The following is a 904,231-nucleotide window of genomic DNA, read 5'->3' as shown; positions in this document are numbered from 1 at the left end:
GCACGCGCGCGGCGCGGCTCGCGGGCGGGGTGCGGGTCAGGGCGACGTAGATGAAGCGCTCGTCCTCGAACGGCACCTCGGCGCCCTTGATCTGCCGGTGCGCCTGCGAGCGCGGCAGGCGCTGGCTGAAATGGCACCAGTCGGGTGCGATGAGCGGGCAGGGCCGCTCGTGCGGGCAGGGCGCGGCGACGTAGGCGCCGGCTGCGATCAGCTGCTGGCGCAGGGCGAGGATGCGGGCGTAGCCGGCCGGTGTGCCGGGCTCGATCACCACCAGCGCGTGGCGCGCCTTGGCCCACATGGCTTCCGCGAGCTTGCGCTGATCGGCCTCGCCGAGCTCGCCGATGATGTAGCTGGCGATGACGAGATCGGCTTGAGAGACTTCAGCGAGATTGCCGCCGGCATCGCCCGGTAGATAGCGGCAGTCAGCGAGGCGGGTGCTGTCGCGTGCGAGTTCGAGCGCGAGCCGGCTCAGCGTGGCATTGGCGTCGAGCAGCGTGAAATCCTGCAGCGACGGAAACGCCTCGGCGGCCGCCCAGCTGGCGGTGCCCGGGCCGGCGCCAACGTCGAGCAATGTTTCGGGGGCGAGATCGGGCGCGATCTCGGTCAGTGCATTGAGGCTGCCCGCCACCGCCGCATAGGTCGCGGGCATGCGCGCCAGCGCATAAGCGAGCGCATCGGCTGCCGACTTGATCGTGCTGGAGGTGCCGCCGGCGCGATACGTGGTCGAGATCTTCTGTGAGCGCTGTGCCGCGTCGCTGCGGGAGAAGCCCTGCAGCTTGCCGTCGAGAGCGGCTTTGAGTTCGGCGGGAAGGGTGGGGGAGATCATGTTGGCCCACCGTCATTCCGGGGCGCGACGAAGTCACGAACTCTGATGCGCAATTGCGCATCAGAGAATCCAGAGATTGTCGCGCGAGATTCGGGTTCGATGCTGCGCATCGCCCCGGAATGACGGAAGATCACGCCACGTTCTGGTCGAGGATGTCCACCGCCTCTTGCAGGCTCACCGACACCAGCTGCGAGACGCCGCGCTCGGCCATGGTGACGCCGAACAGGCGGTTCATCCGCGCCATCGTGATCGGGTTGTGCGTGATGATGATGAAGCGCGTGTCGGTCGAGCCGGTCATCTCGTGCAGCAGGTTGCAGTAGCGTTCGACGTTGTGGTCGTCGAGCGGTGCGTCGACTTCGTCCAGCACGCAGATCGGCGAGGGGTTGGTCAAGAACACCGCGAAGATCAGCGCCATCGCGGTCAGCGCCTGCTCGCCGCCCGAGAGCAGCGACAGCGTTTGCGGCTTCTTGCCCGGCGGCTTGGCGATGATCTCGAGGCCGGCTTCCAGCGGGTCGTCGCTCTCGATCAGGTGCAGCGCGGCCTCGCCGCCGCCGAACAGCTCGACGAACAGGCGCTTGAAGTGGTTGTTGACGACCTCGAACGAGGTCAGGAGCCGCTCGCGGGCTTCCTTGTTGAGGCTCTGGATGCCCTGGCGCAGCCGCTTGATGGCTTCGACCAGGTCGTCGCGCTCGGTGACGAGGCCGGTGTGCTGGGTCTCGACCTCGCGCAGCTCTTCCTCGGCGCGCAGATTGACGGCGCCGAGGCGCTCGCGGTCGCGGCGCATCTTCTCGAGGTCTTCCTCGATCTCGTGCAGCGGCGGCAGCTCCGCGCCGGGCTCGATCTCGGCAAGGCCGGCGACGGCCTGCGGCTCGACTTCCAGCATGTCCCGGATCTCGCGCTCGATGTCTTCCAGACGGCGGCGCGCGCCTTCCATGCGCTCCTCGGCGCGGGCGGTGGCCTCGCGGGCGCTGGACAGCGCCTCGAGCGTCAGCTTGGCGACGCGGTCGGTCTCGGCCATCGCGGTCTCCGCGGTGGCGAGGGCGTCGGCGGCCATGCGGCGGTCGTTCTCGGCATATTCGATCTCGGTGATCAGCGCGCTGCGCTTCTCGGCGAACACGGCCGGTGCGTTTTCGAGCTCGCTGCGCTCGATCGTGAGCTCGGCGATACGGGCCTGGATGGTGTCGATGTGGGAGGCCGCGCTCTCCTTGCGGTTCTGCCACTCGGTGCGTTCGGCGAGGATCGCCTGCACGCGGCGGTCGGCGAGCTCGGCCTCGCGTGCCAGCGCCTGCGCCTCGGCGCGGACCTGGGCGGCCATGCGGCGGCGGCCTTCGATGTCGCTGCGGACGGCGGCGAGCTGGGTCTCGGTGTCCTCGCTCGACGGCAGCTCGCCGATGCCGGCCTGGGCGTATTCGTAGGCGGCCTCGGCTTCGGCGCGGTCGGCGGCGAGGCGGCTGTGCGCTTCCGACAGCGTCGCCTTGCGCGCGGCGTGGCGGCTGATCTCGCGCTCGGCATTGGCGTGGCGCTCGCGCGCGACGTTCAGCTCGCGCTGGGCCGCACGCCAGGCTTCGCGGCTGGCGCCTTCGGTGCTCGCCGCCATCTGCAGCTCGGATTCGGCGTTCTCCAGCGCCTGGCGCTTGATCTGCGCGTCGATGCGGGCCTGCTCCAGCTCGTTCTCGATGTCGACGAGACGGGCGCGCTCGGCCAGGCGCCGCGCGGCGCCGGTCGGCGCATGCGCCGCGGCGACAAAGCCGTCCCAGCGCCAGACGTCGCCCTCGGGCGAGACCAGCCGCTGGCCGGTCTTGAGCTGCGACACCAGCTCGGCGCCGCGCTCGCGCGGCACCACGCCGATCTGCGCCAGGCGGCGGGCCAGCTCGGCCGGCGCCTGCACGTGATTGGCGAGCGGAACGGCGCCTTCGGGCAGCTCCGGATCGCCCTCGGTTTGTCCGACATTGGTCCAGCGCATCGGCGCCGACGGATCGATCGGCGCGTCGAGATCGTCGCCGAGCGCGGCGCCGATCGCCTTTTCAAAACCCTTGTCGACGGTGATGCCGTCGATGATCGGCGGCCAAAGGTTCTTGGTCTCGCCGTTGACGATCTTGGAGATCGTGCGCGCCTCGGTCTCGAGCCGCTGCACGCGCTTGTCGGCCTCGACCAGCGGCGAGCGCGAGGATTCCAGCGTCTGGCGGGCGGCGACGTGAGCGGCTTCGCTCGCCTGCGCCGCGGCTTCGGACGCGGCCAGCGTCTCTTCCGCGGTCTCGACCAGCGCGGTCAGCTCGTCGAGATCGCCGAAGCCGCCGGTGGCCTCGGTGAGCTTCTGTTCTTCCGCCGTGACGTTCGCGATCTCCTGGTCGAGACGGGCGAGCTTGTCGCGATGGGTGCGGACGTTGGCCTCGAGCTGGTTGCGCTTGGCGGTGAGGTCGGCGAGCGCGGTGGTGAGCTCGGCGAAGCGCTGCTCGGTCTCGGTCAGCACCGCCTCGGCCTCGGCGACGCGCTCGTCGACGCCGGAGCGCTTCTCGACGCGCGACTTGATCTCTTCCTTCAGCTCGGCATCTTCGGCATCGAGCCGCTGCAGCGCGACGTCGGCGTCCATGGTCTGCTGCTGGGCGCGGGAGATGTCGCCCTCGAACTGGGCGAGGCGGCGCTCGAGCTCGGCGACGCGCTCCTTGGCGCGCTCTTCCTCACGGTCGAGCTGCTCGCGGGCATTGGTCAGGCGCTGCAGGCCGGCCGCAGCGCGCGCTTCGGCATCGCGCAGCGCCGGCATCTCCGCGGCGCGGATCGCCTGGATGCGGGCGGCTTCGGCCTGGTGCTGGGTGCGCTCGGCCATCTCGCGCACGGCGAGGTCGTGGGCCTGGCCGGATTCATTGACATCGGCATGGGCGCCGATCCAGCGCAGATGGAACAGCGTGGCTTCGGCCTTGCGGACCTTGGCCGCGACCTCGCGGTAGCGCACGGCCTGGCGGGCCTGCTTCTTCAACCCTTCCATCTGGCCTGCGAGCTGGCCGATCACGTCCTCGACCCGGGTGAGGTTGGTTTCGGCCGCCTTCAGCCGCAGCTCGGCCTCGTGGCGGCGGGCATGCAGGCCGGCGACGCCGGCGGCGTCCTCCAGCACGCGGCGGCGCTGCTCGGGTTTGGCCTGGATGATCTCGCCGATCTTGCCTTGGTGGACGAGGGCGGGCGAGCGCGCGCCGGTGGCGGCGTCGGCGAACAGGATCTGCACGTCGCGGGCGCGCACGTCGCGGCCGTTGATGCGGTAGACCGAGCCGGCCTCGCGCTCGATGCGGCGGGAGATTTCGAGCAACTGGCTGTCGTTCATCGCCGCCGGCGCGGTGCGATCGGCATTGTCGATCGTCATCGTCACTTCGGCATGGTTGCGCGCCGGACGGTTGCCGGAGCCGGCGAAGATCACCGCGTCCATGTCGGCGGCGCGCAGCGACTTGTAGGAGGTCTCACCCATCGCCCAGCGCAGCGCTTCGACGAGATTCGACTTGCCGCAACCGTTCGGTCCGACCACGCCGGTCAGGCCGGGCTCGATGACGAAGTCCGTGGGCTCAACGAAGGACTTGAAGCCGTGAAGTCGCAGGCGGGTGATTTTCATAAGCACGCATCTCTGTTGGCAGGCGCGAATCCCCCTGCCGGGACACTACCATGGAAGGCAATGCCGCTATCCGGGCGAGTCGCGCGAGGCGCCTCATGCGGCTGGACAATGGCCGCGGTGCGCCGCGAGGGCAACCGGCGAAAGCCGCTTTTCCCAAGGGATTTATGCCGGGAAAGCTACGGCTTTCGAGATGCGAATCAGGATCTTGACGAGCGAATCAGCTCTTCAGAAGCGGATTGATCTTCTTGGCGAACTCCTCGAACGAGGCCTCGCCCTTGATCTTCTCGCCGTTGATGAAGAAGGTCGGCGTCGAATCCACCTTGAGCACGTCGCTGGCGTATTTCTGGTCGGCGGCGATCTTGTCGAGCAGCGCCTGGTCCTTCAGGCACGCCTCGACCTGGCTCTGCGTGAGGCCGGCCTGCTTGCCGATCCGGGTCAGGGTCTCGGTGGTGTTCTTCATCACCCAGTCGTTCTGCTGGCGAAACAGCATGTCGGTGACCGCGAAATATTTCGGCGCGTCGTCCTTGGCGATGCAGCGCGACAGCATCGAGCCGGCGGCGGCCTTGATGTCCAGCGGGAACTCGCGGAAGACGTAACGCACCTTGCCGGTGTCGATGTATTCTGTCTTGATCTTCGGGAACACCTGCTCGTTGAAGGCGGCGCAGTGCGGGCAGGTCATCGAGGCGTATTCGGTGATGGTCACGGCGGCGTCCTTCGGGCCGAGCGCCATGTCGGGCAGCGACACCGGCTTGGCCACGTCGGCGGCCGCCTGCGCCATCGCCTCCGAGATGAACCGCAGCGGCGAGAGCCCGGCGAACGCGGCAAGCCCGGTCAGCGACAGCATCGTGGTGAAGGCGCGGCGGGTGATGATCAAGGTCGGCTCCCGGGATTGGCAAGGTTCGCCCAAAGGACGGGTCAAGGTTCCCCCTCGGACGGCCTGTCGCTAGCTTGAAACGTCCTTTGAGGCAATGGCGGGCGCTGCGGACAGGTCCAGATTGAGCGCGAAATGAGGCTCAATTTCGCTTGATGGCGGCTCCGAGGCGCGCCAGCGCCGTCTTCAGGTCTTCATCTTCGATGTCGGTCAGGTTCTCCGCTACCTTGGCGACGGCCTTGGGGTCCGGCGGGCCGGGCCGCTTCGGGTCCCTCGGCCGCGACAGGGGGGCCTGGCGGAAGGCCAGCTTGCCGACCGCGCTCCAGCCGAAAAAGCGGTTGACCCGTTCCAGGATCACGTCGGCCGAGTGCTGGATTTCCAGCGCCATCGGCCCCTCGACCCGCAGCACCAGGGTTGCCGGCTCCTGCGGCTGCCCTTCCACCGGCCGCGGCCATTGCATCTTGAGCGGCTCGGCATGGGCCGCGATCTCCGGCCCGGCGATCTGCGCCCAGCGTGTCACCAGCTCGCGCGCCGCAAAGCCCTGCTTGGCATAGGCCTCGGCAAAGACGTCGTCGAGCAGGATGCCCAGCGGCTTGGCGCTGACGGGGCCGAGCTTGAAGATGGGGCCGGATTTGGACATGAGCCGTCCGTTATGCCGCGGCGCGAGGCCGGATGGCCTTGAGATCGCGATCGATCTCGCGCCGCCGTTGCATCAGATCATAGTCCATCTGCAGGCCCAGGAAAAACCCCTCCGACAGACCGAAATAGCGGGCGAGCCGCAGGTCAGTGTCGGCGGTGATGTCGCGCTTGCCGAGGACGATCTCGTTGATCCGCCGCGGCGGCACGTGAACCGCCCGCGCCAGCGCGTTCTGGCTGAGCTCCATCGGCTTCAAGAACTCCTCCAGCAGGATTTCGCCGGGATGGGGATTGCGAAGGAGCCCGCTTCTAGTGGTAGTCGACGATTTCGACATCTCTCGGTCCCCCGTCATCCCACACAAAACAGATGCGCCACTGATCATTGATTCGGATCGAATGCTGACCTTCGCGGTCGGCTTTCAGGGCTTCCAGCCGGTTGCCCGGAGGAACCTTGAGGTCGGCCAACGCTCGCGCCTGGTTCAGCAGGCGCAGCTTTCGCAAAGCCACATTTTGAATGTCAGGCGGCAGTTTTCGACTTCGCCGACCGGACCAGATCAACTCTGTCTCGGCGTTGGCGAAGCTCTGGATCATGTCTGTGTATAACGCAAGGCGTTATAGCGTGCAACGGTCCGGTCGCGCTGGCCACAGGCAGAATCCTCCTCTAGTAAAGGTGCATGATCTCCACGACCGCGCGCAAGAAGGAACAGAGTACGGCGTCGGCTCGCCCGCTCGCGCTCCTGCAATGGTACGACCGCCACCGGCGCCGGCTGCCCTGGCGCGCCGCGCCGGGCGAGGCGTCCGATCCCTACCGCGTCTGGCTCTCCGAGATCATGCTCCAGCAGACCACGGTGAAGGCGGTCGGCCCTTACTTCGAAAAGTTCGTCGCGCGCTGGCCGGATGTCACGGCGCTGGGGCGCGCCTCGCAGGAGGACGTGCTGCGGATGTGGGCCGGGCTCGGCTATTACTCGCGCGCACGCAACCTCCATGCCTGCGCGGTCGCGGTGACGCGCGAGCATGGCGGCGTGTTTCCGGATACCAAAGAGGGGCTGCGCGCGCTGCCGGGGATCGGGCCCTACACGGCGGCGGCGATTGCGGCAATCGCGTTCGACCGCCGCACCATGCCGGTCGACGGCAACATCGAACGCGTGGTGTCGCGGCTCTTTGCAGTCGAGCAAGAACTTCCGCAAGCCAAGCCGCTCATCCAGCAACTCGCCGCGACGCTGCTGGCGGAGTCTCGCGCCGGCGACGAGAAGTCTCGCGCCGGCGACAGTGCGCAGGCGCTGATGGATCTCGGCGCCTCGATCTGCACGCCGAAGAAGCCGGCCTGCTCGCTGTGTCCGTTCACAGCGGACTGCACAGCGCGCGCGCAAGGCACCCAGGAGACGTTCCCGCGCAAGGCACCGAAGAAGAGCGGCACGCTCAGGCGCGGCGCCGCCTTCGTGGTCACGCGCGGCGACGAGTTGCTCGTCCGCTCGAGGCCCGAAAAGGGCCTGCTCGGTGGCATGACGGAGGTGCCGGGCTCGGACTGGCTCGCCGATCAGGACGACGCGAGGGCAAAGCAGCAGGCGCCGGAGCTGAAGGGGCTGTCGCGCTGGCAGCGCAAGGTGGGCGTGGTCACCCACGTCTTCACGCATTTTCCGCTTGAGCTGGTGGTCTATACGGCGACGGCGGCAGCCCGCACCCCTGCGCCTGAGGGCATGCGCTGGGTGCCCATCGCAACCCTGGCCGGTGAAGCGCTGCCCAACGTCATGCGCAAGGTCATCGCGCATGGATTGGGTCTCTAGGATCCAAGGCTGCTGACAGCAGGCTGTCAGCAGCCTTGCGCTAGCACGGGAGTGAAGGAGATCTCGCATGGTCAAGACCGCGCTCGATAACTTCCGACGGCCCCCCTGCGCCGAGCTGCTCGGCTGGCGCCTGCTCGATGCCCGCCCGCAGGAGGGCTGGATCAAGCTCGGCTTCGACGGCAAGCCGGAGTTCTGCAACCCCGCGGGCTTCATCCAGGGCGGCATGCTCTCGGCCATGCTCGACGACACCATGGGCCCGGCGGTGCTGGTGATGAGCGAGGGCCGGCTCTACACCACCACGATCAGCATGACCGTGAATTTCCTCAGCCCGGCAAAGCCCGGACCGATCATCGCCGAAGCGAGGGTGACGCAGCTCGGCAAGACCATCGCCTTCGTCGAAGCCAAGCTGATGGCGGAGGACGGCACGTTGCTGGCGACGGCAAGCGCCAGCGAGCGGTTGCTGGAGGCGTCGAGGGTGGTGAAGTGAGGCGGGCGCTGCGCTCTCGCTCCCTCGCCCCGTTCTTACGGGGAGAGGTGAAGACGCGCGTCGCGAGATGATTGACCAGACCCTCACCGCCTCGCCCGCGCGTCCCTGCTCACGATCGGCGGCTTCGCATTCAGCGCCTCGACCTGGAATCCCGCAACGCGCTTGTAATTGGCGGCGATGTCTTCCAGTTCCTTTTGCGACAAGACGTCGGTGACCACCTTGTAGCCGTCAGGCGCGCGCTCCTCGACCAGCTGCATCACCTGCTCGGGGCCGTTCTTGCGGTTGAGCAGGACGAGGTCGGTGGTCGCGGGCCGCCGCTCGGCCTCGTAGGCGAGCAGTGCCGCCTGCGTCGGGCCGTGCGCCAGGATCTCGCGGGTGATGACGCGGGCATCGAGGATCGCCTGCGAGGCGCCGTTCGAGCCGATCGGGTACATCGGATGCGCGGCATCGCCCATCAGCGTGACGCGGCCGAAGGTCCATTGCGACACCGGATCGCGGTCGACCAGCGGATATTCGTAAGCGTGCGGGCAATTCCTGATCAGGGCAGGCACGTCGAGCCAGTCGAACGTCCAGCTTTCGAACCAGGGCAGGAACTCCTCCAGGCGCGCGGTGCGGTTATAGTCCTCGCGCCGCCACTGATAGGTCGGCGGCATGTGCCGCTCGGCGACCCAGTTGATCTGATGGTTGCCGTTGGCGTCCGGTTCTTTCGAGATCGGATAGCAGACGAATTTCAGGATCTCATGGCCGGCCATGATCATGGTGCGGCCGGTCAGGAAGGCCTTTGCCGGCGTGACGCCGCGCCAGAGGATGCGGCCGTTCCAGATCGGCGGGCCTTCGTTGGGATAGAGCTTTTCGCGCGCGGCGGAATGGATGCCGTCGGCGGCGATCAGGATCGCGCCCTCGTACGTGCCGGCGGCCTTGCCGGTCGCCTTGTCGACGAAGTCGGCGCGCACGCCGCCGGCCGTCTCGCTCCAGCCGGTCAGATGATGGCTGGTGAGGATGTTGTCACGGCCGAGCCGATCGACCGCGGTGTCGAGCAGGATCTGCTGCAGGGTGCCGCGATGGATCGAGAATTGCGGCCATTTGTAGCCGGCCTCCAGGCCGCGCGGCTCGCTCCAGATCGGCTTGCCATGCTTGGAGAAATAGGCGAGCTCGCGCGTCCGCACGCCGCTGGCGTCCAGCTTGTCCAGCAGGCCGAGCTCGATCAGCTCGCGCACCGCATGCGGCAGCACGTTAATGCCGACACCGAGCGGCTTCAGTTCCGCGACGCTCTCGAACACTTTCACGGCAACGCCGATCTGGTGCAGGCTGAGCGCAAGCGTCAGGCCGCCGATGCCGCCACCGGCGATGAGTACAGTCATGACAAATCCCCCTCCAATTGACGGCGTCTTCGCACAGCCGGGCGGGCGTGGGCAACTGCGAACAGGCCGCCTATGGACGGCGCGGCGGAGGACCGTTAACCTCCGGTTTTCCCCATGAGGTCCGACATGCTCAAGCTCTATTACGCCACCGGCACCTGCGCGCTCGCCACCTACATCACCCTGGAAGAGGCCGGTGCCGACTACACCGCCGAGCGGCTGAGCTTCAAGGACAACCAGCAGAACAGCCCGGACTATCTCGCCATCAACCCGAAGGGCCGGGTGCCGGCGCTGGTGACCGACCGAGGCGTCCTGACCGAGACGCCGGCGATGCTGGCTTATCTCGCGCAGACCTTCCCCAAGGCCAAGCTGGCGCCGCTCGACGATCCCTTCGACTTCGCGCAGGTGCAGTCGTTCAACTCCTATCTCTGCTCGACCGTGCACATCAACCACGCCCACAAGATGCGCGGCGCGCGCTGGGCGACGGAGGAGAGCTCGTTCGCCGACATGAAGGCGATGGTGCCGAAGACCATGGCCGCCTGCTTCAAGCTGATCGAGCAGAAGATGTTTGGGGGACCGTGGGTGATGGGCGATCAGTACACGGTCTGCGATCCCTACCTCTACACGCTCTCGACCTGGCTCGAAGGCGACAGCGTCGACATCAATGCGACGCCAAAGATCGCCGATCATTTCAAGCGCATGTCGGATCGCCCGGCGGTGAGCAAGGTGATGGCGGCGCAGAAGGCGTAAAGTCTCGTAAGGTGGGTTAGCCGTGCGGATGCGCGAAGCGTATCCGCACGGCGTAACCCACCTCTTTTGTTTCAGCGGAGACAGAAGTGGTGGGTTAGGCCCAACGGACTGCGCTTTGCGCAGCCGCAGGTCTAACCCACCCTGCGATAGCTACCCAGCCCTCCGCTTCTCCAGCTCCCGCCCCGTCTCCAGCATCAGCCGCCGCAGCCAGATCGAGCCGGGGTCCATCTGCGCGCGGGTCGGATGAAACATGAACTGCTCGTCGATCCCGGGATCGAACGGCGGCGTCACCGCGACGAGGCCGAGCTGCTTCGACAGTGCGGCGATCAGCCGGCGCGGCACGAAGGCGACGAGGTCGGTGCGTGCGGCGACGTGCAAGGCTTCGAGATAACCCGGCACGACCAGCGAGACATGTCGCTCGATGCCTTTGCCGTGCAGCCAGGTGTCGATGAGATCCTCCGGCTGGCCGCGGATGATCACGCCGACATGGCGGGCGGCCAGGAACGCCTCGCGCCGCTTCAGCTTGGCTCCGACAGGATGGCCGCGCCGCACCGCCAGCGCGTCGCTGTCGGTGTAGAGCAGCTGGCGATGAAAGCCCTTGAAGGCATTGCCGATCGAGATCACGAGGTCGATGGTGCGGGCGAACTCGGCGTGGAAGATCGCAGGTCCCCGCCACGGCACCACGTCGATGCGGACGTTGGGGGCGAGCCGCGTGACTTTCGCCATCAAGGGCGGCATCAACAGCTCGACCGCGAGATCCGGCATCATCACGCGGAATTGCCGCTCGCTGCGCGCGGCATCGAAGTCGTCAGGCACGAACAGCCCGCGCACCTGGTCGAGCGCCTGCGCCAATGGTGCGCGCAGAGCCTGGGCGCGCGGCGTCAGCTCCATCCGTGCGCCCGTGCGCACCAGGAGCGGGTCACTGAGGATGTCGCGCAGGCGCTGCAAGGCGTGGCTCGTCGCCGGCTGTGACAGGCCGATCCTCATCGCCGCGCGGCTGACATTGGCCTCGCGCAGCAATGCGTCGAGCGCGGTCAACAGGTTGAGGTCGAGCGAATTCAAATTCATGAGGTGAATAGATATCATATTCCCTATCGATTTGAAGAATGCTGCCGGCCCGGCGATCATCTCCGCGTTGTCAACACGAGGAGATGCCGCCATGAGTACGAGCGCCAACAAGAAACTGCTGCAGGATATCTTTGCCGCAGCCGCCGACCCCGATCCGGCCGCGCGCGACCGCGCCCTGTTCACCGCAAGCCTTGCCGAAGATGCCAAATGGGTCGTCACCGGCCAGTATTCCTGGTCTCGCACCTTTTCGGGCAAGCAGTCGATCCTGAACGACCTGCACGGCTATGTCCGCACCCGCCTGCGCGACCGCACGCGCACGATCGCGCACCGCTTCATCGCCGACGGCGACATCGTGGTGGTCGAAGCCAAGGGCGACAACGTCACGCCCGAGGGGGTGCGTTACGACAACGATTACTGCCTGGTGTTTCGACTCGCCGACGGCAAGATCAAGGAGATCAGGGAATATTGCGACTCGGTCCTGACCGAGAAGGCGCTCGGCCCGTTTCCGCGAGCTCCCGCGAGGGCAGCGAGCTGACCGGCTTGAACGAGGTCGCGTCCACCGGCCGCTCCTGTTCGTCACGGCCCGCGATGTTTGTGCGGGCCTGTCGGACGCTGCTGGAACTCATGCAGGCCCGGCGCGAGCGGTCTAGGGTCCACTGCCAGCTCGCGGCCATGACCGAACGCGAGCTTCAGGATTTCGGGATGTCCCGGAGCGAGATCGAACACGAGCTCAGAAAGCCGGTTTGGCGGAAGTGAACGGAGTGGACCCCCGATGTCTCGCCTCTCGCAGTGCCAAGGCCGGCGGAACCTTTGCCCACCCCCGGCGTTCCCTCGGTTGCCGGGCGCGCCGCGCCCGCCGCAACCTGCGTTCTCGGGAATTTCATGCTGGCTGGGGCTTCGGACGTTTCAACGCAGGTAGGCCGCAGCTTCTCCGGACTCCGCGAACGACTAAGGGACGCGACGTCGGCCGCGCATCGCGACCTCGACGCGCAGCTCTCGGCATTCGTGCTGACCGAGCTCTCCGGCTATCGGCGCTTTCTGCAAGCGAGTGCCGGCGCCTTGCTGCCGCTCGAGACGGCACTCGTCGAAGCCGGCGTCAGCAGGGCTTTCCCGGACTGGCCGGAGCGGTCGCGAAGCGCGGCAATTCTGGCTGATCTCGAGTGCCTGGGCTGCGCGGTGCCGCGGCTGGTGTCCGTGCCCCCGCTGACGCGCAGCGGCGTTGTGGGCACGATGTACGTGCTCGAAGGCTCCCGTCTGGGGGCAAAGTTCCTGCTGAAGATGGTCGCGGATTCCGCCGATCCGCGCCTTCGCGAAGCTGTCGCCTATCTCAGTCACGGCACCGGCAGGCGGCTATGGCAGAGTTTCCTGGCGAAGCTTGCTAACGACGAGCGCTGGGACGAAGACGAGGCGATCGCGGCGGCCCGCATTGCCTTCGCCGCATTCGAGCAGGCGGCGGACCGGGCATGAACCAGGCCGTCAATCTCACCAATTGCGATCGCGAGCCGATCCACATTCCCGGCAGCGTGCAGCCATTTGGCTTCCTGCTGGCCGTGCTCTCGGATTTCACGATCTGCATGGCATCGGACAACGTCGAGAGCTTCCTTGGAGCCGATGTTGCCGACCTGCTGCAGCGGCCGCTGTCGGGCGTGATCTCCGAGGCGGCGGTTGAAACGATCCGCAGCCGGGTCGATCATCTCGGCGGTCCGGATGCGACCGAACGCCTGTTCGGCGTCGCGCTGCAGCCGGGCAAGCCACCCTTCGATCTTTCGATTCATCTCTCCGGCGTCTATCTGATCATCGAGGCGGAGCCGAGCGTCCACGAGCCCGGTGTCAATTCCGGCGAGCTCGTGCGCTTGATGCTCGAACGGATCCGCAAGACACGCGGAATGGCCGATCTGGCGCGCGAGGCGGCGCGTCAGCTCAAGGTGCTGACCGGCTTCGACCGCGTCATGGTTTATCAGTTTCACCCGGACGGATCCGGCGAGGTGATCGCCGAGACCGCGGAATCCGGGCTCGAATCCTTTTTCGGCCTGCGATACCCTGCGTCCGACATCCCAAGGCAAGCGCGCGCGCTCTATCAGCGCAACTGGCTGCGCATCATCGCCGACGTCGAAGCGCGGCCTGCCGCGCTGATGTCCACGGCCACGCACAATGCGGGACTGCTCGACCTGTCAATGAGCGTGCTGCGCTCGGTGTCGCCGATCCACATCGAATACCTGCGCAACATGGGCGTTGCCGCCTCCATGTCGGTGTCGATCCTGCGTGACGGCAAGCTGTGGGGTCTGTTTGCTTGTCACCATTATTCGCCGCGTTACATTTCGTTCGACAAACGCACGGCCTCCGAGCTGTTCGGTCAGATGTTCTCGTGGATCGTGGAAGGCCGCGAGCGCGAGGGCGATGTCGCCTATGAGGCCCGCGCACATCAGGTCCAGGAGCGGTTGATCGAGATCGCGGCCTCGCATGACCACAGCCGGCGGGCGATCGTCGATTTCCTGGGCGACTACCGCAAGATGATCGAGTGCGACGGCGTCGCAGTCTGGTCCGATAACACCATCGCGCTCGAGGGTGAGACCCCGACCGAAGACGAGGTGAAGGATCTCGTCGCCTTCATCAACAGGACCTCGCCGGGCCGGATTTTCGCCAGCGCCGAGATCGCCAAGGTCTACGCCGCCGGCCAGGCCTTCCGTGACCGCGCGGCGGGCTTTCTCGCCATCCCGATTTCGCGCACTCCGCGCGATTGTCTGATCTTCTTCCGCCGCGAGGTCACGCGCTCGGTGAATTGGGCCGGCGACCCCAACAAGGTCTACGACGAAGGTCCGAACGGGCCGCGCCTCACCCCGCGCAAGAGCTTCGAGCTCTGGCAGGAAACGGTGGCAGGGCAGTCGAAGCCGTGGTCGGCGGCCGATATCCGCATCGCCGAGAGCCTGCGCGTCACGCTGCTCGAGGTGATCCTGCAGCTGTCCGATCTCGCCGCGCGCGAGCGCCGGGGAGCGCAGGAGCGGCAGGAATTGATGATCGCCGAGCTCAATCATCGCGTTCGCAACATCCTGAGCCTCGTGCGCGCCCTGGTGGCGCAGAGCAAGGACACCGCGACCGGTATCGAGGAGTTCGCCAGCGTGCTCGGCGGCCGCATCCAGGCCCTCGCGCGCGCCCACGACCAGATCACGAACCTGAACTGGGCACCCGTCGCGCTCCGCACCCTGGTCGAGTCCGAGGCCGGCGCCTATCTCGGTGCGCGCGCGGACCGGGTGAAGATGGGCGGGCCGGACGTCGCGCTCGACCCGAAGGCGTTCGCGACGCTGGCGCTCGTCGTCCATGAGATGATGACCAATTCCGCCAAGTACGGCGCGCTTGCCGATTCCACCGGGAGTGTCGAGGTGGTCTGGCGGCTCGACCCGTCGTCCAGCCTCGTCATCGAGTGGAAGGAGAGCGGCGGTCCGCCCGTGCAGCCGCCGTCGCGGCGCGGCTTCGGCACCACCATCATCGAGCGGTCGGTGCCGTTCGATCTCAAGGGCGATGCCGAGATCCGTTTCGACCTCCTCGGCGTCCAGGCGACGTTCGTCATTCCGCCCAACTTCGTCCAGTTCGTCCCATCCATTGCGGGAGCCGCCATGCGTATCGAGGAGCAGCAATCTGCCCGTCCGAGGATTTCCGACACGGCCCTGATCGTGGAGGACAACCTGATCATCGCGATGGCGGCGGAGGTCATCCTGCTCGACCTCGGCGCCCGCCACGTCGACACCGCCGCAACCGTCGACCAGGCGCTGCGCTCGATCGAGCGTTCGCGGCCGAGCTTCGCCCTGCTCGATCTCAACCTCGGCAGCGAGAGCAGCATCAAGGTGGCGCAGAAGCTGACTGAGATCGGAGTGCCCTTCATCTTCGCCACCGGCTATGGCGAGCGCGCGCCGATCCCCGAGCCATTGGCCGCCGCGCCGGTGGTCCAGAAGCCCTACACGCTGGAAGTGGTCGAGAATGCACTCGGCAAATTGCAGCAGGCCGGCGCCCGATAGGCATGCCTGACGAGCAGCATGCATCGGCCTGCATGGCCGAGCGCATTCGCATGCGGCTTTGCATAGCTGCCGCCAAAATCAGCAGATTTGGCCCGGCCGAGATCGGGCGCGCGAGGAATTTGAAGGTTCAATTAATAAGTGTCCCCCATTGTGTCGCGGTGCAGCGTAGGCCGCCAGGGCGCGGCGTGCGGCTGTCGGAGTGGCCGTGACGATCGCCGGAGTCGTTCGGCCCCTCGAATTCACATGCATCTGGGTGGACAGTGGGAATGCCGAAATTTCGTTTGCGGATCAGGGGACGCCTGTACGCAGGCTTCATGGCCCTGGTGGCGGTCGGTCTCGTGATGGCGGTGGTTGCCGTCTGGAATTTGCGGGACGTGCAGGATCAGGTCGCAAGACAATCAGCCCTCTCGGACAGCACGGCGCGGGTGCTGGAAATATCGGCCCATCTGCAGGCGATTCAGCGGGCCAATCTGCGCTACGTCTATGACGCGAGCGAGTCCGCCATGAAGGAGGCGCAGGAGCGCGAGACCGCGGCGACCGGGCTGCTGCGGGTCGGCGCGCAGGGGACGCTCTCGGAGGAGCGGCGTGCGCTCTACAACGGCCTGATCGACGACATCGCCAAAATGCGACGCCTGCGTGACAATCTCGGCGACGCCGTCGACGAGACGAGAACGGGCAAGGCGACGCTGCTGCCGAGTGGCGAGGACCTGGCCACCAAGACGAACAAGCTCGTCGATGTGGCGCGCGCCGCCGTCGATGAAGATACGGCGTCCCTCGTCGCCGATCTCGAATCGCGAATCCTGCTCGTGCGGATCGCAAACTGGCGTTTTCTGGCCCTTCGCGATGCGCAGGGTCCTGCGACCTTCAGGACGGGCGTCGACAGGGCATTACAACGGCTCGGGGCACTCGAAAAGAGCCCGCAGGCGGCGGTGTTGCGCGCCACGCTGGCGCCGGTGAAGACCTCGCTCGAAACCTACAAGACGGCGTTCGAGACGACCTCCGCAGCGATGCTCAAGGCAGACGAGATCTACCACAGCCTCGCGCCCCTCATCGTCGACAGCATCGGGAAGCTCAAGACCGCGGAAACGACCTTGAAGAAGGACTACCAGGACTCGCGGAAGAATGCCGAAGCCGTGCTTGCGGGAACGACGACCGTTCAGGAGGTCGCGGGCGGCCTCGCCATCCTGTTCGGCGGCATCGTCGCGTTCCTGATCGCCCGCAGCATCGTCGGTCCGCTGACCGCGATGACGCAGGCGATGGGGCGGCTTGCCGGCGGCAATCTCGAGGTCGAGATTCCCGGCCGCGGCAGGGCCGACGAGATCGGCGACATGGCCAAGGCGATCCAGGTCTTCAAGGACAACATGATCGAGACCGAGAGCATGCGTGCCGAGCAGGCCGAGCTCGAGGCGCGGCAGGCCGAGAACCGCAGGAAAGACATGGCCAGGCTCGCCGATCAGTTCGAGCAGGCCGTGGGCGAGATCGTCAATACGGTGTCTTCGGCATCGGGCGAGCTCGAAGCCTCCGCAGGCACCTTGACCACGACGGCCGCGCGGGCCCAGGACCTCTCGACGGAGGTCGCCAGCGCCTCGCAGGAGGCTTCGGCCAATGTGCAGGCGGTCGCCTCTGCGACCGAGGAGCTCTCCTCCTCGGTCTCCGAGATCGCCCGCCAGGTGCAGGAATCGGCCCGCATCGCCACCGAGGCCGTCGGTCAGGCGAGCCGGACCAACGAGCGCGTCGGCGCCCTCTCCAAGGCCGCCGCGCGGATCGGCGACGTGGTCGAGCTGATCAGCACCATTGCCGGCCAGACCAACCTCTTGGCGCTGAACGCCACGATCGAGGCGGCGCGTGCGGGCGAAGCCGGCCGCGGCTTTGCGGTGGTCGCGACCGAGGTCAAGGCGCTCGCCGAGCAGACGGCCAGGGCCACCGGCGAGATCGCCCAGCAGGTTTCCGGCATCCAGGCCGCGACCGAGGAGTCGGTCGGCTCGATCCGGGAGATCAGCGGCACCATCGAGCGGTTGTCGGAGATCTCGTCGACGGTCGCCGCGGCCGTGGAGCAGCAGGGCGCTGCGACGCAGGAGATCTCCCGCAACGTCCAGCAGGCGGCCCAGGGTACGCAGCTCGTCTCGTCCAACATCGGCGACGTGCAGCGCGGCGCCTCCGAGACCGGCTCGGCCTCCTCGCAGGTATTGTCGGCGGCGCGCTCGCTCTCGGCCGACAGCAACCGGTTGAAGCAGGAAGTCGCCAAGTTCCTGAGCTCGGTCCACGCCGCCTGAAGTCGCGAAAAGCAAGAGGCCACGCGCATGCGCGTGGCCTCGAAGAACGGCGGCGCGATCAGGCCACCTTGGTCGTCATGTGCTTGAACATGTTGGCCCTGGCTTCGTCGTCCATCTCGGCCTTGAACGTGAACTTGTCCTTCAGCGCGATGGCGCGCGCCGCCGCCGGACGCGCCGAGATCTCGTCGACCAGCCGCTTCACGTTCGGATATCGCGCAAAGGCGTCGTCGCCGAGCTTGAACGGCACCATCCGCGCCCAGCCCCACAGCGCCATGTCGACGATCGAATAGCTGTCGCCGACCATGTAGCGGCGGTCCTTCAGGCGAGCGTCGAGAATCTTGTAGTGCCGGTCGGTCTCGTACTGGTAGCGGTTATGGGCGTAGTCGTGATTCTGGTCCTTCGGCGCAAAATGCTTGAAGTGCACGGCCTGACCCGAAAAGGGCCCGACGCCGCTCGCGACGAACATCAGCCACGACAGCAATTCGGCGCGGTTGGAGGGGAGGAATTTGCCGGTCTTCTCGGCGAGATAGAGCAGGATGGCGTTCGAATCGAACACGATGGTGCCGCCATCGTCGATCGCCGGCACCTTGCCGTTCGGATTGATCTTGAGGAATTCCGGCGTGAACTGCTCGCCTTTGCGGGTGTCGATCTTGACCGGCTCGAAAGGCAGCCCGGATTCTTCGAGATAGAGCGCGACCTTGGTCGGGTTCGGTGATCCGTTGAAATAGAACTTGAGCATCGATCTCCCCAATTCATGTGTTCGAGGCGCGTGCGCAGGCTTCACCTCTGCGGGGTCTCTGTCTGCGTCGGTTCCACCTGGTCCGCAAGAGGAGACTTCGTGAACGCGGCATGATGGAAACGCAAGGGTACCATCAAGCAAGAATTTACCGTGCCCGGATCAACAGCAGGTAGTGTCTTGTCGTGAATGCACCTACATCGTATCTCCTCGGTGTCATTGCGGAGACGTGCAGGATGTTTCAGGCGAAGATTAGTTCCAGGATTGCGCCGGTCTGCTTGCTTGCGGCGGCATTGGCGCATGTCGGCCTGGCGCGTGCGCAGCAGCCGTCGTCCCAGGGAGAGCGGCTCCTGCTGGGGCGCATGTATGCGGGAGGTGACCTGAACAGATATATGACGCAGCTGCGCGACGAGTTCTTCCAGCTCGATGCCGACCGCGATGGCAAGCTGACCGAGCGCGATGCGGCGCTCCACGCGCTGATGGAGGGGCCGCAGGCCAGGGTCTCTCCCTTGATGCTCGTCATGCGCTACGATCTCGACGGCGATGCCGCAGTGACCGAAGACGAGGTCAGGCAAGTGGCGCGATACGAGCAGAGATCCCTGTTCGCGCAGCCGGCGGAAAACAGGCCGCCGATCGGCCGGCTGGAAGAGGAACTCGCGCGGATCGTCAAGACGATCATGGCGTTCGATGCCGACAAGGACGGCAAGGTCAGCCTGATGGAAGCTTACAAGCCGGCTCAGACTTCCGCGCGTCCCTCCAGCCACGGCTATCCGCAACGCGTGCGAGATGCTCTGACACTCGATGCTGCGACATCCGGCGAACTGCCGCTAGCGAACTATCAAGCGGCCGGCGAAGTATTGTTTCGTACCATCGATGCCGATGCCGACGGTAAGATATCCCAGCAGGAGTTGACGGATTTCCGTCGCAAGGCCGTAGACGCGGAGAACTCAGCAGTGCGGCAGAAAAAGCTTCGCGATGAAGCCGAAATCGCCCGCAAGAAGCAGGAGGCGATCGACGCCGAACGAGCCGCCTGCGCCATACCGAAGGCCTCCGATGCGAGCAAGGTCGTGCTCCTGGGTGCGTACGAGACGGATGCATTGTCGAGCGTCACCATCGGTTCGCAGGACAACGAAGTGCGGGCCGGCCGTATCGTGGTCGAGCCCGGCAGCGAGCCGCTCTACGTCGTGATCGCAAGCTACGCCCCGACGATCTGGCAGTTCAGCGGCGCCGTCGAGCGGGTCGAGCGGCTGGTGATGACGAGTTCGCTCACCGGTCCGAACGCGGGCGATCCGCGACAGCCCTCTCTGGTGGGCGCCACGGGTATCCCGCACGATCGCATCACGCTTCTGTCGCGATCGAACTGCTTCGGCTATTTCAGCGAAGCTCCGTCCAGTGCATCGCTGCAGACCGCGGCTTTCATCACCAATTCAGCAGGCAAGCCGCCGGACGTGATCGCCACCAGATATTCGATCGCGAGCTTTAGCATCCCGTCGGGGACGATCGAGTCCGCCGTGGAGCAGCGTCAGAAGCTCGTCATCCGCAAGGACGAGGGCACCCTCAACATCATCGGAAATCTCGCCAACATTCTCATCCAGTCTGGGCCGAGCCGGGCCAAGGAGGAGATGGACCGCTTCTTTCCGGGAGGCGTAACCGAGATCGACCCGAATGCCGTGATCGCCAGCGCCGCGGTGACGCCCTACGATGTGCTGCCCTCGCAGGCCGGGTTGGTTCAGCTGCTGGCCAAGGGCCGGATCAGCCAGAACCGCGCGGGTGAATTCGTCGTGCGCCAGAAAATCAGGTTTCCGGCGCGGCTGACCGGAGCGCACGCGGTCACGTTCCTGATCATGAAGGGCGTGCCCTATCCCGACGGGGACCCCGGCCATTCCTGCGTCATCGTCGAGGGAAGCGGAGAGAGCAAGGGTGCAGGTTGCCCCTCGCGGTGATCGGCGGCTCGCTCCTGCTGGATGCCTGAGGCCTCCTCCGCGCCAGACCGGCGCGGAGCGCCGTCAGCCGATATATGCAAAGCCGATTGCCGCCGCGACGACCATGGCCGCGCCCACGGCCTCCAGCCGCAGGCCGAGCCGCGCGGCGAGATGCATGTCGGAGGCCCGCGCTGCGCGCTCGGAACCGCGCGCATAGCCGTGGACGATGACGTCGTGGTTGAAAGTGTCGTGCGCCTCGTTGCTGCTGGCGAGCCCGACGCAGATCACGAGTACGCCGAACAAAGCGAGGCCAAAAAATCCAAGCAGCGCGATCAGGAACATCGGAAACATGCCGATCAGGAAGATCGGCAGCAGCGGCACCAGCAGCAATGTCTCGGACTGTCGTCGCATGGAAGCCCAACCGGTCTGGACGGGGCTGATCGGGCGAATCTAGTGCTGGCGGCGGCGGCATTCAAGCACCACCGCTGTCCTTCCGGGCTCGCGCGACGCGCGCCCCGAAAATGACGGAGGGAGAGCCTATTCCGCCGCCATGCCGGCGCGGATCTCGGCGCGGAGCTCGTCGATTAGCTTGAGGCCCTTCTTGGTCTCGACGTGCCAGAAGGTCCAGCCGTTGCACGCCTGCGCGCCTTGCGCCACCGCGCCGATGCGGTGGATCGAGCCGACCTTGTCGCCGAACATGATGGCGCCGTCGGCGCGCACCAGTGCCCCTAACTTCTTCTTGGCGTCGAACAGCTTGGTGCCGGGCATGATCATGCCGCGCTCGATCAGCTCGGAGAACGCAACGCGCGGTGCCTCGCGCGCGGTCATGAACGGGGCGAGGCTCTCTTCCGGCAGCGGCTCGACCCTGGCGATGCGCGCCTCGGCCGCCTTGGCGTAGGTCTTGTCGCGCTCGAAGCCGATATAGGAGCGGCCGAGGCGCTTGGCGACGGCGCCGGTGGTGCCGGTGCCGTTGAAGGGATCGATCACGAGGTCGCCGGGCTTCGACGACGACAGCAGCACGCGCGCGAGCAGGCCTTCCGGCTTCTGCGTCGGATGCACTTTCTTGCCGTCGGCGCCCTTGAGACGCTCCTCGCCGGTGCAGAGCGGGATCAGCCAGTCCGAGCGCGCCTGCACGTCCTCGTTCGCCGCTTTCAGCGCTTCGTAATTGAACGTGTAGCCCTTGGCCTTCTCGTCGCGCGCGGCCCAGATCATGGTCTCGTGCGCGTTGGTGAAGCGGCGGCCGCGGAAGTTCGGCATCGGGTTGGTCTTGCGCCAGACGATGTCGTTCAGCAGCCAGAAGCCGAGATCCTGCATGATGGCGCCGACGCGGAAGATGTTGTGATAGGAGCCGATCACCCAGATCGTCGCCGACGGCTTCATGGCGCGGCGGGCGGCGAGCAGCCAGGCGCGGGTGAAATCGTCGTAGGCGGCAAACGAATCGAACTTGTCCCAGTCGTCGTCGACGGCGTCGACGTGGGATTCGTCGGGGCGCTTGAGATCGCCCTTGAGCTGCAGATTGTAGGGCGGATCGGCGAACACGAGATCGACCGAACCAGCCTGGAGCTTCGACATCTCGGCGACGCAATCGCCGAGAATGATGCGATGCGAGGCGGACTCAAAATTTGTGCGGGGCGCCCTTGCAGACGCCCCGCGACGCGACTCTACCATGACTCAAGAACTCTGACTCAGGCGACGCTGTCGGCGACGCGGGACCAAACAACCGACTGGCCGTTACATTGCAGCGGCAAAGTAAAAATCGACTTAACCCGCCGCTTTCGTGAGCACGCCTCGCATCATCGTTCGCGCGCAAATTGTTGCGCGATCGCCTTGTTTTGCAGTGTATTTCGCCATGGCGCGGCTCGCGGGATCGATCGTGGCGGCAAAAAGGCTGCAAATTTCTCTCGGAAAAAACTGCTCGGCCCTCGGAAAAATTTGCTGGCATCGACAGGCTGTCGCACTAGGCAATTTTTGCCGGCCACGTTATTGATAAAGGCAACGGAAATTTTACCTATGTGGCGCGTTGAGCTTTCGCGTTTCCGTGCGCCGTCGAAACTTGAATCAGGGACCCCAGAGGAAAGGCCGCCATGCGCTACGATGACTTCCGCCGCAGCGACGACATCGAGGATCGTCGCGATGAAGGTGGCGGCTTTGGCGGCGGCGGAGGCGGCGGGTTCGGCCTGCCGATCGGCGGCGGCGGGCTCGGCATCGGCACCATCATCATCCTCGGTCTCGTCGGCTACGCCTTCGGCATCGATCCCCGCATCCTGATCGGCGGTGCCGAGATCCTCACAGGCGGCGGCCATGCGCCGACCTATCAGACCGATCGTCAGGCGTCCTCGGGCAAGCGCGGCGCGCCGACCGACGAGATGGGCAGCATGATCTCCGGCATCCTGGGCGAGATCGACGATCGCTGGACCGAGATCTTCCAGGCCAATGGTCAGACCTACACCGGTCCGAAGATCGTGCTGTTCCGCAACGCCACCAATGGCGGCCGCTGCGGCATGGCGCAGTCGGCCATGGGACCGTTCTATTGTCCGCCCGACCGGACCATCTTCCTCGATACGGCGTTCTTCCGCGAGGTCGAGACGCGCTTTCGCGGCTGCTCCGGCAAGTCGGCGTGCAATTTCACCACCGCCTACATCATCGCGCATGAAGTCGGCCATCACATCCAGAACCTGCTCGGCATCATTCCGCGCGTGACGCGGCTGCAGCAGCAGGTCGGCTCCAAGGCCGAGGCCAATGCGCTCCAGGTCAAGGTGGAGCTGCAGGCCGACTGCCTGTCCGGCGTCTGGGTCAACCGTGAGGCGAAGAAGCGTCCGAACTTCCTCGAGCCCGGCGACATCGAGGCCGCGCTGACCACGGCGAGCGCGATCGGCGACGACACGCTGCAGCGCCAGGCCACCGGCCGCGTCGTGCCCGACTCCTTCACCCACGGCTCGGCGGCGCAACGCAAGCAATGGTTCATGACCGGCTACCAGCAGGGCACGGTCCAGGCCTGCAACACGTTCGGTAGCGGGTCGTAGTAGCGAAGATCGCGTGCCCCGGACGCAGCGCAGCGCTTCCCTGGCGATGCGAAGCATCGTGCAGCGAGCGGTGCGCTGCAGAGCCGGGGCCCATATTGCCGGTTGCCCAAGCCTGTGAAATGGGTCCCGGCTCTGCGACGCGGCGCTGATGCGCCGCACCTTGTCCGGGACACGAAAGACGCAACATGGCCTCCATCGACGAATCCAAGCAGTTCATCCCGCTCAACATCGCGGTGCTCACGGTGTCCGACACGCGCGCGGTTGCGGACGACAAGTCCGGCCAGACGCTCGCGGATCGTCTCACCGCCGCGGGCCATCATCTCGCCGCGCGCGAGATCGTCACCGACGATGTCGAGGCGATCCGCGCCGTCATCCGCCGCTGGATTGCCGATCCCGGCATCGACGTCGTCATCACCACCGGCGGCACCGGCTTTACCGGGCGCGACGTCACGCCCGAGGCGATCGAGCCGCTGTTCGAGAAGCGCATGGACGGCTTCTCGATTGCCTTCCACATGCTGAGCCACGCCAAGATCGGGACCTCGACGATCCAGAGCCGCGCGACCGCGGGCGTTGCCGGCGCGACCTACATCTTCTGCCTGCCGGGCTCGCCCGGCGCCTGCCGCGACGGCTGGGACGGCATCCTCGCAGCCCAGCTCGACTATCGCACCCGCCCCTGCAACTTCGTCGAGATCATGCCGCGGCTGGACGAGCATCTGCGCAGGCCGAAGGCGCAGGGCGCGACGGTGTAAGCGCGTTGTTGCGGATGATGTCTATTTGATTGAGGCACGGACCACACTCCCCTGGAGGGGGAGGGTCGCTGCGCATGTAGCGAAGCGGAATGCGTAGCGGGGTGGGGTGACGGTCTCTCCACGGAGAAACTGCCCGCGCGGAGAGATCACCCCACCCCGCTCGCGCTTCGCGCGACCGACCCTCCGCCTCTGTTCAGACCGGGGACATGGTGGACGGGTGTTCGGAGACATCGTGGACACTTTCTGTGCTTCCGTCGAGAGGCCGGATGTCGACGGTAGCAATTGTCTGGGTTCTGAAGACGACGCTGAAGACGCCGTCCTGAGCCGTTGGCCGAAACGCGAGGGCCTTCCCGTAGAAGGCCTTCGGGACTTTGATTTTGCGACCGCGGAAGCTGACGTGACCGCCTTGCTGGATCCGGCGCACCTCGTCGCCCGGAGCGTATTCGAAGGGAGCGATGGTCTCGACATAGTCACGCGGGCTGGGTTGATAGCGGCTGGCAGGGACAGCGAGTTCGAGCGCCTCGTGCGGCCGTTGGGTGTTGTAGATGGTGCGCCAGCGCTCGAAGGCATGTTCGGCAGCAGCGAGATCGGCGAAGGGCGGGCCGGACAGGACTTCGGCCTTCAGGCTGCGGTGGAAGCGTTCGTCCTTGCCCATGGTTTGCGGATGATAGGGCCGCGAATGGCTGATCTTGATGCCATGCTCGATCAGCCAGACCCCGAGCGGGGTGAACGGGCTGCCCGGTCCGTCGCCCCAGGGCGAGCCGTTGTCGGTGATCATCCTCTCGGGCAAGCCGTAGCGGCGGAAAGCCGCGATGAGATGCTCCTGAACCGTCTCGGTGCGTTCGTTGGTGCACGCCGCAAGTGCAACCGAGAAGCGCGAGTGATCGTCGAGCACGGTCAGTGGATGAAGTCGGCCAGTGTGCATGGCCACGTGGCCCTTGAAGTCCATTTGCCACAACTCGTTTGGTCGCGATCGTTCGAAACGGATCAAGGCAGGCGAACCGCCGCCGAATTTGCCAAGTTCCACCCCATGTCGCCTCAGGATCGCCGTGACCGTCGAAGGCGCCGGAACGGCTTCCTGTCCCAGATCCTTCAGCCGCCTGGCAATCTTCCGTCCGCCCCAAGCCGGATGCTCGGCTCTCACCGAAAGCACGGCCGCCTCGATCGCCGCGGCGCTGCGCGCGGGCGACGTCTGTGGGCGCCGCGGCTGCTCCACAAGTCCAGCCGCCCCGTCCAGCCGCCAACGCTCCAGCCACTTGTAGCCCGTCGTCGGGCTGATCCCGAAGCGACGGCACAGCTGCCGAACATTGCTGCCCTCTTCCGAGGCCAACATCACAAACTCCAACCTCGCGTCCATCCGAGACACCTCGCGGAACGGCATCCGACAGCCTCCTTGCTTTGCTGTCGAAAGTGTCCACGATGTCTCCGAACACCCGTCCACCATGTCCCCGGTCTGAACAGCCTCCAGGGGAGGGTAAGACGTCACGGCGCGCGTTGCCTGCCAAGACCGTCAGAGATCCAGCTCCCAGGTTTCGCCGATCAGGTCGGCACCGAAGCTGCGATGCGGCTGGGTCGCGACCAGCTTGAATCCCGCACTCTTGTAGATCCCGCGTGCGGCGACCAGGATGCTCTGCGTCCACAGCGTCATCTTATTGTAGCCGCGCTCGCGGGCGCCCTGGATGCATTGCTCGACGAGGGCGCGGCCGACGCCGAGGCCCCGTGCCTTCTTCTCCACCTGCAACAGGCGGAGCTTTGCGATCTCGTCCGTGGCCTTGACCAGAAACACCGAGCCGACCGGCTCGCCGCCGGCTTCCGCGATCCAGCAGTGCTCGCGGGCGGCGTCGTAGTTCCGGATGAATTGCGCGCAGATCTCGGCGACCAGCGCCTCGTAGCTGATGTCCCAATTGTAGTCCGCGGCGTAGGCGGCAGCCTGCCGGGAGACGACCCAGCCCATGTCGCCGACGCGGTGGCTGCGCAGCATGAAAGACGCGGGCCGGCTTCGGCGCTGCTCCAGCACGGCCTCGATGGTCGCCATGGCCTGCGTGAGCCGCGTCGCATCGCCGGGCGAGAGCTGAGCCAGCATCGCGGCGACCTCGTTCTGCGAGCTCAGGTTCAGCTTGGCGAAAGCCTGCCGGCCCTTGGGGGTGAGGCTGAGCTGGTATTGCCTGCGGTCCGCGGGCAGGGGCTTTCGCGTGATCAGCCCCTTTTCGTCGAAGCTCTGGACGATGCGGCTGAGATAGCCGGGATCGAGACCGAGCTCGCTTCCGATCTCTTTTGCCGCCAGCTCGTCGCGATGGGCGAGCTCGTAGAGCACCCGCGCCTCGCTCAGCGAGAACGGGCTGTTGCCGAGGTGCTGGTCGAGCACACCGAGCTTGCGGGTGTAGAAGCGGTTGAAGGCGCGAACCGCTGCGACGTGGTCGTCGGCGGCCTGTTCGGCCACGGCGCCTGGCAGCGAAGCTTTCGATAGCATGGGATCACCTCGATATTTGCCATTGTCAATTAATTGATTGACGTTGGCAAGTATCTCGGCGCATCACGCCACCATGACGATTCGGCTGCGCAGCATGGTCCGCGACGACCGGCCGAGCCGCCGGAGCAGCCGCGCCTCGGAATGTCGGGCGTGGGGCGGGTAGCCGCCGAGCCGGTCGTAATGATCACGCGCGATCAAAAGTCCCTGATCGCCGAGCGGACCAACGAGCTTGCGCGCCACAGCCCAGAGGACGTCGCGCATCGCGGTATTTCCGTAAGGTGAGCGCGCGTAGCGGAACACCGCCGCACGATCGCGGCCGCTGGTGGCGACGGCCTGGATGAACTGGGTAGTCTCCTCGATCCAGCCGGTTTCCAGCACGGCACCGGCGGGCAGGAACATCAGCCATGGCGATCGGGCCTGCAGCGCGCCGGCGGCGAGCGCGGCGCCTTGCGAATGTCCCTCGAAGCCGATGAAACGGCAGCCTGCGACGTCGGCAACGCGCTCGATGACGCCGTTGCGCGTGCCGTCGACGAGAAGCACTTCCCGGATCACGCCGGCGGCGGCGCCGGGGACCAGCGCGGCGAGGGTTGCGACCGCCGTCTGCTCGACGCCTTCGGTCGGAATGATGACGCTCAGCATGATTGAGGCTTCAGGGTCCGCACTTCGGGAGAAGCGTAGCGTTGCATGATGTTGTCATAGACCCGTCGCGCTGCCGAGTGCAACTTTCGGACGGTGCTTCGGCGTGCGATGGTAAACTGCGGCCAGTTCATCGCATCCAAATGCGTCAGGCGCGGGCCGGGAATATTGCCGAATGTTTCGGCACAAGCCCATCCTGACGGTATTAACCCGAATGCTTCGTGGCGACGTTTCGCTGCGCGGGCCTAAATGCGTGATCTCGGTGCCGGGAGAGACCTTCTATGAACGCCGATCAACTCGCCGTTAACACCGCGCCAACATCGCCGAAGCAGGAGCCCGCGCCGACCTTGCGGATCCGGGCGCTGATGCTGGGCGACCGTATCAATGCATCCAACCTCGAGATCGGCACGCTGGTGTCCTCGACACCGGCCGCCTTCCGCGTTCATGCCGGCCTCGCCGTGATCTTTCGCTACGGCGTCGTCGTGCTGATCGGGCTGCTTCCGTCGGAGGAGAAGGTTCTCGTCGACAACCTGAAATCGCGCGTGACCGGAGAGCTCAGCCCGTACGAGGAGGAGATCGCGCAGGCGCAGCTCTGCAGCGAGGAAGCCGGCGAGACGATCCAGCCGGGCGGGCCGATCTGCCTCGCCAAATTCTCCGACGATCGGCTGCTGCTGGTCGCGGACGCGCTCGCCAAGAGCACGTCGCTGGCGCGCGACGAGCGGCGCGTCGCCGCGGTGTTCGACGTCATCGAGCCGTTTGCGCGGGAGCTTGCCGAACACGGCCGCACGCCGCAACGGCGCAAGGGCATCCTGCAATTGATCGGCAATGCGCTGCTGGTGCAGCAGCGCGTCGCCGGCCGCGTCGCCATCGCCGAGAAGCCCGACGTGCTCTGGGAGAAGCCCGAGCTCGACCGGCTCTATTCCCGCCTGGAGGACGAGTACGAGCTGAAGGAGCGCCTCGACACGCTCGAGCGCAAGCTCGCCGCGGTGTCGGAGACCGCCAACGCGCTGACCGACATCATCGACACCCAGCGCTCGCTGCGCCTCGAGATCGCCGTGGTGGTGCTGATCCTGATCGAGGTCGCGATGGGGACTTTTCAGCTCCTGACCGGCCGCGGTCACTGAGCGTGATCGGGAAAAGTGCGAAGCGGTTTTCCGGAAAGATCATGCGTAAACGAAGAACCTGAGGCGCGACGACGATCCATCCGAATCTCATCGCGCTTTAAGGCGCGGCAGCGCGCCTCTCATGCAGGCCGGATTGCGCCTGCCAGGCCGCGATCTCGGCAAGCTCGGCTTCGGGCCGGGTCCGGATCGTCTCGCAGCGTCCGAGATAGAGCTCTCCCGCATCGCCCTCGATCGTGATCCACTCGCCTTCGGCAAGCGCGAGATTGCCGAGCTGGGCCTGCTTTGCGGCAGGATCGATCTTCAGCTCATTGCAGCCGACCACGCAGGGCTTGCCCATCTGCCGCGCCACCAGGGCCGCATGCGAGGTGCGCGCGCCGACCGACGTGACGATGCCGGCGGCCAGCGCGAAGCCGGCAACGTCGGCGGTGCTGGTATCGGGACGCAGCAGGATGACCGGCTCGCCCGCCGCGGAGAGGCGCTGGGCGCTTTCGGACGAGAACGCCGCCCGTCCGATGCCGATGCCGCCGGAGGCACCGATGCCGGTCGTCGCGGGCTTGCCGGTGGACACCAATCTGGTTTCGGTGAGCGAGGCGAGGTCGATCTCAGCCAGCCGCCTCAATGCCTCGTCTTTCGAGATCAGGCCTTCATGCACGAGGTCGATCGCGATCCTGGCGGCGGCCCGCGGCGTGCGCTTGGCCGTCCGGGTCTGGAGGATCCAGAGCCTGCCGTTCTCGACCGTGAATTCGACGTCCTGAACGTCGGCGAAGGCGTGCTCGAGCTGCTTCAGGACGTCGCCAAGCTCGGATTCGAGCTTCGGCAGCTCGCGCGCGATCGCCTCGGCTGTATCCGGCGCGCGTCGTCCTGAAACCACGTCCTCGCCCTGCGCATCGAGGACGAGATCGATCATCGGGCGCGGCGCGCCTGTGGAGGGATCGCGCGAGAAGGCCACGCCCGCGCCGGAGGCGAGACCGCCATTGCCGAACACCATCGCCTGCACGGTGACCGCGGTGCCCTCCAGTGTTTCGAGATGCTGGAGGCTGCGATACGTCATCGCGCGCTCGCTCATCCAGGAGCGATAGACCGCCTGGGCTGCCGCCTCCAGCTGCGCGAAGGCGTCCTCCAGCACGCCATCGGCGCGATCCTCGGTCAGCGCCTGCTCGCGGCCGGCGAGCCGCTCGAGCGCTTCGCTGTCGAGCTCGCGGTCGCTGCCGGCGCATTCAGCTGCGACGCGCTCCGCGATACATCCGGCAAACGCGGCCTGGTCGAGCTCGAGCACGGTCTCGCCGAAGCTTTCGAGGAAACGACGCCGGCAATCCCAGGCGAGCCGCGGCCGGCCGGTCGCACGGATCAGGCCGTGCACGGCGTCCATCGTGCAGCCGACATTGAGGACGGTTTCGAGCATGCCCGGCATCGATCGCGCCGCGCCCGAGCGCACCGAGACCAGCAGCGGCCGGCGGCGGTCCCCGAAACGCTTGCCGGTGGCGCTCTCCAGGAACGCGATCCCCTCCTTCAAGCCGTCGCGCAGGCGCCGCGTTGCATGCCCATGGCCGGCGATGATTTCGGCGCAGAGCTTGACCGGGAGCACGAAGGCGGGCGGCACCGGCAAGCCCAGCGCCGCCATGCGGGCCAGATTGGCGGCCTTGGCGCCGATCTCTTCGGCGGGCCGCAATTCGTCGGCGTCACCGCCGATACGCACGATATGCATGGTGGCTTCCTCAAGCTGCGAGATCGATCATGATGTGACGGCGGAGCAGATGGCCGAACGCGGCGAAGCGGTCGGTGGCGCGCTCGACGGCGCGGGCGAGCTCGATCACCGACAGCGAGGTCGCGACGTCGAAGCCGCCGCAGAAGACCAGTGCGGTCGTGGCGCGTTCGCGGCGGTCGGCGGCGTGTTCGGCGTCGATCAGCCGGGTCACGGCGGACAGCGCGTCCTCTGAATCGGCGCGCCGTCCTTCCGGCACGTCGATTGCGGCGGCGACGCCGCTCGCGGCCACTTCGGTCGCGGTCTCGGCCACGGCGCAAAGCTCGACCAGCGCCGCCAGCAAGGACGGATCGGTCCTCTCAGGCATCAGCGAGGCGATGAAGGCGGCCTGCTCCAGCTCATCGACTGCCTCCTCGGCGCGATCGATCAATTGGCCGATCAGCGGGCGGGCGTTGAGGCGGTCGACCTCGTTGCGGCTCTCGAGCGCTATGCGGTCGGCCTTCTGCTCGATCGTGCCGCAGCGTTGTGTCAGCAACTTGCCGTCGGCGGGCTGACCCGCCCGCAACGCGGCGATATGGCGCGAGATCGCCGCGACCAGATCGTGGGCGAGGCCGATCTGACGCAGCACGGCTGCGAGCAGCGCCCCGTCGACACGGTCGAGGTGGCGCATCAGGTCGGCTTCGATCTGGTCGCGCACCGTCCTGACCGAGCGGCCCGCAAGCAGTGCCTCGGTGGAGGCGCGCAGGGACGCCTTCAGGAAGTCGATCGCGGCGTTGCGGCCGAGCGCCTGGTCGAGCCGCTCGCCGAAGCCGATCCGCGTCGGTGCGGCGTTCCGGACCGCCGAGCCCAGCAGCTCGTTGCCGCCGAGCTCGAGGAAGCCGCGATGGCCGATCCGCTGGCGCGCGGCCCATTCCAGGATGCGGGCCGCGTCGTCCTTGGCAACCCAGGTCCTGAGCAGCTTGCGCGCCTTGTTCCAGTCGATCAGAAACACCAATGCGGCCCCGAGTGCCGCGAGGAATTCGTTGCGACCGGCGGCGTGATCGCCCTGATACTGCCCGGTGACGAGATAGAAGGAATTGTCCTCGCCGAGGCCGGCGGCGGTGTGACGATCGAGCCCGCTCCAGCTCGCCTCGAAGGCGTCGAACAGCAAGATGAAGAATTTCGCCCGGGCCAGATGCACATCGGTGTAGGTGACGGTGACCGCGTTCTTCTTCACCGCGATCACCACGACATGGGCGTCCGTGGTGCCGATATCGTTCTGGATCAGCAGCCGGCCGCCGGCACGCGTGGCCATGGTGTCGAGGCCGGGATGATTGAACTTCAGGCCCCGCGTCGCGTTCAGGCCCTTCATGAAGGCCGCGACGGCCGGCCGGTCCTCGCTGTGCAGCCCGAAGACATGGGCACCGTCGAGCGCTTCTTCCGAGCAGCTCGCCGCAAGCCTGTTGAGCCGCTTGTGCAGATCCATGACGAGGCGATGCAGGCTGTCGCCGCCTGCGTCGGCGACGCCGGTCAGGCGCGCGATGCGGGACAGCTCGATCTCGCCGGCGGCATCGAGCAGGCCGGCTGCGCGGATCGCCTCGAGCCGCGCCCGCGCCCGCTCGCCCTCGTCTCCCGCACCGGCGCCGACGGCCCGCACCATGGTCGCTGCATCGTCCGCAATCTCCTGCATCAGCTTCGCAAGATCGGGCGCCGCAAGCCGGCTCTGTCCGATCAGATGCGCGCCGCCGATCAGCGCCGCGATCCCCGCGGGAGCGATGCCGGCCGTCTGGCTTTCGACGCCGAGGTCATTGGCGGGCCGGCTGGGCTCCTGCGCATGTTGTGCGGCCGCCTGCAATGCGCTCATCCGCACCTTGATGCGGTCGTTGGCGGCGAGCCCATCGGCCACCAGCGCGGGCAGCAGGATGTTGCCTTGTCCGAGCTCTTCGATGATCTGGGTTTTCATGATCTGTCCGCAACCGGGATTGATGCCGCCTCTATGCCGGGAAGACGCGGCGGCAGCATTGCGGCAGATCATTCATAAAAATGTCACGTGCCGTGGCGTCCGCGGATCAGAGCAGCGCAATGGCGCGCGATCATCATCTCTTCATTGGTGTGAACGACGAAGACCTCGACCATGCTGTCGTTGCCGTTGATGCGCCCGCGTGCTGCATCGTTGCTCGCGGCATCGATGCGCACGCCCATCCAGGCGAGACGCTCGCCGATCGCGCCGCGGATCTCCTTGGCGTGCTCGCCGATGCCGCCGGTGAAGATCAGGCAGTCCAGGCCGCCGAGCGTGGTTGCCATCATCGCGATCTCTTGCGCGGCACGGAGAACGAAGAGATCCACGGCCTCGCGCGCCGCAGGCTCGCGGCTCGCGAGCAGCGTGCGCATGTCCGCAGAGATGCCGGAGACGCCGAACAGGCCGGACTCGTGATAGAGCAGGTGCTGGACCTGCTCGATCGACATGTACTCGTGCTGTTGCAAATAAAGCAGCACGCCCGGATCGATCGCACCGCAACGCGTGCCCATCACGAGGCCGTCGAGCGGCGTCAGTCCCATCGTGGTGTCGATGCTGCGGCCATCGCGCAGGGCGCAGAGGCTGGCGCCATTGCCGAGATGCGCGATGATTGTGCGCTTGGCGACGAGCTCCGGCGCGATCTCGGCCAGGCGTCCTGCGACATATTCGAACGAGAGGCCGTGAAAGCCGTAGCGTCTGACGCCGCGCGCCTCGAATCGCCGGGGAATGGCAAAGCGGCTCGCCGGCGGTGCGAGGCCGTGGTGGAAGCCGGTGTCGAAACACGCGATCTGCGTCATCCCGGGCCGGAGCGCCGTGAGCGTGCGCACCGGCGCGAGGCAGCGCGGCTGGTGCAGCGGCGCGAGCGGCGTCAACGCCTCCAGCTTCGCTATGATGTCGTCGGTCAGGACCACGGGGTCTGAATGATCCGGCCCGCCATGAACGATGCGGTGGCCGACGGCCCGCAGGCTGCGTCCACCGAAGCGGTCCTCGATGAAGGCGAGCACGTCGGCGAACAGATGGCCGCCGGCTGCCTCCGGCGCCTGCTTGCTTGACTCGAACAGGTCTTCGCCCGCGGGGCCCTTCACCACCAGCCGGGGTTTGGCCTCGTGCTCGTCCAGCAGGCCCTTGCAGAGCAGCGCAGGCTCGGTCGCCGCGACGTCGAACAGGCCGAACTTGATGCTCGACGATCCCGAGTTGAGGACGAGGACCGCGTCCGACATCGCTAGTCGCCAGCCTCGGTCGGCGTGCTGCCCCCGGCGCTGTTCTGCCAGACCCAGTCACGAATCTCGGGCATGTCCTCGCCGTGCTCGCGGACATAGCGCGAGTGTTCGATCAGCTTGTCGCGGAGCTGCTGCTTGACCTGCGCAGCCCTGGCCGCAAGGCCCGGCACCCGCTCGATGGCCTCGATCGCGAGATGGTAACGGTCGAGCTCGTTGAGCACGACCATGTCGAAGGGCGTCGTCGTGGTGCCTTCCTCGGCAAAGCCGCGCACATGCATGCCGGCATGGTTGGTGCGGCTATAGGTCAGCCGGTGGATCAGATAGGGATAGCCGTGATAGGCAAAGATCACAGGCTTGTCGCGCGTGAACAGGCTGTCGAAGTCGCGGTCGGAGAGGCCGTGCGGATGCTGCTCGCGCGGCTGCAGCGTCATGAGGTCGACGACGTTGACGACGCGGATCTTCAAATCCGGCAGCGCCTTGCGCAGGAGGTCGACGGCGGCGAGCGTCTCCAGCGTCGGCACGTCGCCGGCGCAGGCCATCACGACGTCGGGCTCGCCCTTGCCGTCCTCCGTTCCCGCCCAGCTCCAGATGCCGATGCCGGCATCGCAATGCGTCGCGGCGTCCCGCATCGAGAGCCATTGCGGCGCCGGCTGCTTGCCGGCGACGATGACGTTGATGCGGTTATAGGTGCGCAAGGCATGGTCGGCGATCCAGAGCAGCGTGTTGGCATCCGGCGGGAAGTAGATGCGGACGATGTCGGCCTTCTTGTTGGCGACGAGATCGACGAAACCGGGATCCTGATGGCTGAAGCCGTTGTGGTCCTGGCGCCAGACATGCGAGGTCAGGAGATAATTGAGCGAGGCGATCGGACGCCGCCACGGCAGCTCCCGCGTCACCTTCAGCCATTTGGCGTGCTGGTTGAACATGGAATCGACAATGTGGATGAAGGCCTCGTAGCAGGAGAAGAAGCCGTGCCGTCCCGTGAGCAGATAGCCCTCCAGCCAGCCCTGGCAGAGATGCTCGCTCAACACCTCCATCACGCGGCCGTCCTGAGCGAGATGCACGTCGTAAGGCTCGGTCGGCTCCATCCAGACGCGCTCGGTGGCTTCGAACACGGCATCTAACCGGTTCGATGCCGTTTCGTCGGGACCCATGATGCGGAAGTTGCGCGCTTCCGCGTTGAGGCGAATGACGTCGCGCAGGAATTTGCCGAGCTCGCGCGTCGCTTCCGCCACGACCTCGCCGGGTTGCGGCACCTCGATCGCGAAGCTGCGGAAGTCCGGCAGCTTCAGCTCCTTCTTCAACACGCCGCCATTGGCATGTCGATTGGCGCCCATCCGCCTGATGCCTTCGGGCGCGAGCGCCTGAAGCTCGGCAATGAGCGCGCCGTTCGCATCGAACAGCTTTTCGGGCTCGTAACTGCGCATCCAGTCTTCGAGAATCTTCAGATGCGCCGGGTTCTCGCGGCAGCCTGCGACGGGCACCTGATGCGCGCGCCAAAAACCCTCGACCTTCTTGCCATCGACTTCCTTCGGGCCGGTCCAGCCCTTCGGGCTGCGCAGCACGATCATCGGCCAGCGCGGCCGCTCGACGCTGGTGCGGACGTCGCGGGCATGTTGCTGGATCGATCGGATGCTGGCGAAGGCGACGTCCAGCGCATCGGCCATGGCTTGGTGCATCAATTTGGGATCATCGCCCGTAACGAACAGCGGCTCGTGGCCGAAGCCGCGGAAGAGGTCGCGGATCTCGGCGTCTGGCATCCGCCCGAGCACGGTGGGATTCGCGATCTTGTAGCCGTTGAGATGCAGGATCGGCAGCACCGCGCCGTCATGGGCGGGGTTCAGGAACTTGTTGGAGTGCCAGGACGCAGTCAGCGGCCCGGTCTCGGCCTCGCCGTCGCCGACCACGCAGGCGACGACCAAGTCCGGGTTGTCGAATGCGGCGCCATAGGCGTGCACCAGCGCGTAGCCGAGCTCGCCGCCTTCATGGATGGAGCCCGGCGTTTCCGGCGCGGCGTGGCTCGGGATGCCGCCGGGGAAGGAGAACTGCCGAAACAGCTTGCGCAATCCGTCCGCATCGCGCGCGATGCCGGGATAGATCTCGCTGTAGCTGCCTTCGAGATAGGTGTTGGCGACCATGCCCGGACCGCCATGACCGGGGCCGCAGACATAGATCACGCTGACATCGAGCGCGCGGATGACGCGGTTGAGATGGGCATAGATGAAGTTCAGGCCCGGCGTCGTTCCCCAATGTCCCAGCAGACGCGGCTTGATGTGCTCGGGCCGCAGCTTCTCGCGCAGCAGCGGATTGTCGAGCAGGTAGATTTGCCCGACGGAGAGGTAGTTGGCGGCGCGCCAATAGCGATCGAGCAGATCGAGGTCGCTGCTCGCTTCGGCCGTTTTTTGTTGATTTGTCATGTTCCTGCCGACCTTCACTTCGCGATCGTCATCAACCCGGTTCCAGCGCGATCGATCCGCCCGCCATGAAACGGGAAGGTCGTGACGGCCATGTTGCGTGAGGTCAAAGGCGCGCGCGCGAAGTTTGGGCAGCTCTACTATGCATGGGTTTGTTTTCACGTTTTTGGTTTGTGTTCTTGATTTGTTCATGTGTCGTGTTATCTTGGCTGCATGAGTCCAGCATCCTCTCATGCTCTCAAGCACCCGCCGGTCACGGCGCCCTCCGAGCCGGCGGGTGCGCCTGCAGATTTCCCCGAGCTTGGCGCCGCCATCGACCGCGCGCGAAGGCGAGGGCGGGGCGCGCAATCCAATGCCAGCGGTCGCTTTGAGGCCGAGGCGCGCGTCGCTTTCGATGACGGCTGGCAGAGCCTGGACGAGCTGCCGCCGTTCAAGACCACAGTCGCCATCGACACCTCGCGCAAGGTGATCACCCGCAACGATTCCCCCGACATCGGCTTCGACCGCTCGATCAATCCGTATCGCGGCTGCGAGCACGGCTGCGTCTATTGCTTCGCGCGGCCGACCCACGCCTATCTCGGCTTGTCGCCCGGGCTCGACTTCGAGTCGAAGCTGTTCGCCAAGCCGGACGCGCCTTCGCTGCTGGAGAAGGAGCTTGCCGCCCCGGGCTACGAGCCGCGGATGATCGCGATCGGCACCAACACCGATCCCTACCAGCCGATCGAGCGCGAGCGAAAGATCATGCGCGGCATTTTGGAGGTGCTGGAGCGCACCTCGCATCCCGTCGGCATCGTCACCAAGTCGGCGCTGGTGCTCCGCGACATCGACATTCTCCAGCGAATGGCCAAGCGCAACCTCGCCAAGGTCGCGATCTCGGTCACCTCGCTCGATCCGAAGCTGGCGCGCAGCATGGAGCCGCGGGCCTCGACGCCGCCGAAGCGGCTGGAGGCGCTGAAGCAGCTCTCGGAGGCCGGCATTCCGACCACGGTGATGGTCGCGCCCGTGATCCCGGCACTGAACGATTCCGAGATCGAGCGCATCCTCGATGCCGCCGCCCATGCCGGTGTCAAGGAAGCCGCCTATGTGCTGCTGCGGCTGCCGCTGGAGGTCCGCGATCTCTTCCGCGAATGGCTGATGGCGAACTATCCGGACCGCTATCGCCACGTCTTTACCCTGATCCGCGACATGCGCGGCGGGCGCGACTACGATGCCAAATGGGGCGAACGGATGAAGGGCACGGGCCCGATGGCCTGGACCATCGGCCGCCGTTTCGAGATCGCCTGCGACAGGCTCGGCCTCAACAAGCGGCGCTCCAAGCTGACGACGGACCACTTTGCCCGGCCGAAGCGAAGCGGCGATCAGCTCAGCCTGTTCTGATTGGGGGCGGGCAGGCGCCCGGCCTGAATAACGGGAATATCCCGGGTTCCCGGTTGCGCCGGCGAAGCCCCCTGGCGCACGATCCCGGCCATGATTCGGGACAAGTCCGCCAAGACCCCAGCCAAAGACGCGCCGAAGAAGAAGGCCGCGAACAAGGCTGTGCCTGCCAAGGCGGCCAAGATCTCTGCGGCTGACGCTGCGAAGGTTCCTGCCGGCAAGAAGGGCATCATCGCCGTTGCTGCCCCCAGCTTCCGCCGCGAGCGTGCGCTGATCAAGCGCGGCGTCTGGCCGGTCGCGGGCTGCGACGAGGCCGGCCGCGGCCCGCTGGCAGGTCCCGTGGTGGCTGCCGCGGTGATTCTCGATCCCGACCGCATTCCGCGCGGCATCGACGATTCCAAGCGCCTGACCGCCGAGGCGCGCGAGAAGCTGTTCGACAAGATCTGCGCCACCGCGCAGGTCTCGGTTGCCGTCGCATCGCCTTCGCGAATCGACCGCGACAACATCCTGCGCGCCTCGCTGTGGGCGCTGAAGCGCGCCGTGGTGGCCCTGCCCGAGGCGCCCCGCCACGTCTTCGTCGACGGCCGCGACCGGCTCGACACGAATTGCGATTGCGAGGCGGTGATCGGCGGCGACGGTATCGTGCTGTCGATCGCCGCGGCCTCCATCGTCGCCAAGGTCACCCGGGACCGGCTGATGTGCGCGCTGGCGCAGGACTGCCCCGGCTACGGCTTCGAGCAGCACAAGGGTTACGCCGTCCCCGAGCATCTCGACGCGCTCGATCGCCTCGGCCCCTCCATCCACCATCGCAGCTTCTTCGCCCCCGTCGCCGCCGCCCGCGCCAAGCACATGCCCTGGACCGTCGAGCCGGTGCAGGACCTGTTCTCTGTGACCGCGGTCAAGGTGCAGATCGAAGCGGCCGTCGAAATCGATGCCTCAGCGAATCTCTAGCTGATCCTTCCACAGCATCCATCTGTCATGGCCCGGGCATGACGGTCTGCGGCGGTTGCCACAACCCGTGACGCCCTTTATCAAAACAGACGTGAGCGAATAGGGCCGGCTGGACGGGTTGGCTGCACCTTCGGACGTTGCATGCGGTTTACCTCCCTGGTCATCGAGCTCATTCGCGCCCGGCCGCGGCTGATCGTGTGGATTGCCGTGCTGCTGCAGGCCGTGATGTGGCTGTTCGTGGCGCTGGTGTTCTACCGCAGCCCGCCCGGCACCCTCGCGACCCTCCTGGCCTTCGGCAGGGAATACCAGATCGGGACCGATCTCGGCCCGCCGCTGCCGGTCTGGCTTGCCGACATCGCCTATCGCGCCGCCGGCGGCCACATGCTCGGCGTCTACGTGCTCGCCGAGCTCTGCGAGATCGCGACCTTCATCGCGCTCTATCATCTGTCCCGCGCCGTGGTCGGCTCGCAGCAGGCGGTGCTCGCCGTGCTCCTGACCATGACGGTGCTGGCGTTCTCCTCCCCGGCGCTGGACTTCGGGCCGCTGATCCTGGCGCGGCCGCTCTGGGCGCTCTTGCTGCTGCACTCCTGGCAGATCATCGGCCAGCGCCGCGGCAATGCCTGGTTCGCCTGGTCGATCGAAGCCGGCCTCCTGCTGCTGACGACGCCCGCCGCGATCTTCCTGTTGCTGCTGATCGTCGTCTTCGCGGTCTCGACCGCCGCCGGCCGAAGGACGCTGCGCGGGCTCGATCCGCTGTTCGCGCTGATCGTCGTCGCCGTGCTGGCGCTGCCCTATGCGGTCTGGCTGATGAGAGCCGAGACGTTGACGCTGCCGGCCTTGCCGCAAGTCGCCGAGTTCAACGCGCGGGCGCTGCATGCAGCCTGGCTGCTCGGCGGGCTCGTGCTCGGGGCGGCGGCGATCCCTGCGCTGACCTTTCTGAACTCCGGAATGTTCGCCGGCAAGGGCGAGGAGCCGCCGATCATCTACCGCCCGCCGGTTGAGCCGCTCGCGCGCAGCTTCGTCTATTTCTTCGCATTCGCCCTGCCGCTCGGCGCGGTGCTGATCTCCGGCCTGCTCGGCCTCGATTCCGTGATCGGCGGCCCCGGCGTCGTGCTGATCATGTGGGGGCTTGCCGTGGTCGTCGCGGCCGGCGATCTCATCGCGATGCGCCGCGCGCGCATGCTGCGCATGGTCTGGGCCGCCGCAATCGCCGCGCCCGCCGCCGGCGTGGTGCTCGCAGTCCTGTTCCTGCCCTGGACGGGCACTGGCGAAATTGCGACCTCGATGCCGGCGCGCGCGATCTCTGACTTCTTCGACGAGAGCTTCGCCCGCCGCACCAACCATCGCCTGCGGGCCGTCGCCGGCGAGACCCAGCTCGCCAGCCTGATCGCGCTGCATTCCGGCCGGCCGCATCTGTTCATCGACGCCGACCCCGCGCGGACGCCGTGGATGAGCCAGACCAGATTCAGCGAGACCGGTGGCGTCGTGGTCTGGCGCGCCTCCGATACCGCCGGCACGCCGCCGCCGGAGATCCTCAAGCGCTTTCCCGGCATCGTGCCGGAAGTCCCACGCGCCTTCGAATGGCTGGTGACCGGCCGCCAGCAGCTGTTGCGCATCGGCTGGGCCATCGTGCGGCCGAAGGGGACGTGACTTGCGGGCGTGCTCTCTCCGGCGTCATTGCGAGGAGCCGTTGCGACGAAGCAATCCAGAATCCCTCCGTGGAAAACCTCTGGATTGCTTCGCTGCGCTCGCAATGACGGGGAGGGAGCGGCCGCCCCTCGCTAACCCGCCAGCGCCTTCGCGATCGATCGCAGGTCTTGCCAGGCCAGCCGCTTGTAGGCCGGCGAGCGCAGCAGATAGGCCGGATGGAACGTCGGCAGCGCGCGGATCACCCGCTGGCCGGTATCGTAGTCGAACCAGCGTCCGCGCGTGCGCATGATGCCCTCGCGCGTCGACAGAAGCGTCTGCGTCGACGGATTGCCGAGCGTCACCAGCACGTCCGGATTCACCAGCTCGATCTGGCGCTGGATGAAGGGCAGGCAGATTTGCGTCTCCTGCGGCGTCGGCGTGCGGTTGCCCGGCGGCCGCCAGGGAATGACGTTGGCGATGTAGGCGGTGGTGCGGTTGAGGCCGATCGCGCCGATCATCAGATCGAGCAGCTTGCCGCTGCGTCCGACGAAGGGCAGTCCCTCGATATCCTCGTCGCGGCCGGGCGCCTCGCCGACGAACATGATGCGCGCCTGCGGGTTACCGTCGGCGAACACCAGCCGCGTCGCCGTGTGCTTCAACGCGCAGCCCTCGAAATTCTGCATCAGCTCGCGCAGCGCCTCCAGGGAGGGCGCGGTGCGCGCGGCCTCGCGCGCCGAGGCGATAGCGACGTCGGGTGCAGGGGCGGCCTCGCCGCGCATCACTGCCGGCGCCGCAACCGGCCGCGGTGCCTCGACCGGCGCCGCGCGCGGGGCGGGCGGCGGCGCATCGATTTCCGCCAGGCGGTCTATCGGTTCCTCCGCAAGCGCACAGTCGACACCAGCCTCCAGATAGAAGGCGAGCAGCTCTCGGACGGTGGGTGCGGGTTCGGGGATCATGGGAAAGTCTGACTTTTATATCACCTTGAGCGGCCTTGCATCCCGGCGGAACGCGATTCCGAGGTTGTCCTACCCGGAAAAATCGGAAACAAGGGGGCGCAAACGACCGAGGACCGTCTCGAGGGCTGAGATCAGATGAGCACCGAAGAACTTCCCCCGCGCGAATCCATGGAATTCGACGTCGTCATCGTCGGCGCCGGCCCCTCGGGTCTGGCAGCCGCGATCCGGCTGAAGCAGCTCAACGCCGATCTCAACGTCGTCGTGGTGGAGAAGGGCTCCGAGGTTGGCGCGCACATCCTCTCCGGCGCTGTGATCGATCCCGCGGGCCTCGACAAGCTGATACCCGACTGGCGCGAGGATGCCGACTGCCCGCTGAAGACGCAGGTCAAGGACGACCGCTTCTACTGGATGACGGGCGGTGGCGCGATCAAGCTGCCGGGTTTCATCATGCCGCCGCTGATGCACAATCATCACTGCTATATCGGCTCGCTCGGCAATGTCTGCCGCTGGCTGGCGCGCAGGGCCGAGGCGCTCGGCGTCGAGATCTACCCGGGCTTTGCGGCGGCCGAGGTTCTGTATGACGAGGCGGGCAAGGTCAAGGGCATCGCCACCGGCGACATGGGCATCGGCCGCGACGGCAAGCCGAAGGATTCGTTCACCCGCGGCATGGAATTGCTCGGCAAGTACACGCTGTTCGCCGAAGGCGCCCGAGGCAGCCTGACCAAGCAGCTCATCAACAAGTTCGCGCTCGACGCCAAGAGCGAGCCGCCGAAGTTCGGCATCGGCCTCAAGGAGGTCTGGCAGATCGATCCCGCCAAGCACCAGAAGGGCTTGATCCAGCATTCATTCGGCTGGCCGCTTGACCTCAAGACCGGTGGCGGCTCGTTCCTTTATCACTACGACGACAATCTCGTCGCCGTCGGCTTCGTCGTGCATTTGAACTACGACGATCCCTATCTGTCCCCGTTCGACGAATTCCAGCGCTTCAAGACCCATCCCTCGATCCGCGGCACCTTCGAAGGCGCCAAGCGGCTCGCCTACGGCGCACGCGCGATCACCGAGGGCGGCTATCAGTCGGTGCCGAAGCTGAGCTTCCCCGGCGGCGCGCTGATCGGCTGCGCGGCCGGCTTCGTCAACGTGCCGCGCATCAAGGGCGTGCACAATGCGATGGGCACCGGCATGCTGGCTGCCGAACATGTTGCGGCCGCGCTCGCCGCCGACCGCGCCAATGACGAGCTCGTTGAATACGAGAACGCCTGGCGCTCCTCGTCGGTCGGCAAGGACCTGTTCCTGGTCCGCAACGTCAAGCCGTTGTGGTCGAAGTTCGGCACCGTGCTCGGCGTCGCGCTGGGCGGCTTCGACATGTGGTGCAACACGCTGTTCGGCGCCTCGCTGTTTGGCACGCAGTCGCACGTCAAGCCCGACCGCGCCACGCTCGATCCGGCCAAGAGCCACGTGCCCAGGAACTACCCGAAGCCCGACGGCAAGATCACGTTCGACAAGCTGTCCTCGGTGTTTTTGTCCAACACCAATCATGAAGAGGATCAGCCGATCCATCTGAAGGTCACCGACATGAACCTTCAGAAGAGCTCCGAGCATGACGTCTACGCCGGCCCCTCGAATCGCTATTGCCCGGCTGGCGTCTACGAATGGATCGAGGAGGGCTCCGGTCCGCGCTTCCAGATCAACGCGCAGAACTGCGTCCACTGCAAGACCTGCGACGTGAAGGATCCCAACGGCAACATCACCTGGGTTCCCCCGGAGGGTGGCGGCGGCCCGAACTACGAGGCGATGTGAAGGCGCCGCGCACGGGTGACCTGGCGCACATTCCCGTGAGGACGAGGCTGCGGCGACCCGCCGCGGCCACGATAAGGCCATAGTGGCGGCGTCTTGGGGCTGCTCCTGATCGAACTTGGCCGATTTGGGGGCGTTCGGAGGGGAGCGGCCGGTCCGAATCCTTGCGGCGAAGCGCCAAAAGCGGCATTGTCGGCCCGACGGTTCCGGGTCCGGATGTCACCGGCTGCGTTCGCTTGCGTACGGCCTTCTGCTGCAAGCCCAGGCACCACCAACTCAAGGCGAGCCCTGATGTTTTCAAATCGTTTCAACCGCTGGACTGCTGCCGCCATCGCCCTCATGGGCACTGCGATTGCGACGGTCCCCGGCGCGGTCCTGGCGCAGACGCCGGATCATCCGGAGAACACGGCGGCGCAGTTTCCGACGCGAAACGATCTGAAGTCGCTCACCGGCGCCGGCAGCTATCTCGCCGCCCGCCACGCCAGCGTCGAGCGCGACGCGGCCTCGGCCGCCGCATTCTACCGTTCGGCGCTCCGCACCGATCCCAAGAACAACGAGCTGCTCGACCGCGCCTTCATCTCATCCGTCGCCGACGGCGACATCGAGGAGGCGGTCAAGCTCGCCGAGCGCATCCTCACCATCGACAAGACCAACCGCGTCGCGCGTCTCGTCGTCGGCGTGCACGATCTCAAGCTGAAGAAGTACGTCGCGGCGCAGACCAACATCAACCAGTCGATCCGCGGTCCGATCACCGACCTCGTTGCCACGCTGCTGTCGGGCTGGGCAGCCTATGGCGCCGGCGATGCCAAGGGCGGTGTCGCCACCATCGACAAGCTGGCAGGTCCGGAATGGTATCCGCTGTTCAAGGACCTCCACACCGGCATGATCCTGGAGCTCTCCGGCAAGGAGAAGGACGCCGGCACCCGCTTCGAGCGCGCCTACAAGCTCGACGATTCCATGCTGCGCGTCACCGAGGCCTACGCGCGCTGGCTGTCGCGCAACAAGGATTCCGCCGCGGCGACCAATGTCTACTTGGCCTTCGACAAGAAGCTCGCGCGCCATCCGCTGATCCAGGAAGGCCTGCGGGACACCAAGGCCGGCAAGAAGATGCCGCCGCTGGTCGATTCCGCGCAGGCCGGCGCGGCCGAAGCGCTCTACGGCATCGGCGCGACACTGACCCGCCGCGGCGGCGAGGATCTGGCGCTGGTCTATCTCCAGCTCTCGCTGTACCTGCAGCCGAGCCATCCGCTGGCGCTGCTCTCGCTTGCCGACCTCTATGAATCGGTGAAGCGGCCGAAAATGGCGATCAAGGTCTATGAGCGCGTGCCCGCGTCCTCGCCGCTCAAGCGCAACGCGCAGATCCAGCTCGCCATCGATCTCGATTCCGCCGATCGCACCGATGACGCGATCAAGATCCTCAAGAGCGTCACCGCGGAGGATCCCAAGGACCTTGAAGCCATCATGGCGCTCGGCAACATCGAGCGCGGCCGGAAGCGGTTCGGCGATTGCGGCGCGACCTATTCGCGAGGCATCGACGTGCTGCCGCCCGGCAACGACAAGGCCAACAGCGTCTGGTACTATTATCGCGGCATCTGCCAGGAGCGCTCCAAGCAATGGGCCAAGGCCGAGGCCGACATGAAGAAGGCGCTGGAGCTGCAGCCCGACCAGCCCCACGTCCTCAACTATCTCGGCTATTCCTGGATCGACCAGGGCGTGAATCTCGACGAAGGCATGAAGATGATCAAGCGTGCCGTCGAGCAGCGTCCCGACGACGGCTACATCGTCGATTCCCTCGGCTGGGCCTACTATCGCATCGGCAATTACGAGGAGGCAGTGAAGAACCTCGAGCGCGCGATCGATCTCAAGCCCGAGGATCCCACCATCAATGACCACCTTGGCGATGCCTATTGGCGCGTCGGCCGCACGCTGGAGGCAAAATTCCAGTGGTCGCATGCGCGCGATCTCAAGCCCGAGCCGGAAGAGCTGCCGAAGATCGAGGCCAAGATCGCCAATGGTCTCCCGGACGACAATTCGAACTCTTCGGCCGCGCAGGCGGAAAAGAAGAAGGACGACGGCAAGGGCGGTTAGTGAGTTCTGGGGGCTGATCGCCAATGTCGGCGTTGATTGAAGAAGGGCGCGCGAAGGTCAATCTCAGCCTTCGCGTCATCGGCCGTCGTGCCGATGGCTATCATGATCTCGAAAGCGTGGTCGCGTTTGCCGACTGCGCCGACCGGCTTACGCTGGAGCCGGGCGATGAGCTGAAACTGACCACGACCGGGCCGCTGGCTGCCGCCTGCGGCGATGCCGCCGACAATCTCGTGCTCAAGGCCGCCAGCCTGCTGGCCGATGCCGTCCCTGGCCTGAAGCTGGGCGCCTTCGCGCTCGACAAGGTGCTCCCCGTTGCAGCCGGCATCGGTGGCGGCTCGGCGGATGCCGCGGCGGCGCTGCGGCTGCTGGCGCGTCTCAACAATTTGTCGCTCGATGATCCCCGCATTCAGAAGATCGCGCTCGCGACCGGCGCCGACGTGCCGGTGTGCCTGCTCTCGCGCGCCTGCGACATGACCGGCGTCGGCGAGCAGTTGCTGCCTCTGGCGCTGCCGAGCATGCCCTGCGTCATGGTCAATCCGCGCGTGCCCGTCGCCACCAAGGACGTATTCCAGGCGCTGGGCTTGCGCAATGGCGAGCTCCTGGTCGGTGTCACCGACGTCATTCGCGCACCGGCCTGGCCGGAAGAGGGCGGCTCGATTTCCGACTGGGTCGAGGTTCTCGACACCGTCGCCAATGACCTGGAGGCGCCTGCGCTGCGGATCGAGCCTGTGATCGGCGAGGTGCTGGACGCCTTGCGCTCCTCCGCCGGCGTCAAGCTCGCCCGGATGTCCGGCTCGGGGGCGACGTGCTTTGCGATCTACGGCGCGCCTGCGGAGGCACATGCCGCCGCCGAAAAGATCCGCCGCGATCACCCCGGCTGGTGGGTGCATGCGGGCACGTTGAGCTAGCTGCTGCCGTCCTCGTCGAGCCCGAGAAACCGCCGGATCTCGCCCAGCACCTCCTGCGGCTTGTCGTGCTGCAGCCAGTGTCCCGCTCCGGCGATGGTCTCGATGCGCGCGTTCTGGAAATAGCGCTCCAGGCCTGCCGCCTTCGCGCCCGCCAGAAAACTTTCGCCGGCATTGAGCAGCAGCGTCGGGCAGGCGATACGTGACCACAGCGCGACGTGATCGTCCGGCCAGAGCCGGTGCGGGGCGCTGGCGCGCTGATAGGGATCGAACTTCCAGCTATAGGTGCCGTCTTCGTTCCGCCGCGTGCCATGCGTGGCGAGATGCAGCGCGAGGTCACGAGACAGCCGCTTGTTGTGAAGCACCATCTGCGCGGCCGCGTCCTCGAGGCTCGGATAGCGGCGCGGGGTGCGGTCGTGCAGTTTGTCGAGCTGGGCCACCCATTTGCCGATGCGCTCATGGACCGGCGCTTTTGGTGCATCCGGCGACATGGTCACGCCGTCGAGCACGACCAGCTTGGTGACCAAGTCGGGGAATGCGCCCGAAAAGATCAGGCTCACCATGCCGCCCATCGAATGGCCGATCAGGGTGACCTGAGGCGTGGCTAAGGTGCGAACCAGCTGCGCGAGATCGTAGACATATTCTGTCAGCGCGTAGCTGCCGCCTCTCGTCCAGTCGGAATCGCCGTGACCACGCAGGTCGGGCGCGACGACGCGAAAATGAGGTCGCAGCGAGCGCGCGATGTGATCCCAGCTGCGGCAATGATCACGGCCGCCATGCACCAGGATGGCGACGGGTGCGCCCTCGTTGCCCCAGTCGGCATAATGCAGCCGCAGGCCGTGCGACTCGTAGAAGCGGCTTTGCGGGGCGCTAGCCATTGGCCGGCCGCCGCGCCAGCGCGAGCGAGAGGCCGAGGCCCGCAATGAAGACGCCGGAGCCCTGCGTGAGGCGTCGCATCAGAAGCGGCCGTCCGATCAGCTGCGCGCGCGTCGCCGAGGCCATCAGCACCACCACGACATCGGCGAGCGTGTTCAGCGCCACCGAGATTGCACCCAGCAGGATGAATTGCAGAGTCGGGTTCGATTCCGTGGGATCGAGGAACTGCGGAATGAAGGCGAGGAAGAACGCCGCGGTCTTCGGATTGAGCGCCTCGACCAGCACGCCGTCGCGGAACGCGCGCTTGTCGCCGATCGGCTTGCTCCCAAGCGACAGCGCGACGCCGGCGCTGCGAAACGTCTTGATGCCGAGCCAGACCAGATAGAGCGCGCCGACGAATTTCACGGCGGCAAACAGCTCCGCGCTGGCCAGGATGATGGCGGAGATGCCGAGGCTGCCCGCGATCACATGAACCAGTCCGCCCAGCGCCGTGCCCGCGGTCGAGGCAAAGCCGCTGCCACGCCCCTCCGACAAGGTTCGCGCCGCGACGTAAAAAATGCCCGGGCCCGGAACGGCGGCAATGAGGAGAGCTGCGGCCAGGAACAGCCAGAAATTCGTTTCGATCATCCCGTTTTGGTAGCGGAGCGCGCGGCGATTGCAAAGCCTCTCGTTCAAAGACCTCTCGTTCAGCCCATCCGGCGGAAGATCACGCTGGCATTCACCCCGCCGAAGCCGAATCCGTTGGAGATGGCATGCTGCATCGGCATCGGCCGCGCGCTGCCTGCGACGATGTCGATACCGCCCGCGCCGGAATCGGGGTTTTCGAGATTGAGCGTCGGCGGTGCGATCTGGTCGCGCAGCGCGAGCACGGTGAAGATCGCTTCCAGCCCGCCGGCGGCGCCGAGCAGATGGCCTGTGGCCGATTTGGTCGCGCTGACAGCAATGTCGCGGTTGCGGCCGAACAGCGCGCCGATCGCACCGAGCTCGCTCTCGTCGCCGGCCGGCGTCGAGGTCGCATGCGCGTTGAGGTGCTGCACATCCGCGGGCGCAAGCTTGGCCTGCCGGAGCGCGATCTCCATCGCGCGGCGGGCACCATCGCCATCGGGCGGGCCCGACGTCATGTGATAGGCATCCGCACTCGTGCCGTAGCCGACGATCTCGGCGATCGGCGTCGCGCCGCGCGCCTGCGCATGCTCCAGCGCCTCGATCACCAGGATGCCGGCGCCTTCGCCCATGACGAAACCGTCGCGGTTGCGATCGAACGGACGCGAGGCGCGCGCGGGCTCGTCGTTGAAGCCGCTCGACAGGGCACGCGCCGCCGCAAACCCGCCGAGGCTGACGATGTCGATGCAGGCCTCCGCGCCGCCGCAGATCGCAACGTCAGCTTCGCCTGATCGGATCATGCGCGCGGCATCGCCGATCGCCTGCACGCCGGCCGCGCAGGCCGTGACCGGCGTGCCCAGTGCGCCCCTGTAGCCGTATTTGATCGAGACGTGGCCGGCGGCGAGATTGGCGAGGAACGAGGGGATCGTGAACGGCGACAGCCGGCGCGCGCCGCGATGTTCGGTGATGCGCACCGCCTCCGCCATGGCCGGAAAGCCGCCGACGCCGGAAGCGATGATCGTCGCGGTGCGCTCCAGCGCGCTCGCATCCTGCGGCGTCCATTTGGCCTGCGCGACGGCTTCCGCCGTGGCGAGCAGTGCGAACAGGATGAAGCGGTCCATCTTGCGCTGGTCTTTTGGCGCGGCAGCTTGCGCAGGATCGAAACCGCCTTCGGCATCATCGGCCTTGTCGGGGACAAGACCTGCGATGCGCGCCGGCAGCGCCTGTGCCCATTCCGGCAATTGGCGTAGCCCGCTTTGCCCGGCGAGCAGCCGCCGCCACGTCAGTTCGACGCCGCAGCCGAGCGGCGACACCGCGCCCATTCCGGTCACGACGATACGACGCATGTCAGTCTCCAGCCGGCGCGACGGCCGGGTTCATGGCCTTGAGCGAAGCGAGCCGTGCGCGCATGCCGCGGCTGGCGCGGGGACCTGCGATGACGACCGCATTGGCGAGCGTGATCGGGCGCTTGTCGGCGGCATCGACCACGATGGGATCGAGCGGACGAACGCCGTCGCGGCTCGCCAGCAGGATGGATTCGCCCTTCGGTGCGAGATGCTTGTTGCCCCAGGCCAGCAGCGCCGCGATCACGGGGAAGAAATCCCGCGCCTTGTCCGTCAGCACATATTCATAGCGCGGCGGCCGCTCCTGATAGCGGCGGCGGACGAACATGCCGCTTGCGGTGAGATGCGCAAGCCGCCGCGACAGGATGTTTGGCGCGATCCCGAGGCTCTGCGAGAACTCGTCGAACTTCGTCGCACCCTGAAACGCATCGCGCAGGATCAGGATGCTCCACCATTCGCCGACCGTCTCCACCGCGCGGCCGACCGGGCATTCCAGGATGGAGGGGGATTTGGGCTGCATGCGAGGAAGGTAGGGTATTAACTTGCAAAATGCAAGTGACTGGGTCGACGCAAGCATGCGAAGCGAATGAGGCTGGCTCTGCTGGTGTGACGAAGCGCAGTTGCTGAACAGTCGCACTCGTGTCCCGGACGCAGCGCAGCGCCTCCTTGCGGTGCGCTGCAGAGCCGGGGTCCATGTTGCTACTGTCGCGCGTGTCGCAGGGGCCCCGCTCTGCGCAGCAGCGTTGCACGCTGCAGCGCGGCCGGGACACGAGAGCGAGCGGTGGCTTGGCGCCATACTCCGTCATTGCGAGCGCAGCGAAGCAATCCAGACTGTCTCCGCGGAGGGATTCTGGATTGCTTCGCTGCGCTCGCAATGACGGCTGCTGATGCAGTCGAGCGTTGTCTCAACCGGCTTCACCTTTGATGATGCCGGCTGGGGCGTCGGTCGCCTAATGCGACCGTGCCAGGCAAAACGCCACGACCTGCTCCAGCGCGCTCTTCATCGGCGAGGGCGGGAAGAGCGCCAGCGCATCGACGGCCATGGCGCCGTAGTGCTGGGCGCGGCTCAGCGTATCCTCGAGCGCGCGGTGCTTGTTCATCAGGCCGATGGCATGATCGAGATCGGAATCGCCGATCTCGCCGCGCTCGAGCGCACGGATCCAGAAGGCGCGCTCGGTGTCGTTGCCGCGGCGGAAGGCGAGCACGACGGGCAGCGTGATCTTGCCTTCGCGGAAATCGTCGCCGGTGTTCTTGCCGAGCTTGGCGCTCTTGCCGCCGTAGTCGAGCACGTCGTCGACGAGCTGGAAGGCGATGCCGAGATTCATGCCGACCGAGCGGCAGGCGGTCTGCTCCGCCTTGGGTCGGTTGGCGATGACAGGGCCGACCTCGCAGGCGGCGGCGAACAATTCGGCGGTCTTGCCGCGGATCACGGCGAGATATTCGTCCTCGGTGGTTGCGGTGTTCTTGGCGGCGGCGAGCTGCATCACCTCGCCCTCGGCGATGGTGGCGGCGGCTGCGGAGAGGATGTCGAGCGCGCGCAGCGAGCCGACCTCGACCATCATGCGGAAGGCTTGTCCGAGCAGGAAGTCGCCGACCAGCACGCTCGCCTCGTTGCCCCAAAGCATGCGCGCCGACAGCTTGCCGCGGCGCATCTCGCTCTCGTCGACGACGTCGTCGTGCAGGAGCGTCGCCGTGTGCATGAATTCGACCGAGGCAGCCAACTTGATGTGGCCGTCCCCGGTGTAGCCGGCGAGGTTGGCCATGGCGAGCGTCAGCATGGGGCGCAGGCGCTTGCCGCCTGAGGAGATCAGGTGGTTGGCCACTTCCGGGATCATGGTCACGTCGGAGCCGGTCCGCGACAGGATCGTGGTATTGACCCGCTCCATGTCGGGGGCGACAAGGGCAACCAGCTCTTCGATCGACGCGCCGGGAGTTTCGAAAGGTACGATGACGGCCACGCCGGTCTCCAATATTTGCCCCGGAAGGGCTATTCTGATGGAAATACAATAGAAACTGGCGGCGGATGCGGCAAGGCCCGCGGAACCATTGACATTTGCCGCGTTAGCCACTTTCAAGCAGGAGATCTGCGTTTTGCGCGAACTGGTTCGGACCAACGATATGGTGCTGGTGTCGGCGATCGGCGCGCTGCTCGATGGCGCCAACATCCATCATCTGGTGCTCGACCAGAACATGAGCATCATCGAGGGCTCGCTCGGCATCCTGCCGCGGCGGATCCTGGTTCATGAGGACGACGCCGAGGAGGCGAGGGCGCTCCTCACCGAGGCCGGCCTCAGCCACGAACTGCGCGGCGATGATTGAGGCCGCGGATCTTACCGAGGACGCCTTTCTCGGCGGGCAATTGCGCTTGATGCAGAAGCGGTCCGGCCATCGCGCCGGGCACGACGCCGTCCTGCTCGCAGCGGCGACCTGCGCAGAGGCGGGGGACCGCGTGGTCGATTTCGGCGCCGGCATCGGCACGGCGGGGCTCGCGCTGGCGCGTCGCGTCGCGGGGATCAGGCTCTGCCTGGTCGAGATCGATCCGGAGCTGGCTGAGCTCGCGCGTGCCAACGCCGCCGCGAACGCGATTCCCGCCGAAGCCATCGTGCTCGACGTCACCACTGACGCGCAGGCGTTTGCAGCGAACGGGCTTCTGCCCGACAGTGCCGACGCCGTGCTGATGAACCCGCCCTTCAACGATCCCGCACGCCATCGTGGCTCGCCGGATCCGGCGCGCCACACCGCGCATGTGGCGACGGACGAGACGCTGCATGCGTGGGTGCATGCAGCCCGGCGTATTCTCCGATCGAGCGGCGTGCTGACCTTGATCTGGCGCGCGGACGGACTTGGCGACGTCATGGCAGCGCTGTCACGCGGCTTCGGCAGCCTCGCGATCCTGCCGGTTCATGGCGAGGCGGGAAAGCCCGCGATCCGCGTGCTGGTGCGCGCAGTCAAAGGCGGAAGGGCTCCGACGCGATTGCTGCCGGGCCTCATGCTTAACGAAGAGTCAAACGTGCCTAAAAAAGAGGTGAGGGATATTCTGGAGGGGAGGGCGGCGTTGCCGCTGGCGGGGCCGTGACGGCTTACTGCGGAAGAGATTCCGTCTGCTGCTCTTGCGGGGACGTCAAGCGAAGCGCCGCAAAAAGCGCACCGATCAGCAGCAACAGCAGATAGATCTTCATGGCGTTTCCTCCGCTGCCTATTGCAGCTTCCCAACGGGAATTCTGCAAAACACGTTCCAGGCACTTTCAATGACACTCGCGTGATAAGAAATGGTTAATCAGAGGTAAGGCGATGGCCGAACAATTGAACGATCGTGAGAGTTCCGGCCTGGCCGACAAGCTCATGCAATACCTGCCGGCGCGCTTTCGTCCCGGCACGGCGGTCGTGCCGGTGGTGCGGCTGTCGGGTGTGATCGGTGCGGTGACGCCGCTGCGTCCGGGCCTGACGCTTGCCGGCATCGCGCGGGTGCTCGAGCGGGCGTTTTCCTATCGGCACGCCAAGGCGGTGGCGCTGGTGATCAACTCGCCCGGCGGCTCGCCGGTGCAGTCGCGCCAGATCTACTTGCGCATCAAGCAGCTCGCCGCGGAGAAGAAGCTGCCCGTGCTCGTGTTCGTCGAGGACGTCGCGGCCTCCGGCGGCTACATGATCGCCTGCGCGGGCGACGAGATCATCTGCGATCCCTCCTCGATCCTCGGCTCGATCGGGGTGGTCGGCGGCAGCTTCGGTTTCCAGGAGGCGATCCGGCGGCTCGGCATCGAGCGGCGCCTCTACACCTCAGGCGAGCACAAGGCGATGCTCGACCCGTTCCTTCCGGAAAACCCGGATGACGTGGCCAGGCTGAAGGCGATCCAGCGCGAGATCCACCAGATCTTCATTGCGCTGGTCAAGGAAAGCCGCGGTATCAGGCTGAAGGGAGCGGACGACACGCTGTTCACGGGCGAATACTGGGCGGGGGACAGCGCGGTCGCATTGGGGCTCGCCGACAGTATCGGCGATCTCCGCTCAACTCTTCGTGCCCGCTACGGCGAGAAGGTTCTCACCCCCGTGATCGCCCAGCCGACCGGTCTGCTTTCCGGCTTTTTGGGCCGGAAATCGCCCGGTGCGGGGCAGCTTTCCGCCCTGGAATCAATGGCCGGCCTGCCGGACGAGCTGATCTCGGCGGTCGAGACGCGGGCGATTTGGGCGAAATTCGGGTTCTAGGTCTCGCGCTCCCGCGCCATTTCGCCCGGGCCGCGCCAATTGCGGCGCAGGTCCATCTGCGCAACAATGCGCGTGGGGGCTGAGCATGAGACGAGGATCGACCGATGCCGCCGTTCGTCGCTTTCGCGGGCGTTCTGGGCGGGCTTGCCGTGGTCCGCTGGGCCTACAAGACCGCACTCAGGATCAACCAGGAGCTGGAGGAGATGCGCCTGTCGCGCGTCACTGAAGCCGCCCGCATGGGGGATATCCAGACGCTGAAGCGTGACCCCGTGACCGGAGCTTACCGGCCGGGTTAGCCGCGCTGCTCGTCATGCCCGGGCTTGTCCCGGGCATCCACGTTTCTCGTGCCTAGAGCAAGCTCGTGGATGGCCGGGACAAGCTCCGGCCATGACGGAGAACTGGGCCCGAATCCGCCCCCTTCGCCTTGATTCCCATCCCCGCCGTCGATACGGTCCCGCGCGATTCAAAACCCCCCGCGAGAGCCCGATCTGACGATGGACGCCTCATTGCCCGCCCATATGCGCCCGGAACGCTCGTTCCAGGGCTTCATCCTCGCGCTCCAGCGGTTCTGGGCCGAGCAGGGCTGCGTGATCCTGCAGCCCTACGACATGGAGATGGGCGCGGGCACCTTCCATCCGGCGACCACGTTGCGCGCGCTCGGGCCAAAGCCTTGGAACGCCGCCTATGTGCAGCCCTCGCGCCGGCCCAAGGATGGCCGCTACGGCGAGAACCCGAACCGGATGCAGCACTATTACCAGTTCCAGGTGATCATGAAGCCGTCGCCGCCGAACCTTCAGGAGCTGTACCTGAAGTCGCTCGCGGCGATCGGCATCGATTCGGCCGTGCACGATATCCGCTTCGTCGAGGACGATTGGGAAAGCCCGACCCTGGGCGCCTGGGGTTTGGGGTGGGAATGCTGGTGCGACGGCATGGAAGTCAGCCAGTTCACTTACTTTCAGCAGGTCGCGGGCTTCGAATGCGCGCCGGTCGCGGGCGAGCTGACCTACGGGCTCGAGCGCCTCGCGATGTATGTGCAGGGCGTCGACCGCGTCTACGACCTCAACTTCAACGGCCGCGAGGGTGATGCCAAGGTCACCTATGGCGACGTCTTCCTGCAGGCCGAGCAGGAATATTCGCGGCACAATTTTGAGTATGCCGACACTGCGATGCTGTTCGAGCAGTTCAAGATGGCCGAGCTTGCGTGCAGAAAGTACCTCGACGCCGGCTGGCGCGACGGCGGCAACCGGAAGCAGCATCTGATGGCGCTGCCGGCCTATGACCAGTGCATCAAGGCGAGCCACGTCTTCAACCTGCTCGACGCCCGCGGCGTGATCTCGGTGACCGAGCGGCAGAGCTACATCCTGCGTGTGCGCGAGCTGGCAAAAGCTTGCGGCGAGGCCTGGATCCACACTGAAGCGGGCGGAGCGGCCTGATGCCCGATCTTTTGCTTGAACTGTTCTCGGAAGAAATCCCCGCACGCATGCAGGCAAAGGCGGCCGACGATCTGCGCCGCATGGTCACCGACAAGCTGGTTGCCGAAGGCCTGGTCTACGAGGGCGCGAAGGCATTCGCGACGCCGCGCCGCCTTGCGCTGACCGTGCACGGCATCCCTGCGCGCCAGCCTGACCTGAAGACCGAGCGCCGCGGCCCGAAAGTCGGCGCGCCCGACGCGGCGGTGCAGGGCTTTCTCAAGGCGACCGGTCTGAAGTCGCTGGACGAAGCAAAAATCCAGCGCGACCCCAAGGGTGATTTCTACATCGGCTTGATCGAGAAGCCCGGCCGCGACGCGATCGACGTGCTCGCGGAAATCCTGCCCGTCATCATCCGCACCTTCCCCTGGCCGAAATCGATGCGCTGGGGCGCGCGTTCCGGCAAGCCCGGCGCGCTGAACTGGGTGCGTCCGCTGCACGCGATCACCGCGACGTTCGGGCTGGAGACCGAAGAGCCCGATGTCGTGAAGTTCGAGGTCGACGGCATCGCGAGCGGCCAGACCACCTACGGCCACCGCTTCCTCGCGCCGGCGCCGATCTCTGTGCGCCGGTTCGAGGACTACGAAGCAAAGCTGCTCGACGCCAAGGTCGTGCTCGATCCTGACAGGCGCAAGGACGCCATCCTCACCGACGCCAAGCAGCTCGCCTTCGCGCAAGGCTTCGAGCTGGTCGAGGACCAGAACCTGCTCGACGAGGTCGCCGGCCTCGTCGAATGGCCAATCGTGCTGATGGGCTCGTTCGAGCCGGAGTTCTTGAAGACACCGGATGAAGTCATCCGCGCCACCATCCGCAACAACCAGAAGTGTTTCGTGGTGCGAGATCCCAAGACGGGCAAGCTCGCGAGCAAGTTCATCCTGGTCGCCAACATCGAGGCGACCGACGGCGGCAAAACCATCATCGCCGGCAACGAGCGCGTGATCCGCGCACGTCTGAGCGATGCGAAGTTCTTCTATGAGACGGACCTCAAGACCAAGCTCGAGGATCGGCTGCCCAAGTTCGAGCAGATCGTGTTCCACGAGAAGCTCGGCACGCAGGCGGAGCGGATTGAGCGCATCGAGCGCCTTGCTGCCGAGATCGCGCCGCTGGTCGGCGCCGATGTTGGCAAGGCGACACGGGCCGCGCATCTCGCCAAGGCGGATTTGTTGACCGAAGTCGTCGGCGAATTCCCGGAAGTGCAGGGCCTGATGGGCAAGTACTACGCGCTGGCGCAGGGCGAGGACGTCTCCGTCGCCGCCGCGTGCGAGGAGCACTACAAGCCGCAGGGGCCCGCAGATCGCGTGCCGACCAATCCGGTCAGCGTTGCCGTGGCGCTCGCCGACAAGATCGATACGCTCGTCGGCTTCTGGGCAATCGACGAAAAGCCGACAGGCAGCAAGGACCCGTATGCGCTGCGCCGTGCGGCGCTGGGCGTGATTAGGATTGTCCTGGAGCAGAGCGATCGCCTTTCCCTGACGCCGATTTTCCAGGCTGCAATTGCGCTTCACATTATGCGCGGCACCGACGCTACTTTCGAAGGCATAGTGGCTGCTGTTCGCAATCCGGCCCCCAATCCGACGTTCCTTCAAAAAAGAAAGTCAATCGCAGCCGACAATCTTGTCTCACTGATCGGAGACCTGCTCGCCTTCTTCGCCGACCGCCTCAAAGTCCAGCTCCGCGAGCAGGGTGCGCGTCACGATCTCGTCGATGCCGTATTCGCGCTCGGTGGTCAGGACGATCTCCTGATGATTGTCCGCCGCGTCGAGGCGCTCGGGAAATTCCTCGACTCTGACGACGGCAAGAACCTGCTCGCCGGCACCAAGCGCGCCAGCAATATCCTCAGCATCGAGGAGAAGAAGGACAAGCGCAGCTTCGACGGCGCGCCCGATGCCGCGCTCTACAGCCTCGCGGAGGAGAAGGCGCTGGCCGAGGCGATCGGTGAGGTCAAGGCGGAAGCCAGCGCTGCGGTGGCCAAGGAAGACTTCGCCTCCGCGATGAGCGCGATGGCAAAGCTGCGTCCGCCGGTCGATGCGTTCTTCGACAAGGTTCGCGTCAACGACGACGATGCGAAGGTGCGCGAGAATCGTCTGAAGCTCCTCAACGAGATCCGCAGCGCCACGCGCGCGGTGGCGGACTTCTCGAAGATCCAGGATTGAGGCGCGCGGTATAGCGGCAAACACCGCTGTCATTCCGGGGCGCGCGCAGCGCGAGCCCGGAATCCATCGTGCCGCGCGTTATGTTGAGAAATGGATTCCGGGCTCGCGCCAAGTGGCGCGCCCCGGAATGACAGAACAAAAAAGCCCCGCCCGGCGGGGGGAGGACCGGGCGGGGCCTGATGTCCGATTTAACACTGCTCGCGCCAGCCTGATGTGACGCGCCGGACATCGAATGAAGCGGCGTTTAGTCGAGCACCTCGACGATGCGGCGCGAGCGCGGCTCGACCAGCACGGTTTCGCCGTTCACGACGGTGTAGCGATAGGTCGTGGGGCCGAAACGTTGCGGCACGTCATAATAAGTGACGCCTGCCTCGGGTAAGGTGGTGCCGACCACCACGCGATCCGGAATGCGGAAGGCCGGCACACGTTGTTCGACGACATATTCGCGGAAGGCGGGCCGCTGTTCGACGGCGATCGTCGGTGCGCCATCGACCATTGCGGGCGCGCGTCCGATCGTGACATCGCTTTGCGCCTGCGCGGCAAGGGGCGCGCCGGTCGCGGCCGCGAGCGCTGCGAGAGCAAGAATCCTGTTCCGCATGGACAACTCCTTCGACGTGATTCTTCGGACGCGCCAGCGGCGCGACCGGTTGCCAATGCGTGCCTCAAGTCAATGTTCCGGGAAAAGGCATGCCGTAATCGCGGCAATTTCGGGCTGTTTTCGTGAGGGCGGGAACTCTGATCAGCTCTTGCGCATCTCTACTCCCGGAACTCGTCCGGTTATGATCCGCGCGATTCGCCTCAACTCACAGAAAGATAGTTCATGCACATCACCGTCGCCCACATTTCGCCGATCCTGTCGTTGATTGCGGGCGTGCTCATCCTGATCATGCCGCGGCTTCTCAACCTCATCGTCGCGATCTTCCTCATCGTCAACGGCGCGATCGGGCTCGGGCTCCTGAAGTGGCTCCGCTTCTAGGCGGCGGTTTCACTTTTCGGAACTGTCGTCTTGCGCGGGCCCGCCCAAAATGGTGTAAGGCCCGCGAATTCCCATTCCTCTCGCAGGTTGTGTGCAAGCTATGGCCAAAGCCGCCTCGAAGCCCAAGAAAATGCCAGCGAAATCAAAGCCCTCTGCAGCCGCAAAGGCCGCACCGCCAGCCCGCAAGGCGCTGGCCAAGAGCGCGCCGAAGCCGCTTGCCAAACCTGCTGCAAAGCCGGCGGCAAAGGTGACCAAGGCGGCTCCGCCGAAGGTTGCCGCGAAGCCCGCGCCGAAGAAGGCTGCGCCCGCCAAGTCGGTGCCGGCAGCGGCCAAGGCCGGGAAATGGGTCTACACGTTCGGTGACGGCAAGGCCGAGGGCCGGACGGAAATGCGCGACCTGCTCGGCGGCAAGGGCGCCAATCTCGCCGAGATGGCCAATCTCGGTCTGCCGGTGCCTCCGGGCTTCACCATCCCGACCTCGGTCTGCACCTATTTCTACGCACACGACAAGACCTACCCGAAGGAGTTGCAGTCGCAGGTCGAGAAGGCGCTGGAGCATGTCGGCAAGTTGACCGGCAAGGTATTCGGCGACACCAAGAACCCGCTGCTGGTCTCGGTGCGCTCCGGCGCGCGCGCCTCGATGCCGGGCATGATGGACACAGTGCTCAATCTCGGCCTCAACGACCAGACCGTGGAAGCGCTGGCCGAATTGTCGGGCGACCGCCGCTTCGCCTATGATAGCTATCGCCGCTTCATCACCATGTATTCCGACGTGGTGCTCGGCTTCGAGCATCATCACTTCGAGGAAATCCTCGACACCTTCAAGGACAGCCAGGGCTACACGCTGGACACCGACCTGTCGGCCGATGACTGGGTCGAGCTGGTCGGCAAGTACAAGGATGCGGTCGCACGCGAGACCGGCAAGGATTTCCCGCAGGATCCGCACGACCAGCTCTGGGGCGCGATCGGCGCGGTGTTCTCATCCTGGATGAACGCGCGCGCGGTGACCTACCGCAAGCTGCACGACATTCCGGAATCCTGGGGCACCGCGGTCAACGTGCAGGCCATGGTGTTCGGCAACATGGGCGAGACCTCGGCCACCGGCGTTGCCTTCACGCGCAATCCCTCGACCGGCGAGAGCAAGCTCTACGGCGAGTTCCTGATCAACGCGCAAGGCGAGGACGTGGTCGCGGGCATCCGCACACCGCAGGACATCACCGAGGAAGCGCGGAAGGAGTCGGGCTCCGACAAGGCCTCGATGGAAGCGGCGATGCCGGAAGCCTTCAAGGAGCTGACGCGGATCTACACGCTGCTCGAGAAGCACTACCGCGACATGCAGGACATGGAGTTCACGGTCGAGCAGGGCAAGCTCTGGATGCTTCAGACCCGCGGCGGCAAGCGCACCGCCAAGGCGGCGCTGCGCATCGCGGTCGAGCTCGCCAATGAGGGCCTGATCTCGAAGAAGGAAGCGGTGACGCGGATCGATCCGGCCTCGCTCGATCAGCTGCTGCATCCGACCATCGATCCCAACGCCAAGCGCGACGTGATCGCGACCGGCCTGCCGGCATCGCCGGGCGCGGCGTCCGGCGAGATCGTGTTCTCCTCGGACGAGGCGGCCAAGCTTCAGGGCGACGGACGTAAAGTGATCCTGGTCCGCATCGAGACCAGCCCGGAAGACATCCACGGCATGCACGCCGCCGAAGGCATTTTGACCACGCGCGGAGGCATGACCTCGCATGCGGCGGTGGTCGCGCGCGGCATGGGCAAGCCCTGCGTCTCCGGTTGCGGCACCATCCGCGTCGATTACGGCCGCGGCACCATGAGCATCGGATCGCGCACCTTCAAGACCGGCGACGTCATCACCATCGACGGCTCGCTCGGCCAGGTGCTGGCCGGCCGCATGCCCATGATCGAGCCGGAGCTGTCCGGCGAGTTCGGCACGCTGATGACCTGGGCCGACCAGGTCCGCAAGATCGGCGTTCGCGTCAACGGCGACACGCCGGACGACGCGCGCACCGCGATCAAGTTCGGCGCCGAGGGCATCGGCCTCTGCCGCACCGAGCACATGTTCTTCGAGGAGACGCGCATCCGCACGGTGCGCGAGATGATCCTCTCGGAGGACGAGCAGTCGCGCCGCGCCGCGCTGGCAAAACTGCTGCCCATGCAGCGCGCCGACTTCGTCGAGCTGTTCGAGATCATGAAGGGTCTGCCCGTCACGATCCGGCTTCTGGATCCTCCCCTCCATGAGTTCCTGCCGCACACCCATGCCGAGGTCGAGGAGGTGGCGCGCGCCATGAACACCGACCCGCGGCGCCTCGCCGACCGCGCCCGCGAGCTCTCGGAGTTCAATCCGATGCTCGGCTTCCGCGGCTGCCGCATCGCGATCGCCTATCCCGAGATCGCCGAGATGCAGGCCCGCGCGATCTTCGAGGCGGCGGTCGAGGCACAGAAGCGCACCGGCAAGGCCATCGGCCTCGAGGTGATGGTGCCGCTGATCGCAACCAAGGCCGAGCTCGATCTGGTCAAGGCGCGGATCGACGCGACCGCACAGGCCGTGATGCGCGAGACCAACACCAAGCTGGCCTATCAGGTCGGCACCATGATCGAGCTGCCGCGCGCCTGCCTGCTCGCGGGCGAGATCGCGCAGTCGGCCGAGTTCTTCTCGTTCGGCACCAACGACCTGACGCAGACGACCTACGGGATCAGCCGCGACGACGCGGCGAGCTTCCTCGGTCCCTACGTCGCCAAGGGCATCCTCTCGGTCGATCCGTTCATCGCGCTCGACCAGGAAGGCGTCGGCGAGCTGGTCAAGATCGGTGTCGCGCGCGGCCGCAAGACACGCCCGCAGCTCAAGGTCGGCATCTGCGGCGAGCACGGCGGCGATCCTGCCTCTGTCGCCTTCTGCCATCATATCGGTCTCGACTACGTCTCCTGCTCGCCCTATCGCGTGCCGATCGCGCGGCTTGCGGCGGCGCAGGCCGCGCTCGGCAAGGCGATCGCGAGCCAGGCGTAAGCCAAAGCGCAGATGTGAGCTTGAGAGAGGCGGGGCCTGGCACCGCCTCTTTCGTTTCAGGCTCTTCGCAAGGACGGGTTGGGGCGGGCGCAGCGCCCCTCACATCATCCCCGTCTCGTCCTCCTCGGCCTGCCCGATCAGCGCCGCGCTTGCTACCGCCTCGCGGCGGGGCACGACGAACATCATCACGCAGGCGCAGAGCACGGAGATCGCGAGCACCGCTGCTGTAAGCGGCAGCGTCGTTGCGGAATGGCCGCCGAGATAGGCGCCGAATTGCGACATCAGCGCGCCAATGCCTTGCTGCAGGAAGCCCATCGCGCCCGAGGCGGTGCCGGCCGCTTCCGGGCGGATGCTGATGGCGCCGGCGGCGGAATTCGCCATCACGAAGGCGTTGCCGACCATCACGATCATCTGGGTCCCGAACAGCCAGGCGGGCGCCTCGTTCCAGCCGGTGAAGCTCCAGAGCAGGTTCGCGAAACTGCCGCAGAGCTGCAGGGCGAGCCCGAACCAGATCAGCTTCTCCAGCGAGTGGCGCGGCGCAAAGCGCACGCAGAGCAGATTGCCGACCAGAAACGCAAAACCCGTGGTCGCGAACCAGGCGCCGTATTCGGCGCTGCTGCGGCCCATCTGCGTCACCACGATGTAGGGCCCGCCGCCTGCGAAGGTGAAGATGATCTGGGACGCCAGCACCTGGCACATCACATAGCCGACGAAGGCGCGGTTGCGGACCAGCATGCCGATATCGCCGCGGAAGCCGCTGCCGGCGGCGCGGCTGCGGCGGGTCTCGGGCAGCGCCAAGGCGATGCCGACGGCCACGACGATGGCGGCGATGGTGATGGCGTAGAAGATCGCGCGCCAGCCGAACGCGGTCTCGATCAGGCCGCCGGTGAGCGGCGACACCATCTGCCCGATCATCAGCGCCGCGACCACCAGGCTGATCATCGAGGCGACGCGGTCGCGATCGTAGATGTCGCGGATGATGGCCCGGCTGATCACCATGCCGGATGCGCCGCCGAGCGCCTGGAAGAAGCGTGCGGCAATCAATTGCGGAAGCGTCTCGGCGAAAATGCAGCCGATGCTGGCAACTACCATCAGCGCCAGCCCGCCCAGCAGCACCGGACGACGGCCGAACCGGTCCGACAGCGGCCCCATGATCAGCTGCGACAGCGCGATGCCGACCATGTAGAGCGACACCGTCATCTGCGCGATCGAGATGTCGCTGCCGAAATTCGTCGCCAGCACCGGCAGTGCCGGAACCAGGATGTAGAGCGAGATCGGCGCGACCCCGGTCATCACGACCAGCAGCAGCAACACCACGCGCGAGGTCGCGAGGTTTTTCGTCGCCGCGTCCGGCGGCCTGCTGATCATGCCGTGCATATCTAGTCCGTCGCTCGAATTCGAATCGACTGTAGCGTGCCCGCGCAAGACCGATATCGGCGATTCGGAATGCGGCTATTCGGATTTCGGGACGGTTATGATGAGGGCACGATGGCGACCGATTGGGCGCGATACCCTTGCCACATGACACCTGTGGTGGGGAAAGCAGCGTTGCGCAAATCGCGTAGCGCCATGCGCAACGACGCGCCTATGCCCTCAGCTCCGCCGTGGCCTGATCGAGCCAGGCCTTCGTCGCCTCGTCCAGCGCCGGGCCCACGTCGTTCCTCACGCGGGCATGATAGGCGTTCAGCCAATCGAGCTCGTCGCGGCTCAGCATCGCGACATCGATCAGGCGGCGGTCGATCGGGGCCAGGGTCAACGTCTCGAACGCGTTCATCGGCTTCTCGGCGCCCTTGACGTCGGCGGCGACGACCAGCTCGAGGTTCTCGATGCGGATGCCGAAACCGTCGGTCTTGTAGTAGCCGGGCTCGTTGGACAGGATCATGCCCCGCTTCAGCGGCGTGGTGCCGAGCTTCGAAATTCGCGCCGGTCCTTCGTGCACCGAGAGATAGCTGCCGACGCCGTGGCCGGTGCCGTGCTCGAAATCGAGCCCGGCGGCCCAGAGATATTGCCGCGCCAGCGTGTCGAGTTGCGCGCCCGTGGTGCCGTCCGGAAACACGGCGCGCGCGATCGCGATGTGGCCGCGCAGCACGCGGGTGAAGCGGTCGCGCATCTCGTCCGTCGGCTCGCCCACCGCCATGGTGCGCGTGACGTCGGTGGTGCCGTCCTCATATTGCGCGCCGGAATCGATCAGCAGGAGATCGCCGGGCGCGATCCGCCGGTTGCTCTTGCGGGTGACGCGGTAATGCACGATGGCGCCGTTCGGGCCGGTGCCGGAAATGGTCGGGAACGAGACGTCCTTGAGCGCGCCGGTGTCGCGGCGGAAGGTTTCCAGCGCCTCGACCGCGTCGATCTCGGTGAGCTTGCCGCTTGGCGCCTCGCGATCGATCCATGCGAGGAAGCGCGCCAGTGCCACGGCGTCGCGTACATGAGCCGTCCTGGTGCCCTTGATCTCGGTCGCGTTCTTGACTGCCTTGAGCAGCGCAACCGGATCGCTGCCGCGCACCGGCTTGCCGCCGGCGCCCGTGATCAGCCGGCTGAGTGCGTCGGCGGCGGTGGCGTTGTCGAGCGCGATCGATCCACCGCTCTTGGCCAGCGCCATCAGCGTCGGCGCCATGGCGGCCGGTTCGCGCACGTCGGCGGACTGCTCGAGATGGTCGCGCGTGAGGTTGGAGAGCTTGCGGTGGTCGATGAAGATGGTGGGACGGCCATCCTTCGGCACCAGCGCATAGGACAGTGGCAGCGGCGTATGGGCGACGTCGGCGCCGCGGATGTTGAAGGTCCAGGCCACTGCGTGGCTGTCCGACAGCACCAAGGCATCGGTGCCGAGCTTGGCGATCTCGGCCCTGATCTGCGTCAGCTTCTCGGCTTCAGCGACACCGGCATGCTGGAGGCTGTGCACCGCGACGGGGGCGAGCGGCGGCTGCGGCCGGTCCTGCCAGATCGCGTCGATCGGGTTGCTGTCGACGGCGACCAACTCGGCCCCGGCCTTGGCGCAGGCGGCGGACAATCGTTCGGCTGCCGAAAAAGTGTGCAGCCAGGGATCAAATCCGAGGCGGTCGCCGGCTTTCAGATGCGCCGCCACCCAGCTCTCCGGCGGCGGGTCGATCAGCGATTCCACCGTCCATGCCTTGGCGTCGACCTGCTTGGCGGCTTGCAGCGTGTAGCGGCCGTCGACGAACAGCGCTGCCTCATGCGGCAGAACCATGGCTAGTCCCGCAGAGCCGGTAAAGCCGGTCAGCCAGGCGAGCCGCTCTTCCGATGGCGGTACATATTCGTTCTGCTGCTGATCGGCACGTGGCACGACGAAGCCGGTCAGCTTGCGACGGGCAATTTCTTCGCGAAGTGCGGCCAGCCGTGCCGCCAACGCGACGCCGGCCTCGGGCTCCTCGAATGTCTGGAAGTGTGCTTCGAACATGGTGGATCACTTTAGGATCATGGGGATCAGTCCGCAATGTAGACGCATTTGCGTCGCATCTGGCATGGACTGTGCTTGAATAATTCCATTCGAATTGAGTGGAGTAAAGGATGCGGCAGTTGCGCTTCGTCCGAATGACAGGGAAGTTCGAGCAGGTGGTTCATCTCAACGGCGAGGGGACACACGATGCCAGCGTTCACCTTTGAGAAGATTTCGCCGCCGGCGCGCCGCGCCCCGACAACTCCGACACCGAAGAAGCCGCGCGGCCTCATCAGCCAGATGATCGACCGTTTCGCCGAGCGCCGCGCCAAGCGTAACTTGCGGGGGCAGCGCGCGTCACGCCGCGACGAGAAGCCGGCGGAGTAGCGGGGCGGGCGCACCGCCGTCGCGGATGCGGATAGTTTACCCCATCTTCCTCAGCAACAGACTGCTCCACCCCTCGATGCGCAGGTGCTTCACCGGCACCAGTCCGCGCGCCCGGTAGGCGGCGATCACGGCGGGCGCCTGGTGCGTCAACAGGCCGGAGAGGATGACGCGGGCGCGAGGGGCAAGGTGCTGCGTCATCGGGCTCGCCAATTGCCGCAACGGATTGGCAAGGATATTGGCGAGCACCAGATCGAACGGGCCTGCACGCGCAAAGTCCGGCGCGGCAAAGCCGGTGGCGCGGATCACCCGCACATGGTTGCGAACTTCATTCAGCGCGGCGTTCTCGGCGGCCACCCGCACCGATGGCGGATCGATGTCGGAAGCCAGCACCGCGCGATGCAGCGCCTTTGCGGCTGCGATCGCCAGCACGCCTGTGCCGGTGCCGAGGTCGAGCAGGTTCCTTGGGCGGGAACTCTTCAGGACATGGTCAAGCAGCAGTAAACAGCCGCGCGTGGTGCCATGGTGGCCGGTGCCGAAGGCGAGCGCCGCCTCGATCTCGATGGCGAGCTTGTTCGGCGCCACACGGTCGCGATCGTGGCTGCCGTGCACGACGAAGCGCCCGGCCGGCACCGGGACGAGATCTTCAAGGCTGGCCTTGACCCAATCCTTGGCCTCGACGGTATCGAAAGCGAGCGTCGCGGCAATCTCATTTCCCGCTGAAGTAACAACGAGTTCGCGCAGCCATGCCTGATCGGGCGCATCGGCGAAATGCAGCGTGACGTCCCATTTTCCGTTCGGCCGCTCGAACGCGGCAACCGCCGCATCGCCGTCAAAAAACACCTCGGTGAGGACGTCGACCACGTGCCTCGCATCGGCCTCGCTGCCGATCGAAAAGCTGGCGCGATGGGTGGGGGAAGGCTGCATTCAGGGTTCCGTTGAGTTCAATTTTTGGAACTTTTAGGGGTGAATTTCCGGACAAGTTGCCGTTCGCAGGTTAACCCGCCCGAAGCCTGTGTCCCGTATCTTTCCGGATGTCGAAGCAATCCAATGCAGCTTGGAATTGAAACGGAGGCGAGTCTTGAAGAGCATGGTTCAGAAGTTCTGGTTGGACGAGTCCGGCGCAACTGCGATCGAATACGGCCTGATCGCCGCGGGTATCGCCCTGGCGATCATCACCGTGGTGAACGGTCTGGGCACGTCCCTGAACGAGAAGTTCAGTTCGATTAGCACCTCCCTGAAGTAATTTCCGCCTCCATTTCCCAGCGGGGGCTATTTTTCTTCAGAGGCTATTCCTGATCACCGCCCGCGAGGGGACCCCCCCTGGCCGGCGGTGATTTTGTCTGGATGTGTTCTCCCAGGATATTCACAGATTATCCGCTTGGTTGTCGGCAACCTGCCCACCGGTTCTTCCCGCAATTATTCCCGCGGTTTCCACAGGCTTTCCCACGGATGGACCCCGCCGATTTGCGCCAGGCATCACCTGACCGGCCACAGACCTTTCGACAGCCTGTCCACAATTCATCCACAGCCCTATCCACGGCTTCCGAACAGGGAGCGGTGATCCCTCAGGATCGCCTGCGCTGCATTATGGCCGGGGGCGCCGGTGACGCCGCCGCCGGGATGGGCGCCGGAGCCGCAATGGTAGAGGCCCCTCAATGGCCCGCGATAGTCGGCGTGGCCCAGCATCGGCCGGGCCGAGAACAGCTGGTTCAGCGTCAGCGCGCCATGGAAGATATCGCCGCCGAGCAGCCCGAACTGGCGCTCGAGATCGAGCGGAGACAGGATCTGGCGGCCGAGCACGCTCGCCGCAAAACCGGGAGCGTACTTGTCCACCGTCGCGATCATGAGATCGGCGACCTCTTCGCGATGGTCGTCCCAGGACCTGCCCTCAGGAAGCTCCGGGGCGACATGCTGGCAGAACAGGCTCGCGACATGCTTGCCCGCCGGGGCCAGCGTGTCGTCGAGCGTCGAGGGAATCAGCATCTCCACCACGGGCTCGCGGCTCCAGCCCTTGGCGCGCGCGTCGAGCCAGGCGCGGTCCATATAACCGAGGCTCGGCGCCAGGATGATGCCGGAGGTGAGGTGATCGCCCGCGCCCGATAGCGCCGTGAAGGAGGGCAGGCGGTCCAGCGCCACGTTCATGCGGAACGTGCCGGAGCCGTTCTTCCAGTGCCGGATGCGGGCGAGGAAGTCTGCAGGCAGAGCGTCGGCCGCGATCAGGCGCGTGTAGAGCAGCTTCGGATTGACGTTGGCCGCGACGTATTTCGCGCGGATGGCGGAGCCGTTCTCCAGCACGATTCCGACGGCGCGGTCGCGCTCGACGATGACCTCGCGGACGCTCGCCTCGGTGTCGATCACGACGCCGCGCTCGCGTGCCGCGCGCGCCATGGCCTGCGTGATCGCGCCCATGCCGCCGATAGCGTGGCCCCAGACGCCCTTCTTGCCGTTCACCTCGCCGAACGCATGATGCAGCATCACATAGGCCGAGCCGGCGGCGTAGGGGCTGGCATAATTGCCGACGATGGCGTCGAAGCCGAACAGCGCCTTGACCAGATCGTGCTCGAAACGTTCGTCGAGCATCTCGCCGGCCGAGCGCGTGAACAGATCTAGCAGGCTGCGGCTTTGTTCCAGCGTCAGGCCGCGCAGAATGTTGGCGCTCTGCAAAGCGTTCACGGCCTCGCGGATAGCGTCGGTGCCGAAGCCGTCGAGCAGGTTCGGCGGCGCGCGCAGCACGAACCGCCTGAGCACGTCGGCAATGTCTTCGAGCTCTTGCGCGAAGCCGTCGAGCGCTTCCGCATCACGCGTGCTGAGCCGCGCCACCGAGGCTTTCGTTCGCCCCTCGCCGGTGAGGAGATAGCTGCCATCCGGCGCGGGCAGAAAATTCTGCGCGCGCCGCTCGACGATGCGCAGGCCTTGCTCGGCTAGCCTGAGGTCACGGACCACCTGCGGATTGAGCAGGCTCACGGTGTAGGCGGCGACCGAATTGCGAAAGCCGGGATGAAACTCCTCCGTCACCGCCGCACCGCCGACCACCGTGCGCCGCTCGACCACGCGCACGCGCAGACCCGCCTTCGCGAGGTAGGCCGCGCAGGTGAGGCCGTTATGGCCAGCGCCGATGATGACGACGTCGGTTTCGGTCATAAGAGGTTCAAGTTGTTCCACCGTGATCCGGGTTCGCCTCTCCGAGGCGCCCCGGAACGACATCTCTATATCAGGCATTCCTTGCTGCAACATCACGCCACACTTTATTGCCCGTGCAGGCGCCTTGTGCTCCATTGCGCGCGGTCCGGCGCCCGCCGGGGTTTGAGCCGGAGCATTCATGGATTCGATCGTGCAACCCGCCGCCACGGAGCAGCAATCGTCGTCGCGCAACCGGCTGCTGCTGACGGTCTACACCGCCGCGATCTTCGTCAGCGCGCTGCTGTTGTTCTCGGTGCAGCCGCTGTTCACCAAGATGGTGCTGCCGCGGCTCGGCGGCTCGCCGGCGGTGTGGTCGGTGGCCATGGTGTTCTTCCAGTCGCTGCTGCTGGCCGGCTACGCCTACGCGCATTTGTTGATGCAGGCGCGGGGCCGGATCGTCCCCGTCGCGGTGCATCTGGTGCTGCTGATTGCGGCCTTCGCCACGCTGCCGCTCGGCATCGCCGCCGCCTATGGCGAGCCGCCGGCCTCGGGCTACGCAATCTGGCTGCTCGGCCTGTTCGCGGTCTCGATCGGGCTGCCGTTCTTCGCGCTGGCCGCCAACAATCCGCTGCTGCAGGCCTGGTTCGTCCGCACCGGCCATCCGGCCGGGCACGACCCCTATTTCCTCTACGCCTCCTCCAATATCGGCAGCTTCCTCGCACTTCTGTCTTATCCGTTCCTGCTGGAGCCGATGTTCACGCTGCAGATGCAGAACCGGTTCTGGACCGGCGGTTACGCGCTCCTGATCCTGCTGATCGGTGCTTGCGGCCTGCTGTTGTTGCGCTCCCCGAGGCTGGCGGTGGTTGATGCGCAAACCGAGGAGGTGAATGCGCCGGCGCCCAATCTGCTGATGCGGCTGCGCTGGATCTTCCTCGCCGCGGTGCCGTCCGGCCTGCTCATCGCCGTGACCGCGCATATCTCGACCGACGTTGCGGCGGCGCCGCTGTTGTGGGTGCTGCCGCTCTCGCTGTACCTCTTGACCTGGGTCATCGTGTTCCAGTCGCGGCCGCTGCTGCCGCACAAATGGATGCTGATGCTCCAGCCCGTCGCGATCGCGGGCGTCGTCGTCCTGCTGGCTTTCGGCGGCGAGCAGAACCTGCTGCTGACGCTCGGCGGACATCAACTCTGCTTCTTCGTCATCGCCATGGCCTGCCACGGCGAGCTGGCGCGGACGCGGCCTGCGGCCAGATATCTCACCGGCTTCTATGTCGCGCTGTCGTTCGGCGGCATGGTCGGCGGCCTGTTCGCAGGGCTGGTTGCGCCCTACGCCTTCTCGTGGATCGCCGAATATCCGATCCTGATCGCGCTTGCCGCGCTGTGCCGTCCGTACGCGAACGAGCGGCTGGCCGGAATCGTCAAATGGTACTGGTTGGCGCTCGCCGCACTCGCACTGGCGCTCGTCGCGCCGTCAACCACGACGGGCGGCCTCTCGACCTGGTTCGAGGATCACCGCGTCTGGGTCGCCGGCGCCGTCGGCGTGCTCGCCGCGCTGCTCGCGCTGATCCTCAATGCCGGGCGCTGGAAGATCTTTGCCACGGTCGCGTTGGCGCTGGCGTTGATCCGCGTTTATCCCGCAGACGAGGGCCGCGTCACCACGGTGCGCAGCTTCTTCGGCGTGCACAAGATCGTGGTGACGCCGGGCGGCTATTTCCACGTGCTGATGCACGGCACCACCATTCATGGCGCCGAGCGCTTCCGCAACAATGACGGCACGCCTGTTGCCGGCCGGCCCGAGCCGATCACCTATTATCACAAGGACGGCGGCATCGGTCAGGCCGTCAGCGCGATCCGCGAGCGTAAGGGCGCGCCGCTGAAGGTCGCCGCGATCGGCGTCGGCTCCGGCACGCTCGCCTGCGCCGCCGAGCCGGGGGAGAACTGGAAATTCTTCGAGATCGATCAGTCCATGGTCGATGCGGCGCGCGACCCCAGGAATTTCCGCTACATCTCGAGCTGCATGCCGGACATGAAGCCCGTCATCGGCGATGCGCGTCTCACCTTCGCCAAGGAGCCCGACGGCGCCTATGATCTCGTCATCGTCGATGCCTATTCGTCCGATGCGATCCCGATCCATCTTGCGACCGAAGAGGCGATGAAAATCTACAAGGACAAGCTCGCGCCGCACGGTGCCGTGGTGATGCACGTCTCCAACCGGCATCTTGATCTCGAGACCGTCGTGGTCGGCATTGCGGATGCCAACGATCTCAAGAGCTGGGTCTTCAACGAGGATTCCGGGCGCGATGGTGATTACATTTTCTCCACCGACGTCGTCATCTCCGCGCGCGAGGAGGCCGATATCGGCAGGCTCGCATCCTCCAAGCAATGGGAGCAGACCGAAGCCGACGACAGGGCGCGGGTCTGGACCGACGATTATTCCAACATCCTGGGCGCGCTGTATCGGCGTTGGAAGGACGGGGAATAGGGCTCTCTTCGTAGCCCGGATTTCGCTGCGCTCCATCCGGGGCTACGAGGCATCGCGCCTACGGCACCACCGGCGTTCCCGCCGGCAGCGCGATCCCCTTCTCGCCGGCGACCTGCCGCAGCAGGTCCGGCCTGTCCGAGATGATTCCGTCGACGCCGATCTCGATCATCCGCGCCATGTCCTCACGCTTGTTCACCGTCCAGACCACGACGCGCAGTCCCTGAACATGGGCGTCGGAAACCAGCGCTGCGGTCACGTCGCCGAAATAGGGCGACCAGATCGCGCCGCCCGCGGCCTTGATCGTCCGCGGCAGAGAGCCGCCGTGATCGGCCGGGCTGAGACCCGCCGTCCAGCTCGTCGCCTTGTCGAGCGCCACCGTCGGAGCCGAGCCGCGCTGGATCGTCAGGTACACGGTCGGGATCTTCGGCGCCTGCTGCTGGACGAGCAGCAGGGTCCGCCAGTCGAACGACTGGATCATGACGCGGTCGGAGAAACCTTCGGTCTCGATCACGCCGAGCAGCTTCGTGACGAAGGCTCGCGGATCAAGCGTCTCGTCCGGATGATTCGGATCGATCTTGGTCTCGATGTTGAAGCGGACCTTTGTGTTGCCGGACTTGCGCACCAGCGCGAACAGCTCGCGCAAGGTCGGAATGCGCGTCCCCGGCAGCGCACGCTGGTCGGGGAATTGTCGTGAGTAGGCGCTGTCGGGGCGGATCCGGCCGACGTCATAGGTCCTGACCTCGTCGAGCCGCAGCTTGACGAAAGGCAGGCCAGGCGGAGCGATGTAGGCTCCGTCGGGCCGCCGTGCGAGATCGGGATTGAGCCCGCGCTCATGGGAGACGATCACTTCGCCGTCCGCGGTGACGCCGACGTCGAGCTCCAGCGTGTCCACGCCCATCGTCAGCGAATGGGCGAAAGCGGGCAGGGTGTTTTCAGGCAACAGCGCCCGCCCGCCGCGATGCGCCTCGAGGTCGAAGGCCAAATCAGATCCCATGGCTTGTCCGGCAGTAAGGAGCGAGAGCAGCACCGGGATTGTCGTGGCACGGGATGGCATGGTGCCTCGACGGTTCAAGGAGGTCGCCGCGTCAGTTCTGATAGTAATATCCGCGCGGCTGATAATATTGCCGGGGCTGCGGCTGATGATAATAGCCCTGCTGGCCGTAGCCCTGGTCGTAATACGGCTGCTGTTGCTGATAGACCTGTGCGTCGTAGAGCGGACGGGTGGCCGAGCGCGGCGCCGGATAGCGCGCGCCGGTGTCGCTGCCGTCGGCCGGGTAGATGTAGTTGTCGTCCTGCGGCATGTAGCGCCGCGCGGGCTGCGTCGGCGGCATCAGGTTCACCGGGGCGCCGGTGGTGGCGTATTGCTCTTCAGGCGGCTGCGCGGCGCGGGCCACCGCATTGCGGCCGCGTGGATTGCGCGCCAGCGCCACCTGTGCTGAGCCGGTCAGCGTCACCGTGGTGTTGAGCACGCCCTGCTGCTGCACCAGTGCATAGAGCGTCGAGGCGTTCTGGCGCGACAGGCGCACGCAGCCATGGGATGCCGGCGAGCCGAGCCGGCCAACCGAGTCCGTGCCGTGGATGGCGTGCCCGACCTTGGTGAAGAAGATCGCGTGCGGCATCGGCGCGTCGTCGAATTCCTTGGAATAATGGTCCTCTTCCATGCGGAAGGCCCGGAAAGCGCCGTTCGGCGTCTCGCGGGAGGGGATGCCGGTCGACACCGGCCAGCGGTAGCGTGCGACCCCGTCGACGGCGACGCTCATCTGCTGATTGTCCTTGTCGACGATGATTTCGACCTTGGCCTGCGCGGTGCCCGCGCTCAAAAGCATCAGGGACGTGAAAGCAACCAAAAAAGAACGCATCTGACTTCTGGCCTCCGGCCTGTTCATGCTGGCGCCGCGGCTCTCCGTCCCCCGGCGTGCATTATGCCTGCAGCCAGGTGTTGGTTCCAGCGGCCTGCCTGTCCATCGTTAACGTGATGCCGGGCGTAAGCAAGGCCGCTTTGCGCCGCGCCGGCCGGCGGCGCTGACATTTTCGCGAGCGCCGCGCGGTCAGTTCTTGAGGCGGTATCCGGTTCGGAAAATCCACCAGATCACGACCAGGCAGATCACCAGGAACGCCAGCGTCATGCCGATGCTGACGGACACGCTGACGTCGGCGATCTCGTAAAAGCTCCAGCGGAAGCCGGAGATCAGATAGACGACCGGATTGAGCAGCGCGACCGTGCGCCAGGTCGGCGGCAGCATGTCGATGGAGTAGAAGCTGCCGCCGAGAAAGGTCAGCGGCGTCACCACCAGCATCGGGATCATCTGCAGCTTCTCGAAGCCGTCGGCCCAGATGCCGATGATGAAGCCGAACAGGCTGAACGTCACCGCCGTCAGCACCAGGAAGGTCAGCATCCAGATGGGATGCTGGATGTGCAGCGGCACGAACAGGCCCGCAGTCGCCAGAATGATCAGGCCCAGGATGATCGACTTGGTCGCGGCGGCGCCGACATAGCCGAGCACGATCTCGAAATAGGAGATCGGCGCCGACAGGATCTCGTAGATCGTACCTGAGAATTTGGGGAAGTAGATGCCGAACGAGGCGTTGGCGATGCTCTGGGTCAGCACCGAGAGCATGATCAGGCCCGGCACGATGAAGGTGCCGTAGCTGACGCCCTCGACCTCGGTGATGCGCGAGCCGATCGCCGCGCCGAACACCACGAAATACAGCGAGGTCGAAACCACCGGCGAGACGATGCTTTGCAGCAGCGTGCGCCAGGTGCGTGCCATTTCGAACAGATAAATGGCGCGGATGGCGTGGTGGTTCATGACGTCCTCACGAGGTCGACGAAGATGTCCTCGAGCGACGATTGCGTCGTGTCGAGGTCGTTGAAGCGGATGCCGGCGGTGCGGAGATCGCCGAGCAGGCTGGTGATGCCGGTGCGCTCGCCCTTCGTGTCGTAGTCGTAGACCAGCGTCGCGCCGCCGTCGCAGAGCTCGAGCTCGTAATGGCTGAGGCTTTCCGGCAGCGACGTCACCTTGTTCTGCAAATGCAGCGTCAGCCGCTTCTTGCCGAGCTTCTGCATCAAGGTCGCCTTGTCCTCGACCAGCACGATCTCGCCCTTGTTGATGACGCCGATGCGGTCGGCCATCTCCTCGGCTTCCTCGATGTAGTGCGTGGTGAGAATGATGGTGACGCCGGATTGCTGAAGTCCGCGCACCACCTCCCACATGCCCTTGCGCAGCTCGACATCGACGCCGGCGGTGGGCTCGTCCAGGAACAGGATCTGCGGCTCGTGCGACAGCGCTTTCGCAATCATCACGCGGCGCTTCATGCCGCCCGAGAGCGTGATGATCTTGTTGTCCTTCTTGTCCCAGAGCGAGAGGGCCTTCAGCACCTTCTCGATGTGATCGGGGTTCTTCGGCTTGCCGAACAGACCGCGCGAGAAGCTCACGGTCGCCCACACGCTTTCGAAGGCGTCGGTGTGCAATTCCTGCGGCACGAGGCCGATCAGCGAGCGCGCCTTGCGGTAGGAGGCCTGGATGTCCTCGCCGCCGACCAGGACGCGGCCCTCGCTCGGATTGGCGATGCCGCAGATGATCGAGATCAGCGTGGTCTTGCCGGCGCCGTTTGGGCCGAGCAGCGCGAAGATCTCGCCGCGCTTGATGTCGAGATTGACGTTCTTGAGCGCCTTGAAGCCGGACCCATAGGTTTTCGACAGATTGGCGACGGAGATGATGGAAGACATGATGGCCGCAAGGCTGAGGAGCAAAGGCTGGGGGAAGGAGCCGGACCATCCAGGAGGGCAGGTCGGCGGAGCCCTGAAATAGGAGCGCCATTGTCTCTCCGCAATTCCCCGGAGAAAAATGGTCTCAAAACAGGCGCTTCGGTGGCATGTTCCGGGCAAGTGTTGCGCGATGGTCACGGCTTACTGCTAAGATTGGCGTTCACGCGGCTCTTTGTTGCGTCTGCGAGCGCGCCGTGGCTACGATTCCGGCCAATCGCGAAGCGTATTGTCTCCAGGGAAAAGATCGATGAGACCGAACGGCCGTCACACCGCCGGCGCCAGCCAGTTGTCCGCCCTCCGTGCGTGGGCGATGGGTCTGCTCCTGCTGTCAGCTGTTGCCATCAGCCCGACCACCGCCAAAGCCGCGCCGAGCCAGGCCGCGGCGGCGACCACACACGTCTATCTGCTGCGCGGCGTGCTCAACATCTTCTCGCTCGGTCTCGACACGATCGGCGCCCGCCTCCAGGCGCAGGGCATTCCGGTGACCGTCGCCAATTTCGTGTCCTGGTCCTCGCTCGCCGATGAAGCGGCGACCGCCTACAAGGCCGGCCGGCTCAAGACCATCATCCTGGTCGGCCATTCCTCCGGTGCGACCGCATTGCCAGACATGATCGCCAAGCTCAATCAGCTCGGCGTGCCCGTGAAGCTCGCGATCGGCCTCGATTCCGTGTTCAAGACCAAGCTCTCGACCGGCGCGGATCGCTACATCAACATCTATATCGGCGACGGACCCGGCGAGCCGGTGCGGGCGGCGGCCGGGCTTCGCGGCAAGCTCGACAATGTCGATGTCCGCGGCACCGGCGTCGGCCACATCTCGATCGACAAGAACGAGGCGATCCAGCGCCGCGTCATCGCCGAGATCGACGCCGCGATCATGCGCTCGCGCGCCCCGGCGGCCCCCGTTGCCGAGCCCGCCACACCGCGGCCCGCGCGCGCGGCGGCGGCGGCTCCGGCGAGGAACTGAGCTTCCCTGCGCGAGGCTACGTCAAGAACGCGCGGATGCTCGCTGCGATCTCCCGCGCATGCGTCTCCAGCGCGAAATGGCCGGTGTCGAAGAACTGCACGACCGCATTGGGATTATCGCGCTTGAACGCTTCGGCGCCGGGCGGAATGAAGAACGGATCGTTCTTGCCCCAGACCGCCAGGAACGGCGGCTTGTGCTTGCGGAAATACTCCTGGAATGACGGATAGAGCGCGACGTTGCTCCTGTAGTCGCCGAACAGGTCGAGCTGCACGTCGTCGGAGCCTGGACGCGCCAGATAGAAATTGTCGAGGTTCTGTCCGTCCGGCGACACGGTCGCCGGATCGGGGACGCCATGAGTGTACTGCCAGCGCGTCGCCTCCGGCGTGAGGAAGGCGCGCAGCGCCTCGCGGTTGGCGGGCGAGGGATCGTGCCAATAGGCCTTGATCGGAGTCCAGCCGTCGCTGAGGCCGTCCTCATAGGCGTTGCCATTCTGCGAGATGATCGCGGTGATCCGTTCGGGGTGACGCAGCGCGAGCCGGAAGCCGGTCGGCGCGCCGTAGTCGAAGACATAGATCGCGAAGCGATCGAAGCCGATCACTTCGATGAATCGTTCGATCACCTGCGCGACGTTAGCGAAGGTGTAGCGGAAGCTTTCGCGCGGCGGCATATCCGACTGACCGAAGCCGGGCAGGTCCGGCGCGACGATGTGGAATTTGTCGGCAAGCAACGGGATCAGATCGCGGAACATGTGGCCGGCGCTGGGGAAGCCGTGCAGCAGCAACAGCTTCGGCGCACCCCTGGGACCGGCCTCGCGATAGAACACCTTGAATCCATCGACGTCTGCGGTGCGGTAGTTGGTCGGGGTCATGGCCTTCTCCAGGTGAAATAACCGTTTAATTGTCAATTAAGAGGTTACGAGCGCGTTTAGTAACTTGTCAATAGGCATTTTAATGGTTACTCTTGGTTTGCCTTTTCCAGGCAGGCCAAGGACCCGCTATGGTCAGACCGCCCGCGATGTTCATCGCCGACTCGCTCGGCCTCGATTTCCTCAACTCGGTCGCCACACCGGTCGATACGCCTGTCGACTGGATCGACGATGGCGATGGCCTGATCGATTGGCTGGCGCAGGCGAAGCTGGTGCCGGCGGAGGAGCTGAATGCGCTGAAGGCGCGCGCAAGGCCGGGTGAGCTCGACAAGGTCGCCGATCAGGCCCGCGACTTGCGTGAGTGGTTCAGGGGATTTGTTCTGGAGCATGCGGGCCGGCCGCTGACAGCAAAGGCGCTCCACGAGCTCGGTCCGTTGAACGGCTTGCTGGAGCGCGACGAAGCGTTCAGCCGGATCGAGCCCAGGCAGGACGAGGGCGGCGTCTTCGCGCTACGAAGGAAACGGCGATGGCGATCACCGGAGGCTCTGTTGCTGCCGGTCGGCGAAGCCATGGCGAAGTTCGTCTGCGAGGAGGACTTCTCCGACGTGAAGGCGTGCGAGGGCCATAACTGCACGATGCTGTTTGCCGATCACACCCGAAGGCGCGCGCGGCGATGGTGCACCATGGCGATCTGCGGCAACCGCGCCAAGCAGGCCGCGCATCGTAGCCGGCTCAAGAGCAGACAATGACGGTCCGACAGCGGTCCCACCTGGTCGGGGAGCCTTGATGCGCGCGGCGGTGCGTCGCGCCTCGGTTCCAATGCCCCAAAATCCACCCAATCGGTGGTCACTAAGCCGGTCAGAGGAGGCCCCTGCCTCCGTGGTGGGACTGCTGGACTGATGATTCATTCGAGGCGACTAGTTGCGCTGGCAGCAATCGTGCTGCTGGCCTGGAGCAGCGGCGTGGCCGCGGCTTCCCCGCCGAAGTCCAAGTCCACCACCGCCGCACCCGCAACCCCCGTTGCGCCGCCGCCTCCGCCGTTCGAGCCATTGCCGCCGCCGAAGGTCTACCTGTTTCGCGGCGCCATGGGGCCGATCTTCTCGACCGGCATGGATCGGCTCGCCGAGAAGCTGACGCAGGCCGGCTTATCGGCTGATGTCTATGAATTCACCATCTGCCGGCTGATCGGCAACCGCGCCATAGCCAGCTACAAGGAGAAGGCGGCGCCGATCGTGCTGATCGGCCATTCCATGGGCGGACTGTGCTCGATCGTCATCTCCGAGATGGCCGCCAAGGAGAACATCCCGATCAGCCTCGTCATCGCCATCGATCCCGCGCATGCGACCGGCGATGTCCCCCTCAACGTCGAGCGCTTCATCAACATCTTCCTGTCCGACAGCGTGCTCGGCGGCGGCGACGTCGTCGCCGTGCCCGGCTATCGCGGCCATTATGCGAGCTACGACCTCAAGGAAAACGCGCGCGTCACCCACATCAACATCGAGAAGTCCGACGATATCCATCGTCAGATCGTCGAGATGGTGACGCTGCTGCCACGCATTCCGCCGCAGACCCAGGCCGATGCCGTGCCGCTGCGCTATCTGGTGCCGGCGGATACGCTGGTCGAATTGTGGGACAGTGGGGTGCGGGTGCCGGTGCGCCGCGGCGACACCATGGAGAGTATCGCCGCAGCCAACCGCGTGCCGCTGTGGACACTCGCGCAGAGCAACTCGCTGCCCGAGAACGCGCAACTGACGCCGGGCCAGACCATCATCGTCCCCCGCCATCTGACACCGCCAGAACCGACGGCCGCGATGGCGACGCCGCCGCCGGCGGGGCGGAAGTAAGGCGACGGCGGTCTGATGGGTCGCTGAGAAGGAACGCCCGGCCTGCTTGCAGGCGCTTCATGTAAAGACGATCCGCGATGGTCCGCGGTTCGCTTCTTTCAGCAGGTCAGGTCACACCAAGAGCTCGTGCATCGCGTGCGGGCCGCCTGAAGCCCCCACGATCGGAGCATCGTCGTTCAATTGCCAAACGTCGGCGGGCGGCGCGGCGCGGCCATGTTCGCTGGCCATTGGCCCGTGCTCGCTATGATCGCGCGGCTCGGGGAGGTCGATCGAGAATGTGGCGTGTGATTTCTCGATCGCGGGGTTCACGAAATGGAAGGAATCGTTCAGCTCGTGCGGATTTGCCGGTGATTTCCCGTGTGAGCCGGTTGCGGTATCTGCCGCAGATTGCGGTTGAGAATGAGGCTTGTCGGCGACCTCGGACGAAGCATGATTGACTTGGCTGGCCTGAACGGGAAGCGACGGAGCGCCGCCGTGATTCTCGACAGCTTTCTGCGGGCCAGCATCAAGCGCCTTGTTCGTGCTTGAATGGCCATGAGCCTCCACGGCCTTGCCCTCATCAAGATGTTGGTTGGTCACGAGTGCATCCGGCATCTTCGAAGGGATGTGCAGGGTGGCATGGCTCTCCTGCGCCGTGCCGCCCGCGCTGATACCGGTCGGGTGAATGCTGTCGCTGGTCACAGTCTGTTCGAAGACAAATCGGAAGCCGTCCATCGACCGCACGGCCGCCAGCGGCTCCTGGAGCGTGGATTGCGTTGCAATGTCGCTCGGTGTGGAAGAGGCAGTCGTATCGCCGTGCTTGCTCCAGTCTCGATCATTGAATGAAAAGCTTGCATAGGTTGCGGTCGAACCTTCGTCGGTCCAAAGAAGGCCGGTGCTATCCCCCATTTCGGCGGAGCCGTCGGTGCTGCTGGCTGCGACGAGAACCGTGTCATCCGGCATCGCTGCGGCCGGATTGATAGCCTCGCTCGCGGTTAAAACCGATGCTGCGGTCTGGTCGACGATGAAATCGGACGCCTCGACGGTTGCGACACCCTGGAGATGAACTTCCAAAAGGCGGGAATCGCCGATCTGGAGCGTTTCGTCCGTCGGATTGACATACACGATGGTTTCGTTGGCCGAACCGTCGTAAATCCAGGCGATGGTGTAGGGCGGCACGGACGTGCTTGCCGAGCTCAATGCCAAGATCACGAATCCGAGCGCGCCGAGAGCCGTCAAATCGATCCGGTCGGTACCCGAATTGAAATCGTTGATCGTATCGGACCGGCCGAAACTGGAATCCGCAGTTGACAGATAAACGAACACATCATCGCCATTGCCGCCGGTGAGCTGATCCGCACCCAGGCCACCGATGATGGTATCGTCGTCGTTGCTGCCGTCGATGTCGTCGCGGCCGGAGCCGCCGTAGATGACGTCCGCTCCATTATTGCCCTTGATCGTATCGTTGCCAGATCCGCCGTAGATGGTGTCGTTCACGCCGGTGCCGTTCAGGGTGTCCTCGCCGGCGCCCCCGTAGACGGTTTGGGGAACGGCGCCGCCGCCGGCAATGCTGTCGTGTCCGGGAGTGCCGTAGACAAACGGAGGATCGGATACGACAGTGGCTCCTGTTGCCAGATTGTCGAAGTCGTTGGGGTCAGCGTCGCTGGCGCCGTGGATGACGATCGTCACCTCTTGTGTGGTGCCATCGATGGTCGTCACCGTGAAGTGGTCGGAGAGGGATTCGCCGACATCGAGCGCGTCCACGACGCTGTTGTTGTTGTCGAGCGTATACGTCCACACTCCGGCTGCGGTCATCGTGAAGGTGCCATAGCCGCCGTCGCTCGCCGTGGGCGAGGTCACTGCCGTGAAGGTATTGGCCGGGTTGTCGACGTCGGTATCGGCGAGCGTGCCGGTCGCGACCGGCGTGCCGGAGGTAATGCCACCGGCTTCGAGCACCGAACCCGATTTTGTTCCGGAAATGACGGCGGCGTCGTTGCTGCCGTTGATTGTAATTGTCACCACCTGCGGCGTACCGTCGACGGTCGTTACGGTGAATTGATCGATCAGGGTATCGCCGACATTGAGAGCCTGCACGGTGCCGTTGCTGTCATCGAGCGTGTAGGTCCAGGTGCCCAGCGCCGTCATCGTGAAGCTGCCGAAGCCGCCCGCGCTCGTCGTCGGCGTGCTCACCGCCGTGAATGCATTTGGAGTATTGTCAGGATCGAGATCGGTGAGCGTGCCGCTCGCAGTTTGCGTGCCCGGCGTGCCATTGGCCACGCCTCCGGCCTCGGTCACCGAGCCGGCCGTCGTTCCGGAGATGGTCGCTGCGTCATTGCTGCCGGCGATGGTGATCGTCACCAGCTGCGCCGTGCCGTCGGCCGTGCGCACCGTGAAGCTGTCGGTCAGCGTGTCGCCCTCATTGAGCGCGTTGACCGAGGTATTGCCGTTGTCGAGCGCATAGGTCCACACGCCGGCCGAAGTTACCGTGAAGCTGCCGTAACCTTGGGTGCTTGCAACCGGCGAGACGACCGCCATGAAGGTGTTGGCCGGGTTGTCGACGTCGGTATCGGCGAGCGTGCCGGTCGCGACCGGCGTGCCGGAGGAGATGTTACCGGCTTCGAGCACCGAACCCGATTTTGTTCCGGAAATGACGGCGGCGTCGTTGCTGCCGTTGATTGTAATTGTCACCACCTGCGGCGTACCGTCGATGGTCGTTACGGTGAACTGATCGATCAGGGTATCGCCGACATTGAGGGCCTGCACGGTGCCGTTGCTGTCATCGAGCGTGTAGGTCCAGGTGCCCAGCGCCGTCATCGTGAAACTGCCGAAGCCGCCCGCGCTCGTCGTCGGCGTGCCGACAGCCGTGAATGCATTTGACGTATTGTCAGGATCGACATCGGTGAGCGTGCCGCTCGCAGTTTGCGCGCCCGGCGTGCCATTGGCCACGCCTCCGGCCTCGGTCACCGAGCCGGCCGTCGTTCCGGAGATGATCGCTGCATCATTGCTGCCGGCGATGGTGATCGTCACCACCTGCACCGTACCGTCGACCGTGCTCACCGTGAAACTGTCAGTCAGCGTGTCGCCTTCATTGAGCGCCTTGACTGAAGTATTGCTGTTGTCGAGCGTATAGATCCACACGCCGGCCGAAGTTACCGTGAAGCTGCCGTAGCCTTGCGCACTTGCAACCGGCGAGACGACAGCCAGGAAAGTGTTGGCTGGACTATCCGCATCTGCGGCGGCAAGCGTTCCCGTCGCGTTCGGCGTGCCGGGCGACGTGCTGCCCGCCTCGACGACCGAACCGATCGTGGTGCCGGAGATGATGGCTGCGTCGTTGCTGCCCTGGATCGTGATGGTAATGACCTTGGGAGTGCCGTCGATGCTGGTCACGGTCAGGGTATCGGTGAGGGTCTCGCCGACGTTCAAGGCCTGTACCGCGGCGTTGCTGTCATCGAGCGTGTAGGTCCAGACGCCGCCGGTGGTCATCGTGAAGTGGCCGTAGCCGCCCGTGCTTCGGGTCGGCGAGCTGACCGCCGTGAAGGTATTGGGCGGGTTGTCGACATCCACACTGGTGAGCGTGCCGCTCGCTGTCGGCGAGCCCGGAGCTGCATTGGCGACGCCGCCAGCCTCCGTCACCGTGCCGCTGGCGTCGCCCGAGATAGCAGCCGTGTCGTTGACGCCGAGGATGGCGATGTTGAAGGCTTGGCTGGCCGAAGATCCGCCGCCCGAAACCGTGACGATGAAGCTCGTGATCGTCGGCGACGACAGAGCATTGATGGCGGCGCCGTCGGGAACGAACGTGTAAGCGCCGGATGCACTGTTGAGATAGAGGGTGCCATAGGGGCCAGCCTGAGAAATGTCATATGTCAATCCGTTCAGGATCGTGCTTCCTGCCGTCCCGCCACTGAGCCCGTAAGTCAGCGCCGCATTGATTGGACTTGTGGCGGAGAAGGTGCCGCTGGACGCCGTGAACTCATCGAACGTGAGGGTGTCGATTTCGACAGGGGCGGCCGGGAGATTCAGGGTTGGCGGCGGCAGGACGATCAGGGGGAGGTCGAACACCGGCAGCGGTGCCAGCTGATTGAAGGGCGTAGTCGAGCTATTCGTCGTGAAGTTGATGTGCTGAAATGAAAGCGGATTGCTGAAGAAGGGCGTGCTGGATCCCGTCGGACCTCGCGTGAGATTGGCGAGCACGTCCTGCTGGGCGTCTCGCAACTCATCCATGCGAGCGGCACTGTTCGCAACCTGGCTGACGCTGATCGACGAGCCGATCCTCTTCAGGACGATGGTCTCGCCGGGATCTTCGACGACAATATGCCGCGGCACAGGCTCCTTGGTGATCAGCTCGAAAGCCCCGTGCTGCAGGTCCTTGTAGGTGATCGTGTCATCATCCACGAGGGGGGCATCCGGGTCTGCGGCTTTCGCGTCCTCCACCATCGAAAAGGTCAACGCCGCAACCGTCAGGATTCCGAAACCCCTCGAGTGGGCGTGGCCACGAACGCTGCCGAAGGGGGTGTCGACCGTGAGGGCTCCGCCATTCGCCTGCCGTCCAGCCATGAACGCAAAGCGTCCGCTAGTGACTGCGACGGCGGTCGAACGCGAGCAAGCGGGGGACTCCGAAGCGAGTTCGCGGAGCTCGACGCGGGCCTGGCTGAAGATATTGAACAGGGTGTCGTCGAGAAGACGGATTCCGGCCCGTGAATCCGCCGCGGTTTCTATCACGTCATGACGACAGACAAGGTCGCCGGCATTGACCTTGATCGCCCGGTCGCCATCGCGGGTGAGGGTGACGCAACCAACCGCCGTTTCGACCAAGCCAATGATCTGAATAGGAAAATTCGTGACGCCCCCGTCTTGGGGGCCAACCTGGTACGCAACTGACATGACTATGGCCTCGCATCCCGAATTCTTCGGGTTCGGCGCGATGCTGCAGTCTTCTTGTTCGGTCTTGCCTACGCCATTGAAACAGGTTTTGGCGTTGGCAAATCCAGGCCTGCACGCCGAAGACGACGGATAAAAAAGGCGATCTCTATAGGTATTTCCAAGGCACCGAAAGGTTCACACGAGACACCGGCGTCCCGACATGACCGCAATTTGCTTCTCAATAAGTTGACCGTTAGGCTGCACGAACTCTAGCTTACTTTGGTGGCGACGCAAGGGGCCTGGAGCTACAGTCGAAGTCCCAAAAGCGTCTCGCCGGAGAGTTGGCCTCAGGACCGATCGCACCGTCGATGCTTGACGATGTGCGGCTTGCGGGCTCGGGTGGGACCCATACGGGTCCTGGTCGAGCGATCAGCATAAAAGATCTTCTCGGAAGGAGCGGGTCATGTGCAGGCATACGATCGCAGCTTTGATGACTGTTTTCGTTTGTGCATCCGCGAGTCTTGTCGCGCCCGCGCAAGCTCAGATGAATCCCGTGAAACCAGTCCTTCAGGACGCGGCGCCAAGTGCGATCGGGAAAGTGGTCACGGTGACGGGCACGGTTACGATCGAGCACCCGGGTGCGGCCCTCGTGCAGGTGAACCTTCCCGATCGTGCCGCTCAAGCCAAGGTCGGCGACGTCGTTTATCTCCGCGACATCGTGCGAACCGAAGCAGACAGCCGGGTCAGCATCAATTTCAACGACGGGTCGTCGTTCAATTTGTCGAGCAATGCTCGCATGACCATGGACGAGTATGTCTATGAACCCGCCGGCAAGTCCAACGCGGCGTTTTTCAGCCTGGCGAGAGGAACCGCAACATTCGTAGCCGGCCAGGTCGCCAAGACCGGCGACATGAAGGTCGATACTCCCGTGGCAACAATGGGAATCCGTGGCACCACGCCGCACGTCGAAGTTCTGGAGGACGGTTCGGTGAAGTTCGCGACCCTCATCGAGGAGGGCAAGGCCAAGGTGCTCAAGAAGCATCCGGACGCCACGGTGCGTCCGCAGGGACGGGAGAGCGCTCCGAGATTGAACATCTGCCGAGGATGCTGAAGCCCGGACACGGAGACGACCATGAGGGCCGTGTTCATCGGCCGCGTAGCACCCATTCTCGCCCTGCTGGCGGCCGGTTCGCCGGCGGCCGCCCAGCAACTGCAGAACAGCAGCCAGCTCAAGACCATCGAGCAATGCAACGGCGCAGAGCGCACCCCGCCCAAGGTCCGGATCGCCGGCTGTACGGCGCTGATCGATTCGGGTGATGCCAAGCCGAGCGCGCTGGCCGTGGCTTACAACAATCGCGGCAACGCTTACATGACGACCGCGGAGTACGATCGCGCCATCAGCGACTTCGATCGCGCCATTGGAATCACGCCCGACTATGTCAAGCCGGTGAATAATCGCGGCGTTGCCTATTTGAAGATGGGCGCCTACGACCGAGCGATCGAAGCCTTCGGGGAGGCAATTCGGCTCAACCCAGGCTACGCCAACGCCTTCGCCAATCGCGCGATCACCCACCTGAAGCTGAAGCAGTACGATCGTGCCTTGCAGGATTTCGACGAGGCAATCCGCCTCGATCCGAATTTGAGGTTGGCGAGAAGCGGCCGGTGCTGGGCCCGAGCGGTCGTCGGCGATCTGCAAGCCGGGCTGGGCGATTGCGACATTGCGCTTCAGCTCGGAGCGGCTGATGCCGCGACCCACGATTCACGCGCGCTGATCCATCTGAAGATGGGGCAATTCGCCGCGGCCATCGATGACTACGACTCGGCGTTGCGCTTGAAGCCAAATCTGGCCAGCGCGCTCTATGGGCGAGGACTGGCCAAGCTTGGTCAGGGCGACAAGGCCGGCGACCGCGACGTCTCGGCTGCAAGACTCATCGAAGCCAAGGTCGGCGACGAGTTCGCAGGTTACGGCGTGCGGTGAGGTCGGGGCTGGTCCACGACAGTCCTTCTGGCACGGACAGGCCGAAGCGTTCGGGGCCCGAGGAATATTCCAATGTCGACGCTCCTGTCGCCGTGGTGTCCGTCTGATCGGCCACGCCTCACGCGGCGTGCTACACGTTCGATCCGTGGATCGCGTCGATCACGGCGTCCGTGACTTCCTTCGTCGTCGCCTTGCCCCCGACATCCGGCGTCAGCACGCCCGCGGCGCAGACGCGCTCGACGGCGGCCATCAGCCTCGAGGCGGCATCCTTCTCGCCGAGATGCTCGAGCATCTGCGCGCCGGTCCAGAACGTCGCGACCGGGTTGGCGATGCCCTTGCCGGTGATATCGAAAGCCGAGCCGTGGATCGGCTCGAACATCGAGGGGAAGCGGCGCTGCGGATCGATGTTGCCGGTCGGCGCGACGCCGAGGCTTCCCGCCAGCGCGCCGGCGAGGTCGGAGAGGATGTCGGCGTGGAGATTGGTCGCGACGATGGTGTCGAGGCTCTTCGGATGCAGCGTCATCCGCACCGTCATGGCATCGACCAGCATCTTGTCCCAGGTCACGCCGGGGAATTCGCCGGCGACCTCGGCCGCGATCTCGTCCCACATCACCATGCCGTGGCGCTGCGCGTTCGACTTGGTCACCACGGTCAGGAATTTGCGCGGGCGCGACTGCGCGAGCTGGAATGCATAGCGCATGATGCGGGTGACGCCGACACGGGTGAACACCGCCACTTCGGTGCCGACCTCCTCCGGCAGGCCTCTGTGGGCGCGGCCGCCCATGCCGGCATACTCGCCTTCCGAATTCTCGCGCACGATCACCCAGTCGAGATCGCCGACCCCGACATTGCGCAGCGGCGAGGCGACGCCCGGCAGAATCTTGGTCGGCCGCACATTGGCGTATTGGTCAAACCCCTGGCAGATCGGCAGGCGCAGGCCCCACAGCGTGATGTGGTCGGGCACATCGGGGGCGCCGACCGCGCCGAAATAGATCGCGTCGAACTTCTTCAGCTCGCTGAGGCCGTCCGCCGGCATCATCACGCCGTGCTTCTTGTAGTAATCCGAGCCCCAGTCGAACGTCTTGACGTTGAAGGCGAGGTCGCCGCTGCGCTTGGCCAGCGCCTCCAGCACGCGGACACCGGCCGAGATTACCTCGGGGCCGATACCGTCGGCAGGAATGGCTGCGATCGAATGGGTGCGCATGGGAAAGCTCCGTCGGAGGAAATCGGCGAATTGCGTCGGTAGAACAGGCCCGGCCCGAAACGCGTCCCGCGACCTGGCCAACCGGACCAATTCAGGCTGGCTTATACAGAAAACGATGCGGTATGACATCGGTCCAGCGAGAAAGTAGGGTGCGATGACGGATCAGAAGGCTTCGGGCGAATTGCGGGTGGCCATTGCCGGGCTGGGCTCGATCGGCACCAAGATTGCAACCGCGCTCGATCAGGGCATCGAGGGTCTGTCGCTCGCCGCCGTGGCCGTGCGGGATCCCGCCAAGCATCAAGCCTTCATCGACGGCTTGCGCCGCCCGCCGAAGATCCTGCCGCTCGACCAGCTTGGCGATGCTGCCGACATCGTGGTCGAGTGCGCGCCGAGCAGCCAGCTGCGTGCGATCGTCGAGCCGGCGGTGAGGCGCGGCAAGGCCGCGGTCGTGGTCAGCGTCGGCGGCCTGCTCGACAATTTCGATCTCGTCGATCTCGCCCGCGCCAATGGCGGCCGCATCCTGGTGCCGACCGGCGCCCTGATCGGCCTCGATGCCGTCAACGCCGCCGCAATCGGCACCATCCATTCGGTGAAGATGGTGACGCGCAAGCCGATCGACGGCTTGAAGGGTGCGCCGTTCATCGTCCAGAACAACATCGACATCGACAATCTGCGCGAGCCGCTGAAACTGTTCGAGGGCAGCGCGCGCGAAGCCGCAAAGGGCTTTCCGGCCAACGTCAACGTCGCCGTTGCGTTGTCGCTGGCGGGCATCGGACCCGATCGCACCCGGATTCAGGTCTGGGCCGATCCGACCGTGACGCGCAACGTTCACCGCATCGAGGTCGAGGCGGATTCGGCACGGTTCTCGATGGGCATCGAGAACATCCCGTCCGAAAATCCCAAGACTGGCCTGATCACGGCACTGTCGGTGATCGCACTGCTGCGCAAGCAGCGCGCCACGCTCTGCGTCGGGACGTGATCCCCTACGCCCCCGTCACGCGCCAGATCACGTTGCCGACGTCGTCGGCCATCAGCAGCGATTTCTTGTCGGGACCGATCGCGACGCCGACCGGACGGCCGTAGGATTCCTTCTCGTCCGGCGACAGGAAGCCCGACAGGATGTCGCGCGAGGGGCCGGAGGGCTTGCCGTTCGCGAACGGGATGAACACCAGCTTGTAGCCGGACAGCTTGCTGCGATTCCACGAACCGTGCTGGCCGATCACCATGCCGTCGCCGAAGCCGGGCAGGGTGCCTACGGGCATCCAGCACAGGCCGAGCGAGGCGGTGTGGCCGCCAAGCGCGTAGTCCGGTTGAATCGCCTTGGCGACCATCGCCGGGTCCTGCGGCACGCGGTCGTCCACCGTCTTGCCCCAGTAGCAATAGGGCCAGCCGTAGAAGCCGCCGTCGCGCACCGAGGTGAGGTAGTCCGGCGGCGTCTCGTCGCCGAGGCCGTCGCGCTCGTTGACGACGGTCCAGAGCACGCCTGTCGTCGGCTCCCAGGCAAGGCCGACCGGATTGCGCAGGCCGGCGCCGAAAATGCGATGCGTGCCGGCAGCGAGATCGAGCTCGTAGACCGCGGCGCGGCCTTGCTCGACCTCCATGCCCATCTCGGCGATGTTGCTGAGCGAGCCGACGCCGGCATAGAGCTTCTTGCCGTCGGGGCTGGCGAGCAGGCTGCGCGTCCAGTGGCCGGCGGGCTTGAACGTCGTGAGCCGCTGGCCCGGCGCGGTGATGCGATCGGCGTCGGCAACGTAAGGAAAGGCCATCACGCCGTCGGTGTTGCCGACGTAGAAAGTGTTGCCGACCAGCGCCATGCCGAACGGCTGGTTGAGGTTCTCCATGAAGGCGCCGCGAACCTCCGCAACGCCGTCGCCGTTCTTGTCGCGCAGCAGCGTGATGCGGTTGGCGGAGACGCCGAGCGCCGCGGCGCGTCGCATCGTCGCCTGCATCGCATAGTGGAACACGCTGCGCGGCGCGCCCGCGATCTGCGTCGCTTCCGCGATCAGCACGTCGCCGTTGGGCAGCACCTCGATCCAGCGCGGATGGTCGAGGCCGGTCGCGAACGCATTGACCTCGAGCCCGGGCGCAGCGATCGGCTTCTCGCCGTCGCGCCAGCCGCGCGCGGTCGGCATCTTCAAGGTCGGGATCGCGCCTTGCGGCTTGGCCTCGGGAATGGCGGGCTTCTCGCCCCAGGCCGGCGCGGGCTCGGTGCCCGTCATCTTGCGCCATTGCAGCGCGATGCCGCCGATGAACGCGACGAACTGCGCGAAGATGCTGGAAAACGTCATGAGAGGCCCCCGGTTGCGCGCGCATCCAACTGGCTGACGGGGCAGACGTCAACCTGTGCGGCGCACCGCAGGGGCCTATTCCCGTGGAATGGCAGCCGATCGAATTTGCATGGGACAATCGCGGCGCTGGCCCCGGAGATCAACGACCGATCTGCCGCTCCAGCCGCCGTGCCGCGCGAAAATCGTCCAGGTGCCGGATGTTCGGCGCCAGCGCCGCTTCCCGGGACAAGAGATGATAGACCCGCGCCACCGTGCGCTGCTTCTGCTTCGTCCGCCCGGGCGGCAGCGCCCGCGCCTTGCGGACGGCGGCGATCGCGTGTGCGCGAAAATAATCGTAGGCGTCCGACATGGCTCGATGCTCTGCAGCTTGTGGAGATGTCGAGGGCTAACGGACCAGCGGTGCGGTGGTTCCTTGGGGAGTCAGATCGTGCACTCGTGCCCCGGACGCAGCGCAGCGCGTCCGTGACACGAAAGTGACGCCCTCACCGCGGCGACGTGAACGGAATGATCATCGGAACGCGGCGGCAATAGGCGCCATAAGCGTCCTCACCGAGCTCCTTCGAGAGGAACACCTCTTCCATCCGGCCCTTCTGCCACATCCCGAGCGAGATCAGGATCGCGCCGAGGATCGTCGTCACCAGGCCGATCGCAACGCCGGTCACCAGCATGCCGAAGATCAGGCCGGTGTAGATCGGGTGACGGACGATGCCGTAGGGACCGGTGTCGACGACGCGGTGGTCTTCCTTGTGGGTGATGGTGTTGGACCAGAATTTTCCGAGATGCAGCCGCCCCCACCATGCGAAAGCGATGCCGGCGATGGAGAGGATCGCGGCGATGATGATGCCGGTGTTGCCGAGCACCCAAAGCGGCTTCCAGCCCATGGCTTCCGCAATGAACGGCGTGTACAGGATGCCGCCGACCAGGATCGGCAAGCGATAGCGCTGCGACTCCAGCGTCATCACCTGCTTCTTGGTCTGCCCCTGCCAGAACGAGGCGCCGACCCAGCTGGCCAGAAAAGCGAGCCAGATCAGGGCGAGCAGTTGCGTCGGCCAGGTCGTGGTCCAGCCACCCCAGGCGACAGAGAGAAGCTTGCTGAAATCGAAAGACATGAAGGTTCTTTGCGTTGGGCGGGGGCTTCAGCTCGCGCGCGAGGACAGCGCGTGGTGCTTGAGAGCGCCGGAGGGCTGCTGGCCGTTGCGGGCGAGCAGGTGGGTGATCGTTTCGCGCAAGACCGGCTCGATCGGACGCGGCGAATAGCCGAGCTCGTTACGGGCCTTGCCGATCGAAAGGTCGCTCGCGGCGAGCGCGATCCGCACGCCCTCGGCGGTGCCGTTGGGCGGCCGGCGCGTGATGTGGTCGGCGATGTATTCGAGCATGATCGCGGAGAGCTCGGCGATCTTGCCGGGTACGACGACGGGAAATTGCCGACGACCGCTCATCGCCGACATCATGCGCAGGATGTCGCCGAGCGGAACGCAGTCGCCGCCGAGGATGTAGCGCTGCCCGAGGCGGCCGCGTTCCATGGTCAGCACGAGGCCCATGGCGACGTCGCGGACGTCGACCAGGTTGACCAGGAAGTTGAGATGCGGCTGTACCTTCTTCTGCAGGAAGTACCAGAGCATCGCGGTCGGCGGTGTCAGATTGTGGTCGGCGGCGCCGATCGGCATGGTCGGCGTGCCGATCACCAGCGGAAAGCCCTCGGCCGCGGCCTTGGCGGCATGATGCTCGGCGAGCGATTTCGACCGCGTATAGGCGCCGGGCATCGCCTCTGCCGGCTGCAGCGCCTCTTCGGCGGGAACGCCCTTCAGATCTGAATAGGGGAACAGGATCGATTCGGTCGAGCAGTGCAGGAAGCGCGAGACGCCGCGCTTCATCGCCGCCGCGAGCACGATTTCGGTGCCGCGGCAATTGACCTCGTGGAAGTCCTGCTTGTTGGCCACCCACATGCCGGGCAGGCCGGCGAGGTGATAGACCTGATCGACGCCGGCGATCGCCGCATCGACCGCGGCACAGTCCAGCACCGAGCCGAGGACGTGCTCGACGTCCGCGTTCGCCGAGGCCGGCGCACGGACATCGAGAACGCGGACCCGCTGCCCACGGGCGCGGAGCGCTTCTACGAGGTGATGTCCGATGAAGCCACTGCCACCGGTAACCAGGACGAGAGCCATGCAGAAGGTTGCTGTTTGCTTCGAGCGTTATCGGGTTGAAAGAGAATTGGCCGGAAGAGGCGCCAGAATCGCGGCAAGGTCGCGACGGAAGCCCAAGGCAATGAATAATTTTGCCATGACGAACATGGGTCCAAGCAAAAGATGCGAGGGAAACGTGAACAACGAGGCCTCGCGCCCCTCAAAAACCTTGTGGCCGATGGTCTGTGCGGCGAGGCCGAGCACCACCAGCGCGGCGAAAATCGCCCACATCGTCGCGGTGCTGACTTGCGCCGCAATGGTCGTCGCAACCGAAAACAGCACGGCGGAGACGGCCAGAATGCCGAGCCCGAGCGCCGCATCGAGCAGCAGCCAGTAAATCAAGACCGGCAGGGCCAGGATCACCGCCAGGCTGACGTTGAAACCGAACAGCGGAAGCTTGACCAGCGTCAGCGGCAGCACGGCGCCGGTGAACAGCAGCAGGATGCCGACCACATGCATCGCCGTGTTCCGGGGATCGCGATGGTACTCGACATAAACGGCAAGTTGGCGCTGGAAAAAGCCACCCATTTCGGTCTCATGCAGCACGGGGTCGGGAAGGGCGAACAGAGGCTATAGCACTGGACCGAGCGGTGCACAAACCGGCACTTTTGTCGCGTGAAACCGTCTGAGCGCGCCTGGGACAGGCTGCAAAATAGTCCGCACTTCAAGGGGTTCCGTCAGTCGCGGAGCCGCCCTCGTTCAGCGCTTCTTGGCGGGCTTTTTCGCCGCAGGCGCTGGCGTCGCCGGACGCGGCTCCTCCGGCAGCTTGGCATAAGTCAGGATCTGCAATTGGCCGTTGACGGCCGAGGTCGGCTTGGCCCGGTCGAGGAATTGCTCCTCGCCGAGGCCGATCGGATGCAGCCGCTTGGTCGAGATCTTGAAGGTGTTCACCAGCACGTCGCGGATCGCATCGGCCCGGCGCTGGCTCAGGATCGCATTGGCCTCGCGCGTCTTCGAATTGGATTCGACGTGGCCGACGATCAGGAAGGTGTAGGGCAGCAGCGAGGCATGAACCAGCGCGTCCGCAATGCGGCCGACAGTCTGGTAGGAGGACGGCTGGATGATCGGCGTGTCGGCGTCGAACTGGATCTGCGCATTGAAGGCCGGCAGCCTGGCGAGATCAGGCGCGATCAGCGGCCGGTTCACCGGGCCCGGATCGTTCTTGATCCTGGTCTTGGCACGCTCCATCACCTGCTGCTTCAGCGCGGGCAGGTCGAGCTCGGCGGCCTCTTCGAAATGGTTCAGCTTGCCGACGATGTCGTCACGGGTCGGCGCCGCCGTCTGCGCGCCGGCGGGGCCCGCGAGCAAAGCGAGGCCCAGCGCGAAGCCCAGTCCTGCGGTGGCGAGCCCGTTCGCGCGCATCAGCGGTACCCCGCGTCGTCGACCGCCTTCAGGCAGTTGTTGCTGATGCCCTTCGACGTCGAGACCAGGCACGGGACCGACTTGCTGGTTTCCTTGGTCGAGCCGCCGCAGACCTTGACGATCTCGCGCTGGCAGGCGTTCGCCACCGTGACACGCGCGGCGACGCGCTTCTGGATGGCGTCGAACACGCCGAGATAGTCGTTCGCGCATTGCGGCGAGAGCACGTCGCGATTGCGCGACAGGCATTCCTTCAGCCGGTTCGAATCCGGGTTGACGCCGCGGCAATTGGCGACGATTTCCGCCCCGCAGCTCGCCGCCAGCTTGCCGATCGAATCGCCAAAGCTCATGGTCTCCGCCGCCGCAAGCGACGGCATCCCCAATGCAAGCACGATCAATGTGATGGAGCCCCGGACCATGGGTTTATCTGATACGGGGAAGTTCGCACTGGTCAAGGGGCGTTCGGGCGAGAACTGTCGAGAGTTGCGCCAGTGCGGCGAACAGTCCTCACTCCATAGCCTCGTCAACGGGAGGCCATTCGATCAGGACGGCCGTGTGTTTCCCGAGATCCTCAGCAAACTCCGGATCGGCCTTGAGCTCGTCCAGCGTCCGCGGCGGGGGAAGCTGGCGGCCGTCCGCGCTCAGTTCCTCCGCAAAGAACGCCACCGCCTCGGGCGCATTCTCCAGCGCCTCCTCGAGATCGTCGCCGCCGGAAATGCAACCGGGCAGGTCGGGAAACCACAAGCTGACAGAGTCCGGGTCGGCGTTCTCGATGATGGCAACGTACTGAGCCATATCGGGCCTCACGCCCTTTGTACGAAACTGTCCACGACCTTCTTCTCGCCGGCCTTTTCGAAGGCGATGGTGAGCTTGTTGCCGTCGATCTTGGTGACGCGGCCATAGCCGAATTTCTGGTGGAAGACGCGGTCTTCCAGCGAGAATTCCGACGTCGTTCCGGTCGATTTGGCGACCAGCTCGCCTTCGATGGTCAGCGGTCCGCGGCGGCGCGAGGAGAAGCTGCCGAAATCGGGGCCGGATGACGAGGCGGTCGAGAATGTCGCGGCCTCTTCCTCGAAGCCGCCGCTTCTGCCGCCGCCGCGATTGCGGTTCGCCTGCGCGCGCTGCCAGCCCGGGGTCGAATAGCTGGAGCCGAACGCCTCCATGTCGTCGAAGCGCGAGGCGCCGTAGCCGCCGGTACCGCCCCAGGCCGATCCGCCCTTGGATTCCGTGATCTCGACATTGGCCGCCGGCAATTCGTCCAGGAAGCGCGACGGGATCGTGGTCGACCAGGTGCCGTGGATCCGCCGGTTGGTCGCGAAATAGATCTTTGCGCGGCGGCGGGCGCGGGTCAGGCCGACATGGCCGAGCCGGCGCTCTTCTTCCAACCCGGCGCGGCCCTGTTCGTCCAGGGTGCGCTGGCTCGGGAACAGGCCTTCCTCCCAGCCAGGCAGGAACACGTTGTCGAACTCGAGGCCCTTGGCCGAATGCAGCGTCATCAGCGACACCGCGTCGTCCTCGGCGCCACCCTCGCGGTCCATCACCAGCGAGATGTGCTCCAAGAACCCCTGCAGGTTCTCGAACTCCTCCATCGAGCGCACCAGCTCTTTCAGGTTCTCCAGCCGGCCCGCGGCGTCCGCCGAGCGGTCCTTCTGCCACATCTCGGTATAGCCGCTCTCGTCGAGCACGATCTGGGCGAGATCGGTGTGCGCGGTGACCTCGCGCTGGGCGCGCCAGCGGTCGAACTGGGCGACGAGATCGCGCAGCGAGCCGCGCGCCTTCGGCTTCAGCTCGTCGGTCTCGACCACGGCGCGGGCCGCCTCGAACAGGGGGATGCGGCGCTTGCGGGCGTGGTCGTGCAGCATCTGCACGGTGGCGTCGCCAAGCCCGCGCTTCGGCGTATTGACGATACGCTCGAAGGCGAGATCGTCGGCCGGCGAATTGATGACGCGCAAATAGGCCAGCGCGTCGCGGATTTCGGCGCGCTCGTAGAAGCGCGGGCCGCCGATGACGCGATAGGGTAGGCCGAGCGTGACGAAGCGGTCTTCGAACTCGCGCATCTGGTAGGAGGCGCGCACGAGAATGGCGATCTCGTTGAGCTTCTCGCCCTGGCGCTGCAGCTGCTCGATCTCCTCGCCAATGCCGCGCGCTTCCTCTTCCGAATCCCAGGAGCCGGTGACGGTGACCTTCTCGCCGTCCTGATCCTCGGTGCGCAACGTCTTGCCGAGCCGGCCTTCATTGTGCGCGATCAGGTGCGAGGCGGCGGCGAGGATGTGGCCGGTCGAGCGGTAGTTGCGCTCGAGGCGGATGACCTTGGCGCCGGGGAAATCGTGCTCGAAGCGCAGGATGTTATCGACCTCGGCGCCGCGCCAGCCATAGATCGACTGGTCGTCGTCACCGACGCAGCAGATGTTTTTGACGTGGGGCTTCTCGTTCGCGGCGGGCAGCGCAACATCATTATTGTCGTCATCACCGGGCCGACGCGAAGCGTCGAGACCCGGTGATCCATCTTCCGAAGAATCGATGGATTGCCGGGTCAAGCCCGGCAATGACGAGTTGGAAGACGGCGCCTGCGACAACAGCCGCAGCCACAGATATTGCGCGACGTTCGTGTCCTGGTACTCGTCGACCAGGATGAACTTGAAGCGCTGCTGGTATTGCCTGAGGATGTCAGGGTGCTCGCGGAAGATGCGGATGTTCTCCAGCAAGAGATCGCCGAAATCGGCCGCGTTCAGGATCTTCAGCCGCTCCTGGTAGCTCGCATAGAGCTTGCCGCCCTTGCCGTTGGCGAACATCGCGGCCTCGCCCGACGGCACCTGCGCGGGGCTCAGGCCGCGGTTCTTCCAGCCGTCGATCAAGCCCGCCAGCATGCGCGCCGGCCAGCGCTTCTCGTCGATGTTCTCGGCCTGGAGCAACTGCTTGAGCAGCCGGACCTGATCGTCGACGTCGAGCACGGTGAAGTTCGACTTGAGCTGCGCCAGTTCGGCATGGATGCGCAGGATGCGGCCGCCGATGGAGTGGAAGGTGCCGAGCCACGGCATGCCCTCGACGGCGTGGCCGAGCATCTGGCCGAGCCGGTGCTTCATCTCGCGCGCGGCCTTGTTGGTGAAGGTCACCGACAGGATCTCGGCGGGGCGGGCGCGGCCCTGGCTCAGGATGTGGGCGATCCGCGTGGTCAGGACGCGGGTCTTGCCGGTGCCGGCGCCGGCCAGCACGAGGACCGGGCCGTCCAGCGTCTCCACCGCCTCGCGCTGCTCCGGATTGAGCCCGGCGAGGTATTTCGGGCCCACCGAGGCGCGCGCACGCGCGGCGATGCCGCCGGCTGCGGGCTGGTGGTCGGGTACGGATGTGATCTTGCTCGGCTCGGTCATGCGAATCATCGGCCCCACGATGGCACCGCGGGGTGGTGGAAGGGAGCCTTCTTAACAGGGATTGGTGCCTATATGGGGCGCCGGGTGAGGGTTTTCCACGTGCGCGGCAGGCCGATTTGTTCCAGCTGACCCAGCGAATTTCGCTGCCGCCAGGGCCGGAACTATCGTTCCCGCGTCGAGATTGTCAGGACAGGTGGCGCGGCCAGCCGCGTCGATCGCAGACAACATCAAGACGAGGGTTTGACCATGCTAGGCTGGGTTGTGACGTTTCTGGTTATCGCACTGATCGCCGGCATCCTGGGCTTCGGCGGCGTCGCCGGCGCTTCGATCGAGATCGCCAAGATCATCTTCTTCATCGCAGTCGTTCTGTTCCTGGTCTCGGCCGTCGTCGGCCTCGCCCGCGGCCGCAGCACCAGGATATAGCGCAGCGTGTCCACCTCTCCCGTAGGGAGAGGTCGGATCGCATCGACAGATGCGATCCGGGTGAGGGGTTACAGGTCTCAGTGAGTGCTGCGGCCCCTCACCCGGATTGCTGCGCAATCCAACCTCTCCCCGACGGGGAGAGGTGAACACAAGCGTCCGCCGCATCCGGACTGCTATTTCTTCGAGGGCATCGCCACGCTCCGGCCGATGCCCTCGGGCCGCGTCAAGGCGCTGTGGGACTTGGCGACGCCGGCAATGCGCTGCTGGATATCAGGCGCAAACGGCGCGACGCGCCGCGCCTTCATGTCCATGTGCAGCGACATGTTCTCGGACGTCGCCGACAGCCAGCCCTCGGTGCCGTGCCGCATCTCCTCGAATGTGTGCAGCCGCTTGTCGTCGGCGTCCAGCAGCCACACCAGGATCTGCACGGGATCGCCGAGATGGATCTCGCGCAGATACCGGACGTGGCACTCGGCGGTGAAGGTCGAGCCGTGGCGCTCTTTCTTGTAGACCGGGCCAATCCCGAGCTCGAGCCAGAACTCGTCGATCGCCCGGTCGAACATCACGTTGTAATAGGCCATGTTGAGATGGCCGTTATAGTCGATCCATTGCGGCTCGATCTGCATGATCGAGGAGCGGAACGGCTCCGCATCGGGCGCTGTGGCGGCGGTCTCCGGCATGTGTCCTTCCCAAGCTATGCGTCCGGTCGCTTGACTTGACCGGTTTAATGTCCTTTGCCACGGTTCTTCTGTCGGGAGGAATGTCCGTGGGCACCACCATCACCAATAATCCGCCGCGGCCGGAGCCGAAAGCCCTCGCAAGCGCGCTGGAGCAGCTTGCCGCACGCTTCGGCAACCGCCTCATCACCTCGCAGGCGGTGCGCGAGCAGCACGGCCATACCACCACCTGGCTTCCCAACCAGCCGCCGGACGGCGTGGTGATGGCGCAGGAGACCGCCGACATCCAGGACGTGGTGCGGATCTGCGCGAAACATCGCGTCCCCGTCATTGCCTTCGGCACCGGCACCTCGCTGGAGGGCCAGGTCAATGCGCCCGCCGGCGGTATCTCGATCGACCTGCGCGACATGAACAAGGTGCTCGCGGTGCATGCCGAGGACCTCGACTGCGTGATCCAGCCCGGCGTCACCCGCAAGGCGCTGAACGAGCATCTGCGCGACCAGGGCCTGTTCTTCCCGATCGATCCCGGCGCGGATGCCTCGCTCGGCGGCATGGCCTCGACCCGCGCTTCCGGCACCAATGCGGTGCGCTACGGCACCATGCGCGACAGCGTGCTGGCGCTGAAAGTGGTGCGCGGCGACGGCGAGATCATCACCACGGGCACGCGCGCCAAGAAATCGTCGGCGGGCTACGACCTCACGCATCTGTTCGTCGGCGCCGAAGGCACGCTCGGCATCATCTCGGAATTGACCATCCGCCTGCGTGGCATCCCCGAGACGATCGCGGCCGGCGCGGTGTCGTTCGAGACCGTCCACGGCGCCTGTCAGGCCGTGATCCTGGCGATCCAGACCGGCATTCCCGTGGCGCGCATCGAGCTGCTCAATGCCGCGCAGGTGAAGGCCTGCAACGCCTATTCCAAGCTGACGCTGCCGGAGACGCCGCTGCTTCTGATGGAATTCCACGGCAGCGAGATCGAGGTCGCCGAGCAGTCCAAGGCCTTTGGCGAGATCGCAAAAGAGTGCGGTGGCGGCGATTTCTCCTGGACCACCAAGCCGGAGGACCGCACCAAGCTGTGGCAGGCGCGGCACGACGCCTATTGGTCGGTGAAGGCGCTGCGGCCCGGCGACAGCATCGGCGTGGTCGCGACCGACGTCTGCGTGCCGATCTCGCGGCTCGCCGACTGCGTCGGCGAGACCGAGGAGGATCTCAAGCGTCTCAATCTGCTGTCGCCGATCGTCGGCCATGTCGGCGACGGCAATTTCCACTGCTCGCTGGTGTGCGACACCAACGACGCCGACGAGATGGCGCGCGGCGAGGAGTTCATGCACCGCTTGGTCGAGCGCGCGCAGGCGATGGACGGCACCTGCACCGGCGAGCACGGCATCGGCCAGGGCAAGCAGAAATATCTCGAGGCCGAGCTCGGCCCCGAGGCGCTCGATGCGATGCGCGCGCTGAAGCAGGCGCTCGACCCGCTCAACATCTTCAATCCCGGCAAGATCGTGCCGGAGGCGTAAGGCCGCGCGCTCCGAATTGGGAACTTTCGGCAATCCTGTCGGTTCCAATTCCCGCCAAGTTCCGATGCCTCAATGGCAGGGCTGCGCGCGGGAGGGTGCGATGGTGCGACCGGTCGTTGGAATTGCCGCAATCGCCTTTGCCTGCATGCTGGCGGGTGCGGCGGTGGCGAAGGGCGGACATGGAGGTGGCCATGGAGGTGGGCATGGCGGCGGGCGCGGCGGCGGTCACGGCGGCCATGTCCGTGGACACGGCGGCGGGCATGCGCATGGCGGGCATCATCGCGCCATCCGGTTCACCACCGCTGCCCGGCGCGGCGGCCCCAATTTCGGTCAGATCCGCAATGCCGCGATACGGCCGGCGAACTTCCGCAACGCCTGGAACGCCGGCGCATTCCGCAACGGCCGGCTGATCAGCAATCCGGCCGCCCGCGCGCAGATCGCCGCGGCGGCCGCGCTCGCCGGCTGGAGCGGTGCAAGCAGCGGATGGTGGCAACACCCGGGTGGCGGCTATGGCTGGGTCGGGCCGCTGTTCTGGCCGTTCGCCTACAACGACCTCTACGATTACACGATCTGGGGCGACGGGCTCGGCTTCTGGGGCTACGGCTATCCGGACATCTATGCCGGCATTTTCGGCCCCTACGGCTATGATCGCCTGTCGGCCTATGTGCCGCAGCAGCCGCAAGGACGGCGGCGGGCGCGCAGCGCGCCGCTCGATCAGCTTTGCGGCAGCGACCGCCGCGCCATCGTCAGCCTGCCGATCGATCAGATCGCAGCCGCGGTGCAGCCGACGGATGCACAAGGCGCCGCTCTCGATGCGCTCGGCAACGCCTCGGTCGACGCGGCAGCCCTGATCCGCACCTCCTGTCCGACGCAGGCCGCAGCGACGGCGCCCGGCCGGCTCGCCGCCATGCAGCAGCGTGTCGAGGCGATGCAGAAGGCCGTCGACCTGGTCCAGCCGACGCTCGAGACGTTCTATGGTTCGCTCAACGACGAGCAGAAGGCGCGCTTCAACGCGCTTGCCGACGATCAGCGTCGGGCCGCGGCATCGAACAATGCGGGCGGATCCTCGGTGCAGACTTGCAGCCCGTCCGCCGCGTTCGAGTGGCCCGGCGCCACGATCGAGGACAGACTTCGACCCAACGACACCCAGCGCGCGGCGCTCCAGGTGCTCCAGGACACCAGCGCCAAAGTCAGCGCTTCGCTCAAGGCGTCCTGCGAGCCCAATGAGGTGATGACGCCGCCGGCCCGCATGGCCGCGATCCGCAAGCGCCTCGAAACGATGCTGGACGGGATCAAGTCGGTGCGGGCGGCGCTCGAGGATTTCTACGCCACGCTGAACGACGAGCAGAAGGCGCAGTTCGAGGCGATCGGCCCGCGCCGGATGTCCTGAACGGCGCGAGCAATCGAAGACCATTGGTGGAGCAAATGAACTGGTTCGCGAGGCGAAAGCCGGCAGACATCTGGGACGAGCCGATCGGGGCGCCGCTCGGCGACATCGAAGCCGCCGACCGGATTCGCAACATCTGCCAGGCTGCGCGGGCGATCGCCGAAGCCGCCGACGCTTCGGCGCCGACGCGCGAGCGTTATGAGCGCGCAGCCCGCACTGCCATGGAGATCGCGATGAAGATCTCCGACGATCTGATGCGCGACGACGCCGTGCGCCGCATCGTCGATCTCTGCATGAAGGCCGAGGACATCAAGACGGCGCAGATCCTGTCGCGTGCAATCCAGGCAGGCTGGATTCGAGAAGCCGTGCTCCAGGACTACCCGGTGCTGTCGCAATGAGTTCGGCTCGCGCGATGGGCGCGAGCCGAATGCTGCGTGTGCCGGACCGGCTCAATATCTGCGGTAGCCACCGCTGTTATGGTCGCCGCCGCGGCCACCCATTCCCATGCCGAGGCCGATCCCTACGCCGATGCCGATGCCTTGCATCACGGCCTCCGGCGGCGGGCCGCGATCCGGCGGCGGCGCACGCTCGTAGACCACTTGCTCGGACGGCGGCCGTCGCTTGGGCGGCGTCTCGACCACCTTGCGCTTCGGCGGGGTCTCGTCGACGCGCTTCTTGATCACGGGCGGGACCGACGGGTTGACCGGCGTTGCCGGCGTCGCGGGCGTCGAACACGGGCAGGTCGGCGCCATCGCGACCGCGACGGGCGTCGTTGCGGCGGCGACGGGCACGGCGTAGTTGCGGTTCTGCACGCGCAGCAGCAGCCGGCGCGCGGTTGCCGCGAGATCGCTGTTGTCCCAGTTCGCCAGATAGGCTTCGAACGAGGCGCGGGTGTTGATGGCGGTGGCACGCTCCCACGCCAGCATCTGGCGACGCCGCTCCAGCACCGTGCGAAGGCGCGGGGTGCGGGTGTCCTGGGCGTACAGCTCGATATAGGCCTGGTACGCCTCCACCGTGTCCTCGGTGATCACGAGCTCATAGGCGACCATGGCCGGCTTGCCCTGCAACGTCTTGCGCCAGTCTTCGACGCTGCGCGTCCCCCCGGCGAGCGCCATCGCGTTCGCGCCGGGAAGCGCGGGCGTGTTGCCGCTGCTCTCGCCGAAGAACCTGAAATCGGTGGTCAGCGAGGAGCTTTCCCAGGGGATCTGCCGCCCGTCGGTCGATTGCGCCACGGCGACGCGGATGCGCTTGAACACTTCCTCGATCGGCAGGTTCGGCTGCTTGGCAATGGTCAGCGCAGCCGTGGTGTAGGGACTGTCGATGCCGCTGCCGTCCTCGGCCTCGGCGCCGGGCGAGGTCGAATAGGAGATGAAGGAGCCGGGCGCGCCGGCCTTGGTGTCGACGATCGCAAGGCCGTGGCCGGCGCCGCTGAGCGCGGGGAACGGGTTGTTGCGGCAGGCATCGAGCATGAAGATGCGCGCCCGCGTCGGCAGCGCGCCGAGCGTGTTGAGCATGTCGTTCAGCCGCACGCCCTGCAGCGGGATGTCGGCCTCGCGCTTGGGGTCGAGATCGACGGGCACCAGATAGTTCTCGCCGTCGATCTGCAGGCCGTGGCCGGCATAGAACACCAGCGCGACGGTGTCGGCACCGCTGGCACTGACCTTGCCGGCGAAGTCGGAGATCGCCGCGCGCATCTCGGTCTGCGCCAGATTGGCCGCCGTGGTGACGGTGAAGCCGGCACTGCCGAGCAGCTCCGTCATGCCCTTGGCGTCGTTGGCGGCGTTGGGCAGCTCCGGCACGGTGCGATAGGCCGATTGGCCGATCACCAGCGCAAGCCGCGCTTCGGCGGCCGCCTCCGTCGGCGTCATCAATTGGGTGAGCGCGAGAAGACCGGACGCAAGAAGCAAATTCGAAAAGACTGGACGGCGCATGATGTCACCTCCACGGCAATGCGCACGATGATGTCACTTTTTCTAGGTCTGTGCCATGACACTGTCTGTGCGCTGGCTCACGTTGGGCGTGCGACAAAATCGGGCAGTGGCTCTGCCGGAGCTGGCGCGTCCAGCCGTGCCCAGTCACGGCAGTCCGCGGTCCCATGGAGCCACTGGCGCAAAGCGCGCGGCGAGAAAGTCGATGAAGGCGCGCACCTTGGCCGGTGGGCGGCGATCGGGCAGGTAGACCGCATGCACCGCCGACGTCTGGATCTCCGGCTGGTCGAGCGGGAGCGTGACGAGCGCGCCCGAGCGAAGATCGTCGGCGATGATGAAGGTGGGCTGCCGCGCAAGGCCAAGGCCGGAAAGCGTCGCCGCGCGCAACGCATCGCCGTTGTTGGCCCGCAAGGTGCCGTTGACCTGGACGCGGATCTCGCCCTCGGCGCCGAACAGCCATTCCGCCGCGCTCGCCTGCTGCGAGAGCGTGTAGCCGAGGCAATTATGCCCGGCGAGGTCGGCGACGCTGCGCGGCGTCCCGTGCCTGGCAAGATAGGAAGGTGCGGCACAGACCACGAGGCGGTTCGGTGCGAGCTTCCGCGCCACCATGCTGGAGTCGCGCAGGCTGCCGATGCGGATCGCAAGATCCCAGCCTTCCTCGGCGAGGTCGACGAGGCGATCGTTGAGGCCGAGCTCGACGGTGACCTCGGGATGGGCTGCCGAAAACTCCGCGATCGCAGGCGCAATCTGCCTCGTGCCGAACACGACGGGGACGTTGACGCGCAGCAGCCCGCGCGGCTCGATGCGTTCGCGCGCGATGGCGGCATCGGCAGCCTCCATGTCGGCGAGAATGCGTTCGGCGGATTCAAGATAGCTACGTCCAGCCTCGGTGATGGAGAGCCGTCGGGTCGTGCGGTGGAACAATTTTGTGCCGAGCCGCGCCTCCAGCGAGGCGACGTGCTTGGTGACCATCGTCTGCGACAGGTTCATGGCCCGGGCCGCACCGGAGAGGCTGCCGGCCGCGGCAACCTTCGCGAAAACCTCCAGGCTGGTCAGGCGGTCGAGCAAAGCCCGTCTCACTCCATTGGTGTGAGGTATATTTCGAAAATAGCAGATTATCATCGATTTGAGAATAGATCATGGTGCGTCGCAAAGGAGACCCGCCATGATCGATTCCCGGACCGCCCCCTACGCCGCGCTGGTGCTGCGCGTGACCCTGGGCGCGCTGTTCCTCGCCCATGCCAGCCTGAAGCTGTTCGTGTTCACACCCGCCGGTACAGCAAAGTTCTTCGGCAGCCTCGGTTTCCCGCCCGAGCTCGCCTATCTCATCATGACCGTGGAAGTGCTCAGCGGCGTCGCTCTGATCCTCGGCGTCTGGACCCGCTATGCGGCGCTCGCGGGCATTCCGATCCTGCTCGGCGCGATCTTCTCGGTGCACGGCGCGGCCGGCTTCTTCTTCAGCAATCCGAAGGGTGGCTGGGAATTCCCCGCCTTCTGGGCGATCGCACTCGCGGCGCAAGCCCTGCTCGGCGACGGCGCCTATGCGCTGCGTCCCTCGCGTGATGTCGCTGCGGCGAGCGGCCAACTCAGCGGCGCGCACTCGCGCTGAGATCACTGCATTCGCTGAAGCCTTGCGGGCCGCGGGGTCACGATCCCGCGGCTTTCGGCATTCCATTTCGTTCCAGTCGATCAATCTGCGTTCGGCATTGATCCATACCTGAATTGGATCGATCCCTCTCAATCCTGCATGGCAGGACCTGTCGCTGCCCGCGGCATGCGCGAAAACACCGCTAAATAAAGGCATTCCGTCGCGGTTACCGCAGAGCGCCTGTCGCTCGTGCCGTCGCGACGCCATCGGCCGCATCGCTTGCCTGTGTCGTCGCTTTGGCCATACAGTCGAACCAACACGCCGCGACAACGATCGCGGCTGCAAAAAGAATAATTTGGGAGAAGCCGCACCATGACCATCGTGTCCGTGAACCGTCGCGCGTTCATCAAGTCATCGGCGGCGGTCACCGCCGGCATTGTGCTCTCTCCCGCCATCATCGGCCGCGCTGAAGCTGCGACGCTGAAGCTGAAATGCTCCTCCTCGTTGCCGAACGATCCCAAATACGCCAATGGCCGCGTCTACTACGACAATTTGGTCAAGAACCTCAGGGGTAACGGCCTCGGCGAGCAGGTCGAGGTCGCTTTCTTTCCCGACAACCAGCTCGGTCAGGAGATCGACGTCATCAATTCGGTGAAGCTCGGCGTTATCGATCTCATGGTGTCGGGCTCGTCGATCTCGGCCAATCTGGTGCCGCTGGTCGGCACCTTCGATCTCGGCTTCCTGTTCTCGAGCTTCCCGCAGCAGACCAAGGCGTTCGAGGCGGGCGCTGCCAAGCCGATCGAGGACGCGCTGCTCAAGGGCGGCAACATCCGCATCATCGCCTGGGCCTATAATTTCGGCTCGCGCAGCGTGCTGGCGAAGAAGCCGGTGAAGACGCCGGAGGATCTCGCCGGCCTCAAGATCAGGACGCTGCCCAATCCAGTCATCACCGAATGCCTGCGCCTGATGGGCGCCGCCGCGACGCCGCTGGCGTTCGGCGAGATCTACACGGCCTTGCAGGCCGGCGTGCTGGACGGCCTGGAGCACGATCCGCCGACGATCCTCGCCAGCAAGTTCTTCGAAACGTCGAAGTTCTACGGGCTGACCCAGCACAATTTCTCGCCGCTCGCGATCTATTTCAGCGACATGACGTACAACCGCATGGATCCGAAGCTGCGCGAGGGTTTCCTCGATGCGGCCAGGAAGGCCGCGGCCGACACCCGTGCCCATGGCCTCGCAGTCGAGAAGGAGGCGCTGGCGGCCTTGACCGAGAAGGGCGTGACGGTGGCCGAATGCGACCGCGAAGCGTTCAAGAAGCGCGTCGCGCCGCAACACGAGAACTTCATCAAGGCGCGGCCGGAGTCCAAGGCCGTCATCGACGTCGTCCGCGCGACGCAAGCTTGATATGACCAAATCTGACGTGGCCATGTCAGCTGCCGTGCCCCTGTTGGGCGGCCGCCACGGCAGCATCAGCTTGCTGCTTCGCGTCAGCGACGCGATCGCGGCCGCTTTGCTCGCGGCCGATCTCGTGGTCGTCTGCGCCTCCGTGCTGCTGCGCTTCTTCTTCAACGCGCCGGTCGAATGGTCCGACGACGTCGCCCGCGGCTTGATGGTCGGCTCGGCCTTCTTCGGCGCGGCGAGCGCACTCGCGCGCGGCGAGAATGTCGGCGTCTCCTTCTTCCGCGATCTCCTGCCGGTGCGGCTGCGCGCGCTGGTCGATGCCGCCGGCGCGCTGCTGATCGTGCTGATCTCCGGCTACGTCGCCTACAACGCGATCAAGCTGGGCTCGCTCACATCAGGCCAAACCACCGGCTCCGGCCTGCCGCTGGAACTGACCTTCTATCCCATGGGCGTCGGCGCGCTGTTCATGACGTTGTTCGCAATCGATCATCTCTGCGCGAGGCCGCTGCCCGATATCGTCAGGGGATTCGTTGCCATCCTCGTCGTGACGGGCCTCTACTTCGGCTGGGATCATCTGTCGCCGTCCTCGGTGCCGTCGGCGGGCACCCTGATGATAGTCGGCTTCTTCGCCACCCTGTTCGGCGGGCTGCCGATCGGCTTTGCGCTGGCGCTGGCCGCACTGATCTTCATCTGGGTCGAGGGCGCACTGCCCGGCGTCATCTTCGCCCAGCAGATGGCACGCGGCATCGACAATTTCGTGCTGCTGGCGATCCCCTTCTTCATCCTCGTCGGCTATCTCATGGAAGCCAACGGCATGTCGGTGCGGCTGATCGAGCTGTTGCAGCGCGCCGTGGGCCGCATGCGCGGCGGTCTCAATGTCGTGATGGTGGCCTCGATGGTGCTGTTCTCCGGTATCTCCGGCTCGAAGATGGCCGACGTCGCCGCGGTCGGCTCGGTGCTGATCCCGGCCGCGCGCCGCTCCAAGCAGAACCCGGGCGGCGCGGTGGCGCTGCTGGCGGCCTCTGCGGTGATGGCGGAGACGATCCCGCCCTGCATCAACCTGATCATTCTCGGCTTCGTTGCCAATCTGTCGATCGGCGGCCTGTTCGTCGCAGGGCTGCTGCCGTCGGCGCTGATGGCGCTGGTCCTGATCGCGGTGTCCATCATCTTCGGCAAGCGGCCGGACAAGGTCGAGGACGTCGAGCCGCAGATGCCGGTGTCGGGGCTGTGGAGCGGCGCGATCGCATCCTTCGGCCTGATCTTCATGATCTTCTTCGGCTTCAAGAGCGGCTTTGCCACGGCCACGGAGATCTCGGCCTTCGCGGTGGCCTATGCGCTGGTCGTCGGCAGCGTGGTGTTCCGCGAGCTCGGCTTCAAAACGGCCGCGCACAGCTTCGTGCAGGCGGCGACGCGCGCGGGGCTGGTGCTGTTCATCGTCGCAGCCGCGCAGTCGCTGGCGTTCACGCTGACCTTGCAGCAGGTGCCGCATGCGGTCGGCGACTTCATGCTGGGCCTCTCCAAGACCTCCGGCGTCTGGCTGTTCATCCTCTTGGCGATCGCCGTCTTGATCGTGATGGGCTCGGTGCTGGAGGGCGCGGCCGCGCTGATCATCTTCGGACCGCTGCTGCTGCCGGTTGCGGTGCAGCTCGGCGTCGATCCCCTGCATTTCGGCGTCGTGCTCGTCATCGCGATGGGTATCGGCCTGTTCGCGCCGCCGCTCGGGCTCGGCCTCTACGGCGCCTGCCTGATCGGCAACGTGCCGATCGAGCAGACGGTGAAGCCGATCATGGGCTATCTTGGCTTGCTGTTTCTCTGCCTGCTCGTCATCGCCTTCGTGCCATGGCTCTCGACCGCGCTGCCGCGGGCATTCGGCTATTGAAGGAGTCCTGTCGTGAAGGTCCTGCTCGCGCACACCCCGGAGATGCGGCGCAATTACTACGGCGATCGCAGCCTGAACGGCCTGCGCGCGGCCGCCGAGGTGATCCTGCACGAGAGCGACGAGACTCTGGACGCCGCCGGCCTCGTGCGCGCCGCCAAGGATGCCGACATCATCGTCGCCGACCGCATGACGGAAGGGCGCGGCGAGACATTCGCGCAATTGCCGCGTCTGCGAGCCTTCGTCCGCTGCGCCGTCGACATCCGCAACGTCGACGTGGATGCGGCCTCGCAAGCCGGCGTGCTGGTGACCCGCGCTGGGCCCGGCTTCGTGCAGGCCGTGGCCGAGCTCGCGCTCGGCTTCATGGTCGATCTCTCCCGTGGCGTGTCGCGAACGACCGCAGATTACCAGGCCGGCCGCAAGCCGGAAGCACGGATGGGCCGCCAACTCGCCGGCAGCCGGATCGGCATCATCGGCTACGGCAGCATCGGCCGCTACCTCGCCGAGATCGCCAAGGTGATGCGCATGGAGGTGCTGGTTGCCGATCCCTTTGCGACCGTCAGCGATGCCGCGATCCGGCAGGTCGGGCTCGACGAGCTCCTCGGCGCCTCGGACTATGTCGTCTGCCTCGCCATCGCCAATGAGCAGACCGAGAACCTGATCGGGGAGGCGGCGCTGGCGCGCATGCAGAAGCATGCCGTCTTCATCAATCTCTCGCGCGGCAATCTGGTCGACGAGGCCGCGCTGGCCCGCGCGCTGCGTGAGGGCCGCATCGCCGGCGCCGCCATGGATGTCGGCCGCGCACCGGACCAGATGCCGACGCCCGAGCTTGCCAAGCTGCCGAACGTCATCGCGACGCCGCATGTCGGCGGCCTGACGCCGCAAGCCATCGAGTACCAGTCGCTGGAGACCGTGCGGCAGGTCGAGGCCATCGCGAGGGGGGAAATCCCGCAAGGCGCCGTCAACGCCGATCGCTGGACTCGGCGGCGGTGAAGAGCCCTAAAGCCGGTCCACGGCCTTGAACGTCCCGTCCTTCTGGATCACCGTCAGGAACACCTTCGGCGGCGCGTCGAGCATGCGTGTGCCGACGGTGAAGATGCTCCCGCTGATGTCGAAGCGGCCGGTATCGTTGATGGCGCGCAGCAGGCTCGCGCGGGTCGGGTTGGGGCCGGCCTTTTCCAGCGCGGCGGCCGCAAGGCGCCCTGACAGATAGCCTTCCAGCGACACGAAGTCCGGCGTCAGCGTCGGGTCGAACGCCTTCTGCGCCGCCTGGTAGTCGGCGACCAGCTTGAGCGAGCGGTCCCAGGGAAACGGCACCACCTGCGAGACGATGACGCCTTCGCCCTCCGGGCCGAGTTCGGCGGCGAGCGCATTGGCGCCGACGAAGGAGATGTTGACGAAGGTTGGACGAGCGCCGCTGCGGCGGACGAGCTTGATGAACTCCGCGCACGGTCCATAGGTCCCGACCATGACGATGGCTTCGGGGTCGGCGCGCCTGATCATGCGCCAGGCCTGGCCGACCGCGCGGGTGTTGCGCTCGAAAGTGCCTTCGGCGGCGAGCTCGAGCCCGCGCCTGGCGAGCGCCCGCTTCACGCCGACAAGCCCGTCGCGGCCGAAGGAATCGTCCTGGTAGAAAATGCCGATGCGGGTGAGCTTGCGATCCTCGGTGAGATGCTTGATCCAGGCCTCCGCCTCGGCGCTGTAGCTCGCGCGGATGTTGACGACGTTCGGAAGTTCGAGATCGCGCAGGAACTCGGCGCCGGTGAACGGGCCGATGAAGGGCACGTTCCTGGAGCCGGTGATCGGTATCGTCGCCATGGCGGTCGGCGTGCCCACCGCGCCGATCAGCGCGAACACCTTGTCGTCGTCGATCAGGCGCAGGGTCTGCGCCACCGAACGGTCGGGATCGTAGCCATCGTCGCGGCTGATGAGCTGGAGCTTGCGGCCATGAATGCCGCCCTTGGCGTTGACCTCTGCGAAGGCGGCGACGATGCCTTGCCGCATGCGCTGCCCCAGCGCGGAGGAGGGGCCTTCCAGCGCCGCGGCCTGGCCGAACAGGATCGCATCCTCGCTGATGCCGGCCTCGTTGCCCCTCGCCGCCAGCGTGGTCGCGATTAGAAGCGCGATGGTCAGGACGACGGATCTCGCTGATCGAAATCGATGCATCGGGAGGCCTTGCCGGATCATTTGGAAGAAACCTTGCGCAACATAGCGTTACGAGCCTGAATAGCTCGCTAAGCGGCACGGCGCAGAACGTCCGTAGTATTCCGGGCAAAACCGGTAACATATTTCCAGAATGCGGGGATCGTTCGGGCACTTCGTTAACTAGTTTCCGCATTGCGGAACGACTGCTGTCCAAAATTGTGCAGTTCTTAACCGCGGTCTTGTTCCGATAGCAGGGCCGGCACCTCAACCAGAGGTTCGGTTCGTCGCGGACAAGGGACGGCGGCTTCAAGATGGACGGTCGCGATCAGAATGATCAGGATCGGAGGCGCAGCGGCGGATGGTGGCGCGCCGCGCCGCTGCTCGGGCTCTACCGGCCTGCGCTCGTCGCGGTCGGCATCGGTCTGCTGTTCTCGGTCCTGGGCGCTGCCGCGGTGGCGCGGTGGGAAGATCGCGTCAACAGAATCGAGTTCGAGAACGCGGCCGAGACCCAGGCGATCGTCATGCAGAACGGCATGAACGAGTACATATCGAGGCTTCTCGCGCTGCGAACCCTGTTCGAATCCACCAACGAAGAAGTCACCCGCAGCGAATTCGAGACCTTCAGCGCCCGCCTGTTCGAGCGTCACCCCGGTATGCTGCGTATTGCCTGGCTGCCGCGCGTCAGCCGCAAGGAGCGTGCGGAATACGAAGCCGCCGCGATCAGGGACGGCTTGTCGGGCTATCGCATCAAGTCGCTCCATGGCGAGAGCTTTGCCACCGCGCCGCAGGGCGACGAATATTTTCCGGTGTTCTACTCGACGCGGCCGAAGACCTCGTCGGTTTACGGCATGGACTACACCACCGTTCCGGAGCGTCGGGCGGTGCTGGAGCGCGCGCGCGACAACGACCGCGTCGCGGCCCTCCGCACGCGCCTGTTCGAGCCAAAAGAGGGCGGCGGCTCGGTGCCCGACGTCCTCGTCGCCGTTCCCGTCTACGCCAAGGGAACCTCGCGCGAGGAGATCGCCGATCGGCGCCGAAATCTCGCCGGCTTCGTGATCGGCATCTTCGACCTGCCCATGCTGATCCAGTCCATTCGGGTGACCACCGGAGCAAGCCCCGCAGTCAGCATGAACGTTTACCCGCCCTTCACGGCGCAGATCGTCAGCCTGGAGCATATGCTGCCGGATTATGCGTCCGCCGCTTCGGCGCCGCAGTCGATGCGGGACGTCGCGAGCTCGCGGCACTGGTCGGGCAACCTCAGGATCGGCGACACCGACTGGCAGGTGAGAGCGGTTCCAACCGCCGGCGGTCCGCTGGCGACGACTTACGACCGGGCGGTCGCGGTCCTCGTCGTCGGCATGCTGCTGACGCTGTCGCTGTCGACCTACCTGATGCTCGCCAGCCGCAATTCGCGGCGGCTGTCGCTGGCGAACCGGCGGGTGCTCGAGCTTGCCCAGACCGACATCCTCACTGGATTGCCGAACCGCGCCTTCTTCCTCACCAGGCTCGACGAGATGAACAGACGGTTGAGCGTGAGGGGCCGGCCCTTCACGATCCTGATGCTCGACCTCGACCGCTTCAAGAACGTCAACGATTCCCTCGGCCACGCGGCCGGCGACGCGCTGCTGCGCCAGGTGGCGCAGCGGCTGAAATCCGCACTGCGCGCCAACGACGTGCTGGCGCGGCTCGGCGGTGACGAATTCGCCATCATCCAGGAGGCCGGCGAGGACCAGCGCACCTGCTCGACCGAACTGGCGGCGCGGATCGCCAAGCTCGTGAGCAAGCCGTTCCTGCTGCCCGGCCACCGCGTCGAGATCGGCACCAGCGTCGGCATCGCGATTGCGCCGGATCATGGCAGCGATCAGGAGCAGCTGCTGAAGAAGGCGGATCTGGCGCTCTATCGATCGAAATCGGCCGGTCGCAACTGCTTCACGATCTATGATGAAGCGATGTCGGCCGAGCTGGAGGCGCGCAACACCCTCGAAGGAGATCTGCGCGACGCCATCGCCCGCTGCCAGCTGGAAGTACACTACCAGCCGTTCGTCGATGCCCTCAGCGGCGCACGACGCGGCTTCGAGGCGCTGGTGCGCTGGCGGCATCCGACGCGCGGCCTGATTCCGCCGGACCAGTTCATTGCGCTTGCCGAGGAGACCGGGCTGATCGTGCCGCTCGGCGAATTCGTGCTGCGGCGCGCCTGCGCGGATGCGGCCGGCTGGCCCGCCGATCTCATGGTCGCCGTCAACCTGTCGCCGATCCAGTTCAAGGAAGCCGAGTTGTTCGACATGATCTGCGCGGCGCTCGCCGATTCCGGCCTGCCGCCGCAGCGGCTCGAGATCGAGATCACGGAATCCGTGCTGCTGGAGCGCGGCAGCGAGAACCACGCCTTCATGGAAAGGCTGAAGCAGCTCGGCGTCGAGCTCGCGCTCGACGATTTCGGCACCGGCTATTCCTCGCTCAGCTACCTGACCGCGTTCCCGTTCGACAAGATCAAGATCGACAAGTCGTTCATTCGCAACCTGACCCAGCAGCCGCGCTCATCCGCCATTATCTCCTCGATCGTGACGCTGGCGCGCGGACTGGACATGTCGGTCACGGCCGAAGGCGTCGAGACGCGCGAGGAGTTCGACCGGCTGAAGGCGCTCGGCGTCAATTTTGCGCAGGGCTACCTGTTCGGCCGGCCGCATCCGATCGAGCGGGTCCTGTTCGACGCGCCGGTCAAATCCTCACGGCTCGACGCCGCCTGAGCGCGCGCCTCGTCCTTCGAGACGACCGCTTCGCGGTCTCCTCAGGATGAGGCTAAGAGGCATCGGTGTCCGTTGAAACTGCCGCTGCGCACTCCGGCCTCATCCTGAGGAGCCCGCCAAAGGCGGGCGTCTCGAAGGATGGCCGCGAGAAAACCGCTTGACCCCGCCGTCCCCAGATGGTCCGAAGGATCGTCCAGGGATGAAACAAAAAAATGCGGCTTCCGTTCTTCTACGGCTGGGTCGTCGTCGCCGTGACCTTTGTCACCATGGCGATCGGCGTCAACGCGCGCACCGCCTTTTCGCTATTCTTTCCGCCCATCATCGCCGAGTTCGGCTGGGAGCGCGGCGTCACCGCCGGCGCCTTCTCCTTCGGTTTCGTAGTGTCGGGCGTGGTCAGCCCGCTGATCGGCCGCCTGATGGATCGCGCCGGTCCGCGCGCGGTGATGGAGCTCGGGGTCGTGCTGATGGGCGGCGGTCTGCTGCTGGCGCCGCTGACCAGCGCGCCGTGGCACCTCTATGTCACCATCGGCGTCATGGTCGGCGCCGGCAGCGTCTGTCTCGGCTATTCCGGCCAATCGCTGTTCCTGCCGAACTGGTTCATCCGCAAGCGCGGCTTTGCCATCGGAATCGCTTTTGCCGGCGTCGGTATCGGCTCGGTGACGCTGCTGCCATGGGCGCAGCACCTGATCGAGCAGACCGGCTGGCGCACCGCCTGCACCGCGATGGGCCTGCTCGTCCTGATCGCGCTGGCGCCGATCAACCTGCTGCTGCACAAGCGTCCCGAGGACATCGGCCTCCAGCCGGACGGCGATGCCGCCCCGGCCGCGGGCGCGGCAAAGCCGGTCTCGAACGTGGTCGATCCGGTCTGGGTCAACACCGAGTGGACGCTACGGCGCGCCGTCGCGACCGCGCGGTTCTGGTGGATCGCGCTCGGCTATTTCTGCGGCCTGTACATCTGGTACGCGGTGCAGGTGCACCAGACCAAATTCCTGCTCGACGTCGGCTTCAGCTCCGGCGTTGCAGTGTGGGCGCTCGGCATGGTCAGCCTGCTCGGCATTCCCGGCCAGATCGTGCTGGGGCACGTCTCCGACCGCATCGGCAGGGAGTGGGTGTGGGCGATCAGCTGTGCGGGTTTCGTCGTCTGCTTCGCCGCGCTGATCGCGCTGAAGTATCAGGCTTCGCTCTGGCTGGTTTATCTGATGGTGTTCACGCAAGGCGCGCTCGGCTACGGCCTCACCTCGATCATGGGCGCGGTGGTGTTCGAGATCTTCCAGGGCAGGCACCAGGGCAGCATCTTCGGCACGATCATGCTCGCTGCGCTGGCGGGCGGTGCGGCCGGACCGTGGCTGACCGGCGTTCTTTATGATCGCGCCGGCGACTACACGCTGGCTTTCGCGCTCGCCATGGTCGTGAGCGGGGTGTCGGCGCTCGCGATCTGGCGGGCGGCGCCGGGCAAGGTGAGGGCCGTGGCCGGCCGGCTGCACAAGCTCGAAACGGGGTCCGAATAGGTCCAGGACGCTTCAAGATACCTTCGGCGTTTTCGCGAAGCGTTAATCATGCCGCCTCTTGGCGCGGCGCGGCGGAATTGCAAAAACGTCTTGGACACCATCGGAGCGTTAACCTCTCGCCGATTGCCGCATTTCCCGATGCCGCCGGTTCAGACCATGCTCGCCTCCGATCACCATGCGACAGAAATTCCTGACGTGCTGCGCGCCGCGCTCGAGCGCGCCGACGACGGCATCGTCATCGTCGATGAGGCGCATCGCATTACCCATTTCAACCCCGCCGCGGAGCGGATCTGGAAGCTCGCCGCCGCCGAGGTGCTCGGCCGCGACGCCGCCGTCCTTACCCTCGAATGTCTCAAGGCCGGCGCGACCGCGGATCTCCGCGAGGAGATCAGCCTTGTACGGCGCGACGGCAGCCGCATCAAGGCGCAGGTCGCGATGTGGTCGGCGACGGTCGACGGAGCGACCCATCGCATCGTGTTCGCGCGCGACGTTACCCTCGATGCCGAACGCCGCGCCAGGATCGGACTTCTCCACGCGGTCTCCGACCAGACCAATCGCGCGGTCATCATCACAGACGTGGAAGAGAAGATCGTCTACGTCAACTCCGCGTTCACGGCGCTGTTCGGCTATGGCAGCGAGGAGGCCGAAGGCCGCCGCGCCGGCGAGCTCATTGCCGGCCGCCACACCGATCGCAAGGCGGTTGCGTTGCTCGTCAAGCGGCTGATGCGTGGCGGGCATCGCGCCGAGGTCGAGGTGCTCGCCTACGACAAGGATGGTGAGGAGATCTGGGTCTCCGCCCGGATCGACGCCTTCCGCGACAAGAAAGGCCGGGTCAAGCACCTCTTCGCGCTGGTCGAGGATATCACCGAATCCCGGCAGCTGCGCTCGCTGCAGCAGCTGATCATGGCGGCGCTCGCCGACGAGGCGCCGATCACCGAGATTGCCGATCGGCTGTGCCGCCGCGTCGAGCAGATCGCGCCCGGCGTCGTCTGTTCGCTGCTGCACGTCGATGCCGCCGGCCTGCTCCATCCGCTGGGCGGTCCGAGCTTGCCCGAGGACTATTCCCGCTCGCTCGACGGCATCGCGATCGGTCCCGAGGTCGGGACGTGCGGAACCGGAGCCTTCTACGGAATTCCGATTCTGGTCGCCGACATCGATGCCGATCCGCGCTGGCAGCCCTACAAGGCGCGGCCGCTCGAAGTGGGCTTGCGCGCCTGCTGGTCGACGCCGATCAAGGCCAAGGACGGCCGGGTCATCGGCACCTTCGGGTTCTATTATCGCGAACCGCGGGCGCCGAGCAGATGGCACCGCCAGATCGTCGATGCCTGCGTCAACCTCGGCGCGTTCGCGATCGAGCGCAAGGAGGCGCGCGCCGAAATCGCGCGGCTCGCCTATCACGACATGCTCACCGGCCTGCCGAACCGCGCGCGGCTGCGCCACCTGATCGCGACCGCGATCGATGCCTGTCCGACCGGAGGCCATGTCGCGCTCGCCTTCCTCGACGTCGATCATTTCAAGGACGTCAACGACACGCTCGGCCACGCCGCCGGCGACGAGCTCTTGATCCTGCTCGCGCAGCGCCTGCGCGAGCAGATCGGTCCCGACGACATGCTGGGACGGCTCGGCGGCGACGAATTCGTCATCCTGCTGCCGCAACGCAATGCGCAAGACGCCGAGCGCATCGCGGCCGGGATCACCGAGGCCCTGTCCGCACCGTTGCGGCTCGGATCGAAGCTGATGCCGATGTCCGCCAGCATCGGCATCAGCCTCTATCCCGATCACGCCACCGACATCGACACATTGATGCAGCAGGCGGATGCCGCGATGTACATGGCCAAGCAGGCCGGACGCTCGACGCATCGCATCTTCAGTGCCGAGATGAGCGTGCTCGCCGAGCAGCGGCTGGCGCTGATCGCGGCGCTGCGCCGCGCCGTCGCGGAGGGCGCGCTGAGCCTCAGCTACCAGCCGCAGATCCGCAGCTGCGACGGCGCGATCCACGGCGTCGAGGCGCTGGCGCGCTGGCGCGATGCCGTGCTCGGCGACGTCTCGCCGGCAAAGTTCATCCCGCTCGCCGAGGAATGCGGCCTGATCGAGCAGATCGGCCTGTGGTCCGTGCGCGAGGCCTGCCGCCAGATGGCGAGCTGGCGTCGCGCCGGGCTCGACATTCCCTGCGTCTCGGTGAACCTGTCCCCGATCAATTTCCGCAACGTCACGCTGGCCGCGCGGCTCAAGGACATCCTGGCCGAGCACGATCTGCCGCCCGACGCGCTGATGCTGGAGATCACCGAGGGCGCGTTCATGCAGGACGGCGCCGCGGCGCTGGAGACGATGAACGCGATCCGCGAGCTCGGCGTCGGTCTCTCGGTGGACGATTTCGGCACCGGCTATTCCAGCCTCAGCCGGCTCGCGCATCTGCCGATCCGCGAGCTCAAGATCGACCGCAGCTTCATGCGCGACATCGAGCGTGACGCTGGCGCGCTCGCGATCGCCACCGCCGTGATCCGCGTCGGCCAGGGCCTCGGCATGAGCGTGGTCGCCGAGGGGGTCGAGACCGAGGGGCAGCGCAACACGCTGGCCGAGCTCGGCTGCGACATCGTCCAGGGCTTCCTCTACGCACCGGCGCTGCCGCCGGTCGCCTTCGAGCACTGGCTGATCGAGCACTGCGCCGAGCAGGCGAGGGCGATGCTGGGGCGGCTGGATGTTGCGGTGGACAAGGCTGCTGTGAAGCAGTCGGCCTAGCGGCTTTGAGCGATACTGCACGATCGCGGCATGGATGGCTCGCCAGAACGACAGGCTCAGCCTGCCCGAGGCAATCGGCCGCTTGGTCGGGCACGATCTGCACTCCCCGCAACGACTAAACCCGCTCAATCCCGGGATCGAGCGGGCAAGGCGACCGTTCCAGTACATCCGTGAAACGGCGCAGCGATCTCAAGCCAGCGATCTGCGAGCAAGGGATTATCGATTGACAGTGCAGCACGACGGTGGTCACGTGACGCCACCAAGATGCTCGCTGTGACAAGCAGATCGGCTCGTCCGAAGCCGCGACGAATGTCGCGGCCACTATCCTCACACATCGCAATGAAGCTCCTGCGCAATCGGCTGCCCTGCAGGACATATCGCATTCGCAGCCCGAGCCAGGAGGATCAATTGCACGTACTCGTCAGAGACAACAATGTTGAGCAGGCGCTCCGCGTTCTCAAGAAGAAGATGCAGCGCGAAGGCGTCTTCCGGGAAATGAAGCAGCGACGGTCCTACGAAAAGCCGTCGGAGAGAAAGACCCGCGAGAAGTCCGAGGCCATTCGCCGCGCCCGCAAGCTCGCTCGCAAGCAGGCGATCAGGGAAGGATTGCTGCCCGCACCACCGAAGAAGAAGCCTTTCGAGCGCAAGCCGCCCTTGCCGGAAATCAAGGCGAGGCCGGAGTAGCAACGATCTGCTTTCCGGACCTCGCCGCGCGCGTCAGCCGTGACGCCGCAGAAAAGCCCGACCAAGCGTCGCGGCTGTGTTCCTTGGGCCGAGATCCTATCGCCTGAAGTCGATGCCTCGCAGCACGATGCCCGGCGGGGTGCCTTCGAATTCCGTGGCGCGATACTTGCTCGCAGCGCATGCTTCGATGCGATCCCGTAGACGGGCGAATTGGGCTTCCCGCTGCTCGGGCCTGACTTGCGGCCCTGCTCGAGATCGTCCATTGCGGAGGTCGAAATTGCGCAAGGAATCTCCCTGGCGCCGTCAAGCATCGAGAACCGTACGATCATCCGGTCGTATTCATGGCCGATAAAGCGGCCGCTGGTCAGTGTCATGGCTTGCTCCATTACACGTCGGTTTCCTGGCGCGTTCGCGCCAGCATGCGCGTAGAATGCAGGCAGCCGTCGCTCGGCTCAGCCGTCTCCGGATAGCCGTGCGAAATCGTCGAACAGCGCCGACACGAGCGCGCGGTGGCGCGTGTCCTCGGCGGGCAGGCTTGCAGCATAGAGGTTGAGCAGATGGCGCGCCTTCACTGCGGCCTCCGGCCAGGATGCCGCGGGCACCGTCATCATGCGGTGCTCGAGGTCGGCCTCGCGCTCGCGCAGCTCTCTGACATGAGCCTCGACCTCGGCCAGCGCGCGGCGCAGGTCGGTGGCCTTCTGCGCGGCCATGCCACGGTGCTTGTCGAGATCGACCGGCCGGTCATCCATTGACGATCCTCGCATCTGCAGCTTGCGCATCGGCGAGATCGACGGTGGGCACGAGGAGCGAATGCCTGAACGAGACGGCTTTTTGCCGCGAGCGGATGGTCATGCGCGCCTGCCTTTCGCAAGTGAAGCCCCAACCGGTGCCGGCTGCTGTGAGCATGCGCCTTTGGCGTTGCAATAGCCAGTACTATCGTCTGCGCACCGGCCAACGACGGGCAATGCTCTCGATGCGTCGACCAGGGACGCCGGCGTGGTCGCGCTGACCGCTGCAGGCATCCGCTAGGCGGAGGCCAACCCCGTCCTGCGTCGCAAATCCGTGAGCGCGCGCAGAAAGCTGTCGGCCGGCGTCGTCTCGGGATCGATCAGCCGGTGCAGGCGAAAGCCGTCTTCCAGCGCGAGCACGATCGCGGCCATCCAGGGCGGGTCCAGATTGTGGTTGCGGCCGTTGCTCTTCAGCGTCGCCTCGATGATGTCCGCGACCAGCTTGCGCCGCGCGCGCAGGCGTTTGGCGAGCTCGGGCCGGCGCTTTTCGGCGCGCGCCACGAACAGGATCATCTCCATGTGCAGCAGCGGCGAGCGGCCGAGCGGATCCTGCCGGCTGCGGTCCATCGTCTTCAGCGCCGCGATGAAATCGTCGAGATTGTGGTGCTGGGCGAGGATGTCCATGTTGCGCCGGATCGACTGCGCGACATGGTCCTCGAGCATAGCGATGATCAATTCGTCCTTGCTCGCAAAGTTCGAATAGAACGCGCCGCGGGTGAAGCCCGCCGCCGCCGCGATCGCCTCGATGCTGGCGCCGCCGATGCCGTCCGCCTCGAACAGGCGCGCCGCCGCCTCGAACAGCGCCTCGCGCGTGTCGTCCCTGGTCGGCCTGGTTCTCACCCTTGACATCGGCGCAGCTTAGGGCAGAATGCAACTCGATACAACAATGTATCGAGTTGATAATCTTTCAGGGATGGTTACGCCGGGCGATGGGGCAGCCTTGCGTATTCGTGTCATGCGCCAACCGATTCGAGGTCACCATGAACGAGCAAGTGCAACCCGCCGGCGGACCGTTGTTCAATCCGCTCTCGCCCGATTTCATCCGCGATCCCTATCCGCACTATGAACGGCTGCGCACGCTCGACCCGATCCACGTGACGCCGTTCGGCCAGTACGTCGCCAGCCGTCACGCCGAGGTCAGTCTCGTGCTGCGTGACAAGCGCTTCGGCAAGGATTTCGTCGAGCGCACCACGCGCCGCTACGGCCCCGAGATCATGAAGGAGCCGGTGTTTCGCAGCATGAGCTACTGGATGCTGCAAGCCGATCCGCCGGACCACACCCGCCTGCGCGGCCTCGTCGTGAAGGCCTTTACCGCCCGCCGCGTCGAAGACATGCGGCCGCGGATCCAGGAGATCGTCGACCAGACAATCGATGCCGTGACCGAGCGCGGCCACATGGACCTGATCGAGGACTTCGCCTTTCGCCTGCCCGTCACCATCATCTGCGACATGCTCGGCATTCCCGAGGAGCATCGCGAGACCTTCTACAAGAGCTCGCGCGACGGCGGGCGGCTGCTCGATCCCGTGCCTCTGTCTCCAGAGGAGATCAAGCAGGGCAACGCCGGCAACCTGATGGCGCAAATGTACTTCCAGCAGCTGTTCGAGCTGCGCCGCAAGAATCCCGGGGACGACCTCATCACCCAGCTGGTGCAGGCCGAGGAGGACGGCAACAAGCTCACCAACGAGGAATTGACCGCCAACATCATCCTGTTGTTCGGCGCCGGCCACGAGACCACGGTCAACCTGATCGGCAACGGCCTGCTCGCGCTTCATCGCAATCCGGACCAGCTCGCGCTGCTCAAGGCGCGGCCCGATTTGATGGTGGGCGCGATCGAGGAGTTCCTGCGCTACGATTCCTCGGTCCAGATGACCGGACGCGTGGCGCTGGAGGATATCGACAATCTCGGCGGCGCGAGGATTCCCAAGGGCGAGACCGTGCTCTGCCTGCTCGGCTCGGCCAACCGCGATCCCGCCGTCTATCCGGACCGGCCCGACCGGCTGGACGTCACCCGGGCGAACGTCAAGCCGCTGTCGTTCGGCGGCGGCATCCATTTCTGCCTGGGCGCCCAATTGGCGCGCATCGAGGCCGAGATCGCCATTGCCACGCTGCTGCGGCGACTGCCGGATCTGCGCATCGACGACGTCGAGACCCCGGAATGGCGGCCGACCTTCGTGCTGCGCGGGCTGAAGCGGCTGCCGGCGAGCTGGTGAGGGGGCTTGCGCGTTAACCTCCGCGCGCAACAGTCGCTGTGACTTCGCCACACTTCCCCCTATATAAGGGGCTGTTCCGGCGCGCCTGAGGCCCTCAGCTTCGGCCCGGGCCGGTTTGGCCGAGGGGAGACCCGTGCAGACGACGCTGCTCGGATTGGCGATTGCCTTCATCATTGCGCTGCTGGCCGCGCTGATCGGGCCGTACTACATCGACTGGAACCAGTTCAGGCCCCAGTTCGAGGCGGAGGCCGGCAAGATCATCGGCGTGCCGGTGCGGGTGGCGGGCGAGCTCGACGCGCGGCTGTTGCCGGCGCCGACGCTGCGGCTGCGCGGCGTCACCTTCGGGGGCAACAACGATCTCGGCCGCCTGCGCGCCGACAAGCTCGATGTCGAGTTCAGCCTCGGCTCCCTGATGCGCGGCGAATGGCGTGCCACCGAGCTTTCGGTCGGCGGCATGGCGGTCGATCTTGGCCTGGATTCGCGCGGGCGGGTCGATTTGCCGTCCACCGCGAGCGGCACCTTCAACCTGGCCTCCCTCGCCATCGAGCGGCTGAACCTCACCGGCCGCATCGCTCTGCACGATGCCGCCAGCCGCTCGACGCTGGAATTGAACGACATCGCCTTCTCCGGCGACGTGCGCTCGCTCGCGGGCTCGGTGCGGGGCGACGGCAGTTTCACCGCGCGCGGCGTGCGCTACCCGTTCCGCGTCTCCTCCGGCCCCAGCGCCGACGGCAGCGCGACCCGTCTCCACCTCAACATCGATCCCGGTGAGCGCGCCATCCTCGCCGATCTCGAAGGCGTGCTCGCCTTCGAGAATCGCCAGCCGAAATTCGAGGGCGCGCTGACGCTTGCCGTGCCCGCGGCCAGGAAGGCGGGCGAGGCGGGGCCGACACCCTGGAAGCTCGCGACCCGGCTCAAGGCCGATCCGGCCGGCGCGAAATTCGACCAGATCGACGCGAGCTTCGGCACCGAGGACAACGCGCTGAAGCTCGGCGGCGTCGGCGATCTCAGGTTTGGCGCCTCGCCCTTGCTGCGCACGGTGCTGTCGGCGCGGCAGGTCGATGCCGACAGGCTGACCGCCAGAGACGATGCCGATCCGCAGCGTGTCCTGCCGGCGCTGCGCGCTGGCCTTGCGGCGATCCCGCAGGTGCCGATCCCGGCGCAGATCGAGTTCAATGCCGATCAGATCATGCTCGGCGGCCGTCCGCTGCAGAACATCGCAACCGAGCTTGCGACCGATGGCCGGTCCTGGACCTTCCGGCGGCTGGAGCTGCGCGCGCCCGGCATGACGCAGGTCTCGCTCAATGGCGCGGCTCCCGGCGCCGACAGTTTCAGCGGCCGGCTCAGCGTCGAGTCCTCGGATCCCGACGCGCTGGTGGCCTGGCTGCAGGGCCGCAGCGAGATCACCCGCCGCAGCACGCGGCCGCTGCGCCTTTCCGGCGACGTCACCATCGCCGCCAATCATCTCGCCATCGACAGGCTGAAGGCCGACATCGACGGCGGCGCCGTCGAAGGCCGCATCGCCTTCGTGCAAACCGGCGCAAGCAAGGGCTCGCGGATCGACGCGGACCTCAGGGCCGACCGGCTCGACCTCGACGCCGCCGCGAGCTTCGTGCGCGCCCTGGCGGGGCCGCAAGGCGAATGGCCGGACGAGGCCAAGCTCGCGCTCGATGTCGGCCGCGCCGTCTCGGCCGGCCAGGAGCTGCGGCCGTTCGCGGCCATGCTCGCCTATAGCCCGGCGTCGCTGTCGCTCGAGCAGCTGCGCTTCGGCCAGGGCGGCGGCGTGACCACGGAGGCGAGCGGCAGCTTCGACCGCACCAGGACGACCGGCAAGCTCGCGCTGAAATCCTCGGCCAATTCGCTGCGCGAGCTCACCGCGCTGGTCGAGCCGTTTGCGCCCGCTCTGCGCGCGCGCCTCGATGCGCTTCCGTCTTTGCCCGGCGCGACCCGTCTCAAGCTCGATCTCAGCCTCGACAAGAACGCCGATCATGCCGATCGCAGCAATGCCCGCCTCGTGCTCGACCTCGACGCGCCCCAGCTCAAGGCCTCGGCGACCCTGGCCGCACAGACGCCGGCGGCCGCCATCGGCGGCATCGACCTCGAACGCCTGCGCAACAGCGACTTCACGCTCGACACGAAAGTCGCGGCGCCGCAGGCCGGCTCGCTATTGGCGCTGCTGGGGCTCGATCGCATCGTGGCCGCGGGCGAGGGCGCCTCGCAATTCGAAGGCCGCTTGAGCGGGACCTGGCGCCGTCCCCTGCAATTGACCGCAAGGCTCAACGGCGGCGGGCTCGATGCCGACGCGCAAGGTAGCCTCGAATTGTCGGAGCCCAAACCGTCCGAGCCCAAAGCTTTGGAAACGAAGGCGAGCGTGAACCTGCGTGTGCGCAACGCCAATCTGGCGCCGCTGCTCGGGACCAGCGCGGCCGACAAGTCGGCGCAGAATGTCAGCCTGTCCTCCCGCCTCACGCTATCAGGCAATCGCCTGACCTTCGGCGATCTCGACGGCAATGCCGCCGGCTCGCATCTGCGCGGCCATGTTGCGGTGACGCTCGATCAGGACAGATCGATCGACGGCGAGATCGGGCTCGACTCGCTCGATCTGGTGCCGGCGCTTGCAATCGCCGTCGGCGCGACCGGTCGTGAGTCCGGCGAGCCGCTCAGCGCAGGATTGGTCAGCGGCTGGCGCGGCCGCATCGCCTTTCAGGCCTTGCGCGGAACGTTGCCCGGCGGCATCGAGCTGCGTCCCTTCGGCGGCACGATCCGGAGCGACGGCCAGTCGTTCGCACTCGATGCGCTCAAAGGCGGCGTCGGCGGCGGCGAAATGTCCGCAAGCCTCGACGCGCGCAACGGCCCGGGTGGCCTTGCGCTGAACGCGCGCATCGAGCTCGGCAATGTCGATGCGTCGGCGCTGCGCTATCGCGACCTCGCGCTGCCCAAGGGGCGCGCCTCGGCGCAAATGGCGCTGACCAGCCAGGGCCGGAGCGTCGCGGCCCTCACCGGTGCGCTCGCCGGCAACGGCACGGTGACGCTCGAATCCGCCGAGATCGCCGGCCTCAATCCGCGTGCGTTCGAGATCGCCATCCGCGCCAGCGACGGCGGCCAGGTCAACGACGACAACCGGCTGCGGCAGCTCGTCGAGCCCGCGCTGTCGGGTCGCATCGCGGTGCCCTCGGCGCAGGTTCCGTTCACGATCCGCGACGGCCGCCTGCGGGTCGGCGCAACGCCGCTGGAAGCGAAGAATGCTCGCGCCATCGTCTCCGGCGGCTACGACATTCCCGCCGACCAGGCCGATATCCGCGCCAGCCTGACGCCGATCATGACCGGGCTCTCCGGCGCTCCGCCGGAGATTCAGCTGTTCGCGGCAGGCCCGCCCGACAGGCTGAGCCGCACCATCGACCTCGCGCCGCTGTCGTCGTGGCTTGCGGTGCGCACGATCGATCGCGAGACGCGGCGCCTCGACGCCATCGAGCGCGGCGAGCCGCCGCCGGCCACCGCGGCGCTGCCGACACTGATCTCTCCGGATGGCGCGCCCGAGCAGGCGCCGGCCAATGTGCCGGTGCCGGGCCAGGATTCGCGCCGCATACCGGCAAAGCCCAAGTTGGAATCGAGGCCGGCGCCGACCCCGAAGGCTCCACAGGCCGCGCCCGCCGCGCCGAGCCCGCCTCTTGCCAGCCAGCAGGTCGCGCCCCTCCCGCCGCCGATCGACGTGAAGCCGGCCCCGGGCCCGCCGCCCGCCAAGCCGAGGCCGAAGCCGCCGCTGGTGCTGACGCCGCAGAATCCGTAGGCGCTCTTGGGTTGCCCGGACCGAGCCGCGGGCTTTTCTTGCCTCTCCCGTGCGCGGGAGAGGCCGGCGCGCTCGCAGAGCGCGGCGGGCGAGGGCTCTATCCTCTGGGGGAGTGTCCCATTGCGGAGACACCCTCTCCCCAACCCTCTCCCGCACGCGAGAGCTTTGCACAAGAGGAGGATTTGCGATTCTCTAGGGCCTGTGGTGGAGGCGGATTCGGATGGCATATCGAGAGGTTGGGCAACCGAGCTTCGCGGACGCGCTGGTATCGCGGCGAGGGAAGGGTAGCCCGGTGCTGAAGCGGATTGGCGAACTGGTCGACTGGGCGGCAGTGGAGAGAGTGCTGAATGGTCTTCCGGAGCCGGAGCGCGGCCCTCCGCCCTATCCGCGACTGGTGCTGTTCAAGGCGCTGCTGCTGCAGCAATGGTATGGGCTTTCCGATCCGGCGCTGGAGGAAGCGCTCGACGACCGGGCCTCGTTCCGCGCCTTCTGCGGCTTTGTGCTGAGCGACGAGACGCCTGATCACACGACGATCTGGCGATTCCGCGAGGCTTTGCAGCGAGCCGGTCTGGACGAGAAGCTGTTCGCCGAGATCCTGCATCAGATCGACGCACGCGGGCTGGTGCTGCGCCGGGGCACATTGATCGATGCGAGCCTGATCTCGGCAGCAGTAAAGCCGCCGAAGCCGCCAGAGGACCCGCAGCCGCCCGGCCCGGACGGCCGTGAACCGAGCAAGCTGGTCAACAGCAAGCGCGATCCAGATGCACGCTGGACCAAGAAGGGCGGCAAGCGGTACTTCGGCTACAAAGCCCATATCGGCATGGATCAGAGTTCGGCCATCGTCCGCCGCAGCAAGCTGACCGACGCTGCGGTCAACGACACGGTGCCCGCCGACGAGTTGGTCTGTGGTGATGAGAAGGCGGTCTATGCCGACCAAGCCTATGACAAGCACGAGCGCCGCAGCGGGCTCGCCGCGCGAGGAATCAAGCCGAGGCTGATGTTCCGGCCGAACAAGCATCATCCGCTCACCGAGCGGCAGAAGCGCTTCAACAATGCCGTGGGAAAGCGCCGCGCACCGGTCGAGCAGGTCTTCGCGCGCCTCAAGGGCAGCTACCGCTGGGCGCGCGCTCGCTATCTGGGTTTGGCGCGCAATCAGACGCATCTGCGCCTGATCTGCCTCGCCATGAACCTCAAACGATGGGCGGTGCTGTGCCCGATAGGAGCCGCAGCGTGACCACCACCCGCCGCTACCCCGCGGCCACGAAAAACAGACGCCCCACCCCTCTGGGGCTACGCGAGGCCGTTCAAAAAAAGCCCCATATCGAACTTCACTCCAGCACAACTCATTACGCAAAGCTCTCGCAAGCGGGAGAGGGAGCGCACCTCCCGCGCAGCATCTTCCCCGCCTCTTAACTCATTCCCTCGCATTTGAACGAATTTTCGTCGGCAAAACTGATTTGCCGGTTTTACTGAATTCTCGCGTTTCATCTCTAGCGTTGGTTTCCAGAGGAATTCGGCGTGGCGCCGCGAGCGGCGGGACGGCTCGCCAAGGGGCTGCCAAGAACTGGGGCTGCCAAGAATTGGGGTTATCGAGATGAACGGGGCGAAATCGCTTCTGCAGGATCTGGACGACGCGATCGCGCGCGGCACCGACGAAAGCCGGGCGCGCGCATTGTGGCACGCGACCGACATCCTGATCACCGGCCGCTACAGCGACGACGAGATCAGCACGTTCGGCGAGGTGATCGGCCGGCTCGCCGACGAGATCGAGGTCGCCGCGCGGGCGCAGCTCTCGGAGGTGATGTCGGCCTGCGATCACGCCCCGCTCAACGTCATCGAGAAGCTCGCGCTCGACGATGAGATCGCGGTTGCCGGCCCCGTGCTGCGCGATTCCACTCGTATCGACGAGAAGATGCTGGTCGAGAGCGCCCTGACCAAGAGCCAGTCGCATCTGCTCGCGATCTCCCAGCGCAAGTCGATCGGCGAAGCCGTGACCGACGTGCTGGTCAAGCGTGGCAACCAGGAGGTCGTGACGTCGGTCGCCAGGAACGAAGGCGCGCGTTTCTCCGGCTCGGGCCTCTTGCACATGGTCCGCCGCGCCGAGGGCGATTCGATCCTTGCCGAGCAGCTCGGCCTGCGCAAGGACGTGCCGCGCCACATCTTCCAGCAGCTGATCGCCAAGGCCTCCGAAGACGTCCGCCGCCGCCTCGAGATCGAGCGGCCCGAGATGATGTCGCAGATCCAGAGCTCGGTGACCGAGGTCACCGGCGATCTCCAGTCCAAGTTCGGCCCGTCCTCGCGCAGCTATTTCGTCGCCAAGCGCGTGGTCACGACGCAGTATCGCCAGGGCAATCTCAACCAGGATTCGATCTCGAACTATGCCCGCCAACACCGCTTCGACGAGGTGCAGATCGGCCTGTCGCTGCTGTCGGCGCTGCCGGTCGACGTGATCGAGCGCGCCTTGATGGACCGCAATCGCGAGATGATGCTGGTGCTGTGCAAGGCGCTCGACTTCTCCTGGGACACGACCATGTCGCTTTTGTTCCTCGGTGCCAAGGATCATCTGATCACGGCGCGCGACCTCCGCGACAACGAGCGCGAGTTCGGCCGGCTCAACATCGAGACTTCGCGCAGCATTCTGAAGTTCTACCAGTCGCGCAAGACCGGCGCGGGTGCCGATGCGGGCCGTCAGCCCGAGCTCCAAGTCCACTGACAAAGTCCACTGACAGGTCCACTAGGAGAGGGGAGTACCTGCAATGTTGCCTCAATTCGGCACCGCCGTTCGCAAGAAGAATCTCGTCAATGCCGCCAGCGCCGATCTCGGCGGCGCAGCTCCGGACAAGGCCTCGGTTGACGCCGCCTGGCTCGTGCTCGAAGCCGCCAACGATCTCGGCGACCACGCCGCGATCGATGCCTGTCGCCGCGTCATCGACGCCGAGCTGAACGGCGCCGCGGCCCGCAGCGCGGACGTCGATCTCGTGCTGGGATATTTCCGGTAAGGCTTGGTATGGTGGCGCGCTGAGACGGTGCCACGTACCCGGTCCTCATCCTGAGGTCCCGCCAACGGCGGGCGCTCGAAGCATGGCCACAGATACAACGCGAGCGAAATCCGGAGCGGCTCTCAACGGGAATTCGAGCGTTGGGATCCCGCATCGCGCCGTAGGCTGGACTTCGCCGCGGCCAAGGCCGTAGCCAGATCGTCGATGTGATAGGGTTTCGGCAAGATCTCGATACCCGCGCTCTCCGCTTCACGGACCGAGGCTTCGGCGTATCCGCTGGTCAGCAATATCGGGATGTCGCTTCGTCGCTTCTTGATCTCGTGCGCAAGCTCGACTCCATTCATGCCGCCCGGCATCATGATGTCCGAGAAAACGACATCGACCGAGCGGCCATCGGCCAGGGCGCCGAGCGCCGCGGCAGCGCTGGCGGCGCGCGTGACCTCGTAACCGAGCTGGCCGAGCATCTCGCTGACGAGTGCCGCAACCTCGTCATCGTCCTCCACCAGCAGGATCTGCCCCTGATTGCTCTTTTTCGGGCGCGCCCTGGTGATGTCGATGAGATGTCGTTCGCCGGACGGAGTCTCGAAGGATCGCGGCAGGTACAGCTCGATGCTCGTGCCCCGGCCGACCTCAGATTGAATCCGCACGGTGCCCTGCGACTGCGTCGCAAATCCATGGACCTGCGCGAGCCCAAGTCCCGACCCCTTGCCGACGTCCTTGGTCGTGAAGAACGGCTCGAACACGCGCGACAGAATCTCCTTGGGCATGCCGACGCCGGTGTCGATGACGGACAGGCGGACATAGTCGCCGGCGATCTCGCCCTCGCTCAGGTCGGGCAGGTTTTCCCCGCGCACGACGATGGTGCCGCCGTTGGGCATGGCGTCGCGGGCGTTGACGGCCAGGTTGAGAATGACGAGCTCGAGCTCTCCGGGATCGACCTCCACCGGCCACAGCTGCTCCGGAAAGTCGAACTCGACATGGACGTCGCCCCTCAGGCTGCGATCGAGCAGCTCGCGCATACCGCCGATCTGCGCGGCGACGTCGACCGGCTCCGGCCGGAGCTTCTGCCGCCGCGAGAATGCCAGGAGTTGCCTCGTCAGGCTCGCCCCGCGCTGCGCCGCCTGGATCATTCCGTCCATCAGGCGGCGGCGGCGGTTCGGATCGGCCTGGCGGTCGAGCATGTCGAGGCCGCCGGAAATCACCATCAACAGATTGTTGAAGTCGTGCGCCACGCCGCCGGTGAGCTGGCCGATGGCTTCGATCTTCTGGGCCTGGCGAAGCGTTTCCTCGACGCGCGCGCGCTCCTCCATTTCGAGGCGAAGCTGCTTGTTGGCTTCCTCCAGCGCTTTGGTCCGCTCGATCACCAGTTTCTCGAGCTCCTGCGCGGTCTGCTCGCGCGCCTTTAGCAGCGCGCGGAGTTCGTATTGACGCCGGCGTGCCCGCATCGCCGATTGGATGGCGCTGGTTAGCGTGATCGGCTGCACCGGCCTTTCGAGCAGCGAAACGTTGCGGAGAAGCTCGACGATGCTGCGCCGCCAGGCGACGACCGCAGGCTGCTCGCGATGGCTGGTGAGGACGACGAAAGGAAGGTCGGACCATGGCGGTTGGCCCGCTATCCATTGTGCCAGCGGCGCCGTGTCTTTCCCGAACAATCCTTCCTCGGCCAAGAACACGGCGCCGACCCCGGCGGTCATCTCGCTGACGAGTTCGGGCAGGCTTGTGCAGTTGATGGCCGCAAGGTTCGCGCCGCGCAAAAGCTCGGCCGATGCGGGGCCGTCGCGACCGATCGGAGCGAATATGAGGACCCGGTGATCCCGGTCGGCGCTCATTCGGCCGGTCCTTCCGGGATGTCGGTGCCGGCATAATGCGGGTTGCCGGAAAAGATCCCGCTGAAGTGCTGGAGGGGCGGTCCCAGCCGGATGCCGGTTCTGCCGAGCCGAAACTCGCGGATGGTATGCTCGTGACAGCCGCTGCGTTTCTTGACCACGGACAAGGCGCGGCGCACCGTTCCGCCGAACTCGAAATAACGCAGCATCAGCACCGCATCGCTCAAATAGCTCATGTCGAGCGGCGTCTCCATCGGCCCCACCAAGCCATGCTGAGCCAGGATCAGGATGGTGACCACGCCCTGCTGAGCCAGATAGCTCAGGAGCTCATGCATTTGCAGGATGAGAAAGCGCTCGTCCGGCATCGCGTTCAGATAGCCGTTGAGGCTGTCGATGATGACGATGCGGGCATTGTCGACCTCGACGCTCCTGCGCACGTTCGCCGCGAACTCGCCCGGCGAAAGCTCGGCAGGATCGATCTGTTGAAACCGGATTTGTCCCGATTCAAGGTGCTCTTGCAGAGACAGGCCGAGTGTTCGGGCGCGGGCTTCCACGGTGCCGCGGCCTTCGTCGAAGGCGAAGAACACGGCATGCTCGCCACGCTCGGCAGCCGCGATCGCATAGGTCAGCGCGACCGAAGACTTGCCGACGCCGGCAGCGCCTAACAGAAGGGCGTTGGTGCCGCGCTCGAGGCCGCCTCCCAGCAGCTGATCGAGCTCGGCGTTGCCGCTGGGAGTGAACTCTCCGGAAAAGCTCTTGTGATGTTCGGCCGCGACGAGCCGGGGGAAGATCCGCAGTCCTCCTTCGGCGATCGTAAAATCGTGGAAACCGCCCCGAAAGCGGATGCCGCGCATCTTGATCACGCGAAGCCGCCGCCGTTCGGCGCCATAACCGAGAGCAAGCTGTTCCAGCATCACCACGCCATGCGCGATGGAGTGCAGTTGCAGGTCGTCCTGGGACGACGACAGGTCGTCGAGCAGGACGACGGTGCAGTTGCGGTTGGTGAAGAAATGCTTCAAGGCCAGAACCTGGCGCCTGTAGCGCAGCGGATTCTGGGCAAGCAGCCGCAGCTCGGACAGGCTGTCGAGCACCACCCGGGTGGGATTGATGCGTTCGACCTCCCTGAAGATCAGATTGGTTGTCTCGCTCAGCTCCATCTCGGCGGGATGGAACACCGTGAGCTCCCGGTCCGGATCGAGCGTTGTCTCGGGCGGGACCAGCTCGAAAATGTCGACCCCTTGCAGCGACCATCCGTGCCGTCGCGCGACCAGGTCGAGCTCCCGCTTGGTTTCGGACAGGGAAATGTAGAGCACGCGTTCGCCGTCGCGCACGCCCCTGAGCAGGAATTGCAGCGCGATCGTCGTCTTGCCGGTGCCCGGCCGTCCCTCGTAGAGATACATCCGGTTGGCATCCAGGCCGCCGCCGAGGATGTCGTCCAGCCCTTCGCTGCCGGTCGAAATTCTCGGAAAATCCTTGTCGCTGCCTGGAGCAGCCGCGGATTGACCGGTCATGAACCCCCCTTACGCGTATCTTCCGAAAGCTCTCCATGCGCTCCAGGCGCACGCCGGGAGACGGATTTGGCAACAGAGCCGACTAAGGAACTCTCGGGCCGGGCTAGAGTTCCCGTCCCGAAATGCCCCGGACGATCCGGACGATCAGGGCCGCATCGTTGCCGCCCCAATGCGAAGGCGCCGTCAATCAATCGCGCGAATTGGCGTATTCACCGGGTCGAGGCCTTGGGACGGGGCCGACCACCGGATCGTGTCGGTTCAAAAATGAACACAAGCGAGCCGCCTGAGCTCCGGTCCCTTGTGGCGCTCACCGCCGGATGCGGTAGATCACGACGTCTTCGCCGTGACGGTTCGTGCTGCGCTCGAGGAGATAGTTCGATTTCTCCAGCACGCGGCGGGATGCAGTGTTGCCGACATAGACGATGCCGATGAGGGACGGCAGCGCAAGCCGTGACAGTCCGATGTCCGTCAGCGCGGTCGCGATCTCGCTGGCAAATCCCTGGCCCCAGAATTCGCGCTTGAACGCGTAGGCGATTTCGATCTCGTCGACATCGTCCACGAGAATGTGCCGAATGCCCGCTCGTCCGGCGAAGGCCCCGTCTTTCGTTCGCACCGACCAGAGTCCGAAGCCGTGCTGATCCCAATGGGCCATGTTGGTCGCAAGATAAGCTTGCGTGACCTCGGGCGTCCGCACCCCGCCGAGAAAACGGGAGACCTCGGCGTCGCGATGCAGCGCGACAAGGTCGGCGAGGTGGTCCTCGCGCAACCGCTCGGCGGTCAGGCGATCGGTGGTGAAATGGTCCATGCTGGCTCTGCTTCGGCATTCCGGGCGCGTCGGGGTGGCCCGTCGACGCATGATGGCCTGGCCGCGGCTATCAGCGCAATGACCGCCGATTTGTGCAGTCGCGACCAATGTAACTGCAACGCAAGAGTGTGTCGCAGCCGCGCGCTCCTGCTGAACAGCCGACGAGCGCCACCGGCCGACGAGCAATGCTCATCTACGCTCCGTACTCTGGCTGGCGTACCGGCTGATCGCAAATCCGAGCAGGCCAGCAGCTTGATCTGAATCAAACGCGCGCCCGGTGTCCCCACCACAAGGAGCGAGGAGCTGGTGGCATTCGAGCTTTGATCATGGTTGCGACTTGGTACGTCACCTTCGAAGTCCGGAAGCGGGGCTTGCTTCTGCGGCAGCGAACCCCCCGTGAGACGAAGACGTTTGCCACAGAGGCCGAGGCTAAGCTGTTCGCGCGTGCAAAACTTGATGAAGGACTCGCGGTCTTCGCGGGCACCCTCAATCCCCAACTTCCCCGGCGGCTCATACCCTCGTCCGATATCGCCGCTTGGCTTGCCGAGGAGCAGGACAGCGACGAAGCGTCCCAAATTCCAACGGGCGACTAAGCACGTTGCTGTGCATAGCGATCGTCTTTGACTGTTGCCATTTTGATACGCCCGAAAAGGGCCCTCACGCATACGCTTCACGGTGTTCGCAGTTCGTGTGCATGCCAGCCTGCACAACGGCGCGCGTCCGAAAGAAGACTACGAGCAAAAGGGGATGAGACCATGAGGAAGTTTGTAATCGCTGCGGTCGGCTTCACGGCGCTGGGTTTGACGGCTCCGGCCATGGCGGCCGACATGGCCGTCAAGACGACACCGCCGCCTGCGCCCTTGGTGGCGATCTATAATTGGAGCGGCTTCTATATTGGCGCCAATGGAGGCTGGGGACGGAGCCATGGCTGCGCGGATTTCGTGACGCCCGCAGGAACGGTTGCAGCTGGCTGCGCCGATCGCTCCGGCGGTCTCGTGGGTGGCCAGATCGGCTATCGCTGGCAAACCAACCAGTTTGTGTTTGGCCTGGAGGCGCAGGGCGATTGGGCCGAAATCAAGAACACGCGCGTCAGCCTGATCGATCCGACGATTTCGACCACGGGCAAGATCGACGGTATCGGGCTGTTAACGGCTCAACTTGGCTGGGCATGGAACGCCTCGCTGCTCTACGTCAAGGGCGGCGCCGCCGTGACGCGAAATCGCTTCGACATCTTCAACAATGTCACCGGGGTCGGCTTGGCCTCGGCCGGGCACACGCGCTGGGGCGGCGCTCTGGGCGTCGGCTGGGAATACGGCTTCGCGCCGAACTGGTCGTTCGGCATCGAGTATGACCATCTTTGGATGGGACGTGACAACTTTGGATTCGCTGGGGTGGTCACGCCCGGTGGTTTCACCCTCACCGGCAGCGGGGTTAGCCAGGACGTCGACATGGTCACGCTTCGGTTGAATTACCGTTTCGGCGGCTACGGGGCGCCGGTCACGGCTCGCTATTGACCTTTGCGACTTCCCGATGAACGAGAGGCCCCGGAAGCGACCGGGGCCTTTTTCATGGGGCTCGCATGAATGCGGACGCCGGTTCGGCGTCACCTCTGCTGGTCGAATGCGGCAAGGCTCCGTCGGTCCATGATGACGACGTGACGCTGGTTGTTGTCGAGAAAGCGAAGGTGCCTCCGCTGGCAGTGAAGCGAATGCATCAAATACGAATAGATCGTGCGCATCAGCGTACACATCAGTTTTGGACCATATGCGCTGAGCTGGCTGAGAGCAGAGCTGGCTAGGTCACCAGTAGCGGTAACCAAACCAGCCGAGCTGTGGCTGCCGTGCTGCCACGACCTGTTGCAGCGTCGGGTGGCGTTTCGATCGCGCCGCAACGTGTTGCGACCTTCGCGGCAACCTGCGCTCGATGGCTTGGCGCGACAGCGATTCCGCACCGGTCATCGCGAGTGCATTGGCAGTTGCAGGGGTCTCCGCCCGTATGGTCGCGGACTCTGGAAGGGGTGAAGCAGGCTCTGCGATCGCCGGCGCACGGGCGGCCGTCATCAACATTGACAAGCTCGAGTCGAGGACCACGCGTTCGGGCCATTTGCGATCCGAGTGGATGCGGATGGCCGGTTGATCGTCTACCGTCCTCTCGGTAACCGGAACCTTGGGCAGACAAAAGTCCGCAAGGAAGAGGAGCGCGAGCAACGCTGCGCCGACCTTCCAGAAGTACGCCAGTAACGGCATCTCGGTCGCTCCGTGCCCCCCACAATGGGCCCAGCTTGCGACGATGTCGTGCCAGTTTCGGAGTTGTCGTGAGAGCCAGCTTGATTCAGATCAAGCGCGAAGGAATTCCCAGTCCGGTTCTGGCAATCAACCAATGATGCCATCATGCTCCTGTTTTGCCCGACGGAGCAACGGGTGCAGCGCATCGGATTGGCCATCGGAGGACGATTTTCATGCCCTGCGCGTAAGCCATTGATTTCACGATCCCCGTCTACTGTGCATGGGGTTGTTTTCGTACTTTTTGTTTTGGGGGGCTAAATTAGCTACCCCGCGCCCAGCGCGACCGCGACGTTGTACGTCACGAAGCTCGCCGCATAGGCCAGCACCAGCATGTAGGCGAAGGTGACGCCCATCCAGGTCCAGCTGCCGGTCTCGCGCCGGATCACGGCGAGCGTGGAGGCGCATTGCGGGGCGAAGATGTACCAGGCCAGCATCGACAGCGCGGTCGCGAGCGACCATTTCGTCGCCAGCACCTGGCCGATCTGCTCGGCCGCTTCCTTGCCGCCCTCGATCGCATAGACGGTACCGAGCGCGGCGACCGCGACCTCGCGCGCCGCCATGCCCGGGATCAGCGCCACAGCGATCTGCCAGTTGAAGCCGACCGGGGCGAGCAGGGGCTCGAGCGCCTTGCCGATCATCGCCGCCAGGCTGAACTCGATCGCAGGCTCGGTGGCGCCCGCGGGTGGCTGCGGGAACGAGGCCAGGAACCAGATCAGCACCATCATCGAGAAGATCGTGGTGCCCGCGCGCTGCAAGAACATCCTGGCGCGGGTGTAGATGCCGATCGCGATGGATTTCAGGCGCGGCATCTTGTAGTCCGGCAGCTCCAGCATGAACGGCGCCGGTGCGAAGTCGCGGATCATGAAGAACTTGATTACGAACGAGACGACGAGCGCACTGACGATGCCGGCGGCATAGAGCCCGAACATCACGAGGCCCTGCAGGTTGATGAAACCCCAGACGTCCTTGGCCGGGATGAACGCGGAGATGATCAGCGTATAGACCGGAATGCGCGCCGAGCAGGTCATCAGCGGCGCGATCAGGATCGTGGTCAGCCGGTCGCGCTTGTCGTCGATGACGCGCGTCGCCATGATGCCGGGAATGGCGCAGGCAAAGCTCGACAGCAGCGGGATGAAGGCGCGGCCGTGCAGCCCGGCGCCGCCCATGATGCGGTCCATCAGGAACGCCGCCCGCGCCATGTAGCCGAAATCTTCCAGCAGCAGGATGAGCAGGAAGATGATGATGATCTGCGGCAGGAACACGATGACGCTGCCGACGCCCGAGATCACGCCGTTCTGAAGGAAGCTCTGCAGCAGGCCGGCGGGCAGGGTGGCTTGGACCAGCTCGCCCAGCGCTTCGAAGCCTGAATTGAGCAGCTCCATCAGCGGCTGCGCCCAGGCGAACACCGCCTGGAACATCACGAACAGGATCAGCGCGAGCACGATCAGCCCGCCGACCGGATGCAGCACGATGGCGTCGATCCGTGCGGTCCAGGTGTCGGGGCGGGCAGGCAGGCTGACGCAGTCGGCGATGATGCGGTCGGCCTCGCGCTGGGTTGCGCGCAATTCGCTGACGCTGAGCGCGCGCCAGCTGTTGTCCTGCGGCACGGCGGCGAGCTTGGCCGAGATCTCGTCGGTCAGCTTGAGCAGGTCGGCCGTGCCGCCCTTGCGCACCGCGATCGAGGTGACCACGGGCACGTCGAGCTCCTTGGCGAGCCGCTCGACGTCGACATCGATGCCGCGGCGGCTTGCGATGTCGAACATGTTGAGCACGAGGATCATCGGCCGCCCGGTGCGCTTCAGCTCCAGCAGCAGGCGGATGGTCAGGCGCAGATTGGTGGAATCGGCGATGCACAGCACGAGATCGGGCAGGGTCTCGCCGGAGGCCTTGCCGAGCACGAAGTCGCGGGTGATCTCCTCGTCCGGGCTGCGGCCGCGCAGCGAATAGGTGCCGGGCAGGTCGACCACGGAGACCTGGCGTCCCAGGGGTGTAACGAAGAAGCCTTCCTTGCGCTCGACCGTGACACCGGGATAGTTCGCGACCTTCTGGCGGCTGCCGGTCAGCGCGTTGAACAGCGAGGTCTTGCCGCTGTTGGGCGTGCCGACCAAAGCGAGATGCAGCAGGGGTGCTTCCATGGGATCAACGGCCTGGGGGCAAAATTCCGGTCGCGCGTCAGGCGACGATGATGGCCATGGCTTCGCGACGGCGGACCGCGATCGTGATGCTGTCGACCCGTACCGCGATCGGATCGCGCCCGACCAGCCCCTCATGCAGGATCTCGACCCGGGCGCCCTCGACGAAGCCGAGTTCGATCAGGCGGCTCTCGAGCTCGACGTCCGAAAGCGCCGAGTCCGCCTGCTTGGCGGCGAGGTGCTGGATGACGCCGGTATAGCCGCGCTGGGCCAGACCCAGCGGCATGCGCGAACGCGTTTCAGTGGTGTCGGTCATGCCCTGTATTTTCAACGCCGGGCATTGAGGTCAAGCGCGCCCGCCCGCCGAAGCTGCACCTTAGAGCGATTTTAAAGTGCAGAGGCCGGGGCGCCGTCACGGGCGCCCCCGATGGCTACTGGGCCGGGACCTTGTCCGGCTGGGCGGCCATGGCGCGGCTCTTGAAGTAGTCCAGGACGAACAGACGGATCGCCGACGACAGATTGCCCTGCTGGCGGTTGTTGTCGATCTCGCCGACCAGCTCGGACAACGTCATGTTGCGCAGGCCGGAGATCTCTTTCATGCCGTTCCAGAACGCCTCTTCCAGGCTGACGCTGGTCTTGTGGCCGGCGACGACGATCGACCGTTTCACGACCGGCGATTTCATGGCTGCTCCTCGCGATCGATCCGGTGCTGGTCCAGATGCTCCTTGGCCTGGTCCGCCTGCTTCGCTTCGGACGACCGTTCCGCCTTCGTGCGCCCGAATTTCGCCCGGTTGGCGTCCGCCTGCTTCGCCGAGGCTTCCCGCTCGACGCGCTTCCTGAAACGATTCAGGTTGATGACGTTCCCCATGCCGCGTCTCCATCATCCGATCCTCGTCAGGAGGGATGAAACATTCAGAAACAGGGCGCCGCATTGCGCCCCAGAAGACTTGATCGCCATTCGCTCGTCCTCGTCAATCGGCCCTTGGGGCCATCAAAGGATGAATTTCGCCCCGTCGAGGGCAGTAGGGCTGCGTAACACGCCACCCTGCCGCAACATTGACGGTAATCAAATCCCACCCCCAAAACCGCATATTTTTGGGCGCCGAGGGTCCGTATCATTACGGATGGCTATCGGAATTCGGAATTATCCCGGGCTGGTCATCTTCTCGGGGCGGACCAGCCGGTCGAACTCGTCGGCCGAGACGAAGCCGAGCCGCATCGCCTCCTCCTTCAGCGTGGTGCCGTTGGCGTGCGCCGTCTTGGCCACCTTGGCGGCGTTGTCGTAGCCGATCTTCGGCGCCAGCGCCGTCACCAGCATCAGCGAGCGCTGCATCAGCTCGCTGATGCGCGTCTCGTCGGCGCGGATGCCGCTGACGCAATGCTCGGTGAAGGAGCGCGCCGCATCCGCCATCAGTCGGATCGAGTGCAGCATGTTGTAGGCCAGCACCGGCTTGTAGACGTTGAGCTCGAAATGGCCCTGGCTGCCGGCGACAGTGATCGCGGTGTGATTGCCGAACACCTGGCAGCACACCATGGTCATCGCCTCGCACTGCGTCGGGTTGACCTTGCCCGGCATGATCGAGGAGCCTGGCTCGTTCTCCGGCAGGATCAATTCGCCGAGGCCCGAGCGCGGGCCGGAGCCGAGCAGGCGGATGTCGTTGGCGATCTTGAACAGGCCGGTCGCCACCGAATTGATGGCGCCGTGCGCCAGCACATAGGCATCGTTCGAGGCCAGCGCCTCGAATTTGTTGGCGGCGCTGGTGAAGGGCAGCTTGGTGATCCCGGCGACGCGCTTGGCGAACAGCTTTGCAAAGCGCGGCTTGGAGTTGAGGCCGGTGCCGACGGCGGTGCCGCCCTGCGCCAGCGGATAGAGGTCCTTCACCGCGACCTTGAGCCGGGCGATGCCGCTTTCGACCTGCGCGGCATAGCCGGAGAATTCCTGACCGAGCGTCAGCGGCGTCGCATCCTGGGTATGGGTGCGGCCGATCTTCACGATCTTCGAAAATTCCTTCTCCTTCTTGCGCAGTGCGCGCAGCAACTCACCGAGGGCAGGGACGAGATCGGCATTGATGCGGCTCGCCGCCGCGATGTGCATCGCTGTCGGGAAGGAGTCGTTCGACGACTGGCTCATGTTGACGTGATCGTTGGGATGCACCGGCTTCTTGGCGCCGAGCTCGCCGCCGAGCAGCTCGTTGGCGCGGTTGGCGATCACCTCGTTGAGGTTCATGTTGCTCTGCGTCCCCGAACCGGTCTGCCACACGACAAGCGGGAAATGGTCGTCCAGCTTGCCTTCGACCACCTCGCGCGCGGCGCGGATGATGGCATTGGCGCGGCGCCGGTCGAGCAGGCCGAGCGCGAGATTGGACTGCGCGGCGGCGAGCTTGACCATGCCGAGCGCATGCACGAGCGAGATCGGCATGCGGTCGGTGCCGATGCGAAAGTTCTGGCGCGAGCGCTCGGTCTGCGCGCCCCAATAGCGGTCGGCGGGCACCTCGATGGGACCGAAGCTGTCGGTCTCGGTGCGGGTCGCGGGGCGGGCGGTCGTCGAGCGGGAAGCTTTGGCCATGAGCACATCCATTTCGCCGCGCGAGACGCCGCGCAGCCTCTTGAGATGCACTTCTATATATGGAGTTTGGCCGGGTACGACGGGTGCGGACCCAACCTAGATCATTTCTTACGGAAACGATCGAGTCGTACGACCTCGGCGCCGCCCTGGTTCGGTGGAGTCGGCTCGTCGGCGGCTTCCGCCTTCTCCATGGCAGGTGCCGGCACCGACACGGCCGATGGCGCGGGAGCGGCCGGCAGATTTTCGGGGGTGACCTCGGCGACGTCGGAGGTGTCGAACTGGAGGCCGAACTTCACGGACGGATCGAGGAAGCTCTTGATGGCACTGAATGGCACCACCAGCCGCTCCGGAATGCCGCCGAAGGACAGGCCGACCTCGAAGCGGTCTTCGAGCACGGTCAGGTCCCAGAACTGATGCTGGAGGATGATGGTCATCTCTTCCGGATATTGCGCGAGCAGCCGCGGCGACAGCTTCACGCCCTCGGCCTTGGACACGAAGGTGATGAAGAAGTGGTGCTCGCCCGGCAGACCATGAGCCGCGGCATCGGTCAGCACCTTCCGCAGCACGCCGCGCAGCGCGTCGCGGGCCAGCACATCGTATCGGATATGATCGGTCGCCATGGTGGTCCTGTTGCATCCTCGACGCCGGACCCTGCCGATCCGACTCGCCAAGCCGCAATAGTACCGCGCCTGACGGGTGAGCAGGAGTCCCCGCCGGAGAAGAAATCAAAGAGTAAAGTGGAGGCTTCTGTTGCCAGGTGCCTCCGAACCCCGCCTAGCGGAGCTTAACCCGCTAGGACTTTAGAGTGGTCTTTCAAACTGCGTTACGCAGCCTGAGCAACCGGAGCAAAGTTGTCGTTGGCAACTATTGCAGTAGCCCGATAACGGCGGAACAATACCGGGAAAAAGCACGCCCTTTACGCCCTCGTCGATCCTATTTCGCCCCCGCCAAAGCCCAGCTTCAGGCTCACCCGATGGTGGGCTTTGGTGGAGGCGCCGGGTACCGCCCCCGGGTCCGAATGGTTTATTACGACGACCGTTTATTTCCATAGCCGGCGAACCGGCACCCCCAATATAGGGGGCAAAGCTCCCGAAAAACAGAGGGTTGGAGGCGCAATCCCGTAGTTCCCTTTGGATAGGTCTGGACTGCCTCGGCCCGCTCTCCTGCTCGCCGGCCTGGCTCTTGACGCGGCTGCTGGTCGCGATCCCCGTCAGCGTGGGCGTCACTTATTTCCTGCGGCGGAAAGTAGCATGACGGGCCAAAGCCCGGTCTGGTCCTTGATCTCCACTTTCGGTCTCGCCGTTCGCGGTGGGTATGCCGCCCGCGGGACGCGCGCTGGCTGGCGACGATGGCGATGTACCTGCCTGCGTCGCTACTTGCCCATCATGGCATCCGGCTCCCGAACCGGCCGAGCCAAATCGCGTCGACCGCCTGATCCAGGCTGCACTGATTGTGCGGTTGATCGGATTGAGGGCAGCGAGCGCCCTGATCCTGGCCCGCTCGACCGATCGCACAATTGCTGCACTGCTTCTGACCGCGATGGTTGCGGCGGGCGCGACCATCTCGCGCATTATTCCGCTCTGGCTTCTGCTTGCCGGCGGCGTGTTGAGTTTTGCTGGCATTGTCTGATGAAAATCGCTAGGCAGTGATCCGGGCGGGGTATCCAGTTCCAGCCGATTTAGAACAACAGTGCTCGTGACTTACGGGTCGCGGAGGAGACAGGCATGGCCGACACGATGGGCCACTCAGCGACAGCCACCCGAAACACCCGGCTGGCGCTCGGCTTTTGTCTGCTGGCGATTGCGCCGCAGATTTTCGAATTGATCTGGTCGATCGGGACGATCTTCGGCTGGGGGACCGGCCGCGGTCCGGCGGCGGTCGTCACCGGGCATGCGACGGCTCTGCTCGCCGGCGCGCCCAGCGCCGTGTTCGGTTCTTTCGGCGGCGGCACCAAGAAGATGTCGTCCGACGTGCTGCTGGCGCTGATCTATTCCTATCCGCTATTCGCGGTGGCGATCCTCACGCTGTTCATGACGATCCGGTCGGCGCAGGATTATGTCGGCGGCGTCGTCCTGATGGCCGTTGCCCTGTTCGCGCTGTATGCATCGAGCGATTTGCAGGGGATGCGGGGCTTCTCCTTCGGCGCAGGGACCGCGCCGCGCATGTTCGGCGGTCTGCTGGTCGCCTTGTCCGCCGGCATCGCCTTGACCGGTCTGCTGACCGATGGGCCGGCGATGGCTCATTATTCATGGCGGGGGCCGCTGTTCGTGGTGGCCGCGATCCTCTTCTTCGCCCTGTCGATCCGGTCCCTCGGTCTCATTGTCACGGCCTTCGGGAGCTTCATGATCGCGGCGATGGGCTCGCACGAGACACGGTGGCTGGAGGCGGCGATCGTCGGCGCCTGCCTGACACTCGGCTGCGCAATCCTGTTCCCCTACGTGCTCGGGCTGCCGATGCCGATGTACCCGCGTTTCCTGATGCAGTGAGGGCGTGATGGATATTTTTGCCAACCTCGCTCACGGCTTTGCCGTCGCGTTTACTCCGATCAACCTTCTGATGTGTCTGATCGGCGCCCTGGTCGGCACGCTGGTCGGCGTGCTCCCTGGTATTGGCACCATCGCGACCGTCGCGATGCTGCTGCCGATCACCTTCGGACTGCCGCCGGTGGGCGCGCTGATCATGCTCGCCGGCATCTATTACGGCGCGCAATATGGCGGCTCGACCACGTCGATCCTGGTCAACATACCCGGCGAGGCGACATCGGTGGTGACCGCCATCGACGGCCACCAGATGGCGAAGCAAGGGCGTGCCGGCCCCGCGCTGGCGATCGCCGCGATCGGCTCGTTCTTCGCCGGCTGCGTCGCGACCGTCCTGATCGCACTGCTCGGCGCACCCCTGACGAAGCTCGCACTGGCGTTCGGCCCGGCCGAATATTTCTCGCTGATGGTGCTTGGCCTGATCTTCGCGGTGGTGCTGGCCAAGGGGTCGGTGCTGAAGGCGATTGCGATGATCGTGTTCGGCCTGTTGCTTTCGATGGTCGGTTCGGACATCGAGACCGGCGCCTCGCGCATGGCCTTCAACATTCCGGAGCTTGCCGACGGCCTCGGCTTTGCGACGGTGGCGATGGGCGTGTTCGGCTTTGCCGAGATCATTCGCAATCTCGACCATGGCGCCGAGATGAACCGCGATCTCGTTCAGCAGAAGATCACCGGCCTGATGCCGACCAGGAAGGATCTGGCCGATGCGACGCCGCCGATCCTGCGCGGCACCGTGCTCGGTTCCATTCTCGGTATTCTCCCCGGCGGCGGCGCGGTGATCGCCTCGTTCGCGGCCTATACGCTCGAGAAGAAGCTCGCCAAGAACCCGTTGCGGTTCGGCCGAGGGGCCATCGAGGGCGTGGCGGGGCCGGAGAGTGCCAACAATGCTGCGGCGCAAACCTCGTTCATCCCGCTGCTCACCCTCGGCATCCCGCCGAACGCGGTGATGGCGCTGATGGTGGGTGCGATGACCATTCACGGCATCGTGCCGGGGCCGCAGGTGATGCAGAAGCAGCCGGATCTCGTCTGGGGCATGATCGCCTCGATGTGGATCGGCAATCTGATGCTGATCATCATCAACCTGCCGCTGGTCGGAATCTGGGTGCGGCTCTTGCGCGTGCCGTACCGGCTGATGTTTCCCTCGATCGTGATCTTCTGCGCGATCGGCATCTATTCGGTGAACAACGCGCCGGTCGACGTCATCCTGGCCGGCGTGTTCGGGCTCGTCGGCTACTGGCTGATCAAGCACGATTTCGAGCCGGCGCCGTTGCTGCTCGGCATGGTGCTGGGACCGCTGATGGAAGAGAACCTGCGCCGGGCGCTGCTGATCTCGCGTGGCGACTGGAGCGTGTTCTTGACGCGCCCGTTGTCGGCGGTGCTGCTTGTGGTCGCGGCGGGCCTGCTTGTGCTTACGGTGCTACCGGTGTTGCGCGCCAAGCGTGACGAGGTGTTCACCGAGTCCGAGAACTGAGGTCGTTCGCACCCTGGTCGGCTCGGTCCTGCGTCGGCGCGCCGCATTCGGAAGTCGAATCGACTTGTGTTACGGCTTCGTGAAATGGAGATGCCGGCCTTTGGGCCGGCATTTTATTGTGTCCAAAGGGAGGATCGCCATGACGTTCATTCGCGCGCTCACAGGCGCATGTGCAGCAGCGATAGCATCGCTGGGCGCCTTCATCGCAACGGCCGAGGCGCAGACCTATCCGACGCGCAACATTACCGTGATCGTGCCGTTCGCAGCCGGCGGGCCGACTGACGTGATCTCACGCATCGTCACCGGGCACATGGCGCAAACGCTGGGGCAGAGCATCATCATCGAGAACGTGGTCGGCGCCGGGGGCACCACCGCCACGACGCGTGCCGCGCGTGCGGCCAATGATGGCTATACGCTGATCACCGGGCATATGGGCACGCATGCCGCCTCCGTGCCGCTCTATCCGAAGCTGGCCTATCACCCCGAGAAGGACTTCGAGCCGATCGCATTGCTGGCCGGCACGCCGATCCTGATCCTGGCGCGGAAGGACTTTCCGCCGAAGGACCTCAAGGAGTTCGTCACCTATGTGAAGGCGAATGCCGAGAAGGTGAACGCCGCGCATGCCGGCGTCGGCTCGGTTTCGCACGTCTCGTGCGAGCTCCTCCACTCCATCCTCGACATCAAGCCGGTCGGCGTGCCCTTCAACGGCACGGGACCTGCGATGAACGCGCTGGTGGCGGGGCAGGTCGATTACATGTGCGACCAGATCGTCAACGCCGTCCCGCAGATCAATGCCGGCACCATCAAGGCCTATGCGATCGCCACGGCCGAGCGCAACCCGTCGCTGCCGAACGTGCCGACCACGGCGGAAGCCGGCCTGCCGGCGTTCCAGGCTCAGGCCTGGAACGCGATGTTCGCGCCCAAGGGAACCTCGCCCGCGATCGTGGCGAGCGTGAACGCCGCCGCCGTCAAGGCGCTCGACGACGAGACGGTGAAGAAGCGCCTGCTCGAGCTCGGCAGCGTGATCCCCGCACCGAAGGACCGCACCCCGGAGGCGCTGGCGACCCTCGTCAAGAGCGAGATCGCGAAGTGGAGCCCGGTGCTCAAGCCGGCAAATTAAGCGAAGGCGATCAAGGCGCTAGGCGAGGGGCGGAACGCTGGGTTTCGCCCCTTGTCGTTTGTGCCGGGAGCACTCACTTTTCCGGGTATAATCGACGGGGACAGCGAATCGCCGCTGTCGCAGCGCCGGGGGTGTCGCTAAGTTCGCCGCCTCCCCAAAGGCTCAGTCGCAACATGCACCAGTATCAGGACCTGCTCGAGCGGATTCTTTCAGACGGCGTCGAGAAGACCGACCGGACGGGTACCGGCACGCTGTCGGTGTTCGGCCATCAGATGCGCTTCAATTTGTCGACCGGTTTCCCGATGCTGACCACCAAGCGGCTGCCGCTGAAGGCGATCGTCCATGAGCTGCTCTGGTTCCTGAAGGGCGACACCAACATCAAATATCTGCGCGACAACGGCGTCACGATCTGGGACGAGTGGGCGGACGCCAATGGCGATCTCGGTCCGGTCTACGGCCATCAATGGCGCTCCTGGCCCACGGCCGACGGGCGCAGCATCGACCAGATCGCCAATGTCATCGACATGATCAAGCGCACTCCTGATTCCCGCCGGCTGATCGTCACCGCCTGGAATCCGGCCGACGTCGAGAAGATGGCGCTGCCGCCCTGCCACCTGCTGTTCCAGTTCTATGTCGCGAACGGCAAGCTGTCCTGCCAGCTCTATCAGCGGTCGGCCGACGTCTTTCTCGGCGTGCCCTTCAACATCGCCTCTTACGCGCTGCTCACCATGATGGTCGCGCAGGTCACCGGCCTGAAGCCCGGCGATTTCGTGCATTCGTTCGGCGATGCGCATCTTTATTCAAACCATCTGGAGCAGGCCCGGCTCCAGCTCAGCCGCGCACCGCGTGCGCTGCCGGTGATGCGGATCAACCCTGATGTGAAGGACATCTTTTCCTTCCGCTACGAAGACTTCGAGCTCGTCGGCTACGATCCGCATCCGCACATCAAGGCGGAAGTCGCGGTCTGACACGGATGTCGTCGACCATCCGCCGTGCGCAGCCCGGAGAGGCCGGACTCGTCCTGTCCTTTGTCCGCGAGCTCGCCGAGTACGAAAAGCTGATCCACGAGGTGGAGGCGACCGAGGCCGACATCGCCGCGGCGCTGTTCGGCGAGAGGCCGCAGCTCTATTGCGCGATCGCGGAGTGGAACGGCGAGCCGGTCGGCTTCGCGGTGTGGTTCCTCAATTTCTCCACCTTCAGCGGCCGCCACGGCATCTATCTCGAAGACCTCTATGTGCGGCCGTCGCATCGGGGCAAGGGCCTCGGCAAGGCGCTGCTGGCCTATCTCGCCAGGGAATGCGTCGACAACGGCTGGTCGCGCCTGCAATGGGCGGTCCTCGACTGGAACGCACCCTCGATCGCTTTCTACAAATCAATCGGCGCGGTCATGATGGACGACTGGACGCTGTGCCGCGTCACCGGGCCTGCGCTGACCCAGCTTGCCGGGAGCTCCGCCTGATGGAGATCGTCTTCGTCGTCGCGATCGCGGAGAACGGCGTCATCGGCGCGGGCAACGCGATGCCGTGGCGATTGAAGTCCGACATGGCGCGCTTCAAGGCGCTGACGATCGGCAAGCCCGTGATCATGGGCCGCAAGACCTTCGAGACCCTGCGCCGGCCGCTGCCGGGCCGCACCAACATCGTGGTCACGCGCGATGCAGCCTATCGCGCCAATGGCGCCATCGTCACGACATCCGCGGCGGATGCCGGCGCGGTCGCGCTTGGCGATGCCCTGCGGCGTTCGGTCACTGAGATCGCGGTGATCGGCGGAGCCGAGATCTTCCGGCAATGGCTTGATCGGGCCGATCGTCTCGAGATCACCGAGGTGCACGCGCGCCCGGAAGGCGACACGCATTTCGACATCGACAAGGCGGAATGGGACGAGGTTGAACGCGTCCGCCATCCTGCCGGCCCCGACGACAGCGCCGACGTCTCCTATGTGACATATCGTCGGCGGCGCGGCCATTAACCGCTTTTGCCAATGTTTACATTGACTTTTTCGTGCCCGAGCATAGCTCGGAAGACGGTCAGGGCTGCGTTGTAAGGGACTTGCCTGTCCCCTATAAAGCCGGACCGGACAAAGCGGGCGGTGGCAATTCCACCCTGCCGAGGAGAACGTCGAATGCCGTGGAAGAATCAGGGCGGTGGCCCGTGGGGCTCGGGTCCAAAGGGACCATGGGGCTCAGGCCCGCAACCGGTCGGGCCGAGGCCTCCGGATCTGGAAGACCTTCTGCGACGCGGCCAGGACCGCCTCCAGCAGATCATGCCGGGCGGTTATTTCTCCGGCATCGGCATCACGTTGATCATCCTGCTGATCGTCGCATTCTGGCTGTTGTCGGGCTTCTTCCGCGTGCAGTCCGAAGAGCTCGGAGTCGTGCTGCGCTTCGGCAAGCATGTCCGCACCGTGCAGCCGGGCCTGAACTATCACCTGCCTTATCCGATCGAGACCGTGCTGCTGCCGAAGGCGCTGCGCGTCAACACCACCTCGATCGGCATGACGCTGATCGAGGATCCGGCGCGGCGCGGCCGCTCCATTCGCGACGTGCCGGAAGAGAGCCTGATGCTGACCGGCGACGAGAACATCGTCGACGTCGACTTCACCGTGCTCTGGCGCATCAAGCCGGACGGTGTCGGTGACTTCCTCTTCAACATCCAGAACCCCGAGGGCACCGTGAAGGCGGTCGCCGAGAGCGCGATGCGCGAGGTGATCGGCCGATCCCAGATCCAGCCGATCCTGACCGGAGCGCGCAACGTCACCGAGCAAGGCGTACACGAGCTGATCCAGAAGACTTTGGACAGCTACGGCGCCGGCATTCAGATCACCCAGGTGCAAATGCAGAAGGTCGACCCGCCCGCGCAGGTGATCGACGCCTTCCGCGACGTGCAGGCGGCCCGCGCCAACCAGGAGCAGCTGCAGAACGAAGCGCAGACCTATGCCAACCAGGTTGTCCCGCAGGCGCGCGGACGCTCGGCCAAGATTCTGCAGGACGCCGAAGGCTACAAGGAGCAGGCGGTCGCCGAGGCCAAGGGCCAGAGCGCGCGCTTCCTGAAGGTTTACGAGGAATACAAGAAGGCGCCCGACGTGACGCGAGAACGGATTTATCTGGAGACGATGGAGCGCGTGCTCGGCGGCGCCGACAAGCTCGTCTATGACGGCGGGTCTTCGGGCCAGGGCATCGTGCCTTATCTGCCCCTTGGCGAATTGACGAGCAGGCGGCCGCCTACCACCGGTCAGCCCTCGAGCGGAGGCAACCGATGAGGTCTCCTGTTGCAGGTTTCGTCACGCTGCTCGGGCTGCTCCTGGTCCTGATCGTGGCCTACATGTCGCTGTTCACGGTGCAGCAGACCGAGCAGACGATCGTGCTCCAGTTCGGCAGGCCCGTCGACGTCGTTACCGCGCCCGGCCTGCACTTCAAGGCGCCGTGGAATTCGGTGATCAACATCGACAAGCGGATCCTCGATCTTGAGAACCCGTCGCAGGAGGCGATTGCCTCCGACCAGAAGCGGCTCGTGGTCGATGCCTTCGCGCGCTACCGCATCAAGGACGCGCTGCGCTTCTATCAGAGCGTCGGCTCGATCCAGGCCGCCAACATCCAGCTCACCACGCTCCTGAACGCGGCGCTGCGCCGCGTGCTCGGCGAGGTCACGTTCATCAACGTGGTGCGCGACGACCGCGAGAAGCTGATGCTGCGCATCCGCGACCAGCTCGACCGCGAGGCTGATGGCTACGGCATTCAGGTCGTCGACGTCCGGATCCGCCGCGCCGACCTGCCGGAGCAGAACAGCCAGGCGGTCTATCTGCGCATGAAGACGGAGCGTGAGCGCGAGGCCGCCGAGTTCCGGGCACAGGGTGGTCAGAAGGCCCAGGAGATCAAGTCCAGGGCCGACCGCGAGGCGACCGTGATCATCGCGGAGGCCAATTCGCAGGCTGAGCAGACCCGCGGTGCAGGCGATGCCGAGCGCAACCGACTCTTTGCGGAGGCCTACGGCAAGGACGCCGACTTCTTCGCCTTCTACCGGTCGATGACGGCCTATGAGAACGGGCTGCGTTCGAACGACACCCGCTTCCTGCTGCGGCCGGACTCGGATTTCTTCCGGTACTTCAGTAACCCGTCCGGCAAGATGGCAACCGAGACGCCGGCGAAGCCGTGAGCTGACAGGGGCGGCGGATTTTCGCCGCCCTTCGTCCAGACAAGAACAGCATAGCGGGAGTTCCATTCCGATGAGGTCCATTGCGTTCGCCGACTTCCTCATCGGCCTAGGCATCCTGTTCGTCCTCGAAGGCTTGATGTTCGCGGCCAGTCCAAACTGGATGCGCAAAGCCATGAAAAGCGCCATCGCCACGCCGGACAACATCCTGCGGGCGGTCGGGATCGGCTCGGCCGTGGCCGGGCTGGTCCTGATTTGGGTTATGCGGCGGCCGATTTAGGGCTTCGGCCAACGCCAAAGTGAAGGCGCCAGACTGGTTTTGGCCGTATTGTCGGGCTCTTGAGGCCCGTGAAGCTCCGCGCTTGCGCCGTGCCCCTGTTCGAGCGCAGTCTGGCGCCGAATCCCTTTGTCTGGAGATCACAATGACCGCTGCCACCATTGCCCCGTCCCGATCGCGCTGCCGCGTGCGACTTGGTGTGCGAGTTGGGCTGGCCGCGCTCGCCGTCGGTGCTTTCAGCGCGTTCGGCACGCCGGCCCATGCACGCGGACCGGATGGCATCGCCGACGTCGCCGAGAAGGTGATCGACGCGGTCGTCAACATCTCGACTTCGCAGACGGTCGAGGCCAAGGGGGGCGGCAGCAACTCCATGCCGCAACTGCCGCCAGGATCGCCGTTCGAGGAGTTCTTCGACGACTTCTTCAAGAACCGCCGGGGTCCCGGTGGCGGCAGCAAGGGCGGCGACAATAACCCGCCGCGCAAGACCAACTCGCTCGGAAGCGGCTTCATCATCGACACGTCGGGCGTCGTCGTCACAAACAACCACGTCATTGCGGATGCCGACGAGATCCACGTCATCCTCAACGACGGCACCAAGATCAAGGCCGAGCTGGTCGGCGTCGACAAGAAGACCGATCTCGCCGTGCTCAAGATCAAGCCGCCGAAGCCGCTGGTCGCGGTGAAGTTCGGCGATAGCGACAAGCTGCGCCTCGGCGACTGGGTGGTCGCGATCGGCAATCCCTTCAGTCTCGGTGGCACGGTGACCGCCGGCATCGTCTCGGCCAAGAACCGCGACATCTCCTCGGGGCCGTACGACAGCTACATCCAGACCGACGCCTCCATCAACCGCGGCAATTCCGGCGGTCCGCTGTTCAACCTCGACGGCGACGTCATCGGCGTCAACACGCTGATCATCTCGCCGTCCGGCGGCTCCATCGGCATCGGCTTCGCCGTGCCGTCGAAGACGGTGGTGGGCGTCGTCGACCAGCTCCGCCAGTTCGGCGAGCTTCGCCGCGGCTGGCTCGGCGTGCGCATCCAGAGCGTCACCGACGAGATCGCCGAGAGCCTCAACATCAAGCCCGCGCGCGGTGCGCTGGTTGCCGGCGTCGACGACAAGGGCCCGGCCAAGCCCGCCGGCATCGAGCCCGGCGACGTCGTCGTCAAGTTCGACGGCAAGGACGTCAAGGACCCGAAGGATCTGTCCCGCGTCGTCGCCGACACCGCGGTCGGCAAGGAGGTCGATGTCGTCATCATCCGCAAGGGCCAGGAGGAGAGCAAGAAGGTCACGCTCGGCCGCCTCCAGGATCCGGAAAAGGTGCAGGCCGCGGTGAAGACCGACGAGCCGGCGCCGGAGAAGCCGGTGACGCAGAAGGCGCTCGGCCTCGATCTCGCAGCGCTGAGCAAGGATCTGCGCACGCGCTACAAGATCAAGGACAGCGTCAAGGGCGTGGTCGTCACCAATGTCGACGCCAATTCGGACGCCGCCGAGAAGCGTCTGTCCGCCGGCGACGTCATCGTCGAGGTGGCGCAGGAGGCGGTGTCGAGCGGCGCCGACATCCAGAAGCGGGTCGACCAGCTCAAGAAGGACGGCAAGAAATCGGTGCTGCTGCTGGTCTCGAACGGCGAGGGCGAGCTGCGGTTCGTCGCGCTGAGCGTGCAGTAAGGGGACGCCATTCGCCCCATACTCGCTGTCATCACCCGCTAGTGCGCAATTGCGCACAGGGGCGGGTGATTCAGTATTCCAGGGACGGCGCGGGGATACCGAGAAGCCGCGGCGTACTGGATGCCCCGCCTTCGCGGGGCAGGACAGGGGAGGCTTTAGCCCTCCACGAACTCGTCCCGCCGATAACCCTGCGCATAGAGCAGCGCGGTGAGATCGCCGTGGTCGATCCGCGCCGCCGCGGCGGCAGCCACCGCCGGCTTGGCGTGATACGCCACACCGAGCCCCGCCGCCTGGATCATCGCCAGATCGTTGGCGCCGTCGCCGACCACGACCGAGTCGATGTCGTCGAGATCGAACGATTCCATCAGGTCCACCAAGGTCGCGAGCTTCGCGGCGCGGCCGAGGATCGGCTCCTTCACTTCGCCGGTGAACTTGCCGTCGCGCACGACGAGCTCGTTGGCACGGTTCTCCTGGAAGCCGATCCTGGCGGCGACCGCGCGCGTGAACAGCGTAAAGCCGCCGGAGACCAGGCAGGTATAGGCGCCGTGCGCGCGCATGGTGGCGACCAGCTCGCGGCCGCCCGGCGTCAGCGTGATGCGCTTGGCCAGCACCTCGTCGACCGCACTGGCGGGCAGGTCCTTGAGCAGCGCGACGCGCTCGCGCAGCGCCGGTTCGAACTCGATCTCGCCGCGCATGGCACGTTCGGTGATGCCTGCGACATGCGCCTTGACCCCGACGAAATCGGCGAGCTCGTCGATGCATTCCTGGCCGATCATGGTGGAATCCATGTCGGCGAGAAAAAGCTTCTTGCGCCTGAAGCCAACAGGCTGCACGACGATGTCGATGGGCAGATCGCCGCGGAGCTCGCGGAGCCGCTGCTCGATGGCGTGGCGGTCGCCTTCGAGGTTACTGTCGGCGCCGAAGGGAATGTCGACCGCAACCCCGTCGAACAGCCAGTGCGCGGGCGCCGCCTGCGGCAGCACGGCGCGGGCGCCGTCGACGATGGTCGAGTCGAGCGCGGGATTGTCGGGGTTGCAGATCAGCGTGGCGACGAGGGACATTTGAGGTTTTCGTGAGCGAGGGGCATCCGAGCAAGGCCGTGCTTATCGCAGGCCCGACCGCCAGCGGCAAGTCGGCGCTGGCGCTCGAGCTTGCGCTCGCCGCCGGTGGCGTCGTCATCAATGCCGATTCCATGCAGGTCTATCGGGATCTGCGCATCATCACGGCGCGGCCGACGGCGGCGGACGAGGCGCTCGTGCCGCATCGTCTCTATGGTCACGTCGATGCCGCCGTGAATTTCTCGGCTGGTGCCTGGGTAGGCGATGCGGCAAAGGCCCTCCATGAGGCGAGGGCGCAGCGACGTCTGCCGATCTTCATCGGCGGCACCGGCCTCTATTTCAAGGCACTGACCACGGGCCTCTCCGTGGTGCCGCCGATTCCCGCCGAGCTGCGCGAGGATGTGCGCGCGCGGCTGGAACGGAACGGCGTCGAAGCGCTGCATGCGGAACTCGCAGCCCGCGATCCCCGGGCGGCCGAGCGATTGAACCTGCGCGACCGCACCCGCATCGCCCGCGCGCTGGAGGTGATCGAGGCAACCGGCCGTTCACTGCTCGACTGGCACCGGGAGGGACAGCCGCCGCTGCTGCCCAAGGACAGTTTTCGCGCGGTCTTCCTCGCGCCCGAGCGTGACGAGCTCTATGCCCGCATTGATGCCCGTTTCGATGCCATGCTGGGTGCCGGTGCACTCCAGGAGGTCGAGCGGCTCGCCGCCAGACGTCTCGATCCGCTGCTGCCGGCCATGAAGGCGCACGGCGTGCCGTCCTTGATCCGGCATCTGCACGGCGAGCTCAGCCTGGAGGACGCCGCCAGCATCGGCCGCGCCGATACCCGCCATTACGCCAAGCGGCAATTCACCTGGTTCCGGCACCAGCTGCCGGACTTCGAATGGGTGAGGCCGGAGGAGGCGAGGGGATGGCTGGCCGCGATCGTGACGGCGGAGCGGGACCCCGAATGACGCGCATTTGTGCCGGGTTCCCGAATTTACCTCTCGCCGAACCCGGGGAACACCGCTACACTGCCTAAATCGCGCGGGAACGGCCACATTGCCTTGACATCCAGGCTTTGGCCGCTATGTTTCGCGCAACCTTTGGGAAGCCGAGCGCCTGCCATGCGTAACATTATTACCAAACTCCTTATCGCCGTCGTACCCAGGCACACCGCCGGGGATGGCTAGCTGCCATCCACATGACAGGCGGTGTGCATGGGCCCTCTTCGGGGCCTTTTTTATTTCCCGAACCCGACACGAACGAAGCCGCTGACAACAGCGCATCCGGAGCAAGCCAATGAGCGACAAGAGCCACGATCCGAACCAGATGACCGGCGCCGCGATGATCGTCCGCGCACTCATCGATCACGGCGTGACCGACATTTTCGGCTATCCCGGCGGCGCGGTGCTTCCGATTTACGACGAGATCTTCCAGCAGAGCGAGGTCCAGCACATCCTGGTCCGCCACGAGCAGGGCGCCGGCCATGCCGCCGAAGGCTATGCGCGCTCCACCGGCAAGCCGGGCGTTGCGCTGGTGACCTCCGGCCCCGGCGCCACCAACATGGTGACGCCGCTCACCGACGCGCTGATGGACTCGATCCCGCTGGTCTGCATCTCCGGCCAGGTGCCGACGCATCTGATCGGCAACGACGCGTTCCAGGAATGCGACACCGTCGGCATTACGCGCCCCTGCACCAAGCACAATTGGCTGGTGCGCGACGTCAACGATCTCGCAAAAGTGCTGCATGAGGCCTTCTACGTCGCGACCTCGGGCCGTCCGGGCCCGGTGCTGGTCGACGTGCCCAAGGACGTGCAGTTCGCCACCGGCACCTATCATCCGCCGCGCAAGTCCGACGTGCACCGCTCCTACGCGCCGCGCGTCAAGGGCGACGCGACGCAGATCCGTAAGGCGGTTGCGCTGCTCGCGGGCGCCAAGCGTCCCGTGATCTACAGCGGCGGCGGCGTCATCAACTCCGGCCCCGAGGCGACCAAGCTGCTGCGCGAGCTGGTCGAGGTCACCGGTTTTCCGATCACCTCGACGCTGATGGGCCTTGGCGCCTATCCGGCGTCGGGCAAGAACTGGCTCGGCATGCTCGGCATGCACGGCACCTATGAGGCCAACATGACGATGCATGATTGCGACGTCATGCTGTGCGTCGGCGCGCGCTTCGACGACCGCATCACCGGCCGCGTCGATGCGTTCTCGCCCGGCTCGAAGAAGATCCACATCGACATCGATCCGTCCTCGATCAACAAGAACATCCGGGTCGACGTGCCGATCATCGGCGATTGCGCCAACGTCCTCGGCGACATCCTCCAGGTGTTCAAGGCGGAGGCGAAGAAGCCCGACATCAAGTCGTGGTGGCAGCAGATCGCGCAATGGCGCGCCCGCAACTCGCTCTACTACAAGAAGAGCAACGACGTCATCCTGCCGCAGCACGCGATCCAGAGCCTGTTCGAAGCGACGCGCGGCAAGGATACCTACATCACGACCGAGGTCGGCCAGCATCAGATGTGGGCGGCGCAGTTCTACGGCTTCGAGGAGCCGCATCGCTGGATGACATCGGGCGGTCTCGGCACCATGGGCTACGGCCTGCCGGCGGCGGTGGGTGTGCAGGTCGCCCATCCCGACAGCCTCGTCATCGACATTGCGGGCGATGCCTCGGTGCAGATGACGATGCAGGAGATGTCGACGGCGGTTCAGTACGAGCTTCCGATCAAGATCTTCATCCTGAACAACCAGTACATGGGCATGGTGCGCCAGTGGCAGCAGCTGCTGCACGGCAACCGGCTGTCGCATTCCTATTCGGAGGCGCTGCCGGATTTCGTCAAGCTCGCGGAGGCCTACGGCGCCGTGGGCCTGCAGGTGCACAAGCCGGCCGATCTCGATGGTGCGATCAAGGAGATGATCTCGGTCAAGCGCCCGGTGCTGTTCGACTGCCGCGTCGCGGCGCTGGAAAACTGCTTCCCGATGATCCCCTCCGGCAAGGCCCACAACGAGATGCTGCTGCCGGAGCAGGCCAACGACGAGGCCACCGCGAAGGCGTTCGCCGGCGGCAAGGCGCTGGTGTGACGTCATGTTCGACCTGAAGGAGCTCGAACGCGCACATGCGATCGTGGGGCAGGCGGTGCCGGCGACGCCGGCGCATGCCTGGCCGTTGCTCGCAGCTCGGCTCGGCACCGAGGTCGTGGTCAAGCACGAGAACCACACGCCGATCGGCGCCTTCAAGGTGCGCGGCGGCCTCGTCTATCTCGAACGGCTGAAGCGCGAACGGCCGAAGACGCCGGGCATCATCTCGGCGACGCGCGGCAATCATGGTCAGAGCCTCGCCTTTGCCGCGAGCCGCCACGGCGTGCCCGCGGTAATCTATGTGCCGCGCGGCAACTCGGTCGAGAAGAACGGCGCGATGAAGGCCCTTGGCGCCGAGCTGGTCGAACACGGCGAGGACTTTCAGGCGGCACGCGAGGAAGCCGAGCGCCGCGCGCAGTTCGCCGGGCTCCACATGGTGCCCTCGTTCCACCCGGATCTCGTTCTTGGCGTTGCGACCTACGCTCTCGAACTGTTCCGGGCAGCGCCCGACCTCGATATCCTCTATGTGCCGATCGGGCAGGGCTCCGGCATCTGCGGCTGCATCATGGCGCGCGACCTGCTCGGCCTGAAGACCGAGATCGTCGGCGTGCAGTCGACGGAAGCGCCGTCCTATGCGCTGTCGTTCGCAGCCGGAAAAATCCTGACGACCGAGACGGCGAACACCCGCGCCGACGGCATGGCGACGCGCATCCCCGACGAGGATGCGTTCGCGCTGATCCGCAAGGGCGCCTCGCGCATCTTAGAGGTCACCGACGACGAGGTCGCCGCCGCGATCCGCGCCTACTGGACCGATACGCATAATCTCGCCGAAGGCGCCGGCGCAGCCGCGCTGGCCGCGGCGCTGCAGGAAAAGAGCAAGCTGAAGGGCAAGCGCGTCGGTCTCGTGCTGTCCGGCGGCAATATCGATTTCGATCTGTTCCGCCGTTGGGTCGGGACGGAGGCGCCAGCCAAAGAATCGGCCAAGGCGTGACGGAGAGACAAGAGGGGACGACAATGAACCAGCCCGCATCCGCCTATTTCATCGAGGACCGTCACGACCCCAACGAGACGCATACGCTTGCGGTGCTCGTGCAGAACGAGCCGGGCGTGCTCGCGCGCGTCATCGGCCTGTTCTCGGGGCGCGGCTACAACATCGAGAGCCTCACGGTCTCGGAGACCGAGGCCCAGAAGCATCTGTCGCGCATCACCATCGTCACCACGGGCACGCCGATGGTGATCGCGCAGATCAAGAACCAGCTCGACCGCATGATTCCGGTGTATCAGGTCGTCGACATGACGCAGACCAAGCGCTCGATCGAGCGCGAGCTGGCGATGGTGAAGGTGCGCGGGCAGGGCGAGCACCGCGTCGAGGCGCTCAGGCTGGCGGATGCGTTCCGCGCCCGGGTGATCGACGCCACCACCGAGAGTTTTGTGTTCGAGATCACAGGCAATACCGACAAGATCAATCAATATATCGACCTGATGCGCCCGCTCGGCCTCGTCGAGGTGTCGCGCACCGGTGTTGCCGCGATCGGCCGCGGGCCTGAAGGGATGTGAGCCATGTTGGCGCGCGACTGGTACTACAACGAGCGGAACCGGATGGGGATCGAGCCCGCTGTGGCCTCGATCTACGACAACCATGACGATGCCGATCTGCGGGCGCGCGCCGCGCTGAAAATGCTCGGGGTCCAGCGTGGCTGGCGCATCGCCGATATCGGCTGCGGCAACGGCGTGCTCGCCACCGAAGCGGCGTTGTTGGGGGCCGACGTCGACGCCATCGACATTTCGCCGGCGATGCTGGCGCTGGCCGAGATCTATGCCCGCGACCGCAAGGCGCCGGTGCGCACCCAATCCGCCGGTCTGCTCAGCTTCGCCTACCGGCCGGAATCCTACGATCTCATCGTCAGCGAGTTCACGCTGCACCACCTGCCGGATTTCTGGAAGGCGGTGGCGATGTCGCGGATTTTTCGCGCGCTCAAGCCCGGAGCGACGTTTTACCTCCGTGACATTGTTTATTCATCGATGCCCGACGCGGTCGAGCGTGACGTCGAGCAATGGGCTGATTTCCAGATCAAGAACCACGATTTCTCCCGCGAGGGCGTGGTGACCCACATGCGTGACGAGTATTCCACCTTCGGCTGGGTGATGGAGCGGATGCTGACCGACGTCGGCTTCACGCTGATCTCGGCCGACTACCACGCACCGATGCACGGCACGTATTTGCTGCGGAAACCGAAAGCCGGCGAGCAAGGCTAAACAAGAACAACAAACAGGGCTGCACGACAAAGCAGAACCGGAAACAACAATGAAGCCGGCCGATATCCTCATCGCCGTCATGGTGGCGATCATCTGGGGGCTTGCCTTCGTGGCGAGCCGGATCGCGCTCGACGAGCTTTCGCCGGAGCTGATGACGGCGTTGCGCTTCACCGTTGCGGCGGTGCCGTGCCTGTTCATTCCCAAGCCGAAAGTCGCCTGGTCGCTGCTGATCGGGATCAGCTTCACGTTGTTCCTCGGTCAGTTCCTGTCGCAAGCCTACGGCATCGCCCACGGCGTCCCGGTGGGCCTCACCTCCGTCGTCGTGCAGAGCCAGGCGCTGTTCACGATCGGCTTTGCCGCGATCCTGTTCGGCGAACGTCCGACGCCGGTGCAGACGCTCGGCGTCGCCATCGCCGCGGTGGGCTTGCTGATGATTTGCGGGACTGTCGGTTACGATTTCAGCGTCGGCGCATTCGCGGTTCTGATGATCTCGCCGCTCAGCTTCGCCATCGGCAATCTGCTGTTGCGCGGTGCGCGCGGCGTGCCGATGTTCGACCTGTTCGCGTGGCTCTGCCTCGCCTCTGCCGTGCCGCTATTCGTGCTGGCGCTGATCGCCAATGGCCCGGCATCGACATGGATGTCGCTGACGCACATGTCGCTGACGTCGGCGCTTTGCATGCTGATGCTCGGCGGCGTCTCCACCAGCATCGCCTATTGGCTGTGGGGCCGCCTCTTGCATGATTATCCGGCTGCGCAAGTGGTGCCGTTCGCACTGCTGGTGCCGTTCGTCGGCTCCGCCGCCTCCAGCATCGTGTTCGGCGAACGGTTCGGCCCGCTTCGCCTCGCCGGCATGCTGACCGTGATCTTTGGGATCGCCGTGATGGTGCTGGCGAAGCGCCCGCAAGTTCTGCCGAAGACGGCGTGAGGCGATGATGACCTACTCGCTCTTCTACGCCTTCCTCGTCTTCATGGTCGTGATGTACTTCACGCCCGGGCCGAACAACATCATGCTGCTGTCCTCCGGCCTGACCTACGGCTTCCGCCGCACCATCCCGCACATCGTCGGAATCGTGCTCGGCTTCGCCTTCATGGTCGCCGCGGTCGGCCTCGGGCTCGGCACTGTGTTCCTGGCCTATCCGATCCTCCAGACCATGCTGAAATATGCCGGCGCCGCCTACCTGATTTACCTCGCCGCCGTGATCGCCATGGCCGGTCCGGCCAAGCCGGGCGAGGAGAATGGCCGCGGCCCGATGACCTTCTGGGGCGCGGCGATGTTCCAGTGGATCAACGCCAAGGGCTGGGTGATCGTAATCGGCACCATCACCGCCTATGCGGCGATCGCCCAATTTCCGATCAACATCGCGATCCAGACCGTGATCAGCCTCGTCGTCGGCACCGTCTCGACCGTGGTCTGGGCGCTGTTCGGCACCGCATTGCGGCCGGTCCTGACCTCCGAGCGGCTGGTCCGCGCCTTCAACATCCTGATGGCGATCCTGCTGCTGGCCTCCCTCTACCCCGTTTTCATGGATGCATGATGTCGCGGATTTCCATGCAGAAACGGGTTTCCCTCTGGGGCCGAAATGCTCTAGACAGCCCCCGAAATCCGCCAATTTCACCCTTCGGACACTGACCATCGGCCGATTTCGGCCCTGAACGAGGAAACGACCCATGCGTGTTTATTACGATCGCGACGCCGACCTGAACCTGATCAAGGGCAAGAAGGTCGCCATCGTCGGCTATGGCAGCCAGGGCCATGCCCATGCGCTCAACCTGAAGGATTCCGGCGTCAAGGACGTCGCCATTGCGCTGCGCAAGGGTTCGGCTTCGGCCAAGAAGGCGGAAGCCGCCGGCTTCAAGGTGCTCGAGGTTGCGGAAGCCGCCAAATGGGCCGACCTCGTCATGATGCTGACCCCGGATGAGCTTCAGGGCGACATCTATCGCGAGCACCTGCACGACAACATGAAGAAGGGCGCCGCCCTCGTGTTCGCGCACGGTCTCAACGTCCACTTCAATCTGCTCGATCCGCGCGCCGACCTCGACGTGCTGATGATCGCGCCGAAGGGCCCCGGCCACACCGTGCGCTCGGAGTATCAGCGCGGCGGCGGCGTGCCCTGCCTGATCGCGATCGCCAAGGACGTCTCGGGCAATGCCCATGACCTCGGCCTGTCCTACGCCTCCGCCATCGGCGGCGGCCGTGCCGGCATCATCGAGACCACCTTCAAGGAAGAGTGCGAGACCGACCTGTTCGGCGAGCAGGTTGTGCTCTGCGGCGGCTTGGTCGAATTGATCAAGGGCGGTTACGAGACCCTGGTCGAAGCCGGCTACGCGCCCGAGATGGCCTATTTCGAGTGCTTGCACGAAGTGAAGCTGATCGTCGACCTGATTTATGAAGGCGGCATCGCCAACATGAACTACTCGATCTCCAACACCGCCGAATACGGCGAGTACGTCACCGGTCCGCGCATCATCACCGACGAGACCAAGAAGGAGATGCGCAAGGTTCTGGCCGACATCCAGGGCGGCAAGTTCGCCCGCGATTGGATGCTCGAGAACAAGGTCAACCAGACCTCGTTCAAGGCGACCCGCGCCAAGCTCGCTCAGCACCCGATCGAGGAAGTCGGCGCCAAGCTGCGCGACATGATGCCCTGGATCAAGAAGGGCGCGCTGGTCGACAAGACGAAGAACTGACGTCTGCGCCGGGATTCCGGGTTCGCGCTTAACGCGCGCCCCGGAACGACGGGCGAAATTCAAGCTTCGCTCGCCAATCCAGATCTTGGACCTTGGCGACTATGGTCGAGCGAGATCGCAAACAGCGGTCTCGCTCTTTTCATCAGCCTGCCGGGACGGTCTGCCCACGCGGATGGCGGGCCATCGCGATCATGCGCAGCGCCATCACGATCAGCAGCGGAAGCAGGAAGGCGGCATAGAGCGGCATCGTCGGCACGCGCTTGCCGAACGAGACCATGAACTGGAACCAGAGGTAATAGCCGCCCACAAGGTGCAGGGCCCGCCAGGCGCGCGGGCCGATCAGTGCGGCGGTGCGGTCGAACGACGTCGTGCTCATGGCGATGATGAAGCCGTAGCCGATGCCGCCGAAGATGTACGAGGCCGCCGAGGTGGCCTCGGCAAATCCGGCCGGATCCATCCTGGCAAACGTCATGATTTCAGCCGCGTGGATGGCGTGGGAGGCCGCGAAGCTGAGGCCCAGATAGCGGCGGTTGCGCTTCTGCCAGCGCGTCCACGCATTGGGCCAGAGCCGCGCCAGCGCCGCGGCGCTGAAGGCGAGGCAGAATAACAGGAGCGAGCTTCGCGCCGTGAAGCGGACCACCATGCGAACGCCCTCGACCTCGAACTGCCGCATCGAGGCGATCCACAGGCTGAGTGCGATCAAGCTCAAGCAGAGGGCGGCCAGTAGGCGCCAGCCTTCGAACCAGCTCTGACGTTCGGACATGGGCGATCTCCCTCTCTATGTAATCGATGATTACATTTGGAGTTGAGGGTGGCGTCAATGGTGTAATCATTGCTTACATTCACGTTCGGGTGAGGCTAGAAAGATTCATGCCTGTCCGCCAGCCATCCAAGCCGCGCGCCCGTCGTCCCGCCGCCGAAGCCCGGCCGTACCATCACGGCGACCTCCGCCGCGTGTTAATCGATGCTGCGCTGCAACTCGCAGCGGAAGGCGCCGAAGTCTCGGTGCGGGAGGCGGCACGCCGGGCCGCGGTGTCGCCGGGGGCGCCGTTCCGGCACTTTCCCAACCGCGATGCGCTGATGGCGGCCGCGGCCGAGGAGGCGCAGCGGCGCTTCCGCGCCGAGATCGAGACGGCGCTGGCTGAGGCTCCGGCCGCCGACCCGCTCGGCCGCTTCCGTGCCTTTGGTCTCGCCTACTTGCGTTGGGCGATGCGCAATCCCGCGCATTTCGAGATCATCTCGACTGGGCGCTATTTTGCCCATGGCAGTTCGCCCGAGTTGACGCGAGACAACGCCGAGCTGATCGCGCTGACGGAACAGATGCTGGCTGATGCGGCAGCGCAAGGCCTGCTGCGGTCCCCCGACCTCACGCGCATCCAGATCGCCGGGCGCGCCCTCGTCTACGGTATCGCCCGAATGAATCTCGACGGCCATTTCCCGCGCTGGGGCGTCGGGGAGGACGAGATCGAGCAGATGGGGGAGGGGGTGATCGATCTTTTCATTGCCGGGATCTCTCGGGGTCAGTAGCGGGCGCCGGGACTTGCGTTTACACTCGCGCGCATATTCCAAATCAATATTTGAGTCCTACGACAAGAATGGATCGACGCACATTTGTTCTCGCCGGTGGCATCGCCCCGCTTTGGATTTCTCCGGCTCTGGCGCAAAGCTCGCGTCCTGTGGTCGGACTGCTCGCCAGCGGCTCGCCGGACACCTTCGCGACGGTGGTCACCGGGTTTCGAGAGGGCCTCGTTGCAGCCGGCCTGACTGAGGGACGCGACGTCGCCATCGAGTATCGCTGGGCGCAGGGTCAATTCGACCGGCTGCCTTCGCTCGCCGCGGAGCTCGTCCAGCAGCCTGTCGGCGTGATCGTCACGATGGGCGGCAACGTGGCTGCACTGGCGGCCAAGCGGACGACATCGACCATTCCGATCGTATTCCTGACGGCCGACGATCCGGTGTCCTCAGGTCTGGTGGATAGCCTGAGCAGGCCGGGTGGCAACGTCACCGGCGTGACCTGGCTCGCTGCCGAACTGGGCGCGAAGAACCTGGAGCTGGCGAGCGAATTGTTGCCGGAGGCTGCGACCGTCGGCGTCCTGATCAACCCGAACCGGCCGACCGCAGCGGCCCAGCTCGCAAACGCTGAGGCCGCGGCCAAGGCCATCGGCAAGACATTGCTCGCGTTCAAGGCCGGCAACCGGGACGATATCGAGAAGGCGTTTGCAGACATGGTGCCGGCGCGCGTCGATGTGCTGTTCGTCACGGTCGATCCGGTCTTCATCGTCAATCGCGTCCAGATCATCCAGGCGGCAGCGAGGCTGCGGCTGCCGACGCTGTATTTTCAACGCGAGTTCGTCGATCTCGGCGGCCTGCTGAGCTATGGAGCCAGCGCGCAGGATGCCTCGCGCCTCGTCGGAGGCTATGCGGCGCGGATCGTGAAGGGGGCCAAGCCGGCCGATCTCCCCGTCCAGCGCTCGACCAGGGTTGAGACGATCGTCAATCTCAGGACGGCGAGAGCGCTCGGCATCGCGGTTCCGCCAACCCTGCTCGCGCGTGCCGACGAGGTCATCGAATAGGCGATCGCGCGGCCGGCGCGAAGCCGGCAGGTCCGTTGTTGACTAGGGGGCAGATTGAAATGGCAGCTTACGTGATTTTCGACGTCGAGATCAGGGATCCCCAGCAGTACCAGAGCTTCATGCGGGGCGTGAAACCCGCATTGGAGGCGGCGGGCGCCAAATATCTGGCGCGCGGCGGAGCTCATAAAGTCTATGAGGGCGATTGGGAGCCCCGCCGGATCGTCATCCTGGAATTCCCGTCGGTCGCTGCTTGGGAGGAGTTCTACAGCGGCGCCACCTACCAGGGCCTCAAAGCGATCCGGGATGCCTGTAGTTCAGCCCGGTTGGTCAGCGTGGAAGGCGTTTAGCGCAACGGGGGCATGGTCGAGGATGGCGGCGGCCGCGAGCGTCCGATTAGCCATGAGCCACCATTGAGCGAAGGTCGGACGGCGTTGCGCGTTGCCTGTCCTTGACCGTTCCGTTACAGTTTTATGACACGGTGCAGGCTTCCGGCTGCTCCGGACGCCTTGGCCGTTTTTCGGGCCGGCCAGGCTTGGCATCACCGCGCCGGACCAGAAGTTGCGTGTCGTCGATGGCGTCCGCGCCCAATCCAGGTCCTTCTGCCACGACCGCCGTACTGGCGAGCGTCGCCGCGCTCGGCATCTGGCGACTGCTCGCGGTTGCAGTGCCGCATCTGGCCGCGCTCGCGCTGATGTACGAAACCGAGACCGATTTCGGCTCGCGCCTCTCCTTCGCGCTGGCCTGGGGCATCCTCAACTTCTTCTGGATCACGCTGCTGCGCCGGCCGGCGCTGTCGGGCGCGCTGTCGCTGACAATGGTCGTCGTGTTGGTGCTGCTGTCGCAGCTCAAGCACGACGTCGTGCAGATGACGGTCAACTTCATCGACCTGATGATGATCGACCGCGACACCGTCGCGTTCCTGTTCACGATCTTTCCGAATTTGCGCTGGTCGGTGATCCTGGCCGGCCTCGTCACGCTGCCGCTGATGTACGCGCTGTGGTGGCTCGATCCGTTTCGCATCCGGCGCCTGCCGGCGCTCGCCTGCAAGCTCGCCTGCCTTGCCGCCCTGGTCGGCTATTCGATCTATCACCCGGACGAGGCCTGGCGCGGCTATTACGACGACGGCTATCTCTCGAAATTCTTCCGCTCGGGCGTCACGGCCGTCTCCGACTTTGCGCGGCACGGCTTCATGGAAGCGGCTGCCTCGACCGGCGAGCGGCTCAACATGCCGCTGGTCGATGCCTGCCACCCCGCCGGCCGCCGACCCAACATCATCATGATCCATGATGAATCGAGCTTCGACATCCGCGCCGCCCAGGGCATCAAGGTGCCGCCGCGCTATGGCGACCATTTCAAATCGTGGGACGGCAAGCAACGCGCGTTCCTCGCCGAGAGCAATGGCGGGCCGAGCTGGTTCACCGAATACAACGTGCTCGCTGGGCTCTCCTCGCGCTCGTTCGGCCGTTTCGCCTATTTCGTCACGCGCATCGCCTCGAGCCGGGTCGAGCGCGGCCTGCCGCTGGCGCTGCGCCGCTGCGGCTATGACACGCTGTCGCTCTATCCCGCCCATGGCGGCTTCATGGGCGCGCGCAGCTTCCAGATGACGACGGGAATCGAGCGTTTCCTCGATTCCAAGGATCTCGGCGCCAAGGATGTCGAGCCCGACAGCTTCTTCTACGACAAGGCGCTTCAGCTGATGGGTCAGCAGCCGCCGAACAAGCCGCTGTTCACCTTCATCTATCTCGGCGCCAATCATTTCCCCTGGGAGACGCGCTTCCGACCGGACTTGCTGCCGAACTGGCGCGCGCCGGGCAATGTGCCGTCCATCGACGAATATCTGCGCCGCCAAACCATGAGCGCCGAGCAGTACAAGGCGTTCGTTGCCGGTTTGAAGAAGACCTTTCCCGGCGAGCCCTTCCTGATCGTGCGCTACGGCGATCATCAGCCGGAATTCGCGCCTGCCATCCTCGAGCCGGGGCTCGACGAGGGCACGATCGGCAAGAAGCTCGACGCCTACGATCCGCGCCTCTACGCGACCTATTACGCCATCGACGCCGTCAATTTCGAGCCGGTGAGGAGCGAGGCCGTGATGGACACGATCGACGGCCCCTATCTGCCGCTGGTGGTTCAGGAAGCCGCCGGCATCCCGCTCGACCCCTCCTTTGCCGAGCAGAAGGAGATCATGCTCCGCTGCAAGGGCATCTTCTACGGCTGCAAGGATGGCGCCGAGGCGCGGCGGCTGAACCGGCTGCTGATCGATGCGGGGATGATCCGGGGATTGTAGCCTCTCTTGGCCGCGAACCTACGGCTTGATCTTCTCCCACAACCACTTCGCCACAGCATCGGGCGATGAATTCGCATCATTGCCGCTGGCGCGCAGGTTCGCCTCGCGCATGGTGGCGATGTCGATCTTGCCGAGCATTGGCTTGAGCGCCGCGTGCAGTTGATCGTCACCGGCGCGCTTTGGCGCGAGCAGCAAGATCGCGTCGTAGGGCGGGATCGCGTGTTTGGGATCGTCGAGCGCTGCGAGCTCGTACTTGGCGATCAAGCCGTCGCTGGTGTAGCCGGCGATGACGTCGACCTCGCCGCTGGCGACCGCCGCATACATGAAGTCCGGCTGCATCTGGCGCTGGGCGCGGAACTGCAGCGCATAGGCCTTCTGCAAGGCCGCCCATTCGGGCCGCGAGAAGAATTCGTAGTCGCCGGCAATCGACAGCGTCGCCGCATGTGCCGCGAGATCGGCGACGGTTCGGATGCCGAGCGCCTCGGCGCGCCGTCTTGGCATCACCAGCGCATACGCGTTCTCGAAGCCGAGCTCTCCGAGCAGGGTAATGTTGTCCCTGGCGAGCGCCGTCTTCAATTCCGCCACCAGCTCGGCGCGCGGCTTGATGTCGGTACGATGCAGCTGGTTGGCCCAGAGCGTGCCGGAATAATCGACATAGAGGTCGATGTCGCCGGCCTTCAGGGCCTGGAAGATCACGCTGGAGCCGAGGCCTGAGCGCGCCGTCGCGGACAGACCGGCGGCCTGGAGGCGGTCCCTCATCAACGCCGACAGCACATATTGCTCCGCGAAGGTCTTGGCACCGACCACATAGCCCGACGACGAGCGCCCCATGGTCGGCACCAGCGTTGCTGCGACCAGCGCCGCGATTCCGAGTGCGCCGAGGCCGCTGCGCACGCGATTGCGGCGGCGCAGGCCGTTCTCGATCAGCCCAAGCAGCTGGTCGACCGCGAGCGCGAGCAGGGCGGAGGCCGCGCAGCCGAACAGCACGAATACCCAGTTCTGGGTCTGGAGGCCCGCGAAAATGTAATTGCCGAGGCTGGTCTGCCCGATCGGCGTCGACAGCGTCGCGGTGCCGATCACCCACACCGCCGCGGTGCGGATGCCGGCCATCATCACCGGCAGCGCCAGCGGCAGCTCGACGATGACGAGCGATTGCCGCGCGGTCATGCCGACGCCCTTGGCAGCCTCGATCAGCGCGGGATCGATGCCGTTGAGGCCGGTGATGCCGTTGCGCAGCACCGGCAGCATCGAATACAGCGCCAGCGCGAGCATCGCCGGCAGGAAGCCGAACGCCGAGAAGGATATTCCGAACCAGGCCAGCGTGACGGAAGCGGCCAGCAGCAGCAGCGGATAGAACAGCGCGAGCAGTGCCAGCCCGGGTACGGTCTGTACGATGCTGGCGAACGCGAGCAGGATGCTGCGCGGTGCCGGACGGTTGCGCGTCAGGATCGCCAGCGGCAGGCTGACGGCGAGGCCGAGCGCGAGCGCGGCGAGACTCACCCGCACATGGTTGCCGAGGTAGTCAGGCAGATGCGACAGCGCCTCGGCCCAGCGTGGATCGGCGAAGAGGCTCATGCCGCACCGCCCACCGGCAGCAGCACATTCAGTCGTTCGACTTGGCGCCGCGGAGTCCGCAACAGCTCGAGCACGTAATCGCTGCTGCTGCTAGAGAGCTCCGCAGCCGTACCCTGCGCGAGCAATCGTCCGCCGCGCATCACCGCGATGCGGTCGGCGAGCAGGATCGCCTCGGTCATGTCATGGGTGATCATCACGGTGGTCAGGCCGAGCTTGCGGTGCAGCGAACGATAATCGTCGCCGAGCGCATCGCGCGTGAGCGGATCGAGCGCGCCGAACGGCTCGTCCATCAGCACGATGCGGGGTCTTGCCGCGAGCGCCCGCGCCACGCCGACGCGCTGGCGCTGGCCGCCGGAGAGGGCCTCGGGCAGCCGGCCGCGATGCGACGCGCGGTCGAGCCGCACGAGCTCCAGCAGCTCGTCGACGCGCCCTGCGATTGTCGCAGCCGCCTCGCCGAGCAGCTTTGGCGTGATGCCGATATTGTCGGCGACGCTTAAGTGCGGAAACAGCCCGCCGCTCTGGAAGACGTAGCCGATCCGCCGACGCAGCGCGACCGGATCGACATTCCGCACGTCCTCGCCTTCGACCGTGATGGTGCCGCTATCGGGCTCGATCAGCCGGTTGGCAAGCCGCAGCAGCGTGGTCTTGCCCGAGCCCGAGCCGCCGACGATCGCCACAAACTCGCCGTCGGCGACGTCGAACGACACATCGTCCACGGCCTTGAGCGAGCCGAAGCTCTTGCTGACCTTTTGATAGCTGATCGCCGGTTTGGCAGACATCGTGCATGGCCTCGCTCTTACCCTCCCCTGGAGGGGGAGGGTCGACTCACATTGAGCGCAGCGAAATGTGAGACGGGGTGGGGTGATCTCTCAACACGGGCAGTGCTGGATGTCGAGAGACCGTCACCCCACCCCGGTTCGCATTCCGCTTCGCTTCATGCGTACCGACCCTCCCCCTCCAGGGGAGGGTGAGAGCACGGCAAGTCGTCATGCGTAGCACGCCCGGCGCCTCGATTGAACTTGGCCGCGTGAGCGGGTAAGGCATCGCCTGAGTTCGGAGGAAGCACATGACGCCCACGGCAGTGGCGCTGGAAGACACCAAGGTTGCGTTCCGTCTGGGAGACGGGCGGGTCTACACGGCCGTGGAGAAGGCCCATCTCGCGGTGGCGCAGGGCGAGTTCGTCGCCATTGTCGGGCCCACGGGGTGCGGAAAATCGACGCTGCTCAACGTTGCGGCGGGCCTGCTCAAGCCGGCCGCGGGCAGCGTCAGGATTTTCGACCAGCCGTTGGCCGGACTGAATCGGGATGCCGGCTATTTGTTCCAGGCTGATGCGCTGTTCCCCTGGAAGACCGCGCTCGACAATGTCGCGATCGGGCTCGAGATCAAGGGTACGCCGCGCACGGAGGCCTTGTCGCAGGCGCAGAAATGGCTGACCGCCGTCGGCCTCGGCGCCTTCGCGAACCGCTATCCGCACATGCTTTCGGGCGGCCAGCGCAAGCGCGTGGCGCTGGCGCAGGTGCTGATCCGCGATCCGAAGATCCTGTTGATGGACGAGCCGTTCGGGCCGCTTGATGCGCAGACGCGCCAGGTCATGGGCAATCTGCTGCTCGACTTGTGGAACGCCGACCGCAAGGCCGTGCTGTTCGTCACCCACGATCTCGAAGAGGCCATCGCGCTCGCCGACCGCGTGGTGATCATGTCGGCGGGGCCGTCCTCGCGCATCATCGGCGACTGGCGCGTTGGCCTGGCCCGCCCGCGCGACATCTTCGAGGTGCGCCTCGACAAGGAATTCCATGCACTCCATCGCGAGATCTGGAGCGTGCTGAAGGACGAGGTGATGAAGGGTTACGCGCAGTCCACCCGGGCGGCGGAGGCGGTCTGATGTCGCGCACGACGCTGTTTGCGCTGCAGGTCCTGGTCGCGGTCGTCGGCCTGGTGCTGTGGCAGGTGCTGTCGACCGTCCCCGTGTTCGGCAAGATCCTGTTGCCGCCGTTCTTCTTCTCCAACCCGCTCGATGTGTTCAGCCAGATCGTGAAATGGTTCGCCTCCGGCGTGATCTGGAAGCACCTCGGCATCACGCTCGCGGAATCGATTCTCGCCTTCGTGATCGGATCGCTCGGCGGGGTGCTGGTCGGCTTCTGGTTCGCGCGCCAGCCGCTGGTCGCCGCGGTGTTCGACCCCTATGTGAAGATGGTCAACGCACTGCCGCGCGTCGTGCTGGCGCCGATCTTCGCGCTGTGGCTCGGGCTCGGCATCTGGTCCAAGGTCGCGCTCGGCGTCACCCTGGTGTTCTTCATCGTCTTCTTCAACGTCTATCAGGGCGTGAAGGAAGTCAGCCGGACCGTGCTCGACAACGGTCGCATGCTCGGCATGAGCGAGCGGCAGTTGATGCAGCACGTCTATTGGCCGTCGGCGCTGTCCTGGATGTTCTCGTCGCTTCATACCTCCGTCGGCTTCGCGGTGGTCGGCGCGGTGGTCGGCGAATATCTGGGATCTGCGGCCGGGCTCGGCTACCTGATCCAGCAGGCCGAGGGCGTGTTCGACGTCGCCGGCGTGTTCGCCGGCATGTTCGTGCTGTCGGCCTTCGTCATCCTGATCGACTTCGGCGTCACGCTGGTGGAGCGGCGTCTCCTGGTGTGGCGGCCAACGGCGTCGGATGGGCGGGGGTAGGGAGCAAGCCAATTTGATCGCGTCGATGCGATGCGGGTCTTGTGTTGGGCATGCTATTGCGCCGAAGGGCCGATAGCCAGCCCGCTCAGCAGTGCTTCTCAAGCCGGCCCCGCTGCTCTATGGTGCCGCCGGCCGAACGGAGGAAACCAATGAAGAACACGATTGCCAGGCTCGCGGGCGCGCTGCTCGCGCTGACGCTCACCAGCTCGCTTGCCGCGGCGCAAAGCAAAGTCACCATCGCGGTCGGCGGCGGCTCCTGCCTGTGCTATCTGCCCACGGTGCTGGCCAAGCAGCTTGGCGAATACGAGAAGGCCGGCCTCAGTGTCGAGCTGGTCGACCTCAAGGGTGGCTCGGACGCGCTCAAAGCCGTGCTCGGCGGCAGCGCCGACGTCGTCTCAGGCTATTTCGACCATTGCGTCAATCTCGCCGCCAAGAAGCAGGAACTGCAATCCTTCGTGGTCTATGACCGCTACCCCGGCCTCGTGCTGGTGGTCGCGCCCTCGCGCACCAACGAGATCAAGTCGGTCAAGGATCTCGCCGGCAAGAAGGTCGGCGTCAGTGCGCCCGGCTCCTCCACCGACTTCTTTCTGAAATACATGCTCAAGAAGAACGGGCTCGATCCCACCAGCGTCGCCGTGATCGGCGTCGGCCTCGGCGCCACCGCGGTGGCCGCGATGCAGCAGGGCCAGATCGACGCGGCCGTGATGCTCGATCCGTCCGTGACCGTGCTGCAGGGCAGCCACAAGGATCTGCGCATCCTCTCGGACACCCGCACCCAGAAGGATACGCTGGAGACCTTCGGCGGCGAATATCCGGGCGGCGCACTGTATTCGACCGTGGCCTGGATCAATGGTCACGAGAAGGAGGCGCAGGCGCTCACCAACGCGATCCTCGCCACGCTCGCCTGGATCCATTCCCACAGCCCCGAGGAGATCATGGCGAAGATGCCGGAGGAGACCGTGGGCAAGAACAAGGACCTCTATCTTGCCGCACTGAAGAACACGATCCCGATGTACTCCGAGACCGGCAAGATGGACCCGAAGGGGGCGGACGCCGTGCTCGCGGTGTTCAGTGTCGGCTCGCCCGAGGTGGCGAACGCCAAGATCGACGTCAGCAAGACCTTCACCAACAAATTCGTCGAGCAGGCCAAGAAGACCACCGGGAGCGCCAAATAGCCGACGCGAAGGCGTGGTATCGGGCGTCATGACGTCACCAATCATTCATCGCGTCACGACGCTCGATCTTGCGGTGCGGCCGATCGTGTGGCCGTTCGCCGAGGAGCGCCGCGCCGAGATCGCGGCGCATTTCGCCGAGAAGCAGCGCGAGCGGCCGAAGATCTGGAACGGCCGCGTCCTGATCGGGCGCGATGCCGTGTTCAGCGACGGTCACCTGACGGCGACCTATTTCGAGACCGATTTCGCAAGCTTCCTCGCCTGGCGCGACTGGGGCTTTCCCGACAAGGCCGTGTTCAACGGCTTTGGCATGGGGGCGTTGCGCGCCTCCGACGGCGCCTTCATCATGGGCGAGATGGCGCCCCACACCGCCAATGCCGGCCGCATCTACTTCCCCTCGGGAACGCCGGATCTCGACGACGTCAGGGACGGCGCGCTCGACATTCCCGGCAGCGTCGTCCGCGAGCTCGGCGAGGAGACCGGCCTGACCGCGGCCGACTACCGGATCGAGCCCGGCTGGCACTGCGTGGTCACCGGCCCCACGATCGCGATGTTGCAGGTCATCAACCTGGACATGCCGGGCGATGTGGCCCGCGCCCGGATCGAAGCCAACCTTGCGCGCGAGACCGAGCCGGAGCTGTCGGCCATTCATCTGGTGCGCGGGACCGGCGATCTCAGGCCGTCGATGCCGCGATTTGTCACGGCCTTCGTCGAGCAGCAGTTCGCGGTGCGCTGATGCGCGAGGCTTGACATCGCCGCGCGTAGCCCATGTGATGGGCAGAAGAAATTGCACCAAGAATGCAATGCACAATCGTCCAGGGAGGTTTTGATGCGCCTGCGCATGGCTGCCCGTTTGGTACGTGGGCTGTTGGTCGTGATATCAGCGACGGGCTTGGCGGCGTCTGCCGCGGCCCAAGACAAGGCTCAAGAGAAGAAGCTCAAGATCGGGGTCATCTACGATCTGACCGGCCCGCTCGCCGGCGGCGGCTCGGAGCTGCAATACACCGGCGCAAGGATCATGCTGGATCAGTACAGCGCGAAGGACGTCGAAGGCTACAAGATCGAGGCGATCTATGCCGATGCCCAGAGCAAGCCGGATATCGCCATCAATGAAGCGATCCGTTTGATCGAGCAGGAAAAGGTCGACATGCTGCTCGGCTTCTTCTCCTCGGCGCAATGCGTGCCGGTGGCCGCGCGCGTCGAGCAGCTGAAGAAGTTCATGTGGATCACGACCTGCATTTCGTCGGCGGTGCTGGAAAACAAGAACTACAAATACGTGTTTCGCCCGCAGGCCTCCGGCGATCAGTTCGGCATGATGACGATGGACTTCATTGCGCAGAACACCAAGGAAAAGCTGGGCAAGGACCCGAAGGACCTGCGGGTCGCGATCATCCACGAGGACGGCGCCTACGGCGTCGACGTCGCCAAAGGCAACGAGGCCGGTGCCAAGAAGGCCGGTTTCAACATCGTGCTCAGAGAAGGCTATTCGGCGACGGCCCCGGATCTGTCTGCGCTGGTCACCAAGCTGAAGCGGGCCAAGCCGGACGTGGTCTTCCATACCGGCTATAATCCCGACATCACCCTGTTGCTCCGGCAAGCCCGCGAACAGGGGCTGAAGTTCGGCGCACTGGTTGGACATGGCGCCGGCTACGGGGTCTATGAGAAGCTGAAGGAAGGCCTGGGCGCCGACGTCAACTACGTCTTCAACACCGATCCGATCTCGATCTGGCTCGCCAACCAGAAGAGTATGGATCCGAAGCTGCCGCCGATCATCAAGGCGGTTGGCGAGGAGTTCGACAAGCGCAAGCCGGGCGTGGCCATCCGTTCGGCCCATGTCGGCATGGCTGCGTCCAACACCTACTTGTTCCTGACCGACGTGCTGCCGCGAGCAATCAAGAAATATGGCGGCGTCGATCCCGACTCCCTGCGCAAGGCCGCACTGGACACCGACATACCCGAAGGCGGCACCATGCTCGGCTTCGGTGTCAAATTCCACGGTGAAGGCTCGCCAATGGCCGGCCAGAACGAGCGCTCGTTCCCGGTCGTGATCCAATACGTCGACGACAAGTCCTATGTGGTGTGGCCCAAGAGCCAGGCGCAGCGCGAGGCCGTGCTGCCGCTGCCCAAGGGCACCACCTACAGCAACCAATAACGGGGTGCTGCGGTGTTGGAAGTCAGCGGATTGGTGAAGCGGTTTGGCGGCTTCACCGCCGTGAACAACGTCTCGTTCCAGGTCGATCAGGGCGAGATCCTCGGCCTGATCGGCCCCAACGGCTCGGGCAAGAGCACGATCTTCAACATGCTCTCCGGCACGCTGGCGCCGACCTCCGGATCGATCATGTTCTCCGGGCACGAAATCGCGGGCCTCGCGCCGCACCGGATCATCAACAGCGGCATCGGGCGGACCTTCCAGATCCCGCGGCCCTTCCGCCGCCTGAGCATTTTCGAGAACGTCGCGCTTGCCGGCTTCTACGGCCAGGGCCGCCACAGCCGCGCCAAGGCCGAGGAGGCGGCCGAACGGTCGCTGGCGATGGTCGGCCTGCCGACCGACCGCCATGCCAGCGTCGATGGGCTGGGCGCAGCAGGGCTGAAGAAGCTCGAGCTGGCGAAGGCGCTCGCCACCGCGCCGAAGCTGTTGCTCGCCGACGAGAGCCTCGGCGGCCTCGACGAGGCCGAGATGGACCAGGCCGCGGACATGCTGCGCAACATCCGCGACGAGCTCGGCATCACCATCATCTGGGTCGAGCACATCATGGGCGTGTTGATGCGCGTCGTCGACCGCGTCATGGTGCTCGATCACGGCGAGAAGATCTCGGAAGGCCTGCCGAGCGCGGTGGCGGGCGATCCGCGCGTCATCGAGGTCTATCTCGGCACCGATGCCGAGACCACGCAGGCCGCGGCCGCCGAAGCGCGCCGCCGCGCAGGGGGCTAGCCGATGCTGGAGCTTCGCGGCGTCAATGCCGGCTATGGCACCTTCCAGGCGCTGTTCGACGTCAATCTCGACGTGAAGGCCGGCGAAGCCGTCGGCGTGATCGGCCCCAACGGCGCCGGCAAGACCACCTTGATGCGCGTCATCTCCGGCCTGATCCGCCCCTCGCGCGGATCGATCAGGATGGAGGGCGTCGACGTCGTCGCGACACCGCCGCACAAGATCGTCAGCCTCGGCATCGCGCATGTGCCGGAGAACCGGCGGCTGTTTCCACAGCTCACGGTCGACGACAATCTCAAGATGGGCGCCTTCATGAAGGAGGCGCGGGACCATTACGCCGAGCGGCTAGAGGTGGTGTTCGACCTGTTTCCGCGCCTGAAGGAGCGCCGTCACCAGATGGCCGGCACCATGTCCGGTGGCGAGCAGCAGATGTGCGCCATCGGCCGGGCGATGATGTCCAATCCGAAACTGTTGCTGCTCGACGAGCCCTCGGCGGGGCTGGCGCCGGTCGTGGTGCAGCAGGTGTTCGAGCTGGTGAAGCGGATCCGCGCCAGCGGGTTGACGGTGCTGATCGTCGAGCAGAACGTGCAGCAGGTGCTGAAGGTGGTCGACCGCGCCTATTTGATCGAGGCGGGCACGATCCGCGCGTCCGGCAGTGCGGCCGAGATGTTGGCGAGCGACACGGTCAAGGAAGCTTATCTCGGGGTTTGATCGGCATGCAGGCGTTGCTGGACGTATTCGACATCTACCTGCTGGAGGCCGTCATCAACGGCATCCTGCTCGGCGGCGTGCTGGCGCTGCTTGCGCTCGGGCTCAACCTGATCTTCGGCGTCATCGACGTGACCTGGATCTGCTACGCCGAGCTCGTCATGATCGGCATGTACGGCATGTATTTCATGGTGCAGTATTACGGCATCAGCTATTTCGTTGCCGCCCCGCTCACGATCCTGCTGGTGGCCGTGCTCGGCGCGGCGCTGCACTATCTGGTCATCGCGCCGCTGCTGACCGCACCACCGATCAACCAGCTGCTCGCGACCGGCGGGGTGCTGTTCGTGCTGCAGAGCTTTGCCACCGTCGCCTTCGGCATCGACTTCCGCAATCTCGGCATCCGCCTGCCGGTGCTCGCTTTCGGCGACATGAACTTCAGTTACGCACGACTTCTGTCCTTCGTGGCCGCGCTGGTCGGCATGGTCGCGGTCTATCTGTTCATGACGCGCACCTTCACCGGCACGGCGATCCGCGCCATTTCGCAGGACCGGCAGATCATGGCGCTGATGGGCGTCGACACCAAGCGGATCTACCTGATCACGTCCGCGCTCGGCGGCGCGCTCGCCGGGCTCGCCGCCTGCCTCCTGGTGCTGCAATACGACGTGCATCCCTTCGTCGGCCTGTCGTTCGGGCCGATCACCTTCCTGATCTGCGTGCTCGGCGGCCTCGGCAATTTCATCGGCGGCTTCATCGCCGCCTTCGTGTTCGCCGAGATCATCTCGCTCGGCGGCCTGTTCTCCGACCTCGAATGGGGCTACGTGCTCGCCTTCGCCTTCTTCATCGTCATGATGTTCATCCGGCCCGCGGGCCTGCTTGCGAGGCGCCGATGACGGGGCAGGGGCGGCTTGCTGCATGGGGCGTGGGGCTGGCGGCGCTGGTCGCGCTGCCTTTCGTCTACCGCGACCCCTATCATCTGCACATCCTGGTGCTGATCCTGATCTGGTCGTTCGCCTATACGTCGTGGTCGATGATGGGGCGGTTCGGCCTCGTCTCGCTCGGCCATGGCGGCTTCATGGGGATCGGCGCCTACGTCACCGCGCTGTTGTGGAATCACGCAGGTTTGTCGCCGTGGATCGGCATTCCCATCAGCATGGCGGCGGCCGGCGCGCTGGCGCTGATCGTCGGCTATCCCTGCTTCCGCTTTCGCATCACCGGGCACTACTTCGTGCTGGTGACGCTGGCGCTGTCGGGCATCGTGCTTCAGGTCATCACCGCGACGCGCGACTATACCGGCGGCTCGCTCGGCTACACCCCGAACCGCGCCTCCGGTAACAAGCTCCTGGCGCTGCAATTCGACGACAAGACCACCTGGTACCTGATCGCGCTCGGGGTCTGGCTGTTCGGCATCGTGGTCTGGCACTGGGTCGACCGCAGCATGGCGCGCTACGCGCTGGAGGCGATTTCGGAGGACGAGGACGCCGCGGCCGCGGCCGGCGTCGACGTCACCGCCGAGAAGCTGAAGATCACGCTGCTCAGCGCGCTGATGACGGCTTTGGCGGGCGCGATCTACTGCCAGTACCAGATGTTCATCACCCCCGACACGGTCAGCGGCATCGCGGTCTCGCTGCAGATGGTGTTCGCCGCGATCGTCGGCGGGCTGTTCGTCTCGCTCGGCCCGACCGTCGGCGCCATCATCACCATCCTGCTGGCGGAAACGCTGCGCATCGGTTTCGGCACCAAGGCGGTCGGCTGGGACAATCTCGTCTACGGCGTGCTGCTCGTGCTCTTCATCATATTCCTTCCCAAGGGCATCCTTGGTAGCTTGCTCGACCGATTGAAGTTGCAACGCAAGGTGCCCCGCGCTCATGAGCAAAAAGCCGTCCAAGTCGCTCGCCCAGGAACTTGACCGTTACATCAGGCCGTTCCGCTACGACGGCTCCGGCAAGTTTCACCTCAAGGACCACAAGACCGACGAGAAGGGCGGTCTCGACAAGGAGAAGGCGCTCGCGATTCTCGATGCCAACAAGAAGCGGCTGGTCGGATTTCAGGAGAAGCTTTACGCGCAGGACCGCTGGTCGCTGCTGATCGTGTTCCAGGCCATGGACGCCGGTGGCAAGGACAGTGCGATCAAGGCGATCTTCGAGGGCATCAATCCGCAGGGCTGCGAGGTCCATGCCTTCAAGGCGCCGAGCAGCAAGGAGCTCGACCACGACTTCCTCTGGCGTCATGCGGTCGCGCTTCCGGAGCGCGGCCATATCGGCATCTTCAACCGCTCGCATTACGAGGAATGCCTGGTGACGCGCGTGCATCCCGAGATTCTCGCCAAGGAGAAGCTGCCGCCGAAGCTGGTCACCAAGAACATCTGGAAGGAGCGGGTCGAGGACATCTCCGCCTTCGAGCGCTATCTCTGCCGCAACGGCACCGTGGTGCTGAAGTTCTTCCTCAACGTCTCCAAGGAAGAGCAGCGCGAGCGCTTTCTCGAACGGCTGGAGGATCCGGCCAAGCAGTGGAAGTTCTCCATGGACGACATCAAGGAGCGCGCGCTGTGGCCGCGCTATCAGGCGGTCTACCAGGACATCGTCCGGCACACGGCAACTGCCCATGCGCCCTGGTACGTCGTGCCCGCCGACCACAAATGGTTCGCCCGCGTCGTGATCGGCTCGGTGATCAATGCCGAGCTGGAGAAGCTCGACCTGCGCTTCCCCCGTGCCGACAAGGCCTCGCTGGAGGAGTTCGAGCAGGTGCGCAAGGCGCTGGAGAAAGAGGGGACGGGAGGCAAGAAGCAAGCAAAGTGACAGCCAGCGGGACCACCAACTGCAAGAACGTCAACTTCGCGCTCCAGGGCGGCGGCGCGCACGGCGCCTTCGTCTGGGGCGTGCTCGACCAGGTGCTCGAGGACGGCAGGCTCGCGATCGAGGCGATCAGCGCCACCAGTGCCGGCGCCATGAATGCGGTGGCGATGGCCTCCGGCATGGCGCATGGAGGCGCGGAGGCCGCGCGGGAGAGCCTGCACGCATTCTGGTACGAAGTGTCGCGCATGGACATGGCGTACGATCTGATGTCGCCGCTGAACCAGTGGATCCAGGCCCTGAAGCTGCCGCCGGAATATCATCCGGTTCACGCCTTCATCCACACGCTGACGCACACGCTGCCGCCGAACCTGCTCAATCCCTTTCATTTCAATCCGCTCCGCGCGCTGCTGCAGCGCGTGGTCGATTTCGACCGGCTCAATTCCTCGCCGGATGCGCCGCAGCTGTTTCTCAACGCCACCAACGTCCGTACCGGCAAGATCAAGGTGTTCCAGAGCCCGCTGCTCACGGCTGAAACCGTGCTCGCGTCGGCCTGCCTGCCGCCCTATTTCCAGGCTGTCGAGATCGATGGCGAGCATTACTGGGACGGCGGCTATCTCGGCAATCCCGCGATCTATCCGTTGATCTACCGCAAGGGCAGTCACGACGTCATCATCGTGCAAGTGACGGCGATCCGGCGCGACGAGCTGCCGGCCAGCGCCGCCGATGTCCTGCACCGCATCAACGAGATCAGCTTCAATTCGTCCCTGATGCGCGAGATGCGCGCGATCGCCTTTGCCACCCGGTTGATCGACGACGGCGAACTCGACAGCAGCAAGCATAGCCGCATGTTCATGCACTGGATCGGCAACGACGTGTTGATGTCGCAGCTCGGCACGGCCACGCAATTCCACCCCGAATGGAGCCTGTTGTGCCGGCTGCGCGACGAGGGCCGCGAGGCGGCGCGAAGCTGGCTGGCGCGAAACTTCGACCAGATCGGAAGAGCCTCGACGGTCGACCTGGCGGAGATGTTTCTCTAGGCGACCGGCCCGTCGCGCGACAAAAAAGTGCGAAAACAACCCCATGCACAGTAGCCGGGCATAGCAGAATCAATGGCTTGTAGGACGGGGTCATTTTAATGCGGATTTTACGAAGCGGATTTGACCCGTCGGGCAAAACAGGGGCATGATGTCACCATCCCGCGACCTTCTGAAATTCCTCACTTCGCGCGGAAACGATTTACACATCCGGCCGTGCCGGGAACTCAAGTCGTCAAATGTGATCGCCAGATCATTGATCTTGCTTGACAGTTTTGTGTCCCAGGAGGAGCATCATCGTGGTCGCAAACAAGCGACGCGCAACGTCCATCTCATGAGCAAGGGGAGGTCTATGACACCACCTCCGCAAATCCAGCCGCGTTAATTGCGATGGAGCTCGTTCGGACTATCGCATAGCGGCGGAAACCGCGAACGGCACGCCGGGACAAGGTTTAGCGGGCTGCATCAGTGAGGCAGAGCCCCTACCTTCCCGGCGCTGTATTTTGATCGCGTCGATTGTGTTGGATGGCCGTGAAGGCTGCCGCACCAAAGTTCTTCGACATCCCGCTCTTCTTGATCCTCCTGGTTGATCCGCAAACGGGTCTTAGCGCGCTGACGGGACATCAGCTCCCGATCCTGCATTGCGGCAAATGCCAAGAGAATGTCGTCCCACTGGCCAACTTCCGACACAGGCTGGAGGCGAATAACGCCAATCCGACATGACGGATGTGCTTCGGCGGTGACGGCCACGCCGCCCGCGGGCGCATTCATTTTTTCCAGGGAATCTGCGTGTCGCAAAAGCTTCTCCCGGCGCTTCTCGCCGCTCTTTTTCTCGCGATCTCGTCTCTCTCCTGCGCCCGCGCCGACGCGCCGGCCGCGAGCAGTGCCGCGGCGCTATCGCCCGACGAAGCCAGGCGTGCGTTGGATACGCTGCAGGACGACAAGAAGCGCGCGCAAATGATCGATACGCTGCGGACAATCGCCAACGCATCGGGTCCGCAGCAGCCGGCAGCCGCCCCGTCCGAGCAGAAATCGCCGATCCCGCTGGCGACCGACGGCCTTGTCGCACAACTCCTGCTCACGGTATCGGAGGAGATCCAGGAGATATCGGGCGAGATCGCCAGCATCGCGCGGACGCTCACGCATTTTCCGGCGTTCTATTACTGGTTTCTGCGCACCGCGAACGATCCCACCGCCTACAACCTCCTGATCGAGATCGCCTGGAAGCTGGCGCTGGTGCTCGGTTGCGCCCTTGCGGCCGAGTGGGTGATCTTTCGTCTGATCCGCCGCCCGGTCGCATTCCTGGAAGGACGCGTGCCGCAGACGGCGCGCCTGCCCGCGCAGGTGCTGCCCAGCGCCGACCCGCCGTCGTCGGTGGCCGACGTCACTCCGGCGCCCGAGTTGAACAGGCGCCGCCACAGCCTCGCGCGCGTGTGGCAGGTCTTGTCGCGGCTGCCCTTCGTGCTGGGACGCTTCGTGCTCGAGCTGCTGCCGGTGGTCGTCTTCGTCGGCATCGCCACCGCGCTCCTCGGCACGGAGATCGGCCAGCCCACCACCGTTCGCCTCGTGATCCTGGCCGTGGTCAACGCCTATGCGTTCTCGCGCGGGCTGATCTGCATGGTCCGGGCGCTGGCCGGACCGTTCGGCCTGTTTCCGGTGCGCGCGGAGACCGCCGCCTATATCGAGATCTGGGCGCGCCGCATCGTCGGCGTCGGCGTCTCCGGCATCGCCCTTGCCAATGTGGCGCTGCTGCTCGGCCTGCACCGCGCCGGCTATGCCGCGCTGCTGCGCATGGTGATGCTGGTCGTGCACCTCTTCATCGCCGTCATCATCCTGCAATGCCGCCGTCAGGTCGCCGATGCCATCCGCGCGCCGGCCGAGCGGCAGGGGATCGCGGCCCGCTTGCGCAATCGCATCGCCGGCGGCTGGCACTATCTTGCCATCGCGCTCGACCTCGCGCTGTGGGCGGTGTGGGCGCTGAACATCCGCAACGGCTATTCGCTGCTGCTGCAATATTTCGTCGGCACCATCGCAGTGGCGCTGATCACGCGTGTCGTCATCATGCTGACGCTGAGCCTGATCGACCGCGGCTTCCGCATCAAGCCGGAGATCCTCCAGCGCTTTCCCGGCCTCGAGATTCGTGCCAACCGTTATCTGCCGCTGCTGCGCAGGATCGTATCCGGCGTGATCGCCTTCATCGGCTTCGTGGCGGTGCTCGAAGTCTGGGGCGTGGACGCGATCGTCTGGTTTTACGGCGGCCAGATCGGCAGCCGGCTGATCTCGGCCGTGGTGACCATCGGCCTCGCCGTGTTCATCGCAGCGGCGATCTGGGAAGCCAGCAATGCGCTCCTGGACCGCCAGATCAATACGTTGTCGCAGGACGGGCACTATGCCCGCGCCGCGCGGTTGCGCACCTTCCAGCCGATGCTGCGCACCGCGCTGCTCTGCCTGATCGCGACAATCGTCGGCCTCACGGCCTTGAGCGAGATCGGCGTCAATGTGGCCCCGCTGCTGGCGGGCGCCGGCATCGTCGGCATCGCGATCGGCTTCGGCTCGCAGAAGCTGGTGCAGGATCTCATTACCGGCCTGTTCCTGCTGCTGGAGAATACGGTGCAGGTCGGCGATACCGTCAGCGTGTCGGGGCTGTCGGGCGTCGTCGAGAACGTCTCGATCCGCACCATCCGCCTGCGCGCCGGCGACGGTGCCGTGCACATCGTGCCGTTCAGCGCGGTCACGACCATCACCAATGCCAGCCGCGGCGCCGGCAACGCCTCGGTCAGCGTCAACGTCGCCTACAAGGAAGACACCGACCGCGCCGGCCAGATCCTCAAGGACATCGTCGACGAGATGCGCCGCGAGCCGGAATTCCGCGCGCTCATCCGCGGCGACCTCGATCTGTGGGGCGTCGACAAGGTGGACGGTGCGATGGTGTCCATCGTCGGCCAGATCCGCTGCACCGAAGCCGGGCGCTGGCCGGTTCAGCGCGAATTCAACCGCCGCATGAAGCTGCGCTTCCAGCAGAACGGCATCGAGGTCGCATCCGCCGCTCAGACCATTTTGATGCAAATCGCGCCGCCGGCGGACAGCGCTGCCAATCTGACACCCCGGCGGGCGACTGGATAGAAGCGCCGCATGACGCGTCCTCATTTGAAGGCTTTCGAAGGCAATCGTCATCCCGGGTCGCGACGGGTCGCCAAGAATCCATCCGGCTGCGGAGATCGTTGCTCGATGGATTCCGGGTTCGCGCTGTCGCGCGCCCCGGAATGACGAGAGGGAAGGAGGCGCGGCTCCCAGTACCTCTCAATGAGGAGAAGTTGCCGCGTTAACCTTTTCATGCGCAACTGCCGGTCGTTCGCAAAGCTCTCGCTGCGGTGCGAGATCACAATCGACCCCCGAGTCTCTCCGTCCTTGATCTCACTGGAGCGCTGGCCGACAATGCCTGCGGTTCAATAAGACTTCTTGGGGGAATTCGTGAACAGGCCTGCCCGCGTAGCTGCCCAACCGCCATCATCCGAGACTGCGCACGGCATGACGCTGCTGCGCGATCCCCTGCTCAACAAGGGCACCGCCTTCACGGAAGCGGAGCGCGAGATGCTCGGCCTGCGCGGCCTGTTGCCGCCCTGCGTGCTGACGATGGAGACGCAGGCTCAGCGCGTGCTCACCAATCTGCGCGCGCTGCCGACGGATCTGGAAAAATACGTCGCCCTGAACGCGCTCCATGACCGCAACGAGGCGCTGTTCTTCCGTGTCGTCGTCGACAATATCGACGAGATCCAGCCGATCATCTACACGCCGACGGTCGGGCTTGCCTGCCAGAAGTACGGCCTGATCTTCCAGCGGCCGCGCGGCATGTTCATCTCCTCGCGCGACCGCGGCCAGGTCGCGGAGATCCTGAAGAACTGGCCCTACCAGGCCAGGCTGATCGTCGTCACCGACGGCGAGCGCATTTTGGGATTGGGCGATCTCGGTGCCAACGGCATGGGTATCCCCGTCGGCAAGCTGTCGCTCTATTCCGCCTGCGCCGGCGTGCACCCGGAAGCGTGCCTGCCGATCGTGCTCGATGTCGGCACCAACAACGAAGAGCTGTTGAACGATCCCTATTATCTCGGCCTGCGCGAGCGGCGGCTGACCGGCGAGGCCTATGACAGCTTCGTCGACGAGTTCATGCAAGCCGCGCGCAAGACGTTTCCGGGCGTGCTGATCCAATTCGAGGACTTCGCCAATCATTCGGCGTTCAAGCTGCTGCACAAATACCGGGACGAAGCCTGCGTCTTCAACGACGACATCCAGGGCACCGCGGCGGTGGCGCTCGCCGGCCTGTTCTCAGGCCTGCGAATCTCCGGCGGCAAGCTGAAGGATCAGAAGATCCTGTTCCTCGGCGCGGGCGAGGCGGCGACCGGCATCGCCGACCTCGTGGTCTCCGCCATGATGGCGGAGGGAGCGTCCGAGGCGGACGCGCTTCGCCGCAACTGGCTGGTGGATTCCCGCGGCCTCGTCGTTGCGGGGCGCGAGGGTCTGCATGGCCACAAGCTGCGCTATGCGCACGCTGACCAGGCGCCGATCGCCGACTTCCTCACCGCGATCAAGACGCTGAAGCCGACCGCGATCATCGGCGTCGCCGCGGTCGGCGGCGCCTTCACGCCCGAGGTGCTCAAGGCGATGGCCGAGCTCAACGAGCAGCCGATCGTGTTCGCGCTCTCCAATCCGACCTCGAAGGCCGAGTGCTCGGCGGAGGATGCCTATCGCTACACCGAAGGGCGCGCGCTGTTCGCCTGCGGCAGCCCATATGATCCGGTCAAGCTCAACGGCCGCAGCTTCGTGCCGCGCCAGGGCAACAATTCCTACATCTTCCCGGGCGTCGGCCTCGGCGTCATCGCCAGCCGCTCGCGCCTCGTAACCGACGAGATGTTCATGGCGGCGGCCCATGCGCTCGCCGATTGCGTCGGCAAGGAGGACCTCGCCCAGGGCAGCCTCTATCCGGCGCTGCCGCGCATCCGCGAGGTCTCCATCCGCATCGCGGCGGCGGTCGCCGACGTGGCCTACCAGCGCGGGCTCGCGGACGGACCTGCGCCCAACGATGTGAAGGCGCTGGTCCAGTCGCAGATGTACGAGCCGAAGTACTGACGGATCAGGCCGATAGTTGATCTGGTTAGGCGCTCGCCAGGCTTCTGGTGTTGCCGCGGTTCGTTCACCTCTCCCGCTTGCTTGCGGGAGAGGCATAGGCCGCCATCGGCGGCCGTGCTCAAGCAACGCCGAGGCGAAGCCTCGGCTATGGCGAAGCGCCGGGAGAGGGCTTTCTCCTCTTGGGGAGATTGTCCCATTGCGGAAGCACCCTCTCCCCAACCCTCTCCCGCAAGCGAGAGGGAGCGAATCTCCATCGTTGCGGGATCAGCCTCATTTCATCGCGCCTTAAGGGGGCCGATCTGTCCCGATTCTGAACAGGCCCCTGTGGTAGAATCGCCACAACGCGGAGCGAAACGGCCGCGGCCCCAGGGCCGCTTTTGTTCCGACAAGGTTCTGCCCTCATTGCCCACCGAAAATTGCGGTTGTTCGGAGGGCGCATCATGTCTCGCATTGCAAGTGCCGAAACTGCCCGGATGTCGCTGGCAAGCTCGAGCCGGTTATTGCTCGCCGTCCTGGGGGCTGCATCGCTCGCTGCCTGCTCGCAATCGCCCGTCGGCCGCCAGAAAGCTGATCTGGCCGGAACGACCCGGCAGGCCGCCGTGGAGCGCCCGCACCGGGTGGCCGCGCTGCATCCACGCCCGATGAGCCGGGTGCGTATCCCTGACCGTGACGCAAGGCAGACCGCTTCGCACGGCCTCGCCAGCTTCTATTCGGATACGGAGACCGCGAGCGGAGAGAAGTTCGACAAGAACGAATTGACCGCGGCGCATCCCACCCTGCCGTTCGGCACCAAGCTGCGCGTCACCGAGACCTCCTCGGGGCGTTTCGTCACGGTCAGGGTCAACGATCGCGGGCCCTTCGTGCGCGGACGTGTGGTCGACATCTCGCCGTCCGCCGCCGAGGCGCTCGGCATGGTCGACAAGGGCATCACCAATGTCAGGCTCGAGGTCGTGCAATAGGGCGCCCTGCGTCGCGACCGATGCGGCGCGCTTAACCGGCTGTTAGCGGCTTCTCACGCACCATGGCCGTCCGCACAATTCGGGGCTTTGGGGGAGGCTACGCTTGAACACGATCCAGCATCTCGAAGATCAGGCTGCGCGCGCCGAGCGGCTCGCCAAACGGATCACGGATTCGCTGACGATCGAAAAGCTCCTCACCTTCGCCGGCGAACGCCGCCGCGAGATCGAAGTCATCGCCGGCAGGCAGCGCCGCAACTAGCCGTCCCTTCGGCAAATCGAGCCTCATTTCATCGTGCTTTGGGAATGGCTTTCGACGAAATCGCTGAGATAATCGGGGAGCTCTATTCCGTAGATGTCGCAGCGCGCACGGATCTCGCCGACGACGTCGCTCGAGATGTCCTTCATCCAATGCTCGAGCGTGTTGAACGAGATCACCTTGACAGGATCGTTGAAGCAGCCGGCGACGAGCTCGCTGATGGTGGCGTCGAGGTCGCCGCGCTCGATGCGGATTTCGGTCGCCTCGTCACGGCGATCGACCACCACGAACAAGGTCTGGTCCGCTCCGTAAGGCACGATCGGTGTTGATACGCCGGCGTCAAGCATCTTGAGGCGCTCACGTCCTTGCTTCCGATCCCTGACAACGGGAAGAACCGGAAGAAGGTTCCTGCTCGCGCGCTTGTGAACGCCGTCAGAGAAATTCCCTCAAGCGCGACAGCTCGAGGACGTGCTCGGGGGAGAGTTTTTCGGTGACGAGCGGCGGCTGCGCGAGGGTGCGGATCTCATAGAGGTGCCGGGTCGTCGCCGGCTTCTGCATGAAAGCCGAGATGCAATCGTCGAGCGTGCCTTCGATGACCTGATAGGGCTCCCGGTCAGGCTGGCGCTGATTGGCAAGTGACGGCCATTTATGCAGCACCGCACGCGCGCCGAAATCGACTTTTGATTCCCCGACCACGTCCCCCATCACCCTGCCTCACGCAAAAGACGACCCCAGCACACCTGCGCGCGTGCCGGGGCCCATACACCTGTCGCTGCATCTCAATGCCACGCCCCCAACGCGCCAGCCGGGAAAGGGTTCCCGGCCGCGCCGTTTCCGCTCAGCTCGCGGCGGCCGCGATCCTTTGCCCCGGATTGTCATGTGCCTGATCGGCCTCGCGACCGACCTCCGGCGGCAGCCCGGCGAAGCGCCGCAAGCCCTCCGCCATCTGCACCCGGCCCGACACGCCTGTGATCACCACGTCCACCATCGCAAAGGACGAGTGGAAGTGGCCGCGGGCCTTGAGCTGCTCGACCGGGACGCCGGCGGCCGCCATGGCCTCGGCATAGGCGATGCCCTCGTCGCGCAGCGGATCGAACTCGCAGGTGACCACGACCGCCGGCGGCAGGCCGGCGACCTTGCCGCGCAGCGGCGAGACCCGCGGATCGGTGCGGTCCGCCGGCGAGCAATAGAGGTCCCAGAACCAGTACATCAGCGAGCGCGTCAGGAAATAGGCGGTCCCATTTTCGTTATAGGAGGGCCGATCGAAGCTGCAGTCGGTGACCGGGCAGACCAGAAGCTGGCCGGCGATGGCGGGCCCGCCGCGGTCGCGCGCGAGCTGGCAGGTAACGGCGGCGATGTTGCCGCCGGCGCTCCAGCCGGCAACCAGCACCGGGCCGGGCCTGCCGCCCAGTTCGGCGGCGTGCTCGGCGATCCAGCGCGTGGCCGCATAGCCGTCTTCGGCGGCCGTCGGGAAGCGATGCTCCGGGGCGTGGCGATAGCCGACGCTGACGAACATCATCCCGGTCCGCCGCACCATGTCGCGGCAGAACGGCTCGTCCGATTGCTCGTCGCCGAGCACCCAGCCGCCGCCATGGAAATAGACCACGACCGGATGAGGTCCCGGCGTTGCCGGCTTGTAGACGCGATAGGGCAACGCAGCGTCGGCGACGGGCAGGGTGCCGTCGACGATCTCGCCGATGGGCCGCCCCGCAGGCCGGCCCTTGTTGAACTCGTTGACGAAGGCACGGGCGCCTTCCGCGCCCATCGACTCGATCGGCGGCAGGTTGAGCGAGCCGAGCAGGTTCAGCACCAGCCGCACGTCCGGCTGCAGGCGCACCACTTCGCCGTCATTGCATTGGGTGGCACCATTGGGGCCGGTGAGCTTGAAGCCGAGCATGCCGCGGCTGACCACCTCGTCGCAGATGCCGCGGTAGGGGCCGACGCCGCCGGTATAGGGCATCAGCCCCTGCACCTTCCCTGGCACGTTGGCGCCCGTGTACCAGGTGTTGGCAAGCCGGTGCAGCGTCACCATCGAGCAGTCGGCCATGTGCCTGTTCCAGCCGGCCTGTGCCGTCTCGGTCGGCTCGATCGTGGTGAAGCCGGCATCGCGCAGCGCGGCAAGGCGATCGACCACCCAGTCGACATGCTGCTCGATCGACACCGCCATGTTCGACAGCACCGACGGGCTGCCGGGCCCGGTGATCATGAAGAAGTTCGGGAAGCCCTCGACGGTGAGGCCGAGATAGGTCTGCGGCCCCTGCGCCCAGACGTCGGACAGCGACTTGCCGCCGCGCCCGGTGATCGGATGCACGGCACGGATCGCGCCGGTCATGGCATCGAAGCCGGTCGCGAAGACGATCACGTCGAGCTCGAAGCTGCGGCCGCTCGTGGAGATGCCGCTCGCGGTGATCGCCTTGATCGGCTCCTTGCGCAGATTGACCAGCGTGACGTTCGCCCGGTTGTAGGTTGCGTAATAATTGGTGTCGAGGCAGGGTCGTTTCGCGCCGAACGGATGGTCGTCCGGCATCAGTGCCGCGGCGGTCTCGGGATCCTTGACGGCGGCGCGGATCTTCTCGCGGATCAGGTCCTGGACGATCTTGTTGCCGTCGAGGTCCACGGCCTGGTCGGCCCAGAGCTGCGTCAGGATGTGGACGAGGTCGCCGGCCGCCCAGGCGCGTTCGAACCGCTCGCGGCGCTCGGCATCACTGAGCTGCCAGCTCACGACCGTCTGCTGCGGGTAGGGCACGCCGGCCATCGACTGCCGTGCCTGCTCGCGGTAGGCCGCGCGGTCGCTTTGCAGCAGGCTCATGCGGTCGGCGGGGGCCGGGCCGTTATGTGCCGGCAATGCAAAATTCGGTGTGCGCTGGAAAACGGTCAGGTGCGTGGCCTGCTCGGCGATCAGCGGGATCGACTGGATCGCCGACGAGCCCGTGCCGATCACGGCGACGCGTTTTCCTGTGAGATTGACGCCGTCATGCGGCCAGCGTCCGGTGAAATAGACCTCGCCCTTGAAGTCCTTGACGCCGTCGATCTCCGGCGGCTTGGGCGCGGAGAGGCAACCGGTGGCCATGATGTAATGGCGGCAGGAGACCGGCGGGCCATTGTCGGTGGCGATGAGCCAGCGCTCCGCCGCTTCGTCCCATCTGGCTTCGTTGACCTTGGTGTTGAAACGGATATCGCGGCGCAGATCGTAGCGATCGGCGACGAAGCCGAGGTAGCGCAGGATCTCGGGCTGGGTCGCGTATTTCTCCGACCAGGTCCAGGCGGTTTCGAGCTCCGGATCGAACGTGTAGCTGTAGTCGATGGTCTGGATGTCGCAGCGTGCGCCCGGATAGCGGTTCCAATACCAGGTGCCGCCGACGTCGCCGGCCTCGTCGAGCCCGACCGCCGAAAACCCCGCCTTGCGCAGGCGATGAAGAAGGTAGAGGCCGGAAAATCCGGCGCCGACCACGGCGACATCGACCTTCTGAGCGGTTCCGCGCTCATCGGAGGCTCGTGTTGCAACCATTGCGTCAGGCATGGTGTTCCTCCCGGATGTTTTGCCTTGGTTGTTTCGTCTTGGCGGCAGGCTATCGCCGCAGGCTCAGCTTGTCATGAGAGCAAATGCAATCCTAGGCTGATCGTTTGCGGCGGCTTTGTGACCGCGCGAATGTTGCGGCACCACACGCACCGCGATGCACAATGGCCGTGATAACCCGGGGTAATCAGACATCATCCATCTGTGTATGCTTGCGCTAACAAGCCACGCGTACCGCCCGGGCGTCATGACAGAGTTGAGTGAGCGAACCAAAGCGAACATGGACGTCGTTCTCGAGGAGACGTGCCGGCAATTGCCGCATGGCGGCGATCACGACAGCCGCAGGTTCATCGCCCATCGCCTGATCGAGGCGGCGCAGTCCGGCCACTCCACGCTGGGTGAGCTCGGCATCGTCGCGCGCCGCGCACTCGCAGAGCTGTTGAGCAAAGGCGGTTAGGGCAGGTGCGAGGCTTGCCTCTCCGACGGCTCTGGACATAACCTTACAAAATCCTTCATCGAGATCGTTTCGAAGATGCGGGCCCTGCTTGCATTCGTTGCGGCTATTGCTGCCCTGGATGGCGCCGGCTCTGCCGCCGCCCAGGCGGTCGGGCAGTTTCCATTCGCGCTGACCCGTGAGGGGCAGATGCTCGGCGCCGTGGAAGGCGAGGTGGCCGCGTTCAAAGGGCTGCCTTACGCAGCGCCGCCGGTGGGGGCGCTGCGCTGGCAACCGCCGCAGCCGACGACCGAAAGCTCGGAGATGCGCACCGCCTACGATTACGGCGCGCCGTGCCTTCAGCCGGCATTGCCGGCGGCGAGCGAGGATTGCCTGACCCTGAACGTGTTCCGTCCCTTCGGGGTCGATGGCCCGTTGCCGGTGATGGTGTTCATCCATGGCGGCGCGTTCGTCACGGGGACCGCGAACGGTTCGCTGTTCGATGGCGCCAAGCTGGTGCAGGCGGGCCTCATCGTCGTCACCGTGAATTATCGGCTCGGCGCGCCCGGCTGGCTCGCACATCCCGCGCTGCCTCATGCCGGCTCCGGCAATTTCGGCCTGATGGACCAGGTGGCCGCGCTGCAATGGGTGCAGGACAACATCGCGGCCTTCGGCGGCGACCCGAATAACGTCACTTTGTTCGGCAGCGATGCAGGCGCGACATCGATCGCGCTGCTGATGCTCTCTGCGCCGGCGCGCGATCTCTTCCACAAGGCCATTCTGCAATCGGTGCCCGGCCGCGCGCACCTGCGTTCGGCGGAAGACGCTGAGGCCATTGGCCGGCTCTTCGTGGCCGCGCTCGGGCCGAAGACGGATCTACGTGCCGTCGAGCCGCGGCGCCTGCTGGCTGCGGAAGCACAATTGCTGGAGACATCGCCGCGCAGCTTTGCACCGATGATCGATGGGCATCTCGTGACCGAGGACCTCGCCGCGGGTTTTGCGGCCGGACGCCAAAGCCGCATTCCCTTGATCATCGGCTCGAACGAGGACGAGACCGATCCGGAGAACGAGGCCGCGATCAAGGAGGAGCTAGCACCGGGCACGAGCAGCGACGAACTGCGCAGGCACTATCCCGATCTCGCCAGACCTTCTGATCTCGCGGCAAGAATCTACACCGACAAGGTCTTCTCCGAGCCGGTGCGGCTGCTGGCCCGCCTGCACGCGGCAAGCGGCGCGCCGACCTTTCGCTATCGCTTCGCCTATGTGCCGGAAGCGCGCCGCGGCAATCCGGACGCCGGCCACGGGCGCGAGCTGCAGTTCATCTTCGGTGCGGAAGGCGTGCCCGGTGCGGGCATCCTGTCGCGGCGCGACCGCGAGGTCGCTCGCCGCATGCGCGCCTACTGGACCAACTTCGCCAGAAGCGGAGATCCCAATGGTCTAGACCTCAATGGTCCCGACCTGCCGCGCTGGGATGCCGCCGCAGGCGGCGATCGCCTGCTGCTGATCACGAACGACGGCGTCGCGAGCGGCGAGGATCCGTTCGCGGAGCGTCTCGACGGGCTCGCAAATGAGAGCAGGAGATGAAGCGGAGTTAAGCCGCGAGCTCGACGCGCGGCGCCAGGCTGAGCCGGTCTTCCTCCAGGTAATCCATCGCGCCGTCCTTCTCGACGGCGTAGAATTGCTGGCCATCCCGCGACTTGAAGGCGGCGCGGACGATACCGCGGCGGCCCTTGTCACTGTTGACGACGTCCCCCAGCGCAAACTTCCTCATCGCAACGTCTCACTTGTCTTTAAGCCGACTGCTTCGGCCCAGCGCGGATTCTGAGCGGCAAATCGTTAACGGCTTGCTAACCATGCCGCTTTGCCTATGCTGGCCGCCGCCGTGCCGACCGCTCGCACGCGCCTGTTGTCAAAGAGACGTTGCCCGATGACGCGATTTCCGACCCTGTTCCTGTCGCATGGCGGCGGTCCCTGGCCCTTCATGGAGGACAGGCGGGTGCAATATGCCAAGACCGCCGAGGCGTTCGCGAACCTTCCACAGCTCTTGCCCGAGCGGCCGAAGGCCGTGCTGGTCATCACCGGTCACTGGGAAGCCGACGCGTTCACGGTGTCGACCTCGCCGCACCCGCCGATGGTCTACGATTATTACGGTTTCCCCGAGCATACCTACCACCTCAAATATCCCGCGCCGGGCAAGCCTGAGCTTGCCGTGCAAGTGAAGGCGCTGCTCACCCAGGCCGGGCTCGATTGCCGCGAAGATCCCGATCAGGGCTTTGATCACGGCACGTTCGTTCCGCTCGGGCTGATGTATCCGAACGCGGACATGCCGATCGTGCTGCTGTCGCTGAAGTCCAGCTATGACGCCGCCGAGCACGTCAAGGTGGGGCAGGCGATCGCATCCTTGCGCGACGAAGGCATCCTGATCGTCGGCAGCGGCCTGACCTATCACAACATGCGCGGCTTCAACCGGCCGGAGTCCAAGCCCGTCTCGTATGATTTCGAGGCCTACCTGAACGAGGCGATCAGCAACCCCGATGCGGCGCGGCGCAACGCGATGCTGGTCGATTGGGAGAACGCGCCGAGCGCACGCCTTGCGCATCCCCGCGAGGATCATCTGCTGCCGCTGATGGTGGCGGCTGGCGCCGCGGGCCGCGACGTCGGCCGCCGCGTCTTCGTCGACGAGGTCGCGCATGTGGCGATGGCGTCGTACGTGTTTGGGTGATCTTCTCCCTTGCCCCGCTTGTGGGGAGAGGCGAAGAAGCATCACCCATATCTCAGCTTCATCACCAAAATGCCGCCGGCGAGCAGCATGGTGACGGCGTTCGAGGCGATCAGGGGGCCATCGCCCGAGAGCAGGCCGTAGATCAGCCAGAGGGCGAGGCCCAGCACCATCACCAGGAACATGCCGAGCGAGATGTCGCCGGTGGAGCGGGTCTTCCATACCTTGATGGCTTGTGGCGCGTAGGCGACGGTGGTGCAGGTGGCGGCGGCAAAGCCGATCAGCTTGATCATGAGCGGGTCCATGCGCGCTCTATAGCATGGATTCGAAGACGGTCACGCCCGGAGCTTCGTTCCGATTTCATCGGAATGAAGCTCCTATTCTTGTGTTGACGCGTTTTCTTGACGCGAACCGATGCCCACTTCGCTCGAAAACGCTACGCCCTGCGCTCCGCCACCAGGCTGCGATACAGCGCGGCATAGTCGCCGGCGCGGTTGCGCCAGGAGACGTCGGTCGCAAGACCGCTGCGTTGCAGGCGGCGCCAGGTCAGCTTGTCGTGGAAGGCAATGTTGGCCTTGCGCAGCGTGCCGGCGAGGGCATCCGCCGTCACGGGAGCGAACTTGAAGCCGGTGGCATCGCGGCCGGACGCGTCGGCCTCGCCGATATCAACGATGGTGTCTTCGAGGCCGCCGACACGCGAGACGATCGGCACCGCGCCATAGCGCAGCGCGCAGAGCTGGGTCAGGCCGCACGGCTCGAACCGCGAGGGCACGATCAGCGCGTCCGAGCCGGCCTGGATCAGGTGCGCGAGAATCTCGTCATAGCCGATCACGACGCCGATCCGGCCGGGATTGGCGCGGGCCGCGGCCTGATAGCGATCCTGCAGATCGCGGTCGCCGCTGCCGAGCAGCGCGAGCTGCATGCCCTCGCGCAGGATGGTGGGGATGGCCTCGAGCAGGAGATCGAGCCCCTTCTGCCAGGACAGCCGGCTGATGACGCCGAGCAGCGGCGCTTCGTCGGAGGAATCGAGATTGAACTGCTGCTGCAGCACCGCCTTGTTCGCGGCCCGGAATGTCAGGTCCTCCGCGCCGAAGCGATAGGCGATGTGCGGATCGGTTTGCGGATTCCACACCTCGGTGTCGATGCCGTTGAGGATGCCGCTCAGCACGCTCGATCGTCCACGAAGCAGGCCGCCGAGCCCCATGCCGCCTTCGTCGCTCTGGATTTCCTGCGCGTAGGTCGGTGATACCGTGGTGATCCGATCGGCAAGGCGCAAGCCGGCCTTCAAGAAGCTGATGCCGCCGAAATATTCCAGTTCGTCGACGTTGAAGGCGTGCCAGGGCAGGCCGATCGATCCGATCAGCTCGGGGGCGAACTTGCCCTGATAGGCCATGTTGTGAATGGTCATCACGGTGCCGGGCCGCGGACGATTGTCGTAGTGCAGATAGGCCGGCGCGAGCCCCGCCTGCCAGTCGTGGGCGTGCACGACGTCGGGCACGAAGGCCGGCACGAGGCCGTGGCCGATATCGGCCGCCACGCGCGACAGCGCGGCGAAGCGCACGCCGTTGTCCGCCCAGTCGACTCCCTCGGCGGTGACATAGGGGTTGCCCGGCCGCGCATAGAGATGCGGCACGTCCAGCACGAGCAGATCTAGCCCGGCATGCGAGCCCGCCAGCAGCCGCCCCCCGCCGCCGAAATAATCCGGCCAGCGCCGCAGCTCCTCAGCGCCGGACACCAGCCGCAGCACGTCGGGATAGCCCGGCAGCAAGGTGCGCATCTCGACGCCATGCGCCTTCAGCGCAACCGGCAGCGCGCCGGCGACGTCTGCGAGGCCGCCGGTCTTGACGAGGGGATAGACTTCAGAGGCGACCGCGAGGACGCGAACAGGCGTCATGTATTGAGCCTGTCGATCATCGGCTGGGTGATCAGCGAGATGCCCTGCTCGGTGGTGCGGAAGCGCTTTCCGTCGATTTCGGGATCCTCGCCGACGACGAGACCTTCGGGGATCTCGACGCCGCGGTCGATCACGACGTTCCTCAAGCGGGCGCCGCGGCCGACATTCACGTAAGGCATGATCACGGCATTCTCGACATTGGCGTAGGAGTTGATGCGCACGCCGGTGAACAGCAGCGAGCGGCGCAGCGAGGCGCCGGAGATGATGCAGCCGCCGGAGACCAGCGAGCTCACCGCCTGGCCGCGCCGGCTTTCCTCGTCGTGGACGAATTTCGCCGGCGGGGTGATCTCGGCGTAAGACCAGATCGGCCAGGCGCGGTCGAACAGGTCGAGTTCGGGCACCACGTCGGTGAGGTCGATATTGGCGGCCCAATAGGCGTCGACCGTGCCGACGTCGCGCCAATAGGCGCGGGTGTCGCTGCCGGAGCGAACACAGGACGTCGAGTATTGGTGCGCCATCGCGCGGCCGTTCTTGACGAGGTAGGGAATGATGTCCTTGCCGAAATCGTGGTTCGAGTTCGGGTCCTCGGCATCGCGCTTGAGCTGATCGAACAGGAATTTCGCGTCGAACACGTAGATGCCCATGCTGGCGAGCGAGACGTCCGGCTTGCCCGGCATCGGCGGCGGATCTTTCGGCTTTTCCAGGAACTCCTGAATCCAGCCGTTCTCGTCGATATGCATGATGCCGAAACCGGAGGATTCCGATCGCGGCATCTCGAGGCAGCCGACGGTGACGTCGGCGCCGCTCTCGACGTGCTGGCGCAGCATCACCTCGTAGTCCATTTTGTAGATGTGATCCCCAGCCAGCACCACGATGAAGCGGCAGGCGTGGGATTCGATGATGTCGATGTTCTGGTACACCGCGTCCGCCGTGCCGACATACCACATGGTCTCGGAGACGCGCTGGCTGGCGGGGAGGATGTCGAAACTCTCGTTGCGTTCGGGACGGAAGAAGTTCCAGCCCATCTGAAGGTGCCGGATCAGACTGTGCGCCTTGTATTGGGTCGCCACCGCGATACGGCGGATGCCGGAGTTCACCGCGTTCGACAGCGCGAAATCGATGATGCGGGACTTGCCGCCGAAATAGACCGCCGGCTTGGCGCGCCGGTCGGTCAGCTCCAGCAGACGGCTGCCGCGTCCTCCGGCCAGGACGAATGCCAGCGCCTGACGGGCAAGCGGCTCGGGTCTGGCGGCACTCATGTGATCCTCCCACAACTCTGGCGCTCGCCAGAAGCCTCCCCGGCCGCGCACCTTGGAACCGATAGTAATGGTACGAATAGTAAATCGTGAAGGTGGTTGTTGGTTGCGAATGCACGGGAAGCTTAATGCCTTTGCCGGGTGATCGGGCCTCAGGCGCCGTCGTGCGGGTGTCACAGGCGACGGTGCCGCCGGGCACCTGTTGATCAGAATGGAGGCAAGCGTCTTGTGCGGTGCACGCAAGCTTCAGGCTTTGAAATTCAATGCTTTGAAATTCAATGCTTTGACTTGGCGCAAAGATGCCCGATCATGGCGCTGCGATCCTTTTTCAAGCGAAAGGTCAGACAGGGAGTAGGACGATGAGGATCTGGAAGACGGCAATTGCCTGTTCGCTGGCCGGCGCGGTCATGGCGGCCCAGATCGGGCAGGCCACGGCGGCCCCGATGCCGACCAACGTCGCGACGATGAAGGCTGCGGCCGGCGACAACGTCACGCCGGTGCATTGGCGTGGCGGCGGATGGGGCTGGGGTCTTGGCGGTCTCGCGGCCGGCGCGATCATCGGCGGCGCCATCGCGGCGGGATCTCCTTACGGCTATTACGGCTACGGCGGCCCCTATTACGGTGGCTATGGCTACGGATATCCGGGCTACGGCTATGGTTACGCCCCCGCTTATTACGGCGGCTACGGCTACGCCCCGGTGTATCCGCGATATTATCGGCCCTATCGTCCGTACTACAGCTATGGCTACTACCGGCCTTACCGCGTCTATCACCGTCACTATTACCGCAGATATTGGTGAGACCGCGCGGCTAGATCGAGAGCCAGACGATCAGGCTCATGCATGCGACATGCATGAGCACGATCGCGGCGAGATGCAATGGGCCGGGCTTGAGGCGAAGCCGGTGCATCCCGCCGCCTCCGCCTAGTTCGATCCCGCGGCCGCAGCCGTGAAGCTGCGGTCGACGGCTTTGCTGACGTCGAGCTTCTTCGGCAGGATGCCGTAACGCGTCGAGCGATCGGAGGCTTCCTGCACCTCCTTGATCACGCGCTCGTCGATCGCGATTGGGCTGGTGCGCTGTGCGGTGTAGGCCGACAGCAGCACGTCCTCCGGCAGTTTTGTCAGTTCGGCCGTGTTCCTGGCGTATTCGGCAGCATGGTCCAGCGACCACAGTCGCGCCTTGTTCAAGCGCTGCACCAGGTCCTGCACCGCCGCGCGCTTGGTGGCGATGGCGTTGTCGGAGGCGACGATGAAGGTGATGGTCGGCGTCAGGCCTTCGCCGTCGGCGATCACGCGCGCCTTGTCCTTCAACGTCGCGAACGAGACATAGGGCTCCCACACCGCCCAGGCGTCGATCGAGCCTGCGAGCAGCGCGATCTTGGCATCGACCGGGCCGAGCGGCGCGAAGGTCGCGTCCTCCAGCTTGATCTCTGCCTTCTCCAGCGTCGCATCGATCAGGAACTGGCCCCAGCCGCCGCGCGTGCCGGCGAGGCGCTTGCCCTTGAGATCGGCCGCCGATCTGATCGGCGAATCCTGGCGCACCAGGATGGCCTGCGTCTTCGCATCCGAGCGCGTGCCGCCGATCGCCTTGATCGGCGCGCCCGCGGCATAGACCGAGAGGAACGAGAGATCGCCGGTGTAGCCGACGTCGAGCGCGCCGGCATTGAGCGCTTCCAGGATCGGCGCGGCCGCGGGGAATTCCGACCATTCGATTCTGTAGGGCAAGTCCTTCGCATAGCCCGAGATTTCGAGCAGCGAGCGGTTGCCGCCCTTCTGGTCGCCGACGCGCAGCACGACAGTATCGGCGGCGAGCGATGCGGCAGCGGTGGATAGCATGATGGCCGCGGCGAGCAGCGATGTGGCGAGCCGGCGTGCGATGGAATGGTCGTGAGAGTTGATGCTCATCTGGCCTGTCTTGTTGCTTTGCTCACGACGTGTGAGCGAACGATGCAGCTAGGCGTTCGAGTCTATGATTGGGCGATGCGCAGTCAATGAAATGGCTATCCGTATTGCGCTCCCGCCCGACAAGGACGTTTCAGCGCAGCGGCCCTTTCGAGAACGTGCAGCGCGTGTGACCGGCGATGCGCGGGGATGATGCAGACGAGGCAGTCGCAAGGGTCCTTTGCAGGATGATGCATCAACGAAAATCCTTTCATCGTTCCCGCACGCGCCGATGGAGAGAATGACTTCGCTGCGCGCCACATTCGAAATTCCATTTCATTGACGATGCCGTGACCGCGCCGCATGATTTGCGCATCGCATCAAAGCGGCGCGCGAGGCGTCGGCGAAAGATATTCTCTCAACGCGGCTCCGCACGGAACATGCGCAACACTGGATGCTGCGCGAATGGCGGAGCTGTGCCAACTCAAGGAGCGGGGCTGATGGACAACGACAACAAGCGCAACGGATCGGGGCTCGACCGGCGTCATCTGCTCCAGGCAGGGCTGGCTGCGGCGTTCGCGGCGCCGCTTGGCGCCTTTGGCGCGGCGCAGGCCTTTGCGCCGCAGGCGATCGCACCCGGCGTCGATCTCTCGCAATTCCCGCTGTGCCGCACGGCCTCCGACGCACCGGCGCTCACCGGCGCGCCGCGCAAGCTGAAGCTGTCCTGGAATGCCGGCGCCGTCTGTCTCGCGCCGGTGCCTGTCGCGATCGAGCATGGCTTCTTCCAGAAGCACAATCTCGACATCGAGCTCATCAACTATTCCGGCTCGACCGACCAGCTGCTCGAGGCCATCGCGACCGGAAAGAGCGATGCCGGCCTCGGCATGGCGCTGCGCTGGTTGAAGCCGCTGGAGCAGGGCTTTGACGTCAAGATCGCCGCCGGCACCCATGGCGGCTGCATGCGCGTCCTCACGCGGACGGATTCCGGCGTGAACAAGCTTGCCGACCTCAAGGGCAAGATCGTCGCGGTCGGCGACCTCGGCGGCCCCGACAAGAACTTCTTCTCGGTCCAGCTCGCCAAGCTCGGGATCGACCCCAACAAGGACGTCGACTGGCGGCCCTATCCCGGCAACCTGCTCAACGTCGCCGTCGAGAAGGGCGAGGTGCAGGCCTTCCTGTCGTCCGATCCGCTGGGCTATCTCTGGCTCAAGGATACCCAGTACAAGGAGGTCGCCTCCAATCTCGACGGCGAATATCGCGACAAGAGCTGCTGCATCCTCGGCCTGCGCGGCTCGCTTGTGCGTGAAGAACCTCTAGTCGCGCGCGCCCTCACCCAGGCGCTGCTCGACGCCGCGATGTTCACCGCCCAGAACCCGGCCGTGACGGCAAAGTCGTTTCAGCCTTATGCGCCGAAGACTGCGTCGCTCGCCGATATCGAGGGCATGGTGCGCTACCACACCCACCATCATCATCCCGTGGGTGAAGTGCTCAAGCGCGAGCTGAAGGCCTATGCCGACGACCTCAAGAGCGTGCAGGTCTTCAAGCAGAGCACCGACACCGCCAAGTTCGCGGAGCGCATCTATGTCGACGTATTCGCTGTCTGACGGCCTCGCCTCCGGGGCGCCGCGCACCTCGCGCGCGCCGCTGCTTTCGAGCTGGGTTCGCGAATCCGGCATCGGCGTTCTCGCCAGCATCGCATGGATCACTTTCGGCTTCTCCTGCCTGTGGTGGGAAGACGTCGGTGACTGGTCGCGCACCCATTCGCTCGGCATTGCCGCTTTCATCATCGCCGCCATTGCGCTGATCGGCACGGTCGGCGCCGATTATCTCGGTTCGGCCGGTCGCGGCTTGCGACAGCGTGCAGCCTGGCTGGTCGCGCTCGGCGCGTTCCTGACGGTGTGGGAGGTCGCGACGGCAAAGTTCGCCTGGCTGCCGCTGCCGTTCTTTCCGCCGCCACAGTCGATCATCGAGGTTTATACCGACGATCTGCCGAAGCTGCTCGATAGCGTACTTGCGTCGGTCAAGCTGCAACTCGGCGGCTACCTGATCGGTGCGACGATCGGCTTCCTGACGGGCGTCTCGATCGGCTGGTCGCGCGCGGTCGGCTATTGGGTGCATCCGGTGCTGCGCTTCATCGGCCCGCTGCCGGCGACCGCGTGGCTGCCGATCGCGTTCTTCACCTTTCCATCGAGCTGGAGCGCCTCGACTTTCCTGATCGCGCTGGCGACCGGCTTCCCCGTCACCGTGCTGACCTGGTCGGGTGTCGCGAGCGTCAGCAACGCCTATTACGACGTTGCACGCACGCTAGGGGCAAAGCCGTCCTTCCTGGTGCTGAAGGTCGCGATCCCCGCCGCGCTGCCGCACGTCTTTGTCGGCCTGTTCATGGGGCTCGGCGCGTCCTTTGCCGTGCTCGTCGTCGCCGAGATGATCGGCGTCAAGGCCGGGCTCGGCTGGTACCTGCAATGGGCGCAGGGCTGGGCCGCCTACGCCAACATGTACGCGGCGCTGATCGTGATGTCGCTGCTCTGCTCAGGCGCGATCACGCTGCTGTTTGCGATCCGCGATCGCCTCCTGGTCTGGCAAAAGGGGACCGTCAAATGGTAGCCACAGCCATCGCCGAAGCGGTCACGCAGCCGGCCGCGGGCGCCGCGCTCGACATCGAGCAGGTCAGCCACGCCTTCGACATCGACGGGACCGAGCTGCCGGTGCTGAGCGACGTCAGCATCTCGGTCGAGCCCGGCGAGTTCGTCGCACTGCTAGGGCCCTCCGGCTGCGGCAAGTCGACCTTGCTTCGGCTCGTGGCCGGGCTCGACAAGCCGAAGGCAGGAAGGCTGCGGGAAGACGAGGCGCGCATCAGGAGCCCGCATCCGTCTCGCGTCGTCGTGTTCCAGGATCCGACCCTGTTTCCCTGGCGGTCGGTCTGGGACAACGTCGCCCTGGGCCTCGAGGCCCAGGGCATTTTGAGGAGCCAGCGCCAGCGCGTCGATGCCGCGCTCGACCTGGTCGGGCTTTCGTCGTTCCGCAATGCCTATCCACACCAGCTCTCCGGCGGCATGGCGCAGCGCGTCGCGCTGGCACGGGCGTTGGTCAACGATCCCAAGATCCTGATCCTTGACGAGCCGCTGGGAAAACTGGACTCGCTGACCCGCATCACCATGCAGGCCGAGCTCGTCGCGCTCTGGCAGCGCAAGGGGTTTACCACGCTGCTGGTGACGCATGATGCGGAGGAGGCATTGGTGCTGGCCAACCGCGTCATCGTCTTCAGCGACCGCCCCGCCCGGGTGAAGGCCGACATTCGCGTCGACCGTCCCTATCCGCGTCATCGCGGCGATCCCTATCTGGCCGAACTGCGCCGCCAGATCCTTGGTCTGCTGGGGTTGGACGCGACATGGTAATTTCCGTAGTCAAGGGGCGTACGGGTCATGGCGAACCCGACTACATCGCCCGTGCCGAGGCGCTTGCAGCGAGCTTTGCCGCGCGTGCCGCCGAGCACGACCGTGTCGGCAGCTTTCCTTTCGAGAACTTTCGCGAGCTGTCCGAGGCGGGACTGCTGTCTTTGACGGTTCCAGCGGCGCATGGCGGGGCGGGGGCCGGTGCCCGCTACGCCGCGCGCGTCCTCGGCATTCTCGGCAAGGCCGATCCTTCGACCGCGCTGGTGCTGTCGATGCATTACATCAATCACCTCGCGATGGCGCGCAGCCCGAATTGGCCGGCGCGGCTGGCGCGCAAACTCGCGCGCGAGAGTGTCGAAGGCCTTGCGCTCGTCAATGCGCTGCGCGTGGAGCCGGAGCTTGGCTCGCCGGCGCGCGGCGGCCTGCCCGCGACGATCGCGCGGCGGACAGAGACCGGCTGGCGGCTCACCGGCCACAAGATCTACTCGACGGGATCGCCGATCCTGAAATGGTACCTGGTCTGGGCGCGGACCGACGAGGCGGAGCCGCGCGTCGGCCAGTTCCTGGTGCCCGCGGGCCTGCCCGGCACGCGCATCGTCGAGACCTGGGACCATCATGGGCTGCGCGCCAGCGGCAGCCACGACGTCATCTTCGACGACGTCGTGATCCCGCTCGATGCCGAGGTCGACGTGCGCAAGCCGGCAGACTGGCGCACGCTCGACGTCACGCAGGCGACCGTCCACACCGTCTTCGTCGCGGCGATCTATGACGGCGTCGCCCGTGCCGCGCGCGACTGGTTGGTGACGTTCCTGAAGCAGCGCGTCCCCGCCAGCCTCGGCGCGCCGCTGGCGACCTTGCCGCGCGCGCAGGAGATCCTCGGCGGCATCGAGGCGCGACTCGCGGTCAACGCGCGGCTGATCGACACGTTTGCGCGTGATTTCGATGACGGCGTCGATCTCTCCGCCGGTGAATCCAACGTCATCAAGCTGACGGTCACCAACAACGCCGTCGCCGTCGTCGAGGATGCCCTGTCGCTGTCGGGCAACCACGGGCTCAGCCGCGCCAATCCGCTGGAGCGGCATTATCGCGACGTGCTGTGCGGCCGCGTGCACACGCCGCAGGACGATTCCACGCGCGTCGGCCTCGGCCGTGCCACGCTCGGCCTCTAGAGATCAACAAGGAGACGATCATGTCGATCGAGTTCATCGGCTTCATCAGCAACAACAATTCGTCCGAGACCATCGTCCGGGAAGGGCCGGTGCTCAACCCGACCCACATCGAGACGGTGGCGAAGGCACACGAGAATGCCGGCTTCGACCGGGCGCTGCTGGCTTTCCATTCGACCTCACCCGACTCGCTTCAGGTCGCCCAGCACGTCCTCAATGTGACGTCCCGCCTCAACGTGCTGATCGCGCAGCGGCCCGGTTTCACCGCGCCGACATTGCTGGCGCGGCAGTTCGCCGTGCTCGACCAGTTTTCCCGCGGCCGCGTCGCGCTCCACGTCATCACCGGCGGCAACGCCACCGAGCTCCGGCAGGACGGCAACACGCTCGACGACAAGGACGAGCGCTATGCTCGCACCTCCGAGTTCCTCGACGTGCTCAAGCTGGAATGGAGCAGCGAGAAGCCGTTCAGCTACAAGGGCAGGTACTATCAGGTCGAGAACGCCTTCGCGCAGGTGAAGCCGTATCGTCCCGAAGGCATCCGTGTCTATTTCGGCGGCGCCTCGGATGCGGCGATCGACGTCGCGGGCAAGCACGCCGACACCTTTGCGCTGTGGGGCGAATCCTATGCGCAGGTGCGCGATATCACCTCGCGCGTCCACAACGCGGCGGTGCGGCAGGGACGGCCGACGCCGCGCTTCAGCCTGTCGGTGCGGCCGATCGTTGCGCCGACCGAAAAGCAGGCTTGGGAGAAAGCCGAGGAGATTTTGGCCCGCGCCACCGCGCTGCAGGACAAGACCGGCTATCGCAAGCCCGCCGACGGCCATGCCACCGCGGGCGCGCGCCGGCTGCTCGCGCTCGCCGACCAGGGCAGCCGCATCGACAAGCGGCTGTGGACCGAGATCGCCAAGCTCACCGGCGCCAACAGCAACACCACGGCGCTGGTCGGTACGCCCGAGCAGGTCGCGGAGGTCTTCGGCGACTATTACGATCTCGGCATCAGCCATTTCCTGATCCGTGGCTTCGATCCGCTGATCGACGCCATCGAATACGGCCGCGAGCTGATCCCGCTGACGCGCGAGCTGATTGCCAAGCGCCAGGCCGTTCGCGGCGAGGCCGCGGAATGATCCGCCTCATGCTGGCCGGCGCGCTGCTGTTCGCTTCGCTTGAAGTCGCAGCCGCGCAAACCACCTTGCGCGTCGGGGACCAGAAGGGCAACGCGCAGGCCGTGATGGAAGCGGCCGGCGTGCTCAAGGACGTCCCCTACAAGATCGAGTGGAGGGAGTTTCCCGCGGCAGCTCCCTTGCTGGAGGCGCTTAGCGCCGGCGCGATCGAGACCGGTCTCGTTGGCGACGCGCCCTTCACCTTCGCCGCCGCCTCCGGTGCGCCGGTGAAGGCGATCGCGGCCATCCGGCAGACGCGCGAGGGGCTTGCCATCCTCGTGCCCGAGAACTCGCCGATCAAGAGCTTTGCCGATCTCCGGGCTAAGAAGATCGCGACCGGCCGCGGCTCGATCGGCCATCAGCTGATCCTCGCCGCGCTGGAGAAGAACGGCTGGAGCGCGAGCGACGTGCAGATCGCGTTCCTGGCGCCCTCGGATGCCAAGGTCGCCTACACGCAAGGTTCGGTCGATGCGTGGTCGACCTGGGAGCCGTATGTCAGCCAGGAGGAGGTGCTTTTCAAATCGCGCCGCATCATCACCGCGGAAGGCCTGACGCCGGGACTGAGTTTCCAGGTGGCGCGGCCCGACGCGATCAGGGACAAGCGCGCAGAGCTGACGGACTTCATCCGCCGCCTCACCGCGGCGCGGGCGTGGTCGCTGAACAATACAGACAGTTACGCCGCGACCTGGGGCAAGCTGATGAACATCCCCACGGCCGTGCCGCAGAACTGGCTGTCACGCGCAAAAATCCGGATCGCGCCGATCGATGACGGCGTGGTCACGGACGAGCAGGCGACGATCGACCTCTATTTCCGCTGGGGCCTGATCAAGCAGAAGCTCGATGCCGCGGAGATCGTCGACCGCTCCTTCACGGACGCGATTGTCAAGGCGGGGTTGTAGCCGCCGAGCACTCCCGTGTCCCGGACAAGCGAAGCGCAGAGCCGGGACCCATGCCGCGCAGATTGCTCTCGGTTAGATGGGCCCCGGCTCAGCAGCGCACCACTTCGTGATGCGCTGCGTCCGGGGCACGAGACCTCTCAAGCGCTCAAGTATCCGTGAAGCAGGCAGACAACTTCCAACTCGATCGCGCTCCTCGAAACAATCCTCCTGCTTATAGCGCTCGTGACAACACGCCCATTGCTATTTGCGCCGCCTCCCTTGCGACACGGCGGGCTCCCGCAAAGATCAATCCGACGACCACATCGGGAGACCGGCCATGGGCCTGCAAGAAACAAAAATCGAATCGCTTCCCTTCGTCACTGCCGAACTCAATTATCTCGCGCCAATCGACGGCAAGCCGCGCACCTACGCGTTCGATCCGCCGCCGGGTGAGCCGAAGAGCACCTCGCTGCCGGAGCCGCACCAGGTCCCGATCTTCGACGGGCGGCTGATCGCGAGCAGCTTCTCGCTCGATCGCGAGGGCTTTGCCCTGGTGCGTCACCCGACGCAGGTGAAGGATTTTTACAACGACGAGGAGATCCGCAGCGTCTACTATCCAGCGGTCGAGGCGTTCCTGCGCGCGACGCTGAAGGCCGACCGCGTCTTCATCTTCGATCACACCGTGCGCAAGCGTGTCGAAGGCGCGCCTGATATCCGTGACGGCGGCCCGCGTCAGCCGGCCACGCGCGTCCATGTCGACCAGACCGCAATCTCCGGCGCCAATCGCGTGCGCGAGCATCTGCCTGATGAAGCCGAGCAGCTGCTGAAAGGTCGCGTGCAGGTGATCAATCTGTGGCGGCCGATCCGCGGCCCCTTGCGCGATTCACCGCTCGCCATGGCCGACGGCACCACGGTTAAGCCGGAGGACCTCATCGCTTCCGACCTGATCTATCCCAACCGCCGGGGCGAGACTTATTCGGTCAAATTTAATCCGAACCACCGCTGGTTCTATTTCCCGGAGATGACGCCGGACGAGGCGCTGCTGCTGAAGTGCTACGATTCCGCAACCGACGGCCGCACCCGTTTCGGGCCGCACACCGCCTTCGTCGATCCGACCACGCCGGCCGATGCGGCGCCCCGCGAAAGCATCGAAGTCCGCACGCTGGTGTTCCACCGGCAGTAACAAAGTGTGATGGCATTGCCGGGCGTCGCCCGGCAATGTTCCTGGAACTTTGGGGAACAAAGCCACGTTGCAGCGCCGGGCAGGGTAACCGGGAGGGTGCCGTGCAAGCGCAGACGACGCTATTGGTAGCTCTGGCCAGCTTTTTGTTTTTCGCCTTTTCTGCCGCCCACGCTGAAACCGGGCTTGCTTCGTACTACAGTTACGCGAAAGCCGGCAAAGGCGGCGAGCTGACCTGCGCCCACCGCACGCGCCCATTCGGCACCGTGCTCAGGGTGTCCTATAGCGGGCGCATGATCCAGTGCCGCGTCAATGATCGCGGCCCCTTCATCCGCGGCCGCATCGTCGATCTCTCGGTGCCCGCCGCCCGCGCGCTTGGCATGATGAGCGCGGGCGTGGTGCGCGTCTCCGTGGATTAGGCGTCGAGGCGCGCTATAGTGCCGCCCAACGCAAAAAGGGGGCGCTATGGCCAAGATCAAGGTGGGACTCGTCGGCTGCGGTTTCGTGTCGGAGCTGCACATGTATGCGTTCCGGCGCGTCTATGGCGTTGACGTCGAGGTCGCGGCGGTCGCCGCCCGCGGCGACAAGGTTGTCGCGTTCGCCCGGCATCACAATATCCCGCGAGTTTACCGGAGCTTCGCCGAGCTGATCGCCGACCGCGATCTCGATGTCCTCGATATCTGCACTCCGCCCAATCTTCACGCCGAGATGATCGTCGCCGCCATGCAGGCCGGCAAGCATGTCATCTGCGAAAAGCCGTTTGCCGGCTATTTCGGCCGCGAAGGCGATCAGCAGCCGATCGGCAAGCACGTGCCGAAGGCGCTGATGTATGAGCGCGTGATCGAGGAGATGGACAGGACGCGCGCCGCGATCGAGCGCACGGGCAAGCTCTTCATGTATGCCGAGGACTGGATCTACGCGCCGGCGGTGACCAAGACCGCCGAGATCATCAAGGCGACCAAGGACAAGATCCTGTTCATGAAGGGCGAGGAGAGCCATTCCGGCTCGCACGCCGCGCATGCCGCGCAGTGGGCGATGACCGGCGGCGGCGCGCTGATCCGCATGGGCTGCCATCCGCTCTCGGCGGTGCTGTATCTGAAGCAGGTCGAAGCCAAGGCACGCGGGGAGCGCATCCGCGTCGCCAGCGTCACGGGCGACGTCGGCAACGTCACCGCCGCGCTCCAGCCTGAGGAGCGCAGCTACATCAAGGCCAGTCCCGTCGATGTCGAGGACTGGGGCACGCTCACCGCCACTTTCTCGGACGGCACCAAGGCAACGGTGTTCTCCGGCGACATGATCATGGGCGGCGTGCGCAATCTGATCGAGACCTATACGAGCGGCGGCTCGCTGTTCGCCAACATCACGCCGAACAATCATCTGATGAGCTATCAGACCAGCGAGGAAAAGCTCGCGGGCGTCTACATCACCGAGAAGGTCGACCGCAAGACCGGCTGGCAATATGTCTGCCTCGAGGAGGAATGGACGCGCGGTTATTTGCAGGAGATCCAGGACTTCATGGAATGCGTCGCGACCGGCCGCCAGCCGCTGTCGGACCTCGCGCTGGCCTATGAGACGATCAAGGTGAACTATGCCGGGTATTGGGCCGCGGAAGAGGGGCGGCGGGTGGCGTTGTAGTGGGGCTCATTGCCGCGACGGGATTGCGCTCCCTCTCCCCGCAAGCGGGGAGAGGCGAAGAACCCCCATCACGCCCCGTAGGTCGAGCCCTTCGGCAGCGGGAAGACCGGGTCCTGCGTGCGGATGTTGGTCGGCCACACCACCGAGATGTGCTCGCCGGCGTTCTGCATCACGACCGGCGTCGAGCGTTCGTTCTGGCCGGAAAGCGGCGTGCCCGGCGGGAAGAACTTCACGCCATAGCCCTGGATGGTGCCGCCGGCAGGGATGTCGACGTCGAGTGCCGCTTTCCGGATCGCCTCGGGCTCGAAGCTGCCGTATTTCTCCTTGGCGACCGGCAGCACGTGGTTGAGCAGCACCCAGGTCTGGTTGAAGCCCATCGAGCAGTGCGGCGGCACGTCGGTGGCGCCGGTCTTGCCTTGGTAGCGCGAGACCATGGTCTTGATCAGATCGCCCATTCCGGGCGCGAGCTTGGCGGGGTCGAGCAGCTGCGCCGGCACCGGGTCGATGTTGCAGAAATGGTCGATGTCGGCGCCGAAAGTGGCGCGCAGCTTGTCGAGCTGGCTGTAGCCCGCACCGTTGCCGAACAGCATCTTGAAGCGCAATCCGCTCTCGCGCGCCTGGCGCAGGAACAGGGTGATGTCGGGGTTGTAGCCCGCATGCGAGATCACATCGGCCTTGGCCCGCTTGATCTTCGTCACCAGCACCGAGAGGTCGGGCGCCGAGGCCGAATAGCCCTCGCGCAATACGATCTGCAGTCCAGCCTCCTTGGCATAGGCCTCGTCGGCGGCGGCAACGCCGACGCCGTAAGGGCCGTCCTCGTGGATCAGCGCGATCTTGACGTCCTTCGGCTCCATGCCGAGCTTCGCCTTGGCGTGCTCGCTCATGAAGCCGGCAAAGGCCTGGCCGTATTGATCCGAATGGATCTGCGCGCGAAACACGTATTGCAGGTTCTTGTCCTTGAACACGGCGGTCGAGACCGCGGTCGTGATCCAGAGGATCTTCTTCTGCTGCTCGACCTTGGCCGCGAGCGGCACCGCATGCGCGCTCGCATAGACGCCGTTGAGGATGTCGATCTTCTCCTGATTGATCAGGCGTTCGGCCTCGTTGATCGCAACGTCGGGCTTGCTCTGCGAATCCGCGGCGACCGGAGCGACCTTGTACTTGCCGCCGACACCGCCTTTCTCGTTGACGAGATCGATGGCGATCTGCGCCCCGATCGAGGAGGCGACCGAGCCGCCGGCGGCGAAGGGGCCGGTGAGGTCGTAGATCAGGCCGATGCGTATATTCTCGGCCTGTGCCTGGGCGCGTGTCCAATCGAGGCTGAGTGCGGCGGCGGCAGCCGCCGAGGTCTTCAGCAGCTGCCTGCGTGAAGTCGGCATCCTATCCTCCCTCAAAACCGTCGTTCGATCTTGTTGTTGTTCGCAAAGTATGGGGAGCGGGACGGCGGAAAGTCAACATCGCGAAAGTCGAGGTCCGCCGCTCGCGGCGTAGAACGCAATTGCGAGATGACCGCGAGGCGACCGCGCCGACGATCGCTGCGCGCGCTATTGCGCCAGGCGCCGCGCCAGATAGGGCGCGGTCTTCCCGCCGGCCTTGGCGACCTGCTCGGGCGTCCCCGATGCAACGACACGGCCGCCCTCGTCGCCGGCGCCGGGCCCGAGATCGATGATCCAGTCGCTGTGCGCCACCACGTCCATGTCATGCTCGACCACGATCACGCTGTTGCCGCCGGCCACGATGCGCTCGAGTTGCGCGATCAGGCGCTCGACGTCGCGCGGGTGAAGGCCGGTGGTCGGCTCGTCCAGGACATAGAGCGTGTGGCCGCGTTGCGGGCGCATCAGCTCGGTCGCGAGCTTGATGCGCTGGGCTTCGCCGCCCGACAGCTCGGTCGCGGACTGGCCGAGACGGATATAGCCGAGCCCGACCTCGCGCACGACCGACAGCGACCGATTCAGTGCGGAATCGTTCTCGAAGAACTCGAAGGCCTCTTCGACGCGCATCGCCAGCACGTCTGCGATGGATTTGCCGCGGATCTTCACCTCGAGCGTCTTGTCGTTGTAGCGCGCGCCCTTGCAGGTCGGGCAGGGCGCATAGACGCTGGGCAGGAACAGGAGCTCGACGCAGACGAAGCCCTCGCCCTCGCAGGTCGCACAGCGCCCCTTCGCAACATTGAACGAGAAGCGTCCGGCATCGTAACGGCGCGACTTTGCCTGCGGCGTCGCCGCGAACAGTTTTCGCACGTGATCGAACAGGCCGGTATAAGTCGCAAGGTTGGAGCGCGGCGTGCGGCCGATCGGTTTTTGATCGACCACGACCAGACGATCGACGAGGTCGAGGCCGGCAACGATCTTGCCGCCCAACGTCTCGACCGCGGGAGCCAGACCGTCGTTGTCGGAATCGGCGGCAAGCGTGTGGCCGAGATGCGCAGCCACGGTGTCGACCAGGAACTGGCTGATCAGGCTCGATTTGCCCGAACCCGACACGCCGGTCACGCTGGCAATCACGCCGAGCGGGATGTCAACGTCGAGACCGCGGAGATTATTGCGGGTCACACCTCTGACCTCGAGATGCTCTTTCGCCTCACGACGGGTCGTCGGCAGCGGCCGCCGGGGATGTAAGAGATAGCTGGCGGTGCGCGATTGCTCGACGTCACCGAGCCCTGCCGGCGGCCCACTGTAGAGGACGAGGCCGCCGTTTTCGCCGGCTTCGGGCCCGACATCCACCAGCCAGTCAGCATGCTTGATGACCTCGATCTCGTGCTCGACCACGAAGATCGAATTGCCTGCGTGCTTCAACCGATCGAGCGCCCGCAGCAGGGCTTCGGTGTCGGCGGGATGCAGACCTGCCGATGGCTCGTCGAGCACATAGACCACGCCGAACAGGTTCGAACGGACTTGCGTCGCAAGACGCAGTCGTTGCAGCTCGCCCGGTGACAGCGTTGGCGTGCTGCGCTCGCAGGCGAGGTAGCCGAGGCCAAGGTCGAGCAGGACGGCGAGCCGGGCCGACAGATCCTCGCAAATGCGCCGGGCGACGACGGCCTTCTCCGACCTGTCGGTCGATCCTTTTGCATACGGCTTGATCAGTTCCTGCAGCTCCTTGAGCGGCAGATGCGATATCTCCGCGATGTTGAGGCCGGCGAATTTGACCTTGAGCGCCTCCGGTTTCAGCCTTGTGCCATGGCAGGTCGGACAATCCCGCGTGATCATGAATTGCGCGACGCGGCGCTTCATCATCGCGCTCTCGGATTTGGCATAGGTCTGCATCACGTAGCGCTTGGCGCCGGTGAACGTGCCCTGGTAGCTCGGCTCCTCCTTGCGGCGCAGGGCCCGCTTGACCTCGGCTGAGTCGTAACCGGCATAGACCGGAACGGTCGGCTGCTCCTCGGTGAACAGAATCCAGTCGCGGTCCTTCTTCGGCAGCTCGCGCCAGGGCTTGTCGACGTCGTAGCCGAGCGTGGTCAGGATGTCGCGGAGGTTCTGGCCTTGCCAGGCGCTCGGCCAGGCCGCAACGGCGCGCTCCCGGATCGTCTTGGTGTCGTCGGGCACCATGGACTTCTCGGTAACGTCGAGCATCCTGCCGATGCCGTGACAGGTCGGGCAGGCTCCTTCCGGCGTGTTCGGCGAGAACGACTCCGCATAGAGCATCGATTGCCCCCGCGGATAGTCGCCGGCACGGGAATAGAGCATCCTGAGCAGGTTCGAGATGGTCGTCACGCTGCCGACCGAGGACCGCGTCGTCGGCGCCCCGCGCTGCTGCTGGAGCGCGACGGCGGGCGGCAGGCCTTCGATGTCGTCGACCTCCGGGATCTGCATCTGGTGGAACAGGCGCCGTGCATAGGGTGATACCGACTCCAGGTAGCGCCGCTGTGCCTCGGCGTAGATGGTTCCAAAGGCGAGCGAGGATTTTCCCGAGCCCGACACGCCCGTAAAAGCGACGAGGGCGTTGCGAGGAATGCGGACGTCGACGTTTCCGAGATTGTGCTCGCGCGCGCCGCGCACCTTGACGAAGCCGTCGTCCTGCATCAGGTCGGGTTGTCTGGGTCGATCGTCCATCTCGCCTCCTTTGGGGATCAACGGCAAGATCGCAGGATGGGTCCTTTGCTGCCAGGGGCCGGTTGCGTTCTGCACAAAGCGAAGGCCCCGTCGCGGTGACAACGAAGGGCCTTGCAGCGAATGGATTGCCGGTGGTGGGTCGGCACCAGGCCGCGCCTCAGACCACGAAGTCCCTGGCGTTGAGATCGGCGGCATGGATGCCGGTCAGAGTGATCGTGTCGTCGGACGTCAGCTGGATCACCGCATTGCCGGCGCCGTCGTCGCTGATCAGGCTCTTCAGGTCGGCCCAGCCTGCAAAGCCGTAGGCGTGGACGTCGATCACATCGTGCTCACGTGCCGTGCTGCCGACGGCCTTGTTGCCCTGATCGAAATCGTCGATCACGTCCTGGCCCGAGCCGGTATTGAACACGAACAGATCGTTGTTCGGTCCGCCCCAGAGCTGATCGTTGCCGCCACCGCCGTTGAGGAGATCGCGGCCGCCCGTGATAGAGCCGGGCGCGGTTGGGGCATAGATGCGTGCATCGCCATACAGCCAGTCGCCGCGCTCGCCACCGAGAAGGATATCGTTTCCGCCGTGCGTATTGCCCGACATGTTCGAGGCATCTCCGGTGAGTGCGATGGACGTCGAGTCGGGATTGCCATCGACGGTCGCGATCAGGATGTCGTCGCCGCCACGGGCGTTGTCGCTCATGTAATACGTATCCCCCTCGAGAGAGGCCCCTCCCGAACGGGCTTCGGCGCCGACGGTGTAAATGAGGATGTCGTTGCCGCCACGTGTGTTGCCGCTCATGGCGTAGAGCGCGTCCCCCGACATCGTCGCTCCGCCATAGATGCCGGCCTGGGTCACGTGGAGGATATCGTTGCCGCCATGGGCATTGTCGCTCATGATGTAGCCGGTGTCGCCGCCGAAGGAGCCAGACGCTCTGTTCCCCATCACTGCGACGATATCGTCATTGCCTCCCCTAGCATCGCCCGACATCGTGTTTCCGGCGTCTCCCAGCACAGAGAGGCTCGAATATGTCGTGTGCGAGGCATCGGCGTAGATCGTGTCGTTGCCGCCACGGGAGTGACCGGACATCGTCTGCGCATCGCCGTCGATATACGCATAGACGCCGTAGCCCTCGATGTCCGCGACGAGGAGGTCGTTTCCTCCGCGCGAACGCCCCTGGAGGTCTGCGTCGTCACCGAGCAAGGTCAGGACACCGTGGCCCGCACTGACCGTGGCTATCATGATATCGTTCCCGCCGTGGGCGTCGATCGGCAGGCCCGGATCTCCAAAAGCGGTCACAATTTGCAGGTCTCCGACGCTGACGATGATCGTGTCGTTCGGCATGCGGCGCATCGCGCAACTCCATTTGATGTTCGAGCGCCCTCGGAGAGAGCATCACGCTTCCCCCGCCACGCCACGGTCTGCTGCGCGACCTATCTTCGTTAAATTAATGGCGGAGATTTGCCCGAGGTGAGGGGAACTGCGTCAGCGTGTCGTCGTGCTGTCACAAAACGCAAATTCAAACGCGCCGGCGCTTCACGCCGGCGCGCTTGCTCTGCACGGTGCCGCTCAGCCCGGCCCGGCGCCTTGCGTTGCCGTGTACACGGCGTAGAGCGATTGGCTCGCGGCCATGAACAGGCGGTTGCGCTTGGGGCCGCCGAAGCAAACGTTGCCGCACACTTCCGGCAGGCGGATGCGGCCGAGCAGCTTGCCCTCCGGCGACCACACCGTGACGCCGCTATAGCCGACGGCGCGTCCGGCATTGCTGGAGGCCCAGAGATTGCCGTTGACGTCGCAACGCAGGCCATCCGGTCCGCACTTCACGCCGTCGATCACGCAATCGGTGAACTTTTTCAGGTTCGAGAGCTTGTTGTCGCTGCCGACGTCGAACACGAAGATCTCGCCCTTGCCGCCGGGGCCGGTGTCGCCCGGTCCCTTGCCGGTCGAGGCGATGTAGAGCTTCTTGTAGTCGGGCGAGAAGCAGAGCCCGTTCGGATCGGGCACCTGGTCCTCGGTGACGACCAGGTCGATGCGGCCGGAGGGATCGATGCGATAGCAATTGGTCGGCAACTCGCGCTTGCCCGGCACGAAGCCGGCCGGCTGTCCGATCCGCGGATTGAGCTTGCCGCCGGCATTGCTCGGGCCGCCCGCGACGTCGGGCTCGCCTTCGTAGAGCTGGCCGCCATAGGGCGGATCGGTGAACCAATAGCTGCCGTCGGGATGCGCGGCCACGTCGTTCGGCGAGTTCAGCTTCTTGCCCTGGTAGGAATCGGCGAGCACGGTGGCGGTGCCGTCATGCTCGTAACGCGTCACCCGCCGCGTCAGGTGCTCGCAGGAGAGCTGGCGGCCCTGGAAGTCGAACGAGTTGCCGTTGGAATTGTTGGAAGGCGAGCGGAACACGCTGACGCGGCCGTCGTCCTCGGTCCAGCGCATTTGCCGGTTGTTGGGAATGTCGCTCCACAAGAGATAGCGGCCCTGCGCACTCCACGCCGGGCCTTCGGCCCATAGCAGGCCCGTATAGAGACGCTTGATCGCGGTGTTGGGCTGGGCGAGATCGTTGAAGGACGGATCGACCGCGATGATGTCGGGGTCCCAGAAATAGGTCGTCGGCGCGCCGCCCGGTCCGAAATCGCGCGGCGGCGTCGTGATCGTCGTCGGCGGTGCGGCGGGCCCGGTCTGGGCCAGCGCCGGGCCTGCCATCGTGGCCGCGGCGCCGAGCGCCAGCCCCCCGACCAGCGTTCGTCGTGAAAGCGCAGCATTCTGCGCACGCTGCTCCTGCTCAGGAGCCTCCTGGCGTGTCATCGTATCCTCCCGGTCATCTTCGGCCGGCCGGTTGATCCGGCCGAGCGAGGCGAAGGTTAGTCCGGTCCGCGTCCGGTTGCGAGGGGCAGACTTGAAACCGATGCGTGATCGCGGGTCGCAATTTCGTCACCTTCGGGTGCGTTTGGATTGCCGGGCGCTAGCGGGGATAAAGCCGGAGCTCATTGTGCAAGTCGTCGTCCTAGTCATCCTTCTCTCGTTTGCCTTTGCGGCTGGCTATTTCACGCGGGATTACGTCTCCCGAAAAAGGCGCGCGGAGGCACGTCGCTGGCGCGAGTACACGGAGCCGGACTGGCTCTCGGCCAATACAGCGGCGAACACCAACGAGATCGCGAAGACCGACACCGCTGCGCCAACCGGCGAGCTCGGCCAAATGCTGAACCGTTGGGAGAACAGGGCCCGCGCCCGCCGCACCGGCACGGGATAGGCCCATCCTCGAACTTAGGTCACCGATGTTGACCATCTTTTGGCGTTGCAGTTGCGGCCATTTCTCGTCTAGAAACGGCCGCATCGGGCCTCCCGGCAACCAACCGTCAATGGTTTTGACCGAGGATTTGAGGCTCTACAGGGTCTGGCAATGCTGATTCGCGGCCATATCGAGGGGATTTCGGGGGAGGTGGCTCTGGCCGCCGCCACGATCCCGGCTGCACTGATGCCCACCCTCCTTATTGGCGGCCTTCTTCTTACTTGCCCCTGAGGGCCGGCTGGGCGCCATGCGCCTGGGCGCTCAGGGGTTGGTCGAGATCACCGGACACCTCAAGCGCCAAGGAATGAACGGCGCTAACGCTCAAAAGGAAATCTAGGAATGGCCACCGTGAACAAGTCCGAGAAGGACCGCGTCATCATTTTCGACACCACGCTGCGCGACGGCGAGCAGTGCCCCGGCGCCACCATGACCTTCGAGGAAAAGCTCGAGGTCGCCGAGCTGCTGGACGATATGGGCGTCGACGTCATCGAGGCAGGCTTTCCGATCACCTCCGAAGGCGACTTCCAGGCCGTCAGCGAGATCGCCCGCCGCTCCAAGAATGCGGTGATCGCGGGCCTGTCGCGCGCCCATCCCGCCGACATCGACCGCTGCGCCGAGGCGGTGAAGTTCGCCAAGCGCGGACGCGTCCACACCGTGATCGCGACCTCGCCGCTGCACATGCGGGTGAAGCTGAACAAGACGCCGGAGCAGGTGATCGAGACCTCGGTCGCCATGGTCGCGCGCGCCCGCAACCAGATCGACGACGTCGAATGGTCGGCCGAGGACGGCACCCGCAGCGAGATGGACTTCTTGTGCCGCATCGTCGAGGCCGTGATCAAGGCCGGCGCCACCACGGTGAACATCCCCGACACCGTCGGCTATACGGTGCCGGAGGAATACACCCACTTCATGAGGACGCTGATCGAGCGCGTGCCGAACTCGGACAAGGCGGTGTTCTCCGTGCACTGCCATAACGATCTCGGCATGGCGGTGGCCAACTCGCTGGCCGGCATCACCGGCGGCGCGCGCCAGGTCGAGTGCACCATCAACGGCATCGGCGAGCGCGCCGGCAACGCCGCGCTCGAAGAGATCGTGATGGCGATCAACGTGCGCAACGACAAATTCCCCTACTGGAACAAGATCGACACCACGCAGCTGACCCGCGCCTCCAAGCTGGTGTCGGCGGCGACCTCGTTTCCGGTCCAGTACAACAAGGCCATCGTCGGCCGGAATGCCTTCGCGCATGAGAGCGGCATTCACCAGGACGGCGTGCTGAAGGACGCTTCGACCTACGAGATCATGCGGCCCGAGATGGTCGGCCTGAAGCAGTCCTCGCTGGTGCTCGGCAAGCATTCCGGCCGCCACGCCTTCGTGCACAAGCTGGAGGAGATGGGCTACAAGCTCGGTCCGAACCAGCTGGAAGATGCGTTCACGCGGATGAAGGCGCTCGCCGACCGCAAGAAGGACATCTACGACGAGGACATCGAGGCGCTGGTCGACGAGGAAATGGCGGCCTCGCACGACCGCATCAAGCTGACCTCGCTGACCGTGATCGCCGGCACCCATGGCCCGCAACGCGCGACCATGAAGCTCGACGTCGACGGCCAGATCAAGATCGAGGAAGCCGAGGGCAACGGCCCGGTGGACGCGGTGTTCAACTGCATCAAGCGCCTGGTGCCGCACGAGGCCAAGCTGGAGCTGTACCAGGTCCATGCCGTCACCGAAGGCACCGACGCGCAGGCGGAAGTCTCGGTGCGGCTGGCGCAGGACGGCCGCTCGATGACGGCGCGCGCGGCGGACCCGGATACCCTGGTCGCTTCGGCCAAGGCCTATCTCGGCGCGCTCAACAAGATCGTCATGAAGCGCCAGCGCGACAATGTGACGACGGCCGCGGCGGGTTGATGAGCGAAGCCGCAAGTTGTTACACCTCTCCCGCTAGCTAGCGGGAGAGGAAGCGCAGTGGTGCGGGCGGCGTTCACCATGAATGCCTGCCCTGCTAAGGGCCAATAGCGACTGTGCAGGCGAGGCGCTATTGATGCAGCCGGCATAAGACTAGCCACCCGGCGCCGCCGGGCGGCCAAACAAACAGCAGGGAGAGACTATGCGCACCTTGGCGATCGCTGCGTCCATCGCGGCTCTGGCATTCGGCTTGACCGGGCCGGCACTGGCCCAATCACCCGTTATCATCAAATTCAGCCACGTCGTCGCCACCGACACGCCGAAGGGCAAGGGCGCGGAGAAGTTCAAGGAACTCGCCGAGAAGTACACCGGCGGCAAGGTCAAGGTCGAGGTCTATCCGAACTCGACGCTGTACAAGGACAAGGAAGAGCTCGAGGCGCTCCAGCTCGGCAGCGTGCAGATGCTGGCGCCGTCCAACTCCAAGTTCGGCCCGCTCGGCATCCGCGAGTTCGAGGTGTTCGATCTGCCCTACATCCTGCCCGACATCAAGACGCTGCGGAAAGTGACGGATGGGCCGCTCGGCACGAGGCTGCTCAAGCTGCTGGAGCCTAAGGGCATCACCGGCCTTGCCTATTGGGACAACGGCTTCAAGCAGATGAGCGCGAACAAGAAGCTGATCACGCCCGCGGACTACCAGGGCGTCAAATTCCGCATCCAGTCCTCGCGCGTGCTGCAGGCCCAGTTCAAGGCGCTCGGCTCGCTGCCGCAGGTGATGGCATTCTCGGAAGTGTACCAGGCGCTGCAGACCGGCGTGGTGGACGGCCAGGAGAACACCTGGTCGAACATCTATACCCAGAAGATGCACGAGGTGCAGAAGTACATCACCGAGACCAATCACGGCTACATCGGCTACGTCGTGATCGTGAACAAGAAGTTCTGGGACGATCTGCCGGCCGACATCCGCGATCCTTTGTCGAAGGCGATGAAGGAGGCGACCGACTTCAGCAACGCGCAGTCGCAGAAGGAGAACGACGACGCGCTCGCCGAGATCAAGAAGAGCGGCAAGAGCGAGATCATCAAGCTCACAGCCGAGCAGGACGAGGCGATGCGCAAGGCGATGGAGCCGGTCTACAAGGACGCCGCCGGCCGCGTCGGCCAGGCGCTGATCGACGAGTTCCTGAAGGAAGCCAAGAGCACGACGAACTGATCCCGGCGAACCACGAACGAAGGCTTCCGTGCGGTCGGCACGGAAGCCTTTTTGTTGCGAATGATTTCCGATGTGCGGTTGGAGGTAAAATCGGCCGTTACATCTTCGTAACCTCGCGCTCCCTGTCCAAGTTGTAAGTTGCGCGTCCGCCGCGCTGCGCTCATCCTCCGGGCATCCTTCCAGAGGAGGTCCGTATGAAGAAATTCACCGTCGCAGCCATCGCCGTGCTCAGCATCGCCGGCTCGGGCGCGGTCTATGCCCAATATCATCGCCCGTGGATGGAGCACGTCCGCCACATGCGCATGAACCCCGAGGACCGGGCTGCCTTCGTCGATGCGCGGATTGCCGCCGTCCATGCCGGGCTGAAGCTGAACGCCGATCAGGAGAAGCTGTGGCCGCCGGTCGAGGCGGCCGTGCGGGAGTTCGCCAAGCTGCGCATCGACCGCGCCAATGCGCGGATGAATGCCGGGCCGGGCGATGCCGACAAGCCTGAGGATCCGATCGCCCGCCTGCGCCAGCGCGCCGAGGACATGGGCGCCAGCTCCGCCGCCCTGAAGAAGATCGCCGATGCCGCCGATCCGCTCTACAAGACCCTTGACGAGGGCCAGAAGCGGCGCCTCGCCGTGCTGACCCGGCACCGCGGCCCGTTCGGCGGCGGCGAGGACGGCCCGCGGCCCCACCACTTCATGGAGCGCATGGACCGCATGATGGAACGGGGCATGGACCACTTCCACCACGACCGCTTCGACCGTGACCGCGGTCCCGACCGGGACCGGGAAGGCCGGCTCTGAACGGACCGGCCCTCGCGCCGTCAACCCTGGCGAAGCCGCTGGAATCCAGCGGCTTTTCGCATTTCCGGGCCTGTGGACGAGACCTTGGAAAACTTGCGTCCGATCGCTTGCCAGACCCGGATCGCTTTGCTAAACGACCGACCTCGCAAGGCCTTGACCGCCTTTCGGGCGCATAGCTCAGTTGGTAGAGCAGCTGACTCTTAATCAGCGGGTCCCAGGTTCGAGCCCTGGTGCGCCCACCAAGCGATATCAATCGCTTGGAAGGTTTGTTCCTCAGAACGGACCTTTCGGTTGGAAACTTTGGTCGAGCGATCCTCCCTGTGGTCGAGACTAAGTCACACATCCACTTTAGCCCTGTCCCTCCCTTACATTCGCATCATGAGATACAGCGCGAACGCCGCTTGGTACAGGCGGACTACTTGACCGTCGTAGATTGGCGTACTTTCGCGAGGAAAACGGACGTCCGACAGGTCTGTCGTCGATCGACGTGGCGGCTCTGATCGGATCCTTCACCTGGTCCATTAAATTCACTGACCGGGCGGCTGGTCCGAGCAGCCCTGCGCAGTCGCGGGCAAGAGCGCGGTGGCTGCGATGAACGACTCGTCCAACCGAGAAGCCGCGGGACAGCCAAGCAGCGCCAGCGTTCTGTCGATCTCTTCGAAAAGGATACTCAGCGCCTTGGATGCCCCAGCCTCGCCGCTGGCGGCTAATCCGTAGAGGACGGATCGACCGAGCAGCACCGCCTTGGCGCCTAAAGCAACGGCTTTGACGATGTCGGAGCCTCGACGCACTCCGCCGTCGATCAGCACGGGCCCGAGATGGCGGACCTGGGGCAGAATCTCCAAGGACGAAACAGCGTCGTCGAGCTGTCGCCCGCCATGATTCGATATCACCACCGCATCGGCGCCGATCGCAAAGCAGCGTGCGATGTCTTCCGGATTGCAAACGCCTTTAACCAGCAGGCGTCGCGGCCAGAGATCGCGAAGGCGGGCAAGATCGTCCCAGTCGAAGCTTGCGTCCATCTCGCGCCGCAAAAGGGCATTTTGTGCCTGTAGCGTGGTTGCGTTGTCAGCGGCCAAATTTGCGAGCGTTGGCGTGCCATTCATGAGAAGGCTGGCCGTCCATCGCGGATGAGTGAGAGCGTCGAGGATCGTGCGGGCCGAATAGCGGAATGGGATCCGAAACCCATTGCGGAGGTCTCGCTCGCGCTTTCCGTTGACGGGTACGTCGACGGTCAGGACCAGCGCTGCGTAGCCCGCGTTTGCTGCGCGATCGACGAGTCGTTCAGCAAGCTGCCGATGGACGACGTAGAGCTGAAACCAGAGCTCGCCTCCGACTTTTGCGACGGCCTCCAGCCGCTCGTTGGAGGCCGTGGAAAGGGCGAATGGAACGCCGGCTCGCTTGGCGGCCGTTGCGAGCGCTGTATCTCCATTCGGCCAGATGGCGCCGTTCAGACCAGTTGGACCGACCACGAGAGGTGCAGCGATCCTGGTGCCCAGCAGATCGACGTCGGTCGTTCTCTTGCTGACGTCCCGCAGGCGATGCGGCAGCAGCTTGATCTTGCTGAACGCCGCGACGTTCTCCGAAATGGTCCGCTCGTCCTCGGCGCCGCCTTCGACGTAGTCGAACAACATCCTCGGGAGGCGACGCTTGGCGGACCGCCTCAAGTCCCATATGGAAGCGGGGGCTATCGTTGTCAGCATAGCGTGCTCCTCTTGGAAATTTCCGGATGAACCAGCGGCTTTAACGACCTCTCATCTGATGAAATGGCGGGTTTGGAAGCGCCGTGCGCTAGGGTATCGCGGGCCACGGAGGAGATGCTCTTCATGTTTTGCGCGCGGGAATGTGGCGGCCGACGACAGCGAGTGAGAGGGTGAGACCGATCATGGCGACGCCCAGCATCAGGAGATAGCCGTCCTTGCCGCCGACCGTGATCACCGTTGCACCGGCAAAGGCACTGAGGATGGCTCCGAGCCGACCAAAGGCGAGGGCGGAGGCCGTGCCCGTGGCCCGGACTGAGGTCGGGTAGACATAGGCGCACACGGCATACATGGTCGACTGTACCGCATTGGCGAAGAAGCCCTGCACACCGAACCCTGCTATCAGAATGCCTGCCTCCAGCGCGATGTTCACGCGGGTCAGATACAGCGCGGTGGCGGCGCCGAGCAAGCTGCACAGCAGGAGTGGCCAACGGGAACCGTACCGGGTGATGGCCATGGCGCATGTCAATGCGCCGAGCACGCCACCAAAGTTGTAGGCCGTCAAACCGGACCCCGCGATCGCAACGTCCAGCCCTTCGGACGTCAGCATCGTCGGCAGCCACGTGAACGCGCTATAGACGGCAAGCAGGTTGAGAAAGAAGGCGCACCAGAGCGCGATCGTGTCGCGGGCTCGGCCCTTCTCGAACAATGCAAGAAAACCCTCGCGCTTCTCGATTCTCTGCTCGCCCAAGTCCGTGAAGACGACGTCGGCCGCGACCGGTCGCGACATTCGTCCGACGAGCCGGCGCAGCTCGGCCCAACGCGCGGGCCGGCGCACGAGAAAGCGCGGGGTTTCCGGGAGAATGAAGAGCAGGGCGAAGCCCAGGAGGACGGCCAGAGCTCCACCAAGGAAGAACAGGGCCCTCCAACCGAGGTTCGGCAGGACGACGCTGGCGAACAGGCCGGCGAGCATGCCTCCAAGGGGGACACAGACGATGGTCGCCGTAATGGCGAGCGTCCGCCGCCGTGCCGGTGTAAATTCCGCCGCAACGGTGGTGGAGCTCGGCAAGGCTCCGCCAATGCCGAGTCCCGCAATAAATCGCAACGTGCCGATCTGCCAGAGGTTAGCTGCAACGCCGATGCAGAAGGTTGCCAGCCCGAAAACCATCACGCTCACGATCACGGCGCCGCGTCGTCCGAACCGGTCAGCGAGGAGGCCGGCGAAGGCGCTCCCAATTCCCATTCCGACCAGGCCGGCGGCAAGCGCGGGAGCAAAGTCGCCGCGGGTGACGCCCCACTCCTTCATCAGAACTGGGACAGCGAAGCCAATCAGCTGTCCATCGAACCCGTCCATGATGATCGACAGGGCGGCGATGAAGACGACGATCTTCTGCAGGACGGTCCAGGGGCCATCATCAAGGAGCCGCCCGATGTCCAGCGACGGATGTGCGCTGTCGCCGCTGCTGCTCACCTCACCAGGAAGGCGAGTTGGACCGGAGCCGGTTGCCGCGATGTGTGGAGTGGACAAGTGGCCCATTGGGTACGTCTCTGTCACAACTTCCCTCCCTGTTGTTTTGCGTCGATGTGTCGGATCACCGCGACGTCCGATCGGCCTTCAAGGGACCGAAACAAGAGTCCGTTCGCGCCGGAGCCGAGAATGGCGGTCCCATGACGCTGTAGCTGTTGACCTGACATCCTTCGCTCCTCTGGACGAGCTTCGCCGAGCCTCCCCAGCAATGCTGAGGGAGGCGACGTCACTTCATTGGAGATTGAGATCGGACTCGCGCCTGATCAGAACGGATAGTGTCGTTCGCTTGTCTGAATGGTCATCCAGCGGGTGTCCGTGAACTCGGCGATTCCGGCCTTGCCGCCAAATCGCCCGTATCCGCTGTCCTTGACGCCTCCGAAGGGCATCTGAGCCTCGTCATGAACGGTGGGGCCGTTGATGTGGCAGATGCCGGATTGAATGCGCGACGCGACGCGCATTCCTCTCGATGTATCCCTGGTGAACACGGCGGACGACAAGCCGTAGGCATTGTCGTTTGCGCAGGCGATCGCTGCGTCCTCGCCCTTGACCCGAACGATGGGCTTGATCGGTCCGAAGGACTCCTCGCTGTAGATCTTCATGTTCGATGTGACACCGTCGATCAGCGTGGCCGGCATCAGCGTGGACTCAGCTTTCCCGCCGCAAAGCAGTTTCGCGCCTTTCGAGAGTGCGTCGTCGATGAGGTCGTTGCAGCGCTTTACGGTGGTCATGTCAACGACCGAGCCGAGAACGACGGGGCCCTTTCTCGGATCGCCAAGCGGCAGCTTGCACGCCTTGTCGGCAAGGCGACGCACGAATTCGTCGGCGATGGCCTCGTCAACGATGATTCGCTCGGTCGACATGCAGATCTGGCCCGAATTCGCAAAGGCACCAAACGCGGCTGCGTTCACAGCGGCGCCGATGTCGGCATCGTCAAGAACGACGAGCGGCGCCTTGCCCCCGAGTTCGAGGACCGCCGGCTTGAGGTACTTCGCGCATGCGGCGGCAATGATCTTTCCGACGCGGGTCGATCCCGTGAAATTGACCCGGCGCACGGCGGGATGCGCGATCATTGCTTCGACGACAGGTCCTGCGTCCGATGGAGCATTGGTGACGTAGTTGACGACGCCCTTGGGAAAACCGGCTTCCTTGAACGCCTCGACGATCAGCCCGTGGGTTGCGGGGCACAGCTCGGAGCCCTTCAGAACGACGGTGTTGCCGCAAGCCAGGGGCAATGCAATGGCTCGCACGCCGAGGATCACAGGCGCATTCCACGGCGCCATGCCCAGGACCACCCCGGCGGGTTGCCGCACCGCCATCGCGAAGCTGCCGGGCACATCAGAGGGAATGATCTCGCCGCTGATCTGCGTTGTCATCGCCGCGGCTTCAAGCAGCATGCCGGCCGCGAGATGGACGTTGAACCCAGCCCAGATCCCCGAGCCGCCGGTCTCTGCAGCGATGGACGCGGCAAATGCAGGGGCCTTGGCTTCCAGCGCGTGCGCTGCCTTGGTCAGAAGGGCGCGGCGCTCCGAGGGACCTGTCGCAGACCAGCTCGGGAAGGCAGCAGCAGCTGCTTCCACGGCTGCAACCGCATCGTGCGCTGTAGCTGCCGGTGCTCGCGTTGCAATCTGGCCATCGAGCGGATTGAGGCGCTCGAACATGGCGTTACCGGTGGCCGCTCGTTGCTCGCCCGCGATCAACATCGAAATCGTGTTCATGTTCACTCCCTAGGTTCTGTTCGATTTCTGCAGGTCTCTGTCTTCGACCTCGACTTCGATCAGCATTGGTCGCTCAGACGAAAATGCCTTGGCCAGAGCGTCGTGGAGGCCCTTGGCGTTCCCGACATGGACTGCAGAGCAGCCCAGGCCCCTCGCAATCGAGACGAAATCGAGCCCGGGAAGGTCGGTGCCTTGCACATGCTCTTGCGAACTGAAGCCGAACACGGGTGCGAAGTCCTGCAATGCGGCGTAACGCCCGTTCTTGAGAATGACGAAGGTGACGGGCAGACCAAGTTGTGCCGCGCTCCAGATCGCCTGGATTGAGTAGAGGCTGGAGCCATCGCCCATCAGAGCAATGACACGGCGGCCGGGCTTTCCGAGGGCCACGCCGACAGCCGCCGGCATGCCATAACCGAGGCCGCCGCTGTCCATCGTGTAGAAGGCTTCGCTCTGCGTGATGGGCAAGTGCGCCTGCATCACAGGCCTGGCGCCTGGCGCTTCCTCGACGATGATGCCGTCGGCAGGCTTCATGTCCGCAATGGTCTGCGTCACGAAAGCCGTTGAGAGCGGTGCCGTCGGCTCCACTCGCCGAGCGGTGGTGCGAGCGGGAGGATTGGCGCGGGTCGGTGGCGTCGCACGTGCAAGAAGATCCAGCAGGCCGAGCCGCACGCTGCCGGTCGCAGCGATTCCCTCCGGCGTCCATGCGGCGGTCTGGGGATCGTCGGTCAACTGGAAGAGCTCGGCTCCATCTGGCAGATGCGGACCGAACCCCTCGACATGATACGAGAACGCCGGCGCGCCGATCGCGAAGACGAGATCGTGTCCCTCGAGCAGGTGGACGATCTTCTCGCGGATCGCCGGCAGGAACCCGGCGAACAATCGGTGGTCCTCGGGGAAGCTGCAGCGGCCGGACATCGGCGCAGTGAAGACTCGCGCATTATGCGCTTCGGCGAGCCGCCGAACTTCGTTGAAGGCGCCGTCGCGATCAACGGCCGCTCCGACGACGAAAGCCGGCCGCTTCGAACGATCGAGGGCGCTTCCGATCTGCTCGAGAATGGCTGGATCGGGGCGGACCTGCTGGCTGACCGTGCGTGTCGGCAAATACTCGGCGGGACGATCCCAATCGTCCACGGGCACCGAGACCAGGACGGGCCCGCAAGGTTGCGTCATGGCGATGTAGTAGGCGCGCGCAATGGCATGCGGCACGTCCTCGGCACGTGCCGGCTCGATGCTCCATTTCACATAGGGCTTTGGAAGCTCGGTGGCCTCACGGGAGGCGAGGAACGGATCGAAAGGGAGGATGGAGCGGGCTTGCTGTCCGGCCGTGATGACGAGGGGCGTCCGGTTCTTGAACGCGGTGAAGATGTTGCCCATGGCGTTGCCGACGCCGGCCGCCGAATGCAGGTTGACGAAGGCCGCGTTGCGCGTTGCCTGCGCAAAGCCGTCGGCCATGCCGACGACAACAGCCTCCTGGAGTCCGAGAACGTAGCGGAAATCGTCGGGGAAGTGCCGGAATAACGGCAATTCCGTCGATCCCGGGTTGGCAAAGACGGACGTCATGTCGAGGCGACGCAGCAGATCGACGACGACATCGCGCACGGTCGGCGCAGTCACGCGTCGTTGCTCGAACGTATCCGTCCCAGTGGCCATGTCCGTTCCCATCCCGGTTTTTTTTGTCGTTCGGACACTAGGGGAGGGACGCCGTTGCAAAGAATTGAAAAAAAGGGGAAAAGCCATTACACTTGGTTATGGCCCTAAGTATCGAACAGCTGACGACCTTCACCACGATCGTCAAGGCGGGGAGCCTTGGTCGGGCGGCGGCCCTGCTGCATATGACACAGCCTGCGCTGAGCCGGGCAATCAAACGGCTGGAGCAGCAACTCGGCGCCGAACTGTTCGAGCGCCACTCCAAGGGCATGCAACTGACCGATATTGGTCGGGCCTTCTTACCGCACGCGACCTCGTTGCATGTCGAGGCCACGCAAGCGTTGGAGGAAATTCAGGCGCTGCGTGGCGCGGCGAAGGGGACTGTCCGGGTCGGAGCGGTGGCGAGCATCGCGAGTTCGATCCTGCCGCCCGCGATCGAGCGTACCTTGACCAAATGGCCCGGCCTTCATTTCGAAGTCTTTGAAGGCGTCTGGGACTTATTGGCAGCGAGTTTGTCGAAGCACGAGATCGATCTCGCCTTGGGCGCGGACGCGCCGGACACGGACGAAATCGTTGCAATTCGTGATTGCTGCTGGGAGGACACGAGCCACGTGATCGTTTCGTCCGGGCACCCGCTCAAGCGTCGTCGAAAGTTGACGCTCGCCGAGACGCTTCACGAGAAATGGACGATCCCGCCGCCCGGCACCGGGCCGCATCAACACGTCGAGCGTATGTTCGCCGAGCAAGGGCTCGGCATGCCCGATGTGATCGTCAGAACACGCTCGATCACCGTGCTCAAGAGTCTTGTCGTCGATTCCGGCTTTCTGAGCTGGATGGCGGAGCCGATGTTCGAGCCAGAGCGGCGCGCCGGCCTCATTGCTCCGCTTTCGATCGCCGGGGTCGATGGGCGGCGAAGGCTGGTGGCGTTTCGCCGCCGGCGGGGTCTCCTGGCCGTTCCGGCGGTGAAGCTGCTGGACGAGTTGAGACGGCTGACGTCGGCGGGAAGCCGCAAACGCTGATCGCAAGTTCGGCCATGGGCATGCCTGAGCACAACGTACGAGTTGCGGCAGCGGCCAAAACCGATTTGTGCCGCAAGGGTTTAATTGCCGATCCTGGGGCAGCTTCGAGCCTCGAACGTACTTGGGTTAGGTAGGCTGGCCTGAATTAATCCCTTTATCGGTGCCGCCGCCTCTGCCTATGATGGCAAGAAAATTGCTTCGGTCGCCGGGAGGAGGGAAAGATCGATGAACCGCGTCCGCGACATTGTTTCGCAAGACCTGAAGTTGTTCGGTGACATCGTCGTGCGCCTTCAGCGCATGGATCCGAGCGCCGACCTGAGGCAATCAATCCTTCCGGACCTGCTGAGGTTGCTGCGCGCCGACTTCGTCGCATCGTATGTCTGGCGGTCGGAGAGCGCGAATTTCCAGCAGGGTGTCTCGCTCAATATGGATCCGCAGAATCTGAAGCGCTACGACGACTGGTTTCAGTTTCGCGACCCCATGACGGCGCAACTTCGCCAGCGCCGTCGCGCCTCGTTCGTTGAAGAGGTATTGCCTCGCCGCGACATGATTCGTACCGAGTTTTACAACGACTTCCTGGCACGAGATGGCCTGCATCACGGCATCAACATGTATGTCTTCGACGGTGACCGTGATCTCGGCGACTTCCGGATTTGGCGCGCGGCCGGGCGCCCGGATTTCGAAAGTCGCGAGATCGACCTTCTTACCGGTCTTGAGCCTTTCCTGCGCGGCGCGATGTTGCGGGGCATGCACAGGTACGAGGACTTGACCGCGCGGGAAAGCGACGTCGCGAGCCTGGTCGCGAGAGGCTGCACGGATCGAGATATTTCGCGGTTGCTCAATATCGGCTTTGCGACCGTGCGCACGCATATCAACAACGCGATGCGAAAGCGCTGCTGCGCCAACCGTGCCGAACTTGCGGCCCTGGTGGCACGCGAGAAGCCGATCAGCTGAACCGTAGTCGTCTCTGACCGCTTCGAATCGGGGTCGCGCCGAGCCCATGCGGCAGCGCGGCTCCACATTTGTGTTGATACCGCTGCGGGCGGGAGCATTCTATCGATCGCGTCCTGGAACAAATTTCTGGGACGAGCCATGAAAAATCTGCACGAACTGGGCGTGGTGGAGGCCGCTGCCGCAATCCGCTCGGCCGAGATCACCGCAGAGGCGCTTGCTTCGGCGCTGCTGGAGCGCGCGAGGACATTCAGCGGGCTGAACGCATTTGTCACGCTCGATGCCGACCAGGTCATGGCGGCGGCTCGGCGGGCCGATCAACAGCGACAGGCCGGTCAGGCGCTTGGATCGCTCCATGGCGTGCCGATCGCATTCAAGGACAACATCAATACCGCCGGTCTGCCTACGATGGCCGGCACGCCCGCATTGCGCGCGCACCGGCCGAAAGCGGACGCACCGGTCGTCAAAGCCCTGAAGAACGCCGGCGCAATCCCGTTCGGCAAAGCCGGAATGCACGAGTTGGCGTTCGGCATAAGCTCGAACAATCAGGCGTTCGGAGCCGTCAGGAATCCCTTCGGAGATCGCCACATACCGGGAGGCTCGAGCGGTGGTTCTGGTGCGGCCGTGGGGGCACGGCTGGTCCCGGCCAGCATCGGCTCCGACACCGGCGGATCAGTCCGCGTCCCCGCTGCATTCTGCGGTGTGATGGGTTTCCGGCCGACGGTGTTGCGGTGGCCGCAGGCGGGCATCGTTCCGATCTCGTCAACGCGCGACACGGCGGGACCCCTGGCGCGCCATGCCCTCGATCTCGCGGCCCTCGACGCTGCGGCCACGGGCGATGCCAGCGCCGTTCCGGTGAAGCGCCTTTCGGATCTCCGGATTGGCGTGCCCAGGTCATTCTTCTGGGATGATCTGGAGCGGGAGACTGCCCGTATCTGCGAAGCCGCTCTGGACATGCTTAAGCGCGCAGGCGTCACCTTGATCGAAGTCGATCTGCACGAGGTTGCCGTGCCGAACGAGGCAGTTTCGTTCACGGTCGCGCTTTATGAAGTCAAGCGTGACCTCGATGCGTATCTAAGAGACGAAGGGATCGCTCCGCGCTTTGCCGAGATCGTTGCAGAGATAGCCAGCCCCGACGTCAAAGCCGTTCTCGCTCCTTTGCTGAACCCCGCATCGGCAGTTCCAGCAGAGGCCTATCGGGAGGCCATGGAAATCCATCGGCCGAAACTGATCTCGCTCTATCGCGCATGTTTTGCCGAAAATCAGATCGATGCTGTCGTCTTTCCCACGACACCGCTGCCGCCGCCACTCATTGGTGAAGACGATAACGTAACGCTCAATGGCCGCGTCGTTCCGACCTTTGCAACTGTCATCCGTAACACTGACCCGGGAAGCAATGCCGGCCTTCCCGGCATTAGCCTCCCCGCTGGCCTGACCTCGGCAGGCCTACCGGTCGGTCTCGAATTCGACGCTCCCGCCGGCAGGGATCGAGAACTGATCTCGCTTGCTATCGCCCTGGAGGAGTTGCTTCCGGCGCCGCCGACGCCGTGACCCGATTGCAAATATCGTCATGCCATCATTGGAGGGAAAAGTGCCTACATCAATCAAGATGACTCGTCGCGATCTCGTCCGTGCCGCCGGTGCGGCAGCCCTTGCGGTAGGTGCGCCCACGATCATTCGCCCTGCGCGCGCGGCGGACGCGCTCAAGATCGGCGTTCTTGTCGCCGATTCCGGGCCTGCTGCCTTGTTCGGTCCTGCGCAGCGCGCAGCAGCAGAACTGGGCGCCGCGACGATCAATGCCAAGGGCGGAATTCTCGGACGCCAAGTCGAAATCATCTTTGCCGACGCTGGAGCTTCGCCTGCCGAAGTGGCCAAGAGCGCCGTCAAATTGATGTTGAGCGACAAGGTCGAGATGATCTTCGGCTCGCACGACAGTGCCGTTCGGCAGGGCGTGGAGAACGTGGTCAAAGGCAAGATCCCGTACGTTTACACGCCCCTGTTCGAGGGGGACGACTGCTCGTCCAACGTCTACTTCCTCGGTGAAGTGCCCGAGCAGGAGTTGCAAAAAACGCTTCCCAAGATGGTCGAACTTGCCAAGGGCAAGACTTTCTACCTTGTCGGCAACGATTACGTCTGGCCACGCACCACCAATGACAAGGCGAAGAAATACATCGCTGATCTCGGCGGCACGGTCGTGGCGGAGGATTACTACCCGCTTGGTGCGCCGAACAAGTTCGAGAATACGGTAGCCAAGATCAAGTCTGCGAAGCCCGCCATCGTGCTGCAAACCTTGGTCGGCGGCGACAATGTCAACTTCAACCGCACCTTCGCCGACTTCAATTTGTCCGACGATATCCTTCGCCTGTCGTGCCTGCTCGAGGAGAATACGCTGATCGGAATCGGGAAGGATGCCAGCAAAAACCTCTATTCGAGCCTCGGCTATTTCGCGGATCTCGATCTTCCGGAAAACAAGGCCTTCATTGGCGAACTGACCAAGAAGCATGGCGACAAGGCGCCGCAGCAGTGCACCATATCCAAAGGCCTCTACGATGCGTTTGTGTTCGCGGCTGCTGTGACGACCAAGTCTAAATCGCTCGCCGCCAAGGACTTCGCTGCGGCGGCCGAGGGTGTGCAGTTCGACACCCCGAGCGGGTCGATGACCATGACGCACCGCCACACCTCGAAGAACATCTTCCTGGCTCGTTGCGAGGGAACGAAATTCGCTGTGATCGACACCTTTGCAGCTGTACCGACACAGCAGTCCTGCACCTGACGAGGTCAATGGTATGGAGGCTTTGCTCTTCACGCAGGGGCTCAACGTCGTGTTCGAAGCCCTGATCCTTGCGATGTTGGTCCTCGGCCTCGCCGTCGTGATGGGCTTATTGAACGTCCTGAACATCGCGCATGGCGAGTTCATCATGATAGGCGCGTATGCCGCCTATATCGTGCAAAGGGCAGGGCTTCCATATTTGCTCGCGATACCGGCCGCTGCGCTGGTCTGTGGGGTTATCGGCCTTGTCGTGGAGCGATGCCTGATAAGACCATTGCACTACGAACCGTTCGAGACGCTGCTGGCGACCTGGGGGCTGGGGCTGCTGCTTCGCAAGTGTGTCGAGCTTGGGTTCGGCCGGGGTTACCGCAGCGTGGACATACCGATCGGCGGCTCAGTGAGCCTCTTTGGCGAGTCCTATCCCACATACCGACTGGTGCTGATGCTGGTTGCCGTTTTGGTGCTTGCCAGCCTGTTTGTCTGGTACAGGCGCGCTCCGACCGGGGCCCGGATCCGGGCCATGGTCGGCAATCCCGTGCTCGCGGAGGCCGTCGGCATCCGAACGCGTGAACTGGCGCGTAACACCTTCATCACAGGCACCGCATTGGCAGGTGTTGCCGGCGTCATGGTTGCGCCGCTGACGCCGGTCGAACCATTCATGGGACTGACCTTCATCGTGAACTCATTCTTCGCGCTGGTGGTCGGTGGAATGGGAACGGTATCGGGCCTGTTCGCTGGCGCGACCATCATCGGTGGACTGCAAAGCGTTTTGTCTGCCGCCGTCAGCCCGACCTCGGCCTACATTGCCATGCTCCTTATCTCCATCCTCTTCCTCTGGCAGCGACCCCGTGGCTTATTTCCTCGTCCGTAGCATCCTGATACTTGCGTTCCTGATCCTCATTCCACCCCTGCTGGGTGAGTTCTGGGCCTATCAGCTCGGGCTCTATTTCATCTATGGCCTGGCCGCGTTGGGGGTTGGTCTGACCTGGGGACAGGCCGGGATTCTGCCGCTCGGGCAGGGAATGTTTGTCGCGATCGCCGCCTACCTGACCGCACATGGGCTGCTCGCTTTCGGCTCGTCGCCGATCGCCTATCTCGCGCTGCCTGCCGCCAGCGTTATCGTCGCCGTTCTTGCCTTTGCGTTTGCTGCTCTGGTGTTTCGAGGGCGGTTTGAGCAGGGCCCGTCATTCTCGCTGATGACGCTCGCGTTGACGCTGGCGGCATTTCAGGTGGCGAACGGATGGAGTAGCGTCACCGGAGGATTCAATGGACTTCGTAATATTCCAGGCCTGCCCGGCTTGGATGGTTTCCTGGACCTCTACTATCTCATTGCCATTCTCCTGGGGCTGAGCATCGCCGCCGTGGATTACCTCGTGCATGCGCCAATTGGCGTGTTGTGGCGGGCGATTGCCGACAACGAACGACGGCTGGCTTTTCTCGGTTATGACGTTGCGGTCATCAAGGCCGTCGCGTTTGCAGTAGCGTCCGGTCTCGCCGGACTGGCGGGAGCTCTTTATGCTCCGCAGCAAAACCTCGTAACGCCCGACCTTGCAGGCTTCGCCTTCTCCGGCGATCTGGTGATTTTTGCTGCCGTCGGCGGACGCGCCACCGTGCTCGGGCCCGTGATTGGCGCCGTCGTCGTCGGTGTTCTGTCGGCCGAGTTGCGTGATCGCTTCCCTTGGTGGGAGATCGGTATCGCCTTGTTCTTCATCGTCGTCGTGCTTCGCCTTCCCGGCGGACTCATGACCCTCTTTGCGCCATTGCAAAGATTCTCCTTCGCGAGAACGACCATCCGCGCGCGATCAGCAGCTCCCGGCAAGCCGCGCATTGCAACGTCGCTCTCTGTGGCATTTGAGGATGTACGTGTGCGCGTTGGCGACGTGACGATTCTCGATGGCCTGTCGGTGCGCACCGGCGAGGAAGCCGTGCTCTGCGTTATCGGCCCGAACGGAGCCGGCAAGACCTCGACGCTCAACGTCATGACTGGCATGTTGCCGAGGCGAGGCGGCAGGATTGTCATTGATGGAGCGGACGTGCTTCGGCCAGAGCCGGCGATCGTTGCAAACAAGGGAGTGGCCCGTAAATTCCAGACGCCATCAGTGTTTCCGAAGTTGACGATCGACGAAAACCTGGCGGTAGCACTCTGGGCCGGGCGTTGGCGTGGGTTCGACCTGCTCCGGCTCGGTCTGTTTGGATGGACCTCGCCGCTGCTCGAAGAGATGAGGGGGCGCTTCCAATTCCTGCATGACGGAACAAGGCCGGCATCTGCTCTCTCCCATGGCGAGCGTCAAATTCTCGAGCTCACCATGGCGCTGATCACCGAGCCGCGCATGTTGCTGCTGGACGAGCCCTGCGCAGGGCTGTCGCACGAAGAGACCGCAGCAGTGATCGATGCGATCCAGTGGGCGCGGGGCGAGCTGAACCTGCGCATCATCATCATCGAGCACGACATGGAACTCGTGCGCCGCCTCGCCGACCGTGTGGTCGTGCTGCATCAGGGCCGCTTTCTCGCGGACGGCAGCGTCGAGGAGGTGCAGTGCAATCCGGAGGTTCGCGCGGTCTATGTCGGAGGCTCCCGGTGACATCAGGCTATTTCGAGATCCAGAACATCTCCGGCGGCTATGGGTCGGGACGCGTCGTCCGCGATGTCAGTATTTCGATCGGTCGGGGAGAGGTGGTGTGCCTGCTTGGTCGCAATGGCGTTGGAAAATCGACCCTTGCGAAGCTTGCGTGCGGATTCCTGCAGCCCATGAGCGGAGCAGTGCGGCTCGCAGGAGTTGAGATCACAGGCAAGCGGCCGTCGGAGAACCTGACGCTCGGTTTGACCTATTGCCCGCAGGAGAGGGTGGTATTCGATGATCTCACCGTCGCGGAAAATCTGTCGCTGATGCGCACTGATCGCCGGCTCGACGAGTTCGAGCCCTATTTTCGCGCCTTTCCGCGGCTCTGCGAACGCCGCGGCCAGCACGCCGGAACACTCTCGGGCGGCGAGAAGAAGTTGTTATCCTTTGTGCGGGGCCTCTCGGAAGGATCGGCCATGATGGTCATCGACGAACCCACTGAGGGAGTTCAGTTCGAGAACGTCGTTCGCATGGCTGAACTCATGCTCGCGCAGAAGGAAGCCGGGGCGTCGTTCCTGGTCGTCGAGCAAAACCTGACCTTGGTTGACCGAGTGGCCGACCGGATTATGATCATGGACCACGGAGAAATCGTCCTGAGCGCGCCTGCGTCCGAACTCGATCGGCAACAGATCCTCGCCCACCTCACGGTATGAACTGGCCCAAGCAGTTGCCTTGGCTCAAAGTGATGCCAGAGAGGCAGCGCGGCGACATCAGGATTGCATCGCGAGACCATTTCGATAGTCGCGCGGCGCCACTCCGAACTTGATCCGGAAGGCCTTGCTGAAGTGGCTGAGATCGTTGAACCCGTTATCCATCGCGATCTGGGACACGCCGCGCGCGCGCAACGCCGGGTCCTTGAGCTGTTCGGCGCAGCGATCAAGCCGCCTTGACCATATGTACCGCGACAACGAGGTCCCCTCGGCTTCGAGCAGCTGGTTGATGTATCTTGCCGATAGCTTGAGTTCGGCTGCGATCGTCGCCGGTGTCAGGTCGGCATCGTGAACGTTGCGCTCGACCGTCTCCTTGATCCTCATCAGCGCCAGGCTCCGATACTCGGTAAGCGAGGGGGCGCACGAGTCGGCTAATTCCGCCAGCAGGGCGAGCAGAAGGTCCTTGAAGTTCTGCGATATCTTGAGGCCGGCGGCAGGGCTCGTGAGATGGGGCGCACGATCGACGAGATGTGACAAGTAGCCAAAGACCATTGGTGCGAGCTCGGATCGTTCGCCCAAATTGCACGCCGAGAGACGATTGAGGTGCGGGATCCTGCCGACGCACTGCTCGCGGGGGACCCGAATGGAGGCAAGCTCGAAGGCCTCGTGCGAGGAAAGCTTGTACGGTCGCGTTGCGTCACAGAGCGCGCCGTCGCCGAGCTTGAGATGGGCCGTGCGCCCGTCCTGCTCAGCAATCAACGAGCCCGAGAGAACGAAGTTGAAGACCAGCATCGAGTGGTCTGCGCGGGAGATGCCTTCACTGCTTCGCTGGGCCACATGGGGAGAAGCCTTGATGCGGCACAGGTCGAGACCATTGATCGGTGTGGAGTGGAAGCTCGCATCGAACTGAGCTTCGCCGACCAGCTGGTAGTCCAGGTCGACGAGATTGCGGCTCACAACGTCGTGCCAATAGTCGAAGCGCTCTCGCGGCGGAAGGCTCGCCGTCGAGGCGAAGCACGGCTGCATCGCAGCAGCCTTTGTGGCTTCCAGAAGCATCTCTTGATTCCCCTCGATCCATTGCGATGGGGTTCTTGGGTGCCCCTTCGGCCGTCGATCACAGACAGGATCATCCGCCCGCGTGAAGTTTATTGCTCAATTTCGGAGCCGATCAAGCACGAAATATGCCAATTTCCCGGGTTGGCCCGGATTGCTTTCCCGTGGCGCGGGGACCTTCTCCAGCCGTCTCAGACAAGTTTCTGTTCCGTTCGAACCAAGCCGCCTTCGACAAAGCTGACCAATGTGGGCCCGTCAATTCGGTCAGCATCTTTGCATCGGAGAGCATTCATGGTTTCGAAGATTAACCCCAATCGTGTCCCCGAGACCGGTATTGCCGACCCCGCGCGACGCGACTTTCTCAAGGTCGCCGCGGCCCTGACGGCTGGGGCGACGCTCGGCTCGACTGGCCGCGCGTGGGCTGCCGCCGACAAGAAGATTCGCATCGGTTACATCAGTCCGAAGACCGGGCCGTTCGCGCCGTTTGCCGAGGCGGACGACTTCATTCTCGATCAGGTCAGAAAGTCGCTCGCCGGCGGATTGTCGGTGGGAGGGTCGAAATATGAGGTCGAGATCATCGCGCGCGACGATCAGAGCAGCCCGGACCGTCAGTCCAATCTCGCCGCCGAGCTGATCAACAAGGAGAATATCGACCTGATGCTCGCGCAGGTCTCGATCGGCCCGGGCGTCTCGCAGCAATGTGAGCTCAATGGCGTCCCCTGCATCTCGACGATGGGCCCGTGGCAGGCGTGGATGTTCCCGATGAAGGGCGACCCGGCCAAGGGATTCAAGAACGTGTTTCATTTCTTCTGGGGGATCGAGGACATCGCCGCCGTCTATCTCGACATCTGGAAGGACGCGAACACCAACAAGGTGGTCGGCTCCGTCTTTTCGAATGACGTTCCCGGCAACGCGATGGGTGATTTGAAGCTCGGCATGCCGGGCGCCTTCGCCAAGGCCGGCTACAAGATCGTCGACATCGGGCGCTTCCCGGTCGGAGCGGACGATTTTTCGACCCACATCCAGGCCTTCAAAAAGGAAGGTGTCGAGATCGTCACCGGCCTGTTCAATCCGCCTGAGTGGGCGACCTTCCTCAATCAATCTGCCCAGATGGGATTCAAGCCGAAGGTTTGCACCATCGCGAAAGCCTTGCTCTTCCCGGGCGGTGTGGCGGCTCTCGGACCGCGCGCGGAAGGCATGTCCACCGAGATCTGGTGGTTGCCGAGTTATCCGTTCCGCTCGAGCCTGACCGGGCAAACCGCAACCGAGCTTGCTGCCGCCTACCAGGCGGCCACGAAGCGGGAGTGGACGCAGCCAATCGGCGTCGCGCATGCCTTGTTCGAGGCCGGCGTTCAAGCCTTGAAGACAAGCGGCGATCCGAAATCGCCCAACAAAGTCGTCGAGAGCCTCCGCAAGCTCAAGACCGATACGGTGATCGGAAATCTCGACTTCGGCGCAAGCGGAATCGCCAATGTCTCGAAGATCCGCGTGGTTGGCGGGCAGTGGCATGTCGAGGACGGCGGAAAGCCGCACCTCTACATCACGAGCAACAGCACGGCGCCCGAGATCAAGGCCGAGCGCAAACTAGAACTCCTGAAGAGCTGACGGCAATGACGGCGTTGCTTGAACTGCGGGACGTCAGCAAGCGCTATCGCGACATGGTCGTGATTCCCGGCCTGACGCTTCAGGTTCGGGCGGGCGAATTCGTCGGCGTCATCGGGCCGAATGGAGCGGGCAAGACGACTCTGTTCGGCCTGATCTCCGGCAACCTGCGGTGCGATTCCGGAACGGTCTTGTTTGACGGAGAAGATGTCACCGAGCTCGGAGCCGACACGCGTTGCCGCGCCGGCATCGGCAGGACGTTCCAGATCCCGCAGCCGTTCCAGGGCATGACCGTGTTCGAGAACGCGCTGGTGGCGGCGACCTTCGGAGCCGCCCTGCACGGCAGGCAGGCAGAGCAAAAGGCGCGGGAAGCGCTTCATCGCTGCGGCATCGAGCATCTCGGTGACACGCCGGCCGGCCGGCTGACATTGCTCCAGCGCAAGAGACTCGAGCTGTCTCGCGCGCTTGCGACCGAACCCCGGCTGCTGCTGCTCGACGAAGTCGCAGGTGGGTTGACGGACGCCGAAGTCGGCGAGCTCCTCGAGCTTGTGACCGCGATCCATAGAGCCGGCGTGACCGTGATCTGGATCGAACATCTCGTTCATGCGCTGGTCTCGTCCGCCGATCGCCTGCTCGTGCTGTCGGAGGGAAGATTGCTCGGAGACGGGGCGCCCAGCGCGGTCATGAGCAGCCGCGAAGTTCGCGACGTGTATCTCGGATCCGATCTCGACGAGCAGGCGTCCCATGCTGCGCACTGAGCATCTCAACGCCAACTACGGCATGTTCCAGGCCCTGTTCGGCATCAACTTCTCAATCGAACGCGGCGAGGTTGTTTCACTGATCGGCGCGAACGGCGCCGGAAAATCGACGCTGCTTCGCGCCATCGTCGGCTCTGTCCCGGTTGCCGCTCCGAGCGTGCTGCTTGACGGAGAGCCGGTCGGCGGCTCCGCCGAGATAGACCAGCTGAGTCGTGGAATTGCGCTGGTGCCGGAAGGTCGCCGGCTGTTTCCGAGCCTGACGGTCGAGGAGAATCTGCTCCTCGCCGCGAAAAACGGCCGTCGAGGTCCGTGGACGCCAGGCCGTCTCTATAGGGAACTGCCGGCTCACCAGAAATTGCGTGCTCGTCCCGCCACGGCGCTTTCGGGCGGTCAGCAGCAACTCGTGGCGGTCGGCCGGGCGCTCGTCACGAATCCCGACTTCCTGCTCTGTGACGAGATATCGCTCGGCCTTTCGCCGGTCGCGGTCGAGACGGTCTACGAGCTGCTCGGCACCGTTATCGGGGAAGGCATGGCGGTGGTCCTTGTCGAGCAGAACGTGCGTCGCGCGCTCTCCAAATCGTCCAGGTACTACTGCATGTTGAAGGGAAACGTCGTGCTCGAGGGCATCTCGAAGACGGCCGACTACGCGCGCGTATCGGCTGCGTATTTCGGAGATTGATGATGCAGATCGCCGCGGAAACGTTGTTGAACGGGTTGATGCTGGGAGCGCTCTACGCACTGTTCGGGCTCGGCCTGAGTCTGAGCGTCGGGGTCATGCGCATGATCAACATCGCTCACGGCGATCTGATCGTGGTCGGGGCCTATCTGACCAGTGTCGTCATGAGCGGAGCGGGCGTCGGTGCCTTTACCGCGTTGCTCGTGGTCATTCCGGTGATGTTCGCGCTCGGTTGGATCCTGCAGATCATCCTGTTCAATCGTGTCGTCGGAAAGGATGCCTTGGCTCCGCTTCTTCTGACGTTCGGCCTCTCCATCGTCTTGCAGAACGTCCTCCAGGAGATTTTCACCGCCGACACGCGGAGCCTGCAGGCCGGTGAACTCGCCGGTCTTGGGTTCAACGTTCTCGGCGTCTCCATTGGAGTTCTTCCGCTTGTCTCTGCGCTCGCGAGCATCGCACTGATGGGTGCGGCGCATTGGCTGGTCGGTCACACCCATTTCGGGCGTCAGGCGCGCGCCGTATCGGATGATCCCGGTACCGCAAGGCTGGTCGGCGTGAATGATCGCCGCCTGTTCGGGATCGTGACCGGGGTCATCTTTTCGATGATCGGCGTGGCAGCCGTGCTCTACGCTCTCAGGACGCCATTTTCGCCAACGGCGGGACCCGAGCGGCTTCTCTATTCGTTCGAAGCAGTCGTGCTTGGAGGGCTGGGTAATATCTGGGGCACGTTGTTTGGCGGACTCGTGATCGGCGTTGCGCAGCTTTTCGGCGCGAAGATCGCCTCCGGTCTCGGTCCCTTCTTCGGTCATCTCGCATTCCTCGTGGCCTTGCTCGCTCGTCCCCAGGGTTTGTTTGGAAAGGCATCGTCATGAGCGCGATCACCGTGTCGAGTGCGCATTCCAGGACTACGTTGGCGCGGATGTCCCTAAGTGCTGGTCTCCTCTTTGTCGCTGCACTCGCGGTTTCGATTCCCTGGCTGTCGACGTTTGCCGTGCAGCGGCTGCTCGTCGAAGTCTTCACGCTCTTCGCTGTCGCGCTCGCCTGGAATCTGCTGGCAGGCTATGGCGGCCTGGTCGCCATCGGCTTGCACGTCTTTGTCGGCGTAGGCGCATATTCACTCTTCGCGCTCTCGAACCAGCTGCACGTCAATCCGTTTTTGCTGTTGCCTGCCGCAGCCGTCTTCGCGGCCGTTTTCGCGGCCGTTTCAGCTTGGCCGATGTTCCGTCTGAGCGGCGCTTACTTCGCGGTGGGCACGTGGGTCCTCGCTGAGATGATGCGGATACTGACCTTGAATTCGCCATGGCTGGGCGCTGGAGGCGGCATGCCGCTGGAAGCGATGAGCGACATCGATCGGTGGATGCGCAATGCGGGGGTCTATTGGGCGGCGCTGTTCGTCGGTGTCGGGTCGCTGGTCGTTAGCCGGCAGGTGCTGCGCGGCTCGCTGGGCCTTGCGTTGATGAGCGTGCGTGACTCCGAACCCGCCGCGTTGGCGAGCGGCGTTCCGGTGGCCCGCGCCAAGGTCGCGCTTTGGGTGCTCTGCGCCGTCATCTCCGGGCTTGCCGGCGCGGTCTCGTACATGAATACGCTTCAGGTCACGCCGGATGCCTCTTTCTCGCTGAACTGGACCGCCGCGGCGATCTTCATTGCCGTTCTCGGGGGCATCGGAACGCTGGAGGGGCCGATCGTCGGCACGATCGTCTATTTCCTGCTCCGTGAGACCTTTGCAGGCTACGGCGCCTGGTACTTCATCGGGGTCGGGCTGCTTGCGATCTTGACCATGGTGGCAGCCCCAGGCGGCGCAGTTTCTCTCATTCCGGAAAAGTGGCGCCTTGATCCGTTCCGGATACGCCGACGCATGGCCGAGCCCGATCCGGACCGATCCGCGTCATTCCCCACAACCTGAAACCTGGTTCGGAGAACTCGCATGCAGGACACAAAATTCAAAGTCGCAGTCGTTCAGGCCGCGCCGGTTTTCATGGATGCGCAAGCTTCCGTGGCCAAGGCGATCGGTTTCATGGCGGAGGCGGGTGCAGCAGGGGCCAAGCTGCTGGCGTTCCCGGAGGTCTGGATTCCGGGCTATCCCTGGTGGCTATGGCTTGGGACGCCGGCTTGGGGAATGCAGTTTGTACCCCGCTATCACGCCAATTCGCTGCGTGCTGATGGGCCCGAAATCCTCGCTCTTTGTGCGGCCGCTGCCGAAGCGAAAATCAATGTCGTGATGGGCTTCTCCGAAATCGACGGAGGAACGCTCTACCTAAGCCAGGTTTTCATCAGCGATGCGGGAAAGATCATCTTCAAGCGCCGAAAGCTCAAGCCGACCCACGTCGAACGTACGCTATACGGCGAAGGAGATGGGTCTGATTTCCGCGTCGTCGAAAGCAGCGTCGGACGCCTCGGGGCCTTGTGCTGTGCCGAGCACATTCAGCCGCTCTCGAAATACGCGATGTACGCGATGAACGAGCAAGTTCACGTGGCGTCGTGGCCATCTTTCACGCTGTATCGCGGCAAAGCCTACGCTTTGGGCCATGAGGTGAATCTCGCCGCCAGTCAGATCTACGCGCTGGAGGGAGGTTGCTTCGTCCTGCATGCCACGGCAATTACCGGTCAGGATATGTTCGAGATGCTTTGCGACACTCCGGAAAGGGCGGATTTGCTGAACGCGGAGGGAGCCAAGCCAGGTGGAGGCTATTCGATGATTTTTGGTCCCGATGGCCAGCCGATGTGCGAGCATCTGCCGCAGGACAAGGAAGGCATCCTTTATGCTGACGTAGACTTGTCGATGATTGCGATCGCCAAGGCGGCCTACGACCCCACGGGGCACTACGCCCGCGGTGACGTCGTCCGGCTCATGGTCAACCGCAGTCCTCGTCGCACCAGCGTCAGCTTCAGCGAAGACGAGAACGCGGCGGTCACTTTCACCGAGACTTGAATGGTCTGCGCGATACTGGTCGAAGGCAGGCATAGGTGCGTACTCAATCCGTGTAGCGACGTAGCGGACCGGAGACTCGTACCCTCGACGGTTCTGATCGCCGCCCGCGTGTTTGCCGATGGGGGGCAGACCTTGGCGCTTATTCACAGTTACCTGCCGCGTGCGTAAGATTGAATAAGATATCGTAGGTTTGGCTGGTGTGGGCAAAGGCGGTAGCCCTCCAGTGACTCGAACCCCCGACGCACCGATATCGATCTGCGCCGATTCCGACGCGCGCTTGCAGTTGGATGTTTCGCTGTAAGCCATTGATCTCTAATGATCGGATCTTGGCTTAGTTGGAAAAATTCTCTTGTAAAATCAATGTCCGTAGCGTGTCTCTTAATCAGCGGGTCCCAGGTTCGAGCCCTGGTGCGCCCACCATATAAATCAAGACCTTAACGAGAGAAACCGTTTGAGAAGGCCGAGCTTTAGAATGGTTTTTCAAACGGTGTTTTTGGCGGTTGGCCGGCGAGTACACTCTCGGCATTGTAATCTGCGCTAGTCGTCTCGGCGGAGCCAAGGCGACTTGAACGTCGCGCGACAGAACTACTTCCTCAATATGTCATACTCAATGTCATACTCAATGTCATATCTGGGTCAGAGCCGTCCGAGATAGCCGGCATTTTCTCACCGCGTCGTTTGAGTGCGTCCCCGACGGTCATCAGGCTGCTGGATAGAGCACGGACTTGCTGCGTGCGGTCGGTCTTCGGACTATTTAGCGAGGGACAAGGGACAAACTCGCGGCGGCGCCTTTACGTCATTGATCGTTCCTATGCTGAGGATCTTCAGCCGATCCGCCGGCCAGCCGAGCATCCCGATCTGCTTCGATCGAGGCGACGCCGATCGGATTGTTCGCCCAAACACCGTCGTCAACGAGATCGATGGAATCCGCGGTCGTGTGTGGGCTCAGGAAGGTCGGGGCTGGCGCAGTTGCATCGCAGCGTCGACCGCTGAAACCTTGTAATCGGTTTCAAGGCGCGGATGGTGGGTGGTCTTGTAGATGTAGACGCGTTCGAGCATCGGGTGCCATGCCGGCACGACCAGTCGGGTCCGGCCTTCGCCGAGTCTCCGATCGCCGAGCACTCCGACGAGCGCGTCGTGTAGCGGCTTGGAGGAGTATTTCGAGGCGAACAGGTGACGCCCCCCGCCGGCGCTGCAATGCGAAGCTCAAGATGGCGCCGTGCTCCTGCCCGAAGATGGCGGGACCCTGTTCTTCGTAGAGCTTAAGGATGTCCATCGCCGACAAGCCGAGCCGAGCCCGACGGCGATGATCCCGCCGGTGGACGTTCCTGCAATCAGGTCGAAATACGATGATCCTCGAGCTTCGCCAGGAAAGCGGAGGGGAAGACGCCGCGGATACCACCCGCGTCAACGGACAGGATTCGGTAGGTTGTCGGCATGTCGTCGTGGCTCATGTAAGCCCTCCAGTTTGATCCGAAAACGAGGCCTTGGCCGGCGGCCGAGCCCTAGATCGTGTCCCGAAGGATGGGCGCTCCGCCCTTCCATTCCCCGCATGCCAACCAGTCTTCGAAATACCAAAGCCAAAGCACACTCCACGGCACGACAGCCAATGATGGATTGAAACGAGAATTCAAGTCTTTCAATCGGTTATTGGGCGGCGTGTGCACGTCTTGTGCAGCGGGAGATTAGAAGAATCTGGTGAGGATAGCCGGCGTTACGGAATGGCGCGAAACCGATGGCTGCTCAGATGTCGGTCCACTTCCTGCTGATGTCGTCTCGTGACTGCATAGGGACTTACTGAAACCTCAATTTACAGCGAATGCCTGCGGGAAGCTGGTAGTCCGCGTTCGGCAACGTCAGCCGTACGCGGAAGGTGCCACTTGCCGCATCCAGCACGCTATCGATAACCGCGACAGTCGCTTTGTATACACCCCCGATTGGTTCATCAGGGCGGACTTCTGCAACTGCGCCGACTTTGATCTGTCGATAAAATGAGACCGGCAGAAACGCTTCGACGTTCAGACGATCGATCTGTGCAATCGTCATCAACGCATTTGAGTCATGACGGTATTCGCCGGAGTACATCAGTCGCTCGGTAACGACACCGTCGATGGGACTCTTGATGATCCGCAAGTTGAGGGCCGCTTCGTCCCGCTCAAGCTCCGATTGCGCCTGCTTCCAACTCAACTGCGCCTCTTTTGCGCCGTGCTCGGCGATGAACGCTTCCGTCTGAGCCTCGTCGACTGACACCTGTGACGTTGCCTCTGTCTTGCGTAGGCTCTGCAGTCGGTCGACCTTCCTGTTCAGGAATTCGGCGCGCTTCTGAAGTCCAAGCATCTGGAAATTGTTCGTCGCCCGGATGCGCGCGATCGCGACAATTGCCGACTGGACATCCGACTCCATTTCCGCAACGACTTGACCCTCCTTGACGATGTCACCTCGGTCGACCAGCACTTTCTTGACGAGCCCGGTCACCGCTGCGCCAAGCTTGACCGTCACGCGCGCCTCCATCAGGCAGTCGAAATCGCGTCCGGCCAAAGTTGAAACCTCCGCTGACGCGGCGGTTGAAGCGCAGACGCTGAGGCACAGGAGCCAGCCCGCAGCCACCGAATCCAGATTCATCCAGTGCTTTCGGCACTCATGCGTGTCGTCTGGCACGTTCGTAGTCCCCCCGATGGCCTTGTTCAATCAAAGCTATCGTCGTTTTACAACCGGGAATTGTCTGCAACTTAAATTCAGACATTTCTATCTGCATCAGCATCAATTTTTTCCTTCTGTCCAACTACTTGCCGCTGATTCTGCAGGCCTTCTAGAAAATTCGATGATCACGCGAATAATGATTGATGCTCCGTCAATCGTCTGTCAAATTGATTACGTAAGATTGCGGGAAGAATTGGCAATCGAGGTCAGCTTCCAAAGGGGCTGTCGTCTTAAGACTAGTTTATTTTCTTCGTTCGGATGGCGTGACCCCGCTGTGTGTTGGCGGGGGCGCTGACGTAGATCATACGCTTCTATTTAATTCGATCTGTGGAGGCTGCCATGCTTCACTCCGCTTTCGCTCGCAGGACGTCGAAAGAAATTAAAGCGTGGCGACGAAGTTATTTCCAGAGTTCGACGTCGCTAACGCGACGCGATGCTAGAGCGCTAAGCAAAATAACCGGCGGACGGTTCTCGGGGCTACGACTCGAGGCGCTTGAGCCGCGCTACCTGCTATCAGCCGACCTGATGCCGTTCGCCGTGAATATGGACGGACCAGACGGCAACCACCTTACCCTGCGCTATGACGCCGATACCGAGACGTTCAACGTCCATGATACGCTGAGTGGCATGCTGCTCGATCAGCGCGGCCTCCAGCAGATCTCCGAAATTCAAGTGCGCGGTACCGATGCGGATGACGCCCTTCGCATCGATTTGGGGTCTGCTTCTATCTTCCCTGTTGATATCCAATTCGAAGGCGGCTTGGGCCTCGACCGGCTTGAGATCATCGGCGGACAGCTCGACAGCTCGTCGTTCAGGGTGAATGCCGACGGTAGCCAAAGCGTCAGCCTTGCGCGCGCCGGTGAAGACAGCTCTGTCGATATCTCCGACGTGGAGACGGTGCTGGACGCCTCGCAGGTCGCGAATCGCTTCCTCGTCAACGAGACGGGTCTTTCGCTCACGCTGCGCCTCTCCGACGCCGCGGATCCCGGCGACGGTCTCTCGCAACTCGACGCGATCGGCGGCGAAAGCGTGGCGTCATTCCTCTTTTCGGCGCCGACCGACACGCTGGATATCCTGACCGGCGCGGCCGGCGACCGCATCCAGTTGGAGGGCGCGGATGCCGCTCTGCTCGGGCGCGTGCGGGTGACCGGCTCGACCGGCGAGGACACGCTCGCCGGACCGACCGCCGACACCGTCTGGCATCTGACCGGGCACGGCTCGGGTTCGGTCGCGGGCGCAACGTTCACCGGCATCGAGCAATTGTCGGGCGCGGCGGACAATGAAGACACCTTTATTGTGTCGGCAGTCGGCGGTCTCGACGGCACCGTCGATGGCGGCGCCGGCGGCTTCGACAGCATGGTGCTCGACGGCGGCGTGTTCGGCTCCGTCACCTATGTGGCGCATTCGGCAAACGCGGGCACGATCACCCGCGACGGCCAGGTGCTGACCTATGACGGCCTCGAGCCGATCACCGACAATCTGAACGTTACCAATCGAATCATCGACCTCACCGATTTTTCTGATGAGGCGACGCTTACCGGCGACATCGACTCGATAACCATCGGAAGCACTGGCGATCTGCCGGCGACATTTGAATCGATCACTTTCGCCAAGTCGTCCGACAGCCTGACAATTCGCATGGGCGACGACACCGGAGTTCCGTTTGTCTCCAGCGACAAGCTGACCATCGGGGATATCGATCTCGGGACGGCCGACTTCATCATTCTGGGCCAGGATGGGACGGACGAGGTCATCTTCACCGGCGCGGTCAAGGTCGGCAACCTCACGGTAGAGGCCGAGGAAATTTCGGTCAGCGGCTCGATCGAGGCCGGGACGGTCACACTGACCGCCGTTGCCGAGGAGGACGGGGTGCTCGGCGTGCCCGACGGCTTCCTGGGCTTGCCCGACGATCTCACGGACTTCGACCTCGACGGCATCATTATCGCGCTTCCCACGGCGGTCATCGACCTCACGGACGGCGAAATCATCGCGACCGGCGCGGTGACTCTGTCGGCTTCTGCGACCGCAAACGTCACGACCACGAGCCTCACGCTCGGACCGGTCACGGGGTCGATCATGGTGATCGTGCCCGAGGCCCGGATCACCATGGACAACACGACGCTGTCCGCCGCGAGCTTGCAGGCGAGCAGCCATGTAACCGTGACGATCGCGGCGGAGGATGAAGCGGCCGCGAGCGACAGCGATACCTCGAGCGACGCCGCAATCGCGGTCACCGTGGTGGTCAGCGACTCCATCACCGAAGTGACGGGCGGGAGCGTGCTTACCGTTTCCGGCGACGTCTCGCTGACGGCAGAAACCGATCTCACCGTGGTCACGACGGCCGACGGTTCGCCCGGCATGGCCGGCGCGAGCGTCGCGGTGACAGAGGTCAATGCGACCACGCAGGCTTATGTGGCGGGCGCGTCTTTGATTACGGCGGATCCCGGCGACACGCCCGACAGCATCACGCTCGGTGCGGCGTTGACCAGCTCGGTCACCACCACCGCGATATCGACCGCGGGCGGCGCCAGCGACAACGGCGGCGGCAATGAGTCGGAAAAGCGCCTCGCCGATCCGAACAAGGACGGGACTACGACGGACAAGGCGACCACCAGCGGCGGCGACATCTCGTTTGCCGGCGCGGTTGCGGTGTCGGACTACAGGCCGACGACCGAGGCCTATATCGACAGTTCGATCCTGAGTTCCGCCGGTGGGATCACGCTCTCGGCAAGCTCCACCGATGAGGTCATCCTCAATGCAGACGGTTCGGCTACCAGCAGCGGTGGCACGGGCGTCGGCGTTGCGGTCGCGCTCGGTATTGTCGACGCCACGACGCGCGCGGCCATCGAAGGCGCGTCCGATCTCACGGCCGACTCGGTCGATCTCACGGCTAATATGTCTGCCGGCGACAGCTTCGTCGTCACGGCGACGGCGGGCGCGGGCGGCGGCGGCACCAACGTGGCCGGCGCTCTGGCGATCAGCATCATCTCGACCAACGTCGAGGCCGTCATCGATGCCAATGCATCGGTCGACCTGAACGGCGCCGACCTCAGCCTCACCGCGTCGTCGACGACGCATGCCGTCACGCATGCCGTGCCGAACGAGGACGACCTCGGCGATCCCGGCGAAACCGGCATCGGCGGCTCGGTTGCGCTGGCCGTGATCGAGAACACGACGACCGCGGCGCTTGAGAACGGCGCCACCGTCACGGGGGCCGACGACATCACGCTGTCGGCCACCGGCAGCCATGAATCCGATACCAAGGCCGAAGCGGGTGCCGAGGGCAGCGGTACAGGCGTCGGCGGCGCGGTTGCGATCGACGTGATCGACAACGTGACGTCGGCCTCGATTGGAACGGACGACGTCGAGCTCGACATCACCGGAAATCTGAACGCGACCGCGACCCATCACGGGCTCTCTTCGGCGCTTGCCGACGGCACCGCGGTCGGATCGACCGCGATCGGCGCGGCGATTTCGCTCGCTTTCGTGGACAACCGCGCGTTTGCCACCATCGGCCGCAACACGCGCGCCGACGGCTCCGTCAGCCTTTCGGCGCTCGGCGACGGGTCGAGCAAGGCGCACTCCAAGGCCAGCGCCAAGGGCGCGGACAAGGACGAGGAAGCGGCCGACAACAACAACACCAAGGCCGACGACCAGAAGCAGAAGCAGGTTGCTTTCGCCAACAGCAAATCCGGCAAGGCCGACAGCGCCAACAGCCAGACGGCCAATTCGGGCAGCGGCGGCGGTGGCAGCGATGTCGGCGTCGCGGCGGCGCTGGCGATCAATTTCTCGGACAGCGAGGCGGTCGCCAGCATCGGCAATTCGCTCAGCGTGACGGCCGGCGACGGCGACGGCACCGGCAGCCTCACTCTGGCGTCCTCGAACAACATGGATTCGTCCGCGATCGCCGACAGCTCGTCGACGCTCGCAGCCGAATCGACCGGCACGTCCGTCGGCATCGCGGTGGCGATCAACGCCGCCGAACTGACCAATCGTGCGGCCATCGGTACCGGCGCGACCGTCAACGCCGACGACGGCGTGACGCTGTCTGCGACGATGAAGGCCATCGGCCTCGACCAGAAGAGCGTCTTCGAGGCGAAGGCGACGTCCGGCGCGAGCGGCGGCGACACCGGCGTCGCAGGCTCCTTCGCTCTCAACTTTGTGGATAACGACACCCAGGCTCTGCTCAGCGGCAACGTGACGGCGAACGGCAGCGACATCGCCTTGACGGCGGCGGCGGCCACCACCGACACCGTCGAGGCTATCGCCGCGCAGTCCGGTGCGAACGCCACGGGCGTCGGTGCCGCCATCGCGATCAGCGTCGCCAATCATTTGACAGAAGCCGTGGCGAACGGCGCCATCACTGGCGCAAACGACTTCAGCGCCACAGCGAGCGGCAATTACAGCGCCACTACGACGGGCGAGGCCGGCGGTGCCGCCGGCGACGGAACGGGTGTCGGCGGCGGACTTGTCATCGACGTGCATGATCGCGTCACGCGCGCGCGGATCGGCACCGGCGCGGCGATGACGCTGACCGGTGACGTCGCGTTGACGGCGACGCATGTCGGCTCGAGCCATGCGAAGATGGACAGCGACGCCTCCGGCAACACGGCGGTCGGCGCGTCGCTCGCATTGTCCTTCGTCGACGATACGGCCGAAGCCGATCTCGATCGCGATCTGACCGCGACAACGCTCGCCATGACGGCGAGCGGCACCGGCGCGTCCAAGGCCGAGGCGATCGCCTCCGCGGAAGGCACGAGCAAGTCGAAGGAAAGCTCAAAGGGCAACACTACGGCCGACAACCAGGTCGGCAGCGGTGTGACCTCGGCCGGCGCGAAGTCGGGCCAGGCGCAAAATCCGAATGCCGGCGGCAAGAACACCTCGGCCAGCGGGTCGAGCGGCTCGGTCGCGGTCGGCGCGGCGGTCGCTCTCAACGTCTCGACACTGAACGTCACCGCGGTTCTGGAGAGCCGTATAGTGAACGCCGACGTGTCTCTCGATTCCCGTGCGGATATGGACGCAGAGGCTATTGCCGACGGCTCGGCGACCTCGGGCGAGGGCGGTGCGATTGAGGGCGATCGCGTCGGCATCGGCGTCGCGATCAACGTCGCGACGATGAAGAACCGGGCCGAGATCATCGGCGGTTCGGTGACGGGCGGCGTCTCGGCCGAGGCATTGATGGCAACCTCGGGCGACAATATGCATGTGATCGGTGCCACGGCGACATCCGGCGCCTCCGGCGGCGATCTGAGCGTCGCGGGCTCCTTTGCGCTCTCGATAGCGGAGACTGACACGCGCGCCGCTATCGGCGGCAACGTGACCGCGGGCGGCGAGGACGTCGTTCTCGCGGCTGCCTCAACGCAGACGACCAACGCGGAGGCCATGGCCGGAGCGAAGGCGGGCAAGACCGGTGTCGGCGCCGCCATCGCCATCGGCGTATCGAACATGCAGGTCGAAGCGGAGATCGTCGATTCGATCGCGGTGACCGGAGCGGACGACGTCACGCTGTCGGCGACGGGCAGCGGCGAGAACACCATCGCGGGCGCGGGCGGTGCCGAAAGCAAGACCGCCGGCTCGACCGCCGTGGGCGGCGCCATCATTGTTTCGGTCATCGACCAGACGACCCTGGCGCGGATCGGCACGGGCGCGATCATGACCACGACCGGCGCGATGTCGGTCTCGGCGGATCACCATGGCACGACCACGACCACGGCTACCGGCAACGCCACCGGCAGCACCGCCATCGGTGCGTCGATTGCCATCGGCCTTGTCGACGACACGGCGCGCGCCGAAGTGGCCCGTAGTGTGTCTGCCGACAGCGTGACGCTGAGCGCGCTTGGCGACGGCTCGTCCGTGACAGAAGCCACTGCTTCGGCGAAGGGCGTCAAGAAGACCGGCGGTGCGACAGCCAACCAGCAGAAGGACGCCGCTACTACTCAAGGCAACACCAAGGCCCAGGGTACCGGCACCGGCACCAAGGGAACGACCTCCAACGCCAGCCAGAACGGCAGCGACATCAGCGTCGCGGCGGCGATTGCCGTCAACGTTTCGTCCTCGATCGCGGAGGCGACGCTCTCGGGCGCGTCGGTGACGGCGACCTCGGGCAACGTGTCGCTCACGACCAAGAACAACATCGACGCCTCGGCGCTCGGCAAGGGCGAAGCGGCGACTTCCGCAGGGAACGACGCCGTCGGCATTGGCATCGCGATCAACGTCGCGACCATGGAGAACTCGGCGAGCGTGGCGGTGGGCACGGACGTGTCCGCGCAGGGCCTCATCCTCTCCTCGACGATGCGCACCGTGGATGGCGACGCGACGCACGATTACAGCGCCAAGGCGTCCTCGGCGGCGAGCGGCGGAGATACCGGCGTGGCGGGCTCGTTCGCGCTGAGCTATGTCACGTCCGATACCAATCCGCTCGCCGGCGGCACCGGCAGCACATTGACGCTCTCGGGCGGACCCATCGACATCGATGCGGTGAGCGACTCGCGGCACTATGTGCTCGCGTCGTCCAAGGGCGTCTCGAAGGGTTCGGGCTCGACGGGCGTCGGCGCATCGATTGCGCTCTCGATCCTGTTCGACACGACCGACGCGGGCATCCGAGACAACACCGTGATGAACGGCACGGCGAACGGCGTGTCGGTAGATGCAGTGTCGAAGCTGCTTTCGGCCCAGCCCGGCACGGACGAGATCACCGAGGCGCTCGGTGGTGCTGCGGGCGCCGGCACGGCGGTCGGCGGCGCGGTTGCCGTCACCTATGTCGAGAACACCACGAACGCGCGGATCGGCATCGGTACGGGCGACTTCACCATGACCGGTGGCGCTCTCTCCGTCACGGCCGACCACGCGGCCGACATCATATCCAAGGCCGATGCCGAGGTCGCCGGTGCGAGCACCGGCGTCGGTGCGTCGGTTGCCGTGAACATCGGGCTGGACGACAGCGAGGCCTATGTGGGCCGTTCGATGACGAGCGGCGTGAACGAGATCGCGAGCGCGACGGTCACGACGGATTCGATCCTGAGATCCATCGCGACGACCAAAGCCAGCGCCAAGGGCGCCGACAAGACGACGACGCAGAGCTCTGACCAGCAGACGACCAACGCCGGAAACTTCGCCAGCAATCAGTCCGGCGGCCAGGCGACGAATACGCCGACCCAGTCCGGTGACGGCATGTTCAACAGCGCCAACAGCAGCTCGACCACCAACTCCGGCTCCGGCCTGAAGACCGGCGCGGGCGGCACCAGCGGCAACTCAAGCGGCGGCACGACGGTTGCCGCAACGGTGGCGGTCAACTATCTCGAAGGCGGCGCGACCGCTGAGATCGACGACAACGCCGATGTCAATGCCTCGGGTGCGGTGAAGGTCGAGACGACCTCCCAAATCACCGCCAAGGCGCTCGCCCTTGCGACCGCCATGGACATCCAGAATACCAATAGCAATACCGCGGCGGCTGCGGTTGGCCTGGACATCGTCCTGTTCGACGGTCTTGCCCGGATCGGCGATGCGACGGTTTCCGGCAGCTCCGTTTCCGTCAAGGCAGTGCAGCCGACTGGCCAGTCGAACGTGTTCCAGGTGCGTGCGCTGTCGGGCGCCGCGGGGGGCGCCGATGCGATCGCAGGCTCGATCGCGATCAACTACATGGACATCTCCAACGAGGCGGAGATCGGCGCCAACGCGACGGTGACCGCCGACGCCGGCGACGTCACGGTCGAAGCCGCAAGTCTGGTGAAGGTTCAGAACCTCTCGGGCGGCGCCGCGCTGTCCACGACAAGCGGAACCGGCGCCGGCATCGCCGTTTCGATCAACATTGTCAATTCCATGGACACCAGGGCCGAGGTCGGCTCCGGCGCCGATGTGACCGCGAATGGCGGCACGGTGACGGTCAAGGCGACCGGCAGCTTCACGCCGCTGTCGGAAACGCTCGGCCTGAACACCGGGGTGGGCGGAATCGACAACCAGGAACTGGCGCTGACGAACTTCGCCGCCGGCGCTGCGGCTTCGGGCGGCGGCAAGGCGATCGGCGGCTCCGCGGCCATCAACGTCATCACCATCAACACGGAGGCGACCATCTTTGCGGACGCCGACGTCGAAGGTGATACGGGTGTCCTGGTCAGTGCCGGCGACACCATGACTCTGTTCACTGGCGCGGGCTCCATCGGTCTTTCGGCGGGCGGTGCAGGCGTCGGCATCGGCATCAATGTCGATGTCGTCACGCGGACCACCCGGGCCAAGGTCGAGGCCGGTGCGAGCCTGACCTCGGACAATGGCGACGTATCGGTGACGGCCACTGCGGTCGACGACATGACGTCGGTGGCCGCGACCTTCGGTGCGGCGTCGAGCGACGTCGCGGTGGCGGCCTCGATCGCCGTCGCGGTTCTCCTGACGACGACGGAGGCGGATGTCCAGAGCGGCAGCGGCGCCGATACCACGGAGCTGACTGCCGGCGGCAACGTCAACGTCATCGCCTCCAGTACGCTCGACCTGACATTCGTGGCGGGCGGCGTCGCCGCCTCGGGTAGCTCGTCGTCGATCGGCATCGCGACGAACGTGCTTGTGCACGATGACACCGTCCAGGCGCTGGTCGGAGACTACGCCGACATAGAGACCCACGGTCCGATCGGCCTGACCGTCGATGCTTTCAGCTCCGAAGACATCCTCGACATCGTCGTCGCCGCCGGTGTCTCCGGAAGCGGTCCCGTTTCGATTGGCGGATCGGTGCTCGTGTCGATCATGACCGAAGACACCCGCGCGGTGATCGGCGGTCATGTCGAAATCGATGCATGGAACGCCGCGGCCGGAGTCAATCCGGGCGTGATTGTTGACGCGGACAGCGAGACCACTGTTCTGTCCGTTGCCGGCGGCCTGGCCGTTTCGGCCGGCGGCTCGGGCGTGGGCGCCGGCATCAGCGTCCACAAACTCGACAAGACGACCGAGGCGCTGATCGGCAGCAATGTCGACATCGGCGGCAATCCGGCTGCGGTCGGCTCCATGGCCGAAGGAAACATCGAGGTCGACGCGCGCTCGGTCGAGACTGTCAAGACATTTGGTGTGGCCGGCGGCGTCGGCAGCTCGGTCGGCGTCGGCATCGGTGCCGAGGTCCTGTTGCTGACTCCGATCACGCGCGCGCAGATCGGCGACAATGCCATCGCCAAGACACGCGGCAGCGTGAAGGTTCAGGCGTCCGACGAGTCGGAGATCGACATTATCGTGGTCGGTGCCGCCGCTGGCGGTACGGGCGGCGCCGGTGCCGGCGCGGCGGTGGCCGTGATCGACAAGACCGTCGATGCCGATATCGGCGCCAACGGCGATGTGGTCGGCCTCGGCTTCATCACCACCCAGGCCAAGACGGGACAGTACGCCATCGGTTCCGAGGGCTCGAACACCGGCGTGAACACCGGTTCGTTCGAGTTCACGAGCGCGGATTCGAAGAACAATCTCAACGAGGATTCCTTCGAGGTTGGTCTCCTGGATACGAGCGACGAACAGGTCCCGACCGATCTGGTCGCGGAGGGCGATCCGACGCAGGACGACGGCTCCGGCCAGGCGCAAGAGGTTAATCAACAGGATGAGATCTCTAATCCCAATCTCACGAGCCAGCGCACCGCGACCCTGAACGACACGCCGACCAGCGGCGTCGTGGTGTCGGCGTCCGGCAAGGACGATTTTGAATCCTATGCAATCGGCTTCGGTGCCGGCGGTACCTTCGGCGTCGGCATCGGCGCGGCGGTGAGCGTGCTCACCTCGCACACCACTGCCGACATCGGCACGGGAACCGACATCAACAAATCCACCGAGGCTGCTGCGGCCGGTCAGTCCGTGTACGTGGTCGCGGCGACCGACTTCCATCATGTCGGCATCGGCGCCGGCGGCGCGATCGGCGGCACCGTCGGTGTCGCGCCGGGTGTCGACGTCTCCGTCGTCAATCAAACGACGACGGCAACGATCGGTGCCAACGCAGAAGTTCACGCAGCCAACGATGTCTCGGTCACCGCCATCGCACGCGAAGATTTCTTCGTGGTTGGCTTCGGCGTTGCCGGCAGCGGCGTGGCCTCGGTCGGCGGCGGCGTGTCCGTCGTCTCGGTGACCAACACCACCTCGGCGACGATCGGCGCCGGCGCGACAGTCAAGGCCGGCGGCGACGTTGCGGTGATCGCCGAGGACTTCACCCATTTCACGCAGCTGAGCCTCGGCGTCGGCGTCTCCGGCGTTGCAGGCGTCGGTGCCGGTGTCGGCGTTCTCGTCGTTACCAAGGACACGACCGCCCTGATCGGCAACGGGGCGCATGTCGACGCGCAGGCGCTCGGAAGCGGCGGCGTGGGCAACATCCTCACCGGCGGCTGGCAGGACGGCAGCGATTTCGGGCTCGACACCGCGCGCGGTGTGATCGTGCAGGCACAATCGTCCGAAGACATTCTGAACCTCACTGTGTCCGCCGGCGGCGGCATTGCGGGTATCGCAGGCAGCGTGACGGTGACCGTCATCGACAGCGACACGCTCGCGACCATCGACGCGGATGCCCAAATCAATATGGACACTGCGAATTTCGACGAGGGTGACACGGTCGGCAGCCAGCAGGGCGTCTGGGTCACTGCTTCGAACGACTACAAGCTCATCAACGCGGCGATCAGCATCGCCGGCGGCCTGGTCGGTGTCGGCGCTTCCATCAGCTTCGGCAGCGTGCGTAACAACGTTGCGGCGCTGATCGGCGCGGGCTCCGACCTGCGGGCGAAGAACCGCGTCGAGGCGACTGCGCTCGGCAACAAGGACGTGCGCGGCTACGTGGCCTCCGGCGCCGGCGGCCTGGTCGGCGTGGCGGCCGCAGTCAACGTTTTCGCCATCAACGACGATTTCGGCGGCGGATACGTGGACGAAGACGGCAATTCCGGCGACGCGACCCAGCTCAAGAAGGACGGCGGCGGCTCGACCGATATGAAGAGCTACGCCAACGACGAAGGCGGCGAGGGCACCACGAGTGTCAACAATGCCTTTGGTGAAATGTCCTCGGGAGGATCGGGCTCGGCCTCCGGCAGCGCGGACAAGCGCATTTCGAACATCATGGGGCCGAAGTCGGTCAATAGCGTCGATGTGGCCGCGCCGCTCAATACGCCGGCAACCCCGAAGGGGGTGACGGCCATCGTGCAGGGCGGCTCCGGCGGCAACAAGACGACGATCAAGACCGGCGATGTGGAGGTGACGGCCGAAGAGCGGATCTCCTTCGACTTCATCACGGGCGCCGCGGCAGGCGGTTTCGTCGGCGCCGGCGCCGGCGTGACGGTCATCAACGTCAACAGCAATGTCGAGGCAAGGCTCGGTGGCGTGATTGAGGCGAGCGGCGTCGTGAACGTGACGGCCGCGAGCGAGCGTGGCGGCGACGGCGTCTCGGTGGGTGTCGCGGCAGGAGCCGTGGCGCTTGGCGCAACGGTCACGATCATTAACGACGAAGGCAGGCAGCTTGCCGAAATCAGCGACGACGCCGCGATCGACGGAGCTTCCGCGATCACGGTGACGGCCGAGAACGACCAGGACTATACCAGCAACGTGTATTCGGTCACGATCGGTGCCGCCGGCATCGGCGTCAATTTCGCCCGCATCGACCTCGCCGACGACAACAACGCGACGGCGGAAACCGCTGCACGCATCGGCGACAATGTGCAGATCGGCAAGATAGACCGGGTCGGCAGCGTGACGGTCCAGGCGGATTCCAACGTCTACGTGGAATCCAACGTCTATGGCGTCGGGGCAGGCCTGGTCGGCGCCAGCATCAATTTCAGTTTTGTCGAGTCCGATCAGAATGTTCTGGCGGTGATCGGCGGTTCGGCCGATATCGACGCGTCGGGCGCGGTCAATGTCACGTCGTTGCTCGACGTCGAGGCTCACGCCGAGGTCTTGTCTATCACGATTGGTGCGATCGGCCTGGGTGCCAGCATCGCGAAGGCGGACGCACAGGGCAGCTCGAAGGCGATCTCGAATGGCGAGATCGACGGCAGCGGTTCGGTGCTCGTCCAGGCGAAGGCCATCGTCGTCACCGACGCCTATGCCGAAGCTTCGGGCGGCGGCATCGTTTCGGGTAACGGGCATGACGCGACGGCAACCTCCTCGCCGACAGTCGAGGCCCGGATCAGCGGCTCCACCACCTCCGCCGGCAACGTCGAGGTCAAGGCGATCTCCGAAGGCAGGGCCGACGCGATCACCGAGAGCAAGGCCGGCGGCATCGTCGGCGTCGGCGTCGGCTTCGCGCGCGCGACCGTCAGCCCTGTGGTCACGGCCATCATAGATGCCGGCACGATCACCGCAGGCAACGTGCTGGTTCGCGCGACTCACAACTTCGGTCTGGCTGCCAACATATGGCGGGCCAACGCCAAGACCGAAGCGGCGAGCGCCGCCCTGGTCGGCGCAAAGGTCAATCGCACCGAAGCCAAGGCCAACGCCCAGGTGCGGGCGCAGATCGACGGCGACGTCAACATCGACACGCAGGACGCGCTCGGCGCCGGTTTCGTGAAGATCGAGGCGCTCGGCGTCAACAACGCGCGGGCCTACACTGACGGCCTCAATGTCGGCATACTCGCCGCTGTCGGCTCGACGCAGGCCGATGCACAGGCGAACGGCATCACGATCGCGGAAATCCTCGATCAGGCCAGCGTCTCGGGCACTCCGGATTACACGATCGGTGCACTCGACGTGACGGCGACGGGCCAGGATACGGCCTCCGCCCAGGTGAACGCCGCCGGCGGCGGCGTGCTCTCGATCGATCACAACAAGGCGAACGCCTCGGTTATCGGCGAGGTCCGCGCCGAGATCGGCAAGAACATCGGCATCCTGGCCGCGGGTGCGGTCGCGGTCGTCGCGACAGCGCGGCCCGAGGTCGATGCCAATGTGAAGGGCGTCAGTGGCGGCGGCATCACGGTCGGCATCTCGGAGGCCGAGGGCACGATGGAGCCCAAAGTCACCGCGATGATCGACACCGGGACCTCGCTTGCCGCGGACGGCAACGTTGAGGTCAAGGCCATTGCAGCGCCGCAGCAGGGCTTCGTACCCAACTATAAGGTGGAATCCGTCAATACGAACTCGCACACGATCCAGGTGCTGAGCCACGGCCTGTCGACGGGCGACATCGTCGAGGTCGGAAACAATCCGAACGTGGACGAGCGAGACTACAACGTGATCGTGGTCGGGCAAAACAATGATCTGATCGCTTTCGGCAACTTCTTCTCCGGTGCATCGAACACGATCCTCGACAACCGCGACGAGATCCGGTTCCCCGGCGCGCATAATTACCAGACCGGCGACAAGGTCATTCTCACCAAGATTACGGGCGACGACGGCAGCGTGCCGGGCGACGTCGAGCATGAATCCAGCAACACCTTCTGGGTGATCGTCATCGATGCACAGACGATCAAGCTCGTGGACAGCGTCGCCAAGACTGCGCCGGGCTGGTTCACGTCGAACGCCGAAACGTTCCTGCCGTCCAACGTCCTCAACAACTGGATCGATCTCGGACCCAACAGCTTCAATGTCGACGATGCGTTGACCTACCAGGCGCCGGGCGGCGGACAGAAGTTCGGTGTCGGCACTGTCGACGTCGCGAAATCGACCATCGACGGCGCGCTCGGCAACGGGTCGACCAACCTGGCGCTGGCGAGCAACTCCACCAACAACAACCGCATCTACTTCGTCGACCTTGTCGAGGGCAGCCCGACGGAGGGCCAGTACATCGACAGCGGCTTCGCGGTCGGCAACGCCGTGGTCTACACCTCGACGAACGCCGCTGGCACGGCTGTCGGCGCCGATCTGGGCGGATTGGTTCAGGGCAGGGTGTACTACATCGCGGAAAAGGGTTCGGCCGCGGAGGGGTATTACATCAAGCTGAAGAGCGCCGCGGGCGTGAACGAAAACGTCTATTACGAGCGCGAGGACGTCAATACATACAAGGTCGTGCTGACGGACGGCTCGACCTGGTCGTCACTCGGTTACGACGACGGCGAGGCCTTCAATATCACGAACTCGAACGGCAACGACGGCAGCTACACGATCGACTCCATCAGCGGCGCCACGCTGACGATCACCGGTACGCTGAGCCACGTCACGCGGATCGATCAATCGATGACGGTGGATGATCGCGATGTCGATGGCGGCCCCGGCACGGATTTGCGCTACACGCTGACGCTCTCGTCCGGAAATTGGGGTTCGGCGTTCACCGCGGGTGGATCGATTACGCTCAGTGGCCTCGGCGGACTTAACGGGACGCAGACCATCCATAGTGTGAGCGGCAACCAGCTCACGCTCCAGCTTGCCTCGCCGAATGTCGGCGCGACTGTGTCCGCTGGCGCGCAGGTGCAGCTCCTGAATCCCGAGAACGACACGTTCGACGCGCCGTTCATCGATCTGCAGCCGGACAAGGATACCGACGGCATCATCGAAGCCGATCCCGATGGCGACGGCGTTCTTGCCCCGGACGACAAGGCCGATCCGAGCATCCACCAGCTTACGCTTGCCCAGAACGCGCCGATTGGCGGGTTGAAGAGCGGTCAGGTCTATTATGTCGTTGAGGAGAGCGGCAATCAGGTTCGTCTGTCCGAGACAAAGGGCGGCTCGGTCCTCGCGCTGACGCCGCCGGCGACGAACGGCAACGTTCACTACCTCGGCAAGTTCGGCATCGAGCTGAACACGACCACGGACAAGGACACTTACGAGCTCCGTATCGACCTCACCTCGTCGGCCGGTCTGGCAGGCCAGACGATGACGGGTCCGGACGGTGTTTCGCTTGCCACGATCGCGCCGCCTTCGGGTGACGGAACGTCGGCAGTGACGGCGCGCGGCTCGGGCGGCTCGCTGCTGGCCGACATCCGCGTCAACAAGGCGGAACTCAACGTCGAGCCGGTGCTGGAGGCCAACATCTCCGCAGCGCTCGTCTCCTCCGGTGGCAATATCACCATCGAGGCAGACGGCCAGATGGAAGGCACGGCGCTTGGACGCAACGGCAGCGGCGGTTTCGTCGCGGTCGGCCGCGCCGACGCCAAGATCAACCAGTCGGCAGATCGCATGTCGGTCGACGTGAAGATCGGTTCGGGCACGCAACTCGTCGCCGACGGCAACCTCGTCATGCACGCGGAAGGCACGGGCCATTTCGATGCAGACAGCGAGACCTCGACGGGCGGGTTTGTCGGCCTCGCCGACGCCAAGGCGCTTGTCGCCGCCGACTGGAAGTCGCGGATCGAGGTGGGCGCGAACGCAGTGGTGCTCGTCGCCGGTCTGGTTGACGGGCGCGTCAATGGCGGCATGACAGGCCGCGCCCGGGCCTATGCCAACGGTATTGGTCTCGGCGGCGACGGCGATGCCACCGCCAACTACGTCATGGACGATTCCGATCTCGAGATCGAAGTCCGGCATGGTGCTCTGCTCGAGGGCAACGAAGTCAGCCTGCACGCTGATGGCACCGGCACGAACGTGTTCGTCACCGCCGATGGCCGCGGCGCCGGCTTCTACGCCGAAGGCCAGGGCGACGCGCGCGCTCAATTGGCCCTCACATCCAGCATCCGGATCCTCGACAACGATGCTGTCAACACCGGCGCCAAGATCACCGGCTGGGAAGGCGTGGATTTCGTGGTCGAGAACCACGACAATCTGCTCAAGACCCGGGCAAACGCACGCTCGACCGGTCTGTTCGGCTACATCGACGCCGACACCCACACGTCCTACGACCTCGACGCGAACGTGTTTGGCGACACCGGTGGCGGCAACGGCGGCAACAACACGCTGGTGACTGCCGGTCCTCGCGATTTGACCAGCGGTCATCTCGACGATTTCAATTACAGCCCGCTTGCTGGCGGTGATAAGCGTCTCGCCTTCTACGTGCTGGCGGAGAACCGCGCCAACGAGATTGACCACGACGCCACTCACCAGCGGCGTGCGCTCGCTGCGGGCGGCAGCGCCGAACACACCGACGGCGACTCCAGGGAAGACGAGATCGAGTTCTCCAGCAACGTGCTGATCCTGTCCGGCCAGTCGCCGGAGCTCGTGACCAAGACGCTGGTGATCAGCGGCGACGCGACCATCCAGCGCGCGGTCAACATTACGGTCAACGATTCGCAGGGCGGCGGCGGCAGCGAGATCGACTCCGGCCAAATCCTTTCGGACAAGATTTACGTCAACGACATCGAGAATCCGGGCCCTGGCGACGTCGCCTTCAAGTCGACCGATATCTCAGGCTCGGGCGGCACCTGGACGTTCAGCGAGACCCTGCAGCGGGTCGAGATCCTGAACCTGTCGGACAAGGACATCCAGATCAACGACATCGACGTGACCGCCGACCGGCAGCCACTGGTCATGCTGACTCCGACCGGCACGTCGGACACGATGACGCTGACCTTCAACATCGCGTCCGAAGTGTCGCCGACCTATGTCGAGATCACCAACACCGGCAACGCCGATATCCTGCTGAATGGAGAGATCAACAATCCGATCGGCGTCACCACCATCGTGGCGCAGCATGGATCGGTGCTGGGCGATCAGTCGGGCGGCGACTCGGTCGTGCGTACCGAGACGCTGAACATCGACGCGTCCGTGAATGCCGGCGCGGGTGACAGCACGCGCGTCATCGTTGAGATCGTCGAATCCGCGGGCGTGCCCGAGGCGTTCGAATTCCGCACCAGCCAGGTGAACGGGCTGACCGACACCATCTTCCTCGGTCTCGGCAACCGGTTCTACGAAGGTCAGATGGTGCGTTACGACGCAACGTCGACGCCCATTTCCGGCCTCGTCGACGGCGGCTACTACTACGTGTCGTTCGGCAGCGATGCATTCAATCCCGACACCGGCATGATCGGCGTCCAGCTCTTCACCGACGCGGCGCTGACCCAGAAGGTGAACATCGACGTCGCCGGTGCGCTCACCAACACCCATACCCTGAAGGGCGTGGAAAGCTTTACCGTCGATGCCGGCAACGACATCTTCCTCGACGTGCGTGCGCTGATGCGCGACGGCCAGGCTTCCGACTTCGGCAGCAATCCGTACTACGTCGTCAATGTCGACCGGATTGCGGCGGGCGACGATGCCGACGTGCTTCTGCGGCCATCATATCTGCAGTCCGGCGAAGGCGACTCGGGCGGGGTGGTGGTTCGCCACCGGGGCGTCAGCCCGACCGGCGAGAAGGAGTTCACCTACTACACGAACTTCGTAAAGGCGAACCCGCCTCCGGATCAGGACCCTGTCGGCGTCAGCCGCGGCGCCTATGGCGCAGGCACGACCAAGATCGGAACGACCTATGACTTCCGTGGCCTCGACACCTCGGGCAACCGCACCATCGCGGGCCTGCAATCCGGCGACATCTCGCACGCCGGCAATGTGAACGTCGTTGCCGCCGAAAGCCTGCCAAGCGACACGGTGATCAACGTCCTCAGCCTCGTCGAGGTGGACACGACGGGGGTCGTCCAGGGCGACGGTCACACGTCGGTTCTGACCAACGGCTGGATCGGATTGACCGAGATCAGTGGCGATTTCCGCGTCGGCACCATCAAGTCGACGGCGAGCGACGTTCTGCTCTATTCGCCGCAAAGCATCGTCGATGCCGAGTGGGATACGAACCAGGCGGCGGCGGACGTGTCGGCCCGCAACATCACGATGGTTGCGGACGCAGCGTTCGCGAACCCGAATCCGAACCAGGTACTGAACCAGGTTTCGGCTCCGAATCTGACCGGCGGCCCAAGCGCGTTCGGCGGTATCGGCCGGATGGACAACTTCCTCGAGATCGACGTTGACAATCGCAATCTGTCGACGGGCGTACTGCGTGCTTTCGATACGACCGCGAGCATCAGCCAGGGCATCTTCCTCGACGAGATCGCCGGCAACATGCGCGTCCATACCGTCAGCACGGTCAACGATGTGTCGTTGCGCACGCTCAACGGCTCGATCATCGACCGCAACGGATCGTCCGCTCCGAACGTGATCGGTCTGTCGGTCGATCTCGACGCGAATGGAGACGGCGCCAGCATCGGCGAGGCGGGTGACGATCTCGAGATCAACAGCCGCAACGGACTGGTGAAGAACACCGACCTCACAGCCGATGTGGACGATGTCGCGCTCGAGGCGAATAACAACATCTGGCTGACGGAGACGGAGGGCGAGCTGCGCCTCGTTCTCGCCCATACCTATCTCGGAAACATAACGCTGACGGTGCAGGAGTCCGCCTCGGCAACTTCCACCGCCGAGGATCTGCAGCTCATCGAAAACGGCAGCGCGCGCTTTGCCGAGAACAACGTGACGGCGCCAGGCTTGCACGTCGATGCATCGCGCCCGCTGCCGCACGGTCTCATCCTTGCGGAGCAGGGAGCAGTCCTGCTCCGTGTCGGCGATGACATCGAAACCCACCAGAACTCGGCGATCGTGGCCGGAAAGCAGATCGACATCTTCGGCGACTTCGTGAACAGCGACGTCGGTTACGGCACGACCATCCTGCTGCGCGGCCAGATAATCGCTGGCGCCGTCATGGTCGTGGCGGGCAACCGTTCGCCGAACGTGCCGAGTGGCACCTCGACGTCGCGGCCGATCGGCACCTGGCGTCCGAACGACAGCGCGCTGAACGTCACCGCGGCCGACCGCGTTACGCGCATCTTCGGTAATTCCGACAGCGACTTCTTCCAGTTCGGAGATACGAGCGGCGACACCGGCGGCACCAGCTGGGGTGATGACGGCTATGTCTTCATCGGCTCGAAGACCAAGGTTTACGGCAGCAACACGGCCGTGACCGGCGCCTACGCGACGCCGGATGCGCGCAACGACGGCGAAGACGACTTCAAGGTCTACTTCCTGCAGGATGCGGCCGCGCAGACGTCGCCGGCGATCTCAACGGTCGGATTCACGGTGAATCCGTACACCACCGGCACCCCGCTCACGCCGTTCAACTACGACATGAACGTGCTGGCCGAGCACACGCTGACCCTCGACGGCCAGTCGGATACCGACACCTACGAGGTCTATACGCTTGGGTCGCAGGGCGACGAGCGCAACTACATCATCAACGTCCTCGACACGGGCGAGGAGGATGACGGCGTCGATACGCTCGACATCTTCGGCCACGATGGCGACAACGACATCTTCCTGCTCCGCGCAGCGGCTTACCTGCCGCATGAAACGGCCGACCGGCCGGGCTACGTCGCGCTGCTGCACGGCACGCTCGACCCGTACCAGGACGTCATCACCGGCAACGAGGATTCCGCCGAGGTTCAGCGCATCAGCTACGATACCGGGCTAAACGGCCGGCTCACGGTCGAAGGCCGTGGCGGCAACGACTCCTTCTTCGTCGACGACGTGACCGTCATTTCCACCCTCGACGGCGGCGCCGGCGACGACACCTTCCAGATCGGACAGATCTTCGGGGCCAACCGCAACGAGGACGACGGCAATCTGCTGCCGCAGGACGAGTTCCCAGATCTGAGGCCGACCACCCGCGGCTGGCTGAGCCGCGGCTCCTCGGCGCCGATGATCGCACAGGGCGGTACCGGCAACGACGAGTTCCGGGTGTATTCGAATCAGTCCGAGCTGCGACTCGAAGGCGACGACAACAACGATCTGTTCATCGTCCGCGCCTTTGCCATCTCGGCGACCACCGACTTCGACTGGAATGACAACGGCATCATCGATGTCGACGATCTGCAGGCCGGCGTCGATCTCCTAACAATCGGCTTCAAGAACGGTGCGGCGGCATTCGACCAAGCTATCGCGGGCCATTCGCAAAAGGTGGTGCTGCAGACGGCGTTGAAGACGAACGGAAGCTACGTCTTCGATCGCAATATCGTCGACAACGTCGTCGGCGACGGCGGGATCAACTTCCTCGACGTCTATCTGACGGTCAACGACACCACCGACGACGTCATCGTGCTCGACGAGGACGGTGTCGCGACGCCGCAAATCGGACTCGGATTCTCGGTGGCGCAGGCTCCCGACATCCGCGCCGGCGGCGGCCAGGACGAGGTGCGCTACAACGTCAACGCTCCGGTCTCGGTCGACGGCGGCACCGGGTTCGACAAGCTCGTCATCCTCGGTACCGAATTCGCCGACGACATCGCCATCACGGCGCAGGGCATCTTTGGCGCGGGCCTCAATGTCCGCTACACCACCATCGAGGTGGTCGAGGTCGACGGCCTCGAGGGCGACGACCAGTTCTTCGTCCAGTCCACCGCTTTCGGCGTGGCCTATCGCGTGATCGGCGGCCTCGGCTCCGACATGATCAACGTTGCCGGCGACGTGACCGCGGACATCGTCACCCGCGAGCTCGAAGGCGTCTCGGGCGCAGTCGATCATCTCGTGACGTCGGACGACGTCCTCTATGACGGAATTGTCATAGACGGCATCGACTACAACGTGACGACCGACGGCGAGGGCCTTGTGGTCATCGACGAAGGCCTCAATGGCTTCACGGCCGTGCGCGAGGGCTCGAGCCCGACCGACAGCTATTCCGTGCGCCTGGCCCGTCCGCTTGAGGACGGAGAGGTGGTCTATGTCACCGTGTCGGCGGCACGGTCGCCGCAGGAGGAGCGCGATGACGCGTTCGCCAATCCGGTGCCGCTCCCGAACGGCCCGGGCGACACGCTGTGGGTGACGAGGTCCCCGCTGACCGGCTCGCTCATCGATTTCGACGGGCTCGAGAGCCAGGTGAATGACGATTTCCTGCGCGAAGTCGTCATCGACGGGCAGACGATCCTCGTACCGAACCGTGCCGTGGTGCTGCGCTTCGACCACAACAGCTGGGACACCCCCCAGGAGGTCTTCCTCTACGCAGTCGATGACGAGCGCGCAGAGGGCGATCGCGTCGTGGTGGTCCAGCATTCGGTGATCTCCACCACCTCGCCGGACTACGACGCGATCGATGTGCGCAATGTCGAAGTGCAGCTGCGCGACAACGACACGCCGGGCGTGCTCGTCACCGAGCTCGATCCGTTCCTCGACGTCGAGGACGGCCGCACGCTAGTGGTCGAAGACGACGGCACCGGCCTCACGGGGCTCAAGGACCGCATCTCGGTCCAGCTCACGCTCGAGCCCGATGCCACCGACCAGATCGTCGTCAAGCTCAACTTCGGCGGTCTCACCGGGGATGCGCTGCTGGCGGACCTGGTCGACAAGGGTATCAAGATCACGTCGAGCGATAATCGCTTCGACGAGACCAACCTCACGCTGACGTTCGACTCATCGGATTGGGACGACGACGTCATTCTCACTATCGAGGCGCGTAGCGACGACGTGCGCGAGGATCCCGAAACCGCAGTGATCGGCTTCGGCCTCAACGTCGCGAGCGTCACGCAGTCCATGACGGTGGGAACCTGGGACGACAACGGCACGGACAGGCTGTCGCTTTCGCTCCAGACCACGGCCTGGGCTTCGAAGGGATTCGATATCGGCCAGACCGTTGTGCTGACCGGCATTGCCGGCATCACGGACGGCACCATCGCGACGATCTCGGGCTTCGCGACCGGCGGCGTGGTGGCAAAGCTCAACATCCTGGCCGCGGGCGCGACCCTGGGGCTGGATGCTTCGGTGACGGTCACCAAGAACGTGCTGAACGGCGACCAGACCATCGATGACGACGGCGACTTCGCATTCCCCAACCTTCGGTCGGGCACCGGCCTCCTCGACATCGAGGTGATCGATGACGACACCGCCGGCTCGGTGGTGCTGGAGACGGGCCGCGATACGATTCTGATCCCCGACGACCTGTCTACCAACCCCGATAATGAGTCCGTCTCCGACAGCTATCGCCTGCGGTTGACCAAGGCGCCTAAGTTTGATGTTGACGTGGCGATCCTGACGGACGGCCTCGCGAACGTCACCGGTGTCGGCTACGACCTGAACAACGATGGCGACATCAACGACGCCGGAGAAGCAATCTCCTGGTCCTACGAGGAAGTCGGTGGCCTGCGTCCCGTCCAGGTCTTCAATGGCACGATCAACTTCAACGGAAACACGCTGACGCGTGGTTCGGGCAGCGATCTCGGCAGCTTCCTCGCCGAGGGCTGGCAGGAGGGCGACCTTCTGCGGCTCAGCAACCTGGGCACCGATTTCGAGGTCGCCTCCGTGACCGAGGATACGCTGACGTTGAAGACATCGACCGGCCTCCTCAACACGTCCGTCAAGGATGTCATCGTTTCGCGGCTGCTCGAACTCGAGACGTGGTCCGGTGGCGTGCGCCTGGAGCAGGTGGATGGCGCCTGGCGGTTGGTCCGGCTCGAGGCCGAGGTCACCAACATCGCCGACCCCGAAAGCGATCCGAACTTCGACGTCGATGGTTGGCTCAAGGAAGGCTTCCTCGAAGGCCAGTGGGTGCGCATCAGCGATGGCACCAACTTCATCGACGCCAAGATCGCGATCATCCGCGGCTTCAACGGTACGCAGGATCATTCCCTGCAGTTCACCCTCGATCCGGCCGCGGATTTCGCTGCCGCGGATCTTAGCTGGCTGGCCGGAAACGTCGACGTCACGGTCACTCGCATCGCCGCGGTGACGACGTTCTCGACGACCAACTACTACCAGCTGCAGACGATCGAGCTGACGGCCGATCCGTACTACGAGGTACCGACGACTCGCGAAGGCGTGAAGATCTTCCCGGTCAAGAACCACCGGCTGTCCGAAATCCGCGGACCTCTCGCGGTCGAGGGCGGGCCGGCTGGTGCCGACCGTTCGCTGACCAATGGCGTCAAGCTGCCGGGTGAGACGGACGCGTTCCTGATCGCAATCGGCGCGCAGCCGCCGGAGAGCCAGCAGATCGACGTTCTGAACATCTACAATGACGGCTCCAAGGCCGACACGACCGGCGTCCTGACCGACACCACGCTGAAGGGCTTCGCAATGGGCCCGGATCTGGTCTTCCCGAACGTCGAGGGCCCGCTCTACGGCGAAGGCCCGGAGGGCCAGGGACCGCAAACGCTGATCTTCCCGGGCGGCATCAGCTTTGGCAAGGTCAACTTCGGCGCCAACGGCGTGACGAACAACTCCACGGTCTCCACCGTCGAGGTCGTGAACGTCATGCTCGGCGAGGGCAACGATGACCTGCGCGTGGAAGGCACGCTCAATCCGGCGGACCACGTTTCGGCCGAGAACATTTTCCAGGCGGTGCAGAACTCGAACAACTACGAGCAGCTCAACAATCTGAATCCGGCATACGCGAACAAGCTCGTCATCACTCGCGACGGCTTCAACTGGAAGGGCGAGGGCTTCCTCGTCGGCCAGGATCTGTTCTACGTGAACAGCAGCGGCGTCCGTATTGCGCTCGGAAAGATCATCGGCATCGAGGACGCGATTGCCTATTTCGACGGCCAAGGCAATCCGATCATCGACCCGGCGACTGGCAAGCCCTATCGCGATCCGAGCGACAACTCGCTTCTGATCGTTGACCGGTCGAGTCTGCCGGCTGGCGTTTCGTTCAGCGGCTCGAGCAAGCTCGTGGCCGTGGACAAGGATGTCTCCCAGCTGCTCAACACCACGGTCACAAACGTGGGTGGCGGCCTGTCCACGATCAAGTGGGTTTCGCGCCTCGACGGCGCTGTACCGGCGATAAACTGGGAGGAGGCGGGCTTCCTCGCAGGCCATCTCATCCACGTGGATCTCGCAAACGGCACGCGGATCGATTTGCGGATCGTCGAGATCTCGGACGACGGCAAGAGCATCGTTGTCAAGGGTCTCTCGCAGGCCCAGGGGTCGTCGCTCAACGGCCTGTTCTGGGTGCAGGGAGCCCATGGCGGGCTTACCGTGCTGCATGGCGGCGGCAACCTCCAGATCAACACGGATGGCACGTTCGACTTCCACACGGATGAGAACCTGCTGGTCCGTCGCGACGGCCGCAGCTTCTCCGAGGTCGGCTTCGAGGTCGGCCAGGTGATCCAGCTCGAAGGCGAGACCTACACGCGCACGATCGTCGCGATCGACGACACTGCGGATCACGGCATCGCGACGCCTGCGGGCGAATTCAAGACCTGGGGCACTGGATCGGTTCTCGTGCTGAGCGATCCGCTCCGCACGGGTGGCACGGTGCTGGGCGATCTGCAGGAGGAGAAATTCCTCGTGCATGTGGCCGATGCCTTCGAGACGACCATCACTGAAACGGTGAAGATCGAGATCAAGGCCCAGACTCCGGGCAACGATGCGACCCTCGAGACGGTCGTGCGCCTGATGAACGGCCAGAACTGGAGCACGCTCGGCTTCGAGGTCGGCGGCACGCTGTTCGTCGAAGGCCGCGCTGGAGCCTTCAAGATCAAGTCGATCTCGGGCTCCACCCTCGTGCTGCTTGACGCGGCGCTGCGCGATTGCGCCGGCTCCGACGGCATCGCTACGCTGAAGATCACCACCTACGACATCACCCGCTCTGGCGGACAGCGCGTGGGCGGCGACCACTTCGTGGTGGTTGGCGGCGGCGGGCCGAACAGCCCGCTCGTCATCTATGGCGACACCAGCCAGGACGGCATCTGGTATTCGGGCCACAGCTACGATCGGCTAGGCCTCGAGTTCGGCGACAAGCCGTACGATCCGTTCCCGCATCTGCCGGATAACCAGAACGAGGACGACGAGTGGGTGTTCTCGCTCGCCAATCCGTTCGACTTCCACGGCAACGACATCATCGACGCCTCAGCGCTGTTTGTGGATAAGGCCGACTCCAATATCTTCCCGTCGGTCGGCATTACCGCCTATGGCGGCATGGGCGACGATCTGATCATCGGCTCGCAGACCGGCGACCATCTAGCCGGCGGTTCGGGCAATGACACGATCATCGGCCAGCGCGGCACGGATCACATCTACGGCGACAGCGGCATCAACGTGAACATTCTCACGCGCGCGCTGACGATCGATACGCTCGACAAGAGCCCCGCACCCAGCATCAATCCGGCCACCAAGAAGGCGGACAACACCTTCGCGCCGGTGCCGAGCGAAGTGCGCGATCCGATGGGCAATCGTCGTGCCGACGCGACCGGCAACACCAATATTGCCGGCGCCGGCTCCGACCACATCGAGGGCAACGGCTCGGGCAAGACCGACGGCACGCCGGACATCATCTTCGCCGATCACGGCGAGGTGATTCAGCTGGTCATCGATCCGAACCGGCCATTCGTGCTCGATCAGAAGATCCAGACCACGCTGCTCTCGACGGTGCTCGCGATCAACTCGAAGGAACCCCAGACCGGCGGCGACGACGTGGTGCTCGGCTCCGAGATTGACGACATCATCATCGGCGGCGCCGGCAATGATGCGCTCGACGGCCGCGAGGGCGACGACCTGATCTTCGGCGACAACGTCAATCTCTCGCGCATGGGCGGCGCCGACGGCAACCTGTACGACGATATCAAGAGCCTGCGCTTCCAGACGCTGGCCGGCACGCTGATGTATTCGCGCAGCGACCGTGCGGCTCCGACGGGCTACGACATCAATCAGGTGTCGGGCGACAACAGCGGCGTGCTGCTGGTTTCGCTCGCGATTGACCCGCTGCACCCGGAATTGGGCCTCCAACCGATCGCGCGCGACTTCCGCGATCCGAACGGACCGTCCTGGTGGTCGGAGTACAAGATCGACTACGCGCAGTATCACAACTTCGATGTCGAGGCCGGGATCACCGGCGCCGGCTCCTTCGGCAACGACTACATCGCCGGCGGCGCGGGCAACGACCAGATCTTCGGCCAGCTCGGCAACGACGTCATTCAGGGTGACGGCACCATCGCCGGCGCAATCACCGGCCGCGGCGACGGCACGTCAGACGGCTTCACGCCGCTCACGCGCTATGTCAGCGCGGGACGCGAGATGCCGGAGCTCACGGATCCAACTGGCGCGCTCAAGGTGGTCGCCTCCATAGGGCTCGCGTCCGACGGCAGCGACTACATCGAGGGCGGCGGCGGTTGCGACACGATCTTCGGCGGCCTCGGCCAGGACGATATCGTCGGTGGCTCCTCGAGCTTCTTCAGCCTCGTCGATCCGGAAAACCGTCCGGACGGCGGAGACATGATTTTCGGCGGCTCGGGCCAGGAAATCGACCGTAACGATGCCGATCAGGCTGTCGGCACGCAGGTCCTCAACCGCCACACCCGCGACGCGGATACGATCGCCGGCGACAACGGCGACATCATCCGTCTCGTCGGCATCAACGGCACGGATCTGCTGGCGGGCAAGACCAACATCAACTACCAGCAGCTCTACAACACCAGGAACGGCATGTTCCTGTCCTATACCTACGACGCCAACATTGTGGTCAATGGTCAGACGGTTGCGGATTACGCGGTCGAGACCGGCGAACGCATCGTGGTTCGCGGCGTCACGCAGCTCGACTACACACCGGGCGGCCCGGACTATCAGTCGGCTCTCTTCGACCTCGAGACCCCGACCGACATCGATCGGGGCGCCGGCTGGCACAGCACCTTCGGCTTCTGGTCGCAGGTCGACATCGGCCGCGATGACGAAGTACATGGCGAGACCGGCGACGACACCATCTATCTCGGTGGCGGCAACGACATCGCCTTCGGCGATGCGGAGAACGACGACATCATCGGCGGCTGGGGCAACGACTGGATCTCCGGCGGCACCGGCAGCGACGGCATCCTCGGCGATGACGGCCGCATCTTCACGAGCCGCAACGCCAAGATGACCGGCACCGGTCTCTACGGCAGCGAGTTGGCCGAGAGCCTGTTCGGCATCTATCGCCTTCTGAAAGCCGATCCCGACGATCGCACCAGCCAGGGCAATGTGATCAACGAGTTGATCTACACCCCTGGTCACGTGCAGGTGGAATTGATCAACGTCGAATATGCGATCGTGAAGTCGGTCGACCTCACGCCGTTCGATAGCGTCGAGGATGCAGTGCTTGTGCCGGATGCCTCGGCAGATCCGAAGAACCACAATCCGCTGTTCGCCGACGACGTGATCTTCGGCGGCCTCGGCGACGACTTCCTGCATGGCGGCTCGGGCGACGACGCGATCGGCGGCCATGAGGTGATTTCCGAGGGCTACATCCAGCTGTTCACGCCCGTGAACGGCACGCCCGTCGAAAGCACAGACGGCATCAACCTCGTCACGCCGACCGGCCTGGTGCGGACCGACTTCACGCGTCCGTGGAATCCGGGCAACATCCTGCTGTTCAACACGGGCGACCCACACTGGAACGAGCCGACGCCGGTTCGCGCGCGCACGGGCGAGTTCTATCTCTACGACGAGTATGACCCACGCCGCGTGATCCTGTTCAACGACGACGGCTCGGTCTGGGAAACCGGCTCGTTCGTCGGCAAGAAGAGCTACTTCCTAAACGCGCCGGACAACGAAGGCGTGCCGGTCCTCAGCTATGTGGAGTTCGCACCGAACGGCACTCCGATCGGCTCGCAGATTGCGGTCCAGAGCGATGGCAATGATCGCATCTTCGGCGACATGGGCAACGACTGGATCGTGGGCGGCACCGGCCGGGACCACATCTATGGCGGCTTCGGCAATGACCTCATGAACGCCGACGACGTGATGGGTGGCCCCGTGTCGGTCTACGACAACGGCAACTTCGGGTCTGCGGACGATCCGGATGGCGGTCTCAATAACACGCCGGAAACCCATCTCTCATGGGAAGACCGGGTGTTCGGCGGAGCCGGACTCGACATCCTGATCGGTAACACAGGCGGCGATCGGCTGATCGATCACCTGGGCGAGTTCAACTCCTACATCGTGCCGTTCGCGCCGTTTGGCATCGCGACGGTCAGCCGCCAGGTGCCGCCGCAGCTCTGGGACTTCCTCGCGGCGCAGGCATTCTCGGACGGCGTCGACATGACGCGGACCGCGGACGTCGGACCGAACCACCAGTCACGCTACTCCAACGTGATCCAGCAGCAAGGCGACCCGTACGGCGAGATCGGCCTTGTGACGCAGCAGGATCATGGCTTCTGGCAGGATCAGGCCGGACCTCCGACCGATCCGCAAGCCGGCAACATCCCCGGCGGACGCCGCGACATCCTGCGGACGGCGGACTTCAACGACCGCACGCTCAACGGCTTCTCGGCCGACGTCGGCAACTTCACGGCGACAAACGGCGTGATGAATGTCGCGTCGACAAGCGGTACCGCGACCAGCTCGGCCGTATTCCTGCTTGATAGCTACCTGCCGACCTACTACGAGGTCGCCGCGACCATCAACGTCGACAAGCCGGTCAACGGCTGGAAGGCGAACGGCTACATCATCTTCGACTACTACAGCGACGTCGACTTCAAGTTTGCCGGCATCAACGTGTCGACCAACAAGATCGAGATGGGCTACAAGGACGCGTCCGGCTGGCACTACGTGGTCCAGTCGAACAAGCCAGTCCAGATCAAGCCGAACGAGAACTACGACGTGCTGGTTGCCGTGAACGGCAACAACGTGACCGTCCAGGTCGCGGGCGTGAACTGGTTCTCCTACAACTTCAAGCCGCGCCTCGATGCCTATGGCCAGCCTGTTCCGCTCAATGGCGGAATGGTCGGGTTCGGCATGGACGGCTCGAAGGGGCGGGCGGACAACTTCCGCGTCCAGGTCCTCCCGCCGGACTTCACGCTGGAGGTCAAGGACGACTTCGGCGGCGCGCAAGCGGCCAAGGTCTACACGCCTGAGACGGGCACATGGCAGGTCACCGGCGGCCGTTATATCGGCACGGCAACGGCGGCCGGACCTGCGATCAGCCTCGCGAACATCGGTGCTGAACTGTCGGTCAGTTCGGTGCTCGAGCTTGAGGCCAAGATCGATCCGGTCAGCAGCGTCAGCGGTCTGGTCTTCGATTATTACGGACCGAATGACTACAAGTTCGTTCTGATCGACGTCGTCGGCGACAAGGTCCAAGTCGGCCATGTCGATCCGGATGACGGGCTCTCGATCGACATGACTTACGCGAAGACGCTGGACAATGCGGCCAGCCACCGCGTCAAGCTGTCCTTCATCGGCGCCGCGGCGACGATCACGGTCGACGGAGCGGTGGTCGGCACCTACGGCTTCAACTCTGCGCTGGTCGATGGAAACTTCGGTCTCGTGGCGATGAATGGAACAGTGTATTTCGACGAAATCGTCATCCGAACGAACGACCCTGCCTTCAAGGCCGCCAGCCCGCTGATGGCCGCGACCGAGGCGAGCAACCCGGTCACGGTCCAGGCCCTCGACCTGTCGGAGGTCGAGCCGCTGCTGGCCGCTGCCCGCGAAGACTGGTTGGAAAGCGGTCTTGCAACGAGCGAGCAGCTTGCCGCGCTGTCAGCGGTCAGGATCAAGGTCATCGATCTGCCCGGCCGGATACTGGGCGAGGCCGAGGGGAACACCCTTTATCTCGACACTGACGGGGCCGGGTACGGCTGGTTTGTTGATCTCACTCCGGACAATGACAACGAGTTTGTCCGCGACGAGGACGGCAATCTGGTTGCGATCGACGGCGGACCTGCGGACGGACGGATGGATCTGCTCAGCGTCGTGACGCATGAGCTGGGACACCTGATGGGCCTCGAGCATGTCGATGGCTCAGAGGGGTATGTGCTGAGCCCGAACCTCAACCAGGGTGAGCGGCTGTCCTTCGATGCGGGTACAGCCGATAGCAAGCATGCAAATCCGCCCGGACCGAAAGTGCCGCAAGCCGAGATGCATGTCTTCATCGAGCAACTCGGCGCATTCGTGCCAGCGCCCTTCGCCGTGCTCTTCAACCAGGCGGATACGGGCATACCGGCGGCGGCGAATTTCGGTCAGCCGGAATTCGTTACGATCGAGACGACAAATCCGGCTGGTACCAATGGCGAGGACACGGGGCCTTCAGGTTTGATCGATTGGTCGGCCCGCGCGAATAAACTATTGAAGCAGGGGGGGCGTCGCTGATGCGTGAGGGGCCGTGAGACCCAGCTCCTGATACGTTGTGGTTGACCTGAACTGACAAGGGAGGAGCTAAAGGTAAGAATGCTTGAGTGTTCATGCAGTAGAGGTGGCTTGGGAAGTACGTGCGGACGTTCTGCGACTGAGTCATGAGCGTTGAGGCCGACGTGACCGATCGCATTGCGGCTCTTCCGGGAGCGGCGGGTTTTGCCGTGCTCGATCAAGCGCTGTGGAATCAGCTCCGAACGGCCGAAAATGCCGAGGCCTTTTCTGTTGCTTGGCTTGCTCTGCAATGCCGTCTGATCGAGGGAGCGACCGGCGGCGTTGTCGTGCTCGGCGAGCCGGAGGTGGGACCCTTCGCACCCGCGGCCGTGTGGCCGGATGAGAATGTCACCAGGCCCGAACTCACGAATGCCGCAGAGCAGGCGATCAAGCAGCGCCAAGGGATTGTCGCGTCTCACGCGAGCGGAGCTGGCCGTTGCTTTGCCGTGCCGCTGATGATCGATGAGCGGTTGCATGGCGTCTGCGCTATTGTCGTTTCAAATTCGACCTTGCCGGCGCAGCTTGTCATGCGTCAGCTCCAGTGGGGGGCGGCCTGGATCGAGCTATTGCTCATACGGAAGGAGAATACCTCCCAGGCGGAACAGCGCGAGCGCACCGGCACTGCGTTGGACCTGCTCGCGACGCTCCTGGAACACGGCCGGCTCGAGGAGGCTGCCACCGCCTTCGTCACCGAGTTCGCTCTTAGACTACAATGCGATCCGGTCAGCATCGGTTTTGTCCGCCGCGAGCGTTGCCGGGTTTTCGCAATCTCGCACTCCGCCGCTTTCGGCAACCGGATGGACCTGATCCAGGACATCGGCGCGGCCATGGACGAGGCGGTCGACCAAAAGGCCATTGTGCTCTACCCGCCGAACGAGGAATGGGAATATCGCGTCACGCGCGCTCACGCCGACCTGGCCGTCGCTCACAAGACGGGAGCAATCCTGACCATCCCGCTGCAGGCAGGAGGCGAGATCATCGGAGCCGTTACGTTAGAGCGCCTGCGGGGGTGTGGCTTCGATGAGGCGACCGTCGATCTCTGCGATGCTGTTGCGGCCGTGGTCGGACCTGTATTTGCGGAGAAGCGGGCAAATGACCGCCTGCTTATCGTGAAGGCAGCCGAGAGCATCGCTACCCAAACGCGGCGATTGTTCGGGCCCGACTACTTCGGACGCAAGCTCGCGATCGTCCTGAGCGTCGTGTTGGTCGGTATTTTCAGCGTCGTCAAAAGCGACTATGCCGTGACATCGCCCGCGATCGTTGAAGGACGGATCCAGCGGACTTTGGTGGCGCCGTTCAACGGATATCTTGGCGCCGAATATGTCCGTGCCGGTGCCATCGTCCACGCAAGTCAACTGCTCGCCACGCTCGATGACCAGGATCTTTCACTGGAGCGCCTGCGCTGGAGCACGACCCGGCGTCAGCGGTTGACCGAATATGATCGTGCGCTTGCCAAGGGCGAGCGCGCAGAGGCAAATATCGCGCGCAGTCAAGTTGATCAGGCCGACGCGCAACTTGCTCTGCTCGACGAACAATTGGCCCGTACCAAGATCACCGCTCCCTTCGACGGCGTCGTTGTAAGCGGCGATCTCAGTCAGAAGATCGGCGGCTCAGTCGAGCGCGGTCAGGAACTGTTCAAGATAGCGCCGCTGAACGCGTACCGTGTGGTCCTCGAGATCCACGAGAGCGATATCCAGTATGTGCGTGAAGGTCAAGGCGGCACGCTCCTGCTTGCCTCGCTGCCAGATCTCGCGCTTCGCTATCAGATCGAACGGATTACCCCGACGGCCGAGCAGGCTGAAGGCCGTAATTTCTTCCGTGCGGAAGCGCTGGTGGACGGTGCGAACGAACGTCTTCGGCCGAGCATGGCTGGAATCGCCAAAACCGATATCGACCGGCGGCTGCTGATTCGCATCTGGACGGACAAGCTCGTCGACTGGGTGCGACTTGCAATATGGCGGTGGCTGCCGTGAGTAAATCTCGTTCCCCAGGGCCGCGGCAAGAAACCAGGGCGGGTTAGGGCTTAGTATGGACAAGTCGTATCACAGCTCATCTTGGTATCGGGTTGCCAATGTGCGGCCTCGGCTTCGTTCCCATGCGCGTATTCATCGCCATCATTTTCGCGGGCAGCTCTGGTACATCCTACAGGATCGCACTTCGGGCCGTTTGCATCGCTTCTCCCCGGAGGCCTACCTCATCATCAGCCTTATGACGGGCGAGCGCACGGTCCAGCAGATCTGGGACATCGCCTGTGCGCGGCTGCAGGATGACGTTCTGACCCAGGACGAGGTCATTCGTCTGCTCGGCCAGCTACACGCCGCAGACGTGCTGTACGGCGATACGCCGCCATATTTTGAAGAATTGTCCGAACGTGGCCGCCGTCAGCGCCATCGGAAGCTGATGATGAGTTTCATGAACCCGCTTGCGCTGCGGATTCCGCTGCTGGATCCGGACAATTTTCTGCGGGTGACCATGCCGCTCGTGAGACCGTTCTTCTCGGTGGTCGGCGCGACGATCTATGTCGCGTTCATCGCTTATGGCTGTATTCTTTGGGGGCAGCATTGGCCGGAACTCACAGCCAACATTGCCGATCGCGTTTTGGCGACTGAATCGCTGTTTCTCCTCGCGATTTCCTATCCGGTCGTCAAGGCCCTGCACGAGCTCGGCCATGCCTACGCAATCAAGCGATATGGGGGGCACGTCCACGAAATCGGCGTGATGCTCCTGGTCTTCATGCCGGTACCCTATGTGGACGGCTCGGACAGTGCGGCCTTCCAGGACAAGTGGCAGCGCGCGCTGGTCGGCGCGGCAGGCATCCTCGTTGAGCTTTTTCTAGCGACACTTGCAATGGTGCTGTGGGTCAATTCGGAGGAGGGCGTCTTCCGGGCGTTGATGTTCAGCGTCATGTTGATCGGTGGCGTGTCGACCGTGCTGTTCAACGGCAACCCCTTGTTGCGTTTCGATGGCTACTACGTGCTGTCGGATATTCTTGAGATTCCAAATTTGGGCAGCCGGTCTAACCAGTATTTGGGCTATTTGATCAAACGCTACGCATTCGGTATCGCTGACGCGCAGTCGCCGGAGACGGCGACGGGGGAGCGCTTTTGGCTGTTCAGCTACTCGCTTGCGTCGTTTGCCTATCGTCTCGTTGTGACTTTCGCCATCGTGGTTCTGGTTGCTAACCAGTTTTTTATCATCGGCATTATCATTGCCATCTGGTCGGTGATCTTGATGCTCGGCCTTCCCGCACTGAAGCAGCTGCGGTTTTTGTTTACGAGCCCTCTTCTCAATCGCAGGCGCAGTCGCGCTCTGGTCGTTTCCGGAGCCTTCCTGGCGACCTGCGCCGCAATCTTGTTCCTGGTGCCATTGCCGCACTCGACTTTAGCCGAGGGGATCGTGTGGGTTCGCGGTGAAGGCATCGTGCACGCGGGCGCCGACGGAATCGTCGAGGAAGTTTCGACGCCTCCGAACACGAGCATCGCCGCGGGGACATTGCTCATAAACCTCTCTGATCCGGGCGTTGTTGCGCGCGTGCGGCTGCTCGAAGCGCGCGTGGCCGAGCTAGATTCCCGTCGTGCGATGCTGGAGGTCACCAATCAGGCCGAGATGAAGATCGCACGCGAGGAGCTACGGCAGGCTCAGGCCGACCTTGCGTTGGCGCGGCAGCGCCAAGCCGATCTAAGCATTCGAAGTCGTACGGATGGACAGTTTATTCTGCCGCGTGCGGCGGACCTGGTCGGTCGGTTCGTCAAGAAAGGCGAGGTGCTCGGTTACGTCGTTCGTTTCGAGAGTCCGGTCATCCTGGCGGTCGTTCCTGAGGACAGCGCAGATCTGGTGCGCCAGCAGACCAGGGAACTCGCTGTACGATTCGTGGGAATACGGGAAGCGACATACGCCGCTCGGGTCGCTCGCGAGGTACCTGCTTTGGCCGCAGACCTTCCGAACCGGGCGCTGAGCACGCATGGTGGCGGCCAAATCGCCCTTGACCCTACTGATACCCGAAAGGAGAAAGCTCTCACGAAACTTCTGCATGTTGAGATACAGCTTCTCAGTGCGTTCGAATCCGGTCGCATTGGCGAGCGTGCATATGTCCGCTTCTTCCACGGAAATGAACCTGTTGCGGGAAGGATTTATCGCGCGTCGCGACAGGTATTCCTCAAGCACTTCAAAGTGTGAAACGCCTTCAATACCCTAGTGAAAGTTCACAGACGCGTTCAGTAACCACGACAATGAAGGGATGACACAATGGCCATTCAACAGCTCTTCTACGAGACCGCAGTTCCCGTCAGTTTTCAGCGCCACAAGGATTGGTCCGTAAAGACCGGTGATAGCTATTCCTTCGCCAACAAGGTGAACTCAGTTCCGGTCACGGCCATCGAGTTTGCGATGGCGGCGGCGGAGTATCCGATCGTTTTCGCGGGTTCTGAGGGCAATGCCATGCCGGCGATCGTGCTTGGTGTGCGCGACGGCGAAAATCTGTATGTCGGCTCGGATGGTAGCTGGCAGGGAAAATTTATCCCTGCTTTCGTGCGCCGCTATCCGTTCGTGTTCGCGCAGGACAAGGAAGGCAAGAATCTCATCCTTTATGTCGATGAAAAGTTTGAAGGAATGAACCAAGCCGGACGAGGCGAGCGGCTGTTCGACTCCGACGGTGCGCAGACCCAATATCTGAGGAGCATTCTTAATTTCCTTCAGGACTATCAAGCGCGCTTCCAGCGCACGAAGGTGTTTTGCCGGAAGCTGGAAGAACTCAAATTGCTTCAGCCGATGCAGGCGCAGTTCAACCTCAATACTGGCGAGCAGCGCACGTTGTCCGGCTTCATGACGATTGACCGCGAGAAACTCAAAGCGTTGCCCGGCGACGTGCTCGCCGATCTCGCCCAAAAGGACGAACTGGAATGCGCGTATCTGCATCTTGCATCCCTCCGCCATTTCCGCGGCATGCTCGAGCGTTTTGCACCGAAGCAGCAGACGATTGGGGCAGAAGCCGACAGCGATGCGGCGCCGAGCGGCGAGGGCGGCGCGTCACCGAAGGCCGAGGGCAAAGGGAAGGCAAGCCGCGTTGCCGCGGAAGCGAACGGCGGAGCTCCCGTCGAGTAAGGACTTTGGAGGCCGACTGTGGCCATCGCCAGCGGCTGGTCGCTGCAGATTCTAGATCCGTATCCGGAGCGGGCTGATCCAACGCAGCATTGGCTCGATGCCGTTGAAACCGCGACGCTGGCCCTCCCGCGGAAGCTGGGGGTCTGGTTCAGGCGTCGGCGGTGGCGGCGTCTGGTCCGTGAAATTGCCGCCCGCGAGAGAGAGTTCGTTCAGCTCGATGATGAAGGGCTGTCGCGGGCGGCCGTTCGCGTGCGGGCGGAACTGCGGCGCGGCGGCTTGAAGGATCCGGCCATTGTCCGCAGCTTTGCCGTCATTCGCGAAGTGACGCGGCGTCGGGTCGGCAAGCGCCATCACGATGTCCAGCTATTCGGCGGCTTGGCCCTTCTCGAAGGCTGCGTCGCGGAGATGGACACCGGCGAGGGAAAGACGATCACGGCAGTTCTGGCCGTTGCGACCGCGGCCTTCGCCGGGATGCCGGTCCATGTGGTGACGGTCAACGATTACCTTGCCGCGCGAGATGCGTTTGAGCTTGAGCCGATCTACAGCGCGTTGGGCCTAAGCGTCGGTACGATCGTACACGGGCTATCGCCGGAGGAGCGGCGCAGCGCCTATGGCCGCGACATTACCTACGCCAGCAACAAGGAGATCGCTTTCGATTACCTCCGTGATAGGCTCGCGATGGGTTTCCGGCCTCGGGCAGTTCGGCTCAAGCTGCGGCGGTTGCAGCAAGCATCGGCGGCAGACGACCGGCGCGTCATGCGCGGCCTTCCTTTTGCGATCGTTGACGAGGCCGACAGTGTCCTCATCGATGAGGCCAGAACGCCGCTGATCATCTCGCAGCAGACCGACGCAGCCGAAGAACGCCGTTGGGCCGAAGACGCATTCGGCATGGTCAGTAAGCTCAACCCCGAGCGCGACTATCGACTGTTGCGCGAGGACCGGCGGATCGAGCTGACGGCAGCCGGGCGTGAATCTCTCGCGGCGCTGGGCATGGAGATGGGAGGGATCTGGCTCAACAAAATTCGTCGCGAGGAGGCTGCTCGTCAGGCGCTGAGTGCGCTGCTTCTGTTCCAGCGTGGTGACCACTATATCGTTCGCGAGGGACGGGTCGAGATCGTCGATGAGTATACCGGGCGTATCATGGCCGATCGCTCCTGGAGCGACGGCCTGCACCAACTCGTCGAGGTGAAGGAGGGATGTGAGGTTACCTCGCGCAAGCTGCCCATTGCGCGAATGACCTATCAGCGGTTCTTCCGACGCTATCAGCGGCTTGCAGGGATGACCGGAACCGCGTGGGAGACGACGTCCGAATTCTGGACCGTTTATCGGTTGCGGGTCGTGCGTGTGCCGACGAATGTCCCGTCGCGCCGCCGCAAGCTGCCGATGTCCGTCTGCTCCAGCGAAGAAGAAAAATGGAAGTTGGTCGTGGAGCATACGCAGGCTGTTTTGAAAGAGCAGCGCTCCGTGCTCATCGGGACCCGTTCGGTCGCTGCATCGTTGGGTCTCAGCGCGATGCTGAAGGACGCCGGACTGGAGCATTCGGTGCTGAACGCCGAGAACGACGACGAGGAAGCCGATATCATCGCTGGTGCAGGAGAGGCTGGTCGCGTCACAGTGGCCACCAATATGGCTGGCCGTGGCGTTGATATTCGACTCAATCCGAGGGTCGAAGAGAGAGGCGGCTTGCATGTGATACTGACTGAGCGGCACGACGCGGGGCGCATAGATCGCCAACTCGAGGGCCGCGCGGGGCGGCGTGGCGAGATGGGGAGCACGGAGGCGATCCTCTCCCTCGAAGACTCGCTTCTCGATCTCGTTCTGCGGCATCCCCTCCGCTTGCTGGTGCGCCACCCAGCGGCACCCGGGCGTATTGCGGCCCGTCTTCTTTTCCGGGCGGCGCAGAAACGCGCTGAGCGAGCTCACTTTCGTGCCCGTCATGCTTTGCTCGCTGAGGATCGCCGGCTCGGGACTCTGCTGGCGTTCTCAGGAGGAATGGAGTGAGAGGTTATCGTTACGAAGGGTTTGGATGAGTCGACTGCGCGTAAGCATTTGATTTCTTGGAATCAGAGTGGACCGTTAATCAGCGGTCCAATCGGACTTGGGGGGCTTGCATGACGTTTTTTCGCGATTGGACACGCACAGCTGTGATCGCAGCTGCGCGCCATCGATGGTTTGCTCAGGTTCCGCAAGTTTCGCCATTGGGATGAAGAGCGTCGATGTAGATCCTGTCGAGGCCGACGCTCTTGAGCGTAGTCCGGTGCCTGCTCTCCCTGCGAGGGCAGCTTCCACATTTGGAAACGGTTATCAAGCTCTTGAATTTACAAGGGGTGTTTTCGGCCTTTTTTTCCAAACTCGCTCTGAAATCGTTGAATGATCAAACTGATTTTGATTCCGCCGTTCGGATTCTGATCCGTCGCGCTCAAAAGGACGCTCAAGTCCTTGAGTTCGTTACGTACAGAAGGCCGGTAGGCGCGGGTGGTTGGGGTGCGTTTGGAAACCGCTGCTAACTCTCAGCACAACCGTCCACTGCCACGCTCCTCACGCCGCCAGCCAGTCATGCTGCTTGGTGAATTCGTTGTTGCCCGTCACCGGGAGTGTTTGGCTCTAATCGGACTTGGCTAACGGCTCTTCGGCTAGCCCGGGGACCGAGCCAATTGAACAGAGTTTTATGTTCCTTTAGCGAGTTACCAAGGGCGGAAAACACGACGCTACTGATAGCTTGTTGTTGGTTGCGCAGGTGGTCTTCAACCAGCTTGTGCCGAGTGACATAGCCTGCGTTCACGCCGGGGATAGAATGGTTCATGAGGAGCTTAGCATCGAATTCGGACACGCCGGCAGCGGTGGCAATCGTCCGGAATGTTTGACGAAGCTCATTGCCCCATTTTGACAAAATATCTCGATCTTCCTTTGTTTCCGCTAAGTGTCCGGAAGCGCTCTCAGCTGGGAATAGCCATTTTCGCGCCTGAGACGGATGCATTTGCCTGCCGAACCGAAGCACCCGAATGAGGCTCAGGATCATTTGCCGAGATAGCGGGACGTCGAACGCTCGCTTACGCCACCCTTGGGCTTTGGAATGTGAAGCGTACGCCGCCGAAAATTGATGTGATCGGGTCTGGCCTGCTGCAAGGCGGTGGGCCTGGATCCGCACAGCAATGTTAAAAGGTGGAATTCGCGCCGGATGGGACTCTCTAGATTGGCCAGCTCGAGAAACCATCCTTTCAAATCGCCGGTGCCCATACCAGTATTCCTGCGCTCTTCCTGATTCCAATCGACAGCATCTGCGGGGTTGTCACGCGGCAGTGATCGATTGGTCTTCCGCGCGTGATTGTAGATGGCCCGCAGTGTCCGCATGCTGCCATTCGCGATGTACGGACCGTTTTCTTTAGTAAGCTGATCTTGCTTTTTGGCGACGAGAGCGGAATCATTCGCGAGATCCAGCAAAGGGGTCTTAAGCCATTCCGAAAAGAGACGTTCCACGTGATCGCAATACCCGCTTATTGTTTTCTCGCTACGGCCTTTTCGGATCAAGTGGGCTTCCAGGTAGCGTTGCCAAGCCTGCTCCAGGGTAGCGCCCCCTTCAGCACCATTCCCATCGGTCGCGGCTTGTTCGGAGTTTCCGTTCTCCCTCGCTTTTGGGTGCTGTCCCTTGCTGATCTGAGCGAGATATTCCTTGGCAATCGCGCGGGCTGCCCTGGTGGTTAACTCGCTGGCGTCACCAATCGATACTCTGACGGAGGAGGCCCGCTTTCCACGTTGTCTGAGATCACCTTGAACAGTGAAGGTCCTTTTTCGCTTCCCGACAACCACGAAGAAGCCTTTCAACTCGGTATCGCGAGCCAAATACCAGCCACAGGAGTCGGCAGCTGAGCGATGGCCTTATCGCTGAGAGCAATGCGAATGTCGGTCATGAGGGTCTACGTGAGCTGCTAAAACGGTTTTCAAACGGTTTTGGCGGACTGAGTTGTTTGAAGGTCAGGGTTCGCTGGGCTGCGAAGCTATGCGACAAGTCTCTACAAATAAAAGACCTTTCTCGACTTCATCGTAGTGTGGCGCAGATTCAGAAATCGCAGAGAGGCGCCGGTTTTGAACTCTTAATCAGCGGGTCCCAGGTTCGAGCCCTGGTGCGCCCACCATATCAATGCCTTAGCTGGCAAAACCGTTTGAATAGCTGATTTTTCAAACGGTCATTTGCTGTAATTGAGTTTCACTGCGAAATTGCAGCCGGAGACGGTCGGCGCGTACTGCGATCGATCACGCGATCGTTCCAAGGATGGATTGGAGCAAGAGTTCAAGTTATTCCGATTGGTTGGTTGGTCGCGTGTGCACGATGTGTGCCAGCACTCTATCTTGTAATCTTGTAGCTCAATCTCGCCGAGGTCTTGCCCGCCGGACGTCGGCCACGCGGTGGTCAATTGCGCGGCCTCGAGGCAGCCAACCTATAGGAACTGCCCGCAGGTGCGCCGGTTTACACGTCATGAAGAAACCCTTGGCGCCCCATCCAAAAGCTGCACCCGGGCTGACGCCGGCTCTCGAGCGGAATATCCACGCTCTGGTCGAACGAAGGAAGCGGGAGCAATCTGACGCGTCCATTCAGCAAAAGGTCGCCGACGCAATAACTTCGTTCACCGGCAGCATGCAGTTTGTTTACCTGCACTTGTTTGCTTTTGGATTTTGGATAGCCGCAAACCTCAGATGGCTTCCAGGAATTATGCCCTGGGACCAGAGCTTTGTAGTGCTCGCTATGCTTGCCTCCGTAGAGGCAATCTTTCTTTCGACCTTTGTTCTGATCTCTCAAAATCGTATGGCGGCCGAAGCGGATAGAAGGGCGGAGTTGGATCTGCAGATCAGTCTCCTCACCGAACATGAGATCACGAAGGTGGTCGCGCTTCTGAATGAAATGGCCGGCAAAATGGAGATCAATTCCCGGGAGAACAAAGAGCTTCAGGAAGCCGCCTCAGAGATCGCGCCGGAGCGCGTTCTCGACAAGATCGAAGAGAGCAAGGACTAAGCGGGCGCAACAGCGCTCCTGCCGCAAGACGCCAGAGCCGGAATGAGCGCTTCTGGCTCTTAGCCGGCTATTCGGAGCTGAGCAGGCTGCGCGCCGGACCCCTCTTTCGCCGCGCGAGAGCCGGCACTAGTGTCGGCGACTCACCAGCAATGCGCATTGCGAAATAGGCAATCGTGGCTTGGAGACCGTCCTTCAGCGCGACACGCGGTCGCCATCCCAATACCCGCGAGGCGGTGTCGATGACCGGCTTGCGGCGCTTCGGATCGTCCTTTGGAAGCGCCTCAAAGCGGAGCGGCGAGGCCGACTCGGTATACGTCAGGACCTCTCGGGCGATGGCTTCGATCGTGACCTCGTGAGGATTGCCGAGGTTGCAGGGGCCGGTCACCGATGGAGGGCTTTCCATCAGCAGCTGGAGGCCTCGCACGAGATCGTCGACGAAGCAGAAGCTCCTCGTTTGCGTGCCTCCACCATAGATCGTGATCGGCTCGCCGCGCAGCGCCTGGACGATGAAGTTGGAAACGACACGACCATCGTTCTCCAGCATCCGTGGGCCGTAGGTGTTGAAGATGCGCGCGACCTTGATCTCGGTCCCGTGCGTGCGGTGGTAATCAAACATCAGTGTTTCGGCGGCGCGCTTGCCCTCATCGTAGCAGGCGCGTGGCCCGATCGGGTTGACGTTGCCAAGATAAGATTCAGGTTGGGGGTGCACCTCCGGGTCGCCGTAGACTTCGCTAGTGGAAGCCTGCAGGACGCGGGCGCCCTTGCGGTGCGCGAGCTCGAGCAGGTTGATTGTGCCCAGTACGCAGGTCTTCATCGTGCCGACCGGATCTTTTTGGTAATGCCGCGGCGAAGCCGGGCAGGCGAGGCTATAGATGCGGTCAATTTCCCCTTCGATCTCTATCTCCTCTTGCACGTCATGCTCGATGAAGCAGAAGTTCGGATGGTTCAGGAGAGGCCTGATATTGTGCATGCTGCCCGTAAAGAGATTGTCGAGGCAGATGACGGCGTTGCCTCGTTGCAACAGCGAATCGCAGAGATGGGAGCCGATGAAGCCGGCGCCGCCGGCAATGAGTACGGCTGGCGAGCGGCGAAGGGGAGAGATGCGGGTCTGGAGGGTCATGGCGGGCTCTCTTAGAGTTCGGCGACTTGAACCGGACGGCCAGCGGCAGGCCGGGAGGATTTGCGACGGCGGCGTGCGGCTGCTTCGGCGTAGTAACTCTCCAGCTGGCGGGCGCGGTGGTCGGCGGTGTGATCGGTCAGGACGCGCCGGCGTGCGTTCTCCGCAACGCTACGCCGACGCTCCTCAGGCATATCGCGCAGGATCTCGATGACGTCGCGCGGGCTCGAGGCCAGCAGGATTTCCCGCGACGGCGCGAAGATGGTTTCGATGCCCGGCCAGCGGTCGGAGATCATGGGCGTGCCGCAGGCAGCGGCTTCGAACAGGCGAACGCTTGGCGAGAAGCCCAGCGCCCGCATGTCGGCGCGAGTCGCGTTCAAGGTGAACCGCTGTTCCGCGTAGAACGTCGGGTGCTGTTTTGGCGCAAGGTGCTCGATCCGCAGGACATTGCCAGGCCAGACGATATCAGCGGGATATTGCGCGCCTCCGACCGCGAACAGCTCTGACGACAGTGTGCGGGCCGGGGACAGCAGCAGCTGCTCGAGAATCGGCTGCCGATCCTCGCTATAGGTCCCGAGATAGCCGAGGGCCCATTTCGCCTCCGCTTGCTGCGGGGCATAAACCTCGGTGTCGGCACTGCAATAGAGAACCCGGGCCATCGGGCTGCCGTACCGCTCCTCGATCAGGTCGGGCACGGGACCACCGGCGAACGACAGATAGAGATCGAACCGCGGGATCATGGTGGCTGAGAGATAGTCGAGACCGTGGTCGAGCTTCGCGAGCGTCACGGGCGTGTCGATGTCGTAGAACGCGGTGACTCCCCTCGCCTGACTTGTGACCCACTCGGAGATGGCAATACCGTCGGGCACATAAGAACCGATGATGACGAGGTCGGCGTCCCGGATCAGCTTGCCGAAACGGCGAGGCACGTCCTTCAGGGACTGATAGAGCTCCACCGTCCACGATGTCGGGTTGGTGAGATCGCGATGCTCGCGATACCAGGCGACGTCGCGCTCGAGGAAGGTGACGTGGTGGCCTCGTCGTGCGAGGGCCTCGATCAGGGCGCGATAGGTCGTGGCGTGACCATTGCCCCATGACGATGTGACCGAAAGACCGACGACGACAATTCTCAGGTTCATTCTGCTGCCTCGATGCGCGAGCTGCTTCCGTCGAAGAGATCGTTGAACTGGCGGGCGCGGTGCCGATAGGTGTGTTGGCTCAGGATGCGCGCGCGGGCACGGCTCGCGATCGCGGCGGCACGATCCGGGTTGAGAGCGTCGAGATGACCGGCAATCTCGGTTCCGTTTGCGGCCACCAGCACCTCGCGATCCGGCTCCAGGAAATACTCGATGCCGGGCCATTGATCCGTGATCAGGCAGGCGCCGGCACCGATCGCCTCGAATACCCGTGTCGGCGGCGAGAAGCCGAAACGGGCCATGCTGTCACGATTGACGTTGAGCGTGGCCAGGCCGGAGCCGAAAAACGCGTTGTGCTGGCCGGTGCCGACATGCCCGACCTTGCGGATGTTCTTTGCGGTGTCCTTGGTATCCCAGCCGGAACCGCCGAGAACAAACGTCTTCTCGGGGAGCGTGCGTGCGACGTCGAGAAAGAAATGTTCAACGCGCTGCTCGCGATCTGGCAGGCGATTGGCCAGCAGGCCGAGATCGCAGGCGAACTCCGGTCTTGGCGGCGAAGGAAAATGCGTCTCGGGGTCGAGGGCGTTGTATATCGGGACACAATCCCGCGCGCCCATAGCGCGATAGGCCGATACGACGCCGTCGCCGCCGCCGTAGGTCAGGACGATGTCGTAAGAGGAAATCGCACGGCGCAGATGATGCTCGACATCGTTTGCCATGGCTTCGAGCGTAGCGGGGGCGTCGACATCCCAGTAAATCCGCATGGTCCGAGACGGCAGGGTCGCAACAGCGAGCTCCAGCTCCTGATCGAAGACGCCGACGCCGCTCGCCTTGATCAGCATGTCAGCCGAACGCGCCGCCGCGTCGAGTGAGCCGCGCCAGCCCTCGGCTGTGGCGGGGTAGACGACGACTTTGGCCCAATCGGGATCGGCGATGTCGCGATGGGCCTGTCGCTCGAAGGCATTCGGCTCGAAGAAGGTGATGTCGTGTCCCAGCGCCGCAATCTGCTTGAGCATGCCGCGATAATAGGTGGCGGCACCATTCCAGTACGATGAGACCAGGCTGGATCCGAAGAAGCAGATCTTCATGCGGAGGCTCCGATGTATCGCAACGGCCGTGACGCCCTGTCGGAGGTCCGGATGGCCTCCACGATGTCCACAAGCTGCTGTGCGCGATGACGGCACGTATGGCGCTCTCGGATCGTTCGGAGCCCTGTCGCTACCATGGCGGCTGACAGGTCCCGATCATCGAGAACGGCACGGAGGGAGCGCTTCATCTCGACGCCATTGGCGGCCTGGAGGTAAGCGCCGTCCGGAAACAGGCCTTCCACGTCGGCCCAGGGAGCCGAAATCAGGGGAACGCCGCAGGCGAGCGCTTCGAACACACGAATGGTGGGGATACCCGGAAGCGACCGCACATAAGGGCCGCGGGGGACGTGGACGGTCGCGCGCGCGCCGGCGAAGGCGACCGGCGCCCAGTGCGCCGGCAACCAGCCGCCATAGCGAATGCCCGCGGCCTGGATGCTCTGAAGAGCCTGATCGGAATAACGGACGCCGTAGACGCTTGCACGCAAGCCCAGTTCGGCGACGGGCGCGACCAGAAACTCGTTGAGTTCGCTGCTGCGTTCGCCGTCGCCCCAATTGCCGATCCAGACCAGATCATCCGTGCGTTCGACATGCGGCAAAGGGTGATACATGGCGGCGTCGGCGGCCTCGTGCCAGGTATAGGCACGATCTGCCCAGCCGAGATTCACATAAATCTCGCGCAGAACCTCCCCAAATGCGAGCACGCCGTCGAATGCATCGAGGTCGAATTGTGCCAGTTCATCCGGCGCAGTGACTGCGCGGTGATGGGTGTCATGGAACAGGAGCGTGAAAGTCCCGCCGTGCGCGCGCTTGGAGCCGATCTTCTCGATCACATCAGGCGAATTCCATTCGTGCACAATCACGAGATCGGCGCCATCAAGAGCTTCGTCGAAATCGAGTGAGGTGTCGAAGCGGCGAATTGAAACGCCGGGGAAGAGTTGCCTTATGTCCTGTAGCGCTCCACTGCCGCTTTCGCGGATGGCATTCAACCGACTCCAGCCGTCGACCGGCTCGAACACGATCACCTCATGTCCGAGCGCGTGCAACTCGCGGGCGTATCCGCGCAGGAAATGGGCGTTGCCGTTATTCCAGCAGGAGGTGAATGCGTGATAGAACAGGACGCATCTCATGCGCGCACCTCGATCTGTTCGACTTCACGTGCCGTGCGCCTGGAAGCGAGCAGCCCTTCGTAGAGCTTCTGATAGGCGCTGGTCGTGCGCGCCAGCGAATAGCTCAAGGAATGTTCATAGGCGGCGCGTTGCAGGCGCGTCCTTTCGCGGTCGTCGGCACAGAGCTCGAGGAGGATGCGACGCAACGCCTGACTGTCGCTGGGGTCGAAAAACCGTGCGGCTCCGCTCCATAGTTCCCGGAAGGTGGGAATAACCGACAGCACGAGCGCGCAGCCGGCAGCCGCCGCTTCCAGCACGGAAAGGCCGAACGGTTCGTACAGCGCGGGGCTGACAAAGATCGACGCGTGTTGGAGCCGTCCGCGCAATGCGTCGTGCGGCAAAGAGCCAACCCAGGTGACGCCGGCGGGCAGGTTTCCGTCAGCAGGCCCTGCGATCTGGGCCGGCCAATCCAGGCCCGGCGCAGCCGCGGCAAGAGCTTCGATGTTCTTGGCGCGGTCCCACAGTCGGCCGGCCGCGAAGATCAGCTCCCGCTTTCGATTTGGCAGCGCGCCAGCCGCAATTCCATTCCAGATTACGGTGCCGAGGGAGCGGGGGTGATAGATCTCCACGATATCGTCGTGGAAGGACTGGCTCGGACAAACCCAGGCTTCCGTGCTGTTGAGTGCGGCTGCCACCCGCTCCGTGTATTGCGTCCATCGGGGTTCGCCGAGCCACGTCGTATCCCGACAGGCCAGCGCCCATGAATTGACGCAGGAATGCGCAACGAGAACGGTCGGCGCTCGCCACGGCAGGGTTGCTTCCCGGAAACTATTGAGGTGGACGATGTCCGGCCGCAACCGCGCTTCCAAGCCGGCGAGTGTGCGCTCGGCGTGCGGGAGGTCCCGTCCCTCCGGGTCCTGCCACTCAAGCGCGAGGTCCGTCTCGATCAGCCGGACTCGCGAGCCGCGCAGCATCTCGCGCTGATCGGCATTCGCGGGCGGGCCCATTGTCGCCAAGGTCACCTCGGCGCCCGAAGCGGCGAGGCTGGCGGCGAGCGCGCAGGAATAGGTCCACACACCGCCGACCGTGTCGGTCGTCATCAGGATCCTGATGTCCGCGCCTTTCCTCATGGCGCCACCGGATGTTCGAGGGCATCGAGCGGAATGGGCCGGTCGTTCTGCACGTCGCTGAATTGGTCGAACATTCCCAGATAGTGCTGGTGCGCGCGTTCCCACGCGAAATCGTCGGCTTCGCCCCACAGCTTTCGGTAGTCCGGCGAGCCGGGATAGGGATAGAGCGGGACCGGGTCGTTAGCCCAGATGCCGGCATCCTGCATCTTGCGGCGCCAGCGCTGCACCACGGGATCGTCGTCCTCGGGGACCTCGATCAGATTGGCCTGCACGAACGGAACGTGGCGACGTGCTTCGACCAGCCGGTCGGCGAGCTGGTCGGTGGTCATCTTGCAATTCTTGGCGAGCGCCGCGCGGCCCTCGACGGTGAGGCTCTCGATACCCGCCTCGATCGAGACGCAGCCGGCGCGGCCGAGCAGCGCGAGCATATCAGGTTTCCAGAGATCGATCCGTGTCTGCACGCCGAATTTGAGGCCGCGTGTGCTCAGCCTTTCCAGGAGCTCGGCATTCGGAAGGAATATCTCGTCGATGAAGTAGACATATTCCACGCCGTGGTCACGCAGGCGGTCGATCTCATCGAGGATGATCGCGGGGGGCCGCTTGCGATAGGCGTTGCGAAAATTTTCCTTGGCGCAGAACGTGCAATTGTAGGGGCAGCCCCGTGATGCCTCGACCTCCGCGCCGGGACCCACCGGCTCGGCCTCGAATCGGTGGTGATGGTGATGATGCCGCCGGATCGTCTCATCCGGCCAGTCGAGCGCCGGCTGATCCCTGAACTCGACCGCCTGCGGCCCGCCATTGACCCGGATCGAGGCGGCATCCGCAAAGCAAAGGCCGGGAAAGTCTCGCTCACCGTTTGCAAGGCGCAACAAGGATGCTTCGCACTCGCCCATCACGACGATGTCGACGCCGAGCTTTTTCAGTGCGGCCCGCGGCGTCGTCGAGCCGTGCGGCCCGACGGCAATCAAGGTCGGTGCAAGGTCCCGAACCGCCGCTGCAAGCTCCTGCGGGACGCGCAGCTCCGGTGGCGCGCAGCGCCAGAACAGATAGGTCGGCGCAGTGGTGATGACGATCAGGTCTGGCGCGAACGCGCGTAGCTCAGCTTCCATATCCCACAGCGACAGATCGAACATGTGCGCATCGAGCAGAAGTGTCCGGTGGCCAGCGGCTTTGAGATGATGCTCGGAGATGCCGAGCTCGAGCGGCAGATGAGGGGACCGGCAGCCGAAATAGATGCTGCCGCCAAAATCCCAATTCGGGTTGATGAGGGCGACGCGCGTCATGCGAGCGCCTCGCGATTGCCTTGAGCTGCTCCAAAACGGCTGTCCAGCCAGGTGTGCAGCGAGCGGAGGCCCTCGGTAATCGAGACCTGCGGAGCCCATCCGAGCGCGGCCGACAATGCACGCGTGTCGGTGACGTACCAGGGCTGATCGCCGGGACGCCAATCGGCAAAGCGGCATGTGATCTCTTGGCCCGTCAATTCGGTGATGTGGTCTATGAGCTCACGCAGGCTGATCGCATTGCTCCGGCCACCACCGAGATTATAAACCCGTCCGCGCGCGAGCGCGATGCGGTCGAGCACTGCGAGCCAGGCCGCGGCCGCATCCGACACATGCAGGGCATCGCGGACCTGATAACCGTCACCGTAGATCGTCAACGTTTTGCTTTGGATCGCGCTCAGCAGGAAATGCGCGATCCAGCCCTGATCTTCAGTGCCGAACTGGCGCGGTCCATAGATGCAGCTCATGCGCATCACCACGGTCTGGAGGCCGTAGACTCGGGCATAGTCATGCACGTATTGATCGGCAGTTCCCTTGGAGCAGCCATAGGGACTATAGAAGTCGAGCGGCGCGTTCTCCGAGATGCCGTCAGCCAGCAGGGCGCTGGTGGGCGTGTAGCGGCGGCCCGTGAGAGCGATCTCACTGTCTTCGATCAGACGGCCATAGACCTTGTTGGTCGACGCGAACACGACCGGTGCGGAGCTGTTGTGAAGCCGCACAGCTTCGAGCACGTTCAGGGTGCCGCGGGCGTTGATCTCGAAATCCGCGGCGGGATCGCTCACGCTGTCGGTGACGGCGACCTGGGCCGCCAAATGCAGCACGGCCCGGGCCTCGCGCACGGCATCGATTACCGGGATCGGATCGCGCACGTCGGCTACCGCGATGGTGATGAGGTCACCATGCCTCGATTTCAGCCATTGCGCGTTCTCGCGCACGCCGCTGCGGGCCAGATTGTCCAATACCAATACGCGCTCGCCGCGCTCCGCCAGCCGATCGGCAAGATTGCAGCCTATGAAGCCGCAGCCTCCGGTGATCAGGACAGGCCTGTTGTCTCGCTCGTTCATCACGCAACCAATCCTCGTTGCAGCAGCTCCTGGGTCGCCCGTTCCGCCTGGTCATCGGCGATCTGGTCTGCGAGATAGTCCGCGAGCTCTTCCAGGCCGTCCTTGAATGCGACATGCGGCTCGAAGCCGAGAAGATCACGCGATTTGCCGATGTCGGCGAAGCAATGCCTGATGTCGCCAGCGCGGTATTTCCGGGTGATCTCGGGCGCCATATCGCGCCGTCCCATGACCTCGGCGAGATCTTCTGCAACCGACAGGATGCTTCGGCTTTGGCCCGAGCCGACGTTGAAGACATCCTGCGCATGTTCGGCTTCCAGCGCGATGCGGCAGGCCCGGGCGACATCATGCACGTGAACGAAATCGCGACGTTGTTCGCCATCCTCGAACACGAGCGGCGGACGTTCGTTCAGGAGCCGCGCGGCGAAGATGGCGAGCACACCGGTATAGGGATTTGACAAGGCCTGACGGGGGCCGAACACGTTGAAGAAGCGAAGCGCTACGGTCGGGATGCCATAAGCCTTGCCCGTGATCAGGCACATGCGCTCCTGCGCAAACTTGTTCAGTGCGTAGATCGAGCTCAGTGAAGGCAGCTTGGTCTCCGGTGTCGGCATGGGCTCGAGCAGATGCCCCGTATTGTCGCGCAGCTCCCATTCCCCGCGGCGAAGTTGCTCGATCGCCCGTTCGTCGCAGGCCACGACGCTTTGATCTGGCCTGCGATAGAGGCCTTCTCCGTAGATGCTCATGGAGGAGGCGACGACCAACCGTTCGACCGGCCGCTTCGACAGCGCCTGAAGGAGGACGGCGGTGCCGAGCTCGTTCGTGCGGACATAGGGCTCGATGTCGTACATGCTCTGGCCGACGCCGACGGCGGACGCGAGATGCAGAACCATGTCGGCGCCGCGCAGGGCGTGCTCAACCGCACCGCTGTCGGTCACGTCGCCAACAACGAGTTCGGCGTCGTCGGCGAGATAGGTGGGACGCTGGCGGTTGCCGCCATGGACCTGCGGCGAGAGATTGTCGAGCAGACGGACGTCGTAGCCGGCCGCGAGCAGAATGTCCGTCGCATGGGAGCCAATGAAGCCCGCACCTCCCGTGATCAATACTCGCGTCATTCACCGCTCCGTGCAACCATGTGACCGATCCGTTGGGATCGGTCGCTGATGTCTGGTGAAGCGCACTTTTCTGACTGGTCGGACGACCTGCGCGCCGGTCACGTTTGGAGTCAGAAGCGATGCAAGGAATGTTCGTTCCTCGAAATTGTACAAACGAATATTTCTCTAACCTGGATCAATAACTCAGGTGAATCGGTCCGGCAGCGCTCGCTAAAACCGTGCACCGTGAAGCGGTTCGGGCAGGTCAAGATGCCTTGCCACAGTGGCGCCGATATCGGCAAAGCCGGCACGACGGCCGATGGGAGAAGATGATTGCGTGGTCCGGGCGAGGATTGGCACCTGCTCGCGGGTGTGATCGGTGCCGTTCCAGGTGGGGTCGCAGCCGTGATCGGCGGTGATGATGAGAAGATCATCGCTTCGCAGTCGGGACAGCAGTTCGGGCAGGCGATCGTCGAAGGCCTCGAGTGCCGCGGCATAGCCGATGATGTCGCGGCGATGGCCATACAGCGTGTCGAAGTCGATGAAGTTGGCGAACAGGAATCCTCCATCCGCAAGGTTCGCCAGCCCTTTCAACGTGGCATCGAAGAGCGCCATGTTGCCGTCGCCGCGCAGGTTTCGCCCGGTCGCGCGGTGGGCGAAGATGTCGTCGATCTTGCCGATGGTGACGATGTCGCGGCCGGCAGCTGCTGCGAGGTCGAGGATGGTGTCTTCCGGGGGCGGCACGGAGAAGTCGCGCCGGTGCGCGGTCCGCTTGAAGTCGCTCGCGTTCGTGCCGACGAAAGGCCGGGCGATGACGCGGCCGATGCTGAGCGGGTCGATCAGTCGTCTTGCGATCGCGCAGATGTCGTAAAGACGGTCGAGCCCGAAGGTCTGCTCATGCGCGGCGATCTGGAACACGCTGTCGGCCGAGGTGTAGCAGATCGGCATGCCGGATCGCATGTGGCGCTCGCCGAATTCGGCGATGATGTCTGTGCCCGAGGCGTGACAATCTCCGAGGATGCCGGGCAGTCCGGCCTGCTCGCAGAAGGCGCTCGTCAGATTTGCCGGGAAACAAGGTTTCGTTCGCGGGAAATAGCCCCATTCGAACGGAACCGGCACACCGGCGATTTCCCAATGGCCCGAAGGCGTGTCCTTGCCCTTCGAGATCTCGCTCGCGCATCCGAAACCCTGATGCCGGATCTGACCGTCCAAACCAGGCGGAACGCGACCGGAGGCGAGGCCGCAGGCCTGGCCGAGGCCCAGCGCGACAAGATTGGGCAGCCGGAGCGGACCCTCGCGGGAGGCGCCGTTGGCCCGTCCGGCAGCACAGGCGTCAGCAATGTGGCCGACAGTGTCGGCGCCGTCGTCGCCGTAACGCGCGGCATCCGGCGCGCCGCCGATGCCCACGGAATCCATCACCAGGATCAGGGCGCGCATATGGGCTCCCCGACCGGGGAATCGGCCGATGCTGGCGCGGTACCAAGACCGGTCCTCGCGCAGTAACGATCGACCATCGATGCGCAGAAATCGGCGAACTCATTGACGTCCAGCGGCGGGCTGGTGTGATGAGGCTGGATTCCGCGATGCTCGGGTGTAAAGCAGAACGTCACGGTGACCTGAAATTCCGCCAGTGCCTCCATCTGGCGGTCGAACCAGTCCAGCGCATCGGGACGGAAGCTGTCGGCCCATGACAGGCCAGTCCTGAGATGGGTCACGTTGAGACGACGCATCCAGCGCACGGCGTCGTCGAGACGGTGATCCTCAAAGTGAAACCACTGGCAAAGTCCCAGGGCCGGCGCATAGCCGCCGAACAGATCGGCGGCCGCCTTTGGAGTGCCGTCCTCACGCAGCAGGCCCATGTGGAAATGCCGGTAATAGGACGAGCCTTCGGCTTCCTTGTGCCGCGTCGTGGCTTCCCAGGCGGATGGCAGGTCGTAGAGGCTGTACCAATGGATGCGCGGCGCGCGGCCGATCAGGAGCTCGGCGGTGCGCGACAGGCCCCAGGCTTGCACCTCCTCGGCTCCGAACGAGGAGACGCCGACCTCGGTCACCCAGACGGGGAGGGGGGTGACCGCCTTGATCTCCTCGAGCTTGGCTGGCCATTCCCCGATCTGCCATAGATTCCAGTCGAGCGGAAACCCGTGCACGGCGACCGCATCGAAATGATCGAGCACGCCGCGGCTCTGCATCTTGCGCACGAAGGACGGATCGATCGGTGAGATTCCGCCGAGTACGATTGGGAGTGCCGGCCGTGTGCCGCGAATAGCCTTTCCCGCAGCGGTCGTAAGATCTGCGAACATGACCCAATCCGGATCAATCTGAAGGTCCCAATGCGACTTGTTGTTCGGCTCGTTCCAGATCTTGGCCGCCTCGATCATCAGCTGGTGCTCCGGGATGGATAGACGGGCCCGTCCGCTTGTGGACGCGCGGTCCGCTTGCAGAGGTAAACTTCCTCTTCGGGATGTGCGGTGATCGCAAAGCCTGTGCTGCGCAGCATGGCCTCGACGCAGGCTCGGTTCGGGACCCACCAATTGGTGGGGTCATCCGCGTATTTGTGCTCGATGAAGTGCAGCTTTGGATAGCCGGCGGAATCGAACTGATCGGTGGTCCAGAAATCGTAATTCTTGTCGATCGCATCGACATGGCCGGCGCCGCGCTGCATCGACTGGAACAGCAGGAGATCTCTGGTGACGTGCTCGTGAATGAGATCCAGCGCCAGCAGCGGATGACGCAGGTGATAGAGCACGCCCATGAAGATCACGAGATCGAACTTTTCACGGAGCTGGCCGACATCATAGGCCGACATCTTGCGGAATTCGATCCGCAGGCCATTCACTTCGGCGGCAAACCGCGCCTGCGCCAGGTACTCTTCGTCGGTGTCGAGACCAAGCACGCGCTCGGCCCCCCGGCGCTTCATCTCCATGGCATAGAAGCCGGCGTTGCAGCCGATATCGAGCACGGTCTTGCCTTCAAGGCGGTCCGGGATGATCCCCGAGAAGCGCCGCCATTTCACATTGGGATAGTCGCCGAGAAAGTGGGTTGGTGCGGTCGGCACGCCGTTGAGGTCGAGGTTATGAAACCACGGGCCGAGCGCGTCGACGCGCCTGCGGATTTCCTCACGCGTGAGCAGCGCTCCAGTCATGCCGTCGCTCCATTGTCCATTGCAGGCGCCGGTCGAGCCGCATCGGACGAGGCGCCGGCCCGCAACCGCGACCGGCTGTCGGTGCCGGTGCCCTCGGCCAGAAGCGCCATCGCGGTGCGATAGCCGTCGACGGTCCCGACATCGACATAGGATTCGCCTGCCTTGATCCCGATGCCGAGGCCGCCGGTCTGGAGATAGGCGTTGACCAGCGTTCCAAAATACTCGTCGCGTCGGTCCCTCTCGTTCCAGAGCGCGTGCAATTCGCGAAAGCCGGTGGCTGACATCCGGAATGCACCCCAGATCCACCGCGAGGTCGGGTTCGGCTGCTTGACCTGGATCTCCCGCACGCTCTCGCCCTCAAGCACGACGGCGTCGAAGAATTCCGGGCGCTCGACGGGAAAGAGCAGGAAGGAGAGGTCGGCGTCGGGCAAGGCCTGCAAAGCGGCCTTGGGAAACCAGACCGTGTCGGGCAGGCCGACGACGACGTCTTCATCATGGCCGACGACGGTGCCGGCCCTGAAGACGGCGTCGCACAGGCCGGAGGCGTCCGGCTGGACGACATAGGCGAGCTGGGCGCTGCCATAGTGATCGCCGAAATATTCGAGAATGTCGGACTTGCCCGGCGAAATCACGAAGCAGATCTTGTCCGCGCCGCCGAGGATCAGGCGCTCCAGCAGATACTCGGAGACCGCACACGGACGCTCGGTGCCGTCGTCGCGCCGGCTGCCGACAGGCAGCAGTTCCTTCGAGAAAGCCAGCGGCTGGATACGACTGCCGCGGCCCGCGGCCGGAACGATGCCCCACATGTCAGGCCTCCTCGGATTGCTGACGACGCGTGCCGCTGCCGCTGGATACCGCCTGCTGGAGCAGGGCCACCAGCTCGCGCGCGCGTTTGTCGGATGTATGCTGATCCATCGTCCGCTCATAGGCGCGCCTGGCGATGGACTGCAGGTCGGCGCTCGACATCGCCAAGGCGCCCAAAGTGTCCTGCGCATCGTGGGCGATCAGGATCTCGCTGCCCGGCGTGAAGAACTCCTCGATGCCCGGCCAGTCGTCGCTCAGGAGCGGGACACCGCAGGCCGCCGCCTCGAACAGACGGCCGGAGGGGCACCAGCCCATCTCCGCCATGGCTTTGCGTGTGACGTTGAGGGTCAGGCGGGAGGACGCAAAGAAAGGCGCATGCTCCGACGGCGGCAGATGCCGCACGAAATAGATATTGGGCGACCACGGAAAGTCGTCGGGATATTGCGCTCCGCCGATCAGGAAACGCAGGTCCTGCCGCGCTCGCGCCGGTTCGACGAACAGCGCCTCGAGCCCGCGCTGCCGGTCTTCGGAATAGGTGCCGAGATAGGACAGATCCGCGCGATAGTGAGGCTCTTGCGGCACCGGGCGATGAATATCGCTATCGACGTGGCCGTACAGGGGGCGGACATCGCGGGCGCAGAGCCGTTCGCGAAACTCCTGGACGACACGTGGTCCGCCGGTGAAGCTGAGGACGAGCGCGAAATCGCGCAGACCTCGCGTGCCGATATAGGAAACGGATTCTCCCGCCATGAGCCGCGCGAGCGTGATCGGGGTATCCAGATCATAGAAGACGGGAATGGCGCGACCTTTGGACATGATCAGGTCGGTGGCCGCAATTGCATCGGGACAGTACGACGTCACGATCGCGACATCGGCATCCGCGATGTCATTGCGGGCGAGGGAGCGGATCTCCTCCCAATTCGGAAAAAGCCGCAGCTGCCCACCGGGCAACTCATTGAGGTCCCGGGCACCGGCATAGTAGGGCACGTCGCGCTCGTAGAAGACGACGGTGTGGCCGAGGCGCCTCAGATGCTTGCAGAGGCCGCGCCAGAGCGTCGCGTGGCCATTGCCCCAGGAGGAGGAGATGGTCAGGCCGAAAACGACGATCTTCACGCCGGCACCCGCTGGTTGATCCCGGTGATCCTGAACCCGCGCCGATCCGCGCGGAGGGTGCTGACACTTGAGGGATCGATCTCGATCGAAAGAAAGTCGTCGAGTTTCATGCGCGCGTAATGCAACAGCGCTGCGCGGATGGCTTCGGCGTGGCTGATTGCGATCACCGAGTCCGCAAGAGGGTCAGAGCGCAGCTGCTCCAGATGACGGACAACGCGCGTCTGAAGCAACCGCATGCTCTCGCCTCCGGGTGGGCACGTGCCGCCGCGGCGGCTGTTCCAGCGCGACCATTGCGGATCCTCATTGAGCTCATCGAAAGACCTGCCCGTCCATTCGCCATAGTCGAGCTCGTCGAGAGCAGGAACGATCTCGACGGGCAATCCGAAGCGCGCGGCGAGGATGCTGGCCGATTGCATGCAGCGCCTCTGCGGGCTCGACTGGATTAGCGACGGCCGTGGGGCGAGATTGGCTGCACACCGGGCAATCTCCTCGCAACCGATGTCGTCGAGCGTGACGCCGCTCATCCGGCCGCACAGCGTTCGGCCGAGCAGGGCATGGTGGCCGTGCCGCACGAGATGAATGATCCTGGCCATCAGCTGAAAACCTTGTCGTCGATGAAGGCGCGGGTTCGCCGTCCAGCCTCCTCGTCGGTGAACTGCTGCGGCGGCGATTTCATGAAATAGCTGGAGGGGCCGGTCAGGGCGCCGCCCTGGCCGCGGTCCATGGCAAGTTTTGCGCAGCGGACCGCGTCGATCACGACGCCCGCCGAGTTCGGCGAGTCCCACACTTCGAGCTTGACCTCGGCGCTCAAGGGTACGCCGCCGAACGTCGTGCCTTCGAGCCGGATGAATGCGAGCTTCCGGTCGGTCAACCAGGGCACGTGGTCGCTCGGCCCAACGTGAATATTGTCGGGGTCCATCGGGACGGCGAACTGGCTGGTGACGGCCTGTGTCTTGGAGATCTTCTTCGATGCCAACCGCTCGCGTTCGAGCATGTTCTTGAAATCGGTATTGCCACCGACATTGAGTTGATAGGTGCGATCGAGCCGCACGCCGCGATCACGAAACAGGTTGGCCAGCACCCGGTGCAGGATGGTGGCGCCGACCTGGCTCTTGATGTCGTCCCCGACGATAGGAAGGCCCGCATCTTCGAATCTTCGTCGCCAGTCCGGGTTGGACGCGATGAAGACGGGAATGCAATTGACGTAGCCGCAACCGGCCTCGATGGCGCGCGCAGCATACCATTCACTTGCGCGTTGCGAGCCGACCGGCAGGTAGGACACGAGCACGTCCGTGCGTGACATCGCCAGAACCTCGGAAACGTCGGCTTCGGGTACACCGGCGACCGGGACGTCATCTTGGAGATAGTGCCCGATGCCGTCCATGACCGGGCCGCGCTGGACGATCACCCCGGTTTGGTCCACCTCGGCGAAGCGATGCGTGTTGTTCGGACGGGCAAAGATGGCATCGGCGACGTCGCGCCCAACCTTGTTCGCGTTGACGTCGAATGCCGATGCGATTTGAATATCGCTGATATGATAGCCGCCGAGATCGACGTTCATCAGGCCGGGTACGGGTTCATTCGACTTGGCATTGCGGTAATAGGTAAGCCCCTGGACGAAGGAGCTTGCGCAATTGCCCACGCCGACGATGCCGACGCGCAAGCGACGCCTGTCCTGAAGACGGGAATGCATGGACGAAAAACCTCCGGGAAAACGCGTGGCGACAGTGTAAGTAGATCGGCGAACGTGCCGGAAGGTATGTTCGTTCCTGCGCCGGAGCGGCCGCGCGTGCGTAGGGGAGTGATTCAGGCCAACAAAATGCAGGGCGATTAACCTGGATTAGAATCGCCGCTCGCATCAGCGGAACGAAGATCATTGTTGATGATGATGAAGAAGATGGAGTGGTGGTCACGCGCGTCACGTGGTGCGACGAAGAACAAATCTTGCCGGCTCGCGTTTCACCGCAAATGGCTCCAGCAATGACGGCGTCATTGCCGGATCTGCACACGAGTGAGGTGCCACATGACGTCCATGACGCAAAATAGCGAAGCCGAGCAGACCACCGATCACGCCGCAATCCGCAAATGGGTCGACGAACGTGGCGGGCAGCCGGCGACGGTCAAGGCGACGGAAGAGGACGGGCACGCCGGCATCTTGCGGGTCGATTTCGATCCGCCGGATGAGGGACTCGACCGCATCGGCTGGGACGAGTTTTTCGACAAATTCGATGAGGCCGGTCTTGCGTTTCTGCACCAGGACCGGACCAAGGACGGTCAGGTAAGCCGGTTTCATAAATTCGTCCGACGCTAGTGGGGCTTAGGACGTGAACAGCTGGGTCGAGGCTATGCGAGCGGGTCATTTCGCCCGCGCCTGGTCTATCGCTGACTACGATCTCGCGGTGCTGCAGCATCCGCCCAAACACACCGGCCCGCGTCATGTGCAGCGAATTTGGCGGGGCGAGGCTCTCGGGGGCCGGCATGTGCTGGTCAGATGCTATCACGGACTAGGCGACACGATCCAATTCCTGCGTTTCATGCGGCCTCTTCGGGACGTTGCGCGGAGTGTCACGGTTTGGTGCCAGCCGGAGCTTCTGCCACTGGCCGAGCGCACGGCAGGCGTCGATAGTGCTCTTGCTCTCCACGACGGTACACCCGAAGCGGACTTCGAGGTGGACATCGAAATCATGGAGGTGCCGCATGCGCTCAAAGTCGGGCGTGAGCAGGTCGAGGGCGGGCCTTACTTGACGCTTCCGCCTAGGAGTGCGTCGGTGCCGATCGATGACAACGGTCGGGCTGTCGGCCTGGTCTGGGAGGTTGGCCGGTGGGATAAGCGGCGCGCCGTGGCTCCCTCCTTGTTGTGCCGGCTCGCCGTTCCCGGCGTCGTGCTTTGTTCGCTGCAGAGAGGGACGACAGCCGAAGCGGTCGCGCAGATCGGTGCACGCGACATCAGCACGCCCGATATCGTGGCGCTCGGTCATCTTCTTCGCGAGCTCGATCTGGTCATTTGTGTCGACACGATGGTCGCGCATCTCGCGGGGGCGCTGGGTTGCGAAGCCTGGGTCCTGCTGCATGCCGACTGCGACTGGCGCTGGCCTTCGTCGGGGAACAGTTCTCCTTGGTATCGGAGCCTACGGCTGTTTCATCAAAGGACGCCCGGCGACTGGGATGGTGTCATCGCGGAAGTGAGATTGGCCCTGCAAAGGCGCGCCAAGCTCAGGGAAAAGGTCTGAATTGTCAGGCCACCGGTAGAGTGTCTGGAGATCAGCGATGTCGCCGGGAACGGAGATCGAGGTGATTTGCCCGCTTGCCCCTTCGGCGTCCTGCCAGGACGCATAACCTTGCAGTACCACGCAGCATTGATGGCTGTCGTCGCCGTGGCGCAGGATTGCATGATGGGAATTGAGGTGCGCGATCGTGCTTGGCATGTCTGCCAGCAGGTCGAGGTCGCTCGCGGTCGCGTCACCGAGACTCGCCAAATGATCGGCGAGCTTGGAAAAGACAAATCCAGTCTGCATTGGTCTTCCGATCGCCCGCGCCTCCACCAACTTTGACCTAAATGGAAAACGGCGGACAATAACCCGTGATAGGATCCGTCGATTGCGTCCGGATGCATCAACGGACAAACGCGACCTAGCTGTCTTCAACGTTCCCTCTGCGAGGAGGATTAAAGTGCAGGCCGCTGCAAACCACCCGCATTGTTTAACGGAGATTGCTCGATCTTTAACAATGTCGAATCGTTCGTTCTCGCCGTTGCCTTAGGCTGTGACTGCTGCTGAAACACGAGACTCCTAATCAGCAGGTCCCAGGTTTGAACCCTGGTGCGCCCAGACAAGTTCTTCAAGGACTTACCCTCGCGAACCGTTGAGCCGACCGAACTAAACGGCTTTTCAAACGGTGTTTGTTGCAGCTGGCGGACGATGTAGTCTCTCTTGGCGATATGAGCGACCATCGTCGTATCGCTCCGGGAGATCTGCTCACACCGCTCGCGCACGACCACCTTGCCCGCATCCGATTTTTTTCCACGCTTTGGCTGGCAGGACATCAGCAACAAGTCCAAGCACAGGTACTACCGATCGCCCAGGCGGCTTTGTCCGGTTCGGTCGTGGCGTTTCTCGCTGCAAGCCTGGTGTTGTTCCGACGTTCGATTACGGCAATGCGATAGTTCGCAATTCAACCTTCAGCGACGATTGATCCTGCTCGCGCGGGTTCGACGCGTCCGAAGCGCCGATATCGGCGATAGAAAGCAAATGGGTTGGTTTGCCCGAGCTCCATTGTTCTTGGCTGGTATCGTGGCCGGCATTGTCTGCGACCTCGAACGCATGTTGGAGAATCGGTGATGCCCGGATCGGCAGGTTCAGTCGGGGCTACGGGCCGCATTGGAAAGCAGCAGACGGACGCGAAGACCCTTCGGTTCGTTGTCGAGCAGCAGCAGCGTTCCGCCATGCGCGGTCACGATCGCCTGCGCGATTGCGAGGCCGAGGCCAAATCCCGCCGTTTCGTCCATGGTGCGGGCTTCTTCTCCGCGTACGAAGGGTTCCAGCATCGCCGCCTTCCTCTCATTGGGTATTCCAGGGCCATCATCGACGACGTCGATGACGATCTGGTCTCCGGCGATCAAGAGTTCGATGCGGACTTCGGTTCCGAAGCGCGTGGCGTTCTCGACCAGGTTTGTGACCGCGCGAATGATCTCGTCCGGCCGGACGATGAATGCGGCTCTGTCCGGACCGACATAGTGCACCGCGTGGGCGCTGTCGGAAAACTGGTCGCAAACCATCTGGAGCAGCGCGGCAACGTCGACCAGGGTCGGCTGGGCAGTGCTTTCACTGCGCAGCAGCGAGAGCACCGATTCCAGCATCGACTGCATCTGATCGAGGTCGCGTACGGTCTGGGTGCGCTGTGCTGGATCCTCGATGTATTCCGAGCGTAGCCGCAGGCGTGTAATCGGTGTGCGCAGATCGTGGCTGATGGCGGCCAGCATTCGCCTTCTGTCGTTCATCAGCGCGGTAACGCGTTCACGCATCCGGTTGAGCGCTCTCGCCGCGGATCTGATCTCTTCCGGGCCGTTTTCGGGCAACGGTGCGGACGAGCGATTCAGGCTGAAGTCCTCGGCCGCGCGCGCGAAGGCCGACAGCGGCGAGGACAAGGCGCGGCCGGCCCAGACGCCGAGCAGCGTCACGCTCGCCACCAGAAACAGGAGCGTGCTCGTCCAGAGGCCGCTCACGAAGGCAGGCATCTTGAATGTGCCGATCGTCGCCTCGAGTACGTCGCCATTTGCCAAATAGAACCAGAGGCGATTGTCTTCCGATGTGGAACCACGAATGAGACCGACCGGGCCTTCAATAGCCGATGGGGTGGTCGGGCGCGTCCGCTCTGGCGATGGAGCCGCGGAGGCGGAAGCATCCCTTTTCAACTGCAGCTTCAGCGCCGGAAAGGTTCGGCTGACGTTCTCAAGAACGAGATCTCGCTCTCCTTGCGGTGTATTGGCGACGATCCTCGCAATCAGCTCGAATTGCTCCACGGGACGGTCCATCAGGGCGCTCGGGCGGCTGAGCAGAAAATATCCGGCTATCAGCACATGGATCAGGATCAGCGACACCAGCACAAGGGCCGCGATCTGGCCGCTGATCCGCCTGAAGCTGAACAGCGCGACGATATCGGCGGCGCGGCTCATGCTTCCTCCACCACCGGCGTGAAGATGTAGCCGCCGGTGCGGACGGTCTTGATCACGGATGTGTCCTCGGTGCGGTCGAGCTTGCGGCGGAGCCGGCTGACCAGCACGTCGATGCTGCGGCCAAAGCCGCCGCCGGGCCGGCCGCGCGTCATGCTCAGGAGATTGTCACGGGTGAGGACGCGGCCGGCCCGTTCGCAGAAAGCTTGCAGCAGATCGAACTCGGCGCTGGTCAGCGGCACCTGTGCGCCCTCGGGATCGCGCAACTCCCGCAAACGAAGATCGATGATCCAGCCCATGAATTTCAGTCGCGTCGCCGCGCCGGCGGCATGGCCGCTCGCCCGGCGGCGCAACACGGCGTTGATCCTGGCGAGAAGCTCGCGCGGATTGAACGGCTTCGGCAGATAATCGTCCGCCCCCATCTCGAGACCGAGGATCCGGTCGAGATCCTCGCCCTTCGCGGTGAGCATGATGATCGGCGTGGTGGATTCCATGCGCACGCGGCGGCAGAGGCTCAGACCGTCCTCGCCCGGCAGCATCAGGTCGAGCACGATGAGGTCGACCCGGTTGTGCGACAGATGCCGGTCCATCTCCTTGCCGTTCGTGACCAGGTGGACCGCGAACGAATGCTCGCGCAGATAGCGCGCGACGAGGTCGCGGGTCTGCCGGTCATCCTCGACGATCAGGATGTTCTGCGTGTCCTTCGTCATGTTCGAGATCGCATCGGGGGTGCCGATCATTGATGGATTTGCGGACGATTGTCTCGCCCGAAGAACTACGGTCATGTCTGCAATCCTACGGTCAGTCACGGCTTAAAGCCACCACGGGATCCAGGAAGGCGGCGCGGCGGGCGGGGAAGAAACCGAAGGCCACCCCGATCCCGGTCGAGGTCAGGAATGCCGCGCCGATCGAGAACAGCGAGTAGCTGATTTGGAATCCGGGCATCGCCATATTGGCCGCCGTCCCGAGCAGGATCGCGACGAGGATGCCGGCGATGCCGCCGATGGACGAGATCAGGGTCGCCTCCACCAGGAACTGCTGCAGGATGTCGCTGCGTCTGGCGCCGACTGCCATGCGCACGCCGATCTCGCTGATCCGTTCGGAGACGGACACCAGCATGATGTTCATCACGCCGATGCCGCCGACGACCAGCGAGATCACCGCGATCGCGGCCACGAGGAACGCCAGCGTCTGGGTCGTGCTGGTGATGGTGCGGCGGATGTCGTCGGTGTTGAGGATGACGAAATCCTTGGTATTGTGCCGCTGCGTCAGGAGCGTGGTGACCGCATCCTGCGCCAGCGCGGTCGAAATCTCGTCGCTGATCCGGAGCAGGATGCTGCGAAGCGAGCGGTCGCCCGTGAACTGCGCCTGCACGGTGGTGTAGGGAAGATAGACTGAGAGGTTCTGGTTCGAGCCGAAGCCGCCCTGCTGCTGGGCGATGACGCCGACGATGCGGCAGGGCACCTTGCCGAGCCAGATGACGCGGCCGATCCCCGAGTTCTGGTCGTCGGCGAAGAAGGTCTTGCGGGTGTTGTCGTCGATGACGGCTTGCCGTTCGATGTTGCGCACCGCGGCGGAGTCGAACAGGCGGCCTTTCGCCAGCTTGGCGCCCTTGACCTGGAAATAGCTCTCGCCGACGCCGTTGACCAGCACGTTCGATTCGTTGCCGCGGTAGCGCACCGTCGTGCTGGTCGAGACCGTCGGTGTGACCCCGGCAATGAAGCTCTGCTGGCCGAGCGCGCGGGCATCGCCGAGGACGAGCGTCTTGATCTTGCCGGCACGCGCGTCGCCAAAATCCTTGCCCGGAAACACCTCGATCGTGTTGGTGCCGAGACTCGAAATGTCCGACAGCACCTTGCGCTGTGAGGCGTTGCCGAGCGCAACCACGGACGACACTGCGGCGATGCCGATGATGATGCCGAGCATGGTCAGGAAGGCGCGCAGCCGATGCGCGGCCATCGCCACCATCGCCATCCGCGAGGCTTCCCGCAGGCGCCGCAACGCGCCGGGCCAGTCGGCGCTGCTGTCCCGTGAAGCCCGAGACGCCGCAGCGGCCGGCACCGATGCGCCTGCGGTCTCGGTGCGCCGATCGGAAACGATCCTGCCGTCGCGCAGCTCGATGATGCGCTCGGCCCGCGCGGCGACACCGGCGTCGTGGGTGACGATGATGATCGTCCGTCCCTCGTCGTGCAGCTCCTTCAGGATCTTCAGGACCTCCTCGCCGCTGCGCCGGTCGAGCGCGCCGGTCGGCTCGTCCGCCAGGATGACTTCGGCGCCGTTGATCAGCGCCCGTGCGATCGAGACGCGCTGCTGCTGGCCGCCCGACAGCTGGTTCGGGCGGTGGCCGCGCCGGTCGTCCACACCGAGCCTTGCGAGCAGCCGCTCTGCGCGCGTGCGGCGCTCCCGGGTCTTCATTTCGGCATAGATCGCCGGAATCTCGACGTTCTCGGTGGCGGAGAGGTCGCCGAGCAAATGATAGCGCTGGAAAATGAAGCCGAAATGCTCGCGCCGCAGCGCCGCCAGTTCGTCCGCGTCGAGTTCGGAGACGTTCTTGCCGGCGACACGATATGTGCCCGAGGTCGGGCGGTCGAGGCAGCCAAGGATGTTGAGCAGCGTCGATTTGCCCGATCCGGACGAGCCGATGATCGCCACCATCTCGCCGGGCTGGATGTTCAACGACAAATCGTCGAGCGCAACCACGCGCGTGTCACCGGCGGCAAATTCCCGCCTGACGTTGTCGAGGGCGATGATCGGATCGGCCATCTCAGAGACCTCCCGGCGGGCCGCCGGGCATGCTGCCCGATGCGGTCTGCTCGTTGGCTTCTCCGGTGACGACCCGCTCGCCCTCGTCGAGGCCGGACCTGATCTCGACCGTCGTGCGGTCATTGAGGCCGGTCTTGACCTCGCGCTCGCGCACGTCACCCGACGCATGGAGAACGCGGACGGTGCTGCGGCCGTCGGATTTGCGCATCAGCGCGAGCGCGGGGATGACCTTCACGCGCTTGGCCTCACCGGTGATGATGTGCACCTCTGCGGTCATGTAGGTCCGCAGCGAAAGATCCTTGTTGGGCACGTTGAAAACACCGATGTAGTAGATGGCGGTGCTGGTGGAGCTCGACGAGCTCGAACTCGTGCTCGAACTCGATGTGGTGGTCGAGGAGAAGCTGGCATCGCTCTTGATCGATTCGGGGGCCGGCTCGATCTGCTCCAGCCTGGCCTCGTAGCGATGGTCCTGGTCGCCGAGGATGGTGAAATAGAGCGCCTGGCCCGGTCTGACCTTGACGATGTCGGCCTCGGAGATTTCCGCCCGCACCGTCATGGTTTCGAGCTGGCCGAGCACGACGATGGTCGGAGCGGACTGCACCGCGTTGACCGTCTGTCCCTCCTGCACCACGGTGGCGAGCACCGTGCCGTCGATGGGCGCGGTGATCCTGGTGTAGTCGAGGTTCACCCGCGCCGTCTCGACGCTGGCTTCGGCTCCCACGATCAGGGCTTCGAGCGCGGCGATCTGGGCGCGGGTCTGCCGCACCGTGGAATCCGCGTTGTCGAAATCGCTGCGCGAGGTGGCACGCTGCGCCAGCGTCGCCTGCTGCCGCGTGAGATTGGCTTCCGCCAGCACCAACGCGGCTTCCTTCTCGAGTTTCTGCGCGCGGTAGTTCTTGAGCGAGGCTTCCGAATTGCGCAGATCGTTCTGCTTGGTGACAGGGTCGATCTGGGCGATGACGTCGCCGGCCTTGACCGTGTCGCCGACCCGGACATTGAGCGCGGTGATGCGGCCCGACACCTGCGCGCCGACGGCAGTCAGGCGTGCCGGCTTGAGCGTGCCGCTGGCGAGCACCTCCTCGCGCAGATCGCTGACGGTGACCGGCGCGGTGATGTAGGACTGCCCCTTGCTCGACGTCCCCGGAAAGCGCATGGCGGCGACCACCCCGGTTGCCACGACGGCAACCACCGCGGCGGCAATCTTCACGCGCCTGGCGGTGATGATATCAGTCACTTCGCCGTCTCCCGGAAGTGTGGTCCTGTATTGGTGTCCACGACGATCGGCGTCGATATGTCGACCGGATCGGACCAGCCGCCACCGAGGGCCTTCGCGAGGGAAATGTAGTCCTTAGCCGCGGATACCTTGCTCTGGATCAGCGAATCCTCAGCCGAATAGAGCGAGCGTTCGGCGTCCAGCACGTCGATGAAGCTGGCGCTACCGGTCTCGAACAGCGACCGCGAGAGCCGGGCGGCCTCGCGATAGTTCTTCGCTGCCTCGGCCAGCTTGGACGCGCGAATGCGCTCCTGCGACAGCGACACCAGCGCATTCTCGACATCTTCGAACGCGGTGAGCAGGGTCGAATGGAACGTCGCGAACGCCTGGTCGCGTTGTGCTTCGGCAATTCTGACGGTCGCCAGGCGCTTGCCCGCATCAAAGACCGGCACCGTGACAGAGGGGCCCACCGACCAGCTCATGCTGGAATATTTTGCGAGATCGCCGGCACGCAGGGCAGAAGTGCCGACGGAGCCGGTGAGCGACACCGCTGGATATCGGTCAGCTTCGGCCGCGCCGATCTTGGCGGTGGCCTGGGCGAGCTTGCGCTCGGCGCTGGCGACGTCGGGGCGGCTCATGAGGAGATCGGCGGGCAGGCCCGTGGGCAACGGCATGCGCGGTGCAGGCACGGGCGCGGACCGTGCCATCAGCGAAGCGACGCCGTCGGGCGGCCGTCCGAGCAGGATGCCGAGTCGGTGAATGTCGGCCGCAAGCGCCGCCTGATAGGTCGGAACGTTCGCCTCCGTGCTCGCGGCTTGTGCGGTCGCCTTGGCGAGATCGACGGCATTGCCGCTGCCGGCCTCGTATTTGCTGCGGGTGAGCTTTTCGGTGTCGCGCTGCGAGACCGATGTTCGTCGCGCCAGCGCGATCCGCGCCTGGTAGCCACGCGCCTCCACGTAATAGGCGGCAACGTCGCCGATCAGCGTGACGAGGCTATCGCGCAGATCCTCCTCGGCGGATTCTTGCCCCCGGACCGCCGCCTCGACGTTCCGCTGCGTGCCGCCGAACAGGTCGAGCTCCCAGCTCGCATCGAAGCTCGCCTGGTGCAGCGTGTAGGGCGCTGTGTCGACGGTGGCCGAGGCGGAGCCCGCGCTGGTCTTGTTGTCGGTCACCGAGGCCGAGCCGCTGACGGAGGGAAACAGGCCTGCGCCCGTCTGCTGAACCGTTGCGCGCGCCTCGCGCACGACCGCCTTGGCTTTGGCAACACTGGGATTGGCTTCGACGGCCTGTTCGATCAGCTGGTTGAGCAGGGGATCGCGCAGGCGCATCCACCAGCGATCCAGCGTGCCGGATTGACGCCGGGAAGTCGGTTGTGCGTTCCAGTGCAACGGCATGGCCAGCCCGGGCGGCCCGGCATAGTCCGGCCCGACGGCGCAGCCAGCCAGTGCGGCAGCCAACATCAGCGCGACGCAAGCCGATCCGGCGCGCGACAGGGCAGCGCGCAATGGGGACGGCGTCGGGTGATGGTTCTCTGCGGATGACGCGGGGACTGCGACGAACAAGTGTGACGGCATCAATCGGCTGGGATCCAGGAGCCTTGCCGCAGGACTTGCGGTGGCCCATCGGCCTTCGGAAGGGCGGGATGAACAGGCCCCCAATAGCCGCGCGATCGTGGCCTTTCGGCAGCCGGAATGTTGCTGGATGTAAACAGATGTTGCGGGGCATCTCGCGCCGCCGCACGGTGCCTGCCAGGCAAGACATCGACCCTGTTTCGCCGCTGCGTCAACCCCTCTCTGCAAAAATATTCTTATTTACCGAAATTCGGAATTGACGTATGTCTTGCCCATCCCGGCTCAGTCTCGAGGGGCGACCATGCGGTCGTCATTGTCGCGAGCCGGGCTTGCGGTGGACGCGGCAGCGTCGTGTACGAGATGCCAGGGGCAGGGCGGATTGCTCTCCGTGAGCCTGAAGCTTCGTACGGACGAGCGGCGCTGTCAGGTTCGTCTCGCCTGTAAGTTTCCGGCTCCGTCGACAGGGCCGGGAAAACTGCGGCGAAATGGCGGGCCGTGCGTACGGCAAAACCGTGTGGTCCTGGCCGTCGTTGCTACGGTCAAGCTCCGGCGAATGCGGCCCTGGCGTCAACCGGCGCGGTGCCGGCGACTTTCGCGGGAGTGAGGGAGGCCAGAGGGAACTCGGCTCCCGGGAGAGCGCGGCATAAGCCGTCCGACCATCGCGCAGGGAAGGCCGTGTGTTGGGCTTCACCTGTATGCTGTTGTGCGGTCTTTTTGCGTGTGCTTTTCGCGCAGCAGACCGCGGGTGCCGCCGGCACCCGGCCTTCCCTGCGCCCTCTTGCCGATGAGGGCGGCGAGACGAGGCAAAACTCGGGCAAAATGCGCCGCGAGATCGGGAAGGCGTGTCCCAGTTCGAAACGCGAGAAAAGAGAGCGACGCTGCTACCTCGTACTCCGTCATTGCGAGCGCAGCGAAGCAATCCAGAATCCCACCGCGGAGAGACTCTGTCCGCGACAGCAGGGTATCCAATCACCACGTAATCGGAATTCTCTGCGCAAATCCACCCAGGTCCGAATCCGGGTTCAGGGGTTGACGGTCGAGCGGCCGGTTGCCGTTTTCGCGTGCGAAAGATGCGCCGGGTGGCAAGGCGTAGTCGGTGAATTTGCGCTCCCCCGGAAGCACCTCGGTCCCGCCATCGAGCCACGATCGCTTGCTGACGTAGACGCGCGTATGCGGGCCGGACTGGTAGGAGCGGTTGGGGCCGTGCGGACCATACTCGTAGACGACATCATGGCTCGTTGGCTGTTGAGCGCGCTTGCGGGTGGTCGCGGCATGGACAGTGAGGGTCGAGGAGAGGAGGACGACCAGCATCGTCCTGGTTACAACAAGCGTGTTCATCGGCAAATGCCCTATGCGAATTCTCGATGCCGTCGCCTCTCGCACCGGCTTCGGAGGCTGTAAAGAATTCAGGCGTTGCGCGATGTTGCTGCGCGCGCCTGCTGGCGGTCCCAGCGCGGCCACCTCAATGCCCGATCATGCGCCGCGGAAGGCTCCTGCGCTCGTCTCGACCGAGGCGCTCAAGCGGCCGATCCGCGCATCAATCTCAACGACTGGAAACAATCCAGAAACCTCGAGGCCACATCGCGGCCACAGCCGTCTCGTTTCAGAGCAGGAGGTGCTCTTGAGGTGTGGAATGTCGGTGTTGCGGGCCTTGCTGATTGCGGTGACGACGAGTGGCGTATCGGTTGCGAGCTCAATTCCCCTCGTGCTGTTATCGCTGCCGGCGGTCGCGCAGGCCGCGGAGACGATCGTGGTGGAGGGTAACCGCCGCGTCGAGGCCGAGACGATCCGCTCCTACTTCAAGTCCGGTCCAGGCGGCCGCCTCGATCAAGCCGCCATCGATGACGGACTCAAGGCATTGATCGGGACAGGCCTGTTCCAGGACGTGAAGATCGGTCAGTCCGGCGGCCGTCTCGTCGTGGCCGTGGTGGAAAATGCCGTGATCGGCCGTGTCGCCTTCGAGGGCAACAAGAAGATCAAGGACGAGCAGCTCTCGGCCGAGATCCAGTCCAAGCCGCGCGGGACCTTCTCGCGGGCGCTGGTGCAATCCGACACGCTGCGCATCGCCGAGATCTATCGGCGTTCGGGGCGGTACGACGTGCGTGTCACGCCCGAAATCATCGAGCAGCCGAACAACCGCGTCGATCTCGTCTTCACGGTCGAGGAGGGCGCCAAGACCCCGGTCAAGTCCGTCGAGTTCATCGGCAACAGCGCCTTCTCGGCCTCGCGATTGCGCGACGTCATCAAGACCCGTGAGAGCAATCTGCTCAGCTTTCTCGGCAACAACGACGTCTATGATCCCGACCGCGTCGAGGCCGATCGCGACCTGATCCGCCGCTTCTATCTCAAGAACGGCTTTGCCGACGTGCAGGTCGTCGCGGCGCTCACCGAATACGATCCGGAGAAGAAGGGCTTCCTCGTCAGCTTCAAGATCGAGGAGGGACAGCAATATCGGGTCGGATCGGTGAGCTTCCGCTCCAGCATCGTCAATTTCGACGCGGGCGCGCTGCGCGCGTATTCTCGCGTCAATGTCGGCTCGCTCTACAATGTCGAAGCGGTCGAGAAGTCGACGGAGGAGATGCAGATCGAGGCCTCGCGCCGCGGCTACGCCTTTGCCGTGGTTCGTCCCGCCGGCGACCGCAATTTCGAGGCGCACACCGTCTCCGTCGTGTTCAACGTCGACGAGGGGCCGCGGACCTATATCGAGCGCATCAACCTGCGCGGCAATGCGCGCACACGCGACTACGTGATCCGCCGCGAGTTCGACCTCTCGGAAGGCGACGCCTACAATCGCGCGCTGGTCGACCGTGCCGAGCGGCGCCTCAAGAACCTGGACTACTTCAAGAGCGTCAAGATCGTCACCGAGCCAGGCTCCTCCAGCGATCGCGTGATCCTGATCGTCGATCTCGAGGAAAAGTCGACCGGCGACTTCTCGGTCTCGGGCGGCTATTCGACCACCGACGGCGCGCTGGCCGAAGTCTCGATCTCCGAGCGCAACCTGCTCGGTCGCGGCTTCTACGGCAAGGCCTCGGTCACCTACGGTCAATACTCCCGCGGAATATCGCTGTCCTTCGTCGAGCCCTATCTGCTCGACTACAGGCTGGCTCTGGGCTTGGATACCTATTGGCGTGAGCAGAAATCCAACAGCTACACGAGCTACGGGGTGACAACCCTGGGATTCTCGCCGCGCATCGGTCTTGCCTTGCGCGAGGACCTGTCGCTCCAGCTGCGCTATTCGCTCTATCAGCAGACCATCTCGCTCGCCAGCGCCTACAACAATTGCAACAACAACGCAGCGAATTCCTCACTGGCCTTCAATCCGACGCCGGCCTACATCCAGAACGTGCTGGGCGGTGTGGACCCGACCAATTCCACGGATTCCGGCGTTTACGGATACGGCTGTTATGGCGACGGGGAGTCGACCCTGCCGGTTCGGAAAGAGCTGGCGAACGGCGCGACCTGGACGTCGTCGCTCGGTTATACGCTGACCTACAACACGCTCGACAACACCAAGAATCCGACGGACGGCTTGCTGATCGACTTCAAGCAGGACTTCGCCGGCGTCGGCGGAGACGTCACTTATCTGAAGACGGCGTTCGACACGAAGTATTATACGCCTCTGGTATCCGAGATCGTCAGCGTGATCCATCTGCAGGGTGGCCTGCTGAACAAGATCGGCGACAAGGATCTGCGCATGCTGGATCACTTCCAGATGGGGCCGAACCTCGTGCGCGGCTTCGCTTCCAACGGCATCGGTCCGCGCGACATCAGCTATTGGAGCCTGGGCGCGAGCGGCGATGCGCTCGGCGGCACGAAATATTGGGGCGCGTCGATGGAGGTGCAGATGCCGTTCTGGTTCCTGCCCAAGGAAGTCGGTCTGAAGGGCGCGCTCTACGCCGATGCCGGATCGCTCTGGGGCTACCAGGGTCCGACTTCCTGGTCGGCCACGGGCGAAGTCAATACCAAGGCTTGCCCGACCTGCGGACTGCAATATGACGACAGCAGTACGGTGCGATCGTCGGTCGGCGTCGGCCTGATCTGGGCCTCGCCGTTTGGGCCGTTGCGCTTCGACTACGCCGTGCCGCTGACGAAGGGCAAATACGACACGGTTCAGGAGTTCAGGTTTGGGGGCGGCACTTCGTTCTAGTTGGACGCCCGCCGTGCATGTCGAGAGAGGATCGCGTCAATCGAGGAGAGAGCCGTGCGGGGCCGGACGATCGCGGTCGCGGCGCCGGAGCACCGCCTGGCGCTCCGCGCAGCCTCGTACCGCGCTGGCGGCCCTTAGTTCATCATCGCGAGCGCCGGACGCCGGCCTTCGCTGGACTCGATGATGCCGGGGAGATCGGTGGCCTCGCCGGCGATCATGCCCGACATCTGCCAGAACAGGTACGCGAGGCGAGAGAGCACCATCCGCTCGCGCTCGGCAGCAACGGTGCCGTCAGGAATCGTCACGGTCTCCAGGCCGACCACCTTCTTGAAATCCGGCCAGATCATCATTGATTGCGCGATCACGGAATAGCAGCGTGGATCGTCGTCGCTCTCGTCGGGCGCCGGTGACAAGCCCGGATACTGCACCGGCGCGGTGTAGAACTTGTAGGCGCCATAGCCGAGCTGGAGCAGGAGCTTTTCCGGAACTGCGACATCGGCCGCAAAGGATATCAGCCGTGCCTTGTTCAGCACGCCAGGCTCGATCGCGCTGAGGTCCGATGCGCGGAGCGCCGAGCAGAAGGAGAGATCGCGATTGTGCTCGCGGAGCAGATTGGCCAGCGGCTGCTGTTGGTGCACGGTGTCGGTGAGCAGGATGATGGTCTTGAGCATCGTGAGGTGTCCGTCAGGGGAAGATGTGGCGAGCGGTCGTGAGCGCTTCGTCGGAAGCGTGGGCGGCGAAGAAGTCGTTGGCGATGTGCTGTCCCGGCGCGATCTCCAGGATGCGGCAGGGCGCCTGCGCGGCGGCCTCGCGCGCGGCGCCGACGTCGTCCTGCCAGGCGCAGAGCGACAGCTCGAGCCGGCTGTACCCGCCGCAATCGGCGGCATAGGCGCCGGTCACGGCCTCCACAGTCGCGGCCACCGCGCCGGCGTCGCTGGCCGAGACATTGAGCAGGATCGCGGCGATGCCGTTGCCGGTCCCGGTCTTCGAGGTCATCACCATGAAGGCGTCGCGGGCGCCGGTGCGGCCGGCGCGGCGGGCGGCACGCACCATGCTCGCAAATCCGGGATCGGGACCGAGCTCCAGCGTCGTCGTCTGCTGGTCATGCAGGATCGTGGCGCGCGAGGCGCCGAGGTCGCCTTTCAGTGCGTGATAGGATCGCGGCAGCCATACGGTGTCGAGCGGCACCTGCGACGACGTCAGGCTCCAGGCCTGATCGAGCAGATAGCCCTCCCAGATCGCAGGATAGGATGCGGCGAGTTGCTGCCAGGTGCGCAGCATCATCTCCGCAGCTTTGGTGCGGCCGAGATAGAGCGTGCGCCCCGACATCTCCCAGCGATTCCACTTGTGCAAGGCCACGTCGCAGCCGAGGAAGGACGGCAGCAGCGGCGCCTCGCGCAGCACCGCGCCGGCTTCGACGAACAGCAGCGGCTCGCGATATTTGTTCCACATCCGCATCATGAACTCGGCCTTTTCGAAGCAGAGGATGCGGTCGCCGAGCTGGGCTTCGACCGGCTCGATGTGGCAGGCGAGGTCAAACCGTTCGAGCGAATGCCGGAGCGCTAAGGCCGCGGTTGCCTCGCCGCTGCCGCGCGGATAGCAGGAGACGATCCGCGGACGCAGGGTTGATGAATCGGCGGCGGATAGGAGTTTCGACCAGCCGATGCCGCCCCACCACATCTCGTGCGGTCCGTCCGCGCCGCAGGGGCCGACGGTGCCGAACTCGGTCAACTTGGACTTGAGGAAGTCGAAGCCGGGGTTCTCGCCTCTGGGAATGACGAGGGCGCAGCCGGGATTGAGCGAGCGGTAGAACAGCTCCGCTGCCGCGCCGCTCGGCGGCTCCTTGAGAATGACGACGCCGTTGCGGCGTCCGTCCGGGACACCGTCGAGCGCCGGCGCACCGTACTGGCCCGCCAGCCAGCCCAGGCGGTCGCGCTGGGCCTCGCCAAGCCGGATGCCGCCCGATTGCAAGAGCCGACCAAGAGTCGCGCGCGTCTCGTCCGTCAATTTCGTGCCCCTCACGTCGCCAGCCCTTGACGTCGCCGGCCCCTGGACTTCAACGGCCCGGGCAACGCGATCAGGCGCACTATCTGGGGACGGAGCCGAGCGGCGTGATTGCGACGGAGTAGACCGCGATCTCCTGCGCCATCGGGGCGACCGGGATCAGCAGGCAGCCGTCGCCGTCCTCGGTGCTATAATGTGCGCCGTTCCGCCGCACGCCGGCATAGACCAGGCTGTCGGCGGCGATGCCGATCGCATCCTGGCTCTCGGCAGCATCGCGTACCGTGGCGGCGGACTGGACGGTCACGCCGTGCAGCAGGCCTTCGGCGGCGAATTTCGCCAGCGGCAGCGCGATCGTGGTGATGCCCATGGCGCGCGAGAGCGGAATGCGCAGGCGCAGCTCACCGAGGCCGGTGCGGTAAACGGTCACCGTCTCCAGCGTCGCTTCGCCATTGCCGTGAAACAGGCCGATCTGGACCGGATCGCAAGGGCTCTCCCCGAAGACGTCGGCGGGCAGGCGGTTCGCGCCGAACAGCGCATAGAGATAAGCATGGGACGGCGATAGCCGTGCAAAGCAGCCTGCGAGCCACATCGGTGGCGCCAATGCCGTGCAGGCGGCTGAGAGGCCGCGGGCGGTGATCTGCCGACGGATGAAGTCGCCGTCGATCATTGGCGCCAGCGCACGGGTGCCGAGATTGACGTCGTGCTTCAGTTCGCCCAGCAGCGCCAGCTCGTCATCGTCGGGCAGCAGCAGGAGGCGCGCCAAGGTTGCCGCGCACCAGCGCGCGGCGACGTCGGGTGTCGCATAGGGGCTCAGACCAAAATCGCGGGCGACGACTTCGGCGGCTTCTGCAAAGGCGAGAGCGCCGGCCTGGACCCCGGCGGCCAGCGCGATCTGGCTTTCCGGGCGCGGATTGATCTCGCGCAGCACCTGGTTGCCGTCATAGTCGCGCACCGAGCCGTCGGCGGAGCAGCAGATCTGCTCCAACAGCGCGACGTTGCGGATCAGCATGCGCTTGACGTGAGGGCTGACCACGAGGTCGGAGATGAATCCTTTGGCGCTGTCCTCCTCGGCGAGGTCGTCGAAGGCGTCGTCGAGCGACATCAGATAGGCGCCGTGGAGGCGAACCCCGATGCCTTCGAGGTTGAAGATGCGACGCAGCGCTTTCTGCACGCTGCCGGAATAGCCGAGATCGGCGAGCACGAGATCGGTGCAGTCGTCGAACCCGGGTACGGCTTGACGCAGATAGGCGAGCAGCCGCGCGCGCAAGCCTGCGGCAAGCTCGACGATTTCGGCTGGATTCATCAGTCCCGGAAGCGCCTCGGCGAGTTCCTCGCCGGAAGCGATCCCATCCGGGAAGCCGGCAAAGAACGCGGCGACCCTCGCCGGCATGACCTTGAGCATGTCGCCGAATGTCGGCGCGTCGATCTTGAAGACCTTGCTGAGGAGATCGACGAGCGGCTGCATCGTGTCCGCCGAGGCGATCAGGCTGACGCGGCGGTTGATCTCGACATAGGCCGATGTGGTGCCGTGAAGCTGCTGCCAGATCCGGTGCGACAGAAAGCCGTCGCGGCCGAGGAAGCCGACGACAACCGTCCGCCCTGGGCCGGAAACCTCTTCACGGCGCCTGGCGATGAAAGCGTCGAATGCCGTCATCACCGGGCCGAGCACGGTCGCGCCGAGGTGGAACGCCGGCGACCTCTCGGCGCTGCGTGCGGCCACCATGCGCCGCAAGGTGCGTGCGCCGTGGTCCAGCCGCGACGGCGCGCCTCCGCACAGGAGCTCGAACAGTGCGGTCTCGCGCTGAAAGGTCGACGCCAGTTGTGGCGTGGCCTGCGGATAATAACGGGGGCGGATGCCATGGCGCTTCGCCCCCCTGATGTCGGCCTTCTCGTTGTCGCCGACGTGAAAGGAGGAACCGGCATCGATGCCCTGCTCCGAGAGATATCTGGCGAACAAGGTTTCGCTCTTGCTGCTGCCATGGTCGCAGGACGCATAGAGGAAGTCCCATGTGAGTCCGGGAACGCAGGCCCGCAGCAACCGCGCCAGCCGGTAGGAGTCCCAATAGGTGTCGGAGATGAAACCGACGCGATGGTTCGCGCGCTTCATGTCCAGATATTGCCGAAGCATGTCGGGATTGGCGCGGCAGAGCTCGAGCTCGGCCGCGAATTCTGATTCGACCAGATCGTTCAGGTCGCGTCGCGAAAGGCCGAACAGCCTGAACGGAAAACAGGAATAGATCTCCGCGATGTGCACCTCGCCCGCGCCGCGCGCTTCTTTCGCCGTTCGGCGCGCACGCGCTTCGGCCTGGATGCGATGCTGAACGAAACTCGTGGAAACGTCGGGACAAGAACTCGAAATGCCGGAAAGCTCGTAAGTCCTTTCAAATACGCCATCCGGCGTCGCGCAGGCGCGAAGCAGAAATGTATCGAAAACATCGAATGACCAAGCAGAAACAATTTGCGCGCGGCGCTCCGTGCCGCTCGTTGCGATCTTCATGCTGCAATTCCCCGCCCACCAGGACGATTAACGTGCGCATGTGTCGAGTCAGGCGCCACGAACACGAAAAAAGTTCACCTGCGATTCGAAATCGCGTTCGCCGCGACTGACAGATTCAAAAAAATCGCTAGGTTCGAAAATGGTGATTCGGAAAAAATTGCCGGGTGCGGAAGTCGTCTCGCGTTCATTCACGCTCGGAAACAATTGTCTCTTCATGCACCAAGCGCGTGTCGCGTCTGATCACCGAGTGCTGCGTAATGTCAGCGTTTTTTCTCTCGACGACCTCTGCTCAGGATGGACGATCCGCCATGGCGGGAGACGATGTGATGATTGCTGGTGGGACGCGGGATGATCGCGCAACCGGCAATTATTGCCCGGCACTCGGCAAAAATGACCAGATAACATCTTGAAAAACAACAGAAATTCACCGCCTGGATTGCTTTCGCCCCGCGTTCAACGCGTGGAAGCCGTGTGGCATTGGCGCCGTCGGCATTGCGGGTTGGAGGTTGCGGGATGAGTTACGCTGCTGATGTCTGGACTCCCGCCGAGGCTGAGATTGCGACGACGGTGCCGGCCGAAGCGCCGGTGCCGATGATGCCGCTCGCGCCGGATGGCGCGCCCGATGCCGCCGATGTCGTCTACGACGAGGACAGCGAACTCCTGGACAAGCTCGCCACCGGCGACGAGGTCGCATTCCGCATGCTGGTCGAGCGTCACATCGATCGCGCCTATGCCATTGCGCTGCGTATCGTCGGCAACGCCGCGGATGCCGAGGACGTGGTGCAGGATTCCATGCTCAAGATCTGGAGCCATCGCGGTCGCTGGCAGCACGGCCGCGCCAAATTCTCGACCTGGCTCTACCGTGTCATCTCCAACCGCTGCATCGATCTGCGTCGCAAGCCGCGCACCGAGAACGTCGAGGCCGTGCCGGAAGTCGCTGACAATCAGCCCGGCGCCGTCGAGCTCATCGAGCGCAACGAGCTGAACGACATGCTGGAGCTCGCGATGCAGCGCCTGCCCGAACAACAACGCGTCGCGGTGATCCTGTCCTACCACGAAAACATGAGCAACGGCGAGATTGCCCAGGTGATGGATACAACCGTCGCCGCCGTCGAGTCGCTGCTCAAGCGCGGCCGCCAGCAGCTCCGCCAGCTCCTGCGCAAGCACGAGCGCGACATCCGCACCGCGTTTACCGACTGCTAACCATAAAATTCGCCTCGCGAAGATTTTCGCGCCTGATCTCCTCGCGCTCCGCCGTTTGAGCGAACGGACGGGGCTGCGGTCCGCGTCGTCGTAAGTCGATTCCCACGAAGCGGCACGCCGTGCCCATCAAATAGGAGCTTCAGATGCCCGCAATCAACACCAATACCGCCGCCAACGCAGCGGTCCGCTATCTCAACATCAACGCCGAGCAGGAGAGCAGCTCGCTCTCGAAGCTGTCGAGCGGCTCGCGCATCACCTCGGCATCCGACGACGCCGCGGGCCTTGCGATCTCCACGCGCATCTCCTCGGACGTCACCACGCTTCAGCAGGCTGCGACCAACGCCTCGCAGGCGACCGCGATCCTGCAGACCGCCGATGGCGGCGCCTCGAACATCTCCGACATTCTCGCCCGTATGAAGTCGCTGGCGTCCGAATCCGCGTCGGGCACTGTGACGGACTCCAGTCGCGCCTATATCCAATCGGAATTCTCGCAGCTCAACGCCGAAATCGACTCGATCGCGACCGGCACCCGCTATTCCGGCCAGAGCTTGCTCGACGGATCCAGCGTGTTCTCGTCCGGCGTGTCCGTGCTGGTCGGCTCGGACGGCTCTGACACGATCGACATCCAGTTGACCAGCCTGACAGCGTCCTCTCTCGGTGTCTCCACGCTCGACGTCAGCACTCAGTCCGGCGCGACATCGGCGCTCGATGCCATCGATACTGCGATCGACACCGTTTCTGCCGCGCGCGCCTCGATCGGCGCTCAGGAATCGCGGTTCAACTTCTCGTCGGATTCGATCTCGACCCAGACGCAGAACCTCCAGGCGGCAAACTCCGCGATCGAGGACGTCGACATCGCGGCCGAACAATCCACGCTGTCTTCGGCCGAGGTGAAGACACAGGCTGCCGTGTCGGCGCTCGCCGCCGCCAATCAGATGCCGCAGTACCTCCTCAGCCTCCTGCAATGATAATCAACTGCCGGGCGGGTCGGCATGAGGCCGGCCCGCTCACTACCAGGGACTAGCAACCAAAGTGGCCAGCGTCAGCTCATCCAGCAGCGCAAGCTCGGGTGTCACCGTCACCACGAGCGGGTCGACCAATTCGAGCAGTATCGACTGGTCAGCGCTGATACAGTCCGCCGTGGACGCGAAGACCGCGCAGGCGGATACGATCTCGACCACGATCACGAACAACGAGGCCAAGATCTCGGCCTATCAGACGCTTCAGAGCGATCTGCAGACGCTGTATTCGGGCTTGTCGTCGCTATCCACCGCGGTGGTCAATTCGCTCTCCACCAGCGCATTCGCGACGCGCGCGGCGAGCATCAGCTCGACCGGAGACGTGAGTGCCTCCGCGGCGCTCTCCATGACGATCAAGAACGGGGCGGCGATCGGCGACCATACATTGACGATCAGTCAGATCGCGACCGCACAGAAGGTGGTCGGCACCTCGCAATCGAGTCAGACCGACGAGCTCGGCTATTCCGGCACGTTCTCCATCGGTCTGGACGGCGGGGCTACGTCCGACATCACCATCACCAGCACGATGTCGCTTCAGGACGTTGTCGATGCCATCAATGCGCAGACCTCGACCACCAGCGTCCAGGCCTCCATCGTGCAGGTGTCCAGCACGTCATTCCAGATGGTGCTGACCGGCACCGCGGATGCGGCGGACATCACCTATTCCAGCACATCCGGCGACGACATCATGAACGGGCTCGGCGTGACCGACAGCTCGGGCAGCTTCACCAACGTGATCCAGGAGGCGCAGTCGGCCGAATTCACGTTGGACGGCATCTCGATGACCCGCGACACCAACGACATCACCGACGTTCTCAGCGGGGTCACTTTCAGCCTGCTTCAGGCGACCCCGGACGGAACCTCGCTGAACATCAGTATCGAGACCGATACCAGCCAGATCCAATCGGCCCTGGAGACCTTCGTCACCAACTACAATGCCTTTCGCGACGAGGTCATCGCCCAGCAGACGACCACGACCGACGGCACCGCGGATTCGAGCGCGGTCCTGTTCGGCGACGGAACCATGCGCAACATCATGGATGCGCTCCAGAACGCCCTGAACAGCACCGTGGGCGGCATGACGATGGCCGATCTCGGCCTGTCCTTCAACGAGAAGAACGAGCTCGAGCTCGACACCAGCACGTTGTCGGAGATCCTGAGCACCAACCTGAGCGGCGTGACCAAACTGCTGTCGGCGCAAACCACGACGTCGTCGAGCCAGCTCAGCGTCGTCAACACCGGAACGTCGCCGCAATCCTTCACCCTGGAACTGACCGTCGATTCCGACGGCAACCTGTCCTCGGCCTCGGTCGGCGGCGACTCCTCGCTGTTTACGGTCAGCGGCACCACGATCATCGGCGCGTCCGGTTCGATCTATGCCGGCATGGCCTTCACCTATACCGGCTCGACCTCGCAGTCGATCGCGGTCACCTCGAGCACCGGGATTGCGTCGCAGATCTACCAGCTTGCGAAGGACTATTCGTCATCGACTGGCGCCCTGCAAACCCAGATCACCAGCTTGACGACGCGCGACGACGAGCTCCAGCAAAAGGTCGATGACATCAACAGCGCCGCGGCGACGCTGCAATCGCAGCTGCAGACGCAGTACGCGAAATACCAAGCCGCGATCGAGAGTGCGAACAGCACGCTCGATTATCTCAAGGCCCTGCTCAACAGCTCGAGTGATTGATGATGCATAATCCGATGGCGTACATGGCCAACCAGGCCTATCGGGGGACGGCAACGACCGTGCCGCCGCTCAAGGCGGTCTCGCTGCTGCTCGGCGGTACGATCATCTCTCTCCAGAGATCGCTCGCCGCCCAGGAGGCAGGGCGTTTCGAGGAAGGGCACGAGCACCTGATGAAGGCGACCGCGATCCTGCGTGGGCTCAGCCACAACCTCGATTTCGCCAGAGGCGGCGACGTGGCGGAGCGGCTGTTCCAGACCTACAATGCGTTGATCCTGGCAAGCCTCAAGGCCTATGGCCGTCCGCACGCCCGGCCAAGTTTCGGCCGCATCATCGCCGGGCTGACCGAACTGCGGGAGGCCTGGGAGTTCGTCGACAGGACCGTGCGGGGCGGCAAGCCTGGACCAGTCGATTCGGCCCGCAAGAGCTGAAGACGTCTGCTCCACTGCGACGCAGGGGGGGAGCAGGCGGTCATCCAGCCCGCCGTTTCCGCCGCTTTCCGGAGTGTCGCGGTGCATTTGGCGGCCGAGGCGCCGAAATCCGGTTTCCGCCGCGCCTGCAATGCTTTATGACGGGCCTGACCGAGGCGGGATCGGCGGGCGATGGACGTCACCGAGTTTGAGGAACTGATCGATCGGCTGGGCGAGGACCTCTCCCTCTGGCCCGACGACCGGCGCCTGCCCGCCGAAGAGCTGCTGTCGCGATCGCCCGCCGCGCAAGCCCTGCTGGAAGAGGCCCGCGCCCTGCGCCTCGCGCTCGCGGCACCGCCAGTGCGCGCGCCAGCAGGCCTCGCCGACCGCATTGTCGCTGCGGCCGCGAAAATGAAGGATGACGCCGCCGAGCCCCGCACCGAAGGCGAGACGGCGGGGAGCTGAGCGGCTCTGCTCTGAATCGTCGCTTCCTTCACCTCTCCCCGCGAGCGGGCGAGGGAGTGCACTGCCACCGCCGCGCCAAATCAACTTGAACTCACCGCTCTTCTAAGACGCGCACATGGCAGATTTTGCCGTGTCGAAAGCCATTTCCGCACGCGCGAATCCCCGCCTGAATCCGCACGCCCACCCGTTTCATCAGCACACAGATTTCAAGCGCCGCGAGCCGACACTGGTCGCCGGCAACAAGAGAAGGCCGGAGTCTCCGATGACCGTTTCCGCCGTGAGTTCTGCAACGACCGCGACCACCACGACATCGTCATCGTCGAGCACGTCGTCCAACTCGACGCTGACATCCGACGATTTCCTGAGCATTCTCGTCAGCGAGCTGCAGAACCAGAATCCGCTGGATGCGACTTCGACCACCGACCTCGTCAATCAGCTCACCTCCTACGCCAATTTCACCTCGCAGCAGTCGATCAACTCCAACTTGTCGTCCCTCGCGAGTTCGTTCTCGAGCCTCGTGACGCTGAACTCGGTGAACTACATCGGCCACACTGTCGAGGCGAAGTCCGATACGGCGACCTTGAGCAACGGTTCGGCGACCTATGGCTACTCGCTGTCGTCAACCGCTTCGGACGTCTCGATCAGCATTTCGGATTCCTCCGGCAATGTCGTCTACACCGGCACCGGGACGGGAAACTCGGGTTCGAACACCTTCACCTGGGACGGCAAGGATTCCAGCGGCAATCAGCTCGCCGATGGCGGCCAGTACAGCATCTCGGTGACGGCGACGGACACCGCCGGCAACTCGGTCCTCAATTACACGACCGTCACCGGCACGGTGACCGGCATCGACACTTCGACGTCCACGCCCTCGCTCACGGTGAACGGCGTTGCGGTCAGCGCCGCCAACATCCTCGGCGTCACATCCTGATCTCACATCCTGATTTCCTCGGAGCTTCATCATGAGTCTCACCGGCGCATTGTCATCGGCGATCTCGGCGCTCAGCGCCCAGAGCCAATCCCTGTCGATGATCAGCGACAACATCGCCAACTCCAGCACCACCGGCTACAAGACCACCTCGGCGATGTTCGACTCGCTCGTGACCGCCTCCAGCAATACGACCTCCTACGCTTCTGGCGGCGTCACCGTCTCGGGCCGCGCCAACATCACCCAGCAGGGCCTGCTCGCCGCGACCTCCAACGCCACGGACGTCGCGATCCAGGGCTCGGGCTTCTTCGTGGTGACCGACGCCAAGTCGGGCGGCACGGTCGCCTATACCCGCAACGGCGCCTTCACGACCGACAATGCCGGCTACCTCCAGAACAGCGGCTATTATCTCGAGGGATGGCGTACCGATGCCGATGGCAATGTCGTCGGCAGCGAGTCGGCGAGCAATCTCGAAGCCATCAATACCCAGATCGCCTCGACCAGCGGCAGCGCCACCACCAAGACAACGATCGAAGCGAACCTGCCGTCGGATGCCGCGACCGGCGATACGTATACAAGCTCTATGACGGTCTACGATTCGCTCGGCGCCTCGAACTCGATGCAGGTCACCTGGACCAAGACAGGCACCAACACCTGGAGCGCGAGCTTCGCCAATCCGACCTCGGCGTCGGATACCACGACTGCGACCGGAACGGCCTCGGGCACGATCGACATCACCTTCAACAGCGACGGTTCGCTCGCCAGTACCAGCCCGAATCCGGCCACCGTCTCGATCACCGGCTGGACCGATGGTGCGGCGGACAGCACCATCACCATGAATCTCGGAACCGCCGGCAAGACCGACGGCCTCACGCAATATGCGTCCGGCGAAACCACGCCGTCAGTCAACGTCACCAGCATCGACTCTGACGGCCTGTCCTACGGCAAGCTGTCGAGCGTCTCGATCGGTGACGACGGCCTCGTCAACGCGACCTACTCCAACGGCCAGACCATCGCGATCTACAAGATCGCGGTGGCGACCTTTGCCGATCCGAGCGGACTCGCCGCCTCCAGCAACGGCATCTACTCTGCGACGGTGACGTCGGGCAATGCCACGCTGCAGGGCTCCGGGGAGAACGGCGCAGGCACGATCTACGGCAGCGAGCTGGAACAATCGACCACCGATACCTCCAGCCAGTTCTCGGACATGATCTCGGCGCAGCAGGCCTATTCCGCTGCGTCCCAGATCATCTCCACCGTCAGCGAGATGTACGACACCCTGATTTCGGCGGTGAGGTGAGCGATGCGCGGTGAGCAAGCGAACGCCGTTGGGGAGGCGCTGCTGCGCCGGCTCAAGCGGTTGATGGCACGGGCCGCAACCGTCAAGGGCAGCGACCGCAAGCAGTTGCTCGTGCTGCTCGACGACGTGGAAACGACACGGCGTGGCCTCGTGCGGGAAGCCGCGGAGATCGACGGTGAGATGAGGCAGACGGCTGCCAGGACGGCCGCAATCGGCGCTTACCTGCGCAACTCGCAAGGCGGCCGCGGCAAACGGAACAACTAGAAGAGGGCGATGACCATGACTGTAGGCCAAGCCAAAAGGACGAGTGCCGTGAACGGCGACGCCTGGATCAAATCGCTGATCACGTTGATCGACACTCTGACTGCATTGGTCGCGGAGGAGAACGCGGAGCTTGCAAAGGGCCTGCCGGCCTCGCGCCTGAAGCAGGTCGACGAGAAGAACAAGCTGGCGGAGATCTTCGAGCGAACCGTGGCCGAGTGCGCGGCGGGCACGACCAGCCTGACGGTGCGGGATCGGATCCTGCGCGAGCAGCTCCTGGAGCGAATCCTGAGGCTGCGGGCAGCGATGGACGAGAATCTGGTGCGTCTGCGCGCAGCGATCGAGGCCAGCAACCGCCGGATCGAGGCCGTCATGCAGGCAATCCGCGAGCAGATCGCGGCGGTATCGCCCTATGGCGCGTCCGGTCGCGTTGCCGCCGCCCGCACGGTCTCCAGCGGCACCAGCCGCAGCGCCTGACGGAACGAGGGAAATCGCCGTGTCGCTCGATATCGCTCGATCGGTCGCTTTCAGCGGATTGTCCGCAACGTCCGTGCAGATCAGCGTGACGTCGTCGAATATTTCGAACGCCGACACGACCGGCTATACCAAGAAGTCCGCGACCCAGTCGAGCAGCGTCACCAACGGCGTCGGTACCGGCGTCACGGTGACGGGCATCACTTCGACGGTGGACAAGCTGCTGCTGAAGTCGCTGGTCAGCGTGGATTCCGAGCTCGGCGCGGCCGACACCACCAACACCTATCTGACGTCGCTCCAGCAGCTCTACGGCTCGATCAGCAGCAGCGGCGATTCGTCGTCCGGGACCTCACTCGCCAACAGCATCGCCTCGCTGGAATCGGCGCTGTCGTCGCTGACGAGCACGCCCAGCAGTGCCTCGCTGCAGTCCAACGTCGTCAGCGCGCTCGACGACGTTGCAAGCCAGCTGCGTGAGACCTCGAGCGGAATCCAGAAGCTCCGGTCGGACGCCGACCAGGACATCGCGTCCTCGATCGACGACGTCAACGCGGATCTGCAGCAGATCGCGGATCTGAATACCCAGATCAAGCAGATGGCCGCCTCCGGCCAGTCGACCGCCGACCTCGAGGACCAGCGCAACACCGCGCTTCAGGACCTCGCCTCGAAGATGAACATCAATTACTTCACCGCTTCGAACGGCGACATCCAGATCTACACCAAATCAGGCCAGGCACTGGTCGACAGTTCCGCGCATACGATCAGCTATACGGCTGCGTCCAACGTGACGGCGTCCACGACGTATGCCGCCGGTTCCTCGTCGAGCGGCTTCAGCGCGATCACCGTGAACGGGGTGGACATCACCTCCCAGATCACCGGTGGGGATATCGGCGCACTCATCACGCTCCGTGACGACACGCTGCCGGACGCGCAGTCGCAGCTCGACCAGCTGGCGCAGCAGCTCGCGTCCACCATGAACAGCGTCTCGAACAGCGCGTCTTCGGTGCCGGCGCCGACGACCCTGACCGGAACCACGGCCGTCACCAGCAGCACGGCGCTGTCCGCCAGCGGAACGGTACGGCTTGCCGTCACCGACCAGAGCGGCAACCTGGTCTCCTACGGCGATCTCGATCTCTCGTCCTATTTCACCGTCGGCGATCTCGTCACCGCCATCAACGGCATCTCCGGCTTGTCCGCCTCGGTCGATTCGGATGGCCATCTCTCGATCACGGCGACCGGCTCCGGCAACGGCGTCGCCATCAACGAGATGACGAGCTCGGCCGGAAGCACCAGCGAGGGGTTTTCCGAGTATTTCGGCCTCAACGATCTGGTGACGGGAACGAGCGCTTCGGACATCGCAGTCAACAGCAAGATTCTGTCCGGCACGAACGAACTTCAGCTTGCGACACTGGACTCGTCGTCGAGTTTGACTGTCGGAAGCTCGGTGCTGTCGTCCGGCTCCGCCACCGTGATCAATGCCATCTACGATGCGTTGACGGCCTCGCAGACGTTTGCATCGACGGGCGGGCTCGCCGCCAGCACCGGGTCGCTCGCCGACTACGCCTCGGCCATTGTCTCCGACGTCTCGAGCAAGGCTTCGCAGGCCTCCACGGATTATACCGCCAAGGAGACCGCGCAGTCGACCTATGCGAACTCGCTGTCGTCGCAGTCCGGCGTCAATCTCGACGAGGAATCGGCCAACCTGAGCACGCTCCAGAACAAATATTCGGCGGCGGCGGCGCTGATCGAGGCCATCAATTCCATGTATTCGGCGCTGCTCACCGCCGTGCAGTCGACGTAAGGGGTTACGATTATGGTCGCGATGAGAGTGGCCACCTTCGCCCAGTCGAACAGGATGATCGCCGATGCCATGCGCGTGGAGTCGGTCATGGCCACCAAGCAGATCCAGGAATCGACGGGCGTCGTCTCGACCGATTTCGGCGGCTACGGTGCGGACGCGCAGCAGGTCATCAACCTTCAGGTCTCGGTTACGCGCGCGCAATCCTATATCGACGCGGCTACGCTCGCCGGCAGCAAGGTCCAGGTGATGTATTCGGCGATCGGCTCGGTGACCGACATCCTCACGCAGCTGCGCTCCCAGCTCAGCGCCGCCTCGACGGGGAGCTCGACCGAGGTGAACTCGGCGATCAGCTCAGCCCAGCAGATGCTGGAGCAGATGGGCTCGCTGATGAACACGCAGTATGACGGCCAATACGTGTTTTCCGGCGGCAAGACCGACACGGCCCCGGTCGATCTCACGAGCTTTTCGTCCGGAACCGGCTCGACCACCACGTCGGACACCAGCTACTACAATGGGGACAACGAGATCGCGTCTGTGCGGGTCGCTACCGACCAGACCGTGTCATATGGCATCACCGCCGACAATTCGGCGTTCGAGGAGGTGATGCGCGTGCTGAAGTTCGTGGCCAACAGCACGACGCTGTCGTCCTCGGACATCACCAGCGCGCTGGATCTCGCCAGCACGGCGCTCGACGACACCGCGGCCCTGCAGGCAAAGCTGTCCGGCGCCGCGTCATCGATCGAGACCGCGAGCGCTCGCCAGGCCGACTACAAGGGTTATGCGGAGACCCTGTCGAATGACCTGACCAGCGTGGACGTCGCCGCCATCACGGCGCAGCTTTCGACTTACGAGACGCAACTCACAGCGTCGTATTCCGCCCTCGGGAAGATCCTGAGCCTGAATCTTGCGAGTTATCTGAAATGAAACAAGGCCTCGCCGAAGCCTCGTTCTGAACGGGGAGCGGGAGTCCTGCGAGTGCATTCGTCCGCGGCTCGTGTCAGCATTTCAATTCGGTTCATTGCAGCCGAGCTGGGGGCATGATCGATCTCCCGTCGAATCGGGAAGAGCTCTCGAGGCCGATCAGGAAAGAAGGCTGTCTCGATCGAGAACTGGTCGATCGCACATTGGCGCTGCCATGGACGTCCGCAGCTTCACCGGCATTTGCATTGCGTGCATCCGAAATGCCGGGACCGTCGTCCTCGACGTCGATGGCGAGTCTTGTGCCCGATATCTTGAGACGGATCGTCACCTCTGCGCCGTATCGCATTGCGTTCTCGACGAGGTTGGTGACGCCGCGATGCAAATCGTCGGCCCGTACGAGGACGCTCGCGGAAGCTGGCCCGTCATAATGCACGACATGACCCATGTCGGCGAACTGGTCGGCGACGAGCTGGAGAGTGCTCGCGACATGTCAGCCGCTCAGGACCGCCGCGGTCGCCTCCGTGCCCACTGCTTCGGTTTTGGGCGTAAACAGATAGCCACCGGAGCGCACCGTCTTGATGATGGTCGGATCCTGCGGATTGGGCTCGATCTTGCGCCGGATGCGGCTGACCAGCACGTCGATGGAGCGCTCGAACGAGCCGGCGTTGCGCCCCTGCGTGAGGTCGAGCAGCATGTCGCGCGACAGCACGCGGCCGGGCCGCTCGCAGAACGTGCGCAAGAGATCGAACTCGGCGCTGGTCACCGCGACGCGCGCGCCATCCGGATTACGCAATTCGCGCAGGCGCAGATCGATGCGCCAGCCTTCGAAGGCAAGCGTGCTCGTGCCTTGGACCGTGTTCGCCACTTGCGCGGCGGCCTGGCGGCGAAGCACTGCGTTGATGCGGGCGAGCAGCTCGCGCGGGTTGAAGGGCTTGGGCAGATAGTCGTCCGCGCCCATCTCGAGCCCGACGATGCGGTCGACGTCCTCGCCGCGCGCTGTCAGCATGATGATCGGCGTCTGCGCTTCCGAACGCACCTTGCGGCAGAGGCTGAGACCGTCTTCGCCGGGCAGCATGACATCGAGGATGATGAGATCGACGCGGTGGTCGGCCATGGCGCGCGACATCTCGCGGCCGTCGCTCACGGCCGTGACGTTGCAGGCGTTGTTGCGCAGGTATTGCGCAATCAACGTCCGGGTTTCGCGGTCGTCCTCGACGACAAGGATGTTGGGATTCTGAATGGCCATGCGACTTGTTTGTCCAAGATTCGGGCCAAATGGCGAAGAATGTTGTTTCAGATTGTTTCTGGACACGATCTCGACAGTCCGGCAATGCCGGGCCGTGGAACGGCAAGGTCTCGTTGAGAGGGCTGACCATATCGTGCCGTGGTCGGCCACGAAACGCCGCACACCCCATAGCCGCCATCATGACTTCAATTCCGGCAGCCGCCGCCGGTTTGGGCTGCCTTCACTATTGAAGGCGTCAGCAGGAGCTCATGATGTCCAGCGGATGAAAATGCCGCCGCGGTTCACGGCGCTGCTGCATCACGTTGACGTCGCTGCGTTCGAAAGGGCGTATCTGCCGCGGCAGGCGGCGCCCGGGGTAGACGGGTGACAGTGGACGCCCACGGGCAAGACCTCGACGACAATCTTCGCGATCTAGCCGACAGGGTCCATGGCGGTCGCTATCGGCCGTTCATTTCGCCGACCGGCAGCGGTTGCCATGTGCACGTGTCGCTGTGGAAAGGTGAACGAAATCCGTTCGAGGACGAAGGCGGCGAGCTCGGCGTCTCCGAGCTCGGCTATCATTTCCTCGGCGGCCTGATCAATTCCGCCGACGCTCCTGCGGCCATCCTCAATCCTTCGGTCAACTCTTGCAAACGTATCAACGCGCCGCGAACGGTCTCGGGGCGACACCCTGGACTGTTGATATCCGAACGAAATGCGTCGTGCCCGCGGTCGTTCCGGGCGGTGAACCGGCCGTTGACGTCATCCCCATTATTCATCATAGACTGGAGATGCCGCAAGGGCGCGATATGGCGCCGCGAGAAGAGGGGCAGCGTTGACGGATGCAGCCAACGATCGTGATTTGATGGTGTCAGCCAAAGACCATTCGGACAGTTGGCGGGTCGGCGTGCTGTTCTCGCAGACCGGCGTGACGTCGGCCATCGAGCGCACGCAGCTGAATGCGACCTTGCTCGCGATCGAAGAGATCAATGCCAATGGCGGAGTCCTCGGCCGGCCGGTCGAACCCGTGATCTACGATCCCGCTTCAGATCCGAAGAAATACCGCGCCTTTGCCGAGCGGCTGTTCCAGTTCGATCGCATCAGGATCCTGTTCGGCTGCTACATGTCCAGCACCCGCAAGGCCGTGCTTCCGGTCGTCGAAGGCCACCGTGGCCTGCTGTTCTATCCGACGCAATACGAGGGGTTCGAGTATTCGCGCAATTGTATCTACACAGGCGCAGCGCCCAACCAGAATTCGATCCAGCTTGCACGTTTCCTGCTTTCGACCTACGGCAACCGCTTTCTGCTCGTCGGGTCCAATTACATCTATCCCTATGAATCGAACCGGTTGATGGCGGACTTCGTCGTGCAGAGCAAAGGCAAGGTGCTCGATGAGATCTATGTGCCGCTGCAGGCCAGCCTGGGGGATTTCGACAAGGTCATTGCGCGGATCAAGAAGACCTCGCCGGAGGTGATCTTCTCTACCGTGGTGGGCTCCGGCACGGCGGCATTCTACAGTGCCTATCGGGCGGCAGGCTTCGACCCCGCACGCATGCCGATAGCAAGTCTCGCCACCAACGAGGCGGAAGTTGCCGAAATGGGCGCCGAGGTTGCCGAGGGACACATCACCGCGGCACCGTTCTTCGAGACCCTGTCCTCGGCGGCTGCGCGGCGTTTCGTCTCGAGCTTCAAGCATAAATACGGAGACGACGCGCCCGTGACGGCCGGCGCCGAAGCGTCCTACTTCCAGGTGCATCTGGCGATGCGTGCAGTCGGAAAGTGCGGCTCCGACGATCCGGAACAGGTGCTTGGCAATCTCAGGGATTTCGAATTCGACGCGCCGCAGGGAAGAGTGCGTGTCGATCCCGAAAACAACCACACCTATCTTTGGCCGCGGATCGCGCGGCTGGATCGAAACGGCCGTTTCCAGGTCGTGTGGAATCCAGGTGTGCGCGTGAAACCGGATCCCTATTGTGTCGTGCAGAGACTCGACGATTGGTCCGTCGATGACCAGCAACTCATTCGTCCATGATCCCCATGGTTGCCTAGTTGGACGGAGAACCAGGCGTGGCCATTCAAATTCTCCGCGATCTGCGTGGTCTGCGGGTTCATGTCGTGCATCCGCCGGATTCGGAGCGGACCAAGCTGGTCGAGCATCTGCGTCGCATCGGTTGCATGGTGGAGATGCAATGGCCGGTGCCGGAATGCTGGCAGGAAGGGGCCGACATCGTGCTGCTCGCGATCGAGCACGACATGCGGACCGAGATGCAGCGCCTGTTGAAATCCGACGTCAATCGTCGGCCGACCCTGATTGCCGTCGTGTCCTACGAGGATCCGTCGACGCTGCAACTTGTGCTCGAGTTCGGCGCCGTCGCAGTCATCGAGCGTCCGATCCGGCCCTTCGGCCTGTTGACCAACATCACCATTGCGCGCAGCCTTTGGATGGAGCGTCGCGAAGCTGACAAGCGTGTACGCAAGCTCGAACGCAAGCTCGCGGGCATTCAACGTATCCAGAAGGCCAAGGCGATCCTGATGGACGGTCAGGGATTGAGCGAGGCTGATGCTTATGAAAGCATCCGGCGACAAGCCATGTCGAAGCGCTTGTCGATGGACGATATGGCTTCGGCGATCATTCACGCAAACGAGCTGTTGCAATATCGCGCCAAAGGTGATTAGCTTTCGTCCGTCGTGAAGAGAAAATCTTTCGCGACTTTGCCGAACCATCGATGATGCTGGTTCGGCTCCGGCTGAGCAGCCCGAAGGACCCGCGAGGGTCCGTCGGGCTTTTTTGTTTTCTGGGGCGCGTGGTGTTGTCGTCACCTTCGTGTTGACGACGCCCGCTTGAGTCTTGGCGATTGTCTCACGGTAGCAGCGTGCTTCGGTGCGATCGCAGATCTGTGTCTGGAGCCAACGGGGAGTGTGCGATGGCAGTTGATAGACGTAAATTTCTGAAGGGCGGCGCTTTGGCGGGCGGCGCGTTGATCACATCCCCCTGGGTGTTTTCGACGGGCGCTCATGCTGCGGGCGAGATCAAGGTCGGCGTGCTGTTCTCGCTGACCGGCGGGTTGTCGATCGTGGAGAAATCGCTGCATGACGCCACCATGATGGCGATCAGCGAGATCAACGCGGCGGGCGGCGTCAAGGGCATGAAGATCGCGGCGATCGCGGAGGATGGCGCGTCGGATCCGAAGACCTACAACGAGAAGGCCTCGAAACTCGTTATCCAGGATCGCGTGCCGACCGTATTCGGCTCCTATACGTCGGCCAGCCGCAAGGCCGTGCTGCCGGTGTTCGAGAAGCGCAACAACCTCTATTTCTACCCGACCTACTACGAAGGCTTCGAGTGCTCGAAGAACGTCGTCTATACCGGCGCTGTTCCGAACCAACAGCTCTCGAATTTCATTCCCTGGATCATCAAGACGCTCGGCAAGAAGAAGTTCTTCATCGTCGGATCGAATTACATCTATCCGCGCGAGATGGCCAAGGTCTCCAAGATTCTGATCGAGAAGAACGGCGGCGAATGGATCGCCGATGAATATCTCGAGCTTGGCCATTCCGAATGGGGTTCGATGGTCAACAAGATCAAGAACTCGGGCTGCGACGTCGTGCTGTCCAACGTGGTCGGCGACTCCGTGATCGCCTTCTACCGCGAGTACAAGAACCAGGGTCTCACTCATGACAAGCTTCCGATCTGCGCGACCGTGACCTCCGAGATCGAGATCGCGGCGATGGGTGCCGATTATGCCGTCGGCTCGTACACCTCGTTTCCCTACTTCCAGGCAATCGACACCGACCGCAACAAGGCCTTCGTCGAGCGTTATCGGGCCTTCGTGAAGGATCCGAAGGCGGTGACGCACCACGCGCTGGAATCGTCCTACTTCCAGGTCTTCCTGTGGAAGCAGGCGGTCGAGAAGGCCGCCGAGGTCACCCCGACTGCGATCCGCGAGGCGGTCAAGGGTCAGGAATTCGACGCGCCCAACGGCCACGTCAAGATCGAAGCCGAGAACCTGCACGCCTACCTGACCCCGCGCATCGCGCAGTGGCAACCGGACGGTCAGGGCAAGATCATCGACGCCTACAAGGAGCCGGTGATGCCGCTGCCCTACGTCGCCTATGGCGAGACGCCGACGAACCTCTTCTGCACGTCGAAGGGGCTCGACGCGGCCAAGCTGAAAACCTGACGTCAAGGAAACCTCGTCCATCGCGCGGTCTCCCGTGCGATGGACGATGAGGTATTGTCATGCTCGAAGTTCTGTTCATCGGTCTCAGCCTGGGTTCGATCCTCCTCCTGGTCGCTCTCGGCCTTGCGATCACCTATGGCGCCATGGGCGTCATCAACATGGCGCATGGCGAGATGGTCATGGTCGGCGCCTATGTGACGGTGCTGTCGGGCCTTTGGCTCGGGACGAACATCTTCGTCGCAATCCCGCTCGCTTTCATCGTGACGGCGCTGCTCGGGCTTCTGATCGAGCGCATCGTGGTACGCAAGTTGTACGGACGGCTGCTCGACACCCTGCTGGCGACCTGGGGCGTCGCGATCCTGATCCAGCAGGCCGTGCGGCTGGAATTCGGGCTCACGTTCTTCGGCATGCACATCCAGGGACTTGGCCCCGGTCTGCAGAATGTCGATGTACCCGGGATATTGCAGGGAACCCTTCATATCGCCGGTGTCGATATCAATCGCTACCGGACCTTTATCATCCTCGTTACGGCGGTCCTTACGCTCGCCACGTGGTTCCTGCTCTACCGCACCGTCGCAGGCACCCAGGTCCGCGCCATCATCCGCAATTCGAAGATGGCCGCGGCGTGCGGCATCGATGTCGAGCGCGTCAACGCGCTGACCTTCGCGTTCGGCTCGGGCCTTGCCGGCGTCGCCGGCGTGATGATGTCCGGCTTCAAGACGGTGTTTCCGGACATGGGTACGTCGATGGTGGTCGACGGCTTCCTGGTCGTCGTGATGGGCGGCGTCGGCAGTCTGCTCGGATCGGTGCTGTCGGCGGGGATTCTCGGCGAGATCAACGGTGTAGTTGCCGCCGGGACCAACGATATCCTGGCACGCGCCGTCGTGTTCGGTGTGGTGATCGCGATCATCATTCTCAAGCCAAAGGGCCTGTTCGCCCTCAAGGGGCGCTGAAATGTCGTCGCAGCGCCGCATCGACTGGGCGATCTACGCCGGCTTCGTGATCCTGATCATGCTGGTGCCGCTGGCGATGGACCCGTTCTGGCTGAACCGCATCGCCAAGTATCTGGTGTTCGGCATGCTCGGTATCGCGGTCGCGTTGTCCTGGGGCTATGCGGGCATCCTCAATCTCGGCCAGGGACTGTTCTTCGGTGCTGGAGCCTACATGTTGGCGATGTCGCTGAAGCTGGCCAGCGCCACCAGTCTGCAGCAGGGTTCCGACAAGCCGGTGCCGGATTTCATGCTGTGGAACGCCGAGCCGGGGGCCAAGACCGAGCTCTGCTGCATCACCAAGGCTTCGTTCCTGTGGCTGCCATTTCAGAGCCAATGGTTCGGCTTTGCGATGGGCGTGATCCTGCCGGTCCTGATGGCGGTGGTGGTCGGCCTCATCGTCTTCCGCAAGCGGATCTCCGGCGTGTTCGTCTCCATCATCATGCTGGCGCTGGTGCTGCTGGTCCGGCTGGTGATGATCGATGCGCAGCCGGTCACGAACGGCTTCAACGGCCTGACCGATCTGGGCTGGTTCAAGGTCGGCGAGTTCGAATTCGATCCGTATATCGTGCCGACCTACTACCTGGTTGCGGGTTCGCTGAGCGTGGTGCTGCTCGCAGCGCGGCTGCTGATCGACACCCGTGCTGGCGTGATCCTGCAGGCGGTTCGCAACGACGAGAACCGCGCCCGCTATCTCGGCTTCGACGTGCCGGCCTACCAGACCTTCTTCTTCGCGGTCTCGGCGGCCATCGCGGGCTTCGCCGGCATGCTCTATGTCATCGTTTCGGAGTTCGCATCGCCGACCTTCATGGATCTGAGCTTTTCGATCACCATGGTGGTGTGGGCAGCGGTCGGCGGCCGCGCCTCGATCCTCGGCGCCTGCATCGGCGCAATTGCGATCAACATGATCTCTGCAACCGTCAGCGAAGCCGAGGGGTTCGCAGAGGCCTGGAAAGCCATCATCGGACTGATCTTCGTGCTGGTCGTGCTCTATCTGCCGCGCGGCATTGCAGGGCTTGCTCACGATCTGATTGATCGCGCGGTTACGCGCAAGGCGCCGGCTGGCTCGGTCGCGCTGCGTGTCCACGATGCCAGCTCACAGCTCGCGGAGTAGCCCATGGCGCAGGCAGCATTGACCATCGACGGGCTCGGCGTCGACTTCGAGGGCTTCAAGGCCGTCAACGGCGTGTCGTTGGTCATCGAGGAGGGGGAGTTGCGGGTTCTGCTCGGCGCGAACGGCGCCGGCAAGACCACGCTGATGGATCTAATCTCCGGCAAGACCAAGTCGACCGAAGGCCGCGTCTTCCTGCATGACACCAACATCACCAATTGGGAAGAGCATCGGATCGCGCGCGCCGGCATCGGCCGCAAGTTCCAGATTCCGAGCGTATTCAAGGAGCTCACGGTCCGCCGCAATCTCGAAGTGGCGAGCTGCAGGAATCCCGGCGTATTCGCCAATCTCGGCTTCGGCTTTCCGGCCAAGGCCAAGGTCGACGAGGTGCTGGAACTGATCGGGCTGGCCGACGAAGCCGACCGCGTTGCGGCCTATCTGAGCCACGGCCAGACCCAATGGCTGGAGCTCGGCCTGTTGATCACGCAGGATCCGAAGATCATCCTGCTGGACGAGCCGACCGCCGGCATGACCCAGGCGGAGACCCACAAGACCTCCCTGATCGTCAACAACCTCCGGGGCCGCCACACCATCATCGTGGTCGAGCACGACATGGCCTTTGTGCGCGAGATCGCGGAACGCATCACCGTGCTGCATCTGGGCCAGGTTCTCGCCGAGGGCAGCGTTACGGAGATCGAGACGAATCCGAAGGTGAAGGAAGCCTATCTCGGCTCGAAGGGGATTTCCTGATGCTGGCGTTCTCGCACGTCGATAGTTTCTACGATCGCAGCCACATCCTGCACGACGTCTGCCTCGAGGTGCCGGGCGGCGAGGTGACGGCGGTGCTCGGACGTAACGGCACCGGCAAGACCACGCTGCTGAAGACGCTGATGGGCCTGACCGACCGGATTGACGGGCAGATCAGGCTGGACGAGCGTGAGATCGGCAAGGAGCCGACGTTCCAGCGGGCGCGGGCCGGCATCGCCTATGTACCGCAGGGACGCGAGATCATTCCGGATTTCACGATCCGCGAGAACATCCTTATGGGCTCGTTCGCCCGGCATGACGGCAAGCGCGAGATCCCGGAACTGGTCGCCGAGCTGTTTCCCTATCTGATGAACAATCTGACCCGCAACGGCGGCGTGCTTTCGGGCGGGCAGCAGCAGCAGCTCGCGATCGCTCGTGCGCTTGCCGCCGATCCCAAGGTGATCCTGCTCGATGAACCGAACGAAGGCATCCAGCCGTCGATCGTCGAGGAGATCGAGAAGATCATCATCCGCCTCAATCGGGAGGTGGGCCTTACCGTGATCCTGGTGGAGCAGAACGTCTCGTTCGTGCGTCGCGCTGCGCATCGCTTCGCCATGATGGAGAAGGGACGCGTGGTCGTGGCCGGCGCGATTTCCGAACTGACCGACGAGATGGTGCATCGTCACATGGCGGTGTGAGCTGAAGCTGCAAGAACGTTTTAAAAGGAGAGCGACATGCTGCACGGTGATATTACGTCAAGCAACGACACGATCGGCGTCGCCGTCGTGAACTACAAGATGCCGCGCCTACATACCAAGGCGCAGGTGCTCGACAACGCCCGCAAGATCGCCGACATGGTCGTCGGCATGAAGACCGGTCTGCCCGGCATGGATCTGGTAATCTTCCCGGAGTACTCCACCCACGGCATCATGTACGATTCCAAGGAGATGTACGAGACCGCCTCGGTCATCCCGGGCGATGAAACCGAGATTTTCGCCGAGGCCTGCCGCAAGGCGAAGGTGTGGGGCGTATTCTCGCTCACCGGCGAGCGCCACGAGGAGCATCCGAACAAGGCGCCGTACAACACCCTGATCCTGATGAACGACAAGGGCGAGATCGTGCAGAAGTATCGCAAGATCATGCCCTGGGTGCCGATCGAGGGCTGGTATCCCGGCAATTGCACCTATGTCTCCGAGGGCCCGAAGGGGCTGAAGATCTCGTTGATCATTTGCGACGACGGCAACTATCCCGAGATCTGGCGCGATTGCGCGATGAAGGGCTCCGAGCTGATCGTGCGGTGCCAGGGCTACATGTATCCGGCCAAGGACCAGCAGGTCATCATGGCCAAGGCGATGGCCTGGGCGAACAATGTCTATGTTGCGGTCGCCAACGCCACGGGCTTCGACGGCGTCTACTCGTATTTCGGTCATTCCGCGATCATCGGCTTCGACGGCCGCACGCTCGGCGAATGCGGCGAGGAAGAGTACGGCGTCAACTATGCCCAGCTGTCGAAGTCGCTGATCCGCGACGCCCGCAAAAACGGCCAGTCGCAGAACCATCTCTTCAAGCTGGTGCATCGCGGTTACACGGGGATGATCAACTCCGGCGAGGGTGATCGTGGCGTTGCGGCCTGCCCATATGATTTCTACGCCAAGTGGATCGCCGATCCGGAAGGCACGCGGGAGATGGTCGAGTCCTTCACGCGCACCACGGTGGGAACCGAGGAATGTCCGATCGAGGGCATCCCGAGCAAGAAGGTGGCGCACCGCTAGGACGCATATCGCCGGGGGCGGCGGATTGATATCCGTCGCCCATCTTGCCTGATCATGAAATTCGCGAGGTACCAACGATGCTGCGCATCGAACGCGTGCTGGGGAGCCGGGTCGAGCCCGCTTTGTCCGAGGCGCTTCACCGTCTTGAGCATGCGGGGGCGGTCGATATCGCCAATGTGCCGGCGACCGATCTGGCGCGGCGGCGTCTCTTGATCACTACGCACGGCGGTGAAGAGTTGGCGATCGCCTTGCCTCGTCATGAAAAGCTTTTCGACGGCGCCGTGCTGGTGCTGGAGCCAGACCGTGCGATCGTGGTCCGCGCCGCAACCGAACGCTGGTTGCGGTTGGAGCCGCGCTCGATCGCCGACGCCGTGGAGCTCGGCTACCACGTGGGCAATCTACACTGGCGGGTGCGGTTCGGCGGCGAGGTGCTGCTGGTCGCACTGGAAGGCCGGCCGGAAGACTACACCGCGCGCCTGGAAAACCTGATCAGCGCCCGCCGGGTCGGTGTCACGATACTCGATGAAGAGTCTGCGGAGGCGGTCGAGGCCGTCGAGCCGCCCCAGCCTGGCGGCGCCCGCGGCGGCCATTACCATCATCACGATCATTGAGCCATGCTCCGGGTTTTGCAGGCGATCTGGCAGGCGGACGGCGCGTTTCCGAGCGGGGCCTTTGCGTTTTCCTATGGGATCGAGGGCGCTTTCGCGCTTCGCCGCGACATGACTTTGGGCGACTTCGAGGCATTGGTCGCTGCGATGTTGAAGCAGCGCTGGGCCTGCTACGACAGGGTCGCATTGCTGTGGTCGTATCGTGCCAGGGGCGATCGGGAAGCCATCGCAGCGGTCGATCGCGAGGTCGAGGCCTCCACGCTGATCGAGACATTGCGCACGGGATCGCGCCGCAATGGGGGAGCTTTTCTTGCTTCGCACGCCCGGCTGGGACAGCCCCTGGCCATCGCGCTACGCGATGACGTGCAGGCGGGGAATTGTCTGGGACATATCGCCGTCATGCAGGGCGCGGTGTGGTCGGAACTCGGGCTGGACGAGGCGCTGGCGCAACTCTGCTCCGGCTATACGGCCGCGTCCGGCGTGATCACTGCCGCGATCAGGCTGGGTGCCGTGGGCGCGCTGCAAGGACAGGGGGTGCTGCAGCGATGTCTGCCGCTGATCGAGCAGCTCGCCGCTCAGGAGGTCCCGGATGAGGTCGAACTGTCCAGTTTCGTGCCTTTCCTCGATGTTGCCGCGGCACGGCACGCCCAGGCCGATCTGCGGCTGTTCGCCAATTGAGGGTGATTTCGAATGCTGCTGACGCCAACCGAACTGGAGCGCCTGACCATCTTCAATGCCGCCGAGCTGGCGCGCCGCCGCCGCGCCCGCGGACTGAAGCTGAACTATCCGGAAGCCGTCGCCTTCATCACCGACGAGATCCTGGAGGGCGCGCGTGACGGCCGTTCCGTCGCCGACTTGATCGGCTATGGCTCGACGGTGCTGTCGTCTGCGGACGTCCTGCCCGGCATCGCCGCGATGATGGACATCATCCAGGTGGAATGTGTCTTCCCCGACGGTACCAAACTCGTCACGGTGCACGAGCCGATCCGGCCGTCCCCGGGCACGGAGGCCGACACCGAACGTCCGGGCATCGTGCTGGCGCAGGACGGCGAGATCGCGCTCAATGCCGGCCGCCGCACACTGACCTTGACGGCAGTCAACACCGGCGATCGTCCGATCCAGATCGGGTCGCATTTTCATTTCTTCGAGGTCAACAAGGCGCTCGAGTTCGATCGCGCCAGCGCCATCAACATGCGGCTCGACATTCCGGCCGGGACGGCGGTGCGGTTCGAGCCGGGTGCCTCGAAGGAGGTCAATCTGGTCGAGTTCGGCGGCGAGCAGCATTTGACCGGACTCAACAATCTCACCGATGGCGCGGCGTCCGATCCCGCTGTTCAAGCGGCGGCGCTGGCGCGAGCCCGTGCGCGCGGCTTCAAGGGCGCCTGAAATCTGGAAGGAGACTGCGACGTGGCGATGATCGACCGGCGTGACTACGCCGCCCTTTACGGCCCGACCACGGGCGATGCCGTCAGGCTCGGTGATACCTCGCTGTATGCGGTGGTCGAACACGATCATGCGGTCTATGGCGACGAATGCCTGCATGGCGGCGGCAAGACCCTGCGCGACGGCATCGGCATGGCCGGGATCACCAGCGCCGAGGGCGCGCTCGATTTCCTGCTCTGCAACGTGCTGATGATCGATCCCGTGTTGGGGATCGTCAAGGGCGACCTGGGCATCCGGCATGGCCGCATCGTCGGCTTCGGCAAGGCCGGCAATCCCGCCATCATGGATGGCGTCGATCCGAACCTGATCGTCTCCATCGGCACCACGGTGCGGGATTGCGAGGGGCTGATCGCGACCCCCGGCGCCATCGACGTGCACGTGCATTTCGACAGCGCTGGCCTCGTCGAGCATGCGATCGCGAGCGGCATCACCACCATGATCGGCGGCTCGCTCGGACCGATCACGGTCGGCATCGATTCCGGCGGACCGTTCAACACCGGCAAGATGCTGCAGGCCGCCGAGGCTTGGCCGATGAATTTCGGCTTTCTCGGCCGTGGCAATGCCCATCGCGCGGCGCCGATGATCGAGCAGCTCGAGACCGGGGTGATGGGGCTGAAGCTGCACGAGGATTGGGGTTCGATGCCGGCGGCGATCGACACCTGCCTCGAGGTTGCCGATGACTACGATTTCCAGGTTCAGATCCATACCGATACACTGAATGAATCCGGCTTCGTCGAAAATACGCTGGAGGCGATCGGTGGCCGCACCATTCACATGTACCACACCGAGGGGGCCGGCGGCGGTCATGCGCCCGACATCATCCGCGTCGCCGGCGAAATGCATTGCCTGCCGTCCTCGACCAATCCGACCAATCCCTACACCGTCAACACCTTCGACGAACATCTCGACATGACGATGGTGTGCCACCACCTCAATCCGGCGATTCCCGAGGACGTCGCCTTTGCGGAAAGCCGTATTCGTGCCCAGACCATCGCGGCCGAGGACGTGCTGCACGACATTGGCGCGATCTCGATGCTGGGCTCCGATAGCCAGGGCATGGGCCGTATCCACGAAGTGATCTGCCGGACCTGGCAGCTTGCCTCCAAGATGAAGGACCAGCGTGGTGCGTTGCCGGAGGACAAGCCGGGCTTGGGCGACAATGCGCGCATCAAACGCTACATCGCCAAATACACCATCAATGCCGCCAGGACGTTCGGCATCGCCGACCACGTCGGATCGCTGGAGCCGGGCAAGATCGCCGACATCGTGGTGTGGCGGCCCGCCTTCTTCGGCATCAAGCCGGAACTCGTCATCAAGGGGGGCTTCATCGCCTGGGGCGCGATGGGCGACAGCGCGGCATCGCTGATGACATGCGAACCGATGCTGATGCGGCCGCAATGGGGCGCGTTCGGCAGGGCCGCGTCGGCGCTGTCGGCCTGCTTCGTCCATCCGCTGGCGCTGGCGCGCGACCTGGGCGCCGAGCTGGGATTGGCGAAGAAGCTGCTGCCGGTGCAAGGCACACGCAAGCTGAGCAAGCGAGACATGCTGTGGAACGACACATGTCCGCACATCACCGTCGATCCGGAGACCTTCGATGTGATTGTCGATGGTGTGTTGGCAACTTGCGAGCCGGCGCGAGAACTGCCGCTGGCCCGCCGCTACATGTTGAGGTGAGCCATGTTTCATGCCTTGCGTATATCCGACAGCGAGGCCCGCGGCGGCGCCAGTGCGGCGCGGGTCGGAATCGGCGGCCCGGTCGGCTCGGGCAAGACCGCCCTGATCGAGGCGCTGATCCCGGTGCTTCAGCGGCGCAATATCGACTTTGCCGTCGTCACCAACGATCTCGTGACCAAGGAAGACGCCGAGCGGTTGCGGCGATCCGGACTGATCGATCCTGCCCGCGTTTCGGCGGTCGAGGCGGGCGCCTGCCCGCACACCGTGATCCGGGAAGATCCCACACTGAACATTGCGGCGGGGGACGAGCTCGAGGAACGCTTCCCGGGATTGGAGCTGATCCTGTTCGAATCCGGCGGCGACAATCTCGCCTCGACCTTCTCGCTCGATCTGGTCGACTGGTGGATCTTCGTGATCGACGTCGCCGGCGGCGACGACATTCCGCGCAAGAAAGGCCCCGGCCTGCTGCGTTGCGACCTGCTTGTCGTCAACAAGGTCGATCTCGCGCCCCATGTCGGCGTCGATCTCGATCGCATGCTGGCGGATGCGCGGCAGGTGCGGGGCGCGAAGCCGGTGATACCGACCAATTTGAAGAGCGGCGTCGGCGTGGAGGCGGTCGTCGATGCGATCTCTGCTGCAGTCCTGTTCCGGGTTTGAGACCGGGCGCTCGCTCGATGGCGCGTTGGTCGTCGATCGCGCCGGCGGTCGCAGCGTCTTGCGCCGTCAGCAGATCGGCTATCCCCTGCATATCACCCGCGGCTTCCATCTCGATGCCGCGAGGCCCGATCTGCTCACGCTCTATCTGCAATCCGCCTCGGGCGGCCTGTATGCCGGCGACCGCATCAAGCTGGATGTGCGCGTTGGTGCGCTGGCCGCGTTTCATATGACGACTCAGGCCTCGACCGTCGTGCATGACGGCCGCGCGAGCGGCGCGATCCAGCGACTGGCCGTGACGGTGGAAGAGGGCGCGTTCTGCGCCTTGACCAGCGATCCTTACGTGCTGTTTCCCGGTGCCGATCTCACCTTGGAGACGGATGCCGCGGTTGCCGAGGATGCCGTGCTGTGTCTCGCCGATGGTTTTGCGGTCCATGATCCCGAAGCGAAGGCCCGGCCGTTCGCGCGTTTCGAGAGCCGGTTGAGCGTCTCACGTCCGGGCGGCAGGTTGCTGATGAAGGACATCGGCGCGATCGATGGCGACGACATGCGCAACGGGGCATTGGGCCCGATGGCCGCCGTGGCAAACTTCGTGCTGATTGCGCCGCCGAACCGATTGCCGGCGTTGGCCGACATGGAGCAGGCCGCCGGCCGCTGGGGGGCGCTGGCGGGATGTTCGCTGGCGCCGAACGGCGCAGGCCTCGTGTTGCGCATCCTTGCTCCGGACGGTGGCGTTTTGGCACGCGCGCTCGACACGGCGTTTCATGTCGCGGCCCATGCCGCGCTCGATGCTCCCCTGGCGCGTCGAAGGAAGTGATGCCTGCTTCCCGTCGTTCCCCGCGCAGGCGCGCAGGACGGCACGCCGATTTCTTTTCGTATCTCGGCGATCTCAGGCTCAGCGTCGCGCCAGACGGAAATAGAGCTCCGACAGCCGTGTCGGCAGATCCTCGACCCGATGCACCAGCATGGTGTTGCCGCGTCCGAAGATGCGTGCGGCGGATGCGATGCCGGCCGCGCCGAGCACGACGCCATAGGCGTCGATGCCGCGTCCATGGAGATTGACTGCCGCGCGCCTGGTATCCTCGACGAGATCGAGCGGATCGGACATGTCGATGTCGGATGGCTCCCCGTCGGTGAGAACGATCAGAAGCTTTCGGCTCGCCGAGGTGGTCGCCATCACTGCGCCGGCATGGCGCAATGCCGTGCCGAGCCGGGTCGACAGGCCGGAGCTGAGCCCCGCCAGCCGTGCCCGGCAAGGCCGGTCGTACGCCTCATCGAAGCCCTTGATGCTGGTCATCCTGATATCCTCGCGGCCGTCGGAGGCGAAGGCGAGCAGGCCGAAGGGGTCGCCGAGCTGATCCATGGCCTCGGAGAGGACCGCGACGGCAAGGCGTTCGATGTCGAGAACGGTTGCGCCCGATGGCAGGCGGTCGCATGTCGACTGCGAAATATCGATCAGGAGCAGCGCGGAGAGATCGCGATGCATCGATTTCGATGAGCGGAACACGCGGGGGTCGGGCTCCTGGCCGCTGCGCAACGCGATGCCGGCGTCAAGCATCGCATCGACATCGAGATCGTGCCCATCGTACTGCCGCTTCAAGCGGACGGTGCGGCCGATACGCAGGCCACGCACCAGGCGCGCGACGCGGTTGCGCACGGCTCCCGCGCCGTCGAGCGCGTGTTCGATCGCACGCGGATCGCCAGTCTTGGCCGCGACCTCGCGTACGACGGTCCAGTCGGGCCGTTCGATGCCGTGGACCCGGTCCCATTCCGGATATCGTGCGATCACCATGCCGCGGTCATCGGGCGCGACGGGGCGGCCGCGGCCGATCCCGGCCTCGGCGCTGTCCGGCTCGGTCTGCTGATCACTGCCGTCGGCACGCTCCTGCGACTCCACGCGCATGGCATCGATGAACAGGTCCAGCACGTCGTCCGGGGGCTGCGCGTCTTCGCCGAAATCCCACAGTCCCAGTCCATCGTCGCGATAGATCGGTTCGACCACATAGGTCCTGGCGTTGAACTGCACCCGCATCTGGCCGAGGTCGTTGCCGAGCAGCGTGCCGATCTCGCGGCTGATCGCGGAATCCTCGATGCGCGGCAGCGCGGCTGCGAACAGGGCGCGGCCTTTGGCGACGAAGCCGTCGTCGTCGATATGGGCCGGATCGAACAGCGCACGCGCCAGCCGCGCCAGCAGCACCGGGGCGGTCGCGACGCCGCCCGGCATGGCGACATGGTAGGGCGCCCACAGCCGGCGCAATCCGGGCAGGGCGCGCATGGCCAATGTTTCGACACGCGCGTCCTCGATCAGGTTGACCAGGGCGACCTGCAGCGGCTTCAGCGTCCCGATCGGAAACCGGGCACGACCGAGCACCAGATGCGCCTGTGCATGTGCGGTGGCGGCGCGAAACAGAGCGCGGGCGGCATCGCCCTGTACGCCGCGATAGCTTTCCGGCAGTCGGATGATCGGGCCGGAAATCGTGCTGCGGCGTTGCGGCTTGTCCATGCTGTCGCCAGCCATGCTGCGCAGCAACGGCAGCTCGCCCCACAAAGCCGTGGTGAAGGCCTTCAACTCGGCCTGGATATCGGGAAAGCCGACGCCGCCGGGATCGCGGGCGATCATGCGGCGCGCCAGATCGTCCTGCAGAGAGAAGAAGGCAAGACGGCGGTTGCGGTCGCCGGCAGCCGAGCGCAGGCCGGCGGCGATGAAATCCTCGAAAGCCTCGATCGTGCCGGGCAAGAGGATTTGTCCCATGCGGCCGGCGGCCGGCAGCACGGACTCTGGCGCCTCCCGCGCCAGCACCTCCATCGCGCGCCACCAGCGCGCTAGTGCCGTACCTCCGAAACTACGACGCGCGGCCGCCAGAGCGTTCAACGATGCGGTTGCGGCGGGCGCGCCGGCATGACGGCAGATCTCGGCGCCGATTTGCGCCGCGCCAATTAGTGGTGCAATGTCGCGCGTCGAGGCGGCGTTGCGGCTCGCCTCCCAATAGGCGATCAAGCAGGCAGGGCCGGCATTCACGTTGACGAGTTCGAGCACGCCGCCGGCCCAGGTCTCGAGCTGGGCAGCATCGAATTGCCCGGAGAGTGCCTCCCACGTCGCCAGAAAAAGCGGCCGCAATGCGTCGCGCTGGCGCATCATCGCATGTAGTCGCTGCGCGACGCCTTCCGGCTCGGACGGCACGTGGAGCGCCGCAGACGGCTTCGCGCTCACGGAACGCACGCCGCGATTGCGTCGGTGAGCGCCGCGCGGATGTCGGGATTGTCCGTGATCGGCAGCACGATGCCGGCCTGTACGGCTGCGCTCAGCGGCAGGCCGGCGCGAACCATGCGTCCCGTGTGGATCAGCATCCGGGTCGACGCGCCTTCGTCGAGGCCGTGTCCCTGCAAATTGCGGGAGCGCTCGGCGATCCTGACCAGAAGGGCCGCCAGAGCACTGTCCGCACCGCTTTCGCGGACGATGATGGCGCTCTCGGTCGACGGTGCGGGGTAGCCGAAATCGATCGCGACGAAGCGCTGCTTGGTGGACTCCTTCAGGTCTTTCACCGCGCTCTGGTAGCCGGGATTGTAGGAGATCGTGAGCTGGAATTCGGCGTGCGCCGGTACGATCTCGTTGTGCTTCTCCAGCGGCAGGATGCGCCGCGCGTCGGTCAGCGGATGGATCACCACGGTGGTGTCCTGCCGCGCTTCGACGATTTCGTCGAGATAGCAGATGCCGCCCTGACGGACGGCCTGCGTCAGGGGGCCGTCATGCCAGACCGTGCCAGATGGTTCGAGGAGATAGCGACCGGCGAGATCAGCAGCGGTCATGTCCTCGTGGGCCGCGACCGTGACCAGCGGCTTGCCGAGCCGCCACGCCATGTGCTCGACGAACCGGGTCTTGCCGCAGCCCGTCGGTCCCTTCAGCATTACCGGCAGGCGCTCACTGTAGGCGGCCGTGAAGATGTCGATTTCGGCGGCCTGGGGCTCGTAGTAGGGCTCGCTGTTGATCCGATACGCATCGAGCGGCATGAGGTGCTCCGTTGGGTGAAGGAGCGACGCCTTGAAATTCAAAGCGTTGCCGCCCTTCAAGCATAGGGTGTGGCAGCCTTTGCCGGGGAACACGCTGCGACCCTGGAGCGTGCAAGATGGCGCACAATAGGCGCTCGATCGCGATTAGAGCCGAAATGCCCAATCAAGACAAGCAAGTCCTGCGATTGTCCTGCCACCGGGTTCAGTCCGGTGATGCGTCCCCGCGGAACCGTAAGCGTGACTTTGGACGGCGCTTCAAGCCTCCGAATTGGACGCTGACGTCGGCGCGCTCGACTCCAAGTCACCGGAAGTCATCTCGACGCATTCTCACTCGCCGCCAATCACGAACTGAGTTTTGCGTTGAGGAAACGCTTGTAGAATTCGAAATATCGTTCGTCGATAGCGCGGTGAACCGTTCAGGACGATCTGAGACAGCAATCGACCCTCACCGTCGGCGACCGGGCGAGGTGTGACGACGATATCTTCCGTTATCAGCGACTCGATCCAGGCGAGCTCGGACCTGATCTCGGTGGACGTGTGATAGACGATCCGCTGCACGCGCAGCACCAGCCTCCGTCCAGATGCCGGGGCTCGTGCGAGAAACGTTGTGTTCTCGGAATGGCTACAACGGCCTCGATCCGCTCTAGCTAACCTATTGCGGCTCGATCCCGGCTGCCCTGATGATCCTGCCCCATTTGCCGATCTCGGCCTTGAGAAAGGCTTCAAGGGCTTCCGGCGTCGCGCGTTCGGGTTCAACCGGGGACATGCTGAGCTCACCAAACCGATTGATCAGGGCAGGATCCTTCAGCGCGGTCTGCAGCGCGTCGACGAGTTGGTCGACTACGGGCTTCGGCGTGCCGCGCGGGGCGTAGAGGCCGTACCAGGTCGTCACGTCGAATGCGGGAAGGCCGGCCTCGGTCGAGGTCGGCACGTCCGGCAGGGTTGCAACCCGCTTCTTGCTCGTGATCGCGTACCCCTTGATCGTGTTCGACTGAATATAAGGCGTCGGCCCGGTTGCAGGGTCGCAATAAACGTCGATGTGGCCGGCGATGACGTCGTTCAGCGCCGGGCCGCCGCCCTTGTAGTAGATCGGGGTGAGCTTGGTATCTGTCGCGCTCATGAACATCAAACCGCAGAGCTGCGAGGCCGAGCCGAGTCCGACATTGCCGAAGGTGATCTTGTCGCCGGCCTTGCGGATCTGCGCGATGAGCTCGTTGAGATCCTGGGCTGGAAAGTTCGGCCGCGCCACGAGGATCATCGGGACGTCGGTGACGAGCCCGATCATGGCGAAGTCCCCGACCGGATCGAACGGCAGCTTGGCATAGAGGGCAGGCGCGGTGGCCTGGCCGACATGCATCAGGAGCAGCGTGTAGCCGTCGGGCGCCGCCTTGGCGACACGGTTGGTGCCGAGCGTGCCGCCGGCGCCGACGACATTCTCGATCACGATCGACTGTTTCAGCGTCGCGCTCATCGCGCCGCCGAGGATGCGTGCGATCACGTCGCCGGGACCACCGGCTGAGAACGGCACGATCATCGTGACCGGGCGGGTGGGATAGTCGTCTGCGATGGCCGCACCGCAGGGATAGAGCAGGACAAGCAGGATCAGCGATCGTACGAGATACGGCATCGAACACTCCCTGGCGGCATTGTTTTAGTCGTCGGAAGGCGCCGCCTCCTTGGCCGCCGACGATTTTTCGATCATGTCGAGCGCGGCCACCGCAGCCGCATTGATGTGGTCGACGCAGCAGCGCTCGGCGAGGTCCGCATCGCCATTCTGGATCGCGCGCCAGATCGCGGTGACCTCGCGCAAACTCTTGTTGATCCGCTTCGGCTGCGACATCGAGGTGATCCGCAACAGCTGGATCCGGTCGTGCAGCGGCTTGAGCATGCGCTCGATGAAGGCGTTGCGGCAGCCACCGATCAGAGCGGCGTAAAAGTCGGTCTTGGCTTCCAGGCATCCGACGAGGTCCTGCTTGGCTGCGGCCGCCTTCAGCCGGGTCAGGGCTTCCCCGATCCGGCGAGCCACGTCCGGGTCGTGAAGCCTGGCGCATTCACGGCCGGCGAAGCCTTCGAGCACCGCGCGCGCCGCGTACAGCTGCCGGGCCTCCTCCAGGCTGATCGTGGAGACCACGGGGCCGCGGTGAGGGACCGTATTGACCAGTCCGTCGGCCTCGAGGGCACGCAGCGCCTCGCGGATCGAGGGGCGGCTGACGCCCATCATCTCGCAGAGCTCGCGCTCGACCAGACGCTGGCCCGGTTTCAGCGTGCCGGACATGATCGCCTCGCGCAGCTTTTGCGCCACCATCGCTCGGACGGTCGGTACGTCGTCGATGCGGAGTGTCGATTGCAATTCGCGGCGTCTTTCCATGTCCGGGCCTTGGTTGGAATGATTCAATACCGGTTTACAGGCAGAATCATCATTTCGGCAATTTGAACGTGGGCGGGCTGGTCAAGGGCAAAGACGATCGAACGGGCGATATCGGCCGGCTCGAGCGCCATCCTGAACTGGTCGAAATAGTCCTTTTCCTTCTGCTTGTCGCCGCGGTAGCGGGTCAGGATGATGTTGGTCCTGGTCAGGCCCGGCTGGAGCTCGGTAACCCGGATCGCGGTGTCCGCCAGCTCGCCCCGGAGGGTCTCGGTGAACATGTGCACGCCCGCCTTGCTGGTGCTGTAGGCGGCCATATCCGGGATTATACGGACGGCGTTGATGGAGCTGATGTTGACGATATGGCCGGCGTCGCGCCGGACCATGTCGGGGAGGATCGCGCGGGTGACGCGCATCAGGCCGATCAGGTTGGTCTGGATGATGCTGGACCAGTCATCCGCGGAGCCGACGTCGAAACGCGTCCGCCCGCCGATGTCGTGGCCGGCATTGTTGATGAGAACATCGACCGGCTTGAAATGCGCCGGGAGGGACTCCGGCAGGCGGTCGACGGCCTTTGCATCGCTGACGTCGAGCTGGATCGGAAACACCGCGGTGCCTGCCGTCGCGGCCAGCTCCTGAAGGGCCTTGGCGTCGCGATCGACCAGGACGACGCGGCGGCCGCTGTCCAGCAGCGCCTTGGTGATCGCGCGCCCCATGCCGCCGGCGGCGCCGGTCAGGACGACGGTCCGGCCCGATCCTTCAGTCATCGCAACACTCCCATTTCATGCTCTCATGCGATGGACCAGCCGCCGTCGATCGGCAGGCTGGCGCCGGTGATGTCATTTGCCGCGGGACCGCAGAGAAAGACGGCCATGGCCGCGACGGCATCCATTTCGATGAAACGCTGCGTCGGCTGGCGCTCGCCGAGATATTCGCGGGTCACGTCGTCGACCGGACGGCCGTTATCGGCCGCGATCGCGGCGATCTTGTTGAGAATGGCGGGCGTCGGCAGCGTGCCGGGACAGAGCGTGTTGCAGGTGATGCCGCTGCGCGCCGTCTCGATGGCGACGGCGCGGGTCATGCCCGGGATCGCCGTCTTGGTGGTGACGTAGTCGATGCGGTCCTCGACCGCGCGGCTCGAATAGATCGAACCCATATTGATGATCCGGCCCCAGCCGCGTTGCTTCATCGCCGGCAGGGCAAGGCGGATCAGGTGGAACGGCGCCGAAAGGTTCACCGCCAGCGCCTGCTCCCATTTCTCGGGCGGAAATTGTTCGATCGCAGAGAAATGCCTGACGACGGCGTTGTTGACGAGGATATCGATGGCGCCGCAGCGGCCGAGCAGGTCCGCCATCATCGCCTCGATTGCCTCGCGCTGGAACAGATCGACGCCGGCCGCTATCGTCTCGACGCCGAAGCGGCCGCGGAGCTCATCCGCGCCTTGTCTCGGCGCAACGAGATCGTGGAGGACAATGTTGGCGCCCGCGCCGGCCAGGCCTTCTGCCACGGCGAGGCCAAGGCCTGCCGCCGCACCGGTCACGAGCGCCCATTTGCCCTTCATCGCACCGCGCTCCGTTACTTCTTGTCTAGCTCGGCGAAGACTTCCTTCGCGTTCCGGAATGCATCGACGCCCGCCGGCACGCCGCAATAGATCGCGACCTGCATGAACACCTCGCGGATCTCCTCTTTGGTCGCGCCATTGGCGAGGGCACCGCGGACGTGGGTCTTTAGTTCGTGCGGACGATTGAGCGCACAGAGCATCGCCAGATTGAGGAAGCTGCGGGTCTTGCGCGTCAGCCCTTCGCGGCCCCAGACATAGCCCCAGCAATACTCGGTGGTGAGGTCCTGCATCGGGCGATTGAAATCGTCGGCGGATGCGAGCGCCTTGTCGACGAACTCGCTGCCGAGCACGCTTTTGCGGATTTCGAGACCGCGGTCGTAGGTCGCCTTGTCCATATTGTTCTCCGCTTCTCGTTCGGGCGTTGTCAGGTTTTCGGCCAGAACGGCTTGGCCATCGCGAGCTCGGGCGGGAATACCGTCACCGGCACGCCGGACTGCCACTGCACGATGGTCATGCCGGCGCCGACGCGGCGGCCCTTCTCGTCGAACTTGATCTCACCGAGCGGGTAGTACTTCGAAGGGCCTGCATCCATCGTGCGCAGCGCTTCGCCGACGGCGACGCGGTCGGCCTTGCCGGCTTTCTCAAGCGCGTCCTTGATCACCCACATGTCGCCATAGGTGGAGATCGCGTTCTGCGTCATCCACGGCTCCTTGTAACGGCTCTTCAACTCGGCGATCAGGGCCTCGTGGCCCTTGGCGCCCCAACTGGCGACGCAGGTCAGAACGCCCTGCAGCAGTTCAGGGCTCACGGTCTGAAGCATGTCCGGCTCGGCGATCGCGATGCCGAACGAGATGGTCGGCACCTTGCCCTGGCCCAGGCCGAACTCGTTCATCTTCTCGAGCAGCAGCTTTGCGTCCGAGATCACGGTCGGCAGGAAGAAGAGCAGGTCGGGCTTGGCCGAGCGAATCTTCTGCACCAGCGATGTCGCATCCGCCAGCGGCGGCGTGAAGGTCTCGTCTACGATCAGCTGCAGCTGGTTCTCAGCGAGGAGGCCTTCGCGCATCGACTTCGCCGAGGCGATCGACGCGGCCGTGTTGTCGGTGAGGATCGCGACCGTCTTCGGCCGCTTGCCCGATGCCGTCTCGGCCAGCTTGACGATCTGCGGCAAGGCCTGACGGGCCTGCGAGCCCGCGGTTGCCGAGGTCTGGAACACGTATTTGAAGCCGCGATCCGTGATCAGGTCGGAGTAGGAGAGGGTGAGAAGGGGCAGGTTGGCGCGCTCGGTGACCTCGGTCACCGCGAGCGTGAAGGATGACAGATAGGCGCCGCTGGCCGCGACCAGATCGCTCTCCTGCGCCACCATGCGCTGGGCGGCGTTCTTGGCCTTCTCGGTGGTATCGCCGGAATCGAGCACCACGAGCTTCAGCTTGGCGCCGCCGAGCGCCTTGATGCCGCCTTGCGCGTTGATGTGCTCGACGGCCATCTCGGCGCCATGGCGCATCACGGTGCCCGGACGGGCGTAGATGCCCGAGATCGGCACCAGCAGGCCGACCTTGACCTCCGAGGGTTGCTGGGCCCAGGCGCGGGATGCGATCAGCGTGCCGGTGGCACCGGCGAGCAGCGTTCGTCGGGTGATCGTGATCTTGCTCATGACAATTCTCCTCCCTGAAAAATCGCGCGAGGCTCTATGATGATTTCTTCGGCCAGAACGGCTGCGCCTGCGCGAGCTCGGGCGGATAAACGGTGACTGGCACGCCCGATTGCCATTGTACGATGACGACGCCGGCGCCGATCCTGCGGCCTTTCTCGTCGAATTTGAGCTGGCCGCCCGGATAATATCTCGCCGGGCCGGCATCCATGGTGCGGAAGGCCTGCGCGACCGCATTGCGATCGGGCTTGCCCGCCTTCTCCAGCGCTTCCTTCATCAGCCACATGTCGCCATAGGTCGAGATGACGTTCTGCGTCATCCAGGGCTCCTTGTATTTGGCCTTGAGCTCGGCAATCAGGGCCTCGTGCCCCTTCGATCCCCAATTGGCGACGATGGTCATGATACCCTGCACGGTCTCCGGGCTCACGCTCTGCAGCATGTCCGGCTCGGCGATGGTGATGCTGAAGGACACCGTCGGGATCTTGCCCTGGCCGAGGCCGAACTCGCTGATCTTCTCGAGGCCGAGCTTGGCGTCCGAGACCGCGTTCGGCATGAACAGCAGCAGGTCGGGCTTGGCCGAGCGAACCTTCTGGATCAGCGGCGTCGCATCCGAGAGCGGCGGGGTCCAGACCTCCTCGACGACGAGCTGAAGGCCTTCCTGCGCGAACAGCTTCTCCTTCAGGGCCTTTGCGGTAGCGACTGAGGTGGCGGTGTTGTCCATCAGCATCGCCACGGTCTTCGGCTTCTTGCCCGAGGCATTTTCCGCGAGCTTCATCAGAGTCGGCAAGCCGAGCTCGGACTGGCGGCTCGCGGTCGCGGCGGTCTGGAAGATGTACTTGAAGCCACGGTCGGTCAGAAGGTCCGAATAGGACAGCGTCAGCACCGGCAGTTCGGCACGCTCGGTCACTTCGGTGACCGCTAGCGTGAAGGACGACAGATAGGAGCCGGTGGCAGCGACGAGATCCGGCTCCTGCGCTACCATGCGCTGCGCCGCGTTCTTGGCCTTCTCGGTGGTATCGCCGCAATCTATCACGACGAGCTTCAGCTTGGCGCCGCCGAGCGCCTTGATGCCGCCTTGCGCGTTGATGTGCTCGATGCCCATCTCGGCGCCCATCTTCATCACCTGGCCGGGACGGGTATAGATGCCGGACAGCGGCACGATGAGCCCGACCTTGATCTCGCCAGGCGCCTGCGCGCGCGCCACGCCGGCAAGGCCGACGGCGGCGGCGCCGGACAGCACGGTTCGGCGCGAGAGTCCCTTCGATATCTTGTTCATTTTGTTTGCTCCCTGGTCTTTGCTTTTATGATTGTCACATGCCGAGGTAGGCCTTGCGCACGCGATCGTCGGCGCGCAACGTATCGTTATTGCCCTCGAGCACGACGTGCCCGGCTTCGAGGACGTAACCGTGATCGGCGGATTCCAATGCTTCCGCGACGCGCTGCTCGACCAGCAGCATGGTTAGTCCCGACTGGCGGCGGATCTCGATCAAGCGCTCGAAGATGAAGTCGGCGGTCGATGGGGCCAGCCCCATCGAGGGTTCGTCGAGCATCAACAGCTTCGGAGAGGAGGCGAGACCGCGGCCGATGGCGAGCATCTGCTGCTGGCCGCCTGACATCGTGCCCGCGAACTGGTCGCGGCGCTCCTTCAGCACCGGCAACCATTCGAAGATGCGCTCGATGTTGGTCTGCCAGTCGCGTCGACCACTCTCCGTCATCGCACCCATCTCGAGGTTCTCCATCACGGTCAGTGACGGGAAGACCTGGCGGCCCTCGGGGACGTGGGCGATGCCGAGATGGGCGCGCTGCGGTGGCGGCACTGCGAGGAGGTCGACGCCCTCGAAGGTGATCGCTCCGCCGCTCGGCTTGACGATGCCGGAGATGGTCTTGAACAGCGTGGTCTTGCCGGCGCCATTGGGCCCGACGATGGCGACGAACTCGCCGGCACCGACATTGATCGAGATGTCGTTCAGCACGGGTTTGGCCGAATAGCCCGCGCTCAATCCCTCAATTCGCAGCATGGCCCACCCATTTCTTGCCGAGATAGGCCTCGATCACGCGGTTGTCGCGCGTCACGACTTCCGGCAGGCCTTCGGTGATGACGGCGCCGTGGTCGAGCACGAGGAACCTGTCGACCAGCCGCACCATCGCCTGCATCGTGTGCTCGATGATCGCGATGGTCATGCCGTCGCGCGCGAGCTGCTGGATCACGGCGACGACCTCGTCCGCCTCGCCATGGCCGAGGCCAGCCAGTGTCTCGTCGAGCAGCAGGATGCGCGGCTGGCCGGCGATCGCGCGGGCAAGCTCCATCAGTCGCAATTCCTTGGTCGAGAGCTCGCCGGCGACACGCTCGGCGACGGCGGAAAGGCCGACGCGCGCGACGGCATCCGCGGCGAGCTTGCGCGCCTCCTCGCCGGATCGCGCGCGCACATAGGCGCCGACCACGACATTGTCGAGGATCGACATGCGCAGGAACGGCCGCATAACCTGGAAGGTGCGTCCCACGCCAGCCTCGCAGATCACGTGCGGCCGCTGCCCGGACATGTTGCGGCCGTCGATCAGCACCTCGCCCTGGCTCGGCTTCAGGAAGCCGTTGAGGAGGTTGAACAGCGTTGTCTTGCCGGCGCCGTTTGGCCCGATGATGCCGAGGATTTCGTTCTTGTGCAGCTTGAAGCTGACATCCTGCACGGCCTTGAGCCCGCCGAAGGACCGCGACAGGCTCTTCACTTCCAGCATGACTTCGCCCGTTACGGCACGCTGCCGCGGGGCGGGCTTCAGCGTGGTGACGTTGGCGGCCGAACTTTCGGGGGCGTCGGACGCAGCCGCCTTGGGCGCGATCCGCCTGCGCAGGAGATCGCGCAGCTTCCAGAACAGGCCTTCTGGCGCCAGCAGGATGACGCAGACGATGGCGAAGCCGAAGATCACGCCCTGGATGCCGGGGAAGCGTGCGCCGGCCTCGGCGTGCAGGATCTCGGCGAGCGGGATCAGGATCACAGAACCGATCACCGGACCCCAGACTGTGCCGACGCCGCCGAACATCGCGACCGTCAGCGCCTGCGCGGACACCAGCATGCCGAACACCGATTGCGGCGTCACGACCAGCAACACCTGCGCGTAGAAGCCGCCGATCGCCGCGGCAATGGCCCCGCTCAGCGTGATCGCGCGCAGCTTCCAGGCGAGCGTGTTGATCCCGGCTGCCTCGGCGGCCGCCTCGTTCTGCTTGATCGCGAGCAGTGCCATGCCGAAGCGGGAGCGCTCGATGAATTGCGTCAGCACGATGGTGGCAAGCAGGATTGCGAGCCCCAGCAGTGTGTAGATGTGCGGATCGGCGAATTGCATGTAGGCGATCGGCGCATCGCGCTTGATCGGAAGCGTCACCTCCTGGAAGCCGAGCCACTCGAACACGTAAAGAATGGCGAGTGGGTAGGCGAGCATCGCCAGGGCGAAATAGTGGCCCTGAAGGCGGAAGGTCGGAAATCCAATCAGCAGCCCGGCGGTGCCGCCGAGCACGGCGGCAATGGGGATCAGCAGCCAGGGTGAGATGTCGAAGTAGATCTGGCCAAGCGCGGTCGCATAGGCGCCTATGCCGAAGAACGCGGCGTGGCCGAACGAGATCAGTCCGGTGTAGCCGCTGAGCAGGTTCCAGGACAGTCCGAACACCGCCCACACCGGCACCAGCGTCAGGATGAGCTGGTAATAGGAATTGGTGACGCCGAGCGACAGCGCAGCATAGGCGATGGTAAAGAGCAGGGGAGGCAGAAAGGAGCGCATCCGGAGCATGATCACGTCCTCTCCACCATCCGTCCGAAGAAGCCTTGCGGGCGGAAGAAGATGATGAGGAGGAAGACGGCGAAGATCGCGGCGTTCTGCAGCTGTGTCGGCAGGATCAGCGTCGACATCTGCTGCACGAGCCCGATGGTCATGCCGCCCCAGAACGCGCCGATGATGCTGCCCATGCCGCCGAGCACGACGCCCGCATACATGACAATGACGTATTCGAGGCCGACGAACGGGTGGAACGGATAGTTCGTGGCGAGGAGACCGCCGGCGATCGCCGTGATGCCGCAGCCGAGCGCGAAGGCGGTGCGATGCGCGCGGTCGACGTCGATGCCCATATAGGTCGCGGCGGTCGGATTATCCGCGGCTGCGCGAAGCGACTTGCCGATCCGCGTTCGCGTGATCAGCAGCGAAAGCAGGATCATCATGATCAGCGAAACGATCATGTCGATGCTGCGTGCCTTGTTGAGGAAGATGCTGATGTCGAAGAAGGGGCCGAGCTCCCAGGCCGAGCTCGACAGCGGCGTGCGGATCGAGGCCAGCACCGAGCCGAACACGATGAGGCCGCCGTTCTGCAGGATCAGGGCGATACCCAGCGTGAGGATGAGCTGGGCGTAGTGGCCTTCGCCTTCGAGCGAGGCGGTGCGCGTCCCCGAGACGTGCGAGATCAGTGCCCGGTGGACGAAGTAGCCGAATACGGCGAGCACGGGGCCGGCCAGCAGGATGGAGACGAACGGTCCGACGGCATTGCCGAACAATGATTGAACGCCAGCGGCAGTGAACAGGTAGAAGGCGGTATACATGCCGAGCATCATGAAATCGCCATGGGCGAAGTTGATGACGCGCATGACGCCGAAGATCAGGCCGAGCCCGACGCACATCAGGCCGTAGACGGCGCCGATCAGAAGGCCCGCGGCGAGCGCTTGCAGAAATCCTTCCATCAGCTTCGCCTCCGCGCGGCTGCCGAACCTAAGCGGGCCTCGAAGTCGACCATGTTTCCCCCGTCTTCTTCGGCACTTCTTATGATGCCGATCGCAAAACCCGTTCCGCCGTGTCGACACGACACTGCGCTGCGACGTCGCCGGCATTGCCGAGCTGCTCGCAATCGTCGATGATTTGTTCGAGCCGGTGTGCGCGATCCGTACCGAGAATTCGGGCCGCAGCAGCGCGAAAGCGCACGCGAATTTCTGAAGGCGTTGCCGCGATGACGTCGGGCAGCGCATGCCGGATCGTCCGGCCGCTGCGCAGATGCACGGTCACGTCCGCGCCCTGCTTGCCGGGGAAGGCCGCGGTGAATGCGGGATCGGCCTTCAGATCTGTGATCGCGACGAGGCGATTGATCTCGGCATCGTCGAGCTCGGCGTAATTCTCTTCCTCGACCTCGCCCCGTGCCAGCGTCGCCGCGACGCTGAAGGGAATGCTCATCTTGGCCTGGAGCGCGTTGCGGTAGGGTCCCATGGAATCGCAGCCGGGATAGCGCACGGCTGCATCGGGCGCGCGAACGACGACGCGGTCGATCTCGTCGGTGCCGGCGAGCTCGTGAGCGACACGGAGCGCGGCTTGCGCGGCGGTCTGGGCGAAATTGCAGGCCGGGACCGGCTTGTTGTAGACGGCCATGATCTCGCACTCGCCATTCGGGAATAGCGCGATGCCGTCGGGTGCGGCCTGTCGGCGATAGGCGGCGAACAGGCCGGCCTCGCCTTCCAGGATCGTTTCGGAGCCGAAGGCGCCGGCCGCGGCCAGGCCGACCGCCTTGATCGCGTTGCTGGCGGCGAAACCCGGATGAAAATACATGTCGGAGCCGCCGGCATGCGGCCACTCATTGAGACCGCTGGACGTGTTGGCCGCGATCGCGATGGCGGTGGTCGCTGCGTCTTCGGACAGGTTGAGCGCGAAACTTCCGGCGAGCGCCGCGCCCAGTGGGGCCACGAGTCCGGTCGGACGATAGAGCCGGGCGAGATCGGAGGTCAGCAACGCGCGGCCGATCCGCGCGCCGGTCTCATAGCCGATGATCGCGGCTGCGAGCAGCCTTGAGCCGTGCAGCTGCGACTGTTCGGATAGCGCGAGCAATGTCGGCCAGATCACGACGCCGTGGTGCGCGATGCTGGCCGCATGCATGTCTTCCCGCACGAGGCCGTGTCCCATCACGGCATTGACGAAGGCGGCATCGGCCGGCGAGGAGAGGCGCGTCGTTCCGATGATGGTTGCGCTGCCGCCACCTTGTGCGATCGCGATTGCCTGACGGCTCCAGGGATGTTGGCCGGCCTCGAAGGCACAGGACAGGAAGTCGAGCAGGCAGAGCTTGGCCTTGGCGACGATCTCGGGCCCGAAATCGCCGAGATCAACGGCAAGTGCGCTCCGCGCCATCTGGCGCGCGAGCGATCCCTTGCCTGATCCGGTCGGGCCGTTCGTCATAGCAACTTGCTCTCCCAAAGGTTCTTGCGCTCAGCCGCGCATCTCGACCCCGGCCCACTCCTCGAGCACCTTGGCGATCGAAGTGAAATCGGATGAGGCGCCGTACTTTGCATTGGTGATCGCCAGCATCTGCCGCACCACCGCGCCGCAGACCATCGGCACGCCCATGGCTTCGGCCTCGTCCACGCAGAGACGGACGTCCTTGTAGGAAAGGCCGGTGGTGAAGCCGAAATCGAAGGTGCCTGGCAGCACCGAGCGGGGAAATTTGTCTTCGGAGGCGCTGTTGCGACCGCTGCTGGCGTTGATGATGTCGATCAACACCTTGGCGTTGACGCCGCCCTTGACGCCCATGGCCACCGCTTCCGACGTGATCACCAGCGCCGCCGCCGCCATCAGATTGTTCGCGAGCTTCGCGGTCTGTGCCACGCCGGGCTTGTCTCCGGTGTAGAACAGCTTGCCGAAATTCTTCAGGATCGGCTGCACGGCCTCGTAAGTCGCCTGCGGGCACGACACCATCACGGCCAGAGTGCCGTTGACGGCGCCTTTGATGCCGCCGCTGACGGGGGCATCGACCAGCGTCATGCCCTTGGCTTTGAGGCCTTCAGCGACGAATTTCGCCGCGCCGGGACCCGAGGTCGAGAGATCGATCACGATCTTCGCACGGGTGCCGCTGCTGATGCCGTCCTGCCCGAGCATCACCGCCTTCACGACATCAGGTGTCGGCAGGCTGGCGAGCACGATGTCGGCACGGGAGGCGACGTCCGCCGGTGACTTGCCGGCGAGGGCGCCGCGCTTGACCAGCGGTTGCGTGGCGTCGGTCTGCGTGTCGTAAACGACGAGCGAATAGCCCGCGTCCATCAACCGCCCCGCCATGGGGCTGCCCATGCGGCCCGTTCCGATCACGCCGAGCGTCTCTCCCGCCATCGTTCACTCCCTGTCGCGCGATCCCACTCGGGGTGCGCCGTCTTGATCTTGTCGTTGTCAGTTCACCGGCCGGCCTGGACGACCGCCGTCATTGCGGCGGCGGGATCCCGTGCCAGCGCCCGGATTGTTATGATTGTCTGACAAGCTGTCAAGCATAACATTTGGGGTCGACAGTTTGCCGCGGATCGGCATAAGGTCCGAAAAAACGAGGAAGACGTCCCACGTGCCGCAAGATCCCATTCCAAGCGTGAGCCGGACGCTCGCCGATTTTGTCGCGGCGGCGTCGTGGACGGGCGTGGAGGCGCAGAGCCTCGAGGCCCGGCGATCGATCCTCAATTTCTTCGCAACCGCGCTCGGATCCGCACGCGATCCGGTGGTAATGGCTGCGATGCGCACGCTGTCGCCGTTCAGCGGTGTCGCGACCGCGACGGTCATCGGTCATTCCGAGTCGATGGACGCGATGTGCGCATCGTTTCTCAATGCCGTTTCGGCCAATCTGCTCGATTTCGACGACACCCATCCCGAGACGATCATTCATCCGGCTGCACCGGTGGCCGCTCCCGTCCTGGCGCTCGCCGAGACGCGGAAGTCGTCAGGGCGCGAGGTGCTGACAGCGTTCATCCTCGGCGTGGATGTCGAGTGTCGCATCGGCAATGCGGTTTCGCCCGGGCATTACGCGCGCGGTTGGCACATTACCTCGACCTGCGGAATCTTTGGCGCGGCGGCGGCGTGCGCGAAGCTGCTCGGCCTGCCGGCGGAGGGGATCGCGAATGCGATCGGACTGGCGGCAAGCCAGTCCGCCGGCAATGTCGAGAACCTGCCGAGTGCCGCCAAGAATGTCAGCGTCGGCAACGCAGCGCGCAACGGGCTGCTTGCCGCCCTGCTTGCGCAGCAAGGCTATGAGGCCGCACCGCGCGCCATTGAAGGTCCGCTCGGCTGGGCGCGCACCATGGGCGACGAGCCGGACATCGGTCGCATGCTCGACGGCCTCGGCAAGACCTGGGAAATCGCGAAAAACACCTACAAGCCTTACCCCGCCGGCATCGTCTTTCATGCGGTCATCGATGCCTGCCTGCTGTTGCGGAAGCGGATTGGCCGGCAGGTCGACCAGATCGATTCCGTGACGGTGCAGGGCTCCGCGCTGCTGCTTGCGCGCGGCGATCGCCCGGTCAACAACGAGCGCGACGCGCGAGTCAGCATCCATCATTGCGTGGCGTGCGGCTTGCTGCTCGGCGCCGCCGGCGTCGCCGAATTCCAGCGCGAGACCATCGTCCGGCCGGATACCGCCCAGCTGCGGCAGAAGGTGAGGGCGGAGCGCGACGACGAGATGCCCGATGGCGCGGCGCGCGTGATCCTGCGCCTGATGTCCGGCGATGTGCTCACGGAGACCGTGATCTCGCCGCGCGGCAGCCAGGCGGCTCCGCTTTCGAACAACGACCTCGAGGCCAAGCTGCGCGAAAGCGTGCGGACCGGCCAGAGCAATTGGGACGCGGACCGCGTCATCAACGCGGTCTGGCAGCTCGATGCGGCGGCTGACGTCGCCGAACTGCTGCGATCGCTGCGACCGCCATCCCCGGCCGGCCAAACGATTTCGGACTAGAATTTCTCAAGACCTGAAAGGGACGACCATGAGCAAGACCGAACTGTTCGAGAAGGGCCTCAAGGTTCGCAAGGAGGTGCTCGGGGAGGACTACGTCAACAAGTCGATCGCCGGCGCCGACGAGTTCACGCGCACCATGGCGGAGTGGTCCACCGAATTCTGCTGGGGCGCACTGTGGACGCGGCCCGGCGTCGACCGGCGCACGCGCTCGATCGTCAATCTGGCGATGCTCGGCGCGCTGAACCGGCCGCACGAGTTGAAGCTGCACGTCAAAGGCGCGCTGAAGAACGGGCTGACCAAGGAGGAGATCAAGGAGATCCTGCTCCAGGTCGCCGTCTATTGCGGCGTGCCAGCCGGTATCGACGCCTTCCGCAACGCGCGCGAGGCCTTCAAGGAAGTCGACGCGGAGTCCTGACCGCGTCCCATTTGGCTGGTGGAAGTGATGAGCGAGCCGGAATACGAGCTCTTTGCCATCCGCTACGCGACGCGGGATGCGCGGCGGAGCGAGCACTTCATCGGCGGCGACCCGCACGACGGGCCGATGCCGATGGACTATTTCATGTGGGTGGCGAGGGGAGGCGGGCGCGTCTTCGTCATTGACACCGGCTTCAATGCCGCGATCGCGAAGCAGCGCAAGCGGACGTTCCTGCGCTGCCCGGTTGAAACGCTCCGCGCCTTCGACATCGACGCAGCCGAAGTCAGGGATGTGATCCTCACGCATCTGCACTACGACCACGCCGGCAATTTCGACCGGTTTCCGAACGCGCGTTTTCATCTGCAGGAGCGCGAACTCGCGTATGCCACCGGACGCTACATGCAATATCCGAGGCTGTCGCATTCCTTCGAGGTCGAGGATGTCTGCGGGATCGTGCGCCTCAACTATGCGCGCCGCGTCCTGTTCTACGAGGGCGATGCCGAGATTGCGCCCGGGCTGACGGTCCATGCGGCCGGCGGGCATTCGGCCGGTCTTCAGTTCGTCCGCGTGGGGACCCGGCGGGGCTTCGTCGTGCTCGCCTCCGACGTCAGTCACTTCTACGAGAACATGGCCAGCGAGCGCCCGTACACGACCGCCTTTCATGTCGGCGACATGCTGGCCGGTTTCGACAAGCTGCGGGCAGCCGCGCCGGATGCGGATCACATCGTACCCGGTCATGATCCGCTCGTCATGAAGCTCTATCCGGCACCGAGCCCGGACCTCAGCGGTGTCGCGGTCCGCCTCGACGTCGCACCGTCCGAAACCGCCCCTCAGGACATCCCGAACGGCGCAGAAGGCTGCGAGTCCCAATAGCCATTCTTGAAAAGCAGGTGCTTTAATGGCGAGTTCGGGCGTCGCCGCCGCGACCTCACGGGCATCGCAAACCAGCTGCGCGATGAGCGACACCTCGCTGATGCGCTTGTCACTCTCGTGACCTGCGGCGGAACGCCCTCGATCTATGCGGGCGACGAGCAGGAGATCAGGAATGGCGCTGCGATTTGTATCAAGCTGTGGGCGCCCGCGTCGGCCCCAACTGCATATGGATATGGTTCTGGTGGCTCGGGCGTAACGGTGGAACGTCGACGTCGACGTAATCCGGGTGAATGACAAACCCTCCCGGGTCACCGACATTCTTGACCGGCCATTTGTTGGCAGCGCCGATGCCGTTGCATTCGCACTCGAACGTGCCGAACCGGAATGCAGTGAGAAACAGTTGGTGCGCAAGCGGGTCAGTTGCCGGATTAAGCCGGAGGGCGGAGCCGGTGGACGGCAGGTTGCCCCAGTTGGTGAGAATCCTCTTGTTGAACGGTGTCCCGAGGCTTGTGCCGACGAGGCCTGAAAAGTCGAGCGCCCGTCCCTGATTGTGACAGTCGTTGGCTGGTCCGATGCCGTGGCCGATGCCCAAGTGCTTGATCATGTCGATGGTGGGCTCGGAAGCGTTGACCCAGCGGGCAAAGCGGTAGAGTGCGACAACCATTCTCTGGTCGACATTGTCGATCACAGGCGCGGGGCCAGCATCATCTTGATAGGTAATTCCGTCAATGATCGGCGGCCTGATCACGACATGGGTCGACGGTGAAGGCGAAGTAATTGCGGTCCATGGTCCGCTATAAGGGGTCTGTGTCGCGCTAAGCGCCAGCTTGCCATGGTCAATCAGATATCCCATTGCCTCATTGGCTTGGGCCAGCGTGAGGTCGCGCGCGGCCGTAACCATTCCCGAAGGAACGGGGTCAAGCGTCAGAGCCGACAGGGGCTTGTCGGAGTCGGCCGTGTCAGCATAGACATCATATCTGACGTATCGCTCTTCCTTGAAGAAGTACGCAAAACGGCCTCCTTGATAGAGAACATCGTCTATGCCGTCGCTCCAGATCCCTGGCCAGTTGCCGGCAATTGGGCGCGGATAGCCGGCGTCGACACGTTCCATCGTGATATCGTAGCGAAAGTACGACGGGCCCTTGAAGGCATAGAGCTTGCCATTGCCCCAGTTCATGATGGCATCGAGGTTGATGGGCAGGCCGCCCCAGTTTGGCACTATCTTGGGACGTGGGTTTGGCGGGAGATACTCCGGGTCGACTTTGCCGGAGGGAACGTCGAAGCGCAGGTACTCGTCACCGTAGAAAAAGTAGATCTTGCCGGCCCCCCAAAGCACAGCGGCGTCGGGCGCGTTGCTCGGGAGACCCGGCCAGTTCGCGGCGATATCGAGGTTGGCATCCTCGCTCAGACCGCTTCTGAAATTATGCCGCGAATAATGGGTGTTTGCGAACAGGTAGGCCTTCCCATTGGGATAGGCCAGCGCGCATCTTACGGGCATTGCTGCACCTCCAGCCTGCGAGTCGCAAGCGGTTTCCGTTGGTGGTTTCCTACGGCAAGATCAACCTGCATCGAATGGCATATCGGACGAGTTCGGCCGTGGAGTGCACGCTGAGTTTTCGCATCGACGAGGAGCGATGCGTCTCCACGGTCTTGACGCTAATGTCGAGCAGACGAGCGATATGTTTGTTGCTCTTGCCCTCCGCGATGAGGCGGACGACGTCGCATTCCCGGATCGTCAGCGCGGTCGGATGACTGTCGAATTGGGGCTCGACGGCATTGAACGCATTCGCGATGTGGTCGGCGCGGCTCGAAAAGAACGCGCCGCCTCGGGCCAGCGTCCGGATCGCCTCCACAATCCGGTCGCCGGCTTCGGACTTGAAGACGTAGCCGCGGGCGCCCGCCTCAAGCGCGTCGAAGATTTTGTCCGTCGAGTCGCGCATCGCGAAAATCATGATTTCGGTTCGCCTCGTTTCCTTGCGGATCTGGCGTGTGACTTCAATGCCATCCATGATAGGCAATGCAATATCCAGGATTGCGACGTCCGGCTGATGCTGGAGCGCTAGCTCAACTGCATCGGGGCCGTTGCTCGTTTCCGCGCAAACTTCGAAGTTCTCACGTGCTTCAATAAGGGCACGCAGATCGCGACGCACGACAATCTGCCCGTGGGCCAGGAGGACGCGCATGCACATTGAGGCAAACTCGACAATCGAAAATGCTCGCAAATACTAACTTGCTTCGAAATAGATATTCAACCAGTACTAGATGTGGCAGTTGGGTCTCAGGCATTCACCCGATATGAGTCCTCCGTGTGATGGCCTAAGCTCAAAGTGGATAACGTTCGCGCACTTGCGTTCAAGTCATAAGTTCGTGCAGCAGCGATGTGACAATTTGGCTGTCAGCGTTCGCACAGGAGCGAAATGCCTGTTTTGCCGATCTGTCGCAATAGGTTGATGCGAGAATCCGGCTCGCCTTGGATAGTATACGCCAACTGAGGAGTATGCAACCCAAGGGCGCATAAGAGTAATGGTAGAGCAAGTCACGCTGGTAGAGTAATTCACAAGGAGCAGAACTATGCGGCACTGTCGCTCGGCGAGATCTCCTCTTCCGGTGCAATCAACTCCCGTTGATCGTAACCCTCTGACGAAATGCACGGACTCTGTTTCGACCGGTTGCGTGCGTCCGTCGGGATTTTCTGCGGAAGGCACGTTATGTATTCCATTTACGGATATTTGCGTCAGCGTTGAGGTCGAAGTCTGATCGGCCGGTTCCGCAATCGGGTGCACCAACAGTTGCCATAGCTAACGTATTTGATTTGCGGCGAGGGCGGTTTTCGTCCGGTTTGGCCGAATAGCGATGTTCGGCTCGAAATTGAGCAAACTTCAGAGAGCATCGAGGCCTGCCTGCAATGCAGCCGCGAACAAGTCCGCTTTTGCCGAACTGGGGGCATGCGAGCGTCCGGGTTGCTGTCCTGGACGGCCATGCAGACCTCAGTCATCCATGCTTTCGTGGTTCTAACGTCTCGTTGTTGAGTTCGCTTGTGGCAAGCGACGTATCGGAGGCGAGTGAAAGCGCCGCGCATGGCACTCACGTCGCCAGTGTTCTGTTCGGCCAGCACGACAGCGAAGTACAGGGGATGGTTCCGAATTGCTCCGGATTGATCATTCCGATCTATTCGAACCGATCGCTCAACGCTTCACAACTTGATCTGGCCCGAGCCATCGAGATGGCAGCCGATCATGGCGCGCACGTCATCAATGTTAGTGGCGGCCAGTTGACCGATTTCGGCGAAGCCGACGTTTGGCTCCACAACGCCGTCCGTCTTTGCTGCGAGCGCAACATCCTGGTCGTGGCCGCAGCGGGCAATGACGGATGCGAATGCCTGCATGTACCGGCTGCCCTTCCGAACGTCCTCGCCGTCGGCGCCCTGGATCGACAGGGCAGGCCAATGAACTTCAGCAATTGGGGAGATCGTTACCGGACGAGCGGGGTGATGGCACCAGGAGAGCAGATACTGGGCGCCAAGCCCGGCGGAGGTACGACCCGCGCAAACGGCACAAGCTTCGCGACCCCACTGGTTTCAGGTGCAGCCGCATTTCTGTTGGGTCTTCAGGCAAGCCGAGGAGAAAAGCCGGATCCGCTCGGAATCCGACAGCTGCTGCTGGACACCGCGCTTCCATGCGACGGACTCAGCTCAGAAGATCCAAACCGGTGTTTGGCCGGGAGGCTGAATTTGCCGGGCGCTTTCGATGCGTTAACAGGGAGCAACCAGATGACCCATGCAGCAACGACCAGAGAGAATGCGATAGCGCCTCAATGTGCGTGTGAGGAAATCGAGAAAGTTGAACCGGAAGCTGGAGGGGCCGGGAAAACCGAACCACAGCACGCCGAGAAGACATTCGGAACGAGTCCGTCTTCCGTCGACGCCAGGCAAGTGTCGGCTAAGTCGACAACGCCGACGGGTGGGGCAACGATTATTGCAGGCCGCGCGCGGAGCAGCCGCATGAATGCCATTGTCCCGAGCCAATCGCCCGACGAAGTCGCCGCGGCTGAGGGCATCGTGTACGCGATTGGGGTGCTCGGATTTGATTTCGGGACGGAGGCCCGGCGCGACAGCTTCAAGCAGGCGATGCCAGCGATCGACAGGGAAACCGGGCGTCCGTCTGAGGATCCCGTCCCCGACCCGCTTCGTACATTCCCGGCCAATCCGTACGACGCCCGCCAGATGGTCGACTATCTGACTGCGAATCCGTGGGAAGCCCGCTCCCTGATTTGGACCCTCAACATCGACATGACGCCGGTCTATGTCGTGGAACCCGCAGGCCCCTATGGTGCCGACGTATACGACGAGCTCCGTAAACTGCTCTCCGGCGAAATCCGGGCAGAGACGGCAGAGGAATACATCGAGCGCGTCAGCGTGCCGGGGCTGTTGACCGGGCGCACCGTTCGGCTCTTCTCAGGCCAAGTGGTCCCCGTCATCGAACCCCAGAACAAGCGCGGCCTGTTCGGCTGGCACACAAATGCCTTGGTTGAACTCGCATTGAGAAAGGGCAGCATCCCCGAGGACTCCGATCGGGCCGAAGCGATCCGCAGGGCTCTCAGCGGCTTTCTCAACCGCATCTACTACGACCTGCGAAATCTCGGAAAGACATCGCAGGAACGAGCACTCAATTTCGGCGCGACAAACGCCTTCCAGGCAATGCAGGTGTTCACAGACCCGATCACGGAAGGAAAGCAGCTCGATGAGATTTCGGTAGACAAGAGTCCGTTCTGCCGAATGGACAGCGATTGCTGGGACGTGAAGCTGAAGTTCTTCGATCCTGAGGACAATCGGAAAGCGAAGCTTAACTTCCGATACACGATCGACGTTAGTGACTTGATACCGGTCGCCATGGGCGACGTGAAGTTCTGGACGTCGGCTTTCTAACTGCTGGAGGAAACACGACATGGCCCTTCCAACACTGACCAAGCCAGTAATGCGTTCGGCAAGGCCGCTGACCCCTCCGGACCTCGTCGATCCGTCGTCGTGCGTGAACCTCACGGAAGGAGAGGCCGTGCACATCGGATCGGTCTGGGTCGATCTGGTGTTTGGCGCCAACTACAACGACCCGGCGTCATTCCGATATCGCGGTTACAGGCAGGTCACGTCGTCTGCGTCGAGCAGGCGGCGATTCTGACGCTGTCCTGGCGCGGCTCTTGCGGGCTGATGGCAGCCGGCGGAATCGTAGTGAAGATCCCTCAGCAACGAAAACGTTGGAGAGCGTTCGATGAGCAAGAAGCCAAACACGCCTCGCACCAAATCCCGTCGAGAGACGGGCGAGTCCGATCAACGATCCGAACCGGAGGTTGCTTCAGTTCTTCGATCTAACGCGACGTACTACTTGCGTCCCCTCACTTCTGCGCCCGCGTCGGAAATGCGGGCCACTCGTGCTGCGGCAGCTCCTTTTCGCAGGGGCAGAATATGGGCCTGAGGGCAGGTCGTGGGGTCGTGCCAAATGGTGCGCGTTGGGTCGATAGATCCGAAAGCAAGCCCTTCTCGGTTCGTTGATTTTGCGGAAGACAACATGCCTGGATTGATGCACACCGTCTCGGTTGGTTCGCAAAAGCAAGGCGGAGCGCCTTCCAAGCCCTGCATCAAAGCGAATCTCCGGGTTGAAATCGTTCAGCCGATGCACGTGTATCTGCTGGGGGAGCATGAGTCCCATGTCTTGACCGGCAGGCTCTATTGCGCCGTTGTGCCATTTCTCGACGGTCGACACTCGGTTGCTGAGATTCACAGCCTGTTGTCTGAGACCGTATCCCCCGATCATATTGATCATGTGCTCGAGCGGCTCGGGCGGCTTGATTATCTCCGTGATGCCGTCGATGGCATGCCGGCGGGGCCGGCGGCATTCTGGAGCGAGCTAGGTCTTGAACCCGGTTCAGTGGGACTTTGCCTTCAACGAACCGCAATTACGGTGAGCTCGATTGGCGAGGCCGAAGGCGGGCCGCTGGCTGATATGCTTTCCGACGTCGGTCTTACGGTCGAGTGCAGAGCGTATCCGAGATCGATTGGTGCAACACCCGATGGGCTCCACTTGCAGGTCGTTGTAACTGACGATTATCTGCGGCCCGAACTCGCCGACTTCAACGACGTAGCGGTCAGGACCGGCCGTCCCTGGATGATCGTCAAGCCTGTTGGCAGTGTGGTCTGGCTGGGTCCGATTTTCGTGCCGGGCGAGACCGGTTGCTGGCAGTGTCTCGCGCATCGTCTCAACGGCAATGTTGAGATCAAGAGTTCAATTCTCAGACAACGCAAAATGCCGGCTGGATCGACGGCCTGCTTGCCCACGTCGCGGTCTGCGTTACCGTCGACGGTGGGGCTGGCGCTCAATTGGGCAACCAGTGAAATTGCAAAATGGACCGCGGTGCGGTCTACAGGGCGCCCTGAAGCCCCGACGAGCCGGACCGGTACTCTGGTTGGCAAGATCCTGAGCCTTGACCATGTCACTCAGGAGTACCTGGCGCACAACCTTCCCCGTCGTCCTCAGTGTCCTTGTTGCGGCGATCCCACGCTGCTCAGTCAACGCGGATTTCATCCCATCGACTTGAAACCGTCGCCCAAGCGCTACGTCGACGATAGCGGGCACAGGTCGATGACACCCGAGCAGACACTCGAGCGGTACAGGCATCTCATCAGTCCGATTTCTGGTGTGGTAACCGAACTTGCGAGGATTTCCGATCCCGACAATGCCCTGGTTCACACCTACAAGGCGAGCCACAGTATGGGCAGCGTCGGATCGTTGCGTGGCCTTCGGCAGATCCTGCGCCATAAGAGTTCCGGCAAGGGAAAAACGGATGCTCAATCCCGCGCAAGCGGGCTCTGCGAGGCGATCGAGCGGTACTCCTTCATCTATCAAGGAGACGAGCCGCGCAAACTTGCTACGCTCGCCGAACTGGGTGAATCGGCGATTCATCCGGAACGCTGCCTTCATTTCAGTGAACTCCAGTATGCGAGCCGGGACGAGCTGAATACCGAGTCGATCGGCCATGACTGGATCCCGATGCGTTTCGATTCCACCCGCGCGATCGAGTGGACGCCGCTGTGGTCGCTTACGGATCAGTGCCACAAGTTACTGCCGACGGCCTATTGCTACCTTTGGTACCGGTTGCCCGCGGACCACGATTTCTGTCGCGCCGATTCGAACGGCAACGCGGCAGGAAACACGCTGGAGGAGGCGATACTCCAGGGCCTTCTCGAAGTCGTCGAACGCGACAGCGTTTCGATGTGGTGGTACAACGCTGTCCAACGCCCCGTCGTCGACTTGACCAGCTTTGGCGATGAGTACTTCGACAATCTGCGGCGTTACTATCGCGACATCGGCCGCGAACTCTGGGTGCTGGATTTAACCGCCGATCTCGGCATTCCCGTGATGGCGGCGGTATCGCGCAAAACCGGTACAGGCGCGGAACGGTTGATCATCGGTTACGGTGCCCATCTCGACGCCCGTATCGCGATCACCCGCGCGCTCACGGAGATGAGCCAGGTCGGTCTCGAGCTGGACAAGGTACCGGACGAGAAGCTCGATCCGGAGAGCGCTGCGTGGCTGCTCGGCGCGTCCCTGCAGAACAAGCCCTATCTGGTCCCGGCTTCTGCTTTGCGTACCAGAAAATCGCGCGACTTCGCAGGCAGCTGGACCGGCGACATACGCGACGAGCTATTGGACGCGGTCGGCGTCATGCGGAAACGCGGCCTCGAAGTCCTGGTGCTCGACCTTACGCGTCCGGACATCGGCTTGAGCGTCGTGAAAGTCGTAGTTCCAGGGATGCGCTTCTTTTGGCAACGGTTCGCGCCGGGCCGTCTCTATGACGTTCCAGTGCAACTGGGATGGCTGAACGCACCGACACCTGAATCCGAACTGAACCGAACGCAAATGCCGTTCTGACTTTTCGCCGAAGCGTTCCGGGCAGGTAGGGGTGCTTCGGCGGCCAGGGCTTCTTCCTTAGGGAGGAGGGGTTAAGCGACCCACCCAAAATGGTCGAGCAAGCGTCGTATATTCAAGGAGAATGATTATGAAGCCCAACATGAAGCTCATTCCGCAGCAATCTGCGCCGGTTCGTCGTGTCAAGGTCGGCGAAAAGTCCGATCTGCTCGCTGAACTGTCGGAGGAGACGCTGTCCGGCGTCGTCGCCTCGGCAACGGTCGAATGCATCCGAATCTGCTTCTGCGCAGCCTCGGGCGACGACAAGTAAGTCGACGATCGCAGATCTTCGGTCTGCAATAGTTGACGAACACAAGGCTGGGGGCGTTCTGCTGAGCTTCGGCGAGCGTCCCCCGCGATCTGACACAACCGTCCGGTGGTCAATGGTCGGCAGCAGGAGGATGGTGGCGCAACGATGAGTGGACCCAATCTCGCACAGCTCTTGGGTTTATCGTCCTACGAGGCGCACGGCGCCGGGGAGAATGTCGTCCGACTCTTCGACGAGGTGCGACCCGCGCGCACGCCGGGTGGGGCTGATATCGACCGATCGAACTGGTCAGTTCCGCCGCTGGCCGTAATGGAGGCATTGAATGAACTCGCAGAGTTACGGGAGCCTACGCCTGGACCGTCGCATGAATCGCTTCGTCTGTCGCGTTTCACCTATTTGCGTCCATTCGGAGGAGCGCTTGTTCTGGAATCTCCGCTTTCGCAATTTCGCGTGATCCTGACCGATCCCCGGGCCGGCAAGCTGCTGTCGGAGCTCGTCGTGCCCCGTTCAATCGCAGCTCTCTGCCGTGTTGCGGATTTGTCGACCGACGTAGTCGATGCGTTCATGCGGCTCCTGTGGCGCGGGGGATTCCTGGCTGGAGGAGACGGCGAGTCGATTGAACTTCGCATGTGGGACTTCCACAACCTGATCTTTCACGCGCGCAAACGCTGGCAGGACGTTGCTGCAAAGTCCCAAGCACAGCTCGGGATCGGGGGGCCAGGAAAGGACGAAACGGCCGTTCCCGTCGTCAAGCCGGCGATGGGTCAGCAGGTACTGCGTTTGCCCAAGCCTGGCATGATCAAAGTCACTGGAAATGAACCGACCTTCACGACCGTGATGGAAGCCCGGCGGTCGATCCGGTCGTTTGACGACAAGCACCCGATCACGCTGGAGCAGTTCGGCGAACTGCTCCATCACGCCGCGCGCGTGAAGAGCATCTGCACGTTCCGTGACAAGTTTGGACATTTGGCGAATTCCGGTTCTGCTGATCAGAATGCCCTGCTCAGCGAGCGTGCCTATCCAGGTAGCGGAGCGCGCTACGAGCTCGAGCTCTATCCAGTCGTTCGACACTGCCGCGGTCTCGATGCAGGTCTTTATCACTACGATCCCCTTCACCATCAACTGGAGAAGATCAAGGACGAGAGCGACAGCAACGTTCTTGCGCTGATCGACGAAGCATTTGGCGCGACTGCCCGCGAAAGCAAGCCGCAGATCCTGCTCGTCATCGCTGCGCGATTTGATCGCATGTTGGAGGCTTATCAGTATCTCGGCTACTCGCTGGTGCTCAAGAATGTTGGCGTCTTGCTGCAGAATTTCTATCTGGCGGCCACCGCCATGAACCTGGGAGGTTGCGCAGTGGGCGAGATTGCCCACGAACCGCTCGCCGGCGCGACGGGACTGGAATTCCTCGAGGAGGCGGCTGTCGGAGGGTTCATCCTGGGAACGCCCCGCGATGAGAGCAGGGCATCCCGCAGGGATGGTGAATCCTCCCAGGAAGCCCTGCGCGCCGTGGCGGCGGCACCTGACTACGATCCGCAAGCCGGCGGAGCGACGGCACTGGCCGAGTATGCTCATGATCTGGACGATCGACTCTCCGGACTGAGAACCTTGCGGAAGTCGACGTTAGGGGATCCGCGGATCACCATTGTCATTCTTGACGGCGATCCCGACCTCACGTTGAGCTGCTTTCGCGAGGCTCAAATCTCGAAGCGATATCCCTTCTGGCATAAGAGGGCCGAGCCTGTTACCGCTGAGCAACACGCTTGCTATCGAACCATCATGCAAAGCGAGCTGCAGCCTGATGTACAGCAGGAGCGGCTTGCTGATGCATTTCCACCCCAGGTACTCAATCGAATCCTTGGCGATCGCCACGCGACATACGTCACCAGCACGATTGCAGGGCAGCCCCATTCCCCGACACCCGGCATTGCACCCCACTGCCGGGTAATAGTCGTGCCGCTGAACGAGCCAGGGGATCACGGGGAGTTCATGTCCGCGCTCAATTTGGCCCGAGCGTTCGAACTCGCGCAGGAATTGGGAGCGAACGTCATTCACTGCGCCGCCTGCGTTCCGACCCAAACCGACGAACCGCATGACCTGCTGGCTCGGGCAGTGAGGAATTGCCTCGAGGCCAACATCCTGATTGTTGCACCTGTCGGCAATGACAGCGGCGCCTGCCGCTGCATACCTGCGGTGCTGCCGGGCACGCTAGCGGTCGGCGCGTTGAAAGACGATGGAAGGCCGTTCGACTTCAGTAATTGGGGTGGCAACTATGACAACGACGGCATTATGGCGCCGGGCGAACGGATCCTCTGTGCCCAACCCTGCACCGAAGAGCCGATCCGTGAGAAAGGGACCAGCCTCGCCGCGCCTGTCGTGACCGGCATTGCCGCGCTGCTCATGAGCCGCCAATTGCAGAAAGGACAAGAGGTCGACGCGGGAGCGATCCGAAGTGCATTGCTCGACACCGCGCGAGCCTGCGATCCTGCGATTGTCGACGAGCCGCAGCGGTGCCTTCGAGGCGTTATGGACCTGCCATCGGCCATGGACGCATTGTTCCAAGAACACGCCGGTACCGGTGCGTCGAGCAATATTGCGTGTCTTTTCGAGCGAGGCGTCACGGTTCAATCGAAGCTTTCGAGCGATAGAACGCCTCGCGCGTCGAACGGAGGCATGACCCCTTCGGTTGCCGAGACGGTCGCAATTGGAGTGATGCCGGAGGATCCGGTGGTCCAGGCGCCGAGTGGCTTGCTTTCGCCAAGCGTTGGCGGCGCGTCGGTCACGACGAGCACCGCGCATTCCGGTCTCGTCTACGCTCTCGGCCGGCTGTCCTACGATCTGGGCACCGAGCTTGGTGTCCAGACGCTCGAGCAGCGCATGGCACAGGCCGTGGAGCGCGGTGAGATCAGGGGAGCCAATCCTTACAACGTCAGCGATCTCGTCGACTACCTTGACCTCAATCCGACTGAACGGCGTTGTATCATCTGGACTTTGGAGATGGATGGCTGTCCAATCTATGCGCTTGCACCCAAGGGGCCATATGCGGACCAGATTTACGGCATTCTGCTCGACCTCCTGAATGGGCAGATCCAGCCGGAGGATTCGCCAGGCTTCATTGAGCGCGTGAGCATTCCCGGCATGCGTACCGGCGGGACGGTCGAGATGTTCTCACGAGCGAAGTTGCCGGTGGTCGCTGTGGCGGATATGCGCGGAATCTATGGCTGGCACATTAACGCGCTCGTTCAGGAGGTCGTCAACTCCGCGTTGGGGAAGAACGGCGAGGGCGCCGATTATCAGGCACTTCGTGCCGCGATCGCCGGATTCCTCCGTCGAGTGTATTACGAGTTGCGGAACCACGGTATGACTTCGCGCGACCGCGCGATGAACTTTGCCGCGACCAACTGCTTGCAGGCGGTGACCGCTTTTGCCAAGGCTCTCAGCGAACGACGCGCGCTCAGAAGCATCGCGGTGGAGAAGAGCCAAGTGTGCCGCATGCACAGTGATTGTTGGGAACTGTATCTCACGTTCCACGATCCTGAGGAGTCGAAGCGGGCGGAGACGATTTTTCAGTTCACTGTCGACGTGTCCGACATCATGCCGGTAACGGTCGGCGGGGTGCGGTCATGGGCTAGACGAGGGCAAGATTGAACGACGACTTCCTTTCGTGGCGAGCGGATATTCCTTCGACGCCACAGAAGACGAGGCCCGAGCAACACCAAAGCTCGAGTACGTCGGAAAATCAATGACACTCGAAACTGAGCGACCGCGTTGGTCCTGGAATGGCAATGTCTCCTTGGACGAGAACATCGCGCGAGTGCTTTGCACAAGTCTCTAGAGGTGTCCAATGTACGGGGGTTTCGATCGCGACAGCTATGAGGCGCTCGGGGACGCGGTTGTCGGGGACATTCGCGCGCACACGAACCTGCGCTGGCTCGGATTCTATCTGGCGCATTCGTTCGGCGGTGGCGGATCGACATGGACATCGCGGCGATCGCGATCCCCCCAGGTTTCCACGTGGCGTTTTCTCCGATCCGCGGGATACGGGCTTGCTCCGCTCTTTCTCGGACGGCAGTTCGTCGGAGTTGACGAAGCGGGACAGCCGGTTCCTCCCGGAGCAAGGCCGCACCACTTCATCCCCAACACCAACTGGACCGAGGCGAATGGGGAAGCCGATGGTCGGCACGCAGTTGACCTTGCGAACAAGCATGACGCTGGCAATCTCGTGGACGTCGAGCGCGGCGCCACGATCTACCTCGATCTCGAAGCAGACGGGTTCATGTCCAATGCTGCCGCGAGGAGCTACCTCAAGGGGTGGTTCGACTCGGTCGCGGCCGCCGGTTATCGGCCGGGCGTCTATTGCTCGGATGCCGACCAGACCCCCAGTGCGCCGTTCGTGACCGACGGCAAGCTCATTCGCTCCGCGTTTCCCAACGTGGTCATCTGGTTTTTTCGTATCCCGCTGGTGCAGCCGATCGTGTTCGACGAGGCTGCCGCGCGTCTCATGCTCCCGGCCGTCACCATCTACCAGGACGCCGACGGGACCTTACCCTGGTTCGGCCGGATCGCGTGTCAGTTTGCCTGGTACAACCGAGACCGGGCGGTGCATGGCGCCAGCCTCAAGACCGGTGCATCGAGTGTGCACCGGATGGAGCCGATTGATTTCGATGGCTCGGTCGTGCCCGATCCCTCGCATCCCGAGGACAATCGCGCGCTTGCCTTTTCGGCGTTTCTTCCCGGTCAGCCGGCCGCGTTCAGCCTCCACTCGCGAGGTGCGGCCTGGCAGTATCTTGACACCCCGCAATGGGGCGAATGGGGCGAGGGCGGCTTTGCCATACCCGAGCAAACCCCCATGGCCGATTTCGGCTACGGGCGATTCTATGACACAGCTTCGCTCGCCGCCACCTCGCGCCGCTGGGGCTTGGTGGATCTGTTCGGGGGCGGAATCGATGGCAGCCTGTGGACGACGTGGCGGACGGCAGATGGGCCTGACCATCCCGGACAATGGGCGGCGGCTCCGCAGTTGCTCAATCCAAACATGTCAGCCCGCATCGGTTCAAAGATTGCCGCCGTGTCACGCAAGCTCGATGTCATCGATGTCTTCTTCATCAACCGCAATCACGAACTGGCCACGACTTGGTGGAGCCCGGACGATACCGACTGGCAGGCGCATGTCGGGCCGATTACGCACGGATTTGGATTTGCTCCCGCGACCAATATCGCAGCGCTGACCGCTGCGCATGATCCCGAACGTCTTGACCTGTTCGCCGTTGCCTCGGACAATCAGGTCCGATGGGTACAATGGCGCAGCCCTGGTCCTTGGCAGACCGCAACTGTTTCGGTCACCGCCGATGTCGACCCTGCCTTGGGCGTCCACGGCACTTGGCACGACGGCCAGATCCATATTGTCGTCGGAGGTCGAGATGGATCGCTCGTCCATTTCATTCACCGCGACGGAAATATCGCATCGCCCGACGGCTGGATCGTCGCCGGTTTCTTGCCAGCTCTGAGTTTGGCAAGGCCGATGGGCGTGCGGGTCGCAAGCATCGGCGGCGTCTTGGGCGCGTTTGGTATCAGCACGACGCAAACGTTGTTCTGGTCCGCCTGGAACGGCATCAGCTGGACGCTGCCTGGTCGCGACGATGCGGCGCCGGCCTACAGTTCGTCCGGTCGCATCGCCGTATTTCCGTTCGGCGATGACTCGGTCGATATCATGCTTCCCAACCAGGACAGCGAAATTGTGCTTCGACGTTTGACCCTGAGCGGAAACCCCATTGCGCCATTGATGCTGGCAGCATCATGGACGATGTTGCTCTGAGCCTTGTGATGGCCTGGGACGAAAAGTGAGGAATTTCAGCAACAGCTTGTTCGCGCCGCCTTCTGCGTACATGGTCCGGAAACAAAAGTTGGGGCCGTCGACGGGCGGTGTTGCACATATGTGATATATCATGTATCACCGTCGCCGGTGTTGCATGAACTCTGCCAGGACGCGTGACGAAGCTTATCTTCGGAGTGGTAGCGGACGATCTGACGGGCGGCATGGAAACGGCCGCGATGCTGGTTGCTGCCGGGATCGAATGCGGATTTGTCACCGACCCCGATCTCGTCGGCAGCTGCGGCGACGTGCCTGCCATCGTGATCGCGCAGAAGACGCGGGTCATCGCCGCGAGCGAAGCCGTCAGTATGGCGGCGAACGCGGCGCGGGCGCTGCTTGCGCGGGGCACGCGGCAAATCTTCTTCAAATATTGCGCGACGTTCGATTCCACCGACCAGGGAAATATCGGCCCGGTCTCCGATCTGCTGATGGAGTTGACTGGTGCCGATTACACCGCCTTTTGCCCGGCTTCTCCTGCCCTTCGAAGGACCGTCTATAACGGTCATCTGTTTCTCGGGACCGAGTTGATCTCGGACTCGCCGAAACGCAATGATCCGCTGACACCGATGACCGATCCCGATCTCGTCCGGGTTCTGCAGCGCCAGACGCGGGCCAGGGTCGGGCTTCTGGCGCATTCGCAGATCAACGCCGGCGCGGACTCGGCGGGACACGCGATCGCGGAAGCGGCGGCACAGGGTATCCGCTACTTCATTGCAGATGCGATCTACGATCGGGATCTCGATACGCTTGCCACGCTCACCTGCGATTGGAAGCTGATGACGGGCAATGCGACGATCGTACAGCACTATCCGGACATCTGGAGGGCGCGGGGGCTCATCGCCACGGCCGGCAGACCGCCCGGTTTGCGCGCGGTTGGCGGCGGCGGCGTCGTTCTCGCCGGGAGTTGCGCCGAGCGGACGTTGGAGCAAGTCGCTGAATTCGAGAAGATTCATCCGGTGCTTCGCATCGATCTCCTGAAAGCTGAACATGTGGCGGCGACGGTTCGCGATGCGCTCGACTGGGCGCGGCCGCGGCTGGACCGTGGTCCTGTCGGTTTCGCCACCTCTGGCCCGCCCCACGTGGTCAAAATGGCTCATGAGCGCTATGGCCGTGAAGGTGCGGCGCAACTCGCTGAGACCATTCTCGGCCGGCTCGCCGTCGCTCTTCGCAGCGTCGGCGTGCGGCGTTTCGTGGTGGCCGGTGGCGAGACGTCTGGTGCGATCGTCGAGCAACTCGGCATTCGACGTTTGCGGGTTGGTCCTTACGGCGGACCTGGCATCGGCACTGCGGTGACCGAAGACGAGGACCCGGTGGCCCTTTGTCTGAAGTCCGGCAAGCTGGGCCCCGTCGACCTGTTCGCGACGACGCTCGACGCGATGTTGAATCCGGAGGCAGTCAATTGAACGAGCGCGAACTCAGACAATCCGTGCTGGAGACCGTAGCGCGCCTGGAAGCCAAGGGCTTCAATCACGGCAGCAGCGGAAACGTCAGCTGTCGCATCGGAGAGGACGTTCTCATCACGCCGACCGGCGGCAATAGCGGCAACACGACCATCGACGGTCTCGTCCATTTGAAGCGCAACGGAACGGTGGTTGGAGACGGCTTGCCATCCAGTGAATGGCACATGCACCTGGCGATCCTCAACGCCTATCCGCATGTGAACGCGGTGGTGCACACCCATGCCGATTGCTGCGTTGCGCTGTCCAGCCTCGCAAAGCCAATTCCGGCATTCCACTACATGATCGCCAGTTTTGGCGGCAACGATGTGCCCTGCGCACCCTACGCCACATTCGGCACCCGGGCTCTCGCCGATGGCGCGGTCGCGGCGCTGAAGCAGCGCAAGGCCTGCCTGCTCGCGAACCACGGAATGATTGCCGTCGGCAAAGGGCTGCAGGCGGCCTTCGACCTCACCGTGAAGCTCGAAACCCTGGCCCGGCAATATCTGCTCGCCTGTCAGGCCGGCGCACCCGCGATCCTTGCCGACGACGAAATGGCGCGGGTGGTCGAGCGCTACGGCAGTTACGGCCGCGCCGCTCTGCCGGCCTGAGAAGGACAGCTCCATGGAGATCACCGGCAAGTCCAAGATCATGTTCGTGCTCGCCGACCCGATCGATCATGTGCGGGCGAGTGCGGTCATGAATGCCTATTTCGGATCTATCGGCGAGGATCTGGCGGTATCGCCGATCCATGTCCTGCCCGGCGATCTCGGCCAGGTCGTTGCAAGCATCAGGCTCATGCGCAACGTCTTCGGCTTCGGCGTGACGATCCCGCACAAGACCTGTGTGATCGAGCATCTCGATGAGATTACGCAGACGGCACGGCTGATCGGCGCGGTCAATTTCGTCAAGCGGACGGCCGAGGGGCGACTCGTCGGCGACAATCTGGATGCGAGGGGATTCATCGCCAGCCTCGCTCAGCACGACGTTGCGGTGCGCGACCGGAAGGTGCTTCAGGTCGGTGCAGGTGGGGCGGGACGTGCGACTGCATTCGGTCTGGCGGAGGCCGGCGCGCGCGAACTCACGATTATGAACCGGGATGAGGAGAAGGCTCGTGCGCTTGCGGCTGCCGTGGCGGCGCATTACCCCGCCACCAAGGTCAGCGCCGGCCGCGCGGAGGCGCGCGCATTCGATCTCATCGTCAACACGACGTCGCTCGGCATGAAACCCGATGATCCGCTTCCGCTGGATATCGAAGGCGTCGGTCCCGCCGCCACTGTCAGCGACATTATCGTCAATCCGGCGGTGACCCGGCTTCTTGCAAGGGCGGCTGCGCAGGGCGCAAAGGTGGTCGGCGGAAAGCCCATGCTTGATGCACAGATGACGCTTGTCGCAGGGTTCATCGCGCGATAGCCTGATATATCAAATATTATATCGAAGCCGTGGTGGACGGTTTTGATTGGGTGCAAGGGCTGCCCGAAAGCAGACGGAAGGGAAGCGAGGCTTCGTGAATATTGCATCGGCCAGGCAATCGGCGTCGGGCGCATCGATCCGCATCAGTCGCCTGGAGAAGCGCTTCGGTGCCGTGTCTGCCGTCGATGGCGTCGATATCGATATTGCTGCCGGTGAGTTCATTGCCCTGCTCGGACCCAGTGGCTCCGGAAAGACGACGATCCTGATGAGTGTTGCGGGATTCGAATTCCCGACCAGCGGCACCATTCACGTCGATTCCGAAGACCTGACATACGTCCCTTCGAACAGACGCAATCTGGGAATGGTGTTCCAGAATTATACGCTGTTCCCGCATATGTCGATTCTCGACAATGTCGCCTTTCCCTTGAAGATGCGCGGTCTCAGGACCGCAGAACGTCATGCCCGCGCCGAAGCCGCGCTCGCGACCGTGCGTCTGGCGGGCTATGGCCAGCGTCGTCCGAACGAGCTTTCCGGCGGCCAGCAGCAGCGCGTGGCGCTCGCGCGTGCGATCGTCTATCAGCCGCGCGTCCTCCTGATGGACGAGCCGCTGAGCGCGCTCGACAAGAATCTGCGCGAGGACATGCAGCTCGAGATCAAGCGATTGCACGCCGAGCTTGGCATCACCGTCATCTTCGTCACCCACGACCAAAGCGAGGCGCTGACCATGGCCGACCGGATCGCCGTCCTGAGGGACGGCAAGATCCAGCAGATCGGGCCGGCGCGCCAGCTTTACGAACGGCCCGCGAATCTCTTCACCGCCGGCTTCATCGGCGAGATGAATTTCGTCGACGTTCGGATCGAAAGCGTTGGCGACGACGTCGCGGTGGCGCTGCCATGGGGCGAAACTTGGCGCCTGCCGGCCGCGGCGGCCGTTGAGCCGGTTGCAGCCGGCGAGGCAGCGGTGCTGGCCGTGAGGCCCGAGCGGCTGCAACTCGGCGCCAATCCCGGCGGGCAAGTCATCACCGTGACGCTGAGCGACATCGTCTATGCCGGCGCAGCCCTGCTCCTGATTGGACGTCTGCCTGACGGCACCGAGATGCGTGCGCGCATTCCCGGCGCCTCGCAGCTCAGCTCCTTGGCCCCGGGTAACGTTGCGTCCTTCACTATCCCTACGGAGGCCATGCTGCTCTACCGGGGGAAGCGGCGATGACGGAGGCCACGCGATCGCATTTCTGGCACTCCGACGGCCGCCGGCTGAGCGGCCTGTCGACACTGCTGCTGCTGCTGCCGTTCTTCGCCATCATCGCCTTCGTCTTCGTCTATCCGATCCTGCAGCTCCTGGTGATCAGCATCCTCGAGCCGCATCCGACCTTGGACAACTACGCGCGCGTCGTCGACAATCCCGTTCACATGCGCGTCCTGATGCGCACGCTCTGGACCGCGACGCTGGTGACGGCCTTGTCGGTAATCCTCGGCTTCCCGGTCGCCTATTACATGAGCCGGGCGAAGGGGACAGTCGCCGCCCTTGTCGCGGTCTGTGTCATCCTGCCGCTCTGGTCGAGCGTCCTGGTGCGCACCGCCGCCTGGTCCTTCCTGTTCCAGCGCAACGGGCTGGTCAATTCGGCGTTGATGTCTCTCGGTCTGACGTCGCAGCCGTTCAAGCTGCTTTATACCCAGAGCGCCGTCGTCATATCCATGACCCACGTGCTCTTGCCGTTCATGATCCTGCCGATCTACGGCGCATTGCGCAGCATTCCGAACGATTATGGGCGTGCGGCCGCCGTCCTGGGCGCGACGCCCCTGCGGACTTTTCTGGAGGTCATCCTTCCCTTGAGCCTGCCGGGCATCGTTTCCGGTTCGCTGCTCGTGTTCCTCACGGCGATCGGCTTCTTCATCACGCCCGCTCTGCTCGGCTCGCCGCAGGAGATGATGATCTCGACGCTGGTCTCAAAGCAGATCCGTGAGGTGCTCGATTGGCCCTTCGCCGCGGCGCTGGTCGGGGTGCTGACCGTATTCGTGACGTTGCTGGCGGTCATCTTCAGCAAGACGCTCCGGTTCGACCGGCTGATGGGGAATGCCTCGTGAAACCGCCGACCGACCGCGGATCGCTTGCGCTGGGCGCCTATGTCTATGCCGTGCTGGCCTTCATCATCGTGCCGCTCGTCATCGTCATTCCAATGTCGTTCAGCCAGAACGACTATCTGGCATTTCCGCCGTCCGGCTTCACGCTGAAATGGTATTCGGAATATTTTGACAGCAGGCAATGGCGCGCCGCCACGTGGCTCAGCGTGCAGGTCGCCTTGTTGACTGCTCTTTTCGCTTCGGTCATCGGGACGGCCGCGACCTATGCAATGATCCGTGGCCGCAGCCGGCTCGTCACCGCGTTCCAGATCCTTTTGATCGGGCCGATCATTGTGCCGCATATCGCGCTCGCCGTCGGCCTCTATCTGTTTTTTCAGACGATCGGTCTCTCCGGCACCATTCCGGGCTTCGTGCTGGCGCATACGGTGCTCACCTTGCCGTTCGTCGTTTTCACGATGGCCGCCGCCCTGGGCAAGGTCGATCCCAATCTGGAGGCGGCCGCCATGAGCTGCGGCGCGACACGCTTTCAAGCCTTCCGCCTGATCACGTTGCCACTGGTCCTGCCGAGTCTGGCCAGCAGTGCGCTGTTTGCCTTCATCATCTCCTTCGACGAGCCGGTGGTGTCGTTCTTTCTGTCCGGTGTGCGCCAGAAGACGCTGCCGCGCCGAATGTTCGAGGACATCGAGCAGAACCTGACGCCGGTGATTCCCGCGATCGCGACACTGCTGATCGTCCTATCCATTTTGATTCTGCTGGGGGCTCATGTCCTCAGATCCCGCAGCGTCACCCGGTAGCGAGCCAGATGAGAAGCCAGAGAGGAGATCGTCGATGCTGAAAACAGGTTGGATGTGGAACTCGGTAGCTGTCGTGCTTGCTTCGCTTCTTTGTGGAGCGTCGCCGGCCGCCGCTGAAAAGCTGGAAGACCAATTGGTGATTGCGACGACCGGTGGCCTGATGGGCAACACCCTCGCGAAATATTTCTACGAACCCTTCAACAAGGCCAAGAATGTCGAAATTGTCCCGGTCGCGATCGAGGTCCCCGACCAATGGGCGCGCGCCAAGGCGATGCAGCGAACGGGCAAGGTGGAGTTCGACATCGTCACGGCAACGGGTCCCGACCTGGTCGGACGCACCGACATGCTCGAGAAGATCGACTGTGCGAAACTGCCCAGCGTCCAGAAGTTCGGCGTCTCCGACGCCTGTCAGCCCTACGGCGTGGCTCGCACGACCGGCGGCATGCTGATCACCTACAATACCGAAACGTTCAAGAACAAAGCGCCCAAGACATGGGCCGACTTCTGGGACGTCAAGCAGTTTCCCGGGCCGCGAGGGCTGCCAGACACCGGCGACAGCGATTGGTGGGTGCCGGTGGCCGCGCTGCTTGCCGACGGCGTCAAGCCTGAGCAGCTGTTCCCGTTGGACATCAATCGCGCCTACAAGAAGCTGGACGAGATCCGTCCCAATGTCGCGGTGTGGTGGAAGACCGGCGACCAGGTGCAGCAGATCATGCGCAGCCGCGAGGTCGTCATGGCCATGAGCTATTCAGGCCGCGCACTCGCGGTGGTGAAGGAGGGCGTACCGGTCGCCATGTCCTGGGACCAGGCCATTCGCGATACCGGTTACATGGCGGTTCTCAAGGGTGCGCCCGACCTCAAAGCCGCCATGGCCTATCTCGATTTCTTCTATGCAAGCTCCGATGCGCATGTGCCGTTCATGCGCGCTGTCAACTATGCGACGGCCAGCAAGTCGGCCATCGACCTGTTGAAGCCGGAGGAGCGCAATCTCTACGCGACCTCACCGGAGAACTACGAAAAGTTGGTCAAGCCCGATTTCGCCTGGATCGGTGAACATCGTAACGAGCTACGGGAGAAGTGGATGGCCTGGCTGACCCGCTGATCCGCGGCAATCTCTCCGCCATTCGCGTGTGCAAGATGAGGACGGACCATGGATCACACCAGTGACCCCGGCGCGCTGCGCTACGTGATCGATCCCGGAAGGCTCGATCTCGTCAAGGAGTTCCGCGCAAGTCCGCTCGGCGTGCATAGCCCGGAACTTCGCAAGCTGCTCGCCCGGATGCGATGGGGCAAGCCGGAAGGGCGGCTTGTCCTGATCGTGCTCGAACCCGGCAAGGCCTGGCGGCTGTCGCGCATCCCCAAGCGTCGGGGCGATCCCATGCCTTTCGTCGATGATCGCGTCTTCACCTCTCTCGCTGAAGCGGAGTGGCATGTCTTCAAGCTGCGGTGGCAGGAAATGACGGGAACGACGCTACCTGCGGAGTTTGCCAGTGATCTATAAGACCAACGAGTATCTCGGCTATCCGGATCGCATCAGCGTCCCGGCCGGCGAGACCGTCAGATTCCAGCTCAGCAGCAAGCGGAGAAGCGTGAAGGTCGAGGTGCTCAGGCTGCGCTGCGGCGACGTCGATAGCAACGGCCCTGGCTTCAAATATGAGGTGATGACGAGCCCCATTGACGGTGAGCATGCCTGCCTCGACCAGCCGATCCGCCCGGGATCCAACGCCGTCATTGACCACGACGGTGCACTCGTCCCGACCGGCGGGCACTGGTGTTTCGGAGCCTACGTCTATCCGACGCGGATCGCGGACAATGCCAGGGCCGTGATGGGCAACTGGTGCGAGCGTTCGGCGCGCGGCTATGCGCTCGAGCTCGACGAGGAGGGGAATCTGGTCCTGGTGCTGGGCCAGGCGAGCGGTACGCCAGCCCGCTTTGCCCTCGACGTCAAGCTGCGCCCGCGCGTCTGGGCCTTCGTATCGTGCGCGCTTGACCTTGCACGGGGATCGGCCTCCTTGTCGATGATCGTTCCGGCCGACGGTGTTCGGCCGGCAGCGAGCTGTTCGAAATCGTTCGCCCTGCCGCGAGCGCTGGCGCTCGAGTCCGGCCTGCCGTTCCTGATCGCGGCCCATCATGCGAATGGCGATCGCCAATATAGCTCGCACTTTGACGGCAAGATCGAAGCTCCGCGCGTCTTTTCGTGCTCATTGGACGCCGAGGCGTTGCGGGTCTTCGACGGCCGGCAGCGGACGGGGGCAAGCGATGCCGGGCTTGTCGCCTTCTGGGATTTCTCGAACGGAATCTCGTCCCTGTCGATCAAGGACCTTTCGCCGAACGGCCTGCATGGCTGCCTCCGGCAGTTGCCTCGCCGGGGCGTCACCGGCTTTCACTGGTCTGGCTCCGTCCACGACTGGCGGCTGTCGCCACAGGAATATGCGGCGATTCATTTCCACAGCGACGATATCTACGATTGCGAGTGGCAGACCACCTGCACGCTCGATGTGCCGGCCCACTGGCGATCCGGCGTCTATGCGCTCCGGCTGACCTCGGGAGGCAAAAACCCTGACAGGGACTGCGAAAGCTACGTCACCTTCTTCGTGACGCCGGGCAAGGCGTCCAGACGCGCGGATCTTGTGGTGGTCGCTTCGGTTGCGACCTATCTGGCTTATGCCAACAGCGCGCTGCGCCTCTATCAGGTTCACTTCGAGACGCTGATGGAGCACGTTCTGTGGTTGCCGCAAGATGACGTCTTCATGCAGGAGAACCCGGAGATCGGCCAGTCGACCTACGATTGTCACGTCGACGGCTCGGGGCGGGCGTATAGCTCCTGGCTGCGGCCCATCCTCAACATGCGTCCGCGCGGCTACTGGTTCAATCTGGTCAACGACACCCATATCCTCGACTGGCTCGAGGAGAAGGGGATCGCCTACGATCTGATCACGGATGTCGAGCTTGATCGCGAAGGAGCGCGGGCGCTTGCACCTTACCGCGTCATGATGACGCCGACCCATCCCGAATATTACAGCTTCAACATGATGAACGCGATCATGGCGTATCAGAACGCCGGCGGACGGCACATCTCGATGGGAGGCAATGCATTCTACTGGCGCTGCGGCTTTCATCCGGCCGCGCCTGCCGCGCTGGAGGTTCGCCGCGGCATGGCGGGCACGCGCACCTGGGAATCGGAGCCGGGCGAAGTGCATCTTGCGGGCACCGGCGAGCCGGGCTCGCTGTGGCGGCATTCGGGCTTTGCGCCGCAGAAGCTGGTCGGCGTCGGGTTCTCGGCCATGATCAACGATACCTGCGGCTATTATCTGCGCACCGCCGAAAGCGAGGATGCGCGCGTCGCGTTCATCTTCGAGGGCACGGGCCGTCACGAGAAGTTCGGCGATTTTGGGTTTCGCTACAATGGTGCCGTCGGCAGCGAGATCGACCGGTACGATCTCGAGCTGGGAACGCCGCCGCATGCGTTGCGGATCGCGACGTCGGAAGGACTAGGCGCGGGCGCGCTGCCCACGCCGGAGGAGTTTCGCACCGTGGTCGATGGCCTCGACGGCACGCAGAATGCGCTGGTGCGCGCCGACATGGTGTTCTTCGAGACCGCCCGTGGCGGCGCCGTCTTTGCGACGGGATCGATCACCTACGGCATGTCGCTCGGTCACAACGACTACGACAACAACATCAGCACCATCACGTTGAACGTCGTGAATCGGTTTCTCGATCCAAGGCCGTTCGTCATGCCCGCCGAAACCTAGACTGCAGTCGCGATTTCGGCCCAACATGCAAAGTCGCCATCTCGTCGCCGGAGATGGCTTCTCGAACCAGGGAGGCAGTCATGTCGGACAAGCCTGAGTTTCAAGCCCCGGAATTGGGATCCTTCAACGTCGCCCCCCGCAAGGCGCGCCCGATGCACGCGGACGAGCACTGGGCCAGCCAGCCCTGGTATGAAATTCCGCGCGGCGATCCCGCGGTGGCAGAGGTCTACACCTATACCGATGCGATGTCTTACGCCCCCGGAGACGAAGTCGTGTTTCGCTCCTCCGCAACCGCAAAGACCTGGCGGTTGCAGATCTATCGCGACGGCCTCGAGCCCGAGATGGTGCATGAGGTCGATGCGCTTGACGGCATGTTCGCAGCCACGCCGTCCGATGCCTATCGCAATGGCTGCAACTGGCCCGTCGCTCATCGCTGGAAATTGCCGCCGGACCTGCGTTCAGGCTTCTATCGCGTGGTCTCGTCGTGCGAACGAGCGAATGGCGCCCGCTTCGTCCAGCACCATTTCTTCGTCGTGCGCCCGACCGAGACAACGCGGCGCGCGAAGATCCTGATGGTCCTGCCGACCGGCACCTGGACCGCCTATAACGATTTCGGCGGTGCCAATCATTATTTCGGCATCGAAGGTCCTGACCGCGACGAGCCGTCGCCGGTGCTGTCGCTGCAGCGGCCATGGACGCGCGGCATGGTCTGGCTGCCATCAGGCGCACCGCGCATCTGCGCCGATCCCGCGCCCGAGATGGGTGACGCGCCGCGCTATCAGATGAAGGAGTGGGCGTTCTCCAACGGCTTTGGCCAATATTACGCGGCAGCGGGCTGGGCTCAGTTCGACCGGCATTTCGTGCTCTGGGCGGAGAAAGAAGGCTACGCCCTCGACATGATCACCCAGACCGATCTTCACTATCGGCCCGAGCTGCTCGACGCCTACCCCTGCGTCACCATCATCGGCCATGACGAGTACTGGACATGGGAAATGCGCGAGGCGATCGAGCGCTATGTGGAGGGCGGCGGGCGGCTCGCGCGCTTCGGCGCCAACTTCCTGTGGCAGATCCGGCTCGAGGACGAGGGCAGGCGCCAAGTCTGCTACAAGTTCAAAGCCATCCACAAGGACCCGGTCGTCGGCACGGACCGCGCGCGTCTGATGTCGTCTGCCTGGGAAGATCGCAACGTCCGTTGGCCCGGCGCCTCCACTGTCGGCGTGAACGGTGCGCACGGCCTCTACGCATCCTGGGGCGGCTTTGCGCCGAACGGCCAACGAGGCTTTACCGTCTATCGCCCGGAGCATTGGGCGTTTGCCGGCACAGGACTGCACTATGCCGATATCTTCGGCGACAAGCAGCACATCTTCGCCTACGAGGTCGACGGGCTGGATTACACGTTCCGCGACGGCTTGCCGTTTCCCGTTCCGGTCGATGGGCAGCCCGAGACCATCCAGATTCTGGCGATGGCGCCGGCCGTCCTGGCCGAAGACGAGCCGCAAGGCGAGGGCTTCCGCTACTACATCCGCAGCAGCGACCACGAGGGCTTGGTGGAGTGCATCAACGGCGAGGTCACGCCCGAGGGGCTAGCCCGCTACAAATACGGCTCCGGCATGATGGTGCACATGACCCGCGGCAAGGGCGAGGTGCTGACAGCCGCGACCTGCGAATGGGTGATGGGGCTGAAGCGCGGCGATCCGTTCACGCAGCGGATCACCCGCAACATCCTCGATCGCTTCACGGCGCCCAGGTCCGCGTGAGCAACTTTCAGCGACGCCTGGATTTCGCGCGGGCCGCCTTGGCAGGTGATGCGGCGCGCGTCTTCGTCGCTTCAATCTCGACGTCGTCGTCGATGGCTGTCTCAGGCGTGATGAAGCGCGTACCGCCATGCTTTTCCAGCAACCGGACGAGATTCTGGCCGCCCTCCATCATGTCCGCCTGGATCGACTCGCGAACCTTGTCCGGCCGGCGCTGCCGCAGATTCTTGAGAACGGACAGGTGCTGATGTTCGTTTGGATAGGTCGGGGGGGCGTGCGGGTAATGGAAATTCAACAGGGGTCCGTTGCGCATCCAGATATCGTCGAGGATGGCGAGCACTTCGGGAAGCCCCGATCCATCATAGAGACCGCGGTGGAATTGCCAGTTGGCGCGAACCGCGTCGGACCATCTGCGCTCCTTCTCCGCGCTGATCAGCTCGCGGTGAGTGGCCTCCATCCTGTCGATATCGGCTTCCGAGATGCGCGTGGTTGCGTGCTCGGCGGCGAGTCCCTCGAGAAACAGCCTGACGGTCCTGAGCTCGATATACTGCTTGGCCGTCATGTGGGCGACCATGATCGAGCGACCCGCCTGCATCTCGAGCGCGCGGCCGCGCACGAGCTGCATCAGGGCTTCGCGGATGGGCGTCTCCGACACGTTCATGGTCGCAGCAAGGTCGCGAATCTTGAAGCGATGGCCCGGCCAGAACCGGCCTTCCATCAGCGCCTGGCGCAGATTGTTGTAGACCAGGCTTGTCAGGCTGTCGCGCGCGACCGGGCCCACGCCGCCTTCGCCATGTCTCTGTTCAACGTCCACCATTCTCGGTCCCCGAAGGTCTGGGCCGTTCGGTCATCCGCGCCCTAGCCTTCGATACGAGGTCTACGGGTCCGGGCCAGCAAAGCAACAATTCCCTTGTCGCCGACAACATAATATATGATATATCATAACTGGAGAAGAGAGAACATGCCGGAGATGATCAGGACAAGGGATGCTGCCCTGCGGGCGCGGGCCGAAAAGGTCGTGCCAGGCGGGATGTGGGGACATCTCCACGCGGCCAAGTTGCCGGAGACGTATCCGCAGTTCTTCAGCCGCGGCGAAGGCGGCGTGCTCTGGGATGTCGACGGCAACCGCTACGTCGACTTCATGTGCAGCTGGGGTCCCAACCTGCTCGGCCATCATCATCCCGAAGTGGAGGAAGCGGCCGAGCGTCAGCGGCGCGACGGCGACTGCCTCAATGGTCCGGCCGAGATCATGGTCGAGTTGGCCGAGCTCGTCGTGGATATGGTGGGCCATGCCGATTGGACGCAGTTTCAGAAGAACGGCACCGATGCGACGACGACGTGCGTCACGATCGCAAGGGCTGCGACGGGTCGGCGAAAGATCCTCGTCGCCAAGGGCGCCTATCATGGTGCCGTGCCGTGGTGCTCACCGTCGCTTCTCGGCGTGACCGCGGAGGATCGCGCCCATCTCGCATATTTCACCTTCAACGACGTCGAGAGCCTCGAGGCGGCGGCCGAGGCGGCGGGTGATGACCTTGCCGGGATTCTAGTTTCGGCGTTCCGCCACGATCTTGGGTTCGACCAGGAGCTTCCCACCGTGGAGTTCGCCCGCGCGGCGCGTCGCATCTGTGACAGCAAGGGGGCCGCGCTGCTCATCGACGAAGTTCGCGCCGGCTTCCGCCTGAATGCCGCCGGTAGCTGGGAAGGCCTTGGCGTTCGGCCCGACCTGTCGGCCTGGAGCAAGGCGATCGCCAATGGTCATGCCCTGGCGGCCGTCACCGGAGCCGATTGGCTGCGCCGTGCTGCGTCCCAGGTCTTTGTCACGGGGTCATTCTGGGCCGGCGCCGTCGCCATGGCTGCTGCCGTCGCGACGTTGAAGATCGTGCGCAGGGACGATGTTCCGGCCCGCCTCGCGCAGCTCGGGCAAACACTGCGCGATGGCCTCGAGACGCGTTCCCGTCAGTTCGGTCTTGCGATCCGTCAATCGGGGCCCGTGCAAATGCCGACCCTGTTGTTTGAAGGCGACCCGGACTATCGGAAAGGTTCGGCCTTCTGCAGCGCGATGCTTGCAAGGGGTGTCTACTTCCATCCCAAGCACAATATGTTCCTCTGCGCCGCTCATACCGAGGCCGACATCGCCGCTGCGCTCGAAGCAGCGGAGCACGGCTTTGCAACTGTGGCGGCACTTTGATGCGGTCGTAGAGCAGAGCCGATCCTGCCTCGAAGCGTCCATTGCCGTGATCCAGTCGCGACTGCTCGATCCGGTTGCCGACTCCAGCATTGTTGATGACGCAGTCCAACTTGCCGATCTTCTCGATGGCAGCCGCTATCAAATGGTCGACCTGAGTGCCGTCACTTACATCCGCCCGGACGGCGAACGCACCTCCGCCTGCATCGGCGATTGCTTGGACGATCTGATCCGCTGCCGCTTTGCTGCTGACATAGTTGACAATCACCGGATTGCCGGCGAGCGCGCAATCGAGCGCCAGCTGCCTGCCTATTCCCCGCGAAGATCCGGTGATAATGGTCACCTTTCCACTCGTCTCGAGCTTCCCTGGTGGCACGCTGTTTACGTGCCGGCGGGCACTCCCTCTGTCATCGTCGGGAAACTTTCAGGTGCCTTGCAAGCCGTGATGCAGGACAGTGAAGGGCGAGCGCAGCTGGAAGAAATCGGGCTGGTGGCGCAGTATCGTCCCGCGGAGGAAGCGACTCTGCGGACGTCATCGGATATGGCGAGCTTCAGAAAGATCGCCAAGGAAAGCAACTTCAGCCTGGATTGAAATTGCACCGTTTTCGATCTCGGCAGTCTCGTCGACTCGAGCAGACGAGCTCGCATGACCTGTCGGATGATCACGCACGCGTTACCGAATGCCGCGTGGCCTGCGTCAAAATAATGCACCCAGTGCAGTTTTATTGACACAAAGAACCCGGACTGTTACCGAATTGGCTTCGGCACAAGTGCTGTGAATGCCGGGTGCGGGGACGTAGCAGGAGTAATGGTCATGAGAAGCTGGCTCGCTGCTATGGCATTGGCATGTGCCGTCGCGATGGCATTGCCTGAAGCTGCGAACGCGCAGAATGCTCAGGTGCAACAGGAGCATGCGGCCTTTCGTGCGGTCGACTTCGATTGGGTAGATGCGTCTCGAGGTCGCGAAGTTCCTGCTCGCTTGTATTGGCCCACCGAGGCATCGCCGGGACGGGTGCCACTGATCATCTTCTCGCACGGCATGGGCGGTTCGCGAAACGGCTACACCTACCTCGCCGCCCGGTGGGCCGCGCACGGCATCGCGAGTTTGCATGTCCAGCATATCGGGAGCGATACCTCGCTCTGGCGTGGAAATCCCTTCGAGCTCGTGGGGCGGCTGCAAGCAGCGACCCGGGATGATGAAGCCGCGGCGCGTGTCGGAGATCTCCGTTTTGCGCTCGACCAAATGCTGTTGTTTGCAACCGGTCCGTACGCCCGATTCATCGATATGCGACGTATCGTCGTAGCCGGACATTCCTATGGTGCGAACACCGCGTTGTTGACGGTGGGTGCGCGGGTTGTTCGGGATGGTCGGTGGCTCGATTTTCGCGACCGGCGCATCAAGGCGGCGATCGTGATTTCCGCCCCACCTTTCTACGGCGAGAAGGACTTGTCGAGCGTGCTCGCCAACATCGCCGTGCCGACGCTTCACGTGACGGCCACGCAGGACGTCATCAAGATTCCCGGCTTCTATTCGGCTGCACGCGATCGGGTCGCAATATTCGAGGCGATCGGCAATCGGCGCAAGCTTCTGGTCATGTTCCGAGGCGGATCCCATAGCATGTTTACGGACCGCGCTCTGACCGGCGGGCCAGGACTGAATCCGAAGGTCAAGGAAGCCACCGGAGATTTGACGCTTGCATTCCTGGACTATGCCTTTGCCGGGGATTCCAAAGGTTTGGCGCAATGGAGCGTCGATTGGCAGGACATTCTCGCGGCGCCTACAGCGCGGAATTCCATCCCGATCTCGGGCGCGGTCGTTCGGCCGGATTGGCAAGATAATAGCATGCGTGCGTCCTCGGCCGAGAAAAGCCGCATCCTGACCAGTGAGCGACAGGGGAGTTATCCTCCCCTTGGGGCTGGAGCACGTCAAGCGACGGCAGACATCGACTGGTCGGCATCTGTATTGCATCGGTAAAGTCCGATGCAGCGTTGCCCGCTCATAGCGGCCTTGTGTCTGCTGACCGCCGGCTGCGCGACTGCGCCGCTGAACAGGGCGGGTTCGCTCACCAGTTATGATGGTCTGACGCCATCCGACGGTGTTCTGACGAAGTCGATCGTTCGCGTCGACAAGGAGGACGTTCTCGGCGCCAAGACCGTGCGGCTGGTCGAAACTCGGTTTTCGACCAAAGCGGCGGCGGAGGTCTCCTTCTCACCGGAGCAGCGCAAGATCATCGGCAACGCTATCGACCGTGCTCTGTGCTTCGGGCTGAGCGAGCGGTTCGACATTGCCGGCCCGGCGGATCAGGCCGACCTCACCGTTCAAGCGGTGATCACACATGCGGCGGCGACGGATCCTGCGGCGGCAGGCGCATCCGGTGTCGCACGGGTCGCGAAATCCGTGCTCCTGCCTGGAGTGCCGGTACCTGTTCCGCGCATTCCGTTGGGACTCGGCAGCTTGTCGGTCGAAGGTGAAGCACGGGACCGACACGGGAAGCAGAAGGCGGCGATGGTATGGGGCCGCGGGGCGAATTCCTTCACGAGCTCGCCGCGCGTATCGCCGGACGGCGATGCATACGACCTCTCGACGGCCTTTGCCGCCGACTTCAGCAGACTGCTCGTCACGGGCAGTACCCCATTCGGAGCGGCTCCAGCGCTGCCGTCGCTGGACAGCTTGCACGTGTTGCTGGGCGGCGCGCCGAAGCAATCCGCGTGCGAGGCGTTCGGAAGAGCTCCGGGAATTGCCGGGTTCATCGGCCAGGGACTAGGCGCTCCCCCAAGTTGGACCGACAAAGGCGCGGTATCTCTATCGTCTCCGGCCGCCGCACCACCGGCCGGCGGGCCTTAACCCGCGACATGAAGCGGGCGGCATCGCGATGTTGCGATGCCCGCGGGGGCGATGCACCCCTATCTACCCGGGCTATTCACGAAAATTTGGGGACGGCCGCGGCAGCCGCTTCCTGGATCGTGCGCCACACCGCCTCTATGTCGCTCGCCTCGGTGGATATCGTGCCGATCGAGACGCGAACCATCCAGTGCCCGGCCGCGGTAGCCGGCGTGACATAGGCTTGGCCTGAGGCGTTCACCGCATGGGCCCATGCGCGCGTGAAGTCATCGAGACGATGGGAAGGCACGGATCTCGGGCGATACACAAGACACACGGTTTGCAGAACGACGGGCGCGACGACTTCCCAACCCGGTGTCGCTTCGACTTTCGACCGAAGATGCTGGGCCAGACTGATGTCGCGCCGCAACCTCGCCTGCAACCCGGAAACGCCCTGTTCCCGTATGGCAAACCACAGTTTCAACGCCCTGAATCTCCGTCCGAGCGGAATGCCGGTGTTACGCAGATTGCGCACCTTCTCGTCGGCCTGAGATTGAAGGAAGCTCGGATCGGCCGACATCACCCTGAGCAGGTGAGGCTCGTCCCGAACGAAATAGAGCGAACAATCGAACGGGACGCCGAGCCATTTGTGCGCATTGATCACGACACTGTCCGCGTCCTCGACGCCTTCCCACATCCACCGTAGCTCGGGCAAGATCATCGCATTCCCGGCCATGGCAGCGTCGATGTGGAGCCACAAACCGTGCTTCCTCGCTATGGCCGCGATCTCGGAAACTGGGTCGATGGACGCGGTGGCGGTCCCGCCCACGGCCGCGACGATCGCGCATGGCTTGAACCCGGAGCGGATATCCGCAACGATGGCATCCTCGAGCGCCCCTGGCCGCATCGCGAAATTATCGTCGATATCGACCATGCGGACATTCTCGCGGCCGAAGCCAGCGAGCAGCGCCGCCTTTTCGACGGAAGAATGAGCGCTTGTCGACGTGTAGATCGTCAGTGGCTTGAGTTCCGCTTGCAGACCCTGGCGAACGAGCGAAAAACCCGTCGTCTTCTCCCGGGCACATAGCAGAGCAACCAACGTGCTTGTCGACGCAGTATCGTTGATAACACCGAACCAGGCGGAAGACAGGCCGACCATTTGCCTGAACCAGTCGACCGTGACCTCCTCAATCTCCGTTACCGCGGGCGACGACTGCCAGGACAGCCCCAGAACCCCAAGTCCGCTGCTCACGAGGTCGCCAAGGATACCGGAGCCAAGTGAATTTGAGGGAAAGTAGCCGAAGAACCGCGGGTGTTGCCAATGCGAGATGTTGGGGAGAACCACTGAATCAAGATCAGCGATGACCTCATCAAACCCCTCAGCTTCCAGCGGCGGGGAGGGTAGAAGCATCGCTTTAACGTCACCCGGCTGGGTCGCAGGCTGGACCGGATAGTCGGACATCTTGGCATGATAGTCGGCCAGCCAATCGATGATCTCGTGACCTCGTCGTCGGAATTCCTCGGGCGTCATTTAGACCTCTATGGTTGTTCACTCCGGCTGGGTGTTTCAAGCGGAGCCGGGGGCTGTTTTGGATTCCTTCGCGACGAGTTGCAAACAGCTCCGCACCTTCAGACGATCAACTCATGCGGAGCGCGTGGGGGCGGTGCTCCGCATGATCGCCTGCGGCGACGAACCCGGGCCAGCGCCGACGTAGCCAGCGCGCGAATCTTCGCCATGGTTCCGACGCGAAGCACGCCGAGCGCAGGAAACAAGGCGAAGAGCAAGGTCAATCCGATCCATTTCGTCAGCCGGCCCGTGAGGAACGCCTGGATCGTTGGGGTGACCTCGTCCTGGATGAAATCCACGGTCGCGACCAATATCGGCTTCGCGCCAGGGCAGACGAAGCTGCTTGAAACCATGCCCGCCAGATCGAAAGAGGGATGGAATGAAATCACATAGAGGAGAGCGGCGACGCCGACATTCGTGAGAACCGGAGATCGGATTGCCTTCACAAAGCGTGATGCAAGACGAGAGGAGATTGGAGTTGCGAAGGGCTTTTCGTGGTCCGCGGGCTGGAGGGACTGCAGGGTCTTGGCCGACCCGTAGGCCCCCCGGACCCGAACGATCCGTCCGCGCGCTCGGTGTGCAGCGGCCGCTCCGCGTCTTATGCGCGTCTCGATCGGCAACACGCGCGGGCGCGGTCGGCCAAGGTGATCCGGATTGCCGCTATGGATCGGGGGCACGCCGCCGGGAAGCGCTCCAGCATCACGCTCCCCCCCATGCCGCAGGTTGGTATCGGCCCCATCCGCCATATCAGATGTCATCTAATTCCTCCTTTTTCGTCCCCGCGGACGACGGTAGGGCCCCTAAAGGCAGGCATCTGGAATTTCGCACCAGACGTAAATTATATCGCACTTGGTGTAATATTATCTGGGCGATTTCGTGGCCCGGCCCGTCTGGCCGCGTCGCCTGCTCGAAAGGAAGGCGTGTTCGACCGTACAGGGGCCACGCCGGCGCGCCCTGGAGCGTCTTCTCGCGCGATAAGTAGCCGCCGGTCAGCCTGACGATTGGTGCCGGCCAACAAGTCGGTCGCTGTCGTTCAATCCCTGCTCACGATCGCCGAAGTGAACCAGCGATCCGCCGGTTTGCAATCAACAGGACGATGCCGGTGGCGGCGCTGGCGACCGGGACAATCAGCAATCCAATCGCGAGCCCGTTCGGCATCTGCGCATTGGTCGCGGCGTCGCTGATCGCACCGACGAGCAGCGGCCCGATTGCCGGACCAAAGAGGCCCGAGCCGATCAGAACGAGGCTACTAGCCATCGCCTCTTTGCCATTTCCGGCCACCAGATGTGCAGCGCCGAACCCCCATGGCAAAAGAAATGCGAAGGACAACATGCTCGGCACCAGCAGCAATATCGAGAGCCAGCCGATTGACGCAAACAAGGCCGCAGCGGTCGTCGTGCTGGCGACAAGAAAGAGAACCGCGGGAGGCCCGAGTACCCTTCCTGTGCCGGAGCGCACCGCGCGATCGAACCAACGCCCGCCTATGAGCGTACCGAGAATGCCCATCAGACCTTGGAGAAGCCCGAACGCCAGCCCGGCCTCGCTGGCGCTGTATCCGTGAGCGCGAATGAGAAAGGAAGCTGCGAATGCGTAGAACGGGGCTCCCGCGAAGCTGCCGATGACTGCGCCAATGAACAGCCAACGAAAGTCCTTAGACGATAGAAGACGCAAGCTCGCTTGGAAGAACGGTTCGCTCCCGGTCGCTCGGCTACTTGTTGGCGGAGTCGGGCTGATGATTGCGAGCACCAGCAGGCCAATTGCTGCTCCTAAGGCTCCGGCGCCGATCAGCCCCGTACGCCAACCCAGCATATCGCTGACGGCGCCGCCGCCGGCGAATCCGACCATGGTGCCGAGAGGGATACCCAGGGCGAAAAAAGCAATTGCGAGGCCGCGGAACGCGGGGTTGATCTTCCGGGCGATGATCGCGTGTGCGGCCGGGGTGGCGCCGGCCTCGCCGAACGCAACGCCGAAACGTGTGCATGCCAGGAACAGGAAACTTGTCGCGAAGCCGCCAAGCGCCGTCATCGCACTCCAAAGCAGAGTACATAGGACGATCACAAACCGGGGCGATCCGCGGTCGGACGCTCTGGCAAGTGGCAACGAAAGGAGTGTGTAGCAAATGGCGAATGCAGCCCCGGTCAAAAGGCCGATGCTGGTGTCGCTGAGCGCTAAGTCGGCCTTGATCGCTTCTGCCATGACGAATGGCAGTATCCGATCGATCTGGGAAATCAGGCTCACGAGAAACAATGCGGTGAGCGTGGCCGCAACGCGCCATCCATGGATGTATTCGCGGCCGTCAGCTTCAGGGACAATTGGCAAGAGGTCCGGCCTTTACGTTAAATGCGTGACGCCTTTCGTCATGCCAAAGGATGTTTCTCTTGCCGGATAGTGTCTGCAAAAGAAGGCGGCCGATTGCCGATGCCCGCTAGTAGATACGTCTGCCCGGCGGTACAAGACACCAAGTGTCGCACCGGCTTGGTCGATCGGAGGCTCGCGTGTCGTGCGATCGCTCGGGCGGTGACTGCCGATGCATCCTCTTCGGGGGAGGCGCTCGACCATGGCTCGCTGGAGAAGCGGCCCAGCGACCCTGGTCACTCCGAGGCCGTCCCTTCTAGAGGACGCTCTGCAAATTTGCGAAGGATTCGCGGAGATAGGCTGCCGGCGGTCGCCTGCCGTTGTCGTTGCTCCAGGATTCGATCGCCAGTCGAAGGGCTCCGACGGCGACCATGGCGACATATCGAAGAGATTTCCGCCGCTTGGCCTGCGGCCATTTCACGCAAAGGGCTTCGAAGATCGCCTGTTCCTGAGCAATATATTTGGCGTGACTTGCGGAAATCAGCGCCGGACTCGAGCGGATCACCCGATCGAGGGCAAGGCTCTGCTCCGAATTGTAGTTGCCGGTCAATTTCAGCAAAGCATTCTTGACGGCGTCTATTGGAGATTGATCCGAAGGCTCGGCGATCACCGCAGCCCTGATGAGCTGCGTGAAGTGGCTTTGCCACGCCAGCAAGATCTCTTCTTTCGACTTGAAGTAATAGAAGAACGTCCGCCGCGAAATGCCGGCCGCCTCGGCGATCGCCTCGAGGGTCGTCTCTTCGTAGCCATTCGTCATGAACAGCTTGAGGCCTGCTTCTGCGATCCGCGCCAGCGTCTCACGCCGTTTGCGCTCGCGAAGACCCTCCTCTTTGTCGTTCCCCGTTACTTTTGCCGGCAAGGAAAGCCCCATCCAAAAAATCGCACCCAGTGTAATATATTACACGCTGCGCAAGCAATGTGCAAGAAAAAAGCGATTGTCTGCCGTCACTTAGGCTGCGCTCACGATGCGATCGCGGCCCTCAATTGGTCGCCGCGTCCGCGGCCAGAGGTCGCGCAGCCCGTGTCCGCAATGGTCTTGTAATATCGCACGTAGTGCAATAAAAAATACACTTAGTGTAATAAGTGCCATGTGCCAGCTTAGTGAACGTACAGGGAAGCCATGCCGGATTGGTCCGTCAAAGATATTCCATCTCAATTGGGGCGGTCAGCCGTCGTTACGGGAACGGGGGGAATTGGCTTTGAAGACGCATTGGCATTGGCCCGTGCCCGCTGTGAGATCATCATCGCAGGCCGCAGTCCGGAGAAGGGCTCGAGCGCTATTGCACGGATCCGTGCGGCATTTCCCGACGCCAAGATCCGCTTTGAAGAGCTCGACCTCGCGAGCCTGAAGTCGGTGAAGGATTTTGGCTGTCGGATGCGGGCCCAACGGTCGAGCCTCGACATGCTCATCAACAACGCCGCCGTCATGGCCCCGCCGCTGCGGAAGGTGACGGGCGACGCCTTCGAGCTCCAGTTCGGGACCAACTATCTTGGCCACTTTGCGCTGACGGCGGAACTCCTTCCGCTGTTGCGCAACGGAAAGGAGCCGCGCGTCATCAACGTTTCGAGCCTGGCCGCCTGGAGCGGTGTCATCGACTTCGACGATCTTCAGGCGGAGCGCGAGTACAGACCCATGCGGGTTTACAGTCGATCAAAGCTCGCGTGCCTCATGTTCGCGTTCGCGCTTCAGACGAGAAGCGATGTCTCCGGATGGGGAATCAGGAGCATCGCCGCGCATCCCGGCATCGCCCGCACCGAGCTGATTCCAAACGGCGCCGGAGCTCGCAGCTTGCAGGGCTTCGCTCGGTCCTTCCTCTGGTTCCTGTTCCAATCGCCAGCTCAAGGGGCGCTGCCGACGTTGTTCGCGGCGACGTCTCCGCTCGCCGAACCCGGAGGCTATTACGGTCCGGACAGTCTGGGCGAGACCCGCGGCGCACCAGCCGCCGCTCGAGTACCCCGGCAAGCCACAGACGCGTCCGCGTCCGCGCGGCTCTGGGAGCTTTCCGAAAAGCTCACAGGCGTTCGCTTTTCATGAGACGGGGCGCTTTCTCGATTTGCGCCGTCGTCTCACTGGCTCTGGGCGGGTGCGGCGCGTCCCTGATCGGCGCCGATCCGGTGTCGTCTACAGCGAGCCTCAACCAAGCACAGGATGTCGCCCGGCCGGAGCTTGAGCGCAATGCAGATTTCGAGAAGATCAGCGTCGAGACGGAAATCCAGGCACCCTTGGCTGCCGTGACGACTTGGTTCGCCGACCGCGGCGCCGCGGCGTTCGGCTCATTTCTGACCGGAACGGACAATGTGCCCGGTGTAGTGAGCACCGAGTCGCTGGGTGGTGGCTGGAGCAAGCCAGGCGACCGCCGGCGAGTCGTGTTCTCGGACAACAACAGCGCGCTGGAAGAGATTACGGATCGCAACCCGCAGCTCCTGCAATATCAGATATGGAATCTGACCAACCGTACTGGGCGCTACATCAGGTATGCGGTGAGCGAGCTGGAGTTCATTGGTAACGGCCAGGCGACCCGCGTGCGCTGGACCTATTCGTTCCGGCCCAAGATCTGGCCGGACGGCTATCTCATCCGGCCCTACGTCCAGAACGATTTCCGCAGGTTCATGGAGGTCGGCCTGCAGGCAATGCGGGACAAGGCGGTGGCGGACCTCGCTCAGAAGCGAAGCGCGCGGTCGTCCTGAGCGGGAGTGGATGAGCTTGAGCATCGACCGGAGAAGTGTACGTCGATATCCGATCGCAATCGTGTACACACGCGTTTCACTTGCCTTCTTGCCGCGTGCAGCACTCGTCCTAGGAATGTGTTCGGCCGTGTGCGGCGCCTCGGGCGCGAGCGCCGCCGAGGGTGACGTGCGTGCTTCCTACGCGGTGTCGTTTGCAGGTTTGCCATTGGCCAATGCGACTTTGTCTGTGACGCTCCGCGGCAATGCCTACTCTGCGCAAGTCGATTATCGGGTTTCCGGAGCCATGCGGCTCTTGAGCGATTCTGCAGGTGTCGCGTCCTCTACCGGCACTCACGACGCAGGGCGCTTCGTCCCGACCGAATTCAATCTCGATCATCGAAGCGGTTCGCGCCGGCAGAGGGTGAAGCTCGGCATGAGCGAGGGCGTTGTCAAGACTATGGCGGTCGAACCGCCGCTGGTCCCGGATTCGAGCCAAATTCCGATCGAGCCGAAACATCTTATGGCGATCGTCGATCCCTTGAGCGCTTTCCTGTTGGGGGCCGCTACGATCGAAGGAGGAGCGCGAGGGGCAGTGTGTGATCGGACGTTGTCGATCTTTGACGGTCTGAGACGATATGACGTCAAGTTCGAGCCGCAAGGGACAGGGACCACCGTACAAAACGGTCTTGCCGGAAGCACGACCATCTGCCGAGCGATCGTCAAGCCCGTGGCCGGGCGGATTGGCGAAGGAAGCAGGGCGCGAGGTGCGTCTCCGAACGCCGACGTTGATCGAATCACGATAACATTCGGTCGAGCCGCCAAGATGGACCTCTACATTCCAATCTCGATCCAGGCGCAGACGCGGCTTGGGGCGGCGAGCGTTCTCTTGAGGTCATTCAGCGCCGACTCTGAGAGGTCTGCCGCGTCTCGGTGAAGCGACGGCGTCCGGAAGCCGAACTCTCGTCCATTCCGCACGGGCTTTGCTCGGCAGAGCACCGGTATGACGTCGGTGCCGGCATCAAAGCGAAATCATTCCCCGAGCGACTTGAAATTTACACTCAGTGCGATTATATTCCTGCATGAAGTGCAATTAAGAGGCTCGTCGATGAAGCTCAACGTCAATAGCGAGGATCGGGAATTCGATGGCGATCCGAACATGCCGCTCCTCTGGGTTCTTCGAGACCATCTGAATTTGAGTGGAACGAAATTCGGCTGCGGGATCGCGCAATGTGGAGCGTGCACCGTACACTTGAACGGCAAAGCTGCGCGTTCGTGCTCCGTGCCTGCGGCCGAGGCGCAAGGCATGAAGATCAGAACGATCGAAGGCGTGAGTGCGGGGCATCCATTGCTCGTCGCCTGGGTCAAGCACGACGTTCCCCAATGCGGCTATTGCCAGTCCGGGCAGATCATGCAGGCGGCGGCGCTTCTCGATGAAAAGCCGAAGCCGACGGATACCGACATCGATGCCGCCATGAGCGGCAACATATGCCGCTGTGGGACCTACCGGCGCATCAAAGCGGCGATCAAGGATGCCGCGGGAGTGGCGTGATGTCGGAGCGCAAGTTCGAAGAGGAAGCGCAACGGCCAAAGGTGTTCACCCGCCGCCGCCTGGTCCTGGGTGGCAGCTTGCTGGGCGGAGCTTTGGTGGTCGGCTATGCCGCGACCAACTTTGGCGCCATCGCCGCCGGCGCGCTGAGCATCGGTGCTCGAGCCGCCGATCCAGGCGCGTTCGGGCCGTTCATCAAGATCGACGAAACGGGCTGGGTCACGGTCGTCAACCGCTACCAGGAAATGGGCCAAGGTAGCCATGCCGGCCTGGCCGCGATCGTCGCGGAGGAGTTGGACGCCGACTGGGAGATGGTGAGATTCGAGACCGCGCCCGCGAATGCCGCCGTATATCGGGATGCAACCCTCGGGATTCAGGGGACCGGAGCCTCGCAGGCGATCGCGGGCTCCTGGGACCAGCTTCGTCAGGCCGGTGCTGCAGCGCGGGCGATGTTCGTCCAGGCCTTTGCGCGGAAATGGGTTCTGCCGGTCGAATCGATCGGCGTGCGGAACGGCGTCGTGTATCACTCGGCCTCCCAACGCAGCGAGACCTTCGCCGATCTGCTCGCTGACGCGGCGAAGATCACGCCACCCGAGCATCCCAAGCTCAAGGATCCAAAGGACTACAGGCTGATCGGCACGGAGATCGTGCGCCGTAAGGACAGCCAGTCCAAGAGCAGTGGCACCGAGCTGTATACGCAGGATGTCCGGCTTCCGAACATGCTCGTGGCGATGGTCGCCCATCCTCCTCATTTCGGCGGCAAGGTCGGCCGCGCCGACATGGCGGCGGCGCGAAAGGTGCCCGGCGTCGTCGACGTTTTCGAGATCGCGAGCGGCGTTGCCGTTGTCGCCCAAGATACATGGTCCGCCTGTCTCGGGCGCAACGCCCTCAAGGTCGAGTGGGACGATGCAAAGGCCGAGACGCGATCTTCCGATGCGCTGCGAGCGCTCTATCGTGAAATCGCGAAGGGAAAGACCGATGTGACCGGGTCGGCATTCCAGACAAAAGGCAAGGTCGACGATGCCTTCGACGGCGAGTTGTTCGAAGCGTCGTTCGATTTCCCTTATCTTGCACATGCCCCCATGGAACCGATGAACTGCGTTGCGTCGGTCGACGGACGCAGAGTGAAGCTTACATTCGCCGCGCAGGTTCAGACGGTCGATCAGATCAACTGCGCCTTGGCCGCGATCACGCTTCCGGGCATGGTGGAGATCGAGACGCTTCCGGCAGGTGGATCATTCGGACGTCGGGGCACGTTGACGTCCGACTATATCGTCGAATGCGTCAACATCGCCCGTCATGTCGGCGGTGGTCGCCCTGTCAAGCTCGTCTGGACGCGCGAAGACGATATGAGCAGCGGATATTACCGTCCGATGGCACATCATATGGTCTCCATTAAATGCGGCGAAGGAGGGCTGCCGCTCGCCTGGCGTCACAACATCGTGTCGCAAGCGATTGTTCCTTTCGGCGCCAACGAGCTCCCCACCCACGGCGTGAAGAATTCACCGTATCTGTCGGTGGCCAGCGTGGTTGACGGCAAGATTTTCACCCCGAAGCTCGGTGTGCCTCCAGGCTTATGGCGTTCGGTCGGCAATTCCCAGTCGGCGATGGTCATGGAGCACACGGTCGACCAACTGGCGCGACGCGCGAAGCGGGACCCGGCCGAGTATCGCCGCGCAATCTTTACGAAAGTGGGTGATGTCCGCAAGCTCGCCGTGCTGGATCTTGTCTGCAAGAAGGCGGGGTGGGGGAGTCCATTGGACGCCGGATGGGCGCGGGGGCTCGCCGTGCACGAATGCTTTGGCACCGTCGTGGCCCAGGTCGCCGAAGTCTCGGTGCTCGGAGAGAATCTCAGGGTTCGCCGGGTGGTGTGTGCGGTCGATTGCGGCATCGCCATCGCGCCGAATCAGATCGCTGCACAGATCGAGGGTGGCGTTTGCTTCGGACTTGGTGCGGCCCTTTATGGGCGAATTACGCTTGATAACGGTACCCCGCAAGAGACGAACTTCGACGCTTACAGGGTTCTCCGTATGGACGAGGCGCCGGCGGTAGAAGTCCACATCGTACCGTCGAAGAAGACTCCGACAGGCATAGGCGAGCCCGGGGTCCCGCCGATCGCTCCCGCCGTCGCCAATGCGCTTTTAAGTCTGACCGGGCGACCAACGAGCAGTCTTCCGTTCGTCATATGATTTTGCGCGGCGGCTTTGGAGGCCCCTGATGCGATGGATCGCCGCCTTCGACTTCGGCATTCGTGTTGCTCTCGTGGCCGCTTTGCTCGCGGTCGGCGCGGTCTTCGTTTATTGAACGGCTGAGCGTTGGATCAAAGGAAGGATGCACCTGCAATGGACAGGCATTTCGACAGCGCCGAAGGCCTCGATTTTCCTTGATCAAGGCGAACGCTTGTTTGACCGGACTGCCTTCAAGACAAGTCGACGAAGCCAGGCGTGGTCCGGCTCCGAATGCGTTCGCTCGTGCCATACCATCCGATAATCGAAATTGGGAAGCTCCACGGGAGGTTCGATCAGGCGGAGCCGCGGGTCACCGGAGAAATTTTCCGCGGCACGGCGTGGGATCGTCAAGATGAGATCGGAGGTCGACGCCACAAGAGCTGCCGTGGCGAAATAGGGTAACCGCACCGCGACATGCCTGACATGGCCGAGCATCGCGAGCGCGGTATCGACCGGACCAGCCCTGCCTCCAACCACGGTCACGAGGATGTGGGAGGATGCCACGTAGTCCTCCAGGTGCATCCGCCCTGCTTTGGACCGCCTGAGTGCGGGGTGGCCGGCGCGTAGCAAACAGGCGAAGCGTTCTCGAAAGAGGTCTCGGGTACGAAGGCTGGCCGGGAGCGGGTTATCGCTATAAAGGGCGAGGTCGATGTTCACCTCTCCAAGGCTCCTGAAAGTCTGCGCATCGACGGGCGTAATCTCGAGGCTTGTCCGTGGCGCCTCGGAGGCCATGAGATGTGCAAGCCGGGGAAGGATGACGGTCGCCCCGTAGTCGGTCGTGGCAATGCGAAAGACGCGCTCACTCGAGGTCGGGTCGAACTCGGATCGATTGGCGAGGACGTCGCTGACGCTCGCCAAGGCTTTCTGGATCGGTTCGAGAAGTTCGCCTCCGCGGACTGTGGGCCGCATGGTCGTTCCAGCCTTCACGAGCAGCGCGTCGTCAAAGACCCGGCGCAGCTTTGCCAATGCTCTGCTGACGGCGGGCTGACTCATTTGGCTTCGTTCTGCGGTCTTGGTGACGCTGCGCGTTTCGAGCAACGTCTTCAAGATCACCAACAGGTTGAGATCGACGCGATAGAGGATGTCATCGGTTGACGGACGATTCACGGGCTCCTCATCGAAGGTTGGCTTCTGATGCACGTTTTCCAGTTAGTGAATAACGTTTATCGCGGTAGGCCACTTTCTGCAATTCGTCGCATCCCGTAGGTTCGTGGCGTCGCACCCGCCCGGATAGCGTCTCCGGCGCTCGGCAATTCGAAATGACGGAAGGAGTTTGTCTTGGGCGCCTACTCGATCAACCGCCGCAAGATCATGTTGACCGCTGCTGCGGCGCTCCCCGCGCTGGCAATCGGCAGTGGCACCAAGGCGGCAGCACCGGGCAGTGCGGCGAACAATGCCGGATATTATCGATTTCGCGTCGGGGACATCCAGGCGACCGTGCTCAGCGACGGGCTCCTTTCTGGCCCGCCCAACATTTACGCCGGCGATGCGCCGGAAATGGAGCTTCGGGAGGCGCTGATCCGCGCGTTCCTCCCTACGGACGTGATGACGCTCAATCTCAACACGCTTTTGATCGAGGCGGGCGGCCGTCGCGTTCTCATCGAGGCTGGCGCAGCGCAGACGATGGGACCAAACGGTGGGCGACTGTTCGGCAACCTCGCGGCTGTCGGATTGAAGCCGGAGGACATCGATGTGGTCGTCGTGTCGCACACGCATCCCGACCATGTGGGCAATCTACGAAACGCCCACGGCGGCAAATCATTCCCGCGTGCCACCGTGTATCTGCCCGAAGCCGATTGGAATTACTTCGTCCGCAGCGAACCCGATCTTTCGTACATGCCTGTGAATGCGGAATTTCGCCGGCGTTTCGGCGAGGCCATCAAGCGGAGCGTAGAACCGATTGCGAGCGATGCCGTGCTGTATCGCGCCGGAGTCGAGATCGTTCCCGGATTGACGACGTTGGCCGCAGAGGGGCATACGCCCGGGATGGCGACGTTCCTCGTTCATTCGGGGGCAAACCAGCTCTTGCTGACGGCCGATCTCGCATATCATCCGGTCGTCAATGTGGATCGAAATTGGCGACCAGGCCCCGATCGTGACAAGGAGGCCGCCCTGCAGTCGCGCCGCCGTATTTTCGACCGCGCGGCAACGGACAAGCTTCTCGTTCTGGGCTTCCACTATCCCTTCCCCGGTCTTGGCAGAATACTGAGAACCGACGGTGGCTACGCCTGGGTCCCTGCGAATTGGCAGTTCGACTAAATCTCGGAGTAGCACCTTGGGCTCAGTGCGGATTTGCGCGACCCGCCTCACGCAAGCCGCGGGCGAGCCTTGTGGGCCCACCTCGGAGGGCAGCTACGGCACCGCCACGCGTGCATGGTGCTCGCGGCCGGCCGACCGTTCCTCGAGAATGCGCCGCACGGAATGGGAGCACAGCCCGCACCTGACGGTGCACCCCAGGCAGCCGTAGACCTGCGCGGCGGAGCAAAGCTCGTCGCCGGACGATGCGACATCCCTGATGTCGTGATCGCTGATGACGTTGCAGGAGCAGACGATCATGCCGGATCCCGTTGCGTGATGCGCCGCGCGGTCCGGAACCTGACCGCGGCAGCTGTTGCGCTGGCAATGGCACGTCCGCGCAGATCTGTTCCGGTCCACTGGGCGTCGCGCCCGCGCGGATCGATCTCCAGCAGCTTGACGCCGGCCGGAACCTCGCTGCCGTCGCGGACGATGCCGCGCAGGATTCCGTCGCGCGGCGCGAGCACGGGAACGCCGGAGAGGTGGCCGAGCACGAGGTCTCGGTAGACGCGGGTGCCGATCTCGACCGGCGTGTGCCAGCGCCCCGCGAACGGCGAATAGACGAAGCGTTCCGCGCCGACATCACCCAGCGAACTTGCGACGCCATCGGCGGCGTCGGTCCAGCACGCATCGGTGACGAGCCCGATCTTGCCGGGCCTGGTCTCCACCGCGACGTCGCAATTGGAGTTCGACGAGAAGCCGGGACCCAGTCCGATCGCGAGCCGGGCGAGCCGCCTCAGGTCGGGCGTGATCCGGCGCTTCTGTAGACGGGCATCGATCAGAAGGTCGATGTGGCGGACCGGAAGCAGGTCGAGCAGGCCGAGCCAGGTGACCAGGATTCGGCCCGGCCGGCGGAGCGCCTGGTAGACCTGCACACCGTCGTCGACGCGCTCGGCGACGACGTCCTCGAGCCGCGCCGTGTCGGTGAAGAGCGCGTCGTGAAACGCCATCTTGCGCCGGATTACCGGCGGATCCGGATCGTGTGACATCACCACGCAATAGTTGGCGCGCACGAGCTGGAGGCCGATCGCAGATGCGATCTCGTTGGTGCCGAGGATGACGGCAAAGAGTCGATGGTCGTTCGGCTGGGGCATTTGAAACCACGTTTGCGGAGCAAGTGCAGCAAGGCGCGATCAATTCTGAAACAGGAAGAGCAAGAGCCGGGCCATTTGGAACGATTGAAAAACAGCGCTCAACTGTCGGCCGGCATTTGAGAAAGCGGAGATGCGCCGGGGCGGCACCGCTTGGTTCGAAAGCGCACGAGCCTGTGTTGCAAACCATGCAGCGTGTCGCGAACTCGACATTGGGCCGTGGTAATTGCAGCAATTGCACCGGAGCGCGTGGCCCAATTCCTGCAAAGTTGCCCGCATCGTCATTGTCTGGCGTCCCATGGGACGCGGTGAGGAGGCTTGGTGGCGCTCGATCTCTTGGATCGCGATGGTGTGCCGGGTCGCAATTCGGCACCGGACACCGCGCTCTGTCCGTTTCACGGCGACAAGTCGCGAGCGCAACATGGCGAGCGGAAGACGCTCGTGCTGACCGGCGCGTCGCGAGGTATCGGCCACGCGACGGGACGGTTGTTTTCCGAGGCCGGCTGGCGGATCATCACCTGCTCGCGGCAGCCCTTCGACACCGGCCGGTGTCCCTGGGATTCCGGGGCGGACAACCATGTGCAGGTCGAATTGAGCGACCATCGCGCACTGCCGCGCGCCCTCGCCGAGATCAAGGAGCGGTTAGACGGCGGTCCGCTGCATGCACTGATCAACAATGCCGGCATTTCCCCCAAGGCGGCTGACGGCACCCGGCTGAACTCGCTGACGACGCCGGTCGAAACCTGGATGAGCGTGTTCCACGTCAACCTGCTCGCGCCGGTGATGTTCGCGCAAGGTTTGGTCGATGAATTGAAGCGGGCCGCCGGCTCGATCGTCAACGTCACCTCGATCGTCGGCTCCCGGGTGCATCCCTTCGCCGGCACCGCCTACGCGACGTCGAAGGCCGCACTCGCGTGCCTGACCCGCGAGATGGCGCACGATTACGCGCCGTTCGGAATTCGCGTCAATGCGATCGCACCCGGCGAGATCAAGACCGACATCCTGTCGCCGGAGACCGAAGCCCAGCTTGCGCCGATCATCCCGTTGCATCGCGTGGGCACGCCGGACGAGGTCGCGAAGGTCATCTTCTTCCTGTGCTCGGACGCGGCCAGCTACGTCACGGGTGCGGAAGTACCGATCAACGGAGGGCAGCACGTGTGATCGGGGAGCGGTGGCCCGTCCCGGAAAAAACTTCGCGGATTTGCGCTGGATCAATGCGGCGGTTTCGATTCCGAGCGTGTCGCTCTCCCGGATGGTAAATTTCGCGAATTGGATGACAAAGCGTGCAAGTGCGACGGAATCTTTTTGCAGCAATGCCGACAAGTTGAGCGCGACTCCCGACACGACATGAATGAGAATAAGACAAATTCCAGAGAACTCGGCCGGGAGGATGTAACGGGCAACGGAGATTCCGTCATGCTGAATGCTGCTCCCTCGGTTGAAGGACACAGGGCCGATCAGACGGCGCCGATCGTACCGCTCAATGAGATCGCGCTGACCGGTATCTTCGAGATATCGAAGATATTGGCGGCACCAACCCGGCTGGAGACGACGCTTGCCAACGTCGTCAACCTCCTGCAGTCGTTTCTCCAGATGCGCCATGGCGTGGTTGCGCTGCTCGCTGACGACGGCATTCCGGATCTCACGGTCGGGGCCGGATGGAGCGAGGGCAGTGACGAACGCTATCGCGGTCGGTTGCCGCAAAAGGCGGTCGATCAGATCGTCGCGACCGCGATGCCGCTGGTCGCGGAAAATATTGCGACCCATCCCGCCTTCAGCCCGACTGACGCGGAGACCCTCGGCGCCTCGGAAGCGATTCGCGTGTCGTTCATCGGCGTCCCCATCCGCATCGACGCCAAGGTCGTCGGCACCCTGACGGTCGACAGGGTGTGGGACGAGCGATCGATGTACCGGCTCGATTCAGACGTGCGTCTGCTGACGATGGTCGCCAATCTGGTTGGTCAGACCGTGAAGCTGCACCGGGTCGTCGCGCAGGATCGCGAGCGGTTGATGCACGAGAGCTACCGCCTTCAGAAAGAGCTGTCCGAGCTCAAGCCGGCACGCGACCGCCGCAGGGTTCATGTCGAAGGCATCATCGGCGACAGCGCGGCGCTGCGCGGGCTGCTGGACAAGATCGCGGTGGTGGCGAAGTCGAACTCGACGGTCCTGCTGCGCGGCGAGTCCGGTACGGGCAAGGAGTTGATTGCGAAGGCCATTCACGAGCTCTCGCCGCGGGCCAAGCGTCCCTTCATCAAGATCAATTGCGCCGCCTTGCCGGAATCGGTGCTGGAATCCGAGCTGTTCGGCCATGAGAAGGGCGCCTTTACCGGCGCACTCAATTCCCGGAAGGGCAGGTTCGAGCTGGCCGACAAGGGTACGCTGTTCCTCGACGAGATCGGCGAAATCTCGGCCTCGTTCCAGGCCAAGCTGCTGCGCGTGCTGCAGGAGCAGGAGTTCGAGCGCGTCGGCGGCAACCAGACCATCAAGGTCGACGTGCGCGTCATCGCCGCGACCAACCGCAACCTGGAAGAAGCCGTCGCGCGCAACGAGTTCCGCGCCGATCTCTATTATCGCATCAGCGTCGTGCCGATGATGTTGCCGCCGCTGCGCGAACGGCGCAGCGATATTCCGCTGCTTGCCAACGAATTCCTGAAGAACTTCAACACCGAGAACGGCCGTGCGCTGTCGTTCGACCGCAATGCCATCGAGGTCCTGATGAGCTGCGGCTTTCCGGGCAACGTGCGGGAACTGGAGAACTGCGTGCAGCGCACGGCGACGCTGGCGCCGGGACCGGAGATCGTCAGGAACGATTTCGCCTGCTGCCATAGTCAGTGCCTGTCCGCGATGCTGTGGAACGGCGGATCCGAGGCCGCGCCGCAACGCTCGTTGCCGATCGTGCCGCTCTCCGCCCTCCCGGCCAGGGCTCCACGCGAGGCGGGTGTGGGTGCAGCGCCGGTGGCTGTCGAGCCGGCTGCGCCAGCGTCGGACGCGGCCAATGCGTCTTCGGCCGGTGGCATGGCCGACCGTGACCGCGTCATCGCCGCCATGGAGAAGTCCGGCTGGGTGCAGGCCAAGGCAGCGCGCCTGCTCGGCCTGACGCCGCGGCAGATCGGCTACGCGTTGAAGAAGCACGGCATCGAGGTCAAGCGGCTCTGACGACGACTGTCGCAGATGCGACATGCTGTCGGGGCCACGACAACCGGCTTCGTTCGGAAATACACTTGAATTTCAAGGCTTTCGTGATTGGCACGACGCTTGAAAGAGGATGTCTGACGGCATCGTCTGCTCAAGGAGTCGGAACACATGGCTTACAAGATTGTCGCCTCGCAATGCACGGTGTGCGGCGCGTGTGAGTTCGAGTGCCCGAATGCCGCAATCAGCCTCAAACGCGACATGTATGTGATCGATCCCAAGAAATGCACGGAGTGCGAAGGCAGCTTCGACACGCCGCAATGCGCGGCGGTCTGCCCTGTGCCCGACACCTGCATCCCGGCCTGAGGCGCGTCCAATGACGGGCTCGAGGCCGGCGGCCTGGAAATCACATTCGCGGACGGAGCGATAGATGGCGGCGGTTCAAGAGACCATCGAGCAGGTTCGCGGCATCGACGTCGACCAGTATCGTTATGGGTTTGAGACCCTGATCGACTCCGAGAAGGCCCCCAAGGGGCTGTCGGAAGAGACCGTCAAGTTCATCTCGCAGAAGAAGAACGAGCCCGACTGGATGCTGCAGTGGCGGCTGGAGGCCTATCGGCGCTGGCTGACCATGCAGGAGCCGACCTGGGCCCGGGTCGACTATCCCAGGATCGACTTCCAGGATCTCTATTACTACGCGGCGCCGAAGCCGAAGAAGACGGTCTCATCCCTCGACGAGATCGATCCGGAGATCCTCAAGACCTACGAGAAGCTCGGCATTCCCTTGCGGGAAGTCGCCATGCTCGAAGGCGTCGAGCCGAAGCCCGGCGAGGAGGATCCCGCCCGCCGCAAGATCGCGGTCGATGCCGTCTTCGATTCGGTCTCGGTTGCGACCACGTTCAAGGCCGAGCTGAAGAAGGCCGGCGTGATCTTCATGCCGATCTCGGAGGCGATCCGCGAGCACCCTGAATTGGTGCAGAAATATCTGGGCTCGGTGGTGCCGACCTCGGACAATTTCTACGCCACGCTGAATTCGGCGGTGTTCTCCGACGGCTCGTTCGTCTACGTGCCGCCGGGCGTGCGCTGCCCGATGGAGCTGTCGACCTATTTCCGCATCAACGAGCGCAACACCGGCCAGTTCGAGCGCACGCTGATCATTGCCGACAAGGGCTCCTACGTCTCCTATCTCGAAGGCTGCACCGCGCCGCAGCGCGACGAGAACCAGCTGCATGCCGCCGTGGTCGAGCTCGTCGCCCTGGACGATGCCGAGATCAAGTATTCGACCGTGCAGAACTGGTATCCCGGCAATTCCGAAGGCAAGGGCGGCATCTACAATTTCGTAACCAAGCGTGGCGATTGCCGCGGCGCCAATTCCAAGATCTCCTGGACCCAGGTCGAGACCGGCTCCGCGATCACCTGGAAATACCCGAGCTGCATTCTGCGCGGTGACAATTCCCGCGGCGAGTTCTACTCGATCGCGATCTCGAACGGCTTCCAGCAGGTCGATAGCGGCACCAAGATGATCCATCTCGGCAAGAACACGTCGAGCCGGATCATCTCCAAGGGCATCGCCGCCGGCAAGTCGCAGAACACCTATCGCGGCCTTGTCACGGCGCACCGGAAAGCCACCGGCGCGCGCAACTTCACCGCCTGCGATTCGCTGCTGATTGGCGACAAATGCGGTGCGCACACCGTGCCCTATATCGAGGCGAAAAATTCCTCGGCAACGTTCGAGCACGAGGCGACGACCTCGAAGATCTCCGAGGACGTGCTGTTCTACTGCATCCAGCGCGGGCTCAGCCAGGAAGAGGCGGTCGGCCTGGTCGTCAACGGCTTCGTCAAGGACGTGCTGCAGCAGCTGCCGATGGAATTCGCGGTGGAAGCGCAGAAGCTGATCTCGATCTCGCTCGAAGGGAGCGTCGGATGACCAACAGGCAAGGAGAAGTGTGATGACGGCGCTCCTGGAAATCCGCGGGCTCAAGGCTGAGATCGACGACCGCCAGATTCTCAATGGTCTCGATCTCACCGTGAACAAGGGCGAGATCCACGCCATCATGGGCCCCAACGGCGCCGGCAAGTCGACATTGTCCTATGTGCTGTCGGGCAAGCCGGGCTACGAGATCACCGCCGGCGAGGTGTTCCTCAACGGCGAGGACCTGCTGGCCATGGACCCCGACGAGCGGGCGGCAAAAGGGCTGTTTTTGGCCTTCCAATACCCGCTCGAGATCCCCGGTGTCGCCACGCTGACCTTCCTGCGCACGGCGCTCAATGCCCAGCGCAAGAAGCGCGGCGAGGAGGAACTGTCCTCGCCCGACGTGCTGAAGCGCGTGCGCGAGCTCGCCAAGCAGCTCAGCATCGATCCCGACATGCTGAAGCGGCCGCTCAATGTCGGCTTTTCCGGCGGCGAGAAGAAGCGCAACGAGACGCTGCAGATGGCGCTGCTGGAGCCCAAATTATGCGTGCTGGACGAGACCGATTCCGGTCTCGACATCGACGCGCTGCGTATCGTCGCCGACGGCGTCAATCGTCTGCGCGCAGCCGATCGCGGCATGATCGTGATCACCCATTATCAGCGGCTGCTCGACTATATCGTGCCCGATGTCGTGCATGTGCTGGCGGCGGGCCGCATCGTCAAGACTGGCGGCAAGGAGCTCGCGCTGGAGCTGGAGGCGACGGGCTACGCACAGTATCAGAGCGAGGCGGCGTGATCCCATGAATGCCGAGATCCGTCCCGTCAAGACCGCTGCCGAGATCGGATTGGCCGACCTGTTCGCCTCCGCGCGCGACAGCCTGCCCGGTGGTCGCAACGCCGAGGCGATCCGGCGCGATGCCTTCGATCGTTTCGCGGTCCAAGGCCTGCCGCATTCCCGCATCGAGGCCTGGAAATACACCGACCTTCGCCGCCTCCTGCGCGATGCCAAGCCGCTGGTGCAGAGACCCGATGCGCCGGCCAGGAGCGTCGGCCGCGAAGCGGGTGCGGTCTTCGCCGGCCTTGCGCTGCGCCGCCTCGTGATCGTCGATGGTGCCTTTGCGCCCGAGCTCTCCGATCTCACCGGTCTCGACGCTGGCGTCGCCGTTCGCGCGACGGCCGAGGCGCTGGGGGCCGACGAAATGGTTCTTCCGCTGGAGATGGCAGGAACCGATGCGGTCGCTGCACTCAACACTGCATTCGCCGCTGATGGTGTCGTGATCACGGTGGCCCCCGGCGCCGTCGTGGAGCGGCCGATCCATCTCGTCTTCGTGACCACGGGCACCGCTCCGGCTGCGATGTTCACGCGGTCACGGCTGGAGCTCGGCAGCGGCGCGGCCCTCACGCTGGTCGAGACATACGAGGGGCCGGATCAGTCAGACTATCAGGTCAATGCGGCCTTGCAGGTGGACGTCGGCAACGAAGCTCGTCTGGACCACCTCAAGATCACGGGCGAAGGCGCAGCCGCGCTGCACATCGCAACGTTCGAGGCTTCGATCGGGGCGGGCGCGAGCTACCGCGATATTGGTATCACCACGGGGGGTGCCGTGGTGCGCAATCAGCTTTTCCTGAGGCTGACGGGCGAGGGAGCGGTCGCCAATGTCTATCAGGCGAGCCTCCTGTCGGGCCGCCAGCACGCCGATACGACGCTCGTCGTCGATCATGCCGCCGTGGGCTCGCAGAGCCGGGAGGTGTTCAAGGCGGTCGTCGATGACGAGGCGCGGGCCGTGTTCCAGGGCAGGATCACGGTGCAACCGGGCGCGCAGCAGACCGACGCCCGGATGATGGCGCGGGCCCTGCTCCTGTCGGACGAAGCCGTCGCGAACTGCAAGCCGGAGCTCGAGATCTTCGCCGACGACGTGCAGTGTGGACACGGCACCACGACGGGTGCGCTGGACGAGCAGTTGAAGTTCTACCTGATGGCGCGCGGCATACCCGAAAAGCAGGCCGAGGCGCTGCTGATCCAGGCCTTCGTCGGCGAGGTGATCGACGCCGTCGCGCATGATGAGCTGCGTGAGGCATTGACGCAGGCGATGCTCGATTGGCTCAAGGAGCGGGACTAGCTCATGCATCCGGCGGTGGCCAACGGAAGTTACGACGTCAGCCGCGTCCGCGAGGACTTTCCGATTCTGTCGATGCAGGTGCACGGCAAGAGGCTGGTCTATCTGGACAATGCCGCCTCTGCCCAGAAGCCCAAGGCCGTGCTCGACCGGCTGACCGAGGCCTATACCAGCGAATATGCCAACGTGCATCGTGGCCTCCACTACCTCGCCAATGCCGCCACCGAAGCCTACGAGGGTGCGCGCGACAAAATGGCGAAGTTCCTCAACGCGGAGCGGCGCGAGGAGATCATCTTCACCCGCGGTGCGACGGAGGCGATCAATCTCGTGGCGCAGACGTTCGGCCGCGAGCGGATCGGCGCCGGCGACGAGATCGTGCTCTCGATCATGGAGCATCACGCCAACATCGTGCCTTGGCACTTCCTCAGGGAACGCCAGGGCGCGGTGATCAGATGGGCACCGGTCGACGACGACGGCAACTTCCTGATCGACGAATTCGAGAAGTTGTTGAACGAGCGAACCAGGCTGGTCGCGATCACCCAGATGTCGAATGTGCTGGGCAGCGTCGTGCCGGTCAAGGAGGTGGTTCGGCTGGCGCATGCGCGCGGGATTCCCGTCCTGGTCGACGGCTCGCAAGGCGCGGTCCACATGGATATCGACGTGCGCGACATCGATTGCGACTTTTACGTCGTCACCGGACACAAGCTGTACGGGCCGACCGGCATCGGCGCGCTCTATGGCAAGTACGAGCACCTCAAGGCCATGCCGCCCTTCAACGGCGGCGGCGAGATGATTCGCGAAGTCTCGTGCGACGCCGTCAGCTATGGCGAGCCGCCGCACCGCTTCGAGGCCGGCACGCCGCCGATCGTGCAGGCCATCGGCCTCGGCGCTGCCATCGACTATATCGAGTCGATCGGCAAGGCGCGGATCCGCAGGCATGAAAGCAGTCTGCTGGCCTACGCCCAGGAACGACTGCGCCGAATCAATTCGCTGCGGCTGATCGGAACGGCCGTCGACAAGGGCCCGGTGGTGTCGTTCGAGATGAAGAACGCCCATGCCCACGACTTCGCCACCATCATCGACCGGGCAGGGGTGGCGGTGCGGGCGGGGACCCATTGCGCGATGCCGTTGCTCGACCGCTTCGGCGTCACTGCGACCTGCCGGGCCTCGTTCGCACTCTACAACACGATGGACGAGGTCGACGCGCTGGCCGAGGCCCTGACCCGAGCGGAGGAGTTGTTCTCATGAGCGAGCAGATTGCCGCCAAGCCGCTTCCCGTCAAACCGCTTCCCGCCAAGCCGCGGCCCGTTGCCCGCATCGTTTGCGACGCCCGCCAGCGCCGGACGGTGCGGAACATGGAGCGGCGCTTCAGCGGTGATTTTTCGCCCGGCGAGCCGGTCCGCGCCGCGGCGCTGATCAGGAACGACGGCATGTATCCGCACAAGGACATCGGCGAGCCGCTCGTGCACCCCGGCGACACCGGCTTTGTGCGCGAGAGCTGGCGCTTTCTCGGCGAGGTCTACTACACGGTCGAATTCACGGCGCGGTCGGTGTTCGTCATCATGCGCGGACGCGAGATGGTGAGGATGGGGACGGCGTTCGACGCCGCCTGACAGCGGCGGGTTTCAAACCGCCTCTCGCAGCGCAGCCGTCGCATCTGCGCGCATCCGTGCCACCATCGACCGGAAGCCGTTCGAGCGCTGCGGCGTCAGGTGCTCGCCGAGCCCGAGCCGTTCGAACAACGCAACGGGGTCTTCGCCTGAAATCTCCGCGGCCGGTCGTCCCGACAGCAGCGCGATCAGGATGGCAACCAGGCCGCGGACGATGTGAGCATCGCTGTCGCCGGCAAAGGTGAGGACCGGCCGCCCGTCCCGATGCGCGATGTCAGTCGCAAGCCAGACCTGGCTGACACAGCCCTGCACCTTGTTGACGTCCGTCCGCAACTCGTCCGGGAAGGGCGTCAGCTTGCGACCGAGCTCGATGACGTAGCGATAGCGGTCGTCCCACTCATCGAGAAGCGAGAAGTTCTCGATGATGTCCTCGATCGGCGTCGGCCGGGATTTCGTATCAAGCTGCATGATCATCGCCTCGATGCGTGGGTCGGATGCATCAAGCAAGCTCCATACCGCGGAGCGGATCGGCGCTTTCGTGCAGGAAAATGCATATTCGTCGAGATCCGGCATGGGCGCGCATTGTTTTGTTTCGAACAGCCCTCCGCGCGCGCACATGTCGACATGATGCGATGTCGGGTTTGCAACAATCGAGAGGTTCTAAGCTATCTCTCTCCAATCGCTTCGTTTTTCGTTGTGGCCGGACGCTGGCACACTCGTTGCAAAAGTCCCTGTGCAAGGCGACCTCGCGGAAAGAGATCGCGAGAGCGGCGCGCCGGTTGAGGCGTCCAATCGTTCACACAGGGATAACCGAGGGATATTCGTATGAGCCTAGCAACCACCGAGAGCGTCGCGGAGATCAAGGCGCGCAACAAGCAACTGATCGACGAAGTCTTGAAGGTCTATCCGGAGAAGACCGCCAAGCGTCGCGCCAAGCACCTCAATGTGCACGAGGCCGGCAAGTCCGATTGCGGCGTCAAGTCGAACCTGAAGTCGATTCCCGGCGTGATGACCATTCGCGGCTGCGCCTACGCCGGCTCCAAGGGCGTGGTGTGGGGGCCGATCAAGGACATGATCCACATCAGCCATGGTCCGGTCGGCTGCGGCCAGTATTCCTGGGCGGCCCGGCGCAATTACTACATCGGCACGACCGGCATCGACACTTTCGTCACGATGCAGTTCACCTCCGACTTCCAGGAGAAGGACATCGTGTTCGGCGGCGACAAGAAGCTAGCCAAGATCATCGACGAGATCCAGGAGCTGTTCCCGCTCAACCACGGCATCACCATCCAGTCGGAATGCCCGATCGGCCTGATCGGTGACGACATCGAGGCGGTGTCGAAGGTCAAGTCCAAGGAATACGACGGCAAGACCATCGTGCCGGTGCGCTGCGAAGGTTTTCGCGGGGTCTCGCAGTCGCTCGGCCACCACATTGCCAATGACGCTGTCCGCGACTGGATCTTCGACAAGGTCAACCCGGAGGCCAAGCCGGCGTTCGAGCCGACGCCTTACGACGTCGCGATCATCGGCGACTACAACATCGGCGGCGACGCCTGGTCCTCGCGCATCCTGCTCGAGGAGATGGGCTTGCGCGTGATCGCGCAATGGTCGGGTGACGGCAGCCTCGCCGAGCTGGAGGCGACGCCCAAGGCGAAGCTCAACGTCCTGCACTGCTACCGCTCGATGAACTACATCTCCCGCCACATGGAGGAGAAGTTCGGCATTCCCTGGTGCGAATACAACTTCTTCGGTCCCTCCAAGATCGCGGAATCGCTGCGCAAGATCGCCAGCTTCTTCGACGACAAGATCAAGGAAGGCGCCGAGCGCGTCATCGCGAAGTACCAGCCGCTGATGGATGCGGTGATTGCCAAGTATCGTCCGCGCCTCGAAGGCAAGACCGTGATGCTGTTCGTCGGCGGTCTGCGCCCTCGTCACGTGATCGGCGCCTACGAGGACCTCGGCATGGAGGTGGTCGGCACCGGCTACGAGTTCGGTCACAACGACGACTACCAGCGCACCGCCCAGCACTACGTCAAGGACGGCACGCTGATCTATGACGACGTCACCGGCTACGAGTTCGAGCGCTTCGTCGAGAAGATCCAGCCCGATCTCGTCGGCTCCGGCATCAAGGAGAAGTACGTCTTCCAGAAGATGGGCGTGCCGTTCCGGCAGATGCACTCCTGGGACTATTCCGGTCCCTATCACGGCTATGACGGCTTCGCGATCTTCGCCCGCGACATGGACATGGCGATCAACTCCCCGATCTGGAAGAAGACCAAGGCACCCTGGAAGGATGCCCCGCGGCCGAGCCTGATGGCTGCGGAATAAATGCAAGCTCCGGCTCCTCCCGTTCGGGGAGGAGCCGGGACAGGCGATCGAACACGAATCCAACCAAGGTGCCACGATGACACAGAATGCCGAACACGTGCTCGATCACTTCGAGCTGTTCCGAGGTCCGGAATACCAGCAGATGCTGGCCAACAAGAAAGCGCTGTTCGAGAATCCGCATGATCCCGCGGAAGTCGAGCGGATCCGCGAATGGGCCAAGACCCCCGAATACCGCGAGAAGAACTTTGCTCGCGAAGCCCTGACCGTCAATCCCGCCAAGGCCTGCCAGCCTCTCGGCGCCGTGTTCGTCGCGGTCGGCTTCGAGGGCACGCTGCCCTTCGTGCACGGCTCGCAGGGCTGCGTCGCCTACTATCGCAGCCATCTGTCGCGCCACTTCAAGGAGCCGAGCTCCTGCGTCTCCTCCTCGATGACCGAAGATGCGGCGGTGTTCGGCGGCCTCAACAACATGATCGACGGCCTCGCCAACACCTACAACATGTACAAGCCGAAGATGATCGCCGTCTCCACCACCTGCATGGCGGAAGTGATCGGCGACGACCTCAACGCCTTCATCAAGACGGCGAAGGAGAAAGGCTCCGTTCCCAACGAGTATGACGTTCCCTTCGCCCACACGCCGGCCTTCGTCGGCAGCCATGTCACCGGCTACGACAACGCGCTCAAGGGCATCCTGGAGCACTTCTGGGACGGCAAGGCCGGCACTGCGCCGAAGCTCGAGCGCAAGGAGAACGACAAGATCAACTTCATCGGTGGTTTCGACGGCTACACCGTCGGCAACATCCGCGAGATCAAGCGCATCTTCGAGCTGATGGGGATCGAGTACACGATCCTCGCCGACAATAGCGACGTGTTCGACACCCCGACCGACGGCGAGTTCCGCATGTATGACGGCGGCACCACGCTGGAGGACGCCGCCAACGCGATCCATGCCAAGGCGACCATCTCGATGCAGCAATATTGCACCGAGAAGACGCTGCCCTTCATACAGGGGCACGGTCACGAGGTTGCGGCCTTCAACCACCCGGTCGGCGTCAGCGCCACCGACGACTTCCTGATGACGCTGTCGCGCATCTCCGGCAAGCCGATTGCAAAGGCCCTGGAGCAGGAGCGCGGCCGTCTGGTCGACGCCATGGCCGACTCCAGCGCGCATATCCACGGCAAGAAGTTCGCGATCTACGGCGATCCGGACCTCTGCTACGGACTGGCCTCCTTTCTGCTCGAGCTTGGCGCCGAGCCGACCCACGTGCTCTCCACCAACGGTAACAAGCACTGGGCGGAGAAGATGGAAGCGCTGTTCGCCAGCTCGCCGTTCGGCAAGAACTGCCATGCCTATCCCGGCAAGGATCTCTGGCACATGCGCTCGCTGCTGTTCACCGAGCCGGTCGATTTCCTGATCGGCAACACCTACGGCAAGTATCTGGAGCGCGACACCGGCACGCCGCTGATCCGCATCGGCTTCCCGGTGTTCGATCGTCACCACCATCACCGCTATCCGGTGTGGGGCTATCAGGGCGGCATGAACGTCCTGGTGAAGATCCTCGACAAGATCTTCGACGAGATCGACAAGAACACCAACGTGCCAGCCAAGACCGACTACAGCTTCGACATCATCCGCTGATGTCGATGAGAGTTGCCGCCGCCCGACGGGGCGGCGGCAACGACCAGTCTAGCCGGAACGATCGAGACTGCGGGGCGGCAAGCTCGCGCAGCGGGTCAGGGAATAGGAGAGACGCATGAGCTCGCTGTCGGCCACCATCCAGGACGTCTTCAACGAGCCGGGCTGCGGCAAGAACGCCAACAAGACGGAGGCCGAGCGCAAGAAGGGCTGTACCAAGCAATTGCAGCCGGGAGGGGCCGCCGGCGGCTGCGCCTTCGACGGCGCCAAGATCGCGCTGCAGCCCTTCACCGACGTCGCGCATCTCGTCCATGGACCGATCGCCTGCGAAGGCAATTCCTGGGACAATCGCGGCAGCGCCTCGTCCGGCTCCGACCTCTGGCGGCGCAGCTTCACCACCGACATGAACGAGACCGACATCGTGTTCGGCGGCGAGAAGCGGCTCTACAAGGCGATCAGGGAGGTCATCGAGAAGTACGATCCGCCGGCGATCTTCGTCTACCAGACCTGCGTTCCCGCCATGATCGGCGACGACATCAACGCGGTCTGCAAGGCGGCGGCCACGAAATTCGGCAAGCCGGTCATCCCCGTCAATTCGCCAGGCTTCGTCGGTCCGAAGAACCTCGGCAACAAGTTGGCCGGGGAGGCGCTGCTCGAGCACGTCATCGGCACCGAGGAGCCCGACTACACCACGCCCTACGACATCAACATCATCGGCGAATATAACCTGTCCGGCGAGTTCTGGCAGATCAAGCCGCTGCTCGACGAGCTAGGCATCCGCATCCTCTCCTGCATCTCCGGCGACGGAAAGTATCGCGAACTCGCCTATTCGCATCGCGCGAAAGCCGCGATGATGGTGTGCTCCAAGGCGATGATCAACGTCGCCCGCAAGATGGAGGAGCGCTACGGCATTCCCTACTTCGAGGGCTCGTTCTACGGCATCCAGGATTCCAGCGATTCCTTGCGCGAGATCGCGCGGCTGCTGATCGAGCGCGGCGCGCCGGCCGAGCTGATGGACCGCACCGAGGCGGTGATCGCGCGGGAGGAGGCCAGGGCCTGGGCGGCGATCGCGCGCTTCAAGCCGCGCTTCAAGGACAAGAAGGTGCTGCTGATCACCGGCGGCGTGAAGTCGTGGTCGGTCGTCGCGGCGCTCCAGGAGGCGGGTCTCGAGATCGTCGGCACGTCCGTGAAGAAGTCCACCAAGGAGGACAAGGAGCGGATCAAGGAGCTGATGGGCCAGGACGCCCACATGATCGAGGACATGACCCCGCGCGAAATGTACAAGATGCTGAAGGACGCGCGCGCCGACATCATGCTCTCCGGCGGCAAGTCGCAGTTCGTGGCGCTGAAGGCGGCGATGCCCTGGCTCGACATCAACCAGGAGCGCAGCCACGCCTATATGGGCTATATCGGCATGGTCACGCTGATGGAGCAGATCGAGAAGGCGCTCTACAATCCGATGTGGGCACAGCTCCGCAAGGCGGCGCCATGGGACGATGCCGGTGTCAACTGGCAGACCAAGGCGATGGCGCAGATGGATGCGCAGGCCGCCGAGATTGCAGCCGATCCGGTCCGCGCCGAAGAGACCCGGCGAGCCAGGAAGATCTGCCATTGCAAGACCGTCGATCTCGGCAGCATCGAGGATGCGGTCGCCGCCCACGGCCTCTCGACCGTCGACGGCGTGAAGCAGCACACCAACGCCTCGGGCGGCTGCGGCGCCTGCAAGGGGCGGATCGAGGACATCCTCGCGGCCCAGCCGGCACCAGTCCTGCAGGCGGCGGAGTAGGGCGCGGCCGATGGCGATCGTCACCACGTCCAAAAAGGCCTGCTCGGTCAATCCGCTCAAGATGAGCCAGCCGATCGGCGGCTCCTTTGCCTTCATGGGCCTGCGCGGAGCGATGCCGCTGCTGCACGGCTCGCAGGGCTGCACCTCGTTCGGGCTGACGCTGTTCGTGCGGCATTTCAAGGAAGCCGTGCCGATGCAGACCACCGCGATGAGCGAGGTCGCGACCGTGCTCGGCGGCTCTGAGAACGTCGAGCAGGCCATTCTCAACATCTACAACCGGACCAAGCCGGAGATCATCGGCATCAACTCGACCGGCGTCACCGAGACCAAGGGCGACGACGTCGAGGGTTTCATCCGCCTGATCCGGCAGAAGCATCCGCAGCTCGAGAAATTCCCGCTGGTCTACGTCTCCACGCCCGATTTCAAGGACGCGTTCCAGGACGGCTGGGAGAAGACGGTTGCGCGCATGGTCGAGGTGCTGGTCGATCCGGTCGAGGCGGAGGCAGTGCGCGATCCGGCGCGCGTGAACGTCCTGCCGGGCTGCCATCTCACGCCCGGCGATCTCGACGAGCTGCGCACCATCATCGAGGATTTCGGCCTTAGGCCATCCTTCCTGCCGGACCTTGCCGGCTCGCTCGACGGCCACATCCCGGACGAGTTCACGCCCACCACGATCGGCGGCATCGGCGTCGATGAGATCGCGACCATGGGACAGGCGGCCTGGACCATCGCGATCGGCGCGCAGATGCAGCGCGCGGCGGAGGCCATGCAGCAGAGGACCGGGGTGCCGTTTCGCCTGTTCGAGCGGCTCTGCGGCCTCATCCCCAACGACGAGTTCATCGCCTTCCTCAGCGAGATCAGCGGCCGGCCGGTCCCGGCAAAGTATCGCCGTCAACGCGGCCAGCTCGCAGATGCGATGCTGGACACGCATTTCCACATCGGCGGCCGCAAGCTTGCGATCGGTGCAGAGCCGGATCTGCTGTTCGATCTCTCCAGCATGTTGCACGAGATGGGTGCCGAGGTCGCGGTGGCCGTGACCACCACGGCTTCGCCGGTGCTGGAGCGCGTCAGGACGCAGGAGGTCCTGATCGGCGACCTCGAGGACCTCGAAGAGCTCGCCAAGGCACGCGACTGCGATCTCCTCATCACCCATTCGCACGGCCGCCAGGCGGCCTCCCGGCTGAAGATCCCGTTCTACCGTGCGGGCTTCCCGATGTTCGACCGGCTCGGCGCCGGGCATCAGCTGTCGGTGGGCTACCGCGGCACGCGCGATCTGGTCTTCGATCTCGCCAATCTCGTCGTCGCCGATCGCGAGGCCAATCATCAGCCGACGCCCGAGACCTGGCGGAGCACGGACAGCGGCCTCCAGGTCGTCCCGCCGCAATTGCATTGACGCTAGAAGAGGGACCAGACCGATGAAAGTCGCCTTTGCCACCCAGGACCTGAAGCGCGTCGATGCGCATTTCGGCTGGGCCAAGAACATCGCCATCTACGACGTCAATCCGGACGGCCATCGCTTCGTCGAGGCCATCCAGTTCGACGGCGACCTCAAGGAGGACGGCAACGAGGACAAGCTGGCGCCGAAGATCGAGGCGATCAAGGATTGCGTGATCCTCTATGTCGCCGCGATCGGCGGCTCGGGCGCGGCGCGGGTCGTCGCCAACAACATCCATCCGATGAAGGTGACGCAGCCCGAGGCGATCGACGACCTCTGCGTCAAGCTCGAGGACGTGCTGAAGGGCTCGCCACCGCCCTGGCTGCGCAAGGTGCTGGCCAAGGGCCAGGAACGCAGCTTTGATTTCGAGGACTGAAGGAAACATCATGTCAGAGACGGCTGAACTCGTTCAACCCGACGCCGCGGCCGAAGCGCCGTTCGTCAAGGAGCTCGTCAAGATCTGGCGGGCCCAGGACACCCATGGCGCCTGGGAGGGCAAGAAGGATCTCGACCTGCTCGAGCCCTACATCCTCGACAAGGAGAAGCGCCGTGCGCTGCCGATCGTCGGCGATCCGGACCCGGACACGATCTGGCGCATGGAGCTGTTCTTCAACGCGGTCGCGCTCTCGATCGAGAAGGAAACCGGCGTGATGATCTCGCCGATGCTGAAGATGCACCATGAGGGATTCGGCCGCATGGTCCTGATCGGCGGGCGGCTCATCGTCGTCAACAAGCAGCTGCGCGACGTGCATCGCTTCGGCTTCGACAATCTCGGCAAGCTCGCCGCCGAAGGCGACAAATATGTCGCTGGTGGCGTCGAGATGATCCGCAAATTCCCCGATGTGGCGAACTACTGAGGTTTGAGCATGAGCGACCTTGAAACCCTGAAGGCCGAGATCAAGAAGCTGTCGGCCAAGGCCACGCAGGCCAAGATGGACCTCCACGATCTCTCCGAGGAGCTGCCGATCAACTGGACCTCGATCCTAAGCGTGGCGCAGAAGGCCCATGATGCCTTCTCCGAGCTCGAGCGCAAGCGCGAGGATCTCAAGACGCTGGAAAAGGCGTAACGGGATTTCGACCATGTCCTACGCAACCCGCGACGGCCGCGACTGGAAGCCGGATTATCTGGTCTCGATCGATGCCGGGAAATGCATCGGTTGCGGCCGCTGCTACAAGGTCTGCGGCCGCGAGGTCATGACGCTCAAGGGCATCAACGAGGACGGCGAGATGGTCGACCTCGACGACGACGATGACGAAGTCGAGAAGAAGGTCATGGTGATGAACGACGATGGTGCCTGCATCGGCTGCGGCGCCTGCGCGCGGGTCTGCCCGACCAACTGCCAGACCCACGCCCCCGCAACTGCCTGAGGCATGCGGCAGCAGCGATGATCAAGACGAGGCTCGCCAGGTACAATATCGGTCAGGTGATCCGCCACCGGCTCTACGCGATGCGCGGTGTCATCTTTGACGTCGACACGTCGTTCGCCGGCACGGATGGTGAGCCGGCTCCCGGCGGAACGGCGACAGGCCTGGTTTACCGCTTGTTCGCCGAAGACGACGAAATTCCCTATGTGGCCTGTATTGCCGAGAATGACCTAGAGCCCGACGATTCGGGCGAGCCGGTCAGTCATCCCGCGATCGGGGCGATGTTCGAGGTCGGCGAAGCCGGCGGCTATCGCCGGCGCAGGCACGCGTTGAACTGACGCGCGGGGTGCGCGGCGACCCAGGTTTACTCGATCCCCTGTTCGCGCGCCTTCATCATCGCAGCGATCCGGAACCGTTCGTGGATGGCGACCGGGTTGGCGAGCATGCCGGCCTCGGCCTGCTTGAACGCGGCGAGCACGATCTCCGCCTCCGTCTGCGTCAGGGGCACGCGGCCGGCCATATGGGTCGCCTCCGGCGCGGCCGCATGGATCGCGCGGCGATAGGGGTGATCCTTCACCTCGATCAGCTCGTTCGCTTCGAGCTTGCCGCCCAGCGTGATCGCAAGCCCGACCACCTCGAGCCTGCGGCCGTCCTGCGTGGTCTTGACCAGGATCGCCATCACAGCACCCGCGGCATGGCAAAGCCGGGACGGGGATGGGCGTCGTAATAGTCCGGGCGCTCCGGCCAGCCGCCTTCGGCGATGAAATTGAATGCGGTGATCTTCACCGGCGCGCCCTGCGAGCAGGAGACCTCGGCGAACTTGATCTCGCGCGGGCCGGGCCCGGCTGAAAAGTCCGCTACCACGGTGCCGTCGGCCTTGCAGGCGCGCGCAAAGCCCGGCGTGCCGACGCTGTTCGCCGGCACCGGATTGGCCGCGAGGCTTACTCCGGCGTCGTTGAAGGCCGGGCTCGCAAACTTGAATGAGGCGAGGACGGCGCTGCGGTCCACCGGCCGATCGGCGGTGATCGGGCGCGCCACCGAATAGACGGTCAGCGTGCCGCCATCGAGCAAAGCCTTGATCTCGTCTTCCGAGCAGGCGGCGAATTCAGACGCGACGTTCATGCCAGTCTCCATGCCAAGCGGGCCTGGCTGAACAACATCAATTTCCATGCCACCTCGCGGGAATGGCCCGGGAGCCGTGACGTCGCCAAAACCGGGGGAATCGGCACCGCATTGACCCGGCATGCCGACAGGGCGGATGACACCGCTGTCGCATGTCGGATTCCTGACCTGACGCGGTCGTCACGTCATGTCCTCAAGCCTAGCGCGATTCTTGCACGGTTCGAGCGATCCGCCCGCTCGAACGAGGACAGCATGGACCAGAATACCGCCTATGCGATCTGCGCCTTCAACGACATTCCAAGCCAGCGGGCGATCGGTTTTCATCTCATGATCCTCGGCGAGGACGGCGCGCCGCGGCCCTGGCCGATCGTGATCGTACGCTGGGGCAAGCAGGTCTTCGGCTATCTCAACCGCTGCCCGCACAATGGCGTGAATCTCGACTGGGAACGCAACCAGTTCCTGGACGGCAACGGCACCCGGCTGATGTGTGGCAAGCACGGGGCGACCTTCGAGCTCGGCACCGGCACTTGCGTGGACGGGCCGTGCAAGGGCGAGAGCCTGACGCCGATCGCCCTCGCCGTGCTCGACGGCGATATCTGCGTCACCGGCGTGACGCTGGTCGAGGACGACGAGACGGCCTGCGAGGAGGAAGTCTGACGCCGACGCGTCAGACCGGACGGTTCTCGTTGCGGTTCTTCACCGGCTCCATCTTCGCAACACCCTCCTCGAAGGAGATCTCGGTATAGGAGCCGTCGAGATCCTTGGCAGCGTCGAGCAGGTAATCGAGCTTGCCGGCGGTATCGAGCTTCTTGATGTCGTTCTTGTCGACGCCGGCAAGGTCCATCATCTCCTTCCACACCGTCGATTCGTCGCAGGGAAGCACCCGAAACTCGATATCGCCGATCTTGGTGCGGTATTTCGCCAGGAAGTCGATGTTGTTGCAGAACATGAAATAGCTGCCCTTTGGGCTCAACGCGCCATCCAGCACCTTGGCGACGTCGGCGAGATACGCGTAGGAATGCAAGTAGCCGGCGAGCACCGGGATGGTCGTTTCGCCTTCCTGCGCCACGGTCAGCACCTGCTCGATCGAATAGTCCGGCGGACGTTTTTCGTCGGCGACCTGGGCCTGGAATTTCAGCGCGATGTCGCCGCGGAAGCCGAAGCGGCCGGGCTTGGTGGTGTCGCCCTTCAGCACCGCGTTCAGCAGCCGTCCCTCCTTGTCCAGGCGGCCAAGGGCGGTGTTGTCGATCGACGTCATGGATGTCTCCTTGTTGCATCTGCCGCGCGGCCGTCGGCCGCCGCGAAGGTTTCGATGGCCCTTATGCAAGGAGTTTGCCGCCTGCCCGCGGAGGCGTCGAAAGTGTGAATGCGGCGGGAATCCGAACGGCTCCCGCGACCTCGACTCATCGCCCGGTATCGCGTTGCCACTCAGTGGCCCGCGGGCCGTCAACGACGCCTGTCGCAAACCCGACAAGCGTCGCAAAGACAACAGCCGGGTGGTGGAACGAAAATGCAGCAATTTCAGGCTTGTGAGCTCTGGCACGGGACTTGCGATCCCTCCTTGCAACAGACCCAGACAGCGAGGGCGAGCGATGATCAACCTGACGGATAGCGCGGTGAATGCGGTGAAGACCGCGATCTCCTCGGCGGCGCAGCCGGCGAGCGGCTTGCGCATCATGGTCGAGACCGGCGGCTGCGCCGGCTTCAAGTACATGATGGGCCTCGCCGAGGAGGCCAAGCCCGATGACACCGTGATCGAGCGCGGCGGCGTGAAAGTGTTCGTCGACAATATGAGCCACGAGCATCTCAACGGCACCACGATCGATTTCGTCGTGGCGCTGGAGGGCTCCGGCTTCACCTTCGACAATCCCAACGCGAAGTCGAGCTGCTCCTGCGGCAAGTCGTTCAGCTGAACCGCAATCCTTCGATCGCTCCGCAAGAAAGAGAATGTGAAATGCTCGTCGAATCCGAACACCTCAAGCAGGCGCCGGCCGCCGAACCCAACGAACGCGAGCGCATCATTCGCGCCGTGCTCGACGAGGTCAGACCCAATCTCAAGCGCGACGGCGGCGATTGCGAGTTGCTCGAGATCGACGGCAACAAGATCATGGTCAGGCTGACCGGGGCCTGCGTGTTCTGCAAGCTGGCGAGCGCGACGCTGGAGGGGATCCAGGCCAAGCTGATCGAGCGGCTCGGCGAGTTCGTCCGCCTGATTCCGGTCGCTGGAGCGGCCAAAGCCCGTCATTGAGAAGGGGGCTCCGTGCGGCCGATCTACCTCGATAACAACGCGACGACCCGCACGGACCCTTCCGTCGTCGCGGCGATGCTGCCGTTCTTCTCCGACCAGTTCGGCAATGCCTCGTCGGCCCACGCCTTCGGCAGCGATGTCGCGGCGGCGGTGAAGGAGGCGCGCCGCGGCGTGCAGGCGCTGATCGGCGCCGCCTTCGACCACGAGATCGTCTTCACCTCCGGAGGCACCGAGTCCGACAATGCGGCGATCCTGTCGGCACTCGCCGTGCAGGAGGGACGCGACGAGATCGTCACCACCGCGGTGGAGCATCCCGCCGTGCTGTCGCTGGTCGAGGAGCTCGGCCGCCGCGGCATCAAGAGCCATCTCATTCCCGTGGATGCGCGTGGCCGGCTCGACATCGAGGCTTACAGGCGCGCGCTCAGCCCGCGTACCGCGATCGCGTCCGTGATGTGGGCCAACAACGAGACCGGCACGATATTCCCGGTCGAGTTCCTGGCGAAGATGGCCCGCTCGGCCGGTGCGCTGTTTCACACCGATGCGGTGCAGGCCGCCGGGCGAATTCCGATCGATCTCAAGACGAGCGAGATCGACATGCTCTCGCTGTCCGGCCACAAGCTGCACGGTCCCAAGGGCATCGGCGCGCTTTACCTGCGGAAGGGAACGAAATTCAAGCCGCTGATCCTGGGTGGTCCGCAGGAGCGTCGTCGCCGCGCCGGCACCGAGAACGTTCCCGGCATCGTGGGCCTCGGCAAGGCGGCCGAGCTTGCGGCGGCGCAGCTCGAACGTGAGCGGGCGGAGATCGCCGCGCTGCGCGACCGGTTGGAGCAGGGGATTCTGCGGCTCGGCCACTGCATGGTGCTGGGCGACGTCAAAAGCCGGCTGCCGAACACGTCGAATATCGCTTTCGAGCATGTCGAGGGCGAGGCGATCATCCACCATTTGAACCGGGCCGGTATCGCAGCCTCGCTGGGATCGGCCTGCGCCTCCGGCTCGATGGAGCCTTCGCATGTGTTGCGCGCGATGCATGTGCCGGCCGCGTCCTTGCGTGGCGCGATCCGTTTTTCCCTGTCCCGCGAGACCACGGCCGAAGACATCGACCGGGTCCTGCTGGTGCTGCCCGAGATTCTATCGAAACTGAGAGCATTGTCTCCGTCGTGGCAAGAGCGCGCGAGCGACACCTCTCGTCCTGCGGAGATGAGCCTATGAAAGTCATGATTCGCCGTTCGCCGGAGACCGGCCTGTCGATTTACGTGCCGAAGAAGGATCTCGAGGAGCCGATCGTGGAATCCGAGCACGAGACGCTGTGGGGCGGCTGGATCAAGATTGCCAATGGCTGGGTGCTCGACCTGCCGCAGATGGCCGCCGACACCAACCTGCCGATCACGATCAACGCCAAGAAACGCGGCGGCGAGGGAGACGAGCGATGAACGCGCCGGTCCCACAGATCGATTTCGCTGCGCCGGCCGATGCCGAAGCGATCCTCGGCGAGGTTGTCGCGCAGCTGCGCGGCGGCAACGTCATTCCCTATCTCGGGCCAGGCGTCGCCGAACTCAGCGGCCCGTCCGTGCCGATGACTCCGGAAGCGCTAGCGGCCTTCTTCGGCACCAAGGTTGCCCTGCCGCGACGCGCCCGGGGCAATGCCTGGGCTTCGGCGCAGCACATCGAAAGCAACAAGCACCGTGCCACGGTGACGGCCCTGATGGCGGAAGCCTTTGCCGCGCCGGTCGCGCCGACGGCGCTGCATCTTCATTTTGCCACCCTGCCGCTTCCGCTGATCGTCGACAGCTGGTACGACGGCGCAATGCGCAGTGCGCTCGCCGGACGACATGATTGGGGCGAGATCCAGGGCATCACCCGCGCCGGCATCGGCGAGGACCGCTGGTACCGGTTCTACGATGCCGACGGCCAGGAGGTCGATCGCGCCCAGGCCAAGGCCTGGACCACGATCCTCTACAAGCCGCACGGTAGCGTCGCTCCAGCCAAGAACTTCCTGATCTCCGACGCCGACTATGTCGAAGTGCTGACCGAGATCGACATCCAGACGCCGATCCCGGACGAGGTGAAGGCGCGGCGCATGGGCCGCAGCTTCCTGTTCCTCGGTTGCCGCTTCAACGACCAGCTGCTGCGCACCTACGCGCGGCAGGTCTCGAAGCGTTCGACCGATACCCATTATACCGTCGTTGAGCCCGATGCGCTCTCGAAGAACGAGCTGCGCTTCCTGGTGAGCCAGGGCCTGACCCCGCTCGCCATCCCGCTGGCGCGGGCCGTCGAGATCGTGCTCGCGGGCTGACCTCCATCGCATCGCCGATTCCATGGATCTCCGCACGAGTAATCCTCGCGCGGAGATCCCGCACGCATTGATGCATCTCGCCGGGATGTCGCGTCTGTCACCTTTGCAACATGCGTTGAGAACCCGACATTTCCGCGTGAGCGCGCTAACTCCTTGAAGCAAGCGGAGAAAGTCGCTGGCGCGGCGGTGGCATGCGGGTTGCTAATACCTTTCTAGAACGGCTCTTAGGACGTTTCTCGAAATCCGAGCCGCAGAAATCTGTTCGGCCTGCAAGGAGAACTGAGCACATGGACGTTTCAGCGCAACACGATGCGAGCAGCGGCAATCTTGCCGAGGTCGGCGAGATCATGCAGGCCATTGCCGAGCACAAGGGCTGCGGCACCACCGGCGGCAGCGGCAAGGCGAGCTGCGGATCGCAGGCCGGGCAGGGCGACCTGCCGACCGAGATCTGGGAGAAGGTGAAGAACCACCCCTGCTACAGCGAAGAGGCGCATCATCACTACGCGCGCATGCACGTCGCGGTCGCGCCGGCCTGCAACATCCAGTGCAATTACTGCAACCGCAAATACGACTGCGCCAACGAATCGCGCCCCGGCGTCGTCAGCGAGAAGCTGACGCCCGAGCAGGCCGCCAAGAAGGTGCTGGCCGTCGCCTCCACCATCCCGCAGATGACCGTGCTCGGCATCGCCGGTCCGGGCGATCCCCTGGCCAATCCGGAAAAGACCTTCAAGACCTTCGAGCTGATCTACAATACGGCGCCCGACATCAAGCTCTGCCTGTCGACCAACGGCCTCATGCTGCCCGATCACGTCGACACCATCGCGAAGTACAACGTCGACCACGTCACCATCACCATCAACATGGTCGATCCCGAGATCGGCGCGAAGATCTACCCCTGGATCTTCTACAAGCACAAGCGTTACACCGGCTACGAGGCCGCCAAGATCCTGACCGACCGGCAGCTCCAGGGCCTGGAGATGCTGACCGAGCGCGGCATTCTCTGCAAGGTCAACTCGGTGATGATCCCGGGGATCAACGACCAGCACCTGGTCGAGGTCAACAGGGCCGTGAAGTCGCGCGGCGCCTTCCTGCACAACATCATGCCGCTGATCTCTGCGCCTGAGCACGGCACCGTGTTCGGCCTCAACGGCCAGCGCGGCCCGAGCGCGCAGGAGCTGAAGGCGCTGCAGGATTCCTGCGAGGGCGAGATGAACATGATGCGGCATTGCCGGCAGTGCCGCGCCGACGCGGTCGGTCTGCTCGGCGAGGACCGCAGCGCCGAGTTCACCACCGACAAGATCATGGCCATGGAGGTCAAGTACGACGCCGAGACCCGCAAAGCCTACCAGGAAAAGGTCGAGGAGGAGCGCATCGCCAAGGTCGCGGCCAAGCAGGAGGAGCTCGCCGAGCTCGCCGGCACGTCGAGCGACATCAAGGTGCTGGTGGCCGTCGCGACCAAGGGCTCCGGCCTGATCAACGAGCACTTTGGTCATGCCAAGGAGTTCCAGGTCTACGAGCTCTCCACGGCAGGCGCCAAGTTCGTCGGTCATCGCCGCGTCGACCTCTATTGCCAGGGCGGCTACGGCGAGGAAGACAGCCTGGAGACGATCATCCGCGCCATCAACGATTGCCATGCGGTGTTCGTCGCCAAGATCGGCGGATGCCCGAAGGGCGACCTGATCAAGGCCGGGATCGAGCCGGTCGATCAATATGCCCACGAGTTCATCGAGAAATCCGCGATCGCCTGGTTCAAGGCCTATCTCGACAAGGTCAACAGCGGCGAGATCGAGCATGTGGAGCGCGGCGACGCCGCCATCCGCCAGGGCGCGCTGATTTCGGCGGCGTGAGGAGAGACCGATGCCATTCAAGATCATCGCTTCGCAGTGCACGAGCTGCTCGGCCTGCGAGCCGGAATGCCCGAACGTCGCCATTCGCGAGAAGGGCGGGACGTTCGTGATCGACCCCAAGAAATGCACCGAATGCCTCGGTCATTTCGACGAGCCGCAATGCGTGGCGGTCTGTCCGGTCGACAACACCTGCGTCATCGATACGTCGCTGCCGCGCTACCAGGCGCCTGCTTGAGGGGGATGGGATGAACTTCACGATCACACCGGCGGCGCAAAAGTTCATGCGCATGATGCTCCGCGTCGATGGCGGCGCGGGCAGCGGCTTCCGCCTCGCTGTCAGCCCCGGCGGCTGCTCGGGCCTTGCCGCCGACATCAGCGTGCGGGCCGAGCCGCAGGCCGGCGATGCCGTGGTCGAGCGTGACGGCGTCAAGCTGTTCCTGCCGGCGGAAAGCCGGCTGCTGCTGGACGGCGTCACCATCGACTTCGCAGATACCGCGACCCAGACCGGCCTCGTGTTCCACGATCCGAAGCAGGTCTCCTGCGGACATCATTGAACAGGCGATAGGGATGCCCGACACGTTCGTCAGCCCGCAGGTCGAGATCAACGAGGCGCTCGTCACCGGCGCCTTGCTCGGGCGCGGGCTGCCGAGCGAGGCGGAACATCATCTCTGGGAAGCCGGTCTTTCCTACCACCTGGACGACATCGCCGAAGGCCATTTACGTGAAGCCGAGGCGCTCGCGCCGGGTCACGCGGCCGTGCTGATTGGCCTCTATCGCTTCTACTTCTACAAGGGGCGGCTGGCCGAGGCGCTGGACGTCGCCCGACGCTGCCTCATGAAGGCTGCCGAGGAAAACAATCTCCCTGCCGATTGGCGACAGGTGCGGGCGGGTGATGCCGAGTTCGGCCGCTATGAGAACATCCTGCCGCGGTTCTTCCTGTTCTCGCTGAAGGGCTATGCCTATTTGCAGATGCGCCTCGGCGAGACCGAGGAGGGGCGGCTTGCGGTGCAGAAGCTGCTCGAGCTCGATCCCACCGACAAGATCGGTGCCAAGGTTCTCCTCGGCGTGCTCGAGCGGATGGGGCAGGACGATGAGTGACGACATCGACGAAGCCCTCGACTGGCTGGGACGTTGGGTCGACTGTACGACTTGCACGCATCTGACGCTTAATGGCGCAGGCGGCTGCCGGATCAAGCATGCCTGCGTCAACGATCGCTACGCGCGCCGCATCGATCGCTTCTTCAACTGGAATCCGGGCCTCGCCGACGGTTATCTCGGCCATCCGCATTTCGAGGTACGTGCTATCGCCGCAAAATCCGCCAATCTGTTCCTGCTTCCGCCGCTGCTCGGCGATGCCGACGAAACGGTGCGCTGGAATGCCGTTCGCCGCCTGCCCAGGCGCTATGCGCTGCAATTGCGCAAGGATCCGCATCGCGAGGTGAGAATGCGGGTTGCAACCCTGATCGACGGTGACGACCTGCTGCCGATGGCTTCCGACGAGGACTATTACGTCCGCCTCGTCGTCGCGCGCCGTTTGGCGCCGCTGCTGCTCGGCCGGATGATCGACGACGAGGAGGCGGAGGTCCGCCGCGTGGTCGCCCGGCGCATTCCGGAGGAATGGCTGCTCGGCATGATCAACGACCGCGATGCCGCGGTGCGGCTCGAGGTTGCCCAGCGCATGTCGCCGGAGCTGCTGGCGCTGATGCGCGGCGATCCGGATTGGCGCGTCCGCTACGAGGTCGCGAGCCGTGCCGCCGTCGGCGAGCTCATGGGGCTCGCCGAGGACCAGGACAGCCTGGTGCGCGAAGTCGCGCGGTCGCGGGTCGCCGTGCGGCTGGAACGAGGAACGGGAGCTTCGGTATGAGCAACATCGTCCGCGACAGCGACGTCGTCGAGCTGTCCGCGCCGCCGTTCTTTGGCTTCGGCGAGAAGGTGCGGGCCAAGCGCACCATTCGCAACGACGGCACTTATGCCGGCAAGGAGATCGGCGACATCCTCGCGAAGAAGGGGGAGATCGGCTACGTCGTCTCGATCGGCACCTTCCTCCAGCAATTCTACATCTATGGCGTCGAATTCCTCGAAAGCGGCAATCGCGTCGGGATGAAGCGCAAGGAGCTCGACCCCATCACCCCGCGCGATGCGGTCGAGGACATTCCCCTGCCGGAGACCATGTCATGATGATCGAACCCAGATTGCCGAAATACCAATGGGGCCAGCGCGTGAAGGCGGCGGTGGACCTGCTCAACGACGGCTCGTTTCCGGATGCGCCGGCCGAAGCCCTCCTCGTCGGAGTCGGCGGCACCGGGGAAATCGTCCAGGTCGGCAGGCACACCGACGCCAATCTGCCGATTTACCTTGTCGAGTTCGGCGAGCGGCTGGTGGTCGGCTGCCTCGAAGAAGAAATCAGTCCGCTCTAGGGATGCCACGATGAACGCCGCGGTCCTCAGACAGCCCGCCATAGGCCTGCCCGCGCATCCCAACGAGCTCGATCGCAGGCGGATCGAGCGCGCGCTCGGATCGCGCAAGCGCTATCGCTACGTCTCGCCGATCGTCAGGGGCGTGACCGGCGGCTATCTGGTCGAGAGCCCCTGCTGCTCGCGCAACATCGACGCCGAGGGCGGCGTCATTGATGTCGCGCTGCTGCATCACGATGCGGCGGGCGCGAGCTGGAAGCTCTTCCGCAAGGACCACAAGACGGGCGCCTGGGAGCTGCACGGCGTGCATCAGCGGCTCACGTCGGTGACCGATGTCCTGAACGCTGATCCCGAACGCGTGTTCTGGCAATAGCAGGAGGTTGGGAAGATGGCGGTCGCTGCAACCGAACTGACCGAAATTGAGCGGATGCTCGGCTCGCCCGAAGCGGTGACCCAGGCCTTTCTCGCGCTGCGCCAGAAATTTCCCCACCTTGCCTGGATCCGCTGCGATGCCTCTGATGTGACGGAGACCCCGTACCGCAGCGTCGGCGCGTTCGACCTGCATCTGCTCGACAGCGCCGATCATTGTGCGCAGATCACGGACGATCCCGGACGCGCGACCGGCATCGTGCTCGCCAAGCGGGCGGCCGGGTCATGACGGAGCCCGCCCTCGCTTATGACGACGTGGCCGAAGCGGGCGAGGTGTCCGTCGGGATCGGGCACGACTTCATTCCGCTCTCCGACCCAGATGTCACGCTGGCGGAGATCGCCGCGGTGGACACGGTTTTGCGCTCGCCGCGGCTTTCCAGTGGTCCGCTGGCGGAGGACTTCGAGGCGGCGTTCGCCGCCTATGTCGGCCGCGCCTATGCGGTTGCGGTACCGAGCGGCACCATCGGCCTTCTGCTCGCCCTGAAGGCGTATGGCATTGGTGCCGGCGATGAGGTCGTCGCTTCGTCCTATTCGTTCCGCGAGACTGCCCATGCGATCAGTCTCGCCGGCGCCAGGCCGGTGTTCGCCGATATCGACTATTGGTCCGGAACGCTGGCGCCGCAGAAGGTGGAAGAGCGGATCACGCCGAGGACGCGGGCCATTCTCGCCGGCAACACCAATGGCCATCCGGCGCCCTGGTCGGAGCTGCGCGACATCGCGGAGCGGCGCGGCGTCCTCCTGCTGGAGGATTCCACCGAGGCGATCGGCTCGCGCTACAAGGACAGGCTGGTCGGCAGCTTCGGCGACGTCGCCGTGTTCGATTTCGCGCAGCCCTCGCTCCTGACCTGCGGCGAGGGCGGTATGCTCGTCACCGACGACATAGACCTCGCGGTGACCCTGCGCCGTCACCGCGCGCATCGGCTGAACGAGCGTTCCTCGGTCGTGGTGAGCTCGGCCGCGGCCTATCAGGCCGGGATCAGCGATCTCGCGGCCGCGCTTGGCCTCGCCCAGCTCAAGCGCATCGACGAGATCATCGAGCGGCGCCGGCTGGTCGAGCAGCTTTACGCGACGCACGTGCAATCGTTCGAGGGCATCAAGCCGCCCTATATCGCACCTGACGTGACCGAGGTGAACTGGTTCCTGTATCTCGTGCATCTCGGCACGCGCTTCACCCGCTCGAGCCGCGACGCCATTGCCGAGGATCTCCGGGTCGAGCAGGTCGAGGCTGCCGCCTACAGCCATCCGCTGCATCTGCAGCGGCATTATTTCGATCTCGGCTACCGCCGCGGCGATCTGCTGGTGACGGAGAAGATCGCCGATCGCGCCGTCGCGCTGCCGTTCCATACCCATCTCACCGACAGCCAGATCGAATTCATCGTCGAGACCATGAAGGACGCCTCGATCAACGTGGGCGCAGGCGCGGCGATCTACTGAAGTGCACATCACCAACACCCAGGAGGACGACAATCATGACCACGCTGACCGTAATGCCCGCCGGCAAGACCGTTGAGGTCTCCGAGGGAACGACGCTTCTGGCCGCGCTGCTCGGGGCCGAAATCGCGATCCCGCACAAATGCGAAGGCCAGGCCAAATGCGGCTCCTGCCACATCTTCGTGCACGAAGGGCGAAAGGGGTTGTCGAAGATCGCGCGTCTCGAGAACGAGAAGCTCGACAGCATCGTCGGCGTCGGGTCGAAGTCGCGCCTCGCCTGCCAGGCCACCGTGCTCGGCACCGAGGACGTCAAGATCGAGCTGCTCGGCTTCTCGTCGGGCTTCTGAACGGTGGAGCGGGACGATGGATACGCAGACACTCATTCTTCACGCGCGCTTTACGCCTGATGGCACCGTGGTCGAGATCAGCGAGCGGCCGGACGGCCTCACGCCGCAGGCCTGGTTCAACTTCCTCAGCGACAAGGCCGGCGACGTTTACCAGACGCTTGCGGGCGGCCGTGGCGTGTTCCGCCTGACGCGCGAGGAGCTGGCGGCGCTGAAGCAGGCGGCCGCGCCGGCGGCGGCCTAGCCGGGGAGAGCGCGGATGGCGAGGGAAGAGATCGACGTCTTCGTCGTCTGCGCGAGCGACGAGATCGAGCGCGGCAGCGCGCGGGCCTTCAGCCTGTCGCGGTTCGATGCGTCCGGCGAGAGCCGCCCGTTCCCGATCGTCGTGGTCCGGACCCACGGCAACGATTATGTCGGCTACGTCAATGCCTGTCCGCATGACGGCGTCTGGCTCAACATCGGCAGTGGCGACTTCTTCACGCAGGATCGCGCCTTCCTGAAATGCGGCCGTCACGGCGCCACCTTCGAGATCGACAGCGGGCTCTGCATCGACGGTCCCTGCAACGGCAAGAGCCTCCAGCCCATCGCGCTGGCGGTGGTCGATGGCGAGGTCTGCCTCTGCGGCGAACGGCTGGTCGAGGACGACCGGCCGTTCGGGGCCTTCGACGACCAGGAGGAGACCATGGACATCATGATTCATCCGGATTAGCGGAGGCCTCGGTGACGGTCGCTCAACTGCTCGATCGCCTGAAGGGGCTGCCGGAGGACGCCGTCGTGCTGATGGACAGCGGCGACGGACTGTCGCGCGTCTCCACGCTGGAATTTGTCGCCGATCAAGGCCCTGGTGCGCCGGCGGAGGTTATCCTGTCGCCCAGCATGGACGAGTAGATCTGAGCGGGAGAGTATCGGCATGAGCGATACGTTGGTGACTGTTTCAATGTACGAGCGGATCGGCGGCCCGGTTGTCATCGACCGCCTGGTGGAAAGCTTCTATCGCCGAATGGACGAAGCTCCGGAAGCCGCCGGCATCCGCGCCATGCATGCGGACGATCTGACCTCGACCAAGCAGGTGCTGAAGCGCTACCTCACCGAATGGACCGGCGGCCCAAAGCTCTATTCGCCGGAGAAGGGCCACCCGCGGCTGCGCCAGCGTCACATCGGCTTTCCGATCGGCGGCCCCGAGCGCGACGCCTGGCTGCTCTGCATGCGCGGCGCGCTGGCGGAGACGGTCGCCGACGACGCAGCGCGGGCAGAGCTCGATGCCGCGCTGACCAAGCTCGCCGACTGGATGCGAAACCAGGCCGGCAATCCGCACGATGCGCGCGGTGGCCACGAAGGGGCGTAGCGTCAATCCGACAGCGGCAAACCGAAGAACTCTTCTTCGGCGCCGCCCCAGGCCTTGTGCAAGGCAAGGCCGCTTTGCCACTTGCTCATCTCGCTTTCGGTCGGCACGCGGTGGGTGATCTTGCCTTCGGGCTTTTCGGCCAGCAAGAATCCCTTGCCGTTCCGGATGAAACGATTGAGGTCCTTGGCATCGGTCGGCCGCACGACGCAGCGCGGTGCGTCGTCGATGAGAATGGTCGTCGGCAGCATCTCGCTGGATCCTCAATCCATGGGCGGTCCGAGATCGTCGCTTCCCTTCTTCTTTTTCTTCTCGGTCTTCGCCTGGGCATAGGCGCCGGCGTTCTTCAGCAGGATCGGCTGCTGCCCTTCGACATATTGCGAGATCCAGAACATGGTCCGTTCCAGGGCCGTCGCCGCCGCGTCCTCGCGATAATTGCCGCGCTCGTCGCAGCCAAAACCCTGGGCGGCCTCGGGATATGTGAAGGCGCTGACATCGGGGCGAAAGGCACGGAATTGCGTGATGGCCTCCAGCGGCAGCTCCGGGTCGCTCTCGCCGAAATGCAGCAGCGTCGGCACCCTGCGCTTCTCGCGATAGTCGGCGACGGTCTCGCTGCCGTCATAGCCGATCACGCAGGCGATGCCGTTCACCTTGTTGGCCGCGGTGTAGGCGAGGTCGCCGCCCCAGCAATAGCCCAGCACCGCCACCTTGCCGGCATCCTTCACCGCGTCGACGGTCGCCTGGATGTCGGAGATCGCCTGCGCCTTGTCGATTTGCGCGCCGATCGCGGCGCCCTCGGCCTTGCCGCCGTCGTCGTGACCCAGACTGAGACCCGGCTTGACCCGGTCGAACAGGGAAGGTGCAATCGCGACGTAGCCTTTGGCTGCGAATGCATCGACGGCCTTCCGGATCTCGGCGGTGAGGCCGAAGATATCCTGGAGCACCACGACGGCTCCCTTGGGCGTGTCCGCGGGCTCGGCGCGATAGGCGGAGAAACGTGCTCCGTCGCTGGCGGTCAGTTCGATCATTGTGTCCTCTCCTCTCCGATTGGCGCTTGGTTGTTGCGTTAGAGCAGGCCGAGCTCGAGCTTGACGTCGTCGGTCATGCGCGAGGAATCCCAGGGCGGGTCGAAAACCAGCCGCACCGCGACGGTCGCGACGCCGCCGACCTCGATCACGGCCTTCTCGACCCAGGACAGCATTTCGCCGGCGACCGGGCAGCCGGGCGCGGTCAGCGTCATGTCGATCTCGACCAGCCCGTCGTGCTTCGGCTCGATTCGGTAGATCAGGCCGAGGTCATAGATGTTCACTGGGATTTCCGGATCATGAACCGTCCGCAGCGCGGCGATGATGCCCGCGATAAGAGTCTCGTCGTCGGCAAGCGCTGTGGTGGTCATCGCTACCTCACTGGAGCCCCTCGGCAAGCGCGGCGACCACCGGCCAGCCGACCGCGCCGGTGGGATCGAGCCGGCGCAGCGCGGCGAGCAGCTCCTGGGCCTGTTTCTGCTCGTCCTTGCGCAGATGGATGAAGGCGAGCGCCTTCAACGTGTAGAGCGCGAAGCGGCCGGCGCCGTCAGGCAGTTCGGCTTGTGGCTGCCAGCTTCGCCAGTTGGGACTCCAGCCGGCTTGGTGGGCAGCCTCGCGCAAACCACGCTCGGCGATGCTCTGGGCCTCTTTGAGACGACCGCGATAGGTGTGGGTCTTGTAGAGGCAGAAATAGACCGCGAGCTCCGTCGGCGCGGCCTCCAGGGCCTGCCGGAAGATGCGATCGGCTTCAAGCGGGTCGCGCCGATAGCTGACCACGCCCTGTTGCAGCAGCGAGTCGATTTCGGGCGCGAGCTCGCCGAAATTGATGCCGTCGGAATCGACGAGAACGGCGGTCATGGGCGGCTATCTTTCATCGGGCCTCGGCGTCGACTGGAGTCTGTGTGGGACAATTCGAGTTCCTCGTCTGGCGTATCGGAATACGGGTTCAATCCTCGCAAAGCAAAAGCCGGGCCGATCGAGAAATGCCGCGATGGCGCAGCGATTCGAGGCGATGCGAGCCATCATCGCAATCTCCGGAGCGAGACCATCCGCATTCGTCACGTCATCGACACGGACGCGCGCGGCGTTGTCGCAAGTCGGACATCACGGCGGTGTCGGGCGCGCAAGTCCCTCTGAACACACATGTTCCGAAACTGGTTTGGCGCTTGCATGGAGCGGGCGCAGAGCAGGAGGGTGCGACATGGCGATGGCGGGACCGGAGATCGAGCAGTTGATCAGGGAAGCGTTTCCGGACGCTCATGTGATCGTGACCGATCTCGCCGGCGACGGCGATCATTACGGCGCGCGCGTCGTTTCGCAGGCATTTGCCGGCAAGAGCCGGATCCAGCAACACCAGATGGTCTATGCCGCCTTGAAAGGACAAATGGGCGAGGCGCTGCATGCGCTCGCGCTCGAAACGGCGGTGCCGAAATGAATATGGAAGGATAGAGGAATGAGCGAACCGACCGAACAACGGATCAGGGACATCATCGCAGGCAGCGACGTCGTGCTGTTCATGAAGGGCGTTCCGGCCGCTCCGCAATGCGGCTTCTCCGGCACCGTCGTGCAGATCCTGAATGGTCTCGGCGTGCCCTTCACCGGCATCAACGTGCTCGCCGATCCCGACATCCGCGAGGGCATCAAGTCGTTCTCGACCTGGCCGACCATCCCCCAGCTCTACGTCAAGGGTGAATTTCTCGGCGGCTGCGACATCGTGCGGGAGATGTTCAAGCTGGGCGAGCTGGCTGCCGTGCTGAACGACAAGGGCGTCGCGGTGGCGGCGTCATGAGCGACGGGATGACCGAGGACTTCGAGCTGCCGCAGCTCTACCGCCATCACGTCTTCGCCTGCCATACCCAGCGGCCGCCCAGCCATCCGCGCGGAAGCTGCGGAGCGTCCGGCGGCGGTCCGCTGTGGGAGCGGCTCGGCAAGGCGATCGAGGCGAAGGGGCTGACGGATGTCGGCTTCACCGCATCGGGCTGTCTCGGCTTCTGCGCGGCCGGTCCGTTGATGGTGGTCTATCCCGACGGTGTCTGGTATCGGCCGACGACGCCGGAGGATATCGACGAGATCGTCGAGCAGCACCTGCAGCAGGGCCGGCGTGTCGATCGCCTGGTGATGGTGCTCGCCCGGCGCTGAGCATCACGGCTCAGCGCACCGCGGCATCGCCTCCGGCCGTGTGCAGCCTTGAAGGTCGTTCCGCCCGCCGCCGAGCAGCGACGGAATCGGCTCGCGGTCGAAACCCGCGCATCTGGCGCCGTCGGCATCGATCAGCGGACGCCGGATCAGCAGGGGATCGTCGAGCATCAAGGCGATCGCCTCCGCCGCGTCGATCTCCGCCGGCTTCACCTCGCCGGATTTGATCCGCGGCGCGGCCGGGTTGAACCAGGACGTGACGGGCGTTGCACCGAAGAAGGAGAGCAGACGCCCTGCCGTCCATGGCTCGGTCAAGAGGCTCTTCGCGATCACCTGATGCCCTGCCGCCTCCAGGGCGCGAGCTTGCCGGGCATTGGTGCCGCAACCAGGCTTCTGGTAGAACAGGATGGTCGCCACGCCGGCGTCCTATTTCACCATGCTGAGCTGGACCAGCGGCGCGGCGCCTCCGCGGCCGAGGATGGTGTCGACCTTCTTGCGCACGCCTTCCAGCGTCAGCGGCTTCACCACGGCGCCATGGGCGCCGGCCTTCATGGCCTCGACCGCAATTGTCTCGTCGGACTTGTCGGTCACGATGAGGATGCGCACGCCCGGAAACCTCGCGCCGAGCTCGCCGATCAGCTCCGTTCCGCGCGCTTTCAGGAACGAGACGCCGAGCAGCACCACGTCCGGCTTCAGCCATTCCACGCCCTTTTCGTAGGCCTCCTCCGGCGTCGCGAGCTCGTGCGTCTCGATTTCGTCGTGCAGCATGAATTGCAGCGCCGCGCGGGTGATCTCGTCCTCGTCGACCACGAACACGCGCCGCTGGTCGACCGCCTTGGCCGTCTCGACACCGATCTGCATCTGTCGTTCTCCTCTCATCGCGTCAAAAGGAGAGTTAGCAATTTCCGTTCCGCATCTGCGCTGCGGGAAACTGCGGTGCATTGGCACCGCGAGCGCGGCGATTCTTGTCCGGTTTCTGACAGAGACCGTATCTCTGTAGGGTTCGGCACAGCTGGTGTCGGCAGTGGCGATCGAAATATTTCGCGAGTGTGGTCAGCATCTTAGAGCGCGCGAAGCGAATGGCACGCCAGTTGCTATTTGGATGCAGCAACAACGAGTGAGGGCTGAGAACACGCCGACGCCACTGGCGAGCGATGTTCTCCTTCCCGAACCCCGCGGGCCCACGCTTCTGAGAGAGAAGCAATCTCGCGCGAGCAGCGCGGAGTCATTTGGCAATCGGTTGATGGAGAGCAACATGTCTTCACTGAGGCAAATCGCGTTTTACGGCAAGGGTGGTATCGGCAAATCGACGACGTCGCAGAACACGCTCGCGGCGCTTGCCGAGATGGGTCACAAGATCCTGATCGTCGGCTGCGACCCCAAGGCGGACTCGACCCGCCTGATCCTGCACGCCAAGGCGCAGGACACCATTCTCAGCCTCGCTGCCAACGCCGGCAGCGTCGAGGATCTCGAGATCGAGGACGTCATGAAGGTCGGCTACCAGAACATCCGCTGCGTCGAGTCCGGCGGTCCGGAGCCGGGCGTCGGCTGCGCCGGCCGCGGCGTCATCACCTCGATCAACTTCCTGGAAGAGAATGGCGCCTATGAGGACATCGACTACGTGTCCTACGACGTGCTCGGCGACGTCGTCTGCGGCGGCTTCGCGATGCCGATCCGCGAGAACAAGGCGCAGGAAATCTACATCGTGATGTCCGGCGAGATGATGGCGATGTACGCCGCCAACAACATCTCCAAGGGCATTCTGAAGTACGCCAATTCCGGCGGCGTTCGCCTCGGCGGCCTGGTCTGCAACGAGCGCCAGACCGACAAGGAGCTGGAGCTGGCGGAAGCGCTGGCCAAGAAGCTCGGCACCCAGCTGATCTACTTCGTGCCGCGCGACAACATCGTGCAGCACGCCGAGCTGCGCCGCATGACCGTGCTGGAATATGCGCCGGAGTCCAAGCAGGCGGATCACTATCGCAACCTCGCGACCAAGATCCACAACAACGGCGGCAAGGGCATCATCCCGACCCCGATCAGCATGGACGAGCTCGAGGACATGCTGATGGAGCACGGCATCATGAAGGCGGTTGACGAAAGCCAGATCGGCAAGACCGCCGCCGAGCTCGCGACGGCCTGACGATCCTGCCGGCCTTCCCAACCGGGAAGGCCGGCCTCTGTCGACGACCTCAACGGCATAACCGGCGGAGCCTTCCGTGATTGCGGCGCATGCGAGGACCAGCGAAGCGACGGCGCAGCGACCGGCATGGCCCGTCGGGCCGCATGCCGGAATAGCGTTCTACCGCCTGCTGACCGGCTGCGATCCCGCGGACGCGGATATCCGCGCCGACGATGATTTCGACCGTCACGTGCTGGCCTCGATCCTGGCCGCAGCGGTGATGGACGGCGGCCCTCTCGCCGAACGCGCCGGGCTGTCGGAGCAGGAGCTCAACGACCTCTTCGCCCGCAATTTCCCCGCAGCAACGGTCCGCGCATTCGCGTGGATGCCGAGATCGGTGTCCGAGAGCGACGACGAGACCGCCATGGTGCGCGATCTCCTGCTCGCACAGCGCTCGACCGATGGCGATGTCGGCCGCTGGTTGGCGGCCATGGTGGCGCGGCGGGCGATGGAGCCGAACCACCTCTGGGAAGATCTAGGCTTGCGCGAGCGCCCCGAGCTGTCGCGGCTCCTGACGCGTCATTTCGCGCCTCTCGCGTCGCGCAACACCGCGAACATGCGCTGGAAACGCTTCTTCTACCGCATGCTGTGCGAGGACGACGGCTTCGTGATGTGCACGACGCCGGTCTGCACGGATTGCAACGATTTCGACCTCTGCTTCGGCGAGGAGAGCGGCGAGAGCCGGATGGCCGAGCGCCGGCGGGAATTTTTGCGCGCCGACGACGATCGGGTCGATGCGGCCCGGCCGGCGTGAGGTGATCATGGACGCGTATTCCGGAACTTGCTTGGTCGATGTCATGGACGCAGGGCTGCCGGCGCAGCTCCAGGACGAGCCCGGCCCGATGTTCCGCCGATTGCGCGACGCCGGCCTGCGGCCGACCCGCCAGCGCATGTTGCTGAGCGAATTGCTGTTCGGTCGAGGCGACCGCCACGTCACGGCGGAGATGCTTTTTGCCGAAGCAGCCGAGGCCAACATCCAGCTCTCGCTGGCGACGGTCTACAACACACTGAACCAGTTCACCCAGGCTGGGCTGCTGCGCCGGATCGGCCCGGATGGCTCGCGCTCGTTCTTCGACACCAACACGACGGTGCATCCGCATTTCTACCTTCACGGCGAAGGCATCCTGATCGACGTGCCCGAGACGCTCGTGCTGGCGCAAATGCCCGAGCCTCTGCCGGGCCACGAGATCTCGCGTCTCGACATCATCATCCATATCCGCCCCAAGGCCGCCGACATCTGACACGCCTGTCTGCCCCTGTCGGATTTCCGACAAAGCAAGAAGTGTCGAGAAGTCCATCGATTTCAGATGCTTGGCGGTCGCCCCGACAATGGCACGGGGGTTGCTGAACTGCTGATCGGAATGAATGATTGGAGGACGCGGATGGCGTTTCCCGGCCCAACGACCCGATCGGACGGAGTCCAGCCCCGGTCCGTCGTTCTCAACGACACCACCTTGCGCGACGGCGAACAGGCGCCGGGCGTCGCCTTCACCACCGCGGAAAAGCTCTCGATCGCCCGCGCTCTGGCCTCGGCCGGCGTCACCGAGATCGAAGCCGGCACGCCCGCCATGGGTCACGACGAGGTGAGTGCGATCCGCGCCATCGTCGAGGCCGACCTGCCGGCGACGGCGATCGGCTGGTGCCGCATGCGCACATCCGACGTCGATGCGGCGATCGAGGCGGGCGTCTCCATGGTCAACGTCTCGATCCCGGCCTCCGACGTGCAGATCGCGGCCAAGCTCAGTGGTGGACGGCCGGCAGCGCTGGAGCAGGTGAGGCGGGTGGTCGGCTACGCCCGCGACAGCGGGCTCGACGTCGCGGTCGGCGGCGAGGATTCCTCGCGTGCCGACGTAGATTTCCTGGTCGAGCTGATCGCAACCGCAAAGGCCGCGGGCGCGCGGCGCTTCCGCATTGCCGACACCTTGAGCGTGCTCGATCCCGACGCGGCCTTCGCGTTGCTGACAGCGCTCCGTGCCACGACCGACCTCGAGCTCGAGTTCCACGGCCATGACGATCTCGGTCTTGCGACGGCCAACACGCTGGCCGCGATCAAGGCCGGTGCGACGCACGCCTCGGTCACCGTGATCGGCCTTGGCGAGCGGGCGGGCAATGCGCCGCTTGAGGAGGTCGCCGTCGCGCTCAAGCAGCTCTATGGCCGCGAGACCGGCGTGGTGCTGTCCGAGCTGAAGCACGTTGCATCGGTGGTTGCGGCCGCGGCGGCGCGGGCCATCCCTCTGAACAAGGCGATTGTCGGCGAGCATGTCTTCACCCACGAATCCGGCATTCATGTCGACGGCCTGTTGAAGGACCAGCGCACCTACCAGGCACTGGATCCGCACCTGCTCGGCCGCTCCAACCGCATCGTGATCGGCAAGCATTCGGGGCTCGCAGCAATCACAGCGCTGCTCGCCGAGCTCCAGCTGTCCGCCAGCGCGGACGAAGCAAAGTCGGTGCTCGCCCGTGTCCGCCAGCACGCCGTCGAGCACAAGGGCGCCGTTGGTCGGGAAACGGTGACGTCGATCTGGCGCGAGGTGCGCGAGCGCTCGCTCCTCAACTGCGCGTGAGGGTATCATGGCCTGCATCGTCGACATTCCGCTCGCTGAAGCCTCTCCTTCCGGAGCGGTGAAGCCGTCGCTGCTGAAGCTGATCCGCGAGGACATCGGCTGCGTACGCCAGCGCGATCCCGCCGCGCGGAGCCAGCTCGAGACGGTCCTGACCTATCCCGGCATTCATGCCGTGATCTGGTACCGGATCGCGAACCGGCTGTGGACCTCAGGCTGGCGCTTTCCGGCGCGCCTCTTGTCCTGGTTCGCCCGCTTTGTCAGCAACATCGACATCCATCCCGGCGCGCGTATCGGCCGGCGCTTCTTCATCGACCACGGCGCCTGCGTCGTCATCGGGGAGACCGCGGAGATCGGCGACGACGTCACGCTCTATCACGGCGTCACCCTCGGCGGCACGTCCTGGTTTCCAGGCAAGCGTCATCCGACGCTGGAAGACAGGGTGGTGGTCGGAGCCGGCGCGAAGATCCTCGGGCCGATCACCGTCGGCGCCGGCTCGCGCGTCGGCGCCAATTCGGTGGTGATCGACAGCACCCCGCCGGACGTCACCGTGGTCGGCATTCCCGCGCGCGTCGTCCGCCCGCAGCTCAGCCATCGTCGCGTCGTCGGACGGATCGATCTCGACCATCATCTGATGCCCGACCCCGTCGGCGATGCCATCGCCGTATTGCTCGACCGTGTCGAGTTCCTTGAGGCGCGGCTGAGCCATATGCAGAAGCGTGCAAGGGATGCCGGTGCATCCGCGCCGCAGAACCAGATGGAGACCGACCATGGCTGATGGAATCCTCGCGCAACTCAACGAGGCCTCGGCGGCCGAGGAATTCTTCACGTTGCTCGGCGTCGACTACGATCCGAAGCTCGTCAATGTCGCGCGGCTGCACATTCTCCGGCGGATGGGCCAGTACCTTGCCGGGGAGGACTTGGCCGGCGTGCCGGACGAGATCGTGGCGGAGCGGTGCAAGGCGGTGCTGGAGCGAGCCTATGCGGATTTCGTTGCATCTTCGCCGATCGATCAGCGCGTTTTCAAGGTGCTGAAGGACGCGGTCGCGCCGCAGCCGAAGCAGGGGCCGGCATTGGTGCAGATCGGTGTGCTGAAGTGAGCCCGTGCTCTGTCGCATTTGCGACGCGTGTCGCAGCGGCGTTGTCGGCTCCCCGCCCGAAGCGGATGCAAGCGATACCGTCGCCATTCTAAGTCGCTGTGTCCGCGCCTGATTTTCATCGTTCACGCAGTTGGTACGACACTTGCTGTTCCTGCTCTGAACGAGGTTTTTCGAAGACGAGTCCTGAAGACGAGTTCTGGAGACGCACATGCACATCGTCGTCTGCATCAAGCAGGTCCCCGACTCCGCGCAGATTCGGGTGCATCCCGTAACCAATACCATCATGCGCCAGGGCGTGCCGACCATCATCAACCCCTACGATCTGTTTGCCCTGGAAGCGGCATTGGAGCTGCGCGATCAGTTCGGCGGCGAGGTCACGGTGCTGACCATGGGCCCGCCTTCGGCCGAGGACTCCTTGCGCAAGGCGCTGACCTTCGGCGCCGATCGCGCCGTGCTGCTGACCGACCGCTTTTTCGCCGGCGCCGATACGCTGGCCACCACCTATGCGCTCGCCACCGCGATCCGCAAGATCTCGACCGAGTTCGGGGCGCCCGATCTCGTCTTCACCGGCAAGCAGACTATCGACGGCGATACCGCGCAGGTCGGTCCCGGCATCGCCAAGCGGCTCGGCCTGCTGCAGTTGACCTATGTCGCCAAGATCAGCGCGCTGGACCTGACCGCCCGGACCATCGACGCCGAGCGGCGCTCCGAAGGCGGCGTGCAGCTCCTGCGCACCAAATTGCCCTGTCTCGTCACGATGCTGGAGGCGACCAACCAGATCCGCCGCGGCGCGATGGCCGACGCCTTGCGCGCCGCGCGCGCGCCAATCGTGAAATGGAGCGCGCAGGACGCCGGCGTCGAGGACATCTCCAAATGCGGACTGCGCGGCTCGCCCACCATCGTCAAGCGGGTGTTCGCGCCGGCCGCGCGCAGCGAGAAGGCGGCGCTGATCGAGGTCGGCGAGCAGCCGGCGGAGGCGCTGATCGACGCCATCTTCAAGCGCCAGCCGGCGCTGGAGACCGAGCTTGCGGCGCTGGCGCGCGGCTATTGAGGCGAGGGGAACGAGCACCATGAGCACTGCACCGAAAACCGCCGCACAAGCCGCCGGCCGCGCAGCGACCAAGAAGGAGCTGCCCGAGCACTTCAAGGCCTACAAGCACGTCTGGGTCTTCATCGAGCAGGAGCGCGGCCAGGTTCATCCGGTCTCCTGGGAATTGATGGGCGCCGGCCGCAAGCTCGCCGACAAGCTCAAGGTCGATCTCGCCGCGGTCGTGATCGGCCCCGAAGGCGAGGCGACGCAGAGCGCCGCCGCGGAATCCTTCTGCTACGGCGCCGATCTCGTCTACATGGTTGCCGACGATCTGCTCACCGACTATCGCAACGAGTCCTACACCAAGGCGCTGACCGACGTCGTCAACACCTACAAGCCCGAGATCCTGCTGTTAGGGGCCACCACGCTCGGCCGCGATCTCGCGGGCTCGGTGGCGACGACCCTGCTCACCGGCCTCACCGCCGACTGCACCGAGCTCGACGTCGATGCCGACGGCTCACTCGCCGCGACGCGCCCGACCTTCGGCGGCTCGCTGCTCTGCACGATCTACACGCTGAACTACCGGCCGCAAATGGCAACGGTGCGTCCGCGCGTGATGCCGATGCCGGAACGCCTCGCGCGTCCGGTCGGCCGCATCGTCAGCCACCCGCTCGGTCTCGTCGAGGACGACATCGTGACCAAGGTGCTGTCGTTCCTGCCCGACCGCGATTCCGCCAAGTCCAATCTCGCCTATGCCGACGTTGTCGTCGCCGGCGGCTTGGGGCTCGGATCGCCCGAGAATTTCCAACTGGTGCGCCAGCTCGCCACGGTGCTGGGCGCCGAATACGGCTGCTCGCGGCCGCTGGTGCAGAAGGGCTGGGTCACCTCCGACCGGCAGATCGGCCAGACCGGCAAGACCATCCGGCCGAAGCTCTACATCGCCGCGGGCATCTCCGGCGCGATCCAGCATCGCGTCGGCGTCGAAGGTGCCGATCTGATCGTCGCCATCAACACCGACAGGAACGCGCCGATCTTCGACTTCGCGCATATGGGCATCGTCACCGACGCCATCCGGCTGCTTCCGGCGCTGACGGCGGCGTTCCGGGCCCGGCTGTCACCGCATTCACGCGACCGGATCGCGAGCTAGTGCAAGGAGAAGCGCCATGATCGAGGAGAAGTTCGATGCCATCGTCGTCGGCGCCGGCATGGCCGGCAACGCGGCGGCACTCACGCTGGCACAGCGCGGCCTGAAGGTGCTGCAGCTCGAGCGCGGCGAGTATTCCGGCTCGAAGAACGTGCAGGGCGCGATCCTCTATGCCGACATGCTGGAGAAGCTGATCCCGGATTTCCGCGAGGACGCGCCGCTGGAGCGGCATCTGGTCGAGCAGCGCTTCTGGATGATGGACGACCGCTCGCACACCGGCCTGCACTATCGTTCCGACGACTTCAACGAAGAGAAGCCGAACCGCTACACCATCATCCGCGCGCAATTCGACAAATGGTTCTCGCAGAAGGTCCGCGAGGCCGGCGCCACCGTGCTGTGCGAGACGACGGTGACCGAGCTCGCGCAGGACGCCTATGGCAAGGTGATCGGCGTGCGCACCGACCGCGCGGATGGCGAGATTCATGCCGACGTGGTCGTGCTGGCGGAAGGCGTCAACGGCCTGCTCGGCACGCGGGCCGGCCTGCGCCAGCGGCCGACGCCGGACAAGGTCGCGCTCGCGGTGAAGGAGATGCATTTCCTGCCGCGCGAGACCATCGAGGCCCGCTTCAATCTCCGCGGCGACGAGGGCATGGTGATCGAGGCCGCCGGCACCATCTCCCGCGGCATGACGGGCATGGGCTTCATCTACGCCAACAAGGAGTGCATCTCGCTCGGCATTGGCTGCCTCGTCGCCGACTTCCAGCGCACCGGCGAGACGCCGTACGGCCTGCTCGATCGCTTCAAGCGGCATCCCTCCGTGGCACCGCTGATCGAGGGCTCCGAGGTGAAGGAATATGCCGCGCACCTCATTCCCGAGGGCGGCTTCAAGGCAATCCCGCAGCTCTACGGCGAGGGCTGGGTCGTGGTCGGCGACGCTGCCCAGCTCAACAACGCCATCCATCGTGAAGGCTCGAACCTGGCGATGACGTCGGGCCGCATCGCGGCGGAAGCGATCTTCCAGGTCAAGTCGCGCAAGGATCCGATGACGGCGGAGAACCTGTCGCTCTACAAGAAGATGCTGGACGAGTCCTTCGTCATCAAGGATCTGAAGAAGTACAAGGACATGCCGGCACTGATGCACACCCAGTCGCAGAACTTCTTCCTGACCTATCCGGAGCTGGTCTCCAAGGCGATGCAGAACTTCCTGCGCGTCGACGGCACGCCGAAGGTCGAGAAGGAAAAGACGACGTTCAAATCGTTCATCAAGGCGCGGTCGTGGAGCGGATTGTTCGGCGATGCCTTCCGCCTCGCGCGCGCCTGGCGCTGATCACAAGGAAACGCAACACTGGCGATGGAGACTTAAGGCCATGTCGATCGAGCCATCCGTACGTGTCGAGGACAAGCTGTTCTACAACCGCTATCTGGTCGATGCCGGCCGCGCCCATATCAAGGTGCGGCCGCATACGACGCCGTCGCCCGAGCTGCTCAGCATGCTCAAGGCCTGCCCGGCGCGCTGCTACGAGCTCAACGACAAGGGCCAGGTCGAGATCACCGTCGACGGCTGCATCGAATGCGGGACATGCCGCGTGATCTGCGAGGGGAGCGGCGACATCGAGTGGAGCTATCCCCGCGGCGGTTACGGCGTGCTGTTCAAGTTCGGCTGATCCATGAAGCTCAGCGCCCGCAACATTCTCCCGGGGCGGATCGTTGCTGTCACCAAGGGAACGACGACGGCCCATGTGAAGATCGAGCTCGCGCCAGGATTGGTGGTGTTTTCCGCGATCACCAACGAGGCGGTGGACGACCTTGCCTTGCAAGTCGGCGATACCGTCTCGGCCGTGATCAAGTCATCCGACGTGATGATCGGCAAGTAACGCAGCAGGTGCATCGGCGGGCGGCCGCGCTGCGCGGGCCCGCTTGATGCGCGACGACAGATCCAGCCACCAGCCTTCGATCGCACCTCGCTCGCACAGGAGGGTGGTGCCGATGCCGCCGGTAAAATCGTTCCAGGCGTCCAGGCATTTTTCGGGAACGGCCGTGAGCACGGGGATGCCGGCGGCGATGGCGTCGGCCAGCTCGTCGCGCAGGCCGCCGCCGGCGGCCTCCTGCTTGGAGAACTTGTTGATCACGACGAGATCGACGTCGGCCGCGATTGCGCGCGTGACGGCAACGGCCGCCTCGGCCAGCCCCGCTGCGTCGAGCTTGCAAGCCATCGCACCCGAGCCGAGCGGTTGGCAGATCGAAATCTCGCGGCCCGTCATGAGGTCGATCGCCTCCATGCCGACCTGGCAGCCGGCGCCGTCCTTGAGGTTGCGCTGGACGACGCCGCCGATCCGTTCGCCCGATCGGACCAGCGTCTCGGCGACGGCGGCGAGCAGAGCATCGACGTCGTCCTGCGAGCGGTAAAGAATTGCGGCGACGCGGTTCGGGTCGATGTCGTGGAAGTCGATCGGCATGGAAGTCATCCTCGTCCGGTGTCCTACGCTGTTCCGTCGCGGCGGGCAATCGCCATGCCGATCGCGGCGCCCGGCCAGCGGTATCGGGTGGAGGTTATGCAGCGGGCCGGAGCCAACAACGCGGCCGCGCTCCATCAGCACAAGATGATCGGCGAAGCGCTCGATCTCGGCCATGTCGTGGCTGATATAGAGGACCGGCAGCGACAGCGTCTCGTGCAACCGCTCCAGGAAGGGCAGGATCTCGTCCTTGGTGCTGCGGTCGAGCGCGGCCAGCGGCTCGTCCATCAGCAGAAGTTTCGGCCGCGACAGCAGGGCACGGCCGATCGCGACACGCTGCCGCTCGCCGCCGGAGAGGCGTCGGGGCGAGCGGTCGAGCAGTGCGGCAAGGCCGAGCAGCTCCACGACCTCGTCGAAGGCAATCTGCGCGCGTGCCACCTGCCGCGCGCCGAACAGCAGATTGCGCCGCACCGAAAGATGCGGAAACAGGCTGGCTTCCTGGAAGACGTAGCCGATCGGCCGCTGGTAGACGGGACGAAACGACGAACCGTCCTGCCAGATGTCACCATCCACCGCGCAAAATCCGCCCGTCATGCGCTGCAGGCCGGCGACACAGCGCGCCACACTGGTCTTGCCGCAACCCGAAGGACCAAAGACCGCGGTGACGCCGGTCGCGGGCAGGCTGAGCTCGACGTCCAGCGCAAAATTGCCGAGCCTGCCGCGGAAGGCCGCGTTGATGCGGCCGGGTTCGGCTGTTCTCATGCCGCGGCCCTCGCGGCACGCTTGTCGACCAGCGTCATGGTGAGGATCACGGCGAAGGCGAAGATCACCATGAGGCCTGCGAGCATGCTCGCCTCGCGCCAGCGCGAGGTCTCGACATAGTCGAACAGCGCGACCGACAGTACCTTGGTGCGCCCTGGAATGTTGCCGCCGATCATCAGCACGAGGCCGAACTCGCCGACGGTATGCGCGAAGCCGAGCACCGCACCGGTCAGGAAGCCTGGCCGTGCCAGCGGCACGGCGACGGTCCAGAACGTGCGCAAGGGTGAGGCGCGCAAGGTGGCGGCCACCTCGAGCGGCCGCTCGCCCATCGCGGCAAAGGCGTTCCGGATCGGCTGCACCACGAAGGGCATCGAATACACCACCGAGCCGATGACCAGGCCTTCGAACGTGAAGGCGAGCGTGCGCCCGCCCCATAAGCTTGCGATCCATCCGCCGGGTCCGTCGGGACCGAGCAGCACCAGCAAATAAAAGCCGAGCACGGTCGGCGGCAGCACCAGCGGCAACGCGACCACACTGGCGATGATCTCGGTCCACCAACCCTTCGCGTGGGCCAGCCACCAGGCCAGCGGCGTCGCCAGCACCAGCAGGATCGCGGTCGAGATCGCGGCGAGCTCGATCGTGAGCAGTACCGACTGGCGAATCTCCGCTGACCAGATCTCCATGCGCGTCAGCTCTGCCCGTCCAGCACGTAGCCGTACTTCTCGATGATGGCGCGCGCCTCAGGTCCCCTGAGGAAGGCGATGAAGGCGCGCGCGGCCTCGTTCCCGGCCCCCGTCTTCAGCAGAACCGCGTCCTGCCGGATCGGGTTATAGAGTGCCTGCGGCACCACCCAGCGCGAGCCGGCCTCGCTGCCGGTCAATTGCGACAGCGCGACAAAGCCGATCTCTGCATTCCCCGTCTCGACGAATTGATAGGCCTGGGTGATGGTCGCACCCTCCACCAGCTTCGGCTTCAGCGTATCGTAGAGGCCCAATGACTTCATGGTTTCCACGGCGGCGAGACCGTAGGGCGCGGCGGCGGGATTGCAGATCGAGAGCTTTGCAAAGGTCGCGACCTTCAGCGTCTCCTCGCCCGTCACGAGTCCCGGCGACTTGCTCCACAGCACGAGCTTGCCGATCGCGTAGGTGAAGCGGCTGTCTGCCAGCGCAAGGCCGTCCTCGACGAGCTTCTTCGGCCGTGAATCGTCGGCGGACAGGAGCACCTGGAACGGCGCGCCCTGCGTGATCTGGGTGTAGAACTGTCCGCTCGCCCCGAAGCTCAGCACCGCTTCGTGTCCGGTCTTCAGCTTGAAGGCGGCGGCGATCTCCTTTGCGGCGTCAGTGAAATTGGCGGCGACGGCAACGTTGGTCTGCGCGGCCCGCGCAGATGCGCATGCCAGCAACAAGCCTGCGGCAAGGGCGATCGAGCGAAGCGGCTTCATGATGAACTCCAGCGGACGGCAATGGCTTCCACGCAGCGCGATGCTGCAAGGCGCCGGCGAGAAGGGTCTCAGCAATCGGCGTGCCGGACGAGCCGGCGGCAAGCTGGTGCGCGCCTTGCAGGAACGGCGTCAAAAGCTACGGGCTTCCCGCCGCTCGCGGCGGCGGGGCCGGCGATCCGTGTCGGAAGTCCGACAATGTCGTCGGCAAGCCGACACCAATGAAGGGAAGCACGACATGGCGACCGTCGCATCGCGCGCCGAGCTCGAACGCCTGCTGGAGGACGACGTCCCTTACGGCGATCTCACCACCGAAGCGCTCGGGATCGGCGGGGCCATCGGCGTCATGCAATTCACCGCGCGCGCGCCGATGGTGCTGGCGCTCGCCGAGGATGCCGCCGAGATCATCGCGCTCGCCGGCTGCGAAGTGGAGCTGTTCGCCGCATCCGGTGCGATGCTGGAGCAGGGCGCCCCGATCCTTCAGGCGCGCGGCCCGGCCGCAGGCCTGCTGCGGAGCTGGAAGGTGGCGCAGACCTTGGTCGAGATCTGGTCGGGCGTCGCCAGCGAGACCCGCGCCATCGTCGAGGCGGCGCGGGCGGTCGTGCCTGTTATCCCGGTCGCCTGCACGCGCAAGAACGTGCCGGGCACCAAGCGCTTTGCGGTGGCGGCCGTGAAGGCGGGTGGCGCCGTGATGCACCGGCTCGGCCTGTCCGAGACCGTGCTGGTGTTTCCCGAGCACCGCGCGTTTCTGGGCGAGCTGCCGCTGTTTCAGGCGGTCGAGCGATTGCGCCGGGCGGCGTCGGAGAAGAAGCTCGTGATCGAGGTGAAGACCGCCGATGCCGCGCTTGCCGCGGCCGTCGCCGGCTTCGACGTGATCCAGGCCGAGAAGTTCTCGCCAGCCGAGATCGCTGCGCTGGTCAAGCGCATGGCATCGATGGCCTATACGCGCGCTCGTCCGATCATCGCCGCGGCTGGCGGCGTCAACGCGGCAAATGCCGCGGCCTATGCGGCAGCCGGCGCCGATGTCCTGGTCACGTCCGCGCCCTATCTGGCAAAGCCCAGGGACGTGCAGGTGCAGATTGCGGCGGCCGACGACGGCAGATGTAGCGCGCGGCTTGGTCCGAGGAAGGACGCAATCGCTCCGGCATTGACGTAGCTGGAGCAGATCTCCCGCGCTATTTGGATGGGCTCCTGGTTTCGGACTGGCCTCCGAGGAGCAGAATGAGCCCGGCGGTGACGATCGCGATGCCGATCCACTCGATGGTTGTTGGAACCTCGCCAAGTATCGGTATCGCCAACAGCGTTGCACTTGCAGGCACCGCCGCAGCCAGGCCGGCCGAGGGCGTAGGCCCGAGAATTCTCACGGAAATTGAGAACAGGATGACCGCCAGGAAGCCGGGGCCCAAGCCCTGGAAGGCGGCCTGAAGCAATATCGTCGACCACCGCGCATCCTGCATGGTGGAAGGAAGAAAGAAAAACCAGACCGGCAGGAAAAGCAGCGCGTTCGGCACGCTGACCAGGACCAGCGCCTGGCGCGCCTCGACCTGCCAGTGCTTGACGCCCACAAAGTAGATCGAGAGCACAGCTGACGCTGCGAGGAGGAACCCGATGGCCGATCCCACGCTGTTGCCGCCGGCGCGCATGCCCGGAATAGCAACGAGCACCGCCCCGACGAGCAGGATGAGAACTGCAATGAGCTGCCGCCAGGACGGCACGCGCCGTGCGAAAATCAACCCCAGCAGAATGGTGAAGATCGGCAGCGAGCCGTTGGCGAATGCTCCTCCGTAGGCTGCCGATGACCCCTTCAATCCAAAGTACATCAAAACGTTGTAGACTACGCCGGGCCCAAAAATCGACATCGACAGGATTGCGTGTAGCGGCAGGTGGCGCGGCCACCAGGCCTTGGCGAACGGAAGAACCAGGGCGCCGGTGACCAGGAAGCGAAGTGCGGTCAAATCGAAGGGTGTCAGGCCGGATTGCATGCCGGCCCTCGAGAAGACGAGAAAGCCGGACCAGATGCAGAACACGCCGGCTGCGCTCAGGAGTCCGAAAATCCGCTCGTTCGATTTGCCTGCAGGTGTCAAGCCGGTGTCCGATTGCTTGAGAAATCTTGGCGCACTCAAAACACCTGCGAGTTTCAAGATGCTCTCCGCAACATGGTCCTCAAAGGCGACGCCATGGTGAGCGATCTCCGGGAGTTTTTCCAGCCGAGAGTTCCGCAAGCCGCTGTAATCGGATCTCTGGGGCTGACGGCCACGCTGTGCGATGACGGAATCAACGCCAGGAACACTTTCGGCGGCGCTCCGTTAGCGCAGCAAACGCCGGGAGTTGTCCATGACCGATTATCCAAAGCCGCCTTATCCTGCGCAGCAGCAGCCGATGCCGGGCTCGACGCGGGCGATGCAGCCGCGCCCCGATCACGGCGAGGAGAGCTACAAGGGTGCCGGCCGCCTGGCTGGAAGGAAGGCCATCATCACGGGCGGCGACAGCGGCATCGGCCGCGCGGTGGCGATCGCCTATGCGCGTGAAGGCGCGGACATCGTCATCTCCTATCTGAACGAGGACGAGGATGCGGCCGAGGTCAAGGCACTGGTGGAGCGGGAGGGACGCAAGGCCGTCCTGATCCCGGGCGACATCAGCAATCCCGAGCACTGTCGCGCCATCGTGCGTCGCACCGTCGAGGAGCTCGGCGGCATCGACATCCTCGTCAACAACGCCGCCCATCAGGCGACGTTCAAGGACATCGCCGACATCAGCGACGACGAATGGCGGCGGACGTTCGAGATCAACATCCACGCCATGTTCTATCTGGCCAAGGCTGCCGTTGCCCACATGAAGCCGGGATCCGCGATCATCAACACGGCCTCGGTCAATTCCGACATGCCGAACCCGAGCCTTTTGGCTTACGCCACGACCAAGGGCGCCATCCAGAATTTCACCGGCGGGCTCGCGCAGATGCTGGCCGAGAAGGGCATCCGGGTCAATGCGGTGGCGCCGGGGCCGATCTGGACGCCGCTAATTCCCTCGACCATGTCGGAGGAAAGGGTCAAGAACTTCGGCAAGCAGGTGCCGATGCAGCGCGCGGGCCAGCCGGCTGAGCTCGCGACGGCCTATGTCATGCTGGCCGATCCGCTCTCGAGCTACACCTCGGGGGCGACGGTGCCGGTCACCGGCGGCAAGCCGTTCATCTGATCCGACGTATCTGTTCGCGGCGGAGATGACGATGGCCGCGCCGCGGCGCCGCCATCGTCTTTGCCGCGATCACGCGGCGCTGGACGCCTTGGCGTTGACGCCCTTGCGAAGGGCCACCGTGTTCAACTTGGTATTGGCGGCCTTCTCTTCGTTCAGATTGGTGGTGAGGAAGCGCACGATATCGTCGTGGCCGAGCTCTTCCGCCCAGGCGATCAGCGTGCCGTACCGGCACATTTCATAATGCTCCACCGCCTGTGCGTTGGCGACGATCGCAGCGTCCAGCACGGCCTTGTCCTCGATCTCGCCGGCGGTCTCGTCGGCTTCCTTGATCAGGCCGTCGATCGCCGGACAATGCGTGTCGCTCGGCTCCTTGCCGAGCTTGGCAAAGACCTTGTGGAGGCGCTCGACCTGCTTGTTGGTCTCTTCCAGATGCGCCTTCAGCCCGCCGACGAGATCCCTGTTGGTGGCCTTGTCGATCATCTTCGGCAGCGCCTTCAGGATCTGCTGTTCCGCGTAATAGATGTCCTGCAGCCCGTGCAGCAGCAGGTCTTCCATCGATTTGATGTCCTTGGTGAAGAATCCCATAAAAGACGCCTCCTTTTCACAATGATGGCATTGGAACGCGGAGCGGCCGCCGCTGTTCCATTCGTGTGCAGATCGGGAGAGCCGGATGAACGATGGCGTGGATCATTTTGCGGGCCTGCTCGGACGTGCGGCGATGGAGGTGTGGGGCGACATGCCTCGCGACATCCAGGAGGCGCTGTTCGAGACCGCGATGAAGGGCCGCGACACTGAGCGTGAGGAGTTGGCGCGATTGCTGCATGAGTGGCATCCGCGCACGCTGCATCCGGCCCGGCCGGGCTGACGCAGCGGCCGGGAACGATCATGCGAGCTTCTGATTGGTGAATCGGGTGGCGCGCGACACGAGCTCCAAAGAGGACCGCGCGGCGCGCCTCGCCCGAGCCCGTCAATCTGTGAGTCGACCGACGTGACTGAGATGAATATCGGCAAATGGTACGACCCGATTTCGGAGCGGTGGATCGTGCCTCGCCCACCCCACACCATCGCCGCGTTCGGTCAATCGAACGCCGAGAAGGTGTCGGAGGCGAACAGGAGAGAAGAGACGCAGCGGATCTGGAATCTGCTGGTCGATTGCTGCGCACGCGGATGATGCAGCGTCGGCGCCAGTATGCGCCCGATGACGCTCGGGAGTGTCAACAGCCCTGAGGCTGGCTTTGCGCGGGGCAGGTCAGCGTTCCCGTCAACCCTGATCTCGACGACGTCCGGAGCGGATCGGTATATTACCACCGACACCGACGCCGCCGGAACAAGGATCAGAGATGGACGATACGATTGGCTTCCCCGACCCCGGTCTTGACCTGTCGGACGGCTTCAAGCCGCACACCTCGCATTGGGGCGTGTTCTCCGCGCGTCAGGGCGCGGCCGGGCTGGAGGTCAGGGCCTATGCCGGCGATCCCGATCCGAACGGCATCATCGACAATTTTCCCGGCGCGCTCCGCCATCAGGCGCGCATCGCCCAGCCGGCCATCCGCCGCGGCTGGCTCGAGCGCGGGCCGGGCCCCGATAACAGGCGCGGCCGCGACGAGTTCGTCTCCGTCAGCTGGGAGAAGGCGCTCGATCTCCTCGGCGACGAGCTCGGCCGTATCCGCGACACGCGCGGACCCGGGGCCGTGTTCGGCGGCTCCTATGGCTGGTCGAGCGCCGGGCGCTTCCATCATGCCCAGAGCCAGGTGCATCGCTTCCTCAATATCGCGATGGGCGGCTATGTGCGCTCGGTCAACAGCTATTCCTCGGGTGCGTCCTCGGTGCTGCTGCCGCAGATCCTGGCCGGCTACGAGGATATCACCAAGCGCAACGTCACCTGGGAGCAGATTGCGGCCGAAACGGACATCGTGCTGGCGTTCGGCGGCATGGCATTGAAGAACTCCATGGTGGCGGGCGGCTCGATCAGCAAGCATGTCGAGCGCGGCGCCATGGCGGCGGCGCGGGCGCGCGGCTGCGAGTTCATCCTGGTCGGCCCGCTGCGCGACGATCTGCCGGTCGAGGCCGCCGCCGAATGGATGGCTTGCGTGCCCGGCACCGACACTGCCTTGATGCTCGGCATCGTCCATACGCTGGTCAGTGAGAAGCTGCACGACCAGGCCTTCCTCGACCGCTACACCGAGGGCTGGCCGATCTTCCTGCGCTATCTCACCGGCGAGAGCGACGGGCAAGACAAGCACGCCGAATGGGCCGCCGCGATCTGCGGCATCCCGGCGGATGCGATCCGCAAGCTGGCGCGGCGCCTTGCCGGAAAGCGCGCGCTCATCACCGTCTCCCATTCGCTGCAGCGTGCCGAGCATGGCGAGCAGCCGGTGTGGATGGGCATGGTGCTCGCGGCGGCCCTCGGCCAGATCGGCCTTCCCGGCGGCGGCTACGCCTATTCGCTGGGGGCGATCGGCTATTACGGCCGCCGCGTCAACGACGTGCCGGGACCGACGCTGGGGCAGGGCCGCAACGGCGTCGCCGATTTCATTCCGGTGGCGCGCATCGCCGACATGCTGCTCAATCCCGGCACCACCTATCGCTACAACGGCGAGACGCGCACCTATCCGGACATTCGTCTGGTCTATTGGGCCGGCGGCAATCCCTTCCATCACCATCAGGACATCAATCGCCTGCGCAAGGCCTTCGCGAAGCTGGACACGCTGGTCGTGCACGAGCTCGCCTGGACCGCCACCGCCCGCCACGCCGACATCGTGCTGCCCGCGACGATGACGCTGGAGCGCGAGGATATCGGTTATTCCACCAACGATCCGCTGATGGTCGCGATGCACCGGATCGCCGAGCCGTTCGGGCTGGCGCGCGACGATTACGACATCTTCGCCGATCTCGCCGAACGTCTCGGGGCGCGCGAGCCGTTCACCGAAGGGCGCACGTCGCGGCAATGGCTGGAGCATCTCTACGAGCCGACCCGCGCCTCGCTGGCCAAGCGCGGCCTCGAAGCCCCAAGCTTCGACGAGTTCTGGGCGCGCGGCAGCCTGGTCGTGCCGCAGCAGCCCGACGACGGCGGCCGGCTGCGTCGCTTCCGCGAGGATCCCGTCAATCACGCCTTGCCGACGCCGAGCGGACGGATCGAGATCTTCTCGGCGAAGATCGCAAGCCACGGCGATGCGGATTGTCCGGGCCATCCGGTCTGGCTCGACAAGACCGATATTCCCAGGCCTGGGGCACCATGCTTCCTCGTCGCCAACCAGCCGGTGACGCGCCTGCACAGCCAGCTCGATTTCGGCGGACATTCGCTCTCCGCAAAACATCGCGGACGCGAGGTTGCGCGGATGAATCCGGTCGATGCACAGGCGCGCGGCATCAAGGACGGCGACATCATCCGCCTGTTCAACGCGCGCGGCGCGTGCCTCGCCGCGGTCCACGTCACCGACGGCATCGTATCAGGCGTGGTTCAGCTGCCGACCGGCGCCTGGTACGATCCGATGGATCCAGAAGACGAGGCGCCGCTGTGCGTTCACGGCAATCCGAACGTGCTGACCCGCGACGTCGGCACCTCGTCCCTGGCGCAGGGCTGCACCGGCCAGCTGACAACCGTCGAGGTGGAGAAGTTCAGCGCCAATCTGCCGCCGATCCGCGCGTTCGATCCAGTTTAGGCAAGCAAGGAGACCGTTAGATGATCCGCAAGGCAACAGCAGTCTGGAAGGGCACCGGTCGCGATGGCACGGGCCAGCTCTCGAGCGAATCCGGCGTGCTTGCCGGGACGCCCTATTCGTTCAAGACCCGCTTCGAGAACGAGAAGGGCACCAATCCCGAAGAGTTGATCGCCGCAGCCCATGCCGGCTGTTTCACCATGGCGCTCGCCTTCGGCCTGCAGATGGCGGGCTTCACGCCGGACGAGCTCTCGACCGAAGCCGCCGTCACGCTCGAGCCCGAAGGCAAGGGTTTCAAGATCAGCAAATCCGCCCTGACCCTGCGGGCAAAGGTGCCTGGTCTCGACGATGCCGGCTTCGCCCGGCTCGCCGGCGAAGCCGAAAAGAACTGCCCGGTGTCGAAGGTGCTCAACGCCGCCATCACGCTCGACGCCAAGCTGGTCTAGGGCGATGGAATGAATCCTTCATCGCTGCAACGGCGGAGGTGCGCTCCCTCTCCCGCTTGCGAGAGAGGGTTGGGGAGAGGGTGTTTCCGCAATGGGATAGCCCCCTAGAGGAGAAAGCCCTCACCCGCGCTACGCGCGACCTCTCCCGCAAGCAAGCGGGAGAGGTTGCACCGGGCCCTGGCGACTTGGTGGACCCGCGTCAATGCGTGGCTTTCGGCCGGGCGGCCGAAAGCCTATATGATGCACAAGCTATTTGGCGATCATTGGGAGCACATCACATGACGACGGAACGCGCAGTTTTGGCCGGCGGCTGCTTCTGGGGCATGCAGGACCTGATCCGCAAGCAGCCCGGCGTGATCTCCACCCGCGTCGGCTACACCGGTGGACACGTCAAGAACGCCACCTACCGCAATCACGAAGGTCATGCCGAAGCCATCGAGATCGTGTTCGATCCGGCCAGGACCAGCTTCCGGACCATGCTGGAGTTCTTCTTCCAGATCCATGATCCGACCACGCTCAACCGCCAGGGCAACGATATCGGCACGAGCTACCGTTCGGCGATCTTCTACACCAGCGAGGAGCAGAAGCGGATCGCCGAAGACACCGTCGCCGACGTCGAGGCGTCCGGCCTGTGGCCGGGCAAGGTGGTAACCGAGATCGCGCCCGCGCGCGAGTTCTGGGAAGCCGAGCCCGAGCATCAGGATTATCTCGAACGTTATCCTGACGGCTACACCTGCCATTTCATCCGGCCCGGCTGGAAGCTGCCGCGTCGCGCGGCGGCAGTCGGCGGTTAACGCCTGGAAGGTGGTTCGCCGGGCTGTGGCGATCCACCTCTCCATCGATCACGTCAGCCGCAGATCCGCTCACGCATCGACATGCGAAGCCCGGCGCTGCTCCGCGGTGACGATCCCCGCCGTCAAGGTGACGAGCCCCATCAAGGCCGCCAGCAGCCAGAATGCCAGCGGCAGTCCGCCGAGCTGTGCGACGAAGCCGACGCCGGCGGGGCCGAGCAGGACGCCTGCGTAGCCTGCCGTCGTGATCGCCGCGACCGCGAGTCCCGTGGGCATCACCTTTTGCTGCGCCGCCCGGCGGAACAGCACGGGCACGAGGTTCGAGGCGCCGAGCCCGATCAGCAGGAATCCGCCGATGGCGACCGCTGCAACGGGCGCGGTGAGCAGCACAACGAAGCCGGCGATCGCAATCAGGCTGCCCCAGAGCAATGTCGTGCGATCTCCGATGCGCGCAACGACCGCGTCGCCGCCGAGCCGGCCGATCGTCATCGCGATCGAGAACACGATGTAGCCGATGCCGCCTTGCGCCTCGCTGACGAGGCCGGCGCCGATCACGAGCAGCGCGCCCCAATCGAGCATCGCGCCTTCGACCAGGAAGGTGATGGCGCCGAGCAGCGCCAGCAGCAGCACCGATCCGTGCGGCAGCACGAACAATGGGCCTTCCTGCACCTGCACCGATCGCAGCAGGCGCGGCCAGGTCAGCAGCATCGCGATCAGCATCAGCACGGAGCAGATCAGCGTCGAGGCGAGCGCCCCGAGCTGCAGCGAGAGCAGCGCGGTCATCAGCGCGGAACCGGCGAAGCCGCCGATGCTGAACAGGGCGTGAAAGCCGGACATCAGGGGGCGTCCCGCGGCGCGCTCCACCTCCACGGCATGGATGTTCATGGCGACGTCGATCGAGCCGAGCGCGGCGCCGAACGCAAGCAGCACCAGCGCCAGCGACAGCGGCGAGCTTGCGATCGCGAGCAGCGGCAGCACAACCGTGAGGCCAAGCCCGCCCGCGACGATGACCGGCCTGCTGCCGTAGCGCGCGCTGAGAACGCCGGTCAGCAGCATCGCCACGACCGAGCCGATGCCGAGGCTGAGCAGGAGCAGCCCGAGGACCCCGTCGTCGACAGCAAGCCGCGCCTTCGCGAACGGCACCAGCGGCGCCCAGCACGCGATGCCGAAGCCCGCAACGAGGAAGGCAAGCCGGGTCGCAAGGCGGGTCGCCGGCCGATCGGCAGAAGACATGGGAACTCCGGGAAGGAACAGGGCGGGGCGGTGGAGAAAGCGGAGAAATGCCGCAGCTTTGTGTCGGCACTAGGTTCAGATTGTCGCAGCTCGTGCCACGTCCGAGTGTCGCGATTGCAGGAGGCCCGCAGCCCGGATGGAGCGGCAAAGCTCGGGCGAAGTCAGCCGCGAGAATGCGAAGGTGCGTCTGCGATTCGAAACGCAAGAGAGAAGAGCGACGCTGCTGCCTCGTACTCCGTCATTGCGAGCGCAGCGAAGCAATCCAGAGTCCCTCCGCGGAAAGATTCTGGATTGCTTCGCTGCGCTCGCAATGACGGGTGGAGAGAGCGGCCGCCGAACTCGCGGTCGCGCTCCGGACGCAGCGCTAGCCGCCAAGGATGCGCCGGCACGCCTCGACGAACACCTCTGCGCCCGTCACGATGTCGGCGTCTGCCGTATTCTCGGTCCAGTGATGGCTGATGCCGCCGATCGACGGCACGAACAGCATGCCGGCGGGCATCACGGTCGCCAGCATCTGCGCATCGTGTCCGGCGCCGCTGGGCATGCGGATGGAACGGCCGCCGGCGACGACCTTGCTCGCAGCCTCGATCGCGTCCTGAAAGCCCGCATTCATTATCGCGGGTGCGCCGGTGCGCAGCTTCGTCACGCTGACGGTGCACGGACCATTGGCACTGGCCTCGTCCGCCATGGTCCTCAGCAATTGCTCCAGCCGCGCGATCACAGACGGGTCGTCGTCGCGGATCTGGAACAACATCTCTGCGCCACCGGGGATGATGCTCGGCGCGCCCGGATCGAGCGTGATGCGGCCGGTGGTCCAGACCGTGCGCGGGTCGCAGGCGATCGGGAAACGTTCGTCGATCGCGACGCAGAACTTGGCCAGCGCCAGGCCGGCATCCTTGCGCACCGCCATGCGCGTGGTGCCGGCGTGGTTCTGCTCGCCGGTGAAATTGATCTGGTACTGCCAGATGCCGACGATGGACGTCACGACGCCGATCGCCAGGCGCCCGCTTTCGAGCGTGTCGCCCTGCTCGATATGCGCCTCGAGATAGCCGACGTGCCGTCCCGGCTCGGCGGTGATGCGCGGACGCTCCGAGAGCCCCATGTCGGCAAGGGCATCGCGCATGGTGCGGCCGCTGGTGCGGTCGCGGGCCGCGTCGATGTCGGCCTCGCTCACCTGTCCGACATAGGAGCGCGAGCCGAGGAAATGACCGAAATGTCCCTCCTCGTCGCACCAGGCGGCGACCTCGACCGCGCCGTTCACGGCAGGATCGGCGTTCAGGACGCGCGCGGCCTCGAGCGCATAGACGACGCCGAGCGGGCCGTCGAGCCACCCGGCATAGTTCTGGCTTTCCAGGTGCGAGCCCGCCAGCAGCTTCGGCCCGGGCTTCGTGCTCGTCCCGAACACATTGCCGATGCCGTCGATTGTCGCCGAGAGATTGGCCTCGGGCAGCTTCTGGACGAGCCACTCCAGGGACAGCCTGTGCGGCTCGGAGAAGGTCGGCTTGTGCACGCCGGTCTTGTAGGCGCCGAAGGCGCGCAGCGCATGGAGGTCGGCGAGAACGCGATGTCCGTCGGCACGAGTGTCAGGCATGTTCGGCAACCTTCAGCGCCTCGGTGCGGATCTCCTCGACCAGCCGTTCCTTCAGCTGGACGAATTCCGGCGTGGTCTTGATCTTGTAGGAGCGCGGATGCGGCAGGTCCACATTGATCTCGGCCTTGATGCGGCCGGGACGCGCGCTCATCACGATGACGCGGCTGCCGAGGAAGATCGCTTCCTCGATGTCGTGGGTGACGAACAGCACCGTCTTCTGGTCGCGCTCCCAGATCCCGAGCAGCATCTCCTGCATCAGGGCACGGGTCTGGTTGTCGAGCGCGCCGAACGGCTCGTCGAGCAGCAGGATCTTCGGGTCATTGGCGAGCGCGCGCGCGATCGCGGTGCGCTGCTGCATGCCGCCGGAGAGCTGCTTGGGCCAATGGTTTTCGAAGCCGGACAGCCCGACCTGGCGGATGAAGGCATCCGCGATCTTGTGTCGCTCCGCCTCGGACACGCCGCGCTCGCGCAGGCCGAAGGCGATGTTCTCGCGCACCGTCAGCCAGGGGAACAGCGTGTAGGACTGGAACACCATGCCGCGATCCGCGCCCGGGCCGGTCACCTCGCGTCCGTCGAGCGTGACACGGCCGCTGGTCGGACGATCGAGACCGGCGACGATGCGCAGCAGCGTGGACTTGCCGCAGCCGGAGGGGCCGAGGATGGTGACGAAATCGTTGTTGCCGATGGTGAGGTCGGTCGGCTCCAGCGCCCGCGTCGGCGCGTTGCCGTGGCGCGCGGGGAAGGTGCGCGAGACCTGTTCGATCCTGAGAGTGGTCATGCGAGCTTCCAGGGAAACAGCCAGGCGTTGAACGCCTTGAACAGGAAGTCCGAGATGAGCCCGATCAATCCGATCACGATGATGCCGAAGATGATCTGGCCGGTGTTGAGCAGCGCCTGGCTGTCGGTGATCATATGGCCGATGCCCGAGGACGAGCCGATCAGCTCGGCGACGATGACGTAGGTCCAGGCCCAGCCCAGCACCAGCCGCAGGATCTCTGCGATCTCCGGCGCGGAGGAGGGCAGCAGCACGCGGCGGATGATGCCGCGGTCGCGCGCGCCGAGCGTATAGGCGGCCTCGACCAGATCGCGCCGCGTGGCGCCGACCGTCACCGCGACCATCAGGATCACCTGGAAAACCGAGCCGATGAAGATGACGAGCAGCTTCTGCAATTCGCCGATGCCGGCCCACAGGATCAGCAGCGGGATGAAGGCCGAAGCGGGCAGATAGCGTGCAAATGAGACGAAGGGTTCGAGGAAGGCTTCGACCGGCTTGTAGGCGCCCATCAGCACGCCGAGCGGCACCGCGATGACCGCCGCGAGCGCGAAGCCGCCGACGACGCGCCAGATCGTCATGCCGATGTCGAACAGGAAGCCGTGCTTGGTGAGCAGCTCGACGCCTTCCTGCACCATGGTGAGCGGATTGGCGAGGAAGGTCTTCGACACATGGCCGCCGAACGTCGCCCATGACCAGAGGGCGACGAACAGCACGAAGAACGCCAGGCCATATGCCGCGCGCTGCTTCGTTGTCACGGGATCCAGGGGACGCATCAAACCGTATCCGAATGGTGCGCCGGCTCCGCCCGAGGCGGAACCGGCAGCTCGAGAAGAGTTACTTGATGAAGCTCGCGTCGTAGAGGTCCTCGACCTTCGGCGCGGCCTTGATGATGCCGATCTCGAGCAGCAGCTCGGCAGCCTCCTTGTTGAAGGTCAGGAAGTCGCCGGCGAAGAACTTCTGGTTCGCGGCCTTGTCCTGCCAGCGCAGATATTTCGCCGAGTTGCCGAACTGCTCGCCGGTCTGCTTCACGTCGGCGCCCATGATCTCGTAGGACTTGGCCTGGTCCTTGGCGATCATGTCGATCGCCTCGAAATAGCTGTCGGCGAGGGCCTTGGCGGCCTTGGGATTATCGGTGAGGAATTTCGGCGTGCAGCCGAACGTGTCCATGACCATCGGATAGTCGAGCGTGGTCGCGATGATCTTGCCCTTGTCGGGCGCGGCACGCACGGTCGACAGATAGGGCTCATAAGTCATCGCGGCATCGTTCTGGCCGGAGACGAAGGCCTGCGCGGCCGCAGCCGGCTCGAGGTTGACGATCGTGACGTCCTTGGTGGTGAGGCCGTTCTTCTTCAGCATCCAGGCCAGCGCGAAGTAGGGCGAGGTGCCGGGCGCGGAGGCGGCGACGGTCTTGCCCTTCAGGTCCTTGATCGCGGCGACGTCGTTGCGCACGGCCATGCCGTCGGCGCCGTAGCTCTTGTCGAGCTGGAAGATCTGCTTGGTCGCGACGCCGTTGGCGTTCCAGGAAATCCAGGTCTCGACCGTGGTCGCCGCGCATTGGATGTCGCCGGAGGCGATGGCGAGATGGCGGTCCTTCTGCGGGATCTTCTTGATGGTGACGTCGAGCCCGTTCTTCTTGAAGATGCCGGCCTCCTTGGCCAGCGTCAGCGGCGCGAAGCCGGTCCAGCCGGAGATGCCGACGCCGACCTTGACGTCGTCGGCGAGCACGGGAGTGGCCGCCGCGAGGGCAATGATTGTCGCAAATACTGTCGAACTACGCATGATTTTCGTCCTCTTGCCGATCGATGGTTTGACGTCCTGTTGCTCATTGTCGGCCCACCTGGACCGTTGCCCGATGCGTTGCACGAATTGTGCCGACATGTCCTCTCAGCCTCCCTTGAATCGGGCGACAAGGCGGTGAGAGTCACCGGGATAGAGCAGGCGCACCGCGGTGATGGTGCGGGCGCTGCGCCAGGTGTAGCGGTCGATCACGAGGCAGGGTGCGCCGACGGCGATGTCGAGCGCTTCCGCCGTGCGGTCGTCCGCAACGATGGCACTGATCGTATGCTCGGCCTCGGTCCATGGGACATGGTGAAGCAGCCACGAGCCGGGCGGCTCGCGCGCGAAATCGGCAGTCGCGGCATCAGGCACGGACGACAGATCGATCAGCCTGTCCTCGACCGCGAACGGGACCTTGTCGGCGCTATGCCGGCAGGTGATGGCGACGACCTTGCCGGCCTTCTTGACGCCGAGGCGGTCGCGGTCGGCGGCGGTCGCCGCGCGCAGCTTGCGGCCGATCAGCTCGTAGCCGTAAGCGCGGCCAAGCGCGGTGATCTCGGCGCGGATGTCGGCGATCTTGAGCACCGCCGACTGATGCTGCGGCCGGCGCACGAACGAGCCGGCGCGCCGCCGCCGCTCGATCAGGTCGGCCTGCGCCAGCTCAGACAAGGCCTTGTTCACGGTCATGCGCGAGCAGCCGTAGCGCGCGACCAACTCGTGCTCGAAGGGAATGCGATGGCCGGGCGGCCATTCGCCGGTCAGGATGCGCTTCTCGATGTCGGCGCGGATGCGCTTGTAGAGCGTCGGCTTGTCGGCGTCGGTGACGAGGCTCATGCGACCAGCCTCCGCATCGATGCGTTGAAGCGCTCACGTGCGGCCTGGCGCAATCCATGCCGACCGCCCTCGACCACCTTGCGGCCACCGGCCCAGACGCAATCGATGGCGGCGCCGCCGGCGGCGAAGATCCAGCCGTCGATGACGGCATCATGCGCGCGCCCTGCCAGCGATGGATGCGCCGTGTCGAGCGTGACGATATCGGCGCGTGCGCCTTGCACAAGGCCGCCGGCCGTTTGTGCCAGCGCCCGCGCGCCCCCGCCGAGCGCCCCGTCGAACAGCGCGCGTCCGGTCGAGCGGCCGGCGCCGCCGGAGAGCACGTTGCGCTGGCGGTGCTTGAGCCGCTGGCCGTATTCGAGCTGGCGCAATTCGTCGGCGGCGCCGATCAACACGTTGGAATCGGTACCGACGCCGAAAATGCCGCCGGCGTCGACGAACTCCCGTGCCGAAAAAATGCCGTCGCCGAGGCTCGCTTCCGTGATGGGACAGAGGCCCGCCACGGCGCCGGTCCTGGCGAACGCCGTCACTTCCTCATTCGTCATGTGGGTCGCGTGAATGAGGCACCAGCGCCGATCGAGCGGGGCGTGCTCCAGCAGCCATTGCACCGGACGCTGGCCCGACCAGGCGAGGCAATCCTCGACCTCCTTCACCTGCTCGGCGGCATGAATGTGCACCGGCCCGCCCTCGGCCAGTGGAACGATCGCGGCGAGCTCGTCCGGCGTCACCGCGCGCAAGCTGTGCGGTGCGATGCCGATATTGGCGCCGGGCAAGTGCGCGATAACCTTCCGCGATGCCGTCATCAATGCGGCGAACTGATCGACCGAGCAGATGAAGCGGCGCTGCCCTTCATGCGGCGCTGCGCCTCCAAACGAGCCGTGCGCATAGAAGCTCGGCAGCAGCGTCAGCGCGATGCCCGAGGCTTCAACGGCCTCTGCAATCCGCGCGGCCATCTCGGCGGGGTCCGCGTAGGGCGAGCCGTCGCGGTCGTGGTGCAGATAGTGGAATTCGCCGACGCGGGTAAAACCCTGCTCGAGCATTTCGACATAGAGCAGCGTCGCCACGGAAGCGACGTCGTCGGGCGTCATCGCCAGCGCGAAGCGATACATCGTCTCGCGCCAGGTCCAGAACGTGTCGGTGGAATCGCCGCGCAGCTCCGCCAGACCCGCCATGCCGCGCTGGAACGCGTGGCTGTGCAGGCTTGCAAGTCCCGGAAGCGCGATGGCGTGGCGTTCGTCGCCGGCGGCCGGCGCCACGCCCGCCGTCACCGCCGCGATCGCGCCGGCGGCGATCACCACCTGCACGTCATTGGCCCAGCCCGAAGGCAGGAGCGCGGAAGCGAAATGCAGTCGGGTCATGACCTACACGCCGGCTGGACAGAACCGCCGTACGATTATATGTCTAGACATATAAGTCAAGCATCCCCAGGGCGAACGGATACCCGCATGGCAGAGCGCTTCGACCGGATCTGGCATAATGCCCGCCTCGCGACGATGCGGGTCGATCGTCCCGATCTTGGCGAGATCGAGCATGGTGTCATCGCCGCACGCGGCGGCCGCATCGTCTATGCGGGCGCTAAAGCGGATTTTCCGCTCGACGCCGACGCGATCGAGCGGATTGATTGCGAGGGGCGCTGGATCACGCCCGGTCTCGTCGACTGCCACACCCATCTGGTCTATGGCGGCAACCGCGCGCACGAATTCGAGCTGCGCCTGAAGGGGGCGAGCTACGAGGAGATTGCGCGCGCCGGCGGCGGCATCGTCTCGACCGTGGCGGCAACGCGCCAGGCCAGCGAAGCCGGGCTCGCCGCAGGCGCGCTGCCGCGGCTCGACGCGCTGACGGCTGAGGGCGCGACCACGGTCGAGATCAAGTCCGGCTACGGCCTCGACACCGAAACCGAGATGCGACAGCTTGCGGCGGCGCGGAGCCTCGGCCGCGCGCGGCCGGTTACGATCCGCACGTCGTTCCTGGGCGCGCATGCGCTGCCGGTGGAAGCCGGTGGCGACAAGGACCGCTACATCGATCTCGTCTGCAAGGAGATGCTGCCCGCAGTTGCCAATGCTGGCCTCGCCGATGCCGTCGATGCATTCATGGAAGGCATCGCATTCTCCGCCGAGCAGACCGCGCTTGTGTTCGAAACGGCGAGGGGACTTGGCCTGCCGGTCAAGCTCCATGCCGACCAGCTCTCGAATCTCGGCGGCGCGGCGCTTGCCGCGAAATTCTCGGCACTCTCGGCCGATCATCTCGAGCACACCGATGAGGTCGGCGCCGCCGCCATGGCGAGAGCCGGCACAGTGGCCGTGCTGCTGCCCGGCGCATTCTACTTCATTCGCGAGACGCAGAAGCCGCCGGTCGAGACGTTCCGCAAGCATGGCGTTCCGATGGCGCTGGCGACAGACTGCAATCCCGGCAGCTCGCCGCTGACCTCGCTGCTGCTCGCGATGAACATGGGCGCGACCTTGTTCCGGATGAACGTGGCCGAGTGCCTGGCCGGCGTCACCCGTGAAGGCGCGCGCGCGCTTGGCCTGTTGAATGAGACCGGCATATTGGAAGCCGGCAAATGGTGCGACCTTGCGATCTGGGAGATCGAGCGCCCGGCCGAGCTGGTCTACCGCATCGGCTTCAATCCGCTGCACAAGCGGGTATGGAGGGGACAGTGACGGAGCAGGAGACAGCGATCGTCGTCAAGCCGGGAACGGTGAACCTCGACGATCTCGCGCGCGTGCTCGAAGGCGCCCCCGTCGTGCTCGATCCCTCGTTCTGGCCGCGGGTCGAGGCGGCTGCGCAGATCGTGACGCGGGCCGCGCAGGCGGACGTTCCCGTCTACGGCATCAATACCGGCTTCGGGAAGCTGGCGTCGAAGCGCATCCCGCCGGACCAGACCGCGCTGCTCCAGCGCAACCTGATCGTCTCGCATTGCTGCGGCGTCGGCCAGCCGACACCGGAGCCGATCGTCCGCCTGATGATGGCGCTGAAGATCGTCTCGCTCGGCCGCGGCGCCTCCGGGGTGCGCCGCGCGGTGATCGAGCAGTTACAGGACATGCTGGCCCGTGGCGTCTATCCGCTGGTGCCGCGGCAAGGCTCGGTCGGCGCCTCCGGCGATCTGGCACCGCTCGCGCATATGACGGCCGTGATGATCGGCGAGGGGCAGGCGACCGTCGATGGCAAGATCGTGTCCGGCAGCGAGGCACTCGCCGCCGCCGGCCTCACGCCGCTGACCCTCGGGCCGAAGGAAGGCCTCGCGCTGATCAACGGCACGCAATTCTCGACCGCCTACGCCCTCTCAGGCGTGTTGCGCGCATATCGCCTCGCCCGCGCCGCACTCGTAACCGGCGCGCTGTCGGTGGATGCGGCGATGGCCTCGACGGCACCGTTCCGCCCTGAAATTCAGGCGCTGCGCGGCCACGCCGGCCAGATCGCGGCGGCCGCGACGCTGACTGCATTGCTCGATGGCAGCGACATCCGCCTCTCACACCTCGAAGGCGACGAGCGTGTGCAGGATCCCTATTGCCTGCGCTGCCAGCCGCAGGTCGCAGGCGCGGCCCTCGACCTGATAACCCAAGCCGCGCGCACGCTGATCGTCGAGGCCAACGCCGTCACCGACAATCCGCTGGTGCTGGTCGAGACCGGCGAGATCGTCTCCGGCGGCAATTTCCACGCCGAGCCGGTCGCCTTCGCCGCCGATGCGCTCGCGCTGGCGCTGTCGGAAATCGGCGCGATCAGCGAGCGGCGCATCGCGACGCTGGTCGATCCCGCGCTCAATTTCGGCCTGCCGCCGTTCCTCACGCCCGATCCCGGCATCAACTCCGGCTTCATGATCGCCGAGGTGACGGCGGCCGCGCTCTATGCCGAGAACAAGCAGCGTGCACTCGCATGCTCGATCGATTCGACGCCGACCAGCGCCAACCAGGAAGACCATGTCTCGATGGCTGCGCATGCCGCGCGGCGTCTGTCCGACATGGCCGACAACCTCGCCGCCATTCTCGGCATCGAGCTTCTGGTCGCGGCCCAGGGCATCACGCTGCGCGCGCCGCATGCGACCAGCGCGCCGCTGGTCGCCGTCATCGCCGCGTTGCGTGAGCAGGTGCCTGCGCTCGGGGCCGATCGCTACATGGCCGGCGATCTCGCCAAGGCCGCTGCATTGATCGAAGCCGATGCGCTTCCGGCTGCTGCGCTCGCAAGGCTTCACATCGATCCGTTTCCGCGACTCGCCTGAAGAGGTCCACATGAACCGCCGACTGGACAATGACCGCACCATCCGCGCGCCCCGCGGCAGCGACATCAGCGCCAAGAGCTGGCTCACGGAAGCCCCGCTGCGCATGCTGATGAACAATCTCGATCCCGACGTCGCGGAGCGCCCGAGCGAGCTCGTCGTCTATGGCGGCATCGGCCGGGCGGCACGCGACTGGGAGAGTTTCGACCGGATCGTCGCGGCGCTGCGCAACCTCGAAGCCGACCAGACGCTGCTGGTGCAGTCCGGCAAGCCCGTCGGTGTCTTCCGCACCCATGCCGATGCGCCGCGCGTGCTGATCGCCAACTCCAACATCGTGCCGCATTGGGCGACGCTCGACCATTTCAACGAGCTCGATCGCCAGGGCCTGATGATGTACGGCCAGATGACGGCGGGCTCCTGGATCTATATCGGCAGCCAGGGCATCGTGCAGGGCACCTACGAGACCTTCGTCGAGGTCGGCCGTCGCCACTATGGCGGCAGCCTCGCCGGCAAGTGGATACTGACCGCCGGCCTCGGCGGCATGGGCGGCGCGCAGCCGCTGGCGGCGACCATGGCGGGCGCGTCGATGCTCGCCGTCGAATGTCAGCCGAGCCGCATCGAGATGCGCTTGCGCACCGGCTATCTCGACCGGCAGGCTGCAACGCTCGATGAAGCGCTCGCGATCATGGCGGACGCCGCGAAGACGAACAAGGCGGTCTCAGTCGGCCTGCTCGGCAACGCCGCGGAGATCTTCCCTGAGCTGGTCCGCCGTGGGGTCAAGCCCGATATCGTCACCGACCAGACCAGTGCGCACGATCCCATCAACGGCTACTTGCCGAAGGGCTGGACGCTCGCCGAGTGGGAGGCCAAGCGCGCGTCCGATCCGAAGGGCGTCGAGCGCGCCTCGAAGACCTCGATGGTCGAGCATGTCCAGGCCATGCTCGATTTCCATGCCCAGGGCATTCCGACGCTCGACTACGGCAACAATATCCGCCAGATGGCGCAGGACATGGGCCTGAAGAACGCGTTCGACTTCCCCGGCTTCGTGCCCGCCTATATCCGTCCGCTGTTCTGCCGCGGCGTGGGGCCGTTCCGCTGGGCCGCGCTGTCGGGCGATCCCGAGGACATCTTCAAGACGGATGCCAAGGTCAAGGAGCTGATGCCCGACGACAAGCATCTGCACAATTGGCTCGACATGGCGAAGGCGCGCATCAAGTTCCAGGGCCTGCCGGCACGGATCTGCTGGGTCGGTCTCGGCGATCGCCATCGCCTCGGCCTTGCCTTCAACGAGATGGTGGCGCGCGGCGAGTTGAAGGCGCCAATCGTGATCGGCCGCGATCATCTCGACAGCGGCTCGGTGGCGAGCCCCAACCGCGAGACCGAGGCGATGAAGGACGGATCGGACGCGGTGTCCGACTGGCCGCTGCTCAATGCGCTGCTCAATTGCGCCAGCGGAGCGACCTGGGTGTCGCTGCATCATGGCGGCGGCGTCGGCATCGGCTATTCGCAGCACGCCGGCATGGTGATCGTCGCCGACGGCACGCCCGAGGCTGCGAAGCGGATCGAGCGCGTGCTGTGGAACGATCCCGCCACCGGCGTCATGCGCCACGCCGATGCAGGCTACGACATCGCGATCGATTGCGCCCGCGACAAGGGGCTCGATCTGCCGAGCCTGGCGAAGTAGACGAGGTTTTAGGCCACGACCTTGGCCCCGGTGGCGTCGAGGCGCCGGCTCTCCTTCGCCAGATGGTCGCCGATCGCATCGGCCGGCATGGGCTTGGCGAAATAATAACCCTGGATGAAGTCGCACCCCAAGCGGCGCAGGGTGTCGAGCTGAGCACGCGTCTCGACGCCCTCGACGACGCAGGCGATTTCTATGTCGTCGCAGAGGCCGGTGAGCGACTTGATGATCTTGTGGCTGACGGGATTCTCGTTGACGTCGGAAACGAAGCTGCGGTCGACCTTGATCTTGTCGAGCGGCAGCCGGTGCACGTGGCTCAGCGACGAATAGCCGGTGCCGAAATCGTCCAGCGAAACGCCGCAGCCCATTGCCTTCAGCGTTGCGATCGATTGCTGCGCGCGGACGAAATCGAAGGTGACGGCGGTCTCGGTGATCTCGAAGTCGATCCGGTGTGGCGGCAGACCGCTTCTCTCGATGATGGCGATCAGTGGCAGGATGCCCTCCGCCGCGCAGACGTCGTGGGCGGAGAGGTTGAACGACAGACGGATGTGGTCGGGCCACGTCCGGGCGACGGCGAGTGCGCGTACCAGCAGCGCCTGCGTCAGCGGCCGGATCAGACCGATGCGCTCGGCGGCCGGAATGAAATCGGCCGGAGAGACCAGGCCGAGCCGGGCGCTGCGCCAGCGCGCCAGCACCTCGAAGCCGGCGGTGTGCTCGCTCATGGCATCGACGATCGGCTGGAACACCAGGTCCATCTCGGTGCCGAAATCGGCGGTGCGCAGCAAATTCTCGATGACTCCGCGGCTGCGGATCTCGGCCTCGAGCTCGCTCGAGAAGATCACGGTGCGGCCGCGCAGATGGCGCTTGGCGTGATAGAGCGAATAGTCGGCGCATTCGTAGAGTGCTTCCGCGGTCGTTGCCGATTGCGGAAACGACGCAAAGCCGATCGAGCAGGACAGCCCGGTATGGGCAGTGTCGAGCTGGTAGGGAAGCTTGACCTGGTCGCCGATGCGCTGGCCGAGCCGCAACAGATCCGCATCCTCGGGGTCGCCGCACACGACGAGGCCGAACTCGTCGCCGCCGAGCCGGGCGAATTCGACCCGCTGCGGACCAAAACCCTCGCAGACCTCGCGTATGCGACGGCCGGCTTCGATCAGGACGCGGTCTCCGACCGAGTGGCCATAATTGTCGTTGATCGGCTTGAAACCGTCGAGATCGATGATGCCGACTGCGACCCGAACTTTCCTGCGTTCGGCATCGGCGAAGGCGCTCGACAGCTCGGCGAAGAAGCGGCGGCGGTTCGGCAGCTCGGTGAGGGAATCGAGATTGGCAAGGCGGAAGTTCTCGTCGGAGAGCGCCTGCGTCGCCGCCTGTTGCGCGAGCAGAGACTTGCGGCTGGCGACGAGATCGGCGAAGTCGCGATAGTAGATGAACAGCACCGTCACCATCGCGCCGGACACCAGGAGGTTGTTGACCGCGATCGCCTTCAGCGTCGGCTCGCCCGTGGCGAAGAAGAACAGCACATAGGGCACGTCGACAATCAGCGTCACGATCAGCGCCGCCGAGCGCAGATGCATCAGCGAGAAGATGCAGCCGATCACGGTGACCGCCATGTAGAAGGCGACCTGGCTCTTGGCGAAGGGATCGCCGTAGGGGTAGAGCGCGAAGGACCAGGCGGTGAAGCCGGCACCGATCGGCAGCGTCAGCCAGTTGGTGGCGCGCAGATTGCGCAGGATGTCGGCATCGCTGCGCACGAGCCGGCGCTGGCGCAGCCACCAGAAGGTCCGTAAGGCCGCGAGCACCGTCAGCACGGCCGGCACGATCATCGTCAACCAGTCCGGCGCCACGTTCACATAGGTGTAGGCGACCGCAATCGTGTTGCTGATGAGGATGAAGTAGAGCAGCGGGATCTGCTTGGAGAAGGCGTCGAACTGCGCGCGCGTCAGGTCCGGATTGTCGGCGGGAACGCAAAACAATCGCGTCGCGACGGCAAGACGAGATTTCAAATCCGCAACAGGCATTGCAATACGAGCCCCAGATCCCCTGAAAACACTGGCAATCTTGCACGGCAGGGGTAAAGGGCCCGTTAGATCGGTTCCAGCCGGGCAGGCCAGCACGGGTTGCGCGCTGCCTCAGTCCTTTCCGGTCGCGTGCATTGGTGAGGTCCCGTTAAGGATAACCGGCTGCAACGTGCATGCGCCTCAGGCGCAAATCGCCCGGAATCGCCGCAGCTACCACCCGCTGTCTCCCATGCGGGACATCAGCCCAGCACATGGCCACGGTCGTCGGAGAAGAAAGGATCAGGCGAGAACGGCTTGGCGCTCGCGCGCCGGTTCGCGCATCCGCTCGATGGTCCGCGGCTCGGCGAGCCGCGTGAAGCTCCGATGGCTCGCCTGAACGGGAGCCTCGACGATCACGCCCTCACAGACGATCTGTCCGCCGAGCATCCTGAATTCCAGCTTGTCGTAGCGCGGCATTGTCTCGCCGGGCGCCGGTGGCAGCAGCCCGATGCTTCCCTGGATGTTCAGCGCGGCCTCGCCGGTGCCGTGCAGGCGCGGATTCCACATCCTGATTCCGCTCTCCGCCCAGCGCTGCCGGATCAGCGCGGCGCGGTCGGCGGGCTCCGTGACCCTCGCGCGAACTTTCGGGACGCTGCGTATCTCTGGCAGCGGAGACATGAGAACCGGAGCTGGTTCAGTTTCCCCGGCGGCGCTGGATGACTCGTTGGCTACCGCCGCAATCGCCGTGTCGGGCGGAACATCGCTTGCGGGCGCCGGGTCGATCTCGGCGCTGGCTTCAGGGACGACAGCCGCGACGTTCTCGACATGGACCGGGATTGCTTCAGCGGCGACGGGTGCGGCGTCGACGGATATGTCGGGCGAGGGGGCAGCCTCGATGATGACGGCAGGGCGATCGGCCGAAGCGGTCGCGAGGTCTGCTGACGAAATCACGATCTCTTCTGAGGCGGCAGAGTCGATCTCTGCAGAGATTCCAACAACCGACGCATCATCGTCCACGACTGCGAGATCGGAGGCTGCAACTGGCTCGCTCTCCGCACCGGACGATGCAGCCAACGGCTCTTCGGTGACTGTTTCCGCGACGACCAGCGCCGCCGCATCATTCTCTGCGACCGGAGTTGTGGCGGCGAGATCAGCCTCTTCGCGCACCGGGTCAGCGCTGATCTCGGCCATTGGAGCTTGAGCTGTGCCCGCGACGTCTTCGGTGATGGCAGGTGAAGCGTCTGTGGCGATCTGCGCGACCTCAATATTGCCGCTGTGCGGCACAGGCCGAAGTCGGGAAAACGCCCAGTTCACCGCGGGGATGCGGCGCAGCAACGATATCAGTCTCGAAAGCACTGGGAGTTGTCCAAGAGGTACTCGGCGTGAGGCTATCGCTGATTCGCCAGCAATATGAAAAACTGCCCCGGCCGTCACGCCGATGTCAATGTAGGTGGGACCAATTGCAGAACATGCGTAAGTTCAGTACGCGGGCGGCGACGCAATCGGATCGAGAACGCTCGCATCCGCCCGAGTCGCGAAACCCGCATGGCGCCGATGATGCAATAATACCCCTGTTTTGCCCGACGTCGCAACCGCGTTTTCGGTAAGACCGAAAATCCTCAAGCCTTTCAACCCCATCGCTACTGTGCATGGGGTTGTTTTTTCACTTCTTGTTTTGCAGGCGTGCCTGGCCCGCGCCGGCGCGCTTTTTCTGCCAGACGAGGCGCACCGCGCGCATCAACCTCGTCGCAATCCAAGGTTGGGGTTCCCGTCGTCGCTGTGAGCCGCTATTCAGAACCGTCATTATCTGGCCGAGGACGTCGCATGAGGAAGCTTGTCACCATCGGAGCGGTTCTGCTCTGGTCCACCATCGCATTCGCACAGGATCGCACCATCACCGTGGCGTCGACCACCTCGACGGAACAGTCCGGGCTGTTCGGCCATCTGCTGCCGCTGTTCGCGAAGGCCGAGGGCATCGGCGTCAAGGTCGTCGCCGTCGGCACCGGCCAGGCTCTGGATATCGGGCGGCGCGGCGACGCCGATGTGGTGTTCGTCCATGACAAGCCCGCCGAGGACAAGTTCATGTCCGAAGGGCAGGGCGTGAAGCGCTTTGACGTCATGTACAACGACTTCGTCATCATCGGCCCCAAAAGCGATCCGGCGCAGATCTCGGGCAGCAAGGACGTGGCCGAGGCGCTGCGCAAGATCGCGGCGGCGAAGGCGCCGTTCATCTCGCGTGGCGACAAGTCCGGCACGCATGCGGCCGAGCTGAGGCTATGGAAGGAGGCCGGCGTCGACCTCAGTGCCGGCAAGGACACCTGGTACCGGGAGATCGGCCAGGGCATGGGCCCGGCGCTGAACATGGCCTCGTCGTCGAACGCCTACCTCCTGTCGGACCGCGGCACCTGGCTGTCGTTCAAGAACCGCGGCGAGCTCGCCATCCTGACCGAGGGGGACAAGCGGCTCTTCAACCAGTACGGCGTCATGCTGGTGAATCCCGAAAAGCACCCGAACGTGAAGGCGAAGGAGGGAAAGGCCTTCATCGACTGGCTGGTTTCGCCGCAAGGGCAGGACGCGATCGCCGGGTACAAGGTCGGCGGCGAGCAGCTATTTTTCCCCAACGCGTCCCACTAGGACGAAGGCGACGGTCGACACCGCGACGCTGAGCGCGAGCAGGATCAGCCCGAGTCCGAGCGCCAGCGGCAGGTCGCCTTTGCTGGTTTCCAGCGCGATCGCCGTCGTCATCGTGCGGGTGAAGCCGCGGATGTTGCCGCCGACGATGATGATGGCGCCGACTTCCGCAATCGCCCGCCCGAACGCGGCGAGAAAGGCCGTCAGCAGCGAGGTCCGGCCGAGCGCGAACAGCAGGGCCATGCTGCGCAGGGCCGACAGCCCGTCGATCCGCGCCAGGTCGCCATACTCCGCCCACAACAGAGTTGCCGGCCGGTGCACCAGCGCCACCACGATGGGTGTCGCCAGCAGCGTCTGCGCGATCACCATGGCGCTTGGTGTGAACAGCAAGCCCGCCGCCCCGAACGGGCCGGACCGCGACAGCAAGAGATAGAGGGCGAGCCCGACCACGACCGGCGGAAGGCCGAGCAGTGCATTGGTCAGAATGATGATGACCTGGCGTCCCCGGAAACGGGTGATCGCAAGCAGGGCCCCAAAGGGGGCACCGATCAGGAGCGCGAGGATGCTGGCGGTCAAGCTGACCCTGACGGACAAGGTGACGATGCCCAATAGCTCGGTGTCGGCCTCGCCGATCAGCGCAAAGGCGGCACCGATGGATCGTGCGAAATCGTTCATCCGGTCTCGGGCAAGCTCCTGTTCCGCGGCAGCCCCGCGCCGCCCTTCTCGCTGCTGCCGCTGCCATAATCAAGGGCCCAAGGGGTGGGCAGCCCCCGGGAGCCGTTGGAGCAAGGCTCAGGATCGGAAAACGCGGCCAGGGACCCACAGTCGGGGCACCTAGCCGCCCCGGGGCGGCTTTCTTCCTGCCTCCGATGCGCTAAGGAACAGGATCGGGTCGCGCCGGCCCCATGGCGGTGCTAGACCCTGTTGCAGGAACAATGGAGCCGGGCTGCGACTGGCGCGCCCGCAAGAATGAAGGATGTGACGCAATGATCCAGACCGTTGGCATCATCGGGGCAGGGACCATGGGGAACGGCATCGCGCAGGTCAGCGCCGCCGCCGGCCTGTCGGTCGTGATGGTCGATATTTCCGATGCGGCGGTGAACCGCGGCCTCGCGACCGTCGGCGGAAGCCTCGAGCGGCTGGTCAAGAAAGAGAAGATGTCGGCGGCCGACCGCGAGGCGACGCTCAAGCGCATCACCGGCACTACCGACCGGGCGAAGCTGTCGGATTGCGACCTCGTCATCGAGGCCGCGACCGAGAACGAGGAGCTCAAGGTCAAGATCCTGAAGGACCTCTGCGCCACCTTGTCGCCGCGCACGCTGGTCGCGACCAACACCTCCTCGATCTCGATCACCAAGCTCGCCGCCGCGACCGATCGCCCCGACCGCTTCATCGGCATGCACTTCTTCAACCCGGTGCCGGTGATGGCGCTGCTCGAGCTCATCCGCGGCCTGCAGACTTCGGACGACACCCATGCCAAGGCGCTGGATTTCGCCAAGCGCGTCGGCAAGGTGGCGATCACGGCCAAGAACAGCCCCGGCTTCGCGGTCAACCGCATCCTGTGTCCGATGATCAACGAGGCGATCTTCGCGCTCCAGGAGGGCATCGCGACGGCGGAAGAGATCGACGCCGGCATGAAGCTCGGCTGCAACCATCCGATCGGGCCGCTCGCGCTGGCCGATCTCGTCGGGCTCGACACCATGCTTTCGGTGATGGAGGTCTTTTACAAAGGCTTCAACGATCCCAAATATCGGCCAGCCCCGCTGCTGAAGGAGATGGTCGATGCCGGCCATCTCGGCCGCAAGACCGGGCAGGGTTTTTACACTTATAGCGCCTGATGAAGGCATTGGCGGCGGGCACCCAGCGTCCGCCGCCCGATCCCGCGATTTGCGCTGCGACAAAGACGCCGCGCGCGATCGGCCCGACAATGTTGAACGGGCAGCCTGCGGGAACAATGGAACGGATAGCAAGGAACATGTCGGATCGACTGAGGGCCGAGCGGGAAGCTGCGGCCGCGCGGCGGAACCTGTTGACCCAGGATGCGATCGAGCGCACCGGGATTACCGAGGAGATGATCGGGGAACTCGTCACCCGCTTTTACGGACGCGTGCGCGAGGACGCGCTGCTGGGGCCCGTCTTCGCCGTCGTCCAGAACTGGGACGAGCATCTCACCAAGCTCAGGGCTTTCTGGTCGTCGGTCGTACTGATGAGCGGCCGCTATCACGGCTCGCCGATGCGAGCACACATGCCGCTCAACCTGGCCGGCGGCCATTTCGATCGCTGGCTCGACCTGTTCGAGCAGACCGCGCGCGAGGTCTGCCCGCCGGCGGCGGCCGCGCTGTTCATCGACAAGGCGCGTCGTATCGCCGACAGCTTCGAGATGGCGTCGGCAACACTTGCGGGCCGCATCGCTTCGCCGCGTCACGTGCTCAGGTCGTGAACGACAGGATGCATGGGTGGGATCCCCGCATCGCATCATGCGTCGCACCAATTCCTGCATCATCGACCTGATCTGCAAAATCATCATGCCATTCGCGCAACGCGACGTAGAAGTCGCGAAAACGCGCTTGAACGCGAGCGGCTTTGCTCAATCAACGCGAGCAAAGCCATATTGATGCACTGCGGCGCCAAGTCTTCGCCTTGTTTTCGGCAGAGTTCCAGCGCCTGCTAGCGGGCATGGCATCGTTCGATACTCATTCATCATCCTCCGAGAATGCTGCGGAATCCGACGTCGATGCGAGCACTGAGCAGACACGGCGATCCGTGCTGCTCGGTGCGCTGGCGACGACGGCGTGTCTCGGCTGCTCCACCCAGGCGCGCGCAGGTGAGGATCCGCCCGGCTCGGACGAGCGGCCGCAGAAGGGCGATCTGCTCGTCTTCTCCGAAGGTGACCGCGAGGGAAAGCTCATCACTGCGGTCGATCTGCCGGTGGGCGGACCGCCCGTGCATGCCTGGCCGAAGGATCCCACCACATCGGTGGTGCGCAGCGCCTCGCGGCTCAACGAGATCCTGATCATCAAGCTCGATCCCGCCGACCTCGACGAGAAGACTCGCGCGCGGGCCGTCGACGGCATCATCGCTTACTCCGCGATCTGCTCGCATGCGGGCTGTCCCGTCACCGCCTGGGTGAAGAGCGATGTCGGCGACAAGGAGGTGTTCAAATGCATGTGCCACAACTCCGAATTCGATCCCCGCGCGGGCGCGCAGGTCGTGTTCGGACCGGCACCGCGGCGGCTTGCAGCGCTGCCGCTGGTGCTCGCTGACGGTTCGCTCAGCGTCGCCGGCAATTTCATGGGAAAGGTAGGTGGCACACAGCCAGGATGACGGAGGGGGCGGGCTCCTGCCCGCGTCACGAGAGGCCGCATCCGCCGATGGGCGGACGACGGAACGAACGACAAGAACGACAAGAATTCACAACAAGAATTCAAACGGATGAAAAAGGGGAACGTCCATGAAGATTTCCATGACCAGGAAGCAATGGTTACTGTCCGGCTTCGTCGCCTTCACGTGTCTTGCCTCGACCGCCGCCCTATCGGGTCCGATCGAGAATTATTCTCCGGTCACCGCGCAGCGGCTGGAAAACCCCGAGCCCCACAACTGGATGCTCTACCGGCGCACCTATGACGGGCAGGGCTATAGTCCGCTCGACCAGATCAACACCTCCAACGTGAAGAACCTCACGCCGGTCTGGACCTTCGCCACCGGCGTGGTCGAAGGCCATCAGGCCCCGCCGATCGTCAACAATGGCGCGATGTTCGTGACCACTCCGATGGGGCAGGTGATCGCACTGAACGCGAAGACCGGCGACGAATACTGGCGCTACAAGCGGCAGCTTCCTGACGATCTGTTCCAGCTGCATCCGACCAACCGCGGCGTCGGCCTATGGGAGGACAAGCTCTACCTCGCCACCACGGACGACCACGTGGTCGCGCTCGATGCAAAGACCGGCAAGGTGCTGTGGGATACCAAAGTGCAGGACTACAGGAAGGGCCAGTACCTGACTCTGATGCCGTTGATCGTCGACGGCAAGGTCATCGTCGGCGGCTCCGGCGGCGAGTTCGGCGTGCGCGGCTATATCGTGGCCTACGATGCCAAGGACGGCAAGGAGCTGTGGCGGACCTTCACCATTCCCGGCGAAGGCGAGCCCGGTCACGATACCTGGCAGGGCGATGACTGGAAGAACGGCGGCGGATCGGCCTGGATGACCGGCAATTACGACAAGGAGACCAGGACGATCTATTGGGGCGTCGGCAACGCCGCGCCATGGCCCGGCGACTCCCACCCCGGCGACAATCTCTACACGGCATCGGTGCTCGCGCTCGATCCCGACACCGGCAAGATCAAGGCCTATCACCAGTACCACCAGAACGATTCCTGGGACTGGGATGAGGTCGAAGCGCCGATGCTGATCGACCTGCAACGCAACGGCCGCACCATCAAGAGCCTGGTCCATCCCGGCCGCGACGCGATCTTCTGGGTGCTCGAGCGCACTCCGACCAAGATCAACTATGTCGCGGGATGGCCGTTCGTCTACACCGACGTCTGGAAGGGCATCGACGAGACCGGCAAGCCGATCGTGGATCCAGCGCACAAGCCGGTGCTCGGCAAGCGCGTCGAGTTCTGTCCCTCGCTGTGGGGCGGCAAGGATTGGCCGTCGGCGGCCTACAGCCAGAGGACCGGCCTCGTCTACGTGCCTGCCAATGAGAATTTCTGCGGCGGCTTTACCGGCGAGAAAGTGCCGCTCAAGCCGGGCGAGCTCTGGCTCGGCACCAAACCGGAGGACATCGGCCTCAAGACAAAGCCGGGCGCCGATCATTTCGGCGAGCTCCAGGCCTGGGATCCCGCAACCGGCAAGAAGGTCTGGCAGCACAACTTCCCCAAGTCGCAACTGTTCGGATCGGTCACGGCGACCGCGGGCGATCTCGTCTTCGTCGGCGGGACCAACGACCGCTATTTCCGCGCCTTCCACGCCAAGACGGGCGAACTGTTGTGGGAGCAGAAGACCAACTCCGGCATCGTCGGCATGCCGGTGTCGTATGAGATCGACGGCACGCAATACATCGCGATCCAGTCGGGCTGGGGCGTCGACGCGCAGCGCATCCAGGACGCGCTCGTGACCAACAACATCGGCATCGAAGCCAACGTGCCGCAGGGCGGCGTCGTCTGGGTCTTCGCGCTGAAGAAATAGCTCCGCGGGCGGATCGACAGAAGCGGAGCAGCAGGGGGGTGGCGAATGCGGCGGACGGCAACGTCCGCCGCATTTGTCAGCGCAGACAGTTACTTCCCCTCGCGCTCGACCTTGTCCTTCTCCTTCTGATTCATCTCGCGAATCTTGGGATCCGGATTGTGCTGCCCGGTGGTCTGGGTGGTGGAGGCGGGCGGGGCGTTCGCGTTGGGCAGCGAAGTCTGGTCGGGGCCGGTGGGGCGCGTCGCGGTGGTCGGCGGGGTCGTGCTGCTCTGGGCGAATGCGCCCGCGGCGGTCAAAAGAAAGGCGCCCGACAGCGAGACTGCGAGCGCCGTTGAGATGTTGGTCATCGATCTGCTCCTGTCAGATCGATGGAAACGGCGCGAGACGCCTTGTGTTCCGCCTCGCGCTCCGGTTCCGTCTCACGCCTCCAATTGCTTGCCGATCGGAAGCGAGCGGATGCGTTTTCCCGTCGCTGCGAAGATCGCGTTGATCAGGGCGGGTGCGAACGGAGGAACACCGGGCTCGCCGACGCCGCTCGGCGGCGTGTCTGATACGGGCGGCACGATGAAGACGTTGGTCACCACAGGCGATTCGTCCATCCTGACGACCTGGAAGTCGTCAAAATTCCTCTGCTGCACCTTGCCGTCCTTGAAGGTGATCTCGCCGTATTTGGCGAGACTGAGCCCCATGATCGCCGCGCCCTCGATCTGCGAGGCGATGCGCTCGGGGTTGACATAGGTGCCGCAATCGATCGCGGTGTCGACCCGCGGCACCGTCAGCTTGCCCTTGTCGTCGACGGCGACCTCGACGATTGTGGCGATGTAGCTGACGAAGCTGCGGTGCACGGCGATGCCGAGACCGTGGCCCTTCGGCACCTTTCGGCCCCATTCGCCCTTCTCGGCGACCAGCTCGACCACCTTGCGCAGGCGCGCGGTGTCGATCGGGTAGCTGTCCTGGGGCTCGCCGTAATTCCAGAGGTCCTTCACGTTGGGCTTGACGATGCGAGGCGAGCCGATCAGCTCGAGCAGCATCTCTTTCTGGTCGCGGCCTGTTGCCTGCGCGATCTCGCCGACCATCGACTGGACGGCGAAGGCGCGCGGGATGTTCGAGACCGAGCGGAACCAGCCGATGCGGGTGAACGCCGCGGCCTCCGGGTTCTCACACGAGATGTTCGCGATCTCGAACGGCATATCGACCAGACCCATGCCGATCTCGAACGGCGCCTGATGCAGCGTGCCGGCGGCAAAGGTCGAGGCGATGCTGGGAGCCACGCTGCGGTGGCGCCAGGCGATCACCTTGCCGCTCTTGTCGAGGCCGGCCTCGATCCGTTCGACCGAGACGGTGTGCAGGAAGCCGTTGTGGATGTCGTCCTCCCGCGTCCACTGCACCTTCACCGGCGCGCCGAGCTCCTTCGAGAGCAGCGCGGCTTCGATCGCAAAGTCGCATTTCGATTTGCGTCCGAACCCGCCGCCGAGCAACGTCACGTTGACCGTGACGTTGGCCTCGGGAATGCCGAGCGTCTTGGCGACGTCCTCGCGGGTGCCACCGGGGCTCTGTACCGGCGCCCAGATCTCGGCCTTGTCGCCCTTGACGTCCGCCACCGCCACCGGCGGCTCCATGGCGACATGGGCAAGATGCGGGAGGTAATACTCGCCGACGATGACCTTGTCGGCGCTCTTCAGTGCGGCATCCGCATCGCCTTCCTTGCGCAGGACGAGCCCCGGCTTGCGCGAGGCCTCCTCGAGCTCCTTGCGGTAGGCGACGGAGTCGTATTTGCCATTGGGACCGTCGTCCCAGGTCAGCTTCAGCGCGTCGCGGCCCTTGATCGCCGCGCCGGTGTTGCGCGCGATCACCGCGACGCCGCCGAGCGGCTGGAATTTCGAGGGCCACGGCCAGCCGCGTACCTGCATCACCTTCTCGACGCCGGGGACCTTCAGCGCCTCCTCCGGCTCGAACTTGACCAGCTTGCCGCCGGTCACCGGCGGACGGGCGATCACGGCATATTTCATGCCGGGCAGCCGCACGTCGGCGCCGTAATGCGCCTTGCCGGTGGTGATGTCGTGGAGATCGACGATGCCGATCTGGCCCTTGCCCAGATAGCGGAAGTTCTTGGGGTCCTTCAGCTTGAGGCCCTCGATGCTGGGCACCGATTCCTTGGCCGCGTCGGCCGCGAGCTCGCCGAAGCCGAGCTTGCGGCCGCTGGCGCTGTGCACGACCTCGTGGTTGACCGCCTTGACCTCGGTCGCCGGCACGCCCCAGCGCTTGGCCGCGGCCTGCTCCAGCATGGTGCGGGCGGAAGCGCCGATCTGGCGCATCGGGATCAGATAATGCCGCGTGCTGCGCGAGCCGTCGGTGTCCTGGTTGCCGAACTTGACCTCGTCGCCATGGGCTTGCTGCACCTTGACCCTGGACCAGTCGGCCTCCATCTCCTCGGCCACGATCAGCGGCAGGCTGGTGCGCACGCCGGTGCCCATTTCCGAACGGTGCCCGACGATGGTGACGATGCCATCGGCGCCTACCGAAACGAACACGCGCGGATCGACCACGACGCCATGCGGCATCTTGCCGGCGCCGGTCTCATAGGCGAGCGCCTGGCGCGACATCACGGGGGCGGCGAGCACCAGGCCGCCGGTGACGCCGAGCCCCTTCAAGATGCTGCGGCGCGACACCTTCTCGACCTTGATGTGCTTTTCGAAGCCGCGAAGCTTGCGGGGATTGTCGATGAAGTTCATGTCACACTCCCGTCGATGCGAGATGGACCGCGTTCTCGATGCGCTGGTAGCAGCCGCAACGGCAGATGTTGCCGGCCATCCCTTCGCGGATCTGGTCATGCGAGGGCTTCGGGTTGTCCATCAGGAGGGCCGCGGCCTGCATGATCTGGCCGGCCTGGCAGAATCCGCATTGGGGCACGTTGAGCTGACGCCACGCCTTCTGCACCGGGTGATCGCCGTTCGGATGCAGCCCCTCGATCGTGGTGACCTCGCGTCCGGCAACGTCGTTGACCGACGTGATGCAGGCACGCACCGCTTGCTTGTCGACGATGACCGTGCAGGCGCCGCACAGGGCCTGGCCGCAGCCGTATTTGGTGCCGGTCAGTCCGGCCTCGTCACGCAGGAACCAGAGTAGCGGGAGATCCGGGTCACCGTCCCAGCTCTGTTCCTGGCCGTTGATCTTCACCTTGATCATGATCGTGCCTCGCTCTTCATAAGCATGCCAAATTCAAAGTCCGCCGACGCCGGTCGGCGACGGTTCGTGCGTCGTCTCGCCACATCCCGCCGTGGTCCCGCGCGGGGAAATCCCGGGGGAGGCAGGAACGCGGATGCGATGTCTGGATGTGCTCGATACCTCCCGTTTTCTTCTTGATTGATTGTCTTCGCGCGGCATCGTGACGGCGCGACCCTAGCAGAGATCGCTCCGACCCGGCGTTCACAGCCGAGTGTTCTCACCGGGAAAAGCTTGCATGGACGGTTTGTCAAAAGCAGGGCGCGTCATCCCGCCCCGTGCTTATCGAATGGGCGCAACGAAAAGAGCTTCGTCCGCCAGCAAGACCGAACGGACGAAGCAGTAGGCCTCAGTCGAGGGAGGGAGAACGCAGAGCACCGCGACTTCAAGCAGGAAGCGGACGGTCCTGCGCAGTCATTCAGAGACCAGGACTGAGGAGCCGATGGGCCTCACTCACGCGTGGTGCAGATGCGGCGGCATCGCGCCGCAGGGGTCCGAAGCGGGGCCTGGCGGCTCGCTGGCGGCGATGGGCGCCAGCGAGCCGAAGATGGTGTGGCCAAGGTCTGGCGGTCGGCCAGCTCAGGCGGCCACCCTAGGCCGCTTTGGCCTTCGCCACATGGGTCGCGATCGCGTCCATCAGGGCCGGTGACAGGCAGTCATAGGGCTCGAGGCCGATCTCCTTCAGCCGCGAACGGATGCCGGCCATCTGCTCAGGCTTCACGCCCGATTCGATCACGGAGGAGACGAAGGCGGCGAATTGCGGCGCCTGCGAGCCCTGCTCCTGGAACAGCTCGGGATGGATGAAATCGAGGCCGTAGAACGGATGGTTCTTGTTCTCGATCCGGCCGTACATGTGCGTGCCGCAGGCCTTGCAGGCATGGCGCTGGATCACCGCCGAGGGATCGACGATCTGGAGCTTGTCGCCGTTCTCGAGCACGGTGACGTTCTGGCGCGGCACCACGGCGACGACGGAGAAGGTCGCGCCCTGCGGCTTCCAGCACTTGGTGCAGCCGCAGGCATGGTTGTGCGCGACGTCGCCCTTGACGCCGACCTTCACCGGGCGGTCGCTGCATTTGCAGACCAGCGTGCCGCCGGCGAAGCTGCCGCTGCCTTGCTTGATGCCGTTGTCGATCGAGGGATGGAGTGCAACAGTCATGGGTCGATCCTCCTTGGTGTGACGTTTTCGAGCTAGAACACGACGACTGAACGGATGGATTTGCCCTCGTGCATGAGGTCAAAGCCCTTGTTGATCTCCTCGAGCTTGAGCACGTGGGTGATCATCGGATCGATCTGGATCTTTCCGTTCATGTACCAGTCGACGATCTTCGGCACGTCGGTGCGCCCGCGCGCGCCGCCGAAGGCGGTGCCGCGCCAGTTGCGCCCGGTGACGAGCTGGAACGGGCGGGTGGCGATCTCCTTGCCGGCCTCGGCCACGCCGATGATGATCGAGGTGCCCCAGCCGCGATGGCAGGCCTCCAGTGCCTGGCGCATCACATTGGTGTTGCCGGTGCAGTCGAAAGTGTAGTCGGCGCCGCCGTCGGTGAGGCCGACGAGGTGCTGAACGATGTCGCCGGTGATCTTCTTCGGGTTGACGAAGTCGGTCATGCCGAACCTGCGACCCCATTCCTCCTTGGAATCGTTGATGTCGACGCCGATGATCTTGTCGGCGCCGGCCATCTTGGCGCCCTGGATGACGTTGAGGCCGATGCCGCCGAGGCCGAACACGACCACGTTGGAGCCCGGCGTGACCTTGGCGGTGTTGACGACGGCGCCGACGCCGGTGGTGACGCCGCAGCCGATGTAGCAGCTCTTGTCGAATGGCGCGTCCTCGCGGATCTTGGCGACCGCGATCTCGGGCAGCACGGTGAAGTTCGAGAAGGTCGAGCAGCCCATATAGTGGTAGATCGGCTTGCCCTTGTAGGAGAAGCGGCTGGTGCCGTCGGGCATCACGCCCTTGCCCTGCGTCGCGCGGATCGCGGTGCAGAGATTGGTCTTCTGGCTGAGGCAGCTTTTGCACTGCCGGCATTCCGGCGTGTAGAGCGGGATGACGTGATCGCCCGGCTTCACCGAGGTCACGCCCGCACCGATCTCGCGGATGATGCCGGCCCCCTCATGTCCCAGGATCGACGGGAAAATGCCCTCGCTGTCGAAGCCGTCGAGCGTATAGGCGTCGGTATGGCAGATGCCCGTCGCCTTGATCTCGATCAGGACCTCGCCGGCCTTGGGTCCCTCCAGATCGACCTCGACGATCTCGAGCGGCTTCTTGGCTTCGAAAGCGACGGCGGCACGTGTCTTCATCGGTAGCTCCTCAAATTCTCGTAGGGCGCCAAGAGGTGGTCTCGGCAGTCCTCGTAACGTTCATTTGTTGCCCATGCAGGCGTCTTCCGCCTTTTTGTACGCCTCTGTCTTCTCCTCCTTCTTGGCGGGACGCTGCCGGCCCCATGCTTCGGTGGAGCGGGCGCGCAGATAGACGTACAGGTCGTCCATGTAGCAGGCCACGTTCGGGTTGTCGCCGAACGCCGGCATGACGTTCTCCTGCGCGGTCGAGATGTTCTTGCGGCCGGAGGCGATCACGCCCAGGAAGTCGCCATAGCTCATGCTCTTGACGGAATCCTTCAGCGCCGGCGCGTAGGTGGAGCCCATGCCGTCGGGGCCATGGCAGACGTGGCAATCGGAGTGATAGCGGCGGTAGCCGGAATAGGTGAACCAGTCCACGGTGCCGTCGGCCGAAATCTTGTAGGTGGGATTGCCCTCCTTATCGAGCCACTTCCCGTCGTCTTCCTTCTTCACGGCGGCGGGGTCGCCCGGACCGTCCGCGATCGCAAGTCCTCCGGACGCAAATAGGATCGTGGCAGCGATGACAAAGCAGATTTTACGCAAGAGCTTGTTTCCTCGGCAGGCGTTCGGTGGAGACGAGCCGGCGCGTGGAGTGATCCACGCGCCGGAGCGATGCTGAAGAAGCCTAGTTCGGCAGCGAGAACACGGTCAGCGTGCCGCCGAGCGCCGTGTAGTTGCTGAGGGCCGCGTAGCCGCCGACCGCGCCGAGGCCTGCGGTCGGATCGGTCAGGCCTGCGGCGAGGCCGATGCCGGCCCAGCCACCCACGCCGGAGAGCACTGCGACATACTGCTTGCCGCCGTTCTCATAGGTGGTGACGTTGCCGATGATGCCGGAGGGAGTCTTGAACTTGTAGAGCTCCTTGCCGGACTTGGCGTCGACCGCCTTCAGATAGCCTTCGAGCGTGCCGTAGAACACCACGCCGCCGGCGGTTGCGAGCGCACCCGACCAGACCGAGAACTGCTCCTTGTTCGACCAGACGATCTTGCCGGTCTTGTTGTCCCAGGCGATGAAGTTGCCCATGTGGGTTTCACCCGGGGGCGGATACATCGAGAGCGTCGCACCCACATAGGGCTGACCCGCGGTGTAGCTCACCTTGAACGGCTCGTAGTCCATGCAGACGTGATTGGTCGGAACGTAGAACAGCTGCGTGTCCGGCGAGTACGCCGCCGGCTGCTCGTCCTTGGTGCCGAGCGCGGCCGGGCAGATGCCCTTCGTGTTCTTGTCCTCTCCGCCGTGCTCGGTCGAATATTGAGCGACGACCTTCGGGCGACCGTAGGTCGGCGAGTTCTTGTCCATGTCGACGCCGCTGGTCCAGTTCACCTTCGGATCGTACTTCTCGGCGACCAGCAGTTCGCCGCTCTCGCGGTCCATGGTGTAGGCGAGCCCGTTGCGGTCGAAGTGCGTCAGCAGCTTGCGGTTCTGACCGTTGATCTGCTGATCGGTGAGGATCATTTCGTTGACGCCGTCATAATCCCACTCGTCGTGGGGCGTCATCTGATAGACCCACTTCGCCATTCCGGAGTCGGCATCGCGCGCGAAGATGGTCATCGACCATTTGTTGTCGCCGGGACGCTGCTTCGGATTCCAGGTCGAGGGGTTGCCCGACCCGTAATAGACCATGTTCAGAGCGGGATCGTAGGAGATCCAGCCCCAGGTGCAGCCGCCGCCGATCTTCCACTGATCGCCTTGCCAGGTCTTCAGTGACGAGTCGGGGCCGACCGGCTTGCCGAGCGAAGTGGTCTTGACGGGATCGAGCTTGATCTGATCGTCCGGACCTTCGGAATAGGCGCGCCAGACCTGCTTGCCGGACTTGAGGTCGTATGCGGTCACGTGGCACTGCACGCCGAACTCGCCGCCGGAGATGCCGACCAGAACCTTGTCCTTGACGACCAGCGCGGCCGACGTGCCGGTCTCGCCCTTCGCAGGATTGCCGTTGGTCGCCGACCAGGCCACCTGGCCGGTCTTGGCGTCGAGCGCGACGAGGTTGGTGTCGGCCTGATGCAGGATGATCTTGCCGTCGCCGTAGGACAGGCCGCGGTTGACGGTGTCGCAGCACATCACGGGGATGACGTTCGGATCCTGCTTCGGCTCGTACTTCCAGATGATCTTGTTCTCGTTGGAAAGGTCAATGGCGTAGACCTTGTTCGGGAACGGCGTGTGGACGTACATGACGTTGCCGACGATCAGCGGGCCGCCTTCATGGCCGCGCAGCACGCCGGTCGAGAACGTCCAGGCGACCTGAAGCTTGCCGACGTTCTGAGCGTTGATCTGGTTCAGCTTGGAATAGCGGGTGTTGGCATAGTCGCCCGCCGGCATCACCCAATCCTTCGGGTTCTGCGACATCTTGATCAGCTCGTCATTGGCTGAGGCGCTGCCGACGGCGAGAGCCGCCGCGGAGCCAAGATAGGTCGCGAGTAGCACCTTGCGCATAGTTATTCCTCCGTTGGTCTCGTTTATTGTTTCCGAAGCATTGCTCAATCACCGGGCTTCTCGTCCGGCGTCTGCTCGTGCAGGGCGGTCACGTTGGGACCAGAAACGATGCTGTGCTGTTTCCTCCTCCTGATGAGAGCCACGGGTCCACGTGCAGGAGCGGCCCGTTCTTGTTGTTCCTGCCGCAATCCCTAACGGCTTCGTCGTCGGGAAACTTGCCCAAGAGAGAAGGCGGTTTGCTCGACAGCGCACGGAGGTGAAGATTTTGATTTTGCAGTAGCGAATTCAGCGGCTTCGTTGCGTCCATGAGGCGCCCTCTGCGCTCAGGTTCCCCTTGACGGCGCTGCAACTAAGGCGGAGGATTAAGCTTCAAGAGTGGCGACGGAACGATGGCGCTCGTTGCGAGAGACCGCTCAAATGCGAGGTAAACGTCACGCGATCACGGCTGAGGGCTCCGGCAGCGCTGGTTGCGATTCGTGCCGAATCTCCGGATCAAATCAGTGGCTGGATTAATGTCCGACACCATTCACACGCTCTCGACGACCGGAATGACGCCGAAGCGGCAGATCCAGAGCTGGATCGACGGGCTCACGAGCCTGTGCGGGCATTTCGACGTCGATCCGCTGGAGGCGTCCTCGCTCGAAGGTCGCATCGATTACACCACGGTCTCGCGCCTGAAGCTCTGCCAGATCGAGGTCAGCCAGCATCGCATCGCGCACACGCTGGCGCGCGCCAAGGCCAATGAACACCCCTACATAAAAATCCACTTCCAGACCTACGGCGTGTCTTATTTCGAACAGGAAGGCCGGCACATCGAGATCAACCCCGGCGACATCATCGCCTATGACGTCTCCTGTCCGCATTCGATCATCAGTCCCGCCTTTACCCGTCACGACGTGGTGATCGTGCCGAAGGCGCTGCTGCGCGACCGCGGATTCCCCTCGCAGCGGATGCCGGCCTGCAAATTGACCGCGAAGACGGGGACCGGGCGGATCGCCCACGATTTCGTCCACGCCACATTCGACGAGGCGGCAAAGCTGTCGGCCAACAGCGCGGTGGGCGTTGCCGATTCGCTGATCGACCTGCTGCTGCTGCCGCTGCGCGAGGCCGACACGATGTTCGATCGTGTCGGGCCCGAAGCGATGTATGTGCGGGCACAGTTCTTCATCCGGGAGCATTTGCGCGATCCGGACCTGTGCATCGACCAGATCTCGGCCGAGCTCGGCTGCTCCAAGCGCTATCTGCACATGCTGTTCTCGGAGCGCGGCACCACGGTGAGCGACTACATCTGGCAGGCGCGGCTGCAGAACTGCCGCCAGGAGCTCGAGGCCCACGCCGGCAAGACCATCACCGACGTCGCCTTCTCCTGGGGATTCTCCAGCTCATCGCATTTCAGCCGGGTGTTCCGTAAATATTTCGGCGTGGTGCCGTCCTCGATCCACAAGGCCCAGCAGGGCGCGGCGAGCTCGGGCGAGCATTAGACGTTTTCGAGCCAATGCGTGCTCGCGCGGTGTCGGCGGCCTCACGCCGGCATGGCGACATAGGGAATGCCGGCCACGAGAGCGACCAGCAGCACCGCGTTCCCCAGCATTCCGCTCCAATGCAGCCGTCGCAACCGCCGCGCGGCCTCGACGTCACCGGCGTCCCGCGCGCTAAGCTGGTCGTCGAACCGTCGCATGAACCAGGGGCGGCCGCAGATCGCCAGGGCCGCGATCGCGGCGACGCCGAGCGCGGCAAGCAGGCGGCCATCGAGCACGAGCGCCACCGTTGCAATCACGCCGGCGACCCGCATCACCAGAAAATGGGCGTTGAACATTCCGCGCAGCAGCTGGGCGACGGGCTGGATGTCCAGCCTCACCAGCAGGAAAGCGGGCGAAGCCAGCGTGAAATAACTCATCGGAAAGAGCAGGATGATCATGACGGCGACGGCGACTGCATCCGGTGTCATGCGATCGGCCTTCCTTGTCCGCAAGAGGCGCGCAATCATAGCGGGAAAATGCGCTTCCGGTACTAGGCTTTGGTCGGACTCCGGGGCGGGAGTAACCGGTGTGCCCGCCACGGCGTGAAGGTCAGGCCGGCTCGAGGCCGAGCGATTTCGCGCTCTCGATCCAGATCGGCAGCTCGCGCTGGTACAGCGCATTGGTCTCCTTGAAGCCGATTGCGGGCTCGAGCACGAAGGTCGCGAGAACCTCCTTCACCTTCGGATCGTTGTTGGCGGCGACGCAGAGCTCGGCGATGCGGTCGACGACGGCTTGCGGCGTTGCCTTCGGCACAGCCCAGCCGGTGAATCCGCTCACGGTGAAGAACTTTGACGTCGCGCCCTGTTCGGGAAGGGTCTTGATCGCGGGGATCGCATCGACCTTCTTCGAATGCACGGCGAACACCGTGCCGCGGTCGCTTTGCAGGACCGACTGCGCGGCCGTGTAGCTGCCCATCGCGGCATCGAGGGTGCCTTCCAGCATTCCCGTCCACATCGGCGCCTCGCCGCGATAGTGCACCGGCTCGATGTTGAGGCCATACTGCTTGTTGAGCTCGTTGATCGTCATGTGCGGGGACGAGCCCGCGCTGTAGGTGCCGAAATTCACCTTGCCGCTCTTGCGCGCGAAGGCGACGAAATCCTCCAGCGTCTTGACCCCGGTCTTGGGGTTCGCGACCAGCAACAGGCCCGCGCCCGGGATGACGCTGACGAGCGTCAGATCCTTGTCCATGTCGTAGCCGGGATTCTTCATCACCACCCGGTTCATGATGTAGGTGGTCGAGATCGAGCACAGGATGGTGTGGCCGTCGGGCTCGGCGCGGGCGACCTCCGCCGTGCCGATCGCGCCGGAGGCGCCGGGCTTGTTCTCGATGACGACGGTCTTGCCGACCTGCTTGGAGATGAACTCGCCATAGGCGCGCGCGAGCAGGTCGGTCTGGCCGCCCGCGGGATAGCTGCAGATCATGCGAATCTGCCGCGCCGGCCAGCTGCCTTGCGCGGAGGCGCCGCGCGAAACGAAAGGCATCGCCAGTGCACTGGTACCGGCGGCGATGAAGTGGCGGCGATCGAGTTTGGCGGACATGATTCTCTCCCGGATTTTTGCCGAACCTACTGCATCAGGCCGTCGCTGCCATGTGCCGCAGGCGAGACAGATTGGCGCATTCGATCCGCTCGGGCGCTGCCTATTCGGTAATCACCCGGACGTTCGTGCCTTCCGTATCAGCTGCGGCCAGACGATCTCGGCCAGGGCTACTGCGATAAGACCGAACGTGCCGCCGATCAGCACGTTGACGATGCGCTCCTCGGCGATCCCGCTGGCGCCGCCGGCAAAGGACGCCGCCAGCGCGATAAAGAAGCAGCGCAGGCCGAATCCGACGACATAGCGGGAGAACGAGATCAGCGTGAGGGTGGCTGCGAGAACCGCGACCGCGTAGCCGATGCGGCTTTGCGGCAGGGCAAGGCCCGTGACGAAGCCCAGCGGCACGCCGACGAAAGCGCCGATCGCGCGCTGCTTCAGCTTGCCGGTGGAGGCGGCGAGATCACCGACGACGACGCTTGCAGCCGACCACATCACCCATTGTCCCTGCGCGAGGTCGAGGATCTCGACCAGCGCTGCTGATGCGAACACCGCCATGGCGGTCGCGAGCGCAGGCAGAAACCACTCGGCCGCGGGTAGCCCGAACGAAGCCGCCTCGGTGCCGCCGCGCCGTCGCTGGTCATGGACCTGGACGGCACAGACCAGCGCCAGCGCGATCGGAGAGGAGACGGTGAGGACGCCGGCGTGGCGCAGCGCCTCCGGCGGACTGAGACCTTCCCGCACCTCACAGGCGAGATAGACGGCGGGGATGAACACCCAATTGCCGAGTGTGCGGAAATGCTCGCCATGGCGCGTCCCCGCCGCCGCCAGGAAGCCGGCGAGCGCCGTCAGCACGACGAAGAGTGGCTTGATCGGAGCGGCCAGAAACAGCGCGGCAAAGGTGACGAGAATGGCAAGGTAGTGCCACGCGACGATTCTCGGCGCCAGTTGCAGCCGCAGCGCCGGAATGAGCAGCGAAACCGCGACCAGGCCGAGATTGAGCAGCGCCGTGTCGCGCGCGATGACATAGGCGGCGACGATCGGGCCGACGACGATCAACGCGCGCGAGAGCTCGCGGGTCTTGATCTCGCGGGAGAGGAGGTCGCGCAGGTTTGCGGCAGAAGGACTCACGACGTCCCCAAATGGCGGAATGAACGGCTCCAGTATACGATCCAGTATACGAAGTGAGACGCCGCTAGCCACATCCTCCGTCATTCCGGGATGCGTGCGCAGCACGCAGGCCCGGAATCCATCGCGCCGCATGCGCTGCGGAGAAATGGATTCCGGGTTCGCCCTGCGGGCGCCCCGGAATGACGGAGCCTCTACCGCTGGATGATCTTCGTCCAGACGTCGCCGAGGATCGCGGGCTCGCGTGGCGGCAGATAGGTGAGGCCGGCCTGCTTGCCGAATTCGGCGATCCTGCCTGAAGCCGTGAGCTCGGTCAGTGCCCTGTTGACGGCCTCCATCAGCGCGCCATCGCTGGCGAGCCCGACATAGCCGCGATTGGCGCCGATCGGGTAATAGTAGCCGGACGCCGTGATCGCAGTATCCGGGTGCGCGGCGCGATGGGCGTCGAAGCGGGCGAGATCGATCAGTGTCGCGTCATGGTCGCCGCGTTCGAGCGCGCCGAGCAGATCGTCGCGGCCGGGGACGAGGTGCGTGATGTTGTCGATCAGGCGACCCTTGTCGAAGGTCATCAGGATGGCGTCGCCGAGTGATCCGCTTTCGATGACGAGGCGAAGGCCGGCGAGATCGCCGATGTCGCCGATGTTGCGCCGCTGCGCCTTCGGCCCCAGCACCACCGTCATCGGCGAATAGATGTAAGGCTGGCTCGGCGCGAGCACGCCGAGCGGGACGCGGCGCCGCCGATCGTCGCGCGTGGCTCCGGCGAAATCCGGCAAGCGCGCCGTCTTCATCCCGGGTGCGACGAGCGAATCCTGCGTCAGCGCGTAGCCGCCGACGAGCGAGCAGCGCCCGTCCGAGAGCAGCGCGTTGGCTTCGAGCTGCGGGCTCGAATCCTCGTCCAGCTTGCTCTCGAACCACTGGATCTTCAGCGTGCGTCCCAGCCGCTCGGCGATCGCCTGCGCCAGCAGCACGTCGAAACCGGCATCCGGCTTGCCGCGGTGATGCACCGAGAGCGGAGGCCGGTCCTCGTCGAGACAGACCTTCAGGGGATCGTCGGCCGCAAGAGCGGCCGAGGCCAACGTCGACAGCAAGGCCGCAACGCTCCAGGCAACGCGCCGGCTCCTCATGGCTTTCTCCGGCTGGAAACGAAGGCCCAGAGGTTGCCGATCTCGTCGTCGCTGAGGATGTCGCCCCAGGGCGGCATCTTGTTGTTCTTGCCGTTCTTGACCGTGGTGACGAAGCGCGTCTTGTCGTCGGGAAAGACACGCAGGTCCGGCGTGATGGTGCCGGAGTTCATCAGGTTGGGGCCGTGGCAGTGTGAGCATTTCTCGGCATAGGTCGACTTGCCGTGGTCGATCTGCGCCTGCAGTGGATTGCCGGTTGCGTCATCCGCGGCGCGAACGGTCGCCGCAAGCGCGACCGTCAGCGCCGCGACGGTGGCGATCGTCGCCACCGTCCTGTGTGATACTTCTCTCAGCATCGTGCCGTGGTTACTGCTTGACCGCAAAGACCCACAGCGAGCCGCCAGGCGGCACGTTGGCAAGCCGCTCGTCGCCGGAGAACAACGAGTAGACGCCGCCATAACCGCTGGTCACCGCGACGTATTGCACGCCGTCCTGTTGCCAGGTCACCGGCTGTCCCTCGATGCCGGACCCGGTCTGGAACTGCCAGAGCTTCTTGCCGGTGTCGGCGTCGAAGGCCTCGAACTCGCCGGTCAGCTGACCCGAAAACACGACGCCCCCGGCGGTCGACAGCACGCCCGAGAAGCGCGGAATGTCGCTCGGCGCCTCCCACTTGGCCTTGCCGGTCATGGGGTCGATGGCCTTGAGGTAGCCGCGCGGACCATCGTCGAACTGCCAGGGATCGGACAGGTCCATGCCGAGATACCATTCACCCTGCTTGAAGGTGACGGGCTCCGCCTTGTACTTGCCGCCGAAATTCAGCGTGTTGGCATAGGCGAGGCCGGTCTGCGGATTGAACGACATCGGCTCCCAATTCTTGCCGCCGAGGATCGACGGATAGACCGTGACCTTCTTGCCCTCGCGCGCCTCCTTGGAAACGTCGGTTTCGATCGGACGTCCGGTCTTCATGTCGATGCCGGTCGCCCAATTCACCTTCACGTAAGGATTGGCCGCGAGCAGCTTCCCGTTGGTGCGGTCGAGCACGTAGAAGAAGCCGTTGCGGTTGGCATTCATCAGCGCCTTGGTCGGCTTGCCCTCGACGTTCACGTCGGCGAGCACCATCTCGGCCACGGCGTCGTAGTCGAACGGGTTGTTCGGCGAGAATTGGTAGTGCCACTTGATCTTGCCGGTCTTGGGATCCATCGCCAGCACGGAGCAGGTGTAGAGATTGTCGCCGGGACGCACCGCCGAGTTGAACGGGCCGGGATTGCCGATGCCCCAATACACCGTGTTCAGCTCGGCGTCATAAGATCCCGTGATCCAGGTCGAGCCGCCGCCGAGCTTCCAGGTGTCGCCCTTCCAGGTGTCGCCGCCGGGCTCGTCCGGCGAGGGAATCGAGTGGGTCCGCCAGAGGTGCTTGCCCGTTGCCGGATCCCAGCCGTCGATGAAGCCGCGGGTGCCGAACTCGGCGCCGGAAATGCCGGTGATAACCACGCCGTCGGCGACCAGCGGGGCCACCGTCATGGAGTAGCCTTCCTTGATGTCCGCTGCTTTCTGCCGCCACAGCTCCTTGCCGTTCTTGGCGTCGATCGCAATCACGTTGGCGTCGAGCGTCGTACGGAATAATTTGCCTTCGTGGATGGCGACGCCGCGATTGATGATGCCGCAGCAGACGATTCGAGGTGTCTCGGCAGGGTATTCGATCTTGCTCTTCCAGATCTGCTTGCCGGTCTTGACGTCCACCGCCATCGTCGCATTGTGCGTGGTCACATAGATCACACCCTGATAGACGATGGGTTGGGACTCCTCACTGCGATCATCATTGAAGGAGTAGTTCCAGACCGGGACGAGGTTCTTGACGGTGTCCTTGTTGATCTGCTTCAGCGTCGAAAAGCGCTGGAGATTGTACCCCATCCCATAATTGAGAACGTTCGACGTGTCGGTCGCGCCCTTGACCAGCTGCTCGGTGGTCTGTGCATTTGCACAGGTTGACGCAAGCATGACGAGGCCTGCGGCCATCGCAAAGCGTTTCATCCGTTCCTCCCAATATGCGCGCCTTTTGACGCTGCGACTGCAACACTCCGTCGGAAACCAAAACGCGTCAATACGAAAGTCGTAACTGTCGTGCCGATATCGTCGGCGGTCACCTGACGGAAACCTGACAAAGGCAACTCCAACTTGTGCGCAGACGCTGAGAAATTCCGCGGCGCGAAGCGCGTTCGGGAGCAGGTCAATGCATCTCCGCCGGTTGTGGCGCGCGCAAGTTGCAAGACCGGACTTGAACCGAGGGCCGCTTGCGGGTTTATCTCGGTTCTGCCCCATCGATCCGGGGCTCTATGCCAGGGAGGTCTCGATGATTTCGGCTCGCTCGATTGCCATTGCACTTGTGATTGCACTGTCGGCCGGACCGGCGTGGTCGGCCTCCGGCAATGCGGTCAAGTTGTTCGACACCGACAACGACGCCACGCTCGATCTCGCCGAGGTGAAGAAGGCCGCCGCCGCCACGTTCGCAAAGCTCGATCCCGATCGCGACGGCACGCTCGATGCGCGCGAATTGCGTGGACGGTTGACCGCGAAAGAACTCGCCGCGGCCGACCCCGACCGAGACGGGACCCTCACCCTCGACGAATATCTGTCGGTGGTCGAGCAGCGTTTCAACGCAGCCAATCCCGACAAGGATGGAACGCTGGATGCGAAGGAGCTGAACTCGCGCGCCGGGCGCGCGCTCGTACGATTGCTCCGGTGAGCGCCGCGATGGAACGGGCATGACGGACGCAAGGTTTGCGGCCATTCCTGTCTGACGCTCGGGAACATCGGGCGGCTCGGCCTGTTTCTCCGCATGTCCTGCTGGCGTCGGGGCTGCGCGGCGGGAGAAAAGGAGATGCAGATGAACACGACGCGTTCCCTTCTAGCTGCCTGCACAATCCTGACGCTGAGCGCCGGAGTTGCGGTCGCCGGTCCCTGCAACACCGGCAGCGCCAGCACCGACAAGGATGCGGGTTCTGGCCCGGTCACCGTGGGCTCCGCACAATCGCACACCTCCGGGTCGGCGAGCGATACCAGCCAGCATCCACCGACCAGCACAATGAACCGTGCCAGCGGTGAATCGCCGGCATCGTCCGAGGATGCGCAGCGGCAAATGCAGAGCGAGCCGACGGCGGCTCAGCGCGCCGCAGGCGCCAAGCCGAATGCCGACATGGCCGACAAGGGCTGCTGACGCGCCCTTGCCGATTCGACGCGCGGTGCGTTGCACAAGGCAGTATCTCGCTGGTCGTGCTTGACCAAGAGGGAACTTGCTTTGTCCGAGAGAGAAATGCGGCCACCAAGAAATCGGCACAGACGCGTCGGGCGTCGAATCGAGGCTTGAACTGCACTCGACGCAGCCCTAGGTTTTTCGCCGCGCGATGTCGCGCTCAGTACCTTGGGAGACCCGAATGGCTTGGAAAGCTCCGAAGATCGTGGAAGTGCCGGTCGGCATGGAAATCAACATGTACGCCTGCGCTTCGCGCAAGTAAGACCGACGACCTGCCGCGGCTTCGACGGCACATGCCGTCGAAGCCGCGGCATTGGCGGATCATCGCGCGCCGTGGTTGAGCTCGTGCTCCGGTGCTGTCGCCAACCTCGCACACCTTCAATTGCCTCCAGCAAAATTTCGATCGCGTTCTGCGGCACTGTGATAGGCTCGCTCCTGGTCAGCGCCGCATCAGGCGGCGCACGCCTTCGGGGCAGGGGATGCGCGGCGGGGCTTGCAGATTCGCGGTGGCGCTTGCGTGCATGGCTGCGCTCACACCGGCGTGCGTCAGTGCCGAGGACGGTTTCGATACCGAGCACATCTTCGGCTTCATGATCGGCACCGATGTCGGCAATGTCGGCGAGCGCGAATTCCAAACCCAGACGACGGGACGCTTCGGCAAGGGCAGGGGCACCTATCGCGCCCTCGAGCACGAGGTCGAGATCGAGGTGGTGCCGCTGCCGAATTTTCGTATCGAGGTCGGCGGCACCGCCAGCTTGCACGACATCACGGGTGTTCCTGACATCGACGACCGCCGCCAGTTCAACTTTCAGGGCATCTCGCTCGACCTGCGCTATCGCCTGCTCGACCGCGAGCGCGCGCCATTCGGCCTCACGATTGCGGCGGAGCTCCACGGCGACCGCATCGATGAGACCAGCGGCGCGAAAGGGCGGATGTACGGCACCGAATTGACGCTCGCGCTCGACCGCGAGCTCATCCCGAACTTCGCCATCGGCGCCCTCAACCTGATCTACCAGCCGGAATGGGCGCGCTTCGAGATCGGAGGGGCATCCGAGAAGAGCTCGACGGTCGGCGCCGCGTTTGCCGGCCTGGTGCGGGTGCGGCCCAATGTGCTGCTCGGCGGCGAAATGCGTTACTTCCGGCAGTATGAGGGCATCGGCCTTAGCGAGTTCTCAGGCCAGGCCCTGTTCGTCGGCCCCACCGCCTATTTCCAGCTCTCCGAGCGCTCCCGGCTCACCATGAGCTGGAGCATGCAGGCCTGGGGGCGCCCGGCCGGCTCAGGCGGTAATCTCGACCTCGTCAATTTCGAGCGACATCAGGCGCGATTGGTGTTCGGCGTGAATTTCTAGCAGTGCTCTCTTCGCCTCTCCCCGCGTGCGGACCGCCTGCGGGGAGAGGCCGGAATTTGCGAGAACAAATTCCGGGTGAGGGGGACTCTTTGAAACTTCCCCCTCCTTCGCGCGTAGCTTCATGTGCTAATCTCTCCAGCGCCCCTTGCGAGAGGATCCCGGCATGAACCCGATTGACCTGGTGGTGACTGTTTGTGCGGTGCTCTCGCCTGCGACCTGCGAGGAGCAGCATCTGGTGTTCCACTATTCCGGGTCGCCGCGGCAATGCGCGATGGCCGCGCCGCCCTATATCGCGCAATGGGTCGGTGAGCATCCGAAGTGGCACGCAGTGAAGTGGCGCTGCGAATATCCGCACCCGAACGACAAGGCATAGAGGCTCCAACGGAGAGCCGTCGCGCTACTTGTTGCAGTCTTTCAGATCCTTGTCGGCGATCGAGAACACCGCATCCGCCCTGATCTCGATGTCGCGGACCACGCATTGGCGTCCGCTGGGATAGCCGACCTTGGCATCGTACCGGCCCGGCTCGACGCCGGTAATGCGCAGCCGCTCGTCGTGGTCGACCTCCTTGTCCTTGTCGTTCAGGCACTGGTTCGGGCCCCACTCGGTCTTTCCGGCTGGCGCGAGCTGGAACCCGGAGATCGTCTCAGTCGTCAGATTCCAGAGCCGGATGCCCTTGCCCTTGGTCTGCGCAGTGGCTTCGCCGGCAAGCGTCAACAACGCGATCAAAGCAAGAACCTCACGCATCAGCCAGTCCTCCCAGAGGGCGCCGTCATTCCCTGATCAGGCGCTCGCGGTTCTTTGCCTTGTCGAAATTCTTGGCGCGGTCAAGGCCGTTCGGTGCGATCAGCTTCGTGGAGACGAGATCGGCGCCGTCGAAATCGGCGTCGATGACGATGGCGCCGGTCAGATCGGCTCCGCCGAGTTGGGCGTGCTTCAGTGATGCGCCGCTCAGATCGGCGCCCCTAAGGGCCGCGAATTCGAGGTCGACGCGCGACAAATCGGCGTTACGCGCGTTCAGCCGTTCCAGGTTGGCGGATCTCAGCACCGCGCGCATCAGCCCCATCGATTGGTTGCGCATATCGGCGCCAAGATGCGCGTCCGCGATGGAGGCGCCGACCAGGCTCGCGCCGGTGAGGTCGGCAGTGATACGCGCTCCCGACAGGTTCGCGCCGTCGAGACGCGCGCGGGCCATTTGCGAGGCGAACAGATTGGCGCCCTTCAGGCTTGCGCCGGTAAGATCCGCATCCAGCAGCCAAGCCTGATCGAGGATCGCACCGTCCAGCCTGGCGTCTCGAAGTATTGTCTTGTTGAGCCGCGCGGCGCGGAGAATCGCGTTGGACAGGTCCAGCCCCGAGAGATCGAGACCCGACAGGCGCTTGCCGGTGAAATCGGCAGGTTGCGCGGCGCTCGCCTTGGCCAGCACGCCCTCGACCTCCGGCCTCGTCATTTCGGCCGAAACCATCGCGGGGGAGGTGAGGTCGACGCCACGCATCATGTCCTGCGCGCCCGCCGTCATCGCAACGAGTGCGAAGCTAAGCGCCGCAATTCCGAGCGTAGCGAAGGCGACTGTCCGTGTCATCATCAGCTCCGTCGCCGGCCCAATCTAGCACGTCCGCCAGGCGACCGGCTATGAGGCATCTCGCTCAGTGCGGTCGCCTTGAGTTCGTTGAGCGAGGCCGGCCTTGATCGCCGCAATCTCGGCTTCCCCGCGCGTGTCGCGCGGGATGCCGATAGGCACCTCGGCCACGATCCGCGCTGGTCGCGCCGACAGGAAGAACAGCCGGTCGCCCAGGCGCACCGCATCGTCCAGGCTGTGTGTCACCAAAAGCGTCATCACCGGCCGGCTCGCGACGAGCGTTGCAATCTCATCGCGCAGGCGTCCGGCGAGCGCGTCATCGAGCGATGCCAGCGGTTCGTCGAGCACTAGAATATCCGGCTCGACGGCAAAGGCGCGGGCGAGCGCCACGCGCCGGGCCAAACCCAGTGAGAGCTCACCGGGATAGTGGTCGCGATGCGCTTGTAGCTCCAGGATCCGGAACAGCTCCGACAGCTTCGCGTCGGCAACCTCGGGTGCCGCAAGCCTTACATTCTGCTCGACCGAGCGCCACGGCAGCAGGCGCGGCTCCTGGAACACCATGCCGATCCGCGCCTCCGGCGGTCGCGCGACGTGGCCTGCAAAGTCGGGGTCCAGTCCGAGGATGATGCGCAGCATCGTGCTCTTGCCGCAACCGGACGGGCCGATCAGCACGCCGACCTCGCCGGCTTGCAGCGCGAACTTGATCGGCGCCAGCACCTCGTGCGTTCCGCCCGCGGCACTCCTGAAGGTCTTGCCGGTGATATCGACCTCAAGCCGCACGGGGCCGCCACCTGTTTGCGCGGGCTTCAAACGGCTGCACCAGCAAGGTTTCGATGACGAGCACGACGGCGGCGAAGGTGAGGGAATAGGCCAGCAGCCGCGGCGTGTCGAACAGCTGGAAGGCGACGCCGATCTCGAAGCCGACGCCGTTCGGCCGCCCCAGCAGCTCGGCGACCAGCACGATCTTCCACACCAGCGACAGGCCGGAGCGGGCCGAGGCTGCGATATAGGGCGCCAGCTGCGGCAGCACGACGTGGCGGAAGGCGCGCCAGCGCGGCATTGCGAACACGCTTGCCATCTCGTCGAGCGAGCGGTCGAGTGCGCGCGTACCCTCGCGCAAGGTGACGATGGCGGTCGGCAGCTTGTTGATGGCGATCGCCGCGATCGCGGCGGCCTCGGTGAGGCCGGCCCAGATATAGGCCAGCACGATCACGACCAAAGCCGGCAGGTTGAGCAGCAGGATCAGCCAGGGATCGCCGAGCCGGTCGGCGAGCTTGACCCGGCCCATCAGGTATCCGATGGCACTGCCGAGCGACATCGCCAGGGTGAAGGCGAGCGCGACGCGCGCCAGCGTGGCGCCGAGATGCAGGAACAGCGCGCCGCTCGAGGCTTCCGCGATCATCACCTGAAGCACCGCCGGCGGGGAGGGCAGCTTCGCGCCGCCGACGAGGAGCGCGGCAATCCACCAGATCGCGAGGAGCAGGGCGAACGAGAGCAGGCGCAGCACCTCAGTCTCCGGGGACGGCGTGATAGAATGTGCCGGGGTCGAGCTCGGCTGCGGGGCCGACGAGATCGCGGCCGCCGATCTCGGCCAGCACGCGGTAGAGCACGCGCGCGTCCTTTTCCTCGTCATCGATGCTCCGGCGCGGAATGCCGTCGCGGTAACGGTCGCGGTAGGTCTTGAGCAGGGCAGGATCGGTCGTGCCGGTGAGCGGCGCGACCTTGTCCCAGGCCGCATCCGAGGTCGCCAGCAGTTCCTTGGCCTTGCGGGTCATCGCGATGAAGCGCGCGACGGCTTCCTTGTGGCGCGCGGCCCAGCTCTCGTCGAAGACATAGCCGACCGCGGCGACCGCGCCTTTGGCACCCAGCTTCGGCAAGATCTCCTCGATGCCGGCGAGGCGCCTGAAACCCTTGGCCTCGAGCTGGGCGCAGAAATTCCAGAAATTGAGGCTCGCATCCATCTCGCCGTCCAGCGCCTTGGCGGCGATCAAAGGCGGGGCGCCATAGACGATCGTTGCGTCCGACTTCAGGTCGATGCCGTCCTGCTTCATCCGCGCCTGCAGCAGCAGCCAGCTCTTGTCGATCGCCCCGCCGGCGACCGCGAGCTTGCGGCCCTTCAGGTCGGCGAGCGTCTGAAGCGGCGAATTGGCCGGCACCATCACGGCGCCCAGTGCGCTGGAATAGGGATAGAAGGTGAGCTTGGCACCCAGCACGCGCTCGCGTGACACCCACAGCCAGTCCGACAGGATGATGTCGGCGCTGCCGGCGCGCATCGCGATCTTGCCGGCCTCGGTGCTCGCGAGCTCGGTGACCTCCAGCGAGAGGCCGGCCTCCTTGTCGAGGCCGGCGCTGCGGATTGCGGCCAGCTCCCACGAGAATGTTCCGGTCTTCTGCACCGCAAGGCGGATCGTGTCCGCGGCACCGGCCGGTGCGGTGAGCGCCAGCACCGTTGCGAGCGCCGATATTCGTGCCAAAACTCTCATCACCTTGTGAGCCGTTTCCTCTGACAGAGTGCTTTTCAGCACCATACGCATAGCATAGCTTGGCTCGCAACCAGCGGGAGGACGCGCATGAATTGGGCCGGACGGCTACGACCGATTGTCGCCGCATTGACGGCGCTCGCTGCGAGCGCATGCGTGGCACGGGCCGAAGAGGCCAATGATTATCCCACCGCGGCGCGCGCGGAATACGTCTATGGCTGCATGAAGGCCAATGGCGAGACGCGGTCCGCGATCGAGCAATGTTCCTGCTCGATCGACGTGGTCGCCTCGATCATGCCCTACGAGCGCTATGTTACCGCCGAGACCGCGCTCAGCATGTCGCAAGTGCGCGGCAATCTCGGCGTGCAGTTTCGCACCTCGGAGCAGGCCAACTCGGCGGTGAATGACCTCCGGCGCGCGCAGGCTGAAGCCGAGGTGAGGTGTTTCTAAATTGTGCCGTGGTGTCTCACCCTCCCCTGGAGGGGGAGGGTCGATCGCGCGCAGCGCGAGCGGGGTGGGGTGATCTCTCCCCTCGGGACTGTTGGATGTGGAGAGACCGTCACCCCACCCCGTCTCACATTTCGCTGCGCTCAATGTGAGCCGACCCTCCCGCTCCAGGGGAGGGCAATCGCATATGGCGTGCACGATGCGGCGGCATCGGCACTGGGCTCCCTCCCCCGCTTGCGGGACCCTCCAGGGGAGGGTGGTGCTCCTCACTCACGTCCCCGGCTTCTCGACATCCCATTCGTTGCGGAACACGTGCCCGTCCGTGTCCTTGGCCTCGGCACGGAAACGCTTGGCGCCGTTGGAGACATAGGTGAAGCGCAGGTTGGGATCTTCCGAGATCGAGATGCCGCCTTCCATCGACAGCACAGGGCTGTCGTCCTGCGTCAGCTTGAGCTGGTTGATGAAGAAGGCGGGGATATAGAGCTGCGTGACCTGGTCCATCTGCAGGCCGGAATTGTTGGGATGGCCGATCATGATCTGCGCTTCGCGCAACCGGCTGGCCGCACCGTCCTTACGGGCGAATTGCCGGTAGCGAATCTGGCCGAGCCGGTTCTTGGCTTCCTCCGCGTTCTTTGCTGCCGGCGCCGAGCAGCCGCCGGAGGCCTTCACATAGACTTTGGAGACATAGAGCCGGCCATCGCTGAGCTCGGCCACGGCATGCACGTCGGTGTAATTGTTGACGCGCACGCGGGTCGAGATTTCCGTGACGTTGGCGTCCGGGCCGAGCTCGAACTTCGCGGCCATCGGCGCGGGGTTGCGGTCGATCACCAGCGTGATCGAGCGGATGCGTCTGCTATCGCCGGGCGACAGCTTGCTGCGCAGCGTCACCGGCACGATGGCGGCATCCTCGGCGCGATAGGGCATCTCGATGCCGATGACATCGGCGCCGTCGTTCATCGGCCGGTTGCTGAAGATGTCCTGCACCAGGCCCGGCCAGGGATCGTGGGCCTCTTCCGCCAGCGCCGGCACGGCGAAGGCGATGCCGAGGAGCAGGGCGATCAGGGGTAGGCGGCGTGTGCATGCCGTCATGGTCATGCTCCTCGGTTCAGGCGAAGCTGATCTCCTGGCCACCGTAGCGCGCCCGCTACTCCCATTCAATTTCCGAGAATGCTGCAGTTGCGTTGCGGGCATTGTAGTCCTCGAACAGCTGCCAGTGCGGCCGCTCCTCAGCGGCCGCCTTGTCCGCAGCGGCGCGGATCGGCGCGCCCTTCTTGTTGAGGGCGCGGACGTCGGACAGCAGCGTTGACAGGTAACGCCGTTGATCGCTCAGTGCCGCAGGCCAATCGCTCACAGGGCCGTGACCGGGAACCACGCGCAGCGCCGGGATCGTCTCCAACTCCTTGAGCGTGGCGAGCCAGCCGCGAATGCTGCCGTCCATCACGGGAATGTGGCGGAGAAAGACGAGATCGCCGGCAAGCAGGGTTCTGGTGGTCTCGTCGAACACGGTCAGATCGTTGTCGCTGTGCCCGGCCGGCCATGCGCGCAGGGTCAGCCGGCGCGAGCCCAGATCGAGCGTCAGCGTGTCGGTCACCACCAGGGTGGGCGGCACGATCTTCACGCCATCGATCAACTCGGCGCCCATGATGCGCCTGAAATTTTCGAGATAGTACGGCCCGCGGCTCGCCAGCGCCTGCGGCAGCTTGCTGTGTCCGACGAAGCTGGTTCCCTCTGCTACGAAGGCAGCATTGCCGAAGACGTGGTCGGGATGGCCGTGGGTGTTGATGACATAGCGGATCGGCTTTTGCGTGCGCGATCGTACCGCCGCCAGCAGCGCCTCGCCTTCGCGCAGGCTCCCGCCGGTGTCGATCACGGCCACCGCTTCATCTCCCACGATGAAGCCGACATTGGCGATGTCGCCCGCATTCTCGCGGCTCATCAGCGCGATGGCCCCGGAGTGTACGAAGATTCCCGGCGCGACTTCGCTCACAGGCAATTCGGCCGCCCCGGCGCGTGCTAGCGTCGCTGCGACCAGGGACAAGGCTGCGATCAGGGGAGCGATGCGACACACTTTTCCGCCTCAGTTCAAAGGATCCGTCTCATTGCACTGCAACAAAGCTAAGCCAACAAGAATTGGCACACGTGGCGCGTCAAGCGTTGCATGGATAACATTCAAACAAAACGAGGAGGAAGCGCGATGACGCAGGCCGCTCGACATCGTCGCTGGTGGTTTTCACTCTCGATCGTGATCGCATCATGTGCCCATGGCGATCTCGCCATCGCACAGACCAGCGAGACCGGCGATCTCTCATTCGAGCTGGTCGACCCGAAGGTGCTGCGCGTCTGCGCCGACCCGCGCAACCTGCCATTCTCGAACGAGAAGGGCGAGGGCTTCGAGAACAAGCTCGCCGAGTTTCTGGCGGGCAAGCTGCAGAAGAAGCTGGACTACGTCTTCTTTCCGCAAGCCTCCGGTTTCGTGCGCATGACGCTTGGCGCACATCGCTGCGATGTCATCATGGGCTACCCGCAGGGTGACGACCTCGTGCAGGGCACCAATCCCTATTACCGCACGACCTATGCCCTGGTCGCCAAGACCGGCAGCGGGCTCGAGGACGTCGATACGCTGGAGGACGCACGCTTGAAAGGCAAGCATATCGGCATCGTCGCCGGTACGCCGCCGGCGACGAATATGGCGTTGGCAGGCCTGATGGGCGACGCAAAGCCCTATCAGCTGATGATCGACACGCGCTTCGACAATTCGGCGCAGGCGATGATCGACGATCTCACCGCCGGCAAGATCGACGCCGGCGTGCTGTGGGGCCCGATGGCCGGCTACTACGCGAAGAAGGCCGGCTCGCTGCACGTCACGCCGCTGGTGAAGGAGACCACCGGGCCGAAGCTGGTCTATCGCATCGGCATGGGCGTCCGTCCCGCCGACCAGAACTGGAAGCGGCAGCTCAACCGCCTCATCCAGGAGAACCAGGGCGAGATCAACAAGATCCTGATCGATTTCGGGGTGCCGCTGCTCGACGAGAGCAATCGGCCGCTCGGCGCGGAGACGGCCAAGAAGGCGCCATGAGCCGGCCGCTTGCCGCTGCGTTCGTCGTTGCCCTGCTCGCGGCCCCGGCGCTCGCGCAGCAGCAGGAGCCGTTCGAGCCCGAGGGATATCGTACCGACAATTATCGCGCGCCGGTGCCGGCGACGCTCACGGGGGCGCGCGTGCTCACGACCGGGGAGGCGGAGGCGATCTGGCGCGCGAGCAGTGGCGCCTTCGTCGACGTGATGCCGCGTCCGCCGAAGCCGAAGAACCTGCCTGCGGGCACGGTGTGGCGCGACGCGCCGCGCAGCAACATTCCGGGCAGCCTCTGGCTGCCGGACACCGGTTACGGCAACTTGCCGCCCGCCATGGACGACTATCTCCAGCGCGGCCTTGCGCGCGCCTCGCGCGGCGACAAGGCCGCGCTGCTGGTGATTTATTGCCTCGCCGATTGCTGGATGTCCTGGAACGCCGCCAAGCGCGCATTGGCTTACGGCTATTCCAATATCGCCTGGTATCCCGACGGCACCGACGGCTGGGAGCGCGCGAATCTTCCGACCGAAGAGGCGCAGCCGGAGCCGCGCCCGGAGCAGTAGGCGTCTCAATTGGTTCCGCAACGAGGGTGCTGGAGAGGGGCGCAATTCTCTCCTCGTCATTGCGAGCGCAGCGAAGCAATCCAGAGTCTTCTCGCGGAGGGACTCTGGATTGCTTCGCTGCGCTCGCAACGACGGTGTGAACCTACGGCTTCTGCTTCTGCAACTTCGTCAAAGTGCCCGTACCGTTGGTCTCGGTGGCGGAATAGCTCACCCTGTCGCCGGCATGGACGGCATCCAGCATCGCGGCATCCTTCGCCTTGTACTCCTGCAGCGCGCCGGCGCTGCCCGTGCTGGCGCCGACCGTGCCCTTCTGCGTCTGCTGGATCGAGATCGTGCCGTTGAGCCGATCGATCCGCGTGATCATCCCGGTCATGTCGTCAGCAAAGGCGCTGGTTGCGAGCATGCTGAGGACCGCAGCGCCCGCGAGCATGAATGTCTTGGTTCCCATCGAGGCCTCCCGACGTCTGGAGTTCACGTCGACAAGCCATGATAAATCGATTTGGTTCCGGCAGATAGCGCGGCGAAAGGTTAACGTTGGCGGGGCGATTGCGGGAACTTTTCGTGAGTCGTCAGCGTGACTGACGCTATTCCATTTCCTGCTGGATCACGCGCCCGAGCGCGAACAGGCGCTGGTCGATCAAGGTTGGAACCTCGCAGACGAAGCGCACCACCTTGTGGCGGTCCTCGAAGATCCGGGTCTTCCAGATCAGCTCGTTGCTGAGCGCCTCGACCTTGGCCTCGTCACGCGGGGTGGCCCCTTGCAGGGCCTGGAGCTGAACCGTCTCCGCGCGGATCTTGTCGGCGGCATCGCGCTGCTTGCGGCTGACGCGTTCTAGCCCGTTCATGACCTGGGAGCGCTGGGCGTTGAGCGTGTCGAACAGGCCGGTGAACAGCAGCTTGGCGTTGGCGGTCTTGTCGGCGGCGGAACCTGCGAGAAACGCCTTCACCAGCTTTTCCGCCTCGTCCAGCGACGTCTTGCGCGCCGCCAGTTTCGCAACGAGCGCGCGGATCCTGGCGTCGTCCTTCCATTTGTTCTGGACGTCGTCGAGCGCCGGGCCGCCCCACACGGCCGCCAGCGAAATCTCCGGCACCTTCGCCTGGGTGCACGGCCAGTCCGGATAGCGGGGATCGACGGCGTGCGCCGCCGTGCTCGCAACCGCGAGAACCAGGATGGAAATGGCCAGAACCCGAACCGTCATCCTTCGCCTCCCGCAGGCCCGCGTCGCGCCAGCCCGCGCGAGGGATCATACGCCAGGATCGCGCCGATCATGAAGACGATTGTGCAGAGAGCGACCACCGCCAGCGAAATCCAGTTGACCTGGCCATACAGCGCGAAGCGGATCAGCTCGACCGCATGGGTGAACGGATTGGCCTCGCACAGATAATAGAGATAGGGATTGCCCTCCTGCACCCGCCAGAGCGGGTACAGCGCGGAGGAGGCGAAGAACATCGGGAAGATCACGAAGTTCATGACACCGGCGAAGTTTTCCAGCTGCTTGATGCCCGACGAGATCAGCATGCCGAGCGAGCCCAGCATCAGCCCCGACAGGATCAACGCCGGCAGCACGGTGAGATAGCCCTGGGGCGGCGGGGTGATGTCCCAAAGCCAGGCGATCAGCAGGAACGCATAGACCTGGAGCAGCGATACCGCGGTGCCCGCGAGCAGCTTGCAGAACAGCAGGAATCCACGCGGCAGCGGGCTCACCAGGAGCGTGCGCATGTTGCCCATCTCGCGGTCGTAGACCATCGACAGCGAGGACTGCATGCCGTTGAAGAGCTGGATCATCGCCATCAAGCCGGGTGCGATATAGACCTCGTAGAGGATGTAGGTCTCGTAGGGCGGGATGATGGAGATGCCGAGCACCTGGCGGAAGCCGGCGGCAAAGATGAACAGCCACACCAAAGGCCGCACCAGCGCCGAGACGAAGCGCTCGCGCTGATGCAGGAAGCGCAGGCCCTCGCGCCAGACGATGCCGGTGAGGCAGGTCATGTACTCGGCGGACGAGAAGCCGCGCGGCGCCTCGCGCGTCGTGATGCTGCTCATGCGCCGCCTCCCGGCATGGTTTGCGCACCGGTGAGACGCATGAAGGCGGTGTTGACGTCCTGAGCACCGGCTTCCGCGACGACGCGGCTCATCGGCCCCTGCGCCAGCACCTTGCCCTGGTGCAGCACCACGAGATCGTCGCCGGGCATGATCTCGTCGAACAGGTGCGTGGCCCAGAGCACGCCGATGCCTTGCTCGGTCACGAGCTGGCGGACATGGCTGATGATGTCGGCGCGCGCCTTGACGTCGAGGCCGACGGTCGGCTCGTCGAGCAGCAGGAGGCGCGGCCGGTGCAGCAGCGCGCGGGCGATCTCCAGCCGCCGCATCTGTCCGCCCGAGAGGTCGCGCACCTTGCTCGCAGCGCGATCCGCAAGCCCGATGCGGTCGAGCAGCTCGGCGCTGCGCGCTGAGGCCTCGCGGCGGCCGATGCCGTGCAGCGCGGCGTGATAGATAAGGTTCTGAGTCAGCGACAGGTCGAGATCGAGCGTGCGCGGTTGGAACACGACCCCGAGCAGCCGCAGCGCCTCGCCGGGGCTCTTGCTGACGTCATGGCCGAAAATGCCGACGCGGCCGGTCTGGATGCCGAACAGCCGCGTGATCAGCGAGAACAGCGTGCTCTTGCCGGCGCCGTTGAGTCCCAGCAATGCCGTGAAGCTCGCGGGCTGCACATTGAAGGACACGTCCATCAATGCACGCCGCGGACCATAGGCATGGCTGACGCCATCGATCGACAACGCCGGCACCGTGGCCGCTCCCGGTCTCGGCGTCTCCTGCGGTTCGGCGATCGGGGCAGGGCTGGTCATGGCGCGATCGCGATGCCCCAGGGCAGCTCGCCGACCTGAATGGTCTTGATCACCTTCTGCGCGGCGACGTCGATGACGGAGACGTCGTTCGACACGCCGTTGGTGGTGAGCAAATATTTCTCGTCCGGCGTGAACGCCACGTGCCAGACCCGCTGTCCGACCAGGAGATATTTCGTCACCTTGCGCGAGGCGACGTCGACAACGGCGATACGGTTGGCGGGGCCGAGCGCGACGAAGGCGGTCTTGTCGTCCCTGGTCATGCCGATGCCGACCGGCTGGATCGCCTCCTTCCGCAGGCCCGGGATCTCGAACGTGACCTTGCCGATCACCTCGTGCTTCTTGGGATCGATGATCGAGACGGTGCCGCCGATCTCCGAGGACACCCAGACCTCCGATGAATCGTGCTTGTACTCGGCAAAGCGCGGCCGCGCATCCACCAGTACGTTGGCGACGATCTGGCGCGACGACGTGTCGATGAAATGCGCCATGTTGGTCGTCTCGGACGTGTTGATCAGCGTCTTGCCGTCGGGGCTGATGGTCATGCCCTCGGGCTCGACGCCGACCTGGATGTCGCCGAGACGGGCGCGCTTCTCGAGGTCGATCACCGTCACCGTGTTGTCGTTCTCGTTGGCGACATAAAGGGTCTTGCCAGCGGCGTCCTGCGCGAACAGCTCGGGGTCGGGTCCGGAGGGCAGGCTGTCCACCACGGTTTGCGTCTTGGCGTCGATCACCTGGATGGTGTCGTCATCGCCGACCGCGACCATCACGAACTTGCCGTCGCGCGTGAAATCGATGCCGCGCGGCCGCTGGCCGACCTTGATGGTCTTGGTCACGGTCCAGCTGTCGGTGTCGATCACCGAGACAGTGTTGCTCTTCTCGTTCGACACATAGGCGATGAACGCGTGCGCGGGGGCTGCCGCCAGTACCAGGGCCGCCAGCAACGCTGTCTCTAGGATGCGCGACATCTGTCCGCGGGCTGTCTTTGCCTCCCCCGCTTGCGAGAGCTTTGCGTAATGAGTTGTGCTGGAGTGAAGTTCGATATGGGGCTTTTTTTGAACGGCCTCGCGTAGCCCCAGAGGGGTGGGGCGTCTGTTTTTCGTGGCCGCGGGGTAGCGGCGGGTGGTGGTCACGCTGCGGCTCCTATCGGGCACAGCACCGCCCATCGTTTGAGGTTCATGGCGAGGCAGATCAGGCGCAGATGCGTCTGATTGCGCGCCAAACCCAGATAGCGAGCGCGCGCCCAGCGGTAGCTGCCCTTGAGGCGCGCGAAGACCTGCTCGACCGGTGCGCGGCGCTTTCCCACGGCATTGTTGAAGCGCTTCTGCCGCTCGGTGAGCGGATGATGCTTGTTCGGCCGGAACATCAGCCTCGGCTTGATTCCTCGCGCGGCGAGCCCGCTGCGGCGCTCGTGCTTGTCATAGGCTTGGTCGGCATAGACCGCCTTCTCATCACCACAGACCAACTCGTCGGCGGGCACCGTGTCGTTGACCGCAGCGTCGGTCAGCTTGCTGCGGCGGACGATGGCCGAACTCTGATCCATGCCGATATGGGCTTTGTAGCCGAAGTACCGCTTGCCGCCCTTCTTGGTCCAGCGTGCATCTGGATCGCGCTTGCTGTTGACCAGCTTGCTCGGTTCACGGCCGTCCGGGCCGGGCGGCTGCGGGTCCTTTGGCGGCTTCGGCGGCTTTACTGCTGCCGAGATCAGGCTCGCATCGATCAATGTGCCCCGGCGCAGCACCAGCCCGCGTGCGTCGATCTGATGCAGGATCTCGGCGAACAGCTTCTCGTCCAGACCGGCTCGCTGCAAAGCCTCGCGGAATCGCCAGATCGTCGTGTGATCAGGCGTCTCGTCGCTCAGCACAAAGCCGCAGAAGGCGCGGAACGAGGCCCGGTCGTCGAGCGCTTCCTCGAGCGCCGGATCGGAAAGCCCATACCATTGCTGCAGCAGCAGCGCCTTGAACAGCACCAGTCGCGGATAGGGCGGAGGGCCGCGCTCCGGCTCCGGAAGACCATTCAGCACTCTCTCCACTGCCGCCCAGTCGACCAGTTCGCCAATCCGCTTCAGCACCGGGCTACCCTTCCCTCGCCGCGATACCAGCGCATCCGCGAAGCTCAGTTGCCCAACCTCTCGATATGCCATCCGAATCCGCCTCCACCACAGGCCCTAGAGAATCGCAAATCCTCCTCTTGTGCAAAGCTCTCGCTTGCGGGGGAGGTCGTATCGCATCGACAGATGCGATACGGGAGAGGTCTCTCTCCTCTTGGGGGTTCTCGCGAGCGGAGAAATCCTCTCCCCAACCCTCTCCCGCAAGCGGGAGAGGGAGCGCACCATCTCTGCGGAGGCTCGGTCGCATCACTTCACTCATTTCAGCTTGCATTTGCTCTCCGGGCGATCGTAGCCGAGCGTGTCGAGCTCGGAGACCTGGTGCAGGAAGCCCTCCTGCGGCGACACCGAGACCACCATGCGGCCGTCGACCAACAGGATCGGCTGGCGCAGCTGCCAATTCCAGTCGCGCAACGTCAGGCGCGTGCCCTTGAAGGCGGCGACCGAGAAATCGGGGCCCTTGATGAAATCGGTGACCTTCTTCACCTCGCCGGAATTGGTGCGCGAGGTGGCTTCGCCGATCATGCGCACCGCCGTCCAGGCCTGCATGTCGAGCGCGGTCATCCGCCGCGAATTCAGCTTGATGAAACGGTTCTGCATCTGGATGGCGCCCCACTGATCCTGCGACGCATCCCAGCTGCGCGGCACGAGGCCGGCCGATCCCGCGACCGGGCGCGGATCCCAGCTGCGATAGGGCAGATAGGCGCCGAACACCTCGCTCTCGTCGGCGGCGACCAGCACGTCATAGGCCGGCGCCTGCTGCGTGAAGACAGGCATCTGGCGTTGGATCAGCGTGACGCCGGAATCCGTGCGGCGCGCGCCGCCCTTGTCCTCGAAGGTGCGCTCCTGCACGATCTTGGCGCCGAAGCGGGTCGCGGCTCGTCTCAAGGCCTCGGCGAACAGCTTGTCCTCGTCATGCGAGCCGACCACCAGCAGCCAGCGCGACCACTTCTTCCACACCAGGTATTGGCCGAGCGCATCCGCCAGCATCGCGCGCGTCGGCGCGGTGTGGATGACGTTGGCACGGCAATCAGCCTCGCGCAGCCGCTCGTCGATCGCCCCAGCGTTGAACAGCAGCGTGCCGCGATCGCGCAGGGCGTCCGCCACTTTCAGGAGAGCATCGGCGGGCAGGTCGGCGACGATGAAGCCGTTCTTCTCGGCCAGCGCGGTCGCGGCCTGCACCGCGTCCTCGCCTTCCTTGATGCGGCGCTCCTCCAGCGTGAAGCGCTGGCCGGTGAATTTCCCGGTGGTGTTATTGTCCTCGATGGCAAGGCGCGCGCCGGCGAGGCCGTCGTTCTCGGCGGGCTGTTCGACCAGCGACAGCGTCGATCGGGTGCCGGCGATTCCGAGATAGCCGACGCCGATCGTGACGGGATCGGCAGCAAGCGCGCTCGTCGCGGCAAGACCAAAGCAGATCAGGCCGGCCAACCCTCGGATCATGTTTCCTCCAGACGATCTCCCCGGCTTGACCGCCGGTGAAGAATTGTCTCTGCTTCAAGCATGACCAATTTGTCAGGCCATGCAACCCCGCATTTCGTCCCCGCGCGCGCGAGGCCGGGAATCACGATCATGCGAGCATTGTTGGCGACCGCAGCTTTGCTGTTGACGGGATCGGCCGCGCTCGCCGACCCGCCGAAACTCGCGGTGTTCGATTTCGAGCTGGTCGACACCAGCCTGCCCGGCGAGTTCTACGGATCCAAGCCGGAAGAGGCGCGGCTCTTGCGCATCAGCGAGCAGCTGCGCAAGGAATTGGCAGAGTCGGGCAAGTTCCAGGTGCTCGACATCGGGCCGGTGCGAGAAGCAGCCCGTCACGCCAACCTGCAGGCCTGCGGCGGCTGCGACCTCAAGCTCGCCGGGCAGCTCGGCGCCGATTTGGAGATCACCGGCCTCGTGCAGAAGGTCTCGAACCTGATCATCAATCTCAACGTCTATTTGCGCGACGTGAAGACCGGCAACATGATTACCGTCGCCAGCGCCGATATGCGCGGCAACACGGATGAATCCTGGTCGCGCACGATGAGCTATCTCATCCGCAACCGCCTGCTGGCGCCGAACTACGGCAAGCCGTAGGAGGGGGATTCTTACCCTCCCCTGGAGGGGGAGGGTCGATCGCGCAGAGCGCGAACGGGGTGGGGTGACAGTCTCTCCACCGAGGCGGTGCCCGTGTGGAGAGATCACCCCACCCCGCTTCACTTCTCGCTTCGCTCGACGTGAAGCGACCCTCCCCCTCCAGGGGAGGTTAAGAAGATCACCCCTTCAATCTCTCCGCATGCCAATGCAGATGATCGCTCATGAAGGTCGAGATGAAATAGTAGCTGTGGTCGTAGCCCGCCTGGCGCCGCAGCGTCAGGGGGATGCCGGCCTTGGCGCAGGCGGCCTCGAGCAGCTCGGGCCTCAGCTGCTCCTTCAGGAAATTGTCGGCCTCGCCGACGTCGACCAGGAAGCTGGAGAATTTCGCGCCGTCCTCGATCAGTGCCACCGTGTCGTGGTTGCGCCAGGAATCCTTGTTCGGCCCGAGATAGCCGGTCAGTGCCTTGATGCCCCAGGGCACGAGCGAGGGCGCGACGATCGGGGCAAACGCGCTGGCTGCGCGAAAGCGGTGCGGGTTGCGCAGCGCCACCGTCAGCGCGCCGTGGCCGCCCATGGAATGGCCCATCACCGATTGGCGCCTGGCATCGACCGGAAAATTCTCCGCCACCAGCTTCGGCAGCTCGTCGGTGACATAGCTCCACATGCGATAGTTGCGCGCGAACGGCTCTTGCGTGGCGTCGACATAGAAACCGGCGCCGAGGCCGAAATCATAGGCGTTGTTGGCATCGCCGGGAACGTCGGGCCCGCGTGGTGAGGTGTCGGGCGCGACGAAGATCAGGCCGAGCTCGGCGCAGGCCTTGCGGAATTCGCCCTTCTCGGTGACGTTGGCATGCGTGCAGGTGAGCCCGGAGAGGTACCAGACCACGGGTAGCTTGGCGCCGTCCGCATGCGGCGGAACATAGACCGAGAACACCATGTCGGTTCCGGTCGCCTGGCTGGCGTGGCGATAGACGCCCTGCACGCCGCCATGGGATTTGTTGGTCGAGACAGTCTGAATCGTCATGCCGAAAGACTCCGTGGCATCTCACCACATCAGGATTGCAACGCTTGTGTGACCGAATTCGTGGTGTCGTCAGGCGACGCCGCTGTCGATCGCCAGCCGCACCAGCTCGACCGAGGTCTTGACCCCGAGCTTCTGGCGCATGATGGACGAGGTATTGGCCACCGTCTTGTAGGACGATTGCACCAGCCAGGCGATCTCGGACAGACTCTTGCCGGCGCTGAGCAGCCGCAGGATCTCCATCTCCCGCGCGTTCAGCTTCGACAGCGGGTTTTGCGCCAGCGCCGGCCCTGCAAAGGCGATGCTGCGCGCGATCGCGGTCGGAAGGTAGGTGCCGCCGCTTCCGACGGCGCGGATCGCCTCGACGAGGTCGTCGGGATCGCCGGACTTGGAGACGTAGCCCTTGGCGCCGCACTCGATCGCGCGCGCGGCGAAGGCGGGGTCGTCATTCATGCTGAACATGATGATGCGGGCCTCGGGTGCGCGCTCGAGGATGCGGCGCGCGAGCTCGAATCCGGAGACGGTCGGCAGATTGATGTCGATGATGCAGAGGTCGGGGCGTTCGACGATGAAGACGCACTCGCCGTCTTCGGCGTCGGCGGCCTCCAGGATCTCGATCTCGCCTTCGTCGGCCAGCACGGCACGGCAGCCGGAGGCGACGATGGGATGATCGTCGACGATCAGAATGCGCATAGGCGTTCCTCGCGACAGCCCGTTCCCTTGGAGCTAGCCTGTTCTGCGCCGCATGAGTCTGAGCAGACAAGACGCGCGTCTCGTGTCGCCTCATGCAACCCGGCGGGGATTGCTGTACGCTTCCGATTAGATATCGGGCGGTTCGCCTCTGTCAACGTCGTCGGACAGGCGCGGGCCCTTCGCGAGGCACGAGCGAGACCAATGTGGCAGAATCTTTCCCTGCGCGGGCGCATCAACCTGTTGCTGGCGCTGTTGCTGGCGCTGGGGCTCGCGGTCAATATCGGCCGGCAGGTCGCCGAGGCCGGCCCGCGCGTGCAGGCCGAGGACCAGAGCGTGATCCGCCTCGCGCGCGAATTCATCGCGATGATCGTTGCCGACCTCAACGAGGCGCCTGATCCGGATGCCCGGCTGAACCAGATCGCCCGCGATCTCAGCCGCCTGCGGCATGTCAGCATCGCGCTGCGCGATTCCGCTGGGAACCCGCTGACGCCGCCCCGGCTTGGCACTGACGCCGACACGCGCGGCCCGCCGGCCTGGTTCGTCAGCCTGGTTCATCCCGAGCAGACCGCGGTCAGCGTGCCGGTCTCGATCCGCGGCAAGCCCGGCTCGCTCGTCATCACCTCGCATCCCGACGACGAGATCGCCGAGATCTGGGACGGCATCGTAACCCAGCTCGAGGTCGGCTCGGTGATCGCGCTGGCGCTGTTTTTCCTGATGACGAGGGTGGTGGGCCGTGCCCTGGCACCGCTGCAATCGCTGGCGGAGGCGATGGGGCAGCTCGAAAGCGGACATTACGAGGCCCGTGTCGCGCCGGGCGGCGCGCCGGAGCTCGCCGCGATCTGCACCAGGCTCAACCATCTTGCCGCGACGCTGGGTGAGGCGGTCGAGGACAAGCGGCGCCTTGCCGAGCGCGCGGTGTCGCTGCAGGATATCGAGCGCAAGGAGATCGCGCGCGAGCTGCATGACGAGTTCGGGCCCTATCTGTTCTCGCTGCGCGCCCATGCGAACGCGCTGGCGAAGCAGGCGGACGGACGCGAGCCGAGCGCTGATGCCGTGCGAAAGCATGGCAGCGCCATGCTGGAGCAGATCAATGCGCTGCAGCAGTTCAACCGCCGCGTGCTGGAGCGCCTCCGGCCCGTCGGCCTTGCCGAGCTCGGCCTGCGCCAGGCGCTGGAATCCCTGTCGCGGCTGTGGCGGGAGTCGCGTCCCGACGTCGCGATCGAGACCTCGATCTCGCCGGCGCTGGGCGCAACCGGCGAGACCGCCGATCTCACCATCTACCGCATCGTGCAGGAGGCGCTCACCAATGTGTTCCGCCACGCCGGCGCGACCTCCGTCAGCGTCGTCATCGAGCCGGTCGAGCAGGCCGGCGGACGCCACTGCGCCCGGGTGCGGGTCAGCGACAACGGCCGCGGCATGGAGCCGGGCCAGAAGCTCGGCTTCGGCCTGGTCGGCATGCGCGAACGGATCCTGGCGCTCGGCGGCACGCTCAACGTCGTCTCCGGTGACGGCGGTGTGACCGTGGAAGCGCTGGTGCCGACAGCGGCAACCTGATCGCACCCGAGGTGATCGGGAAAAATTCCCGATTTGGTCGGGAAAACGGGTGTGGATTGGACCCGACCTTTTGTGGCTGGCGTCACCATTGCGGCCGAATAAACTCGCCGCGACCAATCGGCGGAAATCAAAACAGCCGGTGGTCACGGATGGGAAGGCGGGGGATGGGCAAGGTTGTTTCGTTCAAGCGTCGTTTGCTGATGGCTTCGGTGTCGACCGGGCTGGCATCGGGATTGGTCTGTGCGGGCCCCGCCGGGGCCGCGCCGGACGAGGAGACCAACGTCCAGAACCTGCCGCCGGTCGAGGTGGCCGCACCGCCGCCGGCAACGCGGCGCGCGGCGCCGTCGCGACCGGTCGCGCGGATAGGGGCGCCGGGATCCGCCGCCCCGAGGACACGCCTTTACGTCTACCCGACCTCGCCGGGCATCGGCCGGGGTCTCGATGTCGACAAGGTCCCGTCGGCGATCAATGCCGTCGATGCCAGCCAGATCAAGCGCACCAACTCGCTCAACATTACCGACGCGCTGCGCGACAACATCCCCGGCGTCAATATCAGCGAAGTCACCGGCAATCCGTTCACGCCGGATGTCGAGTTCCGCGGCTTCGTTGCCTCGCCGGTGGTGGGCACGCCGCAAGGCCTCGCCGTGTACCAGAACGGCGTCCGCATCAACGAAGCCTTCTCGGACGCCGTCAACTGGGACCTGATCCCCACGGCCGCGATCAGGTCGGTGACGCTGGTGACCAACAATCCGGCCTTCGGCCTCAACGCGCTGGGCGGCGCCCTCAACCTGCAAATGAAGGACGGCTTCACCTATCAGGGCACGGAGCTCGACATCATGGGCGGCTCGTTCGGCCGCATTCAGGGCTCGGCGCAATGGGGCAAGCAGGTCGATCAGAATTACGCCGTCTACGGTGCGCTCGAAGGCCTGCGCGACAACGGTTTCCGCAATTTCTCGCAATCGACCGTGCGGCGCTTCTACGGCGATGTCGGCTACAGGACCGCGGACGGCGAATTCCACGTCAACATGGGGGTCGCCAAGAACAATTTCGGCGCCAGCGCCACCGTCCCGGCCGAGCTGCTGGATAAATATTGGGGCGCGACCTACACCACGCCCCAGACCACGACCAACCGCGTCGGCTATCTCAACCTGACCGGCAAGGTCGACGCCACGCCGACCTGGACGTTCGAAGGCACCGCGCATGTGCGCAGGTTCGAGCAGAACATCGTCGACGGCAATCCGACCGACCTGGAGGAGTGCGCTGCAGATCCGGCGCTGCTCTGCTTCGGCGACGACACCTCACCCGCCTACGGCGCGGGCGGCGTGCAGCTCGCCAATCCGTTTGCGCCGGGAACGATCCTCGGCGCGATCGACCGCAGCTCGATCCGTTCGTCCACATTCGGCGTGTCGGGGCAGGCCACCAACACCGATCAACTGCTCGGCCATGACAACCGCTTCGTGGTCGGCGCAACCTATGACGCCAGCGTCACGCGCTACAACGCCTCCTCCGAGATCGGCTCGATGGGAGAGAACTACGTCGTCAGCGGCAGCGGCGTTTTCCTAGGAGCGACTCCCGTGGCGGATCCCGTCGCCGGCCCCGTCTCGCTGCGGACCGTCAATCAGTATAACGGCCTCTACGCCATGGATACGTTCAACGTCACTGACGCCTTCGCCGTCACGGGGGGCGGCCGCTTCAACGCGGCTCGGATCACCCTGGAGGATCAGCTCGGTACTGCGCTCAACGGCGACCACGCCTACACCCGCTTCAATCCGATCATCGGCGGCACCTACAAGATCACGCCCGAGCTGACCGCCTATGCCGGCTATTCCGAGGCCAACCGCGTGCCGACGCCGCTCGAGCTCGGCTGCGCCGATCCCGCAAGGCCCTGCCTGCTCGCTGCGTTTCTGGTCGCGGATCCGCCGCTGAAGCAGGTCGTCTCCAAGACCGTGGAGGCCGGTTTTCGCGGCACCAAGGAGCTGAACATCGGCACCCTTGGATGGAAGCTCGGCGGCTTTCGCGCCACCAACCACGATGACATCATGGCGGTGCCGGCCGTTGGCCGGACCGGCTTCGGCTATTTCACGAATGTCGGCCGGACAAGGCGGCAGGGGCTCGAGGCCGAGGTCAACATCAAGTCTCCGACGCTTCAGTTCCAGGCAAGCTACGCCTTCGTCGATGCGCGCTTCCTCGATCCGCTGGAGCTCGGGTCCGAGAGCCCGTTTGCGGACCCGGCCACCGAGACCATCCAGGTCAGGCCCGGCAACCAGATCCCGGCGGTTCCGCGCCACCGCGTCAAGGTCGGCGTCGACTACGCCGTGACCGACGTCTGGAAGGTCGGCGGCAACGCGCTGTTCGTCTCCAGCCAATATCTCGTCGGCGACGAGTCGAACCAGTTCGCGAAGCTGCCGTCCTATACGGTGTTCAATCTCCACACCTCCTATCAGGTCGGGAAGAACGTCCAGCTCTATGGCCGTGTCGACAATCTGTTCGACAAGCGCTACGTGACCTACGGCCAGTTCTTCGACCGCGAGGCTTTGCCCAACTTCACCAATGGCGGCGCGGATTTCACCGACCCGCGCTCGCTGAGCCCGGCACGGCCGCGCGCGTTCTACGCGGGCATGCGGGTGACGTTCTAAGCATTTTGGAAGTGCCGGCGTCCTCTCTCGGGCGGCCTCGATGTCGGCCGCACGCCCGCAACCCCTCGCTTCACTCCGCCTTCACGCGCTCGAGGGGAGCCGCCGCGACGCTCGTCTGCTCGCCTCTCTTGGCCACCCCCACGCGTTGGCGTCGTTGCACGAGATACTGATCTCCGAGGACGCCGAGCAGGATCACCGTTCCCATCACCGCGAAATTGAGCGAGCTCGGAATGCCCAGCAGGTTGACCAGGTTCTGCAGCACCTGGAGCAGCACGGTGCCGAGCACCACGCCGATGATCGAGCCTTCGCCGCCGCGCAAGGAGCAGCCGCCGAGCACGGCGGCGGCGATGGCGTAGAGCTCGTAGAACGAGCCGTGCACGGCTGGCGAAATCGAACGGGTGTACATCGCGATCAGGATCGCCGAAAACGCAGTCAGCCCGCCACAGATGACATAGGCCGAGACGATCACGCGGTTGGTGCGAATGCCGGAATAGCGTGCCGCTTCCTCGTTCTTGCCGACGGCGAAGAGATAGCGGCCGAACACCGAGCGGTGGAGCACCACCCAGGCGATCACGGCCACCACGGCGAGCGCCACCACGCTGTGCGGCAGCGGGAAGCCGAGCACGTTGGTGCGGCCGGCGGCCAGCCATTCCAGCGTCGGAAAGCTCGCACCGAAGCCGAAGCCCGCCGTCGCGTCCTCAGTGTAATAGCGCGCCGCGCCGCGATAGATCAGCAGGCCGCACAGCGTGACCACGAAAGCCTGGATCCGCATCCTGGTCACCAGCGTGCCATGCACGAGGCCGATCGCGAGCCCGGCCGCAATGATCAGCGCGAGGGCGACCACCCAGTTGACGTCGTGATTGACGATCAGGTCGATGAACAGGACGCCGAGCAGCGCGATCACCGAACCGACCGAGAGCTCGATCCCGCCGATGATGATGATGAAGGCCTGCGCGATCGAGAAGATGCCGAACAGCCCGATCTGGTTGGCGGTGTTCGAGAGATTGCCGACGTACAGGAATCTCGGATTGATCAGGGCGACGACGGTCCCGACCACCAGAATCAGAACGAGAAGGCTCAAGTCTTTCTTGTTCAAGGTGCCTCCGCCGCGATTGTGTGGCCAACGGCAAGCTGCAGCACGTTGTGCTCACTGAACTGACTGCGATCAAGGAAGCCCGAGATCGCGCCTTCATGCATGACCGCGAGCCGGTCGCTGACCCCGATCACCTCCTCCATGTCGCTGGAGATCATCAGGATCGCCACGCCGGCATCGGTCAGGCGGCGCAGCATGCCGTAGATCTCCTGCTTGGCTCCGACATCGACCCCGCGCGTCGGCTCGTCGACAATCAGGACCTTCGGCTGCATCGACAGCCATTTGGCGAGCACGACCTTCTGCTGGTTGCCTCCCGACAGCGAGCCGACGGCGGTCTTGACGTCGGGCGCGCGGATCTTGAGGCGCTCCCGCTGACACGCCGCATTCTCGTTCTCGCGCGCGGTATCCACCAGCCAGAAGCGCATATAGGACGCCAGATCCGGCAGCGAGATGTTTTCGGTGATCGAGACGTCGAGCAGCAGGCCCGCGCCCTTGCGGTCCTCCGGAACGAGATAGATGCCCTGCTCGATCGCGGCCCGCGGGCTTTCGATGCGGATCGGCTCGCCATCCAGTCGTATCGCGCCGCCGCGCAATCGGTCGATGCCGAAGACGGCGCGCGCGAGCTCCGTGCGGCCGGACCCGACGAGACCGGCCAGTCCGAGGATCTCGCCGCGGCGGACGGACAGGCTCACGGCGCGGCCGGGATAGGTGTCGGTGACGGCATCGACGATTTCGAGCACGCTGTCGCCGGGCGGCGCGGCCGGGGGAACGTAGAGCGATTTCAGGTCCCGGCCGATCATCAGGCGGATCATCGCCGCCGGAGAGAGCTCCGCACGCGTCAGTGCGCCGACCACGCGACCGTCGCGCAGCACGACCGCGCGGTCGGCACATTGCATCACCTCGTTGAGCCGATGCGTGATGAAGATGATGCTGACTCCGTGGGCTTTCAGGCCAGCCACGGTTCGCATCAGGCGGTCCGTCTCGGCGAGCGTCAGGCTCGAGGTCGGCTCGTCCATGATGACGAGACGAGCGTCGAGCGAAAGCGCCTTCATGATCTCGACGAGCTGCCGCTGCGCCAGTGACAGTTCGGCGAGTGGCGCATCGGCCGCGAAATCGCAGCCCATCCGCTCCAGCAGCGGCGCGACATCGGCATACATCCGTTTGCGGTCGATCAGCCGCAAGGGTCCGCCATGCACGGGCTCGCGGCCGATGAAGACGTTGCCCGCGACATCGAGATTGTCGAAGAGGTTCAGTTCCTGATGGACGAAGGCGATGCCCGCCTTGATCGCATCCGCCACGGTGAGCGAAGATCGCGCGGCGCCGTCGACGCGGATGACGCCGCCGCTGGGCTCCACGACCCCGCCGAGCACCCGCATCAGCGTCGACTTGCCGGCGCCGTTCTCGCCGATCAGCGCAATGACCTCGCCGGGCGACACCTGGAGCCCGACGTGGTCGAGGGCGACCACGCCTGGATAGCTCTTGCTGATGTCGACCAGCTCGAGAAACGGTTCTGGCATGGCAGGCTGCGCGGCGGGCAGCGCGGATCTCTCCTATTTCTTCAGCATCTGCTTCATCGAGGCCATGAACTCGTCGACATTCGCCTTTTCGATGACTTTGCCGGGCACGATGATGATGCCGTTGGCCGGAATGCCGGACTTCTCGCCGCCGATGTAGCTCGCCATCAGCTTCATGCCCTGATAGCCCCATTCGAACGGCTGCTGCACCACCGTGCCGACGATGCTGCCTTCCTTGACGCCGCCGAGCGTGATCGGATCCTCGTCGAAGCCGATGATCTTGATCTTGTCGAGCTTGCCGGCCTCCTTGAGCACCTCGTAGATCCGCGGTGTGTTGTAGGAGTAGAAGCCGACGAGGCAGCTCACATCGGGCATGGCGGCGAGGATGTCCTCGACGTTGCGCTTGGCGCGGGTCTGGTCGATCTCGTCGCCGCGAACGTCGACGAGCTCGACCTTCGAGCCCTTGATCGTCTCCTTCACGCCCTCGATGCGCTCGCGCGCATTGTCGGCGCCGGGCAGGCCGACGAAGCCGACGCATTTGCCGCCATTCGGCAGCGCCTTGACCATCAGCTTTCCCGCCTCCTTGCCGAGATCGGTGTTGGAGGAGCCGATATAGGCCACGCGCTTGGATTTCGGCGCGTCGCTGTCGGTGGTGAACAGCACCGTCTGGGACGCAACCTTGTTGAGGTGCTCGGTCTGGTTCTTCGGATCGACCGCGCTGACCATGATGCCGGCGGCACCGGCGGCGACGAGGTCGTCCATCACGCGCTGCTGCACGGCGGCTGCAGCCTGTTCCGGATATTTGAACTGGAGGTCGTAATTGGGCAGCTCGCCCTGCGCCTTCTTCATCCCGGCCTCGGCGATCTTCCAGAAGTCGGATGCGCCATTGACGACGAAGGCCAGAACCTTCTTGTCCGCCGCACCGGCCGAGCCGACCCCCGCTGCAATCGCGAAGGCAACAGACACACCTGCAACCAAGAGACGCTGCATAATCATCCTCCCCTAAGGCGGTCGGCCGTTTTCGATGGCCAACTCTGCTTGAGCCCAGATTGGGCGCATGCCTCACCCCCAGCGGCGCGGCAATCGGCCGCCACCCGCATCGTTGCGGCAGAGGCGGGTCACCGACCCGGCCGGCGAGGTGAAATGAGGCACGTACCTCAAGCTAGCAGAAGCCCGCCGGGCGCGCAATTGGAAGCAACGGTCGAGATGACGACCTCGGCGCTGAGGTGGTGTCGCGGTCCCATGGCAGCCTTTTCGAACAATCCGCAACCCGGCCGAGCCTTTAACCGACTGGAAACCATCGCAAATGATCCGAAAATTGTAACGAAACTCTCCGGCCGTCTCCGCGTCGGTTCGCCGGAGGGCCCGTGTGATGACAGAGCACCAGTTGAGAGAGCAGGAATTCCTGATTGCGCGATACCGGCATCTGGAGCGCGAGGTGACCGACCCGCTTGCCGTGCATCTGCTTCACAGCATCATCGAGGAGCTCGAGGCCGAGCTGCGCAAGCAAAGACCGGATTGGCACGGGGCCGGTCATTAACCGTTTGTTGGCGCTGATGATGCCAATTGTCCGCGTGGGACTGCCAACGGAGACCGTTCCCATGCTGAAGGACGGGACATATGCGGCGTGGTACAAGACGCCCATCGACCAGGGCACCGGGATCGTCCACGTCGCAGACGGCCAGATCTGGGGCCGTGACAGCCTGATGACCTATCAAGGCACCTGCCAGGTCGATGGAGATCGCTTTACCGCCATCGTGTCGACGAGGCGTCATACCGACGGTCGCGCCACCGTGTTCGGCAACGATGATGAGCTGACGTTGACGATCGAGGGAAGCTGCCCTGGCAAGATCGCGACCTACACCGCGACGGCCCCTCAGGCGCCGGGCATGATCCTCCACGGAACGCTCATCCTCACGGAAAAGCAGCCGCCCGCACCCGAAGGACCAGGGCGGATGCCGGCGTTCAACCCCGACAAGCTGCGGAAATTGCCGAAGCGCTCGCGCTGAACGCGGCGACGACATCGCCCGTCGTTTCGACTAGCCGCCGGCCGGCTCCGAATCCGGCTCATCTGCGGCGCCTCATCATTCTTCCTCCGGCCAGCCCCGGGCGAGTATCGCCGCCTGTTTCAAGGTGATGCTTCGGACCAGCGGATCCGCATGACGGTGCACGAGTTGCCAATCCGTGCCGTCCGTGCGGTAGACTTCGGTCACGCGCAGCGACCAGTCTTGAGCCGGCAACCCGCCCACCTCGGCGCGCTGGCGCTCGACCATGACGAGAGCGACGAGGGCATCCGATGCATGAGTTTGCAAAACCTCAAGTTCGGTTTCGCCTGCCCTGAAGTATCGGGAGAGGGCAGCCAGACGCTGGGGGCTAGCGTCGAAGCCCCGACTTGTAGGCCCGCCGAAGGGCTGCATCAGCGTGAAATCGGGCGCGATGCGGACAAGCTGGGACCAGCGATCCATATCGCCACGCATGAACGCGGCATTTTTCGCGCGGGCGCGTTCGACGAGGCCCGCTATCGCCTCGCTCCCCGCGGCCGCACCGGCCGAAAGCTGACCGGACAGCGGAATTGCTGCGGTAGCGGCCATCATCGAGCGCCGCGATATCTTTTCCTGCTCGCATGGCCACCTGTTCAGCCCGGACGGTTTCGCGGTCATTTCTCAGCTCCTGATCGCACGAGGAGCCCAATGCATGAAGCCTTGATCCCAATGAATCCAGCGATATGGTTTCAGCAACATGCTGAACCATATTGATCTATCCAGGATCGACCTCAATCTTCTCGTGCTCTTCCGCGTGGTTCTGGAAGAGCGTCATGTCGGGCGTGCAGCCGCTCGGCTGAGGCTGACGCCGTCGGCCGTAAGCCATGCGCTTGGCCGGCTCCGTCTTTTGCTGAACGATCCGCTGTTCTTGCGGACCCCGAAGGGTGTCGTTCCAACGGAACGGGCCTTGGCGCTTGGAGAGCCGGTGGCCGAGATCATCGCGCGCGTCGAGCGGCTGATCGGCTCAGCAACGCCGTTCGACCCGGAGCAAAGCAGCCGTCGGTTCACGATTGGCGCTCCCGATGCCGTGCTGGTCTCAGCAATCGGTCCCCTGTTGCAATCGATCGCGACTGCGGCTCCCCGCATTGACATCGGGCTGATCCACCTGATGCCTGCGCCGCGCGGTGGCGCCATCGGAGAGCCTTGGCAGCAAAGCCTCGACATGCTCGAAAGACGCGAGCTCGATATCGCAATGCTGCCGCTGCCGGCGGTATCACCGCGGTTCGAGGCGCGCAGGCTTTACGAGGAAGAGTTCGTGCTGGCCATGCCCAAGGGACATCCCTTCGCAAAAGCGCCAACCGATGCTGCGTTCGCGCGATCACGGCACCTGCTGGTCTCTCTCAGCGGGGAACCGCGCGGTTTCGTCGATGAGATGTTGGCGAAGCGCGGCCTCGAACGCCGCATCGCTTTGACTGTCCCGAATTTTACGATGGCGCTTGCCCAGCTTTCCGGGTCTGAACTGATCGCCGCATTGCCGCGCCGATTGGTGGAACAGCATGCCGGCCGTTTCGGCCTCGTGTTTGTCGAGCTGCCTTTCGCGCGCAAACCGGACACGATCCGGGCCATCGCGACCAAAGCGGCGATGAGAGACGCCGGCATCGCGTGGCTGATGCAGGTCTTGGTCGGTTCAATCGGAGCAAGTCGACGCTAAAATCCACCGGCTTCTCAAATCGCCCGGAACTGTTCATTGTGCCGGCCCGAAATGAAGAGAAGTAAGTGGAGCGTCATCAATGACGGAAAGGGTCTCGCGCCGCCGGTTTGCCAAGCTGGCGGGATTGTCCGCAGCCGGGATTGCGAGTCCCCTTGCCGTCGAGGCCAAGCCGGCACGGCCGCCGCGCCATGCAGGCGGCTTTCCCGCGGGCTTTCTCTGGGGCACGGCGACCTCGTCCTATCAGGTCGAGGGCGCGGTCAATGAGGACGGGCGAGGGGCCTCGATCTGGGATAAGTTCGTGCGCATTCCCGGCAAGATCGAGGACGGCACCACCGGCGATCGCGCCAACGAGCACTATCACCGCTACAGGGAGGACATCGCGCTCATCAAGGAGCTCGGCTGCAAGGCCTATCGCTTCTCGGTGGCCTGGCCGCGGCTGTTTCCCGACGGCGACGGCAAGCCCAATCCGAAGGGGCTCGACTTCTACAATCGCCTGGTCGACGAGCTCCTGAAGAACGGCATCGAGCCGTGGCTGACCCTTTATCATTGGGATCTGCCCCAATCGCTCCAGGACCGCTTCGGCGGCTGGCGCTCGACGGAAACCTGCAAGATCTTCGGCGACTACGCGGCCTATGTCGCCGAGCGTCTGACCGACCGCGTCAGGAACGTCTTCACGCTGAACGAGAGCGGCCGCTTCGTCTATTTCGGCTACGGGATCGGCATCGACGCGCCGGGGATGACGCTGCCGCAAGCCGACGTCAACCAGATCAGGCACAACAGCGCGCTGGCGCACGGGCTCGCGGTGCAGGCGGTGCGCGCCCATGGCCGCCGCGGCACCAGGGTGGGGCCGGCGGAGAACATCGATGCCTGCGCGCCTGCGTTCGACACGCCGGAAAACGTGCGCGCCGCGGAGATCGCGCTGCGCGAGATGAATGCCGGCTATCTCAACGTCATCATGACGGGCCGCTATACCGACGCCTTCCTGAAATACGCCGGGGCCAACGCGCCGAAATACACCGATGCGGAGCTCAAGATCATCTCCTCAAAGGTCGACTTCCTCGGCCTCAACATCTACGCGCCGCAGAACTACGTGGTGGCGTCCGACCAGGGCGCCGGCTTCAAGCCGCTGCCGATCCCGAAATCCTTCCCGCACATGAATTCGGACTGGCTGCGCGTCGGACCCGAGACGATCTACTGGGTGCCGAAGCTGGCGGCGAAGATCTGGAAGACGGATGCGATCTATATCAGCGAGAACGGCACCTCCGGCGACGATGTGGTGTCGCCCGACGGCAAGATCTACGACACCGACCGCATCATGTATCTGCGCAACTATCTCGCCCAGCTCCAGCGTGCCACCGACGAAGGCGTGCCGGTGCGCGGCTATTTCCTCTGGAGCCTGATGGACAATTTCGAATGGGTGTACGGCCTCAACAAACGTTTCGGGCTGTACCACGTCAATTTCGACACCCAGGTGCGCACCGCAAAGCTCAGCGCCAGCTTCTACCGCAACGTGATCGCGAAGAACGCGGCGGGGGCGTAGCTGTCTTCTTCGATCTAGATCCAGTAAGAGATCGTCATGCCCGGGCTTGTCCCGGGCATCCACGTTCTTCCTGCCCGGAGCAAAGCGTGGATGGCCGGGACAAGCCGGCCATGACGTCGCTGAGGCTTTCGCGTCGCGGAAAATCCGGGCGAGCGGCGGGAGAAGCGTGTAGCGCCGCGCATTGACTCTCTTCTCCCCCTTATTCAAAACCGTCCTCAACACCCATAAACAAGAGGACGACGCCAATGCCTGACGCGCTGATCATCGATGCTTGCCGGACCCCGCGGGGCATCGGCAAGGCCGGCAAGGGAGCCCTGTCCGGCATTCATCCGCAGCAGCTCGGCGCAACGGTGCTGCGCGCGCTCGCCGAGCGCACCGGCATTAACACCGCTGACGTCGACGACATCGTCTGGGGCTGCAGCGCGCAGGTGGCAACACAGAGCGGCGATCTCGGCCGCATGTCCGCGCTCGATGCCGGCTATGACGTGCGTGCCAGCGCGGTGACGCTCGATCGTTTTTGCGGAAGCGGCATCACCAGCGTCAACATGGCGGCATCGTCGATCATGGCGGGTGCGGAAGATCTCGTCATCGCCGGCGGCTGCGAGATGATGTCGATGGAGGGACGCCGCGGCGGCGGCCCGATGATGATGGACGGCGGCAATCTGCGCCTGCGGGCACGGCATCCGCAGTCGCATCAGGGCGTCTGCGCCGATGCCATCGCGACGCTGGAAGGCATCACCCGAAGCGACGTCGATGCGCTCGGGCTGGAGAGCCAGAAGCGCGCCGCGCATGCGATCGCGAACGGCCACTTCAAGAAGAGCCTCGTGCCTGTTCACCGCGAGGACGGCAGCCTGGCGCTGGATCACGAAGAATACCCCCGGCCGCAGACCACGATGGAAGGCCTCAGCAGCCTGAAACCGGCGTTTCCGGCGATCGCGGACTACGCGCTCGACGACAAGGGCACGACCTATCGCGGCCTGATCCTGCAGAATTATCCAGACCTTGAGATCGACTTCGTCCATCACGCCGGCAACTCCTCCGGCGTCGTCGACGGCGCTGCCGCGATCCTGCTGGCCTCGCCCGCTTACGCCAAGGCCCATGGCCTCAAAGCCCGGGCCCGCGTGGTCGCGATGGCGAACATGGGGGACTCGCCGACCCTGATGCTGAACGCGCCGGTGCCGGCAACGCGCAAGGTTCTGGCCAAGGCGGGCCTCTCCATCGACGACATCGACCTGTTCGAGATCAACGAGGCCTTCGCCGTGGTGGCGGAGAAATATATCCGCGACCTCGAGCTCGACCGGGCCAAGGTCAACGTCAACGGCGGCTCGATCGCGCTCGGCCATCCCATCGGCGCCACCGGCTCGATCCTGATCGGCACGGTGCTGGACGAGCTCGAACGGCGCGATCTCAAGCGCGGTCTCGTCACCATGTGCGCCGCGGGCGGCATGGCGCCCGCCATCATCATCGAGCGCGTCTAGCCGACCGCCCCCTCACTTTCTCCCTGTTTTTACGGGGCGTAAGACCGGCGACATGCGCTCCAACCCTTATTTTTCAGGGTGAAACACGCGCCTCCTTTCAGAAAGAGGCCGGTCTTCGCTTGTCGAAAGCGGCGAATCAGTTCTAGCAAGATGTCGTGCGGGCCTTTGAAACAAGGCAAAATCCGCTGCTCAAGGCTCCTTCCGCACTGGAAGTGGCTAAAATGCAGGGTTTTTTGTCACAGCGGGGCAAAAAGCCCGTAAAATCGCGACAAAACTGTGCAGAAGGCTATAGGCCTTCGCCGGTTGGTCTAATATGCAGCCGTCACGAATCAGAGGAGACACGATGGCCACCCAAATGTCCAAATCGCAGTTGATCGAAAAGATTGCGACCGCCACAGAGCTTTCCAAGCGCGACGTCAAGAACGTCATGGAGACGCTGACCGACGTCGGTCACAAGGAGCTCAAGAAGAACGGCCTGTTCCTGGTGCCGGGCTTCGCCAAGTTCGTGGTGATCAAGAAGCCCGCGACCAAGGCGCGCAAGGGCACCAACCCGTTCACGGGCGAAGAGATGATGTTCAAGGCCAAGCCGGCCCGGAAGATCGTCCGCGCCCGCCCGGTCAAGGCGGCCAAGGACGCCGTGGGCTAACAACGCAAAGGCCCCCTCGGGTCGAGGGGGCCTTTTGTCTGGGGCAGCCGCGAGGGCCTGAGACGGAGGGCTCAACCCTTGCGGCGCTTCACCCGGACCGGGACCGGCTGAAGCCGCGGCTCGGGTCCCGCGAGCCCATCGCGCACCCGGTCGATCGCCCGACCGAGCAGCTGGCGCAGCCGCTGCGTTGTCCGCGATCGCTTCGCTCTTTCCAGCAGTTTCTTCATCACCTTCACTCCGCCGCTTCCTTGGCTTCGGCCGGCTCGAGCGCCGCGGCGATGGCTTCGTCGACGCGCTCCAGCCAGATGAATTCGAGGTTGTCCCGCGCGCTCTTCGGGATGTCGTCATAGTCCCGCTTGTTGCGCGCCGGCAGCATCACCCGCTTCAGGCCGGCAGCGGCCGCGGCCACCACCTTCTCCTTGATGCCGCCGACCGGCAGCACCAGGCCGCGCAGCGAGATCTCGCCGGTCATCGCGGTGTCGCTGCGCACCGTGCGGTTGGTGAGCAGGGAGGTCAGCGCCGTGAACATCGCAACGCCCGCGCTCGGCCCGTCCTTCGGGGTTGCGCCCGCCGGGACGTGAACGTGGATGTCGCTCTTCTCGAACGCTTGCGGATCGATGCCGAGCTGAGCGGCCTTGCTCTTCACCAGCGTCAGCGCAGCCTGCACGCTCTCGCGCATGACGTCGCCGAGCTGGCCGGTCAGGATCAGCCCGCCCTTGCCGGGCACGCGCGTCGCCTCGATGAACAGGATGTCACCGCCGACCGGCGTCCAGGCAAGGCCGGTGGCCACGCCCGGAACGCTGGTGCGCAGCGCGATCTCACCCTCGAAGCGCGGCTGGCCCAGCACGGTCGCGATGTCCTTTGCCGTCACCACGACCTTCGTGGCCGTGCCTTCGGCGACCTGCACCGCGGCATGGCGGAACACCTTGCCGATCTCGCGCTCGAGGTTACGCACGCCGGCCTCGCGGGTGTAGCCCTTGACGATCAGCTTCAAGGCCTCCGGCTCGATCTCGGCCTGCCCGGCCGAGAGGCCGTTGGCCTCCAGCTGCCGCCGCACCAGGTAGCGCCGCGCGATCTCCAGCTTCTCGTCCTCGGTATAACCGGCGAGGCTGATCAGCTCCATGCGGTCCAGCAGCGGACCCGGGATCTGGTCCAGCATGTTGGCGGTCGCGATGAAAACCACGCGCGACAGGTCGAAGGGCACGCCCAGGTAATTGTCCCGGAACGTCCCGTTCTGCTCGGGGTCGAGCACCTCCAGCATGGCGGCGGAAGGATCGCCCTGCACGCCGCGGCCCATCTTGTCGATCTCGTCCAGCATCATGACGCAGTTGCGGCTGCCCGCCTTCTTGATGCCCTGGATGATGTTGCCGGGCAGCGCGCCGATATAGGTGCGGCGGTGACCGCGGATTTCGGCCTCGTCATGCACGCCCCCTAAGCTGACGCGCACGAACGGGCGATCCATCGCACGCGCGATGGATTGTCCGAGCGAGGTCTTGCCGACGCCGGGCGGGCCGACGAAGCACAGGATCGGCGCCTTGCCCTGCGGGGCGAGCTTGCGCACCGCCAGATATTCGATGATCCGGCTCTTGATCTTCTCCAGGCCGAAATGGTCGGCATCCAGGATGGCGCGCGCCTGCTTGATGTCGATCGGCTTCTCCGCAGGGAGCGCCCAGGGCAGCTCGATCAGCCAGTCGAGATAGGTGCGGACCATGCCGGCTTCGCCGGCGGCCTCCGGCATGCGCTCGTAGCGGCGCAGCTCCTTCTTGGCATGCGCCTCCGCTTCCGGCGGCATGTTGGCCTTGGCGATCGCAGCCGTCAGCTCGGTGACTTCCGCCTGCTTGCCGTCGCCTTCGCCGAGCTGGCGCTGGATCGTCGCCATCTGCTCGCGCAGGATCGCCTCGCGCTGCCGCTCGTCGAAGGAGGCCTTGGTCTGCTGGCCGATCTCGTTGGAGATGCGCAGCACCTCGAGCCGCTCGGCCAGGTGCTTCGACACCTTGTCGATGCGGAGCGCGAGGTCGATGGTCTCCAGCACCTCCTGCTTGTCCTGCGGCTTGATGTCCATGAACGAGGTCGCCAGGTCCGCCAGCGCGCCGGGCGCGCTGGTGCCCTGGAACATCGCGGCGAGCTCGGGCGGCGCCTGCGGCAGCAGCTCGATCGCCTCGATGGCCTGGCGCTGCAGGTTCAGCGCGCGGGCCTCGATCTCGGGCGAGGTCGTGGTCGGCTCGGGGATCTGCTGGAAGCGCGCGGCGGGGAACGGCGTCCCCGGCAGGAAGTCGAGGATGCGCGCGCGCTGCACGCCCTGGCAGACGATGTGGTGGGTGCCGTCGGGCGCGGTGATGTAGCGCACGATGTTGGCGATGGTCGCGACCCTGTAGAGGTCGTCCGGCCCGGGGTCGTTGGTCTCCGCGCTGCGCTGCAGGACGATGCCGATCGGCCGCTGCTCGCGCAGCGCCTGCTGCGCGGCGGCAATGGACTTCGCCCGGCCGATCGTGATCGGCGCGATGGCGCCGGGAAACAGCACCATCTCGCGCACGGGGACGATGATCAGCGCGTCGTCGGGGATCTTCACGTCGTTGTTGGTCTGTTCGTTGTTCATCTGTTCGGTGGCCATGATCGACCTCAGGATTTCGCGAGGCGCAGTGCGACGCAGCCGTCCATCACGAAGCGGCTGATGGCGTAGCGGCCGAGGGGCAATGCGATGCGGCGCTCGAAACGCCCCTGCGGCAGCTCGAGCCGATGGATGCGGGCGTTGCGAAGCTCCGGCGGCAGCGTGCGCTGACCCGAGATGACGAGCACGCCGTCATGGATGACGGTCTCGACATTGTCCGGATTGACGCCGGGAAGCGCGACGAGGATCAGGAGCTCACGCTCGGTTTCGAGCACATCGATCGGCGGCTCCCAGCAGGCTTCCTGGCGGCCGAACTGCTGGCGCAGCCGATCGGCGCGGGTCAGCGAGTCCAGGGCTTCGGACAGCATCCAATCGAGGGGATTTTTGGGTTGCATGATGTGGGCTCTGGGGTGGGAAAGCCTGCATATGGGGCCAGTTCCCGGGAAATCCAGTGCAGTGGCGCGCACGTGCCATGCGCGGTCGTGCGATCAAGGCAAGCGAACGCCGCGGCATGCGGCCGCGACGTTCCGGTCATTGGGAAAGGCGCGGGGTCAGGCCGCCGCGCGGTACTCTTCTTCCGCTTCGAGGTTGATCACGGAGGTGGCGAGCTGGGTCAACGTCTGATCGGTCGCCTCTTCCTCGTCCAGTGTCTCCTGGAGCAGCCTTGCGGCGTCCTGCATGCCGAGCTCTTCGGCCCAGGTGCGCAGCGTTCCGTAGCGGGAGATCTCGTAATGCTCGACCGCTTGCGCGGCCGCGAGCAGCCCGGCATCGAGCGCCGGTGCGCCCTTGAAGTCCTTCATGATCTCGGCGCCCTCGTCGGTGATGCCGTTGATGGCCTCGCAGGGCTTGCCGCGGGCCGGCTTGCCCAGCATCCTGAAGATCTGGTCGAGCCGTTTGACCTGGCCCTGGGTCTCGCGCAAATGCTTGTTGAAGGCGGCCGCAAGCTCCTTCGAATTCGCGGCCTTGGCCATCTTGGGCAGCGTCTTGATGATCTTGTTCTCGGCGAAATAGATGTCCTTCAGCGTCTCCAGAAACAGGTCGCTGAGCATCTTCGGCGCCTGACGCGGCCGGCGCGCCGCGGTCTTCTTCGTCGTGCGTTTCTTCGCTCGTTTAGCCATACGTCCTCCTCATGAGGCGACACGGGAAGGCCTCGCCTTCCTCAATCCTCGGGCGATCAAAGCCGTCGGAGAACGAAAGTTCCAAACTGCAACCTGCTCAGGTCGGGCGCTTGTAGGGGTCTTCCTGACGCTGGCGCTCTTCCGTCGCGCGGTCGAGGCGTGCGCGCTCGCTGCGGCGCAGATTGCCGGCCTTCATCACCCCGTAAACCAGAGCCCCGCCGAGCACGAAGGCGCCGATGAACCAGAGCCAAAGCATCTGGGCCGAGGTGTGGCCCAAGAGCATGCTAATTCCGCTGTCGCTCATGATTGGTCTCCACCGTTGTTGCTATCACGCTGAGCTAAGTCGGCGGCCGAAACCTCGTTCCATGCGGCCGTCGCCCGCGGCGTCAGACCGGGTCGCTGAGCGGTTGCCATCACGCTGCTGCTGTCGGGCGACTGCTCTGCATGCTGTGCTTTCTCTCAGCTCGCCTGATCGCGCGCTCGCTCGGGCACAGCGGAAATGCGTGCCCTCGCGCGTTCTCGGCATGCTGCTCGCCGCCTATTCCGTGCAGTTCGTCATACGGGATCGCGGCGGTCCGGACCGGCCTGCCTGGAGCTGCGACAATCTGTTAACCTGTCGAACTCCCGTTCCGGCTTGGCGGCAGGATCCGGGACGCTTTCGCTTGCACTGCCATGTTGCTTTGACGTAACTCGGTCCAACAAGCCTCGACAGGAAAGCGACATGTCGATGACAGCGGACGAGCTCGCCAAGAGGCAGGCCATTATCGACGCCTGCCGGCGCATGAACGCGCTCGGCATCAACCAGGGCACATCGGGCAATATCAGTGTCCGGCATGTGGACGGGCTCCTGGTCACGCCGACCAGCGTGCCCTATGAGGCCATGCGTCCGGACCAGATCGTCTTCATGGCCATGGACGGATCGCACGCGCCCGGCCAGAAGCCGTCGAGCGAATGGCGCTTCCATCGCGACATCCTGAAGTCGCGGCCCGACGTCGACGCCGTCGTGCACGCCCACCCGACCTATTGCACCATCCTGGCGATCATGGGCATGGAGATCCCACCCGTGCATTACATGATCGCGGCGGCTGGCGGCGACAGTATCCGCTGCGCGCCCTACGCGACGTTCGGCACGGCGGAGCTGTCCGAGCACGCGGTGCGGGCGCTGCAGGGCCGGCTTGCCTGTCTGCTCGACCATCACGGCATGATCGCGATCGGCAAGACCCTGGACAAGGCGATGTGGCTGGCGGTCGAGGTCGAGGCGCTGGCGCGGCAATATCACGGCTGTCTGCAGATCGGGCAGCCGCCGCTGCTCCCGAGCGAGGAGATCGAACGAGTCCGCCGGCGCATGGCCGGTTACGGCCTGTCCGAAGGCTAGGGGGCGGGCCAGACGGTGTTCGTGCGGATCAAGCATCTCGTCGATCGCAAGAAGACGAACCGCACCATGGTTCGGCTGCGCGCGCTGTTGCGCAGCAACGAGTTCTACTTGATCCCGCTGGCGCTCGTGATCGGCACGCTCGCGGGTGCCGTCGTGACGCTGATGGCCCACATCGCCCAGATCGCGCATGTGGTGATCTACGGCATTCCCGTCGATGTCCACCTGTCGGCGCACGCGAGCGTCAGTTCGTGGGCGGCATTGATCGCCCCTGCACTCGGTGGGCTCTCGCTCGGCATCATGGAATGGTCGCGGCGGCGCATGAAGATATCCAATGCGGTCGATCCGATCGAGGCCAACGCGCTGCGCGGCGGCAATCTGTCGATGCGCGACAGCGTGGTGGTGTCGAGCCAGACCCTGATCTCCAATGGCTGCGGCGCCTCGGTCGGCCTCGAGGCCGGCTATACCCAGATCGGCTCGGGGATCGCTTCGCTGCTCGGCAAGTTCTTCAATCTTCGCCGCAACGATCTGCGCCTGATGGTCGGCTGCGGTGCGGCCGCCGCGATCGCCGCGGCGTTCGGAGCGCCGATCACCGGCGCCTTCTACGCCTGCGAGCTCATCGTCGGCGTCTATGCGGTCGGCAGCGCCGCGCCGATCCTGGCAGCTTCGCTCGCGGGCGCCTTGACCGCACAATGGCTCGGCGGCGCGCCCTATTCGCTCGAGATACCGAAGGTCAGCGCAGTCGGCGTCGAGCAGTACCTCGCCTTGATCGGGCTCGCCCTCATCACCAGCGGCGTCGGCATCGCCGTCATGCGCTCCTCGCCGATGTTCGAGCGCCTGTTCGCCTGGATGCCGGTCTGGTTGCGGCCCGTGATCGGCGGCCTCATCGTCGGCGGGTTCGCCATCATCACGCCGCAGGTTCTCGCGGCCGGCCATGGCGCCATGGTGCTCGATCTCTTCCACGACATGACGATAGGCCTGATCGCGCTGATCATCGCCTTGAAGGTGACGGCCTGCCTGATCTCGCTCGCCTCGGGCTTCCGCGGCGGCCTGTTCTTCGCTTCGCTGTTCGTCGGCAGCCTGATCGGAAAGTTCTTCGCCGCGGTGCTGCTGCTCATCAGTCCGAACTTCGCGATCGATCCGCTGGTGGCGATGCTGACGGGCATGGCGACGCTCGGCGTCGCCATCGTCGGCGGCCCGCTCACGATGTCGTTCCTCGTGCTCGAGATGACACGCAATGTCGACGTCACCGCCGTGGTGCTGGCCGGCTGCATCGTGACCTCGATCTGCGTCCGCTTCATGTTCGGCCACTCCTTCTCGACCTGGCGCCTGCATCTGCGCGGCGAGACCATCCGCAGCGCCAACGACGTCGGCTGGCTGCGCAACCTCACGGTCGAACGCCTGATGCGCTCGGACGTCGGCAAGGTGCCCTCGACCACGACGATCGCCGCCGCGCGCCGCGAGTTCGCGCTCGGCTCGCGGCCGGGAATCGTCATCGTCAACAATGCGGACGAGTATATCGGCCTCGTCCTGCTGCCCGATCTGTTCTCCAGCGACCTCGACACCATCGCCGACGACATCCAGGTGATCGAGCTCGCTCGCCTGATCGACATCGTGCTGATCCCGGAAATGAACGTGAAGTCGGCCATGGCGGTGTTCGACGAGGCCGAGGCGGAGATGCTGGCGGTGGTCGATTCCACCGACAGCCGCAAGGTGGTCGGCTTCCTCACCGAGAGCTTCGCCCGCCGCCGCTATGTCGAGGAGATCGACAAGGCGACGAAGGGCGTGCTGGGGGCGCTGTCGTAAGCGGCTACCGATCGGGCGGGGTTGCGACGAGCCAGGCCACGATCCGGCGGACCAGCGGCAGCACCACGAGCAGCGTCGGGAAGGCGACGAGCCAGGACAGTCCCCAGGCGCCCGGCCAGGTCGCCAGGAACGCCGGCGTTGCCCCGAGGCTCCGCAGCGTCGAAATGACCGACACCACAGCCGTCATGAGGATGGACAGCACGAATGGCATCACGATCGGCGCATAGCGCGCCGGCAGTTTGCGAACCACGATCATCTGGTTTCTCTAGGAAAAGGACGCGTCAGTCACGTTGAACCCGAAAATGGCATCGATCCCGACGGCGTCGGTTGATGCGTTGGTTCACGTCAAACGCTTACGGCGACCGAAAAACGGCGCGGCTGTTCATTATCCGCTCAGGTTGGATGGTTCAAGCTGGATCTGATCGTTCGGTTTACAATCGTTCAAAGCGTGGCAGATCGCCGCGATCAGGAAACCATTTCAGTGGTTTGCGCATTGAATCCGGTTTGCACATCCCCACCTTTGGCGAGAGCATCAGCAAGATCATAGGAAGGTCAAAATGACTGTGAGACCTCTGATTTCCGCAGCCGACCGCAACATGGTGTTGGCCGCGTTCGCAAGCCTGGCATTGGTCGCAACCTCCATATCTCCCTCGGCTGCGGCATCGCCCGAGGCGGGGTCCGCGAAGCCCGTCACCGCAGGGCAGGGCTCCTCCGACGTCACCGATTTCAGTGCCCACCGTCGCCGCTATTATCGGCGCGGGCCGAACGCTGCCGGTCTCGCCTTCATGGGCGCGGCGGCTGGCATCATCGGCGGGGTGATCGCCGAGCAGCGGCGCCGCGACTATTACGAAAACCGCTATTATTATGGTCCGCGCCCCTACTATGGCGGTCCCGGCTATTACGGCGGTCAGGGCTATTACGGCGGCGGCAGTCCCTTCTATTACGATCCGGGCTACTGAGCGGCTGTTTTCAACGCGACCCGGAATGGGTTGCGCGAAAAGGGCGGCGCTTTTGTGCCGCCCTTTTTGTTGCGTCGGTACCGTTGTAGCCCGGATTGCGCGGGAAGCGTAATCCGGGGCGGGACCGTGCCTGTTTCGCCCCCTGTCAATCCACGCGCGCAAAATATTCCGCTTTACCGAAATTCGGTTTTGGCGTATGTGTTGCCCATCCCGGCTCATCCTTGAGGGGCGATCATGCGGTCGTCTTGTTCGCGAGCCGGGCTTGCGGTGGACGCGGCAGCGTCGGCACGAGATGGGGCGGGCAGGGCGGGTAGTCCCTGTGAGCCCGAAACCCGCGTGCGGACGAACGGCGCTGCCAGGCTTCGTCTCGTTTGTAAGTTTCCGGCGCTGTCGACGGTGTCAGGGAATACTGCGGCGAAATGGCGGGCCGTGCGTACGGCAAAACCGTGTGGTCCTGGCCGTCGTTGCTACGGTCAAGCTGTCTGCGGAGATGTGCGCGAGCCCAACCGGGCGGACGGCATCATTCAAATTCGCGGGGCGAGGGAGGCCAGAAGGAAAGTTCGGCTCCCGGGAGAGCGCGGCATAAGCCGTCCGACCATCGCGCAGGGAAGGCCGAGTGATCGGCACCACCTGTATGCTGCTGTGCGGCTCTTGTTGCGTGTGCATTTGCGCAGCAGACCGCGGGTGCGATGTCAGCACCCGGCCTTCCTTGCGCCCTCTTGGTTATGAGGGCGGCGAGACCAAGCAAAGCTCGGGCGAAATGCGCCGCGAGGCTGCGAAGGCGTGTCTGCGAGTTGTTGCCGTAGGATGGGTAGAGCGAAGCGAAACCCATCATGCTTCAGCGAGGAGGATGCGCGATGGGTTTCGCTTCGCTCTACCTATCCTACGAGTATGGACTTGGCCTGCGCAATCCGGTTCAATGGGCCATCGAGCTTCCAGGCGACAACGATGTCGAAATATCTGCTGGTCCTTCTCCTGATCGCCGCGCCGGCTGCGGCGCAGATCAAGCCCACGCCGAAGAGCTCGGCGGCGCATCCCGACCCCTGCGCACCGATCGGGCGGACGGCGGACGGCAAGCTGGTCTATTCCATGAAATGCGAGAACCTGCCGGCACCGCCTGCCCCGCCGCCGCAGGCGGAACTGAGGGAGGCGCCGCCTGCGGCCGCCGCCGAGCCGGAGCCCGAGGTCAGGCGGAGCGGCATATTCGGTTGGTCCTACGACCGCCGGTGATGGGGCTTCGCCCCTTGTTCGCCCCTTGCGCGAAGCCCGATGGAGTGCTTTTTGCTGAAGGTTCCCCGTGGGGCGTATCGCCCCGATCCAGAGAGATGAGATGAGCAAACTCGTTATCCGCGCCGGCGATTTCACCTTCGATGCCCGTTTCGAGGAGCAGGCGGCGCCCAAGACCGTCGCCGCCTTCCGCAAGGCGCTGCCGTTCGAAAGCCATATCATCCATGTGCGCTGGAGCGGCGAGGCCGTGTGGATGCCGCTCGGCGACCTCGACTTCGGCGTCGGCTACGAGAACCACACCAGCTATCCCGCGCCCGGCCAGATCATCCTCTATCCCGGCGGCATCAGCGAGACCGAGATCCTGCTGGCCTATGGCGGCGTGCATTTCGCGAGCAAGATGGGCCAGCTCGCCGGCAACCATTTCATCACGCTGACCTCGGGCCTGGAGAATCTGGCGACACTGGGCAAGAGCGTGCTGTGGAAGGGCGCGCTGCCGATCCGCTTCGAGGAAGTCTGAGTGACCGAGCCCCGCTACCCGCGCGATCTCCGCGGTTACGGCCGCAACCCGCCGCACCCGCAATGGCCCGGTGAGGCGCGGGTCGCGGTGCAGTTCGTCGTCAATTTCGAGGAGGGCGGCGAGAACAACATCCTGCACGGCGACCGCGCCTCGGAGGCCTTCCTGTCCGACGTGCTCGGTGCGCAGCCCTGGCCGGGCCAGCGCCACGCCAACATCGAATCCATGTTCGAATATGGCTCGCGCGCCGGCTTCTGGCGGCTGTGGCGGATGTTCAACGAGCGGAACTGGCCGACGACGGTGTTCGGCGTCGCCACCGCGCTCAAGCGCAATCCAGAGATTGTCGCGGCCATGAAGGAGGCGGGCTGGGATATCGCCAGCCACAGCCTGAAATGGATCGAGCACAAGGACATGACCGAGGCGCAGGAGCGCGCCGAGATCGCCGAGTCCATCCGCGTGCATACCGAGGCGACCGGCTCGCGGCCGCTCGGCTGGTACACCGGGCGCTCCTCGATCAACACCAACCGTCTCTTGATGGAGGAAGGCGGCTTCCTCTATCTCTGCGATTCCTACGCCGACGATCTGCCCTATTGGGTCAAGGGCATGGGCGGCAAACAGCTCATCATTCCCTACACGCTCGATGCCAACGACATGCGGTTCATCAACCCGCAGGGCTTTGCCGAGGGCGAGCAGTTCTACACCTATCTGAAGGACGCCTTCGACGTGCTCTACGCGGAAGGCGAGAGCGCGCCGAAGATGATGTCGGTCGGCCTGCATTGCCGCCTCGCCGGCCGGCCCGGCCGCGCAGCAGGCTTGATCCGCTTCCTCGACTATATCGGCAAGCACGAGCGCGTCTGGGTGCCGACGCGGTTGCAGATCGCGCAGCACTGGCACGACAAGCACGCCCACCTTGCCGGCGACGCATTCGAGATCGGGTGAGATGATGTCGCAGATTTCGCTCGCCGATCTCAACGCTGCAAGCAAAACCGACTTCGTCGCCGCGCTGGCCAACGTCGTCGAATATTCGCCGTGGATCGCCGAGCAGCTCGCGGCAAAGCGGCCGTTCGCCGGCATCAACGAGCTGCACGCCGCGCTGATGGCGGCGATCCAGAGTGCCGAGCCCGACGTGCAGCTGGCGCTGATCCGGGCGCATCCCGATCTCGCCAACAAGACCCAGCGCGCCGCGGGCCTCACCGCGGAATCGACCGACGAGCAGAACAGCGCCGGCCTCGACCGGCTGTCGGACGCCGAATATGCCGCGTTCGAGCGGGCCAACAACGCCTACCGCGACAAGTTCGGCTTCCCCTATATCGTCTGCGTGCGCCGTCACACCAAGGATTCCGTGCTGCGCGACTTCGAGGCGCGGCTGCTCAACATCGCCAAGACCGAGACGCGGCGTGCGATCGAGGAGATCGGCCGCATCTCCGCGCTGCGGCTCGACCAGCTCGTCGTCGCGGACGACAGACTGAAGGTGCACGGCCGGCTCTCGACCCACGTGCTGGACAACCAGATCGGCAAGCCCGCGCCCGGCATCCCGATTGAGCTGGTGGAGCTCGCGAGCCTTGGCGAGAACCGCGTCATCGCGCGCACGGTGACCAATGCCGACGGCCGCACCGACCAGCCGCTGATCGGCGGCCGTCCGCTGCCGATCGGTCGCTACGAGCTGCGCTTCAGCGTTGCCAAATATTACGCGGCCCGGAACGTGCCGCTGTCCGACCCGCCGTTCCTCGACGAGATCCCGCTGCGCTTTGCGATCAGCGAGCCGGAAAGCCATTACCACGTGCCGCTGCTGGTCACGCCCTGGAGCTACTCGACCTATCGCGGCAGCTAAACATGTTGTGCCGATGCGGCGGCCGACGCCGCATCGGCCTCCGCGGCAGCGCCGCCGCTCAAGCCGTTGAAGAAGGCATTGAGCAGCACCGACACGACCGCGCAGAGCAGTATGCCGGACTCCAGCAGCGGCTGCAGATCGTGCGGCAGATTGCGGAAAAAGCCGGGAGCGACGAGCGGGATCAATCCAAAACCGATCGAGATCGCGACAATGAAGAGATTGTAGCGGTTGTTGCGGAAATCGACCGAGGTGAGGATGCGCGCGCCGGTGGCCGCCACCATGCCGAACATCACGAGGCCGGCGCCGCCGAGCACGACCAGCGGCACCGCCTCCACCAGCGCGGCGAGCTTCGGCAACAGCCCGAGCACGAGCATGATGCAGCCGCCCGTCACCGTCACCCAGCGCGAGCGCACGGCCGTGACCGAGACGAGGCCGACATTCTGCGAAAACGAGGTATAGGGAAACGTGTTGAAGATGCCGCCGAGCAGCGTGCCGAGGCCGTCGGCGCGCAAGCCCCGGCTCAGGGCTTCGCGGTCGACGGCCTTGCCGGTGATCTCGCCGAGCGCCAGGAACATGCCGAGCGATTCGATCATCACCACGATCATGACGATGCACATGGTGATGACAGGCACCAGGTGGAATTGCGGCATGCCGAAGCGGAAGGGAACCACGAGTGCGCCCCATGAGGCGGCGGCGACCTTCTCGAAATGCATCACGCCCAGAATGCTCGCGAGCACCGCGCCGGCGATGATGCCGAGCAGCACGGAGACGTTGGCGAGAAACCCGCTGCCCCATTTGATCAGGCCCAGGATGACGAGCAGCACGAACAGCGAGATGCCGAGCCCCTGCAATTGCCCATAGGCCGGATTGGGAAAGCTGCCGGGAACGCCGTCGACCACCTTCGTCAACGTCGGCAGGCCGCCGCCGGCCCAGTTGATGCCGACGCGCATCAGGGAGATGCCGATGATGAGAATGATGGTGCCGGTGACGACGGGAGGAAACAGCGGCAGCAGCCGGCTGACGAACGGCGCAACGACGATGCCGAACAGGCCGGCGGCGATCACGGAGCCGTAGATGCCGAGCAGGCCGATGTCCGGCGAAGCCGCCATCGACAGCATCGGGCCCACCGACGCAAAGGTCACGCCCATCATCACGGGCAGGCGGATGCCGACGCCGGGGAAGCCGAGGCACTGGACCAGCGTCGCGAGTCCGCAGGCGAACAGGTCGGCGCTGATCAGGAAGGCGACGTCCTCCGGCGGCAGCTTCAGCGCGCGGCCGATGATGAGGGGGACCGCGACCGCGCCGGCATACATCACCAGCACGTGCTGGAGTCCGAGCGCGAGCAGGCGCGGGACCGGCAGGACCTCGTCGACTGGATGGATGTCGTTGCTCATGGATGTACCCCCCGAAATATGCATCTAGCCAAATTTATCGTGGAGCGCCGGAAACAGCCGGTCCGGCTTGAAGGGCGGTGCCGTAAAGCGAATGCCGGTGGCATCCGCAATCGCGTTGCCGAGCGCGGCCGCGACGGGATTGTACGGGCTCTCGCTCATCGATTTCGCCCCTAACGGTCCGATCGTGTCGGACGTGTCGGCGAAGAACACGTCCGTGCGCGGCACGTCGGCGAAGGAGGGCAGATGGTAGTCGCGGAATTTCGGGTTGGTGACGCGGCCGGTCGCGTCGATCACCATCTCCTCGTAAAGCGCAGCGCCGAGCGCCTGCGCCACGCCGCCATCGACCTGGCCGCGGCACTGCATGGGATTGGCGACGATTCCTGCGTCTGCGGCGTGCACGCTCCTGAGAATCCGGAGCTCGCCGGTCGCCTTGTTCACCGCGACGCGAAAGCCCTGCACGTTGAACCCGACCGATCGCGGCGTGCCGCCGGACGTGCCGCTGCCTGCGAACGGTTGGCCCCGCTCGCGGGCGAGCTTCGCCAGCTCCGTAAAAGGCATGCGGCGGACGCCGCTGACGACGGTCTCGCCTTCAAGTGTGCAACCTCCGACATCGCACAGCCAGGCCTCCGCTGCAGCCGCCTTCAACTCGGCTGCAAGCTGCGTGGCGGCGGCCTGCGTCGCCTTGCCCGCAACGAAGGTACCGGCGCTGCCATACGCGCCGGTGTCGTGGCCGCCATGGGCGGTGTCGGACTGGCGCAGATGGATTCTCTCGACGGTCGTCGCCAGAATGGTCGCCGCAATCTGGCGATGCACGGTGCTGGTGCCGTTGCCGAACTCGGCGGTGCCGACGGTGAGATCGAAGCCGCCGTCGTCGTCGAGTGCGATCGTCGCATCCGCGAAGTGGCCGGCCGGCGGCACGGTGTCGATCATGGTCAGCGCGATGCCGTCGCCGATCAGCCAGTCCGGCGAGAGCTCCGGCTGCTGGCCGCCAGTCTGCATCGCGCGCTCGACGAGATCGAGGCACTGGTCGAGCCCGTAGGAGCCGTAGAGCACGTCGTGATACTCGGAGGGCGGCGGCGACAGCATGGGATCGCCGGGCCTCACGATATTGCGCCGGCGCATCTCGTAGGGACTGATGCCGAGCTGCCTCGCCAGTTCGTCGATCGCCGCTTCCACCGCGATCAGCGCCTGCGGCAGGCCATAGCCGCGAAACGCCCCTGCAGGCACGGTGTTGGTGTAGACGGCGACGCCGTCGACCCGCTTGTTCGGGCAATTGTAGACGGCGATGGACTCCGCCAGCGCGTGGAACATCACCGGGCCGGCATGATTGCCGTAGGCGCCGGTGTTGGAGAGCACGTCGAGCTGGAGCGCGGTGAGCTTGCCGTCGCTATCTGCGCCCGCCTTGACGTGGATCCGCATCGGATGCCGCGTCGAGGTCGCGATGAACTGCTCCTCGCGTGTCAGCTCCAGCTTGACCGGCCGCCCGGTCTTCAGCGCGCCGAGCGCCAGGATGTCCTCGACGAACATCTCCTGCTTGCCGCCAAACCCGCCGCCGACGCGTTCGCAGAACACGCGGACCTTGTCCATGGGGAGCTGGAAGATGTCCGACAGCGCACGCCGGGTCAGGAACGGCACCTGCGTCGAGGTGCGGACGTTGAGCACGCCGGAATCATCGAGCCAGGCGAGGCCGCCATGGGTCTCCAGTGCGGCGTGCTGCACTCGGTGACTGTGGAAGGTGGCCTCATAGGTAGCGGCAGACGTTGCAAGCGCCGCTGCGACATCGCCGAACTCGCCATGCGTCTCCGCGACCAGATTGCGCCGGGCATCGGCGACGCGGTTCGCGCTGGTGCGGTCGGGATGAACGACCGGCGCACCCGGTGTCATCGCCTGCTCGGGATCGATCAGCGCCGGCAGGATCTCGTAGCTGACTTTCAGCGCGCGGCACGCCGCCTCGGCAGCGGCTTCGGTCTCGGCGACGACGGCGGCAACCTTCTGGCCGATGAAGCGGACGACGTCGTCGAGGATGCGGGTGTCCTCGGGGTCCATCCAGTCCTTCTCGTGCCGCGCCGTCGACATCAGGACGGACGGCGCATCCTCATGCGTCAGCACGGCGTGTACGCCGGGGATGCTCAGCGCGTCCGACTTGTCGATCGCGACGATCCTGGCGTGCGCGTGCGGCGATCGCAGCAGCTTGATGTGCAGCAGGCCGTCGATTGCGGTGTCGAAAGTGTAGCGTGCCGTGCCGCGAACCACGTCGGGGCCTGCGGGGGCCGGCAGGCTGCGGCCGAAGGCGGCGCCGGCCTCGACGCTCGCCTCGATATTGGACTTGCCGAGGATCGCGTCCTCGATCGACCGATAGCCGGTGCAGCGGCAGATGTTGCCCTTCAGTGCCGCGCCGAGATCGGTGCGCTGCGCCTGGTTCAGCGAGGCGCAGGTCAGGATCATGCCGGCGGTGCAGAAGCCGCATTGAAAGCCTTGCGCATCGAGGAAGGCCTGCTGCATCGGATGCGTGCCGTGATCGCCGCCGAGGCCTTCGATCGTGGTCACGGTGCGCCCCTCGGCCCGGAACGCCGGGATCAGGCAGCTATGCACGGGCTCGCCGTCCAGCAGCACGGTGCAGGCGCCGCAGTCGCCGGCATCGCAGCCCTTCTTCACGCCGAAATGGCCAAGCTCCCGCAGGAACGTGCGCAGGCACTGGCCGGCGCGCGGCTCCCGGGAAAATGCCTTGCCGTTGACCTCCAGGCTCATGCGGGTGTCGCTCCCAACAGTTCGCCGCGAATTTCCTCGGCAAGGCGCAGCGTCATGTGCTTGCGCCAGAGTGGCGCGCCATGGATGTCCGTGTGGTACAGATCATCGGTAATCTCCTGCATGAGCGCCGCGCGCAGTGCGATTGCGTCCGGGGCTTTGCGGAAGCGCAGCTGGATCGGCCGCACCGTCGAGGCGGTGACCGTGAGCGTTAGCGTGTCGTCGGCTTCGAGACTGCCGATCAGCAGCGCCGCCGAGCGGCCGACCGGCGCCAGCGAGATCTGGCGGAACGCGGTGCGGCGCCTCAAGGCGGGAAGCGGGATATCGATCTGCCGGAGCAGGTCGCCTGGCGTCAGGCGATTGCGCTGGTTGCCGGTGACGAATTCGGCGACCGGAAGCCTTTGCTCACCGCCGCCGGCCTTCCAGATGGTGCAGACGCCGTCGAGCGCCGACGTCAGCGAGATCATCGGTCCCGCCGGCAGCGACATGCAGAGATTGCCGCCGACGGTCGCGGTCTTCCAGATCTTGAACGAGGCAAGGAAGGCCCGGCAGCACTGGTTGATCAGCGGCGCTGCGAGCCAATCGGACGGGCAGGCGAGTCCATCGAGCTCTGCGATGGTGCAGGTGGCGGCGATCGAGAGGTGGCTCGCCGTGATCGTCAGCGCCGGCCATTTCAGATCGGTGAGATCGATCAGTCGCGTCAGATGCGTTTGCGGCTCCGAGAACAGCCAGGTGCCGCCCGCGAGCCAAGCATCACCTGCCGTCCAAACGGGCAGCTGCGCGCGCGTTTGCGGATGGGCGACGGCTGTGATGGTATTCAAGTCCATGGCTGCGCCAACACTTCCGACGGGTGAATGGTCCGGGAGAAGTGTTGCAAGACGGGAGCCAAGTGGCAACAGCAAGTCGGAGCAAGGATGCAAGCCGTCGTCCGCTTTGCAGAGTCGCCGTCGGCTTGTGCGAGGAGAGCGGGATCATGAGTGAGGCAAGTTCGACCTGGATCAGGGATCCGCTGGCGATCCTCGCCGACGAGGCCGAGCGCGGCATCGTCGTCAAGGACGGCCGGATCGTGGAGCTCGTGCCGGCGGGCGGCGTGCCCGCAACCGCGGATGTCGCAGTGTTCGACGCGAGCGAGCACGTCGTGCTGCCGGGCCTGATCAACACGCATCATCACTTCTACCAGACGCTGACGCGGGCGCTGCCGGCCGCGATGGACCGTGAGCTGTTCCCCTGGCTCCAGGCACTCTATCCGGTGTGGGCGAGGCTGACACCGGAAGCGCTCGAGCTCGGCGTCTCCGTGGCGATGTCCGAGCTTTTGCTCTCCGGCTGCACCACCACGACGGATCACCACTACGTCTTCCCGGCGGGGCTCGAGGAATCCGTCGATATCGAGGTGGCGGTGGCGAAGCGCCTTGGCGTGCGCGTGCTGCTTACGCGCGGCTCGATGAACCTGTCGCAGCGCGACGGCGGCCTGCCGCCCGACAGCGTCGTGCAGGACGAGGACACCATTCTCGCCGACAGCGCCCGCGTGGTCGCCAAGCATCACCAGCGCGGGGCGGACGCGATGGTCCAGATCGCGCTGGCGCCATGCTCGCCGTTCTCGGTGACGACGTCTCTGATGCGCGCCACGGCCGATCTCGCCGACAAGCTCGATTTGCGCCTGCACACCCATCTCGCCGAGACCGAGGACGAGAACAGATTCTGCCAGCAGATGTATGGCTGCCGTCCGCTCGACTATCTCGAACAATGCGGCTGGCTCAATTCGCGCACCTGGCTCGCCCATGGAATCTTCTTCAATCCGGACGAGATGAGGCGGCTCGGCAGGGCCGGCACGACCGTCAGCCATTGTGCCTGCAGCAACCAGCTGCTCGCGTCCGGCTGTTGCCCGGTGTGCGACATGGAGGAAGCCGGCGTCGGGATCGGCATCGGCGTCGACGGCTCGGCCTCCAACGACGGATCCAACCTGATGCAGGAGGTGCGGGCCGCGTTCCTGCTGCAACGTGCCCGCTATGGCGTGACGAAAGTCAGCCACAAGGATGCGCTGCGCTGGGCCACCAAGGGCTCGGCGGCGTGTGTCGGCCGGCCGGAACTCGGCGACATCGCCGTCGGCAAGGCCGCCGATCTCGCGCTGTTCAGGCTCGACGAGCTGCGCTTCTCCGGCCACGGCGATCCGCTGGCCGCGCTCGTGCTCTGCGGGGCGCACCGCGCCGACCGGGTGATGGTGGCTGGAAAATGGGCGGTGATCGACGGTGCGATCCCGGGCCTCGATGTCGCCGACCTGATCCGCCGCCACGGTTCCGCTGCGCGCATCATGCAGGCTGGATAATCGGGGGAAATTAAAAAGAGGGGGCAGCCACAAGTGCCGGGTGCTTCTGGCCACCCCCTCCGAACCTCCTCCGGGAGGAGCAGGTGATTTAGTCAATGCAAGAAGCGTGCTACTTGCCCGGCAGCTTGTCGTCGATGCCCTTCACGTAGAAATTCATGCCGAGGATCTGGCCGTCATCCAGGTGATCGCCGCCCTTGCACTCGATCGGCTTGCCGTCCTGCCCAACGATCGGGCATTTGAACGGATGCAGCTTGCCCGCGGTGATCGCGGCCTGGGCATCCTCAGCCATTTTTTTCACGTCGTCAGGCATGTTGGTATAGGGCGCCATCGCGAACATGTGGCTGTCGAGGCCGCCCCAGGTGTCCTCGGACTTCCAGGTGCCGGCGAGCTCGGCCTTGACGCGCTCGATGTAATAGGGGCCCCAGGTGTCGAGGATCGAGGTCAGCTGGGTCTTGGGCCCGAACTTGATCATCTCGGAATCCTGCCCGAAGGCCAGCTTGCCGCGCTCGCTGGCGATCTGCATCGGCGCGGGCGAATCCGTATGCTGCATGATGACGTCGGCGCCCTGGTCGATCAGCGCCTTGGCGGCGTCGGCCTCCTTGCCGGGGTCGAACCAGGTGTTGGCCCAGATGATCTTGACCTTGATGTTCGGGTTGATGGTCTGCGCCGCCAGGATCGTCGCGTTGATGCCGGAGACGACCTCCGGAATCGGGAACGAGCCGATGTAGCCGAGCACGCCCGACTTCGACATCTTGGCCGCGATCAGGCCTTGAATGTAGCGGCCCTGATACCATTTCGCCGAATAGGTCGACATGTTCGGGTTGCGCTTGTAGCCGGTGGCGTGCTCGAAATGCACGTTCGGATATTTCTTGGCGACCTTCAGCGTCGGATCCATGTAGCCGAAGGACGTGGTGAAGATCAGCTTGTTGCCGGCGCGGACGAGCTGCTCGATCGCTCGCTCGGAGTCCGGGCCTTCGGGCACGTTCTCGAGATAAGTGGTCTCGATCTTGTCGCCCAGTTCTTTCACCAGCGCCTGGCGCCCTTGATCATGCTGATAGGTCCAGCCGAGGTCTCCGATCGGACCCAGATAGACGAAACCGACCTTCAGCTTGTCGGCGGCAGAGGCTGCACCGACGCCCCCGGCAAGCAAAAGTCCGACAGCCATTGCAAGAAGTGATTTCCTCATCATCGATCTCCAAACTTCGGGGGAGGCCACGATCCGCAGCATGCGCGCCCCATCGCGCACGCCTTGGAATGAAACTCAGCGGTCAGGCACGAAAACCGTACCGAGCGCGGCCGGCGCGGTCGAGCCGCCGGTGCGCGCGCGCGAGATAAGGACCAGCACGATGACGGTTGCGAGATAAGGCAGCGCCGACATGAACTGCGAGGGAATGCCGACGCCCCAACCTTGGGCGTGCAATTGCAGGATCGTCACCGCGCCGAACAGATAGGCGCCGACGACGAGCCGGCCCGGTCGCCAGGACGAGAACACCACCAGCGCCAGGGCGATCCAGCCGCGGCCAGCGGTCATGCCGGGGATGAAGAACGGCGTATAGGCGAGCGGCAGATAGGCGCCCGCAAGACCCGCGCAGGCGCCGCCGAACATCACCGCGAAGGTGCGGATGCGCAGCACGGGATAGCCGAGCGCATGCGCGGAAACGTGGTTGTCACCGCAGGCGCGCAGGATCAGTCCCGCCCGGGTGCGGTACAGGAACCACCACACGCCGACGATCAGCGCGATCGAGAAATAGACGAAGCCGTCCTCGCCGAACAGCACGCGGCCGATCAGCGGAATATCCGTCAGGACGGGAATGGCGAGGTGCGCTGCCGGCGTGATGCGCTCGCCGACGAAGCCGGCGCCGATCAGGCCGGAGAGTCCGATGCCGAGAATGGTCAGCGCGAGACCCGTCGCGACCTGGTTGACGGCGAGACCGAGCGTCATCAGCGCGAAGACGAGCGACATCAGCATGCCAGCGACGATGCCGAACAGCGCCCCGATGAAGATGGATCCGGTCAGCCAGGCGCCGGCAAAGCCGCAGGCCGCGCCAACGATCATCATGCCCTCGACGCCGAGATTGAGCACGCCGGAACGCTCGGCGACGAGCTCGCCGGTCGCCGCTATCAGCAGCGGCGTCGAGGCGGCAAGCACTGCGAGGATGATGGCCTCAACCAGCGCCACGTGACACCTGTCGGTTCGAGAACACCAGCTTGAAGCGGTACAGGATGAGAGAATCGCAGGCGAGCACGTAGAACAGCAGAATGCCCTGAAACACCTTGGTGACGTCCAACGGAATCTTCATGGCGATCTGCGCCTGCTCGCCGCCGATAAAGGTCAATGCGAGGAAAAGGCTTGCAATTAATATTCCAAGCGGATTCAGCCTGCCCAGGAACGCCACGATGATCGCGGTAAAGCCATAGCCCGGTGAAATGCCTGGCTGGAGATGCCCGACCGGACCCGACACCTCGATGATGCCGGCAAGCCCGGCCAGCGCCCCGGAGATGGCGAAGGTCAGGACGATCAGCTGGTTGGCGTTGAAGCCGCCGAACCGCGCTGCACGCGGTGCGGCGCCGACCACGCGAATCTCGAAACCCTTGATGGTGCGCCCGAGCAGGATTGCGGCTGCCGCGACGACGAGGAGGGCGATGATCGAGCCGAGATGGAGCCGGCCGCCCTCGATCAGCAACGGCACCGTCGCCACCGGATCGAACTCCGCCGTGGTCGGGAAATTGAAACCGTGCGGATCGCGCCAGGGGCCGCGCACGAGATAATCGAGAAAAAGGTCGGCGACATAGACCAACATCAGGCTGGTCAGGATCTCGCTGGCGCCGAACCTCACCTTGCAGATCGCAGGGATCAGCGCATAGAGCGCGCCCGCGGCGGCGGCGAGGACGAGCATGGCCGGCAGCACCCAGGCGCCCGCGTCGGTGCCTTGCGTCTTCACCGCGATCCAGCTTCCCGCGACTGCGCCGATCAGGAATTGCCCTTCGGCGCCGATGTTCCAGGCGTTGGCGAGATAGCACAGTGACAGGCCGATCGCGATCATCACCAGCGGCGTCGCCTTCACCGCGATCTCCTGGAGCGAATAGCCGTCGGTGAGCGGCGCTATGAAATAGGCGTGCAGCGCGAGCAGCGGATTCTTGCCGAGGATCGCGAACAGGACGACCATGGTGACGATCGTAAGGCCAATCGCAATCAGGGGGGACACCAGCGCGATCGTATTGGAGCGCTCGGCACGCTTCTCAAGCACCAGCTGCATGCGCGACCTCCTTCGGCTCTAGGCTGCTGCCGCCCATCAGAAGGCCGAGCTTCTCGCGGCTCGCTTCGCTTGCCGAGAGCGGAGCCGACAGCTTGCCGTGGAACATCACGGCGATGCGGTCGGCGATCTCGGCGAGCTCATCGAGGTCCTGGCTGGTCACGAGCACCGCGGCGCCTGCGGCAGCGAGATCGAGCAGCGCCTGACGGATGACGGCGGCAGCGCCGGCGTCGACGCCCCAGGTCGGCTGGCTCACCACCAGCACCGCGGGATTGCGCAGGATCTCGCGTCCGACGATGAACTTCTGCAGATTGCCGCCGGACAGGCTCGCGGCCTCGGGATCGCGCTTGGCCTTGCGGACGTCGAAGGTTTCGGTCGCGCGGTCGACCGTTCTCAGCGTCGCCGCCGTATCGATGAAGCCGCGATGGACCATGCCGCTGGCGGCATGGCCGGTGAGCAGCGCGTTCTCCGACAGCCTCATGCGCGGCGCGGTGCCGTGGCCGAGCCGCTCCTCGGGAACGAAAGCCGCGCCCAGCTTGCGCCGCTGGGTGATCGAAAGGTGACCGGCGGCGATGCCTTCGATCACCACCGTTCCGGGGTCCTTGGCGAGGCGCTCGCCGGACAGCGCGGCGAACAATTCATCCTGGCCGTTGCCGGCGACGCCGGCGATGCCGAGGATCTCGCCGCCCTTCAGCTCGAATGAAATGTGCTCGAGCCGTACGCCATGCGCCTCGGCGGGGGCGAGCGAGAGATCATTGACGACGAGCCGCGGCACGGTGGTCTTGCGGCCGGATACGGCTTTCACTTCCTTGACCTCGCCGCCGACCATCATCCGCGCGAGTGAGCCGGCGGTCTCACGCCGAGGGTTGCAGGTCTCGACCTTCTTGCCGCCGCGCAGGATCGTCGCGGTGTCGCAGAGTCGCTTCACCTCCTCCAGCTTGTGGCTGATATAGAGGATGGCACGGCCCTCGGCCTTGAGACGCTCCAGCACGATGAAGAGCTGGTCGGCTTCCTGCGGCGTCAGCACCGCTGTGGGCTCGTCCAGGATCAGGAATTTCGGATCCTGCATCAGGGCGCGGACGATCTCGATGCGCTGACGCTCGCCGACGGAGAGTTGCCACACCTCACGCCTGGGATCGAGCGGCAGACCGTAAGTCTTCGACACCTGTTCCAGCCGGGCCGACATGTCCTTGAAGGATTCCTTGCCGTCGAGGCCGAGCGCGACGTTCTCGGCAACGGTGAGATTGTCGAACAGCGAGAAGTGCTGGAACACCATGCCGATGCCGCGGCGGCGCGCTTCCGACGGACCGGACAGCACGATTCGCTCGCCCTGCCAGTGAATCTCGCCGGCGCTGGGCTGGATCAGTCCGTAGATCGCCTTGACCAGCGTTGACTTGCCGGCGCCATTCTCGCCCAGCAGGGCATGGATTTCCCGCGGCCAGATATCGATATCGATGCAATCGTTGGCGAGGAAATCGCCATAGCGTTTGCTGAGGCCGATGGTCCTCAGGAGCGGGGACTTGTCGGAATGCTGGCCGTCGGGCGTCGGATCTAACATTCGCTGATGCGCTTGCGTGGGTGAAGGGCCTCAATACTGGGCCAGTTTGAACCGCGGCGTAAGATGTGAAAAAGCATCATCCCTTGCTCAACGCATCGGCAGGCACCCGGTCCAGTGCTCGTCATCGATTCCGAGCGATCATACCGCGCAAACAGCACCCGGACGGCGGGGGCGATCACGCCTGCGAGTGGGTCCATGTTGCAAATTTGTGACGGTTCAAGGCAAATCGGAACCCGCTGTGCAGACCTGACGCCATGTTGGGCAATGGACGCGTCGGTCGTCGATCGCGCGCAGTGCAGCGGCCGCAACAGCTGCCTCGATGCGGCGCTGCGTTCGGGCGCGATCAGAAAATCCGAATAGAAACAATCGGGAATGTTCGGTAGCGGTGTCACTCTCTTGGAGCGTTCGCTCCATGCGCGGGGCGCTGCCATTCTTCCGTCCTCCGTCGCGTGCTGCTGCAACATGCGGCACGCCATGTGAAAAGTTGAGGCTTCTCGGTCCGGGAGATCGGCGCAAATGTCGCACCCGGGGGCATGCATTTTCGCTTGCCCGAACGAGGGGGTATTCAGGATGTCGTTTCGTCATACGGCAGTGGCAGCAGCGGCGCTGTCACTTGCGACGCTGGCCACCGGTGGCCTGGCCCAGGCGGCGGATCTGCCGGTCAAGGCGGCCAAGAAGGCTGCAGACCTTCCGTTCTTCCTGGTGATCGATAACCGCGTCACGTTCTCGTACATCTTCAACGCTGCGCAACCGGGCATGTGGTCATTCCGCCCGGATGGCTCGATCGACAGCAAGACCACCAAGCAGGTCTATTCGTTCACGCATTTCGACCTCTGGGCGTACGGCACGAACTTCTTCACCATCTCCCTGTTCAAGTCGGATCACAATGATCCGGCCGGTCCGTGCACCAATGCGGGGACCATCTTCGGTGCGCCGGCGACGTGCGCGGGTGCGACCGAAATCTACGGCCTGTTCCGCTCGACCTTCGGCTGGAACGAGCTCTTCAACACCAAGGCTTTCAGCGTGGGCCCACTGCACAACATCTCGTTCGAAGTCGGCATGGACGCCAACACCGAGAACCGGTATTTCGGCGCTGCCAAGCGCGACGTCGTCGGCGGTCTGCAGTTCGCGTTCGACCTGCCCTACAAGGGGTACATCAACGTCGCGCCGCTGGTCTATTGGGAGTTCGCCAACCACAACTCCTTCAGCCAGTGCGGGCTGTTCGGTCCCGGCGTTCCCGGCGTCACCTGTCTTGCGGACGGCAACACCTCGTTCAAGCCGACCTGGGCCGTCGAGGTCAATTACTACATGGACCTCGGCTTCCTGCCGCCGAACATGCAGTATTTCTCGATCAGCGGCCGCGCCGGCTGGTACGGCAAGAAGGGCACCGACACCGAGCCGCTTCCCTACAACCCGGCGAATGGCGTCTACAACACCGCTGTCGAGCTGAATTCGGAGCCCATCCGTCTGACTTTCGATGCTTCGAAGGCGGCCTGGGGCGACAAGTACTCGCACTTCGTGGACGTCTGGGTGGCTTACCGCTACTGGCAGAACAAGTTTGGTCTCGATCACAGCCTCGCGGTCGGCTGTACCACGCCCGTTGGTGGCGCAAGGGTGAGCACCGGAGCGTGCACCGAGTCCTCGCTCTACTCCGGTATCACCGTGAAGTTCTGATCGCCTGATGCTCTGCAGGTGAAAGACGATGGCGCCGCGTCAAACCTCCGCGGCGTCATCTTCTTTGGGCTGTAGTGCTACTTCGTCCAAACGCCGTCGTGCAGCGCTTCGGCTTCGTCTTCCAGCAGCGGGCCGACGACCTCCGTCGGCCGCTGGCCGCTGGCAAAGACCTCGCGGCATGGCAGGTCGAGGGTCGGATTCTCCGGATGGTTGCCGGTGATGCCGCGCAGGCGATGCTCACTGAGGCCATAGACGACGCGGCCGATGCCGGCCCAGTAGATCGCGCCCGCACACATCGCGCAGGGTTCGGCTGAGGAATAGAGCGTGACTTTCGCCAGCACCTCGCGATCGAGCGTGCGGCAGGCCTGGGTGGCTGCGAGGCGCTCGGCATGCGCGGTGGCGTCGTGATCCGGCATGTAGCCGTTCTCGGTCTCGATCAGCACCGTGCCGTCCGCATCGACGACGATACAGCCGAAGGGGTGGTTGCCACGGGTGAGGGAACGGCGGGCGGCCGCGAAGGACAGGCGCAGGAAGTGCTCGTCGCGCCCCGATGCGTCGTCCATCGATCCTCCGTTCAGTGCCCCGCCATGTGCCGGCCGACCACGGTGAGATCGGCTTCGCTGGTGCGTGCTTCATACACGAATTCGCCGTGGAACATCACCACCAGCCTATCCGACAATTCGAGCAGTTCGTCGAGGTCCTCGCTGACGAGGAGGACTGCGGCGCCGCGGTTGCGCGCCGCCATGATCTCGGCGTGGATCTGCGCTACCGCCGCGAAATCGAGGCCGAAGCAGGGGTTGGCGGCGATCAGCACCTCGACGTCGCCGCCGAGCTCGCGGGCCAGCACCGCGCGCTGCACGTTGCCGCCCGACAGCGCCGAGATCGGCGTATCAGGCGTCCGGGTCTTGATCTTGTACTGGCCGATCTTCTTCCTGGCGTCGCTGCGGAAGGCGCCGCGATTGAGCCACCAGCCGCCGCTGGCAAAGGGTGCGCGGTCGAATTCCCGGAAGGCGATGTTGTCGGCGACGCTCATGCCGCCGACGCAGGCGTTCTTCAGCGGCTCCTCGGGCAAGAGAGACATCTTGTGGCGCCGCATCTCCTCGCGGCTGGCGTGATAGGGATCGCCGGCGACGCGCACCTCGCCGCTCTCGGCCTCACGCTGGCCCGCCAGAACCTCGACGAGCTGGCGCTGGCCGTTCCCGGAAACGCCGGCGATGCCGACGATCTCCCCGGTGCGCACCGTGAGCGAGACATCGTGCACGGCAACGGCGCCCGCATCGTCCAGGGCGCGGAGCTTTTGCAGCTCCAGCCTGGCCTGACCGGCTTGCCCGGTGCGCGGCGGCTGCACCGTCAGCTCCTCGGCGCCGATCATGGTGCGTGCCATCTCATCCGGTGTCAGCTCGGAAACCTTGCCGGCTCCAGCGAGCTTGCCGCGGCGCAGGATGGTGACGTCGTCGGCAAAGGCCATCACCTCGCGGAACTTGTGCGTGATCGTGAGGATGGTCAGCTCGCCCTTCACGACCATGTCGCGGAGCATGCCGAGCATCTCGTCGGCTTCAGCGGGGGTCAGCACCGAGGTCGGCTCGTCCAGGATCAGGAAGCGGCGCTTCAGGTAGAGCTGCTTGAGGATCTCGCACTTCTGCCGTTCGCCGGCAGAGATGTCCGAAACTTTCGCACCGAGCGGCACCTTGAAAGGCATTCGGCCCAAGAACGCCTCCAGCTCCTTCATCTCACTCGGCCAGTTCACCACGGCCGGCACGTCGTCGCGCGCCAGCACGAGGTTTTCGGCGACCGTCATCGCCGGCACCAACGTAAAATGCTGATAGACCATGCCGAGCCCGAGCGCATGGGCGTCCTTCGGGTTGGCGATCGCCTGCTCGCGGCCGCCGACGAGAATGTCGCCCTCGGTCGCGTGGTAATAGCCCATGATGCATTTGACGAGGGTGGATTTGCCCGCGCCATTCTCGCCGAGCAGGGCGTGGAACGAGCCCGGCCGCACCTTCAGCTCGACATTGTCCAGCGCCAGGAAGTCGCCGAAACGCATGGTCATGGCGATCGCATCGACGCCGAAGGCGCCCGAGGGCGGAGGCGTTTCGCCGATGATCACGAAATTGCTCCGATGAAGGCGTCAGAGGTCGAGACTGCGCCGAACACGCCGCCCTGCATCTTGATCATCTTCAACGCATGGTCGTGGTTGCTCTTGTCGGTCGCGCCGCAGCAATCGTGCAGCAGGACGCATTCGAAGCCGCGGTCATTGGCTTCGCGCATGGTGGTGTGGACGCAGACGTCGGTGGTGATCCCGGTCAGCACGATGTTCTCGATGCCGCGCACGCGCAGGATCAGCTCCAGATCGGTGGCGCAGAACGAACCCTTGCCGGGCTTGTCGATGATGGGCTCACCCGGCAGCGGCGCCAGTTCCTCGATGATGTCCCAGCCTGGCTCGCCTCGCACCAGGATGCGGCCGCACGGACCGGGATCGCCGATGCCGGCACCGATCTGGCGCGAGCGCCAGCGCTTGTTGGCGGGCAGGTCGGAGAGATCCGGGCGGTGGCCCTCGCGGGTATGGATGATGTGGAAGCCTTGCTTTCGCATCGCCGCGAGCAGCCGCTTGATCGGCTCGATCGGTGCCCGCGTCAGCGAGAGATCATAGCCCATCTTGTCGACATAGCCGCCGACGCCGCAGAAATCGGTCTGCATGTCGATGATGATCAGCGCGGTGTTCTCGGGACGCAGATCACCATTGTAAGGCCAGGCATAGGGCTCGGACTTGATGTAGCGCTCGGGCATGGACGACCTCGTGCGTGTTATCGTGTGATCGAGAGTTCGGCGGGCGCGCCGGTCAGCGTCCGCTTGGGCGAGCAGGTGATGATCATGATCGCCAGCGTCAGGATATAGGGCGCGGCGTTGAAGAGGTGATAGCCGGAGGTGACGCCGACCGATTGCAGCGCCGGACCCAGCGCCGCAGCGCCGCCGAAGGCGAGCGAGGCCCACAGGCAGAGCAGGGGATCCCAGCGCGCGAAGATCACCAGCGCCACGGCGGTGATGCCCTGGCCCGAGGAAAGGCCCTCGTTCCAGCTTCCGGGATAGAACAGCGACAGGAACGAGCCGCCGATGCCGGCGAGGAAACCGCCGACCATGGTGGCGCGAAGGCGGATCAACAGCACGGAATGGCCCATCGCGCGTGCGGCGTCCGAGCTCTCACCGGCGGTACGGATGAGAAGGCCCCAGCGGGTGGTGCGGAAGGCCCAATACAGGATCGGCGCCAGCACGACGCCGATCAGGAACAGCACGTTGATGCGCAGCGCGGCGCGGACTTGCGGGATATCGCTCCACCAGCCGAAGTCGATGGCGGGCAGCCGCGGCGCTGTCGGCTCGATCAAGGGCTTGCCGAGATAGAAGGCAAGGCCGGTGCCGAACAGCATCAAGGCGATGCCGACGGCAACGTCGTTGACGCGCGGCAGTGAGCAGATGCCGGCATGCAGAGCACCCAGCAGCGCGCCGGTGATGCCGGCGGCGAGCACGCCGAGCCAAGGAGAGCCGGTGAGATAGGAGATGCCATAGGCGCTCATCGCACCCATCACCAGCGTGCCTTCCAGGCCGAGATTGATGCGGCCCGAACGCTCGGTGATGCACTCGCCCAGACTCACGAACAGGAATGGCGTGGAGACTCGAATGGCGCCGCCGAGCACAGCGAGCGGTACGGTCCACAGTCCGATTGATCCGTCTGCCATCTCAGGATTTTCCCTTCAGAAACCCGATGCGGCCGTAGAGCGCATCGCTGGCGAGCACGAAAACGAAGATGATACCCTGCAGCACCAGCACGGACGCATCGGGCAGCCCCAGGCGGCGCTGCAGCAGGCCGCCGCTGGCGCTGATGCCGCCGAGCAGGATCGCGACGGGGATGATGGCGAGCGGATTTTGCCGCGCCAGGAAGGCGACGAGAATGCCGGTGAAGCCGTAGCCGGCGGCAAGGTTGGCATTGGTGCGTCCCTGCACGGCGGCGACCTCGACCATGCCGGCGAGGCCAGCCGCGCCGCCGGCAAGGAAGCAGACGGTGAGGATCAGCTTGTCGACACCGAGGCCGACGATCTTCGCAGCACGGATGTTGCCGCCGGCGACGCGTGCGGCGAAACCGAACACGGTGTGATAGATCAGGATGTAAGAGGCGATCGCGGCGATCAGGCCGAACACGAGGCCCCAATGCACGTCGGTGCCTGGAATGGAGCCGATCATGTTGGCGGCGCCGATCTCGCGGGTGGACGGCTTGTTGAGGCTGGCGGGATCGCGCATCAGCCCCTCGACGAGATGGTTGAGGATCGCGAGTGCGATGTAGACCAGCAGCAGGCTCGAGATGGTCTCGTTGACACCGCGATATTGCCGCAACCCGCCTGCGAGCATGATCCACAGCCCGCCGCCGATCACGCCGGCGCAGACCATGGCGACCTGGACGACGAACGGCGGCATGCCCTGAAGCGCGAGTGCGGCGCTGGTCGCCGACAATGCGCCGATCAGCAGCGCGCCTTCGCCACCGATGATGACCATGCCGAGTTGCGCCGGTAGCGCGGTACAGAGTGCGGTGAGGATCAGGGGCGCTGCGCGCGTCAGCGTGTTCTGCCAGGAGAACCAGGTGCCGAACGCGCCGTAATACATGTAGAAATACAGATCGAGCGGATTCTTGCCGAACATCGCGACGAAGATGCCGAACACCGCGAGCGCGCCGACCAGCGCCGCGCCCGGGATCAGGATATATTCGATCGTGCCGCCGTGACGCTGGAGGAAACCGGGATCGGCGGCCGGGGCGACTGTCCCGACCGCATCCGTGGAATCCGCAGCTTCCGTCGTCACGAAGTGGCTCCGAGCACGCCCTCGACGAGGTAGTCCATCTTCTCCAGTTCAGGATCCTTCTGGCCGCGGTCGGTACCGGCAGGGATCACCGTCTTGCCCTTGTTGTCGACCAGCCCACCCTTGAAGATGGCGTAGCCTTCTGCCGACAGGAACTTTGCCTTGGCCTCGTCGGCCGCCTTGCGCGCTTCGGCCGAGACCGCTTCGCCATAGGGCGAGGTCTTGACGATCTCTTCCTTCAGGCCGCCGCGGTAGAAATTCGGGATGCCTTCGCCGGAGGCGATCATCTTGACGAACTTCGGATAGAGCGCTTCCCAGTTCCACTCCGCGCCGGTGAGATAGGCCTTGGGTGCCAGCGCCGACTGGTTGGTGTGATAGCCGCAGACGAAGGCGCCGCGCCGTGCGGCGTTCTCCACCATGGTCTTGGGCCCATCGACGTGGCAGGTGAGCACGTCGACGCCCTGATCGATCAGGCTGTTGGTGGCTTCGGCCTCCTTGACCGGCATCGACCAGTCGCCGGTGAAGATCACCTGCGTGGTGGCCTTCGGATTGACTGACTTGGCGCCAAGCGTGAAGGCGTTGATATTGCGCAGCACTTGAGGGATCGGCTTGGCTGCGACGAAGCCGAGCTTGCCGCTCTTCGACGTCAGGCCGGCGACGATGCCGGAGATGTATTGAGCCTCGTCGATATAGCCGAAATAGCTGCCGGCGTTCTTGGGGTCCTTGTCGCTCCAGAGGCCGCCGCAATGCTCGAAGCGCAGCTTCGGGTACTTGTTGGCCATCTTGATCATGTGCGGATTGTAGTACCCGAACGAGGTCGGGAAGAGCAGGGTGGCGCCGTCGAGATTGATCATGGACTCGATCGTCTTCTCGACCGCGTCGGTCTCCGGCACCTTCTCCTCCTCGACGACCTTGAGGCCGGGAATCTTCTTCAGCGCCGCCGCGCCCTGCGCGTGGGCCTGATTGTAGCCGTAGTCGTCGCGCGAGCCGACATAGATGAAGCCGATGGTGGTCTCGGCCGCGAAGGCCGGGCGGAGGCCCGCTGCCGCACCGAGGGTGAGGGCTGTGCCGCCCTGCAACACATGACGTCGTGAAATCCTGCCAGAATCCATTGCTCGCTCCCCTTGGCGGATGCCCCGCCTTGATCTCGTAGCTGCGCCGGCTTGGCGGAGCCGGGATCAGATGTCGCAAGCTTCGTGCCAGAGGCTACAAAGAGAGCAGAACTTCATAAATAACTGAAAATAATCATGTATAGCCAATGCGAAGAACTTGGCAAAGAAGAGAGCAGATTAATTATTGGGCATTGTTCAGGAATTGTATGCAGTGGACTTGAGCACACGGAGCCTGCTCGCGCATGTGCATGACCCGCGTCGGACGGGTCGGCCGGCAAGGCGCATTCATGCTAACCACGCGCTGACTGGGACGGCGCCCGCGATGTTCGCTGGCACCGAACTTGTATCGATTGTCGTCAGGACCGCCGTGTCCCCAGAAGATGGAAAGCTCGCCGAGATGGGCGCTGGTACTGTTCACGAAGCATCGCTCGGCAATGAGATCGTTCGCCGGATCAACGAGCTCGGCGCGATCTCGGAAGAGCCCGAAAAACTCACCCGCATCTTCCTCAGCAAGGAGCTGCGCAAGGCCGCGGACCTCATCATGGGGTGGATGCGCGAGGCCGGCATGAGCGCGCATCTGGATGCGATCGGCAATGTCCGCGGACGGTACGAAGGCGAGCGGCCGGGCGCGCCCTGCCTGATGCTCGGCTCGCATTACGACACCGTGCGCGATGCCGGCAAATGGGATGGACCGCTGGGTGTGATCACGGCGATCTCTTGCGTCGCCGATCTCAACCGCCGCGGCAAGCGCCTGCCATTTGCGATCGAGGTGATCGGTTTTGCCGACGAGGAGGGGGTGCGGTTTGCCTCGACCTTGCTCGGCAGCCGTGCGGTGGCCGGCACTTTTGACGAGAGTGTGCTGAATACGCGGGACAGCAATGGCGTCTCGATGCGCGAGGCGCTCGTGCAGTTCGGCCTCGATCCCGACCACATCGGCGCGGCCGCGCGGGCGCGACGCGAGCTGCTTGCCTATCTCGAATTGCACATCGAACAGGGCCCGGTGCTGGAAGCGCAGAACCTGCCTGTCGGCGTCGTCACCGCGATCGCAGGCGCGACACGGCTTGCGGCGCGGCTGACCGGCATGGCCGGTCACGCCGGCACCGTGCCGATGGCGCTGCGCCGCGACGCGCTCGCCGGCGCGGCTCAATGCATCAATGCGATCGAGCAATTTTGCCGCACCGACGAGGGCGGCCTCGTCGGCACCGTCGGCTACATCCAGGCGAGGCCCGGCGCGACCAACGTCATTCCGGGCGAAGTATCCTTCACCATCGACATGCGCGCGCCGACCGACATGCATCGCAAGCGTGCGGTGGCCGATATCGTCCGCCAGATCGAGGCGATCGCCAAGCGGCGGCAGCTGCGGCTTCAGCTCGACGTCACCCACGAGAATCGCACCGCGCTCTGCGCGCCCTGGCTGAGGCAGCAGATCGCGCAGGCGATCGAAGCCGAAGGCTTCTCCGTGTTCGAGCTGCCGAGCGGGGCGGGGCACGACGGCATGGCGATGATCGACATCGCCGATGTCGGCATGATCTTCGTCCGCTGCCGTGGCGGCATCAGCCATCACCCGGACGAGCATGTCGAGCTCGCCGATGCCGACGCCGGCGCGCGCGTGCTGCTCAGGGTGATCGAGAATTTCAGGCCGCGTACGGCTTAGGCGGGCGCCACGAACCCGCAAGTCACCGGGTAGAGATACGAATCAGTCATGTTTAAAACGGTGGCCATCATCGCGAGGGTCACGAGACAATCAGCCGATTGACGGACATGAACAGCGACATCTCTTTTCCAGCAAATCATGAAAACCGATTCTATCAGGGGATGGCCGCGACATTCGTCGCCAACGCCCTTCAGGCGGTCAATTTTCTCGGTGATCGGTTCCTGAGACAATCACCCCATTCTTTGTCGGCCATCGAGGACCTCTATCGGCACTCGATGGACAGTGCCTTTTCCGGGACCGAGGCTTTTCTCGTCACGGGCGCGCCGCACGCCTCCGCCTACTACCCCCGCGACTTCGCGTGGTTCTATCCTGACGTGCTCGATCCCGAGACGATCATGGACTCGCAGGACGCGGTGCGGCGGGTGCGCCTGCTCGAGAAGAGCGTGCGCCTGCTGCTGGAGGCGGTTCGCGCCGACGTCGTCACGACGACCATCGTTCCGGCCGGGCGCGGCCGGTACCTCGGCGTGAACTATTTCTCGCGGCCCTCGGATACGCTGCTCGGCATTCTCGCAGGTATCCAGCAGATGATCTCGGCCGACGACAGGGCGTCGCGCTATGTGGCGATGTCACAGTGCGCGCATGCTGGCCGCTTGTTGCTGGCCGAATATGGCGCCGATCTGAAGCGAGCCATTCTGCAACTCGCTGGCGAGCTTGAGCCGTTCAACGAGGATGGCACCGGGTACCTGCTTTGCGATCTCCACGCACCCCGTTCCGCCGCGACCGACACCCGCGCCGAACGCCGGCGCTTCGTGACCAACGCATCCGTCTACACAACTTTCGTATGGGGCGTGCAACTCGGGATCGTCGACGAGAACGAGCTGAAGCGGCTACTCGGGCGCGACCTCGCGCAGTACAAGAGGGATCTGCTCCGCCTGTTCGGGAAGGACGGCTATATCAGGCATTCCCTGGAAGGTCCGGCGAGCTCACCGGCAGCGTCGGTCGCGTTGGATTTCGTCAGCGTGCATCGCGGCTTCTGGGATATGAGCGAAGCGAGCGAGCGCGCGCTGTTCGCGGCCACGACGGATCTGATCATTGCCGAACCGCGGCTTCGCATCCCCAGCTCGTTCCACTTCCTTGTCTCGGCGGACAACCCGCGGACCAAGCTGATCCACAAGATAGCGGCTCCCGCCTATCAGGGGCGCTCCTCCTGGCCGACGTTCAATGTCGAGTTTGCCGATCGGATGCTGGACTACGACGAATTCTCGGGTGGCAATATTTATCGCGCCTGCGCGCAAGGAATCCTGAAGGACATTCGTACCGCGACCGAGCTCCACGGCGGCTATCAGGAGCTGATCTCGGAGCAGGGTCTGAAGTATCGCACCTGGGCCTATAAGGGCGCCGTGGCCCACTCGTGGTTTCCGCGCTTCCTGTCGGTCTGGAGGAGGGCGTACGGCACGCCACTCCTGCAGTGGAACGATTGATCGCCGAACCGCTATCCAGCGGTCACATCCACTACCTCGCCGCCTTGCAACACCTTGGCCGCCTTGGCGCGGTCGAGATCGCCTTCCCCAGGCCGCGATCACGACGGTTGCGACGCAATTGCCGATGAGGTTGCCGAGCGCGCGGGCCACGGTGCCAGATTGTCGCGGTGACGCCCGAGAAATCGGCCTACTCTGCCGCCTTCGCCGTCTTGCCGAACATCCGCGTCGGGGCCGGAAAGCCGCACGAGGTGCCGTCGGTGACCTTGACCTGCTCTTCCCACGGCAGTCGAAACGTGCCGGCGACCATGTCCTGCATGAACGTGTAGGGGCAGTCCATCGCGCCGCCCTTCACCGCGACATAGCCGCGGTGCCAGAGCTGGTAGATGTTGTTTTCGACGCCCCAGTTGATGCGCGCCTCGCGCACGAGGTCCGGCCGGACCTCGGCGGTGATGATCTCGTCGGCACGGCCGGTGGTGCCGTGCGCCAGCACGGTGCCGTCGAAATTGACGATCATGCCTTCGCCCATGGAATCGAACGAGCCGTCCGAGCCGCACATGCACACATTCGCCGTCACCATCAGATTCTGGAACGAATTGGCCTGGTTGGTGAAACGCCAGGCGTCTCGGATCGGCGCGGTATAGCCGGCGGTTCGGATCATGATCTCGGCGCCCTTGTAGGCGCATTCCCGTGCCATCTCCGGGAACATGCCATCATGACAGATGATGAGCGCGATCTTCGCGCCCTTCGGTCCCTCGATCACGGGAATACCGATATCGCCAGGCTCCCACGGCTCGACCGGAATCCAGGGATGGAGCTTGCGGTAGTAGAGCTTGATGTCGCCGTGGTCGTCGATGATCAGGCCGGAATTGTAGGGATTGCCATGCGGGTTGAACTCCATGATGGAGAAGCAGCCCCAGATGCTGTTGTCGATGCAAGCCTTCTTGAAGGCCGCGACCTCCGGCCCGTCGAGCCGGCACATGATCGCGGGATTGGTGTCCATCGAAAGGCCGTGCAACGAGTATTCGGGGAAGACCACCAGATCCATGGTGGAGAGATTGCGACGGGCCTTGCCGACCATCCAGACGATGCGTTCAGTCTGCCTCGCCAGATCGGCCGGGCTCACCACGTTAGGCAGTTGAAGCTGCACAAGTCCGACAACCACACCGTTGGGAGATTTGTTCAGCCCGCCAAGCCCGTTCATGATCAGCTCCCTTGCCTGTCTGCGCTGCGTCGTTGCGCGCCGGATCGTGTCGCAGGAAGCAAATCCGATTTCGATGAAGAGCTAAAGGCTATTTTTCAGGCGATCGCGCAGTTACGCGGCAGCAGGCGATCTCGTCACGCCACGAGATCCAGCAGCCGGCATGAGCCGCGCACCAGCACCTTGCGTCCTGTGGGGGTGATCGCAGGCACGCCGTCATTCACGTCAACGAGGCCGAGCTTGGCGAGGCTTTCGACGAGATAGGCTTTCGCGAGGCGGCCGTTCGACACCGGGTTGCGAAGCGCCTTCAGTGCTTCCCACTGGTCGAATGAAAGATCGAAGTCGAAATCGTTGCTCATGTTGCCTCAGGCGATCGTCCGGTTCGCGTGCCCCTGTTAGCGGCGCCGCATGAAGACCGTGCGACGACAATGAGTCGGGAATTCGGTCAGCTGTTTAGAACACCTCTTCACAAATTGCGGCACTTCGTTGCATCACAGAAGTTAAGAGCGTTTGCGCACGAATTAAGATCGTTTGTGCACGAATATCGTCACGATCTCCGATCACTAATTGATGATCCGCATTTGATGTTGCGGTGCGAACTGTCGCAGTGCACGGGAAGTATCGCTGTCCCATTCTGCGTCGCGATATGCACAGAAATCATAAGGCGAGAGGCTCGGGACTCTGTTACGTTGATTTTTGGGAAATGGCTTCACGCGGCAGGAGTGGAGTGCATGAACAGGCTGGTTGAAATACGCAGTCAGGAATTTTTGTGCCGCGAGCGCGCGGCGCTCGATTCGAAACGCAGGCTGTTTTGGCTGGCGCAGGCAGAAGAATGGGAACAGCGCGCCCTCGACGAAATCGCGCATCACTTTCGGGAGTGCAATCAGGCCGAGCTGAGCGCCGCCTGACGCTGGCGGCTGTCACTGCTTACTGATAAGTCGCCACAATGTCGGAGACAGCGCGCTCGAGCTGTTGTGCGGTGGCGCATTGTCGCACGACGCTGCAAAAGGTCGCATAGCGCGGCATCTCGGAATCGCCAAAGCCCCAGGCGAGCCGACCCTCGGGATTGAGCCAGACCAGACGCTTCGAGCGCTCGGAGATCCGGCGCAGAATGTCGGCGCGCGGGTCGAGATTGTTGCTACGGGCATCGCCGAGCACGATCACCGTGGTCTGCGGCGTCAGCGTGCTCATGAACTCCTTCTCGAAATCGACCAGCGATGAGCCGTAGTCCGACGAGCCGAAGCCGACCTTGGACATGATCTCGGACATCGCTTCCTCCGGCGACTTCGCTTCCAGAATCTCGCTGACCTCGATCAGGTGCGAAGAGAAGGCGAATGAGCGGACATCGTCGACCACCTCATGCAGAGAGTGGATCAGCAGCAGGAAGAAATCGGAGACTTGCGCAACGGAGCCCGAGACGTCGCACAGCGCGACGATCTTCGGCCGGTCGCGATGCTTGCGCTTCCACGCCGTGAGGAACGGCACGCCGCCCCAGGCTGCGTTGCGGCGCAGCGTGCGGCGGACGTCGAGATGGCCGCGGCGCTGGCGCTTGCGCGGCTTGGAATAGCGCTCCCGCAGCCGGCGTGCGATCTGGCGGATGAGGGCGCGCATCTCGGCGACCTGGCGCCGCTCGATACGGGCAAGCGGCGCGTTGCGCAGGATCTCGTTGCGGAGGTTTTCGGCCTCCTCGCGGGCATAGAGTGCAAGCCCTTGCGAGACCGTGTCGCGCACGGCTTCGCGCAAGGCATCGAGCGCGGCGCGCAGGCGCTCGGCCAGCGACGGGTTGGTCGCGGTCAGCTGGTCTAGATCGTCGCGCAGGCGCTGGAGGCCCATGGCGTCGAGAATGCGGCTGGAGAATATGCCGCGCTGGGTGGAATAGCGGATGTCGGACAGGGAAGCCGCGCCGGAGGCGCTGGCAATCGCGGCAGCGATCGCATTACGATCCTGCGACAACAGCATCTGGGCCAGCGGACCCAGGCCCTGGGGAGGCTGACCTTCACCCGCCTCGCTCGCCGGTCCGGAGGAGGGTGGCTGATCGTCATCTTGCGCAGCATCGTCTTCGCCGGCAGCTTCAGGCTGATCCTGTCGCGGTTCGGGCTGGCTGAAGAACAGATCGAAGCAGTCGCCGAGCGCGAGCTTCTCGTCCTGCGACTTGGCGAGCGTCAGCAGCAGCGCATCGCGCAGCACGCTTCTGTCGGAGATGCCGACTTGCGCGACGGCGCGCATCGCATCGATACTTTCGGCAGGCGAGACGTGGACGCCGACACCGCGCGCCGCCCGAAAGAAGCGGTGGAGATTTTCGCGCATCGGCGTCAACCGAAGACGTTGGACCGGGCCGCCTTGGCAATGAAGGTCGTCACCTGCGGCGTCGCGGCCTCGATGTCGGCTTCGTACTTCAGGAGCACGTTGAGCGTGTCCTTGACGATCTCGGTATCGAGTTCGGAGGCCTGGAGCAGCACCAGCACGCGCGCCCAGTCGATGGTCTCGCTGACCGACGGCAGCTTCTTGAGATCCAGCGAGCGGATCTCGTGGATGAAGCCGACCATCTGCCGGCGCAGCGTCTGCGAGATGCCGGGCACGCGGCTTTCGACGATGCGCTCCTCGAGGCGTTGCTCGGGGAAGCCGATATGCAGATGCAGGCAGCGTCGCTTCAGGGCATCGCCCAGGTCGCGCTCGCTGTTGGAGGTGAGGATCACCATCGGCGGCGTGATCGCCGAGACGGTTCCGAGCTCGGGGATCGTGACCTGGAAGTCGGAGAGAATCTCCAGCAGCAGCGATTCGAATTCGGCGTCCGACTTGTCGATCTCGTCGATCAGGAGCACGCAGCCGCCCGGCTGCTCAAGCGCCTGGAGCAGCGGTCGCGGCTCGACGAACTCCTTGGAGAAGAATACGTCGCCGAAATCATGGAGCTGGTCGAGCGCGGCATGCAGCGTCTGCGCGCCGCCGAGGACTTCGCCGAGCTTGTCCTTGAGGATCTGCGTATAAAGAAGCTGCTTGGCGTATTTCCACTCGTAGAGCGCCTTGGCCTCGTCGAGGCCCTCATAGCATTGCAGGCGGATCATCTTCAGGCCGCGCCAGGCCGCGATCGCCTTGGCAAGCTCGGTCTTGCCGACGCCCGCGGGGCCTTCGACCAGGATCGGCTTTTCGATCTGCTGCGACAAGTAGACGGCGGTCGCGATCTGCCGGCTCGCGATGTAGCCCTGCGCGGCGAGGCCGCTCTCCACTGCCTCGATCGAGGTCGAGGCCTTCTGATCAGCCACGAAAGGGCGCTCCCAAAGGTCTTGCTTGAGGCTTGTTCTGCCTGCGTTCCCGGCAAAGAACAAGCCTCGATTGGGAGACATCAGACCCGCGTGAACCGTGTTTTTCCGCTAAGCGCAAATAGTTGAGCGGTTCGCCGCTGGTGCGATCAGTGCCGCAGCAGCTCCGGCTTGCGGATCGTCTGTCTGACCTCGGCGCCGCAATCGGCGCATTCATAGACGAAGTCGATCTTGGCAAGGCTCCAATGCGGCTCGACCTCGCGCACATACATCGGCAGGAACCCCATACAGGTCGGGCAATTTACAGGCGCGACTTCGACGTCCTGATGATGCTGAACGTAAGCTGGCATCTCGGCTCTCCTTCGCAGGCGACCATCAAACCCCGCGTAAAGGGTACTCCCGGTTGCCCCGGGGCCCTCATCAACTCTTTCGAACGGAGGCGGAACGGCGCTCGTTTGTCGTTCGCTGTGACTTTCTTGTTACGGCTCTGTACTGTAACAGGCGGACCAAATGCCTATTTCACAGGCCGATCCGGTATTCGGACTTTCACCTCAATGATAAGGGAGCACGCCCATGACGCATGCCATTCGCTTTCACAAAACCGGCGGTCCGGAAGTTCTGGTCTGGGAGGAGGTCAGCGTCGGCAATCCTGGGCCTGGCGAGGCGCGCATCCGCCACACCGCGGTCGGCCTCAACTTCGTCGACATCTATAACCGTTCCGGCCTCTATCCGGCGCAACTGCCGAGCGGGCTCGGCAGCGAGGCGGCCGGCGTCGTCGAGGAGGTTGGGTCCGGCGTCACCGATCTGAAGCCTGGCGATCGCGTTGCTTATGGCGCTTCGCCACTCGGGGCCTACTCGGAGGCGCGGCTGATCCCCGCCGATCGGCTGTTGAAATTGCCCGACGGCGTCGACGACAGGACCGCGGCGGCGATGATGCTCAAGGGGCTCACCACGCAATATCTGATCCGCCAGACCTATCGGGTGAAGGCCGGCGATACCATCCTGCTCCATGCCGCGGCTGGCGGTGTCGGCCTGATCTTGAGCCAGTGGGCCAAGCATCTCGGCGCGACCGTGATCGGCACCGTCAGCAACGACGAGAAGGCGAAGCTCGCCAAGGCGCATGGCTGCGACCACGTGATCATCTATACGAGGGAGGATTTCGTGAAGCGGGTCGACGAGATCACCGGCGGCAAGAAGGTGCCGGTGGTGTATGATTCCGTCGGCAAGGACACGTTCCTGAAATCGCTGGATTGCCTCGCGCCGCTCGGCGTCGCCGCGCTGTTCGGCCAGTCCTCCGGCGCAGTGGAGCCGCTCAATCTCGGCCTGCTCGCCCAGAAGGGCTCGCTCTACGTCACGCGTCCGACGCTGTTCACCTACGCCGCCAAGCGCGAAAATCTGGTGGCGATGGCGGGCGAGTTGTTCGACGTCGTCAAGTCCGGCGCGGTCAAGATCGAGGTGCACCAGACCTATCCCCTGAAGGACGCCGCCAAAGCGCACGCCGATCTTGCGGCACGCAAGACTACGGGATCGACCGTTCTCCTGGTCTAGCGCCCGACTGAGCGGTGGCGCGGGCTTCAAGCCCGCGTCAAGTCGGCTCGTGCTTGCGCAGGTCATGGACGTGATCGAGGCGGATTGCCTGGAGATCGACCTCCTCGGGCTCGATCTGCGGGAGGGCCGCCTCGGCCAGGATGGCCTCGGTGACATCTTCGACCGAGTTCTCCACGATCTCGTGGATGAATGAGATGTTCCGATATTCGCCCGAGGCGAGGCGGGAGACGACCTCGCGCCTGGTGATTTCGGGATCGACGACCGCCTCGCGGCCTCGCCGCCCGTAATCGATCATCACGACGAAATATTGCATGAAACGATCCTGCCGCGCCCCGCTGCTCGGGACGCGGCCGGATTATTTCCGAAAATCGGAATGATGTCAATCGCGATTTCTATAAATCAGAAATCGCCACCCCTCTCACTTGCCCTTCTTGCGCGGACGCGCCGATTTCGCGCGCAGCCGTTCAAGCTGCCCCTTGGGCATGGACAGGCAGATTTCCCCGACCCAGTCGAGCTTGACGCCGACGATCGGCTTGGCATTGAAGCTGGTGAGGTTGACCACGGAGGGGGATTTGCCCCGCTCGATCGTCTTCAGGAAACGCTCGCCGGTCTTGAGCCGGACCACCGCCTCTTCGCCGTAGAAGCTCGACAGCGGATGGCGCTGGTCCTTGTAGACGACGATCACATCGCCGCTTTCGTATTTTGGAAGCATCGAATCGCCCACGATCTCGAATGCGATCGTCTCTTCCATGATCGGGAAGGGCAACGCGACGTCGCCGAGACCTTCCGGGGGAACCTGTTCGTAGTCCGGCTCGATCACGGCGCCGGCTCCGACGCGGCCCATGATCGGCGCGAGATTGAGCTCGAGATATTCCATGATCGGAATGATCTCCGAGGCTTTCACTAGGCGCTCGCCGCCGAGAATCTCCGAGACGGCACCGGGCCGCACGCCCATGGCCGCAGCCAGGCCGCCCTTGCTCTTGCCCGTCTTCTCCAGGCCCCGCTCGATCATTGCTACGTCCAACATCGTGATTCCCTCGATTGCGCACCGGTCGCCTCTTGTAATCCGAAATTCGGAATTGATGCAATTATGAATATCAGAAATACGGCTTGACTCTGTATTCGGAATAACGGAATGTGCGTCTCGCCTCCCGGGTTGGAGGTGCATCACAGGACAGCAGCATGGAACCGGGCCATTGGCCGTCGGAGCACTCCGACGCGCTTCGCGACTATTTTCACAAAGGCATGTCGTATGCGGAGATCGGAAGACAGATAAACGCAAGGTTTGGAACGGCTTATACCCGGAGCGCAGTGGTCGGCCGCGCCAAGCGGCTCGGCCTCATCGTGCCGCAATGGATGACGAGTCCGGCGCTCGCGCCGCCCTTGCCGGGTGAACCCAGCCTGCTTTCGCCACGCCGGACGGTGTGGCCGAGCCTCAATCTGCCGCCGAGGTCCGCCATGAAGCCTGCGGCGTGGGCGAAGTTGCGCTGCGTCGGTATCCAGCCGCGCCTGATCCAACTGGTCGAGCTCGAGCCGGCCGACTGCCGCTATCCCTATGGCGGCGACAAGGACGGCGAGCAGATCGCCTTCTGCGGCCATCCGCGCCAGCCCGGCTCCAGCTATTGCGCACCGCATGCTCGCCTGACGCGCCGTTCCGAGGCCGCGTCGGCTGCCCGTGCCGCAGGCCCCGTCGTGCTGAAGCTGGTCTCGGCGCTCTGACGGTGCCGCCCTCCGTTCAACCCTCAGTCTTGCAAGGAGTATCCGAGTGGCGCGTACCCGACGTAACAAGTCCTATAAATTGGCGCAGATCTATGACCGGCGGTCGCGGGAGGTGCCTTTCAACGCCGAGATCGCGGAGGTGGAGGTCGACAATCCGCTCGCGCTCGATTCCGGGGAGAAGATCCTGGCCATCCGGTCCGTCCGCGGCGATCCGCTCGGCCGGCTGCACGCGCACCACCAGATCGACGAGGCCCAGTACCGCGGCGGGCGCGCCTTTCAGAACGATTGGGAGCGCGCCGAGCGGGGTCCGCAGGCGGTGGATACGACGCGCGAATATGTCGATGGGACGGGCACGCGCGAGCCCGTCACCGAGAGCCAGCGCCAGGCGGTGCTGCGGCTCAACCGGGTCGAACGAGAGCTCGGCACCGACGGCGCCGCACTGGTGCATGACGTGCTGGTGCTGGGTCTGACCATGGATCAGGTCGGGCAGCGTCGTGCCGTCCGCACGCAACGCTGGAACGATTACTTCGCGCGCCGTTTTCGCGAATGTTTGGACCGGCTGGCGCTGATCTACGGCTTCGTTACGGAGACAGGAACGGCGCGCGGCGGCCGGCGTGGATGATTGCGGGGCGCCGGCGGTCCGGCCGCCGGCGTCCCGCCTATTGCTTACCGATGAGGGACGATCTGGTAGGGCGTGGTGTAGGGCTCGACGCGCAGCGAGGCATTGGCCAGCAGCCCGATCTTGGCAGTCGGTGCCTGCTGTAGTTCGCCGTTGGGGCCACGATGCACGTTGTATTGCCAGACGGTGAGACTGCCCTTCTGCGCCAGCGCGTGCGCAACGGCGCTCGCATCATTGCCGCCGAGCGCCTGAAGCTCATCCGCCGAAAGTCCGACGACGATTTCGTCCTTGATGGTGACGATCTTGAACAGGTTCATCTTGGCCTCCTGCGCCGATGCGCCTTGTATCGAGAGGGTGAGAAGCGCGACTGCGGCGCCCTTGATGAGATCGCAGCGAGAAAGCATGCCGTCGTCCTTTGGTGCTAAGGCGCCCCCACGTCGAAGAGTTTTCAGCCATGGCGCCCGAATCTGCGTGGCCGTGCCGCAACGGCTTAGTCGCTCGCGCGTGGACGGCGGTTCACGGCGGACCGGCCGCAAGATCGACTTTCACGCGGTTCATGCAACCGCCGTGAGTGGATTCAACAAATGCGTGTATATCGGCGAAGAATCGCCATTTCGTGCGCGCTAAGGTGCATTCACATCAGAAACACAGCGAAACCCTGCGCTGATCGATAGCAACGAGGAGCTGTGTTGCGGGATTGATGCCGCTTCTTGACGCAGGTGGGTGACGGCAATCGATATTCCTGTTATCCGGAAATGCCGTGGCGCGATGCAGACCAAAGCATCGCTATACCCACGGTTGGGCTTGCCGGAAGGGTTGTTACTTGGCATAATTGCAACCAGGTGGTTGAGGCCGTCGTCTGGATGCGGTTCAGCTGCAACCCGGCCGGTCCCCGCGTCTAAACGTTCGTGGCGATGGGGTTCTGTCGGGGCGTTCGGTTCTTGAGCGGATCACGAAGGCCGATGCTTGTCATAGGTGCGAGATGAAAAACCTCAATTTCGCGGCTGAGCTGCATCTCAAGCTCGGTGTGCCTGCAAGCAGCACTGTCGAAAGTCTGCGCCTGCTCCGCGCCTTCCTGAAGCTTGCGCCGCGACAGCGCTTCGAGGTGATCAAGCTGGTCGAAGATCTCGCAACCGAAGAGGCTCTTCCCGAGCACCCCTTATCCTAAGTCCGGCCGCGCGCCGGTCTTGGGCCGTTTCCCACCCCTTTTCGTGCCAGAGCAGGGCTCCCCGGCGTCCTTCGCCGGAGGGCTGGCGGCTGGATGGCCGTCAGGCAAATGTGGTATTCAGATGGAAAAAGGGAGAGTGCGACCATGATTGAACCGAAACTCGAAGTTCCGGCCGAGCTGCGTGACTTGGCCGAGAAGACGATCGACCAGGCCGAAAAGGCCTTCGGCATGTTCTTTGAAGCGGCGACCAAATCGATGTCGTCCGTTCCGGGCGCGGGGACGGAGGTGTCGAAGCAGGCACTGGCCTTCACGGAGCAGAACATGAAGTCGGCCTTCGAGCATGCGCGCAAGCTGGTGCATGCCACCGACCTCCAGGAGGCGATGCGCATCCAATCCGATTTCCTGCGCAGTCAGTTCACCAGCGCCGGAGATCACATGCGCCAGATGACCGGGAGTCTCATGCAACCTGGCAAGGGCAAGTGACTTTCGGCGTGTGTACAGCGTGCCCACAAATTGATCTTGTGTGGCGCGAGTATCCGCGCTTCGATGCTGGCGCAGGTCCATGATGGGCCACCGAATGACCTCATTCGCCGTCCGTCATCCTTTCTGCTGATCCCTGCCGGTTCACCGGCAGGGATTTGCATTTGTAGCCCGGCATGATCTTGGGAAAAGCGCTGAACAGCTTGGGCAAGCCCGGCCGTCGGGCCTGGTCATGCATCTAACGCAGCGATGCGATGTAGGCCGCGATATCGCCGGCTTCGGTCCGGCTCAGGGGAAAATTCGGCATCTTCGGGTGCGGATCGAGCAGAAAGAAGGCGAGCCTTTCCGTGCTGAAATCCGGCCTGCGCGCAACGGATGCAAAGGAGGGGACGTCGGCGCTCGCCTGGGTCTGTCCGTTCGCCACGACATGGCAGCTCGCGCACCAGCGCCTGGCGAGGTCGGCGCCGTGATCGGCATCAGCGCCGAGAGCGGACGACGTGCCGACGCCAGAGACCAGGCCAAGCAGCAGGAAAATTCGTCTCACATGCCGGAGCATAGGGCAGTCTTTCTGCATTCGCTTGCGGCCGCCGCGCTCATCCGCAGCAGGATCCTGGAAACTGCGAGAGATCGATGCGGGCGACGATCGACCGCAGCAGCCTGCGGGTCGAACGATAGAGATGCCGCATGAATGCCGGCACTCTTGCCGCGGGCAGGCCAAGACTCTTCGGAACAAGACTCTTCGGAACAAGACCCTTCGCAACAAGGCTCTTCGCATCAAGACTTTCGGTATAGTGCGACACGTGTCTCTCCGACGCCATGTGGCTTTCTACCGAGCCGTCTTGGACCCGCTTTGATCTGCCGCAAAGCGGATCCGTTAATAGTCGGCCGGGTTCATGATCATAGGGCTCTTCGTATCCGCCGGCGCGAGCGCGCTGCTGGCGCTGTCACGCAGGAAGCGGTCGAGCGTCTCCTGGATCTTCTCCTTGACCGAGTTGGGACCGCGGTCGCTCATCTCCGTGTGCTGTGCGCCGGTCTGGATGATATCGATGCCGCGCGCCTTGGCCTCTTCCGGCGTCGGAAGCACGCCGGGATCCGTCACGAAGTGCGGGTCCTTCGAGCGGAAGGACAGGATCTTCATGTGGTCGCTGACCACGAAGGGCACCCGCAGATTATCGAGCGTTATCACCTTCGACACCAGCTCCGGGTGCCGGTGGGCGACATACATGGAGACATCCCCGCCATTGGAGTGGCCGACGAGGGTGATGTGGTCGTATTGTACGTTCTCTTGCCGCTTCTTCAGCTCTCCCAGCACAAAGAGAATGTTCGCTTCGCAGCGGATGTAGACGTCGCGCCGGCCGACATATTGCTGACCGACTTGGGTCATCAGCGGCGGATCGCTCGGCAAGTCCTGCTGGATGCTGGCAACCAGATAGCCTCGTGCGGCAAGCGCATTGGCGAGGAAGGAATATTCGGTCGCCTTGACGGTGTTGCCATTGCTGATGACGGCGAGGGGGAGCTTCCAGAGCCCGAGATTGGCCTTGGTCTCATGGTCGCGTCGCACGGCGATCTCGACCGAGATCGGGCGCTGGCGCGAGGCGTCGAACAGGGCCAGGGTCTCATGGCGGATCGCGAACTGGCTGACGACGAAATACTGTCCAATGCCGAGGACGCAGAGAAGCGCCAGGGTGGCAAACACCTTCTTCATGGTCTGTCTCAAATCACCTTTGCCTGAACATGGTCATCGGGAACCCCCGGTCGAGCGATCGTGAGCAGGTTAGAGGATTAAATTTAGGCAAGTCTGGGGGCAAGGCCGGGAAAAGCCGGCAAGCGGGGGCGATCGCCCGGGGAACGGAGCGGCTAGAGACAGCCGGCTTTGCCGCGTTCGGGGCAGAGCTGGAACGCGCTCGACAACGTGAAAACGAAGCGCGGGCTGCGACGCTCGTTGTCCGGCGCCCGGTAGCTCAGGGGGACGGCCATGCCGAAATCGGCCTGGAGGTCGTCCGGCAGGAAGAAGCGCACACCCACTCCGGCCGATGTCAGCGACAGCCCGTCGCTCAGGCGGTAGCCGTGGTTCCAGACGGCGCCGGCATCGCCGAAGGTATAGAGCTGATAGCCGGTCCAGTAGCGGAAATTGAGCTTCTGGTCGAAGCGGAGCTCGAGCGAGCCGGCAAGGCCGTTGTCGCCGCTGATCTCGGCTGCGCCGTAGCCGCGGCCGAAGGCCGCGCCGCCGAGATAGAATTGCTGCGAGGTGAACAGCGGACGCGACGCCGTCTGGCTCGCTGCCGCGAGCTTGAGCGACCAGGCGCCGTTGAGTGTCTGGTAGCGCGTGAACCAGAGGTTCAGCACCGAGAAGTTCGAGGAGGCGCCGTCGCGCGACAACAGATCGTCGTCGAAACGCGAGGCGCCAAAAATGTCCAGGCCCTGACGGTAGATCAGCGTCGTGAAATTGGTGCCGCCAAAGGGATCCTGCAGCCGGTAGTCGGCCGTCAAGCTCGCGGTCCTGATGTGGTCGTTGTACCAGGGGCCGTAAATGTCGTGCTCGGACACATTGCTGAAGGTGCCTGCCACCGTAAGCGTCAGCCCGGAGGATTGCGACATGAAGGGCGCTGTGCTTGCCCGCACCTCGAAAGCTTCGGTCGTGGTGATGTCGCTGTCGAGCCGGCGCGTGTCGCCCGGCCGTACTGCGCTGTACAGGACGGAAGCGCCGAGGCGGACACCGTCGACGCCGACCGGCGCATCGTACGACAGCCGTGCGAAGCCGAGTTGGCGCGGATCGTTGGCAATGGTCGAGAGGTTGACCGCCAGAGTGTCGCCCGGCGTGAGGTAGGAGTTGAACGCGCCGGTGGCGTAAGTTTGCCACGGTCCAACCGACGAGGATCCGAGATTGTCGAGGCCGAACGAGGAGAAGACGTGCCAGGTCTTCAAGGAGATGATCAGGCGGAAGTGGCCCGTCGCGCCGCCGATTTCCTCCAGTGCGGTGTCGGTGATCCGGACGCCCGGCCTGCCATTGATCAGGAAGAGCTGGCGTTCGAGCGTTGCCAGCCGCGCCGGTTGTTCAGCCAGAATCGGCGCCAGCATCGGCCTGACGCCGAACTGTTCGGCACCGTCGCCTTTCAGCACGGCCTGCGTGATGGTGCCTTCGAGGACCTGAATCCGGACTCGGCCGTGGGCGATGTCCTGCGGTGGCACGATGGCGCGGCTGAGATGAAAGCCGGCTTCGCGGTAGAGTTCGCTGATGCCGCCTGCGATCGCGGCCAAGTCCGCCTGCGAGACCTTCCGGCCGAGATAAGGCTGGTAGACCGCGGCGATGCGATCGGGAGAAACGGCATGAGCGCCGCTGACGCTGATGCCGCGCAGCACGAATTGCGGCTTGGTATCGCCGCTGGTCGTGGGCTGTCCGACGCTCGGCAACCGGACCTGCGGGCGGCCGAGCGATTCCTGCTCGGTCTGGTTATCAAAATATTTCTCAGGCTGGCGAGGATCGAAACCCGGCTGGTTCGCCTGTTGCGCGAATGCCGTTGGACTTGCCGCGAAAATTGCTGCCAGCGATAGCAGCGCGGTAAGGAGATGCCGTCTCTCACTGCGCGCAGCGACGCTGTCTCCGTAGTTCACCGGAGGATCTGCCACGGGGCGGTGGAATCTCGTTAGAGCCATGATTTTTCATAGGTTTTTATGGTCAACGATTGGTTAATCGGTCCGCGCCGCTGGCCGCTTTCCGATAATCCTATCTTGAGTGATTTCGGATACCCCTCAGGCTTGGCTTGAAACGCGGGGCTGAGGAGCATCATGTTCGGTAAGGTTGGAATGCGACGCGCGCTGGCGGCGGCGCTGATCCTGGGAACGGCCTCCGGTGCACTCGCTGCGGACGACGGTATGTGGTCCGTCGGCAAATCCTCGGGCGAGGTCTGGCTTGCGACGGGCGGCGCCCAGCAGGTGTCGTTGACATCAGACGGAACGCTGAAACCTGGCGACACCATTCGCACCGGCCGCAACGGGCGCGTGCTCCTCGTCCGCGGCGAGGAAACGATCCTGATCTCTCCCAATTCGGTGGTGGGCTTGCCGGCCGAGAAGAAGGACGGGCTGCCGACCACCATCATCCAGCAGGCAGGCTCGATCCTGCTGGAGGTCGAGAAGCGCAACGTCAAGCATTTCGAGGTCGAGACGCCCTACCTCGCCGCCGTGGTCAAGGGCACCCAGTTCAGCGTCACGGTCGGTGTCGGTAGCACCAAGGTCGGCGTGCTCCGCGGCCAGGTCGAAGTCGCCGATTTCAAGACCGGGCAGGTCGCACAAGTGATGCCCGGACAGGCGGCCACCGTCTTCGAGCACGGCAAGCCCGGTCTCAGCCTGAGCGGTGCGGGCATGTTCAATCCGATCGAGCAGGGCAAGCCACGCGTGCCCACGATCGAGCGTGTCCCGGTGCCGAAATCGGGTCTGTCGGCGCCGCGCCATGCGGCCAATGGCCCTGCCGTCCATGCGCTCGGTCCGATCGACAACGGCAACAAGACGGCTGCTGCGCCGAAGCCGTCGTATCAGGCGGCTGCTGGTCACGTCGCCAAGCCCGGCGTCGTGCGCATCTCGAGCGCACTCGGCGAGGTCAAGCTGAATGTCCACAAGGCCACACGCGGGCTCGCCCATGGCGGCGACGCACCCGGTCAGGTGCGCAGGGGGAACGCAAGCTCCGGCAGCGAGACGGTCTGGAGCGATGGCAAGACCAGCACGTCAGGGTCGAACAGCGCCGTCCAGACTGCGGTCATCACGACTGGCGGAGCTTCGGCTGGCAGTTCGGCCGGCGCGAGCGCGGCCATCGCCGCCGCGACAGCCGGTGCATCCAGCGATAGCCCCGGCGCCAACAACGGGAACGGCGGCGGCAACGGCAACAATGACAACGGCGGCAACAAGGGCCACGACAACGGCAACAAGGGTGCCACCGGCCATGGCCGAAGCAACAACGGCAACGGCAACGGAAATGGCAGCAACGGCCATGGCAACGGGTACGGCCATAACCGGCACTGAGGCGATTTTCTAAAGGGATGAAGGGCACCCGCAGGCAGGCGGGTGCGCGGGAGGATCGGGTGAAACGCTATCGGCCGCATATTCTCGTCGTGGTCGCGCTCGCGGTGGTGCTGTCCACGGGCTGGCACGGGGCGCTTCGCAATGCGCTCACCGATCTCCGATTCAAGTGGCAAACGCGTGAGGCCACCGGCGACATCGTTGTGATCGGCATCGATGCGCCGTCGATCGACCAGATCGGGGTGTGGCCCTGGCCGCGCCGTCTCCATGCCGAAATGCTGCAAAGGCTGGAAGCGGCAGGCGTGCAGGACATTGCCTTCGATGTCGACTTCAGCACGCCGTCCGACCCGGCCTCCGACGAGGCCTTCGCCAAGGCGTTGCGCGACGCCGGCGGCTCGACGATCCTGCCATCCTTCAAGCAGCCGACGCCGAAAGGCGGGCCAGCCCACGTCAACCGCCCGCTGAAGTCGTTCGGCAACCAGTCGTGGCCGGCCGTCGTCAACGTCGCGATCGAATCCGATGGGCTGGTTCGCCGCTATCCGTTCGGCGAGAAGCTCGGCGACGCCTTCATGCCTTCGATGGCCGTCGTGCTGGCGGGGCAGGACGCCAACCGTCGGCCGCCCTTTCTGATCGACTTCAGCATCAGCTCGGCGTCCATTCCGATGGTCTCCTATGTCGACGTGCTGCGCGGCGATAAAGCCACGCTCGACAAGCTGAAAGGCAAGAAGATCATCATTGGCGCCACCGCACTCGAGCTCGGCGATCGCTTCAGCGTTCCCAATGGGAAGATCATCTCGGGCCCGGTGCTGCAGGCGCTTGCCGCGGAATCGATCCTTCAGAACCGCGTGCTGCGCTGGACGTCCGATATCGGCATGATCCTGGGCGTCGGGGCGATCTGTCTGCTGATGATGTATTCGTGGCGCCGCTTCGCACCGGGAATTCGCGTCGCAGCGCTGGTCGCCTCCGGGGCAGCGATGGGATCGGCCGCAATCTTCGTGCAGGCAAGATGGCCGCTCGTGATAGACACGTCACTATTCCACATCGCCATCATCGCCTATCTGACCGCGATTGCGCTCGACGAAATCGACTTCCGCAGCCTGCTCGGACGCATCGCCGAGAGCCGATTTCATCGTATCGCGATGTCGCTCGGCGACGGGCTGGTCTGCACCGACGCGGATCACCGCATCACGGTCTGGAATCCCGGCGCCAGCGCGATCTTCGGCTACATGCCGGCGGAGATCATCGGTCGCCCGTTCGAAACGCTGTGCGCTCCGCCGGCGGACGGCGCTGCAAGGCCGTCCATGCACGACGCCGCGCGCCAGGCGCTCCTGGTGCCGGGCGGCGCCGTCGTCGTCGAGTTCGAAGGCCGGCGCAAGACCGGGGAAACCTTCCCGGTCGAGGCGAGCTTCTCGGGCTGGCAGGGAACGGACGGCTTTCAATACGGAGCGATCCTGCGCGATATTTCGGTCCGCAAACGCGAAGCCGAGCGTATTCGACATCTCGCCGAACACGACGCGCTGACGGGGCTTGCCAACCGGAACAAGCTGCATGTCGACCTCACCGATCTGATCGTCGCGGCGGAGCGGCGGTCTTCCGGCGTCGCGTTGCTCGTGCTCGGGCTCGATGGCTTCCAGGAGATCAACGACATGCTCGGACACGCCGCCGGCGATCTGGTGCTGCGCGCGGTCGCTGAGCGGCTCCTGGGCGAAGTCGATGGCAAGGCGATCGTCGCCCGGCTCAGCGGCGACGAATTTGCCGTCGCGGTCGACTGCGCCGATCTCGGCGAGCCGGTGCCGGCGTTCGCCGACCGGATCGCGCGCGCGTTCGAAACCCCCCTCGCAGCTGGCGCCCGGCAGCATCGCGTCAGGATCAGCGTCGGCGTCGCCGTCTATCCCGAAGGCGGGCAAAAGGCCGACGATCTCCTGAGCAACGGCCATCTGGCGCTGAGCCGGGCGAAGACGACGCGGCGCGGCAGCCATGTGGTGTTCGAAGCCGCGATCCGGCAGGAGCTCGAAAACCGGCTGACGCTGGAGAGGGAGCTGGCGCTTGCCGCCGACCGCGGTGAATTCGAGCTGTTCTACCAGCCCCAGGTTCGCCTGGTCGACGGCAGCCTGGTCGGAGCCGAAGCGCTGATCCGCTGGCGGCATCCGGTGCGCGGCTTCGTCTCGCCGGCCGAATTCATGCCTGTCGTCCACACCTCGGCGCTGTCGGAGCGGATCGCGAACTGGGTGATGGAGACCGCCTGCCGTCAGGCGCGGGCCTGGGAATTGTCCGGCAACGACGTGCGTGTCGCGATCAACCTCTCACCCTCGCAGCTTCAGTCCGGCGATCTCGCGCATTCGGTCGCAGCACTGCTCGACGAGACGGGGCTGACGCCGTCACTGCTCGAGATCGAAGTCACGGAAGACATCCTGCTGCATGACGAGCGTCGCGTGCTGGAAATGTTCAAGCGAATTCAGGATCTCGGCGTCCGGATCCTGTTCGATGATTTCGGCACCGGTTATGCGAGCCTGAGCTATCTCAAGAAGTTTCCGCTCGACGGCCTCAAGATCGACCGTTCCTTCGTCTTCGGTCTTCTGTCGAATTCCGACGACGCCGCCATCGTCGGATCGACCATCGGCCTCAGCAAGCAGCTCGGTCTCACTGTCGTGGCCGAAGGCATCGAGAACCGCGCAACGGCCGACTTCCTGGTCAGCATGGGATGCGAGGAAGGGCAGGGATATTTCTTCGGCCGTCCGATGCCGGCTGACGCATTTGCGAAACAGTTCCTGGCGGCTGAACTCCAGACTGTCAGCGCCGCCTGAGCGAGCGGCTTTCGCCTGCGCGCTCCACAATCACTCCTGGTCTCCTACCGACCCTTGGCCGCTGCCGAGGCAAGCCAGGCGCAGTTCGGGTCCGGAACCCGCACGCCGCGGGCCGCAGCGTCTAGTCGCATGTTGCGCATGCGAGCCCGCTGCTCCTCCGGAAGGTGCAGTCGCTCATGTCCCCATAGGCTCGGGCCATCAAACGTTTCGAAAGGCTGCCACGTTGCGGGGTCAATCACTTGCGCTCCCCAACCGTACTCCACGAAGAAGTCTGAGGGCGAGTGAGCATAGAATGACGTCATGTGATCGTTCGTGTGGCGACCGAGCGTATAGGCTATCCGACCCTCTTCGAGCTGGGCGAGATCATAGCCTTGCCCCACATCGTCGAAGCTCTGCATCTCGACCATGAAGTGATGGAAGCTGCGTTTGCCCGAGCCGACCATAGCAAAGCTATGGTGGCGGCCGTTGATATGCAGGAAGTAGAGCGGGTATGGCGACAGACCATAGTCCGTAACGTGGAAGCCCAATAGATCACGGTAGAACGGCAACAGATCGTCCACCGTGGCGACGTTCATAACGACGTGCCCCATCCCAAGAGGGCCGGTCTTGAAGCCCGAGATGGGCCGGCCGGGCTTGAACGGGTCGGGCGAGATCTCTTGCCCATGAAACACTTCCACACGGTGGCCTCCCGGATCGCGAAACGCGATGAGATCCGCGACCCGGCGCTCGTCCGCGAGAGCGCGCGTGCCCTTGGAAACAGCCACGCCGGCGTTATCCAGACGAGCGGCCAATTCGTCGAGATCCGCCTTGCTTTCAGCCTCCCAGCCAAGGAAGCCGAGACCGTCACTGTCAGCGCCGGTCACGACGAGCCTCTGCTGTCGATCGTCCATGCGAAACGCCCGAACCTTGGCGGCCGCGTCGACCTTCTGCATGCCCAGCAGCCGCGTCGCGAAGCCCTCCCAGTCGTCGAGCTTGGTCGATTCTACGCCAACGTAGCCCAATGATTTGAGTGCCATGAACCGTTTCCTCCGCCGTTTCCCAGATCGATGCGTTGCCTTGATTTTCCGCGACGGCCCCGCAGGCCTAAAGGGCTATTTCTTCGGCTGCGAATACGCGTTGCGCGGAAGGCCGGGATTTGAATTCGGTCCAGCGAGCGGCGCACGCCGCCGGAACTTCGAGCTTGAGACGCTCGCAAGCCCAGAAAAGAATGTAGAACAGCGCGCCATCGGCGAATGATGGCCCTGTGTTCTGTCGCAGGTGACGATCGACGACGAGAAGTCCTTCCTGGATGATCTCTCGCCCGCGCGCCCGCGTCGCCTCATGGTCTGCTTCAGCCATCGCGAATTTGCCCGGACGAAACGCGCGCGAGAAGCCCTGCATGTGGATGGTCGAAACGATGAACTCGGTCAGCTCGCTTGCGCTCAGAAGCGTCTCCGGGTCAGACGGCATCAGGCCCGCCGAAGGCGCCTGTTCGGCGAGATATCGCGCGATCACGGGGAATTCGGTGAGCACCGACCCGCCTGCACGTTCGAGCGCAGGCACTTTGCGTTTCGGATTGACCGCCGTGTACCAGGCCTGAAAATTCTCTCCGTTGCGAATATCGACTTTACGCAGTTCGAAGCGGCACCCGATCTCCTGCAGCAGATAGTGAATGCCGATCGAGCAGGCGCCAGGTGCAAAGTAGAGCTTCATCATTCGTCTCCCGATTAATGCAAAACGACATCCCGATCGACAGGACGCCACGCAAGACGACGCCGCTGCAACGCCATGAGCACCGCGTCGGACGCGAAGACGATGAATACGATCAAGGCTATGCCGGCATAGACGCCCGCAATGTCTGCAGAATTGTAGGATTGCTCGATGTAGTGACCTACGCCGTTCTCGGCCGCGAGAAATTCGCCGACAAGCGCTGCATTGATGGCCCATGGAAGCGCGGCCCGCAGCGCCGTCCACACAAACGGCTGGACGCCATTCCAGATCACCTCGCGCGCCACTTCGATCTTGCTTGCACCGAAGATCGATACGGTTTGCACCAGATTCGGGCCGATGGATCGTATTCCGGCGGCTGTCGCGACAAAGACCAGGAAGAAGGTCATCAAGGCAACGAGCACGATTTTCGATCCAAGACCAATACCGAACCACAGGATGAGGATGGGACTCAGCGCCAGCTTGGGAATTCCAACAGCGGCTCGGGCGAACGGCTCTAGCACTGCCTGAAGCCGCGCCGACAGTTGGACCAGAAAGGGAAGCACAACACCGAGACCCGCTCCCAACATGAGGCCTATGCCGGCCTCTCCTGCGGTCGTCGCCATCATCGGGAAAAGATCTCGATTCGAGATCAGCTCCATGACCCTCTGGAGAGTGGCTTGCGGCGTCGCGACAAGCGTTGGATATGCCCGCGCGGCGGCGAGCCAGATGCCAACCAGAACGACGGCGACCGCCGTGCGCGCGATGATCAATGGCGACGGAACGATCGCCGTCTGCGACTGACCTGCCGAGATGATCGACGAATTCGGCATCAGACTTGCGCCCTGATTCGGCTAAACAAGCCCGGGAACTGCGGTGCGGTCACGATGCTGTCGAGTGCTCTCGGGCGTGGGATGTCGATGACGTGTTCGCCTCGGACGCAAGCGGGCGACTTCGTCAGCGTGATCGTCCGGTCTCCAAGGGCGATCGCCTCATTGATGTCATGGGTGACGAACAGGATGGTTTTTTCTCCGCGCTGCCACAACTTGACGAGATCCGACTGAATATGGAGCCGAGATTCAGCGTCGAGCGCCCCGAATGGTTCGTCCATCAGGATGACCGGCGGATCGTAGGCCAGCGTCCTGATGATGGACGCGCGCTTGCGCATGCCGCCGGAAAGCTGGTGAGGGTAATACCCTTCGAAGCCGCCTAGCCCAACTGTCTCGATCAGTTCGTCGACGCGCGCCCTAGTCTCGCTGTTTAGTCGACCCTGGACAACGAGCGGATACTCGACATTCTCCCGCAGAGTCCGCCAGGGCAAGAGATTATCGTCTTGCATCACATATCCGATGCGACCGCCGCATCCCGGAGAAGGCCTGCTGCGGCGCGAGTCGTTGATGACTTCGCCGCGAAACAATATCTCCCCATTTGAAGGGATATCGATCTGCGCGATCATATTGAGCAACGTTGATTTGCCGGAGCCCGAGGGGCCGATCAGCGTGACGAACTCACCTTCGTAGAGCGCAAACGACATGCCCTCTACGACCCAGCGATCGCCGTCTTTGCTCTGCCCTTGGAAGCGTTTGCCGAGATCGCAAACATCCAGGAGCGGCCTACTGCCATTCAGTCTCATGTGAGGCTTCCCGAACTCGTGCCTTTGGGATGAGGAGGCTTCCAAGCCAACAGGCGGTCGTGCAACCGGTCGATCCCGACGTTGGTCACGGCCACGACCAGCGCGAGGGCTGTTACCGCGGCGAGTGCGCCCGTCACCTCGAAATTTCCCGCGGAAAATTGGACCAGATACCCCAAGCCTCGGTTCGAGGAGATCAGTTCGGCAATGGCTGCTCCGCCAATTGAAAGCGGTAGCGTGACCTGCACTGCCTGAAAAATGAACGGCAGGGCAGAAGGCCAGACGATGGTGCGCAACAACTGCGTTTCGCTCGCGCCAGCAACCTTTGCCATCCGGAGCAGGCGAGGATCGACGCCTCGAACGCCTTCCATCGTACTGAAGAACACGAGGAAGAAGCTGACGCTAGCGACGAGTGCAACTTTGCTCCAGATGCCGATTCCAAACCAAATAATGAAGAGGGGGATGAACGCGACCTTCGGCAGCCCGTATCCAATTAAAATGAATGGATCGAGCACCGCAGTCACGAACGGCCGTTTCCGCAGGATGAAGGGAAGCGCCAAGCCGGGCAATCCGCCGATGACAAATCCGAGGACGGCAGCCAGCAAGGTATAGCCTGCGTTAGCACTCAGGACGCCGTTGAGCGACCAGTGATACAGCTGCTGTCCAACGAGAAGCGGCGAACTTATCAACTCGGGCCCGGTCCAAACACTTGCTGCTTGCCAAACAAGCAGAAGCATGGTTCCGAATACGATCCTGTCGAAGGTTGCTCTACTCATAGGTTCTTATCCGCCGCCCTCTACGGGGTGAACGCCGTTAGATACAGTTCTGCTTCGGAGGGCAGTTTGGCGTCAGGAGGAATGATTCCGCTGATACGATCGAAGGCGATGACGTTGTCCAGCATCGCGCTCGTCAGCTTCATGTCCGGCTGGGCGAACGGAGCAAACACCTCGTAGGATGCCTTCAGGATATCAGGCTCCATCTTGTCGAATGTTTTACCGAGCGCCTCCAGACTCGCGGAGCGGTCCGTTTTCATCAACGCGATTGCGTCTTTCAGAGCCGCCACGAATCCCCGACAGCGCACCGTTTCAGCATCGCAGTAGCCCGGCCGAACCAGAACGACGTTATATGGAAAGGGCTTCAACTCGGGGAGAGATACTTCTGGTCCCGACAGCCATCGAATACCCCCTTCTTTGACGGCCAGGAGAGAGAACGGGGGCGAGAACACCATAGCGTCGATCGTACCCGCCTTGAGCGCCGCGACCATCGCGGGCGGCTGTAGCGCGGTAATCGTGAAATCGGTCTCCGGGTTCATTCCCGCCTTGATCGCGACGAACCGCAGGAAACTGTAGGGAAGACCGTTGATTGCATCGACACCGATAGTGAGTCCTTTCAAAGCGCGGATTTTCGCCATCGCGTCGGCGTTCGGCGGCAATTCCAGTTTTTTTGCTACAGCGTCGCGGATCACGATATCCGTCGTGAAGCGATCCTGTGTATTGGCTATCGCGACCAGTTTCTGATTTCGGGCCGCGGCCGCAATCTGGATACCTCCCGAGATCAACGAGAAGTCTGCGCTCTTGCCGAGCATCGCGTTGATGACGCCGGGACCGGCGACATAGATGACCTTCGGCTCGATCCCATGCTGACGAAAGAAGCCGCGCTCCTGCGCGATGTAGAGCGGCGCGAATAGGAGCGACTGAGCCGGCAGGGCAATCGTCGTCGGGACCGGCGATTGTGCGAGCGCCTGCGAGGAGCCGTGCAGGGCGCCCAGAGCGATCATCGCAACACTCAACGCTCGTCTTGTGTATTGCATTCCCTTCTTCATAGAGTCCCTCCCTGGCATTTTTGTTATTTTCGTAAGCTTGCGTTGCTCTCAAGCGGCGGACGGCTCCTCGTCGCTTCTGATGTCCGCTCCCGCCAATGCCGTTCTAAGAGCACGTTCGAAAAATTTTCCTGGATCGGGCACCGCGTGAAAGCTACGCGCGGCTACGTAGCCGTCGGGCCTGATCAAGACCATTCCTCGCGGACCGATGCCGTAAGATTGGGCGAAGAGTCCGTCTTGATCGATGTAATCGCCGCCCGCGCCAATGCTGCAGGAGCGCCCTGGAACATGAAGCTCTGCGGAAGCCTTCGCAAAGGCGCGCCGCCAATCTTCTCCGCCGGGCGTCGTCAGCATCAAGAAGTAGCCGGCACCGGCAAGATCGACGGTCGACGACAACCGGTCATCTAGTCCCCGCAGCCAGAGATGGGGTGCTCGGTGTCCGGGGCAGGCAACCGGTTCGTACTGCTCAATGCGGAAGGGCGGAGCCGACGTCCCGTCAGGCGATATCCATCGGGAGGAGTAGGCGTGACCGAATGTCTGGCCTATGTAGTCAAAGTGATCGCGAAGACTCGGGATCACTTCCCGGATGTGACGCTCCGCTGCCGCGGAATCGGGGCCCTCGAGCATCTTGGCGATCGGGCTGTCGTGCGTTGCCATCCCGGAAAGACCAGTCTCCGCCATCTTCATTGCGTTGTGAACGCTCTGCTCGATGTTGGTCTGAGCGACAGGACGGCGCTCCTCGTTGTAGCTTTCGAGAAGCGAGGCCGGAGCGTTGCCGCGCAACACGAAGGCCAATTTCCACGCCAGATTGTGCACGTCACCGATGCCGGTGTTCATTCCTTGCCCGCCCGTTGGCGGCAGTGGATGGGCGGCGTCCCCCGCGATGAATACCCGACCTTTGCTGAACTGATCCGCAAGGCGGGCCTGCATTCTCCACGGCAGGATGCTGTGGATCTCGAGCGCAACGTCGTCAGAGCCGATGGCTGCACGCACGATCGCTTCGCAACGCTCAGTCGTGAACGACTCGACGCTTTCCTGGTCCGGATCGAAGGCGAAATTGTACGTCCAACGTCGCCGGCCATCGAGAGCAATGAGCACTCCGCATGTCGTGGCGTTGTAGATCCACCACAGCAGATAGGGCCGCTTTTCGACGAACTCCCATAGGTCGGCCTCGAAGTAGATGCCGATCTGTCGGCCGATTCGTCCTCGTCCCGTCATCCCGATGCCGAGGCGCTCCCTCACGAAGCTGCGTGCGCCGTCCGCGGCAATCACGTAGCGCGCGTCGATCATGAGATCGCCGGCCCCCTGACGGCATTCCAGCCGCACACCATCAGGTCGGGACGCGAGTTCTTTGAGCTCGGTGGAGAACTGCACTTTGACGGTCGCAAAGCTTCTCGCAACATCAGCCAAGATCGGCTCAAGCACGTCCTGAGGGCATGACGCCTTGCGGCTCGGACTAGCGGCTTGATGTGCCCGGTCGCGGTCGGGAATGCCCCGCGTCGCCAATACCGCGATATCCGGCCCTGTCAGCCGGGACAGGAACGAGACTCCCGCGTTGCGCTCTGGAGGCAGTCCGGCTTTTGCTATTGGCTCTTCGCAACCGATCGATCGGAATATTTCCATCGTGCGCGCGTTCACCACATGCCCCCGCGGATGGATCGATGTCGATGCATTCCGCTCGACGAGAACCGTGTTCACGCCCAACGAACCCAGCAAGGCGGCAGCCGTCAGACCCACCGGTCCGGCACCGACAATTGCCACTTCGGTCTCCATGAGACCTCCTCCCGATCGCTCTGAATTATTTTTCGCGACCGAGAACCAAGCGCAACTTTGACTGCCAGTCAATATAATTTTGACTGGCAGTCAATGACGCGGCGCGGTATGCGCCATCAACCCTCTGTCACACCGATGGAAGATTCTTTTCGCCAAGAAGCTCGGCGTTGGCGACCGCAACCGGGAAAAGCCGAAACGCCATCTCGACGATGGCCGCCTTGTTCGTGATCTGTCCCTGAACCCAGGCCAGAACGAGCTCATCGAAATAGCCGAGCCAGGCCCGCGTCGCGACAGCAAGTTCAAGCGAGGGCGCAGTCACGCCATAGAAGCCCAGGACCAGCCGAATTCCGTGGCTGCGCGAACGTTCCCAAATGTCCTGGATTGCCGCAGTCCCACCGCCCCGCGAATGGAAAACGTAATCCACCCGGCGTCGATGGACTTCCTCCATATGGGCGACCAAGAAGCTGCGGAGCTTTTCGGGAGCCGACCCCGCGAGTGTCGCCTGCAGATGAATGCGATCCAGGCGATCGGCGGCAGCTTGTGAAATTTCCTCGTAGAGTTTGGCCTTCGAGCCGAAGTAGTGGAACGTCAGTCCATGGGCCACGCCCGCTTCGCGGGCAATATCTTCCGCTGAGATCTCGTCGAACGGGCGTTGGGTAAACAGTCTGGTTGCAGCTTCAAGAATTCGGTCGCGAGCCGGAATGTCGGCGCGTTTCTTCTTTCGTGCATTGGCCACCGGTTCGACTCAGCCATTGAACTCTGACGGCATGACCTAACCATTCGGATTGACCGCGAGTCAACCGATACGGAGTGAGGCTGGCTGATGGGGAGCGCAAGGGGCAGCCGTGCGGGGGCTACGGAACCGCAGCAGATGCTACAGTACCTTCGGCACGTGGGCTCGGGGGCTAAACCGCAGCGCCACGCCGGTCCTGATGGAGGACGGTCTCACCGAAGGGGCGGCCGTTCGAAAAGCTACCGCCGCCGCGCGACCGCGACGCCAAAGAGGAAGGCGACGAACAGGCTCGCAAGCGGCGCTTCGCGCGTGATCGCGGAAACCGTCGCGAGTGCCCCGCCGGGCTTGCGCGATTCCTCGACAGCGGAGGTCAGGCGGTCGACGGCTGCGTGAAGGCCTCCGGCGACTTCACCGATGGTACGGGACACGTCCGCGGCCGTATCGATGGCACGCTCGGCCATGCCGGGCTGGGACGTGGATTGCGGTATCTCCGTGCTCAAGGGCGCGACCTCCAGGCGTGATGATCGAAGCCGGCACCTTTGGCTATCCGCGCGAGCGCTCGTTTTGAACAGCGGGTCTTGGTGACCTTTGGCTATCCGCGACAGGCGCCGTGATTGACGGCGGGTGCCGGCCTTGGATGGGCAATTCAGCGCAGGGAATTTTGTTCCTGATGATAAGCCGATGGCCGCGGCTCCCCGGGAAACGACGGGTGCGAATCTCTGTTAGGCTGGGGTGGCCTTGCTGATGTCAGGAGACAGCCGTGACCGATCGGACGATGACGGATCGAGCCCGGCGCATCGCCTTGCTCGGTGCTCCCATCGACATGGGGGCTTCGCAACGCGGCACCTTGATGGGGCCTGCGGCGCTGCGCACCGCCGGGCTTGCGACATTGCTGGAAAGCCTCGATTTCGAGGTCGTCGATCACGGCGATCTGTCCGTCGCCGAAGTGCGGGACCTCAGCGACAGGCCGCCCGAAAACGCCAATCACTACCGCGAAATCCAGCGCTGGACGCGCGTGCTGAGCCAACGAGGCTATGAGATCGCGACATCAGGTGCGTTGCCGATCTTTCTCGGCGGCGATCACACGCTGTCGATGGGGTCGGTCAATGCCATGGCGCGGCATTGGCAGGAGCGCGGCCGCGAATTGTTCGTGCTGTGGCTGGATGCCCATGCCGACTATAACACCCCTGAGACGACGATCACCGCGAACATGCACGGCATGTCAGCCGCGTTCCTGTGCGGGGAGCCCGGGCTCGACGGCCTGCTTGGCGACGATCCGCGCGCCTCGATCGGCCCGGACAAGCTCGATCTGTTCGGCGCGCGCTCGATCGATAAGCTCGAAAAGGAGCTGATGCGCTCGCGCCGGATCAGGATCGTCGACATGCGCCAGATCGATGAGTTCGGCGTCGCCGTCCTGATCCGCCGCGTCATCGAACGCGTCAAGGCCAGCAATGGCGTGCTGCATGTCAGCTTCGACGTCGATTTCCTCGACCCTTGCGTGGCGCCGGGCGTCGGCACCACCGTGCCGGGTGGCGCCACCTATCGCGAGGCGCATCTGATCATGGAGCTGCTGCACGATTCCGGCGTCGTCGGATCGGTCGACATCGTCGAGCTCAATCCGTTCCTGGACGAACGCGGTCGGACCGCGCGCACGGCGGTCGAGCTGATCGGCAGCCTGTTCGGCCAGCAGATCACCGACCGGCCGACGCCGAGCAATGCCATCGCACCGGGCGAGTGATGGCCGCCATGCCTTCATGCGAAAGGCCGCGCCCATGTCGAGCGCGGCCCTCGTGGCGCCTGAGCGGCTGCTCTCACCAGTGGCGGTGGTGCCGATGCCAGTGGTGCCGAACGACCGGATAGGACCCACCGTAATAGGCGTAGGCGGGGCGCACGACGCGGCGATAGCGATAGCCGTAGGATACGGGCGCCGTGTAGTAAGTGGTGGTGTAGCCACCACCCCATCGGTAGGGCTCGTCGTATCCGTAGTCGTAGGCGTAGGGGCCGCCGTAATATCCGGCACCGTAGTAGCGGGGACCGCCATAGTAACCATAGCCGGGTCCCCAGCCGTAGGCGGAGGAGGCAAGGCCACCGATGACGGCGCCTGCGACCAGGCCGCCGGCGATGCCAGGTCCCCAACCTCGCCAATGGGCTTCGGCGGGAGATGTTGCTGCGATCGAGCTCAGGCCAAGAGCGCCGGCCATCAGGGCTGACATTGCAATCTTGTTCATCGACATACCTCTCACATCACATTGCCCCAGCAATAACGGGAAGAATGAGCAATGGTTGCTGATAGGCCCCGGCGGCGAGGGGCAATGGGTGCTCGGCGCCGGGGCGGCGTCACCCGAGAGCTCGGGCTTGAAGGGCAACGCATGCCATCCGGATCAGTTCGCCAAAAGCTCGCGAGTGGTTCGGTCGTTCCCCCGAGCGGCACGCGACGCGCCGAGCCATCTGATCAAATCGCCATGAATCATTAAATGGTCGTAAGCCGGGAAAAAGCGGAAACCTTGGAAGTCTCCTTGAGTTGGCCCGCGACGAGGTTCGGTTTTTCGGGGAACGAGCATGGACGACGACATCGCCTTGAAGAACGCCGCGGAAACCGCCTGGACAGTGTACCGGGCGCGGCACCCCGAGGTCGCCGCCCACGACACAAGGCGCTGTCTGCTGGAACGCCATCTGCAGAGGAGATGGGAAGCGCACCCAAGCGATACCGAAGAGCTCGCCTCTTTCGGGATAGCCTACCTGCACCGACTTCCCAGGGATGAATGTTGACGTGCATGAAGATGCTCGTCGTCCGCGTGGCCCGCGCCAGCACGAGGCCGAGTTGGACCTTGCTTGCGATTTCATGTCTCATCTCGGCGACCATCGTGACGGTGTTGCGCGTCGTGTTCGAGGACTAGAGCGTGCGCCCGGAGGTCCACTGCCGGGAACAAGTGAAATGTCCAGACGTTCATGGGCGGGCATCCATCCGGTTGCCCGCTCACTGGAGGAGACGATCGATGAAGACCACTTTTGCCGCAGCTCTGATCGGCAGCGCTCTGATCAGCGGCGCCGCGTTGGCGCAATCCGCTCAGCCGGCCGATCAGGCGGCTCCGGCTGCCACCGCGCAGCCGGCTGACAAGATGATGTTCAAGGACAATTGGCGCGCCTCGAAGCTCATGGGCCTGACCGTCTACAACGAGGCCAACGAGAAGCTCGGCGACATCAACGAGCTGCTCGTCGACAAGAGCGGCAAGATCAACGCGGTGGTGATCGGCGTCGGGGGCTTCCTGGGGATGGGCGAGCACGATATCGCCGTCGCCATCGACAAGCTGAAGTTCGTGGAGGAGCCGGTCCGGACCAGCTCGACCAGCAACTCGACTAGCAACACGGCCGCCTCGCGAGAGACCACGACCGGTGCGGCATCGACCAACGCCACGAGCCGCAACACCAATGATTGGGTGCCCGACCACGCGGTCATGAGCGGAAACAAGGAGCAGTTGAAGGCTCTCCCGCAGTTCAAGTATTCGGACTACAACTAACCGAGCGACACCCGATGGATATGAGGGCCTCCGCCTGGAGGCCCTCTTTGTCGTTGGGAACCTGCTCGCGAAAGGGGAACTGGAGGGCGTTCGAGCGAATTAACCTGCGGTAGGAAACATGCGGATCGCTCGATGACACATGCTCGCTTCGCGCACTCCATGTCCAGGGCCCTGCGCCATCCCGGCGTGATCGCGCTGATCGTGGCGGGCGTGACCATTGCAGCCATGCTCGTGGTCGACCACGGCCCGTGGAGCCGGGCCAGGACACAGCCGGCCCATGTCGCGATGTTTGCGACCACGGGCGAAGCGGCACGGGCCGCGGGCGCCATGGTGCTCCCGACCGACCCGAAATCGCCGATCGAGCCGCAGCGGCCGAAGACCTCTCCGGCCGTCAATCCCGTGACGCCGTAGCTGCTCAGCCCTTGCGACCGTAATTGAGGAGCCCGCCGCTGGTCTTCGGCGGATGGGCGCGCAAGGCTTCCTCGTTCGGCTCGGTGCCCCAACCGGGCCGGCTCGGGATGACGAGATGGCCGTTCTCGATCTCCGGCTCGTGCGTGAACAACTCGCGATCCCAGGACAGACGATCGATGTCGATCTCCATGATACGCAGGTTCGGTACCGCGGCGCAGAAATGCGCGTTCATCATCGAGCAGAGATGGCCGTAGAAATTGTGCGGGGCAACGTTGACCTCGAAGGCTTCGGCCACTGCTGCGATCTTCATCGACTGCCAGACCCCGTTCCAGGGCGTATCGACGATCGCGACGTCCATGGCCTGTGCCTGGAAGTAGGGCAGGAATTCACGCAAGGAGAGCAGCGTCTCGCAGGACGAGATCGGGTGCGGGCTCTGCCGGCGGATGTAGCCGAGCGCTTCCGGACTGAAGCTGTCGATCTCGACCCAGAACATGTCGAGATCGGCTATCGTGCGCAGGATCTTCAGGTAACCTTCGGTCTTGGCGTTGAAGTTGCAGTCGAGCAGGATGTCGACGTCGGGGCCGGCACCGTCGCGGATCGCTTCCAGGTGCATGTGCAGGTCGCGCAGGATCTTGCGGTCGACGTTGATCTCGGGCGCGAAGGGTGAGCCGAAGCCGGGGCGCCAGCCGGTCGGCTTGCCCTCGTCATAGGAGAAGATGTTGGTCTTGAGCGCGGTGAACTTCTTCTCGCGCACCTCGCGCCCCATCGCCTTGACGCCGTCCAGGCTTTCGATCGGCGGCTTGTACCAGGACGGGTGGTTGATGCGCCATGTGGCGCAATGCGACCAGTAGACCCTGACGCGATCGCGGATCTTGCCGCCGAGCAACTCGTAGCAGGGGACGCCGAGCGATTTCGCCTTGGCATCGAGCAGCGCATTCTCGATCGCCCCCAACGCCTGCGCCACCACGCCGCCGGCCGCCGGCCGCGTTGCCGCGAACAACTCGGCAAAGATGCGCTCGTGATGGAAGACGTTCTGCCCGATGACCCGCGCGGAGAGGCGCTGGATCGCGGCGCCGACGCCAGGCGAGCCAAATCCCTCGTCGAATTCGCTCCAGCCGACGATGCCGTCCTCGGTCGTCAGCTTGACGAAATGATAGTTTCTCCAGCCGGCATCGCAGGCGAGGATCTCGAGGCTTGCTGCTTTGGATGAATTGGTCATGTCGCTCCCTACTCGCCCGGCCGGGCTTGTTTTTTGCGGCCCGATCTGAAGGCCGGGTCCGAACCGCATTGTTAAGCCAAGCGCAGGGCGGCGGGAAGGGCGCAGCGATGCAATGCGGGAGCGCGTCCGAAGCAGCGCTTGCGTCAGCCGATCACGGACGAGCCGAGCAAAGCGAGGACGGCGAGCGCCATCAGCGCGGTGCCGAGCCAGCCCAGCGCGATCAGCCAGGAGCGGGCCCTGAAGCGGCCCATGATGGTGCGGCTCGAGACGATCAGCATCATCATCGCCATGATGGGGACGGCGACGATGCCGTTGAGCACCGCGCTCCACACCAGCATGTGGATCGAGTCGATGCCGGTGAAGCCGAGGCCGAAGCCGATGAGGGTCGCCGCGGCGATGATGGTGTAGAAGCCGGCCGCTTCGTCCGGCTTGGCCTCCAGCGTGGCGCGCCAGCCGAAGATCTCGGCAACGCCGTAGGCCGCCGAACCGGCCAGCACCGGAATCGCGAGCAGGCCCGTGCCGATGATTCCGGTCGCAAACAGGGCGAAGGTGAAATCGCCGGCGAGCGGCCGCAGCGCTTCGGCCGCTTCCGTCGCCGAGCCGATATTGGTGACGCCGTTGGCGTGCAGCACCGATGCGGTGGTCAGGATGATGAAGAAGGCGATTCCGTTGGACAGCAGCATGCCGGAGACCGTGTCCATCTTGATGCGGTCGAGCTCGTGACTGCCGCCGCGCTTGAGCTCGCGAAGCGGCTTGTCGCGCGTGCCCTGGTTCATCTCCTCGACCTCCTGCGAGGCCTGCCAGAAGAACAGATAGGGGCTGATGGTGGTGCCGAGCACGGCCACGACCATCAGGAGATAGTCGGCGCTGACGTTCGGCTTCGGCCACACCGCGGCGAGCAGCGCCGTGCTCCAGGGAATCTGCACCGTGAAGGCGGTCGCGACATAGGCGAACAGCGCCAGCGTGAGGAATTTCAGCACCGGCGAATAACGGCGATAGGGTACGAATACCTGCAGCAGGGTCGAGCCGGCCGCGAAGATCAGCGCGTGCTCGTGGTTGAGGCCGCCGATCACGAGCGAGAGCGCCTCGGCCATCGCGGCGATGTCGGCGGCGATGTTGAACGTGTTGGCGGCGACCAGCATAAAGACCAGCGCCAGCACCGTCCAGCGCGGCGCGACCTTCATGACGTTGGCGGCGAGCCCCTTGCCGGTGACGCGGCCGATCTGCGCGCTGACGAGCTGGATCGCGATCATGAACGGCGTGGTCAGAAATACCGTCCACAAAAGACCGAAGCCGAATTGCGCGCCGGCCTGCGAATAGGTGGCGATGCCCGACGGATCGTCGTCGGCAGCGCCGGTGACGAGGCCGGGGCCCAGCCGTTGCAGCAGCGTCGGCGCGGATTTCGTCGGGGTGAGGGCGCTGTCGCTCATGAACGGGCTCGAACGGTGCGGACGTCGTCCTTAGCAAATGCGAATCGAATGCCATAAGTTCCCGCTGCCGACGCGGGCGGCTTATTTCCGAAAATGCTAAGTCGGGTTTGCTCCGTCGGGCAAAGCAGGGCTAGATTGCCAGCATCGGCTACTTGATGCTGACGAACATGCCCCAGGCGGCGGCCAGCGCCGCGCCTGTGAAGAGGACCACCGGATTGTTGCAGAACGTGCTGCCGTAGCTGCAGACGTCCGCGCCGAACTGGCCGAGCTCATGACGGCTCGCGGAATAGAACAGTCCCGACAGCACCAGCAATGCAGCGGCGACGTAGTACATGGAGATCTCTCCGGTTTGCCCCCGTCCAGGCGACATGTCCCAGCATGAGGCGAACAGATTTCACTTCGCCGAATCCGCTTTGCGGCATTTGAGATAAAGTCAAAAAAAGGCCCCGCATCGCGGGGCCTTTGTCGTGTCGGGGCCCTGCTGCCCTATCGCCGCATTCCGTAGAGCTCGCGCTCGCGGCCGATATCCTCCGGCGACAGGGGCGGGCTCGAGGCGTCGAAGTCGCTCCAGCCGGACTTCTGCCAGGCGGCGCTGCGCTCCTGAAGGTTGACCGATCGCTCGTGCAGCAGCGCATCGAGCCGCGCGCGGTCCTGGTCCGGCACCTTCGCAGACACCAGCGTGCCGCCGCGGCGGACGCCCTCGGCATAACGCGATGCGTCTTCCCTGGAGACGCCGGCCTCGGTCAGCGCGCCGATGATTCCGCCCGTGGCCGCGCCGGCAGCGGCGCCTGCGGCAGTCGAGGCGAGCCATCCGGCCGCGACCACCGGGCCGAGCCCGGGGATGGCAAGGAGACCAAGACCTGCGAGCAGGCCGGCGGCGCCGCCGAGCCCGGCGCCGATGCCGGCACCGGTGCCGGCGCCTTCGGCGCGATCGTCGACGCCGTCGCGGTCACGATCGACCTTGCTGCGCGAGGCGCCGTACCAATTGTCCGAATTGTTGGCGACGAGGCTGATGTCGGAGTGCGGCACGCCGGCGGCTTCGAGCCGGGCCACGGCCCGCTCGGCATCTGCGTAATTGTCATACAGGCGAGAGATGGTGGTCGTCATGTCTGGATCTCCTGATTTCGCGAATTACTTGGCGGGATTGACGTTGCCCTGGAAGTCGACGCTGACGTCGGTCTTGGTGCCGGCCTTGTCGGCCTTGCCGCGCCAGACGCCCTCGTTGTCCTTCTGCAGGCCGGAGACGTTGGAATATCCCGCATCCTCGATCCGCGATTTCGCCTGGCCTTCGGTGAAGCTGTTGCGGCCCGCGACCGGTGCGTTGGAGTTGTTGCGGTCGGAGCTGTTGACGGCGTTGTTGCCCGGCCCGCTTTGCGCCGGCTGCGATTGGGCGCCTGCGGGCACCGCACCGAGCAGCAGCAAGGTTGCGGCCAGAACTGTCAGACGTTTCATGTTGTTGTCTCCTGCAAGTGATTGTGCCGGCGACAACAGGTGAGATTCGAAATGGTTGCTTACGGTCTGGGGAGTTCGCTGCGGCTCTTTGGCCGCTGCTACTTCGAAGATTGCACGGACTCGGCCTGGCCCTTGGTGGGCTCCCACGGCGCCGGGAGGATCACGCGAATGGGGCGGGCTTCATTGGCGCTTTGAACCACAGGGGCAGCCTGTTCCTTGACGGGCTCGGCCAGCGCCACGCTGATCAGGGCAGCCAGCACCGCCAGAGAAGTCGTCACGAGCCGCAAGTCGAGCATCGAAGCCTCCTGTTCGCGCATCAACGCAATCGGCCGCAATTGGTTCGAGGGGGGATGACGGGAACAAGTGGCAATTGGTCGGGTTTGTAGAACACACGCCCGGAGGACCCGGGCTACTGGAGGAGGACACAGTGAATATCAAAGCAATCATTGCCGCCGCCGTGCTGACGTCAGTTGCGGCTCCCGCGTTTGCGCAATCGTTCTACGTGGTGCAGGACGTCAAGACCAAGAAGTGCACCATCACCGAGTCGAAGCCGACGACGACTGAGACCACCGTCGTCAGCGGCGACACCGTGTACAAGACCAGGTCGGAAGCCGAGGCCGGCATGAAGACCGTCAAGGTCTGCACCTCGAACTAAGGAGAGCAGCGATGCCCGTACTTCTGCTGTGGGCCGTCCCGGCCGTGATCGTTCTCGGCGGCGGCATCTACCTGATCGGTCACATGCACTGAGGCAGGGTCTCACCCGAGCCTGCGCTCGAAACAAGCCCGCGCGGAGCGATCCGTCGCGGGCTTGACTTTTGTCCGTCTCGGCCGATTGTCGCGGTGCTTGAATCACGGGTGAGCTAGCTGCAACCGTGCAATCACGCTGTCCCTTGCTGAAGAGGTGGACGGCGGACCAGCATGAGCAGCTGAAAACCTCGCCGAAGCCGGACGCCGGCCCGTCGAGATTGCCGCAGAGCTCAACCGGAGCGAAGCCGCCGTGCGGGTGTGCGCCTGGCAGCACGACATCGCGCTGCGCGGCGTCACGCAAAAGCGCGGCAAGTAGCGCGCGCCGGGCGCGTGCCTTGCGCTGAACGAGTCACGATTTCGGCGGGCATCGGCGCTTGCGGGGGTCACACGCTGTCGGGTGCGGCGCCTGCTGCTGGAATCTCACGCGCGGATTGATATCGCAATAGCTGGTCCACCGTCCGGATGCCGAAGCCAGGCACTGCTCTCTGGTCTCGTACATGCACTCCCCGGGAGGGCCAGCCTGGCCCCCCATGACGCACCACGGATAATCGCGGGCGTTTGCTGCTGAAGAAAGTCCCATCAGCAGGACCCCGATAAGCAGAGTGAGTCGCATTCGACCCTCCATCATTTAGATGCCGACGGACTATAGAACATCCCGAAAAGGAGTGGAGCCTCAAAAGGCAATCCCGCTTGACGAAACACGGCTGAAACAGTGCTGAAACCAGATCGTCCTGAACTCGGCGCTCGCCGTGGCCGACCAACGAAAGCGAAACGGAGAGACAATCATGATCCAGATCGGTTCGAAGGAAGAAGTCGCGCTGCTGCTGGCGCTGTTCGGCACCCATACCCAGAAGGGTGAGCGTCCGCAGCCGAAATCGCGGCAAGGGTGAGCGAGGCCATGCCCGGTTTGGCCGAATGCCAGAGCCTGCTGCGGCTCCTGATCGCCAGGGGCGATCCCAAGGCCATCCCGCTTGCCAAGGGCGCCATCGACCAGTTTCTGAACACGGCACCGTTAAGCATGCGCGGGCGCGGCCTGCGCGTGCTGCAGCGCGACGCACTCGACCAGCACGATGTCGCGGTCGGCGTGCAGCGCTCGTTCGCCGAGACGGTGGACGCCTATATCGAGCGCAAGCTTGCGGAGGAGTAGAAGGCGCAGGCTCCCGAGCCTGTTCCCGGAACCGTTTGATTCCGGTGAATTTTTCCGCTGCCCTTGAAACCTTCATCCGCGCCTCGGCCTATTACGGTAAAAAGGGATGCGGACATGCCCCGATATTACTTCGACCTTCGCGACGACAAGGGACTGGCGCTGGACGAGGAAGGCCTGGAATTATCCAGCGCGTGCGGTTCAGGCCGAAGCTGCCAAGTCGGTTGCCGACCTCGCGCGCGACGCGTTGCTCGCGGCCAAGCCCACCGGCGATCGGCGGGAGCTGGCGATCGAGGTGCGCGATGCCGGCGGCCCGGTGATGCAGGTGAAGTTCAACTTCCAGATCGAGGATCTCAGGTGGCGCGCGCTGTCACGCGCTCATTGACGCGTGAGCGTCGGCCGGGACGGCGCGGGCGGGGGCGGGTAGAACTGCTCGGAGTCCAGCACCGCGATCTTCCGGCTGAGCTGCCAGACCTCGACCTTGCCGAGCCGCGTGAAGCGTTTGGCAAAATCCAGCGCGGACGAATCGGACGGGGCTTCGAAGGCTTCGGCGGAGCGGAAGACGCCGTTCTCGCCGACGAGGTAAGCGCGATATTGCATCATGTCGGCGCCCTCAGGCCGGGTGAGCGCAGCCAGGCGTCGATCTGCATGGCGGTCTCGTCCTGCCGCGCCTGGCGCAGCAGCATGTCGCGGCGGCGGCCGGGCGCCAGCGTGCGCGCCTGTTCGCGGCAGCGCGCGGCCTCGTCCGCAAGTCTTTCGTTGAGCGTACTGGTCTGTTTGAAACGACGCCGCTTCAGCATGGCGCTGCTCCGCTATTGGAGTCGGGCGGGAGCACAATCGGCACTCTCATCACCGATCGATGCCTCGGGGCCTTGCGGTGATGATCAACCCTACGCTTCCGGCGGCGCCGCGTCACATCATTTGATAGGGTGCGCGGATTTATTTTCGGGTGCGAAGTTTGAGCATGTTGAGTGGCTTACTCATTTTGCGCCGCGAGAATCCTAAGTTTAATATTGAACCAAGCCAAACTGTGGTAGTTGATGTTCCATCACCGGCCAAGGCATTGTCCGTAGGCGTCGGTGGCTGAGAGACCGAGAGTGCTCCCGCCTGCAAAGCGAAGGAGCACCGCGATGCCCGTCTATCGGCCGTTGCCTGCCGACCACGAGCAGGCTGAATACATGCGCCAGATCGCGCGCGAATGCCGCGAGCTGTTGCAGCAACCGCCACCCGATACGTTTCTGGGACGCAAGACGCAGGAGCCTTTCCCGGCCGAAGGCGACGCTACGCCGAACGAGCAGCGGTGACCGTCAGCGCGATCGCAACGGCCGGCGAGAGGCCTGATTGCAGCGTGCGGGTTTGGGCGGCGTTGGCGCAGATCGCCTGGGCGATCGCGCGCTGACGAGCCAAGGCGAGGCGAAGCTCTCCGGCCTCGCAGAGGGCGGCATCGGCGCGCGTGAGCAGGGGATCGTCGGTTGATTGGTGCATGGCGAGGGAATGCGCGTGGGGGCGGGTGGTTCCTGGAGGGGGCTGCCCCGGGTGTTGGCAAACATCGCGGCGGCTCTAGCGACGGCGCGGTATTCGTTGACATGTTGCTTGAGTCCGTTTTTCGGCGGGAGCTATTGCCGAAGCCGCCCTTGCAATGCGGCTTCACTGCCGGTCCGCCTCAGAGTTCGGGCATAGTCATGTTGCGCCCATCCTGGGTGAGCGAAAACGCCGATTGACATTGTTCCCCATTTGTTCTAATGAGGCTTTCCGTTTCAACCTTTGGGCGAACGGCCGAAGTCGACTCACATTGGAATTTCTGCGGGGTCGTTGATGAGTAGCTCGCTTCTCTCTTTTGTCCTGTTGAGCAGACCGGTGACGCCCGACATTTCAGCAGTCGCCAAAGTTCTTCACGCCCGCCATCCGGAATTGGCAGCAGAGGCGCCGGACGATGACGAGCCGCAACCGGCTCGAGCGAATTCGCCGCTCATCCGCTGTGGCAACGAGTTTGTTGCGGTGATGTCGATGCCGGCGCCCATTCCGCAGGATCCGGGGCTTTGGGCACGCGCTGCGCGAACCTGGCCGGAAAGCGAGTCCGTGGCAACGGACCATCAAGGCCACATCATCGTCTCGCTGCTCGGAAAAAGTGAGCAGCCGCTGGTTGCCGCCCGCCTGACGACTGCGGTCATCGGTGCGTTGATTGCCTCCGTGCCGGAATGTTGCGGCGTGGTGTGGGCGGGGCGGGTAGCGCGGGCTGCCGATCTATGGCTCGAAACGTCGCGGTGGTCGCTCGCACCATATCCGGACTATCCCTTCAGGCTATGGGTCGACATTCTTCCGTTCCGGTCAGGTGCAAAGATCGGAGCGATCACGATGGGCTTGTCCGCCTTTGTCGGCCGTGAGATCGAATTCGTGACAGGTAAGCTCGCGCTTCCGGCGTTGTTCGAGAAGGTGAAAGGACTTTCCGCGTATCTGATCGAGCACGGAAACGTGGTGAAGGACGGTGATACGATCGGAGCAAGTGCGAGCGAGCGGATCGCGGTGCGCTACAAGAACTCTGACGTCTTCGGAGATCTGCCGGTATTTTATTGTACGGATGATTCCACGTAAGTGGGCATCCTCAGCGGATTTCGGCGTTGTGCGGAAGCTGTTCGAGGGCGATCGTTTGACACGTCGGGCAAAACACTGGCAGAATGGCATCATTGAAAAAGTGCCGAACGAAGCCCGCGGAACGCCGCGGGCTTTATTTTGCGCGGAAAGCCTTGCTCCACCTGCAATCCATGGCGCGAAGAAATCGGTTTAAGAAATTCAAACCTCTGAAGAGCGCGGTCGGCTGAGAGATAGGCGAAGGGAGCAACAAACGATGCCCGTGTCAGGTATTGGAGGGCGAAAGAAAAAGGCGTCGAAGCTCTATAAGGTCGGACAGGATTTTAGGATTAGCACGTCGGCCGGTTGGAATATGGAAAATTTCGACGCATTGGGCGTCGGCCCCGTGCTGTATTCACCACGAGGCAAGCGAAGCTTTCCTCCGCTCCTGGAAACGCCTCGGCTGCTGATTGCCAGATCTTTCGGGCGGCCGCCGGCCGACTGGGAGCCATTTCACGACTTTTGGCTCGTGTCCCATCGGATGAAGAACGTTCTCGAGACGGTGGACAGAGAGGGGGTCGCTTTTCTGAGATGCGAAACACGGTCGCTGAGGGGGGAAGCGCCGGTATATTGGCTTTGCGATATCGTCCGTGAGCTCGATGTCATCGACGAGGAGAAGTCGAATTTCGAAGTCTTGGACGATGGGACTGATTTCAGGCGGTACAGACTCATGACTCCGGATTCAAGTTACGTTTTTCGCGAAGAGGTTATCGGTGCGGCTCATGTCTTCCGAGCCCGCTTTTTGAACCAGGTTATTTGTGATCAAGCAATGAAGGACGCCTGTAAGGTTGCCGGCCTGAAAGGCCTGAGATTTGGAGATGCCTATAGCAACTGGGCTTAATCCTGACGCCTTCTTGCACTGAGCTACGTCGAAACTCTCACGAGGGTCGATGATCTATCGACGCACGCGAAATCGTCCGCGTTGAAGATGCTTGCACATTGTCGGCGCGGGGGATTCTCACGATCTTCGTGATGTAGCCAAACCTCCGCTGTCCCGAACTCTTCAGCCGACCCGGACGGCGGCGGCAGCTTCCTGCGACACGATTCCGGGCCCCGCCTCCACCTATACGACCGCAAATCCAGAGGCCGGCGTTCCTCGCTGGCCCTCCAACCAACATTCAAACAGAAGCGCCGGCTGCAATTCAGGAGCAGCTCGGATGCTTGCGCGCGGCGGGAGCCGCAATTTCATGTTCCATAATCACCACATTCTACTTCAGCATCTCGCCGACCATCCGGTTGTCCGTTTCTTACGTGGGCGGTTCGAAATTGACGCAATTCGAAATCGCATGAATTTGCCCTCGCAACAATCGGTCGCAACCGATCTGAGCGCGAGCCCCCATACTGGTGGTCATCTGGGGGAGTATCACCAGGGGTTCAGCGACTATCTAACGGAGGTGGAGAAATCTCCGAGGTACGCGGCGGCTCTCGCCGGTGACCCGCGTGAGCTCGATGAGCTGGTTTCGGACGTGAACGGACTTGTGGCGGCCGCCAAGTACGCGCTGGCGAGCGGTCATCTTTTTGCCAACACCCCTACGGGGATGACGCCCGAAAACGCAAATGCGGTGAACAAGCAATGGTTCAAAAACTGGAGAAAATATGCTGCCGATAATCAGACGCAGATCCAGGAGTTGCAGGAGACAGTCGACCAATACCTCGCGGCTGGTCAGCCGGACGCGGCCTTGGATTTTCCGCTTCTGTCGCCGACCAGCGCCCTCAGCATGGCAGAGAGGATCGAAATCTTAAAGCGTTTGCCAAAAGGTTCTCCAATCTCGCTGCAATTTACCAACGTCGGACCTGTCCCCGGTCTTCCGGGCCTCGTGCCGCCCTTCGTCAATACTCGTTTGCCAGGCTTTATTCCTCCTTCGCTTGAGGAATTGAACGAACCGGAAGGATTTATCCCTAGCAATCCGCTTATCAGATACGGCTTGCCGGGATTTCCGGCGACCAATCCTCAAGGCTTTGGACAACTACCTCCTACTACTGCGGTTGCCGAGGATCCTTTGGTGCTCAAGGCTGATCCAGCAACTGGTTGGCCAAATCCACTCTCCGAACGCTCCCTGATATTGGACCCTGGCGCTCCGTCTGATGCTATGCCGCCGGCTGGCCTCTACATGGGAGCAGGACTTGCCGCGGCTGCGGTGTTGGCGCCACAATTCTTGCCTGTCTGGGCTCGGATGGGGGTTGCTGGGCTAGCTGCTAGCGCACCGACGTTGGCAACTGCCGGGACTGACGGCGGAGGAGTGTTCTCCACCGGAGCGCCCCCATATGATCCATTCAATCGCGACCAGACGAGCAGCTATACCAGCGGCTTAAGTGCGGGCCCTTGGAGGAACGAAGATGCCAAGACGATCGCAACGCCCTCAATGTTGGACTACCGCGAACATCAGGACAAGACCTCTGAGGAACCAACTCAGCAGCCGCAAGCGCTTCAATCAGGAGCCTCGCGTTCAACCGCATCAGCCGCGCCCGACGATATCCGGCGTCTTGCCCGTGTGAATGAGACGAACGCGGGCAACGTGTTCACGACGGGCACTGCGCCAGTCCCGTATCTGCCGACTACCCCGTTCGACGATCGGTTTGGCAATTGGACTATCCCGGCGGCTCGCGGCCAGACGCCGCAACCGAGCAAGCCGATCGGCGTGTTTGCGGACGAGCCGAGCTATCGCATTCCTCCACCGATCTTTGGAGTGGATGGCTCCGTCAATCCGCACAGTGACAGTGAGGAATGGTTCTCGCGCTGGATACGGCCTTTGCTTCCGCCCGAATGACGTTTGTGGCGGAGCGAGAGCCGTCGTTTGACACGTCGGGCAAAACACTGGCAGAATGGCATCATCGAAAGAGTTCGGAACAAGCCCGCGGGTCTACCGCGGGCTTGTTTGTTTTGGCGGCGCAGAGACATTCGTGCCTTACGCACCACCCGGCCCGAACCACCGCGTCAGCGCCTCCGCAAGTCCGCAGCTGCTCTCGTCGCCCGCCCAGGCCACATGGCCATCAGGCCGCACCAGCACCGCGCGCGGCGCCGCGACCGCGCCGATCGCCGGAAGCAGCCACGGGCCCTCGTAGTCGGCATCGACGATCGCGAGGCGTTTCGCCCACGGCGTGATGTCGAGGCCGCCCGGCTTGCCGAAATTGAGCAGCACGCCGTGCGCGCCGTGCAGCAGCGTGAACAAGCGCAGCGGTCGTCGGTCAACCACGAGATCGAGATCGGGCATGCGGCGGCCGAGCAGCGCGTGGCCTTCGCCGAGATCGTAAGCGATGTCGAGCCCGCTCATCATCGCGCCGAGGCGCCGGCGCGGCTCGTCCATGGCGAGCAGCTCGGCGATCACCTCGCGCGCGGCCTTGCGACCGTCATCGCCGCGGCGGAGCAGGGCGATCTGCGCCATGGTGGTCTTCAGCACGCGCGCGGCCACGGGGTGGCGCTCGCCGTGATAGGTGTCGAGCAGGCTCTCGGGCGCGATGCCATTCACCACCTGCGCCAGCTTCCAGCCGAGATTGACCGCGTCCTGCACACCGAGGTTGAGACCCTGGCCGCCGACGGAATGATGAATGTGCGCGGCATCGCCGGCGAGCAGCACGCGACCCCTGCGATAGGTTGCGGCCTGCCGCGCCGCGTCGGTGAAGCGGGAGATCCAGGCGGGATTGTTGACGCCGAAATCGGTGCCATACACGGTTTCGAGCGCCGCGCTGAGATCGCTCAAAGACGGCTCGCCGTCGTGCGCAAGATTGGCCTCAGTCAGCACGACCAGCACCCGGCCGTTCTCGGTCCTGCTGAGGCCGTGGAAGCCGAGCGCGTCGTGACGCAGGCCGAACTCCGGCGTCTCGCGCATCTCGACCTCGGCCATGAGGTTGCTGAGCGTGGGTTCGGAGCCGGGGAAGTCGATGCCGGCGCGCTTGCGCACCAGGCTGCGGCCGCCGTCGCAGCCGACGAGATAAAGCGCACGCAAGCGCATCCCGCCGGACAGCGTGATCTCGACGCCGCTCGCGTCCTCGGCAAAGCCCGTCACCTCGCGGCTGCGATAGATCGGCACCGCGAGTTGCTCGACCCAATCGGCCAGGATGCGCTCGATGCGGGTCTGCCGCAGCTTCAGTCCGTAAGGGTGCCGCGTGGGGAGATCGCTGATGTCGAGCCTGGTCCAGGCGAAGCCGGCGAGCTGGAGGATCTCGCCTTCGCGCAGGAAGCGATCGGCGACGCCGCGCTGGTCGAACAGCTCTATTGTGCGCGCGTGCAGGCCGCCGGCGCGGGTCTCGGCGATCGTCTGGTCGGCGCGCCGCTCAACGATGGCGACGTCGACTTGCGCCAGCGCGAGCTCTGCGGCCAGCATCAGGCCGGTCGGGCCGGCGCCGGCGATGATGACCGCATGGCCGGCGGCGGTCTGGTCCGCGCTGGTTCGGCTGCGCGAGCGCGACGTCGGAAACAGGATAGGCATGGCGTGACCCCTCGACTTGGTGTTCGGGTCGCGGGGTCTTACGCGATCATCGGGGGCTTGAAGCAAGCCCCTTGCGCACCACATATTGAGTTGGGAGGAGGGGGCGTTGCGATTTTGCGCGCTGTCGATTGACGCGTCGGGCAAAACACCGTCAGAATGGCATCATCGAGATGCGCGCCGCTCGTAGAGCGGCTCAATCGTCCTTCGACATATCGCCGGGTTTAGTGGGCAGATCGATGCTGCCGCCCTCGCCATGCGCGAGATCGCGGCCGTCGTCCGCCGGCTCGCGGGCATCTTCGACGATCGCTTGCTGCCCTGCGCGCTCCTTGTCGATGCGCGGCTTCGAGCCCGGAAGATTTGGCGTCGGTTTGCCTGGCGATGTCTCGAGTGCGTTCGTCTTGATGGTCATGCCCGGTCGCTCCTGATTGTCCAACGCGGCTTGCGCGAATTCGTTCGTTTGACACGTCGGGCAAAACACTGGCAGAATGGCATCATCGAAATGAGTTTGGCTCGGCCCGCGCGGCGTAATCCGCGGCGGGCTTTTTCAATTCTGCCTCTTTCAATGCAGCCTTTTCCAATTCATCGGAGGTTTTGACACGTCGGGCAAAACACCGGCATAATGCCATCATCGAGACGAGCTTGGTTCACCCGCGCGGGACGACATCCGCCGCGGGTTTTTTTGTCTCGATGTCGCAATCGGACGGCGGCGGCGCATTGCGGCCACGCACTCGCTTGATAAACGCGTTAGGGAGCGCCGATCGGCGCGCCGTCGTCCGAACCATTGCTGGCCGTGCACGCGCGAACGTGTCGGCTCGCGGCGCTGGGCCCTTTGCCCGCGCCGCTGCGGTCTCCGGGGTTCAACGGAGATAGGGTTCGCGCCCGAAACGATCGCGCCTTGTCGCGCGATCTGCCGCGCATATTGTTTTCGAGGAGAGACGATGACCGCCTATCTGATATCGCTGGCCCTCGCGGGCCTCGTTGCCATCCTGCTGTGGGAGACGTTCGCGTGAGCGAGGACATCATCGAAGGCGAGCTCGAGCTCGCGCCGGTTCGCTTGCCCACGCGCGGGAAGACGTCGCGGGCGCGCAACTTGACCGAAATACGCTCGCTTGCGCGCAGCCACACCCGGACCGCCATCCGGATGCTCGTCGGCATCATGCGCAGCGAGGACGCAACGCCGGCCGCCCGCGTCTCGGCCGCCAACGCCATCCTCGATCGCGGCTGGGGCAAAGCCGCACAGCCGGTCGAAAACGGCCAGGACGGCGTGCTGGAATTGATTCACCGGATCGAGCGCATCATCGTGCATCCGCCGAGCTCGAGCAGCGGTGACGCCGCCACGACGCTCGAGACGGCGGAGCTCCCGATCTGCAACCGCGCCTCGATTGACCATTGACCCGTCGGGCAAAACACCGACAGAATGGCATCATCGACAGAAGTTGATGTTGCCCGCGCGGATGCAATCCGGCGCGGGCTTTTCGTTTGATGCCTTCGGCTCATTCCTGGCCTGCTTGCCGGCCCGCCGCGGCGGCGAGGTACGGAGTATCCGTCGAAGCAATCGCTGGCGCGCTGGCTCAAGAGCAATGACATGACCACGTCAGCTCTTCTTCTTGGAGTCGCTATACGTCCGTTGCATCTCGTCCGGACAATAGGCCATGGGGCCTCCGGGGCGCTTAAATTTGCCGTCTTGGGTCTCGCGCACAAAGATCGTCTTCTCGTCGATCTTCTTCAGGAGAAAGACCTCTTTGTAGGAACGTTCTCCTCTCTCGGCAGAATGGCAGACGACATCGAGCTTGATGCTGCCGGGAGCGGTATCCGATAGTTTAGTGATCCTGCAGCCCTCTTCGCCACCCGAGATGAAGTTGGAGCTCCAATCGATCTGTGCGTCGCCATACTCTCCGCATCTCGCATCGAAGCTGGGGCCCGGCTCTGCATAGGTGCCGCCCTTTGGGCGCCATTTGCCGGAGGTGCTCTTGGGGCCTTCCTGCGCGTGGAGAGACAGGCCGACGCATGGCAGCAAAAGCACGGCAAGCGTTGACGCCAGAGTGACGCGATTCATACGGTTGAATTTCAACAATTCAATTCTCCAGAGAATTTGGTGCTGATCTGTATCTGGGCGCCAACCTCAGAATAGTGGACCAACCACAGGTTGGGCAAGTGGCCGTGCGTTTTACGCAGTCTGGTCAAACCCAATCGTTGATCACGAGGAAATCTGTATGTCCTGGGAAGACGCACTGCGACGAATGTTGCCGCCGGCAGACGGTTTTCAACCGCACACCACCAGCCCATACGGTGCGCTCCGGAACGTCGGCACATCGCCGCATCGTGGCGTGGATGCGAACTATAACGTCGGTCCAAATGGACAACAAAGGGTCAATCTGAGGCACCCCGCATTGCGGTCTCCAGTCGACGGCATCGTGACGAATGCCGGCGAAGGATCTTCAGGTCGAATAGCGATCAGGGACGCCGACGGCGTCTCACACGAACTGCTGCACACGCACAGGCAATACGTCAGTATTGGCGATCGCGTTGTCGCTGGGCAGATGGTCGGTACGATGGGCAACATGGGAGTGCGCGAGAAGTACGTGGAGAGTGGTGATCATCATCTCCACTATCAATTGATCGATGCCGCCGGGCGGCGTCTGAACCCTCAGGAATATTGGGATCAACGCGAACTGCCGGCCCCGAGCCCGCCCGTTTACGTTCCGGAGCATCAACGATATCTCCAAGGCGCGGCTCTCATCCCCGCGACGCGTCCCGAAGATGTGCGGATCTTGAGGAGGACGCCCGCCGGAAAATCGGATCGATCCGTCTTCAATTCGAGCGACGGCGCGCCGGTGCCTTTTGTCTCTACTGATGAGTCGTTTCCGCTCTCGCCACAGAGCGACGTCGAGAGACGATTCGGATCGTGGCCGGCGGCTGCCGGCGGCGTCCTTGCTGGTGTTTATCAAGCACCGCAAAGCCCATCCGAATCGCAAAACAACGAAGACTGGTCCGCGATTTGGCGCAGGCGCACCGGCCTGCCCTAGGGCGAGCGAGCGCAGCCATTGTCTATCCTGAAAACTCCGGCGATCTCTGAGTCGCCATCGATCGTTTGACACGTCGGGCAAAACACTGGCAGAATGGCATCATCGACAGAAGTTGGTGTTGCCCGCGCGGATGCGATCCGGCGCGGGCTTTTCGTTTGACGCCTTCGGCTAATTCCTGGTCTGCTTACCGGCCCGGCGCTGCACGGCATAGGCGCGCTGCACCTGGTCGCTGCAATAGGACAGCTTTCGGCCGTCGCCGGTGAAGTGTCCGTTGTTGATGATCCAGAGAATGACGCTCTTGTCGTCGATCTTCTTGAACATCAGGTTCTCGCGGTCCGGAGTGGTGTTCACGTGTTGTACGCTGACGGCGTCCCTGTCTGCAGCCGGCTGCAATGTGCAATCGGCGCCCACTCTGACGGTATCGGGTAGCTGAACCCGCGTCTTTTCGATCTTGCATATGTTCGAGGCCGTGGTGATCGACTTTCCGGAGAACGTAACGACGATGTCGTTGAACTTCGCGCAACGCTCCTCAAAGTCGGGGCCGGCCGCTGCGTAGACGCCGTCCCGCGGGTGAGCGTCTTTCAAAGCTTGCTCCAGTTCGGCCTTCTGCTTTGCTTCCATCTTGGCCCTCAGTGTAGCTTCGGCAAGCGCGCGCTGGATCTTCAGAGGGCAGTAGGCCGCGCGCCAGGGAGGGTCCTTGAGCTTCCCGTTCAGGCTCTTCTGAACGGAGATTGTCGCAGCGTCGATGCGCTTGACGAACATGACTTCGTTGAATTGCCTGTTCTCCCAGTTGGGATCGCGAGGGTTGAGGTTCTGCGCCAGATTGTAATCGTCGCAGATCATTTGGAACTTCAGCGAGGCCGGGCCAAGATCGATAATTTTCTTGACGTCGCAGCCCCATTCGTAACCGCTGACCGATTGTTCGCTGATCGTCATGCCGCTTGCCTTCATCGCAGGACGATTCAAAATTGTTGCCGGGTTCGGCATACGCGCCGGCCTTCGGGCGCCATTTGTTGAAGGCCGGTGCGGGGCGCTCCTGTGCGATCACAACAGAGGCAAATGCGGTCAGCATCAGCGCCAGCATCGCATGATCCAGAATTCCGTGGACCCGCAACTTTCTCACACGCGTCTCCTTGTCGAGCAGATCGAATGGTCGAGCTTTGCGTGCCGTGCGGGCAATGTAACTGGACGATCATCACTGGTTGAGCAAGTCGGCTGAAGCCACGCCATCGTACATGCGGGCAAGTAGGTCGGCTCGGCTCTTTCGAATGGAGTTGGACATGTCCTGGGAAGATATGATGCGGAGGATCTTGCAACCCGCCGGGAGCGTCCCGCCTCTCGTGACCTGCGGATATGGCGTGACCACGGATAGGCCGCCAGGCTCATCCAACCCGCATCGAGGTATCGACTTCAACTTTGTCGGTGGACGAGAGGCTCGTCTGAACAAGAGCAACCCGGCGGTGCGGTCGCCCGTCGACGGTGTGGTCGAGAGCGCCGGTGAGGATAAGTGGGGAACGATCGCGATCAGAGACAAGAACGGCCTCCTTCATCAGATCCTCCCACCAACGCCAGGCATGTGAACATCGGCGATCCCGTGGCCGCAGGCCAGCTTATCGGGACGATGGGAAATACCGGCGTCTTTCGCAAGGATCGGACGCCGGGAGATCCACATGTTCACTATCAGATCAAGGATTCTGAAGGACGTCTGATGGATCCAAGCGCGTTTGCCGATGCGTTGGGGCCATTCGATCCGAATCCGGCGTCACCGGCTTACATCCCAGAATATCGGCAGTATCTGCGGAATGCACGTGCAGTGCCTGCAACATCTCCTGAAGATGTACGGATCCTGACGAGAATAGCAGAGGGAAACCCGAACCGATCCGCGTTCGACTCAAAGCTGCCAGAGGTCCCGAACGTCGGCCGTGCTTCTACGCTCCCACCAGCAGCGCAGAAACAGTTCGGAGGGCTCTTCGGGCTTTGGCCGCCATTCTCTGAAAACGGGGCCTCTCCTGACCCGAGCCAAACTCGACAAGCACAACCTGAACCCCCAGACAACGAGGACGGGTCCGCGATGTGGCGTAGGCGCACCGGCCTGCCCTAGGGCGAGCGCAGCCATTGTCCATCCTGAAAATTCCGACCGCCAAAATCTTCGAGCCGCTGCTGCAACCCGCCCGCTACAAGGGCGTTTACGGCGGACGCGGCTCGGGAAAATCGCATTTCTTCGGCGAGCTCCTGGTCGAGACCTGCCAGGCCGAGCGCGGCACGCTCGCGGTCTGCATCCGCGAGGCGCAGCGCACGCTGGCGCAATCGTCGAAGCGCTTGATCGAAGGCAAGATCGCAAGCCTCGGGCTCGGACATGGCTTCAAGTTGTTCAGCGACAAGATCGAGACGCCCGGGGACGGCCTGATCATCTTCCGTGGGCTCCAGGATCACACCGCCGACTCGATCAAATCCCTGGAGGGGTTTCGCATCGCCTGGATCGACGAGGCGCAATCCCTCAGCGCACGCAGCCTCGCGCTGCTGCGCCCGACCATACGCGCCAAGGACTCGGAATTGTGGGCGAGCTGGAATGGCCTTCAGCGCAGATTAATGCGTGTGGTCGAGGCCAGGGGACGGCGTATCGGATGGGACAGTATCGTCTCTGATACGACGGACAACCCGGTATCGGCCAACAACTTCATTCAGGCCGGCTATCGGCTGTTCGAGCCCGAGGCCCCCTGGGCCTGGGCGCATACGCTGTATTGGCGGAAGTGGCTTTGTTGAGCAGGTTTGCCGCCGCACGGAACGTGCCGTCGATCGGTCGAATGGCAAGTACGTGCTTGGAACGTCTCCGAGGACCCGGCAGCCCTGGGGGCTGCCGGGTCCCTTTTGCGTATTGAAGCGATGCCGGCGTGGGACTTGCGAAGCCAGCGGCGCCGGGCTTTAAGTTTGCTCTTGCAGGAAATTCGGCGACCATAAGCCGATGTAAGGGAGAGCACGATCGATGCCCACCAAGCCTCAATTGCCGGTACGTGCCTCGCAAGGGACGGGAGGACCGACCGCGCTCGATGATCTATTGGTCGTCGATTTCACGCGCGTGGTGGCGGGTCCGGCCTGCACGCAGACGCTCGCCGATTACGGTGCGCACGTCATCAAGATCGAGAATCCCGATGGCGGCGATGATACGCGTGCCTATGAGCACGCGGAAATTGGAGGCGAGAGCGCCGCCTTTCTCAGCCTGAACCGTAATAAGCGCGGCATCGCGCTCGACCTTGCGGTGCCGGAGGCGCGCGAGATCGCGCTGGACCTGATCCGCAAGGCGGATGTGGTCGTGGAGAATTTTTCGAGCGGGGTCATGAAGAAGTTCGGGCTCGACTATGAATCCGTCGCGCCGCTCAACCCGCGGCTGGTCTATTGCTCGATCTCCGCCTACGGACGCAGCGGACCGTTTGCCTCGCGGCCAGGCTTCGATCCGATCACGCAGGCGGAAAGCGGCTTCATGTCGCTCAACGGATTTGCCGACGGCCCGGCGGTTCGCACCGGTCCGCCCATCGTCGACATGGCGACGGGGATGTCCGCCTGCAATGCCATCCTGCTGGCGCTGCTGGCGCGCGACCGGCTCGGCCGGGGGCAGCATGTGGAGGTGGCCCTGTTCGACATCGCCATGGGAATGACCGGCTTCTACGGCATGGCCTATCTCATCAACGGCGAAAACCCCGGCCGTTTCGGCAATTCACCGAGCGGGTCTCCAACCGTCGGCGTCTACGAGGCCTCGGACGGGCCGCTCTACATGGCCTGCGCCAACGACCGGCTCTACCGCCGGCTCGTGGTCGAGGTGCTGAATCGGCCTGATCTCATCACCGATCCGCAATTTGCGACGCGCAAAGCCCGTTCGGAGAACAAGGAACTCCTGCGGGCAGCCATTGCCGAAGTCTTCGCCAGCGATACGCTCGAGAACTGGATGGCGAAGATGAAGCTGGCCAATATTCCGGTCGGCTATCTCCGGACGGTCGAGGAGGGGTTCAATGCGCCGGAGGCTCGCGAGCGCCACCGCTTGAACCGCATTCCGCACCCCACGGCGGAATGGGTGCCGAACATCGAGCCGCCGATCACAATGAGCTTGACCCGCGCGATCGATCCAGTAGCGGCACCTCTGTTGGGCGAGCATACCACCCAAATTCTGCAGGATACGCTCGGCTACGACGAACGCCGGATCGCGGAGTTTGCCGAGAGGGGCGCGTTTGGCACGGTTAAGCCTCCGACCTCGGCGTGAGTCATTTCCTCTGCTTGATTTGGCGAAGGTCCCGCCGCATAAATGTGTGACAGCGAGGGACACCAATGGCGCCTGGCCAGCAGCCAAGCATGATCCAGCCTACCGGTTCGCAAGCCGGTGGAGAGGCCTATGCGTCGATGATCGCCAAGGCGCGGTCGCTTCTGCCGCAACTATGTGAGCGAGCGGCGCGAACGGAGGAGCTGCGGCATCTTCCGCCGGAAACCGAAAGAGATCTCCATGAGTCCGGCCTGTTCCGGATGCTCCAGCCATCACGGGTTGGCGGCGCCGAGCTCGACTATGTCGCCCTTGTCGATTGTGCCGAGTTGCTGGGAAAGGCAGATGCGTCGGTTGCCTGGAATCTCGCCAATTTGGCGAGCCATCACTGGATGCTCGGAATGTTCGAGCGACGCGCGCAGGATCTGGTTTGGGGCCGTGATCCGGACACGCTGATCGCATCCTCGTTCATTTTCCCCGCCGGACGCGCCACGCGGGTCGAGGGCGGATACCGGCTGCATGGAAGCTGGCCGTTCTCCTCCGGCGTTGCCTCCTGCGAATGGAACATGCTGGCAAGCGTGGTCTATTCAGACGACGAGGCCGACGGAATCGAATATCGAATCTTCCTGCTGCCAAAAGGCGACTACAAGGTGCTGGACACTTGGAATGTCGCCGGACTGCGCGGAACGGGGTCTTGCGACGTAGAGGTCAGGGAGGTCTTTGTGGCCGACCACATGAGCGTCGGGGTCGGTGATCTCTCAGGCGGCCCGACGCCGGGAAGCGCGGTAAATCCGAATCCTCTGTACGCTCTGCCCGTCTTCTCGCTATTTCCTTACGTCCTCTCGGGTGTCGCGCTGGGGAATGCGCAGGCGTGCCTCGACGACTATATCGAGGTCGCGCATTATCGCGTTTCGACTTACAATCGCGCCAAGCTGAGCGATTTTCAAAGCACGCAGATCAAGATCGCCGAGGCCTCGGCCAAGATCGACGCTGCGCGCCTGATCATGCGGTCGGCTTGTCTCGATGCCATGGAGGATGCACGGCGCGGTCATATTCCCGACATGGCGACCAAGACGAGATATCGTCGCGACGGGGCCTTTTCCGTAAACTTGTGCACGGATGCAGTCTCGATGCTGTTTGCCGCCAGCGGCGCGCGTGGTCTGTTCACCAGCGGCGTGTTACAGCGGCAGTTCCGCGATGCGCACGCGATCAACTCACATCTCGCATTCAACTTCGATGCGGCCGGGACCAACTACGGACGGGTGGCGCTGGGCCTGCCCTCCGAGAATCTCACGCTGTGAGGCCGGCCGATGAATGATGTGCCGAAGCAGCCCCGCGCTCCGGATCCCGCCAACGAGTTCGCGAGCGACAGCTCGCAGATCGATCCCCGCGACTTTCGCAATGCGCTTGGAACCTATGCGACGGGCGTGACGATCATCACGGCGGCGGCACCGGACGGCAAGCCCTACGGGCTGACTTGCAATTCGTTCGCCTCGGTCTCGCTGAATCCACCGCTGGTTCTGTGGAGCCTCGTCGTCTATTCCTCGAGCCTGACCATCTTCCAGAACGCCAGCCATTTCAGCGTCAACGTTCTCGGCGCTTCGCAACAGGCGCTTGCGAATAAATTCGCAAGATCGTCGGACGACAAGTTCACCGGCGTCGACTGGACCCCGGGCCTCGGCAACGCGCCAGTGCTCGCCGAGAGCGTCGCCAACTTTCAATGCCGCTCCGTGAATCGCTATTATGGCGGTGACCATGTGATCTTTCTCGGCGCAGTCGAGGCATACACCTACAATGCGAAGGAGCCGTTGCTCTTTGCGCGAGGGGCGTTCGGTCGCTTCATGGCCGACGACGAGCGCAACGTGCCGTAACGTGCGGCCCTAGACGGCAATGCGCTCTGCCGCCGAAAGCTTGTAAATCTCCAGCGCGTCCGCGTCCGCACCTCGCGCAGCTTTTGCCAGCCTGAAAAGCTGTCCGGCAAGCGCAGCCATTGGCACCGGCGTCGACGTCGCCTGTGCAACATCGGCCACCGTATCGAGGTCCTTGAGCATCGTGGCGATGTGGCCGAGCGGCGGGGTGTGAATGCCGTTGACCATCCGCGGTACGAACAGCTGGAGCGGGATGGAATCCGCAAAGCCGCCGGCGAGCGCTTCGGGCAAACGGTTGGCATCAATTCCGGCGTTCACGGCCAGTCGCGTCGCTTCCGCGAGCACGGCCATCGCGCACCCGACGATCACCTGGTTGCACAGCTTTGTGGTCTGGCCGGCGCCGAGCGGGCCCATGTGTGTGAACCTGCGCGCCATGGCTAGCACATAGGGCCGCACCCTTTCGATGTCGCCAGCTTCTCCGCCCGCCATGATGGCGAGCGTACCTTCCTCGGCACCCTTCGTGCCCCCGGACACCGGCGCATCGATCCAGGCCGCACCGTTCGCGTCCTTCAAGCGCGTTGCGAGGTCGCGGGCCGCGTCTGGATGGATTGACGAGAAGTCGACCACAAGCTTGCCCGCGCCAGGGCCTGTTGCCAGACCTTCGGGCCCGAAGATCACCTCCTCGACCGCCGTCGCATCCGTCACGCACATGAAGACGATGTCCGAGCTCGCCAGAAGATCACGAGGCGTGACCGCACGCTTGGCGCCGGCCTCGACGAGCGGCGCCACCTTGCCCTCCGAGCGGTTCCAGACCGCGACCTGATGGCCGGCCTTCAGCAGGCGTCCGGTCATGGGCGTTCCCATGAGTCCCAGGCCGAGATAGCCGAGCTTCTCGGTGCGTTGCGGGTCTGCCTTGCTGTCGTCAGCCATAGGTTGCCTCCTTCTGTCGCAGACGCCGCTTTACCATACATGGCGCATGGGACGGCAAGACTGCCCGCCCGCATGGCTTGCCTGATTGTTTGAACCATGAAACATTTGAGGCGGTCGGGTTTGGGGGCGCCGGTCGGCGCCGGAGCAGCGGAGTGGCACGATGCGAACCGTTTCGAAGTGGATCCTGGCTTTGGGGGCGGCAGCAGCCGTGAGCGCGGGCCCAAGCCCATCATGGGGGCAGCAGACGATCCGCGTCGGCTGGACCATCCCTGCGGAGGAGTCCAAGTACTGGATGATGCGCAGGCCGGCCGAATTTCCCAATCTCGGCAAGACCTACAACATCGAATGGACCCAATTCCAGGGCACCGCGCCGATGACGCAAGCCTTGGCGGCCGGTGCACTGGACTGTGCGACGCAGGCGCCGCTCTCGCTCTCCAACGGTGTCGTTGGCGGCAATCTCAAGGCTTACATCGTGGCGCAACACGTTTTCGAGATGCCCGGCGGTTTCTCGGTCTATTGGGCCGTCATGGATGACTCGCCCATCAAGACGATCGCGGATCTCAAGGGCAAGACGGTCGGCATTTCCGTGATCGGTGGCGGCACGCAAGGGCCGTTCAATCTGCTCCTGAAGCAGAATGGCGTCGATCCGGCCAAGGACATCAAGCTGGTCGAGGTCGGCTTTGCCGTCTCCGAGGACGCGCTGCGCCAAGGTCGCGTCGACGCGGTCAACATGAACCAGCCGTTCGCTGCGCGCGCGGAGGCAAAGGGCGGCACACGGAAGCTGTTCTCGCTGTCCCAGGCCATGCCGAACATCGTGCACATCCTGGAAGCCTGCCGTGCCGATTTCGTCGACAAGAACCCCGAGTTGGTCAAGGCCTATGTCCGCGATATTACCTCGGGCATGAAGAAGGCACTGGCGAACCGCGAGGAGACTCTCAAGGTCGTCAATGAAGTGCTGAAAGCCCCCATCCCGGTGCTCGAGACCTATCTGCTCAAGGACAACGATTTCGGCCGCGACCCAGGCGCGGCGCCGAACTTCCCGGCGATCCAGAAGATGCTGGATATCTATGCAGAGACAGGAATGCTGCCGAAGCTGGATGTCGCACAGTTCAAGCATCCGTCGATCGTCGCGCCGCTGCAATAGGAGCGGAGCGAATTACCGAACGTGACATCGTGGCGTTCCGGATGATCCGGGACGCTGCATGAAGAAGATGCACACATGAAGAAGTTGCGATCACGGGTCACCACGGACGGGCTCGACCGGGCGCCGCATCGTGCATTTATGCGCGCCATGGGGCTCGACGACGCAGCGATTGCGAAGCCGATGGTGGGCATCGTCAGCATGAAGGGCGAGCAGACGCCCTGCAACATGACCCACGACTTCCAGGTCGCGGCAGCCAAGACTGGGATCGAGGAGGCCGGCGGTACACCGCGTGAGTTCTCGACCGTTTCGGTCTCCGACGGCATCAGCATGAACCACGAGGGGATGAAGTTCTCCCTGTTTTCGCGGGAGCTGATCGCCGATTCGATCGAAGCCGTGGTCCATGGGCTGGCCTACGATGCGCTGATCGGATACGGCGGCTGCGACAAGACCCTTCCCGGCGTGATGATGGGCATGGTCCGCTGCAACGTGCCCTCCATCTTCATCTATGGCGGCAGCTCGCTGCCGGGCCGCGTGGATGGACGGACGCTGACGGTGCTCGATTCCTATGAGGCCGTCGGCAGCTTCATGACTGGCGAGATCGACGGCGCCACCCTCGAACGGATCGAGCGCGCGTGTCTGCCCACGATCGGTGCGTGCGCCGGCCAATTCACCGCGAACACTATGGGCATGGTGTCGGAGGCAATGGGGCTGACCATTCCCAACGTATCGATGGTGCCCGGTGTCTTTGCCGAGCGTGCGCAGATTTCGCGGCGCGCCGGCCGGCTGATCATGGAGATGCTGGACCGCGGCGGGCCGCTGCCGCGCGACATCGTGACGCGGAAGTCCCTGGAGAACGGAGCGGCGATCGTGGCGGCGACGGGCGGCTCGACCAACGCCGCGCTGCACCTCCCGGCGATCGCGAATGAGGCCGGGGTTGCGTTCAGCATCGACGATGTGGGTGAGGTCTTCGCCAGGACGCCGTTGATCGGCAATCTGCGCCCCGGAGGCAAGTATACGGCGAAGGATGTCTACGATATCGGTGGCGCTGCGGTCATCATTCGCGAGCTGATCCAGAGCGGTCATATCGATGGCGGCTGCTTGTCCATCACCGGCCGCACACTTGCCGAAGAGTACGGTGCGGCCAACGCGCCCGACGGAGAGGTCGTGTACACGGCTCGCGCGCCGATCATGCCTGACGGCGGCGTCGCGGTGTTGAAAGGTAACCTCTGTCCCGATGGGGCGGTGATCAAGGTCGCGGGCCTGAAGAGCCAGTTCTTCGAAGGCGTGGCGCGCGTTTTCGAGGATGAAGAAGCCTGCGTCGCAGCTGTTCGTGACCGCAGCTACAGGGAGGGCGAGGTTCTCGTGATCCGCAATGAGGGGCCGGTTGGCGGACCCGGCATGCGCGAGATGCTCGGCGTCACCGCACTGATCTACGGGCAGGGCATGGGTGAAAAAGTGGCGCTGATCACCGATGGCCGGTTCTCCGGCGCGACCCGCGGGATGTGCATCGGCTACGTGTCCCCGGAGGCGTTTGTTGGCGGTCCGCTGGCGCTCGTCCGCAATGGTGACCGGATCCGGATCGATGCCGCAAATCGGCGGATGGATGTCCTGCTCGAGGAGCGGGAGTTCGCCGCGCGGCGGCGCGATTGGAAGCCGCGCCCGCCACGCCACCGTGCAGGTGCGCTGGCAAAATATGCGCGGCTGGTCGGGCAGGCGCCGGGCGGAGCCGTGACGCATGAAGGCCCGGCGGAATGGCCGTGGTTCGAATGACGCACCGCACGGGTGCGAAAATGACAGCCTGTCTGGCAGGGTTCTTGCTAAGCTCGTGCCGCTGAATCTTCGTGCGAGTGGGACGGAAGACGGGATGACGGTAGTATCTGCGAGATCGAGCGAATGGGTGAAACCGGTGACGCAACAAGACCCGGCTTCCGCAATCATCGAGATCGACCGTGTCTCGCAGGTCTTTCAGACCTCGGCACGCAAGGATCATGTCGCGCTGTCGGACATCTCGCTGACGATCGAGGAGGGGGCTTTCGTCTCCATCCTCGGCCCGTCCGGCTGCGGGAAGTCGACACTGCTCTACATCGTCGGCGGCTTCGTCAGTCCGACCAGCGGCGCGGCGAAGATGAAGGGGCAGGCGATCACGGGGCCCGGTCCGGATCGCGGACCGGTGTTCCAGGAATTTGCGCTGTTTCCCTGGAAGACCGTGCTCGGCAACGTGATGTATGGGCCGCGTCAGCAAGGGGTTCGCGTCACGGAGGCCGAAGCGCAGAGCCGGGCCCTGATCGAGATGGTTGGCCTCAAAGGTTACGAGAACTTCTATCCCAAGGAGCTGTCGGGCGGCATGAAGCAGCGCGTAGCGCTGGCGCGGACGCTTGCTTACCATCCCGAAGTGCTGCTGATGGACGAGCCGTTCGGGGCACTCGACGCTCACACGAGGACGCGCCTGCAGAACGATCTTCTGGACATCTGGGAGCGTGACCGCAAGACGGTCCTGTTCGTCACCCATTCGGTCGACGAAGCCGTCTTCCTGTCGGACAAGGTCGTCATGATGTCGAAATCGCCCGGACGAATCCGGCAAGTCATCGACATCGACCTGCCGCGGCCGCGCCGCCGCAACGAGCTGTTGCTCGACCCGCGTTACCAGAAGTACGTCGTCGATATCGAACGCATGTTTGATGAGAGCGACGAAGCCGGGGCGCCGGCATGATGTCGCCGGCCGCCATGACCAGGCGCGCTGCCCCGGTGCTCGCCTGCATCGGATTGCTGGTGGTGTGGCAGGTCGCGTCACTCGCCCTCAAGAACGACAGCTTTCCGACGGCGATCGAAGCGATCAAGGCGATACCAAGCATCCTTGGCGACAAGGAATCCCTGGTCAATATTCTGGCCTCGCTCCGGCGCATGGCGATGGGATTTGGCGCGGCCGTGCTGGTGTCGATCCCACTTGGCCTCTTGATGGGACGTAGCACGGCTGTTGCGGCCTTCTTCAATCCGCTCCTGATGGTGATCTATCCGGTGCCGAAGGCGGCCTTGATGCCGATCATCATGCTCTGGCTGGGCGTCGGCGACATCACGAAGACGCTCGTGATCTTCCTCGGCGTCAGCCTGCCCGTGATTTATCACAGCTTCGAAGGCGCCAAGGCGGTCGAAGAGAAGATGCTGTGGTCGGGCGCCGCAATGGGGCTCTCGCCGCCGCAACGCCTCGTGCGTATCGTGCTGCCGGCGGCGCTGCCGGAGATTCTGACGGGGTGTCGTACGGGATTGGTGCTGGCGCTGATCACGATGATCACGAGCGAGATGATTGCCCGTCAGTCCGGTGCCGGGAACATCCTGTTCAACGCGCTCGACATGGGCCAATACGACACCGTCTTTGCGATGATCATCATCGTAGGGGCGATGGGAATCTGCCTCGACGCGATTTTCGAAAGAGTTCGTGCCAGGCTCGTGCGCTGGTCCGAGCCGCAGTTCGACATGCCGCTGAGCTTTTCATGATGTCGCGGTTTCTCCCCCCAAATGTCGCTCTTGGGATCGCCCCGATCGTCCTGGTGATCGCGCTGTGGCAAGGCCTGGTGTCTTTCGGCTTTGCACCGGCAGTTCTGCTGCCGCCGCCAGGCTTCGTCTTCGGTCGGCTGCTCCAGCAACTCGTGACTTCGACGTTCCAGCACGAGATCGCAGCGACCCTGATCAGGCTGTTTGCCGGCTTCGCGATCGCTGTCGTGCTCGGTATCAGCATCGGCATCGCTGCCGCCGCTAGTCCTGCGATCAACGCCGTGGTTCGGCCGATCGTGCGCGTCCTGGCGCCTTTGCCCAAGGTTGCGCTCTATCCCGCATTGCTGCTGCTGCTCGGTTTTGGCCATGGATCGAAGATCACGTTGGTGACTGCCGATGCTCTTTTTCCGATCCTGCTGTCGACCTATTACGGTGCATCGACTGTCGAGCAGAAGCTGATCTGGTCGGCCATGGCAGCGGGAACGCGACGTTACGAAATCCTCTTCAAGGTGGTGCTGCCGGCAGCGATGCCGTCGATCCTGACCGGATGCCGGATCGGCCTTGTCATTTCCTGCATCGTGGTGTTTCTGGCCGAGATGATCACGTCGACGGACGGATTGGGGCACGCGCTCGTGACTGCGGCCCGAACCTTCCAGGCGGTCGACATGTTCGTGCCGCTGATCACGATCTCGCTGCTGGGCCTGGTCCTGAACGGACTGCTGGGGGTCGTGCGATCGTACTTGCTCCGGGGCTTCCCCGAAGCGTAACAAGCGTAACAAACAAGAATCCAGAAGACTGGGAGTGGACCATGCTGGCTGACCGCATCGAAGCAAAATGGATCGACGCGTTTTGCGAGATCTTCGAACGTTGCGCCGTCAAGGCCGGCGATACCGCCGCGATCCTCTCGGAAACCCAGTCGCGTGCGTTGAACGTGCATCTTGCGGAACTGGCCCTGCTGCGTATTGGGGCGCGCCCGTTTCACGTGGTGATGCCCACTCCGCGTAACCGGAATATCGTCCCGGTCCGCTCGACCGGGGCAAGCGAGGCAATCCAGCGGCTTGGCCCGGTCATCACCGCGCTTCAGCAGGCGGGCTTCGTGGTGGATTGCACGATCGAAGGCCTGATGCACGCGGTCGAGACGCCGGAGATCCTCAAAGCCGGCGCGCGGATCCTGGTGATCTCCAACGAGCATCCCGAAGCGCTGGAGCGCATGGTGCCGGATTCCGCGCTCGAAAAGCGTGTTCGCACCGCGGCCAAGATGCTGCGCGGAACGAGGCGCATGCGTGTCACCTCGAAGGCCGGCACGGCTCTCGACGTCGACATGGTCGGCGCCTCCACGGTCGGGGTGTGGGGCTGGACCGACAAGCCCGGCACGCTGGCGCATTGGCCAGGTGGCATCGTCGTCAGCTTTCCCAAGAGCGGGACCATCAACGGCACGCTGGTGATGGCGCCCGGCGACATCAATCTGACCTTCAAGCGCTATCTGACGTCGCCGGTGACGATGACGCTGAAGGACGACTATGTCGTCGAGCTGGAAGGCGAAGGCACGGATGCCGCGATGATGCGCGCCTATCTCGCCGCCTGGGGCGACCGCGAAGCTTATGCCGTGTCGCATGTCGGCTTCGGCATGAATCCCGGCGCGCGCTACGAGGCGCTATCCATGTACGACCAGCGCGACACCAACGGCACCGAAATTCGCGCCGTCTCCGGCAATTTCCTGTTCTCGACCGGCGCGAATGAATTTGCAGGGCGCTATACGGCAGGCCATTTCGACCTACCGATGATGGGAACGACCATCGAGCTCGACGGCGTTGCGGTCGTCCGCGAAGGCGTGCTCCAGGACGTGTTTGGCTAGCTGCGGTCGAGCACCGGAGGGCGCGCCAGCCCGAAGTGCCGGAGCAGGTCGACCATGGCCTGCAGCCGTTTTGCGCGATAGGCATCGACGTCTAGCCCGGAATAATCGAGAAAGCCCGCGCCCGTGCGCAGGCCGATTCGGCCTTCGTGCATGTTGCGTGAAATGACCTCCGGCGCCCGGTAGCGCTCGCTGCCGAGCGCGCCTTCCAGATACCTGCTCGCGTAATAGAGGATGTCGCCGCCGCCCCAGTCGATGAATTCGAGCAGGCCGAGCACGGCATAGCGAAAGCCGAAGCCGTAGCGAATCGCCTTGTCGATCTCTTCGGCGCTGGCAACGCCCTCTTCGACCATGCGCGCGGCTTCGTTCATCGCCAGCGCCTGGATGCGGGGGACGATGAAGCCCGGCGTGGCGGCGCAGACCACCGGCACCTTCCCGATGCCTTCGAGCAGTGCCTTGACCCCGTCGATGACGGCCAAGTCAGTCGCCTTGCCGGGCGAAACCTCGACCAGCGGGATCAGATAGGCGGGGTTGAGCCAATGCACATTGAGGAACCGGCGCGGGTTCACGATTGCGCCGGAGAGATCGTCGACGAGGATGGTCGAGGTGGTCGACGCGATGATCGTGTCTGGACCGACTTCCTTCGAGGCGGCCGCCAGCACGTCGCGCTTGAGCTCGACGACTTCAGGAACGCCCTCGAAGACAATGCCGGCTTCGGCCAAGGCTACGCCGCTCTCGCTCGCCGGCACCACCGCGACCCGCGCGATCAGCGGATCAACATCTGCCTCGGTCAACAGCCCCAGCTTCGACAGGCTGGCGAAGGTCTTCCTGATTTCGCCCCGTGCGTCCGCCTCCAGCTTGGCAAAGTCCTCGGCGGAGCGCGCCTTGATGTCGATCATCGTGACGCTGTGCCCTGCATAAGCGAAGGCAACGGCGATGCCGCGGCCCATGCGGCCAGCTCCGAGACAGGCGATATTGGCGCGATTGGTCATCGATCAGAATCCATTGCGGAGCAGCGTCTGTAATTCCGTCTTGCCGAGATCGCTGAGCCCCAGCGTCTGGAGCGTCCGGCCACCGCGCGCGAAATCCTCACCGCAGACCGCGCCGCCGATCGAGAGAAATGCTTTGGCGAGCGGCGTGGCCACGCCAGCCAAGCCCGCGACGGACACCAGCAGCGACAGCCCGAGCCGTAGGTCCTCACGCATGTAGCGGTGCTCGGTCAGCACGATCCGCTCGCGCCAGTCACCGGAATCGGTCAGACGGTCATGCGAGCCGCGGCCATACATCCAGATCTCGCCTTCCTTCGCGTAATGATGAGCCAGCGGGAAATGCGGCGCGCCGTAGCCGAGTGCTTCGCGCACCGCGATGCGTTCTGCGTCGAGCGCGTCGGTGACCCTGCGGATCGCGGCTTGCGTACCTTCCTTGTGAATGTCCCAGAGCTCGAAATGTTCGATTGGGCCGGCGTTCATCACGATCAACGGCGGATGAATGATCGGGCCCGCATTCATCAGTGCGCCCGACAGCGCGTCTCCGCACGCCTCGATCGCGTCTGGAAAAGCGCGTCCGATCACTTCGAGCGCGTGGGGCGCCTGATCGAGCGGGAATACGCCGACCGGGAGCCGCTTGGCGCGGATGGTGATCGCGACCTCGAACGGTCCGTGCTTGCGGGTCAGCCACGGAAGCGTGCCGGTTTCGGCAAAGCTGGTCTTGGCATGGTTGCCGGCGTCTCGCGCGGCCTGGGCGAAGATCATCGAGCCGAATGTTGCCGGCGGTAGAAAGACGACCTGACCGTTGCGCAGGTGCGGCGCGAGCAGCCGAGCGATTTCTGCTTGCGCGAAGGCAGGAGCCGGGCACAGGATCAGCTCCGTGCCATCGACGGCGTCCTCAATGTCGGTCGTGACCAGCGCCAGCTTCACGTCGTGACCGCCGTTGTGATCCTTGACCAGGATGCGCGAGCCGGCGGCGCGATGCGCCGCGACCTGATCGGCGTCGCGGCGCCAGAGCCGCACCTCATGCCCCGACAGCGCAAAATCGCCCGCGGCCGCGAAAGAGCCGTTTCCCCCACCCAGAACTGCAATCTTCAAGATGCTTCTCCTTGCGCGCGCGATTGCGCATCAAGCTGCTTCAGCAGGAAATGCTGGACCTTGCCCAGCGCCGTGCGCGGCAAATCCGTGACGAAGACGATGTCGCGCGGCACCTTGTAGCGTGCGAGTTGTGCCTGAAGATGTGCCCTCAATTGGTCCGCTTCGAGCCGGCAGCCGGGTCTCGCAATGACGTAGGCGATCGGCACCTCGTCCCAGCGCGGGTCCGGCCGGCCGATCACGGCGCATTCGCTGACCTCGGGATGTTCGAGCAGGACGCGCTCGACCTCCGCCGGATAGATGTTTTCTCCTCCCGAAATGATCATGTTCTTCTTGCGGTCGCGGACCCAGAAATAGCCGTCGGAATCGCACAGGCCGATATCGCCGGTGCGATACCAGCCGTCATGCAGCGCCTCGCGCGTCGCGGCCTCATTGCCCCAATATTCGAAGAACACATTGGGACCGCGCACCGCGATCTCTCCCGGCGTGCCCGCGGGCATTTCGTTGCCGGCCTGGTCGATCACCTTTGCCTCGCAGCACAGGCCGGCGAGACCGGTCGATCCCGCGCGCGAGAGATCGCCGCCAAGCCGCGTATAGACGGCGATCGGGCAGGTTTCGGTCGAGCCGTAGACCTGAAGCACCGGGACATCGCGCGCGACGAAACGCTCGATCAAATGCGGCGGCACGATGGTCGAGCCGGTGGCGACGGCCCTGAGTGACGAAAGATCGGCGGTCGCCCAGGCCGGGTGCTCACTGACCGCCTGGAGGATCGCAGGAACCATCACCGTCAGTGTCGGCCGCTCGCCCTCGATGGTCGCAAGCGCGGCGTCCGGCGCGAAGCGTGCATGCACCGTGACCGTAGCGCCCAGCTGCAGCGCCGGCGTGGTCTGGATGTTGAGGCCTCCGACGTGGAAGAACGGCAGCACGGTCAGCACATGGTCTTCGGATGTCATGTTGTGCATGTGCTGGCTCATGACGCCGTTCCAGAACAGCGCCTCCTGACGCAGCACCGCGCCCTTTGGCCGTCCCGTCGTGCCTGACGTGTAGACGATGAGCAGCGGGCAGCTGAGGTTGGTATGCGGATTTCGGCTCGAGCCGTCGCCGCGGGCCAGCAAATCTTCGAACGATGTGCCGCGAGGTGGCGCGAAGTCGAGGCCGACGACCCACGTCCCCACTGCCGCCTGCCCCAGCTCGGCAAGCACTCCGGAAAACGCCTGTTCGAGCACCAGGACCTTGGCGCCGGCATCTCCCAGGATGAAGAGCTGCTCGGCGACAGCCAATCGCCAGTTCAGCGGCACCAGGATCGCGCCGAGCCGGGCGCATGCGTAGAGCAGAACCAGATAATCAGGCCGATTCAGGCTTAGAATCGCAACGCGGTCGCCACGGCCGACGCCGAGCGCCTGTTTCAAGGCCGTGGCCGTTTGCTCGATGCGCGCGGCGAATGAAGCGTAACTCAGCCGCGCCCCTTCGAAGGCAATGGCCGTCTTGTCTGGCGCGAACGCCGCGTTGCGGTCGATCAGGCTACAGAGGTCCACGGTCAGTCGTCCGTTTCACCGGCCTCGTACAGCGCTTCGCGCCCGATCCGGTCGAGGCAGAGTTCGGCGGTCCAGGGCAGCATCAGCGAGCCGCAGCGGCTGTCCCGATAGATACGCTCCAGCGGCAGCGAGCGAAGCATGGCCTGACCGCCGCAGGTGCGGATCGCGAGCGCGGCGAGCTCATTGGCGCCCTCCATCACCGAATATTGCGCGGCGTAGGCGCGCAGCACCTGCTCCTTGCTCGGATTGGCGCGCGCCTCGGTCACGGCCTGGAACCAGATCCCCTTGATCTGCTCCAGCTTGATCTGCATCTGCGCCACCGCGATCTGCTTGGTCGGGTACATCCGCCGCTTGACCGGCGGCATGCCCGGGACTTCGCCGCGCAAGTAACGTACGGTGAAATCGTAGGCGGCTTGCGCCAGGCCCATATAGGTCGGCGACAGCGTCAGGAACATGTGCGGCCAGCGCATTGCGGCCTGGAAATAGACGCCGCGCGGCATCAGCGCTGAATCTTCCGGTACGAACACGTCCTTGAACAGCAGGGTCCGCGAAACCGTGCCGCGCATGCCCAGCGGATCCCAGTCGCCGACGACCGAGACGCCTTCTGATTCGGCTGATATCGCCAAGTAAAGCGTATTGCGGCGCGAAGCCTTCTCGCCTTGCTCGATCTCGGTGCAAAGCACGCCGTAATAGTCGGCGTGGCCCGAGAGCGAGGCAAAGATCTTTTTGCCGTTGACGATCCAGCCGCCCGCGACCGGCCTTGCCTCGGTGCCGAAAGCAACGCCGCCCGCAGCGGCAGCTCCGCCTTCGGAGAAGGGTTGCGAATAGATCGCACCATCCTCGACGATGCGCTTGTAATGGACCGCACGCCGCCGCTCATGCTCGGCACGGGTCTCGGTATCCATGTCGAGGTCGTCGGCGAGGGGACCCGACCACAGGGTCGAGCAGACATGCATGTTCCAGGTCAGCGCTGTGGCGCCGCAATAGCGGCCGATTTCGGCTGCCGCCAGGGCATAGGTCTGGTAATTGGCGCCGAGGCCGCCGTGCTTCTTGGGCACGGCGATACCGAGCAGGCCGACGCGATGCAGATCGCGGTAATTTTCAGTCGGGAAAGTCGCCTCGCGATCGTAAATGGCGGCGCGACCAGCAAACACGGTCTGGCCGATCTCTCTCGCGCGGGTGATGATGCCGGCCTGCTCGTTGCTCAAGCGGAATGCAGTGGGATCGAAGATCGGCGCATCCAGCGCGACCTCGTTGGTGATCCCAATCGTCTTGCCGCTTTGCATAGTCATCGCACAGTCACCTCAGGCTTTGGTCGCGAGAGAGTTCAGGAACCAGCCGAGAGCTTCGTCGAAGGCCTCGGGGCGTTCGAGATTGGCGAGATGGCCCACGCCGGCGAGCTCGACATATTCAGCTCCCGGAATAAAGGTCGCCGTCTTTGCCATCATCGGCGCAGGCGCGTTATTGTCCTTGGAGCCGGACAGCAACAGTGTGGGAACGGAGATTTGTCCGAGCGTGCTGCGCTGATCGAAGCCGATTAGCGCCAGCATCATGGCGCGATAGCTCGCCTCTGGCACCCTTCCCATGCATTCGCGGGCAACCTCCATCCCGTTCGGATCGGGATCGTCGCCGACAAGCTCCTGCACCAGCGAAGGCGCTAGCGACTTCATCGTCTCCCCGCGATCAAGCGGTCCGAGCCTTGCCGCAATGAAGGATTTCTGCCAGTCGCCGTCCGCCTTTCCGAACGCAGGGCTGGTCTGCGCCAGCACGACTGCGCGCGCCAGTTTGGGGGACTGAACCAGCCACTTCTGAACGATCATGCCGCCGATGGAATGGCCGACCAGAACAGGTCTGCTGACGCCGAGTTGCGCGATGAATTGCTGCAGCGCCTCCGCCAGGGCGGCGATACTGACGCTCGCAAGCGGCGCCGATCCGCCATACCCGGGCATGTCCCATGCGATCGCGTGGAAGCGGTCGCCGAATGTGGCAAGCTGCCGCCGCCAGGCCCGCGCCGCGCCGCCGATTCCGTGCAGGAAGATCAGCGGTATCGCGCCCGGATCGCCCGCGGCTTCGTAGGCGAAGCGTCCGTCCTTTGTTATCATTGGCACAGGCTGCGACACGCGACATCCTTCTGCTGGGCCTTCGATGCTAACAGGCCTTTCGGGGATGGGAAGCGATAATTTTATACTTAAAGCAATTTTCGGGCCGTCTCATGCGGCGGCATTTGGTACCCGAGCGCGGCTTTCGTTGCAAAAACTTGAAGGTTAAAATATATCGGAAGCAGATCACGAGATCCGAGGGAGCCAGCGCATGTCCGGATTGCCGCATTCGCCGCACGCGCTGGTCACCGGTGGCGGGCGCGGCATCGGCCGCGCGATCGCTTCCTCTCTCGTCGGCGCTGGCGCGACCGTAACAGTGCTTGGCCGGAACGCGGCGGCTCTCGACGAGGCGGTCAACGCAGGGGCTGCCCACTTTGCAGCTGTCGCTGATGTCGCGAACGAAGCATCTGTGAAGGCCGCGATCGCCGCGGCAAGTGCGCGCAAGCCGATCGACATCCTGGTTGCCAATGCGGGCAGCGCTGAGTCGGCGCCGTTCGCCAAATCAGACAGCGCGCTCTTCGGCCGCATGATGGACGTCAATTTCATGGGCGTCGTGCATGCCATCCAGGCCGTGCTGCCGGGCATGAAGGATCGTCCTTGCGGCCGCATCGTCGCGGTGGCGTCCACCGCCGGGCTCAAGGGCTACGCTTATGTCAGTGCGTATGCAGCGGCCAAGCACGCCGTGATCGGCCTGGTGCGTTCGCTCGCTCTCGAGATGGCTGGAAGCAACGTCACCGTGAATGCAGTGTGCCCCGGCTTCACCGACACCGATCTGATCGCCGGCAGCATCGACAACATCATGAAGAAGACCGGCCGGACCCGCGAGCAGGCGATCGCCGAGCTCGCAAAGCATAATCCGCAAGGACGATTGATCACGCCACAGGAGGTGGCCGACGCGGTGCTCTGGCTGTGCGGCGAAGGCGCCAGTGCGATCACTGGGCAGGCGATCGCGGTTGCCGGCGGTGAAATCTAGCGTGGCGAAGCAGGGCCGGAACATAAGATCCAAGGAGATGCCATGAGCAGACCAGCCAATCCCGTCACCGTGCCGCTTGCGGATTACTCGCCGCAGCATTTCCTGCTCGCCGTCGTCGACGGCGTTGCGACGGTCACGCTCAACCGCCCCGAACGAAAGAATCCGCTGACATTCGAGAGCTATCGGGAACTGACTGATTTCTTCCGCGCCTGCGCCTTCGACGACGTGGTCAAGTCCATCGTCGTCACGGGGGCCGGCGGTAATTTCTCGTCCGGCGGCGACGTGTTCGAGATCATCGGCCCGCTGGTGAAGATGGACACCAAGGGCTTGACCGCCTTCACCCGCATGACCGGCGATCTCGTCAAGGCGATGCGGGCGTGTCCGCAGCCGATCGTGGCCGCGGTCGAGGGCATCTGCGCCGGCGCCGGGGCGATCATCGCCATGGCATCGGACATGCGCCTTGCGGCCAGCGGAGCCAAGGTAGCATTCCTGTTCAACAAGGTGGGGCTGGCCGGCTGCGACATGGGCGCTTGCGCCATCCTGCCGCGGATCATCGGACAGTCCCGCGCTTCCGAGCTGCTCTACACCGGCCGGTTCATGACCGCGGAAGAGGGCGAGCGCTGGGGCTTCTTCAGCCGCATCGTCACGCCAGAGCAGGTGCTGCCCCAGGCGCAGGTCCTGGCCAGGCAGGTCGCCGAAGGTCCGACCTTCGCCAACACCATGACCAAGCGGATGCTGGCCATGGAATGGGCGATGTCGGTGGAGGAGGCGATCGAGGCGGAGGCCGTTGCCCAGGCGCTGTGCATGACCACCGCGGATTTCGAGCGTGCCTTCGAGGCTTTCGCCAACAAGGTCAAGCCGGTCTTCAGGGGCGACTGAGCCGGTCGCAATTATCTGCAGCCAATCCAGCGAGGGGGGCTTGCGGGAAATTATTTTAGGCTTAAAATAGTTTCATGGCCGGGTGAAGTGGCGAGGCTCCCATGAAAGTCGCGATCATCGGTGGCGGACCTGCGGGTCTTTATGCTGCGATCCTGCTCAAGAAGCAGCGTCCGGGCGCGGACATCACGGTCTATGAGCGCAATCGGGCCGACGACACCTTCGGCTTCGGCGTGGTGTTCTCGGATGCGACGCTCGACAATTTCGAAAAGCACGATCTTCCGAGCTATCGCCGCATCACCCAGGAGTTCGCTTACTGGGATGACATCGCCGTGCACTTCCGCGGCACCGTGCACCGCGTCGGCGGCAACGGCTTCTGCGGCTGCTCGCGGCGCAAGCTGCTTCTGATCCTTCAGGAGCGGGCCCGCGAGCTTGGCGTCGTCCTGCACTTCGAGGCGGACATAGAGGATGAATCCCGGTTTGCCGATGCCGATCTCGTCCTGATCGCCGACGGCATCAACAGCCGCTTTCGCGAGAAATACGTCGATCACTTTCAGCCCGAGGTCGACCTCCGCTCCAACAAGTTCGCCTGGATGGGCTCGACCAAGCCGCTCGATGCCTTCACTTTCATCTTCCAGGAGACCGAATGGGGGCCGTTCATTGCCCACGCCTATCAGTATGAAGCCGGGCACTCGACCTGGATCTTCGAGACTGATCCCGAGACGTTCGAGCGGGCCGGCCTGACGGGACTGGACGAGACGCAATCCGCCGCACGCATGGCCGACATTTTCGGCTGGTTCCTCGATGGGCACAAGCTGCTCATCAACCGCTCGATGTGGCGCAACTTCCCGATGATCCGCAGCAAGCGCTGGGTCAAGGACAACATGGTGCTGCTCGGCGACGCCAAGGCGAGCGCGCATTTCTCCATCGGCTCAGGCACCAAGCTCGCGATGGAAGACGCCATCGCGCTGGCCGAAGCCATGGAGAAGGCGCCCAGCATCAAGGCGGCGCTGGAGGTCTATGAGCACGGCCGCCGCGAGGAGGTCGAGAAGACGCAGCATGCCGCCGACGTTTCGCTGGTCTGGTTCGAGCATGTCGACCGCTTCTGGGATTTCGATCCGGTGCAGTTCGCCTTCGGCGTGATGACGCGCTCGAAGGCGATCACCTATGACAATCTCAAGCTCCGTGCGCCGGATTTCGTGGCCGAGGTCGACAAGTCGTTTGCGAGGCAGGTGCGCAGCAGCGGCTTCGACGTCGACACCGACCGGCCGATGGTGCCGCTGTTCCAGCCGTTCCGCCTGCGTGAGATGCAGCTCGCCAATCGCGCGGTGATGTCGCCGATGTGCATGTATTCGGCGAAGGAAGGCGTGCCGACTGATTTCCACCTCGTGCATTACGGCTCGCGCGCGATCGGCGGCGCCGGCCTGATCTTCACCGAGATGACTTGCGTCAGCCGCGAGGCCCGGATCACGCCCGGCTGCGCTGGCCTATGGAACGATGAGCAGGGGGCCGCCTGGCGCCGCATCGTGGATTTCGTCCACGGCAACTCGGCCGCAAAGATCTGCCTGCAACTGGGGCACGCCGGTCGCAAGGGCGCCACGAAATTGATGTGGGACGGCATGGACCGTCCCCTGGAGCAGGGCGCCTGGGATATTGTTTCGGCATCGCCGCTGCCCTATTTCCCCGACAGCCAGGTGCCGCGCGAGCTCGACCGCGCCGGCATGAATGCGGTGAGGAACGCTTTCGTCGCGGCGGCCGGGCGCGGCGAGCGCTGCGGCTTCGACATGCTCGAACTGCACTGCGCCCACGGCTATCTGCTCGCGAGCTTCATCTCGCCGCTGACCAATACCCGCACCGACGAATATGGCGGCTCGCTCGCCAACCGCCTGCGGTTCCCGCTGGAGATTTTCGAGGCGCTGCGCGCGGTGTGGCCGTCGCACAAGCCGATGTCGGTGCGTATCTCCGCGACCGATTGGGCGGACGGAGGCATCACCGGCGATGATGCCGTCGCCATCGCACGCGCCTTTGCCGAGGCGGGTGTCGATCTCGTCGACGTCTCGACCGGCCAGACCGTGCGCGATTCGCAGCCGGTCTACGGACGCATGTTCCAGACGCCCTTCTCCGACCAGGTCCGCAACGAGGCGCGCGTCGCCACGATGTGCGTCGGCAACATCACCACGGCGGACCAGGCCAACACCATTCTGGCCGCCGGCCGGGCGGACCTCGTCGCCCTCGGCCGCCCCCACCTGGTCGACCCCTTCTTCACCATGAAGGCGGCGGCCTGGTACGGGGCAAACGACGCCTTCTGCCCCCCGCAATATCTGCCCGGAAAAGATCAGATTTTCCGCAACAGCGTGCGCGACCGGCAGGATCTCGAGGAGCTGCGAATTAAGGCTAAGCCCAAGACCCGGGCCGAGCTCAAGGCGGAGGCGACAAAGCCGCTTGCGGCGGAGTGACCGCCCGTGCGACGTTAACCCATTGCCTGTGTTTCGAGTGGAGTTAGGGCGATGAAGGCGATTATCGTCGGTGGCGGTATCGGTGGTCTCACGACGGCTTTGATGTTCCGCTCGCGCGGCCTGGATTGCGAGATCTTCGAGCAGGCCGACACCATTCGCGAGCTCGGCGTCGGCATCAACACGCTGCCGCACGCGATGCGGGAGCTGGCCGGCCTCGGCCTGCTTCAGCGGCTCGACGACGTCGCTGTCCGCACCGACCAGCTCTACTATCTCAACCGCCATGGCCAGGAGGTCTGGCGCGAAGCCCGTGGCATCGACGCCGGCCACGACGTGCCGCAATTCTCGATCCATCGCGGTCGCCTTCAGGGCGTCATCCATCGCGCCGTCGTGGAACGGCTCGGGCCGGACGCAATTCACACCGGCTGCCGGCTCGGCGCGTTCACGCAGGACGAGGGCGGCGTCACCGCCTACTTCTTCGATCGCTCCGGCGCCCATGTCCACACTGCGCGCGGCGATATCCTGATCGGCGCCGACGGCATTCACTCGCGCGTCCGCGAGACGCTGTTCCCGAACGAAGGGCCGCCGTGCTGGAACGGCCTCATGCTGTGGCGCGGTGCGCGCGACTGGCCGCTGTTCCTCACCGGAAAGTCGATGATCGTGGCCGGCGGCCTCAATGCCAAGGTGGTGATCTATCCCATCGCGGAAGGATCGAGCCCGGCGAGCCGCCTGACCAATTGGGCGGTGCTGGTGAAGGTGGGCGAGGGCAATGCGCCGCCGCCGCGGAAGGAAGACTGGTCGCGGCCGGGCCGCCGCGACGAGCTGATGCCGCACGTGGCGCGCTTCTCCGTGCCCTATATCGACGTGAAGAGCCTGATCTCGGCAACGCCCGAATTCTACGAATATCCGACCTGCGATCGCGATCCCTTGCCCTATTGGTCTTCGGGCAGGGTCACGCTGCTCGGCGACGCCGCGCATCCGATGTATCCGGTGGGGTCGAACGGCGCCTCGCAGGCCATTCTCGACGCACGCTGCCTTGCGGATGCGCTCGTGCGCGCCGAGCACCCGCGTCAGGCCTTGCTCGAGTACGAGAAGAAGCGTCTGCCGATGACGGCCGAGATCGTCCGCTCCAACCGGCGCGGCGGGCCCGAGGGCGTCATCGACGCCGTCGAGCAGCTCGCACCCGACGGTTTCGACAATGTCGACAACGTCCTGAGCTATTCCCAGCGCGAGGCCATCGTGCGCGGCTATGCCACCAAGGCGGGCTTCGCCGCGGTGCCGGGACTCGCGGCGGTGCGCGCCTGACGCTTGCTGCTAGCCGCCGGGCGGCGGCGGCAGGAAGTGGATGTTGAACTCGGCGGCCATGGCCACGACATCCTCGGGTTTCTGCTCCTTCATGTTGTGAAGGCCCCAGAACAGATCGAACAGCTTGCGGCTGGGCGACACCCAGAACAGCACCTTGGCGGTCTGCTCCGACTTGTTGAAGATGCCGTGCGGCACGCCCATGCCGAGGCGTATCAGATCGCCTGCGCTTGCCTGCGACTCGGAATTGCCGAGCATGAAGTCGAGCTTGCCCTCCAGCATGTAGAGATACTCATCCTGGTCGGGGTGAATATGCGGCGGCACGAACGTGCCCGGAGGCAGTGTCGCGTGCCAGGAGAAGCTGTGCTCGGCGTAGCTCTTCGGCACATAAGTCTGGCCGAGGATGTTCCAGGAAATGCCCTGGATGCCCTCATTGGCCCGGGTGATGCCGGTGATTTCGCTCTTCATTGCAGTCCTCCCGTCACGCGATACGCAGCTTAGTTCGCCGCCTTGCAGTCCTTGGCATAGCGGTCGCCGTAGTTCTCGAACACCTTTTGGACGATCTCGGTCTGGAACTTGCCGTCCGGACGCTTGGCGACCTTGGTCAAGTAGAAATCCTGAATCGGATAACCGTTGGTGTTGAACTTGAAGGCGCCGCGCAGCGAGGTGAAGTCGGCTTTCTTGAGCGCTGCGCGAACGGCATCCTTGTTCGTCAGGTCGCCCTTCACCGCCTTGACCGCGCTGTCGATCAGCATCGCGGCGTCATAGGCCTGGAAGGCGTAGGTGCCCGGCACGACGTTGTAGGCGGCCTCATAGGACGCGACGAACTTCTTGTTCTGGGGATTGTCGAGGTTGGGCGCCCAGTTCGCGCCGCCGAACATGCCGACCGCCGCATCCTGCTGCGCCGGCAGGGTCGATTCATCCACGGTGAAGGCCGAGAGCACCGGAATGCTGTCGGCGAGCCCGGCCTGCCGGTACTGCTTGACGAGATTGACGCCGAGGCCGCCCGGCATGAACGTGAAAAGCGCATCGGGCTTCTGCGAGGAAATCTTGGAGAGCTCCGGCTGGAAGTCCAGCGTGTTCAGCGGCATGTAGGATTCCTCGACGATCTCGCCCTTGTAGTCGAGCTTGAAGCCCGCCACCGAATCCTTGCCGGCCTGATAGTTCGGCACCATCAGGTACATGCGCTTGTAGCCGCGATCCTGCGCGACCTTGCCCAGGATCTCGTGCACTTGGTCGTTCTGATAGGACGTCACATAGAAGAACGGGTTGCAGTCCTTGCCGGCAAAGGTCGACGGGCCGGCATTGGGGCTGATCAGGAAGGTCTTCGATTCCGTGATGGGCCGGTGGATGGCCTGGAGGATGTTGGAGAAGATCGGCCCGACCACGAAGTCGACCTTCTCACGCTCCAGAAGGCCCTTCACCTTGGTCACCGCTGCATCCGGCTTCAGCTCGTCGTCGACGACGACGACCTCGACGTCGCGGCCGCCCATCTTGCTGCCGAGATCCTTCACCGCGAGCGCAAAGCCGTCGCGTACCTGCTGGCCCAGCGCCGCGGCGGGTCCCGACAGGGTCACGATCACACCGAGCTTGATTTTCTCCTGGGCGAGGGCAGGGGTCACCACGGTACCGAGCAGCATCGTGGCTGCGGCCAAAGTCATTTGCGTCTTCATGATCTGTCCCTCGTGACGATTGGCTTGCGCCGCAAGCCACGTACTCCAATCCAAAGCTTATGCCGATGACGGCCGCCGCGGCAAGCCGAGCGCGAGGCGTCGCATCCTGCGAGCAGAGGTGCATGCAAGCGGCGCGCCAATTATTTGAAGCCTAAAGAAATCGGCGTGCGGTCGATTGTTGCAGCTTTGGACTTGCAGCCGGCGCGGATTTATTTGAAGCTCAAAATGTTGGGGAATGCGCGCCGGCGCCAATGCCGGCCGTGAGTGACTGCATCAACATGCTCGATTCCGAGACCAAGGCCGTCGAAACACCCGAGGACCATGCCGAAGAGCTTCGGCTGTGGCTGCGACTCTTGACCTGCACCACGCTGATCGAGGGCGAGGTGCGCGGCCGGCTGCGGCAGCGGTTCGACGTCACGTTGCCGCGCTTCGACCTGATGGCGCAGCTCGACAAGGCGCCTGACGGCATGACCTTGTCCGATGTCTCCAAGCGCATGATGGTGTCGAACGGCAATGTGACCGGGCTCGTGGAGCGCCTGGTGGAATCGGGCCATCTCGACCGGCGGACCTCGGAGACCGACCGCCGCGTCCAGGTGATCCGGCTAACCAAGCTCGGGCGTGCCGAGTTCCGCAGGATGGCCGCCGAGCATGAGACCTGGATCGCAGATCTTTTCGCCGACCTTTCGCCGAAGGACGTGCGGGAATTGATGCGCCTCCTCGCCAAGACCAAGGCGTCTGCGCAGAAATCGGCCGCCCGCCGCCGGCCATAGCCGCGCGGGGCGCGACAAGTCGCCCGTCCCTTTGCCGCATGAAAAAGCACGGGATGCCCAAAATCCCCTATTGCGCCGAATTGTTTTAAGCCTAAAATGATTTCCAGATCGTGCTGCCGGGTGCAATCCATGCTGAAAGGAGCGTGCGATGGCCAACGCCGCCAAGATTCAAGAGACGGGTTCATCTGACGGCAGTGCCGCGACGGCCCATGTCGATACGTTCGCGCGGCAACATCTGCCGCCGCGCGAGCTCTGGCCTGAATTCATCTTCACGCGGCCGGAGCTGCACTATCCATCGCGACTGAACTGCGTCGGTTATTTCCTCGATCGCTGGGTCGAGCAGGGCCAGGGCGATGCCCCGTGCGTCATCAGCCCAGCCGTGAGCTACACCTATCGCGAGCTGCAGGTGCTGGTGAACCGCATCGCCAATGTACTGGTTGGCAAGCTCGGCCTCGTCACCGGCGGGCGCGTGCTGCTGCGCTCGGCCAACAACCCGATGATGGTTGCAACCTATCTCGCGGTGATCAAGGCCGGCGGGATTTGCGTCGCGACGATGCCGTTGCTGCGCGCCAAGGAGCTGTCCTATCCGATCCAGAAGGCGGAGATCACGCTGGCACTGTGCGACGGAAAGCTCGCCGACGAGATGGAGAAGGCGAAAGCTGCGGCGCCCGGCCTCAAACACGTGGTCTATTGGGGCAATGGCGCTCCGGATTCGCTCGAAGCGCTGATCGCCGATGCCAGCCCGGAGTTCGAGGCCGTCGATACCGCCGCCGACGATATCTGCCTGATCGCCTTCACCTCGGGCACGACCGGCGATCCCAAGGGCACCATGCATTTCCACCGCGACATGCTCGCGGTCTGTGACGGCTATGCGCGAAACATTCTGCGCGCCGAGCAAAAGGATCGCTTCATCGGCTCGGCCCCGCTCGCCTTCACCTTCGGCTTCGGCGGCGTGCTGTTTCCGATGCATATCGGCGCCTCCTTCGTCGTGCTGGAGAAGACGACGCCGGACGACATTCTGAATGCGATCGAGCAGTACAGGATCACGGTGTGCTTCACGGCGCCGACCGCATACCGCGCCATGCTCGGCAAGCTCGCAGGCCGCGACATTTCTTCCCTCCGCAAATGCGTCTCCGCGGGCGAGACCCTTCCCAAGCCCACATTCGATGCCTGGCTCAAGGCGACCGGAATCAAGCTGATGGACGGCATTGGTTCGACCGAGATGCTGCACATCTTCATCAGCGCGACCGAGGACGAGATCCGCCCCGGCGCCACCGGCAAGCCCGTGCCGGGCTATGAAGCCAAGATCGTCGATGATGAGGGCCGCGACGTGCCGTCCGGAACGATGGGACGTCTCGCCGTGCGCGGGCCGACTGGCTGCCGCTATCTGGCCGACGAGCGGCAGCGGAAATACGTCCAGAACGGCTGGAACATCACCGGCGACACCTATTTGATGGATAGCGATGGCTATTTCTGGTACCAGTCGCGCTCGGACGACATGATCGTGTCGGCCGGATACAACATCGCGGGGACCGATGTCGAAGCGGCGCTGCTCACGCATCCGGCGGTCGCCGAATGCGGTGTGGTCGGTGCGCCCGACGAGGCGCGCGGCATGATCGTCAAGGCCTATGTCATTGCCGCGCCCGGCGTGACGCCTGACGCTCAGCTGGTGGCCGAGTTGCAGGAGCATGTCAAACGCGAGATCGCGCCGTACAAATATCCGCGCGCGATCGAGTTCGTCGCGCAATTGCCGAAGACCGAGACCGGCAAGCTGAAGCGCTTTGCCCTGCGCCAGCTGGCGCAGGCCGCAGTGACGTCCTCAGGCGTCGCCGCGGAATGAGAGAAGGATAGAAAATTGTCAGTGACGACGCCGAAAGGCCCGCAGCTTGCGGTGCTGCCGACCGCAGCCGAGGATGGAACGCGCATCAAGGCGCAGATCCTGCAGCCGTCGGGCTGGCCGCTGCCGAAGGGCTATGCCAACGGCATCGCTGCCGAGGGACGCATTGTCGTCACCGGCGGGGTGATCGGCTGGGACGCAGAGGAGCGTCTCGCGGACGGCTTCGTCGCGCAGGTGCGACAGACCCTCGGCAACATCGCCGCGATCCTGGCCGAGGCCGGGGCCCGGCCAGAGCACCTCGTGCGGCTGACCTGGTACGTCGTCGATATGGACGAGTACCTGGCCAATCTGAAGGAGCTCGGCAAGATCTACCGCGACGTCTTTGGAACGCACTATCCTGCGATGGCCCTGGTTCAGGTCGTTCGTCTCGTCGAGAAGGCGGCGCGCGTCGAGATCGAAGCGACCGCCGTCATTCCGAGCTGAACCCTGCGGCGATCAGCCTCTCTTGATCAGCTCGCTTTGGCGAGTTCGTCGTCTTCGGGCGAGTTCAGATAGACGCCGGATATGGTGTCGACCCAGCACAGATGGTCGTGCACCTTCTTCACGCCCTCGACGTTCTCCGCGACGACGATTGCGGCCTGCCGTGCGCGCTCTTCGGTGATGACGCCGCTGAGATGAACGATACCGTCGCGCACGATGACATTCAGCCCGAACGGGCACCAATCGTTCCTCTCCATGGTCTCGATGATGCGGCTGCGAATGTGGTCGTCATCGGCGGTCGGATCCGGCACGTTGCGGGCGAGCTCCGCAACCGCCTGCAACAGATTGGCGCGGGACACGATCCCGACGACCTTGTCGCCGCGCACGACCGGCAGCCGCTTGACGTTGTTCCGCTCCATGAGATCGACGATCTCCGCGAGCGCGGTATCCTCCGTGATGGTCACGGGCGAGTCGGTCATCACTTCCGAAACCTTGCGGCCGTGCTCGTGGACGAAGTCGCTGGCGGATTTGTCCGGACCAAGGATGAATCGCAGCCAGCGCCCGCGCTTGCGCCCGGTGCCGATTTCGCTGCGGCGGATGAAATCTCCCTCCGACACCACGCCGACCAGCTTGCCGGTATTGTCGACCACGGTGAGGCCGCTGACATGTCGCTTCAGCATGATGTTGGCCGCTTCGACGATGCTGGTGTCGGGGGTGACCGAGATGACCGACCGGGTCATGATCTGGTGGGCGCGCATGGACAACTCCGCTGGCATGTCAACTTCAATGCGCAAAGCCTAGTCAATCCCTCGGAGTGCGATTTGACCCAGGTCAAGCGGCCAAAACTTGCGCCGATCGACCGATCGTGGTCCGCGCAGCGGTTTGATGCAGCTCAACGCGCGGCGGAAGCGTCGCCATATCCTGCCGCAGGCATAGAATGGAAGCCCGCAGGAACAATCAGCCATGAGCGTCGTGAAGATATTCCCACGGGCCGAAGCGCCGCTGCAAGCTCCCGCCGCCAGGCCGGCCGCCGAGACTGCCGAAAGGGTCGCAGGAACGCCGGCTGACTGCAATTGCCCGCAAGCAGTGGAATCCTATCCGCTCGATCGCGCGTTTCACGCCACGCTGGCGCGGTTCACGGGCGGGATCTCGCCAATGGCCTTGTCGCTCGCCTGGCTCGATTGGGGCGCGCATCTTGCGGCGGCGCCTCAGCACCAGATGGAGCTCTCACGCAAGATCCTCCGCGATTCCGGCCAATTCCTGGAAGCTGCCGCGCACGCGACATTTCAGGAGCCGTGGTCCGTCATTCGGCCGCAGCAGCGGGATCGCCGCTTCAAGGACCGGCAATGGGAAGCCGCGCCGTTCAATCTGCTTGCGCAGGCGTTTCTGCTCACCGAACGTTGGTGGCACGATGCCACGACCGGCATACGCGGCGCCTCCCACGCAAATCAAGCCATCGTCGAGTTCTCGATGCGCCAGATGCTCGACATGCTGGCGCCCTCGAACTTCGCGGCCACTAATCCGCAGGTGCTGGAAAAAGCGTTCCAGAGCGGCGGCGAGAATTTCGTGTTCGGCTGGCAAAACTGGTGCAGCGACCTGATGCGCCTGCTCTCCGGCTCGAAGCCGGCGGCCGAGGATCAGTTCGTCGTCGGCAGGACGGTGGCAGCCTCGCCCGGCAAGGTCGTCTATCGCAACAGCCTGATCGAGCTGATCCAGTACCATCCGACGACTGCGCAGGTGCGGCCGGAGCCGATTCTGATCGTGCCGGCCTGGATCATGAAGTACTACATCCTCGATCTGTCGCCGCAGAATTCTCTGGTCAAATACCTGACCGCTCAGGGCTTCACAGTCTTTGCGATCTCCTGGCGCAATCCGGATGCGAATGATCGGGATGTTGCCTTCGACGACTACCGCAAGCTGGGCGTGATGGCCGCGCTGGACACGATCGGCCAGATCGTGCCGGACCGGAAGATCCATGCGCTCGGCTATTGCCTTGGCGGCACGTTGCTCTCTATCGCCGCGGCGGCCATGGCACGCGACGGCGACAGCCGTCTCGGCACCGTCACGCTGCTCGCCGCGCAAACCGATTTCACCGAAGCCGGCGAATTGACGCTGTTCATCAACGAGAGCCAGGTTGCCTTCCTCGAAGACATGATGTGGCAGCGGGGTTACCTCGATACGACACAGATGGCGGGCGCGTTTCAGCTGCTGCGCTCCAACGAGCTGATCTGGTCGCGGCTCTCGCGTGATTATCTGATGGGCGACGGCTCGCCGTCGAGCGACCTGATGGCCTGGAATGCCGACGCCACGCGGTTGCCCTATCGCATGCACTCGGAGTATCTGCGCCAGCTGTTCCTGAACGACGATCTGGCGGAAGGTCGCTATCGCGTCGAATGCCGGAGCGTCTCGCTATCCGACATTCACACTCCGATGTTCGTCGTCGGCACGCTCGCCGATCACGTCGCGCCTTGGCGGTCCGTCTACAAGATCCATTATCAGGTCGATGCCGACGTGACGTTCCTGTTGACAAGCGGCGGTCACAATGCCGGCGTCGTGGCGCCTCCGCAGGAGGAGGGCCACTTCTATCAGGTGCTGACCAAGGCTGCTGATGCGCCCTATGTCGGTGCTGACGAATGGTTGAAGCTGGCCCCGCGCGTTGAGGGTTCGTGGTGGCCGGAATGGACCAATTGGCTGACAGCGCGCTCCGGCGCGCTCTGCGATCCCCCGCAGATCGGGCTTGCTGGCGCCCTTGGCCTGCCCGATGCGCCAGGGGACTACGTCCACACCTAGAGCATGATCGGGAAAAGTGTGAAGCGGTTTTCGGAAAAGATCATGCTCAAACAACAGCCTAAAGCACGATGACGATTCATCCTTATCGCATCGCGCTTTAGGCCTCCGGCTCCGAACTCGGCGCGAGATCCGAGGAGCCGAACGGCTTGGTCTTGTCCAGTTTGCGGTAGGCCTTCGAGGCCTTCCGCAACAGCTTCTTTTCCCGCTTGCGATCGAGAAATCGATTACTGGCTTCGAGGCCGGCGCCATTCAGCGACGCCGCCAACGCCTGTCCCCGAGCATCATCGTTCAACTGACCGAGCGACCGTTGTGCCTTGCGCAATTGCTTGAGGATGGACTTCTGCTTGATCGCCGCCCCATCGGCAAACAGATCCGCAAGCGACTCCACCGAATAGGTCATTCGCTTGTTGAGGAGCCGCAGCTTGTGACGTTTCTCGACATCGAGCTTCTTCAGCTTCCGGGCCTTCCTGAGCAGCGTCGTCTCCCACTCGGTCAGCCGCTCCGTCGCATGGTCGGCGAGGGTGCGGCGGCGCAGCCGGATGGCTTCCTTGCTGCGGCGGGTCGACCAGGGGCCGCTTTCGATCCACGTTGAGGTCTGCTCGATCAGGCGGCGATACCGCGCCGATTGCAGCGCGCGCGCCAGCAGCCGGTGACTCTCCCCGCGTTTCTCGTCCCAGCGCTGAAGCTCGGCAACCACGGCAAGCTCGGCGCCACTCTCTGCGACGATCCGCTCGATGGCCACGTCGAGGTCCCGCACCATGCCGAGCTGGCCGTTCAGCCATTTCAGCTCGGCCCAGACATCCGGCCGCAGCGTATCGTCGACCATCGGCGAGAAGAAGCGGATGGCAGTCCGCAGATGCGTCAGGGCGATTCGGATCTGGTGCAGCGCATCGGGATCGCCGCGGCAGGTGCCGTCGTGCTGGGCGATCACCGCGTCGAGGTGTCGGCGGGCGATGATCCGGAAGGCCGTGTCGCAGGCCATGCCGGGGCTGAGGCGGGCGGGCAGCGCGTTTCGCCGCGTTGCCGGCTTGGCATGCGTGGTTGGAGTCGAGCGCGTGGTGGGTCGCGACTTCCTTGTCCGCATCAATCAGATTGCCTTGTTTGCCCCTCAGCGATGACGTTCCGGCAGTTCTGCAGCGTCTGCTGCTGTGTCCCGGATGCATCGATGGTCGCCCAGTCGACACGGCCGATATTATAGTGCTCTTGCAGCGCGGCAACCTCCGGCGTGGCGTCCGATGCGTCTCCCCTGCGGCCGCCGATGCGCGCCTGTCGGGTCGCGAGGTTCGCGACCAGGAACAGCCCGTTCAACGCCACGTTGCGCTCGCGCGCCAGCGCCGCAATCGCGTCGCGTTCGTCCTCGCGCGCGAAGACGCCGTCGATGATCGCCGAATGGCCCTGCGCCAGCACCCGCCGGGCCTGCTGCACCAGCGTGTCGTAGACGTGGGCCGTGACCTCCGGCGTATAAGCTGAAGGCGGCAGGCGATGGGTATCCTCGACGGCGAACATCTGCTTGCGGACGAGATCGCTGCGCAGCACGACGGCGCCCGGCTGCGGTGCGACGACCGGCGCGAGCGCGTGCGCCAAGGCGGTCTTTCCGGTGCCGGACAGTCCGCCGACGGCAATCAGACGCGGAGCAGGAGGACGGATCAGCATCCCCGCGAGTGCGAAATAGCGTCGTGCCTGATCGAGAACGCCGGGACCGTCGGAATGCGGCCGCTTGAGCCGGGCCAGGGTCACCTGGGCGCGGATCGCCGCCCGGATCGACATGAACAGCGGGAGGGTCGAGAGCGCGTCGAGATTGTCGGTCGACGTCGCGTCGAGATAGCGGTTCAGCACCATGTTTGCCGCGCCCGGCTGATGGTGCTGCAACAGGTCCATCAGCGTGAATGCGAGATCGTAGAGCACGTCGACCGTCGCCATCTGCGCGTTGAACTCGATCGCATCGAACAGCACGGGACGATCATCGATCATGACGATGTTTGCCAGATGCAGATCGCCATGGCAGCGGCGCACGAAGCCACGGCGGCCGCGCTCCGCGAGCAGGGGACGAATACGCTGATAGGCCGTGTGCGAGGCGTTGCCGAGTTGCTTGATCTCGTCTGCGCCGAAATGGCCACCGGCCCGCAGACCATTCGTGTTGCCGTCGATCAGCGCCGGGATGGAGGAGACCCACGCTTGTCCGTCGGCGCGTGGCACCGCCGCGTGCGAAGCCGCGATGGCGTCAGCGGCGGCGGAGGCGAGCTTCGCATCCAGCGGGCCAGCCTCGGCCAGATGATCCAGCGTCCTGCTTTCGTCGAAACGCGACATCTCGACCGCATATTCGATCGGCCGCCCGGTGCCGTCGACCTTCACCGATCCATCCGGCTCTTCCGTGATCGCCACGACGCCACGATAGATCTGTGGGGCCAGAGGCTGGTTGATCCGGATCTCCTCCTCGCAGGCCGCCTTGCGCTTTTCCAGCGTCGAATAGTCGAGGAAGGGAAATCGGACGGCGCGCTTGATCTTCAGCGCGCGGTTTGCATCCAGGAACACCGAGGCAGCATGTGTGTCGATGCGCCTGACGCCGGGATGGTCGGTCAGCATCGCAAAGATGCGCTCCTGAGCCGCCGTGTCATCCTTCATCGAAGCGGCCATGGCAAGCACCATCAGGGCGTCAGCACGGCCGCGCCGAGGATCTGGCCGTTGCGCAGCATGGTCAGGACCTCGTTGGCCTGATCGAGCGGAAACGCCGTCGTCTCGGTGCGCACGCCGGCTTGCGGCGCGACCTTGAGAAAATCGAGGCCATCCTGCCGGGTCAGATTGGCGACCGAGACCAGCTGCCGTTCCTGCCACAGCAAATCATACGGAAAGCTCGGAATGTCGCTCATGTGGATGCCGGCGCAGACGACGCGACCGCCTTTGCGCACGGCGCGCAACGCCGCCGGGACCAGCTCGCCGGCTGGCGCGTAGATGATCGCGGCGTCGAGCGGCTCGTCGGGCACCTGGTCCGATGAGCCCGCCCAGACGGCGCCGAGACGGCGTGCAAGGTCTTGCGCAGCGGCATCGCCAGGGCGCGTGAATGCATGGACGGAGCGTCCCTGCCAAACCGCGACTTGCGCAATGATGTGGCCGGCGGCCCCGAAGCCATAGAGGCCGAGCCTCTCGGCGGGGCCGGCAAGGACCAGCGAGCGCCAGCCGATCAGCCCCGCGCACAGCAGAGGCGCAATCTCGACGTCGCTGCCGGTCTCGCCGAGCGGAAAGGCGTAACGGGCGTCGGCGATGGTGTGGGTCGCGTAGCCGCCATCGCGCGTGTAGCCGGTGAACAGCGGCGCGTCACAGAGATTTTCCATGCCCTCCCGACAGAAGCGGCACGTCCCGCAGGTGAAGCCGAGCCAGGGAATGCCGACGCGGTCACCAGGCGCATGTGTCGTCACATTCGCACCGACGAGGTCGACGCGGCCGACGATCTCGTGGCCAGGCACGATCGGATAGCGGATACCGGGCAGCTCGGCGTCGACGAGATGCAGATCGGTGCGGCATACACCGCAGGCGCTGATCTTCACCCGGATCTGACCCTCGCCAGGCATCGGGTCAGGCCGCTCCTCCATCTGGAGCCGCGCTCGTGGGGCCGGCAACACCATCGCACGCATGTCTATCTCCGGGGCGAACCGCTCCGACTGAACTATCCATAGAATGGCCGAGTGGCCAGTCCTTGACGTCAGTCAACGCCTGTTCCCCCGGGTGATCGGACGGAGTTTCCCCCGGTCTTGACGAGGATCAAGAGATTCGACGACAGCCGGCCTATGATGGTGGCTCTGGAGAATTCCGATGCCCATCAAGGATGTGTTTCTGCCCCTTGTCGGCCAGCCGCGCGGGCCAGCCCTGGTTGCGATCGAGAAATGCGTTTCTGTCGCCGCCGATCTCGGTGCCAGGATCACCGCGCTCGCGCTCGAGGAAGATGTTTTCGAGCGGCCGAAGGTGATGCTGCCTGACGATCGCGAGTTCGCGCCGGCCAGCCTCGAGGCGAGCGACATGGAGCAGCTGCTGAATGCCTTCACCGATGCGGCTTCGCGCGCCAACATCCGTGCCCAGAGCCGATCGGGCAAGGTGCCCGCGGATCAGATCGGAGCGATCCTGGCCGAGCATGCTCGCTTCAGCGACCTCACGCTGGTTCCCGTGAAACCGCACGACAGTCGAACGGAAGCCATCATCGAAGCGCTGCTGTTCGGATCCGGACGGCCCCTTCTGCTCTGTCCCGAACATCGTGCCGACGAGCTCCGGCCAGAGTTCGAGCACGTCGTGATTGCCTGGGATCATTCTGCACGGGCCGCGCGTGCAGTCGGCGATGCGTTGCCCGTTCTTCAGGCGGCCAGCTCGGTCCGTGTGCTGACCGTGGCTGAGGACAAGACCGACGCGATCGTCCAATCCGGAACAGCACTCGTCGGCCATTTGCGGGAACACGGCGTCTTTGCCTCCTTCGAAACCACGAAGGGGGGCGGCAGCTCGACCGGCAAAGTATTGGGAAGCTGGGCGAATTCCCATGGCATCGATGCGATCGTGATGGGTGCCTATCATCATTCGCGCCTGAACGAGATCGTGTGGGGCGGTGTGACAAAGACCGTCATTGGCCAGCCACCGTGCTGGGTTATGATCTCGCACTAGGCATGTTCTTCCAGCCTGATCCTCAATCATCGGAACCGCCGCCGGCGCGGCGCATTTGTTTTCATGTCGACTTATCGTCTGAACAACCTGCTGTCGCCGCGCTCGGTCGCGCTCGTCGGCGCGAGCGCGCGTCCGGCGTCCGTGGGACGCGCGGTCCTGGAGAACATCGGCAAGGCCGGCTTCAAGGGGCGGTTCGGCCTCGTTAATCCGCGCCATGCCGAGATCGGCGGCATCGCGGCGGTGAAGAGCCTGGACAGGCTGGACTTCGTGCCCGAGCTCGTCGTCGTCACCGCGCCTGCGGGCGAGATTCCAGGCATCGTCGAGCAGGCCGGCCGTCGCGGGTCTGCCGGTGCGCTGATCGTCTCGGCCGGGCTCGGCCAGGGACAGGGATCGCTGCACGAGGCGACCAGCGCTGCCGCGCGCAAACACGGCATGCGGCTGATCGGGCCGAACTGCCTCGGCATCATGATGCCGGGCGTCAGCCTGAACGCCAGTTTCGCCGCGCACATGCCGGGGGCCGGCAACCTCGCGCTGATCTCGCAATCCGGCGCCATTGCTGCCGGCATGGTGGATTGGGCCGCGCAGCGCGGCGTCGGCTTCTCCGGCATCGTCTCGATCGGCGATCAGATCGACGTCGACATTGCCGATCTGCTCGACCATTTCGCGATGGATCACAAGACCCGCGCGATCCTGCTCTATATCGAGGCGATCAAGGACGCACGCAAGTTCATGTCGGCGGCGCGCGCGGCCGCGCGGGTGAAGCCCGTCGTCGTCGTGAAGTCCGGCCGCATGGCGCAGGGTGCGAAGGCCGCTGCCACGCATACCGGGGCGCTCGCCGGAGCCGATGCCGTCTATGATGCGGCGTTCCGCCGCGCGGGTGTGCTGCGGGTGTCAGATCTGCGCGAGCTGTTCGATTGTGCCGAGACACTCGGCCGCGTCGAATCGCCGACCGGAAAGCGTCTCGCCATCCTGACCAATGGTGGCGGCATCGGCGTCCTCGCCGTCGATCGATTGGTCGAGCTCGGAGGTATTCCGGCGACCATCTCGACGGAAGCGCGCAAGAAGCTCGATGCGGCGCTGCCGCCGACCTGGTCGGGTGCAAACCCCGTCGACATCGTGGGCGACGCCGATGCGGCGCGCTACGCGGCGGCGCTGGAGGAACTGCTGGCCGACCGCGACAACGACGCAGTCCTCGTCCTCAACGTGCAGACGGCGATCGCCTCGGCCGCCGAGATCGCCAAGACCGTGACGGAGCTCGTGGCCAAGTATCGCGAGCAGCACCGCCGATGGGCGAAGCCCGTGCTGGCGGCCTGGATCGGCGCCGATCAGCACATCATCCAGGCACTCTCCAGTGCCGGCGTGCCGAACTATCCCACCGAGGACGATGCCGTGCGCGGCTTCATGCATTTGGTCCGGCACCGCGAAGTGGTGGAGGAGCTGAGCCAGGTGCCGCCCGCGATGCCCGATACGTTCGTTCCGGATGCCAGGGGAGCGAGAGAAATCATCACGGCCGCGATCGCGGACGGCCGCCAGTGGCTCGAACCCGTCGAGATCAAGCACCTGCTCGAAGCCTACGACATCGCGATGGTGCCGACCTATGCGGCAGCGGACGTCGAGCAGGCGGTGACCTATGCAAAGGACATCTTCGCGCAAGGCGAGACCGTCGTGCTGAAGATCATGTCGCGGGACATCACCCACAAATCCGACGTCGGCGGCGTCGTGCTCAATCTGACGACCCCGGAGGCCGTCCGTACGGCGGCCGCCGACATTCTTGCGCGAGCGAGAAAGCTGCGGCCCGAGGCGCGCATCGGCGGCGTCATCGTCCAGGCGATGGTCGTCAAGGCAAAGGCGCGCGAGCTGATCCTGGGCCTTGCCGACGATCCGACCTTCGGCACGGTGGTGGTTTTCGGCCGCGGCGGCACCGCGGTGGAGATCATCAACGACAAGGCGCTGGCGCTGCCGCCGCTCGACCTGCAACTGGCCCGCGATCTGATCGACCGCACGCGCGTGTCGCGGCTGCTGAAGGCCTATCGCGACGTGCCGGCGGTCAAGCAGGACGCCGTCGCCATGGTGCTGGTCAAGCTGGCGCAGATGGCGGCCGACATTCCCGAGATCCGCGAATTCGACATCAACCCGCTGCTGGCCGACGAAACCGGCGTGACCGCGGTGGATGCCCGCGTCGCGGTCGGGCCGCCGCAGCGGAAGTTCGCCGGCTCCGGCCCTGCCAATTTCGCGGTCCGTGCCTATCCATCGCAATGGGAGCGCCGCATCAAGCTCAAGGAGGACTGGCGCATCTTCGTGCGGCCGATGCGCCCCGAGGACGAGCCGACCATCCACGAATTCCTGCGTCACGTCACGGCACACGACCTTCGCCTGCGCTTCTTCGCCCCAATGAAGGAGTTCACCCACGAGTTCATCGCGCGCCTGACCCAGCTCGACTATGCGCGCGCGATGGCCTTCATCGCATTCGAGGAGGCCAGCGGCGAAATGGTCGGCGTGGTCCGGCTCCATTCCGACTCGATCTACGAGACCGGCGAATACGCGATCCTGCTGCGGTCCGACCTCAAGGGCAGGGGGCTCGGCTGGGCCCTGATGCAGCTGATCATCGACTACGCGCGGTCGGAAGGATTGAAGACCATATCGGGCGACGTACTGCAGGAGAATACCGTGATGCTCGACATGTGCCGGCAGCTCGGCTTCGAGGTCAAGCCGGACCCGGCCGAGCCTGAAATCTGCGACGTCAGGCTGAAGCTCTGACGTCCGGACCTGCGCGCTGAATCATGCTTGTGGCACGACGGAGGTGTACTCCCCTCTCGCTTTGCGCACTGAGTCCTTGCGGCGCAGGCGCGTTGCGCGCGAATGCGAATTTCGAAAATGTCCATAAGGGTTTATGCGTAACCGCGTCGCGATGGTCGCGGCCTTGCAGGCCGTGACGCTCGTGACTGTTGCGATGATGCCAGTATGCCACTGTTTTGCCCGACGCGCCAGGATTTATTTCGAAAATCAGAAATATGCTTTGCTCGTCCCGCAAGTCCTTGTTCTGACAGGGGCGGTCTACTGTGCATGGGGTTGTTTTCGAATTTTTGTTGGGAAACAGCGTTCTGCCGTAGCAGCCCCCGACCCTCATCCTGAGGGCCGCCAACGGCGGGCGTCTCAGGAGCGCGCCTCGGACGAATTTGCCTCATCGGACGTCCTGGCTGTCGGTCGCAGAGTCTTGATGATGATCGCGATCAGCGGCACCAGCACCGGCACGATCGTGCTCAGCGGATGATGCACCGCGCCCGACACCTGGGCCTGGAGTGCTCGTGCCTCGAGCTGGAGGGCTTCGATGGATGTGTCGTGAATTTCGTTGGCGAGCTCGATGTCACGCCCCGACGGGGAACGGCCGGCGATCAGGAAGAGAGCGGCCGCGATGACGAAATTGACGGCGCCGAGGATGGCAGCCGCGGCAATCGCGCTCCAGATCTGCACCAGCGCGAAATAGGCCGACAGCTCCAGCATCAGCAGCCCGAACGCGGCGATGAGCGCCGCGAAGGCGCGCAGGCCGAGGCCGATCAGCAAATGGCGCAGCCTGATGTCCGCGATGATCCTGTCGGTGCGCCACAGCACGCGCAGATGTTTGACGACATTCTCGGTATTCACCTAGTGTCTCCTCAGCATGAAGCCGACAACCACGCCCAGGGCGAAGGCGGAGGCGAGCGAAGTGATCGGGCGCTCTGCGACGAGGCCCTGGAGTTGCTCCCCCTCTTGTTCGACGGTCTCGCCGAGCTCGGCGAGCGCGGCCCTGATCTGATCGGCGAGCGCTTCGGTGCGGGCTTTCGAGCTCTCGAACATATCCTCGCCCGCGGTGCTCAACAGGCGCGTGACGTCGACCTTCAGGGCCCGCAATTCCTCGCTCATCCTGTCACTGTCGAACATGGATTTGGTGTCCTCATTGCATCCGAGCCAGCCTAAGACCGGCCCGCGCGATCGCGCTTGATTTGCGTCAAGAGGCTGAGCCCGTTCAGGGTCTTGAGACAGGTCAATCCGGCCGCCACATGCTGGCCTAGAAATGCCGGCTGAATGGGGACCAATTGTCCCGATGAGGTGGAAAGCGTGAACCACGAACCGCTGCTGCACGCGACGCCGTCCGGCGACGTGCTGAAACTGCGCCCCGAGGGTCCATGGACCGCCGCGAACGTGGTGACGCTCGAGACTCTGTCGCGGTCGGTCGGGACCGACGTCGATCGCTCGCGCGCCGTAACGCTGGACATGTCGGGCATCAGCGCGCTCGATACGCTCGGCGCCTGGGTCCTGGAGAAGCTGTCGCGCAGGGCTGCAACGTCAGGCAGGTCGGCCGAGTTCGTCGGCGTCGCCGATCATTTCAGCGGGTTGATGGACGAGGTGCGCCAGGTCAATCGCCACACGCCGGCTGCGAGCGCCGCGCCCAATCCGGTTCTGGCGAGGCTGGGCGAGCTCGGCAAGTCCACTGTCGGGGCGCGGGAAGACATCACGATCTTCCTGCAGATGCTCGGCGCCTTGTTCATGGCCATCATCGGTGTGCTGCGCCGGCCGCGTTCGCTGCGGCTGACCTCGCTGGTGTATCAGCTCTACCGCATCGGGTGGCAGGCGATCCCCATCGTCACGCTGATCACCTTCCTGATCGGCGCCATCATTGCGCAGCAGGGCTTCTTCCACTTCCGCAGATTCGGCGCGGAATCGTATACGGTCGACATGGTCGGCATCCTGGTGCTGCGCGAGCTCGGCGTGCTGATCGTCGCCATCATGGTCGCGGGGCGGTCGGGCAGCGCCTACACCGCCGAGCTCGGCTCGATGAAGATGCGCGAGGAGATCGATGCGCTCTCGACCATGGGGCTCGACCCGGTCGACGTCCTGATCCTGCCGCGCGTCGCGGCGCTGGTCATTGCACTGCCCATCCTCACCTTCATCGGATCGATTGCCGCACTCTATGGCGGCGGGCTGGTCGCGCAGCTCTATGGCGACATGGGGCCGGCGATCTACATCGCGCGGCTGCACGAGGCCATTTCCGTCGCGCATTTCGAGGTGGGCATCCTGAAGGCGCCGTTCATGGCGCTGGTGATCGGGATCGTGGCCTGCAGCGAGGGATTACGTGTCAAGGGCAGCGCGGAGTCGCTGGGGCGGCAGACCACGACGTCGGTGGTGAAGTCGATCTTCCTGGTGATCGTGCTGGACGGCCTGTTCGCCATCTTCTTCGCTTCGATCGGAATGTGACGATGGAAGAGCCGCAAGATCAGTTCGCGATCCGCGTCCGCGATCTCGTGGTCGGATTCGGCCGCCAGACCGTGCTCGACCATCTGTCGCTCGACGTCCGTCGCGGCGAGATTCTCGGGCTGGTGGGGGCATCGGGCGGCGGCAAGTCGGTCCTGATGCGGACCATCATCGGCCTCATCCCGCGCCGGAGCGGGACCATCGACGTCATGGGACGGCCCGCCGGCAACCACGGCCGCGGGGCGGCGATGGCCTGGGGCATCCTGTTCCAGCAGGGCGCGCTGTTCTCCTCGTTGACGGTGCGTCAGAACGTCCAGTTTCCCTTGCGCGAAAATCTCGTCCTGTCGCAGGAGCTGATGGACGAGATCGCGATCGCCAAGCTCGAAATGGTCGGCCTGCGTGCCGAGGACGCCGACAAATATCCGGCGGAGCTGTCCGGCGGCATGACCAAGCGCGTGGCGCTGGCGCGCGCGCTCGCGCTCGATCCGCCGATCCTGTTCCTGGACGAGCCGACCTCGGGCCTCGACCCGATCGCCGCCGGCGAGTTCGACGCGCTGATCAAGACGCTGCAAAAGACCCTGGAGCTCACGGTGTTCATGGTGACCCATGACCTTGCGAGCCTCACCACGGTCTGCGACCGCGTCGCCGCGCTCGCCGACGGCAAGATCGTGGCGATCGGCCCGATGCGCGAATTGCTGCAATCCGAGCATCCCTGGGTGCGCGCCTATTTCCACGGCAAGCGCTCGCAGATGCTGCAACACGAGATGAGATGAGAGATGGAAACCCGCGCTCCCTATGTGCTGATCGGCAGTTTCGTGCTGGCCGCGATCGTCGCGGTGTTCGGCTTCGTCTATTGGCTGAACAACACCGGCGGCATCGGGCCGCGCACGAACTACCATGTGCAATTCCAGGGTCCGGTGCCCGGCCTCCTGGTCGGCGCCGGCGTGCTGTTCAACGGCATTCGGGTCGGGGAGGTCACCCAGCTCGGGCTCGCGCCTGATAACCCGCGCTTCGTCAATGCAACGATCTCCGTTGCAACTGCGACGCCGGTACGTGCCGACACCAGGGTCGGCCTCGAATTCCAGGGCCTGACCGGCGTTCCCGTGGTGACGTTGGAGGGCGGCGTGATCGTCGCCAAATCCGGCGAGCTCCCGACCTTGGTCGCGGACGCGGGTGCCGGCCAGAGCATGACGCAGGCGGCCCGTGATGCGCTTCGGCGGGTCGACACGGTGCTTCAGGACAATTCCGGCCCGCTGAAGGACACCATCGCCAATTTCAAGACCTTCTCCGACGGGCTCGCGCGCAACACCGGCAAGCTCGACGGCATAGTCGCGGGGCTCGAGAAGATGACCGGCGGCGGCTCGCCTGCGCAGAAGATCACCTTCGATCTCCGTGCGCCCGATAAGCTCGGTCCGGCCGGCAAGACATTGTCCGAGCCGTTGGCGATCCCTGAGCCGACTGCGGTTGCGATGTTGCAGACGCAGCGCATGTTGTTCTCGCCGGTCAAGGATTATCCGGGCTTCGCCGAATTTCTGTGGGCCGACAGCATTCCAAAATTGTTGCAGGCGCGGCTGATCGACAGTTTTGAGAACTACGACATCGCGCACGCGCCGCTGCGCGCGACCGATATTGGTCAGGCCGGCTACCAGTTGCTGATCGACGTCAGGCGCTTCCGTGTCGCAACCGACGGCGAGCCGCAGGCCGAGATCGCGCTGTCGGCACGGATCGTCGACAAGGCCGGCAAGGTGATCGCCTCGCGCATGGTGGAGGCCAGCGAAAAGCTCGACAAGATCGAGCCGGCGGCGGCGGTCGCGGCGTTCAATACGGCCTTCGGTCGGATCGCCAAGGAGCTGGTCGGCTGGACGGTGCAGGCCGTGTAGCGGCGGCTATCGTTCCAGCGTCTTCAGGTAGGATAGGATGTCGTGGATCTGGTCCGGGCTGAGCTCGAAGGCCGGCATGTCGGCATGTCCGGTGTAGATCCCCTCGGCCAGCGCTTCACCAAGGCTGTTGATCGGGTAGCGCCGATGCAGGTTGCGTAGCGGAGGCGCGATCTCCAGCGGGCTCTTGGAGGCGCGGTCGATCGCGTGGCAGCGTGCGCAATGCGCTTGGGCAAAGGCCTTGCCGCGTTGTTCGGCGGTTGGAGCCGCTAGCGCAGGCGTGATCAGAAGCAGCCCAATCAGGCCGTGACGCAGTGCGCTTGGCAGCATGGAAAAATCATCCCGTCGAACCGTGGATGCAGAATATGACGGGGATACCGCTCAAATTTGATCTGGGTCAATCGGCTGCGGCACGGTGCAGTAAAATGCAGTCGCGCGGTGGACTCGGCCTGACGTCGGGAGCGGCCGACGCGGGGAGCGGTGGATGAAGCCTTTCGTGGTCACGAGTGAGCCGAACGGGCATTTTTGCGACGATTGCGCCGTGCGCGGAGCGGCGGTCTGCTCGTCGCTGAATGCTGCCGAACTCCGGGAGTTCGAGCATCTCGGCCGCCGCGTCCACTTTGGTTCGGGCGAGACGGTGTTTTCCGAGGAGGACATCACGACCTCGTTCTACAACGTCCTCGAAGGTGTCATGCGGCTGTACAAGCTGCTGCCTGACGGCCGGCGGCAAATCGTCGGCTTTGCCTTGCCCGGTGATTTTCTGGGGATGAATCTGTCCGGCCGCCACAATTTTTCAGCCGATGCGATCGGCGAGGTGAACGTCTGCCAATTCCCCAAAGCGCCTTTCGGCCGCTTTATCGAAGACCGGCCGCAATTGCTCAGGCGCATCAACGAGCTGGCCATTCGCGAGTTGAGCCAGGCGCGCGACCATATGGTCCTGCTCGGCCGCCGCTCGGCCGACGAGAAGGTGGCGACCTTTTTGCTCGGCTGGCGTGAGCGGCTGGTTGCGCTCAAGGGTCCATCCGACATGGTCGCGCTTCCGATGAGCCGCCAGGACATCGCCGATTATCTTGGCCTGACCATCGAGACCGTCAGCCGCACCTTTACCAAGCTGGAGCGTCTCGGCGTGATCGAGATCATTCACGGCGGCATCAGCCTGCTCGATCCGGCCCGCGTCGAAGCCATGGCCGCAGCCTGACCTCTCGTCCACGACGCTCTCGGCAATTTGATCCCGATCAATGACGGCGGCCATGCCCCGCAAAATAATGCCGGAGACAAATCCGGGAGGGAATGATGCCTGCTGATGCGTTGCTGGTGACCGTTGTCGTCGTCGCGATCTTCGTCGTGTTCGCCGCAGTTCTGGCCTGGGGTGACCGGCAAACCAGCCAAGGCAGGCTCGATCCGGATTCCAGGCGCTGAAGCCATCAGGTCTGGGTCCGAGTCCAACGCCGCCGGGGCCGATGCTCGCCCAGGCGGGGGCTGGTCTTTGGCAGCGTCACGGCGCAATCGCGGTTTGCGTTACCCGCAACTCTGCGTCGAAGAAGACGCATTGCCGCAGCCTTTCGGCTGCTGACCTCCCCGTTACCGGCCTTTTCGTGGCATTTGCCTCAAATCGGACGCGTGCTTTCCGGTTGAAATGCCTGGTAACGTTGACTACGCAGGAACTCAATGCCTCGTAGTCTTAGGAGCCCCGGCGTGCCTCAGGACAAGACCGGCGATCCCCGACAGCAGGCGGGCAACAAGCTATTGGTCCTGCGCAAGCACCCGATCTTCGCGGATCTGGAGCCGGAAGCGCTCGATCAGCTCTGCCGCTACGCCAAGCACACCACCGTCAAGCGCGGTGCGACGATCGCCGCCAAGGGCGATCCCGGCAACAGTCTGTTCGCGGTGATCGCCGGGACGGTCAAGATTTCCTCCTCGTCGCCCGACGGCCGGAACGCGATCCTCAATCTCATCGGCCCGGGAGAAATCTTCGGCGAGATCGCCGTGCTCGACGGCGCGCCCAGGTCGGCGGATGCGACTGCCAATACCAATTGCGAACTCTACGTCATCGATCGCCGGGACTTCCTGCCGTTCGTGAAGAGCCAGCCGGCGCTGGCGATGAAATTCATCGAGCTGCTGTGCGCGCGTCTGCGCTGGACCAGTCAGCAGGTCGAGCAGGTGATCCTGCAGAATCTGCCGGGTCGGCTTGCCAGTGCGCTGCTCGGTCTCACCGAAGAACGCAAGCTCGATTCCGGCAGCGGCACGCTCGCCATCACGCAGCAGGAAATCAGCGAGATGGTCGGGATGACCCGCGAGAGCATCAACAAGCAATTGCGCGCCTGGGCCGGCCGCAACTGGGTCCGCCTCGAGCACGGCGCCATCGTTGTGCTGGACACGGACGCGCTTCGCGAGCTTGCCGAGAGCGGCCTCGGCGGCGAGTGAGGCCTTTCGCCTAGCCGTCGATGATGGCGATCGCGCGGGGCCTCGATTGGAGCGTCAAGTCACGGGCCAGCGACGTCGAGCCCGCCCGCCATACCCACCATAGTGCGAATTGCGCCGGTCATCGATCGATGCAAGTCTTGCATCGATCGATGCCGGATTTGGCTTGGACAGAGAATGCCGCCCGCCCTAGGGACGACATTGGCGCTTGACTTCACACCTGAAGCGGAGCGACCCAAGGCGGCCTGCAGCCGGGCCGACAACGATAATCAATCCAATCAACCCAGGAGGAAAGCCCAAATGAAGACGCTCACCGGTATCGTCACAGCCGTTGCACTGGCGGTCTCAGCACCCCTGGCCACCGCACGCGATTTCCGCTCCGCCGACGTTCACCCCGCCGATTATCCGACCGTCGAGGCGGTCAAGTTCATGGGCCAGCAGCTCGCGGCGGCGAGCGGCGGCAAGCTCGGCGTGAAGGTGTTTCCGAACGGCGCCCTGGGCTCGGAGAAGGACACGATCGAGCAACTCAAGATCGGCGCGCTCGACATGATGCGGATCAACGCATCGCCGCTGAACAATTTCGTGCCCGAGACCATCGCCCTGTGCCTTCCCTTCGTCTTCCGCGATACGCAGCACATGCGCGCCGTCCTCGACGGCCCGATCGGCGATGAGATCCTGGCAGCCATGGAGCCCGCCGGCCTGGTCGGCCTTGCCTATTACGACAGCGGCGCACGCTCGATCTACACCGTCAAGGCACCGGTCAAATCGCTGGCCGACCTGAAGGGCCTGAAGATCCGCGTCCAGCAATCCGACCTGTGGGTCGGCATGATCCAGAGTCTCGGGGCCAACCCGACGCCGATGCCCTATGGCGAGGTCTACACCGCGCTCAAGACCGGCCTCGTCGACGCTGCCGAGAACAACTGGCCGTCCTACGAGTCCTCCCGGCACTTCGAAGCCGCCAAGTTCTACAACATCACCGAGCACTCCCTCGCGCCCGAAGTTCTCGTGATCTCGAAAAAGGTCTGGGACACGCTGAGCAAGGAGGATCAGGCGATGGTCCGCAAGGCCGCCAAGGAATCGGTGCCCGTCATGCGCAAGCTCTGGGACGCGCGCGAGCAGGCCGCCCGCAAGACCGTCGAGGCCGCCGGCGTTCAGGTGGTCACGATCGGCAACAAGGCGGAGTTCGTCGATGCGATGAAGCCGGTCTACCAGAAGTTCGCCGGGAACGAGAAGCTGCAGAGCCTCGTCAAGCGCATCCAGGACACGAAGTAAGACAATTCGGGGACCGGGTCCGGGGTCGCCGCAAGGCGGCACCGGATCCCGTAAGGAGGCGCGGGATGACAGACCCACACGTCGCAAGTCACGAGCAGGGGGCCGTAGCAACACGCCCGTCCACCGGCTTGCTGTCGCGGGTCAATGCCCCCATCGCGCGCCTTGGCATGTACCTGTCGGTCACCGGCCTGCTCGTCATCGTCGCCATCGTCTTCTACCAGGTGTTCGGACGGTACGTGCTCAACTCCAGCCCGACCTGGACGGAGAACCTCGCGCTGGTCCTGATCCTCTACGTCACGCTGATCGGCGCCGCCGTCGGCGTACGCGATGCCGGGCATATCGGCATGGACAGCCTGCTGGTCATGGTCCCCGATCACGTGCGGGAGAAGATCGAGCTCGTGATCCACGTTCTGGTCGGCGTGTTCGGCGTTGCCATGGCCTATAATGGCTGGATCCTCGGCGCGTCGGTCGGGACCGTGAAGATTCCCAATCTCGGCCTGCCCGAGGTGATCCGCTACGTGCCGCTGATCGCCTCCGGCCTCCTGATCGTCTCGTTTTCCATCGAGCACATCATCGCTCTCGTGCGCGGCGAAGAGGTCGTCCCCTCATGGAACTGATCATCCTCGGCGCCACCTTCTTCGGCTTTCTGATCCTCGGCGTTCCGGTCGCCTTCGCGATCGGCCTGTCGGCGATCTGCACCATCCTCTACGAGGGCCTGCCGGTCGCCGTCATTTTCCAGCAGATGATGTCGGGGATGAACATCTTCTCCTTCCTCGCCATTCCGTTCTTCGTTTTCAGCGGTGAGCTGATGCTGCATGGCGGCGTCGCCGACAAGATCGTGCAACTCGCCAAGAACCTGGTCGGGCACATCCGCGGCGGTCTCGGCATGTCGAACGTGGTCGCCTGCACGCTGTTCGGCGGCGTCTCGGGCTCACCCGTGGCCGACGTGTCGGCGATGGGCGCGGTGATGATCCCGATGATGAAGAAGGAGGGCTTCGACACCGACTACGCCGTCAACGTCACCACCCACGCCTCGCTGGTGGGCGCCCTGATGCCGACCAGCCACAACATGATCATCTATGCGCTGGCGGCCGGCGGCAAGGTCTCGATCGGCGCGCTGATCGCGGCCGGCCTCCTGCCGGCACTGGTGCTGATGGTGTGCATGCTGGTCGCCGCCTACGCGGTCGCGGTGAAGCGCGGCTATCCGGCCGGCAAATTCCCCGGCTGGGCCGAGGTCGTCCGCTCGCTGGCGGCCGCGCTGCCGGGGCTTCTGATCGTCGGCATCATCCTGGCCGGCATTCTGTCCGGCGTCTTCACGGCTACCGAATCGGCGGCCATCGCCGTCACCTACACCATCCTGCTGACCTTCTTCATCTACCGCACCATGACCTGGGGCAACTTCCTGCGCGCCGCCGCCAAGGCGGTGAAGACGACGGGCGTGGTGCTGCTGCTGATCGGCGTCTCCACCATGTTCCAGTACCTGATGGGACTCTACGAGGTGGCGGATCTCGCCGGCGCGATGATGAGCAAGGTGTCGACGCAGCCCTGGGTGATCTTCCTGCTCATCAACATCATTCTGTTCGTGCTCGGCACGTTCATGGACATGGCGGCGACCATCCTGATCTGCACCCCGATCTTCCTGCCGATCGCGATCAAGGCGGGCATGGACCCGGTGCAGTTCGGCATGCTGATGCTGATCAATTGCGCCCTCGGGCTCAACACCCCGCCGGTCGGAACGACGCAATTCGTCGGCTGTGCCATCGGCGGCATCTCGGTCGGCGCCGTGATGCGCACCATCCTGCCGTTCTATGCCGCGCTGATCGCAGCCCTGATGTTCGTGACCTATGTCCCTGCCTTCTCGCTGTGGCTGCCGCGCCTCCTGATGGGCTACAAGGGCTAGCAGCCGCAGGGAGCAGCACGCTGTTCGCCGAGTGGTCTGACCAAGTTGCACAAGCAGCGAAAGGCGTAGCTTGGGTTGCGCTTAAAGGTCGCGCGGCCGACCGGCGGGGCTTCCTTCGCAATCGCAGCAGGACCTACTGGCGCGCGGCTTGAGCAAATCGCATGGGGCTTGCCGGATAAATGCGCTCGGCTGACCGGTATTTTGGTGTTACGAACTGGGACATGAACCAGCACGCCAAGATCAACCCGAAGATCGAGATCCGCCATTCGACCTGCCCGCATGATTGCCCCTCGGCCTGCGCCCTCGATGTCGAGGTGGTCGAAGGCCGTAGCATCGGCCGCGTCCGCGGTTCGAAGAAGCAGACCTACACGGCCGGCGTCGTCTGCGCCAAGGTCGCCCGCTATGCCGAGCGCATCCATCACCCCGAGCGGCTGATCTATCCGCTGCGCCGCACCGGCCCCAAAGGTTCAGGTCAATTCGCGCGGATCCCCTGGGACGAGGCGCTGGACGAGATCGGGCAGCGCTTCAACGCGGCCGAGCGCGAGTTCGGCGCAGAATCGATCTGGCCCTATTACTACGCGGGGACCATGGGTCTCGTGATGCGGGACGGGCTCAACCGTCTCACCCATGTGAAGAAATATTCGCGCTTCTATCAGACCATCTGCGCCAATGTCGCGCGCATCGGCTTTGCGATCGGCACCGGCAAGATCGCCGGCGTCGATCCGCGCGAGATGGCGCTGTCCGATCTCGTCGTGATCTGGGGCACCAATCCGGTCAACACCCAGGTCAACGTGATGACGCACGCCTCGCGCGCCCGCAAGGAGCGCGGCGCGAAAATCGCGGCGGTCGACATCTACGACAACGACACCATGAAGCAGGCCGACATCAGGATCATCCTGCGCCCCGGCACCGACGGTGCCTTCGCCTGCGGCGTCATGCATGTCCTGTTCCGCGACTTCTATGCCGACCGCGCCTACATGGACAAGTACACCGATTGCCCAGCCGAGCTCGAGGCGCATCTGAAGACGCGCACCCCGGAATGGGCGTCAGCCATCTGCGGCGTGCCCGTGTCCGAGATCGAAGCGTTCGCGAAGGCGGTTGGCGAAACCAAGCGCACCTTCTTCCGCTTCGGCTACGGCTTCACACGCAGCCGCAACGGTGCCACGCAGATGCACGCGGCCAATTGCATTCCCGCGGTGACCGGCGCCTGGCAGTATGAAGGCGGCGGTGCCTTCTTCAACAATTTCGCGCTGTGGCACTTCAACGAATCCATCATCGAGGGCCACGACGCGATCGACAAGTCGACGCGCGCGCTCGACCAGTCGCAGATCGGACGTATCCTCACCGGCGATGCGGAAGCGCTGCAGGGCAAGGGCCCGGTCAAGGCGATGCTGATCCAGAACACCAATCCGGTGACGGTGGCGCCGGAGCAGGCGCTGGTGCGGCAGGGTTTTGCCCGCGAGGATCTGTTCGTGGCGGTACACGAGCAGTTCATGACCGAGACGGCGCAGATGGCCGACATCGTCCTGCCGGCGACCATGTTCATGGAGCATGACGACCTCTATTACGGCGGCGGCCATCAGCACATCTCGGTGGGTGCGAAGCTGATCGATCCGCCGGGCGAATGCCGCTCCAACCACGAGGTGTTGCAGGCGCTGGCGCCGCGGCTCGGCGCCAGGCATCCGGGCTTCGAGATGAGCCCGCGCGAGTTGATCGACGCCACCTTGAGGCTGAGCAATCACGGCGACATCGCCGGCCTCGAGGCCGACCTCTGGCGCGACCTGCAGCCGGACTTCCGCACCTCGCATTATCTCGACGGCTTCGCTCACGCCGACGGCAAATTCCATTTCAAAGCCGATTGGTCGCATCCGCCGTTCGGCGTCACCATGGGCGATGTCGACAAGATGCCCGATCTGCCGGACCATTGGGCAGTGATCGAGCACACCGATCAGGCCCATCCGTTCCGGCTCGCGACCAGCCCATCGCGCAGCTTCCTCAACACCACCTTCAACGAGACGCCGTCCTCGCAGGCGCGCGAGGGCAGGGCCAGCGTGATGATCCACCCGTTAGATGCCGCCGCGCTCGGCATTGCCGACGGCGATGCGGTGACCCTCGGCAATAGCCGCGGCGAGACCACGCTGATCGCAACGCTGTTCGAGGGCGTGCAACGCGGTGTCCTGATCGCCGAATCCGTTCATCCCAACAGCAATCACATCGGCGGCCGCGGCATCAACATGCTGACGGGCGCGGACACCATCGCGCCGATCGGCGGCGCGGCGTTCCACGACAACAAGGTCTGGATGAGGAAGGCGGCCTCGGCTCAAGGCGCGCACTCCGAAACACCGTAGCCTGCGAATTCCTTCGCGATGTCAGGGTTCATCGACTTCGCCTGCGCGATGTCGGTGGCCCCGTCGCCGCCGCTTCTGCGCGCGGCGATGCCGCGGCCGAACAGCGACGACGAGGAGCGCGGGTTGCGCTGGATCGCGTCGGTGTAATCCTTGATCGCCTCGGCATTGCGTCCGAGCTTGAGATTGACGAGCCCGCGGCTGTCGAGCGCATCGCTCAAGCCGGGGTTGATCTGGAGCGCCAGATTGCAGTCAGCGAGCGCGCCTTGCAGGTCGCCGGTCGCAGTCCGGGTCCAGCAGCGGTTGTTCAGGGCTTCCGCGTCCCTGGGCGCGCGGCGGAGCACCGCGTCGAAATCCTGCATCGCGAGCGCATAGGCGCGCTTGATCGCGTAGACCTGGCCGCGCTTGTAGCGCGAGATGGTATCGTTGGCGTTGGCGGTGATCCTGCGGCTGAGATCGGCGATGACAGGATCTCGGGCCAGCTCGTCCGCATTCGGGGCGGGCGCCGCCTGGGGCGCCTCGCAGACCGGCTTCTGCGGCTCGATTGTCTGCGCCTCCGGCTTGGTCGGAACCGTGTCGTCTGCCGGCCGCTTCGCCGGGCTTGCGAAAGAGAAGTCCGTCGTCAGCGAGGAGGACAGCCAGGGCACCTGCTCGCGCTTGGTGGCGGCAACCACGCCGTTCTTGGTGTTGGTCAGGGCCTGCTCGGCGCTGATGTTCGGCGCGCGCATTTCGCGCAGCAGCTCGGCGACGAACAGGCTGCGATCCGTCTTGCCGCTTGCCGTGACCGCGCCGAGCGCGGCGGAGTAGAGCACCAGCGTATTGCTCGGTGCGATCGCCGGTGCGAGGCCCGCCGAATAGCGGCGGAAGCGCCGCTCGAACGGGTTGCGGCGGGAGGCGTCGATCAGCGCGATCTTGATCGCGGCACCGCGCGTGTTCATCTCGGCGAGGATGGTGTCGAGGCTGAAGCCGTCGCGCGAGACGTCGGGCTCGGTCCAGATCTGGGCGTCGACCGGCAGCAGATAGGTCTGGCGGTTGGACTGGATGGCAAAGCCGTCGAAGAAGATCAGCGCCACAGCGCCGCGCTCGATGCGGTCGTAGAAGCGGCTCAGCACCTGTCGCATGGCATCGCCGGTGAGATTGCTCTGCCTGTCGACGACGAAGCCGCCGCGCTTCAATTCCTCGGCGACGTCCTGGGCATCGTTGGCGACGTCGCTGAGGACGAACTCATTGTCGGGATATTTCGCGTTGCCGATGACCAGCGCGATCTTCGCTGCGTCGGCCGCATGGCATGCGGCACCGCCGCTCAGCACGACCAGTCCTGCCAGCAACAACATCAATGCGGCGCGCATGAAATGGCTCATCGGTGATCAAATCTCCGGTCAGGATAGCGTGCGCAAGCCCCATTTCAATCGCGAAGCGAAGTTGCGCCCACACGCTATGGTGACGCGACCTTGCAGATTGCCCTTGCGTGCGCGGCCCGACGTGCCGCAAATGGCTGCAAAGCGGGACCAAGCAAGCGAGCATGCCATGACCGACACCACTTCTGTCATCACTGAGAAGCACGGGCAGGCGTTCTGGATCACCATCAACCGGCCGGAGAAACGCAACGCACTGAACGGCGAGGTCATCGCCGGGATCACAAGAGCCTATCGCGACGCGCATGAGGACAAGGACGTCCGCGTCATCGTGCTGACGGGCGCGGGCGACAAGGCGTTCTGCGCGGGCGCCGACCTGCAGAATTCCGGCGCGGCTTTCGCGATGGATCATTCCAAACCAAATGTCGACTATGCCGATCTGTTACGTGTGTCACAGAACGCCACCAAGCCGGCGATTGCGCGCCTCGGTGGCGTCTGCATGGCCGGCGGCATGGGCCTGCTCTGCATGACCGACATGGCGGTTGCGGCCGATCACGTCGTGTTCGGCCTGCCGGAAGTGAAGGTCGGCGTGTTCCCGATGCAGGTGCTCAGCCTGCTCCAACGCATCGCGCCGCCCCGCCTCGTCAACGAATGGGCGCTCACGGGCGAGCCGTTCGACGCCAGGGCCGCGCAGGCCGCGGGGCTGCTCAACCATGTCGTGCCTGCCGCCGAGCTCGATGCCAAGATCGATTGGTTGATCGGCCGCATCGTCGACAAATCCCCGACCGCGATCCGCCGCGGCAAATACGCCATGCGCGCGATCGCCTCGATGTCGTTCGACGAGAGCATCGCCTACACCGAAAGCCAGATCGCGCTGCTCGCGATGACCGAGGACGCCAAGGAAGGGTTGAAGGCGTTCAGCGAGAAGCGGAAGCCGGTCTGGACGGGGAGGTGAAGAGGCAGGGGCACTGCTCTCTGCTGTCATTCCGGGGCGCGCCACTTGGCGCGAGCCCGGAATCCATTTGTCGATATAAACTGTTGCACGATGGATTCCAGGCTCGCGCTGCGCGCGCCCCGGAATGACGAGATTACCCCGCGTTCGCCTTCAGCCCCGCCGCCTGGATCCCCGCCACGGCGCAGGCCTCGTCATTGTCGGACGTGTCGCCGGAGACGCCGACCGCGCCGAGCAGGGTCGCGCCGTCCATGATCAGCACGCCGCCGGGGACCGGCACCAGCGCGCCCTTGGCGATCGTGTTCACGGCATCGATGAAATAGGCCTGCTCCTGTGCGCGCTGGAATAAAGCGCGCGAGCCCGTGCCCATGGCGAGCGCGCCATAGGCCTTGCCATGCGCGATCTCGGCGCGCATCAGGCTGGTGCCGTCCTGCGCCGCCGCGAGCTTGAGCACGCCGCGCGCATCCAGGATGCTGACGACCAGCGGCTTCAGCTTCAGCTCGCCGGCCTTTGCGAAGGCGGCGTCGAGGATTTTTCGAGCGGTGTCGAGTGTGAGGTCAGCCATGGCTGGTTTCCTTTGCAGCTGGAGAGGTGGCGTTGGTTTTGGCGCGATCGAGGCTCATGGCCAGCACGCGCGCGACGTGAAGCGCTTCGCGCTTCGTGCCGTCGTGGATCTGGTGCCGGCATGAGGTGCCGTCGGCGACGACGAGCGTATTCCGGTCAGCCTTCCGCACGGCCGGCAGCAGCGACAGCTCGGCCATCTCGATCGAGGCATCGTACGTGTCGGCGCCATAGCCGAACGCGCCGGCCATGCCGCAGCAGCTCGACTCGATGGTCTCGACCTTCAGCCCCGGGACGAGGCGCAGCACCTGCTCGACCGGCTTGAAGGCGCCGAAGGATTTTTGATGGCAATGGCCATGCACGACAGCCTTGTCCGCGACGGTGCCGAGCGGCAATTGCAGCCTTCCGGCCTCGGCCTCGCGCACCAGGAATTCCTCGAAGGTCAGCGCATGGGCCCCGACCGCCTTGGCATCATTGTCCTTGCGCAGTGAAGCGAGCTCGTCCCGCAGCGTCAGGAGGCAGCTCGGCTCGAGGCCGACGATCGGCACGCCGCGCACCGCGAAGGGCGCGAAAGCCGAGACCAGCCGGTCGAGCTCGGCTTTGGCTTCGTCGACGAGACCAGCCGAGAGGAACGTGCGGCCGCAGCACAGCGGACGGCTGCCGCTCACCGGCTTCGGCAGATGCACGCGATAGCCGCCGGCCGTGAGCACGCGCAGCGCTGCCTCCAGGTTCTCGCGCTCATAGATGCGGTTGAAAGTATCACTGAACAGCACGACCTCACGACCGTCCGTAGGTCCGACGCTTTCGGCCGGCGGCACGAACACGTCGCGGCGGAAGGCGGGGAGGGCCCGGCGCGCGCTGATGCCGGCAAAGCGCTCGAACAGCTTCCGCAACAGCGGGCTGCCGTTGCGCAAATTCGCCAGTGGCGCGAACCGCGAAGCCAGGCCGGCATAGCGCGGCAGATATCCGACCAGCCGGTCTCGCAGCGTCAAGCCATGGCTGGCGGCGCGCGCCGCGAGCACCTCGATCTTCATCTTGGCCATGTCGACGCCGGTGGGGCATTCGTGGCGGCAGGCCTTGCAGGAGACGCAAAGCTTGAGCGTTTCCATCATCTCGTCGGAAGAGAGCGCATCGGAGCCGAGCTGTCCGGAGATCGCAAGGCGCAGCGTGTTCGCTCGTCCTCGCGTGACGTCTTTCTCGTTTCGCGTGGCGCGATAGGACGGGCACATCACGCCGCCCTCGAGCTTGCGACAGGCGCCGTTGTTGTTGCACATCTCGACCGCGCCCTGGAAGCCGCCGCCGGCGCCGGGATAGGCGGACCAGTCGAGTTTTGTCTTGAGCTCCGCGACGCGATAATCGGGCTTGAAGCGGAACAGCGCGCGGTCGTCCATCCTGGGCGCATCGACGATCTTGCCGGGATTGAGCAGGCCGGCGGGATCGAAGCGCTGCTTCACCTCCCTGAAGTCGGCGACGAGACGCTCGCCGAACATGGTCTCGTGGAACTCGGAGCGCACCAGGCCGTCGCCGTGTTCGCCGGAATGCGAGCCCTTGTATTCGCGCACCAGCGCGAACGCCTCTTCGGCGATCGCGCGCATCGCCTTGACGTCCTTCTCCAGCTTCAGGTTCAGAACCGGGCGCACATGCAGGCAGCCCTCCGAGGCGTGCGCGTACATCGTGCCGCTGGTGCCGTGCTTGGCGAAGACGTCGTTCAGCCGCGCCGTGTAGTCGGCGAGATGCGGCAGCGGCACGGCGCAGTCCTCGACGAATGAAACCGGCTTGCCCTCCTGCTTCATCGACATCATGACATTGAGGCCGGCCGCGCGGAAATCGGCGATGCCGCTCTGCAGCGCCGGCTCGGTGATCTCCACCACGCCGCCCCATTTGCGCGTGTCGTTGGTCCAGCCGAAGCCGAGATCGCCCATCAGCTCTCCCAGCTGCTTGAGACGCACCAGATTGTCCGACTGGTCCTCTTCGGCGAATTCGACCACCAGCACGGCGTCCGGATCGCCCTTGATCGCCGCGGAGATGACGGGTGCGAACATCGCGATATCGCGGCCGAGCGCGATCATGGTGCGGTCGACCAGCTCGACCGCAATCGGCTTCAGCTTGACGAGGTGCTGGGCCGCATCCATCGCCTCGTAGAAGCTGCCGAAGTGGCAGACGCCGAGCGCCTTGTTGCGGATCACGGGCCACAGCTTCAGCTCGACCTTGGTGGTGAAGGCGAGAGTGCCTTCGGACCCGACCAACAGATGCGCCATGTTGTTCGGCGCATTGCGCGGCACCAGCGCATCGAGATTGTAGCCGCCGACCCGGCGCTGCACTTTTGGAAAGCGCGCGGCGATTTCGTCGGCCTCGCGGGTGCCGAGGTCGAGCATGTCGCGAAACAGCGCCCGGGTGCTGTCGCCGGCTTCGACGTCGGAGAGATCGCGCGAGACCTCGCCGAAGCGGCTCAGCGTGCCGTCGGCGAGCGATGCCTCCATCGAGAGCGTGTTGTCGCGCATGGTGCCGTAGCGCAGGCTGCGGCCGCCGCAGGAATTGTTGCCGGCCATTCCGCCGATGGTGGCGCGCGAGGCCGTGGAGACGTCGACCGGAAACCACAGGCCGTGCTTTTTGAGTTGACGGTTGAGGTCGTCGAGCACGATTCCGGGCTCGACCACGCAGGTGCGGCCTTCGACATCGAGCGACAGGATGCGGTTCAGGTGCTTGGACAGATCGACCACGAGGCCGTCATTGACGGTCTGGCCGCATTGCGAGGTGCCGCCGCCGCGCGGGGTGACCTTCAGCCCCTCGTCGCGCGCGATCGCCAGCGCCCGCAAGGCCTCGTCCATGGTCTTGGGGACCACCACGCCTGCCGGCATGATCTGGTAGAACGAGGCGTCGGTGGCGTAGCGGCCGCGGCTGAAGCCGTCGAACAGGACGTCGCCGGTCACTTCCGACCGCAGGCGCCGTTCGAGCGAGGAGGCGTTCGTCATCCCTGATCCCGGACTGACCCGGCGAGGCTCAGCCTTGCTGGGATATTCATTGTGGTTCCTGACCGATTATATTGTGAATGCAAAATGAGCAAGGCGGGCGCCTTCAAGGCGATGCCGGCGTATCCTCTTGAGGCTCGGTCAGGTGCTCGATGGCGGCCATCCGCTTGTTACGCAGATGCTGGAACAGGATGTCGCTGAGCTCGCTCGCGGCGCGCCTGCGCAGCGCATCGAGGATGGCCTCGTGCTCGCGCATCGCCTCCGCCCAGCGCTGCCGCTTGCGGGCGAAATTGGCGGAGTAGCGGACGCGGCGGATGCGGCCGGCGAAATTGGCGTAGGCAATCTTCAGCGCCTCGTTGCGCGCGGCCGCAACAATGCTCTCGTGGATGCGCTGGTTGGTCTGGAAATAGCCGTGCATATCGCGATGCAGGTAATGGCCGTACATCTCGTAGTGCAGCTGCTCGATCGCAATGATTTCCGCATCCGTGATGGCTTCGCAGGCGAGGCGCCCGGCGAGGCTCTCGAGGCCAGCCATGACGTCGAATAGTTCTTCCAGGTCGCGCTGGCTGAGCCGGCGGACGCGCGCGCCGCGGTTGGGCAGCAGCTCGATCAGGCCCTCGGCGGCCAGCACCTTGAGCGCCTCGCGGAGTGGCGTGCGGGAGATGCCGAGCATCTCGCAGAGCTGCCGCTCGGGAACGCGCGCGCCATCAGGGATATTGCCTTCGACCACGTAGTCGCGCAGCCGCAGCAGGATCTCGCCATGGAGCGAGGCCTCCTGACGGTTTTCCTGGCGCTCGCCATTGCCGGCGGGCGGGGTGATCGGAACCCCATTGTCGGGAATCGTGGATTTCATTGGCAGCACGGTAATTTGCCCGCTTGGTCGCGTCGATGTTCGAGAACGAATACCAGATTTTCGTTGAAGGGAGAAAAAATGAATGCAAAATGGAGTCGGAGCCGACCCATACCCGCCGAAAGGGAGCTTTTCATGCCTCAGGGACGCCATTTCCTGCAGATTCCGGGCCCGAGCCCGGTCCCCGAGCGCGTCCTGCGCGCCATGGATATGCCTGTCATCGACCACCGCAGCGCCGAATTCGGCGAGCTCGGCCGGACCGTGCTCGAAGGCAGCCAGCAGATCTTCCAGACCAAGGGGCCGGTGGTGATCTTCCCTTCGTCGGGGACTGGCGCTTGGGAAGCCGCGATCGTCAACACGCTGTCGCCGGGCGACAAGGTGCTGATGGTCGAGACCGGCCACTTCGCCACGATGTGGCGGCAGATGGCCGGCCGCTTCGGCATCGAGGTCGATTTCGTCCCGGGCGACTGGCGCCGCGGCGCCGATCCGGCGGTGATCGAGGCCAAGCTCGCCGAGGACACCGCGCACACCATCAAGGCGGTGATGGTCGTGCACAACGAGACCTCGACCGGCGCGACCAGCCGCATCGCCGAGATCCGCGCCGCGATCGACCGCGCCTCGCATCCGGCGCTCTTCATGGTCGACACCATTTCCTCGCTCGGCTCGGTCGACTACCGCCACGACGAGTGGAGGGTCGATGTCAGCGTCAGCTGCTCGCAAAAGGGGTTCATGCTGCCGCCCGGCCTCGGCTTCAACGCCATCTCGGACAAGGCCTTGGCTGCGTCCAGGGCCAACAGGATGCCGCGCTCCTATTTCGACTGGGAGGAGATGCTCAAGCCCAACGCCAAAGGCTTCTTCCCCTATACGCCAGCGACCAATCTGCTCTACGGCCTGCGCGAGGCGATCGCGATGCTGCTCGAGGAGGGGCTCGACAACGTCTTTGCACGGCATCAGCGCTTGGCGGCCGCGACGCGGGCCGCCGTCAACCATTGGGGTCTCGAAGTGCTCTGCCAGGAGCCGTCGGAGTTCTCGCCGGTGCTCACGGCCGTGTTGATGCCCCCGGGGCATGATGCCGATCAGTTCCGGAAAGTCGTGCTCGACAATTACAACATGTCGCTCGGCTCGGGCCTGTCGAAGGTCGCCGGAAAAGTCTTCCGCATCGGCCATCTCGGCGAATGCAATGCACTGACGCTGCTCGGCGCGCTCACCGGCGTCGAGATGGGCCTGTCGGTGGCCGGCGTGCCGCACCGCTCCGGCGGTGTCGATGTCGCGATGAAGCTGTTGGAGCTGCGCCCGCAGGGCAATGCCGCGCCGCATCTGAAGATCGTCGGCACGTAGAGGTCGGCACGCATAGGTGGTCGCGACGAAGCGGCCGAGGGCACGCCGCCCCGCCATGCGCGAACGGCCCTTTGGAGGAGAGGACAAGCCGGTCAAATGGTGCTATTCGGCGCCCACCAAACCAAGGCAAGACCGGGAAGGACGCCGATGACCGTGCATACTGGAAGGCATTTCCTACAGATTCCAGGACCAACCAATGTGCCCGATCGGGTGCTGCGGGCGATGGACATGCCGACTTTGGACCATCGCGGTCCGGAATTCGCCGAGCTCGGCTTCGCCGTGCTTGCCGCGATGCAGCGCGTGTTCCGCACCAAGCAGCCCGTGATCATCTTTCCCTCGTCCGGCACCGGCGCCTGGGAAGCGGCCATGGTCAATGTGTTCTCGCCCGGCGACAAGGTCCTGATGTGCGAGACCGGCCAGTTCGCCGTGCTGTGGCGCGGCATTGCCGACAAGTTCAAGCTCGACGTCGACTTCATCCCGAGCGACTGGCGTCATGGCGCCGACCTCGCCGAGATCGAGAAGCGCCTTGCCGCCGACAAGCAGCACGCGATCAAGGCGGTCTGCGTCGTGCACAACGAGACCTCGACCGGCTGCGTGACGCCGCCGCTGGAGGTTCGCAAGATTCTCGACAGCACCAAGCATCCGGCGCTGCTGATGGTCGACACCATCTCCGGCCTCGGCTCGATGGAATATGAGCACGACGCGTGGGGAATCGACGTGTCGGTCGCCGGCTCGCAGAAAGGGCTGATGCTGCCGCCAGGCCTCGGCTTCAACGCCGTCTCGGAGAAGGCGCTCAGCGTTGCCAAGGCCAATCCGGGCATGCGTTCCTACTGGGACTGGCAGGAGGTCATCAGCTTCAACAAGCTCGGCACCTTCCCCTACACGCCCGCGACCAACCTGCTCTACGGCTTGCGCGAGGCGGTGAAGATGCTGGAGGAGGAGGGGCTGGAGAACGTCTGGACCCGCCACAAGCGCCACAGCGCGGCGACGCGCGCCGCAGTCAAGGTCTGGGGCCTCGAGACGCAATGCGCCGATCCCGCCGCGCATTCTCCGGCGCTGACCGGCGTGCGCGTGCCCGAGGGCTTTGACGCCGATGCCTTCCGTAAGGTCGTGCTGGAAAACTTCGACATGTCGCTCGGCACCGGCCTGAACAAGGTCAAGGGCAAGGTGTTCCGCATCGGCCATATCGGTCATTTCAACGACTTGATGCTGATGGGCACGCTCGCCGGCGTCGAGATGGGCCTGGATCTTGCAAAGATCCCGCACCGGAGCGGCGGCGTGCTGGCGGCCATGGACGTCCTGAAGGGCCGCGACGTGGTGCCGATGACCAAGGCTCAAGTTGCTTGAGGAGCGGGCCGCCTAGGGGCGGCCCGAACCGACTTAGTGAAGAAAGTGAGCGCGCGATGAATCTACCTGCGACGACCAACGAAGACCTGCTCTACTCCGTCACGGACGGCATCGCGCGGATCACCTTCAATCGCCCCCAGGCGCGCAACGCCATGACCTTCGCCATGTATGACCGCATGGCGGAGATCTGCCAGGAGATCAACGCCGACCGCTCGATCAAGGCGCTGATCCTGACCGGCGCGGGCGACAAGGCGTTCGCCTCCGGCACGGACATCTCGCAATTCCGCGCCTTCAAGACCGCGCAGGATGCGCTCGACTACGAGGCGCGGATCGATCGCGTGCTCGGCACGCTCGAGCAGTGCCGCGTGCCCGTGATCGCGGCGATCGCCGGCGCCTGCACCGGCGGTGGCGCGGGCATCGCGGCCTGCTGCGATCTTCGCATTGGCACCGAGACGACGCGGATGGGTTTTCCGATCGCGCGCACGCTCGGCAATTGCCTGTCGATGTCCAACATCAGCCGCGTCGTCGCGCTGGTCGGTCCCGCCCGCACCAAGGATATGATCTTCAAGGCGCGCCTCGTCGAGGCGCCGGAGGCGCTGACGCTCGGCCTGCTCAACGAGGTCGTGCCTGACGTGGAGACGCTGCAGCGCCGCGCCGACGAGACCGCGAAGCTCGTCGCCAGCCACGCGCCGCTGACGCTGGAAGCGACCAAGGAAGCGGTGCGCCGCATCCGCCGCACGCTGTCGCGCGAGGAGGGCGAGGACCTGATCCTGAAAGCCTATATGAGCGAAGATTTCCGCGAGGGCATGGACGCCTTCCTCAACAAGCGGGCGCCGGTCTGGAAGGGCAGGTAAGTCTCGCGGACTTCGGCTTCGTCAGCCGAAAGTCATATGCGCTGAACGACCCGTCTGCTTGAACTCGTCGGTATTAGTCCGCACTATGCAGGGATAGACGTTTCCGCACTACAAACTCAAAAAAACATCAAGGGGACGAACTCGTGCGAATTCCAGTGAAAGCCGTCGGCGCTGCGACGGCGCTGTTGTTGAGCACGCCGGCCTTCGCCGGCTGGGAGCCGACGAAACCGGTGGAAATCGTGGTGGCGGCGGGCGCGGGTGGCGCCTCCGACCAGATGGCCCGGATGATGCAGGCCGCGATCCAGAAGAACAATCTGATGAAGCAGCCGATGGTGGTCTCGCTCAAGGGCGGCGCCTCGGGCGCGGAAGCGCTGATGTACATGAAGTCCAGCGAGGGCGATCCCAACAAGGTGCTGATCGCCTATTCGCTGATCTACATGCTGCCGCTGTCGGCGAAGATCCCGTTCAACTGGCGCGAACTGACGCCGGTCTCGGTGGTCGCGCTCGACCAGTTCGTGCTGTGGGACAACAGCGCAGGCCCCAAGACGCTGAAGGACTTCGTCGCGGCCGCGAAGGCTGCGAGCGCGCCGTTCAAGATGGGCGGCACCGGCTCCAAGCGCGAGGACCACGTGCTCACCGTGTTCCTGGAGCAGAAGACCGGCGCGAAATTCTCCTATCTGCCCTACAAGTCCGGTGGCGAGGCCGCGACCCAGCTGGTCGGCAACCACACCGAAGCCAACGTCAACAACCCGTCGGAGAATCTCGAAGTCTGGCGCGCCGGCCAGGTGCGGCCGCTCTGCGTCTTCGACAGGGAGCGCATTTCCTACACGACCAAGGTGACCGACACGCAGTCCTGGGCCGACATTCCGACCTGCAAGGAGGAGGGCGTCGACGTGCAATATCTGATGCTGCGCGCGATGTTCCTGCCCGGCAAGGTTACGCCGGAACAGCAGGCGTTCTACGTCGATCTGTTCCACAAGGTGACGCAGACCGCGGAGTACAAGGAGTACCTGGAGAAGCAGGCCTTGAAGCCGATCTTCCTCACCGGCAAGGACATGGTGCAGTTCCTCGAGGAGGACGATGCGCTGAACAAGTCGCTGATGACGGAAGCCGGTTTCGTCGCGAAGTGATCGCACCCTCCACGTCATGCCCCGCCTAGTGCGCAATTGCGCACGGGGGGCGGGGCATCCAGTATTGCACAGAATTCGACGAAAGACGGTTCTGCACGGAGTACTGGATCATCCGCTCAAGTGCGCAATTGCGCACAAGGCGGATGATGACAGGGCAACTTGATCTGGCAGAGCATGTCCCAAACCGATATCGAGATCGTCGTCGAGGATCCCACGGCGCCCGAAGACGATTCCCCTTCCGTCGTCTCTTCCGGCACGATCGAGATCGTCGTCAGCCTCTTGCTGCTCGCGCTCGCGGTCACGCTCGGCTTCGACAATTGGCGCACCGGCGCGTCATGGGATGCGACCGGGCCCGAGCCCGGCTATTTCCCGTTCTATCTGTCGGTCATTCTCGCCGGCGCCAGCCTCTACGGGCTGATCGCGGCGCTGCTGGCGCGGCGCACCTCGTCCGCCACCTTCGTCACGCGCGCGCAAGGCCGCCGCGTGCTGGCGGTGTTCGTGCCGACGCTGCTGTTCTGCCTGGCGACGCAGTTCCTCGGCCTCTATGTCGCGAGCTTTCTCCTGATCGCTGGCTTCATGCGCCTCGTCGGCCGGATCGCGCTGTGGAAGTCGCTGCTCACCGCGTTCGCGTTCACGGCCATCATGTTCGTCACCTTCGACGTTGCCTTCGACGTCATCATGCCGAAGGGGCCGCTCGAAGCGGCCCTCGGCCGCTAGGGGCTGGCGCGATGGAAGCTCTCGGTCTCCTGCTCCACGGCTTTGCCGTCCTGCTGACGTGGAAGACGCTCGTTCTGATGATGGTCGGGCTGGTGCTCGGCATCTTCGTCGGCGTGCTGCCCGGGCTCGGCGGTCCCAACGGCGTTGCCATCCTGTTGCCGCTCACCTTCACCATGGACCCGACCTCGGCCATCGTGATGCTGTCCTGCATCTATTGGGGCGCCTTGTTCGGCGGCGCCATCACCTCGATCCTGTTCAACATCCCGGGCGAAGCCTGGTCGGTCGCGACCACGTTCGACGGCTATCCGATGGCGCAGCAGGGCAGGGCGGCGGAGGCCCTGACTGCGGCGTTCACCTCCTCCTTCGTCGGCTCGCTGGTCGCGGTGCTCCTGATCACCTTCCTCGCGCCGATGATCTCGTCCTTTGCGCTGAAATTCGGCCCGCCCGAGTTCTTCGCGGTGTATCTCTTGACCTTCTGCTCCTTCGTCGGCCTCGGGCGCGAGGCCAAGCACAAGACCGTCATCTCGATGTCGCTGGGCCTGCTGCTCGCCGGCATCGGCATGGATACGGTGTCCGGCAGTCTGCGCATGACCTTCGGCTCGCCGGAGCTCTTGCGCGGCATCAACTTCCTGGTCGCCGTCATCGGCCTGTTCGGCATCAGCGAGATCCTGCTGACGATGGAGGAGCGTCTTGCGCTGCGCGGGCATGCGGCTGGCATCTCGCTGCGCGTCGTGCTCGGCGTCTGGAAGGACCTGCCGAAATACTGGGTGACGCTGCTGCGCTCCTCCTTTGTCGGCTGCTGGCTCGGCATCACGCCGGGCGGTGCGATCGCGGCCTCCTTCATGGGCTACAATCTGGCAAAACGTTTCGCCAAGGATCCCGAGAGTTTCGGCAAGGGCCGCATCGAGGGCGTGTTCGCGCCGGAGACGGCGGCGCATGCCTCCGGCACCTCGGCGCTGCTGCCGATGCTGGCGCTCGGCATTCCCGGCTCGGGCACCGCGGCGATCCTGCTCGGCGGCCTCATGGTATGGGGCCTCAATCCGGGCCCGCTGCTGTTCGTCGAGCACAAGGATTTCGTCTGGGGCCTGATCGCCTCGATGTATCTCGGCAACGTCGTCGGCCTCGTGCTGGTGCTGACGACGGTGCCGATCTTCGCCTCGATCCTGCGCGTGCCGTTCGCCGCGGTGGCGCCGATGATCGTGGTGTCCTGCGCGATCGGTGCCTATGCCATCCAGAACGCGATGTTCGACATCTGGCTGATGCTGGGTTTCGGCGTGGTCGGCTACGTCTTCAAGAAGATCGGCATTCCGCTGGCGCCGTTCACCCTTGCGCTCGTGCTCGGCAACCGTGCCGAGGATGCCTTCCGCCTGTCGATGATCGGCTCCGGCGGCACTTTGAAAGTGTTCTGGTCGAACGGTCTGGTCGGCTCGATCACGACACTGGCGATTCTGCTGCTGTTCTGGCCGGTGATCGACAATCTTCTCGCCCGTGTCGGGTTGACGCATGGGACCAGAGCGACATCGTCCTAGGATTGCGCGGAAATATCTTTTTAAATCAAAGGCTTATTTGCAAGGTGGTTTTTCGGCCGGGAGACGGCCGCCAGCCCGATTGTTTCCGAATGTTGCAGCGGCGGCACAGCCCTTGGGCGAGGATGCGCGTATATTTCGATCACAAAATCGTGCAAGGGGGAATTCTCCATGAAACGGATCGTGATTGGAATGGCGGCGGCGATGTCGCTGTTTGCGACGGGCGCGCTGGGCGCCGATCTCGCGGCAAGGCCCTATGTCAAGGCGCCTATCGTCGATCCGGTCTGGAGCTGGACCGGCTTCTACATCGGCGCCAACGGCGGCTACAGCTGGGGCCGTTCGCGCACTGACGTCTCCTACTTCAACTCGGTCACCGGTGCACTGATCGCGCCTCCGGCTGGATCCATCACCAGCGGCTCGTTCGACATGAACGGCGCGGTTGCCGGTGGCCAGGCGGGCTACAACTGGCAGAGCGCGAATTGGGTGTACGGCATCGAGGGTGACCTGAACTGGTCCGACGAAAAGGGTCGGGCGACCTTCAGCTGCGTGGGCGTTGCGCCTGCTGGAGGGGCCTGCCTTCCCGGCCTGACGTTCCTTCCCCCTGGCGGTCTGGCCGGCACCACTCTGACGGTCGATCAGCACCTTCAATGGTTCGGCACGCTCCGCGGCCGCGTCGGCATCCTGGCGACCCCCAAGGTGCTGTTCTACGGCACCGGCGGCTTGGCCTTCGGCGAAATCAAGACCACGGGCACCATGACCGGCTTCACCCCCGCGGGTGTGGCGATCGCCTCGGTCGGTTCAAGCTCGACGACACGCGCCGGCTGGACCGTTGGTGCGGGTGTCGAAGGCAAGATCACGCAGAACTGGAGCGCCAAGCTCGAGTATCTGTACATGGATCTCGGCCGCTTCTCGTCCGGTCCGTTCACGCTGGCGCCGGCCGCTGCGATCAGCGCCAACGTGTCGTCGCGCTTCACCGACCACATCCTGCGCGCCGGCATCAACTATCAGTTCAGTGGCCCGGTGGTCGCCAAGTACTAAGCGAAGTACGAAGCGAAGTACTGAGATCAAGCAGGCGTCCAACAAGAAAAGCCCGGCCTCGCGCCGGGCTTTGTCGTTGCAGACGGGGCGCGCGAGGCTCACACCACCTTGGCCTCGCGGAGCCTTGCGATCTCGTCGGCGCCGAAGCCGAACTCCTTCAGCACCTCGTCGGTCTGCTCGCCGAATTCCGGCGGCCGTGCCACCATCCTGCTCGGCGTGCGCGACAGCGTCACGGGTTGGCCGACCAGGCGGATATGCCGGCCGTCGTCGTTCGGCACGTCCTGCGCAATGCCGAGATGCTTGACCTGCGCATCCTCGAACATCTGGTCGATGGCGTAGATCGGCCCGCAGGGCACGCCGGCCTCGTTGAGCTCGCGGACCCAGGTCTCGGTCGACTTCGTCACCGTGCGCTTCTCGATCTCGGCGTTGAGCGCGTCGCGGTTCTTGGAGCGGGCAGGGGCGGTCGCATAGTCGGGATGGGCATAGAGCTCCGGTGCGCCGATCGCCTGCGCGCAGCGCTCCCAGATCCGCCCGCCCGTGGTGGCGATGTTGATGTAGCCGTCGGAGGTCCTGAACACGCCGGTCGGGATGCTGGTCGGATGGTTGTTGCCGGCCTGCCTGGCGACCTCCTTCTCCATCAGCCAGCGTGCGGCCTGGAAGTCGAGCATGAAGATCTGGGCCTGCAGCAGCGAGGTCTGCACCCACTGGCCCTTGCCCGAGACCTCGCGCTCGAGCAGCGCGGTGAGGATTCCCATGGCGCAGAACAGGCCTGCGGTGAGGTCGGCGACGGGAATGCCGACCCGCATCGGCCCCTGACCCGGCGCGCCGGTGATCGACATCAGCCCGCCCATGCCTTGCGCGATCTGATCGAAGCCCGGCCGCTTGTGGTAGGGGCCGTCCTGGCCGAAGCCGGAGATGCTGCCATAGACGATCCGCGGATTGATCGCGGCGAGGCTGTCGTAGTCGATGCCGAGCTTCTTCTTCACGTCGGGTCGGAAATTCTCGACCACGACGTCGGCCTTGGCGGCGAGGCGCTTGAACAAGGCGAGCCCGCGCTCGTCCTTCAGGTTCAGCGTTATCGCCCGCTTGTTGCGGTGCAAATTCTGGAAGTCAGAACCGCGCCTCGGCCCGCCCGGCTGCTCGCCGCCGGCATCCTCGGTCAGCGCGTCGATCTTGATGACGTTGGCGCCCCAATCGGCGAGCTGCCGCACGCAGGTTGGCCCGGAGCGGACGCGGGTCAGATCGAGCACGGTGAAGCGCGACAGGGCTTCCGAGGCATGCGGGAAGGGCATCGTGAAAGGCTCCGGGACAGATTGCGGGCCTACCATAGTGCCCAGAGATCGCGCGACAAGCCGGGCCGGCGCCGATGCCGCCTGCCGAAATGCGATGTCTGAGGCGGTGTGTGCGAGATCAGCGCGACAGGCGCTTCAATTCGGCGCGCGCCTGCGCGGCGAGCGGATCATCGCCATGGCGTGCAATGAAGAGCTCGAGGGCCTCCCGCGTTCCCTTGCGGCGGGCAGCTTCATATTCCTCTGCCACCGCAGCGGCAGGATCTCGCGCCATCGGCATGGGGGGCGCGCGCCCTGCCTTGCTGCTGTCTTCTGCTTTGGCCTTCTCCACCATCACAGGTAGTCCTCCGAGACGTTGATGGGACAGTCCAGCAAGCGCAATGAAGGCGCCAAACAGGCTGGCCGGGAGTGTGCGTCGTTTCATGAAACCCTGCAAACTACGGTGTTCCTGGAACGAAACTCATGGTCGCGCTCCGTATGACTACGGGACTTAATGGCTAACACGGCCTTCTGGGAGCAGCGCGAACGCCGCTGCCCCATTTAAACCAAACGTTTAACTCTCTAGCTAGAATCATGTGCCCCCGCGGCGAATCACGCGACGCGTTGCTCTGGAGAGTGAATTGGCTACAGCCGTCAATGTCAGTGCCACCAACAACGCCGAGATCGATGGTCTGCTGTCGGGCGTCAAATGGTCCGGCACCATCACCTACAGTTTTCCCGACGCGCCGAGCGACTATTCCAATCCCTATTACGGCGGCAGCAGCGAGCCGACCACGTCGGGCTTTGCCTCGGTACCCACGCAGATCCAGACGGCGATCAACTACGCCATCGGATTGATCCTCGGCTATACCAACGCCAACATCCAATATGCGGGCACGAACGGCGCCGACCTCATGATCGCGCAGTCGCCTGCGGCCAATCCGACCGCCTACGCCTACTATCCCGGCAATTATGCGTCCGGCGGCGACATCTGGTTCGGCAACCAATACAATTTCTCGCTGGCCAAGCTCGGCAATTACTACTTCACCACGGCACTGCACGAGCTCGGCCATGCCCTCGGCCTCAAGCACAGCCAGGAGGCCGGTGGCCCCGGCAACGTGGCGGTGCCGAGCGCGCATGACAGCAGCGAATACACCGTCATGAGCTATCGCAGCTATGTCGGCGCTTCGACGACGGGCGGCTATACGAACGAAGCGTACGGATATTCGCAGACCTACATGGCCAACGATATCCTCGCGCTCCAGACCATGTACGGTGCGGACTACACGACCCAGAGCAGCAACACCGTCTACACCTGGAATCCGACCACGGGGCAGCAGTTCATCAACGGCGTCGGCCAGCTCGCACCGGGCGGAGGGGTCGGCGGCTCGGCCAACCGCATCTACGAGACCGTCTGGGACGGCGGCGGCATCGATACCTACGACCTGTCGAACTACACGACGAACCTGAGCATCAACCTCAATCCCGGTGCCTCGTCGGTGTTCTCCTCCGTGCAGCTGGCCTATCTCGGCGACGGCCATTATGCATCGGGCAACGTCTACAACGCCTATCTCTACAACGGCGACGCGCGCTCCTACATCGACAACGCCACCGGCGGCTCCGGCAACGACACGATCATCGGCAACGCCATCGCCAACGCGTTGAACGGCGGCGGCGGCAACGACAAGATCACCGGCGGTGCGGGCAACGACACCATCATCGGCGGCACCGGCACGGACACCGCGGTGTATGCGGGCAGCCGCAGCAGCTATACGGTTTCCTACAACGCGGCGACGCAGACCTTCACCCTGGTTGACCTGCGCGGCGGATCGCCTGACGGCACCGATACGGTGACAGGCGTCGAATATTTCCAGTTTGGGGATGGCACGATCGCCAGCTCCAGCCTCGTACCGAGCGCGATCGAGGCGTTCGGATCGACCAGCGTGGTGCTGACGAACAGCAATTACTACCTGAACAACATATCGACGGGCAGCGGGCCGACCCTGAAGTTTGGTGGCTCCGTCGTGAACGCAGCCAATTACAGCACGTGGTCGGTGATTGGCGCCGAGCAGGTGTCGGGCGGCGGCTACGACGTGGTCTGGAAGAATTCGGCCAACGCGCACTATTCCGTCTGGAGCACAGACGCCAACGGCAACTTCCTGACCACGCTCGCGTCAGCCCCGGAGGTGCTGGGAAGCGATCCATCGCTACAGGCGCTGGAGCCGACGCTCCAACAGGATCTCAACGGCGACGGCACGATCGGGGTCCCCGTCGTCAGCGGCGTCACGATCGAGAGCTTTGGTTCGACCAAGACGGTCCTGGCGGCTGGCACCTATTACCTGGTCGATTTCTCGACGGGTCTCGGACCCACCCTGAAATACGCCGGCGCCGCGGTGGTCGCAGCCAATTTCGGCACGTGGTCGGTCATTGCCGCCGAGCGAGTGTCAGGCGGCGGCTACGACGTGGTCTGGAAGAATTCGGCGAATGCGCACTATTCGGTCTGGAGCACGGACAGCAGCGGTAATTTCCTGACCACCCTCGCCGCAGCCCCTGAAGTGCTCGGAACCGACGCGTCGCTGCAGGCCTTGGAGCCGACACTGCAGCAGGATCTCAACGGCGATGGCACGACCGGTGTCCCCGTCGCTCCCGCCGTCAGCGGCGTCACGATCGAGTCCTTCGGTTCGACCAAGACGGTCCTGTCGGCTGGCAACTATTACTTGGCCGACATTTCGACGAGCACCGGCCCCACGGTGAAATATGCCGGAGCCACGGTGATCGCGGCCAATTTCGGCACGTGGTCGGTCATTGCCGCAGAGCAGGTGTCGGGCGGCGGCTACGACGTGGTCTGGAAGAATTCAGCAAACGCGCACTATTCGGTCTGGAGCACGGACAGCACCGGCAATTTCCTGACCACCCTCGCCGCAGCCCCTGAAGTGCTCGGAAGCGACGCGTCGCTGCAGGCCCTCGAGCCGACGCTGCATCAGGATCTCAACGGCGATGGCACGACCGGGGTCCCCGTCGTCAGCGGCGTCACGATCGAGACGTTTGGCTCGACCAAGACCCTCCTGTCAGGTGGGAACTATTACCTGACCGACATCTCGACGGGCCTAGGACCCACCCTGAAATATGCCGGGGCGACGGTGGTCGCGGCCAATTTCGGCACGTGGTCGGTCATTGCGGCAGAGCAGGTGTCGGGTGGTGGTTACGACGTGGTCTGGAAGAACTCGGCGAACGCGCATTATTCGGTCTGGAGCACGGACAGCACCGGCAATTTCCAAACGACGCTCGCCGCGGCCCCTGAAGTGCTGGGGACGGACGCCTCGCTGCAGGCTTTGGAGCCGACGCTGCATCAGGATCTCAACGGCGACGGCACGACCGGGGTCGTCATCAACGGCGTCGCGATCGAGTCGTTCGGCTCGACCAAGGCGGTTCTGTCGGCTGGCAATTATTACCTGGCCGACATCTCGACCGGTACTGGTCCCAGCCTGAAATTTGGCGGCAATGTCGTGAAGGCGGTCGACTACGGCACGTGGTCGGTCATTGCTGCCGAGCAGGTGTCGGGCGGCGGCTACGACGTGGTCTGGAAAAATTCGGCAAACGCTCATTACTCGGTCTGGAGCACGGACAGTAACGGCAACTTCCTGGCCACGCTCGGCTCGGCGTCGGAGATGCTGGGGAACGATGCCGCGCTGAAGGGGCTGGAACCGACACTGCACCAGGATCTCAATGGGGACGGCGCCGTCGGCGGAGCCCCGCCCGCGACTGCTGGGCTCCAGACCTCCGGTGATGGCTTTGCGTTCGATTTCGCTCAGGGCGGGACTTCTCCGACCAGCTCGTACGAGCAGCCGGACGCCATGCCCGCACCGGCCAATGCGCAGACTGCCTCAGAGTTGTGGGCGCAACAGGTGGCAAGCCACGACACGGCTGTGACCGACATCGTGGCCGACTTTCTGCACAACCTGCAAGGACACGGCTTTCTGCTGAGCTGATGGCGTCCATCTCGCGCGGTCGGGCCGAGACCGCGCGATTGATCATTTCGTTGTCATAGCCGGCCGATAACCTCCAAGCTACCAACGAAGAGGCAGGGCGATCGGCCCTCTCGGCTGTCGTCGCCAGTGCAGTCCTCAGCCGAACCTTCGCGGACAAGTTATGAAAAATTCTCTGCATAAAGGAGGTATTCGATTGAACCTTGTCTGATCCGGCGCGACCATTAGATGGCCTGCGTTCCGTCGTACAACCTTTGTGCGGCATTTGTGCCAAAAGTCTGCTAAGGCGGGCAGTGTCGCGCGCTTCCCTGCGAACGACGATGCGGCCGCCTATGCCTCGATGCGGCCGGCCACCACACGCGAACGCGAGGCCCAGCTGCAGGGCCGCTTCAAGGCGGACACGCCCAGCAGCGGCGTTGCGAAGCGATAGCCGCCCTCGAAGCGAGCAGGTCGGAGGTCTGCACCAGGGCCTGGCGATGGGCGACGATGCCGTTCCTGTTCGTCGATCAGCTCGATGTCCAGGTTCTGTCCGGGCTCGGCCGACGAGCGCCAGGCGAGAATCCGGTCGGCGTAGGCGGCTGCGTCCGCGGCGGAGACACCGAGCGCGGTCATCAGCCCCGCTGCTATAGGTGTTGGTGCCGGTCAGCGTCAGCGTGCCGGTGCCGACCTTGGTCAGCCCGCCGCCAGCGCCGGAAATCACGCCGTCGACCTGGGTCGAGGTGTTGAGGCTGCCGGTGGTGAGCGTGTTGGCGCCGAGGACGTAATTGCCCGCACCTTCGATCGATCCGGCCGTCATGCCGCCGCTGGTCAGGCCGGAGATGTCGACCGTGCCGCCGGCATTGGTGATCAAGCGCGCGCTGCCGCCGGTGCTGGTGCCCGCGAAATTCGTGGTGCCGCCGCTGTTGGTGGTGATGGTGGCACTGCCCGCGGTGGCGGAGCCGTCGAAATTGACCGTTCCGTCGTTGATGATGGACGCGGTGGCCGCGGTGGTCGTGTTGTAGAAATTCAACGACGCGCCGGCTGCGTTGTTGATCGTGGCTGTCCCGGCCGAGGCACTGGTGAAGAAATCGATCTGACCGTTGAGGTTGTTGGTGATTTGCGCGCTGCCGGCAGAGCTGGAATCCTCGAAGGTGACGAAGCTGTTGTTGACGAGGCTTGCCGTGCCCGCCGTGCTGTCCTGGATGAAATTGACGTTGCCGCCGGCATCGTTCGTGATGGTCAGGGCACCGGCGCCGCCGCTCGCGGTGCTGCTGTTCTGGAAGACGAGGTTGTTGCCGGAGGTGACCTGGAAATTCTGCGTATTGACGGTATCGTTGTTGACGATGCCCGTTCCGTTGATGATGAACGGGTTGCCGATCGTGATCGAGTAGGCCTGCGAGATGCTCGCGAACGCGACCGTTCCGACGCTGACGACGCCGTTGTTGTTGTCGACCGCCGTGCTTCCGGTGTTGGTGAAGGTTGCGGTGCCGTCGGGCACGCTCGGATTGGACGACCAGTTGGCGGGATCTGTCCAATCGCTGCTGCCGCCGACCCATGTGGCGTCTACGCCGTGAGCGGCGACGACGCCCAGCGCCGTGGTGGCGAGGAGTGCCGCCAGGGAGTGGCGCACGACGGATCGCAGTCCGTGTCCGATCCGCCCACCTGCCGTCGGAGGTCCAACCATCTGAATCTTCTCAAATCAGCCAAAGAAATCATCGCTCGCATGCAACCGGGGCGCGTGGGATCCCTGCTATGATCTCATGGCGATGCAGCAGCCCGCAATGAACGGGTATCCATTTACGCAGGTTCCTGGGCGTCCCGCTGAGCATTTTTGGAGATCGTGGCGATCCGACAACATATTCGCACATTGCAACATGCAGATACGACAATGACCGGAACCGCCGAAGTTCGGTGAGACGGCGTGGGTTGATGACGCTCCGGATCGGAACTAGTTTGGCGCGGACGCCTCGCCGTCGTCGTGGCGCGGCCGGCGGTCGCAGGGGAATATCGATGTCCGGGTGGCTCAGGCCGACAGGATTGGCCGTCTTGTGCGTGGTGCTCGGCACCGCGGGAACCACGGCGGCTACCTCTTCACGCACGGATGTCCTGTCCGACGACGCCGTAGGCAGTCCCGCCGAAAGTGTCGATGTCGGAACGATCAGGCCGATCGCGCGCCCTGCGCAACAGGCGCCCGGCAAGCCCGTTCCGCGCGGCAACCCGTTGTGGTCGGTGCCGATCTCGGCGCTGACCGCGACCCAGGAACGCCCGATCTTCTCGGCCCTGCGCCGGCCGGCGCCGCGCGCGGTTGCCGCAACGCCGGCCGAAGAGGTCTATGCGCCGCCACCCAAGCCGGTCGAGGCACCGCCGCCCTTGTTGCTGGTCGGCGCCGTCGTCGGCGAGGGCGATGCCATCGCGATTCTGATCGACCGCACCGATCAGAAGGTCGTGCGGCTGCGGCAGGGCGAGTCGCTCGGCGGCTGGTCGCTGATTTCGGTGCAGCCGCGCGAAGTGACGTTCAAGCAGGGCGAACGCAGCGAGGTGTTGGCGCTGCAGCGGCTGGACGCAGCCGCTCCTGCGAACTCGCCTGCGGATGTCGGGGGCAAGCTGACGGCGCCGGGCCCGGCCGACCCGTCGTTCGCGCCGTTCGTGCCGCGTTCGACGCCGAAGAACGGCGAGTCGGATGGGCTCTGAGCGCTGGCGCGCCCGGCCAATCGCTTGACGGGAAGGACGCGGCTTGACCGACAAGCAAATTGACGTGCCGGCGCCGGCCGACGGTTCGAGCAGACCCGGCGCCGGTCGCGCCGGCCGCCTCTTGCAGGGCTGGTCCGCGAACCTGGTCCAGATGGCGCTGGGGCTGTCGCAGCAGCTACTGCTCATCCCCGCCTTCCTGCACGTCTGGACCGGGGACACACTCGCGGCCTGGCTCGCGATCTATGCGGCAGGCAGTCTCGTCGTCGTCGCGGACGCCGGATTGCAGCTTCGCGCGGTCAACCGGTTTCTCGCGTTCAAGGCCTGCGCCGATTGCGACGGCCGCACGGCGAACTTCTATTCAGCCCTGCTGAGGATCTATTTCGTCATCATCGCGGTGCTCGGTGTGCTGTTGTGCGCGGCCGTGGCCCTGGCGCGGCCGTCGGCCGTGCTCGGCTTCCAGGCGACGCCGACCTTCGATGCCGCGATGCTGGTGATGATCCTGGGCATGCTTCTGACGCTGCCCGCCAATCTCGTCTCCGGCCTCTATCGCGTGCGCGGCCGCTATGGCCGGACGGTCTGGCTGCAAAATGCCGCGCTGCTGCTCGGACAGGTCGCGCAGCTTGCGGCGCTCGCCTCGTTCGGCAGCCTGCTCGCGGTTGCGATCGCCTTCGTGTCGGCGCAGCTCCTGTTCGCGTTTCTGCTCACCGCGTTCGATGCGCCGCGGCTGTTTCCGTTCCTGCGCCGTCGCGGCAAGCCGTCCTTCGTGCCGCCGTCGCTGCGCTGGAGCGTCGGGCAGCTCGGCCGTGCAGTGCCTTTCGCGGTTGCCAACATCACCGAGCTGGCGCTCGTCAACGTCCCGGTGCTGCTCGTCTCCGCGCTGGTCACGAACCGCGTCGCGGTGGCGCAATGGGGACTGACCCGCGTGATCGCGAGCCTGGTGCGCGGCCTGTGCCTTCAGGCGGCGCTGCCGCTCGCCGCCGAGCTCGGCCACGACCATGCGATCGGCGACAAGGACCGGCTGCGCCGGCTCTACGCCCACGGCTCGGTGTTCGTGACCGGGCTTGCCTGCGTGATCGTCGCGGGCCTGCTGCCGTTCTGGCCCGACTTCTTCGCGTTGTGGACCCATGGCAGCATCCCCTACGACGCCCCGCTCACGGTGACGCTGCTGCTCGGCTCGGCGGTCGTCGCGCCGTCACTGCTGGCGTTGGCCTTTGCCAACCACAGCAATCGCGGCGACCTCCTGATCCGAACCAAGGGTCTGCAGCTCGTGGTCTTCCTGGCGCTGTCCTTCGTCCTGATCCCGCGGCTGGGGCCGCTGGGTGCCGCACTCGCGGTGGTCGCCAGCGACATTCTCGTCCAGTTCGGGCTGCTCGCGCTGATTGTGATGCGCCAGACCCTGCATCATCCGGGACGGCACGTCGCCTTCCTGATCGTCATGATCGTCGTCATCGTGGCGTCGGGCTGGCTGATCGGACAGGCGATCATCCTGCTCGTGCCCGGAAGCGGCCTTCTTCATTTCCTCGTGGAATGCGCGCTGTGGCTGGCCGCGGTCGGCACGCTCGCAAGCCCGTTGTTGAACAAGGCTCTGCGCGAGCGCTTGCGGGCGCTGATTCCGGCTTAGCTGTTGCAGCTCATCGCGCGGTCAATGCCAGACGGTGCTTCAACCGTTCCAGGTGGCGGGCGAACTCCTGGTGGCCGGCTTCGGTTTCCGCCGCAAACTGCGCCAGCCGGAAATGACCGGCCGCGCGCAGCCGCTCGCGCGTGCCGTCGGTGCTCAGAGCCACGATGGCGTCCGCAAGCGAGTGCGGATCGTCATAGTCGAACAGGAGCGCGGCGTCGCCGGCCTGGGCCTTGAAGGCCTCGGGATAGATCACCGGCGTGCCGACCGCCCAGGCTTCCAACGGGGGAAGATTGGTCGGGCCGAAATAGCTCGGCATCACCAGCGCCGCGGCGCCGCGGTAGAGCGCACCGAGCTCGCTCGACTCGACGAACCCGATGATGGAAATCCGGTCCGACAGGCCGTAGCTGCGGATCGCGGCATCGATCTTGTCGCGGCCGCCGCGATCCGATCCGCACAGCACCAGCCGTTCCGTGATCCCACGCTCGCGCAGGATCGCGAGCGCGGCCAGCAGCGTCATGTGGTTCTTGTGCGGCCAGAACTGCGCCGGATAGAACAGATAGCCGGGCTCGAGCCGGTATCTCGCCAGCACCGCCGCATCGCTGGCGGCGTCGGGCGCGGACTGGCTGACATAGGTCGAGGGCGAGAACGGGATGCACACCGCGCGCTCGCGCTCCATGGCATAGCGGCGGCTGAGATCGTCGACCAGTTCCGGCGCATTGACGATCACGATTGCCGCCTTGGTGCTGGCAAGGCCGAACAGGATCTCGCGGCGCTCGAATTCTCCGAATGTCCTGACCTCCGGAAACTCCGGCGCATCGCGATGACAGCCGTCGAAGATCGTGATGATGAAGGGCAGCTCGTAGAGCAACAGGTGCCGCTTCGAGGTCGAGGTGAAGTGCACGACGTCGATTCCGTCGCGGATCAGCGTGCGCTCGAACGTCGATTTCAGCTTCAGTGCGATCTGGACGAGATCGAACGGCCGGCAATATTTGAGGAACAGGAAGATGTGGTCGAGCGGGCCGAACTTGAGGAGGCGGGCCGCGACACCGAACTCCTTCAGGATGTCCAGCGTCTTCGGGTAGGGCGAGTACACCACGATCTCGTTGCCCGAACCGGCCGCCCAGTCGCGCAGCCAGAGCAGGTCGTTGAGCGGCTGCTGGAAGCCGCCGCCGACTTCGAGCGCTTGTTCCAGCATCACGGCGAGGCGCAATGGTCTCACGGCGTGACGCTCTTTCTGGCGATGGCATAGGCCGCCCAGCTCTTCGAGTTCGGCGGCACCTGTGTCAGCCATGCGGCGTGGGCTGCGGGCTGGAAGCCGCTCGCGGCGAGCGCGGCGTCGATTTCGAATGGAAACCAGTAGCGCATGTGGTGCGCTTCGTCGACGCGCCGGATCGTGGCGCGGTCCATGTCTTCGCAGAACAGCGTGTAGTTCACGGTGACGGTGGCGGCCTGCTCGTCGTGATCGGACTGTGCAATGCGGGTGAGCCGCAGCGGCTTCTGCTCGATCACCTTGACGCGCGTCTCGACGCCCTGCGCCAGCACGGCACTTCCGTACCAATAGTCGAAGAGGAATACGCCGCCCGGCTTCAGCGCCGCATGGGCGGTGCGGAACATGGCCGTCAGCGCATCGGGGCTGGTCTGATAGCTCGCGACATGGAACAGCGACACCACCGCGTCGAAGTCGCGCTCGGGACCTGCCTTGCGGGCATCGCCCTGCCGGAACGGAATCGACAGTCCGGCCTGATCGGCGCGTGCTTTTGCGCGCGCGATCATCTCGTGGCTGAGATCGACGCCGGCGACGTCCCACCCTCCGCGGGCGAAGGCGAGCGCATGCAGGCCGGTGCCGCAGCCGAGATCGAGCAGCTTGCCTGAGGAGACGCCATGGTCGCGCAGCCGCGCTTCGACGAACGCCGTCTCCTCGGTGTAGTCCTTGTCCTGATAAAGAAGATCATACCAGGGCGCGTAGTCGGCGAATACCGTCACGCCAGGATCTCCTCGAGCGCCTCGGCCGAACGCGCGATCTCGCCGTCGGTCAGGGCAAGCCCACTCGGCAGGTAAAAGCCGCGCCGGGCGATGTATTCCGCATTCGGATGGCTTTCGTTCAGCATCAGGCCCATCCGGCGCAGCACCGGCTGCTCGTGCATGCACCAGAAGAACGGCCGCGTCCCGATGCCCCTCTCGCCGAGGCGCCGCATCGCCTCCTTGGCGTCGAACGGAACGTCCTCGTTCAGCACGACACCGTAGACCCAGTAGATGTTGTCGGCATAGGAGGTGCGGGGAAGCGGGCGGCGGATGCGGTTGAGCCCCGCGAGATGTTCGTCGTAGAGCCGGCCGATCCGGCGCTTGATCTCGACCGTGCGCGGCAGGCGCTCGACCTGGGCGACGCCGAGCGCGGCCTGCAGGTTGGTCATGCGCGCGTTCCAGCCGAGCTCCTCGTGGACGAAGCGCTGCTGCGGCTGGAAGCAGAGATTGCGATAGGATTGCAGCCGGGCGGCGAGCGCGTCGTCGTCGGTGAGGATCATGCCGCCTTCGCCGGTCGTGACGTGCTTGTTGGGGTAGAAGCTGAAGGTCGATACGTCGCCGAAGCTGCCGCAGGGCGCGCCGCGATAGGTCTGGCCGTGCATCTCGGCGGCATCCTCGATCACCTTCAGATCGTGCTTGCGGGCGAGTGCCAGGATCGGATCGAGATCGACCGGCAAGCCGTAGATGTGGACCAGCATGATCGCGCGCGTGCGCGGCGTGACCGCAGCTTCCACGCCCGCCGCCGTCATGTTCCAGGTCGCGGGATCGCAATCGACCCCGACCGGCACGAGGCCTGCCCGCACCAGCGCGGCGGCGCAACTGATGATCGTGAAGGTCGGGATGATGACCTCGGATCCAGTCTCGAGCCCGAGCGCGTGGACCGCGATGTCGAGCCCGACCGAGCCGTTGGTGACGGCGATGCCGTGCCGCCGTCCGGCGGCCGCGGCCATCGCCTGCTCGAAGCGCTTGATGAACGGACCCTCCGACGAGATCCACCCGGTCCGGATACATTCGGCGACGTAGTCGGCCTCGTTGCCGTCGAGCAGCGGCGTGTTGACGGGTATGAAGGGGGCAGTCACAGGCCCGGACCCTTGATCCGGATTTCGGACCGGGCAGCCTCTGGAAAGCGGGTCTTGTCGTTCTCGCCGGAATAGGGCCCTTGCTTCACCTCGAACATCTCGAGCGGCTCCAGCACATGGAACCCGTGGGCGCCGCTGCACAACAGGATGATGTCGCCGGCAACGAGCACGCGGCTTTCGAGATATTCTTCCTCGACCGTGTAGAAGTCGACCTGGAGCTTGCCCTTCTGGATCAGGAGGACCTCCTGGGTGTAGTGCACCTCCCGCGTCACCTTGTTGTGGCGATGGGGCTCGATGGTCTTGCCTTGCGGATGGCTCATGAAGGCGAGCTGCTGCGACAGCTCGGGCGTCGAAAAGAAGTGGATGCCGGGCTCGCGAAACGAGGCTCGCACGATGATCGCGTAGAGCTGGTCGCCGAATCGAACATGTTCGACGTGTTGCATCGTGGGCCTCGAAAAAATCGCTGCAATTTGAGTGAGATAGCGGTCCCGCTGAACACTTTGGCCATTTTGGCCGGGACCGTCAAGGGTGCGCGGAAGGTCACGATTGCTGCGCCCGGCGGCGGCAATTCAGCCGAGATGAGCGAGGATCTCCTCGGCACGCCGGCGGAAACTATGCGCGGCAAACGTCCTCGCTTGTCCCGCCTTCGCAATGGAACGGCGCGCCGCGTCATCAGCGAGATACCGGTCGATCATAGCGATGCAGTCCTCGACGTTGCGCCACGCGACGACCTCACGCTCCGGGGCAAACAGTGTGTGGAGATTGTCCTTGAAGTCGGTGAGCAGGAATGCACCGACGCCGGTTGCTTCGAACAGACGCGCATTGCCGGCCTCGCGGCCAGCCATGTCGATGTGCGAGTTGAGGGTGATGCGCGAGGAGCGGAGCGCCTGATACATCTCCACCCCCCACACCTCGCCCTGATAGCAGCGATGCAGCGGCGAGGAGGCGGGGAGGGAATGCAGGCCGCTGCCGAACAGTTTGAGATCGTAGCGCCGCGCCACCGCCTCGAGCTGCGCCACGCGCAGCTGGTGATCCGCCGATACAGCTCCGACGAAAGTGACGTCGAATTCCTGCGCGGGCGGCGGAGGCAGGACGTCGAGGATATCAGGCTCGAAGGCGAGATGGACCACTTCGCTACGCGCTCCGTGGGCGCGGAAGAAGTCCACCACCGCAGCCATCTGCGAGATCATGAGGTCGTAGACCGACCAGTCCTCGCCGCGTGAGGGCGAGATGCCGACTTGGCCGACCAGGGTCGGGCGGCCGATCCCTTTGATCCGGCGCGCGAGGCGTGTGTCGACGTGAAACAGATCCTGGTTGAGCACGAGATCGGGCTTGAAGTCCTCGACCTGCGCCAGCAGGATCTTTTCCGCTTCGGCGTCGAGGCGCGGGCTGAGGCCGATCTTGCGAGCGAGCGGCCGCAGCATCGGCTTGAACGGCGCGACTGCACGTTGCAGCCAGCCGGGCACGGCATCGCGCGCCGCCGGTGCTCCGGGCGGCGGCGGTTCGCTGACGGCAAGTCCATGCTCGCGTGCCCAGGCTGTCCGCATCCACGGATTGTTGACGTGGACGTCGGCGGCGACGTGGCCAAGTCCGGCGAAATTGCGCGAGTAGAAGTCGGCGACGCCGAACAGGCTGGCGTTCCGTGCCGCCATTTGCGCCGCGTAGGTTTCGGTCTCGAGGCCGGGCCGCCGCCGGTAGAGCCAGGAGAGGAAGCGTGGATAGTCGGCGTTGAGGATCAGGATGCGCACGGTGTCACGGCTCGCGTTCGAACAGGCTGCGGGGCATCACGTACCAGAGCAGGAACAGGATGGCGGTGCCATGGGTGAGAATGGCGACCGAGAGCGGCACGTTGAGCAGGATGTGCGGCAGGATGCCCGATGACATCAGGACGAAGCGGGGCGGAAGCCCCGCGGAGGCGCGGTTGCCGAGCGCAAGCACGAAGCCTGCCGCAAGCGCGGTCAGCGGTGCAAGCCAGGGGCCGACGGACGCAATACCCTCGGTCGCAAACAGCGACGCATTCACATTGCCGAAATCATAGGTGTTCTGCATCACCACCGCGAGTGGCTCTGCGTAAGGGCAATGCATCAGCGGCTTGAGAACGGAGATCTGGCAGAACCAGGTCAGCGGGTGATTGGCGAAGAAATCATTGTAGAGCTGGAGCGCGCCCGATGCCGTCGCCATCATCCTGATGTTGACGATGTCGAAATACCTGCCTGGAATGCTTCGCAGGCTTGCCTCCGTCACCCAGATCACGAGCAGGCCGAGCAGCATCGGGACGAAGATCGAGGCGATGACCGATGCTCTCGCCTCCAAGAGCCGCGACAGCACGACCAGCGCGATCAACCAGGCCGGCGTGAAGAACGCGAACTTCGTCAGCGTGATGGGATAGAACAGCAGGAGCAGGACCAGGACCAGTCCTGCGCGCCAGCGATGGCCGAGCAGCCAGTAGCCGGCAAAGGCAAACGGCAGCAGCGCGCTGGAAACCCATCCGATGAGATACCGCAGCGCTCCTGGAAAATCGAGCGTGTCGCGGTAGTCATAGATGTTCGCGATCGAGACCAGGCGGAAATTATAGGTCGAGGCGACGGCGATGGTGGCGATGGAGAGCAGGAGGATGAGCGTCAGCAGATGCTCGAAGCGGGCATTGGACATGGGCGCGAACTGCCGCAACGGCGTCCGGATATACAACATGGGTATCAGGAAGAGCACCAGCGCCAGGGCAGCGGAAACGCCGGCAAGCAATCGCGGGTAGTCATAGTCGGAGAAAACGTCGATCCACAGGAAGCCCAGGATCATCGTGTAGAAGTAGAATCCGACGAAATAGCCGAAGCAGAAGCGGGCAGAGACGAACAGCAGCGAGACGGTGGAGAATCCAATCGCGACGATGACCGCGATCCACAAGCGCCTCGGGTTGAAGTCGATGGAGAGCTGGAAGGTCGCGACCTCGATCAGCGACAGGCATGTGACGGCGCTGTGCAGCAGCACCAGCGTCCTCAGCCCGCCCCTCGAGTCCAGGTAGGCGCGGACATCGCTGATGATACCTGGCGGTGCGCTCATTGCCGAAGCTTGCTGCGGACGCTGAAGGGGGCGAGCGGATCAGGCGATTTCGAGCGAGTGCTTGAAGTAGGCGATCGTCTCCTTCAGCCCGTCTTCGAGCGCAACCTTCGGCTCCCAGTTCAGCATGGCCTTCGCCTTGGCGAGGTCGGGCTGGCGCTGACGCGGGTCGTCCTGTGGCAGCGGCTTGAACTCGAGCTTGGAGCGCGAGCCGGTGAGCTCGATGACCTTCTCGGCGAGCTCGCGGATGGTGAACTCGGAATTGTTGCCGAGATTGATCGGGCCGGTGACGTCTTCCGCAGTCACCATCAACCGCATGATGGCCTCGACGAGGTCGTCGACATAACAGAACGAGCGGGTCTGGCCGCCGTCGCCAAACACGGTGATCGGCTCGCCCTTCAGCGCCTGGACGATGAAGGACGACACCACGCGACCGTCATTCGGCTGCATGCGCGGGCCGTAGGTGTTGAAGATGCGCGCGACCTTGATCGGCAGGCCGTGCTGGCGCCAATAGTCGAAGAACAACGTCTCGGCGCAGCGCTTGCCCTCGTCGTAGCAGGAACGGATGCCGATCGGGTTGACGTTGCCCCAGTAATCCTCGGTCTGCGGATGGATCAGCGGGTCGCCATAGACCTCGCTGGTCGAAGCCTGGAAGATGCGCGCCTTGAGCCGCTTGGCGAGCCCCAGCATGTTGATGGCGCCGTGCACCGAGGTCTTGGTGGTCTGCACGGGATCGCGCTGGTAGTGGATCGGGGAGGCCGGACAGGCGAGGTTGAAGATCGCGTCGACCTCGATGTAGAGCGGGAAGGTGACGTCGTGCCGGACCGCCTCGAACAGCGGATTTGCGATCAGATGGGCGATGTTGCGCCGGCTGCCGGTGAAATAATTGTCCGCGGACACCACCTCTGCGCCGGCATCCAGCAGCCGCTCGCACAAATGCGATCCGATGAACCCGGCGCCTCCGGTCACGAGGATGCGGCTGTTCCTGTAGTTTTCAAACGGCATGATCGGTTCCAGCGGGAGTGTCGGGAGGCTCGTCCGGATGCGGCCGGCAGAGTGGTATCGGCTATGGGCAGAATCGCCAATAGCTTTGCGCTAAGGTAGTAAAATACCTATAGCTCGACAGCTGCGCGGACGAAGATTTTCCAGCTCGCGCCACTTCGTATAGAAGCCGTCTGAAATGCGCGGGAGGCGTGCCCCGTTCGGAGCAGGTGAATGAAAGTCGTAATTCTAGCGGGAGGCCTGGGCACCCGAATCGCGGAGGAGACCAGCACCCGGCCGAAGCCGATGGTGGAGATCGGCGGGCGCCCGATTCTTTGGCACATCATGAAGATCTACAGCCACTACGGCTTCAACGACTTCGTGATCTGCCTTGGCTACAAGGGCTACATGATCAAGGAGTATTTCGCGAATTACTTCCTGCACATGTCCGACGTGACGTTTCATCTGGCCGAGAACCGGATGGACGTGCATCGCGAAACCGCCGAACCATGGCGCGTCACGCTGGTGGATACCGGCGAGGACACCCAGACCGGCGGCCGGCTGAAGCGGGTGTTGCCTTATGTCGCGGACGAGCCCTTCTTCGCATTGACCTATGGCGACGGTGTCGCCGATATCGACCTGGCCGCCGAGATCGCGTTCCACAAGGCCCACGGGCGGCGCGCCACCGTTTCGGTGGTGCGGCCGGCCAAGCGGTTCGGCGCGATCGCGATCGAGGGCGACCGGGTCGTCAATTTCGAGGAAAAGCCCAATGACGACGGTGGCTGGATCAATGGCGGTTTCTTTTTATTGTCCCCGTCGGTCGGCGAGCTGATCGCAGGCGACAGCACGATTTGGGAGCGCGAGCCGATGGAGCAGCTCGTGCGCGGCGACGATCTGCGCGCCTATGTGCATCCGGGCTTCTGGCATCCGATGGATTCGCTGCGCGATCGCAATTTTCTCGAGGGTGAGTGGGCGGGTAACCGCGCCAAGTGGAGGATCTGGTGACGGATCCGGCATTCTGGCGCGGCAAAAAGGTCTTTCTCACCGGCCATACCGGCTTCAAGGGCGCGTGGGCCTCGCTGCTGCTGCGCCGTCTCGGAGCTGACGTCTACGGCTATGCGCTGCCGCCGACACACCAGTATGCGCTGTTCGTCAAGGCGCGCATCGCCGAAGACATCAAGAACCGCCTCGCCGATATTCGCGATCTCCCGACCTTGCGCGCTGCGATGGCGGAGGCCGAGCCCGACATCGTCATCCACATGGCGGCGCAAGCGCTGGTGCGGCCCTCTTACGAGGAGCCGGTCGAGACCTTTGCGACCAACGTGATGGGCACGGTGCATGTGCTGGAGGCGGCACGGCATCTGCGATCGGTGCAGGTGATCCTGAACGTCACCAGCGACAAGTGTTACGAGAATAACGGCATGGGTGCCGCCTTCGGCGAGGGCGACCGGCTCGGCGGCGACGATCCCTACAGCAACAGCAAGGCCTGCGCCGAGCTCGTCACGCATTCCTACCGTCACAGCTTCTTCAACGAGAGAGGCGCGGCGCGCGTTGCGACCGCGCGCGCCGGCAACGTGTTCGGTGGCGGCGACTGGGCGCGCGACCGCCTGGTGCCCGATGCAATGCAGGCGTTTCTGGCGGGCGAGGCGCTCCGCATCCGCAATCCCAATTCGGTGCGGCCCTGGCAGCACGCGCTCGATCCCGTACTCGGCTATCTCTCCCTGGTCGAGCGGCTGGCGAGCGATGAACGTTTCGTCGGCGGTTGGAATTTCGGACCAGATACCGCAAGCGAGGTGCCGGTCGGGACGGTGGTCGATCATCTGATCGCGCTGTGGGGTGACGGCGCGCGGTGGACGGCAGACGCCGGCCCGCATCCGCACGAAGCCGCCTATCTCAGGCTGGACTGCGCGAAGGCAAGGAGCGAGCTCGGCTGGACGCCGCGGCTCGATCTGACCGAGGGGCTTCGTCTCACCGTCGACTGGTACAAGGCGCTACGCCAGGGGCGCGACCTCCGCAAGTTCTCGCTCGATCAGCTCGATCAGGTCGCTGGCAGCATGTGAGCCCGATCAGCGCGGCAGATCGAGGATCCCGGCGATGCGATCCTGGGCCGACACCGCGTGCGTCAGATGCGCGCCCGACAAGACCGCCAGATAGGATTTGAGCAGGACGACGAGCACGAGGATGGCGCGCTCGACGTCGTGCGACAGGCCGGTTCGGCCGAAGGCAGCCGTTTGCAGGTACGGCCGGTTCTCCATGAACGTAAGCCAGTAGAGATAGTCGTACCCGGCGATCCCGCGGAACGCGTCTTCCCAATCGATTGCGCGCGGTGTGGTCCCCTGGAGCATGATGTTCCTGGGACCGAAATCGCCGTGACAAAGCGCTTCAGGCAGGTGGGGAAGACGATCTCCGAGCAGCACGATCAGTCGGCGCACCTCGGCGGCGCTGGCCCGCTCCAGCAGACCGCGGTCCGACAGCGTTTTCAGGGCCTGTTCAGCAGATGCAAGATATCGCTCGAACGAGGCAAGGTGATCCGGCCGCCAATCCTTGAGCCGCTCGGCAAACGCAGCCGCCATCGCGGCGGCATCAGCGGGCGGAATCGGGGCGGGCACCGGTACGAGCAGGGGCATCATCAGGCAGAGCCGCGTCGTCCCATCCTCGAGCGGGACTTCGCAGCGGTCGAGCACGATCGTGCTGCCGTAGAGCTGCTGGAGGATGTCGGCTTCCTTGGCGAGGCTGGCGCGCGCGCTCGCATCCGGGAGATGGGCCTTCAGAAAGCGCCTCTCGCCAGAGACATCCGCTTCATAGCAGGCGCCGAGCGTGCCGCCGGGCGCCGGCGTGACGGTGACGTCGTGGCCGAAGGATTGCAGATACCCCCGGAGCGCGGGCAGCAGGCGCGCACGATCGGCGGCAATGTCGGGGCGGTCGTCGGTTTCGAAGAACGCGATCTTACTCAGCACGATAGAGCGGGCTCAAGTAGTCGATCCGGTCGTAGCCGAAATGACGGGCGAGCGCCGCGGTGCCCTGCGCGATCTGCTTGCGCTCCTCGTCCGAGAGCTCCTCGATGACGGCCCGGTTGTAGTCCTTGGTGCTCTTGAGCACGGTGCCCCAGGGCGCGATGGAGTCCTTGATCTCGAGGCCGTTCCAGCTCGGGTAGAGCATGGTGTCGGCGAAAGGCACGCCGATGAAGGCGGCGGCCTCGGTCATGAACTTGCGCCTGTCCTCGACGAGATCCTCGTAGCGGAAGATGCGTACGTTGTTCGGATACATCCTGGCGAACATCTCGACGGTGGAGTGATAGATGTTCCAGGTGATCAGGTATTTCGTCAGCGGCTGCGGGAACGGGCGGCGCTTGGTGTCGCGATAGGCCGAGAACGGATTGCGCACGATGTGCAGGATGCGGATGTCGGGGAAATCGCGCACCATGCGGTCTGCGTCGATGCCGATGGCGGGCGAATAACCGACGTGGACCATGCCCGGGCGCGGCTTGGTGTAATAGTTCTCCCAGGCCGCGAAGGTCGCCCGGAAGAAAGCCTCGATCACCTTGCGGCGGAAGATTGGCGGCTGGCCGACGATCCGGGCGAACTCGGCGACGCGCTTCTTCTCGTCCATCACGCAGTCCGCATCGCGGAACTTGGAGCCGTTGCGCTTGCGCAGGAAGGTCTTCAACTCCTCGTCGATCATCTGCTCGTAGAGCTCGATCGCCGTCAGCCCTTCCGGAAATTCGGGATAGCGGTATTGGACACGCTCGACCGAAGCCAGGAAGTCGTTGAAGTTCCGGTTTCCGAGCTGCGACTCGAAGGGGTAAACGAGCAGGTCGGGATGGCCGTCGAAGTGGCGATGGGTGACGTTCCCGCCGTGCTCGAAGCCCGCGGAAACCATGGCCAGCCTGAAATCGCTCATGCACCTACCCCTGTGTCGTCGAACTTCAATCCTGGCCCCCGTTTAGCTGCGTGGGCCGGATAATCAAGTCGGATCGGTCTCACGGGCCTGGAGCGCGGCTCCTGGCCCCCGGTGAACCTTCCGCTCCCCGGCATTGACGGGCCCCGGTCGCTGATCTACCCGGGGCGCATGCGTATTTTCGTGACCGGCGCGAGCGGTTTTCTGGGCTCCTATCTCGTTGCGGACCTCGTCGCGCGGGGGCACGAGGTCGCCGTACTGCTGCGGCCGGCAGGTGCCGCCTGGCGCCTGAGGGACGTGCATGACCGTCTGCACGTGATTCCCGGCGCTTTGGAGCATCTGGACGGGCTGCGCGGGGCGCTGACCGCCTTCGCCCCGGAGGCTGTCGTGCACATGGCCTGGCGCGGCGTCGCAGGTAGCGAGCGCAACAGCCCGGTTCAGGCCGTCAATGTGGCTGATACGGTGGGCCTTGCCGAACTCGCAGCCGAGGCGGGTGCCAGGATTTTCGTGGGGGCCGGCTCGCAGGCGGAATATGGACCCTACGACCGCGCTATCCGGGAGGATGACGCGCCGCGGCCGACGACGTTGTACGGCATGGCCAAACTCGCGGCCGGATCGATGGCGGTGCGCCTGTGCGAGCAGCGCGGGCTGCGCGCAGCCTGGCTCAGGATCTTCTCGACCTACGGCCCGAAGGACGCCGACCACTGGCTGATCCCGAGCATGATCCGGAACTTGCGCTCCGGACAGCACATGGCTCTGACGGCTTGCGAGCAACGCTGGGGGTTCTTGCACGCGCGTGATGCTGCGAGCGCTTTCCGCCTGGCGATCATGCATGACGCGGCGAGCGGCATCCTCAACGTCGGCAGCGCGGAGGCGCCGCCGCTACGCGAGACCGTGACGCGGCTGCGCGATCTCATCGATCCCGGCGCTGCGCTCGGCTTCGGAGAGTTGGCCTATCGGCCCGATCAGGTTATGGTCCTGGCTGCGGACGTTTCGCGCATGCTCGCCCTGGGCTGGAACCCCGAAGTGCCACTGGATGAGGGACTACGCGAGACGGTAGACTGGCATGACGCGACCAAATCTTCCTGAGCCGAAAGAATTCGCGCGACGGATCCGTGCGCACGCCTTGCGCATGGTGCATGCCGCGAAGGCTTCGCACATCGGCGGCTGCCTCTCGATGGCGGACATCCTGGCAGTGCTCTATACTCGGATCCTGCGCATCGATCCTGCCGAGCCGCAAAGCCCAAGCCGCGATCGCTTCGTGCTCAGCAAGGGCCACGCCACGGCGATCATGTACGCAACGCTCGCCGAATGCGGCTTCTTCTCCCTGGCCGAGCTCGACACTTATTGCCGTGACGGTTCGATCTTCACTGGACACGTCAGCCATGCCGTCCCCGGCGTCGAGGTTTCGACCGGCTCGCTCGGCCATGGCCTGCCGATCGCAATCGGGATGGCGCTCGCGGCGCGCTCCACAGGAGCCGGCAGCCGCGTGTTCTGCCTGCTCAGCGACGGCGAATGCGACGAGGGCTCGAACTGGGAGGGCATCCTGTTTGCGCCCCATCACAAGCTCGACAATCTCTGTGTCGTCGTCGACTTCAACAAGATCCAGAGCTTTGGCTCGGTTGCCGAAGTGCTCAACCTCGATCCGTTCGCCGAGAAATGGAAGGCGTTCGGTTGGCAGGTCGAGGAGATCGACGGTCACGACCTCGCCGCGCTCGAGCGTGTCCTCGGTGCTGCGCCGGCGGCATCCGGCCGACCTACCGTCGTGATCGCTCACACCGTGAAGGGCAAGGGCGTGAGCTTCATGGAGAACAAGCTCGAATGGCATTACCGCTCGCCTTCGGATGAGCTGCTCGCCCGGGCGCTGGCCGAGGTCGGCGCATGAGGACGACCTTCATCGAGAGCCTGTCGCAGGCCGCAAGCGAAAATCCCGACATCTGGCTGCTTTGCGGCGATCTCGGCTACTCCGTGCTGGAGCCGTTCGCGGCGAAGTTTCCCGATCGCTATCTCAACGTCGGTGTTGCCGAGCAGAACATGGCGGGGATCGCCGCCGGCATCGCGCTGTCGGGCAAGACGGTCTTCATCTATTCGATCGGCAACTTCCCGACCTTGCGCTGTCTCGAGCAACTGCGCAACGACGTCTGCTATCACGGCGCCGACGTCAAGGTCGTGGCGGTCGGCGCCGGCTACGCCTATGGCAGCCAGGGCTACACCCACCACGCGCTCGAGGATGCAGGCATCATGTCGATGCTGCCAGGCATCGAAGTGTTCGTGCCCTGCGATCCCATGGAGGTGCGCGCCGCGACGCGTCTGATCGCGACAAGCGGCAAGCCCTCCTACTTGCGGCTCAGCCGGGCAGGGGAGCCGAACCTCGGCGCTGCCGTAACCGACCTGCGCAAGCCGCGCCTGCTGCGCCCAGGGCGAGAGATCGTCATCCTCGCGTCCGGACCGATCGCCTCGCGCGCGCTGGAGGCCGCCGGCGAGCTCGCCGGACGCGGCAAGGACGTCGGTGTGGTCAGCGTCTCCTGCCTGAAACCGCTCGACGAGGCCGCGATCCGGGACGCCGTACGTGACGCTGCGCTCATCGTGACGCTCGAAGAGCATATCTTGCGCGGCGGCCTGTTCAGCCTGGTGGCGGCCGCATTTGCCGGCGATACGCAGCGGCCGCCGATTGTCGGCATCGGCATTCCCGAGCAGGGCGGCAAGACCTCGAGCGCGGGTTCGCGAGAGGCATTGCTTGATGCCGCGGGCCTCTCGGCCGCGGCGATCGTCGCGCGGATCGAGCAATCGCTGGCGAAGCGTTGACGCAGCCTGCGGATCAGGACCCGGATGGCGGAGAGGGATCGAAATTGACGCGCTCGCGCTCGAACACCACGGGCTTGTCGCGCACCTGTCCGTAGATTGCGAGAACGTATTCGCCGATCATGCCCATGAAGAACAGCTGCACGCCGCCGAAGAAGAACATGGCGACGATCAGCGTGATGATGCCGGGCTCGGCGAGCTGTCGGTACAGGATCAGGCCGACGACGAAATTGACGACGGCGTAGCCGATGCTCAGGGCCGAGATCAGGAAGCCCGCGAACAGCCCGAAGCGGACGGGTGCCGTGGTAAAGGACACCAGCCCGTTCAGTCCCTGGTCGATCAGCGCGCTAGCGCGGTTCTTGGAAAATCCCTTCTTGCGCTGGCGCCAGGTGTAGGGGACGCCGACGGCGCGGCCGCCGCATTCGAACGTCATCATCCGCATGAACGGATAGGTGTCGCGGACGTGACGCATGGCCTCGACCACGCGCCGGTCGACGAGCTGGAAGTCGCCGACGCCGGGAGGGACGTTCACCTCGGAGAAGCGGGTCAGCAGGCGGTAATAGGCGTTGCGGATGCCGCTCATCAGCCGCCCTTCCTCACGCACGGCGCGGATGCCGTAGACGATCTCGTACCCGGCCTCCCACAGTTTGACGAACTCGGGGAGCAATTCGGGCGGATCCTGAAGATCCGCCGGCATGAACAAAAGAACCGCATCCCCCCGCGAGGCCATCACGCCGTTATAGGTGTTGCGCAGCGGCCCGAAATTGCGTGCGTTGACGATGATCTTCACCGCAGGATCCTGTGCAGCGATCTCGCGCAGGATTTCCACGGTGCGGTCGTCGGAGGCGTTGTCGCAGAAGATGTGCTCGCGCCGGTACCCTTGCAGCTCGCTATCGAAGATCTTCCGGATCGCCTCATAACAATCCCGGACGTTGAGCTCTTCATTGTAGCAGGGAGTGATGACGCTGATTGTTTTCACGTTCGCATCTCTGGAGCAGGGCAAGTGGTCAGCGCGGCGTATCGGCAGCATAGACAGCGGACTTGTGGTAATATCTGGCGATGCAATCGTTAGGCAATCTGTCGGCGTTGGCCGTCACGTCGGCGGTCATCAGCAAGGACGGCGTCGATTTGTGCCGTGGAATCACGACAACCGGCTCGGGGCTGGTTGTCAGGAAGGCGTGTCGCGCAGTGCTCTCCCGCCAATAGGGATACAGGTCCTGTCGTTGCGAGCGCAGCTGAAACCCCGTCGAGCTCAGGCCGAGCGAGCCGATCATGAGTAGCGCCAAGCTCACAGGTAGCCTCACCGGACCGAGCAGGCCACGAAACGCGCCCGCCGCAAGCCGTTCCCGCAATTGCGGGCGGTAGGCGCCGACGAGCAGCCTGGCCGCCAGCGTCGATCCGAACAGTAGCAGGATCAGGGCCTGGTTCTGCGCCCTTTCAACGAGCCTCATGCCGGTCGCATAGCGATGGGCGAAATACTCGAAATAGCCGCACGCCAGGCAGATTGCGATCGTGCCGAGAGCGAGCCGCTTGTGCTCCTGCGCCGCTTGGGGTGTCGGGTCAGGTTCTGCCAATGCAACGAGGCCAACAGCGGCCAGCCAGCCGATAACGGCGGGCTCTCGAACAAAGCGGCCGAGGCCGGCGAGCGAATCGAGCAGAGCCTGAAAGATCGATAGCGCGACATGTCCGCCGTTCGGAAGTTGTCCCATGCGCGTGCCGTTGCCGCCGGCGGAGACGACGATGATCCACCCGATCGTGATGGCTGTCGCGATCGCGACGTGATGCATCAGCTGGCGCGGTTGGCTGAAGAGATGGCGCGCCACGAACGACGCCGATATGATCAGCAGGAGCCAGACGCCAGTGAATTCGTTGCACAGCGCAGCGGCGAACCCGCCGAGGGACATCGCGAGGCTTAGCACCCACGAAAAGCTGGCTTGCCGTTCAAGCGCCCGGACGCACTCCCCCAGGATCAGGATGGTGGCCAAGGCGGGCGGGACGTAGCAGGTCACCGCCGACAGCCAATAGAGCAAATCCCGGACGCTCGGAGCTGCGCCGAGCACGGCACCCGCGAACGCGAGTATGAGAAAGGTCAATTGAAAAGCGCTGCCGTGCGGCCAGCTACGGGCCATGGCCAGCGCCGTGGCTGCCAAGAACAGCGCCGCGCTTACAGCCATGGTGGCGGAATAGGCCGACAGGAGGTCGACGCCCGCCGCGGCAGAGATCGCCGGCGGCAGCTGGGTCAGCCACAGGGCCAGGACGCGGCCCGATTGCGAATGATAGAAGCGCAATACGGTGTCGATGAAACCGTGACGGGCGTACAGATCGGCGAAGCAGAAGTCGTCATGTTCGGGCGCGCTGAGCGCCGTGAGCGCAAACAGAGACAGCAGAAAAATTGCAGGAAACAGGCTGCAGAGGGTCCAGCCGATCCAGGTCCGGCGATCGCTGACGGGATGCGTTGCCAGTGGAATAACACCTTGATTGTGCACGCAAAGCCCTCTCCGATCCCGGCCAGACTAGAGACAACTGGCCGGTGTCGCAATGTTCATTTCGACCGCTCCGGGGCGCTTGCGCGGCGCGCCGGCGACTGTTGCTAGAATTCACGCCGCTTCAGCCAGGCCCGCGCCCCCCAATGGGCGAAGCACCAGGCCGATCTGATCGGCGAGAGCTGCTCGACATTGCGGTAGATCTGCCAGACCCATTTGGCCGAGCGCATCGGCCGGCTCGATACCGAGGACCCCCGGACGCGGTAGCGCGCCAGATCCTCGTTGAGGCCATATGCAGTATGGCCGCGCTTGAGGATCGACAGCCACAGGCAGAAATCGTCGTAGCCCTCGTTCTTCATCGCGACGGGACCTGCGATCTCGCGATCCACCATCGCGGTCAGTGTCGCGATCGCGGTGTTCTTCAGGAGCTGCCCATAGGTGAGCGAGGCCGGCACCTCGATCAGCCGTCCGGTCACCGTGTTGGTCTCGTTGATGCGTCGGAAGGCGGTGTAGCTGAGCGCGGCCGGCTTTGCCTTCGCAAAGGCAAGCTGCCGCTCCAGCTTCTCGGGCAGCCACAGATCGTCGCTGTCGAGGAAGGCGAGATAGCGGCCCTTCGCCTGGTCGATCGCGGCCTGACGCGCCAGCGCCGGCCCGCCGTTCTTCGCCTGCCGGATCAGCTTGACGCGCGGGTCGCGCTCGCCGATGTCGGCGATGATCTGCGGGGTCTTGTCCGTCGAACAGTCGTCGGCGATCAAGAGCTCCCAATCGGTGAATGTCTGGCCCTGCACCGAGCGGATCGTCTCCTCGATCAGGCCTTCGACGTTCCAGGACGGTGTGATGATCGAAACGAGCGGCATGACGGGTCCGTTCAGTTCACGCGGGCCGGCTCGGCGATTGCGGCACGCAAAGACGCGGCAAACGTGTCGAGCAGCTTGGTGTCGCCGACATAGAGCTCGCCCGGATAAGAACGCCGCCAGGCCGACTGGAAATAGGGCGCGCCCTTGGCCGGATCGAACGGCCCGGCGGCGAGCGCCGCGCGCAACCGTGCGGGTACATCGGCCAGACGATCGACCGCATGGACCAGCGGGCAGGAGCGGTAGAATGCGTCGCCCATCACCACCACCGGCTTGCCGAGCAGCAGCGCTTCGGCGCCCGACTTGCTGTTGACGGAGACGACGGCAGCGGCGCGATCGAGCACGGTGTAATTGTTGGTCTGCGGCGGCAACAGTACGAAATTGTCGAACCGCCGCGCGAGCTCGAACAGGCGGGCGGCCGAGATTGCCCCGATCTGGGCAGGATGCTCCTTCACCACCAGCACATGCGAATCCGGGATCGTGCGCAGCAGGAAGTCGACGGTCGCGACCTGGTCGAGATAGTCCGGCGAGCGCAGCGTCAGTGCCATGTCTGCCGGAACGTGGAACGGATAGTAGACGAACGGCGTTTCGGGGAGCGGCTGGTAGAGCCTGCGCAGCCGCGTCGCGTTGAGCGCCATCGCGGCATGCACCTGGGCATGACGCAGATTGTGCCCGAACTCCTGGTGCTTGCCGAGCGCGAACTGGTCCCACAGCTTCTCGACGAGGCGGTTGGCGTTGCGCAAATTGACGACCTTCTTGAATGCCGCCGAATAATGATGCTGGTCCTTCTTGGGAATGACGATCGCGCGCTTCGTCAGCGTCTCGTCGAGATATGCGCGTACCTCGGGGGACACGGATTCCGCGGGCTCCGCCATCATATCGGGAGCGGCAAAGCTGTCCGGCGTGAAGTACATGCGGCCGCGAAAGAACGAAGGCTCGATGAACCAGTTGCGGATGTTGCGGCGCCTTGCGGCGTAGAAGCTCGCGATCACTGAGAGAAAGCCGCCGAGCTCCTGCACCAGCTCGGCTTCCTTGCCTTGCCGCTCCAGCCGGTCGAGCAGTGTCTCCATGGCGTTGGCGTAAATCATGAAGCGCCGCCGCAAGGCGGCAGTATCGCGGATGCCGAAGGTGAAGCGCTCATGGCTGAACAGGAAGTTGGTTCCGTCGAGGCCGTAGGCGGCAACGCGCGTATCGAACGCGGCGCGATCGTCGGGCCGAGGGCCGGCCTTGAGGCCTTCGCGATACATGTTCGTGACCGGCACGCCCTCGGCCGCCGACATCTCGGCGCTGCGATCGTCGAAGGCAAGCAGCTCAACGTCATGGCCTGCCGCGCGCAAGCGCTGTGCAACCGGAATCCAGAACCGGGTCTGGTATTCGGCAAGCGTGGTGATGAGAATGGTCTTTGCGGATGCTGTCATGGCTCTAGTGGGCGTGTTCGATCGCAATGCTCGCGAGCGGCAAGCCCGTCATCGCGCAATGCGCGCGCTTTGCCGTATATTGGGACGGGCTCGCCTGATCGTGCGCGGCGATGCGCTGAAGCAGGGGCTGGACGAGGGACAGTGCGATCCGCTTGTCGCGGCGGGCGGGATTGAACCGGCTGCGCAGCCGCTCGGTGAGGGCGGAGCCGAGCGCCGCGCTGGCGGCGCCCTTGATGATTTGGCCGATGCTCGGCTTGTCGCGCGTGCCCTTCATGGTGGCAAGCAGCGATACGTAGGGCCGGTGCGCGTTCGTCGCGCGCGTCAGGACGTCGGCGACGCGTTCGGCGGCCTGTCCGTCGTTCAGATGAAAGAAGGCCTCGATATCGGCGGCGTGAACGCGGGCGAAATCGAAGGCCTCGGTCTCGCGCGCGATGTGGTCGATGGCGCTGAGCAACTCGTCGAACGAGGCGACCGGCCGGCTCACGCGTGCGGGCAGCGCGGCATGGCCGGCGGTCATCGGCGTGTTCAGGTACTCGAGCTGGAGCGGGAGCTTGCCGAGCAGGACCGATTCCACGGCGGTTCCGCAATTGAGATGAATGACGGCGGCGGCATTGCGGATGCGGTCGAGCACGCTGCCGGTGCCGTCGATCAGGACGTTGGCGTGGCGCGAAAGCGCGTTGCGATAGACGTCTTCGCTCTCGAAAGGATGCGGACGCACGAGAATGTTGCGGTCGGGGCACGCTGCGGCAAGCCGGTCGATCTCGGCGAGATAGTTGGCGAAGACCTGCTTCAGGTCCGCGATGAAGCGGTCGACATAGGCGCCGTCCCAGCCGGCCCGCACCATTGCTTCGCGCTCGCCGCCAGGCTTGCCAGTGAAGCGTGAATTGACCAGTGGAAAGTTGGCGTTGACGAGCAGATAGCCGCTCGGCTCGCCGTCGAGCAGCGTGCGCCAGCGTGGCGCTGCAAAATCGAAGCGGGGGCATCCGGTGAGGTGAAGTTGCTCCGGCTTCATGGTCCCGGTCGCGAGGAAGGCGTCGCGCAGCCGGCTGCCCCAGAAGAAATAGCCCGTCAGGATGTCGGCGTAGCCGCTGCCCTTGATGTGCGCCGCCATTGCCGGTGGCGAATTGCCGCCCTTCTCGGCAAGCACGCCGCCCTCGGTATCGAGCACGTAAAGCGCAAGGCCCGCCTTGGCGAAGCTGCGCATCAGGTCGAGATTGACGGCACGTGCGTAGTTGACGACCAGTGCGTCCAGCCCGAGCCGCGGCACGTCGACGGCCTGCTCGTACATCGGCACGAGCACGACCGAGACGCCACGCCGCGCGAGTTGATAAGCGAGCATGACTGCCCCAGGCAGGTCACGCTTGGGGTGATCGACCACCAGGCCTATGCGCAAGATGTGAGCTCCCGGCAGATCCGCGTCAGAGCCGCATCACGGTGCGCTCGAGCTCCGTCAGGGCACCGACCGCGCGGAAGCGCGGCGGAGGTTCGGGAAAGATGCGCGGTTGCTGAATGTAGGTTGCCGTGTACAGCAGGCGGCTGTGCTCCGACTGGATCCGGCTTCCCATGTGCAGGCAGCGCGCCGTGTTGACGATGAAAGAAGACAGACGAGGCGCTATCATTTCCTTGACCACGTTCGGACCGGTCTTGGCGAACACCTGGGCGTCGCTCATATGACTCTTCAGCGAGTTGCGGAACGACTTCGACGGCCCGGCCGGAATGAAGGTGAACGGACCGTCCGCGGTGTCTTGAACATCGGTCAGATAGATGAAGAGCTTGCAGACCCGCTTGTCGTCGTGATCGAGGTGCCACAATTGCGAGAAGCTCAGCGCCTGATTCGGGGTCGGTTGCGACAACGTCAACACCACGTCCGACAATTGCGGGAGGTCGTGCATGAAGTCGCCTATGATGCGCAGCGCAGCCGGTTGCAACGCGTAGCGCACGAAAGGATGGTCGGTCGCAAAAGACCCGTTGACGAGGTCCTCGTCCAGCAGGCTGACCCAGAATGATTTGTGCCGTTCCTTTTGGTGGCCGACGAGCTCGTTGAGGCGCTTCACCTTGCCGTCCGCGAACGAGGCGACGGCTTCCGCGAGGCTGCGATCTACGAGCGCGGACACGTCGACATAACCATCCTCGGCGAGCTTGCGGCTCGCCTCGGACCACTCGGGCTTCGTGGGAAGCTGCTTCAGCAGCGCGACGCGCTTGGTGCGCGCGGGCAATTGCAGAGCGGTCAGGGCCGCCTTCACCGCCCATCCGAGGTCGGTGCGGTTGACGTGCCACAACAGGCGGCGGAACTGGCTGATCTTGGCTCTCTTCGGAGCAGTCTGATCAGCCGTCGTGTTGATGGTTGTCATGTGGGCTCCCAGCAATACAAAAAGCCATCATTGTGGATCGTCGGGGCGAACGGCATCCGTTCTCGCGCCAGGACGCGGACGCGGCCCCGTTGCTCGTACTCGTCGAGGGTCGAGAACAGCTGCGTCTGGTAGTCGACCGAACGGATATAGAGGAAGCTGACGATATCTCGCGGATTCAAGAGATTCAGCAGTTCCGTCGTCGGCTCGATGTTGATGACGCGCTTCGGCCTGGCGGCAATGATGTTGTCCACCACCTTGCGCACGTCATAAGGAATCTGCTCGATGCAGAAAAAGGTGAAGACGACCTGATCACTGATGGCGGAATAACTCGGGTCGTTGCCGTCGGTCAGGTCGATCCTTTCGAGCGAAATCCGGTCCGACAAGCCATAATGCGCCGCGATCTCGCGGCCTGCGGCGATCCCGTTCGGTGCAATGTCGAACCCATGCAGCTTCCAGTCGGGATGATTGAGGTGGAGCGAAAGCAGGTTGATGCCACAGCCGGCGCCAAGCTCGACGATCTCGGTGGCGCCGCCCGCGTGCCGCGCGAGCAGGTCGCCAAGGGCTCGGGCACGATAGCGATAATAGTCGTCGGCCGCGATCCTGCAGATCTGATTGTCCACCTTGCGGAGAGCCCGCGTGGGATTCTTGGGTATCAGGAACTCATCGATGCTGGCGGCTTTCGTCCAGCTCTTTTCGGTCAGCATTCGCAGCCAATGCGTCAGGTTGTACTCGGAATCCACGACGTCGGCCGTGCGCTTCACGCGGCGCATGGCGAGACGGCCAATGCTCCTTGCCGCGTCGATGGCATAAGTCGTGGCCTTGTCCGTCAATGACGCCGGAGCGAACCCTGTGGTCACCGCCTTCGTGTCTGTCGCGTGGATGTTCATTTAGCTGCTTTGGATGTCAGTCCCATCAGTTGTCCGACTGCGGGAAATACGGTCCGGTGCCGACGCTCGAGGACCAGAAAGTACTGGAGCACCCAGGTCACCAGACAGAAAACCATGGAACCGAGCGCGAGCTTTAGCACGCTGTCGAACCGAATGTAACCTGCAATTGTTGCTAGAAAAAAGCTTGCCAGGAGAAGGATTGCGAACTGGGTTCCGATCATCTTCGCGAACTGATTGCGATCGAGCTCGAGTGCACTGCGCAACTCCCTCAGCTGCAAGGGAAGCACGGCGATACTACCGACGACCTGGCCAAGTATCAGGGCGCGTTCTGCGAACAAATGCAGCGTCGCGGCGGAGACCGCCGCCCAGATCAGAAGCTGAACCGCCACCAGCCGGTTGAGCTTGGCCTGCACCTCGGGGCGCGTCAGGAAGATCAAGCTGCCGATTGCCACATATTGCGCGCAGATCGGAACCAGGAAGCTTAGGCCCATCCAGAACGCGTAGGGCGCAAGAAGGGGGCCGATCCAGATCTCCATGATCTCGGGCGAAAGGATTGCGGTGCTGGCAAGCGGCGGCACGACGAACATCGGCATCATGACGAGGCCGAGGTCGCCGAGTCGCTGGAACGACGCGGCGCTGCCGCGCTCGTCGAGCCGGCTGGCAACTGGAAGCAAAGCGGATGTCAGGAGGCTGACGACGACTTTGGAGACCCGCGACAATCGTACCAGCGCGTCGTAGGTGCCGACGGCCCTGGGCCCGAACAGCAATCCGATCAGGAACGGTTGAAGCGGTCCGGAAATGCCGCCCATCAGCTTGCCCTGCAGCAGCAGCAGGCAACGATGCAGAATGTCCTTCCGGATGTCCGGGGTCCATGGCAGCAATCGCACGTGCTTGTGCCGCAGGGCGACGAAGGCGGCAATTCCGATGACGACGGCGCGGGCCACCAGGGTGGCGAGATAGATGTAGGCGACCACCTCGAAGCCTGCCGCCGCCCACGATGCTGCGAATGTCAACCCGACATAGGCCGCCGTCGACGTGACCTCGGCGGCGCGGAGCAGGTTGTAGCGCTCGAACCCTTTGACGATGCCTTCCCACACCAGCGCCGGAACGAAGATCAGGTTAGCGATGGCCGTGTAGTGCATGATCCGGGCGAACGCCTCCAGGTGCGCGGCGTCAACCTTCATCACCGTCACGAACAGCGGCGTCGCGAGCCAGATCGCGGCGCTGAGGATCAAGGCGAGAGCGATGGAGGCGGCACCCAAGAAGGCGATCTGGCGGCTGGCCTGGGTCCAGTTACGGTGCTCGCGCGCGCGCGCGACGACCTGGGTTGCGACCTCGGACAGACCGAGGTCCAGCACCGCCATCATGCCGCTGGGAAGCAGAAGCCGAGAAATGACGATGAGACCGAACTCGGTCACCCCCCAGGTTCCGATGATCAGCGGAATGACTGCGAGACCCAGCAGGGCGGCCACGCCGAAGGCAAACGCCGAAATCACCGTGTTCTGGATCAGGCGCTTGATCATCGAATTTCTGCTACCAGGCGCTCAGGCCGCCATCGACGGCGATGTTCTGGCCGGTCACGTAGGACGCGGCATCCGACACCAGGAACAGCATGGTCCCCACCATCTCGTCCGCGCGAGCCATGCGGCCAAGAGGGATACGGGCGCCATAGCGGGCCTTGAAGGTTTCGTTCTGTCCGCTCTCGACCCCGCCCGGGGTGAGAGTATTGACCCGAACGCCCTTGGCCGCCCAGTAGGTCGCAAGGTGCTTCGTCAGCCCGATGACGCCGGCTTTGGACGCGGTGTAGACGGCGGGCGTGTTGATGGCCCGGCCGAGATATTCGGAGCCTTCGTAGATGCGCTGGTCGGGCGCCATCAGGCCGTAGATCGAGGCGGTCTGCACGATGGCGCCGTAGCCGCGTTCGGCCATTCGGCCGCCGAAGACCTGCGCGACGTTGAACATGCCGTCGAGATTGACGGCCATGATCTCGCGCCAGGTGTCCTGCGAGAACGTCTCGACGGGGGCGAAGAAGGCGTCGACATCGCGGGTCTTGCTCGCGGCATTGTTGAGCAGGATCGAAACGGATCCGAGATCCGCCTCGAGCGCATCAGCAGTGCTGCGTACGGAGCCCGGTACGGTGACGTCGCAGCCATAGCCTTTGGCGCGGACGGGGTGACGCGCGGCGATGTCGGCAGCCGCAGCATCGGTCGCGGCCTGATCGAGATCGACAATCGCGACGTTGGCACCAAACTCGGCAAGGCCTTCGGCGAAGCGGCGTCCGAGGATACCGCACCCGCCGGTGACGACGGCGGTTCGGCCGGTCAGATCGAACAAAGCCTTGAAGCTCGTGGTCATCGCTTGAGGCTCCTCAGCCCGGCTGTCGTTGGCGCAGCAGCAGTTCCACCAGGGCAAGATCGAGATCGGAATCGATGTCGATCGAGCGTTCCTCCGGCATTTCGAACAGGCGCGTGTCCGGGTAGAACACCGCGGGTCGCGCCAGGAACGGCGCGACACGCCAGACGTAGATCGACGCGTTCATGTCGAAGCAGCGCGGTGCATCCTGCCGGCGCGTGATCGGAGGATCGGCGGATTTGGAGAGGCCGACGCTGCCGTCGCTGCGCTGCTCGACCAGGTTGAAATAGGGCGAGCGTCGGGCCGGTGCCCCCGTGATGACGTTGCGCGCGCCGCTCTCGCGCAGCAGTGCGACTGCGCCGGTGATGTCGGAGGCCAGGCGGAGCGGGGAGGTGACGTCGAGATCGACGAAGATCTCCGGCGTCTTGCCGGTTTGCGCGATGGCTTGCTCTAGACAGTGGCGGATCGCCGGCAGCTTCGGCGCGGTGTCGGTCGCCATCTCGTCGGGGCGCTTGACCGCGATGTCGGCGCCAGCCTTCAGGGCGGCCTCGAGCAGCGCATCCGAATCGCTGCTGAAGGCGATCGTGTCGAACAGGCCCGTCTCGCGTGCCTGTGCGATGCTCCAGGCAAGCACCGGCTTGCCCAGGAGATCGCGCGCATTCTTGCCCACGACCCCCTTCGAGCCGCCTCGCGCGCAGATGGTGCAGAGCAGACTCATGGGGATACCCAGGTCTTGCTGCGCAGCGCCCGCTCGCTGGCGTCGATCAGGTGCACGACGCCGAGCGCCTCGGGCAGCGAGCAGGCCGGGCTCGCGCCACGCATCGCCGCGACATGCATGTCGCGATAGCTCTGGTCGCGCGCGCTGGGGATCTCCGTTGTCTTGCCGTTGACCGTGAGGCGGCTGCCGACGAGGTCGGCCTCGATGGTGTCCTCATCGACATTGATGCGGATGCGGCGGATGCCCTGCCGGTCGAGATAGTCCATGTGGACGTGGACCGATGGCGCTCGCTGCATGTCGAGCAGCAGGTCGAGATGGTCGTCGACGTCGATGTCGCGCGCGCCGGACGCGCCGCCGAGCGCCGCGACGCGATGCCACGGCCCGAACAGCCAGAGCAGATAGTCCAGTTCGTGGCTGAGATCCCGCAGCACGCCGCCTCCGGCATCGACCGTGGCCGACGCGGTCGTGCGATGATCGCGGCCGGGGCGCCACTCCCTGATGTCCTGGCCGACATAAGCGGCGACGGTGATCACGTCGCGCCCCCGCAGCCTTTCGGCCAGGGCCGTCATCACCGGATGAAAGCGCAGATTGTATCCGACACTGACCTGGGCAAACGGATATTTCGGGGGCGGGACCGGCGTCGCGAACAGCGGCTTCTCGACCAGGACTTTACCTTGGAAGCCGGTTTGCGCCAGCTCTTGCAGATTGTCCGCATGGCGCGCCGTCTCGGTGGCAATCACCACGTAGTCCGGATGCGCCGCCGCGACGGCCTGCGCGATCGATCCGTAGTCGCCGCCGTCGCGCCGGCTGACCGTTGCGACCTGAAGGCCAAGCTCGCGCAGGACACGCGCATGCCTTGTGCCGATCGAGCCGAGGCCAACCACGACGGCTTTTGTCGAGGTCACGGGAAGACCTCGTGAAACTCCGCATGAGCCTGCTCGAAATCCTCCAGCCGACCGATGTCGAGCCAGTATTCGCGAATCGGATAGACCGCGACGCGTCCCTTGTCGGCAATCACGCGCTCGAGCACGGTCGGCATATCGATGCTGAGGCCCGGCGTGACATGGCGGAAGACGGACCTGCCGACCACATAAATGCCGGCGCTGACGAACCAGCTCTCGGTCGGCTTCTCGCGAATGGTCTGGAGAAATCCGTCCGTCGTGGACACCACCCCATAGGGGACGTGCACCTTGTGCTCGCGGACCGCCATTGTCGCTTCCGCCGGCGTTCCGATGTGGAAGTCGAGAAGCGCTCCGTAGTTGATCGTGGTGAGAATGTCGCCGTTGGTGACGATCATCGGCAGATCCGGCGGCGTCGCAAACAGCCCGAGCGCACCGGCGGTCCCGAGGCGTTCGGTCTCGTGCACGTACTGGATGTGGGCGCCGAAGGCGGCGCCATCGGCAAAGTAGTCCTTGATCGTCTCGGCCTTGTAGTTCACCGAGATGAAGATGTTGCCAAAACCCTGCTGCACGACGTTGCGGACGATCGTCTCGAGCAGCGGCCGGCCGCCGACATTGAGCATCGGCTTCGGCACGTCGCGCGTCAGCGCGCCCAGGCGCTCGCCGAGGCCGCCGGCCATGATCAGCACCGGATTCGGATACTGGCGCGGTTCGAGCAGCTCATCGAGCGTCTCGACCACGACGAGATGGCCGCCCTCGTCGACGAGCGGGAGCTGCTTGATCGACCTCTGCCGCATCAGATGCAGGCGGTCCTCGCGGGGCAACGTCGCAGGCGCCGACACCGGCGTCCGGTTCATGATGTCGGTCGCAAGCCCGGTGAGGGCGACGCCGCGCAGCAGTCCGCGTCTGACGTCGCCGTCGGTGACCACGCCGAGCAGCCGGTTCTGGTCGTCGAGCACCAGCGCAATCTGGATGCTTCCGCTCTCGATCGCGGCAATGGCCTCGCCCACACTTGCCTGGGTACCGACGATGGCCTTGCGCCAGGATTTCATGGCAATTCTGCCTCGTATGCGCCAGGATTGGGGGCGGCCCACGGCTGAGCCTGCTATATCGCGGCTGCGGCAGGCGGCGTCAACCCCGTCAGGGGACCCGGGCTTGTGCTTGTTAATTCACGCGTTTTCAGGCGCAATCGGTCGGTTTGAAGCGCCCCGGCCCTGCCGCTAAGATCGGTGCGGCTTGAGGGAATCGCGATGGACGATCTCATCATCATCGGCGGCGGCGAACACGCCTTCATGGTCTACGAGGCAGCGCTCCTGTCCGGCCAGTTCAACATTATTGGTTTCCTCGACCGCCAGCCGGGAACGCTTGGCGATGCGCGCTATCTCGGAACCGATGATGTTGCCCCGAACTATCCGGACGCCGCCTTCGTGGTCGGGGTCGGAACGATGCAGGCGGGGCCCGCGCGCCGGCAGATGATCGGCCGGTTGCAACTCAAGCGCTGGGCATCGGTCATCCATCCGCGTGCGTTCGTCTCGCCGTCGGCAACGATCGGTCCGGGAAGCGTCATCATGCCGGGGGCGATCGTCAATGCGCGAAGCATGATCGGCCATCACTGCATCATCAATTCGGGCGCGGTCGTCGAGCACGACGTGCGCGTCGGGCACTACACCCATCTCTCTCCGGGAACGGTGGTCGGCGGCGGCGCGGAGATCGGCGACAATTGCTTTGTCGGGCTCGGCAGCCGTGTCCGCGATCACATCTCCATCGGTCACGACACGCTCGTGGCGATGGGCTCTGTCGTCACGGGTTCATGGCCGCCCGGGTCCATGTTGCGCGGCGTTCCGGCAAAGCCGCGCCGCTAGACCGGATCGTCGGGTTCGAGCGCCCGCGGCGCCGCAGTTCCGATCAGGGACCAATATTCGATCGGCGGCCGGCCGGTGCCCGGCCGCTTGGCGGTGATGTCGGCCGGGCCGATGATCTCGCCGGCCTCCAGCGTGCGCGCCGCCACGATGCTCTTGCGCGCCACCGGCACATTCCTGACCTCGGATTCCTTCGGCGTCTTCACGCCGTCGCCGAGCGCGGCCTCGACATTACGGATGGCGCTGACCATGCGCTTGAAGTCATCAGGCTCGAGCGAGGCCGCGTGGTCGGGACCGGGGGCATTGCGATCCAGCGTCAAGTGCTTCTCGATGATTGTGGCGCCGAGCGCGACCGCGGCGACCGAGACTTCGAAACCGTCGGTGTGATCGGAATAGCCGACCGGAAGCTGAAACGCCGACCGCATCGTCGCCATCGCGGCGAGGTTCACATCGGCGATGGGGCAGGGATATTCGGTCGTGCAATGGAGCAGGCTGACATGCCGCGCCAGCGCGGCGCGCGCCGCCGGATCGCGCCACGCCGCGCGGAAAGATGCGATGCCCGCAGCATCGTTGCGCTGCGCGTAGCCGTGCGCCAGCACGCCAAGGGCTTCCTCGATCTCGCCGAGCGTCGCCATGCCTGTCGAGAGGATCAGCGTCGCACCGGCCCTCGCTGCAGCGTGCAGCAGCGGAGCGTTGGTGAGATCGCCCGATCCGATCTTGATGCGTGGCAGCTTGAGCGACAGCAGGAAGGCGAGCGAAGCGTCGTCAAACGGCGTCGACAGGAACGCGATGCCGCGCTCCTCGGCGCGCGCGATCAGCGTGTGATGCGCAGCCTGGGGCAACTCGAGGCGTTCCAGCATGGCGAGCTGGCTCTCGGCGGCATCCGTCGTGCGCTGCTGGTAGTCGGCCTTCTTCGCCGCGCCGCCCGCCAGCGCCTTCGCATTGAAGGTCTGGAACTTGACGATGTCAGCACCGGCATCGGCAGCCGCATCGACCAGGGCCAGTGCCTTGTCCAGGCTGCCGTCGTGATTGACGCCGGCCTCCGCGATGATCAGCGTGTGCCTCGTCATGGCCGCGCTCCGCTTGCCGGTACCTCGTAGAAGCCCTTCTTCAGGAGCTGGCCGAAATCCGGGATGCCGGCAATGATGTCGGCAAATCGCCGGCTGGAATCACCATCGCCATAGGGATTGACGGTGTGCTTGCGGCCGCGTTGAAGCGCTTGCGAGATCGCCGCGCCGATCGCGCCGCGTTCGGGCGCGGCGTGGAACACCGAGTCAGCGCGCTTGCGCCCTTTCTGGCGGTCGCCGATATCGACCGTCGGAACACCGAATGACGGCGCTTCGAGGATGCCGCTCGACGAATTGCCGATCACGACGTCCACCTGGCTCATCAGGCTGAGGTAGCGGAGCTGCCCGAGCGAGGCGACTGCGATCGTGTTCGGCCGGCCGGCCGCGAAGGCCTTGGTCCGGTCGTTCAGCGCGCGCCCTTCGGCATCGGCATTGGCGAGCGTGAAGAAGAGGCGAAAGCCGGGATCAAGCGTCGACAGCGCCGCGAACAATTCGTCCAGCTCGGCCACCGAGCGTCCGGCCTCGACCGTCACCGGATGGAACGTCACGAGCGCATTGCGTTCGCCGAGCGGCATCCCGATCGCGTTGCCGATGTCATCGCGGTTCATGAGATCGAGATGCTTGATGGCGTCTATGCCGACCGAGCCGATAGTATGGATACGGGATGGGTGCTCACCAAGCTGGATCAGCCGACGCGTCGAGTCTTGATTGCTGGTGAAATGCAGATGCGACATCTTGCTGATGGCGTGGCGGATGGATTCGTCGACCGCGCCTTCGGTGACGTCGCCCCCGAACAGATGCGCCATGGGCAGCCGCATGAACATCGCCGCCTGTGCGGCCGCGAACATCTCGAAGCGGTCGCCGAGCACGACGACGAGATCCGGCTGCAGCCGCGTGAACGCGTCGGCAAGTCCGATCACGCCGAGCCCGACGGATTTTGCGACGCCCGCGCCGGTGTCGCTGGCAAGCAGCGTCTCGACGCGCTCGTCGACTTCGAAGCCCTCGTCGCGGATGGCGTTGAACGTGTAGCCGAACTCGGGCGCGAGATGCATGCCGGTGGCGATGAGCTGGAGCCTCAAGCCTGCTGTCTCGCGGATCGCGCGCATCGGCCAGACCAGCAGCCCGAAATCGGCCCGGCTGCCGGTGACGAAGCAGATCTTTCGCGCTCCGCTATTCATCGCGAGCCCTGATGCTGGCGCTGCTCGGCAGGTTGATCAGGCGGCGCTCGATCGACTCGGCATTGGCGAGATCGCCGCGCGGGCTCTGTGCGAACATCGGCAGGCGGTGCATCAGGGTCCAGGCCGGCCGCGCGCCGAAACCGGCTTCGTTCAGCGCCGTCAGCACGTCGTCGCGCCGCCTCGCATGCGCTTCGTCGAGCAGGATCGCGTTCAGCCAGTAATTGCTGGTGGTGCCCTCGGGCTCGCGCGAAAAGCGCACGCCGGGAACGTCCGCAAAGACGCGCTCATAGGTCGCAGCCAGCCGTCGCTTGCTCGCCAGGAAACCCTCGAGCTGCTCGAGCTGGGCGCAGCCGAGCGCGGCGTTCAGGTTTGGCAGGCGGTAGTTGAAGCCGATCTCGTCGTGCACGAAGGCCCATTTGTGCGGCAGCTTCGCGGTGGTGGTGAGATGCTTGGCACGGCGTCCGAGTTCCTCGTCATTGGTGAGGATAGCGCCGCCGCCGCCTGTCGTGACGATCTTGTTGCCGTTGAAGCTCAGCGCCGCGAGCCGCGCCTGCGATCCGACGGGGTGGCCCTTGTAGGTCGAGCCCAGCGATTCCGCGGCATCCTCCACCAGCGCAATGCCCCAGTCGCGCGCGATCGCAGCGATCTCGTCGAGCTCGACGGGATGCCCGAACGTGTGCATCGGCGAGATCGCGGCGATGCGGCGCCCGGTCTCGCGATTGACCGGGCCCTGCGGCGTTCGCTCGGCAATCCTCTCGAGCCGCGTGGCGAGGGCGCGCGGATCCATGCCGAGCGTGACGAAGGAGCTGTCGACGAAATGCGGCACCGCCCCGCAATAGGCGATCGCATTGGTGGTCGCGATGAAGGTCAGCGCCGGCGACATCACCTCCTCGCCGGGCTCGACGCCGGCGAGACGGAAGCAGGCGTGCAGTGCCGCGGTGCCGTTGACGACGGCGACCGCGCGCCTGGCGCCCGTCACCTCTTCCAACATGCGCTCGAAGCGGTCGACGAACGGGCCGACCGAGGAGACGAAGGTGCTCTTGATGCATTCTTCGAGATAGGCGACCTCGTTGCCGGCGAACACCGGCTCGTGCAGGCCGAGGATGCCGTTGGGTGTACCCGCGGCGCGCCGGACGGCATCGACCACAGCCTTCGGATCGAAGGCGGGCGTGGAGATGTCGGATCTGGTCGGGGCCGTTCCCACCTTTGCCTCAGACATTGTAGACGTCCGCCTTGTAGCGGCTGAGATTGACGGGATTGGTGAACCAGTTCACCGTCTTCACGATGCCCTGACGCATGCCTTCGATCCCGCCGAACTCCGGGGCCCAGCCGAGTTGCTGGCGTGCCTTGGAATTGTCGGCCCAGAGCCGCTCGACCTCGCTGTTCGCCGGGCGCAGCCGCGCCTCGTCGGTTTCGATCTCGATCGTGGTCCCCATGACGTCGGCGATCATCTGGGCGGTGGCGCCGACCGAGATCTCGAAGCCGCTGCCGAGATTGATGGTCTGGCCGACGCATCGCTCGGCCGGTGCGGTGAGTCCTGCAATCAGGCCGCGCGCCGTATCCGTGACGAACGAGAAGTCGCGGGTAGGGCTGACGGCGCCAAGACGAATCCTGCGCTTGCCGGTCGCGATCTGGCTGATGATGGTCGGGATCACCGCACGTGCCGATTGGCGCGGGCCGAAGGTGTTGAACGGGCGGATCACGACGACCGGCATGTCGAACGATGCATGGAACGACAGCGCCATCTGGTCGGATGCGATCTTCGAAGCCGAGTAGGGCGACTGACCAACCAGCGGATGGCTCTCCTTGATCGGGACCGTCTGCGCCGTGCCGTAGACCTCGCTGGTCGAGGTCTGCACGAAGCGACGCACGCCGGCCATGCGCGCGGCCTGGAGCGCGTTGACGGTGCCCTTCACGTTGGTGTCGACATACGAGTCGGGCGCGACGTAGGAGAAGGGGATCGCGATCAGCGCTGCCAGGTGCAGCACGTCGGTGCAGCCAACGGTTGCCTGGATCATGAAATGCGGATCGCGGATGTCGCCGGCGACCACCTCCACGGACTTCATGATGTCGGCGGAAACGGTGTCCAGCCAGCCCCAGGAGTTGAAGGAATTGTAGAAGACGATCGCCTTGACGCGGGCCCCGGCTTTCACCAGCTCCTCGACGACATGCGAGCCGATGAAGCCGTCGCTGCCGGTAACGAGGACGCGGGCGTCCCTCAGATCTGCCATGCCGGACCCCAAAAAGGCGATTAAGCCAATCTTCGCAACAAGATGGCGCTATAGCACACTGGCGGTTGCGCGCAACAGAGCAGCGGTCCGAAAGCTGCCAAATGCCCGGGTATGCGGCAGTTTTTGGAAGGCCGGCTAAAGTTTGCCGGCCGCGTTCAGGCGCGCTCTCACGAAGGCCTCAAGATTGCCGCCCTCGAACAAATGGCCGGGAAGGCCGGCAGCCCGCGCCGCCTCGAGGTCGCTCGGCTTGTCGCCGATCACCATGCTGCGGCTCATGTCGACCGGAAAACGCCGCGCGAGGTCGGTGATCATGCCCGGCGCCGGCTTGCGGCGGTCGCTGACGCGGCAATAGCGCGCGACGGTTCCCTCGGGATGATCGGGGCAATATTCGAAGGCGTCGATATGCGCGCCGACCAGCGCCATCTGGTCCGCCATCCAGTGGTGCAGGGTGACGACGTGATGCTCCTCGTAATAGCCGCGCGCGACGCCGGATTGATTGGTGATGACGAAGGCGAAATAGCCGGCGTCGTTGACGGCCTTCACGGCCTCGCGTGCGCCCTCGATCCATTCGAGCTTGTGCGTCTCGAACGTATAGCCGGAATCATGGTTGAGCACGCCGTCGCGATCGAAGAATATGGCAGGCCTCCGCAGCTTGTCCTGCAATTCGCGGTCGGCGCGCGCGAAATCGTCGGGGATGCCGATGTCGATGAAATAGCCGCGATAGGCGGTGCCGCGCAGTTCGCCGCGCGAGACAAGGCCGGGAAACACGTCCTGCTCGAGGGAGGCGGGAAGCTTCGCGATAGCGGCGAGAACGGACTTGTCGACGACGTAGATCCCGGCATTGACCGGTCCTGTGGCGCCCGCGCCCGGGGCGATGAAATCGCGCACCACATCGCCATCCAGCGCGACGCGCCCGTAGCGGTCTCCGACGACGCCGTCGCGCAATGCCATGTGAACCCGCCCTCCCTTCGCACGCGCGATCAGATCGAGCAGGTTGAAGTCGAACAGCGAGTCGCCGTTGAGCAGCAGGAAACGGTCGTGCAGCAGGTCGCGTGCGTTCAAGAGCGCGCCGCCGGTGCCGAGCGGCTCGGTCTCGCGCGACACCAGGATCTTGGCCCGGCCCCTCGCCGCGCCGGCATAGTGGCTCTCGACGATGTCGGCCTTGTGGCCGGCAAGCAGGAGGATTTCGTCGAAGACGTGATAGCGGACGAGTTCATCGATCAGCGTGTCGAGAAACGGTCGGCCGCCGATGTCGAGCATCGGTTTCGGCGTCGCTTTGGTACGCGCGCCAAGCCGTGTACCCAGCCCTCCGACGAGGATGACGGCCTGTCTCAGCATGATTTGTCCCTTCGACGGCAGAATGATGAAGTCTCACGCCATCTGCGACAATACGTTGGCAATTCCGATGTTGCGTTCATATCAGCGCGAACAAGGAATGCGAACAACGACCGTCTGCCTGTTCGCGAACAGGACCGGAAACGGGCCCGCGCGAAGGGCGTCAATGATCGTCGGCGCTATCGGCTCTTGGGGAGGAAAATAGCTGAGACGCTGGTTGGCTGCGAGATGGGTCCACGCGATCGTGCGGGGCGTGATGATCGCGACGAGGTTCCAGGCGTTCTCGCCCGTCTCCAGGATGTTCTGGATCGTGGACCTGGCCTCCTCAGGCGGAATTTCAGGAATCAATGCCGCAGCGACGTCCGAAGGCGGCGGGGCCGCTTCCTGGCCCGGTGCCGGTGCGGTGCGGACCGACCGCATGATTCCGCCCAGAGCGTCGGCCTTTCGCATCTGGAAGGAAGCTTCCGCGTTGATGGCTCCCACCAGAGGAGCGATCAGGCTGCAAGTGCTTGCAAGCCGCTGCTCTCCTTCGGCCGGCTGCAGAATCGTGCGCACGACCGCTTTTGCTCGCGTCGCCACCATTTCGTTCACAGTGTCCAGATTGGAGAACAGATAGGCGGCCGGCGCGCCGGTGGTCGCCCGGACGATGCCCATCGTATATGGGTCCGAGAGGATGATTCCTCTTCGTAGATTCTCGCGGAGCCAACGGGCCAGTTCGAGCTCGTCGGCGTTGTAGTGTGAGACGATTGCCGTGCGGTCGGGTAGGGCGCCGTAGCTATAGCTCCTGTTAATGCCGGACAGACCGACCTTATCGACGGCAGCACCCAAGCCCACGATCCCCGCCAGAGCGAAGATGTAGACTCGTCGCGACTGAACCAGGGTCAATACTGCGAGCGTCACGAGTAGCGCGACGCCGGCCAATTCCACCGGTCGCAGGAGTGCCTGATAGCGGGCAAAAGGCAGATCGGTTCGCCAGGGAAAGGCATAGAACAGAACCACAAGAGCGCTCGCAATCAGCGCGACGGCCGTGGCAATCAGAGCCCGCCGATAGCGAGGGAGCGGGCTGGAATCGATCAACAAGTGACAAAAGACCTCAGTGGCCGTGATCGTGAACAGCGACAATATGATCGTGCTGATGCGATACAGGAACGGGAAGCCGGAGAGTACGGCAAGGCTCAGGCCGCAGCCGGCGATCCAGGACCACACCAGTGTCACGAAGCCGTCGGCACGAGGCCGGACTCCACCGGAGGAGACACGAACGGCAGGTCGGGACATCCACCACCATGCAACGCCCAGCGTGATGCAGATGGCAAAGACCGGACCTATCGTCCGGCCAAGTTCGATCGTGGCGATCAGCGGCCCGGAGCCGAGGAACAGCTCTTCGCCGCCTTCGATCCTTCTGCCCAGGAACAATTCCGTAATCGAGGAAAAAGTATCGTTGGCGCTCATTGAAGGAATGTAGCCGAAGCGCATTCCCACAACGCAGACGACAATGCCGAGAATGATCGGCGGCAGCACGAAGGACAGAAGCCGCAGCACCGCGACGCTGGACGACGGCCAGGTGGAAATCATCCGCGCGATGGCGAGATAAATGAGCCAGCAGACGAGAACGGTCGGAACGAACAGGTAGGAGCCGCGATGCGCAAGCACCAGCGTCGCTGGCCAGATGCAACCAAGAAAGAAAACCCCGCCATATCGTCCGGTCCTGCCCAAGATCCTGAGCAGGAACAGCCCGGCCGCGAGCAGTGCGAGCACGAGCGTGTTGTTGTTGAAGATGAATGCGAGCAGCAGCGTCACGCCCGCGCCGACGGTCAGCAGCAGGGCAGATCGTGCCGAGATGCCGTTTGCGTCGCGCGGCGCATTGCCGATCAGCACGCCGAGAAACACGACGCTGCTGACGACTGCCAGGCTGCCGTTCGTCATCAGGACGACGGCATTGCTGGCCGCGCCGAAGAAGAAGGCGATCCATTTCCGTGGCGACGTGGGATAGACGCCCTGCGCGAAGGCGTAGGACGCCAACAGGAAGAACAGAATCGAGAAGAAGCGATAGGTCCAACTAAATCTAAGGAGATCCAGGCCCAGCGTTCCGGCGAGCGCGCCTGCCACTGCCGAACGGAGATCGACATAGGACTGGGCCGCATACGGATTGATGACACCGCCGTCGGCGTACTCTTGCGCAGTCTTCATCCAGTGAACATCAGCGCCGATGTCCGCAAAGGGAAAGCTGGAAAATGCGCCGAACGACCACCACCACGTCAGGAGCGCGATCGGCACCGACAGAATGCACCAGGTGGCAGCCGTGCGCGTCTCATTGAGGCTCGGGCCCCAGTTGGGCCATGACCAGGCAAGTCCGAAGCCGGATACGACGGCGAATGTCGCGAACTGAAGCCAAATATCGTTCACGAACAGCGATAGTGCTCCGAGCAGGATGCCCGTGGCAGAGGCTCCGACGGTAAATCCAAGGACGACGAACTGAGCCTTCGTGAGCCGGCACATGGCGACGAGTTTCGCTGGCGCGATGGCCAGGATCGAAAACCCGGTGCCGAGCTGGATCAGGAAGAACAGGAAGGTCAGGACAAATGTGGTCGTCCACATCACTAGATCTCTAGAGTGGGTGCCGGCGAAGCAGCCAAGAATCGGCGATCTTCAATTTCCTTTCGACGGGTCGGCCGGGCGGCCAACGATCAGGGAGCCGAGTGTGAACAGATCCTCTGGGGAGAAGCTTTTGAAGCGCGGCGCCAATCGTTCCAGGATCTGCTGCTCCGGCGGCCGGCGGTCTGGTTGGTCGCAGAGCAGTTCAAAGCCGGCCTCTCGGAACAGCTGCAGATATTCGCTATGGCGCAAACGATTGACGTACTGGAAGCGAGATTGGAAGGGCGCCCAATCCTCGTCGGAATAGGTCAGGAAGTTGAATGAGCTGATCGACGGGTCGAAGCCCTTGAAGTGGTCGCCATAGTCGATTTGCATGAGGATGAGCCCATCAGGGCGCATGATGCGTCGCAGCTCCTTCAAGATTGCCGCGATGTCGCTCCTGGGAATGTGCTCGAGCGTTTCGACGGAGACCGCGCAGTCGATCGAAGCGGCCGGCAGGTCCGTCGTCCGGGCATCGGCCGGTGCGCGGTAGTCGATCCGCCAGGCACGCTCGAGGTCCGCCAGGGAATTCAAGTCCGGGTGGTCGGTCCCGCTCAGTCGAGAAATGACGGCTGCATTGGAGCGGATCAGCTCCAGCTTGGCCAAGCGCTCGATGTCGAGGGTGATGAAGCGGCGGGCCCCATGTGCACTGAAGGCGAGCGGAATGATCAGATCGCGCCCGGCGCCGAATTCGAAGCAAGTCGAATCCCGCAACGGGCGGAGGCTGTACCTCTCGTGGACACCGAGCAGCCGCTGCGCAAGTGTGTAGATGGACTTGACCTGCTTTTCGGGGCGCGGCAGCCGTCGTGTGATGTGACGCTGCAGGACGTAGTGCAGGTCTTCGCCCCACGGGATGTTCGACAACAGGGAGAACGCTCGCGCCTTTGTTTGCCAGCGCACGTCAGCATTTCCTCGCTGGGGTGGCCGTGATCGCAGTGATGCTGACGAATTGTCGTTGAAGCACGGTGTAGGTCCAGGAAAGGCCGATGTTCCGACCTGTTTCAGGCGGGTACCAAGTCACGTAGCCAGTTTCGGTCATACGAGAGCCGCAGCCGCAATGCAAGGATTCGACGGCACTCGTTCCGGTAGCAAGGGGCTCCCTTATGTCCCGCGGCGGCTTGGGCCGCCGAGGCTTGAGCCTTACGGCGGTGTTGGGGCTCGAAGTGCCTTCTTTCGAATCGACCGCTGCAGCGCCGTTGCAGGTTGATTCCCCTGTCGGCACAGCGTAAACAGGCCCTGAAATCGCGCCGACGTTTTAGCATGCGGGCCAAGAACATCGCGTATGATTTGGGTAAAGCCGCCGGCCGGCTTGGTCTATGCTGATCCCCTGCTCTCCCGCCGAGTCTTGTCGAATGCCCGGTGATTTGCTGATTGGCGAGGCCGTCGCCAGAGGTTATCCGCCCGCTGTGCTCTACCTGCGCAATGACGAGACCGTCACGACGGAGGTCTGCGCGTTCAACTACTTCTCGGTCTTCATGAAGGACCATCCAGAGGTGGATGCGCATGTCTGGTTCTTTGACGGCGCGGGCACGCCGGCCGGTTATTTCCACCGGGAACTCGGCATCAACGGGCAACTGCAATTGCAGACTTCGGATCTGTGTCCCCAGGTTTCGGGGACCGTGGCGATGGCGCTGGTTCCAAAACACGAGACCAAGCTTCGTCCCGGTCGGAAGGTGACCACCGGCTATTACGCACAATACTTCTCGCAGCACGGCGCGGTGACATTGTCGCACGAGCGCGAGCCGGTCGCCGCGGCACCATTCCCGACCTCTGCCTGGATGCAATCCTATCTCACGCGTTTCCTGAAGGAATCGGGCGTGGTGCTCGTGAACTCCTGCATGGCGTCCGAAGGGGTCTCCATCGGAACGGCCCGGCTCATGGCCCTGGACGGAACCGAATTGGGCCAGCGTGCGCTGCCGGAAATCGCGCCCATGGGGGCCGCCCGCATCGGCACGCTGGACCTTTTCCCCGACGCCGGAAGGCTGATCGGCGCGGCCGAAGGTTTTGCCCTCGAGTTCAAAGGCACCAACATCGCCAGCCCGTTCAGCTACTACGAATTTGCCAACGGCAAGTTCAGCTTGCACCATTTTTGAAGGCCGCGTCCGTGACTCGTTTCCCATCCAGTCCCTGGAAGCCCCACGAGCCCAGATTCATGTTCCCGACGTTTGCCGGCGTCGAGTCGCGCATGGGTTTCTCGATCCCCGCCTGGTATCGTCCGATCGACATCAGGTATCTCCGCAGCCTCGTCGCCGGCAGCCTGCGCAAGAATTTTCGCGAAACGGTCAAGGATCTCGTTCCCGAACTCGCCAGCCTGGTCGCCTCGGGCTTCAGCAAGAAGCTGAGGTTCAAGCTGCACATACTCTCGCGCAACGGCGAGTATCGGGCGACTTACGAGTTTCCTCGTGACTATGCGCCGGGCTCGTCCGTCGAGATCGAGCTGTCGCGTCTTTTCGCCTCGCTCAAGCTGCCGCAGGACGATTATCTGGTGATCGCCGTGATGTCGCGCGGACGCATGGACGGCTTCCGATCGTCGCCTGCCAGCTATTCCATGACCTATGTCGATCAGGACAACGTCGCGATCTACCGCACCGGCGCGTTTGCCCGGCCCTTGAACGAGGGCCGGCTCAAGGCCCATGTCGGCTTCACCGGCATCAATCCGAAGATCATTGCGACCAGTGACATCGTCAGCAGCGTGCTGCTGATCAATCACTCTTCCGATCCCGAATATGCGCATTCGGCGCGGCCGACGACGAGGCTGATCCGCGAAGACGGCGAGGAACTCGAGGCGGATTTCGGGGAGATCCCGCCGCTCGGGGCGCGCGAGATGTCGGTCGTGGATATGTTCGGCCCTCGTGTGTTCGACTTCCTCAAGCCGTTCAGCGGTCGCGGAAGCACAGTCACCGCCTGCGCCGGCGTTACGCTCGCCAGCCTGCATTTGCAGCGCACGAACGACAACCGGCGGACGCTGCTGGGCATCGAGCACTCGCGTCCTGCGCACATGAATCTCGCGGGCATTCTGCAGCATTGATCAAGGGAACCGGTCGGAGCGCGGGGGCAATGCTGTCTTGGTCTAGCGGTCTCAGCCGCCTGCTGAAATTCGACGAGCACATGAAGACGCCGTCCCTCGGCCTCGTGCTCGGCTTCTGGGTCGTGTCGAACGTTATGGTCATCGCCTGGTATTGGGTGAACATATCCGACAGGTATCTTCCGGGCTTGTTGCGCTACGTCGGAATAGCCTTCTTTGTGGCCGTCGCCATCGCTCCGCTGCTGCTGCTGTTCAAGGTCAGAAGGAGCTTCTTCAATCCGGTCACGCTGGGGCTGCTCGTCTGTTGCTGCCTTGCGCTGTCCATTACGGCGCATGAAGCCAACCTGCTGCGTGAGCAACTCCAGTTCAGCCTCGATCACGAGCGCGAGTTTGCCCATATGGACGCTGTCGAAGGCGTCATGCGGCCATTGCTTGCCAAGATCACCGAGGCCTACGTCCAAATCTTCGGCGACGATCGCACCCCCAGAGGCTCGACTTACCACACCCACATCATCGTCAACTACCTGTTCGATTCGCTGTCGTTTCTTGCGGTGTTCGCGCTGGCGACGTTGCTTCTTTCGCCAACTGCGACGTGGCTCTGCCTGCTGACCTTTGCGTTCTACACCCAGATCGCGATCTATCCGGGCCGCATGGGTCCCGTCTTCATCGCCGGCGGGTTGTTCTGGCAGCTCTTTCTGCTGACGTCGCGGCGATATCCCGCCGCGATCATCTCGGGGCTGATCATCAGCTTCGGGCGGACTGACGTCGTGTTTGCGTCGGCGTTCGCGCTTCTGGGCCTCGCAGCTTTCGAACGGCGATGGCCAACACTGAAAGAATGGAGCGTGTTCGGGCTGCTGATCGGTGTCTCGCTGGCCGTGCCGAAGGCGCTGATCTGGATGCATCCCGGAACCGACTATAGGTCATTCCTGGTCACCAATGGCGATTTCAGCAAGCTGGTCGTCAATCTTCAGACCATGAAGCTCGTGGTGGCGATCGCCAGTCCTGTGCTCGCAATTGCGATCGTAAGGACGTTTGCTCTCACCCGGACGATCGCAGTGGTCGTTCCCGCCGCACTGGTGCATGTAGGACTCGTCTTCTTCATCGCGGACTTTTCCGAGACGCGGCTGATCATACCTGGGCTGGCGGGTCTCACCTTCGTGGCCAGCGAAGGGCTTGGAAAGCTGCTGGAAGGAACGGAACGAGGCCAAGCCAGCAGCGGCTGAGATCGGGGAGGGATCGCCCGCCGCCGAGCGGTCAAGCGAAATCCGACGAGCCGGCCAGCTGCAAATTCCTTCGGATCACCGTTCCGACGACGTGCCCCTCAGAAGAAGCGCTTTCAGGTCCTTCCCGACGATGCGCTCACCGCAGACACTGAGATGATCGGAATCTCTGTACATCAGGCAATCGCCGTCCACCAGTCCCCGCGCATCCTGATCGATGACGTCGAAGAAGGATATGTAGCGAAAGTGTCCGCGCTGCAGGCGGATCTTGTCGCGAAGGTGCTCGTCGAGGGCGGAAAAGATGTCGACCGTCGGGGGATTGAGGTGGAATCCTCCGCGCGCAACCCGCTTCATGCTTTCGAAGTCGCGGAAGTCCATCCTAGCTTCGACAAAAGGACCCAGCCAGATTGTCTTGGTCATTTTGGACAGGGATTGCAGGTAATCGATCGTCTTGGCGATCGGGCGTTCGTTGAAGTGGTACTTGCCTCCAAATCTCAGTACGTCTTCCGGCTCCTGCCGGTTGTGTTCGTCGACCACGAGGTGAGACCCGGAGAAATGCAATATGACCGTCTCGACGGTGTCGCGATGAGCCTCCATGAACTTGTCGAACGATAGATAGGGACATTCCGGAATTCTGGCCCAGGGCCGACATCCGGGACCAACCAAGCCGACGAGGAACTTGGCATAATTGTTCCTGAACAGCGCATTGTAGATGTTCATTGCGTGGGAATCGCCGAGAACGACGGTTGCAGGGCCGAACCTTTTCGAGCAATCGATGAACCGGCTCCATTCCGCGGGCTGCAGCTGGGATGTCCAGAACATGCAATCGCCGTCCGAGCCCATATCGCGCATGAAATCGCCTCCGGTATTGCGCTCGAGCAATTCGTACAGGCGTCGGGTATCGTTGTTGCTGAAGTAGAGGCCTTGCTTTTCGAAGCCGTTCGTGGCGATCGCGAAAATGCTGGCACCGGACAGGAAGGACATTCCGAGCGAGGTAAGCACGATCAGCGCCGGTCTTCCGAGCCGCTTGCGATTCCGGGCCGGCTGCTCGACGAACCGATAGGTCAAGAAGGCAAGCACAAGAGAAAATGCCGTTAGCGCAAGAGCCGTGCCGATACTTGGCCGCTGGAAGCCGCTCAGTCTGGCGAAGACGAGCACCGGCTGATGCCATAGATAGGCGCCATAGCTGATTAGCCCGATCGCAACGGGAACCCGACTTCCAAGCAGTCTGCCCGTGATCGTCCGCGTGCTGGCGAATGCGATGATGAGGCCGGCACCGAGCACGGCAGGAAGGGCGCCCAAATCGGGGTATCTGATTTCGCCATGGTCAAGCAGGCCGTAACCGATAGATCCGATGCCGACGATGACGAACATGTCGAGTGCAGCATTGGGCAGTTCAGCCCTCAATTTGGTCACCGGCCACAGGGCCAGAAGAGCGCCAGCCAGCAACTCCCAGAGGCGGCTTGGTATCAGATAGAAGGTGTCCTCCCTGGTCTGAGGGCCCCACTGAGCATAGGCAATGCTCGCGACAGCAATCGCGGCAAACAGCATCCCCGCTCGCCTTCGGCCAAATCGCAGGGCGCCCATCAGCAGAATGGGGAAAACCAAATAGAACTGCTCCTCGACGCCGAGGCTCCAAGTATGCAACAGCGGCTTCAGTTCGGCTGCCCTGTCGAAGTAGCCACTTTGCGCCCAGAAAAAGACGTTTGATGCGAACACGCATACCGCGATCACGCTCTTGGAGAATTCGGTCACCTCGCGCGGAAGCATGAAGATGAGAACGAAAGGAATGCAGGCGAGCAGAACCACGATGAGTGCCGGCAGTATTCTCCGGGCACGCCTTTCGTAAAAGGCTGCAAATTCAAACCTGCCGTCCTCCATCTCCTTGGCGATGATGGACGTGATCAGATAGCCGCTGATGACGAAGAATATGTCGACGCCGAGGTGACCGCCCGGAATCGCGGTCAGTCCAGCGTGGAAGAGAATTACCGAGAGAACGGCAATCGCTCTAAGGCCGTCAATTTCGGGGCGATAATCCACCTGGTGCCGCTACCACACGCTTCGCCCGCCATCCATCACCAGGTTCTGCCCGGTCATGTAGCTCGACGCATCCGAGCAGAGGAACTGGACCGCGGCGCGGTACTCGTCGACCTCGGCCATGCGGCCCATCGGGATCAGGCGCGTCAGTCGCTCGACGAAGGCCGGATCCTGGTTGTTGAAGACCCCGCCCGGCGAGATCGCGTTGACGCGGACGCCGCGATCGGCCCAGTACGTCGCCAGATATTTCGTCAGCCCGATCAAGCCGTGCTTGATCACGGAGTAGGTCACCGGCTTCACCGGCTGCTCTTCCTCGCGGGTCACCTGCGGCTGGCGGTAGAGCCGCTGGTCCGGCGCGATCACGCCGAGATCGGAGGCGATGTTGAGGATCACGCCGCGGCCGCGCGACGCCATCGCGCCGCCGAACACCTGTGCGCACAGCATCGCGCCGGTCAGGCCCACGGCGATCTCGGTCTGCCATTGCGGGACCGGAAACGCCTCGAAGCGGGAGGAATGCATCACGCCGGGTGCGGAGGTCACCTTGGGGTCGATCGCTGCGTTGTTGACGAGGATGTCGACGGAGACGCCGCGGCCGGAAAGCTGCTCGTGCGCAGCGCGCACCGAATCGAGTGTAGTGACGTCGATCGCGAGCGCGATCAGGTCGGCGGACGGCGCGTTCTGCTCGAGCGCGGCAACGGCGGCTTCGGCCTGGGCAAGTCCGACGTCGGTGACGACGACACGCGCGCCGGCCTCGGCGAGCGCGGCGACATGCTGCCGCCCGAGCAGGCCGCCTGCGCCGGTCACGAGAGCGGTGCGGCCGGTCAGGTCGTAGCGCGAGGACGGGCTTGGCATCGGGAGCTCCTGTTCAGCTGCGCAATTGGCCGCCATCGGCGACCATGACGCTGCCGGTGATGAACGCCGCGCGCGGCGAGGCGAGGAATGCGACGAGGTCGGCGACCTCTTCCGGCTTCCCCAGCCGGCGCAGCGCCACTTCGCGCGCAAGCATGTCCTCGACCGCGGCCCGGCTCTCGGCGAGCTTGCGCGCCCAGGTGCCGTCGGGGGCGAGGATGTTGCCGGGCGCGACCGCATTGATGCGAATGCCCTCGAGCGCCAGCGGGCGTGCCAGCCCGCGCACGGCCGCGTTCAACGCCGCCTTCGCGGCATAGTAGGTGACGGGGGCGCCCAGCGCCGCCATGCCGGCGATCGAGGAGATGCAGACGATGGACCGGTCGCCGCTGCCGCGCGCCATCAGCGGCCGTGCGGCCTCGATCATGTTGGTGGTGGCGAAGAGATTGAGGTCCATCACCCGCGACCATTCCGCGGCATTTTCCTGTCCGGGCGGCACGGAAGCGCCGCTGCCGACGTTGCAGACGAGCATGTCGAGGTGCCCCCATTGCCGTTCGACCTCGTGCACCAGCCCTGCTGCGGCGGTCGGATCGGTGACATCGGCCACGTGGACCGACGTGCTGCCGCCGACCGCAGCCTGCGCGCTATCGAGCGCATCTGCGCCGCGCGCAGCGAGTGCAACCTTGGCGCCTTCCGCAGCGAGCGTCGTCGCGATCGCGAGCCCGATTCCGCGGCTGGCGCCGGTGACGAGCGCGACGCGATCATCCAGCTCGAGCTTCATCGCGCGGCATCCTCGATCCAGCGAACCGTCATGTCGCGATATGTCGCCAGCGCGCCGGCATGATCGCCATCGCTGGCCCGCGCGGTTTGCAGGATGTACTGTCCCCTGTAGCCGGAGCGCTCGATCAGCCGGATCGTCTTGGCAAGATCAGCGTTGCCGGTGCCGAGTGGCACGGTGGTGCCGCCGCGCACGCGGTCCTTCACATGGACATTGAAAATGCGGGGCGCGTAGGCTTCGATCTCCTCGGCGCTGTCATAGCCCAGCGAAGCGCTGTTGCCGCTGTCATAGTTGATGCCGAAGACCTCGGCCGGAAATGCCTCCATGAAGCGGGCGAGATCGCGCGGCGGCAGATCGGATTCGAAGACGATCTTGACGTTCTGTCGCACGAGCTGCTCGCGGCGGGCGATCAGCACTCGCTTGAGCGTGTCGCTCTCGCTCTCGCGCTCGATGTTGCCGTTGTCGACCAGCGGGATCACGATGAATTCGATGCCGATGCGGCTGCAGGCGGCAACCAGGAGATCGAGGTCGTTGACGAGGGCATCGCGCACGACGGCATCGACCTTCCAGAACGGCGCCTGCATGAAGCAGTCGCCGGTGAGGCTCGGGATGCGCACGCCGTTCTCGCGCGCCAGCGCCAGGATCTCCTGTTGTCCCGTCTCGGTCGTCAGCGGGTTCTCGCGCAGGCGCTCCTGGTCGATGGTCCACTCCATCCGCGTCAGGCCGAGCGCCTTGGCGCGGGGAAATTCCTCGCGCCATTCGTTCCACGGGAACGCCTGGATCTTGCCGTCGACCAAAGCCGACAGGCGTCCCTGCATGAAGCCGATGCGTTCGAGCGTTGCGGTCACGATGTGCTACCCGAGCTGATGGCGAGGCCCTTGGCGATCCAGCCGCCGTCGACGAAGATTTCCTGGCCGGTCACATAGGCGGAGGCTTCCGAGGCCAGGAAAACGGCGGCGCCCACCATGTCGGCGGGCTGTCCCCAGCGGCCGAGCATGGTGTGGCGGCGCCGATCCTCGTGCATGACGGGATCGGCATAGCTCTTGGCGGTCATCTCGGTCGCGACGTAGCCCGGCGCCAGCGCGTTGACGCGGATGCCGTCGGGCGCGTAGTCGGCGGCCAGTGCGCGCGTCAGCCCGGCAAGTCCTGCCTTTGCCGCGACGTAGCCGGGATTGCCGGGGAAGCCGCGCACGGAATTGATGCTGGTGACGTTGACGATCGCCGCCGCGCCCGCGTTCTTCAGGAGCGGATAGGCGGCGAGGATCGTGGCGTAGACGCCGGTGAGATCGGTTGCGACCGTGGCGCGGAAGCGTGCGAGCTCGCTCTCGCTGCCTTGGGCGGGAAGACTGATGCCGGCGGCATTCACGAGTGCGTCGATACGAGCGCCGTTTGCCGCGATGGTGCGGAATGCCACTGCGATCGCGCCGTCGTCGGAGAGGTCGCATGCAATCGCGGTGACGCCCTGCGGCGCGGTTCCGGACCGGCTGAGGCCGAACACGGTGGCTCCGGCGTCCTCGAGGCCGCTCGCAATCGCCGCGCCAATGCCGCGCGAGGCGCCGGTGACCACCGCGATCTTGCCTGCGAGAGAGAAGGCGCTGAGATCAGGCATAGCCGTAACTGCGCATGATGGCGGCGCAGAGCTTGACGTCCTCGGGGCGGTCGATCTGGAACATCTTGTGACGCTCCATCACGTGAAAGCCGATCTTGCCGCCGAGACGATTGTTCTGCTCGCGCAGGAGGGATGGGATCAGGACGTAGAACGAGCCGTTCTCGAGGTAGCGCTTTTCGATCTGCTGCCGCATGCGGCGGTTGCGATAGTCGTAATTGATCGGCTCCGGGCCGTTCGCGCCGATCCGCCAGTTGAAGTAGTCCTCGACCTCGCAGACCGACAGCAGGCTGTCGAGATGGTCGCGATCGAAGGTCGCAAGCGCGTTCTCGATGTCGCTGGGCTCGCGGATCGGCGATGTGGCCTGAAGCGCGACGACACGCTCGAACCGGCCCATCTGCGTTTCGGTCGCATCGAGAGCATGCAGCCAGGCGGATTCGGAGGAGGCGAGGTCGCCTGAAATGTCGTCCGGACGCCGCACGCCGACAGCCCCGGCGGCTTCGGCCGCGGCGAGGATGGCGTCGCTGTCCGACGAGACCGCCACCACGTCGACGCCGCGAGCCGCGCGGGCCTGTTCGACCGTCCAGGCAATCAGGGGCTTGCCGCAGAGATCGAGCAGGTTCTTGTGCGGGATACCCTTGGAGCCGCCGCGCGCGGCGATCACGGCCAGCGTCTTGCGCGTCATCAGATGTGTCCCTCGAGACGCTCGAGCGCGATCCAGAAGCCTTCGCCCATGTTCTTGTGGCCCTGCCATATTTCAGGAATGAACGAGGCCGTCGGCGCATGCTTGCGCAGCACCTGTCCGATCTCGTCGAAATCGATCTCGCCTTCGCCGATCTGGAGACCTTCGCCGTCGAGCCCCTTGGCGTCGCCGAAATGCAGATGCGCGGTGTGCGGCCCGAACTGGGCGAGGCCTTGCGCGAAGTCGAAGCCGAAATGATTGGCGGCGAGCTTGGTGTGGGAGATGTCGACGCACATGCGCAAGCCGTGCCTGGCGCAGAACGCGGCCGATTCCTCCGGGAAGATGAAGATGTTCTGGTGGCGCTGGCCGCCGAAATGCCAGGGGAACGGCGCCATGGTCTGCGGCGTCAGCTCGACGCCGTCCATGTCGAGCTCGGTCAAGCTCTGCGCAAAGATGCGGTAGCGTTCGGCTTTCGCCTCCGGCGGCAGCGGCTCGTCCATGGTGAAGCCGCCGATATTGGCGACGATGGGCGGGCGCTTGGTCCTGGGAAAGAACTTCTTCAGGCCGCGGGTGATGTCGATCACCGCCTGCGTCTGCTCGAGCGAGTAGCGCCGCAGCGCCTCGTCGGGCGTTGCGAGGTCCATCAGCTTGGAGCCGGCAAACAGCTCCGGCGCATGCACGACGAAGCCGAGTTCATAGGTGCCCGATAGATAGGCCGCCGGATCGCGCTCCATGTCGCTGTAGCTGAGATGGAATTCGATGATGTCGGGCTCGCAGATTTCCAGGAAACGCTCGGTATCGTGATAGCGCACCGGCACGCCCCAGGGGCGGTCGAACCTGTAGCGCCGCGCCTTCGCGGCGCCTTCGTTGAGGTCGCTCTGGAAGAAATAGTCGTCGGCCGCCATCGTTCGCGTCAGCTTGCGGCCGAGCAGCGCCGGCATCTTCAGCGGCGACAGACCCTGTCCCGGACTCTTCACGGCGATGTCGGCTTCGGAGATCACGGTGCCGACCGACAGGTCGCGCGCGGCCACCAGGCTCTTGGCGAGGTTCTCGCGGTTGATCAGCTCACCCTGGCTCAGCGCGCGCTCGGCGAGCTTCTCGCCGCGCGCCGCCTCGACCTCGCGAATGCCGGAAACGAGCGCCTTGAATTCCTCCGGCTCGAGACTTGCGGCATGGTCCGGACCTTCCATCTCGCGATCGAGCGTGATGTGGCGTTCGATAACGACGGCGCCGAGCGCGACGGCGGCCGTCGAGACGGCAATGCCGCGCTCGTGGCCGGAATAGCCGACGACGGGATGGATCTCGCGCAGCGTTTCCATGAAACGCAAATGGATGTTGTGGAGCGCGGCCGGATAGGTGCTCTGGCAATGCAGCAGCACGTAGCTGGCATTGCGGTCGTCGAGGAATTTCGCCGCGGCCTTGATCTCGTCCGTCGTGCTCATGCCGGTCGAGACGATCAGCGTCTTGCCGGTGGCGGCGAGACGGGCGAGCAGCGGCAGGTTGGTGAGGTCGGCCGAGGCGACCTTGTAGGCCTTTACGCCGAAGCCTTCGAGCACGGCGACGCTCTTCGCGTCCCAGGGCGTGCAGAGGTACTCGATGCCCTTGGCTGCGCAGTACTCGGCGATCTTCTTCTGCTGTGCGGTCGGCAGCTCGAAGCGGCGCAGAAGATCGAGCGTATATTCGACGGCGAGGTCGTCGTCTTTCCCGGACAGGCTCGAGGCGCGATAGACTTCCTCGAGCTTGCGCATCTGGAATTTGGCGCAATCGGCTCCGGCCGCGACCGCGGCGTCGACCAGCGCAATGGCGCGGTCGAAATCGCCATTATGGTTGTTGCCGATCTCGGCGATGACGTAGCAGGGTTCGCCATCGCCCAGAAGACGGTTGCCGATGCGGACCGGAGCAGGCTGTTTGGGCGATGTCATCAACATTCTCGTCTCATATGCGTGGGGCGGCCTGCGCGGGAACACGCGATTTCCACGTCCGCAGCCCGTTCTCCTCGAACATGATGCGCGAACAGCTGTGCCCTTCTTGTTCCAGCGCCGCGATCAGCTGGTAGCGCTCGAATGGACGGACGAAGAACATGAAGTAACCGCCGCCGCCGGCGCCGAGCAACTTGCCGCCGACCGCGCCATGCTGCTTGGCAAAATCGTAGATCGCATCGATCGTGTCCGACGAGATCTTGGAGCTCAGCTTGCGTTTGGCGTGCCAGGCCTCGTCGATCAGCCGGCCGCATTCCAGCAGCTGGCCGCGCAGCAGATGCCGCCTGATGTCGCGCGTCACTTCCTTCTGCTTGGCAGCTGCGGCGACGGCGTCGCTGGTCTCGTGCTGGGCCTTCTGGTCGCGGTGAATGGCACCGGAATCGCGGCCCGCGCCGACATAGCAGAGCACCAGGCTCTCTTCGAGCTCGGCGATGATGTTGGGATCGAGGCGAAGCGGCACGATGGTGTTCTGATCGGAGAAGAACTCCATGTGATTGAAGCCGCCGAACACGGTGGCGTACTGATCCTGCCAGCCGCCCGGAATGTTGAGCATCAGCCGCTCGGCCTGGAAGGCCATCTCCGCGATCTCGTGGCGGTCCCACTGGTCGCTGCGAAATTCATTGAAGCAGCCGATGATCGCCGACGAGACCACAGCGGAGCCGCCGAGGCCCGATCCAACCGGAAAGTCCGCGGACACTTCGAGCTCGAAGCCGTATGTCGGCTTGATCAGGCGCACGACCGACTTGATCAGTGCGAGATCTCCGCCCGTTCCGAGCTCCGCGAGATTTTCGGCCTCGACCGTGCGGCGGAAGTCGTGCGAGTAGATCCGGATGCTGGGATCTCTCCGGCGCCGCAGCGTCGCGTGAGCGTACATCTTGATCGTGGCGCTGATGACCGCGCCTCCGTCATTCGCCACGAAATAATGCGTCAGGTCGGTGCCGCCGCCGGAGAAGCTGATCCGCACCGGCGAGCGGGCGCGCGCGAACACCTCGCTCTCTTCCGACAGGTTGAACAGCTCACGGCTGAACACGTCCACCAGCCGCCCCTCGCCATCGAGGATCGGCACCACGTGGACGCGCTGGTCGAGCAGCTTGAGGATCTGCTCGCGTGGGCCGCCGGTCGGTGCCCAGACGAAGTTGCGGTTGATGCAGGACGCAACCCGGTCCTGGATCGTGATGCCGGTCAGCATGCGCCTGCGGATGTCACCGTCCGTCACGGCACCGACGATTCGCCCGCTCGCGTCCTGCGCGAACAGGATGCCGAGCATGTTCGCATTCAGGCGCCGGAAGGCTTCCTCAATGGTCTCGGTCTCGACGATGGTGACGAGGGTTCGGTCAAGCACGTTTTGGGGTCCAGGAAGGGCCAATTACAGGCCGTATCGCAGCAAGGGTTGGTAATACGGGAGCCGCAGGGACGATGCAAGGTTCCTGCTCCCCTAGGGGGTAGTCGCCCCAATTTGGCCGCCGTCAAGCACCCCCGTCGGACCGCAGCCGATTTACATTGGCGGCGGTTTCTATAGAAGGCTTCGCAAGGGGTCTACGCGATATGTATGTGATCGGAATCAGCTCGGGGATCAAGCACGGGCATCACGACGGTGCGGCGGTGCTGCTGCGCGACGGCGAGTTGATCGCAGCCGCGGAGGAGGAGCGCTTCACGCTGGCGAAGCATGCGCGCGGCGAGCTGCCGCGTGGCGCGATCGGATTCTGCCTCAAGCAGGCCGGCATCACCATGCGCGAGGTCGACTGGATCTGTTCGCCGCTGAAGACCTACACCAATTACGCGCAGCGCCTCGCCGAATATTTCAGGTATCAGTTCGGCCACAGCCCGAAGATCGAGCTCTACGACCATCATCTCTGTCATGCCGCGAGCTCGTTCTACGGCTCCGGATTTTCCGAGGCGACGGTGGCCTGCTTCGATTTCTCGGGCGATTCCAGCTCCGGCCTCGTCGCCCATGCGCGCGGCAACGACTTCCGCGTGCTGACGCGATTTGGTCGCCACAACAGTCTTGGTCTCTATTACGGGATGCTGACGCAGTATCTCGGCTATCAGATGACCAATGACGAGTACAAGGTCATGGGCCTGTCGTCCTATGGCAGCCCGGACTATCTCGACAAGTTCGCCAAGCTGCTACGGCCGAACGGCATCAATTACGAGCTCGATCCCGAGCTCGACAAGCGCCGGCGCGACGCCGACATCTTCACCAGCGATTTCTCGACGCGGCAGGAACGCATCTTCACCGAGAAGATGGAGGAGATCCTGGGTCCGCGGCGGCTGCGTGGCGCGCCGCTCGACCAGCGCCTGACCAACATTGCCGCGAGCGGCCAGAAGCAGCTCGAGATCGTCACCACCGAGGTGATCCGCTCTGCGATTGCCGAGACCGGCTGCGGCGACGTCTGCATCGCCGGCGGCGTCGGGCTGAACTGCAAGATGAACATGGAGATCGCCGCGGAGCCAGCCGTAAAGCGACTCTACGTGCCGCCGGTGCCGCACGATGCCGGCGTGGCGCTTGGCGCAGCGATGATGAAATGCGCCGAGGCGGGCCACGCGATCGCGCCGCTGACCCACGCTTACTGGGGACCGGACTATTCGAACGACACGATCCGGGAGACGCTGGACAAGATCGGCGCGCGCTTCGAGCTGCTCGACGATCCCGTGTCGCGCTGCGTCACCGACCTGACGGAGCAGAAGACCGTGGGCTGGTTTCAGGGGCGGATGGAATACGGTCCGCGCGCGCTCGGCAACCGCTCGATCCTGGCTGATCCGCGCCATGCGGGCATGAAGGATCGCATCAATCTCACCATCAAGTACCGCGAGGAGTTCCGTCCGTTCTGCCCGTCGGTGCTGTACGAGCGCCAGGCCGACTACTTCGAGGATACGTTCGACGCGCCGTTCATGGTCGTGACGTTCCCGGTCAACGGGAAGGTCGCCGAGACCATGCCTGCGGTGGTCCATGTCGACAACACCGCGCGGATCCAGAGCGTTCATGCCGACAGCAATCCGCTCTACAGCCGCCTGATCGGCGAGTTCGCGAAGGCGACCTCGCTTCCGGTGCTGATCAACACCAGCCTCAACATCAACGAGCAGCCGACGGTGAACGCGCCGCTGGAGGCGTTGCACACCTATTTCTGCTCGGGCCTGGACGTGCTCTATCTCGGCAATTACCGGCTTTCGAAATCGAGCCGAGACTAGCGCTCGTCCGCGATCACCTTGCCGTCGTTCGGCAGCGTGCCGGGGCTGACCAGCTCAACCGTGCCGCCGAGTTTGGTCACGGCGCGCAAGGTACCGGCGATCTCTTCGCGCAGCGCCTCGCTCGCGGCCGCCGTTTCCGCCCTCAACGTCATGGCGTCGGTCTCGCCTTGGCGCGTGACGACGAGGCGTAGTCTTCCGAGCCCGGCGTGGCGCTGGCCGATCTCGGCGATCTGCTCGGGCCGGACGAACATGCCCTTGATCTTGGTGGTCTGGTCGGCGCGGCCCATCCAGCCCTTGATGCGCATGTTGGTACGCCCGCATGGGCTCGTGCCGGGCAAGGCTGCGGTGAGGTCGCCGAGCGCAAGCCGGATCCAGGGATGGTGCGGGTCGAGCGAGGTCACCACGATCTCGCCGACGTCGCCTGGGGTCACGGGATCGCCGGTGCCGGGCTTGACGATCTCCAGGATCAGGTCCTCGTTCACGACCATGCCTTCGCGTGCCTCGGTCTCGAAGGCGATCAGGCCGAGATCGGCCGTGCCGAAGGCCTGGTAAGCGTCGATGCCGCGCGTCTTGATCTCGGCCTGGAGCGAGGGCGGGAACGCAGCGCCCGAGACCAGCGCGCGCTTGATTGAGGAGAGGTCACGCCCCGAGTTTGCCGCGGCATCGAGCAGGATCTTCAGGAAATCCGGCGTGCCGCTGTAGCCGACCGGCCGGTAGGCCTCGATCAGCTCGAATTGCTGTTCCGTGTTGCCCGGGCCGGCCGGGATCACAGCGCAGCCGAGGGCCCGCGCCGACGCATCGAAGATGAACCCCCCGGGGGTGAGATGGTAGCTGAAGGTGTTGAGGACGACATCGTCGGGACGGAACCCGGCTGCGAACAGGGCCCTTGCGCCGCGCCAGGGATCGGCCTGCCGCCCTTCCGGCTCGAAGATCGGGCCTGGGGAGGTGAAGAGGCGGGCGAACGAGCCCGGGGCTCCCGCCACGAAGCCTCCGAAGGGCGCCGAGGCCTTGTGCAGGGCGGGCAGTTCCGACTTGCGCAACACCGGTAGCTCCGCCAGAGCCGCCCTGGAGGTCACGGTGGCGGGATCGCAGCCTTTGAGCCGCTCGGCATAGGCCGGGGCGGCGATCGCGGCGCGCAGTACCTCCGGGAGGCGGGCGAACAGGTCGGCCTCGCGCGCGGCTTGCTCACGCGTCTCGCGGGCGTCGTAATGGGCGGTCATGGCTGTTCTTTCCGTGTTGGCATCCGTTGCGCACCGCCACCGGCATGGCTATCAGACCGCCATTGGCGAGGCTTGAAAGGGACCCGATGGCGGACGAAGGACTCATTGCGGCGGACGAGGCGTCGACCGTGGTCGCACGCCTGAAGCGCCGCATGATCGACGAGGCGCTGCCGCTGTGGTCGACGGTCGGCTGGGATCTCGCCAAGGGCGGATTCATCGACCGGCTGCACCGCGACGGCACGGCGGATGCGGCCGCGCCCCGGCGCGTGTTCGTCCAGGCCCGCCAGATCTGGTGCTACGCCAAGGCGGCACAGATGGGCTGGTATCCCGAGGGGCGGGCCCTTGCGCTGAAGGGGCTGGAGCACCTGCTGGCCAAAGCGAAGGCGCCCGACGGCCGGCCCGGCTATGTGCACCGGCTGACGCCGGACGGATCGGTGCTGGATGGCCGGCGCGATGCCTACGATCACGCCTTCATCCTGTTTGCGCTCGCCGGCGTCTATGCGCTCGACCGGGATGCACAGGTCCGCGCCGAGATCGATGCACTGCTCGCCTTCCTCGACAGTCATTTGCGCTCGCCGCATGGCGGCGTTCACGAGGGGCTTCCGGTCTCGCTGCCACGCCGGCAGAACCCGCATATGCATCTGTTCGAGGCGATGATCGCGTGCTTCGAGGCGACCCACGATCTGTCGTTCCAGAACCGTGCCGGAGAATTCTTCGCACTGTTCCTGGCCAACCTCTACGACAAGCAGAAGCACGTCTTGTCGGAATATTTCGAGGAGGACTGGTCTAGGATCGAGCCGGTCAGCGTCGAGCCGGGCCACCAGGCGGAATGGGTCTGGCTGCTGAAGGGTTTTGAACGCATTACCGGCTGCCCGACCGGCCAGCGGCGTGCGGAATTGCTGGAGACCTCGCTGCGCTATCGTGACGAGGCGACGGGCTGCCTCGTCGACGAGGGCGACGCAAGCGGCAATATCCGTCGCAGCACGCGCCGGCTGTGGCCGCAGACCGAGTTCGCGAAAGCGTGGATCGCGCAGGCCGAGTCCGGCGAGGCGGGCGCGGCGGACGAGGCGCGCGCGGCGCTGGTGCGGCTGGAACGGCACTATCTCAGCCATCCCGTGAAGGGCGGCTGGTACGACCAGTTCGATCGCGACGGCAAATCGCTGATCGACACCATTCCTGCGTCGTCGTTCTATCATGTTCTCTGCGCGGTCACGGAAGCGGAGCAGGTGCTCGGCTAAGCTCTTTGTGGATCACAGCCACCGCTTGCGCCGCTTGAAGCTCTTGAGGTTCTTGAAGCTCTTGCGCTGGTCGCCGGCGCCGCCGAGGTAGAACTCCTTGACGTCCTCGTTGTCGCGCAAGTCGTCGGCGCTGCCATCGAGTACGACCTTGCCCTGCTCCATGATGTAGCCGTGGCTCGCCACGGAGAGCGCAGCGCGCGCATTCTGCTCGACCAGGAGGATGGTGACGCCGAGATCGCGGTTGATCTTCTGGATGATCGAGAACACCTCTTTCACCAGCAGCGGCGACAGGCCCATCGACGGCTCGTCCATCAGGATCATCTTCGGGCGGGCCATCAGCGCACGGCCGATCGCGAGCATCTGCTGCTCCCCGCCGGAGAGATAACCGGCAAGGCCGGTGCGCTCCTTCAGGCGCGGGAAATAGCTGAAGACCATATCGAGGTCGGCATCGACCTCGCGGTCCCGGCGGGTGAACGCGCCGAGCTTGAGATTCTCGAGCGACGTCATGTCGGCGACGATGCGCCGGCCCTCCATCACCTGGAAGATGCCGCGGCGGACGATCTTGTCGGGATCGATGCCGTTGATGCGCTCGCCCTCGAACAGGATCTCGCCGCGCGTGACCTCGCCGTCCTCGGTCTTGAGCAGCCCCGAGATCGCCTTGAGCGTCGTCGACTTGCCGGCGCCGTTGGCCCCGAGCAGTGCCACGATCGCGCCCTTGGGCACGTCAAGGCTGAGGCCGCGCAGCACCAGGATCACGTCGTCATAGACGACCTCGATGTTGCGAACGGCGAGGAGGGGAGCGGACGCCACGGCGGTTGGCCTGGCGCGGGATGCTTCGAGGGTGTCGGTCATGCTTCAAATCTCCGCAGTCGTCGCCCGGCTGGACCGGGCGACCCAGTATTCCAGAGACGCCGGAGATTCATCGAGAAGCTGCGGCGCACTGGATCCCCCGCCCGGGTGCGCAATTGCGCACGAGGCGGGGGATGACAGTTGTGTGTGCGGTTGGAGCAAGCCTCACCACCCCAGCCATTCCGGCTTGCGCGGCAGCTCGACGGTCTTGACCTTCTCGAGCTTGATCGTGCCGTTGGCCATCAGGTCGTTGAGGTCGCCATTGGTCGAACCGGAGACCTTGGTGCGATAGAGATCGACCTTGAGGGTGCCGCGATGGTCCTTGCTGGTCCAGGTCGAGGGATTGCAGACGCCGTCCATGCCTGATGGCACCCAGTCCTTCTTCTGGTAGAAGCCCTTGGCGACGTTCTCACCGGTGGCACCTCCGTTCTTGGCGGCCCAGTCGAGCGCTTCCCTGGTGTAGAGCGCGCTACAGACGCCTGCGATATAGTGCACCGGGCGATAGGCCTTGCCGCTTGCATCCGATATTTTCGAGATTTCCATCACCGTCTTCATGCCTGGCGCGTTGCCGCCCCAGGTCACGGCCGTGCGTAGCGGGAAGACGACGCCGTCGGCGGCCTCGGCCGCGGTCTTGGCGGCGTTCTCGTCCATGCCCCAGACATTGCCGAGGAACTGCACGTCCACGCCGGCGGTCTTGCAGGCCTTGAGCACGGAGATGTTCGAGGCTGCGGTGTTGCCGAGATAGGCGTAGTTGGCGCCGGAGCTCTTCAGGCTGAGGCATTGCGCGGAGTAATCGCCGGGCGTCAGCGCGAACACGATCGGCGGCAGCACCTCGAAGCCGAGCTCATTGGCGATCGCCTCGCCGGCGGCCTTCGGCGCGTTCGGGTACGGATGATTGCCGCCCATATGGACGAATTTCGGCTTACCGCTCTTGCCCTTGGCCTTCCAGTCTTCCGCCGCCCAGGTCACCAATGCCCGCATCGCGTCCGAGTAGCTCGGGCCGTAGAAGAAATTATAGGGCGCGGGTTTGGCCTTGCCGCTCACGCCTTCCGGATCGGTCAGCGCCGCCGCGTAGGAGGCGGAGATATAGGGAATCTTGTCCTGCGCGACAAAGCCGGTCAGCGCTTCGGTATCGGCGGTGCCCCAGCCCATGATCGTTGCAACCTTGCCATCCGGCGCCGACCACTTCTTGTAGAGCGCGATCGCGCGCGGCACCTGATAGCCGTAGTCGTTGGTATCGAGGTTGACCTGCTTGCCGCCGACACCGCCGTTCTTGTTGATCCAGGCAAAGGTGTCGGCGACGGCCTGGCCGTAGGGCGTGCCAACGTCCGACGTCGCGCCGGAATAGTCGGCGAGATGGCCGACGGCGATCTGGGCCTGCGCACTGGCCGCAAAACCGGCGATCGCAACCGCCAGCGACGCGGTGCTCAAAAGCGATTTGGTCTTCATGGGTTGGTTCCTCCTGTTATCGTTTAAGTGAAGTCGCCGTGCTCAATGCGAGAACGGGTAGAGTTTCCAATAGGCCTTGATCTGCCGCCAGCGGTGCGCGAGTCCGTCCGGCTCGAACATCAGGAACGCGATGATGATCACCCCGATCGCGATCTCGCGCAGGAAGGTGATGTTGGTGTTGAGCGACAGCGCTTTGTCGATCGCGCCGCCCTTCAAATGATGGCTGATGAACTCCATCGACTCGGGCAGCAGCACCACGAAGGCGGTGCCCATCAGTGTGCCCATGATCGAGCCGGTGCCGCCGATGATGATCATGGCCAGGAACAGGATCGAGCGCTCGATGCCGAAGCCTTCCTGGGAGACCACGAGCTGATAGTGCGCGTAGAGCGCCCCGGCGATCCCGGCGAAGAAGGCGGCGAGGCCGAACGACAGCGTGCGGTACCTGGTGAGGTTGATGCCCATGATCTCGGCGGAGAGATAATGGTCGCGGATCGCCACCAGCGCGCGGCCATCGCGCGTGCGCATCAGGTTGGTGACGAGGATGTAGCTCACCAGCACGTAGGCCAGCACGACGTAGAAATATTGCCGGTCGCCGCGCAGCGTGTAGCCGAAGATCGAGAACGGCTCGGCGCTTGCCGGCACGGAGCCGCCGGAGAACCATTCGGCGCGGGAGAAGAAGTCGAGCAGGATGTATTGCGCGGCCAGCGTCGCGATGACGAGGTAAAGCCCTTTCAACCGCGCCGCCGGGATGCCGAAGATCAGTCCGACCAGCGCCGTCACGAGCCCTGCGAGCGGGATCGCGAAGAACACCGGGATCGGCGTGTTGTTGGAGATGTAGGCCGAGGTGAAGGCGCCGAGCAGGAAGAAGGCCGCGTGCCCGATCGAGATCTGGCCGGTGAAGCCGACCAGGATATTGAGACCGAGCGCTGCGATCGAGAAAATGCCGATCTGGATCAGGATGCTGAGCCAGTAGCCGCTGAAGAATTGCGGCGCGAGACAGAGCAGCGCGACGCCCAGAATCGCGAAGTTGCGGCTGGTGGTGGTGGGGAAGATCGTGGTGTCCGCGGCGTAGGTGGTGCGGAAATCACCCGCGGGGATGAGGGCAGGGCCGGCCATGGGTCAGATCCGCTCGATGTCGTGGGTGCCGAACAGGCCGTAGGGCTTGATCATCAGCACGATGATGAGGACGTAGAACGGCGCGATCTCGTAGAGATTGCCCCAGTGCAGATACTCGCTGTCGACATATTGGGCGACGTTCTCGAGCAGGCCGATGATGATGCCGCCGAGCACGGCGCCGCCGACGGAATCGAGCCCACCGAGGATCGCCGCGGGAAACACCTTGATGCCGTAGGCGGCGAGGCCCGAGGACACGCCATTGACCACGGCGACGACGACGCCCGCGACGGCCGATACCGTCGCCGAGATCGCCCAGGCCATCGCGAACACGCTCTTGACGGAAATGCCGAGCGACTGCGCGACCTGCTGGTTGAACGCGGTGGCGCGCATCGCAAGGCCGTATTTCGACGCGCGGAAGAACCAGGCCATGCCGATCATCATGGCGACTGAAACGACCAGACTCATGACATAGACGGTCTGGATCTGGAGGCCGAACAGGCTGACCGATTGACTCTCGAACACGCGCGGGAACGGCTGCGGGTTGACGCCGAACATCCATTTCAGTGTGGCCTGGAGGACGGTGGACAGGCCAATCGTCACCATGATCACCGAGATGATCGGCTCGCCGATCATCGGCCGCAGGATCAGCACCTGCACCGCGATGCCGAATGCGAACATGAACACCAGCGTGATCGGCATGCCGATCCAGAACGGCACCTGGTATTTCGCAAGCAAGGCCCAGCACACCCAGGCGCCGACCAGCAGCAATTCACCTTGCGCGAAGTTGACGACCTGCGTCGCCTTGTAGATCAGCACGAACGACATCGCGACCACGCCATAGAGCGTGCCGACCACGAGGCCGTTGACCAGGAGCTGAATGAGGAAGGCGGTGTTCATGTTGGGTCTCCTGCCGCACCGACATCGTCATTGCGAGCGCAGCGAAGCAATTCAATATCTTTCCGCGGAGACAGTCTGGATTGCTTCGCTGCGCTCGCAATGACGGAGTGCATATGGGACAGCCCTGCCGCAAGCGGGGAGAGGCGAAGGGCGGCACCGCGCGTGACGATCACCTGTCTCACTCCGCTGCCTCCGCCATGGGCCCCTGCCCGCCGAGGTCGACCACGCGCAGCGTCGTTCGCACCCGCTGCGTGGTGCCGTCCTGGAAGCGGATCACGGTGTCGACGGGAATGTCGGAATCACCGCGGTAGATGGCGTCGATGATGCCGGCGTATTTCTCGTTGATGACGCCGCGGCGCACCTTGCGCGTCCGGGTAAGCTCGCCGTCGTCGGCGTCGAGCTCCTTGTAGAGCAAGAGGAAGCGCGAGATGCGCTGGGCCGGCGGCAGTGTGGCGTTGACGGTCTCGACCTCCTTGTGAAGCAGCGCGTAGACTTCGGGCCGCGAGGCGAGGTCGCTGTAGGTCGTGAAGGAGAGGCGGTTCTTCTCCGCCCATTTCGAAATGATGGAATAGCGGATGCAGATCATGGCCGCGAGCGCGTCACGGCCGGCCCCAAGCACCACGGCTTCGGCGATATAGGGCGAGAATTTCAGCTTGTTCTCGATGAATTGCGGCGAGAAGCGCTCGCCGCGGGAGGTCTCGGCGAGATCCTTGATGCGGTCGATGACGACGAGCTGCTGGTTGGCATTGAAATAGCCGGCATCGCCGGAGCACATCCAGCCGTCCTTGATGTCGGCGACGCTGGCCTCGGGGTTCTTGTAGTAGCCGAGGAACATGTTGGGGTGCCGCACGACGATCTCGCCGACGCCGTGGACGTCGGCATTGTCGATGCGGATCTCGACGCTGTCGGCCATCGGCACGCCCGTAGTGTCAGGGTCGACCTTGCCCTCGGGATGCAGCGTGTAGGCACCGAGCAGCTCGGTCTGGCCGTAGAGCGTGCGCAGCGGCACGCCCATGGCCTGGAAGAACTTGAAGGTGTCGGGCCCGAGCGCCGCGCCGCCGGTCGCGGCCGAGCGCAACCGGGTGAAGCCGAGGCGGTCGCGCAGCGCGCGAAACAGGATCGCGTCGGCAAAGCCCGAGCGTTTGCCCTGTTCGAGCGCGGCAAGACCGCTCTTCATGCCGATGTCGAACAGGCGCTGCTTGAAAGGTGTTGCGTCCATTACCTTGGCGCGGACGTCGGCGGCGATGGATTCCCAGACACGTGGCGCGAACAGCACGAAAGTCGGTGCGATCTCGCGCAGATCGTTCATCATCGTGTCGGGCTCTTCGACGAAGTTGATCTTCATCCGGCAGAGCAGACCTTTGCCGAGCACGTAGACCTGCTCCATGATCCAGGGCAGCGGCAGCACCGAGACGTATTCGTCGTCGGGACCCTTGGGATCGAAGGCGAGATAGGTCGCGCAATGGCCGAGCACGCGGCCGGCGGCGAGCATCGCGAGCTTCGGATGCGACGTGGTGCCGGAGGTGGTGCAGAGGATCGCGACGTCCTCGCCCCTGGTCGCATCGACCAGCCTGTCGTAGAGTTCCGGCTCGCGCGCGGCGCGTGCGCGGCCGAGCTCGGCAAATTTCTCCGCGGACATCAGGCGCGGGTCATCGTATTTCCGCATCCCGCGCGGATCGGAATAGATGATGTGCTTCAGATTCGGCACGCGCTCGGCAAGGGTGAGCAGCTTGTCGACCTGCTCCTCGTCCTCGGCGAAGACCAGCTGCGCCTCGCCGTAATTGAGGAGGTAGGAAGCCTCCTCGTCCAGCACGTCGCGATAGAGCCCGAGGCTGAGGCCGCCAATGGCATGCGTCGCCACTTCTGCCGCGACCCAGTCCGGCCGGTTGTCGCCGATGATGCCGATGACATCACCGCGACCCAGGCCGAGCTCGACGAGGCCGAGCGCGAAATCGCGCACACGGGCCTGATAGTCGTTCCAGGTGAAGATGCGCCAGAGCCCGAGATCCTTCTCGCGCATTGCGATCTCGTTGCCGTGCTCCCTCGCATTGAGCCGGAGCATCTTTGGATAGGTGTCGGCCTTCGCGGCGCGTCCCGTATAATCCATCATGCCGCGCTCTCCTGCGCCGGAGAGGCATCGTCGGGATCGACCAGCACCTCGTCCTCTTCGCCGAGATAGGCGCGCCTGACGTGAGGATCGGCGAGCACGGTGGCCGGATCGCCCTCGGCGATCTTCTTGCCGAAATCCAGCACCATGACGCGGTGGGAGATGTCCATCACCACGCCCATGTCGTGCTCGATCATCACCACCGTCATCCCGAACTCCTCGTTGAGATCGACGATGTAGCGGGCCATGTCCTCCTTCTCCTCGAAGTTCATGCCGGCCATCGGCTCGTCGAGGAGGATCAGGCGTGGCTCCAGCGCCATGGCGCGGGCGAGCTCCACGCGCTTGCGCAGGCCGTAGGGGAGGGTGCCGGCGGTGGCTTTCCGCACCGACTGCAGATCGAGGAAGTCGATGATCTCCTCGACCTTGCGGCGGTGCTCGAGCTCCTCCTTGCGCGCGCCGGTGAGCCAGTACAGCGACCCCGTGAGGAAATTGTTCTTGAGGAGGTGATGGCGGCCGACCATGATGTTGTCGAGCACGCTCATGTGGTGGAACAGCGCGAGATTCTGAAACGTGCGGCCGATGCCGAGCGAGGCGCGGGCATTCGGCGTCAGGCCGGTGATGTCGCGGTCCTGATAGAGCAGCTGGCCTTCGGTCGGCTTGTAGCGGCCGGAAATACAGTTCACGATCGAGGTCTTGCCGGCGCCGTTGGGGCCGATGATCGAGAACAGCTCGCCTTCCCGGATGGCGAAGCTGACGTCGGTCAGCGCACGGACGCCGCCGAATCGCAAAGACACGCCGCGCACTTCGAGACTGGTAGCCACCAAACGAATCCCTCCCGGTGATGGCGCTTTGTTGGCGCTCTTCGTCCGTTCCTGTCAGGCGATCCTAGTACGGTCGTGCCGGCCAGACCATGCAGCTATTGGTCTCGACCGGACCGGCGCCACCTTCGTTCCCGTAAGGGATCAAAAGCCGCATCGCCCAAGGTGGTCCTCAATAGGGGAAAGCGCTATTTTGAAATGTCTCCGGCCTGACAATTCTGCGACAAAGTTTCTCGGGCCGAGCGGGTCTTTCATCTTTCGTCGGGTGGATGGCCGAAGCGATTCTGTTGCAGTGCAACAGGGCATGGGGTGGCAGAACAGTGCGGCTGGCTTCGAGATCATGATTTCAGAGGATCATCTGAAGCGCATCGCCGCCTGGTCGCGCGAGCTCACATCAGCCGAGATCGAGGTCGCGCGTGCCGGAATCACGGAGCGGTCCTACGGCACCGGCGAAAGCGTGTTCATGCGCGGTGATATTTTTGCGTATTGGGCCGGCATGGTGGGCGGCCTTGCCCGCATGGGCGGGGTCTCGCGCGACGGCAAGGAGACCAGCCTCGCCGGGCTGACGGCAGGGGCCTGGTTCGGCGAGGGCAGCGTGCTCAAGAACGAGCCGCGCCGCTACGACGTGGTCGCGCTGCGCGACAGCCGCGTCGCGCTGATGGAACGCAGCGCCTTCATGTGGCTGTTCGAGAACAGCGTCGGCTTCAACCGCTTCCTGGTGCGCCAGCTCAACGAGCGGCTCGGCCAGTTCATCGGCATGCTCGAAGTCAATCGCACGCTCGATGCCACCGCACGCCTCGCCCGCAGCATCGCCTCGCTGTTCAACCCGATCCTCTATCCGGAATCGACCGCGCACCTGGAGATCACCCAGGAGGAGATCGGCGCGCTGTCCGGCATGTCCCGCCAGAACGCCAACCGCGCGCTGAACCGGCTGGAGAAAGAAGGGCTGCTGCGGCTGGAATATGGTGGCGTCACCATCCTCGATGTCGAGAAGCTGCGCGGGTATGGGGATTAGAAGTCTCGTCATCGCGCATTTGCGGGGGCGTGCACCGGCCAGAGGTCGGCACGCCAGCGGATCGCAATGGCCAGCATCGCGACGAATCCTGCCACGGCATAGAGCGCACCCGTCGCGGAATAGCCGATGACGTCGATCAGGCTGCCGGCCGCGAGCAGTCCGATCGGCAAGCCATAGATCACCATCATGCGCACGCCCATGACCCGGCCGCGCAGATGTGCGCTCGCGGTGCGCATCAGGATGACGGCCGCCGAGATCATCGACATGCTCTGGGCGATGCCGGCGAGGACGAGGCAGGCCATCGCCACCGGCAAGGTCCTGACCTCGACGAACACCAGCAGCATGGCGTACCAGGCCAGCGTCGCCCCGATCAGAAGCCGGGCGATGCGTATGCCGCCGACCAGGCTGAGCGTGACGGAGCCGATCAGCGAGCCGACGGCGAAGCTCGCCGAGAGATAACCGAGGCCGGTCTGGTCGGTGTGAAAGATCTCCCGCGCGATGTAGGGCAACAATCCGCCCGTGAAGGGAAATGCGGTGAGATTGGCCAGGAAAGCGACGCATAGCGCCGCGCGCATTCCCGGGCCGTTCCAGGCATAGACGATCCCCTCCTTGAGGTCGCCAAACAGCCGCGAAACGGCGTGGCTGTTCGCCGGATAATCGCTCGTGGTGACGGTCCTTTTCGGCCGGGTCAGGCAGAGCATGAGAAGCGCTGCGATGAAGTAAAGACAGGCGATCGCCACATAGACAAGGCCGATACCGAGCACGGCGAACAGCCCGGCGCCCGTCAAGGCTCCGGCAATGCGCGCGCTGTCCTGGGTCGTGCGCGCGACGCTGATGGCGCCTACCAGCTGCTCGGCCGGCATGATGTCGGCGAGCAGCGCGCCGCGAACGCCGAGATCGGAGGGTCGAATCAGGCCCATGATCGTGACGATGATCATGACGCTCAGCGGCGACAGATGACCGCTCAGCGCCAGGACCATGATGGTCGACGAGAGTGCCGTATAGGCAAGCCGCATCACGACCAGGAGATCGCGATGGCCGATGCGGTCGCCGATCATTCCGAACACGGGCGCGACCAATGTTCCGACGAACTGGAGTGAAGCCAGCAGCGTGAGCAGCAGCACCGAGCCGGTCTCGACGATGATGTACCAGCCGAGCACCAGCGTCTCGACCTCGAAGGCCCAGGAGGTGAGCAGGTCGGACGGCCACTGGAAACGGTAGTTGCGGATGCGGAATGGCGCGAGCGCCGAAGGTCGTGCGGTGGCGCTCACGACGCGATGACGCGTGTCACGGCGATTCCCTTAACCCTTGTTGTTTCTTCTTGCGTCGCGCAACCTAACGCCGGCGATGACGGTGTCAATCGCAGCAGTCGCAGGCCGCCCCCGCGCTCGGCTCTTACCTCGTTGCGTTGTCCGCTTTCCTGTCGGCCAATGCATTCGCCATGGCCGAGATCAGCGGGCGCATGAAATAGGCTTCGTCGGCCGGCGAGACGTCGGTGCGCAAACCGTGTGCGGCGAGTTCGCCTGAGACCGCCGGGCCGACCGAGGCGATCAGCGTGCGCTCGAGGCCGGCGCGCAGCTTCGCCTCGCTACCATGCGCCTTGGCAACCTCGATCAGCCGGCGGACCTGGCCGAGATTGGTCAGGGCGATCGAGTCGATGCGTCCCTCTGCCATGTCGTCAATGGCGGCGACGATGTTGGCATCGGCAACCTTGGAATCGTAGACGTAGGGCAGCACGGCATCCACGGCGGCACCTTGCGCGGCCAGCGCGCCGGTCAGCGCGCTGTGGTCCTTGTCTGGATAGAGCTGGAGACCGAGGCGCCGCCCCTTCAGGTCGAGCCTGGCCAGCATCTCGATCACGCCTTCGGTGGTGGGCTTCTCCGTGGTCTGCTGCGCCTCGAGGCCGATCTCGCGCAGTGCCTTGCCTGGCTTCGGGCCGCGGGTGAATTTTCGCGCTTGGGCGAGCACCGCGATAAGGGCGGCGTCGAGGCCGCGGGCGCGAGCAAGCTTCATGATGCGGCGGAGGCCTTCGCCTGTCATCAGCACGAGATCGTCGAAGGGCTTGTCGATGGCACGGCGAATCCAGGCCTCGACTGGAGCCGGGTCCGGCGCATCGTGAATGGTGAACATCGGGCACTGTACGACCTCGGCGCCTTGCTCGGCCAGAAGCTTGGAGAACTGCGCCTCCTCACGCGTTTCCAGGATCAGGATGCGGGTGCCGTTCAAGCGGTCGGCCATGGGGATGCTCCGGTGAGAATTCGCAATGGTCCGTTCATCCTGACTCCGCGGTTGGGATTGGCGCAAGGGCGGGGTCGGTGCTAGAGCAGGGTGCAAATCGCCGGATCGTTCCGCTGCACAAACCTTCATCAAGAGCCGAGCCTTGCCCGACCATCAATATGTTCTGACCCTGTCCTGTCCGGATCGCCCCGGCATCGTCTCGGCGGTGTCGACGTTTCTTGCTCACAACGGACAGAACATCCTCGACGCCCAGCAGTTCGACGACGTTGAGACCAAGAATTTCTTCATGCGGGTGGTGTTCACCGCAGCCGATCTTGCCGTGGAGCTGTCGGCGCTGCAGACCGGCTTTGCCGCGATTGCCGAGCGTTTCGGCATGGAGTGGCAGATGCGCGACCGCGCCGCGCATCGCAAGGTGATGCTGCTGGTGTCGAAATCCGATCACTGCCTGGTCGACATCCTCTATCGCTGGCGCACCGGCGAGCTGCCGATGGTTCCGACCGCGATCGTCTCCAACCATCCGCGCGAGGTCTATGCCGGGCTGGATTTCGGCGGCATCCCCTTCCACCACCTGCCCGTCACCAAGGAGACCAAGCGCGAGCAGGAGGCGCAGATCGTGGACCTCGTCGGCAAGACGAAGACCGATCTCGTGGTGCTCGCCCGCTACATGCAGATCCTGTCCGACGATCTCTCGGCAAAGCTGTCGGGGCGCTGCATCAACATTCACCACTCGTTCCTGCCCGGCTTCAAGGGCGCCAAACCCTATCACCAAGCCCATGAGCGCGGCGTCAAGCTGATCGGCGCCACCGCGCATTACGTCACGCGCGACCTCGACGAGGGTCCGATCATCGACCAGGACGTCGAGCGCATCAGCCATCGCGACACGCCGGAAGATCTGGTCCGCAAGGGTCGCGATATCGAGCGCCGCGTACTGGCGCGGGCCATCCGCTACCATCTCGACGACCGCGTCATCCTCAACGGCTGCAAGACCGTGGTGTTCGTGGATTGAGGCTTTGTCATTTCGGGGCGCCTCGAAGAGGCGAACTACGGTGCGCAATTGCGCACCTGAGAAATCTCGAGATTCCGGGTCTGGTCCTTCGGACCATCCCGGAATGACGATTGTCTCTCAGCGTACCGCGCCAGCCGAATTTGTCCCCGTCGCGCCGCCCCTCTGGGCCTGTTCTTCCTTCTCGCGATCGGCCGCCGGCATCAGCCGCTTGCGCTCGCGTTCCTTCATGTAGGCGTCGTATTGCGGCGTGCCCGGTCGCGGCGGCGCATCGGCGGGCAGGCCGCCGGCCCATTGCGGAACGTAGTCGCCCACGCCGGCGGAGAGCTTTTCGTTGACCGTCCCGCAGCCTGCGAGATTGGAAGTGAGCAGGGCGAGTGCGGCGGCGATCGAAAGCGAGCGGGAACGCATGAATATCTCTGGTCGTGCCCCCGATCGGGGCGCAGATGAGGAGCGCCGGATAGGCGTCGGCGGCAAACCATAGCTTCTCAATATGTAAAATTGGCCTATTCGAGGGTGGGCTTAGCTGTATACAATAAAGGTATTATAATAAGCATAATTTGCACTTGATGGGGGAACTGTAGTTGATACGGTATACACTGCGCAGTTGTCGTGACGGTCATCGGGTGGGGCCACGCCGCGAACCGGGCCTTTTTCGTTGACAAGACCATTTTATTTGTACATTCGTACAAATCTCTCCCTGCCGTCGTCGAGGCGGATCGCGCGGCTTGCGCCGAATGGTCGCCCAACGTTCGATTGACAACGGGGTTGCAGAGGACGCCATGTGGCCGCACGGCATGGCTTGTCCGTGAGTGAAGGGCGGCAAGGACCGGGCACGCGGTTCAAGGCACAAAGTCAGGAATGAAGGGGAGGGAGCTCTGATGTTCGTACGCAAGCAATTTTCTTGGGCGGCTGCGGTGGCCGCAATCTCGGGCCTCGCTGCTGTCGCGCCGGCGAAAGCGCAGGACGCCGTCAAGATCGGGCTGATCCTGCCGATGACCGGCGGCCAGGCCTCGACCGGCAAGCAGATCGAGAACGCGATCAAGCTCTACATGCAGCAGAAGGGCGACACCGTCGCCGGCAAGAAGGTCGAGATCATCCTCAAGGACGATGCCGCGATCCCGGACAAGACCAAGACCGCCGCGCAGGAGCTGATCGTCAACGACAAGGTCAATTTCATCGCCGGCTTCGGCGTGACTCCGGCCGCACTCGCCGCCGCGCCGCTCGCAACGCAGGCCAAGATCCCGGAAGTCGTGATGGCGGCGGGCACCTCCATCATCACCGAGCGTTCGCCCTACATCGTGCGCACCAGCTTCACGCTGGCGCAGTCTTCGACCATCATCGGCGACTGGGCCGTCAAGAACGGCATCAAGAAGGTGGCGACGCTGACCTCCGACTACGCGCCGGGCAATGACGCGCTCAACTTCTTCAAGCAGCATTTTACCGCCGGTGGCGGCGAGGTGGTCGAAGAGGTCAAGGTGCCGCTGCAGAATCCCGACTTCGCGCCGTTCCTGCAGCGCATGAAGGATGCCAAGCCTGACGCGATCTTCGTGTTCGTGCCGGCCGGCCAGGGCGGCAACTTCATGAAGCAATACGCCGAGCGCGGCCTGGACAAGGCCGGTATCAAGGTGATCGGACCCGGCGACGTCACCGACGACGACCTTCTCAACAACATGGGCGACGCCGTGCTCGGCACGGTCACCGCGCACCTCTACTCCGCGGCGCACCCCTCGCAGATGAACAAGGATTTCGTCGCGGCTTACAAGAAGGCCTTTGGCAACCGTCCGGGCTTCATGGCCGTAGGCGGCTATGACGGCATCCACCTGATCTACGAGGCGCTGAAGAAGACCGGCGGCGATACCAACGGCGACAAGCTGATCGAGGCCATGAAGGGCCAGAAGTGGGAGAGCCCGCGCGGTCCGATCTCGATCGACCCCGAGACCCGCGACATCGTGCAGAACATCTACATCCGCAAGGTCGAGAAGGTCGACGGCGAACTCTACAATGTCGAGTTCGCGACGTTCGAAGCCGTCAAGGACCTCGGCAAGACCAAAAAGTGACGCGCGAAAGCGTCTCATCCCGGGGGCGCGCTTAGCGCGAACCCGGGATCTCATGCCCCTTGCTCCGCGTCATGCCCGGACTTGTCCCGGGCTCCCACGCAGAGCCGGGAAAAGAAAGCCCAGACAAGAACGTGGATGGCCGAGACATTTGCTTGAAGACGCACCTCGTGCTTTTGCCCAGGCCATGACGATAACTCCAAGCTGAGACGATGACCGCAATCCTCACCAACCTGTTCGATGGCGTCGCCTACGGCATGCTGCTGTTCGTGCTCGCCTGCGGGCTCGCGGTCACGCTCGGCCTGATGAACTTCGTCAATCTCGCCCACGGCGCCTTCGCGATGGCCGGGGGCTATGTCTGCATGGTGCTGGTCAACCGGATGGGTTGGCCGTTCTTCGCCGCCCTGCCGCTCGCTTTCGTCTCCTCGGCTGCAATCGGCATCGCGCTCGAGCGGACGCTGTACCGTCATCTCTACACCCGCAGCCATCTCGACCAGGTGCTGTTCACGATCGGCCTGACCTTCATGTCGGTCGCGGCCGTCGATTACATCCAGGGATCCTCGCGCGTCTTCATCAATCTGCCGGCCGCGCTCCAGGGGCAGTTCGATCTGTTCGGCGTCGGCATCGGCCGCTACCGGCTGATGATCATCGTGATCTGCGGCCTGCTCACCATCGCGCTCCAGATGGTGTTGGCCAAGACCCGCTTCGGCAGCCGCTTGCGCGCCGCCGTCGACGATCCCCGCGCCGCGAGCGGCCTCGGCATCAACGTGCCGCAGGTGTTCGCCTTCACCTTTGCCTTCGGTTGCGGGCTCGCGGGCCTCGGTGGTGCGCTGAGCGCCGAGATCCTCGGCCTCGATCCGTACTTCCCGTTGAAGTTCATGATCTACTTCCTGATCGTGGTCACCGTCGGCGGTTCGTCCTCGATCACTGGTCCGTTCCTGGCCTCGCTGTTGCTCGGCATTGGCGACGTCGCCGGCAAATATTACGTGCCGAAGATGGGCCCCTTCGTGATCTACACCATGATGATCGTGATCCTGATCTGGCGCCCGAACGGCCTGTTCGGCCGCACGGCCGCGCGTTGAGTTCGCCGATGAGCGCTGCATCCGACGTCGGTCATCACGCCCAGCGCCAGGCGCGCTGGCACTACGGCGAAATCGCCTTCTGGCTGATCGTGCTGGCCTGCGGCCTTGCATTTCCGTCGCGCTATCTGATCATGACCGACATCCTGCGCCTCGCGCTGTTCGCGATGTCGCTCGATCTCATCCTCGGCTATGCCGGCATCGTTTCGCTGGGTCACGCCGCCTTCTTCGGCGTCGGCGCCTATGCCGCGGGGCTGCTGGCGCTGCACGGCATCGTCAAGGAGCCCGTGCTGGCGCTGATCGTCGCCGGCCTTGCCGCTATGGTGCTCGGCTTTGCCACCAGCTTTCTGGTGATCCGCGGCGTCGACCTGACGCGCCTGATGGTAACGCTCGGCATTGCGCTGCTGCTGGAAGCCCTCGCCGAGCGCTTCTCCAATATCACCGGCGGTACCGACGGCCTCCAAGGCATCGAGATGCAGCCGATCCTCGGCGCGATCCCGTTCGACATGTTCGGCAAGGCCGGGTTCTTCTATTCGCTCGCCGTGCTGTTCCTGCTGTTCCTGTTCGCCCGCAGAGTCGTTCATTCCCCGTTCGGCCTGTCGCTGCGCGCCATCAAGAACAATCCCCTCCGCGCCGCGGCAATTGGCATTCCGGTCAACCGCCGCCTGATCGCGATCTATACGCTCGCCGCGTTCTACGCCGGCATTGCGGGAGCGCTGTTCACCCAGACCACCGCAATCGCCTCGCTCGACGTGTTTTCCATGGAACGCTCCGCGGACCTGATGCTGGTGCTCGTGATCGGCGGCACCGGCTATCTCTACGGCGGGCTGATCGGCGCGGTGATCTTCCGCATGCTCCAGGAATTGTTCTCGACCATCACGCCGCAATATTGGCAGTTCTGGATCGGCCTCGTGCTGGTCGTGATCGTGCTGGTCGGCCGCCAGCGCCTGCATCGCTGGGTGCTGTATGTGCCGAACCTGATCATCAGGCAGATTGCGGGCCGCAAGGCGATCGTCGCCGTGCCGGAGAGCGATTCATGACCATCGCACTCGAAACCCAAAATCTCGAAAAGCAGTTCGGGGGCCTGCGCGTCACCCGCGATCTGTCCCTGAAGGTCGAGCAGGGCGCCCGTCACGCGCTGATCGGCCCGAACGGTGCCGGCAAGACCACGGTCATCAACCAGCTCACCGGCGTGTTGAAGCCGAACTCCGGCCGCATCCTGCTCGAAGGCCAGGACATCACCGATCTGCCCGTGCACAAGCGCGTGCTGCGCGGATTGTCGCGCACCTTCCAGATCAACCAGCTTTATCCCGACCTGACCCCGCTCGAAACCATCGGCCTTGCCGTGTCCGAACGCCTCGGCCATGGCGGCGACTGGTGGCGGCGCATGGGGACGCGCGGCGACGTCAACGGCGAGATCGCCGAGCTGCTGACACGCTTCCACCTGCTCGACGTCATGAACGAAGAGACGGTGACGCTTCCTTACGGCAAGCAGCGCCTGCTCGAGATCGCAGTCGCAATCGCCGCGAAACCGCGCGTGCTGCTGCTGGACGAGCCCGCCGCCGGCGTGCCCGAGAGCGAGCGCCATGACATTCTCGCCGTGGTCGGCGCGCTGCCGCGGGACGTCACCGTGCTCCTGATCGAGCACGACATGGACCTCGTGTTCTCCTTTGCCGACCGCATCTCGGTGCTGGTCTCCGGCGCGCTGCTGACGGAGGGCCCGCCCGAACAGGTCGCGCGCGATCCGCAGGTGAAGGCGGTCTATCTCGGCGAGGAGGCGGTCAATGTCTGACCTGCTCGCGATCGATTCACTCCGCGCCGGCTATGGCGAGGCGGTTGTGCTGCCGAAGATGACGCTCCGCCTCGCCGAAGGACAGGTGGTGGCGCTGCTCGGGCGCAACGGCACCGGCAAGACCACGCTGATCAACTCCATCGTCGGCGTCACGCGCCGCTTCGCCGGCTCCATTGCGCTGGCCGGCACTGACGTCACGGCGATGCGGCCCGACCAGCGCGCGCGCGCCGGCATCGGCTGGGTGCCGCAGGAGCGCAACATCTTCCGCTCGCTGACGGTGGAAGAGAACATGACGGCGGTGGCGCAGCCCGGTCCTTGGACGATCGAGAAGGTCTACGAGATGTTCCCGCGGCTGAAGGAGCGGCGAAGCAATTTCGGCAACCAGCTCTCCGGCGGTGAGCAGCAGATGCTGGCGATCGGCCGCGCGCTGACCCTCAATCCGAAAGTGCTGTTGCTGGACGAGCCGACCGAGGGCCTTGCGCCCATCATCGTCGAGGAACTTCTGAAGGCGATCGGGGCCATCACCCGGTCGGGAGGCATTTGTTCGATCATCGTCGAGCAGAATGCCCAAAAGATTCTGGGGCTCGCCGATCGCGTTGTGATATTGGAGCGCGGAACGATCGTCCACGACGCTCCGAGCGCCGCGCTGAAGACCGACCCCACTGTCCTGGAGCGCCATCTCGGCGTCGCCGGGGCGAGGGCCCACTAAGATGTCCAGGGAGTGACACATGCAGCGAACCAAAGCCCCCTTCCGCGCCGACGAGGTCGGCAGCCTCCTGCGTCCCGCCAAGATCAAGGAAGCCCGTAGCCGGCTGGAGAAGGGCGAGATCTCGGCCGACGATCTGCGCAAGATCGAGGACATGGAGATCGAGAAGGTCGTGCACAAGCAGGCCTCGATCGGGCTGAAGCTCGCGACTGACGGCGAATTCCGCCGCTCCTGGTGGCATTTCGACTTCCTGGCCAAGCTCACCGGCTGCGAGCTGTTTCACCCCGACACCGGCATCCAGTTCACGGGCGTCCAGACCCGTCACGATGCGGTCCGCGTCATCGGCAAGCTCGACTTTCCCGACAGCCACCCGATGCTGGACCACTTCCGCTTCCTGAAGAAGGTCGCGGACCAGGCCCACGTCACCGCCAAGATGACGATCCCTTCGCCAGCGGTGCTGCACTTCCGCGGCGGCCGCAAGTCGATCTCCAAGGACGTCTATCCGGATCTCGACGCCTTCTACGAAGATCTCGGCAAGACCTACCGCAAGGCGGTCAAGGCGTTCTACGACGCCGGCTGCCGCTATCTCCAGTTCGACGATACCGTCTGGGCCTATCTTTGCTCGCAGGACGAATTGCAGAAGGCACGCGAGCGCGGCGATAACCCGGATGGCCTGCAGCAGATCTATGCACGCATCATCAACTACGCGCTGGCGGAGAAGCCGGCCGACATGGTGGTGACGACGCACGTCTGCCGCGGCAATTTCCGCTCGACCTGGATTTCTTCGGGCGGCTACGAGCCCGTTGCCGAGACCATGCTCGCCGGCACCAATTACGACGGCTATTTCCTGGAATACGACAGCGACCGCGCGGGCGGCTTCGAGCCGCTGCGCTTCCTGCCCAAGGGCAACAAGGTCGTCGTGGTCGGCGTCATCACCTCGAAGTTCGGCGAGCTCGAGAACAAGGACGACATCAAGCGCCGCCTGGAGGAAGCCGCCAAGTTCGCGCCCTTGGAGCAGCTCGCGCTGTCGCCGCAATGCGGCTTTGCCTCGACCGAGGAAGGCAACATCCTCTCCGAGGAAGAGCAATGGGCCAAGCTCAGCCTCGCCGTCGAAATCGCGAAGGAAGTGTGGGGTAATTGACGGGTAGTGTCATTCCGGGGCGCGCTTAGCGCGAACCCGGAATCTCGAGATCCCGGGTATGGTGCTGGCGCACCATCCCGGGATGACGACGCGAAGGCGCGTTGTCACTTCTCCGCCAGATAGACCTCACCCAGCAGTGACGAGTTCGACCACGGCACCTGCTTGTTCTTGGTGGTCGAGACCACCTCGGCCCGTACCCGCGTGAGCATCTGCTGCACCTCCAGGCCGGGCGTGCCGATATGGCGCGAGAGGGCGGCGGAGAACGGCGAGTTGGCGCCTTCACCGTCGAGCGCCACCTGGCCCGGCGCGGTGGCGAATGCGATCAGCGTGCCGGCTCCCAATGTCGCACCGGTGCCGAGACTCGTCGGCGCGGCGAGGCCCGAGGCGCCCTCGATGCCGCGATTGTTTCCGGCAGATGCGACCTGCTGCGCCATCGGATTGTTGCGGCAGGCATCGAAGATCAGGATGTTGGTGCGGACCTGGTCGTCGAGGCCCGCCATGATCGTGTCCATGTCGATCATCGCCTCGGTCAGGCTCGCGCCCGGCTTGAGCGCGACGTCGACCGGAATGAGATAGTTGCGGCCATCGACCTGCACGCCATGGCCGGCATAATAGACCAACGCCACCTGCGCCCGCGCGGCCGCGCGCAGAAAGTCGCGCGTCATCGTCTGCATCGCGGCGCGATCGAGATCGACGCCCTCCGACACGCTGAAGCCGATGTCGCGCAGGCTCCTGGCGACCGCGCGCGCATCGTTGGGAGGATTGGGCAGCGCCTTGACATGGGTATAGGCGCCGTTGCCGATCACCAGCGCCATACGCGTGCCGCGGCCGGCCGGTGCCGGCGATGGTGTCGGCGCGCCGGTCTGCTGCGGAGCAGGGGCGGAGGTCGGCTGGGTCGCCGGTGAGGGCGCATCGCGCGGGATCGGCGCGGCCGGCTCCGTCAGCAGCGACAGGCGCACCTTTGCGGTGGCCTGGTTGGCCTTGCTGCCGGCGTCGGATGCCGTGATCGCGAGCGTTGCCTTGTAGTCCTCGCCGGCGCGGGCGTAGTCGCCCTTGGCTTCATAGGCCAGTGCGCGATGCGTGTAGCCGGAGATCAGCACACTGTTGGGCGGCGTCATGATGTTGACCGGCGGCTTCTCCTTGGCGAGCCGGATCGCCTCGCTGCCGTCGGCGATGGCGCGATCGAGGTCGCCTTTGGCGCGCCAGATCGCGGTGCGGTTGATCAGCGGCTGCGGCAACGAGGGATCAAGCCGGATCGCCTGGTTGATGTCGGCGAGCGCGCCATCGAGATCTCCGAGCGCTTCCTTGGAGATGCCGCGGTTCTGGAATGAGAACGCCGATTTCGGGTCGGCCTTGATGGCCATGTCGTAATCGGCAATGGCCTTGGCATAATCGCGCCTGCCGCGCCAGGCGTTGCCCCGATTGTGAAAGATGGTGCCGCTGGGCGGGCCGAGCTTCAGCGCATCGTCGAAATCGGCGATCGCGATCTCGTACTCACCCCTGTCGTAATAGGCCGATCCCCGGAGATTGTAGGCCGCCTGGCTCGGCTGCAGCCGGATCGCATCCGTCGCATCAGCGATGACCTTGGCGTAGTCGCCCTTCTTGTTCCAGCCAACCGCCCGCCAGAAATGGACGGTGGCGAGTTGCTCGCCCTTGAAGACCTTCAGCGCGATGATCTTGGTGCAGGCGTCGACCATCTTGTCCGCCGGCGTGGTCTCGGTGGTGCAGAGCGGGCCGAGCTGGTTGCGCGGCTGGGCGTAGGCCGGCGCAGACCAGTGCGCGAGCATGAGCAGGCAGAGCGTGACGAGGCGGCGGCGCATGGTTGGGTCTCATGCGGGAGGAGGGACGCTTGTTTGTTGCCCGGCCAGCCGCAGGGGTTCAGCTCTCCTCAGGGCGCACATAGGGCCCCACGTCGGCTATTCCCTGAGTGGGCAGAATTTGCTAAGACGCATGTCCCAATCCACCTGCCCACCGATTTCCCACTCATGAAGAACGACGAAATCCTGAGCCAGATCACTGACTTCTGCCGCAAGGCGGACATGGCGGAATCGACGTTCGGCCGGCGCGCAGTCAACGATGGGAAGCTGGTGCATCGCCTGCGCGAGGGAAAGCGCATCACCATCGACACGCTGGAGCGGATCCAGGCCTATATGGCGGCGTCGATGGCCGGCGGCGTGCCGCCGCCGCGGGGTCTTCAGGTGCCTCCTGAGAAGCGCGATCCGCGCGGTAATTTCCGTTTCTTCGAGAACCGCCAGAAATACCTGCTGTTCGTCCACACCTGCAGCGAAAAGCGGGTGATCGCGGACCGCGTCGCGCTGGAGCTTGCCTCTATCCATCCGCGCCCGCCGGCGCTACGCCTGTTCGACGCCGGCGTCGGCGACGGCACGGTGCTGGCGCGGGTGCTGCGCGCAACGCACCAGCGCTTTCCGCACATGCCATTCTACGTCGCCGGCAAGGAGCTCAGCCTCGAGGATCTGCGCCTGACGCTGGAGAAGGTGCCGGACCGCATTTTCGAGCATCCGGCATCGGTGTTCGTGTTCACCAACATGTTCTACGCCGAGGCGCCCTGGCTCACGCCGGCATCGCCTGCGGCGGCGGCCGCCACGGTCTGGCACGAGGTGCCGCTCCGCGGCGCTTCATCGGGCGAGTTCGAGCAGCAGATCGCGGAGCTGAGGCCATTTTTGGAGCAGAACTGGCGCGCTGCGATCAGCCCGCGCACGGCCATGCCGCTCTATGAGCGGCCGGTCGTCCTCGTGCTCTATCGCGAGGACCACAGGTTCCTGCTCGATTCGACCATTCCGCGGCCGGGCCAGACTGAGGCCAATTTCGACCTCGTCATCGCATCCCAGCCCTACCGGGCCCTTTCATCAGTCAATTTCCGCGCCAAGCGGATCATCGCCCCCCTGGCGCGGGCGCTTCGGCCGGGCGGCAGGCTGATCGGGATCCACTCCCACGGGCAGGATCCGGGCATGGAAATGATCCAGGCCATCTGGCCTGGAGAAAATCCTTTCTCGGTCAGCCGTCATGAGCTACTGCGTGCAGTAAAATATGAACTTGGATCGGTGGGCCGCGACTTAAATTTTAATGCGTACGCGGATAACCGTTCGATCTTCAGGTATGATATGGAAGCGCTGCCCAACGAGGTCACTGGCACCATCGGGACCTCGACGGCCTTTGCAGCCTGGAATGCGGCGGTGTATGTCGCTCAGATTGAGGACGACCGATTGACAGAAACGACTCAAAACGGCCGCACTCTGGATGCCGCCAGGGACGTGCTGCGAAAGTACAATGGGCTCTGGTTTCTCGACGAATCCTACGTCATCTCGCGTCGGCGTGATTGACATCACCAAAAGTAAACATCGCAAACGCCCGCCGGCTAGCGGCGGAACAAGGGGTTACTGATGCGCGCGTCCTATCTCTTCACCAGCGAGTCCGTGTCCGAGGGCCATCCGGACAAGGTCTGTGACCGGATCTCCGATGAGATCGTCGACCTGTTCTACCGTGAAGGGCCGAAGGCGGGCATCGACCCCTGGCAGATCCGCGCCGCCTGCGAGACGCTCGCGACCACCAACAAGGTGGTGATCGCCGGCGAGACCCGCGGTCCGAAGTCGGTGACCAACGAGCAGATCGAGAGCGTCGTCCGCGGCGCGATCAAGGACATCGGCTACGAGCAGGAAGGCTTCCACTGGAAGACCTGCGACATCGAGATCCTCCTGCATCCGCAGTCGGCCGACATCGCCCAGGGCGTCGACGCGCTGCAGCCGGGCGAGGTCAAGGAAGAAGGCGCGGGCGACCAGGGCATCATGTTCGGCTACGCCACCAACGAGACGCCCGATCTGATGCCGGCGCCGATCTTCTACGCCCACAAGATCCTGCGCCTGATCTCCGAAGCCCGTCACTCCGGTAAGGAGAAGGTGCTGGGTCCGGACTCCAAGAGCCAAGTCACCGTGCAATACGAGAACGGCAAGCCGGTCGGCGTGCGCGAGATCGTGGTCTCGCACCAGCATCTGGTTCCCGACCTCACCTCGAACCAGGTCCGCGAGATCGTCGAGCCCTATGTGCGCGAGGCGCTGCCGAAGGACTGGATCACTGCGAAGACGATCTGGCACATCAACCCGACAGGCAAGTTCTACATCGGTGGTCCCGACGGCGATTCCGGCCTGACCGGCCGCAAGATCATCGTCGACACCTATGGCGGCGCGGCCCCGCATGGCGGCGGCGCGTTCTCCGGCAAGGATCCGACCAAGGTCGACCGCTCCGCGGCCTATGCGGCACGTTATGTCGCCAAGAACATCGTCGCGGCCGGCCTTGCCGACCGCTGCACGCTGCAGCTTGCCTACGCCATCGGCGTAGCGCGTCCGCTGTCGATCTACATCGACACCCACGGCACCGGCAAGGTTTCGGAAGATCAGCTCGAGCAGGCCGCAGCCAAGGCGATGGACCTCACCCCGCGCGGCATCCGCACCCATCTCGATCTCAACCGGCCGATCTACGCGCGCACCTCGGCCTACGGCCATTTCGGCCGCACGCCCGACAACGAGGGCGGCTTCTCCTGGGAGAAGACCGACCTCGTCGAGCAGCTCAAGCGCGCGCTCTGATTCACTTGCGTCGTTCCGGGGCGTCGCAACAACGGCGGACCGGAGTTTCGCACCTTGCGGATTCCGGGTTCGCACGTTTCACGAGCGCCCCGGAATGACGAGCCAAACAAACAGGAACCACTCATGAACGCGAAGCCCGGCTTCACCGATTACATCGTCAAGGACATTTCGCTCGCCGATTTCGGCCGCAAGGAGCTCTCGCTGGCCGAGACCGAGATGCCCGGCCTGATGGCCACCCGCGAGGAGTACGGCCCGAAGCAGCCGCTGAAGGGTGCCCGCATCGCCGGCTCTCTGCACATGACGATCCAGACCGGCGTGCTGATCGAGACGCTCGCGGCGCTCGGCGCCGACATCCGCTGGGTCTCCTGCAACATCTATTCGACGCAGGATCACGCTGCCGCTGCGATCGCGGCCGCCGGCATTCCCGTCTTCGCCGTCAAGGGCGAGACGCTGACCGAGTATTGGGACTACACCGCAAAGCTGTTCGACTGGCACGGCGGCGGTCACCCGAACATGATCCTCGACGACGGCGGCGACGCCACCATGTATGTCCATCTCGGCCTGCGCGCCGAGAACGGCGACGCCGCCTTCCTCGACAAGCCCGGCTCCGAGGAAGAGGAAGTCTTCTTCGCGCTTCTGAAGAAGCAGCTCAAGGAGAAGCCGAAGGGCTACTTCGCCGGGATCGCCAATAGCATCAAGGGCGTCTCCGAGGAGACCACGACGGGCGTGCATCGCCTCTATGACATGCAGAAGGCGGGCACGCTGCTGTGGCCGGCCATCAACGTCAACGACAGCGTCACCAAGTCAAAGTTCGACAACCTCTATGGTTGCCGTGAATCGCTGGTCGACGGCATCCGCCGTGGCACCGACGTGATGCTGTCGGGCAAGGTCGCGATGGTCGCCGGCTTCGGCGACGTCGGCAAGGGCTCGGCCGCCTCGCTGCGCCAGGCCGGCTGCCGCGTCATGGTGTCGGAAGTCGATCCGATCTGCGCGCTGCAGGCCGCGATGGAAGGCTACGAGGTCGTGACCATGGAAGACGCCGCGCCGCGGGCCGACATCTTCGTCACCGCCACCGGCAACAAGGACATCATCACCATCGAGCACATGCGTGCGATGAAGGATCGCGCCATCGTCTGCAACATCGGCCACTTCGACAACGAGATCCAGATCGCGTCGCTGCGCAATCTGAAGTGGACCAACATCAAGCCGCAGGTCGACGAGATCGAATTCCCGGACAAGCACCGCATCATCCTGCTGTCGGAGGGGCGCCTCGTGAACCTCGGCAATGCGATGGGCCATCCGTCCTTCGTGATGTCGGCGTCCTTCACCAACCAGACGCTGGCGCAGATCGAGCTGTTCGCCAACAACAAGGACGGCAAGTACGAGAAGAAGGTCTACGTGCTGCCGAAGACGCTCGACGAGAAGGTCGCCCGCCTGCACCTCTCCAAGATCGGCGTCAAGCTCACCGAGCTGCGCAAGGACCAGGCCGACTACATCGGCGTGAAGCCGGAAGGCCCGTACAAGTCGGACCACTACCGCTACTGAGCCACCGCTTCGCATACCATCGACACAAAGCCCCGGAGCGATCCGGGGCTTTGTCCTTTCGGGACATGGAATTCAACTCGCTTTGCAGTTGCGGCACGCTGATTGCCGATTGACGGCCAGCGGCGACACGCGGACAATCCTCCTCGGCGGAGGAAACCATGCAACAAGAACATTTCGACGTGCTGATCGTCGGTGCAGGCCTGTCCGGCATCGGTGCCGGCTATCATCTGCAGACCAAGTGTCCCACCAAGAGCTACGTCATCCTGGAGGGGCGCGACTGCATCGGCGGCACCTGGGACCTGTTTCGCTATCCGGGCATCCGCTCCGACAGCGATATGTTCACGCTCGGCTATTCGTTCAAGCCGTGGACCGACCCCAAGGCGATCGCCGACGGGCCGCAAATCCTGAACTACGTGCTGGAGACCGCGGCCGAGAACGGCATCGACAAGCACATCCGCTATCATCATCGCGTCAAGCGCGCGGCGTGGTCGACGCCGGACGCGCGCTGGACGGTGGAAGCCGAGCGCAGCTCCGGCGAGGGCGCGCGCGAGCTCGTGCGCTTCACCTGCAACTTCCTGTTCATGTGCTCGGGCTATTACAAATACGAAGCGGGCTACACGCCGGAGTTCAAGGGTGTGGCGGATTTCGCCGGCCGCATCGTGCATCCGCAGAGATGGACCGAGGACATCGACTACGCGGGCAAGCGTGTCGTCGTGATTGGCTCAGGCGCGACCGCGGTGACGCTGGTGCCGGAGCTCGCCAAGAAGGCGGTGCAGGTCACCATGCTGCAGCGTTCGCCGACCTATGTGGTCTCGCGGCCCGCGCAGGATCCGCTCGCCAACAAGCTGCGCCGCAATCTGCCGGCGCAGCTCGCTTATCATCTGATCCGCTGGCGCAACGTGATGTGGGGAATGTTCTTCTTCCAGCTCAGCCGGCGCCGACCTGCGAAGGTCAAGGACCTCATCCTGAAGGGCGTCCAGATGGCGCTCGGCCCGGACTACGACGTCGCGACCCACTTCACGCCGCGCTACAATCCCTGGGACCAGCGGCTATGCCTGGTGCCCGACGGCGACCTCTTCAAGGCGCTCCGCGAGCAGCGCGCCAGCGTCGTCACCAGCGAGATCGACACCTTCACGCATGACGGCATCCGTCTGAAAGACGGCCGCGAGCTCGCCGCCGACATCATCGTGACGGCGACCGGGCTGGTGCTCCAGGTCGTCGGCGGCCTCGAGGTCAGCGTCGACGGCCGCTCCGTCGATTTCGCCAAGACGCTGACCTACAAGGGCATGATGTATGCCGACGTGCCGAACATGGCCTCGGCCTTCGGCTACACGAATGCGTCCTGGACCCTGAAATGCGACCTCACCTGCGAATATGTCTGCCGCCTCATCAACTACATGGACCGGCACAATTTCCGTCAGTGCATGCCGCACAATGATGATCCTACCATTACCGCGCAGCCTTCGCTCGATTTCAGCTCGGGCTACGTGCAGCGCTCGATCGCCAAGATGCCGAAGCAGGGCTCGAAGCGGCCGTGGCGCCTCCACCAGAACTACGCGCTCGACATCGTTTCCTTGCGCTTTGGCCGGATCGACGACGGCGTGATGCAGTATTCCTGATCTCCGTGTTTTACGGGGAACCCCCCGCTTGCTTGAGACGAATCGCGACTTGCAGTAGTGTATTTTCGCGGTGTGCAACTTTATTCCGATCGCGTCCGGATTTCGCTTCGCTGCCATGGAGGGACGGCAGGACATGTACGTCCTCGCTCTGGTTACGCAAAAAGGCGGTAGCGGCAAGAGCACGCTAGCCGCCGGACTTTCGGTCGCTGCGCTGAGGCAGGCAGAGCGCGTCGCGCTCATCGAAGCGGACGCGCAAGGAACGATCTCGAAATGGAAGGAGCGGCGAGAAAGCCGCTATCCTGTCGTCAATTGCGTTGCCGATCCCGCCGAAGTCGAGCCGGTGCTCGCGCGCCTCGAGGCGGACGGGACATGGCTTGCGATCATCGACACCCCCGCTACGAACAACAGCCTGTCAATGCAGGCGATCGCCAGGGCCGATCTGTGTCTGATCCCGGCGCGCCCTAGTCCGGCTGACATCGAGGCTGCCATCCCGACGCTGATTGCCATTCGCAAACTCAATCGCCGTTTTGCCTTCGTTCTCAATCAGACGCCGCCGCGCGGCGGCCGGCTCAGCGAGGCTGCAACCTCGCTGAATTCGCTCGGCCTGCTGGCGCTTCCCTTCATCGCGCAGCGCAATGATCACCAGGATGCACTCGGGGCAGGGTTGGGCGTGACCGAGTTTGCGCCGATGGGAAAGGCTTCGGCCGAAATTTCCGCCCTGTGGAGTTGGGTCGCTCAGCATCTGGGCGTGGAGCGGATGGATCATGAGCAAGACGCGGTCAAGATCGCCTGCTAACGACGCGCGCGCCAAGCGGCGTTCACTCGTGGAGCTGACGGCGGCGGCGAGCCGGAGCGCTGAGGAAAGCCTGCTGGGAATGTCCACGAGCGTGGAGGTAAGCTCTGGGCAAGATAGACCGCGCGTCGAACAAGCAGCGGCGCCGGCCTCGACTGGTGCGGCGATCGCAACTGATGCGATAAGAGCGCAAGTAGAACGTGCCGACCATTCCGACAATGTCATCGACGCCATCGATATGTCGGTGGAGATCGCCAAGGACATGCAGACCCGTGTATTGGAAGGTCTGAAGCTCAGCATGCACGCCGCGATGGATTACACGAAGAACTTTACCCGCACGCAGCGCCCGACCGGCGAGGACGCGAATCCGGCCGAAACAGCTGCCGACGGAGGCGAGAAGCTGGACCCGCGCGGATCTGCAGCCGAGTGCCGTGCGGTTGTCCTCGAACTGATGAAGGTCAACGCAGGCGCGACCCTTACGTATGTACGGGAGGTGGGTCAGGCGAAAACGCTGTCGGAATTCGTCGAGCTGTCGAGCTCGCATGCGCGAAAGCAGTGCGAACTGGTCCTCAAGCAAACCGAAGTGCTGAAATTACTTGCTCAGAGCGGGGCCAAGCCTCGACCCGAATAGTTCGCGCGATAGCGGTACCGAGCCTGCCTCCCGCTCCGGCGGTTGAAGGACGGCGAACGAATGGCCATGGGACCTGAACGGTTAACGCCGATTTAACGGATGAGTCCTAGCCTGTCTCGGCCGGGGTGACTCGCAAGGCCGAGGTGAGCCCAATGGAAGCCCAGAGAATAGCGGTCGACGCCGTCGTCGCGCTGACCGATTGCGACCGCGACGCCGTCATCGCCTTCATCCGCCGGCTTTACCTCGCCGGCGTCACGGACCCCAAGCGCCTGACCTTCAAGGGCCTGCAGGCGCTGTCGCGGGCCTGATTCGGCTCGTTTCGGCCGGTTTGGACCCCAGTTCCATCCCCTTGCTCTCTCCGGCGTGATTGCAACCCACCGGTGAATATCTTGCCGCTCGGGCCTCCTCGGGCTACAGGACACCCCGGCTGGATCACTTGGGATTGGGGAAATGCTGAAACAGCTTTTTGCGCCGCAGCTTGTCATTTTGTATGTGCTTGCGGCCTCGACCATTTACGTTCACTTCCGCGGCAAGCAGCGGCTGCGCTTCGCCCGCCAGCTCGGCGATCACTCGACCTATCTCGCACCTTACAACGTGCTGATGTATGCGGGCTCGGCGGTGCCGAACAAGCCGGTAATCTCGGTCGATCAGTTTCCGGAGCTGAAGCCCCTGAGCGAGAACTGGGAGACCATCCGCGACGAGGCTGTCCGCCTGTTCGATGAAGGCTTCATCCGAGCGGCAGCGAAGAACAACGACTGGGGATTCTACTCGTTCTTCAAGAGCGGCTGGAAGCGGTTTTACCTGAAATGGTACGACGACTTCCTGCCGTCGGCGAACACGCTGTGCCCGAAGACGGTGGAGCTGCTCAAGTCGATCCCGAGCGTGCATGGCGCGATGTTCGCGATGCTGCCGCCGGGCGGCAAGCTCGGCGCTCACCGTGATCCCTTCGCGGGCTCGCTGCGCTATCACCTCGGCCTCGTCACGCCGAATTCGAACAAGTGCCGCATCCTCGTCGACGGCGTCGAATGCGTCTGGCGCGATGGCGAAGCCTTCATGTTCGACGAGACCTTCATCCACAGCGCCGAGAATGCGACCGAGGTCAACCGCATCATCCTGTTCTGCGACGTCGAGCGCCCGATGAAGTACGGCTTCATGACCGCGATCAACCGCTGGGTCAGCCATCACATCGTCAAGGCGTCGGCGACCCAGAACGTCGACGGTGAGCACGTCGGCGTGCTCAACAAGGTGTTCGGCAAGCTCTACGAGATCCACCTCGCCAGCCGCAAGGTGAAGGAGTGGAATCGCAACGTCTACTACACGCTGAAATACTCGCTGACGGCGCTGATCCTCGGCCTCATCGTGTATTCGGCCCTGAATTGAGACAGATGCGCGGGGCGGATCAGCGAAGCTTGGTCCGCCATCGCGTCATGTCGGTCCGCCCTGGCGCGATCGCCTGATCTCGGTTGGCATTGTCTAGTGATGATGCTTGTGCTTGTGCCCTGCGGAGCCGTCGGGGCGCTGATAGCCCCGCAACTCTGCATATCGCTGCATCTGGCTCTGATCGAGCAAGGCAGCGGTCGAAAGATGATACTTGAGGTGGCTCTCGCGGAGCTGCCCCTGAGTTTCGGCAATGGCCCCGATGCTCGTCTTGAGCGCTTCCGATGTGACCGCACGGGAAGAGAAGAGGTCTTCCAGCGCTCTCTCTTGTTCGATGAGCTTGTTACCCAGCGGAACCGTTTCCTGTTTCATGGCATCGAACAGCCGCCGGACCTCGCCGCGCTGATCGGCGGTCAGGTCGAGTCGATCACTGAGCTCGAGCACGTGGCTGGGACCGGGATACCCGTTGAGCTCCGCAGCAAGAGCCAGGCCCATACCGCGTCCGGCGCGGAGATCGTCGACCTGTTGCTGTGACAGCGCCTTGATGGGGCGCTTCTCGAGGCCGGCATAGGGTTGGCTGGACTGGGCGCCGGCTGTGCTGCCGGTGAGGAGGAGCGAGGCTGCAAGCAGAAGGACGCGGTTCATGAATCTGGCTCCATCGAAGCGAACCGGCCGATGTCGGAGCATCGGACCCGGCTGTCACGTGACCCCTGTCGCGATCGAGTGATCTCGGAGTCCAAATCTTGCTGGATAGTCCGGCCCATGGCAACAAGGATCGCCGCGATTGGGTTGCCGAATGTGGAGCAGGTGATGGCCTCTTTGCCGACCGCGAATGCTGAGATCATGCAGTTCTTCTGCCAATGGCTGGACACCTTCGCGGGCCATGTCCGCGAGGTCGACTACGCCTCGGCACGGCCGCTCTTCCATCCCGACGTGCTCGCCTTCGGCACCCACAACGACGTCATCCCCGGCCTCGATCAATGGGTCAAGACGCAATGGGACAACGTCTGGCCGAAGACCGCCGACTTCCGGTTCGTCCTCGACCAGACGTCCGTTCTGGCATCGCCCGACGGCATGATGGCGACCGTGATCGCGCCGTGGACGAGCACGGGCTATCATCCCGATGGCAGCACATTCGCGCGCCCCGGCCGGGCCACGATGGTGTTTTCGAGAAATGGCGATGGCTGGCTGTGCGTGCATTCGCACATGTCGCTCAATCGCGGTGTGCCGCAGGCGAGCCACGCCAATCGGCCGGTGAAGGCCTGGTAGCTCGACGGCGTGCACGATCGACATGCAAAAGGCCCCATTCAGGGCCTTTTGCGTCCGAGTCGCAGCAAGCCTTATTCCGGCTGGCCGATGCTGACCTTCAGCGTGCCGACGCCGTCGACGCCGCATTCGAGCTTGTCGCCGGGCTGAAGCTGCGACACGCCGGCGGGCGTGCCGGTCATGATGATGTCGCCGGCGGCGAGCTTCACCTGCTGGGAGAGCTGCCAGATGATCTCGGGCACGTTCCAGATCAATTCGGTGAGGTCGCCCTTCTGCGCTTCCTTGCCGTTGACCGTCAGCCAGATCTTGCCCTTGGCGGGATGGCCGATCTTCGAGGCCGGCTGCAGCGCGGAGCAGGGCGCCGAATAGTCGAACGACTTGCCGATCTCCCACGGGCGCTCCTTCTTGCGCGAGGCGATCTGGAGATCGCGCCGGGTGAGGTCGATGCCGACGGCGTAGCCGTAAACGTGATCCAGCGCCTTGTCGGCGGGAATATTCAGCCCGCCGCTCTTCATCGCGACGATCAGCTCGACCTCGTGATGCAGATCCTTGGTCAGAGGCGGATAGGGAATGGTGGCGCCGTCGGGCACCAGCATGTCGGCATGCTTGGCGAAGAAGAACGGCGGGGCGCGCTCGTCATTGCCCATCTCCCGGATGTGCTCGAGATAGTTGCGGCCGACGCACCAGATGCGGCGCACCGGATAGCGGCCGCTCTCACCGACGACGGGAAGCGAGGCCTGGGGCGGAAGCGGGATGACGTAGGAGGCGGCGTTCATGGAGCGGTCTCGCTGGTCTTGAGGTGGAACGAACTCTATGCGGTTGCGCTGATCGGCGCCAGAGCGCCGGCGTCGTGATGTTGCAGGCGGAAGAACGAGGCGTAGCGGCCGCCGCGGCGGAGCAACTCGTCATGGCGGCCCTGCTCGACGATCTCGCCGCCTTCGACCACCAGGATGCTGTCTGCGTGCATGATGGTGTGCAGGCGGTGCGCGATCACGATGGTGGTGCGGTTCTGACAGAGATGCTCGATCGCCTCCTGCACCTGCCGCTCGGATTCGGAATCGAGCGCGGCGGTGGCTTCGTCCAAGAGGATGATCGGCGCGTTCTTGAGCAGCGCGCGCGCGACCGCAATGCGCTGGCGTTGTCCGCCGGAGAGCTGGGTGCCGTGCTCGCCGACCGGCGTGTCGTAACCGAGCGGGAAGCCCATGATGAAATCATGCGCGCAGGCCGCCTTCGCCGCCTCGACGATCTCGTCCTCGCTGGCGCCCGGCTTGCCGAAGGCGATGTTGTTGCGGATCGTATCGCGGAACAGATAGACGTCCTGGCCGACATAGGCGGTCTGAGCGCGCAGCGATTTGCGCGAGACCGACGAGATCGATTGGCCGTCGATCACGATGCCGCCCTGCGTCACCTCGTAGAAGCGCAGGAGCAGCGCCAGCACCGTCGACTTGCCGCCGCCGGAGGGGCCGACCAGCGCGGTGACCTTGCCGGGCTCCGCGACGAAGCTCATGCGGTTGAGCACGGTCTCGCCCGGGCGATAGGAGAAGCTGACGTCGCGCAGCTCGATGCGGGCATCAGACAGCTGCAGCGACGGCTTGTCGTCGTCCGACTGTTCGCTCGCCGGGCTGTCGATGACTTCGAGCAGCATGCGCGCGCCGACCAGCTGGCTGTTGAGATCGATGTTGAGCCGGGCCAGCCGCTTGGCCGGCTCGGTCGCCATCAGGAACGCGGTCATGAAGGAGAAGAACGCGCCGGGCGTGGCGTTGAGCGCGACCACGGCATAGCCGCCGTACATCAGGCAGCCCGCGACCGCGAAGCCCCCTAACATCTCCATCAGAGGGTTGGAGCGGTTGGCCACGCGCGCCATCTTGTTGGCGTTGCGCTCGACGATCGCGATGTTCTCGTCGATGCGCTTCTGCATGGTCGCTTCGAGCGTGAACGCCTTGACGGTGCGGATGCCCTGCAGCGATTCCTGCATGGTCTCCATGATGTCGGCGGTGCCGGTGAACTGGTTGAAGGCGAGGCCCTTGATGCGCTTGACCAGCTTGCGCAGCACCAGCATCGCCGGCGGCACCGCGACGAGCCCGATGAACGACATCAGCGGGTCCTGCCACACCATCACGCCGATCATGGCGAGCAGCATCAAGAGATCGCGCCCGATGGCGTTGACCAGCATGTTGAGCACGTCCGTGATCGACTTGGCGCCGGCGGTCAGGCGCGCGAGAAATTCAGAGGAGTGCCGCTCGGAGAAGAAGCCGACGCTTTCGCGCATCAGCTTTGCGAACAGCTGGCGCTGGTTCGTGGCGAGGATGGCGTTGCTGATCTTGGTCAGGATCACCATGTGGCCGTAGGTCGCCACGCCCTTGACGAACAGCAGCGCGACCGTGATCGCCGAGAACATCGCGATGCCCGGGATGTTCTTGTCGACATAAGCCTGGTTGATGACCTGGCCGAGGACGTAGGTCGCAGCAGCGGTCGCACCGGCTGCGAGCGCCATCAGCGCGAAGGCGACGAGGTAGCGCCGCCAGTAGACGATTCCCTGTTCCGTGATCAGGCGGCGGATCAGGACCGCTGCCGCGTAGGGATCGTCAGTGATTTTCTTTGGAAACTGCGCCATCCGGTGTCCATTGACGGCGCAGGACAAGGCCTGCCCGCGCGTCAGGGATCGATGGGCCTCTGTGCCCGCTCAGCTACGGTTTTTCAAGCCCAATTAAGGGCTTGCGCTTGGGATGATTCTAGGCCGAGGCGGCGTGGCGAAGCTCGCCGTGGCGCTCGCGGAACAGCTTGTCCTCCCAGGCCAGCGCATGGGCTGCGATGGTCTCGAGGTCGTCGTATTGCGGCCGCCAGTCGAGCAGGCTGCGGATGCGGCTGGTGTCGGCGACCATGGTCATGATGTCGCCGGGCCGGCGCGGGGCGTATTGCACGGCGAAGCTGCGGCCCGAAACCCGGCGCACCGCGTCGATGGTCTCCAGCACCGAATAGCCGCGGCCATAGCCGCAATTCAGCGTGGTCGAGGCGCCACCGTTGCGCAGATAAGCGAGGGCCGAGCGATGCGCCTGCGACAGGTCGGTGACATGGATGAAGTCGCGGATGCAGCTGCCGTCCGGGGTCGGATAGTCGGTGCCGAACACGTCGATCTTGGCGCGCTGGCCGGTCGCGGCTTCCACCGCGATCTTGAGCAGATGCGTGGCGCCGACGGTGGCGAGCCCGATGCGCGCCTGTGGATCGGCGCCGGCGACGTTGAAATAGCGCAGGGTCACGTATTGCATGCCGTAGGCGGCGGCGACGTCGTGCAGCATGATCTCGGTCATCAGCTTCGAGGAGCCGTAGGGCGACAGCGGCCGCGTCGGCGCGTGCTCGGGCACCGGCACCTGGTCCGGATTGCCGTAGACGGCGGCGGTCGAGGAGAAGATGAAGCGGCCGATGCCGCGCTTGACCGCGACGTTGAGCAGGTTGCGTGCGGTCGTAAAGTTGTTGCGGTAGTAGCCGAGCGGATCGCGCATCGAATCCGGCACGACGACCGAGCCTGCGAAATGGATGATGCTCTCGATGTCGTGCTGGGCGATCACGCCTTCGAGCAGGTTCTCGTCGCCGGCGTCCCCAATGAACAGCGGCACGCCTTCGGGCAGATAGGCCGAGAAACCGGTGGAGAGATCGTCGATCACGACGACGTCCTCGCCGGCTTCCGCCAGCGCCAGGACCGTGTGACTTCCGATATAGCCGGCGCCGCCGGTGACTAGCACAGTCATGATCTCACCCGTCTTCGATCAACGCGCAAGGCTAGCGCTTGCGTGGTGAAGAGGGGGTATCGGCGCAGCTGAACTGGTCACTATGCTTAATGTTGCGTATAGGGACTTTGCGAAACGGAGCGTGACGTGGCGAATACCCCCGGCGATCTCGAAGTGATCGTGCCAAATCTGCACAGGCGCTATTCCGGGGTCACCGCGACCAACCGGATGGTGGCGCCGCGGCTGGCAAAGCTGTATCGCGCCGCCTGGTTCGGCTCGGACGCGCCGGAAGGGATCGCGCGGCTCGGCATTGCCGATCTTCTCAAGCTCTGGCGCCGCAAGGCACCGCTGATCTGGCATGCGCGCCGCAACAACGAGATGATCGCCGGCGTCGGCTTGCGCGCGCTCGGCTGGCCGCTCAAGCTCGTGTTCACCTCGGCGGCGCAGCGGCATCACAGCTGGATCACGCGCTGGCTGATCCGGCGCATGGACGCGATCATCGCAACGTCAGATCTCTCGGCCTCGTTCCTGAAGGTGAAGGCGACGGTGATCCCGCACGGCGTCGACACCGACGTCTATGCGCCGCCGGCCGATCGCACTGCTGCGTTCGCCGAAGCCGCGCTGCCGGGCCGCTACGCCATCGGTTGCTTCGGCCGCGTGCGCGCGCAGAAGGGCACCGATCTGTTCGTCGATGCGATGTGCCGCCTGCTGCCGCGCTATCCGGATTTCACCGCGATCATCGTCGGCCAGGTCACGCCCGAGCAGACGCCCTTCGCCAACGACCTGAAGAAACGCATCGAGGCAGCCAGCCTGCAATCGCGCATCGTCATCACCGGCGAGCTGCCGATCGAGGCGGTGCAGCGCTGGTATCAGCGCCTGACGATCTACGCCTTCACCTCACGCAACGAAGGCTTTGGACTGACGCTGATCGAGGCGATGGCGGCCGGTAGCGCGCTGGTTGCCGCACGCGCCGGCGCGGCGGAGCTCGTGGTCGAAGATGGTATCACCGGCGTGCTGATCCCGACGGGCGATGCTGACGCGCTTGCTGCGGCGGTTGAGCCGCTGATGCGCGATGTGGCTGCGGCGACCGCGATGGGTGAACGCGGGCGGGCGCGGGTGCTCGAGAAGTTTAGCCTCGAAGCGGAGGCGGCACGGATCGGCGATGTCTATCGGCCGCTGCTGTGAGCACGGCTCCCTGGCCCCGTAAAACAAAACTGCGAAAACAACCCCATGCACAGTAGCCGGAGGCAGCAAAATCAAGGACTTCGCAGGGGAGTCAGGCAATTGCGGATTTTTCGAACTGAATTTTGACTCGTCGGGCAAAACAGTGGCAGGATGTCATCGTTGCAGCGGCCCGGGACAGCGGAGGTCAATCGGCTTCGCGGGTGATTTGATCTTTTGCTGATTTTACGAAACCGATTTGACCTGTCGGGCAAAACACCTGTAGACTAGTATCATCCCAAAATGTTCCGGGCTGTCCGCATTCGCGAGCGCGGGGCAAGTTCCGCCAGATTCGATAGGGCCAAGCGTCGCATTCATTCGCACCCGCCAAAGGGTACGACGCTCATGCCCGAGGAGGCGCGTGCTTGGGAGCCTCCATAAGAGTTTCGAGGTGAGGCGCATCAACCATGACGAGGCTTACAGTGTTGCAGGTGCCTGCACGAACCAAGCTGAGGAGAACTTCGGCCCCTCCGCCCTGGCAAGATCAGCGTCTCGAACCATATCGCCGGACCATAACTGCCTCCGCTACGCTGCGCTAAGGAGACCACCACTCTCTCAATTGGGATTACGTGAGTCGGACTGCAAACCTTGCCCTGAAGGGCGGCAAGGGCGTCGATCTTGCCGGATATAGGTATCGACACCGGCCGGAATGAGACAATTAGGGCACGGAGGGGCAAAAAACTTTCCCGACGGGGACGGAGTTTTTCCCTCGGTCGATGAACCAAGGATGAATTTTCCGCGACAAAATGCATATCAAATCAATGTGTTATGCGATCGGTGAGACTATTTTCTGCTGTCTGTAGAGACTAACTAACGCTTAAAGCGTTGTCTGGCATTCTGCTTGCTACGCGATTGCCATGGCTAGCGAGGACTGCTTTGATGAAGGAAATCGCCAGAGGGGGTACGTCAAAAATGGGCCATCTCATCGTCGTTCGTGCGACTTGGGATAACGAAGCGTCTGTATGGACTGCTGAGAGCCCCGACCTTCCGGGTCTCGTGACGGAAGCCGCGAGCCTCGATGAACTAGACGCTAAGTTGCCTAATCTCATCCGCGATCTACTGGAAGATGATGACCATACAGACGGGTACGAAGTACCTGTTGAAGTGATTGCCAGCTTCTCTAAACGGATAAAGATGGGCTCCTCCAAAGAAGCTGCATGAACAGCTTTACTCCAGAATTGAAAAGAATTCTGGAGAAAGCAGGATGCTTTTTCGTTCGGCGCGGACGCGGGGACCATGAGATTTGGGAAAGCCCGATCTCAGGTATACGCTTCACTGTAGACAACAACATCAAGTCGAGGCACACCGCCAACGCGGTTCTGAAGCAGGCTGGGCTTCCGAAGCAATTTTGAGCCTACAATCTACACGGTCGCGCTTCCCTGATCTGCTCCATGCTCTTGCCGTCATGATTGGCTAGGCCGTGCCTTGTGCAATCAATTGCAGGTCCCCCTCAAAGAGAGCCGCGCTTGAACCAGCCGTTCAGCATCCGCCGCGCCGTATTTTCGCATGAGCGCTTTTCCGACGACCGTGGAGTTGCGAACGAAATTGCATCTTCTCGCATCATGACAACGCGAGAAGATGCAGCATAGCGAAAGCGAACAAACAAACCGTCCGCGGTCGCAAGCACGACCGGGCCGCGTCGCAGCAGGACAGGTCGTGGACGCCTGCGCCGCCCCGCCTGCTCGGGCCGTCTGCGCAGAGCACTGCGATTGCGGGATTGTTTGATCGGTAGGGTAAACCAGCTGCAGCAGTTGACATCGCGAGAAAGGTCGAAGCCCGCGCCCGTCATCGGGCGCGGGCTTTACCCCCTTGTGTTTTGCACGGACGAGGGGACGACCATTTATTCAATCACTCTCTGTAGGGCGTAGGCCGCAAGCCTTTATGGGCCGGGTCGGCTGATCCATGCTCATAGGCGAACCAACCGCAACCATGACAAACGATCATCGCACATCGACCAGGATTCCACGTTTCGCGCTTCAGGAAAGACTTGAAGCCGGCATCATAGCAGGCAGTACACAGATGATGCTGTGGTTCTCCGTCTGCCATTCTTTCTTTCAGCGAATAGGCGAAAATGCCAGGAGCGAGTTCGGCAAGTTGGTAGCGCTTCTTTTCTGCGTCCCATGCTTCAAGTTGAGCCACTTCTTTTTCAAGCTTGCCTACACGTTCCAGCAGCGCAAATTGTGCCGCCTGTGCCGCGAGAATTTCCTTCTGGAGATCTATAATCGCCCGATCACGAGCGACGGTTTCGTGGATGTTCTCCAAAGCCTTGGCCATATCAAACGCGGTCTTGACCGCGCCGAGACCACTTATCGCTTCCGCAATAACCATGCCAATCCTCCTCCCGTATCGCGAGTATTGTAGCGATCGCACTATGTTTGACGAATCCACCTTGGGGCTTCTTCAACGGAATTCTACTCAGGGCGAGCGAAGAAGCTGCCTCTTACGAGCAAATCAGCGGCCTTATGGCGTGCTCATGTCCTAACCCGCGCTCCTGTCTCGCTCAGCACCCGCTCCGCAATCCCCACCACCTCGCTCGCCGCAATATTCCGCATGCAGCGGTGGTCGTTGATCTTGCAGATCGTGCTCTGGCAGGGCTGGCAGGACAGCTTTTCCTTGTCCTGCACCAATGTTGCCGCAAGGCCATTGAGGGGCGCCCAGAGGTACGGATCTGTGGGACCGAAGATGCCCATGGTCGGCGTGCCCAGGGCGGCTGCGATGTGCATCAGGCCGGAATCGTTGGAGATGGCGACACCGGCCGCGGCCATGGCGAGGACGCCGTTGCGCAAGTCCGTGCCGGTGAGATCGCGCACCCCCGGGCCGCTAGCGGTCCCCGGGCCGCTAGCGGTCCCCGGGCCGCCAGCGGTCCCCGGGCCGCCAGCGGTCCCCGGGCCGGCGGCGGCGACGATCTCCTGGGCGAGGCCCTTCTCGGCGGGGCCGCCGACCACCCAGACCTCGAGGCCGTGCTCGACCAGCAAGCGGGCAGCCTCCGGATAAGAGGTCCAGCGCTTTGAGACGCCGACCGAGCCTGGGGCGAGCGCCACCGCGGCGCCGGCGCTGAGGCCATTGGCCTGCCGCCAGCGGGCGATCTCCTCGGCCGGGACGCGCAGTTCCGGCACCGGCCATTCCGCCGGCAAAGGCGCGCCGTCGGGCTGGGCGAGGGCAGCGTTCTTGTCGATGAAGCGGGGCAGCTTCTTCTCGCCCCAACGCCAGCGGTTGAGCAGGCCGAACCGGAACTCGCCGACGAAGCCGACCCTTTCAGGGATACCGGCCAGCGCCGGCGCGATCGCCGCCTTCCAGGTCCGGGGCAGCACCAAGGCGGTGCCGTAGTCCCGTTCCCGAAGCAGCTTGGCCAGGCCGAACTGGCGTGCGACGGCCAGCCGGCTGCGCGGCATGTCCCAGACGATGCCGGCGCGCACCCCGGGCATGTAATCGACCAGCGGGGCGCACAGAGACGTCGTGAGCAGATCGACCGGCCGGTTCGGCCAGCGCTCCTTCAGGACCCGCACGACCGTGTGATTCCGTACGAAATCGCCTATCCACATGTAGGGAACGATCAGGATCGGGCGTGTATCGCTCCGGTCTGCATCACCACCAAGTTGCGAATCAATGTTCATTCGTTATTAGGACCGAAGACGTGCCGATATGGCGGCTCGGTTAGCCGCTCCGGGCCGGCAGGTAAAGCCGGCAGAAGTGCAATCCCAAAACCGCTTACACTTTGGCAGATCATGCGCTACGGCAGGGCCGGGCACTTGAAATCGGGCAGGTAGGTAGAATGTTGCTGGTGACCGGCGGGGCCGGTTTTATCGGATCGAATGTCGTGGCCGCGCTGAATGATTCCGGCCGCAGCGACGTCGTGGTGTGCGATCTGCTCGGCAATGACGGCAAATGGCGCAACCTCGCCAAGCGCCAGCTCGTCGATATCGTTCCGCCGGCCGAGCTGCTCGACTGGCTGCAGGGCCGCAAGCTAGATGCCGTGATCCACCTCGGGGCGATCTCCTCGACCACCGCGACCGATGGCGACCACGTGTTCGAGACCAATTTCCGGATGTCGATGCGGCTGCTCGACTGGTGCACGGCGGGCGCGGTGCCGTTCATCTACGCCTCCTCGGCGGCGACTTATGGCGACGGCGAGACAGGCTTCGACGACGATGCCTCGATCCCCGCATTGAAGAAACTCCGGCCGATGAATCTCTACGGCTGGAGCAAGCACATGTTCGATCTCGCGGTCGCCGGGCGCCGCACGAACGGCGATCCGCTGCCGCCGCAATGCGTCGGCCTGAAGTTCTTCAACGTGTTCGGCCCCAACGAATACCACAAGGGCTCGATGATGAGCGTGCTGGCGCGCCGCTTCGACGACGTCAAGACAGGCCGCGTGGTGCAATTGTTCAAGTCGCATCGCGAGGGCATCGCCGACGGCGATCAGCGCCGCGATTTCATCTATGTCGACGACGTCGTGCGCGTCATCATGTGGCTGTTGGCGACACCATCGGTGTCCGGACTGTTCAACGTCGGAACCGGCAAGGCGCGCAGCTTCAAGGATCTCATGCTGGCCGCCTATGCGGCGCTCGGAACCAGGCCCAACATCGAATATATCGACATGCCTGAGCAGATCCGCGGGGCCTACCAGTACTTCACCCAGAGCGAGGTCGATCGCCTCTGCCGCGCCGGCTATAACGGTGGCTTCACGACGCTCGAGAACGCGGTGAAAGCCTATGTCGAGAATTATCTCGACCGGTCCGACCGCTTTCGCTGAGGCTTTTTGATCATGCCGACGCCCATTCTCGATTTCGATGCCCTCGCGCAAGCCATCTCAGGCCGCACGGTGCTGTGCATCGGCGACATCATGCTGGACGAGTTCGTCTATGGCGAGGTGTCGCGGATCTCGCCGGAAGCACCGACGCCGGTCATTGCCGCCCAGCGCAGCGAGATCCAGATCGGCGGTGCCGGCAACGTCGCGCGCAATATCGCTTCGCTCGGCGCACGCTGCGTCTTCGTCGGCCTCGTCGGCGAGGACGATGCGGGCAAGCGGCTGGCATCGGCGCTGAGTGAGCAGGCCGGAATCGAAACCGTGCTGGTGTGCGATCCGTCGCGGCCGACCACGCGAAAGGTCCGTTTCGTCTCCGAGCATTTTTCCACGCACATGCTGCGCGCGGATTGGGAGCAGGCGCTGCCTGCGTCCGACGAGGTCGAGACGAAACTGATCGACGCGATCCTGCCGCAGATCGCGCGCGCCGACATCGTGCTGCTGTCCGACTACGCCAAGGGCGTGCTGACGGCGCGCGTGATCCGCCACACCATCGATGCGGCGCGCAAACTCGACAAGCCCGTGATCGTCGATCCCAAGAGCCTGAACTGGGCGATCTACCGCGGCGCCACGCTGCTCACGCCCAACCGCAAGGAATTTTCGGAAGCGACCCGCAGCCGCGCCGACACGGTGCAGAGCATCGTCGAGGCCAGCGAGGACGTGATGCGGCTCGCCGATTGCGAGGCGATCCTGGTGACGCAGGGCGAGGGCGGCATGACGCTGGTGCCGCGGAACGGCGAGGCGGTTCACGTGCCGGCGGTCCCGGTGAAGGTGCGCGACGTCTCCGGCGCCGGCGACACCGTCGCCGCTGCGCTGGCGGTCTCGCTCGCCTCCGGCGCGGACTGGGACACCGCGCTGCGCGTGGCCAATGCCGCCGCTGCCGTCGCCGTCGGCAAGCAGGGCACCGCCAGCGTCAGCGCGGCCGAGCTGCGACGCAAGATCCTGCCGCATGCCACGCTCGCGGCCGAGGAGAAGATCGTGCTCGAGCCCGCCGCGCTCGATGCGCAACTCGCCGAATGGAAAAGGCAGGGCCTTCGCGTCGGCTTCACCAATGGCTGTTTCGACATCCTCCATCCCGGTCACGTCAAGGTGCTGACCGCCGCGCGCGCCGCCTGCGACCGCCTGATCGTGGGACTCAACAGCGACACCTCGGTGCGGCGGCTGAAGGGTGCCGATCGTCCGGTCCAGGACGAGCGGGCGCGTGCCGAGGTGCTCGCCGCGCTGGAGGCCGTGGATCTCGTCGTCATCTTCGCGGAAGACACGCCGATCGACCTGATCACCAGGATCAAGCCCGGCGTGCTGGTGAAGGGCGGTGACTACACCCGCGAGCAGGTCGTCGGCCACGAGGTGGTCGAGGCAGCGGGCGGGGTGGTCGTGCTGGTCGACATCCTCCAGGGCTTCAGCACGACGGCGCTGGTGCATCGCGCCCGGGGAGGGAGCAATTGACGGCGCTCGCACGCGAAACGACCAGCGAAATGTTGCATCGCCGTCTGCGCAGCCCCGCTGCCTGGCGCGAGACCGTCGATCTGTTTGCGATCCTGACCGCGGCCTCGCTGCCGTGGTCGACGTCGCTTGCCGGCATCTTCAACGCGCTGATGCTGCTCTGCATGGTGCCGTTTCTCGATGTTCCCGCGTTCCTGCAATCGCTGAAGCGCCCGATCTGCATCGCGCCGATCGCACTCGTCGTTCTCGCGCTGCTGGGGACGCTGTGGTCGGACGCAGCCTGGGGCGTACGCCTCCACGCGGTCAATCCGACCGTGAAACTGCTCGTGCTGCCGGTCCTGCTCTACCATTTCGAGCGTTCGCCGCGTGGCAAGTGGGTGTTCGTCGCCTTCCTGGTCTCCTGCGCGCTGTTGTCGGTGATGTCCTGGCTGGTCGCCTTCTATCCGAACCTCACGCTCAAGACCGACCCCATGGAGCGTGGCATTTTCGTCAAGAACTACATCGACCAGAGTCAGGAATTCGCGCTCTGCGCCGTCGCGCTCGCCTATCCGGTCGCGATGCTGTTGCGCGAGAAGCGCTATTGGCTCGCCGGGCTGCTGACGGCGCTGGCGCTGAGCTTCTTCCTCAACATGACGTTCGTGGTGGTGTCACGCACTGCGCTCGTCACCGTTCCGATCATGTTCGGGGTGTTTGCACTGCTTCATCTCAAATGGCGTAGTATCGCGCTCATTTCCGTGGCTTTGCTCGTCGCCGCAATTCTCGCCTGGCAGGCCTCGCCGTATCTGCGTCATACCGCCCAGAGGTTTTCCGACGACTACACGCGCTACATAGAGAGAGGCGAGCCGACCTCGCTCGGACTTCGGCTCGAATTCTGGCGAAAATCGCTCGGCTTCTTCGCGGAGGCGCCGATCGCGGGGCACGGCACCGGCTCCACGCGCGGTTTGTTCGAGCGCGTCGCGACGCCCGCCGGTCGCTACCAGGCGTCGGCCGAAGTGATCGGCAACCCCCACAACCAGACGCTGAACGTCGCCGTGCAATGGGGCGTGATCGGCGTCGCGATCCTCTATGCGATCTGGATCCTGCACCTGCTGTTGTTCCGGGGCGACGGGCTGGCCAACTGGATCGGGCTCCTGGTCGTGGTGCAGAACATCTTCACCTCGCTGTTCAACTCGCATCTGTTCGACTTCCACGAGGGCTGGATGTACGTCATCGGCGTCGGCGTAGCCGGCGGCATGGTGATCCGGGCACAACAGGCCGGGGCGAAGATGGTGGAAGGCGGTCCGTGAGCGGCCGCGCGGCTGGCAAGTCGTGTCCAGATGGGCTATCAGCGCGGTCAGGTTGCATCTAACTGGGTTTTCATCGGTCGGCGGATGACGCGTTTTTCGCATCTCACCTTGCGCAATTTCCTGATCGCGCTCCACGACCTGCTCGCGACCGCGGCGGCACTTTTTGCCGCCTTCTATCTGCGATTCGAGGGCGGCGACGGCTTTTTCGACCGCCTGCCGCTGCTGTTCCAGATCCTGCCCTACTTCCTCGCCTTCAGCGTGGTCGTGTTTTTCATCTTCAACCTGACCACGACGAAATGGCGCTTCATCTCGCTGCCTGATGCGCTGAACATCATCCGCGTCGCGACGGTGCTGACCGTCGCCCTGCTCGTGCTCGACTACATCTTCGTCGCCCCCAACGTCCGCGGCGCCTTCTTCCTCGGCAAGGTGACGATCGTCCTCTACTGGTTCCTCGAGATCTCCTTCCTCAGCGCGCTGCGCATGGCCTACCGCTACTTCCGCTATACGCGGGTGCGCCGCCATGCGAGGACCGATGATGCGGCGCCGACCCTGCTGATCGGCCGCGCCGCGGACGCCGAGGTGCTGCTGCGCGGAATCGAGAGCGGGGCGATCAAGCGGATCTGGCCGATCGGCGTGCTGTCGCCGTCGAGCTCCGATCGCGGCCAGTTCATCCGCACCGTACCGGTGCTGGGCGGCATCGACGACGTCGAGGACGTCATCGCCGATTTCGCCAAGCGCAACAAGCCGATCGCGCGCCTCGTCATGACGCCCTCGGCGTTCGAGCCGGAGGCCCGTCCGGAATCGATCCTGATGCGGGCGCGCAAGCTGGGCGTGATCGTCAACCGGATGCCCTCGCTGGAGAGCGGCGACACGCCGCGGCTCACCGCGGTTGCGGTCGAGGACCTGCTGCTGCGGCCCAGCGAGAAGATCGACTATGCGCGGCTCGAGGCCCTGATCAGGGGCAAGGCCGTGCTCGTCACCGGTGGCGGCGGCTCGATCGGCTCGGAGATCTGCGAGCGTGTCGTGGCCTTCGGCGCCGCGCGGCTCCTGATCGTGGAGAACTCGGAGCCGGCGCTCTACGCGATCACCGAAGCGCTCGCCGCCCGCGGTGCGGCGGCCGCGATCGAAGCCCGGATCGCCGACATTCGCGACCGCGAGCGCATCATGCGCCTGATGGCGGAGTTCAAGCCGGACATCGTGTTCCACGCCGCGGCGCTCAAGCACGTTCCGATCCTCGAACGCGACTGGAGCGAAGGCGTCAAGACCAACATCTTCGGCTCGATCAACGTCGCCGATGCCGCCGTGGCGGCCGGCGCCGAGGCGATGGTGATGATCTCGACCGACAAGGCGATCGAGCCGGTGTCGATGCTCGGCCTGACCAAGCGCTTCGCGGAGATGTACTGCCAGGCGCTCGATCACGACCTCGCCGCCGGCGCGCGCGGGGCGAGGCCGCCGATGCGGCTGATCTCGGTGCGGTTCGGCAACGTGCTGGCCTCGAACGGCTCGGTGGTGCCGAAGTTCAAGGCCCAGATCGAGGCCGGCGGCCCCGTGACCGTCACCCATCCCGACATGGTGCGCTACTTCATGACCATCCGCGAGGCCTGCGATCTCGTGATCACCGCGGCCACGCATGCACTCGGAACGCAGCGTAGCGACGTCTCCGTCTACGTGCTCAACATGGGCCAGCCGGTCAAGATCGTCGATCTCGCAGAGCGCATGATCCGCCTGTCGGGACTGCAGCCCGGCTACGACATCGAAATCGTGTTCACCGGCATGCGCCCGGGCGAACGCCTGCACGAGATCCTGTTCGCTTCGGAGGAGCCGACCCGCGAGATCGGCGTCGCCGGAATCATGGCCGCTCAGCCGAACGAACCGCCGATGCAGACGCTGCGCAAATGGATCGCGGCGCTGGAGCAGGCGATTGCGCGCGACGATCGCGCCACCATCAGGACCATCCTCAAGGACGCCGTCCCCGAATTCGGGTCGACTGCGGCTTGACCATGCAGCCGCAAGACAAGATCCCTGGCAAGATCGTCGTCGCGAGCCAGCACTACCCGCCTGACCCGAGCACGACGGCGGCGATCATGGCCGAGATCGCCTGCCGTCTCGCCGCCGAGCGCGAGGTCGTCGTGCTCTCGGGCTCGCCGGGCGCATTGCCGGCGGCGCAGACCGGCCCGGGCAAGCCGCGAATCGTCATGGTCAGGAACCGGATGGCGGGCAAGGCGGCGCTGGTGCGGCGCGGCGCCTCCGAGCTGTTGTTCGCGGCGCGCACGTTCCTCGCATTGGTGCGGGAGCTGAGGCGAGGGGACGTCGTGCTCACGGTCACCGCGCCGTTCATGCTGCCCTATGCGGTGGCGGCGGCGGCGCGGGTGAAGGGCGCGCGCTCGGCGCTGATCATGCACGACCTGTTTCCCGACGTGTTGGTGATGGCCGGCCTTTTGCAGCCCCGCTCGTTCGTGACGCGGACGATGCGCGCCGCCAACGGCCTGATGTTCCGCGCCCTCAACGCCGTCATCACCATCGGCCGCGACGCCGAGCGGCCGCTGCTCAGCTATTCCGGGATGAGGCGGAACAAGATCCGCTTCATCCCGAACTGGGCGACGCTGGCGCCCGGGCCGCGGCCGGTCACGCCGGACAATCCGTTCCGCAAGGCGATTCCGGCGCGCTTCATCGTCGGCCTGTCGGGCAATCTCGGTTTCACCCACGATCCGGAGGTGGTGTTCGAAGCGGCCCGGCTTCTGAAGGACGAGGCGGACATTCACTTCCTGCTGTCCGGCTGGGGCATCGGGTTCGAGCGGCTGAAGCAGTTGCAGGCGGCGGCGAACCTCGCCAATGTCTCCTTTGTCGGGCGCGTTGAGGATTCCGAGCTCGAGGCGTTTCTGGCCTCCGCCGATCTCTGGATCATTCCGTACCGGAAGAATGTTGCGGGCGTGTCGGTGCCGAGCCGGTTCTACAATCTGCTGGCGGTCGGCCGCCCGGTGGTGCTGGTGTCCGAGCCGGAGGCCGAGGCCGCGTTGACGGTGGTGGAGGGCAGGCTCGGCTGGGTCGTGCCGCCGGGCCGTGCCGATCTGCTCGCCGAAGCGATCCGCGCCGCGTCCCGTTCCGACGATGGTGCCATCTCGGCGCGGGCGGTGAAGGCGGCATCGCGCTTCGACAGGGCCAACGCGATGAATGCCTATGCCGCGCTGATCGACGAATTGCTGCTAAACCCGGACCTGTCGGAGCAACGATGAGCGAGCGTAGACCGGTCGTGCTGGTGACGGGAGCGAGCGGCTTCGTCGGCGGTCATCTCGTGCCGGCGCTCGAGGGCGCGGGATGGTCGGTCCGCCGTGCGGTCCGCAGCCCGGCAGGCGTCGACGGCGAGGTCGTGATCGAGACGATCGGTTCCGAGACCGACTGGCAGGCGGCGCTCGAAGGCGTCGACGCCGTCATCCATCTGGCCGCGCGCGTGCACCACAAGCACGAGGAGCACGCAGTCCAGCTCTACCGCAACGTCAACATCGCCGGCACGCTGCATCTGGCGCGCTGCGCGGCGACGGCCGGCGTGCGCCAATTCATCTTCGTCAGCACCGTTCTCGTGCACGGCCGCAGCAATGAAGGCCGCGGTCCGTTCAGCGAAGGCGACGTGCTGACGCCGCGCGGCCTCTACGGCATGTCCAAGGCCGCGGCCGAGGCGGGCCTGAGGACGCTGGCGCGCGACAGCGACATGAAGATCACGGTGATCCGGCCGCCGCTGGTCTATGGCGCCGGTGCCAAGGGCAATTTCGCGCTGCTGACGCGTGCGGTGAGCCTGGGGCTGCCGCTGCCCTTTGCGGCAATCCGCAACCAGCGCGCGTTCCTTGCCGTGCAGAACCTGTCGTCCTTCATCCTGCGCCGGCTCAGCCATCCCGACCCCGCGAGCAATTTCGAGATCTTCCTGGTGGCCGACCGGGAACAGGTCTCGACGCCCGAATTCATCAGGCGCCTGGCCATTGCGTCCGGCAGGAGCCCGGTTCTGTTCGGCATGCCGCCGGGACTGCTCTCGACGCTGCTCAGCGTGATGGGCCGGCAGGACACGCATGACAGCCTGATCGGCTCGCTCGAGCTCGACGTCTCCAAGGCGCTCGCAACGGGGTGGCAGCCGCAGGTCTCGCTCGACGAGGGGTTGCGGCTGGCGCTGGCGGCTCACGACGCCTGAGGGCGCGAGAACCGCCGCAGCACGAAGGCGACTGCGATGGCGCCAGCGAACAGGGCGACGATCGTGACCGGCATGGAGCCGGCGCGAACGCTCACGACCGCAAGCAAGGCCAGCACGAGATTGAGTGCGAACACCTCGGCGATCACCTGCTTGACCGTGAAGCCGTTGTCGGTGGCGCGCTGATAGAAGTGCGTGCGGTGCGCCGACCAGAACCGTTCGCGCCGCGCGATGCGCCGAAACAGGGTGATGGTGGAATCGGCAAGGTAGTAGGCCGGCAGCAGCAGGGCCGCGGCGGGCTGTCCGTGCCACGCGAGCTCCAGCAGGCACCAGCCGAGCAGAAGGCCGATCGGCAGGCTGCCGACATCGCCCAGGAAGACTTTTGCGACCGGACGGTTGAACGGCGCAAAGCCGAGCATCGCGCCGCATAGCGCGATGGCGATGGATGCCGCAGGCCGCGAGAGCTCGCCGAACAGCGCGAGCAGCAGCAGCGCGGCCGTGACCGGCACCACCTCGGCAACCGTCATCAGGTCGAGCCCGTCCATGAAGTTGACGAGGTTCACGAACCAGACGCCGGCGAGTAGGATCAGGCCACGCTCCAGTGCCAGCGGCAGCTCCGGTACCAGGCGCGCATCGTCAGGCGCGGTGAAGACCACAGCGCCGACGCAGGCGGCTTGCAGCAGCAGCCGCACCAGCACCGGCAGCGAGACGATGTCGTCGGCGAATCCGACCAGCGCGATGACAATGGTGGCAATGACCAGCGCCGGCGGAATCGAAAAATCGCCCCAGGTCGCCAACGCCAATGCGACGATCAGCGTCGCCGAGATCACCGCGATGCCGGCGCCCTGAGGCGTCGGGATGCGATGCGAGGAACGCGCATTCGGCCGCGCCAGCGCGTAGCGCTGGAGCAGGGGGCGGCTGAGCATGGTGATCAGCGTCGTGATCAGCGCGGCGATGGTGACGGCGAGCAGCGCGGCCACGATCGTCGGCGCGGTCACTCCGGCACTCCGATCGGGGCCGACCCTTGCGCGGCCTTCTCCGCGCTGAGGATCCAGACCAGGCCGCCGACCGCGCCGACGATGAAGAACACGGCGCCGTACAGCAGCGAGACGTTGACGCCCTCGCTGGCGGCAAGTCCCGCGAAGCCGAAGGCGAGGCCCATTGTGGCTTCACGCACGCCCCAGCCGGCGATCGAGATCGGCATCATCGTGATCAGCATCACCGGCGGCACGAGCAGAAAGACGTCGCTGAAACGCACCGGCGCCGCAATCGACTGCACGACGCACCAGGCGATGACGACGGCGAGCACGTGAACGAGCACCGACAGGATCGCGATGACGGGACCGCGGGTGCGGCTGAAGATCACGCGGTTGGCGATGACGGCGCAGGCGTGAAGGTGGTGCGTTGCCCACCAGGTCTTCAGCCATCGCCATTTCAGCGCGCCGAAGATCAGGAAGCCGACGCCGCCGGCGAGCGCCAGGAGGTCGATGAGCAGCAGCGCCGAGCGCCCGTGCGGATCGGTGATGAGGGTGTAGCTCCAAGGCAAGCTCGCGACGATCAGAATCGCGAGCGCGATGAGGCCGATGGCGCGGTCGACGAAGATCGAGTAGGTCGCCGCGCGCCAGCCGGCGCCGGCGCGTGCGACCAGCCACAGCCGCACCGCATCGCCGCCGATCGCCGACGGCAGGGTCTGGTTGAAGAACGAGCCGATCACGTTGTAGCGCATGGCGCGGCCGAGCTCGAGCGGCGCGCCGCAGACGGCGCTGATCTCGCGCCAGCGCAGCACGCCGACGAAGATCTGCAGGAACGTGAGCGCAATCGCCACGCCGATCCAGAACAGGCTGGTCACGGTGAAGCGGGAAAACAGTTCGGACAGGTCGACCTTGCGCAGCGCCAGGTAGAGCAGCGCCACGGAGATCAGGATCTTGGCCGTCGACAACAGGATTCGGCGCATCTCGTCCGCATGAACAGGGTTTGCGAAGATTTGAGGCAACCCGACGCGAGGCGCCGAATTCGGCCGCTTTGGTATGGTTTTGGCGCCGATCTTGCAATAGCCGTCGTCAAAGACGCCGTGACGAGGTCTTGTGACGGTGCGGGGAGCCTATTGCGACCCCGTCGAGGTGGGGGCTAAACAGGATCTGGCGAAGGCTCCCCAGGGAACAGGATGACGGATCAGGCGATTTTGGTCACGGGTGCGGCCGGCTTCATCGGCTACCACGTCGCCCGGCAGCTCCTCGGCGAAGGCCGCGCCGTCGTCGGGCTCGACAATCTCAACAGCTATTACGATCCGGCGCTGAAGAAAGCGCGCCTTGCTCTGCTCCGGGACCAGCCCCGATTCTCGTTCGTCGAGGCCGATCTCGCCGACCGCGAGACCATGGCGGCACTGTTCGCGCAACATCGTTTTGCCAAAGTCGTGCATTTGGCCGCGCAGGCCGGCGTGCGCTTCTCGATCGAGCAGCCGCAGACTTACGCCGATTCCAATCTCGTCGGCTTTCTCAACGTGCTGGAGGGCTGCCGCAACAATGGCTGCCGCCATCTGGTCTACGCCTCGTCATCCTCCGTTTACGGCGCCAACACAAAACTGCCATTTGCGGTTGCGGACCGCACCGACCATCCGATCAGCTTCTATGCCGCCACCAAGAAGGCGAACGAGGTGATGGCGCAGTCCTACAGCCATCTTTATCGCCTGCCGGTCACGGGGCTGCGGTTCTTCACCATTTACGGGCCATGGGGCCGCCCCGACATGGCCATGTTTCTGTTCGCGGGCGCCATCCTGGCCGGCAAGCCGATCCGGCTCTTCAACCATGGCAAAATGCGCCGCGATTTCACCTATATCGACGATGTGACGCGCGTCGTATCCAAGCTGATCGACCTGGTGCCCGTGGACGATCCTGCTGCCGCAAATGCGCCGTCAAAGCTCTACAATGTCGGCAATCATCATCCGGAGGAACTGATGCACGTCGTCGGTCTTCTGGAGCGGGAGCTGGGCCGGACGGCGATCAAAGAATTGCTGCCGATGCAGCCGGGAGATGTGCTGGAAACGTTCGCGGATGTCGAGGACCTGATGCGCGACACCGGCTTTGCACCGTCAACGCCGATCGAGCATGGGGTCCATCATTTCGTCACCTGGTACCGGGACCATTTCAAGGTTTGAAATCACGATGGACAAACGCATAATCCCCCTGATCATGTGCGGTGGTGCCGGCACGCGGCTGTGGCCGGCTTCGCGCGAGGTGCGCCCCAAGCAGTTCCTGCCGCTGTTCGGCCCGCGCTCGACGTTCCAGGACACGCTGCTGCGCGTATCCGACCCCTCCCTGTTCGACCGGCCGATCGTCATCACCAACGCGGCCTATCGCTTCATGGTGCTGGAGCAGCTCGCCGAGATCGGCATCGAGGCGGACGTGCTCCTCGAGCCGATGCGGCGCGATTCCGGGCCTGCGATCGCCGCCGGCGCGGTGTTCGCGCAGAACCGCGCCAGCGAGGCGATCGTGCTCGCGCTCGCCGCCGATCACGTCGTGCAGAATAATGCCGCCTTCGTCGCCGCCTGCCGCGAAGGCCTCACCGCCGCGAATGCCGGGCGCATCGTCACTTTCGGCGTCAAGCCGGAGCGGCCGGCGACGGAATACGGCTATATCAATCCGGGCGAGATGATCTCGGGCGAGGTGCATGCGGTGACACGCTTCGTCGAGAAGCCGGATGCGGTGAAGGCCTCCGACTACGTCAATTCCGGCTATTTCTGGAACAGCGGCAACTTCATGTTCCCGGCGAGCGTGCTGCTCGACGAATATCGCAGGGTCGATGCGGCAAGCGTCGAGGCCGTCACCAATGCGGTCAACAATGCCGGCCGCGATCTCGGCTTCGTCACGCTGGAGCCCGAGGCGTTCGGCGCGGCCAAGGCGATCTCGATCGACTATGCGGTGATGGAGAAGACCGCGCGCGCCGCCGTCGTGCCGGTGTCGTGCGGCTGGTCCGACGTCGGCTCCTGGCATGCGGTGTGGGAATTGTCGGAGAAGGACGCGCTGGGCAATGCCGCGCACGGCACCGCCGTGTTCGAGGATTCCCGCAACTGCAACGTCAGCACGGATTCCGCGCTGGTCGCGCTCGAAGGCGTCGACGATCTCGTCGTGGTTGCCACCGCGGACGCGGTGCTGGTCTCGCGCCAGAAGGACGCCAACGGGCTGAAGCGCCTGGTGACGAAGCTGAAGGCGGTCGCGCCGAAGGTCACCGAGGAGCATCTCAAGGTGCACCGGCCCTGGGGCAGCTACCAGTCGGTCGACAACGGCGAGCGCCACCAGGTCAAGCGCATCGTGGTGAAGCCGGGCGGGCGGCTGTCGCTGCAGAAGCACCACCATCGTGCCGAGCACTGGATCGTGGTCCGGGGCACGGCCCAGGTCACGGTCAACGAGACCGTGAAGACGGTGCACGAGAACGAGTCCATCTACATCCCGATGGGCGCCGTCCACCGGATGGAGAATCCGGGCAAGATCCAGCTCGAGCTGATCGAGGTCCAGACTGGAAGCTATCTCGGGGAAGACGACATCATCCGGATTGAAGACGACTACCAAAGGTCGTAACCAGCAAGCTCCGAATCACGCGCCCCGGGCCGAGAAGCGGTATCCTTTTCGGCCTAAGGCCCGGGGAACGTGTAACTTTTTGAATCAAATCGTGTCCGGACCGCTACCGTGCCATTCGCCACAGATGTGGCGTCCGTGCTAGAAGCGCGCCGGGGATTTGCGTTGAATCGGGGTTTGCTCAGATGAGTTCCAAAGGGTCAGCACCGGCAAAGGCCGGCTTGCGCGTCGGTGTCATTGGCGCCGGCGTGATGGGCAGCAACCATGCGCGCGTGCTCAGCGGCCTGCCCGGCGTCAGCCTCGTCGGCGTCGTCGATCCCTCGCCGGCGCACCGCACGCGGGCGACGGAGCTTGCCAATTGCGAAAGCTTCGAGACGCTGGAGCAGCTCTTCGCCGAAGGCGTCGATGCCGTCACCATCGCGGCGCCGACCCATCTGCATCACGAGGTCGCGCTCGCCTGCATCGCTGAGAATATCCACGTGCTGGTCGAAAAGCCGATCGCATCCACGGTGGAGGAGGGCCGCGAGATCGTCGCTGCCGCGCAGAAAGCCGGCGTGACGCTGATGGTCGGCCATGTCGAGCGCTTCAACCCGGCGGTTGCCGCGGTCAAGCAGGCGATCGCGGGCGAGGACATTCTTTCCATCGCGATCACCCGCGTCGGCCCGTTCCCGCCGCGCATGTCCAATGTCGGCGTCGTCATCGACCTTGCCGTGCACGACATCGATTTGATCCGCTGGTTCACCGAATCCGACATCGTCGAGGTGCAGCCGCAATTGTCGAGCGCGGTGGCCGAGCGCGAGGATATCGCGCTCCTGCAGTTCCGAACCGCCAATGGCGTGCTCGCCCACATCAACACGAATTGGTTGACGCCGTTCAAGGCGCGCAGCGTCACGGTCGCCACGCGCGGCAAATACGTGATGGGCGATCTGCTCACGCGCCAGGTCACCGAGTGCTTCGGCTTCAAGCCGGACGGCAGCTATTCGATGCGGCATCTTCCGGTCGGCCATGACGAGCCGCTGCGCGCCGAGCTGATCGCGTTCCTCAAGGCGGTGCGCCACGGCGAGACGCCGGCGGTCACGGGCGACGAAGGCGTCGCCAGCCTCGAGATCGCGACGCAGTGCCTGGAGACGCCGTCACGGCCCGCGGCGACCTCATCGGCGCGCAAGGCGCCGCGCCGCGTCGCCGGCTGATCTCCTCTCCATGTCGACCACTCAAGAAGCCGCCAAGAATCAGGTCATGAACCAGCATCTGCGTTCCGAACCCATTCCCTTCATCGACGTCGCCTCGCAGCGCCGCCGGCTCGGCGCTTCGCTCGATGAGGCGGTCAAGCGCGTGATGGACCATTGCCAGTTCGTCAACGGCCCCGAAGTGTTCGAGCTCGAGAAGCAGCTCGCGGCCTATTGCGGCGCCAAGCACGCGATCGGCTGCGCCAGCGGCACCGACGCGATCCTGATGGTGATGATGGCGAAGAATGTCGGGCCTGGCGATGCCGTGCTGTGTCCGTCCTTCACCTTTATTGCGACGGCCTCGCCGGTGGCGCGGACCGGCGCGACGCCGGTTTACGTCGACGTCGACGAGACCAACTTCAACATGAGCCCGGAGTCGCTCAAGCGCGGCATCGCAACGGCGCGCAAGGCCGGTCTCAAGCCGGTCGCGGTGATTCCGGTCGATCTGTTCGGCCAGCCCGCCGATCACGACGCCATCGCGGAGATCGCCAGGGCCGAGGGTCTGTTCGTGCTCGACGACGCCGCGCAAGGCTTTGGCGCGAGCTACAAGGGCCGCAAGCTCGGCACGCTCGGCCACGCCACCGCGACCAGCTTCTTCCCGGCAAAGCCGCTCGGCTGTTTCGGCGACGGCGGGGCGATCTTCACCGATGACGACGAACTAGCGGCCACCTTGCGCAGCATCCGCGTGCACGGGCAGGGCGTCGACAAATACGACAACGTCCGCCTCGGCCTCACCGGCCGGCTCGACACCATGCAGGCCGCGGTCCTGATCGAGAAGCTCAAGATCTTCGACGACGAGATCGCTGCCCGCAACAGGGTCGCCGAACGCTACGCGCGTGGGCTTGGCAATGTCGTGACGGTGCCGCGCCTCGCGCCCGGCAACACCTCGGTCTGGGCGCAGTACACGATCCGTCTCCCGAAGGGGACCGACCGCGACGGCTTCGCTGCGGCGCTCAAAGCCCAGGGCGTGACGACCGCGATCTATTACGGCAAGTCGATGCACCAGCAGACCGCCTACAAGCAATATCCGGTCGCCGAAGGCGGATTGCCCGGTTGCGAGAGCCTGTCGCAGGACGTCATCAGCCTGCCGATGCATGCCTATTTGACCGAAGCCGACCAGGAGCGGGTGATCGCCGCCGTGCGCGGCGCGCTGGCGGGGTGATTTTATCGTTTTGCCTTGCGGCCTGTTCACCTCTCCCCAGCGGGGAGAGGTCGGATTGCTATGGCGCGCAACTGCGCGCCTGAGCAATCCGGGTGAGGGGCCGCGGCACTCGGCGGGACTGTAACCCCTCACCCGGATCGCATCTTTCGATGCGATCCGACCTCTCCCTTCGGGAGAGGTGAAGAGCCGAGCAACCGTCTTTTTTGATCACATCAGACTTCAAAGCCTTATCGGCTGCCCGATAAGCCTCTAGAAGAGTCCGCATGCTCGGACGCATCTTCACGGTTGGTGGTTACACGCTGCTGTCGCGGCTGACGGGGTTCGCCCGCGACATCATGCTCGCGGCGATCCTCGGTGCCGGCCCGGTGGCCGACGCGTTCTTCGTGGCGCTGCGGCTGCCCAATCATTTCCGTGCGATCTTCGCGGAGGGGGCGTTCAACGCGGCCTGGGTGCCGGCCTATGCCCATGTCCATGGCGAGAAGGGCGCAGGCGCAGCCGGCCTGTTCGCCGACCGCATCTTCACGCTGCTGCTGGCCTCGCAGGTGGTGCTGCTGGTCGTCGCCTGGCTGTTCATGCCGCAGGCCATGAGCATCTTGGCGCCGGGCTTTTCAGAGGATGCCGAGCAGCGCAAGCTCGCGGTCGAGCTGACCCGGATCACCTTTCCCTATCTGCTTCTGATCACGCTGGTGACGCTCTATGGCGGCATGCTCAACGTGATGCAGCGCTTTGCCAGCGCCGCCGCCGCCTCGATCTTCCTCAACGTCGCCATGATGATGACGCTGGCGCTCGCCGCCTGGTTTCCGACCGCCGGTCACGCTGCGGCCTGGGGCGTGCTGATCTCCGGCTTCCTGCAATATTTCCTGCTGGCAGGCGATCTCGCCCGTCATGGCGGCCTGCCGCGCTTTGCGCCGCTCAAGCTCGACGAAGACGTGCGCGGCTTTTTCAAGGCGCTGGGACCGGCGACGCTGGGCTCGATGGGCACGCAGGTCGCGCTGTTCGCCGATACCATCATCGCGACCTTCCTGCCGGCCGGTGCGCTGTCGGCGCTCTATTATGCCGACCGGCTCAACCAGCTGCCGATCGGCGTCATCGGCATCGCCATCGGCACGGTGCTGCTGCCGGAGATGTCGCGGCGCATCACGGCGAACGACCACGACGGCGCCATGCAGGCGCAGCGCCGCGCCTTCGATTTCACGCTGCTGTTCTCGATCCCGTTCGTCGCGGCCTTCCTCACCGTGCCCGACGCGATCATGCGCGCGCTGTTCGCGCGCGGTGCGTTCTCCAAGGCGGATGCAGCCGCCGCCGGTGCGACGCTTGCGGCCTACGCCATCGGCCTGATCCCGTTCGTGCTGATCCGCAGCGCGGTCGCGGCCTTCTACGCGCGCAAGGACACCGCAACGCCGGTGCGGGCATCGCTCACGGGCATCGCCGTCAACGTCGCGCTCAAGGTCGCCCTGATGGGATCGCTCGCCCAGATCGGTCTCGCGCTGGCCACCGCCGTCGGCGTCTGGACCAATCTCGTGCTGGTGCTGTTTTTCGCCGTGCGGCGCGGCTTTCTCGTGCTGGACCGCGCCTGGCTGCTGTCGCTCGCCAAGTTCTTGCTGAGCGGCCTCATCCTCGCCGCCGCGTTCTGGCTGATCGCTGGCTTCAGCGGCCCTTGGCTGGGCGCGATGCACTTCCGGGACGAGTTGATGCTGGTCCTGCTCGCCGTCGGCGGCACGATCGTCTACGCGCTTGCGATCCTCCTGTTGTTCGGACGCAAGTGGCTGGTCTCGCTGGTGCGCGGCTAGCGAGCACGGCGTTCGCCTCCAGGCTGTAGCCAATATCGGCGCATCTCTTGATTTTGCGCGATTGCGGTGATAGGAGTCGCTCATGATCAAGTGCTCGCGCAAAGTCTCCCGCAACCACATCACCCGCTTCGGCTGGGCGGTGGGAGGAGTCGTGCGCTAGGATTTCGACGACATCTTTTCCACCAGGCCCCGCCGGCATTCGGACGGGGCCTTTTCTTTGGCCACGCGCCCTGCCGGCACAACAGCAGGAGCGTCCGATGCCACCACAATTGACGAAGATCTCATCCGAGGCCGAGCATGATGCCGCGGTGCTTCGCCTCGACCGATCCATTGCGCTGGCGAAGGACGCCATGGACGAGGTCCTGGCGGCAGCGGCTCGCCTCAATGTGTCCGTTGCAACCCCGGGCCACGCTTTGTCGGTGAGGGGAGCTGCCGGAGCTGCAGCCGAGCCGGCGCAAAGCCTCCTGGGCCTGCTCAGGCGATATTGGTCTGCCCTTGGGAAGTGGCGCGTGCACCGGCGGGTCAGTTTGCTGGATCTGAGTGACAGGGAGCTGATGGACATCGGCCTGACGCGCGCCGAAATCAACTATCTCGCACCTGGGCGGGCGATCGATACGCTCAGAGACAGGACGAGCTATCTGTTGAGCCGCGGCGGGATGTGAGTGATCGACAATCCCTGGCGTCGAGGCGCCACGCTTTGAAAGCGTCTGCCGCGATCCCCGTCGCTCGGCTGGACTCCCCGACCGGGTCCATGGGACACTCCGCTGAGCGGAGGGGGAAGGTGACATGATCCTGGTGACCGGCAGCGCCATCGCGAGGCAGGACTCGATCGATGAGGTCCGCAGATTGAGCCTGGAGCACGTGCAACGATCGCGCGCCGAGCCCGGCTGCATCTCGCATGCGGTGCATGTCGATTGTGAGAACCCCCTCAAGTTCGTATTCATCGAGCAGTGGGCCGATCGTGCTGCGCTGCTTGCGCACTTTGCGGTTCCGGCCTCGCGCGGCTTTGCCCGTGCGCTGCAAGCGCTCGTCTCGGAGCCGACGACCCTCGAGGTCTACGACGCCGCCAGGATGACCGGGCTTTGACGCGCCAGTTTTTCCACGGCAATATGCCCACAAAACAACCATTGAGAACGGGAAAACAAAATGGCGGCTCCCATCAAGTTCGGCGTTGGCCAAAGCGTGCTGCGCAAGGAGGATGACGCGCTCATCCGCGGCAAGGGCCGCTATACCGACGATTATGCGCCGCAGGCCGCGCTGCGCTGCATGGTGCTGCGCTCGCCGCATGCGCATGCCAAATACAGCATCGATACGAGCCGCGCCCGCGGCCTGCCGGGCGTTGCGCTGATCCTGACCGCGGACGACGTTGGGGATCTCGGCAATCTGCCCTGCCTGTTCAACCTCGAGACCGATCCGTTCACTGCCCCGCCTTATCCGATCCTCGCCAAGGACGAGGTGCGCCATGTCGGCGACGCCGTCGCCTTCGTGGTCGCCGAGACCATCGACCAGGCCCGCGACGCCATCGAGGCGATCGAGGTCAAATGGTCGCCGCTGCCTGCCGTGACCGGCGTCGTCAACGCCGTGAAGAAGGGCGCGCCGCAGGTCTGGTCGGACAAGCCCGGCAACGTGCTGTTCGACGTCTCGATCGGCGACAAGGCCGCAACCGAAGCAGCGTTTGCCAAGGCGCACGCGGTGGCCGAAATCTCCATCGTCAACCCGCGCGTGGTCGCAAGCTTCTTGGAGACGCGGGCGGCGGTGTGCGAATACGATGCCAAGCGTGACCATCTGACGCTGACGGTCGGCAGCCAGGGCAGCCACCGCCTGCGCGACATCCTGTGCCAGAACGTGCTCAACATCCCCACCGACAAGATGCGGGTGATCTGCCCCGATGTCGGCGGCGGGTTCGGCACGAAGCTGTTTCCCTATCGGGAATATGCCCTGATGGCGGTTGCCGCGCGAAAACTGAAGAAGGCGGTGAAGTGGGCGGCCGACCGCTCCGAGCATTTCCTGGGTGATGCCCAGGGCCGCGACAACGTCACCACCGCCAAGATGGCGTTGACTCAAGACGGCAAGTTCCTCGCGATGGACTGCGACCTCATGGGCGACATGGGCGCGTATCTGTCGACCTTCGGGCCCTACATCCCGCATGGCGGCGCCGGCATGCTGCCGGGCCTCTACGACATCCAGGCCTTCCATTGCCGGGTGCGCACCATCTTCACCCACAGCGTGCCCGTCGATGCCTATCGCGGCGCGGGCCGGCCCGAGGCCGCCTATGTCGTCGAGCGCCTGGTCGATGCCTGCGCGCGAAAGCTCGACATGACGCCGGATGCCGTCCGCCGCAAGAATTTCATCCCGCCGAAGGCGCTGCCCTACAAGACCGCGACCGGCAAGGTCTACGATTCCGGCGACTTCGCCGCGCATCTGAAGCGCGCGATGGAGATCGCGGAATGGAAGGAATTTCCCAAGCGCGCCAAGCTCGCCAAGAAGGGCGGCCTGATCCGCGGCATCGGGCTTGCGAGCTATGTCGAGGTCTGCGGCACCATGGGCGAGGAGACCGCCAATGTGCGGATGGACCCCAACGGCGATATCACCGTGCTGATCGGGACGCAGTCGAGCGGACAGGGCCACCAGACCGCCTATGCGCAGATCGTCGCCGAGCAGTTCGGCGTTGCCCCGGAGCGCGTCCACGTCCGTCAGGGCGATACCGACGAGATCAAGACTGGTCTCGGCACCGGCGGTTCGGCCTCGATCCCCTCCGGTGGCGTCAGTGTCGAGCGTGCGACGCGCGAGCTCGGGCAGAAGCTGAAGGAAATCGCGGCGCAGGCGCTGGAAGCCAGCGCCGGCGATCTCGAAATCTCCGAAGGTGTTATACGCATCGCCGGCACCGACCGCTCGATCTCCTTTGCCGATCTCGCCAAGCGGCCCGGGGTCGATCCGTCGAAGCTGAACGGCAGCGCGACTTTTTCCAGCGCGGACGGCACCTATCCCAACGGTACCCATGTGGCGGAGGTCGAGATCGATCCGGCGACCGGCATCATCAGAATCGTCAATTACGTGATCGTCGACGATTTCGGCAAGACGCTCAATCCGCTGCTCCTGGCCGGCCAGGTGCATGGCGGCGCCATGCAGGGCATCGGCCAGGCCCTGATGGAGCAGGTGGTGTATGGACCGACCGACGGCCAGCTCATCACCGCGACCTTCATGGATTATGCGCTGCCGCGCGCGGCTGATGGTCCGGCCTTCGTGTTCGAGACCCACAATGTCCCCTGCAAGACCAATCCGATGGGCGTGAAGGGGGCCGGCGAGGCCGGCGCGATCGGCTCCTGCCCGGCCGTCGTCAACGCCATCGTCGATGCGCTCTGGCGCGAATACAAGATCGACCACATCGACATGCCGGCAACGCCCGAGCGGGTGTGGATCGCGATCAACGAGCACCACCGGCGCCACAGCCTGTGAAGCCGCTCTCCGCGCGCACGGGAATAAATCCGCCGCGCGGGGTTCTACCCATGATGGGTCCCGGCTTCACGAGAGGCCGGCGACGTCTCATTCCCTGAACGTATCGAGCCGGAGAAACGAGCCAATGAAACGGACGATGATTGTCGCGGGCGCCCTCGTGCTGGGCGCGGGCGCCGTCATGGCGCAACAGGAGATTGCCGTCCAGCAGGACAATCTGATGCGCGCGATCGCCAAGAACCAGTACGGTGTCCTTCAGAAGATGAGCAAGGGCGATATTCCCTTCGACAGGAAGGCTGCCGATGAGGCCATCGCCAGCATCGAGGCCGACGTCGCCAAGATCGCCAAAACCTTCGAGATCAATCCCAAGCAGGATGTCGTTAACGCGACCTACGGCTCCTCGCCGAAGGTCTGGCAGAACAAGGCCGATTTCGATTCCAAGATCCCGCCGGTGCAGAAGGCGATCGCCGACATCAAAGGCAAGATCACCAATGTCGCGAGCCTGAAGGCGGCCTACACCGCGATCAACGATCGCTGCAATGATTGTCACGACACCTATCGCGTGAAGTTGAAATAGCAGGACCGGCGAGGAATCAGTGAAGGGGGCGGTTGCCACGGCAGCCGCCCCTTTTGCGTGGCCGCGCGCCGCAGCGAGCCAGTAATTCTGTCCGCTAGGTCTGACGGATCGCTCCGAGAGCAGCTATCTTCATGGCAATGGCCGTGCGCTCACCCGAGTCGACGCATCCTCCGGCCGACACGTCAGGACGTCGGGAGTTCCACCGCGCGGCGAGCAGCTCAATCAACAGCGAGACAGGCCATGGCAAAACCGTTCCCGTCGAAGACCCATATCGGCAATCATATGCTGCATCCGGAAACCTTGATGCTGACCTATGGCTATGATCCGCAATTGTCGGAAGGCGCCATCAAGCCGCCGGTATTCCTGACCTCCACCTTCGTGTTCAAGACCGCCGAGGACGGGCAGGACTTCTTCGACTATGTCGCCGGCCGGCGCGAGCCGCCGGAAGGCATGGGCGCGGGTCTGGTCTATTCGCGCTTCAATCATCCCAACAGCGAGATCGTCGAGGACAGGCTCGCGATCTACGAGCGCACGGAGAGTTGCGCGCTGTTCTCCTCCGGCATGGCGGCCATCGCAACCACAATCCTGGCCTTCGTTCGCCCCGGCGATGTCATCCTGCACTCGCAGCCGCTCTATGGCGGGACGGAAACGCTGCTGACGAATACGCTCGCGCGCCTGTCGATCGGCGCCGTCGGCTTTGCCGACGGCATCGACGAGACGGCGGTCAAGCAGGCTTCGGAGGAGGCCATGGGCAAGGGGCGGGTTTCGATGATCCTGATCGAGACGCCCGCCAATCCGACCAACGGCCTCGTCGACATCGCAATGATCCGCCGCATCGCCGAGACCATCGGCAAGGCCCAGGGACACACGCCGGTCATCGCCTGCGACAACACGCTGCTCGGGCCGGTGTTTCAGCGACCGATCGAGCATGGCGCGGATGTTTCGCTGTATTCGCTGACGAAATATGTCGGCGGCCATTCCGACCTGATCGCGGGTGCCGCACTCGGCTCGAAAGCGATCATGAAAGGCATCAAGGCGCTGCGCGGCGCCATCGGCACCCAGCTCGATCCGCATTCCTGCTGGATGATCAACCGCTCGCTCGAGACGCTCAGCCTGCGGATGGAGAAGGCCGATGCGAATGCGCGGCTCGTGGCGGACTTCCTGCGCGACCATCCGAAGGTCGCCAAGGTGCATTACCTCGGTCACCACGAGCCGGGCTCGCCCTCGGGCCGCGTGTTCGCGCGGCAATGCCTGGGTGCGGGGTCGACCTTCTCGTTCGACATCGCCGGCGGCAAGGAGGCGGCGGTGAAATTCCTCAATTCGCTGCAGATTCTCAAGCTGGCGGTGAGCCTTGGCGGCACGGAATCGCTCGCAAGCCTGCCGGCGACGATGACCCATTCCGGCGTACCCGCCGACATCCGCCAGAAAATCGGGGTGCTCGATTCCACGATCCGGCTGTCGATCGGCATCGAGAACCCGTCGGACCTGATCGCCGACCTCGCGCAGGCGCTGAACGCGGCGTGAGCGGACTACCGGAATCGAAAAGGGCGATTGCGAAGCAACCGCCCTTCCTGTGCAGCACAAAAGTTACTTCGTCACCTGACCACGGATCTCGCCGCCCGGGTTCGCCGCGGTGTGGATGTTGATGTAGTACTTGCCGCCGAGCAGATCGGTGGCCTGAGCGTCCGTGAGGGTGGCTTCGCCCTTGACGGGGCTCGAGGCGGCATTCGGGATCGGGACCGCGACGCCGGCGTTCTTGCCGGCTTCGGCAGGACCATGGAAATGCGCGGCGGTGGCGGGGCCCGAGAGGCCGGAATAGGTGACGGTCCAGGACAGCTTCTTGCTGGCAGCGTCGTAGTCCAGATCGGCCGTGCCGGTGGCGCTGCTGGTGCTGGGAGGAACTTCGGATTTGCCGTCCAGGATCGCCTTCAGCTTCTCCGCGCCGGCCGGGGCGGCGAATGCAACGGCAGCTCCGAGTACCAGTGTGGCAAGAACGGCTTTGGTCATGGGTCTCTCCTGTTGACGCCTGATTGCTGGCAACCTTCAAACAGTAGGTCATGCGGTTTATTCCCGCATTACAGCCGACCCATCTAAAATATTCGTGGTTGGATCGGGCAAGGCATGACCCTTAAGTTCGCGCGCTCACGATGGAATGATCGAATGCTGCGACCAACGCTTCTAGCCGCCCTGATCGCCGCCGTTGCGGCGTTCGGCCTCTATTGGTGGTTGACCGCCCCGGCGGCGCTGGCCCTGCCGGCTGCGACACGCAGCCCCGATCTCGCCAACGGGCAGGAGCTGTTCAATGCCGGCGGCTGCTCGTCATGTCATGCGGTGCCGAACCAACCCGATCGCCTGCGGCTCGGCGGCGGCCTGGCACTGGGCTCGCCGTTCGGCACGTTCTACGTTCCCAATATTTCCCCCGATCCGGCCGACGGGATCGGCCGCTGGAGCGAGGCCGATTTCGTCAATGCCGTGCTGCGCGGCATCTCGCCCGCGGGCACGCACTATTTCCCCTCGTTCCCCTACACGTCCTATCATCTGGCCAGCATCGACGACGTCCGCGATCTCTTTGCCTATCTGAAGACGCTGCCGCCGGTATCAGGCAGAGTGGGCGACCACGCGCTGCCGTTTCCGTTCAACATCCGCCGCAATCTCGGCATCTGGAAATTGCTGTTCATGGACACCGCGCCGTTCGTCACGGACGCCGGGCGCTCGCCGCAATGGAATCGCGGGGCCTATCTCGTCAACGGTTTCGGCCATTGCGCCGAATGCCACAGCCCGCGCAATGCGCTCGGCGGCATCATCGCCGGCCAGCGCTTTGCCGGCGGGCCCAATCCGGACGGCGAGGGCTGGGTGCCGAACATCACGCAGCAGGGCATCGGCAGCTGGAGCGAGAAGGATATCGCGGATTTTCTCGAGACCGGCGACATGCCCGAGGGCGACAGCGCTTCGGGCGCGATGCGGCCGGTGATCAAGAACCTGGCGCAACTGACGGCGGAAGACCGCGCTGCGATGGCCATCTATCTGAAGTCGCTGCCGCCGGTGCAGGGACCGACACCGCCCCAGCGCAAGCAGGGCGGCTGAGCCGCAACGCTAGAGCATGATCCGGAAAAGTGCGTAGCGGTTTTCCGAAAAGATCATGCTCGAACAATAACCCAAAGCGCGAGGACGCTTCATCCTGATCGCATCGCGCTTTAGCCCGTACCGAACGCCTTGAAGGTGATGATGGTGAGGGTGTCCTGGATGCCCGGCAGCACCTGCACCTTCTCGTTCACGAAGTGGCCGATGTCGGTGTCCTTGTCGACGTAGAACTTCACCAGGAGGTCGTATTGGCCGGCCGTGGAATAGATCTCGGAGGCGATCTCGGCTTCGGCAAGCGCATTGGCCACCGTGTAGGACTGGCCGAGCTTGCATTTGATCTGGACGAAGAAAGGAACCATCGCGGGCACTCCGAAAGCGGATTCTTCCGGCTAATAGGCCAAAACCGGCCGGATTTAGCAAGCGAACTTGCTGGATCGTCCGAGGCGCATTCGCAAGTGTCAGGATGAGACGGCCGCCGCGGCCAGAGCATCCCTGAGCCGTTGGGCGAGCTCGATCTTGCGATAGGGCTTGGTCAGCACGAACGCTTCCGCCTGCGCGCGTCCCTGCTCGACCAGGGTCTCCAGCGCGTAGCCCGAGGTGAACAGAACCGGCAGGCCGGGACGCAGCCGCCGCGCCTGATCGGCGAGCTCCCAGCCGCTCAAGCCGCCCGGCATCACGATATCGGTGAACAGCAAGTTGATGCCGGGATCGCCCTGCAGTTGCTGCAGGGCATCCTTGCCGTTGACCGCGGCGACGACGCGATATCCGAGCGCTTCCACCCTGCGAATGACGGAGGAGCGGACGAACGGATCGTCCTCGACGATCAGGATCGTCTCGTAGCCACGCGGCGCGCTGTCCTCGCCGTCGGAAGGATCGGCCTGCGACCGGCCGGTGTTCGCGCGCGGCAGGTAGATCCTGACCGTGGTCCCAAGGCCGGCCTCGCTGTAGATCGAGACGTGGCCGCCTGATTGCTTGGCAAAGCCATAGACCATGCTGAGGCCGAGGCCCGAACCCTTGCCGACCTCCTTGGTGGTGAAGAACGGCTCGAACGCGCGTGCGGTGATCTCGGGCGTCATGCCTTCGCCGTCATCGGTGACCGCGATCAAGACGTAGCTGCCGGGTGCGACTTCCGGGTGAAAGGCGCGATCATCGTCGATCGTGACCAGCTCCGTGGCCAGGGTGAGGTGGCCTCCCGACGGCATGGCATCCTGCGCGTTGAGCGCGAGGTTCAGCACCGCGGATTCGAGCTGGGCGCGGTCGGCAAACGCCAGGATCGTGCCGGGCCCCGAGGTCGTCCTGATCTCGATGTCTTCGCGCAAGGTGCGCTTGAGCAGCTTGAACATGGAATCGAGCAGGCTCCGGCAATCGATCGTCCGAGGCTGCAGCAATTGGCGGCGGCTGAAGGCGAGCAGGCGCTGCGTCAGCTCGGCGCCCCGTTCGCCCGATTGGCAGATGTCCTCGGCAAAGCGCCTGAGGTCCGGCCTCGCCTTGAGCTGCTCGCTGAGGTGCTCGGCATTGCCGATGATGACGGTCAGCAGATTGTTGAAATCGTGCGCGATGCCGCCGGAGAGCTGGCCGACCGTCTCCATCTTCTGCGCCTGCTGGAGCTGCTGCTCGGTCAGCTTGCGCGCGGTGAGGTCGTGGACGATGCCGACGAAGATCAATTCGCCGTCCTGCCGGGCCTGGCCGACCGACAGGTCCATCGCGAACGTCGTGCCGTCCTTGCGCAGGCCGACGGATTCGCCGCCGGTCGCGAAATGCCGCGTGGCGCTGTCGGACGAAGCGTCAGCCTCCGGCATCAGCATGCTGACGTCCCAGCCCATGACCTCATCGGCCTGATAGCCGAACAGGCGCTCGCAGGCCGGATTGAACAGCAGGATGCGGTCCTGCGCGTCGAACAGGATGACGCCGTCGACCGCGGTCTCGACGATCGCGGTGAGGCGCGCCACGCTTTCGCGCATCGCGCGTTGGGCGTCGCGGACCTGCTGCAGCAGCAGCGCTGCGTCGCGGCTCTTGATTTCCTCCTCCTCGAGCGCGGCCTGGACCTGTCGCAGCTCGAACGGCGAGGGGATCGTCAGGATCTTCGGCAGCAGCGGCCAGAGCGCGCCTGCCGTGAACACCGATGCCACCGCGGTCGCGGCCTTGACCATGCCCTCGATGCCATAGATCGGAACCCAGAGCGTGTAGATCGACAGCACGTGGGTCAGGCCGCAGGCCATGATGAAGATCGCGAATGCCCAGTAGACCCAGCCGAACTTGAGGTCGCGCCGCTTGGTGACGAGGATGGCGAGGACGAACGGGATCGAGAAATAGGCGGCGGCGATGCAGGCGTCGGAAACGACGTGAAGCCAGATCAGCTGAGGCTCCCACAACAGGCAGATGCCGTGCGGCGAGAGCATGGACGAGTCGAGGAGACGTTCGAAGAAGGCCCACATCGTTCCACCCCAGGAGTCTTTCAGATGGCTTGCGGACCGGATCGGCCCGCAACATCGGGTCACCGGACGGTTCCACCACCTGACGTCTCGCGTAGCCGGCGAAGCACGCTAAGGTACGCGACTATAGCAAGGGTCCGGCGCCGCTGCATTTTCAAGCCCGCATCATTGCGGGGCCCTTGGCCGCGCTGTGTCGGACTGATTCGCGAGGTGCAATCGATTTCCGAATCACGCTTGACGGCGTCCCGGCGCGCTTGCCGGCGTTCCACGGTCGCGCTAGGACAGGCCATGGCGGCCTCCTCGAGCACGTGTATCCCGCGATGACGACCCCGGTCGCGCTCACCATCGCCGGTTCCGATTCGAGCGGCGGCGCCGGCATCCAGGCCGACCTGAAGACCTTTGCCGCGCTCGGCGTCTACGGCGCCTCCGCGATCACGGCGCTGACGGCGCAGAACACGCGCGGGGTGACCGGCATTCACGCGGTTCCGGCCGGGTTCGTCACCGAGCAGATCGACGCGGTGTTCTCCGACCTCGACATCGGTGCGGTGAAGATCGGCATGGTGGCCCAGGCCGCCAGCATCGACGCCATCGCGGCCGCGCTGTCGCGCTGGGCGCCGCGGCACGTCGTGCTCGACCCCGTCATGGTGGCGACGTCCGGCGACCGCCTGCTCGCCACGGAGGCCGTCGATGCCCTGCGCACCAGATTGATGCGGCTCGCTGCCGTGATCACGCCGAACCTGCCGGAGGCTGCGGCCCTGCTCGATGCGCCGGTGGCCGCGAGCGAGGCCGAGATCGAAAGCCAGGGGCGCCGCCTGCTGGCGCTGGGCTGCCGCGCCGTCCTGATCAAGGGCGGGCACGGGGAGGGTGCCGAGAGCATCGATTATCTCGTCACTGCCGAGACCACGATCGCGCTCGCCGCCCCGCGCGTGGCCACCCGCAACACCCATGGCACCGGCTGCTCGTTGTCCTCCGCCATCGCGGCGGGGCTGGCCAGGGGCGAGGATCTCGAGGCTGCCGTGCGCAACGCCAAGGCCTGGATCAGCGCCGCGATCGCCGCCGCCGACCGCTTCAGCGTCGGCCACGGCCACGGGCCGATCCATCATTTCCACCGGTTCTACTGAGAGGGGCTTGCTTCGCCTCGCCCGCTTGCGGGAGCGCCGACGCGCTCGCAGAGCGCGGCGGGTGAGGGCTCTTTGCCACCCAGGGATAGCCTCCGCATTTCTCGACAATCCCACCGCGGAAACACCCTCTCCCCAACCCTCCCCCGCAAGCGGGGGAGGGAGCGCATCTGCCTCGTGGCTTCCGGCCGCAATCTGATCTCCGCAGCCCCCTGCGGCGCCATGTCGCCTGATTGTCGCATGCGACTGATATTCGCGGGGAGGGCGAGGCAAGGCGTGATTCGTATTTCTGGGTGCCTCGAGGGTTCAATCGGTCATCCCCCTGTCACGGGACATTGTTACAGGCTGGCGCATGGGAAGTTACGATGTGAGTGACGAGAGCCCGGAGCGGCGCTTTCGCACGTTGTTCATCTCCGACGTCCATCTCGGAGCCCGCGGTTCACAAGCCGATCTTCTGCTCGACTTCCTGCGCTACCATGATGCCGACACGATCTATCTCGTCGGCGACATCGTCGACGGCTGGGCGCTGAAATCGAGCTGGCACTGGCCGCAGTCGCACAACGACCTCGTCCAGAAGCTTTTGCGCAAGGCGCGCAAGGGCGCCAAGGTCATCTACATTCCCGGCAATCACGACGAGTTCCTGCGCAACTATTACGGCACGCATTTCGGCGGCATCGACGTGGTCGAGAACACCGTTCACACCGGCGCCGACGGCAAGCGCTATCTCGTCATCCACGGCGACATCTTCGATCTCGTGGTGCAGAACGCGCGCTGGCTCGCCCATCTCGGCGACAAGGCCTACGACTTCGCGATCCAGATGAATCGCCTGGTCAACTTCTTCCGCCGCCTGTTCGGCGTGCCATATTGGTCGCTGTCGCAATGGGCCAAGCAGAAGGTCAAGAACGCCGTCAACTATATCGGCGCGTTCGAGCAGGCTCTCGCCGCCGAGGCGCGGCGCCACGACGCCGATGGCGTGATCTGCGGCCACATCCATTACGCCGTGATCCGCGACGAGGCCGGCATCCGCTACATGAATTGCGGCGACTGGGTGGAGAGCTGCACGGCTCTCGTCGAGCACGATGACGGCCATTTCGAGATCATCACCTGGGCGGATCAGTTGCAGAAGCCGGCGCAGGTGCCACAGGTCGCGGCAAAGGCGGCCTGATGCGCATCCTGGTCGCGACCGACGCCTGGCACCCGCAAGTCAACGGTGTGGTTCGGACGCTGACCAAGCTCGCGGATGCCGCCAAGGGGCTCGGCGTGGAATTCACGTTCCTGACGCCGCAATCGTTCCGCACCTTTGCGATGCCGAGCTATCGCGACGTGCGTCTCGCCATGCCGCGCCCGGCCCGGATCGCGAAGCTGATCGAGGAGGCGCGCCCGGACAGCATCCACATCGCGACCGAAGGGCCGATCGGCCTGATGGTCCGCCGCTATTGCCGCCAGCGCAAGCTGCCGTTCACGACCAGCTTCCATACCCGCTTCCCCGAATATGTCCGAGCCCGCGTGCCGGTGCCGGGCTCGCTGATCTGGCGGGCGCTGCGGCGCTTCCATGCGCCCAGCAGCGCCGTGATGGCGGCGACGCCTGCGCTCGCGCGCGAACTGACCGAGCGCGGTTTCGACAATGTCGTGCTGTGGCCGCGCGGCGTCGACACCAATTTGTTCCACCCCCGCGTCGTCGATCTCTGCCTGCCCGCGCCCGTGTTCCTGTCGGTCGGCCGGGTGGCGGTGGAGAAGAATCTCGAGGCGTTCCTGGACCTCGACCTGCCCGGCACCAAGGTGGTCGTCGGCGACGGGCCGGCGCGCGCCTCGCTGGAAGAGGCCTATCCCGATGCGATCTTCCTCGGCGAGAAGCACGGCGAGGAACTGGCGGATATCTACGCGGCCGCCGACGTGTTCGTGTTCCCGAGCAAGACCGACACTTTCGGCCTGGTCCTGCTGGAGGCGCTCGCCAGCGGCCTGCCGGTCGCGGCACTCCCCGTGAAGGGGCCGCGCGACGTGATCGGCGATGCGCCGGTCGGCGCGCTCGATCACGACCTGCGCAGCGCCTGCTTCGCCGCGCTCGACATTTCCCGGCAGGATTGCGTCGCGTTTGCCGCCAATTACACCTGGGAAGCCTCGGCGCGGGTCTTTGTCGACAGCATTTTGGCTGTTGGGGCGGTGCTGCCCGGAAGGGCCGGCACGGAACAGCCGCGCCAGGTCGCCTGAGCGGGGGAAGAATACTCTCGCGGAGGTGTCTTGCCCGGGCCTGATCGGCCGCGATAACATTCCGCCATGACCGAGCAGCTCCTTCCAGTCGGCCCTGCCGACATCGATGCCGCAGCGCGCGTGATCGCGCCTTACGCCATCCGCACCCCGCTGTTGTCCTTCCCCGTGCTCAACGAACGCGTCGGCGCGAAAGTGTTCCTGAAGCCGGAGATGCTCCAGCGCACCGGCTCCTTCAAGTTCCGCGGTGCCTTCAACAAGGTGTTCTCGATCCCGCAGGACAAGCGCGCCGGCGGCGTCGTCGCGTTCTCCTCCGGCAACCACGCGCAGGGCGTCGCGGCGGCCGCAAAGATCCTGGAGATGCAGGCGACCATCGTGATGCCGGCGGACGCGCCGCTGTCGAAGCGCGAGCGCACCAAATCCTACGGCGCCGAAGTCGTGCTGTACGACCGCGACAAGGACGATCGCGAGGCGATCTCGCGCGGCATCGCCGAGAAGCGCGGCGCGACGCTGGTCAAGCCCTACGATGATCCCTTGGTGATCGCAGGGCAGGGCACCGCCGGCCGCGAGATCGCGGAAGACATGGCAACGCTCGGGCTCAGCCCCGACATCGTGGTGGCGCCGGCCTCCGGCGGCGGCCTGATCGCGGGCGTCGCCACGGCCGTGAAGGCGCGCTATCCGCAAGCCGAGATCGTGGTGGCCGAGCCCGAGGCCTTCGACGATCACGGCATATCGCTGACCTCAGGCCACCGCGAGCCGCATCCGCCGGCCGGCCGCACCATCTGCGATGCGCTGATGGCCCTGATGCCCGGCGAGATGACGTTTGCGATCAACAGCAAGCTGCTCGCGCGCGGCGTCACGGCGTCGGACAAGGAAGTCGGCGCGGCCGTTGCCTTCGCCTATCGCGAGCTGAAGCTGGTGGTGGAACCGGGCGGTGCCGTCGGCCTCGCCGCGCTGCTGGCGGGCCGCCTCGATGTCGCCGGCAAGAACGTCGTCATCGTGCTGTCGGGCGGCAATGTCGACGCGGATCTGTTCGCGGAGCTGGTCGCCTGATCTCTGCTTAAACAGTGCGAGTGGTTGAGCTCGGTCCACCTCTCCCGAAGGGAGAGGTCGGGTCGCATCGCAAGATGCGATCCGGGTGAGGGGTTACGGTCTCACCGGGCGCTGCGGCCCCTCACCCGGATTGCTGCGCAATCCGACCTTTCCCCGCTGGGGAGAGGTGTACATCTCGGCAACAGATCGCTACGCCTCGCCAATCTCCGGAACGAAGAAGAGGCAGAGCGTTTCCACTCTGCCTCTTTGCCGTGCGCGCGGCGCGTGCAATCAGTGCATGAAGCCGCCGCGACGGTTGCCGCCATTGTTCATGCTGGGCGCCTGGTTCATCGACTGCCGGAAGTTGTTGTTGCTGCTGACCATGCGGTTCGGCACCGTGTTGAGCTGCGGGCGGTTGGTCTGCACGTTGGTCTGCACCTTGCTGACCGGGATAGTGTTGGGGTTCACGATGCCGGTGTTGCCGTTGTTGACGCGGATCGGCTGGTTCTGCGTCTGAACGTTGACCGGCTTCGCGTCGATCCGGGTGCCGCCTTTGCCGACATTCACCGGCATGCTCACGATCTTGGGCGGAGAGCCCTGGGTCGTGCCGGCTTTGTCGCCGCCGTTCTGCGGATTGTTGGTCGCAGGCAGCGTCACGATCTTGCCGATGCCGACCTTGCCGTTGGCGGTATTGGTCGGCGCGGGCAGGGTGACGATCTTGCCCGGGGTCTGCGACGGCATGCCGTTCTGCTGGTTCGGCTGGTTGTTGCCGGCAGGCAGGGTGACGACCTGGCCGCCATTGCCGAGCTTGCCGAGGACGTTGCCGTCGACCGGCTTCTGCACGACCGGCAGATTGCCATTCACCTGCGCGCCATTGCCCTGCTGCATCAGCGGCATGTATTTGGGCTGGCCGAGATTGCCGATCTTGAGCGTCGGGGCAATGTTCTGCGGCGCCAGGAACTTGGTCGCCTGCATCAGCGGGATCTGCTTCGGCTGCACCTGCAGCTTCAGCGCGACCTGCGCATAGGGACTGTTGCCGTAGCTGTCATAGAAGCTCTTGTAGGCGAGCGGCGAATTGGCGAGCACCGCCTTGTGCCAGGCCTGCGAGATCAGGATGTTGTTCAGCAGCCAGCGGATGTGGTCGCACAGCGGGTCGTGCGGGTACATCCGGATGAACTCCTGATAGTACTCCGGCCGGCCCTCGGACACGACGTAGTCATAGGCCTGGCGGGTGGAGCGGCTCGGCAAATTGGAGGCCATCTGCACGACCGGCGCTTTCACCGGCGCGCGGTTGGCGGCAACGGCTGTGTCACCGAAGAAGGTGAAGTCGCTGGTGAGCGAAGAGCTCTCCCACGGGATCTGCGCGCCACTGGTGGTCTGGTTGACCTGCAGGCGCACGCGCTTGAACAGCTGCTCGATCGGCACGTTGGGCTCGCGCGCGACGTTCAGGAAGGCCTGCGTGTACGGGCTGTGGCCATTGGTGCCGTCGAGCGCCTCGGCGCCCGGCGCGGTCGAGTAGCCGACGATCGAGCCGTTCGGGGCATCGACGATCGCAAGGCCGCGGCCGGCGTCGTTGACTTCGGGGAACGGGTTGTTGCGGCAGGCATCAAGGATCACGATCCGCATCCGGCTCGGGATCGTCTCCAGCGTCGACATCACGTCGACGAGGCGCACCGAATTGTTGACGAGCTCGGTGGGGCTGGAGACCTTGGCGTCGACCGGAACGAGATAGTTCTCGCCGGCGAGCTGCACGCCGTGACCGGCGTAATAGACCATCGCCACCGTGTTCGGACCGCGCGAGGCGACCTTGGCGGAAAAGTCCTGGACGACGCGGAGCATGTCGTTCTGGGTCAAGTCGGTCGCGGCGACCACTTCGAAGCCGGCGGAATTCAGGAACTGCGCCACCGATTGGGCGTCATCGTCGGGGTTCGCTAGCTGCGGCGCGTTCTGGTAGTTCGCATTGCCGATCACCAGCGCCACCCGCTGCTCCGGGCCTTGCAGCGCGGTGGGGGCGGGCTGCACCGGGGCAACTTGCGCGGAAACCGGTCCGCAGGCGAAGCCGAACAGGCTTCCCAACAGGCTCGCTGTCATGAAAAAGGGCTTTAGGCGGAACATGGCGTGCTCCTCTGGCACTGATCTCGATGCGAGATTGGTTGCGCGCCAGCTTGACTGCGTTCGAGCCTTGCGGTCCGTGATCCCTGTCACCATCGTCGTCTCAGTGATCTGGATCACGCTCGGAACCTGCTATGGTTAGCGATCGATTGGGAGAACGTCCGCCACATGCTGAAATCGATCGATCCGATCCTCACCCCCGATTTGCTCTGGCTGCTCGCCGCGATGGGCCATGGCGACGACCTCGTGTTCGTCGATGCCAATCACCCCGCCACTCGCATCGCGCACAGCACCTCGTCGCAGCGCCTGATCCATCTGCCGGGCATGACGATGGAGGTCGCCATCCGCGCCATCATGTCGGTCTACCCACTCGACGATTTCGATCCCGATCCGGTGCGTGTGATGATGCCGGTCGACGATCCCGACCGGGTGCCCGAGGTGCAGCGCGCGGTGCTCGCGGAGATCGCGCGTGCCGCTGGCCGGCCGGTCACGCCCGGCAAGCTCGCGCGTCCCGACTTCTATCGCGCGGCGGCTGCAGGCTTTGGCGTCGTGCAGGTTGGGGACAGCAGGGGCTATGGCTGCTTCCTGATCAGGAAGGGCGTGATCAGCTAGTGGAGCTGCGCTCGATCGGCGCAACGCGGGATGCAAGGCGGATGCGATCATCATATGCGATGATCCCGCGCGACCATCGGCCAGCACTCGAATTTGAATGGTCTTCCGGCAGGCGAGCGTCTATCGTCGATTCATGTCTCGCCTTCTGTGTCTATTCGTTGCTGTCGTCCTGTCGCTGCTGCCCGCTGTCGCGCCCGCCGAGCCCGTGCAAAAGCGTTCCAAGCCGGTCTGGAAGGGCTACGGCTTCCTGCCGGGCTATCGGCAGCCGCTCAGCAACAGCATCCCGCTCTACAAGCAGAAAGACGCCATGCGGCGTCTCGCGCGGACTGAACGCCGCCATTGGTACATCGACCCGGTTCCGCAATATTATCGCTGGGACGGCGAGTGGCACTATTTCGGCCGTCCCGGATTCAACGGCGGCCGCTACAACGGCGGCAGCTTTGGCCCGTGCTGGACGCGCACGCCGATCGGTCCGATCTGGAATTGCGGGTAATGAGGCGCTGACGGCGCCACGCGTCATTGCGAGCCAACGGGTCCGCGCATAGCGCGGCCCGATGACAGGCTCCGCGAAGCAATCCAGAATGACGCTGTGGAGAGAGTGGCATCGAATCCGACTCTCGTGCCCCGGACGCAGCGCAGCGCTTCTTCAGCGGTGCGCTGCAGAGCCGGGGCCCATGTTGCAGCGGAATTTGTGGTTCCTGGGTCCCGGCTCTGCGCCGCAACGCCGTAGGCGTTGCAGCTTGTCCGGGACACGTGAGTGCGCGTCGTCGCTCACGAAAAGAACGCGATCTTCTCGGCCTGGGTCATGCGGCGGATGGGGGCGAGCGGGTCGTTGGCTGGAGCGCGCGGTTTTTGCAGGATGCCGCTGGCGAGGATGGTGGCGCCGAGCGAGGCCTCGGGCATGGACGCGGGCAGGGGCGAAGACATGGGCAAAGACATGGGCGAGGGCATCGGCAGCGTCGCGGTCGGCGCTGCCGCCAACGATGCTGCCGCCGCCATGGCCGGAACCTGCTGCTCCATCACCTCGGCGGCGGCTTCCGCGATGGCGTCGGTGAGGCGCGCAAGCGAGTCCAACGCGATCGGCGCGTCCGCGGCGGACTCTTCGGCGACGGCTGCGACGCACGGCTCGGCTGCGACCGGCTCCGGAGTGGCAATGGGCGCAACGACATCCGAGGGCACCGGCTCCGGTGTTGCCGCCGCCATCTCGACCGGCTCGATGATCTCGTCGAAGTCGGGATCGGGCGCGGCCATCTCCATCGCGATGGCCTCGAGGATGGCTTCGTCCTCGGCCTCGGCTGCGGCGTCGAGCGAGAACTCCTCGCCTGCTTCCGTCAAGGCCTCCGGCTCGGCGGCCGGCTCTTCAAACGCGACGGTTTCGAGCCCGGCATCTTCAGGCGCGACGTTTTCGAGCGCCGCGCTTTCGGCAGGGATCCGGCTGTCGGCCGCGATCCCCTCGGCGGCAGCCGCGTCCATGGCCTGCCCGGCCATGGCGGCGGCTTCAGCGACGGCCGTTGCTTCGACGGCCGCCTCGGCTTCCGGAGCTGGTGCGATCTCTTCGCGCGTCTCCGTAAATGCCACGGGCGCAGCGCCCGCCATCGCCGCCGGCTCCGTCTCGACGGGCGAGGCTGCTGCGACCGATGACGGCGCCTCCTGCGCCGGAGCGGCCGCGGCCTGCGGCGTTGCGTCGCCGTCGAGCTGCTCGACCCGATCCTTCAAGAGATCGAACGCAGCCTTGAGCTCGACACGGGGATCCAGGGTCGAGATCTGCCCGCAGGCAGCCTCGATCGAGGCCAGCTGCGAATCAATGAGGTCGCAGATTCGCCCGTCGGCGCCGATCTCGCGCCAGCGCCAGGAGATCTCCTTGATGATGCGCACCCCGCGCGGGATCGGCGCGAGACCAGCCTCGATGGCGCCGGGATCGAACGCGGCGAGTGCAATCGTCTCGGCCTCGCGGATGGCGCGGCGGATCTCGACCAGCGCCTCGGGCAGGCGGTCCTCGACCACCGGCTGCCGCTGCGCCGCAAGGGTTTCCTCGATTCTGGCGACCGCATCTAGCACCATGCTCGTGTCGGCGTTGCGGTTGCGCTTGGCATATTCGCCGAGGAACCAGCGGCCGCGCGCGGTCTCCATGAAGGCTTCGCGGATCGCGTCGTAATCCTGCTCGTTCGGCTCGGCCGCGCGGGCAGACATGGGCGAGAGGGCGAATGCTTCGTTGGCCATGACAATCTCGTCGCGCAAATCAGTGCGCGTTACTGTAACGATCACCACGATATCGACCGAATCGCAATTGGTTTGATGCAGTCCGAATCACAAATCCCCATCGCGGCAGCGACGAAGCGGCGATTCGCCGTGAGCCTCGCCGTGTTCTATTCGGCCTTCTTTGCGGTTCTGGGCACGCATATGCCGTTCTTCCCGGTCTGGCTGAAGGCGATCGGCATCGACGCGGCCTGGATCGGCATCATCAACGCACTGCCGGCGATCACACGCTTCACCACGCTGCCGCAGGTCACGGCCTTTGCCGAAAAGCGGCATGCCATTCGCGCCGGCATCATGGTGTCGGTGCTGGCGACCGCGATCGGGTTTTCGGTCGTCGGCCTGCAGCAGCAGCCGCTGGCGCTGTTCCTGATCTACGCGCTGACCTGCATGATGTGGACGCCGACGATGCCGCTGACGGATGCCTATGCGCTGCGCGGTGTCGCGCGCTACGGCCTCGACTACGGACCCTTGCGGCTATGGGGCTCGGCGGCGTTTGCCGCCGGCTCGCTCGCCTGCGGCTATCTCGTCGACGTCATTGCTCCGCGCGAGCTGATCTGGGTCATCGTGGCCTGGGCCGTCGTTGCGGTTCTCGCCAGCATGCTGCTGCAGCCGCTCCACGATCTCGGGCGGCGGACGCCGGAGCGGCACGCCGGCAGGGCGCTGCTGCGCGATGCCGGCTTCTGGGCCGTGATCGCATCGGCCGCGCTGATCCAGAGCAGCCACATCGCTTTCTACACCTTCTCGGCCATCAACTGGCAGCTCCATGGCATCAGCGGGCTGACCATCGCGGTGCTGTGGACGCTGGGGGTGATGGCCGAGATCGTGGTGTTCGCGCTGTCGCCGCGCTTTTCGCTGCATCCGTCCACGATGATGGCGATCGGCGGCGCGATCGCCGTGCTGCGCTGGATCATCACCGCGAGCGAGCCGCCGCTCGTGCTGCTGGCGATCGCCCAACTCGGCCACGGCTTCAGCTTCGGCATGACCATCCTCGGCACCATGAACCTCCTGGTGCAGCGCGTGCCGTCGCATCAGATCGCGCGCGGGCAGGGCTATTACGCCGCCTGCAACGGGCTTTTGGGCGCGGCGACGTCGATCGCATCAGGCGCGATCTATGCCCGCATCGGCGATGGTGTCTATTACGTCATGGCCGCGATGGCTGCTGCCGGTGCCATCCTGATCTGGTCGGCGCGGCATCGGCTCATGGCTCAGCCCCAGAGCGAAGCGTCCGGCGGGTAGACCAGGCTGCCGTCGTAACGCAGACCGTGGTCGCGGTCGCGCGCCAGCAGCAAGGGGCCGTCGAGATCCACGAAGCGCGCCTGCGGCGTCACCAGCATCGCGGGCGCCATAGACAGCGAGGTCGCGACCATGCAGCCGATCATGATCTCGAAGCCGAGCGCCTGGGCGGCATCGGCCATGGCCAGCGCCTCGGTGAGGCCGCCGGTCTTGTCGAGCTTGATGTTCACGGCATCGTAGCGTTCGCGCAAAGGCGCCAGCGACTTGCGGTCGTGCACGCTCTCGTCGGCGCAGACCGAGAGCGGGCGCCTGATCCATGCCAGCGCCTCGTCTCTGCCTGCCGGCAGCGGCTGCTCCACCAGGGTGACGCCGGAAGCGGCGCAGGCAGCGAGATTGTGTTCGAGGCTGGCCTCGCTCCAGGCCTCGTTGGCATCGACGATCAGCTCGGCTTCAGGGGCGGCCTTGCGCACGGCCGCGATGCGCTCCGGATCGCCGTCGCCGCCGAGCTTGATCTTGAGCAGCGGACGGTGCGCCGCTTTGGCGGCCGCCGCGGCCATGGCCTTAGGCGTCCCTAACGAAATCGTGTAGGCCGTGGTGCGCTCCGCTGGCGCCGGGCGGCCCAGCAGGTTCCAGGCGCGCAAGCCGGCCGCCTTGGCCTCAAGGTCGATCAGGGCGCAATCCAGGGCGTTGCGGGCCGCGCCTGACGGCATGGCGGCCTGCAGGGCCTCTCGCGTCAGCCCGCCCGCGACGGCCTCCTGCATGGCCTGGATCGCGGCCTGCGTCGCCTCCGGCGTCTCGCCGTAGCGGGGATAGGGCACGCACTCGCCGCGGCCGGTCAGGCCGCCCCGGCTGACCTCCGCCACGACGGTCACGGCCTCGGTCTTGGCGCCCCGGCTGATGGTAAAGCTGCCGGCGATCGGGAAGCGCTCGATTCGCGCCGCCAGAGACACAAGTTTGCTGGAAGTCATTTTGAACTCTGGCGAAATCTGAACCTGCTAGTTACCTCTAGCAACTAACATTAACCCCTTGGGGATACCTTCTCTGGGTAAGGGCGCGTGCGCAACCATCTGATTTTCTCCGCCCCGGCACGGGAGCGGACATGAGTGGCGATCCGAAGCTGGAACGGATTGCCAAGGGCAACGCGCTGGCACTGTGCGCCACCGGCACCTGGACTGCGAGCTTTGCGCCGGTCCTGGAGCGGATGGTGGCTGATGCCGAGAAGCTCGCAGGCACCCCGCAAAGCATCTTCATCGACGTCTCCGAGGTCGCCAAGCTCGACACGTTCGGCGCCTGGCTGATCGAGCGGCTGCGCCGCAGCCTGACACAAGGTGCCGTCGAAGCGCAGATCGCGGGCCTCTCCGCCAATTATTCCAGCCTCGTGGACGAGGTGCGGCGAGTCAGGGCGGCGGCCGCGGTCGACAACGACCCGATTACCATTTCCGGCATGCTGGAGCAGATCGGCCGGGCCGTGGCCGGCGTCGCCGGCACGGTGGCGGGCCTCGTCGACATGCTCGGCGCCGTGCTCGCGGCGTGGTTTCGCGTTCTGGTCCATCCGCGCTCGTTCCGCCTGACCTCGACCGTGCATCACATGGAGCAGGTCTGCTGGCGCGCGGTGCCGATCATCGTGCTGATCACCTTCCTGATCGGCTGCATCATCGCGCAACAGGGCATCTTCCATTTCCGAAGATTCGGCGCCGACATCTTCGTCGTCGACATGCTCGGCGTGCTGGTGCTGCGCGAGATCGGCGTGCTCCTGGTCGCGATCATGGTCGCGGGCCGTTCGGGGAGCGCCTACACCGCCGAGCTCGGCTCGATGAAGATGCGCGAGGAGATCGACGCGCTGCGCACCATGGGGTTCGACCCGATCGAGGTGCTGGTGCTGCCGCGCATGATGGCGCTGGTGCTGGCGCTGCCGATCCTCGCGTTCCTCGGCGCCATGGCCGCGCTCTATGGCGGCGGTCTGGTGGCCTGGCTCTATGGCGGCGTGCAGCCCGAGGCCTTCCTGCTGCGCCTGCGCGACGCCATCTCGATCGATCATTTCATCGTCGGCATCGTCAAGGCGCCGGTGATGGCCGCCGTGATCGGCATCGTCGCCTGCGTCGAAGGGCTCGCCGTGCAGGGCAGCGCGGAATCGCTGGGCCAGCACACCACGGCGTCGGTGGTGAAGGGCATCTTCTTCGTCATCGTCATGGACGGCATCTTCGCCATCTTCTTCGCCTCGATCGGGATGTGACGATGGCAGCCGAGATTCAAGATCCGATCATCCGCGTCCGCGACATCACCGTGCAGTTCGGCGCGACGCGCGTGCTGGACGGGCTCAACCTCGACGTCAAGCGCGGCGAGATTTTGGGCTTCGTCGGCCCCTCCGGCGCAGGCAAGTCCGTTTTGACGCGCACCATCATCGGCCTGGTGCCGAAGGTCGCAGGCTCGATCGAAGTGTTCGGCGTCGACCTCGATTCCTCCAGCACGTCGCAGCGGCGCAACGTCGAGCGGCGCTGGGGCGTCCTGTTCCAGCAGGGCGCGCTGTTCTCCTCGCTGACCGTGCGGCAGAACATCCAGTTTCCGATGCGCGAATACTTACGCGTCTCGCAGCGGCTGATGGACGAGATCACCATGGCCAAGCTCACCATGGTCGGCCTCAAGCCCGAGGTCGCCGAGCGCTTCCCGTCCGAGCTCTCCGGCGGCATGATCAAGCGCGTGGCCCTGGCGCGCGCGCTGTCGCTCGACCCCGACCTGGTCTTCCTCGACGAGCCGACCTCCGGGCTCGACCCGATCGGCGCCGGCGACTTCGACGAGCTGGTCCGGACCCTTCAGCGCACTTTGGGGCTGACCGTTTTCATGGTAACCCACGATCTCGACAGCCTGTACACCGCATGCGACCGCATCGCCGTTTTAGGGAACGGTAAGATCATTGCGGCAGGGTCGATCGCCGACATGCAGGCCTCGCAGCATCCCTGGCTGAGGCAGTATTTCCATGGCAAGCGCGCCCGCGCGGTCATGGGTTGAGTAGCTGGGTAGCCGGAGCACCTGATGGAAACGCGGGCGAATTACATATTGATCGGCTCGTTCACGCTGGCGGTGATCGCCGCGGCGATCGGCTTCGTGCTGTGGTTTCAGTCGCTGCACACCACCAAGCAGCGCAGCCCGCTGCGCGTGGTGTTCGAGGGCCCGGCGGCCGGCCTGCGCAACGGCGGCAGCGTCAATTTCAACGGTATCAGGGTGGGCGAGGTGGTCTCGGTGAAGCTGGACAACCCGCGGCGGGTTGTCGCACTCGCCATGATCGAGAACAACGCTCCGATCCGCAAGGACACCCTGGTCGGCCTCGAATTCCAGGGCCTCACCGGCGTTGCCGCGATCTCGCTCAAGGGCGGCGAAGAGGCCGCAGCCCCGCCGCCGCTCGACCAGGACGGCATCCCGACGCTGACCGCCGATCCCAACAAGCTCCAGGACGTCACCGAGGCGATCCGCGCCACGCTGCAGAACATCAACAAGATCGTCGCCGACAATCAGGAATCGGTGAAGAACTCGCTGAAGAACCTCGAGACCTTCACCAACTCGCTGGCGCGCAATTCCGAGAAGATCGACGGCGTGATGGCCAAGGTCGACGGCGTCATGCTCAAGGCCGACAATCTCATGCTCGGCCTCAACACGCTGGCCGGCGGCAAGGACGGCGGCGAGCTGTTCCAGGCGGTGAAGTCGATCCGCGAACTGGCCGAAGATTTCGACAAGCGCTCGGGTGCATTGATGGCCGACGGCCGCCGCACCCTCGGCGACATCAGCCGCGCCGTGAACAATTTCGACCGCAACCCGACCCGCGTCCTGTTCGGCGCCAGCAATTCATCGCAACCAGCCCCGCCGCCGGAGCCGCCGAAACCGGCGCCCGCCACGAGCGGCAGACGGCAGTAGGACTCTTCCCCTCTCGCGCAAAGGCAGAAGGAAGAAGAGAGCTCCGCGGCGGCAATTGTCTCCGAGACAGCATCTACTTCGTCGCCACAGTGCAACGACGAGCTCAAACAAAAAACGGAGGCCGTGAGGCCTCCGTTTTCATTCGCTATTCGCTACTCGCCATTCGCGAGCTTGGTCTCACCCCAGCCGGCCCGCCGCATGCGCGAGCAGGGTGTACACCAGACCCGTCTCCGAGATCAGCGCAGCTCCTGCGGGCCGCGGCCGTCGCGGGCGACTTCGTCGAAGGCCTTCTGGCCTGCAGGCATCGAACGCTTGGCGACATCAGCCGGGCCGCGAACAATTTTGACGGCAACCTGAGGCAGGCGAAGCGACCGCTCCTCGCTACTATAATACCCCTTGCTGTGTTTATCTCGGGAATGACAGTCGCGAAGGTGTGATTCGAAATAAAATAACAATTATACTAAGTAAGGTTCCGCTTTTCAGGCTGAAGCGGCGTCGGGCATCAATTATACACAGCAAGGAGTTCTAGGATGGAAATCAAGGCGCGTGGATGGGGGCGAGATATGGGCACCAAGACGTGGGCCACCCACGACCTCTCTCAATTTCGAATAAGCGACGACCCATACTGCTACATCAACTGGAACTCTCCGGGATTGTTTGCTCGGTTTGGGGAGGTCACCGTGGCTTGGGGGCAGGACCTCAAGCACCAAGGGTCGTACCGGATGGACCTGACGTTCTCGCAGAGAGACATCTTCAAACTCTTCATGGCATCCTACGGCCGCGAGCTTGATTTGGATCTCTTGGAGCAGGGTTTCACAATCTCGGAAGCCTTGAAGAAGCGCGTGCTGAGCGAGATCAAGCTGGCCGATCTTACCATCGGAGATCTTGCCAAGCTCAGCGCCGGTAGTGCCGAGCCTGAACCAAAACAGCAACAAGCTGAGATCAAGCCTTTCCGTCGCATCTAATCTGCGGCGACGAAGGGGGCAGCTATGACAAGATATTGAAGGCCGGGATCGTTTGACCCCGGCATTCTTTTTTAGGCTTGGTGGTGCTCGACTTCTTTTTCTTCCGCGTTTCACTCAACGCGACGCTCGATCGAGTAGACGCCAAACTTGGCTGCTACAATCGAGCGGGACTTGTGGGCTCGGGTGTCAGACGCTTTTCCGCCTCTTCAAGCTGCGTACGCACTGTCTCTCCAAACTTCCGGGCAATCTGCTCGACGACGCCGTTTGTTGTAGCGTTCCAATGTATCTTCCACCACCGTCGCGACGTTTCGATACCATCCCGATCGTACTTGCCGAAGTCGGTCAGCATGTGTTGGCTAGCCACTTCGAAAATATAGCAATTGTCCAAACTCGGCGCGCAGGTGATCACCAAAACGATCCGCTGCAAATTGTAAAACTTGGGAGTGAGAGTTGCTTTGATCTGGGCTCGCGTCAGCGCACAGTTCAGCTCCAGTTCCCAGGTCTCATCATAAATACCGTCCCCTCCGAAGCCTGATTGCCGCAGAAGTGCAGCCGCCCCAAATAAGTTGCTGCCTCGTAGCTTGCGGGTATGCTTCGCAGTGACGAAATTGTCAGAGCGCTTCTCTTTCGACATAACACGAATGATGAATTCTTCAGCAGTGGACTCGCGAAATCTGTCATGCTCGGTTACTTCCAGATCGAAAAATTGTGAGAACTCCGTTGCAGAGACTGCACCAATCACGTTCTCGAAGAACTCGTTGATGAACTTAGATAACAGATCGGGCGTCACCACTTTCGCATCGGCCGCCCGCAGCCGATCTTCGAGAGTCAGCAGGGGCGCAATTTGGGTTGCGACACTCGGCATGCTCACGCCGGCTCGAATCTCCTCGAGCGATTTTCGCAGGGCATCAAGCTTGCTCGCGTCGTCCACAAATTGCTCACGCGCGGTGTGCTGCGAGACGAAAAATGGAGTCTGAGTGTCATTCTCCAGAAATTCGTCTCGCAGAGTATTGATGATGTCCGTGTAGTAGATCGGCCCTTCAATCTTTCGAAGCGTAGCCGCGCGAAATTTTTCCGTGAAAACGCTGAGGGGTTTGCCGGTCAAAGAATTTTGAGAATCAAGACATGAGGCAATTTGTATCAGGTTTCTGAATCCGTCCTTACTTTGCGGAATCCAACTACCCTCGGATTTGACCAACAATTTGCCCGAAGAACACGCATCGATGACCTTCACGACCAACTGTGCATCTGCCAGCCTCAACAGAGTATGCAGTTCTTCCGTTGAAATTCCGGTCTGATTGGGCCTCCTGGAATCAAAATCGGTCGCGCAATGAAAAAATTCAGTCTCGTGTTGATGCCCATGTCCCGTGAAGTAAAAGAACAGCTCGTCCGGGTTTCCTATTCTATCCATCGCACTTCGCAGTTGCGACTTGAGTGAGTCCGCGGCCGCGTTCTCGATGATGGCAATCTCTTCGTACTTTTGTGTAGCCTCAAGCAACTGCTTCATCGCCAGCAAGTCATCGTGGCAGCATTCTAGTTTCGAGAGCCTGTCGTATTGAACGTTACCGACGAGAATTGCTGCGTTTGCCATTGAATCGCTGTTAGATGTGAGGGTTAGTCTTGATATCCCGTTGCATTGTAAGATTGGAGCATCCAGAGCTGGGCGATGGCTCAGCTAGGGCTCGACTGGCGATGGTCCGCCTTCGATATCAAGCAGACGGACCATATTTTTGGGTCTGGCTGGCTCGCCCCTGTGCTCTTCTGACCAGTACCGGGCGCATCCATCGCTCTATGGCTGTATCAAATTGTCCAAATCTTGAGAGCGTCATCGGCCATCGCCGATTGGCGCTCTTCGATTTCATCCGCTCCCCAGTTAGCAAAGTCTGCGATCTCCCGAGTGATAAGTAGCGGGCTCGTCTTGTAGATGGTTCGCTTCTCCGCGAAGATTTTATTCGCGAGATCGCCATTCATGGTCGGCTCCAGGAGAGTCATGTTCCCAAGCCGTTTTGAATAGGCCTGAATCGTCTCCTCGGATAAGATCCACCCAGCGCTTGGGTTGAGCGGCATGATGTGTTCCAGATTATACGTCGCTGTGTCCTCCAGAATGCCGCCCAACTCGGCTCGTGCCTCGCCAGCGCGGCTCAGTTCGATTGCTCTCAGATAGTATCGCGCGAGATGTTTCTTAGATACTCGAGCGCGCTTGAGGCCTTCTCTAAATTCTGCATCGGTTCTAACCACGCTCTTCATGCGCTCCGATAGCACAGCGGCATTCTTAATCTCGCCGCTCGTTATTTCTTTCGCGCGAAGGCCGTAGTGGCGGTCAAGCACACCGCCACCACCTCCGCCGGCAATAAGGAAGCGCACCGACCAAGATAGGCACAGCCTGAAAGCGTGCGTTGCTTCTTTTGGATCAAAGTTGGTAACAATAGCGAGCAGTAGCGGACGAATTTGCTCAATCTGGAGAATGCGGGTGATGATGTACAGGTACGCACGTGTTTGCTTGTCGAATGTAGGCCAGCCCGTATGCTCTAGCGGAGAGAATAGAGCGGCGTAGTCAACCGAATAAGTGGCCAAGGCATTAGCCATATCAACCGTCTGCTGTCGACCAATGATCTTTTCCCTGATCCTGTCGGCAAGTTCCTTTTCGATTGTTGGTCCATTCTGAGAAATCCAGTAATGGCGGAGGAAAGTTAGTAGTAGGTCGTCAACATCCAGCGACTCTAAGATACTCGCCATAGCAGCCCATTTTGGGGCCACCTCACTGAGGCGATCTTGCGCCTTCCCGAACAGGTAGTTCTTCAGAATGTCGGCCTGAGATGCCCGAAGACCGCGATCATTGAGCGTCTCAAACAGGGTGTAAGCGTTGAAACTATCAGGTACGCGTATTTCAATGATTACGGCGCTATCGCGCAAGAATGCAATCCATTCGTATAGCCGCTTTGCTTGATCAGGCTTAGCATACGGCGCGATAATATTCTGCACATGCTGCCGACAGATGGCAGCTGCTTCGGCCAGGCGATCGTGAGAGTCCGTTTTGATCTTTGCTGTGGCTCTCAGCTCATTGTCGGGCGCGAGCAGGGTGCTCCTAACGAAGAAGTCGTTGTCTTCCACATTTAGGCGCAGCTTAGGAACGTGCTCGCCGCTGTTCTCATCGAATTCGAGCAAGAAGTTTTGCGTGTACTTCTGGGATGCCTCCTTTTCGTTCGGCGTACCTGCGAATAGATGATCGCGAATGGCCGAAATCAGAACCGCTGTTGTTGCCAGCCTTTGCTGACCATCGGCAACCTCCCAACGGTTGTCAGCGGTTTGAGACAGGACGATTGTACCTAAGAAGTAGGTCTTGCTCTCACTTGCAATCGCATTTGAGAAGTCTTGAAGCAGTGTTCGAACGTGATGATCCTCCCAAGCATAAGAGCGCTGGTTTAAGGGTACCTGGAGAGAATACCGGTTGAGAACCGAGCCGATGCCAGACTCGCCAATCGCAATTCCTATCCCCGCGCCGGCCATTCGCTGCTCCGTTCAACCAAAAATGGAACCTGTTCGCCGGTCTCGATCGACTCCCGACATGAGAAGGAAGACGTTACCGGATTTCGGAATAGTAGCATTATGCTCCTGTTTCGCCCGACGAGTCAAATCGGCGTCGTTGCCGCCGTAAGATGTTGATTTTTCTGTCGGTGGCTACTGTGCATGGGGTTGTTTCGCACTTTTTGTTGGACGACGGTCCAATGCCCGAGATGGGCCCCGGCTCTTCAGCGCACCGCCTAAGTGGCGCTGCGCTGCGTCCGGGGCACGAGACGAGCAAACAAAAAACGGAGGCCGTGAGGCCTCCGTTTCTTTTCTACTCGCTTTTCAGCCGTCGCGCTCACCCCAGCCGGCCCGCCGCGTGCGCGAGCAGGGTGTACACCAGACCCGTCTCCGAGATCAGGTGGCTGCGCAGCTCCTGCGGGCCGCGGCCGTCGCGGGCGACTTCGTCGAGCAGGCGCTCGAACTCGGCGACGTAGCGGTCGACCGTGCCCTTGAAGTTGCGGTCGGCGCGGTACTTGCGGGCGACCTCGTCGAAGGCCTTCTGGCCGGCGGGCGTGTAGAGGCGCTTGGTGAAGGCCTTGTTCTCGCCGCGCTGATAGCGGTCCCACATCTCGGCCGCGAGGTTGCGGTCCATCAGCCGGCCGATGTCGAGCGACAGCGATTCCAGCGGATTGCTGCTGGCCTGCGGCGCCGGCGGCTGCGGCGCGGGCGCGGCGCGGCCGCGGGGAGCCTGACCGGCCGGCGCGGCCTGGTTGGCGTCGGTGCGGCTCAGCAGGTCCGACAGCCAGCCGTCACGGCCCTGGTCGTTGCCGCCGGGCGCGACCGGCGGCGCTTCGGTGCGGCGCGCGGCCGGCAGTCCGAGGTCCGGCGGCGGCAGCGTCGAGGCGCTGCCGATGTCGCGCATGCGGGTCTCCGGAGCCCGGCCGCCGACGGCGGCCAGCACCGGCTCTTCCTGGCGCTGCACGCTGGCGCGGCCCGCCGTGGTGACGTCGAGCCCGCGGCCGTGCTGGGCCACGATGCGGTTGAGCTCGGCGAGCGCCTCGATCTGGTCGACGATCACCTTGCGCATCTGCGCCGTGCTTTCGGCGGCCTCCTGCGGCATCTCGAGCACGCCGCGGCGCAGCTCGTTGCGGGTGGCTTCGAGCTCGTTGTGCATTTCGAAGGCCATCTGCTTCATGCTGGCGACGAGGTTGGTGAACTTCTCGGTCGACTGCTTGAACATCGTATCCGCCTCGTCGGTGGTCTGGCGGTAGATGTCGTGCATCGCCTCGATGGTCTGCCGGTGCTCCTCTTCGGACGCCGCGCGCACCGCCTCGAACTGGCGGGTGATCGCGGCCGAGCCGGCGCCGGCGGTCTCGGCGACGACGCGGGCGATGTCGCGGGCGCGCTCTTCGGCCGCGGCAAGCGATTCATCGAGCAGTCCGGTGAAGCGCGACAGCCGCTGGTCGAGATCGGCCGTGCGCAGGTCGATCGTGGTGACGAGCGATTCCAGCGCCTGCTTGCGCTCGGCGAGCGAGGCGGTGGTGTTCTTGTTGCTCTGCTCGACCACCTGCGCCGCCTCGACCAGCGCCTGGCCGTGCTTGTCGAACTGGGTCGACAGCTCGCCGAGATCCTGCAGCGCCTTCGTGGTCTTGCTGTTGAAGACGTTGAGCTGCTCTTCCAGATTCTGCGTCGCCGCGCCGTTGCGTGAGGTGACGTCGTTCATCGCCGAGACGAAGTCGGCGACGCGGGTCACCAGCGCCCGCTCGAGCGAGTTGAGGTTGTCGTGCGCACCGGTCAGCACCTCCTGCAGCAGGATGTTGCCTTCGCGCAGGCGCTCGAACAGGGCGACCGTGTCGGTGCGCAGGATCTTGCTGGTCTCCTGCATCTCGGTGACGGCCGCAATCGAGACCTGGCGCGACTGGTCGATCGCCGAACGCGAGGATTGCTCGAGGTCCTTGAGCGACTTGCTGACGGCGCTGGTGGCGACCTCGCTTGCCGCGTTGATGGTGCGGGCGACTTCCGAGCCGTTGCCCATCATGGTCTGCGAGAAGGCCTGGCCGCGCGTCTCGATCGACTTCAGCGCGTCGGAGGTGACACGGTCGATGTCGAGCGTGAGCTGGCTGGTCTTGGAGCCGATCGCGTCGACCAGGGCGCCGCGCTTGGCGTCGATCATGTTCGACAGGCGGTCGGCCTGCTGCTGCACATAGGTGACGATCTCGTCGGTCTTGCCGGTCATGGCCTGGCCGAAGCTGGAGCTGGCGGCGAGCACCGAACGCTCGACGTCGGCCGAGCTCGACTTGACGCGCGAGCTCGCCTCGTTGGAGGCGGAGATCAGCGCGTTCTGGGCGTTGAGCGCGCTGGTCTGGATGTCGTTGGTCGCGTTGGCGGTGGCCGCGCTCAGCGTACGCTCGATCTCGGTCGAGATCGTGCGGATCTGGCTCGCGGCGTCGGCCGAGGTCGAGGTCAGCGAGATCTGGGCCTCACGCGCGCTGTTGAGGATGGTCGAGGCGGTGTCGGCGCCGACCGCGGTCAGCGTGCGCTCGATGTCCGTGGTCAGCGACTTGATCTGGCTCGCCGCATCGGTCGAGGCGGAGATCAGCGAGCCCTGGGCCTCGCGAACACCGCTGGTGAGCGCCTCGATGGTGGCGCCGCCGGCGGTCGCCAGCGCGCGCTGCATCTCGGCCGCGAGCGAACGGACCTGGCTGGTCTGCTCGGCCGAGACCGTGAGCAGGGTGGTCTGGGCGTCGCGGGCGCTGGTGGTGATTGTCTCGGCGGTCGTCTGGCCGACCTGCGAGAGCGAACGATGCACTTCGGCGGCGAGCGACTTGACCTGGTTCGCCGCCTCGGAGGAGGCCGTCACCAGCATGTTCTGCGCCTCGCGGGCGCCGGAGGTGATGGTCTCGGCGGTCGAGGTACCGGCCATGGACAGCGAACGCTGCACGTCGGCCGCGAGCGACTTGACTTGCGCCGCCGCATCCGTCGATCCGGCAACGAGCGTATTCTGAGCCTCGCGAGCGCCGCTGGTGAGGATCTCGGCGGTCGAGGTGCCGGCCATCGTGAGCGAACGCTGCACGTCCGACGACAGCGCCTTGATCTGGTTGGCGGTCTCGGTCGAGGCCGCAATCAGTGCGCTCTGCGCATCGCGGGCGCCGGCAACGATCGACTCCGCGGTCGTGGTTCCGGCCAGCGTCAGCGAGCGCTGCACGTCGGTGGTGAGCGTCTTGACCTGGTTGGCCGCATCCGACGAGGCCGTGACCAGCGTGGTCTGCACCTCGCGGGCGCCGGCCAGGATCGAGGCGGCGGTCGCCGAGCCCGCCGCGGTCAGCGTGCGTTCGACGTCGGCCGCGAGCCCCTTGAGCTGGCTGGACGCATCGCCCGATGCGGCGATCAGGGACGACTGCGCCTCCCGGGCGCTGGACAGGATCGAGCTCGCCGCACCGGTGCCGACCGCGGTCAGCGCCTGCTCGACCTCGGCCGAGGTCATCTTGAGCTGGGCGTTGACGTCGGAGGAGACCGTCAGCAGCGACTGCTGCGCGGTGCGCGCGCCGGTCTGGATCGTCTCGCTGGTGTTGACGACGAGGTTGGTGAGCGAGCGCTCGGCGTCCTCGACATGCGAGCGGATCGCCGTCGAGATCATCTCGGCGCGGGACATCATGTCCTCGCTGGCCTGGCGTCCGCTGCTTTCGATGCGGCCGGCGACGGCCTCGACACGCGAGCCGAGCAGGTCCTCGAACTGCGCCACGCGCACGTCGATGTCGCTGGCGACCGAGCCGACCTTGGTCTCGATGGCCTGCTGGATCTCCTGGAAGCGCGCCGTGACCGTGTCGGTCAGATGCGTGCTGCGGCCGTCGATGACCTCGGTGACGCCGGTGATGCGGCGGTCGACCGCCTCGATCGCCTGCGCGGTGCCGTCCGTGAGCGTCGAGCTCAGCAGCGTCAGGCGGGTGTCGATCGACTGCACGGCCTGCGAAGCGCCGTTGGTCACGGCGGTGGTCAGGTAGGTGAGGCGGGCGTCGATGGATTCGAGCGCCTGCGTCGCGCCGCCCGTGAGCGTCGTCGTGAGGTGGGTCAAGCGGGTATCGATCGACTGGATGGTCTGCGACGCACCATCGGTCAGCGACGCCGTGAGGTGATTCAGGCGTGCGTCGATCGTCTCGATGGCCTGCGATGCACCGCCGGTCAGCGACGTCGTGAGGTGGGTGAGGCGGGAGTCGATCGACTGGATCGCCTGCGCGGCACCGTCGGTCAGCGAGGCCGCCAGCGTGTTGATGCGTCCGTCGATGGTCTCCGTCATCGACTTCGCGCGGCTGTCGAACGAGAGCTCGAGCGCGGCGACGCGGCCGACGAGCTGCTCGTCGAAGGTCCTGATGTGGCCGTGAATGGTGCCGTCGAGGCTGGCGATCTTGCCGTTCAGCGAGGCGTCGATATTGCCGACGCGTTCGCCGATCGTGGTCTCGAACTGCGCGAGGCGCTGGTCGAGCACCGCCGTGATCTGGCCGCCGTTCGACGTGAAGCGGGTGTCGAAATTGTCGACATAGGTCTTCAGCGTCTCGGCGATGTCCTGCGTGCGCTGGCCCATGCGATCGACGATCTCGCCGCCGAAGGTCTTCACGGTGCGGTCGAACTCGGAGATGTGGCGGGTGATCAGCGCGCCCAGCGTGCCGGAGTCGCGGGCGAACTTCTCGACCAGCTCGGTGCCCTGGTTCCGCACCAGCTCGTCGAACGCGCTCATCTGCAGCGACAGCGAATCGTGCGCGGTCTCGGTCTGGCTGACGACCTTGGCAACCAGGGCGTTGACGGTGGCGTCGAGCGCCTCGCTGGCCTTGTCGCCGCTCGTCATGATCTGGCCGGCGAGGCGGTTGCCGGCGTCGTCGATCTTGGCGGAGATGTCGTTGGAACGCAGCTCGAGCTCGAGCAGCAGCGAGTCCGACGAGTTCTTCAGGCTGTCGTGCACCTGCTCGGTACGCTCGGAGATGCCGTCGACGATCGCGGCGGAGCGCTGCTCGAACTCGCCGGTGATGCGGTCGATGCGCTCGTTCAGCATCTCGTGGACGCGGTCGGCGAGGTCGACGAACTCGTCATGGACGTGGCCGGTCTTGAAGTTGAGGCTGGTGGTCAGCCGTTCGCTGGCGTCGAGCACGGCGCGCGTGGTCTCGTTGCTGGCTTCCTCGAGGCGGTCGAGCAGGTCGCCGCCGCGCTCGCCGAGCGCCAGGATCATGTTGTCGCCGGCATTGCTCAAGGCGCTGGTGATGTGGGCGCCGCGCTCTTCCAGCGCGCCGGTGATGGACTTGGCGACCTCGTCGACGCGCGAGGCGATCGCGTCCGAGATCAGCGCGATGTCGTGGCGCAGGTCGATCTGCACGCCGGAAATGGCGCTGCGGACCTGCTCGGCCTGGCCGACCAGGTTGTCGCGCTGGTGTGCGATGTCCTGAAGCAGAGCGCGGATGCGCACCTCGTTGTCGGAATAGGCGCGTTCGAGCGCGGCGACCTCGTTGGCAACCAGCGTCTCCAGCTCGCCGGCGCGCGCAATCGCGCGCTCGATGCCGTCGCCCATCGCCGCGACCTCGCGGCGGATGGCCTGGCCGACGGTGACCATGGAATCGGCGGCCGAGCCTTCCGGCTCGGAGAAGCGGATCGCAACCTGCGCCATCGCTTGCGCGATCATGCGCATTTCCTGGCCGCGCCAGACGAGGCTGGCGAGGAAGTAGAACAGCATGATCGGCGCGAAGAACATCGCAACCAGGCCGGCGATGACGAGCACGCCGCCGCTCTGCCCCATGGCGGCCTGGATCGAGGGCAGGAAGCCGACCGTCAGCGCAGCGCAAGCGGCGAGCCAGATGCCGGCGAAGACGGTGGCGAAGGTGTAGACGCTGCGGGCAGGGCGGCCCTTCTGAAGCGCCTGGAGCAGCTGGCCGATGGTCTCGCGGTCGTCATTGGCGGCGCGGCGCGCGGTGCGCGGCTCTTCGATCGGGTCGAACACGGTCGCCCGTTCGTTGGCGGCCGGTCGCGGCTCGAAGCTCGGCTCGTCGAAGACCGGGGACGTGGCCGGCGGGACCGGGGGCGCCGTTTCGTTGCGCATTGCGGCGTTGCGGCTGGTATCGGCCGCGGTGTCGCTGATGTTCAGGGCTTCCTGGATCGCAGAAAGCGCAACTTCTGTGGGGTCTTTGACCTTTTTCGGAGTGTTCGCCATGTTCAGTCCGAGCCCTCGTTACTTGTACGCGTCCCCCCGCGAGCCCTGCGTGCTGCGCAAGCCCACAGACCGGATCATGCCGCTTGCGCGGATCTCCGAGCCGTCCCCACCCGAACGGCTTGTCCGCCAATTTCTGCAACATCCTATTGGCAGAGCGTCGCGAATGAAATGCCCGCGATTAAGACATTCTTAATCATCGTTAACAGGATCGCGCCGTAACGCCTTAGCAATCAATGCAATTCTCCACCGGACTCGGCCGATTATGGCAACTTTTCGTCAATAAACCGGCGGATCTGCGTCAAATCCCCCCAACATTTCGTTAACCATTTCCATGCTTGGGTGAGCGGAACTCGACCGCCGGACCGGCGGCTGTCGCGCGATGCCGGGGCCTGCGCCATGACGCCTGAACTGCAACGGATGGACTGGATGCCTTCGCCCCCGCTTGCGCCGATCGACAGCCCGCTCGACCTCGATCACCTCTCCCGGATGACGCTCGGCGACGCCGAGCTGGAGCAGGAAGTGCTGGCCATGTTCGCAGAGCAGGCGGCCGGTCTGCTCGCGGCGATGACGGCATTGCCGGCCGAGACCGGCGCCCTCGCGCACAAGCTCAAGGGCTCGGCGCGCGGGATCGGCGCCTTTGCGGTGGCCGATGCCGCAGCCGGCCTGGAGACTGCGGTCCGGACCGGTCATGGCCGGCCCCATGCCTTGGCCGCGCTGAAGGAGGCGGTGGCCGAGGCCCGGGCCGCCATCGCGGCGATGCTGAAGCGTTGAGCCGATACGGCCGCAGCCGGGCTCTAGTCGCTTGTTTTGACGCGTTTTCTTCCCGCAAAACGGGATTCGATTCGCAACAAAACGCTATGGCGCCGGGCTGACCGACCCGTTATAGGACAGCGGGACCCTCCTTCATTCATAAGCACCGCGGCAGCACGAGCACACATGGCCAAGATTCACTTTGTCGACCACAAGGGCGAGACCCGCACGGTGGAAATCGAGAACGGCGCAACCGTGATGGAAGCTGCGATCCGCAACAGCATTCCCGGCATCGAGGCCGAATGCGGCGGCGCCTGCGCCTGCGCGACCTGCCATGTCTATGTCGACGAAGCCTGGCGCGAGAAGGTCGGCAGCCCGACGCCGATGGAAGAGGACATGCTCGACTTCGGCTTCGACGTGCGTCCGAATTCGCGCCTGTCTTGCCAGATCAAGGTCTCCGACGAGCTCGACGGTCTCGTCGTCGCGACGCCCGAGCGCCAGGCCTGATGGTCTCCAAGTAGGAGGCTGTCCAGGTAGACCAATCCAAAGTCCACTAATCCAAGTCGACTAGATGCTCGGCGGCGCGACCTCGATGCCGCGCTTGTGCCAGGGTCTGAGCTTCTCGATCACCTCTGCGGTCAGCGGCGCGGGTCGCCGTGTGGCCTCGTCGAGCAGGACGCCGACCGACGTCGCCGACGCAATGCAGGTGCCGTTCGAGAACACGACCTGCTCGAATGTCACCGACGTTCGCCCGAGCTTGACCACGCCGAGGCCGAGCTCGATCGTATTGGGCCAGTGCAGCTCGGCGCGAAAATGCATGTCGAGCCGCACCATGATCCAGGCGAGACCCGGCGGGGTCAGCCCGTATTCGGGAAGCTTCATCAGCGTGACGCGGCCGGTCTCGAAATAGGTGGCGTAGACCGCGTTGTTGACGTGCTGGTTCGGGTCGAGGTCGCCGAACCGGACGTTGTCGCTGAGGCGAAACGGAAAGTCCTCGAGGCGCGGGGTCGTGTCGAGGCGGGCTGGTGCGTTCACCGATTGATCTCCGTCATATCCATCCTCGTTACAGCTCAGTTATTTTGGCCCGGCAAGGGGGCGCGGCTGCGGGGCGATCCCGCTTTTATGCCTTCCCTGTTCCATCCCCGTTGGCTAGACAGGCAGAGTCACCTCTGCCCAACGGGCGCCGTCCAACCGATAATTACCGATAAAGAGACGACATGAGCGACGTGATCAAAACCGATGTGCTGATTATTGGCGCCGGCCCGTGCGGTCTGTTCGCCGCCTTCGAGCTCGGCCTTCTCGACATGAAGGCGCATTTCGTCGACATCCTCGACAAGGTCGGCGGCCAGTGTGCCGAGCTCTATCCGGAAAAGCCGATCTACGACATTCCCGGCATTCCGCAGGTGTCGGGGCAGGGGCTGACCGATGCGCTGATGGAGCAGATCAAGCCGTTCCATCCGACCTTCCATCTCGGCGAGATGGTCGAGACGGTGGAGAAGATCGGCGATCCCCTGTTTCGCTGCACCACCGATGCCGGCAAGGTGTTCGAATGCAAGGTGGTGGTGATCGCGGCCGGCGGCGGCTCGTTCCAGCCGAAGCGCCCGCCGGTGCCGGGCATCGAGGCCTATGAAGGCACCTCGGTGCACTACGCGGTGCGCAAGATGGAGAATTTCCGCGACAAGAACGTGCTGATCGTCGGCGGCGGCGATTCCGCGCTGGACTGGACGCTCAACCTGCATCCGGTCGCGAAGCGCATCACGCTGCTGCATCGGCGCGACGAGTTTCGCGCAGCGCCCCACAGCGTCGAGCAGATGCGCGCGCTGGTTGCCGGCGGCAAGATGGATCTGCGGCTCGGCCAGGTCACCGCGCTCTCCGGCGCCGACGGCAAGCTCACCGGCGCGACCGTCAAGGGCAACGACAACAGCATCACGGAGGTCGCCTGCGACACCATGCTGCCGTTCTTCGGGCTGACCATGAAGCTCGGCCCGGTCGCGAACTGGGGCATTGCGCTGGAGAACAATCTGGTGCCGGTCGAGACCTCCGCGTTCGAGACCAACGTGCCGGGCATCTTCGCGATCGGCGACATCAACACCTACCCCGGCAAGATCAAGTTGATCCTGTGCGGCTTCCACGAGGGCGCGCTGATGTCGCAAAAAGCCCATCGCTACGTCTATCCGGAGAAGCGGCTCGTGTTCCAATACACGACCTCGTCCTCCAGCCTGCAAAAGAAGCTCGGTGTCAGCTGACGGAACAGACCGGGGCGGCGATGCCCCATGTTTCTGGTGCTGGAACCTTTCGCGAAATCGCCTTAGTCTGCGGCCATTCCGGTCGTAGGCTTGGCCAGGTTTTTGGCTTAGCAAAGTTTGGCTCTGCGAAGTCTTGGCTCAGAAGTCTTGGCTCAGCAAAGGTGATTGGCTCAGCAAGGTGATGATAATGCGGACTCTTCGTTCCAGCTTTCGGCTGCTCTCCGTCGTCGCACTCGCATTGTCGCTGGCGATCGTGACGCCGTGCGCGGCGCAGACCGCCGAGCCCACGGCGGCGGGCCTCTGGCAGAAGGTCGAAGACGGCAAGACGGTCGGATGGTTTCTCTTCATCGATCGGGGCGGCGTCTTCGAAGGCGTGATCGCCAAGACCTTCCCGCGGCCGACCGACAATCCGAACGAGGTCTGCTCCAAGTGCACCGACGATCGCAAGAACGCGCCGGTGCTCGGCATTTCGTTCGTCCGCGACATGAAGCGCGAAGGATTGAAATACGAAGGCGGCAACGTGCTCAATCCGCGCGACGGCCAGATCTGGAAGGCCAACATGCGGGTCAGCCCGGACGGTCAGACCCTGACGCTGCGCGGCTATCTCGGCATCGCGCTGCTCGGCAAGGACGAGACCTGGACGCGCCTGCCCGATGCCAACATCGCGCAGGTCGATCCGGCGATCGTCGCAAAATACCTGCCCGCGCAGGCAGCTGCCGCCAAGCAGCCGGCGCCCGCGGCGAAGAAGGGCGGCGCGATGATGGCGCCGGCGAAGCAGTAAGGGCGCTGGGCCGCGCGCTGCGCGGTCTCAATAGCTCTCGCGTGGCGCAGGGGCCTTCCCCGCCACTGGGTCTCCAGCCTGTGCGGCCACCTTCGCCGAAGGGCGGGCGCGCCTCGGGCCCGCTCCAGTAGTTCCCCGGAATGCACGCTGGCGCCGGATTTGCATAGCTGTCGGCAAAGCTGCTGGGGGAGCGAGTCGCCGTCTCCACGCCTGCCGCGCACCATGTGGCGGGCGGACGGCAGCGTTTGCCCCGCGGCGATCACTTCGACCGCGGAGACCACATGAGACCTGCAAGACAGTGTGCCGCCGTGCTGCTGGGGCTGACGGTTCTGACGCATTCGGCGCTGGCGCGCGACGACGGCCGCTTCGCCAACTCGCCCCTGAAACCCTGGTTCGAGAGTCTGCGTAGCGAATTCGGGCAATGCTGCTCGGATGCCGACGGCTACGTCATTGCCGACGTCGATTGGGAGTCCGATCGCGGCCGCTACCGCGTGCGCATCGACGAGGAGTGGGTCGTGGTGCCCGACGGCGCCGTGCTCACTGTGCCGAACAAGATCGGCCGCACCATGGTGTGGAAGCACTATGTCGACGGCCATCCGCGCGTGCGCTGCTTCATGCCGGGCAGCATGACGTAGGCGCGCCATTCCGGCCGGCGCGGAGCGCCGAACCGGAACGATAACGCGAAGCTTAGCGCGCCTGGTTATTCGAACCCGCGCTCGCGAGCTGCTTGATCCGTGGCGACAGCACGGAGACCTGCGACGGTGAGGCCGGCATGCCGGCGACGATCATCGCAGGGCTTGTCGACTGCTCCTCGACGCCGGCGCCGCCGAGCACCTGAACCTGCGTCGCCGTGATCGGAAACGACCTCACTTCGTAAGAGGGAAGCTCGCCGGCGAGCGCGGCGGCCGAGCTCGCAATCATGGCGCCGGCAACGGCAATCATCGAGAGAACGCGCATTGAAAAATCTCCGTGGAAGATGTCAATCGGAGGTTTGGTCGCGGCGGTGCCGCGGCAGGTTCGCTCGTGCGCGAACATTCTCATCGCCTGCGGCGCAGATAATGGTTGCGTGGTGCGCAAGCACGAAACGCGGACGAAGTTTTCCGCGCCAATGTTTCAGGACGGTTTCCCGGAACAGCCGACGCGCCTCGTTCAGTGCTGCTGTTGCAGATCGAGCTGCGGCGATTTGACGGGGGCGGTGCTTTCGGGAAAGCGCAGGCTCATCGTCGTGCCGCAGCCGGGCGCGGAGGACATGATCAATTCGCCGCCGTGGGCGGCCATGATCTCGCGCACGATCGACAGGCCAAGGCCCGCGCCATCGCGCGTGGCGCTGCCCGTCTGAAACGGCTCGGTCAGACCGTGTTCGGTGCCGGAGGGCAGGCCCGCGCCGTCATCGTGAATCGAGACGCCGGCGCGGCCGAGCGTGGCGACGATGCGCCGCGCGCCATGGGCGTGGATGAGCGCGTTGCCGACGAGATTGGCGAGCGCACTGCGGATCGCAGCGTCGACCCCCTGCACCACGAATGGACCTTTCTCGTCCTGCTCCAGCGCAAGCTCGATGCCCGCATCCAGCGCCGAGGGGCTAAAATCGGCCAGCACGTCCAGCGTGATCCGGGCGAGATCGATCGGGCGCTTCTCGATCGCATGATTTTGCAGCCGCGCCAGGTCCAGCATGGCCGAGACCAGTGAGGTCAGCCGGCGGACGTCGCGCACCAGCTCGGCCTTCAGGGCCGGATCGGGCACGTCCTCGATCTTGGCGCGCAGCAGCGTCAGCGGCGTGCGGAGCTGATGGGCGGCATTGCCGAGAAAGCGGCGCTGCATCCTGATATAGGCGTCGATCTCGCCGAAGGCGCGGTTCAGCGCCTCGACCAGCGGCTTCAATTCGCGAGGGACCTCGGACAGCGATATCAAACCTTGCGGCGCCGACGGATCGATCGCGAGCGCGCGGCGTGCCACCCGTTCGATGCCGCGCGAGACGAAACGTGCAGCAAGCGCTGAACCGATGGCGACGGTCGCCGCAAAGGCCAGCGCCACCAGGGTGATCGAGAAGATCCTGTTGATAAGGAAGTTCCCGGCCATTCGTCCGAAGCGGACCTGCGGCTCACCGACCATCGTCGTGAGCCGCAAGGAGCCCCGTTGCGCAACGGCGAGACAGAACGTGCTCTTTTGGTCGTGTGTGCTGAAGACGGACAGGCCGACCGGCCCGCGATAGGGAAAGGCGAAGGGGAGAGGCGGCCGGTGCTCACCACCGTACTCGCTGACGAGATCGCCCACGGACACGACGTACCAGAGGTTGGGACTGTCCGCCTTCAATTCCTCCAGGGCAGAAGTCCGACGTATCGTCAGGTTTTGCCCATCGATATCCGTGGCACGATCGAGAACGGCAGCCACGACCCGGCAGGCTCTGAACTCGCGTTCCTCCAGCGGGTACCTCGAGACGAAGATCGAGACCATGATCAAGAAGATCGTCGTCGCGGCGATGCCCAGCGAAATTGCAAAGGTCCGGGCGATCGACGTCATCGCGGTGTCGCCAGCCGCAGGATGTAGCCGATGCCTCGCATGCTGCGGATCTCGACGTCGCCGCCGAGCTCGGCGAGCTTCTTCCTCAGGCGCGAGACCTGCGCTTCGAGCGTGTTGGACTCGATCTCGTCGTCGAAACCGTAGATCTCCTCGATCAGGGCGGCGCGGGTGATGACGCGGTCGCGTCGCATCAGCAGCGCCCCCAGGATCAGTGCCTCGCGCCGCCGCAGCAGGATCCTGGTGTCGGCGACCACGGCCTCGTTGCTGCCGAGATGCAGCTCGACATTGCCGAGCGACAGCACGGATGGGGCGAGCAGCCGGGGGCGGCGCAGCACCGCGCGCACCCGCGCAAGCAGCTCCTGCGGCTCGAACGGCTTGCCGAGATAGTCGTCGGCGCCGCCGTTGAGGCCCTCGACGACGTCTTCCTTGGCGTCCTTCGAGGTCAGCATGATGATCGCGGGCCGGTCGGGCGATTGGTTCAGCGCCGTGACCACCTGGAGCGCATCGCCGTCCGGCAGCATCCGGTCGACGATCGCGAGATCATATTTGAAATTATCCAGCGCCTGGCGCGCATCGGCGATCGAGCCGACGAGGTCGACGATGCCGTGCAATTGCCCGAGCAGACGGCTGACATAAGCGCCGATCTGCGGTTCGTCTTCGATCACGAGGGAACGCACGCGGGTCGTCCTTGACTCTGCTGGGCGACAGAACCCCGAGCGTCACGCTCCCTGGCCGATGTCTGGCGCTTCGGCTCCTGCGCAGGGTTCCCATAAAGGCAGCGAGCTTGGCGAATCAAAGGCAGGAACGCGAGCGCGCGCGGGCACGGTCCGTCAAGTTTTGCGCCGTGACGGAAGCCCGGCAATGTTCGGGCAATGTTGATCCGGCGGCGACGGCCTGGCCGTCCGCTGTACATGTCCCGGGGAGCGCGGATTGCGTCTTGCAATCTTGGGGCAATTTTGCCGGACCACATGCTGGGCTCCTAACCACACCAGTCGACGCGGCCAGGAAGGCCGGTCCGGGGCCCTGAAATGAAGCATATCGACGAAGCCGCTCTCCGCCTCACGGTGAAGGCGCGGCGGACGACCGCCTGTCTCGCTGCACTCGGTGCGATCATGGCGATTGCGCAATCCGCATCGGCGCAGACCGCGTTCACGCTGCCAGCGCCGCCATTCGAGCTGCCGATGCTGCCGTCGCCGTCCGGAAACTGGACCGTCATGGTCGGCATCGGCGGCGAATACATGCCTGATTTCGTCGGATCGAAGAACGGCAAGTTTCGTCCGATCCCGATCTTCACCATCCGCCGTGCCGGATCGATCGACCAGTTTCGCGGGCCCCGCGACAGCGCCAGCATCGCGTTGCTCGATGTCGGCAATTTTCGCGCGGGTCCCGCGTTCAAATACGTCTCGTCGCGCAAGAGCGACAAATATGCGGAGCTGACCGGCCTCGGCAATGTCGACGCTGCATACGAGCTCGGTGGTTTCGTCGAATATTATCCGGTCGACTGGCTGCGCCTGCGCAGCGAGCTGCGTCAGGGCGTAGGCGGCCATACCGGCACGGTCGCCGACGTCTCCGCCGACGTCATCGTGCCGCTGATCCAACGGCTCACGATCTCGGCCGGCCCGCGCTTCACCTGGAAGAGCACCAACGCGACCGCGCCGTATTTCGGCGTCACCGCCACGCAGGCGCTGGCGTCGGGATTGCCGGTCTACGATGCCAGAGGCGGCGCGCACTCGGTCGGCTTCGGCAGCCAGATCTCCTATCGCATCAATCCGCAGTGGGAGGTTCACGCCTATGTCGAGTACGAGAAGCTGCTCGGTGACGCCGCGGACAGCCTGCTGGTGAAGCTGCGGGGATCGTCGAACCAGACCACCGTTGGTGTCGGGGCGTCCTATTCGTTCGATTTCAGGATTCGATGAGCCCATGCGCCGCATTGCTTTTCTGTGGGTTGGCCTCGCTGCCGCTTGCATCGCCCTCGGCGCCGCCGCGGCGTTCGAGACGCGCGCGAGCCGGCTTCAGGCGATCAAGACCGTCGGCATCATCTCGGCGATCGGCGAGGAGATGAGCCTGACGCGAGCCGGCCTGACCGGGCTCGGCGACGCCGCGCAAAGCGCCTCGATCAGCGCATGGGGGCTGGACGAGCTGATCGTCCAGCAGGCGACGAGACTCTTGAGCGGACGCTTTCGCGTGCAGCCGGTGAATTACAGGCGCGCCGCGTTCGCTGCCGTCAGGGATTCGGCGGTTGCGCCCGTCAACCTCCTGCGCAGCGATCCGTTCAAGGAATTGGTTCGCAGCGATATCGCGCCGCAGGGGTTGGACGCATACATCGTCATCACCCGCGCGAGATCGAAGCTCGGCAATGGACGCAACGTCGAGGGTGTCGGGCTCGCCGAATATCGGACGCTGCTGGCCGATTATGGCCTGATCCACGCGCTGTACGAAGTTCGCGTCATCGACGGCAAGACGTTCGACGTGATCGAGAAGCGGGCGGCTGCGCCGCTCGACAATACCGGGACCGTGCGGATTGCCGGCCCGAGCGGACCGGTCGACGAGACGTTTGGCGGTCCGGCTTCAGGGGAACGGTTGCGCGCGGCGATCGCGGACCTGATCATGCGCAGCCTGCCGCTCACGCTGGGCGATATGCACCTGATTGACGGTCAATGACCCTCAGGTCACCGGTGCGGGATTGAACAATGTGAGGTCGTTGTGGATGCCCCAGCGATCCGACCACGGCTTGGTGCGGCCGGAGGCGACGTCGAGGATGAGGCGGAACAGGTCCCAGCCGGTCTCCTCGATGGTCTTCTCGCCGGTTGCGATCTTGCCGGCGTCGAAGTCGATCAGGTCCTTCCAGCGCCGCGCGAGCTCGCTGCGCGTTGCGACCTTGATCACCGGTGCAGCCGCAAGGCCATAGGGCGTGCCGCGGCCGGTGGTGAACACTTGCAATGTCATGCCGGAGGCGAGCTGCAGCGTGCCGCAGATGAAGTCGCTTGCCGGCGTCGCCGCGAACAGCATGCCCTTTTGCGTCGCCTTCTCGCCGGGCGAGAGCACGCCGGCAATCGCGCTCGAGCCGGACTTGACGATCGAGCCGAGCGATTTCTCGACGATGTTGGCAAGGCCGCCCTTCTTGTTGCCGGGCGTGGTGTTGGCGCTGCGGTCGGCGCCGCCGCGGGCCAGATAGGAATCGTACCAGGCCATCTCGCGCACCAGCGCGCGGCCGACGTCCTCGTTGATGGCGCGGCGGGTGAGCAGCTGGATGGCGTCGCGCACCTCGGTGACTTCCGAGAACATCACGGTCGCGCCGGCGCGTACCAGGAGGTCCGCGGCGAAGCCGACGGCGGGATTGGCGGTGACGCCGGAGAAGGCATCGCTGCCGCCGCATTGCAGGCCGATGACGAGGTCGGAGGCGGGGCAGGTCTCGCGCTTGCGGGTGTTGAGAACCTTCAACCGCGCCTCGGCCTGGGTCATGATGGCCTCGACGATGGCGCCAAAGCCATCGAAGGCTTCGTCCTGCATGCGCACGATGGCGTCGTTCACGCCTTCCGGCACCAGGCGTTCCGGCGCGAGCTTCTCGCAGCCGAGGCCGACCACCAGAATCTCGCCGCCGAAATTCGGGTTGAGCGCGAGGTTCTGCAGGGTGCGGATCGGCACGACGGCGTCGGGCGCGGAGATGGCGACGCCGCAGCCATAGGCGTGCGTCAACGGCACGACGTCATCCACGTTGGGATATTTCGGCAGCAGCTCGGCGCGAATGCGCTTGACCGCATATTCCATCGTGCCCTTGACGCATTGCACGGAGGAGGAGATGCCCAGAATATTCTTCGTGCCGACCGAACCATCCGGATTGCGGTAGCCCTCGAAGGTGAAGCCTTCGAGCGGCGGCAGCGGCGCGGGGACGGCGGTGGAGATTTCGAGCTTGTCGAGGGCAGGGGCCTCCGGCATGCGGATGCGCGCCTCGTCCACCCATTCGCCGGCCAGGATCGGCTTCAGCGCGTAGCCGATGATCTCGCCATAGCGGATGATCGGCTCGCCTTCCGCGACGTCGACCAGCGCGGTCTTGTGTCCCTGCGGGACGAAGGCGCGCAGCGTCAGGCCGCTGGCGAAGCGCGCGCCGGCGGGAAGCCCGAAATCATTGACGACGATCGCGACATTGTCGCGCTCATTGAGCTTGATGTAGCGCGGCTGCTCTTTGGCGGCGACGTCCTGGTCCATCTGCGCTTGCCTCCGAAATCGTAGGGTGGGCAAAGGCGCAACGCGCCGTGCCCACCATTCTTCACGTCATGCGCAGGTGGTGGGCACGCTTCGCTTTGCCCACCCTACGATGTCTCAGCCCGGGAACGTATAAGCCGTCTTCACCGTGGTGTAGAACTCGCGCGCGTAGGAGCCCTGCTCGCGGGCGCCGTAGCTCGATCCCTTCCGGCCGCCGAACGGCACGTGGTAGTCGACGCCGGCGGTCGGCAGATTGACCATCACCATGCCGGACTCGCTGTTGCGCTTGTAGTGCGAGGCGTATTTCAGGCTGGTGGTGCAGATGCCGGAGGCGAGGCCGAACTCGGTGTCGTTGGAGATCGCGAGCGCCTCGTCGTAATTCTTGGCGCGAATGACGGCCGCAACCGGGCCAAAAATCTCCTCGCGCGCGATGCGCATGTTGTTGTTGGCCTCGGTGAACAGCGCCGGCTGGAGATAGTGGCCGGGGTTCTCGCGCTTCAGCAGCTCGCCGCCGAAGGCGAGCTTGGCGCCTTCGTCCTGGCCGATCTTGATGTAGCGCAGGTCCTGATCGAGCTGGTTCTGGTCGACCACGGGGCCGATATGCACGCCGGCCTTGAGCGCATCGTCCACCGACAGGCTGTTCAGGCGCTCGGCCACGGCCGCGACGAAGCGGTCGTGGATGCCTTCCGTGACGATCAGGCGCGAGGAGGCGGTGCAGCGCTGGCCGGTCGAGAAATAGGCGCCGTTGACGGCGACCTCGACGGCGGTCTTGAGGTCGGCGTCGTCGAGCACGACCAGCGGGTTCTTGCCGCCCATCTCGAGCTGGAACTTCTTCATGGGGTTCGAGAGCACGCAGGCCTGCGCGATCTTGCGTCCCGTTTGCACCGAGCCGGTGAAGGAGATCGCGGCGACGTCCGGATGCTCGAGCAGGGTCTGGCCGACCACCGAGCCGGAGCCGACGACGAGGTTGAACACGCCGGCGGGAATGCCGGAGCGGGTGATGATCTCAGCGAGCGCGTGGCCCGAGCCCGGCACCAGCTCGGCCGGCTTGAACACCACCGTGTTGCCGTAGCAGAGCGCCGGCGCAATCTTCCAGGCGGGAATCGCGATCGGGAAATTCCAGGGCGTGATCATGCCGACGACGCCGACCGGCTCGCGGGTGATCTCGACCTCAAGGCCGGGGCGGACAGAGGCGCCCTTCTCGCCGATCAGGCGCAGCGCTTCGCCGGCGAAGAACGCGAAGATCTGGCCGGCGCGGGCGACCTCGCCGATGCCCTCGGGAAGGGTCTTGCCTTCTTCGCGGGCGAGCAGGCGGCCGAGCTCTTCCTTGCGGGCGAGGATCTCGAGCGAAATCTTGTTGAGTGCATCGAAGCGCGCCTGCGGGGTCGACTGCGACCAGGCGGGGAAGGCGGCCTTGGCGGCGGCGATCGCCTTCTCGGTCTGCGCCTTGTCGGCCTTGGCGTATTCGCCGACGAGATCGTTGGTGTTGGAGGGGTTGATGTTCCTGGTGACGCCGGAGCCGTCGACCCATTCGCCGCCGATGAAGTTCTTCAGGATCGCTGTCATCTTTTTTCCTCCAGGGGAACGTTTCTAACGCACGAGGCAGGGACGCTTGTCGTCAAACGTCCAGCCGGGGATCAGGTCCTGCATGGCCATAGCGTCATCCCGCCCCCCAAGTCCATGCTTCTTGTAGAGCTCGTGCGCGGCCTCGATGGCGGCGCGGTCGATCTCGATGCCCAGGCCCGGGCTATCAGGGACGGCGATCTTGCCGCCCCTGATCCGGAGCGGCTCTTTCGTCAGCGCCTGGCCGTCCTGCCAGATCCAGTGGGTATCGATCGCGGTGACCTTCCCCGGGGCGGCGGCGCCGACATGGGTGAACATGGCGAGTGAGATGTCGAAATGGTTGTTGGAGTGCGAGCCCCAGGTCAGGCCGTTGTCGCGGCAGGTCTGGGCCACGCGCACCGAGCCTTGCATCGTCCAGAAATGGGGATCGGCCAGCGGGATGTCCACCGCCCCGAGCCGCAGCGCATGGGAGAGCTGCCGCCAGTCCGTCGCAATCATGTTGGTAGCCGTCGGCAGGCTAGTTGCACGGCGGAACTCGGCCATGATCTCGCGGCCGGAGAAGCCGGCCTCGGCGCCGCAGGGATCCTCGGCATAGGCGAGGATGCCATGCATGTTCTTGCAGAGGCTGATCGCTTCATCCAGCGACCAGGCACCGTTCGGGTCGAGCGTCACGCGTGCGTTCGGGAAACGCTTTGCGATGGCCGTCACCGCCTCGATCTCGTGCTCGCCGCGGAGCACGCCGCCCTTGAGCTTGAAGTCGGCGAAGCCGTAATGGTCGTGGGTCGCCTCCGCGAGCCGCACCACGGCCTCGGGCGTCATCGCCTCCTGGTGGCGGAGATTGAACCAGTCGGGCTTGCCGGTCTCGCCGGTGACGTAGTCGAGCTTCGACTTGCGCCGGTCGCCGACGAAGAAGAGGTAGCCGAGCGTCTCGACGCTGGTGCGTTGCTGGCCCTCGCCGAGCAGTGCTGCGACAGGAAGACCAAGATGCTGGCCGAGCAAGTCGAGCAACGCGGATTCAATGGCGGTGACCGCATGAATCATCACGCGAAGATCAAAAGTCTGCTTGCCGCGGCCGCCGGCGTCGCGGTCGGCGAAGGCGGTGCGGATATCGGCGAGGATGTTGTTCATCGCGCCGACGGTCTTGCCGATCACGAGGTCGCGCGCGTCCTGCAGCGTCTGCCAGATCTTCTGCCCGCCCGGGACCTCGCCGACGCCGGTGTGGCCGGCATTGTCGGTGAGGATGACGATGTTGCGGGTGAAGAACGGCGCATGCGCGCCGCTGAGGTTGAGGAGCATGCTGTCGCGGCCCGCGACCGGGATCACCTGCATCGCGGTGACGACAGGTGCACCGGCGACTGACGCGCCGGCAATCTCGGTCTGGGCCATCGCGCGCTCCTCCCTGTTGTCTTGTTATTCTGCAGCCTGTTGTGACGATCGTGCGGCGGGCAGCTTCTGCACCAGCGCGGTCAGCTCCGCCATCTCCTGCTCGGTGAGATCGGTCAGCGGCGGACGGACCGGGCCGGAATCGCGGCCGATCACCTTCATGCCGGCCTTGATGATCGAGACCGCGTAACCCTTCTTGCGGTTGCGGATCGCAATCAGCGGCAGGATGAAATCCTTCAGGCCGGCCTGGATCGTGGCGTGGTCGCGCTTGCGCACCGCGGCGTAGAAGCTGGTGGCGAATTCCGGCACGAAGTTGAACACGGCCGAGGAATAGGTCGTCACGCCCATGTCGAGGTAGGGCAGCGCGAAGGTCTCGGCGGTCGGCAGGCCGCCGACATAGGTGAGGCGGTCTCCGAGTCTGGTGTAGACGCGGGTCATCAGCTCGATGTCGCCGATGCCGTCCTTGTAGCCGACGAGGTTCGGGCAGCGCTCGGCAAGGCGCGCGAGCGTGTCGGGCTGGAGGATGGCGTTGTCGCGGTTGTAGACGATGACCCCGATCTTGACCGAGGCGCAGACCGCCTCGACATGGGCGGCAAGGCCTTCCTGCTCGGAATGGGTGAGGTAGGGCGGCAGCAGCAACAGGCCGTCGGCGCCGGCCTTTTCCGCACCGATGGCGATCTCGCGGGCGATCGCGGTGCCGTAGCCGGTGCCGGCGAGCACGGGCACGCGGCCCTTGGTCTCGTCGACGGCGACCTTCACGACTTGCGGAACCTCTGACGGCGTTAGCGAGAAGAACTCGCCGGTGCCGCCGGCGGCGAACAGACCTGCGACGTCATAACCGCACAGCCAGTCCATGTTGGCGCGATAGGTCGCCTCGTCGAAGGAATAGTCCGCCCTGAACGGCGTGACGGGGAAGGACAGGAGGCCCGATCCGATCTTCTGGGCCATCTCCTGCGGGGTCATCTTGCTCATGCGCGCTCCCTTGTCGTGTTGCGGCGGACGCAAGCAGAGGCCGCGCGTCCATGCGCCGTGGTTTAGGCAACCGTTCGATGCGCGTCCAAGCCAAAGCCTATATCGACCGATGCGGATTGAGCATCAATCCTCCGCCAGCTCCGCGGAGGACAATTCGCCGGCGATCCTGACCAGCGCCGACAGCAGCGGGTTCTCGTCCTCGCGCCGCCACACCATGAACAGCTCGACCGGCACGCGGGTGCGCAGCTTCAGCGGCCGCAGGCGGACGTCGGAGATCTTCAGGCTCGCCGCGGCCGCCGGTACGATGGCGAGGCCGAGGCCGGCGCGCACCATCGCGAGGATCGAGTGGATCTGGCTGAGATGCTGGACGTAGCGCGGCAGCACGTCGGCACGGGTGAAGAGGGCCACCAGGAGGTCGTGGAAGTAGCGGCTCTCATAGGGCGAATACATCACGAAGGGCTGGTCGTCGAAATCCTTGATGGTGATGCCCTCGGCATTCGCCAGCGGATGCTTCTTCGGGATCGCCGCGAGCAGCGGCTCGGCGACGACGCGGCGGCTGGCAAGCTCGGGCCGCGCGATCGGCGGCCGCAGCAGCCCGGCGTCGATCTGGCCCGAGGCCAGCGCCTCGAACTGGTCGCCCGACACCATCTCCTTCAGCGAGAAGTCCACCTCGGGCAGCTTGGCACGGCATGCGGCGATGAGCTCGGGCAGGAAGCCATAGGCCGCGGCCGCGGTGAAGCCGACCTTCAGCGAGCCGGTCTTGCCGAGTGCGATGCGGCGGGCGACTTGCGAGGCGCTTTCGGCAAGCTTGAGGATGCGCCGCGCCTCCGGCAGAAAGCTGCGCCCCGCGGGCGTCAGACGCACCGATCGGCTGGTGCGCTCGAGCAGCGGCGCGTCGATGATGTGCTCGAGCACCTGGATCTGCCGGGACAGCGGCGGCTGCGTCATGTTGAGCCGTGCGGCGGCGCGGCCGAAATGCAATTCCTCCGCCACCGTGACGAAACAGCGGAGCTGGTTGAGGTCGAACATCGATACATGCCTTAGATGGATAAGGCGTTTCCCCGGCACTTCTAGCATCGATCACCCCCAAAACAAAGACGGCGGCTTTGCGGGCCGCCGTTGAGTTGCCTGGTCAAGCTCCCGTGGGAGCCCTCAGGAGGAACGACCTGATGCGAAACCGCCTCACGTCCGCTGCGGACAGCACTGCGTCCATCACGCGCTTCCCTTAAGTCGAACATTTCCTCCAGACGACTCCTAGAGGCGCGCGCGGCGAAGTGTCCAAGTTGAAGGGGGTATCGATCGATGCCGTTTTTGGATTGATGGAACGGCCTCCAGACTGCCCGATCAAGTCGGGCGACGACAGTGAGTGTGTGGGAAGTGCACACCGCAATGACGGCGAGGAGAGAGTTGGCCTTCGCCGCTACTGCTGTGCGCCGGGCAGCAGCTGCGGCAATAACCCGCGTGTCACGTTCGGCGGCACCGCATCGAGACCGAGCACGGTGCTCGCCGCCGGCAGCGCCGCATCGGCCATCGCGGCGTGGCCCTCGGCGCTCGGATGTACCGCGCCGCCATAGACGGCGGAGAGCACGCCCCAGGCCGCGTCATGGATGTCGGTCGGCTGGCTCGCCGCCGGCAGGCCCTGCGGATAGGTCATGGCGGCGAAATAGCTGTCGTTGGCGTCGCGGATCCAGCGCGCGCGCGGCAGATAGGCGCGGTATTCCGAGGCGCCGCGGCCGCACAGCATCGGCTGGCTCGCCGCGCTGACGATATCAGGGTCGAAGCTCTGGCCGTTCGCGGCAAAGCAGCTGCGGTCGAATTCGGGATCGTTGCCGGAACGGGCGCAGAAGCCGTGCTCGGCGAACGCGGCCTGGTGCGCGTCGACGAAGGTCATGCGGTCGGCTTCGGGATCGCGGCATAGCGCGCCGCGGGTGCAGGTGGCGAGCCCCTTCAGCTGCGGCAGGAATTCGCTGTCGACGAAGGCGGATACGCGGGCGAGGCGCTGCGGATCGGCGTTGAAGGCCGGATGGATATCGAAGCCGGCACGGCCGCCGGGGCAGGGCGCGCCGCCGTCGGCGAGCGCAGGATTGGCGTAGGAGACATAGACCACGTGCGAGAGGTCGCCGCCGACCAGCGGCTTCAGCGCCTCGCGCAGCTTGACGAAGTTCTGCGGCAGCTCGCGCTGGAGCGCATCGCGGGAATCGTCGACGCTCGCCATCACGCCGGAGCGGCGGAACAGCGCGCGCTCGGTCGCGGTGTCGACGATGACGTCGGCGACGAGGCCGGAGAAATAGACGTCATTGGCGCCGACCGAGAGCAGCACGAGATCGAGCGTGCGCTCGGGCTGGCGCTTCTTCGCCGCGGTGACGGCTTCCCGCAGCTCGGCGACTTGCGCATTCACGCTGGTGTTGCAGACGCCGGTCTTGCCGGGCGGGCATTCGCGGGCGCGCTGGGAGCCGAGCAGCCCGTCACCGATGCTGGCGCCGGTGCAGGCGAGCGGCAGGAAGGTCACGGCGATGTGGGTGTAGCGCACCGCGAGCGCCAGCGCGGTGCGCGCCTGGTAGCTGTAGAGCGAGCGATGGCAGGGCGCATTGAACCAGAGCGCGCTGTAGCGTTGCCAGTTGGCGAGCGTGTCCGGCGCCTCGCAGGCGCGGCCGCCCTTGAAGCCGTGGCGGCTCGGCCGGTAGTACTGCGCGCCGGCGGTGCCGAGATAGGAACGGAAGCAAAAACCTTCGTCCGACAGCGCCAGCGGCCGGTCCGGATTGCCTTCGCCCGAGGCGATGCTGTCGCCGAGACCTGCGATGAAGATGTCGCGGACCTGGATCTCGGTCTGGACCCGCTGGGTTGGATCGGAGCCGGCGGAGACATCGACGGTTGCAACCGTCTGCTTGCCGTAGCGGACGCGCAGATTGATCGGCTCGGCGCAGTCGAAGGTCGAGGTCTGCGGGCCGTCACCGTCATCGAACGACCAGGCGCAGGTGGCCCCGACCGGCACGTCGCCGGTCAGGTGCACCGTCACGGGATGGTCGATCGGCGTGATATAGTTCTCTTTGACATTGTCGCGGTTGCAGGGCTGGTTGACCCGGCCCTGCAGGTCGATGCAGAGCCGGTTGACCATGTTGCGGGCCCATCCGCGGCCCTCGCTCTGCAGCTCCAGCGACTGTTCGGCGGCCAGGATGCTGCGATTGCGCGCGTTCTCGACGTGAAGCAGGAAGTCCCGCTCCTCGCGGAATAGCCGGAAGCGGTTACGTACCTCCCAGTTGATCTGCATGGCGCCGGCATTCTGCGCGGCGGCGCGCTCGGGCAAAGCAGTCAGGATGCCGGCAAGCAGCACGGCGCCTGCCGAGAGGGTGCGAAGGAATACGGTGATCATGGCCCGCGTCTTCAACGGCAAAGTTGAGGCGGAAATAAGAGAGGATTGCGCCCCGGCCTGCAACCTTTGCCTGATGATCTCCGGGGGCGCGATTGACGGCTTTTGGCGGCCCTTGGCGGCTCAGCGCTTGCTGGCCTGCCGCAGCAGCCGTTCGCGCTCCATCGGCGTCACCTCCTTGGGCAGGTTGGCCTGCGCGCAGGCTTCCGCCAGCCGCCGCCGCTCCTGCCACGGCGCGACCACATTCATCCAGAGCTCGCGCGTGCCCATGATGGAGATGGCAAGCCCGAACGGAATCACGAAATAGAGAATACGGAACACCAGCAGCGTCGCCAGAAGCTCCTCGCGGCCGAACTGGGGCAGCGCCACCAGCATGGCGGCATCGAACACGCCGATCGAGCCGGGGGCGTGGCTGGCAAAGCCGATCAGGGTCGCCAGGATGAACACGACCGCGAGCGACATGAAGTCGATCGGCGGGTTGGAGGGCATCAGGAGGTACATCGCCGTGGCGCAGAAGCCGAGATCGACGACGCCAATCAGGATCTGCACCAAGGTCAGCGGCGCCGAGGGCAGCACCACCTTCCAGCCCTTCTGGCCGAGCTCGCGGCGCTTCTCGCCCATGCAGAGCCAGACCAGATAGGCCCCGATCGATGCGAGGCCGCCGAGGGCGATCAACCGGTTGAGCGAGGAGGGGAGCTGATCCATCGAGGAGGCCGCATCCGGGTGGATGGCCATGCCGATCGAGAGCACGAAGATGTTACCGAGCCAGAAGGTCAGGCCCGACAGGAAGCAGATCTTTGCGACGTCGATCGCGTTCAGCCCGTAGTCTGAATAAATCCGGAAACGGATCGCGCCGCCGGTGAAGACCGTGGCGCCGATGTTGTGGCCGATCGAATAGGACGTGAAGCTGGACAGCGCCGCGATGCGATAGGGCACGTGCTTCTTGCCGATCGTTCGCAGTGCGAAAAAGTCGTAGAAGGTCAGCGTACAGAACGCGAAGAAGACGCAGATCGCCGCCAGGCCGATGTTGCCGCGGGGAATCTCGGTCAACGCGGTCAGGATGACCCCGGTATCGATGCCCTTGAGGGTCCGCACCAGCGTGGTGATCGCAAACGCGATGATGAAGATGCTGGCGGCAACTCCGAGCCGGCGCCAGCCGATCCATCTCTTGAAGCCGCGTTTCAGCGCGGGCAGCAGTCCGTGCATTCATCCTCCCGGCGGGGGGCAAGACCGACCGGGCCAGGCATTGGCCGGTCGGGTGCGATCACGGCCAAAAGGCAGGCATCGATCGCTAGGCATGATCAAGCTCATTTAAGGCAAAATCACCGGCTTGTGCAGCCCTTGACAACAATAGGTTCTGCGTTCGGCCGGCAACTTTGTCATACGCGGTTCATATCGGCGGCGCGTTAAGCATATGAGTCGCGAAACCCGGCTCCATCCGCGCATTCACCATGTTGGCACGATGTCAAATCCTGGGGCCGTCCGCATTGTTCCAGCGCAAGCCGTATCAGCGGTTTTTGGAACGTCGATGCGGCGTGATCGTTAGGCTCCATCAGCAATCGAACATGGCGGAATACGCGGCTTTTCGTGCAAAGCCGGCGCCGCCGTGTTCCCCAAGACCCGAGAGGATCGGAACGATGGGACTGTTCACAAAAGACATCAAGACCATGAACGACCTGTTCGTGCATCAGCTCCAGGACATCTATTACGCCGAGCAGCAGCTCACCAAGGCGCTGCCGAAGATGGCGAGCAAGGCCACTGATCCGCAGCTGAAACAGGGCTTTTTGACGCACCTCGAAGAAACCAAGCAGCACGTCGCGCGGCTCGAGGAGGTGTTCAAGATGCATGGCGTGCCCGTGAAGGCGGTCGACTGCCCGGCCATCGACGGCATCATCGAGGAAGCCGACGAGACCGCCGGCGAGGTAGCCGACAAGGCCGTGCTTGACGCCGCGCTGATCAATGCGGCGCAGGCGGCCGAGCACTATGAGATCGTCCGCTACGGCAGCCTGATCGCCTGGGCCAAGCAGCTCGGCCGCAACGATTGTGCCAGCGTGCTCGCCAAGACGCTGGAGGAGGAGAAGGCGACCGACCAGAAGCTGACGACGCTCGCCGAGAGCAAGGTGAACCTGCGCGCGGCGAGCTGAGGAGAGGTAACCACGAGCGCCGCGCGATATTCCGCGCGGCGCTTTTGCGTGTTCGCGCCGCTGCCGCGGTGCTGTTTCGGGCGCCGTCGCGAGGACCAACAATGTGAGCGAACCCGCTCATCTTCCATTCACCACTTCGGAAACCGGCTCGTAGCTGGTTACCGATCGTCCATTTCCGTCGGATGAAGTGCCGGTCGATAGGGGCCGGCAATGTATCAAGTTCTCTACTGTCTCACCGACGAGCATGATTGGCGACTGGTCGCCCTTGGCGGCGCAGTGTGCCTGCTCGCCAGCGCCGCGGCGATCAGCCTGTTTCAGCGCGCACGCGCGACACACGGAGCCGGGCGTCTGGCCTGGATCGCTCTGGATGCGGCCGTCGGCGGATGCGGCATCTGGGCGACGCATTTCATCGCGATGCTCGCTTACGGCCCGGGCAGCGCCGGCGCCTACAACATCCCGGTGACAATTCTCTCGCTGATGTTTGCGATCTCCTTGACCTTCGTGGGCCTCAGCATCGCGGTGGCGTCCTCGCGCCCGGTATGGATCGTCGTCGGCGGCGCCATCGTCGGGCTGGGTGTCGCGGCGATGCATTACACCGGTATGGCGGCGCTGGAGATGCCGGCACGGGTGGATTGGATCGGGAGCACGGTTGCCGCCTCGGTGCTGTTCGGAATCGTCTTCGCAGCGCTCGCGCTGTTCGTCGCCGCGCGAGGTGACGACATCCGGCATGCGCTGAGCGCGACTGCTCTGCTGACGCTCGCGATCGTCGCCCATCACTTCACCGCGATGGGCGCGGTGCTGCTGACGCCGGACCCGACGCTCACGATCAGCGGGCTCTCGATCCCGCCGGCCTCACTGTCGTTCCTCACTGCCAGCGCCGCCGTCGCCATCATCGCGATTGCGCTCGTGGCCGCGCTGCTCGACCGCCGCGCCAAGGGCGAGCTGGGCCGCCAGCAGATCGTGCTCGACAGCGCGCTGCAGAACATGTCGCAGGGGCTGTGCATGTTCGACGCCGACGGCAAGATCATCCTGTTCAACGAGCGCTATGCCGCGATGCTCCGTCGTGCCGACGTGCCGCTCACCGGCCGCCTGCTGGTCGACGTGCTCAGGGAAGAGGAGGCCAAGGGCCAGTGGCAGGGCGATGCCGATGAATTCTTCGCCCGCCTCGTCGCCGACGCGCGCGAGGGCCGCACCACGACCGACGTCCTCAAGCGGTTCGGCCGCTCGATCCGGGTCGTCAACCAGCCGATGCAGGGCGGCGGCTGGGTCGCGACCTTCGAGGACATCACCGAATGGCTGGAGGCGCAGGCCAAGATCTCGCACATGGCGCGCCATGACGCGCTGACCAGCCTGCCGAACCGGGTGCTGTTCCACGAACAGCTCGAGCAGGGGCTGCGCCACACCAAGTCGGGCGACCAGCTCGCGGTGCTTTGCCTCGATCTCGATCATTTCAAGGACATCAACGACTCGCTCGGCCATCCCATCGGCGATGCGCTGCTCAAGGAGGTCGGCCGCAGGCTCAAGGCCACGGTCGGCGAACAGGACACCGTGGCGCGGCTCGGCGGCGACGAGTTCGCGGTGGTCCAGATCGGGCGATCCGAGGAGATCGCCGCGCGGTCGCTTGCCGGGCGCCTCGTCGAGGTGATCTCGGCGCCTTACCAGATCGACGACCATCAGATCGTGATCGGCGTCTCGATCGGCATCTCGCTGTCGCCGCAGGACGGCAGCAATCCGGACGAACTGCTCAAGAACGCGGACCTTGCGCTGTACCGCGCCAAGGCCGATGGCCGCGGCACCTATCGCTTCTTCGAGACCGGCATGGATGCGCGCGCGCAGGCGCGGCGCCTTCTGGAAATGGATCTGCGCGCGGCGCTGCAACGCGACGAGTTTCAGGTCTACTATCAGCCGATCCGTGAGGTCGCCAGCGGTCGCGTCGTCGCCTTCGAGGCGCTGCTGCGCTGGAACCATCCGCAGCGCGGACTGATCGCGCCCATCAGCTTCATCCCGCTCGCCGAGGAGACCGGGCTCATCGTTCAGCTCGGCGAGTTCGTGCTGCGCTCCGCCTGCGCCGATGCAGCGAGCTGGCCGGACGATGTCGACGTCGCCGTCAATTTGTCGCCGGTGCAGTTCAAGAGCCCGAACCTGATCGCGGCGGTGACCGAGGCGTTGGCCAGATCGGGGATAGGTGCGCGCCGCCTCGAGCTCGAGATCACCGAATCCGTTCTGCTCCAGAACAGCGAGGCGACGCTGACGACCTTGCACGAGCTGCGCGCCATGGGCGTGCGGATCTCGCTCGACGATTTCGGCACCGGCTATTCGTCGCTGAGCTACTTACGCAGCTTCCCGTTCGACAAGATCAAGATCGACCGTTCCTTCGTGTCGGAGCTGGCGACGCGTGAGGATTCCATGGCCATCATTCGCGCGGTGACCGGCCTCGGCCGCAGCCTCGGCATCGTCACCACGGCCGAGGGCGTCGAGAACGACGCGCAGCTCGAGCTGCTCCGGCGCGAGGGCTGCACGCAGGCGCAAGGCTATCTGTTCAGCAAGCCGCGGCCCGCCTCCGATGTCGCGATCATGCTGGAACGGCCGCGGCTGCGCGCGTCGGCTTGAGAGGTCAGCTTCGGCGCAGCGCGAAATGCGCACCGCAGAATGCCATTACGGCGCCGAGACACAGGGCGGCAAGCCCGGCCAGCACGCCCGAGACGGTCGGGATCGGGCTCGGCGCCGACGCCGCCTGACCTGCTCCCGCAAGCAGGAGCACGCCGACCGCGATCAGGAATTGCCGCATCCGTTGGGGAATCTGTCCGGAGACGGCGCTTTGCATCAGGCTCGCCGTGAAGTAGCCGCCGGAGAAGCCGACGGTGGCGATCAGCCACCAGGCGATCGCAGCGCCCGCCGGAACGAACTCGTGCGTGTCGGAGCGCCAGAGGCGGCCGAGATCGAGACCGTAGCGCGCGCCCAGCATGTGCACCGCGAGCGCCAGCAACACACCGGAGATCATTGCGGCGCCGAGAATCAGGCGGCGCGGAAAAAAGGTCGTCTCAGCCATGCCTCGCTTGTAGGATGGAGGAGGGCGATCGCGCAAGCCGATCGCCCAAGCGATCGTGCAAGCGGTCACCCAAGTGATCACCCATGGGTTCATTGACGACATGCCGGAAGCGGGTTCGGCCACGAGCTATGCCTACAAGGCCTCGCTGATCGGCTCGGCGCATCGCTTCGAGCTGACGGAGCAGGGGCTGTCCTGGCACATCGGCGGTCGCTCCGGCCTGTGGCGCTACGACGAGATCTCGGCGATCCGGCTGTCGTTCCGCCCGGTGTCGATGCAGCAGCACCGCTTCCGCGCCGATGTCAGCCGCACCGGCGGCGGCCGCATCGCGATCCTGTCGACCAGCTGGCAGACCGCGGCGCTGATGGCGCCGCAGGACAACGGCTTTCGCGATTTTCTCGTCGAGCTGCATGCGCGGATGGCGAAGGCGGGCAGCCGCGCCGAATTGTCCGCGGGCCTCGGTCGCAAGGCCTATGCGGCGGTGCTGGCATTCCTGGCCGTGCTCGCTGTGGCAATGGCGGGACTGCTGATCCGCGCGCTTCTGATCGGCGAATTCGCCGGCGTGCTGTTCATCCTCGGCTTCGCCGCGTTGTTCGCCTGGCAGGTCGGCGGCTTCGTGCGGCGCAACCGGCCGCAGAGCTACAGTTTCGATCGCGTGCCGAAGGCTCTGCTGCCCTAGAGCGCGATGAGATTTGGATGAATCGTCATCGCGATTCGGGTTGTTGTCGACGCATGATCTTTCCGGAAAGCCGCTTCGCACTTTTCCAGATCATGCTTTCGGTGCAATCGGCCGCAATCAAACGTGACTTCACGTCCTGCCGTCGGCGTCGCAACTTCTGGTCATGCCAGCCATGGACTGCAGCACCCGCCTGCCAACGCCAGACGAGATCGCCAGAATCAACCGTGCGCATCTGATCGACACGCCGCTCCGGCCAGCCGATCTGCTGTTCATGTTCGGCACGCGCGAGGACGTTGGCCTGCGCGCCGACGCCGCCGCAAGGCTGTGGCGCGAGGGCCTGTTTCGCTGGTCGATTGTCAGCGGCGGCGTGACGCCGGGCTCGGAGCAATCCGAGTGCACCATCATCAAGGCCGCGATGGTTGCGGCGGGCATTCCGGCGGATCTTATCCTCGAGGAGCATCGCGCGATGAACACCGGCGAGAACGTCATCTTCTCGCTTCCGATCATCGATGCGGCAATCGGGCTGCAGAATATCCGCAGCGTGATCTGTCTCGGCAACACCTGGACCGCACGGCGCTACCCGATGACGCTGCACCGGCATTGGCCAGGGGTCGAGAAGATGCTGCTCACCGTCGACAGTTTCGCGACACCGCGTGCACTCTGGCATACCGACGCCGAATTTCGCCGCCGCATGCTGCACGAATGGGACAAGATCGAAGCTTACAAGGCGAGAGGCTTCATCGCGGACTGGCCGGAGGTCTGATCCTACTCCGTCGAATCGAAATCGTCCTCCTTGGTGCCGAGCAGCGAGACGATGGTGCGCAGGCCGGAATCGAGCTGCTCGGGCGAGGGCGGAGCGAGCGCCAGACGCACCGCGTTCGGCGCATGACCGTGCGCGATCGCGAAGGTCGAGGACGGCGTCAGCGCGATGCCGCGCCTTGCCGCTGCGGCGACGAAGGTCTGCGAGCGCCAGTGCGGCGGCAGCGTCAGCCAGAGATGATAGGAGCGCGGATCGGCGGCGAGCTGGTAGCCGGAGAGCAGCCGTGCGGCGGTCTGCTGGCGGCGCGCGGCGTCGATGCGCTTCAGCCGCGTCAGCTCGGCGACGGTACCGTCGGCCATCAGCCGCTGCCCGGCTGCGAGCGCATGGCCGGAAGCGATCCAGCCGCCGGTGCGCACCGCGCTCATCACGCTTTCGCGCAAGTGAGGCGGCGCGACGAGGATGCCGAGCGCAAGGCCCGGCGCCACCTTCTTGGACAGGCTGTCGAGCACGATGCAGCGATCGGGGCCGAGCGCCGCCAGCGGCGCGTCGTCGGCGAGGAAGCCGTAGACGATGTCCTCGATGATGGTGAGATCGAGCTTCTCGGCGACGCGCATGATGTCGGCGCGCCGCGTCGCATTCATGGTGACGCCGAGCGGATTCTGGATGATGGGCTGCAGATACAGCGCCGACAAATGCGCCTCGCGATGCGCCTTCTGGATGGCGTCGGGGCGCGCGCCGAATTCGTCCATGGCGATCGGGACCAGCGTCACGCCTAACCGCGCGGCGATGCTCTTGACGTAGGGATAGGTCAGCGCCTCGACGCCGCAGCGGCCGCCGGTCGGCACCAGCGCGGCAAGCGCGGCCGCGAGCGATTGCTTGCCGTTGGCGGTGAAGAAGATCTGCTCGGGCTGAGGCGCAAAGTCCTTGCGCGCGAGATAGGCAGCGGCGGCGGCGCGCGCGCTCTTGGTCCCGGTGCTGGTCGAAACGCGCAGCGCGGATTCGAGCGCGTCGATGCGCTCGAGCCCCGCGAGACTCTTGGCGATCATCGCCCATTGCTGCGGCAGAAGCGGGTAATTGACCTCGAGATTGATGCGCGCATCGACCGGCTCGCCCATCGTCACGACTTCGCGCCTGACGTCGCCCGAGATGAACGTGCCGCGCCCGACCTCGCCGACCACGAGGCCGCGGCGGAGCAGCTCCGTATAAACCCGGCTCGCGGTCGAGACCGCGATGCCGCGGTCATAGGCAAAATTGCGCTGCGGCGGCAGCCGGTCGCCGGGCCTTAACGTGCCGTTAGTGATATCGGCCGCAATGGCATCGGCGAGCTTCACGTACTCGAACTTGGACATATTGCACCGAGAGCAATGTTTTTCTTGCTCCGAGGAGTGTACTGGAGCATTTAAGTTCCATCAAGTTCCGCGATTGAGCCGAGGAGAGCGAGAGCAATCCGCCGGCAAAATGGGGTGCAGGCGCCACGAGCGTCCGCGCCAACGGCACCTGCTTCGCCGCGCGGGACGATAGGCCGGAGAAGAAGAATGACCATGATCTCGCAAACTGCCGGGCGGCCTTTACGCCCACCCTCATCAAGCGGATTTTTCGGGGCCCTCGCGCTGCGCGTCACCGCGCTGTTCGACCGCCTGGAGCGCCGCTCCGCCGTCAAGACCCTGAACGAACTTGACGACCGCGCCCTGCGCGACATCGGCATCACGCGCAGCCAGATCGAGGACGCCGTGTACGGGCAGTTCAAGGCCGAGCTGTCGCGGTATCTGTAAGGCCTCACGTGTCCCGGACGCGCTGCAGCGTTCTTACGTTGCTGCGCAGAGCCGGGACCCAGGGGCCCCGCGGAGCGCTGCTGCATGGGCCCCGGACGCAGCGCACCGCTGAAGTAGCGCCGCGCTGCGTCCGGGGCACGAGACCTGAGTTTCGCACGCAGTTGCATCATCCTCGTCATTGCGAGCGCAGCGAAGCGATCCAGGCTGCCTCCGCGAAAAGATTCTGGATTTGCTTCGCTGCGCTCGCAATGACGGAGTCTACTGCCCCACAGTGCCTGGCCGGGATCAGGCGATCGCGACCTGACCCCACGCTCCGTCGAATGCTCGATCGTCTTCAGGTCTGCTCGGTTTGCGGTGAGGCCTTGAGCCGCTGCGTTGGCGTCGATGTCGGACATCCAGCCGCTGCAAGCGTGAACCGGCGTTGCTCGCGAATGCAGCAATCGCTGCCGCCACCTGTTTCACGACGAACAGGATCGTGGTGACGCGGCTCATCACGCCGAGCAGGATCAGCGCCGAGAAGATGTCGATATAGGCGAGGAAGTCGCCGACCAGCATGAGTTCCGGGGGAATTGGAATCCTGTGGTAGTAGGCGAGCACGAGGATCACGACGGGGAAGAAGGCGACGATCTTTCGCAGAGTCAGCCTGTCCAGCAGCGCCGCCAGTTGGACGACCAGCACCTCCCACAGCGCATCCCCGATCGCGAGCGGGACCTCATAGCTCCATCTTCGCCACCATTGCTTCACGACATTGCTCCGAGCCTAATGCCTCACCACCAGCACCGAGCACTTGGCGTAACGCACCACATGCCCGGCGTTGGAGCCGAGGAAATAGGTGCGCATCGCCGGCCGGTGCGAGGTCATCACGATCAGGTCGGCCTTCATGTGCACGGCTTCCTCCAGAATCTCGTGATAGATACCGCCCTGGCGCACCACGCTGGAGATGCGGGCGGGCTCGATGCCGGATTCGCGCGCGACGATGGCGAGGGCCTCCTCCGAGGTCTGGCGCTGCTGCTCGTCGAAATCGGCCGGGACGTATTCGGCCAGCATCACCGGCGTCATCGGCAGCACGTTGAGCAGGCGGACGACGCCGCTCCAGGTCTGCGACAACGTCGCCGCGGTCGCGATCGCCGGCTTGGCGAGATCGGTGTCGGCGAGGTCGATGGGCACGAGGATGGACTTGAACATCTGCGCCTCCAAATCTCAAGGTCAGCACGTCCGGCCGGCACGCCGCGCGATCAGCCGATCGAAGCAGCTTGTCGAAGCAGCTTACCGTAACAGCTTGGGACTGACGAACAGCACCAGCTTGCCGCGGCGGTAGGCCACGTCATCCCAATCCTTGACGTCAAAGTCGAAGATCGCAAGCCCCGCCGTGGGCAGGTTGTGGCCGAGTGCCTTGGCGCCGTCGGGATCGCCGCCGCCGATCAGCATCAGGGCGACCTCGTGCATGCCGGGATTGTGGCCGACCAGCAGCAATTGCTTGGGATCGGCGGGGGCGGTTGCGGTGCGAATGGTGTCCAGGATCACTGCGGGATCGGCGCCGTAGAGTTCCGGCAGGATCTCGACCTGCGGCGGCGGGACGCGGTCCTTCATTGCCTCCCAGGCGATGTCCCAGGTCTGCCGGGCCCGTGCGGCATGGGACACCAACACGGTATCGGGGAAGGGCGGATGCGTGGCGATCCAGTCGCCCATCCGGGCGGCATCCTTGTGGCCGCGGTCGTCGAGGCGGCGATCCTGGTCACGGCCGCTCGGCGCGTCAGTCTCGGTCTTGGCGTGACGCAGCAACATCAAACGGCGCATGACATTCTCGAATCGTTACTGTCGCAGATAATGTACAGGCGCGGGTGATGACAAGGTGACAAGCGCCTGCTCAGTCCTCTAAGAAAACGCTATGAGCGAGACTTTCACAAGCGTGTCCCAGGAAGAAGCCGGCTTTCGCGACCGCGTGCGACTGTCGTTCGATCTCGATGCCGACATTTGCGTGATCGGGGCGGGCCTTGCCGGGCTTACCGTGGCGCTGGAGGCGGCTCGGCTCGGGGCCAGCGTCGCGGTGCTCGAGGGCCGGCAGATCGGCTGGAACGCCTCCGGCAACCAGCTCGGCACCGTGATGCCGGGCTTTGCGCTGCCGCTCGCGGACCTGATCGAGCGCATCGGCTTGGAGGACGCCCGCGAATTGTGGACGCTGTCGAAGGAGGGCGCCGAGTTCGTCCGGGCCGCCGCCAGCGAAGAGAGCATGCCGGGGATCGGCCTCCGCGACGGCGTGCTGGAGGTCTCCAACGTCGATGCCGGCGACCGGCTGATCAGCCGGCTGCAGATGCTGAACGAGGATTTCGATACCGAGGTCGAGGGCTGGCAGGTCGATCGCGTGCGGGAGGCGCTCAAGACCGATCACTACTTCCACGGCGTGTATTATCCGAAAGCGTTCCAGGTCGACGGCCGGAAATACGTGCACGGCCTTGCGGCGCTGGCGCGCCGGGCGGGCGCCCGCATCTTCGAGGACACGCCGGTCGTCAGCATCGATCATTCCGGCATCCGCAAGCGCATCGTCACGCCCTCGGCGCGGCTGCGCGCGAGCCACATCGTGCTCGCCGGCAACATTCACCTCGGCGCGCCGTTGAAGCGCCTGTCGGAGACGCTGCTGCCGGTGTGGCGCTATGCCGGAATGACCGCGCCGCTCGGCGAGCGCCTGCACGAGGTCATCGCCTTCAAGGGATCGGTGATGGATTCCGACGGTGTCGACCATTTCCGGGTCGTCGACGGCGACCGGCTGATGTGGGAGAGCCCGGAGACCACCTGGGCGGCGCGTCCGCAGCGCTTCGCCGGCGCCGTCAGGCGGCGGATCCGGACGATCTTTCCCGAGCTCGGCAACGTCGAGATCACCGACATGTTCGGCGGCGCCACCGGCCAGACCGTGCACGGCATGCCGCAGATCGGCCAACTGCGCAAAGGCCTGTGGGTGGCGAGCGGGTTCGGCCGCCAGGGCATGAACACCTCGGCCATGGCCGGACAGATGATCGCGCGCAGCATCTTGTGGGGCGATGAGCGCTGGAAGCTGTTCTCGCCGTTCGAGCTGGTCTGGGCGGGCGGCGCCACCGGGCGCGTCGCCGGCCAGCTGGTCGGGATCTGGGGCAGGGCGAGCTCCGCCGCCGCAGGTGCGCTCGCCCGCTATCGCGAGCGCGCCAGGGTGAAGGATAGGGAACGCGAGGCCCGCCTCGCCGAAGCCAACCGCGCGGCCGGCACCGGTCCGCGTCGTGGGCCGCCGGGCGTGCGGCCGGCGCGGCCGCCCAAACCTGCGGTCGAAGCCGCGGAACCGGTCGCGCACGAAGACCGCGTCTCGCAATAAGTTGAGAGAAATTCCGCCCGGATGTGTAACGTCGGCCGTTAGAGTCCGTATCTCAGGGCGTGGACGTCCCCGCGCACGGAGAATGACATGTTTGACCGCCGCATCCTGCTCACGACTGTCGCCGGCCTGTTCGGCCTTTCGGCTTTCCGCTGGCTGAGGGGGTCACCTGCCGAGGCCGGCGAGAAGGCCGCGCAAACGTTCGAGATCACGAAGACGGAGGCGGAATGGCGTGCCCAGCTCACGCCGCAGCAATATGAGATCCTGCGCAACCACGGCACCGAGCGGCCCGGGTCCAGCCCGCTGCTCAAGGAGAAGCGCAAGGGCATCTTCGCCTGCGCCGGCTGCGACCTGCCGCTGTTTACGTCGGAGACCAAGTTCGAGAGCGGCACGGGCTGGCCGAGCTTCTATGCGCCGATCGAGGGCAATGTCGGCAAGACCGAGGACCGCACCTACGGCATGGTCCGCACCGAGGTGCATTGCCGACGCTGCGGCGGCCATCTCGGCCATGTCTTCGACGACGGCCCGAAGCCGACCGGATTGCGCTATTGCATCGATGGTTTCGGCCTGGTGTTCCACCCGGCGTCGGCGTCGGCGACGTAACGCCGTCCCGGCAATTGTTGCCGGTCCCGGCAAATGTGCCCCGGTCACCAGGCCGGGGCGTTTTCATTAAGTCATTGATTTCCTGAAGATACCAGCATTGGCATAGGCCTTGCGACTGTCTCTCCCGATTGCGGCCATGGTCGACCGGCCGCCGAGATCGGATTTGGAGACAAAGTTATGGGTATCTTCGATGCAATGAACACCTCGGTGGGTGGCCTGCAGGCGCAGTCCTTCGCGCTGCAGAACATTTCCGGCAACATCGCGAACTCATCCACCACCGGTTACAAGGGCATCGGCACCAGCTTCGTCGACCTCATTCCGGACTCCTCGGTCCCGAGCAAGCAGGTCGCCGGCGGCGTGACGGCCAACGCCAAGGCCACCATCACCACCCAGGGCACGATCTCGTCCTCCAGCGTCGCCACCAACATGGCGATCACCGGCGACGGCTTCTTCTCGATCCAGAAGGCGAGCGGCGTCGTGGACAACGTGCCCGTCTTCACCGGCGTCACCTACTACACGCGGCGCGGCGACTTCCAGCTCAATGCCAACGGCAACCTGGTCAACGGCGCCGGCTATTATTTGATGGGCGTCACCGTCGACCCGAAGACCGGCAACCCCACCGGCAGCGTGGCGAACGTCCTGCAGTTCCAGAACAACTTCATTCCGGCGCAGGCGACCACCTCGATCCAGTATGCGGCGAACCTGCCGACCCAGCCGAACACGGTGGCGAAAACCACTGCCTCGACCGGCACCCTGCTCGCAGCCGGCGGTCTCAACCCGTCCGATTTCGCCGCCAACCCGCTGCCGGTCGGCACGCCGCCGGCGCCCTATGCCAACGCGACCGTGTCAGGCGCTGCCGCAACCGGCAACATCCGCTCGGCCTATTCGTCGACCACGGCCACCGGCACGGTTGCGCTCCAGAACAATTCGTCCGCGGTCGCCTCGACGACCACGTCGCTCGATAACGCCGCCGGCACGCATCTCGCCTCCAGCATTCTGACCGCGTTGAGCGGCCAGACGCTGACCATCAACGGCAACACCATCACGTTCAACGGTGGCACCACGGTCTCGACCGTCGGCAGCAACACCACGATCGGTCTCGGTGCGGGCACGACGGCGACGGTGGCCGACATCCTGAACGCGATCCAGACTGCCGGCGGCGCCGGCGTCACCGCTTCGCTCTCGGTCAGCGGCAATATCCAGATCGCGACCGGCACCGGCACCGACGTCGCGATCGGCAGCGGCACGGCCGCCACGGCGCTCGGCATCAGCAGCGTGACGCGCGGCGGCAACGTGCTGTCCTCGCCTGCAATCTCGGGCGCGACGGTGCTGAGCGGCTCGGCCACCGCCGGCGGCGCCCAGGTGCTCACGTCGGGCTTTTCCGCCGGCGACACCATCACCGTGAACGGTCAGACGCTGACCTTCATGGCCTCGGGCGCCTCGGGTGCGAACCAGATCAACGTCACCGACAACATCACGACCCTGCTCGGCAAGATCGACGCGCTCTCCGGCGCCTCGGGATCGTCGGTCAGCAGCGGCGGCGTGATCACGCTCAACACCGGCACCGTCTCCAACCTGACGGTCTCCAGCTCCAACAGCGCGGCCTTCTCCGCGCTCGGCTTCACCTCGACCATCACCAGGAATCGCGAGGGTGGCGGCACGGCCGGCACCGGCGGCGTGATCGGCAACGACATCGCCACGTTCACCAAGGAATCGATCAGCGGCGGCGCGGTGACGGCCTACAACGCCGCCGGTACGCCGGTGAACCTGCAATTGCGCTGGGCCAAGACCGACAGCGCCTCGCTGGGCGCCGGCCATTCGGACAGCTGGAACCTGTTCTACCAGACCGACCCGAACGCCACCGGCACCACGGTCGGCTGGGTCAACACCGGCCAGACCTTCACCTTTGCCGCCGACGGCTCGCTGACCTCGCCGAGCGGCTCGGGCATCACCATCAACAACGTCACGGTCAGCGGCCAGTCGCTCGGCTCGGTCGCCTTCAACATCTCCTCGGGCGGGCTGACGCAATATGCCAGCACCAGCGGCGCGGTGACGATCAACACCATCACCCAGAACGGCTATGCCGCCGGCCAGCTGCGCTCGGTCGCCGTCAACAACAACGGCGTCGTGGTCGGCACCTTCTCCAACGGCCAGAACCTCAACCTCGCCCAGGTGCAGCTGTCGCATTTCAACGGCACCAACTACCTGAAGGCGATGGACGGCGGCGCTTATGCCGCGACCGAACAGTCCGGTGACGCCATCGACGGCGCCTCGGGCACCATCAGCGGCTCGTCGCTCGAGGGCTCCAACACCGACATCGCCGACGAATTCACCAAGCTGATCGTGACCCAGCAGGCCTATTCGGCCAACACCAAGGTGATCACGACCGCGAATTCGATGGTGCAGGATCTCCTCAACGTGCTGCGCTGATCGGCGCTTGACGTAACCAAAGGCGGCCAGTGATATGGGTTTGAGTTCAGCCCTCGCCAGTGCGATGAGCGGTCTGCGTGCCAACCAGGCCGCGCTCTCGATCGTCTCCTCGAACGTCGCCAACGCGCAGACGCCGGGTTACGTCGTCCAGACCCCGAACCAGATCGAGGTCACCACCGGCGAGTTCGGCGCGACGGCGATGACCACCGGCGTCAGCCGCCTGCTCGACACCTACGTGCAGAACCAGCTGCGGACCGAGACCGGCGGCGGCGGCTACGCCGACCAGATGGCCAACATCCTGAAGCAGCTTCAGAATGTCTACGGCACGCCCGGCAATTCCGGCACGCTCGAAGATGCGTTGAACAAGTTCACGACGGCGCTGCAGGCGCTGTCGACCAGCTCGGGGGCGTCATCGGCGCAAACGGTCGCGCTCGGTGCGGCACAGGCGCTGGCGACGCAGCTCAACGTCACCACCAAGGGCATCCAGTCGCTGCGCTCCAACGTCGAGCAGGATCTCGGCAACTCGGCGCAGGCCGCCAATGCGGCCATGAAGCAGATCGCCGACATCAACACCAGGCTCCAGGGCCTGTCGGCCAACGATCCCTCGGCCGCAACGCTGATGGACCAGCGCGACCAGGCCATCAACACGCTGTCGAAATATGTCGATGTCCGCGTCACCACCGACAACTCGAACCAGGCCAACATCTACACCACGACCGGCATCCAGCTGGTCGGCGCGGGGCTGGCCTCGGAATTCTCCTTTGCCTCCGCCGGCGCGTTGTCGGCGACGTCGCTCTACAACATCGACCCCGCCAAGTCCGGCGTCGGCGCGCTCAACATCAAGCTGCCGAACGGCTCGCAGGTCGACGTCGTCGCCAACAACGTGGTGTCGTCCGGCCAGATCGCGGCCGACCTGAAGCTGCGCGACGAAATTCTGGTGCAGGCGCAGAACCAGATCGACCAGCTCGCCGCCACGATGGCGAGCGCGCTGTCCGACAAGACCACGGCGGGCAGCACCGTCTCCGGCCCGCCGGCCGGCTTCGATCTCGAGCTCGCCGGTGCGCTGCCGGGCAACACGGTCAACATCACCTATACGGACACGGCGACCAACACGCAGCGCCAGATCACGCTGGTCAACGTGACCGACCCGGCCGCGCTGCCGCTCCAGAACGCGACCAACGCCAACCCGATGCGGATCGGCGTCGACTTCGCCGGCGGCATGGGCGCGATCGCCTCCGCACTCAACACCGCGCTGCCGAGCGCGCATCTGTCGTTCTCCGCCGCGCCGTCGCCGGCGACCGCCACGACTCTGCGGGTGACCGACGACAACACCGGGCTTGCCAAGGTCGGTTCGGCCTCGACCACCAAGACGGTCTCGTCGCTGACCTCGGGCAATCCGCAGCTGCCTTTGTTCACCGACGGCGGGCAGGCGCTCTACACCGGCGCGATCACGGCATCGGGCTCGCAGATGACCGGCCTTGCCGGGCGCATCGCCGTGAACACGCAGCTGGTCGCCGACCCGACCAGGATGTCGGTCTACAACAACTCGCCGGTGACGCCCGCGGGCGACACCACGCGTTCGGACTATCTCTATTCGCAGCTCACCAGTGCGGTGTTCTCCTATGCGCCGCAGAGCGGCCTCGGCTCGGCGACCCAGCCCTTCACCGGCAGCGTCTCGAACTTCCTCCAGCAGTTCCTGAGCGTGCAGGCCAACGCCGCGACCCAGGCGACCCAGCTGCAGCAGGGCCAGAGCGTGGTGGTCTCGACGCTTCAGGCCAAGTTAGACTCGACCTCGAAGGTCAATTTGGACTCGGAGATGTCGAACCTGATCCAGCTGCAGAACGCCTACGCCGCCAACGCCCACGTCATGTCGGTGGTGCAGAGCATGATGAACACGTTGATCCAGGCTCAATTGTAAACAGTAACAGGGCTCTGAAACATGTCGATCGCCAGCATCAACTACTCCTCGTCGATTCTCGGCGCCCAGATCCGCAACATCAATCAGCAGCTCACCGACCTGTCGACGCAGCTTGCGACCGGCAAGCTGTCGCAGAACTATTCCGGCATGGGCACCAACGAGGGCTTTGCCATCGCCGGCCGCGCGCAGCTCTCCAACATCGCCGCCTATACCGACACGATCACCAACGTCAACGTCAGCATCAACCTCGCCAACACCGCGCTGCAATCGCTGACGAAGATCCGCAGCACGGTGCAGACGGGCTCCGCCAACACCGCGCAGGATCTCAACGTCAACGGCCAGACGATCGCGCAGAACACCGCGGCCGCCCAGTTCGGCTCGATGGTCGGCGTCCTCAACACCCAGACCGGCAGCCGCTACCTGTTCTCCGGAACGGCCGTCAACACCCAGTCGGTGGCCGATGCCGGCGACATCATCAACGGCACCACGACGCAGGCCGGCTTCAAGACCGTGATGGCGGAGCGCCAGGCCGCCGATCTGGGAGCCAACGGCATGGGGCGGCTGGTGCAGACGCAGCCGACGCCAAGCTCCGTGCAGGTGTCCGAAGACGTCGCCGGATCGCCGTTCGGCCTCAAGATCAAGGCGGTGTCCTCGACGCTGACGGGCGCGACCGTGACCGGCCCGGCCGGCTCGCCGGTGTCGTTCTCGGTCGATCTCAACGGCGTCAATCCGAACAACGGCGACAAGCTCAGCATTCAGTTCACCCTGCCGGACGGCACCACCGAGCAGATCGACCTGACGGCGTCCTCGGCGACGCCGACCCCGCTCGGCAGTTTCGCGATCGATGCGAGCACCCCCGTCAATCCCGACAATACCGCCGCGAACCTCAACACGGCGCTGAACACCGCGATTGCCAAGCTCGCCAACACCTCGCTGGTGGCGGCATCGGCGATTGTCGCCGGCGACAATTTCTTCAACACCGCGAGCTCTGCGATCGGCACCCCCGTCAACAACCAGGCCGTGCCGCCCGCGCCGATCAGCGGCGCCACCGCGCTGTCGGGCGCGAGCCCCTCGGACTCGATCTCGCCGGGGTTCGTGGCGGGCGATACCATCACCGTCAACGGCACCACGCTGACCTTCGTGGCTTCGGGAGCGACCGGCAACCAGCTCAACGTCACCGACAGCATCCAGACGTTGATGAGCAAGATCGACCAGATCACGGGCACGTCGAGGCCCTCGACGATCCACGGCGGCTCGATCACGATCAACACCGACGATGCGGCGAGCCTCAGCGTCACGACGTCGAACACCGGCGCGCTGAGCGCGCTCGGCTTCGGCGCGACGCCGGTGACCGCCACCCAGCCGCCGCTGCGTGTCGGCTCCTCGCCGGCGAGCTCGGCGACCACGTTGGTGAACGGCTCGGCCAATACGGTGAAATGGTATTTGGGCAATGACGGGCCCGGCTCGGCGCGCTCGACCGCGATGGCGCGGGTCGACGATGCCGTGACGGTGCAGTACGGCGCGCAGGCGAATGAGGACGCGATCCGCCGGCAATTGCAGGCGATCGCGGTGTTCGGCACCTTCTCGACCTCGCCGACCGGGCAATATTCGGGCGGGCAGGTCTCGGCGCTGAGCCTGCGGGTGACCCAGGCGCTGACCCAGCAGCCCGGACAGCAGCGCATCGAGGACATCCAGACCGACATCGCGATGGCCCAGAACACGATGAAGGACGCGAGCACGCGCCAGACCCAGGCCAAGGCGCAGCTGCAGACCATCATCGACCAGGCGGAATCGGCTTCGCCCGACCAGGTCGCGAGCGAGATCCTGGCGCTGCAGAATGCGCTGCAGGCGTCCTATCAGGTGACGTCGAACCTGGCGCAGCTCTCGCTGGTCAAGTTCCTTTAAGGGGGGCGTTAAGACGCCGTTAACCAGGCCTGTTTACCTCTTGGTGAGGATTGCAGCGGGGCGGAGCGGTCGATGTCGGACAGGATGCAGCTGGTGGTCGCGACGCCTTGCTTCGGCGGGCAAGTGTCGAGCATCTATGCGAGCTCGATCTTCGCTTTGCAGCGGGCCGTGCACGGCATGTCCAATCTCGAGCTCAAGGTTCTCCTGCGCGACGGCGACGCGCTGATCACCCGGGCCCGGGCCAACCTCGCCGCGATGTTCCTGGACGATCCCAAGGCGACGCATTTCCTGTTCATCGATGCCGATATCGGCTTCAAGCCGGAGCAGGTGTTCCGGCTGATCGAATGCGGCGCGGACGTCGTCGCCGGCTGCTATCCGATCAAGCGGGTCAATTGGGAGAAGGCCGCGCGTGCGATCCAGTCGGGTCGGGCCGACGTGCCGGCGGCCTCGCTCGACTACGTGCTCGAGATCGAGGATCCCGACCGTATCGTGGTGGTGAACGGCTTCACCCGCGTGCGCTATGCCGGCACCGGCTTCCTGATGATCCGGCGTCACGTGCTGGAGGCGATGTGCCGCCACCCGGACTATGCGAACCTCCAGTTCTTCCGCGAGCATTCCCACGATACGCTGGCGGCGAGCCGGAACCGGTTCGCGTTGTTCGAATGCATGATCGATCCGGTGACCGGCACGTATCTGTCCGAGGACTTCGCCTTCTGCAAGCGCTGGACCGATATCGGCGGCGAGATCTGGGCCGACATTCAGAGCCCGCTCGACCATGTCGGGCCATCGGTGTTCCACGGCGACATCGCATCCCAATTCGCAGCTGCGCCTGCGGCGGCGGCCGATGCCGCGGCGTGAGCCTTTCGGGATGAGAGGCCGCGCATCCCCTCGGTTGGAGATGCAAGGCGCCGCCGCCGGCGGCTCGCGCAATCGCCTGCGCGATCTCTTCACGCCGCTCGACACGCTGCTCGTTTCCGGCGGAGACCCGCGCCTGTCGCTCGATCCCACGGGCCGCGTCAACGCCTATGGCTGCCCGGCTTCACCGGAGCCGGCGATCTGGAATTTCGCCTCCTCGACCGCCTCGACGATCTCGCAGGCGGCCTATGACCGCGTAGCGCTGGCGCGCGAAGAGCTGATGCACAAGTGCCTGTTCGACGAGGTCGAGGTCGCTTTCAATGCACGCTGCGAGGACCTGCGCGACGAGCTGCGTGGGCATCTCCAGCTCTCGCCGCGCGTCGACGTGGTATTCTCGCCGTCCGGCACGGACTCCCAGCTCCATGCCCTTTTCCTGGCGCGCACGATGCTCGGCGCGCGGCCGGTGACGATCGTGGTCGGCGCCGATCAGACCGGGAGCGGCACGACCCATACCGCGCGTGGACATCATTTCAGCGCCTTGACTGCGAGCGGTTTTGCGGTTCGCAAGGACGCCGCGGTGGCGGGGCTGGCCGGAGCCAGCGTCTCGCTGCCGCTGCGCGCGCCGGGGGCCGGGATTGCGATGCGCACGGACGCCGATGAAGCGGTGCTGCATGCGATCGAGGCCACCATCGCGCAAGGCGCGCCCGTGCTGCTCCAGATCGTGGATTCCTCCAAGCTCGGATGGCGCGCACCGAGCGCGGCCTGCCTCGACGAGATCGCGCGGCGCTGGCCGCGCAAGGTGCAGATCGTCGTCGACGCCTGCCAAGCCAGGCTCGGTCGCCGGCGGCTGCGCTCCCATCTCGACCGCGGCCATATGGTGCTGATAACCGGCTCCAAGTTCTTCGGCGGACCTGCCTTCAGCGGTGCGCTGCTGGTGCCGAAGGGCCTCTCGCGGTCGCTCGATCGCGTCGAGGGGATCGCGCCTGGAATCTTCGATTACGCCGGCCGCTGCGATTGGCCGATGGCCTGGACGGCGCTGCGTTCGCGCTTCGAGCCTCGCCCGAATTTCGGTCAATGGCTGCGCTGGGAGGCGGCGCTGGCCGAGATCGGCAGCTACTACGCCGTGCCCGGGGCTTTCCGCGCCGAGATGCTCGCCGAGCTCGCTGCCGGCATCGACAGCATGATCGCATTGTCGCCGTCGTTGCGCTCTGTTCCGGCCGCGACCGAGGTGGCCGGTATCGACGACGAGGAATTCGCGCAGCCCACCATCTTTCCATTCACGCTGCTGTGCGACGGCAAGCCGGTTTCCATTGCCGAGACCACGGCCGTCTATCGCGCGCTGGCGCGTGACGTCAGCGCGGAGATCAGCGGCAGCGCGGAGGACCGTCATGTCGCTGCGCAGCGCTACCTGATCGGCCAGCCGGTGCGACTGGAGCGAGAAGACGAGACGCCGCGGGCGCTGCTGCGCCTCTGCGTCGGCGCGCGGCTCGTGACGGAGGCCTGGTCGCCCGACAGGGCGGAGGCGCAGCGCAACGTGCAGCACCTTCTCGACCATATCGCCCACGTCCTGGTGAAGATCGAGCTGCTGCTCGCCGGTGGCACAGCCGCTTCAGTGCCGGTAAAGTCCGCATTCGAGGTGTGAGATGCAGCATCCGGTTTCCGCGCCGATCGGCGTGACCGCGGCGAACTATGCCGACCGCATCGGCTTTGCGCAACTGACGCGCCGGGCCTTCGAAGGCGTCGATCTGCATCCGTTGCGAGACCAGCTCGTCGCGCGCATCGCGGCAGGGACCGCGTTGGCGGGCGAGGGGCTGGACCTGTCGCTGATCACCCAGCTGCTGGGCGACAAGGATCGCGGGCTTGCGATCCAGTCCGAAGTGCTGGCCTTCCATCAATTGTTCCGAACGCCGAGCGCAGCCCCGAAGCCGGGTATGCGCCTGCTCGCGCTCGGAGCCGACATCGACATGGGCGGCAACACGCCGATCGATTTCCTGCTCGAAGGCTCCGATGTCGAGCTGCTGACGCTCTATGTGATCAAGGGCGTCGGTTTGCCCGAGACCTTGCCCGAGCACGACGTGGCCATCGTCGTCGCGTCCGATTCCGAGGAATGCCGCGAGGCGCTCGCGCTGATCGAAAAGGCCGCGCCGCGCTGGCCGCGGCCGCTGCTCAATCGCCCCGATCGCATCGGCAATCTCGATCGCGACAAGCTGTACCGGCTGCTGGCCGACGTGCCCGGCCTCGACATTCCCGCGACCGTCCACGTAACGCGCGCGCAATTGTCGGACCTCTCGCAGGGACGGATCGCGTGTACGGACACCGCAGGCGAATTGCACTTTCCGATGATCGCACGGCCGCGCGGCTCGCATGCCGGAGTCGGGCTCGCAAGGCTCGACGATGCGGCGGCGCTCGCGGCCTACCTCGCCGAACGGAAAGAGCACGACTTCTTCGTCGCGCGCTTCGTCGATTACGTGAGCCCTGACGGGCTCTACCGCAAGTATCGCCTCACCATGGTCGACGGCAAGCCCTACGCGTGCCACATGGCGATCGCCGACCGCTGGGACATCTGGTATCTCAACGCCTACATGGCCTTCAGCGAAGAGAAGCGGGCCGAGGAAGCCGCCTTCATGCGCGACTTCGACCATGCGTTCGGCGACCGTCACAGAAGCGCCCTCGAGGAGATGAGCCGGCGCGTCGGCCTCGATTACTTCATCGTCGATTGCGCCGAGAACGCGAACGGCGAGCTTCTGGTGTTCGAGGCCGACAACACCGCCGTCGTGCACAACATGGATTCGCCGGTCGTGTTTCCGTACAAGCCGCCGCAGATGCGCAAGATCTTTGCCGCGTTCACGGCGATGCTGTCGCGACACGCAAAGACGGGCAGGGAGAGCGCAGCGTGAACGAGATCATCCGCAATACGCAAAGCTCCGTCGCGAATACCTCGCTCGATCCGCAGGACTGGAGCGAGTTTCGCGCGCTGGCCCACCGCATGCTGGACGAGACGATCGACGGCATCGCCAATGTCCGGGCGCGTCCGGTGTGGCAGCCGATCCCCGCCGAGGTCCGCGCGGCGCTCAAGACCGACGTGCCGCGCGAGGCGAGCGATCTTGCGGACGTCTATCGCGAGTTCACCGAACATGTCGCGCCTTACGCGACGGGTAACGTCCATCCCGGCTTCATGGGCTGGGTGCATGGCGGCGGCACCGCGGTCGGCATGCTCGCGGAGATGCTCGCCGCCGGACTCAACGCCAATCTCGGCGGACGCGACCACATGCCGATCGAGGTCGAGCGCCAGATCGTCGACTGGATGCGTCGCCTGTTCCTCCTCCCCGAGAGCGCAAGCGGCATCTTCGTCACGGGCACGTCGATGGCCAATCTGATGGCCGTATTGGTGTCGCGCACCGCCGCGCTCGGCACGCTGGCGCGGCAGCACGGCATCGGCAATGACGGTGCGCTGCTCACGGCCTATGCGTCGCAGGCAGCGCATGGCTGCATCTCGAGGGCGATGGACGTTGCCGGGCTCGGCACCGACGCGCTGCGCAAGATCGCCGTCGATGCCGATCATCGCATCGACGTTGCCGCGCTGCGCGCGCAGATCGCCGTCGATCGCGAGGTCGACTTCAAGCCGTTTCTGGTGGTCGCATCCGCCGGCACGGTCGATATCGGGGCGATCGACGACCTCAGGGCGATTGCCGAGCTGTGCCGCGACGAAGGAATCTGGTTTCACGTCGACGGCGCTTTCGGTGCGCTCGCGATCCTGTCGCCGGAGCTTGCGCCGCTGCTCGGCGGCATCGAGCTTGCGGATTCCATCGCACTCGACTTCCACAAATGGGGACAGGTGCCGTACGACGCAGGCTTTCTGCTGGTGCGCGACGGCGAGCAGCATCGGCAGGCCTTCGCGCAGCCCGCTGCCTATCTGCGCCGCGAGGCGAGGGGGCTTGCGGCGGGCGCGGTCTGGCCCTGCGATCTCGGTCCCGATCTGTCGCGCGGCTTCCGGGCGCTGAAGACGTGGTTCACGCTGAAGACGTTCGGCACCGATCGGATCGGTGCGGTGATCGCGCGCTGCTGCGCGCTGGCGAAATATCTGGAGGCGCGCGTGCTGGCCGAACCTCGGCTCGAATTGCTGGCGCCGGTCAATCTCAACATCGTCTGCTTCCGCTACCGAGCCGATGACGCCGTCAATCGCGAGATCGTCGCCGACATCCAGGAGGCCGGCATCGCCGCGCCGTCGAGCACGACGCTGGCGGGCAAGTTTGCGATCCGGGCTGCGATCGTCAACCATCGCACCGAGGCGACGGACATCGATGCGCTGGTCGCGGCCGTGCTGCAGTTCGGTGGACAGCGGAGCGGTGGAGTGATCGAGGTCGATGCGCCGCCGCTCGCGGCGCAATAGCTTGACGAACACCTGAAACGACAACGGCCCCGGAGGCGATCCGGGGCCGTTGTCGTTGGCGCGAACGGCTGTATCAGGCGGCGGTGCTGACGTCGTCCTTGTCCGCGGCCGTCGTGGGATGCGTGGCCTCGAACTGGGTGCGCAGCTTCTCTTCATAGGCGATCAGCTTGCGGGCTTCCTTCAGCGCCCGGTAGAGGTCGCCGTTCAGGATGTTGTTGTTGATGCCTTCGATGATCGGCCAGGAGCTCGGCACCGCGGTGACGATGTCCCGCACCAGGTTGAAATAAGTGCCGTGCTGGGTCTGCGGATCCGGGGAGATGTACATGAGCTGGACCGCCAGATAGACGAGCTTGGCGGGCGTGTCGGCGGTCTCCGGCGTGAGGATGTCGCGCTCGCGCAGGATCGGCACGTTCTCGCCATCGATCAGGAGGCGGGCCCGCTGGTCGGTATTGGTGATCACGGAATTGCCGACGATGATGCGTTCGTGCGGCTTGAGCTCGACCTTGAGGGCCATTCCTGTTCTCCATCAACGCTTTCGTAACCGAGCGTTCGTTGCGGCCTATCAGGACGTGATTCTCGCTTGCAACTAGTTAACGAGCTGTAAATTCGGGTCGTTCCCGCCAAAAAGCCCAATCCTTTCAATGGCGGGATTTGTGCTGCGGTGCCGCCATGCGCGCCGCTTCCGGGACCGAATCACGCGTGACCGGGCAAAAGCGCGGGTTTCATTTCATGTTTCGTTAGAGGACTCGGCGCCACCGTCCGCCGTCGCTGGATCGATCGCGATCCAAGCAGACGTGTAACAGTAGCGTCGTTTACCAGAAAGGTAACAGAGTCATGTCCGGTATCGTCCTCTCCGCATCGGTTCGTCAGAACCTGCTCTCCCTCCAGTCCACCGCTGACCTCCTCGCCACCACGCAGAACCGTCTGTCGACCGGCAAGAGCGTCAACTCGGCCCTGGACAATCCCACCAACTTCTTCACCGCACAGTCGCTCGACAACCGCGCCAGCGACATCAACAACCTGCTCGATGGCATCGCCAACGGCGTCCAGGTGCTGCAGGCTGCCAACACCGGCATCACCTCGCTGCAGAAGCTGATCGACTCTGCGAAGTCGATCGCCAACCAGGCGCTGCAGACCACCGTCGGCTACTCCACCAAGTCGAACGTCTCCGCCACCATCTCGGGTGCGACGGCGGCCGACCTGCGCGGCACCACCTCCTATGCGAGCGCAACCGCGAACAGCAACGTGCTGTATAGCGGCGCGGCTGGCGGCACCACCGCGGCGACCGGCACCACCACGCTCGGCGCCACCCTCGGTACCTTCACCGGCAGCGCGGGCACGACCGGCTCCGGCGGCACCCTGACCGGCGCGACCACCCTGATCGCCACCAACGGCACGACTGCAACCGCCCTCGCCGGCGTCGCCCAGCCCGCCGACGGCGACACGCTGACCGTCAACGGCAAGACCATCACGTTCCGTAGCGGTTCTGCTCCGGCAACGACCGCCGTTCCGACCGGCTCCGGCGTCAGCGGCAACCTTGTCACCGACGGCAACGGCAATACCACGGTCTATCTCGGCACCGCGGCCGCTCCGACTGGTTCCGTCAGCGATCTCTTGACCGCGATTGATCTCGCCAGCGGCGTCAAGACGGTGTCGATCAGCGCAGGCGCTGCGACGATCGCGACAAGCAACAACCAGACCGCTTCGAGCATTGCTGGCGGCGCGGTCACGCTGAAGAGCTCGACGGGTGCGGATCTGAGCGTCACCGGCAAGGCCGACCTGCTCAAGGCCCTCGGCCTGACGTCGTCTGTAGGCGGCGGCAACGCCACCGTGTCCGTCACCCGGACCACGAGCGCGACCTCGCTGGGTGCAACGATCACGGACGGTTCGTCGCTGAACGTCAACGGTCACGTCATCACCTTCAAGAACGCGCCGACCCCGGGCACGACCGGTGCGCCGAGCGTTCCGAGCGGATATGGCGCGAGCGGCAACGTCGTCACCGACGGCAACGGCAACTCGACGGTCTATCTGCAGGAAGGCACGGTCAGCGACGTGCTGAAGGCGATCGACCTTGCCACCGGCGTGCAGACGGCGACGATCGCCGCCAACGGCACCGCCACGCTTGCAACCGCCTCCGGTCAGACCAACTCGTCGATCAACGCCTCCGGCCTGCTCAAGATCTCGACCGGCGTCAATGCCGATCTGTCGATCACCGGCACCGGCAATGCGCTGAACGCGCTCGGCCTCGCCGGCAACACCGGAACTGCGACCGCCTTCACCGCGGCCCGCACCTCCGGCATCGGCGGTATCAGCGGCAAGACCTTGACCTTCACCTCCTTCAACGGCGGCACGGCGGTCAACGTCACCTTCGGCGACGGCACCAACGGCACGGTCAAGACGCTCGATCAGCTCAACACCAAGCTGCAGGCCAACAACCTGACGGCGACGATCGACGCCAACGGTCTGCTGACGGTCTCGACCACCAACGACTACGCGTCCTCGACCATCGGTTCGAGCGCCGCTGGCGGTGCGATCGGCGGCACGCTGACGACGTCGCTGACGTTCTCGACGGCTTCCACCCCCGTCCAGGATACGGTTGCCCAGACCTCGCGTGCCAACCTGGTCAATCAGTTCAACAACATCCTTCAGCAGATCGACTCGACTGCCCAGGACTCCTCGTTCAACGGCGTCAACCTCTTGAACGGCGACCAGCTCAAGCTGGTGTTCGACGAGACTGCAAAGTCGAGCCTCAGCATCACCGGTGTGACCTACAACTCCAAGGGTCTCGGCCTCGCCTCGCTGACCAGCGGTATCGACTTCATCGATAACGCTGCCACCAACAAGGTGCTGACCAACCTCAACGCCGCGTCGAGCACGCTGCGCTCGCAGGCCTCGGCTCTGGGTTCGAACCTGACGATCGTGCAGGTCCGACAGGACTTCAACAAGAACCTGATCAACGTGCTGCAGACCGGCTCGTCGAACCTGACGCTGGCCGACACCAACGTCGAGGCGGCCAACAGCCAGGCGCTGTCGACCCGCCAGTCGATCGCGGTATCCGCGCTGTCGCTGGCCAACCAGTCGCAGCAGAGCGTGCTCCAGCTGCTCCGCTAAGTCGCGGACGGCATCGCACGACGATCACGGCGGCGGGGCTTCGGCCCCGCCGCTTTCTTTTTGCGCACTGTTCGGAGATTTTCGAAGGGAAGGCGTCACTCGAAAAGTAACCAGCGGTTATGGTTAATGGAGCGTAAGCGCCGGGAAGTGCCAATGATTTCAGATGGATTGCGCCGCGCGCCCGCATCGTCCGCCTACTTATGGTGAACCGGCGCTTATGCCGGCCTTGTGCGCTTCACCCTTTGTTAGCCATGTCACGGCACGCTGGCCCCGTCACTCGATCCGGAAGCGATCGAACGAAGACGCGTAAGCCAGAAGGGTAAGAGTCATGTCCGCTATTGTTCTCTCTGCGTCGGTTCGTCAGAACCTGCTGTCTCTCCAGTCCACCGCCGATCTTCTCGCCACCACGCAGAACCGTCTGTCGACCGGCAAGAGCGTCAACTCGGCCCTGGACAATCCCACCAACTTCTTCACCGCACAGTCGCTCGACAACCGCGCCAGCGACATCAACAACCTGCTCGATGGCATCGCCAACGGCGTCCAGGTGCTGCAGGCTGCCAACACCGGCCTGACCTCGCTGCAGAAGCTGATCGACTCTGCGAAGTCGATCGCCAACCAGGCGCTGCAGACCACCGTCGGTTACTCCACCAAGTCGAACGTCTCCACGACCATCGCAGGTGCCACAGCGGCCGACCTGCGCGGCACGACCTCCTATGCGAGCGCAACCGCGAACAGCAACGTGCTGTATAGCGGCGCGGCTGGCGGCACGACCGCGGCGACCGGCACCACCACGCTCGGCGCCACCCTCGGTACCTTCACCGGCAGCGCGGGCACGACCGGCTCCGGCGGCACCCTGACCGGCGCGACCACCCTGATCGCCACCAACGGCACGACTGCAACCGCCCTCGCCGGCGTCGCCCAGCCCGCCGACGGCGACACGCTGACCGTCAACGGCAAGACCATCACGTTCCGCAGCGGCGCTTCTCCGGGCGTGACGGGGGTTCCGTCCGGCTCCGGCGCCAGCGGCAACCTCGTCACCGACGGCAACGGCAATACCACGGTCTATCTCGGTACCGCGGCCGCTCCGACTGGTTCCGTCAGCGATCTCTTGACCGCGATTGATCTCGCCAGCGGCGTCAAGACGGTGTCGATCAGCGCAGGCGCTGCGACGATCGCGACAAGCAACAACCAGACCGCTTCGAGCATTGCTGGCGGCGCGGTCACGCTGAAGAGCTCGACGGGTGCGGATCTGAGCGTCACCGGCAAGGCCGACCTGCTCAAGGCCCTCGGCCTGACGTCGTCTGTAGGCGGCGGCAACGCCACCGTGTCCGTCACCCGGACCACGAGCGCGACCTCGCTGGGTGCAACGATCACGGACGGTTCGTCGCTGAACGTCAACGGTCACGTCATCACCTTCAAGAACGCGCCGACCCCGGGCACGACCGGTGCGCCGAGCGTTCCGAGCGGATATGGCGCGAGCGGCAACGTCGTCACCGACGGCAACGGCAACTCGACGGTCTATCTGCAGGAAGGCACGGTCAGCGACGTGCTGAAGGCGATCGACCTTGCCACCGGCGTGCAGACGGCGACGATCGCCGCCAACGGCACCGCCACGCTTGCAACCGCCTCCGGTCAGTCGAACTCCACGATCAACACCTCCGGTCAGCTCAAGATCTCGACCGGCGTCAACGCCGATCTGTCGATCACCGGCACCGGCAATGCGCTGAACGTGTTCGGCCTCGCCGGCAACACCGGCAATGCGACCGCCTTCACCGCGGCGCGTACCTCCGGCATCGGCGGCATCGCCGGCAAGACCCTGACCTTCACCTCCTTCAATGGCGGCACGGCGGTCAACGTCACCTTCGGCGACGGCACCAACGGCACGGTCAAGACGCTCGATCAGCTCAACACCAAGCTGCAGGCCAACAATCTGGCTGCGACGATCGACGCCAACGGCCTGCTGACGATCACCGCGTCCAACGACTATGCGTCCTCGACGCTGGGCTCGACGGCTGCCGGCGGTGCGATCGGCGGCACGCTCACCTCGGCCCTGACCTTCTCGACGGCGTCCACGCCCGTCCAGGATGGCGTCGCCCAGACGGCGCGTGCCAATCTGGTGTCTCAGTTCAACAATATCCTGAACCAGATCGACACCACCGCGCAGGACTCCTCGTTCAACGGTGTCAACCTCTTGAACGGTGACCAGCTCAAGCTGGTGTTCGACGAGACCGCGAAGTCGAGCCTGAACATCACGGGCGTGACCTATAATTCCAAGGGTCTCGGCCTCGCCTCGCTGACGGTCGGCGTCGACTTCATCGACAACGCCGCCGCCAACCGGGTGCTGACCAACCTCAACGCCGCCTCGAGCACGCTGCGCTCGCAGGCCTCGAGCCTCGGCTCGAACCTCTCGGTGGTGCAGATCCGTCAGGACTTCAACAAGAACCTGATCAACGTGCTGCAGACCGGCTCGTCGAACCTGACTTTGGCGGACACCAACGTCGAGGCGGCCAACAGCCAGGCGCTGTCGACCCGACAGTCGATCGCGGTCTCGGCGCTGTCGCTGGCCAACACGTCGCAGCAGAGCGTGCTCCAGCTGCTCCGATAAGCTACTGAAAATACGGAATAAAATCGAGCGGCGGGGCTTCGACCCCGCCGCTTTTTCTGTGCCTGAGAGGGCGGGCAGGGGCGTTCACCCACGGTTAACCCTATCCCTTAAACCGGCGTTAACCATACTTTAAAGGACACCTCCTAAAACTGGACAAAAGGCCCGCTTTCCAGTCCGCGCGGCCGATTCGTATCCGGTTCAAGAGGAAGTCTCGCCAATGTCCAACATCGTTCTCTCGGCGTCCGTTCGCCAGAACCTGTTGTCGCTGCAGTCGACGGCCGACTTGCTGGCCACGACGCAGGAGCGGCTGTCGACCGGCAAGAAGGTCAACACGGCGCTCGACAATCCCACCAACTTCTTCACGGCGCAGGGGCTGGACAACCGGGCGAGCGACATCAGCAACCTGCTCGACGGCATCAACAACGGTGTCCAGGTGCTGCAGGCCGCCAACACCGGCATCACCTCGCTGCAGAAGCTGATCGACAGCGCCAAGTCGATCGCCAACCAGGCGCTCCAGACTACGGTCGGCTATTCCACCAAGTCGAACGTCTCCACCACGATTCCCGGCGCGACGCCCGCCGACCTGCGCGGCACGACCTCCTATGCGAGCGCGACCGCCAAGAGCAACGTGCTCTATACCGGTGCGCCCGGCGGCGTGACCCCGGTCACGGGAACCGCCGCGCTTGGCGCCTCGCTGGGCTCGAGCGCCGGCACATTGGTCGGATTTGCCGCGACCGCGGCCGACGGCACCACCGTGCTCAGCGGCACCGCCACGCTGGTCGGCACCACCGCGTCGACCACCTTCGGCGCTCCGCCCGCCGACGGTGACACCATCACGGTGAACGGCAAGACCATCACCTTCCGCACCGGCGTCGCGCCGAGCACCCAGCCGACCGGCTGGGGTCTCGACGCCAGCGGCCACATCGCCACCGATGGCAATGGCAATTCGATTATTTATCAGGGAACGGCGGCCGCGCCCTTAGCGACCGTCAACGACGTCCTCACCGCGATCGACCTCGCCAGCGGCGTCAAGACTGCAACCATTAGCGCGAGTGCGGCGACCATCGCCGTCAGCGGCGCGGCCGGTCCTGTCGGCACACTCCAGGTGGCATCCTCGATCTCGGGCGGCGGCCAGATCACGCTGAAGAGCTCGACTGGCGCCGATCTGAGCCTGACGGGCAAGGCCGACTTCCTCAACAAGCTCGGTCTGACTGCGGCAACCGGCGCGGGCAATGCGGCCGTGACCGCGAACCGGTCGACCACCGCGGGTTCGCTCGGCACCCTGGTCCAGGACGGCTCGACGCTGAACATCGGCGGCAAGACCATCACCTTCAAGAACGCGCAGACGCCGCAATCGACGGCGAGCGTGGCCACCGGCTATGGCGTCAGCGGCAACGTCGTCACCGACGGCAACGGCAACTCGACGGTCTACATTCAGAGCGCGACGCTGACCGACCTGCTCAACGCGGTCGACCTCGCCACCGGCGTCAAGACCGCCAGCATCTTCAACGGCGCGGCGACGCTGTCGACCACCGCGGGCCAGATTCCATCCTCGGTCAACAGCAGCGGTCAGCTTGCGCTCTCGACCGGCATCAATGCCGACCTGTCGATCACCGGCACCGGCAATGCGCTCAGCGCCTTCGGCCTCAGCGGCAACACCGGAACGGCGACGGCCTTCACCGCGGCGCGCACCGCCGGCGTCGGCGGCATCAGCGGCAAGACCCTGACCTTCACCTCCTTCAACGGCGGCACGCCCGTCAACGTCACCTTCGGCGACGGCACCAACGGCACCGTGAAGACGCTGGACCAGCTCAACGCGCAGCTGCAGGCCAACCACCTGACAGCGACGATCGACGCCAACGGCGTGCTCACGGTGACCACCGTCAACGAATACGCCTCCTCGACTCTCGGTTCGACCACCGCCGGCGGCGCGGTCGGCGGCACGATCACCGGCGTTCTCGCCTTCACCACCGCGCAGCCGCCCGTCCAGGATCCCGTGGCGCAGACCGCGCGTTCCAACCTGGTCAACCAGTTCAACAACATTCTGGCCCAGATCGACACGACCTCGCAGGACTCCTCCTTCAACGGCGTCAACCTGCTCAACGGCGACACGCTGAAGCTGGTCTTCAACGAGACCGGCAGCTCCACGCTCAGCATCAACGGCGTGGTGTTCAATGCGGCGGGCCTCGGTCTCAGCAATCTCGTCAACGGCGTCGATTTCATCGACAACGGTGCAACCAACAGGGTGCTGGCCAGCCTGAACGCGGCCTCGAGCACGTTGCGTTCGCAAGGCTCCACGCTCGGTTCGAATCTGTCGATCGTGCAGGTGCGTCAGGACTTCTCCAAGAACCTGATCAACGTGCTGCAGACCGGCTCGTCCAACCTGACGCTCGCCGACACCAACGAGGAAGCGGCCAACAGCCAGGCGCTGTCGACGCGCCAGTCGATCGCGGTCTCCGCGCTGTCGCTGGCCAACCAGTCGCAACAGAGCGTGCTGCAGCTGCTCCGTTAGTTCCGCAGCGCAACTTCGTTGTTCGGGATTTCGCGGCGGAGCTAGCGCTCCGCCGTTCTTTTGAGGGAGATCGCTAAGACAAGATTAGCTGAGATCGACGCGCATCACGACGAGCGAGTTTACATCGTGCATGCGTGCATCTAGCGTTGCGCTGATGAAGGACTCCACGCCCCGTAATTCTGCGGAGTGCTTCCAAGCGCGGTACGTAAGCAAATCTTAAGCGGTGCTGCCTAGGGTTGGGAAAGAAATCCTTAAGCGCGTACAACGCGCTAGGTAACCTCCAGGGTGTGATTGATGTCGAATTCCGCTGCCTCGGCTTATGCGCGTGTTGCAACCACCACCGCATCTCCTCGCGACATCGAGGCGCAGACTCTGCTCAAGGCCGCCAACAAGCTCCAGGACGCGGTGAACAACGCCGATCCGCTCAGCGAGCAGACCATGCAGGCCCTGATGTTCAACCGCAAGCTCTGGACCATCTTCCTGAGCGAGGCGATGCGCGACAGCAATCCGCAGCCGATCGACGTCCGGCAGAAGATCGCCAACATCAGCGTGTTCGTGCTGAGCCAGACCGCCGCGCTGCAGATGAGCCCGCAGTTCGACCACTTCCGTCCGCTGATCGAGATCAACCGCAACATCGCGGCAGGCCTGTCCGGGCGGCCGTGACTGAAGCTCGCGGCGCGGAGATGCCTCGCAATATCGACGGGTTCTGATCGAGGATGGCTGGCTCCGCCTTGGAGACACCAGAGACGCGATGATGATGTCGGCAAGGCGCAGATCGACAGCTCGTTGCCGATAGTGCGACCGGCTCGGCCTGTCTCGATACTGCCGTTGCGACGTTCGACGCCTGATGATCAGGCGCTGCGGTCGGTGCTGAGCGGACGCGAGGGTTCGGATTGCCTATCCAGGGCATGGAAATAGGCCCGCCGGCGCAGCATGGCTTCGTCGGGGAACTGATTGACCACCGCCTCGGTCCTCTCGTTGACGACCTGGAAAACGAAGGACGCGGCCGCCTGGTCGAATACGACCTGGCGCGAGATGTTCTCGTTGTTCGGCAAATCATTGCGCACCGGCGCGCTCGTGTCGCTTGCGGCGACCGTTTGCCTCACCGGAAGATCAGTTTGCACAGCCTCGTTCGCCGCCGAGTTCGACGTCGGTACGATCTGCACGGGGGCCGGGATCCCCACCGGCCTGATGCTGAAATCTGTACTCATGGCAGCCTCCTGGTTGCCTCAATCGAGTCAAATCCCAACCCCTCTAATCGCGCAAGCATGGAACACCAGGACTGAAGACCCGGTAACGAAACGTACCTAACCGCGCGACGATTTCGCCGCGCGGTTTTTCGTAAAATTGTCTCGTGTTGTCGTGTGCGCTCAGAGCGAGCGGCTGACGGCGAGCGGCGTGATGTGGCGCGGGCCGGGCGCTGCTTGACGGCCCGCGGCCGTGTAGGTGTTCGGCACGTTGCGCTTCTGTATCTCGGCGTTGACGCCGCGCACGACGCTCTCGGACACCGCGTGCGCGGTCGCGAGCACGGTGAGATTGACCTGGAGCATCGCGCGGAACGCATCGTGGTGGCGATGCAGCGTCGAGAGCAGCTCGGGCGCGGACTTCGCGAGTTGCGGCTGGTTGGCCTTCAACTGGCTGACGGCGCTGATGTAGCTGCGCGACAATTCCTGCTTCTTGCCTTCGAGCATCATCGCTTCCCGGACCTTGCCGGCGCGGACGAGCTCGGTCTCGCGCTCGATCAGCCCGAGCAGGGCGTTCATCGCATCCATCAGCTCCTCGGCGAGCTTGCGCGCCTCGCCGCTGACGGGCGCGGTGTTCGAACGCTGGGTCTGCATCGGCCGACGTGAGGCGTTGAAATGGTTCATCTCGTTTGACCTTATGCCGAGCGGATCGTTTTCGCCTGCTGCGTGATGAGGGTGCGATAGACGTCGCGGGCAATGCCGACGCCGCCGGCATTGGCGAAGTTCTTGGAATATTGCTCGGTCAGCATCGAGCGCCACACGCCGGTGCCGGGCGTATCGCCGAACGGGCCCTCGCCCTTCAGGCCCGAGGTCATCTGCGCGAACATGCTGTTGAGGAACATCGCCTCGAAGTCGGTGGCGGTCTTCTGCGCCTTGGCCTGTTGCTGCGGCGAGACCTTTTGCAGTGCGGCGGCGAGCTCGAAGTCCGGCCGGCCGTTGCGGCTCTCGACCGAGAAGGCCGAATTGGTGGCCGGGCGAGGGGTGTTGACCGCGCTGGTCTGCATCACATCACCTCGATATCGGCTTCGATGGCGCCGGCGGCCTTGATCGCCTGGAGGATGCTGATCATGTCGCGGGGGCCGATGCCGAGGCCGTTGAGGCCGTCGACGAGCTGCTGGAGCGAGACGCCGTCCTTGACGAGCGCCAGTTTCTTGCCGTCCTCGGTGACGGTGACACTGCTGCGCGGCGCGACCACGGTGCGGCCGCGCGACAGCGGATTGGGCTGGCTCACCTGCGGGCTCTCGGAGATCGTGACGGTGAGGTTGCCCTGCGCCACCGCAACGGTGGCGACGCGGACGTCGCGGCCCATGACGATGATGCCGCTGCGTTCGTCGATGATGATCTTGGCGGCGAGATCAGGGTCGACCTGGAGCTGCTCGATCTCGGTGAGGAAAGCGACGACGTTGCCCTTGAACTCGGGCGGGATCGACAGCTGTACCGTCGAAGGATCGATCGGCTCGGCGGTCTTGACGCCGAGATAGTCGTTGACCGCGGCCGCGATGCGCTTGGCGGTGGTGAAGTCGGGGTTGCGCAGCGCCAGGCGGACGTTCGGAAGCCGGTTGAGCGCGAACTCGATCTCGCGCTCGATGATGGCGCCGTTGGCGATGCGCCCTACGGTCGGGACGCCGCGCACGATCTTGGCCGCCTCGCCTTCGGCCTGGAAGCCGGAGATCGCGAGCGAGCCCTGCGCCACCGCATAGACGTTGCCGTCGGCGCCGAGCAGGGGAGTGACCAGCAGGGTGCCGCCCTGGAGATTCTTGGCGTCGCCGAGCGCGGACACCGTGACGTCCATGCGCGTGCCCTGGGTGGCGAAGGCCGGCAGGTTGCCCGTGACCATGACGGCGGCGACGTTGCCGGTGCGGATGGTGGCGCCGCGGATGTTGACGCCCATGCGCTCGAGCATCGCCTGCAGCGACTGCTTGGTGAAGGGGATGTTGTTGAGCGTGTCGCCGGTGCCATTGAGGCCGACGACGAGGCCGTAGCCGATGAGCTGGTTCTGCCGCACGCCCTCGATGTTGGCGAGGTCCTTGATGCGCGAGGTCGCTGCCGCCGAGGTGACCGACAGCGCCAGCGCCGACAGCGCGGCGCAGGCCAACCCAACAATCCTCACCCAACGAACGCCTGGCATCTCTGCTCCCCAAGGCCCCTAGAAAAAGGCTCCTCAAATCGGACAGGACTTGCACGACACTCCCATGACGAGCTGGTCCGGCGCTTTCCTTGCGAGCGCTGTGCCAACGCCTGATGGCGACGGTAGGTGGCTGAATAGGTTGAATAAATCTGTTTCGGCCGGTGTCAGCACTCGTTCGCCCTGGGGAGCGAAACTGCCGCCTGTCGGCAGATTTTGCCGGGCCGTTTACGCACCGTTAACCATAAGACAGCGAAGGTGAGGCATCGATCACCCGGATTCTTTCCGATGCGCATCTACGGACCGAACGGCACCACGCTTGGAGCGCCGGCCAGCCAGGCCAAGCGGACGGGCTCCGGCACCTTCGCGCTGCCCGACACCTCATCGGCGCAGGAGACGCGGAGCGCTGCCGCACCGAAGGCCGCCGCCAACATCGATGCGCTGCTGGCGTTGCAGGGCGTCGAGGAGGATCCGGTCGAGCGCCGCAAGCGCTCGGTCGCCCGCGGCAGGACTGCGCTCGACGTGCTCGACGATCTCAAGATGGGGCTGCTGTCGGGCAATCTCGACGCCTCGACCGTGATGCGGCTGCGCGACGCCGCGGCGAACCTGAAATCGTCCTCCGGCGATGCCGGTCTCGATGCGGTGCTCTCGGAGATCGAACTGCGCGTCGAGGTCGAGCTGGCGAAGGCCGGGCAGGGGTAGTCAGGCAGGCTGTCTTACGCCGCCTCCTCCTTCAACTGCGCATCATAGCGGCGCTGGGCGGCAAGCACGTCTTTCAGATTCTGCTCGGCCCAATCGCGTAAAGGATCCACCGCCGCCGCCAGCGTCAGGCCGAGCTGGGTGATCGAATATTCAACCGTCACCGGCACGGTCGCGATGGCGCGTCGCCTGATCAGACCGTCGCGTTCGAGCGACTTGAGAACCTGGCTCAGCATTTTCTGCGAGATGCCTTCGATCGTGCGGCGCAACTGATTGAACCGCATCGGCTCCTCGCGCAGGAGCAAGAGGATCAGCACCGCCCATTTGTCGCCGACGCGATCGAGGATTTGGCGGGTGGGGCAGTTCGCTGCGTAGACGTCGGGTTTCATCGTCGGTCCTTGGAAATCATGCCGTTGCCTGAGGTGCGCGCGTCGGTTGTATGCGATCAGTTACCTCAGCGTAATCAGGTAAGCACAAAGTGCTCTCTTAACACCAGCATTCTTTAGGATATCTAGTTTCCGTTAGTTACCAAAGAAGCAAAGGAGCCTTCCATGAAAATCGCAGTCGCCGGCGCCTCGGGCCGAGCGGGTTCGGAGATCACCAAGGAACTGTCCCGCCGCGGTCACGCGGTCACGGCCATCGCCCGGAACCCCGAGAAGATCGCGGCCCTGCCGAACGTCACGCCAACCAAGGGGGATGTGCTCGACCAGGCTGGCCTCGCCAAGCTGTGGGCCGGTCACGACGTCGCCGTGAGTTCCGTGCACTTCCTGGCCAGCGATGCGCTCAAGCTGATCGGTGCGGCGAAGGACTCCAAGGTCGGTCGCTACCTCGTGGTGGGCGGCGCCGGCAGCCTCGAGGTTGCCCCGGGCGTGAAGCTGGTCACGACTCCCAATTTTCCAGCCCAATACAAGGCTGAAGCGGAGGCAGGTTCGGCCTTCCTGGACCTGCTGCGGCAGGAAAAGGACCTGAACTGGACCTTCATCTCGCCCTCGGCGCTGTTCGAGGAGGGGGAGCGGACGGCCAAGTTCCGGCTCGGGACCGACCAGCTTCTCGCAGATGCGAACGGCAAGAGCTGGATCAGCTTCGCCGACTACGCTATTGCGCTCGCCGACGAGATCGAAAAGCCGGCCCACCTGAAGCAGCGCTTCACGGTCGGCTATTAAGGGCGGCCAGCCGCCTCCAAGCCCTCAAGGATAAACCTTCCTGTGCAAGGGCTTGGGGGCGGGGGCGGGGCGGTGAGGGAAATATTGTCTGTCACGGGAGGCCACTATATAAGGCCCGGCTCAACGGACCTCGGTCCGTCCACGAGTCGTTGCTTAAGAAGATAGGCCTCCCTTGGAAAAGTTGAAAAACTACCGACCGACCGACAAAGAGCCTTTCATGAACGACCGGCAGAAGGAGTACTTCCGGTTGAAGCTCCTCGCCTGGAAGGATGAGATCCTCAAAGAGTCCAAGCTCACCCTGCAAGCCCTGCAGGAGGAGAACGTGAACCACCCCGATCTCGCCGATCGGGCCTCGTCCGAAACCGACCGTGCCATCGAACTCCGCGCCCGCGACCGCCAGCGCAAATTGATCGCCAAGATCGACGCCGCGCTCCAGCGTATCGAGGACAACACCTACGGCTATTGCGAGGAAACTGGCGAGCCGATCTCGTTGAAGCGGCTCGAGGCCCGGCCCATCGCGACGCTCTCGGTGGAAGCGCAGGAGCGCCACGAGAAACGCGAGAAGGTTTATCGCGACGAATAAGGTCCGAGCCGCAGCGATGCGGCTCTTTGTTTTTGGAACGCACGGCGCCGTTTCGCGCCGTGCCCGGCATATTGCCCGTGGCTTGCGATCGCACCCGCCATGGCGACGGCGCGATCGCGAAAAGTGAATCGTGATCAACGTGCTAGACCGGATTGCTCCGAGCTCACGTGAGTTCGGATGAGAAACAGCCTTCACTTCAGGTGCGGGAGATTTTGCGAGTCGCATCAACAAGATCGACTCGGATGTTGAGACGCTGATCCAGCTGCATCAAGCATCGCTGCAATCAGGCCTGCCGCGACGTCTCGAGACGGGCATCCCCATAAAGCCTGGACCAGCTCAATATTTCCTTAAAGCGGGGAAGCGGGACTTGGACGACCCGCCTCCCGCGCTTGTCAGGCCGCAGCGGGGATGCTGAAGTGCCGCCTTCGACTGCGTAGCGTGGGAGGCGGCGCCGATGGACAGGATTCTCGAAGCCGCAAAGGCGATCGCGCTGGCGCGCCGCAACCATGCCCCGCTCGCGGCGCTGGAGCGGCCCCCTGCGGACGAAGCCGAGGGCTATCAGGTCCAGCGCACCCTGCACGATCTGCTGCTGGCCCATGTCGGCCCGCTCGTCGGCTACAAGATCGGCTGCACCAGCCAGGTGATGCAGGAGTACATCGGGATTCCGCATCCCTGCGGTGGCGGCGTGTTCCAGAAGGGCGTCCATGACAGCGGCGCCAAGCTGGCCGCCTCCAACTATGTCCGGGTCGGCGTCGAATGCGAGATCGCGGTGCGGCTGAAGCGGGACCTTGCCGCAGGCGAAGCGCCGTTCACGGCCGAATGGGTCGGCGAGGCGGTTGAGGCCTACCATCCCGCGATCGAGGTCGTCGACGACCGCTACGTGAAATGGGAGACGATGGGCGCGCCGACCTTGATCGCCGACGATTTCTTCGCCGCCGGCTGCGTGCTGGGTCCCTCGGTCCCGCGCTCGTCGGTGCCGGACCTCAAGGCGGTCAAGGGCCGCGCCATCGTCAACGGCGAGGAGGTCAGTAGCGGCACCGGCGCCGACGTGCTCGGCCATCCCCACAACGCGCTCGCCTGGCTCGCCAACCATCTCGCTGCCGAGGGCAAGGCGCTGCACGCCGGGCAGCTCGTGCTCACCGGCAGCCTGGTGAAGACGCTGTGGCTGAAGCCGGGCGACAAGGTGCGGATGGAGCTGGACGGGCTCGGCGTGGTGGAGGCGGAGTTTACGTGAGGGGCCGTCGTCATTCCCCGCGAAGGCGGGGAATCCAGTACGCCGCGCTGCATGAGTGCAACCACGAATGTCCCGGAGTACTGGATCGTCCGCCTTCGCGGACGATGACAGTGGGGCTGGCCGGAATACTGTGCCCTCAATGGCAGAGCTTGACGCAGCAACGTTGCCAAAATGTCGCGAGCTTCGCTGGTGGTGTGCAGCTTCTGCCTCCATCCGACAGAGACATCTTGCGCTCGCCCGCAATCGGGTCTATGAGCCCCGTCCCATTCAACCCGTACGTTCAACGATGAGGAGACCAGCCGTGAGTACTTTGTGGCGATCGACACATTTCGTGCCGACGCTCTCAGTGCGTCCGGCTGACAGTCATCCAATCATGTTGAACGACAATGGCACAGTCATTGATTCAGCGCCGGCGGGAGGCCGAGCGCGCGCGGGTTGAAGCCTATGAGCTGTCGCTGCGGCATGTGTCGCAGCGGACGCGTCCTCCACCGGATTTCGAGACCGCGATCGACGAAGCCAGGCGTGGCTTCGAGGCCGACATCGTGCGCGATGCCGAGGCCTGGCAGCCGCGCATGAAGACCCGCGATGCCGCGCGTCTTCGTCTTGCCGCGGCTCGCTATCTGTTCGCGCGCTATCCTGTTGCCGAGCATCTGGAGCAGATCTGGATCGACGGCGCGGGACTGGACGCCGGCGAGATTCGTTTGCGCAAGCGCTGGTACATCGCGGCGGCCGGCGGCGGTTCGCTCTACGCTGCCGGTGCGGCCGAATGGCTGTCTCGCAAGGAGGTCCATGCGTTCCTCAATCCGTTGGGGCAGGTCGGCTTCGAGGCTGCGATCTGGCAGGCGATTGCGCGATCCTATGCGACCGATCCCGCTGTTGCGATGCGGATCGCGCGCACCAGGATCACGCAGACGCAGCGCGCTCAGCATCGCTTCTGGCGCGAGGTGGTGCGGTTCTTCTGCGCGCATCCGACCACGGTCGAGGACATGGATGACTTCCATGACTACCTCGCCGATTGCCACCGGCGTGATCCCGAGTACACCCTCAAGGGGCGTTCACTGATCTCGCTTGGGCGGCAGATGCGCGAATGGCATCGCGATCTCGATGCGATTGCGCGTATCGAGGCCGCACGCCGTCGCGCCGAGGCGGCGCGAAACCGTGCGCGGGGGCTGGCAGCAGGCCCCGAGCAGAGCGAGGACCGTTGGCTCGGTGCAGCGATCGCGGACTGGTCATGGACCAAATCGTCCAAGGACCGGGCCAAGCGCGAAGAATATGTTGTGGTCCAGTTGCGGACCGCAGCCGATCTCGTGGCTGAGACGCGCAGTATGCGTCACTGCGTCGCCACTTACGCGACAAAGTGCATTGCCGGGCATGCCTCGATCTGGTCGCTCCGTCGCCGTGTCTCGGGTGACGTCCAGCGGCTACTGACCATCGAGCTTGATACCCGTTTTCGGGCAGTTCAGGTTCGCGGGTTTGCGAACCGCCCGCCGCATCCCGAGGAGTGCAAGATCCTCCAGCGGTGGGCGCAGGCGCGCGGGATCATGCTGCTGTGAGAGATGCCTGCGCCGCTTCGGCGGCGCAGGCAAAATACATGCGGCCTCCGGCAGGGGAGCTACCGGAGGCCGCGTTGTACATCGTCGTTCGCGCCTAGGTTTCGCGAGCACGATGTGGGAGCTCTTGAAGAAGCTTAGAAGGGCAGCAGCACGTCCATGACCTGCTGGCCGTAGCGCGGCTGCTGCACGTCGGTGATCTGGCCGCGGCCGCCATAGGCGATGCGGGCCTGGGCGATCTTGGTGGAATCGATCGTGTTGTCGCTCTGGATGTCCTCAGGCCGCACGATGCCGGCGACGATCAGCTCGCGAATCTCGAAGTTGACGCGGATCTCCTGCTTGCCTTCGACGACCAAATTGCCGTTCGGCAGCACCTGGGTCACCACGGCGGCGACGTTGGTCTGCAGGGCTTCCTTGCGATCGACGCTGCCCTTGCCCTCGCTCGACGAGGTCGAGTCGGCGGTCAGGATGCGGCCGGGCAGGATCTTGTTGGCCTGGGTGATCGTCTGGGAGCCGATGAAGTCGGTGATCCCGGAATCTTCCTTGTTGCTGCGGCTGCGCGAGGTGTCGTTCTCGATGTTGGCCTTGTCGGTGATGTTCACGGCCACGGTCAGGAGATCGCCGACCTGGCGGGCGCGCTGGTCCTTGAAGAAGGCGCGGCTGCCGTTGCGCCACAGCGAGTTCGGATTGTAGGAGGCGACCTCGGGCTTCGGCATCGGCATCTGCACCGGCTTGTAGCCGGGCTGCGTGGTCGGATTGTCGATCGCCGACAGCTTCGGCTGCTCGCCGATCTGCGACAGGCGGTCGATCGAGGAGCAGCCGCTCGCCAAGGCGCAAGTCGCCAGCAGCAGGGCGGAGATCGCGATGCGACGAAGGCGGGAGGCCGAACTGAACGTGGACATGAATCTACTCTGACTTGGCTGGAGCTTGCGAGAGGCGAACTTGCGGAATCTGGGCTTGCGGGATCTGGGCTTGGGCGATCTCGGCCGTGGGCGTCTGGACCAGGCTCTGCGCCAGGGCGGCGGCCGCGGGCACGTTGTCGCGCCTGACCGAGGAGGTCTGCTCGACCGCCGGTGCCATCGGTGCGGACTGGCTGGCGCCCTGGACCGTCACCTGGCCGCGGCCGGTGACGACGCCGCTCAGCGTGCGCTTGGACTGCAGATTGAGCACGCTGACGGTGTCGCCCTCGGCGCCGCTCTCGATCGCCTTGCCGCGCGTGGTGAGATAGAGGCCGGGCACCTGGTAGATGATGGTGACGGCCTGATCGCGCACCACGAAGTCGGGCTTGACGAGGTCGGCGGCGCGGATCGGCGTGCCCGCGCGCATTCCGCGGCGCAGCTGCATGCCGATGCTGCGGTCGCGCGAGGCAGGCTCGCCGGCGACCTCGGCCTTCGGACGACGCTCCAACGACAGGTCGGAGGATTTCAGAAGCTCGGCGCGGTCGATGTCGCGCGTCAGCACGGCCACTTCCACCGTCTCGATCGCGGTGCCGGTGAAGCGCAGCTTGGTCGGCGCGGCATTGCCGTCCTTGGCGATCTCGAAGGCGACGTCGAAACGGCCGCTGCGGGCATCATAGCGGGTTGCGACCGGCTGCAGCGCGCCGCTGTTGGAGGCGTCGAGCCGCATCTCGGCGACGCTGCGGTCGAACGTGATGGTGATGTTGGCGGCGTCGCCGAGGCCGAAGCGGCGCTCGAGCGCGGCGGCGACCGCGTTCTCGATATCCTTGCTCGCGAGCGTGCGGGCGAGGCGGGTGACCTGGACCTCCTTGATGTCGCCGGTCATGACGCCGATCACCTGCTTAGCCCGCAGCACCGACAGCAGCTGGCCGACCGTCAGCGTGCCGGTGGTGCCGAGATCGGGCGAGCGGTAGACCGGAATCAGCGCAGCCGACCCGGCGTTGTCGATGAGATCGCCGACCCGCACCACGTCCGAGGTCACCGTGACGCTTGCCCGCAGCGTCGGCGCGGCGATGAAATCGTCGGCGGCCGCTGCCGGCAAGGCCAGCGCGAGCAGGGTGGAGATGGCGGCGAGGGTGGCGCGGATCATCGTCATCACCTCAACGGAACAGCGCCGTGGTCGATTGCATCATCTGGTCGGCGGCGCTGATCACCTTGGCGTTCATCTCGTAGGCACGCTGGGCGGCGATCAGGTCGCTCATCTCCGAGACGACGTCGACATTGGCCTGTTCCAGGCTGCCCTGCGTGATCTTGCCGTAACCTTCGGAGTTCGCCGTGCCGTCCTGCGGTGCGCCGGAGGACGGGGTTTCGGTGAACTGGTTGTTGCCGACCGGCTGCAGGCCCGCCTTGTTGATGAAGCGGGTGATGCCGATCTGGCCGACGATCGAGGACGTCGATGAGCCCGGCAGCGTCACCGAGACCTGGCCCTGCTCGCTCACGCTGATGCCCGAGGCGTTGTTCGGGATGGTGATGGTGGGCTGCACCGGGTTGCCCTGCGCGGTGACGACGCGGCCCTGATTGTCCATCTGGAAGGTGCCGTCGCGGGTGTACTGGAAGGTGCCGTCGGGCATCAGGATCTTGAAGAAGCCCTCGCCCGAGATCGCGAGATCGAGGTCGTTGCCGGTCTGCGACAGCGTGCCTTGCGTCATGCTGCGCGGCGTGCCGACGGTCTTGACGCCGCCGCCGATGTCGACGCCGACCGGCAGGATGGTGCCCTGGTCCGACGACTGGGCGCCGACGCGGCGGACGTGCTCGTAGATCAGGTCCTGGAATGCCGCCGTCTGCTTCTTGAAGCCGGTGGTGCGCAGATTCGCGATGTTGTTGGAGATCACCTGAACGTTGAGTTCCTGTGCCGCCATTCCGGTCGCTGCGGTGTGAAGCGCCTGCATCTCAGTTCTCCTTCAATCAGGCCGGAACGTCGGCGAGCTTCTCGATCGCCGATTTGTGGAGGTCGCTCTGCTGCTGCAGCAGGTTGGCGATCGCGGTGTAGCTGCGCATGACTTCGACCATGCGGGTCATCTCGCCGACCGCATTCACGTTCGACTTCTCGACATAGCCCTGCTGCAGGGTGGACTTGGTGTCGGGCTGCTGGTTCGCCGCGCCGGCGGCATAGAGATTGGCGCCGAGCTTGGTCAGCTTGGCCGGGTCGTCGAACGAAACCATGCGGATCTTGCCGCGGATCGAGTCGGTTCGCGCCGTGCCCTCGAGCACGGTGACGGTGCCGTCGGGCGCGACGTTGATGTCGTGGTCGGTCGGCTGGAAGGTGATCGGGCCGGCATTGCCAAGCACGAGATTGCCGTCGGCCGTGACGAGCTGGCCGGTGCTGTTGAGCGAGAACTTGCCGTCGCGGGTATAGAACTCGCCGCCGCCATTGGCCTGCACCGCGAAATAGGCGCCGCCGTTGATCGCCATGTCGAGCGGATTGTTGGTCGGCTCCATCGGCCCCTGGCTGATGTTGCGGAAGGTGCCGCGGTCCTGGACATAGGAGACCCGGCGGTCGCGGCCGATGAAATTGTCCTCACGCGCGTTCGAGTTGAGGTATTCCTCGAACAGCGAATGGTCGGACTTGAAGCCGTTGGTGTTGGCATTGGCGACGTTGTTGGCGATGACATCGATCTGCCGTTCCAACGTCATCTGCCGTGACAAGCCGATCAGACGCGCGTTCTGCATCGGAAATCTCCCCTGAGCGGATCTGCCATTTCGCTCTCCCAAGCGCCCTGGCGGACCCCGTGACCGAGACCGTCGGGCTCTCCCAAGCCGTGAGGTCTCGGCCCTCTCTCAGCGAAAGCCGTGCCACTCAAAAAAGACATGTATTTTCAATTGCTTGTCGATTTTCGACGGGCGCGGGCGGGCGGCAGAAAGGTTCTGTTAGCCATGTTTGCCCGGCAGATTTTTCCTAGCAGAGGCCCAATGGAAAGATTCCGTTAACCATTATTACCGTAGCGTTTGCGCATCAGAGGAGCGCATCGCGCTGGGGCATTCGTATCGCGTCACGGTCTGCCAGGAGGCTTCGCTCTTTCGACCCCTTTGAGAGATGAACGGGCGCGGCAACATGGCAGAGAATGAAGAAGGCGGCGCAGCCGCCGACGGCGCGGAAGCCGCTCCGCCGAAGAACAAGCTCAAGCTCATCATCATGGTCGTCGGCGTGCTCGCCCTGCTCGGCGGCGGCGCCGCGACCTGGTTCTTCTTCTTCCGTCATGGCGGCGACGAGCATCATGCCGAGGCCGCGCCGCCGCCGAAGCCGCCCGCTTTCGTCGACGTTCCCGACCTCATGGTCAACCTCGCCGGTTCGCCCGGCGAGCGCGTGCAATATCTGCGGCTGAAAATCGTGCTGGAGCTGAAGGAAGAGAAGCAGATCGAGGCGATCAAGCCTACGATGCCGCGCGTCACCGACATCTTCCAGACCTATGTGCGCGAGCTGCGCCCGTCCGACCTCAACGGTTCGGCCGGCATCTTCCGCCTCAAGGAGGAGCTGACCAAGCGCGTCAACGCGGCGGTCGCCCCGATCCAGGTCAGCGCCGTGCTGTTCAAGGAAGTCGTGGTCCAGTGAGCATGACGGACTAGGGATCATGGCGGGCAACGACCAAGTCGACCAGGATGCAATTGCCGCCCAGTGGGAGGCCTCGCTCGACAGCGAGGATCCCGCCGAGGCGGCAAAGGCTGCCGCCGAGAACGAGCTGTCGGAGACGATGGCCCTGCAATGGGCCGCCATGGTCGAGGACGGCAGCCGCGATCTCGGCAGCGGCAAGAATTCAGGCGAGCGGGTGCTGTCGCAGGAGGAGATCGACAATCTCCTCGGCTTCACCGTCGGCGACGTCACGCTCGACGACCATTCCGGCATTCGCGCGATCATCGATTCGGCGATGGTCTCCTACGAGCGCCTGCCGATGCTCGAAATCGTCTTCGACCGCCTGGTGCGGTTGATGACGACCTCCTTGCGCAACTTCACCTCCGACAACGTCGAAGTCTCGCTCGACCGCATCACCTCGGTGCGCTTCGGCGACTACATGAACTCGATCCCGCTGCCCGCCGTCCTCACCGTCTTCAAGGCCGAGGAGTGGGAGAACTTCGGCATGGCGACGGTCGATTCCAACCTGATCTATTCGATGATCGACGTGCTGCTCGGCGGCCGCCGCGGCACCAGCCAGCTGCGCATCGAGGGCCGGCCCTACACCACGATCGAGACCGAGCTGGTCAAGCGGCTGGTCGAGGTGGTGCTGGCCGACGCCGAGCAGGCGTTCCGGCCGCTGTCGCCGGTGACCTTCACGATCGACCGGCTCGAGACCAATCCGCGTTTCGCCGCGATCAGCCGTCCCGCCAACGCCGCGATCCTGGTGCGCCTGCGCATCGACATGGAAGACCGCGGCGGCAACATCGAGCTGCTGCTGCCCTACGCGACCATCGAGCCGATCCGGGGCGTCCTGCTCCAGATGTTCATGGGCGAAAAGTTCGGCCGCGACCCGGTCTGGGAGGGCCATTTCGCCACCGAGATCGTGCAGGCCGAGATCGCGGTCGATGCCGTGCTCTACGAGGCCGACATTCCGCTCAAGCAGCTGATGCGGCTCAAGGTCGGCGACACGCTGCCGCTCGACATGCGCGCCGACGCCAACGTCACCGTGCGCTGCGGCGACGTCACGCTGACCGAGGGGCGGATGGGCCGGGTCGGCGACCGTGTCGCGATCCGCGTGACGAAACCCTTGCGCAAGCCAAGTACGACACTTGCGATGTTCGAGAAGGTTGACGAGCAGAACAAGATGATGGAGGCCCCATGAACCACTCCCTGGGAATGGCGATCGAGACGCTGGTGGCTATCCTGCTGATGCTGACGATCGTCTACTGCGTCATGCTCAACAAGCGCCTGACGCGGCTCAAGGCGGACGAGCATTCGCTGAAGGCCGTCATCGGGGAGCTGATCACCGCGACCGAGATCGCCGAGCGCGCGATTGGCGGGCTGAAGCTCGCGGTGCGCGACGTCAACGAGAATCTCGGCAGCCAGCTCGCCGCCGCGACGCAGATGTCCGATCAGCTCTACAAGCAGCTCGGCGAGGCCGACAACGTGGTGCGGCGCCTGTCCAAGATCGCGATCGCCGCGCGTCCCGTCACCAATCCGGAGACGGTCGCCGCGCCCGCGGCCAAGCCGTCGAGCGCGAAGGCGGTCGCGGCCGCCGCCGAAGCCTTCTCCGAGCGCCGACGATCCAACGGGCTTGCCGCATGAAGTCCTTGCCGCATGAAGTCAGGGTATGAAGTCCTTTCGTAACATCCGCGTCATTCCCGTCGTCCTGCTCGCCGTCGCAGGCCTCGCCATGCTGAAGGTGGCGGGCCTCGCGATCAACGGCGGCTATGTCTTCGACTACAAGCCGAACCAGGGCAAGAAATCCTGGGCGGAAGAGAACCTGAATTTCCCGACCGGCCGCGACGATCCCGATATCACGGGATCGACCCACGGCGCGCCGAAGGAAGCGCCAAAGCCCGCGGCGCCCGAGACCAAGCCCGAGGGCACCGTGGTCAAGATCGAGGAAGGCCAGCCGCAGGTCTCGGCCTCGGAGCGCGCCGTCCTGGAACGGTTGCAGGCGCGGCGGCAGGAGATCGAGGCCCGCCAGCGCGAGATCGACATCCGCGAGAGCCTGCTCAAGTCCGCCGAGAAGCGCATCGAGACCAAGGTCGAGGAGATGAAGGCGGTGGAAACCCGCATCTCCGCGACCCAGGCCGAGCAGAAGGCCGCCGAAGCCCAGCGCATGAAGGGCCTCGTGACCATGTACGAGGGCATGAAGCCCAAGGACGCCGCGCGGGTGTTCGACCGGCTCGAAATGGGCGTGCTGATCGAGATCGCCTCGGCGATCGCGCCGCGCAAGATGTCGGACATTCTGGGGCTGATGTCGTCCGAGGCGGCCGAGCGCCTGACCGTCGAGATGGCCCGCCGCGCCAATGGCGGCGGCGATCAGTCCGCCTCGGCCGGCGAATTGCCCAAGATCGACGGCAGGCCGACGCAAAAGCCGAATTGAGGGCTCATACTTAAGAAGTCCTTAATTGGCAAAACCTTAGAGTCGAAGGCAGGGGCCGGCACCAGTGCCGGTGTGGACCCGTCGAACCGGAAGAAATGCCGCCAATGGCGCGAGAGGCTGCCGCTGGATTTGTGTCGCGAGCCCGCGCTTTGGCGCAAGGCGTGTCGCGCCATGTCCGCAAGCTGCCTTTGCTGGCCGCCTGCTTCCTGATGGGCCTCGGTGCACCTAGCCGGGCGGCCGATCCGATCAGGGGCGAGGCGACGTTTTCAGCCGGTGGCGGCTTTGCCCGTCTCGTCATCAAGCTCGGCGAGGATGTTCCCTCCGAGGTCACGACCGCGGGCTCCATCCTCATCATCCGCTTCGATCGGCCCGTGGATGTTCCGGTCGATCGCGTGCCGGAAGGCGCGCCCGATTACGTCAACTCCGCCCGCCGCGATCCTGACGGCGGCGCCATTCGTCTGTCGCTGGCGCGTCGCGTCACCGTCAACACCATGAACGCCGGCGAGCGCACCTTCGTCGACCTGCTGCCCGAGGGCTGGAAGGGACCGCCGCCGAGCCTGCCCATGGACGTGGTCAAGGAGCTCGCCGAGCGGGCACGCGCCGCCGAGCGCGCGCTGCGGGCCCAGCGCGCCGCCGCCGAGGCCAAGAAGCGTCCGCAGATCCGCGTGCGCGCCTCGGTGCAGCCGACCTTCGTGCGCTTCGTGTTCGAGATGCCCGACGGGGTCGGCGTCTCCTCCGTCCTCAACGAGCAGAAGCTCACGCTGGTCTTCAACACCAATCTCAATTTCGACCTGGCGGATGCGGTGGTCGCCGCCCCCCCGAACGTCGCCTCGATCAAGCAGAAGTCCGATATCGACCAGACCAGTGTCGAGATCGCGCTGGTCGGCGATTCAGACGTGCATTCGTTCCGTGACGAGAAGAACTATGTCGTCGACGTCTCCTTCCAGCCCGACAAGGGCAAGTCGGCGGCGTTGCCCGAAGCGGCGATCGCGCAGATGAAGCCGGCCGGTCACGGGCCGGCAGCTAGCCCTGCGCCCCCACCGGAAAAGCCGGCCGCGGAGAAGAAGGGCGCCCAGCGCGAGATCGCGCCGCCGACCTCCGAGACGATCGCGCGCGAGGCGAAGGTCGACATCAAGCCCGAGGTGAAGGTGGAAGCGCCCGCCGCGCTGCCGCCGGCCGAGGCGCCGAAACCGGCAGCCGCTCCCGCCGCCGAAGCGGTGCAACCTGCGGAGGGGCCCAAGGAAGCTGCGAAGGAAGCTGCGAAGCCGGCGCCGCCTGCGCCTGTCGAAGCGCCCAAGGAGATCGCGAAGGAGCCGGTCAAGGATGCGTCCGCCGCGGCGCTGCTCGCGCCCACGATCGCCAGCGTCGATGCACGCCGCGACAGCGACGGTCTGCGTGTGACGTTCCCGCTTCAGGTCGCAACACCGGCGGCGGCGTTCCGCCGCGGCGACACCGTGTGGCTGGTGTTCGATACGCCGAAGCCGATCGATGTCGAGGCGATCCGCACCAGGGGGGGCGCGATGATCGGCGAGGTCGGCCGCGTCCCGCTCGACAAGGGGCAGGCGGTGCGCATCCGTCTCACGCGCCCGCTGGTCTATTCGCTGACGAGCGAGGAGGTCGGCAAGGAGATCAACTGGATGCTGACGCTCGCCGACAAGATCCAGGCGACGCCGCTGCCGCTGATGATGTCGCGCAACATCACCGATCCCGCGCTCGCCAACATCGCCATTCCCTTCGCCAATCCGGGCCTGCTGCACAAGCTCACCGATCCCGACGCCGGCGACACGCTCTATGTCGTCACCGGGCAGCGGCCGGTGCGCGGCTTCATCAAGCGGCAGGACCTTGTCGATCTCTCGCTGCTGGAATCCGCGCACGGCATCGCGATCCGGCCGAACTCCGACGAGATCGGCGTCGAGGTCGGCGCGGACAAGGTGATCCTCGGCAAGAAGGGCGGACTGACGCTGTCGCCGGTCGACATCTCCGCCGAGCGGGCGCCGACCGCGGTGCGGCCGGTCTTCAGCCCCGAAGGTTGGCGCAAAGGCCAGTCGGAGAATTTCTGGGTTCGTCAGAACGAATTGATGACCGCGATCTCGGCCGTCGAGCCGGCATTGCGTTCGCTGCCGCGGCTCGATCTTGCGCAATTCTACATGTCACGTGCCATGTATCACGAGGCCAAGGCCGTCACCGAATTGATGCTGGGCGATCCCCTCAACAAGGAGGAGAGCGGCGCACTGATCATGCATGCGATCGCCAGCATCCTGATCGGCCGGCCGGCGCAGGGCCTGAAGGATCTCGCCAATCCTGCGATCGGCAACAGCCACGATTCCCAGCTCTGGAAGGCGCTGGCCTATGCGCGCCAGGGCAAATGGGCCGACGCGCGCGAGAAGTTCAAGAACGTCGAATTCGCCATCGCCTCGCTGCCGCTCGACATCCAGCGCATCGTGACGATGGACGCGATGCGCGCATCCCTCGAGGTGAAGGACTATGCCGGCGCCTCCAAGCGCCGCAGCGAGCTCGAGGTGGTCGGCGTTCCGCCCGAGGCCGCGCCTGGCTTCGCCGTGCTGCGCGGCCGGCTCGCCGAGGCGCTCGGCCACGACAAGGATGCGCTCGACGATTACAAGCTCGCGGTCGCCTCGAACGACCGTCCGGCTGCGGCCGAGGCCAAGCAGCTCGAGATCGCGCTGCGCCAGAAGCGAGACGAGATCGGCAAGGACGAGGCGCTGCGCGAGCTGGAGACGCTGTCGATGACCTGGCGGGGCGATGCGATCGAGGTCAAGACGCTGCAGATGCTGTCGCGTCTCTATGCCGAGAACGGGCGTTACCGCGATGCGCTCACCGCCGCGCGCACCGCGACGAGGCTGCAGCCGAACGCCGAAGCCTCGCGTCAGGCGCAGGATCTCGCCTCCGAGCTGTTCACGCAGCTCTTCCTCGGGCCGAAGGGCGACGAGCTGCCGCCGGTCGAGGCGCTCGGGATGTTCTACGAGTTCCGCGAGCTGACGCCGATCGGCCGCCGCGGCGACGAGCTGATCCGCCGGCTCGCCGACCGTCTCGTCTCGATCGATCTGCTCGACCAGGCCGCCGAGCTCCTGCAATACCAGGTCGATCATCGCCTCGAAGGCGCGGCGCGTGCCCAGGTCGCCGCACGCCTTGCCATGATCTATCTCGCCAACCGCAAGCCCGACATGGCCATCACCGCGTTGCGCGCGAGCCGCATCAGCGATCTCTCGGGCGAACTCAGGCAGCAGCGCCTGCTGCTGGAGGCGCGCGCGCAGAGCGACGTCGGCCGTCACGATCTCGCGCTCGACATCGTCTCCAACGTCGCCGGGCGGGAGGTGCTCCGCCTGCGCTCCGACATCTTCTGGGCGGCGCGGCGCTGGCGCGAGTCCGCCGAGCAGATCGAGCTCTATTACGGCGACCGCTTCCGCGACTTCAAGCCGCTCAATGCGGTCGAGAAGAGCGACATCATACGCGCCGCCGTCGGCTACGCACTCGCCGACGACTCGATCGGCCTGTCGCGCTTCCGCGAGAAATACGCCCCGCTGATGAGCGAGAGCGCCGACCGTCTCGCCTTCGACATTGCCAGCAAGCCGGCCGCAGCCTCCAGCGCCGAGTTCGCCGAGATCGCCAAGCTCGCCGCCAGCGTCGATACGCTCGAAGGCTTCCTGCGCGAGATGAAGCAGCGCTTCCCCGACGCCACCGCGCGCGCCCCCGGCGCGCCGCAGGCCAAGGACGAGAGCGACCACACCGGCTCGCTGCCCACGATCCCGGTCGTCCGGCAGATCAAGATGACGCGGTAGGGCTCGGCACCGCGGAAAGCGCGGCCCGTGACCGCGCCACAAACTCGTCATTGCGAGCGCAGCGAAGCAATCCAGAATCTTTCCGGAGCGGCAGACTGGATTGCTTCGTCGCAAGGGCTCCTCGCAATGACGGGGAGAGGTCGGGGGCCTTCGTCGAGATCTGAGGAGAGGCATTGATGTCGCCCCGCTGTCACCCCCCGTAACTCTGCACCAGGCTCCCCGCCACCAGCGACCAGCCGTCGACCAGCACGAAGAAGATCAGCTTGAACGGCAGCGCGATCGTTGCCGGCGGCAGCATCATCATGCCCATCGACATCAGCACCGAGGCGACCACGAGGTCGATGATCAGGAAGGGCAGGAACAACAGGAAGCCAATCTCGAAGGCGCGCTTCAGCTCGGAGATCATGAAGGCGGGAACGAGAATGCGTAAGGCGAGATCGTCGGGCGTCGCGGGCGGCGGCTCGCCGGAGAGATCCAGGAACAGCTTCAGGTCCTTTTCGCGCACGTTCTTCTGCATGAAGCCGCGCAGGGGCACGGAGGCACGCTGGAACGCATCCTCGACGCCGATCTGGTTGGCGACGAGCGGGCGGATGCCCTCGTCGTAGGATTTCTGCAGCACCGGGCCCATCACGAAGAAGGTGAGGAACATCGCGAGCGCGATGATCACCGAGTTCGGTGGGGCGGTCGAGGTGCCCATCGCGGTGCGTAGCAGTGACAGCACCACCACGATGCGCGTGAACGACGTCATCATGATCAGGATCGACGGCGCGATCGAGAGCACCGTGAGCAGCGCGATCAGCTGGATCGCGCGCTCGGTGACGCCGCCGCCACCGGCGCCGCCGCCGAGATTGATGCTGATGTCCTGGGCATGCGACGGCATCGCGAGCGAAGCCGCGCCGACCAGGACAGAAAGGAAAAGAACTCTACGCGGGAGGGCCGGCAACCTCACGAAGATGGCTTCGGACGGCCGAGCAGGGAGGCCATCTCGTCTTCGAGATTTTCAAAGCTGGTCTTTTCTGCGGCCGGCTTTGCCGGCGCGGCGGGCGGCGCCGGCGGCTCGCTGCGCGCGGCGCGGGGGGGAGCGGGCGGCGGCTCGGGCGCAACCGGAGGTGCGACCGTCTCCCCGGCCGGGCGGCGCAGGGCAGCCTCGAGGCGCTGCGCCATTTCGGCGAGATTTTGCTCGGCGCTCGAGGGCGCAGCAGCCGGCGCCGGCGGCGAAACGGGCGGAGCCTGCGGCACAGGCGGGGGTGGCGGCGGCGCGGCGGCGCGCTCGGCCCGCACCGGCGGCATCTTCATCGGCTCGGTGCCGCGCGGCGGACGCGGCATCAGCGGCGGCTCGCTGCGGGCAATGCGCGGCGGCAACGGCTCGCGCTCGGGACGCGGCGTGCTCGGCTCCGGCGTAAAGCCGCCGAGAGCCGGCTCGCTGCGGCGTTCCGCCAGCGCAGGTGCCGGCCGGCGCACTTCGTCGGCGAAGGAGGGACGCGCGGGCCGCGGCGGCGGCTCGGGCATTTGCGGCTCGGGATGGTCGAGCAGCTCGGGCCGCGGCGCGTCGTCGGCCCAGCCGCCGGCATCGGGCATGGGGGCAAGGCGCGGCGGTTCGGCGGCGTTCGGACGTTGCGGGATCTGGTCGCGGCTGGGCGCGGCGCGAACGATGTTGGGCTCGACGACGATGTCGGTCGGGCCGCCGATCATCAGCAGATGCTCGACATTGTCGCGCCGGACCAGCACCAGCCGGCGCCGGCCGTCGACCGCGGCGGCGTCGATCACGGCGAGGCGGGGCATCCGGCCGCGCTGGGTGTTGGCGCCAACGCGGCCACCGGCGAATCGGCGAACCAGCCATGCAGCGACGCCGATCAACGCCAGCACGACGATGAACGCGACGATGAAGGTGATAGGGCTGCCTTGCATACTTGTCCCCGACAAATGGCGCTTTTCTCGTGCCCATGGTCAGTTGCCGACCACCGGCGGACGATGCCCCAAACTGCGATTTCTTAACGTTCCACGGCAAGTTTTGCCGTCCCCAACTCTTAATAACCCATGAATCGCCCGATCCAAAACGACTTCTTGCCCTGTGCACGCACCGCCAACGGTTGGGTTAATGCCGGTTTTGGGAGCGTAGAATCACGGGGCGCGCGCATGCGTGTGCCGTCCGGGGACAGAGGCCCGCGACGTCTTAACCAGCTGTTAACCATACACGCGGCAAATTCTGCCTAGCTTCGGACCTTGGGTCCGGAGCGGCGGAAGGAGCCGCGACGATGTCCATCAACGATATCCCGGAACTGTCGGTGCTTCGCACCAAGATGCAGTGGCACCAGGAGCGCCAGCGCGTCCTGTCCGAGAACGTCTCCAATTCCGACACGCCGAAATTCCGGCCGCGCGACCTCGTCGAGCCGAAGTTCGACAAGGCCGGCGCCGTCACGGGGTCCATGGGGCCTCTGGCCATGACCCGGACCAGCGCCTCGCACATGACGCCATCGGGGGCGGCTTCCGCCTTCGACCAGAACAAGAACGCCGGTTTCGAGACCCGCCCTGCCGGCAATGCCGTCAATCTCGAGGAGGAGATGATGAAGGCCGCCAGCAACCAGATGGACTACGCGGCGGCGACCTCGCTCTATTCGAAGAGCCTGCGCCTGCTCAAGACGGCGATCGGCAAGGGTTAGGCCTGAACAAGAGTTAGGCCTGAACAAGGGTTAGGCCTGAAGGAGGCGGAACATGGCAAATGACAGCAGCGACTTCGCCCGCTCCATGGCAATCGCGACCTCGGGCCTGCGCGCGCAGGCCGGACGCATGCGGGTGATCTCGGAGAACATCGCGAATGCGGATTCGACGGCGCAGGCCGCCGGCGGCGATCCCTACCGGCGCAAGGTGCCGACCTTCTCCTCCGCGCTCGACCGCACGCTCGACGCGCAGGTCGTCACCCTCGGCCGGATCAAGCCCGACCAGTCCGCCTTCCGCGTCAGATACGAGCCGAACAATCCGGCGGCGGATGCCACCGGCAACGTCAAATATCCCAACGTGAACTCGGTGGTCGAGATGACCGACATGCGCGACGCGCAGCGGTCCTACGAAGCCAACCTCAACATCATCAGTGCGACGCGCCGGATGATCCAGCGCACGCTCGACATCCTCAAGAGTTGAACAGGACATTTGAGCCATGGCATCACCGACAATCGCCGCCAATGCTTACGCCAACCTCGCCCGGGTGCTGGAGAGCAGCGGCGCCGGCAAGGGCAGCGAACCGAACGGACAATCCTTCGCCGCGCTGCTGAAGGACGCCGTCGGCAGCGTCATGGAATCGGGCCGCAAGTCCGACGCGCAGACGGTGGCGATGGCCGCCGGCAAGGCCAACGTGATGGACGTGGTCACGGCGGTCGCAGACACCGACGTCGCGGTGTCGACGCTGGTCTCGGTCCGCGACCGCGTCATCGCGGCCTATGAAGACATCATGAAGATGCAGATTTGATTTTTGCGCTGGCGTTCGCCGCAGGCGTCATTGCGAGCGCAGCGAAGCAATCCAGAAATCTCTCCGCGGCGACAGTCTGGGTTGCTTCGCTGCGCCCGCAATGACGGGGAGAGGGCGTTTGTTCCTCGCCGCGGTGGCGGGGATGTAGGTTGAACAAGGAATTCTGCAAATGACCGGACCCGAGACCCTCGACGTCGCGCGTGACGCGATCTGGACCATCGTGATCGTGTCGTCGCCGCTGATGGTGGTCGGCCTCGTGGTCGGTGTCATCGTGTCGCTGTTCCAGGCGCTGACGCAGATCCAGGAGCAGACGCTGATCTACGTGCCGAAGATCCTGGCCATCTTCGCCACGATGCTGCTGGCGCTGCCGTTCATGGCCGATTCGATGCACGCCCACATGCTGCGGATATCGTCGCGAATCATCGGCGGCTGAGGCACAATGCGTGAATTATGCGCATCGACGTCTCGCTGCTGCCGGCGCTCGCCGCTTCCTTCATGCTGGCCTTCGCCCGGGTCGGCGCGATGGTGATGCTGCTGCCCGGCCTCGGCGAGACCAACATTCCGACGCGGATCAAGCTGTCGATCGCGCTCTTGCTCACGCTGATCATCCTGCCGCTGCATCGCAACGCCTATCAGGTCGACATGGGCTCGCTGGCGCCGCTGCTGGTCTTGATGCTGCATGAGATCGCGATCGGCATCGTCCTCGGCGCGACCGCGCGGGTGACGTTGTCCGCGCTCCAGGTCGCGGGATCCGTGATCGCGCAGCAGATGGGGCTCGGTTTCGTCACCTCGGTCGATCCGACGCAGGGCCAGCAGGGCGTGCTGGTCGGCAACTTCCTGACCATGCTGGGCGTGACGCTGCTGTTCGCCACCGACAGCCATCATCTGGTGATCGCGGCGCTGAACGACAGCTACACGATCTTCTCGCCGGGCGAGACCGTGTCGAGCGGCGACGTCGCCTCGCTTGCGACGCGCGCCTTCGCCGCCGCGTTCAGCCTGGGCCTGCAGCTCTCCGGGCCGTTCCTGGTGTTCGGCCTCGTCTTCAATATCGGGTTGGGCGTGCTGGCGCGGCTGATGCCGCAGATGCAGGTCTATTTCGTCGGCGTGCCGCTGTCGATCTTCGCGGGCTTCCTGGTCCTCGCGGTGGTGCTCACCGCGATGATGGGCACCTTTCTCGACTATTTCATCGGTGTCATGCACCAGATGATGCCGCTGAAGTGACGGGGCTCGACCGATGGCGGAAGACAACGATCCCGAAAGTCAAACAGAAGACCCGACGCAAAAGCGCCTCGACGATGCGCTCGAACGCGGCGACGTCGCCAAGAGCCAGGAGGTCAACACCTGGTTCATGATGGCGGGCGGCACGCTCGTCGTCTCCACCTTCTCGGGCTCGGTCGGCAGCGGGCTGCTGACGCCGATGCGCAACCTGCTCGCCAATTCCTGGATGATCAAGACCGACGGCAAGGCCCTGCTCGCGCTGACGCAGCAGATCGAGCTCGCCGTGCTTGCCGCGATCGGCGTGCCCCTGTTGATGCTGGTGCTGGCGGCCATCGCCGGCAACATGCTGCAGCACCGGCTGGTTTGGTCGGCCGAGTCCCTCAAGCCCAAGTTCAACAAGATCTCGCCCGGCGCCGGCTTCAAGCGCATCTTCGGCAAGCAGGCGGCCGCCAATTTCCTCAAAGGCATCGGCAAGCTGGTCGCTCTCGGCGTGGTCATGACCATGATCCTGTGGCCGGAGCGGCACCGCATGGAAGCGATGGTCAGGCTCGATCCGGCCGCCATGCTGGGCGCCAGCACCAGCATGACCATCCAACTGCTCGGCGCGGTGGTCGCCGCGCTCGCGATCGTCGCCATCGCCGACTATTTCTTCCAGTACCGCAGCTGGTTCCAGCGGCAGAAGATGTCGCTCCAGGAGATCAAGGAAGAATACAAGCAGTCCGAAGGCGACCCGCACATCAAGGGCAAGATCAGGCAGCTGCGGCAGCAGCGCGCCAAGAAGCGCATGATGGCGGCGGTTCCCAAGGCTTCCGTGATCATCACCAACCCGACCCACTATTCGGTCGCGCTGTCCTACGAGCGCGGCATGACCGCGCCGATCTGCGTCGCCAAGGGCGTCGACAACCTCGCCTTCAAGATCCGGGAGATCGCCCGCGAGCACGACATCCCGATCGTGGAGAACGTGCCGCTGGCCCGCGCGCTCTACGCCACCGTCGACATCGACCAGGAAATCCCGACCGAGCACTACCATGCCGTCGCCGAAGTCATCGGCTACGTCATGCGCCTGAAGCGCGGATTTGGCGCCGGGCGGGGATAAAATGCCCGAAAAGTACCGGAAATGGCCGTAATCTGGGAATCAGCGTACCTTTCGCCGCTGCTGCCCTTGCACCTCAGGGTCCGATTCAGGCAGGGAGGACCCCACGCGCCCGGTGGCGCGTTGATTCTCTGCCGACAGGCTGCGCCAGCTCGAGAATGACCGCCGAGACCGACCACGACCTCACACGCGAGCCCGTTGCGGCGCACGAGCCGTCGCCGCGCTCGGGCAGCATTGCGCTGGTGCTGCTGGTGGCCGCCGGCCTCGTCGCCGTGGCCGTCGGGCTGATGACGCTCGGGCGCGCGCAGGCGCAGCCCTATATCCTCGGCATCCTCGCCGTGCTGGCGATGGTCGGCCTGTTCAACCTGTTCGCCTTCGCCGCCGGCATCATCCGCTTCGCGGACCGCAATCTCGACGATCCCATCATCGGCCGCATCTCCGATCACGCCTTCGACGGCCTTGCCGTCACCGACGCGCGCGGACACGTGGTCTATTCCAATGCCGCCTATCTGACGCTGACCGGCGCCAGCGGACCGCAGGACGTGCGCCCCGTCGAGCGCGTCTTCATCGGCAATCCCGACGTCTCGGAGGCCGTGTTCCGGCTGCTGAAAGCCGCCCGCGAGGGCAAGCGGCAGCAGGAAGAGGTGCGCATTTCCGGCCTTGACGGCAACCAGGGCCGCTGGCTGCGCATGCGCGTGCGCCCGCTCGGCACCGGCAAGCGCGAGGCTAAATACGCGGTGTGGTCGATCGCCGACATCACGCGCGACCGCGAGCGCCAGGAGGACGTGTTCCAGGAGCTCCAGCACGCCATCGAATATCTCGATCACGCGCCGTGCGGCTTCTTCTCGGTCAACCCGGCCGGCGAGCTCGCCTATGTCAACGCGACGCTGGCGAACTGGCTCGACTACGACCTCGCCGAGATCGGCTCGGGCGGCCTGAAGCTGACCGACATCGTCTCCGGGGACGGCGCCTCGCTGCTCACCTCGATCGTGGCGGTGCCGGGCGAGGTGAAGACCGAGGTCTTCGACATCGACCTGCGCATGCGCTCCGGCAAGACCATGCCGGTGCGGCTCTATCACAAGCTCGCCTTCGGCGCCGACGGCGCGCCGGGGCCCTCGCGCACGCTGGTGATCAGCCGTGCCCGCGACGAGCGCAGCGATCCTGACCGTGCCGCCGAAGTGCGCTTCATGCGCTTCTTCGACCACACGCCGATGGCGATCGCGACCGTCGATCGCGCCGGCAACGTGGTGCGTGCCAATGCGCGCTATGCCAAGCTCGGCCAGGCGCTGGGGCTGGACACTTCCTCCAAGTCGATCTTCCGCGCGGTGAATTCGCGCGACCGGCACCTCCTGATCGCGGCCATCAACCAGGCCGCCGAAGGCAAGGCCGACATCGCGCCGGTCGAGGTGGCGCTGGAAGGGGCCAAGGAGCGCTGGGGCCAGTTCTTCGTGACGCCGGTCGATTCCGCCGAGACCGAGGCGGAAGCCGCCATCGTGCACATGCTCGAGACCACCGAGCGGCGCGCGCTGGAGAATCAGATCAACCAGTCGCAGAAGATGGAGACGGTGGGCCAGCTCGCCGGCGGCATCGCCCACGACTTCAACAACGTGCTCTCCGCCATCATGATGGCGAACGACTTCCTGCTGAACGCGCACAAGCCGACCGATCCGTCGTTCCAGGACATCATGCAGATCAAGCAGAACGCAACGCGCGCCGCGACCCTGGTGCGGCAATTGCTGGCGTTCTCGCGGCGGCAGACGCTGCGGCCGCAGGTGCTCGATCTCGGCGACGCGCTGTCGGATCTCACCATGCTGCTGCGCCGGCTGATCGGCGAGAAGGTCAAGCTCGACCTCGTGCACGGCCGCGACCTCTGGCCGGTGAAGGTCGACGTCTCCCAGTTCGAGCAGGTGATCGTCAATCTCGCGGTGAACGCGCGCGACGCCATGCCCGACGGCGGCAAGCTGATCATCCGCACCGCCAACGTCACCACCGAGGACGCGGGCAAGCTCGCCTACAAGGGCATGCCGGCTGCGGATTATGTCCGGATCGAGGTTGCCGACACCGGCACCGGCATCCCCGCCGACATCCGCGACAAGATCTTCGAGCCGTTCTTCTCGACGAAGGAAGTCGGCAAGGGCACCGGCCTCGGGCTCTCGACCGTCTACGGTATCGTCAAGCAGACCGGCGGCTTCATCTATGTCGATTCCGAGCCGGGGCAGGGCACCTCGTTCCACATCTTCCTGCCGCGCCACCACGCCGAGGCCGAGGTGCAGGTCGAGCAGCCCGCAGCATTGGTCAGCGCGACCAACGGCGCCGCGAAGGAAGCCGCCGCCGCGGCGGCCGAGGCGAAACCGCGCACCGACCTCACCGGCCAGGGCACCATCCTGCTGGTCGAGGACGAGGAGGGGCTGCGCGCACTCAACGCCCGCGGCCTGCGCTCGCGCGGCTACACCGTGGTCGAGGCCGAGAACGGCGTCGAGGCCATGGAAATGCTGGACGAGCAGAGCGGGGCGATTGATCTCGTCGTCTCCGACGTCGTCATGCCGGAGATGGACGGCCCGACGCTGCTGAAGGCGATGCGCGAGAAGAACCCCGACATCAAGTTCATCTTCGTCTCCGGCTATGCCGAGGATGCCTTCGAGAAGAGCCTGCCCGAAGGCCAGCAGTTCGACTTCTTGCCGAAACCCTTCACGCTCAGCCAGCTGGTGGCGGCGGTGAAGGAGACGATGACGAAGCAGGGGTGAGGGGCGTGCACGCGCCATTCCCGCGCCCTCCGTCATTGCGCCCGATTGCTTCAACATCGTCGTTGCGAGGAGCCCTTGCGACGAAGCAATCCAGACTGCCTCCGCGGAGGGATTTCTGGATTGCTTCGCTACGCTCGCAATGACGGGGATAGAGTGGAAACTCCGCCCCCAAGCCACCGGTAACCCGCGACCTCGGTTCCCCGCGCATCCCCGGCCAAACCCCCGCCAAATATGAGCTTTTGCCACATCCCCGCGACTGAGGGCCGCAGCCATGGGTTTCGAAACCGGCTTCACTTTTCGGGAAGTCTGCCCATCTTAGGGGCACGTCCCCATGCCGGGGATTTGGGAAACGCACATGACTTTCTCGCAACGATCCCGCACTCTCTTCAAGACGATCGCCGTCGTGCTGGCGCTTGCGCTGCCGACTGCGCTGGCGATCTCGTCCGCTGACGCGCGCGTCGGCGGCGGCGGCTCGTCCGGTTCACGCGGCTCGCGCACCTATTCGGCCCCGCCGTCGACCACGACGGCGCCCGGCTCGGCCTCGCAGTTCAACCGCACCTACACTCAGCCGGGTGCAGGCATGAACTCGGCTGCTTCCGCGCCCGCGCGCGGCGGCCTGTTCGGCCGCGCCGGCGGCTTCATGGGCGGCCTTGCGGCCGGCTTCCTCGGCGCCGGCCTGCTCGGCATGCTGTTCGGTGGCGGACTGTTCGGCGGCCTCGGCGGCTTGTCCTCGATCATCGGCCTGATCATCCAGATCGCGCTGGTGGTGCTCGTGGTGCGGCTGGCGATGTCCTGGTGGCAGCGCCGTCACGCCCCGCGGGCGGCTTACGCCAATGCTGAGTCCGGCGCGGCGCCCGGACCGCAGACGAACTATCGCAGCGGTCTCGGTGGTGGTCTTGGCGGCGGCCTTGGTGGCTTCGGCTTCGGCGCCAACAACGCGCCGCTCGAGATCAAGCCGGATGACTACGAGGCGTTCGAGCGACTGCTCGGCGAGATCCAGGCGGCCTGGTCGAACGAGGACGTGGCCAAGCTGCACACGCTCGCGACGCCGGAAATGGTCTCCTATTTCGAGCAGGACCTCGCCCAGAACCGCGCCCGCAACGTGCTCAACAAGGTCACGGATGTGAAGCTGTTGCAGGGCGACCTCGCGGAAGCCTGGCGCGAAGGCGAGACCGACTACGCCACGGTGGCGCTGCGCTTCGCGCTCACCGACAAGACGGTGGATCGCAACACCGGCGCAATCGTCGCCGGCAGCGAGCAGCCGGGCGAGGCGACCGAGATCTGGACCTTCGCCCGCCGGCCGGGCACCGGCTGGGAATTGTCGGCGATCCAGCAGACCAGCTGATCGCTCGCGATAGGAGAAACCAGGGCGTCGTGCGTTCCGCACGGCGCCCTTTTCTTTTGGGCCTCTCGCAGCACGGCATCGGAATAAGCGGGGGTGCCCCGGGTTGAAGTCAGGCGGCGAACAAAAACAACTTTGGGAGGAGAGGATGATCCGTATCGAGAAATCCATGACGATGTCCAGTGTTGCGCTGGCCATGGTCTTGCTTGCTGCCCCCTCGGCGCAGGCGCAGTCGGCCGACATGACCTTCTTCGTGACCTCCAACGGTCCAGGCAAGGGCGCCGACCTCGGCGGTCTGGAAGGAGCCGACGCGCATTGCCAGAAGCTCGCACAAGCCGCCGGCGCCGGCACAAAGACCTGGCGCGCCTATCTCTCGACCCAGGCCGCCGACGGCAAGCCGGCCATCAACGCCAAGGATCGCATCGGCAAGGGGCCGTGGCAGAACGCCAAGGGCACGGTGATTGCCAAGGACGTCGCCGAACTGCACGGCGCCACGAACAATCTCTCCAAGCAGACCGCGCTCAGCGAAAAGGGCGAGGTCATCAATGGTGCCGGCGACCAGCCGAACCGGCACGATATCCTCACGGGATCGCAGGCCGACGGCACCGCGTTTGCCGGGCCGGACGATCGCACCTGCAAGAACTGGACGTCGAGCACGCAAGGCGCTGCGATGGTCGGCCATTTCGATCGCCGGGGTCTGGGCGACGACGAGCCCTCGAAATCCTGGAACAGCTCTCACCCCTCGCGCGGGCCCGACGGCGGCTGCTCGCAGGCCGATTTGAAGACCACCGGCGGCGACGGGCTGCTGTACTGCTTCGCTGCGAATTGAGGCGCTGAGTTCTCTCCACCGTCATTGCGAGGAGCTCTTGCGACGAAGCAATCCAGACAATTTCCGCGGAAAGACTCTGGATTGCTTCGCTTACGCTCGCAATGACGGCGTATGTTGCGCGGCCGTTCCGCCTCACCCTGACGGAACCTTCAGCCACATGTTACATTGGTCCGATCGCCTCCACGTTCACGGACCTCTCCCATGAAGTACGAGCTCTACTACTGGCCCGAGATCCAGGGCCGCGGCGAATATGTGCGGCTGGCGCTGGAGGAGGCGGGCGCCGCTTACGTCGACGTCGCGCGCGGTCCGCGCGGGGTGGCCACGATGATGAAGATGATGGACGTGCAGAAGGGCACGCCGCCCTTTGCGCCGCCGTTCCTGAAAGCGGGCAAGCTCGTCATCGGCCAGACCGCCAACATCCTGCTCTATCTCGGCGCCCGCCATGGGCTCGCGCTGAAGACGGAAGCCGGCCGGCTCTGGGTGCACCAGCTTCAGCTCACGATCACGGACTTCGTCGTCGAGATCCACGACACCCATCATCC

General features: G+C 64.5%; 810 protein-coding genes, 1 tRNA gene, 1 other RNA gene and 11 pseudogenes (2 of these 823 cut by a window edge). 452 read left to right on the top strand and 371 right to left on the bottom strand.

The genetic code is table 11. The features are described from left to right. The 6 genes from BDOA9_RS32610 to BDOA9_RS32585 form a co-directional block, all read right to left on the bottom strand. A protein-coding gene (locus BDOA9_RS32610; protein WP_025038149.1) for a small ribosomal subunit Rsm22 family protein crosses the window boundary here: on the bottom strand, positions 1–826 show its 5' portion. It extends 152 nt beyond the left edge of the window; the window shows 826 of its 978 coding nt (coding positions 1–826); the start codon lies at positions 824–826; its stop codon lies beyond the left edge, outside the window. A 130-nt stretch (positions 827–956) separates the two neighbouring features. Continuing rightward, complete coding sequence (gene smc, locus BDOA9_RS32605) at positions 957–4,421, bottom strand: chromosome segregation protein SMC (protein WP_025038148.1); 3,465 nt, start codon at positions 4,419–4,421, stop codon at positions 957–959. A 217-nt stretch (positions 4,422–4,638) separates the two neighbouring features. Continuing rightward, positions 4,639–5,295, bottom strand: a complete 657-nt coding sequence (locus BDOA9_RS32600) for a DsbA family protein (protein WP_025038147.1) — start codon at positions 5,293–5,295, stop codon at positions 4,639–4,641. Between the two features lie 139 nt (positions 5,296–5,434). Then, positions 5,435–5,932: a DUF721 domain-containing protein gene (locus BDOA9_RS32595; RefSeq protein WP_025038146.1), complete on the bottom strand. Its 498-nt coding sequence runs from the start codon at positions 5,930–5,932 to the stop codon at positions 5,435–5,437. Between the two features lie 10 nt (positions 5,933–5,942). Then, positions 5,943–6,263 (bottom strand): HigA family addiction module antitoxin, encoded by a 321-nt coding sequence (locus tag BDOA9_RS32590; RefSeq protein ID WP_025038145.1) that lies wholly within the window; start codon positions 6,261–6,263, stop codon positions 5,943–5,945. Beyond that, the gene (locus BDOA9_RS32585) at positions 6,238–6,519 is read right to left on the bottom strand and encodes a type II toxin-antitoxin system RelE/ParE family toxin (RefSeq protein WP_025038144.1); all 282 of its coding nucleotides are present in this window, start codon (positions 6,517–6,519) and stop codon (positions 6,238–6,240) included. Before BDOA9_RS32585 ends, BDOA9_RS32590 begins: the two co-directional genes overlap by 26 nt. An 83-nt stretch (positions 6,520–6,602) precedes the next feature. Here BDOA9_RS32585 and mutY point away from each other — a divergent pair, with 83 nt between their 5' ends. Together mutY and BDOA9_RS32575 are read left to right on the top strand one after the other, a co-directional pair. After that, entirely contained in the window at positions 6,603–7,712 is a 1,110-nt protein-coding gene (mutY, locus tag BDOA9_RS32580; RefSeq protein ID WP_025038143.1) for an A/G-specific adenine glycosylase, read from the top strand. A gap of 67 nt (positions 7,713–7,779) precedes the next feature. After that, a complete protein-coding gene (locus BDOA9_RS32575) occupies positions 7,780–8,199 on the top strand; it encodes a PaaI family thioesterase (RefSeq protein ID WP_025038142.1) in 420 nt (139 codons plus the stop codon). A gap of 83 nt (positions 8,200–8,282) precedes the next feature. Here the strand turns inward: BDOA9_RS32575 and BDOA9_RS32570 are convergent, their stop codons facing one another. Next, on the bottom strand, positions 8,283–9,560 hold the full coding sequence (locus tag BDOA9_RS32570) for a flavin-dependent oxidoreductase (RefSeq protein WP_025038141.1): 1,278 nt from the start codon (positions 9,558–9,560) through the stop codon (positions 8,283–8,285). Between the two features lie 126 nt (positions 9,561–9,686). Here BDOA9_RS32570 and BDOA9_RS32565 point away from each other — a divergent pair, with 126 nt between their 5' ends. Next, positions 9,687–10,307 carry a glutathione S-transferase family protein gene (locus tag BDOA9_RS32565; protein WP_025038140.1) on the top strand — a complete coding sequence of 207 codons (621 nt, stop codon included), beginning with the start codon at positions 9,687–9,689 and terminating at the stop codon, positions 10,305–10,307. Between the two features lie 150 nt (positions 10,308–10,457). Here BDOA9_RS32565 and BDOA9_RS32560 read toward each other — a convergent pair whose 3' ends face one another. Then, positions 10,458–11,375 (bottom strand): LysR family transcriptional regulator, encoded by a 918-nt coding sequence (locus tag BDOA9_RS32560; RefSeq protein ID WP_025038139.1) that lies wholly within the window; start codon positions 11,373–11,375, stop codon positions 10,458–10,460. A gap of 91 nt (positions 11,376–11,466) precedes the next feature. Between BDOA9_RS32560 and BDOA9_RS32555 the strand changes: the two genes are divergently transcribed. The 5 genes from BDOA9_RS32555 to BDOA9_RS32535 all read left to right on the top strand — a co-directional run bounded on the left by BDOA9_RS32555 (position 11,467) and on the right by BDOA9_RS32535 (position 17,658). Then, the gene (locus BDOA9_RS32555) at positions 11,467–11,910 is read left to right on the top strand and encodes a nuclear transport factor 2 family protein (RefSeq protein ID WP_025038138.1); all 444 of its coding nucleotides are present in this window, start codon (positions 11,467–11,469) and stop codon (positions 11,908–11,910) included. Positions 11,911–11,963: 53 nt separating this feature from the next. Continuing rightward, a complete protein-coding gene (locus BDOA9_RS39935) occupies positions 11,964–12,131 on the top strand; it encodes a DUF1127 domain-containing protein (protein ID WP_082847899.1) in 168 nt (55 codons plus the stop codon). Between the two features lie 126 nt (positions 12,132–12,257). After that, positions 12,258–12,842 (top strand): biliverdin-producing heme oxygenase, encoded by a 585-nt coding sequence (locus BDOA9_RS32550; protein ID WP_025038137.1) that lies wholly within the window; start codon positions 12,258–12,260, stop codon positions 12,840–12,842. Beyond that, positions 12,839–15,385, top strand: a complete 2,547-nt coding sequence (locus tag BDOA9_RS32545; RefSeq protein WP_025038136.1) for an HWE histidine kinase domain-containing protein — start codon at positions 12,839–12,841, stop codon at positions 15,383–15,385. Before BDOA9_RS32550 ends, BDOA9_RS32545 begins: the two co-directional genes overlap by 4 nt. Before the next feature lie 266 nt (positions 15,386–15,651). Continuing rightward, positions 15,652–17,658 (top strand): methyl-accepting chemotaxis protein, encoded by a 2,007-nt coding sequence (locus tag BDOA9_RS32535; protein ID WP_025038135.1) that lies wholly within the window; start codon positions 15,652–15,654, stop codon positions 17,656–17,658. A gap of 58 nt (positions 17,659–17,716) precedes the next feature. Here BDOA9_RS32535 and BDOA9_RS32530 read toward each other — a convergent pair whose 3' ends face one another. Beyond that, positions 17,717–18,397, bottom strand: coding sequence for a glutathione S-transferase family protein (locus BDOA9_RS32530; RefSeq protein WP_025038134.1), 681 nt, complete (start codon positions 18,395–18,397; stop codon positions 17,717–17,719). Positions 18,398–18,630: 233 nt separating this feature from the next. Here BDOA9_RS32530 and BDOA9_RS32525 point away from each other — a divergent pair, with 233 nt between their 5' ends. Further along, complete coding sequence (locus BDOA9_RS32525) at positions 18,631–20,337, top strand: EF-hand domain-containing protein (RefSeq protein WP_082847898.1); 1,707 nt, start codon at positions 18,631–18,633, stop codon at positions 20,335–20,337. Between the two features lie 63 nt (positions 20,338–20,400). On the opposite strand, the gene BDOA9_RS32520 is transcribed toward BDOA9_RS32525, so the two are convergent. Both BDOA9_RS32520 and BDOA9_RS32515 read right to left on the bottom strand, forming a co-directional pair. Continuing rightward, positions 20,401–20,727 (bottom strand): hypothetical protein, encoded by a 327-nt coding sequence (locus BDOA9_RS32520; RefSeq protein ID WP_025038132.1) that lies wholly within the window; start codon positions 20,725–20,727, stop codon positions 20,401–20,403. Positions 20,728–20,853: 126 nt separating this feature from the next. Then, positions 20,854–21,984 carry a site-specific DNA-methyltransferase gene (locus tag BDOA9_RS32515; RefSeq protein WP_025038131.1) on the bottom strand — a complete coding sequence of 377 codons (1,131 nt, stop codon included), beginning with the start codon at positions 21,982–21,984 and terminating at the stop codon, positions 20,854–20,856. A gap of 416 nt (positions 21,985–22,400) precedes the next feature. On the opposite strand from BDOA9_RS32515, the gene ypfJ reads away from it, so the two are divergent. Beyond that, the gene (ypfJ, locus tag BDOA9_RS32510) at positions 22,401–23,339 is read left to right on the top strand and encodes a KPN_02809 family neutral zinc metallopeptidase (protein WP_025038130.1); all 939 of its coding nucleotides are present in this window, start codon (positions 22,401–22,403) and stop codon (positions 23,337–23,339) included. A 185-nt stretch (positions 23,340–23,524) separates the two neighbouring features. Continuing rightward, positions 23,525–24,088, top strand: a complete 564-nt coding sequence (gene moaB / locus BDOA9_RS32505; protein ID WP_025038129.1) for a molybdenum cofactor biosynthesis protein B — start codon at positions 23,525–23,527, stop codon at positions 24,086–24,088. Positions 24,089–24,281: 193 nt separating this feature from the next. Here moaB and BDOA9_RS32500 read toward each other — a convergent pair whose 3' ends face one another. The 3 genes from BDOA9_RS32500 to BDOA9_RS32490 form a co-directional block, all read right to left on the bottom strand. Then, positions 24,282–25,469, bottom strand: coding sequence for an IS481 family transposase (locus BDOA9_RS32500; protein WP_025032165.1), 1,188 nt, complete (start codon positions 25,467–25,469; stop codon positions 24,282–24,284). Between the two features lie 129 nt (positions 25,470–25,598). After that, on the bottom strand, positions 25,599–26,558 hold the full coding sequence (locus BDOA9_RS32495) for a bifunctional helix-turn-helix transcriptional regulator/GNAT family N-acetyltransferase (RefSeq protein ID WP_025038128.1): 960 nt from the start codon (positions 26,556–26,558) through the stop codon (positions 25,599–25,601). A gap of 63 nt (positions 26,559–26,621) precedes the next feature. After that, positions 26,622–27,197: a glycosyl transferase gene (locus BDOA9_RS32490; protein WP_025038127.1), complete on the bottom strand. Its 576-nt coding sequence runs from the start codon at positions 27,195–27,197 to the stop codon at positions 26,622–26,624. Between the two features lie 278 nt (positions 27,198–27,475). Here BDOA9_RS32490 and BDOA9_RS32485 point away from each other — a divergent pair, with 278 nt between their 5' ends. Continuing rightward, entirely contained in the window at positions 27,476–28,318 is an 843-nt protein-coding gene (locus tag BDOA9_RS32485) for an RMD1 family protein (protein WP_025038126.1), read from the top strand. Between the two features lie 97 nt (positions 28,319–28,415). Here the strand turns inward: BDOA9_RS32485 and BDOA9_RS32480 are convergent, their stop codons facing one another. The 4 genes from BDOA9_RS32480 to BDOA9_RS32465 form a co-directional block, all read right to left on the bottom strand. Continuing rightward, entirely contained in the window at positions 28,416–30,023 is a 1,608-nt protein-coding gene (locus tag BDOA9_RS32480; protein ID WP_025038125.1) for a PEP/pyruvate-binding domain-containing protein, read from the bottom strand. A gap of 10 nt (positions 30,024–30,033) precedes the next feature. Further along, positions 30,034–31,962 carry a hypothetical protein gene (locus BDOA9_RS32475; RefSeq protein WP_025038124.1) on the bottom strand — a complete coding sequence of 643 codons (1,929 nt, stop codon included), beginning with the start codon at positions 31,960–31,962 and terminating at the stop codon, positions 30,034–30,036. 83 nt (positions 31,963–32,045) lie between these two features. Then, the gene (locus tag BDOA9_RS32470; protein WP_025038123.1) at positions 32,046–33,236 is read right to left on the bottom strand and encodes an acetate/propionate family kinase; all 1,191 of its coding nucleotides are present in this window, start codon (positions 33,234–33,236) and stop codon (positions 32,046–32,048) included. A 2-nt stretch (positions 33,237–33,238) separates the two neighbouring features. Beyond that, positions 33,239–35,653: a phosphoketolase family protein gene (locus tag BDOA9_RS32465; RefSeq protein WP_025038122.1), complete on the bottom strand. Its 2,415-nt coding sequence runs from the start codon at positions 35,651–35,653 to the stop codon at positions 33,239–33,241. A 210-nt stretch (positions 35,654–35,863) separates the two neighbouring features. Here BDOA9_RS32465 and BDOA9_RS32460 point away from each other — a divergent pair, with 210 nt between their 5' ends. The 3 genes from BDOA9_RS32460 to BDOA9_RS32450 all read left to right on the top strand — a co-directional run bounded on the left by BDOA9_RS32460 (position 35,864) and on the right by BDOA9_RS32450 (position 39,625). After that, complete coding sequence (locus BDOA9_RS32460) at positions 35,864–37,027, top strand: PA0069 family radical SAM protein (protein WP_025038121.1); 1,164 nt, start codon at positions 35,864–35,866, stop codon at positions 37,025–37,027. A gap of 90 nt (positions 37,028–37,117) precedes the next feature. Continuing rightward, positions 37,118–37,975 carry a ribonuclease HII gene (locus BDOA9_RS32455; RefSeq protein WP_025038120.1) on the top strand — a complete coding sequence of 286 codons (858 nt, stop codon included), beginning with the start codon at positions 37,118–37,120 and terminating at the stop codon, positions 37,973–37,975. 141 nt (positions 37,976–38,116) lie between these two features. Continuing rightward, complete coding sequence (locus tag BDOA9_RS32450; protein ID WP_025038119.1) at positions 38,117–39,625, top strand: glycosyltransferase family 39 protein; 1,509 nt, start codon at positions 38,117–38,119, stop codon at positions 39,623–39,625. 131 nt (positions 39,626–39,756) lie between these two features. On the opposite strand, the gene BDOA9_RS32445 is transcribed toward BDOA9_RS32450, so the two are convergent. Next, positions 39,757–40,560, bottom strand: a complete 804-nt coding sequence (locus tag BDOA9_RS32445; protein ID WP_025038118.1) for a uracil-DNA glycosylase — start codon at positions 40,558–40,560, stop codon at positions 39,757–39,759. 135 nt (positions 40,561–40,695) lie between these two features. Here BDOA9_RS32445 and BDOA9_RS32440 point away from each other — a divergent pair, with 135 nt between their 5' ends. From BDOA9_RS32440 to BDOA9_RS32430, 3 genes are all read left to right on the top strand, one after another. Beyond that, complete coding sequence (locus BDOA9_RS32440) at positions 40,696–42,357, top strand: electron transfer flavoprotein-ubiquinone oxidoreductase (protein WP_025038117.1); 1,662 nt, start codon at positions 40,696–40,698, stop codon at positions 42,355–42,357. A gap of 288 nt (positions 42,358–42,645) precedes the next feature. Then, positions 42,646–44,442 carry a tetratricopeptide repeat protein gene (locus BDOA9_RS32435; RefSeq protein ID WP_025038116.1) on the top strand — a complete coding sequence of 599 codons (1,797 nt, stop codon included), beginning with the start codon at positions 42,646–42,648 and terminating at the stop codon, positions 44,440–44,442. Between the two features lie 23 nt (positions 44,443–44,465). Then, positions 44,466–45,350 carry a 4-(cytidine 5'-diphospho)-2-C-methyl-D-erythritol kinase gene (locus BDOA9_RS32430; protein ID WP_025038115.1) on the top strand — a complete coding sequence of 295 codons (885 nt, stop codon included), beginning with the start codon at positions 44,466–44,468 and terminating at the stop codon, positions 45,348–45,350. On the opposite strand, the gene BDOA9_RS32425 is transcribed toward BDOA9_RS32430, so the two are convergent. From BDOA9_RS32425 to BDOA9_RS32405, 5 genes are all read right to left on the bottom strand, one after another. After that, positions 45,347–46,225 carry an alpha/beta fold hydrolase gene (locus BDOA9_RS32425; RefSeq protein WP_025038114.1) on the bottom strand — a complete coding sequence of 293 codons (879 nt, stop codon included), beginning with the start codon at positions 46,223–46,225 and terminating at the stop codon, positions 45,347–45,349. The genes BDOA9_RS32430 and BDOA9_RS32425 overlap by 4 nt on opposite strands. Then, a complete protein-coding gene (locus BDOA9_RS32420; protein WP_025038113.1) occupies positions 46,218–46,850 on the bottom strand; it encodes a LysE family translocator in 633 nt (210 codons plus the stop codon). The genes BDOA9_RS32425 and BDOA9_RS32420 overlap by 8 nt, the downstream gene beginning before the upstream one ends. A 59-nt stretch (positions 46,851–46,909) precedes the next feature. Beyond that, positions 46,910–48,172 carry a beta-ketoacyl-ACP synthase II gene (fabF, locus tag BDOA9_RS32415; RefSeq protein ID WP_025038112.1) on the bottom strand — a complete coding sequence of 421 codons (1,263 nt, stop codon included), beginning with the start codon at positions 48,170–48,172 and terminating at the stop codon, positions 46,910–46,912. Between the two features lies 1 nt (position 48,173). Then, positions 48,174–48,689 carry a winged helix-turn-helix transcriptional regulator gene (locus BDOA9_RS32410; RefSeq protein ID WP_025038111.1) on the bottom strand — a complete coding sequence of 172 codons (516 nt, stop codon included), beginning with the start codon at positions 48,687–48,689 and terminating at the stop codon, positions 48,174–48,176. 430 nt (positions 48,690–49,119) lie between these two features. Continuing rightward, positions 49,120–50,127, bottom strand: coding sequence for a polyprenyl synthetase family protein (locus BDOA9_RS32405; protein ID WP_025038110.1), 1,008 nt, complete (start codon positions 50,125–50,127; stop codon positions 49,120–49,122). Between the two features lie 133 nt (positions 50,128–50,260). Here BDOA9_RS32405 and BDOA9_RS32400 point away from each other — a divergent pair, with 133 nt between their 5' ends. The 6 genes from BDOA9_RS32400 to glyS all read left to right on the top strand — a co-directional run bounded on the left by BDOA9_RS32400 (position 50,261) and on the right by glyS (position 55,991). Continuing rightward, entirely contained in the window at positions 50,261–50,488 is a 228-nt protein-coding gene (locus BDOA9_RS32400; RefSeq protein ID WP_008562067.1) for a putative signal transducing protein, read from the top strand. After that, the gene (locus tag BDOA9_RS32395) at positions 50,481–51,245 is read left to right on the top strand and encodes a tRNA1(Val) (adenine(37)-N6)-methyltransferase (protein ID WP_025038109.1); all 765 of its coding nucleotides are present in this window, start codon (positions 50,481–50,483) and stop codon (positions 51,243–51,245) included. Before BDOA9_RS32400 ends, BDOA9_RS32395 begins: the two co-directional genes overlap by 8 nt. Positions 51,246–51,460: 215 nt before the next feature. Then, entirely contained in the window at positions 51,461–52,369 is a 909-nt protein-coding gene (locus tag BDOA9_RS32390) for a S49 family peptidase (RefSeq protein ID WP_025038108.1), read from the top strand. 104 nt (positions 52,370–52,473) lie between these two features. Beyond that, a complete protein-coding gene (locus BDOA9_RS32385; RefSeq protein ID WP_025038107.1) occupies positions 52,474–52,665 on the top strand; it encodes a hypothetical protein in 192 nt (63 codons plus the stop codon). A 198-nt stretch (positions 52,666–52,863) separates the two neighbouring features. Continuing rightward, on the top strand, positions 52,864–53,802 hold the full coding sequence (locus tag BDOA9_RS32380) for a glycine--tRNA ligase subunit alpha (protein ID WP_025038106.1): 939 nt from the start codon (positions 52,864–52,866) through the stop codon (positions 53,800–53,802). After that, a complete protein-coding gene (gene glyS / locus BDOA9_RS32375) occupies positions 53,802–55,991 on the top strand; it encodes a glycine--tRNA ligase subunit beta (RefSeq protein WP_025038105.1) in 2,190 nt (729 codons plus the stop codon). Before BDOA9_RS32380 ends, glyS begins: the two co-directional genes overlap by 1 nt. 244 nt (positions 55,992–56,235) lie before the next feature. Here glyS and BDOA9_RS32370 read toward each other — a convergent pair whose 3' ends face one another. Next, positions 56,236–56,589 (bottom strand): DUF1236 domain-containing protein, encoded by a 354-nt coding sequence (locus BDOA9_RS32370; protein WP_025038104.1) that lies wholly within the window; start codon positions 56,587–56,589, stop codon positions 56,236–56,238. Between the two features lie 222 nt (positions 56,590–56,811). Between BDOA9_RS32370 and BDOA9_RS37010 the strand changes: the two genes are divergently transcribed. Together BDOA9_RS37010 and ppdK are read left to right on the top strand one after the other, a co-directional pair. Then, complete coding sequence (locus BDOA9_RS37010) at positions 56,812–56,967, top strand: DUF3096 domain-containing protein (protein ID WP_008562090.1); 156 nt, start codon at positions 56,812–56,814, stop codon at positions 56,965–56,967. 100 nt (positions 56,968–57,067) lie between these two features. After that, complete coding sequence (ppdK, locus tag BDOA9_RS32365) at positions 57,068–59,980, top strand: pyruvate, phosphate dikinase (protein ID WP_025038103.1); 2,913 nt, start codon at positions 57,068–57,070, stop codon at positions 59,978–59,980. 99 nt (positions 59,981–60,079) lie between these two features. On the opposite strand, the gene BDOA9_RS32360 is transcribed toward ppdK, so the two are convergent. After that, the gene (locus BDOA9_RS32360; RefSeq protein ID WP_025038102.1) at positions 60,080–61,357 is read right to left on the bottom strand and encodes a multidrug effflux MFS transporter; all 1,278 of its coding nucleotides are present in this window, start codon (positions 61,355–61,357) and stop codon (positions 60,080–60,082) included. Between the two features lie 208 nt (positions 61,358–61,565). Next, positions 61,566–63,395: an aminopeptidase P family protein gene (locus BDOA9_RS32355; RefSeq protein ID WP_025038101.1), complete on the bottom strand. Its 1,830-nt coding sequence runs from the start codon at positions 63,393–63,395 to the stop codon at positions 61,566–61,568. 186 nt (positions 63,396–63,581) lie between these two features. Between BDOA9_RS32355 and BDOA9_RS32350 the strand changes: the two genes are divergently transcribed. Continuing rightward, on the top strand, positions 63,582–63,761 hold the full coding sequence (locus tag BDOA9_RS32350) for a hypothetical protein (RefSeq protein WP_025038100.1): 180 nt from the start codon (positions 63,582–63,584) through the stop codon (positions 63,759–63,761). A 36-nt stretch (positions 63,762–63,797) separates the two neighbouring features. On the opposite strand, the gene BDOA9_RS32345 is transcribed toward BDOA9_RS32350, so the two are convergent. Beyond that, positions 63,798–64,685 (bottom strand): 50S ribosomal protein L11 methyltransferase, encoded by an 888-nt coding sequence (locus tag BDOA9_RS32345; protein ID WP_025038099.1) that lies wholly within the window; start codon positions 64,683–64,685, stop codon positions 63,798–63,800. A gap of 163 nt (positions 64,686–64,848) precedes the next feature. On the opposite strand from BDOA9_RS32345, the gene BDOA9_RS32340 reads away from it, so the two are divergent. Beyond that, positions 64,849–65,004 (top strand): Flp family type IVb pilin, encoded by a 156-nt coding sequence (locus tag BDOA9_RS32340; protein WP_152033707.1) that lies wholly within the window; start codon positions 64,849–64,851, stop codon positions 65,002–65,004. Between the two features lie 287 nt (positions 65,005–65,291). On the opposite strand, the gene BDOA9_RS32335 is transcribed toward BDOA9_RS32340, so the two are convergent. Then, positions 65,292–66,902, bottom strand: coding sequence for a phytoene desaturase family protein (locus BDOA9_RS32335; protein WP_025038097.1), 1,611 nt, complete (start codon positions 66,900–66,902; stop codon positions 65,292–65,294). A gap of 178 nt (positions 66,903–67,080) precedes the next feature. Between BDOA9_RS32335 and BDOA9_RS32330 the strand changes: the two genes are divergently transcribed. Further along, positions 67,081–69,360: a fused MFS/spermidine synthase gene (locus BDOA9_RS32330; RefSeq protein WP_025038096.1), complete on the top strand. Its 2,280-nt coding sequence runs from the start codon at positions 67,081–67,083 to the stop codon at positions 69,358–69,360. A gap of 58 nt (positions 69,361–69,418) precedes the next feature. On the opposite strand, the gene BDOA9_RS32325 is transcribed toward BDOA9_RS32330, so the two are convergent. The 4 genes from BDOA9_RS32325 to BDOA9_RS32310 all read right to left on the bottom strand — a co-directional run bounded on the left by BDOA9_RS32325 (position 69,419) and on the right by BDOA9_RS32310 (position 73,090). Further along, positions 69,419–70,354, bottom strand: a complete 936-nt coding sequence (locus tag BDOA9_RS32325; protein WP_244521561.1) for a glycerophosphodiester phosphodiesterase — start codon at positions 70,352–70,354, stop codon at positions 69,419–69,421. A 91-nt stretch (positions 70,355–70,445) separates the two neighbouring features. After that, complete coding sequence (locus BDOA9_RS32320) at positions 70,446–71,219, bottom strand: L,D-transpeptidase (RefSeq protein WP_042336834.1); 774 nt, start codon at positions 71,217–71,219, stop codon at positions 70,446–70,448. 189 nt (positions 71,220–71,408) lie between these two features. Beyond that, positions 71,409–72,170 carry an ABC transporter permease gene (locus tag BDOA9_RS32315; RefSeq protein ID WP_025038093.1) on the bottom strand — a complete coding sequence of 254 codons (762 nt, stop codon included), beginning with the start codon at positions 72,168–72,170 and terminating at the stop codon, positions 71,409–71,411. Continuing rightward, complete coding sequence (locus BDOA9_RS32310; RefSeq protein WP_025038092.1) at positions 72,167–73,090, bottom strand: ABC transporter ATP-binding protein; 924 nt, start codon at positions 73,088–73,090, stop codon at positions 72,167–72,169. The genes BDOA9_RS32315 and BDOA9_RS32310 overlap by 4 nt, the downstream gene beginning before the upstream one ends. Before the next feature lie 286 nt (positions 73,091–73,376). Here BDOA9_RS32310 and BDOA9_RS32305 point away from each other — a divergent pair, with 286 nt between their 5' ends. After that, complete coding sequence (locus tag BDOA9_RS32305; protein WP_025038091.1) at positions 73,377–74,093, top strand: hypothetical protein; 717 nt, start codon at positions 73,377–73,379, stop codon at positions 74,091–74,093. A gap of 16 nt (positions 74,094–74,109) precedes the next feature. Here BDOA9_RS32305 and BDOA9_RS32300 read toward each other — a convergent pair whose 3' ends face one another. Further along, positions 74,110–74,961 carry an alpha/beta fold hydrolase gene (locus tag BDOA9_RS32300; RefSeq protein ID WP_025038090.1) on the bottom strand — a complete coding sequence of 284 codons (852 nt, stop codon included), beginning with the start codon at positions 74,959–74,961 and terminating at the stop codon, positions 74,110–74,112. 128 nt (positions 74,962–75,089) lie between these two features. On the opposite strand from BDOA9_RS32300, the gene BDOA9_RS32295 reads away from it, so the two are divergent. Next, positions 75,090–75,707, top strand: a complete 618-nt coding sequence (locus BDOA9_RS32295) for a CGNR zinc finger domain-containing protein (RefSeq protein ID WP_025038089.1) — start codon at positions 75,090–75,092, stop codon at positions 75,705–75,707. A 150-nt stretch (positions 75,708–75,857) separates the two neighbouring features. Continuing rightward, entirely contained in the window at positions 75,858–76,802 is a 945-nt protein-coding gene (locus BDOA9_RS32290; RefSeq protein ID WP_025038088.1) for a LysM peptidoglycan-binding domain-containing protein, read from the top strand. 111 nt (positions 76,803–76,913) lie between these two features. Here the strand turns inward: BDOA9_RS32290 and BDOA9_RS32285 are convergent, their stop codons facing one another. After that, entirely contained in the window at positions 76,914–81,662 is a 4,749-nt protein-coding gene (locus BDOA9_RS32285) for a VCBS domain-containing protein (protein ID WP_082847897.1), read from the bottom strand. 469 nt (positions 81,663–82,131) lie between these two features. On the opposite strand from BDOA9_RS32285, the gene BDOA9_RS32280 reads away from it, so the two are divergent. Then, on the top strand, positions 82,132–82,752 hold the full coding sequence (locus BDOA9_RS32280) for a FecR family protein (protein WP_244521560.1): 621 nt from the start codon (positions 82,132–82,134) through the stop codon (positions 82,750–82,752). Positions 82,753–82,773: 21 nt separating this feature from the next. Beyond that, a complete protein-coding gene (locus tag BDOA9_RS32275; RefSeq protein WP_025038085.1) occupies positions 82,774–83,619 on the top strand; it encodes a tetratricopeptide repeat protein in 846 nt (281 codons plus the stop codon). 130 nt (positions 83,620–83,749) lie between these two features. On the opposite strand, the gene BDOA9_RS32270 is transcribed toward BDOA9_RS32275, so the two are convergent. Further along, a complete protein-coding gene (locus BDOA9_RS32270) occupies positions 83,750–84,823 on the bottom strand; it encodes a tartrate dehydrogenase (protein WP_025038084.1) in 1,074 nt (357 codons plus the stop codon). 154 nt (positions 84,824–84,977) lie between these two features. On the opposite strand from BDOA9_RS32270, the gene BDOA9_RS32265 reads away from it, so the two are divergent. Continuing rightward, the gene (locus BDOA9_RS32265; protein ID WP_025038083.1) at positions 84,978–85,802 is read left to right on the top strand and encodes an aspartate dehydrogenase; all 825 of its coding nucleotides are present in this window, start codon (positions 84,978–84,980) and stop codon (positions 85,800–85,802) included. A 4-nt stretch (positions 85,803–85,806) separates the two neighbouring features. Here the strand turns inward: BDOA9_RS32265 and BDOA9_RS32260 are convergent, their stop codons facing one another. The 9 genes from BDOA9_RS32260 to BDOA9_RS32220 form a co-directional block, all read right to left on the bottom strand. Beyond that, the gene (locus BDOA9_RS32260) at positions 85,807–87,111 is read right to left on the bottom strand and encodes a PQQ-dependent sugar dehydrogenase (RefSeq protein WP_025038082.1); all 1,305 of its coding nucleotides are present in this window, start codon (positions 87,109–87,111) and stop codon (positions 85,807–85,809) included. A 139-nt stretch (positions 87,112–87,250) separates the two neighbouring features. Beyond that, a complete protein-coding gene (locus BDOA9_RS32255; RefSeq protein WP_025038081.1) occupies positions 87,251–87,460 on the bottom strand; it encodes a hypothetical protein in 210 nt (69 codons plus the stop codon). 133 nt (positions 87,461–87,593) lie between these two features. After that, a complete protein-coding gene (locus BDOA9_RS32250; protein ID WP_025038080.1) occupies positions 87,594–88,220 on the bottom strand; it encodes a methyltransferase family protein in 627 nt (208 codons plus the stop codon). Between the two features lie 27 nt (positions 88,221–88,247). Further along, on the bottom strand, positions 88,248–89,279 hold the full coding sequence (locus BDOA9_RS32245) for an NAD-dependent epimerase/dehydratase family protein (RefSeq protein ID WP_025038079.1): 1,032 nt from the start codon (positions 89,277–89,279) through the stop codon (positions 88,248–88,250). Positions 89,280–89,306: 27 nt separating this feature from the next. Continuing rightward, positions 89,307–89,825 (bottom strand): Mpo1 family 2-hydroxy fatty acid dioxygenase, encoded by a 519-nt coding sequence (locus tag BDOA9_RS32240; RefSeq protein WP_025038078.1) that lies wholly within the window; start codon positions 89,823–89,825, stop codon positions 89,307–89,309. Between the two features lie 171 nt (positions 89,826–89,996). Further along, positions 89,997–90,659 (bottom strand): OmpA family protein, encoded by a 663-nt coding sequence (locus BDOA9_RS32235; RefSeq protein WP_025038077.1) that lies wholly within the window; start codon positions 90,657–90,659, stop codon positions 89,997–89,999. Further along, positions 90,659–91,075: a hypothetical protein gene (locus tag BDOA9_RS32230; protein ID WP_025038076.1), complete on the bottom strand. Its 417-nt coding sequence runs from the start codon at positions 91,073–91,075 to the stop codon at positions 90,659–90,661. Before BDOA9_RS32230 ends, BDOA9_RS32235 begins: the two co-directional genes overlap by 1 nt. An 88-nt stretch (positions 91,076–91,163) precedes the next feature. Further along, entirely contained in the window at positions 91,164–91,451 is a 288-nt protein-coding gene (locus BDOA9_RS32225) for a type II toxin-antitoxin system HicB family antitoxin (RefSeq protein WP_025038075.1), read from the bottom strand. 8 nt (positions 91,452–91,459) lie between these two features. After that, positions 91,460–94,033, bottom strand: a complete 2,574-nt coding sequence (locus BDOA9_RS32220; protein WP_025038074.1) for an ATP-dependent helicase — start codon at positions 94,031–94,033, stop codon at positions 91,460–91,462. Between the two features lie 237 nt (positions 94,034–94,270). Between BDOA9_RS32220 and BDOA9_RS32215 the strand changes: the two genes are divergently transcribed. After that, on the top strand, positions 94,271–94,447 hold the full coding sequence (locus BDOA9_RS32215; protein ID WP_025038073.1) for a DUF1328 domain-containing protein: 177 nt from the start codon (positions 94,271–94,273) through the stop codon (positions 94,445–94,447). A 173-nt stretch (positions 94,448–94,620) separates the two neighbouring features. On the opposite strand, the gene BDOA9_RS32210 is transcribed toward BDOA9_RS32215, so the two are convergent. Beyond that, the gene (locus tag BDOA9_RS32210; protein ID WP_025038072.1) at positions 94,621–95,127 is read right to left on the bottom strand and encodes a thioesterase family protein; all 507 of its coding nucleotides are present in this window, start codon (positions 95,125–95,127) and stop codon (positions 94,621–94,623) included. A gap of 86 nt (positions 95,128–95,213) precedes the next feature. On the opposite strand from BDOA9_RS32210, the gene BDOA9_RS32205 reads away from it, so the two are divergent. The 3 genes from BDOA9_RS32205 (at position 95,214) to BDOA9_RS32195 (ending at position 98,423) form a co-directional block, all read left to right on the top strand. Continuing rightward, positions 95,214–96,638 (top strand): FAD-binding oxidoreductase, encoded by a 1,425-nt coding sequence (locus BDOA9_RS32205; RefSeq protein ID WP_025038071.1) that lies wholly within the window; start codon positions 95,214–95,216, stop codon positions 96,636–96,638. Positions 96,639–96,738: 100 nt separating this feature from the next. Next, entirely contained in the window at positions 96,739–98,028 is a 1,290-nt protein-coding gene (locus BDOA9_RS39930; protein ID WP_025038070.1) for a Spy/CpxP family protein refolding chaperone, read from the top strand. A gap of 35 nt (positions 98,029–98,063) precedes the next feature. Continuing rightward, entirely contained in the window at positions 98,064–98,423 is a 360-nt protein-coding gene (locus tag BDOA9_RS32195; protein WP_025038069.1) for a hypothetical protein, read from the top strand. Between the two features lie 51 nt (positions 98,424–98,474). On the opposite strand, the gene BDOA9_RS32190 is transcribed toward BDOA9_RS32195, so the two are convergent. After that, entirely contained in the window at positions 98,475–99,956 is a 1,482-nt protein-coding gene (locus BDOA9_RS32190; RefSeq protein ID WP_025038068.1) for a caspase family protein, read from the bottom strand. 144 nt (positions 99,957–100,100) lie between these two features. Beyond that, entirely contained in the window at positions 100,101–101,021 is a 921-nt protein-coding gene (locus BDOA9_RS32185) for a LysR family transcriptional regulator (RefSeq protein WP_025038067.1), read from the bottom strand. Between the two features lie 97 nt (positions 101,022–101,118). Here BDOA9_RS32185 and BDOA9_RS32180 point away from each other — a divergent pair, with 97 nt between their 5' ends. From BDOA9_RS32180 to BDOA9_RS32165, 4 genes are all read left to right on the top strand, one after another. Continuing rightward, the gene (locus BDOA9_RS32180; protein ID WP_025038066.1) at positions 101,119–101,562 is read left to right on the top strand and encodes a DoxX family protein; all 444 of its coding nucleotides are present in this window, start codon (positions 101,119–101,121) and stop codon (positions 101,560–101,562) included. Between the two features lie 351 nt (positions 101,563–101,913). Beyond that, the gene (locus BDOA9_RS32175; RefSeq protein ID WP_025038065.1) at positions 101,914–102,945 is read left to right on the top strand and encodes a TRAP transporter substrate-binding protein; all 1,032 of its coding nucleotides are present in this window, start codon (positions 101,914–101,916) and stop codon (positions 102,943–102,945) included. A gap of 22 nt (positions 102,946–102,967) precedes the next feature. Then, complete coding sequence (locus tag BDOA9_RS32170) at positions 102,968–104,821, top strand: TRAP transporter large permease (protein ID WP_025038064.1); 1,854 nt, start codon at positions 102,968–102,970, stop codon at positions 104,819–104,821. 12 nt (positions 104,822–104,833) lie between these two features. After that, positions 104,834–105,811 (top strand): hydroxyacid dehydrogenase, encoded by a 978-nt coding sequence (locus BDOA9_RS32165; RefSeq protein ID WP_025038063.1) that lies wholly within the window; start codon positions 104,834–104,836, stop codon positions 105,809–105,811. Between the two features lie 6 nt (positions 105,812–105,817). Here BDOA9_RS32165 and BDOA9_RS32160 read toward each other — a convergent pair whose 3' ends face one another. Next, positions 105,818–106,984, bottom strand: a complete 1,167-nt coding sequence (locus BDOA9_RS32160; protein ID WP_025038062.1) for an ABC transporter substrate-binding protein — start codon at positions 106,982–106,984, stop codon at positions 105,818–105,820. 290 nt (positions 106,985–107,274) lie between these two features. On the opposite strand from BDOA9_RS32160, the gene BDOA9_RS32155 reads away from it, so the two are divergent. The 4 genes from BDOA9_RS32155 (at position 107,275) to rpsU (ending at position 114,638) form a co-directional block, all read left to right on the top strand. Next, positions 107,275–109,707, top strand: coding sequence for a bifunctional diguanylate cyclase/phosphodiesterase (locus BDOA9_RS32155; RefSeq protein ID WP_025038061.1), 2,433 nt, complete (start codon positions 107,275–107,277; stop codon positions 109,705–109,707). Between the two features lie 212 nt (positions 109,708–109,919). After that, positions 109,920–111,215 (top strand): MFS transporter, encoded by a 1,296-nt coding sequence (locus BDOA9_RS32150; protein WP_025038060.1) that lies wholly within the window; start codon positions 109,920–109,922, stop codon positions 111,213–111,215. A 138-nt stretch (positions 111,216–111,353) separates the two neighbouring features. Then, positions 111,354–113,954, top strand: a complete 2,601-nt coding sequence (locus tag BDOA9_RS32145; RefSeq protein WP_244521559.1) for an EAL domain-containing protein — start codon at positions 111,354–111,356, stop codon at positions 113,952–113,954. A gap of 408 nt (positions 113,955–114,362) precedes the next feature. Next, positions 114,363–114,638: a 30S ribosomal protein S21 gene (gene rpsU, locus BDOA9_RS32140; protein WP_025038058.1), complete on the top strand. Its 276-nt coding sequence runs from the start codon at positions 114,363–114,365 to the stop codon at positions 114,636–114,638. A 96-nt stretch (positions 114,639–114,734) separates the two neighbouring features. Here the strand turns inward: rpsU and BDOA9_RS32135 are convergent. The 3 genes and pseudogenes from BDOA9_RS32135 to BDOA9_RS32125 form a co-directional block, all read right to left on the bottom strand. Continuing rightward, positions 114,735–115,012 (bottom strand): annotated as a pseudogene (locus tag BDOA9_RS32135) (DUF1488 domain-containing protein). A gap of 78 nt (positions 115,013–115,090) precedes the next feature. Further along, entirely contained in the window at positions 115,091–115,387 is a 297-nt protein-coding gene (locus BDOA9_RS32130) for a hypothetical protein (protein WP_025038057.1), read from the bottom strand. Positions 115,388–115,663: 276 nt separating this feature from the next. After that, positions 115,664–116,275 (bottom strand): TetR/AcrR family transcriptional regulator, encoded by a 612-nt coding sequence (locus BDOA9_RS32125; RefSeq protein WP_025038056.1) that lies wholly within the window; start codon positions 116,273–116,275, stop codon positions 115,664–115,666. 131 nt (positions 116,276–116,406) lie between these two features. Here BDOA9_RS32125 and BDOA9_RS32120 point away from each other — a divergent pair, with 131 nt between their 5' ends. From BDOA9_RS32120 to BDOA9_RS32100, 5 genes are all read left to right on the top strand, one after another. Then, positions 116,407–117,636: a cytochrome P450 gene (locus BDOA9_RS32120; protein WP_025038055.1), complete on the top strand. Its 1,230-nt coding sequence runs from the start codon at positions 116,407–116,409 to the stop codon at positions 117,634–117,636. Positions 117,637–117,769: 133 nt separating this feature from the next. Beyond that, positions 117,770–121,423: an AsmA family protein gene (locus tag BDOA9_RS32115; protein WP_025038054.1), complete on the top strand. Its 3,654-nt coding sequence runs from the start codon at positions 117,770–117,772 to the stop codon at positions 121,421–121,423. A 220-nt stretch (positions 121,424–121,643) separates the two neighbouring features. Continuing rightward, positions 121,644–122,657: an IS5 family transposase gene (locus tag BDOA9_RS32110; protein WP_025032085.1), complete on the top strand. Its 1,014-nt coding sequence runs from the start codon at positions 121,644–121,646 to the stop codon at positions 122,655–122,657. A gap of 360 nt (positions 122,658–123,017) precedes the next feature. Beyond that, positions 123,018–124,136: a DUF2336 domain-containing protein gene (locus BDOA9_RS32105; protein WP_025038053.1), complete on the top strand. Its 1,119-nt coding sequence runs from the start codon at positions 123,018–123,020 to the stop codon at positions 124,134–124,136. Positions 124,137–124,179: 43 nt separating this feature from the next. Continuing rightward, complete coding sequence (locus tag BDOA9_RS32100) at positions 124,180–124,422, top strand: hypothetical protein (protein WP_025038052.1); 243 nt, start codon at positions 124,180–124,182, stop codon at positions 124,420–124,422. Positions 124,423–124,544: 122 nt separating this feature from the next. Here BDOA9_RS32100 and BDOA9_RS32095 read toward each other — a convergent pair whose 3' ends face one another. The 3 genes from BDOA9_RS32095 to BDOA9_RS32085 form a co-directional block, all read right to left on the bottom strand. Next, a complete protein-coding gene (locus tag BDOA9_RS32095; RefSeq protein ID WP_025038051.1) occupies positions 124,545–126,251 on the bottom strand; it encodes an ATP-binding protein in 1,707 nt (568 codons plus the stop codon). Then, positions 126,248–127,759 (bottom strand): ATPase domain-containing protein, encoded by a 1,512-nt coding sequence (locus tag BDOA9_RS32090; RefSeq protein WP_025038050.1) that lies wholly within the window; start codon positions 127,757–127,759, stop codon positions 126,248–126,250. Before BDOA9_RS32090 ends, BDOA9_RS32095 begins: the two co-directional genes overlap by 4 nt. Positions 127,760–128,066: 307 nt before the next feature. Further along, positions 128,067–128,564, bottom strand: a complete 498-nt coding sequence (locus BDOA9_RS32085) for a GNAT family N-acetyltransferase (protein ID WP_025038049.1) — start codon at positions 128,562–128,564, stop codon at positions 128,067–128,069. 326 nt (positions 128,565–128,890) lie between these two features. Here BDOA9_RS32085 and BDOA9_RS32080 point away from each other — a divergent pair, with 326 nt between their 5' ends. Together BDOA9_RS32080 and BDOA9_RS32075 are read left to right on the top strand one after the other, a co-directional pair. Then, complete coding sequence (locus BDOA9_RS32080; RefSeq protein ID WP_025038048.1) at positions 128,891–129,157, top strand: hypothetical protein; 267 nt, start codon at positions 128,891–128,893, stop codon at positions 129,155–129,157. A gap of 162 nt (positions 129,158–129,319) precedes the next feature. Next, positions 129,320–130,078 (top strand): outer membrane protein, encoded by a 759-nt coding sequence (locus BDOA9_RS32075; protein WP_025038047.1) that lies wholly within the window; start codon positions 129,320–129,322, stop codon positions 130,076–130,078. Positions 130,079–130,363: 285 nt separating this feature from the next. Here BDOA9_RS32075 and BDOA9_RS32070 read toward each other — a convergent pair whose 3' ends face one another. From BDOA9_RS32070 to ssrA, 8 genes are all read right to left on the bottom strand, one after another. Then, complete coding sequence (locus BDOA9_RS32070) at positions 130,364–130,810, bottom strand: hypothetical protein (protein WP_025038046.1); 447 nt, start codon at positions 130,808–130,810, stop codon at positions 130,364–130,366. Between the two features lie 302 nt (positions 130,811–131,112). Beyond that, on the bottom strand, positions 131,113–132,984 hold the full coding sequence (gene feoB, locus BDOA9_RS32065; protein WP_025038045.1) for a ferrous iron transporter B: 1,872 nt from the start codon (positions 132,982–132,984) through the stop codon (positions 131,113–131,115). Positions 132,985–133,021: 37 nt separating this feature from the next. Further along, positions 133,022–133,297 carry a FeoA family protein gene (locus BDOA9_RS32060; RefSeq protein WP_025038044.1) on the bottom strand — a complete coding sequence of 92 codons (276 nt, stop codon included), beginning with the start codon at positions 133,295–133,297 and terminating at the stop codon, positions 133,022–133,024. A gap of 115 nt (positions 133,298–133,412) precedes the next feature. Beyond that, positions 133,413–133,664, bottom strand: a complete 252-nt coding sequence (locus BDOA9_RS32055) for a ribbon-helix-helix domain-containing protein (RefSeq protein ID WP_025038043.1) — start codon at positions 133,662–133,664, stop codon at positions 133,413–133,415. After that, the gene (locus BDOA9_RS32050) at positions 133,661–133,849 is read right to left on the bottom strand and encodes a DUF4169 family protein (protein ID WP_025038042.1); all 189 of its coding nucleotides are present in this window, start codon (positions 133,847–133,849) and stop codon (positions 133,661–133,663) included. Before BDOA9_RS32050 ends, BDOA9_RS32055 begins: the two co-directional genes overlap by 4 nt. A 276-nt stretch (positions 133,850–134,125) precedes the next feature. Further along, entirely contained in the window at positions 134,126–135,559 is a 1,434-nt protein-coding gene (gene fumC, locus BDOA9_RS32045; RefSeq protein WP_025038041.1) for a class II fumarate hydratase, read from the bottom strand. A gap of 89 nt (positions 135,560–135,648) precedes the next feature. Beyond that, positions 135,649–136,167 (bottom strand): SspB family protein, encoded by a 519-nt coding sequence (locus BDOA9_RS32040; protein WP_025038040.1) that lies wholly within the window; start codon positions 136,165–136,167, stop codon positions 135,649–135,651. A 116-nt stretch (positions 136,168–136,283) separates the two neighbouring features. Beyond that, positions 136,284–136,650, bottom strand: a transfer-messenger RNA (tmRNA) gene (ssrA, locus tag BDOA9_RS32035). Between the two features lie 211 nt (positions 136,651–136,861). On the opposite strand from ssrA, the gene BDOA9_RS32030 reads away from it, so the two are divergent. The 11 genes from BDOA9_RS32030 (at position 136,862) to BDOA9_RS31980 (ending at position 146,763) form a co-directional block, all read left to right on the top strand. Next, positions 136,862–137,176, top strand: coding sequence for a hypothetical protein (locus BDOA9_RS32030; RefSeq protein WP_244521558.1), 315 nt, complete (start codon positions 136,862–136,864; stop codon positions 137,174–137,176). Positions 137,177–137,271: 95 nt separating this feature from the next. Next, complete coding sequence (locus BDOA9_RS32025) at positions 137,272–138,033, top strand: tripartite tricarboxylate transporter TctB family protein (protein WP_025038039.1); 762 nt, start codon at positions 137,272–137,274, stop codon at positions 138,031–138,033. A 7-nt stretch (positions 138,034–138,040) separates the two neighbouring features. After that, positions 138,041–139,555 (top strand): tripartite tricarboxylate transporter permease, encoded by a 1,515-nt coding sequence (locus tag BDOA9_RS32020; RefSeq protein ID WP_025038038.1) that lies wholly within the window; start codon positions 138,041–138,043, stop codon positions 139,553–139,555. A gap of 139 nt (positions 139,556–139,694) precedes the next feature. Beyond that, complete coding sequence (locus BDOA9_RS32015) at positions 139,695–140,675, top strand: tripartite tricarboxylate transporter substrate binding protein BugD (protein WP_025038037.1); 981 nt, start codon at positions 139,695–139,697, stop codon at positions 140,673–140,675. Between the two features lie 173 nt (positions 140,676–140,848). Beyond that, positions 140,849–141,643, top strand: coding sequence for a thymidylate synthase (locus BDOA9_RS32010; RefSeq protein WP_025038036.1), 795 nt, complete (start codon positions 140,849–140,851; stop codon positions 141,641–141,643). A 5-nt stretch (positions 141,644–141,648) separates the two neighbouring features. Continuing rightward, entirely contained in the window at positions 141,649–142,134 is a 486-nt protein-coding gene (locus BDOA9_RS32005; protein ID WP_025038035.1) for a GNAT family N-acetyltransferase, read from the top strand. Next, a complete protein-coding gene (locus tag BDOA9_RS32000) occupies positions 142,134–142,643 on the top strand; it encodes a dihydrofolate reductase (protein WP_025038034.1) in 510 nt (169 codons plus the stop codon). The genes BDOA9_RS32005 and BDOA9_RS32000 overlap by 1 nt, the downstream gene beginning before the upstream one ends. A gap of 153 nt (positions 142,644–142,796) precedes the next feature. After that, the gene (hflK, locus tag BDOA9_RS31995; RefSeq protein WP_025038033.1) at positions 142,797–143,933 is read left to right on the top strand and encodes an FtsH protease activity modulator HflK; all 1,137 of its coding nucleotides are present in this window, start codon (positions 142,797–142,799) and stop codon (positions 143,931–143,933) included. Continuing rightward, positions 143,930–144,826 carry a protease modulator HflC gene (hflC, locus tag BDOA9_RS31990; RefSeq protein ID WP_025038032.1) on the top strand — a complete coding sequence of 299 codons (897 nt, stop codon included), beginning with the start codon at positions 143,930–143,932 and terminating at the stop codon, positions 144,824–144,826. The genes hflK and hflC overlap by 4 nt, the downstream gene beginning before the upstream one ends. 70 nt (positions 144,827–144,896) lie before the next feature. Further along, entirely contained in the window at positions 144,897–145,103 is a 207-nt protein-coding gene (locus BDOA9_RS31985) for a DUF2065 domain-containing protein (RefSeq protein WP_025038031.1), read from the top strand. A 142-nt stretch (positions 145,104–145,245) separates the two neighbouring features. Then, entirely contained in the window at positions 145,246–146,763 is a 1,518-nt protein-coding gene (locus tag BDOA9_RS31980; protein ID WP_025038030.1) for a Do family serine endopeptidase, read from the top strand. A gap of 155 nt (positions 146,764–146,918) precedes the next feature. On the opposite strand, the gene serB is transcribed toward BDOA9_RS31980, so the two are convergent. After that, positions 146,919–147,824: a phosphoserine phosphatase SerB gene (serB, locus tag BDOA9_RS31975; protein WP_025038029.1), complete on the bottom strand. Its 906-nt coding sequence runs from the start codon at positions 147,822–147,824 to the stop codon at positions 146,919–146,921. 11 nt (positions 147,825–147,835) lie between these two features. On the opposite strand from serB, the gene miaA reads away from it, so the two are divergent. From miaA to ilvC, 8 genes are all read left to right on the top strand, one after another. Beyond that, positions 147,836–148,777 carry a tRNA (adenosine(37)-N6)-dimethylallyltransferase MiaA gene (gene miaA / locus BDOA9_RS31970; RefSeq protein WP_025038028.1) on the top strand — a complete coding sequence of 314 codons (942 nt, stop codon included), beginning with the start codon at positions 147,836–147,838 and terminating at the stop codon, positions 148,775–148,777. A gap of 328 nt (positions 148,778–149,105) precedes the next feature. Continuing rightward, entirely contained in the window at positions 149,106–150,881 is a 1,776-nt protein-coding gene (locus BDOA9_RS31965) for an acetolactate synthase 3 large subunit (RefSeq protein WP_025038027.1), read from the top strand. 4 nt (positions 150,882–150,885) lie between these two features. Beyond that, on the top strand, positions 150,886–151,869 hold the full coding sequence (locus tag BDOA9_RS31960) for a threonine dehydratase (protein ID WP_025038026.1): 984 nt from the start codon (positions 150,886–150,888) through the stop codon (positions 151,867–151,869). Between the two features lie 23 nt (positions 151,870–151,892). After that, positions 151,893–152,435, top strand: coding sequence for an acetolactate synthase small subunit (gene ilvN / locus BDOA9_RS31955; RefSeq protein ID WP_018640841.1), 543 nt, complete (start codon positions 151,893–151,895; stop codon positions 152,433–152,435). A 3-nt stretch (positions 152,436–152,438) separates the two neighbouring features. Next, positions 152,439–153,134: a class I SAM-dependent methyltransferase gene (locus tag BDOA9_RS31950; RefSeq protein ID WP_025038025.1), complete on the top strand. Its 696-nt coding sequence runs from the start codon at positions 152,439–152,441 to the stop codon at positions 153,132–153,134. Between the two features lie 49 nt (positions 153,135–153,183). After that, positions 153,184–154,059, top strand: a complete 876-nt coding sequence (locus BDOA9_RS31945) for an EamA family transporter (protein ID WP_025038024.1) — start codon at positions 153,184–153,186, stop codon at positions 154,057–154,059. 7 nt (positions 154,060–154,066) lie between these two features. Then, positions 154,067–154,669 carry a LysE family translocator gene (locus tag BDOA9_RS31940; RefSeq protein ID WP_025038023.1) on the top strand — a complete coding sequence of 201 codons (603 nt, stop codon included), beginning with the start codon at positions 154,067–154,069 and terminating at the stop codon, positions 154,667–154,669. A 133-nt stretch (positions 154,670–154,802) separates the two neighbouring features. Further along, a complete protein-coding gene (gene ilvC / locus BDOA9_RS31935) occupies positions 154,803–155,822 on the top strand; it encodes a ketol-acid reductoisomerase (protein WP_025038022.1) in 1,020 nt (339 codons plus the stop codon). A gap of 142 nt (positions 155,823–155,964) precedes the next feature. Here ilvC and BDOA9_RS31930 read toward each other — a convergent pair whose 3' ends face one another. Continuing rightward, positions 155,965–156,585: a hypothetical protein gene (locus tag BDOA9_RS31930; protein ID WP_025038021.1), complete on the bottom strand. Its 621-nt coding sequence runs from the start codon at positions 156,583–156,585 to the stop codon at positions 155,965–155,967. 107 nt (positions 156,586–156,692) lie between these two features. Between BDOA9_RS31930 and BDOA9_RS31925 the strand changes: the two genes are divergently transcribed. From BDOA9_RS31925 to BDOA9_RS31910, 4 genes are all read left to right on the top strand, one after another. Continuing rightward, on the top strand, positions 156,693–157,349 hold the full coding sequence (locus tag BDOA9_RS31925) for a TetR/AcrR family transcriptional regulator (protein ID WP_025038020.1): 657 nt from the start codon (positions 156,693–156,695) through the stop codon (positions 157,347–157,349). 68 nt (positions 157,350–157,417) lie between these two features. Next, the gene (locus BDOA9_RS31920; RefSeq protein WP_025038019.1) at positions 157,418–158,395 is read left to right on the top strand and encodes an ABC transporter substrate-binding protein; all 978 of its coding nucleotides are present in this window, start codon (positions 157,418–157,420) and stop codon (positions 158,393–158,395) included. Between the two features lie 59 nt (positions 158,396–158,454). Continuing rightward, positions 158,455–158,742, top strand: a complete 288-nt coding sequence (locus tag BDOA9_RS31915) for a DUF1330 domain-containing protein (protein ID WP_025038018.1) — start codon at positions 158,455–158,457, stop codon at positions 158,740–158,742. Between the two features lie 224 nt (positions 158,743–158,966). Beyond that, positions 158,967–160,679, top strand: coding sequence for a sulfatase-like hydrolase/transferase (locus tag BDOA9_RS31910; protein WP_025038017.1), 1,713 nt, complete (start codon positions 158,967–158,969; stop codon positions 160,677–160,679). An 18-nt stretch (positions 160,680–160,697) separates the two neighbouring features. Here BDOA9_RS31910 and BDOA9_RS31905 read toward each other — a convergent pair whose 3' ends face one another. Together BDOA9_RS31905 and BDOA9_RS31900 are read right to left on the bottom strand one after the other, a co-directional pair. Continuing rightward, on the bottom strand, positions 160,698–162,254 hold the full coding sequence (locus BDOA9_RS31905) for an ABC transporter permease/substrate-binding protein (protein WP_025038016.1): 1,557 nt from the start codon (positions 162,252–162,254) through the stop codon (positions 160,698–160,700). Then, complete coding sequence (locus BDOA9_RS31900; protein WP_025038015.1) at positions 162,251–163,033, bottom strand: ATP-binding cassette domain-containing protein; 783 nt, start codon at positions 163,031–163,033, stop codon at positions 162,251–162,253. Before BDOA9_RS31900 ends, BDOA9_RS31905 begins: the two co-directional genes overlap by 4 nt. Before the next feature lie 287 nt (positions 163,034–163,320). On the opposite strand from BDOA9_RS31900, the gene BDOA9_RS31895 reads away from it, so the two are divergent. From BDOA9_RS31895 to BDOA9_RS31845, 11 genes are all read left to right on the top strand, one after another. Next, positions 163,321–164,136, top strand: a complete 816-nt coding sequence (locus BDOA9_RS31895; RefSeq protein WP_025038014.1) for an ABC transporter ATP-binding protein — start codon at positions 163,321–163,323, stop codon at positions 164,134–164,136. Continuing rightward, complete coding sequence (locus BDOA9_RS31890) at positions 164,136–164,924, top strand: ABC transporter permease (RefSeq protein ID WP_025038013.1); 789 nt, start codon at positions 164,136–164,138, stop codon at positions 164,922–164,924. Before BDOA9_RS31895 ends, BDOA9_RS31890 begins: the two co-directional genes overlap by 1 nt. 149 nt (positions 164,925–165,073) lie before the next feature. Then, on the top strand, positions 165,074–166,099 hold the full coding sequence (locus BDOA9_RS31885) for an ABC transporter substrate-binding protein (protein WP_025038012.1): 1,026 nt from the start codon (positions 165,074–165,076) through the stop codon (positions 166,097–166,099). Positions 166,100–166,127: 28 nt separating this feature from the next. Then, entirely contained in the window at positions 166,128–166,832 is a 705-nt protein-coding gene (locus tag BDOA9_RS31880; RefSeq protein WP_025038011.1) for a hypothetical protein, read from the top strand. 93 nt (positions 166,833–166,925) lie between these two features. Next, complete coding sequence (locus BDOA9_RS31875; protein WP_025038010.1) at positions 166,926–168,248, top strand: ABC transporter substrate-binding protein; 1,323 nt, start codon at positions 166,926–166,928, stop codon at positions 168,246–168,248. Positions 168,249–168,260: 12 nt separating this feature from the next. After that, positions 168,261–169,028, top strand: coding sequence for an ABC transporter ATP-binding protein (locus BDOA9_RS31870; RefSeq protein WP_025038009.1), 768 nt, complete (start codon positions 168,261–168,263; stop codon positions 169,026–169,028). Between the two features lie 3 nt (positions 169,029–169,031). Then, complete coding sequence (locus tag BDOA9_RS31865) at positions 169,032–169,736, top strand: ABC transporter ATP-binding protein (protein WP_025038008.1); 705 nt, start codon at positions 169,032–169,034, stop codon at positions 169,734–169,736. 5 nt (positions 169,737–169,741) lie between these two features. Next, a complete protein-coding gene (locus tag BDOA9_RS31860; RefSeq protein ID WP_025038007.1) occupies positions 169,742–170,623 on the top strand; it encodes a branched-chain amino acid ABC transporter permease in 882 nt (293 codons plus the stop codon). Then, positions 170,620–171,639, top strand: a complete 1,020-nt coding sequence (locus BDOA9_RS31855; RefSeq protein WP_025038006.1) for a branched-chain amino acid ABC transporter permease — start codon at positions 170,620–170,622, stop codon at positions 171,637–171,639. The genes BDOA9_RS31860 and BDOA9_RS31855 overlap by 4 nt, the downstream gene beginning before the upstream one ends. Beyond that, the gene (locus BDOA9_RS31850; protein ID WP_025038005.1) at positions 171,599–172,528 is read left to right on the top strand and encodes a polyphosphate kinase 2 family protein; all 930 of its coding nucleotides are present in this window, start codon (positions 171,599–171,601) and stop codon (positions 172,526–172,528) included. Before BDOA9_RS31855 ends, BDOA9_RS31850 begins: the two co-directional genes overlap by 41 nt. Further along, positions 172,525–173,562, top strand: a complete 1,038-nt coding sequence (locus tag BDOA9_RS31845; protein WP_025038004.1) for a patatin-like phospholipase family protein — start codon at positions 172,525–172,527, stop codon at positions 173,560–173,562. Before BDOA9_RS31850 ends, BDOA9_RS31845 begins: the two co-directional genes overlap by 4 nt. Positions 173,563–174,024: 462 nt before the next feature. On the opposite strand, the gene BDOA9_RS38330 is transcribed toward BDOA9_RS31845, so the two are convergent. Next, entirely contained in the window at positions 174,025–174,357 is a 333-nt protein-coding gene (locus BDOA9_RS38330; RefSeq protein ID WP_152033553.1) for a hypothetical protein, read from the bottom strand. On the opposite strand from BDOA9_RS38330, the gene BDOA9_RS31835 reads away from it, so the two are divergent. The 4 genes from BDOA9_RS31835 (at position 174,349) to BDOA9_RS39155 (ending at position 179,901) form a co-directional block, all read left to right on the top strand. Further along, the gene (locus BDOA9_RS31835) at positions 174,349–176,682 is read left to right on the top strand and encodes a mechanosensitive ion channel domain-containing protein (RefSeq protein WP_025038002.1); all 2,334 of its coding nucleotides are present in this window, start codon (positions 174,349–174,351) and stop codon (positions 176,680–176,682) included. The genes BDOA9_RS38330 and BDOA9_RS31835 overlap by 9 nt on opposite strands. Before the next feature lie 348 nt (positions 176,683–177,030). Next, entirely contained in the window at positions 177,031–178,683 is a 1,653-nt protein-coding gene (locus BDOA9_RS31830) for an NAD-dependent malic enzyme (protein WP_082847946.1), read from the top strand. A 440-nt stretch (positions 178,684–179,123) separates the two neighbouring features. After that, positions 179,124–179,642 (top strand): septal ring lytic transglycosylase RlpA family protein, encoded by a 519-nt coding sequence (locus tag BDOA9_RS31825; protein ID WP_025038000.1) that lies wholly within the window; start codon positions 179,124–179,126, stop codon positions 179,640–179,642. A gap of 103 nt (positions 179,643–179,745) precedes the next feature. Then, positions 179,746–179,901: a hypothetical protein gene (locus BDOA9_RS39155; RefSeq protein WP_192859640.1), complete on the top strand. Its 156-nt coding sequence runs from the start codon at positions 179,746–179,748 to the stop codon at positions 179,899–179,901. 23 nt (positions 179,902–179,924) lie between these two features. Here the strand turns inward: BDOA9_RS39155 and BDOA9_RS31820 are convergent, their stop codons facing one another. The 3 genes from BDOA9_RS31820 to BDOA9_RS31810 all read right to left on the bottom strand — a co-directional run bounded on the left by BDOA9_RS31820 (position 179,925) and on the right by BDOA9_RS31810 (position 183,418). Beyond that, positions 179,925–180,245, bottom strand: coding sequence for a hypothetical protein (locus BDOA9_RS31820; RefSeq protein ID WP_025037999.1), 321 nt, complete (start codon positions 180,243–180,245; stop codon positions 179,925–179,927). Positions 180,246–180,330: 85 nt separating this feature from the next. Next, positions 180,331–180,603 (bottom strand): hypothetical protein, encoded by a 273-nt coding sequence (locus BDOA9_RS31815; protein ID WP_025037998.1) that lies wholly within the window; start codon positions 180,601–180,603, stop codon positions 180,331–180,333. Between the two features lie 133 nt (positions 180,604–180,736). Next, on the bottom strand, positions 180,737–183,418 hold the full coding sequence (locus tag BDOA9_RS31810; RefSeq protein WP_025037997.1) for a flavin-containing monooxygenase: 2,682 nt from the start codon (positions 183,416–183,418) through the stop codon (positions 180,737–180,739). 277 nt (positions 183,419–183,695) lie between these two features. Here BDOA9_RS31810 and BDOA9_RS31805 point away from each other — a divergent pair, with 277 nt between their 5' ends. Both BDOA9_RS31805 and BDOA9_RS31800 read left to right on the top strand, forming a co-directional pair. Next, the gene (locus tag BDOA9_RS31805) at positions 183,696–183,872 is read left to right on the top strand and encodes a hypothetical protein (RefSeq protein WP_244521557.1); all 177 of its coding nucleotides are present in this window, start codon (positions 183,696–183,698) and stop codon (positions 183,870–183,872) included. Positions 183,873–183,947: 75 nt separating this feature from the next. Further along, on the top strand, positions 183,948–185,432 hold the full coding sequence (locus BDOA9_RS31800; protein WP_025037995.1) for a carboxylesterase/lipase family protein: 1,485 nt from the start codon (positions 183,948–183,950) through the stop codon (positions 185,430–185,432). Positions 185,433–185,439: 7 nt separating this feature from the next. Here BDOA9_RS31800 and BDOA9_RS31795 read toward each other — a convergent pair whose 3' ends face one another. Continuing rightward, positions 185,440–185,619 (bottom strand): hypothetical protein, encoded by a 180-nt coding sequence (locus BDOA9_RS31795; RefSeq protein WP_025037994.1) that lies wholly within the window; start codon positions 185,617–185,619, stop codon positions 185,440–185,442. A 156-nt stretch (positions 185,620–185,775) separates the two neighbouring features. Here BDOA9_RS31795 and BDOA9_RS31790 point away from each other — a divergent pair, with 156 nt between their 5' ends. Beyond that, positions 185,776–186,570: a DODA-type extradiol aromatic ring-opening family dioxygenase gene (locus BDOA9_RS31790; protein WP_025037993.1), complete on the top strand. Its 795-nt coding sequence runs from the start codon at positions 185,776–185,778 to the stop codon at positions 186,568–186,570. Positions 186,571–186,611: 41 nt separating this feature from the next. On the opposite strand, the gene BDOA9_RS31785 is transcribed toward BDOA9_RS31790, so the two are convergent. From BDOA9_RS31785 to glgC, 3 genes are all read right to left on the bottom strand, one after another. Beyond that, positions 186,612–186,872 carry a SemiSWEET transporter gene (locus tag BDOA9_RS31785; protein WP_025037992.1) on the bottom strand — a complete coding sequence of 87 codons (261 nt, stop codon included), beginning with the start codon at positions 186,870–186,872 and terminating at the stop codon, positions 186,612–186,614. A 131-nt stretch (positions 186,873–187,003) separates the two neighbouring features. Beyond that, the gene (glgA, locus tag BDOA9_RS31780; RefSeq protein WP_025037991.1) at positions 187,004–188,461 is read right to left on the bottom strand and encodes a glycogen synthase GlgA; all 1,458 of its coding nucleotides are present in this window, start codon (positions 188,459–188,461) and stop codon (positions 187,004–187,006) included. Continuing rightward, positions 188,458–189,720 (bottom strand): glucose-1-phosphate adenylyltransferase, encoded by a 1,263-nt coding sequence (gene glgC / locus BDOA9_RS31775; protein ID WP_025037990.1) that lies wholly within the window; start codon positions 189,718–189,720, stop codon positions 188,458–188,460. The genes glgA and glgC overlap by 4 nt, the downstream gene beginning before the upstream one ends. Before the next feature lie 356 nt (positions 189,721–190,076). Here glgC and BDOA9_RS31770 point away from each other — a divergent pair, with 356 nt between their 5' ends. Next, positions 190,077–190,517, top strand: a complete 441-nt coding sequence (locus tag BDOA9_RS31770; RefSeq protein WP_025037989.1) for a hypothetical protein — start codon at positions 190,077–190,079, stop codon at positions 190,515–190,517. 123 nt (positions 190,518–190,640) lie between these two features. On the opposite strand, the gene BDOA9_RS31765 is transcribed toward BDOA9_RS31770, so the two are convergent. After that, on the bottom strand, positions 190,641–191,621 hold the full coding sequence (locus BDOA9_RS31765) for an ABC transporter substrate-binding protein (protein WP_025037988.1): 981 nt from the start codon (positions 191,619–191,621) through the stop codon (positions 190,641–190,643). 476 nt (positions 191,622–192,097) lie between these two features. Between BDOA9_RS31765 and BDOA9_RS31760 the strand changes: the two genes are divergently transcribed. The 9 genes from BDOA9_RS31760 to BDOA9_RS31720 all read left to right on the top strand — a co-directional run bounded on the left by BDOA9_RS31760 (position 192,098) and on the right by BDOA9_RS31720 (position 201,008). Then, complete coding sequence (locus BDOA9_RS31760) at positions 192,098–193,201, top strand: ABC transporter substrate-binding protein (RefSeq protein ID WP_025037987.1); 1,104 nt, start codon at positions 192,098–192,100, stop codon at positions 193,199–193,201. After that, positions 193,179–194,201: an ABC transporter permease gene (locus BDOA9_RS31755; RefSeq protein ID WP_025037986.1), complete on the top strand. Its 1,023-nt coding sequence runs from the start codon at positions 193,179–193,181 to the stop codon at positions 194,199–194,201. The genes BDOA9_RS31760 and BDOA9_RS31755 overlap by 23 nt, the downstream gene beginning before the upstream one ends. Further along, the gene (locus BDOA9_RS31750) at positions 194,195–194,992 is read left to right on the top strand and encodes an ABC transporter ATP-binding protein (protein WP_025037985.1); all 798 of its coding nucleotides are present in this window, start codon (positions 194,195–194,197) and stop codon (positions 194,990–194,992) included. The genes BDOA9_RS31755 and BDOA9_RS31750 overlap by 7 nt, the downstream gene beginning before the upstream one ends. After that, positions 194,986–196,158: an acyl-CoA dehydrogenase family protein gene (locus BDOA9_RS31745; RefSeq protein ID WP_025037984.1), complete on the top strand. Its 1,173-nt coding sequence runs from the start codon at positions 194,986–194,988 to the stop codon at positions 196,156–196,158. The genes BDOA9_RS31750 and BDOA9_RS31745 overlap by 7 nt, the downstream gene beginning before the upstream one ends. 20 nt (positions 196,159–196,178) lie before the next feature. After that, a complete protein-coding gene (locus BDOA9_RS31740) occupies positions 196,179–197,279 on the top strand; it encodes an LLM class flavin-dependent oxidoreductase (RefSeq protein ID WP_025037983.1) in 1,101 nt (366 codons plus the stop codon). Continuing rightward, complete coding sequence (locus BDOA9_RS31735) at positions 197,276–198,214, top strand: ABC transporter substrate-binding protein (RefSeq protein ID WP_025037982.1); 939 nt, start codon at positions 197,276–197,278, stop codon at positions 198,212–198,214. The genes BDOA9_RS31740 and BDOA9_RS31735 overlap by 4 nt, the downstream gene beginning before the upstream one ends. A 316-nt stretch (positions 198,215–198,530) precedes the next feature. Beyond that, on the top strand, positions 198,531–199,376 hold the full coding sequence (locus BDOA9_RS31730; RefSeq protein WP_025037981.1) for a CmcJ/NvfI family oxidoreductase: 846 nt from the start codon (positions 198,531–198,533) through the stop codon (positions 199,374–199,376). A 101-nt stretch (positions 199,377–199,477) separates the two neighbouring features. Further along, on the top strand, positions 199,478–199,792 hold the full coding sequence (locus BDOA9_RS31725) for a septal ring lytic transglycosylase RlpA family protein (protein WP_025037980.1): 315 nt from the start codon (positions 199,478–199,480) through the stop codon (positions 199,790–199,792). Positions 199,793–199,838: 46 nt separating this feature from the next. After that, the gene (locus BDOA9_RS31720; RefSeq protein ID WP_025037979.1) at positions 199,839–201,008 is read left to right on the top strand and encodes a Gfo/Idh/MocA family protein; all 1,170 of its coding nucleotides are present in this window, start codon (positions 199,839–199,841) and stop codon (positions 201,006–201,008) included. 68 nt (positions 201,009–201,076) lie between these two features. Here the strand turns inward: BDOA9_RS31720 and BDOA9_RS31715 are convergent, their stop codons facing one another. The 4 genes from BDOA9_RS31715 to BDOA9_RS31700 form a co-directional block, all read right to left on the bottom strand. After that, complete coding sequence (locus BDOA9_RS31715) at positions 201,077–202,387, bottom strand: ABC transporter substrate-binding protein (RefSeq protein WP_025037978.1); 1,311 nt, start codon at positions 202,385–202,387, stop codon at positions 201,077–201,079. Between the two features lie 165 nt (positions 202,388–202,552). Further along, positions 202,553–205,060, bottom strand: a complete 2,508-nt coding sequence (gene uvrA, locus BDOA9_RS31710; RefSeq protein WP_025037977.1) for an excinuclease ABC subunit UvrA — start codon at positions 205,058–205,060, stop codon at positions 202,553–202,555. Positions 205,061–205,217: 157 nt separating this feature from the next. Further along, complete coding sequence (locus BDOA9_RS31705) at positions 205,218–206,402, bottom strand: calcium-binding protein (protein ID WP_025037976.1); 1,185 nt, start codon at positions 206,400–206,402, stop codon at positions 205,218–205,220. Positions 206,403–206,618: 216 nt separating this feature from the next. Further along, complete coding sequence (locus tag BDOA9_RS31700; RefSeq protein ID WP_025037975.1) at positions 206,619–207,851, bottom strand: SMP-30/gluconolactonase/LRE family protein; 1,233 nt, start codon at positions 207,849–207,851, stop codon at positions 206,619–206,621. Between the two features lie 181 nt (positions 207,852–208,032). Between BDOA9_RS31700 and BDOA9_RS31695 the strand changes: the two genes are divergently transcribed. The 5 genes from BDOA9_RS31695 to BDOA9_RS31675 all read left to right on the top strand — a co-directional run bounded on the left by BDOA9_RS31695 (position 208,033) and on the right by BDOA9_RS31675 (position 212,474). Continuing rightward, on the top strand, positions 208,033–208,296 hold the full coding sequence (locus BDOA9_RS31695) for a hypothetical protein (RefSeq protein ID WP_025037974.1): 264 nt from the start codon (positions 208,033–208,035) through the stop codon (positions 208,294–208,296). A 378-nt stretch (positions 208,297–208,674) separates the two neighbouring features. Continuing rightward, positions 208,675–210,237 carry a 2-isopropylmalate synthase gene (locus BDOA9_RS31690; protein WP_025037973.1) on the top strand — a complete coding sequence of 521 codons (1,563 nt, stop codon included), beginning with the start codon at positions 208,675–208,677 and terminating at the stop codon, positions 210,235–210,237. Between the two features lie 199 nt (positions 210,238–210,436). Continuing rightward, positions 210,437–211,441 carry a TRAP transporter substrate-binding protein gene (locus tag BDOA9_RS31685; protein WP_025037972.1) on the top strand — a complete coding sequence of 335 codons (1,005 nt, stop codon included), beginning with the start codon at positions 210,437–210,439 and terminating at the stop codon, positions 211,439–211,441. Positions 211,442–211,635: 194 nt separating this feature from the next. Continuing rightward, complete coding sequence (locus BDOA9_RS31680; protein WP_025037971.1) at positions 211,636–212,232, top strand: Spy/CpxP family protein refolding chaperone; 597 nt, start codon at positions 211,636–211,638, stop codon at positions 212,230–212,232. Positions 212,233–212,398: 166 nt separating this feature from the next. Beyond that, positions 212,399–212,474, top strand: a tRNA-Lys gene (locus BDOA9_RS31675). Positions 212,475–212,759: 285 nt separating this feature from the next. On the opposite strand, the gene BDOA9_RS31670 is transcribed toward BDOA9_RS31675, so the two are convergent. The 4 genes from BDOA9_RS31670 to mdlC form a co-directional block, all read right to left on the bottom strand. After that, positions 212,760–213,935, bottom strand: a complete 1,176-nt coding sequence (locus BDOA9_RS31670) for an alpha-hydroxy-acid oxidizing protein (RefSeq protein WP_042336833.1) — start codon at positions 213,933–213,935, stop codon at positions 212,760–212,762. Positions 213,936–214,056: 121 nt separating this feature from the next. After that, positions 214,057–215,469 carry an MFS transporter gene (locus tag BDOA9_RS31665; RefSeq protein ID WP_082847945.1) on the bottom strand — a complete coding sequence of 471 codons (1,413 nt, stop codon included), beginning with the start codon at positions 215,467–215,469 and terminating at the stop codon, positions 214,057–214,059. A gap of 254 nt (positions 215,470–215,723) precedes the next feature. Further along, positions 215,724–217,175: an aldehyde dehydrogenase gene (locus BDOA9_RS31660; protein ID WP_025037969.1), complete on the bottom strand. Its 1,452-nt coding sequence runs from the start codon at positions 217,173–217,175 to the stop codon at positions 215,724–215,726. Between the two features lie 9 nt (positions 217,176–217,184). After that, entirely contained in the window at positions 217,185–218,825 is a 1,641-nt protein-coding gene (gene mdlC / locus BDOA9_RS31655) for a benzoylformate decarboxylase (RefSeq protein ID WP_025037968.1), read from the bottom strand. A gap of 98 nt (positions 218,826–218,923) precedes the next feature. Between mdlC and BDOA9_RS31650 the strand changes: the two genes are divergently transcribed. The 7 genes from BDOA9_RS31650 to BDOA9_RS31620 all read left to right on the top strand — a co-directional run bounded on the left by BDOA9_RS31650 (position 218,924) and on the right by BDOA9_RS31620 (position 226,836). Further along, a complete protein-coding gene (locus BDOA9_RS31650) occupies positions 218,924–219,841 on the top strand; it encodes a LysR family transcriptional regulator (RefSeq protein ID WP_025037967.1) in 918 nt (305 codons plus the stop codon). A 225-nt stretch (positions 219,842–220,066) separates the two neighbouring features. Continuing rightward, complete coding sequence (locus BDOA9_RS31645; protein ID WP_025037966.1) at positions 220,067–220,795, top strand: helix-turn-helix transcriptional regulator; 729 nt, start codon at positions 220,067–220,069, stop codon at positions 220,793–220,795. A gap of 138 nt (positions 220,796–220,933) precedes the next feature. Continuing rightward, entirely contained in the window at positions 220,934–222,343 is a 1,410-nt protein-coding gene (iaaH, locus tag BDOA9_RS31640; protein WP_025037965.1) for an indoleacetamide hydrolase, read from the top strand. 40 nt (positions 222,344–222,383) lie between these two features. Then, the gene (locus BDOA9_RS31635; RefSeq protein WP_244521556.1) at positions 222,384–223,565 is read left to right on the top strand and encodes a substrate-binding domain-containing protein; all 1,182 of its coding nucleotides are present in this window, start codon (positions 222,384–222,386) and stop codon (positions 223,563–223,565) included. A 13-nt stretch (positions 223,566–223,578) separates the two neighbouring features. Beyond that, positions 223,579–224,433, top strand: coding sequence for a branched-chain amino acid ABC transporter permease (locus tag BDOA9_RS31630; protein WP_025037963.1), 855 nt, complete (start codon positions 223,579–223,581; stop codon positions 224,431–224,433). After that, positions 224,411–226,144, top strand: coding sequence for a branched-chain amino acid ABC transporter ATP-binding protein/permease (locus BDOA9_RS31625; protein ID WP_025037962.1), 1,734 nt, complete (start codon positions 224,411–224,413; stop codon positions 226,142–226,144). Before BDOA9_RS31630 ends, BDOA9_RS31625 begins: the two co-directional genes overlap by 23 nt. Further along, entirely contained in the window at positions 226,141–226,836 is a 696-nt protein-coding gene (locus tag BDOA9_RS31620) for an ATP-binding cassette domain-containing protein (RefSeq protein WP_025037961.1), read from the top strand. Before BDOA9_RS31625 ends, BDOA9_RS31620 begins: the two co-directional genes overlap by 4 nt. A gap of 57 nt (positions 226,837–226,893) precedes the next feature. Here BDOA9_RS31620 and BDOA9_RS31615 read toward each other — a convergent pair whose 3' ends face one another. Continuing rightward, entirely contained in the window at positions 226,894–227,889 is a 996-nt protein-coding gene (locus tag BDOA9_RS31615) for an AraC-like ligand-binding domain-containing protein (RefSeq protein WP_025037960.1), read from the bottom strand. Positions 227,890–227,892: 3 nt separating this feature from the next. On the opposite strand from BDOA9_RS31615, the gene BDOA9_RS31610 reads away from it, so the two are divergent. Genes BDOA9_RS31610 through BDOA9_RS31585 form a run of 6 tightly spaced genes read left to right on the top strand, consistent with a single transcriptional unit; the run spans position 227,893 to position 233,851 of the window. After that, complete coding sequence (locus tag BDOA9_RS31610) at positions 227,893–229,491, top strand: ABC transporter substrate-binding protein (protein WP_244521555.1); 1,599 nt, start codon at positions 227,893–227,895, stop codon at positions 229,489–229,491. 5 nt (positions 229,492–229,496) lie between these two features. Next, positions 229,497–230,246 carry an ABC transporter ATP-binding protein gene (locus tag BDOA9_RS31605; protein ID WP_025037958.1) on the top strand — a complete coding sequence of 250 codons (750 nt, stop codon included), beginning with the start codon at positions 229,497–229,499 and terminating at the stop codon, positions 230,244–230,246. Continuing rightward, positions 230,233–230,925, top strand: coding sequence for a branched-chain amino acid ABC transporter ATP-binding protein (locus BDOA9_RS31600; protein WP_025037957.1), 693 nt, complete (start codon positions 230,233–230,235; stop codon positions 230,923–230,925). The genes BDOA9_RS31605 and BDOA9_RS31600 overlap by 14 nt, the downstream gene beginning before the upstream one ends. Next, complete coding sequence (locus tag BDOA9_RS31595) at positions 230,925–231,794, top strand: branched-chain amino acid ABC transporter permease (protein WP_244521554.1); 870 nt, start codon at positions 230,925–230,927, stop codon at positions 231,792–231,794. The genes BDOA9_RS31600 and BDOA9_RS31595 overlap by 1 nt, the downstream gene beginning before the upstream one ends. Further along, positions 231,791–232,825 (top strand): branched-chain amino acid ABC transporter permease, encoded by a 1,035-nt coding sequence (locus tag BDOA9_RS31590; RefSeq protein ID WP_025037955.1) that lies wholly within the window; start codon positions 231,791–231,793, stop codon positions 232,823–232,825. The genes BDOA9_RS31595 and BDOA9_RS31590 overlap by 4 nt, the downstream gene beginning before the upstream one ends. 21 nt (positions 232,826–232,846) lie before the next feature. After that, positions 232,847–233,851, top strand: coding sequence for a nitrilase (locus tag BDOA9_RS31585; protein WP_025037954.1), 1,005 nt, complete (start codon positions 232,847–232,849; stop codon positions 233,849–233,851). Positions 233,852–235,645: 1,794 nt separating this feature from the next. Here the strand turns inward: BDOA9_RS31585 and BDOA9_RS31575 are convergent. Continuing rightward, entirely contained in the window at positions 235,646–236,539 is an 894-nt protein-coding gene (locus tag BDOA9_RS31575) for an efflux RND transporter periplasmic adaptor subunit (protein ID WP_063174963.1), read from the bottom strand. Between the two features lie 351 nt (positions 236,540–236,890). Between BDOA9_RS31575 and BDOA9_RS40180 the strand changes: the two are divergent. Beyond that, positions 236,891–237,064: pseudogene (locus BDOA9_RS40180) on the top strand (hypothetical protein); the annotation flags it as partial. Here the strand turns inward: BDOA9_RS40180 and BDOA9_RS39580 are convergent. After that, positions 237,065–237,388 (bottom strand): hypothetical protein, encoded by a 324-nt coding sequence (locus BDOA9_RS39580; protein ID WP_244521553.1) that lies wholly within the window; start codon positions 237,386–237,388, stop codon positions 237,065–237,067. 51 nt (positions 237,389–237,439) lie between these two features. Between BDOA9_RS39580 and BDOA9_RS31570 the strand changes: the two genes are divergently transcribed. The 5 genes from BDOA9_RS31570 to BDOA9_RS31545 all read left to right on the top strand — a co-directional run bounded on the left by BDOA9_RS31570 (position 237,440) and on the right by BDOA9_RS31545 (position 273,505). After that, positions 237,440–266,368 (top strand): hypothetical protein, encoded by a 28,929-nt coding sequence (locus tag BDOA9_RS31570; protein ID WP_244521552.1) that lies wholly within the window; start codon positions 237,440–237,442, stop codon positions 266,366–266,368. A gap of 143 nt (positions 266,369–266,511) precedes the next feature. Further along, the gene (locus BDOA9_RS31565) at positions 266,512–268,377 is read left to right on the top strand and encodes an HlyD family efflux transporter periplasmic adaptor subunit (protein WP_025037951.1); all 1,866 of its coding nucleotides are present in this window, start codon (positions 266,512–266,514) and stop codon (positions 268,375–268,377) included. 55 nt (positions 268,378–268,432) lie between these two features. After that, a complete protein-coding gene (locus BDOA9_RS31560; protein WP_025037950.1) occupies positions 268,433–270,580 on the top strand; it encodes a hypothetical protein in 2,148 nt (715 codons plus the stop codon). Between the two features lie 69 nt (positions 270,581–270,649). Beyond that, complete coding sequence (locus BDOA9_RS31555; RefSeq protein WP_025037949.1) at positions 270,650–271,504, top strand: SapC family protein; 855 nt, start codon at positions 270,650–270,652, stop codon at positions 271,502–271,504. Positions 271,505–271,522: 18 nt separating this feature from the next. After that, on the top strand, positions 271,523–273,505 hold the full coding sequence (locus BDOA9_RS31545) for a preprotein translocase subunit SecA (RefSeq protein WP_025037948.1): 1,983 nt from the start codon (positions 271,523–271,525) through the stop codon (positions 273,503–273,505). Between the two features lie 553 nt (positions 273,506–274,058). Here BDOA9_RS31545 and BDOA9_RS40175 read toward each other — a convergent pair. Beyond that, a pseudogene (locus BDOA9_RS40175) lies at positions 274,059–275,412 on the bottom strand (tyrosine-type recombinase/integrase). A 566-nt stretch (positions 275,413–275,978) separates the two neighbouring features. On the opposite strand from BDOA9_RS40175, the gene BDOA9_RS31535 reads away from it, so the two are divergent. Then, entirely contained in the window at positions 275,979–276,512 is a 534-nt protein-coding gene (locus BDOA9_RS31535; protein WP_025037946.1) for a DUF1003 domain-containing protein, read from the top strand. 67 nt (positions 276,513–276,579) lie between these two features. Here BDOA9_RS31535 and BDOA9_RS31530 read toward each other — a convergent pair whose 3' ends face one another. The 15 genes from BDOA9_RS31530 to BDOA9_RS31460 form a co-directional block, all read right to left on the bottom strand. Continuing rightward, complete coding sequence (locus BDOA9_RS31530; RefSeq protein WP_025037945.1) at positions 276,580–277,632, bottom strand: UDP-glucuronic acid decarboxylase family protein; 1,053 nt, start codon at positions 277,630–277,632, stop codon at positions 276,580–276,582. A gap of 11 nt (positions 277,633–277,643) precedes the next feature. Next, positions 277,644–278,768, bottom strand: a complete 1,125-nt coding sequence (locus BDOA9_RS31525; RefSeq protein ID WP_025037944.1) for a CgeB family protein — start codon at positions 278,766–278,768, stop codon at positions 277,644–277,646. Then, positions 278,765–279,853: a CgeB family protein gene (locus tag BDOA9_RS31520; protein ID WP_025037943.1), complete on the bottom strand. Its 1,089-nt coding sequence runs from the start codon at positions 279,851–279,853 to the stop codon at positions 278,765–278,767. Before BDOA9_RS31520 ends, BDOA9_RS31525 begins: the two co-directional genes overlap by 4 nt. Next, positions 279,850–280,980 (bottom strand): CgeB family protein, encoded by a 1,131-nt coding sequence (locus BDOA9_RS31515; RefSeq protein ID WP_025037942.1) that lies wholly within the window; start codon positions 280,978–280,980, stop codon positions 279,850–279,852. Before BDOA9_RS31515 ends, BDOA9_RS31520 begins: the two co-directional genes overlap by 4 nt. After that, positions 280,977–282,089, bottom strand: coding sequence for a glycosyltransferase (locus BDOA9_RS31510; RefSeq protein WP_025037941.1), 1,113 nt, complete (start codon positions 282,087–282,089; stop codon positions 280,977–280,979). Before BDOA9_RS31510 ends, BDOA9_RS31515 begins: the two co-directional genes overlap by 4 nt. Further along, positions 282,086–283,372, bottom strand: coding sequence for a TIGR04295 family B12-binding domain-containing radical SAM protein (locus tag BDOA9_RS31505; RefSeq protein WP_025037940.1), 1,287 nt, complete (start codon positions 283,370–283,372; stop codon positions 282,086–282,088). Before BDOA9_RS31505 ends, BDOA9_RS31510 begins: the two co-directional genes overlap by 4 nt. Next, positions 283,369–284,433 carry a GDP-mannose 4,6-dehydratase gene (locus BDOA9_RS31500; RefSeq protein ID WP_042336830.1) on the bottom strand — a complete coding sequence of 355 codons (1,065 nt, stop codon included), beginning with the start codon at positions 284,431–284,433 and terminating at the stop codon, positions 283,369–283,371. The genes BDOA9_RS31505 and BDOA9_RS31500 overlap by 4 nt, the downstream gene beginning before the upstream one ends. Further along, positions 284,433–285,545, bottom strand: coding sequence for an NAD-dependent epimerase/dehydratase family protein (locus tag BDOA9_RS31495; protein ID WP_025037938.1), 1,113 nt, complete (start codon positions 285,543–285,545; stop codon positions 284,433–284,435). Before BDOA9_RS31495 ends, BDOA9_RS31500 begins: the two co-directional genes overlap by 1 nt. Positions 285,546–285,755: 210 nt before the next feature. Beyond that, on the bottom strand, positions 285,756–286,961 hold the full coding sequence (locus BDOA9_RS31490; RefSeq protein ID WP_025037937.1) for a phosphopentomutase: 1,206 nt from the start codon (positions 286,959–286,961) through the stop codon (positions 285,756–285,758). Further along, positions 286,949–287,902 carry a beta-xylosidase gene (locus BDOA9_RS31485; protein WP_025037936.1) on the bottom strand — a complete coding sequence of 318 codons (954 nt, stop codon included), beginning with the start codon at positions 287,900–287,902 and terminating at the stop codon, positions 286,949–286,951. Before BDOA9_RS31485 ends, BDOA9_RS31490 begins: the two co-directional genes overlap by 13 nt. Continuing rightward, on the bottom strand, positions 287,902–288,666 hold the full coding sequence (locus BDOA9_RS31480; protein ID WP_025037935.1) for a TIGR04290 family methyltransferase: 765 nt from the start codon (positions 288,664–288,666) through the stop codon (positions 287,902–287,904). The genes BDOA9_RS31485 and BDOA9_RS31480 overlap by 1 nt, the downstream gene beginning before the upstream one ends. Further along, positions 288,663–289,472, bottom strand: coding sequence for a sugar phosphate nucleotidyltransferase (locus tag BDOA9_RS31475; protein ID WP_025037934.1), 810 nt, complete (start codon positions 289,470–289,472; stop codon positions 288,663–288,665). Before BDOA9_RS31475 ends, BDOA9_RS31480 begins: the two co-directional genes overlap by 4 nt. Position 289,473: 1 nt before the next feature. Further along, positions 289,474–290,583: a CgeB family protein gene (locus BDOA9_RS31470; RefSeq protein ID WP_025037933.1), complete on the bottom strand. Its 1,110-nt coding sequence runs from the start codon at positions 290,581–290,583 to the stop codon at positions 289,474–289,476. Next, entirely contained in the window at positions 290,580–291,176 is a 597-nt protein-coding gene (locus BDOA9_RS31465; RefSeq protein WP_025037932.1) for a histidine phosphatase family protein, read from the bottom strand. Before BDOA9_RS31465 ends, BDOA9_RS31470 begins: the two co-directional genes overlap by 4 nt. After that, positions 291,176–292,276 (bottom strand): inositol-3-phosphate synthase, encoded by a 1,101-nt coding sequence (locus BDOA9_RS31460; protein WP_025037931.1) that lies wholly within the window; start codon positions 292,274–292,276, stop codon positions 291,176–291,178. Before BDOA9_RS31460 ends, BDOA9_RS31465 begins: the two co-directional genes overlap by 1 nt. A gap of 330 nt (positions 292,277–292,606) precedes the next feature. On the opposite strand from BDOA9_RS31460, the gene BDOA9_RS39565 reads away from it, so the two are divergent. Continuing rightward, entirely contained in the window at positions 292,607–292,894 is a 288-nt protein-coding gene (locus BDOA9_RS39565) for a hypothetical protein (protein ID WP_025037930.1), read from the top strand. A gap of 193 nt (positions 292,895–293,087) precedes the next feature. Here BDOA9_RS39565 and BDOA9_RS39145 read toward each other — a convergent pair whose 3' ends face one another. The 9 genes from BDOA9_RS39145 to BDOA9_RS31405 form a co-directional block, all read right to left on the bottom strand. After that, positions 293,088–293,654: a hypothetical protein gene (locus BDOA9_RS39145; RefSeq protein WP_025037929.1), complete on the bottom strand. Its 567-nt coding sequence runs from the start codon at positions 293,652–293,654 to the stop codon at positions 293,088–293,090. 57 nt (positions 293,655–293,711) lie between these two features. Further along, positions 293,712–294,098: a hypothetical protein gene (locus BDOA9_RS31445; RefSeq protein WP_025037928.1), complete on the bottom strand. Its 387-nt coding sequence runs from the start codon at positions 294,096–294,098 to the stop codon at positions 293,712–293,714. Positions 294,099–294,247: 149 nt separating this feature from the next. Beyond that, the gene (locus BDOA9_RS31440) at positions 294,248–294,625 is read right to left on the bottom strand and encodes a hypothetical protein (protein WP_152033551.1); all 378 of its coding nucleotides are present in this window, start codon (positions 294,623–294,625) and stop codon (positions 294,248–294,250) included. A gap of 312 nt (positions 294,626–294,937) precedes the next feature. Continuing rightward, on the bottom strand, positions 294,938–296,254 hold the full coding sequence (locus BDOA9_RS31435; protein ID WP_025037926.1) for an ATP-binding protein: 1,317 nt from the start codon (positions 296,252–296,254) through the stop codon (positions 294,938–294,940). Then, the gene (locus tag BDOA9_RS31430) at positions 296,251–296,961 is read right to left on the bottom strand and encodes a response regulator (protein ID WP_025037925.1); all 711 of its coding nucleotides are present in this window, start codon (positions 296,959–296,961) and stop codon (positions 296,251–296,253) included. Before BDOA9_RS31430 ends, BDOA9_RS31435 begins: the two co-directional genes overlap by 4 nt. 91 nt (positions 296,962–297,052) lie before the next feature. Then, positions 297,053–299,014, bottom strand: coding sequence for a MacB family efflux pump subunit (locus tag BDOA9_RS31425; protein ID WP_025037924.1), 1,962 nt, complete (start codon positions 299,012–299,014; stop codon positions 297,053–297,055). A gap of 1 nt (position 299,015) precedes the next feature. Beyond that, on the bottom strand, positions 299,016–300,248 hold the full coding sequence (locus tag BDOA9_RS31420; protein ID WP_025037923.1) for an efflux RND transporter periplasmic adaptor subunit: 1,233 nt from the start codon (positions 300,246–300,248) through the stop codon (positions 299,016–299,018). Then, on the bottom strand, positions 300,245–301,687 hold the full coding sequence (locus BDOA9_RS31415; RefSeq protein ID WP_042336912.1) for an efflux transporter outer membrane subunit: 1,443 nt from the start codon (positions 301,685–301,687) through the stop codon (positions 300,245–300,247). The genes BDOA9_RS31420 and BDOA9_RS31415 overlap by 4 nt, the downstream gene beginning before the upstream one ends. A 1,080-nt stretch (positions 301,688–302,767) precedes the next feature. Then, positions 302,768–303,136 carry a hypothetical protein gene (locus BDOA9_RS31405; RefSeq protein WP_025037920.1) on the bottom strand — a complete coding sequence of 123 codons (369 nt, stop codon included), beginning with the start codon at positions 303,134–303,136 and terminating at the stop codon, positions 302,768–302,770. A 295-nt stretch (positions 303,137–303,431) separates the two neighbouring features. On the opposite strand from BDOA9_RS31405, the gene bamA reads away from it, so the two are divergent. Beyond that, a complete protein-coding gene (bamA, locus tag BDOA9_RS31400) occupies positions 303,432–305,945 on the top strand; it encodes an outer membrane protein assembly factor BamA (RefSeq protein ID WP_025037919.1) in 2,514 nt (837 codons plus the stop codon). Positions 305,946–306,079: 134 nt separating this feature from the next. Here bamA and BDOA9_RS31395 read toward each other — a convergent pair whose 3' ends face one another. From BDOA9_RS31395 to BDOA9_RS31385, 3 genes are all read right to left on the bottom strand, one after another. Beyond that, entirely contained in the window at positions 306,080–306,616 is a 537-nt protein-coding gene (locus BDOA9_RS31395) for a hypothetical protein (protein WP_025037918.1), read from the bottom strand. Positions 306,617–306,629: 13 nt separating this feature from the next. Next, a complete protein-coding gene (locus tag BDOA9_RS31390; protein WP_025037917.1) occupies positions 306,630–307,952 on the bottom strand; it encodes a hypothetical protein in 1,323 nt (440 codons plus the stop codon). A 79-nt stretch (positions 307,953–308,031) separates the two neighbouring features. Beyond that, a complete protein-coding gene (locus BDOA9_RS31385) occupies positions 308,032–310,446 on the bottom strand; it encodes a hypothetical protein (RefSeq protein ID WP_025037916.1) in 2,415 nt (804 codons plus the stop codon). 513 nt (positions 310,447–310,959) lie between these two features. Between BDOA9_RS31385 and BDOA9_RS31380 the strand changes: the two genes are divergently transcribed. The 11 genes from BDOA9_RS31380 to BDOA9_RS31330 all read left to right on the top strand — a co-directional run bounded on the left by BDOA9_RS31380 (position 310,960) and on the right by BDOA9_RS31330 (position 320,915). Then, positions 310,960–311,649, top strand: a complete 690-nt coding sequence (locus BDOA9_RS31380; protein WP_025037915.1) for an RNA polymerase sigma factor — start codon at positions 310,960–310,962, stop codon at positions 311,647–311,649. Positions 311,650–311,792: 143 nt separating this feature from the next. Next, positions 311,793–312,617 (top strand): flagellin, encoded by an 825-nt coding sequence (locus tag BDOA9_RS31375; protein WP_025037914.1) that lies wholly within the window; start codon positions 311,793–311,795, stop codon positions 312,615–312,617. Between the two features lie 64 nt (positions 312,618–312,681). Then, positions 312,682–314,358 (top strand): flagellar filament capping protein FliD, encoded by a 1,677-nt coding sequence (fliD, locus tag BDOA9_RS31370; RefSeq protein WP_025037913.1) that lies wholly within the window; start codon positions 312,682–312,684, stop codon positions 314,356–314,358. Then, positions 314,358–314,786 carry a flagellar export chaperone FliS gene (locus BDOA9_RS31365; protein WP_025037912.1) on the top strand — a complete coding sequence of 143 codons (429 nt, stop codon included), beginning with the start codon at positions 314,358–314,360 and terminating at the stop codon, positions 314,784–314,786. The genes fliD and BDOA9_RS31365 overlap by 1 nt, the downstream gene beginning before the upstream one ends. A gap of 171 nt (positions 314,787–314,957) precedes the next feature. Continuing rightward, positions 314,958–315,230 carry a hypothetical protein gene (locus tag BDOA9_RS31360; RefSeq protein ID WP_025037911.1) on the top strand — a complete coding sequence of 91 codons (273 nt, stop codon included), beginning with the start codon at positions 314,958–314,960 and terminating at the stop codon, positions 315,228–315,230. 262 nt (positions 315,231–315,492) lie between these two features. After that, positions 315,493–316,161 (top strand): flagellar hook assembly protein FlgD, encoded by a 669-nt coding sequence (locus tag BDOA9_RS31355; RefSeq protein ID WP_025037910.1) that lies wholly within the window; start codon positions 315,493–315,495, stop codon positions 316,159–316,161. Positions 316,162–316,192: 31 nt separating this feature from the next. After that, positions 316,193–317,458, top strand: a complete 1,266-nt coding sequence (flgE, locus tag BDOA9_RS31350; protein WP_025037909.1) for a flagellar hook protein FlgE — start codon at positions 316,193–316,195, stop codon at positions 317,456–317,458. Between the two features lie 3 nt (positions 317,459–317,461). Then, entirely contained in the window at positions 317,462–317,722 is a 261-nt protein-coding gene (locus BDOA9_RS31345) for a hypothetical protein (RefSeq protein ID WP_025037908.1), read from the top strand. A gap of 15 nt (positions 317,723–317,737) precedes the next feature. Next, positions 317,738–318,196, top strand: coding sequence for a flagellar protein FlgN (locus BDOA9_RS31340; protein ID WP_445291829.1), 459 nt, complete (start codon positions 317,738–317,740; stop codon positions 318,194–318,196). A gap of 19 nt (positions 318,197–318,215) precedes the next feature. Next, the gene (gene flgK / locus BDOA9_RS31335; RefSeq protein ID WP_025037906.1) at positions 318,216–319,991 is read left to right on the top strand and encodes a flagellar hook-associated protein FlgK; all 1,776 of its coding nucleotides are present in this window, start codon (positions 318,216–318,218) and stop codon (positions 319,989–319,991) included. 12 nt (positions 319,992–320,003) lie between these two features. After that, positions 320,004–320,915, top strand: coding sequence for a flagellin (locus tag BDOA9_RS31330; protein ID WP_025037905.1), 912 nt, complete (start codon positions 320,004–320,006; stop codon positions 320,913–320,915). A 238-nt stretch (positions 320,916–321,153) separates the two neighbouring features. Here the strand turns inward: BDOA9_RS31330 and BDOA9_RS39560 are convergent. Together BDOA9_RS39560 and BDOA9_RS31320 are read right to left on the bottom strand one after the other, a co-directional pair. After that, positions 321,154–321,399: pseudogene (locus BDOA9_RS39560) on the bottom strand (ATP-binding protein); the annotation flags it as partial. Between the two features lie 3 nt (positions 321,400–321,402). Then, on the bottom strand, positions 321,403–322,158 hold the full coding sequence (locus BDOA9_RS31320) for a response regulator (RefSeq protein ID WP_025037903.1): 756 nt from the start codon (positions 322,156–322,158) through the stop codon (positions 321,403–321,405). Between the two features lie 372 nt (positions 322,159–322,530). Between BDOA9_RS31320 and BDOA9_RS39555 the strand changes: the two are divergent. From BDOA9_RS39555 to BDOA9_RS31250, 15 genes and pseudogenes are all read left to right on the top strand, one after another. Further along, positions 322,531–322,821: pseudogene (locus BDOA9_RS39555) on the top strand (type III glutamate--ammonia ligase); the annotation flags it as partial. Between the two features lie 181 nt (positions 322,822–323,002). After that, complete coding sequence (locus BDOA9_RS31315) at positions 323,003–324,169, top strand: transporter substrate-binding domain-containing protein (RefSeq protein WP_025037902.1); 1,167 nt, start codon at positions 323,003–323,005, stop codon at positions 324,167–324,169. A 35-nt stretch (positions 324,170–324,204) separates the two neighbouring features. Then, on the top strand, positions 324,205–324,813 hold the full coding sequence (locus tag BDOA9_RS31310) for an ANTAR domain-containing response regulator (protein ID WP_025037901.1): 609 nt from the start codon (positions 324,205–324,207) through the stop codon (positions 324,811–324,813). A gap of 248 nt (positions 324,814–325,061) precedes the next feature. Then, positions 325,062–326,318, top strand: a complete 1,257-nt coding sequence (locus BDOA9_RS31305) for an ABC transporter substrate-binding protein (RefSeq protein WP_025037900.1) — start codon at positions 325,062–325,064, stop codon at positions 326,316–326,318. A gap of 59 nt (positions 326,319–326,377) precedes the next feature. Then, positions 326,378–327,271 (top strand): urea ABC transporter permease subunit UrtB, encoded by an 894-nt coding sequence (gene urtB / locus BDOA9_RS31300; RefSeq protein ID WP_025037899.1) that lies wholly within the window; start codon positions 326,378–326,380, stop codon positions 327,269–327,271. A gap of 1 nt (position 327,272) precedes the next feature. Then, a complete protein-coding gene (gene urtC, locus BDOA9_RS31295; protein ID WP_025037898.1) occupies positions 327,273–328,421 on the top strand; it encodes an urea ABC transporter permease subunit UrtC in 1,149 nt (382 codons plus the stop codon). Between the two features lie 3 nt (positions 328,422–328,424). After that, positions 328,425–329,168 carry an urea ABC transporter ATP-binding protein UrtD gene (gene urtD / locus BDOA9_RS31290; RefSeq protein ID WP_025037897.1) on the top strand — a complete coding sequence of 248 codons (744 nt, stop codon included), beginning with the start codon at positions 328,425–328,427 and terminating at the stop codon, positions 329,166–329,168. Then, positions 329,168–329,863: an urea ABC transporter ATP-binding subunit UrtE gene (urtE, locus tag BDOA9_RS31285; RefSeq protein ID WP_025037896.1), complete on the top strand. Its 696-nt coding sequence runs from the start codon at positions 329,168–329,170 to the stop codon at positions 329,861–329,863. The genes urtD and urtE overlap by 1 nt, the downstream gene beginning before the upstream one ends. A gap of 36 nt (positions 329,864–329,899) precedes the next feature. After that, entirely contained in the window at positions 329,900–330,937 is a 1,038-nt protein-coding gene (locus tag BDOA9_RS31280; protein ID WP_025037895.1) for an aliphatic amidase, read from the top strand. 77 nt (positions 330,938–331,014) lie between these two features. Continuing rightward, the gene (ureE, locus tag BDOA9_RS31275; protein WP_025037894.1) at positions 331,015–331,548 is read left to right on the top strand and encodes an urease accessory protein UreE; all 534 of its coding nucleotides are present in this window, start codon (positions 331,015–331,017) and stop codon (positions 331,546–331,548) included. Positions 331,549–331,563: 15 nt separating this feature from the next. After that, complete coding sequence (locus BDOA9_RS31270; RefSeq protein ID WP_340162401.1) at positions 331,564–332,223, top strand: urease accessory protein UreF; 660 nt, start codon at positions 331,564–331,566, stop codon at positions 332,221–332,223. A gap of 12 nt (positions 332,224–332,235) precedes the next feature. Beyond that, positions 332,236–332,931: an urease subunit gamma gene (locus tag BDOA9_RS31265; RefSeq protein ID WP_025037892.1), complete on the top strand. Its 696-nt coding sequence runs from the start codon at positions 332,236–332,238 to the stop codon at positions 332,929–332,931. A 21-nt stretch (positions 332,932–332,952) separates the two neighbouring features. Beyond that, entirely contained in the window at positions 332,953–334,662 is a 1,710-nt protein-coding gene (gene ureC, locus BDOA9_RS31260; RefSeq protein WP_025037891.1) for an urease subunit alpha, read from the top strand. Between the two features lie 3 nt (positions 334,663–334,665). Beyond that, the gene (gene ureG, locus BDOA9_RS31255; RefSeq protein WP_025037890.1) at positions 334,666–335,319 is read left to right on the top strand and encodes an urease accessory protein UreG; all 654 of its coding nucleotides are present in this window, start codon (positions 334,666–334,668) and stop codon (positions 335,317–335,319) included. Continuing rightward, positions 335,285–336,133: an urease accessory protein UreD gene (locus BDOA9_RS31250; RefSeq protein ID WP_025037889.1), complete on the top strand. Its 849-nt coding sequence runs from the start codon at positions 335,285–335,287 to the stop codon at positions 336,131–336,133. The genes ureG and BDOA9_RS31250 overlap by 35 nt, the downstream gene beginning before the upstream one ends. A gap of 78 nt (positions 336,134–336,211) precedes the next feature. On the opposite strand, the gene BDOA9_RS31245 is transcribed toward BDOA9_RS31250, so the two are convergent. The 15 genes from BDOA9_RS31245 to BDOA9_RS31175 all read right to left on the bottom strand — a co-directional run bounded on the left by BDOA9_RS31245 (position 336,212) and on the right by BDOA9_RS31175 (position 352,011). Continuing rightward, positions 336,212–338,527 carry a nitric oxide reductase activation protein NorD gene (locus BDOA9_RS31245; RefSeq protein WP_244521549.1) on the bottom strand — a complete coding sequence of 772 codons (2,316 nt, stop codon included), beginning with the start codon at positions 338,525–338,527 and terminating at the stop codon, positions 336,212–336,214. After that, positions 338,524–339,324 (bottom strand): CbbQ/NirQ/NorQ/GpvN family protein, encoded by an 801-nt coding sequence (locus BDOA9_RS31240; RefSeq protein WP_025037887.1) that lies wholly within the window; start codon positions 339,322–339,324, stop codon positions 338,524–338,526. Before BDOA9_RS31240 ends, BDOA9_RS31245 begins: the two co-directional genes overlap by 4 nt. A 327-nt stretch (positions 339,325–339,651) precedes the next feature. Next, positions 339,652–339,891: a hypothetical protein gene (locus tag BDOA9_RS31235; protein WP_025037886.1), complete on the bottom strand. Its 240-nt coding sequence runs from the start codon at positions 339,889–339,891 to the stop codon at positions 339,652–339,654. An 85-nt stretch (positions 339,892–339,976) separates the two neighbouring features. Beyond that, positions 339,977–340,951 (bottom strand): tripartite tricarboxylate transporter substrate-binding protein, encoded by a 975-nt coding sequence (locus BDOA9_RS31230; protein WP_025037885.1) that lies wholly within the window; start codon positions 340,949–340,951, stop codon positions 339,977–339,979. 24 nt (positions 340,952–340,975) lie between these two features. Further along, complete coding sequence (locus tag BDOA9_RS31225) at positions 340,976–341,692, bottom strand: GntR family transcriptional regulator (RefSeq protein WP_025037884.1); 717 nt, start codon at positions 341,690–341,692, stop codon at positions 340,976–340,978. Positions 341,693–341,715: 23 nt separating this feature from the next. Further along, a complete protein-coding gene (locus BDOA9_RS31220; RefSeq protein WP_025037883.1) occupies positions 341,716–342,456 on the bottom strand; it encodes an SDR family oxidoreductase in 741 nt (246 codons plus the stop codon). A gap of 23 nt (positions 342,457–342,479) precedes the next feature. Beyond that, a complete protein-coding gene (locus BDOA9_RS31215) occupies positions 342,480–343,250 on the bottom strand; it encodes an SDR family oxidoreductase (RefSeq protein ID WP_025037882.1) in 771 nt (256 codons plus the stop codon). Between the two features lie 14 nt (positions 343,251–343,264). Next, on the bottom strand, positions 343,265–343,645 hold the full coding sequence (locus BDOA9_RS31210) for a carboxymuconolactone decarboxylase family protein (protein ID WP_025037881.1): 381 nt from the start codon (positions 343,643–343,645) through the stop codon (positions 343,265–343,267). A gap of 29 nt (positions 343,646–343,674) precedes the next feature. Further along, complete coding sequence (locus BDOA9_RS31205; RefSeq protein ID WP_025037880.1) at positions 343,675–344,901, bottom strand: ABC transporter substrate-binding protein; 1,227 nt, start codon at positions 344,899–344,901, stop codon at positions 343,675–343,677. 34 nt (positions 344,902–344,935) lie between these two features. Continuing rightward, positions 344,936–346,174: an ABC transporter substrate-binding protein gene (locus BDOA9_RS31200; protein ID WP_025037879.1), complete on the bottom strand. Its 1,239-nt coding sequence runs from the start codon at positions 346,172–346,174 to the stop codon at positions 344,936–344,938. A 34-nt stretch (positions 346,175–346,208) separates the two neighbouring features. Next, positions 346,209–346,916: an ABC transporter ATP-binding protein gene (locus tag BDOA9_RS31195; protein ID WP_025037878.1), complete on the bottom strand. Its 708-nt coding sequence runs from the start codon at positions 346,914–346,916 to the stop codon at positions 346,209–346,211. After that, the gene (locus BDOA9_RS31190) at positions 346,903–348,675 is read right to left on the bottom strand and encodes a branched-chain amino acid ABC transporter ATP-binding protein/permease (RefSeq protein WP_025037877.1); all 1,773 of its coding nucleotides are present in this window, start codon (positions 348,673–348,675) and stop codon (positions 346,903–346,905) included. Before BDOA9_RS31190 ends, BDOA9_RS31195 begins: the two co-directional genes overlap by 14 nt. 2 nt (positions 348,676–348,677) lie before the next feature. Beyond that, positions 348,678–349,613, bottom strand: coding sequence for a branched-chain amino acid ABC transporter permease (locus tag BDOA9_RS31185; RefSeq protein WP_025037876.1), 936 nt, complete (start codon positions 349,611–349,613; stop codon positions 348,678–348,680). Positions 349,614–349,692: 79 nt separating this feature from the next. Continuing rightward, positions 349,693–351,087 (bottom strand): MmgE/PrpD family protein, encoded by a 1,395-nt coding sequence (locus BDOA9_RS31180; RefSeq protein WP_025037875.1) that lies wholly within the window; start codon positions 351,085–351,087, stop codon positions 349,693–349,695. A gap of 30 nt (positions 351,088–351,117) precedes the next feature. Further along, on the bottom strand, positions 351,118–352,011 hold the full coding sequence (locus BDOA9_RS31175) for an NAD(P)-dependent oxidoreductase (protein ID WP_025037874.1): 894 nt from the start codon (positions 352,009–352,011) through the stop codon (positions 351,118–351,120). 247 nt (positions 352,012–352,258) lie between these two features. Between BDOA9_RS31175 and BDOA9_RS31170 the strand changes: the two genes are divergently transcribed. Genes BDOA9_RS31170 through BDOA9_RS31160 form a run of 3 tightly spaced genes read left to right on the top strand, consistent with a single transcriptional unit; the run spans position 352,259 to position 354,899 of the window. Further along, complete coding sequence (locus BDOA9_RS31170) at positions 352,259–353,611, top strand: MmgE/PrpD family protein (protein WP_244521548.1); 1,353 nt, start codon at positions 352,259–352,261, stop codon at positions 353,609–353,611. A 28-nt stretch (positions 353,612–353,639) separates the two neighbouring features. Next, positions 353,640–354,026, top strand: a complete 387-nt coding sequence (locus BDOA9_RS31165) for a carboxymuconolactone decarboxylase family protein (RefSeq protein WP_025037872.1) — start codon at positions 353,640–353,642, stop codon at positions 354,024–354,026. A 27-nt stretch (positions 354,027–354,053) separates the two neighbouring features. Beyond that, positions 354,054–354,899, top strand: coding sequence for an N-acyl homoserine lactonase family protein (locus BDOA9_RS31160; RefSeq protein WP_025037871.1), 846 nt, complete (start codon positions 354,054–354,056; stop codon positions 354,897–354,899). A 190-nt stretch (positions 354,900–355,089) separates the two neighbouring features. Here BDOA9_RS31160 and BDOA9_RS31155 read toward each other — a convergent pair whose 3' ends face one another. Together BDOA9_RS31155 and BDOA9_RS31150 are read right to left on the bottom strand one after the other, a co-directional pair. Further along, entirely contained in the window at positions 355,090–356,397 is a 1,308-nt protein-coding gene (locus tag BDOA9_RS31155) for a hemopexin repeat-containing protein (RefSeq protein WP_025037870.1), read from the bottom strand. 49 nt (positions 356,398–356,446) lie between these two features. Then, complete coding sequence (locus tag BDOA9_RS31150; protein ID WP_025037869.1) at positions 356,447–357,082, bottom strand: response regulator; 636 nt, start codon at positions 357,080–357,082, stop codon at positions 356,447–356,449. A 722-nt stretch (positions 357,083–357,804) separates the two neighbouring features. Here BDOA9_RS31150 and BDOA9_RS31145 point away from each other — a divergent pair. The 16 genes from BDOA9_RS31145 to BDOA9_RS31075 all read left to right on the top strand — a co-directional run bounded on the left by BDOA9_RS31145 (position 357,805) and on the right by BDOA9_RS31075 (position 380,231). Continuing rightward, positions 357,805–359,823 (top strand): PatA/PatG family cyanobactin maturation protease, encoded by a 2,019-nt coding sequence (locus BDOA9_RS31145; RefSeq protein WP_025037868.1) that lies wholly within the window; start codon positions 357,805–357,807, stop codon positions 359,821–359,823. Positions 359,824–359,842: 19 nt separating this feature from the next. Continuing rightward, a complete protein-coding gene (locus BDOA9_RS36985) occupies positions 359,843–360,073 on the top strand; it encodes a cyanobactin biosynthesis system PatB/AcyB/McaB family protein (RefSeq protein ID WP_082847892.1) in 231 nt (76 codons plus the stop codon). Positions 360,074–360,460: 387 nt separating this feature from the next. Then, positions 360,461–362,821: a TOMM precursor leader peptide-binding protein gene (locus tag BDOA9_RS31140; protein WP_210183845.1), complete on the top strand. Its 2,361-nt coding sequence runs from the start codon at positions 360,461–360,463 to the stop codon at positions 362,819–362,821. Between the two features lie 127 nt (positions 362,822–362,948). Then, a complete protein-coding gene (locus BDOA9_RS31135) occupies positions 362,949–363,128 on the top strand; it encodes a DUF5837 family cyanobactin class RiPP (protein ID WP_025037866.1) in 180 nt (59 codons plus the stop codon). 144 nt (positions 363,129–363,272) lie between these two features. Then, the gene (locus BDOA9_RS31130) at positions 363,273–366,773 is read left to right on the top strand and encodes a PatA/PatG family cyanobactin maturation protease (protein ID WP_082847891.1); all 3,501 of its coding nucleotides are present in this window, start codon (positions 363,273–363,275) and stop codon (positions 366,771–366,773) included. Positions 366,774–366,969: 196 nt separating this feature from the next. After that, complete coding sequence (locus tag BDOA9_RS31125) at positions 366,970–368,940, top strand: glycoside hydrolase domain-containing protein (RefSeq protein WP_025037864.1); 1,971 nt, start codon at positions 366,970–366,972, stop codon at positions 368,938–368,940. Positions 368,941–369,113: 173 nt separating this feature from the next. Continuing rightward, complete coding sequence (gene otnK, locus BDOA9_RS31120; RefSeq protein ID WP_025037863.1) at positions 369,114–370,400, top strand: 3-oxo-tetronate kinase; 1,287 nt, start codon at positions 369,114–369,116, stop codon at positions 370,398–370,400. Beyond that, entirely contained in the window at positions 370,397–371,044 is a 648-nt protein-coding gene (locus tag BDOA9_RS31115; protein ID WP_025037862.1) for a class II aldolase/adducin family protein, read from the top strand. Before otnK ends, BDOA9_RS31115 begins: the two co-directional genes overlap by 4 nt. Positions 371,045–371,084: 40 nt before the next feature. Further along, positions 371,085–371,846 carry a shikimate dehydrogenase family protein gene (locus BDOA9_RS31110; protein WP_244521547.1) on the top strand — a complete coding sequence of 254 codons (762 nt, stop codon included), beginning with the start codon at positions 371,085–371,087 and terminating at the stop codon, positions 371,844–371,846. 100 nt (positions 371,847–371,946) lie between these two features. Next, a complete protein-coding gene (locus tag BDOA9_RS31105) occupies positions 371,947–373,056 on the top strand; it encodes an ABC transporter ATP-binding protein (protein WP_025037860.1) in 1,110 nt (369 codons plus the stop codon). Further along, positions 373,053–373,931, top strand: a complete 879-nt coding sequence (locus BDOA9_RS31100) for an ABC transporter permease (protein WP_042336823.1) — start codon at positions 373,053–373,055, stop codon at positions 373,929–373,931. Before BDOA9_RS31105 ends, BDOA9_RS31100 begins: the two co-directional genes overlap by 4 nt. After that, positions 373,928–374,722, top strand: coding sequence for an ABC transporter permease (locus BDOA9_RS31095; protein ID WP_025037858.1), 795 nt, complete (start codon positions 373,928–373,930; stop codon positions 374,720–374,722). The genes BDOA9_RS31100 and BDOA9_RS31095 overlap by 4 nt, the downstream gene beginning before the upstream one ends. Before the next feature lie 34 nt (positions 374,723–374,756). Next, positions 374,757–375,824, top strand: a complete 1,068-nt coding sequence (locus tag BDOA9_RS31090) for an ABC transporter substrate-binding protein (protein WP_244521546.1) — start codon at positions 374,757–374,759, stop codon at positions 375,822–375,824. A 48-nt stretch (positions 375,825–375,872) separates the two neighbouring features. Next, positions 375,873–376,223, top strand: a complete 351-nt coding sequence (locus tag BDOA9_RS31085) for a hypothetical protein (RefSeq protein ID WP_025037856.1) — start codon at positions 375,873–375,875, stop codon at positions 376,221–376,223. Further along, a complete protein-coding gene (locus tag BDOA9_RS31080; protein WP_025037855.1) occupies positions 376,213–378,474 on the top strand; it encodes a N,N-dimethylformamidase beta subunit family domain-containing protein in 2,262 nt (753 codons plus the stop codon). The genes BDOA9_RS31085 and BDOA9_RS31080 overlap by 11 nt, the downstream gene beginning before the upstream one ends. A gap of 80 nt (positions 378,475–378,554) precedes the next feature. Further along, positions 378,555–380,231, top strand: a complete 1,677-nt coding sequence (locus tag BDOA9_RS31075; RefSeq protein ID WP_025037854.1) for a N,N-dimethylformamidase beta subunit family domain-containing protein — start codon at positions 378,555–378,557, stop codon at positions 380,229–380,231. 7 nt (positions 380,232–380,238) lie between these two features. Here BDOA9_RS31075 and BDOA9_RS31070 read toward each other — a convergent pair whose 3' ends face one another. Beyond that, positions 380,239–381,045: a GntR family transcriptional regulator gene (locus BDOA9_RS31070; RefSeq protein ID WP_025037853.1), complete on the bottom strand. Its 807-nt coding sequence runs from the start codon at positions 381,043–381,045 to the stop codon at positions 380,239–380,241. A gap of 144 nt (positions 381,046–381,189) precedes the next feature. On the opposite strand from BDOA9_RS31070, the gene BDOA9_RS31065 reads away from it, so the two are divergent. Continuing rightward, positions 381,190–382,416 carry an aminotransferase class III-fold pyridoxal phosphate-dependent enzyme gene (locus BDOA9_RS31065; RefSeq protein WP_025037852.1) on the top strand — a complete coding sequence of 409 codons (1,227 nt, stop codon included), beginning with the start codon at positions 381,190–381,192 and terminating at the stop codon, positions 382,414–382,416. A gap of 112 nt (positions 382,417–382,528) precedes the next feature. Here BDOA9_RS31065 and BDOA9_RS40170 read toward each other — a convergent pair. Then, positions 382,529–382,756, bottom strand: a pseudogene (locus tag BDOA9_RS40170) (SDR family NAD(P)-dependent oxidoreductase); the annotation flags it as partial. Positions 382,757–383,227: 471 nt separating this feature from the next. On the opposite strand from BDOA9_RS40170, the gene BDOA9_RS31055 reads away from it, so the two are divergent. Together BDOA9_RS31055 and BDOA9_RS31050 are read left to right on the top strand one after the other, a co-directional pair. Beyond that, the gene (locus tag BDOA9_RS31055) at positions 383,228–384,388 is read left to right on the top strand and encodes an alpha/beta hydrolase family protein (RefSeq protein ID WP_244521545.1); all 1,161 of its coding nucleotides are present in this window, start codon (positions 383,228–383,230) and stop codon (positions 384,386–384,388) included. Positions 384,389–384,394: 6 nt separating this feature from the next. Then, entirely contained in the window at positions 384,395–385,258 is an 864-nt protein-coding gene (locus tag BDOA9_RS31050) for a DUF3313 domain-containing protein (protein ID WP_025037849.1), read from the top strand. Between the two features lie 76 nt (positions 385,259–385,334). Here BDOA9_RS31050 and BDOA9_RS31045 read toward each other — a convergent pair whose 3' ends face one another. From BDOA9_RS31045 to BDOA9_RS31030, 4 genes are all read right to left on the bottom strand, one after another. After that, entirely contained in the window at positions 385,335–386,765 is a 1,431-nt protein-coding gene (locus tag BDOA9_RS31045) for a pyridoxal phosphate-dependent decarboxylase family protein (protein ID WP_025037848.1), read from the bottom strand. A 98-nt stretch (positions 386,766–386,863) separates the two neighbouring features. Beyond that, a complete protein-coding gene (locus tag BDOA9_RS38315) occupies positions 386,864–387,559 on the bottom strand; it encodes a hypothetical protein (protein ID WP_152033546.1) in 696 nt (231 codons plus the stop codon). 286 nt (positions 387,560–387,845) lie between these two features. Then, positions 387,846–388,997, bottom strand: a complete 1,152-nt coding sequence (locus tag BDOA9_RS31035; protein WP_025037846.1) for an MFS transporter — start codon at positions 388,995–388,997, stop codon at positions 387,846–387,848. A gap of 415 nt (positions 388,998–389,412) precedes the next feature. Next, complete coding sequence (locus tag BDOA9_RS31030) at positions 389,413–390,027, bottom strand: TetR/AcrR family transcriptional regulator (RefSeq protein ID WP_025037845.1); 615 nt, start codon at positions 390,025–390,027, stop codon at positions 389,413–389,415. Positions 390,028–390,276: 249 nt separating this feature from the next. Here BDOA9_RS31030 and BDOA9_RS31025 point away from each other — a divergent pair, with 249 nt between their 5' ends. The 5 genes from BDOA9_RS31025 to BDOA9_RS31005 all read left to right on the top strand — a co-directional run bounded on the left by BDOA9_RS31025 (position 390,277) and on the right by BDOA9_RS31005 (position 395,558). Then, the gene (locus BDOA9_RS31025; protein WP_025037844.1) at positions 390,277–391,191 is read left to right on the top strand and encodes an SDR family oxidoreductase; all 915 of its coding nucleotides are present in this window, start codon (positions 390,277–390,279) and stop codon (positions 391,189–391,191) included. Further along, complete coding sequence (locus BDOA9_RS31020) at positions 391,188–391,844, top strand: SRPBCC family protein (RefSeq protein ID WP_025037843.1); 657 nt, start codon at positions 391,188–391,190, stop codon at positions 391,842–391,844. Before BDOA9_RS31025 ends, BDOA9_RS31020 begins: the two co-directional genes overlap by 4 nt. A gap of 166 nt (positions 391,845–392,010) precedes the next feature. Continuing rightward, positions 392,011–392,757, top strand: coding sequence for a DUF3108 domain-containing protein (locus BDOA9_RS31015; protein ID WP_192859638.1), 747 nt, complete (start codon positions 392,011–392,013; stop codon positions 392,755–392,757). 171 nt (positions 392,758–392,928) lie between these two features. Then, positions 392,929–393,372, top strand: coding sequence for a (2Fe-2S)-binding protein (locus BDOA9_RS31010; RefSeq protein ID WP_025037841.1), 444 nt, complete (start codon positions 392,929–392,931; stop codon positions 393,370–393,372). Further along, positions 393,372–395,558, top strand: coding sequence for a xanthine dehydrogenase family protein molybdopterin-binding subunit (locus BDOA9_RS31005; protein ID WP_025037840.1), 2,187 nt, complete (start codon positions 393,372–393,374; stop codon positions 395,556–395,558). The genes BDOA9_RS31010 and BDOA9_RS31005 overlap by 1 nt, the downstream gene beginning before the upstream one ends. A gap of 198 nt (positions 395,559–395,756) precedes the next feature. Here BDOA9_RS31005 and BDOA9_RS31000 read toward each other — a convergent pair whose 3' ends face one another. Then, positions 395,757–396,704 carry a LysR family transcriptional regulator gene (locus BDOA9_RS31000; RefSeq protein WP_152033545.1) on the bottom strand — a complete coding sequence of 316 codons (948 nt, stop codon included), beginning with the start codon at positions 396,702–396,704 and terminating at the stop codon, positions 395,757–395,759. Between the two features lie 171 nt (positions 396,705–396,875). Between BDOA9_RS31000 and BDOA9_RS30995 the strand changes: the two genes are divergently transcribed. Next, positions 396,876–397,856, top strand: a complete 981-nt coding sequence (locus BDOA9_RS30995; RefSeq protein WP_025037838.1) for an MBL fold metallo-hydrolase — start codon at positions 396,876–396,878, stop codon at positions 397,854–397,856. A 93-nt stretch (positions 397,857–397,949) separates the two neighbouring features. Here BDOA9_RS30995 and BDOA9_RS30990 read toward each other — a convergent pair whose 3' ends face one another. Next, on the bottom strand, positions 397,950–398,153 hold the full coding sequence (locus BDOA9_RS30990) for a (2Fe-2S)-binding protein (RefSeq protein WP_025037837.1): 204 nt from the start codon (positions 398,151–398,153) through the stop codon (positions 397,950–397,952). After that, positions 398,150–398,986: a xanthine dehydrogenase gene (locus tag BDOA9_RS30985; RefSeq protein WP_025037836.1), complete on the bottom strand. Its 837-nt coding sequence runs from the start codon at positions 398,984–398,986 to the stop codon at positions 398,150–398,152. Before BDOA9_RS30985 ends, BDOA9_RS30990 begins: the two co-directional genes overlap by 4 nt. Before the next feature lie 318 nt (positions 398,987–399,304). On the opposite strand from BDOA9_RS30985, the gene BDOA9_RS30980 reads away from it, so the two are divergent. The 8 genes from BDOA9_RS30980 to BDOA9_RS30945 all read left to right on the top strand — a co-directional run bounded on the left by BDOA9_RS30980 (position 399,305) and on the right by BDOA9_RS30945 (position 407,757). Beyond that, positions 399,305–400,144 (top strand): SDR family oxidoreductase, encoded by an 840-nt coding sequence (locus BDOA9_RS30980; protein ID WP_025037835.1) that lies wholly within the window; start codon positions 399,305–399,307, stop codon positions 400,142–400,144. Between the two features lie 255 nt (positions 400,145–400,399). Next, a complete protein-coding gene (nifA, locus tag BDOA9_RS30975; protein ID WP_025037834.1) occupies positions 400,400–402,139 on the top strand; it encodes a nif-specific transcriptional activator NifA in 1,740 nt (579 codons plus the stop codon). Positions 402,140–402,286: 147 nt separating this feature from the next. Next, entirely contained in the window at positions 402,287–402,481 is a 195-nt protein-coding gene (locus tag BDOA9_RS30970) for a 4Fe-4S dicluster domain-containing protein (RefSeq protein ID WP_025037833.1), read from the top strand. 64 nt (positions 402,482–402,545) lie between these two features. Further along, on the top strand, positions 402,546–404,042 hold the full coding sequence (sufB, locus tag BDOA9_RS30965) for a Fe-S cluster assembly protein SufB (protein WP_025037832.1): 1,497 nt from the start codon (positions 402,546–402,548) through the stop codon (positions 404,040–404,042). Between the two features lie 22 nt (positions 404,043–404,064). Then, a complete protein-coding gene (gene sufC / locus BDOA9_RS30960) occupies positions 404,065–404,823 on the top strand; it encodes a Fe-S cluster assembly ATPase SufC (protein ID WP_025037831.1) in 759 nt (252 codons plus the stop codon). 4 nt (positions 404,824–404,827) lie between these two features. Continuing rightward, positions 404,828–406,147: a Fe-S cluster assembly protein SufD gene (gene sufD / locus BDOA9_RS30955; protein WP_025037830.1), complete on the top strand. Its 1,320-nt coding sequence runs from the start codon at positions 404,828–404,830 to the stop codon at positions 406,145–406,147. Positions 406,148–406,150: 3 nt separating this feature from the next. Continuing rightward, positions 406,151–407,392, top strand: a complete 1,242-nt coding sequence (locus BDOA9_RS30950; protein ID WP_025037829.1) for a cysteine desulfurase — start codon at positions 406,151–406,153, stop codon at positions 407,390–407,392. Then, positions 407,389–407,757 (top strand): nitrogen fixation protein NifZ, encoded by a 369-nt coding sequence (locus BDOA9_RS30945; RefSeq protein ID WP_025037828.1) that lies wholly within the window; start codon positions 407,389–407,391, stop codon positions 407,755–407,757. The genes BDOA9_RS30950 and BDOA9_RS30945 overlap by 4 nt, the downstream gene beginning before the upstream one ends. Positions 407,758–407,769: 12 nt before the next feature. On the opposite strand, the gene BDOA9_RS30940 is transcribed toward BDOA9_RS30945, so the two are convergent. Next, the gene (locus BDOA9_RS30940) at positions 407,770–408,222 is read right to left on the bottom strand and encodes a SufE family protein (protein WP_244521544.1); all 453 of its coding nucleotides are present in this window, start codon (positions 408,220–408,222) and stop codon (positions 407,770–407,772) included. A gap of 357 nt (positions 408,223–408,579) precedes the next feature. Here BDOA9_RS30940 and nifD point away from each other — a divergent pair, with 357 nt between their 5' ends. From nifD to hspQ, 9 genes are all read left to right on the top strand, one after another. Then, entirely contained in the window at positions 408,580–410,082 is a 1,503-nt protein-coding gene (gene nifD / locus BDOA9_RS30935) for a nitrogenase molybdenum-iron protein alpha chain (protein ID WP_025037826.1), read from the top strand. A gap of 76 nt (positions 410,083–410,158) precedes the next feature. Next, the gene (gene nifK / locus BDOA9_RS30930) at positions 410,159–411,718 is read left to right on the top strand and encodes a nitrogenase molybdenum-iron protein subunit beta (RefSeq protein ID WP_025037825.1); all 1,560 of its coding nucleotides are present in this window, start codon (positions 410,159–410,161) and stop codon (positions 411,716–411,718) included. A 115-nt stretch (positions 411,719–411,833) separates the two neighbouring features. Then, positions 411,834–413,501: a nitrogenase iron-molybdenum cofactor biosynthesis protein NifE gene (gene nifE / locus BDOA9_RS30925; RefSeq protein ID WP_025037824.1), complete on the top strand. Its 1,668-nt coding sequence runs from the start codon at positions 411,834–411,836 to the stop codon at positions 413,499–413,501. A gap of 10 nt (positions 413,502–413,511) precedes the next feature. After that, entirely contained in the window at positions 413,512–414,894 is a 1,383-nt protein-coding gene (nifN, locus tag BDOA9_RS30920; protein WP_025037823.1) for a nitrogenase iron-molybdenum cofactor biosynthesis protein NifN, read from the top strand. A 22-nt stretch (positions 414,895–414,916) separates the two neighbouring features. After that, complete coding sequence (gene nifX / locus BDOA9_RS30915; RefSeq protein WP_025037822.1) at positions 414,917–415,312, top strand: nitrogen fixation protein NifX; 396 nt, start codon at positions 414,917–414,919, stop codon at positions 415,310–415,312. A gap of 10 nt (positions 415,313–415,322) precedes the next feature. Beyond that, positions 415,323–415,793, top strand: coding sequence for a NifX-associated nitrogen fixation protein (locus BDOA9_RS30910; RefSeq protein ID WP_025037821.1), 471 nt, complete (start codon positions 415,323–415,325; stop codon positions 415,791–415,793). A 9-nt stretch (positions 415,794–415,802) separates the two neighbouring features. Then, positions 415,803–416,003 carry a CCE_0567 family metalloprotein gene (locus tag BDOA9_RS30905; protein WP_025037820.1) on the top strand — a complete coding sequence of 67 codons (201 nt, stop codon included), beginning with the start codon at positions 415,803–415,805 and terminating at the stop codon, positions 416,001–416,003. Between the two features lie 13 nt (positions 416,004–416,016). Next, complete coding sequence (fdxB, locus tag BDOA9_RS30900; protein ID WP_025037819.1) at positions 416,017–416,304, top strand: ferredoxin III, nif-specific; 288 nt, start codon at positions 416,017–416,019, stop codon at positions 416,302–416,304. A gap of 17 nt (positions 416,305–416,321) precedes the next feature. Continuing rightward, on the top strand, positions 416,322–416,639 hold the full coding sequence (gene hspQ, locus BDOA9_RS30895) for a heat shock protein HspQ (protein ID WP_025037818.1): 318 nt from the start codon (positions 416,322–416,324) through the stop codon (positions 416,637–416,639). A 26-nt stretch (positions 416,640–416,665) separates the two neighbouring features. On the opposite strand, the gene BDOA9_RS30890 is transcribed toward hspQ, so the two are convergent. Both BDOA9_RS30890 and BDOA9_RS30885 read right to left on the bottom strand, forming a co-directional pair. After that, positions 416,666–416,983, bottom strand: a complete 318-nt coding sequence (locus tag BDOA9_RS30890) for a hypothetical protein (RefSeq protein ID WP_152033544.1) — start codon at positions 416,981–416,983, stop codon at positions 416,666–416,668. Then, positions 416,980–417,423: a hypothetical protein gene (locus tag BDOA9_RS30885; RefSeq protein ID WP_025037816.1), complete on the bottom strand. Its 444-nt coding sequence runs from the start codon at positions 417,421–417,423 to the stop codon at positions 416,980–416,982. Before BDOA9_RS30885 ends, BDOA9_RS30890 begins: the two co-directional genes overlap by 4 nt. 252 nt (positions 417,424–417,675) lie before the next feature. On the opposite strand from BDOA9_RS30885, the gene BDOA9_RS30880 reads away from it, so the two are divergent. Beyond that, positions 417,676–418,080, top strand: coding sequence for a Rieske (2Fe-2S) protein (locus tag BDOA9_RS30880; RefSeq protein ID WP_025037815.1), 405 nt, complete (start codon positions 417,676–417,678; stop codon positions 418,078–418,080). A 10-nt stretch (positions 418,081–418,090) separates the two neighbouring features. Here the strand turns inward: BDOA9_RS30880 and BDOA9_RS30875 are convergent, their stop codons facing one another. Further along, positions 418,091–418,681, bottom strand: a complete 591-nt coding sequence (locus BDOA9_RS30875; RefSeq protein WP_025037814.1) for a hypothetical protein — start codon at positions 418,679–418,681, stop codon at positions 418,091–418,093. Positions 418,682–419,015: 334 nt separating this feature from the next. Here BDOA9_RS30875 and BDOA9_RS30870 point away from each other — a divergent pair, with 334 nt between their 5' ends. The 20 genes from BDOA9_RS30870 to BDOA9_RS30780 all read left to right on the top strand — a co-directional run bounded on the left by BDOA9_RS30870 (position 419,016) and on the right by BDOA9_RS30780 (position 429,774). Next, complete coding sequence (locus BDOA9_RS30870) at positions 419,016–419,336, top strand: iron-sulfur cluster assembly accessory protein (RefSeq protein ID WP_025037813.1); 321 nt, start codon at positions 419,016–419,018, stop codon at positions 419,334–419,336. A gap of 41 nt (positions 419,337–419,377) precedes the next feature. Then, the gene (locus tag BDOA9_RS30865) at positions 419,378–419,671 is read left to right on the top strand and encodes a NifU family protein (RefSeq protein ID WP_025037812.1); all 294 of its coding nucleotides are present in this window, start codon (positions 419,378–419,380) and stop codon (positions 419,669–419,671) included. A gap of 12 nt (positions 419,672–419,683) precedes the next feature. Beyond that, positions 419,684–420,880 carry a cysteine desulfurase NifS gene (gene nifS / locus BDOA9_RS30860; protein WP_025037811.1) on the top strand — a complete coding sequence of 399 codons (1,197 nt, stop codon included), beginning with the start codon at positions 419,684–419,686 and terminating at the stop codon, positions 420,878–420,880. Next, positions 420,877–421,101: a putative nitrogen fixation protein NifT gene (gene nifT / locus BDOA9_RS30855; protein ID WP_025037810.1), complete on the top strand. Its 225-nt coding sequence runs from the start codon at positions 420,877–420,879 to the stop codon at positions 421,099–421,101. Before nifS ends, nifT begins: the two co-directional genes overlap by 4 nt. Further along, complete coding sequence (locus BDOA9_RS30850; protein WP_025037809.1) at positions 421,098–421,964, top strand: SIR2 family NAD-dependent protein deacylase; 867 nt, start codon at positions 421,098–421,100, stop codon at positions 421,962–421,964. The genes nifT and BDOA9_RS30850 overlap by 4 nt, the downstream gene beginning before the upstream one ends. A gap of 287 nt (positions 421,965–422,251) precedes the next feature. Next, positions 422,252–423,811, top strand: a complete 1,560-nt coding sequence (gene nifB, locus BDOA9_RS30845; protein ID WP_025037808.1) for a nitrogenase cofactor biosynthesis protein NifB — start codon at positions 422,252–422,254, stop codon at positions 423,809–423,811. A gap of 10 nt (positions 423,812–423,821) precedes the next feature. Next, the gene (locus tag BDOA9_RS30840) at positions 423,822–424,046 is read left to right on the top strand and encodes a 4Fe-4S binding protein (RefSeq protein ID WP_025037807.1); all 225 of its coding nucleotides are present in this window, start codon (positions 423,822–423,824) and stop codon (positions 424,044–424,046) included. Between the two features lie 10 nt (positions 424,047–424,056). After that, positions 424,057–424,365, top strand: coding sequence for a HesB/IscA family protein (locus BDOA9_RS30835; protein WP_025037806.1), 309 nt, complete (start codon positions 424,057–424,059; stop codon positions 424,363–424,365). A gap of 13 nt (positions 424,366–424,378) precedes the next feature. Continuing rightward, positions 424,379–424,909 (top strand): hypothetical protein, encoded by a 531-nt coding sequence (locus BDOA9_RS30830; protein ID WP_025037805.1) that lies wholly within the window; start codon positions 424,379–424,381, stop codon positions 424,907–424,909. Then, positions 424,902–425,675, top strand: a complete 774-nt coding sequence (locus tag BDOA9_RS30825; protein WP_025037804.1) for a 4Fe4S-binding leucine-rich repeat protein — start codon at positions 424,902–424,904, stop codon at positions 425,673–425,675. Before BDOA9_RS30830 ends, BDOA9_RS30825 begins: the two co-directional genes overlap by 8 nt. Beyond that, the gene (locus BDOA9_RS30820; RefSeq protein ID WP_025037803.1) at positions 425,672–425,989 is read left to right on the top strand and encodes a nitrogen fixation protein NifZ; all 318 of its coding nucleotides are present in this window, start codon (positions 425,672–425,674) and stop codon (positions 425,987–425,989) included. Before BDOA9_RS30825 ends, BDOA9_RS30820 begins: the two co-directional genes overlap by 4 nt. Next, the gene (locus tag BDOA9_RS30815) at positions 425,989–426,228 is read left to right on the top strand and encodes a nitrogen fixation protein NifZ (RefSeq protein ID WP_025037802.1); all 240 of its coding nucleotides are present in this window, start codon (positions 425,989–425,991) and stop codon (positions 426,226–426,228) included. The genes BDOA9_RS30820 and BDOA9_RS30815 overlap by 1 nt, the downstream gene beginning before the upstream one ends. 10 nt (positions 426,229–426,238) lie before the next feature. Continuing rightward, positions 426,239–426,598, top strand: coding sequence for a DUF3024 domain-containing protein (locus BDOA9_RS30810; protein WP_025037801.1), 360 nt, complete (start codon positions 426,239–426,241; stop codon positions 426,596–426,598). Positions 426,599–426,613: 15 nt separating this feature from the next. Further along, positions 426,614–426,883: a DUF6129 family protein gene (locus BDOA9_RS30805; protein WP_025037800.1), complete on the top strand. Its 270-nt coding sequence runs from the start codon at positions 426,614–426,616 to the stop codon at positions 426,881–426,883. Next, positions 426,880–428,088, top strand: coding sequence for a DegT/DnrJ/EryC1/StrS family aminotransferase (locus BDOA9_RS30800; protein WP_025037799.1), 1,209 nt, complete (start codon positions 426,880–426,882; stop codon positions 428,086–428,088). Before BDOA9_RS30805 ends, BDOA9_RS30800 begins: the two co-directional genes overlap by 4 nt. A gap of 35 nt (positions 428,089–428,123) precedes the next feature. After that, positions 428,124–428,432, top strand: a complete 309-nt coding sequence (locus BDOA9_RS30795; RefSeq protein ID WP_025037798.1) for a 2Fe-2S iron-sulfur cluster-binding protein — start codon at positions 428,124–428,126, stop codon at positions 428,430–428,432. A 16-nt stretch (positions 428,433–428,448) separates the two neighbouring features. After that, positions 428,449–428,673, top strand: a complete 225-nt coding sequence (locus BDOA9_RS30790) for a hypothetical protein (RefSeq protein ID WP_025037797.1) — start codon at positions 428,449–428,451, stop codon at positions 428,671–428,673. 15 nt (positions 428,674–428,688) lie between these two features. Beyond that, the gene (locus BDOA9_RS30785) at positions 428,689–429,138 is read left to right on the top strand and encodes a Rieske (2Fe-2S) protein (RefSeq protein ID WP_025037796.1); all 450 of its coding nucleotides are present in this window, start codon (positions 428,689–428,691) and stop codon (positions 429,136–429,138) included. 11 nt (positions 429,139–429,149) lie between these two features. Beyond that, positions 429,150–429,317, top strand: a complete 168-nt coding sequence (locus BDOA9_RS39140; RefSeq protein WP_167523652.1) for a hypothetical protein — start codon at positions 429,150–429,152, stop codon at positions 429,315–429,317. A 22-nt stretch (positions 429,318–429,339) separates the two neighbouring features. Beyond that, on the top strand, positions 429,340–429,774 hold the full coding sequence (locus tag BDOA9_RS30780; protein ID WP_025037795.1) for a group II truncated hemoglobin: 435 nt from the start codon (positions 429,340–429,342) through the stop codon (positions 429,772–429,774). A gap of 2 nt (positions 429,775–429,776) precedes the next feature. Here BDOA9_RS30780 and BDOA9_RS30775 read toward each other — a convergent pair whose 3' ends face one another. From BDOA9_RS30775 to BDOA9_RS30760, 4 genes are read right to left on the bottom strand one after another with little or no spacing between them, the layout of a single operon-like run. Continuing rightward, positions 429,777–430,022 carry a hypothetical protein gene (locus tag BDOA9_RS30775; protein WP_025037794.1) on the bottom strand — a complete coding sequence of 82 codons (246 nt, stop codon included), beginning with the start codon at positions 430,020–430,022 and terminating at the stop codon, positions 429,777–429,779. A gap of 12 nt (positions 430,023–430,034) precedes the next feature. After that, positions 430,035–430,799 carry a dienelactone hydrolase family protein gene (locus BDOA9_RS30770; protein WP_025037793.1) on the bottom strand — a complete coding sequence of 255 codons (765 nt, stop codon included), beginning with the start codon at positions 430,797–430,799 and terminating at the stop codon, positions 430,035–430,037. 38 nt (positions 430,800–430,837) lie between these two features. Continuing rightward, on the bottom strand, positions 430,838–431,167 hold the full coding sequence (locus tag BDOA9_RS30765) for an iron-sulfur cluster assembly protein (protein WP_025037792.1): 330 nt from the start codon (positions 431,165–431,167) through the stop codon (positions 430,838–430,840). Between the two features lie 7 nt (positions 431,168–431,174). Continuing rightward, on the bottom strand, positions 431,175–431,654 hold the full coding sequence (locus BDOA9_RS30760) for a hypothetical protein (protein WP_025037791.1): 480 nt from the start codon (positions 431,652–431,654) through the stop codon (positions 431,175–431,177). Positions 431,655–431,997: 343 nt separating this feature from the next. On the opposite strand from BDOA9_RS30760, the gene BDOA9_RS30755 reads away from it, so the two are divergent. The 3 genes from BDOA9_RS30755 to BDOA9_RS30745 are packed head-to-tail and all read left to right on the top strand — an operon-like array spanning position 431,998 to position 432,935. Next, a complete protein-coding gene (locus BDOA9_RS30755; protein ID WP_025037790.1) occupies positions 431,998–432,231 on the top strand; it encodes a BolA family protein in 234 nt (77 codons plus the stop codon). Between the two features lie 18 nt (positions 432,232–432,249). Next, positions 432,250–432,585 carry a Grx4 family monothiol glutaredoxin gene (grxD, locus tag BDOA9_RS30750; RefSeq protein ID WP_025037789.1) on the top strand — a complete coding sequence of 112 codons (336 nt, stop codon included), beginning with the start codon at positions 432,250–432,252 and terminating at the stop codon, positions 432,583–432,585. After that, positions 432,582–432,935, top strand: coding sequence for a (2Fe-2S) ferredoxin domain-containing protein (locus BDOA9_RS30745; protein ID WP_025037788.1), 354 nt, complete (start codon positions 432,582–432,584; stop codon positions 432,933–432,935). The genes grxD and BDOA9_RS30745 overlap by 4 nt, the downstream gene beginning before the upstream one ends. Positions 432,936–432,938: 3 nt before the next feature. Here the strand turns inward: BDOA9_RS30745 and BDOA9_RS30740 are convergent, their stop codons facing one another. Together BDOA9_RS30740 and BDOA9_RS30735 are read right to left on the bottom strand one after the other, a co-directional pair. Continuing rightward, entirely contained in the window at positions 432,939–433,349 is a 411-nt protein-coding gene (locus BDOA9_RS30740; RefSeq protein WP_025037787.1) for an ArsC/Spx/MgsR family protein, read from the bottom strand. Between the two features lie 9 nt (positions 433,350–433,358). After that, on the bottom strand, positions 433,359–433,793 hold the full coding sequence (locus BDOA9_RS30735) for a response regulator (RefSeq protein WP_025037786.1): 435 nt from the start codon (positions 433,791–433,793) through the stop codon (positions 433,359–433,361). 394 nt (positions 433,794–434,187) lie between these two features. Here BDOA9_RS30735 and nifH point away from each other — a divergent pair, with 394 nt between their 5' ends. The 11 genes from nifH to BDOA9_RS30680 all read left to right on the top strand — a co-directional run bounded on the left by nifH (position 434,188) and on the right by BDOA9_RS30680 (position 442,820). Next, a complete protein-coding gene (gene nifH, locus BDOA9_RS30730; protein WP_025037785.1) occupies positions 434,188–435,072 on the top strand; it encodes a nitrogenase iron protein in 885 nt (294 codons plus the stop codon). A 76-nt stretch (positions 435,073–435,148) separates the two neighbouring features. Then, positions 435,149–435,865 carry a nitrogen fixation protein NifQ gene (locus tag BDOA9_RS30725; protein ID WP_025037784.1) on the top strand — a complete coding sequence of 239 codons (717 nt, stop codon included), beginning with the start codon at positions 435,149–435,151 and terminating at the stop codon, positions 435,863–435,865. Between the two features lie 43 nt (positions 435,866–435,908). Further along, positions 435,909–436,352 carry a Fur family transcriptional regulator Irr gene (gene irr, locus BDOA9_RS30720; protein ID WP_042336897.1) on the top strand — a complete coding sequence of 148 codons (444 nt, stop codon included), beginning with the start codon at positions 435,909–435,911 and terminating at the stop codon, positions 436,350–436,352. Positions 436,353–436,493: 141 nt separating this feature from the next. After that, positions 436,494–437,675: a homocitrate synthase gene (gene nifV / locus BDOA9_RS30715; protein WP_042336820.1), complete on the top strand. Its 1,182-nt coding sequence runs from the start codon at positions 436,494–436,496 to the stop codon at positions 437,673–437,675. Positions 437,676–437,682: 7 nt separating this feature from the next. Beyond that, complete coding sequence (cysE, locus tag BDOA9_RS30710; protein WP_025037781.1) at positions 437,683–438,450, top strand: serine O-acetyltransferase; 768 nt, start codon at positions 437,683–437,685, stop codon at positions 438,448–438,450. Further along, the gene (nifW, locus tag BDOA9_RS30705) at positions 438,443–438,772 is read left to right on the top strand and encodes a nitrogenase stabilizing/protective protein NifW (RefSeq protein WP_025037780.1); all 330 of its coding nucleotides are present in this window, start codon (positions 438,443–438,445) and stop codon (positions 438,770–438,772) included. The genes cysE and nifW overlap by 8 nt, the downstream gene beginning before the upstream one ends. Positions 438,773–438,980: 208 nt before the next feature. Continuing rightward, a complete protein-coding gene (locus BDOA9_RS30700; protein WP_025037779.1) occupies positions 438,981–439,823 on the top strand; it encodes an electron transfer flavoprotein subunit beta/FixA family protein in 843 nt (280 codons plus the stop codon). A 19-nt stretch (positions 439,824–439,842) separates the two neighbouring features. After that, on the top strand, positions 439,843–440,949 hold the full coding sequence (locus BDOA9_RS30695) for an electron transfer flavoprotein subunit alpha/FixB family protein (protein ID WP_025037778.1): 1,107 nt from the start codon (positions 439,843–439,845) through the stop codon (positions 440,947–440,949). Between the two features lie 16 nt (positions 440,950–440,965). Then, complete coding sequence (locus BDOA9_RS30690) at positions 440,966–442,273, top strand: FAD-dependent oxidoreductase (protein WP_025037777.1); 1,308 nt, start codon at positions 440,966–440,968, stop codon at positions 442,271–442,273. Between the two features lie 40 nt (positions 442,274–442,313). Continuing rightward, on the top strand, positions 442,314–442,610 hold the full coding sequence (locus BDOA9_RS30685; protein ID WP_025037776.1) for a ferredoxin family protein: 297 nt from the start codon (positions 442,314–442,316) through the stop codon (positions 442,608–442,610). 3 nt (positions 442,611–442,613) lie between these two features. Next, a complete protein-coding gene (locus BDOA9_RS30680; RefSeq protein WP_025037775.1) occupies positions 442,614–442,820 on the top strand; it encodes a TOBE domain-containing protein in 207 nt (68 codons plus the stop codon). Here the strand turns inward: BDOA9_RS30680 and BDOA9_RS40165 are convergent. The 4 genes and pseudogenes from BDOA9_RS40165 to modA form a co-directional block, all read right to left on the bottom strand. Further along, positions 442,794–443,402, bottom strand: a complete 609-nt coding sequence (locus tag BDOA9_RS40165) for a DUF2478 domain-containing protein (protein ID WP_210183855.1) — start codon at positions 443,400–443,402, stop codon at positions 442,794–442,796. The two genes, BDOA9_RS30680 and BDOA9_RS40165, sit on opposite strands and share 27 nt — an antisense overlap. Before the next feature lie 60 nt (positions 443,403–443,462). Further along, positions 443,463–444,161: pseudogene (modC, locus tag BDOA9_RS40160) on the bottom strand (molybdenum ABC transporter ATP-binding protein); the annotation flags it as partial. Continuing rightward, positions 444,158–444,844, bottom strand: coding sequence for a molybdate ABC transporter permease subunit (modB, locus tag BDOA9_RS30670; RefSeq protein WP_025037773.1), 687 nt, complete (start codon positions 444,842–444,844; stop codon positions 444,158–444,160). The gene modB and the pseudogene modC, both read right to left, overlap by 4 nt. Positions 444,845–444,849: 5 nt before the next feature. Further along, entirely contained in the window at positions 444,850–445,602 is a 753-nt protein-coding gene (modA, locus tag BDOA9_RS30665; protein WP_025037772.1) for a molybdate ABC transporter substrate-binding protein, read from the bottom strand. Positions 445,603–445,837: 235 nt separating this feature from the next. On the opposite strand from modA, the gene modD reads away from it, so the two are divergent. Next, positions 445,838–446,755, top strand: coding sequence for a ModD protein (gene modD, locus BDOA9_RS30660; protein ID WP_025037771.1), 918 nt, complete (start codon positions 445,838–445,840; stop codon positions 446,753–446,755). A 19-nt stretch (positions 446,756–446,774) separates the two neighbouring features. Here the strand turns inward: modD and BDOA9_RS30655 are convergent, their stop codons facing one another. Further along, entirely contained in the window at positions 446,775–447,740 is a 966-nt protein-coding gene (locus BDOA9_RS30655) for a DMT family transporter (RefSeq protein ID WP_152033543.1), read from the bottom strand. Between the two features lie 193 nt (positions 447,741–447,933). Here BDOA9_RS30655 and BDOA9_RS30650 point away from each other — a divergent pair, with 193 nt between their 5' ends. Next, a complete protein-coding gene (locus tag BDOA9_RS30650; RefSeq protein ID WP_025037769.1) occupies positions 447,934–448,791 on the top strand; it encodes a glucose 1-dehydrogenase in 858 nt (285 codons plus the stop codon). Between the two features lie 69 nt (positions 448,792–448,860). Here the strand turns inward: BDOA9_RS30650 and BDOA9_RS30645 are convergent, their stop codons facing one another. Continuing rightward, on the bottom strand, positions 448,861–449,376 hold the full coding sequence (locus tag BDOA9_RS30645; protein ID WP_025037768.1) for a YciE/YciF ferroxidase family protein: 516 nt from the start codon (positions 449,374–449,376) through the stop codon (positions 448,861–448,863). Positions 449,377–449,461: 85 nt separating this feature from the next. Between BDOA9_RS30645 and BDOA9_RS30640 the strand changes: the two genes are divergently transcribed. From BDOA9_RS30640 to msrA, 5 genes are all read left to right on the top strand, one after another. Beyond that, positions 449,462–449,656, top strand: coding sequence for a hypothetical protein (locus BDOA9_RS30640; RefSeq protein WP_025037767.1), 195 nt, complete (start codon positions 449,462–449,464; stop codon positions 449,654–449,656). Between the two features lie 132 nt (positions 449,657–449,788). Further along, on the top strand, positions 449,789–449,962 hold the full coding sequence (locus tag BDOA9_RS39135; protein WP_192859637.1) for a hypothetical protein: 174 nt from the start codon (positions 449,789–449,791) through the stop codon (positions 449,960–449,962). Between the two features lie 169 nt (positions 449,963–450,131). Next, the gene (locus tag BDOA9_RS30635) at positions 450,132–452,453 is read left to right on the top strand and encodes a molybdopterin guanine dinucleotide-containing S/N-oxide reductase (protein WP_025037766.1); all 2,322 of its coding nucleotides are present in this window, start codon (positions 450,132–450,134) and stop codon (positions 452,451–452,453) included. A 20-nt stretch (positions 452,454–452,473) separates the two neighbouring features. After that, positions 452,474–452,896 (top strand): OsmC family protein, encoded by a 423-nt coding sequence (locus BDOA9_RS30630; protein ID WP_025037765.1) that lies wholly within the window; start codon positions 452,474–452,476, stop codon positions 452,894–452,896. Positions 452,897–453,174: 278 nt separating this feature from the next. Continuing rightward, a complete protein-coding gene (gene msrA, locus BDOA9_RS30625) occupies positions 453,175–453,690 on the top strand; it encodes a peptide-methionine (S)-S-oxide reductase MsrA (protein WP_025037764.1) in 516 nt (171 codons plus the stop codon). A 69-nt stretch (positions 453,691–453,759) separates the two neighbouring features. Here msrA and BDOA9_RS30620 read toward each other — a convergent pair whose 3' ends face one another. From BDOA9_RS30620 to BDOA9_RS30590, 7 genes are all read right to left on the bottom strand, one after another. Next, positions 453,760–454,920, bottom strand: coding sequence for an MFS transporter (locus BDOA9_RS30620; RefSeq protein ID WP_025037763.1), 1,161 nt, complete (start codon positions 454,918–454,920; stop codon positions 453,760–453,762). Positions 454,921–455,284: 364 nt separating this feature from the next. Beyond that, positions 455,285–456,511: a Zn-dependent hydrolase gene (locus tag BDOA9_RS30615; protein WP_025037762.1), complete on the bottom strand. Its 1,227-nt coding sequence runs from the start codon at positions 456,509–456,511 to the stop codon at positions 455,285–455,287. Next, positions 456,504–457,289, bottom strand: a complete 786-nt coding sequence (locus BDOA9_RS30610; RefSeq protein WP_025037761.1) for an ABC transporter ATP-binding protein — start codon at positions 457,287–457,289, stop codon at positions 456,504–456,506. Before BDOA9_RS30610 ends, BDOA9_RS30615 begins: the two co-directional genes overlap by 8 nt. Further along, complete coding sequence (locus BDOA9_RS30605) at positions 457,286–458,059, bottom strand: ABC transporter permease (protein ID WP_025037760.1); 774 nt, start codon at positions 458,057–458,059, stop codon at positions 457,286–457,288. The genes BDOA9_RS30610 and BDOA9_RS30605 overlap by 4 nt, the downstream gene beginning before the upstream one ends. A gap of 61 nt (positions 458,060–458,120) precedes the next feature. Further along, on the bottom strand, positions 458,121–459,065 hold the full coding sequence (locus BDOA9_RS30600) for an ABC transporter substrate-binding protein (RefSeq protein ID WP_025037759.1): 945 nt from the start codon (positions 459,063–459,065) through the stop codon (positions 458,121–458,123). 105 nt (positions 459,066–459,170) lie between these two features. After that, positions 459,171–459,896: a histidine utilization repressor gene (gene hutC / locus BDOA9_RS30595; RefSeq protein WP_025037758.1), complete on the bottom strand. Its 726-nt coding sequence runs from the start codon at positions 459,894–459,896 to the stop codon at positions 459,171–459,173. Continuing rightward, complete coding sequence (locus BDOA9_RS30590) at positions 459,893–461,251, bottom strand: formimidoylglutamate deiminase (protein ID WP_025037757.1); 1,359 nt, start codon at positions 461,249–461,251, stop codon at positions 459,893–459,895. The genes hutC and BDOA9_RS30590 overlap by 4 nt, the downstream gene beginning before the upstream one ends. A gap of 87 nt (positions 461,252–461,338) precedes the next feature. On the opposite strand from BDOA9_RS30590, the gene hutI reads away from it, so the two are divergent. From hutI to hutU, 3 genes are read left to right on the top strand one after another with little or no spacing between them, the layout of a single operon-like run. Then, positions 461,339–462,553, top strand: a complete 1,215-nt coding sequence (gene hutI / locus BDOA9_RS30585; RefSeq protein ID WP_025037756.1) for an imidazolonepropionase — start codon at positions 461,339–461,341, stop codon at positions 462,551–462,553. After that, entirely contained in the window at positions 462,550–464,109 is a 1,560-nt protein-coding gene (gene hutH / locus BDOA9_RS30580) for a histidine ammonia-lyase (RefSeq protein WP_025037755.1), read from the top strand. The genes hutI and hutH overlap by 4 nt, the downstream gene beginning before the upstream one ends. Positions 464,110–464,119: 10 nt before the next feature. Beyond that, positions 464,120–465,790: a urocanate hydratase gene (gene hutU / locus BDOA9_RS30575; RefSeq protein ID WP_025037754.1), complete on the top strand. Its 1,671-nt coding sequence runs from the start codon at positions 464,120–464,122 to the stop codon at positions 465,788–465,790. A gap of 8 nt (positions 465,791–465,798) precedes the next feature. Here the strand turns inward: hutU and BDOA9_RS30570 are convergent, their stop codons facing one another. Next, positions 465,799–467,808 (bottom strand): putative bifunctional diguanylate cyclase/phosphodiesterase, encoded by a 2,010-nt coding sequence (locus BDOA9_RS30570; protein WP_025037753.1) that lies wholly within the window; start codon positions 467,806–467,808, stop codon positions 465,799–465,801. Positions 467,809–468,087: 279 nt separating this feature from the next. Continuing rightward, entirely contained in the window at positions 468,088–469,122 is a 1,035-nt protein-coding gene (locus BDOA9_RS30565; protein ID WP_025037752.1) for a hypothetical protein, read from the bottom strand. Positions 469,123–469,611: 489 nt separating this feature from the next. On the opposite strand from BDOA9_RS30565, the gene BDOA9_RS30560 reads away from it, so the two are divergent. After that, positions 469,612–470,421 carry a substrate-binding domain-containing protein gene (locus tag BDOA9_RS30560; protein WP_025037751.1) on the top strand — a complete coding sequence of 270 codons (810 nt, stop codon included), beginning with the start codon at positions 469,612–469,614 and terminating at the stop codon, positions 470,419–470,421. Here the strand turns inward: BDOA9_RS30560 and BDOA9_RS30555 are convergent. Further along, positions 470,395–471,093: an ABC transporter permease gene (locus BDOA9_RS30555; RefSeq protein ID WP_025037750.1), complete on the bottom strand. Its 699-nt coding sequence runs from the start codon at positions 471,091–471,093 to the stop codon at positions 470,395–470,397. The genes BDOA9_RS30560 and BDOA9_RS30555 overlap by 27 nt on opposite strands. Before the next feature lie 311 nt (positions 471,094–471,404). Here BDOA9_RS30555 and BDOA9_RS30550 point away from each other — a divergent pair, with 311 nt between their 5' ends. From BDOA9_RS30550 to BDOA9_RS30535, 4 genes are all read left to right on the top strand, one after another. After that, positions 471,405–472,256, top strand: a complete 852-nt coding sequence (locus tag BDOA9_RS30550; protein WP_025037749.1) for a 3-hydroxybutyryl-CoA dehydrogenase — start codon at positions 471,405–471,407, stop codon at positions 472,254–472,256. Between the two features lie 137 nt (positions 472,257–472,393). After that, positions 472,394–472,858, top strand: coding sequence for a group III truncated hemoglobin (locus tag BDOA9_RS30545; protein ID WP_025037748.1), 465 nt, complete (start codon positions 472,394–472,396; stop codon positions 472,856–472,858). Between the two features lie 236 nt (positions 472,859–473,094). Further along, positions 473,095–473,742 (top strand): QcrA and Rieske domain-containing protein, encoded by a 648-nt coding sequence (locus BDOA9_RS30540; protein ID WP_025037747.1) that lies wholly within the window; start codon positions 473,095–473,097, stop codon positions 473,740–473,742. Positions 473,743–473,881: 139 nt separating this feature from the next. Then, the gene (locus BDOA9_RS30535; RefSeq protein WP_025037746.1) at positions 473,882–475,606 is read left to right on the top strand and encodes a methanol/ethanol family PQQ-dependent dehydrogenase; all 1,725 of its coding nucleotides are present in this window, start codon (positions 473,882–473,884) and stop codon (positions 475,604–475,606) included. Between the two features lie 89 nt (positions 475,607–475,695). Here the strand turns inward: BDOA9_RS30535 and BDOA9_RS30530 are convergent, their stop codons facing one another. From BDOA9_RS30530 to xoxF5, 7 genes are all read right to left on the bottom strand, one after another. After that, the gene (locus tag BDOA9_RS30530) at positions 475,696–475,953 is read right to left on the bottom strand and encodes a hypothetical protein (RefSeq protein WP_025037745.1); all 258 of its coding nucleotides are present in this window, start codon (positions 475,951–475,953) and stop codon (positions 475,696–475,698) included. A 72-nt stretch (positions 475,954–476,025) separates the two neighbouring features. Further along, a complete protein-coding gene (locus BDOA9_RS30525; RefSeq protein WP_025037744.1) occupies positions 476,026–478,338 on the bottom strand; it encodes a xanthine dehydrogenase family protein molybdopterin-binding subunit in 2,313 nt (770 codons plus the stop codon). A gap of 1 nt (position 478,339) precedes the next feature. Further along, positions 478,340–478,792 (bottom strand): (2Fe-2S)-binding protein, encoded by a 453-nt coding sequence (locus BDOA9_RS30520; protein ID WP_025037743.1) that lies wholly within the window; start codon positions 478,790–478,792, stop codon positions 478,340–478,342. Between the two features lie 628 nt (positions 478,793–479,420). Continuing rightward, positions 479,421–479,984: an S-(hydroxymethyl)glutathione synthase gene (gene gfa / locus BDOA9_RS30515; protein ID WP_025037742.1), complete on the bottom strand. Its 564-nt coding sequence runs from the start codon at positions 479,982–479,984 to the stop codon at positions 479,421–479,423. 32 nt (positions 479,985–480,016) lie between these two features. After that, positions 480,017–481,126, bottom strand: a complete 1,110-nt coding sequence (locus BDOA9_RS30510) for an S-(hydroxymethyl)glutathione dehydrogenase/class III alcohol dehydrogenase (RefSeq protein WP_025037741.1) — start codon at positions 481,124–481,126, stop codon at positions 480,017–480,019. A gap of 60 nt (positions 481,127–481,186) precedes the next feature. Beyond that, entirely contained in the window at positions 481,187–481,708 is a 522-nt protein-coding gene (locus BDOA9_RS30505) for a c-type cytochrome, methanol metabolism-related (RefSeq protein ID WP_042336817.1), read from the bottom strand. Between the two features lie 82 nt (positions 481,709–481,790). Further along, the gene (xoxF5, locus tag BDOA9_RS30500) at positions 481,791–483,596 is read right to left on the bottom strand and encodes a lanthanide-dependent methanol dehydrogenase XoxF5 (protein WP_025037739.1); all 1,806 of its coding nucleotides are present in this window, start codon (positions 483,594–483,596) and stop codon (positions 481,791–481,793) included. 512 nt (positions 483,597–484,108) lie between these two features. Here xoxF5 and BDOA9_RS30495 point away from each other — a divergent pair. Continuing rightward, positions 484,109–485,077 (top strand): helix-turn-helix domain-containing protein, encoded by a 969-nt coding sequence (locus tag BDOA9_RS30495; RefSeq protein WP_025037738.1) that lies wholly within the window; start codon positions 484,109–484,111, stop codon positions 485,075–485,077. Between the two features lie 41 nt (positions 485,078–485,118). On the opposite strand, the gene BDOA9_RS30490 is transcribed toward BDOA9_RS30495, so the two are convergent. From BDOA9_RS30490 to BDOA9_RS30465, 6 genes are all read right to left on the bottom strand, one after another. Next, positions 485,119–485,544 (bottom strand): hypothetical protein, encoded by a 426-nt coding sequence (locus tag BDOA9_RS30490; RefSeq protein ID WP_025037737.1) that lies wholly within the window; start codon positions 485,542–485,544, stop codon positions 485,119–485,121. Between the two features lie 121 nt (positions 485,545–485,665). Then, positions 485,666–486,655 (bottom strand): Bug family tripartite tricarboxylate transporter substrate binding protein, encoded by a 990-nt coding sequence (locus BDOA9_RS30485; protein ID WP_025037736.1) that lies wholly within the window; start codon positions 486,653–486,655, stop codon positions 485,666–485,668. A gap of 111 nt (positions 486,656–486,766) precedes the next feature. Continuing rightward, positions 486,767–487,780 carry an FUSC family protein gene (locus tag BDOA9_RS30480; RefSeq protein WP_025037735.1) on the bottom strand — a complete coding sequence of 338 codons (1,014 nt, stop codon included), beginning with the start codon at positions 487,778–487,780 and terminating at the stop codon, positions 486,767–486,769. Between the two features lie 191 nt (positions 487,781–487,971). Further along, positions 487,972–488,901 (bottom strand): substrate-binding periplasmic protein, encoded by a 930-nt coding sequence (locus tag BDOA9_RS30475; protein ID WP_025037734.1) that lies wholly within the window; start codon positions 488,899–488,901, stop codon positions 487,972–487,974. Continuing rightward, the gene (locus BDOA9_RS30470) at positions 488,898–489,254 is read right to left on the bottom strand and encodes a c-type cytochrome (RefSeq protein ID WP_025037733.1); all 357 of its coding nucleotides are present in this window, start codon (positions 489,252–489,254) and stop codon (positions 488,898–488,900) included. The genes BDOA9_RS30475 and BDOA9_RS30470 overlap by 4 nt, the downstream gene beginning before the upstream one ends. Positions 489,255–489,264: 10 nt before the next feature. Continuing rightward, on the bottom strand, positions 489,265–490,929 hold the full coding sequence (locus tag BDOA9_RS30465) for a methanol/ethanol family PQQ-dependent dehydrogenase (RefSeq protein WP_025037732.1): 1,665 nt from the start codon (positions 490,927–490,929) through the stop codon (positions 489,265–489,267). 319 nt (positions 490,930–491,248) lie between these two features. Here BDOA9_RS30465 and BDOA9_RS30460 point away from each other — a divergent pair, with 319 nt between their 5' ends. The 5 genes from BDOA9_RS30460 to BDOA9_RS30440 all read left to right on the top strand — a co-directional run bounded on the left by BDOA9_RS30460 (position 491,249) and on the right by BDOA9_RS30440 (position 493,870). After that, a complete protein-coding gene (locus BDOA9_RS30460; protein WP_025037731.1) occupies positions 491,249–491,641 on the top strand; it encodes a calcium-binding protein in 393 nt (130 codons plus the stop codon). 141 nt (positions 491,642–491,782) lie between these two features. Then, a complete protein-coding gene (locus tag BDOA9_RS30455; protein WP_244521543.1) occupies positions 491,783–492,112 on the top strand; it encodes a hypothetical protein in 330 nt (109 codons plus the stop codon). 217 nt (positions 492,113–492,329) lie between these two features. Next, entirely contained in the window at positions 492,330–492,410 is an 81-nt protein-coding gene (pqqA, locus tag BDOA9_RS30450) for a pyrroloquinoline quinone precursor peptide PqqA (protein WP_008562446.1), read from the top strand. A 217-nt stretch (positions 492,411–492,627) separates the two neighbouring features. Then, a complete protein-coding gene (locus tag BDOA9_RS30445) occupies positions 492,628–493,497 on the top strand; it encodes a hypothetical protein (RefSeq protein WP_042336815.1) in 870 nt (289 codons plus the stop codon). Between the two features lie 163 nt (positions 493,498–493,660). Then, a complete protein-coding gene (locus BDOA9_RS30440; protein WP_025037728.1) occupies positions 493,661–493,870 on the top strand; it encodes a hypothetical protein in 210 nt (69 codons plus the stop codon). Between the two features lie 24 nt (positions 493,871–493,894). Here BDOA9_RS30440 and BDOA9_RS30435 read toward each other — a convergent pair whose 3' ends face one another. The 5 genes from BDOA9_RS30435 to BDOA9_RS30415 are packed head-to-tail and all read right to left on the bottom strand — an operon-like array spanning position 493,895 to position 497,557. Beyond that, positions 493,895–494,242: a hypothetical protein gene (locus BDOA9_RS30435; RefSeq protein ID WP_025037727.1), complete on the bottom strand. Its 348-nt coding sequence runs from the start codon at positions 494,240–494,242 to the stop codon at positions 493,895–493,897. A gap of 25 nt (positions 494,243–494,267) precedes the next feature. Next, the gene (locus BDOA9_RS30430; protein WP_025037726.1) at positions 494,268–495,077 is read right to left on the bottom strand and encodes a pentapeptide repeat-containing protein; all 810 of its coding nucleotides are present in this window, start codon (positions 495,075–495,077) and stop codon (positions 494,268–494,270) included. 48 nt (positions 495,078–495,125) lie between these two features. Then, positions 495,126–495,854, bottom strand: a complete 729-nt coding sequence (locus BDOA9_RS30425) for an ABC transporter ATP-binding protein (RefSeq protein ID WP_025037725.1) — start codon at positions 495,852–495,854, stop codon at positions 495,126–495,128. Further along, positions 495,844–496,581, bottom strand: coding sequence for an ABC transporter permease (locus BDOA9_RS30420; protein ID WP_025037724.1), 738 nt, complete (start codon positions 496,579–496,581; stop codon positions 495,844–495,846). The genes BDOA9_RS30425 and BDOA9_RS30420 overlap by 11 nt, the downstream gene beginning before the upstream one ends. 1 nt (position 496,582) lies before the next feature. Beyond that, on the bottom strand, positions 496,583–497,557 hold the full coding sequence (locus tag BDOA9_RS30415; protein ID WP_042336814.1) for an ABC transporter substrate-binding protein: 975 nt from the start codon (positions 497,555–497,557) through the stop codon (positions 496,583–496,585). A gap of 87 nt (positions 497,558–497,644) precedes the next feature. On the opposite strand from BDOA9_RS30415, the gene BDOA9_RS30410 reads away from it, so the two are divergent. Further along, positions 497,645–498,004, top strand: coding sequence for a hypothetical protein (locus BDOA9_RS30410; RefSeq protein WP_025037722.1), 360 nt, complete (start codon positions 497,645–497,647; stop codon positions 498,002–498,004). Positions 498,005–498,271: 267 nt separating this feature from the next. On the opposite strand, the gene BDOA9_RS30405 is transcribed toward BDOA9_RS30410, so the two are convergent. Together BDOA9_RS30405 and BDOA9_RS30400 are read right to left on the bottom strand one after the other, a co-directional pair. Continuing rightward, positions 498,272–499,090, bottom strand: a complete 819-nt coding sequence (locus tag BDOA9_RS30405) for a quinoprotein dehydrogenase-associated SoxYZ-like carrier (RefSeq protein WP_025037721.1) — start codon at positions 499,088–499,090, stop codon at positions 498,272–498,274. Between the two features lie 55 nt (positions 499,091–499,145). Next, positions 499,146–500,069, bottom strand: a complete 924-nt coding sequence (locus BDOA9_RS30400) for a quinoprotein relay system zinc metallohydrolase 2 (RefSeq protein ID WP_025037720.1) — start codon at positions 500,067–500,069, stop codon at positions 499,146–499,148. 126 nt (positions 500,070–500,195) lie between these two features. Here BDOA9_RS30400 and BDOA9_RS30395 point away from each other — a divergent pair, with 126 nt between their 5' ends. Then, complete coding sequence (locus BDOA9_RS30395) at positions 500,196–501,077, top strand: substrate-binding domain-containing protein (RefSeq protein WP_025037719.1); 882 nt, start codon at positions 500,196–500,198, stop codon at positions 501,075–501,077. Next, a complete protein-coding gene (locus BDOA9_RS30390; RefSeq protein WP_025037718.1) occupies positions 501,074–501,631 on the top strand; it encodes a PQQ-dependent catabolism-associated CXXCW motif protein in 558 nt (185 codons plus the stop codon). Before BDOA9_RS30395 ends, BDOA9_RS30390 begins: the two co-directional genes overlap by 4 nt. Before the next feature lie 142 nt (positions 501,632–501,773). On the opposite strand, the gene BDOA9_RS30385 is transcribed toward BDOA9_RS30390, so the two are convergent. The 7 genes from BDOA9_RS30385 to BDOA9_RS30355 form a co-directional block, all read right to left on the bottom strand. Further along, a complete protein-coding gene (locus BDOA9_RS30385; protein ID WP_025037717.1) occupies positions 501,774–502,079 on the bottom strand; it encodes a copper-binding protein in 306 nt (101 codons plus the stop codon). Positions 502,080–502,215: 136 nt separating this feature from the next. Then, positions 502,216–502,830, bottom strand: coding sequence for a hypothetical protein (locus BDOA9_RS30380; protein WP_025037716.1), 615 nt, complete (start codon positions 502,828–502,830; stop codon positions 502,216–502,218). After that, positions 502,827–503,675 (bottom strand): ABC transporter permease, encoded by an 849-nt coding sequence (locus BDOA9_RS30375; protein WP_025037715.1) that lies wholly within the window; start codon positions 503,673–503,675, stop codon positions 502,827–502,829. The genes BDOA9_RS30380 and BDOA9_RS30375 overlap by 4 nt, the downstream gene beginning before the upstream one ends. After that, complete coding sequence (locus tag BDOA9_RS30370) at positions 503,672–504,478, bottom strand: ABC transporter ATP-binding protein (RefSeq protein ID WP_025037714.1); 807 nt, start codon at positions 504,476–504,478, stop codon at positions 503,672–503,674. Before BDOA9_RS30370 ends, BDOA9_RS30375 begins: the two co-directional genes overlap by 4 nt. Beyond that, the gene (locus tag BDOA9_RS30365) at positions 504,475–505,443 is read right to left on the bottom strand and encodes a YVTN family beta-propeller repeat protein (RefSeq protein WP_025037713.1); all 969 of its coding nucleotides are present in this window, start codon (positions 505,441–505,443) and stop codon (positions 504,475–504,477) included. The genes BDOA9_RS30370 and BDOA9_RS30365 overlap by 4 nt, the downstream gene beginning before the upstream one ends. Before the next feature lie 161 nt (positions 505,444–505,604). Further along, on the bottom strand, positions 505,605–506,618 hold the full coding sequence (locus BDOA9_RS30360; protein WP_025033457.1) for an IS5 family transposase: 1,014 nt from the start codon (positions 506,616–506,618) through the stop codon (positions 505,605–505,607). A 222-nt stretch (positions 506,619–506,840) separates the two neighbouring features. Next, positions 506,841–508,022: an ABC transporter substrate-binding protein gene (locus BDOA9_RS30355; protein ID WP_025037712.1), complete on the bottom strand. Its 1,182-nt coding sequence runs from the start codon at positions 508,020–508,022 to the stop codon at positions 506,841–506,843. A gap of 60 nt (positions 508,023–508,082) precedes the next feature. On the opposite strand from BDOA9_RS30355, the gene BDOA9_RS30350 reads away from it, so the two are divergent. Then, positions 508,083–508,652, top strand: coding sequence for a DUF3280 domain-containing protein (locus BDOA9_RS30350; RefSeq protein ID WP_025037711.1), 570 nt, complete (start codon positions 508,083–508,085; stop codon positions 508,650–508,652). A gap of 178 nt (positions 508,653–508,830) precedes the next feature. Here BDOA9_RS30350 and fghA read toward each other — a convergent pair whose 3' ends face one another. Continuing rightward, complete coding sequence (fghA, locus tag BDOA9_RS30345; protein WP_025037710.1) at positions 508,831–509,676, bottom strand: S-formylglutathione hydrolase; 846 nt, start codon at positions 509,674–509,676, stop codon at positions 508,831–508,833. A 69-nt stretch (positions 509,677–509,745) separates the two neighbouring features. Next, the gene (locus BDOA9_RS30340) at positions 509,746–510,366 is read right to left on the bottom strand and encodes a response regulator (RefSeq protein WP_025037709.1); all 621 of its coding nucleotides are present in this window, start codon (positions 510,364–510,366) and stop codon (positions 509,746–509,748) included. Between the two features lie 201 nt (positions 510,367–510,567). On the opposite strand from BDOA9_RS30340, the gene BDOA9_RS30335 reads away from it, so the two are divergent. Both BDOA9_RS30335 and BDOA9_RS30330 read left to right on the top strand, forming a co-directional pair. Next, a complete protein-coding gene (locus tag BDOA9_RS30335; RefSeq protein WP_025037708.1) occupies positions 510,568–511,920 on the top strand; it encodes a histidine kinase in 1,353 nt (450 codons plus the stop codon). Between the two features lie 164 nt (positions 511,921–512,084). Further along, positions 512,085–514,556 (top strand): TonB-dependent receptor, encoded by a 2,472-nt coding sequence (locus BDOA9_RS30330; RefSeq protein WP_025037707.1) that lies wholly within the window; start codon positions 512,085–512,087, stop codon positions 514,554–514,556. A 70-nt stretch (positions 514,557–514,626) separates the two neighbouring features. Here BDOA9_RS30330 and BDOA9_RS30325 read toward each other — a convergent pair whose 3' ends face one another. Genes BDOA9_RS30325 through BDOA9_RS30315 form a run of 3 tightly spaced genes read right to left on the bottom strand, consistent with a single transcriptional unit; the run spans position 514,627 to position 518,153 of the window. Continuing rightward, positions 514,627–515,652: an ABC transporter permease gene (locus tag BDOA9_RS30325; protein ID WP_025037706.1), complete on the bottom strand. Its 1,026-nt coding sequence runs from the start codon at positions 515,650–515,652 to the stop codon at positions 514,627–514,629. After that, a complete protein-coding gene (locus BDOA9_RS30320; protein ID WP_025037705.1) occupies positions 515,649–517,166 on the bottom strand; it encodes a sugar ABC transporter ATP-binding protein in 1,518 nt (505 codons plus the stop codon). Before BDOA9_RS30320 ends, BDOA9_RS30325 begins: the two co-directional genes overlap by 4 nt. Before the next feature lie 33 nt (positions 517,167–517,199). After that, positions 517,200–518,153, bottom strand: coding sequence for a sugar-binding protein (locus tag BDOA9_RS30315; protein ID WP_025037704.1), 954 nt, complete (start codon positions 518,151–518,153; stop codon positions 517,200–517,202). Between the two features lie 382 nt (positions 518,154–518,535). Here BDOA9_RS30315 and BDOA9_RS39130 point away from each other — a divergent pair, with 382 nt between their 5' ends. Next, positions 518,536–518,703, top strand: a complete 168-nt coding sequence (locus BDOA9_RS39130) for a hypothetical protein (RefSeq protein WP_192859636.1) — start codon at positions 518,536–518,538, stop codon at positions 518,701–518,703. A 61-nt stretch (positions 518,704–518,764) separates the two neighbouring features. After that, positions 518,765–519,172, top strand: a complete 408-nt coding sequence (locus BDOA9_RS30310; protein WP_025037703.1) for a hypothetical protein — start codon at positions 518,765–518,767, stop codon at positions 519,170–519,172. A 75-nt stretch (positions 519,173–519,247) separates the two neighbouring features. Here the strand turns inward: BDOA9_RS30310 and BDOA9_RS30305 are convergent, their stop codons facing one another. Then, the gene (locus BDOA9_RS30305) at positions 519,248–519,823 is read right to left on the bottom strand and encodes a YybH family protein (protein WP_025037702.1); all 576 of its coding nucleotides are present in this window, start codon (positions 519,821–519,823) and stop codon (positions 519,248–519,250) included. 79 nt (positions 519,824–519,902) lie between these two features. Here BDOA9_RS30305 and BDOA9_RS30300 point away from each other — a divergent pair, with 79 nt between their 5' ends. From BDOA9_RS30300 to BDOA9_RS30285, 4 genes are all read left to right on the top strand, one after another. Beyond that, complete coding sequence (locus BDOA9_RS30300) at positions 519,903–520,856, top strand: LysR family transcriptional regulator (RefSeq protein ID WP_025037701.1); 954 nt, start codon at positions 519,903–519,905, stop codon at positions 520,854–520,856. A gap of 79 nt (positions 520,857–520,935) precedes the next feature. Then, positions 520,936–522,396, top strand: a complete 1,461-nt coding sequence (locus tag BDOA9_RS30295; protein ID WP_025037700.1) for a GH1 family beta-glucosidase — start codon at positions 520,936–520,938, stop codon at positions 522,394–522,396. Between the two features lie 245 nt (positions 522,397–522,641). Beyond that, on the top strand, positions 522,642–523,874 hold the full coding sequence (locus BDOA9_RS30290) for an acetyl-CoA C-acetyltransferase (RefSeq protein ID WP_025037699.1): 1,233 nt from the start codon (positions 522,642–522,644) through the stop codon (positions 523,872–523,874). 343 nt (positions 523,875–524,217) lie between these two features. Continuing rightward, entirely contained in the window at positions 524,218–524,520 is a 303-nt protein-coding gene (locus tag BDOA9_RS30285; RefSeq protein WP_025037698.1) for an HU family DNA-binding protein, read from the top strand. A gap of 71 nt (positions 524,521–524,591) precedes the next feature. Here BDOA9_RS30285 and BDOA9_RS39125 read toward each other — a convergent pair whose 3' ends face one another. The 5 genes from BDOA9_RS39125 to BDOA9_RS30265 all read right to left on the bottom strand — a co-directional run bounded on the left by BDOA9_RS39125 (position 524,592) and on the right by BDOA9_RS30265 (position 528,550). Beyond that, positions 524,592–524,747: a hypothetical protein gene (locus BDOA9_RS39125; protein ID WP_192859635.1), complete on the bottom strand. Its 156-nt coding sequence runs from the start codon at positions 524,745–524,747 to the stop codon at positions 524,592–524,594. A gap of 5 nt (positions 524,748–524,752) precedes the next feature. Then, the gene (gene lon / locus BDOA9_RS30280; RefSeq protein WP_025037697.1) at positions 524,753–527,131 is read right to left on the bottom strand and encodes an endopeptidase La; all 2,379 of its coding nucleotides are present in this window, start codon (positions 527,129–527,131) and stop codon (positions 524,753–524,755) included. A gap of 8 nt (positions 527,132–527,139) precedes the next feature. After that, the gene (locus BDOA9_RS30275) at positions 527,140–527,523 is read right to left on the bottom strand and encodes an Hsp20/alpha crystallin family protein (protein ID WP_024342525.1); all 384 of its coding nucleotides are present in this window, start codon (positions 527,521–527,523) and stop codon (positions 527,140–527,142) included. A gap of 156 nt (positions 527,524–527,679) precedes the next feature. Further along, the gene (locus BDOA9_RS30270; RefSeq protein ID WP_025037696.1) at positions 527,680–528,246 is read right to left on the bottom strand and encodes a YciE/YciF ferroxidase family protein; all 567 of its coding nucleotides are present in this window, start codon (positions 528,244–528,246) and stop codon (positions 527,680–527,682) included. A gap of 97 nt (positions 528,247–528,343) precedes the next feature. Further along, complete coding sequence (locus BDOA9_RS30265; RefSeq protein ID WP_025037695.1) at positions 528,344–528,550, bottom strand: hypothetical protein; 207 nt, start codon at positions 528,548–528,550, stop codon at positions 528,344–528,346. A gap of 131 nt (positions 528,551–528,681) precedes the next feature. Here BDOA9_RS30265 and BDOA9_RS39540 point away from each other — a divergent pair. From BDOA9_RS39540 to BDOA9_RS30255, 3 genes and pseudogenes are all read left to right on the top strand, one after another. Further along, positions 528,682–528,858: pseudogene (locus BDOA9_RS39540) on the top strand (MarC family protein); the annotation flags it as partial. A gap of 109 nt (positions 528,859–528,967) precedes the next feature. Next, entirely contained in the window at positions 528,968–529,621 is a 654-nt protein-coding gene (locus BDOA9_RS30260; RefSeq protein WP_192859634.1) for an L-fuculose-phosphate aldolase, read from the top strand. A 15-nt stretch (positions 529,622–529,636) separates the two neighbouring features. Further along, a complete protein-coding gene (locus tag BDOA9_RS30255) occupies positions 529,637–531,424 on the top strand; it encodes a chloride channel protein (protein WP_025037693.1) in 1,788 nt (595 codons plus the stop codon). Between the two features lie 4 nt (positions 531,425–531,428). Here the strand turns inward: BDOA9_RS30255 and BDOA9_RS30250 are convergent, their stop codons facing one another. Then, positions 531,429–531,680: a DUF2798 domain-containing protein gene (locus tag BDOA9_RS30250; RefSeq protein WP_025037692.1), complete on the bottom strand. Its 252-nt coding sequence runs from the start codon at positions 531,678–531,680 to the stop codon at positions 531,429–531,431. 301 nt (positions 531,681–531,981) lie between these two features. Between BDOA9_RS30250 and BDOA9_RS30245 the strand changes: the two genes are divergently transcribed. The 5 genes from BDOA9_RS30245 (at position 531,982) to uraD (ending at position 535,955) form a co-directional block, all read left to right on the top strand. Next, complete coding sequence (locus tag BDOA9_RS30245) at positions 531,982–532,383, top strand: hypothetical protein (RefSeq protein ID WP_025037691.1); 402 nt, start codon at positions 531,982–531,984, stop codon at positions 532,381–532,383. Between the two features lie 948 nt (positions 532,384–533,331). Beyond that, positions 533,332–533,613: a hypothetical protein gene (locus tag BDOA9_RS30240; RefSeq protein WP_025037690.1), complete on the top strand. Its 282-nt coding sequence runs from the start codon at positions 533,332–533,334 to the stop codon at positions 533,611–533,613. 100 nt (positions 533,614–533,713) lie between these two features. After that, complete coding sequence (locus BDOA9_RS30235) at positions 533,714–534,127, top strand: DUF3830 family protein (RefSeq protein WP_025037689.1); 414 nt, start codon at positions 533,714–533,716, stop codon at positions 534,125–534,127. Further along, positions 534,128–535,063, top strand: coding sequence for an allantoinase PuuE (gene puuE, locus BDOA9_RS30230; RefSeq protein WP_025037688.1), 936 nt, complete (start codon positions 534,128–534,130; stop codon positions 535,061–535,063). It begins immediately after the preceding gene. A 4-nt stretch (positions 535,064–535,067) separates the two neighbouring features. Next, entirely contained in the window at positions 535,068–535,955 is an 888-nt protein-coding gene (gene uraD, locus BDOA9_RS30225) for a 2-oxo-4-hydroxy-4-carboxy-5-ureidoimidazoline decarboxylase (protein ID WP_025037687.1), read from the top strand. Here uraD and BDOA9_RS30220 read toward each other — a convergent pair. Genes BDOA9_RS30220 through BDOA9_RS30210 form a run of 3 tightly spaced genes read right to left on the bottom strand, consistent with a single transcriptional unit; the run spans position 535,952 to position 540,921 of the window. Beyond that, positions 535,952–537,349, bottom strand: a complete 1,398-nt coding sequence (locus BDOA9_RS30220; RefSeq protein ID WP_025037686.1) for a nucleobase:cation symporter-2 family protein — start codon at positions 537,347–537,349, stop codon at positions 535,952–535,954. The two genes, uraD and BDOA9_RS30220, sit on opposite strands and share 4 nt — an antisense overlap. 24 nt (positions 537,350–537,373) lie before the next feature. Then, positions 537,374–540,097: a molybdopterin-dependent oxidoreductase gene (locus tag BDOA9_RS30215; protein WP_025037685.1), complete on the bottom strand. Its 2,724-nt coding sequence runs from the start codon at positions 540,095–540,097 to the stop codon at positions 537,374–537,376. Further along, a complete protein-coding gene (locus BDOA9_RS30210; protein ID WP_025037684.1) occupies positions 540,094–540,921 on the bottom strand; it encodes an FAD binding domain-containing protein in 828 nt (275 codons plus the stop codon). The genes BDOA9_RS30215 and BDOA9_RS30210 overlap by 4 nt, the downstream gene beginning before the upstream one ends. Positions 540,922–541,067: 146 nt before the next feature. Between BDOA9_RS30210 and BDOA9_RS30205 the strand changes: the two genes are divergently transcribed. Then, positions 541,068–542,417, top strand: coding sequence for an 8-oxoguanine deaminase (locus BDOA9_RS30205; RefSeq protein ID WP_025037683.1), 1,350 nt, complete (start codon positions 541,068–541,070; stop codon positions 542,415–542,417). Between the two features lie 109 nt (positions 542,418–542,526). Here the strand turns inward: BDOA9_RS30205 and BDOA9_RS30200 are convergent, their stop codons facing one another. The 4 genes from BDOA9_RS30200 to BDOA9_RS30185 all read right to left on the bottom strand — a co-directional run bounded on the left by BDOA9_RS30200 (position 542,527) and on the right by BDOA9_RS30185 (position 547,229). After that, on the bottom strand, positions 542,527–543,603 hold the full coding sequence (locus tag BDOA9_RS30200; RefSeq protein ID WP_025037682.1) for a BMP family ABC transporter substrate-binding protein: 1,077 nt from the start codon (positions 543,601–543,603) through the stop codon (positions 542,527–542,529). A gap of 75 nt (positions 543,604–543,678) precedes the next feature. Next, a complete protein-coding gene (locus tag BDOA9_RS30195) occupies positions 543,679–544,596 on the bottom strand; it encodes an ABC transporter permease (protein ID WP_025037681.1) in 918 nt (305 codons plus the stop codon). Continuing rightward, positions 544,583–545,674 carry an ABC transporter permease gene (locus BDOA9_RS30190; protein WP_025037680.1) on the bottom strand — a complete coding sequence of 364 codons (1,092 nt, stop codon included), beginning with the start codon at positions 545,672–545,674 and terminating at the stop codon, positions 544,583–544,585. The genes BDOA9_RS30195 and BDOA9_RS30190 overlap by 14 nt, the downstream gene beginning before the upstream one ends. Continuing rightward, positions 545,658–547,229 (bottom strand): ABC transporter ATP-binding protein, encoded by a 1,572-nt coding sequence (locus BDOA9_RS30185; protein ID WP_025037679.1) that lies wholly within the window; start codon positions 547,227–547,229, stop codon positions 545,658–545,660. The genes BDOA9_RS30190 and BDOA9_RS30185 overlap by 17 nt, the downstream gene beginning before the upstream one ends. 570 nt (positions 547,230–547,799) lie before the next feature. Here BDOA9_RS30185 and BDOA9_RS30180 point away from each other — a divergent pair. Continuing rightward, positions 547,800–548,903, top strand: a complete 1,104-nt coding sequence (locus tag BDOA9_RS30180; protein WP_025037678.1) for a hypothetical protein — start codon at positions 547,800–547,802, stop codon at positions 548,901–548,903. A 77-nt stretch (positions 548,904–548,980) separates the two neighbouring features. On the opposite strand, the gene BDOA9_RS30175 is transcribed toward BDOA9_RS30180, so the two are convergent. From BDOA9_RS30175 to BDOA9_RS30150, 6 genes are read right to left on the bottom strand one after another with little or no spacing between them, the layout of a single operon-like run. Next, positions 548,981–549,466 carry a nucleoside deaminase gene (locus tag BDOA9_RS30175; protein WP_025037677.1) on the bottom strand — a complete coding sequence of 162 codons (486 nt, stop codon included), beginning with the start codon at positions 549,464–549,466 and terminating at the stop codon, positions 548,981–548,983. Between the two features lie 11 nt (positions 549,467–549,477). Further along, entirely contained in the window at positions 549,478–551,010 is a 1,533-nt protein-coding gene (locus tag BDOA9_RS30170) for an ABC transporter ATP-binding protein (RefSeq protein WP_025037676.1), read from the bottom strand. After that, a complete protein-coding gene (gene biuH / locus BDOA9_RS30165) occupies positions 551,007–551,690 on the bottom strand; it encodes a biuret amidohydrolase (protein WP_025037675.1) in 684 nt (227 codons plus the stop codon). Before biuH ends, BDOA9_RS30170 begins: the two co-directional genes overlap by 4 nt. Positions 551,691–551,707: 17 nt before the next feature. Continuing rightward, on the bottom strand, positions 551,708–552,634 hold the full coding sequence (locus BDOA9_RS30160) for an ABC transporter permease (RefSeq protein ID WP_025037674.1): 927 nt from the start codon (positions 552,632–552,634) through the stop codon (positions 551,708–551,710). A 1-nt stretch (position 552,635) separates the two neighbouring features. Continuing rightward, positions 552,636–553,748, bottom strand: a complete 1,113-nt coding sequence (locus tag BDOA9_RS30155) for an ABC transporter permease (protein ID WP_025037673.1) — start codon at positions 553,746–553,748, stop codon at positions 552,636–552,638. Next, complete coding sequence (locus tag BDOA9_RS30150; RefSeq protein ID WP_025037672.1) at positions 553,745–554,857, bottom strand: BMP family ABC transporter substrate-binding protein; 1,113 nt, start codon at positions 554,855–554,857, stop codon at positions 553,745–553,747. Before BDOA9_RS30150 ends, BDOA9_RS30155 begins: the two co-directional genes overlap by 4 nt. A gap of 397 nt (positions 554,858–555,254) precedes the next feature. On the opposite strand from BDOA9_RS30150, the gene BDOA9_RS30145 reads away from it, so the two are divergent. Then, entirely contained in the window at positions 555,255–556,511 is a 1,257-nt protein-coding gene (locus BDOA9_RS30145; RefSeq protein ID WP_025037671.1) for an allantoate amidohydrolase, read from the top strand. A 107-nt stretch (positions 556,512–556,618) separates the two neighbouring features. Then, positions 556,619–557,992, top strand: coding sequence for a hypothetical protein (locus tag BDOA9_RS30140; protein ID WP_025037670.1), 1,374 nt, complete (start codon positions 556,619–556,621; stop codon positions 557,990–557,992). Between the two features lie 11 nt (positions 557,993–558,003). Here the strand turns inward: BDOA9_RS30140 and BDOA9_RS39265 are convergent. The 3 genes and pseudogenes from BDOA9_RS39265 to BDOA9_RS30130 form a co-directional block, all read right to left on the bottom strand. Continuing rightward, positions 558,004–558,142, bottom strand: a pseudogene (locus tag BDOA9_RS39265) (C4-dicarboxylate transporter DctA); the annotation flags it as partial. 37 nt (positions 558,143–558,179) lie between these two features. Further along, entirely contained in the window at positions 558,180–559,193 is a 1,014-nt protein-coding gene (locus tag BDOA9_RS30135; RefSeq protein WP_025037669.1) for a formamidase, read from the bottom strand. A gap of 134 nt (positions 559,194–559,327) precedes the next feature. Then, the gene (locus BDOA9_RS30130) at positions 559,328–559,549 is read right to left on the bottom strand and encodes a hypothetical protein (RefSeq protein WP_025037668.1); all 222 of its coding nucleotides are present in this window, start codon (positions 559,547–559,549) and stop codon (positions 559,328–559,330) included. A 372-nt stretch (positions 559,550–559,921) separates the two neighbouring features. On the opposite strand from BDOA9_RS30130, the gene BDOA9_RS39120 reads away from it, so the two are divergent. After that, complete coding sequence (locus BDOA9_RS39120; protein WP_192859633.1) at positions 559,922–560,098, top strand: hypothetical protein; 177 nt, start codon at positions 559,922–559,924, stop codon at positions 560,096–560,098. Positions 560,099–560,117: 19 nt separating this feature from the next. On the opposite strand, the gene BDOA9_RS30120 is transcribed toward BDOA9_RS39120, so the two are convergent. The 3 genes from BDOA9_RS30120 to BDOA9_RS30110 all read right to left on the bottom strand — a co-directional run bounded on the left by BDOA9_RS30120 (position 560,118) and on the right by BDOA9_RS30110 (position 562,797). Further along, entirely contained in the window at positions 560,118–561,497 is a 1,380-nt protein-coding gene (locus tag BDOA9_RS30120; RefSeq protein ID WP_025037667.1) for a vWA domain-containing protein, read from the bottom strand. A 5-nt stretch (positions 561,498–561,502) separates the two neighbouring features. Next, positions 561,503–562,450 carry an AAA family ATPase gene (locus BDOA9_RS30115; RefSeq protein WP_025037666.1) on the bottom strand — a complete coding sequence of 316 codons (948 nt, stop codon included), beginning with the start codon at positions 562,448–562,450 and terminating at the stop codon, positions 561,503–561,505. A 146-nt stretch (positions 562,451–562,596) separates the two neighbouring features. Further along, positions 562,597–562,797, bottom strand: coding sequence for a hypothetical protein (locus BDOA9_RS30110; RefSeq protein ID WP_025037665.1), 201 nt, complete (start codon positions 562,795–562,797; stop codon positions 562,597–562,599). 223 nt (positions 562,798–563,020) lie between these two features. On the opposite strand from BDOA9_RS30110, the gene BDOA9_RS30105 reads away from it, so the two are divergent. Further along, a complete protein-coding gene (locus tag BDOA9_RS30105) occupies positions 563,021–563,995 on the top strand; it encodes a quinone oxidoreductase family protein (RefSeq protein WP_025037664.1) in 975 nt (324 codons plus the stop codon). Positions 563,996–564,032: 37 nt separating this feature from the next. Here the strand turns inward: BDOA9_RS30105 and BDOA9_RS30100 are convergent, their stop codons facing one another. Both BDOA9_RS30100 and BDOA9_RS30095 read right to left on the bottom strand, forming a co-directional pair. Next, positions 564,033–564,308, bottom strand: a complete 276-nt coding sequence (locus tag BDOA9_RS30100) for a hypothetical protein (RefSeq protein WP_025037663.1) — start codon at positions 564,306–564,308, stop codon at positions 564,033–564,035. Positions 564,309–564,413: 105 nt separating this feature from the next. Then, positions 564,414–565,022: a S24 family peptidase gene (locus BDOA9_RS30095; RefSeq protein ID WP_025037662.1), complete on the bottom strand. Its 609-nt coding sequence runs from the start codon at positions 565,020–565,022 to the stop codon at positions 564,414–564,416. 155 nt (positions 565,023–565,177) lie between these two features. On the opposite strand from BDOA9_RS30095, the gene BDOA9_RS30090 reads away from it, so the two are divergent. Together BDOA9_RS30090 and BDOA9_RS30085 are read left to right on the top strand one after the other, a co-directional pair. Next, on the top strand, positions 565,178–565,714 hold the full coding sequence (locus BDOA9_RS30090) for a GcrA family cell cycle regulator (RefSeq protein ID WP_025037661.1): 537 nt from the start codon (positions 565,178–565,180) through the stop codon (positions 565,712–565,714). Positions 565,715–565,760: 46 nt separating this feature from the next. Further along, positions 565,761–566,336 (top strand): hypothetical protein, encoded by a 576-nt coding sequence (locus tag BDOA9_RS30085; RefSeq protein WP_025037660.1) that lies wholly within the window; start codon positions 565,761–565,763, stop codon positions 566,334–566,336. Positions 566,337–566,380: 44 nt separating this feature from the next. On the opposite strand, the gene BDOA9_RS30080 is transcribed toward BDOA9_RS30085, so the two are convergent. Beyond that, positions 566,381–566,737, bottom strand: coding sequence for a hypothetical protein (locus BDOA9_RS30080; RefSeq protein ID WP_025037659.1), 357 nt, complete (start codon positions 566,735–566,737; stop codon positions 566,381–566,383). Positions 566,738–567,315: 578 nt separating this feature from the next. On the opposite strand from BDOA9_RS30080, the gene BDOA9_RS39535 reads away from it, so the two are divergent. Both BDOA9_RS39535 and BDOA9_RS30070 read left to right on the top strand, forming a co-directional pair. After that, a complete protein-coding gene (locus tag BDOA9_RS39535) occupies positions 567,316–567,501 on the top strand; it encodes a hypothetical protein (protein WP_025037658.1) in 186 nt (61 codons plus the stop codon). A gap of 144 nt (positions 567,502–567,645) precedes the next feature. Beyond that, the gene (locus BDOA9_RS30070; RefSeq protein WP_025037657.1) at positions 567,646–567,984 is read left to right on the top strand and encodes a phasin; all 339 of its coding nucleotides are present in this window, start codon (positions 567,646–567,648) and stop codon (positions 567,982–567,984) included. A 235-nt stretch (positions 567,985–568,219) separates the two neighbouring features. Here the strand turns inward: BDOA9_RS30070 and BDOA9_RS30065 are convergent, their stop codons facing one another. From BDOA9_RS30065 to BDOA9_RS30055, 3 genes are all read right to left on the bottom strand, one after another. Next, positions 568,220–568,537 carry a c-type cytochrome gene (locus BDOA9_RS30065; protein ID WP_025037656.1) on the bottom strand — a complete coding sequence of 106 codons (318 nt, stop codon included), beginning with the start codon at positions 568,535–568,537 and terminating at the stop codon, positions 568,220–568,222. A gap of 318 nt (positions 568,538–568,855) precedes the next feature. Further along, complete coding sequence (locus BDOA9_RS30060; RefSeq protein WP_025037655.1) at positions 568,856–569,686, bottom strand: alpha/beta hydrolase; 831 nt, start codon at positions 569,684–569,686, stop codon at positions 568,856–568,858. A 152-nt stretch (positions 569,687–569,838) separates the two neighbouring features. Continuing rightward, positions 569,839–571,635, bottom strand: coding sequence for a ShlB/FhaC/HecB family hemolysin secretion/activation protein (locus BDOA9_RS30055; protein ID WP_025037654.1), 1,797 nt, complete (start codon positions 571,633–571,635; stop codon positions 569,839–569,841). Between the two features lie 132 nt (positions 571,636–571,767). Here BDOA9_RS30055 and BDOA9_RS30050 point away from each other — a divergent pair, with 132 nt between their 5' ends. Together BDOA9_RS30050 and BDOA9_RS30045 are read left to right on the top strand one after the other, a co-directional pair. Next, the gene (locus BDOA9_RS30050; protein ID WP_025037653.1) at positions 571,768–572,994 is read left to right on the top strand and encodes a FecR family protein; all 1,227 of its coding nucleotides are present in this window, start codon (positions 571,768–571,770) and stop codon (positions 572,992–572,994) included. A 59-nt stretch (positions 572,995–573,053) separates the two neighbouring features. Next, positions 573,054–575,795 carry an EAL domain-containing protein gene (locus BDOA9_RS30045; RefSeq protein WP_025037652.1) on the top strand — a complete coding sequence of 914 codons (2,742 nt, stop codon included), beginning with the start codon at positions 573,054–573,056 and terminating at the stop codon, positions 575,793–575,795. Positions 575,796–575,839: 44 nt separating this feature from the next. On the opposite strand, the gene BDOA9_RS30040 is transcribed toward BDOA9_RS30045, so the two are convergent. The 9 genes from BDOA9_RS30040 to BDOA9_RS30000 form a co-directional block, all read right to left on the bottom strand. Next, positions 575,840–576,811: a VOC family protein gene (locus BDOA9_RS30040; RefSeq protein ID WP_025037651.1), complete on the bottom strand. Its 972-nt coding sequence runs from the start codon at positions 576,809–576,811 to the stop codon at positions 575,840–575,842. A gap of 67 nt (positions 576,812–576,878) precedes the next feature. Beyond that, a complete protein-coding gene (locus tag BDOA9_RS30035) occupies positions 576,879–577,490 on the bottom strand; it encodes a glutathione S-transferase family protein (protein ID WP_052363124.1) in 612 nt (203 codons plus the stop codon). Positions 577,491–577,501: 11 nt separating this feature from the next. Then, on the bottom strand, positions 577,502–578,314 hold the full coding sequence (locus BDOA9_RS30030; RefSeq protein ID WP_025037649.1) for an ABC transporter permease: 813 nt from the start codon (positions 578,312–578,314) through the stop codon (positions 577,502–577,504). After that, complete coding sequence (locus tag BDOA9_RS30025) at positions 578,314–579,114, bottom strand: ABC transporter ATP-binding protein (RefSeq protein ID WP_025037648.1); 801 nt, start codon at positions 579,112–579,114, stop codon at positions 578,314–578,316. The genes BDOA9_RS30030 and BDOA9_RS30025 overlap by 1 nt, the downstream gene beginning before the upstream one ends. Next, positions 579,111–579,887 (bottom strand): ABC transporter permease, encoded by a 777-nt coding sequence (locus BDOA9_RS30020; protein ID WP_042336811.1) that lies wholly within the window; start codon positions 579,885–579,887, stop codon positions 579,111–579,113. Before BDOA9_RS30020 ends, BDOA9_RS30025 begins: the two co-directional genes overlap by 4 nt. A 20-nt stretch (positions 579,888–579,907) precedes the next feature. Continuing rightward, complete coding sequence (locus BDOA9_RS30015; protein ID WP_192859631.1) at positions 579,908–580,933, bottom strand: ABC transporter substrate-binding protein; 1,026 nt, start codon at positions 580,931–580,933, stop codon at positions 579,908–579,910. 48 nt (positions 580,934–580,981) lie between these two features. Continuing rightward, a complete protein-coding gene (locus tag BDOA9_RS30010) occupies positions 580,982–582,703 on the bottom strand; it encodes an FAD-dependent monooxygenase (protein ID WP_025037645.1) in 1,722 nt (573 codons plus the stop codon). Positions 582,704–582,830: 127 nt separating this feature from the next. Further along, positions 582,831–583,439, bottom strand: coding sequence for a TetR/AcrR family transcriptional regulator (locus tag BDOA9_RS30005; protein WP_025037644.1), 609 nt, complete (start codon positions 583,437–583,439; stop codon positions 582,831–582,833). A 236-nt stretch (positions 583,440–583,675) separates the two neighbouring features. Continuing rightward, complete coding sequence (locus BDOA9_RS30000) at positions 583,676–583,936, bottom strand: hypothetical protein (RefSeq protein ID WP_025037643.1); 261 nt, start codon at positions 583,934–583,936, stop codon at positions 583,676–583,678. A 260-nt stretch (positions 583,937–584,196) separates the two neighbouring features. Here BDOA9_RS30000 and rocF point away from each other — a divergent pair, with 260 nt between their 5' ends. Then, entirely contained in the window at positions 584,197–585,174 is a 978-nt protein-coding gene (gene rocF, locus BDOA9_RS29995; protein ID WP_025037642.1) for an arginase, read from the top strand. A 73-nt stretch (positions 585,175–585,247) separates the two neighbouring features. Here rocF and BDOA9_RS29990 read toward each other — a convergent pair whose 3' ends face one another. Beyond that, positions 585,248–585,664 carry a hypothetical protein gene (locus BDOA9_RS29990; RefSeq protein ID WP_244521542.1) on the bottom strand — a complete coding sequence of 139 codons (417 nt, stop codon included), beginning with the start codon at positions 585,662–585,664 and terminating at the stop codon, positions 585,248–585,250. A gap of 331 nt (positions 585,665–585,995) precedes the next feature. On the opposite strand from BDOA9_RS29990, the gene BDOA9_RS29985 reads away from it, so the two are divergent. The 4 genes from BDOA9_RS29985 to BDOA9_RS29975 all read left to right on the top strand — a co-directional run bounded on the left by BDOA9_RS29985 (position 585,996) and on the right by BDOA9_RS29975 (position 587,365). Beyond that, on the top strand, positions 585,996–586,205 hold the full coding sequence (locus BDOA9_RS29985) for a hypothetical protein (RefSeq protein ID WP_025037640.1): 210 nt from the start codon (positions 585,996–585,998) through the stop codon (positions 586,203–586,205). A gap of 5 nt (positions 586,206–586,210) precedes the next feature. Beyond that, the gene (locus BDOA9_RS39925; protein ID WP_256375413.1) at positions 586,211–586,333 is read left to right on the top strand and encodes a hypothetical protein; all 123 of its coding nucleotides are present in this window, start codon (positions 586,211–586,213) and stop codon (positions 586,331–586,333) included. A 99-nt stretch (positions 586,334–586,432) separates the two neighbouring features. Continuing rightward, positions 586,433–586,954, top strand: a complete 522-nt coding sequence (locus BDOA9_RS29980) for a PRC-barrel domain-containing protein (RefSeq protein WP_025037639.1) — start codon at positions 586,433–586,435, stop codon at positions 586,952–586,954. Positions 586,955–587,086: 132 nt separating this feature from the next. After that, complete coding sequence (locus BDOA9_RS29975) at positions 587,087–587,365, top strand: hypothetical protein (RefSeq protein WP_025037638.1); 279 nt, start codon at positions 587,087–587,089, stop codon at positions 587,363–587,365. Between the two features lie 4 nt (positions 587,366–587,369). Here BDOA9_RS29975 and BDOA9_RS29970 read toward each other — a convergent pair whose 3' ends face one another. The 6 genes from BDOA9_RS29970 to BDOA9_RS29945 form a co-directional block, all read right to left on the bottom strand. Continuing rightward, complete coding sequence (locus BDOA9_RS29970; RefSeq protein ID WP_025037637.1) at positions 587,370–588,584, bottom strand: mandelate racemase/muconate lactonizing enzyme family protein; 1,215 nt, start codon at positions 588,582–588,584, stop codon at positions 587,370–587,372. A 143-nt stretch (positions 588,585–588,727) separates the two neighbouring features. Continuing rightward, positions 588,728–590,014, bottom strand: a complete 1,287-nt coding sequence (locus BDOA9_RS29965; protein ID WP_025037636.1) for an NRAMP family divalent metal transporter — start codon at positions 590,012–590,014, stop codon at positions 588,728–588,730. A 148-nt stretch (positions 590,015–590,162) separates the two neighbouring features. Continuing rightward, on the bottom strand, positions 590,163–590,348 hold the full coding sequence (locus tag BDOA9_RS29960) for a hypothetical protein (RefSeq protein ID WP_025037635.1): 186 nt from the start codon (positions 590,346–590,348) through the stop codon (positions 590,163–590,165). A gap of 152 nt (positions 590,349–590,500) precedes the next feature. Beyond that, the gene (locus BDOA9_RS29955; RefSeq protein WP_025037634.1) at positions 590,501–591,121 is read right to left on the bottom strand and encodes a hypothetical protein; all 621 of its coding nucleotides are present in this window, start codon (positions 591,119–591,121) and stop codon (positions 590,501–590,503) included. A gap of 24 nt (positions 591,122–591,145) precedes the next feature. Further along, positions 591,146–591,466 carry a hypothetical protein gene (locus BDOA9_RS29950; protein ID WP_025037633.1) on the bottom strand — a complete coding sequence of 107 codons (321 nt, stop codon included), beginning with the start codon at positions 591,464–591,466 and terminating at the stop codon, positions 591,146–591,148. Between the two features lie 98 nt (positions 591,467–591,564). Continuing rightward, positions 591,565–591,762 carry a hypothetical protein gene (locus tag BDOA9_RS29945; RefSeq protein ID WP_042336888.1) on the bottom strand — a complete coding sequence of 66 codons (198 nt, stop codon included), beginning with the start codon at positions 591,760–591,762 and terminating at the stop codon, positions 591,565–591,567. 131 nt (positions 591,763–591,893) lie between these two features. On the opposite strand from BDOA9_RS29945, the gene BDOA9_RS29940 reads away from it, so the two are divergent. Continuing rightward, positions 591,894–592,121 carry a hypothetical protein gene (locus tag BDOA9_RS29940; protein WP_024343260.1) on the top strand — a complete coding sequence of 76 codons (228 nt, stop codon included), beginning with the start codon at positions 591,894–591,896 and terminating at the stop codon, positions 592,119–592,121. Between the two features lie 441 nt (positions 592,122–592,562). Here BDOA9_RS29940 and BDOA9_RS36520 read toward each other — a convergent pair whose 3' ends face one another. Continuing rightward, positions 592,563–592,793, bottom strand: a complete 231-nt coding sequence (locus tag BDOA9_RS36520) for a DUF3551 domain-containing protein (RefSeq protein ID WP_445291828.1) — start codon at positions 592,791–592,793, stop codon at positions 592,563–592,565. A 318-nt stretch (positions 592,794–593,111) separates the two neighbouring features. On the opposite strand from BDOA9_RS36520, the gene BDOA9_RS29935 reads away from it, so the two are divergent. After that, entirely contained in the window at positions 593,112–593,360 is a 249-nt protein-coding gene (locus BDOA9_RS29935; RefSeq protein ID WP_025037631.1) for a hypothetical protein, read from the top strand. Positions 593,361–593,466: 106 nt separating this feature from the next. Beyond that, positions 593,467–593,742: a DUF6894 family protein gene (locus tag BDOA9_RS29930; RefSeq protein ID WP_445291817.1), complete on the top strand. Its 276-nt coding sequence runs from the start codon at positions 593,467–593,469 to the stop codon at positions 593,740–593,742. Here BDOA9_RS29930 and BDOA9_RS29925 read toward each other — a convergent pair. Together BDOA9_RS29925 and BDOA9_RS29920 are read right to left on the bottom strand one after the other, a co-directional pair. Further along, entirely contained in the window at positions 593,736–593,960 is a 225-nt protein-coding gene (locus tag BDOA9_RS29925) for a hypothetical protein (protein WP_025037630.1), read from the bottom strand. The genes BDOA9_RS29930 and BDOA9_RS29925 overlap by 7 nt on opposite strands. Then, a complete protein-coding gene (locus BDOA9_RS29920; RefSeq protein ID WP_025037629.1) occupies positions 593,957–594,157 on the bottom strand; it encodes a hypothetical protein in 201 nt (66 codons plus the stop codon). The genes BDOA9_RS29925 and BDOA9_RS29920 overlap by 4 nt, the downstream gene beginning before the upstream one ends. Positions 594,158–594,487: 330 nt before the next feature. On the opposite strand from BDOA9_RS29920, the gene BDOA9_RS39110 reads away from it, so the two are divergent. Continuing rightward, on the top strand, positions 594,488–594,661 hold the full coding sequence (locus BDOA9_RS39110) for a hypothetical protein (RefSeq protein ID WP_192859630.1): 174 nt from the start codon (positions 594,488–594,490) through the stop codon (positions 594,659–594,661). On the opposite strand, the gene BDOA9_RS29915 is transcribed toward BDOA9_RS39110, so the two are convergent. Beyond that, positions 594,639–594,842 carry a hypothetical protein gene (locus tag BDOA9_RS29915; RefSeq protein ID WP_025037628.1) on the bottom strand — a complete coding sequence of 68 codons (204 nt, stop codon included), beginning with the start codon at positions 594,840–594,842 and terminating at the stop codon, positions 594,639–594,641. The genes BDOA9_RS39110 and BDOA9_RS29915 overlap by 23 nt on opposite strands. Positions 594,843–595,172: 330 nt before the next feature. Here BDOA9_RS29915 and BDOA9_RS29910 point away from each other — a divergent pair, with 330 nt between their 5' ends. The 3 genes from BDOA9_RS29910 (at position 595,173) to BDOA9_RS29900 (ending at position 598,753) form a co-directional block, all read left to right on the top strand. Next, positions 595,173–595,949 (top strand): DUF4261 domain-containing protein, encoded by a 777-nt coding sequence (locus tag BDOA9_RS29910; RefSeq protein WP_025037627.1) that lies wholly within the window; start codon positions 595,173–595,175, stop codon positions 595,947–595,949. A 253-nt stretch (positions 595,950–596,202) separates the two neighbouring features. Continuing rightward, positions 596,203–596,826, top strand: a complete 624-nt coding sequence (locus BDOA9_RS29905) for an imm11 family protein (RefSeq protein WP_042336809.1) — start codon at positions 596,203–596,205, stop codon at positions 596,824–596,826. Positions 596,827–597,142: 316 nt separating this feature from the next. Beyond that, complete coding sequence (locus BDOA9_RS29900) at positions 597,143–598,753, top strand: hypothetical protein (protein WP_042336808.1); 1,611 nt, start codon at positions 597,143–597,145, stop codon at positions 598,751–598,753. Between the two features lie 138 nt (positions 598,754–598,891). Here BDOA9_RS29900 and BDOA9_RS29895 read toward each other — a convergent pair whose 3' ends face one another. Both BDOA9_RS29895 and BDOA9_RS29890 read right to left on the bottom strand, forming a co-directional pair. Further along, on the bottom strand, positions 598,892–600,412 hold the full coding sequence (locus tag BDOA9_RS29895) for an FAD-dependent monooxygenase (protein WP_025037624.1): 1,521 nt from the start codon (positions 600,410–600,412) through the stop codon (positions 598,892–598,894). Positions 600,413–600,605: 193 nt separating this feature from the next. Beyond that, positions 600,606–600,821: a hypothetical protein gene (locus BDOA9_RS29890; protein ID WP_025037623.1), complete on the bottom strand. Its 216-nt coding sequence runs from the start codon at positions 600,819–600,821 to the stop codon at positions 600,606–600,608. A 597-nt stretch (positions 600,822–601,418) separates the two neighbouring features. On the opposite strand from BDOA9_RS29890, the gene BDOA9_RS39105 reads away from it, so the two are divergent. Then, complete coding sequence (locus BDOA9_RS39105) at positions 601,419–601,805, top strand: hypothetical protein (protein ID WP_445291816.1); 387 nt, start codon at positions 601,419–601,421, stop codon at positions 601,803–601,805. A gap of 201 nt (positions 601,806–602,006) precedes the next feature. On the opposite strand, the gene BDOA9_RS29880 is transcribed toward BDOA9_RS39105, so the two are convergent. Then, positions 602,007–602,486 carry a hypothetical protein gene (locus BDOA9_RS29880; protein WP_152033534.1) on the bottom strand — a complete coding sequence of 160 codons (480 nt, stop codon included), beginning with the start codon at positions 602,484–602,486 and terminating at the stop codon, positions 602,007–602,009. Positions 602,487–602,625: 139 nt separating this feature from the next. On the opposite strand from BDOA9_RS29880, the gene BDOA9_RS36960 reads away from it, so the two are divergent. Beyond that, entirely contained in the window at positions 602,626–603,438 is an 813-nt protein-coding gene (locus BDOA9_RS36960) for a M23 family metallopeptidase (protein WP_082847885.1), read from the top strand. Positions 603,439–603,606: 168 nt separating this feature from the next. On the opposite strand, the gene BDOA9_RS29870 is transcribed toward BDOA9_RS36960, so the two are convergent. Beyond that, the gene (locus BDOA9_RS29870) at positions 603,607–604,374 is read right to left on the bottom strand and encodes a hypothetical protein (protein ID WP_152033533.1); all 768 of its coding nucleotides are present in this window, start codon (positions 604,372–604,374) and stop codon (positions 603,607–603,609) included. A 446-nt stretch (positions 604,375–604,820) separates the two neighbouring features. After that, positions 604,821–604,988, bottom strand: a complete 168-nt coding sequence (locus BDOA9_RS39100) for a hypothetical protein (protein WP_192859629.1) — start codon at positions 604,986–604,988, stop codon at positions 604,821–604,823. Between BDOA9_RS39100 and BDOA9_RS40155 the strand changes: the two genes are divergently transcribed. The 6 genes and pseudogenes from BDOA9_RS40155 (at position 604,946) to BDOA9_RS29845 (ending at position 609,555) form a co-directional block, all read left to right on the top strand. After that, positions 604,946–605,539: a M23 family metallopeptidase gene (locus BDOA9_RS40155; RefSeq protein ID WP_082847884.1), complete on the top strand. Its 594-nt coding sequence runs from the start codon at positions 604,946–604,948 to the stop codon at positions 605,537–605,539. The genes BDOA9_RS39100 and BDOA9_RS40155 overlap by 43 nt on opposite strands. Positions 605,540–605,553: 14 nt before the next feature. Further along, a pseudogene (locus BDOA9_RS40150) lies at positions 605,554–605,952 on the top strand (phage terminase large subunit); the annotation flags it as partial. A 57-nt stretch (positions 605,953–606,009) separates the two neighbouring features. Further along, positions 606,010–606,201 (top strand): annotated as a pseudogene (locus BDOA9_RS40145) (GNAT family N-acetyltransferase); the annotation flags it as partial. Between the two features lie 220 nt (positions 606,202–606,421). After that, a complete protein-coding gene (locus BDOA9_RS29855; RefSeq protein WP_025037616.1) occupies positions 606,422–607,690 on the top strand; it encodes a CaiB/BaiF CoA transferase family protein in 1,269 nt (422 codons plus the stop codon). 65 nt (positions 607,691–607,755) lie between these two features. After that, positions 607,756–608,985: an acyl-CoA dehydrogenase family protein gene (locus tag BDOA9_RS29850; protein WP_025037615.1), complete on the top strand. Its 1,230-nt coding sequence runs from the start codon at positions 607,756–607,758 to the stop codon at positions 608,983–608,985. Positions 608,986–608,994: 9 nt separating this feature from the next. Next, the gene (locus BDOA9_RS29845; RefSeq protein WP_025037614.1) at positions 608,995–609,555 is read left to right on the top strand and encodes a flavin reductase family protein; all 561 of its coding nucleotides are present in this window, start codon (positions 608,995–608,997) and stop codon (positions 609,553–609,555) included. Positions 609,556–609,564: 9 nt separating this feature from the next. Here the strand turns inward: BDOA9_RS29845 and BDOA9_RS29840 are convergent, their stop codons facing one another. Then, the gene (locus BDOA9_RS29840; protein ID WP_025037613.1) at positions 609,565–610,482 is read right to left on the bottom strand and encodes an NAD(P)-dependent oxidoreductase; all 918 of its coding nucleotides are present in this window, start codon (positions 610,480–610,482) and stop codon (positions 609,565–609,567) included. Positions 610,483–610,642: 160 nt separating this feature from the next. Here BDOA9_RS29840 and BDOA9_RS29835 point away from each other — a divergent pair, with 160 nt between their 5' ends. From BDOA9_RS29835 to BDOA9_RS29810, 6 genes are all read left to right on the top strand, one after another. Further along, positions 610,643–611,626: an ABC transporter substrate-binding protein gene (locus BDOA9_RS29835; protein WP_025037612.1), complete on the top strand. Its 984-nt coding sequence runs from the start codon at positions 610,643–610,645 to the stop codon at positions 611,624–611,626. A 75-nt stretch (positions 611,627–611,701) separates the two neighbouring features. Continuing rightward, positions 611,702–613,396 (top strand): dihydroxy-acid dehydratase, encoded by a 1,695-nt coding sequence (gene ilvD / locus BDOA9_RS29830; RefSeq protein ID WP_025037611.1) that lies wholly within the window; start codon positions 611,702–611,704, stop codon positions 613,394–613,396. A 94-nt stretch (positions 613,397–613,490) separates the two neighbouring features. Then, the gene (locus BDOA9_RS29825) at positions 613,491–614,336 is read left to right on the top strand and encodes an ABC transporter ATP-binding protein (protein WP_025037610.1); all 846 of its coding nucleotides are present in this window, start codon (positions 613,491–613,493) and stop codon (positions 614,334–614,336) included. Beyond that, the gene (locus BDOA9_RS29820) at positions 614,333–615,118 is read left to right on the top strand and encodes an ABC transporter permease (protein ID WP_025037609.1); all 786 of its coding nucleotides are present in this window, start codon (positions 614,333–614,335) and stop codon (positions 615,116–615,118) included. Before BDOA9_RS29825 ends, BDOA9_RS29820 begins: the two co-directional genes overlap by 4 nt. Next, complete coding sequence (locus BDOA9_RS29815) at positions 615,115–615,882, top strand: ABC transporter permease (protein ID WP_025037608.1); 768 nt, start codon at positions 615,115–615,117, stop codon at positions 615,880–615,882. The genes BDOA9_RS29820 and BDOA9_RS29815 overlap by 4 nt, the downstream gene beginning before the upstream one ends. 41 nt (positions 615,883–615,923) lie before the next feature. Further along, positions 615,924–616,970, top strand: coding sequence for a peptidase M29 (locus tag BDOA9_RS29810; RefSeq protein ID WP_025037607.1), 1,047 nt, complete (start codon positions 615,924–615,926; stop codon positions 616,968–616,970). On the opposite strand, the gene BDOA9_RS29805 is transcribed toward BDOA9_RS29810, so the two are convergent. From BDOA9_RS29805 to BDOA9_RS29785, 5 genes are read right to left on the bottom strand one after another with little or no spacing between them, the layout of a single operon-like run. Continuing rightward, entirely contained in the window at positions 616,967–617,959 is a 993-nt protein-coding gene (locus BDOA9_RS29805) for a 3-hydroxybutyryl-CoA dehydrogenase (protein ID WP_025037606.1), read from the bottom strand. The two genes, BDOA9_RS29810 and BDOA9_RS29805, sit on opposite strands and share 4 nt — an antisense overlap. 3 nt (positions 617,960–617,962) lie before the next feature. Then, entirely contained in the window at positions 617,963–619,051 is a 1,089-nt protein-coding gene (locus BDOA9_RS29800) for an NAD/NADP-dependent octopine/nopaline dehydrogenase family protein (protein WP_025037605.1), read from the bottom strand. Beyond that, a complete protein-coding gene (locus BDOA9_RS29795) occupies positions 619,048–620,583 on the bottom strand; it encodes a class I adenylate-forming enzyme family protein (RefSeq protein ID WP_025037604.1) in 1,536 nt (511 codons plus the stop codon). The genes BDOA9_RS29800 and BDOA9_RS29795 overlap by 4 nt, the downstream gene beginning before the upstream one ends. Before the next feature lie 2 nt (positions 620,584–620,585). Then, complete coding sequence (locus BDOA9_RS29790; RefSeq protein WP_025037603.1) at positions 620,586–621,875, bottom strand: acyl-CoA dehydrogenase family protein; 1,290 nt, start codon at positions 621,873–621,875, stop codon at positions 620,586–620,588. A gap of 12 nt (positions 621,876–621,887) precedes the next feature. After that, positions 621,888–622,685, bottom strand: a complete 798-nt coding sequence (locus BDOA9_RS29785) for an alpha/beta fold hydrolase (protein ID WP_042336806.1) — start codon at positions 622,683–622,685, stop codon at positions 621,888–621,890. 208 nt (positions 622,686–622,893) lie between these two features. Here BDOA9_RS29785 and BDOA9_RS29780 point away from each other — a divergent pair, with 208 nt between their 5' ends. From BDOA9_RS29780 to BDOA9_RS29765, 4 genes are all read left to right on the top strand, one after another. After that, on the top strand, positions 622,894–623,655 hold the full coding sequence (locus tag BDOA9_RS29780; protein ID WP_025037601.1) for an SDR family NAD(P)-dependent oxidoreductase: 762 nt from the start codon (positions 622,894–622,896) through the stop codon (positions 623,653–623,655). A 42-nt stretch (positions 623,656–623,697) separates the two neighbouring features. After that, positions 623,698–624,534 (top strand): enoyl-CoA hydratase family protein, encoded by an 837-nt coding sequence (locus BDOA9_RS29775; protein WP_025037600.1) that lies wholly within the window; start codon positions 623,698–623,700, stop codon positions 624,532–624,534. A 101-nt stretch (positions 624,535–624,635) separates the two neighbouring features. Continuing rightward, positions 624,636–626,987: a bifunctional salicylyl-CoA 5-hydroxylase/oxidoreductase gene (locus BDOA9_RS29770; RefSeq protein ID WP_025037599.1), complete on the top strand. Its 2,352-nt coding sequence runs from the start codon at positions 624,636–624,638 to the stop codon at positions 626,985–626,987. A 51-nt stretch (positions 626,988–627,038) separates the two neighbouring features. Then, positions 627,039–628,289 carry a flavin-dependent oxidoreductase gene (locus tag BDOA9_RS29765; protein WP_025037598.1) on the top strand — a complete coding sequence of 417 codons (1,251 nt, stop codon included), beginning with the start codon at positions 627,039–627,041 and terminating at the stop codon, positions 628,287–628,289. Between the two features lie 9 nt (positions 628,290–628,298). Here the strand turns inward: BDOA9_RS29765 and BDOA9_RS29760 are convergent, their stop codons facing one another. Together BDOA9_RS29760 and BDOA9_RS29755 are read right to left on the bottom strand one after the other, a co-directional pair. Continuing rightward, positions 628,299–628,754: a cupin domain-containing protein gene (locus tag BDOA9_RS29760; protein WP_025037597.1), complete on the bottom strand. Its 456-nt coding sequence runs from the start codon at positions 628,752–628,754 to the stop codon at positions 628,299–628,301. A 29-nt stretch (positions 628,755–628,783) separates the two neighbouring features. Next, positions 628,784–629,959: an ABC transporter substrate-binding protein gene (locus BDOA9_RS29755; RefSeq protein ID WP_025037596.1), complete on the bottom strand. Its 1,176-nt coding sequence runs from the start codon at positions 629,957–629,959 to the stop codon at positions 628,784–628,786. A 251-nt stretch (positions 629,960–630,210) separates the two neighbouring features. On the opposite strand from BDOA9_RS29755, the gene BDOA9_RS29750 reads away from it, so the two are divergent. The 3 genes from BDOA9_RS29750 (at position 630,211) to BDOA9_RS29740 (ending at position 633,049) form a co-directional block, all read left to right on the top strand. Continuing rightward, positions 630,211–630,729 carry a MarR family winged helix-turn-helix transcriptional regulator gene (locus BDOA9_RS29750; protein ID WP_025037595.1) on the top strand — a complete coding sequence of 173 codons (519 nt, stop codon included), beginning with the start codon at positions 630,211–630,213 and terminating at the stop codon, positions 630,727–630,729. 148 nt (positions 630,730–630,877) lie between these two features. Beyond that, complete coding sequence (locus BDOA9_RS29745; RefSeq protein WP_025037594.1) at positions 630,878–632,569, top strand: benzoate-CoA ligase family protein; 1,692 nt, start codon at positions 630,878–630,880, stop codon at positions 632,567–632,569. 21 nt (positions 632,570–632,590) lie between these two features. Then, a complete protein-coding gene (locus tag BDOA9_RS29740) occupies positions 632,591–633,049 on the top strand; it encodes a RidA family protein (RefSeq protein WP_025037593.1) in 459 nt (152 codons plus the stop codon). Positions 633,050–633,075: 26 nt separating this feature from the next. Here BDOA9_RS29740 and BDOA9_RS29735 read toward each other — a convergent pair whose 3' ends face one another. Further along, positions 633,076–633,804: a CBS domain-containing protein gene (locus tag BDOA9_RS29735; RefSeq protein WP_025037592.1), complete on the bottom strand. Its 729-nt coding sequence runs from the start codon at positions 633,802–633,804 to the stop codon at positions 633,076–633,078. A gap of 205 nt (positions 633,805–634,009) precedes the next feature. Between BDOA9_RS29735 and BDOA9_RS29730 the strand changes: the two genes are divergently transcribed. Beyond that, positions 634,010–635,836, top strand: coding sequence for a PHA/PHB synthase family protein (locus BDOA9_RS29730; protein WP_025037591.1), 1,827 nt, complete (start codon positions 634,010–634,012; stop codon positions 635,834–635,836). A gap of 97 nt (positions 635,837–635,933) precedes the next feature. Here the strand turns inward: BDOA9_RS29730 and BDOA9_RS29725 are convergent, their stop codons facing one another. Genes BDOA9_RS29725 through BDOA9_RS29715 form a run of 3 tightly spaced genes read right to left on the bottom strand, consistent with a single transcriptional unit; the run spans position 635,934 to position 639,465 of the window. After that, on the bottom strand, positions 635,934–636,920 hold the full coding sequence (locus BDOA9_RS29725) for a CHAD domain-containing protein (protein WP_025037590.1): 987 nt from the start codon (positions 636,918–636,920) through the stop codon (positions 635,934–635,936). Continuing rightward, positions 636,920–638,458: a bifunctional aminoglycoside phosphotransferase/ATP-binding protein gene (locus BDOA9_RS29720; protein ID WP_025037589.1), complete on the bottom strand. Its 1,539-nt coding sequence runs from the start codon at positions 638,456–638,458 to the stop codon at positions 636,920–636,922. Before BDOA9_RS29720 ends, BDOA9_RS29725 begins: the two co-directional genes overlap by 1 nt. A 23-nt stretch (positions 638,459–638,481) precedes the next feature. Further along, positions 638,482–639,465, bottom strand: coding sequence for a zinc-dependent alcohol dehydrogenase family protein (locus tag BDOA9_RS29715; protein WP_025037588.1), 984 nt, complete (start codon positions 639,463–639,465; stop codon positions 638,482–638,484). A 178-nt stretch (positions 639,466–639,643) separates the two neighbouring features. Here BDOA9_RS29715 and BDOA9_RS29710 point away from each other — a divergent pair, with 178 nt between their 5' ends. After that, positions 639,644–640,477, top strand: coding sequence for a universal stress protein (locus BDOA9_RS29710; RefSeq protein ID WP_025037587.1), 834 nt, complete (start codon positions 639,644–639,646; stop codon positions 640,475–640,477). A 63-nt stretch (positions 640,478–640,540) separates the two neighbouring features. Further along, positions 640,541–643,234, top strand: a complete 2,694-nt coding sequence (locus BDOA9_RS29705; RefSeq protein WP_025037586.1) for a bifunctional acetate--CoA ligase family protein/GNAT family N-acetyltransferase — start codon at positions 640,541–640,543, stop codon at positions 643,232–643,234. A 396-nt stretch (positions 643,235–643,630) separates the two neighbouring features. Here BDOA9_RS29705 and BDOA9_RS29700 read toward each other — a convergent pair whose 3' ends face one another. Then, on the bottom strand, positions 643,631–644,119 hold the full coding sequence (locus BDOA9_RS29700) for a phage holin family protein (RefSeq protein ID WP_025037585.1): 489 nt from the start codon (positions 644,117–644,119) through the stop codon (positions 643,631–643,633). Further along, entirely contained in the window at positions 644,120–644,395 is a 276-nt protein-coding gene (locus tag BDOA9_RS29695) for a hypothetical protein (protein ID WP_025037584.1), read from the bottom strand. It lies immediately after the preceding gene. Positions 644,396–644,572: 177 nt separating this feature from the next. Here BDOA9_RS29695 and BDOA9_RS29690 point away from each other — a divergent pair, with 177 nt between their 5' ends. The 3 genes from BDOA9_RS29690 to BDOA9_RS29680 are packed head-to-tail and all read left to right on the top strand — an operon-like array spanning position 644,573 to position 647,586. After that, complete coding sequence (locus BDOA9_RS29690; RefSeq protein ID WP_025037583.1) at positions 644,573–645,709, top strand: ABC transporter permease; 1,137 nt, start codon at positions 644,573–644,575, stop codon at positions 645,707–645,709. 2 nt (positions 645,710–645,711) lie between these two features. Then, entirely contained in the window at positions 645,712–646,479 is a 768-nt protein-coding gene (locus tag BDOA9_RS29685) for an ABC transporter ATP-binding protein (RefSeq protein WP_025037582.1), read from the top strand. 3 nt (positions 646,480–646,482) lie between these two features. Further along, complete coding sequence (locus tag BDOA9_RS29680) at positions 646,483–647,586, top strand: ABC-type transport auxiliary lipoprotein family protein (protein WP_025037581.1); 1,104 nt, start codon at positions 646,483–646,485, stop codon at positions 647,584–647,586. 6 nt (positions 647,587–647,592) lie between these two features. Here BDOA9_RS29680 and BDOA9_RS29675 read toward each other — a convergent pair whose 3' ends face one another. Further along, positions 647,593–647,913, bottom strand: a complete 321-nt coding sequence (locus BDOA9_RS29675) for a c-type cytochrome (RefSeq protein WP_025037580.1) — start codon at positions 647,911–647,913, stop codon at positions 647,593–647,595. Between the two features lie 154 nt (positions 647,914–648,067). Here BDOA9_RS29675 and BDOA9_RS29670 point away from each other — a divergent pair, with 154 nt between their 5' ends. From BDOA9_RS29670 to BDOA9_RS29645, 7 genes are all read left to right on the top strand, one after another. Beyond that, positions 648,068–648,781: a helix-turn-helix domain-containing protein gene (locus tag BDOA9_RS29670; protein ID WP_025037579.1), complete on the top strand. Its 714-nt coding sequence runs from the start codon at positions 648,068–648,070 to the stop codon at positions 648,779–648,781. A 92-nt stretch (positions 648,782–648,873) separates the two neighbouring features. Further along, positions 648,874–649,002: a hypothetical protein gene (locus BDOA9_RS39920; RefSeq protein WP_256375412.1), complete on the top strand. Its 129-nt coding sequence runs from the start codon at positions 648,874–648,876 to the stop codon at positions 649,000–649,002. Positions 649,003–649,278: 276 nt separating this feature from the next. Continuing rightward, positions 649,279–650,007, top strand: a complete 729-nt coding sequence (locus BDOA9_RS29665; RefSeq protein WP_025037578.1) for a Crp/Fnr family transcriptional regulator — start codon at positions 649,279–649,281, stop codon at positions 650,005–650,007. Positions 650,008–650,304: 297 nt separating this feature from the next. Continuing rightward, the gene (locus BDOA9_RS29660; protein ID WP_025037577.1) at positions 650,305–651,276 is read left to right on the top strand and encodes a TRAP transporter substrate-binding protein; all 972 of its coding nucleotides are present in this window, start codon (positions 650,305–650,307) and stop codon (positions 651,274–651,276) included. Positions 651,277–651,341: 65 nt separating this feature from the next. Beyond that, positions 651,342–651,893, top strand: a complete 552-nt coding sequence (locus tag BDOA9_RS29655; protein WP_025037576.1) for a TRAP transporter small permease — start codon at positions 651,342–651,344, stop codon at positions 651,891–651,893. After that, positions 651,884–653,176, top strand: coding sequence for a TRAP transporter large permease (locus tag BDOA9_RS29650; RefSeq protein ID WP_025037575.1), 1,293 nt, complete (start codon positions 651,884–651,886; stop codon positions 653,174–653,176). Before BDOA9_RS29655 ends, BDOA9_RS29650 begins: the two co-directional genes overlap by 10 nt. 221 nt (positions 653,177–653,397) lie before the next feature. After that, entirely contained in the window at positions 653,398–655,524 is a 2,127-nt protein-coding gene (locus BDOA9_RS29645; RefSeq protein ID WP_025037574.1) for a molybdopterin oxidoreductase family protein, read from the top strand. Here the strand turns inward: BDOA9_RS29645 and BDOA9_RS29640 are convergent. Beyond that, positions 655,497–656,882: a caspase family protein gene (locus tag BDOA9_RS29640; RefSeq protein ID WP_192859626.1), complete on the bottom strand. Its 1,386-nt coding sequence runs from the start codon at positions 656,880–656,882 to the stop codon at positions 655,497–655,499. The genes BDOA9_RS29645 and BDOA9_RS29640 overlap by 28 nt on opposite strands. 166 nt (positions 656,883–657,048) lie before the next feature. Between BDOA9_RS29640 and BDOA9_RS29635 the strand changes: the two genes are divergently transcribed. Beyond that, positions 657,049–657,831, top strand: a complete 783-nt coding sequence (locus BDOA9_RS29635) for an enoyl-CoA hydratase/isomerase family protein (protein ID WP_025037572.1) — start codon at positions 657,049–657,051, stop codon at positions 657,829–657,831. A 133-nt stretch (positions 657,832–657,964) separates the two neighbouring features. Here BDOA9_RS29635 and BDOA9_RS29630 read toward each other — a convergent pair whose 3' ends face one another. The 3 genes from BDOA9_RS29630 to BDOA9_RS29620 form a co-directional block, all read right to left on the bottom strand. Then, positions 657,965–658,393: a GlcG/HbpS family heme-binding protein gene (locus BDOA9_RS29630; protein ID WP_025037571.1), complete on the bottom strand. Its 429-nt coding sequence runs from the start codon at positions 658,391–658,393 to the stop codon at positions 657,965–657,967. Next, positions 658,386–661,361 (bottom strand): FAD-binding and (Fe-S)-binding domain-containing protein, encoded by a 2,976-nt coding sequence (locus tag BDOA9_RS29625; protein ID WP_025037570.1) that lies wholly within the window; start codon positions 661,359–661,361, stop codon positions 658,386–658,388. The genes BDOA9_RS29630 and BDOA9_RS29625 overlap by 8 nt, the downstream gene beginning before the upstream one ends. A 103-nt stretch (positions 661,362–661,464) precedes the next feature. After that, positions 661,465–662,211, bottom strand: coding sequence for a GntR family transcriptional regulator (locus BDOA9_RS29620; protein ID WP_042336805.1), 747 nt, complete (start codon positions 662,209–662,211; stop codon positions 661,465–661,467). A gap of 132 nt (positions 662,212–662,343) precedes the next feature. Here BDOA9_RS29620 and BDOA9_RS29615 point away from each other — a divergent pair, with 132 nt between their 5' ends. From BDOA9_RS29615 to BDOA9_RS29585, 7 genes are all read left to right on the top strand, one after another. Next, the gene (locus BDOA9_RS29615) at positions 662,344–663,546 is read left to right on the top strand and encodes a pyridoxal-phosphate-dependent aminotransferase family protein (RefSeq protein ID WP_025037568.1); all 1,203 of its coding nucleotides are present in this window, start codon (positions 662,344–662,346) and stop codon (positions 663,544–663,546) included. A 147-nt stretch (positions 663,547–663,693) separates the two neighbouring features. Then, positions 663,694–664,893, top strand: coding sequence for a pyridoxal-phosphate-dependent aminotransferase family protein (locus BDOA9_RS29610; protein ID WP_025037567.1), 1,200 nt, complete (start codon positions 663,694–663,696; stop codon positions 664,891–664,893). Between the two features lie 56 nt (positions 664,894–664,949). Next, positions 664,950–665,747, top strand: coding sequence for an enoyl-CoA hydratase/isomerase family protein (locus tag BDOA9_RS29605; RefSeq protein ID WP_025037566.1), 798 nt, complete (start codon positions 664,950–664,952; stop codon positions 665,745–665,747). A gap of 149 nt (positions 665,748–665,896) precedes the next feature. Continuing rightward, positions 665,897–666,877: a Bug family tripartite tricarboxylate transporter substrate binding protein gene (locus BDOA9_RS29600; protein WP_445291827.1), complete on the top strand. Its 981-nt coding sequence runs from the start codon at positions 665,897–665,899 to the stop codon at positions 666,875–666,877. Positions 666,878–667,051: 174 nt separating this feature from the next. Then, on the top strand, positions 667,052–667,594 hold the full coding sequence (locus tag BDOA9_RS29595; RefSeq protein ID WP_025037564.1) for a tripartite tricarboxylate transporter TctB family protein: 543 nt from the start codon (positions 667,052–667,054) through the stop codon (positions 667,592–667,594). Between the two features lie 11 nt (positions 667,595–667,605). After that, on the top strand, positions 667,606–669,123 hold the full coding sequence (locus BDOA9_RS29590) for a tripartite tricarboxylate transporter permease (protein WP_025037563.1): 1,518 nt from the start codon (positions 667,606–667,608) through the stop codon (positions 669,121–669,123). Positions 669,124–669,291: 168 nt separating this feature from the next. Beyond that, entirely contained in the window at positions 669,292–670,158 is an 867-nt protein-coding gene (locus tag BDOA9_RS29585; protein WP_025037562.1) for an outer membrane protein, read from the top strand. A 98-nt stretch (positions 670,159–670,256) separates the two neighbouring features. On the opposite strand, the gene BDOA9_RS29580 is transcribed toward BDOA9_RS29585, so the two are convergent. Both BDOA9_RS29580 and BDOA9_RS29575 read right to left on the bottom strand, forming a co-directional pair. Beyond that, on the bottom strand, positions 670,257–671,450 hold the full coding sequence (locus BDOA9_RS29580) for a CaiB/BaiF CoA transferase family protein (protein ID WP_025037561.1): 1,194 nt from the start codon (positions 671,448–671,450) through the stop codon (positions 670,257–670,259). Between the two features lie 118 nt (positions 671,451–671,568). Beyond that, positions 671,569–671,781 (bottom strand): hypothetical protein, encoded by a 213-nt coding sequence (locus tag BDOA9_RS29575; RefSeq protein WP_340162400.1) that lies wholly within the window; start codon positions 671,779–671,781, stop codon positions 671,569–671,571. Between the two features lie 286 nt (positions 671,782–672,067). Here BDOA9_RS29575 and BDOA9_RS29570 point away from each other — a divergent pair, with 286 nt between their 5' ends. From BDOA9_RS29570 to BDOA9_RS29545, 3 genes are all read left to right on the top strand, one after another. Continuing rightward, complete coding sequence (locus tag BDOA9_RS29570; protein ID WP_025037559.1) at positions 672,068–675,415, top strand: M10 family metallopeptidase C-terminal domain-containing protein; 3,348 nt, start codon at positions 672,068–672,070, stop codon at positions 675,413–675,415. A gap of 1,986 nt (positions 675,416–677,401) precedes the next feature. Continuing rightward, a complete protein-coding gene (locus tag BDOA9_RS29550) occupies positions 677,402–678,082 on the top strand; it encodes a hypothetical protein (RefSeq protein WP_025037555.1) in 681 nt (226 codons plus the stop codon). Between the two features lie 43 nt (positions 678,083–678,125). Next, on the top strand, positions 678,126–679,703 hold the full coding sequence (locus BDOA9_RS29545) for a hypothetical protein (protein WP_025037554.1): 1,578 nt from the start codon (positions 678,126–678,128) through the stop codon (positions 679,701–679,703). Positions 679,704–679,713: 10 nt separating this feature from the next. On the opposite strand, the gene BDOA9_RS29540 is transcribed toward BDOA9_RS29545, so the two are convergent. The 7 genes from BDOA9_RS29540 to BDOA9_RS29510 all read right to left on the bottom strand — a co-directional run bounded on the left by BDOA9_RS29540 (position 679,714) and on the right by BDOA9_RS29510 (position 686,863). Beyond that, positions 679,714–680,922 carry a glycosyltransferase family 4 protein gene (locus tag BDOA9_RS29540; RefSeq protein WP_025037553.1) on the bottom strand — a complete coding sequence of 403 codons (1,209 nt, stop codon included), beginning with the start codon at positions 680,920–680,922 and terminating at the stop codon, positions 679,714–679,716. After that, positions 680,919–681,686, bottom strand: a complete 768-nt coding sequence (locus BDOA9_RS29535; protein WP_025037552.1) for a class I SAM-dependent DNA methyltransferase — start codon at positions 681,684–681,686, stop codon at positions 680,919–680,921. The genes BDOA9_RS29540 and BDOA9_RS29535 overlap by 4 nt, the downstream gene beginning before the upstream one ends. After that, positions 681,683–682,804, bottom strand: a complete 1,122-nt coding sequence (locus BDOA9_RS29530; RefSeq protein WP_025037551.1) for a DegT/DnrJ/EryC1/StrS family aminotransferase — start codon at positions 682,802–682,804, stop codon at positions 681,683–681,685. Before BDOA9_RS29530 ends, BDOA9_RS29535 begins: the two co-directional genes overlap by 4 nt. Beyond that, positions 682,801–683,247 carry a hypothetical protein gene (locus tag BDOA9_RS29525; protein WP_025037550.1) on the bottom strand — a complete coding sequence of 149 codons (447 nt, stop codon included), beginning with the start codon at positions 683,245–683,247 and terminating at the stop codon, positions 682,801–682,803. Before BDOA9_RS29525 ends, BDOA9_RS29530 begins: the two co-directional genes overlap by 4 nt. Positions 683,248–683,373: 126 nt before the next feature. Continuing rightward, positions 683,374–684,552, bottom strand: a complete 1,179-nt coding sequence (locus BDOA9_RS29520) for a CgeB family protein (RefSeq protein ID WP_025037549.1) — start codon at positions 684,550–684,552, stop codon at positions 683,374–683,376. A 4-nt stretch (positions 684,553–684,556) separates the two neighbouring features. After that, positions 684,557–685,861: a hypothetical protein gene (locus BDOA9_RS29515; RefSeq protein ID WP_025037548.1), complete on the bottom strand. Its 1,305-nt coding sequence runs from the start codon at positions 685,859–685,861 to the stop codon at positions 684,557–684,559. A gap of 39 nt (positions 685,862–685,900) precedes the next feature. Next, the gene (locus BDOA9_RS29510; protein ID WP_025037547.1) at positions 685,901–686,863 is read right to left on the bottom strand and encodes a UDP-glucuronic acid decarboxylase family protein; all 963 of its coding nucleotides are present in this window, start codon (positions 686,861–686,863) and stop codon (positions 685,901–685,903) included. A 210-nt stretch (positions 686,864–687,073) separates the two neighbouring features. Between BDOA9_RS29510 and rfbF the strand changes: the two genes are divergently transcribed. Together rfbF and rfbG are read left to right on the top strand one after the other, a co-directional pair. Next, a complete protein-coding gene (rfbF, locus tag BDOA9_RS29505) occupies positions 687,074–687,844 on the top strand; it encodes a glucose-1-phosphate cytidylyltransferase (RefSeq protein WP_025037546.1) in 771 nt (256 codons plus the stop codon). Further along, entirely contained in the window at positions 687,841–688,899 is a 1,059-nt protein-coding gene (rfbG, locus tag BDOA9_RS29500) for a CDP-glucose 4,6-dehydratase (protein ID WP_025037545.1), read from the top strand. Before rfbF ends, rfbG begins: the two co-directional genes overlap by 4 nt. Before the next feature lie 6 nt (positions 688,900–688,905). On the opposite strand, the gene BDOA9_RS29495 is transcribed toward rfbG, so the two are convergent. Both BDOA9_RS29495 and BDOA9_RS29490 read right to left on the bottom strand, forming a co-directional pair. Beyond that, positions 688,906–689,796, bottom strand: coding sequence for a phosphotransferase (locus BDOA9_RS29495; protein WP_025038289.1), 891 nt, complete (start codon positions 689,794–689,796; stop codon positions 688,906–688,908). Continuing rightward, positions 689,786–690,739 (bottom strand): sulfotransferase family protein, encoded by a 954-nt coding sequence (locus BDOA9_RS29490; RefSeq protein WP_025037544.1) that lies wholly within the window; start codon positions 690,737–690,739, stop codon positions 689,786–689,788. The genes BDOA9_RS29495 and BDOA9_RS29490 overlap by 11 nt, the downstream gene beginning before the upstream one ends. A 168-nt stretch (positions 690,740–690,907) precedes the next feature. Here BDOA9_RS29490 and BDOA9_RS29485 point away from each other — a divergent pair, with 168 nt between their 5' ends. Genes BDOA9_RS29485 through BDOA9_RS29475 form a run of 3 tightly spaced genes read left to right on the top strand, consistent with a single transcriptional unit; the run spans position 690,908 to position 693,541 of the window. Further along, positions 690,908–691,825, top strand: a complete 918-nt coding sequence (locus tag BDOA9_RS29485) for an NAD-dependent epimerase/dehydratase family protein (RefSeq protein WP_025037543.1) — start codon at positions 690,908–690,910, stop codon at positions 691,823–691,825. After that, complete coding sequence (locus tag BDOA9_RS29480) at positions 691,803–692,621, top strand: transketolase (protein ID WP_025037542.1); 819 nt, start codon at positions 691,803–691,805, stop codon at positions 692,619–692,621. The genes BDOA9_RS29485 and BDOA9_RS29480 overlap by 23 nt, the downstream gene beginning before the upstream one ends. Then, positions 692,618–693,541 carry a transketolase family protein gene (locus BDOA9_RS29475; protein WP_025037541.1) on the top strand — a complete coding sequence of 308 codons (924 nt, stop codon included), beginning with the start codon at positions 692,618–692,620 and terminating at the stop codon, positions 693,539–693,541. The genes BDOA9_RS29480 and BDOA9_RS29475 overlap by 4 nt, the downstream gene beginning before the upstream one ends. A gap of 13 nt (positions 693,542–693,554) precedes the next feature. On the opposite strand, the gene BDOA9_RS29470 is transcribed toward BDOA9_RS29475, so the two are convergent. From BDOA9_RS29470 to BDOA9_RS29415, 12 genes are all read right to left on the bottom strand, one after another. Continuing rightward, a complete protein-coding gene (locus BDOA9_RS29470; protein WP_025037540.1) occupies positions 693,555–694,517 on the bottom strand; it encodes a glycosyltransferase family 2 protein in 963 nt (320 codons plus the stop codon). Positions 694,518–694,545: 28 nt separating this feature from the next. After that, positions 694,546–696,024 (bottom strand): DUF6056 family protein, encoded by a 1,479-nt coding sequence (locus BDOA9_RS29465; RefSeq protein WP_025037539.1) that lies wholly within the window; start codon positions 696,022–696,024, stop codon positions 694,546–694,548. A 104-nt stretch (positions 696,025–696,128) separates the two neighbouring features. Then, on the bottom strand, positions 696,129–696,878 hold the full coding sequence (locus BDOA9_RS29460; RefSeq protein ID WP_025037538.1) for a glycosyltransferase family 2 protein: 750 nt from the start codon (positions 696,876–696,878) through the stop codon (positions 696,129–696,131). 11 nt (positions 696,879–696,889) lie between these two features. Then, positions 696,890–698,293, bottom strand: a complete 1,404-nt coding sequence (locus BDOA9_RS29455; protein WP_025037537.1) for a capsular polysaccharide export protein, LipB/KpsS family — start codon at positions 698,291–698,293, stop codon at positions 696,890–696,892. 4 nt (positions 698,294–698,297) lie between these two features. After that, the gene (locus BDOA9_RS29450; protein ID WP_042336803.1) at positions 698,298–699,686 is read right to left on the bottom strand and encodes a surface carbohydrate biosynthesis protein; all 1,389 of its coding nucleotides are present in this window, start codon (positions 699,684–699,686) and stop codon (positions 698,298–698,300) included. A gap of 25 nt (positions 699,687–699,711) precedes the next feature. Then, positions 699,712–700,644, bottom strand: coding sequence for a hypothetical protein (locus tag BDOA9_RS29445; RefSeq protein ID WP_025037535.1), 933 nt, complete (start codon positions 700,642–700,644; stop codon positions 699,712–699,714). After that, a complete protein-coding gene (locus tag BDOA9_RS29440; protein ID WP_025037534.1) occupies positions 700,641–701,531 on the bottom strand; it encodes an SAM-dependent methyltransferase in 891 nt (296 codons plus the stop codon). Before BDOA9_RS29440 ends, BDOA9_RS29445 begins: the two co-directional genes overlap by 4 nt. Next, complete coding sequence (locus tag BDOA9_RS29435; protein ID WP_025037533.1) at positions 701,528–703,054, bottom strand: hypothetical protein; 1,527 nt, start codon at positions 703,052–703,054, stop codon at positions 701,528–701,530. Before BDOA9_RS29435 ends, BDOA9_RS29440 begins: the two co-directional genes overlap by 4 nt. A gap of 10 nt (positions 703,055–703,064) precedes the next feature. Next, complete coding sequence (locus BDOA9_RS29430) at positions 703,065–703,886, bottom strand: SDR family oxidoreductase (RefSeq protein ID WP_025037532.1); 822 nt, start codon at positions 703,884–703,886, stop codon at positions 703,065–703,067. 13 nt (positions 703,887–703,899) lie between these two features. Beyond that, positions 703,900–704,601 carry an acylneuraminate cytidylyltransferase family protein gene (locus BDOA9_RS29425; protein ID WP_025037531.1) on the bottom strand — a complete coding sequence of 234 codons (702 nt, stop codon included), beginning with the start codon at positions 704,599–704,601 and terminating at the stop codon, positions 703,900–703,902. Next, positions 704,598–705,506 carry a Gfo/Idh/MocA family protein gene (locus BDOA9_RS29420; protein ID WP_025037530.1) on the bottom strand — a complete coding sequence of 303 codons (909 nt, stop codon included), beginning with the start codon at positions 705,504–705,506 and terminating at the stop codon, positions 704,598–704,600. Before BDOA9_RS29420 ends, BDOA9_RS29425 begins: the two co-directional genes overlap by 4 nt. Continuing rightward, positions 705,503–706,552 carry a nucleotidyltransferase family protein gene (locus BDOA9_RS29415; RefSeq protein WP_025037529.1) on the bottom strand — a complete coding sequence of 350 codons (1,050 nt, stop codon included), beginning with the start codon at positions 706,550–706,552 and terminating at the stop codon, positions 705,503–705,505. The genes BDOA9_RS29420 and BDOA9_RS29415 overlap by 4 nt, the downstream gene beginning before the upstream one ends. Before the next feature lie 198 nt (positions 706,553–706,750). Here BDOA9_RS29415 and BDOA9_RS29410 point away from each other — a divergent pair, with 198 nt between their 5' ends. Beyond that, positions 706,751–707,362: an acetyltransferase gene (locus BDOA9_RS29410; RefSeq protein WP_025037528.1), complete on the top strand. Its 612-nt coding sequence runs from the start codon at positions 706,751–706,753 to the stop codon at positions 707,360–707,362. On the opposite strand, the gene neuB is transcribed toward BDOA9_RS29410, so the two are convergent. The 7 genes from neuB to BDOA9_RS29375 form a co-directional block, all read right to left on the bottom strand. Further along, complete coding sequence (gene neuB, locus BDOA9_RS29405) at positions 707,359–708,429, bottom strand: N-acetylneuraminate synthase (RefSeq protein WP_025037527.1); 1,071 nt, start codon at positions 708,427–708,429, stop codon at positions 707,359–707,361. The genes BDOA9_RS29410 and neuB overlap by 4 nt on opposite strands. Then, positions 708,426–709,604, bottom strand: coding sequence for a UDP-N-acetylglucosamine 2-epimerase (gene neuC, locus BDOA9_RS29400; protein ID WP_025037526.1), 1,179 nt, complete (start codon positions 709,602–709,604; stop codon positions 708,426–708,428). Before neuC ends, neuB begins: the two co-directional genes overlap by 4 nt. Next, the gene (locus BDOA9_RS29395) at positions 709,597–710,823 is read right to left on the bottom strand and encodes a LegC family aminotransferase (RefSeq protein ID WP_025037525.1); all 1,227 of its coding nucleotides are present in this window, start codon (positions 710,821–710,823) and stop codon (positions 709,597–709,599) included. Before BDOA9_RS29395 ends, neuC begins: the two co-directional genes overlap by 8 nt. Beyond that, the gene (locus tag BDOA9_RS29390; protein WP_042336802.1) at positions 710,816–711,835 is read right to left on the bottom strand and encodes an NAD-dependent 4,6-dehydratase LegB; all 1,020 of its coding nucleotides are present in this window, start codon (positions 711,833–711,835) and stop codon (positions 710,816–710,818) included. Before BDOA9_RS29390 ends, BDOA9_RS29395 begins: the two co-directional genes overlap by 8 nt. A gap of 135 nt (positions 711,836–711,970) precedes the next feature. Further along, positions 711,971–713,173: an HAD-IIIA family hydrolase gene (locus BDOA9_RS29385; protein ID WP_025037523.1), complete on the bottom strand. Its 1,203-nt coding sequence runs from the start codon at positions 713,171–713,173 to the stop codon at positions 711,971–711,973. 81 nt (positions 713,174–713,254) lie between these two features. Further along, positions 713,255–715,765: a hypothetical protein gene (locus BDOA9_RS29380; protein WP_025037522.1), complete on the bottom strand. Its 2,511-nt coding sequence runs from the start codon at positions 715,763–715,765 to the stop codon at positions 713,255–713,257. A 51-nt stretch (positions 715,766–715,816) separates the two neighbouring features. Then, positions 715,817–716,701 carry a class I SAM-dependent methyltransferase gene (locus BDOA9_RS29375; RefSeq protein ID WP_192859625.1) on the bottom strand — a complete coding sequence of 295 codons (885 nt, stop codon included), beginning with the start codon at positions 716,699–716,701 and terminating at the stop codon, positions 715,817–715,819. A gap of 452 nt (positions 716,702–717,153) precedes the next feature. Between BDOA9_RS29375 and BDOA9_RS29370 the strand changes: the two genes are divergently transcribed. From BDOA9_RS29370 to BDOA9_RS29360, 3 genes are read left to right on the top strand one after another with little or no spacing between them, the layout of a single operon-like run. After that, a complete protein-coding gene (locus BDOA9_RS29370) occupies positions 717,154–717,894 on the top strand; it encodes a hypothetical protein (protein ID WP_025037520.1) in 741 nt (246 codons plus the stop codon). A gap of 59 nt (positions 717,895–717,953) precedes the next feature. Continuing rightward, complete coding sequence (locus BDOA9_RS29365) at positions 717,954–718,829, top strand: hypothetical protein (protein ID WP_025037519.1); 876 nt, start codon at positions 717,954–717,956, stop codon at positions 718,827–718,829. Between the two features lie 29 nt (positions 718,830–718,858). Continuing rightward, entirely contained in the window at positions 718,859–720,049 is a 1,191-nt protein-coding gene (locus tag BDOA9_RS29360; RefSeq protein WP_025037518.1) for a hypothetical protein, read from the top strand. A gap of 75 nt (positions 720,050–720,124) precedes the next feature. On the opposite strand, the gene BDOA9_RS29355 is transcribed toward BDOA9_RS29360, so the two are convergent. Genes BDOA9_RS29355 through BDOA9_RS29320 form a run of 8 tightly spaced genes read right to left on the bottom strand, consistent with a single transcriptional unit; the run spans position 720,125 to position 729,316 of the window. Further along, complete coding sequence (locus BDOA9_RS29355; RefSeq protein ID WP_025037517.1) at positions 720,125–722,086, bottom strand: acyltransferase family protein; 1,962 nt, start codon at positions 722,084–722,086, stop codon at positions 720,125–720,127. 9 nt (positions 722,087–722,095) lie between these two features. Beyond that, positions 722,096–722,935: an SDR family oxidoreductase gene (locus BDOA9_RS29350; RefSeq protein ID WP_025037516.1), complete on the bottom strand. Its 840-nt coding sequence runs from the start codon at positions 722,933–722,935 to the stop codon at positions 722,096–722,098. Between the two features lie 13 nt (positions 722,936–722,948). Next, positions 722,949–723,710 (bottom strand): SDR family NAD(P)-dependent oxidoreductase, encoded by a 762-nt coding sequence (locus BDOA9_RS29345; RefSeq protein ID WP_025037515.1) that lies wholly within the window; start codon positions 723,708–723,710, stop codon positions 722,949–722,951. Beyond that, positions 723,707–724,555 carry a sugar phosphate isomerase/epimerase family protein gene (locus BDOA9_RS29340; protein ID WP_025037514.1) on the bottom strand — a complete coding sequence of 283 codons (849 nt, stop codon included), beginning with the start codon at positions 724,553–724,555 and terminating at the stop codon, positions 723,707–723,709. Before BDOA9_RS29340 ends, BDOA9_RS29345 begins: the two co-directional genes overlap by 4 nt. Next, positions 724,552–725,316, bottom strand: coding sequence for an SDR family oxidoreductase (locus tag BDOA9_RS29335; protein WP_025037513.1), 765 nt, complete (start codon positions 725,314–725,316; stop codon positions 724,552–724,554). The genes BDOA9_RS29340 and BDOA9_RS29335 overlap by 4 nt, the downstream gene beginning before the upstream one ends. Beyond that, entirely contained in the window at positions 725,309–725,998 is a 690-nt protein-coding gene (locus tag BDOA9_RS29330) for an acylneuraminate cytidylyltransferase family protein (protein ID WP_025037512.1), read from the bottom strand. The genes BDOA9_RS29335 and BDOA9_RS29330 overlap by 8 nt, the downstream gene beginning before the upstream one ends. Next, positions 725,998–727,917 carry an N-acetylneuraminate synthase family protein gene (locus tag BDOA9_RS29325; RefSeq protein WP_244521539.1) on the bottom strand — a complete coding sequence of 640 codons (1,920 nt, stop codon included), beginning with the start codon at positions 727,915–727,917 and terminating at the stop codon, positions 725,998–726,000. Before BDOA9_RS29325 ends, BDOA9_RS29330 begins: the two co-directional genes overlap by 1 nt. 13 nt (positions 727,918–727,930) lie before the next feature. Next, on the bottom strand, positions 727,931–729,316 hold the full coding sequence (locus tag BDOA9_RS29320; RefSeq protein ID WP_025037510.1) for a GHMP family kinase ATP-binding protein: 1,386 nt from the start codon (positions 729,314–729,316) through the stop codon (positions 727,931–727,933). 203 nt (positions 729,317–729,519) lie between these two features. Between BDOA9_RS29320 and BDOA9_RS29315 the strand changes: the two genes are divergently transcribed. Further along, positions 729,520–731,163 carry a carbamoyltransferase family protein gene (locus BDOA9_RS29315; protein ID WP_025037509.1) on the top strand — a complete coding sequence of 548 codons (1,644 nt, stop codon included), beginning with the start codon at positions 729,520–729,522 and terminating at the stop codon, positions 731,161–731,163. Here the strand turns inward: BDOA9_RS29315 and BDOA9_RS29310 are convergent. Beyond that, entirely contained in the window at positions 731,160–732,383 is a 1,224-nt protein-coding gene (locus BDOA9_RS29310) for a phenylacetate--CoA ligase family protein (protein WP_025037508.1), read from the bottom strand. The two genes, BDOA9_RS29315 and BDOA9_RS29310, sit on opposite strands and share 4 nt — an antisense overlap. Before the next feature lie 86 nt (positions 732,384–732,469). Between BDOA9_RS29310 and BDOA9_RS29305 the strand changes: the two genes are divergently transcribed. After that, a complete protein-coding gene (locus BDOA9_RS29305; protein ID WP_025037507.1) occupies positions 732,470–733,621 on the top strand; it encodes an AGE family epimerase/isomerase in 1,152 nt (383 codons plus the stop codon). Positions 733,622–733,633: 12 nt separating this feature from the next. Here the strand turns inward: BDOA9_RS29305 and BDOA9_RS29300 are convergent, their stop codons facing one another. The 6 genes from BDOA9_RS29300 to BDOA9_RS29275 all read right to left on the bottom strand — a co-directional run bounded on the left by BDOA9_RS29300 (position 733,634) and on the right by BDOA9_RS29275 (position 740,860). After that, complete coding sequence (locus BDOA9_RS29300; RefSeq protein WP_025037506.1) at positions 733,634–734,473, bottom strand: ABC transporter ATP-binding protein; 840 nt, start codon at positions 734,471–734,473, stop codon at positions 733,634–733,636. Positions 734,474–734,635: 162 nt separating this feature from the next. Then, positions 734,636–735,919, bottom strand: a complete 1,284-nt coding sequence (locus BDOA9_RS29295; protein WP_025037505.1) for an ABC transporter substrate-binding protein — start codon at positions 735,917–735,919, stop codon at positions 734,636–734,638. A gap of 42 nt (positions 735,920–735,961) precedes the next feature. After that, positions 735,962–737,035, bottom strand: coding sequence for a branched-chain amino acid ABC transporter permease (locus tag BDOA9_RS29290; RefSeq protein ID WP_025037504.1), 1,074 nt, complete (start codon positions 737,033–737,035; stop codon positions 735,962–735,964). A 3-nt stretch (positions 737,036–737,038) separates the two neighbouring features. Beyond that, positions 737,039–737,932, bottom strand: a complete 894-nt coding sequence (locus tag BDOA9_RS29285) for a branched-chain amino acid ABC transporter permease (protein ID WP_025037503.1) — start codon at positions 737,930–737,932, stop codon at positions 737,039–737,041. Between the two features lie 178 nt (positions 737,933–738,110). Next, complete coding sequence (locus tag BDOA9_RS29280) at positions 738,111–740,042, bottom strand: long-chain fatty acid--CoA ligase (protein ID WP_025037502.1); 1,932 nt, start codon at positions 740,040–740,042, stop codon at positions 738,111–738,113. Beyond that, a complete protein-coding gene (locus BDOA9_RS29275; protein WP_025037501.1) occupies positions 740,039–740,860 on the bottom strand; it encodes an ABC transporter ATP-binding protein in 822 nt (273 codons plus the stop codon). Before BDOA9_RS29275 ends, BDOA9_RS29280 begins: the two co-directional genes overlap by 4 nt. Before the next feature lie 337 nt (positions 740,861–741,197). On the opposite strand from BDOA9_RS29275, the gene BDOA9_RS29270 reads away from it, so the two are divergent. Beyond that, complete coding sequence (locus BDOA9_RS29270) at positions 741,198–741,872, top strand: Crp/Fnr family transcriptional regulator (RefSeq protein ID WP_025037500.1); 675 nt, start codon at positions 741,198–741,200, stop codon at positions 741,870–741,872. 8 nt (positions 741,873–741,880) lie between these two features. Here BDOA9_RS29270 and BDOA9_RS29265 read toward each other — a convergent pair whose 3' ends face one another. Together BDOA9_RS29265 and BDOA9_RS29260 are read right to left on the bottom strand one after the other, a co-directional pair. Then, complete coding sequence (locus BDOA9_RS29265) at positions 741,881–743,143, bottom strand: MFS transporter (RefSeq protein WP_025037499.1); 1,263 nt, start codon at positions 743,141–743,143, stop codon at positions 741,881–741,883. A gap of 124 nt (positions 743,144–743,267) precedes the next feature. Then, positions 743,268–744,110 carry a uroporphyrinogen-III synthase gene (locus BDOA9_RS29260; RefSeq protein WP_025037498.1) on the bottom strand — a complete coding sequence of 281 codons (843 nt, stop codon included), beginning with the start codon at positions 744,108–744,110 and terminating at the stop codon, positions 743,268–743,270. 142 nt (positions 744,111–744,252) lie between these two features. Here BDOA9_RS29260 and purU point away from each other — a divergent pair, with 142 nt between their 5' ends. Continuing rightward, the gene (gene purU, locus BDOA9_RS29255) at positions 744,253–745,116 is read left to right on the top strand and encodes a formyltetrahydrofolate deformylase (protein WP_025037497.1); all 864 of its coding nucleotides are present in this window, start codon (positions 744,253–744,255) and stop codon (positions 745,114–745,116) included. A gap of 117 nt (positions 745,117–745,233) precedes the next feature. On the opposite strand, the gene BDOA9_RS29250 is transcribed toward purU, so the two are convergent. Further along, positions 745,234–745,524 (bottom strand): hypothetical protein, encoded by a 291-nt coding sequence (locus BDOA9_RS29250; protein ID WP_025037496.1) that lies wholly within the window; start codon positions 745,522–745,524, stop codon positions 745,234–745,236. A gap of 470 nt (positions 745,525–745,994) precedes the next feature. On the opposite strand from BDOA9_RS29250, the gene BDOA9_RS29245 reads away from it, so the two are divergent. From BDOA9_RS29245 to BDOA9_RS29220, 6 genes are all read left to right on the top strand, one after another. Beyond that, the gene (locus tag BDOA9_RS29245; RefSeq protein WP_025037495.1) at positions 745,995–747,173 is read left to right on the top strand and encodes an ABC transporter substrate-binding protein; all 1,179 of its coding nucleotides are present in this window, start codon (positions 745,995–745,997) and stop codon (positions 747,171–747,173) included. Positions 747,174–747,382: 209 nt separating this feature from the next. After that, the gene (locus BDOA9_RS29240) at positions 747,383–748,252 is read left to right on the top strand and encodes a branched-chain amino acid ABC transporter permease (protein ID WP_025037494.1); all 870 of its coding nucleotides are present in this window, start codon (positions 747,383–747,385) and stop codon (positions 748,250–748,252) included. Between the two features lie 8 nt (positions 748,253–748,260). Beyond that, positions 748,261–749,289 (top strand): branched-chain amino acid ABC transporter permease, encoded by a 1,029-nt coding sequence (locus tag BDOA9_RS29235; RefSeq protein WP_025037493.1) that lies wholly within the window; start codon positions 748,261–748,263, stop codon positions 749,287–749,289. Then, the gene (locus BDOA9_RS29230) at positions 749,286–750,041 is read left to right on the top strand and encodes an ABC transporter ATP-binding protein (protein WP_025037492.1); all 756 of its coding nucleotides are present in this window, start codon (positions 749,286–749,288) and stop codon (positions 750,039–750,041) included. The genes BDOA9_RS29235 and BDOA9_RS29230 overlap by 4 nt, the downstream gene beginning before the upstream one ends. Continuing rightward, positions 750,034–750,750 (top strand): ABC transporter ATP-binding protein, encoded by a 717-nt coding sequence (locus BDOA9_RS29225; protein WP_025037491.1) that lies wholly within the window; start codon positions 750,034–750,036, stop codon positions 750,748–750,750. The genes BDOA9_RS29230 and BDOA9_RS29225 overlap by 8 nt, the downstream gene beginning before the upstream one ends. A gap of 19 nt (positions 750,751–750,769) precedes the next feature. Further along, the gene (locus BDOA9_RS29220; RefSeq protein WP_025037490.1) at positions 750,770–751,888 is read left to right on the top strand and encodes a cobalamin-independent methionine synthase II family protein; all 1,119 of its coding nucleotides are present in this window, start codon (positions 750,770–750,772) and stop codon (positions 751,886–751,888) included. A 104-nt stretch (positions 751,889–751,992) separates the two neighbouring features. Here BDOA9_RS29220 and BDOA9_RS29215 read toward each other — a convergent pair whose 3' ends face one another. Next, a complete protein-coding gene (locus BDOA9_RS29215) occupies positions 751,993–753,708 on the bottom strand; it encodes a caspase family protein (protein WP_025037489.1) in 1,716 nt (571 codons plus the stop codon). 165 nt (positions 753,709–753,873) lie between these two features. On the opposite strand from BDOA9_RS29215, the gene BDOA9_RS29210 reads away from it, so the two are divergent. From BDOA9_RS29210 to BDOA9_RS29180, 8 genes are all read left to right on the top strand, one after another. Further along, on the top strand, positions 753,874–755,229 hold the full coding sequence (locus tag BDOA9_RS29210) for a hypothetical protein (RefSeq protein ID WP_025037488.1): 1,356 nt from the start codon (positions 753,874–753,876) through the stop codon (positions 755,227–755,229). A gap of 60 nt (positions 755,230–755,289) precedes the next feature. Next, entirely contained in the window at positions 755,290–756,486 is a 1,197-nt protein-coding gene (gene metK, locus BDOA9_RS29205; protein WP_025037487.1) for a methionine adenosyltransferase, read from the top strand. A gap of 123 nt (positions 756,487–756,609) precedes the next feature. Continuing rightward, positions 756,610–758,031, top strand: a complete 1,422-nt coding sequence (ahcY, locus tag BDOA9_RS29200) for an adenosylhomocysteinase (protein WP_025037486.1) — start codon at positions 756,610–756,612, stop codon at positions 758,029–758,031. 158 nt (positions 758,032–758,189) lie between these two features. After that, the gene (locus BDOA9_RS29195; RefSeq protein ID WP_025037485.1) at positions 758,190–759,650 is read left to right on the top strand and encodes a flavin-containing monooxygenase; all 1,461 of its coding nucleotides are present in this window, start codon (positions 758,190–758,192) and stop codon (positions 759,648–759,650) included. Between the two features lie 133 nt (positions 759,651–759,783). Further along, positions 759,784–760,446: a ParA family protein gene (locus BDOA9_RS29190; protein ID WP_025037484.1), complete on the top strand. Its 663-nt coding sequence runs from the start codon at positions 759,784–759,786 to the stop codon at positions 760,444–760,446. Continuing rightward, positions 760,415–761,074 (top strand): phasin family protein, encoded by a 660-nt coding sequence (locus BDOA9_RS29185; RefSeq protein ID WP_025037483.1) that lies wholly within the window; start codon positions 760,415–760,417, stop codon positions 761,072–761,074. The genes BDOA9_RS29190 and BDOA9_RS29185 overlap by 32 nt, the downstream gene beginning before the upstream one ends. Positions 761,075–761,226: 152 nt before the next feature. Then, entirely contained in the window at positions 761,227–761,382 is a 156-nt protein-coding gene (locus tag BDOA9_RS39090) for a hypothetical protein (protein WP_007612486.1), read from the top strand. A 142-nt stretch (positions 761,383–761,524) separates the two neighbouring features. Then, the gene (locus tag BDOA9_RS29180) at positions 761,525–762,454 is read left to right on the top strand and encodes an aspartyl/asparaginyl beta-hydroxylase domain-containing protein (RefSeq protein ID WP_025037482.1); all 930 of its coding nucleotides are present in this window, start codon (positions 761,525–761,527) and stop codon (positions 762,452–762,454) included. Between the two features lie 93 nt (positions 762,455–762,547). Here BDOA9_RS29180 and BDOA9_RS29175 read toward each other — a convergent pair whose 3' ends face one another. Further along, positions 762,548–763,096, bottom strand: coding sequence for a Spy/CpxP family protein refolding chaperone (locus tag BDOA9_RS29175; protein WP_025037481.1), 549 nt, complete (start codon positions 763,094–763,096; stop codon positions 762,548–762,550). A gap of 165 nt (positions 763,097–763,261) precedes the next feature. Between BDOA9_RS29175 and BDOA9_RS29170 the strand changes: the two genes are divergently transcribed. Beyond that, complete coding sequence (locus BDOA9_RS29170; RefSeq protein ID WP_025037480.1) at positions 763,262–763,720, top strand: YybH family protein; 459 nt, start codon at positions 763,262–763,264, stop codon at positions 763,718–763,720. 71 nt (positions 763,721–763,791) lie between these two features. On the opposite strand, the gene BDOA9_RS29165 is transcribed toward BDOA9_RS29170, so the two are convergent. The 3 genes from BDOA9_RS29165 to galE all read right to left on the bottom strand — a co-directional run bounded on the left by BDOA9_RS29165 (position 763,792) and on the right by galE (position 767,463). Next, entirely contained in the window at positions 763,792–764,493 is a 702-nt protein-coding gene (locus BDOA9_RS29165; protein WP_025037479.1) for a fumarylacetoacetate hydrolase family protein, read from the bottom strand. Between the two features lie 35 nt (positions 764,494–764,528). After that, positions 764,529–766,331, bottom strand: a complete 1,803-nt coding sequence (locus BDOA9_RS29160) for an ABC transporter ATP-binding protein (protein ID WP_025037478.1) — start codon at positions 766,329–766,331, stop codon at positions 764,529–764,531. 118 nt (positions 766,332–766,449) lie between these two features. Next, positions 766,450–767,463: a UDP-glucose 4-epimerase GalE gene (gene galE, locus BDOA9_RS29155; protein WP_025037477.1), complete on the bottom strand. Its 1,014-nt coding sequence runs from the start codon at positions 767,461–767,463 to the stop codon at positions 766,450–766,452. A gap of 126 nt (positions 767,464–767,589) precedes the next feature. Between galE and BDOA9_RS29150 the strand changes: the two genes are divergently transcribed. The 3 genes from BDOA9_RS29150 to BDOA9_RS36945 all read left to right on the top strand — a co-directional run bounded on the left by BDOA9_RS29150 (position 767,590) and on the right by BDOA9_RS36945 (position 770,015). Beyond that, complete coding sequence (locus tag BDOA9_RS29150) at positions 767,590–768,627, top strand: glycosyltransferase family 4 protein (RefSeq protein WP_025037476.1); 1,038 nt, start codon at positions 767,590–767,592, stop codon at positions 768,625–768,627. Between the two features lie 915 nt (positions 768,628–769,542). Further along, the gene (locus BDOA9_RS29145) at positions 769,543–769,824 is read left to right on the top strand and encodes a DUF1902 domain-containing protein (protein ID WP_052363123.1); all 282 of its coding nucleotides are present in this window, start codon (positions 769,543–769,545) and stop codon (positions 769,822–769,824) included. After that, on the top strand, positions 769,821–770,015 hold the full coding sequence (locus tag BDOA9_RS36945; protein ID WP_082847882.1) for a type II toxin-antitoxin system HicA family toxin: 195 nt from the start codon (positions 769,821–769,823) through the stop codon (positions 770,013–770,015). The genes BDOA9_RS29145 and BDOA9_RS36945 overlap by 4 nt, the downstream gene beginning before the upstream one ends. A 496-nt stretch (positions 770,016–770,511) precedes the next feature. Here the strand turns inward: BDOA9_RS36945 and BDOA9_RS29140 are convergent, their stop codons facing one another. Beyond that, entirely contained in the window at positions 770,512–770,991 is a 480-nt protein-coding gene (locus BDOA9_RS29140; protein ID WP_025037474.1) for a hypothetical protein, read from the bottom strand. 143 nt (positions 770,992–771,134) lie between these two features. After that, a complete protein-coding gene (waaF, locus tag BDOA9_RS29135) occupies positions 771,135–772,277 on the bottom strand; it encodes a lipopolysaccharide heptosyltransferase II (protein WP_025037473.1) in 1,143 nt (380 codons plus the stop codon). Between the two features lie 158 nt (positions 772,278–772,435). Here waaF and rfaD point away from each other — a divergent pair, with 158 nt between their 5' ends. The 6 genes from rfaD (at position 772,436) to BDOA9_RS29105 (ending at position 780,373) form a co-directional block, all read left to right on the top strand. After that, positions 772,436–773,416 carry an ADP-glyceromanno-heptose 6-epimerase gene (gene rfaD / locus BDOA9_RS29130; RefSeq protein ID WP_025037472.1) on the top strand — a complete coding sequence of 327 codons (981 nt, stop codon included), beginning with the start codon at positions 772,436–772,438 and terminating at the stop codon, positions 773,414–773,416. Between the two features lie 12 nt (positions 773,417–773,428). Beyond that, a complete protein-coding gene (gene rfaE1 / locus BDOA9_RS29125) occupies positions 773,429–774,913 on the top strand; it encodes a D-glycero-beta-D-manno-heptose-7-phosphate kinase (RefSeq protein ID WP_025037471.1) in 1,485 nt (494 codons plus the stop codon). Beyond that, positions 774,910–776,196, top strand: coding sequence for an O-antigen ligase family protein (locus BDOA9_RS29120; protein ID WP_025037470.1), 1,287 nt, complete (start codon positions 774,910–774,912; stop codon positions 776,194–776,196). The genes rfaE1 and BDOA9_RS29120 overlap by 4 nt, the downstream gene beginning before the upstream one ends. Positions 776,197–776,280: 84 nt before the next feature. Beyond that, positions 776,281–778,194, top strand: a complete 1,914-nt coding sequence (locus BDOA9_RS29115) for an SDR family NAD(P)-dependent oxidoreductase (protein WP_025037469.1) — start codon at positions 776,281–776,283, stop codon at positions 778,192–778,194. Positions 778,195–778,196: 2 nt separating this feature from the next. Continuing rightward, positions 778,197–779,429, top strand: a complete 1,233-nt coding sequence (locus BDOA9_RS29110; RefSeq protein WP_025037468.1) for a glycosyltransferase family 4 protein — start codon at positions 778,197–778,199, stop codon at positions 779,427–779,429. After that, positions 779,426–780,373 carry an NAD-dependent epimerase/dehydratase family protein gene (locus BDOA9_RS29105; protein ID WP_025037467.1) on the top strand — a complete coding sequence of 316 codons (948 nt, stop codon included), beginning with the start codon at positions 779,426–779,428 and terminating at the stop codon, positions 780,371–780,373. The genes BDOA9_RS29110 and BDOA9_RS29105 overlap by 4 nt, the downstream gene beginning before the upstream one ends. On the opposite strand, the gene BDOA9_RS29100 is transcribed toward BDOA9_RS29105, so the two are convergent. Then, on the bottom strand, positions 780,361–781,296 hold the full coding sequence (locus BDOA9_RS29100; protein WP_192859660.1) for an MraY family glycosyltransferase: 936 nt from the start codon (positions 781,294–781,296) through the stop codon (positions 780,361–780,363). The genes BDOA9_RS29105 and BDOA9_RS29100 overlap by 13 nt on opposite strands. A gap of 68 nt (positions 781,297–781,364) precedes the next feature. Then, positions 781,365–782,324, bottom strand: coding sequence for a lysylphosphatidylglycerol synthase transmembrane domain-containing protein (locus BDOA9_RS29095; RefSeq protein ID WP_025037465.1), 960 nt, complete (start codon positions 782,322–782,324; stop codon positions 781,365–781,367). A 210-nt stretch (positions 782,325–782,534) separates the two neighbouring features. On the opposite strand from BDOA9_RS29095, the gene BDOA9_RS29090 reads away from it, so the two are divergent. The 10 genes from BDOA9_RS29090 to BDOA9_RS29045 all read left to right on the top strand — a co-directional run bounded on the left by BDOA9_RS29090 (position 782,535) and on the right by BDOA9_RS29045 (position 794,673). After that, positions 782,535–783,524 (top strand): SDR family NAD(P)-dependent oxidoreductase, encoded by a 990-nt coding sequence (locus tag BDOA9_RS29090; RefSeq protein WP_025037464.1) that lies wholly within the window; start codon positions 782,535–782,537, stop codon positions 783,522–783,524. Positions 783,525–783,531: 7 nt separating this feature from the next. Continuing rightward, positions 783,532–784,944, top strand: coding sequence for a mannose-1-phosphate guanylyltransferase/mannose-6-phosphate isomerase (locus BDOA9_RS29085; protein ID WP_025037463.1), 1,413 nt, complete (start codon positions 783,532–783,534; stop codon positions 784,942–784,944). A 182-nt stretch (positions 784,945–785,126) separates the two neighbouring features. Continuing rightward, on the top strand, positions 785,127–786,131 hold the full coding sequence (locus BDOA9_RS29080) for a Gfo/Idh/MocA family protein (protein ID WP_025037462.1): 1,005 nt from the start codon (positions 785,127–785,129) through the stop codon (positions 786,129–786,131). Between the two features lie 10 nt (positions 786,132–786,141). Then, complete coding sequence (locus tag BDOA9_RS29075) at positions 786,142–787,329, top strand: DegT/DnrJ/EryC1/StrS family aminotransferase (RefSeq protein ID WP_025037461.1); 1,188 nt, start codon at positions 786,142–786,144, stop codon at positions 787,327–787,329. A 263-nt stretch (positions 787,330–787,592) separates the two neighbouring features. After that, a complete protein-coding gene (gene murJ / locus BDOA9_RS29070) occupies positions 787,593–789,119 on the top strand; it encodes a murein biosynthesis integral membrane protein MurJ (RefSeq protein WP_025037460.1) in 1,527 nt (508 codons plus the stop codon). 257 nt (positions 789,120–789,376) lie between these two features. Then, positions 789,377–789,781 (top strand): DUF1127 domain-containing protein, encoded by a 405-nt coding sequence (locus BDOA9_RS29065; protein WP_025037459.1) that lies wholly within the window; start codon positions 789,377–789,379, stop codon positions 789,779–789,781. Positions 789,782–789,905: 124 nt separating this feature from the next. Then, the gene (locus BDOA9_RS29060; protein ID WP_025037458.1) at positions 789,906–790,205 is read left to right on the top strand and encodes a putative quinol monooxygenase; all 300 of its coding nucleotides are present in this window, start codon (positions 789,906–789,908) and stop codon (positions 790,203–790,205) included. Between the two features lie 60 nt (positions 790,206–790,265). Next, a complete protein-coding gene (locus BDOA9_RS29055) occupies positions 790,266–792,575 on the top strand; it encodes a xanthine dehydrogenase family protein molybdopterin-binding subunit (protein WP_025037457.1) in 2,310 nt (769 codons plus the stop codon). 124 nt (positions 792,576–792,699) lie between these two features. Further along, positions 792,700–793,149, top strand: coding sequence for a cytochrome c (locus tag BDOA9_RS29050; RefSeq protein ID WP_025037456.1), 450 nt, complete (start codon positions 792,700–792,702; stop codon positions 793,147–793,149). A gap of 240 nt (positions 793,150–793,389) precedes the next feature. Continuing rightward, positions 793,390–794,673: a cystathionine gamma-synthase family protein gene (locus BDOA9_RS29045; protein ID WP_025037455.1), complete on the top strand. Its 1,284-nt coding sequence runs from the start codon at positions 793,390–793,392 to the stop codon at positions 794,671–794,673. 63 nt (positions 794,674–794,736) lie between these two features. Here the strand turns inward: BDOA9_RS29045 and BDOA9_RS29040 are convergent, their stop codons facing one another. Beyond that, entirely contained in the window at positions 794,737–795,156 is a 420-nt protein-coding gene (locus BDOA9_RS29040) for a CHRD domain-containing protein (RefSeq protein WP_025037454.1), read from the bottom strand. Between the two features lie 153 nt (positions 795,157–795,309). On the opposite strand from BDOA9_RS29040, the gene BDOA9_RS29035 reads away from it, so the two are divergent. Beyond that, positions 795,310–796,233, top strand: a complete 924-nt coding sequence (locus BDOA9_RS29035; protein ID WP_025037453.1) for a c-type cytochrome — start codon at positions 795,310–795,312, stop codon at positions 796,231–796,233. A 110-nt stretch (positions 796,234–796,343) separates the two neighbouring features. Here the strand turns inward: BDOA9_RS29035 and BDOA9_RS29030 are convergent, their stop codons facing one another. After that, on the bottom strand, positions 796,344–796,589 hold the full coding sequence (locus BDOA9_RS29030; protein WP_018642903.1) for an Lrp/AsnC ligand binding domain-containing protein: 246 nt from the start codon (positions 796,587–796,589) through the stop codon (positions 796,344–796,346). A 99-nt stretch (positions 796,590–796,688) separates the two neighbouring features. Then, the gene (locus BDOA9_RS29025) at positions 796,689–798,665 is read right to left on the bottom strand and encodes a PAS domain S-box protein (protein WP_025037452.1); all 1,977 of its coding nucleotides are present in this window, start codon (positions 798,663–798,665) and stop codon (positions 796,689–796,691) included. A gap of 317 nt (positions 798,666–798,982) precedes the next feature. On the opposite strand from BDOA9_RS29025, the gene thiD reads away from it, so the two are divergent. From thiD to BDOA9_RS29005, 4 genes are all read left to right on the top strand, one after another. Next, positions 798,983–799,783 carry a bifunctional hydroxymethylpyrimidine kinase/phosphomethylpyrimidine kinase gene (gene thiD, locus BDOA9_RS29020; protein WP_025037451.1) on the top strand — a complete coding sequence of 267 codons (801 nt, stop codon included), beginning with the start codon at positions 798,983–798,985 and terminating at the stop codon, positions 799,781–799,783. A 349-nt stretch (positions 799,784–800,132) separates the two neighbouring features. Then, positions 800,133–800,945 carry a UDP-2,3-diacylglucosamine diphosphatase gene (locus tag BDOA9_RS29015; protein WP_025037450.1) on the top strand — a complete coding sequence of 271 codons (813 nt, stop codon included), beginning with the start codon at positions 800,133–800,135 and terminating at the stop codon, positions 800,943–800,945. Continuing rightward, complete coding sequence (locus BDOA9_RS29010; protein WP_025037449.1) at positions 800,945–801,988, top strand: glycosyltransferase family 4 protein; 1,044 nt, start codon at positions 800,945–800,947, stop codon at positions 801,986–801,988. The genes BDOA9_RS29015 and BDOA9_RS29010 overlap by 1 nt, the downstream gene beginning before the upstream one ends. Before the next feature lie 66 nt (positions 801,989–802,054). Then, on the top strand, positions 802,055–803,038 hold the full coding sequence (locus BDOA9_RS29005; RefSeq protein ID WP_025037448.1) for a threonine/serine dehydratase: 984 nt from the start codon (positions 802,055–802,057) through the stop codon (positions 803,036–803,038). A 270-nt stretch (positions 803,039–803,308) separates the two neighbouring features. Here BDOA9_RS29005 and BDOA9_RS29000 read toward each other — a convergent pair whose 3' ends face one another. Continuing rightward, a complete protein-coding gene (locus tag BDOA9_RS29000) occupies positions 803,309–805,132 on the bottom strand; it encodes a caspase family protein (RefSeq protein WP_025037447.1) in 1,824 nt (607 codons plus the stop codon). 165 nt (positions 805,133–805,297) lie between these two features. Between BDOA9_RS29000 and BDOA9_RS28995 the strand changes: the two genes are divergently transcribed. Both BDOA9_RS28995 and BDOA9_RS28990 read left to right on the top strand, forming a co-directional pair. Then, a complete protein-coding gene (locus BDOA9_RS28995) occupies positions 805,298–805,741 on the top strand; it encodes an RbsD/FucU family protein (RefSeq protein WP_025037446.1) in 444 nt (147 codons plus the stop codon). Between the two features lie 133 nt (positions 805,742–805,874). Then, complete coding sequence (locus BDOA9_RS28990; protein ID WP_042336877.1) at positions 805,875–806,234, top strand: hypothetical protein; 360 nt, start codon at positions 805,875–805,877, stop codon at positions 806,232–806,234. 278 nt (positions 806,235–806,512) lie between these two features. Here the strand turns inward: BDOA9_RS28990 and BDOA9_RS28985 are convergent, their stop codons facing one another. Continuing rightward, on the bottom strand, positions 806,513–807,961 hold the full coding sequence (locus BDOA9_RS28985; RefSeq protein ID WP_025037444.1) for a hypothetical protein: 1,449 nt from the start codon (positions 807,959–807,961) through the stop codon (positions 806,513–806,515). A gap of 75 nt (positions 807,962–808,036) precedes the next feature. On the opposite strand from BDOA9_RS28985, the gene BDOA9_RS28980 reads away from it, so the two are divergent. After that, positions 808,037–809,233, top strand: coding sequence for an MFS transporter (locus BDOA9_RS28980; protein WP_025037443.1), 1,197 nt, complete (start codon positions 808,037–808,039; stop codon positions 809,231–809,233). Here BDOA9_RS28980 and dgcA read toward each other — a convergent pair. Then, on the bottom strand, positions 809,203–810,198 hold the full coding sequence (gene dgcA / locus BDOA9_RS28975; RefSeq protein WP_025037442.1) for an N-acetyl-D-Glu racemase DgcA: 996 nt from the start codon (positions 810,196–810,198) through the stop codon (positions 809,203–809,205). The two genes, BDOA9_RS28980 and dgcA, sit on opposite strands and share 31 nt — an antisense overlap. Before the next feature lie 131 nt (positions 810,199–810,329). Between dgcA and BDOA9_RS28970 the strand changes: the two genes are divergently transcribed. From BDOA9_RS28970 to BDOA9_RS28955, 4 genes are all read left to right on the top strand, one after another. After that, positions 810,330–811,463, top strand: coding sequence for an MlaE family ABC transporter permease (locus tag BDOA9_RS28970; protein ID WP_025037441.1), 1,134 nt, complete (start codon positions 810,330–810,332; stop codon positions 811,461–811,463). A gap of 2 nt (positions 811,464–811,465) precedes the next feature. Then, the gene (locus BDOA9_RS28965) at positions 811,466–812,236 is read left to right on the top strand and encodes an ABC transporter ATP-binding protein (protein ID WP_025037440.1); all 771 of its coding nucleotides are present in this window, start codon (positions 811,466–811,468) and stop codon (positions 812,234–812,236) included. Between the two features lie 24 nt (positions 812,237–812,260). Further along, positions 812,261–813,136, top strand: a complete 876-nt coding sequence (locus tag BDOA9_RS28960) for an MlaD family protein (protein WP_025037439.1) — start codon at positions 812,261–812,263, stop codon at positions 813,134–813,136. Between the two features lie 530 nt (positions 813,137–813,666). Beyond that, on the top strand, positions 813,667–814,101 hold the full coding sequence (locus BDOA9_RS28955; RefSeq protein ID WP_025037438.1) for a hypothetical protein: 435 nt from the start codon (positions 813,667–813,669) through the stop codon (positions 814,099–814,101). Positions 814,102–814,255: 154 nt separating this feature from the next. Here BDOA9_RS28955 and BDOA9_RS28950 read toward each other — a convergent pair whose 3' ends face one another. The 3 genes from BDOA9_RS28950 to BDOA9_RS28940 all read right to left on the bottom strand — a co-directional run bounded on the left by BDOA9_RS28950 (position 814,256) and on the right by BDOA9_RS28940 (position 823,798). After that, positions 814,256–815,692 carry a caspase family protein gene (locus tag BDOA9_RS28950; RefSeq protein ID WP_025037437.1) on the bottom strand — a complete coding sequence of 479 codons (1,437 nt, stop codon included), beginning with the start codon at positions 815,690–815,692 and terminating at the stop codon, positions 814,256–814,258. Between the two features lie 209 nt (positions 815,693–815,901). Beyond that, positions 815,902–817,608 carry a DUF262 domain-containing protein gene (locus BDOA9_RS28945; RefSeq protein WP_025037436.1) on the bottom strand — a complete coding sequence of 569 codons (1,707 nt, stop codon included), beginning with the start codon at positions 817,606–817,608 and terminating at the stop codon, positions 815,902–815,904. 355 nt (positions 817,609–817,963) lie between these two features. Next, positions 817,964–823,798: an apolipoprotein A-IV repeat region-like domain-containing protein gene (locus BDOA9_RS28940; RefSeq protein WP_025037435.1), complete on the bottom strand. Its 5,835-nt coding sequence runs from the start codon at positions 823,796–823,798 to the stop codon at positions 817,964–817,966. A gap of 396 nt (positions 823,799–824,194) precedes the next feature. On the opposite strand from BDOA9_RS28940, the gene BDOA9_RS28935 reads away from it, so the two are divergent. Next, a complete protein-coding gene (locus BDOA9_RS28935; protein ID WP_025037434.1) occupies positions 824,195–824,569 on the top strand; it encodes an Hpt domain-containing protein in 375 nt (124 codons plus the stop codon). A 165-nt stretch (positions 824,570–824,734) separates the two neighbouring features. After that, complete coding sequence (locus BDOA9_RS28930) at positions 824,735–825,055, top strand: 2Fe-2S iron-sulfur cluster-binding protein (protein WP_008143731.1); 321 nt, start codon at positions 824,735–824,737, stop codon at positions 825,053–825,055. 60 nt (positions 825,056–825,115) lie between these two features. On the opposite strand, the gene BDOA9_RS28925 is transcribed toward BDOA9_RS28930, so the two are convergent. Beyond that, positions 825,116–825,583, bottom strand: coding sequence for an acyl-CoA thioesterase (locus BDOA9_RS28925; RefSeq protein WP_025037433.1), 468 nt, complete (start codon positions 825,581–825,583; stop codon positions 825,116–825,118). Between the two features lie 182 nt (positions 825,584–825,765). On the opposite strand from BDOA9_RS28925, the gene BDOA9_RS28920 reads away from it, so the two are divergent. From BDOA9_RS28920 to BDOA9_RS28910, 3 genes are all read left to right on the top strand, one after another. After that, positions 825,766–826,794: an NAD(P)/FAD-dependent oxidoreductase gene (locus BDOA9_RS28920; RefSeq protein ID WP_025037432.1), complete on the top strand. Its 1,029-nt coding sequence runs from the start codon at positions 825,766–825,768 to the stop codon at positions 826,792–826,794. Between the two features lie 187 nt (positions 826,795–826,981). Further along, positions 826,982–827,575, top strand: a complete 594-nt coding sequence (locus tag BDOA9_RS28915) for a DUF2147 domain-containing protein (RefSeq protein WP_025037431.1) — start codon at positions 826,982–826,984, stop codon at positions 827,573–827,575. A 281-nt stretch (positions 827,576–827,856) separates the two neighbouring features. Continuing rightward, positions 827,857–828,210 (top strand): hypothetical protein, encoded by a 354-nt coding sequence (locus tag BDOA9_RS28910; RefSeq protein ID WP_025037430.1) that lies wholly within the window; start codon positions 827,857–827,859, stop codon positions 828,208–828,210. 52 nt (positions 828,211–828,262) lie between these two features. On the opposite strand, the gene BDOA9_RS28905 is transcribed toward BDOA9_RS28910, so the two are convergent. The 3 genes from BDOA9_RS28905 to BDOA9_RS28895 form a co-directional block, all read right to left on the bottom strand. Continuing rightward, positions 828,263–828,532 carry a hypothetical protein gene (locus BDOA9_RS28905; RefSeq protein ID WP_025037429.1) on the bottom strand — a complete coding sequence of 90 codons (270 nt, stop codon included), beginning with the start codon at positions 828,530–828,532 and terminating at the stop codon, positions 828,263–828,265. Between the two features lie 192 nt (positions 828,533–828,724). Further along, entirely contained in the window at positions 828,725–830,092 is a 1,368-nt protein-coding gene (locus BDOA9_RS28900) for a sensor histidine kinase (protein ID WP_025037428.1), read from the bottom strand. Beyond that, positions 830,089–830,769, bottom strand: coding sequence for a response regulator transcription factor (locus tag BDOA9_RS28895; protein ID WP_025037427.1), 681 nt, complete (start codon positions 830,767–830,769; stop codon positions 830,089–830,091). The genes BDOA9_RS28900 and BDOA9_RS28895 overlap by 4 nt, the downstream gene beginning before the upstream one ends. A 351-nt stretch (positions 830,770–831,120) precedes the next feature. On the opposite strand from BDOA9_RS28895, the gene BDOA9_RS28890 reads away from it, so the two are divergent. Continuing rightward, on the top strand, positions 831,121–832,008 hold the full coding sequence (locus tag BDOA9_RS28890) for a MipA/OmpV family protein (protein ID WP_052363121.1): 888 nt from the start codon (positions 831,121–831,123) through the stop codon (positions 832,006–832,008). A gap of 4 nt (positions 832,009–832,012) precedes the next feature. Further along, on the top strand, positions 832,013–832,753 hold the full coding sequence (locus tag BDOA9_RS28885) for a hypothetical protein (RefSeq protein WP_025037425.1): 741 nt from the start codon (positions 832,013–832,015) through the stop codon (positions 832,751–832,753). Between the two features lie 3 nt (positions 832,754–832,756). Here BDOA9_RS28885 and garD read toward each other — a convergent pair whose 3' ends face one another. The 7 genes from garD to BDOA9_RS28850 form a co-directional block, all read right to left on the bottom strand. Then, positions 832,757–834,298 carry a galactarate dehydratase gene (gene garD, locus BDOA9_RS28880; protein WP_025037424.1) on the bottom strand — a complete coding sequence of 514 codons (1,542 nt, stop codon included), beginning with the start codon at positions 834,296–834,298 and terminating at the stop codon, positions 832,757–832,759. Between the two features lie 114 nt (positions 834,299–834,412). Continuing rightward, entirely contained in the window at positions 834,413–835,861 is a 1,449-nt protein-coding gene (locus BDOA9_RS28875) for an aldehyde dehydrogenase family protein (protein WP_025037423.1), read from the bottom strand. A gap of 24 nt (positions 835,862–835,885) precedes the next feature. Next, positions 835,886–837,244: a glucarate dehydratase gene (gene gudD, locus BDOA9_RS28870; RefSeq protein WP_025037422.1), complete on the bottom strand. Its 1,359-nt coding sequence runs from the start codon at positions 837,242–837,244 to the stop codon at positions 835,886–835,888. A 24-nt stretch (positions 837,245–837,268) separates the two neighbouring features. Continuing rightward, positions 837,269–838,213, bottom strand: a complete 945-nt coding sequence (gene kdgD, locus BDOA9_RS28865; RefSeq protein WP_025037421.1) for a 5-dehydro-4-deoxyglucarate dehydratase — start codon at positions 838,211–838,213, stop codon at positions 837,269–837,271. A gap of 123 nt (positions 838,214–838,336) precedes the next feature. Further along, positions 838,337–839,242 (bottom strand): LysR substrate-binding domain-containing protein, encoded by a 906-nt coding sequence (locus tag BDOA9_RS28860; protein ID WP_025037420.1) that lies wholly within the window; start codon positions 839,240–839,242, stop codon positions 838,337–838,339. Between the two features lie 391 nt (positions 839,243–839,633). Then, positions 839,634–841,583: a hypothetical protein gene (locus tag BDOA9_RS28855; protein WP_025037419.1), complete on the bottom strand. Its 1,950-nt coding sequence runs from the start codon at positions 841,581–841,583 to the stop codon at positions 839,634–839,636. 120 nt (positions 841,584–841,703) lie between these two features. Next, a complete protein-coding gene (locus BDOA9_RS28850; protein ID WP_025037418.1) occupies positions 841,704–842,786 on the bottom strand; it encodes a lysylphosphatidylglycerol synthase transmembrane domain-containing protein in 1,083 nt (360 codons plus the stop codon). Between the two features lie 431 nt (positions 842,787–843,217). On the opposite strand from BDOA9_RS28850, the gene BDOA9_RS28845 reads away from it, so the two are divergent. After that, complete coding sequence (locus tag BDOA9_RS28845) at positions 843,218–843,724, top strand: YciE/YciF ferroxidase family protein (RefSeq protein ID WP_008554874.1); 507 nt, start codon at positions 843,218–843,220, stop codon at positions 843,722–843,724. 210 nt (positions 843,725–843,934) lie between these two features. Continuing rightward, on the top strand, positions 843,935–846,334 hold the full coding sequence (locus tag BDOA9_RS28840) for a bifunctional diguanylate cyclase/phosphodiesterase (RefSeq protein WP_025037417.1): 2,400 nt from the start codon (positions 843,935–843,937) through the stop codon (positions 846,332–846,334). A 4-nt stretch (positions 846,335–846,338) separates the two neighbouring features. On the opposite strand, the gene BDOA9_RS28835 is transcribed toward BDOA9_RS28840, so the two are convergent. Continuing rightward, positions 846,339–846,773, bottom strand: coding sequence for a hypothetical protein (locus BDOA9_RS28835; RefSeq protein ID WP_025037416.1), 435 nt, complete (start codon positions 846,771–846,773; stop codon positions 846,339–846,341). A gap of 100 nt (positions 846,774–846,873) precedes the next feature. Between BDOA9_RS28835 and BDOA9_RS28830 the strand changes: the two genes are divergently transcribed. Both BDOA9_RS28830 and BDOA9_RS28825 read left to right on the top strand, forming a co-directional pair. Continuing rightward, positions 846,874–847,449: a hypothetical protein gene (locus tag BDOA9_RS28830; protein ID WP_042336875.1), complete on the top strand. Its 576-nt coding sequence runs from the start codon at positions 846,874–846,876 to the stop codon at positions 847,447–847,449. A gap of 163 nt (positions 847,450–847,612) precedes the next feature. Then, positions 847,613–848,212: a YdcF family protein gene (locus BDOA9_RS28825; RefSeq protein WP_025037414.1), complete on the top strand. Its 600-nt coding sequence runs from the start codon at positions 847,613–847,615 to the stop codon at positions 848,210–848,212. A gap of 2 nt (positions 848,213–848,214) precedes the next feature. Here BDOA9_RS28825 and BDOA9_RS28820 read toward each other — a convergent pair whose 3' ends face one another. After that, entirely contained in the window at positions 848,215–849,558 is a 1,344-nt protein-coding gene (locus BDOA9_RS28820; protein ID WP_025037413.1) for an aminotransferase-like domain-containing protein, read from the bottom strand. Positions 849,559–849,744: 186 nt separating this feature from the next. On the opposite strand from BDOA9_RS28820, the gene BDOA9_RS28815 reads away from it, so the two are divergent. Next, on the top strand, positions 849,745–849,981 hold the full coding sequence (locus tag BDOA9_RS28815; protein WP_025037412.1) for a DUF1127 domain-containing protein: 237 nt from the start codon (positions 849,745–849,747) through the stop codon (positions 849,979–849,981). A 285-nt stretch (positions 849,982–850,266) separates the two neighbouring features. Here BDOA9_RS28815 and BDOA9_RS28810 read toward each other — a convergent pair whose 3' ends face one another. The 3 genes from BDOA9_RS28810 to BDOA9_RS28800 all read right to left on the bottom strand — a co-directional run bounded on the left by BDOA9_RS28810 (position 850,267) and on the right by BDOA9_RS28800 (position 851,778). Continuing rightward, a complete protein-coding gene (locus BDOA9_RS28810) occupies positions 850,267–850,725 on the bottom strand; it encodes a hypothetical protein (protein WP_025037411.1) in 459 nt (152 codons plus the stop codon). A gap of 15 nt (positions 850,726–850,740) precedes the next feature. Beyond that, positions 850,741–851,166, bottom strand: a complete 426-nt coding sequence (locus BDOA9_RS28805; RefSeq protein WP_025037410.1) for a universal stress protein — start codon at positions 851,164–851,166, stop codon at positions 850,741–850,743. 81 nt (positions 851,167–851,247) lie between these two features. Further along, positions 851,248–851,778 (bottom strand): SixA phosphatase family protein, encoded by a 531-nt coding sequence (locus tag BDOA9_RS28800; RefSeq protein ID WP_025037409.1) that lies wholly within the window; start codon positions 851,776–851,778, stop codon positions 851,248–851,250. Between the two features lie 91 nt (positions 851,779–851,869). Between BDOA9_RS28800 and BDOA9_RS28795 the strand changes: the two genes are divergently transcribed. The 9 genes from BDOA9_RS28795 to BDOA9_RS28755 all read left to right on the top strand — a co-directional run bounded on the left by BDOA9_RS28795 (position 851,870) and on the right by BDOA9_RS28755 (position 865,419). Beyond that, positions 851,870–853,321, top strand: a complete 1,452-nt coding sequence (locus BDOA9_RS28795) for an NAD(P)/FAD-dependent oxidoreductase (protein WP_025037408.1) — start codon at positions 851,870–851,872, stop codon at positions 853,319–853,321. 87 nt (positions 853,322–853,408) lie between these two features. After that, positions 853,409–853,921 carry a peptide-methionine (R)-S-oxide reductase MsrB gene (msrB, locus tag BDOA9_RS28790; RefSeq protein ID WP_025037407.1) on the top strand — a complete coding sequence of 171 codons (513 nt, stop codon included), beginning with the start codon at positions 853,409–853,411 and terminating at the stop codon, positions 853,919–853,921. A gap of 177 nt (positions 853,922–854,098) precedes the next feature. Beyond that, positions 854,099–856,351 carry a flagellar hook-basal body complex protein gene (locus BDOA9_RS28785; RefSeq protein ID WP_025037406.1) on the top strand — a complete coding sequence of 751 codons (2,253 nt, stop codon included), beginning with the start codon at positions 854,099–854,101 and terminating at the stop codon, positions 856,349–856,351. A gap of 34 nt (positions 856,352–856,385) precedes the next feature. Then, entirely contained in the window at positions 856,386–858,269 is a 1,884-nt protein-coding gene (gene flgK, locus BDOA9_RS28780; RefSeq protein ID WP_025037405.1) for a flagellar hook-associated protein FlgK, read from the top strand. Between the two features lie 21 nt (positions 858,270–858,290). Continuing rightward, positions 858,291–860,174: a flagellar protein gene (locus BDOA9_RS28775; protein WP_025037404.1), complete on the top strand. Its 1,884-nt coding sequence runs from the start codon at positions 858,291–858,293 to the stop codon at positions 860,172–860,174. 72 nt (positions 860,175–860,246) lie between these two features. Further along, positions 860,247–861,032 carry a hypothetical protein gene (locus BDOA9_RS28770; RefSeq protein ID WP_025037403.1) on the top strand — a complete coding sequence of 262 codons (786 nt, stop codon included), beginning with the start codon at positions 860,247–860,249 and terminating at the stop codon, positions 861,030–861,032. A gap of 40 nt (positions 861,033–861,072) precedes the next feature. Further along, positions 861,073–862,671: a hypothetical protein gene (locus BDOA9_RS28765; RefSeq protein ID WP_244521537.1), complete on the top strand. Its 1,599-nt coding sequence runs from the start codon at positions 861,073–861,075 to the stop codon at positions 862,669–862,671. A gap of 1 nt (position 862,672) precedes the next feature. Then, a complete protein-coding gene (locus BDOA9_RS28760) occupies positions 862,673–863,926 on the top strand; it encodes a hypothetical protein (protein WP_025037401.1) in 1,254 nt (417 codons plus the stop codon). Next, positions 863,923–865,419: a pyridoxal phosphate-dependent decarboxylase family protein gene (locus BDOA9_RS28755; protein ID WP_025037400.1), complete on the top strand. Its 1,497-nt coding sequence runs from the start codon at positions 863,923–863,925 to the stop codon at positions 865,417–865,419. Before BDOA9_RS28760 ends, BDOA9_RS28755 begins: the two co-directional genes overlap by 4 nt. Before the next feature lie 73 nt (positions 865,420–865,492). Here BDOA9_RS28755 and flbT read toward each other — a convergent pair whose 3' ends face one another. After that, on the bottom strand, positions 865,493–865,933 hold the full coding sequence (flbT, locus tag BDOA9_RS28750; RefSeq protein ID WP_025037399.1) for a flagellar biosynthesis repressor FlbT: 441 nt from the start codon (positions 865,931–865,933) through the stop codon (positions 865,493–865,495). A gap of 320 nt (positions 865,934–866,253) precedes the next feature. Between flbT and BDOA9_RS28745 the strand changes: the two genes are divergently transcribed. The 4 genes from BDOA9_RS28745 to flaF all read left to right on the top strand — a co-directional run bounded on the left by BDOA9_RS28745 (position 866,254) and on the right by flaF (position 874,310). Next, entirely contained in the window at positions 866,254–868,530 is a 2,277-nt protein-coding gene (locus BDOA9_RS28745; protein WP_025037398.1) for a DUF1522 domain-containing protein, read from the top strand. A 328-nt stretch (positions 868,531–868,858) separates the two neighbouring features. Continuing rightward, a complete protein-coding gene (locus tag BDOA9_RS28740; RefSeq protein WP_025037397.1) occupies positions 868,859–871,135 on the top strand; it encodes a DUF1522 domain-containing protein in 2,277 nt (758 codons plus the stop codon). Between the two features lie 217 nt (positions 871,136–871,352). Then, positions 871,353–873,647, top strand: coding sequence for a DUF1522 domain-containing protein (locus tag BDOA9_RS28735; RefSeq protein WP_025037396.1), 2,295 nt, complete (start codon positions 871,353–871,355; stop codon positions 873,645–873,647). Positions 873,648–873,941: 294 nt separating this feature from the next. Beyond that, positions 873,942–874,310 (top strand): flagellar biosynthesis regulator FlaF, encoded by a 369-nt coding sequence (gene flaF / locus BDOA9_RS28730; protein WP_018642830.1) that lies wholly within the window; start codon positions 873,942–873,944, stop codon positions 874,308–874,310. A gap of 188 nt (positions 874,311–874,498) precedes the next feature. Here flaF and BDOA9_RS28725 read toward each other — a convergent pair whose 3' ends face one another. From BDOA9_RS28725 to BDOA9_RS28710, 4 genes are all read right to left on the bottom strand, one after another. After that, on the bottom strand, positions 874,499–874,858 hold the full coding sequence (locus BDOA9_RS28725) for a hypothetical protein (protein WP_025037395.1): 360 nt from the start codon (positions 874,856–874,858) through the stop codon (positions 874,499–874,501). A gap of 159 nt (positions 874,859–875,017) precedes the next feature. Next, on the bottom strand, positions 875,018–875,515 hold the full coding sequence (locus BDOA9_RS28720; protein WP_025037394.1) for a hypothetical protein: 498 nt from the start codon (positions 875,513–875,515) through the stop codon (positions 875,018–875,020). Between the two features lie 11 nt (positions 875,516–875,526). Then, entirely contained in the window at positions 875,527–875,895 is a 369-nt protein-coding gene (gene flgJ / locus BDOA9_RS28715; protein WP_025037393.1) for a flagellar assembly peptidoglycan hydrolase FlgJ, read from the bottom strand. After that, positions 875,895–877,019: a flagellar basal body P-ring protein FlgI gene (locus BDOA9_RS28710; protein ID WP_025037392.1), complete on the bottom strand. Its 1,125-nt coding sequence runs from the start codon at positions 877,017–877,019 to the stop codon at positions 875,895–875,897. The genes flgJ and BDOA9_RS28710 overlap by 1 nt, the downstream gene beginning before the upstream one ends. Before the next feature lie 285 nt (positions 877,020–877,304). On the opposite strand from BDOA9_RS28710, the gene BDOA9_RS28705 reads away from it, so the two are divergent. After that, a complete protein-coding gene (locus BDOA9_RS28705; RefSeq protein WP_025037391.1) occupies positions 877,305–877,718 on the top strand; it encodes a flagellar assembly protein FliX in 414 nt (137 codons plus the stop codon). Between the two features lie 14 nt (positions 877,719–877,732). Here the strand turns inward: BDOA9_RS28705 and BDOA9_RS28700 are convergent, their stop codons facing one another. After that, positions 877,733–878,104: a winged helix-turn-helix transcriptional regulator gene (locus BDOA9_RS28700; protein WP_025037390.1), complete on the bottom strand. Its 372-nt coding sequence runs from the start codon at positions 878,102–878,104 to the stop codon at positions 877,733–877,735. 162 nt (positions 878,105–878,266) lie between these two features. Between BDOA9_RS28700 and BDOA9_RS28695 the strand changes: the two genes are divergently transcribed. The 4 genes from BDOA9_RS28695 (at position 878,267) to BDOA9_RS28680 (ending at position 882,248) form a co-directional block, all read left to right on the top strand. After that, entirely contained in the window at positions 878,267–878,878 is a 612-nt protein-coding gene (locus BDOA9_RS28695; RefSeq protein WP_025037389.1) for an NAD(P)-dependent oxidoreductase, read from the top strand. Positions 878,879–879,095: 217 nt separating this feature from the next. After that, positions 879,096–879,461 carry an RNA polymerase-binding protein DksA gene (gene dksA, locus BDOA9_RS28690; RefSeq protein WP_085966600.1) on the top strand — a complete coding sequence of 122 codons (366 nt, stop codon included), beginning with the start codon at positions 879,096–879,098 and terminating at the stop codon, positions 879,459–879,461. Between the two features lie 454 nt (positions 879,462–879,915). Continuing rightward, complete coding sequence (locus tag BDOA9_RS28685) at positions 879,916–880,695, top strand: 2-keto-4-pentenoate hydratase (RefSeq protein ID WP_025037388.1); 780 nt, start codon at positions 879,916–879,918, stop codon at positions 880,693–880,695. 386 nt (positions 880,696–881,081) lie between these two features. After that, positions 881,082–882,248 carry a PcfJ domain-containing protein gene (locus BDOA9_RS28680; protein ID WP_025037387.1) on the top strand — a complete coding sequence of 389 codons (1,167 nt, stop codon included), beginning with the start codon at positions 881,082–881,084 and terminating at the stop codon, positions 882,246–882,248. A gap of 134 nt (positions 882,249–882,382) precedes the next feature. Here BDOA9_RS28680 and flgH read toward each other — a convergent pair whose 3' ends face one another. The 4 genes from flgH to flgF are packed head-to-tail and all read right to left on the bottom strand — an operon-like array spanning position 882,383 to position 885,871. Next, the gene (flgH, locus tag BDOA9_RS28675; protein ID WP_025037386.1) at positions 882,383–883,147 is read right to left on the bottom strand and encodes a flagellar basal body L-ring protein FlgH; all 765 of its coding nucleotides are present in this window, start codon (positions 883,145–883,147) and stop codon (positions 882,383–882,385) included. Between the two features lie 4 nt (positions 883,148–883,151). Next, positions 883,152–884,291: a flagellar basal body P-ring formation chaperone FlgA gene (gene flgA / locus BDOA9_RS28670; RefSeq protein WP_025037385.1), complete on the bottom strand. Its 1,140-nt coding sequence runs from the start codon at positions 884,289–884,291 to the stop codon at positions 883,152–883,154. Positions 884,292–884,301: 10 nt separating this feature from the next. Beyond that, the gene (gene flgG / locus BDOA9_RS28665) at positions 884,302–885,090 is read right to left on the bottom strand and encodes a flagellar basal-body rod protein FlgG (RefSeq protein ID WP_025037384.1); all 789 of its coding nucleotides are present in this window, start codon (positions 885,088–885,090) and stop codon (positions 884,302–884,304) included. 16 nt (positions 885,091–885,106) lie between these two features. Then, complete coding sequence (gene flgF, locus BDOA9_RS28660) at positions 885,107–885,871, bottom strand: flagellar basal-body rod protein FlgF (RefSeq protein WP_025037383.1); 765 nt, start codon at positions 885,869–885,871, stop codon at positions 885,107–885,109. A gap of 382 nt (positions 885,872–886,253) precedes the next feature. Between flgF and fliL the strand changes: the two genes are divergently transcribed. From fliL to BDOA9_RS28635, 5 genes are all read left to right on the top strand, one after another. Then, on the top strand, positions 886,254–886,751 hold the full coding sequence (gene fliL, locus BDOA9_RS28655) for a flagellar basal body-associated protein FliL (RefSeq protein ID WP_025037382.1): 498 nt from the start codon (positions 886,254–886,256) through the stop codon (positions 886,749–886,751). Between the two features lie 19 nt (positions 886,752–886,770). Then, on the top strand, positions 886,771–887,973 hold the full coding sequence (gene fliM, locus BDOA9_RS28650) for a flagellar motor switch protein FliM (RefSeq protein WP_025037381.1): 1,203 nt from the start codon (positions 886,771–886,773) through the stop codon (positions 887,971–887,973). Then, positions 887,970–888,416, top strand: coding sequence for a DUF6468 domain-containing protein (locus BDOA9_RS28645; RefSeq protein WP_025037380.1), 447 nt, complete (start codon positions 887,970–887,972; stop codon positions 888,414–888,416). The genes fliM and BDOA9_RS28645 overlap by 4 nt, the downstream gene beginning before the upstream one ends. A gap of 25 nt (positions 888,417–888,441) precedes the next feature. Further along, on the top strand, positions 888,442–889,203 hold the full coding sequence (locus BDOA9_RS28640) for a MotE family protein (RefSeq protein ID WP_025037379.1): 762 nt from the start codon (positions 888,442–888,444) through the stop codon (positions 889,201–889,203). 104 nt (positions 889,204–889,307) lie between these two features. Continuing rightward, a complete protein-coding gene (locus tag BDOA9_RS28635) occupies positions 889,308–893,000 on the top strand; it encodes a hypothetical protein (RefSeq protein WP_025037378.1) in 3,693 nt (1,230 codons plus the stop codon). A gap of 190 nt (positions 893,001–893,190) precedes the next feature. Here BDOA9_RS28635 and fliP read toward each other — a convergent pair whose 3' ends face one another. Then, on the bottom strand, positions 893,191–893,949 hold the full coding sequence (gene fliP / locus BDOA9_RS28630) for a flagellar type III secretion system pore protein FliP (RefSeq protein WP_025037377.1): 759 nt from the start codon (positions 893,947–893,949) through the stop codon (positions 893,191–893,193). Then, positions 893,946–894,908: a flagellar biosynthetic protein FliO gene (locus BDOA9_RS28625; protein WP_025037376.1), complete on the bottom strand. Its 963-nt coding sequence runs from the start codon at positions 894,906–894,908 to the stop codon at positions 893,946–893,948. Before BDOA9_RS28625 ends, fliP begins: the two co-directional genes overlap by 4 nt. 347 nt (positions 894,909–895,255) lie before the next feature. On the opposite strand from BDOA9_RS28625, the gene flgB reads away from it, so the two are divergent. The 10 genes from flgB to BDOA9_RS28575 all read left to right on the top strand — a co-directional run. After that, entirely contained in the window at positions 895,256–895,660 is a 405-nt protein-coding gene (gene flgB / locus BDOA9_RS28620) for a flagellar basal body rod protein FlgB (RefSeq protein ID WP_025037375.1), read from the top strand. 52 nt (positions 895,661–895,712) lie between these two features. After that, a complete protein-coding gene (flgC, locus tag BDOA9_RS28615) occupies positions 895,713–896,138 on the top strand; it encodes a flagellar basal body rod protein FlgC (RefSeq protein WP_025037374.1) in 426 nt (141 codons plus the stop codon). 16 nt (positions 896,139–896,154) lie between these two features. Next, entirely contained in the window at positions 896,155–896,463 is a 309-nt protein-coding gene (gene fliE, locus BDOA9_RS28610) for a flagellar hook-basal body complex protein FliE (protein WP_025037373.1), read from the top strand. A 169-nt stretch (positions 896,464–896,632) separates the two neighbouring features. Continuing rightward, positions 896,633–896,896, top strand: a complete 264-nt coding sequence (gene fliQ / locus BDOA9_RS28605; protein WP_025037372.1) for a flagellar biosynthesis protein FliQ — start codon at positions 896,633–896,635, stop codon at positions 896,894–896,896. 17 nt (positions 896,897–896,913) lie between these two features. Next, positions 896,914–897,684, top strand: coding sequence for a flagellar biosynthetic protein FliR (gene fliR / locus BDOA9_RS28600; protein ID WP_025037371.1), 771 nt, complete (start codon positions 896,914–896,916; stop codon positions 897,682–897,684). Positions 897,685–897,697: 13 nt separating this feature from the next. Beyond that, positions 897,698–898,777, top strand: a complete 1,080-nt coding sequence (gene flhB, locus BDOA9_RS28595; RefSeq protein ID WP_025037370.1) for a flagellar biosynthesis protein FlhB — start codon at positions 897,698–897,700, stop codon at positions 898,775–898,777. Between the two features lie 155 nt (positions 898,778–898,932). Next, positions 898,933–901,518 (top strand): cell cycle histidine kinase CckA, encoded by a 2,586-nt coding sequence (cckA, locus tag BDOA9_RS28590; protein ID WP_025037369.1) that lies wholly within the window; start codon positions 898,933–898,935, stop codon positions 901,516–901,518. 331 nt (positions 901,519–901,849) lie between these two features. After that, the gene (locus BDOA9_RS28585) at positions 901,850–902,863 is read left to right on the top strand and encodes a Tim44 domain-containing protein (RefSeq protein ID WP_025037368.1); all 1,014 of its coding nucleotides are present in this window, start codon (positions 901,850–901,852) and stop codon (positions 902,861–902,863) included. A gap of 145 nt (positions 902,864–903,008) precedes the next feature. Continuing rightward, a complete protein-coding gene (locus tag BDOA9_RS28580; protein ID WP_025037367.1) occupies positions 903,009–903,689 on the top strand; it encodes a lectin in 681 nt (226 codons plus the stop codon). Positions 903,690–903,890: 201 nt separating this feature from the next. Then, on the top strand, positions 903,891–904,231 hold the beginning of the coding sequence (locus BDOA9_RS28575; RefSeq protein WP_025037366.1) for a glutathione S-transferase. It continues 367 nt past the right edge of the window; the window shows 341 of its 708 coding nt (coding positions 1–341); its start codon is at positions 903,891–903,893; the stop codon falls past the right edge of the window.

This window comes from Bradyrhizobium sp. DOA9 (assembly GCF_000617845.2).
In the GTDB taxonomy this organism is placed as follows: domain Bacteria; phylum Pseudomonadota; class Alphaproteobacteria; order Rhizobiales; family Xanthobacteraceae; genus Bradyrhizobium.
The sequence above is the reverse complement of the archived record's forward strand: the minus strand, read 5'-3'. Positions and strand labels throughout refer to the sequence as shown.

What these genes read in the sequence shown, in the direction of transcription:
- smc (WP_025038148.1), bottom strand. Translation starts at nt 4,421, where the DNA reads ATGAAAATCACCCGCCTGCGACTTCACGGCTTCAAGTCCTTCGTTGAG.
- BDOA9_RS32595 (WP_025038146.1), bottom strand. Translation starts at nt 5,932, where the DNA reads ATGTCCAAATCCGGCCCCATCTTCAAGCTCGGCCCCGTCAGCGCCAAG.
- BDOA9_RS32590 (WP_025038145.1), bottom strand. Translation starts at nt 6,263, where the DNA reads ATGTCGAAATCGTCGACTACCACTAGAAGCGGGCTCCTTCGCAATCCC.
- BDOA9_RS32585 (WP_025038144.1), bottom strand. Translation starts at nt 6,519, where the DNA reads ATGATCCAGAGCTTCGCCAACGCCGAGACAGAGTTGATCTGGTCCGGT.
- mutY (WP_025038143.1), top strand. Translation starts at nt 6,603, where the DNA reads ATGATCTCCACGACCGCGCGCAAGAAGGAACAGAGTACGGCGTCGGCT.
- BDOA9_RS32575 (WP_025038142.1), top strand. Translation starts at nt 7,780, where the DNA reads ATGGTCAAGACCGCGCTCGATAACTTCCGACGGCCCCCCTGCGCCGAG.
- BDOA9_RS32570 (WP_025038141.1), bottom strand. Translation starts at nt 9,560, where the DNA reads ATGACTGTACTCATCGCCGGTGGCGGCATCGGCGGCCTGACGCTTGCG.
- BDOA9_RS32565 (WP_025038140.1), top strand. Translation starts at nt 9,687, where the DNA reads ATGCTCAAGCTCTATTACGCCACCGGCACCTGCGCGCTCGCCACCTAC.
- BDOA9_RS32560 (WP_025038139.1), bottom strand. Translation starts at nt 11,375, where the DNA reads ATGAATTTGAATTCGCTCGACCTCAACCTGTTGACCGCGCTCGACGCA.
- BDOA9_RS32555 (WP_025038138.1), top strand. Translation starts at nt 11,467, where the DNA reads ATGAGTACGAGCGCCAACAAGAAACTGCTGCAGGATATCTTTGCCGCA.
- BDOA9_RS39935 (WP_082847899.1), top strand. Translation starts at nt 11,964, where the DNA reads ATGTTTGTGCGGGCCTGTCGGACGCTGCTGGAACTCATGCAGGCCCGG.
- BDOA9_RS32550 (WP_025038137.1), top strand. Translation starts at nt 12,258, where the DNA reads ATGCTGGCTGGGGCTTCGGACGTTTCAACGCAGGTAGGCCGCAGCTTC.
- BDOA9_RS32545 (WP_025038136.1), top strand. Translation starts at nt 12,839, where the DNA reads ATGAACCAGGCCGTCAATCTCACCAATTGCGATCGCGAGCCGATCCAC.
- BDOA9_RS32535 (WP_025038135.1), top strand. Translation starts at nt 15,652, where the DNA reads ATGCCGAAATTTCGTTTGCGGATCAGGGGACGCCTGTACGCAGGCTTC.
- BDOA9_RS32530 (WP_025038134.1), bottom strand. Translation starts at nt 18,397, where the DNA reads ATGCTCAAGTTCTATTTCAACGGATCACCGAACCCGACCAAGGTCGCG.
- BDOA9_RS32525 (WP_082847898.1), top strand. Translation starts at nt 18,631, where the DNA reads ATGTTTCAGGCGAAGATTAGTTCCAGGATTGCGCCGGTCTGCTTGCTT.
- BDOA9_RS32520 (WP_025038132.1), bottom strand. Translation starts at nt 20,727, where the DNA reads ATGCGACGACAGTCCGAGACATTGCTGCTGGTGCCGCTGCTGCCGATC.
- BDOA9_RS32515 (WP_025038131.1), bottom strand. Translation starts at nt 21,984, where the DNA reads ATGGTAGAGTCGCGTCGCGGGGCGTCTGCAAGGGCGCCCCGCACAAAT.
- ypfJ (WP_025038130.1), top strand. Translation starts at nt 22,401, where the DNA reads ATGCGCTACGATGACTTCCGCCGCAGCGACGACATCGAGGATCGTCGC.
- moaB (WP_025038129.1), top strand. Translation starts at nt 23,525, where the DNA reads ATGGCCTCCATCGACGAATCCAAGCAGTTCATCCCGCTCAACATCGCG.
- BDOA9_RS32500 (WP_025032165.1), bottom strand. Translation starts at nt 25,469, where the DNA reads ATGCCGTTCCGCGAGGTGTCTCGGATGGACGCGAGGTTGGAGTTTGTG.
- BDOA9_RS32495 (WP_025038128.1), bottom strand. Translation starts at nt 26,558, where the DNA reads ATGCTATCGAAAGCTTCGCTGCCAGGCGCCGTGGCCGAACAGGCCGCC.
- BDOA9_RS32490 (WP_025038127.1), bottom strand. Translation starts at nt 27,197, where the DNA reads ATGCTGAGCGTCATCATTCCGACCGAAGGCGTCGAGCAGACGGCGGTC.
- BDOA9_RS32485 (WP_025038126.1), top strand. Translation starts at nt 27,476, where the DNA reads ATGAACGCCGATCAACTCGCCGTTAACACCGCGCCAACATCGCCGAAG.
- BDOA9_RS32480 (WP_025038125.1), bottom strand. Translation starts at nt 30,023, where the DNA reads ATGCATATCGTGCGTATCGGCGGTGACGCCGACGAATTGCGGCCCGCC.
- BDOA9_RS32475 (WP_025038124.1), bottom strand. Translation starts at nt 31,962, where the DNA reads ATGAAAACCCAGATCATCGAAGAGCTCGGACAAGGCAACATCCTGCTG.
- BDOA9_RS32470 (WP_025038123.1), bottom strand. Translation starts at nt 33,236, where the DNA reads ATGTCGGACGCGGTCCTCGTCCTCAACTCGGGATCGTCGAGCATCAAG.
- BDOA9_RS32465 (WP_025038122.1), bottom strand. Translation starts at nt 35,653, where the DNA reads ATGACAAATCAACAAAAAACGGCCGAAGCGAGCAGCGACCTCGATCTG.
- BDOA9_RS32460 (WP_025038121.1), top strand. Translation starts at nt 35,864, where the DNA reads ATGAGTCCAGCATCCTCTCATGCTCTCAAGCACCCGCCGGTCACGGCG.
- BDOA9_RS32455 (WP_025038120.1), top strand. Translation starts at nt 37,118, where the DNA reads ATGATTCGGGACAAGTCCGCCAAGACCCCAGCCAAAGACGCGCCGAAG.
- BDOA9_RS32450 (WP_025038119.1), top strand. Translation starts at nt 38,117, where the DNA reads ATGCGGTTTACCTCCCTGGTCATCGAGCTCATTCGCGCCCGGCCGCGG.
- BDOA9_RS32445 (WP_025038118.1), bottom strand. Translation starts at nt 40,560, where the DNA reads ATGATCCCCGAACCCGCACCCACCGTCCGAGAGCTGCTCGCCTTCTAT.
- BDOA9_RS32440 (WP_025038117.1), top strand. Translation starts at nt 40,696, where the DNA reads ATGAGCACCGAAGAACTTCCCCCGCGCGAATCCATGGAATTCGACGTC.
- BDOA9_RS32435 (WP_025038116.1), top strand. Translation starts at nt 42,646, where the DNA reads ATGTTTTCAAATCGTTTCAACCGCTGGACTGCTGCCGCCATCGCCCTC.
- BDOA9_RS32430 (WP_025038115.1), top strand. Translation starts at nt 44,466, where the DNA reads ATGTCGGCGTTGATTGAAGAAGGGCGCGCGAAGGTCAATCTCAGCCTT.
- BDOA9_RS32425 (WP_025038114.1), bottom strand. Translation starts at nt 46,225, where the DNA reads ATGGCTAGCGCCCCGCAAAGCCGCTTCTACGAGTCGCACGGCCTGCGG.
- BDOA9_RS32420 (WP_025038113.1), bottom strand. Translation starts at nt 46,850, where the DNA reads ATGATCGAAACGAATTTCTGGCTGTTCCTGGCCGCAGCTCTCCTCATT.
- fabF (WP_025038112.1), bottom strand. Translation starts at nt 48,172, where the DNA reads ATGCGTCGTATCGTCGTGACCGGAATGGGCGCGGTGTCGCCGCTCGGC.
- BDOA9_RS32410 (WP_025038111.1), bottom strand. Translation starts at nt 48,689, where the DNA reads ATGCAGCCCAAATCCCCCTCCATCCTGGAATGCCCGGTCGGCCGCGCG.
- BDOA9_RS32395 (WP_025038109.1), top strand. Translation starts at nt 50,481, where the DNA reads ATGATTGAGGCCGCGGATCTTACCGAGGACGCCTTTCTCGGCGGGCAA.
- BDOA9_RS32390 (WP_025038108.1), top strand. Translation starts at nt 51,461, where the DNA reads ATGGCCGAACAATTGAACGATCGTGAGAGTTCCGGCCTGGCCGACAAG.
- BDOA9_RS32385 (WP_025038107.1), top strand. Translation starts at nt 52,474, where the DNA reads ATGCCGCCGTTCGTCGCTTTCGCGGGCGTTCTGGGCGGGCTTGCCGTG.
- BDOA9_RS32380 (WP_025038106.1), top strand. Translation starts at nt 52,864, where the DNA reads ATGGACGCCTCATTGCCCGCCCATATGCGCCCGGAACGCTCGTTCCAG.
- glyS (WP_025038105.1), top strand. Translation starts at nt 53,802, where the DNA reads ATGCCCGATCTTTTGCTTGAACTGTTCTCGGAAGAAATCCCCGCACGC.
- BDOA9_RS32370 (WP_025038104.1), bottom strand. Translation starts at nt 56,589, where the DNA reads ATGCGGAACAGGATTCTTGCTCTCGCAGCGCTCGCGGCCGCGACCGGC.
- BDOA9_RS37010 (WP_008562090.1), top strand. Translation starts at nt 56,812, where the DNA reads ATGCACATCACCGTCGCCCACATTTCGCCGATCCTGTCGTTGATTGCG.
- ppdK (WP_025038103.1), top strand. Translation starts at nt 57,068, where the DNA reads ATGGCCAAAGCCGCCTCGAAGCCCAAGAAAATGCCAGCGAAATCAAAG.
- BDOA9_RS32360 (WP_025038102.1), bottom strand. Translation starts at nt 61,357, where the DNA reads ATGCACGGCATGATCAGCAGGCCGCCGGACGCGGCGACGAAAAACCTC.
- BDOA9_RS32355 (WP_025038101.1), bottom strand. Translation starts at nt 63,395, where the DNA reads ATGTTCGAAGCACACTTCCAGACATTCGAGGAGCCCGAGGCCGGCGTC.
- BDOA9_RS32350 (WP_025038100.1), top strand. Translation starts at nt 63,582, where the DNA reads ATGCCAGCGTTCACCTTTGAGAAGATTTCGCCGCCGGCGCGCCGCGCC.
- BDOA9_RS32345 (WP_025038099.1), bottom strand. Translation starts at nt 64,685, where the DNA reads ATGCAGCCTTCCCCCACCCATCGCGCCAGCTTTTCGATCGGCAGCGAG.
- BDOA9_RS32340 (WP_152033707.1), top strand. Translation starts at nt 64,849, where the DNA reads ATGGTTCAGAAGTTCTGGTTGGACGAGTCCGGCGCAACTGCGATCGAA.
- BDOA9_RS32335 (WP_025038097.1), bottom strand. Translation starts at nt 66,902, where the DNA reads ATGACCGAAACCGACGTCGTCATCATCGGCGCTGGCCATAACGGCCTC.
- BDOA9_RS32330 (WP_025038096.1), top strand. Translation starts at nt 67,081, where the DNA reads ATGGATTCGATCGTGCAACCCGCCGCCACGGAGCAGCAATCGTCGTCG.
- BDOA9_RS32325 (WP_244521561.1), bottom strand. Translation starts at nt 70,354, where the DNA reads ATGGGATCTGATTTGGCCTTCGACCTCGAGGCGCATCGCGGCGGGCGG.
- BDOA9_RS32320 (WP_042336834.1), bottom strand. Translation starts at nt 71,219, where the DNA reads ATGCGTTCTTTTTTGGTTGCTTTCACGTCCCTGATGCTTTTGAGCGCG.
- BDOA9_RS32315 (WP_025038093.1), bottom strand. Translation starts at nt 72,170, where the DNA reads ATGAACCACCACGCCATCCGCGCCATTTATCTGTTCGAAATGGCACGC.
- BDOA9_RS32310 (WP_025038092.1), bottom strand. Translation starts at nt 73,090, where the DNA reads ATGTCTTCCATCATCTCCGTCGCCAATCTGTCGAAAACCTATGGGTCC.
- BDOA9_RS32305 (WP_025038091.1), top strand. Translation starts at nt 73,377, where the DNA reads ATGAGACCGAACGGCCGTCACACCGCCGGCGCCAGCCAGTTGTCCGCC.
- BDOA9_RS32300 (WP_025038090.1), bottom strand. Translation starts at nt 74,961, where the DNA reads ATGACCCCGACCAACTACCGCACCGCAGACGTCGATGGATTCAAGGTG.
- BDOA9_RS32295 (WP_025038089.1), top strand. Translation starts at nt 75,090, where the DNA reads ATGGTCAGACCGCCCGCGATGTTCATCGCCGACTCGCTCGGCCTCGAT.
- BDOA9_RS32290 (WP_025038088.1), top strand. Translation starts at nt 75,858, where the DNA reads ATGATTCATTCGAGGCGACTAGTTGCGCTGGCAGCAATCGTGCTGCTG.
- BDOA9_RS32285 (WP_082847897.1), bottom strand. Translation starts at nt 81,662, where the DNA reads ATGTCAGTTGCGTACCAGGTTGGCCCCCAAGACGGGGGCGTCACGAAT.
- BDOA9_RS32280 (WP_244521560.1), top strand. Translation starts at nt 82,132, where the DNA reads ATGACTGTTTTCGTTTGTGCATCCGCGAGTCTTGTCGCGCCCGCGCAA.
- BDOA9_RS32275 (WP_025038085.1), top strand. Translation starts at nt 82,774, where the DNA reads ATGAGGGCCGTGTTCATCGGCCGCGTAGCACCCATTCTCGCCCTGCTG.
- BDOA9_RS32270 (WP_025038084.1), bottom strand. Translation starts at nt 84,823, where the DNA reads ATGCGCACCCATTCGATCGCAGCCATTCCTGCCGACGGTATCGGCCCC.
- BDOA9_RS32265 (WP_025038083.1), top strand. Translation starts at nt 84,978, where the DNA reads ATGACGGATCAGAAGGCTTCGGGCGAATTGCGGGTGGCCATTGCCGGG.
- BDOA9_RS32260 (WP_025038082.1), bottom strand. Translation starts at nt 87,111, where the DNA reads ATGACGTTTTCCAGCATCTTCGCGCAGTTCGTCGCGTTCATCGGCGGC.
- BDOA9_RS32255 (WP_025038081.1), bottom strand. Translation starts at nt 87,460, where the DNA reads ATGTCGGACGCCTACGATTATTTTCGCGCACACGCGATCGCCGCCGTC.
- BDOA9_RS32250 (WP_025038080.1), bottom strand. Translation starts at nt 88,220, where the DNA reads ATGTCTTTCGATTTCAGCAAGCTTCTCTCTGTCGCCTGGGGTGGCTGG.
- BDOA9_RS32245 (WP_025038079.1), bottom strand. Translation starts at nt 89,279, where the DNA reads ATGGCTCTCGTCCTGGTTACCGGTGGCAGTGGCTTCATCGGACATCAC.
- BDOA9_RS32240 (WP_025038078.1), bottom strand. Translation starts at nt 89,825, where the DNA reads ATGGGTGGCTTTTTCCAGCGCCAACTTGCCGTTTATGTCGAGTACCAT.
- BDOA9_RS32235 (WP_025038077.1), bottom strand. Translation starts at nt 90,659, where the DNA reads ATGCGCGCGAACGGGCTCGCCACCGCAGGACTGGGCTTCGCGCTGGGC.
- BDOA9_RS32230 (WP_025038076.1), bottom strand. Translation starts at nt 91,075, where the DNA reads ATGGTCCGGGGCTCCATCACATTGATCGTGCTTGCATTGGGGATGCCG.
- BDOA9_RS32225 (WP_025038075.1), bottom strand. Translation starts at nt 91,451, where the DNA reads ATGGCTCAGTACGTTGCCATCATCGAGAACGCCGACCCGGACTCTGTC.
- BDOA9_RS32220 (WP_025038074.1), bottom strand. Translation starts at nt 94,033, where the DNA reads ATGATTCGCATGACCGAGCCGAGCAAGATCACATCCGTACCCGACCAC.
- BDOA9_RS32215 (WP_025038073.1), top strand. Translation starts at nt 94,271, where the DNA reads ATGCTAGGCTGGGTTGTGACGTTTCTGGTTATCGCACTGATCGCCGGC.
- BDOA9_RS32210 (WP_025038072.1), bottom strand. Translation starts at nt 95,127, where the DNA reads ATGCCGGAGACCGCCGCCACAGCGCCCGATGCGGAGCCGTTCCGCTCC.
- BDOA9_RS39930 (WP_025038070.1), top strand. Translation starts at nt 96,739, where the DNA reads ATGGTGCGACCGGTCGTTGGAATTGCCGCAATCGCCTTTGCCTGCATG.
- BDOA9_RS32195 (WP_025038069.1), top strand. Translation starts at nt 98,064, where the DNA reads ATGAACTGGTTCGCGAGGCGAAAGCCGGCAGACATCTGGGACGAGCCG.
- BDOA9_RS32190 (WP_025038068.1), bottom strand. Translation starts at nt 99,956, where the DNA reads ATGCGCCGTCCAGTCTTTTCGAATTTGCTTCTTGCGTCCGGTCTTCTC.
- BDOA9_RS32180 (WP_025038066.1), top strand. Translation starts at nt 101,119, where the DNA reads ATGATCGATTCCCGGACCGCCCCCTACGCCGCGCTGGTGCTGCGCGTG.
- BDOA9_RS32175 (WP_025038065.1), top strand. Translation starts at nt 101,914, where the DNA reads ATGACCATCGTGTCCGTGAACCGTCGCGCGTTCATCAAGTCATCGGCG.
- BDOA9_RS32170 (WP_025038064.1), top strand. Translation starts at nt 102,968, where the DNA reads ATGTCAGCTGCCGTGCCCCTGTTGGGCGGCCGCCACGGCAGCATCAGC.
- BDOA9_RS32160 (WP_025038062.1), bottom strand. Translation starts at nt 106,984, where the DNA reads ATGCATCGATTTCGATCAGCGAGATCCGTCGTCCTGACCATCGCGCTT.
- BDOA9_RS32155 (WP_025038061.1), top strand. Translation starts at nt 107,275, where the DNA reads ATGGACGGTCGCGATCAGAATGATCAGGATCGGAGGCGCAGCGGCGGA.
- BDOA9_RS32150 (WP_025038060.1), top strand. Translation starts at nt 109,920, where the DNA reads ATGCGGCTTCCGTTCTTCTACGGCTGGGTCGTCGTCGCCGTGACCTTT.
- BDOA9_RS32145 (WP_244521559.1), top strand. Translation starts at nt 111,354, where the DNA reads ATGCCGCCGGTTCAGACCATGCTCGCCTCCGATCACCATGCGACAGAA.
- BDOA9_RS32130 (WP_025038057.1), bottom strand. Translation starts at nt 115,387, where the DNA reads ATGGATGACCGGCCGGTCGATCTCGACAAGCACCGTGGCATGGCCGCG.
- BDOA9_RS32125 (WP_025038056.1), bottom strand. Translation starts at nt 116,275, where the DNA reads ATGTCAAGGGTGAGAACCAGGCCGACCAGGGACGACACGCGCGAGGCG.
- BDOA9_RS32120 (WP_025038055.1), top strand. Translation starts at nt 116,407, where the DNA reads ATGAACGAGCAAGTGCAACCCGCCGGCGGACCGTTGTTCAATCCGCTC.
- BDOA9_RS32110 (WP_025032085.1), top strand. Translation starts at nt 121,644, where the DNA reads ATGGCATATCGAGAGGTTGGGCAACCGAGCTTCGCGGACGCGCTGGTA.
- BDOA9_RS32105 (WP_025038053.1), top strand. Translation starts at nt 123,018, where the DNA reads ATGAACGGGGCGAAATCGCTTCTGCAGGATCTGGACGACGCGATCGCG.
- BDOA9_RS32100 (WP_025038052.1), top strand. Translation starts at nt 124,180, where the DNA reads ATGTTGCCTCAATTCGGCACCGCCGTTCGCAAGAAGAATCTCGTCAAT.
- BDOA9_RS32095 (WP_025038051.1), bottom strand. Translation starts at nt 126,251, where the DNA reads ATGAGCGCCGACCGGGATCACCGGGTCCTCATATTCGCTCCGATCGGT.
- BDOA9_RS32090 (WP_025038050.1), bottom strand. Translation starts at nt 127,759, where the DNA reads ATGACCGGTCAATCCGCGGCTGCTCCAGGCAGCGACAAGGATTTTCCG.
- BDOA9_RS32085 (WP_025038049.1), bottom strand. Translation starts at nt 128,564, where the DNA reads ATGGACCATTTCACCACCGATCGCCTGACCGCCGAGCGGTTGCGCGAG.
- BDOA9_RS32080 (WP_025038048.1), top strand. Translation starts at nt 128,891, where the DNA reads ATGGTTGCGACTTGGTACGTCACCTTCGAAGTCCGGAAGCGGGGCTTG.
- BDOA9_RS32075 (WP_025038047.1), top strand. Translation starts at nt 129,320, where the DNA reads ATGAGGAAGTTTGTAATCGCTGCGGTCGGCTTCACGGCGCTGGGTTTG.
- BDOA9_RS32070 (WP_025038046.1), bottom strand. Translation starts at nt 130,810, where the DNA reads ATGCCGTTACTGGCGTACTTCTGGAAGGTCGGCGCAGCGTTGCTCGCG.
- feoB (WP_025038045.1), bottom strand. Translation starts at nt 132,984, where the DNA reads ATGGAAGCACCCCTGCTGCATCTCGCTTTGGTCGGCACGCCCAACAGC.
- BDOA9_RS32060 (WP_025038044.1), bottom strand. Translation starts at nt 133,297, where the DNA reads ATGACCGACACCACTGAAACGCGTTCGCGCATGCCGCTGGGTCTGGCC.
- BDOA9_RS32055 (WP_025038043.1), bottom strand. Translation starts at nt 133,664, where the DNA reads ATGAAATCGCCGGTCGTGAAACGGTCGATCGTCGTCGCCGGCCACAAG.
- BDOA9_RS32050 (WP_025038042.1), bottom strand. Translation starts at nt 133,849, where the DNA reads ATGGGGAACGTCATCAACCTGAATCGTTTCAGGAAGCGCGTCGAGCGG.
- fumC (WP_025038041.1), bottom strand. Translation starts at nt 135,559, where the DNA reads ATGGATGTGCTCATGGCCAAAGCTTCCCGCTCGACGACCGCCCGCCCC.
- BDOA9_RS32040 (WP_025038040.1), bottom strand. Translation starts at nt 136,167, where the DNA reads ATGGCGACCGATCATATCCGATACGATGTGCTGGCCCGCGACGCGCTG.
- BDOA9_RS32030 (WP_244521558.1), top strand. Translation starts at nt 136,862, where the DNA reads ATGCCGCCCGCGGGACGCGCGCTGGCTGGCGACGATGGCGATGTACCT.
- BDOA9_RS32025 (WP_025038039.1), top strand. Translation starts at nt 137,272, where the DNA reads ATGGCCGACACGATGGGCCACTCAGCGACAGCCACCCGAAACACCCGG.
- BDOA9_RS32020 (WP_025038038.1), top strand. Translation starts at nt 138,041, where the DNA reads ATGGATATTTTTGCCAACCTCGCTCACGGCTTTGCCGTCGCGTTTACT.
- BDOA9_RS32015 (WP_025038037.1), top strand. Translation starts at nt 139,695, where the DNA reads ATGACGTTCATTCGCGCGCTCACAGGCGCATGTGCAGCAGCGATAGCA.
- BDOA9_RS32010 (WP_025038036.1), top strand. Translation starts at nt 140,849, where the DNA reads ATGCACCAGTATCAGGACCTGCTCGAGCGGATTCTTTCAGACGGCGTC.
- BDOA9_RS32005 (WP_025038035.1), top strand. Translation starts at nt 141,649, where the DNA reads ATGTCGTCGACCATCCGCCGTGCGCAGCCCGGAGAGGCCGGACTCGTC.
- BDOA9_RS32000 (WP_025038034.1), top strand. Translation starts at nt 142,134, where the DNA reads ATGGAGATCGTCTTCGTCGTCGCGATCGCGGAGAACGGCGTCATCGGC.
- hflK (WP_025038033.1), top strand. Translation starts at nt 142,797, where the DNA reads ATGCCGTGGAAGAATCAGGGCGGTGGCCCGTGGGGCTCGGGTCCAAAG.
- hflC (WP_025038032.1), top strand. Translation starts at nt 143,930, where the DNA reads ATGAGGTCTCCTGTTGCAGGTTTCGTCACGCTGCTCGGGCTGCTCCTG.
- BDOA9_RS31985 (WP_025038031.1), top strand. Translation starts at nt 144,897, where the DNA reads ATGAGGTCCATTGCGTTCGCCGACTTCCTCATCGGCCTAGGCATCCTG.
- BDOA9_RS31980 (WP_025038030.1), top strand. Translation starts at nt 145,246, where the DNA reads ATGACCGCTGCCACCATTGCCCCGTCCCGATCGCGCTGCCGCGTGCGA.
- serB (WP_025038029.1), bottom strand. Translation starts at nt 147,824, where the DNA reads ATGTCCCTCGTCGCCACGCTGATCTGCAACCCCGACAATCCCGCGCTC.
- BDOA9_RS31965 (WP_025038027.1), top strand. Translation starts at nt 149,106, where the DNA reads ATGAGCGACAAGAGCCACGATCCGAACCAGATGACCGGCGCCGCGATG.
- BDOA9_RS31960 (WP_025038026.1), top strand. Translation starts at nt 150,886, where the DNA reads ATGTTCGACCTGAAGGAGCTCGAACGCGCACATGCGATCGTGGGGCAG.
- ilvN (WP_018640841.1), top strand. Translation starts at nt 151,893, where the DNA reads ATGAACCAGCCCGCATCCGCCTATTTCATCGAGGACCGTCACGACCCC.
- BDOA9_RS31950 (WP_025038025.1), top strand. Translation starts at nt 152,439, where the DNA reads ATGTTGGCGCGCGACTGGTACTACAACGAGCGGAACCGGATGGGGATC.
- BDOA9_RS31945 (WP_025038024.1), top strand. Translation starts at nt 153,184, where the DNA reads ATGAAGCCGGCCGATATCCTCATCGCCGTCATGGTGGCGATCATCTGG.
- BDOA9_RS31940 (WP_025038023.1), top strand. Translation starts at nt 154,067, where the DNA reads ATGACCTACTCGCTCTTCTACGCCTTCCTCGTCTTCATGGTCGTGATG.
- ilvC (WP_025038022.1), top strand. Translation starts at nt 154,803, where the DNA reads ATGCGTGTTTATTACGATCGCGACGCCGACCTGAACCTGATCAAGGGC.
- BDOA9_RS31930 (WP_025038021.1), bottom strand. Translation starts at nt 156,585, where the DNA reads ATGTCCGAACGTCAGAGCTGGTTCGAAGGCTGGCGCCTACTGGCCGCC.
- BDOA9_RS31925 (WP_025038020.1), top strand. Translation starts at nt 156,693, where the DNA reads ATGCCTGTCCGCCAGCCATCCAAGCCGCGCGCCCGTCGTCCCGCCGCC.
- BDOA9_RS31920 (WP_025038019.1), top strand. Translation starts at nt 157,418, where the DNA reads ATGGATCGACGCACATTTGTTCTCGCCGGTGGCATCGCCCCGCTTTGG.
- BDOA9_RS31915 (WP_025038018.1), top strand. Translation starts at nt 158,455, where the DNA reads ATGGCAGCTTACGTGATTTTCGACGTCGAGATCAGGGATCCCCAGCAG.
- BDOA9_RS31910 (WP_025038017.1), top strand. Translation starts at nt 158,967, where the DNA reads ATGGCGTCCGCGCCCAATCCAGGTCCTTCTGCCACGACCGCCGTACTG.
- BDOA9_RS31905 (WP_025038016.1), bottom strand. Translation starts at nt 162,254, where the DNA reads ATGAGCCTCTTCGCCGATCCACGCTGGGCCGAGGCGCTGTCGCATCTG.
- BDOA9_RS31900 (WP_025038015.1), bottom strand. Translation starts at nt 163,033, where the DNA reads ATGTCTGCCAAACCGGCGATCAGCTATCAAAAGGTCAGCAAGAGCTTC.
- BDOA9_RS31895 (WP_025038014.1), top strand. Translation starts at nt 163,321, where the DNA reads ATGACGCCCACGGCAGTGGCGCTGGAAGACACCAAGGTTGCGTTCCGT.
- BDOA9_RS31890 (WP_025038013.1), top strand. Translation starts at nt 164,136, where the DNA reads ATGTCGCGCACGACGCTGTTTGCGCTGCAGGTCCTGGTCGCGGTCGTC.
- BDOA9_RS31885 (WP_025038012.1), top strand. Translation starts at nt 165,074, where the DNA reads ATGAAGAACACGATTGCCAGGCTCGCGGGCGCGCTGCTCGCGCTGACG.
- BDOA9_RS31880 (WP_025038011.1), top strand. Translation starts at nt 166,128, where the DNA reads ATGACGTCACCAATCATTCATCGCGTCACGACGCTCGATCTTGCGGTG.
- BDOA9_RS31875 (WP_025038010.1), top strand. Translation starts at nt 166,926, where the DNA reads ATGCGCCTGCGCATGGCTGCCCGTTTGGTACGTGGGCTGTTGGTCGTG.
- BDOA9_RS31865 (WP_025038008.1), top strand. Translation starts at nt 169,032, where the DNA reads ATGCTGGAGCTTCGCGGCGTCAATGCCGGCTATGGCACCTTCCAGGCG.
- BDOA9_RS31860 (WP_025038007.1), top strand. Translation starts at nt 169,742, where the DNA reads ATGCAGGCGTTGCTGGACGTATTCGACATCTACCTGCTGGAGGCCGTC.
- BDOA9_RS31855 (WP_025038006.1), top strand. Translation starts at nt 170,620, where the DNA reads ATGACGGGGCAGGGGCGGCTTGCTGCATGGGGCGTGGGGCTGGCGGCG.
- BDOA9_RS31850 (WP_025038005.1), top strand. Translation starts at nt 171,599, where the DNA reads ATGAGCAAAAAGCCGTCCAAGTCGCTCGCCCAGGAACTTGACCGTTAC.
- BDOA9_RS31825 (WP_025038000.1), top strand. Translation starts at nt 179,124, where the DNA reads ATGTCTCGCATTGCAAGTGCCGAAACTGCCCGGATGTCGCTGGCAAGC.
- BDOA9_RS31820 (WP_025037999.1), bottom strand. Translation starts at nt 180,245, where the DNA reads ATGCTTGACGCCGGCGTATCAACACCGATCGTGCCTTACGGAGCGGAC.
- BDOA9_RS31815 (WP_025037998.1), bottom strand. Translation starts at nt 180,603, where the DNA reads ATGGGGGACGTGGTCGGGGAATCAAAAGTCGATTTCGGCGCGCGTGCG.
- BDOA9_RS31810 (WP_025037997.1), bottom strand. Translation starts at nt 183,418, where the DNA reads ATGCCTGACGCAATGGTTGCAACACGAGCCTCCGATGAGCGCGGAACC.
- BDOA9_RS31805 (WP_244521557.1), top strand. Translation starts at nt 183,696, where the DNA reads ATGGACGTCGTTCTCGAGGAGACGTGCCGGCAATTGCCGCATGGCGGC.
- BDOA9_RS31800 (WP_025037995.1), top strand. Translation starts at nt 183,948, where the DNA reads ATGCGGGCCCTGCTTGCATTCGTTGCGGCTATTGCTGCCCTGGATGGC.
- BDOA9_RS31795 (WP_025037994.1), bottom strand. Translation starts at nt 185,619, where the DNA reads ATGAGGAAGTTTGCGCTGGGGGACGTCGTCAACAGTGACAAGGGCCGC.
- BDOA9_RS31790 (WP_025037993.1), top strand. Translation starts at nt 185,776, where the DNA reads ATGACGCGATTTCCGACCCTGTTCCTGTCGCATGGCGGCGGTCCCTGG.
- BDOA9_RS31785 (WP_025037992.1), bottom strand. Translation starts at nt 186,872, where the DNA reads ATGGACCCGCTCATGATCAAGCTGATCGGCTTTGCCGCCGCCACCTGC.
- glgA (WP_025037991.1), bottom strand. Translation starts at nt 188,461, where the DNA reads ATGACGCCTGTTCGCGTCCTCGCGGTCGCCTCTGAAGTCTATCCCCTC.
- glgC (WP_025037990.1), bottom strand. Translation starts at nt 189,720, where the DNA reads ATGAGTGCCGCCAGACCCGAGCCGCTTGCCCGTCAGGCGCTGGCATTC.
- BDOA9_RS31770 (WP_025037989.1), top strand. Translation starts at nt 190,077, where the DNA reads ATGAGGATCTGGAAGACGGCAATTGCCTGTTCGCTGGCCGGCGCGGTC.
- BDOA9_RS31765 (WP_025037988.1), bottom strand. Translation starts at nt 191,621, where the DNA reads ATGAGCATCAACTCTCACGACCATTCCATCGCACGCCGGCTCGCCACA.
- BDOA9_RS31760 (WP_025037987.1), top strand. Translation starts at nt 192,098, where the DNA reads ATGGACAACGACAACAAGCGCAACGGATCGGGGCTCGACCGGCGTCAT.
- BDOA9_RS31755 (WP_025037986.1), top strand. Translation starts at nt 193,179, where the DNA reads ATGTCGACGTATTCGCTGTCTGACGGCCTCGCCTCCGGGGCGCCGCGC.
- BDOA9_RS31750 (WP_025037985.1), top strand. Translation starts at nt 194,195, where the DNA reads ATGGTAGCCACAGCCATCGCCGAAGCGGTCACGCAGCCGGCCGCGGGC.
- BDOA9_RS31745 (WP_025037984.1), top strand. Translation starts at nt 194,986, where the DNA reads ATGGTAATTTCCGTAGTCAAGGGGCGTACGGGTCATGGCGAACCCGAC.
- BDOA9_RS31740 (WP_025037983.1), top strand. Translation starts at nt 196,179, where the DNA reads ATGTCGATCGAGTTCATCGGCTTCATCAGCAACAACAATTCGTCCGAG.
- BDOA9_RS31735 (WP_025037982.1), top strand. Translation starts at nt 197,276, where the DNA reads ATGATCCGCCTCATGCTGGCCGGCGCGCTGCTGTTCGCTTCGCTTGAA.
- BDOA9_RS31730 (WP_025037981.1), top strand. Translation starts at nt 198,531, where the DNA reads ATGGGCCTGCAAGAAACAAAAATCGAATCGCTTCCCTTCGTCACTGCC.
- BDOA9_RS31720 (WP_025037979.1), top strand. Translation starts at nt 199,839, where the DNA reads ATGGCCAAGATCAAGGTGGGACTCGTCGGCTGCGGTTTCGTGTCGGAG.
- BDOA9_RS31715 (WP_025037978.1), bottom strand. Translation starts at nt 202,387, where the DNA reads ATGCCGACTTCACGCAGGCAGCTGCTGAAGACCTCGGCGGCTGCCGCC.
- uvrA (WP_025037977.1), bottom strand. Translation starts at nt 205,060, where the DNA reads ATGGACGATCGACCCAGACAACCCGACCTGATGCAGGACGACGGCTTC.
- BDOA9_RS31705 (WP_025037976.1), bottom strand. Translation starts at nt 206,402, where the DNA reads ATGCGCCGCATGCCGAACGACACGATCATCGTCAGCGTCGGAGACCTG.
- BDOA9_RS31700 (WP_025037975.1), bottom strand. Translation starts at nt 207,851, where the DNA reads ATGACACGCCAGGAGGCTCCTGAGCAGGAGCAGCGTGCGCAGAATGCT.
- BDOA9_RS31690 (WP_025037973.1), top strand. Translation starts at nt 208,675, where the DNA reads ATGGCCACCGTGAACAAGTCCGAGAAGGACCGCGTCATCATTTTCGAC.
- BDOA9_RS31685 (WP_025037972.1), top strand. Translation starts at nt 210,437, where the DNA reads ATGCGCACCTTGGCGATCGCTGCGTCCATCGCGGCTCTGGCATTCGGC.
- BDOA9_RS31680 (WP_025037971.1), top strand. Translation starts at nt 211,636, where the DNA reads ATGAAGAAATTCACCGTCGCAGCCATCGCCGTGCTCAGCATCGCCGGC.
- BDOA9_RS31670 (WP_042336833.1), bottom strand. Translation starts at nt 213,935, where the DNA reads ATGCTGACAACGATAGCCCCCGCTTCCATATGGGACTTGAGGCGGTCC.
- BDOA9_RS31665 (WP_082847945.1), bottom strand. Translation starts at nt 215,469, where the DNA reads ATGGGCCACTTGTCCACTCCACACATCGCGGCAACCGGCTCCGGTCCA.
- BDOA9_RS31660 (WP_025037969.1), bottom strand. Translation starts at nt 217,175, where the DNA reads ATGAACACGATTTCGATGTTGATCGCGGGCGAGCAACGAGCGGCCACC.
- mdlC (WP_025037968.1), bottom strand. Translation starts at nt 218,825, where the DNA reads ATGGCCACTGGGACGGATACGTTCGAGCAACGACGCGTGACTGCGCCG.
- BDOA9_RS31650 (WP_025037967.1), top strand. Translation starts at nt 218,924, where the DNA reads ATGGCCCTAAGTATCGAACAGCTGACGACCTTCACCACGATCGTCAAG.
- BDOA9_RS31645 (WP_025037966.1), top strand. Translation starts at nt 220,067, where the DNA reads ATGAACCGCGTCCGCGACATTGTTTCGCAAGACCTGAAGTTGTTCGGT.
- iaaH (WP_025037965.1), top strand. Translation starts at nt 220,934, where the DNA reads ATGAAAAATCTGCACGAACTGGGCGTGGTGGAGGCCGCTGCCGCAATC.
- BDOA9_RS31630 (WP_025037963.1), top strand. Translation starts at nt 223,579, where the DNA reads ATGGAGGCTTTGCTCTTCACGCAGGGGCTCAACGTCGTGTTCGAAGCC.
- BDOA9_RS31615 (WP_025037960.1), bottom strand. Translation starts at nt 227,889, where the DNA reads ATGCTTCTGGAAGCCACAAAGGCTGCTGCGATGCAGCCGTGCTTCGCC.
- BDOA9_RS31605 (WP_025037958.1), top strand. Translation starts at nt 229,497, where the DNA reads ATGACGGCGTTGCTTGAACTGCGGGACGTCAGCAAGCGCTATCGCGAC.
- BDOA9_RS31600 (WP_025037957.1), top strand. Translation starts at nt 230,233, where the DNA reads ATGCTGCGCACTGAGCATCTCAACGCCAACTACGGCATGTTCCAGGCC.
- BDOA9_RS31595 (WP_244521554.1), top strand. Translation starts at nt 230,925, where the DNA reads ATGATGCAGATCGCCGCGGAAACGTTGTTGAACGGGTTGATGCTGGGA.
- BDOA9_RS31590 (WP_025037955.1), top strand. Translation starts at nt 231,791, where the DNA reads ATGAGCGCGATCACCGTGTCGAGTGCGCATTCCAGGACTACGTTGGCG.
- BDOA9_RS31585 (WP_025037954.1), top strand. Translation starts at nt 232,847, where the DNA reads ATGCAGGACACAAAATTCAAAGTCGCAGTCGTTCAGGCCGCGCCGGTT.
- BDOA9_RS31565 (WP_025037951.1), top strand. Translation starts at nt 266,512, where the DNA reads ATGAGCGTTGAGGCCGACGTGACCGATCGCATTGCGGCTCTTCCGGGA.
- BDOA9_RS31560 (WP_025037950.1), top strand. Translation starts at nt 268,433, where the DNA reads ATGGACAAGTCGTATCACAGCTCATCTTGGTATCGGGTTGCCAATGTG.
- BDOA9_RS31555 (WP_025037949.1), top strand. Translation starts at nt 270,650, where the DNA reads ATGGCCATTCAACAGCTCTTCTACGAGACCGCAGTTCCCGTCAGTTTT.
- BDOA9_RS31535 (WP_025037946.1), top strand. Translation starts at nt 275,979, where the DNA reads ATGAAGAAACCCTTGGCGCCCCATCCAAAAGCTGCACCCGGGCTGACG.
- BDOA9_RS31530 (WP_025037945.1), bottom strand. Translation starts at nt 277,632, where the DNA reads ATGACCCTCCAGACCCGCATCTCTCCCCTTCGCCGCTCGCCAGCCGTA.
- BDOA9_RS31525 (WP_025037944.1), bottom strand. Translation starts at nt 278,768, where the DNA reads ATGAACCTGAGAATTGTCGTCGTCGGTCTTTCGGTCACATCGTCATGG.
- BDOA9_RS31520 (WP_025037943.1), bottom strand. Translation starts at nt 279,853, where the DNA reads ATGAAGATCTGCTTCTTCGGATCCAGCCTGGTCTCATCGTACTGGAAT.
- BDOA9_RS31515 (WP_025037942.1), bottom strand. Translation starts at nt 280,980, where the DNA reads ATGAGATGCGTCCTGTTCTATCACGCATTCACCTCCTGCTGGAATAAC.
- BDOA9_RS31510 (WP_025037941.1), bottom strand. Translation starts at nt 282,089, where the DNA reads ATGAGGAAAGGCGCGGACATCAGGATCCTGATGACGACCGACACGGTC.
- BDOA9_RS31505 (WP_025037940.1), bottom strand. Translation starts at nt 283,372, where the DNA reads ATGACGCGCGTCGCCCTCATCAACCCGAATTGGGATTTTGGCGGCAGC.
- BDOA9_RS31500 (WP_042336830.1), bottom strand. Translation starts at nt 284,433, where the DNA reads ATGAACGAGCGAGACAACAGGCCTGTCCTGATCACCGGAGGCTGCGGC.
- BDOA9_RS31495 (WP_025037938.1), bottom strand. Translation starts at nt 285,545, where the DNA reads ATGACGCGAGTATTGATCACGGGAGGTGCGGGCTTCATTGGCTCCCAT.
- BDOA9_RS31490 (WP_025037937.1), bottom strand. Translation starts at nt 286,961, where the DNA reads ATGCGCGCCCTGATCCTGGTGATGGATTCCGTGGGCATCGGCGGCGCG.
- BDOA9_RS31485 (WP_025037936.1), bottom strand. Translation starts at nt 287,902, where the DNA reads ATGATCGAGGCGGCCAAGATCTGGAACGAGCCGAACAACAAGTCGCAT.
- BDOA9_RS31480 (WP_025037935.1), bottom strand. Translation starts at nt 288,666, where the DNA reads ATGACTGGAGCGCTGCTCACGCGTGAGGAAATCCGCAGGCGCGTCGAC.
- BDOA9_RS31475 (WP_025037934.1), bottom strand. Translation starts at nt 289,472, where the DNA reads ATGTGGGGCATCGTTCCGGCCGCGGGCCGCGGCAGTCGTATCCAGCCG.
- BDOA9_RS31465 (WP_025037932.1), bottom strand. Translation starts at nt 291,176, where the DNA reads ATGGCCAGGATCATTCATCTCGTGCGGCACGGCCACCATGCCCTGCTC.
- BDOA9_RS31460 (WP_025037931.1), bottom strand. Translation starts at nt 292,276, where the DNA reads ATGCATTCCCGTCTTCAGGACAGGCGTCGCTTGCGCGTCGGCATCGTC.
- BDOA9_RS39565 (WP_025037930.1), top strand. Translation starts at nt 292,607, where the DNA reads ATGACGTCCATGACGCAAAATAGCGAAGCCGAGCAGACCACCGATCAC.
- BDOA9_RS39145 (WP_025037929.1), bottom strand. Translation starts at nt 293,654, where the DNA reads ATGCAGCAGGACCCAGGCTTCGCAACCCAGCGCCCCCGCGAGATGCGC.
- BDOA9_RS31445 (WP_025037928.1), bottom strand. Translation starts at nt 294,098, where the DNA reads ATGCAGACTGGATTTGTCTTTTCCAAGCTCGCCGATCATTTGGCGAGT.
- BDOA9_RS31440 (WP_152033551.1), bottom strand. Translation starts at nt 294,625, where the DNA reads ATGTCCTGCCAGCCAAAGCGTGGAAAAAAATCGGATGCGGGCAAGGTG.
- BDOA9_RS31435 (WP_025037926.1), bottom strand. Translation starts at nt 296,254, where the DNA reads ATGAGCCGCGCCGCCGATATCGTCGCGCTGTTCAGCTTCAGGCGGATC.
- BDOA9_RS31430 (WP_025037925.1), bottom strand. Translation starts at nt 296,961, where the DNA reads ATGACGAAGGACACGCAGAACATCCTGATCGTCGAGGATGACCGGCAG.
- BDOA9_RS31425 (WP_025037924.1), bottom strand. Translation starts at nt 299,014, where the DNA reads ATGGCCGATCCGATCATCGCCCTCGACAACGTCAGGCGGGAATTTGCC.
- BDOA9_RS31415 (WP_042336912.1), bottom strand. Translation starts at nt 301,687, where the DNA reads ATGTTGGCTGCCGCACTGGCTGGCTGCGCCGTCGGGCCGGACTATGCC.
- BDOA9_RS31405 (WP_025037920.1), bottom strand. Translation starts at nt 303,136, where the DNA reads ATGAACACGCTTGTTGTAACCAGGACGATGCTGGTCGTCCTCCTCTCC.
- bamA (WP_025037919.1), top strand. Translation starts at nt 303,432, where the DNA reads ATGTCGGTGTTGCGGGCCTTGCTGATTGCGGTGACGACGAGTGGCGTA.
- BDOA9_RS31395 (WP_025037918.1), bottom strand. Translation starts at nt 306,616, where the DNA reads ATGCTCAAGACCATCATCCTGCTCACCGACACCGTGCACCAACAGCAG.
- BDOA9_RS31385 (WP_025037916.1), bottom strand. Translation starts at nt 310,446, where the DNA reads ATGAAGATCGCAACGAGCGGCACGGAGCGCCGCGCGCAAATTGTTTCT.
- BDOA9_RS31380 (WP_025037915.1), top strand. Translation starts at nt 310,960, where the DNA reads ATGAGTTACGCTGCTGATGTCTGGACTCCCGCCGAGGCTGAGATTGCG.
- BDOA9_RS31375 (WP_025037914.1), top strand. Translation starts at nt 311,793, where the DNA reads ATGCCCGCAATCAACACCAATACCGCCGCCAACGCAGCGGTCCGCTAT.
- BDOA9_RS31365 (WP_025037912.1), top strand. Translation starts at nt 314,358, where the DNA reads ATGATGCATAATCCGATGGCGTACATGGCCAACCAGGCCTATCGGGGG.
- BDOA9_RS31360 (WP_025037911.1), top strand. Translation starts at nt 314,958, where the DNA reads ATGGACGTCACCGAGTTTGAGGAACTGATCGATCGGCTGGGCGAGGAC.
- BDOA9_RS31355 (WP_025037910.1), top strand. Translation starts at nt 315,493, where the DNA reads ATGACCGTTTCCGCCGTGAGTTCTGCAACGACCGCGACCACCACGACA.
- flgE (WP_025037909.1), top strand. Translation starts at nt 316,193, where the DNA reads ATGAGTCTCACCGGCGCATTGTCATCGGCGATCTCGGCGCTCAGCGCC.
- BDOA9_RS31345 (WP_025037908.1), top strand. Translation starts at nt 317,462, where the DNA reads ATGCGCGGTGAGCAAGCGAACGCCGTTGGGGAGGCGCTGCTGCGCCGG.
- BDOA9_RS31340 (WP_445291829.1), top strand. Translation starts at nt 317,738, where the DNA reads ATGACTGTAGGCCAAGCCAAAAGGACGAGTGCCGTGAACGGCGACGCC.
- BDOA9_RS31330 (WP_025037905.1), top strand. Translation starts at nt 320,004, where the DNA reads ATGGTCGCGATGAGAGTGGCCACCTTCGCCCAGTCGAACAGGATGATC.
- BDOA9_RS31320 (WP_025037903.1), bottom strand. Translation starts at nt 322,158, where the DNA reads ATGGCCATTCAGAATCCCAACATCCTTGTCGTCGAGGACGACCGCGAA.
- BDOA9_RS31315 (WP_025037902.1), top strand. Translation starts at nt 323,003, where the DNA reads ATGGTGTCAGCCAAAGACCATTCGGACAGTTGGCGGGTCGGCGTGCTG.
- BDOA9_RS31305 (WP_025037900.1), top strand. Translation starts at nt 325,062, where the DNA reads ATGGCAGTTGATAGACGTAAATTTCTGAAGGGCGGCGCTTTGGCGGGC.
- urtB (WP_025037899.1), top strand. Translation starts at nt 326,378, where the DNA reads ATGCTCGAAGTTCTGTTCATCGGTCTCAGCCTGGGTTCGATCCTCCTC.
- urtC (WP_025037898.1), top strand. Translation starts at nt 327,273, where the DNA reads ATGTCGTCGCAGCGCCGCATCGACTGGGCGATCTACGCCGGCTTCGTG.
- urtD (WP_025037897.1), top strand. Translation starts at nt 328,425, where the DNA reads ATGGCGCAGGCAGCATTGACCATCGACGGGCTCGGCGTCGACTTCGAG.
- urtE (WP_025037896.1), top strand. Translation starts at nt 329,168, where the DNA reads ATGCTGGCGTTCTCGCACGTCGATAGTTTCTACGATCGCAGCCACATC.
- BDOA9_RS31280 (WP_025037895.1), top strand. Translation starts at nt 329,900, where the DNA reads ATGCTGCACGGTGATATTACGTCAAGCAACGACACGATCGGCGTCGCC.
- ureE (WP_025037894.1), top strand. Translation starts at nt 331,015, where the DNA reads ATGCTGCGCATCGAACGCGTGCTGGGGAGCCGGGTCGAGCCCGCTTTG.
- BDOA9_RS31265 (WP_025037892.1), top strand. Translation starts at nt 332,236, where the DNA reads ATGCTGCTGACGCCAACCGAACTGGAGCGCCTGACCATCTTCAATGCC.
- ureG (WP_025037890.1), top strand. Translation starts at nt 334,666, where the DNA reads ATGTTTCATGCCTTGCGTATATCCGACAGCGAGGCCCGCGGCGGCGCC.
- BDOA9_RS31250 (WP_025037889.1), top strand. Translation starts at nt 335,285, where the DNA reads ATGCGATCTCTGCTGCAGTCCTGTTCCGGGTTTGAGACCGGGCGCTCG.
- BDOA9_RS31240 (WP_025037887.1), bottom strand. Translation starts at nt 339,324, where the DNA reads ATGCCGCTCGATGCGTATCGGATCAACAGCGAGCCCTACTACGAGCCC.
- BDOA9_RS31230 (WP_025037885.1), bottom strand. Translation starts at nt 340,951, where the DNA reads ATGCCGTATCTCGTACGATCGCTGATCCTGCTTGTCCTGCTCTATCCC.
- BDOA9_RS31225 (WP_025037884.1), bottom strand. Translation starts at nt 341,692, where the DNA reads ATGGAAAGACGCCGCGAATTGCAATCGACACTCCGCATCGACGACGTA.
- BDOA9_RS31220 (WP_025037883.1), bottom strand. Translation starts at nt 342,456, where the DNA reads ATGACTGAAGGATCGGGCCGGACCGTCGTCCTGACCGGCGCCGCCGGC.
- BDOA9_RS31215 (WP_025037882.1), bottom strand. Translation starts at nt 343,250, where the DNA reads ATGAAGGGCAAATGGGCGCTCGTGACCGGTGCGGCGGCAGGCCTTGGC.
- BDOA9_RS31210 (WP_025037881.1), bottom strand. Translation starts at nt 343,645, where the DNA reads ATGGACAAGGCGACCTACGACCGCGGTCTCGAAATCCGCAAAAGCGTG.
- BDOA9_RS31205 (WP_025037880.1), bottom strand. Translation starts at nt 344,901, where the DNA reads ATGAGCAAGATCACGATCACCCGACGAACGCTGCTCGCCGGTGCCACC.
- BDOA9_RS31200 (WP_025037879.1), bottom strand. Translation starts at nt 346,174, where the DNA reads ATGAACAAGATATCGAAGGGACTCTCGCGCCGAACCGTGCTGTCCGGC.
- BDOA9_RS31195 (WP_025037878.1), bottom strand. Translation starts at nt 346,916, where the DNA reads ATGCTGCGAATTGAGGGATTGAGCGCGGGCTATTCGGCCAAACCCGTG.
- BDOA9_RS31190 (WP_025037877.1), bottom strand. Translation starts at nt 348,675, where the DNA reads ATGCTCCGGATGCGCTCCTTTCTGCCTCCCCTGCTCTTTACCATCGCC.
- BDOA9_RS31185 (WP_025037876.1), bottom strand. Translation starts at nt 349,613, where the DNA reads ATGGAAGGATTTCTGCAAGCGCTCGCCGCGGGCCTTCTGATCGGCGCC.
- BDOA9_RS31180 (WP_025037875.1), bottom strand. Translation starts at nt 351,087, where the DNA reads ATGACGAACGGCCCGACCGGATCAGGCAAGGGATCGCTCGCGCGCCAG.
- BDOA9_RS31175 (WP_025037874.1), bottom strand. Translation starts at nt 352,011, where the DNA reads ATGGCGGGAGAGACGCTCGGCGTGATCGGAACGGGCCGCATGGGCAGC.
- BDOA9_RS31165 (WP_025037872.1), top strand. Translation starts at nt 353,640, where the DNA reads ATGAGCAAGACCGAACTGTTCGAGAAGGGCCTCAAGGTTCGCAAGGAG.
- BDOA9_RS31160 (WP_025037871.1), top strand. Translation starts at nt 354,054, where the DNA reads ATGAGCGAGCCGGAATACGAGCTCTTTGCCATCCGCTACGCGACGCGG.
- BDOA9_RS31155 (WP_025037870.1), bottom strand. Translation starts at nt 356,397, where the DNA reads ATGCCCGTAAGATGCGCGCTGGCCTATCCCAATGGGAAGGCCTACCTG.
- BDOA9_RS31150 (WP_025037869.1), bottom strand. Translation starts at nt 357,082, where the DNA reads ATGCGCGTCCTCCTGGCCCACGGGCAGATTGTCGTGCGTCGCGATCTG.
- BDOA9_RS31145 (WP_025037868.1), top strand. Translation starts at nt 357,805, where the DNA reads ATGCAGCCGCGAACAAGTCCGCTTTTGCCGAACTGGGGGCATGCGAGC.
- BDOA9_RS36985 (WP_082847892.1), top strand. Translation starts at nt 359,843, where the DNA reads ATGGCCCTTCCAACACTGACCAAGCCAGTAATGCGTTCGGCAAGGCCG.
- BDOA9_RS31140 (WP_210183845.1), top strand. Translation starts at nt 360,461, where the DNA reads ATGCCTGGATTGATGCACACCGTCTCGGTTGGTTCGCAAAAGCAAGGC.
- BDOA9_RS31135 (WP_025037866.1), top strand. Translation starts at nt 362,949, where the DNA reads ATGAAGCCCAACATGAAGCTCATTCCGCAGCAATCTGCGCCGGTTCGT.
- BDOA9_RS31130 (WP_082847891.1), top strand. Translation starts at nt 363,273, where the DNA reads ATGAGTGGACCCAATCTCGCACAGCTCTTGGGTTTATCGTCCTACGAG.
- BDOA9_RS31125 (WP_025037864.1), top strand. Translation starts at nt 366,970, where the DNA reads ATGTACGGGGGTTTCGATCGCGACAGCTATGAGGCGCTCGGGGACGCG.
- BDOA9_RS31110 (WP_244521547.1), top strand. Translation starts at nt 371,085, where the DNA reads ATGTTCGTGCTCGCCGACCCGATCGATCATGTGCGGGCGAGTGCGGTC.
- BDOA9_RS31100 (WP_042336823.1), top strand. Translation starts at nt 373,053, where the DNA reads ATGACGGAGGCCACGCGATCGCATTTCTGGCACTCCGACGGCCGCCGG.
- BDOA9_RS31090 (WP_244521546.1), top strand. Translation starts at nt 374,757, where the DNA reads ATGCTGAAAACAGGTTGGATGTGGAACTCGGTAGCTGTCGTGCTTGCT.
- BDOA9_RS31085 (WP_025037856.1), top strand. Translation starts at nt 375,873, where the DNA reads ATGGATCACACCAGTGACCCCGGCGCGCTGCGCTACGTGATCGATCCC.
- BDOA9_RS31075 (WP_025037854.1), top strand. Translation starts at nt 378,555, where the DNA reads ATGTCGGACAAGCCTGAGTTTCAAGCCCCGGAATTGGGATCCTTCAAC.
- BDOA9_RS31070 (WP_025037853.1), bottom strand. Translation starts at nt 381,045, where the DNA reads ATGGTGGACGTTGAACAGAGACATGGCGAAGGCGGCGTGGGCCCGGTC.
- BDOA9_RS31065 (WP_025037852.1), top strand. Translation starts at nt 381,190, where the DNA reads ATGCCGGAGATGATCAGGACAAGGGATGCTGCCCTGCGGGCGCGGGCC.
- BDOA9_RS31055 (WP_244521545.1), top strand. Translation starts at nt 383,228, where the DNA reads ATGAGAAGCTGGCTCGCTGCTATGGCATTGGCATGTGCCGTCGCGATG.
- BDOA9_RS31050 (WP_025037849.1), top strand. Translation starts at nt 384,395, where the DNA reads ATGCAGCGTTGCCCGCTCATAGCGGCCTTGTGTCTGCTGACCGCCGGC.
- BDOA9_RS31045 (WP_025037848.1), bottom strand. Translation starts at nt 386,765, where the DNA reads ATGACGCCCGAGGAATTCCGACGACGAGGTCACGAGATCATCGATTGG.
- BDOA9_RS38315 (WP_152033546.1), bottom strand. Translation starts at nt 387,559, where the DNA reads ATGACATCTGATATGGCGGATGGGGCCGATACCAACCTGCGGCATGGG.
- BDOA9_RS31035 (WP_025037846.1), bottom strand. Translation starts at nt 388,997, where the DNA reads ATGGCAGAAGCGATCAAGGCCGACTTAGCGCTCAGCGACACCAGCATC.
- BDOA9_RS31030 (WP_025037845.1), bottom strand. Translation starts at nt 390,027, where the DNA reads ATGGGGCTTTCCTTGCCGGCAAAAGTAACGGGGAACGACAAAGAGGAG.
- BDOA9_RS31025 (WP_025037844.1), top strand. Translation starts at nt 390,277, where the DNA reads ATGCCGGATTGGTCCGTCAAAGATATTCCATCTCAATTGGGGCGGTCA.
- BDOA9_RS31020 (WP_025037843.1), top strand. Translation starts at nt 391,188, where the DNA reads ATGAGACGGGGCGCTTTCTCGATTTGCGCCGTCGTCTCACTGGCTCTG.
- BDOA9_RS31010 (WP_025037841.1), top strand. Translation starts at nt 392,929, where the DNA reads ATGAAGCTCAACGTCAATAGCGAGGATCGGGAATTCGATGGCGATCCG.
- BDOA9_RS31005 (WP_025037840.1), top strand. Translation starts at nt 393,372, where the DNA reads ATGTCGGAGCGCAAGTTCGAAGAGGAAGCGCAACGGCCAAAGGTGTTC.
- BDOA9_RS30990 (WP_025037837.1), bottom strand. Translation starts at nt 398,153, where the DNA reads ATGATCGTCTGCTCCTGCAACGTCATCAGCGATCACGACATCAGGGAT.
- BDOA9_RS30985 (WP_025037836.1), bottom strand. Translation starts at nt 398,986, where the DNA reads ATGCCCCAGCCGAACGACCATCGACTCTTTGCCGTCATCCTCGGCACC.
- nifA (WP_025037834.1), top strand. Translation starts at nt 400,400, where the DNA reads ATGCTGAATGCTGCTCCCTCGGTTGAAGGACACAGGGCCGATCAGACG.
- BDOA9_RS30970 (WP_025037833.1), top strand. Translation starts at nt 402,287, where the DNA reads ATGGCTTACAAGATTGTCGCCTCGCAATGCACGGTGTGCGGCGCGTGT.
- sufB (WP_025037832.1), top strand. Translation starts at nt 402,546, where the DNA reads ATGGCGGCGGTTCAAGAGACCATCGAGCAGGTTCGCGGCATCGACGTC.
- sufC (WP_025037831.1), top strand. Translation starts at nt 404,065, where the DNA reads ATGACGGCGCTCCTGGAAATCCGCGGGCTCAAGGCTGAGATCGACGAC.
- sufD (WP_025037830.1), top strand. Translation starts at nt 404,828, where the DNA reads ATGAATGCCGAGATCCGTCCCGTCAAGACCGCTGCCGAGATCGGATTG.
- BDOA9_RS30950 (WP_025037829.1), top strand. Translation starts at nt 406,151, where the DNA reads ATGCATCCGGCGGTGGCCAACGGAAGTTACGACGTCAGCCGCGTCCGC.
- BDOA9_RS30945 (WP_025037828.1), top strand. Translation starts at nt 407,389, where the DNA reads ATGAGCGAGCAGATTGCCGCCAAGCCGCTTCCCGTCAAACCGCTTCCC.
- BDOA9_RS30940 (WP_244521544.1), bottom strand. Translation starts at nt 408,222, where the DNA reads ATGCAGCTTGATACGAAATCCCGGCCGACGCCGATCGAGGACATCATC.
- nifD (WP_025037826.1), top strand. Translation starts at nt 408,580, where the DNA reads ATGAGCCTAGCAACCACCGAGAGCGTCGCGGAGATCAAGGCGCGCAAC.
- nifK (WP_025037825.1), top strand. Translation starts at nt 410,159, where the DNA reads ATGACACAGAATGCCGAACACGTGCTCGATCACTTCGAGCTGTTCCGA.
- nifE (WP_025037824.1), top strand. Translation starts at nt 411,834, where the DNA reads ATGAGCTCGCTGTCGGCCACCATCCAGGACGTCTTCAACGAGCCGGGC.
- nifN (WP_025037823.1), top strand. Translation starts at nt 413,512, where the DNA reads ATGGCGATCGTCACCACGTCCAAAAAGGCCTGCTCGGTCAATCCGCTC.
- nifX (WP_025037822.1), top strand. Translation starts at nt 414,917, where the DNA reads ATGAAAGTCGCCTTTGCCACCCAGGACCTGAAGCGCGTCGATGCGCAT.
- BDOA9_RS30910 (WP_025037821.1), top strand. Translation starts at nt 415,323, where the DNA reads ATGTCAGAGACGGCTGAACTCGTTCAACCCGACGCCGCGGCCGAAGCG.
- BDOA9_RS30905 (WP_025037820.1), top strand. Translation starts at nt 415,803, where the DNA reads ATGAGCGACCTTGAAACCCTGAAGGCCGAGATCAAGAAGCTGTCGGCC.
- fdxB (WP_025037819.1), top strand. Translation starts at nt 416,017, where the DNA reads ATGTCCTACGCAACCCGCGACGGCCGCGACTGGAAGCCGGATTATCTG.
- hspQ (WP_025037818.1), top strand. Translation starts at nt 416,322, where the DNA reads ATGATCAAGACGAGGCTCGCCAGGTACAATATCGGTCAGGTGATCCGC.
- BDOA9_RS30885 (WP_025037816.1), bottom strand. Translation starts at nt 417,423, where the DNA reads ATGAACGTCGCGTCTGAATTCGCCGCCTGCTCGGAAGACGAGATCAAG.
- BDOA9_RS30880 (WP_025037815.1), top strand. Translation starts at nt 417,676, where the DNA reads ATGGACCAGAATACCGCCTATGCGATCTGCGCCTTCAACGACATTCCA.
- BDOA9_RS30875 (WP_025037814.1), bottom strand. Translation starts at nt 418,681, where the DNA reads ATGACGTCGATCGACAACACCGCCCTTGGCCGCCTGGACAAGGAGGGA.
- BDOA9_RS30870 (WP_025037813.1), top strand. Translation starts at nt 419,016, where the DNA reads ATGATCAACCTGACGGATAGCGCGGTGAATGCGGTGAAGACCGCGATC.
- BDOA9_RS30865 (WP_025037812.1), top strand. Translation starts at nt 419,378, where the DNA reads ATGCTCGTCGAATCCGAACACCTCAAGCAGGCGCCGGCCGCCGAACCC.
- nifT (WP_025037810.1), top strand. Translation starts at nt 420,877, where the DNA reads ATGAAAGTCATGATTCGCCGTTCGCCGGAGACCGGCCTGTCGATTTAC.
- BDOA9_RS30850 (WP_025037809.1), top strand. Translation starts at nt 421,098, where the DNA reads ATGAACGCGCCGGTCCCACAGATCGATTTCGCTGCGCCGGCCGATGCC.
- nifB (WP_025037808.1), top strand. Translation starts at nt 422,252, where the DNA reads ATGGACGTTTCAGCGCAACACGATGCGAGCAGCGGCAATCTTGCCGAG.
- BDOA9_RS30840 (WP_025037807.1), top strand. Translation starts at nt 423,822, where the DNA reads ATGCCATTCAAGATCATCGCTTCGCAGTGCACGAGCTGCTCGGCCTGC.
- BDOA9_RS30835 (WP_025037806.1), top strand. Translation starts at nt 424,057, where the DNA reads ATGAACTTCACGATCACACCGGCGGCGCAAAAGTTCATGCGCATGATG.
- BDOA9_RS30830 (WP_025037805.1), top strand. Translation starts at nt 424,379, where the DNA reads ATGCCCGACACGTTCGTCAGCCCGCAGGTCGAGATCAACGAGGCGCTC.
- BDOA9_RS30825 (WP_025037804.1), top strand. Translation starts at nt 424,902, where the DNA reads ATGAGTGACGACATCGACGAAGCCCTCGACTGGCTGGGACGTTGGGTC.
- BDOA9_RS30820 (WP_025037803.1), top strand. Translation starts at nt 425,672, where the DNA reads ATGAGCAACATCGTCCGCGACAGCGACGTCGTCGAGCTGTCCGCGCCG.
- BDOA9_RS30815 (WP_025037802.1), top strand. Translation starts at nt 425,989, where the DNA reads ATGATCGAACCCAGATTGCCGAAATACCAATGGGGCCAGCGCGTGAAG.
- BDOA9_RS30810 (WP_025037801.1), top strand. Translation starts at nt 426,239, where the DNA reads ATGAACGCCGCGGTCCTCAGACAGCCCGCCATAGGCCTGCCCGCGCAT.
- BDOA9_RS30805 (WP_025037800.1), top strand. Translation starts at nt 426,614, where the DNA reads ATGGCGGTCGCTGCAACCGAACTGACCGAAATTGAGCGGATGCTCGGC.
- BDOA9_RS30800 (WP_025037799.1), top strand. Translation starts at nt 426,880, where the DNA reads ATGACGGAGCCCGCCCTCGCTTATGACGACGTGGCCGAAGCGGGCGAG.
- BDOA9_RS30795 (WP_025037798.1), top strand. Translation starts at nt 428,124, where the DNA reads ATGACCACGCTGACCGTAATGCCCGCCGGCAAGACCGTTGAGGTCTCC.
- BDOA9_RS30790 (WP_025037797.1), top strand. Translation starts at nt 428,449, where the DNA reads ATGGATACGCAGACACTCATTCTTCACGCGCGCTTTACGCCTGATGGC.
- BDOA9_RS30785 (WP_025037796.1), top strand. Translation starts at nt 428,689, where the DNA reads ATGGCGAGGGAAGAGATCGACGTCTTCGTCGTCTGCGCGAGCGACGAG.
- BDOA9_RS30780 (WP_025037795.1), top strand. Translation starts at nt 429,340, where the DNA reads ATGAGCGATACGTTGGTGACTGTTTCAATGTACGAGCGGATCGGCGGC.
- BDOA9_RS30775 (WP_025037794.1), bottom strand. Translation starts at nt 430,022, where the DNA reads ATGCTGCCGACGACCATTCTCATCGACGACGCACCGCGCTGCGTCGTG.
- BDOA9_RS30770 (WP_025037793.1), bottom strand. Translation starts at nt 430,799, where the DNA reads ATGATCGAACTGACCGCCAGCGACGGAGCACGTTTCTCCGCCTATCGC.
- BDOA9_RS30765 (WP_025037792.1), bottom strand. Translation starts at nt 431,167, where the DNA reads ATGACCACCACAGCGCTTGCCGACGACGAGACTCTTATCGCGGGCATC.
- BDOA9_RS30760 (WP_025037791.1), bottom strand. Translation starts at nt 431,654, where the DNA reads ATGACCGCCGTTCTCGTCGATTCCGACGGCATCAATTTCGGCGAGCTC.
- BDOA9_RS30755 (WP_025037790.1), top strand. Translation starts at nt 431,998, where the DNA reads ATGGCGATGGCGGGACCGGAGATCGAGCAGTTGATCAGGGAAGCGTTT.
- grxD (WP_025037789.1), top strand. Translation starts at nt 432,250, where the DNA reads ATGAGCGAACCGACCGAACAACGGATCAGGGACATCATCGCAGGCAGC.
- BDOA9_RS30745 (WP_025037788.1), top strand. Translation starts at nt 432,582, where the DNA reads ATGAGCGACGGGATGACCGAGGACTTCGAGCTGCCGCAGCTCTACCGC.
- BDOA9_RS30735 (WP_025037786.1), bottom strand. Translation starts at nt 433,793, where the DNA reads ATGCAGATCGGTGTCGAGACGGCCAAGGCGGTCGACCAGCGGCGCGTG.
- nifH (WP_025037785.1), top strand. Translation starts at nt 434,188, where the DNA reads ATGTCTTCACTGAGGCAAATCGCGTTTTACGGCAAGGGTGGTATCGGC.
- irr (WP_042336897.1), top strand. Translation starts at nt 435,909, where the DNA reads ATGGACGCAGGGCTGCCGGCGCAGCTCCAGGACGAGCCCGGCCCGATG.
- nifV (WP_042336820.1), top strand. Translation starts at nt 436,494, where the DNA reads ATGGCGTTTCCCGGCCCAACGACCCGATCGGACGGAGTCCAGCCCCGG.
- cysE (WP_025037781.1), top strand. Translation starts at nt 437,683, where the DNA reads ATGGCCTGCATCGTCGACATTCCGCTCGCTGAAGCCTCTCCTTCCGGA.
- nifW (WP_025037780.1), top strand. Translation starts at nt 438,443, where the DNA reads ATGGCTGATGGAATCCTCGCGCAACTCAACGAGGCCTCGGCGGCCGAG.
- BDOA9_RS30700 (WP_025037779.1), top strand. Translation starts at nt 438,981, where the DNA reads ATGCACATCGTCGTCTGCATCAAGCAGGTCCCCGACTCCGCGCAGATT.
- BDOA9_RS30695 (WP_025037778.1), top strand. Translation starts at nt 439,843, where the DNA reads ATGAGCACTGCACCGAAAACCGCCGCACAAGCCGCCGGCCGCGCAGCG.
- BDOA9_RS30690 (WP_025037777.1), top strand. Translation starts at nt 440,966, where the DNA reads ATGATCGAGGAGAAGTTCGATGCCATCGTCGTCGGCGCCGGCATGGCC.
- BDOA9_RS30685 (WP_025037776.1), top strand. Translation starts at nt 442,314, where the DNA reads ATGTCGATCGAGCCATCCGTACGTGTCGAGGACAAGCTGTTCTACAAC.
- BDOA9_RS30680 (WP_025037775.1), top strand. Translation starts at nt 442,614, where the DNA reads ATGAAGCTCAGCGCCCGCAACATTCTCCCGGGGCGGATCGTTGCTGTC.
- BDOA9_RS40165 (WP_210183855.1), bottom strand. Translation starts at nt 443,402, where the DNA reads ATGCCGATCGACTTCCACGACATCGACCCGAACCGCGTCGCCGCAATT.
- modB (WP_025037773.1), bottom strand. Translation starts at nt 444,844, where the DNA reads ATGGAGATCTGGTCAGCGGAGATTCGCCAGTCGGTACTGCTCACGATC.
- modA (WP_025037772.1), bottom strand. Translation starts at nt 445,602, where the DNA reads ATGAAGCCGCTTCGCTCGATCGCCCTTGCCGCAGGCTTGTTGCTGGCA.
- modD (WP_025037771.1), top strand. Translation starts at nt 445,838, where the DNA reads ATGGCGACCGTCGCATCGCGCGCCGAGCTCGAACGCCTGCTGGAGGAC.
- BDOA9_RS30650 (WP_025037769.1), top strand. Translation starts at nt 447,934, where the DNA reads ATGACCGATTATCCAAAGCCGCCTTATCCTGCGCAGCAGCAGCCGATG.
- BDOA9_RS30645 (WP_025037768.1), bottom strand. Translation starts at nt 449,376, where the DNA reads ATGGGATTCTTCACCAAGGACATCAAATCGATGGAAGACCTGCTGCTG.
- BDOA9_RS30640 (WP_025037767.1), top strand. Translation starts at nt 449,462, where the DNA reads ATGAACGATGGCGTGGATCATTTTGCGGGCCTGCTCGGACGTGCGGCG.
- BDOA9_RS39135 (WP_192859637.1), top strand. Translation starts at nt 449,789, where the DNA reads ATGAATATCGGCAAATGGTACGACCCGATTTCGGAGCGGTGGATCGTG.
- BDOA9_RS30635 (WP_025037766.1), top strand. Translation starts at nt 450,132, where the DNA reads ATGGACGATACGATTGGCTTCCCCGACCCCGGTCTTGACCTGTCGGAC.
- BDOA9_RS30630 (WP_025037765.1), top strand. Translation starts at nt 452,474, where the DNA reads ATGATCCGCAAGGCAACAGCAGTCTGGAAGGGCACCGGTCGCGATGGC.
- msrA (WP_025037764.1), top strand. Translation starts at nt 453,175, where the DNA reads ATGACGACGGAACGCGCAGTTTTGGCCGGCGGCTGCTTCTGGGGCATG.
- BDOA9_RS30620 (WP_025037763.1), bottom strand. Translation starts at nt 454,920, where the DNA reads ATGTCTTCTGCCGATCGGCCGGCGACCCGCCTTGCGACCCGGCTTGCC.
- BDOA9_RS30615 (WP_025037762.1), bottom strand. Translation starts at nt 456,511, where the DNA reads ATGCCTGACACTCGTGCCGACGGACATCGCGTTCTCGCCGACCTCCAT.
- BDOA9_RS30610 (WP_025037761.1), bottom strand. Translation starts at nt 457,289, where the DNA reads ATGACCACTCTCAGGATCGAACAGGTCTCGCGCACCTTCCCCGCGCGC.
- BDOA9_RS30605 (WP_025037760.1), bottom strand. Translation starts at nt 458,059, where the DNA reads ATGCGTCCCCTGGATCCCGTGACAACGAAGCAGCGCGCGGCATATGGC.
- BDOA9_RS30600 (WP_025037759.1), bottom strand. Translation starts at nt 459,065, where the DNA reads ATGCGTAGTTCGACAGTATTTGCGACAATCATTGCCCTCGCGGCGGCC.
- hutC (WP_025037758.1), bottom strand. Translation starts at nt 459,896, where the DNA reads ATGAGCCTCGTCACCGACGCCGACAAGCCGACGCTCTACAAGCGCATC.
- BDOA9_RS30590 (WP_025037757.1), bottom strand. Translation starts at nt 461,251, where the DNA reads ATGACCCGACTGCATTTCGCTTCCGCGCTCCTGCCTTCGGGCTGGGCC.
- hutI (WP_025037756.1), top strand. Translation starts at nt 461,339, where the DNA reads ATGGCAGAGCGCTTCGACCGGATCTGGCATAATGCCCGCCTCGCGACG.
- hutU (WP_025037754.1), top strand. Translation starts at nt 464,120, where the DNA reads ATGAACCGCCGACTGGACAATGACCGCACCATCCGCGCGCCCCGCGGC.
- BDOA9_RS30570 (WP_025037753.1), bottom strand. Translation starts at nt 467,808, where the DNA reads ATGCCTGTTGCGGATTTGAAATCTCGTCTTGCCGTCGCGACGCGATTG.
- BDOA9_RS30560 (WP_025037751.1), top strand. Translation starts at nt 469,612, where the DNA reads ATGAGGAAGCTTGTCACCATCGGAGCGGTTCTGCTCTGGTCCACCATC.
- BDOA9_RS30555 (WP_025037750.1), bottom strand. Translation starts at nt 471,093, where the DNA reads ATGAACGATTTCGCACGATCCATCGGTGCCGCCTTTGCGCTGATCGGC.
- BDOA9_RS30550 (WP_025037749.1), top strand. Translation starts at nt 471,405, where the DNA reads ATGATCCAGACCGTTGGCATCATCGGGGCAGGGACCATGGGGAACGGC.
- BDOA9_RS30545 (WP_025037748.1), top strand. Translation starts at nt 472,394, where the DNA reads ATGTCGGATCGACTGAGGGCCGAGCGGGAAGCTGCGGCCGCGCGGCGG.
- BDOA9_RS30540 (WP_025037747.1), top strand. Translation starts at nt 473,095, where the DNA reads ATGGCATCGTTCGATACTCATTCATCATCCTCCGAGAATGCTGCGGAA.
- BDOA9_RS30535 (WP_025037746.1), top strand. Translation starts at nt 473,882, where the DNA reads ATGACCAGGAAGCAATGGTTACTGTCCGGCTTCGTCGCCTTCACGTGT.
- BDOA9_RS30530 (WP_025037745.1), bottom strand. Translation starts at nt 475,953, where the DNA reads ATGACCAACATCTCAACGGCGCTCGCAGTCTCGCTGTCGGGCGCCTTT.
- BDOA9_RS30525 (WP_025037744.1), bottom strand. Translation starts at nt 478,338, where the DNA reads ATGAACTTCATCGACAATCCCCGCAAGCTTCGCGGCTTCGAAAAGCAC.
- BDOA9_RS30520 (WP_025037743.1), bottom strand. Translation starts at nt 478,792, where the DNA reads ATGATCAAGGTGAAGATCAACGGCCAGGAACAGAGCTGGGACGGTGAC.
- gfa (WP_025037742.1), bottom strand. Translation starts at nt 479,984, where the DNA reads ATGACTGTTGCACTCCATCCCTCGATCGACAACGGCATCAAGCAAGGC.
- BDOA9_RS30510 (WP_025037741.1), bottom strand. Translation starts at nt 481,126, where the DNA reads ATGAAGACACGTGCCGCCGTCGCTTTCGAAGCCAAGAAGCCGCTCGAG.
- xoxF5 (WP_025037739.1), bottom strand. Translation starts at nt 483,596, where the DNA reads ATGCGCAAGGTGCTACTCGCGACCTATCTTGGCTCCGCGGCGGCTCTC.
- BDOA9_RS30495 (WP_025037738.1), top strand. Translation starts at nt 484,109, where the DNA reads ATGTCCGACACCATTCACACGCTCTCGACGACCGGAATGACGCCGAAG.
- BDOA9_RS30490 (WP_025037737.1), bottom strand. Translation starts at nt 485,544, where the DNA reads ATGACACCGGATGCAGTCGCCGTCGCCGTCATGATCATCCTGCTCTTT.
- BDOA9_RS30485 (WP_025037736.1), bottom strand. Translation starts at nt 486,655, where the DNA reads ATGTCCGCCAAACTCGATCGCCGCCACTTCATCGCCGCCGGTACCAGT.
- BDOA9_RS30475 (WP_025037734.1), bottom strand. Translation starts at nt 488,901, where the DNA reads ATGAGGAGCCGGCGCGTTGCCTGGAGCGTTGCGGCCTTGCTGTCGACG.
- BDOA9_RS30470 (WP_025037733.1), bottom strand. Translation starts at nt 489,254, where the DNA reads ATGCTGAGAGAAGTATCACACAGGACGGTGGCGACGATCGCCACCGTC.
- BDOA9_RS30465 (WP_025037732.1), bottom strand. Translation starts at nt 490,929, where the DNA reads ATGAAACGCTTTGCGATGGCCGCAGGCCTCGTCATGCTTGCGTCAACC.
- BDOA9_RS30460 (WP_025037731.1), top strand. Translation starts at nt 491,249, where the DNA reads ATGATTTCGGCTCGCTCGATTGCCATTGCACTTGTGATTGCACTGTCG.
- BDOA9_RS30455 (WP_244521543.1), top strand. Translation starts at nt 491,783, where the DNA reads ATGAACACGACGCGTTCCCTTCTAGCTGCCTGCACAATCCTGACGCTG.
- pqqA (WP_008562446.1), top strand. Translation starts at nt 492,330, where the DNA reads ATGGCTTGGAAAGCTCCGAAGATCGTGGAAGTGCCGGTCGGCATGGAA.
- BDOA9_RS30445 (WP_042336815.1), top strand. Translation starts at nt 492,628, where the DNA reads ATGCGCGGCGGGGCTTGCAGATTCGCGGTGGCGCTTGCGTGCATGGCT.
- BDOA9_RS30440 (WP_025037728.1), top strand. Translation starts at nt 493,661, where the DNA reads ATGAACCCGATTGACCTGGTGGTGACTGTTTGTGCGGTGCTCTCGCCT.
- BDOA9_RS30435 (WP_025037727.1), bottom strand. Translation starts at nt 494,242, where the DNA reads ATGCGTGAGGTTCTTGCTTTGATCGCGTTGTTGACGCTTGCCGGCGAA.
- BDOA9_RS30430 (WP_025037726.1), bottom strand. Translation starts at nt 495,077, where the DNA reads ATGACACGGACAGTCGCCTTCGCTACGCTCGGAATTGCGGCGCTTAGC.
- BDOA9_RS30415 (WP_042336814.1), bottom strand. Translation starts at nt 497,557, where the DNA reads ATGAGAGTTTTGGCACGAATATCGGCGCTCGCAACGGTGCTGGCGCTC.
- BDOA9_RS30410 (WP_025037722.1), top strand. Translation starts at nt 497,645, where the DNA reads ATGAATTGGGCCGGACGGCTACGACCGATTGTCGCCGCATTGACGGCG.
- BDOA9_RS30405 (WP_025037721.1), bottom strand. Translation starts at nt 499,090, where the DNA reads ATGACGGCATGCACACGCCGCCTACCCCTGATCGCCCTGCTCCTCGGC.
- BDOA9_RS30395 (WP_025037719.1), top strand. Translation starts at nt 500,196, where the DNA reads ATGACGCAGGCCGCTCGACATCGTCGCTGGTGGTTTTCACTCTCGATC.
- BDOA9_RS30390 (WP_025037718.1), top strand. Translation starts at nt 501,074, where the DNA reads ATGAGCCGGCCGCTTGCCGCTGCGTTCGTCGTTGCCCTGCTCGCGGCC.
- BDOA9_RS30385 (WP_025037717.1), bottom strand. Translation starts at nt 502,079, where the DNA reads ATGGGAACCAAGACATTCATGCTCGCGGGCGCTGCGGTCCTCAGCATG.
- BDOA9_RS30380 (WP_025037716.1), bottom strand. Translation starts at nt 502,830, where the DNA reads ATGACGGTTCGGGTTCTGGCCATTTCCATCCTGGTTCTCGCGGTTGCG.
- BDOA9_RS30375 (WP_025037715.1), bottom strand. Translation starts at nt 503,675, where the DNA reads ATGAGCAGCATCACGACGCGCGAGGCGCCGCGCGGCTTCTCGTCCGCC.
- BDOA9_RS30370 (WP_025037714.1), bottom strand. Translation starts at nt 504,478, where the DNA reads ATGACCAGCCCTGCCCCGATCGCCGAACCGCAGGAGACGCCGAGACCG.
- BDOA9_RS30365 (WP_025037713.1), bottom strand. Translation starts at nt 505,443, where the DNA reads ATGTCGCGCATCCTAGAGACAGCGTTGCTGGCGGCCCTGGTACTGGCG.
- BDOA9_RS30360 (WP_025033457.1), bottom strand. Translation starts at nt 506,618, where the DNA reads ATGGCATATCGAGAGGTTGGGCAACTGAGCTTCGCGGATGCGCTGGTA.
- BDOA9_RS30355 (WP_025037712.1), bottom strand. Translation starts at nt 508,022, where the DNA reads ATGATCCGAGGGTTGGCCGGCCTGATCTGCTTTGGTCTTGCCGCGACG.
- BDOA9_RS30350 (WP_025037711.1), top strand. Translation starts at nt 508,083, where the DNA reads ATGACCAATTTGTCAGGCCATGCAACCCCGCATTTCGTCCCCGCGCGC.
- fghA (WP_025037710.1), bottom strand. Translation starts at nt 509,676, where the DNA reads ATGACGATTCAGACTGTCTCGACCAACAAATCCCATGGCGGCGTGCAG.
- BDOA9_RS30340 (WP_025037709.1), bottom strand. Translation starts at nt 510,366, where the DNA reads ATGCGCATTCTGATCGTCGACGATCATCCCATCGTCGCCTCCGGCTGC.
- BDOA9_RS30335 (WP_025037708.1), top strand. Translation starts at nt 510,568, where the DNA reads ATGTGGCAGAATCTTTCCCTGCGCGGGCGCATCAACCTGTTGCTGGCG.
- BDOA9_RS30330 (WP_025037707.1), top strand. Translation starts at nt 512,085, where the DNA reads ATGGGCAAGGTTGTTTCGTTCAAGCGTCGTTTGCTGATGGCTTCGGTG.
- BDOA9_RS30320 (WP_025037705.1), bottom strand. Translation starts at nt 517,166, where the DNA reads ATGCCAGAACCGTTTCTCGAGCTGGTCGACATCAGCAAGAGCTATCCA.
- BDOA9_RS30315 (WP_025037704.1), bottom strand. Translation starts at nt 518,153, where the DNA reads ATGCAGCGTCTCTTGGTTGCAGGTGTGTCTGTTGCCTTCGCGATTGCA.
- BDOA9_RS39130 (WP_192859636.1), top strand. Translation starts at nt 518,536, where the DNA reads ATGACAGAGCACCAGTTGAGAGAGCAGGAATTCCTGATTGCGCGATAC.
- BDOA9_RS30310 (WP_025037703.1), top strand. Translation starts at nt 518,765, where the DNA reads ATGCTGAAGGACGGGACATATGCGGCGTGGTACAAGACGCCCATCGAC.
- BDOA9_RS30305 (WP_025037702.1), bottom strand. Translation starts at nt 519,823, where the DNA reads ATGACCGCGAAACCGTCCGGGCTGAACAGGTGGCCATGCGAGCAGGAA.
- BDOA9_RS30300 (WP_025037701.1), top strand. Translation starts at nt 519,903, where the DNA reads ATGCTGAACCATATTGATCTATCCAGGATCGACCTCAATCTTCTCGTG.
- BDOA9_RS30295 (WP_025037700.1), top strand. Translation starts at nt 520,936, where the DNA reads ATGACGGAAAGGGTCTCGCGCCGCCGGTTTGCCAAGCTGGCGGGATTG.
- BDOA9_RS30290 (WP_025037699.1), top strand. Translation starts at nt 522,642, where the DNA reads ATGCCTGACGCGCTGATCATCGATGCTTGCCGGACCCCGCGGGGCATC.
- BDOA9_RS30285 (WP_025037698.1), top strand. Translation starts at nt 524,218, where the DNA reads ATGGCCACCCAAATGTCCAAATCGCAGTTGATCGAAAAGATTGCGACC.
- BDOA9_RS39125 (WP_192859635.1), bottom strand. Translation starts at nt 524,747, where the DNA reads ATGAAGAAACTGCTGGAAAGAGCGAAGCGATCGCGGACAACGCAGCGG.
- lon (WP_025037697.1), bottom strand. Translation starts at nt 527,131, where the DNA reads ATGGCCACCGAACAGATGAACAACGAACAGACCAACAACGACGTGAAG.
- BDOA9_RS30275 (WP_024342525.1), bottom strand. Translation starts at nt 527,523, where the DNA reads ATGCAACCCAAAAATCCCCTCGATTGGATGCTGTCCGAAGCCCTGGAC.
- BDOA9_RS30270 (WP_025037696.1), bottom strand. Translation starts at nt 528,246, where the DNA reads ATGGCTAAACGAGCGAAGAAACGCACGACGAAGAAGACCGCGGCGCGC.
- BDOA9_RS30265 (WP_025037695.1), bottom strand. Translation starts at nt 528,550, where the DNA reads ATGAGCGACAGCGGAATTAGCATGCTCTTGGGCCACACCTCGGCCCAG.
- BDOA9_RS30260 (WP_192859634.1), top strand. Translation starts at nt 528,968, where the DNA reads ATGTCGATGACAGCGGACGAGCTCGCCAAGAGGCAGGCCATTATCGAC.
- BDOA9_RS30250 (WP_025037692.1), bottom strand. Translation starts at nt 531,680, where the DNA reads ATGATCGTGGTTCGCAAACTGCCGGCGCGCTATGCGCCGATCGTGATG.
- BDOA9_RS30245 (WP_025037691.1), top strand. Translation starts at nt 531,982, where the DNA reads ATGACTGTGAGACCTCTGATTTCCGCAGCCGACCGCAACATGGTGTTG.
- BDOA9_RS30240 (WP_025037690.1), top strand. Translation starts at nt 533,332, where the DNA reads ATGTCGAAATATCTGCTGGTCCTTCTCCTGATCGCCGCGCCGGCTGCG.
- BDOA9_RS30235 (WP_025037689.1), top strand. Translation starts at nt 533,714, where the DNA reads ATGAGCAAACTCGTTATCCGCGCCGGCGATTTCACCTTCGATGCCCGT.
- uraD (WP_025037687.1), top strand. Translation starts at nt 535,068, where the DNA reads ATGTCGCAGATTTCGCTCGCCGATCTCAACGCTGCAAGCAAAACCGAC.
- BDOA9_RS30220 (WP_025037686.1), bottom strand. Translation starts at nt 537,349, where the DNA reads ATGAGCAACGACATCCATCCAGTCGACGAGGTCCTGCCGGTCCCGCGC.
- BDOA9_RS30215 (WP_025037685.1), bottom strand. Translation starts at nt 540,097, where the DNA reads ATGAGCCTGGAGGTCAACGGCAAGGCATTTTCCCGGGAGCCGCGCGCC.
- BDOA9_RS30210 (WP_025037684.1), bottom strand. Translation starts at nt 540,921, where the DNA reads ATGGACTTGAATACCATCACAGCCGTCGCCCATCCGCAAACGCGCGCG.
- BDOA9_RS30205 (WP_025037683.1), top strand. Translation starts at nt 541,068, where the DNA reads ATGAGTGAGGCAAGTTCGACCTGGATCAGGGATCCGCTGGCGATCCTC.
- BDOA9_RS30200 (WP_025037682.1), bottom strand. Translation starts at nt 543,603, where the DNA reads ATGAGGAAATCACTTCTTGCAATGGCTGTCGGACTTTTGCTTGCCGGG.
- BDOA9_RS30190 (WP_025037680.1), bottom strand. Translation starts at nt 545,674, where the DNA reads ATGCAGCTGGTGCTTGAGAAGCGTGCCGAGCGCTCCAATACGATCGCG.
- BDOA9_RS30185 (WP_025037679.1), bottom strand. Translation starts at nt 547,229, where the DNA reads ATGTTAGATCCGACGCCCGACGGCCAGCATTCCGACAAGTCCCCGCTC.
- BDOA9_RS30180 (WP_025037678.1), top strand. Translation starts at nt 547,800, where the DNA reads ATGTCGTTTCGTCATACGGCAGTGGCAGCAGCGGCGCTGTCACTTGCG.
- BDOA9_RS30175 (WP_025037677.1), bottom strand. Translation starts at nt 549,466, where the DNA reads ATGGACGACGCATCGGGGCGCGACGAGCACTTCCTGCGCCTGTCCTTC.
- biuH (WP_025037675.1), bottom strand. Translation starts at nt 551,690, where the DNA reads ATGCCCGAGCGCTACATCAAGTCCGAGCCCTATGCCTGGCCTTACAAT.
- BDOA9_RS30160 (WP_025037674.1), bottom strand. Translation starts at nt 552,634, where the DNA reads ATGGCAGACGGATCAATCGGACTGTGGACCGTACCGCTCGCTGTGCTC.
- BDOA9_RS30150 (WP_025037672.1), bottom strand. Translation starts at nt 554,857, where the DNA reads ATGGATTCTGGCAGGATTTCACGACGTCATGTGTTGCAGGGCGGCACA.
- BDOA9_RS30145 (WP_025037671.1), top strand. Translation starts at nt 555,255, where the DNA reads ATGGGCGCTGGTACTGTTCACGAAGCATCGCTCGGCAATGAGATCGTT.
- BDOA9_RS30140 (WP_025037670.1), top strand. Translation starts at nt 556,619, where the DNA reads ATGAACAGCGACATCTCTTTTCCAGCAAATCATGAAAACCGATTCTAT.
- BDOA9_RS30135 (WP_025037669.1), bottom strand. Translation starts at nt 559,193, where the DNA reads ATGAACGGGCTTGGCGGGCTGAACAAATCTCCCAACGGTGTGGTTGTC.
- BDOA9_RS30130 (WP_025037668.1), bottom strand. Translation starts at nt 559,549, where the DNA reads ATGAGCAACGATTTCGACTTCGATCTTTCATTCGACCAGTGGGAAGCA.
- BDOA9_RS39120 (WP_192859633.1), top strand. Translation starts at nt 559,922, where the DNA reads ATGAACAGGCTGGTTGAAATACGCAGTCAGGAATTTTTGTGCCGCGAG.
- BDOA9_RS30120 (WP_025037667.1), bottom strand. Translation starts at nt 561,497, where the DNA reads ATGCGCGAAAATCTCCACCGCTTCTTTCGGGCGGCGCGCGGTGTCGGC.
- BDOA9_RS30110 (WP_025037665.1), bottom strand. Translation starts at nt 562,797, where the DNA reads ATGCCAGCTTACGTTCAGCATCATCAGGACGTCGAAGTCGCGCCTGTA.
- BDOA9_RS30105 (WP_025037664.1), top strand. Translation starts at nt 563,021, where the DNA reads ATGACGCATGCCATTCGCTTTCACAAAACCGGCGGTCCGGAAGTTCTG.
- BDOA9_RS30100 (WP_025037663.1), bottom strand. Translation starts at nt 564,308, where the DNA reads ATGCAATATTTCGTCGTGATGATCGATTACGGGCGGCGAGGCCGCGAG.
- BDOA9_RS30095 (WP_025037662.1), bottom strand. Translation starts at nt 565,022, where the DNA reads ATGTTGGACGTAGCAATGATCGAGCGGGGCCTGGAGAAGACGGGCAAG.
- BDOA9_RS30090 (WP_025037661.1), top strand. Translation starts at nt 565,178, where the DNA reads ATGGAACCGGGCCATTGGCCGTCGGAGCACTCCGACGCGCTTCGCGAC.
- BDOA9_RS30080 (WP_025037659.1), bottom strand. Translation starts at nt 566,737, where the DNA reads ATGCTTTCTCGCTGCGATCTCATCAAGGGCGCCGCAGTCGCGCTTCTC.
- BDOA9_RS39535 (WP_025037658.1), top strand. Translation starts at nt 567,316, where the DNA reads ATGAAAAACCTCAATTTCGCGGCTGAGCTGCATCTCAAGCTCGGTGTG.
- BDOA9_RS30070 (WP_025037657.1), top strand. Translation starts at nt 567,646, where the DNA reads ATGATTGAACCGAAACTCGAAGTTCCGGCCGAGCTGCGTGACTTGGCC.
- BDOA9_RS30065 (WP_025037656.1), bottom strand. Translation starts at nt 568,537, where the DNA reads ATGCTCCGGCATGTGAGACGAATTTTCCTGCTGCTTGGCCTGGTCTCT.
- BDOA9_RS30060 (WP_025037655.1), bottom strand. Translation starts at nt 569,686, where the DNA reads ATGAAGAAGGTGTTTGCCACCCTGGCGCTTCTCTGCGTCCTCGGCATT.
- BDOA9_RS30055 (WP_025037654.1), bottom strand. Translation starts at nt 571,635, where the DNA reads ATGGCTCTAACGAGATTCCACCGCCCCGTGGCAGATCCTCCGGTGAAC.
- BDOA9_RS30050 (WP_025037653.1), top strand. Translation starts at nt 571,768, where the DNA reads ATGTTCGGTAAGGTTGGAATGCGACGCGCGCTGGCGGCGGCGCTGATC.
- BDOA9_RS30040 (WP_025037651.1), bottom strand. Translation starts at nt 576,811, where the DNA reads ATGGCACTCAAATCATTGGGCTACGTTGGCGTAGAATCGACCAAGCTC.
- BDOA9_RS30035 (WP_052363124.1), bottom strand. Translation starts at nt 577,490, where the DNA reads ATGATGAAGCTCTACTTTGCACCTGGCGCCTGCTCGATCGGCATTCAC.
- BDOA9_RS30030 (WP_025037649.1), bottom strand. Translation starts at nt 578,314, where the DNA reads ATGCCGAATTCGTCGATCATCTCGGCAGGTCAGTCGCAGACGGCGATC.
- BDOA9_RS30025 (WP_025037648.1), bottom strand. Translation starts at nt 579,114, where the DNA reads ATGAGACTGAATGGCAGTAGGCCGCTCCTGGATGTTTGCGATCTCGGC.
- BDOA9_RS30020 (WP_042336811.1), bottom strand. Translation starts at nt 579,887, where the DNA reads ATGAGTAGAGCAACCTTCGACAGGATCGTATTCGGAACCATGCTTCTG.
- BDOA9_RS30015 (WP_192859631.1), bottom strand. Translation starts at nt 580,933, where the DNA reads ATGAAGAAGGGAATGCAATACACAAGACGAGCGTTGAGTGTTGCGATG.
- BDOA9_RS30010 (WP_025037645.1), bottom strand. Translation starts at nt 582,703, where the DNA reads ATGGAGACCGAAGTGGCAATTGTCGGTGCCGGACCGGTGGGTCTGACG.
- BDOA9_RS29990 (WP_244521542.1), bottom strand. Translation starts at nt 585,664, where the DNA reads ATGAACAAGATTGCAATGTCAGCCCTGATGGCCGGCGCTCTTGGCCTG.
- BDOA9_RS29985 (WP_025037640.1), top strand. Translation starts at nt 585,996, where the DNA reads ATGGACGACGACATCGCCTTGAAGAACGCCGCGGAAACCGCCTGGACA.
- BDOA9_RS39925 (WP_256375413.1), top strand. Translation starts at nt 586,211, where the DNA reads ATGAAGATGCTCGTCGTCCGCGTGGCCCGCGCCAGCACGAGGCCGAGT.
- BDOA9_RS29980 (WP_025037639.1), top strand. Translation starts at nt 586,433, where the DNA reads ATGAAGACCACTTTTGCCGCAGCTCTGATCGGCAGCGCTCTGATCAGC.
- BDOA9_RS29975 (WP_025037638.1), top strand. Translation starts at nt 587,087, where the DNA reads ATGACACATGCTCGCTTCGCGCACTCCATGTCCAGGGCCCTGCGCCAT.
- BDOA9_RS29970 (WP_025037637.1), bottom strand. Translation starts at nt 588,584, where the DNA reads ATGACCAATTCATCCAAAGCAGCAAGCCTCGAGATCCTCGCCTGCGAT.
- BDOA9_RS29965 (WP_025037636.1), bottom strand. Translation starts at nt 590,014, where the DNA reads ATGAGCGACAGCGCCCTCACCCCGACGAAATCCGCGCCGACGCTGCTG.
- BDOA9_RS29960 (WP_025037635.1), bottom strand. Translation starts at nt 590,348, where the DNA reads ATGTACTACGTCGCCGCTGCATTGCTGGTGCTGTCGGGACTGTTCTAT.
- BDOA9_RS29955 (WP_025037634.1), bottom strand. Translation starts at nt 591,121, where the DNA reads ATGACGACCACCATCTCTCGCCTGTATGACAATTACGCAGATGCCGAG.
- BDOA9_RS29950 (WP_025037633.1), bottom strand. Translation starts at nt 591,466, where the DNA reads ATGAAACGTCTGACAGTTCTGGCCGCAACCTTGCTGCTGCTCGGTGCG.
- BDOA9_RS29945 (WP_042336888.1), bottom strand. Translation starts at nt 591,762, where the DNA reads ATGCTCGACTTGCGGCTCGTGACGACTTCTCTGGCGGTGCTGGCTGCC.
- BDOA9_RS36520 (WP_445291828.1), bottom strand. Translation starts at nt 592,793, where the DNA reads ATGGGACTTTCTTCAGCAGCAAACGCCCGCGATTATCCGTGGTGCGTC.
- BDOA9_RS29935 (WP_025037631.1), top strand. Translation starts at nt 593,112, where the DNA reads ATGCCCGGTTTGGCCGAATGCCAGAGCCTGCTGCGGCTCCTGATCGCC.
- BDOA9_RS29930 (WP_445291817.1), top strand. Translation starts at nt 593,467, where the DNA reads ATGCGGACATGCCCCGATATTACTTCGACCTTCGCGACGACAAGGGAC.
- BDOA9_RS29925 (WP_025037630.1), bottom strand. Translation starts at nt 593,960, where the DNA reads ATGATGCAATATCGCGCTTACCTCGTCGGCGAGAACGGCGTCTTCCGC.
- BDOA9_RS29920 (WP_025037629.1), bottom strand. Translation starts at nt 594,157, where the DNA reads ATGCTGAAGCGGCGTCGTTTCAAACAGACCAGTACGCTCAACGAAAGA.
- BDOA9_RS39110 (WP_192859630.1), top strand. Translation starts at nt 594,488, where the DNA reads ATGCCCGTCTATCGGCCGTTGCCTGCCGACCACGAGCAGGCTGAATAC.
- BDOA9_RS29915 (WP_025037628.1), bottom strand. Translation starts at nt 594,842, where the DNA reads ATGCACCAATCAACCGACGATCCCCTGCTCACGCGCGCCGATGCCGCC.
- BDOA9_RS29910 (WP_025037627.1), top strand. Translation starts at nt 595,173, where the DNA reads ATGAGTAGCTCGCTTCTCTCTTTTGTCCTGTTGAGCAGACCGGTGACG.
- BDOA9_RS29905 (WP_042336809.1), top strand. Translation starts at nt 596,203, where the DNA reads ATGCCCGTGTCAGGTATTGGAGGGCGAAAGAAAAAGGCGTCGAAGCTC.
- BDOA9_RS29900 (WP_042336808.1), top strand. Translation starts at nt 597,143, where the DNA reads ATGCTTGCGCGCGGCGGGAGCCGCAATTTCATGTTCCATAATCACCAC.
- BDOA9_RS29895 (WP_025037624.1), bottom strand. Translation starts at nt 600,412, where the DNA reads ATGCCTATCCTGTTTCCGACGTCGCGCTCGCGCAGCCGAACCAGCGCG.
- BDOA9_RS29890 (WP_025037623.1), bottom strand. Translation starts at nt 600,821, where the DNA reads ATGACCATCAAGACGAACGCACTCGAGACATCGCCAGGCAAACCGACG.
- BDOA9_RS36960 (WP_082847885.1), top strand. Translation starts at nt 602,626, where the DNA reads ATGTCCTGGGAAGACGCACTGCGACGAATGTTGCCGCCGGCAGACGGT.
- BDOA9_RS29870 (WP_152033533.1), bottom strand. Translation starts at nt 604,374, where the DNA reads ATGACGATCAGCGAACAATCGGTCAGCGGTTACGAATGGGGCTGCGAC.
- BDOA9_RS39100 (WP_192859629.1), bottom strand. Translation starts at nt 604,988, where the DNA reads ATGAAGGAGGCCGTTCTTGTCTCTGATCGCGATCGTTCCCCACTTATC.
- BDOA9_RS29855 (WP_025037616.1), top strand. Translation starts at nt 606,422, where the DNA reads ATGCCCACCAAGCCTCAATTGCCGGTACGTGCCTCGCAAGGGACGGGA.
- BDOA9_RS29850 (WP_025037615.1), top strand. Translation starts at nt 607,756, where the DNA reads ATGGCGCCTGGCCAGCAGCCAAGCATGATCCAGCCTACCGGTTCGCAA.
- BDOA9_RS29845 (WP_025037614.1), top strand. Translation starts at nt 608,995, where the DNA reads ATGAATGATGTGCCGAAGCAGCCCCGCGCTCCGGATCCCGCCAACGAG.
- BDOA9_RS29840 (WP_025037613.1), bottom strand. Translation starts at nt 610,482, where the DNA reads ATGGCTGACGACAGCAAGGCAGACCCGCAACGCACCGAGAAGCTCGGC.
- BDOA9_RS29835 (WP_025037612.1), top strand. Translation starts at nt 610,643, where the DNA reads ATGCGAACCGTTTCGAAGTGGATCCTGGCTTTGGGGGCGGCAGCAGCC.
- ilvD (WP_025037611.1), top strand. Translation starts at nt 611,702, where the DNA reads ATGAAGAAGTTGCGATCACGGGTCACCACGGACGGGCTCGACCGGGCG.
- BDOA9_RS29825 (WP_025037610.1), top strand. Translation starts at nt 613,491, where the DNA reads ATGACGGTAGTATCTGCGAGATCGAGCGAATGGGTGAAACCGGTGACG.
- BDOA9_RS29820 (WP_025037609.1), top strand. Translation starts at nt 614,333, where the DNA reads ATGATGTCGCCGGCCGCCATGACCAGGCGCGCTGCCCCGGTGCTCGCC.
- BDOA9_RS29815 (WP_025037608.1), top strand. Translation starts at nt 615,115, where the DNA reads ATGATGTCGCGGTTTCTCCCCCCAAATGTCGCTCTTGGGATCGCCCCG.
- BDOA9_RS29810 (WP_025037607.1), top strand. Translation starts at nt 615,924, where the DNA reads ATGCTGGCTGACCGCATCGAAGCAAAATGGATCGACGCGTTTTGCGAG.
- BDOA9_RS29805 (WP_025037606.1), bottom strand. Translation starts at nt 617,959, where the DNA reads ATGACCAATCGCGCCAATATCGCCTGTCTCGGAGCTGGCCGCATGGGC.
- BDOA9_RS29790 (WP_025037603.1), bottom strand. Translation starts at nt 621,875, where the DNA reads ATGACTATGCAAAGCGGCAAGACGATTGGGATCACCAACGAGGTCGCG.
- BDOA9_RS29785 (WP_042336806.1), bottom strand. Translation starts at nt 622,685, where the DNA reads ATGATAACAAAGGACGGACGCTTCGCCTACGAAGCCGCGGGCGATCCG.
- BDOA9_RS29780 (WP_025037601.1), top strand. Translation starts at nt 622,894, where the DNA reads ATGTCCGGATTGCCGCATTCGCCGCACGCGCTGGTCACCGGTGGCGGG.
- BDOA9_RS29775 (WP_025037600.1), top strand. Translation starts at nt 623,698, where the DNA reads ATGAGCAGACCAGCCAATCCCGTCACCGTGCCGCTTGCGGATTACTCG.
- BDOA9_RS29770 (WP_025037599.1), top strand. Translation starts at nt 624,636, where the DNA reads ATGAAAGTCGCGATCATCGGTGGCGGACCTGCGGGTCTTTATGCTGCG.
- BDOA9_RS29765 (WP_025037598.1), top strand. Translation starts at nt 627,039, where the DNA reads ATGAAGGCGATTATCGTCGGTGGCGGTATCGGTGGTCTCACGACGGCT.
- BDOA9_RS29760 (WP_025037597.1), bottom strand. Translation starts at nt 628,754, where the DNA reads ATGAAGAGCGAAATCACCGGCATCACCCGGGCCAATGAGGGCATCCAG.
- BDOA9_RS29755 (WP_025037596.1), bottom strand. Translation starts at nt 629,959, where the DNA reads ATGAAGACGCAAATGACTTTGGCCGCAGCCACGATGCTGCTCGGTACC.
- BDOA9_RS29750 (WP_025037595.1), top strand. Translation starts at nt 630,211, where the DNA reads ATGCCGGCCGTGAGTGACTGCATCAACATGCTCGATTCCGAGACCAAG.
- BDOA9_RS29745 (WP_025037594.1), top strand. Translation starts at nt 630,878, where the DNA reads ATGGCCAACGCCGCCAAGATTCAAGAGACGGGTTCATCTGACGGCAGT.
- BDOA9_RS29735 (WP_025037592.1), bottom strand. Translation starts at nt 633,804, where the DNA reads ATGCGCGCCCACCAGATCATGACCCGGTCGGTCATCTCGGTCACCCCC.
- BDOA9_RS29730 (WP_025037591.1), top strand. Translation starts at nt 634,010, where the DNA reads ATGAGCGTCGTGAAGATATTCCCACGGGCCGAAGCGCCGCTGCAAGCT.
- BDOA9_RS29725 (WP_025037590.1), bottom strand. Translation starts at nt 636,920, where the DNA reads ATGCGGACAAGGAAGTCGCGACCCACCACGCGCTCGACTCCAACCACG.
- BDOA9_RS29720 (WP_025037589.1), bottom strand. Translation starts at nt 638,458, where the DNA reads ATGAAGGATGACACGGCGGCTCAGGAGCGCATCTTTGCGATGCTGACC.
- BDOA9_RS29715 (WP_025037588.1), bottom strand. Translation starts at nt 639,465, where the DNA reads ATGCGTGCGATGGTGTTGCCGGCCCCACGAGCGCGGCTCCAGATGGAG.
- BDOA9_RS29710 (WP_025037587.1), top strand. Translation starts at nt 639,644, where the DNA reads ATGCCCATCAAGGATGTGTTTCTGCCCCTTGTCGGCCAGCCGCGCGGG.
- BDOA9_RS29705 (WP_025037586.1), top strand. Translation starts at nt 640,541, where the DNA reads ATGTCGACTTATCGTCTGAACAACCTGCTGTCGCCGCGCTCGGTCGCG.
- BDOA9_RS29695 (WP_025037584.1), bottom strand. Translation starts at nt 644,395, where the DNA reads ATGTTCGACAGTGACAGGATGAGCGAGGAATTGCGGGCCCTGAAGGTC.
- BDOA9_RS29685 (WP_025037582.1), top strand. Translation starts at nt 645,712, where the DNA reads ATGGAAGAGCCGCAAGATCAGTTCGCGATCCGCGTCCGCGATCTCGTG.
- BDOA9_RS29680 (WP_025037581.1), top strand. Translation starts at nt 646,483, where the DNA reads ATGGAAACCCGCGCTCCCTATGTGCTGATCGGCAGTTTCGTGCTGGCC.
- BDOA9_RS29675 (WP_025037580.1), bottom strand. Translation starts at nt 647,913, where the DNA reads ATGCTGCCAAGCGCACTGCGTCACGGCCTGATTGGGCTGCTTCTGATC.
- BDOA9_RS29670 (WP_025037579.1), top strand. Translation starts at nt 648,068, where the DNA reads ATGAAGCCTTTCGTGGTCACGAGTGAGCCGAACGGGCATTTTTGCGAC.
- BDOA9_RS39920 (WP_256375412.1), top strand. Translation starts at nt 648,874, where the DNA reads ATGATGCCTGCTGATGCGTTGCTGGTGACCGTTGTCGTCGTCGCGATC.
- BDOA9_RS29660 (WP_025037577.1), top strand. Translation starts at nt 650,305, where the DNA reads ATGAAGACGCTCACCGGTATCGTCACAGCCGTTGCACTGGCGGTCTCA.
- BDOA9_RS29655 (WP_025037576.1), top strand. Translation starts at nt 651,342, where the DNA reads ATGACAGACCCACACGTCGCAAGTCACGAGCAGGGGGCCGTAGCAACA.
- BDOA9_RS29650 (WP_025037575.1), top strand. Translation starts at nt 651,884, where the DNA reads ATGGAACTGATCATCCTCGGCGCCACCTTCTTCGGCTTTCTGATCCTC.
- BDOA9_RS29645 (WP_025037574.1), top strand. Translation starts at nt 653,398, where the DNA reads ATGAACCAGCACGCCAAGATCAACCCGAAGATCGAGATCCGCCATTCG.
- BDOA9_RS29640 (WP_192859626.1), bottom strand. Translation starts at nt 656,882, where the DNA reads ATGAGCCATTTCATGCGCGCCGCATTGATGTTGTTGCTGGCAGGACTG.
- BDOA9_RS29635 (WP_025037572.1), top strand. Translation starts at nt 657,049, where the DNA reads ATGACCGACACCACTTCTGTCATCACTGAGAAGCACGGGCAGGCGTTC.
- BDOA9_RS29630 (WP_025037571.1), bottom strand. Translation starts at nt 658,393, where the DNA reads ATGGCTGACCTCACACTCGACACCGCTCGAAAAATCCTCGACGCCGCC.
- BDOA9_RS29625 (WP_025037570.1), bottom strand. Translation starts at nt 661,361, where the DNA reads ATGACGAACGCCTCCTCGCTCGAACGGCGCCTGCGGTCGGAAGTGACC.
- BDOA9_RS29620 (WP_042336805.1), bottom strand. Translation starts at nt 662,211, where the DNA reads ATGAAATCCACGATTCCCGACAATGGGGTTCCGATCACCCCGCCCGCC.
- BDOA9_RS29615 (WP_025037568.1), top strand. Translation starts at nt 662,344, where the DNA reads ATGCCTCAGGGACGCCATTTCCTGCAGATTCCGGGCCCGAGCCCGGTC.
- BDOA9_RS29610 (WP_025037567.1), top strand. Translation starts at nt 663,694, where the DNA reads ATGACCGTGCATACTGGAAGGCATTTCCTACAGATTCCAGGACCAACC.
- BDOA9_RS29605 (WP_025037566.1), top strand. Translation starts at nt 664,950, where the DNA reads ATGAATCTACCTGCGACGACCAACGAAGACCTGCTCTACTCCGTCACG.
- BDOA9_RS29595 (WP_025037564.1), top strand. Translation starts at nt 667,052, where the DNA reads ATGTCCCAAACCGATATCGAGATCGTCGTCGAGGATCCCACGGCGCCC.
- BDOA9_RS29590 (WP_025037563.1), top strand. Translation starts at nt 667,606, where the DNA reads ATGGAAGCTCTCGGTCTCCTGCTCCACGGCTTTGCCGTCCTGCTGACG.
- BDOA9_RS29585 (WP_025037562.1), top strand. Translation starts at nt 669,292, where the DNA reads ATGAAACGGATCGTGATTGGAATGGCGGCGGCGATGTCGCTGTTTGCG.
- BDOA9_RS29580 (WP_025037561.1), bottom strand. Translation starts at nt 671,450, where the DNA reads ATGCCCTTCCCGCATGCCTCGGAAGCCCTGTCGCGCTTCACCGTGCTC.
- BDOA9_RS29575 (WP_340162400.1), bottom strand. Translation starts at nt 671,781, where the DNA reads ATGGTGGAGAAGGCCAAAGCAGAAGACAGCAGCAAGGCAGGGCGCGCG.
- BDOA9_RS29550 (WP_025037555.1), top strand. Translation starts at nt 677,402, where the DNA reads ATGTCCGGGTGGCTCAGGCCGACAGGATTGGCCGTCTTGTGCGTGGTG.
- BDOA9_RS29525 (WP_025037550.1), bottom strand. Translation starts at nt 683,247, where the DNA reads ATGCAACACGTCGAACATGTTCGATTCGGCGACCAGCTCTACGCGATC.
- BDOA9_RS29515 (WP_025037548.1), bottom strand. Translation starts at nt 685,861, where the DNA reads ATGAGCGCACCGCCAGGTATCATCAGCGATGTCCGCGCCTACCTGGAC.
- BDOA9_RS29510 (WP_025037547.1), bottom strand. Translation starts at nt 686,863, where the DNA reads ATGCCGTTTGAAAACTACAGGAACAGCCGCATCCTCGTGACCGGAGGC.
- rfbF (WP_025037546.1), top strand. Translation starts at nt 687,074, where the DNA reads ATGAAAGTCGTAATTCTAGCGGGAGGCCTGGGCACCCGAATCGCGGAG.
- BDOA9_RS29490 (WP_025037544.1), bottom strand. Translation starts at nt 690,739, where the DNA reads ATGAGCGATTTCAGGCTGGCCATGGTTTCCGCGGGCTTCGAGCACGGC.
- BDOA9_RS29485 (WP_025037543.1), top strand. Translation starts at nt 690,908, where the DNA reads ATGCGTATTTTCGTGACCGGCGCGAGCGGTTTTCTGGGCTCCTATCTC.
- BDOA9_RS29480 (WP_025037542.1), top strand. Translation starts at nt 691,803, where the DNA reads ATGACGCGACCAAATCTTCCTGAGCCGAAAGAATTCGCGCGACGGATC.
- BDOA9_RS29475 (WP_025037541.1), top strand. Translation starts at nt 692,618, where the DNA reads ATGAGGACGACCTTCATCGAGAGCCTGTCGCAGGCCGCAAGCGAAAAT.
- BDOA9_RS29460 (WP_025037538.1), bottom strand. Translation starts at nt 696,878, where the DNA reads ATGCCGCTCGTTTCGATCATCACACCGTCCTGGAACGTCGAAGGCCTG.
- BDOA9_RS29455 (WP_025037537.1), bottom strand. Translation starts at nt 698,293, where the DNA reads ATGACAGCATCCGCAAAGACCATTCTCATCACCACGCTTGCCGAATAC.
- BDOA9_RS29445 (WP_025037535.1), bottom strand. Translation starts at nt 700,644, where the DNA reads ATGACAACCATCAACACGACGGCTGATCAGACTGCTCCGAAGAGAGCC.
- BDOA9_RS29440 (WP_025037534.1), bottom strand. Translation starts at nt 701,531, where the DNA reads ATGAACATCCACGCGACAGACACGAAGGCGGTGACCACAGGGTTCGCT.
- BDOA9_RS29435 (WP_025037533.1), bottom strand. Translation starts at nt 703,054, where the DNA reads ATGATCAAGCGCCTGATCCAGAACACGGTGATTTCGGCGTTTGCCTTC.
- BDOA9_RS29430 (WP_025037532.1), bottom strand. Translation starts at nt 703,886, where the DNA reads ATGACCACGAGCTTCAAGGCTTTGTTCGATCTGACCGGCCGAACCGCC.
- BDOA9_RS29425 (WP_025037531.1), bottom strand. Translation starts at nt 704,601, where the DNA reads ATGAGTCTGCTCTGCACCATCTGCGCGCGAGGCGGCTCGAAGGGGGTC.
- BDOA9_RS29415 (WP_025037529.1), bottom strand. Translation starts at nt 706,552, where the DNA reads ATGAAATCCTGGCGCAAGGCCATCGTCGGTACCCAGGCAAGTGTGGGC.
- BDOA9_RS29410 (WP_025037528.1), top strand. Translation starts at nt 706,751, where the DNA reads ATGGACGATCTCATCATCATCGGCGGCGGCGAACACGCCTTCATGGTC.
- neuB (WP_025037527.1), bottom strand. Translation starts at nt 708,429, where the DNA reads ATGACGAGGCACACGCTGATCATCGCGGAGGCCGGCGTCAATCACGAC.
- neuC (WP_025037526.1), bottom strand. Translation starts at nt 709,604, where the DNA reads ATGAATAGCGGAGCGCGAAAGATCTGCTTCGTCACCGGCAGCCGGGCC.
- BDOA9_RS29395 (WP_025037525.1), bottom strand. Translation starts at nt 710,823, where the DNA reads ATGTCTGAGGCAAAGGTGGGAACGGCCCCGACCAGATCCGACATCTCC.
- BDOA9_RS29390 (WP_042336802.1), bottom strand. Translation starts at nt 711,835, where the DNA reads ATGGCAGATCTGAGGGACGCCCGCGTCCTCGTTACCGGCAGCGACGGC.
- BDOA9_RS29385 (WP_025037523.1), bottom strand. Translation starts at nt 713,173, where the DNA reads ATGCTGAGACAGGCCGTCATCCTCGTCGGAGGGCTGGGTACACGGCTT.
- BDOA9_RS29380 (WP_025037522.1), bottom strand. Translation starts at nt 715,765, where the DNA reads ATGTGGACGACCACATTTGTCCTGACCTTCCTGTTCTTCCTGATCCAG.
- BDOA9_RS29370 (WP_025037520.1), top strand. Translation starts at nt 717,154, where the DNA reads ATGCCCGGTGATTTGCTGATTGGCGAGGCCGTCGCCAGAGGTTATCCG.
- BDOA9_RS29365 (WP_025037519.1), top strand. Translation starts at nt 717,954, where the DNA reads ATGTTCCCGACGTTTGCCGGCGTCGAGTCGCGCATGGGTTTCTCGATC.
- BDOA9_RS29360 (WP_025037518.1), top strand. Translation starts at nt 718,859, where the DNA reads ATGCTGTCTTGGTCTAGCGGTCTCAGCCGCCTGCTGAAATTCGACGAG.
- BDOA9_RS29350 (WP_025037516.1), bottom strand. Translation starts at nt 722,935, where the DNA reads ATGCCAAGCCCGTCCTCGCGCTACGACCTGACCGGCCGCACCGCTCTC.
- BDOA9_RS29345 (WP_025037515.1), bottom strand. Translation starts at nt 723,710, where the DNA reads ATGAAGCTCGAGCTGGATGATCGCGTCGCGCTCGTCACCGGCGCCAGC.
- BDOA9_RS29335 (WP_025037513.1), bottom strand. Translation starts at nt 725,316, where the DNA reads ATGCCTGATCTCAGCGCCTTCTCTCTCGCAGGCAAGATCGCGGTGGTC.
- BDOA9_RS29330 (WP_025037512.1), bottom strand. Translation starts at nt 725,998, where the DNA reads ATGACGCGCAAGACGCTGGCCGTGATCGCCGCGCGCGGCGGCTCCAAG.
- BDOA9_RS29325 (WP_244521539.1), bottom strand. Translation starts at nt 727,917, where the DNA reads ATGACATCGCCCAAACAGCCTGCTCCGGTCCGCATCGGCAACCGTCTT.
- BDOA9_RS29315 (WP_025037509.1), top strand. Translation starts at nt 729,520, where the DNA reads ATGTATGTGATCGGAATCAGCTCGGGGATCAAGCACGGGCATCACGAC.
- BDOA9_RS29310 (WP_025037508.1), bottom strand. Translation starts at nt 732,383, where the DNA reads ATGACCGCCCATTACGACGCCCGCGAGACGCGTGAGCAAGCCGCGCGC.
- BDOA9_RS29305 (WP_025037507.1), top strand. Translation starts at nt 732,470, where the DNA reads ATGGCGGACGAAGGACTCATTGCGGCGGACGAGGCGTCGACCGTGGTC.
- BDOA9_RS29300 (WP_025037506.1), bottom strand. Translation starts at nt 734,473, where the DNA reads ATGACCGACACCCTCGAAGCATCCCGCGCCAGGCCAACCGCCGTGGCG.
- BDOA9_RS29295 (WP_025037505.1), bottom strand. Translation starts at nt 735,919, where the DNA reads ATGAAGACCAAATCGCTTTTGAGCACCGCGTCGCTGGCGGTTGCGATC.
- BDOA9_RS29290 (WP_025037504.1), bottom strand. Translation starts at nt 737,035, where the DNA reads ATGGCCGGCCCTGCCCTCATCCCCGCGGGTGATTTCCGCACCACCTAC.
- BDOA9_RS29285 (WP_025037503.1), bottom strand. Translation starts at nt 737,932, where the DNA reads ATGAACACCGCCTTCCTCATTCAGCTCCTGGTCAACGGCCTCGTGGTC.
- BDOA9_RS29280 (WP_025037502.1), bottom strand. Translation starts at nt 740,042, where the DNA reads ATGATGGATTATACGGGACGCGCCGCGAAGGCCGACACCTATCCAAAG.
- BDOA9_RS29270 (WP_025037500.1), top strand. Translation starts at nt 741,198, where the DNA reads ATGATTTCAGAGGATCATCTGAAGCGCATCGCCGCCTGGTCGCGCGAG.
- BDOA9_RS29260 (WP_025037498.1), bottom strand. Translation starts at nt 744,110, where the DNA reads ATGGCCGACCGCTTGAACGGCACCCGCATCCTGATCCTGGAAACGCGT.
- BDOA9_RS29250 (WP_025037496.1), bottom strand. Translation starts at nt 745,524, where the DNA reads ATGCGTTCCCGCTCGCTTTCGATCGCCGCCGCACTCGCCCTGCTCACT.
- BDOA9_RS29245 (WP_025037495.1), top strand. Translation starts at nt 745,995, where the DNA reads ATGTTCGTACGCAAGCAATTTTCTTGGGCGGCTGCGGTGGCCGCAATC.
- BDOA9_RS29240 (WP_025037494.1), top strand. Translation starts at nt 747,383, where the DNA reads ATGACCGCAATCCTCACCAACCTGTTCGATGGCGTCGCCTACGGCATG.
- BDOA9_RS29235 (WP_025037493.1), top strand. Translation starts at nt 748,261, where the DNA reads ATGAGCGCTGCATCCGACGTCGGTCATCACGCCCAGCGCCAGGCGCGC.
- BDOA9_RS29230 (WP_025037492.1), top strand. Translation starts at nt 749,286, where the DNA reads ATGACCATCGCACTCGAAACCCAAAATCTCGAAAAGCAGTTCGGGGGC.
- BDOA9_RS29225 (WP_025037491.1), top strand. Translation starts at nt 750,034, where the DNA reads ATGTCTGACCTGCTCGCGATCGATTCACTCCGCGCCGGCTATGGCGAG.
- BDOA9_RS29220 (WP_025037490.1), top strand. Translation starts at nt 750,770, where the DNA reads ATGCAGCGAACCAAAGCCCCCTTCCGCGCCGACGAGGTCGGCAGCCTC.
- BDOA9_RS29215 (WP_025037489.1), bottom strand. Translation starts at nt 753,708, where the DNA reads ATGCGCCGCCGCCTCGTCACGCTCTGCCTGCTCATGCTCGCGCACTGG.
- BDOA9_RS29210 (WP_025037488.1), top strand. Translation starts at nt 753,874, where the DNA reads ATGAAGAACGACGAAATCCTGAGCCAGATCACTGACTTCTGCCGCAAG.
- metK (WP_025037487.1), top strand. Translation starts at nt 755,290, where the DNA reads ATGCGCGCGTCCTATCTCTTCACCAGCGAGTCCGTGTCCGAGGGCCAT.
- ahcY (WP_025037486.1), top strand. Translation starts at nt 756,610, where the DNA reads ATGAACGCGAAGCCCGGCTTCACCGATTACATCGTCAAGGACATTTCG.
- BDOA9_RS29195 (WP_025037485.1), top strand. Translation starts at nt 758,190, where the DNA reads ATGCAACAAGAACATTTCGACGTGCTGATCGTCGGTGCAGGCCTGTCC.
- BDOA9_RS29190 (WP_025037484.1), top strand. Translation starts at nt 759,784, where the DNA reads ATGTACGTCCTCGCTCTGGTTACGCAAAAAGGCGGTAGCGGCAAGAGC.
- BDOA9_RS29185 (WP_025037483.1), top strand. Translation starts at nt 760,415, where the DNA reads ATGAGCAAGACGCGGTCAAGATCGCCTGCTAACGACGCGCGCGCCAAG.
- BDOA9_RS39090 (WP_007612486.1), top strand. Translation starts at nt 761,227, where the DNA reads ATGGAAGCCCAGAGAATAGCGGTCGACGCCGTCGTCGCGCTGACCGAT.
- BDOA9_RS29180 (WP_025037482.1), top strand. Translation starts at nt 761,525, where the DNA reads ATGCTGAAACAGCTTTTTGCGCCGCAGCTTGTCATTTTGTATGTGCTT.
- BDOA9_RS29175 (WP_025037481.1), bottom strand. Translation starts at nt 763,096, where the DNA reads ATGAACCGCGTCCTTCTGCTTGCAGCCTCGCTCCTCCTCACCGGCAGC.
- BDOA9_RS29170 (WP_025037480.1), top strand. Translation starts at nt 763,262, where the DNA reads ATGGCCTCTTTGCCGACCGCGAATGCTGAGATCATGCAGTTCTTCTGC.
- BDOA9_RS29165 (WP_025037479.1), bottom strand. Translation starts at nt 764,493, where the DNA reads ATGAACGCCGCCTCCTACGTCATCCCGCTTCCGCCCCAGGCCTCGCTT.
- BDOA9_RS29160 (WP_025037478.1), bottom strand. Translation starts at nt 766,331, where the DNA reads ATGGCGCAGTTTCCAAAGAAAATCACTGACGATCCCTACGCGGCAGCG.
- galE (WP_025037477.1), bottom strand. Translation starts at nt 767,463, where the DNA reads ATGACTGTGCTAGTCACCGGCGGCGCCGGCTATATCGGAAGTCACACG.
- BDOA9_RS29145 (WP_052363123.1), top strand. Translation starts at nt 769,543, where the DNA reads ATGAAGGAAATCGCCAGAGGGGGTACGTCAAAAATGGGCCATCTCATC.
- BDOA9_RS36945 (WP_082847882.1), top strand. Translation starts at nt 769,821, where the DNA reads ATGAACAGCTTTACTCCAGAATTGAAAAGAATTCTGGAGAAAGCAGGA.
- BDOA9_RS29140 (WP_025037474.1), bottom strand. Translation starts at nt 770,991, where the DNA reads ATGGTTATTGCGGAAGCGATAAGTGGTCTCGGCGCGGTCAAGACCGCG.
- waaF (WP_025037473.1), bottom strand. Translation starts at nt 772,277, where the DNA reads ATGAACATTGATTCGCAACTTGGTGGTGATGCAGACCGGAGCGATACA.
- rfaD (WP_025037472.1), top strand. Translation starts at nt 772,436, where the DNA reads ATGTTGCTGGTGACCGGCGGGGCCGGTTTTATCGGATCGAATGTCGTG.
- rfaE1 (WP_025037471.1), top strand. Translation starts at nt 773,429, where the DNA reads ATGCCGACGCCCATTCTCGATTTCGATGCCCTCGCGCAAGCCATCTCA.
- BDOA9_RS29115 (WP_025037469.1), top strand. Translation starts at nt 776,281, where the DNA reads ATGACGCGTTTTTCGCATCTCACCTTGCGCAATTTCCTGATCGCGCTC.
- BDOA9_RS29110 (WP_025037468.1), top strand. Translation starts at nt 778,197, where the DNA reads ATGCAGCCGCAAGACAAGATCCCTGGCAAGATCGTCGTCGCGAGCCAG.
- BDOA9_RS29105 (WP_025037467.1), top strand. Translation starts at nt 779,426, where the DNA reads ATGAGCGAGCGTAGACCGGTCGTGCTGGTGACGGGAGCGAGCGGCTTC.
- BDOA9_RS29100 (WP_192859660.1), bottom strand. Translation starts at nt 781,296, where the DNA reads ATGCTCAGCCGCCCCCTGCTCCAGCGCTACGCGCTGGCGCGGCCGAAT.
- BDOA9_RS29095 (WP_025037465.1), bottom strand. Translation starts at nt 782,324, where the DNA reads ATGCGCCGAATCCTGTTGTCGACGGCCAAGATCCTGATCTCCGTGGCG.
- BDOA9_RS29090 (WP_025037464.1), top strand. Translation starts at nt 782,535, where the DNA reads ATGACGGATCAGGCGATTTTGGTCACGGGTGCGGCCGGCTTCATCGGC.
- BDOA9_RS29085 (WP_025037463.1), top strand. Translation starts at nt 783,532, where the DNA reads ATGGACAAACGCATAATCCCCCTGATCATGTGCGGTGGTGCCGGCACG.
- BDOA9_RS29080 (WP_025037462.1), top strand. Translation starts at nt 785,127, where the DNA reads ATGAGTTCCAAAGGGTCAGCACCGGCAAAGGCCGGCTTGCGCGTCGGT.
- BDOA9_RS29075 (WP_025037461.1), top strand. Translation starts at nt 786,142, where the DNA reads ATGTCGACCACTCAAGAAGCCGCCAAGAATCAGGTCATGAACCAGCAT.
- murJ (WP_025037460.1), top strand. Translation starts at nt 787,593, where the DNA reads ATGCTCGGACGCATCTTCACGGTTGGTGGTTACACGCTGCTGTCGCGG.
- BDOA9_RS29065 (WP_025037459.1), top strand. Translation starts at nt 789,377, where the DNA reads ATGCCACCACAATTGACGAAGATCTCATCCGAGGCCGAGCATGATGCC.
- BDOA9_RS29060 (WP_025037458.1), top strand. Translation starts at nt 789,906, where the DNA reads ATGATCCTGGTGACCGGCAGCGCCATCGCGAGGCAGGACTCGATCGAT.
- BDOA9_RS29055 (WP_025037457.1), top strand. Translation starts at nt 790,266, where the DNA reads ATGGCGGCTCCCATCAAGTTCGGCGTTGGCCAAAGCGTGCTGCGCAAG.
- BDOA9_RS29050 (WP_025037456.1), top strand. Translation starts at nt 792,700, where the DNA reads ATGAAACGGACGATGATTGTCGCGGGCGCCCTCGTGCTGGGCGCGGGC.
- BDOA9_RS29045 (WP_025037455.1), top strand. Translation starts at nt 793,390, where the DNA reads ATGGCAAAACCGTTCCCGTCGAAGACCCATATCGGCAATCATATGCTG.
- BDOA9_RS29040 (WP_025037454.1), bottom strand. Translation starts at nt 795,156, where the DNA reads ATGACCAAAGCCGTTCTTGCCACACTGGTACTCGGAGCTGCCGTTGCA.
- BDOA9_RS29035 (WP_025037453.1), top strand. Translation starts at nt 795,310, where the DNA reads ATGCTGCGACCAACGCTTCTAGCCGCCCTGATCGCCGCCGTTGCGGCG.
- BDOA9_RS29030 (WP_018642903.1), bottom strand. Translation starts at nt 796,589, where the DNA reads ATGGTTCCTTTCTTCGTCCAGATCAAATGCAAGCTCGGCCAGTCCTAC.
- BDOA9_RS29025 (WP_025037452.1), bottom strand. Translation starts at nt 798,665, where the DNA reads ATGTGGGCCTTCTTCGAACGTCTCCTCGACTCGTCCATGCTCTCGCCG.
- thiD (WP_025037451.1), top strand. Translation starts at nt 798,983, where the DNA reads ATGACGACCCCGGTCGCGCTCACCATCGCCGGTTCCGATTCGAGCGGC.
- BDOA9_RS29015 (WP_025037450.1), top strand. Translation starts at nt 800,133, where the DNA reads ATGGGAAGTTACGATGTGAGTGACGAGAGCCCGGAGCGGCGCTTTCGC.
- BDOA9_RS29010 (WP_025037449.1), top strand. Translation starts at nt 800,945, where the DNA reads ATGCGCATCCTGGTCGCGACCGACGCCTGGCACCCGCAAGTCAACGGT.
- BDOA9_RS29005 (WP_025037448.1), top strand. Translation starts at nt 802,055, where the DNA reads ATGACCGAGCAGCTCCTTCCAGTCGGCCCTGCCGACATCGATGCCGCA.
- BDOA9_RS29000 (WP_025037447.1), bottom strand. Translation starts at nt 805,132, where the DNA reads ATGTTCCGCCTAAAGCCCTTTTTCATGACAGCGAGCCTGTTGGGAAGC.
- BDOA9_RS28995 (WP_025037446.1), top strand. Translation starts at nt 805,298, where the DNA reads ATGCTGAAATCGATCGATCCGATCCTCACCCCCGATTTGCTCTGGCTG.
- BDOA9_RS28990 (WP_042336877.1), top strand. Translation starts at nt 805,875, where the DNA reads ATGTCTCGCCTTCTGTGTCTATTCGTTGCTGTCGTCCTGTCGCTGCTG.
- BDOA9_RS28985 (WP_025037444.1), bottom strand. Translation starts at nt 807,961, where the DNA reads ATGGCCAACGAAGCATTCGCCCTCTCGCCCATGTCTGCCCGCGCGGCC.
- BDOA9_RS28980 (WP_025037443.1), top strand. Translation starts at nt 808,037, where the DNA reads ATGCAGTCCGAATCACAAATCCCCATCGCGGCAGCGACGAAGCGGCGA.
- dgcA (WP_025037442.1), bottom strand. Translation starts at nt 810,198, where the DNA reads ATGACTTCCAGCAAACTTGTGTCTCTGGCGGCGCGAATCGAGCGCTTC.
- BDOA9_RS28970 (WP_025037441.1), top strand. Translation starts at nt 810,330, where the DNA reads ATGAGTGGCGATCCGAAGCTGGAACGGATTGCCAAGGGCAACGCGCTG.
- BDOA9_RS28965 (WP_025037440.1), top strand. Translation starts at nt 811,466, where the DNA reads ATGGCAGCCGAGATTCAAGATCCGATCATCCGCGTCCGCGACATCACC.
- BDOA9_RS28960 (WP_025037439.1), top strand. Translation starts at nt 812,261, where the DNA reads ATGGAAACGCGGGCGAATTACATATTGATCGGCTCGTTCACGCTGGCG.
- BDOA9_RS28955 (WP_025037438.1), top strand. Translation starts at nt 813,667, where the DNA reads ATGGAAATCAAGGCGCGTGGATGGGGGCGAGATATGGGCACCAAGACG.
- BDOA9_RS28950 (WP_025037437.1), bottom strand. Translation starts at nt 815,692, where the DNA reads ATGGCAAACGCAGCAATTCTCGTCGGTAACGTTCAATACGACAGGCTC.
- BDOA9_RS28945 (WP_025037436.1), bottom strand. Translation starts at nt 817,608, where the DNA reads ATGGCCGGCGCGGGGATAGGAATTGCGATTGGCGAGTCTGGCATCGGC.
- BDOA9_RS28940 (WP_025037435.1), bottom strand. Translation starts at nt 823,798, where the DNA reads ATGGCGAACACTCCGAAAAAGGTCAAAGACCCCACAGAAGTTGCGCTT.
- BDOA9_RS28935 (WP_025037434.1), top strand. Translation starts at nt 824,195, where the DNA reads ATGACGCCTGAACTGCAACGGATGGACTGGATGCCTTCGCCCCCGCTT.
- BDOA9_RS28930 (WP_008143731.1), top strand. Translation starts at nt 824,735, where the DNA reads ATGGCCAAGATTCACTTTGTCGACCACAAGGGCGAGACCCGCACGGTG.
- BDOA9_RS28920 (WP_025037432.1), top strand. Translation starts at nt 825,766, where the DNA reads ATGAGCGACGTGATCAAAACCGATGTGCTGATTATTGGCGCCGGCCCG.
- BDOA9_RS28915 (WP_025037431.1), top strand. Translation starts at nt 826,982, where the DNA reads ATGCGGACTCTTCGTTCCAGCTTTCGGCTGCTCTCCGTCGTCGCACTC.
- BDOA9_RS28910 (WP_025037430.1), top strand. Translation starts at nt 827,857, where the DNA reads ATGAGACCTGCAAGACAGTGTGCCGCCGTGCTGCTGGGGCTGACGGTT.
- BDOA9_RS28905 (WP_025037429.1), bottom strand. Translation starts at nt 828,532, where the DNA reads ATGCGCGTTCTCTCGATGATTGCCGTTGCCGGCGCCATGATTGCGAGC.
- BDOA9_RS28900 (WP_025037428.1), bottom strand. Translation starts at nt 830,092, where the DNA reads ATGACGTCGATCGCCCGGACCTTTGCAATTTCGCTGGGCATCGCCGCG.
- BDOA9_RS28890 (WP_052363121.1), top strand. Translation starts at nt 831,121, where the DNA reads ATGAAGCATATCGACGAAGCCGCTCTCCGCCTCACGGTGAAGGCGCGG.
- BDOA9_RS28885 (WP_025037425.1), top strand. Translation starts at nt 832,013, where the DNA reads ATGCGCCGCATTGCTTTTCTGTGGGTTGGCCTCGCTGCCGCTTGCATC.
- garD (WP_025037424.1), bottom strand. Translation starts at nt 834,298, where the DNA reads ATGGACCAGGACGTCGCCGCCAAAGAGCAGCCGCGCTACATCAAGCTC.
- BDOA9_RS28875 (WP_025037423.1), bottom strand. Translation starts at nt 835,861, where the DNA reads ATGACAGCGATCCTGAAGAACTTCATCGGCGGCGAATGGGTCGACGGC.
- gudD (WP_025037422.1), bottom strand. Translation starts at nt 837,244, where the DNA reads ATGGCCCAGACCGAGATTGCCGGCGCGTCAGTCGCCGGTGCACCTGTC.
- kdgD (WP_025037421.1), bottom strand. Translation starts at nt 838,213, where the DNA reads ATGAGCAAGATGACCCCGCAGGAGATGGCCCAGAAGATCGGATCGGGC.
- BDOA9_RS28860 (WP_025037420.1), bottom strand. Translation starts at nt 839,242, where the DNA reads ATGTTCGACCTCAACCAGCTCCGCTGTTTCGTCACGGTGGCGGAGGAA.
- BDOA9_RS28855 (WP_025037419.1), bottom strand. Translation starts at nt 841,583, where the DNA reads ATGATCACCGTATTCCTTCGCACCCTCTCGGCAGGCGCCGTGCTGCTT.
- BDOA9_RS28850 (WP_025037418.1), bottom strand. Translation starts at nt 842,786, where the DNA reads ATGCACGGACTGCTGCCCGCGCTGAAACGCGGCTTCAAGAGATGGATC.
- BDOA9_RS28845 (WP_008554874.1), top strand. Translation starts at nt 843,218, where the DNA reads ATGGGACTGTTCACAAAAGACATCAAGACCATGAACGACCTGTTCGTG.
- BDOA9_RS28840 (WP_025037417.1), top strand. Translation starts at nt 843,935, where the DNA reads ATGTATCAAGTTCTCTACTGTCTCACCGACGAGCATGATTGGCGACTG.
- BDOA9_RS28835 (WP_025037416.1), bottom strand. Translation starts at nt 846,773, where the DNA reads ATGGCTGAGACGACCTTTTTTCCGCGCCGCCTGATTCTCGGCGCCGCA.
- BDOA9_RS28830 (WP_042336875.1), top strand. Translation starts at nt 846,874, where the DNA reads ATGCCGGAAGCGGGTTCGGCCACGAGCTATGCCTACAAGGCCTCGCTG.
- BDOA9_RS28825 (WP_025037414.1), top strand. Translation starts at nt 847,613, where the DNA reads ATGCCAGCCATGGACTGCAGCACCCGCCTGCCAACGCCAGACGAGATC.
- BDOA9_RS28820 (WP_025037413.1), bottom strand. Translation starts at nt 849,558, where the DNA reads ATGTCCAAGTTCGAGTACGTGAAGCTCGCCGATGCCATTGCGGCCGAT.
- BDOA9_RS28815 (WP_025037412.1), top strand. Translation starts at nt 849,745, where the DNA reads ATGACCATGATCTCGCAAACTGCCGGGCGGCCTTTACGCCCACCCTCA.
- BDOA9_RS28805 (WP_025037410.1), bottom strand. Translation starts at nt 851,166, where the DNA reads ATGTTCAAGTCCATCCTCGTGCCCATCGACCTCGCCGACACCGATCTC.
- BDOA9_RS28800 (WP_025037409.1), bottom strand. Translation starts at nt 851,778, where the DNA reads ATGCGCCGTTTGATGTTGCTGCGTCACGCCAAGACCGAGACTGACGCG.
- BDOA9_RS28795 (WP_025037408.1), top strand. Translation starts at nt 851,870, where the DNA reads ATGAGCGAGACTTTCACAAGCGTGTCCCAGGAAGAAGCCGGCTTTCGC.
- msrB (WP_025037407.1), top strand. Translation starts at nt 853,409, where the DNA reads ATGTTTGACCGCCGCATCCTGCTCACGACTGTCGCCGGCCTGTTCGGC.
- BDOA9_RS28785 (WP_025037406.1), top strand. Translation starts at nt 854,099, where the DNA reads ATGGGTATCTTCGATGCAATGAACACCTCGGTGGGTGGCCTGCAGGCG.
- flgK (WP_025037405.1), top strand. Translation starts at nt 856,386, where the DNA reads ATGGGTTTGAGTTCAGCCCTCGCCAGTGCGATGAGCGGTCTGCGTGCC.
- BDOA9_RS28775 (WP_025037404.1), top strand. Translation starts at nt 858,291, where the DNA reads ATGTCGATCGCCAGCATCAACTACTCCTCGTCGATTCTCGGCGCCCAG.
- BDOA9_RS28770 (WP_025037403.1), top strand. Translation starts at nt 860,247, where the DNA reads ATGTCGGACAGGATGCAGCTGGTGGTCGCGACGCCTTGCTTCGGCGGG.
- BDOA9_RS28765 (WP_244521537.1), top strand. Translation starts at nt 861,073, where the DNA reads ATGCAAGGCGCCGCCGCCGGCGGCTCGCGCAATCGCCTGCGCGATCTC.
- BDOA9_RS28760 (WP_025037401.1), top strand. Translation starts at nt 862,673, where the DNA reads ATGCAGCATCCGGTTTCCGCGCCGATCGGCGTGACCGCGGCGAACTAT.
- flbT (WP_025037399.1), bottom strand. Translation starts at nt 865,933, where the DNA reads ATGGCCCTCAAGGTCGAGCTCAAGCCGCACGAACGCATCATCGTCGGC.
- BDOA9_RS28745 (WP_025037398.1), top strand. Translation starts at nt 866,254, where the DNA reads ATGTCCGGTATCGTCCTCTCCGCATCGGTTCGTCAGAACCTGCTCTCC.
- BDOA9_RS28740 (WP_025037397.1), top strand. Translation starts at nt 868,859, where the DNA reads ATGTCCGCTATTGTTCTCTCTGCGTCGGTTCGTCAGAACCTGCTGTCT.
- BDOA9_RS28735 (WP_025037396.1), top strand. Translation starts at nt 871,353, where the DNA reads ATGTCCAACATCGTTCTCTCGGCGTCCGTTCGCCAGAACCTGTTGTCG.
- flaF (WP_018642830.1), top strand. Translation starts at nt 873,942, where the DNA reads ATGTCGAATTCCGCTGCCTCGGCTTATGCGCGTGTTGCAACCACCACC.
- BDOA9_RS28725 (WP_025037395.1), bottom strand. Translation starts at nt 874,858, where the DNA reads ATGAGTACAGATTTCAGCATCAGGCCGGTGGGGATCCCGGCCCCCGTG.
- BDOA9_RS28720 (WP_025037394.1), bottom strand. Translation starts at nt 875,515, where the DNA reads ATGAACCATTTCAACGCCTCACGTCGGCCGATGCAGACCCAGCGTTCG.
- flgJ (WP_025037393.1), bottom strand. Translation starts at nt 875,895, where the DNA reads ATGCAGACCAGCGCGGTCAACACCCCTCGCCCGGCCACCAATTCGGCC.
- BDOA9_RS28710 (WP_025037392.1), bottom strand. Translation starts at nt 877,019, where the DNA reads ATGCCAGGCGTTCGTTGGGTGAGGATTGTTGGGTTGGCCTGCGCCGCG.
- BDOA9_RS28705 (WP_025037391.1), top strand. Translation starts at nt 877,305, where the DNA reads ATGCGCATCTACGGACCGAACGGCACCACGCTTGGAGCGCCGGCCAGC.
- BDOA9_RS28700 (WP_025037390.1), bottom strand. Translation starts at nt 878,104, where the DNA reads ATGAAACCCGACGTCTACGCAGCGAACTGCCCCACCCGCCAAATCCTC.
- BDOA9_RS28695 (WP_025037389.1), top strand. Translation starts at nt 878,267, where the DNA reads ATGAAAATCGCAGTCGCCGGCGCCTCGGGCCGAGCGGGTTCGGAGATC.
- dksA (WP_085966600.1), top strand. Translation starts at nt 879,096, where the DNA reads ATGAACGACCGGCAGAAGGAGTACTTCCGGTTGAAGCTCCTCGCCTGG.
- BDOA9_RS28685 (WP_025037388.1), top strand. Translation starts at nt 879,916, where the DNA reads ATGGACAGGATTCTCGAAGCCGCAAAGGCGATCGCGCTGGCGCGCCGC.
- BDOA9_RS28680 (WP_025037387.1), top strand. Translation starts at nt 881,082, where the DNA reads ATGGCACAGTCATTGATTCAGCGCCGGCGGGAGGCCGAGCGCGCGCGG.
- flgH (WP_025037386.1), bottom strand. Translation starts at nt 883,147, where the DNA reads ATGTCCACGTTCAGTTCGGCCTCCCGCCTTCGTCGCATCGCGATCTCC.
- flgA (WP_025037385.1), bottom strand. Translation starts at nt 884,291, where the DNA reads ATGATCCGCGCCACCCTCGCCGCCATCTCCACCCTGCTCGCGCTGGCC.
- flgG (WP_025037384.1), bottom strand. Translation starts at nt 885,090, where the DNA reads ATGCAGGCGCTTCACACCGCAGCGACCGGAATGGCGGCACAGGAACTC.
- flgF (WP_025037383.1), bottom strand. Translation starts at nt 885,871, where the DNA reads ATGCAGAACGCGCGTCTGATCGGCTTGTCACGGCAGATGACGTTGGAA.
- fliL (WP_025037382.1), top strand. Translation starts at nt 886,254, where the DNA reads ATGGCAGAGAATGAAGAAGGCGGCGCAGCCGCCGACGGCGCGGAAGCC.
- fliM (WP_025037381.1), top strand. Translation starts at nt 886,771, where the DNA reads ATGGCGGGCAACGACCAAGTCGACCAGGATGCAATTGCCGCCCAGTGG.
- BDOA9_RS28645 (WP_025037380.1), top strand. Translation starts at nt 887,970, where the DNA reads ATGAACCACTCCCTGGGAATGGCGATCGAGACGCTGGTGGCTATCCTG.
- BDOA9_RS28640 (WP_025037379.1), top strand. Translation starts at nt 888,442, where the DNA reads ATGAAGTCCTTTCGTAACATCCGCGTCATTCCCGTCGTCCTGCTCGCC.
- BDOA9_RS28635 (WP_025037378.1), top strand. Translation starts at nt 889,308, where the DNA reads ATGGCGCGAGAGGCTGCCGCTGGATTTGTGTCGCGAGCCCGCGCTTTG.
- BDOA9_RS28625 (WP_025037376.1), bottom strand. Translation starts at nt 894,908, where the DNA reads ATGCAAGGCAGCCCTATCACCTTCATCGTCGCGTTCATCGTCGTGCTG.
- flgB (WP_025037375.1), top strand. Translation starts at nt 895,256, where the DNA reads ATGTCCATCAACGATATCCCGGAACTGTCGGTGCTTCGCACCAAGATG.
- flgC (WP_025037374.1), top strand. Translation starts at nt 895,713, where the DNA reads ATGGCAAATGACAGCAGCGACTTCGCCCGCTCCATGGCAATCGCGACC.
- fliE (WP_025037373.1), top strand. Translation starts at nt 896,155, where the DNA reads ATGGCATCACCGACAATCGCCGCCAATGCTTACGCCAACCTCGCCCGG.
- fliQ (WP_025037372.1), top strand. Translation starts at nt 896,633, where the DNA reads ATGACCGGACCCGAGACCCTCGACGTCGCGCGTGACGCGATCTGGACC.
- fliR (WP_025037371.1), top strand. Translation starts at nt 896,914, where the DNA reads ATGCGCATCGACGTCTCGCTGCTGCCGGCGCTCGCCGCTTCCTTCATG.
- flhB (WP_025037370.1), top strand. Translation starts at nt 897,698, where the DNA reads ATGGCGGAAGACAACGATCCCGAAAGTCAAACAGAAGACCCGACGCAA.
- cckA (WP_025037369.1), top strand. Translation starts at nt 898,933, where the DNA reads ATGACCGCCGAGACCGACCACGACCTCACACGCGAGCCCGTTGCGGCG.
- BDOA9_RS28585 (WP_025037368.1), top strand. Translation starts at nt 901,850, where the DNA reads ATGCCGGGGATTTGGGAAACGCACATGACTTTCTCGCAACGATCCCGC.
- BDOA9_RS28580 (WP_025037367.1), top strand. Translation starts at nt 903,009, where the DNA reads ATGATCCGTATCGAGAAATCCATGACGATGTCCAGTGTTGCGCTGGCC.